Here is a 922,746-nt window from a genome sequence, read left to right as displayed (position 1 = left end):
ACGGCCCTGGGCCACTTGTCTATGATTACCAATTCTACCGGATCCTATAACATTGCCATCGGAGATCAGGCATTGTACTCAAATTTAACCGGTGAATTCAATACAGCCATCGGTAATAATGCTTCCTGGACTCTAAGTAACGGTAGCAGAAATACAGCACTGGGTTATTCGGCATTATACATGAACCTTTCGGGCGGATACAATACTGCTGTCGGACAATATTCATCCTATTACAGTACCTCGAGCTATAACACCAGTCTGGGTTATTCGGCGGGAGATTTTCACCCCGCGTCCTTTGGCACCTTTGTCGGCGCATTGGCCTATCCGGATGCAGATGGCTACACCAATTGCACTGCCATCGGTTACAATGCGAGGGCCACTGCTTCCAACAGGGTGGTTATCGGGAATAGCAGTGTTACCAGCATTGGCGGATTTACCGGCTGGAGCAATTTTTCGGATGGACGATATAAGAAAAATGTCCGTGAAAATGTCCCTGGAATTGAGTTTGTAAAATTGCTGCGCCCTGTGACCTATACCCTTAATGTCACTTCCCTGAACGATTATCTGGATAACCGGAATTCCCGGGATTTACGTGAAAATGAACAGCCATCCTTTCCTTCGGCTGAAGAGCTGAAAGCTGTGCAGGAAAAGGAAACGATCGTGTACACCGGCTTTATTGCGCAGGAAGTTGAAGATGCCGCACTATCAATCGGATACAATTTCAGCGGGATTGATGCGCCAAAAAGCCAGGGTGGACTGTACAATCTGCGGTACGGTGAATTTATTCCACCTATTGTGAAGGCCTTTCAGGAACAGCAAAAGATTATCGAAGCACAGCAGCAACAAATTGATCAGTTGATAAGACGGATCGAAATGCTTGAATCCAGATAAGGCAGGGCTTCTATTGCCGGAATGGTTAATTTAGCACCCGCTAATAATCTTTCCGGCTTTGAAGATGCAATATAACTTTGACGAAATTATTGAACGTGGCAATACGGCTTGCGTTAAATACGATCTGCGTAAGTTTTTCTTCGGAAATGACGAGGTCATTCCCATGTGGGTGGCCGATATGGATTTCCGGACGCCTGATTTTGTAATGGATGCCATCCGGGAACGGGCAGCGCACGAAGTGCTGGGGTACTCCATCCGGACTGATTCCTGTTTCGATGCCCTGACCGCCTGGATTCAACGTCGCCATCACTGGCGGACAGAGCGCGAATGGATTGCCTTTTCACCGGGCATTGTTCCTGCGGTGAACATGGCGGTGCTGGCATTTACCCGCCGTCGCGACAAGGTTATCATTCAGCCGCCCGTCTACTTTCCTTTTTTCGATGCCGTGAAAAATCATGGCCGCAAACTGGTTTATAATCAGCTGATTATGGAAAACGGCCGTTACCGGATGAATTATGAAAACCTTGAACAGTTATGCCGTGATGGTGCCCGTATGCTGATTCTGAGTAATCCGCATAACCCGGCCGGAAACGCCTGGAGGGCGGATGAACTGAAGCGGATGGCTGATATTTGCCTGAAATACAATGTGCTGGTGATTTCCGATGAGATTCACTGCGATCTGGTAAACCGGGGATTTCATCATACGGTGCTGGCATCCCTTTCGCCGGAGATCGCGGCAAAAACCGTTACCATGGTTGCATCCAGCAAAACCTTTAACCTTGCCGGAATGGCGACTTCGTTGGTCATTATCAGCAATCCTTCGCTGATGAAAAGGTTTCGCAAAGTTCTCGACGGCCTGCACATTGAAATGGGCAATCTCTTCGGCAACGTAGCCGCAGAGGCCGCCTATACGCATGGAGATGCATGGCTGGAACAACTTCTGGATTACATTGATGGAAATATTCACACCCTGATTGAATTTGCTGAAACCCATCTTCCGCAGGTAAAGGTTATACGCCCCGAAGCCACTTATATGGCCTGGCTTGATTTCAGTCAAACCGGGATGAGCGATGCAGAACTTAAAAAGTTTATGATTGAAGAGGCCGGGCTCGGTTTGAACGAAGGCACCCAATTCGGCCCGGGCGGCGATGGCTATATGCGCATGAACCTGGCATGCCCGAGGCCGGTTCTGATGAGAGCGCTGGAACAATTGAAACACGCCCTGTGCAAGAGAATGTCGGAAGGATAATGGAGATATACCTCTAAAAAAATACGACCCCTCCGGGGCCGGTTTGTTTTCTTTATCTGTTGTTTCTATACACATGCGACCCCTCCGGGGTCGGAAAAAGTTTGCAATTGGAATTTCCGGAGGTATGGAGGACCTGGCTCTGCCCGAAAGTATGGTGGTCTTGTACCGATAGAATGGAGGACCTGGCTCTGGTTGAAAGTATGGTGGTCTTGTACCGATATCTATCGGTACTGCTCGCAGGTATGGTGGTCTCGTACCGATAGCCATCGGTACGAGACCACCGGGAACCATGCAGCCGGGACCATCCGGAACCGCGGAGCCAAGACCATCCGGGAACAACATACGCTCCTGCTGAGGTCGTGACGTACTAACCTGACTATACCTATGACTCCGGAGGAGTCATGGGTGTATAGAAAACGTTGGCATAAAATGAATAAACGACCCAGGAGGGGTCGGATGTTCTGAAAGAGTATTCTGCCATCGGGCCACCCGGATAAAAGCACCGGAGATGCTTAATCGCACCTTCAGGAATAAAAGCCTATCGGGTGATGGGGCAACATCATTATGCTTATTCAATGCACAATTTCCTGAGCTTTGAAAGGCTGCCGTTAAAGACATTCAGATCCACCTCTCCCTTGATGCCGTTGATGGTAGCCTTGTCGGTATGCTGCCAGAACTGCCACCTGCGGTGGTGCATGCGGGGCAGGTCCTCGTGGTAATGCGCGATCCACAGCGGGTAATCCTTAAAATCATCGGCCAGGTATTTGTCATAATAACCGGGACTGGTATAGATGATCGGCTTGACTCCATAATGTTCTTCCACCAGCCGGCACCATTCCTGTGCACCTTCCACAATTTCTTTTTTTGAACGCCGGTTGCTGACTTCAATGTCAAGTACGGGTGGCAGGTCGCCGGGTTTCAGTTTAACCTGTCTGATAAAATTCTCAGCCTGTTTGGCAGCATCACGCGAAGGATGAAAAAAATGGTATGCACCACGCATCATACCCGCCGCTCCGGCCTTTTCCCAGTTGCGCTGAAATTGCCTGTCCTGCCTGGTGATCCCCTCGGTAGCCTTCAGAAATGCGAAGCTGATCCTGATGCCGTTTACTTCCATGGCAGCAACTTCGGCCCAGTTGATGCGCCCCTGATGGTGCGAGACATCAATGCCATGGGTTTTGTATCCGGATGGAATGGGTACGCCAAAATTCTTCAGGTTATGATATTGCTCCGCTTCCGTCCATGAGAATCCGCTTTTAATCAGGGGAAGGCCATAACGGAAAAACAACGGGGCCATCACTATCAGAAATACTGCAAGCAGTCCAGTATAAAGGTATAGTCTGGATTTATTAACCTTTTTCCTCTTTCCACCTGCCCGGGCAACTACCACAATCCTGTCTTTCTTTAAATAATGCAGTTTCTGCTTATTCCCTGTCCGCTTTCGCTTACTTTTTCAGTTCAAAAACCATGGCAGTCCTGCCTTTGCTGGTCAGTTTGCCGTGAAGCGGGAACGACTGCCCGGTCATGATGTCCAGCGCGTTGTTAAATCCGGAAGTTACTTCGGTGAACCTGCCGGTATCAATGGTTTTCTCGTCATTGCTGTTGTTGATCAATACCATAACGGTTTCGTCACCGGCAATCCGGAAATACACGTAAACGCCGTCGAAAGGGATAAAATGCCTGAGACTGCCCCGGGCAATGGCCTTGCTCGATTTGCGCCAGCGCAGCAATTGCTTCAGGTGGTCGAAAACTTCGTTCTGGTCCTTTGATCTTCCTTCGCGGACAAAGGCATTGGTTGAATCTCCTTTCCAGCCACCGGGAAAATCCCATCGTATGTCGCCGTGACCTTTATGCTCAGCCCCGTCCATCAGCAACTCGGTGCCGTAATAGATCTGCGGAATGCCGCGCGTGGTGAGCAGAAACGTCAGTGCCATTTTCATGGCAGACAGGTCTCTGTTGATGGTATTGAAGTAACGGTTTACATCATGATTGTCGAGAAAAGTCACCTTCATGTATGGATCTGAAAAAAGAAAATCCTGGGCAAAAACATAATACAGCCTGGCCATCCCTTCGGTCCACCCTTCTTTTTCAGTAAAGGCTTTTTTCGTAGCCTCGTATAGCGGGAAGTCTGTTACACTGGGCAGGTATGAATTGTAATCATCGCTGATGATGGCATCCTTCTGATAATATGCAAGCATTCCTTCCTGGTTCAGCCATGCTTCTCCGACTATGCTGAAATCCGGGTATTCCTCATAAACCCTGCGCCCCCATTCTGCAATCATTTCCTTGTATGGATAAGGCTGGGTGTCGAGCCGGATTCCGTCGAGACCGGCATATTCAATCCACCATATGGAATTCTGAATCAGATAGTTGGTGACGTATGGATTGCGTTGGTCGAGGTCCGGCATATTGGTATCGAACCAGCCCTGCAGCAAGCGGTTTTTATCATATTCCGAGGCATAGGGATCTGATAAGGCTTCGGCCCTGAAATTGGAACGGGTAAATTCAGGAAACCGGTGAATCCAGTTGCTCATCGGCAAATCTTTGATAAACCAGTGATTGATGCCGCAATGGTTAAAAATCATGTCCTTGATTACCTTGATGCCTTTTGCCTGAGCTTCATTTACCAGGTTTACATAATCTTCGTTGGTGCCCAGCCTCGGATCGATGCGGTAAAAGTCGGTAATGGCATAACCATGGTAGGAATAGGCCGGGTTATTGTTTTCGAGCAGGGGGTTGATCCAGAGTGCAGTGATTCCAAGGTCACTGAGGTAATTCAGGTTTTTCGATATTCCGGCAATGTCGCCGCCATGTCTTCCCGATGGATTTGACCGGTTGGCAGTTTCGAGCATTCCCGGGATATTGTCGTTCGATGGATCTCCGTTTGCAAAGCGGTCGGGCATCAGCAGATAGATCACATCGGCAGGAGAAAAGCCCTTGCGGTCAGCCGATCCTTCTTTCCGTTGCCTGAGTTCATAGGAATATTGATAAGCCACCTTGCGGTTGCGCATAAATGAGATGACAAACTTTCCGGGTTTTGCATCCGCGGCGATCTCAATGTTCAGAAAAAGATAGTTTGGATTTTCAACACTCACCTTGTCTCTCAGTATTACGCCGGGATAGTTGAAGCTAACGGTAGTGGCGGCAATATCTTTTCCATAGGCCAGCAGTTGCAGCGAAGGGTTTTTCATGCCTGTCCACCAGAAAGGAGGTTCAACGCGCAGTTCCGGGATGACCTGTGCAGAAACAGGGCCGGGGAATGCAATAAACAGAAGGAAGGCAAAATGTAATGCCTGCTGTAGGTGCCGAAGCGGGAAACGGGTTATTTTCATATCTTTTGGATTGTCAATTGTAAGCAGCGCAGCGTGCTGCACCGGCTTTCTGCAAAAATAAGAAAAATGGAGGCTCGTGCCCGGTGGGGCGTTCCGGTTTAACGGGATTTCAAGAACCTTTGTTATAAATGTTTAATAAACAAATATATAGCGATGCTGGCTGGTTTTTATAGCTGGTTGGCTTATCTGTCAGCATGATTCCGGGAAAGGTTGTAAAACTTATTTAAATAAGCCTTCTGAGTTTGATATTGGTCCTGATTTCCTTGCCATCCCTGGAGAAAACCATGCTTACGAAATTGCCTTCCCTGGTGCTGAGGATGTGGTTCAGATCACCCAGCGTGAGGCCGAAAACGGGCTTTCCGTTGATGTACAGCAACAAATCTCCCACCTTTATTCCGGCTTTATCTCCGGGTGAGCCTTTGATGATTTCGCTCACTTCAAAGATACTGAAGCCGACCCCCAACGCCCTGAAGGTAATTCCGCTCATATTGTATTCAAAGGGCTGTTTGAACTTAGCGCCTTTTTGCAGGATCATCCGCTGGTTGCTGAAGTCAAATGTAACCCGGAATCTTCCCAGCGCTCCGGCCCCGAGCGTTCCGTTTCTATTCATCCTGGTGTTTAGGTTCCATGGCATATAACTATCAGAAAAAGAACTTATTACATTGTCAAGCCGGTAATTGCCGAGCATCAGCCAGCCGATTCTGGCAAAACTCCCGTGAATATTTCCTGCCAGTCCCTTTCCGATGATGGCATCAAGGTATTTTTCCGGCTTATAGCCGTCAAGGCTGTCATATTCAAGCAGTAAAGGGTGATTCGCCCCAGAGTCGATCATCAGCCAGAGGTCCATTATCCTGCCGTTGTCGAATTCAACCCGGGCGGTCATGTATGGTTTGCCCCGGTTGATGCTGAGTGGAATAATTTCTGATCTTGCCGGAGGGGAATAATCTGAGGGACGGGTAAACCTGATGGTATTTCTGTCGTAATTGGTAGTAACAACCAGATCCCTGAATTTTTCCATTCCGATCAGACCGTGAACTTTGGAACCAATATACTGATCAAGGGAAAAGTAATCTTCGCTCAACAGGATAAGGTTGGTAAACATAGGTTTCAGCCGGCCTGTTTTGAGTTTAAAAGGACGTGTTACGCAGGCTTCCAACATGTCGGGTGAGCCGGGAGCCGACAGCATAAATGATCTGATGCATTGGTTTTCCAGTAAAGATGTGATTCCCCTGTCGGTGATAATTACCCCCTCAACCCCACTGTCGAGCAGCAGCCTTACCGGGATGGAATCATTGATGATCAACTCAATTACAACAAGGTTATCATAGTTGGAGAAAGGAATGATCACCTTATTTTTCTTTTCCGGAAGGCTGAAATAATTGAATTGTCCGCGGACTCCTGTCCAGCTTATCAGGAAAAGGAGTAATAAAAGAGGTTTATATAAAGTTTTTGGCTGCACAGAGTACGGACAAAGTTTCTGAGAATTATGATCACTACGAAAATAAAAAAAAAGTGTAAGGGTCGGGATAATAGGCTTAATAAAATTAATTTTGCAAAACAGTATAGCATTTTATATGCAAATAACCTGAATTGAAATGAAAAGCGCTGCTTCTGATATTATCCGCGGTTTATGGAATGAACTTTACCCTGATGCCACTGATGCATCAGGCCTTGATATCCTGCTTGCCGAACTGAGCCATGCCAGGAATGCCCTTGCATTTGAACCTCAGCCGGAGGGCTGGTATAAGGATGCCGTAGTTTATGCGCTGTATGTTGATTTTTTTAACAATACTTTTGACGGGCTGGTTGAGAAACTCGATCAGTTACAGGAGCTGGGTGTCAATTGTCTCTGGTTGTTGCCCATTCTTGATTCACCCATGCGCGATGCGGGTTTTGATATCAGGGATTACCGTAATATCAGGGCCGGTTTGTTGGGTCTGCCGGCTGATACGCCCGTTGAGGTTAAGCAGCGTGCTTTCCGCGATTTTCTGAAAATGGCGCACAACAGGGGCATCAAAGTGATCTTTGATATCGCGATGAACCACACCTCGGAGGAGCACCCCTGGTTTACCGAATCCCGTAAAAGTCCTGACAACCCTTACCGCGATTATTACATCTGGAATAAGGACACCAATAAATACAAGGAAACCAGGCTGTTATTCAAAGGCATGTGCCCCAGCAACTGGGAAAAGGATGGGGAATGGTATTATTTCCACCGCTTTTTCGAGTTTCAGCCCGACCTGAATTACAGGAATCCGGAAGTGCTTATCGAGGTCTGCCGTATACTTGTTTTCTGGCTCAGCCAGGGACTGGATGGCTTCAGGGCGGATGCAATTCCATATATCTGGAAAGAGGACGGGACAAATTGTGAGAATCTGCCGAAAACCCATACCATCATCAAGATATTCAGGGCCGTTCTTGATTATGTGCGGCCCAACACCCTGCTGCTCGCCGAGGCCTGCCAGCCCCCGGCCGAGGTGGTCAGGTACTTCGGAAATGGCGATGAGTGTCATGCCGGCTATCATTTCCCTTTGATGCCCATGATTTTCAAGTCTCTGGCAACAGGCGATGCCACGCCTGTGCATCATGTATTGCATCCTTCCATTACTCCTGAAATTGGGATTGATAATCAGTGGTTTATGTTTCTGCGCCTGCACGATGAACTCACTCTTGAGATGGTAACGCCTGAAGACCGCGCGCTGATTCACGGGCATTATTGCAAAGATCCGCGCTGGGATTTCAGGGTGGGAGAAGGGATTTCTGCCAGGCTTTCGGAACTGCTCGACAGGGATTACCGTAAGATAGGGCTCGCATACAGCATTATGCTTACCCTGCCCGGCACACCCATCATCTATTACGGCGATGAGTTCGCCCGGTTAAATGATGAAGCCTTTTATGCGCTTTATAAAAAAGAAACCGGTAAAGACGATACCCGCTATTTCGTGCGCGGGCCCATGCAATGGAAAAAAATTGAAAGTGAACTTGCCGATAAGGAGTCACTTACCTTTAAAGTTAATTCGCTTATCCGGGAGCAACTGAAGGTAAGGCGCGGTGTACAGGCCTTCGGCAGGGGGAGCCTGAACTGGGCCACTGTCAATGTTTCTGATGCTCCGGAAGCCGGGAATCAGGTGCTGTCTTACATCAGGTCCTATGGGAAGGAGCGCATCCTTGTACTCAATAACCTGGCCGGGAGCAGTCTGACAATTGATCAGATCAACGCAGAGAAGCTAAAGGGCCACGATATGTTTTCCGGCGATGAAATTGAGATGCCGCTGGCACTGGAGCCATATGGATTCCGGTGGATCAGGATGGACGCATAGTTTTTCCGGAATTACATGTCCGGGAAAAGTTGACTTTAGATTCATTTTATTGTTAAACCTAATAATCATTGATATGTCAAACGCAATTACAAAAACCAGTTTTAAACTTCCCGGTCAGACCGATCTTTATGTTGGTAAAGTCCGTGACGTGTATCACATTAAGGATGAATTACTTATAATGGTAACAACAGACCGGATTTCTGCGTTTGATGTAGTGCTCCCCCGGGGAATCCCATACAAGGGACAGGTGCTTAACCAGATTGCCGCGAAGTTTCTGGACGCTACCGAAGACATTCTTCCGAACTGGAAAATAGCTACGCCCGATCCTATGGTCACCGTGGGCCGCCTTTGCGAGCCATTCAAAGTTGAAATGGTTATCAGGGGATATCTGTCGGGGCATGCCTGGCGGGAGTATAAAGAGGGGAAGCGCATGATCTGCGGGGTGCCTATGCCCGAAGGAATGAAGGAAAATGACAAATTCCCCGAGCCTATCATTACACCTACGACCAAAGCAGCCGTTGGTCATGACGAAGATATTCCGAGGGAGGAAATACTTAAGCAGGGCCTGGTTGATGAGGCAGAGTACCTTAAGCTGGAAGACTACACCCGGAAGTTGTATAAGCGCGGTACTGAAATGGCCGCACACATGGGACTGATCCTTGTTGATACAAAGTATGAATTCGGAAAGGATGGAGACGAAATTTACCTGATTGATGAAATTCATACTCCCGACTCTTCAAGGTATTTCTACCTTGAGGGATATGAAAGAAGACAGGCTGCCGGTGAATCACAGAAACAACTGTCAAAGGAATTTGTACGTGAATGGCTGATAGCCAATAATTTTCAGGGTAAGGAAGGGCAGGTAATGCCGGAAATGACCGATCTGTTTGTGAACCAGGTTTCAGAAAGATACATTGAGCTTTATGAAAGCATTACCGGTTCGAAATTTGAGCGGGCTGATATTTCTGATGTACTAACCAGGGTTGAACAGAATATCCTGAAGTTTATTACTGCCTATTACAGATAGTTTTTTTGATGCGCATCGCTTTTCCCCGGATTTCAGGCTGTTGGTCTGATCCGGGTTTTATTTTATACATTGGGTGATTCCGGGATTTGTAACCGTTTCAGATCAATGCTGACCTCAGGTGTTCAATTTCACCTGCCCGTTCAGCTTCGCCGGAAGCCGCCAGAAGATAGGAGAGCAGTTCAAACATTTTGCTGATGATATACTTCGGGGCTACCGGCCTGAAAAACATATCGTCAGGCGATAATTTGAGCCGGCGCAGCAGGGTTACAATTTCATTTCTGGTAAAGATACCGCCTTTGTTCTCGGGATTGATGTAAAACATGACCCTGGCCGGTCCTTCAGGTGATTTCTCTGTTTCATCGAGCCAGGCCATTACAAACCGTTCTCCCGGAAGCAGAATACCGCGTACCGGTAGGTCAAGACTCTGGGCCAGCAGGGTATAAAGAATCCCGATGGAGATGGCATATCCACTTCGGGTTTCAAGGAGATTGTTGAGAAAAAGATAACGGGGCTCCGTGGTTTGCCTTGATGGCAGCTGAAATTTGTGAAGGTCGAAGATGATGTGGTTGAGCACCTTTACTTTCTCGAGGGCAGTGAGGCTGTTGTTCAGTTCCAGCCAGATATCCCGTCTGATATCATGCAACTGGCTTTTAACTTCTTCAATATCCATATTCTGATACTGATAGCGGGTAAAGAGCAGATATCCTTCAAGCAGGTTGTCATTTCTGAAATGTGCCCAGTTAGTGAGATCGAGATAAAGCTGGTTGTATTGAATGCTGTGGATGATGTCTTCTATTCTTTTCTGCAGGTAGCTGTCGAAGGTGCTTTCCCAGGCAGTCTCCAGCAAGGGAACTGCCTGACTCCCATAGGCAAAAATACGGTCACGGACCTGTGTAAATGCTTGCTGGTCAGGTTCGTCGAGCAGACTGATCAAGGCCTGGAGCTGAGGGTCTTTATCTTGCGGCTGATCCATTAACCGTTATAGATTTTCAGGTATAAAGATCGGCATAATTTTACAGCCTGATCAGTTAATTTATCAACACACCTGAGATTTTTTTCTCTGTCAGTCAGTAATTTGGCGCAGTACGCATGTTTCAGCCAGGTTGAGGTAAATCCCTGACGGCTTCCAGAACCGTGCCGATGAGCTGCTCCATGGTTTTGTGATAGTCTTTGCTGTATTGTTTTGCCACCCGGTTGGCGACAATGGCGCATATAGTCAGCGTCTGGTGGCCTAAAAGCTTCCCCAGGCCATATAAGGCGGATGTTTCCATTTCGAAGTTGGCCACCTTCATTCCGTTATATTCAAAGCCGGCAATAGCCTGATTAAGATCCGGATGTGTTGTTTCAAGCCTGAGCCTGCGGCCCTGGGGGCCATAAAATCCCGGCGCTGTGGCAGTCATCCCTTTGTTGAATTTACGGCCGATGGTATTCAGGAGCTTGTCAGATGCCTCCACCACATAAGGCTGAGGAAAACTTCGATTCCAATGCGTTTGACTTATAAATGCCCTGGTAAGTTCATGGTCAATTATTGAGTGTGAATCAAGGTAATAGTACAGCATCCCGTCAAGGCCGATACCATGCGTGGAAACAATGGCCGTATCAACCGGGATATCCTGCTGTAAGGCACCCGATGTACCCAGACGGATAATGTTCAGCGAAACATGCTTATTTCTGACTTTCCGCTTTTTAAGGTCTATATTGAAGAGGGCATCAATTTCATTGAGCACAATGTCAATATTGTCGGTTCCCATTCCGGTCGACAAAACGGAAATTCTCTTTCCGCCGATACTTCCGGTGTGGGTGCAGATCTCACGGTTCTGGCGTGTGAGTTCAATGTGGTCGAAATGCCTGGAAATCAATGGTACTCTGCCCGGATCGCCCACTATGATAATGTCAGTCGCCAGTTCGCCGGGTTTAAGATTGAGATGATAAATACTCCCGTCGGGGTTTATGATCAATTCTGAAGCACCTATCTGAGCCATACCGGAGGTTTGTTTGTTTATTGCTGTGACAGACTTAACTTTGCATTGTTAATACAAAAGTAGGCAATAATCCTGAAGCGATGAATAACATACTTGTTCCATACGATTTCGATCCCCAGACCGATCTGGCTTTTGACCAGGCCATCCACCTGGCACGGCACACCAAGAGCAGCATTATCCTGTTGTATGTTCATGAACAGCAGGGTTTTCTGTCCTCATTGTTCAGTCAGGAGCAAAATGAGGAAATGCTCGAAAAGATCAGTGACCAGATGGATGCGGTAGCAGCCAACATGTCTTTTAAAAGCGGGGTCGATATCAGTGTCAGACTTGAGATCGGAAGAATTTACTCCGTGATCGTGGATGTTGCCAGGGAAACGGGGGCTGAATTTATTGTAATGGGAACCAGAAGCCTGGAATCATCGGTGCGCGACAGCAACCGAATGGCCGGTGCCAACACGTCCAGGGTTATCCGGTCGGCTCATTGCCCGGTGATTACTATTGGGGGAAGGATGCACTACGATGGCTGCCGTACCATCATGCTGCCCATTGATCACCATGCCGAAACCGGCCAGAAGGTAAAATGGGCGATAAAACTTGCCGGCATTTACGGAGCTCATGTCAGGGTAGTGGCTGCACTGAGCCAGGAACAGAAGGATAGATCCAGGGAAAAGATCCGGCGACAAGTGGAGAATGTGCATGATCAGATTAAAAATGCAGGAATTATCTGTGAAACTGAAGTACTCGAAGTGCAGGCCGGCGAAAAGGATATCGTCTCTGCGCTGCTGGATTATGCTAACGGAAAAGGTGATATTGATCTTATAATCATTATGACGCAGCAGGAATCGGCCATTGTGGAGTTCTTTGTTGATTCAAGTGCGCAGGAGTTTATCCGGCGTTCTGATATTCCGGTAATGTCTGTGGTCCCGAAAGAGACTGCCGCTAAATTATCAGGGGAATAACCGATAATTCATTAAATTTGCTTTATGGCTGCCGGTGAGCAGGTATTATGCCGGACTTCATCCAAAAACATATTCCATGAAAAGAAAGATCATTTTTACTGCAGGGTTTATTGTCGTTATCCTTCTTGCCATATTTTTCTGGTGGAGGTATTACTTTGTGTTTGGTGAAGGCGTGAAGGCCGGCACCCTCAATTTCGTTGTCAGAAAAGGCTATATTTTTAAAACATGGGAGGGCCGGTTGATTCAGGAAGGCTTTAAAACGCCTTTGCCCGGGGCCATGCAAAGCAATGAATTTGAGTTCAGTATTACCAACGACAGCATAGCTGCCGTGCTGGAGCGCAGTGGCGGCCGGTTTGTTGAATTGCGCTACAAAGAGTTTCTGCATCCGTTACCCTGGAGGGGAATGAGCAATTATGTGGTAATCGAAATCCTTGAAGTACAGGATGTGCCTGCCCGCCCGGGCAACATTCCATATGGCGAATAAATAAATATATCAATTGAACTAATATGAGTGTAATCAAGCAGTTGCTTCATTATCTTAATCTTGAGAGCGAGGTTGAGGATTTTGATAAGATTCACCAGACAATTGAGAAGGATATAATTTTCAAAGGAACGAATCTGTGGATCCTGATTTTTGCGATCATAGTTGCTTCCGTCGGGTTGAATATGAACTCCACTGCGGTAATTATCGGTGCCATGCTGATCTCTCCATTGATGGGTCCGATTAACGGGATAGGCTATTCTGTAGCCACATACAATTTTCCGCTTTTCCGCACTGCCCTCAAAAACTTCGGGTTCGCAGTTGCTGCCGGGCTTACGGCCTCCACGGGTTATTTTGCTTTAAGTCCTGTTTCGACTGCACATTCTGAACTGCTTGCACGCACAAGTCCGACCATTTACGATGTGCTGATCGCTTTGTTTGGCGGCCTTTCCGGAATTGTTGCCATCAGCAGCAAGCAAAAGGGAAATGTAATACCCGGTGTGGCCATTGCCACTGCCCTGATGCCGCCGCTTTGCACTGCAGGATATGGCCTGGCTACCGCGCAGTTTCAGTTTTTCTTCGGTGCCTTTTATCTTTTTACGATCAATACCGTGTTTATTGCCATCGCAGCCATGGTTGTTTCGCAGTTGTTGAAATTTCCCATTATTACATTAGCCGGAGAAGCGCACAAGAAAAAGGTGAACCAGTGGATCTCAGTGGTGATTGTCATTACCATTCTGCCAAGCATTTACTTCGGTTATGGTTTGGTGCAGAAAGAGCGTTTCAATGAAAATGTTGCCCGGTTTACAAAAAATGTCAGCGTTTTTGAAGGCAGCTACCTGCTTAGATACGAAAGCAATCCCGGCACCCGCGAAATAATGATGGTTTATGGAGGAAATACACTTACTGAAGATCACAAACTTATGCTGGAAGAAAAAGCCAGGGATTTTTCTCTCGGAAATGCCACGCTTAACATTCGACAGGGTTTCTCGCTCAATGAATCGTCAAATTCGGAGGTCGATAACCTGAAACTCGAGATCAGCCGCCTGAACATGCAGTTGGCTGAATCTGAACGTAAAGCGGATAGTCTTGAAAAAAAGCCGCTTGTGGGAGAAGCGTTGCTGGCTGAACTTAACGCAATTTTTCCTGATGTGGTGTCGTGCTCTTACGCTGAAACTTATTTATACACAATGCCGGCGCGTGAGCAAAAACGCGTTGGCCAGGTTGTGCTGACGTTCAAAAATGATAATCCGGAACAGGAAGACAGGCAACGTATTATAACGTGGCTTAAAAGACGGCTGAATACAGAGGCTGTAAAGGTGTTGTTTGAAACAGAATAGGCCTGTTTGTCAGTCCGAAAATGACCGGAGTTGTTCATCGGTTTCCGAATGCACCTGAATTCGTGCAGGTCCGGTTCCGGGTGTTGGTTTGATCCGCTACCAGGTAAAGATATCTTCGCGCTTCTTTGGTCTCCGGTCGTCAAGCCAGATAAAATTTTTCAACAGCAACTCTTCCTGGCTGAGTTCGCCTTCGGGGTGCAATACAGCGGTGGGTTTTTCGATGTAAATGATCTGCTTTATTTTCCTGTCACGCAACCTGATGCTCATATTACTCGCGAAAGCCTTGTTGATTCCGGTCAGGGTTCCGTCTTCCTCCCTTACCCAGTAAATCGTTTCGGCATTGCCCTCTACCTGGATCTTGATCAGCTCATTGTCAATGAAATAGCCTTTCATGTTCCGCCCTTTAATCTGGTTGTACCCACTTCCTAAGGTATCGCTCGAAATGATGAATGCGTTGTTGAAGAGCCGGAGTTCCTTCACCTCTTCATTACCGGTAAGGACATGAATGGAGTCGGAAGTCATCTGGTTTTCTTCAGTCCATAACACAGGAGATCTGAGCATGCGCATGGTGCTGTCGCTGAATTTGTAGATCAGTGAATCGGTCATCCCCTGCAGGTCGGTGCGAAAAAACTTTACATGGTAAAAGGCAAAGATTTCTTTGGTTTTCTGAGCTGAATCAAAGGTTGCCCGCAGGGTGTCGGCATGCAAAAACAACGTGTCCTGATCTTCGATAAACAAGGCCTCGGGCTTCCCGGTGATCAGGGTGTATCCCAGATCCTTGCGGTAACGGGCATACTGTCCGAACGAAATCATATTTTGCACGGTATCAATAACCATAATGTTCCTGAAGGCCTCTCCGAAACCATTTGTACGTTCATAATACAGACTGTCGCCGGTAAGTACCTGATCACCGTTTTTAACCCGGGCATTCTCATCAAACTCAGCAATATCCGTTACGGTGTTGTACCATCCGTTTTCTGCGTAAATATCAGTTTCTTCGCCTTTGATGGTGGTTGGCCCACTGAACCATGATATTTTGCTCTGGGTATTGTATTGCAGGGTATCGCAATTCATCACATAATCGGGGTTGGTCAGCACAACATGGTCGCGGAAAAAGAAATCCTTGGTATTGGTGTGATAATAACCCCGTTTGCTGTCAAGCGTATTCTGGTCGTTCACAATATGACCTCCGGTGAGGTAAAATGCGATGCCCGTATTTCTGTCGTAAATCAATTTGTCAGTGGTCAGGATGGTCCGGTTGTCGATCAGTTTTACATTGTCAAATACTTCCGCAATCCGGGTCTCGCCACTGTAATAAATCGAATCGCCGTAAAGGTTAAGGGTGTCGCTGGCCTTGATGTGCACCCTGCTATAGGCTTTCATGCTGTTGGTTGCATTGTTCAGATGTGCGGAATCACAATAGAGGAAGGCTCCTTCATGCTCGAAAACCGCATTTCCGATGATGCGCTGTACATTTTCACCCAGCGCTTTGTTGTACGCCATTACATCCGCCTGCACCAGCCTTATTTTTCGGGGTTGCTGGGCAGAAACCATCAAACTTGAAAACAAAATAAGCTGAATCAGCAGAAAAGGCAGGCGCATCGTTACGTTTGCAATTATAACCGCAAAACTAAGAAATTATTGCCATGCAAAGGGCCTGAATTGATATTATGGATCGGGGCCGGTCAGTGCTTTGCTAAACTGAAATATTTCAGGCAACAATATGAATATTGGCTTGTTTATTACTTATGAAATATCTGACTTACGCTTAAATCTGCTGACCTTTTTTTTTCTGTGAATTGATTTTCAGTTTTATTGAAATGGTTTTTATCATTCACCTTAAATTTTCATGAAATGAAAAACAAAGATCTGGCTTATAATTATATTCACGAGTTTCTGTTTCGTGATGAAAATGTTTCTGTAAAGTTGGATGCTGATCAGTCTGTTGAACCGGATGACAAAGCTGAGCTTAACAGGCTGCTTGCTGTTCTGGGTGAGATGTCGGTCAACGCCAGAAAATTCAATAGTTTAAACATTGAATATTTCGGCAAGAGCAACACCCTGCTACTGAATAATCTGGAAAACACCATGCAGACAATCATGAGCATCAAGTCATCGCTTCAGGAGGTAATCCGCGATGCCAAAACAGCCTACAAGTTCGTGCTTTGGATGTATGTGCTTGCATTTATGCTCGGGATAGGACTTATTGTGGTTGCGGTGGTTTTTGCTGCACAGGGTAAAATGATTCTGTCCATTGCTTTTGGAGCCATCGGATTAATTGATATCGTGTCCCATTTTATATTCAAACCTCCGCTCGAACTGCAAAGCAGCAGGGCTAACCTCACACAGCTTATGATTGTTGTTACCAACTGGTTCTCCGATCTGATGAATCTCAATACTTTTATTTCGACCAGGGGTGATCAACTCACAATGTCAGAATTGTATGATATTTCTGACAAGCAGAATGCCAATACCGCGAAAATGATAGATCTTATTGAACGATACAGTGAGCCTTCTTCGGCGAGACAGGGATCGTCCGGAACTGAGCCCGGGGCAGGATGAGCCATGGAATTAAGGTTGTTTAAGACAATTATTTATAATGCAGCCGGGTTTTCAGAAGATGGATCTGGCAGTATAGGTTGTAAAAAGCTCCAGGGCCATCATACCGGCCAGGGAATTCCCGGCGGTATTGAGTCCCGGCGACCATACGGCCACCGACAGTTCGCCCGGCATTACCGCCACAATGCCACCGCCTACACCGCTTTTACCTGGCAGCCCGACACGGTAGGCAAATTCTCCGCCTTCATCGTAAAGACCGCAGGTCTGCATAAGTGCGTTGATGCGCTTGGCCTGCCTCGGTCCGCAGATGACCTTTCCGCTGACAGGGTCGGTTCCGCCGTTGGCAAGAAAAAGAAATGATTTCGCAAGATCAACGCAACTCATCGAAAGTGCACATTGGTGAAAATAGAGGTTCAGCACACGGTCCACATCATTGGCCAGATTGTCGTAACTTTTCAGGAAGTTGGCCAGGGCTGCGTTGCGGTGCCCCGTTTCCTTTTCAGAACGGGCAACCTCCCTGTCATAATCTATAGACGGATTTCCTGAGCAATTTCTGACAAAATCTATCAACCCGGTAAGCGGATCCTCGTTTTCAAAAATCACGCAATCGGTGACTACCAGTGCTCCGGCATTGATAAAGGGGTTGCGGGGCTTGCCGTTTTCGTATTCAAGCTGCACCAGTGAGTTGAAGGGGTTCCCTGAAGCCTCGCGGCCTACCCTGTCCCACAGGGAATCTCCCATTCGGTCCATCACCATGGCAAGGGTAAAAACCTTGGAAATGCTTTGAATGCTGAAGTTTTCGGTAGCATCTCCGGTTGTAAAGAGTTCTCCCCTGACAGTAGCCACGGCCATGCCGAATTTTTGCGGATTAATTCTCGATAAAGCAGGAATATAGGTAGCAACCTTTCCTTTGTTCAGCAGGGGTTTTATTTCCCTTGCAATGCTTTCAATAATCCCGGTGTAAGATGTCATTATGCGGATAAAGTTAATTTTTGTGAACTTATTGGCCGTGGCTTGTTATATAAAGTGTTCCTGTGAGCCGGTCAAAACCACCCGGTGTATCGTTATTTTACAGATGCCTCACGGACTGCCTGTGCAAATTTAACCGGAATAATCTATATTTGTGATATGAATATTAAGACTATGCAATCAACCCCTTACGCGTTACTCGCAAAGAAATTCTATTTTGACGATACGGCTTTCATCAATCTGATGAAAAAACGGATTTACAATGTACTGCTGATTGCAAGTAATTATGATTCCTTCGTTCTGGAGGGCGACGGCCGTATTGATGAGCAGATATTTATCGAGTATGTTTCACTCAGCCTCCGGTATCCCCCTCAGTTTATCCAGGTATCATCAGAGGCTGAAGCTATGAAGGTGCTTGAAAATCAAAATATTGATCTTATTATCACCATGCTTAGCATGGGGAAGAGCGAGAATTTTGATTCTGCAAAAAGGATCAAGGCACAATATCCGCAAAAACCCATAGTGGTGCTGACTTCGTTTTCGCGCGAAGTTACCCTTACCCTGGCCAATGAAGACCTGTCAGTAATTGATTATGTGTTTTGCTGGCTTGGCAATGCCGACATTCTGCTTGCCATTATCAAACTGATAGAAGACAGAATGAACGCCGAGAATGATGTGAAAGAGGTGGGCGTTCAGGTGATCTTGTTGGTTGAAGACTCTATCCGGTTCTACTCCAGCTATTTGCCGAATATTTACAAAATCATTTTCAAGCAGTCGAAGGCCTTTATGACCGAAGGACTGAATGAGCACCAGATGATGCTGCGCATGCGGGGCAGACCTAAGATATTGCTTGCTACCAATTACGAGGAGGCTGTCAGCTATTACGAAAAGTATAAAAATAACCTGCTCGGGATCATCACCGATACTTCTTATCCGAGAAATGGCCGTGAAGATCAGCAGGCAGGCATCAGACTGGTGGAAAAGGTAAAACGGGACGATGAGTTTATGCCCATTCTGATGCAGTCATCAGACCTTGCAAATTCCGAAGTGGCGCGCAGCCTCAGGGTTGGCTTTCTGCACAAGCAGTCAAAGACGCTCTCCATCGAACTGAGGAATTTTATAAAGCAGTATTTTGCCTTCGGCGATTTTGTTTTTGTAGATCCTGACACCCGGCTCGAAGTTGCCCGTGCTGCCGACCTGAAAGCCCTTCAGCAAAAGATTTTTGAAATTCCGGATAATTCCCTTGCTTACCACATCTATCGCAACCACGTTTCCAAGTGGTTGTATGCCAGAGCTTTGTTCCCGCTTGCCGAGCTTTTTCGCGATCTTCGCCCGGGCGACTTCAGCGATCTGGATGAAATCCGTCGCTTTATTTTCGATGCCATCGCTACGTTCAGGTTGAATAAAGCACGGGGAATCATCGCTGAATTTAACCGCGAAAGTTTTGATGAGTATCTGAGTTTTACCAGGGTAGGGCAGGGGTCTATCGGAGGTAAAGCCCGTGGACTTGCCTTTCTCGATTCGATGATCAAACGCAACCGCCTGCTTGACAAATGGCCGGGGGTAATCGTTACCATTCCCCGTACGGTGGTGCTCGGGGCGGATATCTTCGATGAGTTTATGGAAGATAATAACCTCTATAAGATTGCGCTCTCAGATATTTCAGATGAGGAGATTCTCGATCATTTCATTGCAGGAAGGCTTCCTTTCCGCTTGCATGAGGATCTTTACACTTTCATCTCCGTGGTAAATAAACCGATAGCCGTAAGATCTTCGAGTATGCTTGAAGATAGCTACTATCAGCCATTTGCCGGAATCTACTCCACTTATATGGTTCCTAATTTTTTGAATGATGAGCGGATGACCATCGAAAATCTGAGCAATGCCATTAAAAGTGTTTATGCATCGGCCTTTTTCAGGGATTCAAAATCATACATGACGGCAACGTCCAATGTTATTGATGAAGAAAAAATGGCCATCGTGCTACAGGAGGTAACCGGCACACAATACGGGGACCGTTTTTATCCGACAATGTCAGGAGTCGCCCGTTCGATAAATTTTTATCCGATCGCTCCGGAAAAACCGGAGGACGGAATAGCCAACATTGCACTCGGTCTCGGGAAGTATATTGTTGATGGCGGGCTGACCCTGAGGTTTTCACCACGCTACCCCAGGAAAGTTCTTCAGTTATCTACGCCTGAATTTGCCCTGCGCGAAACGCAGAAGCACTTTTATGCCCTGGACCTTCGCCCGGGTACATTTACGCCTTCAACCGATGACAGTTCCAATCTATTGAGGTTGAATATTCCGGATGGTGAATCAGATGGTTCGTTGAAAAATATCATCTCCACTTTTGACTATGAGAGCAATATGCTTCGCGATGGTATGTTCGGATCAGGAAAACGGATCGTGACTTTTTCAAATATCTTAACCCATAATATATTTCCTCTGGCCGAGATTCTTGCCACCGTGCTTGAAACCGGGCAGCGAGAGATGAGTAAACCCGTTGAAATTGAATTTGCGGTGGACCTGAATCGTCCCAAAGGTAATCCTGCGCTGTTCAATTTGTTGCAGATCAGGCCGATTGTCGATAACAGGGAAGCCATCGAAGCCCATCTTGAGGATGTGGTTGAACAGGATACGGTTATCTATGCTCATCATGCTCTGGGCAATGGCATTATCCGCGACGTGTATGATATTGTTTATATCAAACCCGAGTCGTTTAATCCGGCGGCCAATAAAGAAACTGCAATCAGGGTCGGAAGTCTGAATGAAAGTTTTCTTTCTGAAAAGCGCAACTATGTGCTGGTAGGCCCTGGCCGCTGGGGAAGCAATGACCCCTGGCTGGGAATTCCGGTAAAATGGCCTCAGATTTCTGCTGCCCGGGTTATCGTTGAGTCTGGCCTGGAGCATTACCGGATCGATCCGAGCCAGGGAACGCATTTCTTTCAGAATCTCACCTCTTTCAGGGTGGGGTATTTTACCATCAACCCATTCTTGAAAGACGGACATTATGATCTCGATTTTCTTGCTTCACAGACTCCATTCTATGAAGACGAGGTGATCCGTCACATCAGGTTTGAACAGCCGCTGGTGATCATGATCGACGGTAAGAAAAACCTCGGCGTGGTGATGAAACCGCAGATTCCGGATTCAGCCCGGGTAGAGTAAAAATTCCATACATGCAGGTCACGACCGCGCTGCATAAGCTGCTGAATAAAGAAACAGGATAATCTGCAGATTTACTGCTTTTCAAACTGCGCCTTAATTGCCGTCAACCAGGTAAGCCCTGAGTTTATCCGTGCGGGCATTTTCAAACAGTTCTTCGGGTGAGCCCTGCTCAATGATTTCACCATCATGCATAAAAATTACATGGTCGGCCAGCCTGATTGCCTGCCGCAGCACATGGGTTACAAGAATGATGGTATAGTGCTTTTTCATGTCCCTGAAAAGATCCTCAATGATTTTGCTGGAAGTGGGATCTAGTGCGGAGGTCGGTTCATCGGCCAGAATAATCCCTGGTTTTACGGCCAGTCCGCGTGCCAGGCAAAGCCTTTGCTGCTGCCCGATTGACAGACTGGATGCCGGTGAATTCAGGCGGTTTTTTACTTCCTCCCACAGGCCGACTTCCCTGAGATGCTTTTCAACGCTGAATGCAACCAGTTTTTTGTCGCGGACGCCCTTCAGTTTTAAGCCGTATGCTACATTCTTGTATATAGAAACCGGCAAAGGGTAGGGCCTTTGCGATAGCAAACCCATTTTTTGCCGGATATCCGGTATGCTGGCAGTGGTGTTTAATATATCATCATTGTCGATATAAATATTCCCGGTTACCTTAAGCTCCCGGTAAAGGTCGGTGAGCTTGTTCATGCATTTCAGCAGGGTGGTTTTACCGCAGCCCGAGGGTCCGAGCAGCACGGTAATGCGGTTTTTGGGTATTTCCAGGTTAATATTCTTTAGTATATGGTGGTCACCGGCACTTACATTCAGATTGCTTACCCGGAGCACTGCTTCCGGCTCGGTAGCCCTGAGAACCCTGAGTTGTTCACTGCTTTTCGGAGATAAATATGGATTGCCCATGTTTTTTACTTCAGGTTGGTTTTTGAAAATCGCTTCGACAGCAGGCGCGCACCGAGGCTGATGCTCAGAATAATGATCGTAAGAATGATGGAAGCGGCAAATGCCCTGTCGCGCACTTCCGGGATCGGCGACCCGAGCTGAAAGAAAATTGCAAGGGGCAACGTGGCTGCAGGTTCATCAAGGGTCACGGGGATGTTATCGGTGTAACCCGCGGTGAACAGCACTGAGGCAGCGTCGCCTATGCCCCTGCCGAAGGATAGCAATATTGCCGTAATAAATCCGGGAAACCCTTGCTTGAACATGACCCGGAAAGCAGTTTCAGTGCGGGTGGATCCCAGGGCCAGAGAGGCTTCATGCAATCCTTTCGGGATGGTGCACAGTACCTCATCGAAGGTGCGCACCATGATGGGCGAAATCAGCAGGGCAACGGTAATTATCCCTGCCAGCAGGGAAGCATTCATGCCGAAAAATAACATCAGCGTAAAGCCAAATGCACCATAAACAATGGATGGGATACCCCACAAAGCATCAAGAAAGTAGCGGATGGTGTTCTGTGTACGACGGTACCTGATCAGCTGAACGTTCAGGTAGAGGGCAGCCGGCATACCGATCAGCACTGCAATCAGGGTTGCGCCGATGGCTATATAGAGGGATCCTGTGATCGCGTTGAGTACCCCGCCTTCTCCACCATAGTAATAACCGCCTTTAGGCGTTTTAAGTACCATGTCCCAGTTGAGGGCTGCAAATCCCTTGTAAAAAATTACAACAATGATAAAGGCGAGCACGGCAATCAGCGAATAGGTGAACAGGGCTGAAAGCCGGATGAAGAACTTTTCTTCAAGCATTTTGTATCGTCTCATAGCCTTTTGGTTTTATGGATAAGTAACCTGAAGAATAAATTGATAACCAGGATGATGATCAACAGCAGAAATGCAGCAAACATCAGTGCGGAGTCATACATGGGTATGGATAGCATTTCACCGTAATTATTGGCGATCAGGGCCGGCAGCGGGTAAGCCGCATTAAAGGGATTGCCCGATGCTTTAACCACGTTGCCCACGACCATCATCACCGCGATGGTTTCACCGAATGCCTTGGCAATTCCAAGGCCATAGGCGGAGATGATGCCGGGGTAATTGCCCCTGATGACGACATGTTTTACCGATTCCCACATGGTTGCACCCAGCGAAAGGGAGGCTTCTTTCAGCCCGCTGGGGACCGTATTGAACACTTCGATCAGCATATTGAGGGTGTAAGGGATGACCATTACTGCAAGTACGATGCCCCCTGCGAGCACCGAATACCCCGATGACGGGGACCCTGATAACGGAACGGAGAGGGCCGAAACAAAGGGAACGATGACAAGTATTCCCCAAACCCCGTAAATTACAGAGGGCAATCCTGCAAGTACATCAATTACCGGATGCATGATGCGGATAAGTGCCCTGGGGGCAAACTGGGTAAGGTAGAGGGCTGCCAGAAGGCAGACGGGTGCCGTAAAAAGAAATGAAAGCAGGGTTACATAAAGCGAACCTGCTATAAATGGCCAGAATCCGAATGTCCCCCTCGAAGGCTCCCATTTGGATGTGAAAACCAGCTCCAGAAATGAATGTTGTTCAAAAATGGGAGCAGCCTTGATATACAAACCGATGCAGATGACCAAAGGCAATATCAGTATGGTTACCAGGGTGGTAATCATCCAGAATCCGTTCAGCTTGTCGATGATCTGTCGCCGCAACTGCATAGGTTTATAATTCTTTTTGTGCCTGTTGGCAGGCGGGTGATTATCCGAGTTTTTTCAGATAGGAATCGATTTTTTCATTGTCGATGGGAACATAGCCTGCTTCCTTCACATACTGCTGTCCTTCAGTCAGGCACCAGCGGATGAAATCGAGCGTGGCCTGTTTCTGAGGTTTCCCTTTTGCGACAAAGTAAAGCTCACGCGCAGGAGGCGAAGGATAGACGCCGTTGGCAATGGCCTCCAGAATCCCGTCGAACGTTTCGTAGAAATCTTCTTCGGGATCTATCATGCCATTATCATTGATGTCAATGGGTGCGATTTCCATTCCCGGCCTTTTTTTTCCGGTTTTGATGTCATAGGCAAATATGGTATTGTTGAATCCCAGTCCAAGCTTATCTTTTGCAACAGCATCGGCCATGCCCGGATCCCCGTAAATGCCAATTCCGGCCAGGTTTTCCTGATGTCCTTCAAGATATTTGGCCCAGGTTTCAGCGGCCCCGCATGCGTCGGAGCGGGTGTATATGGTTATCCCGGCTTTTTCAGGCTGGCCCAGCAGTTCACCCCAGTCAACGGCGGTTTTATCAATAAAGATGGCTTTGAAGTCGCTGCGGCTAAGCCCCTGTTGCCTTAGCACCGGCAGATAGGGATTCTGACTGCTGATGGTGGGCACCACCGCATCTATGGTAAGGCCAACCCACCAGACACCTTTGCTTTTCTCCTCAGCCGAGATCTCCCGCGAAAACATGCCTAGGTCAACGGCTCCCGCCAACGCATCGGCCATTCCTTTACCCGCACCACCCCCGGAAACATTGAACCTCACTTCGGGATTGATTTTGCTGTATTCTTCCGTCCATTTAACAGCGAGGGGATAAAGTGCAAATGCACCTGAAAGGGTAATGGTGTTGTCTTTCTTTTTCCGTGATGCACAACCTGATAACACTATGGCTGATGCAATTGCAAACAATATTATGCTGCGTTTCATGACCTGTTATTTTAAAGTGGAGTTTGTCTGCTTGAAAAGATTGGGCGTAAGCGTAAGCTGTACGTAGAAAAACTGATTGAAATTGTCAGAATCGGTTTGCTGAATTTCTTTTAACGTTTCTGTCTGATTGAAGAAAATATATCCGCTTTCCAGATTGCCCCAGTCACTGAACCTGTATTTCAGAATCAGATCGTTTTCAATTCCGAGCGCTTTGTCATCGGTAGTGCCCGGATAGGTCCCGGCAAGGTTAAAGTAATGAAAGGTATTTCTTACTGAAACTTTCTTCGAGAATTTGTAATCGAGCCATAAATAGTAATCGGCCAGACCACCCTGCCCGGTTTGTGCAGGGTAATTGGTGAAATAGTCCATATTCCCGTTAAAACCGTGTCTGTTTCCGTAAAGCGGATCGAAGAGCTTATCGGTTTCATCGGGACCAGGCATTTTGTCATTTCCCGAAAGAAGGCTGACCCCGGCGCCGGGTGTCAGTTTTCCTGTTTTCAGGCTGATCTCGGCTTCTATCAGCGTGGCACTCAGTTTATGCCCTTTCCGGTTATAACCATACTGGTAGTATGCATTGCCCTGGCAATTCAGCTTTTCTCCACTGTAATTTCCGTAAATTCCGCTTGTATGCCTGAAATTCATCGGATCTGTCGTATCCGTTTTGGTGTAGCCAGCTGAGATATGGAGAAACGAAAGATTCAGTTTTTCACTTACCTTTTTGTTGATCCACAGATAGTTCAGCGATTTTATACGCGCGTTGGGATAAAGGTTGCCGTATGATGCATCCGAAAGAGTGTTCCAGGAAGCACCGGCGTCAATTTTCCAGCCGTTCTGGCGGTATTTCAGCACGAGCGCATCATAGCTGATCCCGTTCTGATTCCAGTTGCGGTTTCCAAGCATCCTGCCGTTGTCGTAAATAAGTTCCTGACGGCCTGCAGTCAGGCTCATAGCATCCGATATCCTGAGTTCGGCGAAGGCTTCATAAAGATCCAGTGAAGGATTGTCACCAACCCCGGTGGCACTTATTTTGGCCTGATCTCCCCATAACCTGACATCCTGGGGAACAATCTTCAACCTGAGTCTGGAGGTTTCGTAAGTAAAGGATAATCTTGTCCGCTGAGAGATCAGCGCAGCAGGCGAGGCATCTTCAGGATTTATTTTCTGGTAACCGTCGCGTACTTCACCACGGGTACGGAACTGGGCATCAACGGAAAACTGTGCATTTACCCCCTGATAAACAAATATCAGCAAAATCAGGGCGAGATTCCGTCTGTTAAAGGCGTGTTTCATAAGTGGAGATAATTTTGAATATTCAAAATTAGCGCCAACTCATTTTACCGGAAACAGTGTTTATGCGTAATTACGAAATAAGCTTTAAAGCGTAATCATACGTCTAAAAGCGTAGTAAAATTATACTTCCACAATCCCGTTTCTGATCGCAAACATCACCAGCCCCGCAGTATTTTTACAATCGGTTTTCTGCAGCAGGTTTTCGCGGTGTTTGTCCACCGTCCGTTTGCTGATTCTCAGCCGCCCGGCAATTTCCTGGTTCGAAAGTCCCTGGCATATCCGGTAGAGCACTTCGGTTTCCCTTTCGGATAGTTCGGAATTCCGGGGCTGTTTCTCCTTTTTGGTGATATTTTTCAGTATTCCGTCCAGAATTTCCGGAGAAAAGTAATTGTGACCCGACATCACCGCTTTCATACATTCTTCCACCTCCTGCAATCCCGAGTTTTTGAGAATAAACCCGCGGGCTCCCGCGCTGATCATGCGCGAGGTATAATCCTCGTCGGCATACATTGACAATGCGATGATTTTCAGGTCCGGGCAGATTTCAAGCGCTTTCCGGGTTGTTTCTATACCGTCGAGCCCGGGCATGCTGATGTCCATAAATACCAGCTCAGGTAGTTGCTGATTTAAACCGGAGAGAAATGCACCGCCGTCCGAAGCCTGGAAAACCTGACTTACATACGGAAGATTTCTCAGCAACAGGCTCAGCCCCTCCCTGAAGAGCTTGTGGTCGTCCACCAGATAAACTGAAAAAGGTTTCAGGTTGTTCATTTTCAGGATTTTCCTATTATAACATTCACCCTGACGCCTTCATTGGGCACCGAATAGATTTCAATGGTCCCGTTCAGCGATTTAATTCTGGACCGGATATTGGCAAATCCCATGCCTTTTTCACCTATTTCCAGTATTTTGCTGTCGAATCCTATGCCATCGTCAAGGTAATCGAGCCGTATGCCGTCCGCTTCATCCATCAGCGTTATGTAAATGTTCCGGGCTTCGGCATGCTTGAGTGAATTGTTGATCAGTTCACAGATCACCCGGTATAGCACCACCTCGGTATTGTATGGATATCGCTTTTCACCCAGGTTTGAATCGAAACTGATGTTCAGGTTATCGACCGGCGACATATGGGTGATAAATGATTTTACGGCCTTTTTGAGCCCCAAATTATTCAGTACGTGCGGACTCAGTTTATTGGAAATCTCCTTCAGCGAAGTGATGGATTCATCGATCAGTTTTTCGGCATGGATCATCACTTCCATGTTCTGCGGACTGTTGTTTCCTGCGTGTGCAGACGATACGGCCATCTTGACCGATGAAAGCAATGGCCCGAGTCCGTCGTGCAATTCCTTGGCAAAATTAAGCCGTTCGTTTTCTTCGGTTCTTACAATGGCAGAAAGTACCCTCGATTCATTTGCTTTCCTCAGGTCATCCATCCTTTTCTGAATATTGAAGATCCGTTTGATAAAGATCAGACTGCCAAGCATCAGCACCGAGATCAGTACGCCGGTCCAGGTACTCAGCATGCCGGTGATCAGCCGGCTGTCTGAATCGGAAATCTGGAAGAATTCAAAGATTCTCCTGACGGCCATCAGCAGGAATCCAAAAGAGATCAGCCACCAGGCGATGTTGGTCCTTGTCCGTTTGGTAAGTGAAAAGGCAATGATGGCAGCCACAAACTGAAGGACAAAGGAAAGAATCAGGGCGATTTTTAAAGTCATGGTCAACCGTTTCTACAAAAGTAACAAAAAGCCCTGCAACCTGCAATGCCCGTTCTTCCCCTTGCCTGGCATACTTGTCAGTTTATCCTTGTTTGGGCATGATCCTCGGCGCAATCATATTTTTGGGGTCGAGGATTTCATTGAGTTCTTCCTGGCTCAGGAGTTTATGTTCGAGCACCAGGTCGTAAACACTACGGTTTTTCTCCAGCGCTTCCTTTGCGAGCCTGGTAGCTGCTTCATATCCGATCACCGGGTTGAGGGCAGTCACCAGACCGATGCTGTTGTATACCATTTCGCGGCAGCGGTCTTCATTGGCGGTGATGCCTTTAATGCAACGGTGGTTCAGCGTATTCATGCCGTTTTTCAGCATTTCGATGGATTCAAACAGGCTGTACACGATGATCGGCTCCATCACGTTCAGTTCCAGCTGACCGGCTTCGGCTGCCATGGTAACGGTAAGGTCATTCCCAATCACCTTGAAAGCAATCTGGTTCACCACTTCCGGAATCACGGGGTTGACCTTACCAGGCATAATGGTGCTGCCGGGCTGCATGGGCGGAAGGTTGATTTCGTTGAAACCGGCCCTTGGGCCCGAAGAGAGCAGCCTGAGGTCGTTTGAGATTTTGGAAAGTTTGACGGCAAGTCTTTTCACCGCTGATGAATACATGATGAATGCACCGGTGTCCTGGGTTGCTTCAACCAGGTTGGTGGCCAGCACAATGGGTTTTCCGGTGATTTCGCGGAGGTAATTGATAACAATGCCGCTGTAGCGCGGATCGGCATTGATTCCGGTACCAATGGCCGTTCCGCCCATATTGACTTCGAGGAAAAGCTGCACATTCTGGTTCAGCCGGGCAATTTCCTCTTCAAGCATTACCGCATAGGCTTCAAACTCCTGTCCCAGGGTCATGGGTACTGCATCCTGCAACTGGGTGCGCCCCATCTTGATCACATGGGCGAATTCATTTGCTTTTATTTTAAACGAAGAGATCAGCTCGGTAAGGACCTCCACCAGTTTTTCGTTACTCCGGATCAACGCGATTTTGATCGCGGTGGGATAAGCGTCGTTGGTTGACTGTGAAAGGTTTACATGGTTGTTGGGGTGGCAGAATTCATATTGTCCCCGCTGATAACCGAGAATTTCAAGCGCACGGTTCGCAATCACCTCATTGGCATTCATATTGGTGGATGTACCCGCCCCGCCCTGAATCATGTCAACAACAAAATGAAAGGTATATTTTCCATTAATGATTTCATTACAGGCACGCACTATGGCATCAGCCAGGGATTTGCTGAGCAGCCCGAGGTCGTGGTTGGCTTTGGCGGCAGCAAGTTTAACCATGGCCAGCGATTCTGCGAAAACAGGGTAAAAGTTGAGCTGCACCCCCGATATGTTGAAATTTTCGAGTGCACGCAATGTCTGTATTCCGTAATAGTACTCGTAAGGAACTTCACGGAATCCAAGCAGGTCATGCTCTGTGCGGGTGCGGCCCGATTCATACTGTGCGGCGGAACTGATCATCCTGGCATTCGCCTGCCGCATCCTGCGCGAAATCACCCTGGCAATATTTGAAAAAATCTTGAGCGCGATAGGGCCGTTTTCAGCAAAAAATGTCTTGCTCAACAGTAATGCGGTGGTTTTATGCTTCGCACGCGCACTGGTGCTGTGAGGCGCTTCTTCCGTAAGTGAGCCTTCTCCAAGGAAGTCGAAGCGGCTGAAATAGCTCAGTTTTGTCTCCGCTCCGAAAGGAGATTTTTTAATCAACTCCACTTCTCCTTCATAGATCATGAAAATGGCCTCCCTGGGGCCGCTTTCCTGAAAGAGGTATTCGCCTGCCATGTATTTGCGCGTTTCAATAGCTGAAACGACCTGATCAATTTCTGTGGCGCCCAGTCCTTTAAAAAGTTCAATCTCGGTGATAAACCGGTTAATTTCGTTGGTACTCATAATATTAGGTTTTTAAGTTGTTTTTCTATCAGGGGATGAAAAAACAGGGCGTTTTTCAGTTATCCCTTGTGCCGGGTATAGTCCCGCTTCCATCTTCAATCCCAGGTATTTGTAACTGACCTGGTATTTTTTCGCCCGTGCAATACCTTCCAATAGCCTGGCGCGCGGGTGCAAAACCATGACTTGCAGATTCTTTCCAGTCGGCGCAGGCGTGTTCAGGTTCGCCGGCCTGAAAATATGCTATGCCCCGGTTGTACCATGCTTCGGCATAATCGGGTTTGATGCGGATGGCCTGATCAAAATCGGCAATTGCCGTACTGATCTGGCCGGATTTGCCTTTCAGAATGCCACGGTTGTTCAATGCAAGCAGGTAGGAGGGATTACGGCTTAATGAAAGATCATAATATTTTATGGCCTCCGCTGCATTGTTTTCAGCATCGTAATAATTGCCCAGGTAAAAGTATCCATGGGCCATATCCGCATCAGAACGTTTTTTGTCAATTACATCTGAGAGCAGGGTGGGGGTGTTTTTCCAGACGGTTATCCGGCTAACGGTTGAGGCTCCCAGTATAATCACCAGTAAAACAGAGGCCGAAAGCATCATTCTGCGGGTAGTTTTGTCAATGGTATTCCGCGTTTCCCAAAGATTGGCGGCATACCGGCCAATAATCATAAAAAAGCCGATGTATGGGATATATGTATACCGGTCGGCAGTGATGAATATCCTTGACCAGAACAATGGAAGGACCATGCCGATGGTAATCAGGAAAAACATGCCTCCGGAAATAAACTCCCTGCGGTATTTCCGCCGGTAAAGGATCACAGCAATTGCTGCAATCAGGACGATGACCGAGGAAAATACATAGGCCGGGAGTTTCCCCCCGCTGATTTCAGGGTAAGCATATATTGCCGACAGGTTGAGCGGTACAAAAAGCTTCAGGATGTAAAATGAGATACCGTAAAGGATCAGGAAGATCCGCTGAAAAAAGTTGTAGTCCTGTTCAAGCACGGTAATATGCCCGAAGGATGCGGAGGCCCTGATTGCAACAAGGCCGAAAATGATTGAAACCGCAAAAAACGGGATTTTTTCAGTCAATAATCTCCAGCGGAGTTTTCTCTGCTTCAGATAGTCTGCCATCAGCAGCACTAACGGGAAGGTGGCAGCCATGGATTTGGAGAACAGGGCAAGCACAAAAAAGAGCAGAACATACAGATATTGCCTGAGGCTGTGACCCTGGTCTGTGTATTTGTCGTAGGCAATCAGTCCCAGCAGGAAAAAGAGCGCGTAAAGGCCCGAGCTTCGGGCCGAAATCCAGACCACCGGTTCCACATGCATGGGATGTATGGCAAACAGCAGTGCGACAATAGCCCCGGCAATCCAGCTTTTCATCCAGCGCCGCATCAGCAGGAATACCAGTGCTGTATTCATCAGATGCAGCAGTATATTGGTCAGAATAAAAATCCAAGGCTCAGGGCCGGATAATTTGTAATTGATGGCCATACTCAGCACGGCAAGCGGCTGGTACATGCCCAGGTGAAAGCTGCTGAAAATCTCCGGCACATTGATGCTTCCTTCCCCTGATATGGCCGTAAGATATTCCCCGTCGTCCCAGCCAATCATAAAGTCGTTGCGGAGGGCGCCTGCGTAAAGTAAAAAAGTAAAGGTAAGGATCAGCAGAATGGCGGCGTGCGGGTAACTAAGCGACAGTTTGCCCGGCAGGACCAAATGTTCCGGGTTTCGTTTCCCTGAAGAAACGCGCGTGGTTTTTTCCGCCTTTTTCATGATTGTCTCCCAACTGATCAGGTGCTGAATTTTGTGCAAAGGTATAAGTTTAAATGTAAGGAAAAATGATTCCCTCAGGAAGTTTTACACCGTGGATTTTTGATTTGCAGCCTGGTAAAAGATAAGTTTGGTATTTTTGCATTAAGGGAAGTGGAACCCCTAATTTTTAAACTGAAACGCCATGAAAAAACTGACCTTTATCTTTTTACTGATCTTCTCAGGTGTATTGCTGATCTCCTGCGGAAGCGGCAAAGGGGAGTTGCTGACCGAGAGAATTCAGTATGATGTAACACTGAAGTCACCCGAAACAGACCTGGCCTGGTGGGTGCAAAACCTCGAGGGGCCGAAACGTGAGAAACTCGTGCAGGCGGTGATTACATCCGCCCGTGAAGGAAAGGTGAAGGTTTATGATGTGATGACCAGCAAACAGTTATCGGCAGGGGAGATTCTTGAACGGGGTACGCGTACAGAATTGCTCACCCTTCAGCGGCCTTTCGAACCATATGAGAATTACGATACCGTTATCAAACGCGAATTGCAATTGTCGGATATTTCACGGCTGAGGTTTCTGGAAGAATGGTACCTGAACCAGGATAACGGAAAAATCACCAAAAAAGTCATTGCAGTATGCCCCCTGGTTGAGAGTTATACTGAAACCGGCGAATTGCGCGGCTATCAACCGCTTTTCTGGCTTTCCTTCGTCAGGAAGTTTCCCCTGGAGCGCTAGTAATATCCTGAAATGGGTAGTGTTGCTTTGTATTTCCGGTAAGCAACGGCCTTGCATGTTGATCCCCGATTCTGTTATAATTTAATGTTTCCCGGAAGGTTTGTTACAAATACCTTCTAAGGTTATAGTCCGGCAGCCCCTGACAGAAATGAAAGGGATGGAAAAGCAATAACCATGTCTTGGTAATCAGATTCTGTCGAAAGCAAACAAGTAGATGCTGTTAAAATAGAATCAGTTGAAATCCTTCCGGAAACAAGGGGCCGTACGGCAAACCCGGACAGCCCCGTGAATCATCGGCAAGAATAGTTTTATTGTTTGGCTACTTTCACCGTTTTAACTTTTTCACCCTGCGCTATCCTGACGAAATAAATCCCCGGAACGAAATTTCCGCCAAAACTGATAGTGTTTTTATTCAGTGCATCCTGCGAAAAGATCACTCTTCCCGTCATATCGGAGATGCGGATGCTGACCGTTTCATCAGAAGCGGATTCAACTTTCAGGTTAAACTGTTCAGCGGTTGGATTTGGCCGGATTTCAACTTCAAATCCGGCACTCCGGGAAACTGATCCGTTCTCGGATATTTCCGTTTTTAGTTTTCTCAAATCGTGAGGCACTGTAACCAAGACCTGCGCTAATGCAGTATTTCCGTATTCATCGTAACATACGATCAGGATGGTATATTCGCGCCCGGTTCCCTTACCCGACCTTTCGGCCCTCAGCAGTACATTGTGCGGGTCAATGATTTCCCAGTCAGGCGCCAGGTCGCCGTCGCCCAGTCCATCTTCCGGCTCATTGCTGAAAACATAAAGCTCGCACCAGGTTGCTCCGCAAAAATCCGTTGAACTGTATTCAATTTCAACCGGCACCATTCTGTGGTCAGGAGGCCAGAGTGGCTCAAAGTAATCACTGATTCCTGTAATTGACGGAGGCTCGGAATCGTAAACATAGACACCGAATCCGCATGCTGCGGTATTCCCTTCGTTATTGGTCAGCAAAAATGCATTCCAGGTATATCCCAAAGGGAAAAATGAGCCCGATGGCAGGCCTTCGGTCTGTGTGATAACAATTCCTTCACCACCGCAATTGGGAGAAGGAACAATTTCAGGATAATAAACCATGGCGCCACATTCGCCCGGATCGTTGCTAAAATATAAAAATTCAGGGCATTGAATTCCCGGATTGGGGCAGGTGGTTGCCGCGAAATTATACTCTCCGGTCTGGCGGTTAAAAGTTACCGTATAGGTTCCTTCAGGGACGTAGATATTGGGCCCGTCCTGCCAGCTCCAACCTGAGGGGAAACCATAACCACCCCAGTTCACATCCCAGTTGTTGCTTTGCCTGAATTTTACTTCGCCCTCTGAGAAATAATAATCTGAAAGTGAGTAGATCACTCCGTCTGTTGTAACCATATCAATGTCATCCATCCAGCCGGTCAAAGCAGTGCCCAGAATTCCGATATCCGGGTAGGTAAAATTGTATTCCCCGGTGGCCAGATTGAACGAAACGGTATATGAGCCTGCAACAACCGGAATGGGGCCTCCGCCGGCAACTGCCACCCCAGCCGGAAAAGTGGAGCCACCCCATGTCAGTTCAGGGTTGTCGTCCTGCCTGAAAACAGCTTCCCCGTCGGTAAAAGTATAACCGGGCAATGTATAGATCATGCCACCGTTGGTTAACAAATCGACATCGGGGCCATATCCGAAATCAGGCGGCACAGCAGTTCCGGTGATGCCGATGTAGGGTGAGCAGTTATCGACGCAGGTGAAGGAATATTCGCCGGTTTCACGGTTGAAAAGAATATCATAATTGCCTGCATTGGTAACAGGGATATCCGGGCCGTATATGGGAGCAAAACCATTGGGAAATGTGCTTCCTCCCCAGTTTACACACCACATATCGTCCTGCCTGAATTTTGCATGGCCGCTTACCAGCGGGAAGTTTTGCAGCGAATAGATTATCCCGTCTTCGGTGTACATATCAACATCAAAATCCCAGCCGAAGACGGAACTTCCTAATATACCCACGGAGGGTTCATAGGGTCCGAGGTCTTCCAGCATTACATTGTCGAAATACATGCTGATATTGATTCCGCCCATCTCAAAGCTCAGCTTGTTGATATCGAAAGTACACGCGGATTTAAAGTCAAGGGTGATGGTTTGCCATTCGGTCGTGGCAAATTGTAAGTACCTGTCCCATCCCAGTAGTGTAGTCCAGTTTCCAAAGTACTCTCCGAGAAAGAGTCCGAAAGGCCGTTCAGCATCTGCCTTTACATCGAAAGAAAGCCGGTAGGTGTGCTGCGGCAATAAAATAAACCCGTATTGGGTGAGTTGAACCTCCCAGGCTTCATAACCGGCCGACTCAATCTGGTAATAACAAACGCCATCAACAATCTGCGGGTATGCAATGATACCGTAATTCTGAAACGAACACCAGACATTCATCAGAGGCGGATCATAAAGGTAGATGTCACTGGTAGTTGTCGTAGAAAAGCTTCCATCGTAAAGAACTTCCTGGGCATGGCCCAATGGAATCGCCAGCAACATGACTCCCAGAATCAGAAAAGTCACGCTTTTTGTTTTCATGATACTTAAGGTTTATATGGTGAATACTCAGTTCTGACTTCGGAAGTCAATACGGATAAACCTGAAAACCAGCGCAGGGGAGCAATTCGGAAGGTAACACCTGAAATATTCAGGATCAGTGTGTTGGGAACCAATATAACCTATAAATGTAATAAAAAAAATCGGAAATAACAAGAAATTGAAGCATAAAGAATAGCAATGAAGGGGATTTTCCGTGAATAAATTTCAAATATACCGGACACTTGAATATATCGATAAGGAGAGGTGACTTCTACAAGGTTATGATGCTTTGAATGGATGCAGTGCTGACAATTTTCCGCTAGTCTGAACAAGAGATTGTCCACGGTGAGATGCGCATTTCACCTGCAAACTTCCCTTTTCACCGGTGCCGATATTTTTTCTAATTTTGCATCCCGTTATTTTGAGGATGCAATATCAGTTTCATACACTTTCCAATGGCATAAGGATCGTTCACCGGCACTCAGGCAGGTTGGTCGCCCATCTTGCTGTAATGGTGAATACCGGCTCGCGCGACGAATTGCCCGGGGAGGAAGGCCTGGCCCATTTTATCGAACACGTTATCTTCAAAGGGACCGGCAAGCGAAAAGTCCATCAGGTGCTGGGAAGGCTCGAGAACATCGGGGCTGATCTGAATGCATACACCACCAAGGAGGAAACCTGTATTCATGCCTCATTCCTGAGCGCCTATTATGCCAGGGCTATTGAACTTTTTGCGGATATCCTGTTTAATTCCACTTTTCCTGAGAAAGAAATCGACAAGGAAAAAGATGTGGTGATTGACGAAATCAATGCATATAAGGACAGCCCGTCGGAACTGATTTTTGATGAATTTGAGGAGATGTTATTCCGCGGACACCCCCTGGGTAAGTCCATTCTGGGTACACCTGCAAGCGTGAAAAGAATCACCCGTAAAAGGATTCTCGGGTTTATATCCGGTCATTACCATACCAATCAGATCGTAATCAGCTCGGTGGGAAACATCCGTTTCGAGCGGCTGGTTAAGCTTGTAAACGAAGCTTTCGGGTGCCTTCCTGAAAATCTGCGCACTGACTCACGGCAGGTTTTCGCCGCATCGGAACCAAAACAACTCATCAAACCCCGGCGGAATTTTCAGACCCATTGTATTATAGGGAACCATGCTTATGGTTATGCAGATGCCCGGCGTACCGCCCTGGCCCTGCTGACAAACCTGCTGGGCGGTCCCGCGATGAATTCAAGGCTGAGTATGGCCCTGCGCGAACGTCATGGATTGTCTTACAACATCGAATCCGTTTATACACCATACGCTGAAACCGGTTCATTCATGATCTATCTGGGTACCGATAATGGTTCGCTCGATAAAGCACTGACGCTGGTACGGGCAGAGCTGGATAGATTTATGGCCAAACCGCTGGGAATGATTCAGCTGCATACGGCCAAGCAACAGTTTATCGGTCAGATTGCCATTTCTTTTGAATCAAACCTCAACGATGCGCTTTCGATGGCGAAAAGCATGCTTGTGTATGACACCGTTGACACCCACGAAGTATTGATCTCGAAAATCAATGCCATTACGGCTGATATGGTGCTTGAAGTTGCGCATGAAATATTTGACCCGGCACAAATGAGTATGCTTGTCTACAAAAACCGCAAAGCATGAGCAAACTTTTTGAACGGCCGCAATATCCGACCACAGTCCCCGCTTTTGAACGGTATGCCCTTGACTATACTACGCAGGAGCCTCCCCTGATGCAGCAGCTGATCAGGGAAACCCATCTGGCAGTGACAACCCCCGGCATGCTTTCAGGATTACTCCAGGGAAGGTTGCTTAAAATGATTATTCAGATGCTGAAGCCCCGCCGTATTCTCGAAATCGGCACTTTTACCGGATATTCAGCCATCTATATGGCATCCGGACTCGACGACAGGGGCTGCTTGCATACCATCGACAACAATCCTGAAGTTGCCCATATCGCTGAAAAATATTTTATTGCTTCCGGACTGCGCGATAAAATTATAACCCATCAGGGAAATGCCATGGATATCATCCCTGAAATTGAAGGGCCATTCGATCTGGTATTTATCGATGCCGATAAGGAAAACTATGTAAATTATTATGAGACGGTTTTTCCAAAACTCAGTCAGGAGGGGGTCATCATAGCCGATAATGTGCTGTGGTATGGTAAGGTGATGGATGCTGACGCTTTAAATGACAAGGAAACGCGCGGCATTGCTGCCTTCAACCTGCACGTGAAAAATGATCCGCGTGTTGAGCACCTCATGCTCCCTATAAGGGACGGGTTGATGATGGTAAAGAAATTATAACTTCCGGAATGCCCCGGATGCAGCATAAAGCACTGAAATCAACCGGGGCAGGCAATGGTTTTTTCAGGAGACGAAATCAGACCCTGTAATCATATTTCACCGAACTGAGTTCCTCGTTGGCTTTCACAATTTTCTTTTTCAGGTCTTCCTTAAATGCGATAAGTTTCATCTGTAGCGCCTCATCTCCTGTGGCAAGCATCTGAACGGCAAGAATGCCGGCATTACGGGCGCCGTTAATGGCAACAGTGGCAACGGGAATTCCCGGAGGCATCTGCACGATGGCCAGCAGGGAGTCCAGGCCATCGAGGGATGCTTTAATGGGGACCCCGATTACAGGAACGGTCGTCATCGCTGCGATCACCCCGCAAAGGTGGGCTGCCATGCCCGCACCGGCTATTATTACCCTGATACCGCGGCTGTATGCCGATTTCGCAAAGGCTTCTACCTCATCTGGTGTGCGGTGAGCTGATAAAGCATTGATCTCAAACGGAATCTGAAATTCATTCAGGATTTCTGCAGCTTCCTTCATCACCGGTAAATCGGATGTGCTGCCCATAATTATACTGACTCTTGGTTCCATGTTGAAAGGTTTGTTTGATGCAAAAATAATCAAAAGCCCGGTTCGGCCTGAGGTTTACCCAAGCCTTAACGATAATTTAATCAAAAGGTTCGCACGTCTTTCCTGATTATTTAAATTATCGTATTTTTGACCGCTTAACTCATCGTCAATGAAAAATAAAATTAAAGTCCGGGACAAAGAATTTGGAATTTTCATTAAGGCGGATGCCATCGATCAATCGGTGAGCAGGATTGCCGATCAGATCAATTCCGATATGAAAGGAAAGGTGCCTATCTTCCTCATTGTGTTGAACGGAGCATTTATGTTTGCATCCGACCTGTTGAAAAAAGTGGATATTGAAAGCAATATCTCTTTTGTCAAATTATCTTCTTACACCGGAACGCGCAGCTCCCAGGTGGTCAGCGAGCTTATCGGGCTCAACGAGGTGGTTAAAGGCCGCTCGGTGATTATCATTGAAGATATTATTGATACCGGACTTACCATTCAGCGGATGCTTGAAATACTGCACAATCAGGAAGCTGCCGATGTGAAGATTGCCACACTTATCTTTAAGCCCGGCGCTTTCAGGGCAGATTATAAAATCGACTATATCGGAATGGAAATTCCCAATGATTTTATTGTCGGATATGGTCTGGATTATGATGGATTTGCACGTAATCTGCCGGATATTTATAAAATTGTGGAATAAATTGTTTCTGAAAGCCACCCGTTATCTGGTATTGGATCCCTTATTTACCTGTCAACTGAATAATCATGCTTAATATCGCTTTGTTTGGCCCTCCGGGCGCAGGAAAAGGAACTCAGTCTGCCCTGCTGGTCGAAAAATATAAACTGGCCTATATTTCCACGGGCGACCTGTTGCGCCAGGAAATCTCCGAGGGAAGTGAACTTGGAAAGAAAGCCAAAGAACTCATCGACCGGGGTCAGTTGGTGTCTGATGAAATGATCGTTCAGCTTATTGAAAAGCGGATTATTGCCAGTGCTGATAAAAACGGGATACTGTTCGACGGATTCCCCAGGACAATGGTTCAGGCTTATATCCTCGAAGGCCTGCTGCTCAAGCTGAACACCTCCCTGGCATGTATGCTCAGCCTGGAAGTGCCCCGCGAAGAACTGATTGCAAGGTTGCTTGAAAGGGGCAAAATTTCAGGCCGCACGGATGATAATGCTGAGGTAATCGAGTTCAGGCTTGAAGAGTACAACAATAAAACCAAACCGGTAGCCGATTTTTACAAAGACAGGAATAAATACATCCCGATTCAGGGTGTTGGTGAGATCAGTGAAGTTTTTGACCGTCTGGTTCAATCCATTGATAACACCCTGCAAAAAGTCTGGTTTAACCTCGTGCTGACCGGTGCACCTGGTTCCGGAAAGGGTACACAGGGAAGGCTGCTTGCAAAGAAATACAACCTTTATTATATCTCCACAGGATCTCTGTTGAGAAGGGAAATTAAAGCCGGTTCCGAGATCGGGGTCAAAGTCAAAGACATCATGGACAGGGGTGAGTTGGTGCCCGATGAGATCGTTATCCGGTTGATTGAAAGTGAGATAAGGCAGCACAATAACGTCAGGGGGTTTGTTTTCAAAGGTTTTCCGAGAACCATTGTACAGGCATACATCCTTGATGGGCTCTTAAGGCGCCTGGATTCGTCAGTATCCTATTGCATTGAATTAAACGCTTCTACAATTGAATCCATCAAACGCCTCAATGCCCGGTCGAAAACCCCCCAGGCCCGTTCCTATGACATGAACACCGAACTGATCATCAACCGCCTTGAAGAGTATAACGAAAAGACACTTCCTGTAGCCGATTTCTACAACAAACAACATAAGTTTGCCTCTTTGAATGCCATAGGGGATGAAAAGCTGGTATTTGAGCGCTTAAGTGAGAAGGTGGAAGCTGCCATGAAAATGCTCAGGTAAGTGGCTGTAATATTGAATATTATGTAAACTGCCGGCGAAGCCGGCTTTTTTTTGTAGCTTTGCATCCCTTAATTCTTTATTTACCTCTTTATGCCCTCTTCTAACTTTGTTGATTATGTAAAACTTAACCTTCGATCGGGTAAGGGTGGCGCCGGTTCAGCCCATCTGTTGAGGACCCGCGGAAATCCGCGCGGAGGACCCGACGGTGGTGATGGTGGCCGGGGAGGACATATTATTCTGAAAGGCAATGCTCAGTTATGGACACTGCTGCACCTGAAGTACACAAAACACCTGAAGGCCGGAGATGGTGGTAACGGAGGGAATAACAGAAAAACCGGTGCAAGCGGCAGGGATGTCATCATTGAGGTGCCGCTGGGCACGGTAGTGAAAGACCCTGAAACCATGGAACAGGAGGCTGAGGTTACTGCCGATGGTGAAATGGTAATCATTCTGCCAGGAGGCCGGGGAGGGCTGGGTAATGATCATTTCAAATCACCTACGCACCAAACCCCCCGTTATGCACAGCCCGGAGAAGCCGGTATTGAGGCCTGGAAAATACTGGAATTGAAGATACTGGCCGATGTTGGACTTGTTGGATTTCCCAATGCAGGAAAATCGACCCTTCTATCGGTGGTTTCTGCCGCCAAGCCTGAGATTGCCGATTACCCTTTTACCACCCTCCGGCCAAATTTAGGCATAGTCGCTTATCGTGACGACCGTTCATTTGTTTTGGCCGACATTCCGGGCATCATCGAAGGCGCCGCTGAAGGCCGCGGGCTGGGCCTGCGCTTTCTCCGGCACATCGAAAGAAACTCTGCACTGCTGTTTATGATTCCGGCTTCTTCGGAAAACATCAGAAAAGATTTTGATATCCTGCTGAACGAGCTGGAACAGTACAATCCTGAGTTGATTGACAAGCAACACGTGCTGGCCGTCACGAAATGCGATCTGCTCGACACGGAACAGCTGCGCAAGCTGAAAAAACGGAAATTTCCGGAAGTGCCCGTGGTTTTTATTTCTTCGCACACTGGCCAGGGAATCGCCGAATTGAAGGACGAAATCTGGAAAGCTTTGCACCAACCATATTTTTAGAAGATGGATGCCCTGATACAATTTGATCAGAAATTATTTCTGATTATTAACGGATTGCATTCGCCTTTTTTCGATTTCCTCATGTACTGGTTCAGCGATAAGTACATCTGGGTGCCTCTTTATGCCTTTCTTCTATTTCTGATGTTCAGGGAAAACCGTAACCATTTCTGGCTGGTGCTCCTGATGGTTGCCCTGCTGGTGACCCTTACGGATCAGATTTCGGTTAAACTGTTTAAAGATGTATTTATGCGCCTTCGGCCCTGCCATGAACCTGCACTGGACGGGATGGTCAGGACGTTATACGGACAATGTGGCGGAAAATATGGCTTTGTTTCCTCCCATGCCACCAATACCTTCGGGGTGGCGGTCTTTACTGGTTTGGTACTGGCAATCCGTTACAAATGGATAATACCGGTCATGCTTGCCTGGGCAGGCCTGGTATCCTACAGCAGGATTTATCTGGGAGTCCATTATCCGGGCGATGTGATCGGCGGCGCGCTCACCGGTGCACTGACCGGATATCTCGTTTTTTTATTGTTCCGGATGCTGAAAGCCCGTCTCCGGAGAAAGGACCCGGCTTCCTGATATTTAATAACCGAATGCTTTCGCTTCCGTTTTTACAGCCCTGACTTTCATCACGGCAACATTTTTCACTGCGGGGGCGTTGTAGTTGAAATCGTCGCGCTGCGTATATTGCCGCATAATGATGTTCAGTATCCTGACTTTCTCATCGAAATCTTCAACAAATTCAACCTTTCCGCTGATCAGTACGCTTTTGTACTTCATACCATAACTGCATGCTACCTGTTCCGATTGTTTGTAAAGCTCGTGCGCGGTGCTGAATGCAATGCAGACATTCGGATTATTCCTCAGTACTTCTATTTTTCTGCCGGTGGGTGCCGAATGAAGGTAAACTGTTTCATCAGCGTAGCCAAAATTGAAAGGGAGGGTATAGGGCTTATGCTCCGGGTCTACCATCCCCACATAACAAACCTCGCAACCCGAGATAATTTCCTCAATTGTATCGGGAAGGCTGATCATTCTGCTTTTCATACTTTTTCCTTTGGTAAATTATGTCACGAAAATACGAAGAGCGCAAATTGAAATCTACATTTTCGCACTAAATTGTGAAGCGGAAGACGGATTTGCAGGTATCCGGCAGCCGGTTAGTATAATGATAATTCTTTTATACCCGGAAAATCCTGAGTATCCGGTTTTAGCGGCGATATGAATTAAAAGGCTTCGGGCTGCAATCAGCAGTTTGCTTAAGCAGGCCGTGATTAAGGGTATTAATGATGAAAACCGTCTTCTGAAGCTACCAAAGAATTGATGACTGAGGTTATCCCGGTGAGAATTATACTGAACATCAATGCATGCCAGATACTCCTCACGCTGAAACCGGGAATAAATTCTGAAATCAGCAGGGTGAGCATTGTGATCAGGGTAAAAAGGATAAAACCGAAGAAAATCATATTCATCGGGATTTTCAGTTTAAGAAATATTCTTTTAGTGCTGGTTATTAGCAGTGCAAGCGCTGCGGCAGCCGAAAGCCCGGCCAGAAAAGTTTCTGAACTGATGCCTGGTAAAATATACGCTGTTACAAGTACGGTGATTGTTGTGAGAAGCAGCCTGACCGGAAATTTCATGCCTTTTACCCGGATGATTGATGAAACGAATATAGTAAATAAACTGTCATTCAGGTCAATACTCGTAAAAATTTACCGAGAACAGGAATCCGAACACAGGAACACCCTCTCTGAAAGTGTAAACACTTCTGATGCCGGCACTTACCGGGGTGCTCAATCCGAGCAGGTGTACATCGCTGATCAGGTCAAGACCGGTCGCATTGAAATGCCCGTCGTTTTGTGATTCTCTCACTTCCGTAAAATCATAAAAGGCATTGGCCCTTAAGCGTTTAATGTACAACAGGCCGCCCAGATGGAAATCCGGATAAAACAGAGGCAGGCGGTAGGCCGCTTTCCAGCTGATCAATTGCTCGCCAAATGGTATTGTTACATAACCGCGTGAAGTACTGATCAGGTTGGCATACCGGTAATCCCCCGGATCGGTTTGTTGATAAGCGCCATAAACAGATAATGAGTGATTTGCGGCAATGCCTGGCAGAAAAAGCTGTGATTGTATGCCGAAAACACTTCCGGCATTGATTTCACCGGCAGGAGTATGGCGAAAGCTTACATCCATATTAATCCCGAAGTCAGGGGCCAGATCGCGATAGGCCTGCCGCTGATAGGAATATCCGAAGACCCGATAGCTCATTCCTGAGAATATTCCCTTCATAAAGCGCTCAGGCGTGCCGGAAAGGTGCCTGACCTGGCTGAAATTGTGCGTGATTTCTCCGTAAATTCCTGAGTTAACGTTGCCGCGTGAAAGGTTCAGTGCCTGGCTGATGCTAAGGTCAAGGTTGGTTTCATTCCAGGTGAACCGTCTTGTCATATTGTCATCCCCTGTAAAGGACGATGCTCTCAAGCCATGAGATGTAGTAACCCTGAATTCAGGAAACCAGGCCTTCCATGCAAGACTTGCACGAAACATGCCCGTTTCTTCTGATGGATTATAATCATAGCCGGCAGTGATAAACATGGTACTCAGTAGGTTTTGACTCATTACTGAAAATCCGGGTCGTGCCGTTTCGCCGCTGATATCGATGTATAGCGGAGCCCAGCTGTGAATTCCGAAGAGATGGGCCGCTTTCCTGTATCTTTTTTGCGTAAAACCGGTGTCAGGCATTTCGAACACGCTGCCATCAAAATTTTCCTGCTTTGAAAGAGTCCGGGCCAGCGACCATGATTGATCTGTATCAGGTATGTATGGCCGGCTGTTCAGATGATTGATTGAACGGTTGGCGATACGGGTCCCTTCGGCTGTATATTCGAGGTATGTCAATCTGTTGAATGAGAATGAAGGTGCAAAGGCGCCATAAGCTGATGAAGTGACCACACTTGCCTCACCCGAAGTGATTTCCAGGAGGCAGACCTGGCTTTTTGCTGATACAGATGCTGTGAAGAGAATGCCTTTATCCGTGAAATGTGGCTCGCTGATTTCCGTGAAGGCATAAGGTAACAAAACTGAGAAGATTTGTTCATCCAGGTCAAGCATATACAAGGCTTTTCCGGATTCACTTGTCCCAATGAAGGTAATTTTTCTCATATCTTCCGACCAGGAAGGAAAAGATGGAAAAACGTCTTCCGGAACAATGAATCTGTTCAGCGTGTCACTTTGAATAACTGTTATGTAGTGATTTCCTGTTTCATCGGTCTCTGAAACGGCGGTTTTTTTTCCATCAGGGCTTATTGCCGGAGCATAGAGTCTCTTTCTGAACGATTTTCGTGTAATCTCCCCGGTTTCAGTGCTGAGGTAAACCAGATCAGTGAAACTGACGGTAGCCCAGCGGACATGCGGACGGTATTCTGACCATACAAGCATACCGTTGCTGAAGGAGATGCGGTTGTCAAAAATATACCCCGGAGTATGAAGTATTTCCTCACGGCCACTACTGTATATTTTTACAATCCGGGGTATATCATGAAGGGAGGTTTTGAGGGAGATGAATGTGGAATCATTCAACTGCTGCGGACTGTGGTAGTTTGTATAGCTTTTGGGATGTCTGGGCATTGTCCGGATTGCTTCGTCCGATGGCTGTTTGCCTTGCCAGAGACTATCAAGATAAGCCATTGATTGCCGGTATATTCCTTTTTTATTCAGCCCTGATATACTTTTGAGTCCGTGATTAAATGGTGCAATCAACCAGGGTTTTCTCGCAACGGAATTCATGGCTTCGTTCCAGGAGGCCTGCCCGTAAAGGGTGCGTGAAGCTGCGATAATATGATACCCCATTGTATAAATATCCGGGACAAAATCACGGTATGATCCCAGGCTTGCTTTCGGGTAGCTGTATGCCCCTTTTTCTGCCAGCAGGGCCCTTAAAGGAGCATTGAACGATGGTGTCCGGCCTCTCCCTGTATTGCTCAGGGCCGTTTCGGTGATCACTGCGTCACCTTCGATAAACCAGGAAGGGACAAAAAGCCCTGTGGAGACTGCAGCCGCCTGCTGTCCGAAAAGATAGCCGAAAAAGCGGGTAATCCCCTGATCAAGTTTCGAAAGCTGAACGATATGACGGTATTCATGGAGCGCCAGTTGGTGCAGCCATGGTTGTGCATATGTGTCCTGAGGAGGTGTGGTGTAAAGCTCAATCCGCCTGGGAGCCCACATTGCAAAGGCATTCGTAATTGCACTTTGAGGATGTAGTACAATGGGCGTTTTACGCGGAACTGTCTGCATGCCCGAAGCTACCTTTCCTGTTTGCGTGCTGAAAAGTACAGCTGCTTGTCCGGCCTTTTTGTGAAGAAAACCGGGATAAATAATGCTGAAGTTGCCGGTGTCTATTTTCATCCAGCGGGTACGCGCCGGTGCCTGACCAATATCATAGTACTGCGCATGCAATGCAGTAGATGTAATGATCAGGACGGTGAGTATCAGGGCTGAAAATCCTTTTTTCACGAAATCAGGTTTTGCGGTGAATCAACAACAATCAAATCTGGATTTTGTCATGGGCGCAGGCTCAAATCTCCCGAATTTCCATGTTTCACGGCTTGTAAACCACTAATATAATCACAAAACTATTTGCCGGTCATGTGTTGGCTTTAAAGTAAAGGATTTTCCGGTTGCTTCCCCGTTGTTGCTTTTCAGAAAGAAAGAGCCCCCGCCTGATGAGAATTATTATCAGTGAAGTATTGCCATTCCGGATTTGCAGGAACCGGAGCAATAATATTGATTTTTTCCTTGCTTACCGGGTGAATGAAATCAAGCATACGGGCATGAAGGCTGATTGAGCCACCGGGGTTGGAGCGGGCTGCGCCGTATTTAAGGTCGCCTTTGATGTGGCAGCCTGCCAAGGCGAGTTGCGCCCTGATCTGGTGGTGCCTTCCTGTCAGCAGGCTGATTTCAAGCAGGTGATATGTTTTTCCTGAGGCGATGAGCTTGTAGCGGAGTTCTGCCCTTTTTGCGCCGGGGGTATGTTCTTCTGCAGGATATGACTTGTTCTGGCGTTCATTCTTGATCAGGAAATTTACCAGCGTGCCTTCCTCCGGTTCAGGCAGGCGATCAACCACCGCCCAGTATATTTTCGTGATCTCTCTCTCTTTTACCATCCGGGTAAGCCGGCTAAGTGATTTTGAGGTTTTGGCAAAGATAACCGCCCCGCTTACCGGCCGGTCGAGACGGTGAACAAGGCCCAGAAAAACTGCCCCGGGTTTATTGTATTTTTCTTTCAGATATATCTTCAGCTGATCAACCAGCGGGGCATCGCCGGTTTTGTCGCCCTGCACGATTTCGCCCGGCCTTTTATTGATAATCAGCAGGTGATTGTCTTCAAACAGAATCTGAGGTAAACCGGTCATAGCCTGTCGGGCAGATATGTTGCACCATAACTGTCAGGCAGAACCGGACAGTTGATTTAAGTTGCTATCTTTAATACTGTTCCCTTTCATTCGGGAAGTCAACAGTTTTAACATCCCGGATGTATGACTTCACCGATCCCTGGATTTCTTCGCTCAGGTTATGGTAGCGGCGGAGGAACCGCGGGGAGAACTCCTGGGTGATGCCAAGCATGTCATGCAAAACCAGCACCTGTCCGTCAACATCAGGACCGGCGCCGATGCCGATAATCGGAATTCTGATTTCTTTGGCTACCTGTGCTGCCAGTTTTGCGGGGATTTTTTCGAGAACAATGCCGAAACAGCCGGCATTTTCAAGCAGGTGGGCATCTTCGACCAACTTACGGGCTTCATTTTCTTCGGTCGCCCGCACAACATAGGTGCCGAACTTGTGAATCGACTGCGGCGTCAGACCCAGATGTCCCATTACGGGTATTCCCGCGGATAAAATCCTGTCAATCGATTCGAGGATTTCGCGCCCGCCTTCCATTTTCACTGCATCCGATCCGGATTCCTTCATAATCCGGATGGATGAGCTCAACGCTTCCTTTGAATTGCCCTGGTAAGTTCCGAAAGGCAGATCGGTGATTACCAGCGCCCGTTTCACGGCCCTAACCACAGAGGATGCATGGTAAATCATCTCATTCAGGGTGATCGGAAGGGTAGAGGTGTGGCCTGCCATAACATTGGATGCCGAATCACCTACCAGTATAACGTCGATGCCCGCTTTGTCAAGCAGCCGGGCCATTGAATAATCATAGGCAGTCAGCATTGCGATCTTTTCATTCTTCAGTTTCATTTCCTGAAGCACATGCGTTGTAACCTTTGTTACATTGGCAAACTTTGAGATGTCAGGTGTTATCATAGGAAGATAATCTTTAGAGAGATTTGAAACAAATGCTGTTTTTGCACAGCGCTGCCCGGCGTAAAAGTGGCATCACAACTGATTACAAAGCTACAAAACAAAAGCATACCTCATGCTTTTTCAGGGAAGCCTTCAGGATATTTAACATCTGACAGGTTCTTCGTTAACAGTTGCACCCGTCTTTGTTCCACAATCTGTTCGGATTCATCAGAAAAATATGAGTGCACCAGGCTGCAGCACAATAGTTTAAGTCAAAATAAATACCCGATGAAACCGCAACCTGTCTTTATAATTTCATCAGGGATTTCAGGATCCGGGGTAAAATTTCTTTAGGATCCCGGTTTTCTGCAGGATGCGTTATTCCTATTTTATAATACGCCTATCAATGTGTTTCAGTTTTTATGTAAATTTGTCAGCCCTAAATTGTTTTTGTCAATACTATTGCATTTTACTGCCTAAGACTATACCGATGAAGAAAGTGTTTTTTTTGTTTGCCCTGGTTTCGATGTTATCCTTTAATGCCTGTGAAACCGACTTTGATGTTACTGCCGAATGGAAAGATATCACCGTGGTCTATGGTTTGATCAGTCAGAACGATTCAGTGCACTATGTGAAGATCAACAAGGCTTTTCTGGGTGAAGGGAATGCCCTTACCTATGCTCAGGAGGCAGATTCCGCTTCATATCTTAATAACCTTGAAGTCCGGATCATTGAGAAAGCAGGGTCAACAGAAACCAGGAGTTTCAACCTGGATACCACAACCTTATTTAATAAGGAGGAAGGCATATTTTATGCGCCGGAACAGGTGGTTTACAAAGCATCCTTTAAAGTTCCGGCTGATTACGTAAATAAAGATTATACCTATCACCTTGAAATAAAGAACAAGATTACAGGGAAAGTCATAACGGCGCAAACGCCGCTGGTTCATGACTTTGCTGTTGAAACACCCCGGCCCGGACAGCAGAGCATTAATTTCACAGCCGAAAGCAATCAGCGGGTTAAATGGTTTTCGGCAAAAAACGGCCGGAGATATAATGTTTCCGTGAGGTTCTGGTTCGATGAGGTGATTGGTCCCGGACGTGATACCCTGGCAAGAAGTATTGACTGGAATTTCAGTTCTGCAAAATCTGTTTCGGTGCAAGGCGGTGAATCGATGGAGTTGCTTTACAGCCCGGCCAGCTTCTTCACCGTCTGCAAAAGCCTGATTCCTTATAAATCAGGGGATGAGTTCAGCGAGAATGATGTTGTTTCCAGGCTGGTCAACAGGGTCGAGTTCCTTTTTGCTGTTTCAGGCGATGAACTGAACACCTATATGGAAGTAAATGAACCTTCTTCCGGGATTGTCCAGGAGAAGCCCGATTATACCAATATTGAAAACGGGATCGGGCTTTTTTCCTGCCGTTATTTAAAATCTACGGAAACACCTTCTGTAAAAATGAGGATCGGGCCTTCGACCGAAGAACGCCTGATCAATGAAAACCTGAAATTTGTCAAGAAAATAGGAAATTAGCAGCGTTTCTCGGATAAAGCTTCAGGAGGTGGTTGCTGACGAAATGTCATAATCCGGGTGTCATGGCAAAATTAAACGACCGGCTATGCTTAGCCGGTTTTATTTTGTCTAAATATTTGATAATTAGGATTATATGGTCAATCTGGACAGGTGGTTCCTATTAGTATGCGCTATTTTTCAAGCTTGGCATAATCCTTGACAATTGCCACGAAAACAAAATTGACATTTTAAAAATTTAAGATAAAATGGGTAAGATCATTGGAATTGACCTCGGTACCACCAATTCGTGTGTATCGGTAATGGAAGGAAATGAACCGGTAGTTATTCCCAACAGCGAAGGCCGCAGAACCACGCCTTCAATTGTGGCATTTACCGAAAACGGAGAACGCAAAGTTGGTGATCCTGCCAAGCGTCAGGCAATTACCAATCCTCACCGTACTGTTTTTTCCATCAAGCGGTTTATGGGTGAGACATTCGACCGGGTTACCAAAGAAGTTGGCCGGGTTCCTTATAAAGTAATTAAAGGAGATAACAATACCCCCAGGGTGCAGATTGATGACCGCAACTACACCCCTCAGGAAATCTCAGCGATGGTGCTTCAGAAGATGAAGAAGACCGCTGAAGATTACCTCGGTCAGTCAGTAACCGAAGCGGTGATTACCGTGCCGGCATATTTCAGCGATTCTCAGCGTCAGGCAACCAAAGAAGCCGGAGAAATCGCAGGACTTACGGTAAAACGTATCATCAACGAGCCTACCGCTGCTGCGCTTGCTTATGGCCTCGACAAGAAAAACAAGGATATTAAAGTTGCCGTGTTCGACCTTGGCGGAGGTACATTTGATATCTCCATTCTTGAACTCGGAGATGGCGTTTTTGAAGTGAAATCGACCAACGGGGATACCCACCTTGGCGGTGATGACTTCGATCATAATATCATTGACTGGCTGGCAGAGGAGTTTAAAAACGACGAGGGTATTGATCTGCGAAAAGATCCCATGGCTCTGCAACGCCTGAAAGAGGCTGCTGAGAAAGCCAAGATTGAACTCTCAAGTTCAACATCTACCGAAATCAACCTGCCTTATATCATGCCGGTGGATGGCATTCCCAAACACCTGGTGCGTACCCTTTCACGTTCGAAGTTTGAGCAGCTCAATGATAAACTGATTCGTTCTACCATCGATCCTTGCCGTCAGGCATTGAAGGATGCCGGTTTAACCACCGCTGATATTGACGAGGTTATCCTGGTCGGTGGCTCAACCCGTATACCTGCTATTCAGAAAATTGTTGAGGATTTCTTCGGCAAGGCTCCTTCGAAAGGGGTAAACCCCGATGAAGTAGTGGCCATCGGTGCTGCCATTCAGGGCGGTGTATTGACCGGAGAGGTTAAGGATGTGTTGTTGCTCGACGTTACCCCCTTGTCACTCGGTATTGAAACCCTGGGTGGTGTGATGACGCGTCTGATTGAATCCAACACAACCATCCCGACCAAGAAATCGGAAGTATTCTCAACAGCAAGTGACCATCAGCCATCGGTTGAAATACATATCCTTCAGGGAGAACGCCCGATGGCACGTGATAACAAGAGCATCGGCCGGTTCCATCTGGATGGTATTCCACCGGCACCCCGCGGTATCCCGCAGATTGAAGTTACGTTTGATATTGATGCCAACGGAATTCTGCACGTGTCTGCCAAAGACAAGGGAACCGGAAAATCGCAGCAGATCCGCATCGAAGCTTCATCAGGACTTTCGGAAGATGAGATCAGACGCATGAAAGATGAGGCTTCCGCCAATGCTGAAACCGACCGTAAAGCCAAGGAAGAGGTGGATAAGCTGAATAGCGCCGATGCCATGATCTTCCAGACGGAAAAGCAGTTAAAGGAGTTTGGAGATAAACTGCCTGCAGAAAAGAAAGCACCAATCGAAAAGGCCCTTGAAGAACTGAAGGAAGCCCACAAAAACCGTAATATTGCCGGAATAGATGCCGCATTGGCTTCATTGAACTCAGCCTGGTCGGCTGCCAGTGAAGAGATGTACAAAGCCAGTCAGGCTTCCGGTCAACCAGCCGGTGACCCCGCTTCAGCAGCCGGTGATGGTGGTTCATCCAAAGGCCCCGATCAGGAAGTTACCGATGTCGACTTTGAAGAAGTAAAGTAATATCTGTTGCAGAATCCTGATTCTGCACGAAATTTGTTGGTAATGGTGAACCCTCCGGTTCGCCATTGCTGTTTATATTGCATGCTGAAACCGGTAATCATCCGGATCATGGATTTTGAATTGTTTCCCAGATATTCAGGGAAGAAGAAATTCGCCATATCCATGATGATTTGCACCGCCCATACAAACTGGAGGATTATTGTTAATTTTACCAATCGAAGAAGCTGCCTTATGATGCGATCAACTGTATTCATGTTCCTGTTTGTTTTCCTTTCTCCTGGTGTCCTGTCACTTATGGCCCAGGATAACAAGCCGGTCAGGATGGAAATTCCTGTGAAAGACGATTCAGATATATACAAGGTTGTTCCATGCGGGCAGAACGGTATTTCAATCATTTACCTCAGTTCTGATACCGATGAGCAACAGAACATGCTTTGGGTTGCTGCATTGCTTGATACCGACCTGAAGGAAAACTGGCGAAAATCTTTCCCTCTGCCCAAAGGATTTGTGCTGGAAGAAGCTTTGTATACCAACAATCGCCTGATATGCTTTTTTCATTCTCCCAGGGGAGCCAGTGAGGATAACTTCAGGATTATCGATATCAGGCTCGCAACCGGTGAACTAACAGAAACTGCCCGGACAGTGCCTGAAAAGTCCGGAGTGGCTTATTTCAGCGCAGGCGAGCAATTCGCGGTGGCAGGGATCAATATCCGGAATGAAGAATCTGTGATACTGGCATATCAGTTCAGCAACAGTCAGATTTCTGTGATCTCCCCGGGGGTTCCCGGTAATGTTGTCATAGAATCCATCAGCATAGATAAACCTAGCGGAGTTATCTCAGCTGTTATCCGAACCCTCGGATCTGCCCGGAAAAGAGCGTACTTTCTGGTAAAGGCAAGTGCAAACGGCCAGATTATCTCCAACCTTCAACTGAGTAAATTTGATGAAAACAGGTTGATTAACACTGCATTTGCTTACAGGGTTGACAGTAATACGGATTTGATCATCGGCTCTTACGGGCGCAGCAGCAGGGCCAGGACCATCGAGGGAGTGGAGTCGGTAGGTGTGGCTTCCACTGGTTTCTTCTCCGTGCTGATCCGGAATAACGCTGAGGAGAATGCCAATTTTTATGAATTTACCGATTTCGGTAACTTTTTCAGGTACCTGCGCCGTCCTTCCGACCTGAATGTCAGGAGAGGGAACAATCGTATTGAGAAAGGGCGTGATTATTCTATGGATCATGATATTCTTGCCCATGAGGTTTTCCGCTGGAAAGATCAGTTCGTGTTTATTGCAGAAGCTTATTATCCTGAATACAGGAGCGTGACTACCATGGTTTACGATTATTACGGGCGTCCTTACCCCTCTACCTATTCCGTATTTGAAGGCTTCAGATACCTTACCACTTTTATCGCGGGCTTCGATCAGGCAGGCAATCTGTTATGGAATAATGATCTGGAATTGAGAAATATACTCTCTCAAAAACTCAAACGCAGGGTGTTGGCATGGGAGGATACTGAAGGGCTGGTCCTGGCCTATGCTCACGATGGCAAGATTACTTCGAAGTTAATTGACCGGAACACTACGATCGAAAGTCCTGTAAATTCAGATATTGAGACGCTGAGCCCGCGCGACAGAATTTTTGAAGATACAAACAGCAGCATCGAACGATGGTACAACAATTATTTCGTTGTCTACGGCTATCAGAATATACGTAACAGTTATGTAAGCAGCCGCAGTAATAAAAATGTTTTCTACATCAATAAAATGGCATTCTATTGATGAAGTGGCCAGTTGTTATGCATGTTTATCAGCCTGGCCGGTTATAATTTCTCCTGTCTCTGTTGCTTCAACAGGATATCCCCATGTAATTAAATTGTGGCCTGCATGTTTTTCATCATACAGGATACAGATCAATGATTAAGTAGCAAAATCAGTCCGGGGGGCATTTATACTGTTAAATACTGGTTGACAACTCCGGTTCAATAGGGGTCAGGCATCTCCGGTACGGGATCTTTATATGACTGGCTGTTTCATTTTTTTTATAGCTTCATTATAACCGGATATGCGTCTGGTTTTCCATGGCGTATCAGGTAGGAAAGATCATCATATTTTTAGCGTGTGCTTTGGTGTTCTTTCTGCCTGATCTGTATCTGTAAGCAGAGGCTTTTAAATACTTGATAGATTTACAGATTAAGAATCAAACTTAAGATAATTTCCTCCTTGCCTGAATATTGCGGAGATATTCTATTAAAACCATAGTGTTTTGGCAGGGAAAAAAAGCCGGCAGAGCAATCTGCCGGCTTTTCTAAGTATGGTTGTTAAGGATTACTTAACGAGGCTCATAAATTCAGCATTGCTGAAATACTTGATAAATTCACGGTCTTCAGCGGCCTGTGCTTTCAGTGAAGGATCTCCCTGGATTGCTTTTGTCAGGTTGTCAATCATCATCTTCACATCAGCATTGCGTGCGCCTGCCACTGCCATAAGGTAGTAGTTATGTGCGCTTTCGGGAGCACATTTCAGGGTGTTGGCTGCTTCGCTGTACTTGCCGGTCATCACCTGTGCAAGACCAACATTGGTGTTGCATTTCTTGCTGCCCATCAGGCTGAGTGCCTGGTCGTATTTACCGGCTGCGAGCTGGGTGATTCCGAGGTTGTAATTTACTTCAGCGCCAAGGGTTTTTGCTTTGGCGTACTGGGCGGCAGCGCCTTTGTAATCTTCCTTCTTGGATGCAAGAGCTCCGAGGTTATTGACTACTGCTTTGTTATTGGGTTCAAGCTGATCGGCTTTGTTCAGATGTGATGCAGCTTCACCAAGCTGATTGCTCGTCAATTCATAGTAAGCAGCATTGTTAAAGCCTCTCCAGTCATTCGGGAACTGGGTGGTGGCAGTTTTGTAAATCCTGAGCTTGGTATCATTGTCATTGGTAAGGGTAGCGGCATAAAGCAGTTCCTTGTCATCAAGTTTTGACGGATCGCTTGTTGCGAGGTTGGCAATTTCTTCATCGGTTTTCTTAGGCTCGAAGCAGTTCACCTGGATCACGACGCGACGGAGCGGAGGCAGGATATCGTCCTCAATTTCCTTGTAAACAACGCTCATATTGCGGATTTCCTGCTCACGTTTGGTAACGTCGGGCTGAGAGTTAACCACATTCATAATGATGCGCTTGTCGCCGATGTTGGAAGCCTCAACAGCCTGCATAAATCCGTTCCAGTCTTCACCGTTTGCATAGGTGTTGAATTTCAGGGTTTCCTCGGGATTTTCGATTACAAATGGCTCTTTCTTGTCCTTGGCCATTTTCTTGAGCATATCCAGGAGGTGTTTTTTGCCTGCCTGAGCACGGCGCTCTGACAATCCCTGGTTGAAACTTTCTTCACCTTCGGGTGAAGCCCATGCGTTGATATCGATATCGCGGATTGCATAACCCATCCTGATAAATGAAGCAAGTTCGTCGAGTTTCTGCTGCACCTGGTTATTCCTGTTCAGTGGCAGATTCCAGTTAAGGTTGTGCATATTTACCTGGAAGTAAATGGTTGCATCTTTACTGACAATGGTCTCTTTTTCGTAACCGTGATCGGCAAGGATCAGGTCTTCGTCATGCAGAATGCGTGATCCGGTAATAATTACACCATCGGCAAGCTTACGCTCGGGAAGGTCAATCACTTTGTATTTGCCCTTGATTTCTTCAGGAGTTGCGTTCAGTGAGACTGGTTCCTTGGGTTCATAAAGGGTAGGTGAAACGACCAGATCAGAAACATTCATGCCGGGCTCATAAGGAACACAGTCAACATAAGTGTAGCTGCCTCCGGTTTTGTAGTTGATAACGATGCCGTCACCGTTAACATCTTCGCCCTGGAAATTGACGGGTTTCAGTTTTTTGGAAGTGCCGGCATACTTGATTTCCGGCTGGAAATTCATGGCTGCTTTCTTGGCAAAATATTTCTCGGGGAAAATAACCTTCACATTCACACAAACAGTATCACCAACTCTGACAAGCGGGTCAGGAGTGGTTTCATATTTAACCAGTCCGTAATTCTTCTCCATTGACTTGAGATTGGCGCTGGGTTTGAATTTATAAGTAACCCCCAGCATGGCCGTTGAATAAGCGTCGTTGCCTTTGCCGCTTTCGACCAGGTCGAGCTCATCTGTAAACATGGTGCGGAGATTGTATTCCAGGTTGAGATCCCATTTTTCCGCAAGTCGGAAATTCAGTCCGAGACCTGCAGGAACAACAAATTCTTTCATTGGGTCCTGGCTGAATGGAGGATCTGCATCCGGACCATTCTGGTCAATCACTAATTCATTGCTGTTCTGGTAAAGAATAGAGGAGAAATTAGCAAGCGCTCCTCCGGCAAATCCGTAAACGTTCAGGAAACGCTCCGGTTTGTAACCGAAAATCAGGTTTGTGAGGCTGACGGTTGCGTGCAGCTGTGCATCCCATAAACTGGATGACATCCTCAGGTCCTGAGGATCGTATGTGCTTACAACCCATCCGTTGTTGAAAACTCCCCTGATGCCGAAGACCGGCGAAAACTGGTATCCTGCGCCCAATCCGTAAAAGAAGTTCATTCTTTCATTGAACAGATTTTTTTCGTTCAGGTCACCGAAAAATTGCGAAACCCCACCGCTGGCTTGCAGAAAGAAGTGTTTGTCGAAAGTTGATTTGGCCTCGCTTTTTCCTGAGCCTGCTGCATCCTGCCCGAAGACAAGGGCAGGCGCGATACCCAACATCAGGATAAGAAGCATCATGATTGATTTGTAGCTTGCTTTTTTCATAATGGTTTCGATTAAATTATCGGTTTAAGGTTGTTTTTTGTCTGCAAAAAAATTCGGTTCTCAAAAGTTTGGACAAATATAGGGTAGTTTCGCAGGTTTTCAAAAAAAATACCCTAAAATTGGCCATTTCAGTAAAAAATGTTCAATAATTTTTTCTTTTTCTGAAACAGATATGCTTCTATTCAGCATCAGAACAAAAATATTGATTAAAAGTTCAGAATTTGCAGTCCCGTTATACATAAATGTTAAAGGGGATTCATCATTTATCAGGTTTATTTAAAAAAGTAATAACTATGTCATATATATTAATTTCAAATCTAGCGTAAACATACCAGTTCTTATCGGTGATAACAGAGTTTTAATAAAATACTTGTTTCTCAGATTACGAAATTTCAGCTATCCAGCAGATGACCCGTTTGCCTGAAAAACTCCCAGATCATAATCGCTGCAGAAACAGAAACATTCAATGAGTGTTTCGTTCCGTATTGCGGAATTTCTATGCATAAATCGCAGAGGGCAAGCACCTCCTCGCCGATTCCATGAACCTCGTTTCCCAGAATAATTGCATATTTTTTGTCAGTTTCTGCTTTAAAATTGCCGATCATCCTGCTCCGATCCGTCTGTTCAATACCAACGATGATGTATCCTTCATCCTTTAACTGCCTCACAGAATCCATGGTGGTTTCAAAATATTTCCACTGAACCGATTCGGTGGCCCCGAGCGCGGTCTTATGGATTTCACGGGCGGGCGGTATAGCTGTGATTCCGCACAAATGTATTCCCTCAAGCCGGAAGGCATCGGCAGTTCTGAAAATTGAGCCTGTATTATGCTGACTGCGCAGATTGTCAAGTACCACCACCAATGGCAGCTTGGTTGATTCCCTGAAGTCGTTGATATCTAATCTGTTCAGCTGTTCGGTGGTCAGTTTTGTAAAGCTCATATTCAATCATTTTTGATTAATGCAAAATTAATAAGTCCTGCGATTTATGAACAACCGGTCTCAGTTTAGGCCAAAGTCATTATTTTTGTTTCCTTTCAGAAAAAGGGAGAACATTTGGCAAAGGAAACCGCAAGTGTAGTTGAAACGCCCCTGATGAAGCAATACAACTCCATCAAGGCAAAATACCCGGATGCTTTACTGTTATTCCGGGTGGGTGATTTTTATGAAACATTCGGAGAGGATGCTGTCAAAGCCTCTGCAATTCTGGGGATTGTGCTGACCCGCCGGGCCAACGGTGCTGCCTCATATGTAGAGCTTGCAGGATTTCCCCACCACGCGCTGGATACCTACCTGCCCAAACTGGTGAGGGCAGGCCACAGGGTGGCCATCTGCGACCAGCTTGAAGATCCTAAACTCACCAAGAAGATTGTAAAAAGAGGGGTTACTGAATTGGTAACGCCGGGCGTTTCCTATAACGATAAAGTGCTTGAAAACAAGCAGAATAATTTTCTGGCCAGCATTCACCTGCTCCCGAAATCCACGGGGATTGCCTTTCTGGACATCTCCACCGGTGAATTTCTGATCGCGCAGGGCAATAATGACTACATAGACAAACTGCTCCAGACATTCCATCCCAGCGAAGTCATTGTTCAGAAGTCGAAACGGCAGGAGTTTATCGCGCTCTTCGGCGAAAAATTCTATATTAATACTTTTGAAGATTGGGTATTCACCATTGATTTCGGTCAGGAGCTCCTTCTCCGGCATTTTGATACCCTTTCCCTCAAGGGTTTCGGCGTTGAAGATCAGGGTAACGGGGTCATTGCGGCTGGTGCCGCATTGCACTATCTGGCCGAAACACAGCATGACAAAGTCAGCCATATCTGTCGCATATCAAGGGTGGAGGAGGATCATTACGTGTGGCTGGATAAATTTACCGTCCGCAACCTCGAAATTCTGTATTCTCCCAACGATCAGGCTACTACCTTGATAGATGTGCTGGATCAGACCATTTCACCCATGGGATCGAGGCTGATGCGCCGATGGCTGGTTTTGCCATTGAAAGAAAAGAAGCCGGTCAACGATCGCCTGGATGTCGTTGAGTATCTGATGAAGGAGCAGGCGATTGCTGAGTCGCTTTATCAGCAGATTCGGGTGATGGGCGATATGGAACGCCTCATCTCCAAAGTGGCTGTGGGGCGCATCAATCCGCGCGAAGTGGTGCAGTTGCGCCGGGCGCTGCTGGCCCTAGGCCCTGTTAAGGAAATCTGTTCCGGCTCTCCGGTTGAGCCGATGAACCTTATGGCTGAACTGATCAATCTGTGTGCCCGGATGACAGACAGGATAGGCAGGGAACTGAATCCTGATCCGCCGGTGATGCTGAACAAAGGAGATGTCATTGCCCCCGGTGTTTCTCCCGAGCTGGATGAATTGCGCGAACTGGCCCATTCCGGCAAGGATTATCTGGCAAGGCTGCAGCAGCGCGAATCGGAACGCACCGGAATTCCGTCACTCAAAGTGGCCTATAACAATGTTTTCGGATATTATCTTGAGGTAACCAACACGCATAAGGACAAGGTGCCGCCCGAATGGGAAAGAAGGCAGACCCTGGTGAATTCGGAGCGCTACATAACCCCGGAGCTGAAAGAGTATGAGGAAAAAATCCTGAATGCGGAAGAAAGTATGCTCAATCTGGAAACGGCTTTGTACAACAACCTTGTTTCGGGCCTGATGGATTACATTGAGGCGATACAGACCAATGCCGGGGTTGTGGCAAAACTCGATTGTCTTTTGTCGTTCGCGCGCGTTTCCGCTGAAAATCAATATGTCAGGCCTGAAATTGATGAGGAATTCCGCCTGAGTATTGCCGGTGGCCGTCATCCCGTGATTGAAAAACATCTGCCCCCGGGCGAAAAGTATATTGCCAATGATGTGTTTCTGGATGATTCAACGCAACAAATCATCATCATTACCGGCCCGAATATGTCGGGGAAGTCAGCTTTACTCCGGCAAACAGCATTGATTGTGCTGATGGCTCAGGTTGGTTGTTTTGTTCCTGCCGGTGAAGCGCAGATAGGTCTGGTTGATAAGATTTTTACCCGTGTCGGGGCTTCCGATAACATTTCGTCCGGAGAGTCGACCTTTATGGTTGAGATGAATGAAACCGCCAGCATCCTGAACAATATTTCGAACAGAAGCCTGATCCTGCTTGATGAGATCGGCCGCGGCACCAGTACCTACGATGGCATCAGCATTGCCTGGGCCATTTCAGAGTTTCTTCACGAGCATCCGTTGTTCAAGGCAAAAGTTCTTTTTGCCACGCACTATCATGAATTGAATGAAATGGCCAGTCACTACCGGCGGATTAAGAACTTCCATATTTCAGTCAAGGAGGCCGGAAACAAAGTGATTTTCATGCGTAAACTGGAGCCTGGCGGGAGTGAGCACAGCTTTGGCATCCACGTAGCCCGCATGGCCGGCATGCCTAAAACGGTGCTCGAGAAGGCCAATGAAATGCTGGCATTGCTGGAGCAATCGCATGGGGGAGGGCAGTTGCAGGGTACACCGGCCAGGAAAAAGGGGGGAAAGGCTGCCGGTGATCCTTTCCAGTTGAGCTTTATTCAGCTGAATGATCCGCTGCTTGAACAAATCAGGGAAGATATCCTGGATACTGATATCAATACCCTTACGCCGGTGGAAGCGCTGATGAAACTGAATGAAATCAAAAAACTTTTAAAAAAATCGTGATTTTTTTTGGCAGATAGAAAACTGGTTGTATATTTGCACCCGCTAAAGCGATAAGCGGAAGTAGCTCAGTTGGTAGAGCATGACCTTGCCAAGGTCAGGGTCGCGGGTTCGAGTCCCGTCTTCCGCTCGGACCCCGAATCTTCGGGGTTTTTTTTTCTACCTGTTGGATGCCCGAGTGGTGGAATTGGTAGACACGAAGGACTTAAAATCCTTTGGCCATTGCGGCCGTGCCGGTTCGACCCCGGCCTCGGGTACATCCTCTGATCCCTGCCTTCCGATGCAGGGATTTTTTTTCTGAATCCCGGTATTGAACATCCGGCCTGTTCGAATTTCTAATTCCTGATTTTTAATTTCTAAAAAACAGATCTTTATAGTATATAGGTAACAATATAAATTGAAATATCAGGGTTTACATTTTCATATTTAGGGTCTGCTGAAAAACTCAAACGTTTTACATCAACATTAACGGCAGGCATCTGCTTACAATTTATCTGAGGATTACATATGCATATAGGCAAACATTCCGGCGCCATGATCTTTCCGGTCCAAAATCAATTCCTTCAAACTGCAACAGCATTGCTGAAAAACTCATAGCCAATCTACCAGGCAAGGATAGGGCACCCAACCCGGCCAGTTTGACCAGGTTGAGCACTAAAAATATGCTCGCAATCCACGTTTCGCTTGTTCCCTTCAGCCTTGCCCTGATGCGATTTAACCCGTAACCGGTTTTGGCTTGTCCGAACTTGCCTTCGATTGGATTCCTTTCTCCCGGACTTACGTGAATTGACACTGCCGAAGGCCTGCCAAGCGGCTTGGCTAATAGTTTAATTTGCTTTTCCTTCAGAGCTGCTCTGTTTGAACGATTGCAATATATTTGATCTGCCAGCACTTCTTTAGGATAAAATCCAAATCTTTTCCTGTACCGTTCGATGTAATCCATCATGTGACTTCCTTCATTGAACGCTTCCCAGCTAAGCTCATCCAGAAATGAGATTCCATCGATTAGCGATATATGAATCTTAGCCCCAAACTCAACTTTTGCATGGCTCTTGCCCCTTACAATTGGTCTTACGTGGGGCTGGTGAATGCTTACAATCCTGCTTTCAATACTGTGGCTGTGGTTGTCGTACATCTGCTTCTGCTGTTCGAAAAGCGTATTGATTACCAACAAATACTTGTGATCTTTGGGCTCAAGCGGAATTTGACCGTAGCTGTCCAACATACTGTTTACCGAACGTAAATTGCGTGCAAGAAACCTCAGCTGACTACCAACAGCTTTGCGAATAACCTTTTTTGACTTGTTTTTCTTCTGTGCAGTTTGCAAATATCTCTTTCGGGCTACCTGTCGGTAGGTCCTTGGCTTTTTTATATGAAGTTGTGGATTATACAACTTGTCTATGAGTTGTTCCGTCTTCTCCCTTGCATCTGAGAGCAGATCAAGGTCTGTCGGGTATGCTATATCTTGTGGACAAGCTGTTGCATCAATAATCAGACGGCCCTTGTTGTCCGGTTCCTGTTCATTGTCTTCTGATCTGTATTTATCCTCTGGTTTCGGAGCATTGCCCTGCTGTGATTCAAACTTGGCCTTCAGAAATACGATGCGTTCATTTATGGCATTTACCTGATCAATGCTTAACCTCTTGCGAAAGTCTGTCAACAGCGATGGGTCAAATGGAGCCTGGTCACTAAAACTAGGATATCCAAGAAAATATTGCATGTAGATGTTCTCCGAGATTTGATCTACTGTTTCCCTGTCATCCAGATTGCACAGGTGCTTAATAATAAGTGACCCTATGACTATCCGTGGGCTGATTGGTGGCCTGCCAGTAGGGCTGATGCCAATATGTTTAAGATAAATATTGCATATCTCATCCCATGGAATCAATCGGGCCAAAACTACCCATCGATTTTTCGGGTTAAGTGAGCGCTCGAATGGTGTCTCGAATCCTTCGAGGGTCAGTTGAGCCGGACTGACATATTTGGGGGTTGGTGCAAGCTTTTTATAAGTCTTCCGCATAAATCCATGCATTTGTTACCCCAAATATAACCACAATCTGCTATCGGACAAGGTTTTTATACTTTAACAGCAGACCCTATTTACACATTCTTAGCCAACCGGAGTAGTTTTGTCCCGGCCTGAATCTGTCAACGAACTGACCTAACAAGTTCTCTTCCAACTTGTTAGGTCTTCTTTTTTTAGGTTCTGATGCAATTTTCATAAGCGAACATTCATCTTTTTATCCGCTCAGGCCGCGGGGCCGCGCTTTCGCAACACGGCTGCCTAAACCTGACCCTTGTTTCAGATCGCATTAAGATTATTCATTTTTTTGAATATAAGCCTTTGAAGGTCAACTTTAGAAGGCCGCTTATGCGAAAGCTGATAATTTTTCCGCTCTGCTTTACTTTTCTGGGATTACAAAGTATTATAGAAATTCAGTTTCATTTCCGTTTTGACATGAAATTTGCATCCTTATGCACTCATCTGTCAGGAAATGGCATAAGTAAAATGGAAAGCTTACTGACATCCGGATGTAAAAGTGTGTAAACGGATGTAAAAAGAGGCCCGGAATGGCCTTTTTCAGGGTTATATTGGGCTTTTAAAGGGGTTTTTAAATCCGGTTAAAACGCATTTCTCCGCCTCGAGCCAATCATAGACTAGGTACGGAGCAATCACGGAGCAATCATATGCAAATCAGCACGCTGTTTTTAAGCATGACAGAAACTGAAAAGATGGCATATTTCTGAAATTTCGTAACATAAACCGAAGGTGCAGATATGTCGCGGCGGCAATTCTACTTGGGTGCGGCGAATTTTTTTGTCTGCCTGCCGGATGCCCGGTTGGTGGAATTGGCAGACACGAAGGACTTAAAAATCCTTTGGCCATTGTGGCCGTGCCGGTTCGACCCCGGCTTCGGGTACCTATAAACTTCGATAATCATTTGTAATTGAATGTAATATAGAAGTTTTTAATTTGGCCTTGTAGCATTCTGAAACTTTTCTGATAGGTGGTAAATAATACCAGCCTTTCCGTAATAGCTTATGCAAAGTACTGCTGCAATCCCAATCTCTTATTGCTCTTTTTATTTCAATGTTATATATTTGGGCCTGAGTTGCGCAGATAATTTGGCAATTCCAAGCGCTTATTAGCGTTTAAAAATGTGCATTGCATCGCTATTTTGTTGAATTTTGTCTTGATTGACAATAAGTTATGGCTAACCATTAGGACAGATTAAAGTCCTTGGTTTAGTCGCGGATATACACTTTTTAGCCAACATAATGAAGAGAAAGCATACATCAAATAAGACAGCTTAAAATGATCACAGAGTTCTAAGAAATTAAATTGATGTTTTATGAAAAAAAGATTTTTGCCTACCGTTTTAATGATCGCAATGATCACGGGCGCGATGGCCCAGAAAGCAACAATGACCCTGACCTATACCGCCGATAGCAATACCCAGCATCTGCCATTGAACAGCATCCTGATCGAGAACCTGACCCAGGGTGGGGACACCACGCTTTATGCACCTGATACTGTTTTAGTATTAGACTATATCACCGGAATGGAAGAAATCGGCACTTTCAGCGGCAAAGGTTTTTCCCTTTCCCAAAACTACCCAAATCCAATAATAGGCAAAACGACAATTGAGCTTTTTTTGAATGAAAGAGAGGAGGTTGTGGTTACTGTCAGTGATGTGTTGGGAAGAGAGGTGGCCAATCAGGAATTTCCGTTAGAACAGGGCACCCATTCCTTCACCTTTTACCCTGGCAGGGAAAGCCTCTATTTTCTCACTGCCCGTGCAGATAATCAAACCCGAACAATAAAATTGTTAAATTATCCAACCGATGCGGATGCTTCAGGATTTTACAAACTGGGATACAACGGGCAGCTGAAAACCGGAGCCGGGGATTATAAATCGGGAAACCTTCTGAACATTTTTGTATTTGGACTGGGTGACACACTTAAATTCACTTCTTTTACTGATCTTGGTGAACGAGTCATTACGAGTTCACCCACAGGTGACGAGACCTATTATTTTCATTATACCGGCGATCCATGCCCCGGTACTCCAACGATAACCGATATTGATGGCAATGTATATAATACTGTGCAGATAGGTAATCAATGCTGGATGAAAGAGAACCTGAAAACCACAACCTATCGGAACGGTACTGCCATTCCCAATGTCACGGACGACAATACCTGGATCAACCTTACTACCGGCGCTTATGCTTGGTATGACAACGACATTTCTTGGAAAGACAGTTACGGCGCATTGTACAATTGGTATGCAGTGGTTGATAGCAAGGGACTTTGCCCGGCCGGCTGGCATACACCGACCGATTCTGAATGGATAATTTTAACCGACTACCTTGGTGGTGAAAGCATTGCCGGTGGTAAAATGAAGAGTACCCGCACAGAATCCGATGCACACCCATGGTGGATTTTACCCAATACCGGAGCAACCAATGAGAGCGGATTTTCAGGTCTTCCGGGGGGCTACCGCTACGGCAATGGTACATTCAGCTACATTGGTGCGTACGGTTACTTCTGGAGTTCCGGTGAGTTCAGTTCAAGCCTTGCCTGGTACCGAACCCTGCTTTACAATTACAGCTATGTCTACAGGAGCTACGGCAGTAAGCAAATTGGCTTCTCTGTTCGTTGCCTCAGGGATTAAGACTCTTTGACTATTTGTCTATTTGACAATTGCGGTATCCCGCCTATGGCAGGATCGATTTTTTTTGAATTATGGGTTTACATTATGATCTTCCGGTATATAAAGCCTGTTATGACCTTTTGCTTGAGATATTTCAGTTTACTAAAGATTTTAGCAGGGAATACAAGTACAATGTTAGAGAAAGCCTGAAAAAACAAGGAATTACTTTGGGTAAAACAGGCTCATAAAGCATTGTTGTTACGGAGGTTAATTTAGCGTCCTTACTATTTCCGAATGGTAGTAGAAATCCGAAAAGCGGAAACTTTTAAAACCGAAACGCTTCATAGCCCGGGAACGTTATGTGTAATAAAAATGAAGACACAGATAATCATATTTAGCGTTTTGATTTCTTGTCAATTAACTTTTGGACAAGTTTTAAAGACTGAATTGATTGGAAAATTTCTGGTTGATTCTGATTTTAATTTTGTCGAGCTGATTAATGATTCATTGATTTATTCATCTTTATATCAAGTCCGTGATACTGCAAAATATGAGATTATCGGAAATGATTTGATTATAAAGAAGAATGAATACGAGCCAAACACGCCATTAGGATACAAAGTCAAACGATTAAAATATAATATTTCAAAACAGACTGATAGTACATTGACTCTTATTTCGCCAAGTAATTTTCAGCTTGAATATAAGGATTTAAAATTATTCTCAAGTAAGATTTTTGATTTTGAGTACATTGAGCTTGAATATCTGACACCGTGGTCTGATAACAGATTGATTCGGATTGATAACCAAGGAAACTATTACGATAAGATTACTTACTTACCGCTGAAATCAAGACGATTCAAGAGAAAGCACAAAATAATCAAGGAACAGCTAAATGATTCAGAAATTTTGATTTTAAAACAAAAACTAGCCGATTATTATTCAATTTATTTACCATTTGAGAGAGGATGCCCGATTGACGGAGAAACGAGTAATTTCGTGATTAAAACAAATGGACAATTAATTGAAAGCAAAGGATGTAATTTAAGTCTGATTCATTCAAAATTATTGGATTATTTATTAAATTTCAAGCTTGCAAATGATTGAAATATAATAATTTACAACACATAACAAATAAGTCTTAAACGCAGTCGCTGACTAAAAACAAAATCATTGGTATAATTGTAAGTCATAAGAAAAATGGGATTGACAATATAACCCGGATTAACGGGCTTGCTTTACTCCGGATTGGGTGGCCTGCTTTAGTCCGGAATATTCCTCTGATCCCTGCCTTCCGATGCAGGGATTTTTTTTCTGAATCCCGGTATTGAACATCCGGCCTGTTAGAATTTCTGATTTCTAATTTTTAATTTCTAAAAATTGAATAACAGATAAATCGATGGTATAGAGTATTCTAATTATTGAATTTTTGAATCTTTGAATCCTTGAATCCTTGAATTAAACTTAAACACCTTAACACCCGAACACCTTATGATATTCATTCGCTGCACCATGCAGGGTCTGTAAACTATTTTACCGCTTCACCCGGCTGATTATTGTTATTAAGACTTAAAATGAATTACTTTTGTTGACCTGAACTGCAAATTATGTTAAATAGCGGTTTTAAGAAGGAATTTGAACATAATATTTGTTCACTTTGTGAGTTTTAATTCAAAATATCTGATTTATGATGAGAAAAAGTAATCCCTTCCGTACCGGAACAACGGGTAATTTCAGGCTGTTTTTGATCATGATGCTGGTGGTATCCCTTGGGGCCGGTTTCAGTTCATGTACCAGTCAGAAGAAAGCTGCAAAGAAGAAGGCAGCTCAGGAGCTTGCAGAGAAAAAGGCAAAAGCCAAATCAGATCTGCTGGCAATTATCAACGACGATGGCAGGATGACCCTTGAAGAAAAGGAATTCAAACTGGCGGCTGTCAAGCGTATGGGTATTGATGACAATGAAATCAATGACCTGATAGGCCAGGCTGAAGAAATTCTTGCCCGCGAAAGGGCCGCCCTTGAACGGAAAAAGGAGGAAGAACGGTTGCAGCGCGAAAAGGAAGCGAAGGAACGGGAGTTGCGTGAAGGCGGACAATACCGCCAGATTAACAATTCACTGGATGCCATTGCCGGAGCCGGCGATGTAGCTTCCGCCAACATGAAAATAAGGGAAGCGCTGGCCGCATTTGCCAATGAAGATGTCCCTGTGCTTATTCTGATCAGCCGTGAAGGCGAGATCAGGGATTACGACAGGCCTACAACCATTCGCAAGTACCTCGAGTTTATCAAGGATCAGAAAAAATCGCCCAACAAGGTGCTGAATGCGGTTTTTGATTCAAATGGAAAAATTAAAGAACTTGAACTCATTAAAAAGTAAAGGGATATGACAAGAATATTAAGCATAGCCGCTGCCCTGATTATTGCTTTTTCTGCAAACCTGGCAGCACAGGACGATATCTCCCCGTCGCGTAAACAGGCCATCGATTCACTTGCACTTGAAAAAGTGAGGGACCTCAGCAAGTACATCAGTATTGTGGGTAATAAGGATACGCCTTGGTCGGAAGCAAACCGGGTGATTGAACGTACCCTTGAGTTGTTTGCCGACGGTGCGCTGATGGGCGTTTCTTCCATCAACCGCGAAGAGGTTAATTACTATGGAATCAGGGAATATCTTGAGCGGCTTATGGCCCTGAATTACGACAAGGTTACCATTTCCTGGTATAATATTCAATATATCAGCGATCTTGAAAGGCAACCTGACGGCAGGTACGTTGGCGTGATCACCATTTTTCAGCGCTTTGAAGGAACTACCAAAGAAGGGCTCAGATACGTGGACGTCACAAAGAAAGATGTCACGGTTTATGTTGAAAGGAAAACCACGCAGATATCCGGACGTATCATCGGTTTCTGGGATGTGTTGCTGGGCGATATCAGGGTAACTGAAACCAAGCCGGGCTGATCTGTGCCTTACTGATTATTTTTCTGGCCTCGGGGTGCCCCATTGTGCAATTCCCGAGCCAGTTTTATATTAAGCTGTCTGGTAAAGCATTGATTATTTGACGCTTCAAAATCTGTCGCATGAGGAAGACCTTTTTCTTTGCCCTGTTAACAATGATATTCCCTGCAGCATTGCACGCTCAGGCATTTAATTCGCTGCTTGGGGATGAAAGTGTGTTTATCGCCCAGACCAAACAGGTTAATCAGTTTTTCCGCCGTTTCAACGGCGAAGAGGGTACCACCGGGGACAGGTTTTACAGCGGCGATAAAGATTTCCGCAGTTTCGATCTTCGTCAGAAATACCTTCATGTGCTTTTTGATTACCAGAACTCCTCCATTACCGACCCGCTTAAAGATGCATTTATCAGTGATGTATTGGATCCGGAATCTCCGGCTTTTCTAAACTTCCACGATGGGCAGTGGTTTGCTGAAGTCACTACCAGGTTCCTTTACCAGGGCAAGGATGAAGAATTGACCCTGTTTCTGAAGCTTGAGCAGGAAAACCTTGGACACAAATGGGTTATATCCAATGTGTATTTCAGGCATTTTCAGCTAATGTTCAGCATGAACACGGAAACCGGAAGTCATTTCCTTCACCCCCTCAGTCATGAGTTGGATTTCATGAATCTCGTCAGGGTTTTTAAAGAAAAGGATTATGTAGAACTCTATACTGAAAAGGATTACCTGCCGGATTATCTGACTTTGTTTTTGTATGAATTCAAAAAAGGCAGCCTGAAGTTTAAAACTGTAAGCAGCGTGAAATTCCATTTTTTTCAGGTTCCGGGATGGTATTTTGAGCTTTCGGATTTTAACAGGCCGGGTGGCAATTCCGGTTGGCTGATTTCAGGCTTAATGAAGATAAATGAAGAGCAGAAAAATATCTTACTCAAATATATTTATCATGAATAAGTTATTACAGATTGGTGTTTTGTTCCTGTTGGTGATTGTTGCTTTTTCAGGCTTTGCGCAACAGAATGAGAAAGTGCCGGATAGCGCGTCTGTGTCAGGTTTATCGGCCGAAGAACTGGCCGGTTATCAGAAACAGGCAGCCCAATTGGTAAATTTCATGGAATATGCATTCAATACCCTCGGCAGCGCCAAAGCTGAGTATAAGGAGAAAGATATCATCATCAACCAGTCATTCCTCAAATTTTTCCGTGATGCCAGGGTACAGATTGAGGATGATCTGGTAGAAAAGCGGGATGTCGTTACCAATAAAGATGTACAGGCTTACCTGAAAGATATCGATTTCTTTTTCAGGGAGGTGGCTTTCCGGTTTACGATTGAGGAAATTACACAGGAAACAAATGAAAAAGGCGAATTGTATTTTAAAATAAAGACCAGCCGTAACCTGAACGGAATTACGCTGGAAGGTGTGAAGATCAATGACAATAAGCCTCGTTTCATAGAAATCAACCTGGATGATGCCAGCAGGGATCTTAAGATTGCCAGTATCTATACCACAAGGTCGAGCGAAGAACAGGAGTTGATAACCTGGTGGAACAATCTTGGGAAGGGCTGGAGAAACTTTTTTTCAGGAAATACGCTGGCAGGGGAGGATATTCCCATGCATGAAATAATTGCCATCGGTCGTGATTATATGGTCAGGGCTAACGGGAATTTCAGTCAGGCCGATTCGACGGAAACGGGAGATACCCTTTTTGTGTCACCTGCAGGAGTATTCAATGAGATCCGGAGGATATGGCGTACTGAAGAAATCGATATTTCCGGCGTGCCGGGAATTTATGATCTCGATCCGCTCAGCGCGCTCACCGCGCTCAAACATCTTAACATCTCAGGAGCGAAAGTGGTCAAGCCAGAGCCAATCCGGAACCTTTCAAAACTCGAAACTTTCATTGCCTCCGGAACATTGATCAGTTCGATCAATGCGCTTCAGTATTCTACCAGCCTTCGTTATCTTGACCTGTCAAATACTTTTATTGCCGATATTGAACCGGTTGCCAATTTTAAAATGCTGGAATACTTATTCCTGACCGGATTGTCAGTAGACGACATTTCGCCCATCCGTGAATTGATCAAGCTTAAGGAATTGCGGCTCAATAATTTACCTGTAAAATCGCTTGAAAGTCTCTCCGGGCTTTCGGGTCTCGAAGTGCTTGACTTATCAGGCACTCCGCTGAATGATCTCACCACGCTGACAGGGATGGAAAATCTGAAACGTGTCCTTCTGGTGCAGACCTATATCAGTGATATCTCCCCGCTTGCGGAAATGCCGTCACTTGAGTATGTTTATCTCGATCGTTCTCCTGTTGCACAGATTGCGCCTCTGAAGAATCTGAAAAAGTTAAAGGTTATCTATTGCGATAAGACATTTGTAAACAAGGCTATTGCCCAGGAGTTCATGCAGCAGCAACCTGGCGTGAAAGTAATTTATGAGTCGGAGGAGCTCACCGCCTGGTGGCAGACCATGCCTGATATATGGAAAGGTGTTTTCTCAGCAATGCTGCCCCTGGATTCACCTCCGCAAAGGGAACAGTTGCATGAAATATCATTCCTGAGACGGATAGATATTTCAGGTAATCAGGGGATTACAACCCTTGATCCATTGCGCAAGCTAAGTTCGCTCAATCAATTGTACGCAGCATCAACGGGAATCACAGATCTGATGGCGATCAAAGATCTGTTTGATCTTGAGGTACTTGATGTTTCGAATACCTTGGTAATTGATGCCGGTCCCCTGAGCCGCCTTGAGAAGCTCAGGGATTTGAATATTTCAGGAACAAAGGTGGTTGATCTCATCCCGCTGAAAGGCCTGAGCAATCTCCGCAGAATCGGAATCGATCAGTTGCAGGCGCAGAATCTTGAAATACTTTCTGGGTTTAGTCGCCTTGAACTGATTTATGGAGATGGGGTCCCCGGACTTAGCCGGGTTGTGGAGAGGTTATGGGACAGCATTCCTGGCGTTCTGGTGATCTATCAGACACCCGAACTTCAGAAATGGTGGGCTTCTCTCGATCAGGTCTGGAAAAGGGTTTTTTCCGGATATGAGCCGGTTGGGGTTGAACCAGATCGCGATCAGCTGCACAAGATTGCATCTATACGGAATCTGGACATATCACGAAACAGGGAAATCGTCAGCCTGATGCCGGTTTCCATGTTAAAAAGGCTTGAAGTCCTGAATATGAGTGGCGTTCAGGTCTCTGATCTCCTGCCGTTGGGTCTTATTACGCGGCTTCAGGAACTGGATTGCTCCGACACTCCGTTGTCGGATTTGAGTCCGATTACTACTCACCGGACATTGAAAAAACTGAACTGCTCCAATACGCCCTTGAGTAAAATAGACCCGCTGGAGTTTCTTCCGGAGCTTGAAATTCTTGATATTTCAGGGACGCAGATATCAAGATTAAATGCTTTGTCATCTGCCCGCCAGCTTGTTTATCTGAGTTGCTTCAATACCAGGGTAAGCAACCTTAAGCCACTCGAAGACCTGACAAACCTTAAAACGCTTAAAATATACAATACGCGGGTTTCCGCAAAACGGGCCGATCAGTTCAGGTCCTCCAGACCGGGAGTGGAAGTAATTTATTACTGAGCCTAAGGTTTTAGTCCGCTGAAAGCGCCCAATGATCCTGATCCCAGAATATCCGTGAAGCAACGGAAGCAGAGGTGTTGCAGCCGGGTTTGATGTTTACAGTTAGATCTGCAAGGGCTTCGTATTTATAAAAATCCTGTTTTATCAGGGCCGCCTCAAAATGCTTTATCAGGATGAAGAGTGAGGGAATTGCCAGTTTTCTCAAGCTTCTTGATTCACTGATAATCGGACCGGTTGTTCCGTATAAATTCCTGAATCCGGCAAATGCTTCTGCCAGGTGCTCGTCGGCTGCTTCGATGTAAACGGCTCTTTTTGCACCGGCTTTCAGCATTCTGGCCGTATCTTTATGGTCATCAGGTTTCGGCTCTTCATAGATCCTGAAATTTCTGCCCTTAAACACATGCCCATGGGTTCCGTGGTAAATTTTCTCTTCCGGCTTAATGGCGGAAATTTTCAGGCCGGTAATGTCCAGTTTTGACGCATACCTTGAAATCAGGTCAAGGCATATGGATGTTTTTCCTACATTTCGCGACGATCCTCCGATAATGATCAGGTTAGGCAATGAGATCATGATAAGGTCGGGGTTGTTTTCAGATCAGGAGAAGAATAAAATAGCAGCATAATTAACGGATTACTTCCACAGCTGAAGCTTTGAAACATGCCCATGCCTCCTGCCCGGGAGCAAGGCTGAGTTTGTCAAGCGCATCCCTGGTAATCCGGGCATAAAACCGGAGCCCGTTTTCAATACATATTTCATAACCCTCTCTTAGCGGGCTGATCGAGGTAATTCTTCCGCTGAAGTTATTTGTGGTGCTCAGTTCAGGTTCTTCTTTTGCAACGATAACATGACTGCTGCGGATCAGGATGCTGGCCGGCCCTTCCTCAAATATTTCGTTAAGATGAATTCTGAACCGGTCCTTGCCGGAACTGCCTGCTTCAATAAATGCATAAAGCCCTTTGATTTCTGATTTAAAGAAGTTTTGCTCACCGGTAAATCCTGCAGCAAATCCGCTTTTCGGCTGATTAATGATTTCCGATGGGGTTCCGGTCTGGATGATACTGCCGTTCTCAATTACTGCCATCTTTGTGGCCAGGGCAACTGCTTCTTCAAAGTCATGCGTCACATGAAGCATCGGCATCCCATCGCGGTTCAGGCCGCGCAACAACCCCCTGAGGGATGACTTCATGGGCGTATCGACAGCAGAGAGGGGCTCATCGAGCAACAGCATCAATGGTTCAGATGCCAGTGTACGGGCTAAGGCCAGTCGTTGTAACTCACCTCCTGAGAGTTTGGCCGGCTTTTCATTCAGCAGGTGTGAAATGCCGGTCTGCTCAGCCAGAGATCTGACTTTCGGTTCGACTAACTGGCGGGTTGCCGCGAAAAGGGGAAAGGCGATATTTTGTTTTACAGTAAGATGCGGAAAGATCGCAGGGGTTTGAAAGATCAGACCGGTTTTGCGCTTATCTACCGGCAGAAGAGTGATTTCTTTACCGTTCAGTAAAATGCTGCCTGAGTCGGGTCGTATAATTCCAGCAATGAGTTCCAGTAATACCGATTTCCCGGCTCCTGAAGCGCCCAGCAGAACAAAATAATCATCCCTGTTGATTTTCAGGTTGATATCGCTAATGCAAAACCGTTTGAAGTCCTTATATAAGTGTCTAATTTCTAGCATTTTCAGGGTCTCTTGCCAACAATCTCATTAAAAGAAACAATATGACGGAAATGATTATAAAAATTACCGAAACCGGTCGGGCATATTGTAATCCGAAGGAACTGAACCTTTCAAAAATAAGCACCGGTGCCGTCATAGGATGGTATGCAATAATGATTACTGCTCCGAATTCGCTCATTCCCCTGGCAAACATCATCACTGAACCGGAGATAATCTGCCGCATGGCCAGCGGTATGGAGATGGTCAGAAATACCCTCAAAGGGGAAGCGCCAAGGTTTAATGCTGCCTTTTCAAGCCGCTCTGGAACTCCGGTAAACCCTTCCCTGGCTGCATTTAGAAAAAACGGAAGGCTTACAAAAGCCATGGCCAGAATAATCCCAGAGGGATGCCCTACGAAATCGATGCCGGCTTTCTCCGCCAGCCTGCCAACCAATGAATCGCGCGATATAACGCCCAATAATGCAATTCCGGCGGCTGTGTGCGGAATAACTACAGGAAGATCTATTATACCCAATACAAGCTTTTTCAGTCTGAACTTACGCCTTGCCAGAAGCCAAGCAAATGGCAATGACAATATTGCGAAAATTACTGTTGCTGCCATAGATGTTCCAATGGTCAGCCAGATACTTCCCGTGACCTCGCTGTCCCGGGTCGCGGCCAATAGCTCACTGCCTTCACTTTTAATAAAAATCCCTGCAAGCGGCGCAATAATAAATAAAAGAATGACTGCGCCGCTCAGGCTCAGCATCAGGTAAAAGATACGATGATTCATTGGTCTGGAAAGCCGATATGTTTAGATATTCTGATCGCAAAGGTAATATAAAATTATCTGTCGGGTCTCCGGTCCGGTAGACCATGCCGATGCTCTTTTCGGCGGAAAGAGTTTTACCTGAACAAGATGAATGTATATGCGGTTTATACTGGTCGTTTTTTCTTAGTTTTGTAATATAGAACGCTAATTTAAGCTTTATGTCACAAAAAGTAGCCCTGATTACCGGTGTCACTGGTCAGGATGGTGCCTATCTTGCCGAATTCCTTTTGCGCAAAGGGTATATTGTTCACGGGATCAAACGACGCAGTTCCTTATTCAATACCAACAGGATTGATCATCTTTATCAGGATCCGCATATTGAAAACCGCAATTTTATTCTCCATTACGGAGATATGACCGATTCATCCAATCTCATAAGGATAATTCAGGAGGTTCAGCCCGATGAGATCTATAACCTTGCAGCCATGTCGCACGTCAAGGTGAGTTTCGACTCTCCCGAATATACCGCAAATGCTGATGGTATCGGAACATTAAGGATACTTGAAGCGGTAAGGTTGCTGAACCTTGCCGGGAAGACAAGGATATACCAGGCGTCTACCAGCGAGTTGTATGGTTTGGTGCAACAGATCCCGCAGTCTGAAAAAACCCCTTTCTATCCCCGGAGCCCTTATGCAGTCGCTAAGATGTATGCATACTGGATTACGGTGAATTATCGGGAGGCCTACGGGCTTTTTGCTGCAAACGGAATATTGTTTAATCATGAATCGCCTGTTCGCGGAGAAACCTTTGTAACCAGGAAGATTACAATGGCCGTTTCACGCATTGCTTTGGGTATGCAGGATAAATTGTTTCTGGGAAATCTTTCGGCAAAACGGGATTGGGGACACGCAAAGGATTATGTCAGGGCAATGTACCTCATCCTTCAGCAGGAAAAACCTGAAGATTTTGTTATAGCCACCGGGATTACAACAGAGGTCAGGGAATTTGTCAGACTGGCCTTTGGTGAGGTAGGTATTTCCATAGAATTTAAAGGATCAGGAGTGGATGAAAAGGCGTATGTTACCGGTTGCAGTAATCCGGAATATCAGTTGTCGTCAGGTAAAGAGGTGCTTGCTGTGGATCCTATGTATTTCAGGCCGACTGAAGTCGACCTGTTGCTGGGAGATCCGACAAAAGCCAGGGAGAAGCTGGGCTGGATTCCGGAATATGACCTGAAAGGATTGGTTAAAGATATGATGGAAGGAGATATCAAACTGATGAAAAAAGATCGGTACCTGAGAGATGGCGGGTATGATATCTTAAGCTATTTTGAATAAACCTGAAAGAAAGCGATAAACAATGGCCATAATGAATAAGGACAGCAGGATTTACATCGCCGGGCACCGGGGTTTGGTAGGCAGCGCCATCATGAATAATCTTCAGCGAAAAGGATATGTCAATTTAATCACCAGAACTTTTGAGGAATTAGACCTGACAGACCAGTCAAAAGTTACTGCGTTTTTTGAGTATGAAAAACCTGAATTTGTTTTTCTGGCCGCCGCCAAAGTCGGAGGTATTATGGCCAATAATAAATACAGGGCGCAGTTTATTTATGAAAACCTTCAGATTCAGAATAATATAATTCATCAGGCATATCTCAACGGCGTGAAGAAATTGTTGTTTCTGGGCAGCAGTTGTGTCTATCCCAAAAATGCGCCTCAGCCTATGTCGGAAGATTGCCTGCTTACCGGTGAACTGGAGTATACCAATGAACCCTATGCCATCGCCAAGATTGCAGGTATGAAGATGTGCGAATCGTATAATCTGCAGTATGGAACTGATTTTATTTCAGTCATGCCGACCAATCTGTATGGTTATAACGATAATTTCAACCTCGAAACTTCGCACGTTCTTCCCGCACTGCTCAGAAAAATTCATCTGGGAAAATGTCTTGAAAAAGGCGACCTCCGGGAAATCAGAAATGATCTGATCCGGAACCAAGCAGAAGGGATCACTATTGATACAGAAGATCATGAGCTGTTGAATTACCTGGGCCGGTTTGGAATTGCTGAAATCATTAAGGACAATGACCGCCACGTCAGACTCTCGCTGTGGGGCACAGGACAGCCATTGCGGGAGTTTCTCTGGGTAGAAGATATGGCTGATGCCTGTGTATTTGTGATGGAAAACCATAGTTTTTCCGATCTCAGGAATAGCTCCGGAGGCAATGATAAAACAGAGATAAGGAACACCCACATTAACATCGGTAGCGGGAAAGAAGTATCCATCAAAGATCTGGCCTTTTTGATTAAGGAGGTTGTGGGGTTTAAAGGTGAAATCGTATTTGATACAAGCAAGCCTGACGGAACTCCGCGGAAATTGCTGGATGTTTCAAAACTTAGCACATTAGGGTGGCAGGCTAGAACGTCATTAAAAGAAGGGATAGCCGCAGTTTATCGTCATTACATTTCCGGGTAAAAAAAAATGGGCCGGCCCCGCGCCAGCCCATACCCGATTATTTCAGGTAATTTTATTGAATAATCAGTTTGTCCTTCGTGCGGTATTGACCGTTGGTTATTTGTATTATATAGAATCCCTTGCTAAGATGGCTGAGATCCAGCGGATAGTTCAGCGTACTGTTTGGTTTCGTCTCAAATTTTACAATTCCGGAAATATCTGTTATTGAAATTGTTGCATCCGGGGAAGGCTCAGATTCAAATGCGAGGGTGAATCTTCCATCGGCTGATGGATTGGGATATGCCTTGAAATCCAGGCGTTTGAGCGGGTTGTTGTCATCTGAGACTGTCGTCTTTTCAACATCAGGTCTGGCAATGGCAATCTTCACGTAGAAGAGCGATGACATCGGGGGTGAACCATTGTCAGAAACCTTTACTGACAAATTGTGCTGACCTGTGTTGCTGGCTCTGAAGGCGTTAGAGTTACTGATAAATATCTCTCCGGTATAGGGGTGAATGCTGAAGATATTATCGAAATTGCCTTCCATAAACTCATAGGTCAGTATTTGGCCCTGATCAGGATCATAAGATTCTACAACACCGATCACCGTCCCTTCAGGTGAATAATAGTCGGCGAAAAAGCTGAAATTATAGGTTTCCGGAGGATCATTTCCATCTATAACATATATGGTAATGATTTCTTCCGTTGCATGATTATCGCTGTCAGTTACCCTCACCATAAGATAAAAGACTGGGTTTTCCTCGAAATTAATGGCAGTGCTGTTCCTTATATACAATTGGCCATTGACAGGATGCAACCGGAATGCATTACCGGTATTCCCGGAAACAATCTCAAATTGCAGATTGCTGCCTGATTCAGGATCAAAAGCTTCAACCACGCCAACAAACTGACCGTTTGGCAGATTTTCATCAATAAAGAAACTTTGAGGATAAACTACAGGAGGTTCGTTGATATCAGTCAGGCTGATGGTCACCACAGCCTCTGCAGACATTGCCGGAATTCCATTATCTGTTACTACTACAACAAGTTGGAAAATAGGTGTTGTCTCATAATTAAGCATTCCGGAATTCAGAACTGTGATAGATCCTTCCGGAGATACCGAGAATGCTTCACCGGTATTCCCATCTGCTATGCTAAAAGTTAATTCCTGGTCAGCGTCAGGATCGAAAGCTGCTATCTGACCCACTTCCATTCCGCCAGTTGCGTTCTCATTTATTGAGAATACCTGGTCCTGGATAACCGGATTGTTGTTCATTGCATCCAATACAATTGTTATAACTGCACCTGATGCTTCCTGCGGGCTGCCATTGTCACTGACCGTAACATTCAGATATACAAATTCCTCTAAAATTATCCCCAGCGTATTTGTACTTGTAATATACAGCTCACCGCTCAGGGGATCAATGCTGAAGATATTATCAGGATTTCCGTCTGTAATTGAGAAAGTAAGCGTTTGGTTAAAATCAGGATCAGAAGCCACCACTGTTCCGATAAGGGTGCCTGCAGGCGCTGTTCTGGAAACGCCGAAACTCTGATCTGCAATAACGGGAGCTTCGTTCACATCGTTCAGGAGGATAACCACCGTTTCCTCGCCGTATAAAGCAGGAGATCCGTTGTCGGTTGACCTCACCAGCAGGTTGTACTGGCTGCAGTATTCGAAGCAGATATTTCCGGCCACGGTAATTTCACCTGTAAGGGCGTCAATGGCAAAGGCGTTGTTGGTATTTCCGCCCTGAATGGTATAAGTGAGCGATTGTCCTAAGTCGGGGTCAGTAGCCATCACAGTTCCTACCTGGGTTAAGGCAGGCACATGCTCATCAACCTGGAATGCCTGGCCCTGGGCGATTACCGGGGTTTCGTTCACATCATTCAGAAGAATAACAACAGTTTCCTCATCTGACAAAGCGGGAGAACCGTTGTCGGTGGCCCTCACCAGCAGGTTGTACTGGCTGCAGTATTCGAAGCAGATATTTCCGGCCACGGTAATTTCACCTGTAAGAGCGTCGATGGCAAAGGCGTTGTTGGTATTTCCGCCCTGTATGGTGAACGTGAGAGACTGTCCTGAATCGGGGTCAGTAGCCATCACAGTTCCGACCTGGGTTAAGGCCGGCACATGCTCATCAACCTGGAATGACTGGTCCGGGTCGATCACCGGGGTCTCGTTGATATCGTTGAGCTCAACGGTAATCATTGCCGAAGCCGACAGGGCAGGGGAGCCGTTGTCAGTTACCTGAACGGTGAGATTGAATACAGGATATGTCTCAAAATCCATCAGACCAGCATTGGCAACAGAGAGTAATCCGTTTTCAGAGATCTGGAATGCATTATCAGTATTACCGCCGATAATGCTGAAAGAGAGAACCTGGTTCAGATCGGGGTCTGTGGCGGTCACCTGGCCGACAATAGAGCCTGACACTGCATTTTCGTCAATGGCAAAGAGTTGATTATCGATGGAAGGAGGCAGGTTGCTGTCGGTAACCATGATGGTGGCAATTGCAGATGCTGAGAGCGCGGGATTTCCGTTGTCTTCGGTCAGGATGTTCAGGGTGAACATTTCAATGGCCGAAGCCATCAGTGCACTGCTGTTGCTGACGGATAACTCACCGCTCAGGGGATCAATGCTGAAGATATTGTCAGGATTTCCGTCTGTAATTGAGAANTGATTATCGATGGAAGGAGGCAGGTTGCTGTCGGTAACCATGATGGTGGCAATTGCAGATGCTGAGAGCGCGGGATTTCCGTTGTCTTCGGTCAGGATGTTCAGGGTGAACATTTCAATGGCCGAAGCCATCAGTGCACTGCTGTTGCTGACGGATAACTCACCGCTCAGGGGATCAATGCTGAAGATATTGTCAGGATTTCCGTCTGTAATTGAGAAAGTAAGCGTTTGGTTAAAATCAGGATCAGAAGCCACCACCGTTCCGATAAGGGTGCCTGCAGGCGCTGTTCTGGAAACGCCGAAACTCTGATCTGCAATAACGGGAGCTTCGTTCACATCGTTCAGGAGAATAACCACCGTTTCCTCGCCGTATAAAGCGGGAGAACCGTTGTCGGTAGCCCTCACCAGCAGGTTGTACTGGCTGCAGTATTCGAAGCAGATATTTCCGGCCACGGTAATTTCACCTGTAAGAGCGTCGATGGCAAAGGCGTTGTTGGTATTTCCACCTTGTATGGTAAAGGTGAGCGATTGTCCTGAGTCGGGGTCGGCGGCTGATACCGTTCCGACCTGGGTCAAGGCGGGCACATGCTCATCAACCTGGAATGCCTGGCCCTGGGCGATTACCGGGGTTTCGTTCACATCATTCAAGAGAATAACCACCGTTTCCTCGCCATATAAAGCGGGAGAACCGTTGTCGGTAGCCCTCACCAGCAGGTTGTACTGGCTGCAGTATTCGAAGCAGATATTTCCGGCCACGGTAATTTCACCTGTAAGGGCGTCGATGGCAAAGGCGTTGTTGGTATTTCCGTCCTGTATGGTGAACGTAAGTGACTGTCCTGAATCGGGGTCAGCAGCCATCACTGTTCCTACCTGGGTTAAGGCCGGCACATGCTCATCAACCTGGAATGACTGGCCCTGGGCGATTACCGGGGCCTCGTTTACATCGTTCAAAAGGATAACCACGGTTTCCTCGTCGTATAAAGCGTTAGAACCGTTGTCGGTGGCCCTCACCAGCAGGTTGTACTGGCTGCAGTATTCGAAGCAGATATTTCCGGCCACGGTNTCAACGGTAATCATTGCCGAAGCCGACAGGGCAGGGGAGCCGTTGTCAGTTACCTGAACGTTGAGATTGAATACAGGATATGTCTCAAAATCCATCAGACCAGCATTGGCAACAGAGAGTAATCCGTTTTCAGAGATCTGGAATGCATTATCAGTATTACCGCCGATAATGCTGAAAGAGAGAACCTGGTTCAGATCGGGGTCTGTGGCGGTCACCTGGCCGACAATAGAGCCTGACACTGCATTTTCGTCAATGGCAAAGAGTTGATTATCGATGGAAGGAGGCAGGTTGCTGTCGGTAACCATGATGGTGGCAATTGCAGATGCTGAGAGCGCGGGATTTCCGTTGTCTTCGGTCAGGATGTTCAGGGTGAACATTTCAATGGCCGAAGCCATCAGTGCACTGCTGTTGCTGACGGATAACTCACCGCTCAGGGGATCAATGCTGAAGATATTGTCAGGATTTCCGTCTGTAATTGAGAAAGTAAGCGTTTGGTTAAAATCAGGATCAGAAGCTACCACTGTTCCGATAAGGGTACCTGCAGGTGCTGTTCTGGAAACGCCGAAACTCTGATCTGCAATAACGGGGGCTTCGTTCACATCGTTCAGGAGGATAACCACCGTTTCCTCGCCATATAAAGCGGGAGAACCGTTGTCGGTGGCCCTCACCAGCAGGTTGTACTGGCTGCAGTATTCGAAGCAGATATTTCCGGCCACGGTGATTTCACCTGTAAGGGCGTCGATGGCAAAGGCGTTGTTGGTATTTCCGCCCTGTATGGTGAACGTAAGTGACTGTCCTGAATCGGGGTCAGTAGCCATCACAGTTCCTACCTGGGTTAAGGCCGGCACATGCTCATCAACCTGGAATGACTGGCCCTGGGCGATTACCGGGGTCTCGTTGATATCGTTGAGTTCAACGGTAATCATTGCCGAAGCCGACAGGGCAGGGGAGCCGTTGTCAGTTACCTGAACGTTGAGATTGAATACAGGATATGTCTCAAAATCCATCAGACCAGCATTGGCAACAGAGAGCAATCCGTTTTCAGAGATCTGGAATGCATTATCAGTATTACCGCCGATAATGCCGAAAGAGAGAACCTGGTTCAGATCGGGGTCTGTGGCGGTCACCTGGCCGACAATAGAGCCTGACACTGCATTTTCGTCAATGGCAAAGAGTTGATTATCGATGGAAGGCGGCAGGTTGCTGTCGGTAACCATGATGGTGGCAATTGCAGATGCTGAGAGCGCGGGATTNGACTGTCCTGAATCGGGGTCAGTAGCCATCACAGTTCCTACCTGGGTTAAGGCCGGCACATGCTCATCAACCTGGAATGACTGGCCCTGGGCGATTACCGGGGCCTCGTTTACATCGTTCAGAAGGATAACCACGGTTTCCTCGTCGTATAAAGCGTTAGAACCGTTGTCGGTGGCCCTCACCAGCAGGTTGTACTGGCTGCAGTATTCGAAGCAGATATTTCCGGCCACGGTAATTTCACCTGTAAGGGCGTCGATGGCAAAGGCGTTGTTGGTATTTCCGCCCTGTATGGTGAACGTGAGAGACTGTCCTGAATCGGGGTCAGTAGCCATCACAGTTCCTACCTGGGTTAAGGCCGGCACATGCTCATCAACCTGGAATGACTGGCCCTGGGCGATTACCGGGACCTCGTTGATATCGTTGAGTTCAACGGTAATCATTGCCGAAGCCGACAGGGCAGGGGAGCCGTTGTCAGTTACCTGAACGTTGAGATTGAATACAGGATATGTCTCAAAATCCATCAGACCAGCATTGGCAACAGAGAGCAATCCGTTTTCAGAGATCTGGAATGCATTATCAGTATTACCGCCGATAATGCTGAAAGAGAGAACCTGGTTCAGATCGGGGTCTGTGGCGGTCACCTGGCCGACAATAGAGCCTGACACTGCATTTTCGTCAATGGCAAAGAGTTGATTATCGATGGAAGGAGGCAGGTTGCTGTCGGTAACCATGATGGTGGCAATTGCAGATGCTGTGAGCGCGGGATTCCCGTTGTCTTCGGTCAGGATGTTCAGGGTGAACATTTCAATGGCCGAAGCCATCAGTGCACTGCTGTTGCTGACGGATAACTCACCGCTGAGGGGATCAATGCTGAAGATATTGTCAGGATTTCCGTCTGTAATTGAGAATGTAAGCGTTTGGTTAAAATCAGGATCAGAAGCTACCACCGTTCCGATAAGGGTGCCTGCAGGCGCTGTTCTGGAAACGCCGAAACTCTGATCTGCAATAACGGGAGCTTCGTTCACATCGTTCAGGAGAATAACCACCGTTTCCTCGCCATATAAAGCGGGAGAACCGTTGTCGGTGGCCCTCACCAGCAGGTTGTACTGGCTGCAGTATTCGAAGCAGATATTTCCGGCCACGGTGATTTCACCTGTAAGGGCGTCGATGGCAAAGGCGTTGTTGGTATTTCCGCCCTGTATGGTGAACGTGAGAGACTGTCCTGAATCGGGGTCAGCAGCCATCACTGTTCCTACCTGGGTTAAGGCCGGCACATGCTCATCAACCTGGAATGCCTGGCCCTGGGCGATTACCGGGGTCTCGTTGATATCGTTGAGCTCAACGGTAATCATTGCCGAAGCCGACAGGGCAGGGGAGCCGTTGTCAGTTACCTGAACGTTGAGATTGAATACAGGATATGTCTCAAAATCCATCAGACCAGCATTGGCAACAGAGAGTAATCCGTTTTCAGAGATCTGGAATGCATTATCAGTATTACCGCCGATAATGCTGAAAGAGAGAACCTGGTTCAGATCGGGGTCTGTGGCGGTCACCTGGCCGACAATAGAGCCTGACACTGCATTTTCGTCAATGGCAAAGAGTTGATTATCGATGGAAGGAGGCAGGTTGCTGTCGGTAACCATGATGGTGGCAATTGCAGATGCTGAGAGCGCGGGATTTCCGTTGTCTTCGGTCAGGATGTTCAGGGTGAACATTTCAATGGCCGAAGCCATCAGTGCACTGCTGTTGCTGACGGATAACTCACCGCTCAGGGGATCAATGCTGAAGATATTGTCAGGATTTCCGCCCTGTATGGTGAACGTGAGAGACTGTCCTGAATCGGGGTCAGTAGCCATCACAGTTCCTACCTGGGTTAAGGCCGGCACATGCTCATCAACCTGGAATGACTGGCCCTGGGCGATTACCGGGGCCTCGTTGATATCGTTGAGTTCAACGGTAATCATTGCCGAAGCCGACAGGGCAGGGGAGCCGTTGTCAGTTACCTGAACGTTGAGATTGAATACAGGATATGTCTCAAAATCCATCAGACCAGCATTGGCAACAGAGAGCAATCCGTTTTCAGAGATCTGGAATGCATTATCAGTATTACCGCCGATAATGCCGAAAGAGAGAACCTGGTTCAGATCGGGGTCTGTGGCGGTCACCTGGCCGACAATAGAGCCTGACACTGCATTTTCGTCAATGGCAAAGAGTTGATTATCGATGGAAGGCGGCAGGTTGCTGTCGGTAACCATGATGGTGGCAATTGCAGATGCTGAGAGCACGGGATTCCCGTTGTCTTCGGTCAGGATATTCAGGGTGAACATTTCGATGGCCGAAGCCATCAGTGCACTGCTGTTGCTGACGGATAACTCACCGCTCAGGGGGTCAATGCTGAAGATATTGTCAGGATTTCCGTCTGTAATTGAGAATGTAAGCGTTTGGCTAAAATCAGGATCAGAAGCTACCACTGTTCCGATAAGGGTGCCTGCAGGCGCTGTTCTGGAAACGCCGAAACTCTGATCTGCAATAACGGGAGCTTCGTTCACATCGTTCAGGAGGATAACCACCGTTTCCTCGCCGTATAAAGCAGGAGATCCGTTGTCGGTTGACCTCACCAGCAGGTTGTACTGGCTGCAGTATTCGAAGCAGATATTTCCGGCCACGGTAATTTCACCTGTAAGGGCGTCGATGGTAAAGGCGTTGTTGGTATTTCCACCCTGTATGGTGAACGTGAGAGACTGTCCTGAATCGGGGTCAGTAGCCATCACAGTTCCTACCTGGGTTAAGGCCGGCACATGCTCATCAACCTGGAATGACTGGCCCTGGGCGATTACCGGGGTCTCGTTGATATCGTTGAGTTCAACGGTAATCATTGCCGAAGCCGACAGGGCAGGGGAGCCGTTGTCAGTTACCTGAACGTTGAGATTGAATACAGGATATGTCTCAAAATCCATCAGACCAGCATTGGCAACAGAGAGCAATCCGTTTTCAGAGATCTGGAATGCATTATCAGTATTACCGCCGATAATGCCGAAAGAGAGAACCTGGTTCAGATCGGGGTCTGTGGCGGTCACCTGGCCGACAATAGAGCCTGACACTGCATTTTCGTCAATGGCAAAGAGTTGATTATCGATGGAAGGCGGCAGGTTGCTGTCGGTAACCATGATGGTGGCAATTGCAGATGCTGAGAGCGCGGGATTCCCGTTGTCTTCGGTCAGGATGTTCAGGGTGAACATTTCGATGGCCGAAGCTATCAGTGCACTGCTGTTGCTGACGGATAACTCACCGCTCAGGGGGTCAATGCTGAAGATATTGTCAGGATTTCCGTCTGTAATTGAGAATGTAAGCGTTTGGTTAAAATCAGGATCAGAAGCTACCACTGTTCCGATAAGGGTGCCTGAAGGTGCGGTTCTGGAAACCTCGAACTCATGATTGTTCATCACAGGGGACTCGTTTACATCCGTCAGGTTGATAATTGCCATCGCAGTGATGTAAAGCGCGGGTGCTCCGTTATCCTGAGCCATGATGGTCAGGCTGAAAACCGGGTTTACTTCAAAATCAATTGCTGCCGGGTTATTTACTGTAATTACTCCGGTTGAAGGATGGATGGTAAAAGCGCCACCGGTATTTCCGGCTGTGATGCTGTATGTCATGGACTGGCCCTGGTCGGGATCTGAAGCACTCATGGTGCCGGCAGCGGTTCCGGCGGGAACGTTTTCATTGATGCTGAATACCTGGTCGCCCATTGCCGGGGACTCGTTTATATCCGTCAGGTTGATAATTGCCATCGCAGTGACGTAAAGCGCGGGTGCTCCGTTATCCTGAGCCATGATGGTCAGGCTAAAGACCGGGTTAACTTCAAAATCAATTGCTGCCGGGTTATTTACTGTAATTACTCCGGTTGAAGGATGGATGGCAAAAGCGCCACCGGTATTTCCGGCTGTGATGCTGTATGTCATGGACTGGCCCTGGTCGGGATCTGAAGCACTCATGGTGCCGGCAGCGGTTCCGGCGGGAACGTTTTCATTGATGCTGAAGGTATGATTGCTCATCACCGGTGATTCGTTCACATCCGTCAGGTTAATGGTGGCAACCGCAGTGGCAGAAAGTGCAGGGGCTCCATTGTCCTGTACCATGATGGTCAGGCTAAAGACCGGGTTAACTTCAAAATCAATTGCTGCCGGGTTATTTACTGTAATTACTCCGGTTGAAGGATGGATGGCAAAAGCGCCTCCGGTGTTTCCGGCTGTAATGCTGTATGTCAGGGACTGGCCCTGGTCGGGATCTGAAGCACTCATGGTGCCTGCAACGGTTCCGGCGGGAACGTTTTCATTGATGCTGAACACCTGGTCGCCCATTGCCGGGGACTCGTTTACATCCGTCAGGTTGATGGTTGCCATTGCATTGACGGAAAGTGCGGGTGCTCCGTTATCCTGAGCCATGATGGTCAGGCTGAAAACCGGGTTAACTTCAAAATCAATTGCTGCCGGGTTATTTACTGTAATTTCTCCGGTTGAAGGATGGATGGCAAATGCGCCAACGGTGTTTCCGGCAGTGATGCTGTATGTCAGGGTTTGTCCCTGATCGGGGTCCGCAGCACTCATGGTGCCTGCAACGGTTCCGGCGGTAACGTTTTCATTGATGCTGAATACCTGGTCGTCCATTGCCGGGGACTCGTTTACATCCGTCAGGTTGATGATTGCCATCGCAGTGACGGAAAGCGCGGGTGCTCCGTTATCCTGAGCCATGATGGTCAGGCTGAAAACCGGGTTAACTTCAAAATCAATTGCTGCCGGGTTATTTACTGTAATTACTCCGGTTGAAGGATGGATGGCAAATGCGCCAACAGTGTTTCCGGCAGTGATGCTGTATGTCAGGGTTTGTCCCTGATCGGGGTCCGCAGCACTCATGGTGCCTGCAACGGTTCCGGCGGGAACGTTTTCATTGATGCTGAATACCTGGTCGTCTATTGCCGGGGACTCGTTTACATCCGTCAGGTTAATGGTGGCAACCGCAGTGGCAGAAAGTGCAGGGGCTCCATTGTCCTGTACCCTGATGGTCAGGCTGAAAACCGGGTTAACTTCAAAATCAATTGCTGCCGGGTTATTTACTGTAATTACTCCGGTTGAAGGATGGATGGCAAATGCGCCACCGGTGTTTCCGGCAGTGATGCTGTATGTCAGGGACTGGCCCTGGTCGGGATCTGAAGCACTCATGGTGCCTGCAACGGTTCCGGCGGGAACGTTCTCATTGATGCTGAACACCTGTTCGCCCATTGCCGGGGACTCGTTCACATCCGTCAGGTTAATGGTGGCAACCGCAGTGGCAGAAAGTGCAGGGGCTCCATTGTCCTGTACCATGATGGTCAGGCTGAAAACCGGGTTAACTTCAAAATCAATTGCTGCCGGGTTATTTACTGTAATTACTCCGGTTGAAGGATGGATGGCAAAAGCGCCACCGGTGTTTCCGGCAGTGATGCTGTATGTCAGGGTTTGTTCCTGATCGGGGTCCGCAGCACTCATGGTGCCTGCAACGGTTCCGGCGGAAGCGTTCTCATTGATGCTGAAGGTCTGATTGCTCATCACCGGTGATTCGTTTACATCCGTCAGGTTAATGGTGGCAACCGCAGTGGCAGAAAGTGCAGGGGCTCCATTGTCCTGTACCCAGATGGTCAGGCTGAAAACCGGATTAACTTCAAAGTTAACTGCTGACTGGTTGCTTACCGTTATAGTTCCGGTTGAAGGGCTGATGGCAAATGCGCCACCGGTGTTTCCGGCAGTGATGCTGTAAGTAAGGGTTTGTCCCTGATCGGGGTCCGCAGCACTCATGATGCCTGCAACGGTTCCGGCGGAAGCGTTCTCATTGATGCTGAAGGTCTGATTGCTCATCACCGGGGCTGAGTTTCCCGCATCATATTCAACTATAGCGCTACCGGTGATTGTATTTCCGTTTGATCCGGTAACGGTAACAAAATAGCTTCCTGCGCTGAGGCCATTGATGTCTTCGGTTGAAGCTATAGGATCAAAACCTATCACATCTATTTCCGTGATACTGGCCCAGGCATTCATCGAGTTGCCATTTACGGTTATCCGTACGAATCGTCCGCTTGTATTTTCAAAATCGTAGGGTTCCGGATTTGGCAGGTATGCTGTATTGCTTTCTCCGGTATAAACATTTGTGTAGTTTATACCATCGGAAGAAACCGAGATATCAAAATAATTTATTCTTACAACATTATACCATGCAATATTGACACTGCAGATTGTTTTTATGCCTCCAAGATCAAGTTCTATCCATGATCCGATGCCGTTGTTTGACCATCTGGTATTCAAGTTATTGTCTATGACATTTTGTGGGATATTCCCATCATCGCCAATTGCATAAACCGAAGAAATTGCCAATTCTGCACAATTGGCAGGTTGTGAGTTGGTCCAAACGTAAGAAAACGGACTAAATCCTCCATTCACTGTCAGGTCAATCGCTCCGTTATTCCCGGGAGGGGTTTCGTTGGTAACTGCAAAGCTGAGCGAAAGTGGGGGTTCCTGGATCAGATTAACGGTGACAATGGCGTTGCTTGAAAGATTTCCGGGGCCGTTATCCTGAACCTTTACAGTAAGATTAAATACCGGATTTGTATTGAATACCAGTGCCTGAGAGTTATTGACCATCAATTCGCCTGATATTCCATTGATCGTGAATGCTGAAGATGTATTACCTGAAATAATTGAATAGGTTAGCGTCTGACCCGGATTGTTGTCCGTTGCCAGTACCGTTCCGACCAGGGTTCCGTTTTGTGAAAGCTCATTCAGGGAAAAGCTCTGATTATTGATAACCGGCGGATAATTAACCTCAGTAAGGTTAACGGTAATCTGAGCTGTTGAATTGAGGTTGCCTGCGCCATTGTCCTGTACCCTTACCATCAGACTGAAAGTCGGGTTTGTCAGAAAATTCAGCGCAACGGAATTATTGACAATAAGGGCGCCGCTTGAAGCATTGATTGAAAATGCATTTGATGTATTGCCGCTAACGATTGAATAGTTAAGAGCTTGTCCGTTATCAGGGTCGGTTGCGATAACATTACCAACCAGCGTTCCATTGACTGATTGTTCAGGAATCGAGAAAGTCTGGTTATTGATAACCGGGGATTCATTGACATCAGTTAAGTTTACGGTTACCACTGCCTGGCTGCTTAAGGGGCCTGAGCCGTTGTCAGTAACCTGAACATTCAGGTTAAATGATGGGGTAACTTCAAAATTTAGTGCTGTAGAATTATTTACTGATAATACTCCGGTTGCACTGTTGATGGTAAAGGCATTGCTTGTATTCCCCGAAGTTATTGAGAAAGTAAGGGTTTGTCCGGCATCAGGATCAGTAGCGATTATTGTCCCGGCAGTGGTTCCGTTGGGTGAATTTTCATTCAATGAGAAGGTCTGATTGCTGATCTGTGGAGCCTGGTTTGAACCCGTTCCTGACTGGTATTCGTAAACTCCGATATCAGGAACTCCGTTTTGAGGGATTGCTGTTCCTTCAATGTCCAATCCGATATTGACATTAGTGCCCGCATTGATACAGGGAGAGTTACTTTGCAGGTGGAAGTCGTAACCTGCCGGATTAACAAAAAGCGGATTACCTGTAACCGGATTTGAACCTGTTCCGGGTGTCCCGGCTGTTGCAGATGTGCCGTAACAGTTGTTCATAATGGTCCATGATCCGCCCCCGTAGTTGTATATGGCAACACCATTGTCTGTGCCCCTCAGGTGGATATTGTTTCTTGAATCAACATTGGTTTTATCAACCCAAATATGGTAATTGGAAACACGGTAAAAAACATTGTTATAGACTTTGGTATTCGTCGCCGGCCCCACAGAGGGATATGTATACCCAATGCCGATTCCGCTGGAACAGTTGTAGAAGATGTTATTATGAATAAGATTATTGCTGGTATATGCTCCTGCAATTCTTAGGCCCAGGGTATTTCCCTGAAAAGTATTGTACCTGGTTATGATCCCGTTTCCGCGTTCAATGTGCACAGCTGCAGCCACATTTGAGCCATTGATAAATGTGCAATATTCAATAATCCCTGTTGCATTATCTGAGGCTCCCGGCGGGCTGTTGAGAATGAGATTGAATTTGTTGCCTGCTCCATTTGTACGGTCAATGGTGGTATGATGAATGTGGAAACCATTGTAATTGCCATCAAGCTGAATGCCATCACCCGATGAATAGGTCTGGTTGGAATTGGAGAAGTACCTGCGGTTAATGTCATATACATTGCAATATCCGATTTCAACATCAGGAGTATATCTGAGGTACATTCCATCCAGGGCGACATTGTGAATTACAGTATTAAGGACAGATAACCCGTTGCTGTAGAAGCTGTAAACGCCGAATCCGGCATTGTTTGTGTTGTGGGCATTATAAGCCAGGCAGTTGTTAATCGTGTTGTTCTGGGTATAGTTTGATGAGGTTCCAATAATGCCGAAAAGAGCAAAGGCATTGGTATTTCCATTGACTTCAAAGTCCTGAACGGTGCAATAGGAAGAGCCTTCAATTCTGAAAGCATAACCACTGCCGGTATAAGAGAAAACGGGCATGTTGCCCGAGCCGTATGCCCCGATTGTGATGTTGTTTTTTGCACTGATGAAAATTTGTGTTGAGGAAGTGTACGTTGTGCCTCTTTTTTGTAAATAGGTATTACCATTCACCAGGGAAAAACTTGTCCAGGAGCTGTAAGGGTTTGTAATGGTGCCATTCTTTGGAGAGCCCGTGAAGGTTGGGTCAATGTATATAGTCGATTGTGCAAAACTGAAAAATACTGAGATAATCAGTAAAAAAGTTATAAAAAGTGAGCGTCTCCGGCAATCTGATTGCGCTGGAGTCCAGGTAATTAATTGTCTTCCCATCATTTCCTCCATTAGTTGTTTGAGTGACCTAAGTCATTGATTATTCCTAGTTGAAGGCAGAAGTATCCCTGGCCGATCTCCTCCTTCTGGCTTTGTAATCCTTTTATAGTTTTTTTTGGAAAAAGTAACAGGTAAAAATTGGATTATTGATAATTTAGAAGAGGTCTACATTTAGCGTCTGCTATATAAGCTGTATTTCTTAAAGGAATTAATGGGCTGTATGACAGTGGTGTATATTTTTCATTTTTAATAGCAACAGATTATTATCCTTGACTCAGTAATGTATAGAAATATTAAATAAACAATATAATAATATATATAAAGAAAATGGAATAGTATGAAAAAAATCAGGTGGCTAGTTGTATAGCCACCTGACTCAGGAATTGTTTTCGCTCATCAGCCGATGACCGCTTTGATGGTCTTTTGTTGCAATCCATTAAAGACTTTCAGGAGGTAAGTTCCTTTTGGCCGTCCTGAAAGGTCAATTGTTATTTTATCCGACTGCTTAAAAATTGTATTGAAAATAAGTCTGCCTGAGAGGTCGAAGACCGCAATCTCAGTGGCAGATATTTGTTGTCCGCTGAACCCTATGTTGAAGATTCCATCAACCGAGGGATTCGGGTAAACAACGACTTCTGAATCAATAGAAATATTTTGCATGTTATTTTCTTCTTTGGTTTCTGTAGTTGTCATTTTTTCTGAAATGGATATGGTTATGTCAACAACTTCCATTAATTCAAGTTCTTCAGAATCAAGAACTCCGATTTTGCAATCAAGCTCGCCCGACAAAAGCCTGTCTTTGTCTGATATTATGATTTCACCAGTCGAACTATTGATTGAAATACCAGGAAGTGGGTGATCCTGCATTGGGATGTATGTTAGATTCATCTCGTCGGAGGAGTGCCTTGATAAAATTTGGCCAACAGGACTCCCTTCGGGAAGAAGAATGCTGGTATTGAAATATTGTTTGGAAACCGGAACAGCGGTGGTGGCAGATGCATTTGACACGACAATTGAGATAATTGCTTCCGCATACATATTAGGGGTGCCATTGTCTGTAGCTCTGACCCTGAGATAGAGCGTTCGCGGATAAAATGCAGCCGGATTTGCTACAGTAAGCACGCCTGTATTCGGGTTCAGATCAAAAATGCCGTTGGAATTTCCCGCTGTTATTGTATATGTAAGTAGCTGATTTGGGTTGGGGTCGCTGGCCACAACAGTACCGAGCACAGAACCTGCCGGAGGATGTTTTTTTGTGATGAAGGTTTGGTTATCAATGACAGGAGGGTAGTTTGTCTCTGGTACTATGATCTGTATCATAGCTTCAGCGAACAATGCTGGTGTGCCATTATCGGTTGCTCTTGCCATCATATAAAATGTCCTGGGGTAGAGCGCAAAGGAATGAACTACTGTAATAGCACCCGTGCCCGGATTGATGGCAAATATCCCGTTGGAATTCCCTGTAGTGATAGAGTATGTGAGGACCTGACCCGGATCCGGATCAGTGGCAATCAGCGTCCCGACAAGTGTCCCGGCTGGTGCATATTGCTGAACGTTGAACGTCTGGTTTTCTATCACAGGAGCCTGATTCCCGGGGGTTACATTCACCGTGACGATCGCCTGGCTGTTCATTGACGGGATTCCGTTATCTGTTACCCGGACTGATAAATTGTATGTCTGAACAGCAAGGGCGGCTGAATTATTGACTGAAAGTGCTCCGCTTGAGGGATTTATTGCAAAACATGATGATGTATTCCCCCCTGTAATGGAATATGACAGCGTTTGCCCCTGGTTGGGGTCGCTTGCAATCACTGTTCCGATAACAGTTCCATTGGGAGAACCCTGCGCAGTATTGAATGACTGGTTGTTTATTACAGGAGCCTGGTTTACCGAAGTAACTGTTACAGATACAGTAGCCTGAGTATACAGGCTAGGGTTCCCGTTGTCGGTAGCCCTGACGGTAAGATTAAACGTTTGAGGGGTGAGTGCAACTGCATTTGCAACTGTTATTGTACCCGTAGAAGCATTGATTGCAAAACAGGAGTTGGTATTTCCGCCGGTAATTGAAAAGGTAAGAACCTGTCCCTGATCCGGATCAGAAGCTTGAACAGTCCCGACCAGGGTCCCGTTGGGAAGATTCTGGGCAATACTGAATGCCTGATTGGATATAACCGGAGGCTCATTGATGTTAAGAATATTTATTGTTATTGTTGCCTGCGACCAGAGATTACCGGTGCCATTGTCAGTTACCCTTACAATAAGCGCAAAAGATGATGCAGATTCATAGTTTATAGCAGCACTGTTGGCTACAATAATCTGACCTGTACTGGAGTTTAGTGTGAATGCATTGTTAGTATTGCCGCTGACAATAGTGTAAGTAAGCGTTTGTCCTGCATTGGGGTCTGTTGCAACTACGGTCCCGACACCGGTACCGTTCGGGCTGTTTTCATTTATTGAGAATGACTGGTTATTTATTACAGGGGGCAGGTTGCTGCCAGAGGAAGAGATATATTCATAAGCACCGATGTCAGGTGCGGATCCCTGAAATATTGAGGTTCCTTCAATGTCATGGCTGATTCCCACATTCACGCCTTTATTGATGCAGGGAGAGCTACTTTGCAGGTGGAAGTCGTAACCCGCCGGATTAACAAAAAGCGGATTGCCTGTAACCGGATTTGATCCTGTTCCGGGCGTTCCGGCTGTTGCAGATGTGCCGTAACAGTTGTTCCTGATGGTCCATGATCCGCCACCGTAATTGTAGATGGCAACACCATTGTCTGTGCCCCTAAGGTGGATATTGTTTCTTGAATCAACGTTTGTTTTATCAACCCAGATATGGTAATTTGAGACACGGTAAAAGACATTGTTATAGACCTTGGTGTTTGTTGCCGGCCCCACAGAGGGATATGTATATCCAATGCCGATTCCGCTTGAACAGTTGTAGAAGATGTTGTTATGAATCAGATTATTACTGGTATATGCTCCTGCAATTCTTAAGCCCAGGGTATTTCCCTGAAAAGTATTATACCTTGTAATGATTCCGTTCCCGCGTTCAATGTGCACAGCTGCAGCCACATTTGAGCCATTAATAAATGTGCAATACTCAATTATTCCGGTTGCATTGTCGGAAGTCCCGGGTGCACTGTTCAGAATAAGGTTGAACTTATTGCCGGCACCGTTTGTGCGGTCAATAATCGTATGGTGAATGTGAAAACCATTATAATTGCCGTCGAGTTGTATTCCATCTCCTGATGAGTAAGTCTGATTGGGGTTTACAAAAAATCTCCGGTTAATATTGTAGATATGACTGTACCCGATCTCAATACCCGGAATATTGGCTAAATATATTCCGTCAATGGCTACATTGTGAATTGTGGTATTCAGAATTGACAGGTTGTTGTTGTATACCCCATATATTCCGAAGCCTGCATTGTTGGTATTATGTGCATTGTGAAGCACGCAATTGTTGATGGTAATTTCAGAAGTGTAGTTTGATGAACTGCCCGAGACCCCTATCAGGGAATGGGCATTTCCATTTCCGTTAACTTCAAAGTCCTGAACGGTGCAATTGGAAGAGCCTTCGATTCTATAGGCGTATCCGCTGCCTGTATATGAGAAAACAGGCTTGCTACCGGTGCCATATGCTCCGATTGTGATGTTGTTTTTCGCACTGATGAAAATTTGCGTTGAGGATGTGTACGTAGTCCCCCTTTTTTGCAAATAGGTATTCCCGCTCACCAGGGAAAATCTGGTCCAGGAACTGTAAGGGCTTGTAATGGAACCATTCTGACCGGAGCTTGTGTTGGTCGGATCAATGTAGATGGTTGCACCAAAAAGAATCGAAGAATAAAATACGAGTAGCAGAAAAGTTAGTGCAAGAAATAAAAATCTGGGTTTTTTGTTGGAAATTCCTCCTCCTGTAATGCTCCGTTTGTTTTCCATTTGTAGTCGTTTTAGTTTGTTCATTTAACATTAATTCAAAAATAAATTTCAATGCTGCTAATCAGCTACTTAATCGGGTAGCTCAGCAGGGAAAATGTATTCTATCAGATTGTTGCTGTAAAATTCTCCCCCGGACAGCATTTCTCATCCCGGAATGCTGCCCCGCGAAAGTTTGATGGAAAACTATGCCAGAAATCCTGGTTGAGTTGCGCTTAATTAGCTTTTAAACCGAAATGGAATCCGAAATCGATTACAGACAGCATATTGAGATAATTATTAATTTCCTTATTAAGTTAATTTAAAAAGAGTCTAATTAGTGATAGGGGATATTGTTGGCCTTGCTTTCTCATTTTGGGGAAATTCTCCCCGGGGAAGCCGCAAAGGTTTAGGAGGATAGCTATTGCTCCGGATTCCGGAAACACTGATGCACGTATAACAGATGATATTTATCAGATCACCGGAAATATTCCATAAAGATTAAACACATGCTAAAGAAAGAAATTCCCTTTTGACAGACTATAAGGGCTGATCACTTCTTTTTAAATAAGTTTTTGCTGAATGATTTGAAGAAGGAATTATCCTTTTTCTCCTCATAATAAGTGTATTCATATCCGTAATCATAACTCAGACCTCTCGCTTTAACATCGTTGATCACAAGGCTGATGTGAGGTATGTTCTTCTGAGTCAAATGATTAATATTTGTTGTAAATGCTTCCTTTACAGTAAATCCTTGTCTTACAACGTAAATATTTGCATCCGAATACTTCATTAACAGGTACGTGTCAGATACAACGCCAACAGGTGGAGAATCAATAATAATGTAGTCATACAGCTTTTTAAGGTCATTGATCAGCTGTTCAGTTTTTTGGGAAGCGATCAGCTCAAGCGGGTTTGGTGGAATTGGTCCGGCTGAAATGAAATCAAGGTTATCTATACTTGTTTTCTGAATAATTTCAGGCAGGGAAGATTGATTTATCAGGGCGGTGCTGATCCCTTTCTGATTGGACAGGTTGAAGTCCTGGTATAGTTTTGGTCTTCTGAGGTCAAAACCCATCAACAGGGTTTTTTTACCAAACAGGGCATAAACACAGGCGAGATTCTGCGATATAAATGATTTTCCTTCCCCTGTATATGAAGAAGTAACCACAAATATCATTTTCTCATTATCCGTGGCATAGAATTGAAGGTTAGTCCTTAAACTCCTGAAGGATTCCGAAATTGGTGAATTGAAGGCTTCATTGATAACGATCTTTTCTTTGCTGTCATTGTGAAATACATGACCAAGGATTGGCAGGCCGGTGATGGATTCAATCTCCTTTTTCGAAGAAATCTTTGTGTTCAGGAAGTCACGTAAAATTATAATGATAAAAGGAATCATTAACCCCAATAAAGCACCGATAATCAGGGTTAATTTGTTCTTGGGAAAGACCTGATAAGAAGTTATGTATCTTGCAGGATCAATCACTTCATAATCGGGGGCATTTGATGCACGGGCAATTTGTGCTTCAGATCTTTTCTGGAGCAGAAAGGTGTAAATTGCATCATTCAGCTTGAATTTACGTTCAATACCGAAAAGTTGCCTTTCAGTTGAAGGGAGTCTTGACATCTCAGCAGAGATGCGTGCAGACCTGTTGTTAATATCCTGAAGGGCAATCTCAGTGGTTGCCGCATTACTGCTGATGTTTTCGTTGATGGTTTTTTTCAGGTTGGCTATCTGAACTTCAATAGTATTAAGTCTCAGATTCTTAATGTTTCCCTGGTTAAGCAGGTTGGTTCGTTCTGAATTGAGTGTAATCAATTGGGAAATCAACTGGTTTAACAAGGGATCCTGAACATTCATCGAGGAAGGGGCAACAAGATCAGATAAATCTGTATTTTTTTCAAAATAATCGCGGATATAATCATAATACTTCTTCTGCATAATAAGCAATGCCCGTTCACTTTCAAGCTGGTTCATCCTTTCGAGCGATTGTTGACCCTGAAAACTTATATCCATAACCCGGTTCGAAGTCCTGAAATTCTGAAGTTTGCTTTCAGCATAAGTCAATGAATCCGATACTTCGCTGATCTGACTGTCGATAAATTTCACGGTGTTGATGGCAATTCTGTTTTTTTTCTCGAGGTTTTTCTCAAGATACGCATTTGAAAGTGTGTTGAGAAAGTCAGTGATTTTGTACCTGTTGTCGCCAGACATTGAGATTACAACAAGTGAAGAGGTTCTGGAAGTAACGTTGGCAGTTATGGATGCCTGGTATTTAAGCGTCAGGTAACTTAAACTGTTGAAAGAAAAATATACTTTACCGGATGATGGCTGAAAGTTATTCCCTTGAGGTAAATGCACCTTAAAGCTATAGTTTTCTCCCTTGATTTCCTCGCCGAACTTGTAAGTTCCTGAGATTTTCACTTTCGGTGCGATTTTTACAATATTATCATCCAGATAGTTGTATATCAGAATGTTTTCTCCGTTTGCTTCAATGCTGAACTCATCTTTATTCAGTATCCTGAAATAGATCGGAAGATCAATGGGCTGAAGCGAAGATTTATCAATACTTATCTGTAATGGTTTATCAAAATAGATCTCTTCGGTTTCCCTGAATAGTTTGTGTTTGATTATCCCCCCGAACATATACCTCTCCGAGTAAAATGAAACGTCGAGATTGAGTTGATTTACAGCATCATAAATCATCGTATATGAGGTGAGAATGCCCAGTTCATTTTCAATATTCTGATTACCTGCAAAGAGGCCAAAACCCTGCATGATATCCTGAGAACTCATGAAAGAATTCCGCTCGGATTCCTTGAGCAACAGTGTAGAGTGATTCCTGAAAATAGTGGTGGAGAATTTGTTGAAAAGAAATGCTGCCGCAAGAAAGGCGGCGATAGAAAGGGCAAACCAGAATTTGTGTCGCCACAGCTTAAAAATCAAGTCCCGGTAGTCTGTCTTCTGCTGGAATATTTCTTCTGATCTTTTCACGGCTTCGGGTTATCTGAAAAAGTACAAAACAGTTATAAGTGTTGTTGTAGTGGCAAGAAATGTGGCATAAGTAAAGGTCCTGAGACTCCTGAATTTGGTTTTAATGGGCTCTACGATTACAACATCGCCGGGTTGAAGGTAATAATACTCATTTTCAACAATTTTTTTATCTGTCAGGTTCAGGTTGTGAAATCTGACCAGGTTGTCGTATTCCCGGATCAGTGTTACCTTGCTTTTGTCGCCGTAATCAGTTATTCCGCCTGCATATCCAAGGGCCTGAAAAATATTGATCTGCTCCTTAAAAAAGGGGAATTCGCCCTGGTTCCGGACTTCTCCCAACACGGTAATGTTACTGTTTACAAACTTCATGGTTATTGCAGTATTGCTGAGATACTGGCTAAGCTCAGCTTCAACTTTGGCTTTTGCTTCAGGAAGTGTAAGGTTATTTAACAGGATTTCTCCGATAAAAGGAAAATCAATGGTTCCTCTTTCACTTACTGTATAACTCAGAAGATCTATACTTAGCCCCCCTGTAATTGAAGAGTTCTGGTTACTGAATATCCTGGCGGTTTGTTCGTCGAGGCTTAAAACATTGATATACAGATTGTCAAAAGGCCGTATTTTTTTTATCGGCCTTAGGTGTTCGTAGCTTTCCTTGATTTCCGAACTTGTTTTGTTCTGAACGTATTTTAGGTTGTCCTGCGGTACACACGACGCCAGTATTCCTGAGATAAGCAATAACATAAACAGCTTAAGTGTAAACTGACCCGGGTTTTTCATATGGTGTTCTTTTCTGTTTGGCTGACTGTTAAGTTCAATTATCCGGCATTTCATATAGTAACGCATGGGTTAATCAATCATTGTTGTTTCAGGCAATTGTCTGAAAATTCCTTTATTGACCTGAACCTTTTGCAACTGTCTGAATGGTTTTTATCAGCAGCATGAAATCTATTTTCAGTGACCAGCTGTCAATGTACTGCAGATCGAGTTTCATCCATTCGTCAAAAGTAATGTTGTTCCTGTTAGGCGCAATCTGCCATATGCAGGTGATGCCCGGACGCATTGACAACCGCCTGAGTTGCCATCTCTGATACTGGGCTACTTCGCTGGGGAGGGGTGGCCTGGGCCCAACCAGCGACATGTCTCCTTTTAAAACATTAAAGAACTGGGGGACTTCATCGAGGCCAGTTTTTCTGAGTATCTTCCCAACAGCTGTGATTCGTGGATCTTTTTTTATCTTGAATACCGGACCATCCATTTCGTTCTGGGCTTCGAGCAGGGGCCTCAGTTTCTCGGCATCCTGAACCATTGTCCGGAATTTATAGATGTTGAATTCACGCCCCCTAAGACCAACCCTTTTCTGCTTGAATATAACCGGTCCCCTTGAGGTGAGTTTTATCGCAATAACAATTAGCAACAGAATGGGGGACCAAATAAGCAATATAAGGAAGGAAGCTACAATGTCAACGACAAATTTCCATTGATGTGCATCCTTGTTGGCCGGCGTATTGATAAATGTGAGAAAGGGTACTTCATTGTAATAACTCAGATGAGTCTTGGTCGCAGGCATCTGGAAGAAAGCAGATTGCAGCCTGAATACAACCCCGATTTCTTCACATGCAAACACCAGCTTTTTAATTTCAGCCTGATTAATGTCATTTTTGCAATAGAACACTTCGTCAACAACATGCGATTTTATCAGGTAGGCCAGGCTTTGAGTATTTTGAATGACCTTGACCCTGCTGCTGAAAATCTCTGAAATAATTTCCGATTCAGATATTATGGTTACAATTCTGAATCCCCATTCTTTATGGAGAAAAAGTCTTTCAATAAAATCAACACAGTTTTCATCAGCGATTAATATGATATTTCTGGTGTTTAATCCTTTGCTGAGTAGATTTTTATGATACCTGTAGGATAGAATAATTATCAGGTTTAGCAATATAAACTCAACTGATGCAAACACCAGGAGGATGTAAAAATTAACCTGGTCGAGTTTTAGCAATGAAATAATGATGGCCAGAATCCCGGTTCCGGTTAAGATAAATAAAAAACTCTCTAGCAGGATGATCGCCGTATCCTTGGCCCTGTAAAACCGGGTGAGATTTGTTTTGCTGATCCCAAAATGCCATAAAGGGATCATGATCAGTAAAACGGTGAGATACTGGCTATTGTATTCAATGTCGGCTATTGATAACCAGTTTATTATAAAAAAAGCCCCTATAAAAGCAAATACTGACAATATCGTGATGATAATGCCAAAAGTTTTGCTTCCAAGCTCCTCGCGCTCCTGTATCATTTTCGCTATTCGGGGGTTTTAGTATTTAATCGCAAATCAGGTTAATAATAATGCCTTAAGTGCCAATGTCAACAAATTAATTCCGGATTTGTTTCTTAGCCGCGCTGCCGCTTTTCAACCGAAATTATTTTATGCAAGAAATCCGGTAAACCTGAAAATATTAAAACCAAAAATCAACGTCAGTCAAAAAAAAGAAATCTTTTCACGATTATTACAACATGAATAATTTTCTTTTTAGTGGTCGAAGGTAGAAATGTACGAGTTATCAAAAATAATTATATTTCACAACTAAAACTCATATTTGTTGCGCTTTTACTTGAAAACAACCTATAATTGACAAATTTCATTTGTTGCCGGGGTGAAATATAAAAAATCTCAGCGTTTATTTATAAAATGACTGCCGAAACAGAAACAACAGTAAGGTTTTTCTTCGATCCACCATGTCTGTATTTTCGGGGATAAGTTAAATGCCGATAAATTCCCTGAGAGATGCCAGGAGGTTTTCTGAAGCGCCTGGCCCTATGGGTTTTGAAGGTCTAATTGTGTCGATCCGGTTTAAAGCTTCAAAAAGGTCCTGTTCCGAGTAGACATCCCGGACGTATCCCAACCTTCCAAAGCTTTTTGCTGTTGATATCTGGTGATCATTTCTTGTTTCATGAAAACTTGATAGCCGGGGCATTACAATGATGGGTTTGGAGAACTGCAGCGCCTGAATGATTGTTCCCATTCCTGCGTGCCCGACGATAACATCAGCTGACCTGAACCTGTCAATAAAATGTTCAGGCTCAATAAAGTCAGTATAACGGAAGTTGGTTGGTAGATATTCTGCCCTGGAAATCTGACCAAAAATCTCTTTATAACCGGTGTCGCCGGCCCACCGGTCAACAGCTCTGATCAGCCTGTCGAATGGTTCCTGTGTTCCTACTACAACAAAAATCATGATATAACCGTTCCTTTAAATAGCGTTGATTTATTATCGGCCAGATGATCCCATTGGGTAAGGTGCAGCCGGCTGAAAGGTTTTGCAATGCGGCCACTCATGGATATCCGGTCAACATTTGCTATGCTGTCGATCCAGATTGTCTTTTTTCTTTTCAACCTTCCCCATATAACAGCCATAAGCCCGGGTGCTGCCCCTGTTGAAATAATCACATCAGGATTTTCATTTACAATAATTCTCCTTACTTCAAAGGCCATTTTAATAAGCTTCAGTTTTTCCCATCTCGTTGCATCGGTAACTGCATAAAATTTATAGCCTTCAACCTGGGCCTGATTGCCTTTATGGGTGGACACAAAAATCAGATACTGTCCGTCAAAAGCCGGCAGAAGTCTTAACAATTGTATCCAGTGGCCTCCGCTGGAGGCGATGGCAAGTATTTTAATTTTCCCCATTATGGCGACTACTGCTTTTACGTAAAAGTCTTTTCATAAAAACGACGATTACACTTCTGTTGAGCTCATAAAAATGAACAATTAATTCAACTTTCATCCTGATCCGCATAAAAAATGGCTTTCGTGGATGAAAGTGCTTTTTGCAATAATGATTCAATGCTTCAGGGCTGGTTGCTCTGAGTTCTTTAACCTGGAACATTTTCTGATGCGAAAATAATAATTTTGGATGATTATCGGAAAGATTGGCATTGAAAATCAATCCCGTTTGGGTTAATTTGGAAAAGTTCTGATCGAAAATAAAGTTGCCGTGACTAAAGACAGTCCAAGTTTTATTTAGTCTGACTACAGACTGTATCACATGCGGATGATGTCCAAGTATGAAATCAAAACCGGCATCGCTTAATTCCTGTGCAAGAATTTGCTGTTGTGCATTTTCCAGTGTCAGATATTCATCACCCCAATGAATGCTGATGATGCGGATTTCATTATCGGCTTTCCGGCTGAGATTCAAATCACGGATAAGATTGTTGTTGGAACTGCGAAAGTACTGACCGCAGTAATTCTTATCATCTATAAGGCTTACTCCCCAGATTTTTAAAACTTTGCTGTTCATTTCTATAACCAGGGGGGTGTTGTCTCTTCCTGCGACAAGAATGCCTTCTTTTTCGAGAAACTGAAGGCTATGTCCGGCAGATTGCACTCCATGCTGACTGAAATGATTGTTGGCAACGTTGGCTATTTTAATTGCATTGATCTTTCTGAAAATAGTTGCAGCACTTTCAGGTGCAAGATAAACTCCGTTGCTGATGTTACGCTTCAAGAAATGAATATCCGGGGCAAAACCCGACTCCATGTTAAAAATAAGGATGTCTGCCTCTGATATTACCTCATAGACCTTCGGACTCAGCAGCCTGGTATAATCGCTGCTGAATTTTTTTATAATTCCCCGGCCGAAATGATGAACATTTTCGCCAAGCATAATATCACCGACACTACATAGATTGATTGACATGGCTTTCAATTAATTTAAACTTTGCATTGGTCGGATTGTATTCCTGCATTTGCACAATTGAAAAGGAGAGTTCTGGCAGAAGTTTATTCAGCGTGGCGGTCAGTTTTGTTGCCATTTTGTCAAATAGTTGCATTTGCTTCAGGTGAATATAAACAGTCACCGAATAATCAGTTTCCTGAACAATGCGGTAGGCGTCGACCTCGGGGAAGTCAAATAGAATTTTATTGAAATATGCTCCATGAATTGAACCACCATCCGGTTTTCTGATAAGGTCCCTTGTTCTGCCTTTTAAATCAATTATCCTTGGCCATGCAGAGCCGCATATGCATCTGTCGCTGGTGATACTTCCTATATCTCCGACACGGTATCTTATGAAGGGATAGTTCTGACTGTTTGTGTTGGTCAGCAACAATTCGGTAAACCCGTCTTCTGTTGTCAATGTTTCAGCAAAGCAATTGAGAAAATTGTAATGATATCCCTGGTGTTCAGGACATTCACATCCCAGGATTCCACCATCATTAGCCCCGTAAATATCAAATACAGGTTTATTGAATGCCGCCTCTATTTGTCTGCGAACCGATGGTATTAATTGCTCAGAGGTTGTGAAAATTGCCCTGAGCCCCTTGAAATGTGATGAGAACTCAGGCACTGATTTTATAATGTTAAGGATTGAGCTGGGGTATCCATAAATCAACACCGCTTTCTTTAATTTTGAAAGATCCGGTTTCAGATTATTGTCGATCATGTCACCCTTAAGGAAATAATTGTTCTGAAGTTTGTGATAAATACTCTCAGAAAATTTTTTATTGACTGTGCGGAGAGAGTTACCGGCTATTGTAACAAACGGCTCCCCGGGTTCATAACCGCAGTTGTTGTGCCAGAACAGATAGTTATGTGCCCACATCCAGGAGAGGTGCTCCTTGTCGACATAATACCGGAAAGGTTCGCCGGTGCTGCCTCCTGTTTTCTTAAACTGATAGTCAACGCCTTTAACCGGGGTAAAAACCAGATGCTGGTTTTCGGATAGCATTTTTTTGTCGATGACCGGCATGTCTGTCAGCACCTTCTGCGGATTGTCAATGATCTCATCCGGGCTAAATCTACCCAGTAAGGGGCTGTAAAATCGGTTCTGGCTCCTGATGGCCAGCAGGAATCCGGCAAGGTTCTTATTACGGGCTTCCTCAAGAGGCGATTTATTATCCCAAAGCCTGACAAGCTCCTTGTATTTACCCAGGATATCGGTGCCCCTGGCCAGGTCAATGAGTTTTATGCCTGTCTTCATTGGATTGCAGATTCTATGGTTTTAAATTTACTTTCCCAGGTGTGTTCTGCGGCTGCACTGACTCTGGCTTCTGATAATTCTCTGCTGTTTTCTTTCAATGCAAGCAAGGCTTTTTCCAGGTATTCTTCAGGCGTATCTGCGAAGTATACCAGTGAACCAAAAAGTTCCTTTACTACCGGGATGGGGCAACTGACAATGGGCTTGCCCATAGCCAGGTATTCAAGGGTCTTAACAGGGTATGAATTGTAAATCCAGTCGGCCATAATCCAGTTGAGCAGACAAACATCGAAAGCCCGGGCATAGGAGGGGAGTTCCTTAAAATCAACAGGGCCGGTAAAATAAATGTTGTCAAGATTTTCAAGTGAAGAGTAATCTCCCAGCACTTTTCCGATAATTACAACCGAAAATCCGCGCTCTGCAAGTATTCTGAAGACTTCTTTGTCATTGGCATCTGAAAGTGTTCCAAAATAACCGGCAACCGGCAGGCCCGATGCCTTAACTTTTAACATAAACGGATTTACTTCCACTGCAGTATTGAAATGTGTGAAGTTTACACCATGAGTTAACAAGGAAACCTGCCTGCCTGTAAGTTGTTCCAGTTTAGTCCTGATATTCGGAGAACTTGCGAATAAAAGATCGACATGAGTCCCGAGGTAATGTTCTTTTCTCCGGAGTTCTTTCAGAAGTGCCTGGTTGCTGGTCCTGAAATCTGAGATAAGGTCGGCCGCCTGATAAATTTTGCGGTAAAAAGGTTTATGCAGAACCGGCGATAAGGTGAAGCTACCCGATATCCACAAAATGGTTTCTCTGATCCTGATGCCCAGAAAAAACGTAATAACTGCTATTTGAAGCCTGATCAGCATGTCATTGATCTTATCGCCGGTTGCACTGAACAGAGGAATGTAGAAGGGAACCAATACGTAAACTCCCTGATCTGCTTTCCTGATAAACTTAAGGTGGGTCTGCAATTTGTTCAGTATTTTTTTTCGCATTGATTTTCTGTTCTCCGAATTTACCGCCGGAGATTTAAATGCGATAGGATTTACCCACAGAATATAATATCCTTTTAGCTTAAATTGCATCATTATCTGACGGGTACTGGTAACAGAAGGTCTGAACCAGTCGGTACCGCTGAAGATAATCCATTTTTTCATACAGAGAAGTCCTGTTCTTTGATTGTTGGATTTCAATTTTTCTGCATCGCTTCCATTTCATTATAAACAATATCCGGTGTCCTGCAAAAAGATCTGATATTGTCATGAAAAATCAGGTGAAGGTAATCGTCAGTGTTATACATTCGGGTCAGTAAGCGTTTATGACCTGGTCTGATTGATTTTTTGTCAATGAATAAATTCCTGAAATAGTCTGATCGAGGGATGAAATGATCTGTTTCAACGTACGGATTAAACTTTTTAATTTGCCAACGGAGCAGAAGGTTGCTGTTCCTGTTGTTGAATCTGATAATCTGGAGCATTGCAGGGCGAATACGGCTTTCAAGTTTCAGGGAAACGGGGAAAGCCGTGGATCTGACAGAATTGGATTTTTGCTCGGTTGCCGCAATCTTCGCATGTGCTTTTTGAGAACGTATCAGGCTTGCCGGTAACGAGTGATAGGCTTTAAGTATTTCTCTGTCGGCAAATGGGGTGACAGGCGTCAGAAAGTGCTGTGCACGCAGCAGGATCGGCTGGGTGTTGCGAAATGAGCGGTTGTCAGTGTCGTGGTGAATCTCTGTGTCAATCAGGAGCTCCGATTCCGGATACTCCTTGTATAGTGATGTATATTGATTCCAGATGTCATATTTATTATAGCAGGTCAGCGATTCCTTGAAAATTTCGCGTGTAACACCTTTGGTAATCCAATCAAAAATGCCATGGATCATATCATCACGGGTTTTAATACCAGGAACCCTGAATGAAGGCATCTTGCCCGAACTCATGTCTCCGAAAAGTCCCATCAATGCCGTTGAAGAATAGCCGGATGCCAGACTGCCCAAAGCGCCCCATGAAAATGTTGGCGTTGTGCTCATTGCAATCATAAACGCGAGGCGACGGTCAATCGAATATGACTCAAGTACATGTAAGTCTTTTTGCAGCAATTCTGCAATTCTTTTTACGTAAGGGTAATCAAAAACCCCTGTTCCGTCTTTGAAAACATAAGGTATATATGGTATTTGGTTGTGTTCCATGAATGGCAGAAATATCCTGCTGTCTTTTCCTTTCGACATGAAAATTCCAAGTGGCTCTTCAACCTGCTGGTAAAGTTTCTTAAAAAAAGAATCAATGACATGCTTCAGGCCTTCGATGTAACTGTTGTCCGACATTTTCCTGCTTCTGTCGAACTTCTGGTAATACTTCCGGTAAACGACTGATTTCCCCTTCCGGATATAGATATCAGACGGTACAATGAGGGTTATCTCATTGAATTCAGTATTTCTGTATAGCGGATATTCCAACTGAAGTATTTCTGCAATTGATTGTTCATTGATTGAAATCTGCAGAGCCGGATTTGATGCCAGCGCAAAAACATTATTGCTGATAGCGAAGACTTTGCTGTTGTCATAAACATAAATCCTGTTACCACCCAACTGGTCATTGAAAATGATCAGGGTGTCGGTTTCATAAAGATAGGAGAAGCCTGAATATCTCCCGTTGAGTTCTTTAAGTTTGTCCGGATTCCCTGATCTGCATATATTCAGAATTTCTTCAGCAAGATAATTTCCTGCATCTTTCCTGTTTTTAATTAAGCTATCGGGAGTGGGTGATTCATAAAACGTACCCTCTATAAAAGCAAAATCCCGTTTATCCCTGATAAAGCCACAAATGTCCAGTTTGTGAATTTCGTCAGGAATCAGCAGCGCAAAGATGAATTTACCCAGGGAGTAGATATGTGCCCTGTTGCCAAACCCGCCGAAAAAATTCCTGATGCCTTCAGAAAGGATGTTCTGGCTTCTGTCCGGGTCATTCGGATCCGATTCAACAAGAAGATATCCTGCCATTTTGGGCTTGATCTGCTTGTCAATATCGATTTCATGAATAAACTCTTTCATGTACTGATAATTTTAGACAGTTAATACATCAGCTCAGAAAATGAAACAAAAGAATATCCGGTATTTCTAAGGTGAGTCAGTAATTCCTGAATCATGTCCAGATGATTACCATGGAAGCGGTGATGCATCAGAATCCCGATGATGGATGTATGTTTTCGGGCTGCTTCAATCTGGTAAAGAATTTCCTGAAGGTTGTAATGGTCAGCTGTTTCATATCCTGTGTATTTTCTGATCAGGTTCACCGAAACCGAGATTTCGCTGAAGTTGTAATTACTTCTGACACCCGGATGATAGTTGACGGATTTTCCAAAAATGAAGTCCTTTCCAAGCGAACGGCCAAGGAAATTTTTTAACCTGGCTTTCATGGTAAATTTGATCTTCGAAGAAAGTATTTTAAATCCGCAGTCAGAAAGAGCTCTCAGGGAACCGGAATTATAAGTGCCGTAAGGAAAAGTGAAAACAGGGGACCAGTGTTCAGAAAAATATTCATACATCAGGTCTTTCCCTTTGAGAATGTCATTGTATTGATCGGCGTAATTCCGGGAGCCACCGAATTCCATCTTTATGCCCGGGTTTTCAGCATTGTGATTGTAACCATGCTGTACGATGTCAATTAACCGGGGGTAGTCTGTCTTTAATGATTTTAACCAGTTGACAACTTCGGGCGTGATGTTTGCAGGCTCTACAGCATGGGCAAGCGGAATCTGTTGTTTCAGAAATAGCTCTGTCAGACTGATCAGGGTGTAGTCAAGGCGCTCCCTTACGTCATCATTCCGGAAAAAAATAACCGGCCTGTCGCTAACTTTCATATTGTTAATTTATATGATTCGGCCCAAATGATTGGCTGCTGTAATGAAATACCAACAATCCAAAGCAGTTCTGGTTTGTAAGGGTTGAAAAGAAAATTCTGCTAAAAGTAAATAAATAAGTGGCACATTTGGCCGGTAAATTCATTATTCGGATGACTCCCTTTCTTATAACCGGCGAATGCAATATCTGATTGTTTTCCTTAAGGCTTTGATAAAATGAAGGTTATTTAAATAATTTCAGGTAGCAGTTACGGGTTTCTTTCCCAATACTTTCCCAACCATAATTTTCAATGGCCCATTTTTTAATAAAACCCCTTGTTTCCGAGAGTTTAAGATACATCTCCGAACTAAAGAAGTCAGTAATGGTTTTGGAAAGCATTTCCGGTGTATTTTCTTTGATTATCATGCCGGTTTTACCTTCCAGCATGTCATTTTTAAAATTTCCTATATCTGTCACAATAATTGGTAATCCAAAGGTATATGCCATAAAAATGACACCTGACTGATATATTTTTCTGTATGGCAGTACGATGCAATCAGCAGCTGTAAAGTATTGCTCTACATCCTCATCAGGGATATAGCATATTCTGTAATTAATCAGCTGACTGTGAGTGGAGTCCGAAATGTCGGATAGTATTTTTCCAGTGTAATTCTCATCTTTTGAGTTACCGGCGATGAGCAGCCGGAAATTGTCTATAATGTTATCAGGCAAGAAGTCAAGACATTTGATCAGGATATCAAGCCCTTTATAATGATCGATATTGCCGAAAAACAGCACTGTTTTTTCATTGTCACGGATGCCAAGCAATTCTCTGCCTTCCCGGGATTTCAATCCTTTGTGACTGACCCTGTTGTTCAAACCATGCCTGACAACGGAAATTTTAGAATCCTGGGTGCCAAATTCAGTAATCAGTTCAGATTTACTTAAAGGAGTATGCACAATCAGGTGGTTTGATATCCGGTAAAGATATTTTAGCGTCAGCCTGTTAATCTTTGAATCTTTATTGTCTCTGCTGCCGGCATTTATATTGTGAACGGTCAATACAACCTTGTTGCCCATCATTCTGGCAATCGTTGGCAGAATAAGCCTGTCAATAAGTTTATATCTGTCAAGCCATTGAAAATGAACAATTCCCGGAGAAGAGGTGAGAAGGTACCATATTTGTCTGAAATAAAACCGCACGATGTTTAACCCTTTACTGAAAAAGGAAGAATTCTTTGGCAGAAACCTGAAAACCGGAATATATCTGACATTGGGATATTGAAGGAATAAATCACCGGTTACATCGGCATCCAGAACATTAATCTGGTCTTCTTTAAACTGGGCAAGTCCGGAAACCAGCCCGTACAAATAATCAACCTGTCCTGCACCATTAAAAATTGAAACTTTCATTTTTTACTATTTCAGTTGGGAATCGCGTTTTTTAAAACCCGCCAGGCTGAGAATTTTCCATTTAAAAAATCCGCCGATGTAATATATGTATTTGTGAGCCAATGCAATATATGCCACCGGTGAGGTGGCGTATTTGTGATAGAAAAGAACATCCTTCTTCACATTATTGTTTGATTTGATATCGGTCAGTGATTTAATAAGCAATCGGAAACTGTTATAATGATGCAGCCCGGAATTGCTTTTGTCGTTCCATATCTTCAGCAATGGTGATACTAAAATACGGTATCCCGCAAGTTTTGCCCTGAAAGTGAAATCACTGTCACCATGATATTGGGGGAAATCAGTTGCATTAACGTATCCAATCTTCTCGAAAACGGAACGGTGTATAAGTGTCCCCATTCCGGGGAGCCAGTCAGCTTCAATAGGCCGGCTGAATTGCTCTGAATCTTTCTGAAGCATCCCGATGGTATATTTTCTGCCGGACCTGGTATCGAAAATTCCTCCCATTGACCAGATAACTTCCGGCTTGTCAGCAAAATATATTTTCGAGCCAATAATTGTATTTTCCTCAGTTTCGCTGGCTATCAGCAGCAGATTCCTGAAATAATCGCCGTCCGTATGTATATCATTGTTCCACCAAAGAACATAATCACATTTAAGTTCATCAATGGCATACTGAGTTCCCTTATTGATGCCTCCTCCCCACCACAGACTGCCATCTCCATTCAATATTACGGTTTCAGGATAGTTGGCCTTAATCCATTCCTGGCTTTTATCTGTAGATCCATCATCAATAACAACGATGGTGAATTTTTTTGTTTCGTTGCTGAGCAGGTTGATCTGATGATACAAATCCTTCAGGCACTTTGAAGTGAAATGCAACCCGTTATGCACAGGAATAAGGACGGCTATGTTTGCTTCGTTCATTAGTAAGTATAGTTGTTTTCCACCGGATTTTCTTCAGCAGTGTTTGCAACCGCATCAGGGTCGCTGCCTGCAAGGGCTTGTTCTTCTTCCTCCAGTTCGCGATTATGTTTGTCGACATCAGCCAGGTATAAGATAATGCTGATGGTAACAATTGAATTGGCATCCCCAAACGGACCTGCACCGGTAATGCCTGTTAATATCACAAAAAGAAAAAAGTATTTAATGTAATTAAGATCATCGCTGAAACTTGTTTTCAGCGTCCGGTAAAGGATAGAGAATACACCAGCAAGAAACAGAATTCCGAATTTGCTGTAGTCTCCAATAATGCCGACATCGGATTGATAGAAACCAAACACATCCTTGTACATCTGTATTGTCATTCCATAGCCCGAATTTGCACTGTCAGCGCCATTCCCTGTTAAGTAGGCGAGGTTGTTCGGGAAAAACTCTGTGAGGAAGAATGTGCCGGCCAATACCCTTATATTTTCTTCAAAGCCTACACTCTGCTCTTTCGATAAACTGATAATGCTTGTAAATATATCCTGAAACATCAGTACAACCGGAATCGCTGCAAACATCGCAAGTAAGATCACCATTAGTTTTGATTTTACTTTGCGGCTCATCAGGATATTGAGCATAGTCAGAAGGAACATGGAAAATAAAAGCTGCCGGGTACCCATAAGTATAATCACACTGAAAAACAAAAACAACATGCCGATTCCCCTGAGCGATAATTTGTCAAAACTTCTGTTCAGTACATAGAAATATGCAAGAATCATATATGAAAGGCCAACCTGAAAAATCCTGATGGTTCCCCTTTCCTCAATCACCCGGACCCTGAAAATAATTGTTGGATAGGCAAAATACTGGATAATATAAAAGAACACATAGATCAGGGCCAGATACAGGATGATTTTTTCCAGTTCTTTATCCGGAATTCTCAACATGTGCAATGCGTAATAAAAAAAATAGAAATACATAAAACGTTGCGCAATCAGTGTCGTCTGAAAATTCTGATTATGCGCCGAATATGCCATAAACATACTGGTAACCAGTGCGAGAAGAATCAACCCGACTTCCCACTTATACGTCATCCTGAAACCTTCCCCTTTGTGATAAATCAACTGAAGCACAATCACCAGCAGGATAACACCAATTCCGGCAATTTCTGCAACTTTTGTAATCTCTTTGCCTATAAAGGCAAAATTGAAGAGCTCAAGCGATGTAATAATAATAAAAAGCGCGATGACTCTTTTGACCATTTTTATTGCAGATTGGAATCTTCAGTTTTACGTGCAGAAATCAGCGAAAAAGCAACCATAAAGTTACGTAACTTAACAATACACCGGGATGAATTGTTTCTACACCTCCTGCTGCATTATAACAAGGGGCGTATTAGGTATCTTTCACCGGTCCTTATTTGACTACGCTGGTTATATTTTATTAATTCCCTGATCTGGCCAATCTGATATCCTGATTTATACTTGAAACTGCTGAGTCCCATTTTGTGTTGACAGGCAGGAAAATAAAGTTGTGTATATATTGCGCAGTCTTGAAATGATCTTCTTTCTGCAGACTGACGGGATCAACTTCCAGTTTTTTAAGTATCCAGGCCTTCGGATCAAGATAATAGCAGAAATAACCGGCATCTTTAATAAAATCGATAATCTCACTGATATTTCTTTGATAATGGCGCTGTTCTATTTCAATCTGCAGAACGGGCTTTTGCTCTTTCAGTGTTTCAATTCCACCTTCAATTACTTGTAGTTCATGGCCTTCTACATCAATTTTTACAAATCCGATTTTTGATATATTTTTTTTCTTTACAAAGCTATCAATGGTATCTGTGCTTACATCAATAACACGGGATTTTGTTTCATCGTTTTCTTTGTAACTGACATTCAGGGTGCCCCTCGACTTAAACTCTTTTCCGCAAATGGAAGGGATCTTAAACTGCTTCTCGCTGATTTCATTGGAGAATGCCATTTTGTATATGTTTGATTTTCTGAACAAGTATTTTAACCGGGTATATAGTTCAGGGATTGGTTCAAAGGCATAAACCGATTCGCCGGGAATGAATTTCTGGGCGAAGGATGTGTAAATTCCGGTATTCGCGCCGATGTCAAAAAATAAAGTATTATCATTAAGGAAATACGGCATAAGGAGCAGCTCTCCTTCCTCCGCAGGAATGTTATTCCAGTTCAGGTTTTCCAGAAACCTGTAATGGCGCTTCTTATAGGCAGAGGGGAAAACCTTGATCAATTGTGTTTTTAAAAAATCCTTCAGATGATTCATGATGTTTTTTTTTGAGCAAATTTAATCTCCGATTATTGATTATTCTGTTTTGCAACCCGGTGTTTGGCAGATATGCATCCTGACTGATGCTGATTTTCATTTACTTGCCCCAGATGCCGTTGTCTTTGCCGGTGATGATCTTTCTGTATTGAATCGGTGCAATGATTGCACCAGGAAGATAAGTAACGCAAGAACCCAGGATTACTCCGGCCGAGCCCAAGCCAAGATACCTCGCAAAGAATACTGAGACGGGGATATTCAGAACTGCCACAATCACACAGACATAGAGCTGCAGGGTAATTTTGCCGGTTCCGTTAATGAAATAAATGAAAATAATGTACCAGATGTAAATTCCGATGAAAAGTGCAGTGAATGCTGAAAGCAGGAAAGGTATTTCCACCTTGTCACGTATCCAGACATGATAGAAATATGGCGCAATAACAAGCATTGCAGCGAGAATAAAGAGTATAGCTATCCAGCCTTTTACAAGATTTCCGGTCACCCTGCGAATCCAGGCAAAATCCTTCTTAATAAAGGCTTCTGTATATGCTGACCAGTAAGTGTTTGTAATTATGGTGAATAGCATAAGCAACAGTCCGAAATACTTATAGGCAACATTATAAGCAGTTACTGCCTCAGGGCCGACAACCCGTGTAATTATAAAGTTGTTGGTCGACATGATAATCACCACTGTAATCTGAATTATAAAAAATTTCGCTCCCAGCCCTGTAAGGTCTTTAAAATACTTGAAATTAATCAGCCTGATGGAGGGCCGGTAGTCCCGGTAATCGTGTCTGAAGAAATGGATCGTGGCCAATGCCAGCACCAGAACAGGCGCAGCTCCCAGGATAATTCCCAGCACAAGCAGGGATGTTTCCGAAGTCTGGATCAATACCAATACGGCCAGCAGAGATATCAGGTTTGCAAGCGGATCGAAAACATTGCTAAGCGCGGGCCGTTGGTCGGCAATAATAATAATGGCAATTAATCTGAGCGTAAATCTGAGCAGAAAGAACCCAAAAGTAATAATTACCAGTATGTTAAGCTCGTCTGCCAATGATGCCGGGGCCTTGAGGATTTCGTACCAGCTTAGCAACGGATTGATTGCCATAAAGACCAGGAAGAATGATCCGAACAGCAGGCTTAAAGAGGCATAGGCAGTGCTCACGTATATCCTGGCCATCTGATGTTCCCCTTTGGCCAGTGATTCCGCGAACCGGTTTCTCAGACCGTTGCCCAGCCCGATGTCAAAGTAATTCACCCAGGCCAGGATGGAACTCATTGTAATCCATATACCGTATTCAACCTCACCCAGATAACCGATAAGTAACGGTACGAAGATAAAACCGACAATTATACTGACACCTTTAATGAAGAAAGATGCGAGAATGTTTTTTCTGGCTTTTACACTGCGGCTATGACCTGAATTGAACCTTTCTATGTAGCGCAGGAGCAGTTTCTTCATAATCCGCTTTAAGGTAAAATTGCAGTAAAGTGTTGATTTTATTATTCAGGTTATCATGCCCGCCGGTGTCAATTGTTGAAAAAGTCAACTACCCGTTCCGCAAATATAGTGTAAAGCTTTAAATACTTCCGGAGCCTTCTTTCAATTTCAATACCGGTTAATCATCAAAGGCATCAAATTTTATACCTTGTGCCAATGGCAATTCGGTGGAAAAATTGATGGTGTTTGTCTGCCTCCGCATATAGGCTTTCCAGGCATCGGAGCCTGATTCCCGGCCTCCGCCCGTTTCTTTTTCACCCCCGAATGCACCGCCGATCTCTGCTCCGTTTGTGGCAATGTTTACATTCGCTATGCCACAGTCGGAACCCTCGTGTGAAAGGAAGCGTTCTGTTTCTATAATGTTTCTTGAAAAAATTGCTGATGAAAGTCCTTGTGGAACGGCATTGTGCAGTTCAATTGCCTCATCGAGCGTCTTGTATTTGATCAGGTATAAAATGGGCGCAAAGGTTTCCTCCTGAACGATACTGAAATCGTTTTCAACCTCGGCAATACAAGGTATGACGTAACATCCCGATGCAAATTCTTCACCACTAAGAACCTGACCGCCGTATACTATTTTTCCGCCTTCTTCAACGATCCTGGCCTGAGCATCAAGAAACGCTCTGACCGCATCCTTGTCAACCAGAGGCCCGACTACGGTTGACGGGTCCAGCGGATGCCCGATCCTGAGTTGCTTGTAAGCATCGATCAGTTTATCGCGGAATTTATCAAAGATACAGTCATGGATCAATAACCGCCTGGTTGACGTGCACCGCTGTCCTGATGTGGCTACTGCCCCGAAAAGGCTGGCCCGTAAAGCCATGTTGAGGTTTCCGTATTGCGAAACGATAATGGCGTTGTTTCCGCCCAACTCAAGGATACATCGGCCCAGACGTTCTCCGACTGTTTTACTTACATGCCTGCCCACCCTGGTGGAGCCAGTGACAGAAATCAATGGAATGCGCTTGTCCGAAAGGAAGTTATCTCCCATGTGTTTAGAGCTTCCCGCGATCAGATTCAGCACACCTTCTGGAACTTCATTGTCGGCCAGCACCTTTTCAATGATTTTATGCACAGCGATCGCGCTCAACATCACTTTGGATGAAGGTTTCCATATTACCACATTTCCGCAAACCATTGCTATCATGGCGTTCCATGCCCAAACGGCGACCGGGAAATTAAAAGCGGAAATCACTCCGACAACACCAAGCGGGTGATACTGATCGTACATCCGATGGCGCTCCCTTTCGGAATGCATGGTGAATCCATATAACTGTCTGGAAAGTCCGACTGCAAAATCTGCAATGTCAATCATTTCCTGAACTTCACCCAAACCTTCCTGGTATACTTTACCCATCTCATACGACACCAGTGATCCGAGCGGCTCCTTGAATTCCCTCAGCCTGTTTCCGATCTGCCTGACAATTTCTCCTCTTTTAGGAGCCGGAATCATTCTCCATATTTTGAATGCTTCAGTTGCTTTTTGAGTGATGACAGCGTAGTCATCTCCGGTGGCAAGTGTTACCGAGGCAATCAGTTTGCCATCGGCGGGGGAGTAGGATGGATTCGGTCCTCCTTTCGTATCAATCCATACTGTCCCGGAAGTTGCACCCTTGTTGTGTTCTGAAATGCCTAAACGGGAGAGAAATTCAGCAATTCTGTGATTGTCGGAAGATATCATGTTATTGGTTTTTATGCAACAAACAACAATTGATGGAGTTTGTTCTTCCGCCACCAGAAACCTTGTAAAATGAAATCTTAACTAGCTATAAATCAGGGGACAAGATATTCATGAAGAAATGCCGGAGCTTGCGATTTTTCAGATAGTCTGGGAATTACACGGGTTTGCCCGAGATTTTCTATAATCTGTAAGCCATCTTTCAGTATAAAACTGATAAAAGCTTCGGCAAGCGCTTTGTTTTTGCTGTTGTTAAGGATGGTGAGGCCATAAACCATGGCTTCACCATGCTGAGTGATTTTGTCCCCTGGTTTATTGCCTGCTATTTCCACTGAAACAGTCTGATAAAGATCTTGGAGGCCTGGTGAAGCGAGGTTAATGCTGTCAGATAATTCCAGATATTTTAGCTTATGTTGTATGGCAACTGATTTATAAAGAAATATATAATCTATTGATCCTGATTCAAGTAATGCCAGAAGGTCAACTTCTTTTGGCCTGATGAATTTATTGTCTTTCTGAAGAAAGTTCTCCGTCAGACCGGGCTGATCGAGGAATTTTTCTGTCAGTTTCATGGTAAGGATGGCCCTGTAGCCACAGGGATCTGAATCGGGATCGGAGCGCCCGAACCTTACTTCGGGGTTCATTAGAATTTTATACCAGTTATCCGCAGATAATGAATCAGCCAGCCTGGAATCTGAATGGTAAACAATGGACATTTCATTGCCGGCAAACAGCAGGTTCCAGCTTGCGTAATCCGGGATCAATAATTTATCTATAAGGGTGTAGTCCGCTGATGCCATTATATCGCAAGGCTTATTCAGGTCGGTGATTTTCCTTATTGAAGCAAGGCTGCCGGCAGACTCGGTGAGTATGCTGACTTCAGGGTGAATCCTGCAGAATGAATCGGCAAGTGCTTTAAACGGAACCGAAAGGCTGCCAGCATGAAATATCGTCAGTTCACCTGATAAGTCTGTTGACTGCTTCTCTGACTGATTGTTCCGGCATGAACTTATGAAAATCGCCGAAAGCAGAAGCCAGGCTGTAAAGTATACCATTCCACTTTTATTCATCTGAAAGAAGCTGGTGCTTGAGTACTTTAAAATGATGCTGCATGATTTCGTCCATATTCTCATGGAAATTATCAAATGCCCTTATAAGTTTCCTGCCTTCGGGAGTCAGGGTACTGCTTCCGCCATCTGTTCCTCCCCTGGTCTTCTCCAGCAATGGAAATCCCAGCCGCTTTTCAATGCTTTTGAGATCATTCCATGTCCGCCGGTAAGTAATGCCCAGCTTTTCGCATGCTGACATCAAGGATCCGGTTTCATCAATGGCTTTAAGTATTTTATATTTACCATCGCCGAGAATGCCGTTATCATCCTTGTCCGTGAACCATATTTTGTAATGCAAACGAAGCTCTTCGTACTTACTTGCTTTCATTTTTTTGATCCGTTAGATGAATACTTTCTGTCTGGCAGATTGAACAAGCCCCGTAAACCGGGGCTTTATCTCTATCGGTATAAACAACGGTAAGCGGTGTCACCTTTCATCCGTACCCCGAATTTTACATTTGCCGGAACAATGAATGTTTCAAAAGGCAAAAATGTTTTCCACCCGGATTCCCCCGGAAGTTTCACATCCATTTCTCCTGAAATAACAGTCATGTATTCGACAGAAGAAGTGCCGAACTCATATTCACCGGCTGCCATAACGCCCACAGTTGCCGGACCTTCAATGGTTTCAAAGGTGATCGATTTTACTTTTCCGTCGAAGTAATCATTGGTTTTGAACATAGCTTAAAGATTATGGTTTTCCCTGGCAAATCTAATTATTTTAAAGGGGTAAACCAACAGCCGGAGTATTATTTACAGATTTCTCAGGTCGCTGAACGTGCCTGATGCCGGGTGATCTGAGAAAATCAGCGGGATGATTTTTCCGGCCACTTCGTCAGGATTACTCAGGCGGTGATTATTATAAAGATCAATAAATTTGTTGCGCATGGGAAACTGACCTGCTGAGGTAGCCCTGATCTTTTCCTGCATGGGCGTTTCTACAATGCCGGGCGCCAGCGAGATGATCCTTACTGGAAACTCTTCAGATGACTGCTCTATAGCAATGCTCTTTGTCAGCATATCCAATCCGGCTTTTGAGGCACAGTAATTGCTCCATCCGGCATAAGGATTGTGTGCAGCCCCGGAACTGATGTTCAGGATGCTTTTGCTGATCTTTAGTGGCCGGGTAAAGCGGATAAATTCATTGATCAGCACAGCTGGCGCAATCAGGTTTGTTTTATGGTGTATTTCAATCCGGGTTGCATCCATTTTGCCTGAAGGTCCGATTGGCTCTATGGTTCCGGCGTTGTTAATCAGGGAAATTCTTTCGGGATTTACATCCTGAAGGGATTTAAAAATGCTGTCCATAAGCTCAGGTAATTTGTCTGTTTGGCTCAGGTCGAATGTAAAGTGCCTGAAGAAACTGTTGTTGGTTTCCGCAAGCCGGTTTAAGCTGGTGTTCTCATTGCGCGAGATGCTGATGACCCCTTCCCGTCCGGAGAGCAGGTTCCGGGCAAGTGAGCTGCCGATTCCCGAGCTGGTACCTGTAATTATGTATGCATTCATACCGTAACAATTTTTAGTTGCGGCAGGTGATGAACATTTGAACTTAGCCGCTGTTATTTCGTCGGTTAAAATTACACCTTTTAAGATTTTTAATATGAATAATGCCATATTTGTTTTTGATTACCCTGAAAATGAACCGGTAAAGTCTTATTCACCAGGGACTCCGGAGCGTCGTAATCTGCAGAAGGAACTAGACAGGATGTCTTCCGAAACGGTGGATATCCCGCTGATCATTGGCGGAAAAGAGGTCAGAACCGGGGATACTGAACCGGTAGTGATGCCGCACGATCACGGGCATATCCTGGCAAATTATCACAAGGCCGGTCCTGAGGAGGTTAAGATGGCCATTCATGCAGCCCTGAAGGCCCACAGGGAGTGGGAGTCATTTTCTTATGTGGAGCGCGTTTCCGTTACCCTCAGGATAGCTGAACTTATCTCTAAGAAATACAGGGCAACCCTCAACGCTGCCACCATGCTTGGCCAAAGTAAGAACGCATATCAGGCTGAAATCGACAGCGCCTGCGAAACCATTGATTTTCTCAGGTTCAATGCGCATTACATTTCTGACATTTACCATGAACAGCCTCATTCGGATCCTGGCTTTATCAACAGAATTGAATACCGTCCGCTTGAGGGATTCATCTTTTCGCTTACTCCGTTCAATTTTACCGCAATAGCATCCAATCTCAACATGTCGCCCGTGTTGATGGGCAATACAGTCCTTTGGAAACCCGCTTCCACTTCAATTCTGTCAAACTACGTGCTGATGCAGATATTCCGTGAAGCCGGACTGCCTGAGGGGGTGATAAATTTTATTCCTGGAGCCGGATCGGTGGTCGGCAATGCAATATTTACAGACCGGAATTTTGCCGGATTGCATTTCACCGGGTCCAACGTAACCTTTAACCGCCTGTGGATGAATGTTGCCCAGAATCTGAGGAATTACAAATCATACCCTAAAATTGTGGGCGAAACAGGAGGTAAGGATTTCATTGTTGTTCATGAATCGGCGCACGTGGATGAAGTTTCTACAGCAATTGTCCGCGGAGCTTTTGAGTATCAGGGACAGAAGTGCTCAGCTGCTTCCAGGGCTTATCTGCCTGCATCGCTCTGGCCTTTAGTACGCAACAGGGTAGGGGAGATGCTCTCGGAGGTAACCGTTGGTGATGTGCGTGAATTCAGCAATTTCATGAATGCAGTGATTGACGAGGCATCGTTCGATAATATCATGAATTATATCTCAAAGGCAAAGCAATCGCCGGATGCCGAGGTGATATTCGGAGGTAACGGGGACAAGTCGAAAGGCTATTTTATTGAACCAACCGTTATTCTGACGAAAGATCCCCATTTTATTACCATGGAAGAAGAAATTTTCGGCCCTGTGCTTACAATCTATGTTTATGAAGATAAGGATTTTAACGAAATGCTGAAACTGGTGGATGAGACCTCACCTTATGGATTGACCGGGGCAATCTTTGCGCATGACCGTCAGGTACTTGATAAGGCCAGCAAAGCGTTGAAGTATTCAGCCGGGAACCTTTATTTCAATGATAAACCAACAGGCGCCGTGGTGGGTCAACAGCCTTTCGGGGGTTCCCGGCAGTCAGGTACAAACGACAAAGCCGGTAGCCACCTTAACCTCATCCGCTGGACGAGCCCCAGAACAATCAAAGAAACCCTGCTGCCTCCTACCGATTTTCGTTATCCGTTTATGAAGGAAGACCGTTGTCACTGATCTTAATTCAAGTCCTGAATCTGAGTCACTGAATTAATTAATTCAGAAACTGATTACTTGTTTTGCAAATCGTGATTAAGTGATACAGCGAAGTTGAGCGCATGTTGAATCCGCCGATATTGCGCTTTTGTGAATTGCTTGAACCCTGAATAAGTCAGCCGTCTTCCGGAAGGAAACGGGACAGATCAAAGGAACTTTTCTTTATGGTTAAATTTTATTTATTGGTGGCTTTTTATGAGTAAGCGAACCCTGGTTTCAAAAATGGAGGATTTTTTTTCAATAGTTCTGAAAGATCCTGACAGAAAAAGCATGCCATTAATAATCAGGGAGTATGCAGGTTTTCTGGTCAGCAAGCCTTCCGTTGCGGAGCAGTATTTTCCAAAATTTCTTTACAGGAAAGGAGTGGACAACTGTAAGGATTACCTGATGACCCCTGCCATACAGCAAAAATGCTGGGCACTGAATGATCCAAACTATTATTCTCTGCTGGATAACAAATACCTGTTTGAGCGCTTCTGTAACCAGCATCAAATCAGCATACACCCGAGCATAGCCCAAAGCTATAATTCCCTTGTCCTTATTGATAACAGGGTTCTGCAAATTAATTCGCCTGAAGAATTCCTGGGTGTCATTGAATTGCTTACGGCAAAACTTGTCGCATCGGAATTTATTTTTATTAAAAAGATGCATGGATCAGGAGGGGGCAGCAATATTTTCAAGGTATCTTTTTCTTCGTTGAAGAGAGATAAAGTTGAACTTGAAAAAGTTTATAATGCAGTAATCCGGTCAGATTTTATTTTTCAGGAGCAATTGCAGCAGCATGAGGCAATTAACCGCTTAAATCCATATTGTGTAAATACGCTCAGGATTGAAACTTTTACCAACAGACATAAAGTTTCACGTATCATGTCAGGAAATATCAGGATCGGATTGAACAAAGCGCACGTTGACAATGTGTCAAAAGGAGGGGCGTTTGTTGGGGTAGACATGGAGAAGGGCGTTCTGAGGGAGGAGGCATTTTCTGATTTTACCCATGGCAGGGGCAAAACGCATCGCGTGCATCCGGAAACCGGACTTCTCTTCAGAGATTATCCTTTGCCATATTTTAAGGAGATTGTCAGCCTGGTTGAATCTGCCGCCAGCATAACTCCCGGATTAAGAATCATTGGCTGGGATGTAGCCATTACCGACAAGGGTCCGGTACTGATAGAAGCCAATGAACAACCAAGTCTGATGTTTGCAGAAATTGGTCAGAAAGGAATGATAAAAAACCCGGTATTTATGGAAATGTATAATGAAGTGACCGGGAAATATTAAGCGTTGTTGTATCGGAGTGTTTTGGATTTCCGATTTCTGGTGCATCTGCTGGTGTTGTTGAATAAAATAATAAAAGCTGCCTTTGATTAATAAGGCAGCTTTTGTCATTAATTGATTAAGAGAACTATTGCAGCGGAGCAACCACCTCGATCAGTTCAGGAAGGTCCATGCCGATCTTCTTCAAATGCTCGATTTTCGGAACGCCATTGCTGTTCCACCCTCTCCTGAAGTAAACGGCATCCAGTAATTGCTCGTAACGGTCTTCGCGATACTTTCGGGTGGCGGCCATTTTTTCTTCCAGCGTCATTTTTGAAGGATCAAGTCCCTGCAGTTCTGAAAGCTGTTTGTCATAACGCTCCTGGCGCGACAGGTATTCCTCGGCTGTCACAGGGCCGGCCGCCCGGTAAGGCTGCGCATCATGTTTCCTGAGGCCGTAACCGCGACGGATATTAAAGATGCGCTGGAAATTGTATACCCTTTCCGACTGGCGGATAATTTCGTGCTTATCGATATTATTGCCGGTTACTGCATTGTATATGGTCACATAGTTGTCAACATGTTCCGGCACTTTTGCCGGTTCACCGCTTAGTGCATTGCTTTCAGGCTCCACGTCATTCCAGGGTAATTTGCAAAGCCCCTGTAAACCAAACCATGTTCTGAACATCGGGAAGTAATGCAACGCTTCAGCTTTGTTTTCAAAAGTAGGAATCTGGTTATTTACCATGTCCATGAAAATAAGCCAGGCTTCATCATGCTGAGGGCCTTTATTGGTCATGGCGTATCCGCCCTGCTGAGCCAGTGATTCTTTAGAGATGTATTGTGAATATTCCAGTCCCTTGTTTTCCATTCCTATATCCTGAAGAAACTGCGGATCTCCCCATCCGTTGGCGATGAACATTTCCTTCATTTTTCTGACTCCGAGTCCGGCAATCTTGCCAAAGCCTTCACCCCTGGCAACCTGATGCAGCAATTCCATGGCATCATCGGCATTCCCGAAGTTCAGTTTAAGGCCACCGGTGCGCTCGTCGTTGAGAACCCCTGCTTCGTAGCACTCCATAACAAATCCAAGGATGGTTCCCCATGAAATGGTGCAAATGCCATAGGTGTCGCAATAGAAGTTGCCCTCAATGGTAAAGTCGGGATTAAAGATACCGGCAATGGAGCCGAGAGAAGAAGCGGTTTCATATTCCGGTCCGTCTACAATGACTTTGGAACCTTTGTACGGGCCCGAACGCAGCTCATAATTATCCACGCCCTTGGCGCATGACATGTTGCATCCGATCCAGCAGCCATCGGGAACACCCTGTGTAAATCTTTCCTTGTATACCTCGGAGTGAATTTTTATTGCATCCGGATGGCTGCCGAACTTGAAGTTATTGGTAGGCAGCAGGTCATAGTCGTTCATGACATTGGTGAGGTGTGCCGTTCCTTTTGAGCGCATTTCACACTGCTTGTCATCGAGTTCGCGCATTTCACGGTTGAACCGGCGCCCGCGTTCCATGATGGCATCAAGGTCAACCACGTTGTTAAGATTGCCTTTTACTCCCTTGGCTTTGGCTACCAGGGCAAGAATCCCTTTATCGCGGAAAACAGTACCGATACCGCCCCGGCCGGCTTGTTTAAGCCTGACAACTTTACGTTTTGAATCGAAGAAGCTGAAATTGAGCATACCGATAAGGGAATGTTCTGCCGCTGTTCCTGCCGAAACCACAGATACATTTTTGCGCCCGCTTTCTTCCTCAGCAAATATTTCGGTAAGTTTTTCAGCCAGCAGATGACTGTCTCCCGGGAGATCAATGGTTTCATATATCTCAATTACTTCACGGGTTTCGTCGAACAGGATTACCAGATCCTTTTCACTTTTACCCTGAAGTTCTAATGCATCAAAACCGCAGAATTTGAGAAAAGGGCCAAAGTAACCACCAACATTACTGTCAATTACAATGTCGGTTTGAGGTGAGATGGTAACCACCAGTGACTTTCCGGTTCCGGAATATTGTGTAATTCCGCAGATTGGTCCCATGCCGATTACGATCTCATTGTCAGGATCGTTCCACCGGGTGGTGGGTGTAGTGGCATCCCACAAAAGCCTTAGCCCAAATCCTTTACCACCGATGAATTTTTCTTTCATTTGAGGGGTGACCGGCTTTTCAAGAATGTCATGGGTTCCAACATTCACATAAACCGTTCTGTTGTTGTATCCTTTTTCAATCGGGGCCCATGAATAGCGGTACTCCTTGATCAATCGCAGTGAGTCTTTTAAAACTGTAAGGTCCATAGAAATATTCTGATTTTGGGTTTCCTGTTATTCGGTTCACAAATGTACAAAGTTTTGTAAACGCCCAACCTTTATTCATTGAAAATTAGCGATATGACTGCATTTTCATATCCGGTGGGTTATATAAAATAATAAATTCCGGCTTTCATGAAAGTGTGCTTATTGACATTCTTCAGGGCGTTATCCATAGACTTATTTTTCTATTTTTGCATCAGAGGGAACAGTTATAACTGAAAACGGATTGTATATGTCATTTGAAAGAGCTGCCGAGATCAGTGTTTATCTGAAAAAATATACAGTTGGAATTGCAGGCTGTGGCGGCTTGGGATCGAATTGCGCCGTCGCTTTGGCGCGTGCCGGCGTTGGCAAACTGGTTATAGCTGATTATGACATCGTCACCATTCATAATCTGAACCGGCAGTATTACTTTCATGACCAGATCGGCCGGCTGAAAGTACATGCACTGAGGGAAAATATTCAAAGAATCAATCCTGATGTTTCCGTTAAGGCTTTTGATCTTAAACTGTGTACTTCCGATATTGTGGATTTGTATTCGAAATGTGATGTTATCGTTGAAGCTTTTGACAAAGCAGAGATGAAGTATATGATCATTGAGACCGTACTGTCCAGAATTCCCGGAAAACCGCTTGTGGTCGGGGTAGGTATGGCTGGATGGGGAAATACAAACCTTTTGCATTGCAGATATTCTGAAAATCTGATTATCTGCGGGGACGAGTCTTCTGAAGTCTCGGAATCACTGCCCGTGTTAGCCCCCAGGGTAGGTGTCGTTGCGAATATGCAGGCCAATGAAGTCCTGAAAATCCTTCTAAAGGAGTTTAAACCTGTTCACGAATAAGGGAATTATCATGAAAATCATTCTCAATAACAAGTCTGAAACGTTCGATAAAGAGCAATTGACCATATCGGAGTTGCTCGCTGTGAAGAATTTCACTTTTAAAATGCTTGTGGTAAAGATTAACGGCGAGCTTGTCAGGCGTCATGAATTCGACAAGTCGACTGTCAGAGACGGGGATGATGTTATGGTTTTGCACCTTGTATCCGGTGGTTGATGTCAGATAACTTCCGCCACTACAAAAGCACTGCCACCTACAAAAATCAGATCATTATCAGCCGCCGCATCAACAGCTGCATGATAGGCAGCCGCCACTGACATATAGCTATCGCCAAAAAGCTCAAACTCAAGGGCCTTTGCCTGGAGTTCCTTTGCATCGAGCCCCCTTGGAATATCAGCTTTACAGAAATAGTACCTGGCATTCATAGGCAGGAGTGAAAGCATTTTCGTGATGTCCTTGTCGTTGACAACACCGATAACGAAATGTAACTGGTTGAATTCCATGCTGTTAAGCTGATGTACTATTTCGCTGATCCCGTCGGGGTTATGACCGATATCGCAAATGATGAGCGGTTTTTCCTTAAATACCTGCCACCGTCCGGCTAATCCTGTGTTCTGAATGGTTTTGTGAATACCTGCGGTAACCGTAAGGTTGGCAAAAAATGCATAGGTGGTTTGAAGAAGGTCGGTAGCTGCGATAACAGTTGCAATATTCTTTAGCTGATAATTTCCTGTAAGTGGTGATTTAAGAATACTTTTCTTTAGCGAATGAAATGCGGTCACCATCATTTCTCCTGCCACCGGATGCCTGCCATCCTTAACAACCTTAACAACCTCATCCGCGAAAAGAATGGGAGCATTCTTTTTTGACGCTGTTTCCCGGAACACCTCCGCTGATCCCGGCAGGGTTTCCCCGATTACCACAGGTACTTCGGATTTGATGATTCCGGCCTTTTCAGCAGCGATCTCCTGCAGGGTCTTTCCCAGGAATTGAGTGTGATCATACCCTACGTTGGTAATTATTGAAAGCAATGGGGTAATCACATTAGTGGAATCCAGCCGGCCGCCCATACCCGTTTCAATGATTGCTATGTCAACCTGCATTTCTTCGAACCAGCACATTGCCATGGCAAAGGTCATTTCAAAGAATGACGGCTTGATCTTTTCGAAATCCTGCTTATACTTTTCGATGAAACCGGTTACAAAATCCCGGGAAACCATTGTTCCGTCCACCTTGATCCGTTCCCTGAAGTCTTTCAGGTGAGGAGAGGTAAATAATCCGGTTTTCAGGCCATTTTCCTGCATAATGGAGGCCAGCATATGCGAAACGGATCCTTTGCCATTGGTCCCGGCCACATGAATGGACCTGAATTTCCGGTAAGGATGCCCGGTGAGTTCGCACAGGGCAATGGTGTTATCCAGATTTGCCTTGTACGCTGCTGCTCCGATGCGTTGAAACATGGGCAGCCTGCTGAACATGTAATCCAGGGTTTGCTGGTAATTCATCGGGCATGAATTTAGTTCAACTCGAAAATATATGTAATCGTTCCCCTTTGTTCTTCAGGGGCATCTTCTTTAGCACTGAAACGGGCTTTCATAGCTGCCTCCTTTGCAAGACGGATAAGTTCGGCATTTGAAGTCGTACTACCCCTGGAAGGTGCGTTGATACGGGTTACTTCTCCGGCTCTGTTTACATAGATGGTAACCACAACGGTTCCCCTGTCACGGAAAGTATTGGGCGGCGGAGGTATTTGTCTGCGGGTGCGTCCTTCAAGACTAAAGGAAACGCCGCCACCGGCACCGCCAATTCCGTCATACCCCTGTGCATCCGGATCTCCGGTGGGTTTCCCCTGATCGCCCGGTTTCCCGGTTGTACCCTGATTGCCTCCCTGACTTGAAGTGCCCTGCTTGGGCTTATACATAGCATCCGGATTGACAACCGGTTGCGGTTTGGGCTTGGGTTCCGGCTTTACAGCCGGCTTAGACTCGGTTTTTACAACCTCGGCCGGTTTTTCTTTTCTTACCGGTTGTATGGCAGGTACTTCCTCTGAGTCGTCTGTTACAATATCCTCATTTGACGCTGCAGGCTGGGAAGGGGCGGGAATAGCTTCTCCCGTGGCCAGTTCACGGGGTTGCAGTTCGCCCATGCCTTCATCGGAATAGCCCAGGTTTACTTCAACTCCGGCTTCTTCAGGAAGTGGAAGGGGAGTCCGCAAAGCCAGAAAGATAAGCATGACCAGCAGCAACGCATGAAATATCACCGTTCCCGCTAGGCCCTTTATTTTATCTCTGTCCATACGATCAGTCTGTCCGGAATTTATAACAAAAATACTGCCACAATTTCAGGGTTCATTTGGCCGGCTTGGTGGCAAGAATTACTTTATGCCTTGTATTGGTAAGTTCATTTACCTGGTTGACTGCATCGATCAGGGTAACAACATACTGAACCGGAACCTGCTGATCGGCTCTGAGCACAACTGATGCATCCTGTTGCCCCTGGAGTTTATTCCCGATTGTTTCGACGAGAAACTCCGGATTTACCGGGGTTTCTTCAACAAAATAGCTGTTCGTTGCATCAATATATACTGTAAGCGACTGCCTGGCCATTGTCTTGCTTGAACTGGATGGCAACAGCAGCTTGATGGCGTTGGGACTTACCAGTGTGGATGTAAGCATGAAAAAGATCAGCAACAGGAAAACCAGATCCGACATGGATGCTGTGCTGAACTGCGCATTTATTTTATTTCTGGATTTGATTGCCATAGTTTTCTGATGAAAATCAGTTTAAAGAAATAGAATCAGTCTGAGATTCAGGATGCCGGTTCGTGCAATAAATCAATGAATTCGGTAGCCCTGGCCTCGAGAATGAAAACAACTTTTTCAACCCTTGCGACAAGGATATTATAGCAGATGTAAGCAATAATACCAACAATGAGACCGGCAACTGTGGTAATCATCGCCTGGTAGATACCACCCGACAGCAAACCGATATCAATGTTGTTTCCTGCCATGGACATATCGTAAAATGCCCTGACCATGCCGATTACAGTGCCAAGAAATCCTATCATGGGAGCCGCTCCGGCAACAGTTGCCAGTCCTGCTATATTTTTCTCAAGTTTGGCGACTTCAAGCTTGCCGACATTCTCAATCGCGGCATTGACATCGTTCAGCGGTTTGCCAATCCTGATTATTCCCTTTTCTATCATTCGGGCAATCGGGCTATGATTGTTTTTGCAAAGGGATAAGGCTGAATCGATCCTTCCATTATGGATAAAATCCCGGATATTGTTCATGAAATTGTTTTCTTCGCGGGATGCCCGGTTGATTATGATATATCTTTCAATAAAAATATACACGGCAAAAAGCGACATCAGTGCCAGTGGCAACATAATCCAGCCACCTTTCAGGGCAAGTTCCCAGATTGAAAGTTTAATCTCTCCGGCGGCTTCAACCGGTAAAGCTCCGGAAACAAGCGTGTCTGCAATGGCCCCCGCGGGCTGGGTGATTTGTAGAAGAATTCCTGAAATCATTGTGAATTATTTTTATCAGGGTAAAATTAGTGTTTATAACGAGCAGGATTGTTGCATCGCGATTTATTCTATCAACATCCTGATGTTAATATTTAACTCACAAAGCGGCTAAATATTTTATCATAAAAAAAAGGAAGCAGGAGAAAACGATGAACTGTCTGTTCTCCTGCCTCACAAATGTTATTGTAATAATTACATTAACAGAGAGATAACTACTTTCAGCAGCAGCGATATCCCGATCAGGATAGCCAGAATAATTAAAAATGGCTTAAATCCTGACATGCCTGATTTTTCTGAACTTTCAGCTGACATGGTCGTGTGAATTAAATTTTGAATCCTTTGAAAACCAGCAATATGATTGGTCTGAAGCCGGAAACCGGCAATGGGAAAGGGATTCTATATCCTCAATACACAGAAAAGATTGAGAAGCTCTGTTGATTCAGGGAAGGTGAGTTTAGTCCGGAAGATCCCAGGTAAAAGATTTAAGAGTCTTTGATAATAATAGCGGGGTTTGAGAAAAACATCAGGTGCTGAATTTTCCTGACTTAGCGGGGTTTTCTCAAATCCGGTTTCCCTGTTTTCGGGGCATATGGGCAGGAGTGCGAATGTTTTCTGTCCGTAAACAAGCTCTGAGTCGCAGAGATGATCTCCCTGCAAATCAGGATAAGTCACATGCAACGACAGATAAAACGTAGCAATCAATAAAATAAAATATATTGCTCTGTTCCGGGGTTTCATCTGACCGCCTATTTGTTCATTATGTTTGCACGCGCAAAGTTAAGGATTAATTGACCGGATAACTGTCTGGCTGATAAGTTTTCCGGCGAGAGAAAGCAGCATTATTTTTTTGAATAATTTATGGATTCCCATTCCGAAAAGACCGGTGAAACTGGGTTGAGTGAATTAACTTTAGGCATGAGCGCAAGTTTTTTGATGCTGATCTGTCAAAATATTAATATATTTTCCGTCATCCAAATGAGTTTAAAACAGCATTATGACCGACAGTGAATTGATTTCAGGCCTTGCTGCCGGAGACCCTGAAGCGGGGCGGTTTTTGGTTAAGACACATCAACTGCAGGTCATCAATGTATGTCTCGGCCTGTTGCACAACCATGAAGATGCTGAAGATATTGCCCAGGATGTATTTGTGGAAGCCTTGAAAAATGCGCACCGCTTCAGGGGGGATTCAAAAATCAGCACCTGGCTCTACCGCATTGCCGTGAACAGATCGCTGAACCACATCAGGAACAACAGGAAGAAACGGTTTCTGTATGAAATCGGAGCAGTGTTCGGACTGGCAGATGATGTTGATAATCATAAATCCGGGGAACCATATACAGAGGATAATCAACTGGAGTCAAATGAGTTGAGGCATTTGCTGAAATCTGCAATTGACAGTCTGCCTGAGAACCAAAGGGTTGCTTTTACGCTGAATAAATTCGAAGAACTTCCTTATGCTGAAATTGCGGAAGTCATGCAGGTCAGCCTCCCGGCAGTGGAATCATTGATCCACAGGGCAAAAATTAACTTGCAGAAAAAACTGAAAAATTATAAGAATCTTTAATATGCGCAAGTAATCAGCGCAATTTGTGTCAAACTTAAAAGCTTAGTCAGATGAAATGCCGTGATGCTCAAAAATTAATCCTTGATTACACTGCCTCTGCAGATGTGCGGCAGTACAATCCGGATTTGGACCGGCACCTTCAGGAATGCATTACCTGCCGCAGGTTTTCTGAATTATATTCAGAAGCCTTTCAGGTTGTTGCTGCTGAAAGGGTTACTGAAGAAAACCCCGAATTCTATTACAATGTAATAAGCAGGTTAAGGGCCGGTAAAGCCAACCGTTTCGAGCATGGCTGGTTAAAAATAAACACCTTTCAGTTTGGTACCTCTCTCACCGGCCTTGCTGCGGCAGTCTTCCTTGGAATATGGCTTGGAAGCAGGGTATTAGTGCCTTTTTTCAATGGTTATGTTGTTCGGGAAGATGCAGCTTCCGGCTTGCAGGAAGCCTATGCGCAGGAAATCATGCAGCAGGAAGCTTCACTTGAACGGCTGGAAACGTATTTTTTTGATAACGAAAAAAACGAGGATAAATGATAACTGCAAGAACCAGCAGGATTATACTGCTTTTGATTATCCTACTGACTGTCATTAACCTGGCAGCTGTATTTACCGTTTATTATAAAGTGAGACAAACTGAAACGGCTACGGATCAAAAATCAGACAGCAGTATGTTTATGTGGGAAAGGAACAGGCCCCGGCCGGCTATGATAATCCGTGAAGCCGGTTTTGATGAAAATCAGGCCATGCAGTTCCATGATTCCAGGCTCAGACAGCGCGACTTAGTAGCTCCTTTGTTTGCCGAATTAAAGGATCTGAACGGAGAACTGATAGCTGAAGTGATGAAAGATCATCCCGATTCTCTCAGAATCGAACAATTGTGCTTTTTAATAGGAGATATTCACGGAGAAATCAAATTAAAAACGGTTGGGCATATGCGCGATGTATGGAACATTGCCAGACCTGAACAGCGGGATGAACTCGTGTTATTCTATCATGAGTTGCTGAAGGGCGATGTTCCGCCGGCCGGCCGGGGAGAGGGACACCGGTTTCGCCGTGGCAGACGATAATGAAAACTGACAAACCAATAAACTGCAAACTAACTTTTTTTTCAACAGTCAAATTTTAATGTTATGAAAATCAACAAAATGAAATTAATCGCCCTTATTGCCGGAATGGTAATGTTAACCGTTACTTCAGCTGACCTTTCAGCCCAAAGACCTGGCCGGGGTTTCAGAGGAGGATACGGACCCGGAGGGGGACAGGAAATGCAACGTCCTGCCAAAGGCTATTGGGCTGAAGATATTCCCGGTCTTACTGATGAGCAGAAAACCAGCATTGAAAAGCTGAGAACTGCACATTTTCGCAAAGCGGAATTGTTGCGTGCAGAAATCGGAGAGAAACAGGCCAGGTTACGTACCCTTCAGCTTGCTGAAAAACAAGATGAAAAGGCCATAGATAACGCTATTGACGAGATATCAAAACTTCGCGGTGACATCATGAAAGAAAGGGAAGCACACCGTCGCAGCATCAAGGCATTGCTGAATGATGAGCAGAAAACCTGGTACGATAACAATTGCGGGCGTGGTTATGGCAGAGGCCGGAACGATGTTAATATGAAGCCAGGTCGCAGGGGGCCGGGCATGCGTAACGGAAGGGATTGCCCGTACTATGATTAGGTGAAGGAATGTTTTCAGGAATAACAGCAGTGTTTTATGGCACTGCTGTTATTGTTTAATCGAAAATGCATCCCTTCCGTTCATACTGCCAATGTACATTGCATCCTGAATCTGCATGATTGCTCCACCCCATTGGTTGTGATCGTATATGAAGGGTGTCTCAAACCAGCTTTCAATATGCATGGTCAGGGTTAATTCCGAAATGCCTTCAGCCGCTATATAAAAAGGTCCCCCGTTTGGATTTACAGTAAAATAATTGTGAACAAATCCGGTGATGTCAGGCACCAGTCCGGAATTATTTTCATATATCTGTCCGATGCCAAGGTGGAAATTATAGGGTTGTCTGACTCCCTGAAGATCTTCCCACCATCCGTTCAGCATGAGATAATGGTATCCGCCTCCAAGTACTTCAGGCCATACCATGTTGACTTCAGGCGGGTTTACAAACATAAACGATTCATTCCGCTCTTCGGACAGGCCGAATGTGAAAGTTAGGCTGTCGTAATGCCCGGCTGGTATATTTTTCCCGGCAAGCCACTCCAGTGTTTCGGGAATATTGGTATCGGTGTAATGGATGTCTTCCCAATCTGATGGTCTGATGACGCTGCCGTCGCTGTGGTAAAGTGTCAGATCTGAAATGAAATACATGATCTCGGTCACTTCATAGGGATTTCCGGCCGCGTTTTCATAAATCATCTGGTCGGTAATCAGCGGTTCATTATCTACCTGATGGCTGAAAATAATTTTTAATCCGTTTTCAGATGCAGAAGGATCTTTTTCGGTGCATGCGATCATCGAAATGGCCATGAGTAAAACAAGTATTTTATAGTTGGGTCGCATATTCGCCGGATTTAGTTAAATTTTAATTTTGAGATTGATATAAAATGACCTGCCCGGTTCATACAATTTCTCATTGCTCCCAAGCAATCTGCGGTTGAGGTGGTCGTAGCAGGCGATGTCAAAGAGATTACTTACGCCGGCTGAGAGTGAAACTGATTTGTGCGGGTAATAATTCAATGCCAGATCGGTAATCACATACCCCGGGGACTTTTCTTCATAATAAGAAATAGATACATGATTTTGCGCTGCAACAGCCCTTACGGTTAATTGGGGTTTTAACCGGGGTTTCCGGAATTTGTATGAGAAAATCATTGTGGCATCCAGGGCCGGGATCTCCGGTACCGGATCATTTTTAATTACTTCTGTTCCGGCCAGTTGGTTGTTTTCGAGGATGATTTTTTCAGCTTTGGTGAAGTAGGCAAATGTATAGGCCCCAGAGACCCCGATATTGGAATTTTTAAATGGTATCCATGAAAGTGATGCTTCAAGCCCTGTAAAAACTGCCGCATCAACGTTTCCGAACTGTTTAACACCCGGCGCGCCCTGACTCAATGGCCGGGCAACATTCGGCGGAAGTAATACGCCTGTTATATAGTTGTCAATTCTTGAAATAAACAAATTCACAAGTAGTTGTGCTTTCCCTGGCCTGTAGGTCAGCATAAGGTCGGCCTGATGATTAGTTTCAGGTTTTATCAGCGGATTGCCCAAATAGTCGTAACGGTCGAACCCGGTTGCAAGGAATTTTATATACCTTTCCTGCATATCTCCAGCACGCTGGCTTCTTGCCAACCCCACGCCTATAGTTGTTTTTTTTGTCAGTCTGTAGGTGATGTTTCCGGATATACTGTATAATAACTGGTTTACGGGCGTACTTTTATACCATAGATTACCCTCCTTTGCAACAATCAGCGTATCTCCGGATTCAGCATGGTTAAGATCAAGGCGTGCCGCTATAAAAGCTTCAGTTTTTCCTTTTTTCAATACTGCTGAGGTAAAAAGCCCGGTATTAAATATCAGCGCATCTCGCCAAAGGTTGATTTTTTTCTCTGAGGTATATTCCTGCCCGTCCATGATCATAATCATGCGCATATCTCTGGTTCCGTCCTTTGTAGTGATTCTGGTATCAATTCCATGAAGCATATTCAGGCTTTTGAATGGGTAGGAGATGGAGAATCTGCCACCTGTAGATGAAGCATTGGCAATGGCGGTTGCCTGCATGATGCCGTTGTAGGGTGGAACTACCTGAGAGTATTGCGGCCTGAAGCTGTTATCCATCACATGATACACCTTCGAATGATATGCCGACAATGTCAGCCGTTTTTCAGGATTCGCCGGATCGTATCTTTCGAAATAACCGGAAAAGATATTGGTATTGCCTATTGTTTCATCCATGGGGAGGGCCGGGAAGAGGATGTCCTTACCAAAAGATCCTCTGTAAGAAAGGATCAGGAATCCGGATTTACCGGTTCTGAAGCCTGCATCTGCCGAGATATCTTTCTTGGTAAAAGAGGAATTCCACTCTTTGCCATTGCCGTCAGTGTAATTGTCGTAATCTTTTATCCCGCCGCCTAAACTCAGGAATGCCTTTTCAGCAGAGAAAAGAAGGCTGATGTGTTGTTTTAATCCGTTCCTGCCGGCATCGAAACCAGTATGGGAGGTTGCATGGAAGCCCCGGTTAAATGCTGATTGATCAGGTCTGGTTTTTATATGAATGCTGGCTGAAGGTGCAGGGCCGTATTGCAGCAGATAGGGGCCTTTCACAATCTCCAGACTGTTGACCTGCTCAGGTTCAATATGCGCGAGCACCGGATCCATACGATTGGGACATCCCCCTTCAATATGAATCCCTTCATCCAGAAATACGCTGATCTGCGAGTACCTGAATCCCCTTACAACGGGATCTAACGCATAACCTCCCCGCCGGATCCCGCTGACATTTGGTTGCCGCCTGAGAATTTCTCCCAGATCCACTTCCCTGATCTGTTCAAGTGAACCTGCATTTATGACTGAAACAGGCATCCTGCGGTAAACAGAGGTGTCGGTCAGTTCAAACACCGGTAATTGCACAATACTGTCCTTTTGCTGTGCAACAACTTCTGCTGTTGGCATAAAGAATACTGAGGTAATTGCAATCAGACCGCTTATTATCCGTTTGCTGTTTCCGAAAAAACTTTTCGTTCTATTCCTCCTCATCTGGTATTTTACAATTATTATTGATTCAATTTATGGCCGGATTAAGGCAGTTGGATTAAAAGGTTAAATCCTGGCATCTGCCTTATCAAAGATAACAAATCTTTTCAGTAACTCAGGGCCTGTCCGATAATGGATTGCTATAAAGATGGTAATCCCTTTCCGCTTAGGAAATTGAAACCACAAACAAAATTACATAATTATGAGCAAATGTTCATAATTTTTAGGCAAGGAAATTGATCCTGGATGTTTTCGTCCCGGATTAAGCATTTGATAGTGCTTAAAAGATTAAATGGTTTGTAATCAGCGCAATAAGAATTGTACCGAACAAACCCTGAATCGGGATTACCCTCATAAAATCAATAATAGTTCAGTCCTATCGGGCCTTCTGTTGAGTAAACCGGGTTTATTTGTCTTTCCGGCAATTTCAGGCTTCATAAATTGCTCCTCCGATACTGTCGGAAACAGCACCAGTTACATAAGCCAGGCAATTAGGGATTTTTTTGTACCGGAGCACTCCCAGTAACGCAAATATTAATGCTTCTTTGAAGTTAATTATTTTCGGCTCAGGAATTTCGATATGGCAGGATGTCATTTTTCTGATAATTTCAATCAGGAAATTGTTGTGGACGCCGCCACCGGTAAGCAATACCTTTTCAAATGACGTTTCAGGAAGAGACAAACTGATTTGTTCAGCGATATGCATCGTCAGTGTATGAAGAATGCCGGGTATGTCATCGAGGTATTTGTCAGCCAGGGGATAAATGTTTGCTTCTACCCATTCACGTCCCAGCGATTTGGGCGGTTTCGCCGAATAATAGTCCAAACTGTTCAGTTGTTGAAAGAGTCCGGGTATAAGATTTCCGCTTCGGGCGATTTTGCCGGAATCATCAAATTTCAGGCCCGATAAGCCTGCATAATGATTCAATACATAGTTGGCAGGGCAGATATCCCATGCAATCCTGCTGCCTTCAGACTCCATGGAAATATTTGAAAACCCCCCGATATTAACACATGCATGGTAATTGCCAAAAAGCAGCCGGTCGCCAACCGGTACAAGTGGTGCGCCCTGTCCTCCGAGCGCGACGTCAATGGAGCGAAAGTCGCAAACCGTTCTGATTCCTGTGATGGCGGCAATCTGCGCCCCATTGCCTGCCTGAACGGTAAAACCCTCTTCCGGCCTGTGGAAAACCGTATGGCCATGACTGGCGATCAGGAGGGGATGAAGGTGATATCTTTCGGTAAAATCACGTACAACTTCGCCGGTCCATTGCCCATAAGCATTGTGGATTCTGAAGAATTCAAGCGCACCGGCATGTTCCGCCTGCCTGAGTTTTAATATCATGTCAGGCTGATAAGGGATGGTTTCGGCACAATTAATGGAAAAACTGGTTTTATCGCCTGAAAACCCGAATGTGCAGCATGCAATATCCAGCCCGTCAAGCGAGGTTCCTGACATCAGGCCGATGGCCTGAACCGTCTCTTCTCTTTCAGAGTGCATCGGTAATGGTTTCAAGTTTCATGCCCCGTGATCCCTTGATAAGGATGTTCTCTCCGGATAAAGGATTGTTCAGCAGGTATAATCTGAGATCTTCAACGGAAAGAAATGCCAGCACATCAACTGCACATGCAGCAGCTTTGTGAAACTCAGGTCCGGCTGTGATAATCCGGCGAAAACCACAGGAAACAGCGAGTTCCAGAATACTGTTATGCTCTTGTTCCGATGCAGTGCCAAGCTCAAACATATCGCCAAGAATAAGTACCTTTTTATCAGGGCTTTTTGCAGAAAAATTGCTGATGGCTGCTGTCATACTGGAAGGATTGGCATTATAAGCATCAAGCACAATGATATTTTTCCCTGTTTGAAGCACCTGTGAGCGGTTCATCTTTGGTTCATAGGCCTGCAATGCGGTGGCAGCATCATTGAGGTTAACCCTGAAATGACCGGCAATGGCAATTGCGGCCATCACATTTGAGAAGTTGTATCCCCCGCTCAGTTGTGTTTGAATTTGTAAGGAAAGTGGTTTTTGCAGTTTCACTGATAGAAAAGGCTCATCATCAATCAGTTCACCAAAAAAAGGCTCATTGCCGGAGTTTCCGTAAGTAATGCGGGGCAGTTCTTCCGAAAGTTGCATCAGCAGATGATCGTTTCCGTGAACAAAGGCAGTTCCTCCGTTCTTCCTGAGATGATCATAAAGTTCTTTTTTGGCTTTAATTACCCCTTCGGGGCTGCCGAAGCCTTCGAGATGGGCTTTCCCGATGTTGGTAATCAGTCCATGGGTTGGTCTGGCAATCCTGCATAGTGCTGCTATTTCCCCGATATGATTGGCGCCCATTTCAACAATAGCTATTTCTGTATCCGGCTTTATATTGAGCAGGGTTACAGGAACACCGATGTGATTGTTAAAATTTCCGGAAGTTGCGCAGGCCCTGAATTTTGTTGAAAGCGCAGTAAAAATCAGTTCCTTTGAAGTGGTTTTGCCGTTTGTGCCGGTAATGCCGATTACCGGAATATTCAAAGTGTTGCGGTAGTCAGCGGCAAGTTGCTGCAATGCGGTCAGCGTGTCACTGGTGAGTAGTGTCCTTTCTCCGGTATAGTATTCCGGATCATCTATTACCGCATAGGCAGCTCCTTGTTCAAGCGCTAGTTTTGCATACTGATTGCCGTTGAAGTTTTCGCCTTTCAGAGCAAAAAACAGGCTTCCGGGCTGTGTTTTTCTCGAATCAAGACTGATGTAGGGGTGCTGTTTGAAATGAAGAAAGATTTCGTCAGAACTGGATATTCGCATATTGTTTTTTTAATCAGGTCAACGTTACAACATTTGTTTGATTGCCGAAAGTAACAAATATGTCCGGGATTTAATAAAATGCAGCCAATAAAAAAAGTCCATTCGCCGCGCAAATGGACTTTTTTAGACAGTATGGTGATTTATTTTCCTTTGCTCGAAGAGTAAGCGCCTCCAACCTTACCCATGGCGCAACGGAATCCGATATAATTGGTAGAAAGATTCTGATCCAGGTAACGACGGGTAGCAGGGCTGAGATAATAAGCCGGATCTCTCCATGATCCTCCCTTATAAACCCTCGATTTGTCGGATACCAGTGATGTTTTGGCATATTCATACATCATATTGGTAGTATTCACGCTGTCGGCGGGTATGGTTGTCCAGTCAGGATTGATGGTTGATTGATAATCACCATCAAGGTAGTTGATCTGATTTGCGCTTCTGTAGTTGAAACGGTCTTTGCTTTCTTCAGTGGTCACCTCGCGGTACTTAATCCGGCCAAGGCTGTCTTTCGGTGCAAGGAAGCCTTCTTCATCCGTTACTTTGGTTGTAAAGACATTTCCACGGTATGGGGCATAATCGGCCATGTCTTCGAAAGTAAGCGGGCGATAAACATCAAGTACCCATTCTGCAACATTACCGGCCATATTGTACAATCCATAATCATTCGGCCAGTACGAAGCGACTTCAGCAGGGAGGTCTGCCCCGTCGTTCAGGCTGCCGGCTACACCCATGTAGTCGCCACGTCCCCTTTTGAAGTTGGCAAGGAACTGGCCATAATATTTTTTCTGATCAGAACGAACGATGGTTCCATTCCAGGGATAAACCCTGCGTTCAACGATGCGCTCGTAAACGGTGTTACCAACAAGACCCAAAGCGGCAAACTCCCATTCGGCTTCAGTCGGCAGTCTGTATTTCGGAACCATAATACCATCTTCAAGCCTGGCGCGGCGTTCACCTGTTCCACTGGGATTCAGATCTTTCAAAGGCTTATTGACAAGTCCCTCATATTGGCCAGCCAGGTAAGCTTCTGTGTTGAAATTGTTTTCATTTCGCTGATCCGGGTCAAAGTCCAGGATGCCTTCACGAATAAGCAGCATTTCATTCACACGGTCAGTTCTCCAGAGGCAGTATTCATTTGCCTGAACCCAGCTGACACCGACAACAGGATAATTTCTGTAAGCCGGATGACGGAAATAGGTTTCAACCAGGGGCTCGTTGTACGCCAGTTTTTCCCGCCAAACCAGGGTGTCGGGCAGTGCTTTGCGGTAAACCTCTGGATAATCGGTTCCGAATACACGGCTTAACCAATAAAGATATTCTACATAATCCACATTGGCAACCTCAGTTTCATCAATATAGAAAGAAGGCACCGTAACCCTCCTGGGGATATTGTCCCAGTCATACATTGGATTGTCGCTGGTGCGACCCATGGTGAATGTGCCGCCTTCAACCAGTTTCAGCCCGGGGCCAACCGGCTGCTCTCCGTATTTGGTATTAACCTGAAATCCTCCGTTTTTTGAATTGTTGTATTCCCATCCGGTAGTTCGTGAGGATTCTTTGGCACATGAAGATGCGAGAAAGGTTACGGTTGCAAAGAAGAAGATCTTCAGATAGATGTTTCTGTAGCTGATCATTTCCGGAAATTATTGTTTTTGATTGTTATTAACTAAAATCTTGGACATTTTATTGCCTTATGCTTGAAAGTTTTCTGCCCGCAGTCGAATTGCCATGCAAATGAAACCTCATGAGCACCGCCGGTTGCATTGGTTAATCGTGAAACAGTGTAATCGTAACTATATCCGACCTTAAATTTTGCATGCTGGAAACCAACCAGTGCAATTACTGCATCAGGATTTTCAAAATTGTGCCTGAACCACGCGCCAAGCACAAAAGGATAAACATTCAGGTAGAGACCAACATTCAACTGATGAAACTTACCCTGTTGCTGATACATTATATTTGGTGAAATGCTGAGATCTTCAACCTCGCCACCGCTGAGTCCCTGTCGCATATCTATCAGTGCACCGGCATGGGCTGTTATTTTCATGGGGAGTTTACTGTCGCCATTACTGTAAAAGGAGTTGTCAGGCTGATTCAGGTGATGTGCGGCAAAGCCTCCATACAATCGCTCCCTGTAACCGAAAAGCATGCCGGCGGAAAAGTCAATCATACCGATACTCAGGCGATCGGGAGGACTTTCCTGGGTAGGCGGAAGATTGTTGATATCGCCAACAAGCAACTGGTCTTCAAATATGAATTTATCCCAATCCAGTTTATTCTGAATATAAGTTCCCTGAAAACCGGCATTTAATGTCAGGTTTTTCGAAATATTCATCCTGAATGAGTACATTCCACTGGCTGAGGTTGTTTTCATTGCCCCGCCTGCCATATCTTCAGAAATAACCATAAGTCCGATACCGCCGGAAACCACATCGATAAATTGATCATACGAAGCAGCATAGGTTACAAAAGTGGCAGGTATACCCGGCCATTGGTTCCTGTAATTGAGGGTTAGCCTCGGACAGATTTTGGAACCGGCCAGGGCAGGATTAAGATATAACGGATTACCATAGTATTGCGAAAAAGAGGCATCCTGCGAAATACCTGAAAAACCAGCTGTAATCAGCAGTAATATCAGGCTTAGCTTAATTCTCATGTCGTAATGAATTTCGGCAGCCAATATTACGAATAATTTTAATAATGACGGCCTCTTGTTTAAAAAAATGCAAAATTCAGACAAGCCCCTGCAATAACGGATTTCTCAATCCGTTATTATCCCAGCGGTGTATCAGGCATATCAGTTTTCATTACAAATATACGAATAGATGAACCTATTTCTGTTGCCTCATGTTTAAATTACGTGTTAATACGGATAGCACCGCATGATTAGTTTAATTTTGTGTCTCAATTTCCGGCGTTAAACCGAAATATTGCCTATGAACCCGATTCGTTTAGTATTCAGTGCAATCTTGTTTCTATATCTGATATTTCCGCAGGAGAATTTATCTGCGCAATACTTCGTTAAGTGGTATATGCCATACGCCGGACATCCGGCAGATGACAACACTGAACACTACTGGCTGCATTGTGAATCGTGTTACAACACTGAAGAAACCGGCTTGCCTGTTTACAGCTTTTATGCTGAAGGTCATTTTGATGTGCTTCCTGAACTGAGCTTCACTTCCATGCAATATGCTGAGTTGACGATGGCTGAAAGAGAAGCATTTGATCAATCGGATTCAGCAAGCTGGTCAGGTGAATCTGATTATAATGCCACGTTAGTTTATGACCGGGGCGAAGGTCGTCTTTTAATAAATTTAGTGCCGCTGAGAAGGAATAAGTTGACCGGTGTAATTGAAAAACTGATTTCTTTTGATCTGAAAGTTGAAGGAGGCAATGAGAGAAGTGGAATGGAATCCCGGCAATATACAGCTTCTTCCGTACTTTCTGCAGGCGATTGGTATAGGGTTGCTGTGAAAAAGACTGGTATTCAACAGCTTACGTATGATGACCTTTCGGCGATGGGCGTGATGGTGAATGGCCTTTCTTCATCCGGTATCAGGGTTCACGGGTATGGAGGAGGTATGCTTCCTGAACGGGCAGGTGCAACGAGATATGATGATCTGCCTGAGGTCCCGGTCATGGTGATTGATGGCGGAGATGGTAAATTTGATCCGGGCGATTATTTTCTTTTTTATGGACAAGGGCCCCTGGCATGGAAGTATAATATCCAATCCGGGTTGTTTGAACATAAGCCCCATCTTTATTCAGATGAATCCTATTATTTTATAACGACAGGCTCAACTCCCGGCAGGCGAATTCCTGAATTCCCCCAGCCCCAGACGGGCGTACCCACCATCGTGAACTCATTTGATTTCTATGATGCATATCATTCTGACGAGGTAAACCTCATCAAATCGGGTAAGGAATGGTTCGGGGATATTTTCGATCTGATTACTTCGCGTGACTATACCTTTAAGTCATTTGTTCCTGAAACATCCAGACCTCTTCAGGTCAGGCTGAGTGCTGCAGCACGTTCGACATCCGCGAGTTTCTTTACGTTGGCAGCATCAGACAAGACATTTAACCTTTTTATTCCTTCGATTATCACTGATTTCAATACCAACTATGCCAGGATGTCGACTGAAACATTCGAAATCGAGCACAACGGTAGTTTCAATGGTCTCAAAATCAATTATAATAAGCCGGTAAACAGTGCGATCGGGTGGCTGAATTTTATTGAGCTTAATGCAGTAGCCATGCTGAACTTCAGTGGCGGCCAGTTTGCTTTCAGAAAGACCGGTTTGCAGGATGTTGTTGAATACCGGGTAACAACGACTACAACACATGACTGGCTGTGGGATGTTACCGATCCCCTGAATCCCGGCTACATTCAGCCCTCAGTCTCTGCAGGTACCCTTACTTTCAGGGCGCTGGCAGATACACTGAGGGAGTATATCCTGAGTGATGCATCTTCTTTCCTGAAACCTGTTTTTGTTGAACAGGTTGCCAATCAGGATTTGCATTCAATGGGGTCTGCCGATATGGTAATTCTTACTCATCCGTTATTCGCGGAGGAAGCAGCTCGCCTGGCCGCTTTTCATAGCCAGCATAATGATTTTAGTGTTATTGTTGTCCAGCCACAGGCTATTTACAATGAGTTTTCTTCAGGTGCACAGGATATCAGTGCCATCCGCGATTTCATGAAGATGCTCTGGCATCGCGGTGGTGAAGGGATTAAACCCCGCTTTATGCTGCTTTTTGGTGATGCATCATACGATTATAAGGACAGATTGGCAGGTAATACCAACTTTATCCCCACATTTCAGGCCCCTGAATCGCTTCATCCCGTTACTTCCTATGCTACCGACGATTTCTTCGGATGTATTGACGACAATGAGGGTGGTTTTTCCACAGACATTATGGATATCGGTGTTGGCCGGCTTGTGGTTGCAACGCCTGAAGAAGCCCGGATGGCTGTAGATAAGATTATACATTATGCAACCGCTGCCGAATCGGTACATGGTGATTGGCGGAATATGATTGCATTTGTTGCCGACGACGGCGATGGTAACGAGCATATGCGGCAGGCTGACCAGATCGCAACCATGATTGACACGACTTATAGAAAATATAATATTGATAAAATATTTCTGGATGCTTATCCACAGATTTCGACTCCCGGCGGGCAGCGGGCCCCTGATGCAACCGCCGCAATCAACCAGCGGTTGGAAAAGGGTGCACTGATTGTAAATTACACCGGACATGGAGGAGAAACAGGTTGGACACACGAACGGATTCTTGAAATTTCCGATATCAACAGTTGGACCAACTATGACCGTTTGCCGGTCTTTATGACGGCAACCTGTGAATTCAGCCGCTATGATGATCCGCTCAGGCGATCAGGAGGGGAACTGGTGTTTCTGAATCCCCGGGGCGGCGGAATAGCATTGTTTACTACGGCAAGACCCACTTTTGGAACCCCCAACTTCAACCTTGCACGCAATTTTTACAACATTGCCCTGAAACCGGATGGCAATGGTATGCCATTCCTCGGGGATCTCATCAGAATTTCAAAAAGGGTGACAGGATCAGATCCCAACAGTAAGAAGTTTGTGCTGCTGGGCGACCCTGCAATGAAAATGGCTTACCCAAAGTATGATGTTATTACAACAGAAATTAACGGCCGCACAGTTAACGGTGATGCAGATACACTCAGGGCATTGGGTGAAATAACCATCAGTGGAATTGTAGCCGATAATGACAGAAATATTCTTGCAGGATTTAACGGTGTTGTTACAGCGATTGTATTTGATAAGGAAAGCCAGATAAATACTTTTGGAAGTGACGGGGCAAATTCAATGTCATTTACAGTGAGGAGAAATATTATTTATAAAGGCAACGTGATGGTTGAGGATGGCCGTTTCAGCTTGACTTTTATTGTCCCACGCGACATCGGGTATCAGTTCGGTCAGGGGAAAATCAGTTATTATGCCACCAACGGGGAGCAGGATGCTGCAGGGTACTACACTGACATTGTTATTGGAGGGATCAGCAATAAGAATCTGGATGATTATGATGGGCCGGAGATATCCATTTTTATGAACAACACCGATTTCCGGCCGGGCGGATTTACCGACGAGAATCCGGTAATGCTTGCCCTGCTTGCGGATATCAGCGGCATCAACACCATCGGCAACGGCATAGGCCATGATATCGTTGCCATTCTGGATGGAAAAACAGATAGTCCGTATATTCTGAATGAGTATTATCAATCGGACCTGAATACTTTTCAGAGTGGAAAGGTTGTATTTCCGTTTAAAAATCTTTCGCCTGGTTTGCACACCCTCAGATTGAAGACCTGGGATGTTAACAATAACTCCGCGGATGCCAGCATTACCTTTTATGTTGTTTCATCCGGCGAGATGGTGATCGGAAGCTTCGACGCTTATCCCAATCCCATGAATGACTTTACCAGGTTTGAGTTCGACCATAATCAGTCTGGTCAGGATCTGGAGTTGACCCTGAGCATCTTTTCATTGTCCGGTGCTTCTGTGGCAGTGCTGAACCGGACTGTTTTTGCGGATGGTTTCCGGACAACAGCTTTTGAATGGGATGGACGCAATAACCAGGGCCGTCCGTTAAATCCCGGTTTTTATATCGGACGCTTGGTTGTTAATAGCGCAACCGGGCTTCAGGCTTCAAAATCTGTTAAAATTTCGATTGTCAGATGATTGAAAGAAAATAATTTTGACCAAAAAATGAAAATAAAATCGCCTTTTCTTGCTTTTTGTTTCGCTGCATTATCTCTGAGTCTAACAGGTCAGGTTTCTGTGCTGAAATCACTGGAATGGGAGCGTCCGGCCACCCTTGTGCGGGGTACCGATTCCTCAGTATCTGCACCTTCATTTAAAGGTGCGCAGTTCCCTTTTCTGCCTGAAAGCAATATGCCCGCATATGTTAATCGCTTCAGGCTGCCGGAAGGGCATCGTTTAATTGAGGTTCAGTTATCGGGTGAAAAGTTTATTCCGCTTACGGATTCTGACAGGATTCTGTTGGCAGGAGAAGAGTTGCCTAAACAACTGACACCTGAGGTTGAGTTGATGTACGAAAACGGCAGACCCTGGGCAATGGTTACGATAGTGCCCTTCGCTCTGGAGCCGTCTTCGGGTCAGATCATGAAATTGTCGGAATTCCGGCTGGATTTTATCACTGCTTCCGAACCGGCATCCGAAAAAAATGAGCGCAGTTATGCCATGAACTCCGTGCTTGCTTCGGGAGACTGGTATAAGATTTACATTAACGAAACCGGGATTTACCGTTTAACTTATAATGATCTGAAGAACCTGGGAATCAATGTAAATGGTTTGAATCCTGATATGATCCGGATTTTCGGGAATGGCGGCCGTATGCTTCCTGAGGGGGCCGGTGGAAGCAGGATTGATGATCTGGCTGAGAATGCCATAAAGGTGGTAACCGCAAGTCCCGGTGTTTTTGCACAGGGTGATTATATTCTTTTTTATGGTCAGGGTACGCTGGCATGGAATATGAACCCGTTTTCAGCGCGGATGGAACATCTGAAGCATCCTTACGCGGATGAAGCCTGCTATTTTGTTACCATTGGCCCGGTTGCAGGTAAGAGGATCGCTGTGGATCCCGGCCCGGTGGAAGAACCTAACTTTTATTCAGTTGAATATACCGATTTCCGGGTTCATGAAAATGATAACCTCAGTCTGATTAAAAGCGGAAGAAAATGGTTCGGGGAGAAACTGGATTACTATACCAGAACGTTTTCAATTCCTTCTTTTCAGTTTGCTGAGCCGGTAGCAAATGAAACAGCCCTTGTTCGTTATGGGTTGGCAGGCAGGTCATTGGCAGGGCAGATTTCCTTTAATATTCTGGTAAATGGCGAACAGGTAGCAAGCAGCTCGTTGTCAAAAATCGTTTCTGATTGGGACTATGTAAGAGAAGTTACCACAACCACTTCATTTGTACCTGGGAGCAATAAACTTGATGTTCAGGTAAGATTTAACCCGGTGAGCAGCACCGATTTCGGTTACATTGATTTTGTTTCATTGAATGTCCGTTGCCGGTTGAAGTATCCGGGAGGGCAGCTTGCGTTCAGGGACCCGAAAACGGTTTCCGCTGGAAGGATTACTTCCTTTACACTCGATAATGCAGTTGAAGGACTTGAGATCTGGGATGTTACCGATCCGGCCGATGTAAAATTCATTCAGCCTGTAAGAGTTGGGAATCAATATACTTTCAAGAGAAATACAGAACGGCTGGTTGAGATGATCGCGCATGACAATTCTACTTTCAATGAGGTGAAACTTGGTGAGAAAGTAAAAAATCAGAATCTGCATTCTACCGGTAATTACGATCTGATTATCGTAACACATCCTGATTTTAATACTGATGCCACGCGACTGGCGGCAGCCCACAACAATAAGGGAGAAATTTCGGCCATCGTTGTGCCTCTCCCCGAAATTTACAATGAGTTTTCTTCGGGGATACAGGATATTACTGCAATCCGTGACTTTATGAAGATGCTTTACGATCGTGGCAGGGAGGCCGGATTTCCCAAATATCTGCTGCTTTTTGGCAATGCTTCATACGATGTGAAGAACAGGGTGGCAGGTAATTCCATTTTTATTCCAACGTACCAGAGCGATAATTCTGTGCATCTGGTAAACTCTTTCCTTACTGATGATTATTATGGTCTGCTGGATGAAGGCGAAGGTGCGCTGAATGCTGCCGGATTGTTGGATATCGGTATTGGACGGCTCCCGGTCAGAAATGCTGAACAATCAAAAGTCGTTACAGATAAAATTTTGCATTACCTCGAAAATCCGGCTTCCACGCATGGCGATTGGCGCAATGTGATTGTGGTGCCGGCGGATGATGAAAACAGAAACACTCACCTGAACCAGGCCGAAAAGCTGATAAATAGCATTGACACGCTTGATCCGGTTTATAACGTCAATAAAATTTATTTTGATGCATATAAAAAGCAATCGACGCCCGGAGGAGGCCGTTACCCTGATGTAAATCGCGAAATTGTGAGCCGTGTTGAAAAAGGGGCGCTGCTGGTGAATTATGTCGGACATGGCGGGGAAGTCGGATGGGCTGATGAAAGGGTGCTTGAAATTTCCGACATCAATGCCTGGACCAATTATGAAAGGATGGGAATGTTCTTTACAGCAACCTGTGAGTTTTCGAGGTTTGACAATCCCCTTCATACTTCGGCCGGTGAACTGGTATTCCTTAATCCCGAAGGAGGGGCCATGTCGATGATTACCACCACCCGTCTGGCTTTTGCCTCAAGTAATTCGCAGCTTAACCTTAGTTTTGCCGATACCCTGTTCGATGTAAAAAGTCATGAAATTCCCCGCCTGGGAGATGTGTTGAAATACACCAAAAATACCAATGGGAATTCTCCGAACACGCGACATTTGACCTTGTTTGGCGATCCTTCTATGCGCCTGCCTATTCCACAGCACAGGGTAGTAACAACCTCAATCACCGACGCTGTTACCGGTAATCCTGCCGATACCCTGTTTGCAAACAGTCTTGTGACAGTTTCGGGGGAAGTGAGACGTGTCGACGGAACATTTATGGATGACTTTAACGGCGTCTTATCTGTTAAGGTTTTTGACAAACCTTCTAAGGTTAATACCCTCGGACAGCATCCCGAAAGTTTTGTTGTCGAATTCAAGGCCCAGAAAAACATTGTTTACCAGGGAAAAGCGTCAGTTAAGGAAGGAAACTTTACATTTACATTCCCGGTGCCCAGGGATATTGATTATTCCATAGGGAATGGCAAAATCAGTTTATATGCATCCAATGGCATTGAAGATGCACATGGGTATTCTACCGATTTTAAAATCGGCGGGTCGGTTGCTCAAAATCAGACAGATCTTACCGGGCCGGCTATCAGGCTTTTCCTGAATGACACCAATTTTATTGATGGGGGCATTACAAGTGAAAATCCCAAACTGATTGCTTATCTGTATGATGAGAGCGGGATAAACACGGTAGGCAACGGAATCGGGCATGATATTGTTGCTACCATCGACGGTGACAGCTACGATGGCATTGTGCTGAACGATTATTATGTTTCGGATCTTGACAGCTATCAGAGCGGGATGATTAATTATCAGTATTTTAATCTGCCGGATGGCGAACATACCCTTACCCTGAAAGCCTGGGATGTATTCAATAACTCAGGTCAGTCGAGCATCAATTTTACTGTAAAACGTAAGATAGTTCTTGCAGTGGACGAGGTAGTGGCTTATCCGAATCCATCGGGTGCTGATGTTTGGTTCCGGTTTGGTCATAATCAGTTTGATGGTAAATTTGACGTTGAACTGAATGTTTATTCTTCATCAGGGATGCTGGTGAGGACAATCGGACCCGAACGGGTGATTTCGGAAGGGTATACAGCCGGTAATATCCACTGGGATGGCCGTAATGACGACGGGAGTCCGGTCAGAGCAGGTCTTTACCTCTGTCGTCTTATGATCCGCGACCGTAATGGGTATACCTCCGGCAACACGGTGAAAGTGGTTATGGTCAGATAAATTTCATGATCTACACTATAGGTGAATGTCTGCTGGATATTATTTTCAGAAACGGACAGCCGGAATGGTCCTGCCCGGGCGGCAGTATGCTCAATTCTGCAGTTTCGCTCGGCAGATATGGTCAGCCTGTTGCCTTTATTTCCGAAACGGGTAATGACCGTATCGGGGATATGATCCATGATTTTCTTTCGAAAAATGGTGTAACCATCAATCATTTATTGGTTTATGAAGGGAAGAGCACGCTGGCACTGGCATTCCTCGACGATCGTGGTGATGCCGCCTATCAGTTTTACCATCAGTTGCCAACCATTGCCCCTGAGTTCAGGAACCCTGATTTTAATTCAGCAGATTTGCTGATGTTCGGCTCTTATTATTCTATATCAGACAGAAATCAAGGCAATATCGGGAGAGTTGTCAGCAGGGCGGTTGAATCAGGTGCCACGGTTTTATACGATCCTAATTTCAGGAGACCCCACCTTGATAATCTGCCTCAAACCATTTCAGCCATCATTAGAAATATTTCGATGGCTGACCTGGTGCGTGCCTCGGATGAAGACATGAATCTGATTGCAGGTGCAGAGAATGGAAAGCATGCCTATGATTTCGTCAGGGAATCCGGATGCAAACTGCTGGTTTATACACGGAACCGGGAAGGTGTGGATTTGTTTACACCTTGGTTTACAAAACATTATCATGTTCCGGCTGTGACGGTTGTCAGCACAGTTGGTGCGGGCGACAGCTTTAATGCTGGATTGGCATCCGTAATCCACCAATACGGAAATATTTTGCCTGATGAAGTTTTTTGGGATGAAGCAATCGGCAGGGCGATTATCTTTGCAGCAGAGGTTTGCGGCAGCCGGGAGAATTTCATTGGCTGGCAGGGTGCCCCTCCTTACCGGATATGATAAAAAAATACATCGCATCATTCCTTCTGAAAATCCTTGGCTGGCGTATTGTCGGTAACATTCCCGAAGGTGCCGGAAAGTGTGTGGTTATGATGGCTCCGCATACGGCAAATATAGATTTCTTCTACGGCTGGCTGGGGTATGCAAGTCTTGGTTATAAATCCTATTTTCTTATTAAAAAGGAAGCCTTTAACTGGTTTACCGGCAGAATTCTGCGTGCAATGGGGGGTATTCCGGTCGACAGGGGGCACAGCACCAATATCGTTCATCAACTGACCGAGGTATTTCAAAGGAAAGAAAAGATGATTCTTACCATTACTCCTGAAGGCACCAGGAAACTGAACCGGAACTGGAAACGCGGATTTTATTTTATTGCCGAAAATTCAAATGTCCCGGTTGTTATGGGATTTCTGGATTACAAAACCAAGGAAGGGGGGTTTGGTCCTTCTTTTATGCCTTCAGGGAATTATGATGAAGATTTCAGCATGATCAGGCAATTCTATAAGGATAAACATCCCCGCCATCCTGAAAAATTTTCCCTTCCGCCTGAAAAATGATGAGAAAGGGCTTTCGAAAAGTAAGACTGATTGGTTTAATCCGGATGATAATCCATTAATCATTAATGAATGAAAAGAAAAATTATTCTGTTATTTTTCGTCTTTACGGGTTTATTTACCGGCCTCATTGCACAGGATGGTGCGCGCCGTAACTTCAATATTCCCGATATCCCGGGCTATCATACATTAAAGTGTGATTTTCATATTCACACGGTTTTTTCTGACGGACTGGTGTGGCCAACACTCCGGGTTGTTGAGGCCTGGCAGGAAGGGCTGGATGTAATTGCCATAACGGATCACATCGAGTATAAGCCATTTAAGTCTGATGTTAATACTGACCTGAACCGGCCATATCAATTGGCTGCTGATAAAGCAGAAAAACTGGGCATTTTATTGATACAAGGCGGGGAAATAACCCGGAGAATGCCTCCGGGACATTCCAATGCCTTATTTCTGGATGATGTGAACCGGCTGGATACGGCAAAATGGGAAGATGCCTTTGCTGAAGCGAAAAGGCAGGGTGCTTTTATATTCTGGAATCATCCCGGATGGAAAGCACAGCAACCGGATACCATCCTCTGGTTTGATGAACACTCCGGATTATTGAATCAGGGGATGCTGCATGGGATTGAAATAGTTAACTATAAGGAATACTACCCTGCAGCTTTTGCCTGGGCGCTTGAAAAGGACCTTACTTTACTCGGGAATTCTGATATTCACGGGACTATTGCACAGGAATACAATCTGGCGCAGGGGGAGAAGCGGCCTATGACCATCGTATTTGCCAGGGAACGGACTGTTAAAGGTGTTAAGGATGCACTTTTCGAAAAAAGGACTGTGGTTTACTTCGATGGCGATCTGTATGGGCGTGAAGAATGGTTGAAACGATTGTTTGCTGCGTGTACCGGGCAGGAGAATAATGCCAGGGCGTCAGTAAATAACCGCAGAAGTGTTTTTGTAACCAATTACAGCGGAATTGATTTTCACCTGGTTCCCGGAAAAGAGGCGCAAGGCTATGGTTTGATCTATCCTTTGGATCTGCCCGCTTATTCTACCATTGAGTTGTCTATTAAGTTAAATGGCGATGCTGCTGCAGTGCAGGGTTCAATTCCGCTCGGTTTTGTGGTAGAGAATGCTTTTATTGCGCCCGGCAAGCCTTTGAATACAACAATCAGGTTTTAAGGTCTGATTCTTCAGTAAGCCGCCACATTATTTTATTATTAAAAATATGCAGGTCTGAGAAGTTCAGACGCCCATTGCTATCATTGTGATCATGCTGAAAATCAATATTTAAAAAGTTCACTGTACCGTTTATTTAATGTGACAGATTTACAGAGTCTTGTACGATTCATAATTGATTTTCTTTTAATATCAGGCATTCCATAAACATATTGTTACACTTGTACGTTTAATCAGGCGTTTCAGGCTGTGTTACTTCTGAAATAGCTGGTTGACGTGGCTTGCGATGTTGAAAATGACTTTTATAAGATTTTGCAATTAATAATTCTAGTAACCGGAATGCCGGAGAGTCATAGTTTTATTGAACAAAGCAGGTGCAAAGCCTGAAAATAAGTGTAAAAAAACTTGACTTTCAATAATTAATGAGTATATTTGTTACTCGATTTCTCAGATTACGGTTAGCGCCAATATGGGACTGACGTGGCGAAGCTTTATAACCACCCGGGAAATCTGCCGGAGATCCCCCTATTATCGGGGGCTCTGACTTCTGCCTGATGCTCGATACCCTTATCACTTCCAAAACCCGTTTAAAACTGCTGGTGAAGTTCTTTCTGAACGCTTCCACCAGGTCCTATCTGCGTGACCTGGAGGCGGAATTCGGGGAGTCCACCAATGGCATCCGGGTTGAATTGAACCGCTTTGAGGAGGCAGGGATGCTGGTTAGCCATTTTGAGGGGAACAAGAAGATTTTTTCCGCCAATATCAACCATCCGCTTTTCAAGGATATCAACAGTATATTGCTGAAATACACCGGGATAGACCAGGTGGTTCAGAATGTACTGAAGCGTCTGGGTGGACTGGAGCAAGCCTGGCTGGTGGGCGATTTTGCGAGGGGGAGGGATAGTGATACGATCAGTCTGTTGCTGATAGGTGATAAAATCAATCAGGAGGCGCTTGCAGGCTATATTGCCAGGGTTGAGGGGATGACGGAGCGGAAGATCCGGTACGAGTATCTTTTGCCTGACGAAGTGTGGAAAGTGGCGAAAGAACATCCGGAAAGGTTATTGTTATATCAATCAGGCTTATGAGTTTGTTGAATCTACAAAAGAATAATCTTTTATAGAATGGATTTGAGGTATTTGTTGCGCGCGGAGGGCAAAACGATTCAGGCAATGTGGGTTGCCATGGGGAGCCTGAGTTCATTTGCCCTGGCGATTGTAAGCGCGGCGATACTTTCCAGATATTTTAATAAGACGGATTATGGGACCTACAGGCAGATTTTGTATGTTTATAATACGTTGCTGATTATTTTTTCTGCAGGTCTTCCAAGTGTTTTTGCATACTTTCTTCCCCGGTATACTGCTGAGCAAGGAAAAGATATCGTAATTAAAGTGACTAAGGTACTTCTGATTGCAGGAGGTGTTTTTAGTCTGTTTCTTTTTTTGACCGCTGATATCATTGCATCATTATTAAAAAATCCGGAGTTAAGCAGAGGGCTGAGAATATTTTCGCCGATTCCCCTGTTGTTACTACCAACCCTGGGAATTGATGGGATTTTTTCGACTTATAAGAAGACTATCTATATAGCTATATATAATACAGTCTCCAGGTCATTGATGTTGCTGTTTATTGTACTACCGGTTATTCTGTTTAAAGGAACTTATATTCATGCTATTTACGGTTGGCTGGTGGTTTCGGTTTTAATGTTAATCATCGCTTTATATTATAAGAATATACCTTTCCGTGGCCTTATGCGGCAGGGATCTTCACTAACCTTAAAGGAGGTTTTCGGGTATAGTCTTCCACTGGTAGGCGCCAGTTTATGGGGAATGGCGATCCGCTCGGCTGATCAGTTTTACATCAGCCGGTATTTCGGGATAGAAGTATTTGCTGAGTTTTCCAATGGATTTATTGAACTGCCTTTTGTGGGGATGGTTACCGGAGCAACTTCCGTTGTGCTAATGCCGCTTTTCTCGAAATTAATTCATGAGAACACCAATGGAAACGGGACTGCAGAATTGCTTGAACTGTGGAGGAACGCGTTAACAAAATCGGCAATCATCATCTACCCGATTGTTATCTTTTTTCTCTTTAATTCCAGGCTTACCGTGGTAACGCTTTACTCCGATACATATGCCAACTCTGCGGTTTATTTCAGTATCGCCATGATGTTAAATTTTTTTAACATTATTGTTTTTGCCCCTCTATTGTTTGCCCTTGGTGAAACCCGATTTTATGCAAGAATGCATATGTGTTTTGCTATTATTGCATGGGCCGGGGGGTATATGGTTGTTATCGGTTTTGACTCACCGGTCATTCTAGCAGTTTTTTCAACAGCTATGGCAGTTGTAAAAATTGCTGTTTCTCTGAGGCACGTGGGCGTTAAGTTAAATATAAGAGTGTTCGAGTTGATACCGGGAAAGGAGATTTTGCTCTTATTGCTGCATTCCATACTGGTAATGATAAGTGTAAAGTTGCTTATCGGGTTAATGCCTTTTCCTGTTGAGAATATTTTATTTCTGATATTATCATTTATTTTCTTTGGGGTGTTGTTGTTGCCAACTGCCAGATTGTTTAATCTAAATTATATTTCTGTTATTAAACCAATTTTTCAAGGCACAATTGCCAAATGAGAATTCTTATCGTTACACGAAGTTTTTTTCCGGAGAATTCCCCCAGAGCTTACAGGGCAACTGAATTATGTAAAGAGTTCGCCCGGCAGGGTCATGAGGTGGTCGTATTTACCTTAAAGAAGCCGAAAATTCATAATGATTTTGAAAGAGAGTTTAATGTGAAAATAAGAGATTTGGGGAGCCTTAAGTTTAGAAGTCCTGATTTTGGTAATTCAAGAATTGGTTTCTTTTTGACGAGAGCGGTATTTAGATTTCTATCATTAAGTATAGAATATCCTGATATCGAACTTGTTTACAAAGTCAAGAAAGCCTTGAAAGGAGTAAAGGGTTACGACCTGTTAGTTTCTATTGCCGTCCCCTATCCGATTCATTGGGGCGTTGCCTGGGCAAGAACATCAAAAAACAGAATTGCAAAAATATGGGTAGCTGATTGTGGTGACCCTTATATGGGGGAAAGAACCGATAGTTTCAGAAAGTGGTTTTATTTCAGTTTTATTGAAAAGTGGTTTATGCATAAGACTGACTTTATCAGCATACCGGTTGAAACTGCAAAAATTGGTTATTATCCGGAATTCCATAAAAAAATAAAAATTATACCTCAGGGCTTTAGATTTGATTCTGAGCAAAATCCTGTAAACTATGTGGCTAATGAGATTCCGACATTCGCTTATGCCGGAGGTTTTATCCCCGGAATAAGAGATCCAAGGCCATTTTTGGATTATCTTTTAAATATCAGTATTAACTTTAGGTTTATTATCTATACAAGTGCATCTGCATTACTAGATTTATATAAAGAAAAACTGAATGGGAAACTGGTGGTAATGAATTATATTCCCCGTGAAGCTTTGCTTGAAGTGCTGAGTAAAATGGATTTTCTGGTAAATTTTGATAACAATACGTCAGTTCAGGTGCCAAGTAAACTTATTGATTATGCACTGGCAGGGCGGCCCATTCTTAATGTAAGATCACCGCTTGATCCAGTTCTGATTGATCAGTTTCTGGAAGGCGATTATTCGGGAATGCATGTAGTTGATAATATACAAAGTTATAATATAAAGAATGTTGCAAAGCAATTTCTGGAATTGCTATAGATAAACATGAATTCGACTCCGGTTGCATTTCCCCTCAAAAGAAAAAAGGCAAAATCTTTGCCCGTAACCCTGTTGTTTTTTATTTGGCCGCTGGCGCTGCTTTATGCCTCATTAAGAAATTACCGCGATCCTCTGGCTAAGCGGGGGTTTATATTGTTTTGTGTTTATTTTGGATTTGTATTTGTTTTCAGTCGCGATATTCAGGGTGCCGATTCTGCACGTTATGCTCAGAATCTGGCTGACTTGCATAAACTGACCCCGAGCTTCATGACGCTTTGGAACTCGTTTTATACATTTGAAACGAATTATTTGGATATTTATCAACCAATTATTACATGGGTTATTTCACTTTTTACTGATGATGCACGTTATCTGTTTGCTTTCTTTGCACTTGTTTTTGGCTATTTCTATGCGAATAATCTGTGGATAGTTTTTAGTAGCATTAAAGGTAAACTTAGCCTGACCTTAATTCTGTTTATTTTTGTACTTGCTTTTATAATTCCAATTTGGTCAATTAATGGTGTAAGGATGTGGACTGCGGCCCAAATATTTATTTATGGAGTGTTGTTGTATTTTATAAGAAATGAGAAGAATGGATTATGGTGGGCTATAAGTTCTATTTTTATACATTTTTCATTTTTGTTACCTCTTATATTATTGTTTATATTTAGGCTTCTCCCTAAAAATATAACAATGTATATAGTATTTTTTGTTTCAACATTGTTTATTTCAGAAATTGATCTCATTGGAGTTAAAAATGCCTTATTCTTTTTGCCTGAGATATTTCATCCCAGGGTCGAAACATATACAAATATAGAATATGCCGAAAGAGTACATGAGTTAAGCACAGACAATAACTGGTATGTTCAGTTTTCTGGAATTGCATTAAAAATTGCTATTATTTCTTTAATGCTAGGGCTGATTCTGACAGGAAGGAGGTTTTTAAAAACAAATCCAATTCAATATAATTACATTTGTTTTGTTTTGTTTTTTTATGGTTTGGTTAATTTAGTGGCATTAGTACCTTCTGTTGGCAGATTCTTGGCTGTTGCTAATTCTTTGAGTTTGGTATTTATTATATTGCATCTTTCGAAATATAAAATTAGTCGGGTTGTAAGTGCAATTCGCGTTTTGGTTGTTCCGCTTTTGATATTTTATTGCGTTTTCAGCATTAGAGTCGGATTTGATTTTATTGGAGTCTCAGCCTTTATTGGAAATCCAATATCAGCTATTTTCTTCGAGGATACCAAGCCTATCATTGAATTTATTAAATCTCTTTTGTAATCAGTATGTTCAATCTCCGTAACCTAAGATTAATGCTATCTAATCTTCCCGGCTGGCGTACCAATAGGCATATTCTAGTCTTTGAATCCGACGATTGGGGGAGCATACGAATGCCTTCAAAGGAAACTTTTAACTCATTGGTTAACAAAGGTCTTCCGCTGTCTTTAGGCGATTCAGGGCCCTATAACCTATACGACACGGTAGCAAATCCGGAGGATCTTAGTGGCCTTTTTGAAGTATTGTCAAATGTAAAGGATCATTATGGGAATCCTTGTGCATTCACAGCCATTAGTGTCGCAGCCAATCCCGATTTTGAAAGAATAAAAAATGGTGATTTTGAAAATTACTACTACGAACCTTTTACTGTTACACTGAGAAGATATTATGGGAATAATGATTCATTTGAATTGTGGAAAGAAGGGATCAGAAATAAATTATTTGTCCCGCAATTCCATGGCAGGGAACATTTAAATGTTTCAGAATGGATGCGCGCCCTGAAACGGGGAGATCGGGAAACCCATCTCGCATTTGAGCATGGCATGTGGGGATTTCCTAATAAACCATACAATGGCTCGTCTGTTTCATATCAGGCGGCATTTGATTTTTATGATCCCGAAGATCTTGCTGTTCATGATAAGATAATAGCAGATGGTTTGAATTTATTTGAATCGATATTTGGATACAGGGCTGTATTTTTTGTGCCCCCCAACGGTTACTTGCATGATTCATTGTATAAAGCTGCTTCTGAAAATGGTATCAGGTATCTTTTTGCATCCAGGTTTCACTCCACACCCGCAGGTTATGGTAAAATTAATAAGAGTATTCATTTTATCGGCCAGAGGAACAAATTAGGTCAGCGGTTCATTATCAGAAATTGCTTTTTTGAGCCATGCATGAAAGGCAAGGACTGGGTAAATTCATGCCTGAATGATATTGATATGGCTTTCCGGTGGAACAAACCTGCAATTATAAGTTCACACAGGGTAAATTATATAGGCGCGCTGGATCCCGGTAACAGGGAAAATGGCCTTTCTCAATTGAAACAACTTCTGAAGGAAGTTGTTTCGCGCTGGCCTGATGTTGAATTTATGACTTCAGCTGAATTGGGTGACTTAATACAAAAAAGCAATTGATCTTTAATTCAATAAAGTCTGAAATTGCCCGTCATGTCAAAAACCTTCCCGGGTGGCGTACCAACCGGAAGATTGTAGTTTTTGAGTCTGATGATTGGGGTAGCATCCGCATGCCTTCAAAAGAAGTTTATTATGCATGCCTCCAGGCAGGATATGCCGTTGACAAGAATATTTACGAGAAAACAGACGCTCTCGAAAGCGAGGACGATCTTGAACTTTTATTTGATTTACTTAAAAAATTCCGGGATGTAAACGGGAATCATCCTATAATAACAGCGAATTGTATTGTAGCCAATCCTGATTTTGATAAAATTTCTGGTAGCTCTTTCCGTGAATATCATTACGAACTGGTAACAGAAACCTTCAAAAAATATCCGGCACACGCCAATGGCTTTAATTTATGGAAGCAGGGATTAAATGAAAGGATTTTTTATCCTCAGTTTCATGGGCGTGAGCACCTTAATGTGGGGATGTTTATGGAAGCCTTGCATCAGAATGATTCAGATATTAAGTTTGCCATTAAGCACAGAATGCCTGGTATAATGAGGTTGGGCTCATCCAAACGAGGCAATTATTATGTTGAGGCAACAATGTTTAAAACTGAATCTGCCAAAAAGGAAATTTTATCTATAATACTTGATGGATTAAGGATATTTAAAGATATGTTCGGATACTTCTCTGAATCGATTATTCCACCAAACTATACCTGGAGTATGCATTTTAATAAATCTGTTGCTGATCTTGGTGTAAAGTATTTTCAGGGATATAGAAAAATCAGAGAGCCGGGGATTAACGGGAATGAAATCAGGTTCCACACCCGCCAACTCGGTGAATTTAATCAGTTTGGCCAATTATATCTGATCAGAAATGGCAGTTTCGAACCTAGCCTGAATTATGGAAAAGATACGGTAAATCGTTGCATGCAGGATATAGCAGCAGCATTCAGGTTGAATAAGCCGGCTATAATCAGTACGCACAGAATTAACTTTTCCGGGTGGATCGAACCTGAAAACCGTAATAAAACTCTGGTTGAACTGGAAGAACTTCTGCGTAAGATATTAAATAAGTGGCCCGGTGTAGAATTTATGACATCCGATAAGCTTGGAGAACTGATTCGTGACGAGAAAAGGAAATCCTTCCTGCACCTTTAAAACCGGTTAATCCTGATATTAGTTAAGGAAAAAATCTGATCTATGTATAAAAGAATCATTTTCAATAAAAATCTACCATTAAAAAAGAGATTGAAGAATCTGGTGTCGTATTTTATGGTCAGAAGGGGGGCCAGGTTGACCTGGAAGCCTGTATTCGGGAAATTTTATGAGACAAATCCTGATAACTTCAAGAAAACGAACAGCTCTGAGGAAAAATCTCATATTAATTTATGGAAAGGCTTTTCGTCAGGGATCAATCTCTCAACATACAGAATATGCCGGAATATTTCCGGAGTTTCTGATATTCGCTATATTCCTGAAGAAATTTATATTGCAGATATAGAAGACACCCTTAATCATGATCCTGTCATTGATTACCTGGCCAATAAAAGTTTCAGCAACCATTGGTTTTCTGAAGGTATTTTTCCAAAAGATTATTTTCACAATGTTGACGGTGAATATTTGGATTCAGACCTGGAGCGTGTTGAATTTCAGGATATTGTCATCTTGGCAAAAAAGCTGGAATATCCTGTTGTGATCAAACCTAACCGTGATACTTCCGGTGGCAATGATGTATTTTTTCCTGCTAATGATGCTGAATTGATTGAATTGGTAAAGGGTAGAAAAAATTTTGTAGTTCAGGAAAGGATAAAACAGTATGAATTTTTCAACAGATATAATCCACATGGTTTAAATACAATCAGGGTGGCACTTTATCGTTCGGTTGCTGATAATGAAGTTCATGCATTGCATACTTCGATGAGAATGGGCAGAGGCGGTTCCCTCGATAACCTTAAGGCCGGAGGGATCATTACATATGTAAAACCTGACGGATTTATGGTTGGCTATGCATTGGATCGTTATGGTCGCCGGTTTGATGAACACCCGGATACATTGATGAAGTTTGATGAGTGTGTGCCAAACTATGATGAACTGATTGAACTTTCGAAAAGGGTTGCCCATAAGATATTTTATGCACGAATTATTAGTTTGGATGCATGTTGTGATGAGAAGGGAAATTGGCGTTTTGTGGAAGCGAATGTTTATGGTCAGCACACTATAAAATTCGCTCAGAATTTCGGATTTTCATTTTTCGGAAATTTTACTGATGAAGTGATCAAGTATTGTATCAATAATCATTGGGCTTTAAAATAGTATTGATGACCTATTCCATTTACAACAGAATTATAGGTCGAATAGAGGTCATTCTCTGGTATCTGATAAGGAAAGCGGATAGGACACTTGCATATAAATATGCCAGAAATGAGGCACACATTGCCAGAAAAAAGGTTATACTGCAGAAAGGTTATAAAACGGTTAACAGGCAATTGAAAAGGAATCTGAAAAGATATTCAAAGGATAATTTCGGCAGCACTTCATTCTGGCCATATCTGGCCCTTTTCACTGAGATAAGAGAAAGATTTATAAGTGGCTGGATTCCTGAAGATTATTATTGGAAAAACCTTTTACCGGAATGGAATCCATCACCATACAATATGGTCTGTAATTTCAAAGGTTTTGATCACAGGATTTTTGAGAATTTTGCCCTGACCCCTTTATTCATAGTAATTAGAGGAAATTTTTACAATTCAGATTATCAGATGGTTTCCCTCGATCAAGTCATGCTTTTTTTCAGAGAATATAATAAAAAAGTTGTTGTTAAAGAAGAGTTTGGTAGAGGAGGCAAGGAAGTGAGGATCTTTGAGTCTGCTGATTTCGGTAATATTCATATTGAAAAATCTAAAAACTATGTAATTCAGCCATATATTGAACAGTATCAAAGTCTTAACGATTTGTATCCGGATAGCGTGAATACATTCCGGGTTAACACTTTTATCGAAAGGGACGGAAGTATCAGTGTAAGGTTAGTTTTTCTAAGATATGGTTCGAATGGGTCAAAGGTTGATAACCTTGCTTCAGGCGGTAGGTTTATTGTTTTTGATACTGATGGAAAGCCGGCAAAATATGCCTGTAATAAACTAGGGATTGATATTGGTGAAAGGCATGAGAATACCGGATATCTTTTCTCAGAACTCCGTTTTCCGATGTATGGAGAAATGTTGGAAAAATGCAAAGTGGCGCACAGCAGATTTCCTTATGTCAGAATCATTGGATGGGACGTTTGCATTGATAAAGCCGGAGTCCCGGTATTATTGGAATGGAATGCCGGCCGGCCGCATATCGATATTATAGAAGGTAAATTTGGTCCGGTATTTCCTGAAATTCAAAACCAGAACAGAATAAGGCCTAATTAAGCTGACCTGCTTTGGCCTGATTCTGATTCCATGTCAGATATGGATTAGTTTACAGGGATATTAACGCGGTTTATTATCATGAAAATTGCAATTCATCATTCAGAAGTGTCATTCAGTTCTTATTGGATCGAATACTGCAAGGAGAATGCAATTGATTACAAGGTGGTTGATTGTTACCGGTCTGATATTATCCAGCAACTTGCTGACTGTGATGCACTGATGTGGCATCATCATCACATGTTTGCCAAGGATATCCTATTCGCAAAACAATTGCTTTACTCACTTGAAATGGCCGGTAAAATTGTATTTCCTGATTTTCGTACCGGTTGGCATTTCGATGATAAAGTCGGGCAGAAATATCTTTTGGAGTCAATCAACGCACCATTGGTTCCTTCATATGTGTTTTACTCGAAAACCGCTGCTTTGAATTGGGTACGTAAAACTATATTCCCCAAAGTTTTTAAACTCAGGGGCGGATCATCTGGCGCTAATGTAAGATTGGCTGCAAATTATGATGAAGCGGTTAGATTAATTAACAGAGCTTTTGGCCGGGGTTTTAGTAATTATAATAGTTATGGCATTTTAAAAGACAGGATCAATCACTATCGCAAAGGAAAAGAATCGTTTTTTGGAGTGATAAAAGGAGTCGGACATCTTTTTATTAGAACCCCGTATTCCCGTGTTGCCGGAAGAGAGAGAGGTTATGCCTATTTTCAGGATTTTATTCCGGGTAATACGCATGATATCAGAATAACATATGTTGCTGACAGGATATTTGCGCTCAGGCGTCGGGTCAGGAAAGGTGACTTCAGGGCGTCGGGTGGGGGTATGCAGGAGCATGATATGTCCAGGATTCCGATAGAGGCGGTTAAAATTGGTTTTAGTGTTGCTGAACAACTTAAACTCCAGACAGCGGCATTTGATTTTGTTATATCGGAAACCGGTCCATTAATTGTTGAAGTCAGTTATGGATTTGGCTATGACCCCCAGCAATTCGATTTTGGATATTGGGATCGTCAACTGAAATGGCATGAAGGTAAGTTTAATCCTTATGGATGGATGGTGGATCTGGTTGTGAACCAGGTGGCCCAAAAACAATGAGAAAAAAGAAACTTTGTCTTCTTATTTCAACCTTAGGGCCTGGTGGGATGCAAAAGGCTATGAGTCTACTGGCTCAGTATTTCACATCCAAAGAGGATGTTGAAGTTCACCTGATTTTATATGGTATTTCAAAAAAAATATTTTTTAAACTTCCTGAAACGATCTCAATCCATAAGCCGAATTTTGATTTCGATAACGAGTCAAGATTTATAAGTACAATAAGAACTTTACTTTTTATTCGAAAAGAGATAAAACTTATCAATCCGGATGTCATATTAAGTTTTGGGGAGTATTGGAATAGTTTTGTTTTGATTTCATTACTAGGTTTTCGTACACCAATTTATATTTCTGACAGATGTCAACCTGATAAAAGCCTTGGATTTTTTCATGACAAACTCCGGAAAGTCCTGTATCCGTTGGCTAAAGGGATTATTACACAAACAAATGCGGCAAGGGACATCTACGCAAAAATGATTTCACATTCCAATATTGCCATCATAGGGAACCCGATAGATAATCGCGATGGGAATTCTTCAAGTGTTTTAAGGGAAAATGTTGTACTGAGCGTTGGTCGATTGATTCCTTCAAAACATCATGATTTGTTGATTGATATTTTTCTCAAGGTGAATATGTCCGGATGGAAACTGGTGATTGTTGGAGGGGATGTCGCATATTCAGATGTTAAATCAGTACTTCAGGAAAAGATTCGCAACTTAAATGCGGAGGATCGGGTGATTCTTGCCGGAAATTCAAATAAAGTAGATGAGTTTTACCGAAAAAGTAAAATATTTGCATTTACATCCAGTTCCGAAGGTTTCCCCAATGTAATAGGTGAAGCCATGGCTGCCGGACTTCCTGTAATAGCATATGATTGTTTGGCCGGTCCATCTGATATGATTGAAGATGGTAAAAATGGTTTCCTGATACCAATGTTTGATGATAATTTGTTCGTTGAGAAATTATCGGAATTGATGGGCAATGAAGGGATGCAAGCTGAGATGGGAGTTAATTCCAGACTTATGATTAGTCGGTATAGCATTGAAAGGGTGGGGATGCAATACTATGAGTTTTTATTTGGGTGATAATAATACCTTCAACCGGATTGATATTCCCGATTTTTTAAGAATACAGTTAAATTAAGAATCTGACTAATCGTAATTGCGTTCTAATATTTACATGAGATTAAGTAATAGAAATGGATAGTATTATTAAATCTGATCTTTACAGATATTTTAACCGGGAGTATAGCTTTTGGACTTTTTTAAGATGTTTGCGTGTGCCGGGTTTCAGGTATATGTATTTTTTAAGAAAAGCTTCGAAAGCAAGGGTAAAGTCTATCACCTGGATTTTTTACAAGATTCTTTTGAGAAGGTATTCCTATAAATTTGGCTATCAGATTCCTTTTAATGCCATTATTGGTGAAGGTTTTTACATTGGTCATCAGGGTAATGTTATCATCAATGAAAAGGCTGTGATCGGCAAGAATTGCAATATTGCACCAGGGGTGACCATAGGCCAAACAGTTAGAGGAGAAAAATGCGGGGTACCGGTTATAGGAGATTTTGTTTGGATGGGAACCAATTCAATTATTGTCGGTGGTATCAGGATAGGCAATGATGTACTAATTGCACCCGGTGCTTTTGTGAATTTTGATGTACCTGACCATTCAATTGTTATAGGCAATCCGGGCAAAATAATCAGCAGGCCTGATGCAACGTCCGGTTACATTGATTTTATAAGGCCTGAATAGAAAATAAAACTTAACATATTGAAGAAAATAATTTGGCATTATCTTTTTTAATACCTAAAAGAATAACCCATAACCTGATCAATATTCCCGGGTGGCGTTCAAAGCGAAAGATTGTTGTCTTTGAATCTGACGATTGGGGTTCAGTCAGAATGGCTTCAAAAGAGGCTTTGAATTATTTTTTAAAGCTCGGCTATCCTGTTGACAAGGATCCTTATAATTACTTTGATGCACTTGAATCAAATGATGATCTGGAGTTGTTGTTGGATGTTTTAAGTTCTGTAAAAGATAAAAATGGAAACGGGGCAATTTTTACGGCCAATTGCCTTGTTGCAAATCCTGATTTCGAAAGAATAAAATCGGATAATTTTCAGAATTATTATTACGAACCATTTACAAAAACATTAGAAAGGTACCCCAATCACAACCGTGTTTTCAGGCTATATCAGGAGGGAATTGCCAAGAATTTTCTTAAACCTCAGTTTCATGGCAGAGAACACCTTAATGTCCCTTTATGGATGGCCTCATTACAAGAAGGCAGAAAATCGGTTTTAGAAGCTTTTAAATTTGGAATGTTCAGCGTACATGCTGAACCTGATCCTGTGTATTTTAATGAATACACTGATGCACTTGCATTCCACACCAAAGAGCAATATGATCTCTTGCCTGATATACTAGCTGATGGGCTTAATGTTTTTAGAAATATATGGGGGTTTAATTCAGAGTCATTCATGGCACCTTGCTATATTTGGAGTAGTGCACTTGAGGCAACTTTAAGTAAGGGCGGAGTCAGATATCTTCAGGGAATGATCAATCAATTTCAGCCAATTCAAGGGATTCCTTTCAGGTATAAACTGAAATATCATTATTTAGGACAGCATAACAATTTTGGTCAGCGGTACCTGATCAGGAATGTTTTTTTCGAACCAAGTCATACCCCTGATTTAGACAATGTGGGTGAATCGCTCAAACGGATTGGGATTGCTTTTGCCTGGGGAAAACCTGCAATTATCAGTTCTCACCGGTTGAACTATGTGGGATCGCTCGACCCTGCTAACCGCAATAATGGTTTGAAATTGCTCCGGCAATTGCTTACAGGCATAATTTCAAAATGGCCTGATGTAGAATTTATGTCATCAGATCAATTAGGCGATCTGATTAGTAGAAGCAAAACGAGAAATTAGTTAAATGGCCAGAATTAAAATATTGTTTATTATACCATCTCTTGAAGAAGGAGGTGCTGAACGCGTGTTGGTAAATCTGCTTGGAAAATTAGATTACAACCGCTATGAGGTTGATCTTTGCGTTGTTGAAAACAGAGGCATTTTCTTTAATCAGATTCCTGAACAGGTAAAGTTGATTACAGTCTTCGATAGCTCATTGGTCTGTAAGATTTTAGTAAACTTCCACATAAGGTTCAATATAAACCGGCTGTATAAATGGATAGTGAATCGCAGAATTCCAGGGAATTATCATGTCGGAATATCATTTTTGGATAGCTCCTTCACAGATATACTCTTTTTTCTCGATAATAAGATTTCAAAGAGGATAGCCTGGGTGCATTCCAGTTATCAGACCTATCATAATTTTGGGAAGTTCTATCAGGGAGCCTATAAGGATCGAATAATACAAAACCGGTACAGCAAACTGGATCATATTGTTTTTGTCTCTAATGACTCAAGGCAGGAATTTGAAGGTATATTTACATGTAAGACATTGAAATCTGTTATTTACAACGTGCTGGATACTGAAAAAATCTGTAAATTGTCAGATTATCCTATAGACGAGAAATTTGATGACAGCATTATCAACATTATTGCCCTGGGGGTGTTGCTGCCGGTTAAGGGTTATGATCTGCTGATTAATGCTGCATTGCTTTTGAAGAACGATGATTTAAAATTTAAAATTCGGATACTGGGAAATGGTTACCTTGAACATGAATTATTGTCACAGATAGAGAGTCTTGATCTGGAAGATTTTGTTGAACTTAAGGGATTTCATATAAATCCGTATCCGTTTCTAAAGCAATCTGACATTTTTGTTATGACATCTCTTTCTGAAGGACTTCCGACTGCCCTGGGAGAAGCCATGATTCTTGGGCTTCCTGTCGTTGTTACAGATTGCAGCGGATGCAGGGAACTTGTCGCTGAGGGTCAATATGGTATGATGACAAATAAAACAGCAGAAGGAATATATCATGGCTTGAGAACCATGATTAATAATTCAGAATTAAGAGAGTTTTATAAACAAAAGTCCCGTGAAAGGGCGGAAGTATTTGATGATGATGCTATTATGGAAAAAATATATTCTGTCATGGATTATTAAAGGTAGTTTAAAATGAAAGTATTACAGATAAATACAACTTTGAGTGCTTCAGCACCGGGAAGGATAGCGGAGGAGATCGGGCAGGTGCTGATTTCCAAAGGACATAGCAGCTACTTCGGGTATGGCCGGAAAGTAAGGGAAAGCGTATCAGAAACAATCAGGATAGGTAGTTTTATTGATCAGACCGTGCACGGAATAAAAACCCGTCTGTTAGACCGTCATGGATTTGGGAGTCGTCAGGCAACCATGCGGTTCATCAGCCAGGTTGAAAGGATTAGTCCGGATATTATTCACCTTCATAATATTCATGGGTACTTCCTGAATATAAAGGTGTTATTTGATTTTTTGAGATGTTCCGGAAAGCCTGTTGTCTGGACATTACATGATTGCTGGCCGTTTACAGGACATTGCAGCCATTTTGATCTTGTTGGTTGTAATAAATGGAAAGATCAGTGCTTTGAGTGTCCAAATAAAGATTCTTACCCGCGAAGTATTTGGTTAGATAATTCGAGGCAAAATTATAATGAAAAGAAGAAATTGTTTTCCGGGCTTGATAACCTTGTATTGGTAACTCCTTCAGTATGGTTGTCAGATATACTGAAAGAATCCTTCCTGGCCGGATATAATGTTTCTGTTATTAATAATGGAATTGATCTGAAGACATTTCAAATCAATAATGGCCTGATGCATACTCAGGGCTTTGGCGTTGAAGAGGATGACATTTTGATTTTAGGTGTAGCAAATATCTGGGGTAAGCATAAAGGACTGGACGATTTCCTTCAATTAAGTAAAACGCTTGAAGCAAAGGAAAAAATCCTGCTGATAGGATTGAGTAAAAAACAGCGAAGGCATCTGCCATCAAATATTATTGGTTTATCAAGGACGGAAAATCAGAAGGAACTGGCTATGCTTTATTCAAGGGCCAATGTTTTCGTTAATCCAACATATGTGGATAATTTTCCGACAACAAATCTGGAGGCATTGGCTTGTGGTACCCCGGTTGTTACCTATAAAACAGGTGGAAGCCCTGAAGCATTGGATGAACATACCGGGCGAATAGTTGAAAAAGGGAGTATTACAGAATTAAAAGCGGCTTTGAGGTCGGTTATAGAAGCAGGGAAAGATTCATTCTCATCCCAGTGCCGGAAAAGAGCTGAATTATTATATAACAAGTATGACCGGTTCGGTGACTATATTAACTTGTACAAACAAATCATTGAAAAAAAATAGTATCCCGGTTTCCAATGGCCTTGAATCAATATTTTTAATAAGAAGTGCGGGTTAGAAATTTTCTTGTAAGTCTGTTGCAGAATCTTCCGGGTTGGAATACTTCCCGGAAGATTGTAGTGATTGAGTCAGATGATTGGGGGAGCATCAGGATGCCTTCAAGATCAGTGTATGATCATCTGCTTGCAAAAGGCTATAAAGTTGATTCAGACCCTTTCCTGAAATATGATTCACTGGCGGGAGAAAGCGATTTGTCAAATTTGTTTGAGGTCCTGGTTTCTTATAAGGATAAAAACGGATCTCCTCCGGTAATAACCGCAAATACGATTGTTTGTAATCCTGATTTTGCAGCGATTGAAAAATCCGGCTTTCAGGAATATAGATATGAGCCGTTTACTGAAACCCTGAAACGCTATCCGGCACATGCAGGGAGTTTTGAATTATGGAGAAGCGGCATGAGCTCCGGGATATTTTACCCGCAGTTTCATGGGCGTGAACATATCAATGTTTCAAAATGGATGATGGCATTACGAAGTGACGTTGATATGGTCCGCGAAGCTTTCCGCCATGGCATGATCAGCATCAGTTCTGAGTCATCCGGAATGAAATTCGGCTATATGGAGGCATATGACAGTTTTTCTGTGGAAGAGGAGATGGAAAAAGCCGGAATAATTCATGACGGGCTAAGAATCTTTGAAAATATTTTTGGCTATGCGTCCCGCTCTTTTATTTCATGTTGTTTCATTTGGAATGACAAAATTGAAAGGGCAGTTAATGATAAGGGAGTTAAGTATATTCAGGGAATAGCGAGGCAACTGGAACCATTCTGTAAAGATGGAAAGCACAATTTTAATAGAAGATTCCATTTTACAGGTCAGAAGAATGGATTGAATCAACTTTACCTGGTAAGAAATGCATATTTCGAACCAAGCCTGAGCGGTAATCCGGATGAGGCCTCTTATTGTCTCAAGAGGATGGAGGTTGCCTTTAAAATGAAAAAGCCTGCAATTATCAGTGCGCACAGACTCAATTTTATTGGAACAATTGATCAAAAGAATCGTGACAATAACCTGCGTCAGTTTAACAGGTTGTTAAAAGAGATCACCCAACGCTGGCCTGAAGTAGAATTTTTTACCAGCGACCGGTTGGGCGAGTTGATGATGAAAGGTAAGGAGAAATTTTATTAGTAATAAACCGGGTTGGACATTTGCATTACATGCATGTCTAATGCTTTTCAGGTAGTATTTATAGGATGAGGATTCTCTTTTCAGAGGTGCGCATAAGGCCTTTAATTGTCGGCATTTTGAAATATTCCGACTTGATTGCAAAATTAATGCCTGTCTCAGCTGGGGCTACTTCAAACAGCAGATATTGTTATGCTGTTTGGTTCAGACACTTAAATTATTTAGCGAAGCAAAATGGGGGGAAAGTCCCGGAGGTTGTTGCGGAACTCGGTCCCGGAGACTCAATTGGTGTTGGGCTGGCTGCATTATTATCCGGGTCTGAAACTTATTTCGCGATGGATGAGATCAATTATTGGAATAAGGAAAGAAATATCAGGGTTTTTCATGAACTGTTGGCAATGTTCAGAAATAAGGAAATGATCCCCGATAAAAAGGAGTTTCCATTGCTTTTCCCTGAAATATCGGATTATGGTTTCCCTTTTCAAATGCTTACTCCGGAATTACTGGAGGAGTCACTTTCTGAAAACCGTGTAAGAAAAATTTGTGAAGAAATTTCCAATCCTGGTAATAAGAACAACAGATTCATTAAGACATATGCACCATGGAACAATAGTGATATTATTCAAAATGATTCCGTTGATTTTATATTTTCTCAGTCTGTGCTGGAGCAGGTAAATACACTTGACGAAGCATATGCTTCAATGCAGCTCTGGATGCGAAGAGGTGGATACATGTCACATGTTATTGATTATAAGTCGCTTGGAATGACAAAAACCTGGAATGGACACTTGACTTTCAAAGACTGGGAATGGGAATTTGTCAAAGGAGGGCGTAAGTTTGCCATCAACCGGGAACCCCATAGTGTGCATGTCAGATTACATAAGCAAAATGGATTTGAGGTGATATCTGAGATTAATCAGATTCAGGGTGGATCAGTTAAACGGGAAAAATTGGCTCCCCGGTATGCCGGCTTGCCTGATTCAGATCTCACTATCAGCACTTCTTTTATACTTTCCCGCAAAGTATAGCTGTGTTTAAAGCCGACACTATATCAGAAACATTTAACAAATACTGAAACTGCTATATGATCATTCAGCAAATTAATACAACTTTGCGTACAGTAGCGCCAGGCAGAATTGCTGAGGAGATTGGCGAAATTCTGGTTGATACAGGTCACACCAGTTACATAGGATATGGCAGAAAATTAAGGCCCAGCGCATCCAAACTGATAAAAATCGGTTCAGGATTTGATCAAAGCCTTCATGGCATTACCACGCGTTTATTTGATATGCATGGTTTTGGTTCACGTTTTGCAACTGTGAGGTTTGTTAAAAAAGTTTCCCTAATTAATCCTGATCTCATTCATTTGCACAATCTTCATGGCTATTATCTTAATATTGAGGTACTGTTTAATTATCTGAAAAAGATTCAAAAACCCGTGATCTGGACATTGCACGATTGCTGGCCATTTACTGGCCATTGCAGCTATTTTGATTATGTCGGATGCAACAAATGGAAGTCAGAATGCTATTCATGCCCAAACAGAATGGCTTACCCGAGGAGTTTGGTCGTTGATAACTCAAGGGTAAATTTCATAAAGAAAAAACATCTGTTTTCCGGCCTCGAAAAGCTTACATTTGTTGCCCCTTCTGCATGGATGGCCGGATTGCTTAAGCAATCATTTTTAAGTGGCTATCCGGTTGAAATCATTCATAACGGGGTTGATGTTAATGTTTTCAGGCCTTCCAGGCAACGGGAGAAGTTAAAACGCCGATATGGTGTTTCAGGCAGGAATGTGATTTTGGGGGTTGCAAGTATCTGGGACAGAAGAAAAGGATTGAGTGATTTTATTAAATTGAGTTCCATGCTATCGGAAGATCAGGTTATTATCCTGGTAGGGCTAAAAAAATCTCAGATCAAAGATCTTCCTGGCAATGTCATTGGAATCAGAAGAACTGAAAGTTTAAATGATCTAGCTGAACTTTACTCAATGGCCGATGTGTTTGTTAATCCAACCTTTGTTGATAATTTCCCTACGACCAATATCGAAGCCCTGGCCTGTGGTACACCGGTTATAACATACAGAACTGGTGGAAGCCCGGAAGCGGTAGATGATAATACAGGGTTGATTGTTGAGAAGGGCGATGTCAAGCGTCTCTTTGAATCGATCAATAAAACCCTAGATGTTGGGAAAGGAGTATATGAGGATTTTTGCAGAAAGAGAGCTGTGGAAAATTTCAATAAATTATCCAAGAATACGGAATACATAAGACTGTATGAAAGTGTTCTCAGTAATTGATTTTAAAAGATCTTTTAATTAAAATATTGCCCAGATGTTTAAGGATAAAACTTTGTTAATTACCGGAGGGACCGGCTCTTTCGGGAATGCAGTACTTAACCGGTTTCTTACAACGGATATCAGAGAAATCAGGATATTCAGCCGTGATGAAAAAAAGCAGGATGATATGCGGCATATGCTGAATAATCCGAAAGTGAAATTCTATATCGGAGACGTTCGGGACAGGCATAGTGTTGACATCGCTGTATTAGGAGCAGATTATATTTTTCATGCCGCGGCGTTGAAACAGGTCCCGTCCTGCGAATTTTTTCCGATGGAAGCTGTGAAAACCAATGTTATCGGAGCAGGTAATGTTTTGGATTCTGCAGTGGAAAACGGGGTTCAGAAAATTATTCTTTTGAGTACAGATAAGGCTGTTTATCCTATTAATGCTATGGGACTAAGCAAGGCTATGATGGAAAAGGTGATGGTTGCCAAAGCAAGAAGTTTACCCGAGAAATCCAAGACGGTAATATGTGGAACCAGATATGGCAACGTCATGGCCTCCCGCGGGTCTGTGATACCACTTTTTATTGACCAGATTAAAGCAGGAAGGGATCTGACCGTTACGGATCCCAGTATGACCAGATTTATGATGACGCTTGATGATGCGGTTGATCTGGTTTTATTTGCATATATGAATGGAAAGAATGGCGATATTTTTATACAGAAATCTCCGGCATCAACCATTCATGATCTTGCACAGGCATTAATTGAGTTGTATAACTCAAAAAGCAAGATCAAGATTATAGGCACAAGGCATGGAGAAAAGCTTTATGAGACCCTTGTTAACAGGGAAGAAATGGCAAAAGCTTCGGATATGGGGAATTATTTCAGGGTGAAGTCTGATAACCGCGACCTGAACTATGAAAGCTATTTCTCCGAAGGGCAGGAGAAGCTGTCCTCCCTGGAGGATTATCATTCACACAATACTGAACGGCTTGATGTTGAAGGGACAAAACGACTGCTGCTTAAGCTGGAAATGGTCAGAAATGACCTTGGCATCTGAAAAATCATTTTCAGAAATAACTTTTTATTGTAAAGATGCTGAATCACATTATCGTTTAAAGTTTTATCTGGAATGAAAAAAGTTGGTATTACCGGGCAGTCAGGTTTTATCGGGACGCATTTCTATAATCAATTGGGACTGATGCCCGATATAGTCCGTATTCCTTTCTGTGATTCATATTTTGAAGAAGATGCATCCATGGATGAATTTGTTCACTCGTGTGATGTAATCATTCATCTGGCTGCAATGAACCGGAATCAGGATGCAGACCTTCTCTATCATACAAACATTGGATTGGTGCAGAAGCTTATAGCTTCCTTACAGCGGACTTCTTCAAAACCTCATGTGATTTTCTCATCATCCATACAGGAGGAGTTGGATAATGTCTATGGGAAATCGAAAAGAGAAGGCAGGCTTTTACTGGAGCAGTGGTCACAACAAAGCGGATCATTTTTTACCTCCATGCTTATCCCCAATGTGTTTGGCCCTTTCGGTAAGCCCTTTTACAATTCAGTCGTAGCTACATTCTGTCATCTGCTGGCGACTGGCGGAGAACCGGAAATACATGTTGACAGTGAAATAAAACTTATATACATCGACGACCTTTTCAGGGAGTTTTACAAGGCTATTTCAGGTGAAATCCAAACCACAGGTTACCGTGTTCCTTTTAATTTGAAACTAAAAGTCAGCGAAATACTTGGAATGCTCCGGATATTTAAGGAATTTTATCTGGAGAAAGGGATCATTCCTGTTTTGGACAGCTCCTATAAAGTTAATCTTTTCAACACATTTCGAAGCTATATTGATTCCAAAACGTTTTTCCCGGTTAAACTTACGCAGCATTCAGATACCCGGGGGGCATTTGTTGAAGTTGTCAGGCTGGGTGTTGGCGGGCAGGTTTCTTTCTCAACTACAAAGCCAGGTATAACCCGTGGTAATCATTATCATACCCGTAAAATTGAAAGGTTTGCGGTGATCCGTGGTAAAGCAGTGATACAGTTACGAAGGATAGGTGAAAGCCGGATTCTTGAGTTTTTACTAGATGGGGAAAGCCCTTCATTTGTGGATATGCCGGTATGGCATACCCATAACATTACAAATGTTGGCAAAGATGATCTCTATACCATTTTCTGGATTAATGAGTGGTATGATCCGGATGATCCGGATACCTATTTTGAAAAGGTTTGACTGATGCGGTATAAAGAGGTTTTATCGCGGTTATTGTTTTCAGATAAATTGAACGGAGAAGTTCTTAAAAATATCCGGATTGCCGAAGCGGGAAAAGATTATCTTATTGGGGCCAGTGGATACCGGCTATTCCGGTTTGACCGAAGAAATGCCCGGTGGAGTTATTTTTCCAGGGTAAATGACCTTAAATTTGCAATTTTATCACGGTTCAGGCTGTTAGCCAGGTTATTCAGGGCGGAAGTTCATTTTTACAAAACCCTCAGAAACAAAGAGGTGATATGCATAGCCAAGGGCGGAATTTATAAATTTAGTGCTGCATCCGGAAAATTTGAGCAGTGCTTCAGAATACCGAGAGGTAACCGGCCTCTGAATATTTGTGAGGATAGCCATGGATTTTTATATTTTGGTGAGTATTTTCACAATGCAGAAAGGACAAGCGTGAATATTTACATGTCAGAGGACTCGGGAGAGACCTGGAAGGTGGTATATACTTTTCCGGCAGGGAGTATCCGGCATATTCATGGGTTACATTTTGATGAATTCGAAAATTCAGTCTGGGTGACTACAGGAGATCTTGAAGGAGAGTGTATGATTGGATACTCCAGTGATCAGTTCAGCACTTTTAATATTGTTTTCAGAGGGGGACAGGAGTACCGTACGTGCAACCTTCTGTTTTACGGCGATAAGATACTCTATGGAACAGATTCGGAAACTGCCAGGAATTATATTAAACAAATTGACCGGTCTTCCTTAAAGGTTTCAACACTGGCTGGAATTCAGGGCTCTGTTATAAAATCTGTTAAAATTGGTAGTCGCTGTTTTTTCAGTACAACCATTGAGCCGTCGGAAATTAATAAGGATCAGCATGCATATATTTGGATGTATGATGATTCCATTAAAAGGTCAATAGTTATTGCAAAATTTGCTAAAGATTGCTGGGATCACAGATATTTTCAGTTTGGGCTGTGCCGTTTTCCGGAATATTTAGTTGGTGATGATACTCATCTGTTCTTCACCGGGGTTGCCCTGAAAAAAATAGATGGGCATAGTATTAGTTTGGAAATCAGTAAAATAAAGGAATTGACAGATTCAGTTGAGTATGAAAAAACTTAAAGTTCTGACCGTCGTAGGCACACGTCCCGAGATTATCCGGTTGTCGCGTGTTCTTCAAAAACTGGATAATAGTGAGGCTATTGATCATATTTTGGTACATACCGGTCAAAATTATGATTACGAATTGAATGAAGTTTTCTTTAATGACCTTGATCTTAGAAAACCAGATTTTTTTCTTGACGCCGCTGGTCATAATGCAACTGAAACCATTGGTCAGATACTGATAAAAATTGATCCCATTCTTGAGCGTGTTAAGCCTGATGCATTTTTAGTATTGGGAGATACCAACAGTTGTTTATGCGCTATTCCTGCCAAGAAAAGGCGTATACCTATTTTCCATATGGAAGCAGGAAACCGTTGCTTCGATCAGCGTGTTCCTGAAGAAACCAACCGGAAGATAGTAGATCACATCAGCGATATAAATTTAACATACAGCGATATTGCCCGTGAGTATCTTTTAAAGGAAGGTTTGCCGGCTGACCGTGTAATTAAAACAGGTAGCCCAATGTATGAAGTTCTGATGCATTTTAAGCCTAAGGTTGAGAAATCATTGATTCTGGAGGAACTTAAGTTAACGAAGGATGGTTTTTTTGTTGTATCGGCTCATCGGGAGGAGAATATTGATTCGGATAAAAACTTTTCAAATCTGGTTAAGATTCTTAATACTTTGGGCGAAACCTATCAATTGCCTGTTATTGTGACAACCCATCCCAGGACACGACACATGATTGAAAAATTAGGCATTACTTTTAATGATAACGTGCATTTAATGAAACCTTTCGGGTTGCTGGATTACATTAAACTTCAAACGAATGCAAAGGTTGTGCTTTCCGACAGTGGAACAATCAGTGAGGAGTCCTCTATCCTAAATTTCAGGGCCTTGAACATCCGTGAAGCGCATGAGCGACCCGAAGCCATGGAAGAAGCATCGGTTATGATGGTAGGCTTAAATCCTGAGCGGGTAATGCAGGGACTTGTTCAGGTATTAGATCAGGATACCATAAACAGAAATTTCAGGGTCGTTGGCGATTACACCATGCCAAATGTTTCGGATAAAGTGGTTCGGATAATCTTATCTTACACTGACTACGTGAAAAGGGTTGTTTGGGGCTTAAGTTAGAATCAGGATTATGAACGTTCTTTTCCTGATGTTTAATTTTGAGGATGCCAACAATACGGTCAGCATGTACAACTCGCTTGTCGATGTGTTTGTTGCCCGAGGTCATAATGTTTCCGTAGTTGCTTTTGAAAAGGCCGGCAAACCAACCGGAATATACAGGGAGGGATTATCTGATGTTCTCAGGGTAAAAACTCTTCCGCTTTTAGGTGTAGGTCCATTTCGCAAGGGACTAGGAAACATAATTGTGCCTTTTCAATATGGATTAGCCATCCGAAAATACCTTAAGGATTTCCGATTCGATCTTATAATAACTCCTACGCCCCCTATTACCCTTTTCAGAATCGCCTATTCGCTGAAGAAGAGAAATCGTACTAAGCTTTACCTGATATTAAGAGATATTTTTCCTCAGAATGCTGTAGATATAGGTTATTTAAGTAAGAATAACCCGATTTATCATTATTTCAGATGGATTGAGAAACGCTTATATCAGATTTCTGACTTAATTGGTTGCATGACAGAAGGAAACCGATCGTATATTTTGAGAAACAATCCCGGGATCGATCCGGCGAAGGTTCATGTTTTGCCAAATTGGAACAGAATTCAGGTATATGAGACAGGGGTAAGTGAAGACCTGCTGGATAAGTATGGTTTAGCTGGTAAATTTATTGTAATCTTCGGTGGAAATCTTGGAGTTTCGCAGAAAGTAGATAATGTGGTTGAACTTGCAAAAGTTCATGCATCCAAAAAAGATGTTGTTTTCGTTGTAGTCGGAAAGGGGACCCACAAAACATATCTTCAGCATCTTATTGACAGAGAAGGTTTAAAAAACATCAGACTCATTGATTATATGCCAAGGGCAGATTATGAAAAACTTGTTTCTAAATCGGAAATCGGACTAATCTCATTGAATGAAAAGTTCACGATTCCAAACATCCCATCAAGAACTTTAAGCTATTACAATATGCGTAAACCTGTTTTTGCCATTACTGATCCTAATACCGATTATCATGAAATGCTAAAGCAGGATAATTCAGGTTTTTGTTGTTTATATGGTGATTATGCATGTTACCGGAAACGGTTTGATCAGTTGTACAATGATCAGAAGTTAAGAATGCAAATGGGAGAGAATGGTTTCATCGCCCTCAGAGATAAATATAACCCTGAGAATAGCTATAAAATCATTATGAATGCGGTTACTTCTTCAGTGAAAAGCTAAAAATCATCATTTATGAAATCTGGCATTAACAGGATTCTTTATTTGGGCTATTATGTTGTTAAGATTGATGGTAAGAAGCTGAGGAAGTTTCTTAAATATGCGTCTGCAGAAACCGGAAAACCTGCTTTTGTTATATTAATAAATTGTATTGTTTCTTTATTTAAATATAATATTTCATTACTTGATTATTTCTACTTCAGATTCTATGAGAAATCTCACAGCGAACGCTTGGAATGGGCCGGAAGCGGGTATATGTACGAATATCATCTTATTATGAACCCAAAGCGTTCCCGGGGGATTCTTGAAAATAAAATTGAATTTCTTGAAAAGTATGCTGACTTCGTCAGACACAAGCACTGTACGCTGAAAGAATTGGAACTAAATCAGGAAACAGCTATTGATCTTTTAGGCAACCCTTCAGGGAAAATTGTCCTGAAACTCTCTACCGGTCAGGTTGGTGCCGAAGTCAGGGTTTTTGATTCCTTAAATTTTACACCTGAATCATTGATTATAAAGATGAAAGATCTGGGCTTTGACCTGGCTGAGGAATATATTGTACAGCATCCTGCATTGATGGATTTATCGCCTTCAGGATTGAATACTGTGCGGATTTTTACCCAACTGGATCAAGGCACTGTAGTTTTTTTAGGCGCCAGGCTCAGGGTATCAGTTAATTCGGTGGTTGATAATATGGGTGCAGGAAATCTGGCTGCTCCGGTCCTTATGGAAACCGGCGTTGTGAATGGGCCTGCCGTATATAGTGATATTACCAGACCGGCAGTATCAAACCATCCTGTTACAGGAATAGCCATCGAAGGTTTTAAGATCCCATTCTGGCCGGAGACCCTCGATATGGTTACAAAAGCTGCGCTGCTTCATCCCGAAAATAAGTCAATTGGCTGGGATATAGCGATTACTTCCTATGGGCCGGAATTGGTAGAAGGAAACCATAACTGGTGTAAATTGTTGTGGCAATTGCCTGTAAAACAAGGGCTCAAGTCAATGATTAGCAAGTACATTTAACCCTTGACTATTTATTTGACAATACGGTAACATAAATAGTTGATAGTGATTAGAATTTTGCTCTATATCAAGCATAAAGTGCCTATTATCTGGAATGCTATTGAGAAATTGAATGGTTTATTGTATTCAATTTTATACAAAAGCAGGATGGATGAGGAGGTTAAGAAAGCCCTTAAGGAATTCAGATTGCCTGGCTTTGAGACCCGGCAATTAAACCATCAGGATCTGACTTTGCTGAGTTTGTTACATGATTCTCAGGAAGCGTCACGAGTGACTTATTTCAACCCGCATGGGTTTGATCAAAAGTCGTTGCTTTCAGTTAGCCGTAACCCGGCCTTCTTGATGATGGGAGTTTTTCAAGGTCATCGGATGGTAGGCTACTTCTTTTTACGTTTTTTCTGGAATAAAAAGTGTTTTGTCGGTCGTCTTATTGATCAGCCGTTTGAAGGCAAGGGTATCGGAAGGATGATGAACAGTATTATGTACAATATTGGTTGGAGAATGGGTTTTAAAGTACTGTCTACCATTTCAAGGAAAAACAGTCTGGTGATGAAATCACATGCTAACAACTCTTTCATGAAGGTGCTGAGAGAATTGGATGACGATTATTTATTTGTGCAATTTGTGGAAAAGAAATAGGTGATATTTAAACGACTTTTTGATATAACTGCAGCTGTTTTTGGTCTAATAATTACCCTCCCTGTTTTTCTCGCAATTTATCTGCTTATTAAAACTCAAATGACAGGATCTGTTTTTTTTAAACAGCAAAGGGTAGGCAGGCATGGTAAGATTTTTAAAATGATCAAATTCAGAACCATGACCATCAACCACAACGGCAGCACAATTTCGGTGAAAGGCGAGTGCCGCATTACACCGCTGGGTGCCGTGCTCAGAAAATATAAACTGGATGAATTGCCTGAGTTGTGGAATATCCTGATCGGAGATATGAGCTTCGTGGGTCCCCGGCCTGATGTGCCCGGTTATGCTGATAAGCTGGAAGGAGAGGACCGGCTTTTGCTCAGTATCAGACCGGGCCTTACCGGTGCTGCAAGCCTTAAATTCTCCAGCGAGGAAGAATTACTTGCCCTGCAGGATGATCCGGTAAAGTACAATGATGAAGTGCTGTATCCGGAGAAGGTCCGGATCAATAATAATTATGTGAGACATATGTCATTCGGACTTGATCTCAAGATTATTATCTTTACCATTCTCGGTAAAAAACTAAAAGAAGAATACCTTAACTAACGCTGAAATGAAAGAAAAAATCTGGCTTTCCTCTCCCCATATGAGTGGGAAAGAAATGAAATACATCGAAGAGGCATTCAGGAGAAATCATGTTTTTCCCCTTGGACCCAATGTTACAGGGTTGGAGGAGGATATTGTCCGGATGACCGGGGCGGGCCATTGCACCTGCCTTTCATCAGGGACTGCTGCCATTCACCTGGCATTAATCCTTCTGGGGGTTAAGCAGGGGGATGAGGTGATTTGCTCATCCTTTACCTTTTCAGCTTCGGCAAACCCGATAGCCTATCAGGGTGCTACCCCTGTTTTTATAGACTCAGAATCCATGACCTGGAATATGAGCCCGGATTTACTTGAATCTGCGATAAAAGATCGCATGTCAAAGGGCAAAAAGCCGTCTGCCATTGTTCTGGTGCATCTTTACGGTATGCCGGCACAGTTGGATAAACTGATGTCTGTTGCCAATGCATATCAGATTCCGGTGATAGAAGACGCTGCAGAGTCATTCGGATCTGCCTTCGACGGCAAAAGCACCGGAACTTTTGGGGAAATCGGGGTGTTTTCATTTAACGGAAATAAAATCATCACTACTTCGGGTGGTGGTGCTATGGTTTCAGCAAACCCGGAATATTGTAAAAAGGCGCTGTTTCTTGCTACACAGGCGCGTGATGCGGCTCCGCATTACCAACATTCTCATATCGGGTACAATTACAGGATGAGCAATATTTGTGCAGGAATAGGCAGGGGGCAAATGGAAGTGCTGTCCGACAGGATCGCCAAACGAAGGGAAAATTATTTCTTCTACCGTGAGATGCTGGCCGGTATTCCCGGAATTTCCTTCCAGAATGAACCGGATGAGCGTTATTTTTCGAATCATTGGCTTACGACCATCCTGATTGATCCCGGTCAGGCAGGAGGCGTTACCCGTGAGGATATCTACACAGATCTGGCCCGGCTCGACATAGAAACCAGGCCTTTGTGGAAGCCCATGCACCTGCAGCCGGTATTTGCCAATGTGCCGGCATATACGGATGGTACATCAGAACGATTATTCCGGAACGGACTTTGTCTGCCTTCCAGTTCTAACATTACGGATGAAGAGCGGAGAGCCGTTGTTGACGCCATCCGCCACTCGCTAAAACATTAAATTCAGCCTGTATGATCAATATTGAAGCTTTTATTTCAAATCATATTACCTTCCGGGAGAAGAGTTTTTTTCAGGATGATCTGTTGCGTTATGAAAACCAGCTCAGATTGCAGATAGAAGGGAAGTCGGCGCTGGTTATCGGGGGTGGTGGCACCATCGGATCCTCTTTTATCCGGGCATTGCTGAAGTTCAATCCGGCCAGGCTATTTGTGGTTGATCTGAGCGAGAACTACCTGACCGAACTTACGCGCGATCTCAGAAGTACTTTGGGTATGAGGGTTCCGGATGATTATAAAACCTATCCGATAAACTTTTCCGATCCGGTTTTTGATAAGATACTGCAGGATGCGGGGCCATTCGATATTGTAGCCAATTTTGCAGCGCACAAACATGTCCGGAGTGAGAAAGACCAGTTCTCGGTGATTGCATTGCTTGAAAACAATATTGTTAAGGCCGAGCAGCTCTTAGGCAAGCTGGCTGAATCCCCCCCTGAGCATTTCTTCTGCGTTTCCACGGATAAGGCTGCCAATCCGGTTAATATCATGGGAGCCAGTAAGAAAATCATGGAAGAGGTGATTATGGCATACGCCGGCCATTTCCCGGTTTCCACGGCGAGGTTTGCCAATGTGGCGTTTTCCAACGGAAGTCTGCTGGCGGGTTATCTCGAGCGAATGATGAAACATCAGCCGCTTTCCTGCCCTTCAGATATCCGGAGATTTTTTGTTTCTCCTGAAGAGTCTGGCCAGATTTGCCTGATGGCTTGTATTCTGGGAAAGACCGGTGAAATCTTCTTTCCGAAGCTGGACGAAGAGCAGATGATGAATTTTAAAGACATTACCATTGAATTTTTGAGGCAGCAGGGGCTTGAAACCAGTATATGTGCAAGTGAAGAAGAGGCCCGCTATGAAGCGTCCATGATGCAGGCCAATTCACGAAGCTATCCGGTCTATTTTTTTGAATCGGATACTTCCGGTGAAAAAACCTTTGAAGAGTTCTATACGGAAGGGGAGGAGCTTGATCTCGCAACATTCAGTTCTCTGGGAATCATCAAAAATGCCCCTCGCCGTTCGATGGATGAGATACGGAATATGGTCGGGGAACTTAAGAGGGTGATACAAACCCCGGGATTAACAAAAGCTGAAATAGTCAAGGTGATGACCTCTTTCCTGCCGGGTTTCCATCATATAGAAACCGGGAAAAACCTGGACCAGAAAATGTAAATCTTATAGTATGTACAGATATTTTAAACGGATCGGCGATATATTGTTTTCCAGTCTGGGAATGCTATTGTTCCTCCCGTTTTTCATTCCGCTGGCCATCACACTGAAGCTGACGGGTGAAGGTTATATTTTCTATTTGCAGGAGCGGAGGGGTTATAAAAACAAAAAATTCAGGATATGGAAATTTGCCACCATGCTCAAAGCCAGCCCTTCGCTTGGCACCGGAAGCATTACCCTGAAAAACGATTGGCGTTTAACACCGCTTGGGAAGTATTTACGGGGCTCAAAGGTCAATGAAATACCGCAGTTGATTAATATATTCCTGGGGGAAATGTCTGTGGTAGGCCCCAGGCCGCTGATGGAAGTGGATTTTCAGAAGTTTTCCCCGGAAATTCAGGATCAGTTTTATCAATGCAAGCCCGGACTGACCGGTATTGCTTCAATTGTTTTCAGGGATGAAGAACAGTTCTATGAAAACACGGAAATAGATCCCCACGAGTATGACCGCCTTTATATTGCCCCTTATAAAGGCGCTCTGGAAAAATGGTACCGTGAACATCAGGGATTCAGGACAGATCTGTTGATTATCCTGTTAACTGCCGCGGTGATCATTTTCCCCGAAAATAACCGGGTGTTCAGATGGTTCCGCGATCTGCCGCCCATACCTGTTTTCGGGAAAAAGGAGGAATAAAAACATAATCGCTGGCAGTTACCGCGTAACTATGTTCATGGCGTTCAATATGCTGATGAATGATAAAACCGGATAATGATGCATATTCAGGATTAATTAAAATCTTAATTTTGTAGCAAACCTCTTTTGAATATGAGCGTTAAATGGCCGTTGATTTATCAGCATGCGGGACCGGTCGGCTGGTACAGGGTAAAAACTGTTACAGGTGACAGGTTCATGATGATGGTAAATATGGATGACATTCTGGTTTCAATGCCCTATTTTTCATACGCCCATTTTTCCGATCAGGAACCTGAACTTGTTGAGAAGCATCCGGAATTTACGCTGGAGGAAGGAAAGCTGCAATGCAGTGATCCCGCTATCCAATGGCATGTACGTATGCTTAAACCGGTATCCGGGCATTTTCATACTGTTAAGGTAGTTTCCTGGTTGCCACTGGAAACTACAGCCGAAAAGCAGCTGTTAAGGTTCAGTTCAAACCTCCGGCGAAAGATCAACAAATCTGTGTCGCGGGAGATTAAACTTGAGGTGGGCGGATCCGAACTGATAGGAAAGTTTTACGGAGTATTTTCTCACAACATGCACCGCCTTGGAGCCCCGGCCATGTCGAAGTCTTTTTATGCGCGGGTGGTTACGGCCTTTGGAAGAGATGCCAGTGTGCTGATTGCCCTTTATCATGGAAAAGCCATTGGTGGTGCTATCTTGCTGAAAAAGGGCGAATTTGCCGAAACATGTTGGTTTTCAACCCTTGAAGATTACAATCCATTTTATACTTCATATTTTCTTTGGTGGGAGTGTATCCGCCTTTCCATTGAACGGGGATGCAAGGTCTTTAGTTTTGGAAGAAGTACGAAAGATTCAGGGCCGCACCTGTATAAACAGCAATGGGGCGTGAAAAACACCACCCTTTACTGGAGTTTTTCCTACCCGCTTCGCAACGATCAATATACAATAGGACCTTTAAAGATTCCAATGCCCAACCGGAAAATCCTGAGCTTTCTCTGGAAAATTTCTCCTTGTTTTATCATCAGGTGGCTGGGGCCGATGGTTGCCGGGAAATTTTACTGATCGGGTTCCAGGAGCTTTAATGATGTTCATGATCTCCGCCCGTATTTTTTACATGGCACCTTTCTTAATCTTTGTTTATGTTTGGTAAAATCTACCTGGCTGCTGACCGGCTTGTTCAAAAGCATAAATTGCACGCGCTGGTCGATGTGTCAATATTTGCTGTTATCACCTTTGTTTTTCATGAACTTTGGTGGTCATTCTACGGTTGGCTCGAATCCTTTAATTTCATCATCGGATCCGCCGATTGGCTGGCCGGAAAGGTCTATATAATTTCATTGTGGTTTAACAGAAATATCCTTGGGCTGGAGGTATTGACTTCAGCGCCGAATACCATGTGGTTTTCAAATGGTGCTTTTGTTGCCATTGATGAGGGGTGTTCCGGTTTAAAACAGTTTTATCAGGTGGCCGTTTTGTTTATTTTATTTCCTGGGCCATGGATCCATAAACTTTGGTATATCCCGTTTGGTTTTTTTACCATGTTTCTGGCCAATGTTTTCCGGATTGTCTGCCTGTCTCTGGTGGCGCTTTGGATCCCACAGCACTGGGACTTTGTCCATGAGTGGATATTGCGCCCTTTCTTCTATGTAATCATCTTTTTCCTCTGGGTCTTGTGGGTTGAGAAGTTCCGAAGAAGCGGAAAGCTGATCAATGCCGGCATCATTGAATAATCGATATTCGAATATCAATAGGTTGATTGTCTGATTTTTGCGGATTTTGACTTTTGACATCGAGGAGTGGTATCATCTCCTCGAACTGGATTCAACCAGCAGGCCTGATCAATGGGTTGGTTTTGAGCCACGGCTGGAAGCCAATACCGAAAGGATATTGATGCTCCTCAGCGAATCAGGCATTAAAGCAACTTTTTTTGTAATGGGTTGGATTGCCCGGCATTCACCGTCAGTGATCAGAAGAATAGCTGAAGCCGGCCATGAGCTTGGAGTTCATTCATGGGACCATGCCCTTATTTCAAAGCAGTCGCGGATGGAGTTTCGTGAAGATCTTAAAAGATCCTGCGGTGAAGTCTCCGGTTTATCCGGCACACCTGTGCGGATGTACCGCGCACCTGGTTTTTCAATTGTTCCTGAAACTGTATGGGCGCTTGAGGAACTTATGCGACAGGGGATTGTTGCAGATGCTTCCATTTTTCCGACTTCGCGGGCCCACGGTGGTTTTCCTTCATTCCCGGTTGATCAGCCATGCATTATCAAAGCTGGAGGAATGCAGCTCTACGAGTTTCCCCTGAATACGGCGAAATTCTTCAATCACCGGGTTGTCTTCTCGGGCGGAGGTTATTTCAGGCTTTTACCGTATGAAATAATCAGAAAGCTGACCAACAATGGTTCTTATGTTATGTCTTATTTTCATCCCAGGGATTTTGATCCCGGACAAAAAATGTTGCCCGGGCTGACTCCATTACGAATGTTCAAATCTTATTACGGTTTGCATGGAAGCCTTGGCAAATTAGCCCGGCTGATCAGCGAATTTGACTTTGTTGATATTGGTAAAGCGATTGAGCAGAACGACTGGAGTAAGGCATACGTCTACAGGATTTAATTATTTTCCGGTTGATTGCGGCATTTTCTGATAACATCGGAATTTTAGGTAATTGCCTGTAATTCTTGTAACATTTTCGTTACACCACAGGGGCTAAAATGTTAAATTGCACTGAATTACTTTTATCGAAAATGTTAATTAATATTTATAAAAAACATTGGCGTTCAGGGTCCCGGAAAATTGTCAGGGACCTGTTTCAGACCTTGTTTTCAAATTTTGAACTATTAAGTTACTCATATGCCTCATACTCCTGAATGGCTATTGTTGCCCGGATTCAGAATAATTGCCGCGCTTGCGATATCTTTTTTCGTTGCCTACCGTTTTATCCCGGTAATTATTGATGTGGCCAGAAAGAAAAACCTTGTAGATGAGCCAAATCATCGTACTTCCCATAAAGGCAAGGTGCCTACGCTGGGCGGAATCGCAATTTTTGCCGGATTCGCTATTGCAGTACTGGCGTTTAACCTTTCATCAGATAGCCTGCTCTCCCCGGTCACCGTCGCAGGTGCAATGGTTATCTTTTTTCTTGGGCTGAAAGATGATGTACTGGAACTTTCACCACTAAAAAAAATCTATGGACAGGTAATAGCGGGTTTAATTGTTATTTTACTGGGCGATTTAAGGTTCAGTAGTCTGCATGGCCTTTTCGGGATTTATCAGATATCCTACATATGGAGTGTTCTGGTCACGCTCTTTGTTTTTATAGTTATTATTAACTCTTTCAACCTGGTCGACGGAATCGATGGACTGGCAGCCGGCCTGGCCATAGTTTCCTCAGTTTTTTTTGGCGAATGGTTTTTCCGGGCCGGGCAAACTGGTATGGTGGTTATGGCAGTGAGCCTGATAGGTGTTCTGTTTGCCTTTCTGAGGTACAACCTCCTTGATTCAAGGTACAAGATATTTATGGGGGATACTGGTTCTATGTTACTGGGCTTTATCCTGGCTGTATTTACCGTCAGATTTAATGAGATGAATGTCCCCGGCAGCCCCATTAGAAATATGGAAGCAGCTCCGGCCTTTTCATTTGCAATACTGATGGTGCCTCTTTTCGATACCCTGCGTCTGTTTGTTGTAAGAATTTATACAAAATGCACCCCTTTTGCACCGGACAGAGCCCATATGCATCACATATTGCTGAAGTTGGGCTTTAATCACCTGCAATCAACTTATATCCTGATGATGTTTAATATTGTCTTTGTCCTGTTGGCCTGGAGATTCCAATCCCTTGGAACTATGAAATTGTTTGGTTTATTGATTTTTTCAGGCACCATTCTGACCATTATTGCTTTTGTCCTTGTTTCCATTCAGAAAAGGCACAGGCATCTGGATAATAAGCAAATTGTGAATCAGGGCAAATCGCGGATTGCCTGATAAATTGTTTAACCTGCTTACGAAATGAGCCCTCCGGATATGGGGGGCTCATTTCGTATTACAACCTGAATGATTTTCAATCTGGCATCGCATTATTCTGAATTAGCCGGTAGCAGCACCGGACGAAGTCTTTCCGGATTCGGATAAACCATTGGTATAGCCCGGCTTTCAAACTTTGCGAACATTAAGTTTCTGATATTTATACTGCTGCAATGCAATATTAATTCCTATATTTGTGCGCAAAGTCTGTTTCTTTTATAAAAACAACAAATCCTTCGTCATGGTTCGAAATCTGGGTGCTCAGAATTCCATTTTCAATCAATATGTATCTGAAATCAGGGATGCCGTGATACAACAGGATAGCCTCCGTTTTCGGTTCAACATGGAACGGATGGGAATGGTTTTTGCTTATGAGATCAGCCGGCAGTTAGAATATGAAAACCGTGAGGTAGTTACTTCACTGGGAGTTGCAGAGGTTCCTGTATTAAAGCATTCACCGGTGCTGGCAACCATACTTCGGGCGGGATTGCCCCTGCATAAAGGATTGCTGAATGTTTTTGACCGTTCAGAGAATGCCTTTGTGTCGGCTTATCGAAAACACAGCAAAGATGGCCGTTTTGAGATACAGGTTGAGTATGTTTCATGTCCCGATCTCACCAACAGGGTGCTGATTCTCGCCGATCCGATGCTTGCTACCGGTGCTTCGCTGGTACTCAGCTACAAGGCCCTGCTGGCCAAGGGAAAACCCTCTCACACCCACATCGTTACGCTGATTGCCAGTACGCAGGGTCTGGATTATATCAAGAGATACCTGCCGGTTGAAGACGTCACATTATGGCTTGGCGCCATTGATGATGAACTTACTGCCCAGGCTTATATCGTGCCAGGCCTTGGCGATGCCGGAGATCTGGCTTTCGGTAGTAAGATATAATCTTTTTCAGATTCGTTATTTTTAACAGCACTTCAGGTGTTGGTTCCTGTGTTTCTCCGGTATGACCCATACTTTGTTCCCGGAAGTGTTTTTCTTGTTTTTGCTCCCGCTGCTGCGTATACTGATAAAATAGATTACTTATTGTTGCTGGCAGAGGAATTGTTTTGCCAGTGATATCTGTATGGATCCTGTCTGATTCTGATAAGATATAATGTCATCAAAGGGATTAATTGACTTTTTCAACGTAAGTTTGTAAAAAAAATATCGGGCATGACCAATCTGCTGAAAGAAAACATCAGGATATCCCTGGATTCCATCCGCAGCCACCTTCTTCGAAGCATACTCACTGTGCTGATCATAGCGTTCGGTATCATGGCCCTGGTTGGTATTCTTACTTCAATAGATTCCATCAAATACTTTCTTAACGAGAATTTTATGATGATGGGGGCCAACACGTTTTCGATCAGGAATCGCAGCATGAGGGTGCAGATGGGCAACAGGTCCACCCTCCCGCGGAATTACAGGACGATCACCTGGCAGGAAGCCATGGAATTCAAGGAGGTGTATGATTTCCCGGCGGTAACATCCGTTTTTACTTATGCAACCAATACCGCAACACTGAAGTACGGGTCTTTAAAGACCAATCCAAATGTTCCGGTGGTGGGCTCGGATGAAAATTACCTGGCAACCTCAGGCAATGAACTGGAAAAAGGCCGGAATCTTTCGGCAAATGAAGTAAATTATGGCTCACATGTGGTGGTGCTGGGTGCAGGCGTTGTCAGCAAACTGTTTAAATCAGGCGAAAACCCGCTTGACAAGGTTGTTAATATAGGGCCTGGAAAATACAGGGTGGTCGGAGTGATGAAGTCCAAAGGCTCAAGTCTGGGCTTTAACCCTGACAACCTTTGTTTAATACCGATTTCGAATGTAAGGCAGGAGTTTTCCCGGTCAGGAATGACTTTTACCATTAATGTAATGGTTCAGAATCCGACGCAGCTCGATGCCGCGATCGGGGAAGCAACAGGATTGTTTCGTGTAATACGCGAAGTAAGGGCAGGACAGGAGAATAGTTTTGAAATTGAAAAGAGCGACAATCTGGCCGAAATGCTTTTTGAAAACCTTAAGTATCTCCGGCTTGCCGCAACAATCATCGGGGCTATTACCCTGATCGGGGCTGCCATCGGACTGATGAATATTATGCTTGTATCTGTAACGGAGCGGACCCGTGAAATCGGCATTCGTAAGGCCATGGGAGCCACCAGCCGCACCATCAGAAACCAGTTTCTTGCTGAAGCCATTGTAATCGGTCAGATTGGTGGAATTGTCGGGATTGTCTTCGGAATCAGCATCGGGAATGTATTATCGGCGCTGATCGGCTCAGGTTTTATCATTCCCTGGGCATGGATTATCCTTGGCGTTGTTCTATGCTTCGCTGTTGCTGTTGTGTCAGGGTATATCCCGGCCACCAAGGCTGCAAAACTTAATCCGGTAGATTCACTTCGTTATGAGTAATCAGCATTCCCGATCCGATGCGTGACAGCCTGTTGATATATACGCCAGTGTTAAGCCCCCGCCTGAATTACATCATGGGGCTCATGTTCAGGGAATTGCTGGGCCTTACATTCAGAATCACAACTGATCTGGAGCAGTACCATGCTTTTGAGGGGGCAAAATTATTCTATCATACTATTGCCCCTGCTGGTAAAAATGAAGTTCACATTGCTCCTGCAGGTTTACTGACCGAAAAATCCATCAACAGCCATCAGCTCCGCTTTATTGATTATGAAGGGTCGAAGGCTTTTTTTCCGGTGTATGCAAAATCAGCCGATATGCCTTTTGATCCTTTTTCGGCAGCGTTCTATCTTGTGAGCCGGTATGAAGAGTATCTGCCTTATCTGAAAGATGAACACGGCCGGTTTTCTCCCGATGCAGGCATTGCGGTTCAGCATGGATTTCTGCAGGTTGCCCCGGTAAACCGCTGGTCATTGAAACTTGGAGAAATACTGAGATTGAAGTTTCCGGACCTTACTTTCAACTACCCTGGCTACCGGTTTTTACCTACCATTGATATTGATGCCGCCTGGGCATATAAACATAAGGGTTTGATAAGGACTTTAGGTGGTTACCTGAAGGACATTTCTTCGGGGAATATATCGGAGGCAAAAAAGAGAACCCGGGTTTTACTAGGGATGGAAAAAGATCCGTTTGACACTTTTGATTTTTTATATGAGATTCATCAGAAGTATAGTATCAGGCCGTTATATTTCGTTTTGTTTGCAGCCTACAGTCAGAATGACAAGAATACGCCAACCGGTAATCTTTCATTCAGGAGGCTGCTCAAATCACTTGCAGATCATGCTGCCGTTGGAATACACCCTTCTTATGCATCCAACGGGTCACTCTCATTATTAAAAAGCGAGATCGATGGTCTTTCGGCTGTTCTCAGAAGGGAAATAACCGCAAGCCGACAACATTTTCTCAAGATATCATTCCCTGAGACATACCTCAATCTGATCAACCTTGACATCACCGATGATTACTCCCTTGGCTTTGCCGGAAAACCGGGTTTCAGGGCTGGTATTTGCTCACCTTTTAAATGGTATAACCTTGAAGCAGAAACAGAAACTTCCCTCACTTTGCATCCATTTGCATTGATGGAGGGTACCCTGAGGGATTACATGAATGTTGGCCCTGAGCAGGCCATGGAATTTATCAGACCCCTGGTGGATGAAGTGAAATCGGTAAACGGCTGTTTTATAAGCTTGTGGCATAACGAGTCCATGTCGGAAGAAAAGCGATGGATCGGCTGGACAAGGGTTTACAGCGAGTTGCTGGAATATGCAGCACCCTGAAACCGGGCCCGCCTATGTATGCCTGGCTTCAATTGTATGCCTGGTTTCAATATACAATGACGGCCATTCTGGCAAACTGAACAATATTTATTCAATGTTGTTAGTGATATTTAATTCAGATCATATTCCTTTTTGGTGATAAGTCTCACTATTTGCATGTGCGTTTTACTACTATCAGCAGCCTGAGTCTTTAACAACTGAACTTGTTCCATCCTCAAGGCTTTAATGTAAAATGAAAAAATATTAAATCAAATAGTAATGGAAAAGCGTTTTCAGATTTATATTTCCGGAAATGTTCAGCGGGTCGGATTTCGTCATCAGGCCTTTCAGCAGGCAAAACTATCCGGTATCAGGGGTAAGGCGATGTATATTGACCGCGGATTGCTGATTGAAGCCGAAGGAGATCCTGAACAATTGAATTTTTTCGTTGACTGGTGTCGCAGCGGACCAGATGGCTGCTCAATAGAGTCCTTTGAAGTAAGGGAAATGCCTCCCTTTCATTATACAGGCTTTGAGATCATACACGGGGTAATTTCGAGCGATTCACCGGTCGATTCCATGATACGATCGTAAAGTTGTAGGAATGAACTCTTATGCTCTTGAAACCTTGAGCGAAAGTTCTGGCAATCGATCAAAATTCTGTTCAGTCGTTTGAATGCATATTTATCATCACCTGAATCCAATATCTTTGCAATTGCAAACAATCCTATAATGAAAAGCGTAGCCCGACCTGCAAGAATTGTAGAATCAACCATTGCTCAATGGTATGCCTGTTATACAAAGCCAAGGGCTGAGAAAGCAGCCCTGCAGCGCCTGAGGGAAGCAGAGATTGAGTCTTACCTCCCGCTGCAAAGAACCAGGAAAAAGTGGAGCGACAGGATGAAGTGGGTTGATGAGCCCCTGCTGAAGAGTTATATTTTCGTTAAAGTCAATTCGGAAAATTTTATGAAGGTAATGAAGATTGAAGGCCTGCTTCACTTTATTACTTTTGAGAACAGAGCGGTACCGATACCCGAATCCCAGATTAATGCAATCCGGTTGCTGTTAGGGCAGGGGATGGAACTCGAAGTCGTTTCCGGCAAGATTGAAGCCGGCCAGGCGATAGAAGTGCAGGCAGGGCCCTTGATAGGGTTGCGTGGCGAGCTGGTTGAATACAGAGGCAGCCGGAAGGTTTTGGTCAGGCTTGGAGAGATTGGTCATGGTATCCTGGTAACCATCAGCCCTGATTTCCTCATAAGGATTTGAAGTTCTTTCTGCTGTTATATCAGATCCGTACCCTGAGGCCGTTCTGCCGGAATTGAAACGGTCTCAATTTATGAGCAAAGCATTGTAACTGCTCTTGTTGCCTGCATCATCAGTAACTTCCAGTAAAAATTCATTAACTCCCGGATTTATTAATTCATCAAAATTGTATTTCAGCAAATTGTTTTTTGGATCATAGTCCATCAGTATCCACTTGCCGTTCAGCGTTCCCCGGTAAGACTTAATACCCGAAAGGTTATCGCTGATACTCACGCGAATACTTTGCTGTGCGCTGATCTTTTTATTGTTAGCGATATTCAGCGGTTTAATAACAGGGGCTATAGTATCTGCCATTACCGAAAACCTCCCGAATTCGCGGACCCTCGCATTTAGAAAGCCGTTTTGATATTTGCCTCCTGCTGAGGATGGTTTGTCTTTGTTGTTCAGGATTACCATTACAAGCTTGTCCGCCAGTTTATGATATGCCGTGTCCACCCTGATCGAGAGATCATAATAATCATGAACCGGTGTTTCAGCATTGTGAATCATGTGCACCGGGGCGCAGGAATTTCCGTCGGAAGCGGTGGAGTTGTATTCGAAAACAATGCTGTCGTAAAGACAGCTGCCCGGCATGGAAATTTTCAGATGTGGCGTTACAAAACGGTTTAACCGCTTATAGCTGAATACCTGCCCGTCGATTCTTGGTTTTATAACTCCGTTCTGTGCAACTTTCCCTCTTATCACGAATTTTATCGCTGAAGTATTTCCCGAGCCATCGGCGATTTCAATTCTGATCGGATAAACGATGTCAGCCCTGATATTTAGTATCCCGTTTCCTGTCACTTTTCTATACAGGCTTAGTTTATTGTTGGGTTCAACTTTTGTTCGCATGAACCTTTCGCGTGAAGATGAATAGGTTGCATAATCAATAAAACTGTTGATATATCTGGTTTCACTAAAACTAAAGGATTCAGCATTCCATTCAAAAAATATTTCATTACCATTAAATACAGTGATACGGTTAATGCCGTTTTTGTTATTGCTGCCGCTGAGCAGATCGTGCGCGTTGATGCCGAATGAAACACCTCCGGATACCTCGATGGTGTCAGATTTTGAAAACCGGTAAGAAAGTCCCCAGCCTGCAATGCCGGGATTGAAGGGAGTTGCTTTTCCGTTGATCAGCGCGTTTGCTCCTTCAGGGTAAAGCCTTATTCCATTGATGGTGGGTCTTGTAAAATCCTTTACAGCAATCCCGAAGAGCAGCGGGTTGACAGGACGTTCTGTTCCGGAGTCCCTGATTTCGAAATGAAGATGTGGACCCTGCGAAGAGCCTGAATTACCTGAATAACCTATTACATCTCCCTGCTTTACTTGAATAAGTCCGGCTTCAGGAAAAAGATCAACATCAAACTGTTCCATCCTGTATTGTTCAGCCCTGGACCACGCGGCTATTTCAGGGTTGAAGCCTGAAAGGTGGGCATATACTGTAGAATAGCCATTAGGATGCGTTATGTAAACAGTTTTACCAAATCCGAATGGAGAAATCCTGATGCGCGAAACATAACCATCAGCACAGGCGAGAATTTTCTTTCCTTCAACACCCTGCGTTCTGATATCTATTCCTGAATGAAAATGGTTGCTTCTGAGTTCTGCAAAAGTCCCAGATAACAGCATCGGAAACTCAACGGGTGCTATAAAGTCGTCTTTAGGATAGCTTTGCTGGGCATTTGAAAGGGTTGGTATCAGCAGTGAAATGAAAAAACTAAAACAGATCCGGCGAGGTTTCATGCATTTATCTTATTCAACCGGACAAAGATAAGTTATTATGGGTTGTCATGATGATCGCTATCGCGCAGAAGGGCAGATGAAACACGAAAAATGAAGTTTATTAATTCTTTTCAAAGGAAGGGAAAAAAGCAGGTGCTTATGCATGAAAACTCTTTGATTGTGAAGGTATTGTCACAATAATCGGTACATATTTTAGTTTAGGAATAATATTCCGGTATCAGTACCAGGCTAAAATTTGCTTCCCAGCAGTTGCAAAATCTGTGGCTTCTCCGGCATCAGCGATATTTGCCGTTTCAGGTGTTATGACTACTGTTTCAGGTATTTCTTTGTTGAACAATAGCGGTTTAAAAACGTTAATGATCGCACGTGGATAATACCTCGGATATAACTGATAATGAACCTGATAAATGAACTATTTGTTTGCTCAAATGAATGATATATTGCTTATGGAAGGCGGCAACCTGTCCGCCAACTTTTGGGTTGCCCTGATCAGTTCTGTCAAGTTTATCTTTGCCGTTCCTGCATCATATATTTTCGGGAATTCATTTATACATACCATTCTGATAACTAGTCTGGGAGGTATTTCAGGAATTGTGTTTTTCCATTATTTGAGCAGGTACGTGATTTTTAGCGATAGAATTGGTTTTCGCATGTATTTCAGCGTTTTCAGGAATATTTCCGGGTTTAAGGCTACTCCTTCGCCTGCTTCTCTGACCCGCAGGCGTTTCAGCCGCCGCAACCGGTTGATTGTTTGGTTTTTCCGCCGTTATGGTCTGGCCGGAATTATTATTCTTACTCCTGTGCTTCTTTCGATACCTTTGGGGACTATTTTAACTTACCGTTATTCGTCAGGCAGGGCCGGATCTTTGGTTATGCTATGTGTTTCTGTAGTAGTCTGGTCTATTGTGTTAAGTGCGACCGGATTATTCTTCAGATAGCTGGTTTTCATTGTAAAGGAGTCATTCATGGTTTAAGCGAGATAAACCTGATTTTTAAAATTTTACAATTATTGATAATAACAACAATAAAAGACCATTTACGATGTTATTACCTGATATCCTGCAAAAATGTACCCGGTGCAATAAACTCCGGCTGTAATCGTTTGTTTAACGTTCGTTCGTTTAGAAATTATCAATAACTTTGCACACTTCAATCAAAAAGTACTGTATGCGTATTAAATCGGTTCTGCAATTATGCCTTGTTACCGGCCTTTTTGCTTTTTTTTCTGAATCCATCAATGCTCAATCAACAACCTATATTGGACAGGATTTGAATACTATCACCACTGCGGTTCCATTCCTGCAGATAGCTCCAGATGCGCGTTCAGGCGGGATGGGAGAGGCTGGTGTTTCGAGTACGCCCGATGCCAATTCCATGCACTGGAATCCGGCAAAATATTCATACATTGAGAATGAGATGGGATTTTCACTGTCATACAGCCCATGGTTGCGGGCCCTTGTCAGCGATATTAATCTTGCTTATCTTACCGGATACAAAAAATTGGGAAACAATCAGGTGGTTTCCGGCTCCCTGCTTTATTTTTCCCTGGGAGATATCACATTTACTGATATTCAGGGAGCTACAATCGGTAATTACAGGCCCAACGAGTTTGCCATAAGCGGTTCTTATTCGAGAATGCTGACTAAAAACTTATCGGGAGCCGTAACCGCCCGCTTCATCCACTCCAATCTGACACAAGGGCAGAGCGTTGGTGGTGCTTCCACCAAACCCGGCAACTCCATTGCGGCCGATATTGCCATTTATTCACGTCATGACGTTGAGTTTCCGAATATGGAAGGATTCTTTGCCTGGGGTCTTAATATCAGCAACATTGGGGCGAAAATTTCCTATTCTGACGACAATACACAGCGCGATTTTATTCCTACCAACCTCCGTTTAGGCCCTTCACTTACCCTGGACATTGATGAGTATAACCGGCTTTCATTTATGGTTGACATCAACAAACTGCTGATTCCCACACCTCCGATATATGCTACCGATTCATTGACCGGACAGCCGATTTACGATGACAATGGAAACCAGTTGATCTTTAAAGGTAAAGATCCCAATGTATCTGTTCCGGTCGGAATGTTCCAGTCATTTTTTGATGCACCCGGCGGGTTCAACGAAGAGATCCGTGAATTGTCATTCGCCGTTGGCGTGGAATACTGGTATGACAAACAGTTTGCCATTCGCGGGGGATACTTCCATGAGGACAGGACAAAAGGAAACAGGAAATTCTTTACCCTTGGTGCCGGTTTGCGCTACAATGTTTTCGGTCTTGATTTTGCCTATCTGATTCCTACCGGAGGCCAGGCTAAAAATCCGCTGGAGAATACACTCAGGTTTACCCTGCACTTCGACTTTGAAGCTTTCCAGAAACAGAATAATCAGAACTGATGATAAGATAATTCAGCAATTTTTAACAGAAAGCCCCGGAATTCCGGGGCTTTCTGTTAAAAGCAGGCTGGTAAGACATTCCGGTGATTTATTTTTTCAGGTAAATCTTTCTCAGCATTTTGACAATTTTCATCATCATGTTCAGGTGCAAGGGCAAGCGATTAAATCTGAGTGAAGGGTAGGTGATAACTTTAGCCCCGAAACCACGGTAAAACCTTGCCAGATTGGAATCATTTGAGCCTTCGAAGTCAAGGGTGAGGTGATTGCCACTCGAATCCTGGATAAAACGATCGATCAGGAATGACATGGCGCCAGTGGTTCTCGCTTCCGCTCCGGTAGCTGAAAACAGGAATATGGCTTTCCGGTGGCTGAAAACGAAAACGGCTCCCGCGCAGAAGGTATTGTTGCTGGTATAAGCACCATAGCAAATTGCCTTATGATCGTGAAGGCATTGGTAGATCAGTCGTAACAGGCGTCTGTAATCATATTCGCCCAAATGGCTGATATTTAGGCCTTTGTTGCTTCTGAAAAGGGTGATTATCTCTTCGGGTTTGACATTTGTTGAAATGGTAATGCCGTTTTTCGCTGCTTTGGAAATGTTGCGGCGTATGTTCTCCGAATAACCCCGGCTGATCTGCTCGTATGGTTCAATCAGATCGAGTTCATGATTGATGCTTTGAATGATTCTCCAACGAACTGCATCAGGCTTGTTAAAGGTATTGAGATTAATTTCCGCAAACCTGAATTTTTCGGGAATCGCTTGCAAAAACTGTTCTACTGATTCCGGTGTAAGGTGGTTGATAGAGAATATGCCGAGTTGTTGTGTGAAAAATGGCTGGTACAGATAGGTGACGCCCGCCTTTTGCCTGAAGGTCAGTGGAAAAACTGCGCTGTATTCATCGGCAACCAAAGCATCCCAACTGTCGCACATCAGGTCAAGATACCAGGAAAATGCATAAATATTTCCATTTACTGCTGACCGGATGCAGTTATCCCATGCGGGTTTGTCAATCTGATGCGCAGGGATGTATTTTATGGTCATGGTGGCCTTGGTGTGCTTTTCTCTGGTTGTTATTTAGTGGCAGGGATAAAGAGAATATCAATGGTTAAAATGATCTGAACCGGATTTATAGATCAGTGCAACAGCCCAGGCGGCAACCCCCTCCTCGCGGCCTGTAAACCCCAGATGCTCTGTGGTTGTCGCTTTAACAGATACACTGCCTGGCCCTGATCCTGTTAAGGTCTCGATTTCTTCCTGCATTTTCTGAATATAACCGGCAATCTTAGGGCGCTGCAGTGCTATGGTGCAATCGATGTTGCCGGTCTGCCATTCATTTTCACTCAACAACCTGATGGTGTGTTTGAGCAGAATTCTGCTGTCAATCCCTTTGTATTCATCCGAACTATCAGGAAAATGATAACCGATGTCCCGGAGCCCGGCGGCCCCCAGCAAGGCATCGCAAATCGCATGGAGCAGGACATCGGCATCAGAATGCCCGACGGCTCCTCTTGAGTGATCTATCCTGACGCCTCCCAGTACGAATGGAAGTCCGTCAGCCAGTTGATGAACATCGTAACCCATGCCGATCCTGTATGGAAACATATTCGAGCAATTATTGATTAGAATTGTAAAAATAAGAACTCTGCGCGGATTGAGTGGAAAGGAGAGAAAATAAAGTTAAGGCTAAGGTTGAGGATAAGGCTTTCAGAAAATAGTATATATATATGGCATAAATGCAAAAAAGCCACGTTTAGTGGCTTTTTGTTGTGGGAGCAACAGGGTTCGAACCTGTGACCCTCCCGGCTGTCAGCCGGGATGCCCTGAACCGTTTCTGGTTTTCTCAATCAATTGAATAATGCTTCTTCTGTTTTTCCAGGCTTTGATCTGTAACTCCCTTGCTCTGTCATCAACATAATTGTCAAAGTATTCTGAAAAAACAACCACCCAATCCATGGCGCCTGCGGTAAACCCGGAGTGCCTGTTCTTGTGTTTGTAAAGTCTCACATCTACAGTATCTCTGGTCGAACCGGTATAAAATCTGTTAAGGCTTTCAGAAAAGAGTATATAAGTGTATGGCATAAATGCAAAAAAGCCACGTTTAGTGGCTTTTTGTTGTGGGAGCAACAGGGTTCGAACCTGTGACCCTCCCGGCTGTCAGCCGGGATGCCCTGAACCGTTTCTGGCTTTCTCAATCAATTGAATAATGCTTCTTCTGCTCTTCCAGGCTTTGATTTGTAACTCCCTTGCTCTGGCATCAACATAATTGTCAAAGTATTCTGAAAAAACAACCACCCAATCCCTGGCGCCTGCGGTAAACCCGGAGTGCCTGTTATTATGTTTGTAGAGTCTTACATCTACAGTATCTCTGGTTGAACCGGTATAAAATCTGTTAAGGCTTTCAGAAAAGAGTATATAAGTATATGGCATAAATGCAAAAAAGCCACGTTTAGTGGCTTTTTGTTGTGGGAGCAACAGGGTTCGAACCTGTGACCCCCTGCTTGTAAGGCAGGTGCTCTGAACCAGCTGAGCTATGCTCCCGATTTTCTGCTTACATTGATAATGTACGCGTCGAATGAGGCTGCAAATTTAATCACAATTTTGATTCTGGCAATAGCGCAATGAAAAAAAAGCTAAAAAAATGAATAAAAGATAAGTAGCAGAAAAACAATGTTTTATATTTGAATATCTCTTTGATTTGCATGAAATTGAGTTATAGCATGATTTTTTCCGGATCATTATTGGCCGGTAAACCTTTGGAAGTAGTTATGAGATTACCTTTGGTGAGCCCTTCCGACAGCTATCGGGATTGGTTCTTCAATTTACAACGTTACGTTCAGAATGACAATACATTAACGATAATTATAGGGGGCTTGGTGGTGGAATAGCCGACACCAGGCCCCTTCTTCCTCAAACCCATGTAAGTCAAAGTCATTCTGATCCCGCAAAATGCGGGAGAAGAATCTCATAATTAACCGGACAGCAATGTTTCCGGATAAAGTAATCATTGACAAAATTTTAGGTAGAACAGTTTCAGAAATCTGAACCTGTTATAAGATGCGTTATTCAACTGTTCAATGTATCTGTCAATCCACATTTACATTAAATTTGCATGCAGAACTTAACCATGCTTCGTAATTCGACCTTAATTCTTCGCTTAACATTTTATACGGCATTATTGCTGCTGTTTGCTTCCTGCAGTCCTGCCAGGAAGGTTCAGAAAAGGGGTGGTTATCTTATGGCCGGGCACAGTGTTAAGGCGGACAGGCCGGGTATCGACACATACGACCTTCTTAACTTCGCTCAGCCAAAGCCCAACCGGAAATTTCTGGGTTTATTCAGGCCCGGGGTATTGGTTTATGATTTGAATTCAGGTGGAAAAGACCGGAAATTCAAGCGGTGGATGCGGAATAACCTTGGAAGAGCTCCCGTATTGCTCGATTCTGCATTGATTGACAACTCCCTCATCCCTATGAGGGTCTATCTTAACAACAAAGGCTACTTTGGCGCAGAAGTGCAGCGCAGGATAGAATTCAGGGGGGCCAGGGCTTTTGTAAATTATCAGACCAAAACCAAAGATCCGTTTATTTTCGGACAAGTGGTTTTTGATATTCCGGACGACAGCCTTCGTTATTTCCTTAATACAGAAGGAACGGCTTCGCTGATTACTTCAGGAAAGCAGTACGATGCTTATCTGATTCGGGATGAACGCGAACGCATCACCCGGGTACTGAAAGATGCCGGCTACTATGCTTTTTCACGGGAATATATTTTTTTTGAAGTAGATACGACAAGAGAAAAGTGTAAAGCTGACATCAAAGTCAGGATTGAGAATGTCAGGACAAAACCTTCCGGTCTGATGGATTCAGCTTCATTCCGTCCCCACCAGCGTTATTTTATCAGCAATATTTTTGTGAATACCAACTTTGCTGAAATGGTTGGCGATTCTTTACCGACAAATGATACTCTTGCATACAGGAAAAATCACGATACGCTGCTTCAGCCAAATCCCGATTTTTACCTGATATACAAAAACAGGTTGCGTATACGGCCTGCAGCATTATCAAGGGCAGTATTTATTCAACCCGGAACCCCTTTTAACCAGCAAAAAATTAATCTCACCTATAATCGCCTTCAGAACCTGGGTTTAAGCAGATTTGTGTCCGTGAACCTGAATCCTGCCGAAATTGCGCCTGAACTGCAACCTGAGGGCATTTCGCTGCTCGACTGTGATATCCGAATGGTACGAAGTCCGGTGAATATGATTAATCCTGAAGTAGAGGCCACCAATGCAGGAGGATTTGTTGGGTTGGGAGGCAGTTTGAATTACCGCAACAGGAATATTTTCAGAGGGGCGGAAACATTCAGGTTAAAGTTGCGTGGCGCTTTCGAGGTTGAACCGGACCTCGGGCTGGGAATTGAAACCCGGGCAGGAATCTTTAATTCACTTGAGGCTGGGGTTGAAACAGGTCTGGATTTTCCAACATTACTCAGCCCTTTCCGGATAGAGGGAATCAACCGGAATTACAGGGCGAAAACCACTGTTGCTCTTGGTCTTAATTATCAGCAGCGAAGTTATTATACCAGGTATGTGAGTTATGCTTCGTTTGGCTATGACTGGTATAGCAGCAATACCACCCGGCATCTTTTTTCACCTGTTGAACTGAGTTCGGTGAGCATTGTTCGCGACAGCACTTTCAATGCCATTTTAAAGGATTTTAAAGATCCGCGGTACCTGAATCAATACACCGATCACCTGGTGATGGCCCTGAAGTATTCCTTTATCTTTAATAATCAGAATCTTTCCAGTAAGAAAAATTATTTCTATTTCAGGGCTAATTTCGAATCTGCCGGGAATCTTCTTAATCTTTACAGCAATATTGCAAATGCACCCGTAGATGAGGATGGGAACTTTACCCTTTTCAGGATCAGATTTGCCCAGTATATAAGGACAGATTTTGACTTCCGTTATTATAAGCCTTTGACGGCAAAACAGCAACTGGTATACAGGGCGGCATTGGGGGTGGGCGTTCCTTACGGAAACTCATCCGTACTGCCTTTTGAAAAGGGCTTTTTTGCCGGAGGAGCCAATGGATTGCGCGGTTGGCCAATCAGGTCTGTGGGCCCGGGTGAGTACTATACCCCTGTAAAATCCGGGTTTGAACGTGTTGGTGATATCTGGCTTGAAGCGAACCTGGAATACCGTTTTCCAATGTATAGCTTTCTGAATGGCGCATTATTTGTTGATGCCGGAAATATCTGGCTGCTCAGGGAGAATGAAGACTTTCCCGGGGGAAAGCTGGATTTGAAAAAATTACCTGCTTCCTTGGCATTGGATACAGGATTGGGTCTCCGGTTCGATTTCAGCTTTTTTATCTTCAGGATTGACGGGGGATTGCCGGTTTATGACCCCGGAAAATTAACAGATAGCCGGTGGTTCAGCATATCAAAATTTCAGTTGCGCGATATTACCTGGAATTTTGGAATTGGTTATCCTTTCTGATACGGAAAAAACAACATGATTGAATTGGATACACGGCTGATGGCCGGCAATATATTGAATGAACTGGGGCACGAGCCTACGGAAGGTCAGAAAACGCTGGTTCAGTTACTGAGTACCTTTATCACTGAGCCGCAAAAACCTCACCGGCAGCCCGCTTTTCTGCTTCGCGGTTACGCCGGTACCGGTAAAACTTCACTGGTGAGCGCGCTGGTGAGGATACTCCCCCTTGCCGGATTGCAATCCGTATTGCTGGCCCCCACCGGAAGGGCCGCCAAGGTGCTGGCTTCTTACTCAAGAAAGCAGGCGTTGACAATTCACCGGAAGATTTATAAAGCCATTTCTGCGGAGGATGGCAAACTGAGGATGGAACTTTCGGCCAATCCCCATAAATATTCGCTTTTTATTGTAGATGAGGCTTCGATGATTCCCGGACCGGGGGGAGCCGGGGAATCCGGCATCTATGGCCACCGCGACCTGCTCGACGACCTGATTACTTATGTATACAGCAGTGAGGGATGCCGACTTATCCTGATCGGCGACCGGGCGCAGTTACCTCCTGTCGGCAATGAAGAAAGCCCGGCATTGGATGAGGATATTCTGAATAATCAGTACCACCTGGATACTGTTGTTTATGAGTTGCATGAAGTCGTGCGTCAATCGCTGGAAAGCGGAATACTTACCAATGCCACCCGTCTGAGGCGGCAATTAACCCCTGAGAAACCGGAATTGCCGTTTTTTCACCTCCGGGGGTTTGAAGATATCCGGATGATTGACGGCGCTTCCTTCGAAGATGCCCTCAATTCATGCTACTCAAGGTTTGGGGTTGAAAACACGGCAATCATCACACGGTCGAACAAACGCGCCAACCTTTTTAACAATGAGGTGCGCGCACGGCTGCTTTTCAGGGAAACAGAACTCTCGGCCGGCGATATCATTATGATAACCCGGAATAATTATTTCTGGCTGCCTTCGGGAGCGAAAGCCGGGTTTATAGCCAATGGCGATATGGCGGAGGTGCGCAGAATAAGACATATCGGAGAAATGTACGGATACAGGTTCGCGGATGTGAGTATCAAGCTGGTTGATTATCCTGAAGAAGAGGTAATTGACGTGAAACTGCTGCTTGACTCCATGAACACGAATACGCCCAATATGCCCCAGGAGGAGATGCAGAAACTCTTTGATGAAATTCTTCTTGATTACACTGAGATTACATCTGAAAAAGCCAGGGTTGAAAAGGTGAAAAGCAGTCAGTTTTATAATGCCGTTCAGGCCAAGTTTGCCTATGCGCTTACCTGCCATAAAACCCAGGGCGGGCAGTGGGATGCCGTATTTATTGACCATGGCTATCTGACTGCAGAAATGGTGGACGCCGGTTTTGTCAGGTGGTTGTACACCGCGCTGACCCGCTCGACCACCGAAGTTTACCTGGTCAATTTCAATGAAATGTTTTTTGAAAAGTAGCAGGACATTTCCTGATGCTGTTTTTGCCCGCTTCGCCAATTGGTTCTGAATACTTATCTTTGCAAGCCTTTTCAGATAATACCGGGATAAACAGGAAACCGATGAAAACCGACCGACTAACCATAGAAAAGCTTTTCAGGGATTTTGAAGGAAAGCATGTACTGATCCTGGGAGATGTAATGATCGATGCTTATCTCCGGGGAAAGGTGGAGCGGATTTCGCCCGAAGCTCCGGTCCCCGTGGTACAGCTTAACAAGCGCGAGAACCTGCTGGGCGGCGCGGCCAATGTGGCATTGAACATCAGGGCCCTGGGCGCGGTACCGGTGCTTTGCTCGGTTATCGGGGAAGATCAGCGTGGACAGGAGTTTATGCAGTTGCTGAAGGATGACGGAATTTCGGGAGAAGGCATTCTGCAGAGCGATTCAAGAATCACTACCACAAAATTCAGAATTATTGGCAATAAAGTGCAGATGCTCAGGGTGGACGAAGAAATGGACACGGATCTGAATGATCGGGAAGTTGAAAGACTGTTTGATAAAATCAGGGAACTGATGCAGCGATTGCCCGTTTCTGTAGTGATATTTCAGGATTATGACAAAGGAGTGCTGACAAGAAGACTGATAGAAGATGTCATTAAACTGGCAAATTCAAAGGGAGTTCCGGTAGTGGTTGATCCCAAGAAAAAACATTTTGACGCTTACCGGGGGGTTGATCTGTTCAAACCAAATCTCAAGGAACTGCGTGAAGGACTTAAAATTGACATTGATTCCGGAGATATTGAATCCATTCGTTCTGCAGTTTCCCATTTGCAGGAGAGCCAGTCCATCCGTTCGGTAATGGTTACTTTATCGGAGGCCGGGGTATATATGAATGAAAAGGCTGACGGGAAAACCAATGAGGTATTGGTTCCTGCGCACCTTCGCAATATCGCCGATGTTTCGGGTGCCGGAGATACGGTAATCAGCGTTGCCTCACTGTGTCGTGCACTCGGGGCGTCTTCGTGGCTCACAGCGGCGCTTTCAAATCTGGCCGGAGGCCTGGTATGCGAGTTTGTTGGTGTTGTGCCTGTGAACAGACAGCGGCTGATGACAGAGGCATTGGAATTACTGGCAGATTCCGGAAAGAAAACCGGCTGAACCGCTTTGGTTGCGCGATGACAGTGATAAAATAAAGTCAGCCTGAAAACGTTATGAACAAAAAATTGAACTGTGCGTAGAAAAGCCATTACCATAATCTTTGCCATTGTATTGATTGCCCTGATGAGTCCGGGGGTACACGCCCAGCGGCTGAAGGTGCGCAATCTGCCCGCTTATGACCTGGCCCCTTATCATTTTGGGTTTATTCTGGGCATGAACCAGATGTTGTTTTCCATCAGAACAACACCCGGATTCCAGAATGTTACCTATTCATCACTCCAGACACCCGATCTGTATTCAGATTCTGCCAGGTTACTGGGGCTTGAACATAAGCCTGCCTTCGGGTTTACCATCGGCATCGTTTCGAACCTGAGACTGGCGGAGTCTTTCGATCTGCGTTTTGTCCCTTCACTTTCCTTTGGCGAACGCGACCTTGAATATTCAATCATCACCAATTTCGAAGGAGAAAGAGATCAGATACTGGTCAATAAAAAAATGCAATCAACCTTTGTTGAATTTCCTCTTCACATCAAATATAAAGGCAGCCGCTTGAATAATGTCCGGCCTTACTGGCTGGCCGGCGCCAAATATGCCATTGACCTTGCCAGTGACTCAAAGAAAAAGGAAGAGAATAATAACATTTATGTAGCCTTGAACCGAAGCGATCTTTACGGCGAATTGGGCGCCGGATTCGATTTTTACACCACTTTTTTTAAGTTCGGCATCGAACTGAAGATGTCGTACGGTTTGAGCGACATTCTGAAGCGCGAAGGAAATATCTACACTGGTGCAGTTGACCGTCTGAACTCCAAACTGTTCCTGCTTTCATTCACTTTTGAGTAATTCGCTGAAGGTTGTTCTGATTTTTTACTTGCCTGTTCAGGCTTTGATTCCATTATTTCCGATCAGCCAGATATTATAATTTCCATGAGAAAAATCCTTGAGATGAAGCTGAATCCGGCCGAAGCAGGAGATCCTGCGCGCTGGAAGCATATTGCCGCTTCATTGCTGGGTGTACCGCAAGGGCGGATTTATCATATCCGGCCCCTCAAGCGCTCGTTGGACGCGCGTCAGAAAATTGTTTTCAGGCTTAAGGCCGAGGTATTTATTGGTGAGCATCTGCCTTTTGAGGAAAAGATCGTCCGGAAGTCCTATCCCGGTGTATCAACCCGCCCCCCCGTAATCATCGCCGGTGCAGGACCAGCCGGGCTTTATGCAGCATTAACGCTGATCGAACAAGGATATAAGCCTGTGATTCTGGAGAGAGGGAAAGATGTTAAAGCCCGGAAATTTGATATCTCGGTACTGAACCGCGGAGAAAAGCTGAATCCGGATTCTAATTATTGTTTCGGAGAGGGTGGGGCAGGTACCTATTCCGACGGTAAGCTCTATACGCGTTCCACCAAGCGGGGAGATGTCTCATCCGTGCTCAGAATATTGGTTGAACACGGTGCGCCGGAGGATATTCTGATCGATGCACACCCGCACATCGGCACGGACAAGCTGCCGGGTATCATTTCCGCCATCAGAAGGACCATTCTTGAGTCGGGTGGAGAGTTTTATTTTAACTGCCGGGTTACAGGGCTGATTACTCATAAAGGAAAGATCCGTGGGGTGACTGACCAGCATGGCAGGGAGTTCCTTTCAAGGGCTGTAATCCTTGCCACGGGGCATTCCGCCCGCGATGTGTATGAAATGCTGCACAACCAGGGCCTCACGATCGAAGCCAAGCCCTTTGCGCTGGGGATCAGGATTGAACACCCTCAGGCGCTGATAGACACCATCCAATACCGGATCCCTGACCGCGGTCCTCATATCCCGGCGGCAGCGTATAGCCTTGTTACCCAGGTTGAGGGCAGGGGCGTTTTCTCTTTCTGTATGTGCCCCGGCGGTATTATTGTGCCTGCGGCAACAGGTGCCGGTGAAGTGGTCGTCAATGGGATGTCCAATTCCAGGCGGAACTCGCCGTTTGCCAATTCGGGAATCGCTGTGGCTGTTGAGCCTTCCGACTGGCAGGCATATAGTCCTGAAGGGCCGTTTGCAGCCCTGAGGTTGCAACAGGAAATTGAACGCAAAGCATGGGAAGCTGCCGGTGGAACGTTGAAAGCGCCTGCCCAGCGTATGACAGACTTTATAAATGATGTAGCTTCAGGAAGCCTGCCCGATTGCTCTTATCATCCCGGGTTGCAAAGCTTCCCGCTGAATGAAATCCTTCCTCCGTTCATCTCCGGCCGGCTGAAACAGGCATTCCGTGACTTCGATAATAAGATGAAAGGTTTCTTAACAGAGGAAGCGATTCTGATTGCCGTGGAATCGCGAACTTCATCTCCGGTTCGCATCCCGCGCGATGAAGTCACACTTACACATCCTCAGTTATCAGGGTTGTATCCCTGCGGCGAAGGGGCCGGGTATGCCGGCGGGATTGTCTCATCGGCCATGGACGGGCAGAAAGTGGCAATGGCGGTGGCCGGAAGTCTGCGCTGATTACACTCTTTTCCTGAATTATGCATTCCCGTCATGATTTTTGATCCTTCCGTTGGTGTTTCAGATAATATTCGGTAGGTTTGCATGGCAAGTCGAACAATTCATTCAGTCCCTTAACGAATCAGCAACCATGGAAGCAAATCAGCCTGACAATAGTCTGTTTGAAGTCCTGCGCCGGAAATCTCAGCTTAAACAGGATGTTTACCAGATTACCCATAGTACTTTCCGGCTTTTCAAGAACGTGATTCTTGAAATGGTAGCCGATTATCAGCAAAAATATAATGGCAATCAGCAGTCCATTCCCTTTGAATACCGTGACAGGGGAGAGTTTGAACTTGAACTGCGGTTTGGGGGTGATGTACTTATTTTTATGATGCATACCAATATTTTTGAGTTTTCGCGTATGCATGAAGTGATGAAAACCACTTATATTCATGATGACAAGCAACGTTCCTATTGCGGGGTCATCAACATTTACAATTTTCTTGCCGATTCATTCCGCTATAACCGCATCAATGACCTTGGGTATATGATAGGCCGGGTTTTTGTTAATAAGGATAATCATTATTTTATCGAAGGGAAAAGGGAAATCGGCATGCTCTTCAATAATTTTTCCTCGTCGGTAATGACAAAAGAGTCGGCCCGGCAGATTGTAGAATCATCTGTTCTGTATACCATTAACTTCGACCTGCTCACCCCTCCATACGACCAGGTGAAGGAAGTTACCGTGTTCGAAATGCAGGCTTCCCTCGAAAACATGAAACTCAGGACCGGAAAAAGGCTGGGCTTCCGGTTCCAGGCCGACCATGAGGAATTTAAACAATAAGCGCCTTGTTCATGTAAATAGCTGATAAATAGTAATATGCGAATTAATTAAAAATCTACCCGGGATTGGCATCAAAAAAAAGTTCAAAAAAAATAATTCACTGTTTGGAGGTTTCAAAATTAGTTGTACATTTGCAGTCCCTAAGGAAATACCTAACGGTCCGTTCGTCTAGGGGTTAGGACGCCAGGTTTTCATCCTGGTAACAGGGGTTCGATTCCCCTACGGACTGCTAACATAGCATTAACAAAATGGCAAATCACAAATCGTCACTCAAAAGAATCAGGGCTAACGAAACCCGTCGTATCCGTAACAGGTATTATGCAAAGACCATGCGCAATGCCGTTCGTAAGTTCAGGGCGCTCGATAATAAAGCCGAAGCCTCGGAAAAACTCCCGGGACTTATCTCCATGATAGATAAACTTGCCAAGAAAACCATTATCCATAAAAACAAGGCCGGTAACCTTAAGTCGAAACTTACCCGCCTGGTGAATAAAATGGCATAACTACCAGAGATTAACACACAGCCCCCGTACGTGAGTGCGGGGGCTTTTTTGTATTATGATGTTTTGATATTTATTATCTTTATGGAATTATATTTCATGTATAGCTATTTTAATGTAATTCAGAAGATATGGATGATAATAAGGTCAGGGTTCCCATCAAATACTGGGCTGAAGATGATAAACCCCGCGAAAAACTTATCAGTAAAGGAAAAGAAGCGTTGAGCGATGCCGAACTGTTGGCCATCCTTCTGCGATCTGGTACAAAAACCCGCTCTGCCGTCGAGCTCGGGCGCGATCTGCTCCAGCAGGTTGATAACAATCTTATCGGACTTAGCAGGCTGTCAGCGGAAGAACTGACCAGGCACAACGGGATAGGCGAAGCAAAGGCGTTAAGTATCATCGCTGCCCTTGAGCTTGGCATGCGGCGGCGGGCAGCAGAAATTCCGGTGAAAAAGACCATATCTTCCAGCCGGGATGCGTTTGAGATATTCTATCCGAATCTTGCCGACAGCCTTTATGAGGAGTTCTGGGTGCTCTTTCTCAACCGGGCCAACCGTAAAATATCCGTGATGTCGGTAAGCGAAGGCGGGCAGGCAGGGACAGTGGCCGACCCGAAAAAGATATTTAAAATGGCGCTTGAACAGAATGCGGCTTACATTATTTTATGCCACAACCATCCCTCGGGCAACCTCAGGCCCAGCGATGCCGACATCAGGCTAACCCGCAAAATGAAAGAAGCCGGGCAGCTGCTCGATCTTCCCGTGCTTGATCATCTTATTATCGGCGACGAAAAATATTATAGCTTTGCGGATGAAGGACAGATGTAAAACTGGTCTGATGACCCGATCTTTGTCCTTAACACTATTTTCTCCGTAAAAAGCATATTTCTTATGATAAAAATAGTCACAGTTATCGGTGCGCGCCCGCAGATCATCAAAGCTGCAGCCCTGAGCAGGGCCATCGCCAATGGATTTGCTGACCGTATAACCGAAATTATCGTGCATACCGGTCAGCATTACGATGAAAATATGTCGCAGGTATTTTTTGATGAACTGGGCATCCCAAAACCGGATTATAATCTTGGGGTCGGAAGCGGACAGCATGGCGTTCAGACAGCCCGGATGATACAGGGAATTGAAGAAATCCTGTCAAAGGAAAAGCCAGATATGCTGATCCTATACGGCGATACCAACTCGACACTTGCCGGCGCGGTCGCGGCATCCAAGATGCATGTTCCCATTGCCCATATAGAAGCCGGGCTGCGTTCATTCAATAAATCCATGCCCGAGGAGATCAACCGCATTATGTGCGACCACGCTTCCACGCTGTTGTTCAGCCCGACGGCCACCGGGTTTGCCAACCTGTTGCGCGAAGGGTTTAATGCTTCGGCCCGGCCACCCTTTACCATTGACAACCCGAAAATCTATCATTGCGGGGATGTGATGTACGACAACAGCCTTCACTTTGCGGAACTGGCTGAGCAAAAGTCACGGATACTCGAAGGCCTGGGCCATGAAACGGGGAACTACCTGCTTTCTACCATTCACCGCGACAACAACACCGATATCCCCGAACGGTTGAATGCCATCTTTGAAGCCCTTGACGGCATCAGCCGCCGGCGGCAACTTCAGGTGGTACTGCCTTTGCATCCCCGCACTTCCGGATTACTCAGCCAGAACCTTTCACAAGAATTATATGCTTCGGTAAATGAAAATCATCTGATCAGGATCATTCCGCCGGTTTCATTCCTGGATATGACCCGCCTTGAAAAGAACGCCCGCTTGATCCTGACGGATTCGGGTGGGGTGCAGAAAGAAGCCTATTTCTTTGAAAAGCCCTGTGTGATAGCCCGCTCCGAAACGGAATGGACTGAAATTACAGCTGCAGGTGCCGGTATTTTAGCCGATGCGGATACCGCCCGCTTGCTTCAGGCCCTGGAGCAATTCCTCGATCATCCGCCGGTGAACTTTCCGGCCGTGTTTGGCGATGGAAGGGCGGCTGAGTTTATTTGTAGTGAAATCATTAATCTGCAGGCTATTAGCGCATAGTGATGAATATTTTGAACTCCTGCAGGTAACCGTCTGCCCTATAGTTAGTTATGGTCGGTGATGGCTAAAGTTGGGGTCAAATTCAGGCCTTAAAGCCATGCAAATAAGTATCCATTTTAGTGTTTGTTGCATAAGCTAGGAAAATCGCCGGAATGGTTTTCAGGCAGCTGGAATGATATTTTGGAGGCTAAAGGCAGTGTCAAATTATCTATTTAGGAAAATTGTTCCGGTAAGTCAGGTGCTATTAATCAGTTAATATAAAATGAATTGCTTATTTGCTTTGGAAATCAGATTTTTTTTGTACTTTTGCAATCCGTTTTAAAAACACCATGAATTAATAATTAAACCTAACGCAGATGTTGAAAAACTATGAAACCGTTTTCATTATGACTCCCGTTTTGTCTGATGAACAGATGAAGGAAGCGGTTGGAAAATTTCAGAAATTGCTGAAAGACAAGGGGGCTGAGATAGTCCACGAAGATCACTGGGGCTTGCGCAAGCTGGCTTATCCTATCCAGAAGAAGACTTCGGGATTTTATCATTTAATTGAATTCAAATCCGAGGGTAGCCTTATCGGAGATCTTGAAGTTGCTTTTAAACGTGATGAGCGGATCCTCCGTTTCCTCACCGTAGCGCTCGACAAGCATGCCGTTGCCTACAACGAGAAAAAGCGTTTAAACAAAGCAGCCGCAGTTGCTGAAACAAATCCGGAAGCCTGATCAGGTTAAATTTTAAATTCATTGAACAATGGCAAATCAACCCAATTCTGAAATAAAATATCTTACACCGATCGCGGTCGATGTTAAGAAAAAGAAATACTGCCGCTTCAAAAAGAGCGGGATCAAGTATATCGATTACAAGGATGCTGACTTCCTTATGAAATTCGTGAATGAGCAGGGTAAGATCCTTCCCCGCCGCATCACCGGTACATCAACCAAATACCAGCGCAAGGTCGCGCAGGCGGTTAAAAGGGCCCGTCATATTGCCCTGATGCCTTATGTGGCTGATCTTTTAAAATAAAGGAGGGAACATACCATGGAAGTTATTCTCAAGAAAGACATCCCCAATCTGGGCTATGCAACTGATATCATAAAGGTTCGCGATGGCTACGCACGCAATTATCTCATTCCTCAGGGCTTTGCTATTATGGCCAGCGAGGCCAACAAAAAAATGAATGCTGAAACCCTGAAGCAGAAAGCATTTAAGGAAGATAAAATCCGCAACGAAGCCGAAGCAATGGTTAAACTGCTCGAGAACGTGAAAGTTAAAATCGGCGCCAAGGTTGCATCAACCGGTAAGATTTTCGGTTCTGTCAATGCACTGCAGATTGCGGAAGCGCTGAAAGAGCAGTTCAATTACGATATCGACCGTAAAAAGATCCATCTTGATGGCGATTCTGTTAAGGAAGTAGGTGAATACAAGGCCAAAGTTATGCTGCACAAAGGCGTGAGCGTAATGGTGAACTTTGAAGTATTCGCCGAATAGGCGATACTGAGGATTTTTTGTAACTTTAATCCCGGTCGTAAAGCCGGGATTTTTTTCATTCAATAGTCTGTTAAATTTAAGAATCACGCAAGGACGCAAAGACGCAACGAATTGATAATGATCGATTTGCTATCTTTAAACAAGTTTTAATATTCCGCTGTAAGTCAATTCATTTAAAATTCTTAACGGACTACTGTAATAGGATGCTGAGTAAAAACCAATTAAAGCTGATCAATTCCCTGCGCCTGTCGAAAAACCGGCAGGAGGAGGGGCTTTTTGTCGCCGAAGGGGTTAAGCTGGTGGATGAATTGTTATCCAGCGATTTTGCGGTTGAAAAGATTTTTGCCACTGCCGGCTGGATAAGCGGAAGTCATATCCCAAAACATCGTTACCTTGTTGATATTGTTGAAATAAGCCAGCAGGAACTCGAAAAAATAAGTGCACTGAATACCCCGAATCAGGTGCTTGCCATTGCCCGGATTCCGGAAACCCCTGCTGCGGGTGATCTTTCTGGTGATTGGGTGCTGGCGCTTGACCAGATCAGGGATCCCGGTAACCTGGGGACAATCATCCGTACAGCCGATTGGTTCGGGATTGACCGCATTGTTGCCGCATCGGGCAGCGTCGATATCTGGAATCCAAAGGTTGTTCAGGCAAGTATGGGTTCCGTTTTCCGGATGCCATTCCATTATGTTGATCTTCAGAAATTTTTGAATACCCATGCTTCGCAAGTGCCGGTTTACGGTACCTTGCTCGAAGGGGAAGATGTAACTACTGTCCGGTTCAAAACAGGTGGAATAGTAGTAATAGGTAACGAATCGCACGGAATTTCGGAAGAGATCATCCCCCTGATCACCGGAAGGATTACCATTCCGGGGGCATTAAAAGGACCCAAAGGCCGCGCTGAATCGCTGAACGCCTCCATTGCTGCCGCGCTGATCTGTTATGAGATCAGGCGTCAACATCCTTTGGGATAGACAAAAATTACCGGCTGATAACAACATTAAGCGGAAGCTGCTGTTATATTGCCTGAGTGCTGATGCTGAATTCTCCGGGCTGTTAAGGCCTGGTCTTCAATGTAAAATGAATTTAATTTTTCTGATCAATGATACTAAAAGTCGTTCTGCTTGCCACTGCAATCATCGGATTATCCATTGCCGGTATAGCCATAAAAATGTTTGTGAAAAAGGGAGGGGAGTTTAAGAAATCCTGCTCAAGCGTTGACCCCAATACAGGTCAGCGGTTGGGATGCACCTGCGGGAACAGCGAAGGAAGCTCCTGCGAAAATAAAACTGCCTGATTTACTCGGCGTTATTATCTTCAAACAGTTTTTCGAGTCCCGGGCTGGTCCAGTGCTGGTTGGTGCCTTGCGCGTCGCTGAAGATGAAATGCGCTTCCAGGCCAGGATGCTTACTGAGAAAATCCCTAGACTTTTCAACACCCATCACCATAAATGCCGTTGCGAAGGCATCGGCGGAGATGCAGTCATCCGCAAGTACCGAAACACTCAGCAGTGAATGCGTAACGGGATAGCCCGTTTTCGGGTCGATGGTATGAGAGTATTTCACGCCATCTTTCACGAAATATCTCCGGTAGTTTCCTGAGGAAGCCAGCGCTTTATCTTTCAGTTTTACCACCACGTCAACGGTGCGGGTTTCATCGCCTTCGCCGGCGGGTTTCTCGATGCCGACCCGCCATAATTTACCGCCTGGCTTCGCTCCCCTGGCAAGCACCTCGCCGCCCACATCGATCAGATAGTTTTTTATACCTTCTGTTTCAAGCATTTTTCCGATCAGGTCGGCTGAGTAGCCCTGCGCGATGGCATTATAATCGATCATAATGGCCGGGTCTGCCTTGATAAGCCGGCCGTTCTCCAAAGAGATATTTCTGTAGTTCACCAGGGGAAGAATACTGTCAACCTGTTCCTGGGTGAGTTTCATGGCATCGGTAAATCCGAAGCCCCAGGCATTGGTCAGCGGCATGGTGGTGATGTCGAATGCACCATCTGTCATTTCAGAGACTTCCTGTGCCTTTTTGAATACATAAGTGAAGGCATCGTCGGCGACCGCTGTTGAATCATTATTGTTGAACCTTGAAATAACAGATTCTTTAAGATAAACCGAGGCTGACATGTCGAATGCCCTGAAAAAACTGTCGATGGCGGGCTGGAAGTTCCTTCCTTCCTCATCGTAATAGGTGATGGCATAATAGGTTCCCTGTGCCATCCCGTTAAGTTTAACTTCCTTGAGATTGTGCATTCTTCCGCATGAGGCCATTACAACTGACACTGCAATCAGGCTCAAAAATCCGGTTTTTGTCATCTGGTTTGTTTTGGTTGTGCGAAATTAGAAAAATTATGCCGGTTGTCACAAAAAAAGCCCTGAACCGGTTTCAGGGCTTTCGAAGAGGCAGGAGTCTGTTATCCTCCGAAATCGTCAAATGCAATGTTTTCCTTTGGCACGCCGAGGTTATCAAGCATTTTAAATACGGCTGAGTTCATCATGGGCGGGCCGCAGAGGTAGAATTCAATTTCCTCAGGTTCAGGATGTTTGCTGAGGTAATTGTCGAGTACTACCTGATGGATAAATCCGGTATAGCCTGTCCAGTTGTCCTCCGGCAAAGGTTCCGAAAGGGCGATGTTGAATTTGAAATTCGGAAAATCCTTTTCAATCGCCTTGAATTCATCATCATAGAAGACTTCGCGCAACGAGCGTGCTCCATACCAATAGGTCACTTTCCTGTTTGTTTTTTCGGTGTGGAACATATGGAAAATCTGGCTTCTGAGCGGGGCCATACCAGCACCTCCGCCGATGTAGAGCATTTCTTTGTCGCTGTGCTTGATATGGAATTCACCGTAAGGGCCGGAAACCATTACCTTGTCGCCCGGTTTGCGGGAGAAGATGTAGGATGAACAGATTCCGGGATTCACGTTCATAAACTGATTTTTGGCCCTGTCCCAGGGTGGGGTGGCAATACGGATGTTAAGCATCACAATGTTCCCCTCGGCCGGGTGGTTGGCCATGGAGTATGCCCTGAAAATCGGTTCGGGATTTTTCATTTTGAGATCCCAAATCTTCAGTTTATCCCAGTCTTCGCGGAATTTATCCTCAACGATGATATCCTTGAAATCGACCTCACACTTGGGTACATCAATCTGGATGTAACCTCCTGATTGAAAATCGAGGGTTTCGCCTTCAGGCAGCCTGACAACGAATTCTTTGATGAAAGTAGCAACATTGCGGTTGCTGACCACTTCGCATTCCCATTTCTTAATTCCGAAGATTTCTTTGGGGATGCCGATTTTCAGGTCGCCGCGCACCTTCACCTGACAGCCGAGCCGCCAGTTGTTCTGCTGCTCTTTGCGGGTAAAGTAGCCCTTTTCGGTTGGCAGAATGTCGCCGGCGCCTTCAAAAACCTGGCATTTACACATGGCGCAGGTTCCGCCGCCTCCGCATGCTGAAGGCAGGAAGATTTTCTGTGCCGAGAGGGTACTCAGCAGTGATGATCCCGGATCTGCTTCGATCTCGGTTTCATCATTGATGGTAATTTTTACTTTTCCCGGAGGTGTGAGTTTTGCACGTACATAAAGCAGCACACCGACCAGAAGCAGGATTATGGTGAGGAAAACCACAATGCTTATCAATACAATAATTCCGGTTCCCATGGCAGTATTTTTCTCTGTTTAATAAAATTTTCCTGATTAATCTTAGAGTTTGATGCCCATAAAGCTCATAAAGGCAATGCCCATCAAACCTGTGATGATAAAGGTAATGCCCAGGCCCCTGAGTGGCTTGGGTACATTGGAATACCGTATTTTTTCCCGGATAGCTGCAATGGCCACGATGGCAAGAAACCAGCCGATTCCGCTTCCGAGTCCGAATGCCGTGGCTTCGGCGATGGATCCGTAATCCCGCTCCTGCATAAAGAGTGAGCCTCCGAGTATGGCGCAGTTTACAGCGATAAGCGGCAGAAAGATACCGAGTGACGCATAAAGGGTAGGGGAGAACTTCTCGATTACCATCTCTACCAGCTGAACCATTGAGGCGATTACCGCGATGAACATGATGAAACTGAGAAAGCTGAGGTCGACATTGGCAAACTCGCCGCCCAGCCACGAAAGGGCTCCCTTGCGGAGAAGATAGTTGTTGATCAGGTAATCGACCGGCACGGTGATGCCCAGTACAAAGATTACTGCAATCCCCAGTCCGACAGAAGTTTTTACCGTTTTTGATACAGCCAGGTATGAGCACATCCCCAGGAAGTATGCAAAAATCATGTTGTCAATAAAAATTGACTTTACAAATATATTTATCAGATTTTCCATAATCAGTCTGTGTATTGGGTGATTGACTAATTTTCTTCCTGCAGGTCAGGGTTTTTTGCGCGCTGTACCCAGATAATAATACCGACTACGATGAGGGCCATAGGAGGTAAGATCATCAGGCCATTGTTGACATATCCGAGCTCATAAAAAGCCTTCGGCATTACATGATAACCCCAGATGGTACCCGAACCCAGCAATTCGCGGAAGAAAGCCACGATGATCAGAATAATTCCATATCCTACGCCATTTCCCACGCCATCCACAAAGGAAGGCCAGGGTTTGTTGGCCATGGCAAATGCTTCGAGGCGTCCCATAATGATGCAGTTTGTGATGATGAGCCCTACGAACACGGAAAGCTGTTTGCTGACATCATAAACATAAGCCTTGAGTATCTGGTCGACCAGAATTACCAGCGCCGCGATAACAGTCAGCTGAACAATAATCCTGATTCTTGGCGGAATGGTGTTGCGCAGCAACGAAATGGACAGGTTTGAAATGGCTGTGACCGCTGTAACTGAAAGCGCCATCACAAATGCAGGTTCAAGCTTAACCGTAACAGCAAGTGCTGAACAGATGCCAAGTACCTGTACGGTGATGGGGTTATCTTTATTGAGCGGGCCCAGCAGCAACTTCTTGATTTTAGCTGAGAACATGGGTTCTCTCTCAGTTTTCGCAGTACTCATAAGGCTTTCTGATTTTTAAAATAGGTAACGTAATTTTCGAGGCAACTATTAAGCATGTCCGATACACCATTGCTGGTGATCGTTCCTCCGGAGATTGCATCCACACCATGGGCGGGATCGATGCTTGAATTTGCAACGCCTCCCTTCACCACCTTTATGGAAGTGAAGTTGCCATTGGCATCGAACAGGGTTTTTGCCGGGAATTGGGCAGTAAAGATGTCTGTGGCGATTTCAGCACCGAGGCCGGGCGTCTCTCCTTTATGCCCGAAAGTGACACCCTCAACTGTATTAAAGTCGCTCTTTAATGCGATATTGCCCCAGATTGGCCCCCAGAGTCCGACTCCATAGAGAGGTATGATGTAGAGGTCTTCAGTGCCCTTGCGGCAGACAAACAAAGGGAAAACCGGCTCCTGGGCCTGTTTGCCTTCGGCGATCTGCTGTTTTGCCTTCAACTCTGATTTCAGGTCCACCAGGAATGCCCTGCGGTCGCCTTTTTCAAATTTTCCGCCGGCATAAACGCCTACCTCTTCTCCTGCAGCATTGATTACAATCTCTTTGACAATGTGCTTATCATAAAGTTGTTCGGCATCCGCAGTGGTTGACTCTATGTGGGCTGAGCGCAGAATATCCTGAATCTTCTCGATCTTGACATTCCTTTCCTGCGCCGGTTGCAGCAGAATAGCGGCAGCCGAAAGCAAAGCTGCTACCAGGATGACCATGATAGAAGCGTATCTGAATATATAACCGTTACTGTACATGATTACGATGTGTTTTAAATTGGATTGATGTTCAGGCTTTGACAGGCTTCATCCGTTTGAGCCTGCGCTTAATGTTCGCTTCAACAACATAATGGTCAATCAGCGGAGCGAATACATTCATAAGCAGGATGGCCAGCATCATGCCTTCGGGATAAGCCGGGTTAAGTACACGGATAAGCACGGCCATCACACCGATCAGGAAACCGTAAATGATTTTGCCCTTGTTGGTCTGGGATGCGGTGACCGGGTCGGTGGCCATAAACACCATTCCGAAAGCAAAACCACCCATCACGAGGTGATAGTAAAACGGCACATCCAGCATATAGGAATTAGTCCCGACAAGGTTAAAGAGTCCGCCCATAAAGATACCTCCCAAGGCAACTGAAACCATAATTCTAAGACTTCCTACTCCGGTAAACACCAGAATTGCGGCACCAATCAGAATGGCAAGTGCGGAAGTTTCCCCGATGGAGCCCGGAATGGTCCCCATAAACATTTCCATAAAGCTATGTGTAAAATTAACCGTTTCAGCGCCGATTCCTGCAGCAGCTTCAGCCAGCGGAGTGGCGCCTGAGAAAGCATCGGCTTTTTCAGCAATCCACACTTTATCGCCCGAGATCTGGGCAGGGTAAGCAAAAAACAGAAATGCACGCGCGGTAAGGGCCGGGTTAAGGATGTTCATGCCTGTTCCCCCGAAAACTTCTTTACCGATGATAACGGCAAAGGCTGTGGCGAGAGAAACCATCCAAAGGGGAATATCCGGAGGAACTACCAGCGGAATAAGCATTCCCGAAACCAGGAATCCTTCGTTCACCTCGTGATGCCTGATCTGCGCGAATGCAAATTCAATGGCAAGCCCGGTAACATAGGAAACAACGATGATGGGTAAAACTTTCCAGAGGCCGTAAAGAACTTTATCCCAGAATGCAACGGTTTCGCCATGTGAAAGAAAATGCTGATGTCCAACATTCCAGATGCCGAAAAGCAGGGCCGGAATCAAAGCGATGACCACGAGGCTCATAGTACGCTTCATATCTATGCTGTCGCGGATATGACTGCCATGTGAAGTTGTTTTGTCGGGGACAAAGAGGAAGGTTTCGAAAGCATCAAAGGTTGAGTGAAGCTTCTCGAACTTTCCGCCCTTCTGAAACTGGGGCTTGATTTTGTCCAGTTGTTTTCTGAGCGCTTTCATTCAGTAACGTATTGATTTTTAATTTTGTGTTTGTTTCGTGTCATTGAATCTCCTGCTTAGCTCATCTCCTTGCGCATGATTTCAAGGCCTTTCCGGATGATGGTCTGTATCTCGGTTTTCGAAGTGTCCATAAATTCGCACAAAGCAAAGTCTTCCGGTTCAACTTCATAAATCCCAAGGTTTTCCATCAGGTCAATGTCTTCGGTAAGTATGGCTTTGATCAGCTGAAGCGGATAAATATCCATGGGAAGTACTTTTTCGAACTGACCAGTCATTACATAGGCACGTTCGCCACCGTGCAGATTGGTATCCAGTCGGTATTCCTTTGAGGGATTTATCCAGGAGAAAAATGCCCTTGAGGTGCTGAATTTTCCGAAACCGGGAAGTGCCCAACCCAGGAATTCATGATAATTGCCTTCAGGAATTACCGTGACCATGGAATCATAGAATCCCAGGAAATTATCAGGCCTGATCTGCTTGCCGGTGAGTACATTTCCAGATATAAACCTTACGTTTTCACCATTCACATTGTCTTTGACCATCGTGCTGATGGAAGCGCCCCGCCTGGTTTTGTAGTACTGCGGGCGGGAAGCTTCCGACCCTGCCAGCGCGGCAATTGTTGTTGAATCATAAATACCTTCCCTGAAAAGGCGCCCGATGGTAATCACATCCTGAACGCCGGCAAACCATACAACATCGCCCTTGTTGATGGGATCAATGTGATGAATCTGAATTCCTATATTGCCTGCGGGGTGCGGGCCTGAAAAAATATTGATGGTTACATTGCGCGCTCCGAGGAATTCTTTTGCCTTTGTCTCCTTGCTGACATTCAGGTTAACCTTGCCATCACTCAACTTCGAAAGCACATCGAGACCTGTCTGAAAATACTCTCCCTGACCGTTTACGACGAAATCGTAATCAGGCGCGAGCGGGGCTGTATCGAACGCGGAAATATGCACCGCTTTGGGGGTATGCTCCGGATTGGCAATCACAGCATAAGGCCGCTGACGGATGACGGTCCAGACGCCGCTTTGAAGCAGTTTTTCAGCAATCTCCTTTTTGGTCAGAGAAGCAGGATCAGCCTTCCCGAAATCGATGGCTTCGTTTTTCCCGTCTGATTCAATCCGGACTTCAAGCAGCAAACGCTTATCTCCACGTTTAATCTCTGTGATCGTCCCGCTGACGGGTGAGGTAAAAACAATATTCTCCCGGTACTTATCAATAAACAGCGGGGAACCGGCTTTTACTGCATCTCCTTCCTTTACCTGCAAACGCGGGAAAACACCGGTAAAGTCGGTTGGCTTGATGGCGAACTGCTGTGCAGATAATCCGGTAATCTTTTTTTCGGCTGAACCTTTTAGCCTGATGTTTAGCCCTTTGGTAAGTTTAATGGTCTTCGGCATAATGTTGGAAATTTCAGACTGTCGCTTTAAAAGCGGCAAAGGTATGGATTAAGTTAAATATTTACTTTTGTCAATGGGACTTTTTTTTACATAGTCCATTTTCTAAGCAAATCTACAGAATAATTCAGGTTTAATCAAAATTAACCCGGCTTGTTTACGTTATTCCGGTACGAAAACTGTTGTGAATCATCCTGAGGTTTTAATCTATTGTTAATTTTGTAACAAATCAATTCTCAAACAACTTATGAATAGCATTGTTCAACCGGTAGTGGCCAAATTCATTGTTTTTCTGTATTTCATTTATATACCGGCGGCTACTTATGCGCAGGCAGGCGAGAAACAATCCGGGAAAAGCAGCAAAAGGGCAAAGGAACGTGAAGTTGTTCAGGCAAAGGGCAAAGACAGTTACTTCGATTCCGGATTTTTGAGGTATGAGGATTTTATTTACCGGGAGTCGGTCAGAACGGTGCTTTTTCACAGGGAGGGCTGGGAGTTGACGCCCCCGATGATTCTGTTCAATTCCGATGAAAAGCTGATGCTCTCCTTTGATGATCTGGATGCTGACTATAAAGTATGGCAATATACGGTAATTCATTGTGATGCAGTCTGGAAGCCGACCGACTTATGGCAGAATGAGTATATCGAGGGGTTTACCGAAGATTATATCCGGGATTATAAATATTCATACAACACCCTTCAGGCATTCACCCATTACAAACTGGCAATCCCCAATGAAAACTTCAGGTTTACCTTACCCGGGAATTATATTCTGAAAATATATCCGGAAGGTATGCCGGATCAGCCGGCCATTACCCGGCGGTTTATGGTGGTTGATCCGAAGGTGACCGTTAAAGCCCGGGTAAAGCGTTCCAGTGTAATCGACCAGTACTTCACACACCAGGAAGTGCCGTTTTCAGTCCTGAACCCTGCCTATCCGATTCCGGAACCTTATCGCGACCTGAAGGTTGTCATATTACAGAATAACCGCTGGGATAACGCTATCTGGAATCTTGCCCCTATGATGCTACGTGCTGACGAGCTTGATTATCAGTACACCGATGGCCGGAATTCATTTGAAGCCGGCAATGAATTCCGGTATTTTGACATCAAGAGTCTGCGTTATACCTCTGAACGGGTCAGGCAGGTGGAGAACCGCAATGATGGCTATCATGTCACCCTGCTGCCTGACGCAGCACGCACATTCAAGCCTTATGTTACCTACTCCGATATTAACGGGCAACGGCTGATCAAGACAGAAGATGCCCGCGACAACGATCTCGAGGCAGAATATGTATGGGTGGATTTTTTCATTCCCTGGGATGCACCCATGACCGACGGAGCACCATACATCATGGGCGCATTAACCGACTGGCAGTTCAGCGCAGCAGGCAACACCCCCGGGGAGCGCAGCGGCCCGGGAAGGATGAGTTACAATTTTGCACGCCAGGGTTACGAGGCCAGACTTTACCTGAAACAGGGATACTACAACTATTTGTACGCATTTTTGCCCAACGGGGAATCAGAGGCTGAGCTTGCCAGGCTGGAAGGCAGCCGGTATGAAACCCGCAACAGCTATACAATTCTGGTGTATTACCGTGAACAGGGTTCGCGTTTCGACAGGCTGATTGCGGCGGAGGTGGTCGAGAATTAAGGGTCAACAGTGTGAGCATTGATTAGCGGCCTGACGGCACCGGGCAATTATTCCTTTTTCCGCTCCGGTCTGCATGATATATTGTTTTTTCACGTAAGTTTGACCTCCCAAAAATCTATTGAGCCATCAGGATGGAGAATTTCATTGTATCAGCCCGCAAGTACCGGCCGGCTTCCTTTGCAACGGTAATAGGCCAGGCTTCTATTACAAATACACTCAAGAATGCAATCCGTAACCAGCAGATCGCGCAGGCATTCCTGTTTACGGGGCCGAGAGGGGTAGGGAAAACTACCTGTGCCCGTATCCTGGCCAAGACGATCAACTGCCGGTCGTTGACCACTGAAGGAGAGGCCTGTAATGAATGCGAATCATGCCTGTCATTTAATAAATCATCCTCCTTTAATATCTATGAACTTGATGCTGCATCCAATAATTCGGTGGATGATATCCGGAATCTTGTGGACCAGGTACGCATACCGCCGCAATCGGGCAAATATAAGGTGTATATCATAGATGAGGTTCATATGCTGTCAACAGCGGCTTTCAATGCTTTTCTCAAAACCCTTGAAGAGCCGCCTGCTTATGCAAAGTTTATCCTGGCCACTACCGAGAAACACAAGATACTGCCTACCATTCTTTCCCGCTGCCAGATTTTCGATTTTCGCAGGATAGGGGTGGAAGATATCGCCCATCACCTTGCCTGGGTTGCTGAAAACGAGCATGTTAATGCTGATCCGGATGCGCTGCACATCATTGCGCAAAAGGCTGATGGCGGCTTACGCGACGCGCTTTCCATGTTTGACCAGCTGGTCAGTTTCGCCGGCGACAGGCTAACCTATAAGCAGGTAATTGATAACCTGAATGTGCTTGATTATGATTATTATTTCAGGATTACAGATTTTATTCTTGAAGGAAATATAAGCCAGACATTACTTACCGTGAATGAAATCATCGATAATGGTTTCGACGGGCAGCATTTTATCACCGGACTGGGACAGCATCTTCGGAATCTGCTGGTCAGCCGGGATGAAGAAACCGTTGGGTTGCTTGAAACCAGCGCCAATATCCGTAACCTTTACCTGAAACAGTCGGCTGCCTGTAGCCCTGATTTCCTGCTGAAAGCCCTTGATCTGAGTAACAATTGCGATCTCAGTTATAAGGCCAGCAACAATAAGCGCCTGCATCTCGAAATTGCCCTTATGCAGCTCTGTAATCTGGCATCACCTGTTCAATCTCCGGCCGGTCCACGGGGAGCTGCGGCGCTGGCTATACCCAAAGAGCCGGCCCCGGCTTCAAGACCTGCTGATTTAAGTCCAAAGCCGCAGGAACAGCCTCCGCTAAAGACATTGCAGGAGCCGGAGTCAGGCATTCCGGCTGCAAATGTGAGTAAAGCTGCCGAGCCGCTCACTTCTTATCCGGTAAAAACCACCGCACCTGTGCGCAAGGAGTCTCCCGCTGAAGTCAAAACCTATACCGGAGTGAATATCGGTAATCTGATGAAGCCTGGCTCTGGCGCTGCTGCTCCGTCTAAAGAGAATACACTGGCTGAAGAGCCGGAAGTACTCCCCCCGGATAGGGAGGTGTTTACCCAGCATGACCTTGAACTTATATGGAGACCTATGGCTGAAACCATAGCCAAGGATTCGCCAAATCTGTTCAATACCCTTACCTGCCGCATTCCTGTGCTTACAGATGGGTTTAAGGTCGTCGTTACCGTAGATAACAAAATCCAGGAAAGTGAAATTTTCGGTAAGAGGGCCGAAATATTGGGCTACCTGCGTAAGGAACTCAAAAACTGGGGCATACAGCTTGAGACACTTGTAACTGACCGGCCGGTTGAATCGCGCAAGCCTTATACCGATCAGGAAAAGTTCAATGCAATGGCTGAACGAAACCCGGCCATCAAAACATTGAAGGATCAGTTGAACCTTGATATAGAGATGTAAGCTGATTGATACATAAGTAATGAGCAATCATTAAGCATATTGCAGTGATTTGGCAATACATTCTGAATGTTGCCGGAAAAGTGGAATAAGTTACTTTTCTCCGGTACAGCACAACTTTTCAAAATACATCACTGTATGTGTGAAATTTGTTATATAATGCCCTCTTAATTCAATATTTATCATGAAGTTTATCATCAGTGGTTATTTTGATGCGGGATTTTCAATCGGAATTGATGATTATCCTTTTACCGATCCTGGGGTGATTGCTTCCCTGAACAAGCAAGTTGATTTCAGGGTAAAATACAATAAACCTGCTGACCAGTATGCTTTTGCAGATGATTTAGGCAAGGCAGAGTACACATGCTCTGATGCCGAAGGACATATCGGCCTGAGTGTTCCGATAGGAGCGGGGCTTGAAATTGATCTTAACGGAAGCGAACTGTTGAAACATTTGCATGCCGAAGCCATGCAGTCTGCCGCAGATCCGCAATTTATGGGGTCTTATTATTCTGACCCGCCGACAGGTATTGTTGATATCATCAATAGTTTTCAGGCTGAAGCCGGTTTCCGGAAGGCGGTTGTAAATCTCTATGGCCTGGGCATTGGTTATCTGTACATTGAATCAGCCGAACTCAGCAAGGAACTTGAGAGCTATGCACTGTGGATTTACCGCTGCTACGAATACGCATCGTATGGCACATACAGCAGCGGTGAATTCAGAAACGGTTTCCGGAAGGCGGTTGCAGATATTTATAAATCATTCAGTAAGCACGATGGTATTGAGCAGATTACACGCCGCCGGATACCCTGCGATTTCTTTCCGGGTTATCAGGTGGTGTTGATGTGCACCAAACCGGGAGACGTTTCCTGTGCAGAAAAAGTGCTTGATGACTATGACGAATTGACCCCTATTCGCATGGATGATGGGAATATTCAACTGGGGTGGGCTGCGGCCATTGTGGAACCTGTTAATGAGGATTATGTTACCAGAATTCTGTTTCTGCTGAAAATGGCTCAGGTGTATTATGGTATATGCGATGGATTTGAGCGCCTGTTTTCCTATCATATTTCTCAATCTGTAAGGGAAAACCTGAGCGGGGACGCATCACTTTATGATGCCGGTTCGCTGAACAGGCTTCGCACCATTGCCCATACCGTGGCCGAGTATACCCGTTTCGGCGCGCTTACCCAGAATATTTCCGATCTTAAACTATTGAATACATTTGATCAACTGGGGGGCCTTTCCCAAAAAATTGAACACATGGCTTCCGCCTGCGAGATTTTTACCAACATCCAGAATGAGGTGCTTGAACAGAAGCAGGCCACCCGCGACAAGCGTCTGAACGTTTATGCAATGGCGCTTACTGCCCTTACCATTGTGAGCGTACTGGCGGATATGATGAGCATCAATGAAGCGATTCAGGGAGATAGGTGGACGCTGCTGATTAAACTGGCCGCCATTCTTGGTCTCTTGATTCTGGTAATTTACATGACTTTTGAAGGGCGGTTCAGAAAGCTGAAACTGCCTAAGCATTGAGACCTTTTCTCTCTTTTTATTTATAGGTTTTTCAGTAATTCAGCCGGTCTCCAAATGTTGGGTATGGGGGAGTAAGTTCAATTGCCAGCCCGGAATCTCTACAATGGAAGGACAAACGTCTCTGGTTGCCTGGCGCTTAGTCAGAATAACGGTAAGCGAAACAGTATATTTGAGAAGAGGATCATGAGCACAAGCGCGAGCGGGTAAACGGCTGCATAGGCCACCTGCGCGATGCCACTGTCGGACTGGGTGTTGATCGCGGCCAGACCCGGTGTGCTGGTCATGCCTCCTGTGATGACACCCATAAGGGTGAGGAAGTTCATCTTTAATATATATTTTCCGACAACAAGCGCAATAACAAGAGGAATCAGGGTGATGGCCGCTCCGGCTGCAATAAGTCCTGCCCCGTAACTTTGAAAAGTTTCCCCGATGTGGCCGCCTGCCTCACAGCCGACCGTGGCCAGAAACATCAGCAATCCGAGTTCCCTGAAAAGCTGGTTGGCATTGCTTGACATAGACCATATTATGGGCCCTGTTTTGCCTATTCCGCTCAGGATCAGTGCGGCAGAAAGAACACCTCCGGTGATGCCGAGGCTGAAATCGAACAGCCCGAAAACAGGAATGTTAATCATTCCGATCAGGATACCGATAACAATGCCCAGGGTAATCGGAAGGAAGTCCGTTTCGGAAAGCCGTTTGTCGTCATTACCCAGCAGTTTTACTACCTGTTGCATACTGTCACGGCTCGCTGCAACCATCAGGCGGTCGCCGAAACGCAGCATGGTATAATGCATTGGCCGCAGTTCTATGCCGCTGCGGCGTATTCTTACTACGGTGGCATCGTAGTTTGCCCCAAGATTAAGTTTCTGAAGGGGTTTGTTCACGACCTGCTTACTGGTAACCAGTACCCACTGCACACCATGGCCTTTGTCCAGCGGAATATCCTCATCAGTCTGAGGTCCGACCAGCAACTTGACTTTCTCAAGGTCTTCTGCGGTTCCGAGTGCCCTGATTACATCGCCTTTTTTCAGAATGGTATCCCTGGAAGGCGTTGTGGTATGATCTCCATGTTTTACGCGGGATATGACACAGTTGGTCACTGTTCTGAACTTAAGCTCAACCAGTGATTTGCCGTCAATGTTCGGGTTTTCTACCCTGAAATTGCCGGGAATAAATTCAGGATAACTCTGCTTCAGGCTCAGGTTAAAATCTTCCTCACTCTTACTGAAATTAATCTTCAGGATCTTTGGAATTAAACTCACGAATAATACAACACCGATGACTCCGAAAGGATAGGCAATGCCATAGCCGATGGAGGCCAAAGGCGATTTACTTACTTCCACGGCAGCGGCAAGACCTGGTGTACTGGTCATGGCTCCGTTGAAAAGCCCGATAGCCAGCGCTTTATCTATGCCCAGTATGCTGCTGAGTAACCATGTTATAACGGCTCCGCTGGTTATGATGATGCCGGCAATGATGAAGAGCTGCTTTCCATACTGCCTGAAACTGCGGAAAAAACCCGGACCTGATTGTATGCCGATGGTAAATATGAAAAGCAACAAACCGATGTGCTGATATTCGGAAGGTAGCCTGAATCCGAAATGCCCAAGCAGCATCGCGATAAAAATAACTGCGGAGATATCAAGCGAAAAGCCCCTGATCCTGGCCCTTCCGGCTATAAGGCCCAGGCTGATTATCAGGAAAAGTGCAAGGTAGCTGACCGATATCAGGTTATCCATAAGACAAAAAATCGAAGCAAAGGTAAGGAACTCGGATGAATCCGGACTTCTATGGATAAACAAACCAGGAATCCGCCTTCTTCAGATTGTTTTCTGTAAGAAGGCGGATTGCCGGCGTAAATTCATGTGATTCATTTGTTCAGAGCGGTCTGAGGCACTTTGGTCAGGCTTTACCTGTTGTTTTTCAGTGCTTTCAGTTCCTGAATTCAAGCCTGTTGTTTTCCAAATCCAGCGTGATGTTTGCATCTTTACTGACTTCTCCGCTAAGGATTTTTTTGGACAGGGCATTCATAACTTCCCGTTGTATAACTCTTTTTACCGGTCTTGCCCCGTACTGGGGGTCATACCCCAAGACGGCAATATGCTGAACGGCATTGTCAGTATATGTCAGGGCAATGTCATTTTTTTTCAGTACCTGCACCAGGTTGTTCAGCATCAATCTCACAACGCCCGATATTTCTGCCGCCGACAAAGGTCTGAACATAATCAATTCATCTATCCTGTTAAGGAATTCGGGGCGTATGGTTTTGCGCAGCAATTCCATTACCTCTGCCTTTGTCTGTTCAAATACATTTTCCCGGTTTTCTTCATTCAGGTTTTCGGTACGTTCACTGATTATATGCGAACCAAGATTGGATGTCATGATGATGATGGTATTTCTGAAATCAGCGGTTCTGCCTTTGTTGTCGGTGAGCCGGCCATCGTCGAGTACCTGAAGCAGAATGTTGAAAACGTCAGGGTGTGCTTTTTCAATTTCATCGAGCAATACCACGGAATAGGGCTTACGCCTGACTTTTTCGGTAAGTTGTCCGCCTTCGTCATAACCTATATATCCGGGAGGGGCGCCGATCAGCCTTGATACGGTATGCCGTTCCTGATATTCAGACATATCTATGCGGACCATGGCATTTTCATCATTGAAAAGAAACTCAGCGAGTGCCCTTGCAAGCTCGGTTTTGCCCACGCCTGTGGTGCCGAGGAAGATGAACGAACCAACCGGCCTGCGGCTGTCCTGCAGCCCTGCCCGGCTGCGGCGAATGGCATCAGCAATGGCTTCAATGGCCTCGTCCTGACCGATTACCCTTTTGTGTAATTCGTTTTCAAGGTGGAGAAGTTTTTCCCTTTCGCTCTGCAGCATGCGGCTGACCGGAATTCCGGTCCAGCGTGAAACGATCTCGGCAATTTCTTCGGAACCTACTTCTTCTTTGATCAGCGCTGAGTCGGCCTGCATTCCGGCAAGTTGATTTTTAAACTCTTCCAGTTTCAGTTCTGCTGTTTTGATCAATCCGTACCTGATTTCAGCAACACGTCCGTAGTCGCCGTCGCGTTCGGCTTTTTCAGCTTCAAAACGGTATTGTTCTATCGCTTTTTTTGTCTGCTGTATACCATCGACAATCTGTTTTTCTGATTTCCACCGGCCGGCAATCGCATTGCGTTCTTCATTCCGATTGGCCAATTCGGCAGTAATAATCTTTAGACGTTGTTCGTCCCCCTCGCGTTTGATGGCTTCCCGTTCGATTTCCAGCTGTTTGATCTGGCGTTCAACCTCATCTAATTTTTCCGGCACAGAGTTTATCTGAAGCCTCAGCCTTGCTGCCGCTTCATCAATCAGGTCGATGGCCTTGTCGGGAAGGAAACGGTCGCTGATATACCGCTGCGAAAGTTCAACCGCGCTGATGATGGCCTCGTCCTTAATCCTTACCTGGTGATGTGTTTCGTATCGTTCTTTCAATCCCCTCAGGATTGAAATGGCGCTGACCGTGTCGGGCTCATCAATCATTACGATCTGAAATCTGCGCTCCAGGGCTTTGTCTTTTTCGAAGTATTTCTGGTATTCATTCAGCGTTGTTGCGCCGATGGCACGAAGTTCACCACGGGCCAGGGCCGGTTTCAGGATATTTGCGGCGTCCATTGCGCCTTCGCCGCCCCCGGCTCCGACCAGGGTGTGAATCTCATCGATAAACAGGACCACTTCACCTTCAGATTCAATAACCTCCCTGACGACACTCTTGAGCCTCTCTTCAAATTCGCCTTTGTATTTTGCCCCGGCAATCAACGCACCCATGTCGAGTGAGAATATTTGCTTCGATTTAAGGTTTTCAGGTACGTCCCCGTTGACGATACGGTGCGCCAATCCTTCGGCGATGGCGGTCTTCCCGACTCCGGGCTCACCGATCAGAATGGGATTGTTTTTGGTGCGGCGCGTCAGGATCTGGAGCACCCTTCTGATCTCTTCGTCACGGCCGATCACCGGGTCCAGCTTTCCGTTGCGGGCCAGTTCGTTCAGATTACGGGCATAACGGTTAAGCGCATTGAATGAATCCTCTGATGAGGCTGAATTTGCCGCAGAACCCTTGCGCAACTCTCTGATGGCGGATTTTAACTCTTTTTCATTTATCCCGGACTGTTTCAGCATGTCTGAAACCTGGTCTCCCGTTGCAAGCAGCCCCAGCAACAGGTGTTCCAATGAAACATATTCGTCTCTCATGTCACGGGCTGCCGAAGATGCCTTCTGGAGCGCTTTTGAAGTTGAGTTGCCAAGGTATTGTTCCCCGCCGCTCACCTTTGGCATCCCCTGCATCATGGCTTCAAGGGTTTTCTCAATTACGGCGGAATTCACCCCGAGTTTGCCAAACAGGAATGGGAGTATATGCTCATCAGCAATCAGCAGGCCTTTGAGCAGATGTACGGTTTCTATAGACTGATGCCCCCGCGAAGCAGCCAGTTCCCGGGCCGATTCTAAAGCCTGCTGCGATTTTATGGTGAAGTTATTCAGATTCATTTTTTGATCTCCTTTTATACCTTTTCAACAGGTAATGGTTTTGCAAATGTCTTGCCAGCCATAGAAATGCATACATATCTGTCAAAATGGCATATTTTCGCCTTTGCGGTAAGTCATATTGGCGTAATTCTTTTTTTATTCGGGTAAACAAATCCCGCGAAAGCCTGTTACCTTTGTGCTTTCACATGAAATCAGATTAAAATCAGTATATGGCAGCAAACAGATTAATGGATCCCATCGGAAGGCTGATGGGTTTAAGGTACAAATCGCACCCGTGGCATGGGGTGGATATCGGCCCGGATGCACCTCAGGTACTCACCTGTTTTGTTGAAATGGTTACGACAGACACGGTTAAATATGAGGTTGATAAAATTTCGGGATATCTGAAAATCGACCGGCCTCAGAAGTACTCAAACGTGCTGCCGGCGCTGTATGGTTTTATTCCACAGACGCTTTGTGCAAAGAAAATTGCTGATTATGCCGCACAAAAATCGGGGAGGAAGGATATCATTGGTGACGGCGATCCGCTGGATATCTGCATTCTTGCCGAGAAGAGCATATCTCACGGCGATATCCTGGTTCAGGCTATTCCCATCGGGGGATTCAGAATGCTTGATGGAAACCAGGCCGATGACAAAATTATTGCCGTACTTAAGAATGATGCCGTTTATGGAGAGTATACCGATGTGGAACAGTTGCCCCCCCTGATTGTAACCCGTTTGAAGCACTATTTCCTGACTTATAAGGACCTTCCCGGTGAAGCGCGGGATTGTGAAATTACCCATACATACAGTGCTGCAGAAGCCCATGAAGTGATTGAGGCATCCATGGAGGATTACCGTCAGAAGTTTGAAAATCTGGATACGCTGCTCTCAGAAGTTTAACCGTTGAAAAGCTGGTTTCTTCCGGCCCTGCTATACCGGGTTTTATAACTTTGCAGTCGAAAAGCATTCTGTAATGATCCCTAAATCAAGCAAGCACACTCTCGTACTTGGCGCAAGCCTGAATCCTGAACGGTTTTCTAATATCTGTATCAATGAGCTTGTAGACGGGGGTTTCCCGGTTTCTGCGGTGGGACTCCGCAGTGGCATAGTTGCAGGGGTTAATATAATGACCGGTTTTCCGGAATTAAACAACATTCATACTGTAACTCTTTATCTTGGGCCTAAGAATCAGGCTCAGTATTATAACTATCTGGTGAAACTGAAACCCGCCCGGATTATTTTTAATCCCGGTACCTGGAATCCTGAACTGGCAGAACTGGCCGGAAGGCATGGAATCAGTACGGAGCAAAAGTGCACACTGATGATGATTTCAGGCGGATATTTCTGATAAAAGATTCACATAGTACACGAAAACCACAGAAAAAACGTTATCTGGCAGACAAAAGATTTTTCAGTAATTTAGCCTGCTGATAAACTGCTGCAGTACTTAGGCTTGTCTGTGGCTGATTCCGGAACCTAATTAGTTTGATGAAGAGACTCATTTTATTCAGATCTTTACTCCTGACGCTCGGCGCATTCCTTTTGTTATCAGGTGTTTCTGCGCTTGGACAGGTTAATGAAACCCGGGTAACAGGAGGACTTTATTGTCCGAAGTCACAGTTCGTAACACCGGTAATGGTCACATCCGTTGAAAATGTGGATTCAATCTCACTGACCCTGACATTTCCATCCCAAACGCTTGCTTACCTTAGTTACCGGCAGGTTAATCCTCTGCTGCTGACGGGTTTTCCAATAGTCGAGGCAAATGGGTCAAGGGTTACTTTTACCTGGAAATCTGCTGCTCCAATCAGTATTACCAATGATAAATTGCTGGAGTTTGTTTTTGAAACCGGTACGCAACCCGGTTCGCTGGATTGGGATGAAGCAGTTTGTTATTACAGGCAGTCAGACGGTAATGAATTGTTGTCGGAATACATTGGAGCAGAAATTGAATTATTTCCCTCACTCTACGTTGAGATTGAAGAAATTGATGCTACCTGTTCCGGAAAATGCGATGCAAATATTGCGGCTTATGTAACCGGTGGTCTGAAGCCCTATCAATACCTCTGGAATGGAGAGCCTGCGTTGTTCGACAGTATTAAGACCGGCGCCTGCAGCGGTATCAACAACCTGAACATCACTGATGCAAATGGCTGTGTGCTTGATACGAACTTCAGTGTTTCTGAACTGCCTTCCACAAAGGTTGAAGTTGAGGTGACACCTGATACGGTTTATATTCAGAATCCGGTTGTAACTTTTTCATTCACTGAGGATCAGAATGTTGTGGAATGGCTATGGGACTTTGGAGACGGAAGTGAGAAATCGCGGGAAAGGAATCCTTTGCATGTTTACTCTACTGCGGCAACGCCGGATCTTGAGTCCTATCAGGTTAAGCTTATAGTGGTCAACAGTCAGGGCTGCGATACGCTGATCATTTTTGAACTTCCCGTGAGTGAAGCGGAAATATTTATTCCGAATGTTTTCACACCAAACGGTGACAATATCAATGATGTTTTCAAAATTGCGAAGGCCAATGATGGCGGCAGCAGCAGTGGCAGTGAATACATCCCGCTCAATCTGGAATATATGCGTCTTGAACTTGTCGTACTTGATAGATGGGGACGTAAGGTATATGATAATGACAATTACAAAAACGACTGGGACGGAGGGAATCTTCCGGAGGGTACATATTATTACAGGCTGAATACTTATGGTTACTTCCGGGATGAGACCTATAGAGGTGCAGTGACCATACTGCGCGGAAACCGCAATTAGCCTTAACTTGAGAAATCCATACGTTTCAGCTCGGTGTGTTCAATAGCTGACAATTCACTTTCCAGCCTTATCCATTCATTTTCATCTCCGATCAGTTCAAGCAGAATCAATCCGCCTGATTCCGTATCATCGTCGGTTTCATTTAACCCCAGGCGGGTACGTATTGAACATCCGTAGGTTGTGAGAATTTTCTGCACCTTTTCAGCAACTTTGCGCTGATTGCTGACACTGATTCCAAGAATTCGCCTTTTCATGATTCTGCCTTATAATTCAAATGACATTTTTTGCATTTCTACTCCGCCAATTTCCGAAATTTCGGTCTCAAAAGCCTGCCATTCCTCTGGTTTACCTGAAAGATGAAGAATAACAAATCCCATCCTGCTGCAGGTGTTTTCACTTAATTCATGAAAACCCAGTCTGGATTTGATCAGATGTGCATGCTTACTCAATGTAAGCTGTAATTTCCCGGCTTCCTTGATGCGATCCCTGATGAGCAGACCGATAATTCTCGTCTCTTTCATATAAAATATTCCTGTAAAGATTTAATATCAGAAGTAAATGTCCCTTTCGCCCGCCCTGACGCGTTCCAGTCTGTTCCTGAGTTCATTGATATTGACAGCATCGGGATACTGCTGGAGGTCGCTGAGGTTCTTGTCAATAACTTCCCAGCCTCTTTGCTTTGTATTCGCCGGGGCATAATCCTCGAGGTATTCGGCCAGGGTAAGCATGGCATTTGGTGAACAGAAACGCTTGATAAATCCCGGAACCGAGAATTCCATAAAGTGTTCTCCGGTTCTGCCGAGTCTGTAACAGGCTGTGCAAAAGGAGGGGAGGTAGTCATTTTCGAAGAGTTCCTCAATGATTTCATTCAGGGACCGGTTGTCATTAATCTGGAATTGTTCCCGGTTGAGGTCCTGGGCTTCATTGATGGAATTTGAGTAAGATCCGAGTTCAAGTTTTGTCCCCCCGTCAATCTGCGAAACGCCGAATTGAATCACTTCATGCCTGAGCCCGGGATTTTCGCGGGCGGTAAGGATCATTCCGGTATAAGGAACTGCAAGCCGTAAAATGGCCACCAATCTGGCAAAATCCTCATCGTTAACCGTATAATCGGTTCCAAGGTCCAGTTTTGAAGCATTCTGAATCCTTGGGAAGGAGATGGTATGGGGACCTACATGGTAGCAGGCTTCCAGGTGGTTTGTATGTCTCACCAGGCCCAGCACCTCGTAACGCCAGTCGTACAAACCGAATAGCGCACCGATGCCAACGTCGTCAATTCCCGCTTCCTGAGCCCGGTCAAGCGCGGTCAACCTGTATTCAAAGTTCCTTTTTTTACCGCCCAGATGGTAGTTTTTGTAGGCTTCGGGGTGGTAAGTCTCCTGGAAAATCTGATAAGTGCCGATGCCGGCCTCTTTCACTTTCCTGAAATCTTCTATCTCCAGCGGAGCAGCATTGATATTGACCCTGCGGATTTCTCCCGGTCCTTTTTTCACTCCATAAACGGTCCTTACGGTATGGGCAATGTAATCAGCTGAATATTCAGGATGTTCACCGTATACAAGTATCAGCCTTTTCTGACCATTATCTTCCAACGCTTCAACCTCCTGAACCAATTCCTGATCAGATAAGGTTTTACGGATAGCCTCCTTGTTTGACGCCCTGAATCCGCAATATTTGCAATTGTTGGTGCATTTGTTGCCTACATAGAGCGGTGCGAACAGTACAATACGGTTTCCATAAACCCTCTTCTTAAGTTCCCGGGCACCTTCCTTGATTTCTTCAATCAACTCAGGGTCATTGGCATTGATCAAGACGGCAGTTTCCCGCAGCGTCAGTCTTTTCTTATCAAGTGATTTGGCGATCACCTCCCGCACTGCCTGTTTATCCGATTTGGTTTCATTGAGGATTTCCCACAACTCATCTGCATCGATAAACGGTTTCATCCTTTGATCAGGAATGCGGCATTTTTCCGGTGTAAAAATCATTATATACTGGTGTTCAGTTGTTTAAAAAAAATGAATTCTATGCTACAAAGTTAATGTTTATTCACCGTAAAATCCATTCCTGAGTATTCTAAATTGCTTCCAGATTACGTTTTCAGGGCTTTTCGTTAAATGCTGTGCCGGTTTCACGCCATCGCGGATGCATCAGGATATAAGAAACCAAATATTTGTAAGAAAAGAAATATTTGGCACGGGTTAAAGGTTGATCCCTCAAAATTCGACTTGTTTTATCTTCGTAAAATAACCAGTTACACAGAGCTCACCGAGGCAACGCAGAGCAACACAGAGAAGATTATAAAACACTGTGCCCCCTTAGGTGAAAATCTTTCATTATTACACTACGGATTACAAAGTTCATCTTTAACTCCGGCACAGCAAATAACGAAATACCCCGTTTTTACGGGATTTCCACGATGAGGTTGTCATAAGCCAGACGTACATTCTCAGGAAGCTTCTTCTCAACTTCTGAATGCAGCCCTAGGAAATGGCTGATATGGGTAAGGTAAGCCCTGGCCGGTTTAAGCTCTTCTATCAACAGCAATGCCTCGCTCAGCGAGAGATGAGAGATATGTTTTGAATTCCTGAGCGCATTCAGCACCAGGACTTCTGATCCGAAAATTTTATGTTTTTCCTCTTCAGGAATCATACTTGCATCCGTGATGTACGTCAGGCCTCCGATACGGTATCCGAATACCGGTAGTTTGTTGTGCAATACATTTACGGGTAATATTCTGGTAGGGCCGATGCTGAATTCTGTCGCGTCAATTTCATGAATGGTCAGCTGAGGAACCCCGAAGTAACGGGTTTCGGTAAAAATATAGGGGAACTCCGTCTTAATGGCTTCCATCACGTTGGCGGATCCATAGATAGGGATATTCTTGTTGAGGATATAGTTGAACGCCCTGACATCGTCCAGGCCGGCTATATGGTCACGGTGTTCATGCGTAAAAATCACCGCGTCAATGTCTTCTACATTTTGTTTAAGCATCTGGAACCTGAAATCAGGTCCGCAATCGATCACAATATTTTGATTGTCAACATTGATCAGGGCAGAGGTCCTGAAACGCTTATCCCTCGGGTCGGAAGATTTGCAGACCGGACAGTTGCAGGCTATTACCGGCACCCCGATTGATGTTCCGGTTCCAAGAAAGGTAATTTTTATCGGGCCTGTCCGGCTCATGTTCTTTGTTTTAATAAATAAGTTCTTCAACTTCGGCAAGGTCAGATTTAAGTTGCCGGCTCATGGCATCTTTATCGTCAAATTGCAGTTCATCCCGGATTCGCTTGGCAAAAAAGACAGTGGCGGTTTTCCCGGTCAGATTTACTTCCGCATCAAACAGATGAACATCAATGGTGATTTCTTCGATGTTTCTGACTTCGAGGGGCAGTGAATTCTTGATGTTCAGGATGCCTTTGTAAAATTCCCCGTCAACCAGCACATTTACGGCATATACTCCGTCGCACGGAACAAGCTTGCTCTCTTCCTCAATTTTTACGCGCAGGGTCGGAAAGTTAATGCTTTGACATGTTTCGCTGCCCGGAAGGAGTTCGCTGATGATAATGTAATGGTGATCGAGGTATGCATTGGCGCGCTGAACTTTCCCTTCGAGCAAGGCTTTTCTGATCAGGGTTGAGCTGACCGTTTCATTGTGGATGTCCTGTTCAGGAATTTCCTCTACGCCGAAATTGTAATATTGTCCCAATTCGTAGAGGTAGTCGAAATTGCCTTCGCGGTTATGCCCGAAATGATGGTTAAATCCAATTACCACCTTGCTGGCGTGGAGCTTTCCGACAAGAATATTCCGGATAAAATCTATGGAAGAAATCTCGGAAAATTCACGGGTGAATTTGATGATAATCAGGTGATCAAGCCCGGTTTTGCGAAGCAGTTCGATTTTCTCGCGTTGTGAGTTGATCAGCAACAGGGTTTTTCCTGCAGTATCAGGGAACAAAACCTTGCGCGGATGCGGATGGAAGGTAATCAGCACCGATTCCCCGTCAATGTTTGAAGCGATTTCGCGCAACCGGTTGAGGATGGTTTTATGGCCGATATGCACACCGTCGAAGGACCCGGTGGTAACCACCGGATTCCGGATGGAGGATATGGAGTCAAGATCGTAGTATATCTTCATCTGAGTGTCCTTGTCAGACCTTAATATCAGGGTTTCTTGACGAAATAGGCAATCTTTTCGAGGCTTGTAATCATATCATACTCCTGAAGATAAACATGGGGAGGGACATTCAGTGCTTTGGGGGAAAAGTTGAGAATTCCCCTGATCCCGGCCATCACCAGTTCTTCGGCTACCTGCGCTGCCATCTCGCCAGGAACCGAAATTACTGCAATGGATATTCCCTCGCGCTTGATGATTTCAATCATCTGATCACTATGATAGCATTGCACACCGGTATATATGCGGTTTACTTTTTCTGGATTGCTGTCAAATGCTGCCACAATGGTCAGTTTGGTCCGTTTGCCGCTGAAATAACCCATAATGGCGCGTCCCAGGTTACCGATACCTATTACCGCTACTTTCTGCCCTTCTCTGGTATCGATGATTTTCCCGATAATATCAATTAATTCCTTAACATCATATCCCTGCCTCAGGGTACCGGTATAGCCTATCAGCATAATGTCGCGCCTCACCTGCACCGCCGTGATGTGCAATAAACTTGCAATCTCATGCGAGAAAATGTGGTGTTTACCCCCTGAATAATAATTCAGCAGGGCGCGACGGTACTGGCTGAGTCTTTCGACTGTTTTATCGGGAAGCCTTTTTATCATTTGCAGTTTGCTTTTAAGAGTTTTCTGTCGGAAGAATTACGGTAAATGTAGTGCCTTGGTCAGGGATACTTTCAACCTCTATGTCTCCGTGATACATCTCAACAATTTTTTTGAGTATTGAAAGGCCCAGACCGGAGCCTGTAATGTGTTTGGTTTTTGGATTTTTAATTCGAACAAAGTCCTGGAAAAGTGTGCTTTTCTCTTCTTCTGTCATGCCAATGCCGGAGTCAGCAACCTTGAGTTTGATGTTGTTCTTTCCCTGGTGTACGAATACATCAACACGACCTCCCTGTTTATTGTATTTTACCGCATTGGATATCAGATTATTGAAAATAATTTCGATCTCTTTGGCATCTGCTTCCATCATAACCGGCTCTTTGGTGTTGAGATAAATGTCAACGTCCTTCTGAATGGCGTATGGTCGCATCGTATCCGCTGAAATGCCTGCTATTTTTGTGATATCCACCAACTGCATATGCTGCACGGGTTTTCCTGATTCAATCTTAGTCAGGTCAAGCAGGTCCATAATCAGGCTGCGCATACCGCTGATCCGTTCCAGGGAGCGGTCAATCATCTCATTGTAGGATGTGATCTTGTCGCCGAATTGCTTATCCTGCATAATTTTCAGATACCCTTCTATGGCATTGATGGGGGCTTTGAGCTCATGCGAAAGCACTGAAAGAAACTGGAACCTGATCAGTTTGCCTTCCTTGTTCATTTTTTGCGTCATCCGCTTAAGGAAGAGCTGTTTTGTAATATTCTCGAGTGAGCTGCGCAACTCCTGAGGGGTAAAAGGTTTTGGTATAAAGTCATAGGCCCCGTCGCGGGTGGCTTTAACTGCCAGTTCCAGCGATGCGTAGGAGGTAATCATTACCACCACAATATCGTAAAGTTTTTTCTTTACATATTCCAGGACTTCAATTCCCTGAATTCCCGGAAGCTTATTGTCAAGAAGAATGATGTCGGGCATTTCACGGTCGATGATCTCAATGGCTTCTTCTCCGGTGGGGGCTTCCAGCACAACATACTCTATGTGCTCATCCATGAACGGGTAATCAACTTTGAAATTTTGCAGAATTCTCCGGGTGCCCATACGGATGCCCATCTCATCATCAACTACCAATACTTTGTATGATGCCATTCCTTAAATCTTTAGAAGTTTGTTGATTTCGCGCTGAAGCTGATCCGCCCGTATTCCCTTGTCGAGGAACAGATCCGCTTTTATCCATTGCTTGTTTTCATCTGAATTGATATCGAATGTAATCCCGGTTTCCGCCGTTACCGCGGTTGCAATAATGATCGGTACATCAGGATACATGCGCTTGATCTTGTATGCCAGGATAAAACCGCTGTCGTCACTTTCCATCATCAGGTCAAGGATTGCCAGATCGGGCCTGACAGTTTCGATGATCGACTCTGCCTCTTTCTGCCCATCGGCAGTAATGGTGTCGAATCCGAACTGTTCCACCTTCATCTTCATCTGAAACAGGTAATCCATGTCATCATCCACAATCAGAATAGTCTTTTTCATTGTACTGCGTTTAAAAAACAAAGTTTATTTTTATTTCTTTCATGTCGCTGTTAATCAAGTCATTGCCATTCTTGGAAGTGTAATGGTAAACGTGGTCCCCGTTACTCCCTTGTTTTTATCGGCATTCGACCTGAAGGTGATGTTCCCCTTGTGCATTTTGACAATTCCATAGATAATCGGCAATCCAAGACCGGTTCCTTTTCCAATGGGCTTGGTGGTAAAAAAGGGCGTGAAGAGTTTATTCATATTCTCTTCTTCGATTCCTGTTCCGGTGTCGGTAATATTAACCGTTATTTCGTCGCTGGAATCGGTCATTTCAACAGTGATCAGTCCGCCCTCTTCAGGCATGGCCTCGATGGCATTTTTCAGCAGGTTGGTGAACACCTGGGTCATCTGATCGTAATCCAGTTTAATCTCAGTATTGTTGACCTTGGATTCAAGCGATATTTTGATGTTTTCAGGAACGATAACCGAGCTTATCGAATGCTCCATCAACTGGTTGATATTGACATCTGTAAAGTTGACCTGGTTTTTGCGTGCAAAGTTAAGCAATCCGCCTACTATTTTTTTACAGCGTTCGGCCTGCTCTGCAATCAGGTCCAGGTCCTTGCGGATCGGATCTTCAGCGGGGGCTTCATCCTTCAGGATGTTGCTGTACATAGTAATGATTCCCAGGGGATTATTCAGCTCATGGGCAATGCCGGCTGAAAGCTGGCCCATTCCCGCAAGTTTTTCCGATTGTCTTAAAGCTTCCTGGGTATTAGCAAGCTTTTCATTCGAAATATTTAATTCCCTGATATAGTTATGAAGTTTCTCGATGGTATAAGGGAGGCACATTTCATGTTCGGCCAACCCCCGGATAATCGCAATGGCATGCTCTTCGCATGATTCGTATCCGCAGGCTCCGCAATCCAGATGGTCGTGCGGCTCAAATTTTCCCATTTTATTCAGCGCCTTTCTGATTTCTTCGTTGTCAGGTCTGCTGTAACGAATGTCGCGCTTTGTAAATTCACAGAAAAGATCGAGATCCGAAAATTCCTCGTAATCTTTTTTCCACTGGTCCATATCCATGGTTTCCATCTTGTGAATTACATAGTCGCTTACACTGGCCCTTTTTCTGAATCTGCGGCTGAGTGATGAAAGGAAGGGATAAGGAGACATGCCGGGGCCCATAATACAGCCTTCGCAGCAAAGTAATTCCAGGTGTTCCTGGGCAATCTGTCCGCTCTCAAACTCCCTGATGGCTTCCTGAAAATCGCTGCGTCCGTCGGCTACAATCACATTTCTTTCAAAAATATCTTCTTCAACCTCCATTGTGTTGAGCAATCCCCTGCTAACAGGAAATATGGATCCTTTGCCCCCCAAAGGAGGGTCAAACTCAGTGGGACTTACCTCTGCAGGTTTCAGCCCTGTCTGGTTAATCATCTCCCTGAGTTCCCTGAAGGTGATGGCGGCATCCACTTCGGACGATTCATCCTTTTTTGCTATGCAGGGCCCGATGAAAACAATTTTAAGGTCTGTGCCGTATTTCCTGCGCATTACCCGGGTCATGGCAACCATTGGCGAAACGATGTTTGCCAGTGATCCTACCAGGTCAGGATGATAGTGTTCGATGTAGTTTACAATGGCCGGACAATCTGAAGAGATTACCGGAGGATAACGCTTCGATTGTATGATCTTCTTGTATTCCCCGGCAACCAGGTCTGCACCGAATGAAACTTCTGAAACATATCTGAATCCCTGGGCACGAATCAATGATACCAGCAGCCGGTGATTCTTTATTTCTGAAAACTCGGCCGGGAAGCTTGGTGCGACAATGGCAGCAACCCTTTGTTTGCTGTCGATCAGTTCCCTCACTTTATCAATCTCTTTCCGGAAAACCTTTGCATTCTGACTGCACACCTTTATACAATTGCCGCATCCGATACACCTTTCCGACATAACTTCTGCCTGGCCATTGCTGATTTTGATGGCCTTGGCCGGACATTCCCGCACACAGGTGTAGCAAACCCGGCACCGCTCCCTGATGGTGGTAACGAGTGGCCGTTTTGAAGTTGTATCTCCGGGATTCATGGTTGTCATTTTTTAAGCTTACAATGAGACATCTCTTTTTTTGTAAGAAGTATGCAGCAGTTTCATGGAGAGTTCACCCAACGGCTCGCCGAGGAACTCCTTGTACAATTCTATTACGGCCGGGTTTTTATGTGCCACTCTGATCGGCTCTTTTTCATCCAGGTCATATACCGCTTTAATTCTTGCTTTCAGGGCCGTCTGATCATCTACAATGGGTTGACCGCCTCCGTTAACGCATCCGATGGGGCAGGCCATCACCTCGATAAAATGAAGGTCGTTGCGCCCGTTTCTGATTTCTTCAATCAATACCGCAGCCTGCTTTACAGTGCTTACGGCGGCAAAGCCGAGTTTAAATTCCCCGATCTTCAGTTTTACTTCCTTGTAATCTTTGTTACTTCTGAGTTCGGTGATGCGCAGCTGTTGCAGCTCCTTGCCTGTAAGCCTGAAGTGAAGGGTCCGTATCAGCGCTTCGGTTACTCCACCGGAAACACTGAACAGTTTTCCTGCCGAGCTGCGGATGTGAAAGGGAAAATCAGCAAGTTCCGGTTCGCCCTGATGAATGTCGATGCCGTTGAGGCGTATAAACTGAGCCAGTTCCCGGGTGGTCAGAACCGCATCAACATCACTGATCCCCTTGTGGGTCATTTGCTCACGCTGTGCCTCAAACTTCTTCGCCGTACAGGGCATTGCCGAAACCGTATAGAGATTGTCAATGTTGATATGGTAGGTTTTGGTATAGTATTCGCTGATGATGGCTCCGAGCATCTGCTGGGGCGATTTGCAGGTGGAAATATCGGGAATAAGTTCAGGATGCCATTGCTCCACATATTTGATCCATGCAGGACAATCACTGCTGAACATGGGAAACGTAAGGCTGTTTTTAAGTCGGTGCTCCAATTCGGCGGCAAGTTCCATTATGTAAATATCGGCGCCGAAAGTGCTGTCGAATACTTTATCAAAACCTGTTTTTCTCAGCGCTGCATTCAGAAGCCCGTTGATCTCCTTACCGGCCTTCAGCCCGAACTCTTCAGCCAGGCTCACGGCAATGGTAGGAGAGTATTGCATTACCACATGGATGTCTTTGTTGTGCAACGCGCTTTGCAGGTCGGATGAATGTCTTTTTTCGTGTAAAGCGCCGGTAGGGCAGGCCATGATACATTGTCCGCAGGTGATGCAGCTTGACAGGTTGAGCTGTTTGTTAAAAGCCGGCCCGATGATGGTTGTGTTTCCTCTTCCGATAAATCCGAGGGTGGCGGCGCCGATAATCTCTTCACAGGTTCTGACACAACGGCCGCAAAGGATGCATTTGGCTGGGTCGCGCACAATACTGGATCCGGAAGGGTCGGTTTTGTATTTATTCTTTTTGCCGGTGAACCTGCGTTCCCTGACATTAAGCTGTTCTGCAAAGTTTTGAAGTTCGCAGTTGCCGTTTCGTTCGCAATACAGACAATCGTCGGGATGGTTGCTCAAAAGCAATTCCACATTGGTTTTTCTGGCATTTACCACCCGTGGGGAGTGTGTCCTGATCTTCATCCATTCCTCCACAGGGTAAGAGCAGGCCGTAATAAGGTTGTGCTTGCCTTCCACCTCTACAACGCACATGCGGCAGGAGCCGGTAGGATAGAGGCCCTGCATGTGGCACAGGGTAGGGACCTTTATTCCGTTACGCTCCAGCGCTTCCAGAATGGTTTCTCCCCTTCGGGCAACGATTGTTTTATTATTTACTTCAATGGGGAAGTTCATGTTTTATTTATTTCGATCCACTAAGGTCATTTCACAAAAACAGCGACGAATTTGCATACATCGAAACAGATTCCGCATCCGATACATTTATCTTCGATGATGAAATGCGGTACCCGGGGTGAGCCGATAATAGCAGTGGTCGGACACTTTTTGGCACATGCGGTACACCCTGTGCATTTTTCAACATCTATGTAATATACCTTCAGGTCTTTACAAACTCCCGCACGGCATTTTCTGTCGAAGATATGCTCCTCAAATTCTTCCCTGAAATATTTAAGGGCGCTCAACAGTGGGTTAGGCGCTGTTTGTCCGAGCCCGCAAAGGGAAGTATCTTTGATTACATCAGCAAGATTTTCAAGCTGCATGACCCCTTTGAACCGTTCCAGGGTTTCATGTCCGCTTTCGTTTACGGGCCTGCGGGTGATATTTTCCATGATTTCATGCATGCGCCGGGAGCCTTCACGGCAGGGGATGCATTTGCCGCAGCTTTCACGTTGCAGGAAATCGGTAAAAAACTTTGCAATGTCTACCATGCAGGTATCTTCATCCATTACTACCAGTCCTCCCGAGCCCATAATTGTACCGGCTTTGAGCAGGGCTTCGTAGTCGATCAGCACATCCAGGCTTTTTTCCGGCAGACAGCTGCCCGAAGGACCACCCAGTTGTATGGCTTTCAGTCGCTTTCCGTCTCTTACCCCTCCTGCTATGATGTAGATCAGGTCTTTCAGGGAAGTACCCATGGTAACTTCGGCAAGTCCGGTAATTGCTATCCGCCCTGCCAGCGCAAAAACTTTGGTTCCTTTGCTGGTGGAAGTTCCCATCGAGCTAAACCAGCTTGGTCCGTTCTCGATGATGGCCGGAACATTGGCCAATGTTTCCACATTGTTAACAACGGTTGGCTTGCCGAATAAACCCCGGATGGAGGGAAAGGGTGGCTTTGGTCTGGGAGTTCCTCTTTTGCCTTCTATGCTTGAAATCAGCGCGGTTTCTTCGCCGCATACGAAAGCGCCGGCTCCTTCACGTATCTGAATCTGCAGGTTGTAACCGCTGTTCAGGATGTTGTAGCCAAGCAACCCGGCATCATTTACCTGTTGGATGGCCTGCCTGAGCCTGTCAACGGCAATCGAATATTCTGCCCTGACGTAAATATAGGCTTTCTTCGCATTTACAGCATATGCTGCAATGGCGGTTCCTTCAATCAGTTTATGGGGGTCGCCTTCGAAAATAGCTCTGTCCATAAAGGCTCCGGGATCACTTTCATCGCCGTTGCAAATCAGGTAACGCTCATCGTCCTGAGTGTTAAGCGCGGTTTTCCATTTGCGGCCGGTAGGGAACCCCCCTCCGCCACGGCCTCTGAGTCCGCTCTCTTCAATGATATCGCAAACCTTGTCCGGTGCATAGTTCCGAAGTACCCTTACCAATGAGCGGTATCCCCCCCGGGCAATATATTCTTCGATGGAGTATGGATTGATAATCCCGCAGTTTCTGAGTACGAGTCTGTTTTGAAGCCTGAAGTAAGGCATTTCCCCCAATAACTTTACTCCGTCCCAGGCCTCATGGTTAGGATGCGAGTATTGTCCGAGCAGGTTTTCAGCAGGAACTTCATAATTCAGGATCTCATCCAGCAGAGGTTCAACCTTGTTTTCGGTAATGCATGAGAAGGCAATCCTTCGTTTACCCGGAAGCTGAACATCAACCATCGGCTCATGAATACACAGTCCGATACAACCCACCTCAATGATTTCCGCGTCAATGCTTTTTTCGGTCAGGTACTGGCGGATGGCTTTCAGTGTTCCTTTAGCTCCTGCTACCATTCCGCAGGTGCCGGTGCCGACATAAATTACCGGCTTGTCAACAGTGTCGCGCCTGAGTCTGTTAATGTATTCTTCGGTAGCCGGATCGCTGCCCGGATGCGCATTGAGCAGTAAATGCCCGGCCAGTTCTTTTAAACTCATTGTTGTCAGTGTGTTCATTGCCGGCTGATTTTTTCTTTACACTGGTCAATAATTTCTTTCAGATCACCCGGTACAATACCATGATAATAAATATCGTTTACAGCCATCACCGGTGACAATCCACAGGCGCCCATGCAGTTAACAACTTCAAGGCTGAATATGCCGTCACGGGTGGTCTGACCTTGTTTTATTTTCAGAAGCCGTTCAGCTTCCTGGATAATGCGGGCAGAATTATTGATGTGGCAGGCTGTGCCGTGGCAAATCTGTATATGGAACCGCCCCCTGGGTTCAAAGCGGAACTGATCATAAAATGTGGCAACACCATATACCTTGCTTGTCGGCAGATCCAGTGACCGCGCAATCCTGTTGATCGATTCTTCCGACAGATAGCCTAATTCATTCTGGATGTCCTGCAATAAGGGCAACAGGCTGTCGCGCTGCACATTTATGTGCTTTTTTATGATCTCATCAATCTTGTCAGCCATAGTTAACTGATATTCAATTGTATAAATTTTATACTTGCATCCGGAAAAAAAGCCCGGACGCATGCTTTTATGATTTTCTGAGGATAAAATTACTGTTATTTTTTTAACATTGTTATTTCTTTAACAGATATTTTTATAAAAAAGTAGTAATTTTGTTTTGTCAGGATAAGCGGAAATCAACGGTGCAGCAGGTTTTGGTTAACAGTAGCGGTAATTGTATGCAATGTCCTGAAAAAGGAGAAGTTGCATCAGATGCATTTTTGCTTTAATTTCGCAATGGTTGTTGGCATCAGATATCTTTTCTTTTGCCGGCAGCTCCCGGTAGGGGAAGTTAATACTCCGGATGTTAATCCGGTTTGGTTATAGTTTAATACAAACTTTGGTGGAAAACAGAATTGATATCCAGATCTGTTTGGGTAGTTCCTGCTTTTCAAGGGGGAACAAACGGTTGGTTAAAGTGATCGAGCAATACCTGACTGAGAGAAACCTGAGGCATCTGGTGTATTTTCATGGTGCCCATTGTTTCAGCAGTTGCGATCAGGGGCCGCTTATCAGCATAGATGGTAAAGAATATACCGGTCTGAATGAAGACAAAGTGATCATGATCCTGGATGGAATTTTCGGGAAGACATCTTCGGGTGTTTGATGATCTAAAAGAAGGAAAGAGTTGATTTATGAAACCTCCGCTGATTAACATAGATAAGGTGAAGTGCAAGGTGTGTTATGCATGTGTTCGTGCCTGCCCGGTGAATGCCATTCAGGTAAAGGCAAACCAGGAAGCGCCGGAGGTTGATCACGGCCGTTGCATTGGCTGCGGTAGTTGCCTTCAGGTATGTGCACCTCAGGCCATCACTTACAGGGATTCCTGCGAGGATGTGAAGAAAATCCTGACTTCGGGAGAAAAAGCTGTTGCCATTGTCGCACCCAGTATTTCAGGGGAGTTTGACGATATAACTGACTACAGGAAATTTGTGCGCATGATCCGTGAACTCGGATTTTCATACGTAAATGAGGTTTCATTCGGGGTTGATCTGGTCGCGGCCGAATACCGTGAGTTGTTTACCAAATTTCTCGGAAAGTATTATATTACCACCAACTGCCCGCCCATTGTAGCGCTTATAGAAAAATTCCATCCTGATCTGCTTGGTAACCTTGCACCCATCATCAGTCCGATGATTGCTACCGCACAGATTGCCCGTCAGCTTTATGGCAAGGATCTCAAAGTGGTTTACATAGGCCCCTGTATCGGAGCCAAGGATGAAGCCCTTCGGTTTGAAGGCGATGCAAAGGTTGATGCTGTGCTTACGTTTGTGGAACTGAGGCAGTTGTTCGCGGAGTTTAACATTAAGGAAAGCACGGTTGAATATTCCGATTTTGACCCGCCGCTTGGGTATAAAGGATCGCTTTACGCAGTCAGTAACGGAATTCTTCAGGCAGCCGGCCTGGATGAGGATCTGATGCAGGGAAGTGTAATCACTGCGGAAGGGAAAGACAATGTGCTGGAGGCCATCCGTGAATTTGAATCATCCATTGATTTTATCCGTAAGCATTTTAACCTGTTCTATTGCGAAGGTTGTTTAATGGGACCGGGAACTTCACGTGGCGGTAAAAAGTATGCGCGCAAAACTCTGGTAACGGATTATGCCAATAAAAAGCTGAAGAATTTTGACCTGAAAACATGGGAAAAGGCATGTAAGAAACACAGCAACCTGACCGACTTTAAAGCGGAATTCTCCGTCGATGATCAGCGTTTGCCTCAGCCAAGCGAAGAAAAAGTTGAGGAAATCCTGAAAGTGATCGGCAAGCAAAACAGTGAGGATAAGCTCGGGTGTGGTGCCTGTGGCTACGAGTCGTGCAGGGATTTTGCCGTGAATGTTGCCAAGGGGCTGACAAAGACCGACATGTGTATAACTTATTCGCTGAAAAGCAAGCACGATTTTATCAGAACCCTCAAGCTGACCAATGAAAAACTGGCCAAAACCCAGGAAGCCCTGCTTGAGTCCGAACGCAAAGCGCGTCAGGAGCAACAGGCATCACAGGAGGCCCTTGAAAGAACGTCATCCATGCTTCAGAAACTGCCCAGTGCGATAGTTATTGTGGATGAGAACCTGAAGGTGATAGAGTCGAATCAGAGTTTTATCAATACGCTGGGCGAAGATGCCGAAGAAATCAATGAAATCATACCCGGGCTGGTTGGAGCGGATCTGAAAACCCTGCTTCCTTTCCAGTTTTATAAACTCTTTACTGCAGTCCTTACTACCAACGAGAATGTGGTAAACCGCGATGTGCATCTTGGCGACCGCCTTCTGAATGTTTCAGTGTTTTCGATCAGGAAAGGGAAAATCGCCGGCGCTGTGCTGCGCGATATGTACCTGCCGGAAGTCCGCAAAGAAGAAGTAATCCACAGGGTCACCGAAGTGATTGATGAGAATCTTGACCTGGTCCAGAAAATTGCATTTCTGCTTGGTGAAGGCGCCGCGAAAACGGAGCGCATGCTCAATTCAATTATTGAGTCGCACAAGGCAGCCAAAAAGTAAGCTAAGCGCATGGATAACAGGTTTTACATCGAGGTCAACGCGGAGCTTAAAAATCATCATGAATCGCGCATCTGTGGTGATGTATTCCTTTCAAGACGGATCAATGAGGAAAACCGCATTGTGGCGGTTCTGTCTGATGGCATGGGGCACGGGGTAAAGGCAAATATGCTGGCGACCCTTACGGCTACCATGGCGTTGAATTTCACGGCTGAGCATAAAGAAATGCACCGCATTGCCGAGATCATCATGAATACGTTGCCGGAATGCAGCGAGCGAAAGATGAGTTACTCCACTTTTACCATTATTGATATAGAATTTGATGGCAAGGTGAGAATACTTGAGTATGATAATCCGCAAACCATTGTTTTGCGTGGGAAGAAGATATTTGAACCCGAGTGGACCTGTGTGATGCTTGAAGGCGGCAAGAGTGCAGGGAAAGAACTTAAGAGTTGTGAATTTGTTCCGGAAAAGGAAGATCGGATCATCTTTTTCAGTGACGGTGTCGCCCAGTCGGGGCTTGGCGGAGGCAAGTTTCTTTTTGGCTGGGGGCGCGACAGCGTGCAGCAGTATGTATTGGAACTGGTTAACCATGAACCCGATATTTCAGCTTTGCAACTTGCCCATAAAGTAGTGAATATGGCTCACGTAAATGATGGATACCTGAGTAAAGATGATACCAGTTGCGGCGTAATCTATTTCAGAGAGCCCAGAAAGATGCTGGTGTGCACGGGCCCGCCATTTGAGGAAAGCAATGACAGCGAGTTTGCCCGCAGGGTGGACCAGTTCGACGGCAAGAAGATCATCTGCGGCGCAACCACCGCGGATATTATTGCCAGGGAGCTGAAGCGCAGCATTGAAGATACTTTCGACTTCGACGATCCCGACCTGCCGCCAATCTCGCTGATGCAGGGCGTTGACCTGGTTACAGAGGGAATTCTTACCCTGGGAAAGGTTACCGAGATACTCAAAGGTTTTAACAGTTCTACCCGCCTCACCAAAGGCCCTGCCGACCGGATTGTAAAAATGCTTATCGAAAGCGATGAAATTCATTTTATCATCGGTACGCGCATCAATATCGCCCATCAGGATCCAAGTCTGCCGGTTGAACTGGAAATCCGTCGCACTGTGGTGAAAAGGATTGCACGGCTGCTGGAGGATAAGTTTCTGAAGGAAGTGGCCCTGACTTTTATTTAGAGTGCCCGAAAACCTGGAAGTTCAGCGATTCAAACCCACATATTGTATTTTCTTTGATCAGGTTACAGGCTTCAAAATCTTTTCAATTTGAAAAGGATAAAATGAGAATGCTAAAGCAATACAAAGGGCTTGCTCTGATTATTATTATTTTCGGGGTGATATACTCGTTGATATCGCTGGTGAATCATTATAATTTCAGAACGTATGCCCTGGATCTGGGTGCTTACACCAATGCGATGTATGATTACATCCATTTCCGCTGGAACGACAGCGCAGTTTTCAAGGAAATTGAAGAAAATCTGCTGGCCGATCATTTTGATCTGTATCTTATCTTTTTTTCTCCATTGTCATTGGTTTTCGGTAGCTATACCTTGCTGATCGTTCAGATTGCAGCGGTCCTGGCCGGTGGGGCAGGGGTATGGTTCTGTTTCAGGCTGAGAAATCCGCATGGCAATATACCCCTGTACGCCGCTCTTTATTTCTACCTGTTTTTTGGAGTTTATTCAGCCCTTTCCTTTGATTATCACAGTAATGTTATTGCGGCCTCCTTGCTGCCCTGGCTGTTTTATTCTGTGCGGAGACGAAATTTGGGGGCCGCTGCCCTGCTGCTGGCATTGATGCTGGTTTCAAAGGAAAATGTATCCCTGTGGCTCGTATTTGTATGTCTTGGTATAGCGTTCGAGTATAGAAAGGAGACCCGGATCAGGAATTTTATGCTGTTTTCCTCAATCATTTGCGGTGCAGCTTTTATAATGATTGTTTCACTTATCATGCCCGCATTTTCAAATACAGGCGATTATCCTCATTTTCACTACAGTTTTCTGGGTAGCAATTACAAAGAGGCTTTTCTGCATCTTGTATCCCATCCGCTGGAATCGCTGAAGGTTTTATTTGTGAATCACAACAACAGCCCGTTTGGTGATTTTGTTAAGCTTGAACTGCATCTTTTACTTGTCTTTTCAGGGCTGCCATTCCTTCTGCTTCGGCCCGCTTATTTGCTGATGCTTATCCCGGTATATTTTCAGAAACTCTTTCACGACAATTATTATATGTGGGGCATTGCCGATCAGTACAGCATTGAGTTTGCCCCGGTGATGGCCATCGGGATTTTTGCGGTTATTTCAGGTATCCGGAAGAAACGGCTTGCCGGGATACTCTCTATCCTGGTGCTGTTGCTGACTTTTGCGTCTACCTTCCGGGTGATGGATAATACCGTCATCCATACAGATAAGGTCAACATCAGATTTTACCAGAAACAGCATTATACAAGAGCCTATGATGTTGCAGCCGTTCATAAGGTTTTATCCGGATTGCCCCCTGATGCAATTATAAGTGCCCAGTCGCCTTTCCTCCCGCATCTGGCATTGAGGGACAGAATCTATCAGTTTCCGGTTATCAGAGATGCAGAATACATTGTTTTTTCGTTCAATGAAGTTCCCTATCCATTGACAGAAACGGAATTTCGTATGACTACTGATTCTCTTAAGGCCTCCGGTCAATGGCATGTTCTTTATGAAGGCGACATAGTGATCCTGCAAAGAGACGGGAGATATTGATTATTTTACAGTCCCTTTTTGCGGTTTTTAAAATTCAATTAATACGAAAAAATATGAAGATTACATTTGAAGGCAAAAAAAAGGTAATTGCGGAATTTAACGGTCACCGCATTGTGACTGACCAGCCTGTCAGAGCCGGAGGAGAAGGCAGTGCGCCGGCTCCATTCGATCTGTTTCTGGCCTCACTGGGCACCTGTGCAGGTATTTATGTAAAATCTTTCTGCGAGCAGCGCGGCATATCAACCGATGGGATCAGCCTGGAGCAGGAAATGAAGTATAATGCAGAAACCCGTATGATCGGCGGTGTTGAAATCAGAATTGTATTGCCGGAAACGTTTCCTGAGAAATACCGGGATGCCGTTATCAATGCAGCCAATCTTTGCGCTGTTAAAAAGCATTTGCATAATGCGCCTGAGATGAAGGTGGTAACGGAAGTAAGGAGCACCTGACATTCTTGCAGCAAAAAAAAGCAAAATTTCGCTGGCCTGGAAAGTTACCTTTCAGCAGGAAATTTTATGAATCTCATCTGATACAGGAACTGCCGGACGAATGACCGGCAGTTCCTGTGATATATGCTAAACCGGATATATCAAAGGCGTTCATCCACCAGGGATTTGTCAAGTAACCCTTTAATGTCATAGAAAACGGAATCACTATGACCAAATGAGCGGATATCGGTTTCCTTGAATTGATTGTGTGCAACGGCCAGTACCACAGCATCGTAATTGCCATTGGGCTTGTCAATCAGGTCAAGGCCATATTCATGCTTTACTTCGGCATGGTCGGCCCAGGGGTCGTATACATCCACCTTGCAGGAGAAATCCCTGAATTCGTTTACCACATCAATCACCCGCGAATTGCGGATGTCGGGGCAGTTTTCCTTGAAGGTGATTCCCAGCACCAGTACGCGGCTTCCGGCAATGGTATGCCCCTTCTTAATCATCAGCTTAATGGTGCGGTTGGCCACGTAAAATCCCATGTTGTCATTCAAGCGGCGGCCTGCAAGGATAATTTCAGGATTGTATCCCAGCTCCTGCGCTTTGTGGGTAAGGTAATACGGGTCAACACCTATGCAATGTCCGCCCACCAGACCGGGAAAGAATTTCAGAAAATTCCATTTGGTGCCGGCAGCGGCAAGAACTTCCTGGGTATCTATCCCGATTTTATTAAAGATCAGCGCCAGTTCATTCACAAACGCTATGTTGATATCGCGTTGTGAGTTTTCGATTACTTTAGCTGCTTCCGCAACTTTAAGACTCGATGCCATAAAGGTACCGGCCGTTATGATACTTTTGTAAAGGTCATCAACTTTTTTTGCCACCTCAGGGGTGGATCCGGAGGTTACTTTAAGGATTTTGGTCACCGTATGTACCTTATCGCCCGGGTTGATGCGCTCGGGGGAGTATCCACAGAAGAAGTCCCTGTTGAATGCAAGTCCCGAGAACTTTTCAAGTAAGGGCACACACTCTTCTTCAGTGGCTCCGGGATAAACGGTGGATTCATAAATCACAATGTCACCTTTTTTCAGCACTTTCCCGACAGTCTCTGACGCCTTTAAAAGCGGGGTGAGGTCGGGTCGTTTGTGACTATCGATGGGGGTTGGGACAGTAACAATGTAATAATTGCAGTCTTTGATATCCTCAATGCTTGTGGTATATTTGAGATAAACCGCAGCGGCCAGGTCCTCATCGGAGGTTTCCAGTGTACGGTCGTGGCCGGCCATCAGTTCATTTACACGGGTTTGATTAATGTCAAAACCGGTTACCGGGAATTTCTTGCCAAATTCAACTGCAAGCGGCAGGCCTACATATCCCAGGCCGATTACACAGATTTTTATCGGGTCGTTCATGTTAATGTTTAGCTATTTATGAATTGAAAGTAAAAAAGTAACCGGAATCAATGTCATCATTTTACAAACGGGTGATAATCGCCGGTAATTCCAACCGGTTTTGAATTTCTGATTTCATAGACAGTTTTGATACTGTTTCTTGCATCATTAAGTCTGAATCCGCCTCCGGAAAGGATATCCCTGTATGAGTTTGTATGCAGATCGGTGAATCCGTCGCTGAATTCGAACTCCTCGCCTGAGATGCTCAGGCAGCGGTAAGTCCGTTTGCCGTTCTGCACCGCGATTTCAGGCAGATCATTTTCATCGATACTCAGAAACCAGCGTACGCGTGCTTTTTTCAGCTGCATAAACCCGGCAGCCCTGGCCGGTTCAAGCACATGAACAGTTTGTTGTTCAACATCTCCGAAGATCCAGGATAGCATATCAAAGAAGTGAACGCCGATGTTGGTGGCAACCCCTCCCGATTTTTCTATATCCCCTTTCCATGAAATAAAATACCACTTGCCCCGGCTGGTGATATAGCTCAGGTCAATGTCATAAACCTTGTCTTCCGGCCCTTCATCAATTTTCTTTTTCAGGGCAATGATGGCAGGATGAAGCCGCAGCTGAAGAATCGTATAGATGTTCTTTCCCGTTTCATGTTCAATCTCGTTCAGGGCATCAACGTTCCACGGATTCAGCACAATGGGTTTTTCGCAGATGGCATGGGCCTGATTGCGCAAGGCAAGCCTGATGTGTGCATCGTGCAGGTAATTGGGCGAGCAGATGCTTACGTAATCAATTTTATTGTTAATGCCACGGCGGAGTTTATCAAGGTGGCGGTCGAAACGTTCCGGTTCTGTAAAAAAGTCGGCGTCAGGGAAGTAGCTGTCAATGATGCCGACCCCGTCGTACTTGTCAAGTGCGGTAACAAGAATATTTCCTGTTTCCCTGATGGCTTTCATGTGCCTGGGCGCAATGTATCCTGCAGCTCCAATCAATGCAAATTTTAACGGATTATCGCTAATGCTGATCATTTAGGAGTGTATTGGAATTGATAATGTGTCTGTGATTTAACTAATGAAATCCAATATGGTTTCTTTTTCTCGAAAAAAAACAATGGATATGCAAATATAGGCAACAATGCGTTTTGCAAAATGATCTCCTTTTCAGGCAGGGGAGGTTAAACAGTTTTTTATAATAAATTCATAAAGCAGACCGTCCCGGGAGTTTCCTGTATTGTTGGCTTATATCCCGGGAAGGTCGTTTGAAAGGCGATCAGTTTTTTTAATGCAACAGGGCCAGGGTTTCCTTAATGCGCCGGGCGGCCTCGGTCAGCTCCCCGTTGGAGGTTGCATAGGAGAGCCTGATACAGTCAGGGTTGCCGAAGGCTTCGCCGGATACCAGTGCAACATGCGCATGATCCAGTAAATAATTGCACAGGTCGGTACCATTATTGATTTTTACGTTGCCGTTCGACTTTCCGTAATACCAGGTTACATCCGGGAAGATATAAAAAGCGCCGTCGGGCACGTTGGTCCTGAAGCCGGGGATTTCGTTGAGTAGTTTCAGGAACAGGTCGCGCCGGTTTCTGAAGGTATCGATCATATTCCTGAGCTCTTCCGATTTGGCCGGATCCGTGGTTATTGCTGCAATGGCTGCCCGCTGTGAAATGCTGCTGGCACCCGAAGTAAATTGCCCCTGAATCTTGTCACAGGCTTTCGCGATTTCGGGAGCGGCCACACAATATCCCAACCGCCAGCCCGTCATGGCAAAGCCTTTTGATACGCCATTGATAATGATTACCCTGTCTCTCAGTTCGGGGAACTGAGCAATGGATTCATGGCGGCCCTTAAAATTGATTAACTCGTAAATCTCATCAGAAATAATAAAAATGCCGGGATGAGCCTCAAACACTTTGGCCAGGGCTGACAACTCTTCACGAGAATAAACGGAACCAGTCGGGTTGCAGGGGCTGCTGAATATAAAAACTTTTGTTTTCGGGCTTATCGCCTTTTCAAGTTGATCCGGGGTAACCTTAAAATCAGTTTCAACACCGGTTTTGATGACGACAGAGGTGCCTTCTGCAAGCTTCACGATTTCGCGGTACGAAACCCAATACGGTGCGGGAACAATTACTTCATCCCCCGGATTTACCAGGCTGAGCATGGTATTTGCCAATGCCTGTTTGGCTCCGGTTGAAACAACCACCTGATCAGGAGTGTAGTCCAGGTTGTTGTCGCGCTTCAGCTTCTGGCAGATCGCCTTGCGGAGGTCAAGGTAGCCGTTTACCGGAGGGTAAAAGGTGAAATTCTGGTCCAGCGCCTCCCGTGCAGCTTCCTTAATGTAATCGGGAGTGTTGAAATCGGGTTGCCCGATGCTGAGGTTGATGACATCAAACCCTTGTTCTTTAAGCTCCCGGCTTCTTCTTGTCATGGCCAGCGTTTCGGATTCGGCCAGCCTGTGAATTCTTTCGGATAGTATATTCATAATGTTTTTGGATGGTTGTCAGTCAGTATGTTCAGGAAGGGGACAAATTTAAAGAAATTAAAATTCAGCAAACAAGCATTTTATCATAGAAAAATTTCAAAAATTGCGACCTTTGCCAGGTTCAATAAAATATTTAGTCCATGGAAATCCTGCGTGACCTGATTTTAGTCCTGATTCCTGCATTGCTTGTAGGTGCCGCCGTTTATTTTCTGCTAAAAATGCATCTGAAATCGGAAGCTGACCGGCGGGAGCTTGAGGTTAAGACTGAACGCATGAAAATGATCAGCCCGGTGCGATTACAGGCCTATGAAAGAGTCGTTCTGCTGCTTGAACGCATCACCCCTTCTCAACTTATTATGCGCAACATCCAACAGGGGATGAATGCAAGGGAACTGCAGCAGGCGTTGATTGGCAACATCCGGCAGGAGTATGACCACAACCTTTCGCAACAGCTCTATATCTCATCCAATGCATGGGAATTGGTTAAAAATGCGAGGGAGGCACTAATTTCCGCCATCAATACGGCTTCCGAAAATCTTAAGGAAGATGCGACTGCCACTGACCTTGCCCAGTTGATCTTTCAGGATGAACTGAACAGCGAAGGATCTACACTCTATAAGGCACTGGAATATCTTAAAAAAGAAGCCAGAGAGCTTTTCTGAGGCAATTTCATGAAGCCGGTTTCAATCAAGGCCTTTTAGGGTCATTTTGTTTTCAGCGGCCGGATCCGGTAAAAAAAAAGTTCCGCAGATTCCCGGAAAGGAGCCTGCGGAACACTTATTTACATGGGCGATTCTATTTTACGTTGAACTTCTTGGTTGCCTTCCCAATGCCGGTCTCAATTATCAGCAGGTAGGTTCCGCTGTTAAGCTGACTGGTATTGATGACCGCTCTCCTGTCGTTGACAATGATGTGGTTCAGCTCTTTGCCGGTGAGGTCTGTAACAATTACTGTTTTGATCAGCTCCGGGGAGTCAAGCTGCATGGTGCTTTCAGCAGGAACGGGGAATGCGGTTATTCTGTCAGAAAGACCGTTTTCGCCGATTCCCTGGGGGCCTACCTGAATATAGGCGGCCTTAACTTCAGTAGCCTGGGCAGTTCCGGTGCTTACGGTAAGGGAAATCGTATAAGAACCATTTACATTAAAGGTATGCGATGGATTTTGCTGGGTTGAGGTTCCGCCGTCACCAAAATCCCAGAGCCAGGAAGTGATATTCCTTTCAGCCGGTACCACCGGTGCGGCATCTTTAGCCGGCCATAGTTCTCTTGATCCGGATGGCGGATTCTGCTGAATCACATTGCGGATGATGATATTACCGGTTGCACCGTTAACATCACAAACATACCAGTACAAACCTGTTCCACCGGTAGGAACCTGAAGGGTGTAAAGTAAACCGGTCTGATCGTATATCTGCACTACTGCCTGTGATGTGGTAATTGAAGGCTCTTCCGAATAGTTGTGGATATAATACTGATAGGTGCCGCTGAACATTTTGTAAATGGTCATGGTCTCAGGCCCGAATCCGGTTGTAATGTCATAATCGAGCAAAGCATAGGGGGCGGCTGTTGCATTTCCTTCATCACTATAATAGATGTGATAAATATTCCCTTCAATGCTAGGGGTGTTCAGGTGCGAATCGAGGTCTTCGGGAGTGGCGCCCCAGTTGAGCACAAAACGCATATTGCCGGCTGCAAGTTCGGGTGAAAGAGAGATGTTCAGTTCCAGTGACCCGCCGTCGGGAATTACTACCTGATTGTTGGAATAAGTAATATATCCTGACTTGGAACAAGTTACTGTGTTTGCGTTTTCGGTTGACTGGTCTGAAAATACAACCGTCAGGGGGGCTGTACCGGATGTTTGACTGGCTGAGAAATTTGCTACGAGCGCCCCCGCAGGGATGTTGGTGATGGTATAGTTGCCGTTTGCATCGGTGGTGGCAGATTTTCCGGCTACGCTCACCAGGGCTCCTTCAACAGGGTTTCCATTTACGGCATCTGTGACCAATCCGGTGAGGGTTCCGTTGCCGCTGCTACCTCCCGTTACGGTTATGTATCCGGTTTTTGTTTCTGTATCGGAATTTGTACCATCTCCAATGGTCAGGCTGACCGTATAAGTTCCTGCTGCCGTATAGGTGTGGGATGGATTTTGCTGTGTGCTGCTTGCTCCGTCACCGAAATTCCAGTTCCATGAAGTGATACTTCTGCTGTTTTGCGCGATGTTACCGGATGTTTTTTCCGGAAGTTCATAACGGAAATTCCCCGGAGGGGTTTCCTGAATGATATTTTTAATGGTGAGTTGTCCGTTTGAACCGTTGATGTCGCATACATACCAGTAAAGGCCGTTGCCAACCGTGGGAATCTGCATGGTTTGTATAAGGCCGCTCTGGTTATATATCTGAAGAACTGCCTGGGAAGTTGTTATGGCAGGCTCTTCTGAATAATTGTGAATGTAATACTGATAAGTTCCGTCAAACATCTGGTAAATGGTCATGGTTTCGGGACCGTAACCTTCGGTAACGTCATGATCGAGCGCAGCATAGGGCGCGGATGTTGCATTGCCCTGATCGCTGTAAAAGATATGATAGGGCTGGCCTTCGATGGAAGGCGTGTTCAGATGTGAGTCAAGGTCTTCGGGCGTTGCACCCCAGTTCAGGACAAAACGCATGTTGCCGGCAAGCAGGGTTTGTGTCAGAGAAATGTTCAGATTCAAAGTTTCACCCTGGGGAATTATCACATTATTGTTTACATAAGTGATGTAACCCTCTTTGGCACAGGTAACGGTATTGGAGCCTTCGGAAGACTGATCGAAGAAGTTAACGGCCAGTGGCGCTGCGCCCTGGGTAACATTGGATGTAAATGCTGCATTGAGTGTACCGGCGGGGACATTGTTGATTGTATAATTCCCGTCCTGGTCGGTAGTAGTGCTGAGGCCGGCAATGGTCACCGTGGCTCCGGGAATGGGGGTGCCGTCAAAAGCATCGGTAACCAGGCCTGTAAGTGTGGAGGTTGATGAAGTAGTGGTTGTAAATGAAAAATCATCAACCATAAAGATAAAAGCGTCATCAGAAACACAATGGATTCCGACATAGATGGTCTGACCATTGTATGCATTCAGATCGAAGGTTTTCTGTTCCCAGGCTGTGGCGGGCGCTGTCAGGTAATTGGATCCCGAGATGTAAGTGAAATCAGCCGGGTCGGTTCCGGTGGTGGATACGGCTACCTTATATCGCTCGAGACCGTATTGCGCGGTGTATGATTTTACCCAGAAAGAAACGGAGGTATTGGTTCCTGCCGACAGGGGAGGAGATATCAGCCAATCGTTGTTGGTAGCTCCGTTTGAAGCAAAACAAGCAGCAAATTTTGATCCTTCGTGAGGAAGTATGGCCGCCGATGTCATAGGAGGATCAGTTGCAGAAGGATTGAATATAATAAACGACATCGGTGCATACTGATTGGTAAACTCGACGCCCTCGATGCCCCATGTTTCTGCTCCATCAACATCTGTAAGGGTCCATGGAGCAAAATCAAGGCTGAAATCATCGTATGATTCAAAGCCGTCATTAAGGCTATTCAATACTTCCGTGCTTCGGACAGCGGGTAGTTGTTGCAGCGTTGAATTGATTGCAGCCGGTTTGCCGGAAATTTTTCTGAAAGTTTGTGCCTGACTTTGAAAACAGGCCAAAACGGCGGCCAAAACAAAGACATAGAAATTTTTCATGTAAATAGAATTTGGAGTTAATAAGAATTTGATGATTTAAGATTCAGATTTCTAATAGGTTGAAGAATGTCTGTTCTTATAGTAATACAAGTAGTGGCAGGGAGATTAATTAATCTAAAATTACTAAATAGGTAATACGGATAGCTATTCTGAAATTATTTTTTTAAAAATTTTCAGACAATGAAAAACGGGTTGCCCGGTAAGGCAACCCGTTCAAAGCAGAGTTTAGTTGTAATTAATTGGAAACCTGAATCTTTATTGTTGAGATGGTGTTTCCTGCATTGATTTTTACAAGGTAAAATCCTGAAGGAAGGACAGAAGTATCGATTCTGTTCAGGTGAATTCCGGAGTTCAATGTGCCCAGATTGGTATTCATCATCATCCGGCCGCTGGTGTTATAAATTTCATAGCTGACCTGAGTACTGTTCTTCAGTTCGAATGAAAGATTTACCATGTATGAAGCCGGATTCGGGAATGCATTGAGGTTTTGTGCAAGACTATTCTCATTGATTCCTGTGGTATTGCCCAGGGCTACGAAATCTCCACCTGAAGCAAGCACTGTATAAAGTCCGAATGCCGCGCCGTTGCTGTTGTTGGACGGATCCAGGAAGCCGGAGGCAAGCAGACTGATAGCCTGGCCATCCAGATTGAGTGAAGCCAGCGGTGCATTGAATACAGCAACGGTTGTAGTTCCGGTTTCATCACGAACTTCGAGCTGGTAATTAGCAGTAGGAAGTTCAAGATATCCGGCGAAGCTGCCATAGGCAAGATTGTCTACAATGGTTCCTGCACCGGCATAAACCTCTACAACATCCACAACCGGAGCGTCCGTTGAACCGTGAAATACCAGTACATCAGTATTAGAACCAGAGGTTGCTGTTTCACGGGCGTTGTCATAAACGTAGATATTGAAGGGCTGAACCGGGGTGTATCCCGAACTGCTGACAATACCATTGGCTACAAGGATGTATGTCCCGTTTTCCTCAAGGTTATAAGTAAACCTGGCAAGCGCGTTGGTCGTGTCGGTTGAATTGGCCGGCTGAATCACGATATCAAAATCAACTCCTGCGGGGGCATCAATAAATGGCGATGCGGTCATGAAGGCAAAGTTGTCGAGTAATAACTGATCGTTGAGCCATACGTCAACTTCGGCAGCAGCAGCGTCAGCCGAATTGTGAATTACCTGCACCCGCGCGGTAGGAGCTACGTATTCGGGCAGGGCAATCAGGGCGCCGCCAGAGGCCAGGGCAACATAGAGACCAAATGCCGGGCCGTCGTTATTAGCGGCAGGATTCAGGAATCCACTGGCAATTACCGAAATTGCCTGTCCGCCGAGACTCAGTGAGGCCAGTGGGGCAAGATATGTTGCAACAACAGCAGTACCTGTTTCGTCGCGAACATCGATAATGTAATCAAGTGTCTGAAGCTCAAGGTATCCTGCGAAATTGCCGTAAGCAAGGTTGTCAATGATGGTTCCGGCGCCAACCCATGTTTCTACGATATCAACAACGGGTGCATCTGTGGAGCCATGGAAAGCCATCATGTCGGTATTCATCGGATCAGTAGCCATTTCCCGGGCACTGCCAAACGCGTAAAGATCAAACGGGGTAGCAGGATTGTAGCCGCCGGGCGCAACGATGCCGTTGGCAACGAGAATGTATTTTTCGCCACCGGTAAGGTTGTAGGTGAATCTGGCGAGCGCATTGGTCGTATCGGTTGAGTTTGCAGGCTGAATTACCACATCAAAGTCAACGCCGGCGGGTGCATCAATAAACGGGGTTGCAGTCCGGAAAGCGAAGTTATCTATCAGCAGCTGGTCGTTGAGCCATACGTCAACCTCGGCAGCAGCGGCATCGGCTGAATTGTGAATGACCTGAAGTCTAGCAGTAGAGATGTCAGTAGCAGGAAGTGCAACAAGTTCGCCGCCTGAAGGCAGTGCAACATATATTCCAAATGCCGGGCCGTCATTATTTACAGCGGGGTTCAGGAAACCTGAGGCAAGAGCCACAGCAGCAGCCCCGTTTAAGCCAAGGGTCTCCAGCGGTGCAAGGTATTCTGCTACTACACTTGTGCCGCTTGCATCGCGAACCTGAAGGCTGTAATCAGCTGTTGGCAGTTCCAGATAACCGGCGTATTCACCATAGGCGATGTCGTCAACCAGTGTGCCGGCACCTGCGCCAACCTCAACTATATCAACCACAGGGGCATCGGTAGAACCATGGAATACAAGTACATCGGTGTTGGATGAGGAAGTTGCGGCTTCACGACCCATGCCATAGACATAGATATCAAAGGGCGTTGCAGGGTTATAACCCGTGGGAACCACGATGCCATTGGCAACAAGTACATAAGTTTCGCCATCGACAAGGTTATAGGTAAACCGCGCCAGGGCATTGGTGGTATCGGTGGAATTGGCCGGCTGGATAACCACATCAAAATCAACTTCAGCAGGTGCATCAATAAAAGGAGATGCCGTGCGGAATGCAAAGTTATCAATCAGCAGCTGGTCGTTGAGCCATACATCAACTTCGGCAGCAGCGGCATCGGCTGAATTGTGGATTACCTGAACGCGGGCGGTGGGGACATAAACCGGCAGTTCAACCAGCGCGCCTCCTGCGGGCAGTGCAACGAAAAGACCGAATGCAGCGCCGTCGTTATTGACTGAAGGATCGAGGAAGCCTGAAGCGACCACTGCCATGGCGGCGCCTTCCAGTCCAAGGGTTGCAAGGGGGGCAGCATACCTGGCTACTGTAACAGTGCCGGTTTCATCGCGGATGTCAAGCACGTAATCATCGGCAGGAAGTTCGAGGTATCCGGCAAAGTCACCGTAAGCAAGATTATCTACAATCGTTCCTGCACCTACACCGGTTTCAACAACATCCACTACAGGGGCGTCAGTTGATCCGTGGAAAACAAGTACGTCAGCGTTTGAGGGCGAAGTTGCGGCTTCACGACCCATGCCATAGACATAGATATCAAAGGGCGTTGCAGGGTTGTAACCCGTGGGAACCACGATGCCATTGGCAACAAGTACATAAGTTTCGCCATCGACAAGGTTATAGGTAAACCGGGCCAGGGCATTGGTGGTATCGGTGGAATTGGCCGGCTGGATAACCACATCAAAATCAACTTCAGCAGGTGCATCAATGAAAGGAGATGCCGTGCGGAATGCAAAGTTATCAATCAGCAGCTGATCATTGAGCCATACATCAACTTCGGCAGCAGCGGCATCGGCTGAATTGTGGATTACCTGAACGCGGGCGGTGGGGACATAAACCGGCAGTTCAACCAGCGCGCCTCCCGAGGGCAGTGCAACGAAAAGACCGAATGCAGCGCCGTTGTTATTGACTGAAGGATCGAGGAAGCCTGAAGCGACCACTGCCATGGCGGCGCCTTCCAGTCCAAGGGTTGCAAGAGGAGCCGAATATCTGGCTACTGTAACGGTGCCGGTCTCATCGCGGATATCCAGTACGTAATCATCCGTCGGAAGTTCAAGGTATCCGGCAAAGTCTCCGTAAGCAAGATTATCTACAATCGTTCCTGCGCCTGCACCGGTTTCAACTACGTCCGCCACAGGGGCATCGGTAGATCCATGGAATACAAGTACATCTGAGTTTACGGGAGAAGTTGCAGCTTCACGGCCCATGTCATAGACGTAGATATTAAAAGGAGTTGCAGGGTTGTAACCGGCAGGAACGACTATTCCATTGGCTACCAAGACATATTTCGAGCCTCCGGTAAGGTTATAGGTGAACCGTGCCAGGGCGTTGGTAGTATCGGTAGAACTGGCAGGCTGGATTACCACGTCAAAATCAACTCCGGCGGGTGCATCAATAAAGGGAGAGGCAGTGCGGAAAGCAAAATTATCGATCAGCAGCTGATCGTTGAGCCATACGTCAACTTCGGCTGCAGCGGTGTCGGATGAATTGTGAATCACCTGTATCCGTGCGGTTGAGATCGGAGCTGAAGGCAGCGCGACAAGGTCGCCTCCTGAAGGCAAGGCAACATACAGGCCAAAGGCAGGGCCATTATTATTGTTGGATGGATTCAGGAATCCGGAAGCAACTACCACAGCAGCAGCCCCGTCAAGACCTAAAGTGGATAAAGGAGCGTCAAACTGGGCAACGGTTGTGGTGCCTGATTCATCGCGGATCTGAAGGCTGAAATCGAGGGTGGGGAGTTCGAGATATCCGTCGAAATCACTGTAAGCAAGATTGTCAACGATGGTTCCTGCTCCGACTCCTACTTCCACAACATCAACCACGGGTGCGTCGGTGGACCCATGGAAAACCAGAAGGTCTGTGTTGGTGGGTGATGTGGCAGATTCCCTGCCCATTGGGTAAACATAAATATCAAAAGGGGTAGCCGGATTATATCCGGTAGGAACTACGATGCCATTGGCGACAAGTACATAGGTTTCGCCATTGGTAAGGTTGTAAGTGAACCTTGCCAGGGCATTGGTGGTATCGGTAGAATTGGCCGGCTGGATTACCACATCAAAATCAACTTCGGCGGGTGCATCTATAAAGGGAGAGGCAGTGCGGAATGCAAAGTTATCAATCAGCAGCTGGTCGTTGAGCCATACATCAACTTCGGCAGCTGCGGCATCGGCTGAATTGTGGATTACCTGTACGCGGGCGGTGGGGTTATAAACCGGCAGTTCAACCAGCGCGCCTCCCGAGGGCAGTGCAACGAAAAGACCGAATGCATCGCCGTTGTTATTGACTGAAGGATCGAGGAAGCCTGAAGCGACCACTGCCATGGCGGCGCCTTCCAGTCCGAGGGTTGCAAGAGGAGCCGAATATCTGGCTACTGTAACGGTGCCGGTCTCATCGCGGATATCCAGTACGTAATCATCCGTCGGAAGCTCAAGGTATCCGGCAAAGTCTCCGTAAGCAAGATTATCTACAATCGTTCCTGCGCCTGCACCGGTTTCAACTACGTCCACCACAGGGGCATCGGTAGATCCATGGAATACAAGTACATCTGAGTTTACGGGCGAAGTTGCAGCTTCACGGCCCATGTCATAGACATAAATATCAAAAGGAGTTGCAGGGTTGTAACCGGCAGGAACGACTATTCCATTGGCTACCAAAATATATTTAGAGCCTCCGGTGAGGTTATAGGTGAACCGTGCGAGGGCATTGGTGGTGTCGGTAGAACTGGCCGGCTGGATTACCACGTCAAAATCAACTCCGGCGGGTGCATCAATAAAAGGAGAAGCAGTGCGGAAAGCAAAATTATCGATCAGCAGCTGATCGTTGAGCCATACGTCAACTTCGGCTGCAGCGGCATCGGCTGAATTGTGAATCACCTGTATACGTGCGGTTGAGATCGGAACAGAAGGCAACGCGACAAGGTTGCCTCCTGAAGGCAAGGCAACATACAGGCCAAAGGCAGGGCCATTATTATTGTTGGATGGATTCAGGAATCCGGATGCAACTACCACTGCAGCGGCACCGTCAAGACCTAAAGTGGATAAAGGAGCGTCAAACTGGGCAACGGTTGTGGTGCCTGATTCATCGCGGATCTGAAGGCTGAAATCAAGGGTGGGGAGTTCGAGATATCCGTCGAAATCACTGTAAGCAAGATTGTCAACGATGGTTCCCGCTCCGACGCCTACTTCCACAACATCAACCACGGGTGCGTCGGTGGACCCATGGAAAACCAGAAGGTCTGTGTTGGTGGGTGATGTGGCAGATTCCCTGCCCATAGGGTAAACATAAATATCAAAAGGGGTAGCCGGATTGTAACCGGTAGGAACTACGATGCCATTGGCAACGAGGACATAAGTTTCCCCATCAGTAAGATTGTAAGTGAATCTCGCCAGGGCATTCGTTGTGTCGGTAGAATTTGAAGGCTGAATCACCACGTCAAAATCAACGCCGGAGGGGGCGTCAATAAATGGTGAAGCTGTGCGGAAGGCGAAATCGTCGATGAGCAACTGGTCATTCAACCAGACATCGACTACGCTTGCTGCCGCATCGGCCGAGTTGTGAATTACCTGCACCCTGGCCTGACTGAAGGCCAACACCGGTAACAGCGTCAACACGAACGATAAGGAACGGAGTGTAAAGCTGAATAGTTTCATTGTTTTCAAGTTTAGGTTAACGTGAATTGATTTGTAACGGTAATTTAACAGGGTTGTTGGATAAATGTTCAATAAAGGATAATAAAAATTAAACAAAAAAAATGTTAAAAAATCAGATAATGTGATAAAAAATGTTATAAATAACAATAAATCAATTAGATAAGATCAATTTTCTTTAATGGATAATCTTTAGGTCTTGATAAAAAATGTTTAATATAATAATTTATATGCTAAACATTGTTTTGTAAGTCTGCAAAGCTAAACAAAGTGGCCTGCCCATTGTTGTTTTGGCAAACTAATCTTACTATGTGGAAACAACTCTCAGAAACAGACCGGCGAATCACTTACTGGATGGCCTCAAGGGGAATTCTTTTGCTCAGAATCAGTGTGGGACTGATTTTTATCTGGTTTGGCGTTTTAAAGTTTTTTCCTTCTTTAAGTCCTGCTGAAACCCTGGCTTCAGATACCATATCACTGCTGACTTTCGGCCTTATTCCGGGAGGAACGGCCATGATAATTCTTGCCGCCTGGGAAACGCTGATCGGATTGGGATTGATTACAGGTTTTATGTTACGCGAGACTTTACTGTTGCTTTTCCTTCAGATGGCCGGCACTTTGTCGCCGCTTGTGTTATTTCCCGGACTTGCTTTCAGCGTATTTCCTTTTGTACCTACCCTTGAAGGGCAATATATTATCAAAAACCTGATTATTATTTCTGCCGGTATTGTAATCGGGGCAACAGTAAGGGGTGGCCGGCTGACCAATGAACCTTGATTGTTTAACTTTTAATATCCTTGATATGCCTGTATTTATGACTACCCAGCTGGTAAAAACAGATGTCCTGACCTGTTGGAATTTTTTTTCTGATCCCTCGAACCTTGCCAGAATAACGCCTCCGGAGATGGGTTTCAAAATACGGTTTCCTCAACCAGTACCCGGGATGTATGCCGGTATGATAATACGCTACACTGTAAGGCCATTTCCGGCGTTTACGGTAACATGGATTACTGAAATTACCCATGTTGACCGGCTGCGTTATTTTGTAGATAATCAGGTATCAGGCCCCTATCGCCTGTGGCATCATCAGCATATTTTTGAAGAGGTGCCTGAAGGCGTAATGATGACGGATATAGTCAATTATGAGTTGCCTATGGGTTGGCCTGGCAGGATAATTGCCGGGGATCTGGTCAGGAGAAAAATTCAAAAGATATTTGAACATCGCCGCAGCATCATCGGACAAATGTTCCCTTAAATTCCGGACTTGCTGTTTTTGGTTTCCTGAAAACATTTCCCGGATTTTCATAGCTTTGCGCAGCCATTTCATTAATTCACTTTCACCTGATGACAAAATCCGGAAAAGCCCTGGTTTTTGGCTCACTCGCCGTCTGCATTTCCGCATCGCTCTGGGGCCTTGATGGTATTTTGCTAACACCGCAACTATACAATCTAAACATCGTTTTTGTCGTTTTTATTCTCCATGCGCTCCCGTTTTTACTGATGAATTTTTTTCTTTACAGGGAATACAAACTGTTCGGCAAGCTGACGTCAAGAGAAATTATATATCTGGCGCTCATTGCATTAACCGGTGGAGCGCTGGGGACCATGGCAATTGTAAAAGCGCTTTTCCTGGTAGAATTTAAAGATTTGTCCATTGTAGTTTTATTGCAGAAACTTCAGCCCGTCTTTGCCATTGCGCTGGCAGCTATTTTATTACGCGAAAAGCTGAACAGAAACTTTGTTTTCTGGGCATCGATGGCAATTATTGCAGGATACTTTCTGACTTTCGGGTTTAATCTGCCTGACTTCAATACCGGTTCAAAGACCATGATTGCAGCGGGTTATTCAATGATTGCCGCATTTTGTTTCGGAGCTGCCACTGTGCTTGGGAAGGGCGTATTGCATAATCTCTCTTTTCAGGCCGCAACCTTCTACAGGTATGGTTTTACTTCCCTGATTATGCTGATTTTAGTTGTGGTCACAGGCAACTTGAGTGGTTTCGTCTTGGCTACCCCGTTCAATTGGCTCATCATTGTGATCATCTCACTCACCGTCGGATCCGGGGCCATCTTTTTGTATTATTTCGGATTGAAGAAGGTGACCGCCATGCTGGCAGCCATCTGTGAGTTGTGTTTCCCGCTTTCAGCCATTGTTTTTGATTATCTCTTCCATGGTAAAGTGCTCAGCCCGGTTCAGTGGGCAAGCGTTGGTCTGATGCTGCTGGCCATTATACGTTTAAGCACACAGCGTCGTACTGCAGCGTAATTTCATGCTGGCCATCCCGCCTCAGAATAAATCCGTATGCTTTACAGAATCTGGTGAAATCCTCTTCCGTTGAGGTTATCAGGCTTTATTCTTCAGCAGCAGTAAGGCGTAACTGCTGAATATCAGCGTAGTTATCAGTTGTATCCAAAGGGGGGTGGAGATCAGCCCCGGGCCGATAAGGGCTAGCGAAATAAACATCGCTTTAAGGCCATAATAGGCTGCTTTACTGATGATTATTGCCGAGGCCATGGCTGCAAAAACGTTTTTGATGCGGCTGCGGAACGCATAGAACAGCCAGACATTGAACATTAGCTCACCTGTTATCAGCAGCATTTTATAAATTACCGGATGTGCCGAAACCGCGAAAGAGAAAATGGGAAGGGTGAGCGCCAGCAGATAAGCATTGCGCCGGTCGCCATGGATCATTGCAAGCACCAGCATCAGGCGCATCGGCTCAATAAGATAAAGCGGAAAATTAAGAAAATGCGACAGCGCGGGCGTAAAATAAATAAGCAGTATCGCCGTGGTGTTGATAATGATACTTTTCGTAATTGTGCTGCGGGAAAGGCTGGCAGTGCTCATCTCTGTGTGATTAAATGTTTGGTTTCAGGCCTGTTCTCAGGTAGTTTAACGATTACAAAAATAAAATTTTGTTGATTCCCCGACGTTTTTTTTACGTGAAAGTATTAAAGTCTGTTGAAATATTTATTTTTACCCGTGGATATTTCCAGGCAATTTTTGCCGGATTCTGACTTAAAAATTTCGGGTTTTATGAAGCGCCGTGAATTCATTTTAAAGGGAGTCAGTGCCGGGCTGGTAACCGGCACATCCTTAAGCATTGGAGGATTATCAGGGATGGCCTCTGTCTTGCCTGCTCAAAGCGCCTACGATCTGGTTGCTGTGAGGGATGGAGAACCAGATGTTATGTTTGACAGGGCGATAGCCTCTCTGGGAGGGATGACGAAATATGTCAGAAAGGGTCAGAAAGTGGTGGTAAAACCAAACATAGGGTGGGACGTCTCTCCCGAAAGGGCCGGAAACACAAATCCCAAACTGGTTGGCAGGATTGTTAAACATTGTCTTGAAGCCGGGGCATCGGAGGTGTATGTGTTTGACAATACCTGCGATGCATGGAATTTATGTTATAAGAACAGTGGAATCGAAAAAGCCGTTAAAGATGCCGGGGGTAAAATTGTACCCGGGAATACGGAAAATTATTATAAAACGGTGCAGATTCCCAAAGGAAAGCGGCTGAAAGAAGCCAGGGTTCATGAATTGATTCTGAACTCGGATGTTTTTATCAATGTTCCGGTGCTCAAGCACCATAGTTCGGCCAGCATTTCCCTGGCAATGAAAAACCTGATGGGAGTGGTGTGGGACCGCAGGTACTGGCACAGGAATGACCTGCATCAGTGCATTGCTGATTTTGTTACCTGGCGTAAGCCAACGCTGAATGTGATCGACGGGTACCGGGTGATGCTGCGCAATGGTCCGCGCGGGGTTTCTGAAGCCGATGTGGTGCTGATGAAGCAACTGATTGTTTCTGCCGATATTGTCGCGGCAGACGCTGCCGCTACCCTGGTTTTCGGAAGCAAACCCCAGGATATACCGCACATACGGATTGCAAACGAAATGAAGCTTGGGACCATGGACCTGACCAAGCTGAACATTAACAGGATAAAGATCTGACATGAGAAGTGTTGCGTGGCCCCGTAAGGCCCGGATTGCATTGTCTCTGGTGTTCCTTCTATTTACGGGTGTTATTTTCCTCGATCCCGCCCGGTGGATTCCGGTTGTATGGTTGCAAGCAATCACCTGGCCCCAGTTTACCCCTTCTTTGTTAAAGTTTCTGATCACCGGCGGGTGGGCAGCTGCAGGATTTTTACTGTTTGTTGTCATTACGCTTGTTTTCGGCAGGATTTATTGCTCAACCGTTTGCCCCCTGGGCACTTTACAGGATATTATTTTCCGCATCCGTCGCAGAATCCTCCGCCAGAAGCCACTTCGCTATGCCAGGCCCCAAAATATACTGCGGCATATTATCCTGATTATTGTCATTATATCAATTATTGCTGGATCTGCTTTGCTGGTTAATTTTCTTGATCCGTACAGTAATTTTGGCAGGATTATGGCCAATCTGTTCAGGCCTGTTGTCCTTACCGGCAACAATGCGATGGCCGCAATGCTTGAAAAACAGGATATTTTCTGGTTACCCCGCACCCCGTGGAAAGGGTATCAGTTGGCTTCCCTGGGGTTTGCCGCTGCTTTTTTTGTATTGGTTGCCTGGATGTCAGCCGTGAGAGGCAGGTTGTATTGCAACACGGTATGCCCGGTTGGGGCACTGCTCAGTTTATTTTCAAGGGTTTCGCTTTTCAGGATCTCTCTCGACAAACAGCTGTGCAACAGTTGCGGACAATGCAGCAAGGTTTGCAAAGCTCAGTGTATTGATGTAAAAAACAGGGAAGTTGATTATTCCCGTTGTGTGGCATGTTTCAACTGCATCACGGCTTGTCCGTCGTCAGGGGTGGTGTATGGAATCGTTAAATCCAGGATAAATAACGGTAAAGAGAATTTTGAAGCAGTGGAGAACGGACAACGACGGACCCTGCTGAAAGCATTTATGGTGGGCACGGCATTTTTATCGACCAGAGCCTTTGCTATCCGGCTAACAGGAGGCGAAAAGCCAACCACAATTCCTGAGCAGCGCAGTCTGGTTTCATCCCCTCCCGGATCTGAGGGCCATGACCATTTCAATATGAACTGCACTGCCTGTCATCTGTGTGTCAGCGCTTGCCCTACCCACGTATTGCAGCCATCCTTCCTGGAGTATGGTCTCCAGGGGCTGATGCAACCTTATATGGATTATCATTCGGGTTTCTGCAATTTTGAATGCACGGTTTGCAGTGATATATGTCCTACGGGAGCGATACTTCCGCTTGTCCGGGAGCAAAAAAAGAGGGTACAACTGGGGGTGGCTGTATTTATTAAGGAAAACTGTGTGGTTTACACCGATGAAACTGACTGTGGAGCCTGTTCTGAACATTGTCCGACCAAGGCGGTTGATATGGTACCCTATAAGGACGGGCTTACGATTCCCGAAGTGGACGATAAAATCTGCATAGGCTGCGGTGCCTGTGAATACGCTTGTCCGACAAGGCCGTTCAGGGCCATATTCGTTGAAGGGAACCGGCAACACATCATGGCTGAAGAGCCGCAGCAGGAGGAAATTATCCTCAAAGATACAGGGGAGGACTTTCCTTTTTAATCCCGGATTAATCCACAGGAAACCCGGAAAGGCTGAGCTATTGATTCTGTAAAGGTAATCCCGATTTACTGTTTGTGCATCGTTATTCTTATTGTGCCGATTACAAACACCTAATCATCAAATGCTTAATCCGGGTTAATAAGACGAAAAAGGGGGCTTAAGCCCCCTCCGGCATTGTAATTCAGCGCATTGTTGCTTCAGCTGTTGCTGACAATGCGAACAATTTTCAGATTTTTCTCAGCTGATCAGCTTTAAATTATTATTTTTCTTTCCCGAGCCACTTGTAGGCGAATCCGGCCAGGAGAGCGCCAATAGCCGGCATTATCCAAAAGAACCAGAGTTGTTTCAGTGCAATGCCTCCTTCGAGCAGGGCGGGGCCGGTGCTGCGGGCTGGATTGACAGAGGTATTCGTTACCGGAATGCTGATCAGGTGGATCAGGGTAAGGCCAAGTCCGATGGCAACAGGTGCGAGGCCTTTGGGCGCCCTTTCGTCAGTTGACCCCAGGATAATAATCAGGAACATAAAAGTCATCACCACCTCTGTGATCAAGCCTGACATATACGGATAACCGCCAGGTGAGTGCTCGCCGTAGCCATTTGAAGCAAGACCGCCTGCATAACCGTCCTTACCGGAAGCTATCAGATAAAGGATAAATGCAGCTAAAATGGCTCCCAGAACCTGGGCAATAATGTAAGGCAGCAGGTCTGATCCTTTGAACCTGCCTCCGGCCCAAAGGCCAAGCGAAACGGCCGGATTGAGATGGCATCCCGAAATGTGGCCGATGGCAAATGCCATGGTCAGAACTGTAAGTCCGAACGCCAGTGCCACGCCTGCGAACCCGATGCCAAGTTCGGGATAGGCTGCTGCAAGTACTGCACTTCCACAACCGCCGAGTACCAGCCAGAATGTGCCGATAAACTCTGCCGCTGCTCTTTTTGTCATTGACATAATACCTCCTTTTTTAGGTGAACAATTTTTAAAGGTACGATATTCGTCCGGTGGTCCGCAACCTGAACCTGTCAAAATGATCTGTTTAATTGATCAGCAGCGTTTTTCAGGAAATAAAAAAGCCGGGATTTCCCGGCTTTTATAAAACTTATTGATGGAATTATGCCATCGGATATTTCTTGAAAATCTGCTCAGAGTGCAGCAAAAGGTCAATATACTGGGCACGTTTGTATATGTAGGGATCCTTAACTTCGGCTTTGGATAGCTTTCCTTTGAAAGCCTGAATATCGCCGAAGCCATTTTTAGCCATAAATTTTTCAAGATCTGCCAGGATGTTGGTAATCAGTTCGGGTTTGTGCTTGTAAAGTGCACTTACCATCTGCACGGCATCAGCGCCGGCAAGGATCATTTTAGCAAGGTCATGACCTGTGTAAATACCGGAAGAACTGCAAATAGCGGCTTTTGTATTGCCGTAAAGAACGCCGGCATAACGCAGGGCCAGACGATAATCGCCTTCCGTACTTAAATTGAACGGTGTGCTGTGCTGAAGTGTATCAAGGTTGATATCAGGTTCAAACATCCGGTTAAAAAGTACAAACGCCTTTGCTCCGGCTTTTTCCATTCTCCTGATAACCTGAAGGGTGTTGGTGTAAAACGGACTTAATTTGACACTGACGGGAATTTTAACTTTTTTACATACCTGCTCTACTACAGCCACCTGCTCATCTTCTATTGACTTCGCTTCTGTGTCGAAATCACGGGGAACGGAAAAGAAATTCAGCTCAAGACCGTCAACACCGGTTTTTTCAATCAGTTCGGCATACTCAACCCATGTTTCAGTGAATACGCAATTTAAACTGCCGATAAGGGGAATATCCAGCATGGATTTGGCTTCGCGGAGTTTGTGAAGATATTCTTCAGGGCCCGCATGCTGCATATCGGGGTAAAGACTGATCATTTCGGCATTGCGCTCGTTGTATAACTCCATTTCATCCTGAAACTGAATGCTTTCCAGTTGTATCTGCTCTTCGAAAAGAGATTTATACACGATTGCTGCTGCACCGGCGTCCTGCAGCCTCTTAAGCATTTCCGGATTGTTTACCATGTTGCTTGAACCTACTATTATGGGATTTTTTAAGGGAATTCCCATGTAATGTACAGCCAGTTTTGTCATAGTGCTTTCTCCTGATTGATGGTTGGTTTGATATCTGAGTCTATTAACAATATCTTTACATTTTTTGTTTTACGATGCTTAAGAATATTAGCTGTTTTTGGTCAGATTGCTAAACAAAAAGTTTCATTTTTATTGTTATCAGTTTTGTATACGGTCTGAAATGAATTTCCGGATGGTTTTATACCGGAATTATTTTCAGCATAACATCAGGTTTATATTTTGAAGGACTGCTCCGGTAAATTCCGGCGGGGTCTTACCTTTCAACGCTAACGCATAGTTCCCCTGACCATCATCCTTTCCGAACATTTAAAATTGATTCAAAAGTTTTACGGGCCATCATCAAGGCATTATTTTCCGGCAGACCTCCTTAATTAAACTCATTATAAATTAGCTTTTCAGGGGTGATATCCATGCATGAATTGAGACTGCTATCCTTTAAAATCAGTAATTTTGCACTGCTTTTCAGATGAAAATGTGAGTTATTGTTAATGAGCGTTTTAAACACAAACTGATATGACACAAAAGAGAAATTTTGTTACCTGTGACGGAAACTATGCTGCTGCACATATCGCCTATATGTTCAGCGAAGTGGCTGCCATTTATCCCATCACCCCATCATCAACCATGGCCGAATATGTAGATGAATGGGCTGCACACGGACGTAAGAATATTTTCGGTGAAACCGTTAAAGTAACCGAAATGCAGTCAGAGGCAGGTGCCGCGGGTGCCGTGCATGGTTCGCTGCAGGCTGGGGCGCTGACAACTACTTACACCGCCTCCCAGGGATTGTTGCTGATGATTCCCAATATGTATAAAATATCCGGCGAACTTCTCCCCGGCGTTTTCCATGTTTCGGCGCGCAGTTTAGCTGCTCAGGCATTGTCTATTTTTGGTGACCATTCAGACGTATATTCCACCCGTCAGACCGGATTCGCCATGCTTGCAACCGGCAGCGTTCAGGAAATTATGGATATAGCCGGAGTAGCACACCTGGCCGCGATTAAGTCACGGATTCCCTTCCTGCATTTCTTTGACGGTTTCCGTACTTCTCATGAAATCCAGAAAGTGGAAGCGCCTTCGAATGAAGACCTCGCTCCGATGATCGACTGGGAAGCCCTTCAGGCCTACCGCGACCGCGCGCTGAATCCTGAGCATCCCGTAACCCGCGGAACCGCCCAGAATCCGGATATATACTTCCAGTCACGCGAAGCTGCAAATCCATTCTACAATGCCCTTCCCGACATCGTTGAGAGCTACATGCAGCAAATCAGCAAATTAACCGGACGCGAATACCATCCTTTTACCTATTATGGTGCTGCTGATGCCGAAAACGTGCTGGTAGCCATGGGTTCCATTACCGAAACCATCAAGGAAGTGATTGACCACCTGAATTCCAAAGGGGAAAAACTCGGCCTGGTTTCCGTACACCTCTACAGACCTTTCTCGGCAAAGTATTTCTTCAATGTAATGCCGAAGTCGGTCAAACGCATCTGTGTGCTCGATCGTACCAAGGAGCCCGGCGCCAATGGTGAGCCGCTTTACCTTGATGTGAAGGATCTTTTCTACAACCATGCGGTAAAACCATTGATCATTGGTGGCCGTTATGGCCTCAGTTCAAAGGATACCACTCCTTCGATGATCGTTTCCGTGATCAATAATCTTAAGAGCAACGAGCCGAAAAACGGATTTACCGTTGGTATTGTTGATGATGTAACCTACCTGTCACTGCCGTTGCTTCCCGAAATTGACCTCGCCCCCAAAGGAACTTTCCAGGGTAAGTTTTACGGCATAGGTGCTGACGGAACCGTGGGCGCCAACAAGAATTCCATCAAGATTATTGGTGAAACCACCGATAAATATTGTCAGGCATATTTTGCTTACGACTCCAAAAAGTCCGGAGGTGTTACAACTTCGCACCTGCGTTTCGGCGACAAACCCATCCGTTCGCCCTACCTTGTAAACACCCCTGACTTTGTAGCCTGCCACGTGCCGGCATACCTCGAGAAATACGATATGCTCAAAGGCCTGAAAAACGGCGGTACATTCCTGCTCAACAGCATCTGGGATGTTGAAGAAACCAAGCAGCATGTTCCTGACTACATGAAGCGCTACATGGCTGATCATGATATTGCCTTCTATATAATCAATGCTACGAAGATCGCTGAAGAGATCGGTCTGGGCGGACGCACCAACACCATTATGCAGTCGGCATTCTTCCGTATTTCAGGGGTTATTCCTTACGAGACCGCCGTTGATTACATGAAAAAGGCGGTCGTGAAAGACTTTGGCCGCAAGGGAGAAGAGATTGTCCGCATGAATCATGCAGCAATCGATCGTGGCGGTGAAGTGACAAAAATTGATATTCCGGCAGATTGGAAATCGCTGTCCGGTGAAAAGGTTTCCGTCGAAGTGGATGTGCCCGATTTTATTAAGAATGTGGTGATGCCCATCAACGCTATGAAGGGTGATGATTTGCCGGTAAGTGCATTCCTCGGCCGTGAAGATGGAACTTTCCCGGCAGGTACTACCGCCTATGAAAAGCGGGGTATTGCCGTTCACGTGCCTCAGTGGATACCTGACAACTGTATTCAGTGTAATCAATGTGCTTATGTTTGTCCGCACGCCTGCATCCGTCCTTTCCTGATTGATGAGAACGAGATGAAACTGTTGCCGGAAGGTACCCCTGCATTGAAAGCCATTCCGAAAACTTTTGATGGGCTGCAGTTCCGTATTCAGCTCAGTCCGCTTGACTGCACCGGCTGCGGCAATTGCGTGGATGTATGTCCGGCCAAAACCAAGGCATTGGTTATGGAGCCCCTCGAATCGCAAATGGAGCAGGATAAGCTGTGGAACATTATTTCAAAGAATGTTTCATACAAGGATACCATCGCAAACAAAGAGCAGAATATTAAAAACAGTCAGTTTGCACAGCCATTGTTCGAGTTTTCGGGCGCCTGTGCCGGTTGCGGTGAAACTCCCTACATCAAGCTGATTACCCAGCTCTATGGAGACCGGATGATGGTAGCCAATGCTACCGGATGTTCATCCATCTATGGTGGTTCAGCTCCGTCAACACCATACACCGTCAATGCAAAGGGCGAAGGTCCGGCATGGGCCAACTCCCTCTTTGAAGACAATGCAGAATATGGTTTCGGAATGGCAACTGCCGTATCGAAGTTGCGCGAAAGAATTGCCCTTCGCATGAAGCTTATCCTTGAAGGTAATTACAATGCTGAACTCAAGGCTGCCTGCCAGGAATGGATTGATGGCCGCAATGATGCTGCAAAATCACGTGAAGTTTCACCAAGGGTGCTTGCAATGCTGGAAAAAGAGACCTCCGATGTTGCAAAGGAACTGCTATCCCTGAAACAGTATTTCGTCAAAAAATCGGTCTGGATGTTTGGCGGTGACGGTTGGGCTTATGATATCGGTTACGGTGGACTGGACCACGTGATCGCATCGGGTGAAGATGTAAACATTCTTGTACTTGATACCGAAGTGTATTCCAACACCGGTGGACAGGCTTCAAAATCAACTCCGGTGGGTGCTGTTGCCAAGTTTGCTGCAAGCGGCAAGAAAGTCAGGAAAAAAGATCTGGGTATGATGGCCATGAGTTATGGATTCGTTTATGTTGCCCAGGTAGCCATGGGCGCCAATCAGACACAATACCTCAAAGCCCTGCGTGAAGCAGAAGCTTATCCCGGACCTTCACTCATCATCGCCTATTCGCCCTGTATCAATCACGGGCTCCGCAATGGAATGGGTAAGGCACAGGATCAGCAGGCCCACGCTGTAGAGGCCGGTTACTGGAGCCTGTACCGGTATAACCCGCTGCTGGAAGAAGAAGGAAAGAATCCGTTCCAGCTTGATTCAAAGGAACCTGATTTTACCAAATTCCAGTCATTCCTTGACTCTGAGGTAAGGTATACTTCACTGAAGAAGTCCTTCCCGAAGGAAGCTAATGAACTCTTTGCAGCTGCTGAGGAGAATGCCAAATGGCGTTACTACAGCTACCGCAGAATGGCGGATATGGATTTCAGTAAAAAATAATTTGCCGGAATTTCAATACCCTTTGTAATTTTGAGCCGGGTTTATCCCGGCTCATTTATTTATTATCTCATGAAAAACATAGCGCTGCTTACATCACTTGTATTGATTTTGCTGACCTCATCGTGTAAATGGTTTCAACGTGAGGATCGTACCGGTTCCGCTGAAAAGCCCGCTGAAGTCCCGGCGGTCATTGTTAAGGACTCTGCATTCAGACAGCTGATCAGGAACGAACACATGGTGCTTGCAACCCTTTATCAGCAAACTGCTGCAGAATACAGGGCGCTGTGTTATCAGGCCTTTAATATTGGGAAGATCATGCTTGACCTTGATCTGGCCGATAAATCGGTGAACAAGCATAGGATTATCGTCCTGGATGTGGATGAAACCGTACTGGATAACAGCCCTTTCCAGGCTAAATCTGTGCTTGAAAGTACCTCTTATCCTGTAAACTGGGATGAATGGTGCAACCTGGCCCGTGCCGAAGCCTTACCGGGCGCCCTTGATTTCCTGAAGTATGCCCGGGCAAACGGGGTGAGTATTTTTTATGTCACCAACCGGAAGGACTACCTGAAGGATGTGACCGTTAAAAATCTGGCAGCCCTGGGATTTCCGCATGCCGATGGGGAACATGTCATTACACGCGCTGCGGAAGCCAGTAAAGAGGGGAGAAGACAGCTGCTGGCCGGGAAGTATCATATATCGCTGTTGTTCGGTGACAACCTCAACGACTTTGCTGAAGACTTTGAAGGGCTTGCTGTGAAGCCAAGGTTGGATGCTGTTGACCGTGTGTCAGCCGAGTTTGGTAAACGGTTTATTTTACTGCCCAATGCCATGTACGGTGACTGGGAGAATGCCCTTTATAACTATAACCCGGGAGTTGAAGATTCGGTCAGATTTCAGTTGCGCAGAAAGGCCCTGCGCTCATTCTGAGATACTTCGGTTATCACTGTATCCATAAGGATATCGTGCTCATCGGCCGGAATGGTCTCAAACAACTGAAAGCTGAAACAGATTCCTGCCTTAAAGGCGTTGATTTTGCCTAAAAATCTGTCATAATAAGCCTTTCCACGCCCCATCCGGTTATTTTTCCTGTCAAAAGCGATACCCGGGATGATTACAAGGTCAATTTCGTTGTAATCGGTAAATACCGGACCCGCCGGTTCGGGAATGCCAAACATTTCTCCGGGAACCAGGGAATCATCGCCCAGATACTGCCTGATCAGCATCTCATCACCGTTTACCGAAGGAAGTAGTATCCGTTTTTTTTCTGCCCATTTTCTGATCAGGTCATGGGTATGCACTTCGCCTTTATAAGACCAGTAAGCCAGTACTGTTTTTGCGTTCCTGAATTCAGGGAGCATTTCGAGGCTGCCGGTGATTATTGCTGAGGCTTCCAGGTATTGCTGCGGCGACTGGGCTGCTTTAAGCCGGCTTATTGTCCGCCGTAGTTCTGTTTTTTCTGCTATTATGGTAAAGGAGTCCATGTTTAGGATTGAATGCATATAAACCGGGCCCTTACGGAAACTGATTCATTCAGCATTCCGGAAGGACCCGTGCAAATTTATGAAAGATAAATACTATTGTCCGGAAAAATTGATTATCAAACATAGAGATTCTTCGCTCCACGTTGTTACGCTCAGAAGGACAATGTTTTAGGGTTTTAGAGAGGGGGCTAGGTGGAGGCGAAGCCTCCACCTAGCCCCCTCTCCTTAAAAACCTACGTAAGTTACAGTCTTCGTCGCTCCACGTTGTTACGCTCAGAAGGACAATGTTTTAGGGTTTTAGAGAGGGGGCTAGGTGGAGGCGAAGCCTCCACCTAGCCCCCTCTCCTTAAAAACCTACGTAAGTTACAGTCATTCTGAGCGTTAGCGAAGAATCTCACACTTTTCTCCGGACAACAATAAAAGATAAACTATTATTGGATGTTAAGTAAAAACGGCAGTCTTGCCTGTACGCCTTTCATGCCCGAAAGTGACTGTAATTCTTTCATGTAGGGATACAAGAGACCCAGTTCTTTCTTTAGTCTTGTTTCAGAAGGTTTACCGGTAAGTTCATCCATGATCTGGGTAAAAGGATCTTTCTGTTCAGGGAGAGACGTAATCCGGTAATCTTCGAGTTTTGCCATGGTTGCGGCGATGCTGATGGCATCCTGCAGTCCGCCGGTCAAATCAACCAAACCGGTTTTTACCCCGTCAGTACCACTCCATACCCTTCCCTGGCCCAGGCTGTCAACCAGCGCTTCAGGCATTGACCTTCCTTCTGATACATGGTTGACGAAGACTTTGTAGATCCGCTCCACATCGTTTGTAATTACTTTTTCCTCGTAAGGGGTCATGGGCCTTGTTACTGAAATATAGTCGGCATGATCATTGGTCTTCACAACGTCGAAGGTGACCCCGAGTTTATTGTTGAAAAATTTGCTGAAATCCGGGATTACACCGAAAACGCCGATGGAGCCGGTAAGTGTGGTGGGATTGGCCAGGATGGTATCGGCGGCACAGGCAATATAGTATCCCCCTGATGCCGCATAATCTCCCATCGAAACAACCACCGGTTTCTCATCCCGGGCCAGTCTGATTTCGCGGAGGATGACATCAGAAGCAAGGGCGCTGCCTCCGGGTGAATTCACCCTGAAAACAATGGCTTTTACCGTGCTGTCGGTTCTGGCATTCCTGATTGCCTTTGAAATACGCTCCGACCCGATGGTTTCATCGTTTCCTTCGCCATCACCAATGCTGCCGACCGCATAGATCACGGCAATTTTCTCTTTGGCTCTTTTCCTGAGCGTTTTGGCCGGTGCATCCTTATAGCGCTCCAGCTTAATCATCTCAATCTTATCATTTTTGCCGATTTCCAGTTTCTCTTTCAACAGATCAATCAATTGATCCTTATAAATAACCTGGTCTACAAAACGATAATTCAATGCATCCTCAGGCGTCTGAATAAGCAGGGAATCGGCAATTAACTGCAGCTTAGCGGGATCAATATTTCTGGCTTTGCTGATGCCGTCAGAGATGTGCATCCAGAGAGAATTCATATAGGCAAGCGTCTGCTCTTTATTGGCCTCACTCATCCGGTCGCTGATCAAAGGTTCAATGGCGCTTTTATATTTGCCATGCCTGATAATCTGTGGATTAATATCTAGTTTACTAAGTAAACCTTTGATAAACACAAGTTCGCCGGCCATTCCCCTGAAATCAAGCGCTCCTTCGGGATTCAGGCAGATAATGTCAGCAGTGGTAGCCATATAATATGCTTTCTGGGAATAAACTTCGCCATAGGCAATCACGAATTTACCTGATTCCTTAAACTTAAGCAGGGCATTCCTTACTTCTTCCATCGTGGCCATCCCCGAACCTATTTCACTCAGGTCCAGTAAAATCCCGCTGATATTTTCATCCTCTGATGCCTGTTTGAGCAGGTCGGTGGTTTCCAGCAGCCCCGGAACATCTGAAGTGCTGAAAAGCGTGGTTTCGCTGAAAGTAAACGGGCTGGCCAGACTTCGTTCAGGAATGGCTTCTTTAAGCGTAAGATGGAGTACCGTTTTAGGCTTTACCACAACTTCCTCTTTTTTGGTAAAGGTCAGCAGTGATGCAACCAGGATGGCAAAAAAGAAAAACAGTACGATTAAAGTCAGGAAGAAACCTGCCATGGAAGCCAGCATGAATTTGAAGAACTGTTTCATATACGATCTGATTTTGAAAATTGGTTAGATTTAAACATGATTGATGATGCGGAAGTATTAACCGTTTATGCGGACAATATTATTGTCAGGTAACAAGGCCAACAATTATTTTTGACGTTAAACAGACCGTAAAGTTACAATTGTTTCTCCGGATAATTCTGATATCAAACCCACTTTCACTTATTCATTTATACATATCTGCCCCTGATCCAGGATGTAATGAATGCCGGGTGCTTGTTTGGATGGTCGTGACAGGTAAAGAAATGTTGAAATTTATTGACAAATATGGATGCTCAGCAGGCAACCATTGGATAAAGGTCAGTATTTTTGTATGTATTAATTAACTAAATGGAAGAAGCTTACCTTTTACTCGGGAGTAATCTTGGTGACAGGGCTGAACTGCTGAAGCAGGCACTTGCCCTGATCCAGGCCAGGGCGGGCAGGGTGAGGTTATCTTCATCCGTATATGAAACAGAGCCCTGGGAAGCCAGTCCCGATCTCCCTTTTCTCAATATGGCAGTTTGTATTGAAACGGGCCTTGAGCCATTGCAGCTGATAGGGGTTTTGCTCGATATTGAATCTGAAATGGGCAGGGAGCGGGATGGGAGTTTTAATGCTCCCCGCACCATCGATATTGACATAATGCTTTTTGGAAACCGTATTATCGATAAGCCTGCCCTCCGGATACCTCATCCCAGGATGCATCTGCGCAGATTTGTGCTTTTACCACTTGATGAAATTGCCCATGCTGTTGTGCATCCTGTCCTTGGGAAAACTGTCGGACAACTGCTGGATCTGTGCATCGATAAACTCGCTGTTGACATTTATAAACCTTTGAAAAGCAGTGCTTCTGATCAATGAAATATAATTTTATAGCAATAGAAGGTACCATAGGCGCCGGGAAAACTTCTCTGGCAACGATGCTTTCAGAAAGACTGAACGCCAGGCTGATCCTTGAGCAGTTTGAGGATAACGACTTCCTGCCGAAATTTTACCGCGATCCGTCAAAATATGCTTTTCCGCTGGAGCTTTCATTTCTGGCGAGCCGGTTTCAACAGTTAAAAAATGAATTGTCGGTAACCGACCTTTTCAGGCCCCTCACCATTTCTGACTATTTTATCACCAAGTCGCTGATTTTCGCCCGTAAAACCCTTGCCGATGATGAGTATGCGCTTTATGCCAGATTGTTCAATATTATAAATCTTTCGATTCCAAAGCCTGATTTACTGGTTTATCTGTATGTTTCTGTTGAGCGGCTAAAATCAAACATCATCCAGAGGGGACGTTCGTACGAGATGGATATTGAACCGGCATATCTCGAAAAAATTCAGAGCGGCTATTTTGATTATATCCGGCAGCAGACCGGTATGCGGATCCTGATTATTGATGCTAACCGTCTTGATTTTGTTAATATTCCTGATCATTTTGAATTGCTGTACAAGCTGATCCTCGGGGATTATCCGCCGGGAACGCATACAATTACTCCCTGATACGGATGCCCAGAGGAATTATTTTCACGTTTTTTCAGCGAATCGAAATATTAGCATTAAATTTGATGAAAAGTGCGGCATTGTAATCCTGTGCCCGGGGCCTGTATTAATCAGGCAAATGGTTTACTTTATTATTCAGTTATCCAGTATTGAAAAATCAAGATGGCAAGCGAAATTCCATTTTATTATTTTCTGATTACTATTCTGTTGGCACTGATGATCCTTGGCGGAGTGCTGATTTATTATTTAAGGGCTTCCCGTGAGAAAAACCGCATGATCAAACTGCTGAGCGATCAGAATAAATCGATTCTCAATACACAGGAAGAATTGCGGAAAGCCAAGGAAAAAGCCGAGGAATCAGATAAACTGAAGTCTGCATTTCTTGCCAATATGTCGCACGAGATAAGAACCCCCCTGAATGCAATTATGGGTTTTTCCTCCCTGCTGCTTGATTCAGGTCCTGAAGAAGAAGAACGCCGGCAGTTTATAAGCATCATTCACAATAACAGCAACAAATTGCTTGATCTGATGGGGGAAATCTTTGATATTGCCCAGATAGAATCCGGGTTGATCATCATGCAACGTGAACCTTGTCAGATTAATGAAGTGCTGATGAGCCTGATAACTTTCTTTAATCTTGAAAAAGGCCTTTCAGGTAAGGAGCATATCAATATCCGGATGCAGAAGGCGAATAAGGACCATTCATTTACAATAATGACCGATGAGCGTAAACTCAGGCAAACCTTATATAATCTGATAGAGAATGCGCTGAAGTATACCAATGAAGGCTTTATTGAGGTGGGTTATCAGTTTCGCGATAACAGCATGGTTGAGTTTTATGTCAGGGATTCAGGCATCGGCTTCCCCCAGGAGAAACTGGATGTACTGTTTCAGAAATTCAGGCAGGTTGAGGAAGGGCATAACAGAAATTACGGGGGAATCGGACTGGGGCTTACACTTTCGAAGAAATTTGTTGAATTGATGGGAGGGGAAATGTGGGCTGAGTCGAAACCGGGAGCCGGTTCAGTATTTTATTTTACACTTCCCTGCCAGGTTGCGGATAAGCAGAGTCAGCCAACCTGAATATTTAATTTGCCGTTTTTTCTCTCACTCACACTCACATACACACACTCTCTGCTAAGTCTGCTTTTTCCCCTTTTGTGTCGGGTTGAATAAAAAAAACCGGATACTAAACAGTACCCGGCTCCGATGCAGATTTTATTTTGTTTAACTCTGAAACTCTTTCAGAGATTCCATAAGTTTCTTGCGGGTGAAGAAAATCCTGCTTTTCACCGTGCCTATTGAAAGGTTTAAGTTTTCGGCAATCTCCTTGTATTTGTAGCCCTCGGTATGCATTTCGAAAGGCAGGCGCTGATCCGTTTCAAGTTTTGCAATCCCCGCTTTTATTTCCTTGGTGCTGATTTCCGATTCGGGTGAAACAAAGTCGGATTTCCTGGGAATGTTGAGGTAATACAAATCCTCGGTGTTGTCAACTATGGTGTTTGCTTTCTGATTCCTGCGGTAGTTGTTGATGAAAGTGTTCTTCATGATGGTATAAGTCCATGCTTTCAGATTGGTATCACTTTCAAATTTATCCATGTGCGTGAGCGCTTTCAGATATGTATCCTGAATCAGGTCTTTCGCCTCTTCGCGATTGTTGGTTAAAGTGTTGGCAAAATAGGAAAGGTTGTCGTGTAGACTAATAAGTTTGTGGCTGAACTCAATTGCTGTCATGATATCTTGGCTTTAGATTGGTAAAATATGTTTAACAAACATGATGCAAAATTAAACACAAACCTTCGTTTTAATGCAATTTTAACATTTAAAATTTTCATGACTTGAATCAAATTATTTAAAGTAATTGATAAACAGTTAATTAGAAACGTTAAACAATTTTTTACAAATGTTTATTGTTTGAGAATAAAATGTTAAACAAAAATTTTACATAAAAATGGCCCGTTTCAGGACATGGTATGTCCTGAAACGGGAATATTGTGCCGGATAGTTTTACTGTATTGCCTGAATCAACGTTATTATTAGATTATATTAAAAAACGAACGTTGTTCTCCCTGAAAAAAAGTGCACCATTTTGGGCCAGAAATTTATTAGAAAGGTTATTATAGATAATGATAAATTTTATTATGTGTTCTAATTGTTTGAAAATGTATTGATTACGTTTGTTTATGAGGATACAGAATACAGCTGAATTCCTGTCATGTCAGGATGTCGGTATCCTGAAATCCCGGTATCCGGCTTCCTTAAAATGATGAAAGATAAAAATGCACAGTAACTGAAACACGCCTTGAAGAATCGTTTACAAATCAATGTAAACTGGGTGTAAATCCTAAACGAAAAAGGATTAATCAGGGAAGATTTATATAACAGTTAAGGGCACCGTCAGGAATGAAGCGATTTCAGCATTTCCGTGAAATGCTCGGGTGATTCAATCCTGATGACATTCCCGGGCAGCTCAACAGGATATTCCTTTGTTTGATAGCCTGTAACAAATACCTGCTTTTCGCTGAAAGCCAGAGATAACTGCTGGATATATTCGGAATACTTTTTCTGGGTCAGAGGGGTTGTCATGGAAGTAAAGAAAAGATCAACGGTTTGTTTCCTGCTCACTTCGATGAGATCTTCAAAGGGAACCGACTGCCCCAGGTAAATAACCCGTAATCCAGCTTTCCTGGCAAGGTAATAATAGAATAACAGTCCCAATTCATGCCACTCTCCGGATGGCAGGGCCATCAGTATGCATTTGGTATCCGGTTTCAGCGGGTTGTTCTGTCCGTCGATCGCGATGATCAGTTTTTGTCTGATAATATTGGAGACAAAATGTTCCTGGGCCGGAAATATGGTGCCGATCTGCCAGAGTATGCCAATCTTTTCAAAGAAGGGATAAAGCAGGTTGATAACAGTATCGTCAAATCCCGATTTGATGATAGAAGTAGTGAGCACCCGTTCAAACCTGACTTCATCAAAATCGATCATGGCAACAATAAGTTGTTCAATCTGGTTGTCGTGATCGTAGGAAGTCTCTGATATCTCCATGATCCTTTCGTTTATTTCCTCATTGCCCATATTGACAATGTTGGAAATCTTAAGACCATTGCGGTTAAGTATGGAGACGTTCAGCAATTTTTTCAGGTCGTTGTCAGAATAGTACCTGATGTTGGTCGATGTTCTCTCAGGTTCTATCAGTTGATACCTTTTCTCCCAGATCCGGATCGTGTGGGCCTTGATGCCGGTAAGTTTTTCCAGATCTTTGATTGAGTACCTTATCATGGGTTGTGCTGTGTAAAACATTTTGTGTCTGACTTTCTAATCGTCTTAATAACAATGTTCGTTGATAAATTGTTTAATTTTTAAGCGTTGAAAGTGATACAAAAATGCGGAAGATGGGTCAGGTGCTGCAAAAATACTTTCATGAGGCTAAGCCGGCAACAAGTGAAGCGGCTTTCCCCAGGGCGCTTTCAATTCCTCCGGGGTTTTTACCGCCTGCGGTAGCATAATGCGGTTGCCCGCCGCCACCGCCACTGATCTCTTTTGCGAGTTCCTTTACAATTGCTGCAGCGTTGTATTTTCCGGTATTTACAAGCGGTCCTGAGATGGCTACGGTAATTCCCGGTTTATCATCATGCAGGGTTCCCAATATAATAAGGTGATTGTCGGAAGCATCCATCAGCCGGAAAGCAAGATCTTTGGCAGAGCCGGCATCCAGGTTTACTTTTCCGGTGATCAGCCTGCACCCGTTTATATCCCGGCTTCCGGCCATCAGCTGATGGTAAAGTTCGTTCACTTTTTCCATCGAAATTTGCTCCAGCTGTGCCCGCAGTTTCTGATTTTCTTCAAGCAGGTTTCTGAGGCCTTTAACCGGATCAACGGGGTTTTTTACCAGTTCTTTGATTTCGCTGATCAACGACAACTGGTGATCATAAAACGCTTCCGCTTTTCCTGCAGTGATCGCTTCAATTCTGCGTACACCGGCGGCGATGGCCGATTCGGATGTAATTTTGAACAACCCGATCTGACCGGTAGCATGCACATGGGTTCCCCCGCATAATTCAACAGAATTGCCAAACCGGATGACCCTTACCGAATCTCCGTACTTTTCCCCGAAGAGGGCAAGCGCCCCGGCTTCTTTTGCTTTGTCAAAGGGCATGTCGCGCATTTCATCCAATACGAGATTCTGCCGTATCATCCTGTTTACCTGTTTTTCAATCTCATGAATCTCTTCTTCAGTTACTTTTTGGAAATGCGAGAAGTCGAACCTCAAATAATCCGGATGCACATATGAGCCCTTTTGTTCAACATGAGTGCCGATAACGTTACGCAATGCGTGATGAAGCAGGTGTGTGGCAGAGTGATTATTGGCAGTGTCTGTTCTTGCTGCTTCCGATACGGTTGCCACAAGGCTTTCAGCAGGATCGGCAGGGATTGCTTCGGTCAGGTGGATGATAAGGTTGTTTTCTTTTTTTGTGTCAAGTACCGGAATAATCTGGTCTCCGGATTTCAGCGTTCCCCGGTCGCCGACCTGACCACCCGATTCGGCATAAAAAGGGGTACTGGCAAGGGCAATCTGGTAAGCATCCCTTCCTTTGGTGCGCACCTTGCGATAGCGGGTGATTTTAGTTGCGACTGACAACGTGTCGTAACCTACGAATGTTTCAGCGGCTTTGTCATCAAGCACAATCCAGTCTTCAACCTCAATGCTGGCGTCTTTTCTTGATCTTTCCTTCTGAAGTTCAAGGCCTTTGCTGAATCCGGCCATATCAACCTCTTTACCGTGTTCACGGGCCATCAGGCCGGTGAGGTCAATCGGGAAGCCATAGGTATCGTAAAGTTCAAAGGCAAAGGCACCATCTACAAGTGTGTTTCCCGGATTTGAATCAATATAATTGTTGAATTTTGTTATTCCGTGAGAAAGCGTTCTGAGGAAAGAGGCTTCTTCTTCATGAATTACTTTTTCGACCAGTGTTTGCTGACTTTTGAGTTCGATGAAGTAAGCCCCCATTTGTTCGCTGAGCACAGGAATGAGTTTGTAAATAAAGGGCTCGTCCATTTTCAGGAAAGTAAAGCCGTATCTCACCGCCCTTCTCAGGATGCGTCTTATTACGTAACCGGCTTTGTTATTGGATGGCAGCTGCCCGTCGGCAATGGCAAAGGCAATAGCCCTCACATGGTCGGCTATCACGCGCATGGCAATATCGGTTTTATCGGCAGCGCCATAACGGATTCCACTGATATCAGCTATTTTTCCTATAAGCGGTTGAAAGATATCGGTGTCGTAGTTGGATTGCTTTTGCTGCAAAACCATACAGAGACGTTCGAAGCCCATGCCTGTATCAACATGCTTTGCCGGCAGCGGTTGAAGGTTTCCGTTGGCCAGGCGGTTGAACTCCATAAACACCAGGTTCCAGATTTCAATTACTTTAGGGTCTCCGGTGTTCACCAGGGTGGCGCCGTCAACTTCAGCCCTTTCTTTCTTATCCCGTATATCAACATGGATTTCGGAACAGGGACCACAGGGACCGCTGTCGCCCATTTCCCAGAAGTTATCTTTTTTGTTTCCCCTGAGAATACGGTTTTCGGGAACATGCGCTTTCCAAAGATCATGCGCTTCCATGTCCGGTTGAAGATTATCGCCCTCATCGCCGCCGAAAATGGTCACATATAACCGGTCCTTGTCGATCTTATAAACTTCGGTGAGCAGTTCCCAAGCCCAGTTGATGGCGTCTTTCTTGAAATAATCACCGAACGACCAGTTGCCAAGCATTTCAAACATAGTGTGGTGATAGGTGTCGTGTCCGACTTCTTCGAGGTCGTTGTGTTTTCCTGAAACCCTCAGGCACTTCTGCGTGTTGGCGATGCGCGGAAACTTTACCGGTGAATTGCCCAGGAAGATATCCTTGAACTGGTTCATGCCGGCATTGGTAAACATCAGGGTAGGGTCGTCCTTGATCACCATGGGTGCCGAAGAAACGATATGGTGGGATTTTTTTTCAAAGAAATCAAGAAAAATCTGTCTGGTCTGCTGAGCGTTCATGTGTATTTTTAAGTTGAAAACGGGTCTTGTGATTATAGATTTTTAACAAGCAAAAGGTTTGCAAATTTAATTGAAAATGTTAATTTTGCAGTCCCCCGGGAAAAACAAACCAATAATCTGCCTTTCACCTGATTACAATTTTTTTCTTTGCTCTATGGCAAAAGTCAGATATCATTTCAATACCAAGTCGCTTAAAATCGAAAAGGTTAAGGTTACTTTCAAGCAAAGGCTCCTTCGCCTGTTGTCGGTAATTGCAACCGGAATGGTTTTCGCAGCGGTTGTGCTGCTGTTTGCATATAATTTTATAGAATCTCCCAAAGAACGCATTTTGCAGCGGGAAATAGATCAGTATAAGCTGCAGTTTGCTATTTTGAATGACCGGCTTGACAAGGTGCAGGCGGTTGTGAGTGATCTGCAGGACAGGGATGACAATATTTACCGGGTAATATTCGAGTCAGAGCCCATTCCCTCATCCGTGAGGAAGGCGGGGTTTGGTGGCACTGACCGGTATGCCAGGCTTGAAGGTTTCAGAAACAGCGACATCATTATCAATACCACTCGTAAGCTGGATGTGCTTACCAGTCAGTTATACGTTCAGTCCAAGTCATTTGATGAGGTTTTTGAACTTGCCAAGAGAAAGGAAGAGCTTATTGCTTCAATACCCGCGATTCAACCCGTTTCAAATACTGATCTGCGCCGCATCGGTTCCTATTTCGGTTATCGTACCGATCCGTTTTACAAGGTAACGAAGTTCCATGAGGGAATTGATTTTACCGCTCCGGTCGGCACTGAAATTTATGCCACAGGCGACGGAACTGTTACCGGGATAGAGTACTCGCGGAGTGGATATGGGAATTGTATTGTAATTAATCATGGCTTTGGCTACGAGACACTATACGCGCATCTCTCCAAAATGTCCGTAAAAAAAGGTCAGAAGGTAAAACGGGGGCAGGTTATCGGGTTTGTCGGCAATACAGGTAAATCTACTTCGCCCCACCTGCACTATGAAGTGCGTAAAGGGGGCAGGGCTGTTGATCCGATAAACTTTTTCTTCAATGACATTACTCCCGAGGAATATGCCCAGATGATTGAACTTTCACAACGTCCGTCGCAAACCCTCGATTAAACATTTCCTGCCTTATGCCATACCGGAAAAAGGAAATTGAAAAGGTCTATTTCAGGATAGGGGAGGTGGCGGAAATGTTCGGTGTAAATGTATCACTGATCCGGTACTGGGAAAAAGAATTTGATATTATCAAGCCTTTCCGGAATAAAAAGGGTAACCGGTTTTTCACGAAGCAAGACGTTGATAACTTTCACCTGATTTACCATCTGGTAAAAGAACGCGGATTCACGCTCCAGGGCGCCCGGGAAAAACTGAAAGCGAACAGGGATGATGTTACCGCCAACCATGAAGTGGTGAAAACGCTTCAGCAGATGCGGGCTTTCCTTCTGGAACTCAAGCAAAATCTCTCTGAAGACTGATATTACCTGTAACTGTTGTTTGCAAGGTAATTGCGGACATAATCTGAAATTCCATCCTCCAGCGAAGTGAAAGCACCGGTGTAGCCGGCACTTCTCAGTTTATTCATTTCAGCCTCGGTAAAATACTGATATTTATCACGGATATCTGCCGGGGTGTCGATAAATTCAATATCCGGTTCAAGATTCAATGCCGAGAACGTAGCTCTGGCGAGGTCGAAAAAGGTTCTTGCCTTGCCGGTTCCCAGGTTGTAAAGTCCTGATTGTGGTCTTTTGTTCATCATAAACTCCAACACCGTAACCACATCTTTAACATAAATGAAGTCACGCAGCTGACCGCCATCGGTGAAGTCGGGGCGGTGCGAGCGGAACAGCCTGACCTTCCCGGTTTGTTTGATCTGATTGAATGAATGGAATATCACCGAGGCCATTCTCCCTTTATGATATTCATTCGGACCGTAAACATTAAAGAATTTCATCCCTGCCCAGAAGGGAGGCGTTTCTGATTGCCCGAGCACCCATTTGTCAAATTCATTTTTAGAAATACCGTAAGGATTCAGCGGCCTGAGCTGATCCACAATATCGTGGCGGTCATGGTATCCATACTCACCGGATCCGTATGTGGCAGCCGAAGAAGCGTAAACCAGCGGGATGCGGTATTTGCAGCAGGCTTCCCAAACCTTCTTTGAATAACCTAAATTCAATTCCTCAAATACCTGCATATTGAATTCCGTTGTATCGGTTCTTGCGCCGATATGGAAAACAAAGGTGATCTCCTTATTATGCCGGGGCAACCAGTCGAAGAATTCACTACGGCTGACCCGGGCTGCGAGGGATTTTCCTGTTAGGTTTCCGGCTTTACCGGATTTTGAGAAATCATCAACAACAACTATTTCCTGGTGTCCTGATTCCAACAGTTTGCTGATCAGGCAACTACCTATAAATCCTGCGGCTCCGGTTACTACAATCATTTTTGAATCTTTTTTTGCAAAAATAGGTTACACTGACGGGTTTTCAAAACCGGCTTGTATTCCCGGCGCTCCGTTCAGGGAAATAAAAAATAAAATGACGCGCATATCAAGGCAACACATACCCTGTCCGATAAATATCCTTTCTGTTTGCTGAACAGAATCTGCCAGCCAAAAGCTATCTTGACAGGTTTAGCAATTGGCGCATCAGGCGGAATATATCGGTATTGTCCATCAACCCCCTGAAATTGCCTGAACCGGGGCCATAGGCATACAAAGGTACAGGAACTCCGCTGTGGTCATCAGTAGTAAACCGGCCGCCGGTTTGCCCTGTTTCGAAATTACCTTCCATATTCGACAGTCCGCCGGTTTCATGGTCAGCAGTCACAATTACCAGGGTTTCCCCGTTTTTGCGGGCAAAATCAAGCGCAATGCCAACAGCCTTGTCGAAATCAAGGGTTTCATTCACAATGTAGTCCAGGTTATTGTCATGTCCGCCCCAATCTATCTGGGAGCCCTCAACCATCATAAAAAAGCCCTTCTGATTATTACTGAGCAGTTCCAGGGCTTTTTCGGTTGAAAGACTTAACATATCGCCTCTTCCTTCACTGAATTTCGGGGGATGGGCCGGATAAAGCAATGCAGCCAGTTTACCCTGGTTGACATTCAGCATGGCGGGAATAGTTGAGGCCACCGTGTAATTAAGTTTTGCCAGACTGTCGAGCAGATTGAGACTGTCGCGCCGGTTGACAAATGCGTCACGCCCGCCTCCGATAAATACATCAATGTCGGTGCTCAGAAACTGCATGGCAATATCTTCGGCCTGCTTGCGGCTTTTAACGGAAGCAACAAATGAGGCCGGGGTTGCGTGGGTAACATCGCAGGTAACAACTAAACCGGTTGAAAGCCCTTTGTCTTCCGCCATTTTCAGAATGCTTTTAACAGGGATGCTGTCAGGCCCCATGCCGATCATTCCGTTGTTGGTTTTAATACCACAGGCAATGGCTGTGCCTCCGGCACCCGAGTCGGTGATGTAATCGCTGGCTGACAATGTCTTTACCAAAGCAATCTGGTTAAATTCAGCCATGTGCAAGGTCCCGCATGATGCCGTGTAGGCAGCATACATTTGTGCCAGTCCCATTCCGTCACCGATCATCAGGATAATATTTTTCGGCAGATGCTCCTTGCCGGAATCTTTTGCGGTTTTCTGCGCTTTTAATTCCGGAACCGATGGAGCAATCAGTGATAGAATTGCTGCGAAGACATAAATTTTTTTCATGATCAGATTATATATTTTCATTGTAATCCGTTGCAAAAATATAATTTCCGGGCCGAGGCGGGATTAAATATTTATGAATTCAGGAATTTTTACGCAAAAAATGAAAATGAATGCCGGGGCATCTGTCTTTGGAAAAAATAGCTACATTTACCCGCCCTAAAGCAGGGCTGATATCATGAACAGTGTAAATTTTTCAGATATCAACAGAAATCATTAATTCAAATTTCTAACCTAAGCTTTATGAAAGAGAAAGCCGTGACTTTGTTAAATGAGTCAAAAACCGCCAGGTGGATCGCGTTGGCTCTGATTTCAACCACCATGTTCTTTGCCTACTTCTTTGTGGATGTTGTGGCGCCTTTGCAGAGCATGCTTGAAACCGATTACAAATGGACACCTGAAGTGTTTGGGATGCTTGGCGGATCTGAATTTTTCCTGAATGTATTTGCCTTCTTTCTGATCTTTTCCGGTGTTATCCTGGATAAGATGGGTATCAGGTTTACCCTGATCACAGCCGGACTTACCATGGTGATTGGTGCAGGTCTTAAATTCTATGCGCTTACCCCTGGTTTTGCAGATACCGGTTTTGCTGCCTGGCTGGGTTCTTTCATAACCTGGGTGCCTGCTTCTGCCAAGCTTGCCTTTGTTGGTTTTGCTATTTTTGGCATTGGGGTTGAAATGGCCGGAATCACTGTATCCAAGACCATTGTAAAATGGTTTAAGGGGAAGGAAATGGCCCTGGCGATGGGCCTTGAGATGGCGGTTGCCCGTCTTGGCGTCTTTGCCGTTTTCAGGTTAACCCCGATTTTTGCCGAAAACGGCGGGCCATCCAACTCAGTGTTGTGGGGCCTGGTATTTCTTTGCATCGGATTTCTCCTTTTCCTGACTTATACTTTCATGGATGCAAAGCTGGATAAACAGATGGGTGTGTCAAAACTGACGACAAGTCCGGAAGATGAGTTTAAACTCAGCGATCTTAAAAAGATTTTTACAAATCCGGGTTTCCTTGCAATATCCGCGCTGTGCGTTTTGTTTTATTCGGCCATCTTCCCATTTCAGAAGTTCGCCACGGATATGCTGGCATCAAAACTAAATGTTGATATCAAATCAGCGGCTGCTTATGTTTCCTTTTTCCCGATCGGTGCGATGATTCTTACACCGTTTATAGGCTATTTTCTGGATGTCAGGGGTAAAGGTGCTACCATGATGATATACGGAGCTGTACTGCTTACAGTTTCACACCTGATTTTTGCGCTTGTTCCGGCCGAGTCTTTCGGTGTAGTGACCGCAATTCTTACCATTGTTATCCTTGGTACTGCCTTTTCGCTGGTGCCTGCTTCCATGTGGCCTTCATTGCCGAAAATCGTTGAGGATCGTTACCTCGGTTCGGCCTATGGCGCAATATTCTGGATTCAAAACATTGGTCTGCTTGCCGTTCCCATTCTTATTGGCTGGGCATTGACAGCATCCAATCCCGGGGTTTCAGAGCAGATCGCCGCCGGCGTGGAGGGTGTAAAATATAATTACACCGTACCTGAACTTATTTTCGCAGGATTTGGTGTTCTGGCATTTATCCTTGGCTTTGTGCTGAAGTTCGTTGATAAAAAGAATGGTTATGGCCTGGAGTTACCTAACAAGAAGAAATAGGTATCCATCCTGATTTATTAAGCGGTATCAACTGATGCCGCTTTTTTTATGCAATAAAACGCAAAAAAAAAACCTGCCGGGATGTGCAGGTTTTTTAACGACATGAAAGGAGGGAGTGATAATAGAACACTGGGGCCGGGAAGCCCGGTGCTCATACTAAAATATATCTTTAGTATTGTGCAAAGATGCAACATTAAAAAGGCCTTGTTTTAGTAAATGTACAAGCGTATGGATTTATTTATCAAGCGCAGTGGTTTGTCGAATATTCGTATTATACAGAGGATACATTCGTGCCTGCCCGCGCCTTCTTGCTGCCGGATTGAATCTGAGGCCAATTTCAGGAAGTCATTCAGTATGCGGAAATAACACACTGTTGCATAGATGGCTTGTACAATCCTTTGCAGGATCAGCTTGTTATTTACTTCGTTTCAGTATCCTTGCCGATAAGCTTTCAACGGTCACCTCATTGCCGGTAAATTCGTTTCCGGTCAGCAGGTCAGTATAGGTTCCATTTTCAGGAAGCCGGAACATGTAAGGCGAATTGCCCAGGTTGAAAACAACGGAAACCAGATCACCGTTGTTGTTCCTGCGGCTATAAGCCAGTATTTTGTCTTCCGCAACGGTGAAGTCCATTGCACCGGAAACAAGCACCGGATTCTCTTTTCTGATGCGGATCAGTTTCTTGTAAAATTCCAGATGTTCCCGGTTAAATCCGACCTGATCATAGGTTTTCTTCCCCGGTTTGATATTGGTCCGGGTTTCATCATCAAACTTCAGCTCTTCCCACCACAGCGGCTTACGTTCGTCAGGATCGTCGCCGCCCCACATGCCAAACTCATCGCCGTTCCAGATGTGGGGTGAACCGATTGAAGTAAACTGATGAACGAGGTAGAGCCTGACCCTGTTGTAAGTATCCTCATCCGGTCTTCCGCTGATATATGCAGTATCTTCATGAGGAGAAGCCCGGTACTTGTATTTACCCTTGTTGGCAAAACACGACAGCAGCCTGGGGCTGTCGTGTGTAGCATTTACATTCATCATCCCATACCGGAAAGGCTCATCCAGTCTACCCCATTCAAAAAGCAGCTGATCTGCAAACTGACGCGCATCGTATTCCGGCTCAGCTTCCGCAAAAAATCCCCTGGCCGGCCGGTAAGCCTGATAAAACATTACGGCATCAAATATGGAATCATTGGTGTATGGTGCGGGATCCATCAGGTCGTCCGGCCAGGTTTGCCACCAGATTTCACCTACCAGGTAAGCTTCCGGATTAATGGATTTTACCACCTGACGGTATTCGCGCCAGAAACCCATGGGTACCTGATCGGCCACATCCAGCCTGAATCCGTCAATGCCTTTGCTTACATCCCCGTCAGGGGCCAGCCAGCGGCGGGTAACGTCAAAAATGTGTTTTTTAGCACCGTCGTTCAGGTTTCCTTCATAGGGGAAGCCGTGTTTTCTCTCGCCGGTGACGCCGGTTTTTTTGAGTTCGGGCAGGCTCATGATATTCAGCCAGCCTTTGTAGGCAAATTCATTGCCGGAGGTGGCCGGATCGTCCCAGGCAGTGACTTCATACCAGTCCTTATAGGCCGATTGTTCCTGGTTCTTTATCAGATCCTGCCATGCCCAGAATAATACCCCCGTGTGGTTCCACGAAAAGTCAACAATTACCCGGATGCCCCGGCTATGCAATTCTTCAACCAAACTGAGGAATAATTTATCTGCCGAGGTCCATTTCCAGGTTTCGGGGTTGGCCGGGTCTTCTGTTGCCATGATGGCGAGATCGCCATCAGGATCGGGCCCGAAATTGATATCGATGTGATGATAATTCCGGGCATCATATTTATGCAGTGAAGGCGCATCATTAATGGGGTTCAGGTAAATCGCGGTAATGCCCAGGTCCGAGAGATAATCCAGCTTGTCGAGTATCCCCTGCAGGTCACCTCCGTATCGCCGGTGCTGCATGGTTTCGCGCAGGCCCAGCCCGGTTTTCGCGGCCCAGGGCTCCTGGGTATACCAGTCGGAAGTCCATGGGGTAATTGCCCAGTCGTCAGGTACCGGGAAGGACGCTGAGGGTGTTGAGATGGAAGCGATGGTGGGATCATTGGAAGGATCGCCATTGTTGAACCTCTCTACGAAAATCTGATACCAGATCACCTCTTTCGACCATTCGGGAGGAGATGCAACACTTTCAGTTTTTGTTTTATCATTGCAGGAAGCCATCATCAAAAGGGATGCGAAAAACAGAATTTGTTTAATTTGTTTCATGATATGGGAGTTTCTTGATCGGTTGGTCAATAAGATGGTCAGGAAGTTCAAAAGGGGCCGGAATCAGGTTGAAGCCCGTTTTTCGAGCGATACCGGAATTACCCTTGTCTGAAAATCAATGAAAGTTGAAGGGTTTTCAATTCTTTTAATCAATATTTCAACTGCCTGCCGTCCCATTTCAAATCCGCTTTGTTCAACAGTTGTAAGCGGCGGGTATGCAATGCTGGCGATGGGATCATTACCGAACCCGGTTACCGCAATGTCTTCGGGAATCCGGCTTCCGTTTTCCTGCAGAATCTGCATGGCAGCGATGGCGGTGAAATCGTTTACCGCAAAAATGCCGTCAATTTTGGGTGCGATCCGTAAAATTTCTTCTTTGAGCTGATATACCTCCAGGCGGGTGTCGCATTGGATAATCAGGTCCGGATCCGGTTCAATTCCGTAATTCTGTAAAGCTTTTAAGTATCCTTCCTGCCTTAACCTGCCAACATGCAAGTGTTTCGGAGAGGCCAGGTGGAGGATCCTTTTCCTTCCTGTTTCCAGGAGGTGGCTGGTAGCAATCAGCGCACCTTCAAAATCGGCCGTAACCACCCGGTCGGTTTCTACTTCTTCGCTCACCCTGTCGAGAAACACAAGCGGAATCCCGCTGTCGATCAGATCCTTGAAATGACCGTGATCATGGGTGGTTTTGCTGATGGAAATCAGGATTCCGTCGACCCGGTTATCCAGTAAAACCTGTGTGTTGATGACTTCCCGGTTGTAATCTTCGTTTGATTGACAGATAATCAGCCTGTATCCTTTTGCATAGGCCAGTTCTTCAATCCCGCTGATCACGGATGAGAAGAAATGATGCGTTATTTCAGGGATGATCAGTCCCAGGGTATTGGAACGCTGTCGTTTCAGGCTTAAGGCCAATGCATTCGGCCTGTAATTCACCTGTTCGGCATACTCTTTTACAATACGCTTTGTTTCCGTGCTGATGTCGGGGTGATCCTTGAGCGCACGTGAAACCGTGGACGGAGAAATTCCCAGGGCACGGGCAATGTCATTGATTGAGATCAGGTTTGACTTCATTGAAATCTTATTAATTGTTAGGCTGATTGAATGCATAAAGATAACTTGTTGATAAATGCCAATGCCTTTATCCGGATGATTTTTAATAAAAATTCCTGTTATTCCATCCCTGAAGACGGATTTTTCTAAGATTCTTTTTAAAAAGATGTCATTTGCAATCGTTTCCGCAATCGATTGCGGAAATTTTTTTAATTTATTTCATGGATTTTTGTTAATAAACGGTAGTATCCCTTTTTGTGTGTAATGAGTTCTTCTTCTAAATTCAAAGGTATTCATTTTTTTTGTTTCAATTGAGAATGAATGGCAGCGGAACGAAGGCGTAGCCGAAGTGGAGCTGCCATTCATTCTTCCCAGTGAAATTTGTTTTGTTCATAATCAATCTTAGGGATCTTCCTTTGGTATGCTGATCTGGTCATAGCCACATATCCTAAAAGAAGAATAGTGGCATCTGGCCCTGGTAAAGCGCCGCGCATTCTTGTTGTTCGTTTATAGTCTCTGTTGAGCCGTTCTATCCAGTTGGTAGAATAAAGCATATTATGGGTTCTATAATCATATCCGAGGTAGGTGAAATTTAATTTATAGCGGTTATTTTCTCCCATCCTTTTTATCGACGGATAGTATTTCCCCCATTTACTGCAGAATTCTAGCCATCGTTGATATCCTTTCTCAACGGTATCATTGCGATCTCCAGTTCTCAGCACTTCTTTTAAATCTTCTGCAACCAGCGCTTTGTCTTTAGGCTTAATGTGTTTGTTTACATTGCGTTGCAGATGAATTGCACAAAGTTGAATCTCAGTTTCCGGGAACTGTCTCCATATGGAATCCTCAATAGCAGTAAGGCTGTCACATACAATTAACCCAATCTCTTTTAATCCTCTTTCTTTAAGTGACTGTAGCACGACCTCCCAAGCATTGGCACTTTCAGTCGGGAAATTAATTACTGCAAGCACCTCCCGGGTTCGATCGGCCCTGACTCCCAAAATCGTGTAATATCCTTCTTTGCTAACATGGTCAATTCGTCGGGTATAGATAAAGGTAGCATCTATCATTATAATGGGATAATACGGCTCTAAAGGACGTTGTAACCATGTCTGTACATCATTGCGGGCATAGTCGAACATGCGGCTTATCTGACTTGTGCTGTATTCTTTTCCGTAGATATCGCCAAATATCTGGCCTACTTGCTCTGTGGTTAATCCAGCACCATATAAATTAAAGGCAAGTTTGCGGCATTCTTCTTCCTGATCACGTAAAAGGCTTAATAGTATCGGGTAAAACTGCCCGTTTCGGCTTCGTGGCACTCTAAGCTCAATAATTTTTCCCCGACCAAATGTCCTTCGAGGTCTATACCCATTACTCATATCGCCATTTGTGGCGTTATGTTCTTCTCGTTCTGCTCGCATCATTGCTTCCAGGCTGAGCTTCTGTAATTCCTGTAAACCATTCTCTTTTATGGCGATTTCTTCCAAAATCTTTGTAACTTGCTCTTGTGTAAAGTGTAGGTTTTTCATCTTCTAAATTTTTAAGTTTCGCAACCTTAAATTTAGAAAAATCTCACTTTACACACTTTTTGGGATAGTATCTAATAAACCTTAAATATTGAATTAATTTTTTCTTAACATTGTAGCTGGAATGCGACCATTTTTAAGCAGATAGGCAAGCTTCGGGGATTTTTTTTTAAAAGTTTTTTTTCATTTTAATTTCTGACACTTTAAAAGTTCCTGTCGGGGTGATTAAAAGTGTAATAAATGTCCTCCGTTTTTGAATTGTATTTTCTGTATCAAGAAATGGTCGTTTTGACTTATATTTGAATCAGTAGTTTATTGTAGATCGCATGCCAATTTACGTTTGAGTTAACATAATTAAACCACCAACCAAAATCAGAATTATGAAGAAGCATCATGCATTGCTGAAAGTTCTGTTTCTGTTGCTTGGCCTGGCAATCGGTTCTCAGGGATTTTCCCAGGGAGTCAGGATTTCGGGTAAAGTAACAGATGCAAATGATGGACAATCCATACCCGGGGTTACCATCTTAGTTAAGAATACCTCTACAGGTACCATCACTGACATTGATGGAAAATACTCACTTCAAGTGGATCCGGGTGCAACCCTGGTTTTTTCTTTTGTGGGGTATAATACACAGGAGGTTGTTGTCGGCGCCCAGACTACCCTGAATGTTGTACTGGTGCCTTCGGTGACGGAGCTTGAAGAGGCTGTGATTATCGGTTACGGAGCGGTAAAGAAAAGTGACGCAACGGGCTCTGTAGCCGTGGTTTCGTCAAAGGATTTTAACCGCGGAGCCATCACCACGCCCCAGGAACTGCTGGTAGGAAAATCTACCGGTGTGGTCATCACCAGCAGCGGCGGAGCCCCCGGAGCCGGAGCCACCATCCGGATCAGGGGAGGATCCTCTCTGAATACTTCCAATGACCCGTTGATCGTCATTGATGGTGTTGCCATCGACAACACCGGCGTTTCGGGAACCAACAACATTCTGTCAACGATCAATCCCAATGATATTGAATCGTTCACAGTGCTGAAAGATGCTTCTGCAACTGCCATTTACGGTTCAAGGGCTTCCAACGGGGTGATCATCATTACTACGAAAAAAGGCACATCGGCTGGTAATAAGGAGATAAAAATCAGTTACAATGGTACGATTGGTTACAATACCATTCCCAATACCATCGAAGTGCTTTCGGGAGATGAACTCCGCGAACTGGCCACTGATCTGAAAGATCAGGGTTTTTCCGGTCTCAATGATGATGTGCTGAAGCGTTTGGGCAACGAAAACACCGACTGGCAGAGTGAGATTTACCGGAATGCCATTACCCAGGACCACAACCTGAGTTTCTTCGGCAACCTGAAATCGCTGCCTTACCGTGCTTCATTCGGCTACACCGATCAGGACGGAATTCTGCGCGAAACCAATATGAACAGGGTTACAGGAGCGTTGTCGTTGAATCCGACACTACTCGACGAACACCTGAAAGTTGACATCAACTTCAAAGGAAGTCAGGAAAAGCAGCAGTTTGCCGACTGGGGAGCCGTGGGATCAGCTGTCGCATACGACCCCACACAACCTGTACGTAACGGAAATACCCGTTTTGGCGGCTATTTTACCTGGGTTAACCTCAGCGATGTGTTGCCCGACGGTTCTATGGATCCAAACGGAGAGCCCAACCCCATCGGCGTAAGCAACCCGGTTGCGCTGCTTGAACAGACCGATAACAATTCAACCGTGAACCGCGCCATTGGTAACGCGCAGTTTGATTATAAAATGCATTTCCTACCCGAATTAAGGGCAATCCTCAACCTGGGTTTCGATTATTCAACGAGTGAAGGCGTGAACAATGCTCCTGCAAATGCCGCTTTCACTTTCCGTGACGGAATCGGGCGTTTTACCGATTATTCTCAGGATAAAAAGATGCAGCTGCTTGACTTTTACTTCAACTATGTAAAAGATCTGCCTTCCATCTCCAGTAAGATTGATGCGACTGCCGGTTACTCATGGCAGCATTTCCAGCGGGAAGGAACCAACTGGGTACGTACCGCCCAGGGAAATGAAGACGGCGACAGCCTGCGTTACACCGATTATATCAATGAGAACTTCCTGGTTTCATTCTTCGGAAGGCTGAACTACAGCCTGATGGATAAATACCTGATCACCTTCACCCTGCGTAATGACGGATCGTCAAGGTTCTCGGAAGATAACCGCTGGGGACTTTTCCCGTCGGTTGCTTTTGCATGGAAGATGAACCACGAAGGTTTCCTCAAACAGTATGATAAACTCACCGACCTTAAACTCAGGTTGGGCTGGGGGGTAACCGGTCAGCAGGATATTTCGGATAATTATTATCCATATCTGGCCATCTATCAGATCAGTGATCCTACTGCAGCATACCAGTTTGGTGATCAGTGGTATCTAACTTACCGGCCAAACCGCTATGACAAAAACATCAAGTGGGAGTCAACCACCACTTATAACATCGGATTCGATTACGGCTTTTTCGATAACCGCGTAACCGGTGCCATTGACGCCTATTTCAGGGAAACAGAGGATCTGATTGCCAATATTCCCATTGCATCAGGAACCAACTTCTCAAATTACCTGACCACCAATGTGGGTACCCTTGAGAATCGTGGTGTTGAGTTTATGATTGACGTGAAGCCGGTGGTAACCAAAAATGTTTCCTGGAATATCGGATACAATGTTTCGTTCAACAGGAATGAAATCACCAAACTGCTCCTTACCGATGATCCGGACTTTAACGGCGTAGCAACCGGAGGTATCAGCGGAGGTGTGGGTAACTTTATCCAGCGCAACACGGTAGGCTATCCGGCAAACTCTTTTTACGCTTTCCAGCAGGTATATGATGTCAACGGCATGCCGATTGAAGGATTGTACATCGACAGAAGCGGTGAGGGCGGAAATATAGCAGGAAACGAAGACAATAAATACTACTATAAAAAGCCTGCTCCCGATGTGGTGATGGGATTGACTTCCAGCTTCAGGTATAAGAATTTCGACGCCATGGTATCGGCCAGGGTTAACCTTGGAAATTATGTTTACAACAACGTTGCTTCCGACAGGGCTGTATACAGCAGTCTCTACAATCAGTCGGGCTTCTTCAATAACCTGCCTACCCAGGTTAACCGTACCAAGTTCCGTAATCCTCAGTACTGGTCAGATTTTTATATTGAAAATGCATCATTCCTGAGGCTTGACAATATCAGCATCGGATATAATGTTGAAAAGCTCTTCACGGAGAAACTGGATGCCCGGTTCAGCCTTGCGGTTCAGAATGCATTTGTCATTACAAAATACAACGGACTGGATCCTGAAGTTGACGGTGGGATTGACAACAATATCTATCCCCGCGCCAGGACTTTCGTTTTGGGTATAAATGTTAACTTTTAATTGATGAGCAAGATGAAAAAGTATCTCAAAATAGCATTGGCTGCCCTTGCGATGGTAGTCCTTACAACATCATGTCTGAAGGACCTGGATGTTGAACCCCTGGATGAGAACCTGCCGGTAGCCACCAACGTTTTTGATTCTCCGGAAGCTTACATGCAGGCATTGGCCAAATTGTATGCCTCCTATGCCGTGAGTGGTCAGGAAGGCCCCTCGGGTAAGCCCGACATTGAAGGTATTGATGAAGGTTTTTCCAATTACCTGCGTCAGTACTGGAACGCCCAGCAGCTCTCCACCGATGAGGCGGTAATGGCCTGGAACGATGCAACCATTAAGGATTTTCACTGGCAGACCTGGGCGCCGAATGATGTATTTATCGCGGCCCTTTATGCCAGGGTATTCTACACCATCTCGATATCAAACGAATACATCAGGAATGCTGCCGGTAAGGAAGAATATAAAGAATTCCTTGCCGAGGCCCGCTTTATCAGGGCACATTCATACTGGCATGCGCTCGATTTGTTCGGCAGTCCCGGTTTTGTTACCGAAGATGATGCGCCCGGCGCATTCTTCCCCCGTCAGATCGGCCGTACCGAGCTTTTCAATTATATTGAATCGGAGCTGAAGGCCATTGAAAACGACCTTGGCAACCCCCGGTTTATGTATGGCCGTGCCGATAAAGCCGCTGCCTGGATGCTGATGGCAAAATTGTATCTGAATGCAGAGGTTTATACCGGGCAAAACCGTTATGCCGATGCTGTCACTTATCTTGAAAAGGTGCTGGATGCCGGATATACCCTGGCTCCTGCTTATTCAGACAACTTCATGGCCGACAACCACACCAGTCCCGAAATGATCTTTTCTATCAACTACGACGGTGAATTTACCCGTTCATTTGGCGGAATGGTTTATCTGATTCATGCTGCCATCGGCGGAACCATGCCTGCTGATGAGTTTGGAGTTGGCGGCGGCTGGGGCGGATTACGGACCACCAAAGCTTTTGTTCAGAAGTTTTATCCGGATGTTGTAAACGGTATTTACAGCACTCCCCGCCCACGCAATTATAAAAACAGCTACCCGGTAATTTATGTACCTGGTAACTATATGATTCCGGAATGGGATCCTGCAAATTCCGCCCAGCTCGCTTCTGTGAACAGCGATGGCAATTACGAAGGTTACATCTGGGTTGAAGCCGGAAAAGAATTCAAATTTACCGATGGACCCTCATGGGATGTAAATTACGGTGACGACGGATTTGATGGTACACTCGATCCGGGTGGAGCAAATATAATACCTGCCGAAACGGGTTACTACAAACTCAATGTGAACCTCAATGATCTGACTTACACCATGGTGAAAACGGACTGGGGTATAATCGGATCTGCCACAGAAGGCCTATGGGATTATGATCAGAACATGACTTATGATCCGGCCACCGGATTGTGGAATGCAATTCTCGACCTTACAGCCGGGGAAGTAAAATTCAGGGCCAATGATGGCTGGGACATTAATTATGGTGATTCAGGACTCGATGGTATTCTGGATGCCGGCGGTGACAACATTGCAATACCCGAAGCAGGTACCTATGTGTTTGCCATGAAGCTCGGCACACCCGATTATACTTACTCTATAACCCGCACTGCATTCGACAAACGTGCCATGTTCTGGACCGATGGCCAGACCCTTGAAATCAACGACATTGGTCAGTTTACTGAAGGTTATGCCATTACCAAGTTCAAAAATGTGAACAAGGACGGTTCGCCGGCACGCTTCCCGCATCCCGATTATGTATGTACCGATTACCCGGTATTCCGTCTGGCAGATGCTTACCTGATGTATGCAGAAGCAGTGAAGCGTGGTGGTGGCGGAAGCGAAGGACGCGCGCTTGAACTGGTTAACCAGGTGCGTACCCGTGCTTACGGATCTGTTGATGGAAACATTTCAGCAGGAGAGCTTACCCTCGATTTCATCCTTGATGAGCGTGCCCGTGAACTTTACTGGGAAGGCCACCGCAGGACCGACCTTATCCGTTATGACAAGTTTACCACTTCAGCTTATCTGTGGCCCTGGAAGGGTAAAGTGCCCAATGGCACCGCGACCGGAAGCTTCAGGAATCTTTATCCCATTCCTGCTGCTGAAATGTCGGCCAATCCGAACCTGCAGCAGAACACTGGTTATTAATCTTATTAAATTTCAGATATCATGAAAAAAACACTGTTTTTCATCATAGCACTTGCCGGAATACTGGTATTCAATTCCTGCGAGAAGAGAGAGCTGGAGCCGGTTCTGGATATGGAAAAGACCATAAATCCGGTGATTTCCTCGCCCGGCAATAATGCAGAGTACATCCTGCTCGAAGCACAGGAGGATGCCTTATGGGCCAACATTACATGGGATCCGGCTGAATACAATGTTGAAGCAGGACGTAACTGGAACCTGATCAATCCGGATAAACTGGGTGCTGTTACCTATACTGTTCAGCTTGATACGGAAGCGGATAATTTCAGCAGTCCCCTCGGGCTTACCGCTACCACCGAGACCAGTTATTCCATGACCATAGCCGAATTAAACGGCAAATTGATAAATATGGGTCTGGCCACGGGCGAAGCGCATAACCTGGTTTTACGTATTATCGCCGATGTGACTGATGGCTCCACATACGATAACGCGGTATCGGAAACCATCAAGATGAAGGTTACCCCTTATGCGGCTGAAATCGTTTATCCTCCAATTTATCTGCTCGGAGATGCTACCGCACCCGGATGGGATAATGCCAATGCTTTACCGTTGCATGCTTTCAACGAAACGCAGTTTGCCATCGTTGCCAATCTGGCCGGCGAAGGTAAATTCCTGAAGTTCATCCAGACCCTGGGTGCCTGGGCTCCGCAATGGGGTACCGATGGAACCGGTACCGGAGAAAGTGGTCCTTTGGTATTCCGCCCCACAGAGGATGAACCGGATCCTGCGGGCATTCCTGCCCCGGCAGCAGCCGGCGACTACAGGATATTTGCCGATATTGAAGCACTTACCTATACCATTACCAAGGCTTCTGAAACGCTCTATCTGCTGGGCGACGGAACTCCGGCCGGATGGGATAATACTGCCGCACTGCCGATGACCAAATTGGCTCCCGGACTGTTTGAGATTACAGTGAACCTCGCTGGCGGAAGCACTTACTTCAAATTCATTGAAACGCTCGGACAGTGGTCACCTCAATACGGAACGGATGACAGCGGAACAGGCGATGCAGGCAATCTGGTATTCAGGCCTACTGAAAATGAACCTGATCCTCCTGCAATTCCGGTACCTGCCATTGCCGGTAGCTACAAGATTACAGTTGATCTTGCTAAAATGAAGTATACTGCCGTGATGGCAAATTAATAATTGGTAATTTCTTTATTGAACAGCAGGCTATCCGCAAGGGTAGCCTGCCGTTTTAATGAAAGGCAGGTTTTTGTAATTGCTGGTGGTATAACCGGATTGTTGTACTTTTGCAACTCAGCTGAAGTTTATGGGTAGAAAAGTTAAAAATGAGGGCCCCCTCATCCTCGAAAATGTTGAGATCATTGATGCCGGTGCTGAAGGAAAAGCCATTGCAAGGGTAAATGAAATGGTGGTATTTGTGCCTTTTGTGGTGCCAGGAGATGTGGTCGACATCAGGATAGTTTCGCGCAAACGCAGGTTTTTTGAAGGCAGGGCGGTGAAATTTCATAAATTCTCAGATATGAGGGTGGACCCTGTTTGCAGCCATTTCGGAATCTGTGGCGGTTGCAAATGGCAGGTAATGGATTACAGCCGGCAGTTGTATTACAAGCAGAAACAGGTACAGGATAATTTCAGCAGGATCGGACACCTTGAGTTTCCGGGCATAATGCCCATAAAAGGGGCTGCTCACACCGAATACTACCGCAATAAACTGGAGTATACTTTTTCCACCCACCGCTGGCTTACCGATGAGGAAATGAATATCCCTCCTGAAGCGCGTGATATGAATGCCCTGGGTTTCCATATTCCAGGAATGTTCGACAGGGTGCTGGATATTCAGCATTGCTATCTTCAATCAAATATCTCTAACCGGATACGACTGGCATTGAAAGATTTTGCCATCAACAGGCAGATTTCATTTTATAATATCAGAAACTTTGAAGGTGACCTGAGGAACCTGATTGTCAGGAACTCCAATACCGGCGATCTGATGGTGATCGTTGTTTTCGGAACAGACGACCCCGGTAGGATAGAAACAGTCATGCGGTTTGTTTCTGACCGTTTTCCTGAAATCACATCGCTCTTTTATGTTGTCAACCAGAAGCACAATGATACGATCAATGACCTGATTCCGGTGCTTTACAGCGGAATTCCGCACATGACGGAAGCTATGGACGGCCTTGAATTCAGGATTGGTCCCTTGTCTTTTTTTCAGACCAATTCAGTTCAGGCGCTGGAGCTGTATACCATCACCCGGGAATTTGCCGGCCTCACAGGAACAGAAACAGTTTATGATCTGTATACCGGAACAGGTACAATTGCAAATTTTATCGCTCATCGTGCCGGGCGGGTTGTGGGGATTGAGTATGTGGAGCCTGCTGTGCGGGATGCGCGGATGAATTCGGAGCTGAATGCTATTTCGAATACCGTTTTTTATTCGGGCGATATGGCTAAAGTGCTGACTTCTGAATTTATTATGAGTAACGGTAAGCCGGATGTGGTGATCACAGATCCGCCCAGGGCCGGTATGCACGAAAAGGTGATAAAAAGCATCCTGGAAGCGGCGCCGCAAAAGATTGTTTATGTGAGCTGCAATCCCGCCACCCAGGCCCGCGACATTAGTCTGATGGCGGCGCAATACCGGATTTCAAAGGTGCAGCCTGTGGATATGTTTCCGCATACCCACCATGTGGAGAATGTCTGTCTGCTGGAGCTCAGGTGATTCACCGGCACTAAGGCCTGAAAGATTTGATCTGTCCGGCAAGTTCGTTCAGGTCCGGATTTTCTCCTTTAAAGATTATATGGGCTTTTTCATAAAATAAGGCTCTTTGTTCCAGATGCCGCGTTACCCAGGGTAGCAGTTGGTCATGGCCGATTTTCTTAATCAGCGGCCGGTTAGTTTTAGATTGGGAGAGCCGCTTCACAATGGATACAGGATTGAGTTTTATATAAACGGTTATGCCGCTGCGCTGCATAAGACTGAGATTGTCGAAATAACAAGGCGCGCCGCCTCCTGTGGCAATCACCGTGTTAACCCTGCCGGCCAGCGATCTGATGACTGAATGCTCCAGAATCCTGAATGCATCCTCTCCTTCACTGTCAAAGATCTCTTCGATGGTTTTTCCGGTCATCGATGCAATCAGCTCGTCGGTGTCTTCAAATGCATATCCGAGCATTCGGGCAAGTTTTCGTCCGGCGGTCGATTTGCCGCTGCCCATATAGCCGATCAGGAAAACTGGTTTTGACATGAATTAAATGAATCTGACAGACAAAAATAGCATTATTCCCGGAAATGGACTGCCAAGGAGATGCGGAATACGCAGGACGGATATCTGCTTATTTTTGTAACTTTATACCCTTATGGCATAATTTCAGGTTTACAGAGGATAACTATCATAATGATTTCAACCATTCATCAGATACTGGCGCGATATTGGGGATACAGTGCCTTCAGGCCCATGCAGGAGGAGATTATCCTGTCGGTATTGTCGGGGCACGATACGCTTGCCCTGCTGCCCACCGGAGGAGGCAAGTCGTTGTGTTTCCAGGTGCCCGGAATGGTGACAGCGGGCATTACCCTAGTAATCACGCCCCTGATTGCCCTGATGAAAGACCAGGTTGAAAACCTGAAAAGCAAAGGAATTCCTGCCGAAGCTATCTATTCCGGAATGACTCCCAGGGAAGTTGAACTTGCCATGAATCATGTACTGCACGGTCAGGCGCGTTTCCTTTACCTGTCACCCGAGCGGCTGCTTACCGAACGGTTTCTCACGGCGCTTGAGCATATCAAAGTCGGAATGATTGCAGTGGACGAAGCTCATTGCATATCTCAATGGGGCTACGACTTCAGGCCGCCCTACCTGCGCATTGCAGAATTACGCGACCGTCTGCCCGGTGTTCCCGTGCTGGCCCTTACTGCCACGGCAACCCGGAAAGTGGTGAATGATATTCAGGATAAGCTCAGATTTTCGCAATACCATGTGTTTGAACGCAGTTTCGAGCGCAATAACCTTGCTTATGTCGTTTCGAGGACGGAGAATAAAACTGACCGTCTTCTCAGAATTTGTACAAATGTTAAAGGAAGCGGAATTATATATGTGCGTAACCGGAGGAAAACCAGGGAAGTTGCAGGGTTGCTGGCGAGAAGCGGTATCAGGGCAGACTACTACCACGCGGGTCTGGATCCCCGTGAAAGGGAGAAGAAGCAGGATGCCTGGAAAAGTGGTTCGATCCGGGTTATGGTTTCTACCAATGCCTTCGGCATGGGAATCGATAAGCCGGATGTGAGGTTTGTGGTGCACCTGGATCTGCCCGATAGCCCTGAAGCCTATTTTCAGGAGGCCGGAAGGGCCGGCAGGGACGAGAAAAAAGCTTTTGCCGTGCTGCTTTTCGAAGAAGCCGATATCCTGGATGCCCGCCATAACCTTGACCTTTCATATCCTGAACCTGAGTTCATCCGCAGGGTTTATAAAGCCCTCGGAAACTATCTGAACCTGGTTCCCGGTACCGGTCGCGATACTACGCATGTATTTGATATCAACAATTTTTGCAACCAGTACGATTTTAAGCCGGTTATGGCTTATAACTCCCTTAAATTCATTGAAAGAGAGGGATTTATTGTGATGAATGAGGCAATGTCAACCCATTCTAAACTTGTATTTAATGCCCGTAAGGATGACCTCTACCGTTTTCAGGTTGAACATGCGGCATTTGATCCGCTCATCAAAATGATCCTTCGCTCTTACGGCGGGGTATTTTCGGAGCCCGCTTCCATCAGCGAGGCAGAATTGGGACAGCGCCTGTCAATCCCTGCTGAAACAGTGACTCAACTGCTCACGCGACTGCATCAGCTGGATATCCTTACTTATGTCCCCCGGACCGATAAACCTCAGATTACTTTTTCGAGTGAACTGATAAAGGCTGAGGATCTCCGGATTTCACCTCAGTTTTATCATGAAAGAAAGCAGGAAGCAGTTCAAAGGCTCGATGCCATCATTAATTATGTATCAACATCGAACCGCTGCCGGAGTCAGATGCTGATCTCCTATTTCGGTCAGTCCGACAGCCGTCGGTGCGGAATTTGTGATGTCTGCATCGAAAGGAATAAGGCAAACCTCAGTGAACTGGAATTCAATAATATTCTTGAAGTCATCAAACCTATGCTGAAAGCGGCTCCCTGCAGCCTGAAGGAGCTGACAAATGCCTGTCCCAGGATCAGTGAGGAAAAAGTGATCAATGCGGTAACCTGGCTGACCGATAATGATAAAATTGATGTTGTATCGGATGGATTCTTCAGATGGAGATCAGGAAATGAGGATCAGTGAGCGGCTGCCTGACAGGGATTTTTACATGGATGGCGATGTGGTCGGAATATCAAAACGACTGCTGGGCATGAAGATTGTTTCCAATACCCCTGATGGTATCTGTTCGGGCATTATCACTGAAACGGAGGCTTATGCAGGGGAAACCGACCGTGCATCGCATGCCTTTGGCGGAAGGTTGACGCAGCGCACCGAAGTGATGTATCGCGAGGGTGGTATCGCCTATGTCTACCTCTGTTATGGCTTGCATTCCCTTTTGAATGTTGTTACCGGTCCGGCCGGATTGCCCCATGCAGTGCTCCTCAGGGGGATTCTTCCGCTTGAGGGCATCGGCATTATGGGCGGAAGGGTAAAACGAAGCATTAATGTGCACAAAGATGGTCTTGGCCCCGGAAAGCTTACAAGGCTGTTAGGCGTTGGTAAAAGTCACAATGGAACAGATCTGAAATGTAACGGGCTTCTTTGGATAGAAAAATCGGGATTGTCAATAACTGAAAGCATGATAACTTCAGGGCCGAGAATCGGTATTGATTATGCCGGTGAAGACGCCGGGCTGCCATACCGTTTCCTTTTAGATGTTGTCCAGGTGGAAAGAGAAATTAAAAAAGCCGGCCTTATGTAAGGCCAGCCTTTAAACCGTTGCTTACCGGCAGCTTATTTTACATTCTTGGAGAGCTCAGCACCTGGTTTGAACTTAACAACTTTCTTGGCAGCAATCTTGATTTCTTTTCCGGTCTGAGGGTTACGGCCTTTGCGGGCAGCGCGTTTCGAAACCGAGAATGAACCAAATCCTACAAGAGCTACGCGGTCACCTTTTTTAAGGCTTTTTGAAGTAGCTGAGATGAAAGCGTCAAGGGCTTTTTTGGAATCGGCTTTGGTGAGCCCTGAGTCTGCTGCAATGGCAACAATTAATTCCTGTTTGTTCATCGTTTCCTGATTTAAATGAATACTTTGTTGGATAACCTAACGCAAATATAAGCTATTCCTGCCTAAAATCAAGTGTTTTAGGAAAAAACCTTTAAAAAAGTTAATAAAACCGGGAGTTTGTTAATAACTCGGGCTAAAAAAGGCTCTAAAATCAAGCAAAACCGGCGCTAAACCGCTTCAGAAGGGGTTTTGAAGACAATCCCGGTCGTTCTCAGCCCTCTTAAAAATTCACTGGCCTGCATGGCTTTTTTACCGGCCGGTTGAATGGTTATGATTTCTATATACTGATCGCTGCAGGCAACAAAGAGCCGGTTATCCGAAACAATTTTTGCATGACCCGGAGCGGTTCCGGCTATTTCACCGGTCAGGGCCGATCTGAGCACCTTTACTTCCCTGCCGGCAGTTTCTCCCTTGAGGAATGAAATAGCGCCGGGATAAGGGCTTAAACCGCGTATATGGTTATGGACATCCCCGGCGGTTTTATCCCAGCTGATGAAGCACTGTTCTCTGAAAATACGGGGAGCGTTTCTGAGGGGTTCATTGCTCACAGGCTGAGCAATAGGGGCGCATTTTCCTGAAGCTATATTTTCAATGGTTTTTATAACAAGCGCAGCTCCGGTCTCCTTCAGCCTGTCATGCAACTCACCGGCCGTTTCATCCGGACCAACAGTTAATTCCGACCTCAGAATGACTTTGCCGGTGTCAATGCCTTCATTGATGAAAAAGGTGGTAACTCCGGTAACGGTTTCCCCGTTCATGACAGCATGATTGATGGGGGCTGCTCCGCGGTACTGCGGCAGGAGGGAAGCATGAAGATTGAAACATCCCAGCGCCGGCAGCGACCACACCGCTTCAGGCAACTTCCTGAATGCGACAACCACGAAAAGATTTGCTCCCAGCTCTTTCAATTCAGCGATAAATAAAGGATCGTTCAGCTTTTCGGGCTGAAATACCCTGATACCATGCTCCAGGGCGTACTGCTTTACCGCTGACTGCCGGATTTTTAGCCCGCGCCCGGCTGGTTTGTCGGGAACCGTTACCACTCCTGAAACCTTGTAGCCCGATTCAACAATACGCTGCAGCGAAGCAACGGCGAATTCAGGCGTGCCCATAAATATTATATTGATGTCGTTCATACTGCCCGGGCTTGAGCGTTTAATAATTGCGAAATTACTGCTTTTCTGCGGATGGCCTTAAATAAAAACACCCGGTTGGTTTCCGGGTGTTTAAGTGTCTTTTGTCCGATGATTATTGTCCTTTAAGCCGGGCAATATATTTTTCAACATCCCTGGATTCGGCACTGCGCGGAAAATCTATACGGATTCGCTCATAAGCTTCAAGCGCTTTCTCAGTATTACCGGCTTCTTCGTAAGCCCAGGCTGCTTTCTGCAGGAAGAGGGGAGTGGTAAAGTCGTTAATATATGTGTCCGCTGCTTTCAGATAATAATCAGCCGCTTCTCCGGTTTTTCCAAGCTCCATGTATGCGTCACCGATTGCCCCTTTGGCCATCGGGAGAACCATGTTATCTTTAATTTTGAATTTCTGCAGGTGGCTGATGGCTTCTTCATACTGACCTTCGTTCAGGTAGATGATACCGGCATAATAGTGAGCAAGTTTTGCGGATCTGGTAATCCCGTAATCATCGATAATTCCCAAAAATCCCGGGTACATTCCGTCGCCGTTCAATGCAAGCTTCAGGGAGTCCATTTCAAAATATTTCTCAGCCATGAACATCTGCGATTGAGCTTCCTTTTCACGGGGCATCAGGTAGAAACGCTGAAAACCAAAATATGCTAAAACCAACAGCGCGATGGCACCTGCAATAATTCCGAGGAGTTTCTGATTTCTTTCAATAAAAACTTCTGATTTGCTGAGGGCTTCCTCAACGGCCATGATTTTTTCTTCTGTGTTGTCGGTCTTTTTTGCCATTGCTTTAAAAATTAGTCGCGCAAAAGTAAGGCTTTTTTTTTATTTGACAAAAGGGGATTTTTTCCGTTTAAGATATTGGTCCGTTTGCCGGTTGCATTTCATTTTAAACTGATTTCTTGACTGACTGGTGGATTTTTTATACTTTTACAAAATGAACTTCATAAACCAATTAAATAGCTGATATTATGGGAAAAGGAGACAAAAAGACCAGGCGTGGGAAAATCATCATGGGTTCCCATGGCGTTACAAGGCCAAAAAGAATCAGGAAAACCACTCCCCTGGCAGTTGCTGCAAAACCGGAGCCTGTTGCAGATGAACCCAAGGCTAAACCAAAGGCAGCGCCCAAAGTAGTGGTGAAAGATGCTGAACCTAAGCCCAAAACTGTTAAGAAGCCGAAAGTAACGGCAAAAGCGGATGACACAGCCGAACCCGGCGAATAAAAATATGTTGCTTTACCAGTCAGGCCTCCGGATTTATCCCGGGGGCTTTTTATTTTCTGCTTACCAACTCCTTGAACAACCTGCCCCGTTCTTCAAAGTTTTTGAAACGATCGTAACTCGAAGCCGCCGGGGAAAGCAGGCATACCCCTCCGGCCGGTGTGACTGATGCCGCCTTCTCAACCGCAAGGTCAAATTCGCTGATAAAAAAGGTTGAAGGATTGCACTTTTTAAACTGTCTGAGCAATCCTGAGATCCGTTCACCGGCGGGACCAGTCAGAATGATGTTTTTGATTCCGGATTTGCAGATAAAATCAGCCAGACCGGTGTAATCAATTCCTCTGTCATGCCCTCCGAGGATAAGGGTGTCAACGTTTTTCAGCGTGGCAACCGCTGCCATGGCAGCTTCGGGAATGGTGGAGATGGAATCATTGTAAAAAACCTTTCCTGAAAAGTTACCGACATATTCAATCCTGTGTTCCAAAGGTGTGAACGTGGCCACCCCTTCGGCAATGGCGGCAGACGGTATATTCATCATGCTGGCTGCAGAGGCGGCTGATATGATATTACGGAGATTATGGGTGCCAGCCAGTTTACATCCATGTTCTGAGGAAAGAAGGATCCTCTCCGCGCCGTTGTTTCTCAGTACAATGTGATTTCCGGATATTCCGGCGCCATCGCCGGGAAAATCACCGGTATAAACGGGGAACTTTCTGCCCGGAATGCGCAGTTCTTCCATGAGTTTCTGGATATTGACATCCGAGCCATCATAAAGAAATGCATCATTGAACTGCTGCTTCAGCGCGATCTGAAATTTTGCCAGCTGATAGTGCCTGAATGAAGCGTAATGATCGAGGTGCTCCTGGAAAAGGTTCAGCAGTATGCTTATCGCCGGGGCCCGGGTAATGTATTCAAGCTGGTGTGACGATAATTCACTGATAATCCTGGTTGCAGGTGTTATTTTGTCAGCAAGGTCAAAAAGCGGAACGCCGATGTTGCCGGCCAGCAGGGTGTCGCTGGTGTATGTCCGGATAATGTGGTGCAGCAGGCTCGAAGTGGTGCTTTTCCCTTTGGTACCCGTGATCCCTGCCATCCGGGGAGCATATGCCCGGAGAAAAAGATCGGTTTGCGAACTGATTCTGTCCGGATTAAATGAGACCCCGCTTTTATAAAGAGATATTCCCGGCGACTTGATGACCAGGTCGAAATGGTTAAGCCTGTCAAGGTATCCCGGTCCGGTGATGACGGTCAGTTTTTCATTATTCAGCTCCGGATGCTTATGCACAATCAAAGGATCGGCGTCAGCAACGGTAAGCGGCAGCTGCGGGCAGCACTGATTCAGCAACCTGAGCGTTGACTGCCCTTCGCGGCCATAACCGAGTATCAGCACCGATTTGCCGTTGGTGACTGACATTATCAGGCTTTTCATTGTAATGCTTCTTTTAGCAGGTTTAACAGTTTCGGCGGGACGCAGTGTTCTGAATTCAATGCACTGAAGTTTACTTCCGGATTAAAGCGTCCCCTGATTCCTTCATACCTTTCCAGCAGCAACGGCAATTCCTCCGGCCTGTGCTGTTGCAGCATCATCTGCAGGGCATTGTTTACCTCGTCAATTGTCCCGACGCACTCGAAAGGCTTGTTTTCGGCAATGCCGCACAGCTCGTCGAAAGTATCCTGCATTTCAGGATCATTGAGCATGTCGTGCCCCAGCATCCGTGCAGTTTTCCGGATGCCTGCGAAAGGCGAAAGGATGATGGATGTAAAAAGGCATTTCGGACATTTTCCGCACCAGCTGTCGGTTTTACTGCCGGCATTGCAACTCCTGAAAACCTTGTGATATTGTTTCAGGCCGGAAAAAATTTTAGCGATCTGAAGTTCACCCAGCGGCCGCAGGAAACTGAAGTAATTAAAGCCGGGTGAGATATAGTTGCTGCAATAATCCCTGAAAGCAGATTCAAACTCGAAGGATTTGGAATACTGATGATTGATTTTTGTCCCCGGAACGGTTGCCTCATTTGCACTGGATTCGTTCGAAAGGGCAATATGTCTGTAGCCTGAAAGCAGCGCGGCCATCAGGGTATAGAATGCCAGCATGGCTGAAAACGGGGTGTGGCCGTTCAGAAATCCCTGTTCATTGAGTTTCAGCAGTAAAGGGTCAATATTTCTTTGAATGGTGAAAATGTTGTCATTGGTGAAGCCTCCGGCTGTTGCGGAATGAACCGTTGCTCCCCTGGGATTCATGATCAGCGGCATGATGTTTCTGTTGCCCTGTTTCAGCAGTTCCAGCGTTACCACCGAATCTTTTCCGCCGCCCAGCGGGACAAGTATCCCCTCGCTCAGGTTTACGGGGAAAGATCTGAATTGATCAGTACCCTCAGGGATGATTTCAACAAAGGAGACGGCGTCAACTGAAAGTGAATTCATATAAAAGAATTCTCCCATTCCGTTGTAGTAGAGCTTTTTCCACCATTGAACCTGTTCAGATGTCAGAAAAGCCGGTTTTACCCGTATCACCGGGGCGCAACTGGCTTTCCAGTAACTGATCAGTTCAATCATCCCGATATTGAAAGCGATATTATTCAGCAATCCCGGTTGATTGATTGCATAATCCAGGGATTCCGGCTGCAGGTTTCGGACGGGGATGAACGCTGTGGGCCTGAAAGTGTATCCGGGCCCCAGGTTAAAGACAAATTCCATGTAAACACCTTCCGGAGTTACTTCCACGCTGAAATGTTGATATTCAAAAACGGGAAACTCCTCCCTGAGTCTCAGAAATAATTCTGAATGATCGGATTTTTGCATTTGTGGTGTGGTATGGAATTTGTAATTACCGTAATGTCTCCGTTTGCAAAATTAGTGAATAGGCCTGTTGTATTGGCCGGATAAACCGGAGATAAACGTTTTAATTGTTGCAGTTTGACCGGAAAATTGTTAAATTTGAAGAAAAGCAGACGAATTGACAGCCTGATTCCCGGACAACGAGCAATGACTAACAGTAAAAAAGTGAAACAATGGAACCAATCAAAATAAAACCTCTTGCCGGCCGGATACTGATCTCCGTGCCATTCCTGCAGGACTTTTATTTCCGGAAGTCTGTGGTTTTGCTTGCTGATCACAGTGAGGAAGGGTCATTCGGGATCATTATCAATAAGCCTGTAGATGTGAAATTAAGTGATGTAGCCGTTGATTTTGCCGGATTCGATGCACCGGTTTACCTGGGTGGTCCTGTTAAAACCGACAGTCTGTTCTTCATTCATACACGTCCCGACATCATTGATGATGGCGTTAAAATCCTTGAAGGATTGTATTGGGGCGGGAATATTGAAACCGTGAAGACCCTGATACGCGAGAAGCGCTTGAGCAGGGAAGATATCCGCTTCTTTGTCGGTTATGCCGGTTGGATGGCCAATCAGCTCGATCAGGAGCTGGAGGAAAACTCATGGGTGGTTTCGATGACCGACCTTAACCAGATTATAAAAACCAATCCTGTTGACCTGTGGAATCAAACCCTCAGGAAGCTTGGACGGGAGTATAAATTATGGGTCAATTACCCCCCTGATCCATTGATGAACTAAGCACCCGCAAAAGCGGCTATTTGCCTGATAAAACTCCCGATCAGTCCCGGTTTCAGCAGTATTGTAAAAACAAGTCCGAACAGCGCCCCCCAGAAATGGGCATCGTGCCCTATGTTGTCGTTTCCCTTTTTGGCCATATAAGCGGAATAGCCTAAGTAGAGCGCTCCGAAAATAAATGCCGGAATATCAACCGGAATAAAGATGAAACGGATGGGTGACAACGGATTAATCAGTATGGCGGCAAACACGACTGCAGCAACTGCTCCCGATGCCCCGACTGCCTGGTAAAACTGGTTGTCTTTATGTTTGGCAAAGGAGGGTACGGATGAGAAAAGAATACCTCCGGCATAAAGAAGAATGAAGAAGTAATAAGCTTTTAAGCCGAAAATCACGGAGTAATAATGCTCAACGGCTTTGCCAAAGGAGAACAATACAAACATATTTACTGCCAGATGCACCCAGTCGGCGTGCACAAACCCGTGTGTGATAAAGCGGTAACCCTGCCGGTGGTTATTGATCATAAACGGGCTGAAGAGCAACCTGCCGAAAAAGCGGGGATCATTGAATGCAAGCAGCGAAATCACTGCCGTGATTACAATAATGATGATGGTTATCATGGAGTCAGGCTTATTGCGGCATTGCTGTATGGTCAATTTCTGATCCCAGCATGCTGTGGGGAATCATATAAACCAGGAAGAGTACAATAGCCGCAACAAGGGCCCAGCCTCTTTTTTCCGGATTTTTCCAAAGCATATACAAAGCCAGGAGCCAGAAAATAAATGCTACCGCTGTTTTATTGTCAGTCATGTCCCCGAACTTGAAAATACCCTGCATCGGCCATCCGGTCCAGTAGGCGCCGAATGCAAATTTCTGCATAACCGGACCCAGAAACAGCCCGCCGATAAGTAAAAAAATGGTGGTGAACAATGTGTACGTGAATGTCCGGCTTCCCCTGGCGATTACTTCAATCCCTGTTCTGGTCGAAAACAGCATGGCAAGGAACATCAGCAGAATATGCGGCAGCAGTACATAGGCCGGCACATGTCCTTTAAACCGGATGATTACCGGCTCTTCGGTCAGCTCAACGGTATTGGTGCCGTCTGTCAGTTTTATCATGTATTCTACCTTACCGGCAGGTGGCTGGTGCGGAACATATGCCACCAGCTTCCCACCCATATTTACCATCGACACTTCCGTCCATTCGTCGTAACTTTTGAATCGCTTGTAGGTGAAGATCCCTTTTATTTTTCCGGTTGGTTCATCAATGCTGATTTCTGCATTATCAGGACCCCCGTAAGTGCGGATCAGTTTATATTTTATTGTTTCATAGCCGAGCTGAACTTTTCCTCTGATGGGGTAAGTTGGTCCTGTAGTACGCTGATAATAGGCAGAACCAAGTGTAAGGATCAGGGCAGCGATCCAAAGTATGACATTCTTCATCATATAATACGATTTGTTTTTGTCTCTTGCACCCACCATAAACCAGTGACAGCTGCAAATTCCTTGCAATGTTAGTAAAATTTTCTGACATGTCAGGAATTGCATATTTCCGGGTTATGCTGAAATCGGACAGAACGGCTGCTCTTGAGAAAGCGATTATGCTTTCGTGAGAAATGCCTGCAAAACAACGCATTTGCTTCTTCTTTCTGCAAGTTGAAGCGGTGACCAGGGTGCTTCTTTCTGTTAAATGCCTTTAACATACCGGGGCTGCAATAAGTGCTGCTATACCCGGAAGTATGCATTTGTCATGCTGAAATAATAATTCTTATGGTTGAGCGTTTATTCGTGAAGTGTTAAAATCGGGGAATTTTGATTTGATGTTTTGCCAATTGTTATAACTTTGGCATTCTTTTTACTAACCGGCACTTTCAGGGATTATGTGCTGTTACAATAACCTCATTACGTGCTCAGACTCAGGATTTCGCTATATCTTCTGCCTGTAATACTGGCTTTCTCCGGATATGTTCGCGCCCAGGAGATGAATGGGTTCGTACACAGTAATTATTCCGGCATCACAGGTAGTCTGATCAATCCCACTTCCATTCTCAATTCCAAACTTTATCTTGATATTAACCTTGTCGGCATTCATCTGAATGTTGACAACAATTATATATTTCTGGCAAAGGATGAATACCGGTTTAGCCGTTTTCTGGAACCGGATCCCGTTTTTCCGGAACATATAGAGGAGGTTTCAGGCGATTCAAGGAACTTTTACGATTTGTATAATACAGATCATAAAAATGCATTCTCCCAGGTGAGGATTATAGGGCCTTCTGCCATGTTTGCACTTGGCAGTCAGGCATTTGGTATTTCTACCGGGTACAGGGTGCTTGCTTCGGGACACCGGATTCCCTATGATCTGGCCAAGTTTGCCGTTGAAGGGCTGGATTATTATCCGCAGCAGCGGATCAATTATATCAATCAAAACGATTTCAGGGCCGCCGCCATGGCTTTTGCCGAGGTTTCGGGCACCTATTCAGCCATCATTTACCGGCGCAACCGCGAACACTGGACTGCCGGGATTACGCTGAAAGGGTTGTTCGGGACCGGAGGGGCATACGGCTATGCTGACAATATAGATTATGTAATCCCCAACTCCGATACCATTATAGTAAATAACGTCAATGGATCTTTGGGAATGTCCCTTCCGGTTGATTATCGTAATAATGACGTCTTGCTTCCTGAAAATCTGATCCAGGGAAGCGGCTTTGGTGTTGACCTGGGAATTACCTATCAGAAAAAGATGCAGGGGCACTCCACCAAGGTTTACTCTGCTCCCTGCGAGATTCCATACCAGCCATATCTGTTCCGCCTGGGTATTTCGTTACTTGATCTGGGTAGGGTCACATTCCGCAAGAATACGCAATGGATGGAGATGCAGGATGCTTCAGCGAACTGGTACGATGTGCGGGATAATGATTATAATTCACTCGATGAGTTATTCAGAACAATAAGTTATGAGTTCTCCGGGGATTCCACCCGGCTGATCGATGAAAGCAGTTTTTCCGTTTCGCTCCCCACGGCTGTCAGTTTACAGGCGGATTTCAAGGTCATCAAAGATTTTTATGTCAACAGCTCCCTGGTTCATCCTTTGGTTCTGCAGGATGCCGCGGTGGTGCGCCCCTCGCAGCTCTCTGTGACGCCCCGTTATGAAAACCGCTTTTTTGAGCTGGCTGTCCCATTTACCCTTTATAATTACCGATATCCCCGCCTGGGCCTGAGTGCCCGGTTTTACAGGTTCATCATCGGCACCGACAAACTGGGTGGTTTTTTCGGGATGAATGACTTCAAGGGCCTTGACCTCTATATTATGGTCAAACTGCAGTTTGAAAGGGGCAATTGCAGGAACTTCAACAAAAAATACGGATGCGGCAACCTGGAATACCTTCAGCAGTATTAAACCGTTGTCGTTGTTTTTACATCCAGGGCGTCGCGTAATCCATTCCCGATCAGCATAAAGGCCAGCACCAGTATCATGATGCACATTCCCGGAAGAATGGCAAGCCATGGGTTATCCAGGATGATGTAGGAATAGTTTTCCCTGATCATGGTTCCCCATGAGGGCATGGGCGGCTGAACGCCTATGCCCAGGAAGCTGAGTCCGGCTTCAATCAGAATAGCCGAAGCGAAATTGGCCGCCGAGATAACAATTACCGGGCCCATAGCATTGGGCAGAATATGCCGGGCAATGATCCGGCCATTTTTGAACCCGAGGGCGCGCGCTGCCTCCACGAACTCTTTTTCCCTCAGGCTGAGAATCTGCCCCCTGACCACCCGTGCCACTTCCACCCACATCGTTAATCCGACAGCAATAAAAACCTGCCAGAACCCTTTGCCCAGCACAAAAGTAATGGCGATTACAAGCAGAATGGTCGGAATTGACCAGATGACATTGATAAACCATATTATCAAGTCGTCAACCCATCCCCTGAAAAAGCCGGCCAGGGCGCCCAGCAGAATGCCCAGCAACAGGGAGATTATCACAGAGATAAGCCCGACGGACAAGCTGACCCTTGTTCCTATGAGCAACTGGCTCAGTATATCCCTGCCTAAACGATCGGTGCCTAACAGGTAATGCCTGCTTATGATATGATGCTGAATGATTTCATTTTGTAAGGTCAGGCTGTCATCTCCGATTATTTTTCCGCGCAGATCGGGCAAGCCGGTCCGGAATGATAACTTTCCGTCTTGCGAAGGAAGGGCGTAAAGTACATCCTGAATCAGATATTCGTAAGTAATTGTATTGGAGTCTCCGGATCTGTCATAGGCGGACAGGATGATTTTCCCGTTTTCGAAGCAGTAATCATTGAACGGGATATAACTGTAAGCGTTCTTACAGCCATAAAGCCATCTTTCTGTCAGCGGGCAACGATTTTCAGGTTCGTTTGCGGTGACCTTCAGCATTGAAACGGAAAATCCCGGTTTTTGTGCAGCAATTTCAAGGTGTTGTTCATTGGCAAATGGGCTGCTGTCGGGGGTAATGAGGTATCCCAGCAAAGCGGTCAAAACTGCGGCTGCAATGATTCCTGCAGAAATCATTGCCGTATTGTTTTTCAAAAGGTTCTGTAGCGCTTTACGCGAGAGCGAGCCTTCGGGCAGTTTTGACGGACGTCCGGGAAAAAGTTTCACAGCAATGATTTTAGTCTGCAGCGCTCTTAATATGACTTGTCGCCTCCAAGAATACCGCCGATAATTGAGCCGCCGATTCCGCCCCCGCCCCTGCTTTCTCCGCGGTTTGTCCCCGATGCGGTTATAATACGGTCGGCCAGGCGCGAGAAGGGCAGGCTCTGGAGGTACACCAGCCCGGTGCCGGTGAGTTTAACCAGGAACAACCCTTCGCCTCCGAACAACGCATTTTTAAAGCCGCCGATAAACCTGATATCGTAGTTGACCGAAGGGTGGAAAGCCACCAGACAACCGGTATCCGCATGCAATACCTCTCCGGGCTGCAATACACGGCTTACAATGGTGCCGCCTGCATGAATGAACGCCAGGCCGTCGCCTGACAGACGCTGCAGGATAAAGCCCTCGCCTCCGAAAAGGCCGGCGCCGATTTTTTTTGTGAAGGCGATGTCGATATCTATTCCCCTGGCTGCACAGAGAAATGCATCTTTCTGGCAAAGAAATTCGCCGCCAAGCCTGCCCAGATCGACCGGTATAATTTTACCGGGGTAGGGCGCCCCGAATGCAATTCTTCTTTTTGCGTTGCTGTTATTGAGGAAAGTAGTAATAAAGAAGCCGTCGCCGGTCAGCATCCGCTTGAATCCTTTGAAAAGGCCCCCGCCTGTGCCGGTTTGCATCTCAATGCCATCGTCCATATAAGTCATGGCACCAGCCTCGGCCCGGACACCCTCCATCGGATCAAGTTCAACTTCCACAAGTTGCATGTCATCGCCAATAATCCTGTATTCAATGATATCTGTCATATTCCCTGATATTAGTCGTTATAATGGTCTCAGGCAAATTTAACAAGAAATGGCTGTACACGGGGGGATGTCAAAAAAATCTTTCCAAAATGTATCACAAATAAGGAAAAAGTATTACTTTTGCCCCACTTTTGTAAAACGGTGAGTGTAGCTCAGTCGGTTAGAGCATCAGATTGTGGTTCTGAGGGTCGTGGGTTCGAATCCCATCATTCACCCAAAAAATGGCTGGTTTATCCGGCCTTTTTTTTTGGATGCTCCATGCCGTTTTCATTGATATTAGCGGATTAGGATAAATCCTTGTGGCCAGGGGCAAATGTTAAATTTTTCATAAACTTTTTATAAGCGGGATTGCAATGATTATTTTTGTACCCGTTAAAGAAATGCAATGATCCGGTACCTGAAAAATATGGCTATAATGCTGATGCTGGCAGCCTTTCTGCTTCCGGCATCCGGTATGCTTGTTTTTATGCACCATTGCCGTGCCATGGGTACCCTTCAACTCAGCATTGACGGATCCAACTCCTGCTGCCATTCACACCAGGGCCTTTACATGGCTCCTGCCCCGGATTTATGTGAGCTGGCTTCTGCTGCTGACGGGAGTTGCTCCCATAAGGCCCATTTTTCAAAGCAGTCCTGCTGTGAAGATGGCCGGATTTATCTGAAAATCATCGATAATTATCTTTCTGCCTCCGGGCCCTTATTTCAAAAAGATATAACTGAAATTGAGCTATCCGGACTTCCCGGATCATCAATCCTGACTGCCGTTTCATTGCCGTTAACTTCACTGGACGCTCCCGATCCGCCCGGCAATGATACCTGGCTGAAAGTTTCTTCACTTCGTTTATAGCGGTGGCTGCTTGCTGCCCGGAGCCTGTTTTCCGGCGCTCCTACCTGAATATTGCTATAAAAACTACTCGGAAACGAAGAAACGAATACCATGAAAACTTTTATTTCGGCAGTGCTGGTTGCATTGCTATTTCACGCAAGCCTGGCTTCCGGCCAGAAACCCGTTAACGGTAAGGTTACTTCCACCGAACCGGATGGAAAATCAGTTCCGCTGCCCTATGCCAATGTCTATTGGTCAGGCACGCAGGAAGGGACTGTTGCGGATGAAAACGGAAGATTCAGCCTGGAAAGGAAATTTGCGGGACCTGCAAAGCTTGTAGTGAGTTTTGTAGGATACCTGAACGATACCTTGCTTGTTGAGCCCGGCAGGAATTCGGTACAGATCAACCTGAAGAAAGGCGCCGAACTTGCCGAAGTGGAGATCAGGGAGCGCATGGCCGGAAGTTTCATCTCTTCCATCAAACCAATTAAGACTGAGGTAATTACCACTGCCGGTCTGCAGAAACTGGCCTGCTGCAACCTATCCGAAAGCTTTGAGAATAATGCCACCGTGGATGTAGGCTTTTCGGATGCCGTTACGGGTGCCAGGCAGATACAAATGCTTGGCCTTGCCGGAATCTACAGCCAGCTGATGGTCGAGAATATCCCCTTCACCCGTGGCCTGGGCTCTGCTTTCGGGCTTACCTACATTCCGGGAACCTGGATGGAGTCTATCCAGATTTCGAAGGGCACTTCTTCGGTGGTGAACGGCTATGAATCAACCACCGGGCAGATCAATGCTGAACTTAGAAAACCCTGGGATTCAGAAAAATTTTTCCTGAATGTTTATGCCAACAACGAGGGCCGGGCTGAAGTCAATGCCCATGCAACGCATGTGCTGAAGGAAGATGTCCTCAGCACAATGGTGCTGGCCCATGCATCCACCCAGATGAGCCGGATTGATATGAATGACGACGGATTCCTGGACCAGCCTTTATCCCGGCATGTAAATGTGTCGAACCGCTGGAGCTACGAAAAGCATGGAGTTACCGAGTCAAAGTTCGGCTTTAACTTTCTTTACGATGAGCGGGACGGAGGGCAACTGACAAAACTCAGCAGTGATGAAGCGGTTCAGAACGGAGATTATGTGATGAAGCTTGTTACCCGCCGGGCACAACTCTATGATAAAACCGGTTTTATATTCCGGAACCTGCCGAATACAAGCCTTGGTTTGATATTCAGTGGTTTATATCACGAGCAGGAGTCTGTATTCGGACGAAACGAATACAATGCACGCCAGCTGGGCTTTTATGGCAATGCCATTTTCCAGTCGCAGATCGGCAACGAAGCGCATATTTATAATGCCGGCGTAAGCCTGATGTACGATGATTATGATGAGGCTTTTGCAGATTCAACCTTCGACCGGTTCGAATCTGTGCCGGGGATTTTTGCGCAGTATACTTACAATCCGGACGAAAAACTAAGCATTATAGCCGGTTTGCGCGTGGATTATCACAACAGGTACGGCACATTGGTGACGCCCCGTTTTCACTTCAAGGTGAATTTGTTTGAAAAAACCGTGCTCCGCGGCTCAGCGGGCAAAGGATACCGCAGCGCGTCCGTGCTGGCTGAAAATACCGGCATGCTTGTAAGTGCGCGGCAACTCGTTTTCAGGGAGGATTTCAGGATGGAAGAAGCCTGGAATTACGGATTAAACCTCACGCAGACCATTGCACTCAGCGAGAAGCGTGACCTGGTGTTGTCGGCCGACTTTTACCGGACAGATTTTGTCAACCAGGTAATCATTGACCTGGATCAGTCGTACGACCGGATTGTACTTTACAATCTTGATGGCAATTCCTATTCCAACAGTTTTCAGGTGAATGCCGAAGCTGCCCTGTTCGAAGGCTTTGACGTAACCGCGGCGTACAGGCTGAATGATGTAAGGGTTACCACTGCAGGAGAGCTGCACGAACGGCCGTTGGTCAGCCGCCATAAGGGACTCTTTACCATGTCCTATGCAACCCGCTTCGAAAAATGGAAGTTTGACTTTACCGGCCAGTATCACGGACGTACCCGTTTGCCGCTGGGTGTACCGCACCTGGAGCATGCCGGATATGGTACATATTCTCCGGATTATATAACCATTCACACCCAGATTACCCGGAAGTTCAAAAAGTGGGATGCCTACCTGGGGGTGGAGAATCTGACCAATTTCATGCAGCATCATCCTGTTCTGCAGGCGGATAGTCCTTTTGAAAGTGGTTTTGATGCAGGCATGATCTGGGGCCCCATACTCGGGCGGATGTTTTACGCCGGCATCAGGTACAGTATTCAATAAATCATTAACCGCAAAAATTTACGTTATGAAAAAAGAGAAAAATTTCAGCAAGGTGATGCTGGTACTGCTTGCAGCATTGATCTCAGGTTACGTTGCTGCACAGGAACCGAAAAACACTCAGATAGAAATCAGGGTTTCATCCCAGTGCAGTATGTGTAAAGAAACCATCGAACGAACCCTCGCCTTTGAGAAAGGGGTGGTAAAGGCAAATCTGGACCTGGAAACGGATGTGGTAACGGTGGTTTACAAGGCCGCCCGGACAACGCCTGAAAAGATCAGGGAAGCCATCTCCAAAGCCGGATATGATGCGGACGACGTTGCCGCGGATCCCAAAGCATACAATGATTTGCCTGATTGCTGCAAGAAGCCTGAAGATCAGCAATACGATCATTCAGGGCATAAGCACTGAGATTGCTTTAAGCAAATCAGGATAACAGGCCGGGCGTTGTTCTGTTACCTGTTATTATTATCAGCCGGGGCGGATAAATGGGTATGAATAATCACCCATTTTCCGTCTCTTTTTTCGAGGAAACCGGAGAAACGGAGGTCGCTGTACTCGTAGGATTTGTCGCCTATGGTATAGTTGTATTGCAGTATTTCGGAAAACCAGCCTGATTCGCAGGAGGGATGCACGTATATGTCAAGGTCACGTGCAGCGATAAAGGTATCCTCAAATCTTTCGAACTGTGAAGCGAAAGTTTGTTTAACAGCTTCAAAGCCCCTGATGATATCGCGCCTCTCGGTGCCCAGGCTGAGAACCGCTGAATCATTGGCCCACAATTCTTCAATCATGGATATGTTCTTTGCTTCGTTTGCGATCACATACTTCTGAAGAGCCAGTTTAATCGCATCTTTTTCAGCGGCAACATCGCAAACGGGTTGCTCGTTTCTGTTACAGGCCGAAGCCAGTAAAAGCAGAATTACCGGGATTATCCTGATTTTTTTCATGGCAAAATGATTTGAAATGATCAATGATTCACCGTAAAGTTAATCAATCTTTTAAGTTAATGTACACCCTGCCCCTGATTTTTCCTTCGAGCAGCAGGTGAATGTGTTTGGGCAACGCTTCCAGGCTGATTCCAAGGCTGATCTGGTCAAGGGCTTCCGGACGCCACTCATCGGCCAGCTTTTTCCACACCTGTTTTCTCAGCTCCATGGGACAGGTGGCTGAATCAATGCCCAGCAGATTCACCCCGTTTAGGATAAAAGGATAAACATTAACAGACAACTCGAATGAAGCTGCGTTGCCGCATACGGCCACATTGCCGTGCGCCTGGCATGCCCTGATGGCAGTGGAAAGGATGTTGCCGCCCACCGTGTCGATAACCCCTGCCCAGCGCTGACGGAGGAGCAGTTTCCCGCTATGGTCGTTCACCTGTTCCCTGTCAATGACCTGAGCGGCGCCGATTGATTTAAAATATTCGTGTGCTGAAGTTTTGCCCGTGGCTGCAATCACCTCATATCCTGTCCTGGACAGGATATTTATGGCGAGGCTTCCGAGTCCTCCGCCTGCACCTGTTACCAGTACCGGCCCATTGCCCGGCCTTTGTCCGTTCATTTCCATTTTATACAATGCCAGTGCGGCAGTGAAGCCCGCCGTGCCCAGCATCATGCTCTCGCGCATACCAAGGCCCTCCGGAAGGGGCATCACCCAGGCTGCAGGTACCTGTATGTACTGACCGAAGCCCCCGGGCGTATTCATGCCCAGATCATAGCCGCATACCAGCACCAGATCCCCTTTTTTAAATGATTGATCCGCTGAGTAAACCACAGTACCGCAGGCATCTATACCGGGCGTATGCGGGTAGTTGCGGGTAACCCCGCGGTTACCGGTTGCCGAAAGTGCGTCTTTGTAATTTAATGATGAATATTCCACCCTGATCAGCACTTCGTGGGCAGGCAGGGAATCCAGTGACACTTCTTTCAGCAAAGGCCTGATATTGCCTGAAGAATTTTCTTCAGCCCGGATGGCTTTGAAAGTTTCGGGAATTACCATAAATCACTTTGGTTTTGATTGTACAAACTCGCCCCAGCTCATCTTTTTGTAATGTTCATCCCCGTAAAACTTCAGAACCGGCAACAGATCTGCGGCCGACAGGTAACCTTTGAGTTTAAAGGTCCAGTCGCTCGCTTTGTCCAGTATAACGTAGGAGGGATAGAGTTTTTCGTTTTTCAGCAGGGCAAGGGCTAACTTATGGGTTGAGCGGGATTTGTCAGGATTGGGATTGATGAATTCCTGTTCTTTGAAAACAACAGCCTCTTTTTGCTCAGCATTGAATTTGACTGCGTAGTACCTTTTGTTGATGTAGGCCGCAATCTCAGGATCTGCAAACGTTTCTGCATCCATCTTTTTGCACCAGCCGCACCAGTCGGTGTAAATGTCCACAAAGACCATTTTCGGCTTCTTTTTATTCAGCTTCATGGCTTCTTCGAAACTGATCCAACGGATGGATTCACTCTTTTTGCCTGCCGGAGGAGCTTGCTGCGCTGTGGCTCCGGGCTGGATTGTCAGAATTGTAAGCGCAGCCGCAAATAAACTGAACAGGGATTTAGTCATTGTTATCGGACTTTTACAGGAAAATAGTCATTTTTTGTGAGCAGAACTGAGAACTATGGGGTTGAAAGGACAGGGTTACGCTGCCGGGATTTAAAAATACAAACAAAGTATGCTGCAATAACCGTTGCCGGACATTTTTTGTTCGCCGGACCCCGGAGGGGTCGAATGTTTATTTTCACTGTCCTTCTTTCAGATATGGGGATTTTTTCCGGAGAAAGATGATACTTATTCCTTCCTCCGGCCGGAATGACTGATGGTTAACCGCCCCCGGTCCCGGCCCACCCGCCTGAAAACAATATCATTCCGAACCAGGATTTGCGGGGTCGGAATCTTTGAATAAATTACCGGATACCAATGATAACAGACATACGACCCCTCTGGGGTCGGACATCTTCTTCTCCACATTTTTCTATACACCTATGACCCCGACGGGGTCAAACATTTTTATCTGAACCAAAAATCAATGACTCCGGAGGAGTCACATGTTTATAGAGAATAATCCGGACATATACGTTCACGACCCCGGAGGGGTCGAATGTTTATTTTCACTGTCCTTCTGTCAGATATGGGGATTTTTTGCCGGAGAAAGATGATACGGATTCCTCCCTCCGGCCGGAATGACGGATGGTTATCCACCCCCGGTCCCGGCCCATCCGCCTGAAAACAATATCAATCCGAACCAGGATTTGCGGGGTCGGAATCTTTGAATAAATTACCGGATACCAATGATAACAGACATACGACCCCTCTGGGGTCGGACATCTTCTTTTCCAAATTTTTCTATACACCTATGACCCCGCCGGGGTCAAATCTTTTTATTTGAACCGAAATTAATGACTCCGGAGGAGTCACATGTTTATAGAGAATAATCCGGACATATACGTTCACGACCCCGCAGGGGTCGAATGTTTATTTTCACTGTCCTTCTTTCAGATATGGGGATTTTTTCCGGAGAAAGATGATACTTATTCCTTCCTCCGGCCGGAATGACTGATGGTTATCCACCCCCGGTCCCGGCCCATCCGCCTGAAAACAATATCAATCTGAACCAGGATTTGCGGGGTCGGAATCTTTGAATAAATTACCGTATACCAATGATAACAGACATACGACCCCTCTGGGGTCGGACATCTTCTTCTCCACATTTTTCTATACACCTATGACCCCGCCGGGGTCAAACATTTTTATCTTAACCAAAAATCAATGACTCCGGAGGAGTCACATGTTTATAGAGAATAATCCGGCCATATACGTTCACGACCCCGGAGGGGTCGAATGTTTATTTTCACTGTCCTTCTGTCAGATATGGGGATTTTTTGCCGGAGAAAGATGATACGGATTCCTCCCTCCGGCCGGAATGACTGATGGTTATCCACCCCTAGTCCCGGCCCATCCGCCTGAAAACAATATCATTCCGAACCATGTTTTCCGGGGTCGGAATCTTTGCATATTATAACGGAAACAAATGAAAAAGCATTTATTGCATGCCGTTCCTTAAGATAAAGCGACCGTGCTTTGAGATGAAAATACCTTAATGACGGATCTGATGCCTATATATCCCTGTGCCGGTCAATTTCGCGCTTTGTGTCTTTTGTTTTCAGGGATTCGCGCTTGTCGTAAAGCTTTTTCCCTTTTGCGATGGCGATATTCAGCTTTGCCAGGCCTTTGTCGTTAATATACAACAGGGTAGGAATTATGGTCAGTCCCTTCTCCCGCGTTTTGGCAATGATTTTCCTTAGTTCACGGCGGTTGAGCAGCAGTTTACGGTCGCGTTTGGGATCGTGATTGGAATAGGTGCCGAACTTGTATTCGCTGATATGCATATTCTTCACGAACAACTCATCTCCCTCAAACGCGCAGTATGCATCCGTGAGGTTGGCCTTGCCTTCGCGTACCGACTTGATTTCAGTACCGGTCAGCACAATACCGGCCGTGAACTCCTCGGTAAGATAGTATTCAAATCCTGCTTTTTTATTTTTGATAGCGATGCCTGCCATAGTCCCTGACTGAGGCTGCAAAGGTAATGATTTTGTACTTTCCGGGCAGGACCTGCTCAGAGATTGACTTCAGGGTATAAAGACTACTTACCTGACTTTTCTTTTTGATGGTTTTTATTTCATTTCATTACCTTTGTTTACATCAGCCAAATAATTACCATTATGAAAAGAAAAATTGGTATTGGAATTCTGATTATTATCATGGCAGGCCTGGCCGGGGGCGCAGTTTATATTAATTCCCTGCTGCCCATCATCACCGGATATGCGGCCAAGAATCTAGCTTCGGCAGTATTTGTTTCAGGCCGGACGCAGGAAGAGGTGGAGGCGCTTGACCTTAATTTTTCGTTTATCAGGTACACAAACAATGAGGTTGATTTTGAAGGACGGCAGGTTACCAGCAGGTTTCTGTGGGGTAAGTCAACTGCCGTTTACAGGGAGGGTTTTGGTTGTACCCTGGTAAGGGGGACAGAACCTGAAGCCCTTTCGGAGATAAAATTTCCCGTTTCAGAAGCGCCGCTGTTTAATCCCGATACTATGCCCTGGCCGTTGGGAAATATGATCCCCGATACCAATACCGGAGCAGATCTCCAAAAATTGCAGGCTGTGAGGGAAAAGCTGATCGAAAAGGATTACTACGGCGGCCATGCCTTTGCATTTTTGGTGATGCATAAAGGAATTCCGGTGATGGAAGGCTACCGGGACGGTATCAATAAAGATACACGAATGCTTTCCTGGTCCATGGCGAAGAGTTTTACCAACGCTTTGACCGGAATTATGGTTAAAGAAGGGCTGCTGGATGTATACAAGCCTGCGGAGGTGCCTGCATGGCAGGCCGACGGCCGGAAGGAGATCACGATCGACGATCTGCTGCGTATGCAGAGCGGCCTTGAGTGGAATGAAGATTACGGAAACCGTTCGGATGTGACGCTGATGCTTCATTGCGAAAGCGATTTCGGTGCCTTTGCCGCCTCCAAACCGCTTGTCCATGCCGTGGGGGAAAAGTGGTGCTATTCCTCAGGTTCTACCAATATCATCACCGGACTGATGCGGAAAACCATGGGAGATGACGAAAGATACTACCGTTATGCCTGGGATAAACTGTTCAGCCGGATCGGGATGCCTGATGCCGTCTTTGAAACGGATGCGGCCGGCAATCAGGTCGGTTCCTCCTATATCTATGCTACTCCCCGCGATTATGCCCGGTTTGCGCTGCTTTACCTTAACGATGGAGTTTTTAACGGCGAACGCATCCTTCCGGAGGGCTGGGTGGATTATTCAGTGAAGCCGGTTCCTGATAGTAAAGGGGCGTATGGCGCTTCATTCTGGCTGAATGAGGACCTTTCTCTGCCATCAGCCCCGGCATCGATGTTTATGTGCCGCGGACACAACGGACAGCGGGTTTTTATACTTCCCGATCAGGACCTGGCGGTGGTTGTGCTGGGCTATTCGCCGAAGAAGACGAATGATATGGATTTTGATTCGCTCCTCCGGGATGTGCTGGAGGCCATCCCCGGCAGCAGGGCAGGGGAGATGCGGTAAAGTAAAGACAACGAATTGTCAAACCTGAGAAAAGTCCGGGCAAAATCCTTTTAACCGGGAAATTGCCCGGATTTCAATTTCCGCTATAATTTAAGCGTCAGTCCGGCCATAAAATTGATGCCGGCCTGGGGGAAAAATCCGTCCAGCACCCCATACGTTCCTTCACTGTAATACCTGTAAATCCAGGCGTTGGTTTCGTATTCGGCATTGAACAGGTTGTTTATGTTCAGGCTGAATTCGATCTGGCGGACAAATGCCGGTTTTACTGTATAGCCCAGCCTCAGGTTGCTGACAAAATAAGGGTCAAGGCTGCGGTCGGGGGATGAGGTATTGTCAATATACTGCCGTGACACGTATTTGCCGTTGATCATCAGGTCGAAATTCTTAATGATCGCCCAGTTTATTGCTGCACCTGCCACCATGTCCGGTGAGAACGCGATGTCGGTGGAGCCTATACTGTTTTCAATCTGAGAACCCCAGTTGTCCCAGTCATCCACGTATTCCGTGAAGTTTTTTATTTTATTGCTGCTTACGGTCAGGTTGGCACTTGCCTGAAGATTTTCAGTCAGCATGTATTGTGAGCTGATTTCAAGCCCGGTGCGGAAAGATAACGGTACATTGGTCATCACCGGGGCGCCCACGTCGTTGATGGCGCCGGTCAGCACCAACTGGTCGCGGTAATGCATGTAGTAGAGGTTAGCCGTGAATTTCAGGTTGTTCTTATGGTAATTATACCCCAGCTCATAGTCAAACAGCGTTTCAGCCACCGGCGCAGGTTTCGACGGATCCGCATCGGTATAGTTGTCGCGGTTGGGTTCGCGGTTGGCGACTGCAAATCCGGCGTAAATGCTGCCGTATTGGTTCAGCGCGTAATGGATGCCTGCTTTGGGGTTGAAAAACAAAAAGTCATGGCTTTGTGTAATATCGCGCTGGTCATCATCGCGTCCGTCAAGGGCATACTGAATGCCCCTGAGCTGGAGATCGCCGTAAAGGCTGAGCCTGCTTCCGGCCTGGTAGATGGACTTTACAAAGAAGTTCAGGTCTTTTTTGTCGCCGGTGCCCTCGTACCAGCGGTGATTATAACCGGCAGTCCCGGCGAATTCGGCCCAGATGATTTCACCGAAGTGCAGCCCTTCGTAACGGTTTCCTGAGCCGCCGGCGGTCAGGCTGAGTTTTTGCTTTTCATAATTGACCGACCATGTAAAACCATAAAAGTCATTGTCGAGGTACTTGCGCCGGATCAGGTCGCTCTGTGTGATCAATAGGGTGTCGTTTCCAGGCACAGGAACGGGGGCGACAAGGTAATCCGTGAGGTCTTCGTCGTCCTTGAACTGCTCATAGTAGCCGAAGCCCCGGGTGTAGTGCAGGGCGATGTTGCCGGTCAGGTTCCCGCCCAGCCGCTGCGAAAGCATAATCTGGTAATGGTCCTGCTGATAATTGTCCGTTTCGTTTTCGTAAAAGTGTTCATTTCCGAGGTAATCCTTATAGTATCCGATGCCATTGTAGGTGCGGTTGGTTTTAAGGATATCGGAGGGGATGCCGTCCCATGCCTGATAGGTAATTTCTTTCCCTGAAAAGACATTGACCTTCAGGATGGTATTGGCGCCGAAATAACCGCCTGAAACGTAAAATGATTTGAGGTCGGAGAATGCCCTGTCGATGTAGCCATCGGAGCTTAACTTTGACAAGCGGGCATCCACTGCCCACTTGCCTTTCATCAGCCCGGTGCCTGCCTGAACGGTATTCCGGAAGGTGTTGAAGGACCCGGCCGCGCTGCTGACTTCGCCATAGGCTTCAGGAGCGGGCGCTTCCGTCAGCAGGTTGATGCTTGCCCCGAAGGCGGCGGCGCCGTTGGTGCTTGTCCCTACACCCCGTTGCACCTGCAGGCTTCCGGTAGAGGAAGCAAAGTCAGGCATATTTACCCAGAATACGCTGTGCGATTCCGCGTCGTTGAGCGGAATGCCGTTCACGGTGATATTGATGCGGTTCATATCGGTTCCCCGGATGCGTATGCCGGTGTACCCGATGCCGGTGCCGGCATCCGAAGTGACCACCGTTGCCGGCATCTGCTCCAGCAGGGAGGGGATGTCGCGCCCCTGGTTGTTTTTTGATATCTCTTTACCCGACAAGTTCTGATAAGTGACCGGGGTTTTGTCTCCGGCCCGGGTGGCGGTGATAATGGTTTCCTGGGTCAGTACCGGGGCCTGTTCAAGGGAAATCAGCATCGATTTACTGGCTTCCAGCTCAAAATAGGCCTCCCAGACCCTGTATCCCAGAAAAGTGACCTTCAGTTTGTAGGAACCGGCTTTCAGGTCGTTGATTTCAAACATGCCTTTTGCATCCGTGGTGGTTTTCACCAGGCGGTTGTTCAGCCTGAGGTGGGCGCCCTGCAGGGGCGAAGCCGTCTGTTCGTCAATCACCCTTCCTTTCAGGGTTAACTGTGCCATGGATAAAAATGGCAGCAATACCAGCAAAGCCGGCAGTAAGCGTAATTTCATTGCGTTGATTCTTTTTAGATTAAACCCTGGAAGGTTGAATTGGGTCTTTAACCCTCCGTAATCAAGTTTTCTCTACTTCCCTTCGCCGGCATTACCCGGAGCAGGTTCTATGAGTATGATCTCAGCCCGTAGTGTTAGGGCACCCCAATTGGAAATCGCTGCAAAGTTACGGTTTATTCTATGGCAAAATCAAGAAATCCGGGGAAAAGAATTCAGGCTGCCCGCCGGATGCGTTGATGGAGTTTGAGATGCGCTTGCGAAAATGGAATGAAGTTTTCCAAAGAATTTCACAGAGGTGCACAGAGAATCACGGAGTTACACAGAGGGAGCTAATCCTTAAATCGCGGGGATTATTCTCTTTCTTTAAGCTATTGCCTCGCCAATTATCATAATGGGAGAAGTTTTAGTATCCCGCTACGCTGTAGCTCACGGATATTTCTGGTATCTCCCTTTCTATAAACATATGACCCCGCTGGGGTCATACGCGTTAATCCCGAACCACAATCAATGACTCCGGAGGAATCCCATGTTTATAGCAAGGAATCTCAACCGGAAATTACGACCCCGGATTACGGGGGAGGAATCTTTGAATAAATTACCGGATACAAATGTCAATAAACATACGACCCCGCTGGGGTCGGTAATCTTCTGCCCCTCGTCTTTCTATACACATATGACCCCGCTGGGGTCAAACACATAAATCTGAACCATAATCATGACTCCGGAGGAGTCACATGTTTATAGCAAGGAATCACAACCGGAAATTACGACCCCGGATTACGGGGGAGGAATCTTTGAATAAATTACCGGATACAAATGTCAATAAACATACGACCCCTCTGGGGTCGCTGATATTATTGCATTTCGTGTTTCTATAAACATACGACCCCGCTGGGGTCGGTAATCTTCTGCCCCTCGTCTTTCTATACACATATGACCCCGCTGGGGTCAAACACATAAATCTGAACCATAATCATGACTCCGGAGGAGTCACATGTTTATAGAAAATAATCCGCTATAAAAGTTCACGACCCCGGAGGGGTCGCATGTCTTTCTACCTCAGCCTCAACTCATCCACCCGGAGACGATGTCATTCCGGCCCCGGATTTCAGGGGAGGAATCTTTGGATATTTTCTCTGATACAAATTTCAATAAACGTACGACCCCGCTGGGGTCGCACAAATTATTTGGATTCCTTTTCTATAGACATATGACCCCGCTGGGGTCAAACACAGTAATCCGAACCAGGATCAAAGACTCCGGGGGAGGAATCTTTGGAAATTTTACTGGATAAAATGTCAATAAACATACGACCCCGCTGGGGTCGCACAAATTATTTGGATTCCTTTTCTATAGACATATGACCCCTCTGGGGTCAAACATTTTTATCTGAACCAAAAATCAATGACTCCGGAGGAGTCACATGTTTATAGAGAATAATCCGGACATATACGTTCACGACCCCGGAGGGGTCGAATGTATTTTTCCTGTGCCTTTCTGCCTGGCTGAGCGTTTGCCTGTCGGGAAAGATGAAACAGATTCCTCCCTCCGGCCGGAATGACTGATGGTCAACCGCCCGCTGTCTCAGCCCTTCCACCCGGAAACGATGTCATTCTGACCCCGTTTATCCGGGGGAGGAATCTTTAAATATTTTACCGGATACCAATGTCAATAAACATACGACCCCGCCGGGGTCGCACAAATTCCTTGATCTCTTTTTCTATAGACATATGACCCCGCTGGGGTCAAACGCACTATTCCCGAACCACAATCAATGACTCGGAGGAATCCCATGTTTATAGCAAGGAATCACAACCGGAAATTCCGACCCCGGATTACGGTGGAGGAATCTTTAAATAAATTACCGGATACAAATGTCAATAAACATACGACCCCTCTGGGGTCGCTGATATTATTGCATTTCGTGTTTCTATAAACATACGACCCCGCTGGGGTCAAACACATAAATCTGAACCATAATCATGACTCCGGAGGAGTCACAGGTTTATAGCAAGGAATCACAACCGGAAATTACGACCCCGGATTACGGGGGAGGAATCTTTGAATAAATTACCGGATACAAATGTCAATAAACATACGACCCCTCTGGGGTCGCTGATATTATTGCATTTCGTGTTTCTATAAACATACGACCCCGCTGGGGTCGGTAATCTTCTGCCCCTCGTCTTTCTATACACATATGACCCCGCTGGGGTCAAACACATAAATCTGAACCATAATCATGACTCCGGAGGAGTCACATGTTTATAGAAAATAATCCGCTATAAAAGTTCACGACCCCGGAGGGGTCGAATGTCTTTTTCCTGTGCCTTTCTGCCTGGTTGAACGTTTGTTTGTCCGGAAAGTTGATACAGATTCCTCCCTATGCCCCGGCCCATCCACCCGGAAACGATGTCATTCCGACCCCGGACTTCCGGGGGAGGAATCTTTAAATATTTTACCGGATACCAATGTCCGTAAACATACGACCCCGCTGGGGTCAAATGCACTAATCGCGAACCACAATCAATGACTCCGGAGGAGTCACATGTTTATAGAAAAGAATCGGGACATAAAAGTTCACGACCCCGGAGGGGTCGAATGTCTTTTAGCCTCTGTCCTTGTGCCAAATAAAGGGTATATTTGACGGGAATAGATAATAAAGATTCCTCCCTCCGGTCGGAATGACTAATGGTCAGCAAGAAATAGCGGAGGCAGGATGGCGGCTTTGCCGCTATCCTGCCTCCGCTTCAACTCATCCACCCAAAAGCGATGTCATTCCGACCCCGGTTATCCCGGGGAGGAATCTTTGAATAAATATCCGGATACCAATGATAATAAACATACGACCCCGCTGGGGTCATATGCATTAATCCCGAACCACAATCAATGACTCCGGAGGAGTCACAGGTTTATGGCAAGGAATCACAACCGGAAATTACGACCCCGTATTCCGGGGGAGGAATCTTTTAATATTTTTTCGGATACCAATGTCAATAAACATACGACCCCGCCGGGGTCGCACAAATTCCTTGATCTCTTTTTCTATAGACATATGACCCCGCTGGGGTCAAACGCACTATTCCCGAACCACAATCAATGACTCGGAGGAGTCACATGTTTATAGCATGGAATCACATCTGGAAATTCCAACCTCGTTTATCCGGGGAAGGAATCGTTGAATAAATCACCGGATAAACACAAACTACGCAGGTTTTACAAATGGATTCCATCTCCCGCGGCTCAGGTTGGTAATTTTCATGCTGCTAATTGTTAATTTTGCATACGGTAATGCCATCGGAATGAAAATGACCTTCAGAATATTGTTTTTGCTGTTTACGTTGCTTTTTGCGGGATGCGACAAGGAAAAATTCCCGGATGAGTTCAACCTGCAGGGCCCGTGGATTGAAAAGAATGATGCCGCGTTCAGGGTGGAGATTGAATTCCGGAGCAGCAACCGGGCCTTTCTGAAAAGAGCCCCGGAAACCGGAACCGATACCCTTTTGTATCGCCTGGACAAGGCCGATGAACTATTGCTTTTTCAACCTGAGGAATTTCCCGATGGCGCCAGAACCACCCATAAAATGACGTACAACCGTAAAGAGGAGGAACTGACCATCAGCGGACTTTTGCCTTCCGTTGGCGGAACCCCATCCAGTACAGTATTTATCAGAAAGTAAATCAACCTGATTCTTAAGCCGGCACATCCTTATGAAAATCTGCATCATCAACGGGCCAAACCTTAACCTGACCGGAATACGGGAGCCGGGGTTCTATGGCGATAAAAGTTTTGAAACCTTTATCCCTGAACTCCGGGCGGAATTTCCCGGTACCGAGATTGAATATTTCCAGAGCAATGTGGAGGGGGAGATCATCAACAAGCTGCAGGAGGCGGGTTTCGGCGCGGATGGCATTATCCTGAACGCCGGCGGGTATACCCATACTTCCGTGGCGATCGGGGATGCCGTGAAGGCCGTTCATGCGCCGGTGGTTGAGGTGCACATGAGCAATGTGTTTGCAAGGGAAGAGTTCAGGCAGCGCTCTTATATTTCAGCGGGCGCCGCCGGGGTGATCGCTGGTTTCGGTCTTGCTTCCTATCGGTTGGCCCTGCTCAGTCTTCTCGGACGCTGAAGCTTTTCCGGCGGTTGCCCTCAGGCCGATAATCCCGCCCAGGATCATCATCACAAATAATATTTTCAGCAATTCCCTGGATTCTCCCATGGCGAGGATGCCGTAGATCACCGCGCCCAATGCCCCGATGCCGGTCCATACGGCGTAAGCGGTGCCCAGCGGCAAGGTTTTAAGCGAAAGCGCCAGCAGGTAAAGGCTGATGGCCATGGCCACCACCGTGATCACCGAGGGCCACAGTCGGCTAAATCCTTCTGAATACTTCAGCGAAACGGCCCATACGGTTTCGAAAATTCCGGCTATGATCAGGATAATCCAGGCCATCAGCGGGAAAATTTGTGTTGCGGAAGGGCCGAAAATTTCTTCTTTCTCTTGATAAAGTGGTCAACCACAATATTTCCCCGGTAAATGCAGGAAACCTCTTCGTGCGAGATGCTGCGCCGTTTCTTCCGGTGCACCGGAAACCTGCGGTAGAAGCTCATATGCGCCCGCACCACTGCCCAGAAATCGGCAAAACCGCCGTCGATCAGAAACTTGAATGCAGCGATGCCGTCGAGCAGCAGCCTGAGGATAAATACGGGTACCAGCCGGTGACCGGGCAGGTTCTTGTACAACATCGAAATGTTGTTCCGCATGTTCAGGTATGTCTTGAAAGAGGACTGCTTGGGGAGCGTTCCGCCGCCGACGTGGAAGACCCGGGATTCCGGACAAACCATAATTTTATAGCCGGAATGTTTGGCCCGCCAGCAGAAGTCAATTTCCTCCATGTGGGCGAAGAAATCGGCGTCAAATCCGCCTAGCTGCCTGAACACTTCTGCCCTGACAAACATACAGGCGCCGGTGGCCCAGAAAACTTCCACAGCGTTATTGTACTGGCCCAGGTCTTCTTCGAGGTGCTGAAAAAGGCGTCCGCGGCAGAAAGGATAGCCGTAGGCATCTATAAAGCCGCCGGCGGCCCCGGCATATTCAAACTTTTCCGGTTGGTGGTATGACCGGATAATTGGCTGACAGGCGGCGACCTCCGGATTATTCTCAAGCAATGAAATTACCGGAGGTATCCAGTTCTCCGTGACTTCAATGTCGGAGTTCAGTAAAACAAAATAATCGGCGTCAACCTTCGCAAGCGCGTCGTTGTAACCTTTGGCGAATCCGCCGTTTTCAGGGTTTTCAATAATGTCTACTTCCGGGAAACGCGCTTTCAGGAAGTCAACCGATCCGTCGGAGGAGGCATTGTCGGCCACAATCACCCGGGCATCCTGCCTGCTGTATTGTAACACTGCCGGAAGAAATTTCTCCAGGAAACTTTTCCCATTCCAGTTAAGTATAACAACGGCAGTTTTCTTGTCCAAAGTGCTGAGCGCTGATCGGTATGACTTGTCTATGCAAACATACGGTTAATTGATGATTGTAGCAACGGGAAATTCAATTGTCAAAAAATCAGATAAACGCTGAAGTTTACCAGCCCTGTTCATAGATTCTGGCCGATCTGCTCTTATCCCGCCGCAGGTCATCCGCGTCCCTGTCCTGGATTTCGAGGGAACGGGTCAGCATCCGCTGCCAGTTATAATTCTGGATTTCACCCCTGACGTCGGAATGCACGAGCTGGTAATCGGTGACGCGGAGGCTTGAATTGATAAACACAAACCGCTTGTTGCGCTCACGGTTGTTGTTGATGGAATAATAATGCCAGATCTGGTAAGGAATGGTCCCCGTGGAATTTATATCGTTGTTGGTGTAACGGTATCCGCTGGTTTCGAAAGGAACATCCGTAATGGTGTTTGGCGGCCCGTATTGCAGATAGACCCTGCCCATATCCGTTTCATAGCCTTTTCTTACCTGGGTGGAATAGGTGTTGTTGACCTTTATCACCTCCTGATTGTAAGCGATCCATGCCTTTTCCGGCTCGAACTCGTCACGTACCTGCCAGAACCTGAAGAAGAACTGCTGTAAAGTCGTCAACGAAGCCGCGTCTACCTGCGAATTGATAAAAATCCTTTCCATTTCCGTGGCAATGGGGGAGAGGGTCCGGATAAATTCACGCAAAGTGTCCAGGCTGTTGATTCTTTGTGTAAAGGTGTTGTTCAGGTCGATGCCTTCGAAGTTCAGCGCGCTTGCGCTGACCGAGGGGTTAAAGCGCTGGAAGAAGGCGGCATTTTCCGCGATCACTTCATTGTTTTTATTGCGGATGGCAACCACGAGGTTGTAATTCCCCGAAGGAAGGCCGGAAATGTCGAATTCGCTCAGCAGCACAATGACCGGTTTGGATTCTTCGCGCCTGATTCTGACAAACTCATTCATCATGCGGTTATTCTCAAATGATTCAATAAAGGCCGAAACCAGGTATTTCTCGCCGCTTCCTTCCTGATGGGCGGGGTTGTAGATTTCGCTGTAAAAAGTCAGTTTGTTCCGGTCGGAGGGGTAGAAGTTATCCACGTAAGGAACAAAATCATAGCCGCTTTTGCTCAGCAGGTTGGCTTCGGTAGTTTTGGTGAACGAATTGATCAGCTGTATCCCCGAGATCGAAACCTTATCGGCAGGGAAGTCTATCAGCACAGGGTAGGTGATCACAATGGGCTTAACCGCAATATTAAGGTCTGCAATGGAAAGATCCAGCTCATAGCTGCCGTTGGCAAGCATAAAGCGCTGCTGATCGATGAAATTCAGCGCGATGGCCGTGGTGTCGTCCAGTTCGGGACTCATCAGTTCATATTTCCGGTAATCCACAATAACGGAATCCCGGCGGATAATCATCGTAACCTGCACATTGCCCTGGTATTTGCCGGAAGCATTCTGTTTATATACAATGGTGTTGCCGATGATCTCAAGGTAGGTCTCGAGGTAAGGCGATTCGCCCGGTATATTGAAGGTGGAATGGGAAAGGTAGGCCCCCAGGCTGCGCGGTGCCGAAGCAGCAACGGTTCCGGCAGTGATGAGCAGTAACGAAAGTGCCAGTATCTTTTTCATCGGTCAGGTCTTTTGCCGGTTTCTATCTTTTTCAGAAGGATAATAACCGTTGATTTGTTCTACAAAAGTAACTAAAAACACGGAAACATGCAACGACGGTCTGCCCCTGAAGGCTGACGCATAAGGGGTACGGGGGTTATTTGCCGGAGGATGGGCAATTTGCGGCCACTAAGGCACAAAAGCACAGAAAAGCACGGAATATTTTATTCAAGGAATTAACTGAAGGTTAGCCGGACTCCTTATGATTGACAATGGATTCCGCCGCTTTTAAAATACTCAAGATGGTGCCGTCCGAAAACTTACTGACCAGGTACCCTTCGCAGTATTTATCGTTTCTTACAATGGCAATAATAAATTTATTCAGCGTTTCCAGGTCATAATGGCTGAAATTGTCCCCGAACCTGTTTTGCAGGGCCGATTTCCCGAAATCCCAGCTCATCCAGTCGAAGTCGTACATCAGTCCGCTTTCATATACCCGGTGCAAAAATTCACCGGCAATTTCCGAATTACTTATTCCGCTGCAGACAGATAGATTCTCTGCAAGCTGAACCGGCTCAGGATATGCGCCGAACTGCCGGGTGCGTTCAATGGCCGGGATCAGTTCGATTAAGGGGCGCCAGTGGTTTGGGTTGGGGGAGGGGGGCATGGTGGTTGGTTGTTTGAAATAAAATGGGGCGTTTACTCTTGATAGCTTGCAAATGTTATTCCGACTATAGGCTAACTATGCACTTGCTCTTTTTACAATAGTTTGTTTCAATTCGTTAATAACAAAATTGAATTTTCCATCAAATATCTGGTTTATTGTTTCATAAGACCCTATTAGTCTTTCATAGATTGGGTTTCCAAATATTTCATTAATATTAATATCTCGATTTGATGCCACATTGGAGGCAAAAACATCTTTGATTTTCTTTAAAATTACAATTTGCTCATCTGTGAAGTTGTAGGTGTGAATGTAAGAAAGATAATTTTTTTCAATTCTTTCCTTTGGCGTAGGAATCCTTTTCCTTCCTAATGCGTGCAACAAAAAGTCCCATGCAGAACCTTCAGGATAATCATACATTTTTTGCAAATGTCCTTCGTCCATAAATGTATTTGGTAAACTCAACCATTGAATAAATTTTGCCAGTTCTTCATCGGTCGGTTGATATTCGGGCTGTTCGGCTTTCTTTTTCAAATCCACCACTACTGGTTCCTGGCTTTTCTTTAGTTCTTCTTCAAAAATCTGCTTAGCCTCTTCAATTGGTATGTTGTCCTTTATTTTGATTGAATCACCATGAATTTCAATGCGCTGGATCATATGTGCAGGATCGGGATTATCGATTAAAAAGTACTCACCTTTTGGATTTATATTTATACCCGCATTTGCACTTAATCTTTGACCTCCCGGTTTTACTATCTTTTTATTTTCTTTCAGCGTTCCTTTACCATTATCCTCCATACGTTTGCAAAGTCCAACAAAGTCTAGAATCTGGAAGCTAAACTTTCCTGTTTTTGGGTCAAGACGAGTACCACGACCAATCATTTGAATGTACTTACCAACTGACTTTGTTAAAGCTGCCAAAGCTATATAGCGAACACAAGGAATGTCAACACCTGTACTCAAAATATCTACTGAAACAGCCACATACGGCTTTTGATAGGGCTTTTTAAACCAGGCTTTCAGCGTTTCGTTTAATTCGTTATTTTCTGATATTACAGCTTCTGCATAGTAGGGTTTTTCTGAACCGTCAATTTGAAATACTTTATTAATCGCTTTAGCCAATTCAATGCAATGCGCCTGACTGACGCCAAACAAAATCACTTTTTCACCGTATTGCGTATTTTTCTTCAATTCTTCTGCAATTCTGAGGCAGTTTTCTTCCGAAATAAATTTGCGGTTTAGTTGTTCTAACTTTAATTTTTTTTCAGCCCCTAAAGCTATTACATATCGTTCTTGCGGGTCAAGCACATGGTCGAATTCAATACCATTTTGTTTTGCTTCTTCTACTAAAGACGAAATCAATTCAATTGGTTTATAAGGTGCTAAAAAACCCTCATCAATTCCTTTTGCAATATCAAATTGAAAATCGGGTTCGCCAGTTTCGCAACCAAATAATTTGTAGGTGTCAATTATTGCCAAATCTTCTTCGTCAACCTCAGCTCCTTCTATGGGTGTAGCAATGCGTGGTGTAGCTGTTAAACCAATTCTTGGACAAAGAAAATGGTCGAATATAAGTTTACGGTTTACGTTAATGCTTCGGTGGCATTCGTCCACAATTATTAAATCATAAAAGTTAGAAGGTAAATCGCTATGAATTAATTCAAGTGTATCAATGACAACCACATGAATACTGGCGTTCTTTCTTGTCCTGAAATTTGAGGTAGTTATCCAACTCGAAGTATATTCACGGCTGATTAAAGAAAATCCATCGTCAACGGCTTGTTTTGCCAACATTCGCCTGTCAACCACAAACAAAATTCGTTTGGCTAATCCGCTGCTCAATAATGCTTTTACCATTGCTACGGCAGTTCTTGTTTTGCCAAGACCAGTAGCCATGTGGATAAGCATTTTTTGTTTACCGGCTTTGTAGTTTTCTATAATGGTGCGAATACATTGTAATTGGTAATAACGTTCTTTGCCAACAGTTGGGTCGTAACCGCCGGCGATGGTGGTGTCAATGGTAATTTCTTTGTTGGAAGCTATTTTTTTCTGCTGCTCAATTTTAAGCTTCATTTCTTCCAAACTCATATAGGTGGTTACCTGTTTAAACTCTCCTGCATCCAGGCCACGCCAGGCATTGTCGTAAAATAAAATTCGTTCGGCACTGCAAGCATAAAGAAATCTGGGTTTTAAGAGCTGTGTAACAATGGTGCGAAGCTTTAACAGGTCTTTGTTTTCCTTATCTAAATTGTTTTCGATAACAGCTAAAACATCGCCGTTCATGTCTTGTAAAACAATGTCGGGGCGAATGTTTTTAAGTGTTGGGTAATCCTTTTTAAGATTTTCAGGTATATCATACGTTTGCTGATACAATAGCGTATCACCTACTTTCCATCCGTATTCATTTACCAATTTTTGAATAATTGGTATATCAGTTGAGGTTGCTTCGTTAATTTTCCTGCTCATTTGTGCGCCAATTATTTCAATAATTTTCTGTTTTCAACATCCTGTAAAATTTTCATTTGTTGAATGGCTATCTGGTTCAGTTTTATCAATCGGTCTTTTTGCTGCAAACCCTCGTTTATAAATACTGCGTTCAGGGTTTCCATATTTGATAAGCAAATCAGCTCGTTAATGGTTGCGTAATCACGAATGTTCCCTTTTAAATCAGTATTAGTATCTCTCCATTGTTTGGCGGTAATTCCAAACAAAGCTACATTCAACACATCGGCCTCGCTGGCATAGATAATTGAGGTTTGGGCCGGAGTGAGTTCTGCCGGAATAAGGTTTTGCTTAATGGCATCGGTGTGAATGTGGTAGTTGAGCTTTGCTAATTCGCGTTTTGCACTCCATCCCAATTGTTTTTGTTCGTCTTCTTTCAGGCGTTGGAATTCTTTAACCAAATACAACTCAAATTCTACCGAAACCCAACTGGCAAACTTAAAAGCAATATCCCGCTGGGCATACGTTCCACCTCCTGCACCATTTTTTGTAATGATTCCAATAGCTCCGGTAATTTCAACCCATCGCGAAGGACTCATTGTAAACGCATTACTTCCGGCATCTTTTAAAAGGGGATCGAATTCGACCCCTTTAAAATTCGGATTATTTAAACGCTCCCAAAGCCCTAAATATTCCAAAGTGTTTTTAAGACGCAACCAGTTTTTAACTACATCTTTTGGCTCTACAAGATTTTTCTGCCTTGCAATATCGGTAATGCTTATGTAATCGGCACCATTCACTTTTAAAGTACTGACCGAAATCTCTTTTACTTTTATCTGAGAAACTTTTGCCATAATCTATAATTTTTTTGTTTTTAAACCCGTCGAATTCGACGGGTTTAAAATGATCTAATTTGACCACTTTAAAAGCCCGTTAGTTTTCCTGCTCTTCTTCAACCTCCGTTTTTACAGGTTCTACATATTCAACACCCCAAACATCGGCTAAGATTTGATTGATCTTCCTTTGGGCGTTGGCTTTCATTTTACGTAAACCTTCCAAAATTTGGATTTGGGAATCTAAATCGTTTACAATTTGTTCTTGAATTGAAATATCAGGTAATGGAACTCTAATTTGCTTAACTATTGTTAAATTTAAATGGGGAACACCACCACCAGAGTAGTCTTGTCCTCTGATTTTATCATAAATTGACATAATATAGTACCAAACATATTTAGGAACTGCCTTTCCTTCATCAACTACAATTGCACCACAATTCTGTGTAATACATGCAGGAATTCGAAGATATGCACTTTGTCCTCTTGTTTTCCCTTGGCCATACATTGCAATCAGGATTGTATTTTTTGGATATACTCGTAATCCATAATCTTGAATAGCTTTATCAGAGAGTTTTTCTGATGTTTCATATATCTCATTCATTGCGACTTCGGTTGTCAAAACCCAGTTATTTTCACCTTTAAAATATTCTTCAATTTCTCTCGAAGGTGTAGAACCAGTTCCAACACTTGCAAAGTCATCAATAATAAGATTGTTATAATTTACACCCTCTCGAATGAAATCAGATTCTTGTATTTTCCAGTTTTTTAATACTTTATCAACTCCCTCAATAATTGCTTTTTGTTTTTCAATTTCAGCAATAATTATGTTTTGGTCATCAAAAGAGGGTAACGGAATTTCAATTTCTAAAAAATCATCTTGATGAAACCTTTGCTGCGCTGCACCGGTTGGATTTTTCTCAATAATTTTATCAACGAAAATTTGAGATTGTAAAATATAAGCAAGATACTTTATGTTTTCTGTTGATTTAAATACTGGAAAATCTGTGCTAACTATTGAATCAATTAACCCAAAGGGTATATAACCGATTGAACCTGTGTGAAGCCCTAATCTTGAATAAATTAAATATTCAGAACCATCATCTACTATTTCATTTTGTCTTTTAGTTGCTATTTCTTCACCTTTTACAATAGCACGTAGCTTAACTTCACCTGAATTGGAAACTGTTATTTGTTTGTACCTTTTGCCGTTATCAATCTGAACGAAATTCTGATATTCAGTTAAAATGTCTTTAAGTTTTATACTTGGATATTTTTGTTTAGACTTTAAAATCTCTCTGATTGTATATATTTCCTTATGTTCTGCCACAATACTTTCATCTATGTTGCTCACATATTCACGGGCAATATCTGCTTCTAAAGCGTTCGCAGGGTTTAACTTTAGCAAATAAGGCAATATGTTTTCGGGCTTGCTGTTGCTAAGTTTCTTGTAAACTTCATCAAGTGTTGTTGCCCCGTTGGGTTGTATGTGTTTTAATGTTTCAGTCCATTCGGCAATTTGGTTGTCGCTCAGGGTGCTTTTATAATTGGCAAAGTTGAACGAGTAGCTATGGGCTTTGTCTATGCGTTTGGCAATTTCGTTTTGTATACGGTTTTCAAGCATTTGGTCGAACACTTTCAACTCCATTTGCTTGTCGGCTTCGGTAATCTTTTTTGCCTTTATTTTTTTGTCGAGTTCTTCCGCTTTCCTAGCTTTTTCAATTTTGCCTTTTGCTTCCATGTCGGAACGGGTTTCGGTGCGGATTTTCTCTTTTATGCGTGGGTCAAGTGTTTTAATCCAATCGGAAGGTATGCAAAATTGGTTTCTCGTTTCATCGGGTTTTTTGCCGTGTTTTACAAATTCATGATACAGCGATAAACATTCAACCAACTGGTTTCCCTTTTGCTCTTTGCGATTGGTCCCCATGGTGAAACCATCGTTGGTTACTTTGTAAAACCAAGTCCAATCAGTTTTCCCACCTTTTTCAATAACAAGAATTGATGTTTTCGGACCTTGTCCGTTTTTACTTACAAATAATCCTTGTGGCAAAGAAATTACCGCTTTTAATTGGGCTTCTTCCAGCAGCATTTTCCGTAATGCCTTTGCACTAAACTGGTCCCATGTATGAAAACCCTCTGAAACAACAATGGCACATTGTCCGCCTTGTTTCAGATGCTCAAACATGAGCTTTACAAACAAAATAGTGGTTTCCGATTCTTTAGAATATTCGCTCCAAACATCGGGATAAGCTTCCTGGTCACGCTGTGCACCAAATGGCGGATTTGCGAGAACTACCGATTTACTTTCGTGGTCGGTAATCGGTCTGTATTTTGCCAAAGAGTCACCTTGTTCAATATTGGCAGGATTTAAGCCTCGGATATAGAAGTTGATAGCCGCCATTTTGCGAATCATCCCAAGATACTCAACTCCTGTAACTCCGCTTCTGTAAAATTGGGTTGTTTGTTCTATGCTTGGAAATTCAATTTGGTTCTTTTCAAAATATGTATCAAACCAATCGGCTAATTCTGAATGTGCCTTTTCGCCCGGCCATTCACGGGTTTGATCAACTCTTCTCATCACAAACTCAAAGGCATCGAAAAGAAATCCTCCTGTACCGCAGGCAGGGTCAAAAATGATATCATCAAAAGTTGGCTCAACCAGAGCTGTCATAAACTGCCGGATGTGGTCCGGAGTCCGGAATAATCCAATATCTTTTGTCCCACCTGTTTCACTTAGTGCAGATTCAATGGCATCGCCCAATAAATCAGTTTTTAACAATCTGGCCTCTTCAATTTCGTTGGCAACAATGTTGATTACTTCGCCAAGATTACCGCTATTTACGTTGTTGGTAAAATTTGAATTGCTAAAAACCTCTTCAATTAATACCAATTGGTCTTGAACTTTTTGCGGCAAATTGCCCTTGAAAACCTTTCTTGCACTTTGTAAAATGGTGGAATAGAAAGGAAAGAAGTTATCATTTAATTCTGCTAATATTTTGTCATTTGAAACTGTTGGCAAATAGGAGAATAAGCGATTTTCGTTTGATTCTTCCGGGGCATCTTTCCCTTTCTTTGGATCTTTCCATTTATAGTCAGCTGAAAATAATTCACGAAGTGGTTTAAATTCATCATCCTGTTTGATTTTTGTTTCGAAAATGCGGAGCAAAAGCAATTCAATAATGTACTCAACCCTTTGAACAGGCGTACCTGCCGGTCTAAGTTTATTGTGTAATGCTTTTAATGCGTTATTTGTCTTGTTATCTGCGTAATGTACAGTTGAACGTCCCATGATAATATTTAAAAACTCAAAAGTAACAATTTAGCCCGGGTATGTTAGTAAAGATGCAGCTCTTTTCAAGAATTTGTTTTGTGCGTTTGCTCATAAAGACTTGCAAATGTGCAATTTTGTGAGCTAGTTGCTTTTTTATCGTTTTCGTTTATAGCGCTTTACCGTTAAACTAAGCTATGACATTGCATTTGTAAGGCAAGACAACAATACTATATTTATGTTGCGGTTAACAACATTTTATGCAAGGTTTTAATTTTTATAGACTTTTTCCAAGTTATTGAAAAGATTATATTTTCTCAACTCAGCCAATTCAACTGCTAGGAATAGTGCTTTGGAAAAATTATCGATTTTAAAATTATCGTTGTTTTTTATTCTATTTACATACTTAAAAAATAAGTTTACAAAATCGTGCCCATGCATGTAATTTCTTAAATCTTGATTAATATTCTTCTTTAGCTCATTGATTTTTTCTAAATATATCTCTCTTTTGAAAAGCAGGTTATTCCTATTCAAGAATTTAGATAGGTAGTCATTGAAATCGAACTTTATCAATCCATGTTTTTCAATTACTACATTTGTTTCTAAAGAAACAAGAATTGCTGAATTGTCTAAAAGGAACCGTGCACATCTAAATACAAAAAAATCTACGAGGATGTTCTCAAAGGCACGAATTGTTTCACTGGGCCTTATTGGGAAGCCATTCAGTCCTATTTCAAAAATTTTAGAGAAAACAACTTCATTGAATAAATACATTTCAATTGATGAGAAGTCTGTATAAAGTGTAAACTTTGATGGGGGGTCTCTATTAACTAGTGATTCTAAGTCTTTATCCACAATAATTCTTACTCGTAAATCATTCTTTATTTGTTGATTTAGCAGGTTTGAAAAAAATATGCCCTTTTCTCTATTCGAATTCAATGTGGGATATGCTTCAAAATAAGTTGAGCAGTCCAAAGTCTCAAGTCCTTTAATAATGCAAATCTTCGAGCCCATGCGGCTCATAAAATGCCCATAAAAGTAAGAATCACTAGGACCTTCAACCCATAAATCACAAATTTCTGGTTCTAACTTATAAAGTGTTATAACTTCTTCAATCTTACGCTTATAATCTGTTGACATAAATTCACCTTTTTGATTCTAGCTTAATAGTATAGTTGTTAAATGTAGTTAGTAACTCAATAGAATGAGTAGCAATTAAAAATTGAACATGTCCCTCTTTATTTAGTGTCAATAAGGTTTGTAGTAATTGTCGTTGCCATTTTATATTAAGTGATAGCTCTGGTTCATCAATAATAAAAATTGTTGCGCGCTCAGATGCTATAATTACATTACATAATAAAATAAGCAACTGCTTTTCTCCCGATGAAAGAACATTAAAATTAATATCCTCACCGGTTATATATTTAACAATAAATCCGGTTTTAATATTATATGATAATCTCTTATTTGAGAAGTATGTATTGACACTGTTAATCAGGCTAAGAATAATTTCATGGATCTTTTTTAATGCATCTAATCTAGCGTTTAATGTTGAAATAAATGACTCAATAATCGGAAATGCAGAGAATAATTGCTCTTCAGTCGTTGTACTTAAGATTGCTTTAATTTTTGAAAAATCAAGTTCATTTACTAATCCGAACATTGAATATTCCTTAATTTTTTCGTCAATAACATCAAATGATCTTAATACCGGTTCTTTATCAATAGATTGTGTTTTTACTTTCTTTGCTTTTAATAACTCATATATTAGGTCAAGATATATTGAATTCATATTTATTTGACCGATGCTCGATCCAATTATTATTTGTTGTTGAATCCAATCATTAAGTCGTTTTATGATTATATCTATATTAATTTGGCTTTCAATCCCTTTTCTTCTTCGTTGAATTTCTCTTTCATTTGCAATATAATATTCAACATCAGAAGAGATTTGGTCTTCATCTAATCCCTTTTCTTCTTCGTTGAATTTCTCTTTCATTTGCAATATAATATTCAACATCAGAAGAGATTTGGTCTTCATCTAACTCAACTGAAGTCAAACTATCTAATGCTTTTCTTTCATCGGACAAATAAAAAATCAAAAGATTTAAGGATCTTAAATAAGATAGCATTAATTTAAATTTAACATTTTCTGGGGCGTCCTCATCAAGTTTAATTGATAAGTCTTGGCTTGCTTTTAGATAAACTTCAAATAATATTTTTGTTTTTTTCTTTATATAATAATTAAAAGACCCTAAATCTCCGTCAGTTCTTAATGCTCCAATTTCGATTCCACAGTTTAGAATTACTGAAAATTTTTTAAATTTTGTTTGGGCTATCTTTGACTTGTGACCACTTTTATCCTTTGAAGATAATAAGTAAAAAATAAGTTTTAGAATTGTAGTTTTACCAGAACCATTATCGCCATACAGAATTAATAATTGATTTTCAATAGACTCTGTATTTGTATTCGTTAATCTATAATCAAAGTAACCAAATAGTTTTTCTACAATTATTTCTTTAATTGCTAAATCTTGTTTTGAAGTAATTTGATTTTCCATGTTACATTATTTTTTTTATTTCAAATTCTCGAATAACGAGCAAATAAACAAATTGTTACAACTTACAACCGCTCACGTACATTTTCTCTCGAATAAAATCTCTCACAACTTTTTAAAACTTTATTTTGCAATTAAGATCCTCAATTCACTGAATTGGTATTATCCGCCGTAAATTTCAGCAACCTCTTTTAATTATGCAAGTTAATTATAGAATATTTTTCTATCTATAATTTCTTTGTTTCAGGGTGGGTTCAGGCTGGAGTGTGGTTTTTCTGCAATTCTGTTAGGCTGTTTCAGGTAGATTTATAGCCGTGCCCGGGAGATTCCGGTGGCATTTTACGGGGCAGATTGCGCAATTGAAGGAACTTTCGGGGTTATCAGCCGTTCCGGATACCGGGTTTAATGTTTATAGTTTCACGACTGACCGGTAAAGCTATGGAAGGGGTTGTGAGGTTTCGCACTTCAATGCATTCCTTTCAGAACGGGGATTTGCCGGTGATGTAACAGGCAGGCCCGGCGGGGTTATCACCACTGCCAGGCCTGCTTTATTTTAAACCATGCGGTCCGGGTGTTACTGAGCCTTACCGGCGAACGGGTCCGAAAGGGGAGGAGGGCCCGGCAGTTTACCCCGCCAACGGCGGTGGAAGTTAATCCCGGCGTTTTCCCTGATGACAGTGCTTAGAGTCTCAAGGAATCCGTAGCCAGTTCGGCAACGATTTCATCTTTAAAACCATAGAGTTTAACGAGGGTCTGGGAGGAGGCGTCATCGCTCTGCGGGGTGATCACTACAAAGTTCATTGCCGAAGGGTGCAGTTTATTATGATCAATCCATGTACCCGAGTTTGCATAAATTGTTTTCAGTCCCCGGTGGTCAACCGACGCTTCAATTTTAGGGATATGGGTATGCCCGAAAACGACGATTCTGACTTCTGATTCCGGATTTAAAAAGTACTGGGTTGTCGCCTGAATATCCGTCTCGCTTCCGGCTGCTGCGTTCGCGATGGCTTGCTGTGCAGGAATCATAACAGCGACGTTGTTGCGGGCCTGCCTTTCTATCCAGCTGTCTTGTATTCCATTATACAGATTGACATTGATAGGGCCCTCCGGGGTAGTCTGGTAAGGCAGCACATCGTTTACAGAATACGATCCTGTGAATCCATTCAGATTCGTCGCAATGATTTTCTCCTCAAATGTATTTTCTATTTTAAAAGTGTTCAGGGTCCAGTTCCACAATTTCCAGTATTCGAAAAGCAGGCTTTGGCTTTCACCGCCTGTGGTATTTTCCGTAACCACCGGAGGGGTTTCCACGGCTGTGGCCGGTGTCCCTTGCGATACGTGAAGCGCGGCTATTCTTGTGAAAAAGTATCCCGGAGGCAGGATTGTTCCCGGCGCGATATCCTGATTTGATATCGGGTCGGGTGCGCAGAAGAAATTGTAGCGGTGCCCATGCTCTATGGCTATTCCGGGATAACCGGCCGGTGAGTAAGTGCCTAAACCCAATTCCGGATCCCGTTCCTGGTTAATCCCCGGTAAGATCAGCTCAACGCTTGCCTCTGTTATGGTAAGGTCATGATTTCCCGGGACATAGGTTACCAGGATTTTCTCATCCTGAATAATGCTGTTCAGCATATCCATCACGCCTTTGTTGGCTGCGGCAATGCGCCGGACAAAATCTTCCTGATCCTTTCCCTGATAAGTATCAACCGGAGCCGGAACAAACCATTCGTCCAGCAGGTCTCCGGCAATTACCAGTTCTTTGACATTCTGAGATGCTTTGATCTGTTTAAGCAGTTTTTCAAGCGATGGCAGGTTATTTTTGCATTCGGCATATGCAAGGTCCGCGCCCAGGTGCAAATCACTGATTACCACAATCATATTCCGCTCATTTCCCCCATTGCTGAATGGGTTGATTTCAGCATCTTTGGGATCTGACTTATCGCATGATGCAACTAAACATAAGGACAGCAGCACGGAAAATGCACTCAATAATCTCAGAAAGGGTTTCATGGATATTTTTTTTTGGTTTTCCTACTCGTAAAGCTTTTCGGAATCCGCTGGTTTATGTGATCAGCTTTTGATCTTCAATTTATTCAGTTTCATTAAGTTAATTTATTTTCCATGCTTAAAGACATGATATATTCCTATCGTGGTGCATGATAATGTGGAATTAAGTAAAATGATTATCCGCCTCCGGAGCGCAAATGTAAAATATTTTATAGTTCTGCTTAATTAATAAAAAGAAATATTTTTAAAGTGAATCAGGAGTTTCTGATAAAGAATTATTTGAGATATGAAAAAGCCATAATGCACGTGGAATAAGCGAATCCGGGTTGTACTTTACATATAACGTATATAAATACTATATCTGCTTTCCTGTAACCGGCTTCCCGGCGGAATTTGAAGATTGGGTTTGACAGCGTTAGAATTTTCTGAATTTCGTGATAATCATGTTATAAGCATTTGGACTGAAACTTGTTTTTTAAGTGACACACTCCCGGCGCCGGCTGTCGCCCGCGTTTTTATTTTCCGGTCTCTCCGGCCGAATTAAAGAATTCGCCGGATTTCCCGGAAAAGGTGCAATTCTTTGGTGAAAGGTGCGGGATTACCTTCGATGATCCCTTGAGGGGGGCTTCAGACACTCCCGGCGCCGGCTGTCGCCCGCGTTTTTATTTTCCGGTCTCTCCGGTCGAAGGTTGCCCTTCGCCGGATTTCCCGGAAAAAGATGCAAATCTTTGGTAAAAAGGTGCAGGATTACCTTCGGTGATCCCTTGAGGGGGGGGCTTCAGACACTCCCGGCGCCGGCTGTCGTTCGTTTTTCCGGGAAAAGTTGCAATTCTTTGGTGAAAGGTGCGGGATTACCTTCGGTGATCCCTTTGAGGGGGGGCTTCAGACACTCCCGGCGCCGGCTGTCGCCTCCGTTTTTATTTTCCGGTCTCTCCGGCCGAATTAAAGAATTCGCCGGATTTCCCGGAAAAAGATGCAAATCTTTGGTAAAAGGTGCGGGATTACCTTCGGTGATCCATTTGAGGGGGGGCTTCAGACACTCCCGGCGCCGGCTGTCGTTCGTTTTTCCGGGAAAAGTTGCAATTCTTTGGTGAAAGGTGCGGGATTACCTTCGGTGATCCCTTGAGGGGGGGCTTCAGACACTCCCGGCGCCGGCTGGCGTTCGTTTTTCCGGGGAAAGGTGCAATTCTTTGATAAAAGGTTCGGGATTACCTTCGGTTATCCCTTTGAGGGGGGGCTTCAGACACTCCCGGCGCCGGCTGTCGCCTGCGTTTTTATTTTCCGGTCTCTCCGGCCGAATTAAAGAATTCGCCGGATTTCCCGGAAAAGGTGTAATTCTTTGGTGAAAGGTTCGGGATTACCTTCGGTGATCCCTTTGAGGGGGGGGCTTCAGACACTCCCGGCGCCCCGCTGAGCGGGGCGTTTTTATTTTCCGGTCTCTCCGGCCGAAGGTTGCCCTTCGTTGGATTTCCTGGCAAAAGATGCAATTCTTTTATAGAATTTTTGGGATTACCTTCGGTGATCCCTTGAGGGGGGGCTTCAGACACTCCCGGCGCCGGCTGTCTTTCTTTTTTCCGGGAAAAGGTGCAATTCTTTGGTGACAGGTTCGGGATTACCTTCGGTGATCCCTTTGAGGGGGGGCTTCAGACACTCCCGGCGCCGGCTGTCGCCTGCGTTTTTATTTTCCGGTTTCTCCGGCCGAATTAAAGAATTCGCCGGATTTCCCGGAAAAGGTGCAATTCTTTGATAAAAGGTGCGGGATTACCTTCGGTGATCCCTTTGAGGGGGGGCTTCAGACACTCCCGGCGCCGGCTGTCGCCCGCGTTTTTATTTTCCGGTCTCTCCGGCTGAATTAAAGAATTCGCCGGATTTCCCGGAAAAAGATGCAAATCTTTGGTAAAAAGGTGCAGGATTACCTTCGGTGATCCCTTGAGGGGGGGGGCTTCAGACACTCCCGGCGCCGGCTGTCGCCCGCGTTTTTATTTTCCGGTCTCTCCGGTCGAATTAAAGAATTCGCCGGATTTCCCGGAAAAAGATGCAAATCTTTGGTAAAAAGGTGCAGGATTACCTTCGGTGATCCCTTGAGGGGGGGGGCTTCAGACACTCCCGGCGCCGGCTGTCGCCCGCGTTTTTATTTTCCGGTCTCTCCGGCCGAATTAAAGAATTCGCCGGATTTCCCGGAAAAGGTGTAATTCTTTGGTGAAAGGTTCGGGATTACCTTCGGTGATCCCTTTGAGGGGGGGGCTTCAGACACTCCCGGCGCCGGCTGTCGCCCGCGTTTTTATTTTCCGGTCTCTCCGGCCGAATTAAAGAATTCGCCGGATTTCCCGGAAAATAAAAATGCCCCGCTTCGCGGGGCACCGGGAGTGTCTGGCGGAAAGAGAGGGATTCGAACCCCCGGACCCTTGCAGGTCAACGGTTTTCAAGACCGCCGCAATCGACCACTCTGCCATCTTTCCGGGGGCAAAATTACAACTTTTTTTGATTCCGCAAATTTTTTATTTCTTGCGGTAAGGCACGGCCGACACCTATGCTTTGTACTTGTCCATCCACCCGAAGGCCTCGTCATTCCGATCCCGGATTTCCGGGAGAGGAATCTGCAAAAAAACCTGACACTATATTATGATAAAATAGTATTCCAGGCATAGTGACCGGGTTCATTTACAGGGTTGATTATCCTGAATTAAAAAGCGCCGGATTGCTGAAGATTTCATTAACTTTACGGGAGAATAACCTGAAGGTGCCATTCCCTCTTTAAAGAGCTAAGCTATGTATAACACTTCCATCATCCGTATCCGGCCACTGGGATTTCAGTGGGAAACCAGCGATCCTTTTCTCTTTTGTCTGCATCACCTCGACGATTACCCGGCCGGGAATGCGGAACTGGGGCCGGCAGCATCGCTGGCAGGCCGTAACCTGGGTCAGGATTTTACCCTGAAAGACGGCTGGCGTATGTATCACGGGCAGAAGGTGCCGGGATTTCCGGCCCATCCGCACCGGGGCTTCGAAACGGTGACGGTGGTTTTAAAGGGATTTGTGGATCATTCCGATTCTCACGGAGCCGCCGGTCGCTACGGAAACGGCGATGTGCAGTGGATGACCGCCGGCAGCGGACTTCAGCATGCCGAGATGTTCCCCCTGCTGAAAGGGGAGGAGCGCAATCAGCTGGAACTTTACCAGATATGGATCAATCTTCCGCAATCAAAGAAAATGGCCGACCCCTATTATACCATGCTGTGGAATGAAGAGATCCCGGAAGTGTCCGTTGTGGATGAGGAGGGCCGTGTGACCACCGTCAGGCTGATTGCCGGAGCGCTGAACGGGGTTGTTCCGCCGCCTCCGGCCCCCGATTCGTGGGCAGCCGGTCCCGGCAACGAGGTCGCCATCTGGACCATCAATATGGAAGCCGGGGCAAAATGGGCGCTGCCGCCGGCCGTAAATCCTGTAAACAGAACCCTCTATTTCAACACCGGTGCATCGCTGAAAGTTTCAGGGGTGGAGGTGCAACCTTATCATGCCATTGAATTGTTCCCGGGCCAGACCACCACGATCGAAAACGGAAGCGCACCCGCGAAATTGCTGATGCTGCAGGGCCGCCCCATCCATGAGCCGGTGGTTCAGTACGGGCCCTTCGTAATGAATACGGAACAGGAGATCTACCAGGCCTTCGCCGATTTCAGGGAAACACAGTTCGGCGGCTGGCCCTGGCACCGGACCGATCCCGTGCATCCCCCGGCAAAAGGGAGGTTTGCCACCTTTGCCGGTGGCAGCAGCATAGAAAAGTAGGGTAGCGCGGGGATCCTTTACCTGACCTTGTGTAAAATGCCGCTAAAACTCCTTCCGGATAGAATCCGGTCTATCAGAATTGTGGCAAAGCACCAATGCTTGCTGTGAGATCTTTGATTCTTAGTTGGTTAATATTTTTGCAGATTATTCGTAAAGCGATGGTATATGTATTCGACCCCTCCGGGGTCGTGCTTTTCTGGTATGATCCTTTTCTATAAACATATGACTCCTCCGGAGTCAGAATATTGTTTAAAATCCATTTGCTAAATCCGCCAATATGTTACGCATTAAACATTAATTCTTTAAAAATATTTAGGTGTTTTTTTGTGCTTTTGTGTTTCCGTGGCATAATACACGTGCTTCAAAATTATGCAAGAAATCTGTTAATTAAATCCTAAGTGGTAGTGCGCATTAATCATTAATTTTTTAAAAGTTTTGTGGCTTTTAGTGCTTCTGTGTTTCCGTGGTAAAAAAAAGCCTCTATCAACCGAACGCCCCGGTACTCAGCGGAAGTCAAAAAAGCAAAACCCCGCAACAGCGGGGCGCTTATCTCAAAAATTATTTTTATCTGAAGGAGGGGCAAAAATACGGCTCCCCGGCTGACTACCAACTGCCGCTGGCGCCGCCGCCGCCGAAACCGCCGCCGCCGAAGCCGCCGAAACCGCCCCCTCCGCCTCCGCCGAAGCCGCCACCGCCGCCACCGCCCCAGCTGCCTCCGGAACTTCTGCCGCTGTTATTCAGCATCGACAGCAGAATCCAGAAAGGCAGATTGGAAGAACCGATGTTGTGGCGCTTATTGCCGGAATTCCTGCCCAGCAGGATGATAATCAGCACAATGATCACAATGGGGATGATCACCGCCAGGGCGCCTTCTTTGGATTCGTAATCTTCAGCCTTGAACCGCCCCGAAGCCAGGTCGATGATGATATCCGTGCCGGCGTTGATGCCGCCGAAATAATCGTTATTTCTGAAAAAGGGGATCATTTCATTGTCCACAATCCTGCGGGCGAAGGCATCCGGGATAATCTCCTCCATCCCGTATCCTGTGGCGATGGCCGCCTGTCCACGCTCATTGCCGACTTTTGGTATTATGAGGATAACAATCCCGTTGTCATACTGCTGCTGGCCTGCGCCCCAGGATTGCCCGATGCGCTGCGCCAGGTCGTCGATGTCGTATCCGTCGAGGCTTTTCAACGTAACAACGGTAATCTGCGTGGAGGTGCTGTCGTTGTATTCAACGAGTTTTTGCTCAAGCCGTGCCACCTCTTCTGCACTGAGAAGTCCGGCCAGGTCGTTCACCAGCCTCGGAGGTACCGGCTTTTCAGGGATTCCGGCCGAAACACTGAAGGTGAAAACGATCAGCGCAAGCAGTAAGAAGCAGCTTTTAGTGCGGGATAATTTCATGATCTGTTTATTAATTATTCCCGAAAGAGATTTCGTCTGATAACTCATTGACATCGCTGGATGTATATGGAAAATGTTTCTTGAGTTGTTTGCCGGCCTCATGAATTCCTTCAATAATCCCATCGGCAAATTGTCCTTCGCGGAAATGGTTGATCAGGATCTGCTTGGTGTTCTCCCAGAAATCTTCGGGCACCACGGTATTGATGCCCTCATCGCCGATAATGGCAAAGGAGCGGTTCTGTATGGAAAGATAAAACAGTACCCCGTTCCGCTGATCGGTTTTATCCATTTCGAGCAACTGAAAGATGGAGGCCGCCCTTTTCAGGATATCCCCTTTGAATTTGTTCTCGATATGAACCCTTATTTCCCCGGAGGTATCGAGTTCCGCATCCAGGATGGCCTGCTTGATATCCTCCTGCTCTTCGCGGGTGAAGAAGTTTTTGGCGCTTGTAGGCATGTCAGTTATTTACTGTTAACACTGGGAAACCGTTCTCAGAACTGTACTTCAGGAGCCTGCTCTGCTCCGCTTTCAGCCTGGAAATAAGCTTTCTTGTCAAAACCGAAAATGCCGGCCAGGATGTTGTTCGGGAATCTCCTGATCTGGGTGTTGTAAGCCTGGGCGGTTTCGTTGAAAGCGCGACGTTCCACGGTAATGCGGTTTTCGGTGCCTTCAAGCTGAGCCTGCAGGTCCATAAAGTTCTGATTTGCTTTCAGATCCGGGTAACGCTCAATCACCACCATCAGCCTCGACAAGGCCGATCCCAGACCGTCCTGGGCCTGCTGAAACTGCTGCATACTGGCTTCTGTCATGTTGGTGGGGTCTATGGTTACGCTGGTAGCTTTGGCCCTTGCTTCGATCACCTGGGTCAGGGTTTTCTGCTCAAAATCTGCATAGCCTTTCACGGTATTTACCAGGTTGGGGATCAGGTCGGCACGACGCTGATACACATTTTCAACCTGCGACCAGGCTGCGGTTACGCCTTCTTCGAGGGTGATGAGGCGGTTGTAACGGCCGGTAAGCGAAACAACGATCAGCAGAATGGCTCCGGCAACCACCAACAGGGTTACTAATGATTTTTTCATGGTTTAGCGATTAGGTTTTGTTTTGTAAAAGTAACAGGAAAAATTGAATTAATAAGGGGCGGGCACCTGCCTTGTTGAAAATCAGGCCGGCGTTGAACCGGCCTGAATCCCTATTTGATGATTTCAACACTTCTTTTGATAAAGCCTGTGAGCTCTTCGCCTTTCAGCAGATTCTGGGCTAGTTTAGCCAGGTCTGTCAATTGTCTGGCCAGGGCTTTGCGGCTGTTTTCGTCTTTTTCGTCATTCATTTTCGCAATCAGCGGATGATTGCTGTTGACCACCAGGTTGAACGAATCCGGGAAATTGCCCATATATGACGCGCCGCCAAGCATCGACATATCTTTCATCCTGCGCATAAATTCGGGGCGTGTGATCTGAACCGGCATCTCGGTTTCGCTCATGCTCTCGAAAACCACAGTATATTGCTCTTTGCCGGCAACATCCTCAAAAACGGGCTTCAGCTTGTTCTTCTCCTCTTCGTTCAGCTTCGATGGCAACGCCTCTTCCTTTTTGATAAGCTTGTCAATCACATCCGCATCTACCCTGACAAACGAGGAGTTTTCAAATTTCTGCTCCAGGGTGTTGATAAAGTGGTTGTCAAGCGGGCCGTCCATCATCAGCACGTCGTAACCCCTGCCGGTGGCCGCATCGATAAAGCCATGCTGTTCATCCGCGTCGGAGGTGTAAAGATAGACCAGTTTCTTGTCCTTGTCGGTCTGGGCGGCACTGATATGGTTCTTATACTCTTCAAACGTAAAGTATTTGCCGCTGGTGTTTTTGAACAGGCAGAATTTCTCGGCCCTTTCATAGAATTTTGGCTCCGTGATGATGCCGTATTCGATAAAGACCCTGATATCATCCCATTTTTTCTCGAATTCTTCGCGGTTATTTTTGAAAATATCCTCCAGCTTGTCTGCCACCTTCTTCATGATGTGGTTGGATATCTTCTTCACGTTGGCGTCACTTTGCAGGTAGGAGCGCGATACATTCAGCGGGATATCCGGTGAATCAAGCACCCCGTGCATCAGGGTAAGGAAATCAGGTACAATGCCTTCCACCGAATCGGTGACGAACACCTGGTTGGAATAAAGCTGGATTTTCTCCTTCTGAACTTCAATATTTCGTTTTACTTTCGGGAAATAGAGAATTCCGGTGAGGTTAAAGGGGTAATCCACATTCAGGTGGATGTTGAAAAGCGGTTCTTCGAAGGTGGAAGGGTAAAGCTCGTGGTAAAAGCTGTTGTAGTCTTCGTCGGTCAGTTCAACCGGCTTGCGTTTCCAGGCAGGATTGGTGTTGTTGATGAACCTGGGTTTCTCAATTTCATTGTATTTGTCGTTGCCTTTCTCATCTTTTTCGCCTTCAACTTTCTCCCAGGTTTTCTCATTGCCAAACCGGATCGGAACGGGCAGGAACTTGCAGTATTTTTTAAGCAACCCAAGAATCCTGGATTCTTCGAGGAATTCTTTGGAATCATCCGCAATGTGCAGCACAATATCGGTGCCCCGGCCGGCTTTCTCGGTTTCGGTGAGGGTATATTCAGGGCTGCCGTCGCACTCCCATTTAACCGCTTTTGAACCAGGTCCTTTCTTGTATGTTTTGGTAAAGATCTCTACTTTCGAAGATACCATAAACGAAGAATAGAACCCAAGCCCGAAATGGCCGATCAGCTGGGCGGCATCCGCTTCGGATTTTCCTTTGTACTTTTTGATGAACTCTTCGGCGCCGGAGAAGGCGATCTGGTTGATGTATTTATCCACCTCTTCGGCTGTCATCCCGATTCCGTTGTCCCTGACAGTCAGGGTGCCTTTTTCTTTATCAAGGATAACTTCAATGGTGAGATCGCCGAGATCTTCCTTAATATTACCCATTGATGACAATGCCCTTAGTTTTTGCGTGGCATCCACGGCGTTGGATATCAGTTCCCTGAGGAAAATCTCGTGATCGGAATACAGGAATTTCTTAATGATCGGAAAAATGTTTTCCGTTTGAACGTTAATTTTTCCCGTTTGCATGGCTTGATATTTTAAGTTAGATTTTTTTGATCTCTGCAATATCAAAGCATGTGCCATGCGGAAAATGCTGACAAATTGTCCTTACTCTTCATCTTGCAATGAATGGTAAAGGTTGGCAGTAACCCTGTCAGAAAAGGCCGGAAATAACCCGGTAAATACTTACAGACCCGGGCATAAGGGTACAGAAGCCGGAAGGAATGGTGAAAACCAGGATTATCCGGGAATTTCAACCATAAAGGTTGTGCCCGAGGAGGGGGTGCTGGTGAAGTAAATTTTTCCCTTCAGGTATTTTTCGGTGAGCAGTTTCATGCTGTAGGTTCCCAGCCCCCTGTCATTTCCCTTTGTCGAGAAAGAACGGTTAAATATCTGAAGCTGGACGTCTTCATTCATGTAAGAGGGGTTGTGCACCCAGAGCATGGCTCCCTTTTCGCGCAGGGGGATGATGCCGGTGGTTACCGGGCCATGATCGTCTTCTGCTTCAAAAGCATTTTTGATCATATTGGTGATCACCCTTTTGAGGATAACTTTCTGGGTGGAAAAGTTAAAATCCTCGCTTCTCTTGTCCAGTTTAAGATCATACTGTCCGGTGGTGTAAGGCTTGAATTCCGCGAACATTTCATCGATGAACTGCATGGAATTGACGGTTTCGGGCGGATTGATCTGCTCGATAAACTGGTCATACGAAATCAGGCGGTGGGTGTTGATTTCATCGATCAGTCTGGATGAGGATTTTAGCAGCATGCCAAGAAATTCTTCCCTACTGTCTTCAAAATCGCCCGAGGCGAGTAATTCCACCATTCCGCTGATATTATGGGCGGTGTTCAGGATGTCGTGGTAGAAGATTCTCTCCAGCAGCAGGCGTTTTTTCTCACTGCTGATATCCTGCAGGCTCATCAGGATAAACTCCCGGTCGTTGATGGTTATTTTTTCCGTGTCGACCTGTAAATTCAGCATTCCGTTCTGGGTGTTGAAAATCCCCTCTTCCGCGCCGGTTCCTGTTTCAATGGCGGAACTGATCGACTTAAGCGCGGCACATACCTTGCATTTGTCTGAAGTGCCGCATCCGTTTTTGGCTGTTTTAAGATTCTGGCAACCTAGCAGATCGCCCGGTCTGAATCCCAGGAATTGTCTGATATCCCTTATTTCGTAAAGTTTCAGAAAAGCATTGTTGGCGAAAACAAGTTCCCTTTCCGGATTAAGGATGATGGTGCCGGTCGGAATACCATTCAGGATTGAAACTGCCAGGGAGTTCGCACTGATTAATTTGTAGTCTTCGAGTAGTTTTTTATCCGGCTTAGAATCAGCGAGTAAGGTATTTATATGGTTGCTCATAAGGTTGCAGTTCCGGTTTAATAGTTCAAAAGTAAACCAAAATATTGAAAATTATATTCCATTTATCTAATTTAGAATGAAAAGTAATAGATAGTTAGCCTATTATGTTGATATTTAGATAGATTCTAATATGTTAAATTATTGTTATCATATTGATTCTGAAATAATATATATCATCTGCTGCCTGTAAAATCACAGGATTATTTTGCGAACCCGTAACTTTTGATTCCCCCACAGGACCTGTCCGCAATAATCAACGACCTGACCTGACAAGTTTTCTTCCAACTTGTTAGGTCTTCTTTTCACTGATGTTCCAATCAATGCTTAGTGATGTCAGCACAAACTGTTGGCTTCTAACTTTTTATCCGCTCAGGCCGCGGGGCCGCGCATTCGCAACACGGCTGCCTGTTTTTCTGTAGTACCAAGGTTAGATGTTTTAGTTTCTTTTGGATGTTATAGCGTACGAAAACCAGAAGGCCGCTTATGCGAATGCTGAAAATTTTCAACGCTGCCATACATTACTGGGATTACAAAGAAAAAGGAAATTGAATTTTATAACAAGTCGCGTAATTCCATTCCGATTTGTGATACAGGAGGTATGAAGTGTTTTACTTTTATCATAGAATAATAATTGCAAAAGGACCGGCCTTCCAAAAATGGCGTTAAGAAAACAGGCAGCAAATTAAACGGTAGTTATCAATCAGGAGCCAGAGGCGAACTGGTTGGTTACTAACGTTAATCCCGCTACTGCGGGAAAAATATAGAAGAAACGTGTGTGAAAAAGGTGGGTGATGCACGAGTGATTTTTGTACATCGGTTTTAAGTAGAGGGAGATTGTAACAACCTTCGTTTCTTAAGCCCGACTTAATCAATAGGTTATTGGAACCAGCTAATAATATTGGACATATTCCTATTGATTTAGTCGGGATAATCCCGCATAGAGGCTGTTTCATTATGTGCAAACAGAATGATTACAGCCTCTTTTGCGAATACACCAAGCGAAGCGCGGTGTATTTTCAGGATTCCAGCCAAAACGCTCGCCTGTTTTCAGCCATTTTTGGTAAGCCTTGATCTTTTGGTACTTTTGGACTTGTGCTGAGCGACTAATGGTGAGCGAAGCCGAACCAAGTCGAAGCATCAAGCCAAAAGTACAGAAAGCAAAGAAGAGTAATCTGTTGGGAATGTGTGATTTTCCGTGCGGATACGCTTCAACTTGTCAGGTCTTCTTTCTACTGATGTTCCAATCAATGCTTAGTGATGTCGGGACAAACTGTTGATTTTCATCTTTTTATCCGCTCAGCCAGCGGGGCCTCACTTTCGTAACAGGGGAGTTGCCCTGGTATAGGTCCGGGACCTCCTCTATTTGTTAAGATCGGGCAAACGCGCTATCCACCCGGCTTTATAACATCCCCAAATCCCTGTCAGTATTGCCTCCGCTGCATCATGGGTCGGGATATTCACCCCCGGGGCATCTGAACTTCTAATAAACTGCAGAGCCATCTTTATCGCCGTTTGTTTGGCTTTCGTACCCGATCTCTGCTGTCGGTCGTAGAGCATGTCGCGCCTCCATTCGCCGGCATCGGTTTTTATGGCGGTAATCCCCAGTTTACCGGCGGTATGAATCCACGTTTCGGCAACCGGTCCTCCGCCTTCAATAATCAGATATTCAAGACCATCAATGGATTTCAGCAAGGGGTAAACGGCTTTACGAAGCCCTGAAATGGAGCTCATATTGTGCGAACGGTACCAGACCAGTTGCCCGTGATTGTTAAACAACGCAAGTCCCGTGCGAATACCGGCATCCACGGAAAGCAGGAAATGATCAGATGTATTTGATGTATTCATAGATCAATCACCCTCCGGTTGGTTCAGGTGCGTTTCCTGACCGGCGAATCATATACAAATTTAACGAAAGCGCATGGATTTGGGTTCTATTTTGAGACTGTTTCAGTGGATGCAACGAATGAATGATGAATTAATGTAACTTTTACACTAACTCCAACTATCTCTTTTATCCTGTTTATCCGGAAGTGATGGCCAATGTCTGAAATCTGTATTTTATTTTGACAGTTCAGGCAGTCGGAACCTGGACGGATGCTGCACCGGTTATGCGGATGCATATTAATTATTTGATAATAAGTTTAATGCAATAATCAGCAAGCGGGAATAAAAACTCCATTTCCCTTTGCCAATCGGGGGAAAGTTTCTAATTTAGCCCGCACTAACACCGGATTTAAAAACCAACTAAAATATAGTTTTATGTTAGAACTTGACTGGACACACTTACCCTTCGGGTATGTTAAAACCGACTACAATGTCCGTAGTTATTACAGAAACGGGAAATGGGGAGAGCTGGAGATTTCCTCCTCCGAATATGTAAGTATGCACATTGCTGCCTCTTCGCTGCACTATGGGCAGGAAGCTTTTGAAGGGATGAAGGCTTTCAGGGGAAAAGACGGTAAGATCCGTATTTTCCGCTGGGAAGAAAATGCCAAACGCATGGAAAGTTCGGCCAACGGTGTTATGATGGCTGTTGTTCCGCATGAACTGTTCCTGAAGGCCATCACTACGGCCATCAGGCTCAATGAGCGCTTTATTCCGCCTTACGGAACCGGTGCTTCGCTGTATCTGAGGCCGTTGCTGATAGGAACCGGTGCGCGCGTTGGGGTAAAGCCCGCCGATGAGTATCTCTTCCTGGTATTTGTTACCCCGGTAGGGCCTTACTTTAAGGAAGGTTTTAAACCGGTGGCCCTTCAGATTGCCCGCGATCACGACCGTGCTGCCCCCAAAGGAACCGGCCGTTTCAAAGTGGGCGGAAATTATGCCGCCAGCCTCAGCGCCGGTGAGGAAGCCCATGCCTCCGGATATGCCGCTGCACTCTTCCTCGATGCAAAGGAGAAGAAATATATTGACGAAGCGGGACCGGCAAACTTCTTTGCCATCAAGGGAAATAAATATATCACCCCGAAATCTGAGTCCATTCTTCCTTCCATCACCAACAAGAGCCTCATGGACCTTGCCCGCGATATGGGTATGGAAGTTGAGGTAAGGCCTGTTCCTGTGGAAGAACTTGCCGAGTTTGACGAAGTGGGCGCCTGCGGGACCGCTGCCGTGATCTCACCCGTTTGTAAAATCGATGACCACCTTACCGGACATGTTTACAAATACTGTAACGACGGACAGGCCGGACCGGTTTCCACCAAACTTTACAAGCGCCTCCAGGGAATTCAGTACGGCGATGAGCCGGATATCTTCGGATGGAATTATATTGTTGAATAGCTAACGTATACCGAAATAAAAAAGCCCGTGAAAGCGGGCTTTTTTTATCATAACCGTAAATGATTTTATACCAGCAAGCCGGCCATTTCTTTCTGCATGGCTTTGGCCTCCTCAGCGGCTTTGGAGGCAAAATCGGTGCTTCCGGAGGCATAAATAATGCTCCGTGAGGCATTTACCAGCAATCCGCAATCTTTGTTGAGTCCGTATTTTGCCACCTCCTGAAGGCTGCCGCCCTGGGCGCCGACACCGGGCACCAGCAGAAAGTGCTCCGGAACAATTTTTCTTACTTCTGCCAGCATCTCAGCGCGGGTGGCGCCAACCACAAACATCATATTGCCCGCATTTCCCCAGCCTGCTGATGTGGAAAGCACCCTGGAGAACAGTTTTTCTCCCTGCCTGTCTTCCGTAAGCTGAAAATCTGAAGCTCCCTTGTTGGAGGTAAGTGCCAGCAGAATCACCCATTTGTTTTCAAATGCCAGAAAGGGTTTGACGGAATCTTCGCCCATGTAGGGAGCGACGGTCACCGCGTCAAAATCAAGTCCTGAGTCCTGTTTGCCGAAAAACGCTTTGGCATACTGGGTCGAGGTGTTCCCGATATCGCCCCTTTTGGCGTCGGCGATGGTGAAACACTGGTCCCTGAAGGATTCCAGGTAAGCCATGGTTTTGTAAAGGCTGTTGAGCCCCGGAATACCGCGCGACTCATAAAAGGCAAGGTTAGGTTTGTATGCAACCGCGTAGGGCAGGGTCGCATCGATGATCTGCCGGTTAAATTCGTAGATGGGGTCAGCTGTATTCCTAAGGTGAGCAGGAATTTTGTCCATGTCGCTGTCGAGTCCGACACACAGAAAGGATTGTTTTTGCCGGATCAGGTTGATAAGTTGTTCGCGGTTCATAGTACGGGGATTGAATGGAGTCAGCCGCAAAATTAGAAAAAAGCGCTGAATTACAGGTCTGCCCGCGTGGAAATATAGAGTAATCCCGTGTTTCGGTGAGTCAATTGACTGAATTCGAATAGGAAAGAAACGGTCAGAGATGCAAGCACTGGAATGGAAGTGCAGACGGGATTAACCCACCGCTTCCTTCAGGCGTTCAGCATTTTCGGCCAGTTGCAGCGCATCGATCATGTCCTGGATATCGCCGTCCATAAAGGTGGGCAGATTGTACACGGTCATGTTGATCCGGTGGTCGGTAATGCGGCTCTGGGGATAATTATAGGTTCTGATTTTAGCAGAACGGTCTCCGGTGGAAACCATGGTCTTCCTCTTTTTGGAAATCTCGTCGAGGTACTTCTGGTACTCAAGTTCGAAAAGCCGGGTCCTGAGGATCGTCAGGGCTTTGTCGTAATTCTTGAGCTGCGATTTCTGATCCTGAATGGCAACGGTGATTCCGGTGGGGATGTGGGTAAGCCTTACGGCAGAGTAAGTGGTATTGACAGATTGTCCGCCGGGTCCCGAAGAGCAGTAAAGATCCTTGCGGATATCGCTGGGTTTAAGGTCAATGTCGAACTCGTCGGCTTCCGGAAGCACCACCACCGATGCCGCGGAGGTATGCACCCTTCCCTGTGTTTCAGTTTGCGGTACGCGCTGCACACGGTGGACCCCGGATTCATATTTCATCTGACCGTAAACGTTTTCCCCGGAAATATTCACGATAATCTCCTTATATCCTCCGGCCGTTCCATCAGTGAAGTCTACCAGTTCGATTTTCCAGCCCTTGGTTTCACAGTATTTGGTGTACATTCTGTAAAGGTCTCCGGCAAAGATACTTGCTTCGTCACCGCCGGTGCCGGCACGGATTTCCACCACGGCATTCTTACCGTCCTGCGGATCGGAAGGAATCAGCATCAGGCGGATGTCTTCTTCCATCGTGTCGCGGGTTTCGGTCAGCGTATTCAGCTCCTCCTTGGCCATCGCCCTGAATTCCTCGTCTTTCTCGTTGTAGAGGATTTCCTTTGCCGATTCGATATTGGCCAGTACCGTTTCGTATTCCTTATACGCGACGATAATCGGCTGCAACTCCTTGTAATCTTTGCTGAGTTTAATATACGCCTTCATATCGGCCATAACGGCCGGTTCATTCATCTGTTTTTCAATATCCAGGTAACGTTTATATATGGCCTGAAGCTTATCGAGCATGGTGTTTGGTTTTTGGGGTGCAAAGATACGGAATTCCGGGTTTCATCATTGCGTGGTGATCAAGTCATTGCAAAAAGAGGGTGAGGCTGTGGGGTAATTTGTTATTTTAACTGCTGACCAACGCAGGGGCTTTAGCCCAAAAAGTTGCACAAGTTTATTCGCAACCAGTCATTGGCAAAAACCGGCAGGTTAAAAAGTTCGCCCAGGCTTGACTTCTCCCGGCTTTTCGGCTAAAGCCGGTTGGTTCAGGGGCTTGCTGTTACCCCGGGCTGAAGCCCGGAGTAAGGCAAACGTAATTATCGTACTGTTAATCAGAATGCTGACGTCCAAATCCGGACTTTGGCTCAACCAACGTATACATAGGTTAAATAGCTTCACACAATTTCTTTTGATTTTCTGCAGTTTCTGAAGCTTCCTATTCCGGTTTCTTACCCCCGGCTTGAGCCGGAGGCAATCAGCGGCTAACAAACACAGGGGCTTCAGCCCAAAAGTCGGCGAAAGTTTATACGCGGCCCGGCATTAGTAATACCGGCAAGCATGAATGTCCCCCAGGCTTGACTTATCCCGGTATTTCGGCTAAAGCCGGTTGTTTCAGGGGCTTGCTTTTACCCCGGGCTGAAGCCCGGGGTAAAGCAAACAGAATTTTCTGTCTTTTCATCGGAAGTATGATGACTGAATCCGGACTTCAGCTCCATCAATTCAAGCAATTGTTATCTATATCCCGTAGTTTCTTAAGATGCTCAATTCCGGATTATTACCCCTGGCTTTAGCCGGGGGTAATCAGCGGCTAACAAACACAGGGGCTTTAGCCCAAAAGTCGGCGAAAGTTTATTTATAGCCAGTCATTGGTAAAAACCGGCAAGCACGGAAATTCCTTTGGTTTGTCTTCTCCCGGCTTTTCGGCTAAAGCCGGTTGGTATGGGGATCTGCTTTTGCCCCGGGCTGAAGCCCGGAGTAAAGCAAGCAGAATTATTATACATTATGATGTCTCAATCAGGAATTGAGGTAACCAAAGCAAGCATTACGGAGATTGGACCTTAATTCATAAATCTACCAGAACCTGAATATTCAATACTGAAAAATGGATGTTCCGGTAGAAATTGTCAGTTTGGATTGCTGCGCCGCTTCACACCTGCCCACCACCTTTGCTTCAATTCCGAAACTTTCTGAAATACCGATAAGCGCTGCGGTGATTTCTTCAGGCACATACAGTTCCATCCGGTGCCCCATATTGAAGACCTTATACATTTCGGGCCATGAGGTGCCCGATTGCTCCTGAATGATGCTGAAAAGCGGCGGAATCTCAAAAAGGTTATCCTTAATCACATGAAGGTTTTCCACAAAATGCAACACCTTGGTTTGCGCGCCGCCTGAGCAGTGCACCATGCCGTGTATCTGGTCATGATACTGATCCAGTATCTGTTTAATGACCGGGGCGTAGGTGCGGGTAGGGGAGAGGACCAGTTTACCCATGTCGATGCCCGGCACAGGCGACGGATCCGTCAGTTTCAGACTGCCGCTGTAAGCAAGTGCTTCGGGAATCTCCGGATCGAAACTTTCAGGGAAGAGCGATGCATATACTTTGTTAAATACATCATGCCTGGCCGAAGTCAGCCCGTTGCTGCCCATGCCTCCGTTGTATGCGCTTTCATATTTGGCTTGTCCGAAGGACGCAAGTCCGACAATGACATCGCCCGCCTGTATGCGGTGGTTTGATATAACCCGGTTGCGCGGCATACGGGCCGTAACTGTGGAATCAACGATAATAGTCCTGACAAGATCGCCCACATCGGCCGTTTCACCGCCGGTTGACCAGATGCCGACGCCATAGCTGCGCATCTCTTCCAGGAATTCCTCCGTGCCGTTGATGATGGCGGCAATCACCTCTCCGGGGATTTTATTTTTATTTCTTCCAATGGTGGAGGATAAAAGAATGTTGTCGGTAGCGCCCACGCAGAGCAGGTCGTCGGTGTTCATCACCACGGCGTCCTGCGCGATCCCTTTCCATACGCTGAGGTCACCGGTCTCTTTCCAGTAAAGGTATGCCAGCGATGACTTGGTACCTGCCCCGTCGGCATGCATGATGTTGCACCAATCCGGATCATTTCCGAGAATGTCGGGAATGATTTTACAGAAAGCTTTCGGATACAGCCCCTTGTCGATATTGGCGATGGCATTGTGCACATCCTCTTTCCCGGCGGAAACGCCTCTTTGGATATATCTCGATTCCTGCGACATAGTTGTAATATTAACCAAAGCAAACCGGCTGCCGAAGCAGCCGGTTTGAAAATGTTAATTGAAAATCAGTTGTTTGTTCGCTTCATCAATTTTAAACCTGCCCAGCATATTGATGGTGCTTTCGCCCATAATCACGCCTTCGGTAATCTTGTGTGAAACGCTTGCCTCGACATTGGATACGGTTTTCGGCCCGATCTTAAATTCCCTGATTTTAAACACCGCGCGGTCGGCAATGGACCCTTCGGCAAGGATTACATTGGCATCCCCGACGAAATCATCTTTGGTGATGGCTCCCGACTGCAATAATTTCTGTGCTTCAGGCAGGGAGAAAATCAGTCCGCGGTCATCCCGGTCGAGCATGATTTTTACATTGTATCCGTTCACAATAACCGGTATGGTCACCGCATTACCCCTGCCGACTTCAATGGCCACGATGTTGTCTTCGGGGTTGATCTTAATCTCGACTTTCTGGGTAATCTCCTTGTTTTTGGGCTTGGGAACAAAATCTTTGCTGAGTACCCTGAATTCTGTCCGGCGGTTCAGGGCGTGGGCGGCCTCTTTTTCTGCAGTTGTGCCTAATGAATCAATAAATGTTTCGGTAAGCCTGATGCCGGTCTTAAACAGAAAACCATCTTTGCGCACATCTTTTGCAAGGACCCTGGGAACACGTTCGCCATAACCTTTGGCAACCAAACGCTCCGGGTCAATACCCCTGTCGATCAGATAATTAACGACTGACTCTGCTCGGCGCTGCGAAAGGATGTCGTTGCGCTCCTCGGTATCGCGGGCATCGGTATGTGAGGCCAGCTCAACGACCACGGTTTCGTTTTCGAGCAGGGTTTTGATCAGGCCCTGCAGCGAATCCTGGTATTGAGGTTTAAGATCCCATTTTGCCAGATCGTACAGAATGTCGGGCAGCACAACGGGCTTTTCAGGAATGGGTTCCAGCAGGAAGTCGATCACGAAATCCTTGTTCTTTTCAAGACCAACAGTGGTTTCCCTTGCCTTTTTGTTGAAATAATTGTCTTTCAGCACGGTAAGCTCATAGGTGACATTGGGCTTTATCTGCGATTTGCTGAAGGAATAAAATCCTTTTGGATCGGTTTTGGCGTCAACTGAAGACCCGTCGGAGCCTACCAGCCTGACAGTCGCCAGAGGGACAAACTGAAGGGTCCGGTCATCTTTCACGGTTCCCTGAAGGGTAAAGACCAGCGGCGGATTGATAAATGAATAAATATCATCTCCCCCGCGTCCGCCTTTGCGGTTCGAAGTCATAAACCCCTGTTCTTCGCCCGGCTGGAAGATCATCGCAAAATCATCGGCGCTTGAATTTACAGGAACTTCCATATTTACCGGGACTGTCCATTCGTCTCCGCGTCTCACGCTTTTAAAAATATCAAGCCCCCCGAGTCCGGGATGGCCGTTGGAGGAAAAATAGAGTACGGTGTCATTTTTCAGAAAGGGAAAAACTTCATCCCCAGGCGTATTCACCACAGCACCCAGGTTGAGCGGTTTGTTGAATTCATCGGAAGTACTTTTCCTGGTGGCAATCCACAGGTCTTTCCCGCCTTGTCCGTTTTTTCTGTCACTGGAGAAAATCAGTGTAAGCTCATCCGAACTGATGGCGGGGTGACCATTCGTAACCGCCGTGTCTTTGCCCAGGTTCAGCACCTGAGGTTCACCCCAGCCTCTTCCGGATCTTTTCACGACAAGAATCTGACAGTTTGAGGCAGAATCTTCGGCGTTTCCGCAACGGGTATAGTAAAGCGTGGTGAAATTGTCATTAAAGGCCGGCGCTCCTTCGTTGCCTGAGGTATTTATTCTGCCTTCGGCATCGGCTAGTGCCGGTTCACTCCATTCGCCTTTCCTGTCCTGGCGGGTAAGGAACAGATCACTGAAATTTTGTCCCGTCCAGTCATCCAGTCCTTTGCCGGTACTTCCCTCTCTGGTAGAAGTGAAAATCAGTGCATTGAAAAATTTATCGGCATAGGTGGCCGCGAAATCATCACTCTTTGAATTGATTTTTTTTACGTTGGTAACCGTAAATTTGGTAGGATTTTCGATCCATTCTGAAGCCAGCTCGCAGGATCTCAGTCCATTGGTGCCCCTTGGGTCATCCGGTGCATTTTCGATATACAGGCTGTAATAGTCCTTTGCATCTTCGTATTTTTCATTGGCCCTCAGCATATTGGCATAATGCAGGTATACCAAGGGGTTCCGCCTGGCAAAATCACTTTTAATGATCCTGCGGTAGGTGACTTCGGCCCGTTTGGTATTGTTCATCATGCGGTAACACTCAGCCATCTGAAAAGAAATCCTGTCCTTTTCGGGCCGGCTTTTGGTCTTGGAATATGCTTTCTTGTAACGGTTAACCGCAACATTGTACTGGAAATTGTTGAAAGCTTCTTCGGCAGCGGCTATCCTTCTGCTCTGGCCATAGCTGACCGATGGACTGACAAAAGAAACCATTATAAAAATTCCCAGGCTCAGCAGGGTGCCGGATATGGAATACTTTCTGGATGTTTCAGGAAAAACCATTGTTTTGATGCTGATTTGACTGCTAAATTAGACATTTTTCGCTTTTATGCCTGATCAACTGTACATCTGAACGAAAATGACTGATGATTAAACGGATTTAATGGTTTAAAATTGTGCCCTGAACCGGCTGGACTTTATATGCCGGTATTCCTTTTCAGTAGCCGGAAAGATTCCGGTCATTTAATGAGAGATTCAGTATCCTTTTGATCAGTTTTATCCGGATTCTTATGCATCTCAGCCGGATTTAAATGATCCGGCTCATTGTTTTCTGACTCCAGTCCATATGGGTCCGGAACAGGCCCGGGTTCAGGAGTGACATCCTCCTTCCCGGCCGGAGTAATCTCTTTTTCAATTTTATTACCGGTATTTACCAGTTCATCCCTGATTATATCGCTTCCATGCCGTAATGTTTCCCTTGCAGTGTTTAATTCCCTGGCTATGCCGCTGGTCTCTTCCCGGAATTCACGCGTGATGTCACTTGATGCTTTTTTTAATTCATTCATGGTGCGCCCGATTTTCCTTGCGATCTCGGGCATTCTTTTTGGCCCGAAAATCAGGAAAACAGCCAGGATAATGATCAGAAACTCTCCTCCGCTGATATCAAGAAACAGGAGTGGCTGGATGTACATTGGTTAATTGCTTGATGTGGTAAAATTACAAAAAACCTTCTTCATTCCGGATAAGATTATTATATGCCGGATAACTTACCTTGTTTAGCTGATTAGTGACAAAATGCTGTCCGTTTTAATTATGAGCGCAACGAAGGTAATCTTATAACTATTTCACCATTGTCCGGATAAAATGAAGAAAGAATTTGCCACAAAGACACGAAGACACTAAGTATCACTAAATGAGAAAAATAAATTTGTGCATCTTGGTGCCTTTGTGCCTTAGTGGCGAAATATTCAAAAGTAAGTTGTATGCTGTTACAATCTTCTGAAACCAACACCTATGAAGCATTCCGGTCAAATTATAATAATTTCCCCGGACAACAATGTAACTATTTATAAAAGTTTACCGGAAAATAATGATTCGTAAGATTGCATCTCATTACGGCACCCGGAAAACAATCCAAAAAAAAAGCCCCGCCAGCAATTGGCTGACGGGACTATTTCTGTTTATTTCAGTTTATTATTTCTGAAGTTTTTTAGCCTCTTCTTTTCTTTTCCTGCGCTTCTGCGAATTCGTAATAAAGTCATAAGCGATGGGAGAAGCAACGAAGATGGACGAATAGGTACCGATGGCAATACCGACCATAAGGGCGAAGACAAATCCACGGATAACCTCACCACCAAAGATAAAGATGGCGATCAACACAACGAGGGTTGTACCGGCGGTGTTAAATGTACGTCCGAGTGTGCTGTTCATGGCGTGGTTCATATTATCGGAGATAACCCGTTTGGGATAAAGTCCGACATATTCCCTGATACGGTCGAAAATAATCACGGTGTCATTGATTGAATATCCGATGATCGTAAGCAGGGCGGCGATAAATGCCTGATCCACTTCGAGGTTAAACGGTAATATCCCTGAGAAAATCGAATACAGAGAGATGGTGATCATGGTGTCATGCGCCAAAGCAACCAGACCTCCCATACCATACTGCCATTTCTTAAACCTGATAGCGATATAGATAAAGATGATCAGCAGAGCGAAGAAGACAGCCAGTACAGCGCCTTGTTTGATATCGTCGGCAATGGTCGGTCCGACTTTCTGTGAACTCAGCCTGCCCAGCACTTTGGTCTCATCATCCGCAGTGAAGTCATTGAAATTCATCGGGGTGTCGTAGAGTCCTTTAACACCGTTGAAGATTTTGGCTTCTACGATGGAGTCGGCGGCCTGTGTATCCTCTTCAATCATGTATTTGGTGGTGATCTTTACCTGATTGGAGGAGCCAAAGGTTTTTACTTCAGGAGCTTCCCCAAACTCATCAGCCAGCAGGCTTCTCACCTCATTGGTACCTACTTCTTTGTCAAACCGGATTACATAAGTCCGGCCTCCCGAGAAGTCAACTCCGAAATTGAGCCCTTTGGTTGCCAGAGAAATAATTCCGATCAGAATGACAATCCCTGAAGCAATGTACATCTTCTTACGCAAGCCGATAAAGTCAAAATTGACCTTTGTAAATGCGTAGCGGGTGTATTGGTTGTCAAACGGAATGTTTCTGTTTTTGCGCAGCTGCCATTCAAAAATTATCCTTGAGATAAAAATTGAAGTGAACAATGATGTGATGATACCGATGATCAGCGTGGTTGCGAACCCCTGAACGGGGCCTGATCCGAATATATTCAGCACAATACCGGTGAGCAGCGTGGTAACGTTACCGTCGATAATGGCAGAGTAGGCATTGTTATACCCGTCGGTAATTGCAAGCCGGAGCCCTTTTCCTGCTCTTAGCTCTTCCCTGACGCGTTCATAGATAATTACGTTGGAGTCAACAGCCATACCAAGGGTAAGCACGATACCCGCGATACCCGGCAGGGTCAGCACTGCCCCTAACGATGTGAGTACCCCGAAGATAAAGAAGATATTGGTAACCAGGGCAAGGTCGGCAACCCATCCGGCACGGTTGTAATAAAGCACCATGTAGATAAGTACCAGGACAAATGCAATGACGAACGAAGTCAAACCGGAGTTGATGGATTCGCGTCCGAGTGATGGTCCGACCACTTCTTCCTGTACAATGCGGGCAGGGGCAGGCAGCTTACCTGCTTTGAGAATGTTTGCAAGGTCCTGAGCTTCTTCAATGCTGAAGTTTCCGGTAATGGATGAACGTCCGTTGGGAATTTCGCTGTTTACTCGGGGTGCTGAATAAACATAATCATCGAGAACAATGGCAATCTGGTTGCCGATGTTATCGGCGGTAAGCCTTTTCCAGGTTTTGGCGCCTTCGGCATTCATCAGCATGGTAATCTCCACCCTGCCGTTCTGGTCGTAATCCTGGCGGGCATCCACTACAGCATCACCGCCAAGGGGAGCAAGGCCGTCACGGCTGGTCACCTTAAGGGCGATCAGTTCAAGAATTTCCGGGCGATCTTTTTCAGGTTTTACGGTCCAGGCCATTTTCAGGTCTCTGGGGAAAATGCTGGCGGTCTGACGCAGCATGCGGTTAACCCGTGCGGTATCCTTTATCGTTGCAAAACCTACAGTAGCGCCCTCGCCCGGGAAATACTGCCCCTGGGCATTGGGGAAAATAGCCGGGTTGAGGTAAGCAAAAAGCGGATTTTCTTTGGCATATTTTTCAAAAGATTCCTTCTGTTGATCTGCGGCGGTGGTATCGCTGATCTTGTCTAGCAAAGTCGACTGGGCAGTGTCAGCCTGCGCAGTGGCCGTGGTATCGGCAGGAGTTGTCTGTTCCGTCTGTGGTACCTCTCCGGCAGCAGTGGTTGTAGTGTCAGCAACGGTGGAATCAGCCATTGCACCTTCGGAGGTGATGGACGCCAGTCGTTTATTGGCCTCTTCAAAGTAAGGAACAAGCTCTGCAAACTGATAGGTTTCCCAGAATTCCAGCTGTGCTGTTCCCTGGAGGAGCTTACGCACACGCTCAGGTTCTTTGATACCAGGAAGCTCAACCAGGATACGGCCGGCAGTCTGAAGCTGCTGAATATTGGGCTGGGCTACCCCGAAGCGGTCGATACGGGTACGCAGGATATTAAAGGTGCGGTCGATGGCTCCTTTTGTCTCCTGACGGATCACATCCAGTACCTCACTGTTGGTTGAATTGTATGAAATTCTGTCCTTGAGCTCCACCGTGTTGAAAATAGCGGCAAGGCTCGCATTGGGGTCAATTTCCTGAAATGATTCTCCGAACAGCGTCACAAAATCACTCTGACTGTTTTTCTGTTTTTGCAGGGCCATATCTACGGCCTGGGTGAATACGGGATTGGTGCTATAACCTGACAGCGCCCTTACGATATCTACAACCGAGACTTCGAGGGTTACGTTCATACCTCCCTTGAGGTCAAGTCCCAGGTTCAGCTCGCGTTCCTTGCACTCCTGATAAGTATATTTGCGAACCAGGATGTTGAATACCGGCTGGCCCGACATAGAGTCAAGATAATAGCGTTCCCTTGACTTACTGATAGAATCCATCAGTTTCTGTTCGAGCAATGTGTTTCCCCCGGCCAGCTCTTTCGCCTGACTTATAGCAGCTTCATTCCTGGAATACTCCCTGGCTTTTTTCTCAACCCTTTTTGTGAAAAAGGTGAACGAAAGCTGAAAAAGGCACACAATTGCCAATGCAATCGCGAAGAATTTAATAGCACCTTTATTCTGCATGTGTGTTAGTTATTTGATTGAATTAGATTAATTTTTTGAGCCTGCAAATATAGAACTTCTATTGGAATTTACCAACCTGCTTATTTTATGAATTTTTCGCATAGTAAACCTCCGGAAAGCTTGCCGGTTAATGCCATCAAACTTTCAATACCCATGTCTTTATTCCCGGGATTTATCAATCTTGATGGTTTTTCCTTATCATAGGGTGATTCATTTTCCCTACTTTTACGTTCTGAAATTACCAGCATTGACCTGAAATGAAACAATTTTTAACCTTCCTTTCCTGCCTTAGCCTGTTATTATTGCATCCGGACGCCCGGGGGCAGGCGCTGAATGATTTCGGATTTGAACAATGGTCAGACCTGCCGGTAAACATGCAGGGAGTGCAAATGCGTAATGCCTGGACAGGGGGTTTGAATAATGTTCAATTTGGGAAGTTCGACCTTGATGGAGACGGTTTGGACGACCTGCTTGTTTTTGACCGACATGGGGACCGTTTGCTGCCTTTTGTTTTCAGCAGACAGGATCAGGAAGTGGTATATACCTATGCGCCTTACTATCGCCGTTTTTTCCCCGCGTTGAACCATTGGTTTCAGGTTGCAGATTACAACGGTGACGGGAAGCCTGATATTTTTACCTATACGCCCGGAGGCATTATGGTATATAAAAATACGGGAGATCAAACCCCGCAGTTTGAAAAAGCCGTTGATCCTTATATTACTTCATTGCAGGGAAGCATTTACACAAATCTGCTGGTAACCTATGTCGATTATCCGGTAATTGCTGATCTCGATGGGGACGGAGATCTGGATATCCTGACTTTCTGGGGACTTGGTTCATGGGTGGAATTGCACCGAAACAGGTCGGTGGAGGAAACAGGATCGGCCGATTCATTGCTTTTTCATAAAGAAACCGGCTGCTGGGGGCGTTTTGCCGAAAACCCGGAGTCGAATATCATTTACCTTGATACGTGTTATGCCGGCGGAGGATTCAGGATTCCTGCCAACGACCCCAAGCATACGGGTTCCACCTTTTGCCTGCTTGATTTCAATGGTGATGAGGTGCTCGATTTATTGCTTGGCGATGTCGATTATCCTGATCCTGCCCCGCTGATAAACGCCGGCAGTAATATTGAAGCTTTGATGACGGAGCAGCTTCCGCAATATCCTTTAAACGATCCGGTATACCTCTGGTCGTTTCCCCTTGTTCAGCATATCGACATCACCAACTCCGGGCGAAAGGACCTCTTAGTCTCTCCGTTTGATCCGAGTCTGGTTAAGTCGCGGGGGTCTGATTGTGTATGGCTGTATGAGGATGTGTCTTCAGGGCCGGCGCCCGAATTTGAGCTCGTGGAGAAATCGTTCCTTCAGAATACCATGATCGATCTGGGGCTTGGCGCTTACCCTGTTTTTGCGGATGTCAACGGTGATGGCCTTACGGATATGGTTGCCGGTAATTATGGCCTTTATGATACCTGTTTTATGAATAATGCAGGGCAGCTAAAATGCTACTATTACAGCAGATTATCTTTGTTTATTAATATTGGTACTGCTGAAAGTCCGGAATTTACTCTTGCTGATGATGACTTTGCCGGTATCACTGCGCTTTCAATACAGGGCGCTTACCCCGCTTTTGCCGACCTGGATGGTGATGGAGATATGGATATGCTGCTGGGGAGCGATTCGGGGAAGATTATTTTTTTCGAAAATACTGCCGGTGCAGGGGCTGTTCCGGTTTTTGCTGAGCCTGAATTTAATTATCAGCAGATAGCGGTGGAAAGTTACTCGACACCGGTTTTGTTTGACTTTGACGAAGATGGGGATGCCGATCTGATAACGGGCGGCAGCAAGGGCCGTCTTTCATTCTACAGAAATGAGGGAAGCGCCGGGCAGCCTGTATTCGGTTTGGTAACCGATTTCTGGGGTGGGGTGGACGTTACCGACTATCAGCTTTCTTATACCGGATACAGTGTGCCCGCTTTTATCCGCGACGGATCGGGAGAAATAAACCTGCTGGTAGGATCGGAAACCGGTATCATCTCACGTTATAATAATCTCTCAACGGAGACGGGCGCCTTGTTTAATAAGGCAGAACATCATTTTATGTATATTTCGGAAGGTATCCGTACGTCTCCTGCGACAGCAGATCTGAATGCCGACGGTTATCCCGACCTGGCTGTTGGCAATTATGGCGGCGGAATCGCGCTTTTTAAAGGAAAAAATCCCGGACCTGCCGGAATTCCTGATTCATACGGAGAAATCGGTACCAGGGTTTTGGTTGCACCCAATCCGGCTATGAATATGACAAGGGTAACCATTCTCTCTGACGGGAACTGGTCAGTTGATATTACAAATGTGTACGGCGCCCTGGTAAAGACAATCTCAGCCGTTGGCCATCAGATGATACAGCTTGGATTGGATGATTTCCCTGCCGGAATTTACAGCATAGTCTGCACGAAGGCGGGAAGCCCCCATGCGAAGACCGCTGTTAAACTGGTGGTTATTCGATAACGGCGTTTTTTGGCTCTTCTGTCGGCTCTTCCAAAGCCCCGAGTTCCAGCACCCGCTCTTCAAATTTTAAAGTGGCTTTGCAATGACGGAGCAGGTCGCAACCAAGCAATCCGTCGATCTGGGGATTACCCATGCCGCGGAAGGAGCGGTTCAGCGCACTCAGATCAACAGCTGTTGCTTTGTAATCCTTTATCACAACAGATCCGATTTCCAGGGTGTCTATATTGGCAATATAGCTGTAGACGCTGGTAGCTCCCGGTGCGAGGTTTTTCCGGGGGTTACGTTTCAGCTCGGTCTGGCTGACAAATTTCTGCAAATGATCGGTGTCAAGCACGGTTTTGGCCGCACCTGTATCAACCATAAATAATGCAGGTTTGCCATTGATGATCACCCTGGCCAGCAGATTATATCCGCCGGTTTCAAAATTCAGCTGAATCAGATTTAATGAGGTCATGTCGTTTGTTTTTTGTGATTAATTATCCGTAAAAAAGACCTGATTCCCGGCAAGTCTCAGAAGTTGGGCTTGAGCGCGTATTTATTGTAATACTCTTCAATTATTGCAGTTGCTTCTTCGGCAGTGTCCACCAGGGTAAAGATATCAAGGTCGGTGATGCTGATATTTTTTTCTGCCAGCATATTGTGGTGAATCCAGTCAATCAGGCCTTTCCAGTAATCCGTAGAAACCAGGACGATAGGAAATCTGACGGTTTTATGCGTCTGGATCAAAGTAATTGCTTCAAAAAGTTCATCAAGCGTGCCAAATCCGCCCGGTAATACGATATATCCCTGAGAATACTTCATGAACATCACTTTTCTGACAAAGAAATAATCAAAAGTGATGAGCTTATCAGGATCGATAAAAGGGTTGGCGCTTTGCTCAAAGGGCAATTCTATGTTGAGTCCCACTGATTTGCCTCCGCCGAAATGGGCGCCTTTATTGGCGGCTTCCATGATGCCGGGGCCACCGCCGGAAATGATACCAAATCCTTTTTTAGTGAGGAGGTAAGCGATCTCTTCTGCCAGTTTGTAGTATTTCTGATTGCTTTTTGTGCGCGCCGAACCAAAAATCGTGACACAGGGGCCAATCCTGCCCATTTTTTCAAAGCCGTCGACCAATTCAGCCATTATTTTAAAAACAGCCCACGAATCGCTGGTCATGATCTCATTCCAGCTCTTCGGCGTTATAGCTTCCCTGATCCTTTCCTCTTCGTCAATTCCTTCAGCGTACATAGTAAAATTATAATGATTAAAAATCTGTTCAGAGATTTAAAAAGGCTGTAAATATAGTGCTAACCTGACTAATTATCAAAAAAAAATGACAAAGATTAATATGGAATAATGTTATCTACTCAGTTCCTCTTTAATATATTGACTTGTAATACTTTTTGAATTCAGGGCGATTTTTTCAGGCGTCCCTTCCGCTACAATCAGCCCGCCGCGTTTTCCTCCGCCAGGCCCCAGGTCAACAATGTGATCGGCTACTTTGATCACTTCCATATTGTGTTCGATGACCAGAACCGTATTGCCCCTGTCAACCAGACGGTTAAGTACGCCCAGCAGTACATTCACATCTTCGAAATGCAGTCCGGTTGTTGGCTCGTCCAGGATGTAGAGGGTTTTTCCGGTGTCCTTTTTCGAAAGTTCAGTGGCCAGTTTCACCCTTTGCGCTTCACCACCGGACAATGTGGTGGATTGCTGTCCCAGGGTGATGTAACCAAGTCCGACTTCCTTGAGCGTTCTGATTTTCTGAAGAATAAACGGTATGTTTTCAAAAAATTCCACGGCCTGATTGATGGTCAGGTTTAACACGTCATTGATCGATTTCCCTTTGTACCTCACTTCCAGCGTTTCGCGGTTGTAACGTTTGCCCCCGCATGATTCGCATGGAACCTGAACATCCGGGAGGAAGTTCATTTCTATTACCCTGACCCCTGCGCCCTTGCAGGTTTCGCAACGTCCACCCTTTACATTGAATGAAAACCTGCCGGCCTGATATCCCCGGATCTTTGACTCCGGAAGCGAGGCAAACAATTTTCTGATTTCATCAAACACCCCCGTGTAGGTCGCCGGATTGGACCTGGGCGTTCTTCCGATCGGCGATTGATCTATCTCAATGACTTTGTCAAGATGCTCCAGCCCTTTGATACTTTCGTAAGGTAGCGGTTTCTTGTCGGAACGATAGAAATGCCGGCTCAGGATGGGATAGAGCGTCTCATTGATCAGCGTTGATTTTCCGCTTCCGGATACCCCGGTAACACAGATAAACAGGCCCAGGGGCAGTGTAAGGTTAACATGCTGAAGATTATTGCCTGTGGCCCCTTTCAGTACAATCCGATGGCCATTGCCCCCGCGCCTGACCGGTGGAATGCTGATCTGCTTTTTCCCGTTCAGGTAACAACAGGTGATGGACCTGCATTGCAGCATCTCTTCAGGCGTGCCTGTCGCGACAATCTTTCCGCCGTGCCGGCCTGCGCCGGGGCCGATATCCACGATGAAATCCGATGAGAGGATCATATCCTTGTCATGTTCCACCACAATCACGGAATTGCCTATGTCGCGCAGGTCCTGCAATGCTTTGATCAACCGCTGATTGTCACGCTGATGCAGGCCTATGCTGGGCTCGTCAAGAATATACAGAACGCCGACCAGTTGTGAGCCGATCTGTGTAGCCAGCCTGATACGCTGGGCTTCACCGCCCGACAGGCTGCCGGCTTTCCTGTTTAAAGTCAGATAATCGAGGCCGACATCGAGCAGAAAACGAATACGGGTCCGGATTTCCCTGACAATTTCATGGGCCACCGCCCGCTTTTTTGGGTCAGGAAAGGTGTGCTCATTTTCAAACCACTCGTCAAGCAACGTAAGGTCAAGGGATGAAAGCTCGGCAATGGTCTTTCCGTTGATTTTGAAATTCAGCGACTCTTTCTTCAGCCTGGCGCCCTCGCATTCGGGACACTGTCTGAGGTTCATAAAGTTTCCGGCCCACTTTTTTACCGCTCCCGAACTGCTTTCAGCAGCCTGATTGGTGATATAGGTAACGATGCCTTCAAAATTCAGCGAATAGGAAGAAGTTACACCAAGGTACTCGTTCTTTACCCTGAGTACCTCATCCGTTCCGTAAAGAATGGCATTGATGGCCGCTTCAGGAATTTCATTGATGGGTGTGTCGAGGGTAAATCCGTATTTTTCGCCCAGGGCCTCGATCTGTCTGAATATCCACGTTCCTTTGGCCTCTCCCATGGGTGCGATTCCGCCCTTACGGATATTCCTGCCGGGGTCAGGAATTATCTTCTTTATGTCAATTTCGGTTATTGTGCCCAGTCCGTTGCAGTGAGGACAGGCGCCGTAAGGTGAGTTGAAGGAAAACGAGTTGGGCTCAGGCTCATCGAACGAAAGGCCTGTAGCCGGATCCATCAGTTTTTTGCTGAAATACCGCTCCTTTGAATCCTGAAGATCGATCAACAACATGCTGCCTTTGCCGTGACGCATGGCCGTTTGCACGGATGCCTGAAGCCGTTCGGTCGATCTGCCTTTTAAACTGATCTTGTCGACAACCAGTTCGATATCATGGGTTTTGTAACGATCAAGCTGCAGCCCGAAACTGATCTCGCGCAATTCACCGTCGATGCGCGCCCTCAGGAACCCCTGCCTCCGCATCTGTTCGAACAGCTCTCGGTAATGGCCCTTGCGGCCTTTGATCAATGGGGCCAGCAATAGAACGTCTTTTTCGGCATAATCGCCGCGTATCAGCTCTATGATCTGCTGTTCTGTATATTTCACCAGGGGCAGCCCGGTAACCGGAGAAACGGCATCAGAAGCCCTGGCAAAGAGCAACCGCAGAAAATCGTAAATTTCAGTGATGGTTCCGACCGTAGACCGGGGGTTTCGTGAAGTCGATTTCTGCTCAATGGAAATAACCGGGCTAAGTCCGGTAATTTCATCCACATCAGGCCGCTCAAGATTGCCGATAAACTGCCGGGCGTATGCCGAAAAGGTTTCCATATACCTGCGCTGACCTTCGGCATAAATGGTATCAAACGCCAGGGACGATTTTCCGCTTCCGCTCAGACCGGTAATGACAACAAGCTTATTTCGCGGGATGCTCAGGTCAATGTTCTGCAGGTTATGAACCCTTGCCCCGAAAATCTCAAGCCTCGGATCCGTGGTTTCTTCTGCGGCAATTTCTGTATAATCTGTATTCAAATCTCTGCTGATCATGATGGTCTATTCCCCTGCTTCTCCCGATGAGGATTTGTCAGGCCAGATGTCTGCCTTACGGCCAAAAATTTCCTCTCCGTCCTGCAATCCTTTCTGCAGCCAGCTATACCTTGTGTATCCATCCTCGGGTAAATCAAATACATAGCTCTTGCCAGGAGTTACCTTCAGCTGGTCTGTTCTGAGCCAGGGGTTAAACTCCTTGAGGATGCGGTAATTTACTTTCTGCCGGGCTGCAAAGTTAATGAGATCCGTAATATTTGTATCAACAACGACTGAAATGGTTTTAAATGGGGGATACAAATCCTTCTCGCGCAGATAGAAACCGTAAGCTGTCGGGTCTTCATAGATCAGTTTCAGCGCCAGTATCCTGAAAATATACCGTGAAGTCTCCTGGTTGAGGTAAAGGTCATAAAAATTGTCTGCAGATTGCCTGGAAACTTCCCGGGTTATCCTGCCCTGTCCGGCGTTGTAGGAAGCAGCGGCTAGGGTCCAGGTGTTCAGCTGCTTGTAGGCTTCTTTCAGGTAACGGCAGGCGGCCTCGGTTGACTTTTTGTGATTGTATCTTTCATCCACCTGCTCGGTCACCTCAAGCCCGTACTGGCGACCCGTCTTGTCCAGAAACTGCCAGAAACCGGCTGCATTCGAGGGGGATACCACGTTCATAAGCCCGCTCTCAATCAAAGCGACATATTTGAAATCATCGGGAATGCCATTTGCTTTCAGTATGGGTTCAATCACCGGGAAATAGCGCGCTGCCCGTTTCAGCAATAATATGGTGTTTGAGTGCCAGTATGTGTTTACCAGGAGTTCGCGGTCAAGCCCCTCACGTACGTAATACAGATCCATCGGGACAGGCTCGCCGGCAAAAGAAATTTCTTCAGGTAAAGGTACCGCATAAGCCCGGTTGTGAATTGAGAATTGCTCTTTGTATTGCTCATCGTGTTTTTGACCGCCCGGTATAAAACGGAGTGATACAAATACAGCGGCAATAAGAACGATCGCGCCGAGGATCGTGATGGTTATTTTTTTAGTCATAATGAATCAACTTAAACGAAAAAGTGGCCTTTTAAAATTAAACGAAATTAAAAGCCTGTTATTACCCGGGTTGCCGGTATATATATTGAATTGCCGGGCAATAACTCCAACCCCATGCATGGCTGCTGGACCGTTTGTATTTCAGAAAATATTCCCGAGATCCCTGAAAAGCGGCGCAGCCTGATCTTTGGGCGAGAGTACCGGAATGATATTCCCCCAGTTGATATTCAGGTCGGTATCATTCCAGCGTACACTGCCTTCGGAGGCAGCGTTATAAACGTTGGTGCATTTATAAATGAATACGGTATTGTCTTCCAGAGAGATAAATCCGTGGGCGAAACCGGCGGGGATCCAGCACATCCATTTGTTTTGGTCCGTGAGTTCTACGGAAACCCATTTGCCGAACCAGGGCGAGTTTCTTCTCAGGTCAACGGCCACATCAAGCACGGCTCCGCTGACCACCCTGACCAGCTTGCCCTGGGCATAGGGCGGCTTTTGAAAATGCAGCCCTCGAAGCACCCCCTTCATCGACCGGCTTTCATTGTCCTGCATAAAATCCGCACCGATTCCGGCGGCAGTAAAATCGCTACGGTTATAGGATTCGAAGAAATACCCGCGGTCATCGTTATAAACCCTGGGTTTGATGATCAGAACATCCGGAATTCCGGTTTTTACGATTTCCATGGCAGATAGGAACTTCCCCGGGATACCGGAGAAGTTCCGGAGAAATATTTATTAAATGTGGATTACTTCATCATAAGCCGCGGCAACCGCTTCCATCACAGCCTCCGACATGGTAGGGTGGGGGTGGACTGCTTTGATGATCTCTTCGCCGGTGGTTTCCAGTTTGCGGGCTACCACCACCTCAGCGATCATCTCGGTTACATTGTCGCCGATCATGTGCGCCCCAAGCCATTCACCGTATTTTGCATCGAAAATAACCTTTACAAAGCCCTCTTTCGATCCGGCCGCGCTGGCTTTACCCGAAGCGGAATAGGGGAATTTCCCGACCTTGATCTCATATCCTGCTTCCCGGGCTGCTTTCTCGGTCATGCCCACCGAAGCAATTTCGGGCTGGGTATAGGTACATCCCGGGATGTTGCCATAATCGAGTGGTTCAACATGCTTTCCGGCAATTTTCTCCACACAGAGAATGCCTTCATGCGAGGCGACATGCGCCAGGGCAGGGCCATGAACAATGTCACCAATGGCATATACCCCGTCAACACTGGTTTTGTAGAAATCGTCAACTACAACCTTGCCCTTGTCAATGGCAACACCGGTTTCTTCAAGCCCGAGTCCTTCAAGGTTCGTGGAAATACCAACCGCCGAAAGCACTATTTCCGCTTCGATGATTTCCTCCCCTTTTTTCGTTTTAACGGTAACTTTACAGAGTTCACCGGAAGTGTCAACCGATTCAACCGTGGAGGAAGTCATCACCTTCATACCGGACTTTTTAAAACTGCGCTCCAGTTGTTTTGAAACCTCTTCATCTTCGACGGGAACCACATTGGGCATGAATTCAACCAGGGTCACCTGGGTGCCGATGGTATGATAAAAGTAGGCAAATTCCGAACCAATGGCGCCCGAGCCGACAACGACCATGCTCTTCGGCTGTTTGTCAAGCGTCATCGCTTCCCGGTAGCCAATGATTTTCTTACCGTCCTGCTTTAAGTTGGGCAGTTCCCGCGAACGGGCTCCGGTAGCCAGGATGACGTGATTAGCCTGATAATCCGTCTTTTTGCCTCCGGCATCTGTTACTTCCACCACTTTGCCGGATTTTAGTTTCCCGGTGCCGGCAATATGATCTATTTTATTTTTCTTGAATAGGAACTGAATGCCTTTACTCATCCCTTCGGCCACACCCCGGCTGCGTTTTACCATTGCCTCAAAATCTGCCTTGATATCGCCGCTCACCGAAACGCCGTAATCGGCAGCATGGGAGAGGTATCCGTAAACCTGGGCGCTCTTTAGCAGGGCCTTGGTAGGGATACATCCCCAGTTAAGGCAGATTCCGCCAAGTTCCGCGCGTTCAACAACGGCAACTTTCATACCCAATTGTGATGCCCTTATGGCGGCAACGTAACCGCCGGGGCCTGAACCGATTACTATTACATCATAATTCATAGCTGGTGAATTTATTATTCAGATTTGCAAAATTAAGAATTTACACGGCTTCAACAAGCGGGGATTGGTTTTGTTTATAGTTTAATCAATCACATCAATTAACCGTAAAACCGGCAGCGTAATCAGGGATTAATATTCCCTTATGTCATTGTAACTTCATGATGGCCGGTGACGTCTAAAATTCATTACTAACTAAACCAGGCAGTATGAGAACCCGATTTTTTACCAGCGTCGTTTTTCTGATTTTAATGATTGGCTTATTCAGCAACAGTATGATGGCTCAGAATACAGAAGCGGTCATGGATCAGATTATTGAAAATGTTTATAAACCCGGAGAGCCCGGGGCAACCGTACTGGTGGCAAAGAACGGTAAGGTAGTTTACCGCAAAGCGTTCGGCATGGCCAACCTTGAACTTAGTGTTCCTATGAAACCTGAAATGGTTTTTGAGATAGGATCTATTACCAAGCAGTTTACGGCCGTTTCAATCCTGATGCTGATGGAACAGGGAAAGCTGAGCCTGAATGACGACATTACAAAGTTTATCCCGGATTATCCCACTCAGGGACACAATATTACCATTCATCACCTGCTGACACATACATCCGGTATAAAAAGCTATACCGGCATGCAGGAGTGGCAGCCGCTGTGGCGTAAGGATATGAGTCCGGCCGAAATGATAGATGTTTTTAAAAACCAACCCATGGATTTCGCGCCGGGAGAAAAATTTCTCTACAATAATTCAGCCTATTTTTTGCTGGGGTACATCATTGAAAAAGCTTCCGGACTTACCTATGAACAGTTTCTGGAGGATAATATTTTCAAGCCATTGCAGATGAATAATTCCTATTATGGCAGCCAAAAAAAGATCATTCCAAACCGGGCCGCCGGTTATCAGCATCAGGACGGATTCACCAATGCGGAATACCTGAGCCTCACACAGCCATATTCGGCAGGCTCCATCATGTCCAACGTGGATGATATGCTCAAATGGCAGAATGCCATCAGGGGCAACAAGCTGGTAAAGGCAAGTACCATTCAACTGGCTTTCAAAGGATACTCAACCAATGACAATAAGCCTTTTCATTATGGTTACGGCTGGGGGTTGAATGAAATCAACGGTTCACCCACCCTGGAGCATGGCGGAGGAATTTTTGGTTATACCACAAATGGAATCTGGCTTCCCCGGGAAGATGTATATGTTATTATGCTTACCAACAGGGACGATTTGGCACCGGAAGGTATTTCGACAAGGCTTGCCGCCGTGGCCATCGGGAAGCCGTTTCCCGTAATAGCCGACGGTATTGAGCTGAAGCCGGAGACTGCAGCTGACCTGACGGGTTGGTATGCATTTGAGGATGGCTCATTCCGCAATATTATTTACGAAGACGGTGTGCTCTACAGCCAGCGAAAGGGCTCTTCACGTTTCAGGTTGATCCCGCTGTCAGAATCCAGGTTCGCATTCGAAAATTCCCTGTCGATGCTGGAATTTGCTAAAAACGAAAACGGGATTCATTCGGTTGTCTTTAAAAACAGGATCAATGAAATCAGGGGCGGGAAAACCGATAAAATACCTGAAGAGAAAAAGGAGATTACGCTCAGCCCCGAACAAATGCAGCCTTTTACTGGCGAATATGAAATACAGCCGGGCTTCAGCCTGGTGGTGACACTTGAAAACGGTCACCTGATGACCCAGGCAACCGGACAGGCAAAATTTGAAATTTACCCTGAATCGGAAGTGAAGTTCTTTCTGAAGGTGGTTGACGCGCAGATTGAGTTTCAGCGGAACAAAGACGGCGTGGTGGATTCGCTGATCCTTTTTCAGAACGGGGCTGAGATCAGGGCTATAAAGAAATAATCCTGAATTGCGGACAATGTAGAGTTTCCGTGAGGCATTTTTTAATGCCGGCATTATCCTGATAACTTTATTTATAGGTTATCAGGATAATTTTTTTAAAGTCTGCTTAAATCCCGAGCTCCCGCTCAAAACCTGTTTCAAGCGAAATAAAAGTTTCCGTAAAGGTGATTTCAGGTATGGACTGGATCTGTTCCACGATTACCTGCTTCAGGTGCTCGTTGTTACGGGTGAAAAGCTTGACCAGCAGCGAATACTTCCCTGAGATATGATGACACTCGACGATTTCGGGAATTTTCTGGATTTTTTTAAATACCTCATCATGGGTGGAGGTGGTGGTCAGGTTTACCTGAATTCCGATAAAAGCGCAGGTCTGATAACCAGCCCCCTTCGGGTTCAACCGGAGTGATGAGCCGGCAATCACCCCGGCCTCCTCCATTTTGGCTACACGCTGATGGATGGCCGCTCCGGAAACCTTGCACCGCCTGGCTACTTCAACAAAAGGCATGCGTGCATTGGTGTTCAGCAGATTGATGATTTTACGGTCTAGATTGTCAATATGAAAGTAATGGTCCATGGTTTGTGTTATGTAAATTTCATTTTTATGCAAAAATGCATAATTGGATTAGAATATTGAAAAAATATCCCGGAATCTGATAAAAAATATTATATTTGATTGATATTTAGTGTGATAATGATATTTTTGTCACAGGATTTTTTCCCGTTCTGCATAAACATTCACCAACCAAAATAAACAACCATGAAATTCGATCCTGCCAACCAGATTCAGGACCTCCGTCAGTTCGGAGAGTTCGGCGATGTTAATCCTTCGGTCTGCGATTCAGCCACTTTTACCTTTATGCAGGCCAAAACCATGTTAGACACCTTCCACGGAGAGGCAGAAGGCTGTTTTCTTTATTCCCGTCACTGGAATCCCAGCAACAAGTATCTGGCCGATGCCATGGCTGCCATGGAAGGTACCGAAGCCGGCTGGGTAACCGGCAGCGGGATGGGGGCCATCACTTCAACGATTCTTCATCTGATCAAATGCGGCGATCACATCGTTTCGAGCATTACCACCTATGGCGGAACATTTGCCTTTCTGGCAAACTATCTGAAAAAATTCAACGTGGAAGTTTCCTTTGTGGATATTACAGACCTTGCTGCTGTGGAGGCTGCAATCCGCCCCAACACAAAGCTGATCTACACGGAAACCATGACCAATCCGCTATTGCAGATTTCTGATATCCCGGCCCTGGCTGCCATAGCCAATAAGCATGGAATCAAGCTGGTGGTCGACAATACCTTTACCCCGATGATTGTCAGCCCGGCCAGGTTGGGCGCCCACGTCGTGGTTTACAGCCTTACCAAGTTTGTGAACGGGAAGAATGACTGTGTTGCCGGAGCCATCTGCGGTACCAATGAGTTCATCAATTCAATGATTGATGTAAACGACGGAACAGCTATGCTCCTTGGGCCGGTACTCGATCCTTTCCGCTCTTCATCCATTCTGAAGAATATCCACACCCTGCATATCCGCATGAAACAGCATAGCTACAATGCGGCTTTTCTTGCCGAAAAATTCACTGCAGCCGGCATCCGGACGATATATCCGGGACTTCCCGGTCATCCCGGACACAACCTGCTGAAATCCATGATGAATCCCCAGTTCGGTTTTGGCGGGATGATTGCGATTGATATGGAAACGGCTGACAGGGCTGCCGAACTGATGGAAGATATGGAGCTGAACGATGTAGGTTACCTGGCCGTTAGTCTTGGCTATTTTAAAACCCTTTTCAGCAATTCGGGGAAAAGCACTTCAAGTGAAGTGCCGGAGGATATTCAGCGCAAGATGGGGCTTAGTGAAGGACTGGTGCGTTACAGCGTAGGTCTCGACAACGATATTGAACGGACATGGGAAAGAATTGAGGCAAGCCTCAAAAAGGTTGGGTTCATCCGGTAGTTCTGTGACCTGATTTATAAACCATTACTAATGAAGAGGCCGCTTCAATTACTCTTTTTAATAATTTTAGATTTCTTTGTATTGATTTGCCAGATATTGAACAGAGAATTCCTGAAAAGAACAATTTCTGTAAGATGACAAATTTTAAATACAACTTCTGAGGTGGCCCCTTCTTTTTTTAGTCAGGCTCTTTGCCCTTTTTACTATTTATCTGATTTTTCTTGCCTTATTTTGCTATTTCATTTTCCCCTGTTTAAATGGAATAGTCAGACCCAACCAGGGAAGTCCGACTAAAGCCTCCATGCTTTCGATTATTGGAATAAAGAGGCCATAGTCTATACCTACAGTTTTGGTCAGGGTGCGCCCACCAAAAGAAAAGAGCAATAAACTTTCATTTTCAATTCTGATAAAATAATTTTCAGACAGTATATAACCCTTTGGCCCCGTTCTGGCCATAAAGCCAATGTTTATCATTGGCGATTTTGCCCAGTTCCCCGCTGCAAAGCCATAGCCCAGGCCCAGTGTAATATTGCTGTTTCTGTTTCCCAGCGTTCCTAAACCATAGGCAATTCCGAAACCTGCATCCTTCTGAAGACCAACATTGCCCGCAAGCAATCCGGCGCCGATATTGAATTTGTCTTTTATTACCGGTAATGAAAATTTGGGAACCACCCAAACAGGAGAATATTCAATTGCGTCTGCTCCGAATAGAAAAAGGGGGATCAGTCCGAAGCCGAGAGAAAAATAATCGGTAATTCCAAAACTTGCCTGATTCCATAGTATCCAGATGTTTTGGTAATAACCCTCACCTTTTTTTAAACCATACCCGTTCGGCGACCAGAAATACCTGGACGATTGGGTATTTTCAAGCCATAACTTACCCTGAACTATCTTTTCAGGGGTAAGTTCAGTTATCTTGACTATATCTTCTTTTGCAATAACCAGTTTGCCGAACTTCTCAGTTAATAACTCAAGTTTCTCCTGGTTTTCAGAAATTATCCTTCCTGAAAACTGATTACCGTCCGAGGTTTCTATCAGATATATCTTTAATGTATCCTGTTGTTGGGCAGAAACCGGCACCGTTCCGAATAACAGAAACAGGGTAAAAACTGTTATCAGATGTTGAGTTTTCATATCTCATATCTTTTACATAAAGATAGGGAATTCCCGGCAGGAAAACAAATACTATCGTTTCATTTTCAAATAATTGCAGGTTACTGAATTCAATTCATGAACTTGCTGGTTTCTGCCAGTAATAGCCGGAAAGTACAAGACAATAAAAATGATATGATTTAGCTAACGCTTCTCCTGTTGTAATTCATTAGCCTATATGCCAGGTGGAGCCGCTGACTGACCGGATTATTTGCGTGTGCTGCAATATAAATAAAGTTCAGGCGAATGAATTTGCATGTATAATTGAGCTTTAATGCTGCCCTTAAAGGGCAAATCTGTGTGGAAATCTATTTCTTCTTAAAATTTCCGGGATATATTCTTTGAATCAGAAAATCGAGCTGGTTTTCAGTAGTTTCCATAAATTTCCTGTAGTCTACTGGTTGCAGACGATTGTTGTAGAAAACCAGCATCCCGGCGACTCCGTTTCTCAGGCTGATTTTGAGCATTTCCGCATCCTGCGCTGATATTTCCCCACTGCTGATCATTTGTTCAATGTCATTCTGAATAATCCTGTCAGTAAACAGGTAGATCATCTCCGCCGTGGGTTGCCGGGCCCCGATATCGTTCATGCGTTCAAGGTAGAATAGCTCAAAAATTCCGGGATATTGCGTAAAGTATTGTATCATCGCCCTTATTCTTACCCGTAGGCGCACTGACCCGGGTGTTTGCTGATCCGACTGCTCGTCTGCAAATGCTTCGCATTCCGACATAAAGTCTTTGACACAGATAAAGATCAGTTCATTCAGATCTTTAAAGTAGTTGTACATCGTGGCAAACGAATAGCCTGCCCTTTCGGCGACAGTCCTGACATTCACCGCCTTTAACCCTTCTCCTTTCAGCGTCTCCTTTGCAGCGTCAATAAAGTATCCGCGCATTCTTTTTTCCTGAAGCTCTTTGTTGCTGACCATAGTGATAGTTTTAGCGATGCAAATATAATAAACCTTATTAAAAATAATGAACAATGTTAAATTTTTCTTCAAAATTAAGCCCGGCTTTGCCGGGCTTAACAACTCCCTCTCCTGACCACTTATCACACCCCGGTAAAGGTATTCTCCAGAGAGAGTAGTAAATTGAAGTTATCAGAGATGCCTGTCTGTCAGGGATTTAGTGAGTTACAACAGGTTCCAGGTTTTTGGCCTGCTCAATGAAATCGGCGATTTTATCAAGCGAAGGAACAACCCTGGTGAGGTTTTTGGCGGCATTTACCTCCTCAAGTTTCGCATGCAGGTTTTCGGCATTGCGGTTTCTGAGCTCTTTGACTGTATCAACTCCGGAAGCTTTCAGAAGTTCGGCAAACTGACTGGCTATGCCTTTGATCCTGAACAGATCAGCCATGTTTACCCAATCCAGAATTTTTCCTTCGTCAATGTCGCTGCCTGCTGCAATCGCAGCACGGCCTTTTTTGGAAGCTCCCTCTTTCAGGAGACCCTCAACGGTTGTTATTCCTGCCTTCGCAAGTTTTTCCTGAAAAACCGGGCCAATGCCTTCGATGTCTTTAATTGATGCCATAAGTTTTGTTTTTATTGAACTTTTATACAAAATTAACCCTGTCTGGACAAATATGTTCAGATGAGGACCTGTTTATGATTAATGGCACTTGTCAACAGGGCGGCAATAAAAAAAGGCCATCCGGAGATGACCTTTTCATAGTTCAGCTTAGGCTTTTCTTTTTAGTTGACGCAGAATCCCGTTTTTAAATTTGTGCTGCAAAGCCTTGCGCTCAAGTTCTCCGCTGCCCTTACGGTGTTTGATCAGTTTCATGATTTCATCCGGTGCATAGGCGTTCGGGTTGCTTTTACTCACAACGGTCTGCGTTGCAGTATTGGCAAATCTGGCGGGTTCTTTACCGGAAAGCATGCTCTTTTTTGAACTGCCGCCCTGCATTACGCCGTTCACAAAGTCGAATGGCTTACCATCATCCTTACTGTAGAAAAAGAAATTGTTGTCTTCATTGGCTTCTTCAAGGTCGTTAAAACCATCGGCAAGCAGCACTAGATAATACTTTCCGTTAAGCGTGGACGGCATGGTGTAAGTGAAGAGGAAGTCCGCCTCAGGATCGTTGTACAATGCGGCGGCAACACTTTTGCCGGAAGGAACATCAATGTAATTCCACCAGCTTCCGGCGATGCCGTAGCCGTCTTCCCAGTATTGGTTATCGCCCGGAATGTTGCTGAATTCATCCGTATAGTAGTCGTGAATGATGATGTCATAATCATTCACATCGTAGGCATTGTAATACATATACAGGATGCTCCACCTTGAAAAAGCCCTCACGGTTTCGGTTCCTGAATTATAGACATTGTAGGTTATTTGCCTGTCGAGCGGGGCGGTTGATTCGGGATTGTCTTCATCCCGGAGGTTCCAGGCCAGCACATCAAGCCCTGAAATGATGTTTCCGCTGCCCACCTGTCCGCCGGTAATATTTACATCGGTTTTATTCTGGGCGACAAACGCGGCAAAACAGAAACTGTTGATAAAGAAATCATAATCTACCCAGATTGTTCCGGTATTTCCCCATGAATTTCCCCAGGTATTGATGATTTTGAAAGCCTGGCGGTTGTCGTCGTAGCCGGCGAGTACCATCGCGTGGTAGGCATGCTGCATACCCGGATTCTGATAGGTGTCATAGTCAATCACCGCACTGCTGTTCCAGCGCATAAAGCGGTCGCCCAACCGGGCACCTATGGCAATAGGCCTGCCTTCGGCAAGGTATGCTTTGAAATTGTCAACCGTCATGGAAGCAGCATTGTTTTTGTCGGCGATCTTGCGGTAATTTACCAGCTTATTGTCAGCGGCTTCCTGTGTCCATGACCCTGCCGGAGACTGGCTGCAATCGCCCAGTCCGGTATAGGGGGCGGTGGCGAGCGAAGCTCCGCCGCGCGTAATCAGTTGATCCATGGCGGATTCAAACTGGGTGCCGTTGCAATCGCTGCCTTTCTGAGAAGCGGGAATGGCCAGGAAAAGGTCAATCGGGCTTGTCTGGTTGGATGTCTGTGCCAGCTGTGTGGCACTCCACTGATTGTCGATGCCGTTGAGCGCGGTTTTCAGGTTATAACCCACCGCCCAGGTCACACAGGTGCCATATTCACCCTGATCGCCGATGGGCGGGAATTTTCCTGAGAGGTCCACACTGGCAGGCAGTCCGGTAGTATTGTCGTTGATATCGAGATCCTGGGGGATTTCATCCAGATTTTCTTCTTCCGCATTCCAGCTGGCCATAGCCTGTACCAGCAATTCACTCAGGAAGTCAACCACTTCTTCCTTGGTGCACGAAGTGAGGGTTGCAGATGAAATGGTTACAGCCAGCAACGGAACTATAACACCACCTGCCAGCATGCTGTTGATTTTTCTTTTCATTGTAGATGTTTATTCAGGTAATTATTCAGGTGATTGGTCTGCATTCAGATCATCAAGCAGGGCAAATTTCGTGCCTTCTGATACAAAATCATCGGGTTTAAGGGTCCGGAATTCCTGCATGGCTGGTTTTCCGGAATAAAAAACGGACCGGCTGACATCAAATTTACCTTTGACTGAAGCTTTTTCAAAAGTAACAGGCCTGAAAAAAACCGTTGAAATCAGGGTTGCCAAAGACTGAAATTCCACATTGTTCATGTCGAGTCTGCCATAAACGATCGCGTCTGAAAAGTTAAAATGCCCGGTAAAATTGGCATAGGTAAACAGCGCATCATCCCGGAAACGGGTAAGGGAGAATTCGCTCTTTCCGTCGCAATCCAGGTTGTGAAACCGCGCAATTCCCCTGAATTCCGTGCTCTGGAAGCTAAGTTTACCCCTGGTTTTCGCTTTGAAAAAATCCAGTGCACCATTAACCAGTGATTCCTGCATACTGAAATGCTTTTCCGAAGAAATGGCTGTGAAGTAATTGTAACGTCCGTTTAAGGTTACATTATTAAACAGTGCCCGCTCCCTGAATATGGCGCCGGTGAAATTGATCATCCCATCCACGGTGATGTTGTCGAAATCGGCATCGGCCCTGAAATCGCAGGCTTCAAAAGTAAGATTGCTTCCAAAGTGTACCCTTACCTGGCGTTGCGACTGCATCCCGTTAGTAACCACTTTCCCCATAAAAATGCAGTTCAGAAAAGTAACAGACTGTTCAACGCTGGTTATCTGTATGGAAGAGCTGAATATGCCCTGTTTTTTGATGGTGGTAAAATCAAGGTCGCCGGTGATGATTTTGTCTTTTAATAAAACCGGCTTCCCTTTGTTCAGGCTTTTAATAATTTCTGAAGCCGGAATCCCGTTGTTGGTTTTCTCTTGTTTATCTGCAGAGCAGCTGCCACTCAGCATGACGGTAGATATAAGAATCAGGAAGAATCTTTTCATGTATTTTCAATTACAACTGCAAAGTAAAAGATTTAACGTCATAAATGATGCCTTGTTTTGAATTGTCCAGTGAAATTCATCACTTGGTTATGTTGTTAAAAAAAGAAAGCAGCACGACCGGTTTACGGAGTGCTGCTGTAACAGATTATTATTTTTTACCTTAGCGGAAGGAAACTGCTTCCGGTATAAGTTCCGTTAACCCAGTCAACCTTGTAATGGGTCGGGCAATCGTCGCCGGTAACCGGCTGGTAATTGCTGTCGAAACCGTATGTTATGGTGGCGCTTTTTGAGGCTTCGGGGATCTGATGGACCTTGATGCCTGAAACGGGATTCCAGTCGCAGGCTGCCTTATAAACTACTGGCTGTACTATCTGTGTGTAGAATACTTCGCTGTTCCGGTTTGTTCCCCATACCACCAGGTTGTCGTAGCTGCCCGAAGTTCCGAAACCATCCGTGGTCATGATCAGTTCACCCCTTGTGCCGGTGTAGGTGCGCTGACGGGCAACATTCCAGGTGCGGGAAGTGCTGTCGCCGAAGGTTACTTGCATAGCGCCTTCCACCCGGTGAATAAGCCTTGTGAAGCCATTGTGGCCCAGCATATAAATAAAGCCTCCGCTCACATTTGTAAAGGTTTTATTGCTGTTGATCACAATTGTATGACCGGATGCCACCCTGGTTACACTGAAATTGCGGTAACGGACATTTACGCTGGCGCCCTGCATTCCCCAACGGGTGCCAACGCGTTTCCTGATCTCCACCTGCCCGGTTCTGAAACGTCTGCCGTTGCATGAAAGTCCGTCATAGGTTATGTAAATGGTAATGGTGTCATTGATCACCGAGGTGGAGTCGATGGTAGCATTGCAGGGAATTTCCATGGTCGATTTCAGGCCATTGCCCTGATAGCTTAAAACACCTTCCACATCCTGCAGGGCTTCGTTGGAAATATCTTCAACAGTGGCTTCGTCTGTAGTTAACTGGGTGAGGGTGGAGGGGTCGTTCCGGCCTTTTTCAAGATCGTCTTTCGTACATGATGTGAGGGCGAGGGCCAGGATGGTCATAATGAGAACCGGCGTCTTCAGACAGATGATGCTTTTCATTTTTTTGCGTTTTTGAGATTTGTTTGTCAGTTTATTTTCAAACGGCGTTTACATTAAGATTACACCGGTTGCCCCGTTTACCCTGATAGAAAATCAATATTTTTTAGTAGTTAATAAAAAATCAGTAGAAAAAATAAAACGGTTTAATTTCCGGTTGGATCCGAAAGCCCTGTCAGTCGTACTGTTCCGGTTTTTATTGTCACTGCGCAGGCGCCGAAAAATCCGGCTCCTTTACTGCTCAGATTAGTGGGAAGATTGGCGGAAGCGGAACTGAAATACCCTCCCTGCCAGCTGGTTTCGAGCAATAATGCCCGGATATATTCCGCGTGTTCCGGAGCCAGTGAGTACCTCCGCTCGGTGATTTTTGTGCCTGACGGAAACAACACCGTTTCGGCCGGCGGCGCAAAAATCTGGCTGACGTCAAGGGTCGGAAGGGTGTAGTAAATCAGTCTGGCCCGGGTTTCATGGGCTTCAAGGTGCTCATAGCCTGCCACCTCTGACCAGTCAAGCAGGATCTCATACATCGCGGCCCGTTTTGCGTTGTAGGTGTTTGCAACCCAGTATATCCTGAATAGTTTGGTTTCAGGGTCCCCGGCGTACTTAAGAAAAACAAAATCCTGACCCGTAGTCATCGGCGCTTTGGCCGTTATGATTTCACCCCCGTAACTGATGAGCAATGTATACGTGCGGCCGGGCAGCCCCCTGAACGGCTGTTCCGACCTGTATAACCCCGGCTGATCCGGGTCTTCACTGAAAAGGAATACTCCATCTGCCGAGCTGACCTGAATTCCGGCGCCACTTACCACCGGCGCTGGTTCATTCGGGTTCTTAAATGGCAGTGAAAGTTTTATTTCCTGAGTTTTATTTTCATTTGTGATAATGCCTTCCACAATGATCCTGTCCTGCATCATGCCATCCAATGGCCAGTCAACCGCCTTTTCGCAGGAAGCGAGCAGAAAAATCAGGAAGAAAGCTGAAGCCCGGATGCGCAGAATATGTTTCATCTTCATTGAAATTTAAAGATGTAATTGATGGAAGGAATGATACCCGAAACAGAAAGCTGTGTCGGGATAATTTCATAGGCTCCGTTCAGATCCGCCGGTACCACAAAGTCACCATTCCCGTTCATGATTTTGTTGAAACTGAGTGAAAAGGGATTTTCACGGCCATAAACATTGTAAGCTGCAAATACGATATGGTGCCGGTACTTTCGGTCAGGTTTATTCAACATCCATGATACGGAAAGGTCAAGGCGGTGGTAGGCAGGGTAACGGTCGTTGTGCTTTTCGCCGTATACCGGAACAACATAACCGTCGTATTGCATAAAACCAACCGGAGAAGTGAATGCACCTCCCGTCATATAATTCCACTGGGCAGCAAAATCCCATTTTTTCCCGGCCCTGAACATCAGGTGGGTGGAAAATGAATGCGGGTGGTCATAGTGTGCCGGAAATTCCCTGTTTCCGTTTATCCCGTCAATATTTTTTATGGCCCGGGCATAGGTGTAACCAGCCCAGCCCGTGAAACGTCCCTCGAGCTTGCGCAACATAACCTCCAGGCCTGAGGCACGGGCTTCTCCGAACCTCAATTCTCCTTCGATCAACGGATTGTAGAGCATATTTGCATGATCCCTGTAATCTGTCTGATTAGTCAGTTGCTTGTAGAATCCCTCGAAACTAAGGATCATGTTCCCCGGCATACTTACCGATATGCCTGCAGTTGCCAGATCGGCTTTCTGCGGCCTGATGACCGGACCTGAGGGCGCCCATACTTCCAGTGAAGTAAAGGGGCTGGTTGAATTGGAAAGCATCTGGATATACTGCACGGTTCTGCTGTAACCTGCTGTAAATGAGATCCATTTTATGGGTGTCCAGGTCGCGTTCAGGCGGGGTTCCAGGTTGAAGTAGGGCGAATGGTAGGTCCCTTTTTCTACTTCAAGCGTATCATAAACCTCATGGGTGGCATCAAACAGATAAACTGTACCCGGTCCCGGATTCCGCCAACTGCTCAGCCTGAGGCCGTAACGCACAGCCAGCTTTTCGCTGATCTTGTGCTCATTGCTGATGTAGCCGTTGATGGCCAGTGAGTTGTATTCCGGGATAACCGGCGCGTTTCGCCGGGTTTCTTCATCAGTAAAATGCACGTTGCCCGGATTTGAATGATATGCGGCCAGCTCGGCTCCGAACTTCAGGGTAATGCCCGCGGCCGGAAACCAGCTGAAGTCACTTTTCAGGATACGGGTGCGGATGGAAGATTTCCAGTAATCATCCTGCTGCCGCGATATATAAAGGTAATAGTTGTATTGGCTGGCAACCGCAGTGGTATTGGAGAAGAGCTTGCTGCTGAAGATATGGTTCCACCGGAGGGTAGCCGCTGTGTTGTCCCAGCTTATCCCGAAGGTATTCACCGAGGCATTGGTCAGCCTGCTGAAATCGTCACGGCCATAAAAAGCCGTCAGGAAAAGCCTGTTGTTCCTGTTGATGCGGATATTGGTTTTTGCATTCAGATCGTAGAAATCAATGGTAAAGCTCCTGCCGTTCAGTTCGTTATTATTAAGCCAGTTAAGGTTTGACTTCCGGCCCGAAAGGATAAATGAACCTGTTTCCTTCACAATGGGTCCTTCCAGGGTGAGGTCTGAAGTGAAAATACCCAGGTTGCCTGAAAAACCAATATTGTTCATATTCCCATCCCTGGCCCTGATGTCGATAACGGAAGAGAGCCTGCCTCCATAATTCGCGGGGAAATCGCCCTTGTAAGCCTTCACATCTTTTATCGCGTCCGGTGCAATGGCCGTAAAGAACCCGAACAGATGGGCCGGGTTGAAGACCGGTGCATCATCAATCAGCAAAAGATTCTGATCATGGTTACCTCCCCTGACATAGTAAAAGGACGATCCGTCACCAAAAGCGCTGAATCCCGGCACCGACTGCAGGGATTTCAGCACATCCGCATTGCCCGCAAAACCTGCCATCCGCCTGAGATCGGTCCCTGTAAGCCTCACCGATCCCGGTGCCGCCGGATCAATGGCTGCGGTTTCCCCGTCAGAGATAACAACAACCTCCTGAATATCAATCGCCGATTCTCTTATTTTAAAATCAATTGATTGATTTTTCGTCAGGGCAATTTCAAGGTTTTCAGATTTGTAACCGACCATGGAAACTGCCAGATTATATTTTCCTTCCGGCAGGGTAAGCGAGTAGAAGCCAAAAGCATTGGAGGTGGTCCCCCGGAAGGTTGCTTTGTCGTATATATTTGCACCGATGATGACCTCGCCGGTCACCGTATCCCTGACGGTTCCGCTCAGGGTAAACCTTTGATTTTCCGCAACCCGCTTTTCTTTTGATATACTTTTTGTTGCAGGTTTCAGAATTACCTGGTCCTCAGTAAATTGAAATGAAATTTCCAGGGGTTGCAACAGCCTGCTGAGCAGCGTATGAAGACTTTCTTCCTTTACAGAAATGCTTACGCTCTTTTCAAGCGGGAGTTTATCGGGATTGTATGAGAAACGGATTTTGCAGGTTTTTTCAATCTCTTTCAGGGCTGACTTCAGGCTTACGTTTTCAAGATGCATCGAAAGTTTCCTTTCCTGCTGCTGGGCATTAAGCACAGTTATTCCCGTCATCAGTATAACGACCAGGATGATGCGGAGGTATGTCAGGGTGCAGGTTTTCAATTTGCCGTATACACTTGATTTAATTCCATATTAACCGGAATGTAATGCCGCATCAATTACAACCTGTACCTGAAATCAATACTGCGTCCTTGTTTATCTTATAGCTGAGGTCGAGTGTGGTGGTGATCACATTGAGTACAGATTCAAGGGGTTGATTGCTGAATGATGCAGTAAGCCTGCACCCGGCAATGGATGGGTCCTCAAATCTGATTTTTATATGATAGACCTTATTCAGGGTTTGGGCAACCCTTTCCATGGAGGTGTTTTCGAAATTGATTACCCGGGTCTTCCATGCCAGATAGTTCGGGTCGTCATTGGGTTTTACGGTTATTTCCCTGCTGCCGGACGACATAATCGCAGCTTCGCCGGGTTCAAGGTATTTTTTATCCTGCTGCGCATTGGAAAAATAGAGCGCCACTTTGCCTTCCGCAAGTGCAATGCTGGTCTGGCCTTCGCCCGGAGCATCCACGCTGAAAACGGTTCCCAGCACTTCGATGCGTGCCTTGCCGTCGGATACCACGAAAGGTTTTCCGGCATCTTTCTGAACTTCGAAAAGCGCTTCGCCTTTAAGGCTGACGGAACGGTTTTCTGATCCGAAATCAGGGTCATAACGAATTTCCGCACCCGCATTCAGGGTGATGAAGGAGCCATCGGGGAGGGTGTGGGTCAGGGTTTCCGTACCTGCCGTAATCACCCGCTGATTCCGGGGGAGCAGCAACATAACCGCGCCCGCGACCATGAACACCACAACAGCAGCGGCGATGGCCTTCCAGATCGTGTTGCGTGCCGGCAACTTTACGAGTTTGCCTGATCTGGGTTTGATGGTTGTATTCCGGATCTTTCCGGAAATGATTTCCCACTCCCTGCCGGTATCCGTGCCGGTTTCAATGGCATCCGATGTACTCAGCAGCCAGGTTTTATGGTATTCCTCAAAGATGGTAAGATGGTCCGGATTACCGGAAAGCCATTCCGATAATTCCCTGACTTCTTCAGGTGTACTTTCTCCTGAAAAATACCTGCTGATCAGAATTTCATGATTCGTAGTTTCTTTTTTCATCTTTTTCTCCTGTCAATAATACACCGCTGAAAGGATTTACCCTGATTCAGAAGGCCTTTTTTCTCAACCCTGAAATAACCTGATTAAAAGAGCGAGCACACCCGTGAATTCCAGCAGCCTTTTACGCAGATGATTCAAGGCTTTCGACATCCGGGTTTCAACTGTTTTCAATGAAATACCCAGCTTTTCGGCAATCTCGCGGTACCTGAGTTGCTCATTGCGGTTCAGTAAAAACACCTCGCGGCATTTTTCGGGAAGTTCAGCCAGGGCATTTTCAATCCGGTAATGAAGTTCTTTTTCCACCAGAAAATCAGCTGCCGTCTCATAGTCTGTCACGTTCAGCTGTTCGATCTCCAGCAGGTTCCGGTCAAATTTCCTGTTGTCGCGCAGGTAATTGAGACACCTGTTCTGAACGGTAGTGGTGAGGTAGGATTTTACCGGCCTGCCGGTATCGATGGTGGCGCGTTTTTCCCAGAGCTGTATAAAGGCATCCTGAACAATTTCGCGCGATGCTTCATAATCCTTCACGTATTTCATGGCGAAAAAGCACAGCCCTTTGAATTCGCTGCGAAATATAGCTTCAAAATTTTCCTCGGTCAGGGATGGCATGGTAAGACTTTACGGTTAAACTGTTCCGGCAAATTTAATGATTTCTGCCTCAGTACCTGGCTTGCCGGAATGCCAAACGGAGATTAAGGTCGCAGATTGTGCTGATTGTAAGCTTTTTTTTGGAAACTTTGCCTGATGGTTAACTTATTGATGAAACTGATCTTAAAACAATGACATTTAAGGAATTAATTATACAAAGGCAAAGCGTTCGCCGTTATGATGCACGCCCCGTGGAAACGGAGAAAATCAGCCTGTGTCTGGAGGCCGCCCGGCTGTCGCCCTCTGCCAGCAACTCCCAGCCCTGGCGTTTTATCGTGGTTGATCAGGACCCGTTGCGCACCGAGGTGGCCAAAGCAACATTTACCGACATACAGCTTATCAATAAATTCACCGTTCAGGCGCCGGTGATGGTGGTGATCGTCATCGAAAAGGCGCGCTGGTTTACCCGCCTGGCCATGCAGGTCAAGAAAAAGGAGTGGCCACTGATCGATATAGGCATCGCCGCTGAACATTTCTGCCTTCAGGCCGCCGAACTGGGCCTGGGCACCTGCATGATCGGGTGGTTTGACGAGAAAAAACTGCAGAAGCTGCTGCATATCCCGGCCGGCAAGCAGGTCGGATTGGTGATTACGCTGGGTTATCCGCAGGAAGGCTATCCCTTGCGCAAAAAAATACGGAAGTCCATGGAGGAAGTGGTGACCTTTAACAGGTACTAGCGGTGTTGGAATAAGAAGGGAAAAGTGGTAAGTTTGTTATGATATTAACGAGTTACCAGCAAGCGTAAAACGACAGACCAGACAGCTAAAATTGAAAGTAAACCATTGTGAAAAGACAGGAAAGAAATGAAATATTGACAAGACATAGAATCAGCCGACACCCTTTGCCGACCCTTCTTTATTTTTTATTTTCCCCACCGCACATTTTTAATTTTTCTGCTAACCCGCATTTGGCACATTGTCAAGCCGCACAAGCCAACGCTGAAACCAAAGCTTGCCAAAGAGCCAAATTTTCCTTCGCGCATAAAACCGGAAACAAAATTATTTGTATCTTTGACAAAATTGTCCAAACAGATTAGTCAAATGACAAAAGAAACTTTTGGTGAATATATCAGACGATTAAGAGAAGAAAGAAATCTTCCACTTAGAAAAGTTGCAGCCCAACTTGACGTTGATACTTCTACTCTTAGCAAGGTTGAACGCGGAGAAAGACCAATGTCAATTGACTATTTGAAGCCATTAAGCCAAATTCTGAAAACCAATTACAATGAACTCCAAGTTCGGTTCATAGCTGACAGTATAAATGCAAATTATGGAAAATTAGAGTATTTAGAAGATGGGCTGGGTGAAGTCATTAACCAAATAAAAAAGAACAAGAAGTAATGCCAACTAAATTTTTTACAAATCAAAACGATAATAGCTTACTTAAAAAGTTTGAGGGTGTATTTACAAATATTGAAAGTATCCGACATTTTGATGCTCTGGTTGGCTATTTCAGGACTTCTGGTTATTTTAAAGTTCGTGCTTTTCTTGACAAAATTCCTAAAATCAGAATTCTTGTAGGTATCAATGTTGACCAACTAATTAAGAAATATCACGACAAAGGTCAACTTTATCTTGAAAATCCGGATGAAACAAAAGCGGACTTCCTTGATGAAATCATAAAAAATATCCAGGAAGCCAACTACGATGAAGTTACAGAAAAAGGAATCCTGCAATTCATCGATGATTTGGTTAGTGGTAAAATTGAACTTAGAGCACACCCCAAAAAGAAAATCCATGCTAAGGTTTATATATTCAGGCCAGCAACATTCAACGAATATGCGCCATGTGAAGTTATTACAGGTTCGTCAAATTTGACAGATGCCGGACTTGGTGCAAATCCTGAATCAAATTATGAGTTTAATGTCAGTTTGCGTGAGTATGAAGATGTAAAATTCGCAACTGAAGAATTTGAAAGGCTTTGGGCAGAATCTGTTCCCATTTTACAGGCAGAAGCAGAAAGAATCAAGAACCAGACTTATTTGCGTGATGACTTTACTCCGTTTGAGTTGTATATCAAAATGTTAATTGAATATTTTGGTAAACGAGTAGATTACGACCCATACAATATTGACCTTCTTTTACCTCCAAAGTACATTCGATTAAAGTATCAGTCGGATGCTGCCAATCAGGGTTACGCAATTATGATGAAGCATAATGGTTTTGTTTTGGCTGATGTGGTTGGTCTAGGGAAAACAATTATTGCCTGTATGATTATTAAAAAGTTCATTTATGAAAATGGCACTCATACAAAGGTTTTAGTAGTTGTACCTCCTGCAATTGAAGATAGCTGGAGACGGACTGTAAAAGATTTTGAACTGGATAATCATTTTACCTTCATAACTCTTGGAAGCTTACATAAGATTCTAGACAGAAACAATTATTCTTATCCGAATCCTGAGGAGATTGATTTAATTGCAGTTGATGAATCACATAAATTCAGAAATGATTATACCGAAATGTATTTGGCTTTGCAGGAAATATGTAAAATGCCACGTTCAAGAGCTGCCGAAAATGGAGATTCACGAAAGAAAGTAATTTTAATTTCTGCAACGCCATTGAATAACCGGCCACAGGATATTGAAAACCAACTTTATCTTTTTCAGGACAGAAGGAACAGCACGCTTGAAAACATCAGAAACTTACAGGAATATTTCAAACCAATAAATGAGCAATATAAAAAACTGGCTTACGAGAAAAAACTGAATATCAAAAAACTGAAAGCCTTATTCCAGAAATTGCGTGATGATGTAGTGGAACCGCTTGTAATACGCAGAACAAGAACAGATATTGAGAGCAGCAAAGAATATTTAGAAGATTTAGAGGTGCAGGGAATTAAATTCCCCAAAGTTGGCGACCCCATTGCACTTTACTATGAATTGGATGGAAAGTTAAGTGAATTGTTTTTCGATACCGTTTCTCTGATAACTAACCTTGACGAAGAAGGCAACAAAATTGATGGTTTAGGATATTACCGTTACCGTGCCATTGAGTTTCTTTCTAAAGAGGAAGACAAGAAAATGTATGGTAATGTGGAATCCATTTCGGGCAGGTTATCCGCAATTATGAAAACGCTTTTGGTTAAACGACTTGAAAGCAGTTTTTATGCTTTTACTCAATCATTGTCAAGATTTCAGAAAGCCATTGATAATATGCTGGCAATGTTTGATGATAACAGGGTATTTATCGCACCTGATTTGGACATCAATAAATTGCTTGAAGAAGGTTTAAGTTATGATGAGATTGAAGCTAAAATCAATGAAAGGGGGGGGAATAACAAAGAGTATAAAAAGGATGCTTTTGATAAAAAATTTGTTGCCTTGCTCAAGCAGGATAAAGAAAAAGTGGATGATTTAATTGAACGCTGGAGCAAAGTAAAAAAAGACCCAAAACTGATTGAGTTTGCAAAACAAATTCAGGAGGAATTTTTTAAACCAAACCAGAATATTAGTGGTAAACTGATTATCTTTTCGGAATCAAAAGAAACGGCAGAAGAACTTACATTAAAACTTTCGAAGATTACTAAGAAAAACGTTCTTACTGTTAGTGCAGAGAATAGAAAATATGTTGAAAATACTATCCGTGACAATTTTGATGCGAACCTTGAAGAAGATAAATGGCAAACTGATTACGATATTATCATTACAACGGAAGTACTTGCAGAAGGCATAAACCTACACCGAAGTAATGTAATAGTTAACTATGATGTTCCCTGGAACTCTACCCGTTTAATGCAACGCATCGGTCGTGTTAACCGTATCGGCTCAAGAGCCGACAAAATTTATGTGTACAACTATTATCCTTCAGCTCATGGCGATGCTCAAATTCATTTGGTAAACAACGCCCTACGCAAGCTTCAGGCATTTCATACTGCCTTTGGTGAAGATAACAAGGTATTCTCCATTCTGGAAGAAAAAGGAGAAGGTGCATTGTTCGGGAATAAAATTCAAAAAGAAGAAAGCGAAATTTTGAAGTATTTGAATGAATTAAGAGATTTCAGAAAGAAGCATCCGAAAATTTTTAATGACATTTCTAAAATTCCAAATAAGGCACGATGCGGCAGAAAATTACCGGAAAGCAAACAATTGACTTTGCTCGACACAGAGACAGGAGAAGTCAATTATCCCTTGCAAAACACATCTTTCACTTATCTAAAAAGTGAAAACCACCCCGGAATCTTTTGTTTGATAACTCCTGAAATGAACATTATAGAAATGAATTTTCTACAGGCAGTTAAAATTTTCAAAGCTCCCGAAAATGAAAAAGCAATTGAACTGCACGACCTTCATCATAAACAAACTTTAGCTGGATTGGAATATTTCAAATCAGAAAAGAATCAGGAAAATGTTCAGGCTGTTTCAAGGAAAAATTTAAGTCCTGCTGAAAATAAAGCAATTTCAAATATCAACGCAATTATAAAAGTTGCTCCGACCGAACAAAAAAGAATGTCTTTGATTCGGGTTTTGGATATCATAAAAAAAGGAACATTTGCATCAAAGGGTTTACCTAAATCAATAAACGACTATTTCACTTCAAATGCCACATTGATTAAGGAACCTGACAAATTTATTGATAAGCTTTTTATTACGGTTCTCGATAGGTACGATTTATCTTCGAATATTGAGGAAGGTCAATATTACGAAAAAGCTAACAGAGGTATAGTAAATCCTCAAATTGTATTAACTCAAAGTTTCAGTTAAATATGGCAGCCAACAGAATTCAATTACAAAACGCATTGCATAAACCTTACGACAGGGTTTTGTTTTCCCGTGAAGTTTTAAGTCCGGTTTTTGGTTCAGGATTTACGCTTAATTCCTCTTTGGTTCCAGCATCGGTATCACCCAACAAATCAGAATCGGCTGCTATTGATAAAGTTTGGATTTACGGAAAAATTCAGTTGGACGACAGCACTGAAATAACCTGTTACGAAGTTTTGTTGCAACCCAAAGTCCGCATTGAACAAAGCAAGGTTGCTATTCAGCAATATGTTCGCAAGCTGCTAACTGCCGGACAAGCTACATTAATCAATTTTGTTGCACCTGCAAATAAAAATGTCTGGCGACTTACATTGGTTGCCAAAGACAGTGTGCTGACCGACCAAGGAGTAAAAGAAAAAACCACCAATGCAAAACGATACACTTTTTTGTTAGGTCCATCGGAAACCTGTAAAACTGCTGCTGAACGTTTTGAAGTACTGAGCACTGAAAAGGAAATTACTTTTCAAACCTTGGTAAATGCTTTTTCCGTTGAAAAACTAAGTAAGGCATTTTTTGATGAATATACCCTACACTACCAAAACTTTTGCGATTATCTGCAGGAATCCAACTACCGTAAATCAGTTTTCAATATTACTTTTCCTGCCGGTGCTACAAAACAAGAAAAGGATAAAGCCAGCAAACCCATACGCGATTTTGTAAAGAAACTGCTTGGGCGTATTGTGTTTCTATACTTCGTTCAGAAAAAGGGTTGGTTGGGTGCAAGCGATACCAATTACTCTGATGGTCTGGGCGATTTCATCAAACAACTCTTTAACAAATCGGACGGAAATGATGCTTTTTACAGCAATTGGTTGACAAAACTATTCTTCGACACTCTAAATGCTGATGAAGTAAAAAGACCTAATGAAGACTTTAAAATGCCCGATGGTAAAATCGTTAAAGTTCCTTTCCTGAATGGGGGGTTGTTCGATAAAGAAGAATTTGATGAACACTTGTTGACTTTCAAATCAAAACTCTTTCACCATCCTGATTTTGAAGATAATATTCTTACTGAAAAGAGCAAAGGAAATGCTCGTGGTTTTCTCGACTTTCTGGATGCCTTTAACTTTACTGTTTACGAAGACAGCCCCGATGACCACACCGTAGCCGTTGACCCTGAAATGTTAGGTCATATTTTTGAAAATCTGTTGGAGGACAACAAAGACAAAGGTGCATTTTATACTCCCAAGGAAATTGTGCATTACATGTGCCAGGAAAGTTTAACTGAATACCTGTGTACCACCTTGCAGATAAAAGATGAAGTTGCTGAAAGGGAAGCCGTAAATCATTTGCTGAAAAACAAAATAGTTGATGATGTTCTAAAACCTGAAATTACTGAACTTGAAAAAGCCCTTGACAAGGTAAAAATCTGCGACCCCGCAATTGGCTCAGGTGCGTTTCCTATGGGCTTATTACAGGAAATTTTCAGTATCAAAGAACTTATTGCTTACGAAACCGGCAAGGAATGGAAACCTGCCGAAACCAAACTAAACATTATCCAAAACTCTATTTATGGGGTGGATATTGAGAAAGGTGCAGTAGATATTGCCCGCTTGCGTTTCTGGCTGAGTTTGGTGGTTGACGAAGAAAAGCCCAAAGCCCTGCCGAACCTCGATTATAAAATTGTGGTGGGCGACTCGCTGATAAGTAAGTTTGATGGCGAAATTGTGGAGATTGACTGGGAACGTAAAAGCAGCGTGGGCAAAGCCGATGAATATGTAAAGAATGTACAGCGTTTGCTGGTTGAAGTTGCCGACAAACAAAGGAAATACTTTAACCCGAACAACAAGAATAAGAAAAAACTACAGGCTGAAATCCGCAACCTGAAAATAGAACTGCTTATTAACCAGCTTTCTTTTAACAAAGAACTATACATAAGTAAAACTGTACAAAAAGGTGGGTTTATGCCTACGTCTGCCGATATAAAGCACAACACAGAACGGGAATTGCAAATTAAAGGTTTCGATAAACTAATTGGCAAACTGAAAAACCTACTTCAACACCCTGATGAACCTTTTAACCATTTTGATTGGAAACTTGATTTTCCTGAGGTGCTGAATCCCTATTTGGTGAATGGGAGCGGAGGTTTTGATATTGTTATTGCAAATCCACCGTATATTGGTCAAAAAGGAAATAAATCACTTTTTGAACCACTTAGTAAGGATCCGAATTTTGAAAAGAAAATGGATTATTGGTACTTCTTTCTTCATAAAAGCTATACACTTACAAAGGAGCATGGTGTAAACACTTTTATAACGCCTAATTATTGGATAACCACTCAAGGGGGAAAAAAACTCAGAAAAAGAGTACTTGAGGACTATTCAATCATTGAATATATTAACTTCAATGAAAATGCCATTTTTGAGGCGGGAGTGCACACAAACATCTTTTTACTTAAAAAGAATGCAACACCCAATCAAAGTATTAAATGTACAATCTATCAAAACAAATATTCTGAAAATATTTTTAGTTATCGTCAAAATGAACTCAATTTTAGTGCAGATCAAAAAAAGATTTTTAGTAACTGGACAGGCTATGTTCATTTTTTACCAGCAAAAGTATCTGGGATCATAAATCAACTTTTTAATAATTGCGAAAAACTTTCCGATAATGAATCGGAAGGAGAAAAGAAAAAAGGGGTAATATCTGGTAAAAAGGTTACAAATGGCATTTGTAATATCAACCAAGGGATTGTAACAGGCAAAGACAGATACATTGATAAAAGCAAAAATGTCAACAATGGAGTTTTTATTTTAACTAAAGAAGAAGTAACTGAACTGTCTTTAAACAAAGAGGAACAAAAGTTTATTAAACCTTTCTTTAAAAACTCAGATATTAGAAAATATAGGGTAGAAACAAATCCCAAGCACTTTTTCCTTTATGTTAATAAGATCGAAAAGGAAGATGAATTTAAAAAATACAAGTCTTTGTACCAACACTTAATTTCGTATAAAGCAATTCTGAAAGAACGTTCAATAAATGGTGTATTACAATCAGCATATCAAAAGGGTAAATGGTGGGCTTTAACGACTGATCGCCCAAACATTAATTTTGAGTCAGAAAAAATATTATGTCCTCAAAGAAGTAATACTAACACTTTTGGTTATTCAAAAGAAGAATGGTATGCTGCATCAGATGTATTTTACATTACGCTTAATAAGCAAGGTTATAGCTTAAAATATATCCAATCGATTCTTACAAGTAAATTAACCTATTTCTGGCTTTATTATATGGGGAAAAGAAAAGGAGAAGCGTTAGAATTAACGCTAGAACCCTTGCAATTCATTCCTATTAAGAAAATTCAAACTTCTGAACAAATACCTTTTAAAAGATTAATCGACTATATTTTATTTCTAAAAGAAGTAGAAAGTCAATTAAAAACGGATCAGCTGATGCCAATATACTTCGAGCAAATTATAGACGGCATGGTGTATGAGTTGTATTTCCCTGAATTGCTAAAAAAACACAACCGTGAAATCATCAAGCATTTGGGCGAGTTACCGGAGTTTACCGATGGTATGAGTGATGAGCAGAAAATGAAGAATTGCAAAAAGGTATTTAATAGGTTGAATGACAAAGAGCATCCGGTAAGGGTTAACCTGTTTTATATGAATTCAATTCCGGAGATTGCCATAATAGAAGGGAAAAATGAGAATAACTGATATACACATAAAGAACTACCGTGCTTTTTATGGTGAGCACCACATTTGCCTTGACAAAGACGGCAAAAACCTGATGGTTTATGGTGAAAACGGCAGTGGTAAAAGTTCATTGTTTACCGCCCTTCTGGATTTTCTGAAATCATCGGTTGACAAAATAAATGTGGAAGAAAATATCTTTGCACCAGCTTCGCAAAAAAACACAGCCAGTATCAAGGTTAACATTAGAGAATCTCCTGAAACCTCTAAGACCACCACTTTTGAACTGAAATTATCCGATAAGGAAATTATCAGTGCAGATAAAACGCTTATTGCCGATGCCAATAAAATTAAGGGCTTCTTTGATTACCGGAGCTTATTGCGAACTCATATGGGGCATAAGGATAAGGTTGACCTGTTTGATATTTTGGTAAAGGATATTCTTTACAATTCCATCAACCGTTTTTCAAATAAAGAAATTGGTAAAGAATGGCAGGCAATCGATAACGACACTTTCAATAAAAGACAAATCAAGCGGCAGCAGGAAGCCACAAAAAATTATCTGTCGGAAAAGTTCAATCCCGGTCTGAAACAATTGCTCAAAGACATTGAGCAGGACACCAATACTTTTATGAAATATTTTGGTGCAAATGTTAGGATTTCGCTTGATTTTGACAAAGTGGAATATCAGGGGAGAAGGAAACTTACCGGTAACAACATCAACTTAAAAATTGACTTCTTTGAAAAATCAATACCAAAACATCAGCTATTTCTGAATGAAGCCCGTTTATCTGCCCTTGCCATAAGTTTGTACTTGGCATCCATAAAAGTAAATCCGCTTACAGGAGCATTAAAAATCCTTGTTCTTGATGATTTGTTGATTGGCTTGGATATGAGTAATCGTTTGCCCTTGCTTGATATTTTGAAAAAACACTTCATTGAAGTTGACAAAGACAAGCAATTTCAGGTAATAATGACCACTTACGACAAAGTTTGGTATGAATTGGTGCGAAATTATTTCGGAGTTGAGAAGTGGAAATATACTGAGATTTATACGAAATCATTAAGGGATAACGACTTTGAAATTCCGGTAATATTCAATGAAAACGGTTATATGGAAAGGGCTAAACATTATCTTTCTGAAAAGGACTATAAAGCATCAGCCGTTTATCTGAGAACAGAATTTGAAAGAATTGTAAAGACCATTTGTGATAAGCAGAAAATTCCTGTATCCTACCACAAAAACCAAAAAGAAACAACAAGCGAAGACTTTTGGACAGCCATTGAATCCCAAACCGACCTTGACCCGGCATTAATTCATGAAATTACAATCCATCGTGGAGTTGTAATGAATCCATTCAGCCATTACGACCTTGAGAAACCGGAGTTTGAAGCAGAGCTGAAAGCGACTGTTATTGCAGTTGAGAAAATGAAAAGTGAAATTCAAAATATTAAGAAGAACAGGTCAATTGATAAACTTGAAAAAGAAGTTGCAAAATTGAAAACAGAATTGGCTGGAAAAGATAAACTGATTGGAGAATTAGGAGCAAAACTGAAAGCAAAGTAATTAATTGTACAATGCAAACACTCGACTGGAAACCAAAAGAATATACACCAAGGGCTTTACTTATTGGCCACGACCCTCGTTTGCAGCAATCTGATACACAAGCGGAATATGTCTTATTTGCAAATTACTATTTTGATAAAACCATCAGGGACAGGACATTTAAAAGTAAATATGGTTTGGCTGCATCTGCTTTTAATCAAATAATCGATATCACAAACGGTAAAATCAAACCAGAAGAAATTTACATTACGAATCTTTGCAATTCGGCTTTGCCACATGCTCCTAAAAGTAAAACTGTTTACATCCCGGAAGAAAAAGCAATTACAGGAGTTGAAAATATAAAGAAGATAATCGATGAAAATTCAACTATCGAATATCTCTTTCCGATGTCGCTACAGGTAAATTACTGGCTTCAAAATTTAGGATTGTATGATTCAAATGATGGCTTTGTGGAAAAGTCATCCCCAAGAACAATAGGAGTGCAGAATGAACCACCCTATTACGAACCAAAAGAGAAAAGCTCATTTCTGATGATTTGTGGAAATAACTATAAGGTTAAAGAAGGATCACAAGCAGTAATCCCCATATTACACGCAAAATGTTTTCCTTTAAACAAACAGTTTAGAGCTTATGAACCAGCATATGAGAAAATAAGAAATTATTTTAGAATCTGAATTTTGTGAAGATTGAAAGAAAACTTAGAGAAAAGTAAAATGAGCCAACGCACCAGTCACACACATTGTCAAAGCCCCACAAGCCAACGCTTAAACCAAAGCTTTGCCAAAGAGTGTGCCTGCCCGACCCAAGTGGAAAAATTAAAAATCTCCTCCCCTTTAGAAAATAAAAAATACCCAACCGCACAAGCCGACACAAGACATATAAGCAACTTGACAATTATACGAGAAATCAATAATGACAATGGTTTACAAGGACAGAAGACAGAACGCCAGCTGGTAACAGGCGGTATATTTTATTGCCGAGATAGTGGGTATTTCAGCGTTTCTGCATCTAATAAACTTTCGTGTAACTTGACAAGCCAGTGCTTCGAAATCGGCAACAAAAACATACCGCCAAACCGTTGGACTTATTGCAAAAATGGACATCGACAATGATTGCAAATGATTAGTTCAAATAGATACATTGGTTGTTGCGGAGCTTATTGTAAGACATGCAAGCCTTTTATTGAAGGATTTTGCAAAGGATGTAAAATTGGCTTCGATACCAAAGAACGGGACATAAATAAAGCAAAATGTAAAATCAAGGTTTGCTGTTTTAGAGAGAAAAACCTTGATACTTGCGCAGATTGCAAAGAATTGGAAAATTGTGAAATAATTGGAAGTTGGTTTTCCAAAAGTGGTTATAAATATCAGAAATACAAGCAAGCCATTTTCTTTATTAGGGAGCATGGTTACTCAAAATTTATTGCAATTGCAGATAATTGGAAAAACGCCTATGGAAAATGCTGAAATGCATTAAGCTCAGTAAGCGATAATGCGCAATACGGGTGTTGTGCCTGATTTATTTACAGCACCTTTAATAATCATGCTGTAACCCGACAGGTAAGCGCCCTGAATCCCGCGCAGCACCTACCACCCGCCATATTAAGAACTTATCATGAATAAAACTCCATCAATTTTAATCCGCGAAATCCACCCCCAGGAGTACCATCTGCTGGAAGAATTCCTGTATGAGGCAATCTTTATTCCGGAAGGGGTGGAGCGGCCGGGCAAAGAAGTAATCTTACGTCCTGAACTGGCGGTTTATTACAAGGATTTCGGAAAAGAGTCCGACTACTGCTTGATGGCCGAAAGCAAAGGGGAGCCGGTGGGTGCTGTCTGGATCCGTCTGTTTCCGGAATGCGGCAAAGGTTATGGATTTGTGGATGTCCGGACACCCGAAGTGTGCATGTCGGTGCTCCCGTCTTATCGCAACAAAGGGATAGGAACTGCGCTGCTGAATACAATGCTTGACAGCCTTGCCCGCAGGGGATTTAAGCAGGTGTCGCTGAGCGTGGATGAAGAGAATTACGCCTTCCGTATGTATGGGAAGGCGGGATTTGAAACCGTCAGCACCGACGGAATTTCTGCTACGATGATCAAAAAACTGAATACTTAAAATACCGTTTGGAGACCTGTTTGCTTTTTTCGGAAGAATGGCTTTTGTCCGACCTGGCGTTTCAGTGAATGCTGAAGAACCGGGATGTATTTCAACTTTCTCTCTGCTCAGCGCATTGCGCGCTGTTCCCCGGCCGGCAAAATGTCCGTATTGGTGATTGCGCCGGGCTAACCGCAGGAGGGCTGTCCCTGGCGGAAGAAAATACGGAAGCCGTTGGAGGAGATCAGTAGTATAAGCAACAATTTAAAAATATCAGGGATTATTAGTGACTATTCCGGTCCAATCGGCGCCACCCATTCCGGAGCATTCGGCGCCAGTATTCCGGTCCATTCAGCGCCACCTCCAAAGTGGCGAAAATTGGGATTAGAAACAGGTGAATAAGAAATAATTTCACCTGACATTCCGGCAGAAACGGCGCCACCTTTCCGGGCAGATTTGTAACAATCGAGTACCTTGTCGCAAAACAGGTACTATGTCAAAACGACCCATAACGATGTTACAAATTCGACGCATAATACAACTTTTGGAACAAGGGCAATCCAAGCGAAAAATAGCCCTAAGTCTTCATTCAGGACGCCATACAATAGATGGATATATTCATAGGATTGAGCAAAGCGGACTGGAATTGCAGCAGTTATCCAAACTTTCAGATGCAGATCTGGGTGCTTTGTTATACACTGGCAACAGGGAACAAGAACCCGATAGACGGCTGGAAGATTTGCAAAGCAGATTTAGTTATTTTCACAGCGAACTATGCCGAACCGGAGTTACCAAACTCACCCTTTGGCAAGAATACAGGCTGGAAGTCCCTGATGGATACAGTTATTCTCAGTTTTGCGAACATCTTGTAAATGACAAACGCAAGAGTTCAGCTACCATGCATTTTGAGCACAAACCCGCAGAGCGGGTCCAGGTTGATTTTGCCGGTAAAAAATTGAGTTACGTTGATATATCCACTTCAGAGATCATCACTTGCCCCGTCCTAGTTTGCGTATTGCCTTTCAGTGGGTACAGCTATATAGAAGCGTTGCCATACGCTACTCAGGAATACCTTTATCCGGCATTGGGAAGGTGTATGAGCTATTTTGGCGGCGTACCGGCGAATGTACTGAGCGACAACATGAAACAATATGTAAAAAAGAGCAACCGGTATGAGCCGGTCTTCTCAGAGGTATGTGAACAATGGTCATTGTACTATAACACCAGTTTATCAGCTACCCGGGTAGCTAAACCTAAAGACAAACCCAGTGTTGAACAAGCAGTTCACCTGGCTTATATGCGTGTATATGCCCCCCTGCGCAATAAAATATTTTACAGTCTGAAAGAGCTTAATGACAATATAATCAAATGCTTAGATATACATCACAACAAGCATTTACAAAATCGCACCTACAACCGCAGGGAACTTTTTGAGCAACATGAGCTCCCTTTGCTTAAGGCCCTGCCAGCTGAGCCATTTGTGCTCAAGCATACCGTTGTGGCAAAGGTGCAGAAGAACTATCATATCATTCTGGGCGAAGACTGGCACCAGTACAGTGTTCCATATCAGCACATAGGGAAAAAAGTAAAGATTATCTATGATGCAGATGAGGTAGAGGTTTATCTTGATTTACGCCGTATTGCTGTGCACAGGCGCAACTACCGCAAGCATGGCTATACAACACTGGAAGAACACATGCCCGAGAAACATAAGAAGTATAGGCAAACCAAAGGTTGGGATGCAGATTATTTTCTTGGGAAAGCGAAACAGCTTGGCGTGTGTTCACATAAAATTATGAGCCGTATCCTTGAGTCTAAAACGTTCACCGAACAAGCCTATAATGCCTGCCTTGGATTATTGCGGCTGTCAGGCCAGTATGGTGAAGATCGCTTTGAAAATGCATGTAAAAGGGCCGTTAATGCCCCCAGGGTAAACTACCGCCTGATAAGCGATATACTGTCAAACAACCTGGATAAAGAACAAACGGATCAAATGACCATTTTTTCATCAATCCCTGACCATGAAAACATTCGTGGGCCACAGGCATACAATTAATCACTAATACTTTAACAACATGAACACACAAATCACTTTAGATCAGTTGAAACAGTTAAAGCTGCCAGGCATGGCAGACGCCTATCAGGCAGTTTTATCATTGCCGGTACAAGAGCAACCTTCCATCCATCAATTTATGGCCCGCTTATCAGAGGCAGAGATCCAGCACAGGGCCCACCTGAGAACACAGGCCCTGTTAAAACTGAGCAAACTTCGCTACCATGCCGTCATTGAACAGGTTTATTGTAACTCCGGAAGAAACCTAACACAAGATCAGCTCATGAACATAGCTGACTGCAGCTTCATTGAACGCGCTGAAAACATCCTTATTACTGGTGCCACTGGTTGCGGAAAAAGTTATCTGGCTTGTGCAATCGGGCGCCAGGCATGCACCTTTGGATACAAGACTATTTACCTGGGAATGACGCGTTTTTTAGAAAAAATCACCCAAACCAAACTCGATGGAACCTATATTAAGATGCTGAATCAAATCGAAAAAACCCAATTGGTAATCCTGGATGATTTTGGCTTACATCCCATGGATAAAATTACACGGCTGGCACTCTTACAAATACTTGAGGATCGTTACGGTAAGCGATCAACATTGATATCTTCACAGATCCCTGTTAATAAATGGTACGAATATATCGGTGAGAATACCGTGGCCGATGCGATTATGGACAGATTGTCAGGTAATGCACACAGATTTGAATTAAAAGGAGACTCTTTACGAAAGAAAAAAACAGAAAAAAATTGATTAATATTGTAAAACAAATCTGCCCAGTTTAGGTGGCGCCGTTTGCACCGGAATGGTGGCGCTGAATCACCGGAATAATCAATTAGAATATATGAAGATTATATAGTAATTTTATATAGATGTTTTATTGCCTGTTGTAGTTACTGTATTTGATTACTTAAGTTCATCCTGCCAGCCTGAAAGATTATACTTGCACGGATCATAAATCATTTAAAATACGAAAGATGAAAACAAAAACGGGTTTATTGCTTTTCTTGTTTTTGAACGTGTCAACTTTTCTTTCAGGCAGCAATTCACCTTTATCGGGAATATGGATAGGGGTAGATATGCATGACAACAGAAAGGACACGTATACTTTTACAATAAAGGAGATTAGAGCCGGTGTGTTTTCCGGTTATATTGAAACGGAGATTGACGGAGCGCTTTTACCCCGGATGCCCATTTCAAAAATTGAATATGATCATCCTGATTTTAAATTTCTTATTAATGCGGGTGATTTATTGATAACATACTCCGGCAGGATGTCAGAAGATTTATCCCAGCTTGACGGAAGTTTTAAATATTCGGATCCGGAGATTCCTGAGAAAAAACTGTTGCTTACCCGGAAAACGAATGAGAAATTGTCAGAGCACGGGTATCAGTACAAACAACCTGTCAGTAAGGTATTACCTATCGCTTCGTTGAATGAATCAGATCCGGACAGGACGAAAATCACCAAACTGGTCAATGACATTAATCAAGGGAAATATGGGGAGATCAACTCTTTACTCGTTTTCAGAGATGGGAAGCTTGTGCTAGAAGAATATTTTAACGGGTTTGATTCCGGTCAGCTTCACCAGCTTCAATCAGTTACAAAAAGCATTACCTCATTACTTATCGGAATAGCTGTTGACAAGGGTTTTATTGATTCTATTGATAGAAAAGCTGTTTCCTTTTTTGATGATTATGAATTCGCAAAGAGATGGGAGACAGTGACCATCAGACATCTTCTTACGATGAGCAGCGGTGTGGAATGGATAAAAGATGATCCTGATTCACCCTGGGATAAGGATGAGAGCATTGCTGATATGCTGAAGAAACCCATTCAAGGAAAAACCGGAATAGAATTCAATTATAATTCGGCGATGCAGATTCTTGCAGGAATCATTGAAAAAGCAACGGAAATGGAGCTGGAAATATTTGCCGAGAAATATTTATTTCAACCGCTGGAGATTAAAGATTATTTATGGCAGGTCAGCGTTTCCGACAGTTTGCCTTTATGTACAGGTTCGCTTAAACTGCGCCCGGTTGATATGGTTAAGATCGGGATGCTGGTTTTAAATAAAGGTAGGTTTGATGAAAAACAGGTTATTTCAGAAAACTGGATAAATGCATCGACAAAGGTTCAGATTGAAGTTCCGGGGAATAAAGGCGATCACTATGGATATTTGTGGTGGATCAAAACAACCTCGCCTCAATGCATTTATGCGCATGGGTTTGGAAGTCAGTTTATTTTTGTTATACCTGAATCAAATCTTGTAATAACGACAACCGGAAACAATATGTACAATAATCAGGGTCTGAAACCCTTCCGGATGCTTAAAATTTTTCAGTAAAGGGGCGGCAATAGTAAACTTTCCGCATACATGTGACCACTGGTTCCGGATATCAGGAAAAGCGTATCCGCTGAAGCGGACTTGTCCATGCCGGCCCTCTGAGGCGGAAAACTACCCGCTCCTGAATGAACATTTGATTCCGGAAAGGTAATCCCGGTTAAGCATTTGTTCGGCGCAATGATTATTGTGCTGATTACAAACGCTTAACCGGGACAATATTAATACAGGCACTACTTTTTGGAGTGATTTGATATTTGCATAGATCGGGTTGTCTCTCTTTTGAAGTTTCCTGATCGCTGCTCACTTCACAGCCGGTTAGTGGATGCCGGCTGCCTGTCAGTCATAAACCGGTCTGATTTCCAGATGAAACTCTATGCGTGATCCCTCATGGTCACAAACCAGTTTTACCTCTTTCTTGTTGCCCGTTTCGCTGAATTTGTATGATTTGTGGTCGTCGGCGAAATCGTCATCCGCAGAAGTGGAATCATATTCAAGCACATCTGCCCTGATGCCGACCCTGGCATTCAGATCACTTTTCGGAACTTTAAAGATGATCCGCTGATCAATTTCCCTGGTCTCCCTGAATCCAAGCTGAAGCGGATGCTGCCGGGTTCCTTTGGTAAATGTCCATGGAATGGGGAATTTGAAGCCTGTTTCCTTTCTCATTTTTTCGGCTTCGAGAATCGGCTTGTTCTTCTTTTCCACGTCCAGGATTTCTTTTCCGTTGCCTTCAAAAGCCCTGATCCTTAAAAAGGCGGTGATTTCTTCATCCCCTGAGGCATCATCGGCACTTGCGCAATGGACGCTTTTCCATAATACTTCAAATTTTTCGGCGGCCGGAGCGCATTGTCTGCTGGTAAATTCAGCAGTCAGATGTACCCCGATGTTTTCCCCGTCAAGGGTGCTGAGTGAATATGCAATGGGGACTTCATCCATACTTCCGGCGAAATAATTATTGATGGCCTTTTTAAGCTCTGCCTGGTTTCCGGCTGTAAGTATCTGGCCCGTAAGTCCGGGATTCCCGCCGTAGGCTACCAGCCGCACCGAAGTCCGTTTCAGAAAGCTCTGCTGCCGCATCGAAAAATCGACACTGGCACCTGCAACCAGGAAATTGGCATACGCATGCACATCAATCCCATAGGAAGAAAAGGATTCGTCACTTTCAAACATCAGGTTCAGCGCACGGCCATATTTAACGGCATTCACAACCACCCAGTCCGGATTAACCTTATCTGGGTCCAGGGCATCTGCCGAAGAATTATTTTCACCGGCCATCACGAAGAAATCGGAGGGCTCGTTGTGCGTGTCATCGATTAAAATGGAGTAGTATTCCTGATAAAGTTTGATATAAAAACGGTGGCTTTTGCTGTTACTCGTGAAATCTATGCTGTGATTTCCGCCGAAACCGAGATAATAGCCGCTGCCACCGGTGCGCATAAAGAGGTCTTCCTCGCTCAGCACTTCAAAGCTTTCTCCGAATGTGACTGCCGCGCCTCCTCCTTTCAGACTCCCCCTGATATTGCTGATTGCCTGGGCGATGGAAGCTGCAGAGGGATTATTGACCGATACAGTAGCCACCGATGCCTGATTGCGGTTGATCAGCACGTTAAGCGGTTTACGGTCGTAAGGCAGCCGTTTGTAAGTGCCGTTATCAATGGACTCGTAAGCAAAAATGGCTCCCGGATAAATCTCGTCAATCTTGGTGTTAAGTACAACCGGTTCAGGGCGGATCACATCGGCTGACCAGCGCTGAATGGAGCAATTCCAGTTATTGTCATTGCTGCCGGTTGCATCGTTTATTTGTTCAATGCGTGTATAATGGCCCGGATTGCGAATGACCTTCAGATCGATGACATCGGCGGATTTAAGTTTGACCTTACGGCTGAAAACAACCGGTGACGGTTTAATCTTAAATTTAAAACTGACTTTCTTCAGCACCGGCTTTGCTACCGGTTGTATCTTGCCTGCCAGTTTCACTTTACTGACAGCAGCTGCCTTCACAATTTTTTTTGCCATGATTCTTTGGGGTTTAGGTGGTCCCGGCGTTCACCGGAATTACGTCTAAACCTGCCGGAGGTTTGGCTTGTTTTCCTGATTTAACTGTTTAACAATACTTTAACACAAAATAATATAGATGGATAATAAATCTGAAGAAATGGATTCAGTTCATGCTGCTTATTTTAAGATTCATTTTGCAGGGAACTTACAATGACCGGTGATGGTCAATATTTGTATGCTGATGTAAGTAATAAATTCTGCCAAGGGATGGTTACTCCGTTAATCAGCCGGCATTCCCTTATCCTGTTACTATCTGATATTTATTTCAGCTACAGGTATCTTCTGAAAGAACAACTCCCTGTCCCCCTCATAGAGTATGCCTACACACTTGTCTTTCGTGATTGTCAGGCACGAATAGCCAAATCCGGTTTCTTCATTCAGAAGAATCTGGTTTTCGGGAGGCCAGGTATTGCCTTCGTCCGTACTTGCCTTGATGGTCATATTTTTACGTTCGGAAGCATGCGAAGGATTGGAGAAAAACAACACGGGGATGGTTTTGCGACCGGCTTTGACATTTGCCGAAATCAGGCTGGCCATGCAGTTGGGCTCTGTCAGCGCGTGATTCGAAGAGGGGTGAAGCGTCCAGTTTTTTCCAAGATCGCGGCTTATGGCTACCGCCCGCCCGTTCCCCTCATCTTTTACCGTACGGTTGAGGTCATCGCGCATGTTCAGCATAATGCTTCCGTCACTCAGTTCAACGGCTTGCGCCTCGGTAGTGTTCGGTTTGGCGCCTTTGCCAATTTTCCAGGTTTTTCCCTTGTCGGTGCTGTAAACAATGGTCGACTGGCAGGTGTACTGCCCGCCATCCAGGGCCTGGACGCCCAGATCGGATTTGTATTGAGCCGGAAATACCAGCGTTCCGTCACTGAGCGTGAGTCCTCTCCCCGGCCCGGCCAGGAGCAGCTGCCAGGAAGGGTCTTTAATCTGGGAGGTGATATTAACGGGATCACTCCAGCTGATTCCGTCGTCGGTGCTCTTTGTCAGGATAAACTGCCCGGTTTCTTCGGGCGCCATTCCGGGTTTTGAGTCCCACCAGAGCATCTTTTCGTGGTGCGAACTGCTCATCCAGAGGGCGGCGACCCATAAGGTTCCGGTAAAATGGTCGTAAAGTATGCAGGGATCGCCGGTGCCGTTGAGCCGTTCCGGCCTGCCGCCCCATTCCCCCATATCCATAATCACTTTCATGGGTTCCCAGGTTTGTCCGCCATCGGTACTGCGGCTCATGCCGATGTCGATGTCTTCCTGAAGGTCTTTGCTGTTGTTGTAACGGATATCGTATATGGCTATCAGGGTGCCGGCATTTGTGGTGATTAATCCGGGGATACGGCAGGTGTGCACATGGTCCTGACCGGCGCCCCTGAGCACCAGTGCAGGCCGGTATCGGAACGCGGTTCCTGAAGGTATCCGCATTTTCCCTGTTAACGAATAAGTAAGATCAACGGATTCGATTCCAAAACTTTGCTCAAGCCTGATACCGTCTTTCAGGATAAATCCGAAATGGTAAATGCTGCTTTTCCCGGACGGTTTCTCTCCGGCAACGGGGAACAGGGATTTAGTTGCCTTACCTGTGACCGCAAATAACTTTCTGGCTGCCGCTTCGTCTTTCCCGGTTTCTTGTATATAAACGAGAACGGAGTCGATGATGTGCACATCGCTTCCGCGGGAGTAATTAATTTTTATGGACTTCAGGTTGTTTTCGTCCGCGCTGCTATTTATCTCCAGGGTAATGATCCCGGGATTATGGCGATTGATAAACAGCGGGACTTTTTTATATACTGCTTTCACTTTTACCGTTCCATCACCAGTAACTTTGCCATTTCCGGTATGCCTGTTTATGCAAGTCTGGCAGCTTTCCGCAGTATCCGGCCTGATATGCGCCAAAAAATACTGTATCTGCTTTTCTGAAAGAATCCCGGGAAACCGATTACATGTGCCGGTGCCTGCATACCTGTCATGAAATTGTCTGATAAGGCTTTCACCGTTTCGCGAAAAGGCGGTGGTCAACATCAGTAAAATAAACATTATTAATAAGATGCAGGTTTTCAATGGATTTTTTTTTCATTATTTCCCTGTGGTAAATTTGGGTTTTATTCCGGTTTTTCGCCGAATTCTTTCTGCTGCCGTTCCACTTCTTTAAGTTTTATCAGGTTAAGTTCACGGCGCAGTCTTTCGTTTTCAAGCTGCAGTTCTTCCCGGGTCCCGTCAATGTTGCTGTTAACCGTATCCTGCCGTGATTTTTGCATTCCGGCTGTTTGCTGGTCGAAAACCTGCCGGTGGTAAGGTTCATAGGTTTTGATCTCCAGGATGGCGCTCAGTGGTTTGTGGCCGCCCGACGGAATCACGGAAGCCTTTACAATGATAGTTCCGGGGTTCAGTCCGGAGCGGACCAGCGCAGCGGCAGTCCCCCAGTTCACTTTAGCCGGATTGATGCCGGTCTGACTGTTTCCGATAAGGCTTCCCTCACCGGCAATTTCGAAAAGGATATCCTCATTGTTAAGCCGCTTGATATTTCCGTAATCATCGGCTACGAAAGCAATCACGGTTACGCAATCAGAGCCCCCGGCAAGCAACGGCATGTTTTCGTTATCGGCCCGGAGCAACAATCTGGAAGGCCTGCGGGCAGGTAATTTATGTTGGGTAGCAACTACTTTGCCGCCAATGATTCCTTCGGCCTGCAGGTAAACTTTTACATGCTGATTGTCCATAGCCAGCACTTTGTCATCCATAAAACGGTAACTGTCTTTGAAAACAAAAGGCGGATAGGGCAGCCCGGCTGATTTCTCTGTGCGGTCTTGTTCAAGTACCTGACCGGTTGCGCCTATGGTGAGCCTCACGGTTTCGCAATTGCTGTAAACGGTAATATCATCCGGCGAAAACGGCGTCATTTCATGGGCAATATAAACCATCGGGCCGCTTTCAGCCGGGTTTTGCTGGGATCTGAAAAGGTGATACGATGTCTTGGGCTGCCTGAAAGCGTCCATAATCCCTCCGTAAAACGGGTCAGGATGGTAACCCCTGTTATGGTCGAAAGGGTGCCAGAGGCATCCGCCCACATGTTGCCGCCCGGTCTGATAAAGTGTGTGCAGGCTGGTATACGTGTATGGCGGGTGCGCATAATGCTGCGCCTGCGTCAGCATGGCCGATTCGCCCCAGCTCCGGTGAACCCTGCTTGGCGAATTGTGCGAATTCCAGTCATCTACATTGTCACCCCATTCGCGTGTGAAGTATGTTTTCGACGGATCAGTATGTTTGAGTGCCCGGTCGGCATCGCCATCGCGCGGGTGCGCATAAAGCACCGGAAAGTATTCATTGCCCCGGGCTTCGGCATCACATACCGTGTAGCAATAGCGGAAAGGGTATTCTGCCAATACAAGATCACGGGTATTCCGGGCAAAGTGCTCAGGATACCAGGTTTCATTCAGTACCGGCTCCCACATCAGCACACAGGGGTGGTTGCGGTCGCGCCTGATCATGTCCCTGATATTTTGGTAGATGCGCTCTTCAAATACAGGATTTTCATTCCAGAATTGCCAGCCGGGCGTGTTAACAATGACGAACAGGCCCAGTTCGTCGCAGGCGTCCATAAAGGCCGGATCCTGCGGATAGTGGGCATTACGGACCACCTTCAGCCCGGCATCACGGAGCTTTTTTGCATCCCTCCAATGAACTGAATTGGGTAAGGCGTTCCCGATCAGCGCGAAATCCTGGTGGCGGTTGGCGCCGATCAGCGGCTGCGGATAAAGCTTGCCGTTCAGCCACAGCCCGTCGCTGCCCCTGAATTCAATGCTGCGGATTCCGGTTTTTTGCATATAACCATCCACCGGCCGGCCTTGTGCGTCCAATACCAGCACCTCAAGATTGTATAGATATGGTGCTTCGGGTAACCAAAGGGATGGTTCGATTACTTCAATCCTTCCTGATACTGTCTGGTCTTTTCCCGGGGAAATTCCCAACCGTTTAACCGACTGACCCACCATTTGTCCATCGCCGGTTTTTAACCTGAAAACCGCCTTACCGCTGAACCGTTGCCGGAGCTCATTCTTAATATGCAACTGCAGCAGTACTTCGGCCCTCTGTTCCGAGATCTGGCCAAAACTGATGAACAGCCCGCCTCTGGCTTCTATGCCGTCATAATTGGGATCGGTAATATATGTTTTATTGTGCGCAATCAGCCAGCAATCGCGGTAAATGCCCCCGAAATAACAGAAATCCAGCATATCCTGAGGCTTTCCGGGCGGATATTCCGGATCGTCGGAGTTATCAGCTTTTACTGCAATGACATTATAGCCGTCATGGTTCACAAATTCAGTTATATCAACAACCGCCGGAAGATAACCTCCGTAATGACTATTGAGTTCTTGTCCGTTCAGCCAGATAACGGATTTGCCCATGATGGCCTCAAAATGGAGAAATAATTTCTTTCCCTCAAGTCCTTCGGGCACTTCAAAATGTTTACGGTACCAGGCAACACCCTGATAATTGACACCACCGCTGGCTTCTTCAGGCAGCACCTCAATGCCGTGCGGAAGATGTACAACCTGCCAGGATGTATCGGCATAATCAGGCCGATAGGCATCCGCTGCATCTCCCCTGAAAAACCGCCATACCGGATTCATGGAAAACACCTCCCTGCCCGTTTCTGGTATGGTATAAAATCCTGCAGTGCTGAAAGCGGGCGAAACCTGCTGTTGTGCAACGGTTAAATGAAGTCCGGAGAGGAAAAATGCTGCTGACAGTATCCAGGCCGGATGTTTTATTTTGAAAAGCATATATGACCTCATATCAATATTTTACATTGTTGGATGGGGTGGTAGTCAATTCAAAAATAGCAGATTTTGCAATATGCAGGAATTCCCGGTTCGCGTATTGCCGGCCTTTAGTTATTTATCCGGGCAGTAGTAATCAAAAATCCCTTCCGTTGAAGCTGGCAGACAGATAAAGCCCGGTTTCGGCAATGTTAGCTTTTCCGCGTGATTCAGACACGATGATACGGATTTTGTCTGTTTCAACCGGATTGATTTTCAGCAATCTCTTGTAACCAATGGTTGTACCTGAAGCAATTTCCTGCCATTTGCCATGAAGGGATGCCTCCACACGGAAGGCTTCGACCCTTTGTCCTTTGCGGATATCTTCTTTTAACTCAATCACATCAAACCGGGCAGGCTGTTTCAGACTGAATTCCGCGATTTCAGGCAAGCGGCCTGTTTCCCAGCCGGTATCAGGGTTTCCGTCTGTTGCGGCGGCATGTTTGCTTTTGCGGGCTTTTGACCCTGTCAGCAGATTGTTACTGAAAGTATTGCCGATCCATTGGCCGAACTCTTTCAGCCGTGCGGCATCCGATTCGTGTATCAGTCCCCGGGTATCCGAAGGAACGTTAAGGAGTAATACTGCATTCATACCGACAGAATTGAAATAGATGTCAGCAAGTTTTTCAAGTGATTTTACCTGATTGTTTTCCTCTTCGTGCCAGAACCAGCCGGGGCGGATGGAGACGTCAACTTCGGCCGGATACCAGAAAGCGTTTCCTGCTTTTTCCAGGAGTTTCCGGCTTCCGAGGTCTGCGCTCATCTCATTTAATCCCAGCTGACTGTTGATCGCTGCCATTTCGGACCGGCCTCCGGGTGCAAAAGCCGTTACACTCCACTCTGTGGGCCTGCCATAACCTGTTTCAGTGCCCACCCAACGCACATCTTCGCCTTTAATGGCCGTAACAGCATCGGGCTGGAGCCGTGAGATAACTTCATAAAACGATGCCCAGTCATATTCCTGACGCTTGCCATTGGGCCCTTCACCGCAGGCGCCGTCGAACCAGACTTCGTCTATCCGGCCGTAATTGGTGAGGAGTTCAGTCAACTGTTGCCTGAACATTTCGTTATATCGCGGAGAGTCGCCATAGGAGGGGGCATTCCTGTCCCAGGGCGAGAGGTAAACCCCAAACTTCATTCCCATGGCATCACAAGCATCTTTCACTTCTTTTACAATATCCCCTTTGCCTCCGCGCCATGGTGAGGCGGCAACTGAATGACCGGTAGTTGCGGTGGGCCAAAGGCAGAATCCATCGTGATGTTTTGCAGTGAGGATCAGCATTTTCATTCCGCCCTCCTGCAGTACCCTGACCCATTGCCGGGCATCAAATGCTTCCGGATTGAACAGGGCCGGTGATTCGGTACCGTCGCCCCATTCGCGGCCGGTAAAGGTGTTGATGCCGAAGTGAATAAAAGCCGTTAATTCCATCTGTTGCCAGGCAAGTTGTTGCGGCGTTGGCACAACCCGGGCGGCCAGGTTAGTCTTCTGTTGCGGTGTTGCGTCCACAGGAAAAGTCACGGATTTAATATAAAAAGAGGATTGCTCCCTGCAGGAATTTGTGATCAGCAGGGCTGAAGTAATTATTGCTGACAGGCAAATGGTCGTGATTCGTTTCATGCTTGTTTTCGGGGTTTATGCTTGTATGCCAGGCAAATGTATCAAATTTAATGCCTTCTGCCTGTTAATTGAAGGGGTATCATATGATTTCCCGGGTTAATCAACGATCTTCCCAGCCGTGGATATTCTCTTTATCAGGTTTTTCCGGACAACATTGTTTTCGGATATAAGTTTGTGTCCTAAAAGCAACTTTTCAGGATTATATATCTTGATTCTTACAGGATTAGTTTTTAAAATAATTTATTTAATACTATTAAAAATACAGTAAATCAGTAATTTAACAGTGAATTGATTATTAAAAGAAAAGTTATATTTGATTTTTGGTATACTGTTTGCTTGTAGCAGGGTAATTAATTCCGGGTAGCAATGCCCCTAAAACACAAAGCCATGAAAACGCTCAGCATTTACTTCACGATCGCACTGCTCTCCCTCGGCATTACTGCATCAGCCAGTGATATCCGACCTGAACGGTTGAACCTCCCCGGCGATAACCTGAACCTTTACGCCGTGATGAAACTCTTCCAGGAATCAGAAACACTCGAAGGCTTTGAAAGAAGCCTCAACAGTGAGGATTCCAAAATCAATAACCTCGACCTGAATGGTGACAACTACATTGACTACATTAAAGTAATTGATTATGTCGATGGTGATGACCACACCATTGTACTGCAGGTTGCCATTAATGAAAGGGAAAACCAGGACGTGGCTGTTATTACCGTCTTTAAGGATAAGTACGGTCAGGTAACTGTACAGATGATAGGGGATGAATACCTTTACGGGGAAAATTACATCATCGAGCCATATTATGCTGAAAACCCCAACCCGGGTTACACCGGAAAGCGCAACCGCGTGCGTTCTGAAACCGTTGTGGTAAACCGTACAACCTATGTTGAAGTCGTCAGCTGGCCGGTAATCCGCTACATTTACGCACCGGTATATGTCGGATGGCGCTCACCCTGGTACTGGGGTTACTACCCCTCATACTGGAGGCCCTGGAGGGCTTACTACTGGGATTACTACTACGGATACCATGCCCACTGGTATAACTATTACTACAACCACTTCCGCTACTGCGACCACTACAGGTACCCCCGCTACCGCGATCACTACTACCATCGCCACAGGGCATACTCAACCATAGTCCGCTCATACAGGGATGAAGGAAGGTACAACTACACCTATTCACGGCCTGAACTGCGCAGCGAAGGCTCGGCAGAATACCAGCGCAGACATGGTAACCCTGGTCGCGGATCAGGTGCAACAGCTGTAAACAATCCCGGCCGCAATGCACAGGTTGGCGCCGATACCCCATCCCGTACTTCAACTCCGGTGGTTTCGCCCCGCGGTTCCAATACCACAGGAAGAGTTTCAAAGCCGGACACTGAGCTGAAGAACAGATCTGCCGCACCTGAGACCACCGGTGGACGCACATCCAACCCCGCAAACAGCGGAGTGAACAGGCAGGAAAGAAAAGGCGAACCTGCCCGTCCCTCAGTAACCGCCCGTAAATCATCACCTGAAGTAGGCACACCCCGCTATCAGAATGAAAAACGCAGTGAGGTCCGCCGCGAAACCAGAGAACAACCCGGCCGCAGCGTAGTGGCTCCGCGCACCTCAAAACCAGAGGTAGGGTCTCCGCGCAACCAGAATAAAGAACGCGCTGAGGTCGGCCGTGATGCAAAAGAACAGCCCGTACGCAGCGTTGTTGCACCCCGCACTTCAAAGCCTGAGGTTGGTTCACGCAGCAACCAGCGATCAGAAAGGCAGGTCACCCCTGCAGGATCCTCCCGCTCAGGATCAGCAAGAAGCGCTGTTACACCCAAAGCCAACAGATCTGATTCGAAAGCCGTGAGCAGGTCATCCGCGTCCAAGTCCTCCCCGGCCTCGGTGGACAGGCCTTCAAGAAGCTCCTCCTCAAAGGAGGCATCTGGAAAGACAGGCAGAAGTCAGTCTCCTTCCGGAAAGGGCAAAAGCAGCAGATAAATCTTAGGATTTTATGAATCAATGCGGAAACCCGGTTTACCCCGGGTTTCTTTATTTAAAATACCCGGATAACCAATATTATCTTATTATATTTCAGAGGGGTAGATACCAATTCTTATTTATATGCAAACTGATGTATTCCAGATGTCATTGAATATGTGATAATATATTGATATTCAATTAGAAAATCCAAAGAGATCAGCGGTATGTTACATTCCGGATTTGCTCTTACTGATTAGATTCCGTATCTTTGCAGGGTTACCTTAAAGAATTTGGCAGTTATACTGCTCCATGACTGGTGACATGCAGGCCCTGAAGCGTTCAGCTTTAATATTTTATCACCCTGGATTTTTTCGATTATCCACCGGGCTGCAACTTAAATCATTATTCAATTTCCGTTGTCTGATAATTCAGCACAACAACAGCTTAATCAAACATTATTATGGAAAAACTGACTGAACTTGTACCTTCTTCGGGTGAATTGTATTCACTTATCATGACTTATGGAGGCAAACTATTGCTTGCATTGATCACACTGGTTATCGGACTCTGGCTGATCGGCAGGTTGAAACGCGTGTTGAGGAAAGTATTTGAAATGCGTGCTTATGAGCAAACCCTTCAGCAATTTCTCTTGCAGTTGATTTCTGTTACACTGAAAATTTTGTTGCTGATCAGTGTGATTTCGATGATCGGGGTTCAGATGACATCATTTATTGCCCTTTTGGGAGCTGCCGGTCTTGCATTTGGAATGGCCCTTTCGGGAACCCTGCAGAATTTTGCAGGTGGCGTGATGCTGCTCATTTTAAAACCTTTCAAAGTCGGTGATTATATTGAAGCGCAGAACTATGCAGGGACTGTGGAGGAGATTCAGATATTCCATACCATCCTGCATACGCCGGATAAAAAGACAATCATCATTCCGAACGGACCGTTGAGCAATGGTTCTGCTGTCAACTATTCCACTTCTCCCTTGCGCAGGGTCGACTGGACATTCGGGATCGGTTATACGGATAATATCGACAAAGCCAAAGAACTGATCTTGGATTTATTACAGCGTGATCAGCGGATTCTGCAGGATCCCGCTCCATTCACCGGCGTTATATCACTGGGGGATAGTTCTGTAAATATTGTAACCCGCGCCTGGGTGAATTCCGGGAATTACTGGGATGTATTTTTTGAGATCAACGAACTGGTAAAGAAAACTTTTGACGCTCAGGGCGTCTCCATACCTTTTCCGCAAAGGGATGTACATATTATTCAGGCGAAATGATCTTAATGCTTAGCCTGCTGCCTGGGTTATAAAGAAATTTAAATGATCCGGGCAAAGCGTCTGATAATACCAAGAAAGGCCATTCCATTGCGGTTTGGCCTTTCTTTTTATTATGAATCTTACCTTCTCCGGAAGACTCCTGCCTGCCATTCAGCAAGCAGTCCCGGTAAGGAAACCTGTATTTCCGGTATTAGCCGGCCTTCTCTTCATAAGCCGATACCGGAGCGCAGGTGCAAACAAGGTTACGGTCACCGTATGCGTCATCGATTCTGGTTACTGAGGGCCAGTATTTGTCAGTGATATCGCATGGAGCCGGGTAAGCCGCTTTTTCACGGGAGTAGGGAAGTGTCCAGTTGTCGGTGGTGACCATGCACAGGGTATGGGGCGCTTTTTTGATTACATTCACCTGGCGGTCGGCTTTGCCTTCAATGATTTCATTAATTTCCTTACGGATACCAATCATCGCGGTAACAAAGCGGTCGAGTTCTTCCAGCGGTTCACTTTCGGTAGGCTCAACCATCAGGGTGCCATGCACGGGGAATGCCACTGTCGGGGCGTGGAATCCATAGTCCATCAGGCGTTTGGCCAGGTCAATCACCTGCAGGTCAGCGGTTTTGCTGAACTCATTGCAGTCGAGGATCATTTCATGGGCTACGCGGCCGTTTTTGCCGGTGTAAAGGATCTTATAATGCTCTTCCAGTCTTACTTTCAGATAATTGGCATTCAGGATGGCCAGTTTGGTGGCTTCGGTTAAACCTTCTCCGCCCAATAGCTTAATGTATCCGTATGAAATGGGCAGGATGGAAGCGCTTCCGAATGGAGCAGCAGCAACTGCAGTGATGGGCGTTTCTCCGCCTGTTTTAACAAGCGCATGCCCTGGCAGGAATGGCTTCAGATGTCTGGCAACGCCTATGGGGCCAACACCGGGGCCACCGCCACCGTGCGGGATGGCAAAGGTCTTATGGAGGTTAAGATGACAGACATCCGCGCCGATGTAACCCGGACTGGTCAGGCCTACCTGGGCATTCATATTGGCGCCGTCCATGTAGACCTGTCCTCCGTTTTCGTGCACGATGCGGATCAGATCCAGGATTCCTTCTTCAAAAACCCCATGGGTGGATGGATAGGTAACCATACATGCCGAAAGGGTGTCTTTGTATTTTTCTGCCTTCTCCTTCAGGTCATTGAGATCGATATTGCCGTTCTGATCGGTCTTAATCACAACCACTGTCATACCGGCCATGGCAGCGCTGGCAGGATTGGTGCCGTGGGCGGAGGCCGGAATCAGGCAGACATTGCGGTGACCTTCGCCGCGGCTGATATGGTAAGCGCGGATTACAAGCAGTCCCGTATATTCACCGGCAGCGCCTGAATTGGGCTGGAACGACATGGCGGCAAAACCGGTGATTTCACAAAGCGCTTTTTCCAGATCGCGGATCATGAGGTGGTATCCTTCCACCTGCTCTTCCGGGACAAAAGGATGAATGCTGTTGAATTCGGGCCAGCTGAGGGCGAACAATTCAGCGGCTGCATTCAGTTTCATGGTGCACGACCCCAGAGGAATCATCGAACGGTTGAGCGAAAGGTCTTTTCCCTCCAGCTTTTTGATGAAACGCATCATGCCCGTTTCGGAGTGATAGCTGTTGAAGACCTTTTCCTGCAGATAAGCTGAATTCCTTCTGAATTGATCCGGAATAGTTTTTATACGGCAGCACTCCTCCGGAATGCAAATATATTCGTTGAACTGTTTTTTAGCCGCTGAAGCAAAAATATTTACCAGTGTGTTGACATCTTCGAGGTTGGTGGTTTCATCAATACTGATGCCAATTTCCCTTTCACTGATGTACCTGAAATTAACTTCATTTTCAAGTGCAAGTTTCCTGAATTCAGCCATTCTTACCGTATCAGGAATCTGAATCCTTACGGTGTCGAAATAGGTGCTGTTAAGTTGTGTATAGCCGTATTTCAAAACTTCGGTAGCAAGAACGCCGGTGAGGATATTTATTCTTTCCGCTATTTGTTTTATCCCTTGCGGACCGTGATATACGGCATACATTGCACTCATAATGGCAAGCAATGCCTGGGCGGTACAGATATTTGAGGTGGCGCGTTCGCGTTTGATGTGCTGCTCACGGGTCTGCAATGCCATTCGCAGCGCGCGGTTGCCTTGCGCATCAAGAGAAACGCCAATGATGCGGCCGGGAATATTGCGTTTAAATTCCTCGCGGGTGGCAAAAAATCCGGCATGCGGACCGCCGAAACCCATAGGGAGGCCAAACCGCTGGTTGGAACCTACAACTACATCGGCTCCCCATTCACCCGGAGGGGTGAGCAGCGCAAGGCTCATCAGATCGGCTGCTACAGCTACCATAATGCCGTTTTCATGGGCTTTGGCAACGAACGAACTGTAATCGTGGATTTCACCTGCTTCGTCAGGATATTGTACAATCGCACCAAACCAGGTGCTGTCAAAACCGATGTTCTGCCAGTTTCCGGTTTCCACTTTTATGCCGAGAGGTTCAGCACGGGTAATCAGTATATCAATGGTCTGGGGGAAGAGCTTGTCTGAAACAAAGAAGCGGTTGGCGCCTGCTTTCACTGCCTCGCGCGAACGTGAATTATAAAGCATGATCATGGCTTCTGCCGCTGAGGTGCCTTCATCAAGCAGGGAGGCGTTGGCAAGCGGGAGTCCTGTAAGGTCGCTGATCATAGTCTGATAAATCAGCAGCGCTTCAAGCCGTCCCTGTGAAATTTCTGCCTGGTATGGAGTATAAGAGGTATACCATCCGGGATTTTCCAGAATGTTGCGCTGGATAACGCCCGGGGTAATGGTGTTGTAATAACCTGATCCAATATATGATTTAAACAGCTTGTTTTTTGATCCTAAATTTTTCAGGTGAGTAAGATATTCATATTCATTCAGTGCCGGAGGCAGATTCAGTGGCTTCCTCAACCGGATGGCGGATGGAACGGTTTCATCGATCAATGCGTCGAGGCTCGAAGCGCCAATGGTTTTAAGCATTCCGGCAATCTCGTTTGCCCTGGGGCCGTTATGTCGGTTGATAAAGTTGTTGGTGAGTTTTGACATGGAGTTGAATATTTTGAAAAACGGTTGAAAGTGCTGCAAAAATGTGCGGCAAAGATAAAGATTATCATATACCCTGAAAAATTTCAAATGTAAAGTTTTGAACTTGTATAAGGTTGATATACAAATATATGACTGTTTTTGTATTTGTATTTCAGAAATACATGCCAGGGGTTATATCCCTCAGTTGATAATCGGAAATGAAGCATAACTAAACCGGAGATTCTCATTTCACTCCGGGAAGAACAATTGCATGGTGTTCATCGTATTTATATAACCATTGATAATATTCATTTTTTACCAATCATAACCGGAAGTCAGGCGTCGCCGTTTTCGAGATTTCCGGGATCAGCTGATACGGCAGACTGCAGAGCCCGTAAATGGCAAAGCCTCTTATGCCGGCCTGCTGTTCCGGATGTTGAATCTTTCAGGAAACGGTAATTTGTATTTAAAAAAATCTTAGGTTTGTAATGTAAAACCAGAGATAACTATGAGCTACAAGCGTTACCTTTATCTGTCCATGACCCCGGAGGCCCTGATCTCTTCGATGCTGCCTCCCGAAGAGTTTGGCGTTTATTATGCGGTGGGAACCAACAAACGGACCTCAGGCCAGGCGTTGTTTTTTGAGATCGACCCTGATTTTAAAAGCGATTATTTTAATATGGGGAGCATTGAAACGCGTTGTGTTCCGCATGTTGACGGTAAACCCAAACGTTCGGTCTATCTCTCTACTTACCGGGTGCTTGAGAATATTCCGCTCAGCGCGTTCCGTAACCTTTACCTGACCACTGCCGACGGCAAGGTGCTTGAACTGACGCCATCGGAATATGTGCCCGAAGAGAAGCCGATACTTCATCTTTACCAGCAGTTATGTCCCGTTACCCCGCGTGTGGTGAGTAAACTTTCACCTCCTAAATTCACCGAATGGGTTACTGACCAGCATAATCCGATTTATTTCCCAAAAATTGTTTTTGTTGAGCTGATACTGAACCGTTTGGCCGAGGACCCGCTGACCGCTCCGGTTGGCAACCTGCCTTACGCCAATAAAGACCACCTGCGCGATTGCCTGATCGGCCTGCACATGGGCTATGAAAAGCCTACCAAGACCGTTAACAGGTTCTATCAGGGCGATGTGCTTTATCGAACTGTTAAGAACGGATTTTTTGTCGGTGCCAAAGACGGGTATATTTTCTACAAGTTTCCTGAAACGGATGAACTTCAGAAACTTTATTATCCCTGGTGGAGGTCGGCCCTCAATCTCGAGTTTCCCGAAAAATAGAATAAATTGGCATTAAAAAATAAACCCGGTTAGTCAAAAGGCTAACCGGGTTTTTAATATACGGGGGCCAGCTATTTTTTGATGCGCATTCCATAAAATGAGCGGTAAACAAAGAATAATCCGATCACCAGAAATATGAAGCCAATGAGCGGTGACCAGTCGGTAGCACCTGCGGTTTTGGCCTGTTGGCTCATTTTAACAGCAATTTCTACGGCCAGCAAACCAAAAAGGGTTGAGAATTTGATGATAGGGTTAAGCGCAACGGAAGAGGTGTCTTTATAAGGATCACCAACCGTGTCGCCGACAACGGTAGCTTCGTGCAAGGGCGTGCCCTTTTCTTTCAGGTCCACTTCAACCACTTTTTTGGCGTTGTCCCACGAACCTCCTGCATTTGCCATATACATTGCCTGGAAAAGTCCGAAAACAGCTATTGAAATCAGGTAGGCGACGAAAAAATTAGGATCGAAGAAGGCGAAGGCCAGCGTCAGTGAGAAGATTACCCCGAAAATATTCCACATGCCCGACTGCGCATATTGTGTACAAATCTTAACTACGGCTTTCGAGTCTTCAATGTCGGCTTCATCCTTATCGAGCTTAATATTTCTTTTGATAAACTCGACAGCCCGGTATGCACCAGTAGTAACGGCCTGGATGGAAGCACCCGAGAACCAGAAAACCACTGCGCCTCCGGCAATGAATCCAAGGATAACCGGCGCATCGGTCAGGCTGAGTTTAAGCAATCCAAGCTGGTCGAGCAGCAGGATAATGGCAAAGATCATGGTAGTGGCACCTATAACGGCAGTACCTATCAGCACAGGCTTGGCAGTGGCTTTAAAGGTATTTCCGGCTGAGTCGTTGGCTTCGAGGTAATGTTTGCCCCTGCTGAAGTCAGGTTCAAATCCGAAATCGCTTTTAATTTCACTGCTGATGCCCTGAATTTTTTCAATCTGGGAAAGTTCGAATACTGATTGTGCGTTATCGGTAACCGGTCCGTAGCTGTCAACAGCAATGGTAACCGGGCCCATTCCCAGAAATCCGAAGGCGACAAGGCCAAAGGAAAAGATGGCAGGGTAGTTCATGATCTGATCCAGCCCCATATTGGATATGGCAAAAGCTCCGGCCATCAGTCCCATAATCACCATCCCTTTCCAGAAGGCACTGAAATTTCCGGCAACCATTCCTGAAAGAATGGTCAGGGAAGCGCCACCTTCGCGTGATGCAGTGACGATTTCGTTCACATGCCGCGATTTTGAACTGGTAAAAGCCTTGGTAAATTCGGGGATAATTGCAGCAGCCAGTGTTCCGAAGCTGATGATGGTTGCCAGTTTCCACCAAAGTCCTGAACCTGCGTTCAGATCGCCGATCAGCAGATAACTTACAATATAGGTAACAATGATGGAGACGATGGAAGTAATCCAAACCAGCGAAGTCAGAGGTGCTTCAAAGTCAAAATCGTTTTTGTTTTCGTAGCGTGATACCGAGAACGCCTGGTTAACCTGATAGGAGAATATGGAAGTAAAGACCATCAGGATGCGCATGGCAAATATCCATACGATCAGGGTGCTCTGAAAGTCAATGCCCATGGCAAGAACTATAAATGAGATCAGGGCAACGCCTGTAACGCCGTAGGTTTCAAATCCGTCGGCAGTCGGGCCTACACTGTCGCCTGCATTGTCACCAACACAGTCAGCAATCACTCCGGGGTTGCGGGGGTCGTCTTCACCGATGGCAAACACGATTTTCATCAGGTCGGAGCCGATATCAGCGATCTTGGTAAAAATGCCTCCTGCGATACGCAGTGCCGAAGCTCCAAGCGACTCTCCAATGGCGAATCCAACAAAGCACGCACCGGCGCTCTCACCGGGTACAAAAAGCAGAATGATAAGCATCATGATCAGCTCGACAGTAATCAGCAATACGCCTACACTCATTCCGGCCTGAAGCGGGATAGAAACCACATTCCAGGGCTTTGACTTAAGGGCAGCAAATGAAGTTCGGCTGTTGGCAAGGGTGTTTATGCGAATGCCGAACCAGGCAACACCGTAAGATCCGAGGATACCCAGTATTGACCAAAGGAGAACCAGCATAACTTTGCTGAATTCCATGTGATTGAGGCCAAAGAAATAATAGAAAATGGCAGCTCCGATAATAGCAAAAAGTATGACCAGGAATTTCCCCTGCTGATAAAGGTAAGTTTTGCAGGTTTGATAAATAACTTCTGATACTGCCAGCATGGATTTATGCGCAGGCAGCTTTTTGATCCTCATAAATTGCCAGAGCCCGAAACCCATGCCCAGGGCGATGATAAATATACCCCAGGCCAGCAATGTATGGCCATTCATGCCGAATTTCTGGAAATAGCTGTTGCTGAGATCAGGAATAGGCAGGTCTGCTTCACTGGCCATAGTAAGCACCGGGAGTAGGGTGGACGCCAGTATAATGCTGAGTTTCTTCATAAAATGGTATTGGTTAATGCTGATTGGGTTGGTTTTTATTTTACAAATATAGAGAAGTAAATATTAAATATTAGCGATCAAAATTATGTTTTTTCTATGCAAGTCACTGTAATCAGGGTATTTTCGACCTGCTTTCATGATGAGTATATGTGCTTAATGGTTCATTTTCCGTTATTTCCGCAATCGATTGCAGGAATCAGGCCTGCTGATTTTTTTTACAAAACCCCAAGCCAATCCGGAACTGTCCGGATACTTGTCGGTGTAAAAATTATCAATTCCCCGGTTATATATGCTATCCTGATCTCCGCACCAAGATCTGTGGTGATGTTTTCCCCGGATGATCATGTCAGGTATCCGTATTTTCCGGTTACCCGGGCACTATTGCTGAATTTTACACTAAAGGAAAAGGAAAGCTATAAGGTTTCTGAATGACATAAATGCTTCATAACGTGAAATTTCCGGAATACATTTATATGAAGTGCGCATGAGCGGAATGTATATAACATTTTATTATGGCGATCATTGCTTGATAAAAACTTATATTTCCTATTTTTATCAGCCAAAAACGAACAAAATTACGGGATGGAAAAGATTGCGCTGAAGTTATTGGGAATGATCAACAGCCAGTCGCAGAGTGGTGCGTATACGCTGATTCTGGGAGAGACAGAGGGGAAGAGGCGGCTCCCGATCCTGATTAATGGGTTTGAAGCTCAGGCTATATTGTTTCACATCGAACAAATAAAGATTCCACGCCCATTGACGCATGACCTTTTCAAAAATTTCGCCGACACTTTTGGTATCTCTTTTCGCGAAGTGATTATCAGCAAATTTGCACAGGGGATATTTTATGGTACGCTGGTTTGTGAAGATGCCTCCGGCATTAAAGAAATAGATTCCCGTACTTCTGACGCCATAGCCCTGGCCGTGCGTTTTAACTGCCCCATCTTCACTTATGAAGCGGTGCTGGAAGCAGCCGGCGTTTCAATAGAGGAGGAGCCGGATATTGATGACCTGGCAACCGGCGGCATCGGAAGTCAGCCTGAAGGTTATGATTATGATAAATTCACTGTTGAAGAGCTTGAGGAGATGATGAATGAAGCCATAGAAAAAGAAGATTACGAGCGCGCTTCCCAGCTCAGGGATATCATCAACAGAAGAAAGCCCGGAAAATAAACTTCAACTTCTTATATTAACTACACGACATTCCAAAATGCGCAAAAGATTATTATTACTGGCTTTAGTCGCAGCGGTAATGCTGCCGGCTTCAATAATCAGTGCCCGGTCATTAACCGCCGATACCCTTGTTACTGCTGACAGTGTTGTTGTTCAGCAAACGGAAACTGCTGCTGTTGCAGTTCAGAAAGTGGTGGAGCCTGGCAATGGAATTACATTAACCGGACTCCTTCGGGGGTTGCTGGGAATGATTACCCTCATTGCAGTAGCCTGGCTTTTCAGTACAGACCGCAGGGCGGTATCCTGGAAAATAGTAGGAATCGGATTGCTGATTCAGGTGGCTCTGGCGCTCAGCATTTTGCATGTACCTCCTGTGCGGGCTGTCTTTGAATTTGTTGGACAGATTTTTGTAAAGATACTTGATTTTACAAAAGCGGGAAGTGAGTTTCTGCTGGGCGGCCTGATGGACGCAAATACCTACGGTTTTATTTTTGCATTCCAGGTCCTTCCGACGATTATTTTCTTCTCCGCCCTCACCAGCCTGCTTTTTTATATGGGCGTTATCCAGAAGATTGTTTACGCCCTGGCCTGGCTGATGACTAAAGCCTTGAAATTATCGGGCGCCGAAAGCCTTTCGGTAGCCGGAAATATTTTCCTGGGGCAAACGGAATCTCCGCTGATGATTAAAGCCTATCTCGAAAAAATGAACCGCTCCGAAATCCTGCTTGTTATGATTGGCGGTATGGCAACCCTGGCCGGTGGCGTACTGGCAGCCTATATCAGCTTCCTTGGTGGCACCGACCCCGTGCAGCGATTGCTTTTTGCCAAGCATTTGCTTGCAGCATCCGCGATGGCAGCGCCGGGTGCGGTTATTATCTCCAAGATTCTGGTGCCACAGAAAGAGCCCATCAACAGTACCATTGAAATTACCAAAGACAAAGTGGGCAGCAATGTGCTCGATGCCATCTCGAACGGGACTACTGAAGGGTTGAAACTGGCCGTAAATGTGGCTGCCATGCTGCTTGTTTTTATTGCATTTATCGCTTTCGCCAATTTTATCCTGATAAAGCTTGGAGGGTGGTTGCAACTGAATCCAATGATAGAATCCGCTACCAGCGGGAAGTACACGGAGTTATCGCTTCAGGTATTGTTGGGATACCTCTTTGCACCGCTGATGTGGCTGATCGGGGTAAATTCATCCGATGTCCTTATGCTGGGGCAGCTGCTCGGAGAAAAAGTCATCATGACTGAGTTTATAGGTTATGTCAGTCTTGCCGACCTGAAAGAAACTGCCCGGTTGACCAACCCCAAGAGTATCATTATGGCCACCTATATGCTTTGCGGATTTGCCAATTTTGCATCCATCGGCATTCAGATCGGGGGAATCGGCTCTCTGGCGCCGGGTAAAAGGGTATTGCTGTCGGAATTTGGTATGCGGGCGCTTCTCGGAGGTACACTGGCCTCTTTGCTGTCGGCTACCATCATCGGGATCATTCTGGGATAAACAACTCCTTAAAAACAGTTAGGGGCTGCTTTCGGGCAGCCCCTTTAGTATTCCGAGTTATTTCAGGTTAATTAGATCTTTTAGTTTATTGCCAGATCCAGTTTAAGCATTGGTCATTTGATGGCCTGTGCTTGAATTCTATGCGATGAATGATGCCTGCTTGTTAATGATTTGATGTGTGCCGGTATCTCTCGCAGTTTAATATTCTTGCGGCAATTCGTTTAGTGTCAAAAGGAATATCGTTGACGTATGTTTCATTCTCATATTTTATTCCACTGGCATCAAGCGGTCTAAAACGGGATGCTATTGCTTCGGTGCTGAAAGGGATGTCATTGACGCTGTTCTCTGTTTCAGGACGCACAACCACTGAAGTAAAATATGCCGCACTCACTTTTAGGGTATTGAAAGGGATATCGTCCACATAGGATTCCGGTTCGGGCAAAGGTAAATTGAGGTACAGCCAGGGCAGTGAACCTGCAGTGTCGGTTCCGGTTGAAAGGTTTAATCCGTTAAAAGGAAAAGTTGACGAATTGCCTGCCATTGTAGGGTTAATCACTAGAAAAGACAGCATAACGAAAGATATGGTGCAAAGTTTTGTTTTCATGGCAATAGGTTTTTGAAGACTGGTGTTTGGTATCTTCTATTATGCTAAAAGTGTGCCATAGGTCATAATATATTGTTATACAGTACTTTATATAGGGCAGTTCTAATGTTTTAATGTGAAGGTGTACGATTCCGGATAGTTTTTGTGCAGAAGCGTACAAAAAATCCCGGGCAATTGACATTACCCGGGATTTTTCAGAACTATTGTAAATAATTGAGAACCAATCATTGTTTCAGAAATCTCGCAACGCCTTTCCGCTCTGCGTCAGATATCAGAATCAGGTAGTTGCCCGGCTTGACTGAACGGACATCCAGTTCAATTCTTCCCGGATTGTGCATGCCCGGATAGCTTCTGATGATTTTACCCTCAGTTGTCGCAATTGAACAACTTACTGAAGCAGAGAATCCCTTGGTGTCGAGATAAATCGTTTGTGTAGCCGGGTTTGGATAAAGGTTGATGGATTGATTCCCTTTTTCTGAGATTCCACCGCAAATATAAAAGCCTATGATGATTTCATCAGATCCTGAACAGCTTTCCGTTTCATATTCAACCCTGAGGGTTATGGTATTCAGCCCGATTCCTGTTGAATCAAGCACAAACTTCGTTTCTTCGGAGGCCAGCACACCATCCAGATACCAGCGGACCGATCCGTAAGCGTCCCCTGCATCAAATCCTATGGAAGATTCAGCACAAATCAGGGTGTCGGCACCGAGCGTAAAATGTTCAAAAGGGATTACGGTAAGTTCAATGGTGCCAATCCCGGTTTGTTGTTGTGAATCAGTTACCAAAACGACATAGGTGGTCGATTCAGCCGGTGAAACCCTGATTGAGTCAGTTTGTTCGCCGGTGCTCCATTGATAGGTATAAGGAGGAAAGCCACCGCTGACTTTGACATTCAGGGTCACGGAATCGCCTTTACAAACGGTGGTATCCTGTACGATAACAACCAGTGGGTTGAAATTCTGGATATGGTCCCTGTACCTTGCGGTCATCAGGGGGCCTTCCTGGGTAATTGTAAGCAGTGGAATGGCCTGTCCGTTGCCAAGCCATTGATATTCAATGTAATTTCTTACCAACGGGAAGCCGGTTTGGATGGAATCCAGATATAGGCTGTCGCGCTCATAAATCGTGGATTTCACGCGTAGTGCTTCAAAAGTGCCATAAGGGGTGGTAACGTTACCCCAACCGTCTACCTGATTTACCCGTTTTCTTTCAATGCTGAAGTAACCTATGCCGGGTAAGCCAAGACTGTAGTTTGAAATACTGGAGTCGGCAGGTGAATTGTATTGGAGCGGAAAAGTATACAACAACTCAGCCTGGTCGAATTTCATGGGTACAGGTATGCCCATAATGGTGGCGGCATAACCGGGACGGGTATAACTGCCGGTAGTGGCCCGGTAATAGACATAAGCGTCGGTTATATCAAATCCCGGTACAAAATCAATATCGGTAACAGGAGAAGCCAGGTTGGCCACATTCTGGTTAAAGACGATCTGATACAGAAATGGCGTGGTATTGATGCTTACATATTCTTCCACCGTTTGGTTTACCGGCTCCAGCGAAGAAAAGTCCCATGTGTAGGCGGGGCCGGTGAGCGTTGGATCAATGCCCGGAAGATTCGTGGCTGTGCTTACACGGATGGTGTCGCCTATGACAGGCATATCATTCCGGGTTATGGTAATCTGGGCGTGCGTTTGAATCTGAATTATCAGAAACATTGCTGTAAATGAACCGAAAAGCGTTTTCATGGTCTGTGTTTTAGATTGGCAAAAAAATGCCTCTGAATATTTAAACAAGTTTTATCAGGAAATTGCGCTAAAATAAATGAATACTTCATGATTTTGAATCATTGCCCGTTTTGGGTTGTTTTTTCCGTTGACGGCGGAATAACTCTGAAAACCGGTCGAATTCGTATCTGTAATAGATGCCGACCCCTTGTTTGTAGTTCGCATTGTATGAAGTGATCTCAAATGGATTGTTGGATTTATTATATGCTTTCACCCTGAATCGTCCGTCGCGGGTTATTTTAACATCAATTACCACATCTCCGATGATATTATTGGTGTTCTGGGTGGTTCCGGAGGTCATTACACCAAGGTTGCCGTCAATGGTTACCCGGTCATCGAAGAGATGTGTCGAAAGGGCGACTTCAAGGGCTTCTGATGACAATGCATCTCCTGTGCGATAGTTAACACCAATATCCACATCTTTGCTGATCTGTGAAAGCATGTTGCTCAACTGGTTTGTCAGTATTTCAATGGAGGAAGATCCCACGCTCCCGGCCAGACCGGCATTTCCGGTAAAACTGAATGATTTCAGCAGCAGAAGGGAAACCATTTGCTGGGTCATTCCTACTTCATTCGTGGTATCTATAGCAGCAAACACACTCTGTCGCAGCGATTCCTCTGCATCCGGCAGGCGGATACTGAATCCGATATCCGGATTGTAAAGATTATTTTTCAGATGGATGATGCAATCAACCGGGATGGAGCGGTTGGCGTATTCAGGGATTGACGCCAGTTCAGGAATCCCTTTTAAGGAAGCACGTAATTTGTAAACGGCTTTTACATTCAGGTCAGCCTCATAAGGACTGCCGTTGAATGAGATTTTGCTGCCCTGATCAATTGAAAATACCCTGTTGAGGATATTTTGAAGTGTAAACAGAAATGTTCCGCTTTCAATGATGTAATCGCCGAACATGGTGATGTCTCCGCGTGTATCAATGCCCATTTGTAACTGGCCATTGCCATTAGCCTTTATATTTCCGATGTTGTCGGGCAGGAAGAGCTGAATGTTGGCGTCTTTTGTTACATTAAGAAACATATCAAGGTTAACGCCGGAGGTAACCGGCTCAAACAGCGCAGGCTTCAGATGCTCGTCTTCATTGTCTACAAACCTGATATATGCATTCTCAGTTGCATCCACATTCAGGTTAATAGGGATGTAAATGTTGGTTTCTTTATCGGATTTCACGCGGATGTTCATTCTTAGGTCATCAAACGGCCCCCTGATACTGACATTTCCGGTAGCAAATGCAGATCCGTAAAAAAGTTCGTTGTCTTTTGAAGTTGTATTCAGCCCTGCAAGGTTATTGGCCATCACTGTCATATCCATGACCATATCCCTGAAATAGTTATGGCTGAGACTGAAGTTCAGCAAACCTGTATTTCCGAGTGAATCATAAACCATTACATTGGTGGCACTGATCAGCTCAGGGGTAACTTCAACCTTATCAGCAAGAGAATAGGTAACATTCAGGTAATCTATTTTCATCTGCGTCCTCATAAGCTGCAGGTTCCCGGAAAAAGCCGGCTGATTGTAGGTGCCTTCCATTTTCAGGTCACCACTGGCATATCCTTTGAGGTTTGAGGCAAATCCCTTCAGAAAGGGATTAAGCGTGGCCAGATTATAGTTGAGTGTTGTAATGTCGAGGTCAAAATTCTGTGGAGCTTCCTCGTCGGTATAAATAAATCCTTTGATCGAAACCGGGGTGTGCGTGCTGATGTTACCCTTGTATATTATTCCGACATCAATATCCAGTCCCGACCTGTCATTATCCCAGCGGGTCTTCACCCTGGCATCCCCCAGTATTTCCTTGTTGAAAGCAAAATTTTTAACGGTCATATCTGCCTGGAGCTTCCTGGTCTTGTATAAATCATTCGCGGAAAGGGATCCGCTGAGTATTCCGTCAAAGTCGACGTTGTCAATATTTAACAGAAGGTCAGCATTTGAAATATCAAATCTTTCGAATTTTACGGATAGCAAATCTGAAGAATTTTCTGACACTTTGCCTGCGACCGTTAATTCCTGGTTTAATCCTTTGATTTTAAGATTATTAATATAAATTGATGTACTATCAATAATAATATCCCCATCTTGTCTGGCTGTGAAAGTGGAATCGTTAATGATAAAATCGGCTCTTGTTATGCCTGACCTGATCACCGGCTGATCATTAAAAGTGAAATATCCGCTTATGTCTCCACGGTTAAGGATATCCCTGTTTTTATTCCCCCAGTTAAAGTTGTATGTTATACTGTCACCGCGCATTGCAGCGTTAAAACTGAAATTGTCAATACCCAGCGCCTGGTCGTTTTCTTCATCCTGTTCCTTGAATACAATAGATGACATGCCGGTGGTTAATTCCAGTGAATTTCCGGTATTCTGCCCCCTGATCGTCCAGTTATGAAATTTAATGCCATTATATTCAAAGAGATCGGTCTGTCCATTTAACAAAATAGTCCTCGATGTTGAATTGTAACTTCCAAAAAGGTAAGCGGTTGAATGTAGTTTCAGGTTGGGTAGAAACAGTTCTGTAAGGTGACTGACGTCCTTTACCACAACATAGTAATCAAAAAGCTGTTCATGGCTCACTATCCGGTCCATTTTCGGATAAGGCCGGAATGAAGGCAGGTAAGTATTTACGATGTTCAGCAGGGAGGAATAGAAGTCCGAAAATGTAAATTTTCCGCTGAAGTCAGCGCTGGCAAAATCAGAATCGAGACTCAGGGTTTTAAGGCCAGGTCCGTAAGCGAATGTTTTCAGTTCAATTTTGTTTACCGGATAATAATTGCCCGCCTCTTTATAAAGGGTATTGTAAAAATTCAGATTTCCAAGCAGGTTGTCAATATTTGATCCGGTGAAGTTCAGACTCATGGTAGTGCTGAGCGATGCAGAGGAATCCCTTTCCCACAGGTTAAGCCTGCTCAGGTAGGCATCTTTAACCTCTGAAATAAAATTAAATCGCGGAATTGAATCTGAAAGATCAACCAGCCCGTTGAAATCCAGGTCAATCAATTCATCTCTCAGCGTAAGCTGGCCGTTAAATTCCCTGTTCAGGAACTGTCCGTTCAGCCTGATGTCATTAAATTCATTTCCAAGTATCTGGATGCGTTGTACATCACCTGCCAGGGTGGCACTGATTTCTTTTTGCCGGCTGAACATTCCGTCAATTTCGGCACTCAGGTCAACAAGACCGAGATATTTTTCGGCTTTCACGCTTTTCCCCAGTTGCCATTCCGATAAAGTGAGGTGACCGTTGTATTGAATATGCTGGTCATTGCCGCTTTTCAGGCTCAGGTCGGTCTTTACCGTACCCGTTCCTGTCCTGAAGGTGGCCGCTGAAACAAAATCATTAATAAATCCCGTAAAATATCCCTTGATTCTGATATTGCCCAGATTGTTGACTATTTCCGGAATGCCGGCACTTGCCCCACCCGGAAGCCTGAATGCCTTAAGATCCTGATAATTAGTTTTAAAATCCCTGACATTAAGGTGAATAAATGTTTCGGATATATCCGGTAGGCCATCCATGGTGATGTTGCCCTCAAAGTATGTGTTTTCACGGTAACCGAACCTGAATTGCCTGGCTTTCAGCGAGGATACAGTCCCCATGACAAGTCCGTGAATCTTGAGGCTTTCATTGACTCCTGCCAGGGCTGGAGTGAAATAGCCGATGTCGCCCAACTGAATGGTGCTCCTGTCGAAAAGGCCGTGCATTTTCACGCTGTCAATGAAGTAGTTATAACTTCCGAACCCGGAATGCAGAAACTTCAAATCCACATTAATCTCGCTCCCCGGCGTTTTTATATGCAGTTGTCTGGCAACAATGGAATCTTTGCTGATCAGACAATTTGTAAAAAAATCATTCAATATGAATCCGGACTTTTCTTTCAGGCTGAGGCTGCGTATCTGGGCGGTGATACTGTCAGGAAAAATCGCCAGCCGGCGTATTTCCAGATTCAGGCCGGATAAAGAGATATGATTATAATCAATTCCTGAAGTAACAGTGTCTTTCAACCCGTTGTTGTAGGTGAATTGCGAACCGCTGATCCGTATTCCCGAAATACCCAGTTTCCATGGCCTGGCGGTGGTTTCCCGGGCAGCAGTATCGCTGCTGCTGAAATAGTCTGTTATAAAACTGTAATTCATCAGACTGTCGGAGGCGTATCGGGCAATGTTGATTTCCGCCTTGTCAAGACTAATTGCAGAAATAGCCAGAAACCGTCTTTTATGATCTATTTTTCCCGGGCGGACCTTTATGCGGGCTGCTTTCAGCAGGTTTTGGTTATGTCTGTCTTTAATCAGGACATCTTCGAGCACAACATTAAAAAACCATGAAATATCTATCGCGCCGATGCTGATTTTTGTGCCAAGTTCAGCCGAAAGATAATTCGCAGCTACCTGCACAAGCCTTGTCTGCACGTAAGATGTCCGGAATAACCCGTAGATGAAGGTAAGCGACATCAACAGGATGACAAGGGTGAGGGCTGATATTTGAAGTGTCTTTTTGATAACTTTGCAGCGTTAGAATTCACCTGTTGTTCCTACCGGTTCTGAAATGATTGATTATAACCTGCAAAGGTCATAAAAATCAGCTTACAGACTTAACCGCATAAGCAGATTTTCAGCGATGACGGTGAACTTTCAGTTGTTTTATCCGAAAAATTATGCCAATCTATATCCTTGGAATAGAATCTTCATGTGATGATACATCAGCGGCAGTTCTGAGTGATACTGAAGTTCTTTCGAATGTTATTGCCAATCAGCAGGTTCACTCCAACTTCGGGGGAGTTGTGCCTGAACTTGCTTCGCGTGCGCACCAGCAGAATATAATTCCCGTAATCCATGAAGCCATTCAAAGAGCGGGAATCAGAAAAGAAGAGTTAAGTGCCGTTGCCTTTACCCGCGGACCCGGATTGCTGGGCTCACTGCTGGTTGGTACTTCATTTGCCAAATCTTTTGCCTACGGTTTGAATATTCCGCTGGTGGAAGTAGATCATATGCAGGCTCACATTCTTGCTCATTTTATCAGGCCAAAGCTATCTGAGGAGCCGGTGCCGCAGTTGCCTTTCCTGTGTCTCACTGTTTCGGGCGGTCACACCCAGATTGTACGGATTGATGATTACTTTGAAATGGAAGTGATCGGACAGACCATCGATGATGCAGCCGGTGAAGCTTTTGACAAGGCCGCTAAAATCATGGGTTTGCCATATCCTGGAGGGCCTTTGGTAGATAAATTCGGCAAAACCGGAAATCCGAGGGCTTTTGGTTTCTCAAAACCCAACATTCCCGGGCTGGATTATAGTTTCAGCGGACTCAAGACTTCTTTTCTCTATTTTCTGCGTGACAGATTAAAGGAAGATCCTGATTTTATCGAGAAGAATAAGGAGGACCTTTGCGCCTCCATTCAGGATGCAATTGTCGGATCCCTGATGGAGAAATTATTGAAGGCTGTGGAGCAAACCGGCATACGACAGGTGGCGGTAGCCGGAGGTGTTTCAGCAAATTCGGCCTTGCGCAGGGCATTTATGGCACAACAGGAAGCGGGCGTAATACAGGCGTTTATACCTGAATTTCAGTTTACTACGGATAATGCGGCAATGATTGCAATTGCAGGCTATTTTAAATTTCTGAAAAGAGACTTTGCAGAATTTTCGGTTTCACCTTATTCGCGGGTAGTATCCCTTTTTGTGTGTAATGAGTTCTTCTTCTAAATTCAAAGGTATTCATTTTTTTTGTTTCAATTGAGAATGAATGGCAGCGGAACGAAGGCGTAGCCGAAGTGGAGCTGCCATTCATTCTTCCCAGTGAAATTTGTTTTGTTCATAATCAATCTTAGGGATCTTCCTTTGGTATGCTGATCTGGTCATAGCCACATATCCTAAAAGAAGAATAGTGGCATCTGGCCCTGGTAAAGCGCCGCGCATTCTTGTTGTTCGTTTATAGTCTCTGTTGAGCCGTTCTATCCAGTTGGTAGAATAAAGCATATTATGGGTTCTATAATCATATCCGAGGTAGGTGAAATTTAATTTATAGCGGTTATTTTCTCCCATCCTTTTTATCGACGGATAGTATTTCCCCCATTTACTGCAGAATTCTAGCCATCGTTGATATCCTTTCTCAACGGTATCATTGCGATCTCCAGTTCTCAGCACTTCTTTTAAATCTTCTGCAACCAGCGCTTTGTCTTTAGGCTTAATGTGTTTGTTTACATTGCGTTGCAGATGAATTGCACAAAGTTGAATCTCAGTTTCCGGGAACTGTCTCCATATGGAATCCTCAATAGCAGTAAGGCTGTCACATACAATTAACCCAATCTCTTTTAATCCTCTTTCTTTAAGTGACTGTAGCACGACCTCCCAAGCATTGGCACTTTCAGTCGGGAAATTAATTACTGCAAGCACCTCCCGGGTTCGATCGGCCCTGACTCCCAAAATCGTGTAATATCCTTCTTTGCTAACATGGTCAATTCGTCGGGTATAGATAAAGGTAGCATCTATCATTATAATGGGATAATACGGCTCTAAAGGACGTTGTAACCATGTCTGTACATCATTGCGGGCATAGTCGAACATGCGGCTTATCTGACTTGTGCTGTATTCTTTTCCGTAGATATCGCCAAATATCTGGCCTACTTGCTCTGTGGTTAATCCAGCACCATATAAATTAAAGGCAAGTTTGCGGCATTCTTCTTCCTGATCACGTAAAAGGCTTAATAGTATCGGGTAAAACTGCCCGTTTCGGCTTCGTGGCACTCTAAGCTCAATAATTTTTCCCCGACCAAATGTCCTTCGAGGTCTATACCCATTACTCATATCGCCATTTGTGGCGTTATGTTCTTCTCGTTCTGCTCGCATCATTGCTTCCAGGCTGAGCTTCTGTAATTCCTGTAAACCATTCTCTTTTATGGCGATTTCTTCCAAAATCTTTGTAACTTGCTCTTGTGTAAAGTGTAGGTTTTTCATCTTCTAAATTTTTAAGTTTCGCAACCTTAAATTTAGAAAAATCTCACTTTACACACTTTTTGGGATAGTATCTATTCGCGGTCCGGCAACCGTTAATAAACTGTCCCTCCCGATTTTATTCTGATTACGGCCGTAAATCTGACTTTTCAGGCTGTTTGCATTTATCTGGCGGAATGGATATAGCGGGGTAAACCGGCTTGCCGGCGTAAACTATTGCCTGTGAATTTGCCAGGTATGATTGTATTGAGAGAAATTTTCGTTTATTGGATTTCTGTAAAGCCTAATGACTTGCTTTTCCGGAGCACTCCGGAAACCCGGTCATAAACAATAATGTTTGCAGGTGTCTGCCCTTTCGGCATATTAAGTTTTATGTGTCTGTTTATTAAATAGTTGTGAAAATTCCCCGCGTTGAGATATCCCGTATTCCTTCCTGCTTCATAAACATCCGGAATTCTTAAGCTGTCAACCGAATAAAGGTATTTTACCTCCCCGGTAAGAGGGAAATAGCGGAAGTCAGATTCCGAGTAATCACTGATGGTTTCGCTGTTAAATACCACCCTGATTAAAGAGTCAGCGTGGTTTAAGCCTGACAATTCAAACCAGCTGTTAATATTGATTCCGGTGATGTAAAATTCATAGCGGTACAATTCGTCGTCGCTGAAACTTGCATGATCTTTAACCGGAATATAATACTCTTCCAGCTGAAGTTGGGCCAGGTTTACAATGATGCGATTGTCTCCCGAAGCAAGAAACGTATGTGAGTTATAATCTTTAAACACCTTATATCCCAATTGTCTCAGCCCGAAAGACAGTCCGTTCATATATCCGTCAATGAATGTTGAATCGCTGATATATTGAATTAACTCGGTATATTGCAGCAGCAGGACATTCCTGTTTTCTTTTGATAGTGAATCAATGTTTAAAGAATCTGGGACCTTAAAACCTTCTTTGAAAACTATGTCAGGGGAGATCAGCAATACGGATGTTGTTTCTTTTTTGCTCAGGTATTCACCTGCAAGCCTTCGCTCGATGCTGCAAGAGGATAGCATTGAGATAAGGCCGGTGAACAGAATCACCGGCACTATGATCCGTGAATGCAGTTTTTTAAGCATGTTTAAACGTTACTGTTGCATTTCAGGTTCTCAGCCATGGCTTTCCCGAATTTCAGGCCAAAAGTTCTGGCTTTTTCTTCTTCTGAAGCATCCGGTGAAAACCTGATAAACAAATTTTCATCAAAAAGTTTCAGTTTTAAATTGCTGAAGTTGGACTCGATCAGCGATGCACCTTCTCCGCTCCAGCCATAGGAACCAAAAGCAGCGGCCAGTTTACCGCGGTCGCGGATGGGATTGATCAGTGCAAAAACCTGGTAAATCTGGAGGAGAATATTTTGGTTTATGGTTGGTGATCCCAGTAATATCCCTGAAGATTTGGCAAGTTGTTCGTCGATGCTCCCGAGGCTGGCTTTTTCAATATCCATGACCTCGACCTCCAGATCACCTGATTCTCTGATACCCTCGGCGATGTGGCCGGCAAGATCACCGGTATTATGATAGGCTGATACATAGGCGATAAAGACCCTGTTCTTTACAGGATTCTCAATAGCTTCCAGCGCGCGTTTCTCTGACATATCAACAAAACGTTTCCAGTTGCTCCTGAGAATGGGGCCATGACCGGTGCAAATAGCAGAAATCTCAAGTGGTCTGATCTTCTCAATGGCTTTCAGCATGAATTTGCTGAATGGCTTAAGAATGACATCAAAATAATAATTAAAGGCATCGTCATAATTGCCAACCAGGTCATCGAACATAGCTTCGGAACAGTAATGTGCACCAAAGGAATCGCAGGTAAATAATACCTTATCCTCTTCGAGATAGGTATATATGGAGTCAGGCCAATGGAGATTGGGGGCATTGAAAAACCGGAGTGTTTTGTTGCCCAGCGAGAGGGTGTCTCCGTCCTTAACCTGCATCGATTTGAAATCAGAGCCAAACATGTCCTTCAGATACCTGAGCGCATTCCCGCTGCCAACAACGGTGGCTTCAGGAGCAAGCCTGAGCAGGTTTGCCAGATTGCCGGAATGATCCGGCTCGGTATGATCGAGGATAATATATTCGATTTCAGCCGGATTACAGACCTGCCTGATTTTTCGCTCGTAGGTTTCCCAAAATCTGAGTTTGGTCGTTTCTACAACGGCCTTTTTTTCAGCATTGATAAAATAAGAATTGTAGGTTGTTCCGTATTGTGTCTCCATTACCACGTCAAACGTTACAATGTCTTTGTCTAGCACTCCAATCCATTTAACATCGGCTGTAACATCAAGAACTTTGTTGTCAGTCATTTTTTTAAACAGTTTTATGAATTTTAAAAATCTATGGTCATCTGAATGGCATCCTCGTCGGGCGGAGCCTTGCGTTCACGGGGCGGCAATTCTATATCCCTGGTTTCCTGCCCCTCATCTGTTACCGGTGGAACTGTGGACGCCATTTCTTCAGCAGGGATGTAAGGCAGGGGATCAAGTTGATTTATTTTCTTCACTGCATGTGTTGTAAGTCTTTTACCCTTAGCCCTGTAACTCTTCACATCAATAAATCCGGCAGCTTCAATTTCCATGTTATCGATCACCTTGTTGTTCAGTTTATCATCAAACACGATATTGAATCTTGGCAGCCAGTCTGTTGAAACACTGACAAGCTTTGTTTCAGGCTCCTCGCCGAGAAAATCTGTTTTCTTGTCGGATGGCTCTACCAGGAACCGCTTGAGATAATAGAACTGTTTTTCACCGTTGAAATAAACCACACTGACAGGCTTTTCCGGATTAAACTTTTCAATAATCAAAAGGTCTTCGTCGAAATGATTGGCAAGGTCGAAGTTGAAAAGCCGGTAATGCCCTGATTGTGTAATGGCGAGTATTTTATCATCACCCGAAAATGCACCCATCAGCCTGCCGCGGCCTTCGGTGTTCAGCCGGCGGATTGAATCATCGAACCAGATGTCGCGGGCTCCCAGGGTTGATATGCCGGCCTCAGCCTGGCTGATCTTTTTCACTGCATATTTAGTAAGAATATTGCCCTGTGAATTTCTCCCTTTTATAGCAAGCTCGCTAAAATCAAAATCAAAGACCGGCTTTTTCAGTTTAGGCCTGGGCTTCAGGTTTACTTTCACCAGTTCTGCTTCCCCGTTGGGATTAGCGGTGAAGTAAAGGACTTTTGATCCGGCAGTTCCCTTCGTGAGGCTGTATTCTTTGTCACGCGTGATGCCCACAACCGCAAACCGTTTCACATAAGCTGCTCCGTTTTTGCCATCCTGGTAAATCAAGTTGTAGATGGTACGTTCATCATTTTTTCTGAAAACGTCGATATGAATGATGTGCTCTCCTACAAACACCTTTTCAGCGACCTTTGTAACGATGAAAGTGCCATCTTCCCTGAACGCGATAATATCGTCAATGTCGGAGCAATCGCAAACGTATTCATCTTTCTTCAGGCCCGTACCTGCAAAGCCTTCCGCCCGGTTTACATAAAGCTTCTGGGTGGCTGCGGCAACCATCACCGCTTCAATATTGTCGAAACTTCTCAGTTCGGTGCGCCTTTCCCGTCCCTTTCCGAACTTTCTCCGGATGTTCTTAAAATACTCGATGGCATATTCGGTCAGATTGGCAAGGTAATGTTCCACCTGGGCTTTCTCATCGTTGAGATTGTTAATCAGCTCATCGGCTTTAAAAGCATTGAATTTCGAAATCCGCTTGATTTTTATTTCAGTGAGCCGCAGGATGTCATCGATGGTAATTTCCCTGTAAAACTGGGGTTTATAAGGTTCAAGTCCCTTGTCGATGGTCTTAATTACATCGTCCCAGCTTGTACATTCTTCAATATCCCGGTAAATCCGGTTCTCAATAAATATTCTTTCAAGCGAAGCATATAGCAGGCTTTCAAGTAATTCCTGACGCCTGATCTCAAGCTCCATCTTAAGCAATTCAACTGTTTTTTCAGTCGATTCTATCAAAATCTGTTTTACACCAAGAAACCTTGGTTTGCCATCGCTGATTACGCAGTTATTGGGAGAGATCGAAATTTCGCAATCGGTAAAAGCATAGAGTGCATCAATGGTAGTGTCGGGCGATATGCCGGGAACCAGGTGGATCAGTATTTCGACGTTCTGAGCTGTGTTGTCATCTATCTTTCTGATTTTTATCTTCCCTTTTTCATTGGCATTTATGATGGAATCAATCAGGCTTTCTGTGGTAACGCCAAATGGAAGCTCACTGATAATCAATGTTTTTTTGTCATATTGACTCACTTTGGCCCTGAGCCTGACTTTACCTCCCCTGAGGCCGTCGTTGTACCTGGAGCAGTCGGCAAGACCTCCTGTGGGGAAGTCGGGCAACAGTTCAAAATCTTTTCCCTGCAGAATTTTTATGGATGAATCAATCAGCTCGATGAAATTATGAGGCAGTATTTTGGAGGCCAGCCCTACTGCAATACCTTCCACACCCTGGGCCAGCAGAAGGGGAAATTTTACCGGCAATGTAACCGGCTCTTTATTTCTCCCGTCGTAAGAAAGTTTCCACTTTGTTGTTTTAGGGTTAAAAACGACCTCAAGGGCAAATTTACTCAGTCTGGCTTCAATATACCTTGGTGCGGCGGCACTGTCACCGGTGTGTATATTGCCCCAGTTCCCCTGTGTGTCTATCAGCAGGTCTTTTTGCCCCAGTTGAACCAGCGCATCGCCGATGGAAGCATCGCCATGCGGGTGGTATTTCATGGTGTGACCGATGATGTTGGCCACTTTGTTATAACGACCATCATCAAGTTCATCCATTGCATGGAGCAGACGGCGCTGTACCGGCTTCAATCCGTCGATAATTTCAGGAACGGCCCTTTCCAGAATGACATATGAAGCATAATCCAGAAACCAGTTTTCATACATGCCCGAAAGGTGGACAGTTTTATGCATCTCGGCCGGATCTGCTCCGGATTGTACTTCCGGAATTTCCTCCGGCTGAAATTCTTCTGATCCGTTATTCAAACTATTCTCTTCCATTTGATTTTATTGCTATCCCGGTGCCCCGGCGAAGATAAACTATTAACCTTCCGTTTTGTATGTTTTTCTGAAAAACCGCAGCAACAGTACCTCGGCTATGATTGCAAGAAGTGCGGCAATGATAAACCATTTCCAAAGCTTCTTCCCGGAGTTGCCTTCTGAAATTATTTTACCGACATCCTTCTTTCCGGTTTCCAGCAGTTCCATTCCCGGAATTCCGGCAACAAGTTGCTGTAGTTCTTCCATGCCGGCGGTTCTGAGATCTGATTCTTTACGGTTGATATTGAAAGCCAGCGTGCCAACCTGGTTGTCCCCGTCCATAATGTAATAAAACCCTGCCTTTTCAATCTGGTCATTTACATAAATAAAACTCCGGCCATCAATGCTTCTGAATTCAGGGATGAACTCGTAATCTCCGTTTTCGTTCCTGATTTTAAATACACGCTCTCCTTCGGGTCGGATGGTGCCGGCATTTATTCCCCTGTTGCCGCTGGTATAGTACATAAACGGCTGAATATCTTCACTCTGGAATGCAATATTCAGCATAACAGGCACGAAAATAGCATGCCGGGGGAAGTTCCCTGCCTGATCGGAAAGCGGGATGGCACTCAGGTAAACCTTGCCGTTGCCGCTGGGAAAAACGGTCAATAACGGATCTCCGTTATCAAGACTGATCAGCGTTTCGCTTTTGCCGCCAGAACTTTGCTGAATGCCAAAATGCTTCAGGATTGTCGGGAGGTCGATGTTATTTTCTTTCAGGGTGTTTTTCTCAAATACATCCCTCAGTACAGGGTGGTTGGTATTCAGGGAGGATATTTTGCTTTGTGCAGAATCAATTTCCCGGTAAAGATCGGAGCCAGGTTCGGATAGCAGCATGTTTAAGTCTGCAGGTTTTGAGGATAAGGAAGGGAAGATCAACAGATTGCCCCCCTGCTTTATATATCTGCCCAGTTCCTGCACGGCACCGCTCGGGATGGTTTTCAGGTTGTTAAGGATAATCAGCCGGTAGGATGGGAGGGAGGAATAATCAATCTGCCGGTCAGATATATTGTCAAGGTGCAGGATTGAATCCAGCCCGAAAACAGGAACCAGATACTTGTTATATGCTTCGTTCTGGTTGACGGCCAGCACGGGTATATGCTCAGATACCTTGAAAGTAAAGTAATAATTGTCGTCGAAGGTTACGGGATAGTCATTGATTTCAGCAACAGCCTTAAAAACTCCCGCGTCAGGATTGCTAAAGGAGAGGTTTACCATAGCACTGCCTTCAGCCGGAATGTCAACTGCTGCAACTGCACGTTGCGATCCGTTGATCACAAGTCTTACGGGGATTTTCTGAACATCATTTTCCGAATTATTCCTTATTCTTATGCGCAGATCAGCAATCTGGTTGATTCTGAGTACAGGATTTTCGAACCAGCAGGTATCGATGTAGAGGTTTCCGGTTTGTTTCCCCTGAACGGGAATAAGGTAGGAGCTGTAGCCGGATGTGCTGTCAGGAACTTTCCTAAGCAGGGTGCTTTGCTGAAAGTCGGAGATAATATAAGCTATGGCGAAAGAAGCTCTCTGCCTGTAAAAAAGATCACGCTGCCTCGAATCTATTTCTGAAAGGGTTCTTACGGCAGGACTCACAGCAATTTCCCTGACAGACTGTATAAACTCATCCCGGCTGACAAACCTCTGATGCCGGCCCTCAAAATCGTTGGTCAGCAGTTGGAAGCGATCATCAGCATCAAATGCGGTTGCAATCCTGATGGCTTTGTTCCGGGCTTCATCTATAAGCCGGCCCTCATCACCGCTTGTTTCCATGCTAAAGGAATTGTCGATAAAGACACTGACCGCATTTACCTTTCCGAAATTTATTTTTCTGTCCGAAGGAATATAGGGCTGGGCAAATGCAAGCACAAGAAAAATAATGGTAAATATTCGTGTAGCAAGTACCAGATAGTGAAGCAATTGAGACTGTTTTCGGGTACGCAGCTGAAACTGGCTGAGTAATCTAACATTGCTGAAATAGATCTTTTTGTATTTCCTGAAATTAAACAGGTGAATGGCAATCGGGATCAATACCGCCAGAAGACCGAAAAGAATATTGGGATAGATAAATTGCATAGATGCCTGACTGCCGGAGCCTTTATTACCTTGCAAAATTAAACAAATCCACCATTATTTGAAGGCCGGTCTTCGGCCATAATTAAAAAAAGCCCGTATTTGCACACGGACCTGTCCCTGATAATATGAATTTCCTGCTACGGATAAGGTTACCGGAAATAAGCTCCATTATGGTGATTTTCCGGTATATACCCGCTGGCCCCTGATAAGACTTATATTCTGACCACTCAGGGACTTAGATAGTCAATAATTTTTGAAATCAGCAATGATTCAGCAATAGATCAGCAACGACTCATTGTATTCCACTTCCACACCTTGTCTGTGCTTTGCTTCCTTATGGGCAAGTGTTCTTAAGATGTTCGAAGATTCTTCATCAGGCGATTTGGATGAAAGTTCAAGGAAGAGCCTGAACGAAGACCTGGCTTTCCGCATGGCAATAACCAGTGCTTCGGAATAATTCGGATCTTCCTTGCCGGCATTGGCTGCATGGCAGTCGTAAAGCTCAAGGCTGAAGGGAAAGCCGGCTGCCTCCGTTTCTGCAAATGAGTATCTGATCCTCGACAAACTTACCATTTGTGCGTATTCTTCTCTGGCATATTGACTGAATAGCCGTTTGATTTTGTTGTTGCGCGCCTGGTTTGACAGACGGGAATAGAATTCGGCACATTCTTTGGCTGAATTGATGGCGTAATGCAGTGCATCATCAAATGATCTGAAAGTCTTCATGGTGCATAAGGTTGACAGGTTAGCTTAATTATTGGTTAAGGAAATCAGCTGAACATATTTATTAATATCCGATCATCTGATAAGTAACTGCCTGATCAAAAAAAAAGCCTGGAAATTTTTCCAGGCTAATTTATTTGACTTCAGAGATTTAGTTTTCCCTCAGTACATGCTGGTCATACTCAATCTCAAACCGTAGTTTGTGCTTGGATTCTTCCTGTGCAAGCGTCATAAAAACATCTTTTATATCCTGGTTATCTGTCCTTTCGGCAAGGTCAAGGTAAAGTCTGAAGGCGGCTTTTTCCTTTTTCATGGCAACGACCAGGGCTTCGGCATAGGTAAGGTCCGGTCCCGGGAAAATGTCAACAAGGTAATCGCTGATTTTTAGGTTATTTACTTTTTCAGTGCTGATCATAATCTGGCCTGAATCGCGGATACTGATCAGCCTCGCTTTATGCGACATTTCTTCATGGGCAAATTGGGCAAAAATCTGCTTCATTTCCTGGTTTCTTGCCTGCCCTGACAATCTCGTGTAAAAATCAACCGATTCTTGTTCGGAATTTATCGCGAAGTGCAGGATTTCATCAATATTGTTGAAATTTTTCATGGTTCCGTTTCATTGGTTCAGGGCAAAAATATAAATTTCAAACACTTCTGTGAAATATTATTTCATACGCAGATACTTCTAAACTTTAAGATAACATCTTTCTATGGTGAGTGTAAATAATTGTAAATTAATGATATATCAATATTTTCATGCCATTCCTGCATGCCATAAGAGCAAAACTTTCAGTGATTTACGTAAAAAAAAGCCCCGGCAACAAGCCGGGGCAAAGGTTATCAGCAATAAAGTATTCACAGAGGGAATCAGATAACACCCTGATCGAGCATAGCGTTGGCAACTTTGAGGAAGCCGGCAACATTGGCCCCCTTCACATAGTTAACATAGCCGTCGGCCTGTTTGCCATTTTTCACGCACTGGTTGTGAATTTCCTTCATGATCTGGTGCAGGCGCATATCAACCTCTTCTGCGGTCCAGCTGAGTTTCATTGAGTTCTGTGTCATTTCAAGGCCTGAGGTTGCGACACCGCCGGCATTTACAGCTTTACCCGGGCCGAACATGATCCTGTTTTCAATGAATAAATTGACAGCATCGGGCGTTGATGGCATATTGGCTCCTTCAGCAACACAGATAACGCCGTTGGCGATGAGTGCTTTTGCATCATCCAGGCCAAGCTCATTCTGTGTAGCGCAGGGGAGGGCAACGTCACACTTAACTTCCCAGGGGCGTTTGCCCTGATGGAACTGGGCATTCGGGAATTCATAGGAATAAGGTTTTACGATATCCTGGTTCGAAGCCCTGAGTTCAAGCATGTAATCGATCTTAGCTCCGGAAATTCCGTCGGGATCGTAAATATATCCGTCGGGACCTGAAATGGTAACTACTTTGCCGCCAAGTTCATTCACTTTGGTTACAGCGCCCCAGGCAACATTGCCGAATCCGCTGATGGCGACAGTCTTACCTTTGAAATCCTGGCCTTTGGTCAAAAGCATTTCCTGTGCAAAGTAAACAGCGCCAAATCCGGTAGCTTCCGGCCTCATGATGCTGCCACCCCAGTTACGGCCTTTTCCGGTCAATACGCCGGTGTGCTCTGAAGCCAGTTTCTTGTACATACCATACAAGTAGCCGATTTCGCGTCCGCCAACCCCGATGTCACCTGCTGGAACATCGGTTTCGGGACCGATCATCTTCCACAACTCAAGCATGAATGACTGGCAGAAACGCATGATTTCGGCATTCGATTTTCCCTTGGGATCAAAATCACTTCCGCCCTTGCCACCGCCCATCGGCAACGTGGTAAGACTGTTCTTGAATATCTGCTCGAAACCGAGGAACTTAAGGATGCTGAGGTTAACACTCGGGTGGAACCTGAGCCCTCCCTTGTAAGGTCCGATGGCGCCGTTGAACTGTACCCTGTAACCAAGGTTAACATGAACTTTGCCATTGTCGTCTACCCAGGGAACTTTAAAAGTTAAAATCCTGTCCGGCTCAACGATGCGCTCAATGATACCGGCTGATTCAAACTGTGGGTTCTCGTTGTAAACTTCTTCAATCGACTCAAGAACCTCGCGTACTGCTTGCAAGTACTCAACTTCACCCGGATGTTTTTTCTCCAGGTCCGACATGATTTTTTCCAGATTCATCTTGTGGATGTTTAAGGATGATTAATTTATGTGAATTTTGTAACAGTGTTAACTAAATAACAGGGCAAATTTATGCCATAAAAAATGATATTTCCAAATTAATCAGAAAAAGAATTTTTTACTCCATTAACGCCCCGTCAATAAAGCTAAATTTTTCTTTTTCAGGTAGTTTAGACTGATTCTAAACGCAGTGCGACCGGGCTTGTTCAGGTACGTTGCTTATCCGTCAATTGGTGAGGCTTATTCCTCTTTTTCAGAGGTAACTATGGGTACATCATCGATATATTCAACCGAATCAACGACAGTGCCTTCCTGATTGTATATCTTTTCTGTACCGTTTCTCAGGCTGTTCCTGTATGGAATTTCTTTCCAGAGCTTTCCGTTCAGATGAAACGCCCGCTGTACTCCGCTCCCCATTTTATAGGAGCCTTCTCCGATTTTAAAACCGAATTCATTGTAATACACCCATTCTCCATCAAACATTCCGTCTTTATAGGAACCTTCAATCATCAGTCCGCCATTTTCATGGTACATTCTGTATGGGCCATGCAGGGTGTCGTTTTTATAGGTTTTCTCTTCAATCTTTGCCCGCTGCTCATTCCACCTTACCGAAGCGCCATTCCTCTTCCCGCCCTTGTACATTTCTTCTGATTCCTTACGCCCGTTGTAATGCCAACGCGTAGTTATCCCTTCCGGTTCACCGTTTTTGTATTCCACTTCCAATTCCTTACTGCCGTTTATATAGTACCAGGTGCTGGTTCCGTGAGGCTTTTTCCATTTGTATTGTCTGACAGATTTAATTTTTCCATCGGGGTAACTTTCCGTTTTTTCGCGCTGACAGGAACTGAAAGTGATCAGCATGATTCCTGCGATCAGGGTAAAATAGAATGGTTGTTTTATTTTGGTCATGATGGGTTAAATTATCAGAATTGTAACGGATCCGTGGCCGTTTTATTTGCGTGTCTGGTTGGCTGATGTGCCCGAATGTTCAGGAAAAGGTTCTGTGAAAATAGTTAATGATCTTATTTCCAGTTCAGTCTTTTGGGGATTCCAGACATAAATTTTCATTTTTTTATGATAAAGATCATTTTCCGGAACCGGAATGCTAAGCCTGACTGAACTGATGCTGTCGGCAAGCGTAAATAGATCAAATTTCGAAGCTGTCCACAAAAGTGTTTTTCCATCTTCTTCGTGGAATGAAGCGACCAGCATCGCACCGCTCAGCTGTTCTTTTGCCCTGACTTCAACAGAGGCAGCTAACTGATCATCGGAATCATAAGGTAGCTCACTGAGTTTTCCTTCATAGCCGGGATAAAATTCGGGGAAGGAACCCGGATCAGGGTTATCGGTTTGCAACAATGAAAAGTACAGCGTTTTGGTTTTTTCGTTTTTGCAGGATGAGTGATTTTTGTCTGAAAAAAGCGTAGCATCTGAAAGCCCGCTGAAATTACGGGTTTCAACTATGCATGGAAACCTGGCAAGTATCATATCCCTGATTTCAGGCGGCACGGGTTTGGTCCAGGCATAAGCAAACAGTGGGGTGTCAGCTTCGTCGAGTATCTTTTTAAGCGCTTCCAGGTCAGAACCCCCACGGTTGTCATATTGGCTGAAAGTTGTCCCGCATGCATCCTCCTGGTTCATGTAAAACTCAATATACCATGGGTTATTTACACTGATAGCCCTGGTGATGTTACCCGGGCCGTAAGTTTGGTTCCAGGAGCAGATCGCCCGGGCTACCCCCCGGAATTCACCGAAATGCTGCCTGCTGTAATATTTGTTAATAAATACTGTTTGAGAAATGCCCGCGACAAGCAACAGGCTTGTCATAACCAAAACCAACCGTTTAGGTATGCCGGCGGAAAAAGAGAAGAGAAACCCAAGGAGAAACGGAAATGAAAAAATCAAAACACTATCCTGAAGAACCGGATTAACCCACCGGGAATAAATAAATCCGGTAATCATGGGCAGTATAAAGAATAGAAGAGACAATGCCCTTAAAATACTGATATTTGGTTCTGACTTAAAGTAACGAGCCTGAATAATTATTATTAAAACAACCAGCCCGGCAATCAGCAGGGAGTTGTTGAAAACTGAGGCGATGTGCAGCAGAGGCCAGTTCCAGGCCGGCTTTGCCAGCCAAAGGCCCACGCCGCCAATACTCAGATGGTTGAGGGTTATTGTAATATGTGGGCTGAACAACACGGCCGCAAGTACACCAGCACCTGTATAATAATAGATCCTGTCCTTTTTCATCAGGAAAAGACCGGATAGACCTGTGATCAGCGCGAGCAGGAAACTGAAGTAATGCGTGTACATGCACGCCGTGGCACTCAGGGCGTAAGCGAATGCAATGATAATCCCGGGTTTTTCATCAAAAAGCAATTTGGTCCAGTACCAGGCCATGATCATGCAAAAAGTCATTCCGACTCCGTAAGGCCGGGCAATCTGGCTATAGAGAAGCGGAAAAGCCAGAAAAGCAACAAAAGCCCCGGAAAATAATCCTGCGGCCTGTCCGAACCAACGGGTGAATAATTTAATGGTGACCCAGATTCCAAATGCACCGGCCAGTGCAAACGGAAGACGAACAGCCCATTCGTTCATTCCTGCCAATTTTACCCAGTAATACAGGAACACCTGAATGCCTCCGGGATGACCATCCACGTAAAAGCCTTTACTCACCAGGTCGCTGAACGAGGTGAACCTTACCCTGCTCAGCGCGCTTAACTCGTCATTGGAATAGGAGAAATCAAGATGGAGCAGGCGCAGTACCAGACCCGATAAAACGATAATCATTGCCAGCAGCAGAAATTGCCGGTCCGGGAGATTGTTTTCAGCTGTCTGGCTTAATTTCCTCATAAATTATTCCGACTGGCAAATTGAATTACCCTGCAGTGGTTTGCTGACGCAATGCTTCAAAAAGAAGGATACCGGCTGCAACAGAAACATTGAGTGAACCGGTACTGCCTTTCATCGGGATGTTTACGACCTGATCACACTTTTTCAGGTATTCGGGAGATACGCCATCCTCTTCGGATCCCATGATCAGGGCCACAGGGCCAGTGAGTGAGGCGCCGTAATAAGGCGTTTTTCCCTTTTCGGAAGCAGCTACAATACTCAATCCGCTGGATTTAAGATAATCTATGGTATTTTTAAGGTTGGGGCTGCGATGGACAGGGATATTCGCCAGGGCGCCGGCTGAGGTTTTTACAGCATCGGCGTTTACAGGTGCGCTCCCTTTTTCCGGGATAATGAGGCCATGAGCGCCTGCACATTCTGCTGACCGCGCTATAGCACCAAGATTTCTTACGTCTGTAATCCGGTCAAGGATAATGAAAAACGGCGTTTCACCCATTTCATAAATTGAAAGCAACAGGTTCTCCAAAGGCTGAAAAATGATGGGGGAGACAAAACAAACCACACCCTGATGATTCCCTTTGACCAACCGGTTGAGTTTTTCAACAGGGACATATTGAAAAGGGATGTTGAACTCATTGATCAGTTTTCTCAATTCAGGCAACAATTCACCTTTCAACCCTTGCTGAAGCATCAGCCTGTCGATTTCCTTGCCGGCACTGATCGCCTCAATTACCGGACGCATGCCGTAAATTAGGGTGTTGTCTTTTGTCATTTTAAGGATAATTTGCCTGCAAAGATAAGTTTTTGCCCGCTGCATGCAAGCAGGTTACGGTACCCCCGGATCAGGGGTTCAGAATGTGGAAGTCGTTTGCGCTTAGTTGCCGGTAACTTTGCGGAATATTTTAATCCGTAATGGCATGAAACATCTGCAAGAACTTGCTAATTTTGGCTTTTAACCTGAACTATGAATAATTTCCTGGTTTACAGATCTTCGGCCGGATCAGGTAAAACATATACGCTGATGCGTGTCTATCTCTCTATTGTGCTGAAAGATCCTCACCGTTACCGTAACATCCTTGCGATCACATTCACCAATAAGGCCGCCAATGAGATAAAGCAAAGAATATTGTCAAACCTTAAAGTGGTTTCCGGGCTTCAAGCGGGCAGTATTCCTCCAAAGTATGAGCATCTGGTCAGATCTCTTTTGGAGGATACCGGGCTTCAGCCGGATGAACTCAGTGACCGGGCAGGTAAGGTTCTCTCCCTGATACTGCATAATTACAGCGATTTTTCGGTCTCCACCATAGATAGTTTTGTTCACAGGATTATCAGGGCGTTTTCATTTGACCTCAAGCTTTCCATGAACTTTGAAGTGGAAATGGATACCGGGATGCTGCTTGAACTTGCCGTAGAGGACATGCTGGCAGCGGCGGGTACAGAGAGTAACCTGACTGAAATCCTTGTTAACTTCATAAGGGAAAGAGCTGAAGAGGATGAAAGCTGGCAGATTGACAGGACACTGCTTGACTTTTCAAAAAACCTGTTTCGTGAAGATGCCGCCAGGCTTCTGCCAGATTCAGGAAGCATAGATGCCGCACAGGTTAAACATTTTGCCGGGGCAATCCGCAGGGTAATCAATGAATATCAGGAGACGCTGACTGCCTTTGGAAAACAAGCCATGTCGCTGATTGCCGGGTACGGCCTGGGTGCAGATTTATTCTACCAGAAATCCAGAGGGATTTATGGCTTTTTCGATAAACTGGCTAACGGAAATGTTGATGCGGAAATCAACAGTTTCGTAAGAAAGACAATTGAAAATAATGAATGGCTCAGCAGTGATGGTAAAAAAGCACGCGAAGGGGCTGCAGTGACGGCTATTTCGGAAACGCTGGCATCAATTTTTTATCAGGCAGAAAATAAAATCAGCCAGGAGGAAGGCCGGATTATTCTGTTGAAGATGGTCCTGCGGCAGCTTTATCCCATGTCGGTGCTCAGTGAGTTGAGAGGCAGGCTTGAAAAAGTCAAAAATGAGCGGAATGTGGTTCCGATCTCTGAATTTAACAGGATCGTTGCCGATATTGTGATGGAAGAGCCGGTTCCTTTTATTTATGAAAGAATTGGTGAGCGGTACCGTTATTTCATGATTGATGAATTTCAGGATACTTCAGTTTTGCAGTGGATGAATCTGATGCCTTTGCTTGAAAATTCGCTTTCGCAGGATGGATTGAATATGATTGTCGGTGATGGCAAGCAGGCTATTTACCGTTTCCGCAACGGAGATGTGAACCAGTTTGTGCGTTTACCGGAAGTAGATAATCCTCAGGGCAACCCGGTTATTGCTCAACGCACGGCAGTGCTCAAACGCGAATACAAACATGCAAGACTTGCAGACAATTTCAGGTCGCGCCGTGAAATCGTTGATTTTAACAACCGTTTTTTCAGTCATATAGCCCCGCTTTATCTTGATGAAAGTAAAACGGTTTATCATGAAGGGGAACAGGGATATGACCCGGATAACCGTGGTGGAAAGGTTCAGATAGAGTTTTACGACGGTGATGATCAGATGTACGATGACCATACAATTAACAGGGTGTATGAGCTGATTCAGTCGCTGTGCTATGAAGGTTACAAACCCGGCGATATTGCAGTGCTTTGCCGGTCAAACAAAGAGTCTTCCGGAATTGCTGTTTTTCTCAACAGCCAGGGCGTTAAGGTTGTTTCTGCTGACTCTCTTTTATTGAAAAATTCTGCTGAAGTAAATTTCCTGGTCAATTGTCTGGAGTTACTCAATGACCCGGGACGGGAGATTAACCGGATTGCCATCACTGAATACCTTTGGGAGAATCATCTGATAGGGAGGGAAGCCAGATCTGAGGTTTTCCGTCAGGCACGAAGTCATCAATCCTTTCTGAACCTGCTGGAGCACTCGGGAAGGCGTTTTGATGTTGCCAATCTCAGGGATATGTCTCTTTTTGATAAGGTTGAAGAGATCATCCGGATTTTCGGTTTGCATGAACGTTCTCCGCTTTATCTGCAGTTCTTCCTTGATGAGGTGCTTGGTTTTACTTCGACGCGGCCGGGCAGTATTCCCGGGTTTCTTGAATACTGGTATACACAGCGTGATAAATTATCGGTTGTATTACCTGCAGGCGATGATGCTGTTCAGGTGATGACCATTCATAAATCCAAAGGACTGGAGTTTCCCGTGGTGATTTTCCCTTTTGCCAGTAAGAGTGCAGGAGGGAGAAATAAGTCAACAGTCTGGGTGCCATTCAGTGATGCAGCCATCCCAGGGCTGTCAAGTGCCTGTCTGAAACTGGAAAGCCGGCTTGAAAAGACACAGTATTCCGGTCTTTATACCACGGAAGAAGATAAAAAGAGACTGGATCTGCTTAACCTGGTTTATGTAGCTTTTACCCGGCCTTCGGAGAGGTTGTATGTATTATCGGGAAAGCTGTCTGACAAAACTGAAAAAATCGGATCGGTTACGGATATGCTGACAAGTTTTCTTGAATTTTCGGGTGAACTGAAGGTGGGAAAACTAATCTATAATTTTGGGGATGGCGCGCAGGTTGGAGGCCATAAATCTGATAACATTAATCAAGGGCTGAAAGCTGAGTTTTACTCTCAACCCTGGGCTGAACGGCTTGTTTTTGCTGCCAGGGCTCCTTTTTTCTGGAATGCGGATGAGCCTTCCTCGGCAATAATGGCCGGTAATCTGCTTCATTATGCTTTGTCGTTGGTTCATGATTACAGGGATAAAGACGGAGTAATCGGTTTGCTTGTCAATAATGGAATGATTGATGCTGCTTCGTCTGAAAAAATCGGAGAATTGATGGAAAAGGTCCTGGTGCATCCGAAGTCACGGCATTTTTTCGATGGAGACGGAGAAGTATATGCAGAAGCTGAAATCTTAACCCCGGAAGGGAAATCATACCGCCCTGACCGGGTTATATTACACAGGGATCATACAGATGTGGTCGATTTTAAAAGCGGCAGGAGGGAGGAATATCACGATTTTCAGGTCAGAAATTACGCTTCCCTGCTTCGTGATATGGGGTATCCCGAACCTGTGGCATGGCTGTTATATTTTAATGAAGAGGTTGATGTTGTCAGGGTTGAGTGTTAAATTATGAAATTTTATATTTCGGATACGGAGGTTCTTTTTAAGGTATTTTTGCACCATGGTTAGTATCGTCCGGCCCGAATGGTTGTTTTGTGAGCGGAAGGATTTACCGCTTATCGATGTCAGATCTCCGTCTGAGTTCCTGCAGGGGCATCTTCCGCATGCTGTCAATATTCCCTTGTTTACTGACGAAGAGCGGGCTGTTGTGGGAACAAGATACCACGATGCCGGCAAGGATGCAGCCTTACTGGTAGGTCTTGAATTTGCAGGCGCAAAACTACCGGAATATGTCAAAAGGCTGAATAAAATTACCAAAGGGAAAAACAGGGAAATTATTCTTTATTGCTGGAGAGGGGGAATGCGCAGTTCGTCACTGGCATGGTTGTTCAGTACTGCGGGTTATCATGCCCGGGTAATTGAGGGTGGATACAAGGCCTGCCGGTCTTATATCAGGCAACATTCCGGCAAAGGATCTCCCATGCTTGTGCTTGGCGGTATGACCGGATCCGGGAAAACGGATATAATCCATGAACTAGACAGGTTGGGTGAACAGATAATTGATCTTGAAGGAATTGCGCATAACAGGGGCTCCGTTTTTGGCCATCTGGGTCAATTGCCGCAGCCAACCAACGAGCAGTTTGAGAATAATCTTTTTGATGCCTGGAGTAAACTAGATCCGTCAAAACCAGTCTGGATTGAAGATGAAAGCCGTTCAATCGGGACCGTGAGCCTGCCGGGGCCGTTTTTTGAGCAAATGAAAAGAAGTCAGCTTGTCATGCTCCGGGTTCCTTTTAACATCCGTGTTGCGCGATTATGTAATGATTATGCGGGATTTGAAAAGAACTCCCTGCTTGATTCGCTTGGAAAAATTGCACAGGCAATAGGCGGCCAGGGGATTGCCGACGCGCAAAGGCATATTCTGGCCGGAAACTTTGCTCCGGCGATCATGCTTGTGCTTGCTTATTATGATAAAACTTATCAGAAAGCAATGTTAAAATATAACGAAAGGTATGTGAATGAGCTAAACACTGACACCGGAGACCCTGTGTACAATGCTTTGCTGCTGAAACAGATTTTGCCTGATCTAATTGTAAATGCTGAGTCCCGGGCAGTCTGAAACGGCGCCGGCTTACCTTGTCAGCCTCATCAGAAGAATACGGTCATTCATCCTCAATTTTTTTCTATGGATCAGATTTATCTCGATTATAATGCCACAACACCCGTCGATCCTGAGGTGGCAGCAGAAATGCGTCCCTATCTTGAAGAATATTTCGGCAATCCTTCAAGTATGCATTCATTTGGGGTTAAGTCGCGCGAGGCTGTCGAAAAAGCCAGGGCCAGGGTAGCGATGCTGCTTAATTGTCTTCCGCAGGAGATTATATTTACCAGCGGCGGGACGGAATCCAATAATATGGCGCTGAAAGGTGCCGCTTTTGCCCTGCGGTCAAAGGGAAATCACATCATCATTTCAGCCGTGGAGCATCCTGCAGTAACGGAAGTGGTCAATTATCTGGCGACACAGGGATTCGAAATTTCTGTAGCGCCTGTGGATGAATCCGGGATGGTTGATCCGGAAGATATCAGAAATCTGTTAAGGCCGGATACGGTAGTGGTATCGGTGATGCATGCCAATAATGAAGTGGGAACTGTTCAGCCGGTAAAGGCAATTGCAGCCATAGTGCATCAGCATGGAGCTTTAATGCACACTGATGCAGCGCAATCGGCCGGTAAGATTCCGGTCGATGTGCAGGATCTTGGTGTTGACCTGCTTTCATTGGCCGGTCATAAACTCTATGCTCCCAAAGGCATCGGGGCGCTCTATATCCGCAAGGGTGTGAAGATTGAGAAGCTGATTCATGGTGCCGACCATGAGCAGAATCTCAGGGCAGGAACTGAAAATGTACTTGAGATTGCCGGTCTGGGCAAAGCGTGCGAGTTGGCATTTAAAAGGCTGGAAGCATACCGGGCGCACACTGCCGCCCTGAAAAGGAAATTCATTGAGGGGCTCTCTGCCGGGCTAATTGATTTTCGTCTGAACGGCCATCCGGAACTCGCTTTACCAAATACTGTGAGTGTTGGTTTCAGTAATTTAAATGCACAAACCATACTTTCAGCCATGCCTCGGTTGGCTGCATCGGCGGGGGCAGCATGCCACACAGGTGATACCGGAGATTCCTCAGTGCTCGGAGCCATGAAGGTCAGCCCTGAATACGCGCGGGGAACCATCCGTTTTTCAATGGGTTATACAACCACTCAGGAAGAAGTGGATGAAGCTTTGAGAATCATAATTCAAACCGTCCGGTCTTTGACGCCGGATGTGTCGCTGTCCTTATCGAAGCCAGAGCATTCAGATGTGGTTAAATTAACCCGATTTACGCATGGTTTGGGCTGCGCATGTAAGATCAGGCCGGCTGACCTGGAAAAAGTACTGGCCGGATTACCTCCCGTGACAGATCCAAATGTGCTGGTGGGCGCTGATAATAGAGATGATGCGGCCGTTTACAGAATTAATGATGCACTGGCTGTGGTGCAGACCGTTGATTTTTTTACCCCTGTGGTTGACGACCCTTATACTTTTGGTGCAATCGCTGCTGCAAATGCTCTCAGCGATATTTATGCCATGGGCGGACAGGCCTCTTTTGCCTTGAATATTGCGGCTTTTCCCGTTAACCGCCTGCCATTGGGCGTATTGAATGATATTGTCAAAGGTGCTTCCGATAAAGCAGCCGAAGCAGGGATTTCGATTCTGGGCGGTCATTCCATTGAAGATAATGAACCTAAATTTGGAATGGTTGTCACAGGTTTTGTAAACCCCAGCCATGTAATATCCAATGCAGGGGCCATGCCCGGAGATGCTCTGGTGCTCACGAAACCAATCGGGACAGGGATTATTTCAACTGCCGCCAAAATGGGACTCGCAAAGGAAGAAACAATGCGGGAAGCAGAGGAAATAATGATGAAGCTGAACAAAATTTCCTCTGAACTTATGCTCAGAAGGAAAGTTCATGCCTGCACCGATATTACCGGTTTCGGACTTGTCGGACATTTGCATGAAATGGCTGTTGCTTCAGGTGTGGATGCCGTGATAGAGTTTAACCGCATTCCGTTTATCAGTGAAGTTCAGGCACTTGCATTGGCCGGAGCGATTCCTGGCGGGACAAAAGCAAACTACAATTTCGCCCTGGGGTGGACTGATTTTAGTCAATTATCCATGATTGAGAGATACCTTGTATGTGATGCACAGTCATCAGGCGGATTGCTGGTATGTTTACCCGAAGAAGAAGCTGAGACCTATATCAAATCACTTCTGGACAACGGAATAGCGGGGGCATTCATCGGAACTATCCCTGGTAAAGGTACAGGTAATATTAAAATATCCTGAAATGCAGAATATCGGGCAGACAACATTGAACTGATCAGAAAATCTATTGACGACTTATCAATATAATCTACGACTGTGCTTAGCAGCGCTTTCTGAGAATCATCAGACTACATGAAAGCACAGCTATTTTCTAATGAGGATTCCGGCATTCCCCCGGGGATCAGTCCATAATCTACCTGATCATTAATGGTCTTTTGGCCGGATTCTGGGGCGTATTCATGCCGATCCCGTTAACGTTATTGTTATAATCCAGGATCAGGTCCACAAAATCTACAAAGCCATCCCCGGTAAGATCGGCAGGCTGATATCCGTAAGCACTGTTCACATTCAGATTATAGATGTTCACCAGGTCGAAAAAGTCGACATAGCCGTCCTGAATACCGACTGAGGATGTAATATCGCCCGAATAGATACCCCAGACTGAACCGTTGCCCAGCAGGTCTTTCTGATTGGAGCCGAATGCCTGCCCTGCAGAGGTCGTGAAGTTATAGTTTATGGTTGAGCCGGCAAAGGAAACGGGAGAACTACTCCACGTCTGGACACTTGAGCGATGAAAAACTGCAATATAATAATTGCCTGAAAATGTGCCCGGGATGTTAGCGCTGACATTTCCACTGGTATTAAGATTCAGGGCATGAGCCCAGAACAGGTAGTTGTAAGGGGCAGAGGCATCAGCCAGAAAAATGCTTAGTGTATCTACCGTAATCCCCGGGAATTTGTTGAATTGGTTCAGATCATCGTCTACATCCTGTGCCTGATTCATAGTTGTGCCGTTAAAGAAACCTTCAATGAAAAGAGTCAGGTTAAGAATTTTGTCAGTAATAGGAAGTTTACCTGTAAAGGTTCCCATTGCGGTAAGTCCATTGGCCGTCAACTGATGTAAGGTAGTATTGGCAACCTGATAATTGGTTTGTGGTTCCGGGAGCACCCTCACGCACCAGATACTGGTTTCAGTTCCGTTTACATCAGCCACAAGATACTGAAAAGTTGCATTGCAGGTAAATGAACTGATTCCGCTCTGAGAGATATTCCAGTATCTGTTGAGGTAGCTGCCTGAAGAACCGGGATAAGCTGCATTAACAAGATTGACACCGGCGTAGTTTCCACCGGCAAAAGATCCTGCACTGAAGTTGAGGGTGACAGGCGAGTATTCAGCTGTACCGGTATTGTCGCCCAAAGGAAAGACAAAAGAGCCCGCGGCCGCAAAAGACTTCCTCATTTGTCCCGATCCGGTGGCAACGATCATTGCCGAAGATGAAGGAGCACCACCAATCGTTGCTGAAGTTCCCAGGGTAAGATTATAGGCCCCGAGATTCACTCTCCCGCTTGTCAGTGTCAGCACTCCATTGACCTGGGTTTGCCCGTTATTGTTTACTCCGCTGGCATTGTTGATGGTCAGGTTCTGGATGGTGTTGTTACCACTGATTGCCTGGGTTGCTGTTCCGGAAAATATAACGGTGCCTGTTCCAAGTGAATTCTGGCTTGCATTCAGGTTATTCAGGTTGCTTTTCAGGTTAACAGTGCCCGAATTATTAAGGGTCGCACCACTGTTGATAACCAGATTACCTGTGGAAACCAGGGTTGTACCGGCAGAAACCCTTAACGTGGTTCCACTGGTGATGATGTTATCCGCATTTGCCTGATCGGGTATAATTGTCATCGCTGCTGATAACAGGCAAACTGTTATAAAACGCGAAACGGATAATTGACTTTTTAACCTGAACAAAGTTTTCATGGGTTGATTTTTTGAATGATTGTGTAGCCTTGTCTCTGTTTTGCATTTACCGGATCTTTTTGAGATCAGATTAGAGAAAATACAAATGGCCGGGATTGAATAAATAGCAGGTCAGAATGGGAAGTTCCGGTCCTCTGTTTAAGTTGTGTCTGCATCAACTGAAACATAACATTATGTATATGTTCATTCAGTTTTGGAAAGTAACAGGCTTAAAACGTGTTAAAAAGTTGTTATTGTCAGCCTGTCAGCAAGTCTGAATCAAAACTCAGAGGATTGTTCCGGTGCTTACCAATGAAAAAAAACGGCTCCGGGATGATTTCCCTGCCATAAATGCTATAAGACCTGAATTGGAAGAACAGGAGAATCCCCATTCAACATTGGAAACGGCAGCCAAATTACCAGGAAGCAACTAGCGTAAAACAGGATGTTAAGATATGACTTTTTTTGGAAAAATGCAAGTAAAATATTGGATCGATAGTCAGAAAGTAAAATTCCCGAAAACATCAAATCACTGCCCCGGCTGATCATCCGCCAACGCCATATTTTCAAACAGGGTATCTCGCAAACCACCCTGACCATTACCAGGGCTGAAAGTCCCGTTTTGTAAAACATTTCCCCTGCAACAGAAATCATCCTGCCGGATTTATAGCTTCAGCATCAGGGCGCATCTGACAGTGTGATCTGACTGTAAACCGCTGGAGGTGAAATGTCAAATGGCCCGGAAGAAGAGAAAGGTGCCGGGGCATTCATGAACAGTTTGATAGGTAGGTTTTTAGTTTCGTCAACGTTCAGAATCTTAACCGTAACTTTAGGAAGAGATGATGATGAGCCGTCTGTCCGTTTTACGACATCAAGTACCTTAAAAGAAACCATCCCAGGATTTTCTCCCATCAGATTGCCTTCCAGAGGACTGTAGTTTATGCTGATATCACTGTCATATACAACAGCAGAAATTGTCTGACCTTTCAACATGGCCAGACCGCTTGCACGTAAGGGGGTAACGTCAGGTATTTTGTCAAGCAATACTTCCCTGTCGTCATCCGGATTGCCGGCTCCAAGACCGGGCCCGGGGTGCAGGAAATTTTCAAGTCCATTGTTTGCCGGGCCGGTACTTTTCCATGATGCGGGGATTGACCTGATGGCAAACCAGCCTTCATCGCCCACTTCACCTGTATATAAATCAATGATTTTTCCGGTGTTATTTAAGAAATATTGAAGCTGCCTGCGCTGTCCGATGTCTGATATGTGATCATTTACATCTGTCTCAGAAAAATTATTCGGAGGATTTCCATTGTCGATGCTTTCTTCATCAATGACAAGAAATACAGTATAATCCGGGTTCACTGGGTTGTCATTCTTATCTCCGCCATCTTTTATACTTTCTTTACTGCATGCTGCCAGCATTAAAGAAAACACAAGAATCATGGTAATTGAGAGCCGTTTATTTAGTTTGAATAGATGCATGTTTTTAAGTATTTGTTTTATGGTAAACATGCTATTTGAGGAAATTGTTTGAGCAATAATAATTTTGTCAGCGGTAATAATCATACGGATCGATGATAAAATTGTCAGCATTGAGGTTCAACCATTTTTGTTTCTTTATTTTTACGTTGAAATATACTCGTTGCAGCCTTTTTTCTGAAAGGAGATGAAAAACAGGATTTTAAGGGTTATAAGTCATAAGTGGTCGCGGTTGATTTTACTGTGGCCGGCTCTTGTATTCCTGTCATCTTTTTTAGTTTTTCTTTTGTTTGATCGTGTTTTTCCTTTTCCTGTTCCGGAAGTTTCATGGTCAAAAGTGGTTTATGCTTCCGACAGTAGCCTGTTGCATGCTTTTTTAAGCAAAGATGATAAATGGCGGATGCCGGTTCGTTTGGATGAAATAACGCCAGGGCTGGAAAAGGCCTTTATTTTCAAAGAAGACCGCTGGTTTTATTACCATCCGGGGGTGAATCCCTTCTCGGTGTGCAGGGCTGTATTCAACAACATCGCTAAGGGCAGGAGAACTTCCGGCGCATCGACCATAACCATGCAGGTGGTCCGTTTGCTCGATCCTGCTCCGCGGACTTACAAGGCGAAAATCAGGGAAATGTTCAGGTCGCTCCAGCTTGAGTGGCATCTTGATAAAAAGGAGATTCTTCAATTGTATATCAATCTTCTGCCTTATGGAGGAAATATTGAAGGGGTTAAGGCAGCGTCGCTTCATTATTTTGACGAAGAGCCAAGGGAGCTCAGTCTGGCGCAGATTGCCATGCTTACGGTAATTCCCAATAACCCGAACGCATTGAGACCCGATGAAAATGCTGAATTGCTCAGGCTGAAGCGTGATTTCTGGCTGAATAAAATGGGAAGGAAAGCGCTTTTTTCACCTGCTGTTATCGCTGATGCACTCAACGAACCCATAAGCTTTCAGCGGTATCCGATCGTGCGTAAGGCTCCGCATCTTTCTTACAGAATGAAAAATATCAATGCTGAATCTGAAATTTTTACAACTATAAACCCATCCATTCAACATCGCGTGGAGGCACTGTCAACTGCCTATGTGCGAAGGTTACGTTCATTTCAGATCGGTAACCTTGCAGTTATTGTGGTAAACAACCGGACGATGGAGGTAGAAGCATATCTCGGATCAGCCGGCTTTGATGAGGATGCTTGGCAAGGGCAGGTCGATGGCGTTCAGGCGCTTCGCTCTCCCGGGTCGGCACTGAAACCGGCGCTCTATGCAATGGCTTTTGACCAGGGACTGATCACTCCCAAAATGGTGGTAACCGATGTGCCTCAGAATTTTGCGGGCTACCGGCCTGAAAATTATGATGAAACCTGGAGGGGAAAAATTACTGTAGAGCAAGCCCTGGCCCAATCGCTGAACCTGCCCGCTGTGGATTTGCTGGAGAAAGTCGGTACGGAACATTTTGCATCCGGACTTGCAAGCGTTGGTTTCAGATGGATTGGTTCAAACAGAAGTAAACTCGGGCTTTCGATGGTGCTAGGCGGATGCGGGACTACCCTGGAAGAGCTTACCGCCCTTTATGCTGCATTTGCAAACAAGGGCGTCTGGCATTCCCTGAAGTTTGTAAAGTCTTCTCCTGAAGCTCGTAATGATACCATTTGTTCTCCGGGAGCCGCCTATTTGATTACGGAAATCCTGACCCGGCTGCGTCGTCCTGATCTGCCAAATCAATATAAAGATGCGGCTGATTTGCCGGAAATCGCCTGGAAGACAGGAACATCCTATGGAAGAAGGGATGGCTGGGCTATCGGCTATAATCAAAATTTCACCATTGGCGTATGGACAGGCAATTTCCCGGGGAATGGCGTACCGGAACTCAACGGGGCTGATTTTGCCGTTCCGTTGCTGTTCAGTATATTTAATGCGATCCAGCCAGCTCAAAAGCCCGGATGGTTTGTCCCTCCGCCAGACCTCGATTACCGGCTGGTTTGCTCTGAAAGCGGATTGCCTCCTGACACTTTCTGTCATCATCAGGTAATGGACTATTTTATTCCGGGGGTTTCTCCTGCGATGCGCTGCAATCACCTTCAGAAACATTATGTAAATGAATCGGGAACAATCAGTTATTGCAGGTCATGCCTTCCTGAAAAAGGATACAGGGAAGCTTGGCATCCATACTATCCTCCGGGTCTGATTGCATGGTATAATGAGATGCAGATTCCATATCAGACTCTGCCACCTCACAATCCCCATTGCCCGTCTGTTAAATTTTCGGGTGCCCCTCTCATTACTTCTCTTACCGACGGGGCGGAATACCTGATCATCAAAGGACGCAAACAGCAGTTGCAACTTGCCTGCAATGCCGAAAACGGGGTAGCCAGGATATACTGGTACCTGAATGACAAACTCCTCAGGGCGGCATTACCCGGAGAAAAAGTTTTTTTTACACCTGAAGAAGGCCGGTATAAAATCAGCTGTTCAGATAATCTCGGCCGCAACAGTGACATTTGGATAAAAGTGACATATATATAAGCTGCTAATGGATTGGACGTAATAGCGGGGCTGGTTTCTGAGATCGTTACCGGATATATTTTTGAATTGAAGATTGAAACGTTCAATCTTAATTTTCCTTAAACTATTTAAAATCAATAGTCTGTAAATCTTGTCCCATGAAAGCAACAGTTAATCTAAGTCAGGGATTTTTAATTCTGCTGTCATCATTTTTATTTATAAGTACTTCGTGTACTAAAGATGCGGATGATGACACTGATGAGAATCAGAATAATCAAAGACTACCGCGGATTTGCAGGTTGAAGTCATTGGAAACGGAGAATGGCCTTATACAGGATTCTTCAAATGCTGTGTTTATTTACAACAAAAGCAATTTTCTGGTCACCATATGCGGGTCAGAGGAGGGGGACTCCATTACAATACAATATGATGCAGATGGCAGGGTAAATCACACAACTTACTTTGATTCCCAGGGAATCACTTATGAGTTGAATTATAAACGGATTGCTGACAAAGTAATTGTTACTTCATCAAACGTAACAGACAGGCAACTGGTCTATACAGTTGATGCTGATGGCAATGTTTCCCGTTTGGAAATCAAGCAGCTGATCAATCAACAGTGGATTGTGCTTTCTTATGTTGATTTTGTCTGGCAGCAGGGGAATCTTTCCGTTTTAACTTATTATAATAAAGTTGCCGGCAAGCATGGCTGTCCGGAAAAGAGTTCCGGTATATGGTCTGTTTTTGCAAACTCAATTTTATATTGCTTCGGAGAAAACGAAATTGACGATTTTAACCGGGAAGGTTTTTATAAAAGTATGGAAAGAATTTTCACTTATGATAACAAGAAGAACCCTTTCAAAGATTTTCAGATTTTCCGATATTCGGAAGCAGGGTTTTATGCCGGTGAAAATAATGTGGTGACCCTGATCGAACGATACTATGATTCATCAGGAGACCTGATAGATTCCTATGGCGATGAAAGTTTCTTTACTTACAATTCGGATGATTTTCCGGTTGAAATGAATCAGGCTGATACCGGCTGGTCGTATAAGGAGTCTTATTTTTACGAATGATCTCCGGGCGGGAAAGTTTTATCTTATGTAAACTAAAGGTCTGAGCGAAAAAATCTGAACACTGTATTCCGCTTCGAAGTGCGCCTACATTTGCCTATCTTTGCACCCCAAATCAAACAGATTTCAGGCTTATGGCTTTAAAATGCGGTATTGTCGGATTGACCAACATCGGTAAAACCACGCTGTTTAACTGTATATCGAATACCAAAGGGCAGACTTCTAATTTTGCTTACAGTACCAATAAATCGAATCTGGGACAGATTATTGTTCCGGATGACCGCTTGTATGAAATTGATAAACTGATCAAATCGGCAAGGGTAGTGCCGGTAACTGTTGAAATTGTTGATATTCCGGGTTTGGCTAAGGGCGCCAGTCAGGGCGAAGGCGTCGGGAATAAATTTCTGGCAGATATTCAGCAAACAGATGCGATTATTCATGTGTTGCGTTGCTTCGACGATGAGAACCTGCCTCATGTTGAGGGTTCGGTTAATCCGGTCCGCGACCGGGAGATTGTTGACCTTGAGCTGCAAATCAGGGACCTCGACCTGGTTGAACGGAAAATCCAGCGCCTTGAAAAAATTGCGAAATCGGGGGACAAAGATGCAAAGCATGGTATAGATGTGCTCACCAGGGTAAAAGAACATCTCGAAGGCTTTCAGTCAGTGCGGTCTCTCGAAATAGAAGAAAACGACCGCCGGTTTATTGATGATATGTACCTGCTGACGGATAAGCCGGTTATCTATGTTTGTAATGTGGATGATACATCGGCTGTGAACGGGAACAAATATGTGGATCAGATAAAGGAAGCGGTAAAAAATGAGGATACCCAGGTTCTGGTGATTGCCGGTGCGCTGGAAGCTGAGATTGCCGAGCTGGAAAGTGCTGAAGACCGCGGGATTTTCCTTGAGGATGCAGGTCTGTCGGAACCCGGAGTAAATAAGCTGGTTCGCTCCGCCTATGATATATTAAATCTGATGTCATTTTTCACCGCCGGACCCAAAGAAGTTCGTGCATGGACCATTAAAAAGGGAATGACTGCACCGCAGGCTGCCGGGGTAATCCACAGCGACCTGGAGCGGGGTTTTATTCGTGCCGAAGTGATGAAATACAAGGATTTCATCGAGCTGAAATCGGAACATGCCTGCCGTGAAGCCGGTAAACTTTATGTCGAAGGGAAGAACTATATTGTTGAAGACGGCGATATTATGCATATCCGTTTCAATGTATAGTTCTGCTTAGAAATACAGGGGATGAAATTTTACGCCTTTGCTGCTGAATTCAAGCGCCGGCAGGGGAATTTTCAGAAACCCGAAGGTTTTAAGGGTTTTATTCAGCAATGGAGATTTCGTCCTTATCCTCGTGAGATCGATATCTGGTGAGATGTAGAATTGCCTGTATCTGTCAAATCCAGGAACCGGCTCGTCGTTGTGGAAGGCGGGATTGGAGTTCGCCCCGATCATCCCCTCAGCACCATAGCCAAATGCAATATTCAGCCATCCGGGGAAACGGCGTTCGTTTTTCAGGAATGAACGGATATTGGCTGACAGCCAGATGGTTTGTCCATTGTAGTCTTTAAGGGCCCTCTCGGTAAAAGACCTGCCAAGCAGGTCGGGTCTGTATTTCGCATATCCGGTCATATGAAACGACCATTTCATAAGTATGCGCTGTTCCTCCCAGATTAATTGCTGACTGATGAATGCTGCCGATCCAAGGCTGTTTGCGATCAGATCACCGGAAGAAGCCCCCCAGCCGGCAGAGAAACCATCCAGGATTTCAATAACGGTAAGGTAGGCGAATCCCATACTGCCACCATACCATGCGGCTTTCTTATTGTTGAAACCTGCCCAACGGAGCGCTTCATTTCCGAGTAGCCCTATGTAATACGACGAGGTAGCATGGCCTGCTTTATCCATCTGGAGCCATTCATGATTATCGTTGATGAAGTGAAAGGAGGATTGCGGATAATTTTTAAACCACAAATGGTATAGCCCGGTCATACTGCCGGCATATGCCAGACCACCGCCGATCAACAGTCCGTTTATCCGGGCCTTGTTGATTGTATTGCTTTCTGTTGTGTCCGGATTACTATGCTGCTGTGCCGGTTTTTGGGCAATGATGATAAAAGGCAGTAGCAGAAGCAGAAACAGGAGGGCATATGCTCCCCGGAGCCTAATGTACATGGAGGTTCTCAGTGATAAATGGTTGAAGGATCTCAAGGGCTTTGGCCTTCTTGATATTCAGCAGTTCCTGTGATCCGGCTTCGGCCAGGAAGCGAAGGTATGGTTCTGTATTTGAAGGCCGAACATTGAACCACCAATCCCTGAACTCAATCCTGTATCCATCGAAATCGTAAAAAGCAACTGGCTCTTCTATGTCACAAAAAGCTTTCCTGAGCGCTTCCATCGCTTCGTTTTTCTTCTCAACGTGGAAATTGATCTCACCGGTACCTGCGTATCTGCTGATTGCATCGATCATTCCGGACAGACTTAATCCGAGGGCTTTATGCTTTTTCAGCTCCGACAAAATAAGCAGTGCAGCCAGGTAAGCTGAGTCAGAATAGTAAAAATCCCTGAAGTAGTAATGCCCGGCGAGTTCACCGCCGAATAAGCCGTCAATTTCCCTTAATTTTAAAGCAGCGTAGGCTCTTCCAACCCGCCACATATGCATTTCAAAACCTTTGGCTTCCACCGCTTCCGTTACTGATTTCGATGTCCTGATATCCTGAATAGCTTTGCCTGTCAATCCCTTGCCGGAAAAGTAACCGGCCAGAACCGCAATCATCATGTCAGGCTGAATAAAACGGCCTTTTTCATCCACAAACATTACCCTGTCGGCATCTCCGTCGAAGATCATCCCTATATCGAAGTTGTTTTCTATAACCAGATGCTTCAGGTCTTTAACGTTTTCTTCCTCAAGAGGATTTGGCTGGTGATTTGGGAAAGTGCCATCGCGTTCTTCAAAAATATAAAGAGGTTCATCTCCAAATAACTGTCTGGCCAGCAGAGATCCCATCCCATTGGAGCAATCAATGGCTATCCGCAGACTCCGGTAATCTTCCTGGTATGTTTTCAGGAAATCGAGGTAGTCAGAAATAAAATTTAAACTGCTGTAAGTTCCAGGAATGGCGGCCGGCTTGATGTCTGTAGTTTCAGCCAGTTCGAGCAGTTCTGAAAGCCCGCTGTCAAATCCGACGGGAAGCGCCTTGGCCCTGGAAATTTTCAAGCCATTGTAATTTGCCGGGTTATGTGATGCGGTAATCATTACCGAAGCCTGGTAGTTGAACTTAGCGGTTGCCCAGTAAATCATAGGTGTGGTGCATTCTCCCCCCACATGCACATCAGCTCCTGCATCGGTAATGCCTTTGCACAGGTATTCAAGAATTTCAGGGGATGATGTTCTTACATCGTGCCCGACCAGCACAGTTTCGGCTTTCAGCAGAGCGGGCAGCAAAAAGCCGATTTTGTATACATCCCCGCCATTAAAATCGCTGTTGTATATCCCTCTGATATCGTATGCTTTGAATGCTCTTCTCATAGATTAAAAAAAAATGGACAGACTGCTGATTTAAGACTAATTGGAACGCCTGTCAACGGTAAATGTTTCTTCTGTTTAACGCCTGCTGGTATTTCCAGGCATTCAGGTTGTGTTGCTCCAGTGTGCGGGCAAAGTTATGATATCCTGAGAAGTCCTCTCTGGCACAAAAAAACATGTAGTTATGATCTTCGTAATTTAGTACGGCATCGATGGAGGCTATGGAAGGCAGGCAGATTGGTCCGGGGGGGAGCCCCTTGTTTTTGTAAGTATTGTAAGGAGAATCAATTTGTTTATGACTGCTGAGTACCCTGCGAATTTCAAAATCTCCATGAGCAAATACCAGGGTGGGGTCCGCTTCGAGCAGCCAACCGTTTTTAAGCCTGTTTATATAAACGCCGGCCACCCTGGCTTTTTCATCATTCTTATTCGTTTCTTTTTCAACAATTGAAGCAAGGGTAATCACTTCGTGCCGGTTCATGTTGATCTGACTCAGCTTTAGGCTTCGCGAACCTTCCCAGAACTTTTCAGATTCGCGTTTCATCCGGTTAATAAAAGATCTTGCGTTGGTATTCCAGTATAATTCATAAGTATTTGGAATGATTATGGTGAAAAGGCTGGTTATGGTAACCCCGAGTGAATCAAGATAGGCACTGTCGTTGAACAGCTTAATAATCGAAACTGAATCAGCCTCAATTTGCCGGGAAATCCGGCCGGCAAGCTGGTCCGGTGTTCTTATATTATTGAAAATCACTTTAACCGGGGTCTGGTTACCTGATCGCAGTAATCTGACTAATTGAAGGTTATTCATGTCGTCAGTCAACCTGTATCGCCCTGCCTTAACCGACTGATCGTATTTTTTTAACCTTGCTACCAGTTCAAAATTTTTGCGGTTGATGATCAGTCCGTGAGAATAAAGTTCCGTTGTTACATCCCTGAAAGAGCTTCCGGTGGGGATGGTAATATATGCTTCGTTTTCAGATGCTGTGTAGACATTGTCCTTAAGCAGGATCATATAAAGGAACCAGGCGGCAATAACTGCAAACAGCACGAAAAGGACGAATATCCAGAAAAGTCGTCTTCCGGGTTTTCTGCCGGATCTCCTCATATTACTGTATCGCGGATGATAGTATTCACTCATGACAGGCCGGGATTTTTATTTCAGAAAAAGCTGATAAAAAAATTCATTTGTCCATTTTCCGTTCAGGAGAAGCCATTCTTTCTTTTCGCCGTTTTTCCTGAAACCCGCTTCATCAAATAACCTGATACTTGCAGCGTTATCTTCAGAGATGTTGCAATAGACCTGGTGCAGGTTCAATATATTTCTGCAATAATCCAGTATCAGCGCAAGGGCTTCACTGGCATATCCTTTACCCCGGAATGCTTTACCGATCATGATGCCCACGCCTGCCCTACTGTGAATTGGTTCATAGTCAAACAGGTCAATCGCACCTGCCGCGACAGATTCGCTTTCAAGCGTAACAATCATCAAACGTAGTTGCCTTGAGTTAAAAATGTCGTGCCCTGCATTCAATACATACTGTTCAATGGCAAATCTTGAATAAGGTGCGGAGGTGTTGCTTACATGCCAGATTTCCGGGTCGTTTTCCCAGTGGTATAGTATGTCAATGTCAGCAGGCTCCGGAGCCCTAAGCCTTATTTTTTTGCCGATCATTGTGCAGGTTGTTTTTTATTTATCCGGTTCATGTGCAAAGGTGATAGTTTTATCGCGGAAAACTGCCCGTAAATTCGCCGCAGAAAACCATTGCTGCAGGGCCTTTCAGCCTGACATTATCAAAAATGGTTTCATTTTTTTTCAACCTGACTTCCAGAATGCCTCCGCGGGTTTCAATAATCCAGTTGTTTACCCCGGTCTTCATTGCGGCGACAGCGGCGCATGCAGTAACCCCGGTTCCGCAGGAAAGTGTTTCATCTTCCACGCCTTTTTCATACGTGCGAACTTTAAGCCGGTTATCCCGGATGGACAGAAAATTAACGTTAATCCCGCTTGTCTGATAGGGTTCGGAATATCTGATCCGGCGTCCTTCCACAGGCACATTTACCGAGTCAGGATCCCGGGTGATAATAACCAGATGCGGTGTGCCGGTGTGAATTTCTGTAGACTCGCCGGTATGGTCAGGGATGCTGATATTGCCCATGCTGATTTCAACCATCCATTTGTAATCTGTCAAAGGCTGAAGTGTTCCACTATGACCACCATCCCCGGCTTTAAAAGTAATATCTGAACCAGACATACCTGAAATATAACCGAATGCCACCGCACAGCGTGCTCCGTTGCCGCACATGGTAGCCAGGCTGCCGTCAGCATTGAAGTAAATCATTTCAAAATCAAAACCTTCAACAGGCTTGACGATAATCAGCCCATCAGCACCTATACCCATTTGCCGGTGACATAATTGCCTGATTTCATCAGGGGTGGGTATTGTTAACAATTCCCTGCCATCCAGCATGATAAAATCATTGCCGGTGCCATGGAATTTGTAGAATTTTATCATAAGTCACGGCTTTTGACAAAATGTCATACTCATGTCGAAAGGGTCAAAATTAAACAATTTCTGTTAAAAATAAAAGTATAATGCCTATTTCAAGGGTGCTGCGTCAGAATAATCCGTTATTATGCGATTTCAGCTTGCATGCCATTGGTATCATATGCATTAATTTCCGGATTAAGTTGCTTTGCGGGTGTATCTGGCAATCAATCAGGTTTTTTAAGCATCCGGACGTCAAACTTAAACAGGGCAGGTTTTAAGCGTCGTACCTGACTTTTAGATGATTAACACTTTTTAACATCAGTATTTGTAACATTGGTATTCAAATTGCGTTTAAATCAATGCCCGCCATCAGGAAAACAGAGGATGAATTTCATGGGCATTAACTAAAATTACTAACTCAAATAAATCAGTTACCGGGTTATGAAAAGAATAGTCGGGAGTTTGTTGATAGCCATGGCCGGCGGGATTATAGCCGTTGCCGCTTACAGTCTGATCAGCAACAGGAAAAGTGAACAGGCAGCTCAGGATAATTCACAAAGGGTGCCGGCATACCTTACCAATATGCCGGTTTCAGTAGCACCTATGGTTTTGCCTGATTTTACAGCCGCCGCCAGCAATACAGTGCATGCAGTAGTGCACATTAAGACTGAATATCTGCGCAAAAGCAGCGTTTATGATTATTTCTTCGATTTCAGGGACTTTTTCGGCGAAAGATCTCCCAGGGGCGGATCTTCACCGATCATTGCCACCGGATCAGGTGTCATCATCTCGCCGGATGGTTATATTGTCACCAATAACCATGTGGTTACCGAATCAAACAAGGTGGAAGTGACCCTGAACGACAAACGCACATTCGAGGCCAGGATAATCGGGACCGATCCTTCAACAGATCTGGCCGTGATCAAAATTGATGCAAAGGATCTTCCTTATGTGATTTACGGTAATTCAGATCAGTTGCAGGTAGGAGAATGGGTGTTGGCAGTAGGAAATCCTTTTAATCTTACTTCTACGGTAACGGCGGGCATCGTAAGTGCCAAAGCCCGTAATATCAATATTCTGGGTTCTCCTGACGGTGCTGCCATTGAATCCTTTATACAGACAGATGCTGCCGTGAACAGGGGGAACAGCGGAGGCGCACTGGTAAATACCCGAGGGGAGCTGATAGGAATCAATGCAGCCATAGCTTCAGGAACCGGATATTATGCCGGGTACTCATTCGCGATTCCCGCAAACATTGTGCGAAAAGTGGTGGAAGACCTGAGGGAGTTCGGGACCGTACAACGTGGTTTCCTTGGCGTCAGTATCCGTGAACTTGACAGCAGGCTGGCTGAAGAGCAGGGCATTTCTGAGATTCGCGGTGTTTATGTTGCGGAAGTGACTGACAATGGGGCTGCACGCGATGCAGGTCTGAGATCGGGAGATATAATCATGAATATTGAAGGAGTTGCAGTAAATTCAACTTCAGAGTTGCTTGAAATTATCGGTCAGCACCGTCCGGGTGACAAGGTAAACGTTGCCGTAAAGCGCAATAATAAAGATATCGCTTTCAACGTTACTTTAAAGAACAGGGATGGAAATACCAATGCCGTCAAACGTGAAGAGGTTGATGTCAATGCGTTGCTGGGAGCTACTTTCGAACCGGTAAGCAAGGAGATCAGATCAGAACTTGGTATTGAAGGCGGCCTTCAGGTTACTTCGCTCAGGGATGGGAAACTGCGCAATGCCGGCATCAGGCAGGGCTATATTATCACTCAGGTTGACGGGAAAGCGGTGACCAGCCGGGCTGATCTGGCCCGGGCACTCGAAGGTAAACAGGGTGGTGTTTTGCTCGAGGGAATCTATCCGAACAGAACCCGGGCTTACTACGGATTTGGGATGTAGTAACCTGCAGATAAGAAGTTCGTTGGATAAGGGATGTGTATCTTACGCATCCCTTCAGGTGTATGTAATCGGACTCCACTCTTCCGGTTTCAGATTGAACTTAAAGTTGACAGAATTGTTAATAATCAGAATGGACAGGTCTTATCCTGCCTTCAAAACAAACCTCCGCTATGAGACAACTTAAAATAACCAAATCTATAACCAATCGCGAAACTGCATCGCTTGACAAATATCTGCAGGATATTGGCAAAGAAGAACTGATCAGCGCTGAAGAGGAAGTCCAGCTTGCCCAGCGTATACGTCAGGGTGATCAGCAGGCATTGGAGAAACTCTGCAAGGCTAATCTTCGTTTTGTGGTTTCAGTCGCTAAACAATATCAGAACCAGGGATTAAGCCTTCCCGACCTGATCAATGAGGGCAACCTCGGATTGATTAAAGCGGCTCAGCGTTTTGATGAAACACGTGGATTCAAATTTATCTCTTATGCCGTTTGGTGGATACGCCAGAGCATTCTTCAGGCATTGGCCGAGCAGTCGCGTATTGTGCGTCTTCCGCTAAACCAGGTGGGGTCATTGAATAAAATCAAGAAGGAGTCCTCCCGCCTCGAGCAGAAGTTTGAACGTCCTCCATCACCCGATGAACTGGCAGCAGCGCTTGAAATTCCCGAGTATAAGATAGATGCAGCGCTCAAGATATCGACCAGATATATTTCGATGGATGCGCCCCTTACTGAGGATGAAGATATGAAATTCATCGACATCTTTGTGGATGAAGATACCCCCGTAACCGATGCCGGTTTGATGCGCGAATCGCTGGCCAGGGAAATTCAGCGTTCGCTGGCAACCCTCACTGAAAAGGAGCGTGATGTTGTAAATCTCTATTATGGAATAGGTATGAACCATGGACTCACGCTCGAGGAAATAGGTGCCAAATTCGATCTGACCCGTGAACGTGTCAGGCAGATAAAAGAGAAAGCCATCCGAAGGTTAAAACACACCTCCAGAAGTAAACTGCTGAAGTCTTACCTGGGACAGTAGCCGGTATTTTACATCATTTTAGGCTATCAGCATTCACACTGGTAGCCTTTTTTTATTTTTTTTCAAATTATAGCCCGAAATCCGTATTACCTTTTTACTGATTCCGGATTAAGGGATAGTGAAAATGTATACACGGGAATTTATGGAATTCAGGCATGAATCTACTGTAATAGACATGGAAAAGGAAGACAGGTCGATAAGGATACTGATAGCTGAAGATAATCTGCTAAATCAGAGGATAATAGAGATCCTGATAAAAAGAATGGGATGGAATTATACCCTGGTCGGAGATGGTCTTGAAGCAGTAAATGAATGCCTCAACGGAGAATATGATGTGATACTTATGGATATAGATATGCCCCAGATGAATGGCTGGGAAGCAACCATAGAATTGAGGAGGAAAAAAGTAGAAATACCCATCATTGCATTAACAGCGTACTCGGAGGAGTCATTCCGCAAAAAAAGCTTTGAAGTGGGCATGGATAAGTTTCTTTCCAAACCATATGATAAAGATGAGATTTATGATGCAATTCTAAACAGTATAAAGGCGGGCAAATGATCATAAACGGGATTCCCGGTCTTTTCAAAAAACTTAAAAAACTTTTCATAATTTCTTAACAGGTTCTCGCTTTTTAGCCGGAGGTTTGTATTTTTGCTGCCTGACATTCAGAAGTCAGGATGGTCTATAATACGTTGAATGACGGGTTTCGGGAGAACGGTAAATTCAGGTTCAGGCAGTTGCTGACAACCTTAAAGATGTATAATCCGATCTTCTGTATTGATAGATCTGCACGTCCTCTCTTTTGTACACTTTTTTCCGGTTGTTTACCGGAATTAATAATGATTTTAAAAAACAACAAGTAGAATGCCATCAACAAAGTATGTTTTTGTTACCGGAGGTGTGGCTTCATCGCTGGGAAAGGGGATTATTTCAGCTTCGCTGGCCAAATTGCTGCAGGCAAGGGGTTTCAGCGTAACCATCCAGAAACTGGATCCCTATATAAATATTGATCCTGGTACACTGAATCCTTACGAACATGGAGAATGTTTTGTGACAGAGGACGGTGCTGAGACGGATCTGGATCTTGGTCACTACGAGCGTTATCTGAATGTACCTACATCGCAGGCTAATAACGTTACGACGGGACGTATTTACCAGTCGGTGATTGAAAAGGAGCGACACGGCGATTACCTTGGCGAAACAGTTCAGGTTATCCCTCACATTACCGATGAAATAAAAAGAAGAATCAAACTGCTTGGAAATGAAGGCAAATACGATTTTGTGATCACGGAGATCGGAGGAACCGTCGGTGACATCGAATCCCTGCCTTACATTGAATCTGTCCGTCAGATGCGCTGGGAGATCGGAACGGATTGCCTGGTGATTCATCTTACACTGGTTCCTTATCTTGCTGCCGCGGGGGAGCTGAAGACCAAGCCCACCCAACACTCTGTAAAGGCGTTGCTTGAACAGGGGGTACAACCTGATATCATCGTATGTCGTACCGAAAAGCATCTCAATGAAGGGATGCGCAATAAGATTGCCCTCTTTTGTAACGTGGACCCTACGGCAGTGATAGAATCCATTGATGCCGAATCAATTTACGATGTGCCGCTGCTGATGCGTGACGAAAAACTTGATGTAGAGGTGCTTGAGAAAATGCGCATGCCTGCCAGCCATTTGCCGGATCTCAGAAAGTGGGAGGAATTCCTTTACAAACTTAAACACCCGAAAAATCAGGTTACCATTGGTTTGATCGGCAAGTACGTGGAGTTAAAAGATGCCTATAAATCAATAAACGAAGCCTTTGTGCATGCCGGTGCAGTGAATGAATGCAAGGTAATGGTCAGGCCAATCCATTCCGAAAGCATAACCCCTGAAACGGTGGCTGCCTCGCTCGAAGGGCTTGACGGAATTCTGGTTGCGCCCGGATTCGGGAACCGCGGCATTGAAGGAAAGATTGAATCCATTCGCTTTGCCAGGGAAAATAATGTGCCTTTTCTTGGTATTTGCCTGGGAATGCAGTGTGCCGTGATAGAATTCGGACGCAATGTGCTTGGTTTAAAAGGCGCAAATTCAACAGAGATGGACCCTGATACCAAACACCCTGTGATTGATATTATGGAGGCCCAGAAAAATATCTGTAATAAGGGCGGAACAATGAGGCTGGGAGCATACCCCTGTACCATAGCCGACGGCACAAAAGCCATGGCAGTCTACGGAAAGGCAGAGATAACCGAAAGGCACCGTCACAGGTATGAATTCAACAATTTTTATCTGGATCAATACCGGAACGCAGGGATGCTTACTTCAGGGATAAACCGTAAGGATGATCTGGTTGAGATTATCGAGTTACCGGAGCATCCCTGGTTTGTTGGGATACAGTTTCATCCTGAATACCGCAGTACTGTTGCCAGTCCTCATCCTTTGTTTGTTCATTTTGTTAAAGCTGCACTGGATTTCAGTCTTCGCAAATAAAGGTCACCATCATCAGGGCATTGCAAATGCCGGTAATCTGGCGGTAAGATTTGTGCAGGAATCTTCAGGATATTTTATTTTGGTGCATTTCCCTGCTTTTAATTAATTTTGCCTCCTTCTTTTCATTTACTTTATCTTATTTTCATGAACAAGAATTCTATCATTGGCCTGCTTCTGATCTTCGCCATTATGATTGGTTACACTGTGATGATGTCACCATCCAAAGAAGAGCTGGAAGCCAGGAAGCGCACCCAGGATTCCATTGCTGCGATTCAAAGGGCAGTATCTGATTCAGTCCGTGTTCAGCAGGCTCAGCGTGAAGAGCTGAAGAATTCCGTTGCAGAAATGCCATCCCCGGCACAGGATATCGATTCCGGAGCGCTGGTCGCTGCCAGGAACTCTGTATTCGGGCCATTTGCAGTTTCCGCTTCAGGAGTTGATAAGGAATTTATTGTTGAGACTGACCTGCTTAAACTCACCGTAAGTAATAAGGGCGGACGAATCAGTAAGGTTGAATTAAAAGAGTATAAAACTTTTGATGGTAAGCCTGCAATTCTTTTTGTGCCGGATTCCTCCATGTTCGAACTGGCTTTTTTCACTGATGTAAGGCCGATTACAACCGGTGACCTTTATTTTCTGCCTTCATGGACCGATCAAAGATTTCAAGGGCAGGATGAACTGAGAATCAGTGGGAATGATTCCCTGCAGTTTGCCATGAGGCTGTTTGCCGGAAGCTCTGACAGCATTGCATTGCCCGATAGCTATATTGAATATCTCTACACGGTAAAAGGCGACAATTATATGGTTGACTTTGAGGTGAATTTTGTCAATATGGAGGGGATAATTGCACCCAATACAAAAGAACTGAATATCAACTGGAATGCACGTTTGCTGAGGCAGGAGAAAAATCTCGAAAATGAGAAACTTAATACAACCATACATTTCAGGCATTCTGACGGTGAAGTGGACTACCTGAGCGAAAGAAAGGATGACAGTAAGAACATCAATACCCGCGTTAAATGGGTTTCCTTTAAGCAGCAGTTTTTCTCTGCTTCACTGATCGCCGGAGAGTTGTTTCAGAATGCCGAATTGTCGAAAGTGCGGGAACCTGAAAAAGAGATGAAGTACCTTGAACAGATGCAGGCTGTTCTTTCTCTGCCTTTCAATCCCATGGTCGATAAAAGTCTCGGGATGTCATTTTATTTTGGCCCGAACAAGTATAACCTGATGCGCAAGTACAAGCTGGATCTTGAACGACAGATACCGCTTGGCTGGAGTTTCTTCTTAATGCAATGGATCAACCGTTTTGCTGTAATTCCTGTCTTTAACTTTCTTGAAGGGTTTAACCTGAATTATGGCATTATCATATTGATTCTTACGATATTGTTGAAAATCGTTCTCTTCCCGATTGCATACAAGACTTATATGTCTTCGGCCAAAATGCGCCTGCTTAAGCCTGAAGTGGACGAGATCAACGCAAAGTATCCGAAGAAAGAAGATGCGATGAAAAAGCAGCAGGCTACCATGACCTTGTACAAAAAGGCCGGGGTGAACCCGATGTCGGGCTGCGTTCCCATGCTGTTGCAGTTCCCGATCCTGCTTGCCATGTTCCGTTTCTTTCCTGCTTCCATCGAATTGAGGCAGGAGTCTTTCCTTTGGGCGCATGACCTTTCGAGTTACGATTCCATACTCGATCTGCCTTTTACCATCCCTTTCTATGGTGACCACGTGAGTCTTTTCACCCTGCTGATGACCATATCAACCATTATCTACACCAAGATAAACAACGATATGATGTCGACCGGAAATCAGATGCCGGGAATGAAAACCATGATGTACCTGATGCCTGTGATGTTCCTCGGATTCTTTAACAGCTATTCCTCCGGACTAAGCTATTATTATTTGCTGGCTAACCTGATGACCTTCGCGCAGATGTACGTTATCCGTCGTTTTGTAAATGAGGACAAACTTCATGCTCAGATTCAGGAAAACAAGAAAAAGCCTGTGAAGAAGTCAAACTTCCAAAAAAGGCTTGAGGAGATGGCAAAGAACCAGGGTAAGAAGTAGTTTTTAAATCTGCAGCAATCAGAAGTCCTTTTAAGTCTGCTTTTGCCACTATCCGGATATCTTTCCCGAGGGTGGCAAAAGTTGTTTAATGGGGTAAACTCTTTCTGCTTTGTTTGGCACAGTTACCTTATGAGTGCTTAACAATACAGGCTGTCTTCTGCGTCATCTTCCTGGTCTTGTAAGTAAGCGGGTTATTTATTCTGCATTAATAAGAAAGAAATACAGGCCCGATGTTTTTTTCTCTTTGAAAATTAACTTCTTACCTTCCTGATAATAAAATATTTTTTTACCTTTGCACCCCGGTTTGGCCGGCGCTTCTATGGCCCGGCTATGGGAGTGATCCTGTCCGTCTGAACCGCATAACTCACTTATTATTAACCCGGTATCGCAGGATGCCACAAAGAAGAAAAGAATGACAAACGACGAATTAAACGTCAACGGGGAGTTGACCAATGCTGAAAACATGCCTGAAGAGGTCAATGCTGAGGTGAATGAAACCCCGGTTGCAGAAGAAGCAGAAACCATTGCTGAAGAGGCTGAACCCGCTAAGGCAGAAGAAGTTGAAGTTGTTGCAGAAGTTGCCACTGTAGTAGAAGTTGACGATGATGATGAACCTACTGTTGAAAAACTGAAAGCTCCGCTGACACAGCAGGTTTCACTTGAAAATTTTGATTGGGACGCTATCGGAAAGAAGCATGAAAACTACTCCTCCGATGAGCGCTCGAAACTTGAATCATTGTATGACGAAACCCTCAGTTCCATCGTTGAGCATGAAGTGATCGACGGAACTGTAGTTGCCATAAGCAGCCGAGAGGTTGTGGTGAACATCGGATTCAAGTCCGACGGTGTAATTCCGCAGTCGGAACTCCGTTATAATCCAAACCTGAAAATCGGCGACAAGATTGAGGTGTACGTTGAAAGCCAGGAAGACATGGGTGGACAGTTGCTGCTTTCACACAAGAAAGCCCGCATCCTCCGTTCATGGGAGCGCGTAAATCAGGCGTTTGAAAAAGAAGAAATCATCAATGGTTATGTGAAGTGCCGCACCAAAGGCGGGCTTATCGTGGATGTATTCGGTATCGAAGCCTTCCTCCCCGGTTCGCAGATAGATGTGAAGCCTATCCGTGACTATGATATCTATGTAGATAAAGTGATGGAATTCAAGGTTGTGAAAATCAACCAGGAATATAAGAATGTGGTTGTTTCGCACAAAGCCCTTATTGAGGATGAACTTGAGCAGCAGAAAGCCGACATCATCAGCAAGCTTGAAAAGGGACAGATTCTTGAAGGTACGGTGAAGAATATCACCTCTTACGGTGTATTTGTTGATCTCGGCGGTGTTGACGGTCTTGTGCATATTACCGATCTTTCATGGGGACGTATCAATCATCCGGAAGAAATTGTTCAGCTTGACGAGAAGATCAAAGTGGTTATCCTCGACTTTGATGAAAACAAAAAGCGCATCGCCCTCGGTCTCAAACAGCTTACCCCGCATCCGTGGGATTCACTGGATGAAAACATCAAGGTTGGTGATAAAGTTAAAGGCCGCGTAGTGGTCATTGCCGATTATGGTGCATTTATCGAGATTGCAGCCGGTGTCGAAGGACTGATTCACGTTTCAGAAATGTCATGGTCGCAGCACCTGCGCACCGCTCAGGACTTCCTGAAGGTAGGTGATGAGGTGGAAGCCGTTATCCTTACCCTCGATCGCGAAGAGCGCAAAATGTCACTGGGTATTAAGCAACTGATTCCGGATCCCTGGACCAACATCAAGGAAAAATATCCCCTTAACTCCAAGCATGAAGCCACTGTCCGCAACTTTACCAATTTCGGTATTTTCGTTGAACTTGAAGAGGGCGTTGATGGTCTGATCCATATTTCTGACCTTTCATGGTCGAAGAAGATCAAGCATCCTGCTGAATTTACCAAAATCGGTGAGAAGATTGAGGTAATGGTACTTGACGTGGATGTTGAGAACCGCAGGCTGAGCCTGGGTCACAAGCAGCTTGAGGAAAATCCCTGGGATGTATTTGAGACCGTGTTCTCGGTTGGTTCGGTTCACAAAGGAACCATCACCAGCGCAAGCGATAAGGGAATGGTGGTAGCACTGCCTTACGGCGTTGAAGGTTTCGCACCCCTGCGTCATCTTGTCAAAGAGGACAACACCACGGCTAAGGTTGATGAAGCCCTTGACTTTAAGGTAATTGAGTTCTCGAAAGACAACAAAAAGATTATCCTTTCACATTCACGGATTTTCCAGGATGCAACCAGCGCCGAGCGTATTAAAGAATCAGCTGCCAAGGAAAGTGCCGAAAATTCAACCAAGCGTGCCGTTAAGAAGCTGAAAGATAACCTTGAAAAGACTACCCTGGGTGATCTTGAAGCACTGGCTAACCTCAAATCAGATATGGAGCAATCGGAAAAGAATGCTAAAAACAAGAAATCCGAAGCCGAACCCGGTCAGGAATAATATCTGAATTCTAATAAAAAGATCCCCGCAAGGGGATTTTTTTTTGCTTGTCATATCAGTTTTGAAGGTAATATTGATGACTTTTACAGCCGCTTTTGAATGCAATAACTGTTCATGATGAAGAAATTTGAAGTAACAATACTGGGGAGCAGTGCCGCTTTGCCTGCCCGCAACCGTAATTTACCGGCCCAGGTGGTAAATTACCGCGACCGTCTGTTTCTGATAGACTGTGGTGAAGGTACGCAGATGCACCTGAAAAGGAACAGGATCAGGATGGGCAGGATCAACCACATCTTCATCTCCCATCTGCATGGTGATCATTTTTACGGCTTGATCGGACTTGTTTCGACTTATCATCTGCTGGGCAGGAGGGAGGCTTTGCACGTATACGCTCCTGCGCTGCTTGAACGAATCATCCGGTTGCAACTAGAAGCATCGGAAACTACGCTTTTGTATCCGCTTATATTTCACACAACACAGCATATTGTGCCGGAAGAAATCTTCAATGACGGAAGAATTTCCGTAACGAGTCTTCCCCTGCTTCACAGGGTGCCGACTACAGGGTTCCTGTTCAGGGAGCAGCCTCATCCCAAAAAACTGCTCAGGGATGTCGCTGATAAGTATGAAGTACCTGTGGCAGCCTTTGAATCGATTCGCAATGGTAATGATTATATTGATGAGGATGGCAATCATATTTACAATACCTTGCTGACACAGGAGTCTGCCCCGGTGAGATCATACGCCTATTGCTCTGATACCGGTTTTTATGAGCCATTGGCGGATATGATCAGGGGTTGCGATCTGATGTATCATGAAGCAACCTTTATGCAGGACCTGTTGGCTTCTGCCCGGGAGAAGCAGCATGCAACGGCAGCTGATGCCGCCACCATCGCGAGGTTATCCGGCGCAAAACGATTGCTTCTTGGCCATTTTTCAGCGAGGTATGAGGATCTTCAGCCATTGCTTGATGAGGCAAAGGCAGTTTTCAGTCAATCTGAACTGGCTGAAGATGATGCTACTTATGAGGTCTGATTCCCGTAAAGGATTCCTGAAAAAAGTCTGAGCAGCGTCTTTTTATCGTAAGGTTTGGGGAGATAGTGAGAGCATCCGTTCGAAAGCAGTTTTTCACGGTCACCGTGCATGGTATAGCCCGTAACTGCTATGATGGGCGTGTTTTTATTGGTTTCAAAATTCTTAACCTGGTGGGCAATTGATAATCCATCGGGCCCTGCGCCAAGATTAATATCCATCAGGATGGCGTCATACTTTTTTCTCTTTATTTTTTCGATGGCCACATACCCGTTTTCAGCCATTTCCGTATTGCAGATTTCCCTGAGGTAGAGTGCGGCCAGGCGCCGGTTTACTTCGTTGTCTTCAACAATCAGCACGTCAGGAATCGGGCCGCGGCTAAGACGGTGCGTGCGTATGATTTCAGCGGTTTCGGTGTCGAGGTCAGGTTCCTGAATGTCGGGCAGGGTTAGTGGTAATGCTACATAAAAATCAGAACCTTTTTCCTGCACACTTTCAACCCATATTCTTGCATTCAGCAGGCGGGCAATCTTGGCGCAAAGCGACAGGCCAAGTCCGCTGCCTTCAAAAGTGCGCGAAAAGCCTTCACTTACCTGTCTGAATTCTTCAAAAATCATTTTATGGTGCTCAGGAGCAATACCGATGCCTGTGTCGCTGATGCGGATGATTACTTCGGTGCTGGTCTTGTCAAGAGTATAAGCGCTTACTGAAATTCCACCGTCGATCGTAAACTTCAATGCATTATCCAGCAGATGGTGCAGCATCTGCCCAAGCAGTTTTTCATCGGCCATCACATGAAGACCGGGCGGCAGGGAAGTGCGCAGATACAGGCCTTTGTCGCTGGCAATGGAATGGGCAACCTTAAGCAGGGGATTGAAAAGCAGGCGCGTGTTGACCGGTTTCAGGTTCAGGGTATGTTTGTCCGCTTCAATGGCCGAAAGGTCGATGATTGAATTAAGCGTTGACATCAGGCGGCTGGCAGATTTAAAGATGGTGGACGCCATCGATTTCATCCGGGCATCTTCAATTTCTTCGGTAAGGATTTCAGAAAATCCAAGGATGCCGGTCATCGGTGTCCGGAGCTCATGGCTCATATTTGCCAGTAATGATGATTTCAGCCGGCTTGAATCTTCTGCAACGTTTTTCGCTTTGATCAGGGCTTCATCGCTGCGGATACGTTGTATGGATAGGGCGATTTGCTCAGATACGAAAATGAGGATGTTTTTTTCATCTTCACCATAAGTGATGTCGGTTGAATATGACTGCAACGAAAGGACTCCCAACACTTTTTCATGTGTTTTCAATGGGACGCCCAACCATGATTGCGGAATGCGGGATGATCCGGAAATAATCCTTTCACTGATCATCAGTTCAATTGCCGGAGCAGAAACCAGCAGCGGTTCACCGGTGCGCAGCACATAACCGATCAGTCCACCCAATGCTGAATCAGGATCAGGCATGCCTTCCTGATCGACACAGTAGGGGAAATGAAGTTTGCCTTCTTCTCCGTTGGTCAAAGCGATCATCAGGTTGGGGGAGGGCATGTGGGAAGCGATAATCTGGTGAATGGCTTCCATCAAAGGCGCAAGATTATGCTGCGAATGGATCAGCTGTGATATCTGAAAAGCTGAAGCCTTGAGACTTTCTGCCTTATATAGGAACTGACATCCTGTATGGTACCTGACCATCGGCTTAATTCTCCATGACTGGTATATTCAAGCTGGGATTCGCAGTGCAGAAACCGGACTTTACCCTGTTTATCAACAATCCTGTAATCATTGCTGTAGGTATTCAGCTTCTGATCCCTGACGGCATTAAGTAAATTTTTGTGCTTTTCCAGATCAGCCGGATGAATCAGGCCAAAATGATAGAGCATTTCAGGAGTGGTTTTATCCCCTGTGTCGTCAATCCCCAGCAGTTGAAAGAAATTCCAGGTCCTGATTGACGGTACCGGTCCGAAAGTAACATCCCAACTGCCTATTTCCGAAAGTTGTTGTACCTGCTGAAGCCGCATCTGGCTTTCGCGAAGGGCAGCCTGAGTTTCTTCAAGCATGGCAGATGACGCGGCACTGCTGCCTGCTGAATGGTCCTGGTCCTTAATTAAAGGGGTAAGCGAGACGATACGGTGAGGCTCATTCCCGATATTGATGGTCTTTTTCGCAATGGTGCAGGCGATTTCTGAGTCTGAGGCAGTTTTCAGATGGCACATGCCCTGCTCTGAACCATTGAGAGATCCATAGGACACAATGGAATCAGGGTTGATCAGTAAGGCAATGTTTCGTCCGGTGATCTTGTTTTCCGGATAACCGCTCAATGAAAGAAACGGGGGATTCGCTCTCAGGATTGTCCAGAATTTGTCGGTAATCAATGCAGGCGAAGGATAATAATCTATCCAGTTAAACTTTTCGTTGAGTTTCAGTTCATCCCTGCTTATGTCTTCGTACTCAAACCAGTTGGATACCATTAAGTTATACTTAAATCCCTGTTAAGATTCAACTTGCAGGGGGTAAAATTAATATTTATGACGGAATTTTAAAGAAAAATGTTAAATGCCTGTTATAACCTGACCGGTTGGTAAGGCCGGTTCTTCATTGGAAAATTGCGTAATATCCTGTATTACAGCGGCTGCGCAAAAGCAACCGAAAATGGCAGGCATATAGGAGATGGTGCCAACGGTCGATTTTTTATTGATTTCACCTTCAGAAAGCTCTACCGCGCTGCGCGATACCTCTTCAGGCGACCACACAGCTTTAAAGCCTTCCCAAATTCCGAGTTTGTGCAGGCGTTTGCGCATGTAATAGGCCAGTTTGCAATTGTTTGTGGCTGAAATATCAGAAATTTTTACCTGCATGGGATCAAACTTCCCGCCTGCACCCATCGAACTGACCAGCGGCATTCCAAGCCGCAGCGTGTGGTATATCAGGTAAACCTTTGGCGAAAGGGTGTCGATCGCGTCGATGACGTAATCATATCCTTGTTCGAGGATCTCGATCATCCGCTCGTCTTTAATATACTCCTGAATGGTTGTCAGCCGGACTTCAGGATTGATGTCCATCAGCCGCTGTGCCATAACCATTGTTTTTGGCATGTGATGGGTGCTGATAAGGGCAGGTAACTGCCGGTTCCGGTTTGTATGATGCACCCTGTCGCCATCCACAATGGTGATCCTTCCAATTCCGGCCCTTACCAATTGCTCGGCGGCGTAAGCACCTACACCTCCCAATCCGGCTACCAGTACATTGGTAGCATGCAGTTTGTTCAGCTTTTCTTCGCCAAGCAGCAGCCGGGTCCGGGATTGCCAGTCAGAGGGATTCATCGTTTCAGTTTTTCTCGACAAAGTTAAGAAAAGTTGGGTGTATAATCCATTTTAGCGATACTGCAAGCGCCGCAGGGCAGCCCGTTCTGATTCAGGGTCGCCGTGTAGTGCTGATCCCGGCAAACGGAGAAAATTTTGTCTGCAGATCCGGTACTTTGTAAAAATATTACTTAAGTTTGCTGAGAACATTATACTCATTGTTATGAAATTATTTGCGCGTTTAACGCTGCTTGTTCTGGTGATTCCATTTTTTGTGAAGTCGCAATCGCAACCCGAATGGGAAAACGAAAACATCAATTATATCAACCGCGAAAAAGCACGAAACTCCTGGATGCCCTATGCTTCAGAAGAGCAGGCGGTAACTGAAAACCTGAGCCTTTCGCCTTATTATCTTAACCTGAACGGTACATGGAAATTCAATTGGGTGAAACATCCGGACCTCCGCCCGGTGAACTTTTTTCAACCGGGTTATGATGTAAGCTGGTGGGACAATCTTGAAGTGCCATCATGCTGGCAGTTGAAGGGTTATGGAATTCCTGTCTATACCAATGTTACTTATCCGCATGCTGCGAAGCCGCCGTATATTATGGAGCCTGTGCCGGCAGAATTTACAAAACATCAGTATCCGAATCCGGTCGGATCTTATGTGAGGGAATTTGTGCTTCCTGAGGGCTTTAAAGACAGGAGGACTCTGTTACATTTTGCTGGTGTTGAAAGCGCTATGTATGTATGGATTAACGGAAAAAAAATAGGTTATAGTGAAGACAGCCGCCTGCCTGCCGAGTTCGACATTACAAAATATGTCAGGTCCGGTAAAAATACCCTGGCGGTGGAGGTTTATCAATGGAGCGACGGCAGTTACCTCGAAGATCAGGATTTCTGGCGAATGAGCGGCATTTACCGCGATGTTTACCTGCTTTCCGTTCCGGGTACATATCTCCGCGACTACTGGCTGAAAGCTGATTTTGTCAGCGATTTTTCGAAGGCAGAGCTGACCCTGGAAGCCGGTTTCGCAGGTTTTTCGCTTAAAGAAAAGCTAAACCTTGAAGTTTATTTGTTCCCATACGGGCAAAAGAACGAAAAATTGCCGGATCCGGTTTTCAGCTTTGCAATAGATGGAGGGAAAACCTATAAAGCGCCTTTGATTTATAAAGCATCAATCAGCAATCCCAGGCTCTGGTCGGCGGAAGATCCTAATCTTTACCAAGTTCTAATCGTTACCAAAAATAAGGCTGGCAAGGTTTTGATGGTACAAAGCTCCGATTTTGGCTTCCGGAAGGTTGAGATAAAAGATCAGCAACTGTGGGTGAATGGAAAAAGCATAAAGATCAAGGGTGTTAACCGCCATGACATTGATCCCACTGATGGTAGGGCGGTGTCGAAGGCATCCATGCTCAGGGATGTGGAATTGTTCAAGCAATTTAATATAAACACCGTAAGAACAAGCCATTATCCGAACGATCCATACTTTTACAGCTTGTGCGACCGTTACGGTATATATGTAATTGATGAGGCCAATGTTGAATCCCATGGAATGGGTTACGGCGATGAATCGCTGGGCCACGTCAAGAGTTGGCAGGAAGCGCATGTGTCCCGAATTATGAATATGATGGAACGCGACAAAAACCATCCTTCGGTGATTATGTGGTCGCTTGGCAACGAGGCCGGGCCGGGGATAAATTTTGAAGCCGCTTCGGTTGCTTTGAAAAAACGTGATCCTTCACGTCCCATTCATTACGAAAGATACAACGAAGTAGCCGATGTGGTTTCAGTGATGTACCCCGATGTGGAATGGTTCGCAAATCAGGGCAGGAAAGACGACCCCAAACCCTTTTTCATGTGCGAATATGCACATGCCATGGGCAATGCTGTTGGTAACCTGAAAGAATACTGGGAAGCAATTTATACATATCCCCGTTTGATAGGCGGATGCATATGGGATTGGGCCGATCAGGGTCTCTATAAAGAAATTCCTGAAAAACCCGGAGAATATTTTCTGGCGTATGGAGGCGATTTTGGCGATCGCCCTACCGACTGGAACTTCTGTGCCAACGGACTTACCACCGCCGACAGAAAGATTACTCCTAAATTGGAGGAGGTGAAACGGATTTATCAGAATGCATGGTTTGAAGAATCCGATCTCTTAAATGGTGAAATTTTGGTAACAAACCGCAACGCATTTGTTAATTTGAACAAATATAAAGGCTTGTGGGAAATAAGCGAAGATGGTGTAGTGATTCAGTCAGGTGAATTTACAACCGATATCGGAGCAGGGGAAACTAAAAAGCTTACCATTGATTACCAAAAACCTGAGCTTAAACCCGGCCGGGAGTATTTCCTTAATGTATATCTGCAGCTGGCAACCGACGAATGGTGGGCAAAACGTGGCTACACCATTGCAAGTGGTCAGTTTAAATTGCCTTTTGAGGCAGGAAGCCCGGTTTTGTCAGAAAATCAGCAATTGTTTCCGCTTGTTGTAATTGATAATAAGGATATTGTCAGCATTTCCGGAAGGGAATTCAATGTGGTCTTCAGCCGGAAAGCCGGAACCATTATACACTGGAGCCACAATGGGACAGTTTTACTCGATACGGATTTAAGTGCCATTCATGGGATTGAACCCGAAACCGGACTGATTTTCCAGGATACAGTAAGCAAGGCAAGAATAGCCGGACCGCGCACCAATGTTTTCAGGGCACCGGTGGACAATGACTACATTTTCGGGGGAGGCCCGGGTCCGGTATGGCAAAAAATGCAGCTTCACACCTTATCGCACCGGGTTAAATCTTTCCGGGTGGACAAAGAAAGTGATTTTATTGTCAGGGTGTCGGCTGAGATCGCATCGGTATCACCCGGCGGTTTTACGGTTGAATCGCACTATGTATATACTGTTTCAGAGTCGGGTAGCATTGGCGTTGATCTTACCGTTACCCCTCAGGATGTGGATTGGATGCTTCCTAAACTCGGACTGATTATGGAAATGCCTGAAGGATTTGAAAAAGTTACGTGGCTGGGAGCCGGCCCTCACGAAAATTACCGCGACAGGAAGACATCCGCAAAAATTGGCATATACAGCAAAATGGTTCAGGAAATGACCGAAGAATACATCCGGCCTCAGGATATGGGAAACCGGAGCGATGTCAGATGGTTTGCCGTTACCGACCGAAAAGGTGCCGGAATTCAGTTTGTTGCTTCAGAATTGTTGAACTTCAGCGCTTTGCATCACCTGCCGCTTGATCTGGAGATGGCAAATCATCCTTACGAGTTGGAAAAGCGAAAAGAAACCATCCTGACCATTGATGCCGAACACCTTGGACTTGGAGGCGGCAGTTGCGGACCCGGCCCCATGAAGCAATACAGCCTTGATTCTAGCCCGGTTAAGCTTAAGTTTACTATGCTTCCGCTTGATCCTGGTGTTAACTGTTTGAAAGAAACAGGCCGGAGACCTTGATTCCAGATCAGGATTCATTTTTTAGAATCAATTGCTTTAACAACAAAGGCCTGCATCAGCAGGCCTTTGTTGTTTTGCGGTAGCCATTGATAATCAACTGTTATCCAGTGCAAATGGCTGCCTGGTATTGCCGGGGAATTTTTTATTTCCTGATGAACCTCATGGCTGCATTGCCTTCTGATGAACGAATAACAAGTGCATGAATACCTGATGGAAGATCAGATACATCCATCAGGTAGCCTGAAGAGAGGTCCGAAGTACTGATCGACTTTTCTAGAACCAGCGCACCTTTTGAGTCAAAAATCTGAAGTTGCACGCTGCTGCTGTTAAGACCTGGTAAACGAATCCTGAGATTCTCACTCACCGGATTCGGGTATGCTGAAAGTGAAGCAGATAGGTTGTTTTCTTCGAATCCCACAGAATAGTTAGTGGCAATATTTGACATACTGCTGTTCAGGCTGAGGCTTCTTTCACCACCCGGGTTACAGTTATTTGGGTTAACCACTTCAACCATGTAATAAACAAACCCCGAAGCAGCATCGAAATCGGAATAAGAATTAAAGTTTCCGGAAACCGTGCCAATCATTTGCATATCCGAAGGAGTGCTTCCGCGATAAATATTGTATGACTCAACATCAAATCCAACATACGGACTCCAGATCAGGTTCCAGACATCGCCGACACCTTTGCTGATGGTAAGATGTATGGTTTGGTGATATGATTCAGATGGGTAAAGATTTCCGGCTGAATCCCTGAAGGTAACTTTATAACGGGTTGCTTTTACCCTGGGATTTGAGGTTTCATCAATGAATACAGCAGGAGCATCAACCGGAACAGCAGCAATTTCAGTATATTGATTAGAAATATTTCCTTCTTTCAGAACAACATATTCGCTGATGAGGTTGCTGATGGGCTTGTTCCAGGCAATCATGTTCTTGCCTGAGGTCGTATCAACACCCACCATACAGATTTGTAAGTCAGGAAAATCTTCTATGGTAAAGGTGGACGCGCTGGTTGCTGTGATAAACGGATAATAATAGTCTGTGAGACGGATTAAACATTCTCCTGAAGAAATTTCAGGGGTTTGCCAAACAAAACTTTCAGCTCCCCCCGGTAAATAAATATATTCAAGGGCCTGCCAGTTTTGTCCATTATCTGAAGAAAAATCTATTTGCAGGTAGGTAAAATACAGGATTTCTCCTGAATACTCAAACTTGATTTCAAATTCAGTATTTTGATCAAGAATTTCTCCGCCATTTGGTGAAATCAAGGTAAGAACCGGAGTTTCTACTACTTCAAAAACAGGGCTTAAAGTGAAAATTGAAGGATCTGAACTGTTTGATAGTTTAACAACACAGTTGTCAGATGGAATTGAAGGAGCATTAATAACAGCACTGCCGTAATTTTGTGAATATACATTAGTTGCTACTGTTTCGAAAGTAGTGCCGCCATCTGTTGACACTGCAACATCCACATTCCCAATTTCAAAGGAATACCAGCTTACCTCTATGGGTTGATTGGCATAATATCTGTCTTCGGCCTGGGGTGAGTAGAAAATGTATGGGGGAGTGTAAATTGTGAACACATTGTCGCTCTCATCAGCTGCTGATGGAATATTTGGATCTCTGACTCTAAGCTTGGCGTTTGAGCTCGCTGCCTGAGGGACAACAATCTGATCGCTTCCTCCGGTTGGGGAACTGTAACTATACCATAAGGTTGTCCAGGAAACACCTCCATCTAATGAGTAATCGAGAGCTACATAATCGGGTAAATTTTCGCCTGTCCAGGTAACAGTTTCCAGCTCATTATATGTCCAGAATTCTCCGCCGTTGGGACTTACGAGAGTAAATACCGGCGGAGGGCTGATTGTAAAAATATAGCTATCGGCAAAAGCATCCGGGTTGCCGGTAATGGAAGCCCTGAGTTTGCATTGGGTAGATTCTACTTCAGGAGCATCAAAAACATGTGAATTGCCAGTAATTCCAGATGCAATAAGTGTCCAGGTTTCGCCATTATCTGATGAAAACGAAAGGTCTGTCGGTTCATTATGCGATGCATACCAGTTTGCAAGTATGGTAAACCCCTGATAATAATGATCGCCATAGTAAGGAGAATTGAAAAAATAAGCAGGGTTTACAACTGAAAAGGCGTTATCACTTTCGTCGAATAAAAGTGGATTTGAGTTATACTCTGCCACTCTGATTCTTGCCAGACTTGTGATACTAAAGTTTACAAACACTGGTACCTGAGTTGTTCCCTGTATTGTATACACGTAATCAATTATTTCATAACTGACTCCATTGTCGGAGGAGTACTCAACCGTGAGATAGGTAGGATTGCCCGAATAGGTATAGGTTACGAATTCATTTGCTCCATTTACCCAGGTTTCACCACCATTTGGAGAAATTAACTGAATTTGTCCGTAAACATTTTGTGATGCCAAAAACAAATAAAGCAGTATAAGGGGACTTATTAACGAGTAAATTTTTGTTTTCATATATTAGGTATTTTGAACACGATTTTTAACATTTGAATAATAGATTTTGTTTAGAATCGTTTTAAATAGTATAACAAAACTGATAAAAACATTTGGCATTTTTTGTGTCGATTGTCATAATTATATTTAAGAAAACATTATTGTCCGGTTAAAATATGAAAAGAACCTGCCACAAAGATACGGAGACACTAAGTACCACTAAATGAGATAAATAAATTCGTGCAACTTGGTGCCTTTGAGCCACTTCGGCAGGCTCAGTGCATCGATTTGTGGCGAAAAAGTGAAAGTAAGCCGTAACTTCTTACATTCTTCTGAAACCCATAACTACTAAGCATATTGGTCAAATTTTATTATTTTTCCCGGACAACAATGATTTCATATAAGTAATCATTGACATCAGATCATTGATCAGTCTGATCCAAACCCATTCATGAACACTTTCCGCTGAGCACACTGCCGGATAATGGCTATGCGCTTCTGTCCCGGCTTGAATGATAATCTTTAGATGACTTCCAACTGTGGTAATCAGCCGGAATATTAACCTGCTTCAAAGGACAAACCTACTTAAATTTTATTAAAAGAAGTCTTTGCTTTTATGAATTTAGTTATAATGAAAGTAGTACCGGGCTGGTTTCTTATCTGCATTATTCCTGAAAAAATTGAATCCTGATGGATTAAAGCGGAAATAGTAAAACAATAGGTCACCTTAATCGTGAAACCAATGGTTATCAGACTCCTTTGGTCAATTTTCCGGAAAGAAGAAGTCCCTTTATAAAATAGCAATCTTACCAAATCCGGAAAACTTATCGTTCCCGACTGACAGCAGGTAGATGCCCGGCCGGCAAGCTGAAGGTAACTGCAAACGGACCTCATTTGCCTGATCCGACTGCAGCGGTTGCGAAAAAACAGTCTGCCCGCTGATATTATAAAGTCCGGCCTGAAAGGTCATGTTGTGAGGTAGTCCATGAATCAGCAGTATGCGGGAATCTGACGGATCGGCTGAAATCGAAATTTCTTTGGAATGGAGTTGTTCATTGATTCCTGTCACGATGCCGAGATGGTATTTTGAAACGGCAACATCGGCATGATTATTTTGGGTATCGGCATAACCGGCCAGTAATACTTTGGTGGCGGATGGCAGTACCATACTGTTGGCCATATCATGCATATACCCTCCTGCGCTCAATTCATGGATTGCGTAGCCCTGGCCCATGTGAAACCCGGGGTCAGGTGTTCCGTCTTCAAGTGCACGGAGCAGAAAAGTATTGAGATCATTTCCGTCCCAGCTGTATCCGGCAGCCAGGATTTTACCGTCATCCTGAATGCCGACAGCCATAAATGCATTGTCTTCATCTATTGCATATACCTTTAAGCCTGATTCTCCGAAACTATTATCAGGATACCCATTGGACAGGAAGCGCAGCAGCATACCATCGGTACCGGCAATGCCCAGGAAACGGCCTGCCACAATAATCCGGTTTTGCTGATCGATGGCAAGCTGGGTTGCCCTTTCAATAATCATATCCATAATATTCAAACCATCTATAACTGATTTTCCTCCAACCCCGAAAGTGGGGTCTGGTGTGCCATCGGTATTGTACCTGATGAGTACAATGGCATCGTAAGATTGGTTGAAAGCACATGCACTGATCAGGTACTTGTTGTTGTGCAGTACAATGCCGCGCGGTATGTCGTATGAGTCGTTATTGAGATCTGCCACGTTATAGCCATTGGTGCCAAAACCGGTATCCGTGGAGCCATTCGACAGAAACCGCATGATAAAGAGGTCCTCTCGTTCACCGGGGCCACTGATCGGACCTGTTATGACAAATTTGTTGTTTGATAATTTCATTATTGAGGAAGCATATTCATTTTTTCCGAGGTTAACCATCAGTGTGCCTCCATATCCAAAAGTCGGATCGGGTTGACCGGCAGCGGTAAATTTTGCCAGCCCGATGTTCTGATTTCCCCCGTCCCAACATACGCCGGCCACAAGGATTCTTCCATCCGTAAGAATTTCCAGATCGAAACACTGGCTGTTTTCACCTCCAAAACCAAATGAAACAGCTCCCTGGTTTCCAAAGGATATATCTGGCTCGCCACCTGATGTCAACTTGATCAGCAAGCAATCGTTGGGTTCATTGGCATAACCATTTGTTCCGCAAATTATCAGGCCGCCGTCAGGTGCAATTTCAATTACTTCGCCGGAATTGCGTCTCGAATCAAGGTCTGTCAGGCTTTTTCCCCAATTTCCAAACGAAAAATCGAGCGAGCCGGGTATCTGTGCCGGGCAATAACTGATTGAAAGGGCAATGGCAAGCAGGAGGGTGGTGCGTTTCATCTTAGTATGTCTGGTTACTGTTAAGGTCAAATTTAAGACAGATTTTTAATAACAATCGTTATCTACTCCAAATTTATTTGCCAGAGTTAATTTACAGGGATTTCAAACGCAAAATCATACGGAGTCCTGTTAACCGGATGGTCATTTCTGGCGCCCGTAAGTTATTATACATGGTTTAAAACTCAATCCAAGCTTGTTTCTTAATTAATGATTGATCAGGGAAATTCACTTTTGTAATAGCTTTCAGAACTATAATTTTCTGCATCTTTCGATTTATAAGTATATTTGAATGTTCAGATAGAAAATTGTGATGATTCTTTTCCTGTTACCAGCGTAAAAGCGATGCATTTAATCAGGTTGATATCAGGTTTTTTAATGCCTGCATTGGTATTTGTTATGCAATTCGCCACTGCGCAGGAAAGTACTGTCGCAATTGAACAGGGGCTTGGTAAATCAACAACCGGCTATGATGGCAGCGTAATTCTTTTGCCGTTCGATGAAGAAAGCGCTGATGTATTCAGCATCGGCATGAATTATTATTTCCGGCCGGAGCGGGCTTTTTTCAGACTAAACGGCGGACTCACCTTTTATTCCATATATGATGCTGATGCCGCATTCAAATACCTTCGGCTACCGGCAGGGATTGAGTTATGCCTGGGGCGGAAACTACAGATTTTACCTGCTGCTGGTTTATCCGGCAGTTACCTGCTGGATTATAATCCGGACGCGGTTACCGATGATTTTGTTAAAAGCAGGTCTCTTTTTCTGCTGGGTTGGTATTGGAGGCTGGGGATTGGCTTACGGATGATGGATCAATACATGATCAATCTGGCATGGCAGCACAATGCTGATATTACTCACATGTACAAAATCAGTCGTTATTCACCGGGAGGAGCGCCCTACAGTCTGGATGTCAAAGGTTATGAGGGGATGCTGATGCTGGGGATAAGGTGCAATATTTTAAGAAAAAGCAATGTACCTCAGCGGCCGACTGAGTAAGATCCGTTTCTCTTTCTGATTCGGGCAGGGCGTTCAGGTCCTTCCGGTCTTTATTCTGTCTCAGTCTGAAAACCATTTTCCTGATTGAACACCCCGGGGTGTTTATTGTTAATAATTTCAAGGATTTTGCTATTTTTGTTACCTTAATCCGGAATTAACTCCCAGAAAATCTGACTCTTATTTAATAAGCTGGCCATTATGACGACCAACTCCAGAACTTCTTTGTTTTCGCGATTCCTTAACATTGTTGAAAAAGGGGGAAACGCCCTGCCCAACCCGGCAACACTTTTTGCGTTGTTTGCCATTGCCGTGCTGATTTTTTCCTGGATAGGTCAGCTTTTGGGCTGGCAGGCATCGCATCCTGCAACCGGGGAAATCATACAGGTACACAACCTCCTTTCGAACGAAGGATTCAGGAGAATTGTGCTTGAGATGGTTGAAAATTATACCGGATTTGCCCCGCTTGGGATTGTCATGGTTGCATTGCTGGGAATCGGCATTGCGGAAAGCAGTGGTCTTGTTGGGGCGGTCATCAGGCTGCTGGTGCTCAAATCGCCGAAGAAAATGCTCACGTTTGTGCTTGTTTTTTCCGGAATTGTATCCAATGTAGCCAGTGATCTGGGATATGTGCTGCTGATTCCTATGGCAGGCGTGATATTTCATTCTGTAGGGCGGCACCCTGTGGCAGGCATGGCTGCCGCATTTGCCGGTGTTTCGGGCGGCTTCAGCGCCAACCTTTTCATAGGTACCATCGACCCTTTGCTTGCGGGGCTTTCAACCGAAGCCGCCCGGATACTCGATGCAGAATACTATGTGCTGCCGACAGCCAACTATTATTTCATGGTGGCGTCAACCCTGCTGATTTCGTTGCTGGGTACCTGGGTTACAGAAAGAATTGTAGAGCCCCGGTTGGGAAAATATACTGGTGATGTTATACCGGAATCAATGGAAAAGCTTAATCCCCGTGAGCGTAAGGCTCTGCGCTGGGTGATGGTTACATCAGTTGCATGGGTGCTGCTTTTTGCTATTGGACTGTTGCCTGATCAGGGTTTTTTAAGGGGTACTGACAATACCATCCTGCATTCGCCGCTGATCAAAGGGTTCATTGCCTTTCTTTTCTTTATGGCTGCCAGTCTTGGTATCGTTTATGGGGCTGTAACCGGTAAATTTAAGAATGATACAGATGTTGTTAAAGGGATGGCCGACAGTTTTAAAACCCTTTCAGCCTTCCTGGTGCTGGTGTTTTTTGCAGCCCAGTTTGTTGCCTATTTCAAATGGAGCAACCTCGGGCTTGTGATTGCCGTGAAAGGAGCTGCGTTTCTGCATCAGGCCGATCTTGGGCTTATACCTCTGATAATCCTTTTTGTGATGCTGTCTGGATTTATCAACCTGTTTATGGGCAGCGCTTCCGCCAAATGGGCCATTATGGGGCCTGTTTTCATTCCCATGTTCATGCTGCTCGGGTATTCGCCCGAACTTTCACAGGCCATCTTCAGGGTAGGGGATTCCGTTACCAACATCATTTCTCCCATGATGAGCTTTTTTGCGTTGATCATCATTTACTTCGAAAAGTATCAGAAAAACTCCGGACTGGGAACCCTGATCTCAACCATGTTGCCCTATACCATCGTGTTCACCATTTTCTGGACCGCCCTGCTGGTCGGCTGGGTAATGCTCGACCTGCCCCTGGGCCCCGAAGCACCAACCTTGTACATCAGGTAAGTTGAACCGGGCAATACGCTTATAATGTTTATCAGGCCGACGGAGATATGCCTGAATTTACCCGGTTTATTGGTTTTCGGCATTCCGGGAATGCAACTGAATTTATACTTGATGCATGAAGTTATCTTGATTTTATGATTGGTTAAAATGAAAAGGTCTGGCAAGTTATCACAGAACTTGCCAGACCTTTAATCAATAAATATAAATAAATGCCTTTGCCGGCCAGCCTTATGCACTTCCGGCCGGTCAGTCTTATTCAATTACAATCTTTTTCACCTCTGAAAATCCGGGGCTGACCACCTGCAAAAAATACATCCCGCTGCCATGGGCGCTAAGATCGAGGGTGAAGGTGTCGCCATTCCACGGAATAAACCTGATCGGTCGGCTCATATTGTCATAGATGATAATTTCGCCGTTCTTCAGATTGATGGTTTTTTCGAGGGAAATTTCGAAGATGCCGTTTGAAGGATTCGGGAAAACCAGCAAAGCATTTTCTGCAACGGGTTTGGGCTCTGATTTTACAACAATCATAGGGCTGGTAGCGTATGAAATCACGTAGCTGGCAACATCAAGCACCGGGTTAAAACCATCGTTGCAATCGGAGCAGGTAACACCGGTCTGACAGTCCGGATGGTTCGGGTGGCAATAATCCACGTAATTTTCGAAGAATTTATATCCGAGGGTAACATTCCCTGCATTCACATATTCATCCAGGCTGAAATTGAACCAGGGCGCGATACTTCCCGGACACCATCCGGCGCGGTTGTGGTACCATGTGCCATTCTGCGGCTGACAGCCATCGGGATTCGGATTGCAGGTGTTCCAGTTTATCTGGGAATACTTTTTTGCTCCGTTAACATAAATGTCGTGGGTTGCATTGTAAAATTCCGCGGCATTGCTGGTATTGAGGTCGCCCCATCCATGGCCGGTCGACACCAGTTTAAACCTTGAGGCAACCGTATTCTCAGGATATTCATACTGAAAATCGGTAACCGGTTGCAGGTTGGCATAATCACCGAAGGGGAATATTTCGCGCCAGACTTCTTTCACCCTGCTGTAGAGATATGCAGGGGCACCGGAACGGTAGTCGAGGGTGAGGTCATACAGAAACCCGTTGTCCAGGGTCGGACAGGTTGCCCTGAAAGCCGTTTTTCCCTGCAGTATACTCATGTAATCAGTAAGGTCGATAGAGTGGGAACAGGCCACTCCGTAAGGAGTGATGTAGCGGATAATCTCCACCCAGTTGCCTTCCTTGTCCTGCGCTTCGAAATAGGCCACGCGGTCCCAGGCGCCGCAGCCGCCCGTGGGGCAGTGTACATTGAGGGTCGCGATGATCTGATCATATGCACCCAGGAATGAGGGCAGATTGGCTTCAACTGTTTGGGTGATCTGCGTGGGATTGAGCCAGATATCCTTGAAAGCCTGTACCGAAGCATTGGTTGCGGCCGGCTGAATGCTTATGCTCATGGTTTCGGTCTTTACTGCGCCGAAATTGTTGGCTGAAAGCACTTCAATGGTATGGTTGCCGTATCCGGGAGGCGTCCACCATCCGGTAAAATGACCGTTCCAGAAGTTCTGGGCATCAACGGTCTGGCCGTTAATTCTGAATTTGACCCACGCTACAGAAAACAATTCCGGAAATTCGATGGTCGAGATGGCAGCCAGCTGTATGGGCGAGAGCACCGGTACATATACATTTCCCGCCAAAGGATTTCGTATGTCAATGTCGGGGACATGTGTCTGCGGGTCGAGCACATGAAAGCGCTGAATTACCGGTTCGGCAGGATTGTACTGGCCACCTCCGGGCTGGGTGGCTTCCACTTCAACGAGGCCGGGTGCTCCGGTGAGGGTAATGATATTTCCTTCCACGGTTGCCGGGCCTGAAAGAATATTGAAAGTAACCGGCAAGCCGGAGGTGGCTGTTGCTTCGATGGCGAAAGGGGGCTCGTTGTTCAGCTTATTTGGGATAGGAGGGAAGGAAATGGCCTGATAGGTTGGATCAAGGGTTCCGTTGAAATTTGATGTTTCTCCGGTCATCCTGAAGTTGATAAGATCGGCATCCCTTATAGGGGAATCAACCTGTGAAGTAAGTTTGGTAATGGAAGTATTGTCACCCCCGGGAACTCCCTGGTTGAATTTGTAATACATTTCAAGCCCGGGTTCCTGCCCGGTGAGTTCATTGTCCATCATATCCTGTATCTCTTCCTGGGTAAGTGCTTTCGACCAAACACTTACCTCGTCAGTGCGGCCGCACCAGTAAAAGTCCAGTCCGGCCAGAATGCTGCGTCCAATGGAGAACGCAATATTTGTAGCGGTAAATGTTCCACTGGCGGCTTTGCTGCCTTTCAGGATTCCGTTGACATACAGTTTTATTGCACTCCCGTCGTAAATCCAGGCAAAATGCTGCCACACCTGCGGAATCACGGTGTTTGCCGGAGCCACATATTCAAAAAGGGTACCGGCAGAATTCTGGAAACGGCATTCAACCTTGCCATCAGCAAGCTGGATCATGTAGAAACCCTGCGTGCCCCTGAAGCCCATCAGTCCTTGTCCGTAACCAAGCTGATCGTCGTAAAACCAGCCGGCAATAGTAATTCCGGGTTTATTGGCAATGTACTGTGAACCGTTTTCTAGTACCACATAATCAAGGTTGGCACAATCATAGTGCAGGTACTGGTTCGTTTGTGCCCTGAGGCCGGAAAGTGCTGTAAACAGCAGGGCCATCGTCATCAGGGTCAGTTTCAGGTAATTGTTTTTCATGTCTCAGGATTTTGGTTGTGTTGATATTGATGGTTTTTCTTTTAAATGCTAATTTCCGGGAATCCACCAGATCTTAATGCCCGGTTCATCTCCGCCCTGTTTCAGTCGTGCATCATTCAGGTTGGCAGCATTGTATTGGTTTTCGGAAGGGGGATAAGGCATTCTGAAGTGTGCAATCGGATCGCCTTCCCGTGGGGTCATACCTGTACGTCTTGCTTCGGCATAGGCTTCCCAGGGTTGCCTGAAGGCATCAATCCAGCGCTGGGTGTATATGAAGCGAAGTTTTTCCTCATCGCTGACGGCATTCCAGGAGCCGAATTTCATAAGTACAGAAGCTGCATTCAGATTCTGCGGAATGGTGATTTTGTCGGTAAACTTCACCCCGGAGATTGGCAATCTTAAGCGGTCAGCCAGATTTATCCACCATTCAACTGAAGCATTTATTCCATTCATGTATTCAATGTCGGCAGCCGATTTATCTTCGGCAACCCCGATGCCCCTGAAGTATGCTTCTGCCTTAATGAAATGCACTTCTGCACCCGTCATCAGAATAACCGGCATATTGTTTTCGTCGGCTATGATGAAGAAATTGAAAGGGGAGTAGTTGACGTTGTTTTTGATATGATAGTTTCCCATATCGTCGCGGTGGCTGCCATAAGGAATTCCCTGGGCCGACGGTGTTCCCTGGTCCGGAATCTGAGGAAAGGGGATCCACTGCTCATTTTGATCGCCTTCGAAAAAAATGTAAGCCCGGGGATCAAAAATGCCGGAACCGGCGGGATCATCTGTATTGGAGAACTGATGCCAGATGTTTGATCCCATCCGGAGGCCATTGTGCTCGCGAAACGACCAGCTTACACTTTCGTTTGAGAAGCCGTTGGCCCCGGGCCAGATGCAGGCGCTTTCCAGCACAGGGGTGATGAAATCATATCCGTAAATTACCGGCAGATTGTTTTCAATGATATCACCTATAATGGCTGAAGCCAGCTGAGGCTCCTTTTCTGCCATGCGCATGGCATGGCGCAGCCTGAGCGAATTGGCGAATTTGCGCCACATGTCGCGCCTGCCGTTAAACAGCTTGTCGAAGTTGGCAAAGGTGGTGAATGGCTCAGCGATTGCTGCGGTGTCATTGATGTTTTCGGCTGCCCAGGCAAGGTCGTCGAGTAACGACAAATATATGTCGCGCTGATCATCGTAAACCGGGTAAAGTTTGCCCAGGTCCTGGTATCCGTAGCCTGCTGCGGAATATGGAATGTCGCCGAATATGTCTGTCAGCTTAAATGTCTTATATGCTCTGACGATCAAAAGCATGGCCTTCATGTTGGTGGTGGCCGGCGTCTCCGGATAAGTGGCAATCCTTTTTTCCAGTTCCCTGATGGCAGGCAGGGTTTTGTAATAGTTCGACCACATATCCTCAGTGCCAAGGGTAAAATTACCCCATGCCGATTTGGTCAGTGCCGCCTGCTGGGTCTGGGCATACAATATTTCGTTGTTGATGTAGAATTGTTCGTTCCAGGTTGGCAAGAGCGACTGAATTATACCGTTGAATAAGGAGCCGTCACTTGCCGTGGTGAATCCCTGCGGATTGTTGTCAATCTCTTCGAAGTCCTTCCGGCAGGAAGCCAGCATAAGAACTGAGCTTAAGAAGAGTAGAAAATATTTGAGTTTCATATTGAAGTTTTTTCTTGATTTAGGCTTTTCCCTTTGAATTACATCCTGATTTCACGCTTTATCTGCCAGGTTCAGAAGGTAGCGCTGGCGCCAAATGTAAATGACCTTACTCCCGGGAATGATGCCCATTCAAAACCCTGGGCATTTCCTGACCCCATAATCCCTTCCGGATTGATTTTATCAGGCAGTGTGGTATAAATATAGAAAAGGTCGCGGCCGGTAACCGAAAGGGTAAGGCTTTGGAAAACCCTGGTTTTCTTTAATATTGAAGCCGGCAGGGAGTAGCTTACAGAGATTTCGCGCATTTTTACCCAGGTATTCTCCAGTATGCCCGGCGTAGAGACGAATTTGCCCCATCCACCCGCATTGGGAAGGTATTTATAGTAATAATGAACAACCTTGTCATTAACGGTTCCGTCTTCATAGACCCCTTCCAGCACAACCCCGACGTTTCGTGTAATCCCGTCGGGATCAGTATACGGGAGGCCGCCTCCGTCGCGTTCCAGCAGCGTTGACGGGCTTTGTCCGGTCTGCTGTGAAATCACCCATGAACCGCAGTAGATATCACCGCCCCATTTTGTATCAATAAGGGTGCTGATTTTGATATTCCTGAATATCCATTCAGTAGTAAAGCCACCGATAAAGTCCGGCGAGGCATTGCCGATGGGCACGCGGGTGTCGGTTATTTTGTAATGGGTGCCTGCATCGTTCAGGATACGGTTGCCGTTGGCATCATAAACATAATCATATCCGGTAATGGTGCCATATTCGCTGCCTTCGTAAAGTTCCATTGCAGGGCCGTTCAGACCCCAGATATCGGCCAGGTGATAGGTGTCGGAATATCCGCCAAGGCTGAGGATACGGTTGCGGTTACGCGCTAGGTTCAGACCGGCCTTCAGGATAAAATTACGGGTCTGAAGGGGAACGGTATTGAGTATAATTTCAAATCCTTTGTTTGATAGTTCGCCGCGGTTTATAGTAATGTTGTATGATCCTGAACTTACGGGCACGGGCAGACTGAGGATCTGGTCAAACGAATGCTGATAGTACCAGGTAAAATCCACATCAATGCGGTTGTCGAAGAAACCCAGGGTGATGCCTGATTCGTATCCGGTAACGAACTGTGGTTTCAACTCAAAGGGTGGGATTACATCCGGCAGAAAACTGGCTTGCTGTCCGCCAAAAAGGCTGCTGTTGTAATAGAAATTCTTCTGATAGGCCATGGCCGGACTGGCCGTTTGCGCAATGCCTCCCCTGATTTTCATAAAGTTGAGCCAGGGTAGTTTATTTTCAAATTTAAACGCTTCACTGGCGATAAAGCTCAGTGATGCTGATGGATAAAAGTAGGAGTTATTGTTTGAAGGCAGGGTTGACGACCAGTCATTACGGCCTGTCAATTCTAAAAACAGATAGTTTTTGTATGACAGGTTAAGGAAAGAAAAAACTGAATTTGTACGCTGCCTCAGGATGGTTTCGGAGGGGATCAGTTGCAAGCCGGCATCACCGCTGCCAGGGTTGATCACCATGGAGTTTCCGTCGTCATCGGTTTCGAAGATATAATCGGTAAAGTTGAAAAAAGTATACATGTTGGGATAATACCAGGTGCCTGATTTTCCTGCAATGCCGTATGCATTGTAGTCCCAGCGGCTGCTGCCGGCACTCAGCCTGACATTGATTCCTGAACCCAGGATTTCCTTCTTTTCGGCGGTGAGCAGCACCTCCATATTGTCGTTTGTATTCCTGGCAAGGCTGTTGCTGTAGCCGCCACCGAGCATTCCAATGAAATCAACAGGTTTATTCTTTGAGGTAAATTGTTCCACTGAATAATCTCTTCCTATTCGGCCGGTGGCATTCAGCCACGGAGTGATGTCCCAGGTTAAGGCAATCGCACCGGTATATTTGTCGCGGTCCTGCCAGGTATTGTTGTTGTAATAATTCCACCAGATATACCGGTCCACATACAAAAACGGATAACCATCAAGCAGGTTGCGCGATCCGTCAGGCATCTGGTATGTATCCCGGTCAATGCCCTGGTAACTGCGTGGCCATGAATAGAGAAAGCCTTTGCTGAAAGAGTTGCCGTCTTCGCCGATCATGGGACTGTTTTTGCGTTTGAATTTCACGTAAGTAAGCGTTGCATCGGCCCTGAGCTTCTCTGATATCTTGATGTTTGTCCCGAAATTAATGGTGGTGCGGTTGTAATTGCTGTTGTTGATGATGGGGGTGTGGTCCTGGTTTGTCATCGAAAGCCGGATGGTCCCCTTGTCATTGCCTCCCTGCACCGAAACATTATGCGTTTGGGTGATGCCCTGCCTGAAAGGCATTGAGAGGTTATCCGGCTGGGGAGTGTAATTGCGCATTTCGCCGTCCCACCATTTGATCAGTTGTCCTTTCATTTCAGGTCCCCATGAAACGGCAGAGCCATAATACCCGAATTCCTGCGAGGTGGTGGAGGTTGTCCCGTCCTGATCCAGGATCAGCTGGTCGTTGCCATATATCCCGGGGTAGAGCAGGGTTCCGTTTTCATCCACCGGAAAAACTGGTTCGGTGAGGGAAACGGGCCCGCCGTGACCGTATTTGTTCTGCACTTCTCGGTAACGGTAAGGGTCGCTCATTTTGACGGTGTAATTATAGGTAACACCCAAACCCTGTTGCTTTTTGCCCCTTTTGGTGGTAATGAGTATGACTCCGTTGGCTCCGCGTTCGCCATAAAGCGCCGAAGCGGCTCCGCCTTTAAGAACTGTATAGTCTTCAATATCAAACGGGTTGATGTCGGCTATTCCATTTCCCCAGTCCACGCCCCGGCCGATATTGTCAAGCCCCGGATTATTGTCAAGCGGTACATTGTCAACCACAATCAGGGGTTGGTTATTGCGGGCGAGGTTGTTGTTGCCTCGGATTACAATGCGTGTGGAACCGCCTTCAACGCCGTCGCCCTGCGATATCTGCACCCCTGCGCTCCGGCCTGCCAGGGCTCCGATTACATTGGGCGTTGATGAACGCAGGATTTCGCTGGTATTCATCTTTTCTGATGAATAGCCGATCTCCCTTTTCTCCCGTTTAACCCCTAGGGCTGTAACCACTACCTCTTCCAGGCGCCGGGCTTCCGGTACGAGTGAAACATCAATAGTGGCGCGGTTGCCTGCCTGAATCTCGGTGGTGCTGTAACCGATAAAACTGAATACCAGCACGGTCTGTTTCCCCGGCACGTCGATGCTGTACCGGCCATTCACATCGGTGGCAGTGCCCTGCGTTGTGCCTTTGATCAATATGCTTACCCCGGGAAGTGTCTGCCCGTCGTCGGCCCCTCTCACAACACCGGAAATGGTTTGCGCACGGATTGAAGTAATCAGGAATGTCAGGAACAACAATGGTGCAATCTTAGCGATACATGTCATTGGTCAGGGGTTGAGTTTGAAAAGTTTGAATCGACCTGGAATGATGAACATCATTTGATTAAGGATGTAAACTTAATAAAAATATTATTTAAGTATATTGTTGACAGGATTTTTTTTGCCATTGATGACCGAAATTTTATTAACAAAAACGGGAAATTCAATTCAGTCCATAAATTCCCGGGTGTTCATTTCGTCATTCAAATAAAAACGGCCAGATTCATTGCTGAAAATGGCCGCCGGGATAAAAGATATTGCTGTAACTAAAGCACGACAATTTTCCGGTTTGCAAGTCCGTCGGGGGTATAAATCCTCAGGATATATGTACCTTGCGGAAGTTGATGGTTCAGCACCAGGTTGCTGCTGCCGCTACCGTTGGTTTGTTCAATTCCGGCACCGGTATACCGGCCTGAGAGGGTGTAAATTTCAGCTTTAACAACTCCTGGTTTATTCAGGTCTAAATCCAGGTAAACCGATGCTGAACCGGGATTCGGATAAATCCTTGAAATGCCGGCCTGAGTTTCGCTGATGCCAACTGAAAAATTTTCATTAAGCAGCAGTGATGACAGCCTGACATTCGGTTGTGATATCACCCCTGCAATGTACATGGTAACATTGCCTGTCCCGGGAACCGCCGGGGCTGTCCACTGGAAGTTCCAGGTTGCCGTCTGTGTATTCTGTGCAGCCGAATGGGTAACATATTTATTGTTGAATCCTACCAGCTTATTTCCGGTACCTGCAGTGAGTGTGCCAAGCTGATCACCGGCCTGGTTTTGCGGACTTGCCTGAAAACCTTTACGACCTGTTCCCGAAAGGGTTACTGTAAAGTTATAGGTTTGTCCGGCTAGGTATCCTGATGCGGGCACATCGGAATTAAGAATGCCGCTGACCTGGGTGGCGGTACCTCCATGGCAGACCGTGCAGTTCTGGCCGTCACCCGGCGATCCGGTATGACCCGCAGGAGCCCCGGTCGGAGTCCTGGTCCCGTGCTCCCCTCACGAAAAGGATTGGGTTAGCCCCAGCAGAAGCAGTGCAACCGGTATGGATAATAAATAGTAGGTTTTTTTCATGGTTTGTGGGTTTTGCTTGTGATTAATCGGAGTCATCGTAAATAACAAAATTAAAGCCTTAAAGTTTTTTAACTTAAAATTCTGTATTATAATTAGTTAAAAACTAAATGGCAAATTATTTGCTTTGTGAATGATTGATCGCCTTCTTATTGAACTTTCCCCGGTCATCATTTTTATGATTTAAAAAACCGGCAGAAGATTCGCGGATATAGAATAAGCTTAGCGGAAAAATTCAATATTGACAAATGAATATAACTTTCGATCCGCTCCGGTAGATAAATCGAAATCTGATATTTATCAGATGGTGTGCGGTCTGAATCAAAATGGTCGGTTTAAGTAAAATAATGATATATAGTCCAATACGTTCCGTAATAAATAGTTCTGAGATATTTCTGTTTCAGCGTATCAGGCCATTGCACCCGGAAACAGAATTAACAGGTGTTGATGAACAAATTAAGCGGCCGGACGGTTTGTTTCACACCTTGCTAAATACAAATAAAACTGATGAATAGACTGTCTTTTATACTGTTGCTGATAGCTTTTTGCCTTACAGGTAGTTTGTTTGCCCAGGCTAAATTTGAAAAGGAAAGTCGTATTAAACCAGGTCAGGTCCCGGATAAAGCCCGGCTGTTCATAGATTCCCTGAAAATACAGTCTAAGGTAAAGTGGTATAAGGAAGAAAGTCTCACCGCCACAAGTTTCGAGGCAAAATTCAGTCTTAATCAAGCCCGGTATAGTATAGAATTTGATGCAGTCGGAAATATTGAGGACGTAGAAATTGAAACTGACCTGAATGAACTGCAGCCTGAACTGAAAGATTCAGTTTATCTGCAACTTAGTACAGATTGTAAAAAATTCAGCATCGTAAAAGTCCAGCGGCAATACACGGGTAGTGAGTCTGATCTGCTTTCCGGATTAACCACGAATAACCTTAATCCATCCATTACCATTAACTATGAACTTATTGTTAGATGCAGCCAGGAAAAGCAGGCCGGACTTTTCGAATATCTTTTTGATGATAAGGGCAAACTGATCTCCGTTTCAGAAATAGTTTTTAAAAACAGCAGCCACCTTGAATACTAAAGCCTTGTTATTTATCATTTTAGTTGTGCTTATACAGGTCAAGAGTGCTGTATTTGCACAGGCTACCTATCGGTTTGGTATCATGCCATCACTGAATTTAAACAGTGCGCTGAAAAACAACTGGTCACTCAATGCGAAAGCAGAATCGCGGCAGCTTTTTAGGAGCGGTGCAGTGAACGGAGATGCAGTAAACGAATACAGGTATGTGCTTACCGACTTATCCATGATAGCAGCTAAAAAGGTCGGGTTGAATTCAAGAATTGCAGGCGGATACCTGATGAGGATTGAAGATGGTGAGATATCTCACCGCTTAATACAACATTTTATTATTGTCCAAAAGTTTGCGGCATTTCGTCTGGCGCACCGGTTTATGAGTGATCAGACTTTTTCGGAAAGTGAAAAACCTGAAATCAGGATCCGGTACCGGATTTCGTCGGAGTTGCCTTTAAACGGCGAATCGGTTGACCGCGGAGAATTTTATGTAAAAGTAAATAATGAATATGTAAATAGTTTTCAGGCAAAGGACTACGACCTTGAAATAAGATTGGTGCCGTTGCTGGGTTATGATATAACCGACAACTTTAAAATAGAAACAGGTCCTGATTACAGGCTTAATTCATTTGTAAGCAATAGTCCGCGACACAGTTATTGGATGACCTTGAATATCTTTATTGAAATCTAGCTGTACTGTCTCCTGGTTTCAGAAAAGTGCTTCGCCTGGCCATCACCTGCTTAAGCAACATTATGAGCGAAAACCGGCGCTTGGCATTTTTACTTTCACTGCATCAGCATGAAATTACTGACCTTCTGCAGGATGACGGGATTCCGGAGAAAATTGAAATGGAACACCGGCTGAACCTTCTTCACGACGCCATCAACCATCTGACCTTGATTGATAAATTGTTGATTTCGGTTTTCAATTAAAAGTTGGTGATTGTTCAGGGTGTCTGCTGGAGTATAATGGTCGCGGCAGGGTTTCCGGGATAAAGGCTCTGGAAAATACGCTTATATCCTGTCTGGAAGGATATAAAGGACTTGCTGCATGAACTGGGAAGGTAACGGAGCATATAACCGCTGCCGAAAACAGATGTATACCCGTGAACTTAACCGGTCCGGCACTGAATTTCATTTCCGCAGTCAGCGTAATAGCATCTGCCTGTATGTGCCAGGGCTGAATTTATCGAATAAACCGGTTACCGGTTATGTACATCAAATGCCGGGAGTTGCGGACTTTGCGCCTGTCCACCGGCATCAGGAGATATGATTTTCCCTAAAGAATACTTTCATAGAATATCTCAACCGGGTGCAGTGCTTTACGGCCGGTACCATCGCTGATCTGGTGGCGGCAGCTTGTGCCGGGGGCAGCAATGATGGTCTTCGCGTCTGTTTTGCGCACCTCGGGAAACAATACCAGCTCTCCGACTTTCATCGAAACTTCATAATGCTCAGCCTCATATCCAAAAGAGCCGGCCATGCCGCAGCATCCCGATTTGATTTCTTCAACCCGGTAATTTTCGGGCAGCGTAAGCATCAGTTTGGTGGATGCTGTGCCGGCCAGGGATTTCTGGTGACAGTGTCCGTGCAGCCTGATTTTCTCTGCAGAGGTTGTAAATGCCGTTTTGCTGATTCGGCCGGCGTTGAATTCCTGCATGATGAAGTCCTCAAACAGCAGGCAGTTTGCTCCAAGGGCTTTAGCTTTTTCCTTTGTCACTCCGGTTGTCAGGTCAGGATATTCATCCCTGAATGTCAGAATAGCGGAGGGCTCTATTCCGATCAGCGGGGTTTCAGCGGAGATGACCGGTGAAAGCAATGCAATATTTTTCTCTGCCAGTTTCCTGGCTTTGCGCAAAAGGCCTTTGCTCAGAAATGTGCGTCCGCTTTCGGCGTGTTCCGGAATTTCAACCCTGTAACCCAGTCTGTTTAAGGCGCGGATGGCGCTGATGCCGACCTCAACATCGTTATAGTTCGTAAATTCATCCGCAAAAAGATAAACCAGCCGTCCATCGGCCGGATTATTCCTGTTCTTCCGCTGCCAGGCCCTGAGCGTAGTCTTGTAAAGCAATGGGATAGACCTTTGGGGAGCAAAACCAAGTGCTTTTTTAAGCATTCCCGATAAAGCCGGATTCTTCAGGAAGAAATTATAAACACCCGGAACCAGGCTTCCCAGTTTGTTAAAAGAAGTAATGTAAGCGATCATGCGGGTACGCAGCGGAATACCGTTGGCATCGTAATAATGCTGAAGAAATTCCGCTTTGTATTTGGCTATATCCACATTCGACGGACATTCCGATTTACATCCTTTGCACGACAGGCACAAATCCATAATTTCATAGATCTCCCGGTGGTCAAAGGGATTTTCTTTGTTGCTGCGCGTCAGAAATTCCCTGAGGATATTGGCCCTGGCACGGGTGGTGGCGTTTTCGTCGCGGGTGGCCTGATAACTGGGGCACATGGTGCCTGCAAATATCTCCGATTTCCGGCAGTCTCCCGATCCGTTGCATTGTTCAACCGCACGCAGTATGCCCTGATTGGCTGAAAAGTCAAGAATGGTGTCAATTTCCCTGGTGACCTGCCCTGATTCATAGCGAAGGCTGGTATTCATCCGCGGGGTGTCGGTAATCTTTCCCGGATTAAAAATATCGTTCGGATCCCAGGTTTGCTTGATGGTTTTCAGCAACCGGTAATTGTGTTCCCCCAGCATCAGCGGGATAAACTCTCCGCGCAGACGGCCGTCGCCATGTTCGCCACTGAGTGAACCCCGGTATTTTTTTACCAGTTTAGCCGTTTCAAGGGCAACGGTATGAAACATTTCCACATCTCGAGGGTCCTTGAGGTTCAGCACCGGACGGAGGTGCAGCTCTCCGGTGGCAATATGGGCGTAAAACACGCAATCAAGTCCCAGTTTTTCAAGCATAAGCCTGAAGTCGGCCATGTAATCGGGCAGCACGGCCGGATTTACCGCGGTATCTTCGATGACGGCCACCGGTTTTGCATCACCTGGGACGTTGGAGAGCAGTCCCAGCCCGGCTTTCCGCAGGGCCCACACTTTATTTATATCATTGCCGTAAACCACCGGGAAATGATATCCATAACCCTCCTTACGCATATCGGCTTCAAGCGCTGCTGCCAGGATGTCAATGGCTTCACGGGATTCAAGCGCCAGTTCCACCACCAGGATGGCGGCCGGCTCACCCTTGATGAAAAACCGGTTTTTACGCTGTTCAATGTTGTCTTTGGTGCGCTCCAGAATGTAGTTGTCGATCAGTTCCACGGCAACCGGATTGTGCCGGAGGGCGATCAGGTTGCCCTTGAAGGCGTCTTCCAGCTTTTCGCAATGAATGCAGATCAGGGCTTTTTCTTTGGGCGGCAGCGGAACCAGGTTAAGTTTGATTTCGGTGCTGAATGCCAGGGTGCCTTCCGAACCGGCCAGCAACCGGCAAAAGTTAAAGGGTGGCGCGTCCGGAGTGAAAGGTTCGGAATCAAGCAGCAGATCGAGCGCATAGCCTGTGTTTCTTCTTTCAATCTGAGGATCAGGATACTGCGAACGGATTTCCTGCTGATTTACCGGATCCGCAAGCATGTCGCGCACAGAACGGTAGATTTTTCCTTCCAGATTGCCGAGCGAGCACTTTTGGTTAAACGCTTCCGGGCTTAAAGGGCCGAAGGTTGCTTCTGAACCGTCGCTGAGCAGGGCTTTGATTTCGAGGGTGTGATCGCGGGTGCTGCCATAAACCAGGGAGTGGGAGCCACAGGAGTTGTTGCCGACCATGCCACCGATCATACAGCGGTTTGAGGTGGAGGTTTCAGGGCCGAAAAAAAGTCCGTAAGGTTCAACCATCTTATTCAGTTCGTCAAGCACCACACCGGGCTGAACCCTGACCCAACGCTCTTCCGCATTCAGCTCGATGACCTCTGTCATGTACCTGGAAACATCCACCACCAGTCCGCTGCCCACCACCTGCCCGGCAAGTGATGTACCCGCAGTTCTGGGGATAAGGGGTATCTTCATCTTCGCGGCGAAGTCAATCAGCAACCTGAGGTCGTCCTCGTCTTTTGGCCTGCAAACCCCGGCAGGCAGTTCGCGGTAGGCCGAAGCATCGGTAGCATAGAGAAGCCGCATGCTGTCGCCTGTAAATAAATCGCCTTTAAGCCTGGACCTTAGTTCATTCCATTTGTTAACCGGGATCATGCTGATGTTTCAGGTTTTAGGGTTTGCTGGTGGATTTTGATAAATTCCTGGTATTCCTCGTCAAAAGTATGAATTTTATGGTGTTCCGGTTATTTCAGAATGTAGTTGCATTTTTTTTAACGTCTTATTTTGAAACGGAGAAAGCAGGGCAACTTTGCTGCCAGGCGAATATGCCCTGACAGAGATTATTTTTGTCGATGAATTCAGATGATGCACCGGCATTGATTTCTGCAAGTTGGTTCTCGGCGTATTCGGGGCTTTTTGAAAGAAGGATCTGGATATGCCCGGGGTTTGCATATAATGTTCGTTCTTCGGAAATTCGCCGATTCTCAATACAGCTTCCGGTCAAGGCATCAGAAACTGTAATTTGCCCCACGCGACAGGATGCGTGGCCCCGGATCCCTGAATTGGTCAGTTCCTCCGGCAATTTCCGGATACTGGCCTGAGTAGTTGGAAGCATAATCCTTTTTATGTCCTGTTAAAAGAAATCCCGGCTTTTCAACCAGGATTTACAATGTTACACAATTTCAGTGGAAGAGGTTACTTCTTATAGAAGTCAGTGCTTTCAAAGATTTTATCCGCCGATTTAGCAATAAAACCAGAATAAAGTTTGCCATCAGAATCCGGGTATCTCATAGCAAATTCATAATAACAGGAGGGGATTTCAAAGGTCCCTTCCTTAAACTTCACCGGAAGGATACCTGCCATAATGCTTGACTGTTCCAGCAACTCTCCGGGGGTGCCTTTTACCTCGCCGCCCGAAGCGTTGATGATAAATCCATTGTCTTTCAGGAACTGGTTTACCTTGCGGATGGTATCATACTTTTTCAGTCCATTGATACTAACAGTAAAATGGTTGGCCCTGAACCCATATACATAAACCCAGGCAGCGTATTCCGATTCCTTGCGCAGGGCTTCGTAAACTTCGAAGGAAGGGGTTCCCCAGAGGTTTCCGGCATAAATCAACTCACTTTTTCCGGTCATCCCTGAAGGGATGGCGTCAATAATTCCTTTTACCGTCTCCTGAAGAAACGGAGAAAACTCTTCGGTTCGCAACTCGCTGATAAAAACGCGGGGGGCATCCTTAAAGGTTTTGTGTTCAAAGTGTTTGGCATTTAATTTCTTCTGCTCGAAATTATAGGAGCCTTTGTATTCATAACCCACTTTCAGAAACTCCTGTGAAAGGACCTCGATGTTGATGCGGGGATCGTTGAAAGTGCGGAAGGCGATGTGATCGTTGTAAACGGTTTCGCCTTCGGCGGTAAAGAGGTCATACACTCTTTTGGCTGCGGGATTCTGCGAAATATAGTCGGCCCAGAGCCTGTCAAATACCTGTTGTGCTTCCATTAGTCCTGGTTGATTTTTTATGTTAAGCCTGAGTTAAACAATCGGCCACGGCTAATGTTCAGCGTTTATCTGCGCTTTCAGAAAAGAGAGGTAATCAGTTCTTCGCTGTTTATTTTCAGGAAGTAATCCGGGATTTCAAAATCTTTCAGCCGCTCCCTGATGGCCGTTTCGTTATGCAGGGTTCCGGTGAGGGCCTGCTCAATATCTACCGGGTCAAGTTTATTAAAGTAATCCCCGAAGAATCTGGCTTTTTCAATGGTTCCGTTCACCACTTCCAGCGTGACTTCGAGTTTACCGCCGTTGGTTTTTACCGTTTTCCGGAAGTTGTATTTCGGCGAATAACCGAAATTCCATTCCCAGGTAATGTATTTCTCATCCCTGAGCCTGCTGATGGCGGCGATATCATCCTGTGTAAAACTGTATAGCTCAGCGCCGGGGGTGCTTTCCATTACATGCTTCAGAACCAGGTCCCTGAATTCAAGTACGGAGAGCGGGGTTTTCAGGTGCTCGCTGATGTTGGTTACCCGGCTTCTGACCGATTTCACCGCTTTGTCCTGAAATTTATCCGGATCAACTTTCAGTGCACTGGAGAGGTCTGCCATCTGAGATGAGAAAAGCAGGGTTCCATGGTGTAATACCCTGTTTTTGTGTACATGCTCTGCATTGCCCGAGAATTTACGTCCATCGATTGTAAGATCGTTCCGTCCTTCAAATCTGGCTTCGATCTTTAGTTTTTGAAGTACTTCCAGAATGGGTTGAGTGAATTTCCGGAAGTCAACCAGCTGGTGGTTCTCGCCCGAAGCGATAAAGGTGAAGTTCAGATTTCCCAGATCGTGAAATACCGCTCCGCCTCCCGATAATCTTCTGACGACCTTAATCATGTTTTCTTTGACATAATCCTGATTAATTTCAGCCAGGGTGTTCTGATGCTTGCCGACGATGATGGCAGGCTCGTTACGCCAGAGCATAAAGCTGTCGCGTTCGAAGTTTTTAAGCACGTATTCTTCAGCGGCCAGGTTAAAGTAAGGATCGGTTTCGTGATGGATAATGCAAAGCATAAGAATGGTTTTTGGATCGCAAAATTAGTATTTTGGCATGGATAACAGCAGACTTACGGAAATGTTTTGAACTATTGAACCGGTTATAAACAATCAACTGCTTCCCGGATTATTGGTATGGTTATGAAAGAAAAAGCCCTCCGGTGGATTCCCGGAAGGCTTTGACAGAAGCTGATTTCAATCTGCTAATTATTCATTTTTGCTTCCCTTTCAGCTGCTTTGGCTACCCATTGGGGAACAACATTGGTAAGCAGTTCTCTTTTGGTTTGCTGCATTTCGGCAATATTCAGACCGATGTATTCCTGGGCTTTTTCCTTGGTTGAAATATCAGGAATTTCCACAGGGGTTTTGATTCCTTTTTTTACAAAGATTTCGGTGAGCAGAATGCGTGCTTCGTTGACCTTCTGAATGGAGGTCCCCAGTACCCTGAGCGCTTCGGCAGGGGAGTGGAACCCAACCGCGTTGGCAGCAGCCACCCAATCCCAGCGCCACTGGGCATGACGGATAAACTGCAGTACCGGTTTCATCTCTTCTTCCGTTGCGCCGTTGTCCCAGGCTATTTTCGCTTCAATATGCACCCTGGCCAGGTTTTTCTCAGTAATTCTGCGCAGCTCTTCTACCTTGTGCTGGCGATCAAGCACATTGGCCAGCAGTTTGGCTTCGCTCTCACGGTGACATACCTGGCAGGAGCCGGAAATGTTGGCCAGCGGGCTTTGAATTTTATGATCGGTAAACTTCATTCCGCCATCGCGTTTATACGGCATATGGCAGTCGGCGCAGGCTACGCCACGGTCGGCATGAATCCCTGTCATGTAAAGCTCATAATCAGGATGCTGGGCTTTCAGCATGGGAGTTCTGCTCAGTTTATGTACCCAGTCAACATGTTGTACTTCGTCGTAATAGGTTTCCATCTCGTCTGCACTGAATCCCTTGTCCCACGGGAAGGTGAGGTATTTTCCGTCGCCTTTGAAATAATATTCAACATGGCACTGGGCGCATACGAGGGAGCGCATTTCCTGATGGGTAGCCTCATTCACATCTTTGCCCATGCGTTGAAACGCCTCGGCCAGCGCAGGGCGGGTAATGCGCAGATTCATGGTTTTCGGATCGTGGCAATCCTGGCAGCCGATGTTGTTCACAATTTCATGTCCAAGGTCAGACCATTTGGCTGCATAAAAGTTCTCAACACCGATTTCGTTCATGACCCTTGGTACATCGGTGCTTTTACAGGTCCAGCAGGTGCCCGGCTGAGGCACATCAGTCCTCAATGTTTGGCGGATATCCTGTACCGCATAATAATGGCCGCGGCCCTGGTTGTAATCACGTGAGAATGCATACCCTGCCCACATCACGACCAGTTCGGGGTATTTTTCCAGGTAGTCGATCATGGCGGATCCGCCGTGTGGACTCTGAAAAGAAGTGTCAAGGGTGCTTTTGTAGGTTTCAAATTCCCTGGGGAAATTCTCTCCCCATACTTCGTTGCGGGGTTCCCATTCCGGGATTTCAGTGACCATCTGGAAGTAGAGTTTTGATTCGCTGCGGCGCTCAATAACCGAATTGGCCAGTAAACCCAGCAGAAAGACAACGATTACGGTTGCGATAAACAATAACCAGTTTACCCAGGGTTTGCGTTTAGGTGTAGTGTTTGTTTCCATGTGTGTGTTTTTTGCTATTTTTCTTCTTCTTTAAGATACTTGTTAATCCATTCAGGAGTAGCCGATTTCAGCTGGGGAACCAGCGAATGCGGGAATGAAGCCAGACTGCGGACCGTTCCGTGCGGGGTTTCGCGGTGACAGTCCCAGCAACGGAAACCGGCTCCGGTCTTATGGTTTTCACCCGTTACCTGAATGACCTCTACCATACTGACAAGCTCCTGGTGGCAGCGGATGCAGTTTTCCTGCACAACGTTGATCCCTGCCTGCTTGATCCTGATGACCTGAGGCTCTGCCCTGGCCGTAAAGATGGTTGCATGCCTGAGTCCGTCCATGGCTTTGAAATAATACTTCCTGAAAAAGTTGTCCTGCGGAACATGACAGTCGTTGCAGGTGGCAACTTCCCTGTGGCTGCTGTGGTTCCACGACGCGTACTGCGAATACATCACATGGCAGTTGATACAGGTTTCCGGTTTGTCCGAAAGGTATGAATGTGCATTGGATGCCCTGAAAAGAAGCAGCACAATCCCGGTCATCACCCCGAGAATAATGATCACGGGCAGTTGCCATCGGCCTGGCGGTTTCAGCATTCTCAATATTTTCATTATCATCGGATAGGGTGTTATTTGATTTTGTTAATACGGTAATGCGGTACTTAAATAAGAATATTATACAAATATATAGCTAATGGAGCTATTGCGCAATACCCGGCAAGAGAAAAAAAGTAAATTAGAATACTTTTAAATAAGGAAGATGTCGATCAGGCGGATTATTAAAATAATCCTTACCTTGAGATTACGACCTTCCGGCTCGCGATGGTTTCGTCGTCAGCAACAAGTTTAAAAAGATAGAGCCCGGAACTGAGTCCGCTGGTGTTGATCAGCATTTGCGAATAAGGTTCCATGAGTTTAATTTCCAGCGCAAGACTCCCGGAGCTGGTGTAAACGCGTAGTCGGCACTCCCTGAAATTCTTTTCGGTAAAATAATCGAGTATCACAAAATCACCGGCGGGGACCGGGAAAATCCTGAATCCGCTGCCTTTGATCACTACCGGAGGAAGTCCTGGAGTGGTATCGGCGACGGGCTCACCCGGAAGTATATAGGGCTCGTTGTACACAACCATGCCGAAGTACCTGAGCATATTCAGGGAATATATGCCTGCAGTGCCGCCAAGAAGCTGAACAATGGCCAGGCTGTCGCCGGAGGTTGGCCGTTCTGTCCAGGCTCCCGGGTAAAAATATCGCTGATTCATTTGCAGCAACGTTTTAAAATCTGCAATTTGCTGCTGGTCTATGTCCGGAAATCTGAGTGTCAGCTGATCCGATATTTCAAGCGCATCTGTATGATTTTCCGTTTTCTGGGCTACGGAAGCTGCCATTGTTAAGGAAGCCGGCCTGTCATCATTTTTCAGGAAATGCATTAATGAATCCTGACTGCCGGATGCATGGGCGGATTCAGATAGTCCGGCTGTAATTCCGGAGAATATTTCATCCCTGGCGGCCCTGAGGTAATCTGCAGAAGATGCAAGCTGCTCATACGCTGAATATACATTGTATACATCGGCCAATGGCGCGTAAAGATATGGTTGAATTTCAGGTTTTCGTTGTTCCAGCTTTTGAAGTATTCCAGGGATTCTGAAGAAATGAGGATTGCTTTTCAGGATATCCGTCAACAGATTATTCGGGAAGTTTCCGTTAACCGTCAGTGCGATGATGGCTTCATCCGACAGATAGGGAGATATCCTTTTCAGCTTTGAGTACAAAGCCGGGGCATCGAAGCCGGTGTGATGCTTGATTTCGTTGATCAGGCTGAAAGAATCGCCGTCATCTGTAAGGCTTTCGCTTAATCCCCGGGCAATAACGGCCCTTTCACTCCATTTTGCGAAGGCATCCTTTGGGTCAGTTGATGCATCCCTGAGAAATTCCGGCTTGTAACTGCTGTCGGTGGTGGCCGCCACCTGGTCAGGGACTGTATAAATGCCGTAAGAGGTTATGCGTGGCTGGTGGTTCAGCCCTTCTGGGCCTGGCGGAAAGTGATAATAAAGGCGCTGACCGGCATTGTGTATATCGCCGTCGCGGTGAAATCTGCTGTAGCTGAAGCGGTTGCCGGCCACTTCTGCGCCCTCGCGGCCCGATGCGCCCTGGTGGCGGGCGATGCCGTTATGTGATGAAAGCGAATCGTGGGTAACGCAGAGATCATATTCATTTCCTGTAAACCAGTTATTCAGGAAACGAAGGCCAGCGCTGCCATTGGCGTTCAGGTTCCGGTTCTGGGCAAGAATGCCGTAATTCAGATTCCTGATTGTATTGGAGATGATCATATTGTTGTTAATACCGCTTTCATGCACTACAATTCCGGCCGATTTTGATTGCGGCATAATGCTTCCCACCGGACCTGCAAACGTATTGTCGCTGAGCCTGAACATATTGCAATGGTCAAGGTAGAGGCCTGCGCTCAGCGGTTTGATCGGTTCAGGGACATTGGCGGAGCCCATGATAAAGAACGACCCGGTTACGCTGAATGATCCTGCCCCGGCAGTGTAAATGCCTGTCAGGTTTCTGTCGAACCTGGTTTTGCTGATATTGATCGAATATCCGGGAAGTGTGTGGATGCTGCTGATGCCGGCCGACAGCTGTTTAAATACAGGTTCGGCATTCTGCCCGAAAGGAATTGAATCCGTATTGAATCGGTTAACCAGCAGTGAAGCATTGATGCTGCGGATACCTGTACCTCTCTGCCAATATGGTAAAACAGAGACCGGAATGTTATTTTCGAACTGACAACTGCTGAAGGTGATGCCTTCGTTTCCCCGTAAAGTTACCATGTCACCTGGAGATGTACCTTCAGGTGGCATCTCATCGGTAATAAACTTCGACAGTTTGAAAAATGACGGATTGTTTCCGGATGCAGGATTGAATACAACGGCTTTGAGGTTGTTGATAAAAAGGGCGTTGGTGGCAAATATCCTTCCGCCGCCCGCACCGGCGACCGTATTTCCCTGTTCATCCATTCCGAAGGTTTCCACTCCGGTAATGGCGTTTCTGATGCTTCCGCCGTAACGGATGTTAAGGGTTGCCTGTTGTCCGGAAGGGGAAGAATAGTCAGGGCTGCCATACAATCTGATGCCTTCCCAGCGGTCGGCGCAGTCGTTTGTCAGTATGCCTCCGTCGATATTGAGGGTTCCCCCGGGTAAGACCTTAATGGTTCTTCCCCGGCCCATTTCAACGCGTTTGCTGATGGTAAGTTTTGCCCCGGGATTTATAATAACATCCTGCAACATTTTCCGGTCGCTGTCCCATTGGATGGTGTCAGAAATTTTCAGGGCGTTTTCGGTTACCGGCAGGCAAAGGTCGGTTTCCCAAAGGCCCCGTCCGAAGGTGCCCGCGATGATTTTTTTACGCGAATAGCTGATGGCAAGGTCCGCCACAATGGTGAGCGGAAGCCCTTCCCCAAAAGGAACCCATTGCGTGAGGTTTGCATCGCGGTAATATACGCCGGCATCCGTGGCGGCAAGGAGGACATCATATCCAGCGCCCTTCACATACCTGATCGTATTTACCGGCAGATCGGGCAACCCTTCGGAATAGTTTGTCCAGGTTGTTCCTGCATCTTCCGACATGTAGACATGCCTGTTTTCCCACATTCTGTCAAGCGAAAGCCATATCTTCTGGGGATTTCCCGGGTGTACGGCTACATCACTGATTCCTGTGTAATTGAGGTTAAGCTGCCCGCGGGGGGTAATGTCGAACCACCGGTTACCTCCATCCGGGGTAACGAACAATTTGGGTTGCGAAGGATCGCCCCAGTCGGGATTCTGAAAAGCGGCATAAATCACCGAACTGTTTGACGGGGCTACCCTGATGGTGATCAGCTTGGGTTCTCCCTGGGCAGGGAAATCGCTGATGCGTGTGAAACTGCCGGCGCCGTCTTCGGACTTCCATACATTCCGCACACCAACGTAGAGGATATCCGGATTCTGAGGGTCCATTTCGAGCGGTTTATCCCAACGGCCCACTTCTGTGCTGTCAGGGATGCCCAGGGTAGTAAAATTAAGACCTCCGTCTGTTGACTTTTTCAGGAATATATGGGGTTGGGTGTATTTCGGAGGCACTCCTACAAGGTAAACAATACCCGGATCATTGTAATTAATGGCGCCGTCGTAGGCATCGCTTATTCTTGCATTTCTGGACCATTCTCCGGTCTTGAAATTGTAAAATGAGAGATTGGCATCCTGGGGGCCCCCGAACATCATGTCGCTGTTTTCACCGATGGTGATGTTATGCAGCTGAAGGATCTGCATCCCGTTCCGGGTGATGTCCTGCCACGACTCCGCTCCGGTGTTGGATAAACTGACTCCTCCGTCATTGGCCATATACAGCAGGTCTTTATCCCCGGTTGCATAAACATGCAGGTCGCGCACGTCGATGTGATATTTGTGGTCGCTGCATTCGATATACAAGGCCGAATCTCCTGTGATCCGGTATTTGAAAAGCCATATGCCGCCCAGATAAAACTCCTCATTGTCGGCGGGGGAAAGGGCAAGTTGCATTTTCCAGTAGCCGGCAAAAGGCTCCACTTTCATCTTCAGGGTTTCAAATGTGGTGCCTTCGTCAAAGGAACGGAAAAGGTATTTCCTGGTGCCACCGATAGTTCCGGTACTGTCATAAGCTTCGCAGAAAGCGAGCATCAGCCCCGGCGTTTGCGCAGAGAGCGAAATGGCGACCCTGCTGAGTACAAAATTGGTGTCCAGCGGGAGAATATGGGTGATATCGTTCCAGGTGGCGCCTGCATCGGTGCTTTTCAGCATGTGATTGCCGCAGGCAAACACTGTATTGGGCTCGCCGGGTTTGTAATTTAATGAAAACAACTCGGCTTTCGGCTTGCTGAACACCTCTTCCCAGCTTGCAGTGCCGTCGGTAGTGCGGTAGATATAACCCCGGCCTGAGAATTCCGTATTGAGCAGGGCCAGCATGGTGTCTGGTGACGTGGGGTGCATGCCTGTTTTCTGAACGACAAATGAAGCGGATATTATATCGTTGTCCAGTGAAGTCTGCTCCCAGCTTTCTCCCCCGTCGTTGCTGATCATTACGCCCATGCCATAGGATCGGTTGAAACCGTAATGGCCGGTACCGATAATGATCCTGTCTTTATTGCGGGGATCCACATGTATGGATAAAACACCGGTGGTGAATGTATTGTGCGAAAGGGGCTGCCAGTTTTCGCCCCCGTCGCGGGTCCTGAAAATGCCGCCGGTATTGCTGCCGGCATAAATCGTTTTAAAGTCGGCGGTATCGATCCATATAGAACTGACCAGACCCAGGTAGGCCGATACCGGATGCGTGGTCTTTGACGGGCCGAGCGGAACCCATTGCGCATAACTCTGGTTGCCGGGATTTTCACGTTCAGCCGGTTTGAGCAGATGCTGCTGCATGGCCCTGGTGTAGGCTTTCAGACTGCCGTTTTGATCGGCACGGGCCGAAGCAAACCATTCCGAACGGATAAATTCCTTACCCGTATATGCCGGATGCCATGGCCCCTGAGGATAGGGTGCCTGGGCTGAAAGTGTCAGCGGGGCAAAAAATAATATGGTGATGAGTCTGTATAGCGTCTTTTCAGAAAAAAGCATAGCCGGTGGAGTTTGGGATTCCTTAAGGGCAGGGCTCTTACGCAGAAATTCACCAGACATTCGCCTTATGCCTGAAAGTCATATCACTGCATAGTAAAACCAGCCTCGCCCGGGAAGATTAATATCCCAAAGTTAGATAAAAACGGAATATGCTTTTGGTGCAGGATGTATTTTCGGTCCCACTGAGGTGATTAACCGGAAAATTTCAGCTAATTGCAGTTAATGTTATTGCTGCAGCTTGATCACCATGACCTTGAAATCGGAAACCGAGATATTGTCAAACCCCCTGTTGGTACCTCCTTCAACGAAGATGCACTGGTCCTTCTGAACGAGTGCCCTTTCATCATCGGTTTCAATCATGGATTTCCCTTCCAGAACAAAAAAGAAAACATCGTTGGGATTGATGTGTTTCGCGATCTGCTGGCCGGGTTTCAGGGTAAGGTGGACAATTTCGACGCATGACGCGCGGGCTATGATATGACCGTCCAGATCATAAGGGACTTTGGGGGCCTGGTGCAGCTTTGTGATTTTCATGGTTTTGTCCTTCCTGAATTTTCTTATTTGATTTTTTCCTTTTGATTTTCAGCCAGATCCATACGCCTGTGATCAGGATCAGCAGTGTGGTAAGACCCATCAGCGGGACGTACAGGATATAAAAATCACCTAAAATTACGGAGAAAATTCTTCCCGTATGTACTTCCAGGGCCAGATTCCACAATGAAACAGGCAATTTTGCGATGAATCCCGGCATTTCCGGTTTTTTGATGTCTTTTACCAGCGGGATCCATCCTGCATTGTAATCAAGCATGGCAACCGGTCTGCCTGCCTGATTGATTACTCCGGCCACGGCTACCGAGCCAAAGGGATTTCCTCTTCCTGAAGATACGGCAGGCAATCCTGTAATATAATTCAATACAAGGTCACGGTGCGGAAACCACTGATAAATCCCGCTGAAGGAACCCACGATAAAGCTGCTGTCATACAGGGCCTGAAATGCCGTGGTACCCATCACGCTGACTTCAGGCTGAACGCCATAAGGATGGGCAATCGTATCTTTGCCCGGCACAAAGCGGTAAAATCCCTCGCTGGTTGACAGGATCAATTCTCCTGAAGCCGGGTCTGAGACCATATCCCTGAACTTATCATGCCAGCGGTTGGAGTGGTCAAGCACAGATCCCGGGATGGGGTTTACCCTGGCATATGCAACCGGGATCAGCAGGGGAGGGCGCAGAAACATACCGGTAATGGAGGTAATCGTCAGAAACAGGATACCATAAATCCCCAGGTTGTTGTGCCAGTTTATAGAAAAACGGTTGATTTTTCTGAGCTTTTTCCTGAGTCTTTCTCCGGAGCGGCGTGCCAGGGATGGCAGAAAAGTATAGTAATACCCGCTGAGTACGATAAATATCAGCGAAAGCCCCACGAGATCAACCAGGATTTTTCCCGGCAATCCCATCAGCTCTCCGCTGTGGATAATCCAGAGGGTGCGGAAAAGCCCGGCTTTCCCGTCGTCATCGCCGGCGCGCGGAACAGGTATTTCCGTTGCAACTTCGGATTGGCTTCCACGGTCAGGTAAACTGTACAAATGCGAGCGGGTCAGGATCAGGAGTTCCTCTCCGTTCTTTACAATCTTTACCACCCGTGGCGATTTTTCGGGCAGCGCTATCTGCTCCCAGCGTTTACTGCTTTCATTACAGGTATAAAGACCGAAAAGCGTTCCGGCATAGAGGTTTCCGGCTTTAGAATGCAGTAGGGTAAATACTTTCCGCTGATCCATGCCACCGCCGAACCCCGCGTTAAAGTCGCTGAAACTACTGAATGACTTATCGGTTTTCCAGATGCCGATGTTTCCGTAAATCAGCTGATTGTTGTCATCCAACGACACATTGCCTTTTACAGCCGCAAGGTTCCAATTCCGATAGCTGTATTCCGGCGGCATGAGCTTACGGGGAAAATTCGCCCCCGAAAACCAGTTGCGGTGATTCATTACGATGCCGGAAGCGGCGAAAAGGATCAGAAAAAAGCCAATGATAAGGGAGGGCCATTTGTGATATTTCCGGATGCGCTTCATTTTCCGAAGTTTAGTGTGGTGTGGCGGTGGCAGATGTTGCAGAACTGAACCAATGCAACTGCCGGGTTTCCGCAAGTCAGATTCAGATACCTTGCTGGAGACAGCTGCAATGGCTGGTGGTAAGCTGTCTGGTTATGCTTTGATCATGGTGAGCACCATTTTGAATCGGGAAGTTGCATTTACGGCATGCGGCACATTTGCCGGCATGATGATGGTTTGTCCGGCTGTCAGCTGGTTGATGATTCCGCCGATAACAATTTCGGCTTCCCCTTCGGTTACCTGTATCATGGCGTCAAAGGGCGCTGTGTGTTCGCTCAGCTTCTGGCCTTTGTCGAAAGCAAAAAGACTTACATTCCCCGCACTCTTCTCAAGCACGCGCATACTCACGATTCCGCCGTCGGAATAGGTTATCGATTCATTGAAACTGAACGCCCTGGCGTTGTTGAATTTATTATTTTCCATGATCTGATTTTAGTTTTGTGTTGCAATGAAATAAATGATGTAGCTGCCGTCGTCCTCATTTTTCATCCAGTGCGCATAATTCATGCTGCTGGCTTTGTCGATGAGGGGGGCCGGCAAAAACGGAGCGGTCAGTTTGTAGATTTTTCCGTTTTCAAGTACTTTCAGGTCTTCCATTACCTGGTTTACCGGGTGTTCTCCGGCTGCAAGCATGGGCCTGGCGTCCAATTCAGCCGCAATCAGCGATTCGCTATACCAGGCAGGTGTTTCGGTTACATACATGTGGTTGTCATTTTGCGTAAAAAGGTCCTGGCCGACTTCAGCCCGTAAGCGGTTGATCAGGTCTTCGACCTTAACATTGCCGATTGTGGCAGCCTGCTGAAGGGTGGCAATTTTTGCAACGGTACGCCGCAAAACGGGATTCTTCAGTTTTTCAAAAGCCGGGACATAACTGATCAGAATTTCTTCGAGCTGCGGGTAGGCTTCGATGGCCTGCAGTACTCTGGTTTTGGGAGTTATAACGAGTTGGTCGTTCATTGCATTGATCGTTAGTTATATGAAAGAATTCTCTGCTCGCCCTGTAGTTCACGGTAACGGGTGACATCATGCGATACTTCAAGTACACCCAGGTATTCACCCTGTTCGCCGCGGAGTGCAAAATATTCAATATGAACCATTTTGCCTCCCATGTTGATCCAGAACGGGGCACGGCTCTGCCGGCCCGATTTGAAATCGTCGATGATTTTATCAACGATGTGCGCGCTTGCGGGCGGGTGACAGAGCCTTACATCGCGGTTCAGGATGGCGCGGTTGCGCTGAAATACGCGTTCGGCACCCTGGGTAAAGTATTTAACCTTATCGTCTTTATCCACAAAGGTCATGTCAACGGGAATGGTATTCAGGATGGCCAGCAATTCGGCAGCGCTGAAACTCCCGGAAGGTAACTGAATGTGGCTTCCCGATTTCTGGGCTTCATTTACGTCTGTTTCGGCGGCCCAGGCCGGTTTCCAGTTTACTTTCGGGTCGTAAAGGCAGAATCCGACTTCAATGGACTGCTTGCTGATTTCGTACCACTCGGTGTCGGTGAGTTTATCCATGGCCATGGGCAAGAGGATCTGCTCTTCTTTCACCGTCATATCGTCGATTCCGGAAAGAGCCTGTTCAAGAACGATTTCTGCCGAAGCAAGCAGCTCTTCGCGGGTAATGTCTTTCTGTTGCAAAATTTCAATGCTACCCCTGATAAGTTCCCTGATCTCGTCCTGCTTGCCCCACATCACCTTAGGAGGCCCGGTAATCCCTTTGTTTTCCAGATAAGGAAACAACAGGTATTCCTTGCGCTGGTAATGCTTGTCGGCATCATACAGGTTGTTGAACAATCCCCTGAGTTTCAGCACGGAAGCCGCGGAGAATTCTGCGCTGCCATCCTTTAATTCCTTAAGTATGGCTCTGGCTGCTGCAGTGGTCTTGAGCAGTTCTTCATTTTCTTTTTTGAATACATCCACCGGATGACCTTCGGGGATTTCCTTGGATCCGCTCAGGTCGATGTTGCCCTGTAAAACGGCAGAGTGAGCGTCGCACAAGCGAAGTACTTCCTCTTCAGGCAGTCCTTCGGCGATCAGTTCCTGTTCCACTTCCACCACTTCCCCGTAAGGGATCTGGCTGAGGGTTTCCATCAGCTCGCGGCGAACCTCTTCCTGATGGCCGCCTTTATGCAGTTTGAGGATAATTTCCTTGAGTTGTGATTTCCGTTGTTCCGAGTTGTTGATCAATTCGCTCATGGTTGCAGGTTTTTCAGTTTGTGATTGGTTGCTCCCGGATGCGCCTGCCGGCTTTTATCAGGCCGGCAGGCATCACGGGATTCTGGTATTGATTAATTCAGGAAAAGCTTCATGTCTTCGTCCACGGTTCCTATCCCTGCGATTCCGAAGGTCTCAACCAGCACTTTTGCCACGTTGGGCGAGAGGAATCCCGGAAGGGTGGGGCCGAGGTGAATGTTCCTGACGCCCAGGTAAAGCAGCGCCAGCAGTACGATCACGGCTTTCTGCTCATACCATGCTATGTTGTAGGCAATCGGAAGCTCGTTGATGTCGTTGAGCTCAAATACTTCCTTCAGCTTCATGGCAATCACGGCCAGCGAATAGGAGTCGTTGCACTGTCCTGCATCCAGAACGCGGGGAATTCCTCCGATATCGCCCAAAGGCAGTTTATTGTAGCGGTACTTGGCGCAACCGGCGGTAAGGATAACGGTATCTTTTGGCAGGGCTTCTGCAAATTCGGTGTAGTAATTGCGGTCCTTCATGCGCCCGTCGCATCCGGCCATCACAAAGAACTTGCGGATGGCGCCTGATTTTACGGCATCTACCACCTTGTCGGCAAGGGCAAATACCTGTGCATGGGCAAATCCTCCGATAATCTCGCCTTTTTCAATTTCCACAGGCGGGGCACATTTCTTTGCATGCGCGATGATCTCGCTGAAATCCTTCATCCTGCCGTTTTCGCGGTTGGCGATGTGTTTGAAACCTGAGAAACCGGCAGCTCCGGTGGTATAGACTTTATCCCTGTATTTTGCATTTACGGGAGGAGGTACGATACAGTTGGTGGTGAAGAGGATGGGCCCGTTGAAGGTTTCGAAATCTTCTTTCTGTTTCCACCATGAGCTTCCGTAGTTGCCCACGAAGTGACTGTATTTCTTGAAAGCAGGGTAGTAGTTGGCCGGCAGCATTTCGCTGTGGGTGTATACGTCCACACCGGTGCCTTCGGTCTGTTTCAGCAACTCTTCCATGTCCTTCAGGTCGTGGCCGCTGATCAGGATTCCGGGTTTTGTGCCTACACCGATGTTGACCTTGGTAATTTCAGGATTGCCGTAGCTGCTGGTGTTGGCTTTGTCGAGCAAAGCCATGGCGGTTACACCGTATTTTCCGCATTCCATCACCAGGCCTACCAATTCGTCGGCTGAAAGATTGTCGTTGAGGGTGGCTAACAGGGCGCGTTGCATAAAGGCATAAAGCGCGGGGTCTTCGAAGCCCAGATTATAGGCGTGTTCTGTGTAGGCTGCCATCCCTTTGAGCCCGTAGGTCAGCAGTTCGCGCAGTGAACGGACATCTTCATTTTCAGTGGTGAGTACCCCTACCAGCGGCGCTTTGGCGTCAAATTCAGCTTCGGTGGATGCAAACCAGGTTGCGCACTCGGGCAGCGTTCCGCTTAATGAAATACCGGCTTTTTCGCAGACTTCCTTAACGGCGGCACGGATTTTCAAACCTTCGTTGATGCGTTTGATGAAAACCGCGCGGTCGAAGTTGGCATTGGTAATGGTGGTGAACAGGCTGTCGGTGATAAACTTGTTTACTTCAGCATTTTCAATTCCTTTTTCCCGGGCCTTCGCGCTGTAAACAGAGATTCCCTTGAGAACAAACATCAGCAGATCCTGAAGATTGGCAACATCATCGGTCTTTCCGCAGACACCCTTGATGGTACAGCCCGTCCCTTTGGCTGTTTCCTGGCATTGATAGCAAAACATGCTCATGATTTAATTTTTTTTGTGTGTTAATATTGGATTGATTAAGGTTTTTACTTTGAAAATTTTTATGAAATCCGGCCTTAATTTATTTTGCCGTGTTCAGAAATTGTGGTTTGAAAGTGAGGGATGCCCAGATCCAGTTGCTGGTTTCATCCTTGCTGCCGCCTTTGAGCGCAATGGTTGATTCAGTCGCAAAGTATTGTGAATAACCGGCATTCAGCATCACATTATCAGCCAGCTTATATCCCATGTAGATGTCAAGCTCCTGGCCAAGGTTTTTATTCAATGTCTCGGCGGGGTTTTCCGGATCGATAATATCGGCTGCTGCGCTGAATAAATGCACATCAGCACCTAGGCTGAGGCGGTTTTTAACGTAATTTATTTTAACGAAAATATTTTGCAGTCCGACACTGTTGATGTGGTTTCCCACATAATAGTAGTCCATGTTGCCGTTGAATTTGTGGTTGGTGCCGTAAAACGGGTTAAAGCTGTTGTTTTCGTTGAAATCAGGATCTGCCGCATCTTTCTGGCTGGTGCCAGAGAGGCGTTCAAGTCCTGGGGTAATGCTCAGTGTTTTGGTGACTGACCACTTCAGACTCAGGGCGTACATCAGGGCATCGATTTCGACTTCAGGCACGTCCTTGCCGGTTTGCTTATAGATAGATCCACTGAGGGTAAGAGGCTTCAGTTCCCAGCTGCCGGTTCCGCCGAAAGTCTGGCTGAAACGGGTGTTGTAACTTACAATCTCGCCATTTTCCTCGGTGTTTTGTTTGCCGTTGTTCAGAAACAGGAAACTCAGGCCGAGGTTATCCCATTTCCGGTTGATCCAGAGTAACTGCAGGGATTTGTAGTTACCGGCGACGGTGTATATTCTGTTTTGCAATTGCTCTTTGTCCTGATTGAATGCAAACCCGGCATGTATTTTCCAGGAAGCAGGCTCCCATTTGAGCAGGCCGATGTCGTGGCTGCGTCCCTGTTGCGCCCAGTCTACATTCCCAAGCATGCGGGCGTCGTCATAGACCAGTTCCATGCGTCCGGCCTTAAGCGACAGGGTGGGGGTAATAAAATACTCTCCCCAGGCTTCATGTACCGAAAAGCTGTTGTCAGAAAGGTTCAATTGCGGAACATCTCCCCATACCCTTACATCCTGAAAACTAAAGCCAATCTTCATTTTTTCATTTTTGTAAGCCAGGTTAAGCCGGCTGCGCTGTGAGATAAATGCGGCAGCAGTCATGTCTTCTTCTGCAGGTGATTTGAATCCATGCCTGTATTCAACGCGCGGACGGAGTTCGCCGCTCAGTACAAACTGTGCGTTGCTGATTTCCGGAAGCGCCACTGACAGGGCCAAAAGAATTAAAGTTTTACCAATAGTTCGTTTCATATTTTGTGGTTTTGGTGTTTCCGCATTGATGACTGTTAAACCCATTCTTCCGACAGCACATTGCCCTGCACGCCAATGAGGCTCTTTTTTACAGGGATATTTTTTCCCGCTTTTTGCCTTGCCATTTGCGCTATCTGAAGCAATCCGCCGCAGCAGGGTACTTCCATCATTACCACGTTCAGTGTGTTGATATTGCTTTCTCTGATCATTGTCGTAAGCTTCTCCACGTAAGATTCCTTGTTTGAGTCGAGTTTCGGACATGCTATGGCAAGCGTTTTTCCCCTGAGGTATTTGTTGTGGAAATTTCCCATCGAGAAGGCCACGCAATCGGCGGCCAATACCACATCGGCATTTTTAAAGTATCCCGCCTGCGGATTCAGAAGATGCAACTGAACGGGCCACTGCCGGAGTTCCGAAGGCGCATCACCGCCTGAAACAACTGTTGTGTCGGCTTTTGCCTCTGCTACAGCATCCTGAACCTTTTTCAGGTCAATATTGAAGTCTATGGGTTTTGATCCGGGGCAACCTCCTCCGCATCCCGATGCTGCCGGAGCTACTGCCGCCCTGGCCTCGCTCAGGTTTCCGAATGCCTGAGGACGGGAATGATGGTGGGTGTGATTGTGTAAGGTTTCGCCATTTTTCGGACTCATATCAATATTGTTTTCCTTGATGTAATTGATGGCCTGTTTGAGCAGTTCGGTTTCGTTGTGATCGCGCAGATGCTCCAGATGAGCCAGAATTGTGTTGCGGCCTTTGGGAACCATCAGCTCCATTACCTTGATTTCATCATAGGGTTCTGCCTCACGCTCTTCCATGGCAATGGCTCCCTCGGGGCAGTGTCCGATGCAGGCGCCCAGTCCGTCGCAGAACAGGTCGCTGATCAGCCTGGCTTTTCCGTCGATAATCTGCAGTGCGCCTTCATGGCAATTCGGTACACAATTGCCGCATCCGTTGCACAAATCTTCATCAATTTTAATAATGGTCCTTTTCATCGTAAAAATATAGTGATTATATTAATTGTGACAAAGTAGTATTCCTCAGGTAGTTGGTGAATTCTCTGGAGAATCTGTCGGCCAGCCCCCCGAATACGCAGGTTCTGAACGGACATTTCTGGTCACCGATTCCACAATATTTGTGTTCAAGCGTTCCTTCAATCAGCTCGTAAATCTCCAGCAAGGTGATGCCTGCTGCATCGCCTTTGAGGGTGAAGCCGCCTTTGGGGCCCCTGACCGATTCAAGGTAATTGTTCTTAACCAGGGTTTGCATAACCTTGGCCAGGTGATTTCGTGAGGCATGGGTCAGGTCAGCAATCTGGTTAACGTTCAGCATTTCCTTACTGCCTGCAATAAGGGCCATACTGTGCACCGCAAGTGAAGCTGCCTCGGAGATATGAACCACTTTTACCATCTTGAATGTTGTTTGTGTAATTCGGTATTTGAATACGCAAATATACAATTAATTTTAGCGCCGCAAACTTTTTCCAAAAAAAAATTGGAAAATTTTTTAAAGCGTTGGTATGCAATGATATAATTGCTGAAATAATTGATCAGGGCTATGACAAATAGCGGTCAGGGTTGGATAATCAAGCTAAAAATTGCCTGTTTTGTAATTGTGTGGTGTAAAAACTGTCTGCAAACCATTATCTTTTTTCAGGTTGACATCACCGTAAAATCTACCCTTAGTCATAGATTAGTTACTGATCAGCTGTCAGCCTGCTGGTATGTAAACTTTCTGAAACGGTTTAATGATTGTGTGCGGTCTTTCAACAGGCGTGAAGGAGCCGGAGAAAACAACTAATGTTTGATATAATCAGAGAGTTTTTGTTCCTCCATATACTTTCTGAACTCACGGGTCATCTTTGTAACAATGTTGCCCATCAGGCATTTGTCGAAAGGGCACACCGGGTGGTCGAGGGGGCAGGATGTTTCGCTGAGTTTTCCTTCTATGGTTTCGAATATTTCCATGAGGCTGACATCGCTGGCGGGTTTCTTAAGGGTAAAGCCGCCGGCGGGGCCCCGGTTGCTGCTCAGGTAACCTTCCTTTACCAGCCGTTGCAGGATTTTGGCTACATGATGCCGCGAAGAACCCATCCTTTCAGCGATTTGCGTTACGTTAAGATGATCTTTTGCACCGGCAATCAATACCATGCTGTGGATGGCGATTGATGCAGCTTCGGAAATAGTTATGATTTTGGACATTCCGGTAATCAGATATTTGAATGCACAAATTTCGTAAATCTATTTCATTTTTAGTATGTAAAAAATGTATTTCATTGCTTTTTGCGGTTTTTGGGGCTTTTTATTAATTGATGTGCCTGAGGGTATTCAGAATTATTAATCTACCAAAGACCAGAATGTCTCAGCCCTCTTTGCCTGACTGCTTCGGTAAAGCACAAAATTCATCCAGGTCCGAATGATCCTACTGTATCATTCAAAAAGGGGCCTTGCCAACGCGGGGGTTTTAGCCCAAAATACGGCAAAAGTTTATAGGCAGCCCGGCATCAGTTAATACCGGCAAGCCCGGAACTTCCCCAGTTCAGGCTTCTCCCGGCTTTACGGCTAAAGCCGTTTGGTCCGGGGATCTGCATTTTCCCCGGGCTGAAGCCCGGAGTAAAGCATGCAGAGTTATCTTACTTTTTATCAGAATTCTGATGTTTGAATCCGTTTATCCCTAAGCTCAATTTCCTTTATATCCCGTAGTTTCTGAAGATTCTCAATTCCGGTTTATTACCCCCGGCTTGAGCCAGGGGTAATAGGGAGCTGGTAAACGCGGGGGCTTCAGCCCAAAATACGGCAAAAGTTTATAGGCAGCCCGGCATCAGTTAATCCCGGCAAGCCCGGAATTTCCCCAGTTCAGGCTTCTCCCGGCTTTACGGCTAAAGCCGTTTGGTCCGGGGATCTGCATTTTCCCCGGGCTGAAGCCCGGAGTAAAGCATGCAGAGTTATCTTACTTTTTATCAGAATTCTGATGTTTGAATCTGTTTAGCCTTAGACTCAATTTCCATTATGTCCCGTAGTTTCTGAAGATTTTCAATTCCGGTTTATTACCCCCGGCTTGAGCCGGGGGTATTAGGGAGCTGGTAAACGTGGGGGCTTTAGCCCAAAATGCGGCAAAAGTTTATAGGCAATCCTGCAATAGTAAAAACCGGCAAGCCCGGAACTTTCCCTGTTCAGGCTTTGCCCGGCTTTTCGGCTAAAGCCGTTTGGTCCGGGGATCTGCGTTTTCCCCGGGCTAAAGCCCGGAGTAAAGCATGCAGAGTTATCTTACTTTTTATCAGAATTCTGATGTTTGAATCCGTTTATCCCTAAGCTCAATTTCCTTTATATCCCGTAGTTTCTGAAGATTCTCAATTCCGGTTTATTACCCCCGGCTTGAGCCAGGGGTAATAGGGAGCTGGTAAACGCGGGGGCTTTAGCCCAAAATGCGGCAAAAGTTTATAGGCAACCCTGCAATAGTAAAAACCGGCAAGCCCGGAACTTTCCCTGTTCAGGCTTCTCCCGGATTTACGGCTAAAGCCGTAAAGCCGGGGATCTGCATTTTCCCCGGGCTGAAGCCCGGAGTAAAGCACGCAGAGTTATGTTGCAATTCTTTAAAATCTGAGCTCTGAATCAGAAATTAAAGTCAGCCCACGCTAGCATATGGAGATTGAATTTATCACCAACGGGACTTTGATTTTTTTTTCAAGCACATCAAATAACGAATTACCCCCTTTTGAAAAATGATTTCAGAAACTTTAAAACCATTATAAATCAGGTATTAATATTATAAGTACTTTTGCACTTCCAAAAAATTTTTACTCTAAAAATGCCAGCATGCAGAATATCAGGAATATAGCCATCATTGCACACGTCGATCACGGAAAGACCACCCTCGTTGACCGGATCCTGCACCAGGTGAAACTCTTCAGGGAAAACCAGGATATGGGGGAGCTGATCCTCGACAGCAATGACCTGGAAAGGGAAAGGGGAATTACCATTTTGTCGAAAAATGTGTCGGTAAGGTATAAGGGATTTAAAATCAATATTATAGACACACCCGGACACAGTGATTTCGGCGGTGAGGTAGAGCGTGTGCTCAATATGGCCGACGGGGTGTTGCTGCTGGTGGACGCTTTTGAAGGGCCGATGCCTCAGACGCGGTTTGTGCTCCAGAAAGCGCTGGCCCTGAACCTGAAACCCATTGTGGTAATTAACAAGGTGGATAAGCCCAACTGCGATCCGGAAGGGGTGCAGGAATCCGTTTTCGACCTGATGTTCAACCTTGATGCCACCGAAGACCAGCTTAATTTTCCGACTGTTTTTGGTTCATCCAAGGAAGGGTGGATGTCGGGAGACTGGCGGCAGCCTGCCGACGACATCAGTTATCTGCTGGATACCATTATTGAATATATTCCTGCGCCGGTCTTCGAAGAAGGATCTACCCAGATGCAGATCACTTCTCTGGATTATTCGTCCTACGTCGGCCGGATTGCCGTGGGTCGCCTGTCGCGCGGAGTGCTGCGCTGGGGACAGAATGTTTCGCTGATCAAGCAGGACGGCCGGGTATTCAAGTCGAAAATAAAAGAATTGTACGTGTTTGAAGGGCTGGGCAAGGAGAAGATGAAGACTGACGTGCTGCCGGGTGAAATCTGCGCGGTACTTGGCATCGACGATTTTGAAATCGGGGATACTATCGCCGATTTTGAAGTGCCGGAAGCCCTGAAACCATTGCAGATTGACGAGCCTACGATGAGCATGCTGTTTACCATCAACAACTCACCGTTTTACGGCCGTGAAGGGAAGTTTGTAACATCGCGCCACCTGCGCGAACGCCTGTTTAAGGAAATTGAGAAGAACCTGGCCATGCGGCTGGTGGAGACCGACTCACCCGAGTCGCTGATGGTTTACGGGCGCGGTATCCTGCATCTTTCCATTCTGGTTGAAACCATGCGGCGCGAAGGATATGAACTGCAGCTGGGTCAGCCCCAGGTAATCATCAAAAAAATTGACGGCGTTGACAATGAGCCGGTCGAAATGCTTACCGTGCATGTGCCGGAGGCATTTTCGGGCAAAGTGATCGAACTGGTGACCCAACGCAGGGGGGAGATTGTAACCATTGAAACCAAAGGCGACCGCATTCACCTTGAATTTAAAATTCCCTCGCGCGGCATCATCGGCTTGCGCAACAATGTTCTTACAGCCACCGAAGGCGAAGCCATTATGGCCCACCGTTTTCTGGCTTATGAGCCCTGGAAGGGCGAAATTCAGGGAAGACGCAACGGATCGCTGATCGCCATGGAAACCGGTCAGGCCATTGCCTACTCCATCGATAAACTTCAGGACCGTGGCGCTTTCTTTGTGCATCCCAATGAAGATATTTATGCCGGTCAGGTAATTGGTGAACATATCCGTCCCGATGATCTGATGGTAAATGTGACCAAAACCAAGAAGCTGACCAATGTGCGCGCATCCGGATCGGATGAGAAGATTTTCATCATCCCTGCCATTAAATTTTCTCTCGAAGAGGCCATGGAGTATATCGGTAAAGATGAGTACCTCGAAGTAACGCCCAGGTCACTGCGGCTGCGCAAGATTATCCTTGACGAACACGAACGCAAACGCGCTTCTAAGGTGTGAGGACATTTGGCCGGTGCTGATTTTTTCCCTGCCGCACGCTGCTTTCAGATTCATTCATCCGTTTCAGGCCTGATATTTGTTTAACTTATCGGTTTAAACTTATTTTTGCCTCTAAATTTTCACTTATGAAAAAGTTCCGCTTTCCTGTGGCCGTGATGCTGACGTTGCTCCTGGTTTCTGCCTGTGATGTTTTGAATCAGGTTCAGCAGATGGCCAATCTGACGAAATGTGAATTCCGTTTGAAAACTGTGGATCAGCTCCGGTTGGCCGGGGTTAACATTCAGCAGATCAGGCAGCTTTCTGACCTGAGTTTGATGGATGCTGCAAAGATAACCACCGCAGCAATGTCGGGGGGCAGCCTCCCGCTGAACTTCACCCTGAATGTGGAGGCAAAAAATCCCAATCCGGCGGTTGCCGGGTTGAACCGCCTCGACTGGACCCTGCTGATTGACGATATAGAAATGGTCAGCGGCGTGAATGAAAACCGGGTGCAGATTCCAGCCAATGGAGGTACTTCCATTCTTCCGCTCACCATAAGCATCGACCTGAAACAGGCGTTAAAAGGCAAAAGCGGCGATGCCATCGCCAATTTCGGCCTGAACCTGGCGGGTGCGGGCAATCAGCCAACACGCATCACTTTGAAAGCAAGGCCTTATATTTCGGTGGGATCGCAGACCATCGCTTATCCCGGTTATCTGACCATCCGGAACGAGTTTACTTCGAATTAAACGGGTCGTGCCCTCTCATGGAAGACCTGACAAGCCGGAAGAAAACTTGACAGGTCAGCGTGGTAATCCCGCAACTTTATCTCACCACTAATTTCGCAGTCCTGACACCGTTTTCGTGGATCAGGGTCAGCAGGTAGATTCCGGATCCGAGGCCGGATGCGGACATGGTGACAAGCTGTTTTCCCTGGCCCGTGTCAGGCAGCTGCTTTTCCATCAACAGCCTGCCGGCCGGATCAGTAAGGATGATACGGGCGTTTGTCGCCGGTGATTCCAACTCAATGGTAAAGGTTTCAGTAGCCGGGTTGGGGAAAATCTTCAGCGAATTCCTGGTGTCAGCAACCGTGATATACGTATTCGGGACCGGGAGTTTTTCGCTGGTACACAGCAGTGCCCCTTCATTTCCACCGATAAAGCCCAGCGTTTGGTCGTAAAATGAAACAACGTTCAGGTCGTACATGGCATCGTTATCGTAAACAGACCAGGCGCCTCCGGTGCATTCGAGCATGGTGCCGTTGCGGCCCACCGCCCAGCCGTTCATGTTTTCATCCAGGTGCACCGAAAGCAACTCTTCGCTGGTAAGCGGCTGGATTTCAGACCAGTTACTGCCGTCGAAAACCGCAATCAAACCATTGGTACCCACCGCGACTACCTGATTGTAGCCGAAAATGCACAGATCGTTGAAACTTCCGCTGCTGGTTTCGTATACCTCCTGCCAGATGTTGTCAACAAAGTATTTGTAAAAAATTACACCACTGTCTGCATCGTTGTGGCGTTTCACGCTCATCCATGCAGCTTCCCATTCATCATTCCTGTTGCTTGAATTGACGGGTACAGGCATCATAAACTTTAAATCCGAGATACTGTCCGGATATGCTATTGTTTCAGTCGTTATCAGGCCATTTGAATAAGTACAAATTGCATCGGTGTGTGTAAACACCAGGTCTTCACCGATAATGTTTAAAGAAGTAATAAATGAACCTGCATAAGGATCCGGAATTTGAGTAATTACACCGCTGTTATATACAAAGAGTTTTGTTTCAGGCCAGAAAGGAAAGATTTCAGTGTGCTCATATGCGCCAAAATAACCCAAATCTTCACTTTGAAAATCAATAACATGAATGGTGTGATCAGGAAGATTGAAGATGTTTTCCCACTCACCGGCATTATACTTCCAAAGCCCGCTGTTGTGTGCTGCCAGAAATCCGGCGTTTGGTTTTACAAATTGCAGATCAAGTATGCTGTCGTACATAAATCCATTGGCAATGGAATGGCTGCCATCTTCTATCTTATGGATATATCCCAGATTGTCGGAGGCCATACATGCGGTATTGCTTAAGGCTTCAACAGCAGTGAACAACTGATACTGCTTTTCGTGAACAAAAACTTCCTGCCATTCCCCTTCATTATATTGATGCACGGTAGGGTAGAGGTCATAAGGCATAACGCCTGCATGCTGCAGGCCGAAGCCATGCTGCCTGTCGGTAAATGAAATTCCGCTGTTACAGCTTCCTGCCGGAACCTGTACCCATCCATTGCCATTGTTTTCAAACAGCAAACCTTCCTGAGGAATGGTTTGCCCGTTCATCAGCATAACATCACCGGCTTTTTCGAGTGTATTGAATATATAGTAATTACCGGAACTAAAGCTATTGTCGGCCGACCAAACTCCATTTTCATACTTATATAAGACGTTGCTGTTCCCACCGGCCCAACCCAGGCTCTCATTAAGGAAGCCTATGGTTTCGATGCCACTCAGGTTGGCATCAATCAGCCATTCGCTGCCGTTATATCTTATTATGGCATCGCCTGCTGCCTGGCAGTGGTTTTCGTTTATGCAGCAAATGTCTCTCAGCACACCGGTTATAGGCGATGTAACCTGTGTCCATGAGCCATTCTGATATCGCAAAATGGTACCATTGGCGCCAATTGCCCATCCCATATCAGGGTTGACAAAAGAAATGCCAAACAAATCGGTATTTACCGGGCTGTCCATCAACGACCACTCCCCGTTTGCGTAATGCAGCAATCTGCCCTGATTGCCCACCGCAAAGCCTTCATTGACTGATACAAAATGTATATCGTTGATCTGATTTATCCCGGTGGTTGGGTTGATCCAGTGCCAGGACTGGGCTGATAAAGCCCCGGATAAAAGGATGAAAAATGCAATAAACCTGTTTCTCATAAAATCCTTGATTTGTAATTTTTATTAATCAGATTGAATAATGTAAACTATGCAATTTATCGTAATTTCAAAGGTATAAAATATTTGCCAGGAATAACCCTGAAATATAAGGATAATTAATTATTCCGGAAGGGGCTTGATCGGTTTTATCAATTAATTTCTGTCCGATATATGCTTTTTATCCTGGCAGTTGGGCTGAGCTCCGCTGCCTTCCTTAATTCAGGAAGATTCGATTTTGTTTTTATGAATGTTTGGTATTCAGGGAGATACTTGAAAATGCGCGGGAATTCGGATATTACCTCTCTTCATCCGGAATCTCCAGATCGTTGCTGATGCGTGTTGGGGAAGGGTAGAGGGTTACAAAATAAAAGAGGATCATGCCGGTAAAGCCCAGAAACAGCCTTTCACCGGTTAGCAGGAAAGCGATGATGGACATCAGCGAAGGGCCTTCGAGTAGCGCGTAACGCATCAGCATGGAGGAACGGTAATTGTTAAGTTTTTCCTCAGGGGCTTCCGCTTCCTGCGCCTTAAGCAGTAATCGCCTGCCCAGGTAGTTGCCTGCAATAAATCCGCCGAATACAAATAACGGCACGATCATCAGAAAAGGGTTACGCAGCGCTGGGGTTGCTTCAAAGGCCCCGCTGCTGACCAGCCAGAGCGAAACAAGCGCAAAGAAAACCTGACCGGCAAGCATGGCAAAAAAGAGGATAGCCATCGTTTTCTGAAAGTCCTTGAAATAATGAGTGTTGTGCATGTGCGGATGTTTTCGGTGATGGATGCAAAGATAGAACGTTGAGTTGGTATTTCCTTTACAACTGGAATGATTTAGATGATTGTCAAATAATATATTGTTTTTCACCACCCAAGCACGAAAACTCCGGATTCCACAAAATATTTTAAATCAATAATAATCTGGTTAATAAGATGACAAAATAGCCTGTTTAAATGGCTCGCGGATGTTTTTGCTGCGACCAGACATTTGCGGAGCCTGTTTTGGGCTTATCTTTGTGCCTTATCTACTTGTTCTATCTGTAATGTCGCTAAGGTTAAAGTTATTTCAGCTAATCAATGCGGTCAACCGCTGGCGCCGGCGTTTGCTGCGATGGCTCGATGGGTTGGGGATTGTTGCCGCTGTTACCGGGTTTCTGCTGCTGCTTTACCATATCGGTTTTGATCACAAAAGCGCACAGCTTCTGCTGATTCAGAAAGGATATAACATTGTTCTTGGCATTATCCTGGTCAGCAACCTGGCAGGGCTTACCCTGAGCACCTGGAGGGTCAAGGTATGGAAACTCCGCCTGGCCGAGCTGATCATGATTCCGCTTGTATTTCTGCTGCTAGACCTGCGTGTAAATTTTACTGGAATTGATTGGTCTATTGGGGCAGCAGGATTATTTCTGTTGCGTGACATCGCGGTGCAGCTGATAATAGTGTTCGTATTGTTTGTTGAGATATCCACCAGCTCATTGAGGCTCAGCAACCGGAATTCAAACCCGGCCCGGCTTTTTATCGGGAGTTTTCTGTTTCTTATCATTTTCGGCGCCGGTTTGCTTATGCTTCCAAACGCCACCTATTCAGGAATAGCATTTACTGATGCATTTTTTACCGCTACAAGCGCTGTTTGTGTTACAGGATTGATTGTTGTAGATACTGCAACATACTTTACACCGCTCGGACAGGGATTTATTCTGATACTGATACAACTGGGCGGCCTCGGTATCATGACATTTACCAGTTTTTTCGGTTATTTCTTCAAAGGCGGCTCATCGTTCGGGAATGAATTCCTGCTGAAAGAACTACTGAATGAGGATAAGCTCGGGGAGATTTTCAGGACACTGGGCAAAATCATCCTGATCACCTTTTCCATTGAAGCCATCGGCGCTGTGCTGATCTATCAGAGCCTGGATCAGTTTCAGGCCGGTAATCAGGTGGGGCAGATTGCATTTTCAGTATTTCATTCAATATCAGCATTTTGTAATGCCGGCTTTTCATTGCTGAGTAATAATCTGTCTCAGGAGGGATACCGTTTCAATTACAGTCTGCAACTGGTAATTGCATTGCTGATTATTGCCGGAGGCCTGGGATTTCCCATCGTCTTTAATTACTACAGATTATTCCGTTATTATCTGGTGAACCGTTTCCGGCAACTTGTTTTTAGAAAACCTTATGAACACCTCCCCAGAATCATCAATGTCAACAGCCGTCTTGTGCTGTTAACTACATTACTCCTGCTGGCCGGCGGTTTTCTGTTGCTTTTCCTGTTGGAGTATAATTACAGTCTGAAAGGGCTTTCATTACAGGGGAAAATTACCGGAGCATTTTTCAGCTCCGTAACTGCACGCACTGCCGGTTTCAATACCACTGATCTGACCGCCATGGCGCCGGCTTCAGTCCTGATTGTGATTTTCCTTATGTGGGTGGGCGCTTCGCCCGCTTCGACAGGGGGAGGCATCAAAACCACTACATTTTCTGTAGCATTGCTTAATGTACTCAGCCTGGCACGCGGCAAGGACAGGATTGAACTGAAGGGCAGGGAAATATCAAATGCTTCGGTAAGGAGGGCTTCTGCCGTTATCTGGCTTTCACTTTTGGTGATCGGGCTGGCAGTGTTTTTGCTTCAGTTGACCGACGGGCATCTGGGCATGAAAAATCTGGTATTCGAGACTTTCTCGGCTTTCGGAACCGTTGGCCTTTCGCTGGGCATCACTTCTCAGTTATCCACATCAGGCAGGTGGATAATCATTGTAGTGATGTTCCTGGGTAGGGTAGGTACCCTTACGCTTATCATCGGATTCTTCCGCAAGGTGCGGAGCCTGCATTACCGCTATCCCGCTGAGAATATCATGATCAACTGAGAATAACCGGGATAGTTTTATTTTGTTGTGATCAGTATTTATAATTCTAAAATACCATAGCTATGAAATTTATCATTATTGGTTTGGGGAATTTCGGTTCTGTCCTGGCCATGCAACTTACCCGAATGGGACACGAAGTGATAGGTGTGGATGGCAGTGAGGTGAAGACAGAAACTTTCAAGGAAGTAATCACCCAGACCATCTGTTTGGATTGTGCCAATGAACTGGCCATGAAGACGTTGCCACTCAGGGAATGTGATTACGCCGTAGTCGCGATCGGTGAAGATTTCGGGGCTTCGGTAATGACCACCGCCTTGCTTAAAAAGGCGGGTGTCAAACGGATCGTAAGCCGGGCCATTGATGCATTGCACCAGACGGTGATCGAAACCATAGGGGTAGATCTGGTGATGCAGCCCGAAAAAGAATCAGCCGTACAACTCGCCAACCGGCTTGTTTTCAGCGGAATCAGAAATTCCTTTCCAGTGCCTTCAGGCTTCAGGATTGTGGAGTATCAGCTTCCGGGCAGGTTTACGGGGCTGAAGCTGAAAGAGGTGAATTTTATCAGGACGTATGGCCTTCAGCCGATCACCATTATCAGGAATAAAGAAGAAAAATCACTATTTGCAAAGCCAATGCAGGTTCCTGAAGCAACCGGATTGCTCAGCGGTGACGAGGTGTTGGTCGCCGGGGATATACTGCTGCTGTTCGGCAGCGATAAAGCCATTGCAGATCTGGCACGTAGTGATGAATAATCACGATTCTGCGAAACTATAAAGCCCGCAATTTCATATTGTGCGTTAATATTGCCTGTAGCCGGGGATATTTATTTATTTCCTTTAACCGGCCGGCAGCGCTTATCGGTTTTTTTTGATCAATTGAAATGCTAATTTCTTTTACCACCAAAGCACGAAAACTCCAAATTCCACCAAAATATTTTAAGTCATAGACAGTCCGGGTATTTCGTGAACCGGAATTTAATGAGCCCGATTTCACTGCTTCAACAGTTTCTTTCCGCATTTGAATCTCTGTGAAACAAAAAGTTACACAGAGCACACTGAGGCTTCACGGAGAAACACAGAGAAGAATACAATCCTCATTGAATCTCTGTGAAGCAATCAGATATGCAGAATACAATGAAGTTTCACGGAGCAACACAGAAAAGAATTTAAGCCCCTGTGACCCTCTGTGACTACTCTGTGAATCTCTGTGAAAAAAAAAGTTACACAGAGCACACCGAGGCATCACGGAGTAACACGGAGAAGTATCTTAACCTCTGTGACTACTCTGTGAATCTCTGTGAAACAAAAAAAAAGTTACACAGAGCACACCGAGGTTTCACAGAGCAACACTGAGAAGAATATTAAACGCTATGATCCTTTTAGTGAAAATCTTTCATAATTACCCTAAGGATTACAAAGTTCATCTTTATCACCGGTATATCAAATAACGAATTACCCAATTATACATTACTTTTGGCCACATTAAATAACAATACTCCGTTGAGAAATTTTAATGAATTGGCTTACAGCGGATTATGAAAACTTGCATAAAGATAACAAATCATTCATAATCAAGTCATTGCGTCTTTGCGCCCTTGCGCGATTCTTAAATTTAGCGGACCATTGAAATAACGAAGCAGCCAAAATTCCGGTTCAATCACCTATTTTGTTAATTTTGCACCGCTTAAAAAGTGTAATTTTTCGTTATTCCGATATGTTTGAAAATTTAAGTGAAAAGCTCGAACGGGCGTTCAAGACCCTGAAAGGCCAGGGGCATATTACCGAGATCAATGTTGCGGAAACCCTGAAGGATGTGCGCAAGGCCCTCCTTGATGCCGACGTCAGCTATAAGGTTGCCAAGTCGTTTACCGATACGGTAAAGGAAAAAGCCCTCGGGCAGCAGGTACTTACGGCGGTTTCGCCCGGACAGCTGATGGTGAAGATTGTTCATGACGAGCTCGCTGCGCTGATGGGTGCGGAGCAGGCTGAAATCAACCTGAAAGGCGCTCCCGCGGTTATCCTGATTGCCGGATTGCAGGGATCGGGTAAAACCACCTTCTCGGCAAAACTGGCCAACTACCTCAAAACCAAAAAGAACCGCAAGGTTTTACTGGTTGCCGGCGACGTTTACCGCCCTGCCGCCATTGAGCAGCTGAAAGTGCTTGGCGAACAGATCGGCGTGAAGGTATTCACCATTGACGAGGACAAAAATCCGGTTAATATCGCCCGAAAGGCCATCGCGCATGCCAAAGAATTTGACATCAATACAGTCATCATCGATACGGCCGGCCGCCTGGCCATCGATGAACAGATGATGAATGAAATAGCGGCCGTAAAGCAGGCCGTTAACCCTCACGAAACCCTGTTTGTGGTGGATTCCATGACGGGACAGGATGCCGTGAATACTGCAAAAGCCTTCAACGACCGGCTTGACTATGACGGGGTGGTACTTACCAAACTCGACGGCGATACCCGCGGGGGAGCGGCCCTTACCATACGTTCGGTGGTGGATAAGCCCGTGAAATTTGTCGGTCTGGGCGAGAAGATGGACGCCATTGATGTGTTCTATCCTTCGCGTATGGCCGACCGTATCCTGGGAATGGGCGATATCGTATCGCTGGTTGAACGCGCCCAGGAGCAGTTCGACGAGGTGGAAGCCCGCAAGCTGCAGCAGAAACTTGCGAAAGACCAGTTCAATTTCAACGATTTCGTTTCCCAGATCAAACAGATCAAGAAAATGGGCAACGTGAAAGACCTGCTCGGCATGATCCCGGGGATGGGAAAAGCCCTGAAGGATGTTGATATTGACGATGATGCGTTTAAAGGCATCGAAGCCATTATCGGGTCCATGACACCGTTTGAAAGGGAAAATCCATCGGTGTTAAACGGCAGCCGCCGCAAACGCATCGCCATGGGTTCCGGGGTTGAAATAGCCGAGGTGAACCGACTGATCAAACAGTTTGAAGATACCCGCAAAATGATGAAACTTGTTTCCGGCGGAGGGGGCAAAAATGCCCTGAATGCCATGCGGAATATGAAGAAGATGTCGTCAGGGAGGAAAAGATAAACACATAACCATCAAATTATCAGATTATGGAATTGATTGACGGTAAGAAGATCGCTGAAGAGATTAAGAGAGAGATCGCCCGCAAGGCGGCTGAAATTATTGATGCCGAGCAAACGCCCCCGCATCTGGCAGCCATACTGGTGGGGAATGATCCGGCAAGCGAAACCTACATTGCCAGTAAAGAAAAGGCCTGCCGCGCGGTCGGATTTACTTCAAGCGTTTACCGTTATCCTGCTGAAATCAGCGAGCAGCAGTTGCTCGAAGTGGTTGATTTCCTCAATACCGATGAGGAAGTTCACGGGTTTATCGTTCAGTTGCCGTTGCCCCGGCATATCGATGCCAATAAAGTGATTGAAAGGATCAATCCCGCCAAGGATGTGGACGGTTTCCATCCGGTGAATGTCGGCCGGCTGGCGCTGGGACTCCCTTCATATGTGCCAGCTACCCCCGCAGGTATTGTGTTGCTGCTCGAAAAGTACGGCATAGAGACCGAAGGGAAGCATTGCGTGGTCCTCGGCCGGAGCAATATCGTAGGTACCCCGGTCAGTCTGCTGATGTCGCGCAAGGCCGTTCCCGGGAATTGCACGGTTACGCTCTGCCACAGCAAAACCACAAACCTGGCTGAAATTACCCGTCAGGCCGATATTCTGATCGCTGCCATCGGACAGCCGGGCTTTGTTACCGGCGATATGGTGAAGGAAGGCGTGGTGGTGGTGGATGTGGGTATACACCGCATTGAGGATAACAGCGAAAAGGGCTATCATATCACCGGCGATGTTGATTTTAAGAGCGTAGCGCCGAAATCATCCTACATCACGCCTGTGCCCGGCGGTGTGGGACTGATGACCATTGTCAGCCTGCTGCTGAACACCCTGAAAGCCTATAACAGGGAGATTTATTCCTGAAAGGGAGAAAATTGAATTTCTGCTTTTATTTACCACGTTTTGTGCGCCCTGCTGCGTTACGGGGTATGCAGGAATGCTGGAATTTCGGATTGTTGATTTACCTTCGGTGAACTCCGCTTCGCTCTGGTTCGGATTTCAGCAATCAGCCAACAGCAAATACATTGTCTTACCTCTTACTTCTTACTTCATACTTCTTTTATCCGATCTCTGACTTCACTTCACCACCTTCGCGCTATTCATTGAAACCTCTCTCTCAAATTGTCAGACATGATTTACAGGATTTACAGGATCTGCTTTTTCCTGAAATCATTGAACCGAACGCAGTAAGCACAGCAAAGCTAATCTTTTTTGCCACGATCCCGATAGCGATCGGGACACGAATGAATTCTTACTACTGAGACACAGAAACACCAGGACCCACTGAATAATTTTGGAATTCTATACCAGCACATGCGCTCTGGAATCTTGAATTGTTAAATCTTTTGGCTCCTTAAAACCACAATAGGCACACTAGAGCACAATACATCAAATCCGGTAAGCAAGTGCTCCTAAGTTTGCCACGGTTTATAAAACTGAGGTAAGTAAGCATTGATATGATTGTCTGCGCCAACCTTAGGTTTCGTCCCGGCCTGCATCTATCAACGACCTGATCTAACAAGTTTTCTTTCAACTTGTTAGGTCTTCTTGCTTTTTTTATCCCTCCGCGTTCTCTGCGAATTCTCTGCGCACTTAGCGTTTAAATTAACCGCAGAGACCGCCGAGGTCTTACGCAGAGGGCCGCAGAGAGCTATCTGTAGTAATAGTATGCTTGATTCTTTTACCACAAAAACACCAAAATACTAAAAACCACAGAGTATTTCTAGCATCCTATACCTGCGCAAGCAGCCTGGAATCTTTGAACCGATAGCTATCGGGAGAGCTCAGCAAAGCTAAATTTTGAATCACTTCACCACCTTCGCGCTATTCATTGAAACCTCTCTTTCTCAGATTGTCAGACAGGATTTACAGGATTGACAGCAATTTCGGATTTCGGATTTCGGAATTACCTTCGGTGAACTCCACTACGCTCCGGTTCGGATTTCAGCCATCAGCCAACAGTAAATACATTGTCTTACCTCTTACTTCTTACTTCATACTTCTTTCATCCGACCTCCGACTTCACCACACCACCTTCGCGCTATTCATTGAAACCTCTCTTTCTCAGATTGTCAGACAGGATTTACAGGATCTGCTTCTTCTTAAATCTTTGAATTCTTGAATTCTTGAATCCTTGAATTTTGAATTCTTGAACCGACCGAAGAGCCTGTCCCGAACTCTTTTTCGGGAGAGCTCAGCGAAGCTAATTCTTGAATCACCTCACCACCTTCGCGCTCCCCACCGTCTTATCTTTATACACTAAACGTAGCAAATACATCCCCGGTACCCAGTGTGAAGCATCGAATTGTGCAATAAGTTGTCCCTGAGTAAGTTTTTGTTCTGAAATAAATCTGCCACTCAGATCAAAAACCTGCAAGGTGCTTTGCTGCTGGTAGTTGCTTTGGTAAAGGGCGGTATTTAAACCTTTGTTGTTGTTTCGGATGGCAATAAACTCCGGCAACCGCACCTGAAATACATCGTTTGCCGGGTTGGGGTAAACCTCCATAACCGCTATATCGGGCAAGGTGGCAAGGTGGGCTGCGCTTACCACAATATCGCACTCCTCCATACCAATGGTATCGTGTGGTGCTACACCACCGGGGCAGGCGTAGTCATATACCCGGGGGGTGGGGTCATACACATCGTCCTCAAGGGTGGAGGTGAGTTTGAAAAGAAAGGTATTTCCAGGCGGGCCATATGGGTTTTCTGCATCAGCGCTACCGGTAGCCAAAATTTTATTGTCGTGGGTAGTTGAAACTCTGTAAACGGAACCCCAATAATCATCAAGTAATATACGGTTGTTAATAACATTCCCGAATGTATCAATAATGGACACATCAGAAGGGTATCTCCACCAATTATTTTCAAATATTTCAGAAGCTCCTGTAATAGCGATGGTACTATCAACCATCCAGCACAGATAGCCATTAATACTCTTTGATTCATCCTGAATATAGTATTCCAGATTTGAACCATTTACCTTTTGTTTTCGAAGTGTTTTTTTATCATAGTTGTATGGATATGTTTGTGTGGTGATGGTACTTCCTGCAGAAAACAGATTTCCTCGGTTGTCTTTAATAGTCTCGTAATCCACTCCTCTTAATGAATCATTGTCATAATGCATAACTTGCCAATTAATTACACCGCCGTCTGGAGCAATATGCAATTTGACAGGTTTAAGACTCACATATGTTGATTGCCCGTTATCATAATAGCCAAAACCGGTTACAATTGTGGAGCCATCGTCCAGTGCAAGAATATCGCATGGTATATTATCAACAATTGTATCTGAATCGTATGTAAACAGCCATTGAATCTGGCCATTAAGGTTCATTTTTACAACACCGATGTCGTTGTTGGGTACATTTAAATTATAATACAGACCGATAAAGCCATCATTCGTCTGTACAACATCAGTTCCGGAATTACCAGTACCCAACAAGCTAATAAGTGTACACCAATCCAACTGCCCACATTTATTCAGCTTAATAAAAACCGGATCATTATAAAAACCAAATGGATCTTGTTCAAAAAACCGTGTTGACATCGCTATAACTACTCCTGAATCGCTGGTAGCTTCCATATTATTTGTCAAGGATAAATATTGTTCCTGTCTTCCAATTACTCTGTCCCACAGTACATTGCCATTGATATCAGTCTTTATCAGCCAGCCTGAAGTTCGCAGGCCATATTGACCAAGATTTTCTGCAAGTAAAATTATGCCATTATCGTATGATTCATAAGCCACTTTACCTGATGTATGTGTACCGGGATTGATGTATATCTTAGGCCACGTTTGGGAAATAACTAAAAACGGTAATAAAATAAAATAAGAAAAAAATATGAAAGACTTGATTTTCATTATATTAATTTTTAAACAAACCTGCAGGCAGCTCTGGGCCTGCAGGTTTGCCGGTTTAAGAAAACTACCTGATGACCAACTTGGTGGATAATACTTTATTGCCACCTTTTAGGATTAAAGTATAGACGCCTGAAGGCAAACCTTCAGTACGAATAAGGTGCTGGTTGATGCCGGATTTCAGGTTCTCCGACCTTATTACGCGCCCATCCTTGCTTAATAGTTCCATAATACACCTTCCTTCCATGTTGTAACTTACAATGGCATAATCGTTGGCAGGGTTAGGGAAAACATGGATACCTGTTTTATCTTCCTTTACCTTCCGGGGATTATCAAATGATGCTATTGCTGACTTCAGGGCGGTGTCAGGAACCGGAATAACCGCTTCATAATTCATTAAACGATAAGCTGTAAGCAGGTTACGGGCTGTAATACCGGCAGGATTGTCGTTTAAAACAAGATTCTGAAGGGTTAATAGTGCAGAAGTGTCATTCTGCAAAATATAGGATGTATCGGTTGCAAGCTGATTTATAATTTCAGCAAGTTGATCATACCCGTCTTTGTAACTCCGGTGATTTTCAGGTATCGATGATAAGTCCATATTCTGAATTGCAGTCAGGCCAACCCCTGTATTCCCTTCATCAAACCAAGTCCAGGTAGATTTGTAGGCAGAAAGTGCATCTGGAATCTGATTCAGCAGCCAACGTAAACTGTCGGTTTTGTTTTCATCCTGATAAGCCTGCATCAAAAGGGTTCTTGATAAGGATTTTTCTGCCGAAAGATCAGAAATGTTGATTTCAAGCGCCTGTCTGGCGCTGATCTGATTTCTACCGGCATTGATTTCTGTCCATATACTTTCAGGCAAGGATTCGTTTCGCTGCTCAAGCGCCTCAATTACCTCTTTTGATTTGGCAGAATGAGGATTGGCAACCATTACATCCCTGATTAGGGCGCTGTTCAGTACTTCTTCCTTTTCTGCTGCTTTTACAAGAGCTGTGTCACTCAGGTAAGGCGAAGCGCCCAATAATTCATCGTGTAACCATAAGGCTTCAAAAGGAGCGCTTGAAGTAATGTTATTTACAGTTAAAGGCGTGTCACCATCATCAGTAAGTAACTCAAGTTCTGATTTAGTATTGGTAATTTGACCATCCATTAATAAAACACCAGCAAGCAGTTCTTCTTTTGAATCTTGAGGAATTGGTATCGGAGGACAAGCAGAAGGTCGATCAAATTGATTGTTTTCATTTTCAGTTAAACTAACCGTTTTTCTAAAGATTCTGACTTTATCATTATCCGGTCGTATCACGATATTAGGATTATTGTCGGGATGGTGGAAATACTCAATCGGTCTGCACAGCTCATTGTCGATGTTGAAATAATCAGCGGGATTCGAAAAAATGTTTCCCGCCGGAGCTTTAGGATCATCAGCCGGGCTGCCCTGGTATTTTTTAATTCCCTGGTTAAATATCCAGGTATTTTCGCCGGGTAGGATTCTGACATCATTTTTATTGTACTGAAATACATTACACTTAATACACAAGCCTTCTGAATCACCATTCCGGTTTTCCCCTTCAACAATTATTGCATCATCCATGTCAATAATTGCGTTATTGTATATCAGATTTTCATGAGGGCCTGAATTCTTGATATACATACCTACTTCGCTTCTTAAACGATTAGTAGTGGACTTTATGGTATCATTTTGGATCATATATCCGGTGCAGTATTCAAGATAAATTCCAGATCGGGTATTTGTGGGATTACCGAATAATAATGGTTGTGCAAAAAAATTGTCTTTAATTGTGATATTATTCACTCCACTTGCGAAGATTCCCTTGTTGCATTTTCTGAAAACGGAATTTCTGACTTTAAAACTCCTGTTAGAAAGTGAAGCTGTTGCATAAATACCATGTGTCAGGTTTTCAAATACACTTCTTAAATATTTCTGGTTACTCATGATACCATCAACCAGAAAGTTAGAATTGTACGATCGGATTCCAGCATTGATTTTAACTCCGGTTTCAATTGTGAAAGTACACTTTAGGAAGTCTATTCCAACAACACCATTAAGATTTGCATGGCAGTCGATACCGGTAAATGTTTCGGGGAATGCAGCATTTGCTGAAAAAGTACAGTTAGTGAAATAGCTAGCATTGTTATTTACATAAGGCGAAAAACTCACCCCAATGTAATTGTTTACGAAATAAGCGTTTATTGCCTGAATGATTCCACCCCCATTGCCGGAAGGTACACCCGGAGTGACGGGATTGTCGGTGGGATTCATTGGTTTATCAAGTAAAATGCCGGTACGGGCAAGTTCAATTTTACTGTTGTTTATAACAATATGTCCCTGGTTTGTTGATGGAGTTTGGGGAAGTGAAGGATCTCCCCACACTTCGACCCCTGCCCAAAGTTCAGAATTACAGGTTGCTGTTAAATTGCTATTGGTTGTCATCTCAAGTTTAGCGCCTCTGGCTACTTTAACTTTTGCAGTTCTGAAAAATCTTAATTCAGTGTTTGAAAGCGTAAGTGTTGCACCGGGGGCGATGTAAAGGTCGTCTAAAAAATTGTAATTTACATTGGACCAGGTTGTATTTGATGAGATGATTTTTGATGGAGGAATTCCTAAAAATTCATCTTCAAATATATCTATTCCTCCAATGCCTATTTCATAGCCGGATTTCAGATCAATATTGGTTTCGTTATCAACAAAAATATTTGCACCGGGTTTTACGGTTAGTATACCTCCTGGCTCAACAATCAGTTTTGCCTGTCCCCTCAATACCAGATTCGCGCAACTTTCAACGATAAGCTCACTTCCGGTCTTTATGGTAAGTGTTGCATAATCTTCGAATGTTGTTACACTTGTGCTTAAAATATGAATTTTGCTTTTCTCTGTAACATCCATCTTGCTCTGGCCGGAAAATGTCATCAGGCTGTTTTCCTTGCAAAAAAACTCTGTAACAGGCGCGTATTGATTTGCAATCGGATCTTTGTCAACCTGGCAGGGGGTTAAATTCTGCTTTAGTTCAACGACACTTCCGTTGCTCACATACAAACGGTCTGTCATCGCAATTTTCCCGGTCCATACTACATCGTTTTCAACAGTGTTCCTGTTCCAGTCAATCGAAACCTTGTAATCACCATTTGCGAGTGGTGCCATAAATATGCTGAGACCACTGAGATAAATTGTGTTATTATCCGTTATAGCCGCTTTTTGAATTTCGTCACCGAAAACTTCATTGTAATATGTTGTGGTTGGCACCGGAGCAGGATTTGTAGAGAGGTTAAAAAAGCACTCACCCCGAAAAGGGTCGCGTTCATCCATCAGATATGGCAATGAATCATTATCAATCCATTGTCCGTTTACATAATGGTACTTTGAAAATGCTCCGAACGCATCATTCACTGTAAGCGGATTGTTGCCGGTATTATTCAAATGAGCCATGATATCATTTGTCCCCATAAATGGGTTTGGATCATTTTTTCTTGCACGTTGCAATATGTCCTTATCCCCCACACAGTGGAAAATTTTATAAGCAGGATTTGGCGCGGAATAATTAAAATTTCCTTCTGCCGAGATGGGCTTGAGGTGGTCAGATTGGCCGCTTGGCCTGATCACGGTGCTTTCTCCTGTGAGGATATCTTTTCCAACCTGATAATATGCATAAATGCCGGGCTTACCTTGTGGCCTGCAATAGTCATCAGTGTTGGAAAAAGTGAGAAAATCAATTTTTCCGTTTGTGCCTATTTTATGGTGTTCGAGCCAGATATACTGATTCCTGGCACCTTCATCTACATAGGGTAGCTTTATTCTGATTGCATCGCCAGTTGTAACAAAATCTCTGAGTATGAAAGTTTTATTACCATCTGTAACAGAAATATCCGATACCTGGTTGCTTGCGGCAATGTATGAATCAGTAGTATTATATATCGGATTTTTCCAATGCAGCCACCACCTGTCGAAAGCATTTGCCGAAACAAGCCCTGTACTGCTTTGACCCATCAAACCATATCCTCCCATCATCTGAAGGAAAACCCTGCCTGAGTTGTGATCCCATCCGTTTCCACCCCCGTAATGCATATTGTTGTCTGGCGCAATCAAAGCATGTCCCATCTCATGATTCATTACACTAACCGGGTTTAATACCCAGGATTCAGAAGGGCCTGAGCAGAAAATCAATCCGGCCCTGACTTCATAAGTGTTGTCATCACTAAATAAAATAGGGCTACTTGAACTAAACATTCCACCTATCTCCGCTTCATATGTGCCATAACCTGGTTTTGAGTTTCTAAACATTACACTCCCGAAATGTATTTCTTCATCTCCCCCAGGTAGTTTGTAGTCAGAAATATCATCATGCCCGAAAATGGTTGTTAACCCACCATTTTCATTAATATAATCTATTGTTCGATTAAATAGGTCGCCTTTCTCAAATGTGCCGGTTGAGCCTTGTACGCCAGCGATTACATAAGATTGTGGAATATTAACAACAATAAAATCACCAATCAAATGCAGATTACCAAAAGATGATTCGTAATACTTCTTTGTAAACATGCCATGAATATTACTTTCGTCTTCTTCCTGTATATCAAACAGATCTTCCAACCATGTTGGGATTGTTCCGGGCACGTTAATTCCAGCCTGCGAAATACTTATATGAGGCCATCCGATGTTATTACCTGAAACTTCAGTGTAGGGATCCTGACCAGGGGTAACATCATAAATAATGTTAATAAGTATGTTCAGCATCCGGAGATTAAGATTGGGGTTGATAAAGGCGCCATCCCATGAATTTATAATTCCTGTTGGAGAAAGCAAAGGACTCTGCTCGATACCAGGGTTAATTTCCCGTATATCCCATGTTGCTTGCGAAAAAACGGTGTACCTGACTAATAGTATCAGGATAATAAACAAAATCTTTTTCATTGTTTTATTTTATTTGGTTTGATAATTATGATTGTGAATACATGAGGATTTGCAAAATTCATTAAGTCTGTGTGCAAATCCGGTTTATTGTTATTAAAAAGCAGTATGAATTCATTTAGCGGAGAATATTTAAAACTACGGAGGCACAACCCAGCAATGGCGAAGCCATGGACAAGGCAATACTATACCAAAGCGGGTTGTGCGGTTATTAGTAAAAGGTTGTAGTTGTTTGTGAAAGCGAGAAAGAAAACTATTGTCAGTAGAAAAATTATATTCAAGGTATCTACACCTGACATCATTATGACTGGCTTTATTACAATAGCATCGGTGTTCAGCCTCTCTCTCTCTCTCTCTCTCTCTCTCTACGTATTTGCATATTCCTGAATTATTTCAAATAGAAAAAATTATACAATTATACCTCCTGAATCCCTTATAATCTGCTAAAATAATAAATATCCGGTTAAATGGATATTTTTTTTAAATTCAGAATTATTCTAAATAGTCTTATCATTATATCAGAAAAGACTGCCCGGGGCAATGGAGTGTATTTTCATTAAATTTGCCGGGACCATACACTGTTTCAAGCAATGCTGGCATGGTTGCTGGTCATTTTCGGTCAGGAGTTTTTTTCTGAACAGGCCAGGCGGTATTTCCGGTTTGTACAACAGGCGGGATTAACTTATTATAAAACAGAATTATTATGTATATCGTAAAATATGTCCTGTGGGTGTCGGTGATTGTAATTTTACCGGGCTTGTCCGGCATACGGGCCCAGTCGCCCGGCTGCACCGATCCGCAGGCGCTTAACTACAGCCCGGCTGCCGGGGTGAACGACGGTTCCTGTCTTTACCCGCCGGTTTCTCTGATGCCAGCCACCCTGGTAAGGTCGCTGCCGGCCACCGTGAAGGAAACTTCCGGCCTGATCTTTCTGGATGGCTTTCTGTGGACGCACAACGACAGCGGGGGAGAACCGGTGCTTTACAAACTGGATACCCTCAGGGGAAAAGTGCGCGCCACGCTGACAATCACCAACGCGCGCAATGTAGATTGGGAGGAAATAACCCAGGATCAGGACTATATCTATATCGGAGATTTCGGAAATAACCTCGGTAACCGCAAGGACCTCTTAATTTATAAAGTCTCCAAAGCCGCCATCACCGGGGCTGAAAACGGTGAGGCGGAGGCGGAAATCATTCGTTTTGCTTACGGCGATCAGTTGGACTTCAACATCGCCAACCGCAGCAACAACTTCGATTGTGAAGCCATGCTGGCTTCCGGCGACAGCCTGTACCTGTTCTCGAAAAACTGGGCCGATCAGCAAACGCGGCTGTATGCCCTGCCCAAAACGCCCGGAGAATACATTGCCCGTCCGAAATCTTCGTTCAACGCCGATGGGCTGATTACCGGCTCCGACATTTCACCTTCGGGCAAAGAGGTGATGCTTTGCGGATATAAAAATTACAGTCCCTTTATCTGGCTCTTGTATGATTTCCGGGATGCTGACTTTTTCGGCGGCAACAAACGGAGAATTGACTTTTCGGGCCATACCGGCACACAAACGGAAGGGGTTGCTTACCTGAGGGATTACGAAGCCGTGATTTCATCGGAAAGAACAGCGGTCAGTCCGGCCGGTTTATTTAAAATATTTACCCGCCCCTGGACCGGGAATATAGGAGATTCCCTTCCGGATGCATTCAAATAGTTAACTTCCGGCTTTGCATCCTGAAAATCCTGTTTTTCTCAGAACATGTGGGCCACGCTGAGTTAATAATCCCGGGTGGATTTCCGTTTTATATCTATTCGGATTATCTTAGCTGAAAATTCTGAAACCGATGCGTGCAGGGGTGTTACATCTGGCTTTGCTTTTTCTGTTTTTTTATCCTGCCCCGGTTTTTGCCCAGCATGAGGCTGACGGCAGGGTGATGAAGATGCATCAGAAAGCCCTGGCCTACTACCATGCTTCGGCTTATGAGGATGCCCTGAAGGAAACGGAAAAGGCGCTGAAGGCGGACCCCCTGTTTATTGAATCCTGGCTGCTGCTTGGCGATATACACGCCCTGAAAGGCAACCGCCCTGACGCGATCACCGCTTACTCCAGGGCCATCCGGCTGAATCCGGATTTTTTCCCGCCTGCGTTTTACATACTGGCCAATTTGCAGTTTGCCGAAGGGCAGTATGAGGACTGTATCACTGCTTACGAAACCTATCTGCGTTATCCCACGGTGAAGCCGGCTGAAGCGGCGCGGGCGGAGAAAAATATGAAAACTGCCCGTTTCCGGATGCACGCGCTGGCCAATCCGGTGCCCTTTGAGCCACTGAACCTTGGCCCGGAGATCAACACTGAAGGCTATGAATTTGTGAACTACATCAGCGCCGACGGGGAGCAGCTCTATTTTACCCGGAGAACCCCCAAAGGCATTAAGCGGGATGAGGATTTTTTTGTTTCCACCCGTGTGAATGATTCGGTATGGGGGCCTGCCCGTGAACTTGGCCCCCCGGTTAACACCGAAGGGGATGAGGGCGCAATCTGCATCTCGCCCGACGGTCAGTACCTGTTTTTTGCCGCCTGCGACAGGCCCGATGGTTACGGCAGCTGCGATATTTATTTCTGCCGCCGCGAGGGCGACCGATGGAGCGAACCGCGCAACACCGGCCCTGAGATCAATACTTCATACTGGGAATCGCAACCGGCTTTTGCCCCCGACGGACGCACTCTTTATTTTGTAAGCAACAGGCCGGGCGGCCACGGCGGAAGCGATATCTGGATTTCATTGCTGCAACCCGATGGCCGGTGGAGTCAGGCCGTGAATGCCGGACCGGTCATCAATACCGCTGAGGCCGAGCGTGGCCCTTTTATCCATCCCGACGGGCAAACCCTGTATTTCTCCTCCAAAGGGCATCCCGGCATGGGCGAAGGTGATATTTTTATGAGCCGTAAAGATGAAGCCGGCAACTGGTCACCACCGGTGAATCTGGGATACCCGGTGAATACCCCGGCCGATGAAGTTACCCTGGTCGTTGACCAGCAGGGGCGGTATGCTTACATCTCCTCGGCCATGGAAGGCGGCTCCGGCATGCAGGACATTTACCGTTTCAGGTTGCCGGAAGCTGCCCGGCCACTGGCTGTCACCTATATGAAAGGCATTGTTATCGACAGTATCAGCGGAAGCAGGCTGGGCGCCGATTTTGTCCTAAGCGACCTGGAGACCGGGAAAGAGGTGGTGAAATCGCGTTCAAATCCCGTTACCGGTGAATTCCTTGTTTCCATTCCCGCCGGCAGGATGTATGCCCTGAATGTGGAGAAACAGGGTTATCTTTTTTATTCCGTTCATTTCTTTATCGGGGATCAAGCGGGGATTGAGCAACCCTATTTACGCGATGTGCTGCTGAAGCCGCTGCAGAAGGATGAAGTTACCGTGCTGCGCAACATCTTTTTTGAAACGGACAGCGCCAGGCTTCTGCCGGCATCCATGGTTGAGCTGGAGCGACTGCTGCAGTTCCTTCAGCAAAACCGCGCCCTTTCGGTAGAGATCAGCGGCCACACCGACAGTACCGGGAGCGAGGCCCATAACCTTGACCTGAGCCGGCGTCGGGCAAAGGCGGTGTATGACTACCTGACCGCTCAGGGCATAAGCGAAAACCGCCTGACTTACAGAGGGTATGGCGCCATGCAGCCTATTGCCGGCAATGAAACAGTTGAAGGAAGGGCTACCAACCGCCGCACCGAGTTCAAAATTACCGGTGTGGATGGGGATTATTAACCAAAGATCAGTTATAACAATTCATTGTTGTCCGGAAAAAACCGGATAATGAACTTAGAGATTACCTCCGGTGAGCTCCCTTTGGTCGGTTCTTCGCTCCACGATGTTACGCTCAGAAAGACAATGTTTTAGGATTCAAAGGAGGGGGCTTGGTGGCGGCGAAGCCGCCACCAAGCCCCCTCCTTAAAAAACACATGCAAATTGCAGTCTTTCTGAGCGTTAGCGAAGAATCTCATGCTTTTTCCCGGACAACAGTGATAACAATTATAAATTTGCATAAAGCTTTAAGTCATGAAAAACTTCCCCCTTGCCGACCTCCTTGTTATTGTGCTGTTTACCGCTGTGTTTCTGCTGTTTCATTATTTTGGCATTGAAGAAATCCTGTCGGATTATATCCTGATTGTTGCACTGATTGCTTACTTCACCGGCAAGTTTGTGATGAAAATGCAGACCCGGAAAAATTCACGTAATTAACAGATAAAATCGGGTGACGTGCAGGCCGGCAAATGTCGGGCATATTGAGCAGATTGGTAATTTTGCCGGGCATTCAGCCTTTTGTTATCTATGTTCCGTTTCCTTTCAGTTCTGCTTATGCTGTTGATGCAGGCTCCATTGCTTTCGGGGCAGACCATCTATACAGCCGGAAGGGACGGCGCCTGGCAGTTCGGTTTTTCTGCCACGGGGAATGCAAACCGGTACAACAATCAGATCATTAACCAGCTGGCGCTTTCCCACCGGAAAATTCCGGAAAAAACAACCTTTACATTTTTTTACCGCTACAACCTTGAGGTGCGTTACGGACAGGGAAGCATGCTGGAGGTCATGCTCACCTTTCATCCCTCCATGTGCAGCGGCGACGTTCAGATACGCGGGTTTGACCTGTCGCCTGTGCTTATACCGGCGCAGATGAAGTGCAGGGTTGTGCTTGAGCATCCGGTAAACGGGGTGATCCTGCAATCCGGAGAAATGCCGCTGCGCACCGACTCCCTGCATTTGCCGCGGAAAGTTATTTCCTTCCCCGACAGCCTCTGGCGTGAAGGATGTCTGGTGAAAGCAGATTTCATACATTTCGGATTTGATGCCGAATCCTATGCCAGGGCAGAAAAGGAGTTGTTTTACATACGCGACTACGAAGCCGCTTCGGCCATGGCTGATACCCTCGAAAAGAGGATACGGGCGGCAAGGATTACCAGGCACACGGCCGCCGAAGCGTTTGCCATTTCCGTGTATGCAGGTAAAACTGTCCGACTACTGCGGGAAGCCTCAAGCGTTAATTCGCTGATCGTACCGGGAAAAGATCCCGCTGGCCTCGCGGAAAAGCAGCGGATTGCAGCTTACAAGGCCGGAGATCTGGATTCTTATCTGCTGCAACAGGGGGCAAAAGGACCTGGTGCGGGTAATTTGTACAAAAACCTTGGATACGGTTATGCGCGCCAGCTTGAGGATGCATTGCGCCTTTCGCAAAAGGTGGATTATTACAGCTCGCCGTTTTTTTACCGGCTTTTTGCCAACGGAATCAGCGCCTCGCATCTTTTCCGCTTAAAGGAACTGGCCCGGGCGTATACCGGTTCCCGTGGCATGCCGGATCCCGATTGGGGTCGACTTTCGCATGAAATGATTTTCGCTTATCTGCTGAAATCAAATGAACTGATTGCCGATGACCGTTTTGCCGAGGCGGTGGACCTGCTTTCGGCCGGTGTGAAATTCTGCTCGGTAAATCCGGAAGCCGGCCTGCCAGACACCCTGACCCGCAGGCTGAAAGAGGCCAGAAGCGGGCTGACCGCGGCTTATACCCGGGTGGTGAAAAAAGCCCTGAAAAGCAACCTTCCGGTGATAGCGGAGAAATACCTGGCCGAAGCGGAACAATACGTGCTCAAATATAACCTTGACGATGGTGAGGCCACCGGTTTTACATCTTTGTATCAGCAAATGGCCGATATGTACCTGGTAAATGCAGGAAACCTGCTGCAAAAAGGGAATTACAATGGCGCGTTGTCCGAACTTGATAAAGTCAGGAATATCTCATTAAACCGGCAGGGGATTGTGTTGGGACACACCTATACTTCAACCCTGAAGAAAGCCGTGGATGGCCGGTTTGAAGAAATAGTGGGATTGACAAAGGCATTGCTGCAAACGGGTAATTATCAGCGGGCGGGCCAATCGCTGGATGAAGCCCTGGGTTTTGCCGGCAATTATCCGGTTTATCAGCCGGATATGACCCTGGTAGACAGTCTCCGGCGCATGATAGCCGGACAGACCTACCATGCCCTGCTTGCAGCCGCCTGGCAGGATAAACTGGATCGCAACAAGGAACAATTGATCCTGCACATGACCGAAGCAGCCCTTACCGCGCGCAATGCCGGGCTGGAGCATGTTGCCCTGTTTGATTCACTGGTTCAGGATGGGGTAATTCCCTACCTGAACGGGCTTTATTCCACCGGAAGGCTGAAACTCTGGGCCGGGGAACCGGAAGAGGCTTTGGGTTATTCACAAAAGGCTTCACAACTGGCCGCTGTTATGGGTGTTGCCAATCTGCCGGCACTGAAAACGCAGCAGGACGAACTGGCGCGTCTGGCTGATGAGTCGCTTTGCAGCAGGATTCGCGGAGAACTGGAGTCGCTGATCGGGGAGGCGTCGGCTTTGTTGCAGCAGAACAGGTTTGATCAGGCATCGGAAGTCATCATCGAAGCGCGCGAACTTATATACAGCCGTTCCTATTGCGGACTCAGCACACAGCAACTGAACAGGGTGACCGAAAAGTACCGCCATCCGGTCCGTTGGAATGAAATGCACAGAACTGCCCTGCAGCAAATTGCGGAGGGAGATTATACGGAGGGGATCAGGAAACTCAACGAAGCGGAAGCTTTATTTACGCACTACCGCATGGATACCCTCGGATTGGTCAGTTCAGGCCTGTTCGAACTGGCCATGGCGACGGATGAGCTGAGGCTGATCGATTATACAACCGGCTATTACATCACCCGCGGCCATTACGACAAAGCGATTCAGCTTACCGAAAGACTCCGGAGTTCAGGGATGGGTGAAGATGCGGCCCGCCCGCACCTTGAAAGTCTTGGAAGAGGGCTGGCATTGCGCGACCTTTCGGAAACCGGAGAGGTAGATGTCAAATTGATGCTGCGGATTTATACAGGTGGAAATAAATGGTACCGGCGTTTTGCGGAGGTCTATCGTTTTCATATCCTTAATCACTGAATACCTGCAATTTAACAACCTGTTTCCGGTGAGCCGGATGGCCTTGCCGGGATATTATTTTGCAGGTTCAGGGGTTTTTACTATGTTTGAAAATTCAAATACAGGAATACTGTGTTCCTGTATGAATGTATAATATAAATGGGACTAACCGAGAAATCATAAATAAGACCAACGATGAAACTTTTACTGATCAGTAACTCAACCAATCCCGGTGAGGAGTATCTTGGCTGGCCCAGGCAGGATATCAGCAACTTCCTCAAAGATACCGGCGTAAAGCGGATTTTGTTTATTCCATATGCCGGTGTGACTGTTACCTATAACGACTATGAAGCAAAGGTAAATGCTGTTTTTCAGCAGTTTGGTTATGAAATTTATTCCATCCACCATGAGCAGGACCCCATCCGTGCCGTAGTTGAAGCCGAGGCCATTGCCGTTGGCGGCGGCAATACGTTTCACCTGGTCAGGGAGATGCAGCGCACCGGTATCATGCAGGCCATCAGAGGCCGTGTGCTGGCTGGAATTCCTTATATGGGATGGAGCGCCGGCTCCAATGTGGCATGTCCCACCTTGCGTACAACCAACGATATGCCCATCGTAGAACCCGATAGTTTCAACTGCATGGGACTGATCCCTTTCCAGATCAATCCGCATTACCTGGATGCACATCCTGCCGGACACGGAGGGGAGACCCGGGAGCAACGCATCGAAGAATTTATTGCCGCCAACCCGGGCGTTTACGTTGCAGGGCTTCGGGAAGCCACCTCGCTTCAATACGATAACGGCAATCTTAAACTGATTGGCCGCCATCCCATGCGTATTTTCCGTTATGGAACCACTCCAAGGGAAATTCAACCCGGTTCAGAGGTCGGTTTCCTGATGCTGGATTAAGCTGAAGATTCAGACAAGAAGGGGCCCGGTGAAATTGTTCGCCGGGCTATTACTTTGTATAATTGTTTGATATGTATTTCGTTAAGATATTTTTGGTGATTGGTTTGGGTGCCAGCGGCCATTTTCGTATATTTGTTTAATCAAAGGAGCAAAACATTAATCACCATATAAATTTATCGTCATGAAATTTGAATTACCTCCGCTTCCTTATGCACCGGAAGCCCTTGAACCTGTTATCAGTGCAAAAACAATCAGCTTCCATCACGGAAAGCACCACCAGGCTTATGTGAATAATCTGAATAATCTGATCGTGGGTACCCGTTTCGAGAATGCCACCCTTGAGGAAATCATCCGGGAATCGGATGGCGGGATTTTCAACAACGGCGCACAGGTCTGGAATCACACATTTTACTGGGAAGGTCTCGGCGGAAAAGGCGGCACACCTGCCGGCAAATTGCTTGAGAAAATCAACACTTCTTTCGGAACTTTTGAAAACTTTAAGGCGGTTTTTGCCGATGCTGCGGCCAAACTATTCGGTTCAGGATGGGCCTGGCTCGTTGAAGATCAGGAAGGAGCCCTTAAGATCGTGCAGACTTCCAATGCCGGCAATCCACTGCGTGATGGTCTGAAGCCGCTGTTCACCTGCGATGTATGGGAGCACGCCTACTACCTCGATTTCCAGAACAGGCGGCCTGATTATATCAGCGCCTTCTGGGACATCGTTAACTGGGACAAGGTCGCCGAAAGGCTTTAATCTTATGAAACGGGGCAATCAAAAAGGTTGCCCCGTTTGTTACCATGCTTTATACCCGGCTTTTTCCAGCGTCTTAATCAGGCTCTCCTTTACTTCTTCCGATTCAACTTCTGCGGTCAGCTTTCTGTCGGGATCCGAAAGGTCCACTTCCCAGCGCGTCAATCCCTCAGTGTCGTCGAGTCCGGGTTTTACTGCAGCAATGCACCCATTGCACTTAATGTTGGTCTTAAGTTCCAGTTTGATCATTTAAACTAAATTTACAAGGGTCAACAATCGCTGAGGCCGCAGTGTTCATCATAGCGGTCTATTTCTATAGTCACAAATTCAAACCCGGCGGCTTTCAGCGTGTCGCGTACCTGTTTCTTCAGTTCCGGATATCCTTCAGCCGGAAATCCGCGCTCTGTCACCACGTGCAGGGTATAAACATGGGTCATTCCGTCGATGGTCCAGGTGCGTATGTCGTGTATTTCGTTAATTCCCTGAATTTTCATTAGCTTTTCTTCCAGTTCGGGAATGTCGCTGTCGGCAGGGGAGGCCTGAAGGAAAATGCGCAGGGCTTCCCGGAGGTTTTTCAGCGCGTTATAGATTATAAACAGGGCAATCATTACGCCCATCAGCGGATCGAGCCAGAGCAGACCGGTAAACCGGATAACAACAGCCCCGATCAGCACGGCGGCCCAGCCCAGGGTATCTTCGAGCAGGTGCAGCCTCACTACCTTCTGGTTGATTGAATCTCCCTTGCTCAGTTTCAGGACTGCTGCGCCGTTAAAGATAATCCCGAGAATGGCCAGCCAGATCATTCCCTCTGCATAGACAGGTTCAGGGTTCAGAATCAGCGGAATGGCGCGGCTCAGCACAAATATGGATGCACCCAGCAAAAAAACGGCATTTACCAGCGCCGCCAGGACCGGAAACCTCTTGTATCCGTAAGTGTATCGACTGTCGGGCTTCCGGCGGGCAATGCGTTCGGTGTACCAGGAGAGGCCAAGCGAAAAAGTATCGCCCAGATCATGCACCGCATCCGAAAGAATGGCCACAGAGTTCGTCAGGATACCCCCGATGATCTCGATAATGGTGAAGGAGGCATTCAGGAAAAATGCAACCGCGATGTTCTTCTGCGGATCCGGCGTATGGTTATGTTGATGGTTAGTCATGGGTGTTGCAGGAGTTCTGTTTCCGTAATCCTGATTTATCAATTGTTTTGCAATGAATTAATGATTTGTTATCTGAGTCTCAGACTGTTGAGTACCACCGATACCGAGCTGAACGCCATGGCGGCACTGGCAATCATGGGATTGAGCAGCAATCCCGTAAACGGGAAAAGCAGGCCGGCAGCAAGCGGAATCGCTATCACATTGTATCCGAAAGCCCAGAAAAGGTTTTCTTTGATGATCTTATTTGTTTTGCGGGAGAGCAGTATGGTTTCGGCAACCTGCATCAGGTGATGCCCGGTAAGTGTGATGCCTGCGGCCTCTCGGCTGGCGTCCGTTCCGCCTCCCATGGCAATGCCTGCATCGGCCCGGGCCAGAGCAATCGTATCATTGATGCCGTCGCCGGCTACGGCCACTTTCCGGCCGCTGGCCTGCAATTCCCTGACGATGGCAGCTTTATCTTCAGGCGATGCCGTTGCCCTGAAACGGGTAATCCCGGCCAACCGGGCAATTTGCGCGGCGCTTGCCTGGTTGTCGCCGGTCACCATGTAGGGTTCAATTCCTGCGCTGCGGAGCGCTTCAACCGCCTGAACGGCGTCATCACGAAGGGTGTCGCTGAGGGCGGCTATGGCGAGTATTTCAGTTGAATCCGTTAATAAAACCAGCGAGGCGGCCTGTTTATCATATTCGCTGAGTATGGTCAGGACCTCTTTATCCGGAACAATGCCTGTTTCTTTTAAGACAGCCGGGCTGCCGGCAAAATAGCGTTTGTTCCCGACTTTACCGGTAATGCCCTTGCCGGGGAGGTCGGTGAATTCTTCAACCTCAGGAATGACGGTTGATTCCGTTGAAATTCCTCTTGCAACGGCTGCCGATAAGGGATGAGCAGACAAGGCCGTGAGGGCTGAGAATGTGCTGTTGATCTGATCCTGTGAGCCGTTCCCCGGATAATGAACCTGAATCAGTTCAGGTTTCCCTTTGGTGAGTGTTCCGGTTTTATCAATTACAAGAACATCGGTTTTTCCGGCCGTTTCAATACTTTCTGCATCCCTGAAAAGAATTCCTTTTCCGGCACCATGGCCGATTGCCGCAATCAGCGCTGTCGGCGTGGCCAGCCCGAGCGCGCAGGGGCAGGCGATAATCAGCACACTGATGGAAGTTACAATGGCATAGGTGAGCGGCTGATCCGGAATGATCAGGGCCCAGACTATGAAAGTGGCTATACTGATAAGGATGACTGCAGGGACAAAAACGGCTGATATTTTATCTACCAGCAACTGAACCGGTGGTTTTGAGTTCTGCGCTTCGTCAACCATGGCGATGATGCGCGAAAGCGTCGTTTCTTTTCCGGTTTTCAGCGTGGTTACCTGAAGCACACTGTCTTTGTTAATCGTCCCGGCCAGCACCTGGTCGCCGGTTTTCCGGAAAACAGGGACAGGTTCTCCGCTCATCATACTCTCCTCAATCCAGGAACCTCCCGAAACAACGATGCCGTCAACGGGAATCACTGCCCCCGGTCTGATAAGCACGGTATCGCCCGGTAAAAGATGCCTGATGGCCACTTCTTCCTGATTGTTTCCTTTCAGCCGGATGGCTGTCTGAGGCTGAAGATGCATCAGCCTGCTGATGGCCGCCGAAGCTTTTCCCCGGCTTCGTTCTTCAAGGAACCGGCCCAGCAGAATCAGGGTGATGATAACCACAGCTGACTCGTAATAGACATAGGCGCTGATGCCGTCACCCGGAATAAAATCAGGGAAAAGGGTATTGATAAGACTCAGCACAAATGCCGCCGCTGTGCCGATGGAGACAAGGGTATCCATATTGGTCTTTCCCCGCACCCCAAGCCTGAATGCATTCAGGTAAAAACCCTGTCCGGAATAAAATATAACCGGAAGGCTGAGCGCTAGCAATAACCACTGTACCGTTGTTGATGGATGATGCCACAGCATGGAAATAACAAATACCGGCAGCGAAAAAACTGCGGCTGTTACGAGCCTGCGCCTGAGCGTATTATGACGCTTCAGTTCCAGTTGTTCAAAGGTCTCATCTTCATCGCCGGCGGAGATAACAAGGTCATAACCAATGGGTTTAAGGGCCGCCTGAAACTGGTCAAGGCTGACCTGCAAAGGATTAAACCGGATGTGGACGGTGGAAGTGGCATAGTTTACCGAAGCCGAAAATACACCGTTGAGAGAAGTCAGCATACTTTCTACGCTGGTTGCGCATGCGGCGCAACTCATTCCGCTCACGGGTAAAGTGATATCAGTATAAACAGGTTTCATGATGCTGATTCGGGACTGCTAATTTAGAACATTTCTAAATATAAGCCTGAATGGCTGTGTTATTCATGTTGATAAAAAAAATTATAATCTTTTGTCCTAATTTGAATATTTGTTTAGAATTAATTTATTTTTGAACCTGTTAACAAAATCAGTCAGGTACTTATGATGATAGTTAAAGACTAACATGAGCTGCAGGCTGATCGTCACTTCCTGTTTTTTTAACTAAAAGTAAAACAACGTATTATGAAGAAAACTTTACTGTTTGTGACATTGTTTTTAATGACCGCGGGGCTGATGGCCCAGCAGGTGTTGTTTGAAGACTTTTCAGAAGGGGAAATGCCTCCGCAGGGCTGGACCATTGATGCCCAGACTTCCAACTGGTCAGTAAGCTCCACTTCCAACGCCGGTGGTTCATCTCCGGAAGGACACATGTCATGGTCGCCCCAGTTCAATACAACTACCAGGCTGATTTCACCTTCACTTGATCTTACCGGGAACACAAAGGTGTTGTTGCAGTTCAGGCATATGATCGATCATTACAGCGGCAATTACCAGATAGGCGTTGCCACCCGTTCAGATGGAGGTGCCTGGGCCGTGGCCTGGTCGCGGACCATCAGTGCCAGCGTAAGCGCAGAGCAGGTTTCAGTGGTGATAGAGGATGCCAATGTTAACAGCGCCGGTTTTCAGTTCTGTATCTATTTCAGTGGAAGCAGTTATAATCTGAACGACTGGTTTATTGACGACATCAGCCTGATTATTCCAGCCAATACCGATGCTGCCGTTACCCATATCAATGTGCCGACTTATTTTACAGGCCCCATGGATGTCGCCACTACGGTCACCAACCTGGGTTTGTCGCCGCTGACGAGCCTGAAGTTGAACTGGCAGGTAGATGATCTGGAAGTGCACACCGCTACGCTCGATGCGCTGAATGCGGCGCTTGGCGAGACTATCCCCTTTACTTTTCCCGATCAGCTTGAAATAAGCGCTGGCATATATAATCTCAGGATCTGGGTGAGTGAGGTCAACGGCGCCACTGGACCCGACGACGTTGCAACCAATGATACCCTGGCAAAAATTATCAGAATACCAACCCAGACACTTCCCAGGAAGCCTTTCTTCGAGGAATTTACCAGCAGCACCTGCGGGCCCTGTGCCTCGTTCAACAATGGGGTACTGAATCCCTTCGTGAATCAGCACGGGGAAGAAATCGTGCTGGTGAAATACCAGATGAACTGGCCCGGCTCGGGAGATCCTTATTACACAGAGGAAGGCGGAAGCCGTCGAAATTATTACGGTGTAAATGCGGTACCCATGTTATTCGTTGATGGAAAGAATGTAGCCACTTCATCACCGGGTGTGAATACCGCCTTTAATAATTCTATTGCCAATCCTGCATTTGTCGCCATTTCTGGTCAATATACCATTACGGGAACGGAAGTGGGCATAAATGCTGAAATAACCAGCTTCACCGATATTGACAATGCCACCCTGCATGTGGTGATTTTTGAAGGCGTGACAACCGGAAACAAAAGAACCAACGGTGAAACTGAATTTCACCATGTAATGATGCGTTTGTTGCCCGACGGTAACGGCAGTCTGTCGACATTACAGACAGGGGTACCGGTTCAGATCAATCACCTGGTTGATATGAGCGGTACAAACGTGGAGGAAATGGAAGACCTGTTTGTTGCCATATTCCTTCAGGACAATGTCACAAAGGAAGTGTTCCAGGCTGAATATGCTACGCTGACAGGTGCACTGATTAATACATATCCGGCCAATAGTGCTGTTGGCGTGCAGGTTGACGAACCACTCACCGTTACATTCAGTCAGCCCGTAAGATTGTCGGGCGGGGAAGAACTTACTGCTGCAAATGCATCGACCGTGTTTTCACTTGAGCGGACAGATAATTCAAAAACTCCGGTTGAATTCACCGCAGAAGTCAGTGAAGACAAGACCATGGTGACACTGACCCCTGTTGCGCCGCTTGCCGGAGGCGCCCAATACACGCTGACTGTTCTGCCCCTTGAGAATTACAGTGGAATGGCTACGCATACCTGTGTAACTTATTTTACTACTGAAACAACTACTGGTACGGCCATTGCTGATGTATCTGCTTTAAGGGTATTCCCGAATCCGGCAGTTGAGTATACTGAGATTTCAGGATTGGCTGCCTGCGGCCGTATTTACGATATTACCCTTACAGACCTTTCGGGAAAAGAAATCCGGAAGTTTGCAGTACCCGTTTCCGGCAGTGATCTTGCAAGGTTGACAATGCAATCCGTGCAGCAAGGTTTTTATCTGATCCGGATCAGGGCTGAGAAAGAAAATCAGACATTAAGGATCGTTGTTTTAAACTGATGTGAAAAAGCCGGCAACTGTAAAAATTTGCCGGCTTTTTTTTGATTTTAATGTTTTTTAAAAACAATAATGTATATATTTAGAACCTTAAAGAGGGAGCTTGTCTTGTTTTCTTAAATCAAACAAAATCAACACATTATGAAAAAATCATTACTTTTATTGGCCGGAGTTTTCCTGTCATCTTTTCTTTCTGCCCAGGTATTGTTCGAAGAGCACTTCAGCGGGACGACTTTTCCTCCTGCGGGGTGGATGGTGTTCGGTAATATGCAGAACTGGACTTCATCGCAGACAAACAATGCGAGTGGTACCGCTCCGGAAATGCGGGTAAAGGGAACCCCTTCATTTACCGGAACCCAACGCATCATTGGTCCTCAGATCAACACTACCGGCTACACTTCAGTTATCATCAGGCTGAAGCATATGTTTGATCATGCTGACGGCAACTCCAGTCCGATTACCCTGGGTGTTGACACCCGTTCAAATAACGGAGCCTGGAATTCCGTGTGGTCAACCAATGCCACAACTGATATTGCCGCACAAACACTCACGATTGCTGTAAGCAATGCAAATGTCGGGGCTGCAAGTTTTCAGTTCAGCATCTATGTGAACGGCTCAAGCGCTAATATGAAAGACTGGTATATTGATGATGTGGAAGTACTGGTGCCCCTGGAGCGCGATGCCGCGATGTCGATGATTGATGTGCCGGCATTGTTCGTGGGGAACAAGGCCGTCAAAGGGGCTTTTGCTAATCTTGGACAGGAAGCCGTCACATCAGCTGAAGTTAGCTGGCAGGCTAATGACGGAGAGATTTTCACCACTGCTTTTTCCGGTCTGAATGTTGTTACCGGAGGGTTGTATAACTTTGAATGTGCCGATTCGCTGATTCTGCCAACCGGAGTTTACGATCTGAAAGTGTGGGTTGCCAATGTCAACGGACTTGGCAATGACCTGAATACCGCCAATGACACCATGGTGAAATCAGTTTCGATTCCGACAGCGCTGATTCCCTACCGTCCTTTGTTCGAAGAGTTTACCAGTTCAACCTGCGGACCCTGTGCTTCATTTAACAATGGGGTGTTAAACCCTTTTATTCAGCAGAATGGGGATAATCTTACGCTGATTAAATATCAGATGAACTGGCCCGGCAGCGGTGATCCCTATTATACTGCGGAAGGCGGAGTCCGTCGCACTTATTACGGCGTAAATGCCGTTCCTGATCTTTATGTTGACGGAAAGAAAACCGGCACCAATTCGGCAGCGGTTAATGCTGCATTCAGCGCCACTTATGGAACCTACACTTATGTTGACATCGTTTCTACCCACGAAATTCAGGGAAATAATGTAATTATTGATGCCAATATTGTTCCTTTTGCCAATTATCCGAATGTTAAGGTTCATATGGCGATCATCGAAGAGGTAACCACGCAGAATGTTGCAACCAATGGTGAAACCGAGTTTCATCATGTGATGATGAAAATGGTACCTGATGCCAATGGCACAACTGCCAACCTGGTTTCCGGTGAAACGCTCAACCTGAAACATACTGTTGACATGTCAACCACCAACGTGGAGGAAATGGATGACCTGATGCTGGCCATTTTTATTCAGGATAATTCAAACAAAGGAATCTTTCATTCGGGTTATTCTCTCGAAATAGGTGCGACAACCACAATAAATATTGATGACAACGCAGTCAATGTTCCTGTTAATCAAACATTCATAATTGATTACAGCCAGGCGGTACGGATGATCGGTGGCCAGGCCATTACCAACAGCAATGTTGCCCAACTGATCAATTTCCGTGAAGGCGCGGCTACAGGTGCTCCGGTAGGATTTACCGCCACCATCAATGCGGCTAAAACCCAGATTGTCGTGGTTCCCAATCCCAGCCTGAAGTATGATCAGCGTTACTATTTCAGGGTTGATGCGGTTGAGAATATGACCGGGGTTGCTACGCTGCCGGTGACCCGCAACTTTACTACCCTGCTCAATGTTGGTGTTCCGGTAAATGAAGTTGTGAAACACAGCATTTATCCCAATCCCGCAAACAGCACCCTTTACATCAGTGATGTTACGGGCATTGAGCGTGCTGAAGTTATCAGTGTAGTAGGTAATGTTGTGATGTCGGTCAACAATTTCGGAACTTCTCGCGGCGAAGCCGGAATCGACATCAGCAACCTGCCTTCAGGCTTGTATTTTATCCGCCTGCTTGGCAGCAACAAGGATATCACTGCCAGGTTTATTGTTTCACGGTAAGTGAAAGTGACAGATTGATGAAAGCCGGAGGGGTTACTGACCTTTCCGGTTTTTTGTTTGAATAACAGTTAAGGTTTCAGAGTCCCGCTTTTTTCATCGCATTTCTGATCAGCGGGATTTTTCTTAGAAATATTAATGAGGCCACAAAACATAACAACCCTGAAATCAGCAGGGTATTCTGCACCCCTGTTGTTTCTGCCACCGAGCCCAGGGTAAGGCTGCCCAGCGGGGTGATTCCCATAAATGACATGCTGTAAAGGGCTACAACCCGGCCCCGCATCCGGTCATCAACCATGGTTTGCAGCAAGGTGTTGCTGGATGCAAACTCCACAACCATTCCAAAGCCGGCGATCAGCAGCAAACCCATGGAAAGCCAGAAGCTGGTTGAATGCGAGAATGCTGCAAGTCCAATGCCGAACATGGAAGCTGACACAAATACAATCCGGGGTATTTCCGACAATCCCTTACGTGAAGCCAGAAAGAATGCTCCGGTCAGCGCACCGGCTCCGATGGCACCGGTCAGGAACCCGAGTGTCTGGGCATCGCCACCCAATACCTCGCGGGCAAATACCGGCATAAACACCTGATAGGGCAGGCCTGTAAAACTGGTGGTGATTACCATCAGCAGCAGCACCCTGATCGGACGGTTGCCCCATGCGTATTTCAATCCGGAGAGCAGGTCACTGAAGATGGATTTTCCGGAAGCGACTATTGCAGTAGCCTTAACGTTCATCGCCAGCAAAGTACCAATAACTGCCAGAAAGCTGAACCCGTTAACCAGGAAGCAGAGTCCTTCGCCCCCCAGGGCGATCAGCAGTCCGCCCAGCGGAGGGCCGATGAAGCGCGCAGTATTGAACAGGGTGGAATTCAGTGCTATGGCATTGGGTAAGTCTTTCTTTTCTGTGACCATCTCAACCAGGAAAGCATGCCTGTATGGAGTGTCGAACGCAATTGAGATTCCGTTCAGTATAGCTGCAGCAAGGATATGCCAGATTTCAACTGTTCCTGAGAAAATCAGAACGGAAACAGAAAAGGCGACCAACATGGAAACAGATTGCGTAATAATCAGGATTTTTCGCCGGTTGGTGCGGTCGGCATAAACGCCTGCGACCGGAGTCAGCAGCAGGGCTGGTATCTGTCCGGCAAAACCGACGGCTCCCAGCATAAACGCTGAATCAGTCAGCCTGTAAACCAGCCATCCCAGGGCAATATTCTGAATCCAGGTGCCCGGAAGTGAAATCAGCTGACCGAAAAAATAATAGCGGTAGTTCCGGTGCCGAAGGGACCTGAAGGCAAAACCCGGACGGTTAAGATAACTGGATATATCGGTAAACCGGTTCAAGAGCTGACTTTTTACGGCAAAACTAAGCAAAACAATCCGGGGATGCGTACAAGATTCTGAACATATTTATGCTGTGGAAGACATGTGGCACAGTCGAAATTTTTTTCCGGTTCATGTGCAGATTTAAACTGATCGGCGGCTGTTTGGAGGCATTCACCTTAAATTAATTTCTCAGGGTAATATGACTGTTTACTTTTGCTTCGTTAACCTAACCACAACGATTATGAAAATGATACATCTCGCACTGCTCGCGATTTTTCTTACTACTAGTCCGCGTCTGTTTGCCCAGGAGGAGGATTTTGATGTCAGCTCTCCGGTAAGGACCATTTTTGGCGATCAGCCAACAGCCTTAGGTGGATATATTTCTTTTGGTATGGGGAATGCAGCCCTGAAAGGACATAATGCCTTTGCCGGACAGATGAGACTTGCCGCACGCATCAACCACAGCCTGTCAATAGGCGTCGCGGGCACGGGTTTTACCGATATGATCGGTGGTTTAAACTATGACCGCCTGGAAACCATTCCGGATGGTTATTATATTGATGGCGGTTATGGCGGATTGTTGCTGGAACCGGTTTTTGCCCCTGATTTTCCGGTTCATCTCTCATTCCCCATGCTTTTCGGGGCCGGAGGAGTTGCCTTAACTGAGGATCGCAATATATACGACTGGGAAGACTGGGAATACGACAACGAGCGGTTTGCCATCGAAGCAGCGCCTTTCCTGATTCTTGAGCCGGGTGTTGAAATGGAGATAAACCTGTCGAGGTTTATGCGCCTGGGCCTGATGGTCAGTTACCGTTTTACAACCGCTGTAAGGCTGGATGCCGGCCGTGAGTATCTGATGAACGGTTTTCATGCCGGCGCATTGCTCAAACTTGGTGTATTCTGAATATAAACTTTGTCTGATATGCTGCAATATATTATTACCAGACCTGAGATCAGGTATCATGAGACCTATTCTTTTGAAGGCAGGGTTTGTGCTAAAAGGCGCGGCACGCTTTACCGGCAGGTGTTACGCCGTGTCGGTCATAATAAAAGCGGGGTTTTGCTCGAACTGACCCCCGGTGACAGACGCGGGGATTCAGTGCTTGCCAATATCAACCTGTTTGATGCTTCGGAAACCGATTACCTGCCCCGGCTTTTTAACCTGATCAGCATTGAAACCGGTTTTGGAAGGTATGGAAAGGAGCAGAGACTTCCCTGGGAAGCTTCTTCCTTTGATGCCATTATCTGTGTTGACGCTTTCAGCGCATTTCAGGATGCGAAACTGTGTCTGCGCGAACTGTGCCGGGTGCTTCAGCCCGGAGGCCGGCTGGTGCTTGCCGATCAGTGGTTCAGGCAGCTCAATCCCTTGACCGATAATCTACTGTCATCCTATACTGAGGGTAATCCCAATAGCATCTATCAGTTTAACACTGTCTCCAATCTGCTCAGGGATGCGGGTTTTTCGACGGTGACATTTGAATCTGCAGGATCGAACAGCTATATTTGTACTGCCTTAGTCGCCTGATTATTTAATATGATGGAGCCTGTAAACCCGCCCGAACTGGTTGATCCTTTCAATCACTATCCGCTCAGCCTTGGAAGGGGATATTGGTTTAATCCCGTTAATGATGAAAAGTATTATATCAATAACGGGATTCCCGTATTTCTTCCCGAGGAGCAGATGAGCGGGAACAACCTTAAATACTCGCGTTTTTACGACCGTATCAGCAGGTTTTACCGTGTTTCATCAGTATTTTACAGTTGGCTGAAGGGCAGTTCTGATAAGAAGATAAAAATGAAGTACCTGGAGCAGCTTCAGGTAAAGCCCGGTGATAAAGTGCTTGAAGTTGCCGTGGGTTCAGCAGATAATCTGCTTTATCTTCCGCGGAATGCCTCTTACTCAGGTCTTGATATTTCATTCGGGATGCTGACCATGGCTAAAAGGCATTTGCGGAAATGGGGTATACAGGCAGGCCTCTATCAGGGCGAAGCGGAACATCTTCCATTTGCCGAGCATTCATTCGATGTGGTATTCCATGTGGGGGGCATCAGTCTGTTCAACGACAGCCAGCGGGCAATCCATGAAATGATCAGGGTAGCAAAGCCGGGCGGTCAGGTGATGATTGTTGATGATAATGAAGTCTCACAGGGAAAGGTTTATCATAAAAACCCGTTTTCGCCGGCATCCGTTGCCCGGACTGATGAAGAGCAGTCGGCCCCGGTTAAACTTTTACCTAACGGGATGCGGAACATAGAGGTCAGTTATTTCTTTGATTCCATGCTCTATTGTCTTACTTTCAGAAAACCCGGTCAGATCAGTAAATCAGAGATAAAGCCGCTTGCAGACAAGATGCATTGATCTTTAAATCAATTGAATACTAATTCTATGCCGGATATGCGAATTTTAATTCCCGCCGTTTCCTCAACTGAAATCTGACAAATGTTTTGTGAATCCATTCCGGGTGGTCAGATGGTTTAAAATGTTTTACGATATTTGATTTTATTTTAAACTACGCTTATTATGATCCTGAATCCCATTCTGAAGATAATCCGTGACCTGGAAGCCATCAACGAGGACAGGGATTTCATCAGGTTTCGTGAGCTCGGGATCAGAAGTGTGCTGATTACCATCACGATAGCCGCCATTTTTGTGCTGGCATTGGGGGTATTGCTCGACCATATTAACAAAGCACCGGCAGGTGATGCCCTGTTTCTGGTAAGGACTGGCACAGCCCTGCTGCTAATCTTTAACCTGTTTTTTGCAATTTATACTCCCTATCTTCATAAGGTTAAGTGGCTGACCTATTCATCCTTTTACATATGGGCGCTGAGTGCAACGCTTATCTCATCACTCACCGGAGGTTTCGATTCGTATATGTGGGGCGGTATAGCCCTGGTGGTGATTGTCTGGTTGTCATTTGTGCCCTTCAGGTATCTTAGACTGATTCTGCACGCAATTTTGTTTCTTCTGATCTATGTATCCGGCTTGTGGCTGCTCGGAGACAGTCTCCCTGCCTATCCGGTTCTTCTGGGATCGGGTATCTATCTGATCGGCGCATTGGCCGCCGGTGTGGTGATCGCGTTTGTGAACAACCGTGGTGCAGCTGCAAACTATGCCTGCTCTACCGCCCTCAGAATCAGCGACAACAGATACCGGATTCTGACAGAAAACATGCAGGATGTCGTATGGACCCTTGACCTCCGGCGGCGGAAGTTTACCTGGATAAGCCCCTCCGTTGAAAAGCTGCGGGGCTTTACGGCCGAAGAGGTAATGCGGATGCGGCTGGAAGATTCATTTACCGGAGAAAGTGCCGTAAAGGTAAACAGGTTGCTCGATAAGGTTATCAGTGACTTCAGGCAAGGCAATGATGATATTTCATTTTCTGTCGGAGAATTAGAGCAGACATGTCGCGATGGATCTACTGTTTGGATTGAAGTTGCCGCAACCTTAATAACCGACGAAAACGGAGAACTTATTGAGATGCTCGGCGTTTCCAGAAATATCAGTGCACGGCGTAAGGCTGAAATGGCATTGCGTGATTCTGAAGAAAAATACCGTAACCTGGTCAGTCAGGCAAAAGACGGCATATTCATCACTCAGGATGGTGTTTTTAAATATGTAAATCCGGCCTTTTGTGAAATTACCGAATACACTGCGCAGGAGCTGATCGGGAAAAACTTCTCTGAGCTGATTGCGCCCGAGGAGCAGGAAGCCCTCACAAAACTTCATATGCGAAGGATGGCAGGTGAAAAGGTACCATCGATTTATTCTACCATCGGAATTTCGAAATCGGGTCGGAGGGTCAATCTTGAATTCAACAGCAGTACCATCGAATATGAAGGCCGCCCGGCATCGTATGTTATCATGCGCGATGTTTCAAGCCAGGTGGAAGCTGCAAGACAATTGCGCGAGAGTGAAGAAAAATACCGTTCACTGATCGAAAGGGCCAACGATGGCATAGTGATACTTCAGGATGGGGAAGTGAAGTTTATTAACCAGATGATGGCCAATATCCTTGGGTATGAGGTAGCTGAAATATTAAATACGCCATTTGTTAAGTATATTGCGGAAAATGAGCGGAAGAAGATTATCGATATTTACCGGCGAAGACAGCAGGGAGAGGCGGTTCCGCCGATTTATGAGTCAGTGCTGGTTCAGAAGGACGGAACGCTTAAACCGGTAGAGTTTAACAACGGCATCATCACATACAATGGCAGAATTGCCACACAGACCTATATCCGTGATATTACCGAACGCAAAGCAGCCCAGCAGGCGCTGATTGAAAGTGAACAACGCTTTGCACTTGCCGTTGAAGGGGTAAATGAAGGAATCTTCGATTGGAATCTGGAATCAGGCAAGGTTTATTTCTCGAATCATTACAAAGCCATTCTGGGCCTTGAACCGGATGAAATGCATAATGAACTTTCAGAATGGGAAAACCGCATTCATCCGGATGACAGGGACAGGGTGCTGAAAGCCAACAGGGATTTTATCGAAGGCAAAGTACCGGTATATAATCCTGAATACCGTCTGTTGCACAGTTCCGGAGAATATCGCTGGATTCTGGCCAGGGGCGTTTGTCTGCGTGACGACAATGGCAAGGCTTACCGCATGGCCGGTTCGCATATGGATATCAGCGACCGGCGGAAAGCGGAAGAATTGCTCCGTGAAAGTGAAGCCAGGTACCGGAGTATCTTTAATACAGCGGGAGATGCCATTTTTCTGATTGATAAGGAAAACGGCAAGATCGTTGACGTAAACCAGTCAGCAGTCCGTATTTATGGTTATTCAACCGAAGAGTTGTTGCAGATGCACATCGATCAGCTTGCCGCCGAACCTGACGATACCATTAAAATTCTCGACCGGCTCAACCGCTTTCATTTCGTACCGATGCGCAAGTCGCGCGGCAAAGATGGTCAGACTGTCCTGGTGGAGATATCGGCCAGCTATTTTGAAATGGAAGGTAAACCGTTCATTATAGCTATTGTCCATGATATTACGCAACGTAAGCGGTCGGAAGAGGAGTTGAGAAGGGTGAACGAGCGGCTTACCCTGCACTTCAGGGAAACCCCGCTTGCATATATCGAGTGGAATGAAAAGATGGAAGTCACCGACTGGAATCCTGCCGCAGAAAAGATTTTCGGATATTCAAAAGAGGAAGTGCTTGGCGAATATGCCTTTAACCTGATTGTTCCTGAACATATCATGGAGGAGATACAGCAGCTTTCGATGGAAATACTGCAGCAATCGGGCGGACAACGAAGTACCAACGAAAATCTGACAAAGGAGGGGCACACCATCATCTGCAACTGGTACAACACCCCGCTGAAAAATGAATCCGGCAATGTTATCGGCCTGGCTTCACTGGTACAGGATATTACGGAACAGAAAAAGCTTGAAGCAGAGCTTGAAAAGTATGTTACAGTGCTTGAAAAGAGCTATTCCGAGTCAAGAATTAAAGTTCAGTCCTATTCACTTGAACTGGAGACGCGTAAAAATGAGTTGCTCCGGCTTCAGAAGGAGAACCTGCAGTCGCAGTTTGAAACCCTCAGAAGTCAGGTAAACCCGCACTTTCTGTTTAACAGCCTGAATGTGCTTACATCGCTTATTAAGGTTGAGCCTGATCTGGCCGAGCAGTTTACCCTTCGTCTGTCAATGGTATATCGCTATGTGCTTGAGAATAAGGATAAAGATCTCGTGACCCTGGAAACTGAACTCGACTTTCTGAAAGCCTATACATTTTTGCTCGACATCAGGTTTTCAGGCAAGATGAAAGTTAATGTCAACCTTGAGGATGAAAAACTGCAGCAAAAGGTGGTTCCGTTGGCTTTACAGCTGTTGATTGAGAATGCCATCAAGCACAATACCTTTTCGAAGAAACAGCCATTGCTGATAGACATATACAGCGAAGGCGATTACCTTGTGGTAGAGAATAATCTTCAGGTAAGAGAGGTTTATGTGCAGTCAACCGGAGTAGGTCTTAACAACATTGCAAGTCGTTATGCTTTCTTTACCGAGCGGAAGATGTTCTCGGGTGAGGAAGATAAGAAGTTTGTGGTAAGAATTCCATTACTCTGAATAATCGATCATGCTCAAAGAATTTAACCATCGTTAAAATTTTCAGACTCATTAAATGAATCCGTTATGAAAGTTGTAATCATCGAAGACGAAGAACTGGCCGCCCGCAGGCTTGAAGGTATGATCAGGAATTGTGACAGTTCGGTTGAAGTAATAGCAAAACTCGAATCGGTGGAAGATTCAGTTACATGGTTTCGCAACCATCCTTCGCCCGATCTGATTTTTCTTGATATTCATCTTGAAGATGACCTGAGTTTTGCCATTTTTGAGAAGGTAAAAGTGGATGCGCCGGTCATCTTTACCACGGCCTATGATGAATACGCGATCAGGGCGTTTAAGCTCCGCAGTATAGACTATCTGCTTAAACCTATTGTTCAGGAGGAACTGGCAAGGAGCCTCGATAAATTCAGGGAATTCAGCCGCCCGAATTCCCAACCTGACATTGAGTCGCTGTTCAGGATGTTTTCAGGCAGCAGTGAGGAAAATTACAAGGAGCGTTTTTCGATTACCGTCGGACAGAAAATCAAAAGTTACAGCATTTCCGAAATATCATGGTTTTATTCTGAAGCCGGCATCACTTTTATGGTTGTGAACGATAACCACCAGTATCCCGTTGATTTCAGCCTTGATGAGCTTACTACCATGTTAAATCCAAAAGAATTTTTCAGGATCAACCGCCAGTTCCTGGTTAAAATAAGTTCGGTAAAGAACATACATATCTATCCCAAAGGCAGGCTGAAGCTCGAACTCGTGCCTTCATCCGACAAAGAGATTTTTGTCAGCCGCGATAAAGTCACCAAATTTAAAGAGTGGTTAGGTTAGTTGTTTTAGTCTGGAGAAGGGGGAAATGTGCTGATTATGAACAATTTTGCCAACAATAATAGCTTTCGGAATGCTGACAGAGGAAAACAGGCAACTTCTCCTTAAAGAGCCCGAGCAGAATGTTTCAATCCTTTGCCTGGCTGAAGAATATCCTTTGCTCGAAGTAATGGAACAGACCGGCATGCTGATGTGTCGCTTTCAGTCAGATGAAGAATGGTGCCATTTCAGTCACAATGCAGATGCCGGATTTATCAAAAACTTCTTCGGTAAACATGGCCAAAGACAATTCATCGTAGTTTCGGACAGTCATCTTTTTGATTGGATCAATAAAACTTACAGGGTAGCCTGGTCCATCAGTTGCTACAGACTTTTCCTGAATCTGTCAGTGTTTCCGGAACCGGCTGCAGATATTGATCAGCTCCGGCCCGATGATCTGCGTTATGTTTATGACAATTCAAAGTACCAGCAATTTCTTAACATGGATTATCTGACAAAACGTCTGGAGCTGGGTGGCGGATACTGTATCAGGTATCAGCAATCACCGGTTGCATGGATAATGACCCATGATGACGGCTCCGTAGGTATGCTGCATGTGCTTGATGCATACAGGGGAAGAGGGTTTGCGCGCAGGCTGGTAAGTGCAATGTCGCGAAAAGTACATCAGAAAGGAAGGCCGGTTTTTGCTCATATCGAGCCAACCAATATCGCTTCGCTAGGGTTGTTCGGAAGTCTTGGTTTTATCGTCAGAAACCGGCTTACCTGGGCCAGGGTGTCAAAGCCATAAATTCAGCCCATTTATTCTGCCCGGTGTTTCCATCGTTTGTGCGACCATAGCCAATAAGCCGGTTTGCTATGAATGTCTGCTTCAAGCAATGTCACATATTTCCGGAGGATATCCTGCTCATTCTGTCCATCGCCGGGAAGAGAAACAAGCCGGAATGTAACATCATAGAATCCTGGTTTTGTTCTGCTGATTGACTGATAAATCACTGCTGATTTTGTGGCCATGGCAAGCCTGGCTCCCCCGTTGAAGAAAAAGCTGGGCTGATTAAGAAAGTTAAAGCGGTATTCCGGATTCTTATGCGAAGGGGATTGATCCCCGATAAAGAAATAGAGTGCCGGGAAATCTTTTTTGCTGAGAATGAATCTGCCGGCTTGTTGCATTGGCAATAACTTCATGCCAAAATGCCTGCGGATCCGTGCCATAAGATACTCTGTAGTCTTGCTGCTCAGTGGTTTATATAATGTATAAGTGCTGAAGCTGAAGAACAGGGGTGTCATAATCAGCCACTCCCAGTTGCCCCAGTGCCCGCCAAGCACGAGAATATTCAGTTTATTCCGGTGCAGTTCCCTGATAAGTTCAGGGTTTGTCAGATTGTACCTTTTTCTGGCTTCCTCGGGTTTCATTGCCTGACTCCTGATTACTTCTGCAAAAACCCTGAAGAAATGCCTGTAGAACTGATGGGCAACTTCTTTTATCTCATGGTAGTTTTTTTCGGGAAAAGCACGGGAAAGATTTTGAATAATAACAGGATACCTGTAACGGATGATCTTTTCAGCAATAAAACTGATCGCATCAGCTTTTAAGTACAGGAGTTTCAGCGGAAGGTAAGCAGTAAGTTTCAGCAGGCCATACAACAATGTACCCATAAACTTATTCAGGAAATCCATTATGCAGGTTTACCATTTATTGGAATGTCAAAAGTACAAATAATGCGGATGATTTTTCTTATTACCTGAGGGACATAATCTTTGTCCGCATCAAACGGGATGGGAAAGTGTTAAAAATATGTAAAATCCTCTTGTTTGTATTATTAAATAATTGTTTATCTGTCAATAGTTTGTATCTTGTCAGAGAATACAAATACTATGAAGAAAAACAGGCCTATGTCGGCTCAAAGACAAAAAACAATTCAGGCAATCACCCCTCAGATAGCGGCAAGCTGTGGTTCAGTGAAGGGTAAACACGCGATAGTTCTTGACGGAGGCAAAACGACGATCTTTATTTCTGATAAAAGCCGGGAAGCTGAAATCATCGAAAGATATAATCAGAGGCGAAAAAAGTAATTCAGCCACTCAATCATCAATCAAACTCAGGGGCCTTTTACACATCGGCAGGCCTAGCATCCTCCTCCTGCCTTGATCACTTTTGGCGCGCCCGGGATTTGCGGGCCCGGACTTCCGGTTTTAGGCACCCCCCCCGTGGATTCACTTCTGAAAAACCTGGCATAATCCCAGCGGGCTTTCTCGGTGTGTGATGCTGCAAACCCCGGTTTATAGTTATTCTGAATGGAACTTTTGAAAAATGCCAGATTGTTGGAGACCGCCCGGATGTTTTTAAAGCCTTTTGCAGTCAGTAAATGCATCGCCATCATCGACTCTGATTCAAAATCAGCGATCAGTATGAGACTTTGCTCATTTTTGAGGAGCTTCAGGTTGTCATGATCCAGCAGGCCGGCGAGGGGGATGCGGATTGTCTTTCCGAATCCACTGATTCCGTTATCAGTATTCTCTCCGAGTTTCACCAGTGTGTATTGTTTAATCGTTCCATCATCCATCATGGATTTCAGTTCTTCAGGAAGGATCATTTTCCCTTTTTCCGATATTACCTGCTGCACCTCATCGGATGACAAGGTATAGGAAGGCGCTTTCCACCATTGAAATACCATGATCAGTATCAGTAATCCGAAAAATGCCATTAAGGCGTAATTCAGCATCTTGTCGTTTGCTCTTTCCATAATTTTTTTCTTAAGCAGTGCTCTGACTTTACGAATTATGTTTTTTATTGCTGACCGGATTGTCTTCGCCGGGTAACTCATCAGCAGCCACCTTTGCCCGCTGCGGGTGGCTGAATGTTTATCAGAGTCCTTACCGGTTGTGCGGCGGAGGGAGTTTTGCGGGAAGCTTCCCCTTCTCTGAATGCTTTTGCAGCCCGTTCGACAAAGCGTCTTTCAAATTGTTCTTTTTCACTGTATTTGCCTGAGGCGGGAATTTCCTGCTCCGCAAAGAATCCGGTAAAGAAATTATTGAGGCCGCCTTTCAGAACGCGGATGTTTTCCAGCCCTGCCCTTCGCAGAAACATCCAAGCCTGGTCGGCGCTCGTTGAGCCATGGCTGTATAGCAGGATTTCTTTGCCGGTGTTTTTGAGCCTCCGCCTGTTCTCGCGGCTCTGAATATTTTCGAGCGGAATATTGATGGACCCCGGCAGTCTGAATTGCCTGAAAGCTTCAACCGGTCTTACATCAACGATAACAAGGTCGTTTTCATCGGGGTGTAGGATTTTGTATGCCAGTTCTTCGGGTTGCATATAGCGGTCGCCGGAAACCGTTTCTTCCAGCAGGCTTTGCGGATCAGTTTCATACCATTTTGAGTGGGGCTGGTCGGGAAGAATTAAGATCAGCAGCGCCAGGCCACTTATAAATGCAAAGGGAATTGCATAGGAAGAATGGAACAGCCCTTTTTCTGATTGAATGCCATTTACTTTGTCTTCAATTTTTCGTGTGATGATAAATGCTGCCACCGCTATGACCACGAGCAAAAACAGGAATAAATCACGGGAAAGGCCCAGGGAGTCGAACACGAAGATACTGCCCAGTGCCGAACCGTTATAAAGCGGCTCAAAAGTATTGTAAAAAGCGCCGAAGAAGAATATCCCTCCCATCATGCCGAGGATAAACAACATGGCGTCAATTTTACCGATAATGGCTGCAACCATGCTGGTGCCGGGGCAGAAACCTCCCAGGATAAATCCAAACCCCATAATTACCCCGCCGACAATTGCCGACCAGAGGAATGTCGGATTTATATAAAGCAGGTCATAGTCTACCCATCCCATGTATGTAAACAGCAGGAGTCCGATTGCTGCGGTAATGGCAGCGGTAAAGAAAACCCTCAGTACGACAAAATCGTAACCATAAAAAACACCGGCCAGTTTTCGTGAAGTGGAAAAGCCCGCCTGTTCAAGTACATAACCAAAGCCAAGTCCGATCACGAAGGCGAAAAACAAGCTCAGATCCGGATTAATAAATCCCTGTGGTATCAATGGTGCCATAGTTCCTCCCTGTTAGCTGATCCAAAGTTTTCTGAAAAAATAGGCAATGACATATCCGGTACCGAAGATGGCGATCATCGTCAGGAATCCGGCTGAAGAGAGTGTAGCCATACCGCTGAGCGCTGCGCCGCTGGTACATCCTCTTCCGAACTGGCTGCCTAATCCGAAGAGAAATCCTCCGGCCGCAGCCATAATAAGACGTGTCCTGTTCGAAATCCTTGGTCCCTTATCAATCTTAAGACCTGCACGTCCGGACATAAATCCCGAGAAAAAAGCACCTCCGAGCACGCCCAGGGTCAGGTAAACCAACCAGTTTTTCATTGGCCTGCCATCTCCGGTCGCAAAAAATGAGGCATAAAACGGATGCTTCTGGGCATATTCCGGCGAAACGCGTCCAATGCTTTCAATTACCACGCTTTTGGCTGCTCCGCTGGCACCAAGCCCGCGGCCGGTGATAAAGAATGATGCCAGCAATACCATTCCCAGCAGAAAGCCAGCCAGGTATGGATTCATATAAGGTTTGGGTTTTTGTTCCATGTCTTTGAATATTAAGCGCATCCGCCCTGCGTCTGCTTTACTACAACCTTTTTCTCTTCTTTTATTCCGCCACCGGCATTGCCTGATTTAAAGGGAAAATCATTTTTTTGCATGTCAGTCCACTGTCGGGGCGTGTTTTTATCATTTTTGCCAAACAGATCATACATAAAACCATTCGCGCCATAAATCACCGAATAGGCTTCATAGCCCATCATGCGCAGCCAGGCCACCGCATGTGCGCTGTGATGACCGTTGAAACAATAAACCGCTACCGGTTTGCCGGGAGATAAAAATTTCAGATCCGCCTCTGTAGAGAGGGAGGCTTTGGGGATAAAGTTCAATGCCCCGGCCGGATGCATGTTGTTTCCGAACCAGTCTGCAGGCACATAGGCCACAACGTCATATTTTTCAGGCGCTTTCTCAATATCGGAATAATTGATAAGGAATGTAGCCTGTGCAGTATCGAGCAGCGCTTTAGCCCGCAAGCGCGCAATCTGAAATCCGTTCATTCCTCCGGTAGCGATCTCCGGCATTCCGCCTTTGATGGCTGGTTGATTCAGGGTTTCCATGGTCAGGTTGCCGGGAAAGGTGGCGGTTGCCTGGTCCCAGCCTGTTTTTGCGAACCGGGTGTTCCATCCGCTCATGCCATAACGCACCGAATAGGTGTTGCTGCAGCCAAGAATTCGCATAATCCCGTTAACATAGGCAGATAACTGCCCCCGGTTGCATAAAAAAACCACACGTTCAAAATAAGGCGCATCAATACGGTTTTCAAAATAATCGATCACGTTTTCAGGCCTGACATTCACGGCCCCTTCAATATGTCCCTCATTAAACTGATCAGCCTCCCGGAGATCAATTAAGTGGATGTTCCGGTTGAGCATCGTATAAAGTTCAGCGGCAGTCATAATGGCCGGGGCTGCTTCACTGTTAATGTAGTCCCCTTTCTTTTTCAGATAATCATAGAGTACCTGCGATTCATTGACGGTTGCTGCAGGTTCAGCGGTCTTGTCCGGTTCTTTCCTGGAGCACCCTGTATTAAGAAAGAGTGTTGTCAGAAAAATGCTGATCAGCATAATTTTATTTTTCAGATTCATCTTCCGGTCAGATTTTAGGGTTTTCATCATGTTCGTTTTCCGGCTTCCCGATCGGTTGATCCTGATCTTTCTGATCTTCCTCATCCAGTTCTTCCCAGCCGGTAATCATGGCCTTCAGGTTTGAGGTGATGGTGTGTCCTGTGGTAATCAGGTAAAGATGCACCAGCACAAAAGCCAGCAGCACAAACGCGCCTGCAGTGTGAATCAGCGCGATAATTTCCAGGTTGTCGATATTGATAATGGCAATACTGTCGCCCTGAGGATAGCGATAGAACATGAAAAGCAGCCCGGAAATTACCATAATGGGAATGAACAGGACTTTAAGCCCGAGATAGACCAGCCGCTGTAATGGGTTCAGTTTACTGATCAGCGTCTTTTTGGTAGGGTGGGGGGCATTGCGGAAAATACCGAAAAGGTAGAATTCCGCCTGTGCTTTCAGATTTTTCGTAGTCGGAATATACTGTTTCCATTCACCGGTTGTGACATGCCAGAAAATGGCGAATACAATCAGGATGATAAATCCCCATGCTGCGTAATTGTGGATTTTAACAGCTGTTTCAAAGCCAAAAAAATCGTAGGAGCTGTGAATCTCGAATCCGGTAAATGCCAGGACAAAGATCAGCAAGGCCTGGTTCCAGTGCCAGAATCGCTCAAAACCCTTGTAAACGTAAACTCTGTTATTCGTGCTCATTGCTGATGGTATTAATGGCTTTGTATGGTATTATGTTTGCGTGATGAAAGAGCCCTGATCGCTGAGTGGACCACAATGCCCAGGAATGAAAGTATTAACAACAGCTGACCGGCAAGATCAAGGGTGCGGTTGCGGTCGCGGCCAGGCATATAGAAATCGGTGAGGCCGGCCAGACGTCCATTCTCTCTGGTGTGGCATTCCTTGCAGGTAACGGCTTCGGCAGCCGGGCTAACCATGTGGTTTACCGGCATGAACATCTCGGTTTTAATAAACGAATGTTTCCCACTGTATGGCAGGGGGATATAGGCCATGCCTTCTTCAATGGAACGCTCCCAGTCAAGATCCAGCCAAAGGGCTCCCTTGCCTTTATCCTTATCCCAGAGCTTAGCTTGAATAATTGTCAGGTTTTCCGCATCGTAGGGCTGCCTTCCACGGTGAACTTTTACGGGGATGATTTTACTGTCGCGATCGCGGTATTCTCCAAATAATGTATTGATTTTCAAAATATTCTGACTTGTGTCAACCTTGTCTGTCAACAGGTGATGGTCAGCTGTTCCGTTAAACCAAAGGTATTCCGGTTTAACCATCTTATCCCAAACGAAGTCTCCCTTTATAGAGGTATAAACGATGTTGCCGTCTTCATCCAGCACTTCGTACTCTTTACCATCTTTTTTTCTGGTTGCCGTGGCCCAATCCCAGTACATTTTGGTGGCATTTACTTTGGCATAAACCGGAATGTGGCAGGTTTGGCAGGCTACTTTGATTGAATGTTCATTCAGGATATTTTGCTGATGAGGCGTTTCCGTATGGCAATCCTCGCAATTCAGGCGCTGGGTGTTCGAAGAGGATACTGCATAATATCTTCCTTTTATTTTATGATTCTCGGCCGTATGGCAGTCCACGCAATTCATGTTTAGTCCGTCAACAGCCATATGTACGTCCACATCACGACCTCCGGTAAGTAAGCCAAGCTCAAGATCACCGTGTTTGACATTGTTGCCGCCGCCGCCACCAAAGTGACAGGTGCCGCAGCCCGCACTTTTCGGTTGACCTACGCTTGCGACTATGGCTTTAAAGTCCGGACCTTCGGGCCCCATTTTGGGATATCCCGCTGCTCCGCTGGCTTTTTCATAGGTTCCTGTATTGTCATGACAAACAACACAGTCAATGTTGTAGGGATTTGAAAAATCAAAGGATTTGTCATTCCATCCATAACCGGCATGACACTTCATGCAACTGCCTTCGTTCGACTGCACGCCGGTGCAGAAGTTATTTACCAGGTTCTTCTTGCCAAGATATGTTACACCCCTGCCGGGAATAAAGGCTTCGCGTTCCCAGGTGAAGTGGGCGCTGTTCATCAGCTCTTCACCACGCTCAGTGTGGCAGGAGAGGCAGGCTGCCGTAATTTCATGCGGGTTAGTAAAATTTTTCTGCAGAATTTCAAACTTGCTGTGATCCACACCAGGTTTCCGTTTGACCGCATATTTAGCCCTGAGTGTATTCAGCAGTTCATGGTCAGGCTCCGGTTTCCTGAGCACCAGTGTTACGATCAGTAGTGGCGCCACAATGGCCAGAAAAAATGTAATCGGTTTGGTGTAGCTTTTCATTGCCTTGCTGTTATTAAACTTCCGTTATCGGGAGTATGGTCAGTTTCATAAAGAAATTTATTCGTCGGTAATATCCGGGATAATTAGAAATATTAATATTTCTATGGCAAATATAGAATAAAATAAATGTATCCTGTTCAACCTGAGGCAATTTAGAGCAATTTCTAAATAGCGTTCTAAACTATTGATTCATTGACTTATATACATTGTTTTATTGATTTGAAAATCAGCGCAAAGTTATCTGGTAAATGAGATCCGCGTGAAAACCCGCCAAGGCCGTTCATCGTCTCTGTGATGATGAATTTTAAGAAAAGGAAATGACCTGCGCAAATCAACGTCTTAAACTGAAAATAAGCTTGTTCTGTTGCATGCTGCTTTGAGAAGATTTCTACTGAAAACTTAATGACGGATTGCAGGGAAATATTATACAATATTTTATATTTGCCGCAACAATGGTTGATTTGTTCATTGTTGCGATTTGGCAATGTCATGGTTAACCTGCCTTGCAGTTCCGATGGTTAATGGTTATGTGAGATCAGTAGTAATTGCAATTAGGGTCAGTAGGGTGTTCTTATGTAAGTGATTGATTATCAAATTATATTTAATTATTAAAGACTTCAAATTATGATCAGATTTTCTAAATCCAGTATCCTGTTGCTGTTCCTGTCAATAGGCATGATTCCGGTTTATTCACAGTCGAGGGGCGTAACAACCATTGATTCGCTTGATGTTAAATATCTGAACTGGTACAATCGCAGCCCTGTGGTTGATAAAGTTCAGGGTGCAGCCACTGATCAGGCTTATCTTGAACTTCTGAAAGACAAATCCCCGCGAAAAAAAGTGGTTGTGGCCGTAATTGACGGAGGGGTAGATATCTATCACCCTGAGCTTCAGGGGAAAATATGGACGAATAAAAAGGAAATTGCAGGGAATGGTCTGGATGACGATAATAATGGTTATGTGGATGATATTCATGGATGGAATTTTATCGGCAACAGCAAAGGGGAGCATCTGCTTTATGAAAACATGGAATTTGTCAGGATTTTCAAGAAGCTTAATCCACGGTTCAGCGGGGTAAAGGATGAAAATGGACTGTCGGCCGAAGAAAAGCGGCTTTTCGCAGTGTATTTGAGAAGTAAAACGAAATACGAGGAGGAGCTCAGGAAGTATACGCAACGTAAGAAGGACCTTGATAATTTTGAAGAGTATGTTAACCATTTTGAGGAGGTGCTGAGGAAGTATCTGCGTAAGCAGGAGATTACTGTTGAAGACGTGAAATCGGTAAAAACAAAGTCTGAAATGGTAAGCTCGGCAAAGGAAGCCTTGCTGGATCTTTACAATAAAGGATTTACCAGGAGGGATCTTGCTGATATGCAAAAGCGCAGCAATGATTTTCTAAATTACTATCTGAACCTTGATTTTAATCCCAGGGCGCAGGTGGAAGATGATCCGGAAGATCCCGGCGATACTCATTATGGCAATAATGATGTTAAGGGGCCGCGTTCATTTCATGGCACTTTTGTGGCCGGAGTGATTGCTGCCGCAAGAGGCAACGGAGCGGGTACTGACGGGGTCGCTGATTATGTGGAAATTATGACGCTCAGGGTTGTACCCGACGGGGATGAAAGGGATAAAGATGTGGCATTGGCCATCCGGTATGCGGTTGACAATGGCGCCGATATCATCAATATGAGTTTTGGCAAGTATTTTTCCATTACGCGGGGCATCCTTGATGATGCGGTCCGTTATGCGGGAGATCATAATGTATTAATGATTCATTCGGCGGGCAATGAAGCCGATAATCTCGACCTGACCGAACATTATCCGTCGGCAATTCTTGCCGATGGTTCAAGAGTACCGAACTGGATCACGGTAGGAGCTACTTCCAATATCCTGAACAAAGAGTTTTGCGGTATATTTTCCAACTACGGAGCCGAAAATGTGGATTTGTTTGCTCCCGGAGTGAATATCATCTCGCTTGCCCCGGAGAATAAGTATGAAATGGGGGATGGCACCAGCTTTTCAGGCCCGGTTGTAAGCGGCGTTGCAGCCCTGGTATGGTCGTATTATCCTGAACTCACCGCCCTACAACTGAAAGATATATTGCTGGAAAGCAGTACGAAATATCCTAAAGCCAAAGTTTACAGTCCTGATATAAAGTCACCGAAAAGAAAGAAAGTAAAATTTGCCACCCTCTCCAGAACCGGAGGAGTAGTGAATGCTTATAACGCCTTGCTGGCTGCCGGGAAAGCACTGCCGGTGAACTAAAGGAATTTTATATCAAAATAAATCCCTGCTTCCGGAATTTAAGGTTGCAGGGATTTATTCTGAAAGAGTGCTACCCTGCATTGGTTTTCATAAAGCCGATCCCGCGTTTTATAAGCGTATCCGAACCGGCGGCAAATTCATGCACATCCTCCAGTGTCAGTGTTTTAATCATATTTTCATGCCGTTCCGCTTTTGGCACCTGACTGAGCCGGAGATTGTGGTTACGGATGGCCTTTTCGAGCACTTTTCTTACAAATCGCCCGTTTCCGAAATATTGATTGCGGTTAGCCGAATGATAGCTGAAATAAGCCTGCAGGTGTGCCAATGCTTCCGTATTCGCCGTAAGTTTGTTCTTCATCAGCATGATGCCGGCGATTTCCATAAGTTCTGAGGCTGAATAATCGGTAAATACAAGGTGGTTATCGAACCTTGACCTCAGCCCGGGATTTGAATCCAGGAAACTCTCCATTTCTTTGGGATAACCGGCAACAATCAGCGAAAACTCACCCCTGCGGTCTTCCATCTGTTTAATGATCACTTCCACCGCTTCGTGTCCGAAATCGTTGGCGTTTCCGTTAACCAATGAGTAAGCTTCGTCAATAAACAAAACACCTCCTATGGCTGCTTCTATCTTTGCCAGGGTTTTCGGAGCGGTTTCACCGACTACGGCGCCAACCAGGTCTTCACGGCTGCATTCAACCAGGTGTCCGCGCTCCAGCAGGCCGAGTGCTTTATATATTTTGGCCATAATGCGTGCCACGGTCGTTTTACCTGTACCCGGATTTCCCGTAAAAATATTGTTAAGCGAAAATGCACTCACCAGGTCCATGTCCATTTCACGATAATACTTTGCCAGTTTGGCAAGTTCGCTGATCTCGGTTTTGACACTTTCCAGGCCTGTCATATCCTTAAGCTCATTCAGCATATTTTCAAGCAGCACCTCATCGGTTTTCATCTGTACGCTTTTGCTGCCTTTTTTTCTGAACAGGCCTTCAATATCACACGGGAGGATGGTGCAAAGGTCTTCCTTCGAAAGGTTTTCCCTTCGGGCTTTGATGACCCTGATGCCGAGGTTTAACTGCGCTTCTTCGAGCATTGATTTTACTACCCTGGCATTGCCGAATGCGCGTGTACGGCCTCTGTACTGTTCTTCCAGGTATTTATACATCATATCAGAAACCTCTTCCGAAAAATTCAGTTTCTTTTGAACCGCTGTTCTGCGGGCAATTTCCATAAGTTCTTCGGGCGTGTAATCAGGAAACTCATAAATGTATTTGAAACGGGAGGGCAGTCCGGGGTTAAAATTGAGAAATCCTTCCATCTCTTTCGGATAACCGCACACAATGACAGCGATATCTCCCGGTCCGTCCGACATTTCGGTGAGCAGGGTTTCAATCACTTCCCGGCCGTAATCCTTGTTGTCATCTGATTTTACGGCCAGTGAATAAGCTTCATCGATCAGCAGGATGCCTCCCCTGGCTTTTTCAATCACTTCGCGGGTTATCGGAGCGGTTTCCCCGATGTACCTTCCAACCAGGTTGGCCCTGCTGGCCTCGTAAACGGTGTCTTTGGAGAGTAAACCCAGATGCTTGTATATTTTTCCCAGCATCCTGGCAATGGTCGTTTTTCCGGTTCCCGGGTTGCCGGTAAAAACCGCGTGCAGGTTAATGGATTTCATGGGTTCAATGCCCATGGTGTCGCGCAGTTTCAGATACCTGATGTAGTCGGCATAGTCGTGAAGCCGCTGTTTGATGCCCTCAAGTCCGACCAGGTTGTCCAACTCCCTGAAGATTTCATCTTCATTCATCAATTCTACACCGGAAGTTTCCACTGATAGAGGGCTTTCTCCCCAGGTTATTGTATATGCGAGTTTCTCCTTGTCTACCGAATCAGCAACTTTGAAGTTGGCAATCGCCACCATCCTGCCCATAAAAATAACTTCAACCGTGTAGTTTCCTTCTTCCCAGTTGACATTAACCGGATCTCCGCAACCGGCTTCTATAAAAAATTCATGATTCGGGTGGTTGGGTTTAACATCGGTAACAGCAACTACATGGTGCACCAGTTGACGCATGTCGTTGTAAAAATTGAAAAAGAATTCCGCTTTCCAGGTTTTGTGAGGCAGCTTATTCCGTATTTCGAGTTCTGCCCATATAAACCGGGTTGCCATGCGCTGAAACTGCCTGTAATAGGATCTTTCGTATCGCTTTGGTTCTGGTTTGTCGCTGTCTTCAAACAATTTCAGCCCGAAGATATCAAAGCAGGGATTTGCGTCCTTCTCCAAAGACCCGGTATCCTCTAAGTAAAATGTAGTATCCGCGATTTTAACATTGTCAATCCATGCTTCGATGATATAGCTTCCGGGAATCCAGTCTTCCTCATCAATGGGTTCAAGGGTATACACACAACTAATGATGTTTTCCGCTTTGTCTGCCCCGAGGGTAATGTTGGTCGATTCTATGATCTCCCTGTCCTGATCGTAGGGATTTCTCCAGCAGAAAAGTTCCAGCTCAGATTCCCATGATTCTTCATCAAATTTCTTGTTATAGAATGAAATTTCGGCTGTAACAGCAGATAGCTCCGAAATGTCAAAGACACTTCTGAACCTGCGCTCAGGGCAGTTTGATGAATCGTTGATGTTGAATATCCTGAAATCCTTTAACTTATAATTATCGTGATCCATAGTTTTTTTAATCTGACACCGGTTTCGATCCGGATAATTTGAACATTGAGGACAGTAAAATTACAAATGTTTTTAAACGGGATCGGGCTGAAGGAAGTTTATATAAATAAAAAACACCGGTAAATAAATAAATTTACAGGTGCTTTAATGAGATGGTTGTGATCCGGGCGGGATTACAAAGCTTGTTTTTATTGATTATTTCAGACTGTCTATTGAACTGCAAAAGTGTTGATAAATAATACTGTAAAGATAATACATTTTTTTATGTTTTTGTAGGTTATTAATAAATCTGTATGTATTTTTGTATGTAGGTAATCATTTATACATACAGTTATGAAACACAGTGTAAAGATAGCACCGGAAAGACGAAAAGACAAAGCCGGAAAATTAATCACTGAAAATGTTCCTTTGTTTGCTGATATCCGTTTTGCGGGAACCAGACTTTTTTACTTTACTGGATATCGTTTGGATGCTGATAAATTTGACACTAAAGAACAAAGGGCTAAAAAGAATTGCACCGGGAATGAGGCCAAACGACCGGTTCAATACAGTACCATTAATGACAGGCTGAAAGCGATCAAGGCAGCATTAGAATTGTTCTTTCAAAAGACGAACGCAGCCACCAAACCGCAGGTAATTGCATTGCTGGACGATGTATGTAAAAAGGCAGTTACCCCGGAACCTGAAGCAGATAACACGGGATTTTTTAGTATGTTTTACCATTACCACAATGTTTGTAATCTGTCTGCGGGGCGCAAGAAGCATATTAGCAGTACAATAAACCATTGGTTGAGATATGAGGCAGCCAGGGGCCTGAAAATCACTTTTGAAAGTATTACCGTTGACCTTTTGAGGGACTTTGAAAGGTATTTGCAGAATGAAAGCACCAGACCGAAGGCAAAGAACTCTAAAGAATTGGTATTTTCACCGAAAAGCAAAAATACAATTCATGTACTGATGGCGTTAACCCGTACTTTTTGGAACTTTGCCCGGAAGGAACTGAAAACGAAAGGTATCAATTTACATTATCCATTTGGGCCCGATGGCTATCAGGCGCCCGGCGAAAATTACGGTTCACCTATTTACATCACTTCAGAAGAAAGGGACATTCTATATCGTGCTGAATTGCCTTCAGAACGGCTGCAACGTGTGCGGGATATCTTTGTACTTCAATGCCTTATTGGTGCCCGTGTGGGTGATTTATGCAAGCTTACAAAGGCGAATGTTCAAAATAATACCATAACTTACATACCCCGAAAAACAAAGGACGGAAAGCCGGTAAATGTTTCCGTTCCATTGCACCCTAAAGCATTGGAAATATTGAGCCGTTACGACCTGCCAGACGGGCGTTTATTGCCTTTCATTACAGATCAGCGATACAACGATTATCTGAAAGAATTATTCAGGAATGTAGGGATAAACCGAATTGTTACCCGATTGAATCCGACCACCGGGGAACCGGAACAGGTGCCTATCTGCGACATTGTAAGCAGCCACATGGCAAGACGGGCATTTGTGGGGAACTTATACGGCAAAGTCGATAACGGCATTATCAGCAGCATGAGCGGACACGTAGCAGGCAGCAGAGCATTTACCCGGTATTACGATGTAAGTAAGGAATTACAGCAGGATGCAATAAGTAAATTGTAAAGCTATGGAATGGAAATGGATCAGATTAAAAGATGTTCACCCGGATATTGAAGGCCAATGGAGTGAACAAGTTGTAATTGATTACCTCACTAACGGTAGAATGTACATTCAGCAAGTGAAGGATCAGGCGAAGCGATCGAAAGGACGTATTGACGAATATATGGAAGGAATATGTAAATTGATATTGTTCTATGACAATCACAGAGCCTATTTAAAGCCGTTTACAAAGTATGAACATGATTACCTGAAAGGAACGGTTAAGTATTGGCATGATGCCGTAGGCATGAGAATACCATTACTTCAGTTAGATAGTCTTCATGCTCAAAGAATGATATCTGCTTATATTGATACGTTAATAAAGCAGGGTGCAATAATTCCATACCCGGAAAATTTAGCCAATACAGAACAAAGGGAGGCATACTATAAACAAATATCAGATGCAAATATTTACCTTATTGCCATGAGTAAAGCAGGCAGGAAAAAGGATTGGGAAATTCAGGAACGTAATAAAATGATAATAGAAATATTGAACCATATTGATATTGAAGACTATGCAAGGTTTCTATCTGAATGTTTTTATAGTGCAGGGTGGGGGCATATTGAACCCGATGCAATCAGGAAAGTAAAAGAACCGAACCGGAATTAATTGCCTTAAAAATAGGTTAATTCATTCACATTAGATTCAGTTTCAGGGCATTATCTTTGCCATGTTCTTAAACCCAAAGACATGGAATCAGGAGTTATTATACAGTTAGGACGGGACGAGTTAACCCGGATCATTAACGATGCAGTCCGGGCAGCTATGCCGCAGGATATCCGGGAAGCCACACCGCAGCCGTTCATTAAAGGAATACATGAACTTGCTGCATTTCTGAAAGTATCACCGGCAAGAGCGCAAAAGCTCAAAAATGAAGGGGCGTTTCCTTATTGGCAGGATGGCAGAACCCTTTTGTTTGATCCCGATGCCGTCCGGGCTGCAATGGCCAATATAAACAAGCCAAAACGATGACTGCGGCAATTCAGATTCTCCGGCAAATGGCAGCCGCTGAAATGAAGCGGAAACATACAAGCTACCCGGAAAATTTAACCCTGCCTGTTAAACCTTATAATGATAAAACTGCCAACGGATTGACCAGATGCATCATTGATTTTCTAAAGTTTAGCGGTTGGCAGGCTGAACGGATTAACACCACTGGCCGACCGGTTGACCGTCGGGAAATTGTAACAAATGTAATCGGTCAGAAAAGGCAGATCGGGAGCGTGGAATGGATCCGCAGCGGTTCAACTCCCGGAAGCGCTGACATATCGGCAACGATCCGGGGGCGAAGTGTGAAAATTGAAGTTAAGATTGGATCAGACCGACAATCAGAAGCACAAATAAGGTACCAACAAGCGATTGAAAAGGCCGGGGGCATTTACATTGTTGCCCGGACATTTGAACAGTTTTACGGCTGGTACCAGAAGACATTTAATTAAGAATTAATCAAATGGACACAGCCGACCAAAAGTATTTCAATTTCCCTATTAACCTACTCCGGGGGGCGTTTGATGACATTAAAGGCATGATGAACGATGCAATGAATTATGCCTGTTATTCAAAATCGCAGGAATATGTAATCGGGACACCTGCGCAGAAAATGAAAGATGCCGCAAAATTTTTCGGGATTACTTTAGGTAATGCCAAACGGTCATTTGAAGATGGCAAAAGTTTATATAATTCTACCCCTGCAAAGTCCCCGATGACCGGGATTAACAAAGATATCTGTTTTGACTTTTATAAGAATGAAAAGACTGAAGCAGACATAGCAATATTACTGGCCTATTTAGCCCTTAAATCGGTTATTGGATCAAAACCATACGTTCACATCACCAACGAGTTTTTAATAGCCAGGATGGCCGGTTATGCCTCTGTTAAGTCAATGCCTGAAGCATTACCCGAACCGCTGGCAGGATACACAACCCGAAGGAAATTAGACAAAATTAAGTTTGAACTAAGATCAAATTGGAATGTGAATATTTACGGTTACCGGGTGCGGGGCTTTTACGTTTCAATCGATAATCAATTCAGTTTGGAAAAGTTGATTTATGAAGTTGAAAAGCAAAGGAAAACAAACATTGAAAAGAAGTTGAGGCAACAGCAGAATGATGCCATAATGAAGGCAAAAACCAAACTTAAAAATGAATTGGCCAATGTTTGAAAATGTACATCACATGTGCAACACATGTACAACTATAATAAGGGATTGTACAACCTATGTACACAGACCTGTTCATTATTTGTGCAATGACATGTACATCTATAAAAAGATACTTTAAAAAGATCCTTTATAAAGGTATTTTAAAAAAATACTATAAAAGGGGAAATTTAATTTTTTTGAAAACAACAAATTTTTACAAAAAATGGGACTGCAAAAAGGAAATACTAATAATCCGAACGGAAGGCCAAAAGGAAAGCCAAACAAGGCCACCGGATCCATAAGGCAAAGAATCAACGCTTTTTTATCTGATAATTGGGAACAGATGGAAAAGGACTTTGAAGCATTGGAGCCGAAAGACAGGCTTTTATTTTACGAAAAGTTGATGCAATACGGAGTTCCGAAATTGCAAAGCACTTCATTATCAACAAATTACGATTTAATGACTGATGAACAGTTGAATTTCATAATTGAAAAACTTTTAAGCCATGAACAAACAACAGAAAATTAAGGTATTACACCTTTTTGAAGATGGCATACCAATAAAACAAGCTATTCAAATGGAGCGAGAACCAAAGGCTTGGCTTGTAATTGAGGACGAAGGGACTGTAAGATGTAGCGATCCGGCTTATCCGGCTGAAGTAATGCCACAGGACATTGTATTTCATATTACTGTTTTGTCCGATGAAGAGGTAAAAAGGCGGTTTGAATCCAGAAACCCGATTAAAGATAATGGCAATATTGCCGAATTAATCAATTAAAAATCAAAACAATGGAAAATCAAAACATCTATCCTGAATCAGACGTTTCAAATCAGGTAAGAATTGGCAGAGGCCCAGCAGCGCCCAGAATCCAAATGAATGAAATTATTGAAAATTGCCTGATTAATGTAGGGCGTTCCGACAAAGAAAAGCGATCCGAAAACATTAAATATGTTTTGGGAGCGATTAAACAACTTAAGGGCTTCAAACTTGAAGACAGTTACCTGAAGGTTGACCTGTTTCCGGGGATCACAACGGAATTAAACTTCCACGAAAAAATCATGGATGTGGCAAATGGGCATTATTCTGAAATTATCAGAGACCCGGCAACAAATCATAAAATATTGGTTATCAATTTATTGAGGCCGAGAGTTTAAAAATATCCCCGGGGATTTTGTCCATATCATCCCCGGTTTGATGCGGCGTAGTGTCCAGCGCCGTTGCCACGTAAAACTGGCAGAGATTTGCCCGGCTGGTTACCGGGCAATTTCTTTTTTATCAGGGGATGAAATAGGGTAAAAATAGGGGGGTAAATTGCCAAAATTGTATGTAAGTATGTATGTAAAAAGAAAAAACCACCTATAAAACATTGGTTTACAAGTGGTTTAGATTATTATTTGTGATCCGGGCGGGATTCGAACCCACGACCCGCAGCTTAGAAGGCTGCTGCTCTATCCAGCTGAGCTACCGGACCGGATGCAAAAACGGAAATTAAATCACGAATAATTCCTGCCGGCTTTTGCGGTAGCAAAGGTAAACAAATTTTATTTAGCCTCAATTCCGCACACAAAAACTGGCTTTCAATGCCACTCGTAACTTTTTTTACTTTTTTTTAAAAAATAACCTGTTACTTTTAATTAAAACTGCCATAAACAAATGAATTAATTCACGAATAGCTTTAATTTAGCAGACCTTGGAGCACTGCTATTAACTTAGGCACTATGAGAGAGCTACTTTTTACAGATTTTTCAAGTTCTTCAGCAGGAAAGATTTACAATTGGGCCGGTAAAACCATTCTGATTGCTGAAGATACTGATTGCAGTTTTCTTTATCTGAAGACAGTCCTCAGAAATACGGCCGCCTCAATTCTCTGGGCATCCACCGGTCAGGAGGCGATTAACCTTGTTCGTGAGCATAAGGAAATTGACGTTATCCTGATGGATATCAATATGCCCGGGATCAGCGGATTTGAGGCTACGGTGGGTATTCACAGCATCCGGCCGTCAATTCCGGTAATTGCCCAGACTGCCTATGTGCATGATAATGAAGTTGAACTCTGCTATGCCTCCGGATGTATCGATTACATTCCCAAACCGATTGATAAAAATCTGCTGCTTGAAAAGCTGAGCGTTTTTCTGGGAGCCGGTGTTCCCAAACCCCAAAAGGAAATCTCCGGTTAAAAGGTGATAAAATAGACTCTTCTTTCAGGAAAGCGGACTTGGTCCGCTTTTTTTGTGCCGGCTTTGTGCTGATAAACAAGGAAACTTACTTGTCGCGGATTTTAGAGGATTCAATGCATTGCCCGGCTGATGCAACTACCTGCCAAGCAAGAAAAGAAGCGGGAATTCCAGCCTTTCCCTCCAGGCATTTTCCGAGTGACCGGCTCCGGGGAATTTTTTTGTAATCCATATGGGCGCCATATAGCCCTTTTCCCTCATGATGCTGTCCGCTATCAACTGAAAAGGTTCATAGAGCGCATCCAGGGTTTCGGTGCCATAATCAAAATAGATTCTGTTGTTTCCCGGGTAGGGCAGGTGGTTATGCAGGTAAAGAAGCAGCGCATCCGGGACCGGATTATTTTCGGTGCTGAAGATGCCCGGCCAGTGCGTTGAAAGGCAGGCCGCGCCTCCAAAAATCTCAGGATATTCGCAGATGGCATACATCGAAATAAGCCCACCCATGCTCGAACCTGCGATACAGGTGCCTTCAGGGCCTTTTATCGTAGCGTAGGTTGAGTCAATAAATGGTTTGAGTTCTGTGACAATAAATTTCAGGTAGTTGTCCGAAATGATATCATTTTCGAACAACGGTGGAAGCCCGGCGCTGCGTGACACCTTTTTCAGGGTGTCGATTTCTTCCTGTTTCAGATATTGCCATGCTTTCTGCGGAAAGTATTCCATGTGTCGTAAAGGCGTATTCCATATCGCCACCACAATGCAGTCCCTGATGCTTTTGCCGCCCATCAGCTTTCCCATGGTTTCATCCACCCCCCATTCCTGCTTGTTCCATGTCAGGTTAGCATCAAAAAGCATCTGCCCGTCGTGCATATACAGCACGGCATATTCCTTTCCGGTACTGTAATCATCGGGCAGCCATACATCAACGTTTCTCGGCGAAACAAGCGCCGAAGGGAAATGCTCATGCCGGATAACCTGGCCGAAGCTCAGTTCCGGAAACTGGGCCCTGAGCTGAACAGCCGTAAAGATCAGGACGAGGATCAGAATCTTTTTCATAATGACGGCAATTGGATTTTTATTATGACTGTTTATTTCTCCGGCAGCAGGTTATTGGTCAATGCCGAATGCTTCAATGGCAGGCAGGGCTTTATTACTGAAATCGTACAGGGCCATATTCTCCCAGGATGATCCGTCGGATGCCTGTGGGCCTTTGAAGGCAACCCACTCCGCACCCCAGTAACAAAAACCGGCAAGTCCGTTGGCGGAAAAAGAAATCCTGCTGATCTCTTTCAGGAATGCCAGCTGCCCGGCTTCGGTAGCCGGATAATCCGGATGAATCTGATCGTTGCTGCCAATGATGTTGTTGGTCCAGTCATTCCAGCCAAGCGTAAAAGGATAGGCTGTTTCAGCGATGACGACCGGTTTCAGAAAACGGGTGTTCAGATTTTTCAGCGTGGGCCCCAGGGTGGTGAGGTCTTTGCCGTGCCAGAAAGGGTAATAAGAAACCGCAGTAATATCATAATCAATGCTTTGCAGGTTGGAAAACAACCACTCCGCCTGATCAGGGCCTGCCATGTGCAGCATAATTTTACAGTTTTTGTCATGATCGCGCACCGCCTTAACCCCTGAAGCCAGCAGGGCTTTAAGATTCACGAGGTTTGAGTATTTTCCGGTGGGCCAGAGCATGCCGGCATTGATTTCGTTGCCGATCTGAATGTAATCCGGTTTGATTCCTTTGATGATGCCGGCCGTGTAACGGTAAACACTGTCGGTGAGTGCAGTCAGGTCCAGATTCTGCCAGGCTTCCGGGGTTTGCTGGTGCCCGGGGTCGGCCCAGGTATCGGAATAATGCACCGTCAGCCATACTTTCAATCCTTTGTTCCTGACCTTCTCAGCAAATGCCTTCACTTCACCGTACCCTGAGCGGCCGCCGGCGGGTGTGTGCCAGAGCCGTATCCTGACGGTATTCATGCCTGCATTTTTCAGGGTAGTCAGCATATCTTCTTCTTGTCCTGTGCGATTGTAAAACACTATGCCTGCATCTTCAATTTCAGGAAGAAACGACAAGTCTGCGGCTTTAAGCATAAGGGTTTCCGGCTGAGGCTCCGGGTCCGGAGATTTTTCGGAACAGGCAGCCGGCAAAAGCCACAGAAAAGTGGAGGATAATAAGGTTATAAGCAGATTGCGGGAAGCTGACATATGCATGGGTTAAGCAGATTTCCTGGTGGTTGATTGCAAAGATAGTATAAATCGCAGTGGCTCAGGCAAGACCGGGAGTGCAAAAAGGCTTCTGATCATCAACCGGGCCTCCTTTTAATTTCTATATGTTTATCCTGAAAATACTGGCTTTCCCGCGATTTTTCCGTAAGGATTGAGCATGCAGGTAATACCATTATGTTACTATTCCCATTCCGGCCGGCATGTGCTGAAAACTGCCGCAATCTACCAGTAAAAATTATATCTCAGGTTTGCCTGAAAGGTTTGTGAACTGAACCTATAAGCTTTATTGACATCTCCGGCCAGAAAGTCCAGCAAATAATTGCAATTGAACTGAATACTGCTTTTCGGGCCGGTTCTGAACGTAATATTTACATTGCCGATCCCGCCAAAAAGTGTTCCCGGGATGTTCCTGCCGAATCTATCGGCAAATAACTTATAATCAATATCTTTATTTTCCGTGACATTAAAGGTGAACATCGGACCCAATCCAAATCCATACTGTAAACGACTGCTTTTGATATTGTATTTTATCAATACCGGAGTCTGAATGGAGGTGAGTTTAAGATCCGGATTGACGGAGAATACTTTTATATAGTTATCGCTGACATAATAAGCTTCCCTGTTGTTCACATAATACCATTTATTCCCGAGGATGATTATTTCCGAAATATTATGATTCTGCGATTTAAGGGTAGTCTGATTTAACCTGGATATCTGCAGACATGTTTCAAGCGTGATATTTTCACTGTTCGGGAACAGATTCTGTATCTGCAGCGCGGCCCCGGCATTCATTACAGGGGTATATTCCGAGATCAGTCCGGAACCGAACTTCAGTTTCTTCATGCCATATCCCGCGTAAACAGACGGCTGAAGTTTCAATTTTTTATACCTGCGTTCAAACACTGTGCATGCTTCATCAGTACATACCAGATCGTGATATTTATTGGCAAGTTTTATCATCGGTTTCGGCCTCAGCGGTGTCTGGATAATATCATCCCTGATTCCCGGACAATCTGCCAGCATGTAGAGCAGTTTTCCTTTGTATTTCGGAATATTGTAATAAGTCCCGCTGTCATTATGGATGATTTTTTCAGGCTCTGATAATTCAATCAATCCATCACGTTCTGTTTCCAAAAAATAACGTGAGGCATCACCGGATTCCAGAAAATAGACAGAAGCTTTACCTTTTATCAGAAATTCGAGAAAGCGTTCAACAGGTTCTCCATGATCAGTGATTTTTCTGGAAATAAAGTATTTTCCTTCTTCAAACCTGTATCCGCTGATCTCATGGGGATTGAACTTTTGAACGGGATGATCATCCGACCTTCTGAAATGGCATATTTGTGACGATGTTTTGCTGCCTCTGTATTGTAAATAACCGAAAATGGTGTCATTTGATCTGGTAATAATGTACCCCTTGCGAAATCGCTCCTGTGCATGCGCCTCAATTGTCAGAATAAATGATAGCATTGTCAATGCCAGAAACCCTGAATATTTCATGAATGTTTATATTGTATTTTGATTAATATAAAATCAGCCTTGCCGGAATAGCGCCAAATTTAAGATTATAATCTTATATTTCAGATATGTTCTGGTCTTTTCTGCAGCGGGCTTATATTCTGGTTTGTCCGGCAGTATGTGTCAATGACCGGCCGGAAATGAAAAAAGTGAATTTCACTTCGGGGTCAGCCTGAACGTTTACCGGTTATTATTGGTCCGGATTGCTGCTTATCCTGAATGAAGGCGGCTTATAGCCTTCATCAAGGTGATCGGCCGGAATGGTGGTTGTATTCCCGTCCCGTAAAGTCCTGTAGTGGGGCGACATGATTTCAATGCCCCTTTCATTGAATACATCCTGAATGTGCCGGTGAAGATCAGAATGAATGGAAGTTGTCCGGTTCACTTCCTTGATGTAAGCGTTAATCTGGTAGGAAACATAAAAATCTTCAAGCCCGGTTTGCAGGACAAAAGGCGAGGGGGCCTGCAAGATTCCGGTTGTGCGCAGGGCAGCATCAATCAAAGCCTGGTGCACATCTTTCCAGGGGGCATCATAACCAATGGTAACGGTAGAATGAATGATCAGCCCGTCATTTTTGGCGGGAGCCGAATAATTAATGGTATTTCCCGAGAGCACTGAAGCATTGGGAATGGTGATTTCCTCCATTTTAGGAGTGCGCAGGCGGGTAACCAGCAGGGTTTTTTCAATCACATCCCCTGTCATTTCTCCGATCCTGATACGGTCACCGGTTTTAAACGGGCGCATATAGGTGATCACAATCCCTGCTATAATGTTGGCGATTGCTGAAGATGACCCCAGGGAGAGCAATACGCCGATAAAAACGGATACACCTTTAAAAATGCCTGAGTCTGAACCGGGCAGGTACGGAAAGATCATGACAAACATAAAAGCATAGAGCAGAAATTTCACAATGCTGAAAGTCGGCATGGCCCAGTCGGGATGAAATCCGCTGATTTTCAGTTTTTCCGAATCAATTTCAGAGAAAATATACCTGACAAAGCGGATGAAATAGCGCATAATCACTACAATGACGGCAATGCTGAAAAAATTGGGGATATAATTCCAGACGGCATTCACAACGCCCCTGAACGGCATCCAAATCAGGGCAAAAAGACTGTCGGCCCAGCCGCGGGTAAATGGAAAAATACTGAATATCAGTGGTATATTGATGTAAAGTATCAGGGCAATCAGAAACCACTTTAAGACCTTCAGGATAAAATAGATAAGCCTCAATTCCTGTTCGGCTGAGAGAAAAGTGTAGTCTTTGTAGGCCAGGTTTTTCAGCCAGACGTCTTTTTTGCTGGTAATATAAGTTTCTGCCCTGGTGTGTAATCTGATCATCAGTATTATCAGAAACCACACTCCGGCAATAACGAGCAATACCAGGCCAAAGCGACCAAGAAGCCTGCCAAGGCTGGCATCTTTGCGGGCAGTTTCAATGGCAGTGCGGATGATGCCGGTATACTCTTCCGCAAGCTGCTGCCTTGTTTTGTTGTAAATCATGGCATCAAGGTCAGTAATGCTCATAATTACCACATCTTGGCAGACAATATCGGTTGTGTAATCAGATTCTGAGCTGCGGATAGAATCAAGTACCAGAAAATCGTCTTTATAGAGCGTCTTTATCCTTGCTGAGATATCTTTTGCCCGCTCTTCCGGACGTGTAGCCCCGCTGCGGGAATAGATACTGAAGAGTGTATCTGTTTTCAGGATAACCGGGTAGCGTCCGGCGCTTTGTCTCAACTGCATGGCCTGCGCTGAAAGCCGGTCAATCCTGATGCTGTCCTGAGCCTCCAGTTTTTTGATTTCAGCCATCAGTTCATTCTTTTTCTGCACATCTCCGGAGGTAAGCAGCGACAACTGATCTGTCAGAATAGCCTTTCGAACCGAGTCGGCCACCCGGTTTTTTTCAAATTGTGACAGCTGGTTCTGAAGCGCTGAAAGTTGGGATGCAGCGAGGGAGTCGGACTGGGTTTTTCCGGAGTAGGATATGATAATAAGCAGCAGGGTAATGTAATGGCGTATTTTCATAAAATCTGATTTTCTCGCTGGCTAAATATAGTGAAAAGCCTGAACGCTTCAGGATTTTTTCGGAAAATTCAGTAAGAAGGTTACTGATTCGGGCCGGAAGAACCTGGTTTCCGTGTATAAAGAAAACCGGCAATTGCATCCATCAGTTCTTCTTTGAGAAAGGGCTTAAACAGGAAGTCATCAAAGCCCGCTTCTCTGACCTGTGGTTGTCTGTCTTTTTCAATGTAGGCGCTTTGAGCAATCACCGGCAGATCAGGACGTAACTCCTTGATGCGTTTGGTGGCTTCTAACCCGTCCATTACCGGCATTCTGATGTCCATCAGCACCAGGTGAACATCACTGTGATCGCGGCAGTAATCAACGGCCTGGCTGCCGTTAACGGCTGAAATCAGATTGACTCCGGTACCTGAAAGCAGATCTTCAATATACTTATAATTCAGGATTTCATCTTCGGCTACAAGGATATTGACACCACTGAGCGAGGCGGGCTCAGGAGCCACAGCTGCAATACTTTCTTTTGGCAGCACAGTTTTTGCCGGTTTATAGGGCAGGGTAAATCTGAAAAGTGATCCATGTCCCGGTTCTGATTCAAGGCTGATTTTTCCATTCATCAGTTCCAGATTGCTCTGGCAAATCGCAAGGCCAAGGCCGGCACCATCGTAAAATTTTGAAGATGAAGGTTCTGCTTTCCTGAAGCGCTGGAAAATGTCAGCATGAAACCGGTTGTCAATTCCGATTCCGGTATCTTTAACAAAGAATTCAATCTCGTTGTCCCTGAGCGAATAACCGAAGTGAACATGGCCTTTTTCAGTGAATTTTACGGCATTTCCCACAAGGTTATTTAAAATCTGTTTCAATTTATACTCATCGGTAATCATGCTGTCGGAATGATCCGGAAGTCCGCAACTCAGCTTTAATTCCACCTCTTCTTTTATCACCGGATGCCATTGCCTGAAAATGTCCTTAAGCAATGCGTTCAGGCTGACCGGCCGGTTGTTCACGCTGATGTTTCCGGTTTCGATCAGGCTGATATCCAGAACCTGATTTACCAGGTCGAGCAGACGGTTTGCACTTTGCATGATATAGGTAACATATTCCTTCTTCTGGTCTTCAGTGAGGCCGTTTTCGCCGAGCAGAGAGGAAAAGCCAATAATGCCGTTCATCGGCGTTCTGATTTCATGCGAGATGTTCTGAAGAAATGCTGTTTTAAGCCGGTCACTTTCAACCGCTTTTTTTTCGGCAGTTCTGAGTTTAATCAGATGCGTTTTCAGAATATGGAAAAACAGGATGGCCGTCAGAATCACATAGAACCATCCTTTATAGGTCTGTATCCTGGTCAGGGTTACGGGATCTGTTACCAGTGATCCGATCAGCCGGTCAGAAAAAAGAATCCATAGCAAACCCAGGAGCAGGTATATAAAGGTAAATCTGTATTCAAACCTGATCTTTTTCATATAATTTTCCTGGGTTTAAATATCAAACAATCCTGATATCAGGAAAGTTTAGCGGGTAATATGGTCATAAATGTACGATATTCAGTAAAGAAAGTAAAGCAATGGTAAAAAAAACCTGCAGCGGCTGACTGCAGGTTTTGGTTTTGGGGTAGAAATGATTAGCTCTCTGTCAGAACAAACTCTGCTTCAAGCACATCCCGGGAGTTCCCGCCTGTAAAAACCTTGAAATCACCCGGCTCCGCAACAAAGTCCAGGTCATAATTGTAAAACTTCAGATCCTCAATATCTATGGTAAACTTTACTTCTTTTGTTTCTCCCTTTTTCAGGAATACTTTCTGAAAACCCTTCAGTTCTTTCACCGGACGGGTGGTGGTACCGACCATATCGCGGATATAGAGCTGAACGACTTCCTTGCCATCGTAATTTCCGGTGTTGGTGACCTTAACGCTGACGTCGATGGACTCACCCGGTTTCATGGTACGTTTACTCAGGGTAAGGTCGCTGTATGAAAATGAAGTATAACTTAATCCATAGCCAAATGGGTAAAGCGGTTCATTCGGGACATCCAGATAATTGGTAAGGAATTTGGTGAACCATTGGCCTTCGGGTAAAGGGCGGCCGGTATTTTTATGGTTGTAAAAAACAGGGATCTGCCCGGTATTTCTCGGAAAAGAGGCGGTAAGCTTACCGGATGGCACCACATCTCCGAAGAGAACGTCGGCCACGGCTGCACCGGCTTCGCTTCCCCCGAACCATACATTGAGGATGGCAGGTACATTTTCCTGCTCCCAGGTGATGGCCAGCGGGCGCCCGGTAAAGAGAACCATTACCACCGGTTTGCCTGTTTTCAGCAGCGCCTTGAGCAGTTCCCGCTGGTTGGCCGGCAGCTCGATATTGGTGATGCTTGAGCATTCGCCACTCGATTCGGATGCTTCACCCAGAATGGCTACCACTACCTCTGATTTTTCAGCGGCTTTAACGGCTTCGGCAATCATAATTTCAGCGGGGCGGCTGTCCCACCCGGTTGGTTTTCCGAACATTCCGATACGCGATTCGAGCACGGAATCGGCAACAACGTTTATTCCACGGGCCAGCGTAACCAGTTCGGGTTTGCCGGTTACCATTCCGATGCCATCCAAAACTGAAATGGCTTTTTCGAAATCTCCGGCGACGGTCCAGGTGCCGCACATGTTCAGCCGGTTATCAGCCAGGGGGCCAATCAGCGCGATTTTCGCATCTTTTCTCAAGGGCAGAATATTGCCTTCGTTTTTAAGTAATACAAAACTTTCTGAAGCTGTTTTCCGGGCTGCCATGCGGTTGGCATCGGTATAGATTTCAGTTTCGGCGCGTTTTGAGTCACAATAACGGTAGGGATCGTCAAAAAGTCCGAGTTTATATTTGGCTTCCAGTATCCTGCGGCAGGCAGTATTGATTTGCCCTTCCGAAATTTTACCTTCGCTGAGCGATTTCTGAAGGGTCAGCAGGAAACCTTCACTTACCATATCCATATCCATTCCGGCTTTAAGTGCCATCGCTGACACTGTCTGAAGGTCGCCCACGCCATGTGCCGTCATTTCATAGATACCGGTGTAATCGGTAACGATAAATCCGTTGAACCCCCATTGATCGCGGAGTACATTCTGCATCAGCCATTTATTTCCCGTAGCGGGAATGCCGTCAACCTCGTTAAAGGCAGCCATTACGCTTCCGGCGCCGGCATCAACACCTGCTTTATATGGCAGAAAATACTCATTGTACATACGCTGCCGGCTCATATCCACCGTGTTGTAGTCGCGGCCGGCTTCACCGGCGCCGTAAAGGGCAAAATGTTTCACAGTGGCCATAATGGTATTGTTGGCCGTTAAGTCCGTGCCCTGGTATCCGCGCACCATGGCTTTGGCTACTTCGCCGCCCAGGAAGGGGTCTTCTCCGCTGCCTTCTGCAACGCGGCCCCAACGGGGATCGCGGCTCAGGTCAACCATGGGGGAGAAGGTCCAGCAAATGCCGTCGGCACTGGCTTCGATGGCGGCAATGCGCGCGCTCTGTTCAATAAGATCCATGTCCCAGGAACAGGAAAGCCCTAACGGAATCGGGAAAACAGACTTATAACCATGAATCACATCCATTCCGAAAATCAGGGGGATCTTCAACCTGCTCTCTTCAACGGCCACCTTCTGTACATTCCGGATTCTTTCAACAGATCTGATATTGAACAATCCACCCACTTTTCCTTCCCTGATTTTTCTTCCGATGTCTGAACTGGATGTTTGCCCGGTGGTGAAATCACCGGCACTGGGCAGATTTAACTGACCAATCTTTTCGTCCAGGGTCATTTTTGCCATCAGTTCACTGATGAATTTATTCATTTTTACCTGATCCGGCAACGGTTGCGCGCTTACGCTGAGGAATGAAGCCATCAGGATAACGGCAAAAAGGATGCTGTTTCTTTTCATACTTGATTTTCGTCTCTTGTTATTATTTTTCTTGATTTGATTCCAAGTAAGGACTGGTAAATCCCAGTTTCTTAAGTCCGTGAAGGATCTCGGGACAACTCATGAACAGGTCCCAGATCAGGCCGGAGCGGTAATTTTCAATCATCACGATGATAGGCCCCTGATCGATGGCAAGATGTGATTTTGCATACCAGTTTTCACTTTCATTAAAGGCATCCACAAAGCCATACTCACTCCATATTTTATCTCCAAGGTTATAATAGAAATGACGCAAGGCCTGCATAGAGTATTCAGGCGTATAAGGGAAAGCTGAAAGCGCCGCCGTTGGGGTAATCACTCCGAGGTCATTGTCGGGAGAATGTGCATTGTAACCTTCATGGTTATCGCTGGCAGTCAGTCCCCAGCAGTTTTCTCCGTAGCCTTTGAAATTTTTCGGGTTGCTGATGCAGTATGCGCGGTTGATAAGGGTGTGGTTACGGTTTTGCATCCAGTAGTCGGCATACTGGTCTTTCAGGCCTTTAGGACTTAATCCAAGAAAGGAATAATGGGAGAAAAACAACGGACCGCCGTAATCGAAGCCCAGCGGGAGTTCTATCCCGAAAAACGATTTGCCGTTTTTGAAGAAATTGCTCTGCGCCCAACCGCGGTGGTAAACCGCCGGGCTTACCGGGTAGCGTTCGGAAGATGCTGCCAGTATATAAGTAATCAGGCATTCGTTGAAACCCCTGAGGGGAAAATTCATGGCCCAGCCATTGTTCGGGCTCCAGTGCCAGTAAAGTACTTCTTCGCCGCCTTTGGTAAACCAGTTCCATTCGATCTCGCTCCACAACCAGTTAATGCGGTTTCGTAATTCTGATTCAAGCGGGCTTTTAGCATCAAAATACTGCCTTGCCGTAAGCAATCCCTGGAAAAGAAATGCGTTTTCCACCAGGTCAGCGCCATCGTCCTTGCGGCTGAATGGAATGGTTTTTCCTGTATTACCGTGCAGCCAATGAGGGAAAACCCCGTGATAGGAGTCGGCTTTGGCCAGGAATTTCACCATTTTCAGCAGGTGACGGGCAGCGCTGTCGCGGGTAATCCACCCCCGGTGCACGGCAACCACGCTGGCCATTATGCCAAAACCGGTACCTCCGGTGGTAACCACTTCATCGCCATAGTTGTACGCCCTGTTGCTCCGTTCCCGGGCCATTCCGCTTACCGGATGCGCAAAATCCCAGAAATAGCGGAATGTCTGGCGCTGGACTTCGTCCAACAGTTCATCGTCACTCAGGTTTGGCAGGATCCCCCTGACTTCAATCTTGTCCGGATTCTCTGCGGAAGTTTTCTTACGCTGTGCAGCTAAAGGGAAACTTAATGATATCAACAGGGTGATTATCAATATTCTGTTCATGTTACTGCTCCTGTCTGTTATTTTATGGCCGGTGAATTCATTGAATAGCCTGACTACAAATGAAAGTTCGTGTAAAATTAACACTAAGTTTCATTGTGGCTGCTCCTGTGGATAAAAATAGGTAAAATTTTTCTACTCAGCCATTGCGGATTTGTTAAAAGCTGATTTTAAACCAGGCGCTGACGGGAGATCAGCATAGTATGCTGAAGCGATACCGGGAGGTTCCTGTAAAATAGCTAACGGCCGCTTCCATAGAACCTGATCAGGAAAGGATATTCCTCATTTTCAGGATTAACGGAAATGGCCTCTCTGAGCTTTTTTATCAGATTCCGTCTGTCGCCGCTCAGGTCGTAACCTATCCCTTCGGTGAGCAACCGGTTTCCTTCAGTAAACCGCTGCATCATTTCCTGATCCGGAATATCCGTGAATATCCGGCTTGTTTCACACCTGTTCTGATTGAGGAACATAAGGTTTTGCGTGAGGTTGCGACTGTCGAAGGAAGAGAACCTGAAAAATTCGGGAGATGGGAAGTTGTCGGTATTCAATTGCACAGAGGGTGAGAACCCGGCAATGGCTGTATGGTCAAGCACCAGGCAGGCAGCCAGATGATAGGGGTTATTATAGAAATAGGGATCCCCGGGAGAGGCAGCAATGCGGGCCGACCACTGGTTGAAATCTATGGATAATTGTCCGTTAACGCCCAGTAATACAGCATGGTTATGACCCAGCCACACGGTGGACTGCGGAAAAACGCTGTGGAAAGTCTTGATAATACCCTGAAAGTCCTCTGGCAGCAGTTTATGAAGCGGCAGGTATTGCGATACCATTCCGCCCGGATTAAGTCTAGATCTGCAAAGTTCAAAGTACTCTTTGGTGTATAAGCTGCCGGATCCCAGTATGGGATGGGTAGGGTCGCTCGAAATCAGATCGTATTTTTTACCGGTGGCCTGCAGATAATGCCGTCCATCGCCGGCAATTACCTTCAACCTTTTATCTTTCTGGATATTGTTGTTCAGGCCACTGTAATAGTGTGCAGCATCTTTCAATCCGGCAACCAGCTCAATGCAGTCGATATGCTCAACTTCGGGATGAGAGGCGATGGCGGAGGTGGTAACGCCGATGCCGAAACCTACGACCAGAACATCTTTACCCTTCAGGCCGGCATAAAAGGGGAGGTGGCCAACCATTTTCACCACTTTGATGGCATCGTAACTTGACCCGATCACCGCACTGTTGTTCACGTACGTCGACAGTGCAGCCCCTTTTCCGCCGGGTTCGCGGCCAACAACCCAGGTGCCCTCAACCGATTCGCGGTATTCAATAATTTCCCTGTCAAAACGGGTGAAAGAGGGGGGGAGTATCTTTAATTCAGGACTGACAATCAGGAAGATAAGCAGTATCAAAGAACCGGAAATGGCGATTGCTTTCAGCTTCCCGGTTTTGAATTGCCTGATTTTCAGCGATATCAGCAAGGCGGCGATCAGCAGTATCAGTGCATAAAAAACTACCGAGCGGCCCGCGCCCAGCAGCGGGATCAGCAAAAATGCGGCAATTGCAGGGCCAGTGATGCTGCCAAGTGTGTTGAACAGCAATACCCGCCCCATACTATTGCTGACGTCATGCTGGTTTTTTGTGATGAGCGAACAGGCCAACGGGAATCCATACCCTGAAAGGAAAGTGACCGGCAGAATGACCAGCAGGGCGGAAATAGCCGGAATAACGATGATTCGCATGAAATAGGCGTCCTGATCACCTGCCAGGGGGAACATAATGAGTTCAGGAATTCGGATCAATATGCCTGCACCTGCCACAACCACTGCGGCTGTAATCAGCAAAAGCACCGGCATTGAAAGACTTGTGGCCGGCTTTTTGCTGCTTGCGGCAAAATAGCGGCTTCCGGCAAAAAGTCCCAGAATGACTATTGAAGCAATGAGCGAGAAAGTATAGCTGGTATTGGTCATGTAGATTCTGAAAATCCGGAACCAAACTACCTGAAGACCGATGACAGCAAATCCGAGTATGAAAGTTCCGGCCAAAGCGGCAATGTTGTTCGCAGTAAGTTTGCCTGCTTCATTTTTTGATTCCTGCTTTCCGGATCGCAGTGGCTTTTCAGGAATTTTCGCTGCAGGATTTTGATCAGTTTGAGGCCTGCTGAGCATTAGCAGCAATGCCGAGATCAGGTTAAGTGCAATCGCGGAAAAGACGGTATTTTGTTGTCCCAGTGCACGGATAAGCACAAAACCGGTTGCAAGTCCGCCCAACGCACTTCCGATGGTTTCCCAGGCGTAGATTTTACCGATCGATCCGGCCAGTCCCTGATCGCTCCTGATGATAAGGCCTGAAGCCACAGGTAAAACACCCCCCATAAAGAATGCGGGGACGAAAAGCAGGGCAAGGGAGAGCGGTGTAATCAGCCGGTCAGCGGTTTGAACCGGCATCCCTGATGTCGCAAGCACTTCATAGATTGCCGGGATTCCGTCTGATATCATCAGGTAGCCAAGCAGTCCAAGAATTCCCGAAAAAGTAAAGAGAAGCATCAGAAGTCTGTGATGCGATTTCCGTTTATCAGCCAGTCTTCCCCATATCCATGCACCGGCGCCGAATCCGGCCATATAGGCAGCGAGAACCAGGGTGGAAGCCTTTACTGTTGCGCCAAGCGAGAGGGCAAGCAACCGGAAGTAACTGACTTCATAGATCAGAAATGAGCATCCGGCAAAAAAAACCAGAAGAAGCAGCGTGGTGGTTGAGAGGGTCCTGTTTTTCATGAGTCCGGAAAAGTCAGAAGCAAAGTTACAAAGAATCCCGGCCTGCCGCGGCCTGTAATTGTAATAAGTTGGATTCAGCCTGCCGGCCATACTCTTAAATCAAAAGTAAAAGGGCGCCGGCAACGGAACCTCCGGCCACCAGCAAAACAGGGCTGCTTTTTTTAAAGACAAAGGTTACTACAAGGCTGATTACGGTAATCAGGGCTGAGCGCCAGCCGGTCACGGTACTCAGCGTCATCACAAAAAGCACCGATGCCATCACCGCAATGGAAGCGACATTTACAGAGTCGAGAAACCATCCCATAATTTTTGACCTTCGCATTCGCGGAATCCAGGGATTAAGGATAAGCACGAACAGGAATGACGGCAGAAAAGCGCCGGCAGTGGCTGCCACAGCGCCCGGGATTCCTCCCAGCATATAGCCGATAAAGGTAACAGTTGACAGAATCGGTCCGGGCGTAAATTGTCCGACCGCAATGGCATCCATCAGCTGTTTATGGTCTAACCAGCCCCGGGTAACGAGTTCGGCATCAATATAAGCAAAGAGTACATAGCCGCTTCCGTAGAGCACAGCCCCGATTTTGAGGAAAACCCAGAACAACCCGAGCGCTGAAATGCCTGAAAAAGCTGTTGATACAGCAGGTATCGCCACGAGTGGTATCAATGAACTGAGTTTTTCCTTTCTTTTGTTTTTCATATAAAAGTACAGGGTTCCTGTGATCCCGGCGACCAGTAAAGCCGTGATTTCGTTGACCCCTGCGATGCCGGCTGCCAGTACTAAAGCGCCCAGGATTGCCGTTTCGCGGCCTTTCACCGCTTTTTTGCCAAGACTGATGATTGCAGAAGCAATAATAGCCAATACTGCGGGTTTTATTCCAAAAATATATGGTTCAATTTCAGGCAGATGGCCATATTCAACGTACAGCCAGGCAAATACAGAGGTGATAAGTACGGCGGGTAAAATAAAGCTTAAGCCCGCGACAATCAAACCGGCCAAACCTGCACGCTCATGTCCACAATGCATGGTCATTTCGGTGGAGTTGGGCCCGGGTATAAGGTTGGTGGCTCCGAGAAGGTCCAGAAAATGCTGCCGGTCAATCCATTTGCGCCTCTTAACTACTTCTTCCTCCATCATGGCGGTGTGGGCGGCCGGGCCGCCGAAAGAGAAGAATCCGAGTTTCAGAAATACCAGGGCTACTTCCCGGAGCCTGTACCTTTCATGCATCGGCAAAAGTAAAAGTTGATGATTGCCATTTTAACCCGGGAAGAGCGCATTTTGTTTTACCCGTCATGATAATCAGCCGGGAATGGTAAGGACTGTTTCCGGTAATGCAGTTTCATATTGTGAAAACTTTACCCTTTATCTGCCAGGCCGGCAGCCCATTTGCCTGCCCTGATCAGTTCGCCTTCCGTCAACGGGCCCCTGGTGTCTTCTACAAAAAAACCAGCAGGATCCTGTCGGAGCTTTCCCCCCTTCTTTTTGAGTTTCCGGGCTATCGGCGCTGCCGCATATCCGAAGAGCTTCACCATAAATGTCAGGAAACGGTTATTGACTTTATGAATATCTATCCTTGTGTCGAAGGCGGCAACCTGCCTGCCTGCCAATGCCCCCTGAGGTATGGCATCGAGGAAGGTTTTCATACCAGGAAGCATATTGAACTTTTGGGTAGGTGATCCGGCAACAATCAGATCGTAAACGGACAATTGTGCAGGGTTAAATTCTCCTGTTTTGTAAGCTGTAGCTTCGCCATATTGCAGCAGCGCATCCCTGATTGCAAAAGCGATTGCTTCGGTATTGCCGAAAGCCGATTCGTAAATAACAAGCGATTTCATCATCAGAAGTATTTGATCCGGTTCACAATAAGAAAATATCATGCTTCCGGGGATCGCCCGGATGATCCTTATACTGATGCTAAAGTAAGAAAAGTGTGAAAATTTTACCGGATAAGGCAACTTTTTCGTCCGGCCGTGTCAAACAGAATACTTAGGTACACCCCGACTTCTGAAAATAATCATCCCGCTTTGGCAGAATGATTGATAAATTCTTCGAGTAACGTGATGATTTTTTCCTTGTTCAGTGGTTTGGTCAGGTAGTCATTGCAACCGGCTTCGAGAGCAGCCTCTCTGTCGCCTGACAGTGCGTTGGCTGTTTGCGCGATGATCACTACATCCCGGTTGAACTTTCTGATCTCTTTAGCGGCCGTCAGCCCGTCCATTCCCGTCATTCTTACATCCATTAAAATGATGTCGAGATCAGGATGATTGCGGCATAGCTCCACTGCCAGGGCGCCACTTCCGGTAGTAATGATCTCTCCGCCAAGCGGTGAAATCATTTTTTCCAGCAGTTTCAGGCTGATAGCATCATCATCGGCGATCAGCACGTTAAATGGTCTGTACTTTGCCTGCATGTCTTCATATTTTTCAGCCGGGTGATGGTCAGAAACTTCAGTGGGTAAATACGGGATGGTAAAGTAGAAAGAAGTACCGGTGCCAGGAACGGAGGTAAGCCAGATTTTTCCTCCGAGCATTTCCACATAGGCTTTTGAAATTGACAATCCGAGTCCGGCTCCCTCATAATTGCTTGAAAGAGAATTGTCGGCCTGAACAAAGCGTTCGAAAACGGCATGTTGTTTCTCAGCCGGAATTCCTATTCCCTCATCCTTTACAAAAAATTCCAGAAAATCATTCTTCAGGGAATATCCGAATTCTATTTTACCTGATAAGGAAAACTTTATCGCGTTTTTAATCAGGTTGGTTAAAATGGCATAAATTTTCTCCTTATCGGAAGTAATACTGCTCCTGACATCCATCAGGCCTTTGTGAAACTGAAGTTCCAGCCCTTTTGATTCAGCCTCCGGCCTGAAAAAGTTATAAAGGAAATCAATCTGACTGTTGATTTCCACTTTGGAAGCCGTGATTTTGGCCAGACCGCTTTCTACCTTGGAAATATCAATCAGGTCGTTGATGATGCCCAGCATTCGGTTGCCGCTGATCCTGATCAGTGAGATGAATTCCTGCGCTTCCTTATCAGTCAGGCGCGGATCCTGCAACAGCTCCGCAAACCCGAGTATTCCGTTCATCGGTGTTCTGATCTCATGGCTCATATTTGCCAGAAACGCTGATTTGAGCCTGTCGCTTTCTTCGGCTTTTTCTTTTGCAGCGTTTAATTCCGCATTTATTTTTCTGAGCTGAAAATTTCTTTTTTTGATGATTTCATTTTTTCTGACAAGATTGTGTTCATATATAACCCTTTGGGTAATGTCAACTCCCAAAACAGAAAGACCTGCCGGCCGGCCATTTTCATTCCTGAGCAGGATATAACTCCAGGCGATAAATACAATTTTACCGCTTTTAGAAATCATACTGTGTTCAAACAGGTCATTAAAGTGTTTGCCATTGATCATCGAGAGAAATATCTGCTGATACTTCTCCTTATTTTCATCATGTGCAAAAGTATCTATCCAGTTTTTACCTTCCAGTTCTTCAAAGGTATAGCCGGTCGTATTGAGGAAACTGTTGTTGCAGAAGGTGATCCGTCCCTGCTCATCTACTATGGTTGAAAGAATATTGGCGCTTCTGATGGTATCGGTAAATCTTCGTTCGGATTCGAGCAACATTTCTTTGGCGCGTTTATTCTGCCAGTTGTCATATTGTTTCAGCATAAGTTTGCCCAGCAATACTGTGGCCGGAACGTAGATCAGCAATATGGGAACCGCCAGTGCCTTAAGGGTGTAAAATGACAACTCTCCGGGCAACAAAACGGTGCAACCCAACATAAGCAGGTGTGAAATAATGCCGACATATATCAGCTCCTTCAGGCTGTTGTTGTATTTCCACGAAGGCCTGAAATGATGCCAGAGAACACCGGTTATTCCGGAAGTGAATATTACAGCCATGCCCATATATACTCCGTCTCCGCCTAACCACCATCTGTATGCCATATCTATTGCAATAGCAGTAAATGTGGGTAAAGCGCCAAAAAATAACCCGGAGATGGTCAGCATGACCGATCTGGTGTCGAATACGAGTCCGGGCATAAATGTCCATGGAACCATCATCAGGATGATCCCGGTGATGCCAATGGCAATTCCGATGATAATTTTTACTGGTATACCTCTCTTTCTCTGGTAATTGATCCAGAAATTATCATATAACATGCTGAAAGATAGTAGTATGGCAGTATTAAAAAGCAGCCCGGTCAAGAAAGATTGTGTCATCATCAATTAAAGATTTATCCCGCAAATATTAATGTCATTCAGGCGCAAGTGTCATGTCTGACAAATTTTAATATGTCTTATCCCTGCGGATGGCAACCTGACAAATGTCAGTTTTTTTCTTATCCAATCCTGTATCAGGTAAATTAAGCGACGATTCCTTTGCAGCAATGTCTGACATAGTGACTTTCTCATAAGACAGTCATTAAAGCCGGATTCATTTGTTGAACACGGATGTTGCATTGCTGAAATAATGCGGAGGGCCGGGATAAAGATTAAATTACGGGAGTGAGGATTGAGGAACATTCCTTCAATCATTCAGTTTATCAGTTAATAAGGAGCGTTGGCAATTAGTTGGTTTCTTTCCACTTGCGGTATTCACCTGCCAGGCTGAGCGAAGTTTCATCCGGGGCGCTTACCGAAGTAGTCACTGTAAGTTTCCTGGATCCTGCCGGCCAGAAAACAACCGGCATGTAGTCATTCCCGTAACTGCCGTTTGAACTGACATAGGTTTCAGAATCATAGGCCGCACTGATGCACATCATCAGCGGGCTGTTTTTATCATACTGATAAAGCCTGGCCGCTGACAATGAAGGGAAATCCAGGGTTACTTCGCCGCACAATTGCCCGTTTTGCTCATAAAGCCGGGTTTTGATATTTGCAGCGCCGGGGAAGTCCTGTTCCAATTGGTCGCCGTTGATGTATTTATCCACAATCTCGGCAAAATCCTGGGCAGTAACATCTTTGCCATCATCCATCACCGACATGATATTGATATATCTGATGGTCAGTTTACCGGAATTTTCACCGGTTAACTCAAAAGTATATTCCTTTTTCTCAACAGTCAGGCAAGAGCTGAGCATAAGGGCTATAAGTCCGAGAACAGAAATTTTCAGCATTCGTGCGTACTTCATAGGATCAAAATGTTTATTGGCCTTCAAAGATAATCTAAATACGAATACCTGTACCTTTGCCACGTGGATTACCTTTTTTCAACATTAATCAGGATGTCATGAAAATATCTGCCGAGATAAGTTACTATCCGCTGAATGAACAGTATAAAGCGCCGATAAAAGCGTTTATTGCTTCCCTGAACAGTTATCATAACCTTGAGGTAAGGACCAATACCATGGCAACCCAGGTTTTCGGGGAGTACAACGATGTGATGAATGCGATCCGCGATTGTATGAAGGATGCTTTTGAGTTGCCGCATTCGGTATTTGTGATGAAAATAATCAATGCAGACCTGAGTAAGTAGGAGCAATGGTTCAATTTTGTAAAATTGCAATGCATCGCCATTAATTGAATAAACCCTGTTAATTCCGCTGCAGTTGCGGATTATCCCGTTTTCTCTTAGAATATAAGTATGCTTGATTTCTGGGACATTTTTACCGAAAATTTATATGATACCACCTGGGTGGAATTTGTTGCTGTCATTCTTGGAATCGCCAGCGTATGGTATGCCCGGCGCGAAAACATTCTGGTCTATCCAACGGGCATCGTCAGCGTATTGATTTTTGTTTTCATTTGTTTTAACACAAGGCTCTATGCCGATGCCGGCATCAATTTATTCTATTTTGCCATGAGCGTTTACGGATGGTATAACTGGACCAGGCCTGCAGGGAATACCGGACAACTGGTCATCAGCGTGAACAGCATAAAGCAGCAGTGGGTCTGTATCGGTCTCACGGCTTTATCATACTGGCTGATTCTCGGACTTATCTGGTTGTTTAACTACGATGATACCGTATATATGCAGTCGTATGTTCCATGGGTTGATTCATTTACAACTTCCATTTTTCTGGTGGGTATGCTGCTGATGGCAAGGAAAAAAGTTGAAAACTGGACATACTGGATCATCGGGGATATTGTTTCCATTCCCCTGTATTTTATGAAGGGGCTGGTTTTTACAAGTTTCCAGTATCTTGTCTTCCTGATTATCGCCGTTATGGGCCTGATAGAATGGCGCAGGCGTTACCGCAATCTCAGCATGCAATGATAAGGCGCATCTCCGTCACAGGGCCGGAATCCACCGGAAAATCATGGCTGGCTGAAAAACTGTCCGGGTATTTTGGTGAGCCATGGGTTCCTGAATTCTCCAGGGATTATCTTCAGAAACTGGACAGGCCTTATGAATTCCTTGATATACTCAGGATAGCAGAAGGGCAGTATGCCGCCGAGAATGCCCTTGCGCAGGATGCCCGGAAATTTCTATTCTGTGATACCGATTTTCTGGTCTGCCATATCTGGTGCAGGGTAAAATACGGAAAGTCGCACCCGTGGATTGAAATGATGCTGAAGCGGCACCTTTACGCTCATTATCTTCTTTGTAATACCGATTTGCCCTGGGAAGCCGATCCGCTGCGCGAACATCCGCACCTGAGAGAAAAATTACTTGAGATTTATATTGAAGAGCTTTATGAAAGAAAGTTGCCTTTTACGCTGATATCGGGAGAAGGGGAGGCCCGGCTTGCCATGGCCCTTGAGGCATTGAAGCAGGTGAATACAGAACCCTGATTTATATCAAATATTTATTGTCCGGTAAACCTTTTAAAGGAGTTATGAGATTCTTCACTTCACTACGTTACGTTCAGAATGACAATACATTAACGATAATCAAAGGGTGCTTGGTGGCGGCAAAGCCGCCACCAAGCACCCTTCCCCTCAAATCCATGTATGTCAAAGTCATTCTGAGCGTTAGCGAAGAACCGATCCCGATAGCTATCGGGAGAGCTCACCATAGGTAATCTCATAATTTAACCGGACAACGGTAATATCAAATATTTAAACTTTGAGCCTGAACAGAGAAATTACTTCAACCCGCCGGGGTTATTTATACGCGCTGATCGCCACCATCTGCGGATCACTCGTATACCTATTCAGCAAGGCTGCATTGAATGAAATCAGCCTTCCGGCATTCGGTTTCTGGTGGTTTATACTGGCGCTTTTCTGGAATACCCTGTTTGCAATGCACCCCAAAGGAGGGTTCTCCATCCGTTCATTTACCCGCCACGATTACCATAATCTTCTGCTGATCGGAATTTTTGAACTCGCTGCCACCGTATCTTTCTATATTGCCATCAAAATCACGGAAAATCCTTCTGTACCCAGTTTTCTCCGCAACCTCGAATACCTGTTTGTGACTTTGCTTGGGATATGGTTACTGGCAGAACGTTTCAGTATAAAAACAGGGGCCGGCGCTGCACTTATTCTTACCGGCGCTTTTGTCGTCAGCTTCAGGGGGACTGATTCCCTTGGTTTTATGAATGCGACAGCCCTGATGATGCTGATATCAACATCACTTTATGCTGTACGCACAATCCTTGTTAAGAAGCATATAGGCGAAATGGCCCCTGTCGTTCTCGCGATCAACCGTGCAATCTTCCTGTTTCTTTTTTCCCTGTTGTTCATATTTATTACCGGGGATAGTTTACAAATCCCGGTGAAGGCCTTTCTCAATATATTGGCCGGTTCATTTGTCGGGCCGTTTCTTACTTCTATTTTCCAGTATTCTTCCCTGAAATATATACCGGCAAGCAGGACTGCGATCATCCAGAGTACCACCGGCCTCTTCGTGCTGACGGGCGCGCTGCTGATGTTTGGCAGCCTTCCTACAACTGTGCAGGTCACCGGCGGATTGATAACCATAGCCGGAGTCGGGGTAATGATGGGGAAAAGGACGAAAAGTCATGATTAGCAGGGGAGAAGGATCTGCCGTTCTGTATTATCATACTATCTATTATGGCATACATAATCTGCCTTAAGCCTGATCATACTGTAAAGTAATTGCTGTTTTTTTCAGGTTTCATGAACAGGAATGTGATTGCTTTGATTATCCCGGAGAAATTATTGATAAATTGCAGGAGATTTTAAGCGCAATTTACCGGTCAGATCCCTTATGTCTGCATTCAGAAATTTTATTGAATCTTATGTCCGGCTTCCTGATGAAGAATGGAAGGTTATTGCAGATGTTCTAACACCCGTTGAATACAAAAGGAATGAGATCATCCTTCAGGCGGGGGAAGTTTGCCGTTTTTTCGGATTTCTGGAGAAAGGTCTGTTGCGTTATTTTGTTGAACATGACGGAAGCGAAGTAACCAAATTCTTTACAGTAGCCCCTTACTGCTTCACGTCCGCCTATAGTTTCAGGAATCAGGTGCCGGCCACGGAGAGTATTCAGGCACTTGAGCATAGCGTGGTTTATACAATCAGTTTAAAAAATGCTGATTTGTTGCTTGAACTGAAACACTGGGCAGTCTTTACCAGAAAGTTTACGCAGGAAGTGCAGTACCAGACCGAACAGCTGATGATGGAGGCCAAAACCACTCCGGCCACAGAGAGGTACAAGCTGCTGATGGAGAATTATCCTGGGATTATTCAGCGTATTCCGCTTAAACATCTTTCCGGTTTCCTGGGCATCGCGCCGCAGTCGCTGAGCAGAATCCGGAAAAATTATATCCGGGACCTCAGAAAGTAACATAGGTGAATTTCCGGCCGGAAAAAATCCCGGAACTTTGTGGCACTATAATTTAAAAGTGAATCATGCAAAGCATTCAGAGCAGGTTTTTCAATTTCATGTTGCGAAACCGTCATATTCTCAGCGGAAAATTCCGCAAAGAAGTGTTTGATGAAAATACTTCGATTCAGGCGTTCAGGGATCGCTGCGAGCAGGGAGCAGCCCGGTTTGCACGGATGCCTGAGGGGCTTGAGGTAAAACCATTCCTGATCGGTGACATGAAAGCGGAATGGCTGATTCCAGCAGGTGCAGTTCCTGATAAGGCGATTCTTTATGTGCATGGTGGCGGATATGTGTCAGGTTCATGCAACGATCACCGCGGGATTGTATCAAAGTTCTCGGCCCGGGCGGGTTTCCGGACCCTGATCTATGAATACCGGCTGGCGCCTGAGCATCCTTTTCCCGCTGCACTGGATGATTCTGTTGCGGTGGTAAAATGGATGTACGCCAATGGATTCAAGCCTGAAAATATTGTGATTGCCGGGGAGTCGGCCGGAGGGGGCTTGTGTCTGGCTTTGCTGCCGGAGATGAAGGATCGGAATATGCCCATGCCTGCTGCGGCCGTTGCCATCTCTCCCTGGACCGACCTTACCTGCTCCGGCGATTCGTACCGCACCAGAAACAGGTATTCCCTCGCCCCCATGAATTCCTGGACGGTTTTCAGCGCGCATTACTGCGGAAAACATGATCCTTCATTACCGGGTATTTCTCCGCTCTTCGGCAACTTGTCAGGGCTGCCTCCCTTATTTATCAATGCAGGGGAAGATGATGAATTGTTCGACGATGGGAAAAGTTTTTATCAGAAGGCTGAAAAGGCAGGGGTTGAGGTGATTTTTCGCAGCGGCAAAGGACAGGTACACTGCTATCCGCTGCTGGCTCCTATGTTTCGCGAAGCAACGGAAGCCATGAAGGAGATCGTGGATTTTGTGAAATTTCATCTGCGTACTGAAGCGACATCTGCATGAGGTCTTTTAACTACCCGGAGGAAGGAACAGGTCGGAATGCAGGTTTGAGTTACCTGCTGTAAGCCTGTGCCACTTTCAGGCTTTATTCACGGTAGTGATACAATAATAACATTTGTTTGCTGTTTTAACTATTTGGCAGCCGGACTGTTACTGCATATTAGTTTTTTGCCTGTCTCCATTTGGCAAATCCGAACTTATTGCCCGGCTGTAATTATGCGTAATAACCGCGAAAACTTTACTTATGATGCAGGAAAAGACTGAAAAGGAAAAGATGCTTGCCGGCGAAATCTATGACTGTGCCGATAAAGAACTTTTTGCACGTTGGCAAAGGGCCAAACAACTTCAGTTGCAGTATAACAATACACTCTCAACAGATCAGGATCAGATCAGCAGTTTGCTGGATGATTTGCTGGGATCAAGGGGTGAGCATGTTTGGATATCGGCGCCTTTCTTTGTCGACTATGGCGAGAATATTCATATCGGCAGCAATGTGGAGATCAATATGAATTGCGTTTTTCTGGATTGCAACCGGATAACCATCGGCGATTTCAGCGGCATAGGCCCGGGCGTGCATATCTATACGGTTTTTCATCCGGTTAAGCCTTCGGAACGGTTGTCGCCCGACAGCACCTTCTGGCGGTCGCAGACTTCTCCTGTTGAAATAGGTAAAAATGTCTGGATAGGCGGAGGAACCATTATCCTTCCCGGTGTAACGATTGGCGACAATACCACGATTGGGGCGGGTTCGGTGGTTACCCGAAGCATTCCGCCCAATGTCCTGGCATTCGGGAATCCCTGCAGGGTTATCCGGAATGTATAAAAACTACAATCTCATTTTTAAGCTTCCGAAAACGGTCTGCACTTCCTTTGACTGATGCTAATGCAATGACCACAGGAAAACTTAGCAGTGAAAAGAATTCTTCGATTAACCTGTGGATAAAAATACAGGAGTGGTAGTGTTTAAATTTTCAATCTATTAAAATACATTCCGCTTTAAGTTTGTTATCTGAAACTGACGGTGACTGATTGCCGTTTACGGAAACGTATTTAACCGAAGAGATTTATGCGCAATACCTTCAGGATCATAATCATTACCCTTGCTGCTTTCGGATTGTATTACTTCTTTCAGCAGTTGTTTTTCAGAGACATCAGGCACTGGATGATTCAATCGGGCCTCAATGCAGGTGTCAGTCACCTGTTTTCGTATCTTATTACAGGAATTCCTTTGTTTGCGGCAGTGCTGATCATCCACGGCCCGCGAAAGTTTGCCGGAAGTCTTGGATTAAATGGTTCTGCCGGCAAGGGTTTCGTGTTTGCCCTGCTATGCACACTACCGATGCTTCTGGGTTACGCCCTGGTGTTTGAATTTGACAGGGGGATTACTTTAAACCAGCTATTAATGGGTGCAGTGGTTGCCGCATTGATTGAGGAGTTGTATTTCAGGGCTTTCCTTTTCGGCCAGTTGTTCAGGTTTACACGACTGGGATTTATTCCGGCTGTGCTGGCCGGAGCCTTGCTTTTTGCCTCCCTTCACCTGTATCAGAGCAATGAGTTTTCCACGCTTACCGGCATTTTCCTTACAACATTCTCAGGAGCCGTTCTTTTTGCCTGGGTGATGTCGGAATGGCAGCATAACCTTTGGGTACCGGTTTTCCTTCATTTCTTCATGAATCTTTTCTGGATGATGTTTTCTGCCGGCGACAATGCCCTTGGCGGATGGTATGCCAATATTTTCAGGGCGATCACCATCGCACTTATCATTGTGATCACCATCCTTTATAAACGGCGCAATGGTGAGCGCATGGAAATTAACCGGGAAACACTCTGGATGAAGAAACGGTAAAACCTTCAGCCGGATGGTAATTCAACCTCCCGGACCCTGGATTATGTACTCCGGGATATTTTTTACATGAGGATAAGATCAATAAGGATCACTGCCGGGCTATTTCTCCTCCCTGACACTTTTCTCCAACCGCTTGTCGTAATACTCTTCGGCCTGAAGAAAGCCGTTCGACCATATTTCCTTCTTTTCGGCGACACCCTTGTCGTTAAGATGCATCCACACACCATCCTTAAAGTTGTTTTTGTATGGCCCTGACACCATCACCCTGCCGTTCGGATGGAAAAAAGTGGCAAGTCCTTCGAGTTTGCCGTTTTTGTAAGTGGCTGATAGTTTTACTGGTCCGTCGTGGAAATACTGTTTCCAGGGTCCGTCTTTTAACCCGTTCCGGTAGGTAATCTCTTCGAGAAGTACACCGTTCTGGTAGTAGTTCTTCCAGAGGCCGGCAGGAATGCCGTTCTCATATGACTCTTCTGAAATCAGAATTCCTTCTTCATTGTAAAACTTCCACAACCCTTCGCGTTTTTCGTTGAGGTAAAGGCCTTCGGCTGCCATTCTTCCGGAACGGTCGTATGTAATCGTGTAGGCTCTTGTACCGTTTTCGGTAAATGTTGTTCTGGCTTTGACTTTACCTGTGGTGTCGAAATAAACAAACTCACCTTCGGGCAGGTTATTCCTGAAAGTTCCCCGGTAAACCGGTTTGCCCGTTCCGTCGGTTTTCAGCCACAGGCCCTGCTTCAGGCCTCCGGCATCGGTATGATTGGCCGCATGGGGGAGGGTATCCTGGGCATGCAGGGATGGAATCAGAAAAGCAATAAATAATATTATAAAGGCTGTAGTTGATCTCATCAGTTTCAGGTGCTGATTATCTTCAGCTGCCATACTCCGGAAGCAGGCAACATTTTGTTTCGTAAATTTGTTGCAAAAATAATCACTATTGCTTGTTATCCGTACGTTTTTTTCCGGCTGATGATCAATGAATTACTCATCTGTCATCTGAAGATTGAAAGAAGTGGGTGTGTAATTGATTATAGTATTGAAAATCAGTGAATTCTAAAGCGGATTCCTGCGGTCCTGTGGTTTTTGCCTTAACTCAAAATAGTGTCGTCCATACAAATATCTGATCAATGAATACTTATTCATCCCGGTTGCTTGAAGATGCAGTGAATGAACTTACCCGGTTACCGGGCATTGGTCGCCGTACCGCCCTGAGATTGGCCCTTCATCTGCTGAGACAGGATGCGCAGCGGTCAGAAGCCCTTGGTAATGCCATTATCCGCCTCCGGAGCGAGGTGAGGTACTGCAGCCGCTGCCATAATATTTCAGATGTTGAAATATGTGCGATCTGTGCCGATCATCGCCGGGATCATACAGTGGTATGTGTTGTAGAAGATATCCGGGATGTGATGGCCATTGAAAATACCGGTCAGTTCAGGGGGGTATACCATGTGCTGGGTGGCGTAATTTCACCCATGGATGGGATTGGCCCCGGAGACCTGAATATCGCTTCACTTGAACAGCGGGCAGTGGAGGGAACCGTTTCAGAGCTTATCATGGCCTTGCCGGCTACTACTGAGGGGGATACGACAAATTTTTACCTGTACAAAAGACTTCATGAGAAGGTCGGAACCATCTCTGCCATCTCACGCGGTGTGGCAATAGGGGATGATCTTGAATTCGCCGATGAGGTAACCCTGGGAAAGTCAATTCTGAACAGGGTGCCTTATCATAAAACCTTTTGATATGAAGGTTGAAATACACCGTTCGGAGCAGCGCGGCAAAGCTTCCTACGGTTGGCTCGAAACCATCCACAGCTTCAGTTTTGCCGATTACTTCAATCCGTTACGGGAACGCTTCGGCGTTGTAAGGGTGCTCAATGAAGAATCCATATCAGGAGGGCATTCCACAGCGCCACATACGCATTCCAATATGGAAATTATTACGATTCCGATCAAAGGTGATCTGGAACAGATTGATGCAAACGGAAACCGGAATCTGATCAGGGAAGGGGAGGTGCAACTCTTGTCAGCCGGAACCGGTATCACGGTATCCGAAGCAAATCTGTTATCTGAAAATCCAGGCAGTTTTCTCCAGATATGGATATTTCCGGAGACAAAGCATACCAATCCCGAAGTTAATAAACTGGCTTATTATTCTTCGGTCCGTAAAAACATTCCTCACCTGATCGTTTCACCTGAGCAAAAACGGTCAGTTCTGTATATCAGGCAGCGGGCCTGGATGTATTTGCTTGATATGGACAAGGGTTCCGTTGTGGATTATCAGCTGAATCTTACCGGCAACGGCCTGATGGTATTTGTAATTGAGGGGGAGGTTAATGCAGCGGGCGGGCAACTGCGCTGGCGCGATTCCTTTGAAATGTGGGGTGCCGATCAATTAGCGGTTGAGGCCCGGGAAGACGCCAGGCTGCTGCTGATTGAGGTTCCGGCAGACTGATGTTCAATAAAAATAACGCGGGCATCCGAAACTATCAGAAGATACAATACAATCCGGAGGTGTGAATATGGGTTAAAGTTTTATTGCACCGATATCTTCCACGATGTCAAAAATGCTCATCTGATTTGGCCCGATCACCGGTTCGTGGCTATGTTTAAGGTTTCCATACCCATTACTCAGCAGATAAGCCATGATGGCTTTTTTGTACATATTTACCGGGGTAGTTCCGTTTTTCCGGCAAAAGGCATCCACACGTTTTTTCTGTTGCTGGGTAAGTTTGAAGGCAACAGGTTTATATTTAATGGGTTTCCTTCGTTTCCGTTTTCCTGCCATGGGCTGGTTTTTGTGAAATATCGGGCAATTTAGCAAATCTTTGGCTGACAATGCATTTCAGCCATAAATTTTTATAATTTCGCTGTTATCCTTCACTTATCCGGTAGTTACTCCCTGATAATTTCCCTGATGTCATCAATGATTTTGCGGGCAAGCACCCCCGCCTTTACTTCCGAATCGCTTTCGGAATAGATGCGTATGATGGGTTCGGTGTTTGACCGCCTCAGGTGCACCCATTCGCTTCCGAATTCTATTTTTACTCCGTCCTCGGTATTGATGGGGCGTTTTTTGTATTTGCCGGCTATTTTGCTGAGGATATTATCCACATCCATTTCAGGGGAAAGTTGAATCTTATTTTTCGACATGAAGTAGTCGGGATAGGTATTCCTCAATCCTGAGCAGCGTTTGCCTGACTGGGCAAGGTGGGTAAGGAACAGGGCAATCCCGGCGAGTGCATCGCGGCCGTAATGAAGTTCGGGAAGAATCACACCGCCGTTTCCTTCGCCGCCTATAACCGCCCCCACTTCTTTCATCCGGGCAACCACATTCACTTCGCCCACCGCGGAAGCATAATAGGTTCCGCCGGCTTTTTCGGTTATATCGCGCAGCGCCCTGGTCGATGACATGTTTGAAACGGTATTCCCGGGTTTTTGTGAAAGCACATAGTCGGCAACGCTTACCAGGGTATATTCTTCACCAAACATACCGCCGTCTTCGCAAATGATGGCCAGGCGGTCCACATCGGGATCGACTACAAACCCGACATGCGCTTTGTTTTTTACAACCAGTTCCGAGATTTCCTTCAGATTTTCGGGAAGCGGTTCGGGGTTGTGCGGAAAACGACCATCCGGAGTACAATAGAGTTCATCGATGATCTCAACGCCGAGAGATTTCAAAAGCAGGGGGATGGCAATGCCACCGGTTGAGTTCACCGCATCAACCGCAACCCTGAAATGGGCCATTTTTATGGCAAAGGAATTCACATAAGGCAGATTGATAATTTTCTCAATATGCTTTCTCAACTGGGTATCGTCATACTTTATTACACCAAGTCTGTCTACTTCGGCAAAAGTGTAATCGCCCGATCCGGCAATGCTGAGCAGTTGTTCCCCTTCCCGGGCGCTGATAAATTCCCCTTCGCTGTTGAGCAGTTTCAGTGCATTCCATTGCCAGGGGTTGTGGCTGGCTGTCAGGATGATTCCCCCCGCGGCGCCCAGGTCTTTCACCGCCATTTCAACGGTAGGGGTCGTCGAAAGTCCGAGGTCGGTAACATCAATTCCCATACCGGTAAGTGTGGCTGTAACAAGGCTGTTGACCATACTGCCCGATACCCTTGCATCACGGCCTACCACAACAGAGATGCGTTCCGGCGACTCCGGTTTAAGCATACTGCCATAGGCAGCGGTAAATTTTACAATATCCACAGGACTGAGTCCTTCACCGGGTCTGCCTCCTATAGTTCCCCTGATCCCTGAAATACTCTTTATTAATGTCATCTTAATATTATTGGCTTAGAATGCAAAAGTAGTTTAAAATCACGGAAAACACTATATCGGATTATTGTTGAATCAACAAGCCCGAAATAGCCTGCATTTCTTTCGCGCAGATCATACTTTTCAACAATAGCCTGTCCATAACTTAGTCGTAAACCACTGGCGAAATGAAATAAATTAACGTAATATTACGTTCGAATCCGGCTGTTGCAGTTTGAATTTCATAACTTTTATATCCTGCCCCCGGAACATAAAAATGCATACCTTTGCAGAGGATTATTGCACCAGCAGTAATTGAGTAAAATGATGAATGATTTTTTTGATCACCGCGAAGAAGAAGATTCCATTTCCTACCTGACTGAACGTTTTGAAAACATGCTCAGGGAGGGAGGGCGTTACTTTTTTGATATAGAAGAATATGAGGATCTGATTGACCACTATCTGGCACTTGGTGAACTGAAGAAGTGTGGGCTGGCCATCAGTCATTCCATGGAGCAATACCCTGGCTACACCGGGTTTCAGATAAGGCAGGCTCAGTTACTGGTATCATCCAACAAGGCAGAAAAGGCCCTCAGGGTACTATCGAAGGTTGAGGACATCGACCCAACAAATAGTGAGATTTATATCACCAAAGGAGCTATTTACAGCCAGTTGAAGCGTTATGACGATGCCATACGCGAATACAACAAAGCCATTACCGACGATGAAGAGGACCTGGGAAATATCTATTCCAACATTGCCTACGAGTATGAAAACCTGGGGAATTATGACAAAGCCATTGAATACCTGAAAAAGGTGCTGGAAATTGAGCCTGATAATGAAGCCATCATTTTTGAACTGGCTTTCTGTTATGAGATCACCGGTCAGAATGAGGAAAGTGTGGAATATTTCACCGATTATCTTAACCGTTACCCGTATTCAAAGTTTGCCTGGTTCAATCTTGGAGTGGCTTTCAATACCCTCGAACTTTATGAAAAAGCGATAGAATCATTTGAGTTCGCCATTGCCATTGATCCTGCTTTTTCATCTGCGCATTTCAACAGGGCCAATTCCCTGGCCGGGATGCAGTTATACCGCCAGGCGATAGAAGCCTATCACGATACCTTTGAGCACGAGCCTCCCGAAGGACTGACCTACTACTATATTGGTGAGTGTTTTGAGAAACTGGAAGCCTATGATGAGGCTATTGTGAACTTTAGGAAGGCTGTGGAAATGGATGAGAATATTGCCGATGCCTGGATTGGTATGGGGGTTTGCTACGAAGAGAAAGGCAACCTCAAAGCGGCTTTAAGGTATATCCGCCGCGGGCTTGAAATGGATCCTGATAATGCGGAATACCTGGCAACCCTGGCTGTAACCCAGCAACATGCAGGGTTTTATAACGAAGCCGCAGTTTCATTCACTAAGTCTGCTCAGATCAATCCTATGGATCCAGGTATATGGCTTGATTTTTCTGCCATGTTCGCCGAACTGGATGAATATGATCATGCGCTTGATATTCTGGAAACAGGCCTCACACATCAGCAGGGCAATGTTGCGCTGTATTACCGTAAGGTTGCTTATCTCTACAATATGGGTAAACCCAAACAGGCAATGTCGGCCCTGCACACCGCACTCTCAAAGGGCAACGACGGACTGGATGAGCTTTTTGAATTTGCTCCATATCTGAAAGACGATCCGTCGGTAGTTGAAATCATTGCTTCTTATCGCTTGCTTTAAAATGCCGCTCTCCTCTGAAAATTCAGCACAAACTACTTAACTGAAACTATGAAAGAACACCTGAACCTGTTTCTTAAAGGTGTGGCCATGGGAACAGCCAACATTATCCCCGGCGTTTCCGGAGGAACCATCGCCCTGATAACCGGAATCTTTGAACGGCTGATCAATGCCATCAAGTCATTTAATCTGAAAGCAGCCAAGTTGCTGTTGAAGGGCCGGTTCAGTGAGTTTGCAAAGCATACCGACCTGGTTTTTCTTATAGTCTTGTTTGCCGGTGTGGGATTTGCTATCCTGAGCCTGGCCAGGATATTTGAATTTCTTTTTAAAAATTACCCGGTTTACATCTGGTCCTATTTCTTTGGTCTGATATTGGCATCGGTCTATTTCGTCGGGAAAACGGTATCCAGGTGGTCAACTGCTGCTGTGATCTCATTTATTGCCGGCGCCGGTTTTGCTATTTCGCTTACCTTTATGAATCCGGCCACGGAGAACAGCAGTTTTATTTACCTGATTATCTGTGGTGTGGCAGCGGTGTGCAGTATGATTCTTCCCGGAATTTCAGGTTCTTTTATCCTGATTTTAATGGGAAATTATCAACTGGTTTTTATCGATGCCATCAATAACCTGCGTTTTGATATCCTCCTTCCGGTTGTGATTGGCGCAGCCTTCGGATTACTTGGTTTTTCCTATTTTCTGTCCTGGATATTCAAAAAATTCAGGGACCAGACCATCGCGTTGCTTACCGGATTTATTCTGGGATCGCTGGGGATCATCTGGCCCTGGAAGAAAACGATTTATATGCTTGATGCTGCCGGTGAAATCCTCATTAAGAAAGGTGAACCTGTAGTTGAACGTTATCTGATTTCGCTGCCACCATCATTGGATACTTCTTTCTTTACCGCTGTTGCTTTTATCATTGCAGGTATTGCCAGCATCTGGATTATTGAGAAGTATGCTGCCGCTAAACAGTAAATCATCCTTGTGCGCATATACGGACTCATCGGACAGACATTGAAACATTCCTGGTCCCGGGAATACTTTATCCGTAAGTTCGCCGCCGGTGGAATCCATGCGGATTATATACTGTTTGAACTTGCCAGGATCAATGATTTGCCCGTGTTGGTAAGGACTGAGCAACAGCTTTACGGATTGAATGTTACGATTCCCTACAAAAAATCCGTGATCCCCTTTCTTTCTGATCTTTCTCCTGAAGCGGAGGCCATCGGCGCTGTGAATACGATCCGGATTGAGCGACAGGGCCAGGATATCCGATTGACCGGATTCAATACCGATGCACCGGCATTCGGCGCCGAACTGGGCAGATTTGCTTTCAGGGAATCAAAAAGGGCGTTAATTCTTGGAACCGGTGGCGCAGCGATGGCCGTGGCCCATGTGCTGAAAAACGAAGGGTGGACGTTCAGCATGGTAAGCCGGAGCGGAAAGCTGCCCAACGTGTTAAGCTATGATAAGCTTACCCCTGATATTATGGCATCTGTAGAACTGATTGTAAATGCCACCCCGGCCGGCATGTATCCTGAAGTTGATACTATGCCGCCATTACCGTGGGATTACATCACCCGTAAGCACCTGCTCTTTGACCTGATATATAATCCTGAGGAGACCCGTTTTATGCAGATGGGTCAGGCAAAAGGGGCAAGGGCGATCAATGGCCTCGGGATGCTGAAACGTCAGGCTGATCTGGCGTGGGAAATCTGGCCGAAAGATCAGACTCAGGAGAAATAATATCCCACTCCCTTGATGGTTTTAATGCGCCCTGTCCCGATCTTTTCCCTGATCTTGCGGATGTGAACGTCAATGGTGCGTTCACCCACTATCACATCCGGGCCCCAAACGCCGGCAAAGATTTCATCACGGGTGAATACTTTATTGGGCCGCGAAGTCAGCAGCAGCAGCAATTCAAATTCTTTTTTTGAAAGCTCGGTTTCAACGCCCTTACGGATTACCACATATCTTTCCTTATCAATGATAAGGTCCTCAAGAACCAGTTTTGAATCGTCTTTTGCCTTTTCGGGCAGCCTGCGCAACAATGCCCTTACCCGGCTGATAAACACCCTGGGTCTCACCGGTTTCCTGATGTAATCGTCCCCGCCGGCCTCGAAGCCCTCTACCTGCGACATATCTTCCCCGCGTGCTGACAGGAATGCGATCATGGTTTCACTGAGGCCCGGCATTGCCCTTATTTCACGGCAGGTTTCATAACCATCTGAACCCGGCATCATGATATCCAGTATGATCAGATCGGGAGTAACCCGACGGGCTGTTTCAACAGCCTCGATGCCGTTGCGAGCACAATGTACTTCAAAGCCTTCCTTTCGCAGGTTATAGCTCAGAAACTCAAGAATATCCGTTTCATCATCAACAAGCAGTATTTTTGCTTCCGGTTTATCCATCAGGAATGTACTTTTATTGACAAAAGTATCTTCATGAAATAAAGTATAGGTAATCTGAATGTTAAGTTATTGTTATTTGTTTAGGCCGGAATTGGTCACGGTTGCTTACAATATTTCCGTACATTTGATCAACGGTTAAAGACCACTAATTCTGTTATTCCCGGTTTGTCAATGGTTGTATGGTAAAAACATCAGATGCAGAACTGCCGTCAGCTCCGTCCGGAAGCCGCATAGAGCTTACCTGCCCGGCCCCGGGCAACATCCTGATATTAATTCCGAAAGAAGGGTTTACGGGGAGAGGGATTTTTATCTTTGCGGTCATTTTTTTCTGGCTGCTGATGATTTTGATGTGGACAGTTCTCCTGCTCCAGTATGGAATTGCATGGACGTTGCTGTCCGTTCCTTTCTGGATTCTGGGTCTGGTTACCCTGCGCATATCGGCCAGGGAACTGTTCTCCTTTCAGTCGGTTGAGATCACCTCCGGAGCAGTAACCATAAGGAAGAAAACTGGAAAACAGACAGCTTCTGCAGCGCTGAATAAAAAGGATATTTCGGCTGTTTCATTTGTTGAAGGCAGCTATAAAACCCTCTACGGAATGAGCAGGAAAGGTATTTATACGGCCATTATCAGCAAGGGGGAAGCCTTTGGTATCGGAGAACGCTGCCGTGTTGCTGAAAAGCAATGGCTTGCAGATGTATTGAAAAGTCTGATTAAATAAGAAACCCTGAAAAAAAATGAAGAATCATATCAAACTGCTTGACCATAAAGCAATCCGGGAAATTTTACTGAAACACGACAAAAGGGTCATATTTGAGAAAACTAACGTGGTCCCAGACGAATCCCTGCTGAGGGAAGAACTGGTGGAGTGTCTGGGGGTGGACGAGATCAGCAGTAAATCTGTGCTGGGGCTGGATATTTATCAGTACAGTTCATACGGGGAATTTGAGCAGATGCTGATTCCTTTCCTGTTTAAAACCATGCTGAGCACCACCATCGACCTGTGCCTGGATAATCACCCGTTTATTTTTCAGTCCTATACACGCGAGAAGATTGAGAGCAGTTACATCAGTACCGGCGACGGTGGCTTCCTGATTTTCGACACCCCGCTTCATTCGCTGCTGTTTGCCAGCAACTATGCGATCGTACTCAGGATATACAATGCTTTTCATTTCTTCCCGCGACTGCGCAAGATTATCGGGGGGATAAGCACCCGTTATGCCATTACCTACGATAAAGTTTATCGTTTTGAAGATAACCATTACGGAAGGGCGATCATCAACAATGCCCGCATACTTTCGCGCGACAGCCTGAACCGCTGCCTGATCGACGAACATGTGCACCGCTGGTTTACGGTAAATATCGACGGCATCGAGAACCTTCAGGTGCTTACGATCGATGATGTTGCACATATCCATGAGTTCAGCAATTACAATATGCTGCCGCTTGCAACCTCATCCGATAAGATCTTCGGCAGGGAATCGAGCCGACGCGAAGGGATTATTAATTCCGACATTCTGAAGATCGGAAAGATCAAGGCCAAGGAAACCGATATCAATATTTACAATCTTCATCTTCAGGTGTGCCTCAGTCTGGTTAACAATGACGACGATTCCCAGAAAAAGGTGGTAACGGTCAGCCTTGGCAATCTGAATACGACGGGAATCTGAAACAGAATTTAAGATGCCTTGCTTAAATAAACCATAGCCGCTATGTGTGCTTTGAAAATATTGCCTGTTGAGAAGATCAGGGAAGCTGATGCCTATACCATAGCGCATGAGCCTGTAAGTTCAACCGCATTGATGGAAAGGGCGGCCGCTGCCTGTTTTCGCTGGATCGTAAAAAAAGTGACGGACACTAAAAGGGTCAGGGTGGTTTGCGGCATGGGCAACAATGGTGGGGATGGACTGGTCATCGCGCGATTGCTGCATGCTGCCGGTTACGCCGTTGATGTATATATTATCCGCCATTCCGGGGAACCAGGTGTTGATTTTACAGTGAATTTCAACCTGCTGGCCGATCTTCCTGGCCTGGTGATTACCGATGTATTTGAAGCGGATCCGCTGATCGAAATTGATGAGGAAGATGTGGTCATCGATGCCATCCTGGGCTCAGGACTGACCCGGCCGGTGACCGGATGGATGGCCGATGTCATCGATCAGATCAACCACAGCGGTGCAATGGTGATTTCAATCGATGTTCCTTCGGGATTGTTTGCCGATAAGGCGGTGGATCAGAAGCATCCGAAAGTAATCATGGCGGACTTCACGTTGACTTTTCAGATGCCGAAACTGGCATTTCTGGTACCTGAAAACGAGCGTTTCTGCGGAAACTGGAAAGTGCTCGGTATCGGGCTGCATCCTGAATTTATCGAACAATGTGAATGCAACAATTACCTGATTGAAACGGACGATTGCCGGAGTCTTTACAAAGTGCGTTCAAAGTTTGCCCATAAAGGGCATTTTGGTCACGCATTGCTGATAGCCGGAAGCACTGGAAAATACGGAGCGTCGGTGATGGCTGCCAGGGCTTGCCTTCGTTCAGGCGTTGGTTTGCTTACAGTTCATACACCTGCCGATGGATTTCAGACCATTCAGGGGTCAGTACATGAAGCCATGGTCAGCATCGACCCTGACGACAGCTGCTTTTCGGCCCTGCCGGTGCTGGATACCTACAATGCCATAGGGGTTGGTCCCGGGCTGGGGATGGATGAACAGAGCGCCGCGGCCCTGAAACTGCTGATACAGCAAACGCATGTCCCCCTGGTGTTGGATGCCGATGCCCTGAATATTTTAGGTGAAAATAAAACCTGGCTTTCTTTTCTGCCTCCTGGCAGCATTCTGACGCCCCACCCGAAAGAATTCGGGCGGCTGTCGGAGCCCACAGATAATCATTTCAACCGGCTTGAATTACTGCGCGCTTTTGCTGTGCGCTACAGGCTATACATAGTACTTAAGGGGGCTTTCACTGCCACGGCCACGCCTGAGGGCGATCTCTTTTTCAACCCTACCGGTAATCCGGGAATGGCCACCGGAGGCAGCGGGGATGTACTTACAGGCATTATCCTCGGCCTGCGGACTTCGGGTTATTCTGCCCGTGACGCCTGTATCCTCGGGGTATGGCTGCATGGAAAAGCCGGAGATCTGGCTGCCAAAAAATACGGGCAGCCATCCATGCTGCCCGGCGATATGATTGAAATGCTGGGAAAAGCTTTTAAGAAAATCAGCTGAAGCGGTCAGGCTTCCGCATTTACAAGATCTTCCTCCATGCGCAGGTTGTCCATGATAAACACCTGTCGGTCAGGAGTGTTGCGCCCCATGTAGAAGCTTAACAAATCAGGGATTTCTGATAATTTACGAAGAAGGATTGGATCCAGCCGCATATTGGGGCCAATGAAGTTTTTGAATTCTTCGGGCGAAATCTCCCCAAGTCCTTTAAAACGGGTAATTTCAGGATTGGGCCCCAGTTCGGCGATGGCAGATACGCGCTCTTCGTCAGTGTAACAGTATATCGTTTTCTTTTTGTTCCTGACCCTGAAAAGCGGTGTCTGCAGAATATACAGGTGGCCTGACTTTACCACATCGGGATAAAACTGGAGGAAGAAAGTCAGCATCAGCAAACGTATATGCATACCGTCGACATCGGCATCGGTGGCAATAACGATGTAGTTATACCGCAGGTTTTCAACGCCTTCTTCAATATTCAGGGCAGACTGCAAAAGGTTGAACTCATCGTTCTCGTAAACCACACGTTTGGTAAGACCGTAACAGTTTAGCGGTTTTCCTTTCAGACTGAACACCGCCTGGGTGTTCACATCGCGCGATTTGGTGATGGAGCCGCTGGCCGAGTCTCCCTCTGTGATGAAAAGCGTTGTTTCGAGCCTGCGGTTGTCATTGCTGTTGTAATGAATCCGGCAATCGCGCAGTTTCTTGTTATGCAGACTTACCTTCTTAACGCTCTCTTTGGCCAGTTTTTTTATGTTGGCAAAATCTTTCCTTTCCTTTTCGCTTTGCATGATCCTGCGCAGCAATGCTTCTGCAACATCGCTGTTCATATGCAGGTAATTGTCAAGCTGCTTTTTCAGGATATCGCCGATGTAGTTGCGGATGCTCTGACCATCTGGCTCCATCAGTTGAGAGCCCAGCTTGGTTTTTGTCTGCGACTCAAAAACAGGTTCCTGCACTTTAATGCTGATGGCAGCCACCATGCATTGCCTGATGTCGCTGGGATCGAAATCTTTTTTGTAAAAATCCCTGATTGTTTTCACCAGCGCTTCGCGGAAAGCTGCCTGATGGGTGCCGCCCTGCGTGGTGTGCTGTCCGTTGACAAATGAATAGTATTCCTCGCCGTATTGCCTTCCGCTGTGGGTAAAGGCGCATTCAAAGTCCTCATCCTTGATCTGGATAATCGGATACACCAGCGGATTGCCGTTGATGTTTCGTTGCAGCAGATCCAGCAGACCGTTTTTCGCCTGCATTTTTGTTCCGTTGTACCATATCGTCAGGCCATTGTTCAGGAACACATAGTTCCAGAGCATCTGTTCGATATATTCAGAGATAAAGTGGTAATGTCCGAACACTTTCTCGTCGGGTACAAAACTTATGATGGTCCCGCTGCGGAGGTTGCTGGGCTCTTCGGGCAGGTCGCTGATGATCTCCCCCCGTTCGAATTCAACGATCTTGGTTTTGCCCTCGCGGATACTCTGCGCGGTAAAACTGCCGGATAAGGCGTTTACCGCCTTTGATCCGACGCCATTGAGGCCGACCGCCTTTTTAAATACTTTGGAGTCATATTTAGCCCCGGTATTGATCTTGGATACACAATCAATTACTTTCCCGAGGGGAATGCCACGTCCGTAATCCCTTATTGTAACCCGCTGGTCCTTGATGGCCACTTCAATGGTGCGGCCATTACCCATAACAAATTCATCAATCGCATTATCGATAATCTCCTTGATGAGGACGTAAATGCCATCATCCTGGGAGGAGCCGTCTCCGAGCTTGCCAATGTACATGCCAGGCCTCAGGCGTATGTGCTCTTTCCAGTCAAGCGTAACAACAGCATCATCCGAGTAGGCGCCCGGATTGCTCTGTGTAATTTCGAGTTCTTCCATAGCCTGCAAAGATAACGCAAACCGCCGGATTTGTTCGGGGGTGTTGAAATCTTAACCGGGATGTTGAAATCTTTGACGGTATAATGCCATTTGTTGATTTACAGCCTGTTTAATGAACACTTTATCAACTACTATCCGGAGAATCAAAGCATATTTTTTTTCTGATTCCAGCACAGGAGCAGTCCTGTTGGAATAACTGGTAATGGGGATTCTTCAGGTGAAATAACAGGGGCCCCGGGAAATTTCCGGTTGCTCAGTTCTTTGTGAATCTTCTATGGTGCGTCAGGCTTCAGCACCCAGGCGCCGGGGAAGCCGGCCTGTATCTCTCTGAGGTGTCGCTGTGCTTCGGTTTCGGTGGGGTAATCTGCGATGGAGATTCTGTAATTGTTTCCGGCTGGAATCAGTCTTGCTTTGGGATAACCCAAACCACGCAGACGTGCCACTTCCCTGTTTGCTTTTTCCAGGGTGTTGAGCGATCCGGTAATTATTGAAAACACCGGTGATGCAGCGGATGGATTCTCCGTTAATTGCCCCCGGTTGATTTCCGGGTCTCCCGGAAGGGTAAATGCTGAGTCAGACCCGCAGGCTGTGTATATCTTCTCAGGGTCGTCGCCTTCGCCAAACCAGACGGCCGCGTAATCACCATAAATGCCGATGCCGATGGCTTTCCAGGGTTTGGTCCATTTGCCGCCGTTAATCAGGTAATCGCGGGTCAATGAAATGTTTTTCCAGAGGTTGAAAGCATCTTCGGCCCTGGCAGGCTCCCCGCCTTCATATACGATTTCCCAGGCCTTTGCTTTATACATGGTAAGCTCTTTCGGCTTCTCTGTCATACAAATGATGCGCTTCTCGTCGCGGGCATAGCAGCATGGTTTCCATTGGCCCTTATCTGACCAGCTGTGCGGGTTACAGCCACCAAAATCGGGACGGTTATCAGTAATATCCATCATGTGGACACGGGCGACGTATGACAGTGATTTGCTGAACGGAATAGGGGGGAGGTTATTGATTTTCCGGAAAGCGGTGATCAGATTGTATAACTCCACTTCAGCGGGGGAAGCGCAATGGTCTGCAAGGAGGACCGGGCCGCTTTCCTGCGCCGGAGCCCGAAACGCCGGCAGGAACAAGCCTGTTATGAGCAGTAAATAAATCAGCCTATGCCTTAACATGGAGCAAATTTAGTGAATTTAAAAGGATTTTGTAACTGAACCGTCATTGAATGACAAACGATGCTTGTCCGGAGTTGCTTATTTGGTAAGCGGTCTTTCAGACTCTCCCTCTTAAAATGCCTGCTACCTGCACAATATCTTCTTTTTTAATCAGGAAGTCAGACCACCGGCAATCAGCAACTTTTCTGAAAATCAACAGCTGATAGGTCATTCCGGCTATATAGGAAACAGAAGCCGTAATTCCGGCTCCGGCGATACCCATTGCGGGAATCAGTGTAAATCCGAGAACGATGGTGAAAACCAGTCCGATTCCGGAGGATATGGTATTATGCCAGGGCTTGCCGCTGCCCGAGAAATAATGGCTGAACATGAGCGAAACGGCCACGGCGATGATGCCGGCTGCAAGACTCAGAATCACCTTGTTTACATTGCTGAAGTCGCTTTGAAAAACCAGCACGAAGAAATCAGAAGGTAACATCAGGAGTATGCAGGTGATCAGCGTGGTAAAGAGCGCGGTAAATTTTATAAAACCAAGTGTGAGGTTCCGGGTGTACAGGCTGTCTTTTGAGTTTGAAATGCGCGCGTACTGCACCAGTGCGATGCTTTTTGAAATAATCCATACACTTTCGGAAATCTGCACGCCAATGGAGAAAATGCCAAGCGTGGCGCGGTCAAAATATTTCTCGATGATATAGTAACTTAAACGGTAGTTGAACAATTGCATAAAACTGGCAGCCTGCAGATACCCTCCGAACCGGAATATTTCCCTGAACAGTTCCGGATTCCAGCGCTTCACTTTTTCTCTTCTGCGTGAGAGCCCACTGAAGCTCAGCAAAATTCCAAAAATATAGGAAACAAACAGCGCGGTAATGTATGATTGAATTGTCCGCTGTCCGAAAACCCTGAAAAGGATGGCCAGGGTTACTAGTACTGTAAGTGTTTGAAATACAGCTGCGAAATTATACTGAAGTACTTTTTCCTGCCCCAGCTGAATGTTCTGATTGATCGAAAACAGTGACTGAAGCAATGATACTGCGGCCAGGGAGGTAGCCAGTTCACCGGGGATAAGTCCAAAAAGGCAGAGCAGATAACTTCCGGACAATGAAACGAAAACTGCCCACAGCCATGAAGGCAGAAGCAACTGAACCACAGGATACCGGGGTACAAGGTAAACCAGCGCACTTCCGCCAACCATGGCGCTGATCATCTGTATGATGCTGATGCCAAGGATGAACAGCGAGATGGTGCCCATCCCCTCAGCTCCCAGGGTGCGGGCAGCAAGCCACACTATGCCCAGGTTGGCAAATGCGATCAGCAAGCGGGCCGCGGTAGTTGAAAGTATCTTTCTGATCATAACTGTTTTATGCCCGTTGAAGTATGCTTCTTTGATCTGAAACGCTTGCCTGCCTGGTAAAGAAATGAAGCCGGAGAAAAAACGAATTTCTTGCAGTCAAAGTACATGTAGTCACCGGCAAATGAAAGGTTATGAATGCCCTTGTAGCCGTGGGGAGGTTCCAGCGTACTCACCGGCATTTCCAGAAAAGCTTCTTCTGACAGGATTTTGATTTCGTTGATCACCACCTTTCCGCCATAGGTCTGGGAGCAGTCCTGCGCCGGCCGGTAAAGTTTATCATCAAGCTTGAAAAGTGAACCGGCCGGGCGGGCATTCCGGATATCGGCCTTCACGGGATTCAGTTCATGTGGTTCAAAAGGTTGGTCCAGGTCCGGAGAATGCCAGATGTGCAATTCTACATTGGTAGCATGGGCAGGTGTGAAAAACAGAAACCAGCGGTTCTGATGAAAAACCAGCGTCGGATCTGCAGCTGCGACCCCCGGGAGCAGCGTTCGGACGAAGGTTAGCTTCATGCTATCGGTATCGAGCCGGTACAACTCTACCGACCCGTGGTCCTTTGACTCAGGGATGCAATAGAAATCATCCTTTTCCTTAAAAATGAAAGGATACGACAAATGCCAGGGTTCTTCAAGGGCACAGGTTATGTCGCTGAAATCATGGTCCCGTTCGTTGTACCATGCAGCTGAAATCCTGCCTTTGCGCTGCCGGTAAGAGTAATCTTCAAACAACAGCAATATCCGGTGCCGGGTCCTGAGCGCAAATCCATCCGCAAAATAGCGGTCATTGCTTCCGGAATGGAGCCATGACACCATTTCAGGATCGGGGGAGTAATCAATATTGCCTGCCACTTCAGCGGTACGCGCCCTGATGATACCGGTCGACCATTGCTCTGCCTGAAAAAGTTCCAGAAAATGAAATTTTATCTTGTTAACAAACTGTTTTGCAATAAATTGCAACATCGTAGTGTTTTCAGGCTCCTTGTAAACGGGTGCCGTGGTGCTGGTCGATTCACCGCCGGCCGGGAATGTGTGCTGGGCGATAATTTCGCGGCATACATCCGCCGGCCAGTTGAGCGAAAGCGCAATCGCCTGATCGAGGTTCGCGCGCCATGAATGATAAATGGTGGGGAAAAAGCCCTTACGCAGGATTACGCCCCCGTCGAGCTTTTCAGTGAGCCGTTGCAGTATGGATGCGGTAACTCTGTCATTGTGCAAGATTTCACGGAAAGCCGGAGGTACCCCCCTGTATTTTTGCTCGTCCCCGTGATGGAATGACCATACTCCGTATGGTGCACAATTCAATATCTCCCCGCGGATTATGCCAAATCCGAATTTCAGGATGAAATCCGGCCGGTATGATCTGATGGCTTCAATATCCTCAGGACTGAAATATTCACTGTATTTTTTTTTCAGTGTGGTAGTGCAACGGATAACAGGTATTTCATCGTTTCCGAGGTCTGCGATGGTCTTCCGGAAGGCCTGGGGACGAAAGAAGTATTGATAATATTTTCTGAAGATGATTTTATTCCAGGGATAAGCTATAATTCTTCGCCAGAACTTTTTTCCCGGTTTAGCATTGTTACCGGCGGGCATGATCAGCAGTACCGGTTCGGCGCACCCCGATAACAGCAGGGCATCGAGCGACTGCTTCTGCCATTGCTGAAGCTCTGTGGAATTGCACATTACGGCAAACCTCAGCCGTCTGCTATCGTTGTTCTCCGCCATGCCGTCTTTTGTTCAACACACCTTGATATAACATGTCCAGCTTATCCGATACCACCTTTTCACCGAACTTTTGCCTGACTGCCCCGGCCATGCCGGCGCGATCAAATTTTTCAGGATGGCCGAGTACTTCCTGCAAAGCAGCGGCAAATCCGGATTTATCACCCTGCCTGACAACTTTACCGAAATCATTGCCGATAAACGATTTGAGATCGGCAACATCCGTAGCAACAACAGGAATTCCACAAGCCATTGCCTCAAAAGCCACGATGCCAAATGTTTCGTAATTGCTGCTTAAAGCCAGGCATGCCGAGGTGCGGATTTCTGCGGCAAGCACCTCGTCCTGCAGCATGCCCGTAAAACGGACAGCGCCGGGTTGAAAGTTTTTGCCGTTGGCGTACGCGATGGTTGCTTCAAGGTCGGCGCCTTCACCCACAAGCACAAGCCTGGCATCGGGCATCTCGTTAAGTACCAGCGCGAAAGCATCAATCAGCAATTTCAGGTTTTTTGATCTTTCCTCAAAACAGGTTACACTGATGATCTTTTTGGGATCAATGATCCCGGTTGCGGGTTGAAACAGGGTTGTATCAACCACGTTGGGCAGCAATTCCGGATAAAACCGGAGTCCCTGCCTTTGCATGGCTGTTGCCAGACGTTCTGAGACCACCGATACGCTTCCCGCTTTTTTAACCACATAACGGGTAACCGTTTTTCTTAGCCAGCCTTTATATTGCAGATTTTCAGGATAATACCTGGACCAGTGTTCAGTTATCAAATATGGAATCCGCCAGAGAATTGACAAAAGGGCTGCAATGATTGCCGTTCTGGTCAGGATATGCGCGTGGATCAATTCCGGTCTTCCGGATTGCCGGACACACAATTTTATCGATTTTCTCCAGGCAACAGCCTGTCGCCATTGACCTGAAAAGCCTCCCTTGCTGAGGTAGGCAGTTATAACTTCTGTAAATGCACCTTCCTGCTTCACTTCTGTGCTATACTTGCTGCCGCCGGGGAGATCTTTAGCGGGCACTGCATAGGCCACACTCACCCGGTACCCGGCTTTAACGGCAGCCAATGCATGTTTCTTAACAAACAGGCCTAACATGGGATCCTGTTTGCCGGGATACCAGCGGGGGAGGTAAAGAATGTGAAGATGCTTATCAGGATTCATACACTGGCATGAAAGGCTCAAAGGTACAAAAATAGCAGGGTTGCGTGAAATATCAGGCCTAACGCTAAACAGCTGCGCTTATTGCGGCCGGGTGATCAGCCGGAAAGCACTGAGGTCAGTTCTGTAACAGATTGCAGTACAGGATGCCCGGAAGCACGCAGTCGCTTTTCCGACTGGTGTCCGTCGGCGATGAGTATGCATGCAATTCCAAGCTTTTCGGCTACTTCAGCGTCATGAAGGGTGTCGCCGATCAGGCAACTCTGTTCCGGAATAAACCCTGTAGCGGTAATAGCCCTGCCGGCCAGACCCAGCTTTCCACCCCCAAGATGATCGCTGATACCGAAAACCCGCTCAAAAAATGGTGCGATGCCGTTCTTCCGGACCAGTTTCGTCAGCTCCTCCTGTTCCATGGCCGACAGGATGATCTGTCTGAATCCCTTTCCGGTAAAATGCATCAGCACTTCCTTAACACCCTGATGCAACGGGGATCCGGATACTTTGTCCAGGTACAGGTCCATAAACTCAACGGCAACGGTTTCAAAAGATTCTTTTTCGAAATTAAAACCGGCAATGCTGTAATAGTCCCTGACGGGAAATGTAAAAATTTCAAGATAACGTTTCCTGTCAAGCCGGCTCAGGCTGCGGCGCTCCAGCAGGGTATTGATGGAGTCAATGCAGATATCCAGATCATTCAGCAGTGTTCCGTTAAAATCCCAGATGATATTCCTGACCGGACTCAGACCGGATTCTTTAAGGTTCTTCATTTTTTATAATCTGCAGGTTTTCTTCTTTTCCGGCTACAGTAAATCCCGCACTCCGGAAGTCAGCAACGGTAAACCCGTCCAGCCCGAATTTTTCAAGGTAATGATCACTCAGCAAAAGGTAATGTATTCCCAGGCTGTCGGCCATCTTCAGAAATGACTTGCCATGCAGGTCATGCCCCGCTTTTTGCATATCGGCGAAACTCAGGTCTCCCTGTATCCTTTCGAAATGTTCTATTTCGTTGAAGATGAAGTCCATGGGCGCAATCACGCGAACGGTGTCTTGCCGGGTGCCTATGTATTTGTTTGAAAGTTCAGCATGTTTTCCGGGATCGAATTTCCTGGTGCTGATCTGAATATTCCGGATCATACCGATGGAAAAATAGATGAACAGTAAAGCGACCGCCCATGGCCAGGCTTTTTTTACCTCTATGCCCCTCAGCAGTTTCTGTTCCGTTTTTCGTCCGTCATAAATATGAAGGAAGGTAATTGTGATGATATAGAGTATAAATGGCATATACATCAGCATATACTTTGAAGTGGTATGCACCGCCACCAGCGAAAGGGAAATTACAAGCAACAAGAAATAACGAAGCAAAGCCTTCTTTTGCTTCAGGAAGGGATAGCCCAATATGAGGCAGAACAACAGCAGCAGGCTTTGACTGATTTCCGCCGGGCTGTGGAAAAAACGCATATGCTCCCTGAAAATTTTCCCGAAAAAGGAGAGCGAATGCGGCAGGATGGAAGATTTATGCAGCGCCGGAGCGTCGTTTAACTGATAGAGCCAATAAGAAAATCCGTATTCACGGGTGAAATCAAAAAAGTAAATCATGAGTGAAGGTAGTACAGACAGCCCGAAAATAATTGCCGGAAGCAGCTTCCTGTTCCACAATAAGAGTAGTCCGCCGGCCATAATAAAAATCAATCCGTTCAGGTGGGCGGACGCGGCAAGTCCGGCAAAAAGACCGCTGAAGATCAGTGCATATCTGCTTTTGTTGTGAAGATACTGATCGAGAAACAGCCAGGATATGAAGCCAAGCGTCATTACCATGATTTCAGGCCGGTAAACGAATGAATACTGAAAAATAAAAGCATTGACAGCCATCAGCAACATCGCGAACCAGGCAGCAGGCGATCCTTCTTTCCGCCGGATGGTGATGAAAAATATGACTCCAAAGATTAACAGCCACATCAGGCTGACCGACTTGAGCGTCCACAAAGAAAAGCTAAAAAGTGTGATGAAAAGTGCACCGTTCAGGGTGAAAAGCTTATGATGGACAATGTTTCTTACATGCTGATTGGTAATTCCATGCATCAGCTCGGACTTTACATATCCCTTCTCAACGAGCCAGTATGCATGTTCACCTATCCATGCATCATCCACATCGGGCTCACGGTGCCAAAGGCTGTAAAGGTACAGCAAGGCAACGGCAAGCAGGGCTATTTTTACTGAAACGGCCGGTTTTATCATGCTTCCGGGGCGAGGGGTTTTGAAAATACAGGCATTGATGGTGGTTTTAAAAATCTGATCAGGCTATTCAATGTGCTCAAGACCCAGATGGTAACAACAACTAAAACCGTTGCAAAGTTAAGCGATTTTCAACAGTGTATAATCGCATAATAATGCTTTACATTAGCCATACAGTTTTATCTTTGCAAAAAACATAATCAGTCATGATCCAGCGAATCCAGACCCTTTACCTGGCCCTTGGGGCGATTGCACTTTCTGTTGCTTACTTTCTTCCACTGCTTAGTTTTATTGACAACAACCAGATATACCTTGAAATTTACATGAAAGGCATCATCGACAGTTCAAGTCCGCAGCTGGGGGTTTCAGGCAATATCCTGATAGGTCTTCAGATCGTTGTGATCGCTGTGATAGTGATGTCAGTATTGTGCATTTTCCTATACAAAAACCGCAAATCGCAACTTAAACTTGTCAGATTTCTCGTTGGCCTGCTGCTGGTTGCCATCGCCCTGGTGTTTTTTCAGTTGGGCAGTGCCATTACCAAAGCAACAGGCATTGAAGCAGACTTCAACCATCCTGCCGTCTACCTCATGTTGGTCAGCCTGGTAATGTATGTGCTGGCATTCAGGGGGATACGTAAAGATGAGGCCCTTGTGCGCGCTGCTGACCGTCTCCGTTAAATAACTATTTCGGTATTTCCAGGATTTCCAGATCGCGGATATTTTCATCATCGATGATAAACCGCACGATGGTAGAAATTTGATGAAATCCTGATTTTCCAGCCGCTCCCGGATTGATGTGGAGCAATCCGTTTTTGGGATCATTCATCACCTTCAGGATGTGAGAGTGCCCCGAGATGAACAGTTTTGGTTTTATGCGGCCGATCAGCTCCCGCGCTTCTTTTGAATATTTTCCCGGGTATCCGCCGATGTGTATGATCAGCACCTTCACCTTTTCGCAGGTAAATTCCTGATAAAGAGGGTAGAAAGAACGGATGTCGGTTCCGTCGATGTTGCCGTAAACAGCCCTTAAGGATTTCAGGGAAGCCAGCGCTTTGGCCGTCTCCAGGTCTCCGATGTCACCGGCATGCCATATTTCATCACATTCAGCCAGAAATGCCCTTGCTTTTTCAGGAAAATGCCCGTGTGTATCTGAAAGTAACCCGATTCTCTTCATATAATAATAAATCCGGCAGGCTGATGGTGATTTTGGGAATGAGCATGGTGCATAACCGGCTCAAAGACTTTTCATATTGTACTCCGGCTTTGTGCCGGTTTACCGGAGGACCTGGTATTGCATGCCTTTTTTGTCAAGTTCCGTCAGCAGGGTAGGCAACTGAGTGGTATCCTGCAGGTTAAAGGTAATGGTTACTTGCACATATCCGACGGGAACGCTGGTAGTGGAGCGTTCATGCTCGATGTCATGGATGTTTGCCTTCATTTTTTCAAGGATGGAAATGATGGACTTCAGCATGCCGGCCTGGTCGGGGATCAGCACCTGGATTCGCGCCCTCAGCCCTTCGTCCATAACCCCTTTGTCAAGGATCTGCTCCAGGATGCTCATGTTGATGTTGCCGCCGCTGATAATGGGAACGACCTTTCGTCCTTTCACATTGGTTTTCTGGTAAAGGATGGCAGCCATCGCGGCAACCCCCGAAGGTTCGGTGAGTATTTTTGCACGCTGCAGCAGCAGGTAGGCGGTACGGGCCATTTCGGCATCGTTGACCACCACAAATTCATCCACGAGCTTACTGGCGGCTTCAAAAGTGAGGTTGCCCGGCGATTTCACCGCGATGCCGTCGGCAATGGTATTAACGGAAGTAAGGGCAGTAGGTTCACCCTTTTCTATGGAGACTTTCATCGACTGTGCGCCGTCGGCCTCAACGCCGATAATTCGTATGCCCGGGTTAAGTTGCTTCAGGGCAATGGCGATTCCCGCAATCAGTCCGCCACCACCGATAGGAACCAGTACGTCGTCTACTTCACGCAGCTGCTCAAAGATTTCAAGGCCTACCGTTCCCTGACCGGCAATAATATGAGGATCGTTAAACGGATGCACAAACGTGGCCCCCGTTTTTTTCTGAAATTCAAGCGCGGCATTGAAGGCATCGTCAAAAGTATCGCCGGTAAGCACCACCTCGGCGCCGTAAGAGCGGGTGGCAATTACCTTGAGCGGGGGGGCAAAAACCGGCATAAATACGGTACTTTTCACCCCGAGCTTCGTGGCAGCATAAGCTACTCCCTGGGCATGGTTGCCGGCAGAAGCACACAGTACGCCTTTTGCCGATTCCTCCTTGGTCAGGTTACTGATTTTGTAGTATGCACCCCTGACTTTAAAAGAACCTGTCGTCTGGAAGTTCTCTAGCTTAAGGTAAACATCAGCGCCCGACATAGCTGAGAACGACTTGCTCCGTTCTAGCGGGGTTTGTTTAACTACCTTGCTGAGTGTTGACTGGGCATTAATGATATCCGAAAAACGGGGCAGCGGGTGTTGGTTTACGGCTACTGACATGGCATGGATGTTTGTGCTGCAAAGTTATAAAAAGCCACGGGGCAATCAACGGAATTCGCAGAGAAGCTCCGGAAGCCTGATTTAGTTGCACTCCACAGGTGATGGGAATGAAAGAAGACGCAGAGTTACGGGGTGCAGCGATCACCGGATGGACATAATGCGGATGTATTCACATACTAATCAGGTTCCTTGCCTGACAGTTTTCTTTGTATCTGATTCATCACCAACGCAGCAATTGCATCGTAGCTGCGTCCTTCAGGATGAACCGCCGGCAAAAACTCAACCCTGACCCTGGCCCATAGCCGGGCAAAACGTCTCCCCTTGGGCAAGGCCTTGAATGCCCCGTCAATCACCACGGGTACAATGGGTACATTGAGTTCGCTGGAAAGTATGGCAAAGGTTTTCTTGAAATGCCCCAGTTCTCCGTTCAATGTGCGGGTTCCTTCCGGGAAAATAATCAGTTTTTTCTCCTGCCGCAGCACTTCGGCCAGGGCTTGTATGGATTGCTTCAGATCAACATTCAGGTTTACGATGATGATGTTGTTTCTTGCAGCCAGGTATTTCAGGAATTTCTGCCTGAAATGCTGTTCCTTGGCATAGAAGTAGGTTTCCCTGATCTGTTTGGTTTTCATCACGGAAGCAACGAAAAGTCCGTCAAAGGAACTTTGGTGGTTTGGTGCGATGATGCAGGGGCCGTCGGGAATATTGTCAACCCCTTTGCTGCTGTATCTGAAGTAAAGCTGGAAGATGTGACGCGACAACCTGAAAGCCAGGCTGCCTATTTTCCAGGTCGAGGGAAGCTTCAGATCCAGCTTTTCACGGAGAATATCATTCCAGTTAACGTCACCTTCTTCCATACGTACCTTGTGATCGCTGACCCATTCGGCCAACTGGGCCAGACTGGCAAATTCGGCCATCTTTTGTGGTGGAAGGTCTATGCCAAAGGTTTGCTGTAACCATGCCTGGAACCCAACCTTATCGAGCGAATCCATGCCCAGGTCCATTTCAGGATGGTAGGAGGGTAGCACCCGTTGCCCTTTTTCCTTCTCAAGATAATCAGCGATCAGCGCATATTCAGGATGGTCAAAAACAGGCTGGCTGATGTCACTGATGTGCTGCTTATGAACCAGCTCGATCAGTTTATGGTGCTGCAGCTTGCCCAGCCTGGTCCGCGGAAGTTCCTGATCGGTCACATGAATACGCATGATTTTTTTGTATGCGGAAACCTTGCGGTTGAATGGCTCAATCACATCCCATTTAAGGATGTCCTCTGCATCACGACCCGGGATTGCTGCCAATTCAGCCTGATCAGGAAGGATAATCGCCTGCAGCTGATCGTTCTCAAAAAATATACCGCAGTCCTTTATATAAGGTGATGTAAGCAGCTCATCTTCAAGTTCTACAGGATTAACATTTTTGCCGTTTGAAAGGACAATAATTTCTTTTTTCCGGCCTGTTATATAAAGAAAACCATCTTTGTCAATATGCCCCAGGTCGCCGGTATACAGCCAGCCGTTTTTCAGCACTTCAGCTGTGGCTTCCGGGCTTTTGTAATAGCCTTTCATGATGTTCGGCCCTTTGGCGACGATTTCACCATCAATAATCTGAATCTGCACCTCCGGCATGCACTCGCCCGGAGATCCGATTCTTACCCTTCCGGGACGGGTGAATGTGATCATGGGAGCCGCTTCAGTCATACCGTATCCTTCAAGCACCTCGAAGCCCAGGGTTTTAAAGTCATTGCCGACTTCCACATCCAGCGCCGCACCACCGGCAACCAGCGTTTCGAGTGCACCGCCGAATTTACGGTGTACCGTGCCGAAAACCGTTTTTGAGAATTTCTTTGAGTTGAGTTTACGGGCAATCCTGAAAAGCAGGGTAGCCAAAGAACTCTGGTTAATCTTGTCCTTAATCCCCTTCCGGATGGCGGCATAAAGCCGCGGAACCCCGATCAATATGGTGACTTTATTCACCTGCAGGGTCCTGATGATGTCTTCGGAAGCCATACTCGGACTAATCGCAATCATACTGCCCAGGTACAAAGGGATAATCATGGTTCCCAGCAATGGAAACACATGATGTAATGGCAACAGGACAAGCACACGGGAGTCGGATTTATAAATGGGAATATGCCTGCTTACCGCATCGATATTCACAATGATGTTCCTGAAAGTAAGCATCACGCCTTTCGGGCTGCCGGTGGTCCCGGAAGTATAAATAATCACCGCGGTGTCATCGGGCTGGTGCCCGGGTAGCCCGGCCGAAGGCAGTGGTTCACAACCGGAGGCCTCATGGTCGTCGAGGAGAAGCACAGGGGCATTACAACCCGATAAGCCGGTTGCTTCGCGCAGAATGGCAGAAGTGCCGGATGAACAGAATATGGCTGAAGGATCACAGTCGCCCAGTATATAGGCGACCTCAGCCGCTGTGGCCATATAATCGACAGGAACCGCCACGGCTCCCTTTTTCCAGACTGAGTAAAACGCATAAATCCATGATGGCCTGTTCTCGGAGAAAATCACCACATGCGCCCCCGGTTCAACCTGATATAGTCCGGCAAAATGGTGGATCTTTCCGAAAAGCTGCTCATAAGTCAGTTTGTCTGACCCGTATGTAATGGCTGAATGCTGACCCGCTTCTTTTAACATAAAGTTATTGTATATGAACATCGGATAATCAAAAAACCAGCCTGTCGTTAAAGGTTTTTACCAACTGCATTATGATCATGCCCGGTGACGGTATTTCGACGGAAAGCCTGTTGATTACCCAATACAATTTACAAAAGTACGCAATTATATGCATGTATGGAGAATAATTATCAGGGTTGAGCTGACCGAAACTTCCTTTACTCCGGACAAAGCATTTGACCATGCAGAACCGGTGAATTGTTTTTATTATGCACAATCATCCATGTGCCGGACGAACACTGAACCGGGATTATCTTTAAATGGTAAGTAGCTCTATCTTGTTGATTTCCAAGTGATGGAGCCGGTCTTAATCCGGAAGAATGGTGGTTATGGCAAGACTGCACAGGGTGCGTACTTCGTGGATGATTTTATTTCTGGCTTTGGCGGTGAGTGAAAGGCTGTTCAGCAATTCAGGTTTTTCGCAAAGGCCTGAACAGAGTACCACACCTTTGTCAATCAGTTGTTGTTTCTGTTTTTTATTGAGGCCAGTGATTACGGTAATGGGAAAATTTCCCGTTTGCTGCACCAGTTCCTTCAGGCTGCCCCGTCGGGGATAGTTCCACCCGATCAGGTGGAGCCCTGCGCACTTCCCGTAAGCCTCAGCATCGTCCGAAAAACGGGTATTGGTAACCACCCATCCCTGATATGTTTTGCCTGCATTCTCCTGCTGGCTTTCCCATACGGATTTTACATCCAGAAAACGTGACTGTATATACAGGGGCACTTGTACGCTGCTGACTTTACCTGCCGTATTGTGATATTTGCATTCAATCAGAATCTTATGATTGTCTTTCCATGCTACCACATCTACCTCATGGTTTACGCATTTCCCCGGAAGTATCTGTCCGGTAAGCACTTCGTAGCCCATTTTTTTCATCAGTTCCCCGACAAATTTTTCAAAAGGATATCCGGTGGGCCCAAGCTCCATAATGGCATTTTTAAGGCTGTAACGCGCGGCCAGTGCATTCACCCGCCTGCGGAGCATGGCAAAGGCCTTGCGGTAAATGACCCTGGTGGATATGCCTTCGTAAAGCGATTTCCTGATTTCAGGTAGTATGGACCGGATAATCTCTTCCGATGCACCGGAATTGCGAAGTGATTGAATAAGTTTTTCTTCGGAAAATTCCTGAGTTTCTCCGGACGATTTCTTTACGGTAATATGATTGGCCATTGCTACGGATGATCTTGATGGCAGTAAAAGTAGTAAAAGAAATCGTCATGCCATGGAATCAGCAAAAGGGCCCGGTACCGGAGATTTTCGGTTCTTCCTGCATCGCCGTATAATGAAGAGGATGGTAGTCAGCAGGATGAATTCTCCGGCGACAAACAAAAACCAGTTGTAATTTCCGGGGATATAAGCGGAAATTTTTTGCAGCAGTTCTTCAGATGAAGTCTGGCCGGGCATTTCGGCCATAAGTCTCAGATACGGCATGGTAAAGGAAAGTATAATGATCAGGCTTCCGCTTGTCATCAGGATCCAGTCGCGGAATTTTAACGTTACCGGACAATGCTGTTGCTGAAGGGCCAGAATGGAACCGGTATAACATATCATTGTCAGCGAGAGCAGGCAAGGCGCCAGCACCGGCCCGGCCCAGGGAACGGGGATCAGAAAGAGGATATCCCACTCAAGAAGGGAAGCAGGCCATCCGATAAGCATCCATAGAAATACATAGTAGAAAATATCCCAGATGGCGAAACAGAAAAGAAAATATGCAAAGCGTTCAATCGTATTTCTGCCCGGGAGTATGGCAACTGACAGTAGCATGATCAGGGTAGCCGCCTCGCGCAAAAGCTCTGTGATCAGTATTTGACGTTCCAAGTTGACCAATGGGAATGAAAATCCATGGGGATAGTAAATTTCCCTGAGATAGACTACCACGGCCGATTCCAGAAAGCCCATGGCGATGCTGAAAATAAAAAGCAGGCGCAAGGTCCTGATTGGGGTTTTCATAACTGCTTTTTTTCTTATAAAAATTGGCCCTTATTAAAGGCCATACATTCGATTGGATATTCTGCTGACAATCAAATATATGAATATTCTAATGAAAGTTCAAACGTTTTCCTATTCTGTCATTGCACTTCCTTTCAAATTTTTCCGGATAAGTGTGAAACAATCACAGCATATTCTGCCTATCTTTGCGCTTTCTCAGGGACGTTAGCTCAGTCGGTTCAGAGCGCTTGCTTCACACGCAAGAGGTCACTGGTTCGAGTCCAGTACGTCCCACAGTTGATTATTTCCTTTCGACCTTTCCTCAACAGTTAAACTTTCAATAATAAAAATACAAGGGTGCTGTTAATCGGTTAGTGCTTAATGTATTTGATTGAACAAGTCTTATTTCTGATCCGGCGAGTGATATTCAAATCCTTTTCCACGGAAATAAACCAACTTTCCTCCAAGGCTTCTTAAAAAGCTGTCAAGTCCGCCGATTCCTTCAATAACGGTGCCTTTGTAATAGTAGTGATTTTGGTAAATTTTATAGGTTTTAAGCGATTTACCGTTAATAATTGTGGTAATGACAGAATCAACCGTGTAGGTATTTGCAATGAATCCGTTCCATGCATTAAACGGCAGTGTGTCGCCGGTTTTAAGGCTGAAATCATATAGTATGTACTCTCTTTCGAGCGGGTAGGAATGAAAGTAATCACTGTTAGGATCAATATATACCCGCCTGGTAGCAGTGTCCTGCCTCAGAAAAGCTGCATACCCTGAGGTTACTGTCAATGTTCCGGGGTGTTTGTCAGGTATCTCTTCCGGCAGGTTCCACCGGTAATTCCTCCTTACCCAGAAAAGCTTTTTGTACAGATGCGGCTCTTCGGGCAAAAAGTCGTCATATCCCAGCATGGTAGGCCTGCTGAGTGTGGTATCACCCGAAAAATAGAAATATGATGTATCGATGTTATAAAACCAGAGATCATAATAAGGATGACTAACGCCTTCCTCATAACTGCGTGTTTCTATCCAGAGCGCAGAGTCAGGGAAAAGAAAATAATCTTCCTCAACAATAAGGCTGTCAGGATCAGGAATTACAGGGTCAGGGTTTTCAACCGCAGGCTCCTTTTTGCAGGATGAAATCAAAAAACTCAACAGTACTGTCAGGATCAGCAGGCGATTTTTCATAGTTTGTTTATCATACATTATAAAAGTAGACTTTCCTGAGCCTCTGCATTACCGCGGAACAGAAATATGCTGTTTTTATATAACAAGTAAAGATACAAACCTTTAAAGGCTGTTGGTTATAATCTGATAATTTTAATGGGAAAATGTCTGAAAAGATCTGCAATTCAGCATTGGTTAAGGTTTCATAGAAATCAAAGAGCCAACAAGCCCTTACGTTCGGCTTGCCTTCTCATCATAATGAAACCTGACGGGTAACAGATTGAATAAATTGACAGAGAAATAAATATGAAAAATTTATCAGTTGTTTGTGTATTTGCATAAATTCATGTAGGTTTGATCTTTGTAATCCGAAGCATATAATCGATCGCCATGAGCAAAAATGACAAGCCGGATGAATCAGGACGCCGGAAATTTTTTAAGCTGGCAGCAGCCGGCAGTCTGGGAGCCATGATCGCTCCTTCACCCCTTAAATCGGTCTTAGCGCAGGTTCAGGATGCGGAAAAGCCCGCCACCAACATCGCCGATGCGCTTAAATATCCCCGGAAGGAGGGTTCCCTCCCGGGAAAATTCCCTGCAAGGGTGGTAAAAGTCGTGGATATGGCTTCCGTGCAGGATGACAAGCCGGTGAAGACGGTGGTGTACAATATGCTGTCGGAATCTATGCTGTTGCTGACCGGGGCCGCCACCTTGCAAGAAGCCTGGCTGACCTTTGTACAGCCCCACGAAAAAATCGGCCTGAAACTGAATCCCATCGGCGGCACCCTGCTCTCCAGCAGCCATGAACTGGTGCAGAGCATTATTGAACAACTGCTCGAAGCGGGAATTCCAGGGGAAAATATTGTGCTGTGGGACCGCCGGGAATTTCAGCTGCACGAAGCCGGTTTCACCCCTGAAGCTTATCCGGGCATCACCATCACTGGCACAGAACGCAAAGGTGCCGATGGTGCCTATTACGGCAGCGACGGAAAGCTGCTCAGCGAAGCCGTGATTGACCGCGATTGGTTCTACTTCGCCGATGTGGAAGGCGAATACGATGATTACACCATGCCCTTTATGGTGAATGGGGGCAAATATTCCTATTTTACAAAGATCTGTACCCAGCAGCTGGATAAGATCATCAACGTTCCCGTGTTGAAAAATGCCGGAGCCTCCATTACGCTCTGCCTGAAGAATCTGGGCTACGGGGTAATCACCAATACCGGTCGTCTGCACGCAAAACTCTGGGGCGATACCAGCGCCGAAGTCTGCTGCTTCCCGCCGGTGCGCGATAAGGTGGTGCTTAACATTGCCGACGGCCTGCGCGGCTGCTTCCAGGGTGGTCCGGGCGCCAATCCGCAATACATCTGTAACTACAACACCCTGCTGGTTGGTACCGATCCCGTGGCCGTTGACCGCATCGGTTACGACATCGTCCTGCATAAGCGCATTGAGGAGGGGATTCAGCAGGAGGACGTCCCCCGTGGCAGGCAATTTATGGAATATGCTTCCCGCCTGGGACTGGGCGAGTGCAATATGGAGAAAATAGAGCTGGTGGAAGTTGTCCGTTAGCATGGCATTGGCCGGTTTTAGCAGAAAGCAAAGGACCTTTATCTGAATTCTTTATGAGACTATTTAAACTTGTATTACTGATTTTGCTGGCCGGAACTGCATTTGCCCAGCAAACACCGGCGCTTGATCCTGATTCCATACCCGGCTTTGTCTCGGTGAATGTCAGGCAGTTCGGCAATGAGGAATTGTGGGGCTACATCAATGGCGGGGCGGATCTCTACCTGGAATACGGGTTTGAGGAGATTCACGTTTTTGACGTGAAGGCTTCCAACCTTGATTTTAAGGCGGATCTCTACTGCATGAAATCTGCCGCGGCGGCATACGGCATATACAGCATCGCCCGTTTCAGATGCCGCGCCTCCGGAACACTTACACATCATGATTGCCTGACGCCCTATCAGTACATCGCGGCAAAGGGCAAATACTACCTTTCAGTATCAAACCCCGCCGGCAATGCTGAGGGAGAGCGGGTGATGCTCGCCATTGCCGGTGATCTGCTTGCCCGGTTGCCTGGAGAAGAAGCGGAGGTGCCCGGTATTTTCAAAGCGGAATTTCAGGATTCGGACCTCCGCGACCTGAAACTGGTTACCGGCCGGTTGGGAATACAGAACGGCTTTGTCCGTTGGGATGCGCTCTTCGGGGATTTGAGCAGTTTTGAAGCCTGGATACTTACTGTGAAAGCAGACGGGAAGCCTTACTATGTGGCTGAGATTCGCTTTAATGACGGAGCTGACAGGGAAAAATTCATACAGCAGAACGGCTTTGCCGGACTTGCAACTTCCACGGAGGAAGTAAACGTATTCCGCCTTTTCTCCCGCGGGCAAAACCGGCTTTTACTGACCGAAGGCGCCGCCCCGGCCACACTGCTTGAGAATCTTGAAAAAGGACTGTATTAGTCTACAGATAGTCAATTTAAACGAGGGAATTATTGAAGGCTGTGCTGCATTGCGGGACAGCCTTTCGGTTTTATAAGGAGTGGAGTATTCTGATTATAAACCCTCATCCGGCAGGAGAACCAGCCCTGAAAGGGTGAAATCCGTTAACATGGGGGAGAGCCCTGCGGAACTCGACTTCGGTGGGAGATCAGCCCTGCAAGGGCGAGATCTCCTAAAGCGGGGCGCAGCCCCGTGACATCCGGATCTGGCAGTAAAGTGAGCCCTGAAAGGGCGAAATCCGTTAACATGGGGGAGAGCCCTTCGGAACTCGACTTCGGTGGAAGATCAGCCTGAAAGGGCGAAATCCCCTAACGCGGGGCGCAGCCCCGTGTAATCCGGATATGGCGGGAGATCAGCCCTGCAAGGGCTGAATTTACTAACACAGGGCGAAGCCCTGTGACATCCTGATCCGACTGCAAAATGAGCCCTGCAAGGGCGACATCCATTAACTCTGGGTGCAGCACGGAGGAATCCGGATGCGACGGAAGATCAGCCCTGAAGGGGCGACATCCCCTAACGCGGGGCGCAGCCCCGTGAACCTCAGGTCCGGCAGAGAGCACAGCCCCGAAGGGGCGTTATCCCTTAACGCGGGGCGCAGCCCCTTGAACCTCAGGTCCAGCAGAGAGCACAGCCCCGAAGGGGCGCCATTCATTAACCCTGGGCGGAGCCCGGAGGAATCCGGATGCGACGGAAGATCAGCCCTGAAGGGGCGACATCCCCTAATGCGTGGCGCAGCCCCGTGAACCTCAGGTCCGGCAGAGAGCACAGCCCCGAAGGGGCGTTATCCCTTAACGCGGGGCGCAGCCCCTTGAACCTCAGGTCCAGCAGAGAGCACAGCCCCGAAGGGGCGTTATCCCTTAACGCGGGGCGCAGCCCCGTGGAGTCCGGCCCCCGCAGAAAGTACAGCCCTGAAGGGGCGTAATCACTAATCCCATACGTATCTCTCATCATACTCTATTCCATACTTGGCGAGAAATTCCAGATACTCCTCTTCGAAAGTTAACTTTCTGTGATGTACATGCTGATTCTCAATATAGGCCTTCACAACATCAACTTCAGCCGGGTTAACTGAGAAAGCCCCGTAACCATTTTGCCAGTAAAAGTTCTTTAATGAGGAATCTTTGGTTTTAATCCATTTTGATGAATGGGATTTTACCTCTTCCAGCAGTTTTGCCAGGGTCACATTTTTTGACAGCATACAGAGAATATGCACGTGATTGGTGAAGCCGCCGATCTTCAGCGGCTGGCAGTCCAGGTTTTTACAGATGCCTCCCAGGTAACTGTGCAGCTCGGCTTCGGTGGGTGGGTGGATCAGATGTACACGATGCTTGGTGCTGAAGGTGATGTGCAGGTAATTCTTTACTAATGATTGTCCCATGATCTTTTTGTATTGCGCCTTTTCAGGGCTTGGTTTATATCTGGTTTTCTTTTCGGCGGGCTTCTCCCGCCGGTATTATCTTTCGCCCTTACAGGGCTCAGGCTGATTTTCTTTGAGATTGGCTCTGCCTGATGTTTTTATATTTCGCCCTTTCAGGGCTTGGTTTATATCTGGTTTTCTTTTACGGCGGGCTTCTCCCGCCGGTATTATCTTTCGCCCTTTCAGGGCTCAGGCTGATTTCTTTAGTGATTGGTTCTGCCTGATGTTTTTGTATTTCGCCCCTTCAGGGCTTGGTTTATATCTGGTTTTCTTTTACGGCGGGCTTCTCCCGCCGGTATTATCTTTCGCCCTTTCAGGACTCAGGCTGATTTCTTTAGTGATTGGCTCTGCCTGATGTTTTTGTATTGCGCCCTTTCAGGGCTTGGTTTATATCTGGTTTTCTTTTACGGCGGGCTTCTCCCGCCGGTATTATCTTTCGCCCTTTCAGGGCTCAGGCTGATTTCTTTAGTGATTGGCTCTGCCTGATGTTTTTATATTTCGCCCCTTCAGGTCTTGGTTTATATCTGGTTTTCTTTTACGGCGGGCTTCTCCCGCCATTATTATATTTCGCCCTTTCAGGGCTCAGGCTGATTTCTTTAGTGATTGGCCCAGCCTGATGTTTTTAAATTGCGCCCCTTCAGGGCTTGGTTCATATCTGGTTTTCTTTTACGGCGGGCTTCTCCCGCCATTATTATATTTCGCCCTTTCAGGGCTTAACCGGAATCTGTTAATAAATATGGTTAAAGGAATGATCGGATTATAATCATTAATTCAGGTCTAAGGTAATCAATTTTTTGTTCAGGAAAAACAGGATAAAATCATACGATTTAAACGGGAACATAAAAGGCATTGAACGTAAAGGCAGCCTCAGCAACTGGAGTACGGACATCATCGACAACCTTACCTATTATTACAACGGCAATCAGTTGATAGCCGTTGATGATGCCGTACTTACCGACAATGGTGAATATTCCAGACAAACCAGGCCAGTGATTCCGGGGCAAAACATGCCTAAAAGGATGACATGTTAATGCTCAGGCACAGGCTGGCTATTTAAGCAGGGGTGAGGGAGCTGATAAAAAACTCAATCAGGTCTTTCATGTTGCGAAGGTCAACGCTTGAATCAATGGCTTTACAGATTCATTAATAGAACATAAATAGCTGATTTATTTGCCGATACAGAACTTCCCGAAAATATTCCCCAGCAGTTCTTCCGTGGTCACCTCACCGGTGATGCTGCCCAGGTGGTGCAGGGCTTGCCGGATATCGATGGCGATCAGGTCGGTGGGGAGATTCTCCGCAAATCCCTTTTCAATGCTTTCGATGCTGAGCCCGGCGCGGGTCAGGGCTTCGTAATGCCTGAGGCTGTAAACAATGGTCTGATCTCCGGTCTCGCCGGAATGGGCTGTTTTTAGCAGTCGTTCGGTAATCAGGTTGATGTTTTCGTTGCGCTTGGCCGAAACAAACAAGGTGTCGAGTTCCACCAGTTTTTTAAAGGAGTGGGGGGCCTCCAGCAGCATATCCGTTTTGTTGGCCACCGGAATAATCTGTTTGTCAGGGTCTTCAAGCTGCATCCGGATATCGGCGATGGCGTCATCAATCTCTTTTTCCGAAGCGGTGGTAATGTCGAAAACGTACAGCACCACGGCGGCCTGGTTCATCTTTTCATAAGTGCGTTCGATACCGATGGTTTCTATGGGCTCGTTGGTGTGGCGCAGGCCGGCGGTATCGATAAAACGGAAGGTCACCCCTTTGATGGCAATGGTATCTTCAATGGCATCGCGGGTGGTGCCGGGGATCTCGGAAACAATGGCCCTTTCCTCGTTCAGTAGGGCGTTCAGCAGGGTGGACTTGCCCACATTGGGTTTGCCGGCGATGGCCACCGGAATGCCGTGTTTCATTACATTGCCCAGCGCAAAGCTTGATTTCAGGTTCTCGATCTCGGTTTTGATGGTGGCCAGCAGTTTAAGCAGGCCGCTGCGGTCGGCGAATTCAACGTCTTCCTCGCTGAAGTCAAGCTCCAGCTCAATCAGGGAGGCGAAATCGACCAGGCGCGCCCTGAGTTCCCTTATTTTCTCCGAAAACCCGCCCCGCATCTGGTTGATGGCCAGTTTGTGCGAGGATTCGGAATTGGAGGCGATCAGGTCGGCCACGGCTTCGGCCTGCGACAGGTCGAAGCGGTTGTGCATAAATGCCCTGAGGGTGAACTCACCCGGCTCCGCGAGCCTTACGCCATGCTGCAGCAGCACTTCGATGATCTTCTGCTGGATGTAAACGGAACCGTGGCAGGAAATCTCAACCACGTCCTCGCCGGTGTAAGAATTGGGCGCCCTGAAGACGGTGATCAGCACTTCGTCAATCACGCCGGCTTCGGTGCCGAAAGTGCCGAAATGCGCGGTATGTGAACCGGATGCTTCCAGCTTGAAATCATGGCGTTTAGGCTTGAAATATTGAGCGGCTGTCTTTATGGCGTCAGGTCCGGAGAGCCTGATGATGGCAATGGCGCCCATGCCGGCAGGTGTTGATAAGGCGCAGATGGTATCGTCGGAAGATAAATAGCTCAGGTTCATGGCGTCAGAATTTTCATTATTTTAGGCCATCCAAAAGAATGATGGAATTTAAGCAATTTTTCAGGAAGTTGTTGAACAAAATTAGCTTTTTTTCATTTTAGCCTGTTAAATTTACCAATTAAACCCGAAAGGCCTTTTTATGAGCATCCTGGTTAACAAGAATTCTAAAGTGATCGTGCAGGGATTTACCGGCACCGAAGGAACATTTCACGCCTCCCAGATGATTGAATACGGCACCAATGTGGTTGGTGGCGTCACTCCCGGAAAGGGCGGAAGGTATCACCTGGGTAAACCGGTATTCAATACGGTAAGCGATGCGGTGAAAGATACCGGGGCTGACGTGTCCGTCATCTTTGTTCCGCCGGCATTTGCCGCGGATGCCATTATGGAAGCGGCCGATGCCGGAATAAAAGTCATCGTTTGCATCACCGAAGGAATTCCTGTAAAAGACATGATGATGGCGAAGGAGTACCTGAAGGGGCGCGACAGCCGGCTGATAGGGCCGAACTGTCCGGGCATCATCACCCCGGGTGAGGCCAAGATCGGGATTATGCCCGGATTTATCCATCAGAAAGGGGTGGTGGGCATTGTAAGCCGTTCGGGCACCCTTACTTACGAAGCCGTTGACCAGCTCACCAAAGCAGGACTGGGCCAGACCACCGCCATCGGAATCGGCGGCGACCCCATCAACGGGACTACCACCCGCGATGCCGTTGAGCTGTTTATGAACGATCCCGAAACCAAAGGTATTGTGATGATCGGCGAGATCGGTGGCGGCATGGAAGCCGAGGCTGCTTACTGGATCAAAGCGCACGGAACCAAGCCGGTGGTCAGTTTTATCGCCGGGGCCACCGCGCCCAAAGGCCGTACCATGGGCCATGCCGGTGCCATCGTGGGAGGAGCCTCAGATACGGCTGAAGCCAAGAAAGCCATCCTGCGCGAATGCGGGGTGCATGTGGTGGATTCCCCGGCCGAAATCGGCGCTAAAATGCTGGAAGTGCTCAAAGGATAGTTTTCTTTGCAGATATAAAAACAGCCGGGCCGGAAAGCCTGGCTGTTTTGTTAGATAGCTGCCGGATTACTTTTTCCGGTTTTCTTCGCTGAATTCATACGCGCCGATATCTGGCGCCGTGTCAGCGGTGCGCAACCTGCCGTCAATATCCTCCTGCAGATTGATAAACGAACCGTTAAGCACGCCGGCATTCCCTTTGTTGATCAGGGAGGAGACCAGCGTGTCGGGTTGGTACAGTGCCTGATAAGGATCGCGGAACCAGGGGTTCTGATTTTTCAGGGAGCCGGGGAACTTTTCAGCATCTTCGATATTGGCTTCTGTTTTTAAAAGGCAGTTTTCGAAACGGTAGTTGAAGACCCCGCCGCTGCTGTGTTGGTCGAAGGTGATTTCTTCATTTTTCTCCCCGTAAATGGCGCAGTTGCCGAAGTAGGCCTGCTCCAGCGGCCTGAGTTGCACGGCCCCCGTGAAGTCAATATAGTAGTTGTTCAGTACCAGCGCGGTTTCCCTCCTGAATGACTTATTCCAGAAATTGCCGATGGTGCAGTGCCTGAAATCGTAACGACCGCCAAGCGTCAGGGCCAGTGACCGGGCCCCGCAGTTGCCGATCACGCAGTTTGCCGCTTCTATGGTGGTTCCCTGACCCAGTATGCCGGTTTTGCTCATATTGTAGATCAGCGAGTTGCTGATTCTCAGGGTAGGGTTGGGCGAATTGCCGGTGGTGTCGGCATGGATGCCCACTTCACCGTTGCGGATAACGGCATAATTAAACTCGTTGTTGATGCTGCCTGCATAGAGCCAGATGCGTCCCCACTGTCCGGGGATATCGCGGTAGTAATCTTCCAGCCTGTCGCCTTCAAAAATCACCGGATTTTCGCGGGTGCCGTTCACTTTGATGGTAGCATCGCGGTAAACCATCAGGATGGCCCCGCTGTGCAGGTGTACCCTGGCGCCCGCTTCCACCGAAAGGGTGTAGAGTGAATCAACGATCAGGTAACCGTAAATGACATGCGGCTTCTCCGGGGTGAACACATAATCGCTTCCGATAATCCCGTTTCTGTAAAAATAAGCATCCTGTCCCCAGGCCACCAGCTTCACATCCTGAATATTACCGTTGGTGGTAAACACGATGCTGTCATTCTGAATCAGTGGGGCATTGGCCTGGTTGGGGTCTATCGTGACTTTAACAAAAACGAAAAGGGAGTCTTTACCGGCAATTTCAAGATCCCTGATCTCCGTGGCAGCGATGCCGTCGATGTTCATCCTGAACGGTGAACTGCTGCCGCGCGCAAGCCTTACAGAGCTGACGTTGACCTTGTTGTCGGAAGGATTGTAGATCATAAACACCCTTGTGGAAGACCCAACAGTGGTGAATACTGTGTCGAAAAAAACGGTATCTGCTGAGAATGACAGATTCAGATCCGGATTATTGTCAAATTTATCGTCTTTCTGACAGGATGCGAAAAAAAGTAAAGCAAACACCGGTAACAACCCGGCCAGGAATCGGTATCGTTTCATGAATTCGGTTTGATGTTGCAAAGGTAACGATTCAGCCGGTACCTGTATTGTTCTATTGCATGGAAGTGGTTGATTTCCTTGATTAACATATCTTGGCGGGCAGACCGTGAATTATTTCCGGGATCCCTGGTAATTCAGCTGCTGAAGTTGCCGGTCGCGGTACTGGTTCTGAAATATGCCAAAGCTGAGCCGGATACTTACCACGTGCCCCTTTTTATCAAAGAGCTTGTTCAGGGTATAATCAACCATATTGTACCTTGCCTGAACGGCAAGGTAAGAGCTTTTGGCCACCGGAAAGCGGTAACCTCCGCCAATGCTGAAGTTATAGCTGTTGGCCGAGGCTGTTTCCTCCTCATCGTTGCCGTCGGTATTGAACATGGTGAAACCGTCAAATCCTGCGCCGGCGGTAAAGAAAGGAGTGAAACGGATGTTCCGGAACAGGTCGCGGGTGTATTCTACAGCAATATAGCCGCCGGTGAAGTCATTGGTCAGCTCCTGAGGACCGTTTTTCTCCTTCCTTGCCAGATAGGATTCCGGGGTTTTGATAAACTTCACACCAAGAACAAGTTCGTAAAGGTGTTCCTTCATTTTGAGGCCGTAGGTCATCCCCAGCTCGGGATGCATGCCCATGGATGCAAGCGGCCCGGTGGGGATCCAGGTGCCGCCATAAAATGAAAGGCTGAGGGAAGGCAGATTCAGCACCTTACTGAGTTCTTCATTGTAGTGCTTTCCGGGAACCGTTTCGCGATAAGGGGAAGTGGTCAGCAATTGGAAAACAGTGTCGGTCTGTCCTGAATAGAAAAGGCAAAGCAGGTATTCCAATGAACCGGGCTCATAATCAGCTTTAATTGCTGATGCCAGGTCCATCGTCCATTTATCCAGCTCACCCCCGACCGGAACATAGTCGAAGGATGACTGATAATAATTGTAAACATGGGTGTTCTCTTCCCTGATTAAATCCATGCGGCTGTCAAACGCGCGCATATACCTCAGGAAATTCTGGTCCAGCAATGATTCATCAAAATAATGCAGTTCGAGTGAAAGAAGAATATTTGTGCGGGTTACGGGCTCGGTGCTGCCGCATTTTTCACCCCAGTACGGAGTACCAGCAGCGCCGAATCCATCAGCCCTTCCTGATGGTACCAGGGAATATATTCTGAACTGTTCAGTGAAATGTCCTGGCAGGAAATCTGACGCCGCGTGAGCATATTTTCCAGTTCGTCCTGCGAATGGGCTTCCGGCGTTATGGTAAATAAAAAGGCCATGGTCAGCGCAATTCCGGCTAAAGACGTAAGTTTCATATTTTTATGCTGTTGTTGAATGTCTTTCAAATTATACAGGCCTCTATCATAAATAATGAACAGGTCATTCTTGTGACAGAGAATTTTCGCTTTGGAATACTTTACAAAGTTATGAATGACAGACGGGCTTTCAAACAATGACAGGACGTTTTTATGGATGATTTAGCAACCTGCGGGAATTTGCTGAATGGCCTACTGAATACTCAGGCAGGGCAGTCATATGTGTTATTATAATTTTTAGCGGATTCGTATGCTTGAAGGGGCTCAGAATGCAAAATGATTTTTCGACCCCGGAGGGGTCGCATGTCTGTAGAAATAAAGAATGCAAAATGGCTGCACGACCCCGGAGGGGTCGAACGTCTTTCATCTGATTTCATCGTTTTTGATCGATAATTGATGGTTTGAATATTTGAATGTAGTTTGATTAATTAATTGCTAAAACATGCGACCCCGCCGGGGTCGTGTGCTTATATTCTGATCTTTTTCTATAAACATATGACTCCGGAGGAGTCATAATTCCGATGCAAAAAATATGGCTTCATCCGCCTGAAGCTGGTCATTTGCTCTTTAGGTAAAAAGCGCAGTGATTAAGGAGTTATTAGTGCCTGATTATTTGTGCAGCCGGAGCTTTGGTGGCATCTGTTTGTTAAAGCCAAACTATAATTCTGACACATCAAATAACGATAAGGCTTCCTCATTCGAGGGATTACTCGTGAAAAGATGCGTCGGGTTGCTGTCTTTGATTAACAAAACCTTTGACCTGCTTAAAGAACATCCGGTTCAAGCCGGATCAAACACATGTTAATCAATATTATAGCCTGTTTTCCTGCCTTTATCGATGGCCGGCAACCCCTTTGTCATCCATTCCGGCGCCGGTTTTCCTTTCAGGTAATGGTCGAAAAACTGCATCATCCGGATATCCAGGTCTTTCATATTGCCTCTTTTGGCCAGGTTGTGCTCGTCGCCGTTGTAGTTCAGCAGCCAGCAGGGTTTCTGCAGCCGGCGCAGTGCGGTAAACAATTCAATGCCCTGATACCAGGGAACGGCGCCATCGGCATCGTTCGCCATAATCAGCAGGGGTGTTTCAATTTTGTCGGCCCTGAAGAGGGGGGAGTTTTCAATATACAGATCGGGCCGGTCCCAGAGGGAGGCGCCGATCCTGCTCTGGCCTTCCTCATACTGAAACTGCCTTACCATGCCCGATTCCCAGCGGATACCGCCGTAAGCGCTGGTCATATTGCTGACCGGAGCGCCCGCCATGGCCGCTTTATAAAGATTGGTACGTGTGATCAGCCATGCGACCTGATATCCGCCCCAACTCTGCCCCTGAATGCCGATACGGTCACGGTCAATAAAACCGCGGGCAATCAGATCGAGTGTGCCGCTTACCACCGATTCGTAGGCGCTAAGCCCGGGGTAACCGTCTTCGTAGTCAATGTCGGGGATAAAAACCACGTACCCGTTGCTGGTGCAGTAGGTGGGACTGATGATGCTGCGTGAGGGTTTCGGCGCGTAGTACTGGTGCAGCTGATCGGTGTATTTTTCGTAAAAATAGACCAAGGCAGGATATTTTATTCCGGGATCAAAACCGGCGGGTTTATAGAGCAGCCCCTTCTGCGGTTTACCGGCTGTGGTGGTCCAGGAAACAATTTCCACACTGCCCCAGAGGTAATTTTTCTGCTGGGGATTGGCATCCGATATTTTTACGGATGATGCAAACGTCATATCGCTTAGCCACAGGTCCGGAAATTCACTGAAACTGCTCCGCGCCCAAAGCAGGTTTTGGCTTATTTCAGCCTTAACCGGTGTGGAATACTTATACGGTCCTTCCAGCAGGCTGACGGGAGACCCTCCGCCGGCCCCTTCAAGCTTCCGGAATCCTGCATCTTTGGTTTCAAAATCAAAGCTGCTGAGCAGGAAACTGCCATCCGCGTTCTCGATGTGAGGAACTTCCCTGTCGAGGTTCAGGTTGCGGAACCGCTTGTTCAGCCTGCGTCCTTCGCCGGCAGTGAGGCATACCGGGCTGTTTTTGCCTTCCGGGTCAAGTCCCCAGAGGTCAAAGCGATCGTAAACCACGAAGAACCTGTCATCTTTCAGCCAGCCGGCGCTCCCGGCAGGCCCGGGCAGGCCGGGAACGTCATGTTCTTCATCATAAAATGCGATGTCTTTGCCTGCCGGATGGGACGTGATCTTTTTATCTTTCAGCGTCATGGTTTTCCAAAGGCTGTCGGTTTCGGAATACCATGCAATGTATTTTCCGCTGTTTCCCAGGCTTACCTGTCCTGAAATGCGCTGCAGCAACAACTCCCTGCTCCCTGTTTCATTATTGATCAGGTAAACATCCCGGTAGCGGTTACCGCGCCATGAAGCTTCCACCTGATATGGTTCACTGTTAAATCCCAGGGCAAATTTTCCATTGCCTTTAAACCCGGTGTTTACACTTCTGACCATTTCATCTGCAAGATGGATCAGTTTGCCGGTACGGGGATGATAAACGGTCAGATAGGTTCTTTTCCGTTCTTCATCCAGTTGCTTCAGCTGCTGGGGCTGTAACTGAGGATCACGCCAGTGCCAGATATCGACTGTTGCTTTTTCATCATCGGTAAGCGTGTCTTTCACTTCCGGCAGCGGGGCAGGGGCTATGCCAAAATAAAGTTTACTGCCGTCTTCCGAAAAATAGACTTTACCATGTTCGCCGGGGACAAACCCAGCCGGAAGTCTTGTGTCAGCCGTATCTGCAACATGCACAATACTTTGCTGAAAGTAGTATAAACTGTACCGCTTGGTTTTGGCAGTGTCGCTGCTGTGCATAAAAGCCACCTGACCGCCCTGCGCGTCCACGGCAAGGTTGCGGATATGTCCCGGCGCTGAGAAAAGCTGCCGCTCCGACTGTTTCTCTGTATCAAAAAACATGACTTCTGAAACAGGGATGCTGTCGGGTTTGTAGGTAGCATAGATGATACTTGTGCCTGTTTCGCTGATCACCGCCTGGGTAACCTGCTCATGGGTAAATATCAGGCTGTCAGCCGGGTAAATAATTTTTAACAGGTATGTTTCTGTTTTATCCTTCTTTTTCTTTGGTGAAACCTTCTTTTTCACAGCCACCGTATCGGCTGAAAGTGTATCGTTTACTGCGGTATCTTCCTTAGGTTCCGGTTTGTCGATCAGGGCAAACATGGTTTTCCCGCTTTTTGCCGGTATACCGAAAGATTTCAATCCGGGATAAATGTACCTTTTACCGTTGAGGGCGTATACTAGCAGCGAATCTTTGGGCAGTTCATCCTTTTTCTTTCCGTCAAGCCTGGCTTTTCTTGTTTCGCGCAAAAACGGACGGATGCGGCAGGCCAGGAAATCTTCTCCAGGCGAAACCTGCGCCCCCCCGGCCCTTTTCAGGGTGTCATAGGCGTCTGTCGAAGGGTAATGGATGATTAGTTTGCCATCGCCGTACTGCGGGTTTTGCTCAAAATACACCAGTTTGCCGGTAGCGGAAATGCCCGGTTTATCTATGCTATGCCAGGTGTCGTAAACTCCCGGATGCAAGGGCACGGCATCCTGGGCGGCAATGCGGACAAGCGGCAGAAAAATCAGGGTAGTAATCCAGAGCACAGGGCGGATGATTGACTTCATTCGTGGAGTGTTTAAAATTCGGGAGCTAAAATAACTTCAAAATTTGATACGCTGCAAATCAGATTTACCAAACGGTTAAAAGGTTGGAAAAAGTGAATTGTTTGCAAATAATGTTAAAAAGTTGAACAAAAAGCTGTAGTCCTTGTTTGTCGGACTGATTTCGTCAAATTAAACCGTAGTTTTATTTGTTTTGGCGATCATTTTTTAGCATCTTTGCTAAGAAGTATTTTTTACAAAGGTTCAGGACATTTTTATATCATTTTGCCAAATTCGCAGCTATGAGTTATATCACTTTTGAAAAAAAACAGCTGGTAAACCTTGAATACAGTTTGCCCATAGAGCTTCTGAGAACAAGCCGCGAAGGGGCATATGCAAGTTCGACCATTATTAACTGCAATACCCGCAAATATCATGGTATGCTGGTGGTTCCGCAGCCGGCGCTGGATAACGGAAACCATGTGCTGCTTTCTTCGCTGGATGAAACGCTGATACAGCATAACACTGAGTTTAATCTCTCTATCCGCAAGTATCAGGGAGAAACATTTGCGCCCAAGGGACATAAATACCTGCGTGATTTTACCACCGAACCCATTCCCATGCATACTTATGTAGTCGGCGGAATGGTGTTTACGAAAGAGATGCTGTTTTCACACAAGGACGGACGCACAATTATCAAATACACGCTGGTGGATGCCCATTCGCCCACCATCATCAGGTTTCGCCCCTTCCTGGCTTTCCGCAATATTCACGCGCTCAGTAAAGCCAATTATGATGTGGATACCAGCTACGAAGAAATTCCGAATGGAATAAAGTTGCGCATGTATCGCGGATATTCATTTCTGCATTTGCAGTTTTCGAAAGAGCCTGAGTATGTGCATGTCCCTGACTGGTATTATAATATCGAGTACATCCGGGAAAAGGCCAGGGGGTATGATTATCTTGAGGACCTTTATGTGCCGGGATACTTTGAAATGCCCATTGCCAAAGGAGAAAGCATATATCTTTCGGCAGGAACCGATCCGGTGAACCCCGCGATGCTGAAGAAACTCTATAACAATGAAATCAGCAGGAGGGTTCCCCGCGACAGTTTTGAGCATTGTCTGTTGAATGCGGCCCAGCAGTTTATCATCAGGCAAGGGAAAAAGGTGGAGGTAATTGCCGGTTATCCCTGGTTCGGGCGGTGGGGGCGCGATACATTTATCTCTTTGCCTGGCCTTGCCATGGTAGCCGGTGAGCTTAAACTGGCCAAAGCGGCCATCGACAACATCCTCCCTGAAATGCGCGGGCCTTTGTTTCCTAATAAGGGTATCGGCGAACATGCCATTTATAATTCAGCAGATACGCCCCTCTGGTTTTTCTGGGCGCTGCAGCAATACGGTATTTTTTCCGGATCCAATGACGGCATCTGGAAGGAATACGGTAAAAAAATGAAAACCATCCTTGAAGGATACCGGACGGGGACATATCATAACATAAAAATGCATGATAACGGACTGATCTTTGCCGGTGAAGCCGGAATTCCGGTGACCTGGATGGATGCGGTGGTGGAAGGAAAGCCGGTGACCCCGCGTATAGGTTATGCTGTGGAGATCAATGCATTGTGGTACAATGCCCTGATGTTTGCGCTTGATTTGGCTGACGAAGCCGGCGATCGCACTTTTGTAAATGCCTGGAAACCCATAGCGGATGCTTTCCCGGAAGCTTTCCTGGATAATTTCTGGGTTGAAAGCCGGGAGCATCTGGCCGACTACACCCACGGTGACTACAAAGATATTTCCATGAGGCCAAACCAGGTGTTCGCAACCTCTCTGCCTTACACGCCGCTTACCGAGGAAATCAGAAATAAAGTGCTGGAGCGCATAAAATCTGAACTGCTTACTCCCAGAGGCCTTCGTTCATTATCACCCAAAAATCCTCTGTACAAAGGGACTTACACCGGCAACCAGACCCAGCGGGATATGGCTTATCATCAGGGATCTGTATATCCCTGGCTGCTGGGGCATTTTGTGGAAGGATACCTCAGAATTCATGGCAAATCTGGTTTGAAAATGGTAACTGACCTTTACCGGGGTTTCGAGTCCGTGATGAATGAACACGGTGTCGGGACCATCTCCGAGGTTTATGACGGGGATCCGCCACACAAACCGGGCGGAGCCATTTCGCAGGCCTGGAATGTGGCAGAACTGCTCAGAATCAACTGGTTGATAAGGACTTATTCAAAAAGCAAAAAATAATTTCTCGGTTTACATTTTATTTAAAGAAGGGATCTCAATTTATGAAAGTATTGATGTTTGGCTGGGAATTTCCCCCTCATATAACCGGAGGACTGGGAACTGCCTGTTTCGGGATGACCAAAGGCCTGCTGAAAAACGGGGTGGAAGTGCTTTTTGTGGTTCCCAAAGCATATGGCGATGAAAGTCAGGAAGCCGTCAGGCTGATCAATGCGAGTGATGTCAGCATTGATATCCGTAAAACAGAGGAGCTTGAATTCTGGAAAAACATTACTTATCTGGAAGTAAATTCCAGTCTGGTGCCTTATGTTGGCCCGGAGGCTTTCGACAACCTGATGGAAAGTGCGGAAAAGGTCACCACCCTCAGTGAGGATTCCATCTTCAACGCCCGCTATACCTTCTCGGGTAAGTATGGGGAGAATCTGCTTGAAGAAGTTGCCCGATATGCACTGGTTGGCGCACAGATTGCCCGTGATTCTCAGTTTGATGTCATTCATTCCCACGACTGGCTGACCTATGCGGCGGGCATTGCAGCAAAACAGGCTACCGGTAAACCACTGGTGGTGCACATGCATGCAACGGAGTTTGACCGCTCGGGCGAAAATGTGAACCAGCGGGTTTATGACATCGAGCGCTCCGGTATGGAGGCTGCAGACAGGGTGATTACGGTAAGCAATCTTACCCGCAATATTGTGATAGACAGGTATGGCATTGACCCGGCAAAAGTCATTACCGTGCATAACGCGGTTGAACCAACCGAACAGATTGACTTCAGTCAGGTTGAAAAACATGTGCCGGAGAAAGTAGTGACCTTCCTGGGCCGGGTTACCTTTCAGAAAGGACCGGAATACTTTATTGAGGCCGCTTACAAGGTATTGCAGCGCGATCCAAACGTACGTTTTGTGATGGCCGGGACCGGCGATCTGCTTGAAAAAATGATCCGCCGGGTGGCGCAGCTCAGGATATCAACCAGGTTTCATTTCACAGGATTCCTCCGGGGCGAGAATGTCGACAGGATGTTCGCCATGAGCGATGTTTACGTAATGCCCTCTGTTTCAGAGCCTTTTGGAATATCCCCCCTTGAGGCCATGCGCTCCAATGTGCCGGTGGTGATCTCCAAGCAGTCAGGTGTGGCGGAGGTGCTTCAGCATGCCCTTAAAGTCGATTTCTGGGATATTGACGCCATGGCTGATGCCATCTACGGTTTGCTCCAGTACAAGAGCCTGCCCCGTATGTTCTCAAAATATGGGGCCCAGGAAGTTAATAGTCTGAAGTGGGAAAATGCCGCAACGCATATCAAACGTGTATATGAACAGGTTTGCTAACCAATTATTCATGAAAAGCTAAACACAGGATATTATGAGGTCAATTTGTCTTTATTTTCAGGTACATCAGCCCTTCCGTCTGAGAACTTACCGGTTTTTTGATATCGGAGCCAGTCATTATTATTATGATGAATATCAGAACCGTACAATTATTAAACGGGTTGTTGAACGTTCTTATCTTCCGATGAACGAACTATTGCTGGGCCTCATCAAAGAATACGGAGCCAGGTTCAGGGTCAGCTTCTCCATATCCGGCATCGCGCTCGACCAGTTTGAACTTTACGCGCCTGAAGTTATCCGGAGTTTCAGGAAACTTGCTGATACCGGGAATGTTGAGTTTCTGGCAGAAACTTACGCGCACTCCCTCGTTTCACTCAAGGATGCAGAGGAGTTCCGGTCGCAGGTGAACAGACACGCTGACCGCATTGAACAACTTTTCGGGAAACGCCCGACCGCATTCAGAAATACCGAACTGATTTACGCCGATTTTATCGGTCAGCAGGTATATGATATGGGCTATAAGGTCATGCTTACCGAAGGCGCCAAACATGTACTCGGCTGGAAAAGCCCCAACTTCCTGTATTGCAATGCCGCCAATCCGAAATTAAAATTGCTGCTGCGCAATTTTCAGCTAAGCGATGATATTGGTTTCCGGTTCTCAAATCATAGCTGGATAGAATGGCCGCTGACTGCCGAGAAGTTTACAGGTTGGCTGGCCGCATTTGATAAAAATCAACAGGTGGTGAATATAGGCCTTGACTATGAAACCTTCGGAGAACATCAGTGGCAGGAAACAGGAATTTTTGATTTCATGAAATCGCTGCCAAAACAGGTTTTCTCGTCGACTGATTTCAGCTTCGATACACCTACAGCCGTTGCCGAAAGGCTACAGCCTGTGGCTGCTGTGTCGGTGCCCGTTCCCATATCATGGGCCGATGAAGAAAGGGACCTTACAGCCTGGCTTGGTAATGAAATGCAGGATGAAGCGTTTGACAGCCTCTATGGCCTGCTGCCGCAAATCCGCAATTGCACTGACCCGGATATTCAGAAGGACTGGCTTTATCTTCAGTCCTCTGACCATTTCTACTATATGTGCACCAAATGGTTCTCCGATGGTGCCGTGCACAAATATTTCAATCCGTTCAGCACGCCCTACGAAGCATTTATCAATTACATGAATGTGCTGTCTGATTTTATCACCAGGTTGAAATCAGTTAAAATGCCTGTCATGGCTGAATCTGCTGATTTCAGTGTGCCGGATCCTGCCAAAAAGGCAAAGAAGGTTGTTGCGAAGAAAGCTGCACCCCCAAAGGTTTCAACCCAAAAAAGCGCTGCCGGGAAAACAGCACCGGAAAAGAAGAAGCCTGTTGCCCGGAAAAAGTAACCGGTAAATCTTTATTTCTGTCTGAATTCTTCTTTTAATCCGGCATAAAATGCTCCCCGCTACCGGGTACGAAGGCGATTGCAGGGGTGTCGGGTAACAGTTCAGGTTATGCTTTTACGCTACCTGCGTAATTTTTTGTATTGTCTGATTATGAGTCTTCTGCAGCAAATTCTTGATTCAAGGAAATTTATTTTACGTCTGAATTGAGTTCCGGCCGGAATCAAAACAGGATTTTCGTTTTGCAGAGGCCAACGTTTATTTCATTATTTTTGCACCGCTGAAAAAAGGCTTTGTCGTGAAGCATGATCAATAAGCCCGGAATTCAGCTTTGCTGTGTCAATCTTATGAGAAAGGCGCTGATATTTAATAATCTAATAACTTAGCATGACTGAAAAACTGAAGACACTACGACCCGATTATATTTTTGAAACAAGCTGGGAAATCTGCAATAAGGTGGGGGGCATATACACGGTAGTTTCAACGAAAGCTCCCGGAGTACAGCGGGAATACGAAGACAACTACATCCTTATAGGCCCCGACGTCTGGAAAGAAACGAACCACAACCCCGATTTTATTGAAGACCGTTACATATACCGCTCCTGGCGCGAGTATGCAGAATCCAACGGCCTTCGCCTCAGGATAGGTCGCTGGAATATCAAGAGCCGTCCGATTGTGGTACTGGTTGATTTTACGCCCTATTTTCAGCAGAAGGATAAAATTTTTGCGAAATTCTGGGAATCCTTCCAGCTGGACTCTATTTCAGGGCAATGGGATTATGTTGAGCCGGCCCTCTTTGGGTATGCTGCAGCCAAGGTTATAGAAAGCTTTTACGAGTTCAATATTTCCGCCCATGATCGCATTGTGGCATTATTCCATGAGTGGATGACCGGCACCGGTGTGCTGCACCTCCGTGAGGCGGTGCCGCAGGTAGGATGTATATTTACCACCCATGCCACGGCGCTGGGAAGGGCTGTTGCCGGCAATAATCTTCCGCTGTACGGTGAATTTGCCAGTTATCCGCCCGATGCCGCTGCACGCAGATTTGACATTGTATCAAAGTTTTCACTGGAACGGGCTGCAGCGCAGGCCAGTGATGCATTTACCACTGTGAGCGATATTACGGCGACCGAATGCAGGCACTTCCTTGGTCGTCCGGTTGACCTGGTTACCCCCAACGGTTTCGACGATGGCTTTGTGCCGTCGCCCGCCGAATTCGGCAACCGCCGCGAAATGGCCAGGGTTAAGCTGTTACAGGTTTCCAGGGCGTTATTCAATACCGATCTGCCTGAGGATTCCATGCTCGTGGTGAACAGCGGACGGTACGAATTCCGCAATAAAGGAATCGATATTTACATCGAAGCGCTTGCAGGGTTAAACCGGAATCCTGAACTGAAACGTCAGGTGGTAGCCTTTATTACTGTGCCTGCCAATCATTCAGGTCCTTCGGCTGAGCTGCTGAAACGGCTGAATGAACCCGATTTCAGCAATCCTGTTGAAGGAGTCTACCTTACCCATGGGCTTCACGATGCTGAATACGATCAGGTACTGAACAAGGCCAGGTCGGCCGGATTGCTGAACAAGGCCGGCGACAAGGTTAAGCTTGTGTTTGTACCTTCTTATCTTGATGGAACCGATGGAATCTTCAATTACTCCTATTATGAATTACTGATCGGTTTCGATCTTTCAGTATTCCCGTCCTATTATGAACCGTGGGGATACACTCCGCTGGAGAGCCTTGCATTTCATATTCCCACCATCACAACATCCCTTGCAGGATTTGGACTTTGGATCAGGGAGAAAATGAAGCAATATGAGCCCGGAGCCTGGGTTATTGATCGAAAGGATAATAATTACAATGAAGTTGTAACCTCAATAACTGAAATCCTGTTTAAATTTTCAGGATTTAACGGAAATCAAACTGAAGATGCCAGGAATCTGGCCTGGCAGATATCCCGGATCGCCCTCTGGGATGACCTTGCCGGGAAATACAGGGAAGCATTTTCCATCGCATTGGGCAAGGCACAGTTGCGCGAGGAATTGTACCGCGACAAACGTCAGCCCGATATGCTGATGAGTTTTCCGCTTAAGCAGCACCAGACTCCGGTTTGGCACAAAGTGCTCGTTAAACCCGGGATTCCTGAGCGTTTTAACGGGCTGAAACGCCTGTCGCGAAACCTGTGGTGGTGCTGGAACCACGAGGCTGAAGAGCTGTTCCGCATGATTGATCCTGTACAGTGGGAAACCCTGCATCACAACCCGATCGCGCTGCTTGAATCGCTTACGGTGAAACAGATGCTGCAGCTTGAACGCAATGAAGCATTTGTGAGCAAACTCGACCATGTTTATGAAGAGTTTGAACGCTACATGAAGAAGGGCGCTGAAAAATCCAGACATCAGATCGCCTATTTCAGCATGGAATATGGTTTGCACGACACCGTACAGATATTCTCCGGCGGGCTTGGAGTGCTGGCCGGAGACTACCTGAAGGAAGCAAGCGATTCCAACGCGAATATGGTCGGCGTGGGACTGTTGTACCGTTATGGATATTTCAGGCAGAACCTTTCCATATCCGGCGACCAGATTGATAGCTACAATCCGCAGAAATTTACCCACATGCCACTGAAACCGGTGCGCAACGGTAACGGTGAATGGCTTAAGGTGTCCATCGCCCTGCCGGGACGTAATCTTTACGCCAAGGTCTGGAAACTGGATGTAGGCCGCGTACCCCTCTATCTGCTGGATGCGGATATTGACGAAAACAATGAACAGGACCGTTTCATTACCCATCAGTTATATGGTGGTGACTGGGATAACCGTTTCAAACAGGAATTGCTGCTTGGCGTCGGAGGTATCCGTATGTTAAAGGCCCTCGGATTCAACCCATCGGTATATCATTGCAACGAAGGACATGCTGCATTTATTGGCATCGAAAGGCTTCGCCTGCTTGTTCACGAACAGAAATTCTCATTTGATCAGGCACTCGAGATTGTGAGGGCCACCCAGTTATTTACGACACACACCCCTGTTCCGGCAGGACATGATGCATTCAGCGAAGATGTGCTCAGGGCTTACATACCGCATTATGCCGACCGCCTGAACCTGAGCTGGAATTCATTTATGAACCTGGGCCGTTATGTTGAGGACAAACATGACGAAAAGTTCTCGATGAGCGTGCTGGCCACACGCCTTTCGCAGGAAATGAACGGGGTAAGCCGCATCCATGGAAGGGTGAGCCGCGAAATGTTCCAGGGGATGTTCCCTGGTTACTATCCGGAGGAATTGTATATCTCGCATGTTACCAATGGCGTGCACCTGCCTACCTGGGCTTCGGTTGAATGGAAGGACCTGTATGCCCGTTATTTTGGAGAGGACTTTCTTACTAATCAGCCGGACAGGGCCCGCTGGCAGAAGATAGCTGAGGTGCCTGATGAAGAAATCTGGGCTTTAAGAAATAAGCATCGCAGAAAACTGATCGCTTACCTCCGCAACAGGCTGGGGGAGGACCTGAAACACAGGCAGGAAAATCCCAAGTTTATTATGAAAACGCTGGATAACCTGGATGATAATACACTAACCATTGGTTTTGCCCGGCGTTTTGCCACCTACAAGCGCGCGCACCTTTTGTTCACCAATCCTGAACGTCTCGCTCAACTGGTAAACAACACGGAGCATCCGGTGCAGTTTGTATTTGCCGGTAAAGCACATCCTGCTGATAAGGCCGGGCAGGATCTGATCAAGCGCATCATTGAGTTTTCGAAACAACCCCAGTTTATGGGTAAGGTAGTATTCGTCGAAAACTATGACATGGCACTGGGTGCCCAATTGGTGCAGGGGGTCGATGTCTGGTTGAATACGCCGACACGCCCGCTCGAAGCTTCGGGTACCAGCGGCGAAAAAGCCGTTATGAACGGTGTGGTGAACTTCAGCGTGCTCGACGGCTGGTGGGCCGAAGGTTACAAGCCGAATGCCGGCTGGGCGCTGCAGGAAGAACGTACATACGAAAATCAGCAGTTCCAGGATGAACTGGATGCCGAGAACATCTACAATATCTTTGAAGAGGAGATTATTCCGGCTTTCTATGATAGAAACAGCAAGGGAATTCCTGAAAAATGGGTTTCGTACATAAAAAACACCATCGCCGGAATTTCACCTGAGTTTACCATGAAACGGATGCTCGATGATTATTATAATCAGTTCTACAATAAGCTGATTAAACGCTCATCCATGCTCTTTGCCAATGATTTTGAAAATGTAAGGATGATCTCATCCTGGAAACGCAGAATTCTCCGGGGATGGGAAAGTATTGAAGTGGTCAGCGTGAATGTACCCGACTTAACGCGCAAACCCCTGCGCCTCGGCGAAAATTTTGTTGCAGAAATAGTGGTGAATGTGAATGAACTCAGCGCCAATGATATAGGGCTCGAAGTGTTGTTTGGTCACAAAGTAAATGATGAAGTCAAAAAGATTTCATTCATTGAAGAAATGGCCATTGCCGGCGTTAACGGTAATATTGTGACCTTCTTTATTGAAATCCCGACATTGCAGGCCGGAGTCTTTGATTATGCCTTCAGGTTGTTCCCGCGGCATCCCATGCTGCCGCACCGTCAGGATTTTAACCTGGTGAGATGGATTTCCGCTTCAAACACCTGATGGTTGATTGTGCAGCGTAAATTGTCTGCTTTTTATTTCAGTTCATTGAATAATAAACGAAAAAACGGATTATGAAATTACTTGAAGGAAAAACCGCACTGGTTACCGGAGGTGCCCGTGGTATCGGAAAAGCCATTGCGCTCAGATTTGCAGCTGAAGGTGCCAATGTGGCATTCTCCGACCTGAATTACGATGAAAACGCCATTGCACTGGAAAAGGAACTCGCTGCCCTGGGTGTGAAAGCGAAAGGTTATGCCTCGGATGCAAGTTCATTCGAAGGGAGTGATAAACTGATCAATGATGTTACAAATGATTTCGGCCGCATCGATGTGCTTGTAAACAATGCCGGAATTACCCGTGATAATCTGTTGATGCGCATGACCGAAGCCGATTGGGATCTGGTTATCAAAGTTAACCTGAAATCCATCTTTAATATGACCAAAGCGGTTCAGAAAGTAATGCTGAAACAGCGCAGCGGTTCCATCATCAATATGAGTTCTGTGGTTGGGCTTTCGGGCAATGCGGGGCAATCAAACTATTCAGCTTCAAAGGCCGGCCTCGTTGGATTTACCAAATCCATGGCCCAGGAACTCGGTTCGCGCAGCATCCGCTGCAATGCCATAGCCCCCGGGTTTATCGAGACTGATATGACCGCTAAACTGCCGGAAGATGTCCGCAAGGCATGGATAGAAGGTATTCCCCTCAGGCGCGGCGGGAAACCGGAAGATGTTGCCGATGTCAGCCTGTTCCTTGCCTCTGACCTATCTTCTTATGTAACTGGTCAGGTGATCAGCGTCTGCGGTGGAATGCACATGTAATTCACCATTTGGACGAAAGCCGGAATTAAAGCCGATCACCTTGGTTTTATGTATCCTGTGATGACCGGTTTCTTTACCGGATCCGTAATATTCTGATATTGACAATCGCCGCACGCATGCGGCTTTTGTTCTTTTGTGCCTCCCGGTAGTTTAATCCCGCATTTTGCTTTTCCGCTTAAGTGCTTCCTAGCTCCCCTGTAAAAAATCAATCAGGTTATAATATGATAATCTTGATTTTTTATATTTTTGTGTATCTTTAAAAAATCAGTCACCTATGAAAAAGTTAATTCTCTTGCTGATTGGCTTATTTGCCGTTGCCAGCGCCATGCCGCAGAATTGTGAAGCATATTTTCCAATGAAAAGCGGCGCATTCCTTGAAACAAAGAGTTATAATGCCAAGGGTAAACTAACCGGTACCAGTCGTCAAACCATTCTTTCGGTGAATGAAACGGCTGATGGTACAGTTATCAGGGTGAAAAGCGAACAACTTGATGAGAAAGACAAGCCTGGTTTTGAACAGGAACTTGAAATGAGATGCAAGGGCGATGTGTTCTATATGGATATGAAAAATTTCCTGGATCCTTCAACCATGGGCGGCATGAAAGAAATGGAGATGAAGGTTGACGGCCTGGACCTTGAATATCCGGGAATGCTGCAACCCGGACAAACCCTGAACGATGGAAATATTCAGATCAGCTTTGTGTCTTCGGGAATGACCATGATGACCATGTCGGTTAAGATTTATAACCGGAAAGTTGAGGGCATCGAATCTGTGACCACTGCCGCCGGAACTTTTGAGTGCTACAAGCTCTCTTTTGATTCTGAAGTGAAAACGATCCTGAAAATGACCACTAAATCAGTGCAATGGATAGCCAAAAATGTTGGTGCAGTGAAAACTGAGACATACGATAAGAATGGTAAGTTGTTAGGAACTACAGAACTGACGGATTTCAGGCAATAAAGTATTACGATAATCAGGTCAGGGTTGCACCCTAAAGCCGGGATGCAGCCCTGATTGTATAATGGATAAGCCGCAACTGTAAATGATGTGCGCTTTTTTCAGAAATTTGCAGTTGCTATGATCAATCCTGCTATCCCCGGTTTTCAACTTATCTCCGGATATCCTCTATGGTTTGTCCCATTATGTCTGCTGCTCGGTGCCGGAGTTGCATTGGTGCTGTATTATAAGAACACCTCTGAGGATTTCCCGCGTTCGCTGGTGATTTTCCTTTCTGTATTGCGGTTTCTTTCGGCCTCACTGATTGCTTTTCTGTTGCTGTCTCCAATGATAAAAACCATTTCCCGCACCACTGAACTGCCCGCGGTGATCATAGGAATTGATAATTCCAGGTCTATGGTTCTGGGAACTGACAGCTTATTCCAGCAAAACCAGCTGCCTTTGATGCTCTCGCAACTGAGAGAAGAACTAAAAGGCAGGTTTGAAATCTATAATTATGCCTTCGGGCAACAGGTAACAGAAAGTGAAGTTGCAGATTACCGGGATGAATTGTCTGACATAGCTTCTTTCTTTTCAGAGATCAATGCCCGTTTCTACAACCGCAATGTAGGTGCAGTTGTACTTGTATCAGACGGAATCTACAATTCGGGCAAAGATCCCCTGTATGCAGCGCGTGATGCCGCTTACCCGGTTTATACCATCAATGCCGGCGATACCACTGTGAAGCGGGACCTCATCATTCAGCGGGTTAATTACAACAGAACCGTATTTAAAGGGAACCGCTTTCCGGTTGAATTGGTTGTTCAGGCACGTGATGCGGGAGGAATGAGTGCTGAAATGAAAGTAACTTCCGAAGGCAGTGATGTTTATTCAACGAAACTTGATTTTTCATCAGATAATCAGGTTCGTACAATCTCATTTTCAACAGAAGCCAGAGAGCCAGGTATTAAAAAATTCAGGATAACCGTGGATGCTGTTGAAGGAGAAATCAACAAAGCGAATAATATACGAGAAATCTTTATTGAAGTTAAGGAAGGAAAACAAAAGATCGCTATCGTCGGCAACGCCCCTCATCCTGACCTGGCTGCCCTGGAAAGGGCGATTGACAATGGTAACAATTTTGAAGCGGATCTCTTTTTTGCCGATAACCTGAAAACGGACCTTTCCGGATATAACCTTTTTATCCTGCATCAGGTGCCATCATTGACCAATGCAGCAATCGGCCTTACAACAGCATTGGCCGGACAAAAAGTTCCGGTGTTGTTTGTGTTGGGGTCTCAGTCTGATATCCCGGCTTTTAACAGACTGAAAACCGGTTTAAGTTTAATCGGACAGGGAAAATCAGGTAATGAGGCGCTGCCCGTATTCAACAAGGATTTTACCCTTTTTGTTACGCCTGAACATATCACTTCCCTGCTAACGACGGTTCCGCCGCTCCTGAGCCCTTTTGCACAATACCAGCAGTCAAACGCGGTTAATGTGCTGGCATACCAGGGTATCGGGTCAGTCAGCTCCGGAATGCCACTGATCCTCTTCAGTCAGATTGCCGAAATCCGCTACGGCGTTATCGCAGGAGAGGGAATCTGGAAATGGAGATTTCACGATTATCAGGTTAACGGGAATCACATTGCATTTGATGAATTCACGGGTAAGCTTTTACAATACCTCTCCGCCGAGACAGACCGTAACCGTCTGAAACTGACCTGGAGAAACACTTATGCTGAAAATGAACCAATTGAGTTCAACGCATTGCTGCTGAATGAAAGCGGGGAAATGGTCAATGATCCGGAAATCGATCTCACCATAACGGGGGAAGATGATAAAGTCTATGATTTCACATTTTCAGCCATGAATGAAGGTTATTACCTCAATGCGGGCAATCTTCCACCGGGATTATACCGGTTTACAGCCACTACAGGTTCCGGTGCCGCTGCATTGCGGAGGGACGGGAGTTTTACTGTAACAGCACTCAACCTTGAGGATATAAATACAATTGCCAATCATCGCCTGCTGAATGCCATAGCAGCTCAAACCGGAGGAAAATCATTAAAACCGGAAGAGACCGGTGAACTTTTACCTCTGCTTAACAGCAGAGAAGATGCAAAACCTGTAATTTACTCGCGAAAGCACTTCACTGACCTGATCAGCTTCATTCCATTGCTGGCACTGATTATTCTTGTTCTTGGCACCGAATGGTTTCTGCGCCGATTTAATGGTAGTTATTGATGCCCTGTCGCGTTCAGCGAAAAGGAGTTTGCAAGCCGTTTTGTGATTATAGTTTGAAGTGTGCTTTTAGATTTAACCCGTTTTCCCGTTTATGGACAACCTGGTTTTCTTACTTCTTCTCGGATTGGTAATTGCCGGATTTGTTCTTGAGCAATTGCTTTCCTTTCTCAACAACCGGTCACGGGCAAATGATGTCCCCCCTTCGATGAAGGAAATATATCCCGGAGATAAGTATTTAAAATACCGAAGTTACAGACAGGAGTCCTACCGCTTTGGCGTGCTGTCATCCTGGTTCTCTTTCCTGCTGATAATGATAATGTTATCTTTTGGATTTGTAAAGCTTGATGAATGGGTCAGTACTCTTTCTGACAGTGCATTACTGCAAAGCCTGCTTTTCTTCGCTGTACTTGGATTGGCGTCAGACCTGTTGTCCACGCCTTTCGATGTTTATGATACTTTTGTCATCGAGCAGAAATGGGGATTCAACAGGATTACTCCGCGGCTTTATATCAGCGACAAGCTGAAATCATGGCTGTTGGGGGCCATACTTGGCGGAGGAATGCTGAGCCTGGTAATATGGCTATACACCCTGGCCGGAACCTCCTTCTGGTGGATGGCCTGGGTGGTCATTTCACTGTTCTCTGTTCTATTTACCCTCTTCTACTCTTCGCTTATTGTGCCATTGTTTAACAGGCAAACCCCGCTTGAAGAAGGTGAACTCCGGTCAAAACTGAATGAACTTGCGTTCAGGACCGGTTTCAATGTCGCAAATATTTTTGTAATTGACGGATCGAAACGGTCAAGCAGGGCAAACGCCTATTTCTCGGGATTTGGTTCGCGCAGGCGGATTGTTTTATTCGATACGCTGATTCAAAACCATACTGCGGATGAGATTGTGGCTGTGGTGGCCCACGAAACAGGGCATTACCGTAGGAGGCATATTCAGAAAGGACTGTTTTTTTCTGTCCTTCAAACCGGACTGATTCTGTTTCTGTTCTCCTTAATTATTGATAATCAGATAATTTATAAATCTTTGGGAAGTGAACGGATGCCTTTTCATCTTGGGTTGATCGTTTTTTTAGTTTTGTACAGCCCGGTTTCCGCAATTATTTCATTGGGCGCAAATTGTATCTCGCGACATCACGAATTTGAAGCTGATTACTTTGCAAAATCATTTGCAGGCGGGGCTTCACTTACAAAAGCCCTGCGAAAACTGGCATCGGAGAATATGGCCGACCTGACTCCGCATCCCCTTTATGTCTTCTTTAACTATTCTCATCCACCGTTGGCTGAACGGTTAAAGCGGTTAGAGTAATGCTAATGTGATTATTTTCCCAGCGAAGACCTGAACATGTTGGCTGTCATAAACGCCAGTGTCTCAATTGAATCAATTTTACGTGCGCTGTTGAAATCGCGCGTGGCTGACCAGCTGTTTCCGGCTTTCTGGTTTGCATGGCCCCGGTAGAGATAGGCCCAGAGGTTATCGGGACTCAGATCAAGGCAAACCGTAAAATCTACAATGGCACCTTCGTAATCCTTGATAAGCAACTTGTTGTATCCGCGATGAAAATAGGCCGCAGAATAGGTGTTGCTTTTATTGATGGCCGCATCGCATAATGCGATAGCCCTGGTGTATTGTTTCTGCTCCGTAGCGTTTATGGCTGCTTTAAGATAATCAGAAGCATCCGCCTGAGCCGATGCTGAAATGCTGACCAGAATTAAAAGTGGAATGATTATGGAAAAGTATTTTCTCAACATAAACAACAGAAAATAGATTAATGTAAAAGTAATCAGAAATTCAATAACTGCAGAAAGCTTTTTTTGCCCGGTAAATACCCGGTTCTATTGCTGTCGGTGCATATCCTCAATTAGCGACATTTTTATGACGGATAAACCGATTATAAGTTACATATTGATGGAATTTTGGTGAGATTATCGCCGTAAATTGCGGTTGTTTTGGAATGATGCCTTTTTTGAACTGAATTTGCGTTTGCCTTATGTATGAAATTGAAATACAATAATATAGTGCCTTTATTTGTTAATGCGCTGAAGCGTATCGCAAAATTTTTCTACCGCTTATATATCAAAATGCCGGGCAGGGAGATGAAGTGGTGGAAGAAACTGCTTTTATGGTCCGGAAGGGTTGTACTGTATCTGCTTACACTGGCTCTGGCCGTTGATATCAATCTTTTCGGTCTTTTCGGGTCATCTCCTGAATTATCGGACCTCAGAAGTCCCGAAATGAATATAGCTTCAGAACTCTATGCGGCGGATGGTACCCTTATAGGCAAATATTATCTTGAAAACCGTTCACCTGTAGATTTCACCGAACTTCCTCCTGATCTTGTAAATGCACTGCTTTCTGCAGAAGATATCCGTTTTTATAGTCATTTCGGGATTGACCTCAGGGCAACGGTTGCCGCTTTCTGGAGTACGGCAAGGGGAGACAGGAGAGGCGGAAGCACCATTACGCAGCAACTTGTCAAGAACCTCTATAAAACGCGCGACAATCGGAGCAAAGGATTACTGCGAAATGTATCCGGCATCAACACGGCCATTTACAAATTAAAGGAATGGATAAGTGCCGTTAAGCTGGAATATTACTATACTAAGAACGAAATTCTTACCTTGTATCTCAATACCGTTGATTTTGGAAGTCTTGCTTTCGGTATTGAAGCGGCATCACACACTTTTTTCGATAAATCACCCTCTGAACTCCGTACTGAGGAAGCTGCCTTACTTGTCGGACTTCTCAAAGCGCCGACCTATTACAGTCCGGTTTTAAACCCGGGAAATGCCCTAAGGCGCAGGAATAACATTCTCGCTCAGATGGAACAGTATGGCTTTATTGATCTGAAAACCAAAGATTCACTGGTAAAGCTGGATTTGAATCTGTCGTACCGGAAAGCTGGGCCTGAAAAAGAGGAAACCGGCTATTTCAGAGAGGCGGTCGCCCGCAGTCTTGAGGATTGGGCCCGTACTTCAGGATACAATATTTACACCGACGGACTTAAAATATACACTGCACTTGACCCATTGTTGCAGCAATATGCCGAACAAGCTGTCCGCTTACATATGAAGAATCTGCAAGCAAAATTCTTTGAACACTGGAAAGATATGAACCCCTGGGTTGACAGTGATGGCATGGAAATTCCGGATTACCTGGAAAAGCTTGCCGTTGAAACTCCGCATTATGAGAGTTTGTATGCCATGTTTTCAGGGAATGCTGATTCGGTCAGAAAATATATGAACCAGGCGAGGAGGATGAAAATCTATACTTCATCCGGTAGCAGGGATACGCTGCTGAGCCCGATGGATTCTTTAAGGTATTACCGTCACCTGCTGAACACGGGTTTTGTCAGCATCGATCCCGCCAACGGGTATGTAAAAGCCTGGGTCGGTGGAATCGATTACCGTTTTTTCAAGTATGATCATGTGAACCAGGCAAGGCGTCAGCCGGGATCGCTTTTCAAGGCTTTTGTTTATACTTCCGCATTTGAACAGGGTTTAGGGCCATGCGACAGACGCGCTGATCAGCCGGTGAGTATCAGGTATACCGAAGACGGCGAGCAGCGGGTTTGGTCGCCGCATAATGCCGACTGGGTATTTACGGGACAAAATATTACCCTGAAGAGTGCTTTTGCAAGGTCGGTTAATTCAGTTGCCGTTCAGCTTACCAAAGAAATGGGCTGGGATGCAGTGATTGAAACGGCAAAGCGAATGGGAATAAAATCTCCGCTTAATTCAGTGCCTTCTGTTTGCCTGGGCTCCGGTGAAGTTACCTTGCTTGAAATTGTGAATGCATACTGCGCATTTGTAAATGGCGGCCAGCTCAACGAGCCGGTCTTTGTAACAAAGATCGAAGATGTGAACGGGAGGGTAATCTTCAGTCATAAATCGGTACCGGAGAGCGTTATTTCGGAAGAGGATGCATTTCTTATGAGTGTAATGCTCAGGTCGGGACTTCAGGAAGCCGGAGGCACTACACAGGGATTATGGGAATATGATCTTTTCAGGTATGATACGGAATTCGGAGGCAAGACAGGTACCTCTTCAGATTTCTCTGATGGATGGTTTGTCGGGGTTACCCCCAGGCTGGTCAGTGGCGTCTGGGTAGGAGGGGAGCACAGAAATACCCGCTTCAGGACCTCCCGCCTAGGTGAAGGTCTCCGGACAGCATTACCGGAATATGGAATATTTATGGAAATGGTGCTCAAAGACGAGCGCCTTCGATCATACCGGGGAAAATTTAAAAATCCTCCGGCCGGAGTATCACGAAATTATCAATGCAAATCAGCTGACAGTGACAGTGATGCTGCCGGAGCCGTTACCGGACCCGCCGGCAACGATTCATTGCCGGTTTTGCCCGTCCCCTGATGATCCGGTTCAGCTTTCAGAACGACGCCTTTTTTCGGGTTGCATATGGTAAACATCTCAAGACTTAGAACAACTGCGAATTCATGTTGTATCAAAGGATGCCTGAAGGGCAACTGGTCTGCATCCGCTTTGTATATTTTTCTTAAGTATTTAATATTCAATTTATTGTAGTCTCGTATAAGGTAAATTGAAGAATGATTATGCCGTATTTTATGTACGCATGGCTTTTATCTGTAATTTTGCACGGTTATTCAACATAGTGGCTATCCTCTTTGTTGGCATTGCAAACTTTCAAATTTCTCAGAAAATGGTTATTTCAAAAAACAAAGTGGTGTCACTTACCTATGAACTTAAGTTGGACAACGCAGAAGGCGAAGTGGTAGATATGGCGGATGCTGCACAACCGCTTGTATTTCTTTACGGAGCAGGCAATATGTTGCCGAAATTCGAATCAAACCTCGCTGAACTCAAGGCAGATGATAACTTTGAATTCACGCTGAGTTCTGATGATGCTTATGGCCCTGTGATTGAAGAAGCAGTGGTTGATCTTCCTATAGATATTTTCATGGTTGACGGAAAAATTGATCCGGATATGCTGTTTGTGGGCAATGTTATTCCTATGCAGGACAATGAAGGAAGGCCTCTGGACGGAACCGTGGTTTCCATTTCGGATGATAAGGTAAAAATGGATTTTAATCACCCTATGGCAGGCAAGACCCTGCATTTTACCGGTAAAATTCTGGAACTGCGGGAGGCAACCGCGGAAGAGATCAGTCATGGACATGTTCATGGCCCTCACGGACACCATCACTAAAGATTTATTATCCTCAGATCAGAGACGGCCGGAAACGGCCGTTTTTTATTGCCTTGTCAGCAGGAATACGGCAGGCGCCCTGGGGGGCTGATAGCCGGACTTTTTCCATCCGGCAACCGAAAGGGTGATGATTTTTTCGTCTGGCAGGGTAAGGTTGACGGCTAAACAGAGCTGCAATGTATCGCTGCAGGTGCTCAGAATTGATTCCAGCATCTGCCTGTTCCGGTAAGGAGTTTCAATAAAAATCTGGGTAGCGCCGGTCCTGATTGTTTCCCGTTCAATCTCCCTGAGTTTCTGAATCCTTTCGGGAGGCCTTACCGGTAAGTAGCCATAAAAAGAAAACTGCTGTCCGTTGAAGCCTGAAGCCATCAGTGACAGCATAATCGATGAGGGTCCCGAAAGCGGTACCACTTGTATGCCTTTGGCGTGTGCAAGTCTGACCAGTGCAGATCCGGGATCTGCAACTGCCGGACAACCCGCTTCCGAAAGAAGTCCGGTGTTTCTGCCAGACAGGGCCGGCTCCAGAAATGTTTCTATTTCCGTTTCTGAGGTGTGCTCATTTAACCGGAAGAAGTCGGTAACAGTGTCAAAATCCTTTCTGTAGCCGCATTTTCTGAGGAAACGCCGGGCTGTCTTCAGCTCTTCCACCACATAAACATCTATATGTTGTAACAGATTCAGGTTAAAAACAGGCAGCACCTGTTCCGGCGGGGTATCTCCCAGGGTGGCCGGAATCAGATATAATTTCCCTTTTTCTGGTTTCATACGGTTGTTTTAAATGGCAGATTTTCCAGATCGACGTTTCCGCCCGAAAGGATAATGCCGGTTCGTTTTCCGCTGATATTCAGTTTGTTTTCAATGATTGCAGCCAAAGGAACGGCGGAAGACGGCTCCACGATGATTTTCATCCGCTCCCAGATCAATCGCATGGCCTCAATGATGCCCTCTTCACTCACCGTAACAATGTCATCCACATTTTCCATAATAATGGGGAAAGTGAGGGACCCCAGGGAAGTACGCAGCCCGTCAGCGATGGTACGGGGATCAACGGACGGAATAAATGTTCCCGATGTAAAACTCCTGAATGCATCGTCAGCGCCGGCTGGCTCGGCGGCGATCACCCTGATATGTTTGCCGAAGTATCTGGCAGACAATGCCGTGCCACTCAGCAGACCTCCACCGCCCACCGGAGCCATAATCAGATCAAGATCATTTACTTCTTCTATCATTTCTTTGGCGGCAGTAGCCTGACCGGCAATAATGCGAAGATCATTGTATGGATGTATTTCAACAGCTCCGGTTTTGCTTATCACTTCTTTCAGGGTTTCTTCCCGTGCGGCAAGCGTGGGTTTGCAGCGTGTAATGAGCCCGCCGTAGGATTCAACAGCCAATATTTTTATTCTGCTGGAATTCTCAGGCATCACAATATTGGCTTTTATGCCTCTTCTGGAAGCTGCCAAAGCCAGCGCACCGGCATGGTTGCCCGACGAATGGGTGGCAACTCCTCTTTGGATTTCAGTGTCTGAAAGCTGGAACACTGCATTGGTTGCCCCGCGGGATTTGAATGCGCCCGCCTTCTGAAAATTCTCGCATTTAAAGAATATTTCGCCGCCGAACATCCTGTTAATAGTGCTGCACGTAAGCACTGGAGTGCGGTGAATGTAAGGCGCTATTCTGTCTGCAGCCTCCACGACCGATGCTTTGCCAGGTAACATAAATAAATCAGCGTTTTCTGTTTAGAATCTGGTCGATAATTCTGTCGGTAGCTTCATCAAGCATTTCCCATGTTTTTCTGAAATCGGCCCGTCCTCCGAAATAAGGATCAGGTACCGGAGTGTTACTCGCCGGATATGCCATATTCATAATAAAATCAACCTTCTCCATGTCTTGCTGGTTTCTGGCAACAGCAGCGACATCGGCGTAGTTGCGTTGATCCATCACAAAGATATGGTCAAATTCATCAAAGTCAGCCACCCTGAACAATCTTGCCCGGTGCCCGCTGATATCAATTCCGTTTTTTTGCGCCACTTCAATACCTCGCTGATCCGGTCTGTCGCCGGTGTGAAAAGACTCAAATCCACAGGAGTCAACTTCGGCATCAATGTTACAGTCATTCAGTTTCTTGCGCATAATCCCTTCTGCCAGTGGAGAGCGGCAGATATTGCCAAGACATACCATGAGAATCTTCTTCATACAGCAGCATTAAAAACTAACCTCATCACAGGATTCCCGGATGAGGCTAGGATGGTCATTATCAGTTAAACAATCCGGTTCAGATTTTAATTTTCTTTTCAATCTCCTCCACGTAATTCCTGAACTGTTTGTCAGTTTCGATCAGGTTATTCACGGTACGGCATGCATGCAGGACGGTAGCATGGTCCTTGTTACCGCAGTGCAGTCCGATTGTTGCCAACGATGACTTTGTGTGTTTCTTGGAGAAATACATCGCCAGTTGCCGTGCCTGAACAATTTCTCTTTTCCTGGTTTTTGAATTCAGGTGGTCCACATGGATATTGAAGAAGTCGCAGACAATCTTCTGAATGTAATCGATCGAAATTTCTTTTGAGGTGTTCTTTACGAACTTATCAATCATCTGACGGGCCAGGTCGATGGTGATGGCTTTTTTATTCAGTGAGGATTGCGCCATCAGTGAAATCAATGCGCCCTCCAGTTCCCTGATATTTGTGGTAATGCTGTAGGCAAGGTACTCAATCACTTCTTCGGGCATGTCAATCCCGTCCTTATACAATCTCTTATTCAGAATGGCAATACGGGTTTCCAGGTCGGGAACCTGGAGGTCAGCGGCAAGGCCCCATTTAAAGCGGGAGAGCAACCGGGGTTCGATGCCTTTCATCTCAACAGGAGCCTTGTCGGAGGTGATTACAAGCTGATGCCCGTTCTGGTGCAGATGGTTGAATATATGAAAGAAAACGTCCTGTGTTTTTTCTTTACCGGAAAGGAACTGAATGTCGTCTATCAGTAACACGTCAATCATCTGGTAAAAATGGACAAAATCGTTCTGATTTGAATTTTTTACCGCATCAATGAATTGCTGGATAAACTGCTCGGCAGTTACATAAAGTACGGTCTTATCCGGAAAGTTATTTTTAACCTGAATTCCGATGGCATGCGCAAGGTGTGTTTTGCCCAAACCGTTCGCACTATAAATAAATATAGGATTGAAGGCTGTTTTGCCGGGGTTGGTAGCAACCGCATACCCTGCGGATCTCGCCAGGCGGTTACAATCTCCTTCAATGAAATTATCAAACGAGTAGGATTCATTCAGCTGAGAATGAACCTTAATCTTCCTGAGACCCGGGATTACAAAAGGATTGGGAATTTCTTTGGTTGAGCCTTTGTTGAGATCGATGGGCATGGAAACGGAAGGATTTGCCAACAAACCTTTGTTGCTTGTCGGAACCTGAATGGTATAAGGTGGCCTTGCATCGTTAGAGCTTTCCATGATGATGCTGTATTCAAGACGACCGTTCTGACCCAGTTCCTGTTTTATGGTTTTCTTGAGAAGATTGATGTAGTGCTCCTCAAGCCACTCATAAAAAAACTGACTTGGAACCTGAATGGTAAGCACATTTTCGTCAAGCTTAACAGGCTTAATTGGTGAAAACCAGGTCTTAAAACTTTGATAGTTGATGTTGTCCTTGATGATTCTTAGGCAATTTTCCCAGACCTCCTGATAATCTTTTCTCATTCTCCCTTATTATGCAATAATTATTAACCACTAAGAAACTTGCTATTCAGCTTTTGCGACCAGTCCGGTCAATTTGCATCTGATTGTCAGTAATTTTTAAGTTATCAGCAGTTGGACTGATTTTTCAACAAAAATCTCTTAAAAAAAGTTTAAAAAAAAATCATTTTGCTCTTGCTTTTACAGAAAAATATGTGTATCACAAAAAAGTTCAAAACGATGGATTGGCCTGTCATTCAATAGTTATTCAGTTTTTAAATATATTATTTCACTTTCATACGTTTTTCCGAATTTTGAATTCACCTGATCGGCCAATGACCTTCTTACCCTGTAAGTGAGAGAACATTCCATATCAAATTGATTATCAATGATATGAATGTTTTCTTCCTTTACAATCCTCATAACATCATTCATGTTGGCATAATTAAATTTCAACCTATAAATCTCATTTACAGTTTTTTCAACAATCCGGGCCTGGTTCAGAGCCTCATGAGTTGCAGATCTATAAGCATTTATCAGTCCGCTGACCCCCAGTTTGGTTCCTCCGAAATACCTGACCACAACAACAAGAATATTAGTCAGGTCGAAGGATTGTATTTGTCCGTGAATCGGTCGTCCTGCAGTTCCGGACGGCTCTCCGTCGTCATTCACCCTCCAGGCTGCCTTGTCGGACCCGAGTACATAAGCAAAACAATGATGCCGGGCATCATAAAACTCCTTCCTGATCGATTCAATTTCAGTTTTAACAGCAGCTTCTGAGTCTACCGGTCTTGCAAGAGCGATAAATTTACTGCCTTTCTCCTTGTACAAACCCGATGAGGGGCCATTGATAGTTTTGTATGTGTCGTCGAATAACATCCTGTGCCTGAGTAATTATAATTCCGCAATGGAAATCATCTGCCTTTTATGGCTCAACATCAACATGCGCTGTCAAACTTACTCATTTTTTCCTGCGTAAATCCTGCTTTAAGGTTTTTTCTGATGCGCAAAATCGGGAAAATGACGCTTATAAAAAGGCCATTACTCACTTATGGCTTATAAACGTATGTTTGTCAGGGAATTCGGGTAATTTTCAATCCGGCCGTAGTTCATTCCGGGCCATTGTTGAAAATGATCTGTACATATGGTCAGGTCGACGGATATCCCTGACGGTAGATCACACTCAGAGTATTTCTATGTATATTTTTCAACATTCGTCATGGGTGCCTGCTCAATAGATAATTTTGCACATGCATTTTCAAATGGCCGCAATTAACACCTTAATTTATATAGCACTGAAACGAGGTCTCTGTTCCAATGATCAATCAATACGGCGGCGAACTGGCTGCACTACTCACGGCTGTCTTCTGGACCATTACTGCACTTGCCTTTGAATCTGCCAGTAAAAAGGTTGGTTCCTTGTCGGTTAACCTGATCCGTCTATTTCTGGCCATGATGTTGCTGGGAGTTTTTGGCCTGGTGACCAGAGGCAGTTTTTTCCCTTTTGATGCAAGCAGTCATCAATGGATTTGGCTTTCGGTTTCGGGGCTGGTAGGTTTCGTACTGGGCGATCTTTTTCTTTTTCAGGCATATGTGGTAGTCGGGGCGCGCATTTCAATGCTGATTATGGCAATGGCCCCACCCATCGCTGCGGTCACGGGCTTGCTGCTGATGGGCGAAACCCTGGATGCCAAAAGTCTTCTGGGTATGGCATTGACATTTGCCGGGATCAGCATGGCCATCATGGCTCGCAAAGAACCGGGGGCCAGCAACGGAAAAAACCGCTTCAGCAATCCGCTCAGATTCAGGTACCCCGTAAAAGGATTGTTGCTTGCTTTCGGAGGCGCAGCAGGGCAGGGAGTTGGCCTGGTGCTGAGTAAATACGGAATGGGAGATTATGATGCCTTCGCTGCGACGCAGATCAGGGTGCTGACCGGTGTGGCCGGTTTCGTCCTTGTTATTTCAATATATGGTGGCTGGAGCAGAGTGCGTGAAGCGCTGATGCATAAACCGGCCCTGAAACGACTGAGCCTGGGCGCCTTTTTCGGTCCCTTCCTGGGCGTCTCCTTTTCGCTGATTGCCGTTAAGTACACCTCTTCCGGCATAGCCTCTACCATTATGTCTATCGTACCGGTTCTTATCATTTTTCCTTCCGTGTTGATTATGAAGGAGAAAGTAACCTGGCGCGAGATTGCCGGGGCCGTAGTCGCCGTTGGAGGCGTTTCCCTGTTTTTTATCTGATTCCCGGGGAAATGAGATTACTGATGACTGACAAATGAGTCCCATTTCTCCTTCATTGCCCGGCTGATTTCCTGATACTCCCGTTCGCTCAGAACAATCCTTTCGGAGTCGTCCAATGCAAGGGATTGCTGCTCATGGAGTTTTCCATACCATTCCACCCCTTCGGGAAGATCGCCCGGCTTACGTGGAATAATATGCAGGTGAAGATGATCCACACTTTGTCCTGCAGCTACGCCTTCCTGCAACGACCAGTCATAGGCATCTGACCGGTAGATGTCCGTGAGAAACGAAGTAACCTTACGGGCAAAAGTAAAAAAGCCTGATATTTCTTCTTCATTGAGTTCAAACAAGCTGCCGGTGTGTTTGTCCGGAATGATAAGGGTATGTCCGGGAAGTATGGGAGAATGGTTGTATAATGCGGAAAAGCCGTTCTCGGTGGCAAATATCTGCGCAGTGACATGTGAATCGCAAAATGGGCAGTCTTTTTTCATCAGTAATAGTGTGTTTTAACATTGGGTTCGCGGAATGACCTGTATTTCAAATCGTTTTTTCCAAGGCAGCAGGATGCAAAAGCACACCCGCTGTGGTCGCTGATTTCCGTCATCAGATGAAATGTGCAGGGCTTTTTTATACAGAAATGATCGGAACAAAGGGTGGTTTCATTGCAGCAGGAGCGACCTAAAGGCCAGAAGAAATCATTCATGACCCAGGGTTGAAAACCAGAATGAATGGCAATAATTTTTAATGCTTCAATACATGCACTTCTAACAGGCTCATCGCTTTGCATCTCAGCCCCGCTGATCAGTTTTTCCTCAAGTATCCTGTCATTGATGATCAGGCAACCCATCCTGAGCAAAACGCGTTGCATGTGATAATCCATGATGGGTACAAAGTTTTCCGGATCATTAACAGTATAAAGGCCGGAATCATATAGCAGTTTAAAAAGAAATGAGGACTTTTTTCTAACCGGATCGCCGAAAGCTTTTGAAGCAGCAAGCAATTCATAAAATCCACAGCCATTGTTCATTAACAATCCTTCACTACCTGCGAGCAGCTGACCGAATTTGCCTCCGTATTGTCTTGTAATGATTTTACAAAGGTCGTGGTATAATTCAGCCCGCTCGTCAATCCTGTCGAGCGAGGAATCTCCGGCACGGCCGTTGTCGCTGAAGGCAGACAGCAATGCCTTCCTGATGACATTTTTATTAGTTTTTGCAACTACGGTGGGTTCAAGCAGCCATGATCCTTGCTCCGCAAGGCTAAAAAAAACAGCTTCCATATAATCCCACCCGGACAGGTTTTTTTTTGCGCTGTGCAAAGCGTGTGTCTGATGGCAGATTGCCACTGAACCAAACAGCATGCATAGTTTGGTTTCTTCATGCATCCGGGCTTTAAGAAACCTTCTTTCATAAAATGATTGCCTGATCCTGAGCGTGCCGGTCAATAAACCGACAGCCCGGCAACGTTCAGGATCAGGTGTAATCCGTAAAGTCATATTAACATTAATCGAAGACAATCTTCATTTCAACCCTTCTGTTCTTCTGACGACCGGCTGCTGTTTTGTTATCGGCAACGGGACGTTCCTGTCCGAACCATTCTGTGCGGATGCGGTATTCTTCGACACCCCGGCTGATCAGGTAATCCTTAACTGCCTGCGTCCTGTTTTTCGAAAGGGTCATATTGGATTCCGGTTTCCCTGTATTATCCGTATGGCCTGAAAGCTGCACCTTCCATACCGGTTTTTGAACGAGCAATTCAGCCAGTTCGTTGAGTGCCGGGTATGAAACAGGTTTGATTACCGACTTACCGGATTCAAATTCCAGGTTGGAGAATGCCCTGTCGATGATTTCTTTTTCTTCCTTTTTGATTGCCGGGCAGCCATTATTTTCGGGTACACCGGCTATGGTAGGACAGAGGTCATATTTGTCAGAAATGCCATCGCCGTCAGTATCCGGGCAGCCCATAAATTCTTTCGGACCAGGAATCGTCGGGCAGTCATCGTCTTCATCGGGGATGCCATCTTTGTCAGAATCTGCAAACGGGCAGCCACCGAATTCCGGTTTTCCGGGTGTATCCGGACAGAGGTCTGAACGGTCGGGAATACCGTCTCCATCACGGTCGGGACAGCCATTCAGACTGGCAGAGCCCGGCTGGTCAGGGCATTCATCAAGATGATCGACAATGCCATCACCATCTGAATCGGGGCATCCGTTATATTGGGGAAGCCCGGGATGGTCAGGACACTGGTCGTCCTTATCTGCAATTCCGTCGCCATCGCGGTCAGGGCACCCCCTGAGCGCTTCGGTTCCGGCATCATACGGACAATCGTCCAGATGATCAGGGATGCCGTCAGCATCAGCATCAGGGCATCCGCGCATCTCCCAGGTGCCAGGCACATCGGGACACAGATCATTCTCATCGCTGACACCGTCATTGTCTTTGTCGCCCTTTACACTGCGGTACACAGGAATCTTGAACATTATATAGCCATCAAGCGCATAACTCTGTTTTGCCAACCTGTTATTGATAATGGTATTGGATCCTACCCATACGGGACCAAGGCGCAGGCTGAGACCTGCATTAAAGCGGTTAAACTGATCCAGATGAACTGGTATCGCAAATCCAAACCATTTGTGATCGTAACGGGGTGTAAATGTATAGGACGTAACGTAATGTGTTTTCGATATCATATTGGTTCCCTTACGAAGGGCGAAGAAAGGCGTGAAATTCAGGTAAAAACCTGCTCCAAGATTGAAGTCCGCCTGCAGGCTCAGGGACGTTGGAAGTCCCATGCTGTATGATTCATTGGTATTATCATTGAATCCGAAGCGGGCACGCAGGGTATCATTGATATCTGAAATCGAATTAATTTCCATGCCATGAATATACCAATCCCTTATGTCAGCATTAAAATCCTGGCTGTAAAAACCTTTATTGTACCTGATGCTGCCAAAATCAAGCAGAGAGATTCCCAGCCTGAAGAGATATTTATCCTTGTCACCCCTGAGCAGGCCGTCTTTACCGTCCATGGAATAGGTGAATGAAGCAATATCCGGCCGGTACTCATATACCAGGCCCAGATCGAAGCCGATCCCCGGCCCGGGAAGGCTTTTAAATGCTGGATTACCCTCCTCATCAAATGTTTCAGAGATACCATAGTTGACCTTTGACTGAAACAGTGACAATGTATCAGGGCTGTCGAGCCTGTATGTGAGGTCATTGATAAACACATAACCTGAACTCAGCCCCTGCAGGTATTTCAGGGTAGCGCCTCCTTTCAGAAAGTGTTTCTGTTTATTCAGAATTACCGTGGCATAGGTAAATCCGAACTCAGCCCAGGAGTTTGCCTGCATACTGAAGTTTGCATTGGTGAGCGTTTTCCTGAGCAGCGGTTCGTAATCAAATCTTTCGCTGAAGAGCTGTGCCAGGTCTTCCGTGATATTGTCGATGTTTAACATCACTCGTGTCCTTGAAGTGAATCCGATTGCTGAATTCTCATCAAGGTTGATCATGAATGATGGCAGAATAGCACCTGCACTCACAAACCCGTATTTATCTTTTCCGTCATACTTCCGGAAAACGTACTTATCGCCGAAATCCTCGTCCTCCCAGGTAGATGGCTTAAAAAAAGTCTTTTTGTCAAGCGCAACAAAAGTGTTGTTTGCCATCATTTCAGCACCAAAAACTGTCATGTCGAAACGGTAACGGCTATCGGCAATGGAGGCAGGTTGCAGCAACAACCCTGCAGAACCGCTGTAATTGCTCTGTGAAAACGGCAGATAACTCTGTCCGGAAAGCTGCCCGGAAGGCACAATTGCCATCAATACAACAATGTAAGTAAAGCAGTTTAAAATTCGCTTCATGAGGTAACGGGTTAAAGGGTTAATAATTAAAGGTACAAAGTTTCTGATGTGATTGGCCGGGTGTTGAAATCTTTTGATAATTGTACCGGACTAACTGATAATAGCCGGGAATCACAAATTGTAACTGCTGATTTCAGCGTTTTTATGTCTGAAGTGATGAAATGTCTTGAATAAATGAAACTGCTACAGTTCATGAAACAGAATCTGACGGCTACATTATAAAATCTTATTCATTATTGCAGCGAATACCAGCCATTTACCGACCCGGATTTACCCGGCTGCAATCAGGTAAATTGCAATGACGGAAACGGCAATCCCAACCCAGTTGATTGTTTTCAGCTTTTCCCTGAAAATAAAATAACCGGTTAAAGAAGAAAGAATAACCACACTGACGTTGAGCAGGGGAATAAAAACAGAGACCTGTACCAACTCCAATCCTTTGAGCAGATAAAATAATGAATACCAGTTTAATAAGCCAAGAGTTACTCCGGCAAGCAAATCAATGGGCTTTATTTTTACATTTTGCTTCAACAACCTGTAAACACTGATTATGGCCCCAAAAACAAAGGCAACAGCAAAAGCTGAAGCTGCATATGTTACATAGGCTGCCTCATTCCCCGCCGGAAGAAAAAAATGCTGCGTGATTTTTACGGCTGAATCATTCAATCCCATTAACAAAAAGACCGATACAGGGATAAAGATTACATTGGCCATCAGCACGAGGGCCTTATCTTTCTTCAGGGTCAGGTAAAATGCGATTAGAGCCAATAATATACCGGTAATTTTTATTGGCCCGGCTTTATCGCCGATCACAGCCAATCCGATGATAACCGGGATAATTACGGACATTCTGCTGCTGATTGCCGTCAGCGCGATGCCGGCTTTCCGGGCTGATATGGAGAACATGACAAATCCCAGAATCAGCAATGCCCCGGTAATCAGCGACATAATCATCCAGTCGGCCACAGGGGAGAGGGTTAATGTAAAGTTTCGTCCGGTATACCCGAATCCAAACAAGGCTCCTACAATGTAGTTGATCGTAATGGCCGAAAAACTGTCAATCTTATACCGTTCAAAAAGTTTAAAGCAGACCAGAATAAGGGTAGATGCGGCTACAGCAAAAAAGAGATAAATCATCAGGCTGAAATTTGCGCAAATATAGTGAATGGCACAGGACCTTACGGGTGTTATGATGTACCCTGGCGCTTAATGATCAGATAAACAGGTATACCATCGTTTATGGGTTTATGCAGAATATAATCAGGTTCAATATCAGCATAAGGCACCGGCAGATACTGTCCGTGTCCATGGCTGATAACAAGAGAGGCAGTTATTGCGCTTTTACTGATGCTTTCAGTAAATTCAGCCCCGGTCAGTTGAATAAAACTACCCAGACTTAACAGACTGCGCTCCCAGAGGACAGTTTTTCGCAGGATCAGGTTGAATAATTCAGGCAGCACTGATTCCGAGATCACAGAAAGTTCCAACAGCGTGATGCTCAGTCCAAGCACCAGGTGATGGTGATCCTGAACAATGAACCCGGTTTCGGGAAGCTGGTCAAGCAACAGGTATCTGTCCCCTTTATGGTTATCTGCAATCCTGTGAAAAGTGAACAGATCATAAACCAATGCTAATCCTTCGGCACCTGTAAATGCCGGGATATCATCGGGTTGTGCTAAACGGTGATTGTAAAAGGAATTGGTTGAGACACCGGGATTAACCTTTTTGAAAAACTTATCAGAAAGGCCAGTTGATTCATCCTTTTCAGTCCTGCAAATAAAAACCGCTTCGGAAATCCGGTCAGCAGTGTCTTTCGCAATGCCTGTTTCCATCAGCCAAAGCGACATCAAATCTGTTGGAAATGGATTAAGATTCAGATAGAAAAAAACAACCGCTGTGAGCAGCTCATGGTTCTCGGGTCTGGTCAGGGAATATTCATTTACCAGACCCGACAGGGGAACAAAAAAACTGCATTCCTTCAGCAAACCAACCAGTCCTTTGGGGGTGTATATCATTGAACCGGACAATAATCCCGCCGGAGCCGAGCTTAAATCCACCAGGGAATAGCTCAGATTGTCAGGCAAAAATTGTCTGATCAGGAGGGATGTTCCCTTAATTTCATCCCTGATCGCTTCCGGCACAGTAATAGAATGATGGCCGGCATCTATATTATATTCTGTTTCATTCAGGAAAAAACCAGCCATAAACGGTATTTAATTGACAAAGTTATCAAATCAAAATACCCCGAAAGAGAAAACCAGTTATTATGATGGATTTTTCGGATTAATTTTGTCGTTTTAATGAACAGTATGACAAACCGGGAACTTGAAAAGCATCTGTTTAACTCAATAGTGTCAGTCTACGGAGAAAGGGAAGCACGGGCAATTCAACGCTTTCTTTTTCGTGGGCTGCATGGCCTTTCTGATGCAGAATGGTTGTTAATCAGGAACGATGAAGCCACGTCTGAATTTGAATCCGCTGTAAAACAAGCGATTCCGTCCCTCATTCAACAGATGCCGGTTCAATATGTGGCAGGGAAAACCTGGTTTTGTAATCTCGAGTTTGTGCTTAAACCCGGGGTGTTGATTCCCAGACCTGAAACGGAAGCGCTGGTAATGCGGATTGCAGAAAAATACAGTGATTTCAGTGGCTTACGCGTTCTGGATATCGGAACCGGAAGCGGCGCCATTGCTGTCAGCCTTTCGGTACTATTAACCAGGCCCGAAATTACCGCCTTCGACATCAGCGATATTGCAATTGAGATCGCTTCAGCCAACGCTGAAAAGCATAACCATAGTGTGAGGTTTTATAAAGTTGATATCCTTGATAAGAGTAGTTGGCCCGCAGAAGATTTGTATGATCTGATTGTCAGCAATCCGCCTTATGTTAAGGAATCGGAAAAGGTTTTCATGCAGCCCAATGTGCTGAAATATGAGCCGGTGCTGGCTTTGTTTGTTGATGATCATGATGCATTGATATTTTACCGTTCTATTGCTGAATTCGCCTGGATTAACCTGAAGCCGGGCGGTTCGCTCTGGTTTGAGATCAATGAAGCGGAAGGGGATAACATCAGGCAGCTTCTGACTGAAATGGGATTCAGCCATGTGGAAATACTCACCGATCTGTCTGGTAAACAACGTTTCGCGTCTGCCATCCGGCAGGATTAAGCATATTTTATTTTATAAAGGTCAGAGCAGTTTGTCAGCAGTATATCTTAATTTTTTCTTTCAACGGCGGGCAATGGTCATTACATTTTATTCTTTCCGGCTATAAAATAAAGTCAACATTTTGAAAATCAATACAGGAATTACCGATCTTTGCAAATGGTCAGGACGGGAACGGTAAACTTTTTATTGCCCTGCTTGTTCTGATTATCAGAATTAATTGATTACGATGAAGCAAACGATTATTTTCGGAATATTATTTTTCGCACTGGCCTTCTCTGCCTATAGTCAGCAACGTGCTTACTATTATGAAGTAAAGTTGCTTGATAAGCAGTTTTCAGAGTATAGCATTGCCGAGCCGGCAAAATTTCTTTCTCAGAAGTCAGTTGAGCGCCGTTTGATACAGCAGATTCCTGTTAATGAGACTGATTTGCCTGTCAGCTCTTCATATATTAACCAGTTAAAAGACGCCGGTGCTGAGGTCATCTACAAATCCAAATGGCTGAATCTTGTGATTATCAGGGTTGATCGTCCTGAAGTGGCTATGCAGATCTCAAAGAAACCTTTCATCAGGCACATGCAATCAGCCGACCATCTTTTTGCATTGGATACGAGAAACTCAGAGAAGCCATATTTTGATAATGAGGTAATTGAAAAACCGGCTTCCAGGATCAAAGGTCAAGTTTATAAGAGTCAGGCTGCCTATAATTATGGCGCTTCATTGAACCAGGCCCGGATGATCAATATCGACCAGTTGCATGCCCTGAACTTCACCGGAAATGGAATAACCATCGGTGTGATTGATGCAGGATATAACAGTGTGGATGTGATGCAGGCTTTTGACAGTTTACGTGCACACGGACAGATTCTCGGTACGCGCGATTTTGTTCAGCCTGGCAACAATGTCTATCATACAGGCATCAGTACCCATGGTACGATGGTATTGTCAACCATGGGTGGCAACCTCCCGGGACAACTGATCGGGACCGCTCCGAAGGCTTCGTACTGGTTGTTGCGCTCGGAAGATGCTGTTTCAGAATATATCATGGAGGAGTATTATTGGGTTAATGCTGCTGAATTTGCTGATTCTGCCGGTGTTGATATCATCAATTCATCGCTGGGCTACAGTACTTTCGACGATCCCGCCGAGAATCACACATACAGTGATATGGACGGGAATACAGCGGTGGTAACAATAGGTGCGGATATGGCCGCTGCAAAGGGAATCCTGGTGGTGAACAGCGCAGGTAACTCCGGCGCAAATGCATGGCAGTATATCACAGCGCCTGCTGACGGAGACAGTGTGCTTACTGTTGGCGCTGTGGATCTGGCCGGTGCATATGCCTATTTCAGCTCAAAAGGTCCTACCGCCGACGGAAGAATAAAACCGGATGTTACAGCCCAGGGGCAACAGACAATTGTTGCCACAATCCCCTCAGGAGTGGCAGGAGGAAGCGGAACATCTTTCTCTTCTCCCATTATCGCCGGTGCCGCGGCTTGTTTGTGGCAGGCCAACCCAACATTCACCAATATGGAACTGATCAATGCAATCAGGATGAGCGCTTCTCAATCATCAGGTCCCGATAACCTCAAAGGTTGGGGAATTCCAGATTTTGTTCAGGCCAACTCTCTCCTCACCCAATCAGTAATCCATGAGCAAAAAGCCTTTCATGAATTAAAAACCTTTCCCAATCCGTTCACCTCCCGCATAAGTCTGGAAGTAACCGCAAATTATCCGATTGTTCTTGATATAAGACTGATCAATTCAAACGGCAAAGTTGTGAGCAGTCTGATCGGCGTTGAAATCGCGAAGGGTAAAAATATGGTCGCTCTGAATAACCTTGACAGTTACCCTTCCGGAATTTACATGCTTCAGGTGTCAGATGGTTATGCCGTTACAACCAAAAAGGTCATAAAATAGCGCGAAAAATTTTCTGATAGTTTTTCCTGATCCGGTTTTTACCGGATTTTTTGTATTCTTACAGAGGCACTTAAACCTGTTTTTGGTTGTCGATATCCCTTTCAGATTTCCGTAAAAAATGCTGCATGCATTCGTGATCGCTAAAATCTGTTCTAACCAGAGATAAGTTCAGGGGAGTGAGGCAACTTCTCAAGACAGCATTCAGGTATTTTTGTAATGTAAGTTTGTCCGGCCTAAACAGCTCAGGAAATTTATTGAAGAATATATAGTTGATCTCAGATCTGAAAACTTCCGGTATAAGAGCAGCTGGAGCAATATTCTTTATCCGGTCTGTTCTGGAATCGATAGAAGAATAAATTTGTTACAGATGTAAATCGTAGTTATGGATTTAGAATAGTATACAATCATAAAATACTAGAGTACAGTTGTAAAATTTATTAATGCACTTAAAATCAAATTAATAGGTAAATAACTGATCGATTAAATGAACTTATCTATATTGTGTACTAATAATATATTACAAATGTAAACTAACCTTAGACCAGGATTAATACAAGTAGCTCAATTATCTTTATTTCATTAAATAATTAATAATAAATGACATAGATATAATTATCTCTATTTAACTCTTCCAAATTGGCAATTAAATTGATATTACAGGTGTAATTTGATCTAAGTGGATTATATGCGTATATTTTTGTTTACCATTGTACCATGTTACAGAAGTTAACACGAAAATATCATTAAAATTCAGGTAACATTTGTATATGCCATAAAATTTGACTATATACTAAACAATAAAGTATAAATGACATATAGCCAGTAATATAATAGATTTATATGAAGTATCAATGCAGAAAATAACCACATTTATAATTATTAAACTACAGTGACATTATAATATATAAAACATTAATAAACTGCATTGTAAAGTGTGTTATCTGCTTTATACTTTAGAAATATCTGAATTTATTATAATTTACATTATTAACATCCGGAATATTTGAATAATTGTCAGGAAGGTTTAAATTTGTAATTTCAAAACAGCTTACAAATATGAACAACAGGATATCCATGGTGCTGAAGGCAAAAAACATCAGCCCGGCCCAATTGGCAGACGATCTGGGCGTACAACGTTCCGGCATATCTCATATCTTGAACGGCCGGAATAAACCGAGTCTTGATTTTATTCAGAAGCTGATCCGTTTGTATCCTGATATCAGTATGCAGTGGTTACTGTTTGGCGAGGGTCCCATGATGAACCCATATCCTGGACGGGAAGCTGAGCCGGTTAGAAGAGATACCGAGGTAATTCAAAAGCCTAAACCCGTGATGATGGAATTATTTGCGGACGAGACCACGGATCAGGAGAAATATCCTGTTCAGCAGAAGGAAAATACTCCCGAGCATAACATCCAAACGACTGAAAAACAGCCTGATGAAACCGGTTTAAAGGACCAGGAAATGCTAACGCCTCAGCGTGAAAACAGCAACGAACCGGACTCAAAAGAAATTAAGCCAGGTCCGGGCCTAAAAATAGCTGAGAAGTCAAGCGGGATGGCTATGGATGCTCCTGTAGAGGAGATAGTACAAAAAGTGACAGGATTTCAGGTTGGTGACCGGAAACTTGTAAAAATCGTAATGTTTTATTCTGACAAAACCTTTGCTGAATTTTTACCTGAAATGTAAGGGGTTCAGCAACGTTCCAGCGCCGAAAAGAAGAATGCGGCCTCAATGGCGGCATTTTCGTCACTGTCAGATCCGTGAACTGCATTTTTCTGAACTGAAATACCAAAAAGCTTTCTTATTGTTCCTTCTGCAGCATCGGCAGGATTGGTAGAGCCGATCAGTTTACGGTAATCGTCCACGGCATTCTCCTTTTCAAGGATTGCAGCCAAAACCGGCCCTGATGACATGAATGTTACCAGATCGTTGTAGAAAGGTCTGTCTTTGTGAATTCCGTAAAACTCACCGGCTTGTTCGTAGCTGAGTTTGACCAGTTTTATTGCCTTTATGCGGAAGCCGCCCTGTAAGATCATATCAAGGATTTTACCTGCATGCTTATTTTCATAAGCTGCCGGTTTAATCATGGTAAAAGTGAAATTGCCTGCCATAACTTATAGTTGGATTGTTTTCAGGTAAATGTACGATAATTGATTGGTTGCCCTATTAACAATATTTCTATTTTTGTGTTCGATAAAATTGTAATTATTTAAAAAACCTGCTTTGTATAAGTTTAACAGCGAGATATTTTCAGGGGTTAAAAAGCTATTGGAAACTGATGGCGAAATTGTAATCACAACGCATTACAATCCTGACGGCGATGCGCTCGGCTCATCACTTGCTTTAAGCAGGTATCTGAAAAAGAAGGGTAAAAAGGTAAGCATTATTATTCCAAATGATTTTCCTGATTTTCTGAGGTGGATGCCGGGTCAGGAGGACGCCATCATCTATTTTCATCATTCGCATAGTGCGGATGTACTGCTTGCAGATGCATCGGTGATATTTTGCCTTGATTACAATGCCATCCCGAGGGTAAACCTGTTCAAGGAACAGTTGTTTGCCGCCAGGGCTAAAAAGATTCTGATCGATCACCATATTCAGCCTGAAGATCATTTTGATTATATGCTTTCGGTTGTTGAAACATCTTCGACTGCTGAGCTTGTTTATGATTTTATAAGGGCTATGGGTGATGAACATCTGATTGATGTGGAAACCGGGGTTTGTCTTTATGTCGGATTGATGACAGACACGGGTTCATTCAGTTATTCATGCAATTATCCGCATACCTATGAAGTATTGGCTGAGTTGGTAAGGCGGGGTATTGACACAGAGCAGATTCACCGGCTTGTTTATGATACATATTCCGAAAACCGCATGCGTCTGCTTGGATTTTGTCTGAGCGAGCGGATGACCGTGCTGCCGGAGTATGCTACTGCCTACATCTGGTTAAGCAAGACTGATATGGAACGATTTCATTTTCAACCGGGTGATTCAGAAGGCGTTGTGAACTATGCCTTGTCCATCAAAGGCATCAGTTTTGCTGCTTTTTTTACTGAGAAGTCCGACAGGGTCAGAATTTCATTCAGGTCAAAAGGGAACTTCTCAGTAAATTACTTTGCCAGGGAGCATTTTGAAGGAGGAGGGCACCGGAATGCTTCGGGGGGGGACTCATTTCTTTCACTTACGGATACCATTGAAAAATTTTCCGGCCTTTTGCCCCGTTATAAGGAAGAGCTGAAACAGGCTGCAAGTCAGAGCACCATATTAAAATTGTAAGCTGAAATTTAATTTTGAATCTATGAAACCGGGATTTTTGTTTCCCTTTATAATCTTGTTGGTTATTGCATGCCAATCAGGTAAGCAGCGCGATAACACGCGGGAAATCGATCCGAAACTGGTGGAAGAACCATTGCTTCATGCCAACAGGCAGGCGATAAAGGCAGAAGAAGAGCAGATTGCAGGTTTTATCAGTCGGTACAAATGGACCATGGAAGAAACCGGGACCGGGCTCCGCTATTCGATCTATCATCGCGGCAAAGGCCCGATGGCAGAAACCGGAAAAATTGCTGTGCTGAGGTACTCTGTCAGGTTGATTACAGGCGATGAAATATACAATTCAGACAGGGATGGCCTGAAAGAATTTATGATTGGCCGAGGGGGTGTTGAGAGCGGACTTGAAGAGGGAATTTTATTACTGAGGGTCGGCGACAGAGCGAAATTTATCATACCTTCGCACCTCGGTTTCGGGCTGTTGGGCGATCAGAACAAAGTACCGCCAAAATCAACCCTGATCTATGATCTTGAACTTGTATCGCTTCATTAAATTTAAACGCTTAAATATTAAATTCAGAACAAATGAATAACAGAAAACTTGGTTTGGTGCTGCTTGCCATCGGCATGTCAGCCGTTTTTTTTGCCTGCTCAAAGCACCCCGGATTTAAAAAGGGAGAAGGCGGATTATACTATAAATTTCACGAAAAAGGGGATGATACCACTACCATGAAGGAAGGTATGATTATGACCCTGCTTATGAAATATTCCATCAATGATTCTTTACTGTTCAACTCTTCCGATATGCCGGAGCCATTTATGCTGCCGCTGGAGCCACCGACCTATAAGGGGGATATTTATGCAGCCCTGGCCATGATGAAGCCGGGTGACAGCGCTACCTTTATTACCAGTGCTGACTCATTTTTCATGAAAACAATCAGGATGCCCCAGTTGCCCGACTCAAATTATATCGGAAAAGATATCGTGTTTGATATCAGGATGCTTTCTGCCATGACCAGGGAGCAGATGGATGAGAAAAACAGGGCAGAAATGGCTCAGCTAAAGGAATCGGAAGCAACCAAACTGGCTGAATATTTATCAGCTAATAGCATTACAACTGCACCGCTTGAATCCGGACTGTATTTTATTGAAAAGGTAAAGGGATCAGGTCAAAAGCCCAAAGACGGTGATATTGTAAAAATTCATTTTAAGGTATCGGATATTGACGGTAGGGTATTTTATTCTTCATTTGACCAGGGTGACCCAATGCAGTGGGAATGTGGTAAGACCTTTGACAATGAGGGTGCCACAGAAGCCTTGAAAATGATGTCAAAAGGCAGCGAAGTTTCAATAATTGTTCCTTCGCAACTCGGTTTTGGCGAACAGGGCAGAAAGCCAATGGTCGGGCCTTACACTACGCTGCTTTATGATATCAAGATGGTAAGTTTTCAGACACGCGCTCAGTTTGATAAAGAACGTGAAGAAGAACAGAAGAAGGCTGAAGCTGAAAAGCTGAAAGCCAAAGCAGAAGAAGCCGGCAAAATCCAGAGCTATATCAAAAACAATAAGATCACGGCAAAACCCACAGCCAGCGGATTATACTATATCGAAACACAAAAAGGTACCGGCCAAAGTCCGGTTGCCGGAAAAACTGTAAAAGTCCATTACACCGGAACCCTGCTCGACGGAACCAAGTTTGATTCCTCCGTTGACCGTGGTCAGCCGTTTGAATTTGTACTGGGCCAGGGACAGGTCATACAAGGATGGGATGAAGGGATTGCCCTGATGAAGAAAGGCGGCAAAGCCAGACTGATTATCCCGTCAGCCATCGCTTATGGTGAAAATGGCCGCATGCCGACTATTCCTCCGAGCGCTACCCTGATTTTTGATGTCGAATTGATCGACTTCAAGTAAGGATACATTTCATTCAATTAAAAAAAAGCCATGACTTTCAATCATGGCTTTTTTGCTTATAAGATAAATTGAATTACAAATCGGAAGGATCAATGCGATCAGGATTAAATGCTATAAACCAGGGATTTAGCAATGACGGTTTATTATATCGCATAACTTGCATTTCGGGCCAGGTCAAAACCTTAATACCTGCATTTTCTGCTATGGCCTGGCCGGCTGCAGTGTCCCACTCCATGGTTGGTCCGAAGCGGGGATAAAAATCCGCCGAACCTTCGGCCAGGTGGCAGAATTTGAGCGAACTGCCGGCACTCAGCAACCGGCAATCCTTGTTTCGCTGCTCAATTTTTTGGATGATTCCGGCTGTTTCAGACGAAGGGTGTGACCGGCTTGCCAGCACGATCAACGGACCGGAATTCATGATTGCCGGGAGTTTGGTTGATTTCTGAAGCAAATCCGAAAAAGTGTCTTCCAGTATATCTTCCCCCGTCAGGGATTCTTCAATCCTGAATGATCCCAGGTCTTTGCTTCCGAAGTAAAGGCTGCCGGCAACCGGAATGTAGATGACACCTGCAACCGGCTGATTACCAGCCATAAGTGCAATATTGACCGTAAACTCTCCGTTTCTGTTAATAAACTCTTTCGTGCCATCCAAAGGATCAACCAGCCAGTATCGTTTCCAATTCATTCTTGTACCCGATGTTACTTCGGCGCCTTCTTCGCTCAATACAGGAATACCGGTCAGATGCAGGTCCGCGGTGATCACTTCATGTGACCTCAGATCGGCTGTTGTCAGCGGGCTCAGATCGGTTTTCCAGGTAGTTTCCCAGGAAGTGTTGTAAATTTCAAGAATTGCTTTACCCGCTTTGTATGCAGTTCTGATGGCGGTCAGCAATAAATCGGTTGTTGAAGGCAGATGCATGAATTCTAATGGATTGGTGATATAAACAATTGGCAGCCAATGTGAATAGTTCTCGTGAGCTGCACTTTCAGGCTGTGGCCATATAAATCAATTTTTAAAGGCAGGTTTTTGTGATTTTAAGTAAGGCGGTAAGAAGCAGCACGTGACATACATTGATCTGTTTCAATGATTCTTAAGCATTTCCTGCAAGGCGAACATCTCATCGCGCAGCCTGGCAGCTTCGATAAAATCAAGTTCTTTTGCGGCTTTTTCCATTGCTTTCCGGGTCTGAATCACCGCTTTCTCCAGTTGCTCTTTGCTCATATATTTTACAACAGGGTCAGCCGCGATGCTTAACGCTTCCTGTTCAATATAAGCTTTGGATGCCTTGCCGGAAGCGCTTGCCACGGCGGTCTGCCCGATGATGGAGGTCATCGATTTAATAATCTGTCTGGGAATGATATTGTTAGCCGTATTATAGGCGATCTGCTTTTCACGGCGTCGGTTGGTTTCATCAATGGAGCGACGCATGGAGTCGGTAATCTTATCCGCATACATAATCACCTTGCTGTTGATGTTGCGTGCAGCCCGCCCGGCTGTCTGGGTAAGTGACCGTTCCGAGCGCAGGAAACCTTCCTTATCGGCGTCCAGAATGGCGACCAATGAAACTTCGGGAAGGTCAAGCCCTTCGCGCAGCAGGTTAACGCCTACGAGGACGTCAAAGTTCCCGAGTCTGAGATCGCGCAGGATTTCCACCCTTTCGATGGTATCCACATCGGAATGTATATAACGGCAGTTAATATCCAGTTTAGTGAGGTACTTGGTGAGTTCTTCCGCCATTCGTTTGGTAAGTGTGGTTACCAGGGTCCGGCCGCCGGCCTCGACAGTACGGGCGATTTCGTCGAGAAGGTCATCAACCTGATTGAGGCTGGGCCTGATTTCCACCGGAGGGTCCAGCAGCCCGGTCGGCCTGATGAGTTGCTCAACGACCACGCCTTCTGATTTCTGAAGTTCAAAATCGGCAGGGGTGGCGCTTACATAGATGGTTTGTCCCGTCATTCCTTCAAATTCCTCGAATTTCAGCGGACGGTTATCCAGTGCGGAGGGCAACCTGAAACCATACTCCACCAGGGTTTGTTTTCGTGAACGGTCCCCGCCGTACATGGCCCTGATCTGCGAAACCGTCACATGGCTCTCATCAATCACTGTGATAAAATCATCCGGGAAATAGTCAAGCAGGCAAAATGGCCTGGATCCGGCGCTTCTGCCATCAAAATAGCGCGAATAATTCTCAATCCCGCTGCAATAGCCCAGTTCCCTCATCATTTCGATGTCATAGCTCACCCTGTCCTCCAGCCTCCTGGCCTCAAGTGATTTGCCGGTTTCGTTAAAATACTCAACCTGCGACATCATATCATACTGGATCTGCTCTATGGCATCTTTCATCTTTTCTTTGGAAGTCACAAAAATATTGGCCGGATAGATATTGATCCTGTCCAGTTTTTCTATAACGGTGCCATCAGATGGATTAAAAGACTCAATGGTTTCAATTTCATCATCCCAGAAAATAATCCGGACAGCATAATCGGCGTAGGCCGGAAAAATATCTACCGTATCGCCTTTTACCCTGAAGTTTCCACGGTTGAATTCTGCTTCCGTCCGGTTGTAAAGCCCTTCAACAAAAGCCCATAATAACTTGTTCCTGCTGATTTTATCACCGGTTTTAAGGCGGATCACATTATTCGCAAAATCATCAGGATTACCGATTCCGTATATGCATGAAACCGAAGAAACCACGATTACATCTCTTCTTCCCGAGAGCAGGGCTGATGTTGCACTCAACCTCAGTTTTTCAATTTCATCATTGATGGAGAGGTCCTTTTCAATATATGTGTTGGTTGTTGGGATGAAGGCTTCAGGCTGATAGTAGTCGTAATAGGACACAAAATATTCAACCGCGTTATCGGGGAAGAACTGCTTAAACTCCCCGTAAAGCTGGGCTGCCAGGGTTTTATTGTGGCTTAGAATCAGGGCAGGGCGGTTAACTTCCCTGATGACATTGGCTATGGTAAAGGTTTTGCCCGATCCGGTAACGCCAAGCAATACCTGGGCCGGATCACCACGTCTGAGTCCTTCAACCAGCTGGCGTATGGCTTCAGGCTGGTCACCGGTCGGCGTAAAATCGGCAGTTAATTTGAAATCCATGATTCAGCAGTGAATGGTTTACAAAGGTAAGACATCACGGGCAATGTGGCGAAGTTTTCCTGAGCGCCTGTTCATTGTAACTTCTGGTTTAATTACTATTATTGAAAGAGAATCTTACTTCAATGGGGTAATGATCGGAATATCCCGTCAGTTTTCTCTCGTAGGATAAAATTTTTATTTGCGGAGAAGCAAATACATGATCAATGCGGATAGGGTAGTGGCTTTCGGAAAAGGTACTTATAAATCCCTGACCTCCTGATTTAAAGCTGTCGCACAATCCTTTGGATATAATTCTGTAGGCAAACGAAGCCGGCGTGTCGTTAAAGTCTCCGGCAACAATCACAGGCCACGGGCTTTGCTGAATATGCTGCGCCAGGCATTTTACCTGATAAGCCCTCAGAATAAATGCCCTACGCAGTTTTGCTGCCGTTATCCAGCCCTGACGGAGTGTCGATTTTTTAATGTATCCGGTGGTGGAATTATTCAGCAGCGTCCGCTCTTCTTTAAGCATCAGACTCTGCAGGTGGACATTATAGACCCTGACTGTTCCTTTGGGGAACGAAATATCAGTATAAATGGCAAAATCCTCAATATCAGGAGAAAATACAGCGCCCTGGTTCTGTACCTTTAGTCTGGTGGATGTCATCAAAACGCTCTCCAGGTATATGCCGTCAGGCTCATACCATGAAAGATGATTATGGCGCAGCAGGGGCGGGATATTCATATTTCTGTTAAAGCCGCCCGACGGATTTCGCCGGACCGGATACTCCTGCATACAAATAAGATCGGCGTTTTCCTGAGTGTAAAGATCTTGAATACGGAACTGAACATCAAAAACTGAGTGTTCTCCGCTGATATCAGAAAAGCCATGTACGTTATAGGAGATAAGTGTATAGGCATCCCTGACGTTCATTTCATGTCTGTCCGGACCAGCTATGCCAAAATGTCTGAGCATAAGCGGTAAACCGGCCAGCAAGGTGATCAGGATGACCTTTGACATTACTTTGTTTCTGATATTGACCAGGACATTTAAAAGGTTGGCCAGCCAAAGCAGGGGATAAGCAAGGCCAAAAAATGCGAAAATCCAGCATTGATAAGGATCAATATGTGGAGAGACCATCGCGGCGATCAAAGCGGCAAGCAAGAGAAAACCCGATAACCTGAAAAGCAGCCGGAAAATCGTGTTAATGAACTTCATCACTCATCTTTCAAAACCAACGAGAGGTTTGCAACGACAGGGTAATGGTCCGAAAGCGGTTCTCTTATCCTGGAAAAGCTGTTGGCAGAAAACCTGTTTTCGTCATGCAGAATATAATCGATCCTGAAAGAAGGCAGGGCGCCCGCATATGTCTGGCTGAATCCCTGACCTCCGGTACGGAAAGCGTCATTAAGTTTTCCTGAAATGGTATGATAGGCATAGGATGACGGAGTATCGTTAAAATCGCCGCATACGATTACAGGATAAGGGGAACTGTTGATTTCTTCCGATAATTTGCGGGATTGCCTGGCTCTGGAGATAAAGGCACGTTTCAGTTTCTGCAATATCTTCAGTGAATTTTCCGCGAATACCTCCTGGTCTTCCTGATTTTTCCTCAGGTCCGTTACAAACAGATAATCCTCCCGGCTGAATTTGATGGATTCAAGATGCACATTGAAAAGTCTGATGGTGTCCTGTCCTATCAGAATATCGGAAAACTGGCAGAAATTAACGGGATTATCTTCAAAACGGACAATTCCTGTGCCTGTCAGCGGCCAGCGGCTGAAGACTGCAATGCCGTATGGTTTGTCCTTTCCGTCCATGCTGACATGAGCGATGTATTTGTGCTTCAGCCCGGTATATTTAATAATGGAATCACATATATCCACTTTACCTGAACGTCCGGCATGATACTCCTGAATACATAGCAGATCGGGCTTTTGTTCAGCGAGAAGCTGAAATTGCCTGGCGGCGTTTTCACTAATTTTATTTTTTTTCCAGTTATAAAGATCAAAGAGTCTGACATTGTAGCTCATCACGTTTATGCCGGTGCTATCGGCTGGCCGGCCAGATCCGGTATGAAATCTGTAATATCCGCCAAGCCGCGACCAGCTGATTATCAATACAGAAACAGAAAGCAATGCAATATATTTTTTTCCGGTAATCAGCCAGAAAATTGCAAAAGCAATGTTTGCCAGAGCCAGATAAGGGAAAGCCAGTCCTGCAAAAGCGAAAATCCAGTTGCGATCAGGCGGGATATACGCAGCGGCATATCCCATGGCAAAAAGGACCACTACGATGAGGTTAGCTGTAAAAAACAGGCCCTTAAAGAGTGGAAACTTTCGTCGTCCTTTTTTTACAGCTGTCATGGGCTGAAAATTATTTTTTGCTGTTGGAAAAAAGCAATTCCTTTTCTTCTTTGGTCAGGCTGTCATACCCTGACCTGGATATTTTGTCAAGGATGGAGTCAATCTTCCTTTGATTCATGACTTTCAGCTTGTTGTATTCCTCGTCGGTAAGCGGTTTGTTACCTCTAAACACTTTTAATTTCGGCTTTCTTCTCCTTTTGAAAGGGTTTGAAAGACTGAATCCTGAATGCATGAAAATTCTGGTCGGATCAAACGCGGGGAGCATCTTAACCCAGGCAAAACCCCACAAAGCCCCGCCAAGATGGGCAATATGTCCTCCGGCATTTCCCGAATTCAGCATAAGCAGATCCATCAGAATGGAAAAGATGGCTATATATTTGATTTTGACCGGGCCAAGGAATAACAGGTGGATGGTATACTCCGGAACATAAAAAGCGATGGACACCACAATGGCCAGTACTGAGGCCGAAGCGCCCAGTGCCAGCGCGGATTCCCGGGCAAGTGAAAACACCGGAAAAATATTGAATGCCAGTACATAAAGCAGTGCCCCGGCTATACCTCCAAAAAGATAAGTCCCGAGAAGCTGTCTTTGAGACAGATATTTCACAAAGATCAACCCAAACCAATACAACCACAAGAGGTTGAATAAAATATGAAGGAAGTCCAGATGCAGGAACATATAGGTAAGAATCGTCCAGGGGCGGGTCAGCAGGTCGCCGGTATTTGCCGGTATGGCGAATGCCATCATCAGCCATTCTGAAACGCCTGAACTATAGGTTCCGTTTGCAGCTGATTCAGGAGAGGTAAACAAAAAGGCAAAACTCCTGAGTAACAGAGTTGCCAGCCAGACGAAAATATTGACAAGGATAAGCATGGGCAATGCTTCGCGCCGGCTGAAGAAAATCCTGATCCGTTCAATGATGGAAACCTGTTGAAACATCTGCAAACAATTTTACGGATGATTGATCCGGTGATTCATTTGATGGTTTGGAGTACCCTCACAAAATAATAATTAATAACATTATCCCATTCGGGGTAACTCAGGAGAATTTCATATTAAAAAAATATCATTCCCAGTTTGTAAAACGGTTTAACTTCCGGTTCCAGTATCTGATCAGAAAAAATCCGAAAATCATACCTCCCAGGTGCGCGAAGTGTGCGACATTATCTCCCGGGTTGTTGGCAAAACCGAAATAGAGTTCCATTGCACCATAGGCAATGACGAACCATTTGGCCCTGATCGGGAAGAAGAAGTACAGGTAGATCAAAGCGTTAGGGAACATCATGCCAAAGGCAAGCAGAATGCCGAAAACAGCGCCTGAGGCACCTACGGTGGGTACATCCATTTTCAGAATTACCAGCTCATTCATGTAATTGGATGCCTGATTGATATATGCAGGATCGCCTGGATTCATTGACCATGAGTTGATAAACGAAGTCAGCTGACCCTGATACGGCGCGAAATGCTCGCCGATAAATGCGGCAAAGGCATCAGGGGAGGGCGACATCATGACCGCGGTAACATCTGACTGAATGCCTGAAATATTAATCCACAATACAACCATATGGACCAATGCAGCACCAATACCGGTGACAAAATAATAGGTAAGAAAGCGTTTTGGTCCCCAGACATGTTCCAGCGTATATCCGAACATCCATAAGGCAAACATATTGAAGAAAATATGTGTAAATCCGCCATGCAGGAACATGTATGTGACCAATTGCGCCGGATTGAACAAGGAAGAACCGAAGTAATGCATACCGAGATAGTCAACCAGGTCGATCTGATACACCTGCTTCAATGTAAGTTGAGCCAGAAAGAACAATCCGTTGATAATGAGCAGGTTTTTAACTACCGGAGGCAGCATTCCGAATCCCCTGGGCGAGTATTGCTGGTAATTCATAGTATTGCTGGGTTAATTGCCGAATCGTTTTTCAATTTCGTCCGCTTGAATGGTTACAATAATGGTTTTTCCCGAAGGACTGACATTGGGTACCTGGCAGGAAAAAAGGTCATCAACCAGCGATTGCATTTCTTCAGGCATCAGCACTTTGCCGGGTTTTACAGCCATATTACGTGCCATGGCCCTTGTCAGGTTTATTTTTTTATCAACTTTCAGGCCGAGTTGGTTATTTTTAAAGTTTTCAAGCACATTTTCAATAAGTGTCTGGATGTTTTCATCCACCAGATCCGCCGGAATTCCCCTGATGATATAGGAGTTCTGCCCGAAATGCTCTATCTGGAAACCGAACAGGGAAAATTCCTCCAACAGCTCTCTGATCAATTCCGCATCAGGCGCTGACAAATTAACAGTCTGGGGAAAGAGTTGTTGCTGAGAACTGGCTTTCTGTTGTTCAATCTTTTCAAGCATACGCTCGTAAAGCACCCGTTCATGGGCTGCCTGCTGGTCGATAATCATCAGACCTGACTTAACCCTGGAAACTATATATTTATTCTGGAATTGCATGAACCCCCTGCTTAAAGGCTCACTGTCAAAGTCGGCATCAATGGTAAGGGATTTTGCCCCGGACTGATCGGAAGGATGGTCATTACGGGCAAAATCATAAAGCTTTTCCCAGTCAGTGTTATCCTGCTGCTGAAGGGGAGCGGTCAGTTTTAATTCTGCCTGTTGTTTCTTTACAAACGGATTGTACTCCGGATTGATGTGGATGCCGGGTGCTACCACAGGCCGGTCTTTAGGAAAATAGGTGTCGAAACTCTTTTCAGCTTCAAAATCAAGGGTAGAAGAAAAACTGAATTTGCCGATCGCCTGTCTTACTGCCGACCGTAGCATGGAGTAGATTACCTGATGGTCAAGGAAATTGACTTCGGTCTTTGTCGGATGAATATTGATGTCAATCTTGGAAGGATCCACATCCAGATAAATGAAGTATGAAGGGAAATAGCCTTCCGGCAGCAGGTCGCTGAAGGCATCCTCCACGGCATGGTTGAGATAGGGGTGCCTGATAAAGCGGTTATTTGCAAAGAAATATTGCTCGCCTTTTGTTTTTTTTGCACTCTCCGGCTTGCCCGCATAACCGGAGATTTTCACCACATTGCTGTCCTGATTCACCGGTATCAGTTTCTCCTGAAAGCCGGATCCCATCAGGTTTATGATACGTTGCTTCAGGTTCGCGGCAGGCAATTGAAAAAGGACTTTCCCATTGCTATGGCAGCTAAACGCAATCTGAGGGTTGACCAGTGCCACCCGCTGAAATTCTTCCAGGATATGCCGCATTTCGGCAGCATCCGATTTAAGAAAATTCCTGCGTGCAGGAACATTGAAAAAAAGGTTTTTGATCAGAAAGGAAGTACCTGCAGTGCAGGCGCATGGTTGCTGGCTCTTTACCACGGAGCCTTCAATCACCAGATGGGTGCCGAGTTCGTCCTCCATCCGGCGGGTTTTAACTTCTACCTGTGCTATGGCTGCGATGGATGCAAGGGCTTCTCCGCGAAAGCCCAGGGTATGTATCCTGAAAAGATCAGCGGCCTCCTTGATTTTTGAGGTGGCATGGCGTTCAAAACTCATGCGCGCATCGGTTGCCGACATTCCGCACCCGTTGTCAATGACCTGAAGCAGGGTTTTCCCGGCGTCTTTCACGATAAGCTCAATATGCCCTGCACCGGCGTCAACAGCATTTTCAAGAAGCTCTTTCACCGCTGACGCAGGCCGCTGGATTACTTCTCCGGCAGCAATCTGGTTGGCAACCGAATCGGGAAGAAGCCTTATAATATCCGACATAATAGAAATGAGAAACTGTTTAACGGAAAAAAATAAAGTACAATAAAAGGATGGCTGCTATAATATAAATATAGAAAGTTCTTTGCGACGTTTGACGGTTGGAATTATCCCGCCTGCGCCACGATTCCCTTATTTTTAATTTCAGCCTTTCCGATTCAACTTCTTCGGGCTTTGTATATCTTTTCAGACGCTCCTCCATTTCTTCCTTCTTCTTATCATAAAACAAGGGCCGATAATTAAAGGATTTGGGCTTGCCGGTCTTAAATGCGACTATTTTCATGGCTGACTGGTTTTTGTGAAGGCCGGTATTACCCTATGAAGCATAAAATGATACGCAACCCATATAAAGCGGCTTTCCTCGTTTCCAATTTACAAAATTACCGATAATTTCAATAGTTTTGCAAACATCATCAGCCCGATGACGATGCCTGCATTTAATTTTCTGAATATGAAACTGCCGGAAGAGGAAAAATTGCACAAACTGATAGTGGTGGGTGACCGCGTTCTTATAAAGCCGCTCACCTTATCCAAAAAGACCAAAGGCGGGCTTTTTCTGCCACCTGGTTACAGCGAAAAAGAAGAGATACAGACCGGTTATGTTCTGAGAGCCGGACCGGGCTATCCGATCCCTGTCCCGGAAAATGAAGATGAGCCCTGGAAGCGGAGCGAGGGTGATAATATCCGCTACATTCCGTTGCAGGCAAAGGTGGGTGATCTGGCCATCTTTTTGCAGAAAGGCGCAATAGAGATTGTTTATAATGATGAGAAGTACTTTATTGTTTCTCAAAACTCTGTTCTCCTGCTCGAAAGGGAGGATGAACCTGAATAAAAACCTGAAAACACAGTTGAGCAGCTGCTCAGGCCCTGATTAATCCCATATTTATAATAATCTGAAAGGATTTTACGGAGGTAGTGGACGAATAGTTGCATAAAAAAAACCGGGGAGAACCCGGTTTTTTTTATAATTGACGTTAAATTAAGCTTTCACGATCGACGGATAACGTCTGCTGATCAGATAAAATCCTCCAAAAAGGACGGTATTGTAGAACAAGTCGCCAAGCAGGCCGTTGTTAAAAAACGGAATACCTGCCACATAAGCCTGCATCAAACCTGAGAAATCTGGTGAATAAGGCATCATACCACTCATCCATGAGGCAAAATTGGTAATCAGGAAGAAGATGACCGAAGAAGAAACGGATGCCAGGGCAACACTTCCGGCTTTCACATTTTTACCAAGCTTAAGGCCGATATAAACTGTTATTATGAAAGCAGCATACACTGCGAAAAGGGTGGAATGAAATCCCAGGAACAAATCGCTGAGCAGCATGGCAGCCAGCGGAACCAGAAAAGCAAGTGCTTTACGGTTAATGTAGGCACCGCCAAAGAGCGCGATGGCCGCAACAGGCGTAAAATTGGGCCAGTGAGGAACCAAACGCATCATTGCAGCGATAGCAATTGCTGATAAGACGAGAATTGTTCTGGTCGTAAAGAATTTCTTTTCCATGGTATGCTCTGTTTGTTTTGTGGCAAAATTAAAAAGGTTTTCGATTGGTTAACTGAAAGTATCAATTTTATTTGATAAATCCATTTTCTCAGCAGACAAACCGGTTTAAATGCAAATTAAATGTCAACCAAACTGCCGGAATTTTTGTTTCATTAAATCTCTGTCAAATCATTAAACCTTTGATTTTTTTGTAAAGGTGATTAACATCCTGATCAAAGATATGTTCATTATTTTTGTGAGGCAGACCAGAAACCTTTTTGATGGAATTAACTGGATAAAGGATTCTTGAACGAAGTGAATATGGTTAGAAAAGGCCCTGATAAAAAAAGGCCATAACCCTTATAAGCGAGCAGTCAGGAATGGATTCAGATTGATACTTTTGTTAAAAAGTTTCCCTGAATTATCAATAAAAATGCAGGTTCCTTTATCGGAGGTTCTTACAAAATTCCATAAGTTTGTCTCATCATTGACCAATATAAAAATGCAGTACAGGTACTTGTTTATACTATTCATTGTTATGGTTATGAATTCATGTAACCGGGATCGTTCGGCGGCAGATCTGATCATAGAAAATGCTGTGATTTACACTGCTGACAGTGGTTTTACTATTTATACCGCCATGGCAGTGTCCAGGGGAAAAGTCCTTGCGCTTGGCGACGACCGGTATATCCGTGAGAATTTCAATGCGGATTCTGTTTTCAATGCCGGTGGCCGGGCTGTATTTCCGGGTTTCATTGATGCGCACTGCCATTTTTACGGCTACGCCCTTCAAAAGCAGTATGCCGATCTCAGCTATTCAAATTCCTTTGAGCAATTGCTTGAAATTCTTCAGAAGCAAAATGAGGAATATCCCTCGGTTTGGCTGGCAGGCAGGGGGTGGGATCAGAATCGTTGGCCTGGCAGGTCTTTCCCTGATAATGAAGAGCTTAACCTTTTATTTCCCGATATTCCTGTTGTATTGGTGAGGATTGATGGGCATGCCGTGCTTGTTAACGATGCTGCCATCAAGCTTTCCGGGCTTACTCCCGACAGCATTCCTGACAAAAAGGAAGCTTTTGTGAAGGACGGTCGTTTTACCGGCATTTTTCTTGAGTCATATGCTGACCTTTTCAGGGAAATGGTGCCGGTTCCTGCCGGTAATGAGTTGACCATGATGATGAAAGAGGCTGCGCTGAATTGTCATAGTGTGGGGTTGACCATGGTGGCAGATGCCGGTCTCGATGCAACGACCATTGATTTTATCGACAGCCTGCACTCTGAGAATGAACTTAAAATGGCTGTTTATGCCATGATTACGCCAAATGAGGAGAATATCAACCGGTTTCTGAAAAAGGGAGTAAGGGTGAAACCCAAGCTCAGTATCCGTTCAGTCAAGATGTATGCCGACGGTGCGCTGGGGTCACGCGGCGCCTGTCTGCTTGAGCCCTATAGTGATCAACCCGGAAATAACGGGATAATGACCATTACTCCTGAAGAACTAGGCCGCATCTGCCTGATGGCATACGACAAGGGCTATCAGGTTAATTCGCATGCCATTGGTGATTCAGCGGTACGCATGGTGCTTGATGTTTACAGTAATTACCTTCTTCCTGAAAATGACCTGAGGTGGAGGGTTGAACATGCGCAGATTGTTGACCCTGATGATATCGGTAAATTCGGCGAATTTGCCATCATTCCTTCAATACAGGCAACCCATGCAACTTCTGATATGGGATGGGCCGGTCAGCGCCTGGGAAGCAAAAGGCTTAAAAATGCCTATGCTTACCGTAAGCTTCTTTCAGAAAACGGATGGATCCCCAATGGCACTGATTTTCCTATTGAAGGGATAAGCCCGGTAAATACATTTTATGCATCCGTGGCACGAAAAGATCTGAAAGGCAACCCTCCAAAGGGTTTCCAGCGTGAGAATGCCCTGACCCGGGAAGAAGCCCTCCGGTCCATCACCATATGGGCCGCCAAAGCCTGTTTTGAAGAAAACCGGCGTGGAAGTCTGGAACCGGGGAAAAACGCTGATTTTGTTATTCTGGACAGAGACATTATGGTAGTGCCCGAAAAAGAAATACCGCTGGCAAAGGTTTATGCTACGTATATTGATGGCCTGCCTGTGTATTCCAGGTAAATTCCGCTTCTGATTGAACAAACAGGATTGAAACACGTTTTACAACAACTTGATTTGTTGTAAGATGAAGATATTTTTTGCTGCCATATTACTCGTTTTGTCTGTGATGGCCTTGTCTGCCCAGGATATCCGCGTGGTAGATTACAACCAACTTAAACCATATCTTGAAAAAAAGAATGATACGATCTATGTGGTCAATTTCTGGGCTACCTGGTGTTTGCCCTGTGTAAAGGAAATGCCCTATTTTCAAAAGATTCACGATCAATATGCCGGTCGGGGGGTAAATGTCCTGCTGGTCAGCCTTGATTTTGTCAATCATATCGACAGCAGATTGAAACCCTTCATTCAAAAACACCAGCTTACCCCGGAAGTGATTGTACTTAACGATCCCGATGCAAATTCCTGGATAAGTCAGGTGAATCCGGCGTGGTCAGGCGCCTTGCCGGCTACACTTGTTTATGACGGACAATCGGTGGATTTTTACGAAAAAAGCTTTACTTACGAAGAATTGGAACAAATTGTTAAACAAAAACTTGAAAACAAATGAAAAAAATAATGCTTCTGCCGTTGCTGGCACTTCTATTTTCAATTGCGGCTATTGCCCAGGGTTACAAGGTGGGCGACAAAGCGACGGATTTCAAACTGAAAAATATCGACGGGAAATACGTTTCCATGAGTGATTATACTTCCGCAAAGGGTTTTATTGTAATTTTTACCTGCAATCATTGCCCATTCTCGGTGGCTTATGAAGACCGTATCATCGAAATTGACCTGAAATACAAAGAGCTGGGTTATCCGGTAATCGCCATCAATCCCAATGATCCGGTTCAGGTTCCCGCCGACAGTTTTGATGAAATGAGAAAGCGTGCGGCTGATAAGGGCTTTACCTTTCCATATCTGATTGATGAAGGTCAGAAGGTTTATCCGGCTTACGGCGCCACCCGCACTCCGCATGTATTCCTTCTGAATAAAGAGAATGACGGATTAAAAGTGGCGTATATCGGCGCCATTGATGACAACCATCAGGATGCCGGGGCCGTAAAAAGCCGGTATCTTGAAGATGCCGTGAAAGCCCTGATGAAAGGTGAAAAGCCTGCCGTTGACTTTACTAAAGCTGTCGGTTGCAGCATCAAGAAAGCAGCTAATTGATCCTGCTGTTTGCGCGGAATTACTGCAAAACCATTTCCCGGGCCGTTTAGGCCCGTTTTTTGTTGAAATTCTTTGCAATACTTTTCAGAATAGGAATTATTGCCGTTAATTTGCCGGAAACCTCACTCCGATGTCAATCCTGAGCGATTTATTTGGTTTGCCTGAACTTGAGCAGGAGCTTGAGTTCAAGACTTCGCGAAGCAGCGGGAAAGGCGGACAGCATGTGAACAAAACGGAAACCAGGGTTGAAATCCATTTCAGGATTCCTGAATCTGCTTTGCTGGATGATGGGCAGAAAGCTGTTTTGCTGGAGAAACTGGGTCACCGGCTATCTGAAGAAGGTGTCCTGCGGATGTATTCACAGAAATCGAGAAGTCAGCTGGCAAACAGGGATGATGTCGTCAGACGGTTTTATGAATTGATTGCTAAATCACTAAAGCCGGTAAAGAAGAGGATAAAGACATTACCCGGGAAATCCCAGAAAGAAGCGCGGCTGGCAGACAAAAAGGCATCCTCCAGGAAGAAGGAGTTGCGGAAAAATCCCCTGGATGATCTTTGAGTTTACCCTCTGATAAAATGCTTCATTTCGAATGGAATCACCATCGAGAATTCAATCAGTCCGGCAACTTTCCCGTCCTTCATCCAGGGGCTCTGAAAAATCAGTTTTTTCCGGCCGTTTTTCTCAATGGTATAAGTGTTTGGCTGCTGTCCGGCCAGCATTTGGTCCATAATTAATTTTGAGTTTTCATTATGACAATCTGCCAATGATTTGCCTATCAATGCTTTACCACCGGATTTTTCGAATACAAATGCTGCGGCATCATTCATTTCCAGAATGTTACCCTCAAGATCTGAGACAGTTATAGCTACAGGAATACCGTTAAACCAGTCGAAATTCATTGTTGAAGTGGGTTTAAATGAAAAAGGGGCAAATTGCTTTACCCCTTTGTTTGTGACTCCGACAGGATTCAAACCTGTAACCTTCTGATCCGTAGTCAGATGCTCTATTCAGTTGAGCTACGGAGCCTTATTGAGGGTGCAAAGATACACACTTTTCTTTATTTACAAAGAAAATTAGCTGATTTTTTAGCCAAAGTGCGGCCACAAGGTCTCTTTAGTCTTTGATAAATTTATGACCACAATATTTGCAGTATCGGGCATCATCGTCATGACCCTCATGCATACACTCCGGGCATACTCTGGTGGTAGTCGTATTTTTTTTCCGGTGAAGTGCTGAAAGTTCAACAGTCATAATACCGGTGGGCACCGCAATGATGGCATAGCCCAGAACCATCACCACGCTGGCAAAAAACTGCCCCACGCCGGTTTGAGGGGAAATATCACCATAACCAACTGTTGTCAGTGTTACGACTGCCCAGTATATACTTGTCGGGATATCTTTGAAGCCATATTTTGGTCCCTCAATCACGTACATGATGGCCCCGATGACAACTACCAGGACTGCGATGGAGGAGAGAAAAACCAGGATTTTGCGACTGCTGGCCAGCAGGGCTTTACGAAGAATGTTTGCCTCAGCCAGATAGTTGGAAAGTTTAAAAACCCTGAAAACCCTCATTAATCTGAGTATCCGGATCACCATGAGGTATTGGGTTCCCGGAAAAAGAAGGCTGATGTAAGTTGGTAAGATAGCCAGGAGGTCAACCACTCCGAAGAAACTAAAAATATAAACTGTTTTTCTCCTGATTACATAAATCCTCAGCATGTATTCAAGCGTAAACATGATTGTGAAAAACCATTCTCCTGCAGTAAAAAGAACCTGGTACTTTTCATTGTATTCATGCACACTCTCAACCACTACAAGGACAACGCTCAGAAGAATTGACCAGATCAGCACCACATCAAACAGTTTTCCTGCCGGGGTGTCGGCCTCGAAGATTATTTTGTAAAACTTCCGTTTTAATTTCTCATTTTCGGTAAACTCGATCATAATAGAGAAAAATTGAAACGTAAAAATACAGATTTTTTCAAGCGTGATGATTTGAATTGGTCAGCGTTCATGAATAGTCGCGGCTATTTTATAAATTTGCTAAAATAAAATCTTCAGTTATGGCATACAAAGGCGCAGAAACCCTGATTGCAAAATCAGAAAACGAGCTTCACATCACACCTAAAATGACAAATCGTCATGGATTGATTACAGGTGCAACGGGAACCGGTAAAACGGTTACCCTGCAGGTGCTTGCAGAATCATTCAGTCTGCAGGGGGTTCCGGTATTTATGACTGATATTAAAGGAGATCTTTCCGGAGTCAGCAAAGCCGGGGTTTCTGGTCAGAAGATCATCGACCGCGTTGAGAAACTAAAACTGGAAGGGTATGAAAATCGTGGATTCCCGGTTTGTTTCTGGGATGTTTTCGGCGAACAGGGCCATCCGATGCGCACAACCATTACCGAGATGGGGCCACTGTTGTTGTCGCGCCTGCTCAACCTGAACGATACCCAGGAAGGGGTGCTGAACCTGGCATTCAAAATTGCAGACGATGCCGGTCTGTTGCTGCTCGACCTCAAGGATATGAAATCACTGCTTGAGTATGTCGGAAATAACCGTGAGCAGTTCACCCTTTCGTACGGCAACATTTCTGCTGCAAGTATCGGCGCCATTCAGCGCAATCTGCTGGTGCTTGAACAACAGGGTGCGGATCATTTTTTTGGTGAACCTGCTTTTGATATACACGACCTTATGCAAACTGACGCAGACGGCAAGGGCATCCTGAATATCCTGGCTGCTGACAAGCTGATGCATTCGCCACGTATATATACCACCTTTCTGCTTTGGCTTTTATCTGAGCTGTTTGAGGAGCTTCCCGAGGTGGGTGATCCGGAAAAGCCTAAACTGGTTTTCTTCTTCGACGAAGCTCATTTGCTGTTCAACGAAGCGCCGAAAATCCTGCTTGAAAAAATTGAGCAGGTCGTAAGATTGATCCGGTCCAAAGGGGTGGGGGTTTATTTTGTTACCCAGAATCCGCTGGATGTTCCCGATACCGTGCTCGGGCAGCTTGGCAATCGTGTACAGCATGCCCTAAGGGCTTATACTCCCCGTGATCAGAAAGCCGTGAAAGCAGCCGCTACCACTTTCAGGGTAAATCCCGAACTTGATGTTGAGGCTGCCATTACGGAGCTGGGAGTAGGAGAGGCGTTGGTCTCATTTCTGGATCCCAGGGGTACGCCCATGATTGTGGAACGCGCCTACATTCTGCCGCCTTGTTCGCAGATTGGCCCGATTACCCCTGAAGAAAGGGAAAGGATCATCAGAAAGTCCGATGTATTTGGTGTTTACGAGAAAGCACTGGACCGGGAATCAGCCTTTGAAATTTTGCAGGAAAGGGTAAGCGAAGCCAACAGGATAAAGGAAGAAGCAGCTGCTGACGTTGCCCGGCGGAAAGAAGAACTTGCAAGGGCAAAAGAAGAAGCAGCGCTGGCCAGGGCCCAGGCGGCTAAAGAAAGGGCTGAAAGGGCACAAAAGAAAGCCAACCCGGATATCTTTACCGAACTGACCAAACAGGTTGGGCGCACCGCCACAAGGACGCTGGGCAATGAAATTGGCCGTAAACTCGTAAGAGGACTTCTCGGATCCATCTTTGGTGGCAGCCGCAAATAGCCTCAGTTTTCAGATTCAGTGCCTCCGAAAACCAACTGTTTATGTCAGAATGTACCCGTGAATTCTTCCTGTTAAATGATCAGTTGCTGCCTGTCCGCTTGTTCGACGGCCGGTTTAAACCTCCGGCAAATTATGTTTATGAGGTTTTCAGGGCTACCAGGGGCGTGGCGCTTTTTCTGGAAGATCATCTCGGACGATTTTTCCGTACAGCAGACCTCTCCGGAATGGTTATCGGAATTTCCGATTCTATGCTGAAGTCCGGTATAAAAAAGGTTATTGGTAACAATGGCCCTGACGACGGTAACCTGAAAATTTCATTATACACGGATAAGGACGGGCAGCAGCTCTTTATCTATTATACCCCGCATTTCTATCCTACATCAGAGGAATTCCGGACCGGAGTCAATACCGGACTGCTTTTTGCCGAACGAAACAACCCGAATGCAAAGGTTATGGATACCAGGCTGCGTGAGGAGGCAGACCTGATGAAAAAGGAGCAAGTCGTATACGAAGTGTTGCTGGTTGACCATGATGGTTTTATCACAGAAGGAAGCCGTTCCAATGTATTTTTCATTAAAGACAATTCACTGATTACCCCTCCGGCAGGAATGGTGCTGGAAGGAATAACCCGCAAGCAGATTATTCAGCTCGCGGCTGAAAACGAAATTCCGTTGAAAGAAGAAAAAGTACATCATCAAAACCTGAACAACTTTGACGGTTTGTTTATTTCCGGCACTTCTCGCCGGGTGCTTCCGGTCCGGAGGGTGAATGAACTTGAATTTCCTGTTACCGACCCGCTCATCACAAAACTGCAACAGCTTTTTGAGCAAAAGGTAAATGATTACCTGCAAAAATCTTGATTCAAGATTGGATTACGTATCCTGAGTACTGAATGACTTTCCGGTTTATCCGGGGTGTGAAATGCTCACAAAAAAAGAAGCTTACCCTTTTCCGGATAAGCCTCCTTATTTTTCAATTTGTTTTATAAAAGCTTAAAGCTTAGAGATATCATACATTACGTTGGCGTATGCACCTTCATTCAGTTTCTGCCTGAGTTCCTTGTAAGCGTTGATGGTATAGCTGACATCTTCCAGGGTATGAACGGCCGTGGGAATAAGGCGGAGCAGAATTACGCCTTTGGGCACAACCGGATACGTTACAATAGAGCAGAAGATGTTATAGTTTTCGCGCAGGTCTACCGTGATCTGGGTCGCTTCAGGTATGCCGCCTTCGAGAATTACCGGTGTAACGGGTGAAGCTGCGTTGCCCAGGTTGAATCCGGCCTCTTTCAATCCGCTTTGAAGTGCATTCACAATCTTCCAAAGATTATCCTTCAGTTCAGGATGTTTCCGGATCAGGTCAAGTCGTTTGAGCGACCCGATGACCATCGGCATCGGAAGAGATTTGGCAAAGGTCTGCGAACGCATATTATGCCGGAGATAATCCACGATATCAGCATTGGTAGCCACAAAAGCCCCGATACCTGCCATAGCTTTGGCAAAAGTGCCGAAGTAGATATCTACTCCGTCCATCACACCCTGTTCCTCATGTGTTCCTGCGCCGGTCGGCCCCATGGTGCCGAACCCATGGGCATCATCCACCAGCAGCCTGAAATTAAATTCTTTCTTCAATGCAACAATGTCCCTGAGGTTGCCCTGATCGCCGGTCATTCCATAAACGCCCTCGGTGATTACAAGGATTCCGCCGCCGGTTTCGTCAGTAAGTTTTTTGGCACGCTGCAACTGAATCTTAAGATTCTCCATATTATTATGAGGGAAAACAAAACGTTTACCCATATGCAGGCGGGCACCATCAATAATGCAGGCGTGTGCCTCACTGTCGTATACAATGGCATCATGCCGATCTACCAAAGAGTCGATAATTGACACCATGCCCTGATATCCGAAATTCAGTAAAAAAGCATCTTCTTTTCCCACAAAAGCAGCCAGTTCACGTTCCAGTTGCTCGTGATAGACCGTCTGGCCTGACATCATGCGGGCGCCCATAGGGTAAGCAAGCCCCCAATCTTTGGCAGCCTTTGCATCAACTTCGCGAACTTCCGGATGGTTGGCCAGGCCGAGGTAATTGTTTAGACTCCATACCAGCACATCCTTGCCCCTGAATTTCATGTGATTACTTATCTCACCCTCGAGCTTGGGAAACATGAAGTAACCGTCGGCCTGTTTGGCATACATCCCCAATGGACCTAAATTCCGGACTCTTTTATCAAAAATATCCACGATTGCTAATTTTAAAGTTTATAATTCCGTAAACTGCCTGCAAAGCTATGGAAATTTATCCATGCAGGAATTTTCAAAAGAGAAATTTAGTTGACATGTCTAACCTTTGATCCATATGGATGAACAAAGTGGAAACAGCCTTGTTAAGCTGTCCCCGAGGATTGATTGGTTACACTTTCCGTCACTATCGCAAGTTTCATGATCTGTGCTTAACTTTGACTTAAAATCTGTGTTTTAATGGAATCACCTGTCACCATTTTCTGGTTTCGCAGAGACCTGAGGCTTAATGACAACCACGGTCTTTACAGCGCACTGCAAAGCGGTCTGCCGGTATTGCCGGTTTTTGTTTTCGATGCTGCAATCCTCAACGGGCTTGAACCCGGTGATATCAGGGTGAATTTCATTCATGGAACAATTTCCGCACTTCACCGGCAACTGAAAGCATTGGGGAGCGGCCTGTCTGTTATTTACGATGAACCGGTTAAGGCTTTTGAAAAGCTTATTGCCCGTTTTCAGGTAAAAGCAATTTATACCAATCACGACTACGAGCCTTATGCCAAAGAAAGGGATGAGAAAGTCCGCAGGCTGCTTGCCGTAAAAGGCATTGATTTCCGTACTTTTAAGGATCAGGTGCTGTTCGAAGGCAGTGAAGCAGTAAAAAGCGATGGCATCCCTTACAGTGTTTTCACACCTTATAGCCGCAAATGGCTTGAATTGAAGAATCAGTCAGGTGTACCCGTTTATCCATCAGAATCGCTTGGAGATAAGTTTCTGAAGTACAAAGCGCCCGGCATTCCTGACCTTGAATCAATGGGCTTCAGGGGAAGTCCCATGGTTTATCCGGATAAAGAGATATCTCCCGAAACGCTGGTTCAGTATGCTTCTGCACGTGATATCCCCGGACTCGATAGTACCTCGAAACTCGGAATACACCTCAGGTTTGGAACCATAAGTGTGAGGGATTGCATCAGGGCAGGGGAGTTGTACAGTGCTTCATGGCTCAATGAACTTATCTGGCGGGAATTCTTCATGCAGATACTTTATCATTATCCGCATGTTGTTAAAGGTGCATTTAAGAAAGAATATGACCGTATCCAATGGCGCAACAATGAGGAAGAATTTAAAAGATGGTGCGAAGGAACAACAGGCTATCCATTGGTGGATGCAGGTATGCGGCAGCTGAATGAAACCGGTTATATGCACAACAGGGTAAGAATGGTAACAGCCGGTTTTCTCACCAAACATCTTCTGATCGACTGGCGGTGGGGGGAAGCTTATTTTGCGGCCAGGTTGCTTGATTTTGAATTATCTTCCAATAATGGAAACTGGCAATGGGCAGCGGGCAGCGGTTGTGATGCCGCGCCGTATTTCAGGATTTTTAATCCTGTTACGCAAGCCATGAAGTTCGACAGCGAAGGCAACTATATCCGTCGCTGGGTTTCTGAATTCGAAACACCCGCTTATCCGGCGCCGGTTGTGGATCATTCCTTAGCCCGGGCACGCTGCATGACAGCATACAGCATGGCGTTAAAACCCTGAACCGGAAATCCGGGAACTGCATAGAGAAACGGGCAGATATAGCTGATTTATCCGGGTTATGCTAAATTTTGTTAAGTTATAGCTGCTTGATAATATTATATGCTGACAGGGCGTTCATTGTGTCCTGAAAATAATTACTTTTGCGCCATGAATAGAAAAAGCATCTTTCTTCTGATATCCGGCTTGTTCATTGTGATTACCTCTTGCAGCAAATACCAGAAACTGCTCAAGAGCACCGACAATGAAGAGAAATATGAGCGGGCTATTGCCTACTATGAGGAAAAAGACTTTTACCGTGCCATTCAGCTCTTCGATCAGTTACAGGCGATTTACAGGGGAACGGAGCGCGCAGAAAAAATTGCTTTTTATTATGCCTATGCGCATTATGAGCAACGCGATTACATTCTGGCCAGCTACTATTTCAAGCAGTTTGCACGGAATTATCCCAACAGCAAGAATGCAGAAGAAGCGGCTTTCATGGGTGCTTATTGCAGTTACCTGGATTCCCCGCCTTCAAGCCTTGATCAGGTGGTTACCCTCGATGCCATCAAGGACCTGCAGCTTTTCATAAATCAGTACCCATCCAGTGAAAGGGTTGGACAGGCCAATGAATTGATTGATGAGTTGAGGCTGAAACTTGAAACCAAGGCGCTTAACATCGCGACACTTTATTACAAAATGGAAGATTACAAGGCGGCGATCATCAACTTTGAAAACCTTATCAAGGATTATCCTGATACCCGTTATCGCGAAATGGCTATGTATCACATAGCCAAAGCCTATTTTTCCTATGCTCAGAAAAGTATTGAAAGCAAAAAGGAAGAACGCTTTCAGCACACTTACGATGCAGTGGATAATTTTGCATCAAATTTTCCGGAGTCTTCTTACCTCAAAGAGTTAAGGAGCATTCAGAAAAATGCTTTAAAAGAATTAAACAACCTGTCAGATTTACAATAACAAACCTATGGATTTTAAAAGAGTAAAAACCGATACAGTCGCTGTAACGCGCAACATTCACAAAGTTATGGAACCTACCGGTAATATTTATGAATCGGTAGCAATCCTGTCAAAACGTGCAAACCAGATATCTCTTGAGATCAAAGAAGAACTGAATTCAAAGATTGCCGAATTTGCCGTGCCTAACGACAATCTTGAAGAGGTCTTTGAAAACCGAGAGCAGATTGAAATTGCCAAATATTATGAACATCTGCCGAAGCCAACCCTCATTGCTGTTCATGAATTCCTGAATGATCAGGTTTATTTCAGAAATCCGCACACCGAGTCTCAGGAATTATAATTCCGGATACATAAACACCTGTGATGCTGAAGGGAAAAAAAATACTTATAGGGATAACGGGCAGTATCGCAGCCTATAAGATCCCGTTGCTTATCCGGCTTCTGAAAAAAGAAGGTGCGGAGGTAAAAATTGTGATGACCCCCTGTGCAAAGGATTTCGTAACGCCCCTTACCCTTTCAACACTTTCGCAGCAACCCGTCCTTATTGAGCCATACGATAAAACCGATGGCAGCTGGAACAGTCATGTGGACTGGGGTCGCTGGGCCGATGTCTTTATCATGGCGCCGGTTTCTGCGAACACTTTGGCAAAAATGGCATCCGGCATTGCCGATAACCTGCTCACAACAACCTATCTTGCAGCCAAGTGCCCGGTCTTTTTCGCTCCGGCAATGGATCTGGATATGTTCCATCACCCGACTACCCAAAAAAACATTGATACCCTGCTTTCATACGGCAATCACCTGATTGCACCACAGGAAGGGGAACTTGCCAGCGGATTATGCGGTGCCGGCCGCATGGAAGAGCCTGAAGAAATTCTCAGGATTGTCAGGGATTTTTTTTTAAAATGTAATCACCTTTCAGGTAAGAAGGTATTGATTTCAGCCGGACCAACCTACGAATTGATTGATCCGGTCAGGTTTATCGGTAATTTTTCATCCGGAAAGATGGGATATGCCCTGGCTGAGGACGCAGCTGCCCGCGGAGCGCAGGTTGTGCTGGTTTCCGGACCGGTCGGTCTGAAACCCCTTCATCCGGGAATCAACTTGATCAGCGTTACATCGGCCGCACAAATGGCAGAGGCCTGCTTCAGCGAGTTCAAATCAAGCGATATCACCATAATGGCTGCAGCGGTTGCTGATTACACGGTAACCGATCCGGCGCCTGTCAAGATTAAGAAATCAGTCGACAAATTAACGATTGAACTTAGCAAAACGACAGATATCCTTGCAACGCTTGGTAAACAAAAACAGGCAGGACAATTTCTGGCTGGTTTTGCCCTCGAGACTGACAATGAAAAACCAAACGCACTGAGTAAGCTGAAAAATAAAAACCTTGACATGATCGTTCTTAATTCATTGAACGATCAGGGTGCCGGTTTCGGATACGACACCAATCAGGTTACCATTGTCATGGCTGATGGTGTTGAAACTGAGGTGCCCCTGAAATCGAAAAAGGATGTTGCCGCTGTTATTCTGGATGTCATTTCAGCAAGGCAATAGCAGAACCTTCCGGATTTAAAAACGAACTATGAAACACATCATCGTTATTTCCCTGTTCATCCTGGTATGTTTTTGCGCTAAAGCCCAGGAATTCAATGTTACTGTTCAGGTTACCTCTCCCCAGGTTGAAGGTACCGAAAAGAAGATTTTTGAAACGTTACAGCAGGAGTTATTTGATTTTGTAAACAACAGGAAGTGGACCAATTATATTTATAAACCTGAAGAGAGGATTGAAGGAACTATTCTTATCACTATTGAGCAACGATCAGGAGAAGATTTCAAGGGAAAAATCAATGTCGCCCTTCGCCGCCCGGTGTTTAAATCTTCATACAATACAACCCTGTTAAATTATCTGGATCGTGATTTTGAATTTAAATATGTTGAATTCCAGCCACTTGAGTATTCTGATAACGTATTCACTACCAACCTCACTTCAACCATAGCGTACTACCTGTATTTATATCTGGGGCTTGACGGTGATTCTTTTGCCAAGAATGGAGGCTCGCCATATTTTGCCAAGGCGCAGAACATCGTCAATATGGGACAGAATGCCAGGGAGAAAGGTTGGAAAGCATTTGAAGGCCAGAAAAACAGGTACTGGCTGATTGAGAACCTTACCAATCCAACCTACTCATCGGTAAGAGAAGCCTCGTACCGCTATCACCGTCTCGGGCTCGACCTGATGGCAGATGATGTGGAGGCAGGCCGTGCAGCCATTAATGAAAGCCTGGAGCTGCTTCGCAAAGCTAACCGCGAGCGGCCCGGATTGTTTATTCTTCAGCTTTTCCTCGAGGCTAAACGTGATGAACTGGTAAACATTTATTCTCAGGCATCACCGATGGATAAAACCAAAGCAGTGAATATTCTTAAAGAAATCGATCCTGCCAGTGCTTCTAAATACCAGCGCATACTTGAGGCTGCAAAATAAGCTTAGCAAATCAGGCCGGATTTTGTAAATTTACCCGTCGAACCTGAACCGGTTTATGCTGACGCGCCTTTCTATAACCAATTATGCCCTGATCAGAACGCTGGAAATCAATTTCAGCGAACCGTTTTCTGTGATTACCGGAGAGACCGGAGCCGGGAAATCCATCATCCTTGGTGCACTGGGCCTGATCCTTGGTCAGCGGGCCGAAAATCTCAGCCTTCCTGATAAAACAGCCAAATGCTGCATTGAGGGCACTTTTGATATCACAAATTGTGATCTGGAAGGATTCTTTAGTGAAAATGACCTTGATTATGACAATTCCTGCATCATCAGGAGAGAAATTAGCCCCCAGGGAAAGTCACGCGCATTTATCAATGATACGCCGGTCGGACTGAATCAACTCAAAGAGTTGACATCCCGGCTGATCGATGTGCATTCGCAACACCAGACACTTTTGCTTCAGGAATCGGCCTTTCAGTTGTCTGTGGTGGATTCGGTAGCCGGAAACCGTGCGCTGCTTGCTGACTATGGGATGGTTTTCAGATCTCTGATTGAGATGGAAAAGAATCTCGGAATATTGCTGACAAAGAATCAGGAAGCCAGAACAGAGCAGGATTATCTGAATTTCCTTTTTGATGAACTGGAGAAAGCGGCGCTCAGACCCGGAGAACAGGAGTTGCTGGAACGGGAAGCGGAAGTGCTCGGGCATGCCGAAGAGATTAAGGCCAGGCTGTTCAATGCGGCAGAAATGCTGATCAACAGTGAGGACAATATCCTCCGCAGGTTGAATGAGGTGGCCAACCTGCTTCAGCAGGCGGGCAGGCACCATCCGGAGGCAGGTTCATTTACTGAAAGGCTTTCCGCCTGCATCATTGAACTTAAAGACATTGCAGAAGCCGTCAACCACCTGGATGAAGCCACTGTTTATAATCCCGAAAAACTTGTTGAAATCAACGATCGCCTGGCTTTTCTATATAGCCTGGAGCATAAGCATCATGTGAAATCAACAGATGAACTGCTCGAAAAGAAATTAGCGATTGAGGAAAAAATTAATGGCATTGCTTCCCTGGATGAACAGATCGAAAAGCTGAGACAACAGATTTCCGACACCAGAAAGGAGTTGACCCGCCTGGCTGATGAACTTGCCGTTCAGAGACGGAAATTTTCCAGATCCATCGAAGAGGCTGTGTTACAAACCATCCGGCAACTGGGCATTAAAGATGCCGGATTTAATTTGGATATCAGCAAGTTGCAGGAACCCGGACCGTTTGGAACCGACAGGGTCAGATTTATGTTCAGTGCCAATAAAGGCAGTGAACTAAACGAATTGTCAAAGATTGCCTCAGGGGGGGAACTTTCACGCCTGATGCTGGCCGTAAAATCGCTGATTTCTTCAAACAACCTGCTTCCGACCATTATATTTGATGAAATCGACAGCGGAATTTCCGGTGATGTGGCTGCAAAGGTTGGAGCCATTCTCACAAAGATGTCTGAAAAAATGCAGGTGATCGTGATTACACACCTGCCGCATATTGCCGGTAAAAGCAATGAACATTTCAAGGTTTATAAATACAATGAAAACGGGAAAACTTTCTCAACCATTGTGAAATTGAAAAACGATGAAAGGGTTTCGGAGCTTGCCATGATGATCAGTGGTAATCCTGATCTGGAAGCCGCCCGGGAAACTGCCCGCGAACTGCTCAAAAACAAATAAAGGTTTAATTTGTTTGACTGCTGAATAACATCGGCTTTTTGCCTGAACCAAATCATATTTTATGGCTTATAATTTACTCAAAGGAAAAAAAGGAATTATTTTCGGTGCACTCAACAGCAATTCAATTGCCTGGAAGATAGCTGAAAGGGCGCACGAAGAAGGAGCTGAGCTGGTATTGACCAATACCCCTCTGGCAATCCGTATGGGTGATATGGACGAACTTGCCGCAAAAACAGGTTCTCAGATGATCGCTGCTGACGCAACCAGCGTAACCGATCTTGAAAACCTTTTCAGCAAAGCTATGGAGATTTTTGGCGGACAGATTGATTTTGTGCTGCACTCCATCGGAATGTCGCCCAATGTGCGTAAAAAGTTGCCTTACGACGACATTAATTACGACTTTTTCGCCAAAACCCTTGACATTTCAGCTATTTCTTTTCATAAAATGATACAGGTGGCCAAGAAAACGGATGCCATCCGCGAATGGGGTTCTATAGTTGCAGTATCCTACATCGCCGCTCAACGTACCCTGTTTGAATACAACGATATGGCCGATGCCAAAGCGGTACTGGAATCCATTGCACGGAGTTTCGGATATATTTACGGCCGTGAAAAACATGTCAGAATCAATACCATTTCGCAGTCTCCGACGCCCACAACAGCAGGGCAGGGGGTAAAAGGCTTCTCAGGATTGATGGATTTTACCGAACGGATGTCACCACTAGGCAATGCCACTGCCGATGAGTGCGCCGACTATTGCATTACACTTTTTTCTGACCTGACCAAAAAGGTAACCATGCAGAATCTCTATCACGATGGCGGATTCAGCAGCATGGGTATGAGTGCCAGAGCCATGACCCAGTACAATAAAAGTCTTGAATGTAAAGAATGTCAGGAGAATCCCCTGAACAGGCAGGATGCTGAACTATAAATAACTTAAGGTTTACCGAAGGTGATGGTATACCCGTAACTATTATTTCCGGCCGGTTTTCCGGCCGGTTTTTGCTTCTCATTTTCCTTAACGACCGAATAGGCAATAACAGGCACGGGAGCAGCCGGTAACCTGAAAAATATTCTGGTTCTCAGCGTACTTCTTACCCTGAAGCCGCGGTAGTATCCCTTTTTGTGTGTAATGAGTTCTTCTTCTAAATTCAAAGGTATTCATTTTTTTTGTTTCAATTGAGAATGAATGGCAGCGGAACGAAGGCGTAGCCGAAGTGGAGCTGCCATTCATTCTTCCCAGTGAAATTTGTTTTGTTCATAATCAATCTTAGGGATCTTCCTTTGGTATGCTGATCTGGTCATAGCCACATATCCTAAAAGAAGAATAGTGGCATCTGGCCCTGGTAAAGCGCCGCGCATTCTTGTTGTTCGTTTATAGTCTCTGTTGAGCCGTTCTATCCAGTTGGTAGAATAAAGCATATTATGGGTTCTATAATCATATCCGAGGTAGGTGAAATTTAATTTATAGCGGTTATTTTCTCCCATCCTTTTTATCGACGGATAGTATTTCCCCCATTTACTGCAGAATTCTAGCCATCGTTGATATCCTTTCTCAACGGTATCATTGCGATCTCCAGTTCTCAGCACTTCTTTTAAATCTTCTGCAACCAGCGCTTTGTCTTTAGGCTTAATGTGTTTGTTTACATTGCGTTGCAGATGAATTGCACAAAGTTGAATCTCAGTTTCCGGGAACTGTCTCCATATGGAATCCTCAATAGCAGTAAGGCTGTCACATACAATTAACCCAATCTCTTTTAATCCTCTTTCTTTAAGTGACTGTAGCACGACCTCCCAAGCATTGGCACTTTCAGTCGGGAAATTAATTACTGCAAGCACCTCCCGGGTTCGATCGGCCCTGACTCCCAAAATCGTGTAATATCCTTCTTTGCTAACATGGTCAATTCGTCGGGTATAGATAAAGGTAGCATCTATCATTATAATGGGATAATACGGCTCTAAAGGACGTTGTAACCATGTCTGTACATCATTGCGGGCATAGTCGAACATGCGGCTTATCTGACTTGTGCTGTATTCTTTTCCGTAGATATCGCCAAATATCTGGCCTACTTGCTCTGTGGTTAATCCAGCACCATATAAATTAAAGGCAAGTTTGCGGCATTCTTCTTCCTGATCACGTAAAAGGCTTAATAGTATCGGGTAAAACTGCCCGTTTCGGCTTCGTGGCACTCTAAGCTCAATAATTTTTCCCCGACCAAATGTCCTTCGAGGTCTATACCCATTACTCATATCGCCATTTGTGGCGTTATGTTCTTCTCGTTCTGCTCGCATCATTGCTTCCAGGCTGAGCTTCTGTAATTCCTGTAAACCATTCTCTTTTATGGCGATTTCTTCCAAAATCTTTGTAACTTGCTCTTGTGTAAAGTGTAGGTTTTTCATCTTCTAAATTTTTAAGTTTCGCAACCTTAAATTTAGAAAAATCTCACTTTACACACTTTTTGGGATAGTATCGAAGCCGCGGTTATGGGCCGGTTCATACTTCAGCAATGAAATGACCCTTACCGCTTCTTCATCACAGCCGTAACCTATCCCTTTTTTCACCAGAATATCCTCCACATTTCCATCATTGGTAACAGTGTAGCTGACATGTACCACACCTTCAACCTGTTTGTTGAGGGCTTCCTCAGGATACCTGAGGTTCCCGTTGATAAACTTTTTTAATGCCGCATTGCCACCCGGATATTCAGGTGCGGCAACGAATTTCTTATCCGTTTTCTTTTTTTCTGACATGGTTCAGGAAGCTTCAGCAACAAATTTATCAAAAAATATCATCAGATACGGAAAGGTTAAGATATCAGGGAGTCTGGATCCTGAACAGCCCGGTTGACAATATCTTTTACAAGGCCATGTTAAACAAGCCTCAGGCAACAGGCTTGTCTTTCCTTTACAACCAGTTCAGGCGTGAACTACAGTTCAAATAATAGTTTTGCTGATAATCGGCAAATTTCTATTTTTGCATTCCGGGACGAATTTCAAATGAAAGAAATTACCTAATTAAATTAATGCATATTTCACTAAAAACCAGTCTATGAGTTTCAGAATTATTGTGCTTGCCAAACAGGTGCCTGACACCCGAAATGTTGGGAAAGACGCGATGAAAGCGGATGGCACGGTAAACCGGGCAGCCCTTCCTGCTATTTTCAATCCCGAAGACCTCAACGCGCTGGAATTGGCGCTCAGGATTAAAGATCAGCGCAAGGACTGCGAAGTGATTATTCTGACCATGGGTCCTTTCAGGGCTGCAGAGATCATCAGGGAAGCCATGTATCGCGGAGCGGACCGGGGTTACCTGATTACTGACCGCAAATTTGCCGGCTCCGACACCCTGGCTACTTCCTATGCCATTTCTCTGGCAGTTAAGAAGCTGGAACCATATCATCTGGTTATATCGGGACGTCAGGCAATTGACGGGGATACTGCACAGGTTGGCCCCCAGACTGCAGAAAAACTCAGCCTTCCGCAAATCACTTATGCTGAAGAGATTACCGAAGTAAGTGAAAAACACATTGTGGTCAAACGCAGACTTGAGCGGGGAGTAGAAGTCGTTAAATCACCCCTTCCGGCGGCTGTTACCGTGCACAGTTCTGCTCCTGCCTGTCGGCAAAGGGTTGCCAAGTTACTGATGAAGTACAAACATGCCCGAACCGTAACAGAACTTCAGAATGAAACCAAGGATTACACAGAACTTTATGATCAGCGCCCGTATCTTCAGATAGACGAGTGGACGGTAGATGACCTGCATGCCGATGTTACCATGCTTGGCCTCTCAGGTTCCCCCACAAAAGTCAAGAAAATTGAGAATGTGGTGTTTGCGCACAAAGACTCAAAAGTTTTATCTGCTTCCGACGAGGATATCAACAACCTGATGAAAGACCTGATCGACAGCCATGTAATTGGTTAAGCAGGAAGTGTAAACCTTAAATTGAAAAGAACCGTGAATAATATATTTGTTTATTGCGAGCTTACTGAAGAAAAAACCATTGCCGATGTAAGTCTTGAGTTGCTGTCGAAGGGTCGCAGGCTGGCTACTGAACTTGGCGTAAAGCTTGAAGCAATTGTAATCGGATCTGATCTGAAGCGTATTGAAGATCAGGTATTTCCTTTTGGTGTGGATGTGGTTCATGTGGCTGACGACAATCGTTTGTTCCCTTATACCACGCTGCCGCATGCCTCTTTGGTGTTGCATATTTTCCATCACGAAAAGCCTGAAATAGCAATATTCGGAGCTACCTCCATCGGCCGTGACCTTGCACCGAGGATCGCTTCAGCCCTGCGTTGCGGTCTTACAGCAGACTGTACCAGTCTTGAAATAGGAGATCATTTCGAGAATAAAACCCAGACTGAATATAAGAATCTGCTGTATCAGATCAGGCCGGCTTTTGGCGGAAACATCATCGCTACCATTATCAATCCCGAGACCCGCCCTCAGATGGCTACCGTCAGGGAAGGGGTCATGAAAAAAGAAGTGTTTGATCCTAAGTATAAAGGACAGGTTAAGAAGGTAAATGCTTCCGCTGTGCTCAGGGATGAAGATTTTATGGTACAGATCATCGAGCGGCACATGGAAGCGAGCAAAATCAACATTAAAAACGCGCAGGTGATTATTGCCGGTGGGTATGGTGTTGGTTCGCGCGAAAACTTCCAGTTGCTTTATGATCTTGCCGATGTTTTGGGTGCGCAGGTTGGCGCTTCCAGGGCTGCAGTGGATGCCGGTTTTTCGGAACATGAAAGGCAGATAGGTCAGACCGGGGTAACCGTAAGGCCCAAACTTTACATTGCATGTGGTATCTCCGGGGCTGTTCAGCACAGGGCGGGGATGGACCAGTCAGCCCAGATTATCTCCATCAATACCGACCCCAATGCACCCATCAACCATATTGCCGATTATACAATTATCGGCAGTATTACTGATGTAATACCTAAAATGATAAGGTATTACAAGGCAAATTCAAAGTAAACCGGTATCCGGCAGATTTACAGTAATCACAAGCAATTCAGAAGAAAATGGCCAACTTTTATACTGACAACGAGAACCTTAAGTTTCATCTTACCCATCCTTTGATGGAAAAGATCGTGAAACTGAAAGAACATAATTATACCCAGAAAGAGCAGCATGATTATGCCCCGCTTGACCTTGAAGATGCCCTTGACAGTTATGATAAGGTGCTTGAGATCATAGGTGAGATTTCGGGAGACATCATAGCTCCCAATGCTGAAAGTGTGGATCATGACGGACCTCAGCTTATTGACAATGAGGTGGTATATGCCCGCGGGACGCAGGAAAACCATGATGCACTGGTAAAAGCCGGGATGATTGGCATGTCATTGCCGAGGGAATACGGGGGGCTGAACTTCCCGATTGTTCCCTATGTAATGTCAGCTGAGATCGTTTCACGGGCCGATGCCGGCTTCGCCAATATCTGGGGACTTCAGGACTGTGCAGAAACCATCCATGAGTTTGGTTCTGACGAAATCAAGAATGAGTACCTGCCCCGCTTCAACCAGGGAGCGACAGCGGCCATGGACCTTACAGAACCTGATGCCGGTTCCGATCTCCAGGCTGTTCAGCTTAAAGCAACCCTTGATCCTGCAACAGGAATCTGGTACCTTGATGGCGTAAAACGTTTTATCACGAATGGAGATGCCGACATTTCACTGGTTCTGGCCCGCTCTGAGCCCAACACCACCGATGCGCGCGGTCTTTCGCTTTTTGTATATGACCGCAAACACAAAGCTGTTAAAATCAGAAGGATAGAAAATAAACTGGGGATCAAAGGATCGCCCACCTGTGAACTTGTCTTTAAAAATGCCCCTGCAAAACTGGTTGGTGATACCAAGATGGGGCTGATCAAGTATGTAATGTCACTGATGAATTCGGCCCGGTTGGGCGTTGGAGCTCAATCGGTGGGTATTGCTGAGGCTGCCTGGCGCGAAGCGCTGAAATATGCGCAGGAGCGCGAACAGTTTGGCAAAGCCATTATCCAGTATCCGGCCGTATATGAGATGATCACCAATATGAAGGTGAAAACTGATGCCATCCGGACATTGCTCTACGAAACTGCCCGTTTTGTTGATATCTACAAGGCTTATACCTTTGCCGGTCACGAAAGGAAACTTGAACAGGCCGAGCGTGAAGAGTACAAGTATTATCTGAAACTGGCTGATGTTTTTACACCGCTATTGAAGCTTTTCTCCAGCGAGTATTGCAACCAGATTGCTTATGATGCCATTCAGATACACGGTGGTACAGGATACATGAAGGATTTCCCGGTTGAAAGAATTTACAGGGATGCCCGTATCACTACCATTTACGAGGGAACCTCGCAACTCCAGGTTGTGGCGGCCATCCGCGGTGTAGGCAATGGCGCTTACCTCAAAGCGATGCAGACCTATGCTGAAATCCAGGTAAAACCTGAATTGCAGTATATGAAATCGGTACTAGTAAAAATGACCGACCAGTATGCAAAAACGGTTGAAAAAGTCAACGAGTTTGAGGACACCGAATACCTTGATTACCATGCCCGCCGCCTGGTTGAGATGGCCGGTCATATCATCATGGGTTACCTGTTGCTGCTCGATGCCAACAGGAATGATGATTATACCAAATCGGCCGATATCTTTATCCGTATGGCACGTGCCGAAAATATAGCCAAAGTCGGCTTTATCAACCAGAGTCACCCCAAAGACCTGGGCGCCTTTAAACAGGTGTAATTACCGGGACCAAACCTTAATCACTGCTTGCAAAGCCGTTGTTCGATGCAACGGCTTTTTTGCGCAACTTATTATCTATCCCTGAGTTATAGAAGAAGATTATAAAATTAAGCCGGAATACTCAATACCCATTTGTGAATGTATCGGTTCAACAAGCAGCTGAATAATCAGAAAATTTTCGGGTACTTGCCGGGGTTATAATCGTGCATGATATTGTAAACGGCATCAAACACGTCCTCGGCGTTGGGATTGGAGAAATAATCCCCGTCAGTACTGTATGCCGCCCGGTGGGCCATTCCGGTGACAGTTCTTGGAGGTGCATCCAGGTAAAGATAACCGTTTTGTTCCTCCAGCACTTTTTGCATCATATAAGCGGTGGCCCCACCCGGCACGTCCTCATCGAAGAAGACAATCTTGTTGGTTTTCCGCAACGACTTCACAATTGTCTGGTCAATGTCGAAAGGTATAAGGGACTGCACATCGATCAGTTCGCAGGAGATATTGAAGGCTTTCAGTTGATCAACGGCATCTTCGGCAATGCGCACACACGATCCGTAAGTAACGATGGTGATATCAGTGCCCTGATGCAGTATTTCGGGATAACCGGGTGCTATGCGGTATTCCCCGATATTGGCAGGACGCTTTTCACGCAGCCGGTATCCGTTGAGGGGCTCGATAATGATGGCCGGTTCATCCGAAGCCAGCATGGTATTGTAAAATCCCGAAGCCTGGGTCATATTTCTCGGAACCAGCACATGCACACCACGTACAGAGTTGATGACCATGCTCAGGGGAGAGCCCGAGTGCCAGATCCCTTCGAGCCGGTGACCGCGGGTACTGATGATCATAGGTGCTTTCTGACCGCCTTTGGTCCGGTATTGAAGGGTTGCAAGGTCATCGCTGATCACCTGGAGCCCGTAAAGCAGATAATCGAAGTATTGTATCTCGGCAATGGGTCTGAACCCGCGCATGGCCAATCCGATTCCCTGACCGATGATGGTGGCTTCGCGGATCCCGGTATCAAAAATCCTGTTTTCGCCGTACTTTTCCTGCAGACCTTCCCATGTCTGGTTTACGCCGCCGATCTTTCCCACATCCTCGCCAAAAACAACCAGTTCAGGATATTTAGCCATCAAGGCATCAAAATTGTCCCTGAGGATCTCCCGGCCGGGTACCATCACCGATTTTTCGTCAAAGACGGGCTCAACTGAACTTACGTTACTGACCCGCTCGGCTGATTCACTGTACAGATAAGAGTTATATCGTCCGGCGTTGTCAGCCATCTCTTTTTCCAGCCAGTTGCTGACATTGATTTTGAGTGAATTCTGAGGATTGCTGCATGAATCACAGATTAACCTGAGAATTTTACGGGCAGATGAGATAATGTCTTTGCGGATGGGGTCGGCAATAAGGCGGAGATCCTCCTTAATGGATTCGATTTTGCTGGTTTTGGCGCAGTTGCAGGTAGTTACATCGGCCATTCGGAGGAACTCATCCCGTTTGGCCTTTACCGGATTCAGGTAGTTGTCCCAGGCAGCTTTACGCGCTTTCTTAACCCTTTCGGTGGCCAGATTTTCAATTTCCTCAATTTCCTCATTAGTGGCAATCCCTTCGGAAATCATCCATTCCCGCATGCGGGCAATGCCATCATACTCTTTTTCCCACTTCAGCCTTTCTTTTGATTTATAGCGCTCATGCGATCCGCTGGTCGAGTGACCCTGTGGCTGTGTCAGGCCTTTGATATGAAACAGCACGGGAACCTGCTCCCTGCGGCAGATTTCAATGCCTTCGCGATAGACACTTATCAGCCCGGGATAATCCCATCCGTCAGCAGAATAAATAAGGTACCCGGGGTTGTTTTCATCCCTTTCAAATCCCCTGAGAATCTCTGAAATACTCTGTTTGGTGGTTTGATATTTATTTGGTACGGATATTCCCCAACCGTCATCCCATACCGAGATGGCCATGGGTACCTGAAGAACACCGGCCGCGTTGATGGTTTCAAAAAAATGTCCTTCTGATGTGGAAGCGTCACCGATAGTACCAAATGCCACTTCATTGCCTTCAATGGAAAAACCTTTCAGTATGGATTTTTCACCGGATTTTCTGTATAATTTAGAAGCCAACGCCAGGCCGAGCAACCTGGGCATTTGCCCGGCAGTGGGGGAGATGTCGGCCGAACTGTTCTTCTGCAGCGTAAGATCTTTCCACGTCCCGTCTTTATCGAGGCTGCGGGTGGCAAAATGATTGTTCATCACCCTTCCGGCAGTACCGGGATTAAATGTGTCGTCAGTATCTCCGTATATCTGTGCAAAGAATTCTTCAAGGTTCATCATACCTGTCGCCAGCATAAAGGTCTGATCTCTGTAATACCCTGAACGCCAGTCACCGTTCCGGAATGCTTTTGCCATTGCCAGCTGGGGGATCTCTTTTCCGTCACCAAAAATTCCGAATTTTCCCTTCCCTGTGAGAACTTCACGCCTCCCCGTGAGGCTTGCCTGCCGGCTTTCATAAGCTATCCGGTAATCATTCTTTACTTCGTTGATATATTCTTTCTTCAGTGCGGTCATTTCTTTCAGGCTGGCAGATTTCATAGCATCCGGCTTTATGAGTAATAATTTTCTTTATGCAGTTCTGGTGTTCTTAACAAAGATCGGGATTATTGGTTCAGCGTAATCTTTTGCGGGAATTATTTTGCAGCGATGCAAATCAAGATTTACCTGTATGGAATTCCATAGTAATCATTGCGTCTGGAAATACAGTTTTCAACCATTACAATCAGCATATAATGCGGTGTGTTATCAAGCATTTCCCTGTTGATTCCGCAGTTTCTGATCAGTTCATCTATCTCATCATCGGTGCTGATCCCGAACCGATGGCTGAGTATTTCGGCTGATATAATGTTTAGAAAATCACTTCTCAATGTATTTTGCTTCAGGATTTCAGCCATTTTCCGGCGCTGTCTGGCTTCCTTCGAAAAATTGTCATAAATTAACGAGAATGGCCCGGGCAGCAACAGACCACCTTCAGGATTCTCATATTTTCTCCGGAAAGGTTCAGCGGGTAGTTTAAGTTTTTTCAGCACAATCTCCTGGGGCGTCTTCATGGTGATAAATTCCCGGCGGAATTCGGGGTACGTCAGCGGGTAAGGCCGGATCTCGACTCCGGGAATCATCAGGGTATCTTCAAATAGAGTGATTTTTATACTGTAATTCAATGAGGTGAGGTTTACCGGAATCCTGAACAGAAAAGCTTTATAACCAATCATGGTAACCTTAAGCGTGTCATTCCTGGCAAGCACCAGTGAAAACTCCCCACGAAAATCAGTAAACGTGCCGTAGTTTCTGTGCAGGTTCCTGGCATGAGCGCCAACCAGCGCTTCTCCGGTAACGCTGAATACCGATCCCTTGAGCATAATATAAGACTGAGCTTCAAGCGCCCCAGTGTTTAGCAGAAGCAGTGCAACAATCAGAAAATGCCTGAATCCGGTCATGTACATTGTATCTTTGCAAATTTACCCTGCAAGGCAGGCTGTGTCAGTTAATTAATGTTAAAGTTAGCTGAAAAAAGTTAAATTGATTGTAAGATTGCCATAGCCTGTTTCAGCTTTTTGAACATTAGTTAAACAATCGTGTTTATACCCCCGCAAGGCTGCTGAATGCCTGAAAAAACAATAACTTAAACTAAAAAAAGAGAAAAATGACAAAAATTGGTAAAATCCTCGGACTTTTATTGGTAACAGGAATCATCGCATCATGTGGCGGCCCTCAGGGTGAGAAAGCTGCAACCGGTGAGGCGCAGGATGTAACTGTAAAAAGCGGAGATGTGACCCTTCCGGTTGATCTTGCCGCATCAAATGTGGAATGGGTAGGTACCAAACCGACCGGTCAGCATAATGGCACAGTGAATATTTCAGCCGGAGAAGTGATGCTGAAAGATGGTGAAATCGTCGGCGGTAAATTTACCATTGATCTGAATTCAATTGTTGTACTTGATCTTACAGATCAGGAAATGAATGCCAAACTGTTAGGCCATCTGAAATCGGCTGATTTCTTTGAAGTGGAGACCTATCCCACAGCAGTCTTCGAAATTGCTTCTGTTGCAGCTGTCAGCGGAAATCCTGAAGCCAGCCACAACATCACCGGAAACCTGACAATGAAAAATATAACCAAAAGTGTCACTTTTCCAGCAATGGTCAATGTCAGCGATAACGGTGTAACTGCCACAACCCCGGCATTTATTATTGACCGCACTGAGTGGAATGTTCAGTACGGATCAAAGAAACTTTTCGATAACCTTAAGGATAATTTCATCCATGACGAGATGTCATTGAAAATTAATCTGAAGGCTGAAATTTAATAAACAGTTTGAAAGTGGTAGCCTCCGAATGGGGGCTATTTTTTTTCTTTCTGCAAGCAAATGCATCATCAGCAGGTAACGAAAAGCTCCCTGAAGATTTAATAATTCTCAGCAAGTATCTCAAAATATGCCTGCGGATGCTCACAGCCGGGGCAATTTTTCAATGCCCGCTCGCTTTCGTATATCAATCCGCATTTCCGGCAGATCCATTTCACTTTTTTTTCACGTTTGAAAACCTTGCCTTCTGCGATATTGTCAGCCAGGGCATAAAACCTTTCGGAATAAAACTGTTTAATCCTTCTGAAGAGCTTGAATTTTGTGGCAATACGCTTGAATCCTTCTTCCCAGGCGATACGTTCATACTCTTCAAACACACTTCGCGATTCATCAAGTTCAGTTATGGCCGCTTCCCTGAGGCATTCAAGGGTTGGCCCGATGCCCTTGTTCGTGAAAGGTATCATAATATCCAGGTTGCTTCCTTCCAGGAACTTATACATGGTTTTCGTATGGGAACGCTTCTGTTCAGCCACTTCAAGCAAAATGGCTGCAACCTGTTCAAAACCTTCCCGCCTGGCCTGTTTCGAAAAAATCTCATATTTTCTGATGTTTGCTGATTCTGAAAAAAATGCCCTGGCAAGGTTTTTTTCTGTAAGACTTCCTTTTAATGTTTCCATGGATGATTTCATTTAATCCACACCCCGGCTTCTGATCGAGGCATAGAAGGATTCTGATCGGAATAAAGAATTCTGATGCGTGTTTTCTGATCAACTTCAGGCACTTCTGTAAAGATAAAAATAAAAAAAAAGCCACTTGAGAACAAGTGACTCTTTAATGCAGGATATCAGATTTAATTTTCTATCCAGTTCACAACTTTTTCTGATAGCGGGCTTTCCCGCGGGCTCAGATAATCAAACAGATTTCCGTTCTCATCAATCATAAACTTCTGGAAATTCCATGAAACCTCTGCATCAAGTTTACCGTTTTCTGATTTTTGTGTCAGCCAGCTGTAAATGGGATCGATATCTTTGCCTTTCACGGATATCTTCGACATCATCGGGAAAGTAACACCATAGTTAAGTTCGCAGAATTCCGCAATTTCCTCGTTTGTACCGGGTTCCTGTCCCATGAAGTTATTGGCAGGGAAACCAATGATCACAAAATTACGGTCGCTGTATTGTTTATACAAAGTTTCAAGGTCTTTATACTGAGGGGTAAGACCACATTTGGAAGCTGTATTGACCACCAGTACCTTTTTTCCTTTCAGGGTTGAGAGGTCAAATTCCTTTCCGTCAATGGTTGTAGTTTTGAAACTGTGAAAATTTTTCTGTGCCATGACAGAGAAACCGGTCAGCAAAAATAAGCAGATAGTTAAAAGCAGGTTTTTCATATTGTTTGTTTTTTTAATGAACGCCGGACCTCAGGTTTTGTTCAGGATGTACATTTTTTCTTTAGACAATAATTTGGATTGCACTCCTTACCTTTGCACCCATGAAGCTGATCATAAATTATCTGTCCCGGAGACATGGGTTGAACAACTTGCAGGCTGGTGAGAAACAGACATTCAGGCTTCATCTGGGCTATACCCTCCTTGATAATTTTGTTGCAGGGGTGCTTACCCTCAATGAATTTGTATTTCTGAAGAGCCTGCACGGGTCATCCTATCAGCTTAGTTTTCTGTTTCAGTTCTCAGTACTTGTTTTTATTTTTCTGATCTTCATTTCCGAATGGCTGAAAAGGATGCATGACAAGCCTAAGCTGATCAGGATCACCGGACTGCTTACACGCGCCCCTCTTGCCATTCTGCTTTTTTTTCCGCGCAGTTCAGGGGTTATAGAGGCAAATCCACTATATCATTATGTATTTCTGGGCCTTTTTCTAATTTATTATATGGGCAATCCGGTGATTTTTCCGACCATTAACCTGTTTCTCAAGAATAACTACCGTCATGAGCACTTTGGGAAGCTATACAGTCTGGCCACTGTTTATGGTAAAGTGCTGATGCTGGTCACCGCCTTTGCCTACGGTATGCTGCTTGATTATGACAAGAATTCATACACTTATGTGTTTGCCCTGGCTGCATTGGCAGGTGTTATTTCCACCTACCTCTTGTCGAAAATTCAATACGTCGAAGAGAAAGTTGAACCGGCGGAAAACAGTTTCTGGCAAAATGTAAAAACTTCGGCCCTCGGTATGCGCCGTATCATGAGGGAAAATGTCCCCTTCAGGCATTTTGAGCTGGGGTTTCTATTTTATGGTTTTGCATTTATGAGCACAGTTACCGTGATGACCATCTTTTTTGAAAGACAGCTTGGATTGAACTACTTCAGTGTGGCAACCTATAAAAACAGCTACAATATTATTGCTTTGTTTCTTATTCCTTTTTTCGGAAGAACGTTGGGGAAAATTGATCCCCGGAAATTTGCCGCCATCACATTTGCATCCATTATGCTTTACCTGCTGAGCCTGGTGCTTACGGCCTATTTTCCGCAAAACATACAGCTGGGTAATTTCAGGTTATTTTACAGCATGATCCCGTTTGTATTGTTTCATGCAGTTTTTGCCGCTACCATGTCATTGCTCTGGAACATCGGATCTGCTTATTTCTGTAAGCCACACGAGGCCGGAGAATACCAGTCGGTACACTTGTTTCTGACAGCCACACGCGCCGTATTTGCCCCATTACTCGGAGTCCTGTTTTATGAATTGTTTGGCTTTGTTTTTACTTTCAGTCTTGGGGCCGCTTCTCTTTTTATTGCCATCCTGATCATGATATGGTCTTACCGGCGCGATAAAGCCATTTAACCGATCTGATCAGTCAAAGGATAGCACCCGGGAATTTTACAAACCTGGCCCCTTGCATCAATCGAAAATCAGGCTATAATACCGTTCGATCCTCCCGGCCAACTCATCAAGAGAGATATACTTGCTGACCCTGAAAGTCTCTTTTCCGTCAAAAAAAGCTATGATCGTCGGACTGGCAAACACATTGTTTGATGCTGCCATCAATGGATGCAGGGCTACATTGATATAGGCATGTTTCATCTTTGGAAACTCCCCTGAAATCAACTGCTCCACTTTGGGCCGCAAGGCCACACAGGGCGCGCAGCTATCATTGAAAAAATATAAAAGCAGGGCAGTGGATGAAGACACAAGCGTGTTAAGTTCTTCCGGATTTCTGATTTCAATTTTCATAAGACAAAAGTAGCTTTAATAATTCTGGATGCGACTGATTCGGGAGTTATCCCGTGAAATCGTTATTTGGTATTGAAAGCCTGCTTACCTGCGGAAAACAACTTTAACCGATTGGCCTTTATTCATGCCGGCCATGATCAGTGTATGTTCGTGACCGTTTCTGAAAAAGGCTTTCAGGGTGGTCAGCGCGATGGATCCTTCGTCTTCGGCAAAGAATGTATAAGTGACTTCATTTTCATCTTTACCGATGTTAAATCTGAAAGATTTAACTTTATTGGTAATCTCAAGTCCGCTCACGATTCTCTCATTGTTTTTCAGGATGGTTATCTTATCACCGTCCTGAAAACGGTCGTCTACCAGATCTATCTGAATCTGATCATCATGCAGCTTCATTGTCTTGACCGAGCCTGGCGTTACTTCAACCACATTGCGCACCCAGGTGGCTGTATCAACAGGTTTACCTTCCGCTTTTTCCCGGACGGAGTCAGACATTGGAAGTTCTCCAAATGCTTTCTCTACTTTTGCCGATAACTGTTCGATTTTTTCTTCTGTCATCATCAGAATGGTTCCGGATGCGCAGATTACCAGAGGATCGGCACTTTTTGAGGTAAACTTTCCGGTATAAACGGACTGCCCGGCCTTTTTTTCAAAAGTTCCGGTTACTTTCATCAGACAGAATTCTTCAGCCGGGGTTTTTGATTTTGTGGATTCAATGAAATGTTCTTCAAATTCCAGGACCTTGGTTTTGGGATTATATGTCCCTGAAATTCTGGCTTTTGTTTCTTCTTTGCCATTGCGGTCGCTCACCGAATATCCTGTAAGGGTGTTTTTGTTCCCAAGCTGATAAATAATAGAGTAACTCATTACTTCAGTCCTGTCAAGCACAATGGCGCCGGTAAGGGTCATTTGCTGGGCAAATGCATGATGACACAAATTCAGAAATATAATCAATGAAAGAATGATCCTGCTGTTTTTATTCATTACCTTTAACCCGTAAATCCTATGTTAAACTTAATCTTGTAAAATTATGAAAATCTTTAAACCCGGAATGACCATTACCATGCTTCTGGTAATATTTATGTTAGGATTTGTGAATGTTGCAGATGCAGCTTTTGCCGGCAAAAAGAGCCAGGCTCTTACCGAATCGTTAGCCCCGGCTGCATCCATGGAAGCCCCTGCCGCACCGGCCGCTGATACCGAAACCCTGCTGCTTGTGATTCTTTGTTTTATTCTTCCTCCATTGGCTGTTTTTCTGAAATATGACGATGCCGGAACCCCGTTTATTGTAAACCTCATTCTGACGCTGTTCTTCTGGATTCCGGGTGTGATCCATGCCTTATATCATGTGCTTAAATAAAAAGCCCTGATTTTTGGGAACCTGAACTTAAACACATATTGTTTCCCTGACCTGCCCGTATCTGATGCGATACGGGCAGTTTTTTCCGGTTACTGTTTCTTTGATGAGCAACATTGCCGAAACATTTATTATTGGCACCTACTGAATGAAGTGGCCGGATTTTATTAAGGAATAGTGGTTTACGCCCGGTCGGCTATAATTTTTCAGATATTCCCATGCTGAAAAGTGCAAAATCATACTTGACCGGATCAACAGGGTCGAAACTGCGGAGCACCTGATCGATTTCCTCTACCGCTTTCCAGTCATTCTGTGCACGTCTCATAATCCCCAGCCTGCGGGCGACATTTCCTACATGCAGATCGAGCGGGCAGCAGAGCTGAGCAGGGGAAATCAGTTTCCAAAGTCCGAAATCAACGCCTTTGGCATCATGCCTTACCATCCACCGCAGAAACATATTCAGCCTTTTGGCGGTACTACCCGATGCCGGATTGGCCAGGTGTTTCTCAGAGCGCGGCAGGTGAGGGGTTTCAAGAAAAAGTTCCCTGAAGCGCAAAAGGCTGTTATAAACATTCTGATCTCCTGATCTGAGGCCTGCGGCAAAGGCCTGCTCGAGTCCGCCATGCAAACGGTAAATATTTTTGAGTGAAGCGATAAAGAACAGGCTGTCATCGGCATTGAACGTCCGGTGAACAAATGCAGAAATTTGCTTTAAATCAGCAGGTCCGGCATTCATTACAAAATCGTAAGGCGCATTATCCATCAGCTCCATCAGCCTGAAACCGTTTCTTACAATCGAAACCCGCTGCCCCCAGGCTATGGTAGCCACAAGAAACCCTGCGATCTCAATATCCGCTCTGTCAGTAAATGCATGAGGAATACTGATGGGGTCAGCATGGATAAAATCGACCCTGTTGTAATATTCGGCCTTTGCATCGAGCAGAGACTTAAGTTCTTTGGTATTCATTTGACAAAATTAAGTGAATAGAACACATACCGGTTATTCTGAAAAAAACGGACCTGCTGTTTTGCAGCAGGTCCGGATGATTGGTGTGTGTGTGAAAAGGAAATCTAATTCAGCAGATGCACTGATTTGATGATTTCTTTGCCTTTACCGATGGCTTTCTCGTTTTCGGGAATCATTCCGTGGTGGCGCTTGGGAAGGGATTTCTCAAGTCCTTTACGGATAAATTCCGGCTGTACAATAGGTTTCAGTTTCAGGAAACCTCCGAGTACCACCATATTAAACACCTTTGTCAGGCCCATTCGTGCTGCCTCATCGGCTGCTTCTATCTGGTAGATATTGATATCCTGACGCTGAGGATGACGCGTGATTCCGTTTGGGTCATAAATCAGCAGGCCTCCGGGCTTCACAGATTTCTCAAATTTGTCCATTGACTGCTGATTAAGAATAATCGCGGTATCAAACTGATTAACAATGGGTGAGCTGATACGTTCATCGCTGATGATGACGGTTACGTTGGCTGTACCTCCGCGCATTTCAGGACCATAGGAAGGCATCCAGCTTACTTCCTTATTTTCCATCACGCCGGAATAGGCCAGAATCTTTCCCATTGAAAGGACGCCCTGTCCTCCGAATCCTGCTATAATGATTTCTTCTGTCATTGCTTTTACTTTTTAATTTTTAAACCGGAATGGTCGACTCTGTCTGTAACTGCCGGATGTTACCGGCATTTCAGTTAGTCATTCACCTTGATATCGCCCAACGGGTAGAAGGGGAACATGTTTTCTACCATCCATTCGTTGGCCTGAACGGGATTCATTTTCCAGCCTGAGTTGCAGTTCGATACGATCTCTACGAATGAGAGGCCTTTATTCAGTTTCTGATTTTCGAAAGCCTTCCGGATCGCCTTTTTGGTTTTTCGCACATTCGCCGGGGTATGCACTGCCTGACGGGTTACATAAATGGTGCCGGGGAGTTGGGCAACCAATTCAGTCATCTTTAAGGGGTTACCCATCATATGAACATCCCTGCCGTAAGGCGATGTGGATGATTTCATCCCGGGAAGGGTGGTGGGCGCCATTTGGCCTCCGGTCATCCCGTATATACCGTTGTTGATGAAGATAATTACAATATTCTCACCCCGGTTACAGGCGTGGATGGTTTCGGCAGTGCCGATGGCAGCCAGGTCACCGTCGCCCTGGTAAGTGAAAACAAATTTATCGGGATTCAACCTCTTCACCGCGGTGGCCAATGCCGGGGCACGACCATGAGCGGCTTGCTGCATGTCGATGTTCATAAACTCATAGGCAAGCACAGAGCAACCTACCGGTGCAATGCCGATGGTTTTATCCTGTATGTCCATTTCTTCCAGCACTTCCATCACTATTCGGTGGGCAGTGCCATGACCGCATCCAGGACAATAACTCAGCGGTTTGTCAGTGAGCAATTCGGTTTTCTTATATACAAGATTCTCCGGTTTACGGATATCTTCTTTGGTTATTTCAGCCATAGCATTATCCTCCGATTATTTTTGTTTGCATTGCTTCAACCACTTCGGTGGGAGAGGGGATGATACCGCCCATTCTGCCGAAATGCTCAACTTTTACCCTGCAGCCGACTGCAAGTTTTACATCCTCAATCATCTGTCCGGCGCTCATTTCAACAGTCAGGATTCCTTTTACCTGATCAGCCAGTTTGGAAATGATTTCAGTTGGAAAGGGGAAAAGGGTAATGGGGCGCAACAATCCGACTTTGATACCATCCGCTCTCAGTACGTCAACAGCCTTCTGGCTGATACGTGCACTAGTACCATAAGCAACAATAAGGTAATCAGCATCTTCACAGCTGATCATCTCATAGCGGGTTTCCTGCTCCTGCATCAGTTTGTATTTAGCCTGGAGTGCATGGTTGTGCAATTCCTGTTTTGCCGAGTCAAGATCCAGTGAGGTAATGATATTGCGCTCCCTGTCTTTGGTTTTTCCGGTGGTTGCCCAGGGCGTGTTTTTGATGATCTCTTCTTCGGTAAAACGCGGACGCTGCTCATCCAGCTCCACTTTCTCCATCATCTGCCCGATAGCGCCATCGGATAGTACCAGCACAGGATTGCGGTACTTAAAGGCCAGGTCAAAACCCAGGCGTGCAAAGTCAGCCATTTCCTGTACGGATGAAGGTGCAAGCACGATCATGCGGTAATCACCATGTCCGCCGCCTTTTGTTGACTGGAAATAGTCAGATTGTGAAGGCTGAATGGTTCCCAGTCCAGGACCCCCGCGAACAACGTTCAGGATAACGCAGGGCAGTTCGGCACCGGCAATGTAAGAAATTCCTTCCTGTTTAAGACTGATTCCGGGGCTTGATGAGGAGGTGAGCACCCGCTTGCCGCAAGCGGCACCGCCATAAACCATATTGATGGCAGCCACTTCACTCTCTGCCTGAAGAACCACCATTCCGGTGCGCTCGTGAGGCTTTTCAGCCATCAGGTATTCCATCACCTCCGACTGGGGGGTTATCGGGTAACCAAAGTACCCATCAGCACCAGCGCGGATGGCTGCTTCGGCAAAGGCTTCATTGCCTTTCATTAATCTGAGTTCTTTCATAAACCTTAAAAATTAAAATTCTTACTCAATTTTCTTCCTGTAAACCGTAATCACCCCGTCAGGGCAAACAATAGCGCAATTGGCACATCCGATGCACTCTTCATTTACAGATTCGGCATAGTGATAACCCTTGCCGTTCACATTTTTCGACAATGCAATCACATCATTGGGACAAGCAGGAATACATACGCCGCATCCTTTGCACTTCTCAATGTCGATTACAATGTCACCTTTTACTTTTGCCATGGTCTATATGAGTTTGGTTTTGATCGTTATGATGCAGCGAAATTATAGATTTTTATCCAATCCGGACTCCGCAAACGTTTGCAAAATAACTAAAAAGGCGCAATTTATAATCCTTTTAAACAACCTGCTCAGATCATTCTGATTTCAGAATGGCAGGCTGGAGCATTTTCAGGAATTATGCTCGTGAAACTTTTTGAGGCGTGCTTCAAGCGCTGGAAACTGATCGGGATGAACCAGTGAAACACAGGCCCTTAACCCTTCGAGATGCTCGCTGCCGGTGATGGCCAGTGAAATGGCACTGATGCCGTAATAGATCAGTTCTTCAATCAGCTGTTCACCCGAATATCCGGGATAAGCAATGGTAAAGTAGAACCCATCAGCAATCGGCTTGTCCACATCGGTATCATAAACGATATGGAATCCGTTGTCGGTAAACATCTTTTTCATGGCATGAGCCTTCTCGCCATAAATCTTTACTTCGTCAATAAAGTTAAAACTACCGTCGTTGGCAGCTTTCAGCATGGCCGCCAGGGCATATTGCGCCGAGTGAGCCGTTCCGGAACTCAATGCATATACAGTCCCGAAGATCATCGCCCTGCCGAAAATGTCAACATTATAATATTTCCTCAATCCCTCAACCTTCCGTCCAAACAGATCATTGGAAATGACCATCATCCCGATACGCTGGCCGGCATAGCTGAATACCTTTGAACTGGAAATAAACAGAATATAGTTATTGGTATACTTTGCCACGGTAGGTTGATAGGGTGGTACGCCAGGTCTGGAATAGTCCTTGCGGAAATCCATACCGAAGTAAGCCAGATCCTCACAAATCACAACATTATATTTGTTGGCCAGCTCACCGATGGTCTTAAGTTCTTCATCGGTAAAGCATATCCAGGATGGATTATTGGGGTTCGAATACAACACCGAATGGATGTTACCTTTCGAAAAATACGATTCCAGTTTGTCACGCAATTTGTCGCCACGGTAATCATATACATCAAAACTTTCAAATTTCTGGCCCAACACCCTGTGCTGCTGCTTATGTACCGGGAATCCCGGATCAATAAAAAGGGTGGTGTCACGCTCAGGCGACATACGCGATAGCGTGAGAAATGCCGCAAAACTACCCTGCATAGACCCTACGGTGGGGATACAGGCCTCAGGTTTTACTTCTATGTCCAGAAAATTCTTTACAAACTTTGAAATCTCATTCTTTAGCTCAGGTGTACCGTCAATGTCAGGATATATTGCAGCAACTCCCTTCCTTAATGCTTCAATTTCTGCATTGGTTCCAATTTCCGAAGGAGCCATACCCGGAATACCCATCTCCATCCTTACAAACCGGTCGCCGGTTTCCCTTTCGATGTTATCAACCAACCGCTTGATTTCCCTGATGCTAGCCTTGCCGACACTTGCCAGCCCCATTTCCTTCACTTTTCGCGTCACCACTTCATAATTGACCGGAGTGTCATGCCTGAAAATCTCTTTCATAGTAATATTTTGTTTTTGGTTTTTAATCCAAAGGGAGACTGATGCAATCTGGTTTTGATCACCACAAGACCTGATTTACAAATCATTGCATGTCAATATTTTAAACTTCAGGTCTGACTTAGTGTATTCAAAACAGCAGGGCTGAACCGGGTGGCAAGTTATAGATTTGCCTCAACATGGCAAGGCGATTCATGAAAAAAATATTCCGGGAATTACATTAAAAAATATTCAGCTTCAAACCGGCTTAGCGTCCTTTGAGCGAGGCCATGGCCAGGATAGTACCCAGCGCAATGCCGAGGAGGGCCGCGAAAAGTACCTGATAATCAACCGGTAATAGAAACGTGATTGTATGAGCGGGATACCAGAAAAAAGGAATGGTCTTTTTGAACACGAAGTTCCACTGCACATCCCAGTTCAGGTTTGTAATGATTCCCCTGAAATCAATGGGTGTAAATAACCCACCCAATGTCCCTCCGGTTTTCAGGATGTGGGTGTCCGTAATCTTATGCAGGGTCATCATTACCGGGGCATAAATCGTGTTCATAAATACACTGATGCAGAATGCAACAAACAGTTTTGATACGGAAAATCCCTCCTGCATCACTGCACCGGCTTTTTCAAAGCCCATATAGCTGAGGAATGAAATTGTTCCCGAACTGAAAATTACAAAGGCCAGCTTGATGGTCAACCCCAGAAAGCCCCACACTATGGCACGCGGCAGAATACCAAAACCGGGCGAATTATATTTGCCGGTTTTGATCCGCAAACCGATTACTTCGCCAAGCGTAGCCAGGATGGCGAACTTTACGAAACTCATGATCATGCCGTGGGCTGAATTGAAGCTGTTGTAAGCATCATAAACAGCCGGGAAAACAAAAAACGGCAGGAAAAACAGGATCAGGGCCGAAATAAACAGCGGGTCGTTGCGCTTCATATTGATTGATGATGACAAATTTCCGGCAAAGGTAGGGAAATTGGCCTGCTGTGAAAATTTAGCACAGAAATCCCTGCGGGGTCTGATTTATCTAAGACTCTTCCTTAAAAAACAGCCTGTAGTAATCCATTCCGCGTTCTTCATCATAACCTTTCTCAATGTTGTTGCGGTTCCCGTGGATGTAGATATGGAAGTTCTTATCCAGTTTGATAACGCTTTTGTAAACCCTGGCCTGTTTGCGGACCGCCTGCCCGGAAATATCAAAATCATCATTGATTCTCATGTCCCTTTCCACTTCGAAATCACGCCGGTATTCATTGAATGTCTGTATCACCTCAGGTTGTTCAAATACCTCACTCACAAATTCCTCCATTACAAAATTGTCATTCTCCCTGAAGAACTTCATAGATTTATTCAGCAGCTCCGCCTGTCCCGGCCGGTCAATTTCAAAAGTTTCAGGTAACTTTTCAGTTACAAAATTCCTGCAAAGGGTCAGCGTTTGGCTGGTCTGAAAAAACTGATCATTCCGCTGCCTGACTTTCAGGAAATCATCCATCCAGTAGAGGGCGTCATTACCCTTGCTCAGGTTGTCGACGGATGCCACCACAAAACCGTTTTCACGTTCTCTGTTAAAGATCAGGCAACCTTTATCCAGCTTGTTGATATTTATACCATCCTCATGTTCAATGGTAAAATTGTCGCCATCAGGATATACTTTCAGAAAGGTTTCTTTCGATTCGGACTTGAATATTCCAATGGCATCAAGCGCTTGTCCGTCGAGTTCAAGATTCTGAAAATATGATATATAGAGTTCCCCCGGCCTAACTTTCGGATGAGACGAGCACTCATATAAATGGTTGGCCAGATTTACCGAGTTCAGGTAAAAACTGCCTGGATCATCAAATATGGCAGCCGAAAAATGGAAAACTTCATTGAGGCTAAGATCCGCATCATGATAGAAATTGAAATACTCCTGCTGCTTAAAAGGGAACAGAAAATACCTGATAAGCAGATCCCTGATTGTCTCATTGAGCTGAACGGGTGATTTTGAGAATTTTATTCCTTCTTCCTTTCCTTTGTTCCCGGTTTTATGAATGACCAGACGGTGGAGATTGGCACTTTCACTTATAATCATTGCGCTGATATTTAGTAAGATACGGATAATTGGATCGTTTTGCAATGATAAGATAATTATACCAATGAAGGCTTTAAAGTTTTCTGCTAGTCCCGGTAATTGATGTATTTATATTCGAATACTGCTTATAGTGTTTTTAAATGGTTGAATACCAGCACTTTTTTTTCAATCTTTCAGGACAACTATTGGGTTAACCAAAAGCATATCATTTCTATTGCCTGAAGGATTCCCTGTCGATGCCTGTTTTACCGATAATACGGTCAAAGATTGTATTTTAGCCGGCGCAAATGCATGAATCTCATGAAAACACTTACCAGGGAGCAACAACAGTTGTTTGATTCCGAAACTGCGGGACTGGCTCACGGCTATTACAACGTTTCGGATGAGTTTCTGCGGACCAATGGTTTTGAAATGGTTCGTTGTCATGAAATGGCTAACCTCAGGGGTGATGAAGCAGAACTTGAAGTCTATGAAGACGGCCAAGGCCTCAAAATTATCATACTCTGTGTTACTCAGGTGACAGCTTCGGAAGGCGACCTTTTGCATATATCATGCTACTTCACTCCCGGGTTATTGCCGCTGATTGAGCAAGAGATCAGCAGATATTCCAATCAGTCAAAAAAATGAATAACAATTAATTAAAGATAGCATCTAAACAAAAACTTCAACTAATGAAAAAGCGATTTGCACTCATACTGCCATTTATTTTCCTGTCAATTTTTCCGGCCGTATCCTGTACGAATTATCTGGTAACCAGAGGTGCTTCCACCGATGGAAGTACGATGGTAAGCTATGCGGCCGACTCGCACATCCGTTATGGAGAACTTTACTGGCGTCCGGCTGCTGACTGGCCCGAAGGCAGTATGGTTACCCTCTACGATCGCGGGACCGCAAGGCCCCTGGGCGAAATACCACAGTTGCCGCACACTTACCAGGTGATTGGCTTTATGAATGAGCATCAGGTAGCGATGGGCGAAACCACCTTTGATGGCCGTCCTGAACTGCAGGATTCCACCGGCATTGTTGATTACGGCAGCCTGATGTTTCTGGCGTTACAACGAGCCGGAACCGCCCGCGAAGCCATTAAGGTAATTGCAGATCTGGTTGAGCAATTCGGCTATGCCAGTACCGGTGAATCATTCTCCATCGGCGACCCCAACGAAGTATGGATTATGGAGATTATCGGCAAGGGAACACGTTTGGAGCTGAATAAAAAAACGAAAAAGATGATCAATGCCGACAAGGGTGCTGTCTGGGTTGCCGTGCGCATACCCGACGGGTATGTTTCAGCCCATGCCAACCATGCCCGGATCACGCAATTCCCTTTGGATAACGGCAAGACATCTATCAGCAGTAAGAATTTCAAGCTGCTGAATCAACCTGATATTGAAGTTATTTACAGTCACGATGTCATCTCCTTTGCCCGCCGGAAGGGCTATTTTACCGGCAAAGATGATGAATTCAGTTTCAGCGATGTTTATGCCCCGCTGAATTTTGGCGCTGCCCGCTTCTGTGAATTAAGGGTTTGGGCCATGTTTAACCATGTGAACAGCGGTATGCAGAAGTACTTTGATTATGCAGCCGGCGCCATTGAAAAGGAGAGAATGCCCCTTTACATTAAACCTGACCGCAAACTGAGTGTGCAGGACCTGATGAACTTCAAGCGCGATTACCTTCAGGGAACGGAACTCGATATGTCGCGGGATATCGGGGCCGGAAACTTCGGTCTGCCATACCGCTGGCGGCCATTGACCTGGAAATATGAAGGAGAGGAGTATTTTAACGAGCGGGTAACTGTAACGCAGCAGACAGGCTTCTCTTTTATTGCCCAGATGCGCAACTGGCTGCCTGATCATATCGGGGGCATTTTCTGGTTCGGGGTTGATGATGCCGGATCAACTGTCTACATGCCTTTTTATTGCGGGATTCAAAAAGTGCCGCATTGCGTGGCGGAGGGCAACGGAGATATGCTTACCTATTCCGAAACGGCTGCTTTCTGGGTTTTTAACCGGGTTGCCCATTTTGCTTACCTTTTTTATAACCGGGTAATGCCTGACCTTAAAAAACTTCAGCAGGAACTTGAAACCCGTTTCGCCGGAGAAATTCCTGCGATTGACAAAAAAGCACTCGCGCTTTACAAATCAGATCCTGAAAAAGGTAGGGAAGTTCTTACGGCATACTCCACCGAAACAGCAGAATCTACAGTTAGCAGATGGCGAAAGCTTGGCGAATTTCTCCTGGTAAAATACCTCGATGGCAACGTTAAAAAGGAAAAGGACGGTGAATTACTGCGCAACCCGTGGGGATATCCACTGTCTCCATCTTTCCCCGGCTATCCGGATAGCTGGAAACAGCAGGTGATTGATCAAACCGGGGATAAACTCAAAACCCCGGCCGGACAGTAAAAGCCGGTATTCTGACTGGACAGCCGTCAGGAGTTTACAGGGAATCACTTGCTGATTCTTAAGAATTCGAGAGCAACATAATGAGAAAGCCCCGTTTTGCGGGGCTTTGCTATTCTGATATTTTACTCTTTCGTTTCCTTTCTATTTTTCTATTCTGATCCTTGCATCTACGGCTACCACACCTTTGGCATTACCCAGCAGCGGGTTAATATCCATCTCAGTTATCTCGGGGGCGGCTTCGCACAAGGCCGACAGACGCACAATCGCATCGGCAAAAGCAGTTTCATTTACCCCTTCCTGTCCGCGAACGCCCTGAATGATTTTGTAGGATTTCAGACTTTTGATCATTTCTGATGCTTCGGCTGCCGAAACGGGTGACAGTGATGATTGCACATCCTTCAGCACCTCGATAAAGATTCCTCCGAGTCCGCACAGGATCATGTGGCCAAATTTGGGTTCGTACTTTGCACCTGTAAAAATCTGGGTTCCGCTTAACATTGGTTGAAGCAGTATTGCAGTGGTGTCCTTGATATTGATCATACGGTCAAACTCACGGCTAGCGGTTTCAGCGTCCTTAACATTCAGGACAACGCCACCCACATCCGATTTATGAACCGGCCCTACTACCTTCATAACCACGGGATAGCCGAGCTTTCCTGCCGCATCAACGGCTTCCTCACGGCTTGTAACAACCGCTTCGCCAGCCCTGGGAATACCGGCGGCATCCAGCAATTGCTGTACCTTGTCAGGAGCCAGGTACCCGGATTTGGCTTCGTCGACCACCCTGCGGATAGCGGTGATATCAACAGCCGGATGTTCAGCAGGAGCCGCTGGAGCAGGCGTATTGTAAACTTTAGCCAAAGCATTACCGAAAACAACCTCATCAGGGAAGTTTATCCTGCCCAACGAAAGAAAATATTCAATTTCATTTTTTACATTGATCACTGAAGGCAGAACCGGATAAATAGGTTTCCGGCAGGTTTTCATCTTTTCATCCAGGAGTTTATATACATCATACACTTCAGTAAGTCCCGGACTGCCGAAGATGACAGCCATAGCGTCAATATTATCAAATTTATTGTCACAGAAATCGATGATATCACCAAGATTTCCGGCAGTACCGGTAGCCAGAAAGTCGATGGGATTGGCTACGGATGAGCCGGGAAGAAGTTTAGCCAGCAGCTCCGGGCTCTCGATGTGGGGTACCTCCAGGCCGTTGTTCGAAAGGGCGTCGGTGAGCATTACCGCCGGGCCGCCAGCGTGGGTAATGATGGCAATATTCTTACCGGTAAGCGGTTTATGCATAAATACTGAGGCGACGGCTGCCAACTCTTCGCGGCCGTAAACCCTGACGATGCCGGCTTTTCTGAAAAGTGCATCTACAGCTGAGTCGCTGCTTGCCAATGCGCCGGTATGGGATGAGGCTGCACGGCTTCCAGCCGAAGAACTGCCCGATTTGATGGCGGCAATCCGGCATCCCTTCCGGATCAGGGAGGAGGCATGCTTCAACAGCAGGTCAGGCTTATTGATGCTTTCAACATACAACAGTTTTACCTTGCTGCTGGTTTCCGGATCGAAACTTTCATCAAGATACTGAAGTACTTCCTCCACGCCCATCTGCGCGCTGTTTCCTACTGAATATACACTGGAAAATGAAAGCCCCTTTGGCATTGCCGACTCCATGATAAAAACGGCGGTAGCCCCCGAACCCGAAATAAAATCTATGCCCTTCGGATCAAGTTTAGGTATAGGTGTTGTAAATACAGAAGTATGATGATGATTCATCACGCCAATGCAATTGGGCCCTATCAGGCAACCGTTCACGCTGTTGATGGTATCAACAATTTGTTGTTCCAGCAGGGCGCCCGCTTCGCTTTCCTCATGGAAACCGGCCGAGAGAATGATAAACGCGCGGGTATTTTTCTTTCTGGCTAGCAACTCAACTGTTTCGGGGCAGAATCTGGCGGCAATGGCAAGGATTGCCAGATCGCAGTCGGGCAGATCGCCGGGATTTCTATAACACCTGATTCCCTGAATTTCATCTTCTTTCGGGTTGGTGACATAAACATCTCCTGAAAAATGGTGTTCCAACAGGTTTTTAAGAACTTTTCCGCCCGGCTTGGTTGTGTCGTTTGAGCCACCGATGACTACGATGCTGCGTGGATTGATAAGTTGCTGGTTGATCATATTAAAAATGAATTTGTTATTGTCGTTAACAGGAATACAGTTCGGAATAAATCTGCTGCGAAGGTATAAAAAGCGGGGGATAGGGAAAAACGGAAAGAAGGAAACAGAAATTATTTCCCAGGAAAGGCACCTGTGAGCAAGCCGGAAAATAAACTGATTAAATTGATGAAATCAACGCAAAAACGGAATGAAAACAGGCGTTTTAGCTTTGTATGCTTCCCAATCGGGCCGGCCTTCATATTTCTTTTCCAGCATGGGCACTCCCGACACATAGCGCAACAGCCAGGTGATGACCAAAGGGCTGACCACTGTATAAATACCGTCGATCAGGGGCAGGGCCAGCAACCAGAATCCCCACCAAAGCAAGGCTTCCCCGAAGTAATTCGGATGGCGCGTGAGCTTCCAGAGACCTGTTGTGATGAGTTTCCCGGCATTATCCGGATTTTTTCTGAAAACAGTCAGCTGATAGTCTCCGATGGCTTCGAAAAGAAAGCCGGCAAGGAAAACCAAAAGCCCCGAAGCGTGAATAAATCCGGGCACAGCAGGGGAGGGGTTGTTCAGCACATGTAACACGGGCCAGGAGATAACAAGCATAAAAAAGCCCTGAAGCATAAAAACCTGCAGAAAACTGCGGAGTATAAAAAACTTCCAGGTCCGGCGCCAGTTCGCGTACCTGAAATCTTCGCCACGCCCAAGGTTCCGTTTAAATATATGCACCGACAATCTCAGCCCCCAGATCAATACCATCAGGGCAACCAGAATCTGCAAAACACCGGGGGAGTCATTCCTGACTATGCTGAATGCGGTCAGCACAATAAACCCCAGCCCCCAGAAGATATCCACGATGGAATTATCGCGCAAAACCAATGCCAGCACAAATACCAGACTCATATAAATAAAAACCACCAGGGCCGCATCTGTAAGATAATTGAACATAACATCTGTTTTTGTAACTCAAATATACAGATATTTAAGCATATTTTTGCTGAATCAGTTATCCAATTTAATGTGTGAGCTGGCTCATATTACCTGAAATTCCTGGTCTCCAACTGTTAAAATCAGCTATTTCGCAGATTCTGGAGTATTTTCTGCAAATCATTTATTATCAGGGTATTGTGAGTTGACTCATGAACATTCATTCCTTTAAGAATTTAAATATTCGCTTGTCATTCTGTTTATTAACCCTACCTTTGCCACCGTAAAACGATCTTCGATGATTTTCAGATGTATACGTCCGAAAATACCGGGAAAGCCTGAATGCTTTTCCGTTTCCTGATTCCGGAACCCACCGGAAGCATCTTCCTGTTTGCTTTTAACAAGTGCTCATCCTCAGGATTCAATGATGTTTCCGGTTCCACAACCATAATTTTCATGAAAGTCTTTTTTCCTGCCTGATGGTCAGGCAAGTTTCATTTTAATCAGGTGAATCCCCGCCCGATCAGGGTCAATAATCATGAACTTACTGAAAGTTACTCCCAAAGATACAGGAGCGATCATTCCCACGCGCATTTTGCAACAGACTGCATTCTGGGCAAAGTTTAAAAACAATACGGGATGGTATCCTGCCCCGTTTGATATTTTTGAGTCAGATCCCGGCCGGCCGGGCTATTGGATTCATCAGGGAGATATTCTTATTCTTCTGAGAGAGTTACAATCAGGTGGGGTGATAGCCTATGCCCCTTATGGTCCGGAGATTGTCCCTGAGCAGGAGCATCAGGGTGCATGGCTCGAAGAACTTTCGGAAGCGCTCCGCGAATATCTGCCTGAAGCATGCTTTGTCATCCGTTTCGACCTCAACTGGCCATCTTTCTGGACCGGACAGCCGGCAACCGATCAGCCCTGGTATGACCTGCCTGACACTCCCATACAGGAGATGCGTATGAATTTCGGCACCAAAAACTGGAATCTCAGAAAATCACCTACCAATATTTTGCCTTCCAATACGGTTATACTTCCATTGGAGAAAGATCCTGCGGTTATGCTGGGCAAAATGAAACCCAAGACCAGATACAATATCCGCTTGTCGCAAAGGAAGAAAATCAGCATCAGGCTGTCAGGCGAGCAGGACCTCGATAAGTGGTATTATCTTTATAATCAGACTCATTACTGTCCACTTAAATTAGCCTGAGGGACAGTTGGTTATAAAATGGTTCTTTGACATCTTGGTAGTTCACGTTTTTAAATAGCTCATTAACAGGAGTTTTGTCTAGTAACGATATGCCCAATACCTGTAGAATTTCGTAGGTTGACCGTTCAATTTTCAAGCTGGAACCAACAATGGAGACCAGACAATATGAAATGATGGCCGAATATACTTGAATACGCACAGCGTTTTCTGTTATACCCCAGAATGCTTTGATCTTCAGATGTTGTTTGATCCACTTGAAGAATAACTCAATCTGCCATCGGTTTTTGTATAGGAAAGCAATCTCCTCGGCTGATAGTTCAAAGTTGTTTGAAAGAAAAACAAAAGTCCTGTCTGATTCTTTGTCGTAGAACTTGACCCTGCGGAGTTTTTCAGGATAGTCTTTGGATACATAAAAGCCGGTAAGCTTGCCGATTTGATCGCTTTTTACCCCAGTTTCTTTGTTGCTTTTTAACGAATACAAACGCTTAAAGCAAAGGTTCGTTTTTGCTCTGACAACAAAATATGCAGAATGCCGGGTAATTCGGTAGAGTCTTTCAAAATCAACATAGCCCCGATCAAAGATATAATAGGCTTCAGGCTCATAAACAAGCATATCCATTGCGTTTACATCATGAGCCCCGGCCACAGAGACATGCACAAATGCTGGTATCTGGGTTGTGACATCAAACAGTGTATTCAGTTTGATTCCTCCTTTTCGCTTGCGGAATTTAGCCCACCAGAAGACATTCAAACACAAGTCAATGGTGGTAGAGTCAAAAGCATAAACCTGTCCCTTAATCTTAAAGTCATGATTTTGTCTTTGTTTACGGGCTATGGCAACCAGATGGTAGGCAAATTCTTCAAAGATCCGGTAATCCCTTTTTTCATTGGCTTTTGCCAGATTGCTCCGGGTTACACTTTTCCCAAAACCTAAGTGATATGATTTGCCTCCATGTGCATTGATTGCAACAATCAAGTCTCTCAAACTATCCCGGTTGGTAAGTTGGCCGAATACCATACAAAGCAACTGGTTCCAGCAACTAAAATGCCGTACATGCTTGTTGCCGTGATACTTGCTAACATACTTGTCAAACACTTTGTACGGCAATAATTCTACAATTTGAGCAAAAACATATTTCCCTTGATTCATGGTTTGCAGGTTTTGCGGCAAACCTAATCAATTCAAATCGTTCCCAGCTCAAAAAGCTCTGAAAGCGTGATCTGTCAAGGATTTCAAAGAACGTTGGTTAAAATTTAGTGGACACTAATGAATCAGACTGTAAAAAGAAATCGTATTGCAGTTCAAGAGAAGGATTATTTTCACCAGGTACTCTCAACCGATGCCGAAGATACTATTTCTCCGGCTGAAATAAAGCTACTGCTGGCAGAGATCAACGGAACGCCTTTAGCCGGCATGTTTCTGGCACTTTCACAGAGCAGGGCAACATATCTTTACGGCGCTTCCGCTTCACATCACCGTGAAATGATGGCTCCATACCTTTTACAGTGGAATGCCATACAATATGCTCAGCAGATGGGCTGTTCCGAATATGACCTGTTTGGGATCAGCAGCAACCCTGATCCGGCCAACCCGATGTACGGGCTTTATCGCTTTAAAACAGGATTCGGAGGAAAAGTCCGCCATCGGCTTGGTTGTTGGGATTATCCTTTCAGGCATGACGATTATGAGCATTTCAGGATGACCGAAATTCTGTCACCGGGTTTTCACCAGTGAAAAAACACAAAAAAAACCAGATACTCATTGAAGTATCCGGTTTGTGTTGTTTTGCCTTCTGAAGCAGGGAATCCTAATCTTCGAACATCACCGAAAGGGCGACCACGCCTGGGCCAACATTAACTCCGAGTACAGGAGATGCATCATTGATAAACTCGGGTTCAAGTCCGCAAATCTCCCGCATCCGGTCAGCATACCAGTTGGCAGTGCTGAGGTTGCGGGCGTGGGAAATGGAGTAGCCCCAGATTTTCCGCTCCGAAGCCATACTCCTGATCTTTGCAATCACCAGTTCCATGCTTCCCTTTTCTGTAAAAGGCTTGCCGAATGCCTCCGAACGGCCCTCATTGTTGATGGTTACAATTGGCTTCAGGTTCAGCAGCGATCCGATCAATCCCTTGGTATAGCTAACCCTGCCACTTTTCACCATATACTTAATGGTTTTTGATGAAACCAGAATTTTGGTATTGTTGGACCAGGTATCCATTTTAGAAACAATTTCATCATGGGTTGCCCCGTTTTCGAGCGCTTTGGCCGCCCTGAGCACAATCAGGCCCAATCCGCTGGAAAGACGCTTTGAGTTAAGGACACTGATCTTCTTTCCGCTGTGTTCAGCTACCGCATGAGAGGCTTTGGAGCTGTTGCTCCAGGTCCCGCTCATAGATGCACTGATATGGATGCCGATGATTGAATCATAATGGCTGGCCAGATAGGAATACCTGTTGAAGAAATCTTTGTAAGCCGGTTGCGCTGTCGATGGGTAAGCCGGGGCTTTGTCGATCATTGAATAGAACTGGGCCGGCAGGATCGTCAGCCTGTCGAGGAAATAGTTCTCCCCGAAATGCACACTCAAAGGAACAACCTGTAGCTGATATCTTTCAATCAGTTCTTGCGGTATATCGCAGGTTGAATCGGTGACGATGGCAACCGGAAACTTCGGATTTGTTGCGATTTCCTGTTGCATGACCATATCGTCCACCTTCTGAAAGGAGATTGATCCGTATTTGGAAAGCACCTTCATTACCTTGGCCGGATGATCGGTGTGTATATGTACCCGCATCTTCCTGGCAGATCCGGCTACAACCATGGAGTCACCCATATGGGCAATTCCCTTACGTATCATCTGAAGGTCGGGCTTTTTCTTTTCGTCAGTAACAAGCATGGCTTCGGTGCAATAACGGTAGGTAATCACATCATGCGAAACAACTTCTGAATCGGCGATTACAACCGTTTCACGTCCTGAAAGCAACTTCCGGAGTTCACCGGCATTAACAAATTCAACCATGCCCTGCAGGAAAACCACAAATCCTTTGGCACCGGCATCCACCACATTGGATTTCTTAAGCACAGCTAGTTGTCCCGTAGTGGCCTGCAATGATTCGAGTGCCTTCAGATAGGCCTGGGCAAGCAGTTCAATAAAATCCTTGATGGAGTCTTTGAGGATATAGATAAACTCAGCCCATTCCCGGATTACGGTAATCATGGTTCCCTCAATGGGATTGGCAATCGCTTCATAGGCATAGGTTACAGCCTTTTTGACCACTTCGGCGAATGTTTCCACACTCACGGTTTCATGCTTCTGAATTTCATTGCTGAAACCGTAAACAAACTGGGCAAAAATAATCCCTGAGTTTCCCCTTGCACCTGTAAGCGCAGCATCGGCCAGGGCAGCAGCTGTCATTTTGAGGTCAGCGGTGGGAATTGGACTGTCAACAATCGACCGCATGGTTGAGGCCAGATTGGTTCCGGTATCTGCATCGGCAACCGGAAAAACATTTATTTTGTTGATCAGAACCTGGTTTTCGAAAATCTTCTGCGCTCCGGCAAGGAAACTGTAATAGAGCGTCTTGCCATCAAGTTCCGTTAATGATTTAGTGTTCTTATTCAATTTTAACTGGTTTTGTTAATAATGGGTTTTGGTAAATGAGCAAAACAGCACAAGAACATGTAGCGAATAAAAAAGTTTGCTGTAGCGGAGACAAATATTTACCAAAAAGTGACATCAATATCATTGAAATCATCAATTTACCCCCTGTCGTTAGGATGTGCAAAAATAGGTATTTAATCATTAGGCCCCTTCAGCCACCTGGCACGGGTATTTCAATTTAATGAGATTTTAATTCTGAATAAAGTATCTCAATTGATAATCAGTATTTTACATTTCAAGCTGCCAATATGAGGTTCTCTCGTCATTTGAATTTAATCAACTGCAAAGACTATATCAAACCAAAGCACAACGAATGCTGATCAGCATTCAAAAAGGATTCATTCCCTTAGCCAGTATAAAGGAATACGAGTGCTTTTATTTCAGTTTTTTAAAATTAACTTCTTTCCCGTCAAGGATGACGGCGTTAAGTTCACTTTCAATATCCCTGAAAGTGTGTTTGGGGCCGCATTGGTACATTATGGTGAACGGATCATCATCCAGAATCATTTTCATAATTTCTTCTGCAGTGGGAGTCTTTCCCAGTCTGCTGTACTCATAATAGGTCAGTTTGATGAACGCACTCGACGGGCTGATGCCCCGTCTGTCGAGCAGGTATCCATTTTCAAGCCGGACAGGATATGCCAGATCACCTCCGGAAAAAACATCCTGCGGTGCCGGATAGGCCAGCAGGGACTTCCTGTCTTCAGAAAGGGTTACCGGAACGTGAAGAAAATAATCGCCCCTGGTTTTATATATAATTGCCTGTGGTGATGCCACCATTTGTGGCTTCTCTTCCATATTTCCGGTTTTGGAGGTTTTACTGCTCCGGCATGATACAATTGCCAATGCTGACAATAAAATACATGCTAAAATCAAATGACTTTTCATGATGTTAGAGATTAACGCAGTAAAGAAAAGACAATTTTTCGGGCCGGAAAAGAAAATGTCGATTGCTTTTCCAATGGCATAATCTTTGATAATTAATAAAAAGTTCAATTTTCTTGACTACCCTGAATTATTATAGTTAATTTTGTCCTTTCTAACAGGACTTCATCATTCAACATAAACTAAAATTTCAGCAATGAAAAGGTCAATTACAATAATGGCAGTCTTTTTTGCAGCCTGCCTTACATTAAATGCTCAGGATGCAAAGCAGGAAACTCCGTCAGTTAATCCCAATGCTGCGGAAATTACCTTTAACAAAACCGTTCACGATTACGGAACCTTATTTGTTGGCGGAGACGGAAATTGTGAATTTGAATTTACCAATACCGGCAAAGAACCACTGATTCTTTCAAGCGTCAGGTCTTCATGCGGATGTACAGTTCCCAGCTGGCCCAGAGAGCCCATCCTGCCCGGTAAAAAGGAAACCATCAAGGTAAAATATGACACTAACCGCATGGGACCCATCAACAAGTCTGTTACTGTTCTTTCAAATGCGAAAAACTCGCCGGTTGTGCTGAGAATTTCAGGTAGCATCGTCAAAAAGACCGAGGAAAGCGCAGTTCCCGAAAAAGCAATGACTTCGGGTGCCGCTCCTGTTGCGAAATAACTAATGAACATTTTTTTCTGAGTGGCCGGAATTTCCGGCCATTTCTTTTTATCGGAAGAAAGGTTTGACTGTAAATAATCCTCAGGTGTTTCTTTGGAACTCTGAATTTTGCTTCTACCTTTGTTCCGGATTTTGACAAAGACAAGAAGTCAATAAAAACGATAAAACTATGCCTGAAATTTCCGAACGCGGCTGCCTGATGCCCGCATCACCTATCCGAAAACTGGTCCCTTTTGCTGAGGCTGCAAAGAAAAGGGGAGTTAAAGTATACCACCTTAATATAGGTCAACCTGACATTCAAACGCCTGATGTAGCTCTGAAAGCAATCCGCAATTTCGATCAGAAAGTCATCGAATACAGCCATTCTGCAGGTAATGAGAGTTACAGGCGCAAACTGGCCGGCTACTATCAGGGTATCGGGATAGACATCGACCACAACGATATCATTATTACTACCGGAGGTTCCGAAGCCATCTCTTTTGCCTTTAAAGTATGCCTGAACCCGGGAGATGAAGTGATTATTCCGGAACCTTTCTATACCAATTACAATGCCTTTGCACTGGCGGCCGGCATCAAAGTGGTTCCCATCACTTCGGATATCCGCAATGGTTTTGCGCTCCCTCCGATCAGTGAATTCGAGAAATCAATTACCCCCCGTACCCGGGCCATTATGGTCTGCAACCCGAACAACCCAACCGGCTACCTCTACAGCAGGGAGGAACTTTATCAGTTGAGGGAACTCGTGCTGAAACATGACCTGTATCTCTTTGCTGATGAAGTCTATCGTGAATTCTGCTACGATGGCAATCAGCATTTTTCTGTGATGAATCTTGAAGGATTGGAAGAACATGCCGTGTTGATGGATTCCGTTTCGAAACGATACAGCGAATGTGGAGTTCGCATCGGTGCCCTGATATCAAAAAATAAAAAACTCATTGCCACAGCCCTCAAATTTGCACAAGCCAGGTTAAGTCCGCCTTCACTCGGCCAGGTGATAGGGGAGGCCTCACTCGATACGCCGCCGGCATATTTCAAAGAGGTTTATGATGAATATATTTCGAGGCGTAACCTGGTGATTGAAAAACTTAATCAGATTCCCGGCGTTTTTGCCCCTATGCCCAAAGGCGCTTTCTACTCGGTGATCAGCCTGCCGGTTGACGATGCCGATAAGTTTTGTCAATGGTTGCTCGAAGAATTTGAGTATGAAAAGCAAACCGTTATGTTGGCGCCCGCAACGGGCTTTTATGCCACCCCGGGTTTAGGTAATAATGAAGCCAGAATCGCCTATGTGCTTAAAAAGGAAGACCTTACCAACGCAGTTAAGTGTCTGGAAGAAGCCCTGAAGGTTTATCCTGGCAGAAAATAACTACGACGCATTACGGATTCAAAAATCACGCGAAGCGCGTGCATCATCCTGCAAAGACCTGACAATCCTGAAAAGAAATATTGTCAGGTCTTTTTGCTTTAAAAGGATAAGGATTTCAGAAAAGGCAGACCTGATTTCCGGGGATAACAGCGTTAAAAACAATATGGATTAATCATTCAAAATCCGGGTAAAGCAGATATTTAGTCCTGATCTTTTTGAATTTCTGCAGATCGGTTTCCCATGACTCCCTGATTTTATTTTCGCTCAATCCTGCCTGTATTTGTATTCGCAACTCATCGGTTCCTGCAAGTTTGTCGAAAAAGTTGTTAAAAAAGCCCGGCTTACTGCCAAGTTCTTTATACATTTCCAGCAGCCATTCAAGCCTGAGACCACCATTTTCATATATTTCATCAGATCTTTCCCTGAGGTTATACCCATAACAGTTAACCCCATTGTGCGGAGGGTTTTCACTCACTCCCTTGATCTGAACCGGTTTAAATGTATAGTTTCCGGATATGAAATCCGGATGACCGATGATGGTAAATGGCAATGCAGTTCCCCGGCCAACACTGACCACCGTACCTTCAAAAAAGCAGAGTGAAGGGTAAAGATAGACAGAGGCCATTTCAGGAAGGTTGGGCGAAGGCCTTACCGGAAGCCTGTACCTTGATTTATGGGTATATCCTTTACAGGTTACCCATGTCAAATCACACTCAACTCCGTTATTAAGCCATCGCTCACCGTTTACCATGCGGGCGTACTCGGCCATAGTCATACCGTGAACAACAGGAACAGGGTGAAGTCCCACAAATGAATTGAACTCAGGTTTTAAGACAGGCCCATCCACGTAAAATCCGTTTGGATTCGGCCGGTCAAGTATGATCAGCGGGATATTGTTTTCGGCACAGGCCTCCATCATAAAGGTCATCGTCGAAATATAGGTATAAAAACGCGCACCCACATCCTGCAGATCAAGAATGACAATATCCAGACCTTCCAGTTCTGCTTTGCCGGGCTTTTTCCTGTCACCATACAGTGAAATCAGCGGAAGCCCGCTTCTGCTGTCCCAATCATTACCGATTGAAGCACCCGCTTCGGCATTGCCTCTGAAGCCGTGCTCCGGGGTGAATACTTTCACAACCTTAATGCCGGCAGATAACAGTGAGTCAACCAGGTGTAGTTCTCTGACCATTGAGGTCTGATTTGCAACTACTCCCACATGCTTCGCTTTAAGAAGGGGGAAATATTCCTCTGTACGCCAGGCGCCTGGTATCACCGGATTGTTGATGGAACTGCTTTCGGTCAGCCTTCTGAGGTCAGGCTGCGCTGAAACAGATACCGAAACTAAAAATGCCAGGATTGCCGGAAGGGCTTTTCTCATGTCAGGGAGTTTAAGTTACAGCAATGTAAGATGAATTCACAAAATTAATGCTAAACCGTTAACTTTGCCATAAACTTCAAAGTCTTGAATTTCGAATATTTTATCAGCCGGCGCATCCGGTCAAAAAAAGGAGACTCTTTTTCGAGGCCCATTATTAAGGTATCCATTGCAGGTATCTCGCTCGGACTTACTGTGATGTTGATCAGCGTTGCCATCCTACAGGGTTTTCAGAAGCAGGTCAGGGATAAGGTTGCCGGTTTCGGGGCGCACATCCAGGTTACCGCTTTCGATTCGAATAATTCGTTTGAGCCTTCTCCCATATACCTTCAGGATGTTTCTATTGAAGAAATTGCTGATATCCCTGGGGTGGCCGGCGTTCACCCGTTCTGCCTCAAAGCCGGGATTATAAAAACAGAACAAGAAATTCACGGAGTTGTGCTCAAAGGGGTGGAATCTTCCTATGACTGGTCTTTTTTCAGCGAAAAACTGGTTTCCGGGCAACTGCCCGACCTCAGCACGGATGAGCCATCAGGGGATGTGCTGATTTCTTCCCGGATTGCACGCTTGCTTGGCTTTGCCCCGGGTGACGATCTGCGCATGTACTTTATCATTGACAATACAGCTAGGGGCCGAAAATTCAGGATCAGCGGCATTTACGACACTGGGTTGGGGGAGTTTGATGAGATGTATGTTTTTGGCGACAGCAGACATATTCAGCGGCTGAATCAATGGGACAGCGCAGTGGTCTCAGGGGTGGAAATCAAACTCGACAGGTTTTCGGATATTGAAAAGATCACGGATCAGATTTACAATACAGTCAGCTATAAACTCAACACCCAGACCATAAAGCAACTTTACCCGCAGATTTTTGACTGGATTGAGATACAGGATATCAACGTCTTAATTATTCTGGTGCTGATGGCCCTGGTTTCAGGAATAACTGTAATTTCCACCCTGTTGATCCTGATCCTTGAACACACCAGGGACATCGGTTTATTGAAAGCCCTCGGTGCCGAAACCGGCAGTATCAGAAAAATATTTATTTATGCCACCGGCTACATTGCCGGATATGGCCTGCTCTGGGGCAATGCCGCAGCACTTGGTCTGATTTTCCTGCAACAAAAGACTGGTTTTATTCCGCTACCCGAAGATTCCTATTTTGTTTCAAGTGTTCCGGTTACAATAGGATTGCCGGAAATTCTTATAATAAACCTTGCAACCCTGGCCGTTTGCCTGCTTATGATGCTGATTCCTTCCCTGGTAATCAGGTTTATTGTACCGGTTAAAGCGTTACGTTTCGAATAATATCCGGGAAATAAAAAAGGCAGGAGCCATTTCAGGATTCCTGCCGTTTGTGATTGATTTAAGGTATTATCAGAGCGACAAAACACCATTCCGGGCATCGCCATGTCCGCTTGAAACAAACCTGTCAGCTTCATCATCATTGAACCAGTTTGAACCATCTGCAACATAGCGGAACTGATACTCACGTCCGGTTTCCAGTTCAACGGTATGGCTGAAAGAACCGTCTTTCAATTGTTTCAGTTCATCAGAATTTTCATTCCAGTTATTGAAGTCACCGACAACATTTACACGGCTGGCATGCATAACCTGTTCCTTCTGCAATTTAAAACTGACTTTACATACAGGTTTGCTTTTCAGAAATTGTTTCTTGATACTCATTCGGTTAGATTTGGTTTTACAATTGTTTTGAGGATTCAAAAAATCCGGGTGCAAAAGTAAATAAATTTTATTTCGAAAAAGCAGTGTAAATGTTACTAAATTGTTAATTACATGGACGTTAAGTGTGTATTAGTGACACTAAGTTGAAATAGAATACATGAATAATGCCGGATTGCCTTTTTCAGAAAACCTGTTATAGGGTTAGTCTCTTTTGTGAAGACCGCACTCCCTTGATTCGGGATTTTCCCACCACCAACGGCCGGCGCGTACATCTTCACCCTGCATCACAGCCCTGGTACAGGGCTGGCAGCCAATACTCGGAAAGCCCTGATCATGCAGTTTGTTATAGGGGACATGATGATTACGGATATAATCCCAAACCATTTTTTCTGTCCAGTCAATCAGCGGATTTACTTTAATAAGTCCATTACCTTCATCCCATTCAACAAGTTGCAAATCTTTCCTGGTCACCGATTGTTCTCTTCTCAGTCCGCAAATCCATGCATCAAGACCTGCAAAGGCGCGTTTCAACGGGTGAATCTTCCTGAGTTGACAACACAATTTCCGGTTTTCGACGCTTTCATAAAAAAGATTGATCCCTTTCGACCTTACCATGTCTTCTACCTCAGTAGCATCCGGAAACATGATCTCGAGATTGATACCATACTTTTTTGAAGTCAGATCAATCAGATCATAAGTTTCAGGGAATAATCGACCTGTGTCGAGGGTAAATATCCTGACCGGTAATCTGCTTTCAGAAATCATGTGAGTAATCACCTGATCCTCCGCGCCAAGGCTGGTAGAGAATGCTGTTTCTCCGGCATTCCCCGATAGAAACCAGTGCAGTACTTCTTCAGCGGTTTTTCCGGACAATTGCCGGTTTATTGCGGCGGCTTTCTCCTTTTGATTCATGAGAATATGTTTTAGCTGTTCAAATGAGTAATCTTAATTAATTCACCCGCTTCCACACCTTTTTTCCCAGCAGCAAGTCTGCATGCTTCATGATAATAATCATGCTCGAAGAAAAGGATGTAATCGTTTTTCAGCGCTTCTTCGAGGAAGCTTTCCTTTTCCGTCATGCTTAACAATGGTTCAATATCAACCGCAGGCACATAGGGAATGGGGATGTAGGATAAAGTAGGAATAAAATCGCCGGCAAAAACCACCTTCGCTTTGCCGGTGTCGATCACCGGAATCATTTGCCCCCTTGTGTGACCACTGAATATCCGAAGGGAGATCCCTTCAATCCATTCCCCTTCTTTTTCGATCAGTCTCAGGCGCCCTGATTTTTCCAATGGTTCAAGATTATCGCTGAAGTAAGCGGCGGATTCACGCTTGTTTGAATTTTTCGACCACGCCCAATGTAAGGCGGAACACCAGTAAACCGCATTTTTGAAAAATTCCTCAACCTTTCCGACCTCATTCACAAAGGTTGCCCCACCAACATGGTCATCGTGCAGATGAGTGAACAGAATATCTGTAATATCGGCAGGGGAGAGGCCTGCCTTTGCCAGGGGCTTAATCAGACCGGACTCGCCGAAACGATATTTGTATGAATAGTATTTATCCCCGCGTTTATCTCCCATTCCGGTATCAATAAGGATATTCCTGCTTCCGGTCTGTATCAGCAGACATCGGGTGGTGATCCTTATCAGGTTATCCCGGTCTTCCGGATAAACTTTTGTCCAGAGGCTCTTGGGCACAACCCCGAATGCCACACCGCCATCCATCATCCAGTAATCCGCTTCTATCGGCGTGAGTTTCATAGAAATCATTTAGGAAAGCAAAAATAGTACATTTGACCCTATCCGTCATTTTATAAAATGTAACTTCCGGCTGTAATCCCCGGCATATTTGATTATTTTTGTCCGTTAATCCCTGCATCATGAATGTTCACTTTATTGCCATCGGCGGGGCTGCAATGCATAACCTTGCAATAGCTCTTCACAGAAAAGGATATCAGATTACCGGAAGTGACGACGAAATATTTGATCCTGCCAGGAGCAGGCTTAAAGCCTCGGGACTGCTTCCTGATGATACGGGCTGGTTTCCTGAAAAGATTCATGCCGGCATTGATGCCATTATTCTGGGCATGCATGCCAGAGGTGATAATCCTGAGCTAATGAAAGCCAGGGAGCTCGGTCTGAAGATATTCTCATACCCTGAATACCTTTACGAACAATCAAAGGACAAAATCCGGGTCGTGATCGGCGGAAGCCATGGTAAAACAACCATCACTGCAATGATACTCCATGTGCTGAAACATGCAGGTATTGATACTGATTTCATGGTCGGAGCCCAGCTCGATGGATTTGATGTAATGGTCAGACTTTCGGAAGATGCCCCTTTCATGGTTTTTGAAGGCGATGAATACCTGACTTCTGCCCTCGACCGCCGTCCGAAATTTCACCTATACAAGCCGGATATCGCGCTTATCAGCGGAATTGCCTGGGATCACGTGAATGTTTTTCCCACATTCGATAATTATGTGGAACAATTCAGGATTTTCGCATCGCAGATCATGCCCGGTGGAAAGCTTATTTATTGTGCCGAAGACCAAACAGTTGCCGCTGTTGCTTCCGGAGTTGATACAGGTATAAAATCTCTTCCCTATAATATTCCTGAATATTTTATCAAAGACGGCATTTCAATTTTAAATACCGGCAATAATGAAATCCCGCTGAAAATTTTTGGTCATCACAACATGCTTAACCTGGAAGGGGCAAGGCTGGTTTGTGAAGCCATGGGCGTCGAAAGCAACATCTTTTATAATGCAATCGGCTCATTTGCAGGCGCTTCAAAACGGCTTGAACGTATTGGCAATAACAACACATGTTCAGTGTTCAAGGATTTTGCGCATAGCCCGTCTAAACTGAAGGCAACCATTCAGGCCGTTAAAGATCAATTTCCTGAGCGAAAACTGATCGCGTGCATGGAGTTACATACATACAGCAGCTTAAGTTCCGGATTTCTTGAAGAATATGGTTCCTGTATGGACCGCGCCGATATTGCCATTGTTTATTACAGCAGGCATGCCTTGCAAATCAAACAACTTCCTGATCTCTCTCCTGATGATATAAGTAAGGCCTTTAAAAAAGATGATATTCAGGTGTTTAACGATAGTGAAAAACTTGCACTATATCTGTTCTCTCTGAATACAGACCACACCAACCTGTTGATGATGAGCTCCGGAAATTTTGATGGCATTGACCTGAAACAACTCTCACAGCGTTTCACAGGCGCAAAGGATGAATGAAAAGATAAAACGACTTATACAATCCCGGATCTGGCTTCCGCTTGAATCTTAACATGAAAATGAATGCCTTCAATACTGTTGACTTGTCGGGAGTATAAATTGCTTATCAACGCAAAGCTTCAGACAAATGCAGGATATCAACTCCGGATTCATCAGATAACAAAAAAGGCTGCACGCATGATTCACATTGTGCAGCCTGAATCTTAAACCCGAAGAAATAAACTATCCTTCTTTGGGAAGTTCGGCTTCAATTTCAGGGTTCAGTATGCTGATTTTCAATTCCGGCGAATTCTCTTCATAGTCAATAAGTATCCTGTCGCCTTCATGCAGTCTTGATTTGATTATTTCTTCAGCCAGGGCATCTTCAATATACTTTTGAATGGCCCGCTTGAGCGGACGGGCGCCAAACTGGGCATCCCAGCCTTTCTCTACAATGAAGTCCTTGGCAGGAGTGGTTACTTCCATCTCATAACCCATATCTGCAATTCTCCTGAAAAGGTTCTTCAGTTCAATATCAATGATTTTATGGATATCTTCCCGTTCAAGCGAATCGAAGATAATTACGTCATCAATGCGGTTGAGGAATTCAGGTGCAAACGAGCGCTTGAGTGCATTTTCGATTACCCCCTGCGCAAAGGCTGAACTTCCGCTAAGTTTGGCAGAAGTTGCAAATCCAACACCCTGACCGAAATCCTTCAGCTGCCTTGAACCGATGTTGGAAGTCATAATCACTATGGTGTTTTTAAAATCAACCCTTCGTCCAAGGCTGTCGGTAAGTACCCCGTCGTCAAGCACCTGAAGCAGAATATGGAATATATCCGGATGTGCTTTTTCAATTTCATCCAGAAGCACGATCGAGTAAGGTTTTCTTCTGACTTTTTCCGTCAGTTGACCACCTTCTTCATAACCAACATATCCCGGAGGCGCTCCCACAAGACGTGAAACCGCGAATTTCTCCATATATTCACTCATATCAATCCTGATAAGCGTGTCTTCAGAGTCGAAGAGATACTTGGCAAGCACTTTTGCCAGATGGGTCTTGCCAACCCCTGTCGGTCCCAGAAAAATAAAGGTTCCGATAGGTTTGTTCGGGTCTTTGAGGCCGGCCCTGTTCCGCCTGATTGCTTTGACGACTTTTTTAATCGCCTCATTCTGACCAATCACTGCTCCGGCAAGATCATCTTCCATGTGTAACAGCCTGTCGCTTTCATTCTGGGCGATCCGCTGCACCGGTACACCGGTCATCATGGCAACCACCTCGGCAACATTGTCCTCGGACACTTCAATCCGGTGGATCTTTGAATCTTCTTCCCAACGTCGCTTGGCAGACTCCAGTTCAATCAGCAACTTGCGCTCCGAATCGCGGAATTTGGCAGCTTCTTCAAACTTCTGGCTGTGAATGGCCTTGTTCTTGAGCAATTTAACCTCTTCGATACGCGTTTCCAGGTCAAGGATTTCAACCGGCACCTGCATGTTGGTGATGTGTACCCTGGCCCCGGCTTCGTCAAGCGCATCTATTGCCTTGTCGGGAAGGTATCTGTCAGTGAGATAACGGTTGGTAAGCGAAACACAGGCTTTTATGGCCTCCTGAGAATACTTCACCAGGTGGTGGTCTTCATATTTCTCCTTGATGTTGTTAAGGATCTCAACCGTTTCTTCAATCGATGTGGGATCAACCAGAATCTTCTGAAACCTCCGTTCCAGGGCACCGTCTTTTTCAATATACTGCCGGTATTCATCCAGCGTAGTTGCACCAATGCACTGGATTTCGCCCCTTGCCAGGGCAGGCTTGAACATATTGGAGGCATCCAGCGAACCGGAAGCGTTACCGGCGCCGACGATGGTGTGAATTTCATCAATAAACAGGATAATGTCCCGGTTTTTCTCCAGTTCATTCAACACGGCCTTCATCCGCTCTTCGAACTGGCCACGGTATTTGGTACCTGCTACCAGCGAAGCAAGGTCAAGGGTGAAAATCCGTTTGTTGAAGAGTACCCGCGAGACCTTACGGGCGATTATCCGCAGCGCAAGCCCTTCGGCAATGGCTGACTTTCCGACACCTGGTTCTCCGATAAGGATGGGATTATTCTTCTTCCTGCGGCTGAGAATCTGGGCTATCCGCTCCAGTTCCTTTTCCCTTCCGACAATCGGGTCAAGCCGGCCTTCTTCAGCCGCTTTTGTCAGATCCCTGCCAAAATTGTCCAGGACAGGGGTTTTTGATTTCGAGTCAGCCACTTTCTTGGCACCTCCGTAACCCCGGCCTTCTTCGGCATCATCATCAGAGGAACTGCCCGGTAATTCTGCAGTGGGCTCCTCAAATGTTTTGCGCTCATCATTGCTCATGATTGATTTAAGCTCATCCCTGACAGAATCATAATCCACACCATACTTGCCCAATGTAGTGGTAACCAGGTTATCTTCGTCTTTTAAAATGGCCAGCAGAAGATGTTCCGTTCCGATCAGCTCACTATTGAACATTTTTGCTTCAAGGTACGTCAGTTTGAGCGCCCTCTCTGCCTGTTTAACCAGTGGCAGGTTCTCTGCCGATTTGTCACGGGCAACAGTTTTTCCGATGGCCTTCTCAATAGTACGGCGCACTTCATTGGTGTCAACACCCAAAAGGTTAAGAATCTGGATTGCCATGCCTTCGCCTTCACGGATAATACCGAGAAGCAAATGCTCAACACCGATATAATCGTTTCCGAGACGCAGGGATTCTTCCCGGCTATATGTCAGTACATCCTTCACCCGCTGTGAAAATTTAGCTTCCATTGCTATAAGTCGTATTTAAAATCCTTTTTGGCTTCTTCGCTTAAAGGACTTGGTTTTCAATTCTGTTAAATAACAAAAATTATTTCCGGAAGTTTCCGTTATGTCTTCAAAATTACTGCTAAAATCCTTGTAAAGCAAGCAACATCAAACATAAAGCAACAACAAAACCACCAGATTCCGGATAGGATGATCAAATACAATGCCGTTTTTATTTATGAACAAATCATTGTTGGTAATATATGGGGAATTTCGGCAATTCCGGTGTGCTTCGGAAGCAAAAAAAATGTACCTTCGTATCCCTTTTCAAAGGGTATTGTTTCGTTAATCTGGAATATGCTAAATGATGGAAAATCAAGCTGGTGAAGAAAAAATTGTCAAAGTAAACATTGAGAACCAAATGAAATCAGCCTACATCGATTATTCGATGTCGGTGATTGTTTCAAGGGCTTTGCCCGATGTCCGCGACGGACTTAAACCGGTTCACCGCAGGGTATTGTTCGGAATGCTCGACCTCGGAGTACTGTCGAACCGGCCCTATAAAAAAAGTGCAAGAATAGTAGGGGAGGTGCTTGGTAAGTATCATCCCCATGGCGATAGCTCTGTGTATGATGCCATGGTAAGGATGGCGCAGGACTGGTCGTTACGTTATCCCCTGGTAGACGGACAGGGAAACTTCGGATCCATTGACGGTGACAGCCCGGCTGCCATGCGTTATACCGAAGCAAGACTCAGAAAAATAGCTGAGGAAATGTTGTCGGATATCAACAAGGATACTGTTGATTTTCAGCTGAACTTTGATGATTCACTGGAAGAGCCTACCGTACTTCCGGCCCGCATACCCAACCTCCTTGTAAACGGTGCATCCGGTATCGCAGTTGGTATGGCCACCAATATGCCTCCCCATAACCTGAGCGAAGTGGTGGATGGCGTAATTGCATACATCGACAATCACGAGATTACCATTCCCGAGCTGATGAAATTCATCAAAGCACCGGACTTTCCAACCGGTGGCTTTATATATGGTTACGAGGGCGTAAAAGACGCGTATGAAACCGGCCGGGGACGAATTATCATGCGTGGAGAAAGCAAAATCGAAACCGACAGTCACGGTAGAGAAAGTATCATCGTTACTTCAATACCTTACCAGGTCAACAAAGCGGAAATGATCCGGAAAACCGCTGATCTGATCAATGACAAGAAAATTGAAGGAATTTCCGATATCCGCGACGAATCGGACCGCAACGGTTTGCGCGTGGTATACGAACTGAAACGGGACGCGATCACCAACGTAGTCCTGAATAAATTATATCAGCTAACCCAGTTGCAGACATCATTCAGCGTGAACAACATCTGTCTGGTGAAAGGCCGGCCAATGCTGCTGAACCTGAAGCAACTGATTCAGTATTTTGTTGAGCATCGCCACGAAGTGGTTATCCGCCGTACCAGGTACGAGCTGAATGAAGCTGAAAAACGGGCCCATATTCTTGAAGGACTGCTGATTGCCCTTGATCATCTGGATGAAGTCATCTCGCTCATCCGGTCTTCGCGTACCCCCGAAGAAGCCAGAAACGGCCTCATGGAAAATTTCAACCTGACCGAAATTCAGGCCAGGGCTATCCTGGATATGCGCCTTCAGCGCCTTACCGGCCTTGAAAGGGACAAAATCCGTGAAGAGTATAACGAACTGCTGAAAATGATAGAATATTACAGGAATGTACTCGAAAACGAAGGCCTCCGTATGGAAATCATTAAAAATGAATTACTTGAAATCAAAGCCAATTATGGCGATGAAGCGCGTACCGAAATCGTTTACTCAGCCAGCGACTTCAGGATCGAAGATACAATAGCCGATGAAAATGTGGTCATCACCATATCCCACATGGGCTATATAAAACGGACCCCGCTGAGTGAATACAGGAGACAAAACAGGGGAGGCCGCGGAGCCAAGGGCTCAGATATCAGGGATGAGGACTTTCTGGAATACCTCTATGTTGCAACAATGCATAACTATATGCTGTTTTTCACTGAAAAAGGCAAGGTATTCTGGATGAGGGTTTTTGAAATACCGGAAGGTACCAAAACTTCAAAAGGCCGGGCTATTCAGAACCTTATCAACATTGAACCCGATGACAAAGTCAGGGCCTTTATCAATCTGAAGAGCATAAAGGACGAAGAGTATATCAACAATAACTTCATTATACTCTGCACCCGGAAAGGAATTATCAAGAAAACCTCTCTTGAAGCCTATTCCCGCCCCAGACAGAACGGCATCAATGCCATCACCATCCGCGACGACGATCAGCTGCTTGAAGCAAGGCTTACCAATGGCAACAATGAAGTGCTGATGGCATTGAAATCTGGACGTGCAATAAGGTTTAACGAAAATACCGTTCGCCCCATGGGCCGCAATGCTTCCGGGGTTAAAGGCATTACCCTTGCCAATGAACAGGACGAGGTTGTCGGTATGATATGCCCTGAAAATGACCTGTCTGATATTCTGGTAGTTAGTGAGAAAGGCTACGGAAAGCGCTCAAAATTAGATGATTACAGAATTACCAATAGGGGAGGGAAGGGCGTAAAAACCATCAATATCACCGAGAAAACCGGCCTGTTGATTTCTATAGATTCCGTCACTGACAACGATGACCTGATGATCATTAACCGTTCCGGGCTGATTATCAGGCTGGCTGTTGCCGACCTGAGAGTTATGGGTAGGGCCACACAGGGCGTGCGCCTGATAAACCTGAGAGATAACGATTCAATTGCTGCTGTTACCAAAGTTGAAGTTGAAAAAGAAGAAGATGAAATTGCTGAAATTCAGCAGGTTCCGCTTGAGGATACAGAAACTTCATACGATGTCTTCCCGGTAGAGGACAGTGAGGAAGAAACCGGTGATGAAAACGAGCAGCAGGATGAAGCTGACGAGAATGGCCCGGATATTGTGTAGTTGAAATAAACCTGATATCTTTGCAAGAAGTATTGCATGGATAAAACCTATTAAACAAGAAAAAAATGAAAAAAATCTCATTGATTTTCCTCATGCTGATTGCGGCTTCGTTCGTTTTTGGCCAGAAACCACTGCGTACAACTGCATTTAACAATCTCCGGAAAGGGGAGCTCGACAAAGCGATGCAGAACATCGAACCTACTATCTCAGATCCTGCAACGATGAACGATCCCAAAACGTGGTTCTATCGCGGCAATATTTACCTGCAGATTCACATGAGCGAAAATCCTGCATTTAAGGCCCTGGATAGTGATGCCCTGAACAAAGCTTATGAATCCTACAAAAAGTCAATTGAACTGGATACAAAAAAGGAGTATTACACCGAAACCATCCAGAATATGCTGATTATCAGCGAGCAACTATATAACGAAGGGGTGATCAGGTTTACCGCCGATCCTCCCCAGTACCTTGAAGCTATGAAAAGCTTTGAATCAGCCGTAGAAGTGAATAAAACCTTTGGAAATACAGATACCCTGGCAATGTTCAATACTGCACTTGCCGCTGAAAATGCAAAGGAATTCGGCAAGGCAAAGCTTTATTATAACAAGGTTAAAGAAATGAATTATCCGCAGCCGCTGCTTTATAACTCACTTGCATCCATCAGTCTGGAAGAAGGTGATACCACCGCAGCCATCGCTGTTCTGGCCGAAGGACGCCGCAAATATCCGGAGAACTTTAATCTGCTGATCGCTGAAACAAACATCTACCTCAGCTCAAATCAGCACGATAAGGCTATGGCCAATCTTCAGGAAGCCGTTAAAACTGATCCATCTAATCCTACAATCCATTATGCTGTTGGTGTCAATTATGCGCTGATGAACAATGTAGGAGAGGCCGAGAAAGCTTACATTAAAGCAGTTGAGCTGAAACCTGATTATTTTGAGGCAAATTATAACCTTGGAGCTCTTTATGTGAATCAGGCTGCACAGATTATTGATGAAGCCAACAAACTTCCGTTATCAGCCACAAAAGAATATGACGCGCTTAAGAAACAGGCAGATGATATTCTGGCCAAATCTATCCCATACCTGGAAACAGCCTCAAGTCTTGATCCTTCAGACAAGAATACGCTTTTATCATTAAAAGAAATCTATACGCGACTTCAGATGTACGAAAAAATGAAAGTCGTGAATGATAAAATCAGCGAATTGGAATAATCCGAAAATCGCATCTCTCTGGAACTGCTCAGCTGACTGATGGGCAGTTTTTTTATTCTTCAATCTTACGTGGAGGAGGAGCAGAAAATTAGTATTTGACATAATATAAATTATATAACTTATATCTATTGATTTTTCAAACCCATATCTATTGATTTAATCGATTTATACAGCCATGAACCGGCATAGTAAGATTCAGACAGTTGTAATGGGGATATCAACTGAGAAAAAAAAAGAAAATCATGCAAGCGCGTATGGTTTTTTCCTGCGAAAAAAAATCCTGAAGATTAAAGTAAAACTTCGTAATTTGTGACAGATTGAACTGTTTGACAAAAGATTTGTTTTTTGACTGTTTTCAGTATAGATTCAGGTTTTTACCGGGATATTAGTTTCCGGCTTACGAAACGATTCAGGCTTGTTAAAGATTTATAATTCCTGTTTAAGATGAAACAAAAACAACCCGGCATTGTAAAAACTGATCCCTGGCTTCTGCCTGTGATACATGACGTGGAACAGCGAATCTTCAGGTTCCACTCTAAACTAGAAAGTATAGAAAATGTGCATGATAGCCTGAATAAGTTTGCTGATGCCTATAAATACCTCGGGATTAATTATGATCATAAGGCCAGGGGTTGGCATTACCGCGAATGGGCGCCTGCCGCACATCAGTTATATCTGGCAGGAGATTTTAACAATTGGGACCCCCGCTCCCATCCCCTGAAGCGGATCGAAAACGGGATCTGGGAGATTTTTCTTGATTTTAAGACATATAAGGACAGTTTTGTTCACGGTTCTAAAGTGAAAGTCTGGGTGGAATCATCAAACGGATTTCTTCCAAGAATTCCGGCTTATATTAAACGCGTTGTTCAGGATGAGGATACGCGGAATTTTTCCGGTCAACTCTGGTTTTCCGATTTTGACTGGCAGGGAGATTCTTTCAGGATCCCCAAAGATGAAAAGCTGTTTATTTACGAGTGTCATGTTGGTATGGCACAGGAAAAGGAAGGCCTGGGAACTTACCTTGAATTTGCTGAAAATATCCTGCCCTGGATCAAACAAAGCGGTTACAATGCCATTCAGATGATGGCGGTTCAGGAGCATCCCTATTACGGATCATTTGGTTATCATGTAGCCAATTTTTTTGCACCGACCTCCCGCTTCGGAACCCCCGAAGATCTGAAATCGCTTATCCGCCGGGCACACAGCATGGGGATTGCAGTAATTATGGATATTGTGCATTCCCATACGGTTAAAAATGTAAATGAAGGCCTGAACATGTTCGACGGAACGGATAGCCAGTATTTCCATCCCGGCACGCGTGGCATTCATCCAGATTGGGACTCTCTGCTTTTTGATTACGGCAAAACCGAGGTGATACAGTTTCTGCTATCAAATGTTAAATACTGGCTTAAAGAATTTCACTTCGACGGATTCAGATTCGACGGGGTTGGCTCCATGATGTACTTCCATCATGGAAACGGGCTGATAGATTCACCGGAAAAATATTTCAGGGAAGGCGTTGAATGGGATGCCATCACCTACCTGCAACTTGCCAATAAACTCATTCATTCAATCAATCCGGGAGCGGTTTCCATTGCTGAAGATGTTACAGGAATGCCCGGGTTGGCAGCCGCCATCAAAGAAGGCGGAATAGGTTTCGATTACCGCCTTGGAATGGGAATCCCCGATTTCTGGATCAAACTGCTGAAAGAGCATAAGGATGAAGAGTGGAACATCCACGAGATGTGGCACGTGATGACGAACCGTTTGCCCGGAGTTAAAACCGTTGCTTATGCCGAATCGCATGATCAGGCCCTGGTTGGGGATAAAACACTGGCATTCTGGCTGATGGATCAGGAAATGTACTGGCATATGCATGTAAACGATCCACACCTGGTTGTTGACCGTGGAATAGCATTACATAAAATGATCAGGCTTTTTACCCTTGCGTTGGGCGGACAAGCCTACCTGAATTTTATGGGTAATGAGTTCGGACATCCGGAATGGATTGATTTTCCAAGGGAAGGCAATAGCTGGAGCTACTATTATGCCAGACGGCAATGGTCGCTGGTCCATAATCCGGAACTTAAATACAAATTCCTGGCAAACTTTGACCAGGCTATGGTCAGTACCATTAAAAATTATAAAGTACTCGATGATGAATACGGTACCCAATTGCAGATGGATGAACTGAACAAAACAATTGTCTTTTCGAGAGGAAAGCTGGTCTTCGTATTTAATTTTCATCCAACTGCCAGTATTCCAGATTATGCATTTCGGGTGCCTGAACCAGGAAATTACAAAATCATACTCAATTCCGACAGCGGTATCTTCGGTGGGCACAACCGAATCAGCGAAGCGCTGGTTTATCCGGCTACGCTCCATAAAACGAACGGATTCGCGGAGCTCAGAATTTATAATACAAACCGGACAGCGGTGGTGTTATTAAAAGAATAAACTGATTTAATATACTGACATTCTGTATGATACAGTAATCATCTATAGGGTTTCAGTATTTTACAAAAAATTAACAAATAATTCACTGATCGGATTATTTACTTGCGTATTATTGTAAACTTTTTTTTAACCTGAATTTTATATATGGAAAAGAAACGTTTGGTAGTTAGTTATAATAATGTTTCTCCGGAAGTGCTGGAAGCAATCAGGCTGAAATATCCGCTTGGATATTCCAATCACGTGATTAAGGTCAAAACCCGGGGTGACGATTTTTTTTATGCAATCACCGTTGATACTGCTGATGCAAGTTATCTTGTAAAAGTTCCTGTGAAAATTGATACCAAAGGTAACATCAACGATGATGACAATCTGGAGGACATCAATAACGAAAAGGAAAGTGAGGACAATTTCCCCGATAATGACCCGAATTCAGAAAATGATGAATAAGACAAAGGCAGCTCAGGTTGCCTTTTTTATTTTTCAATCATCAGATTGGACCGGATAGTCCGCTTTCCCTGAATTCCCTGTCACCATGCCAGGTTGCAACTCTCCCCTGCCCTATTCTCTTTCCGATTTTATGTAATTGATATTCAATGCATTAAATCAATTATGTCTCATAGACCTTTACCCAGAACCAGGAATTTCAGGAGAGCAGTCCCGGCAACATCGGCCAGAGCCAATATTCAAGAGTCTACACTCCCGGTTGGCATAATTTGAGTCATCAATGGTTTTGAGCCGGATAACCGTAGTTTTCGCATGGCGCTCCTGCAGAGATTGATTCCATCTGCCGGTATTAACTGTCAAAGGCCGGTTTTTGATAATTTCTTCATAATCTTACGGCCACAACTGATAAAACCCGGTGTGGCTTCATGTAACTGAATCTCGATAATATCGAACAGTTCTCTGGCCAGTTCGGGAAAGATTGTCGTTATCCTGTGCAGGATTACCATGCTGTACATCTTGACTGCCACGCTTTCCTTCGGGGATTGCAGCCATTTGAAGCAGACATCGGTCAGAGGACCCAGGTTTTCAACAGGCAAATCCGATCTTGAGAGCATTCTGAGCCCGTGCCGTTTCAAGCCGTCACTTCTGAACGAAGAAACTACGGCTGCCAATACTTCTATCCTGCCGACAAGGAACTCCGGACAGGATTCGGCACAATAATCAGCTACCCAGGCTGCGCGGCGACTCAGGGGATCCTGATTGAGCATCATGATTTCCCAGAGATTATTGAATAACCGGGGTTTTGACATGATAATTCCGATAACCATGTCAGTGTTTGCTCTTGACTGTTCTCTCAGTAAAAGTTCTTCAATGCTGAAGGTTGTCTTGTTCACATTTCTGCAGTTTCGGTCGGCAAAAGTAGGATCAAGATCAAAACCTGTGGATTAAATCAAATTAGGCATAGAGTTTAGATAACCGAAAGAGGAAAAAATTAACATCACTTACACCTCTATATTGTTGTCTGAAAGCTTTAATCTTAGCATTAAAAGATTCAGCACTTGCATTGGTGCTTCGGTTATCGAAGTAGTTGAGGATTTTCCTATAATGATTCATTATTGTCTTGGAGATCGTGTTAAAGGCTTTAAATCCTGCTTTTTCGACCTTTTCATGCCATTTAGCGAGTCTGGTATATGCATAGATTTTCTCAGTTGTGGAAGTGTATATTCTTGATAAGCTTTGGGTTAATTCATAGGCCAATTTGATATCAGGGAAGCGTTCAAATAGTATTGCCGCTCTATCAGCCTGTTGTTGGGTCCAGTTCTGCTCACTTTTATAAAGCAAGTATCTGCTTCTGGCAAGAAGTTGCTTAAGGGTATCTCCGTTGGGTAACACTTCTGGAATAAATATCTGTTTGTACATTTTTGCTTTCTCAATAGCGTCATTCTCCTGATCCAATGCTTCCCACCGGTGTTTAATGCGTATTTCCTGAAGGGCTTCTGTTGCTAATTGCTGGACATGGAATCTGTCAATAACAATAGTCGCTTTGGGGAAACACTTTCGCACGATAAGATTCATGTTCCCGGCCAAATCCAAGGTAACCTCAATCACCTTATTGCGTTCTTTTGCCGGAAGTTGAGACAGCAACGGAATGATTGTTTCGGAGTTGGTGCCTTCCAGAATAGCTACCAGTGCACCTTTCTTGCCTTTGGCTGATTTATTGGTGATGATGGTATAAAGTTCACCCTGAGATAAGGAGGTTTCGTCAATCGAAAGATATGGCCCCAGATTCTCTGGAAAGATCAAACCCTTACTTGCATCTTTGCAGTGTTCCCATTGACTGAAATCGCTCAATTTGTTGCGATAATAACGTTGCAACTTCTTGCCTGGCACTCCATAAAACGACCCTATGGTTTGAATGCTATGAGCCTGGGTATCGGCCGATTTCTTTTAAAAAAGCAGCAAAATCCTTTGTGATTCGCGTCCCCTTAGCTACAAGATCCCAGTCTCTGAAAACTACTTTGCCTGTGTCTTCATTGAGCCAGCGTCGTCGTGTTATATGAAGAAATACATTATATCCCCTGATAGGAAAATCCTGGATAGTCACTTCATCGAAAAAACCTTTGGAAATAAGCTTATTGCCTCGATACTCATCGGGTTTGGTGTTCAACTCTTTGAGATAAATATGAAGGTTCTCACCTTCTTTTTTATGATGGGTTAATTCAAAATAATCTTCTACAGAATCTGGTAAGATAAGTTTTAAAAGCACCTTGAAAGAGTCGTCCATGGCAAAAAATTAGTTTCTGCAAAGATCTCTATTAACTCTTTGCTCCACAACTTTTGTGCATGATCCAAAATTAGTTTCTGCAAAGATCTCTATTAACTCTTTGCTCCACAACTTTTGTGCATGATCCCAAAAGTAACACCTGCGGCTTCAACAACAAAAAAACAGAAGGGGAAACTACCCTTTCGGAATGTTTCCCCTTCGTCGGTGCTGAAGCCGTAGCTTTAGCATGACCTCAGGTTACTGTTTCGGCGCTTTGTCTTTGCAATCCCCGTGAGGTTTACTCCAACTTACCTTTTCAGGGCTTCGCTGCTTGCGCAGGATCTTCTGAAACGGACTTCGGTTTTTGTACTTTCCGGCTTACCCGGCATCCCTTGCGGTTTGCTGTTTAAGACCTGAGAGCCTTTGGTAGCGGAAGTCAGTTTCCTTGCGGACTTTTCAACCGTACCTCCCGGAGTTTCTCGCCGTATCGCTGGCCTGATGTTACAAAGATACTAAATTTTGCCCCCCTTGTCAAGTGATTTTGAATGTTTTATATCAACACAAAATGAACTGGGTTTATCAACAATTGTTAATAACTCAGATGGATATAAAGGGTAGTTTTTCTTCAATTATTGAATCAAGGATAACTCCGGCCTGCCTTTTCTGATATCATTAATCGCACATACTACCCTGGCACCAGCCCTTAAGTTATCCCTGTAATCCGGTGGAACAATGACCTCCACCTCGTTGTTGAAAATATCCCTGACGACAATCGTCCGGCTGACTGAATTTCCGGAGGTTCTGAAACCTGCCCATACAACAGCAAAAAATCCGGTTGTGCCTGGTTTGTAATACGGGTGTTCCGGTTCAAGAAAGACCCTTCCCGTGCAATTTATTTTATCAACCCTGCAACGTACCGCTGAGTCCGGCTGAAGATTGAATTGCTGATAGTACCGGTACAACAGCATGTGTCTGATCCCGAAAGGATCTTCCATAACCATATACGCTTCGCCATCGGAAAGAATCACCTGTTTCAGATATCTGAAAATATAGGTCTTCCCTTCTTCCAATTTGTGCTTCAGGTCGTAATATCCCGGGATAATCATATCAACTGGATGTACTTAAGCGGCTGGCTTTAATTATTCCTTTAATGGTAAGCAGTTTTTTCAAAAGAAACTCCAGATGTTTTTTATCCCGGATACTGACTTTAATAATCCCGTCGAAACGCCCACCCTTGCTATCCAGCGAGATGGTACGGACATCCATTTTAAGTTCATTCGAAATCATGGTGGTGATTGTGTTCAGTATCCCCAGCTGATCAAATCCGCTGATTTTAATGGTTGCCAGGAAATAGGTACCTTCCGCAGGCGTTGACCATTGCGCTTCCATTGTACGATAAGGATACCTGGATTTCATCCTTGCCGCATTCGGGCAATTGGTACGGTGAATTTTTATGCCATCGCCAACGGTAATGAACCCGAATATCTCATCTCCCATTACAGGATTGCAGCATCGGGCCAGCTTGTATCCCTCAATTTCGGAGCTCTCGTTGACAATGATGACATTTTCCGATGTCCTGTTCGGTGAACGTGATTCAGGCTTTGCGGGCAATCTCGGCTCTGCCTTTTCATCGGAATCCTTCGCCTCTTTCGGATTAACAATCAGTATCTCTTTCAGCTGGGATGGTTCTATTCTGTCTTCGGCGAGCTGCTGATACAGATCCAGAGGACCGGAAAGCTTGAAATGAGCTACCAGCCTGTTGATGGCCTCATCCGCATTGCTGATCTTCAGTTGCGTTAGTTTCCGCCTGAAGATTTCTTTGCCGGCTTCAGCCTGTTTGAACTCGGCCTCTTTCAGATATCTTTTGATCTTGTTTTTAGCCCTAGAGGTTGCCACCCACCCAAGCCAGTCGATATTAGGATTCTGATTCTTGGATGTGATGATTTCGACCATGTCGCCGCTCTTCAGCTGATGACGGATGGGGACTATCTTGTTGTTTACTTTTCCGCCGGAGCATTTAGATCCGATGTTGGTATGAACTTCGAATGCAAAATCGAGCACAGTGCTTCCGGCTTTCAGCTTTTTCAGGTCCCCTTCGGGCGTAAAAACATAGATCATATCGCTGCTTGAGGCAGGCTTTTGCCCTTTCGATAGCTCAGCATCCGCTTCCAGCGGATTTTCCAGTATTTTTCTTATTGAACTCAGCCATTCACCGGTCTCCACCGCTCCGCGCTGTCCTTTATACCTCCAATGGGCAGCATTTCCCAACTCGGCTTCCTCATCCATTCTCCGTGTCCGGATCTGAACCTCCACCCAACGTTTTGCAGGCCCCAACACAGTAATATGAAGGGATTCATAACCATTTGGTCTCGGGATAGTGATCCAGTCGCGGAGCCTTTTAGGCTCAGGGGTATAAATATTTGTCACTGCTGAATAGGCTTTCCAGCAATCAGCCTTTTCATTGGCAGCAGCGCTGTTCAATATAATCCTGATGGCAAAAAGATCGTACACTTCTTCAAAGCTGACCTCCTGTTTAACGATTTTCGCATAAACCGAGGAGACAGCTTTTGTTCTCTTTTTAATTATAAAATCGAGACCCAGGCGGTTCAATTCCGCAGTAACCGGTTCAAGAAACGAATTTAAAAAGTCGCGATCTTTGGTTTCTGCTTTCCTGATTCTGGATTCAATATCTTCATAGACGGCAGGATTACTGTATTGCAATGAGAGCTCATCGAGTTCGGATTTTATGCGGTAAAGCCCAAGCCTGTGAGCCAATGGGGCATAGAGATTGGATGTTTCGGCCGAGACAAGCTTTTGCAATGGTTCAGAAAGTGAACTGATGGTGCGCATATATTGCAGACGATCGGCCAATTGCAATAGCACTACCCTTACATCTGAAGAAAGGGATAACAGAAGGCTGATGAAGTTTTCAGCGTTGCCCGGCAGCCTTTCGGTTGGCAATTCTCTGATTCTTTTAAGGCTTTCATTGATAATGCGGGCTTCGTCAAGTTTATTTTTCCTGTAAAATTCCTGCACATTGGCTTCCGCAGAAGGAATGCCATTAAGCAGAGAAGCAACCACAGAAACAAACCCAAGACCCATTTCACCTGCAACGATGCAGGCGACATCCACTGCATGGCAGAAATACGGCTCCCTGTTATCGAGTAGTTTCCGGCCATGGACCTCAAGCATCATGGTAAATGCCTGTCTCAAAGTGCCGGTATTCTCCTTATTCAGGAATGCATGGCATTCTGTAACCAGTTTACGGTACTTTTGCCGGATAAGTTTTCTTTCTTCGCTGTCAACTGCCAGGTTCATGATCGGGAATTGAGAATACAAAAATAAGTCTAATGATTGTTGGTAATTCTTTGACCATAAAAAAAGCGCCCTGAATATACGGGGCGCTCTTTCCTTAAACCGTTAACTTTATTTTAACGGGGAGTCAGTTCCTTTTGGCCCCTGTTTGGGTTTCTGCTGAGGTTCGGCAATAGAATCGCGCATCCTGGTGTCAGCCTGAATATTCTGAAACTTATAATAATCCATAACTCCAAGATTACCGGAACGGAAAGAATCAGCGATAGCCTTGGGAATTTCTGCTTCTGCTTCAATCACCTTTGCACGGGCTTCCTGGGCTTTTGCTTTCATTTCCTGCTCATTGGCCACAGCCATTGCCCGGCGTTCTTCGGCTTTAGCCTGGGCGATATTTTTATCCGCATTGGCCTGATCCATCTGGAGTTGTGCTCCGATATTCTTACCTACATCAATATCAGCTATATCAATGGACAGAATCTCAAATGCAGTTCCTGAATCAAGCCCTTTCGACAATACCACCTTCGAGATGGAATCGGGATTCTCCAGCACTGATTTGTGTGAATCTGCGGAACCGATCGAGGAAACCACACCTTCACCAACCCGGGCAAGGATCGTTTCTTCGCCGGCACCTCCGACCAGTTGTCTGATATTTGCCCTCACGGTAACCCTTGCTTTGGCGATCAACTGAATACCATCCTTGGCAACAGCGGCAACGGGCGGTGTATTGATCACTTTCGGGTTTACCGACATCTGAACGGCCTCAAACACATCGCGGCCGGCAAGATCAATGGCAGTGGCTGCTTTGAAATTCAGCGGAATATTAGCCTTATCAGCTGAAATCAGCGCATTGACCACAAGCTTAACCCTGCCTCCGGCAAGGTAATGCGCTTCGAGCTCATCGCGGGTAATGGTCAATCCTGCTTTGGTAGCATTGATCATTGCAGTTACAATTACTGAAGGCGGAACCTTTCTCCAGCGCATAAATACCAGTTGAATCAGCGAGATCCTCACTCCTGAAAGCAAGGCAGAAAACCACAACCCGACAGGGATGAAGTACAATATGATCCATAGCCCGAAAAGCGAGGCAATTCCAATGGCTACAATTACTACAAATGATGATTCCATGTTTGTTGGTTATTTTCGTTTAACAAATATTTTATTGTCAGCCAGATGTGTCACAACTATTTCCGATTCCTGATCAATGAATTCTCCATTGGTGTGCACCTCATAATATTCATCGTTGATCAGGGCTTTCCCCCCAGGCGTAAGGCGTGAAACTGATATACCTGTGTCACCGGCCTGTACCTTTGTGGTGTCAATCTCGTTTACCTTGCCACTGATTTCAGTTTTCAGCATGATTCTGTTCCATGTCTTTGATTTGAGGGCAAGATAAATCGTTAATATTGTAAAAAAAATGGTCCCTAAAAGCACAAAATGTCCCGTGGGAGACCCGAATACATGATAGGATTCCCATACGGAAAAGATAATCAGCGCAAAACCTGCAATGCCAACAACCGTTGTTCCGGGTATTACCAGTACTTCAAGCAACAGGAAAAGCAATCCTGCAATTATTAGAATTATGATTAGGGTAAGTGACATTACAGGCCAGGTTGAATAAATGTATTACAAATGTAAGTAAGATCCGGGACTAATCACAATGGTTTGAAATATTTGTTTGCTTCAGGAATGTAATCCTGAATTGCTTTAATTCTCTTTTGGTTCGAAGGGTGAGTACTGAGAAATTCGGGAGGCGCCTGACCAGGGATTGCGGCCATATCCTGCCAGAATGACAACGCACGTGCCGGATCGTACCCGGCCATAGCCATAAAGACCATGCCCAGCTTGTCTGCTTCATATTCATGAGTTCTGGAATATGCAAGGACTCCCAATTGCGAACCAACACCGTAAACAGAGTTGAAAATATCGTGGGTGAGTGTCGGTTGTTGCTGCAGTGCAACATCCAATGATATGCCGCCAAGCACAACGGCCAGTTGCTGGCTCATACGCTCACCACCATGATTTGCAACAGCATGGGCAATTTCGTGACCCATCACTACAGCAATTCCGGCCTCATCCTTCACATAAGGAAGAATGCCGGTATAAAAAACCACTTTCCCGCCGGGCATGCACCAGGCATTTACATCGGGACTCTCCACGAGCTTGAACTCCCATGCAAAATTGTTAATTTTATCAGCCATTCCGTTCTCGCGAAGATAGGTTTCAACAGCCGCAGAAATCCTCTGCCCGACGGAGGCTATCTGCAAAGCCTGCTTATTGTTTGCAGGCAAAGGAGGGTTTTGCGTGAGAAACTCCTGATAACTGGTCAGACTCATCTGTGTCATCATGTTGTCGGGCACAACATTAAATTGTTTCCGTCCGGTAATCGGAACTTTAGAACATGATCCGGAGACCAGAATCAGGATTACAAATAGGATTTTTGTTACATTCTTCATAAACCCTCTATTCAATTGAAACAGTTAAACCCCTGTTGATCATTTCATTATACAAAGGCTTAAGTTCGGTGAACGTGCCTGTTACCACTCCACATTTGCCTTTATAATGAACAATAAGTGTAATTTGCTCGGCGTGAACAGTATCAAGTGCACAAACATCAATCAGCGTTTCAATAACGAAATCAAATGTGTTGTAATCATCATTAAAAAGGACAAGTTCATACGTGTCGGTAGTTTGTGATTGATCCTGCTGATGTATACCGGTTTTTTCCTTTACCATAAAGACTCCCCTTTTTGTTGGTATTTCGGTCATAAAATTACGTAAAAAACATGGTATACTAAATAGATTTTTCAAATTATCCAGAGTTTCACCGGTTTTGTTTTATTGTAATTTTGTGACGTAAACAGATCATATTTGCAAAGTCCTGTCAATGATTATTCCTGACTTTCACTTACTAACCGAAGAACTCAAAAAATGTATTTCAGGGAAGCTGCCTGCTGCTGCCGCCCATGATGTGATGTCGCCTGCCCATAGGAAGGACATGCTCAGACATAACCCCCATAAGCTGAATGCCAGACTTAGCGGAGTATTGTTATTGCTCTCTCCCGGTGCAGATAATGAGCCGCTGATCACATTTATCAAGAGAATGGAATACGAGGGCGTTCATAGCGGACAGATTGCTTTCCCGGGCGGTAAATTTGAACCGGGTGACGTCGATCTTGCTTTTACAGCGATTCGTGAAGCAGAAGAAGAGATCGGTATCAAATCAACAGCTGTTGAGCTGCTGGGACCGTTAAGTGAGTTGTTTGTCCCTCCCAGCAATTTCATCATTCAGCCTTTTCTCGCCAGAACCAGTTATATTAACGGTTTCTTTCCCTCCCCCACCGAAGTTGCCAGCATTTTTTCTGTGCCGGTGACGCATTTTTTCAGTCCCGGAGTGAAAGGAGATTATGAAATTAATTACAGGAATGGCAGCTATCTGCAGGTTCCCGGATATAAATTTCAGGAGCACCTGATATGGGGAGCCACTGCAATGATCCTGAATGAATTGCTTGAACTTATCCGGCACACGGGTCTTTATCACGTGACCAACAATTAAGCCTTTTCGGGAATACCCACTTCCAGCGGTAATAACCGGAATATTATATTCTGCGTTTCAATAAATGCTGACAGGGTGACTGTATAATGAATTATATATGCAGTAATCATTAAATAAATAACTATTATTGGATTGATTATTAATTTCTTGTAAAAGATCGTCATAAGTTTTACAAAAAAATCCCTCCTTTTTCGTATTTTTTGTATCTTAGCATTTTAGACTGATTCATTCACCCGGCCCTGTCTTTTCAGGAATTTACAGCCTTTGTGCTCACCTGCCGGAAAAAAATATAGAATATGTCAGAATTATATGAATACAAGGCTTATACGGCCAGAAATTTCCGGTCGCTGCCGCAGATCAGGCAACTGCCCGAATCCTTGAAAAAGGAGATGGAGATTGTTGCCATGGTATTGCCCTTCAAATCGAACAGTTATGTAGTAAACGAGCTGATTGACTGGGAAAACGTGCCTGATGACCCGATTTTCCGGCTGACGTTTCCCGACAGGGGAATGCTTTCTGATCATCACTTTGACAGGCTCAAGACTGCCCGTGAATCGAATACAGGAAAAAATCAACTGGAGGCGGTTATTCATGAAATCAGGATGGAACTCAACCCACATCCTGCCGGTCAGCTTGCGCTGAATATTCCTGTGATAAATGGCAAGAAGCTCGAAGGGATTCAGCATAAATACCGCGAAACCGTTCTGTTCTTTCCTTCCCAGGGTCAAACCTGTCATGCCTATTGTACATTTTGTTTCAGATGGCCGCAGTTTACCGGCATGGAAGGGATGAAGATCGCTTCGGCAGAAAGCAGGCAGCTTGCTGATTATCTCCGGAATCACAGAGAAGTGACCAATGTATTGTTTACCGGAGGAGACCCCTTGGTGATGAAGTCTTCCATTCTTAACAAATATATTTCGCCGTTGTTGGGGTCAGGATTCGAGCACATACATACCATCAGGATCGGCTCAAAAGCCCTGGCATACTGGCCTTACCGGTTCACGGCAGGTCAGGAAGCTGATGATTTGCTGCGTTTGTTCGAGAAAGTTGCAAAAGCCGGGAAACAACTTGCCTTTATGGCTCACTTCAACCATCCGGTAGAGTTGGGTACAAAAGCCGTAAAAAATGCCATAAAGCTGATCAGGTCATCAGGTGCAGAAATCAGGACTCAATCACCTATCCTCAGGCACATTAACGATTCGGCAAAAATATGGGCACGAATGTGGCGTACTCAGTCCCGTCTCGGCTGTATTCCTTATTACATGTTTATGGCCAGGGATACCGGCGCCAAATCATATTTTAACGTTACCATTGAGAAAGCCTATGAAATATACAGGGAAGCCTACAGCAAAGTGAGCGGAATGTCAAAAACAGTGCGCGGGCCGGTAATGTCAGCTTCACCCGGGAAAGTACACATTCTGGGGATAAGTGAAATTGCCGGTGAAAAGATTTTTATTCTGCAGTTTATTCAGGGGCGCAACCCTGATTGGGTCAGGAGGCCCTTTTTCGCCGGATTTAATGCGGAAGCATCCTGGTTAACTGACTTGTATCCGGCATTTGGTGAGGAAAAATTTTTCTGGCAGGATGATTTTGAGAAGCTTGCAAGGATAAAAATGCATCAGGCTGTAAAACAGGAAGATGATTGAGCGTTGATTGTTCTGATAATTCAATCGATCAGGAATAGTTACCCACCCGAATCCGCTTCATTTTCATAGAATGCTTCCCCTCCCGGGTACCACAATTTTTCCTGTGCAACCTGCAAGGGAAAAGTATAATAATGCATCACTGCCGTGGTGCAAAGCTCACCGTCATAATCAAACAAGCTGGTATTAATCACTGCAATATTCCGGTTCATTTCCGATAACCGCGCTTTCAGGGTCAGTTCACCCTTATCGGTATATACGGGTTTGCTCAGTTTAACTTCCATCCGTGAAGTAACACCTGAAGTCTTTAATTTGACAAAAACAAGCCAGCTGGCGATTTCATCCAGCAGTGTTGCCTGAATGCCGCCGTGAAGTACATTTTTCCAACCCTGAAATTGCGGTTTCGGCATCCAGCGTGCCACAATATACTCCCCCTCTTCGGTAAACTTCAGTTGCAATCCGGCAGGATTATCAGGGGAGCAACCAAAACAATTATATCCCTCCAATTTGACAAAAGGGTTCAGTATTTTCTTCATTGCCAAGCCTTTCGCTTATTTAACTTTCCCTTTTGAATAGGAAACGCTGCTCAATACTTTTCCATTTTCATCATACTCAATCCATTTGCCGTCTTTTTCACCTTCCAGATACTGACCGGTAAGTTTCACATTTCCATTTTCGAAGTACTCAACAGAGGAACCATGATTTCTGTTATTTACAAAAGCATCAACACTTCTGATTAATCCACCCGGATAGAAAGTTTTTTGTTCTCCTTCCAGATTGCCTTTTATATAAGTATATTCTGCGATCAGGTTACCCTGCAAGTCATACCATTTTGACGGGCCGTCCTTTATTCCGTCTTTATACATAGCTTCCTCAGATTTCTTATCCATTGAATTCTCATAGTAAGAAATCTGTATACCATCCAGCTTGCCAAGGCGATAGTTATTTTCTGACAAGGGGAGCCCAGATGTACTGAATGTCCGGTAAGTGCCATCGGCAAGGCCATTGACGAAATACTGCTCAGATACCAGTGTTGAGCGTTTCGACAGTTCAAGAAAAATTCCGTCCTTCAACCCGCGTTTATAGCTCTCAACCTTATAAAGCATCTTCGTATCCGAAAAATAGATGATCCAGGTTCCATCCTTCTGGTTATCAGTATAGCGGCCCTTTGATGTATAAGCGCCTTCGGTTTCAATCCAAAGGCCCTGTTTAAAGCCTTTCATATCAGTGATATTCTGAGCGGAAAGCGCCAACGGCAGCAATCCGGAAAAGATAAAAATGAAAATCCTGAGGGCATGTCCGAATGATTTCATAACTTCAATTTTTTAACAAAGTTATAAAACCTTCAATAAAAACGGCAATATCAGATGGCGATTGCCTTCAGATCATAAAGATCTGCGCCCGTGATTTTAACGCTGGCAATCAATCCTGGGTATAGTTTGCCGTCAGGGTCATCAATCACAACTTCATTATCCACTTCGGGAGAATCAAATTCCGATCTGCCTGACCAGTATCCATTTTCTTTCCTGTCAACGATAACCTTAATCTCATTGCCGATGAGTGCTGCATTCCGCTTTGCGGAAATATCCTGCTGCAGCAGCATGATCTGCTCAGCCCGCCTGGCTTTCACAGCGGGGCGAACATCGTCTTTTAACCGGAAAGCGGGAGTGTTTTCTTCGTGTGAATAGGTGAAAACGCCGAGACGCTCAAACTCGTTTTCGCTGATAAATCTTTTGAGTTCGTTGAATTCTTCGTTTGTTTCGCCCGGATATCCGACAATAAAACTGCTGCGGATGGCAATTCCCGGAACCCTTTGCCTGATGGTCCGGATCAGGTTTCTGGTCCCCTGGCCATCCAGGCCTCTTTTCATGGATTTGAGAATCCGGTTGCTGATATGCTGCAGGGGTATATCGAGGTAACGGCATATTTTAGGGTTATCACGCATGATATCAAGTACCCTGAGCGGAAAACCGGCGGGAAAAGCATAGTGAAGCCTAATCCAATCAATGCCGTCCACTCCGGATAGTACCTCGAGCAAACCGGCCAGTTGTCTTTTCCCGTTAAGATCTATCCCATAATAGGTAAGGTCCTGAGCAATCAGGATCAGCTCTTTTACTCCGGATCCGGCAAGGAAACGGGCTTCGGAAACAAGTTGATCAACAGGCTTTGAAATGTTTTTACCACGTATCTGAGGAATGGCGCAAAAGGAGCACTTCCGGTCACAACCTTCGGAGATTTTCAGATAGGCATAATGCGCAGGCGTGGTGATAACCCTTTCGTCGAGCAGTTCATTCCTCAGGGGCGCATTAAGAGCCGACAGAATGGCATTGAGATCATTCACCCCAAAGAAACCATCCACCTCCGGCATCTCTCTGACAAGATCTTCCTTATACCGTTGCGAAAGGCAACCCATCACATAAAGTTTCCTGATTTTATCCCGTTTCCGCTCTCCGGCCCATTGAAGTATGGTATCGACAGATTCCTCTTTTGCATCATTGATAAAACCGCAGGTATTGATGATAACAACATCGGCTGGGCTGTTGCTGTCATGCAGTGTTTCAATTCCTGCAGCCTTTAGCTGGCGCATCATCACTTCGGAGTCAACCAGATTTTTGGAACATCCCAGCGTGATGATATTGGCTGTTTTTATACCGGGAAAAGAGGATTTCAATGCAGTAACAATTTAATAAGGAGATGTTAAAAATCCCGGAAAGCAGTTTTCCGGGTTTCAATCAGGAGCAGGCACAGCATTTCAGCTGAAGAGGGAATCAACAAATTCCTCCTTAATAAATGGCTGGAGATCGGTCATTTTTTCTCCGATGCCAATGTATTTCACCGGAATTTTGAACTGATCCGAAATGCCGATGACTACCCCTCCTTTAGCAGTACCGTCGAGTTTGGTAAGGGCAAGTGCATTTACTTCGGTAGCGGCGGTAAACTGCCGGGCCTGCTCTATGGCATTCTGCCCGGTAGAGGCATCCAGAACGAGCAATACTTCATGAGGAGCTTCAGGCAGCAGTTTCTGCATCACCTTTCTGATCTTCGACAATTCATTCATCAGGTTCACTTTGTTGTGAAGCCTGCCGGCGGTGTCGATGATTACCACATCTGCCTGCCTCGAAATGGCTGATTTGAGGGTGTCGTAAGCCACGGAAGCCGGGTCAGCGCCCATGCCCTGCGTAATACAGGGCACTCCTACCCTTTCGGCCCATATTTCAAGCTGCGAAACCGCGGCAGCCCTGAACGTATCAGCAGCCCCGAGTACCACAGATTTTCCCGCTTCCCTGAACTGATATGCCAGTTTTCCGATGGTAGTGGTCTTGCCAACGCCGTTTACCCCGACAACCATGATCACATAAGGAGTTTCCCGTTTTGGAAAATCAAAACCAACAATCAGCTTTCCGGTGGATGTTTCATCAAGCAGGGCAGAAATTTCTTCACGGAGAATCCTGTTCAGTTCTGAAGTGCCAAGGTATTTATCACTTGAAACCCTTTTCTGGATGCGGTCAATGATTCTGAGGGTTGTTTCTACCCCAACATCAGATGTAACCAGGATTTCTTCAAGGTTGTCGAGCACCTCATCATCTACGGTGGATTTCCCGAGAATGGCTTTTGATAACCTGCCAAAGAATGTGGCCTTTGTTTTCTCAAGACCGCGATCCAGATCCTGTTTTTTCTCTTTTGAGAAGAATGAAAATATCCCCATGGAAATCAGAATTAACTCGAATACCCGCAATCGGGTATTGTGACCACAAAATTAGAAATTATCACTGCATGGCAGCACAAACAAATAAAAACAGGGTCTTTCCTGCAAGAGAAAAGGCCCTGTAGAAAAAGTTATGGTCCGGATTATTTCTTTGCCAGAAAATCTTTCACCTGATCGTTGGCAACAATGTTTTCCTTAAAGGAGTATGCTCCGGTTTTTTCTGACCTGACCATACGGATCACTTTTGCAAAATCCTTACCTGAAGAAGTCCTCAGTGTAGCAACTACTTTCTTTGCCATGGTATCTTAATTATTTAATTTCCTTATGAACAGTCATTTTCTTGAGGATGGGATTATATTTCTTAATCTCAAGCCTCTCGGGTGTGTTCTTTTTATTCTTGGTGGTAATGTACCGTGAAGTACCCGGCATGCCACTGGCTTTGTGCTCAGTACATTCCAGAATTACCTGAATCCTTGCTTCTTTACTCTTCTTAGCCATTGATGTAAGCCTTTAAAATTTCGGACTGCAAAAATACAATAATTTTTTATCCTGCCAAAGGCTGACAACGAAAATTTCTTTTATTGCCGCATTTTATAGGGAATTTGCAACATATTATACTGTATATCAATGAATGTCAGTGAATTAATTAACTGGCTTCATTTATAAACAGTCTGGTGTTGATAATTTTAGGCAGTAAAACCCCGGAAATCAGCGAAACTGGGATTAATTTACATCTGTAAATGCTTTCGGACAGCTATCCATGGAGTGGGACATTTATATCAAAGGATTCAGGGCATATCTTCAGGTTGAACGTTCGATGCCTGCAAATACGGTCAGTGCCTACCTGAGGGATGTGGAGAAGCTGGCAGGTTTTCTTAACAGCGGGGAAAGGGCGGTTCAACCTTCTTCCGTGCGCCCCCTGCATCTTCAGGAATTCATCAATACCATTGCCGGAATTGGTGTTGCCGCAAGCAGTCAGGCCCGCATTATTTCTGGCATAAGGTCTTTTTTCAAATACCTGTTGCTTGAAAATGAAATCAGGAACGATCCGACTGAATTGCTTGAGATGCCGCGCATCGGCAGGAAATTACCTGAAGTGCTCACAACGGATGAGGTTGAAAGGTTGCTGGGCACTATCGACCTCAGCACCCCAACTGGAGAGCGGAACAAAGCCATAGTCGAGGTTTTGTATGGCTGCGGCTTAAGGGTTTCAGAACTCGTAAACCTGAAGATAGCTGATCTTCATTATGAAGAAAACTACATTACTGTAACCGGCAAGGGTGACAAACAGAGAATTGTTCCGCTGGGAAATGCCGCATTATCGCAGCTCAGACGGTATATCCGGGAAGTAAGAATTCACCAGGATATAAAAAAAGGCCAGGAGCAGTATATTTTTCTGAACAAATCAGGTTCCCGGCTCACCAGGGCCATGATTTTCCATATCATTAAAACACTGGCCGGAATTGCGGGGATCAAAAAAAGTATAAGTCCGCACACCTTCCGTCATTCATTTGCTACACACCTGGTAGAGAACGGAGCCGACCTCCGCGCCGTTCAGGAAATGCTGGGCCATGCCTCCATCACCACAACGGAGATTTACACGCACATCGACAGGGAATACCTCAGGCAGAATATCCTGAAGTATCACCCCAGAAAAGACATTAATTGACGATCAATGCTATTCGTCGTCTTCCATGTCGTCGAACTCCTCAATTTCACCGTCTTCATTAACAAAGACGCCCCAATTAACGGTTACGAGCTTTCCATCCTGGAAATAAAAATCAATCAATCCTTCGTCAAACGAAACCCTTCTTTCGCCCCACTCCTCTTCATCGGAATCGATCTGCGACAATCCGTTTTCCTTCATGAGTGCGGTAATTTCCTGCTCATTCAACCCAAAGATTTTTTTACCAAAAAGGGTAACCTCTTCATTATCGGTTTCGAAACAGGAGAGCACATGGTTATTTTTACCTTCAAAAAAGACGGTTAAACCTTCCTTATCATAATTCCAGAGGATGGTATCCAGATCTTCATCCGCTTCATCTCCGAGATTTTCTACTTCAAGCGGTTTACCCAGGGTATTTTCAACTGTCTGGGGAGAGTCGCCGAATTTCAGTTCGTTTAAGCCTTCAAGCAGGAGGATTTCCATTTTCATTTTGTTTTCTTTTATGAAATTTGATTAATCTGTTTGGTTATTTAACAGGAGCGGCCGGTTCCTTGGCCATGTGAGTATAGGTAAGGTGACTTACGAGACCAGGGAAAAAGCGGTTAAGCAGTACGGCCAGTTTCCCCTCAACAAGTGTAAGCACGAGCTCATTCTTTCTTCTGATGGTAGCTTTTACAATCTTTTTCGCGGCTTTGCCGGCCGACATCATTTTCCCTTCATCACGGGGTGTGGTACCCTGGGGATGACCATTCCCAAGCAGGGCCGATTGCCTTATATTGGTGGCTGTAAAACCCGGTGCAGCAACCAGAACATGCAGGCCGGTTTTTAAATTTTCACATCTCAGGGTGTCAAGAAATCCGCGGATCGCAAACTTGGAAGCGGAATATCCCGTTCTTCCCGGCAGGCCGATATATCCGGCCACGGAAATAATCCCGACAACCGAACCTTTGGTTTCAAGCAGCCAGGGCAGGGCAAATTTGGTGCAATACACTGTACCCCAGAAATTAACATCCATCAGGGTTTTTATCACACTCAGTTCCGTGTCCTTAAATGCTGCACGCATCGAGATTCCGGCATTGTTTACCAGCACATCTATCCTTCCCTTTTCAGCTACAGTCTTTTCAATCAGGTTTTTGCAATCCTCTTCGCGGCTAACGTCAGCCTGAACGGCCATTACTTCAATGCCTTCCCACCTGAGATCAGCAGTTGCCTGATCCAGCCTTTCCCTGTTGCGGGCCGAAATAACGACAAAAGCGCCCAGACGTCCGAACTCATGCGCCAACGCCAATCCGATACCGGATGATCCTCCGGTGATTATCACAACTTTACCTTTCACTCCGGGTGACTTTTAAATCAATACAATATTAGCGCTTTTTTTTGCATCAACCCAAAGCAAATTTTATCAAATTGATGCTTTAATGTCATTGCCTCATTTTGTTACCGTGTTAATTTACCGTTAGACCGGTACTTTTAGCATATTGATTATATTTACAGGCGGAATCAAAGGCTCTGAAAATACAATCGCATTTAACCAATGAAGATAAAGATCGAAATATGCGCAGGATCTGTTGAATCAGTCCTGGCGGCAAAGAAAGGGGGTGCGGACAGAATTGAACTTTGTTCCGCTTTGGGTTTAGGCGGGCTAACCCCCTCCCAGTCGCTGATGGAATATGCAATAAATAAGGCAGGAATCGAAACATTTGTCCTGATCCGGCCAAGAAACGGCGATTTCCATTACACGAGGGCTGAATATGAAATTATGAAATCCGATATTTATACAGCCAGGGCATGTGGTGCAGCAGGTATTGTTACAGGAATGCTGAACACCGACGGCACTGCGGACACCTGCCGGATGAAAGAGCTGATTGAGATGGCCCGCCCTATGAAGATTACTTTTCACAGGGCATTTGATGTTTGCAAAGATCCGTTCACAGCACTTGAAGACATTATCGGCCTGGGCTGTGAAAGAATACTCACTTCAGGCCAGGCTATGGACGCGCTTTCAGGATCCGGCCTGTTAGCCGCGCTTGTCGAACTGGCCGGAAGCCGCATCATTATAATGCCGGGCAGCGGAATCAACGCCAGCAATCTGAGACAGCTCCATCAGCAAACAAAGGCCATGGAATATCATCTTTCGGCTTCAAAACTGAAACCCAGCCGCATGCATTTTCGTAATAATTCTGTAAGTATGGGATTACCCGGGGAGGATGAATACAGCATCCGGGAAACGGACCCTGCCCTGGTTGCTGAAATCTGCCGGATAGCCCGGAGCCTGAATGATTGATTTATGCATCCATTATTAAAAGTATCCGTCATGAGCGTGACCTTAAAACTTCCCATCACCAGAATGCTTTTCTTCCTGCTTTTCCTCCTTGCGGGAATCATGTTTCCCATATCACTACCGGCCCAGCAACCCGGACAAATAAAAGTCATGAGCTGGAATATCCGTCTGGATACACCGGCTGACGGCCAGAACCAATGGAAATTCAGAAAAAGCGGGGTGTGTGACCTGATCATGGGTGAAAGCCCTGATTTGTTGGGGGTGCAGGAAGCGATGCACAACCAGATGAAAGATCTCAGAAATGGACTGAAAGGCTACAAATCCATTGGCGTTGCAAGAGATGACGGCAAAAGAGCAGGAGAATACAGTGCTGTTTTTTATAAAAAATCGCGATTCAGGTCTCTGCATTCAGGTACTTTCTGGTTGTCGGAAACTCCGGATCAGCCGGGGAGCAGAGGGTGGGATGCTGCCTGCAACCGCGTTGTTACCTGGTCAGTATTCAGGGACAAGAAAACCGGCAGGAAATTTCTTATGATGAATACACATTTTGACCATGTGGGCGATACAGCCAGGATTGAAAGTGCCGCGCTGATAATCAGGAAATCGGCCAGCCTTGCAGGGAAACTGCCGGTAATCCTTACCGGCGATTTCAATGTAACCGACAAACACAGGGCTTACAGAATACTGACCTGGGCTGACAACGAAAATGTATTTACAGATACGAGGAAAAAAGCGGGGGCAGAAATTACCGGACCGGATTATACTTTTATCGGTTTTTCAGATCAGACTGGGGCCAAAGATCAGATCGATTTTATCTTTGCCACATACGAATTCAGGGTACTCAGGCACCAGATATCCGATTTCAGGAAATGGACGTTCTACCTTTCTGATCATTTGCCGGTAACCGCTATTCTGGGACTCACTGAATAAGAGCGATCTCTTAAACTCTTTCACAAAAAAATGCCGCCGGATCTGTTTTGAGAACCGGCGGCATTTAATATTGTACATTCCCTTCTAAAAGACGAAGAGTTTTTTTCGTTCACCGCAAGTGGGGCTTACGAGATATCCGAAGTCAAAGTTCATTTCCATCACAAACATAATACCTATATTATGGGTAATGTTTGTTTTACCGGTAGGTTGCATAATCGGGAAATTTGCATCCCGTCCTTCGGCGCTGGCCAGGTCGTTGAACATGTAATTAAACCTGAGTCCGGTGGTGATACCAAAATTGTCGGTTCCGACAATGTAGCCTCCAAAACCCATTGCGAGGCCGAAATTGCTCTTTGCCACCAGCTGGTCCGACGTGAGCGGAGACAAATAATCACCCCCATTATCACTGTATTTAACCTTTGAGTAGGTTGACCATTGAGGCCCGACTTCAAAATAGGTGCCGTTCCTGTTGCCCCGGTACATGAGCAAAAGGTCAAGTCCGTCAACTGTGATTTCGCGGAGGGCATCGGTACTCTCCTGCCAGCCCTCAGGTCTGTATGTAAATCCCTGTTTGAACGTAGACTTCATTACATCAAAAGTAATCTGGTGTTCCTGTATGAAATTAAAGCCCAGTTTTGCACCAAAAGCATAGCCCGGCATAAATTTATGCACGACTAGCTGGTCTTCAAACACCTGGGAATTATACATAAAAGAGGTCCCCACACCTCCCTTTAAACCCACATCAAACCAGGGCTGAGCCTGAATCAGAACCGGTACCAGGATAAAAAATGGAAACAAGAGGATTTTTTTCATTGCGCTGTTTTTTTTCAATTCCAAAGGTAAAGAAATTTATTACAAACCGCTTATCAGATTTTTCAAGTTTTGTGGCAGCACGAAACAGATCATGATTTTCGGCAACACCTGGTCCGGTATTTTTACCAATTGTCCTGATCACACCCTGCTTCATTACCCCGAAATAATTATTTCATTTTGATATTTACTGATCCTATTTTTTGCAATTTTACACAATTGAAATTATACTTAATAACAGGAAGTACAAATGATCATTCATCCTCTACCCGAAGAAGAGATAACAAGCTTCATCCATTGGGCGCATGAAGCGGAGCGGCTCGGGCTGGTTTTGTGCAGCAGCGGGAATTTGTCGCATAAGGTTGATGGTGAAAGCATGCTTATATCAGCAACTGGTTCCTGGCTTGGTCAACTGGGTAAAAACCAGATTGCGCATCTCCGGATCGGAAACGGTGAAATCCTTAACGGAAGAAAGGCTTCGGGGGAGTCGGCAATGCACAGGGCAATCATGACATGCAGACCGGACATTGACACCATCCTGCACTTTCAGGGCCCTGCAGCCACCACCCTTGCATGTATGGACGCAGTGCCGGATTACAATGTCATTATCGAAGTCCCGGTTTATATCGGTAAAATCAGTTACGTACCTTTTATTATGCCGTGTTCGCAGATGCTGGCTGAAGCAGTAGCCGCTGAAATGAAGGAAAGCAGCATCGTTCAGATGCGGAATCACGGGCAGGTAGTCTGTGGTAATGGCTATGCCGGCACCATTCAGAAAGCTGTTTTTTTTGAACTTGCCTGCAGTATAATCCTTCGCAGTAATTTTAGGGCAATGCCGCTTTCGGAGGCCGGGATACAACAGCTTAAACATTACAATAAAGTCAATAATTAGGGAAAAATTGCCATTTTTTTTACGTCGGTTTGTTCATTTACGAACACTTTTTAACTGTTTTGACCGGATACGAACATTATTTTTACCAGAAATTTGTTTAGGACAATTTTACTCTTTATTTTTATACACTATTTTAAAACTACACTGTTATGAAAAAAGTTCTTGTTGCTACTGACAAGCCATTCGCCAAGATTGCTGTGGATGGGATCAGGAAGATTGTTGAAGATGCCGGCTGTGAGCTGGTTCTGCTAGAGAAGTACGCTGATCATGCAGATTTTGTAAGGGCCGTTGAAGATGTTGATGCGGTGATTATCCGCAGTGATATCGCTGACCGCAGGGTGATTGAAGCCGGAAAGAAGCTGAAGATCATTGTAAGGGCTGGAGCCGGATACGACAACATCGACCTGAATGCTGCCACTGAGCATAAGGTTGTAGCCATGAACACACCCGGACAAAATTCAAATGCAGTTGCTGAATTGGCTTTGGGTATGATGGTTTACATGGCAAGAAACAGTTTCAACGGATCTTCGGGAACCGAACTCAGGGGAAAATCCCTGGGGATTCACGCTTATGGAAATGTCGGCAAATATGTTGCTTTAATTGCAAAGGGCTTTGGGATGAATGTGTTTGCCTTTGACCCCTATGTTGACAACGATACCATGCTTGCCGACGGTGTTCAGCCGGTTGCTTCTGCAGAAGAACTTTACGGTAAATGCCAGTATGTTTCCCTGCACATCCCTGCCAATGCGCAGACAAAAAAATCTATCGGCTACGATTTACTGATGAAAATGCCAAAAGGCGCTACGTTGGTGAATACCGCCCGTAAGGAGGTAATTGATGAAGAGGGTTTATTAAGGGTATTCGAAGAAAGGCCTGACTTTAAGTATCTTAGTGATATTGAGCCGGATTTAAAAAACCAGTTTGAATCATTGTATGCCGGCCGTTATTTCTTTACACCCAAAAAGATGGGGGCACAGACCTCAGAAGCAAACGTGAATGCTGGACTTGCAGCAGCCCGTCAGATCATTGATTTCTTCGAAAACGGAAATACCACTTTCCAGGTAAACAAATAATTACGTTCCCTGTTTACGGGAATAGTACTGATCAGGATTATTCCCGTAAATCAGGTTTTTACCTGATATCAGCTTTTTACCATACCAAAATTAAACTAAATACACTCAATATTAACCAACAAACTTTCGCCAATGGATTCCGAACTCGAAAAAGCGGTAACATTCTTTAGATTTGAAGATTTAAGAATATACCATAAAGCATTGGATTACATTGAATGGCTGATTATCAAAAGTAAAGAATTTCCGGATGAAGGCGCCGCAGGTGTCGGGACCAGGTTTAATCTGTCGGCCCAGGCAATTGCATTGAATATATCGGAAGGATCAGCCAGAAATAAGAGTCAGTTTATCTATTATTTAAAGATGGCCAAAAGTGCGGTGAGGGAATGTGTGGTATTCACCACACTTGCAGGCAAGCTAAAGTATTTAAGTGAGAAAGATGTTGAGGAATCGCGCGGGCAACTGATGGAAATGACCAAGATGATCGGTGCTCTGATCGGATCACTTCAGCGGGCAGCTGACCTCAACCTGGAAGATACTGATTAATCATTATACCTTTTATACTCTTTATTCTCCCGGCCAGGGGGATGTTTTTTCTTTTGAATTAAATTATAATTTTGCCGGCAGCAAGCAAATTGGTCTCAAGCTGTTTTGAGGCTGATATGCGATTGTTATAATTATGCCAGTTCATAGCGGAATTGTAAACCAACAAAAATAAAATCATTGAGTTATGGCAGTATTAAAACCATTCCGGGGACTGAGACCCCCTAAAGAAATTGCTTCACAACTTGCTTCAAGGCCCTATGATGTGCTGAACTCGCAGGAAGCCAGGATTGAAGCCAATAACAACCCCTATTCGCTGTTGCACATCATCAAGCCGGAAATTGATCTTCCCGTTGAGATTGACGAGCATGATGAACAGGTATACAATAAAGCAGCTGAAAATTTCAGGAAATTCAGGGAACAGGGCTGGCTTTTACAGGACAGGGAAGAATACCTTTATATCTATGCACAGACTATGAACGGCAAGACCCAGTATGGCCTTGTCGGATGTGCCGGTGTTGAGGATTATATGAACGGCATCATCAAAAAACATGAACTTACCCGCAAGGATAAGGAAGAAGACCGGATGAAACATGTGAGGGTTACCAATGCCAATATGGAACCGGTATTTTTCACCTATCCTGCTGTTCAGGAAATAGACAGCATCGTTGCATCCATCGTAAATTCATCAGCCCCTGAGTATGATTTTACAGCGGATGATGGTTTCGGACATCACTTCTGGGTGATCCGCGACAAAGCAATCATCAGCAGGCTTGTTGAACTATTCAGCAAGGTGCCCTATACATACGTGGCAGACGGTCACCACCGCACAGCGGCCGCTGCATTGGTTGGTAATGAGAAAAAGCAGGCCAATCCAAACCACCGTGGTGATGAAGAATACAATTTCTTCCTGGCCGTTCATTTCCCGTCTGACCAACTTACCATCATCGATTACAACCGCGTTGTCAAAGACCTGAACGGACTCAGCGAAAGCGAACTGATGGATAAGCTGCATGAAGTATTTGTAATTGAAGTAAAAGGGACTGAAATCTATAAACCCGCTTTTCTGCACAACTTCAGCATGTATCTGGGCGGAAAATGGTACTCGCTTACGGCAAAAGAAGGCACTTACAATGATACCGATCCCATTGGGGTACTTGACGTTACCGTGCTTTCAAATCTGGTGCTTGATAAGATACTGGGCATCACTGACCTTCGCACTTCAAAACGCATTGACTTTGTAGGTGGCATCCGGGGATTGGGAGAACTGAAAAAACGTGTTGACAGCGGAGAAATGGCGGTTGCGTTTGCCCTTTACCCTGTTTCGTTGCAGCAACTGATCGACATTGCCAATACAGGAAACATCATGCCTCCTAAAACAACCTGGTTTGAACCAAAGCTGCGTAGCGGCCTGGTGGTTCATACACTTGATTAATCAATAAACCGATTAAAGATGGATACAGCAGAAAAAATCCTGAAAGCTATGGCAGAAGCCGGCAAACCGCTTAAAGGCGGAGAAATTGCCGAAATCACGGGCATCGACAAGAAAGAAGTCGATAAAGCGATTAAAAAACTAAAAACGGAGGAAAAAATCTTTTCTCCCAAAGTTTGTTATTACGAACCAAAAAAATAAAGAACGGGGCCTGAGCCCCGTTTTTTATTTCTTATTGTCAAGAAAACTTCCCAAAACATCCAGCAGAATTTTCAGTTTAACTGGTTTGGATATGTAAGCATCGCATCCCGCTTCCCTGCTTCTGTTCTCTTCTCCTGGCAGATTATAGGCAGTTTGCGCAATCACCGGTATGCCGGGCCGATGTGCCTTTATTTTTCTGGTTGCGGTATAACCATCCATATCCGGCAGATTCACATCCATCAATACAATATCAATCTGGTGGTCGTTAAGACAACATTCTATACTCTCCTGGCCGTTTGATACCCTCACCATATTCAGCCCCGTTCTCATAAGGGCCGACCTGATGTAGTTATAATGAGATTCCATATCTTCAACCACAAGGATGGTTTTTGAACTCCAGTCCATAGAGAAAGTTGAATCGCGGCCTCTCTTTTTTTCTGAAACAATATCCGTATAAGCATTGTATGGGATCATAAAACTGAACAGCGCGCCTTCTCCCGGGGATGAACTAACCGATATATCGCCGCCCAACAACTGTACGATATGACGTGAAATGGCCAGGCCCAGGCCGGTTCCCCCCTGATGTTTGACACCATATCTGTTGTCCTGCCTGAACCGCTCAAAAATTACCTTGATACCCTCGGGTGAAATTCCTATCCCTGTATCCCTGACAAAAAAGTGTAAAAAGTCACCTGAAACTTTGTAGCCATAAGTAATGCTCCCCTTTTCGGTGAATTTGACCGCATTGACGAGCAGATTGGTCATTACCTGCTTAAGGCGGAACGGATCGGTGAGAATTACGTCACCTCCGGGCAACTGTTCCGATTCCAGGACAAGGTTCACCTGTTCTTTGCCCTTTCTTTTCAACAGTTCAGCATGGGTGTGGTACAGCTCATCCATCATCTCCCGCAGATTGTATGGTTCAAAAGTAACCATCAACTGGCCCGCTTCAATTTTAGCTATATCTATGATGTCGTCGATCAGGCTGAGCAGCGTTTCACTGCCGTGGTTAATATGCCGGATAAATTCGGCCTTGTCCTCAGGCGTAAGATCCTCTTCTGTTAACAGGTTGGAGAATCCAATGATAGAATTCATCGGGGTCCTGATTTCATGGCTCATATTGGCCAGAAAAGCGGTTTTAAGCCTGTCGGCTTCCTCGGCCTTCTCTTTAGCCTTTATGTACATCTGCTGTATCTCTTCCTTTTCTGAGATATCACGGCTGATTGCGACGATGCCAATCGGATTTCCGGCACTGTCGAAATTTAATACCTTCAGGGTGTCCATCAGGCGACGCGAACCATCCGAAAATGTTATCCATTCTTCTGATCGCACGGGTATATGATCCTCAATGATCTGGCGGTCGAACTGATGATATTTGTCTGCTGCCTCCTTCGGGAAGAAATCGTAATCATTGCGGCCGATCAGTTCACTTTCCTCAATGCCGATATAATCAGCAAAAGCTTTATTGCAACCGACAAAATTGCTGTTAAGATCTTTGAAGAAAATAAAGTCAGGACTGGAATCGATCAGCGATCTGAGCAAAGAGCGTTCCTTTACCAGAGACTTCCTTGCATTATTCAGTTCTTCCGTCATTGCATTGACCGATTCGGCCAACTCCCTGAACTCTGAAAAAACAAGGTTTTCCTGGTTCATTTCAATTGACTCGAGGCCGGTCTTTCTGAAATGAAGGTTAAATATGGCAAAACCTTGTGCTAATTTCCGGGATATCCAGCGTGATACCAGCCAGATAAAAATCAATACCATCAATAAAGAAAGTACAATATGTACAATGGTACTTCTTATCTGGGCTTCCATCAATTTTCGGTTATCCCTGATAAAACTTTCTATTTCATTTTCATAAAATCCGGTTCCTACAATCCATCCCCACTCTTTTACCGTGCCGAGGTAGGATATTTTTGTCTCAAAATCTTCGGATAAAAGCCGCCTGAACTGATATTCAATAAAACCGCTTCCGGTAGTATTATAAATATCAACCTGTTTCTGATATACCTCTATCCAGTTGGAATCATTGCTTTTGCGGATGTCCTGAGGCCACAGATGCTTCACGCCGTTGGTTATCAGGGCTTCACCGCCAATAGTATTGACAAAGAGGTATCCATCGTTTCCATACCTTATTTTAGAAAGGTATTCCAGAATCCTCTCCTTCATTTCAGATTCAAAATCTTCGAGGTAATCCTTTGAACCAAGGTACCAGTTGAATGGGGCGAACCTTCTGATATAGGAACTTTTAAGCAACACGGAATCTTCCGGGTTATCTTTTCCGGGGGAATAATAATGGATAAATCCCTGGTCTACCTGCCTGAGCAGCTCAACTTCGTTTCTTACTACATAATTGCCATGCTGATCCTGATAGTCAAGGCCGGGTATATTTTCAAGATGTTTGTTGCGCGGCAGCAGAACAGAGACTCCGCTGGTAGTATAAATAAAAATTTCACCCCGGTCATTTGAAAAGCGGATCGGGCGGAGGGCATCCTTGATCAGTTTTTCTATTTCGGAACGTGATTTGGTTTTACGGTTCTCCTCATATATATTTGAAGCAATCGCCCAGGCTTCATCCACGCGCTGTTTAAGCCCTAACCTCATTCTTTCCTCTGAAAGTGACCGGTTGTAATTGATGAATCCGATGGCCCGTGTAACTTCATCTCTTACGACATCCATCCTGCTGTTGACAAAACGATCCCTGATTTCTTCCGATTGCTTCTTAAATCTCCGGGTCTCCAGTGAAGTCCAGTAATGTCCTATAAACAATACGCAAATAACGGCAGCAGCCATAATTCCGTAGAGCAGCTGATCGGCTATACTCTTACGCTGAAGATAATTTTTAAAAGTTCTGATTAAATTCAAGTTCCCTGTCCGCTTTACAATGATTCATTCTCATTTCATTGATTTGTAACCCCGGAAACGGTTAAAAAATCAAGGTTTAAACCTAACATCAGGCATCCCCGAAAGTTCATTGTCCCGATGGAAAATAAACTTACCTTACTTAAAACAAGTATTTGTTAAATAATTTATTATCAACTACTTATTTTGAATAAACGGAGCCAGCAAACATAAACATTTTTTTTACAATAGTAAGATAATTTTTACAAGGTGCGAAAAAGGCAGGTATCAGTAAGACATATACTCTCCGAAAAGGGCCTGCAAATATGATTTTCCTTCCCTGATAATGGAATCGGTATAAGCTTCGGGGATGGCATTTTCGTGGAAGTGTCCTATGCGCGCATCCATTACAAAGTGCCCTGCAGGCCTGATCCACCCCAGGCCTTCCTCAAATGAGTAATAGGCAAACTCAGGTGCATAAGGATTAAACAGATTTCGGCTCCAGTGGAAAGCACCCGCATCGATATCAAGCTGATTCAGCAGGGTTGAAGCAAGGTCAGATTGATTCGAAAGCCGGCTTACCTTTGTCCCCCTGAACTCCTCCTTTATCACATCACCAACCAGCAGCATGGGTATTCTATGATAGTTTGGGGTGGTAAAAGCCCAGTTGCGGTATGAATTGTGGCTATGGTCCGCTACAATCACGAAGAGGGTGTTTTTGTACCAGGGCTGTTTACGGGCTTCTTCGAAATACCGGCCCAGGCAATGGTCGGTATAATAGGCCGAGTTTATGTAAGGTTTTTCGTTATCTCCCCAGTCGAGCACCTGTTCCATCGGCTGATCGTAAGGCGAATGAGAACTCAGGGTGAACAGTGCTGAGAAAAAGGGCTCCTTTTCTTTGGATAGATCAGCCAACTGACGCGAAAGCACGAACTCATCGTGCGCGCCAAGTTTACCTTTGATAGCCTCCTTGCCGAAATCAGCCCCTTCAACAATGCGTTTAAAACCGTTGTAAAGAATAAATCCCTTGATGTTTCCGTAAATCAGTTGCCCTCCGAAGTAAAAAGAGGTATGATACCCCTCCTCTATCAGCTTATGCGTGAGGGTGGGAAGTTTGGCGAACTTATCAGGCTGCACGGTAATGGAAGAGATCGGGTGAGCGGGAAAGCCTCCGAAAATACTTCCCATGGCCTGCTCGCTGCGGGGGCCGGTGGCCCATAGATTTGTAAAAAGAATACCTTCTTTTTCCAGTTTTCTGAATTCCGGGGTTATGCCCGGTTCTCCACCAAGGGATTCGATCAGATCGGCCGACCAGCTTTCAAGAATCAGCAACACCACGTTAGGCCGGTTGGCAGTGAGCACATTTGTGGTTGAATCTTTTTCCGTGGCTAATATCTTTTCCAGAGTCTGCGCAACCTCCTCTTCGCTGTAAAAGGCATAAGGGTTTTCACCGAAATTTCTATAATTCTCAATAATATTAATCATCAGGTTAAACCCTGAATTTACAGCGGCGATGTTCAGGATATTCTTGTTGGAATAATAGGAAGCGCTCTGGTTGATCGGAATGGGCTGCACCCCTCCCCTGGCCCCTATAAAAAGCAACACCGGCGCAGCAACCAGGAATACGGTGCTGAAAAAATAACTTCTCCCGGTCTGTCTGATGTCCTGATAAAACCACCTCCGGTAAATCCAGGAAGTGAGCATGACCATTATAATAAACAGACCAATCAGGGAGAAAAACAGCGCGTTGGAAACTGTATCATAAACTTCAGTGGGATTGCTCAGGTAGGCAAAGGCCTTGAAAGGCAGTTTGGTTTTCCACTCAGGATAAATGCCCAGTTCAACAGCGGTAAGCAGGCTGAAAAGCGTGATTGCCGTATAGGTATAGATCCGGTTTACCTTATTCATCCAGCTTCTGCTCCACAACGACTGGATCAGCAGCAAAACTGCAGGAAAAAGCATAAAATACGAAGTAGTGGCAAAGTCGAGCTGAAAGCCGTGCCGGTATGCGGCCATGGCTTCGCCGAAAGACGCGCCTTCGATGCGCAGCAGTTGAAAATTGTAGAGCATGAAAACCGTTCTGGCGAATGCAAAAAACAATAACCAGAAGAGCATCTGCCTGAAAAATGAAATCAATATCTGCTTCATATACCAGCGTAGTTCGAAATAAGTCTGCAAAGTTAATTTAAGTTGGCTGATTCCCGCCCAAAAACTTCCCCTGATGTAAGGGACGGATCATAGCAATCCGGCCAATTATCCTTAATTTAGCCGCATTATTTATTTATCACCAACCTATGAATGGCCTGAAGGATAAATCTATCCTGTCCGATACCATCCTGATCATTATCATCCTGCTCTTGCCGTTGGCGCTTTTTACCAACCTGGGGCTGATGCCGCTGATCTCCGATGAACCTACCCGGGCGGTGGTCACACTCGAAATGATCTTGTCGGAGAACTTCATCACCCCCACGATCAACGGGGATTTTTATTACAACAAACCTCCCCTCTTCAACTGGATACTTGCGGGTTTTGTCAAAGTTGCCGGAGTTGAGAACGAGTTCATCTTCAGGTTGCCGACTGTAATCTCTCTGCTGCTGATGGGCCTTGCAATAACCCTTTTTGCCCGGAAAGCGCTGGGATGGAGGAATGCGGTAATGGCCGCCCTGATGATGATCACTTCGGCACGCATCCTGTTCTGGGACTCTTTTCAGGGACTGATCGACATTACCTATTCACTGGTGACGTTCACAGGATTTGCCTTGCTTTATCACCTTTCGCAACGACGCAAATGGCTGCTGATGTTTACGGCCACCTACGCACTGGCCGCTGCCGGCTACCTGATGAAAGGACTCCCCTCCATTGCGTTTCAGGGCATCAGCCTGCTGGCATGGCTCAGCTACGACAAGCAATTCCGTAAGCTTTTCTCCTGGCAGCACCTGGCCGGCATCCTGACCTTCGCGCTGATCACAGGCACCTACTACTATGCTTACCTCCAGACCAACACCCTTGACGATGTATTTTCCACGCTGTTCGACCAGTCGAACAGGCTTTCCGACAAAAAGGGCACCTTCCTCAGCTGGCTGCTCCACCTGGTGACTTTTCCGTTTGAAATGATCTATGAATTCGCCCCGTGGACTATACTGCTTTTATTGCTGTTGAGTAAAAAAATCCGGATTGCCCTGTATACCGACAAGTTCATTATGTTCAACCTGCTGATATTCAGTAGCAATATCATTATTTACTGGATCTCGGCAGATATGCGACCGCGCTACCTGTTTATGCTCTTCCCCCTGCTCTTTGTGATACTGGTAAAGGCCTGGTCTTTATCTGCAGAAAGCAGGAATAATCTTCGAAAGATCACCGATGTGGTTTTCGGTGTACTGGGATTGCTGGGGACAGCCTCCCTGCTTTATTATCTGTTTTGGGACGAAACAAATCAACTGCAGGGTGTATGGATGATCATTCCTTTGCTCTTTATCATTGCCGGTTCAGCGGTTTGGCTGATGCGAAAGCATGTTCCCCTTCGTATGCTGTTGCTGATTATTGTTATGTTGACGGTGCGCATTGCTTTCAGCATGTTTAACCTTCAGGCGCGCTATAACTCCTATCCGGATGCGGGTTACCGGCAGGGTGAAATCACGGCAGGTCAGCTTATTAAGGAGTGTAATACCTATGTGCTTGGAGACACTCCCTTCAACCACGATGCTTCGTTTTACATTGCCCGCGAAAGCCGGCAGATTATCAGGAGAACATGGGAAATCAGCGATTCCGGCACCTGTTACATCGCGGATGAAAAAAATCTGGCTACTTTTGCAGACCGGCTCGAAGGTTACGAAATCATCCATACCTTTACCATCAAGCTAAGCGAAACCAGGCTTTTCCTGTTAAAGAAATCCCTATGAACAATCCGAAGTTATCCATAATCATCTGCGTTTACAACGAGGAACCCAATATCAGGCCGCTGAACAAATGGATCAACGAATCCATTACCGGCATGGAATACGAGATTATCTATGTGGATGACGGCTCCACCGACCGCACACGGCAGGAAATCATTGCCCTGAATGACCCCCGGGTTGTGCTGGTGGAATTCAGAAAAAACTTCGGGCAGAGTGCGGCCCTCTATGCAGGCATTGAACAGGCGCGGGGAGAATACCTTGTTACCATGGACGGCGACCTGCAGAATGACCCCAGCGATATTCCCATGATGCTGAAACTGGCGGAGGATGAACACTGGGACCTGGTGGCCGGTGTCAGGAAAAACAGACAGGACGGGATGTTTCTGAGGAAAATCCCCAGCAAAATTGCCAATGCCATTATCCGTAAAAGTACCGGGGTCTACATAAAAGATTACGGCTGCACCCTGAAAGTGTTTAAAAGCGATCTGGCCAAAAACATCGGTCTTTACGGGGAACTGCACCGCTTTATTCCCGTGCTGGCAAGCCTCGAAGGCGCGACCATCACTCAGGTGGACGTAAAGCACCATGCACGGGAGTTCGGCAAATCGAAATATGGCATCAACCGGACGTTTAAAGTCGTAAGCGATCTGATGCTGATGGTATTTTTTAAAAAGTATATGGGTAAGCCAATGCATCTTTTCGGAGGGATCGGCCTGTTATTTCTGATAGTGGGCTCACTTATCAACGGATGGTTCCTTATTGAGAAGATTATGGGTCACGATATCTGGGGAAAGCCGATGCTGCTGCTGGGCATATTGCTGCTGATTGCCGGCATACAACTGATTACCATCGGAATTATGGCAGAGCTGTTGATGCGCACTTATTACGAGTCACAGCAGAAACGCCCTTATAAAATCCGCAAAGTACACACATTCGAAGCCTGAGATGTCCCGACCGCTTAAAGCATTCCTGAAAATCGCGCTTTCCGTCGCCGCACTCTGGTATGTATATACCAAAATTGACGTCAGGGAAGTCTTACAGATTTTCAGGCATGTGCATTATGGCTGGCTGTTGGCCGCTACCCTCCTTTTCGCGGTCTCTAAAGTGCTTTCATCTTACCGCCTGAACATCTTTTTCAGGAATACCGGAGCCGGGCTCACCGAACAAAGCAACCTGAGGCTATACCTGCTCGGGATGTATTACAACCTTTTCCTGCCCGGCGGCATTGGCGGTGACGGTTATAAAATTTACCTGCTCAATAAGAAGTTCGGGACCGGGGCAAAAAAGCTGTTCTGGGCGGTGTTGCTCGACAGGGTGAACGGGGTGCTTGCGCTGTTCGTACTGGCTATGCTGATGGTTCCGTTTATAGCCTTACCGGTACTGTATAAATATCTGGCAGTTGCAGCAATCCCTGTATCCATTGCAGTTTATTATCTTTCCATTCATTGGTTTTTCAAGGATTTCAGGAAAAGTATCCACCTGACAAACCTCTATTCAGCGGGTGTTCAGCTTGCCCAGCTGCTCTCCGCCTGGCTGATCCTGCTGGCCAACCACCACCAGGAACAGATACTGGCTTATCTTTTTCTTTTTCTCATATCCTCCATCGTAGCTACACTACCCATCACCATAGGCGGCATCGGATCGCGCGAGATCACTTTTCTTTTCGGGGCTGAAATCATGCATCTCGACATTCATCTATCCATCGCACTCAGTCTGCTGTTTTACGTGATTACCGCGGTGGTTTCGCTGAGCGGGATTTACTACTCCCTGAACGAAAAGGCACTGAATATAAAGCTTGAATGCGGTGCAGATGTAAAAGAACCTGAAGCAAAAGTTTAGAAAATGAAACATGTTTTTATCACCGGTGTCGCCGGATTTATCGGCTCAAGTCTTGCCCGCACCATGCTGGAGCAGGGATACAAAGTATCAGGCCTTGACAATTTCGATACATTTTACGATCCAGCGATCAAGCGTAGAGCGGTGGGCAGACTTTCGGAAAATAAAGGTTTTAAGCTTTACGAAGGCGACATCAGACATCGCGAAACGCTCGATAAAATTTTCAGTGCAGCGAAACCGGATCTGGTGATTCACCTCGCTGCCCGGGCCGGGGTGCGGCCTTCCATTGAACAGCCTGAACTATATTACGATGTGAATGTCACCGGCACGCTGGTATTGCTCGAAGCCATGCGGGCGGCAGGCATCAAAGACATGCTCTTTGCCTCCTCCTCATCGGTTTACGGAAATAACAGGAAAGTGCCCTTCAGCGAAACCGATCCGGTTGACAACCCCATTTCGCCTTATGCCGCCACCAAAAAAGCCGGAGAATTGCTTTGCTACACTTACCATCATCTTTATAACTTCAATATCTACTGTCTGAGGTTCTTCACGGTCTACGGACCCGGGCAACGGCCCGAAATGGCCATACAGCAGTTCGGGCGTAAGATCAGTGAAGGCGCGCCCATCACGCTCTTCGGCGATGGGACCACCCGAAGGGATTACACCTTCATCAGCGATATTACTGCCGGCATCATTGCCTGCGCCAACAATCTGAAGGGATACGAGATCTTTAACCTGGGCAACAGCGACACCATTTCGCTGATCGACCTGGTGCGGGGTATTGAGGAAACATTGGGCAGGAAAGCTGTCATCGAATGGAAGCCCATGCAGGCCGGCGATGTGGAAATCACCTATGCCGACATCAGCAAGGCCCGCCGGCTGCTGAATTATTCCCCGGGATATCCTGTACACAAGGGTTTGCTCCGCATGTTCTCTGAGCAGGGCATGTGCTGATCTGAAGCCTGTTTTGCATTTGCCAAACCAAGTTTCATCCCTGTTCCTGCATCAGACAATGCGGCACACATGTTTTTCCATCATTCGTATTTGATCACTTCCACCGGATTCAGTTTCGATGCCGACCAGGACTGCCAGGCGATGGTCAGAAAAGCCACCAGCAGGGTGATCGCAGCTGTAAGGAGAAAAGTTCCGGCGGTGATATTGATGTGATAGGCAAAATCAGCAAGCCACTCTGACATAAACAACCACACCGGAACAACGGCCAGCAAATTTCCTATCATTACCAGCAGCGAGAAACCCGCTGTTTCCCTGAGGGTCAGGCTGAAGGGTGATGCGCCCAGAATCCGCCTGATGCCGAACTGCCTGCGCCGTTGCTGCAGGATTACAGCCGAAAGCCCCAGTAGTCCCATACAGGCCACAACAATGGCCAGAATGGTGAAACCGGAGAACAATTGCGCGAAGCGGTTGATATGCTGATAAGTGCCGGCTATGTATGTATCAAGCGGGTAGCAAACGAAAGGTTCTCCCGGGAAGTGCTTTTGCCATTCATTTTCAAGGCCTGCCCCGGCGCTTTGAAGATCGGAATTCACCCTGATCAGCAAGGCGTTGAAACCTTCCTCCGGGCGGGTAGTAAAGATCAGTGGCTCTACCCCGGTATAGACAGGGTGAAAGTTAAAATCCTGCACTACCCCGATAACAGGGTGTTTGGCACTTCGCCTGATATGATGTATGCTGCCCGGGGTAACTCCATAGCGCTGCGCGTAGCTTTCATTTACCAGGCAGGAAATGCTGTCGTTGCCAGAAGTCAGGTTCCTTCCGGCGATCAGCCTGATCCCCATTGTTTTCAGAAAGGCTGAATCGATGCCCAGCACATTGATCATGACCACTTCGTCCCTGCCATCAGGCAGATATCCGTTGGCTGGAACCCCTGCGCCCGGTGGACTTGATACCGCCGTCCAGCTTTCGACAAACGGCAAGCTGCCCAGCGAATTGCCGGCAAATGCAGGCATGTTTTTATCATTTTCATCTGAAACGCGCACAACAAGCAGGTTGTCGGAGCGATATCCCTTGTCGAAACTGCTGATATAGCGAATCTGACCGAACATCAGCAAGAGGGAAGCCACCAATCCGGCCGATATGGCAAACTGAATCACAACCAGCACTTTGGGCAGCATTGCCCTGACTTTTACCGAACCGGATCCTCCCTTGAGCACATCCACCGGTTTAAAGGATGCAAGGTAAAAGGCGGGATAAGCGCCTGCAAGCACTCCGGCGAACACCACCAGCAGGATTATCCCAAGCATCAGCGGCATCCCGCCGGCCGCATAAAGCGCGAGGGGATTTCCTGTAACGGCCGAATACCAGGGACGTATCAGTTCGATGATAAAAAGCGCGAGCAGCAAAGCTGTAAAACTCAGCACCAGCGCTTCGGCTATAAACTGCCTGATCAGCATGCGCCGTGACGCTCCGGCCACTTTGCGGATGCCCGTTTCCCTGTTCCGGATCATGGCCCGGGCAGTCGCCAGGCTGGTAAAATTAAAACAGGCAATCAGCAGGATCAGCAGGGCGATGCCAGAAAATATCCTGATATTACTAAGGTTTCCACCGCTTCCATCGTTTACAAGCGAATGCAGATGGATGTTGCTGAGCGGCTCAAAACCAAGCTTATACTGCCAACCTGATTCCCTGATACTTCTGTTGATCTTCTCATCAAGGAATGCGGGCAGGGCCGATTCAAGGCTTGCGATGCTGAAGCCGGGCTGCGTCCTGATAAAAGTGATGTACTGGTTTCCCCCGTTCCAGTCCATGTACAATGACTTATCCTGATACAATGTTGAAAATGAAATCAGGGCATCAAACTGCAGTGAGGAGTTATATGGCGGGTCTCCGGCTATTCCGGTCACCGTAAACTGATCCCTGTTGTTCATCTTCAAAACTTTACCAATGGCAGGTTCATCGCCGAAGAGCTTGCGGGCTGAAGAACGGGTAAGCACGACACTGAATATTCCGGAAAGCGCTGTGGTAATATCGCCTTCCTCCAGCACGAACGAGAAGTCCCTGAAAAATCCGGAATCGGCATAGCAAACTTTTGAAATTTCAGTGATTTTCCCGCCGGCTTCGAAAAAAGATTCTTGCGGTTGAGTTGTCCGCGTAACTGATACTATCCCGGGAAACTGTTCCTGAAGCGATGGACCAACGGCCGCAGGGATGGTGCAGGAACCGAATGACCCGTCAGGACTGACGGCTGTCATATTTACCCGGTAAATATCATGCCGGTTAGTATGAAACCTGTCGAAACTCAGCTCGCCGTAAATGTAGGCCAGTATGGCAATTCCCGCTGCAAGGCCTATCGCAAGACCTGTTACGTTGATAATGGTATAAAAAGGATTCCGGATATAGAGCCTGAATGTATGCCTGAAAAAATGCTGCATTGCCCGAGCGTTTCAGATAATAAAATAAGAATTACAGCTCAGGTATTATAAAAACCATGCCATATTAAACCGCTGAATATGTGCGGAATAAAAATACTAATAAAGTAGTAGTGTCCGGATTTGCGATCAATATGTCTTAAAACCGGACATTTGTCCGGCTTTCCCTTTAATTCTTTTATCCAGAGATTTCTAACCCGTTTTATCAACCTCTTCCGGAAGCAGAACGCCGGATTACGGCATAGGCTGTTCAGACCATACCCATCACGAACTTTTTCTGTTCCGTGTATAAATAAAAATCATCGCGATTGCGGTGGTTACGGTCCCCATGATCAACCCTCCGATAGCTCCCTGTTTTACATAATTCAGGTAATTGAAATTTGCTTCAGCTTCGGCAATGGTGTTGTAATAGCCCAGTTCCACCGATCGCTTGATGACATTCGGGAAATACTCAGGTGTGATTACATAGGTGGTGATCCACTGCGTGAGCGGACTGATCACGGCAATCATCACCGATATAATAATACCTGAAACCAGCCCCTGGAGGTAGGTGATACGACCGTCGTAGAAGTTCTTCTTTTTATCCTTCAGCGCCAGCACCATCACAATGATAGCAGGAATGGCAAAAAGGTTTGTGAGATAAATATGATAATCGATATACCTGCCATGAAGTCCGGTGACTTTCTCCAGAAGCATCCAGAGCAGTGACATCAGCGAAAAAATAACGGCCCACTTGATTTCAATTTTCAGGTTTTTCATGTTGATGTTTTTTTATTGTGCTGCATTTATAAGTACGTCCAGTTCAATCTTTTTCATTTGGCGCAAGGCCTGCCCTACCTGCTGACCTTTTCCTGAGTTCACGATCAGGGATTCAAGCATGGATGGAATTACCTGCCACCATACACCGTATTTATCCCTGACCCAACCACACATGCTCTCCATCCCTTCTTCAGCAAACCGACTCCAGTAGTGGTCAATTTCCTTCTGGGTTTCGCATTCAATTACAAAGGAATTGCCTTCGCAGAAATCAAATTCATGTACCGGCTCACCTCCGCTTAAAGCGTTAAAAATTAAATCTTTCAGCCTGAATTGGGTAAACATCAGGGCGCCATCAGGCATACTGCTCCCGGAAGGAATCGGGAAACTTATAATGTGCCTGCTGTCATCAAATATGGAAGTATAATAACTCAATGCCTCCCCCACCTTTGCCCTTTTATCATTGGCAAAAAGCAGGGCGGGAACGATCTTCTGCGGATTGTTGATCGCATCTATATCCAGTTGCCAGCTGATGCCAAACCTGTCCTCCACCCAGGCATATTTCGCGCTCCAATCATATTTTTCCAGGGGCATCATCACCCGTCCGTCCTTACTGAGACTGGCATAAAGACGCTCAATCTTAGCATCATCGCCACCGCAATAAACGAAATAAGATACGGCAGGATTGGGCCGGAACATCTCTCCGCCGTTCAGGCCCATAAATTTCACTCCATAAATCTCAAACATCAGCACCAGCTGGTTTTCTGAGAGGATGTTCACATCCTCAAAAACATCCTTGTAATAACCAGCGGCTTCCCTCGCATTGTTGTTAAACCAGAGGCAGGGATATATCGTCTTGTTCATGTTCCGGAAATCAGTTGTGCAACAGGGTTAATAACAATTTGAAAGGCAAGGGGTTTTCTCAGTCGCTATTTTTTGTATTTATCATGCAAACCCGCGCCCTTTAAAATCATCGGGATTATTTTCTCCAGCCGGCTGACTTTGGTGTTTTCCTGCTTTGGTTCATCCAGATAAAGTATATATTCCTTCTGCTTTCCCGGGCTTAACTTACTGAATGCAGCCTGCAGATTTCCATCGGCTTTGAGGGCACCGGCAAGCAACGGCGACGGCGCCATCGCCTGAAACTTCTCAGGCTTTATTTTCAGGCCTTTCTTTTCCACTTCAATAGCTTCGGAAATGTATTCAAGAATGCTTTTTTCATCCACTTCTGCCAGGGAGGTGAAACGCCACTGACGCAACGATTTGGTTTTTCCCTCTGATGCGGCAATCAGTACCCCGTATTTATCCTGAAGGAATACGCCATTGAAAAACCAAAGTGCAAAAAAGTTCCTGAAACCGCCATAGCTGACAACATTCTTTCCATTGTATGTGTATACCTCTGCCCCCCATTTGATGGCTTTTTCGAGCGGGGCTTTTGCAATGACGGATGACAGCAACGAAAGTTCCTCCGCCCATCGTTCGTTGTATTCCATAATTGAATTATTTGAAAGGCAATATCATGCGCAGGTTAATAAAACCATCGCGTTTACCAATTGTTCAGGCACCGGCCTGCCCGGGCCGGAGCTATTTGGTGGTTTTCAGGCCCATGGCGGTAAAAACGCTGTCGACCGGCTCCCACAACTCCAGCTTGTTACCGTCGGCATCCATGATATGGACAAATTTACCGTAATCGTAGGTTTCTATGGTATCGAGAATGGTGACGCCGTTTTGCCGGAGCTTTTCCACCAGGCCTTCGATGTTCTGCACCCGGTAATTGACCATAAACTCTTTTTTGGAGGGCTCAAAATAACTGCTTCCCTGCTTAAAAGGACTCCACTGCAGATAGTTGATTTCTTCCGGCCGGTTGGCATTGCGGAATTCGAAACTCGAGCCCCACTCATTCACTTCAAGCCCCAGGTTTTCCGCATACCAGGCTTTGGTCTCCTCAACATTCTCAGAAAAAAAGAAAATACCGCCTATACCGGTAACTTTCGGTGTGGTATCGTTAATAGCAGCATTGCTGCCGTTTAGAGCCGATTGATCTGTCATATCGTCGTTTTTTATTGAGCCTTGTTTACAAGCTGCGAATATAAGGGCCAGCAGGGCAATAGCCAACGAATTTTTCATGTACTTTGATTTAAATGTTCAACAAACAATAACAATTTTAGTAATTTCAGACTACGCAAAATTAACCCTATAAACCGGGAATACAATGGTCATCGGGACGCCTGAATTTATCACGAAGACCGACCTCACGGATATTCGTTATGTGATGGTTTTGAAAAAGAAAAAAGCAAAGTTCCTTTAGTGAATAATTAAAACTTCTTCGGCTTGCATTGGTTTTTCCAAAGTCCGGATTCAGGCGTCAGATTTCTGATGAATTTTAAGATAATTCTATTTACTTTACTCCGGGCTTCTACCCGGGGAAAATACAGCCCCCCGAACCAACTGGCTTTAGCCGAAAAGCCGGGAAATGTCTGAACAGGAGAGTTTCCGGACTTGCCGGATTTAATTAATGCCGGGATGCAAATAAACTTTTGCCGTCTTTTGGGCTGAAGCCCCCACGTTTGTCAGCTCTTCAATACCCCCGGCTCAAGCCGGGGGTAATAAACCGGAATTGAGCATCATCAGAAACTGCGGAATACAGATAACCTATGCTTGCGTTGATTAAGCCGAAGTCCGTATTCAGGCGTCAGAATTCTCATGATTAGCAAGTTAAATCAGTTTTATTTACTCCGGGCTTCAGCCCGGGGAAAAAGCTGATGCCCGAACCAACCGGCTTTAGCCGGAAAGCCGGGAGAAGTCTGAACAGGGGTATTCCCGGGCTTACCGGATTTTTCTAATGTCAGGGTGTAAATAAACTTATGCCCCCTTTTGGGCTGAAGCCCCTGTGTTGGCTAGCGCCTGATTACCCCCGCCCCAAGCCGGGTAATCAGCCGGCAGGATTACTCCCATCCATGTTTAACTTTTTCGATCCTGATCTCATCAAGCAGGGCATTTTTTCCGTCCCATCCGGTTTCAACGGTTTTTAAAAGGTATTCCGCCCGGTTCAGGTACTCCCGGGCTTGTTCACTATCCTGACCGTATGTCAGTTCGTAAAGTGAGAGATAAAACTCATAATAATCCGGATAGTATGTTATACCCAGCCGGTAGATTTCCAGCGCCTGGCTGTTATAGCCGTTATACGCGTAACGGGAGGCAATGCCATTGATTTCCGCAATTCCGGGCGGATAAAAATAATCGCCAATAACCGAAGCTTCGAGGACTTTATCTATTTCCGCTTCAGCCGTTTCGGGAATATCAATCAGCTTATACTCATCATCTGTCTTCGCGATTCCGGCATACCTGCCCCTGAATCTTTCGAAGATCCGGGTCAGGAAAACCGGTGTTGCCACGATGGGTACCGCGTTGTGCGCGGAATAATCAGCTTCGAAGGTAACAATGTCACTAAAGAAGTCAGGATAACTGCTTTTTAACTGATCATACTTTTTTCTGTGATGATAATCCTTGTCACCGGCAATGCCGCCTGTACTGATAAAGATCCTGTCTTTATCGGCCTGGCCGGTTTTTCCGAGAGCCTCCACCAGCGATTCAAGTTCATGGAGTGGCGTATGTGCCATCACGGCAGTATAAAAGCCGGGATGCATTAAATACGCGTAAAGCGCGAAAGAGGCTGAAAATGAGTGCCCGGCAATAATCCTGATTTCGCCGGGGTTGTACTTTGTCAACGCCCGGGTAAGTTCTTCCGTGATAAAGATATCCAGCGGCATGCCCGGTTGCAGTCCGGAAAACCCGCATTCATCGTTCCGGTTTTTATGCGGAACAACGACAACCAGTGCATTTGGGATTTCGTGGGTGTACTGTAAATACTTAATGTCAGAGAGTATGGGATTGATAAACCACTCATGCTGACCATCAAGCAAGAAAATCACGGGAAGTTTAACGGAACCGGATTTGTACTTGTAAAAACCGGGCTTGTGGATGTACACGGTCCTTTGTTCACCAAATGCTTCCGAATAAAACGAAAGCGTATCCGTTCGCTGCGCCGGTATGATTGATGCAGAGAAAAGAAATACAAGTAAAAAGAAGATTTTAGTTTTCATTCGATGGGTAAAGTATTAATTAGTTCACTTTTACCGGGCCGGATCCCGAAGCGTTTATATACCATGCATTCCGGATTGAGCATTAAGCCGGTAAATTTCTGCTACATTCAGGCCCTGGTTCAGGATTATACCACCCGGAGGTTCACAATAAAACATTTTCAGCAACATAACCTGTGATTATGCCAAATCAGCATCTGCCTGCATCTGAGGCTATGGAACCGGAGACTTCAGGGTCACCACATCTCTTATCAATTCGTCAATATCCAGATCATGCTCATCTAAGAATCTGAAAATAACAGTGTTGTCGGATAAAAATACAATATAGTTTTCTCCAAACCCCAGCATAAAGGTGACCATTATATTTCCTTGCCTTGTCTTTGTTTTAATCTCTTTCGACCAGAATGCATGCCGGTAGCCAGTTCCGCGGTAATCATTGTCAGTGCTGTATCCTTTCCAGGGCGTCTGTCCAAAAACCTCCTTTACCCTATTTTCGTGCAAAATCTGTTTTTCTCCATGTTTCCCATAATTGGCAAACAACAAAGCGATTTTCACAGCTTCATCAATGGTGGGTAATGCTCCATACGCCAGCACGGGCATTGCAGACTCTTCATCTTTTTCCAATGTGTGCAAAACCGTGAAATGTTCCGCTCCGATTGGCACCAATACATGGTCATGAACCAGATCCCAGTAATTAACGTTCCTGCCTTCTTTTTTTTCAACAAACTTTTGCATGGCGTATGACAGCACAAAAAGATTGGTAGATGCGTAATTAAACTTCCGGCCCGGAGGTTCGGGAGCGTCGCCAAGGCCGGCGATATTACGGATGGCCTCTTCTGCCGTTTCGGCAACTATTAAGGTGCTATACAAGCGTTCAGCATCTTCGCCTCCGGCTGTTCCGGTAACCATATTCAACGTGTGTGAGAATGTCACCCCCTGCCATCCGGCATGTGTGGCCAATGCCGGCACATAATCTGTAATCAGCGCACCGAATACATCTTCTTCATATCGCTCTTCAAGATACATCAACGCCAAAGCACCGGCAAGGCTCTTGGTAACAGAATACAAACCATGACGCATTTCATCAGGATAAGGATACAGTCCGTGCCGGGTTGAAGGCGGGTGCAGGTATAGCTTATTGTTCATGAATACAGCCCCCAGGCTGGTGGGTGCATTCGAGTGAATCATTCTGTCAAAATGCCTTGCAATCATATTATCTTCATCGATTTCGGAAAGCGGATGAACCGGAATTCTTCCTGCTACTGAAGATTTATGTCGTTCAACAATCTGCGCTGAATCAACATATCGTTTCGGCTCAAATCCGGCAGGGAGCATGCCGTTGATATCGCCCAGCTGCATATCATCTATATCCGCCGTTTCCTGACTGCATTGCAGGCAGATATTGCTTATCGTATCAGGTTTAAAAACAAAGGCGGCCACGCAATTTCTGGCTTGCCCCACCCACCTGTCTGTCAGCGTAAGCGGAAATGAAGCGCGGTTCCATTCTCCGTCTTCCGGCTCATGCCAAACTTTTCCGGCCCCCACAACCACATCCCAGTAACTATCGCTTTGGAACCTTGTTATGATCCGGTCTTTCCGGAGTGGGATCAGCACTCCCTGATGTGTGATGAAATCCAGTTGCAGCTTTGGAAAGAGATTTTCTCCGGGGTAATAGGCTTTTTGCTTGAAAAAATTTATCCTGGTATCTTCCAGCAGGATGGTGCCTGAAAAACCGGTGCTGGCGGGAACTGACCAGTCTGGTTCTGCAAAATAACTCATATCAATAAAGGCAAGACTGCTGTCTCCGAGCAACTGCTCAACCGTTAGCTGATCGCGTGGATGCACAAGCACCGGGCCACCCCACTCTTTTGGGTTGTTACGGCATGAATTTACAAGTACTACTGTAGAAATTAAGATTATCAGTGTTTTCATAAAACGCATCCGTTGATTCATCAATACGATACTCCAAAATTACTGCAGTTGCTCAGCAACATGCCATAAATCAAAGTCCCCGTAATGTTCCAGCGAGTTTCCACAATGTACAATGATCACCTCCTTGTCCGGGATTACATAAATATTCTGTCCCAGATTTCCGGAAGCAGTAAACTGGAATGTGGAGTCGCAATTTGCGTGCCCCCACCAATGATAACTGTAGTAAACCTTTTTACATCCATCTCCGAACCACTCCGGGTATATTTCGCGGGGAATTGATTTATCCTCCCGCGTTGATTCTTCCACCCAGCCGGAAGATATGATCTGCTTCCCGTCCCATTTGCCATTGTTCAGAAACAGCCGCCCGAATCTTGCATAATCAATTGCTCTTGCTATTATCCGGCTGGGCATATATTCAAATCCCGCCTTTTCACTGTCGACCGAAAACAAGGCATCGTATTCCATGATTTCTGACCATAATTTCTCTTCAAGGTATTCCGAAACTGTGATGCCGGTAGCCCTCTCAATGATCAGTCCCAGATAACTGGTATTGTAGTTGCAGTATTGAAAAGCACCGCCCGGCTCCGCAGCAGGTTTAACCCTTTTAAGCAGAAGCTTCCTGACATCCGGATGGTAATAGCCTACCGCCTCATCATGCCAGGGCGCATGAATATAAGTCCCCGGAATATATCCGGTATTGTAGGCAAGTCCCGACCGCATTTCCAATAAATTCCTGATTGTAATTTTTCCAAATCCCGTATCTCTTTGCAAAAGTTCCGGAATGTACTTAGTCATGGCATCATCAACGCTTGAAATTATGCCATCATCAATGGCTGCGCCAATTAAAAAGGAAATAAACGATTTCGCCATTGACTGTGAATGAAAATAGGAGTCCCTGCCGAAACCGTTGAAGTATTTCTCATATATAACGGTATCCCTCCGGATAAAAATCAGGGCTGTGGTCTGCGACTTCTCCGCCCATTCATCAAAGGCTTTATACCCGGAAGCAGTAACCCTGTCGCTGAATAAACCTTCCACATAAGCCGTGTCCCTGGCTTCAGGGAACTGAAATGTACGATCAGCAGCCTTTATAGTTCTGTTATGATAACGTTGATAATCGTAAACATCAGCTACATTCTGGGTAATAAGACGGTAGAGGTAGACCGGAGAATATTTCACCGCTAACCCTGCAAGTAAAAGTATCAGAAGAACTACGGGTGTCAGGACAATGATTATAACGACTTTTTTCATACCCCGGATTTGTTTTTGAGTGATGATTTCCGGACTCCATTGTATATCAACCAGATAGCAAGCAGCATTTCAGCAAGCGCCATCGGCAAAGCAAGAACTCCCTCAACCGAATTCAGCACGCCCGCATCTGATAAATTCAGTTGACGGGCACTATGCAGCAGGGTATAACTGAAGCCGCCGAAATACAGTAAATAGCCTATAAATGCATGCACTGATGCTGACTTAACCGATAAATATCCCAGTCCGATCAGATGCAATCCAAATACAATGAGACCAACAGACCATATTTTTTCGAAAAGTTGCAGATGCTCAGATGTTTTTGCAATCATAAGTGCATCTGATACCGCATTTTCCGAATTTAAAACCGGGATTATTTTAAACAACTGCACGATGGCAACGCCCAATAACAATGTGTAGGCAATTCTTATCAAAGCCGTGATCAATGAAACCTGCTTTGAGGTATTTCTGAAAAAGAAGTACAGCGATATCGCCACAACCAGATCAGCAACAAAAATCAGACTCCACCCCGATATTTCTGCCAGAAACAATGGCTTATTCTCAAAAAGATTTTTTAAAGTTAACTCCGGCGATTCAACTACGAGCGAACTATGCGCATAACCAAAAGAAAAACCCGCCAGTATGGCCATAACAATCAACGAAACGCCCGAAATGACGCCCTGCCTTTTCTCATTATTTTTCATATCAGACAAATTAGGATAATATTTTTACAACACCAGTATTTCAGTATTGTTTAGTTTTAAACCTGAAGCGCACTTTTGGTAACATATTTCCGGAATCAATAATGGTATATATCTGCATGCACCCCGGCACAGAAGTATTCAGTCTCTAACTTTAACATTCTAAGGGATATCCGATTCTGCATTTTATTATCGTATCTACCGTAATGCGGGTCGGCAGCGTTGAAGCTCCCGGGCCGGCAGCCAGTCAGCTTCGGTCCACCAAAACATACTGGCTTGCCTTTACCGGGTTAGAACCCTGTGAATACAAAATGCCGGAAAATATAATCAACAGGTGTTGATGAGCGGGTGAAGTCTTTGACCGGCAGGTAAATGGCATGCGGACAATTGTATAAGGAGGCTCCCGTTAAGGTATGATTCTTCTGAAGATAATCCGGAATATTATATCTGTAATGCTTTCGCACCGGCTCTTTCAGTCCGGAGCCGTGCCTTTAGCCCTCATTTTAACGCGCAGGTAACGTGGCACCTCAGCGCAATAGGCTTGATACTCTTCACCAAACAAGCGGTGCAGATGCTCTTCTTCGGTAATGATCATCCAGTGGGCAATGACGGCATAGATCAGTATCCAGCCAATTGCATACAGCGATGGCCATTGAAGCGAGGTTCCGGCAACCAGTAAATATCCTCCGATAACCTGAGGATTCCGGCTCAGCCTATACGGCCCTGTTTTTTTCAATCCATCCTGATGAACGCCGAAAGCCCTTCCGATGCCAAACCAGAACATAGTTCCGAATGCCACCACGAGGCCAATACATACAATCAGGAAGCCGGCCGTAAAGAGTTCCCGGGATGATGCACTGCCGATCATCCAGAAAACTATCCACTCCGGTGGATTGAACAGATATCCTAAACCGAAGTATCCGGCAAAAACAACCAGCTGAAGACCCGATGAAATGACGCTTAGCCGACCCCGTTCAAGATAGACGCGCCGCACTAGAATACGAAACACCAGATAAGCAAACAGTAAAAGAAGTAAGGGTAGAAAAATCATTGAGACCAAATTCATGAATGCCTCCTTTTCTCTGATGAAGTCAATTCAGTTAGCCATCCGTTATCCGCCTGACACCTTACATTTTTTGGGATGAGAAAAGTTTGTTTTTGATTTGCTATCTTAATATAAAGGTAGGCAAAGTATCGCAATAACACCTACTTAAATCCTATTTAGTCCCGAAAATATGCCGGGGCCGGAATTTTGCTTTTCGCAGCGGTTGCGTTTAAGTCTTATTCGCTGGCCGCCGGCAATTTTATTCAGAATTCAGCAACTCATTCATTGTAATTATTTTACAACCATTTTTTTCGTAATATTTCAGCATTTCGTCAATTTTCCTTTTATCATAACTCGTAATACCATCTGATATAACTGTAACTTTGAAGTTTTCCCTGCACATGTTAAATACGGTTGATTTCACACAGGCAATGGCGTCTGCTCCCGTTATATAAAATTCGTTTATTTCATTTTTCCTTATAAAGTCTGCGAAATTTTCGCTGGTCAGCGCGTTGCCTTTGGATTTTTCAAAAATATTTCTGGAAACAATTTTCATATCAGGAACCAATTCAGACCCGCGGGTATCAGGTTTGAAAGTCCTTGTACCGGCAGATAAGTTATAATGCTTTATGTAAACGACTGGTATTTCATTTTCTACAGCCCAATCTATTGACCGGTTAACATTGTCAATGATTTCTTTGTAGTTTTTGGTAATGTCATTTTGAAGGTCAATTACCACTAAAGCCTTTTTCTGCATCTGATTGCTTTCTTTCATTTATATTACTTCAATTTTCTGTTCCATTGTCCATTGCGCTGTTGCATTTGGCTGGCGTTTTGCGGTATAAGCAGCAGCGGCCGGAAGCACTTACCTGTACGTTCAGCACAAAATTTCTGAAAGGCACGGACCTTTGATTTACCACTTCACTCGTTATTGCCACATATACGCATGCTGAACCAAACCTACTGCAGCATCCCGTAAAGATACAAAAATGCTTTTTCCCCGATATATAAGTAATCTCTCCCCGCCCCATCTATTATAGATTCCGGACCATCCTGACCCCGAATTCCGCTGCGATGCGCAACGGAAAAAGAAAATCCGTTAAAGTTCCGGAGAGGCTGGTGCCAGTTGAAGTGGAATGGCGGAGGCTGAATTAGCGGAAGAAACAATTATAATGGTCCGGTTAATTTACCTGTAATAATGGCTGGTTCCGACAGCAATCGGAATTGCAGACCGCTCATATTCCTATTTATTATGCGTAGTTTATTTGTTTACTCTTCTCAATGTTTGATACCTTATTCTCTCATCACCCTCTAATTGTGTTGAGAATTTATATCCATCAGGATATGTTTCAACGATATTGACAATCAGCTTTTTCCCTTTATAAAACTCCATGGCCTGATTGCTTCCAGATATCATTTCTAATTGATATTCACACTTGTTTAACCACTTTATCTTAAAGCTTGAGATTTGTCCAGTTTTTACATTAGTCTCAGTTTGAATAAAATCATCTCTTTCTACCAAATAGTGAAGTGAGTGCTGTTCATCTATTAATTCAAATTTTCCTGTTTTAAATGAGGAACAATCATTCTTTTGAGAAAAGATGCATCCACTGATTAAGATTAGAGTTGAAAATAATATGGCAGTAGTTTTCATTAATTTGTTAATATGGTGAATATTATAAAATTACGCATAACGGTAAGTATATGCAAAGTAGGCGATTGCGGGCGATTTCCTGTCAAGTTACACAAAAGTCGAAGCGGGGTACAACCCTTGAATAACCTACTGAGCCGGCATTTTTTTTATACTGCTTGTTCTGTGGGGTTACCAATTTATCTTGAATATCTATTTCTTAATTAATTTCAACGTTTTATCAATATTCCCGTTCCTGAAGTGCACCAAATATATTCCTGGTGCAAATGTGGAAACATCTACCAATGTTTTTTGGACTTTTAATTGCATTCTTAATAAAGTCCGGCCTTTCAGGTCAAAAATCTCCAATTCGGATTCAGTAGAATTATCAGGTATTTCGAGAATGAACTGATTATTTGTGGCATTTGGATAAATCTTAATGCACGAAAAACCAAGATTAACAGGTTTTATATCAACAGAACCACCCGTTGAATATTTAGTGATGGTGCCCCCCTCTCCACAGAAGTACACATGATCAGGGTCAGTAAAACAAGCTGAGTAATAATTTCCAAAAATTTGATTCTCCATGTAACTCCAGGTTAATCCCCCATCTGTAGTTTTAAGAATAAAGCCAATGCAAGCCATGTAGCCTGTATCCTGAGAGGTAAAAATAACAGAAAAAGCTGTATTTTGGGCTGGGGTTGAAACCTGTGTCCATGAAATACCGCCGTCGGTAGTTTTTAATATGTGATCAAACAGATCGCCAACAGCAAAACCGATATCTGTATTAATAAAAAAGACCGATAACAAATCCTGATTTCCCCCGGAATAAACCAATGACCATGTTTCACCGCGGTTGTCCGTTTTCAAAATTTTTCCGGCTTCCCCAACTGCATATCCAATATCGGTAGTGGGAAAGTATATATCATAAATAATCGCTTGTATTCCTGTAGGTTTTTGTGACCAGGTCGCTCCCCCATCATAAGTTTTCAAGATCAAGCCATTATTACCACCTGCAAACCCGGTATCAGTTGTTGTAAAAAATACTGTCCACAAATCAGCGTTGGTTCCTGAATTGATGATATTCCAATCAGATCCACCATTATTGGTTTTAATAATTTTACCTCCTTCTCCCACTGCAACAGCACTGGTTAAAGAATGACAATCAATATCAAACAACCATGATGATACTCCTGAATTTTGCTCGGTCCAGGTGTCTCCGGCATCTGACGTTTTCATAATCATGCCATTTCGACCTGCGACATAACCAGTATTACTATTTAAGAATTGGATTGACCATAGTGTATTTACAGGTCCTGATGAAACAGCAGACCAGTTTGATCCGTCATCTGTTCTGAAAATGGTTCCCCAATAACCAACCGCCAGACCCAGATTGGCATTGGCAAAGTTCATTGACATTAAGGGCTCATCATCCGGGGCTGGTAAGATTTGATTTACAGGAGACCAGTTGACTCCTCCATTGTTGGTTTGAAGTATTGTAAATCCTCTGCCACATACATATCCCTTATTTACTGATGTAAAATGTATGGAATAAAATTCTTCGGTTGTGCCCGAATTAAGGGAAGTCCAGGAATCTCCGGCGTTCGTGGTTTTGATGATCGTGCCTCCATATCCGGCCACATATCCGGTATTATCATCGGTAAAAAAGATTGAATTCAGAAATACGTTAGTGCCTGAGTTCAGGGGTGTCCAGTTGTTACCGCCATTTGTGGTTTTGTATATAACGCCAACATCCCCCGAAATAAATCCTGTGTCGGCATTAAGAAAATACATAGCATTCAATGAAACGTTGAGAGCCGGAGTTTGATTATTCCAACTTGTACCTCCATCAATAGTTTTAAAAATATTTCCTGTTCCGTCCAGGGCATAGCCGGTCAGCTCATCCGGAAAATCAATTGCCAGAATCCAGGTAGAGGTGCCTGTCGGAAGCATTGTCCAGTTGTTGCCGCCATCAGTTGACTTTAAAATCTTACCACCCATCCCTGCCAGGAATATGGTTCCTGCATCCGTAATGGACAATGATGACCAGAGATTCATCGTACCGGTTGAAAGAGGACTCCAGGTCAAACCACCATCAACTGATTTTAATACGGTGTTATAGTCTCCGACAGTATAGGCATTGTTGCCGGCATCAAATTCAATGTCAAAAAGGGGGTACCCTTGTGGCAATGGATTTAACCATTGCCAGGTTTGTGCATTTACCTCGTAAATAATTATAAAGGCTGCGATTGCAAAATAAATCTTTTTCATGTTTGACAAAATTTATTTTATTATAAAATGAATTAATTCCTTTATGTTCCGAAATACTGAAATCCCACATAACGATTGCATACCCGCACAACAGCGTATAATCCGAATCACTCTCACCCCTCCCAAAGCAAAATTACTGATTACATTCTCACCTCAAATATATCAACTTATTAAATATCCGGACATCCTAGCGGCACTTTATACTTCAAAACCACCTTGTTATCCTGAATATCCTCCTCAAATCTGATATATCCGCTAAGACATAAGATAAATTGGTCATGCATTAAACAAATCACTCCTATTCAGCCTTATTGCAGCTATTGGACCATTCATTCTCAGCAATTACTAAAAAAGCCGGAATCCCTCCCGGCTTTTTACACTCCATTAATCAACCAACTATTTCAGAAATTCACGGATGGCATCGTTCACTTCGCCTGATTGCTCGTATTGTACAAAGTGACCTGCTTTCTTTACCATCAGCAACCGGCTGCCCCTGATGGCTTTATGGCCGTAAGCGGCAATTCCGGCGGTCTTTCCGGGGTTAAGAAAGCGGTTGGGAATCAGGTTGTCGTTTTCGCCGAAGACAATGAGTGCCGGCTGGGTGATTTTATCCAGCACATCGATCACGGGTTCATCCACCATCCCGTTGACCGATTGCACCACGGCATAACAGTAGTGGTCAAAATCGGCGGCGCTGCGCATGGCAATGCGGTCGGTAATCATAAATTCCGCGTCGGCGGGCATATTGTAGAAGTTTACGGCCAGGTTGGTCTGTATATCTTCGGCGGAAGTATTTTTCACCCCTTCGGAGGTCATCACATTCCTGAACCATTGTTTCTGCCCCTCGGTAAACCTTTCGAATCCGGCCGGGGCAATAAGGATAAGACCTTCAACCATTCCGGGATAATTCAGGGCTGCCACCATGGCAATCTGTCCGCCCATGGAATGACCTGCCAGAATGACCTTTTCAAGTCCTAGTTTTCCGGCAAATTCCTTTACTACCTCAGCATAATAGCTCATCCTACCGCTATGCGGCTGCTTCGATGATTTGCCGTAACCCGGAAGGTCGATGGCGATGCACCGGTAGCCGGATTTCAGTCCTTCGATGTTTTTGGTCCAGGCGGGCAGGTAACTCCCCAGTCCGTGGATAAATATGATCACCTTCTCCCCTTTGCCTTCATCCACGTAGGCGATCTCCGGGCCCGACGGCAGGGTAACCTTTTTTACGGCATAGGGATATACCAGATCATCCATATTTTTTAAAGGAACAAGTTCAGAATAGGGTCTGAGAAACCCGCCGGACGTCTGCGCCTGCAGGCTGACCGGTCCGGAAATCAGCATTACGGCCATCGCGAAAAGCAGTTTGTGTATATTTTTCATGTTATCGCATTTTCAGTTTAACACACTTATTGACAGGCTGTCAGAACATAAGCCATTTAAATACCACAAAGGCTGTAAATGGGTTGTAAGGTCTTGTGCCTGAGGGGAAACTGCCATTCACGGGCGAGCCATAGGCATCATCGCTGCTTTCGTAAAAATCGCCCAGCCACATATAAGCGCCATGGAGTTCCAGGCTCATATAGGTGCCCAGGTTATAAATGAGGGCGGCATTGGCCTCAGTTCCAAGGTGGTACCCGCCCAGCAGGGGTTTTGCATTGCTGAATGCCAGGGCGGTTCCCGCCTTGGCGACCAGCTTATTAGGAATAATGCCTCTGGATGCCACAAGGGTTCCTCCCGCCAGACCGTATCCCATATTTGAGATATCGGCCACAGCCGGCGTGTAGCGGTTAACCACATTGGCATGCGGGAAGAGGATATACGCGCCGCTGCTGATAAAAATGGCCCCGGGAGCGCCCCAGGTATTGGCGGTCATTACCCCTGAATATTTCTTGTCATCCAGTCCGTTTTTATCACCGGTTGTATAAATCAGGTCAAGCTTCACCTGATCGTCGGTAGTTTGACCATAGCGGTAAGCGGTTTTGAGATTGGCGCCGAAACCGGAGATGTCAGCACCTTTTTCCCAGCTCCCCTCCTTTTTCACCTCAGCCTTGCCGAGGTTGTAATTGAAAAATCCGGTAACCTGCCACCGGTCCATCATAAAGTCCTGGTTGCGACCAAAGAAGCCTCCGAGCCAGAATATATCGGCCTTATAGGGATCGCTGCCAAACCTGAACTGGAAGGTTCCGTTGTATTGTGCCAGCATGCTGTTTAATCCCTGCCCGAGTATGGAAACGCCTCCCTTTCCTTCGCTGCGGTCTCGTGCATAATTGGCTGATACCCCAGCTTTCCAGAGTCTGCTCACCTGCCTTTCATACATGGCTTCAAACATATTCACATCGTCATCGAGCTGGATATCGTTTTCATAAAGCTTGTAAAATCCGGCTTTCCAGCGTGAAAAATCCATATCGCGGCGAATGGAAACGCCCACGGCATCAGTGCCCCAGTAAGCAAGACGGTAACCGGTGGTCAGCATTTTATCGGCCAGCGTCCGGTAAGGATTATAGGGGGAATCGAACATGCGCATCAGGCCCAAATTGATGGCATAGCCTTTCCACGGGATCAGTTCCAGCTCGATATTCTGAGTCTGGATATTTACCTGGTCTCCCGAAATACCGCCTCCGATATTTCCACCGGTTCCGTAAGATGCATCGCCCCAGGTCCAGTCAATTTCGAAGGAAGCCCTTAGGATGGCTTTCCCGTTGAAGAGGTTGGGCTGATAGATAAAGAAAGGGATCAGCCGCTGTTCAACGTAATAGGTCTGGTTGGTATCGGAGGTGGTGCTGGTGTTTCGTCCGAACAGTCTGCCCACGACCTGGCCTTTGAGAAATTCGCTGGTGGGATAATAATTGGAAGTAACGCCCTGATTGATATAAAATGCCAGGAACTGAAATTCCTTGTTTGCTTTCCGGGGCACAGCGGATGTCTGGTAATCGATCAGGGCGGATTGTGCACCAGCCTGAAATGTGAGGGCGGCCAGCCCCAACATGCATAATGAAAGGTAAATTTTCTTCATATCTGGCAGGATATTATCAAATATTAAAAAAGGCAGGCCCGGTAATGCCTTCCGGTAAAGTTGAGCGACCGGGCCTGAACCTTTCTGTGAAAATCAGGATTAGTCTATCTTCACGTATGTCTGCACATTCATTACCCCGTATGCGCCGGAGCTGGTGCTTCCAAAGCCGGCAGCGGCAGTGGGAGGCGTAACTCCAACCACGGCGGGCTCAGTCTGGGCAATCTCATATTTCATCATCTGTGGATCCTGATCCATTACCTGGAAAATGCCGACACTCACAAGCGCGGTAGGTGAAGACTGGCTTACGGTGATGTCCCAGATGCCGGCAACCGACGAACGCTGCTGGGTAAAGGTTCCGGTAAGGGTAGTTTTGGATCCGTCGGCAGTAAACGACTCAACGGTGTAGGTGTTATCTCCCCTGAAGTGGGCATAAAGCGAATCCACACCGAAAGCAACAAGCAGCGGGGCCAGGTTGACGCCCGATGACTGCCATTTGCCGATGATCCCGATGTCGTTCAGGGTGGCAGTCCTGCTTTGTGCAGCATCCATAGCGGCACCCTTGGCATTGAAGATGGCATTGGCGCCGGAAGGCTTAACGGTCACCACTTCGGTACCGTCGGCAACACCATCGATATCAAGAGCCAGGGTTACTTCATTGGTACCGGCAGTGTGGGTAACCTCAAAGTCAGCCAGGGTGGCAGTACCTCCGGTAATGGTTACACTGAAAGCGGCTTTGTCGAGGTTGCCGGTCTGGTTATCTGCTTTGTAAACTGCTTCGCTGAAAACAACGGTAGCAGTTTCATTGTCGTTGGATACCGCGAAGGCCGCAATAGTGGGCGGATCGCCTTTGTCATCCTCTTTGTCGCAGGCGGTAAAGGAAACGGCACTCATGATCATGCCAAGCATCAATGCAAGCACGCTTAATTGTTTGTTTTTCATTTTGTTTGAATTTTAGGTTGGTTTAACAATGAATGGATTTGATTATTGATTTAATGTTGATATTATCCGCAGTTGCTGTCGGTCAATTTTTCCGGCATCGTTCCTGGGTAATTCATCCAGAAAATGAACGTGTTTCGGAATTTTATATTTTGCCAGTTTGCCCTCGCAATATGTAAGGACATCCTCTTTTGTCACTGAGAACCCTTCCCTGATCACCACGAAAGCCATACCCGATTCCCCCCATTTTTCATCGGGCACTCCGATGATGGCCACTGAATCAATACCGGGATGACTGCGTAGTAAGAATTCCACTTCCGCGGGATACACATTTTCGGCACCGGAGATATACATGTTCTTTATTCTGTCCACCACAAAAAGAAATCCTTCTTCATCGCGGCGCATAATATCTCCGGTATGAAACCAGCCATCCCTGATGGTTGCGGCCGTAGCTACAGGATTCCGCCAGTAACCGGGCGTAACGGTGGGCCCGCTGAGGACCAGTTCTCCCAGCTCTCCGGGGGCCACTTCATCGCCCGAGTCGTTTACAAGTTTCGCCTGATAGTAAAAATTTTCCTTCCCGATGGAACCGGCTTTGCGGATGGCATCCTGATGGTTGAGGGAGGTAACGTTGGGTCCCACTTCGGTCAGCCCGTATCCCTGCCGGATAGGTACACCCTTGGCATGCCATTGCCCGATCAGGGGCACAGGCATGGCTTCGCCGCCCACTACGAAATACCTTATCCTGCTCAGGTCTGCACGGTCGAACAAGGGCGAATCTGACATCATCTTCAGCATGGTCGGCACCGCCCAGAATATTGTAAGATTGTATTTTTCAAGTGCTTCGAGCACCTTATCTGCATCAAAACTTTTCATAATAAGCGTGTAAGCCCCGTGATGCAGAAAAGGGGTCAATAGCACATTCCAGTTTCCGGTATGGAAAGGAGGTGCAAGATTAACCGAGCGGTCGGCCGAAGTGATATCAAGGCGCAGCTGGGTATTGAGGCTGTTCCAGAACATCATGCCGTGGGTGTAAACAGATCCTTTCGGGAAGGCAGTGGTGCCGCTGGTGTATATGATCAGCACCGGGTCGTCATGGGTGGTACCTTCCTGAGATTGCTCAGGATGATCGCTGAAAGGTTCACTGCTGAACAATCCGGTCTTCTGCTGCAATACGGCAAGATCGAGCAGATGACTCACCTGCGCGGTGGAAGGAATATCTTTGATCTTATCCCTGAATTTCGATTCAACGATCAACACGTCGGGATCGCTGTCGTGAATCAAAAAATCTATCTCCCGCGGGGTTAGCCGGTAGTTGAGGGGAACCAGAATAATCCCGGTTTTCTGGGCAACGGAAAGCAGAATTACATATTCCAGGCAGTTCTCGGCAAGAATGGCAATGCGGTCGCCCTTTTTTAAAGCAAACTCAGCGGTAAGGTAATTTACATATTTGACAGACAGCTGGTTAAGCATTGAATACGTCAGGCTGCGACCTGTTTCGAATTCCTCTACTGCCACTTTGCCGGCGCTGTATTTCGCCCATTGACGGGCCCAGTCGTTTGTAATCATGCCTTCGTGGTGTTTGCGGATTTTTTATCGGACAACAACATAATCAGTACAGCCAGGGTTGAAATTACCACAGCGGACGCGCAGGCAATGGCCGGATTCCGGACCGGCCCTTCGAGATATTTTGTAAAAAAGCCGAAAGTCATCCCATAGGATGTCACTAAAAATGGCATGAAGTAATAGACTGCAAAATGCACGCCAAAGGCGATCAGTGAGCCGGCAAAGGCGACCGAGGCTTTCATCTTTTTGTGGTAAATGCCGAAAATCACAGGAACAAAAGCGGAAGCGAAATAGGCATATACCCCGTTCTGGGCAAAAATGCCCACACTCAGTTTAGGTGCGGTAATCTGGCTGTATGACAACCATATTGTAACAACAGCCATGAGTGCAATCACAATTTTATTCAGTGAGATCAGCGATTTGTCCGATCTCAGACGGCTTCCCGCCAGTGGTTTGATGATATCTGAAGTGATGGTGGTTGACACGGATTGAATCAGTCCTTCGAGGGTGGAAATTCCGGCCGACAGCAGCCCCAGTACAACTACCAGGCCTATCACTACCGCCACCGTCCCGTTCGAAAATACATGCATGACATAAGCGGGGATAATGCCGTCGTTTTTCAGGGGAAGCCCGCCGATGGTGAGATCGGGAAATGAAAGCCTTGCATAAAGTCCTGTAACGACAACAAAAAAGAACAACAGTTCGGCCGCAATGGCAATCACAAGGAATTTATTGACATCGCTTTCGCGTTTCAGCAGCAGCGATTTGGTGATGATGTGCGGCTGGACCACAATGGCGATACCAACCACAACCTGGGCAAAAACAATCTCGAAGAAGTCACGGAACAAAGGGCTTCCCGGATTTACCGGACTGACAAGCACCGGATCGATGGCCGCAAGTTTCTGCATCATTTGACCGATTCCCCGGCTGAAGTGTTCATAACCCGAAGTAAGCAGAATTACAGCCACTACCAGCATGATGACCGCCTGTATGGTGTTGGTGTAAACCATGCTGTTGGCTCCGCCGAACATCATATACCCAAAGATAAATACGGTTATGCAAACGAGTACGATTACCGGGTCGGCATTCAGGGCCTTCGACAGCACCTGGGTGATTGCCACGGCAATAAGGACGATAAAAGTAAGCAGCAGCAGGGCCAGAAACCCCATAAACAATGCATAATTTCTGCTTTTGTACCTGTCGCCTATCCATTGGGCGAGGGTAAGGGCTTTCACCGACTGTCCGTACTTTCTGAAACTTTTGGTGAGCACGGCCAGCGACAGCATGGAAGCCAGGGGCAGGAGAATGCCGTAGGAGATGACCCCGCTGATTCCGAAGTTGGCGATAAATCCGGGGTTGATCACAAAAGTTGCGGCACTTGTCATGCTGGCAGCCAGCGAAAGGGCCACGGCAGCAGGAGAAAACATGATATTTCCTACCGCGTAATCAGATATGCTTTTGATCTTAAGCGCCCCGCGGATCACGAAAAAGAGGATGACCCCCATATAGAGGATTACCAGAATCCATGCGCCCGTAACCTGTGCTGATGTTGCCAATTGATATCCGTATTGGTTGTTAATGCTGCAATTTCATTACATAGAGATTTCTGATGAGGTCTGTTTAGTACCTGAAGGCTGCAGAAGCGAAAGCCAGTCCGCCTCCCGAACCGATAAATACCAGCAAATCCCCCCGCTTCACCTTCCCTTTGGTTACAGCATCGTCAAAGGCAAGGGGGATGCAGGCAGATCCTGTATAACCGTAATACTGCATGATGGTATGGGCTTTTTCACGCTCCACGCCGAGCCGGTCCATGGTTTCCCAGATGCTGTTGATGTTGATCTGCGTGAGGAAATAATGATCCACCGAACCGGGGGTTTCCCCTATCCTGCGGGTAAGGTCGGTGGCCATCCTGCTCCACATCTCCGGATTCAGTTCTTTGGGAAATTTCTGAACAAACTTCAGCAGATGATCCTCTTTTTCAATTACCTGGCTGTTCACCGGCTGAAAAGTGCCGCCGGCATAAATGCCCATATATCCGTAATACTGGCCCTGGGTAAGCAATTCGCTGGCCAGGAAACCGCGTTTTGCATCCTCTTCTGCTTTCAGGATCACCACCCCGGCACCGTCAGCAAAGAGGGTGACAGTTTTTTTGTCTTTAAGATTGAGATATTTGCTCATGGCATAGGCGCCAATGACCATCACATACCGGTATTGTTCATCGGCCCTGATGTATTTGGCGCCGATATCAAGGGCGGTCACAAATCCGGCACAAGCCGTATTGATGTCAAAGGTACCGGCATTCACCAATCCCAGTTCGTACTGGACTTTAGAGGCCGTAGAGGGCGAAATAAACTCCGGCGTATCGGTAGAGATCACCAGCAGGCCGATCTCTTCGGGTTTCACCCCTCCCCTTTCCAAGGCCTGCCGGGCGGCAGGTATGCACAAATCGGCGGTTGACTGATTTTCGGCAGCCCAGCGGCGTTCGTGAATATGTACATTCTCGACCAGCCAGTCGCTGACATTTTCGCCCAGCAGCTCATCAAAATAGCTGTTTGGCACCACCCTTTCGGGGACGTAAGCGCCGGTGGAATGGATCACTGCGTTTCGCATTGCAAGTCGTGTTAAATGGTTATTCCCCCGTCGACACTCAATACGGCCCCGTTGATATAGGCAGCCTCATCGGAGGCGAGAAACAGGAAAGCCGATGCAATCTCTTCGGGCTTTCCCAGCCTACCTGAAGGAACCTTTTCGCGCATGGAAGCCAGCACGTTTTCGGGCATGGCCGCCACCATTTCGGTAGCGATAAACCCGGGCGCAACGGCATTGGCGGTGATGCCTTTACGGCCGAACTCCCGCGCCCATGTTTTTGTCATCCCTATGACGCCGGCTTTGGTGGCCACATAATTTGTCTGGCCGAAATTGCCATAGAGCGCCACTACCGAGGAGGTAGTCAGAATACGTCCGTAACCTTTGTCGACCATGTAAGGGGAAACGGCTTTGGTGCAATAGAACACGCCGCTGAGGTTAACATCTATTACCTGTTGCCATTGTTCCACGCTCATCTTTTTCATGGATGCATCGCGGGTGATCCCGGCATTATTGATGAGGATATCTATTTTACCGTATTTCCCGGCCACGCCGGCTGCCGCTTTCTCAATCTGCCCGTAATCGGAAGTGTTTACTTTGAAAAACTCAGCCTGTCCGCCCGTTTGTCTGATTTCCTCCGCCAGCAGCATACCTTTTTCAGCGTTAAGGTCCCATATAACGGCCACAGCCCCTTCCGCAGCAAAGCGGATGGCGGTGGCTTTGCCTATTCCGTCGGCGCCTCCGGTAATGATGGCTACTTTATTTTCGAGTCTTTTCATTGGTTTGTTCTATAGGTTTTTTTATCCTGACTTTTTTTATTGCTGTACGATTATTGAAGTTCCCATCCCGCCTCCGATACAGAGGGTTGCCAGTCCCGTAAGGGCGTTCCGGCGCTTCATTTCGTAAATCAGGGTGGTAAGTATCCTTGCGCCGGAAGCGCCAATGGGATGACCCAACGCGATGGCGCCGCCATTTACATTTACTTTTTCGGGATTGAGGCCCAGGTCGCGGACTACCGCAATCGACTGGGAAGCGAATGCTTCATTGGCTTCCACCAGATCAAGCTGATCAACGGTGAAGCCGGCCCTCTCAAGCGCCTTCCTTGAAGCGGGCACAGGTCCGTATCCCATAATGGTGGGGTCAAGGGCTACCGAGGCATACGACCGGATGGTAACCAGTGGTTTAACGCCCAGTTCATCGGCTTTCTGCTTCGACATCACCACCAGCATTGCCGCCCCGTCGTTGATGCCTGATGCATTTCCCGCGGTCACGGTGCCGGCCTTATCAAAAGCAGGAGGCAGCTTGGCAAGTTTCTCCAGGGTTGTGCCATGCCTGGGATATTCATCGGTATCCACAACCACAGGCTCGCCTTTGCGCTGGGGTATCGATACCTTTACAATCTCATCCGTAAACTTTCCGGATTTCTGTGCGGCTTCCGCTTTCAGCTGGCTTCCGAGCGCGAACTCATCCTGCTCCTCCCTGCTGATATTCCAGCGTTTGGCTATATTCTCGGCGGTTACGCCCATATGATAGTTGTTAAAGGTCTCTGTGAGCCCGTCGTGGATCATGGAGTCAATGATTTTCCCATCGCCCATGCGGTAGCCGAAACGCCCCTTGGGAAGCAGGTATGGTGCATTGCTCATGCTTTCCGTTCCGCCGGCAAGTATGATGTCTGCATCGCCAAGCATGATAAACTGGGCCGCCATGCTTACCGCCCTCAGGCCTGAACCACACAGCTTGTTGATGGTCATCGCGGTAACCGTTTCAGGGACACCGGCATAAACGGAAATCTGGCGCGCCACATTCTGCCCAAGCCCGGCAGACAATATATTACCAACAATCACATCGTCAATCAATGCAGGATCAATTCCCGCCCTGACGATGGCCTCCCTGGCGGCGATGGTACCCAGTTCAACGGCGTTCAGACCGGAAAGCGTGCCGCCGAATGACCCTATGGGGGTGCGGGCAGCCGAGGCAATCACAACTTCTCTCATAATAACTGCGCTTTGGTTTCTCTATTTCTACAGCGAAGTAATCACCATTATCTCCGGCAACAAAACCGGATCCTCAATTCGATGGGGCTGACTTTTGGCACTTTTACCAGTTAATATATAGCTATATTATTGTATATCAGCTGTTATATTAAATAAATCCTATAGCCTGACTTCCATAACACAAATAAAGCAGGGAATCGGTAAAGAAACCATGGAATCTATTGCCTGAATGACAGTATCAGGAACTCTCCGCTTTGTTAAAACTCCCGTCGGGCTGGAATAATTCCGGGATATGGTGGTGCAACTCACGGCCCAGCAATAACATCAGCCGGGTTTTATGGGCATCGTGAAGCAATGGAACAGCCGGCTCATGAATCCGGGTGCGCAACTCCTCCCCGTTGATCTGGCACTCCTTGTAGGCGGCAACGAAATGATACCAGCTGATGGTGGGTATATATACCGCCCGCTGCCGGTACTCCAACTCATGGTCCATCAGACGGTAACGCCGGGCAATATGCAGCAGCCTGCCGTATTTTTCAAGCATAATAAGCGATTGAAAGTAAGCAGAGAAAAACGTGTGCCAGCGGAATTCAAATATCTGCTCTTTGTAACCGTTCAGAAAGGTTTCGGCATAGCTTTCGGCCTCACGGGCACGTTTGTTTTCATTCAGCGCCCGTATATAGAATGAAGCGAATCCGACACGGTTGTGATGACTTCTGGTATTTTTCAATTCGGGAAACGAATCCTGCATCAGCTTCAGCGCCCGGGAATTGTGGTTTTGCCGGAGTAATACTGCACAAAGGTTGTTCACGTAGTGCAGGTAATCGCCCGAATGCTGACGGATGGAAAGAAATCCGTATTCTATCGCTTTTTCAGGCTCGTTTCGCCTTGAATGCAGCATAACCCTGTTGGCATAATAATTCTGCAGAATCCGGCGCGCATAAAACTCCCCGTTTCGCAGCATACCATCCAGATCATCGTAAATGCGGTCAAGCTTGTCGTATTCCCGGTAGTTAAAATAGATCAGTGTCAGCCTGACAATGGCCAGGTATCGGTTCAATCCGTCGAGGTTGACATTATAAAAAATCCCTGTCAGCCAGGCTTCCCATTTCCGTGAATCCGTATCGTTGCGGGCATACTGATTCACAATGTCAATGGTAGCTTCGTGCAACTGCCTGTTTACCGCGAAGCATTCATCATACAGGCCCTGATAATCAACCAGGAAACGGTCAACAATACGGTTATAATGGTGACGGAACCGGATCAGCAGGTAAAACCGGTAATTCCGTATGATTTCGTAAAAACGGACAAAGTAAAAAGGCGGATTTCTGAAACCCCGGATCAGGCGGATCAGCACATCCTCTTCGCGTGGCAGTATGGTATCGGTCATGATCTTACGGTCAATCTCCATCAGCCATTCGTAGTAGGCATCCACATCCAGGGCCTTCAGCCTGGAATTGATCCAGATCTTCAGGTTTGAGTACTTGCGTTTATCGATGGATGTTTTGTAGGGAAAGGTATGTTCGGGGTTGTGGGTATTGTGATAAATCAGGTCCAGAATATCAATATTCTCCTGATCCTTGAAATGGTTCACCGATTTAAGGTACGCAACTTCGTGCGGCAGCAGCGCATTGGCAAATTGTGTAAAATCTTTCAGACGTACCGACATAGCGTTCTCCTCAGTCAGACAGGTTACTTCCTTTATTCCGGCAACACCCGGACATACACCTGCGTATTGTCACTGCCTGTCAGCCCGGTGCTGCCAAAGCCCGCCTCTGGCGTAGGGGGCGTGAGTCCGGCAACGGCAGGTTCGGTCTGGGCGGTTTCGTAGATCATCCTGACGGGTTCACCGTTTTCAAGTTGAAAAATCCCCTCAATGGTGGCGGTAACCGGACTCAGCTGGTTCATCCGGATTTTCCGGATGGCATTGCCCGGAACTTTTTCCTGTACATAGGTTCCGGTAAGCACATTTTTCATGCCGCCGGTAGTTACCGATGTATATGTGTATTTCCCGTCATGGCCATAGACTATTTTAACAGAATCAAACCCGAACTGCCCGAAAAGTACCGAGAGGTTTTCGCCGGTGGATATCCAGCTGCCAATGATTCCCGGATCTTGCAGGGTTGCAGCAATAACGGCTGCTGAATCCATGGGCACAGCGCGGGCATTGACGATGGCTTCAGCGCCTGCCGGCCGGATGGTAAGGGTCTCTTCCCCGCTCACCAGCCCGTGGATATGAAGATTAATAATTACCACCGAATCACCCGTTGCAGAAGTGACTTTCACGCTGTCGAGCACCGCAGTACCTCCCTGCAACACAATGCTGAAACTTTCGGCGGTCAATGGCTGGCGGATGGTACCGCCCTGATATACCGGCTCCGAAAAAACAAGGTAGGCTGCACGGTTTGCCAGAAAAATTTCCAATGCCTCAAAAGAAGGGCCTGAATTATCCGGTAACGGCTCATCATTTTTATCCTTGCCGGAACAGGACAGCAGGACAAAAGCCATGAACAGCAGGAAGAAAAACGGGATATATCTGATAAACTGTCGCATTGTACGATTTTTAAGCAAAGATAATAAACACAGCGATCTGCATTTCTGCCGGCTGAGTAAGTTCCTGAATTTTTGCACAATACTTTTCACAGGCTATATTTCCCGGCCCTTCATGGCTCCTTCCGGATGCAACCCGCTTTTTTGTCTACATTTGCAGAAACAATCACTGGTATAATGGAAATGTTGTCGGAGCATATCAATTACATCCTTCAGGAGCTCCCGCCTCACGTAACCCTGGTTGCCGTGACCAAAACCCGGCCTGTTGAACTTCTTGAAGAGGCCTACAGGATGGGTCTGCGCGATTTCGGCGAAAACAGGGTGCAGGAAATGACCGAAAAACAGCCTTTGCTGCCCGGCGATGTCCGCTGGCACCAGATCGGACACCTGCAAACCAACAAAGTCAAATATATCGCGCCGTTTGTGCACCTGATCCACAGCGTAGATTCGCTAAAACTGCTGGCAGAAATCAACCGCCAGGGCGAAAAGGCCGGCAGGGTTATCGATTGCCTGCTTCAGGTATTTATCGCTAAAGAAGAGAGCAAGTTCGGACTGGACGAAGAGGAGGTGAAGGCAATCCTGAACAATGATGAGTTCCCGGCGATGAAAAACGTCAGAATCAGGGGCCTGATGGGCATGGCGACATTTACAGACGATGACAATGTGGTCAGGAATGAATTTGCCGCACTGAAAACCTTTTTTGACCACCTTTCCCGCACTTTTTTCTCCGGAAGGGAAGAATTTGACACGCTGTCAATGGGCATGTCGGGCGACTACCACATTGCCATTGAGGAAGGCAGCAATATGGTCAGGATCGGCACTGCCCTTTTCGGGGAAAGGGATTATCATTAAATACAACCTTGCATCATGAAAAGCACATTTCCGAAATATTTCCTGACGGCCATTCTGCTGATGGCCTGCTTTATTACCGCAAAGGCCCAGGACCGTTACCTTCATCTGAAAGGGAACATCGACAACGAGGAAGCGGTTACCGCCGATTTTGTCATTTTCGGTTCAAAGATTACCGGAACTGTTCAAAATCATTTTTCTGCCGGAGCGCCTGTATTTCTGCATGGGGTGATTTCGCCGGAAGGCCTGCTTGAGTTGCGCGATAAAACTTCCGATAAAATTGTTATCAGCGGAAGCCTCAGCGAAAGCGAAGTTCTCTTTGGAAAATGGCATCATGATGATGAGGAAAGACCCTTCGAAATGTCGCCTCAGTTGCCGGAAGGGTCCGGGCCTTTTGATGTCATTGCCGTGGCATCCATACAGCCGCTGACCGCTCAGCCAGGTTCACCCCTGGCCTCTTATGAATCGACATTTTTAAGTCTTCCCGGCAACAAATACGGCATCCTCCGCAACCAATTAACCGGACTGGTTTTCAGGGAACTCTTCAGAAGTGAACCGGCCGGTGAGCCGGTTGCCATGCTGAAGAACAATGAATCCGCGTTCTTCAGTCAATACCAGACCAGCAATACCGGAATTGACATTGAAGAAAATTACCGTTTTCTGAACTGGGAGAAATCACGGCTGCTGACGGTCGTTTACAACAGGAATAACGTTATCAGCCTTTATCTGCGTGATTATGCCTACACCGGTGGTGACAGCGGGCTGGAGATGGGACGCTTCCTTGTTTTTGACGCCCTGGAAGGCAAAAAGGTGTCATTCACGGATCTTTTCATGCCGGATGCCTCCGCATCCCTTGCCGCACTTCTGCGTAACGCAGTATGCAGCAAAACAGGCATCGATCCCACCGCCGACCTTACCGGTTACGGTTACTTCAGCAATGAAATCCCTGTGCCGCAGCATTTCGCCTTAACCGCGTACGGCATCCTCTGCCATTATAATATTTATGAGATAGCAGGCCCTGAAACCGGAGCAATCAATATCTTTCTGCCCTACCGGCAGCTTCAGCCGCTGCTGAATCCGCTTCATCCCGTTGCTGCACGCCTGAAATAAGCAAGGCGGTTAAAACTTAACATTCATTTAATATTGGCTTTAAACTGGCTTAATGGTGCCGGGTTATTTTTGCATCATTAAAAAACCAAAGCCATGAAAAAATCCATCAGCATACTCACAGTAATCATCGCCCTCACCCTGGTGTCTGTTTCCGCATATGCAGGCCTGCACCCGACAAAACTTCCGGCCGCCACGGCTTCCATCAGCGGAAAAGTGGTCGACCTGCAGTCAGGTGAAACACTTGCAGGGGTCGCGATCCTTGTTGAAGGAACCGATACTAAGGTATACACCGATTTTGACGGAAATTTCAACATCGAAGGGCTGGAGCCCGGAAAATATAACCTGGTGCTGTCGATGATCTCATACAAAAGCAGCCTGGTTGAGAACCTTGAACTGCAAGCCAATGAGCAGGAAGAAATCGACATCAAACTTGACAATAACCGCTGATTTTTCCCATATATCTTCTGAACAGCCCGGTGGATTCCGCCGGGCTGTTTTTTATCCCGGATTAGTCTATAGAAAATCCAACAGGACTGAGCTATTGATTTTATGCGGGTAACCCCGGTCTGGTTTTTGTTCAGCACAATGTTGATTGCGCTGATTACAGATGCTCAATTGTTTAGGCATTGTCAAACGATCAACCGGGGTATATCATAAGCCGGTTTTACTTTTGTCATGTTATTGAAATTAATCCGCTGAGTACGGGCATCTCCTGTTGGCGTGGAAGTCCGCGTCTGTGACAATATTCCTGAATTCAAACTAAGAATATTAAATTCATAAGATCAGCAATTTATTCATCTTTTAAGATCTTTACTGAGACCGCAGCATCGCCGGAGTAAACGCCCAACAGATAAAAACCGCTGTCCAGATTACCTGTAAAAAAATTAAATTCAGTTACCTCTGAAGCGATTCCCTGCTTTCTTATTTCACTAACAAGCCGGCCTGTAACATCATACAACCTGGCATTCACTTCTCCATTTACAAGGGGGGTAAACCGAACTGTTATACACTTATTGAATGGCATCGGGAAAACCGACAATCGGGTGACATTTTCCTTATTTGAGACAGGGACAAACAGATCAGAATACTCAACGGAATAATAGCCTCCGGGAGCGGTACGCGGCAACTTTTCCGCTCTGCCCGATAAATCAGCAGCGGTAAAGTAATACTGAATTACTTTGCCGTCAGCAAAAGCCGGCAATTGGGCATACAGACTATCGGGTCCTGTCATGGGCTGAAGCGGCAAAACATTCCATTGAATGTTTCCCTGCTCCCTCCAGTAAATATTCAGACTTTCAGGAACCAATCCGGTTTCGCTGCGGTCGTCAACTTTTAGTATCATATTTGCCGGAAAACCTGCAGCGGTCATTTGGGGCTGCTTGTGCCGCATTACAAGCATTTGCGGGTCAAATATACCCATAGTACGGCAGTGCAGGGCATCGTAATAATACCAGCTGCCGGTAAAACCAATGACTTCATATCCCGGCATCAGGTCACGATAGGTTTGCAATGCCTGCTCATCCTGCGGTATGCCGAATAAAGGAACAAGCACTTTTTTGTTTAGTATAAATGAATTGGTGTATGCAGGAACTTCATCTCCGGTTATGACCGGGCAATAAATGCGGTGAATTTCATAGGGTCTTCCGTAGCAACTGTTCTGGCCTGAAAGATATTCAGCCAGTTGCCTGACGCACTCATATTCAGGATGGCCCTGGGGAAGGTCTTTCACAAGAATACGTTCCTCATCCAGGAACTTGGCATAACAATCAATATGCTGTATTCCATATACTTCAGGATTTTCAGTAATAAAATACTGTTGTATCCCCAATAACTCTTCCGCTATGTTCATGAAACATACTTCGTTGCAAAACTGTGCACTTTCATCCAGCATCTGCCGGGTGGAAAAGGCCCTCCCCTGACCATCGGTCATGATGTTTCCCCCTGTGAGATATGCCGTGAAACTGATTAGTGGCAATCCTAATTCTTCAGCCAGCGTAATATTAACAGCATCATCTTCTTCATAACCCCGCGGTTCACGAATTGAATACGAAGCTGTTTTTGCATTGCACCCCGGCACCCAGGGATAACCCTCGAACATGGGATCGGCTATTCCGGCCTGCCCGTTTTCGTTAAATACATAATGCGGCCCCCAGTCACGCGTCCAGTGCGACCAGGTATTGGCAATAATGAAACGGCAATGATTCAGATTCACACCGTAAGAAGAGAAAGTATAGGAAGCCTGCGACTGCTGAGCTGAATTTTCAACCAGCACATAAACCGTATCATGGCGGGCAAGTTCAACAACAAGATCGCCCGGTATACCAAGCGGCCAGCGAATAAGGGTGCCAAAAGCCGGTTCCCACTCGGCCACCATACGGCGCTGCGGGAAACCTTCAGAACTGATTAAAACCAACAGAATCAATATTGAAATAGTTCGCAGGGTTTTGATCATAAACTCATGAATTTAAATAAGATAAATCATTCAGACAGAATAAAGCAAGACAACCCTCTTTAGATGGGCCGCGCCTGGCAGGTGCAGTTAATAAAATTATAAAATAAAGGCAGAAGTTCTCTGTAAGGGATAATATAATTTTACGATAAAGCCATCTTTAAAAATCACCCGTTATCACAAGCGTGCCATCGTCGTTCCATTACTTCCGGATGCCGGGATATTCAACGTTCGTTTAATGAATTCCGCAGAGCTTTGCACTGGAAGCACTCCACGTGTTCCGGGGACTGTCTTGTATATCTGATTTTCGAAGAGCGTCTGCACCGCACCCTGTTGGCGCGTACCTCCTCGTCCGAAAGAGGTCAATAACTACTTAGTTGTGAAAAGAAGCAAGAGAGTCCCGCAACTGTCAACTGCAAGCCGGTTAAACCCGGATTAATCAATAGGAATCCCTTTTGGACCGGGCTATTGATTTTATGCGGGTAACCCCGGTTTGGTGTCTGTAATCAGCCCAACCAGCATTGCGCTGATTACAGGCAACTGATCATTTAGGCATTTTCAAATGCTTAATCCGCGATCGACGGAAACCAAAAAAGGACAGAAACGCCCGCTCTGTCCTTCTCTTGAATGTTATAATAAGCCTAATTGCCGAAATCGCGCTCCATAATCAGCTTACCCTCTTCATCCCATTGCTTCCAGATTCCGGTTTTTGCACCTTCGGTATAATGCATTTCATAAAGTTTTATACCGTCCGCGCTCCAGATATTCCATGGTCCGTGCTTAACATCTGACTTGTAGGAAGCTTCGGCAACTTTAACTCCGTTTTCGTTCCAGGTTTGCCAGGTACCGTTCTTCTTTCCTTCGAGGTATTCACGTTGCTCCCGTATCAGGCCATTCTCAAAGTAGTAATTCACGGTTCCGTCTTCGAGACCGTTTTTAACCGAAAGTTCAACGGAGACATTGCCGTTTTCGAAATGCTCGGTATGCGTCCCCGTATAGAGCATCCCCTTTTTGTAATACAAGCCATCCTTGTATTCAAGCCCCTGCGCCAATGCAAATCCGGCGATCAGCAGCAACATGGCGGTTATGATTGATTGTTTCATCGTTTATGGTCGTATTGAAAATTACCGGTGAATAAATATACTGAACTTTCAGGATTTCCGGCCTGGCGGTTCAGTTTTTTAATTTTGTTGAATTAAAAGAACCTGTATCCAAGCCTGAGCTGGAACGTGCGTCCCTGATTGAGGTAGGTATAGAACTGGTCTGCAGCCTCAAACGACTGAAATACAGATTCCTTAACATCACCCAGGATATTTTCAATTTTGAGCCCCAGCTGCAGTTTTTTGCTTTCGCCGAAGGTTTTGTTGATGTTCAGGTTCAGGCTGTTGAACGACCGGGAATATACATCCGGCCGGTCGGCAATCCCCACCACTTCGAGGGTGGGGCCCTGGACATTGTAATATAAACCAGCCTCAAGCCCGTTGAAGATCCCTTTGCCGGAGCCATCGTAAGCTAATCCGGCATTGATAATAAAGGGCGCTTGTCCAGCCATGCTGCGGTATTCATCTATTGTTTCGCCAGTTCTTGCGTTGGCAAGCCTCGATTCATACTCGGTGGAACTGAGCCTGATCCGGGAAAAACTATAAGTAAAATTAGAGCTCAGACTGATTCCGGAAAGTGAAGGAAACAGGAAATCTAGATTTTTCCTGAATTCAGCTTCCAGGCCAAGCAATTGGCCATCACCGACGTTACGCGGCTGGAAAGCACCTGCCTGCGTAAAATACTGTACAATTTCGATGGGATCTTTAAAATATTTGTAAAAAGCTCCGAATGAAATTGTCTGACCGCCCTTCCCGAACATTTCCCATCTTACATCAAGGTTATCAATCCGGGTGCTTGTCAGATTACCGTCCCAATAGGTAATACCAAGCTGATCGTTGGCGTCAGTAAATAAACCTCCGATAAAAGTCCTGCCGGTAATTGCATCAAAAATTTCAGCAAACGAGAGTTCTTTCATAGAAGGGCGTGCAATGGTTTTAGAGTAAGAAAACCTCAGGTTCTGGCTTTGGTTAAGGCTAAAGATAACATTGGCAGCCGGAAATACATCCAGATCGTCCAGCACTTTTTCATTGTCAAGCACAATATCACCCAATTGATTCTGTCCGGAATACCGCTGCTGATACATTTCAGTTCTTACTCCCACAATCAGTTTAAGGTATTTCAATGGCGACACTTCCCATGAAAGATAGCCTGCCGTATTCAGATTGTTTGCATCAAACTGATTTGGGTTAACCGGAATAAAGGGTGTTTCAAAAGTAGTCCCCCGTGAAGCATTCCCATTGTATGGCCATAAATTTTCAGGGAAGAACAATTCATCCGGATCGCCGGTCAAAGGTATATTCCTGACATTCAACTGAAAGTTACGTATTATAAAACTCCGGTCCTTGCGTGTTAAAAGACCACCGAATCTCAACTGAGACTTGCTTCCAAAAACAAGCAGATTCCTGCTTATGTCAAAATTTCCGGTTAAACTGATTTCATCAAGTTCCCGCCAGATACGCTCAGGAAAACCAGCTTCCGTTCCGATGATATATTTTTCCTCTTTTATTTCATATCTGGTAAAACGAATGTCAGGGTCATCCAGTTTTGAAAGTGAAGGAGATAGCTTCCATTCAATTTGCCAGTTATTATCAGAAAACATATGTTTACCATTCAATAAAACATTTGTCATGGACCGCTGGGTATATTCCAGGTTATGCTGAACACCTTCAAAAACTGCTCCAAGATCCGAATTGCTGTAATTAAAAATGCCGGCTCTTTTCTCTCCGTTCTGAAGGTGAAGTATATTAAGTCTGAACTTGGAGTATTTGGTTTTCATTGCAATACCAGCCATTGCGCTGAGCATAACACTGTTGACTCCATAGTCGCCTTTCTGAAACTCACGGTATTCCATTTCATAAAAATCCGGTTTTGCCGGATCAACCCCATACCGGCCATATTCCGCGTTTTTGTAATACTCTGTAGCGTTTTTGTAAGAAAGAGATGCGTTGTAGCCCCAGGTAACTTTGTTTTTCGGTATCTGGTTGCCAACAGAAACCCCCAGGCTGAAATCCATCAGACTGGTTTCGGGGGTGGCACCCATCACGGTGTTAAACCCTTTAAGAATCTCTTTATACCGCAAACCTTTTTCCCCATCAGGATTTCCTGCTACCTCCGAGAATTGCGGAATGTTATCAGTTGCGGGTATGGCGCGGGTTCCGTCATCGAACCCGAGAAAATCATTTTTTCCACCCTCATAGGTAAGATAATCTTTATTGAAATGAAACTCCGGATTATAACCCAGATTTAAAGACACATTGCCGGTTTTTAACTCGGGGAAATCTTTGGTTTCAATATCAACCACACCACCGGTAAAATCAGCCGGAAGATAGGCACTGAAGGATTTGTGGACAATAATATTATCGACAATATTGGTCGGAAATAAATCCATCTGCACCGTATTCCGGTCAGGATCGATTCCCGGAATATCCATCCCGTTAAGAATTGTTTTGGAATACCTGTCGCCCAACCCACGTACATATACATATTTACCGCCTTCAACTGAAACACCGGCTACCCTTTTCATGGATGAGGCAGCATCGGAGTCTCCTATTTTTCTGAAATTGGCTGCTGAAATTCCGTCAATAAGATTTGCCGATTTTTGCTTCATAGTCAGAAGCGCAACTTCCGAATTCCGCACGGCCTCAGCAGTAATGGTGACTTCTGTCAGTTCAATTTTGGCTTCCTTCAGCCTGAGGTTCTCAAAAAGACTAACCTTTCCCGCTTCAACCTTAATATTTTTTAAATTAATGGTTTCATATGATATGAAGGAAATCCTGAGATTGTAAGTACCGGGAGCAATGCTAAGGTTAAATTTACCATCAAAATCCGTGAGGGTGCCATTTGTCGTTCCCTCCGCAAATATTGTTACTCCCGGCAATGTTTCGCCGGTCGCATCATCAAATACGCTGCCGCGGATAAACCCATTCTGAGCGTGAAGAACAGCAACCATCGATGTTGTCAACAGCAAAGCAAGAAACAATTTAATAGAACGCATAATTTTTGGTTTGTTATTAGTCACCAGGCGTTGATAAAGCCCGCCGGGTATAACCCGCGGGCTTTGAATTATTTAATAAATCTGATTATTTTAATGAACCTGAAGCATGGGCCCAGGACCATCCTTCGAATTTCGAGAGGTCAGCTCCAACTGTGCTGGCACCGGCTGCAACAGCGGTTACAAAAGCTTCTGATCCATCTTTGAAGAAATCAGCGACAGCTGCTCCATCAGGTATTGTAGCCTCAAGGCTACTGAATGTGCAGGCGTAATCAACCGGGAGCTGATCAAAATCCTGCCCTGTTTTAAGATCGCGGAAGTAAACGTTCATCATGTCAACATAAGAGTTGGCGTCATTATCAACCAAACCATCGGCGTCCATTGCATAAACGGTTCCGTTTTTAATGGTATGTTTGGCCGCCATTGCTCCTTCAGGACCATCAAGCTCAAAACATTCATCCCCGGGATTGATCACTATAAAATTATCAAGTGTTCCTCCCCACGACTGATCGGTATCCACAGCATCGTCACCGGTATTCCAGATAACCGCGTTTTTAACATTAACGGTACCGCCAAACCATTCTATACCATCGTCCTGATTGCTTACAATTTCCACATTTTCAATGATCGTACCTGCTCCTACCCCACCCAGGGTAAGGCCGTTGATTTCATTTCCTTCGCCGATATTGGCGCCACCGTGGCGGATAGAGATGAATTTGATAACACCAGAGTTGTCATTCGCATCAGAACCACCATACAAACCGTTCTGATCTGAGGGGGGAATTCCTTCAATCTGCACCGATGCCGCACTTGCTGAAATGGGGGCGTTCCCCAGCACCAGCAAACCTCCCCACAAACCGTTCAGGGTCGGGTCAAGGTTGGGACTGGCTACCTGGCCGGGCATGATTTCATCGGCAATCGAAGTAAAGATAATCGGCTTTTCAGCAGTACCTTCAGCCTTAATCTGTGCTCCCCGGGCAATGATCAGGGCGGTGGCGTTGGCGCCTGTTCCGGCTTCGCCTTTTACTACAACGCCAGGCTCAATCGTCAGGGTAACTCCGGAAACTACAGAAATACGGCTTTTTAAAACGTACACCTTTCCGGTTTCCCAGGTGGTATTGGCGGTGATATTGCCATCAACATTAAAGATAACCTGCTCCTCAAGCACGCTGATTACCGCGGTTGCTTTTGAGGTCTGATCAGCATTGTCTGTAATTGAAAGTTCCACACTCCCCGCACCAGCCTGATCGCCAGCGATAAAAGTAACAACGACGGTTCCTGATGCCGAACCAACTGTTCCACCGGTTTTAATGGTTGCGGTTCCGTTGGTTGCTGAAACACTGGCCGATTTATATCCTGCATCAGTGGTATAATTAAAAGTAAGCTCAACTTCTGCATTAAATTCTGCGGACACGGGGTCCGGGGTAGCTACTGACGGAGCGTTGAAGGTCTCTTCATCATCCTTGCAGGCAGTAAAAAGGGCTACCGATGCAACAAGGGCAAACATCAAAATCTTTTTCATGGCTTTTTATGGGTTGATTTATGGCTGCAAAGTAACCCATTCAAATCCGGAAGTATTTTAAGCTACGTTTAAATGAATATTAAGTTTATGTTAACCGGACAAGTACAGGTAAATTCCTGAATTATAATTACAATGAGCACGAATACAATCATTTACAAATATTTATACATGCTGTCCATCCAAAGCATGCTGTATGAATGATTTCTTGAAAATTTGGAATCAGGACTTTATATAAGATCATGACTTCGTATTTTTACCATCATGAAAATTTCGCAAAAACTTATGATAGCAGCCAATTCACTGGCTTATTATCTGCTGTCATATTTTATAGTTTTTATCCTGCATCAGGCTTTTACCATTATATCTGCCAGGATGTTTGGTTTTAACCTTGAACTTGATTACACTGACATCCGGTTTTTGGTTTCGCGCTACGAATGGTATTTTGACTCAGTTAAGATTATATACAGTGCAGGGCCCCTGGCGTGTCTGTTGCTAGCTGTATTTATGATCGTTGTAGCCTTCCGCTACAGGGAATATTCAGGAAAACTGAAACTTTTCTTTCTATGGGGTTTTGTTCACAGCCTGAGTATGCTGCTGGGATCGGCCTATGCAGGATCTTTACTCGGGGAGGGCTTCGGTCACGTGCTGATCTGGATGTTCCTGCCCGATACCGGAAAGCTTATTATCACCCTTATCTCACTTTTTCTGCTTGCCGCTGCCGGTTTTGCCATTACAAGGTTGTTTCTGCTGAGCGGAAACAGTTATTACAACAACCTGAAAACAGATGACATTAAATCTTTTCTGAACTACCAGCTAATCATCCCTTTCATCGCAGGAACCATGATTATTATTTTGCTCCGGCTTCCTGTCAGCTTTTATGAATTACTGAGGATTGTCACCCCTGTAATGGTAGTTTTTCCGGTTTGGCTCAACAGCCTGGGGTCAACGGATCTTTATTATGATGAAATACCCAGGGAAACAAAAATAAGCGGCAACCTGATAATTGCCGCTCTTGTAATCCTCGGAGCATACCGCATTGTGCTGAATTATCCGGTTCAGTTTTAATTCCGGATGATCAGTTTCCGGGTGTAATTCCCTTTGGAAGTTCTGACAGTAAGCAGATATAATCCATCTCCTGCCAGCATTTCCGGCACTCTGACAAAATCCCGATCTGCGAAGGCTGAATAAACCATTCTACCCGAGACATCAAAAATCCGGACTTCCATAATCGGATCATTATCCGAGCAGATCATAAACCCGGATTTTCCTGAAGGATTCGGATATACCTGAACAGGATCAGGCTTATCAAGCTGGTGAATACCCACACCGCTGTCGCAGGTAATTATTGCTTCCCAACCGCTTCCGGTATTCAGCGCGTCAGAAATAAAAACAAAGGTAACGGCACCCCCTCCCACCGACGTCAGGATGTCATCAGGGAGGGTGTTTCCACAAAGCCTGGCTATCAATGGAGCTGTCGCATCTGGCCCGTCGTAAACCAGCAGGGCATCTCCCGTACAATCAGGGGTGCTTTCAACATCAAAACTCATAAAATGAATTCTGAAAACCCTGTCGGGATCATCAGCATAAAAGGTGGTGGTCAGGTTTTCATTGTTGCTGTATGAACCATCAGGCCCGTTGCTGTCGAAAAACCTGGCATTACAGGTGGTGCTTCCCGGATTGCCGATATAGAAATCAGGCTCAATGGTGATGTAGTTCTCAATCGTCAGCTGGTTGCCGCCAATCATATTCTCCACATAAAGGGTTACATCATAACTTCCCGGCTGGCTATATGTAACAACCGGCGATGGCTCTGTTGAAGTCTGGATATCAGCACCTTCGAATGTCCAGAGACGACTGGTCGGATTTCCTCCTGAATTATCGAAGAACTGCACGCTTCCACCGGGGTATGTTGTTGTTGTTGAGGAGGTAAAAGCAGGAATAGCTGATCCGTCCCACAACTTTACATTTCGTACTGTGGTTGATTTATCGTTCACAACCACATTTTTGACTGTTTTCGGCAGGTATCCCTCAGCGATAAAAGTCAGGTTATAGGTGCCCGCCTTAAGCAGCCGGTGATAGTTCCCCACCGGCAACGATGAAAAGACCATGGAACTGTCCATATCATGTCCGCTGATCAGCACCTGGGCTGCGACAGGCTCCCCCGTAACGGTATCAGTAACCACCCCGTGCACACCAAACTGAACCTGTTCAAGATAATTCAGCATGGAGCGATAGTTGTATTCCCAAAAATTCAGCAACTGGCTGGCCGGCAGGAGTTTTGTATTTGAAATCTCGAGCGTAACCTCACGGCATTGCTGGAAATAGTTCATGTAATCCTGACGGCCGCCGGTAATACGATACCATGCGTAGCCATGGGTAATTCCGTTATCAAGATCGTCCATATATCCGCTGGGGCTGTGCGCCTGGGCGGTATCCGCATATTCGCGCGATACCATTACCCACCAGTTATTATCGGCTGTTATCCGGCTCCAGGTATCCCATGGATAATTTACAACTTCTGCACCGCCATGAAAATTGGCGCCCATCACAAAATCGCGTTCCTCTGCAAAATTCATAAAGGCAACGGTTTCCGGTTGCCACGGGTTGCCGTCGGGATGCGGCCCATCTGCCGGGTCAGGATAATTCCTGTTCAGATCCACATTGTTGGCATTGTAACGCCTGGCGCCATTTACCGACTGGTTGCCTCCGTAATAGGTACCATCAGGATTTGCCAGCGGATTGATCCAGATATCGGTACTGTTTACCATATTGGTAACCCTGGGGTCCTGATTGTAATTGGCAAGCAGATAGTCAATCAGGTGCAATGTCAGAATATATCCGGTGGTTTCATCACCATGGATGGTTGCGGTATAAAGAAACTCCGGTTCATTTTCCTCCACATCCACATTGTCGGATATCCTCACGGCCAGCAACTTGCGACCGCTGGGAAGGGTCGCTATGGTATGAAGACTACAGATATCAGGATAATCGGCAGCAAACTGCGCCATAATCTCTTCATAGGCGGTGTAAGTTGGATAATAATTCCATTCCATTACCTGCCGCGGATCTGAGGACATCTCAATATCAGCCAGATCACCGGGATGGGGCAACAGTTCAAAGGCAGAAATCCCTGAATTCATCAGGATTTCAAATTCCTTGCGGCTGGCGTAAGCATAAATTGTATTTCCATCAATTTTATCAATACTGACGATTTTGGTCAATCTGTTTGCTTCCGGGGCGGCATCAGGCAGCGCGAAATATATTTCTCCGGTTGTCAAAAAAAGTTCGTCCGGACTAAAATCCATGATATTTCGCTGAGCAAAGGCAGATACGGCAGCAAGCAAGAGTAAAACAACGGTAAGCTTTTTCATTTTCAAAAGTTTTTCATTAACAGATCAGCACTCAATTCCCTTATCCTTAAGCTCTGCGATCAGGCTGTTGATCAGATTCTGCGTAGCTTTGTTCACTTTCACCACTGGCAACCTGAGGTTATTGGGAACAATCTTCATGCAATCCAGTGCTGCTTTGATCCCCCCGGGACTTCCATCGGAAAACAGGGCATCTATCAAAGGAATCAGCAGGTAATGCAGGCGGCGGGCTTCGTCCATCTTTCCCTGCAGGGCTGCATTCACCATAGAAGAAAAGGCTGCAGGATATGCATTGGCTACCACCGAAATAACCCCACTGGCGCCGGCGGCAATCAAAGGCATGGTAATGCCATCATCCCCCGATATCACCAGAAAATCTTTGGGTTTATTGCGGATAATTTCCATTATCTGGCTCATGTTGCCCGAGGCTTCCTTAACACCAATAATATTCTCAAACTCCGCGGCAAGCTCAAGCGTGGTTTCAGCTTTCATATTTACACTCGTGCGGCCAGGAACATTATAAAGTATAACCGGCAACGGACTTGCACTGGCAATATGTTTGTAGTGCAGATAAAGGCCTCTTTGCGAAGGTTTATTGTAATAAGGTGTCACCGACAAAATAGCATCAAAGCCATCTGGATCAAAGACCTGGAGATTGTTGATCACCTCCTGCGTATTATAACCTCCCATGCCCAAAACCAAAGGGCAGCGTTGCGCAACCTGATCCTTTACATACTGAATTAAAGCATTCTTCTCGTCTTTTGACAATGTGGCCGCTTCACCGGTTGTCCCCAGCACCACAAGGTAATTTACCCCGTTTGAAATGGTGTGTTCGATCAGTATCCCGAGCGATCCGAAATCGATGGTTCCCTGTTTGTGAAAAGGGGTAACAAGGGCTACCCCTGTTCCTTTTAGATTTTTCTTCATACCTTAAATTTATAAATTTTTACGGAGAATAAGCTCTTATCCGTTAAACCTGAATGAGCTGGTGTAATAAACAAGATGCCTGATCAACTCTTCACTGTCTGTTTCCTGGTTTGTTTCAATCATCAGATCATAAGGAAGCATGCCTGCTTTATCACCACCCTTGCGGCCAAGTTTGAATCCTGCCCTCGATAATATCGCAATATAATACAACGGGAACTCATTGGCTGTCCCAAGATCAATCAGTATATCAAACGGATGATTGATAAAATGCGTGACAAATCCCGCCCTCGGGCGGTAAAAAGGATCAAGATTCTGCGGCTGCATGATATCGTATGCAAGCTTTTGCGCATAATATGGCGGCAATTTCCTGTATTTGTAGAATCCTATTACCTGAACCTTTTTCCCCTGTTCCTGCAGGCTGCGTGCAAACCGGCTAACCCGGTCATACTCAGCCTCGGAAGTCATATTAAAAAGTATACCGATATCACGGGCTTCAGCAAGATTTACTGCCCGCCGTATCCGGCTGTTTCTGGCAGCTTCCTTGCGCAAAGCCCGCTTGCCGAATGCAATCCTCAAATTTTTAATCAGACTCAATCCTGAAGTTTTATGTCGTTACGATTAACAGACTGATCAACGGATAGATCAATCTGAAATATTAAACCTGATAATAAAGCATAAAAATATAAAACAATTGGTCTGTTAAGGCAGACTACAGTGATTTTTTCTGAAATACTTATTTTATTCCGCAGTTTATGATTTCGCCAATAAACATCCGGTGATAATCCCTGTCCGGATAATTCCGTCCGATTGAATTATCAAGGAAGTTCTCCGGCCTGAGGTCATCATAATAGAGTTTCCGGCACTCCAGATAAATTTTTGCCTGCCGGAAGGTAACACTGCCGGAGGGAGTCAGACAGGCCGTCAAACCAGTAGAAGAGGCTTTATCCACATCGCGTCCCGAATGAGCACCACAGAACTGAAGTGCAGGCCTGAATTCAGGTTCAAAGAAGCTGCAGGTGAACAGTTCGTTTTCCTGAACAAAATGAAAGGTAAACCGCTGGGGCCTGATAAATATGAAAGCCACCGGTTTATTCCAGAGCATCCCCAACCCTCCCCAGCTGGCAGTCATAGTATTATATTTATCCACGCTTCCTGCCGTTATCAGCATCCATTCCTCCCCTATCAGCCTGATTGCGCTACGCTCCAGACCTACTGGTTTAATTATTTTAAAGGCACCATTAGTCTCCATTTTTTCGTACTGTTTTCAGATTCAACAAATTCAAAGGATTTGACCCAAGTCCGGAAATGTCACTCCTTACAAAACGCAAAACCTGATCATAAAATAATACAATCACCGGAGCCTCTTCCATAACCAGACTATCCATCTGACGGTAGTATTGCGTCCTCTTCCTGTCGTTATTCTCTACGGATGCAAGCTGGTAAAGCCGGTCAAACTCATCATTGCCGAACCGGGTATAATTCGGACCGGCCGGGGTGAAATTACGCGAATAAAACAATGACAGGTAGTTTTCGGCATCCGGATAATCAGCAATCCAGGAGCCCCTGAAAAATGCCACCCTCGAACGAGCTATATTCTCCTTGAGTGTAGCCGGCGGACTAACATCAATCTTCATAACTATGCCAATCATAGAAAGCTGGTTCTGAATAAACTGACAAATATCAAGGTATGAAGCATTGGTCGACAAGGTAATGGGCGGCAGGCCTTTTCCAGCCGGATAACCGGCTTCAGCAATAAGTTGCTTTGCTTTTTCAGGATTATAGTCATACCCGAACTGCCCTGAATCCGCAAAACCAGGCAGCCCCTTTGGAATGAAACCATGCGTACCTGGTGTGCCGGTGCTGTTCCTGAGGTATCTTATCAGTCTGTCGCGATCGAAGCCCATGCTGATGGCCTGCCGGATCCGTTTATCCGACAAGGGATTATCCTTGAGTAATGGATTTTCGCGGTCCATCAGTATTCCCAGATATTCTGTATTCAGGTAGGGCTGGCTCAACAGATTAATTTTTCCCCTGTACTTTGGGTTCAGTTTCCCGGAAGGGGTCAGCATCTCATCCTTATAGGCCGCATCCAGGCCTGACATGAAATCGAGATTTCCCTTTACAAACTCAAGGAATGCCGTCTGCTTGTCAACTATAAAAGTTATGGCAACAGCATCCAGAAAAGGAAGCTTCCTATTTCCCTGCGATTCAAAGTAGTTCTTATTTTTCAGAAGAACAAGTTTTACTCCTTCTTTCCACATCCCAAAACGGAAAGGCCCCGTTCCGACAGGATTAGCCCTGAAGTCCTCACCGTAGAAATCAACAGCTTCGCGCGGAATAACAGAACAATACTGCATACTTAACATTCCAGGGAAAGGAGGGAATGGTTCAGCCAACTCAATCACAAGCGTAGTGTCATCCACAGCCCTGATAGCAGGAGTTCCGGCATGGATCTTTACAGGTGCCAGTACCCAGGCTCCCGGCGACGCCAGACCGGGGTCCAGGAGCCGTTTTAAACTGTATTCAGCATCCTGTGCCGTTAACTTTTTGCCTGATCCTCCGCTGAATACCTCGCTGTCATGAAAATATACATCACTGCGGATGAAAAATTCATATACTCTCCCGTCTTCTGACACAGTCCATCTGCGGGCAAGACATGGCTGAACATTCAGGTTGCTGTCAAGCTGCACCAGACTATTATACAAATGGTTGACCGACCAGATATTGGCCTGGTCACGGGCAAATGCAGGATCCAGTGAGGTAATTCCTGACGATTCGTTATACCGGAAAACAGTCTGACCTGCCTGCTGATCGGGGGTCCCTGTGCAGGAAACGAAAAGTATTGATGTAATTAAAATCAGAGAATTAACCTTAAGACACATATTCATGAATCATATCACAAATTTAGGATAATTGCGGCAGGCTGCGGAAAAATTTGCCGGGCATCCGCTTCTCTGCAATTTATGTAAAAGTTTTTAACATAAATGATATCTTTGAACTTCTTAAAACATCTGATTATGAAACTGCCGCTGTTTATTTCAGCCTTGCTGCTGACCGTTATTTTTGCCGATGCACAGATTACCGAAACCACCAGGGGAAGCGAATTCTGCGCTCATGGAAAGCTGATGCGCCCCCGTCAGGAAAACTCAGGTCAGCGCTCACCTAACTCACCAAGACACACCTTTGATGTGCTTAATTATGAACTTGATATGGATATTTATCATTGCTATGCATCTCCATATCCCAGAACGTTCACGGCATCAAACATTATAACATTCCGGATCGACACCCTTCTGTCAGCCATTAAGCTGAATGCAGATCAGACATCACTGCAGATCAATGCAGTGGGATTGGCTGCAACTTCATTTATCCACGACCAGGATACCCTTACAATCATGCTGAACCGCACGTATCAACCCGGAGAAGTTGCATCGGTCAGTATTGACTATGAGCACCTGGATGTACCTGATCTGGCATTTTATGTGGGCAATGGATTTGTTTTTACCGACTGCGAGCCTCAGGGTGCGCGCAAATGGTTTCCATGCTACGACCAGCCCTATGATAAAGCGACCCTGACACTAAGGGCCAAAGTTCCGGCCAACGTTAAACTCGGCTCTAACGGAAGCCTCACCGATTCGGTAGCGGTGAACGATACAACCTGGTATACCTGGGTGAGCCGAGATCCGGTTCCTACCTATCTGATGGTTATCTCTTCAAGGGTAAATTACAACCTGGATATCGTTTACTGGACCAAACCCGGACCGCCTTACGACACTTTGCCGATCAGATTCTATTATAACCCCGGGGAGAATCCGTCGCAGATGAAAAATATGATTATCCCCCTGGCCGACTTCTATTATTCGATGTTTGGCGACCATCCCTTTGAAAAAGACGGATTTGCCACTCTTAGCCCCCAGTTTATGTGGGGCGGGATGGAAAATCAGACCCTGACCAGCCTCTGCCAGGGATGCTGGTATTCCAGTCTTATCGCCCATGAATTTGCCCATCAGTGGTTCGGAGATATGATTACCTGTGCCACATGGGCAGATCTGTGGCTGAACGAAGGCTTTGCCACTTACTTTGAAGCAACGTGGACGGGAGAAGTTAACGGACATCAGGCTTATAAGGAAGAAATGGAAAGCAATGCCAGCTATTATCTGGCGCAAAACCCGGGCTGGGCCATCTCAAATCCGGCCTGGGCTACCAATCCTCCCGCCAATTCAACGCTTTTCAACTACGCAATTACATATATGAAAGCTTCCTGCGTGCTTTATATGTACCGCTACGTAGTGGGGGATTCCCTCTTTTTCCATAGTATTTATGAGTATGCCAATGATACCGCGAACTTCAGGTATAAATCAGCAACCATCCCTGATTTTATTGAAAAAATGAATGAAACCACCGGGCAGGAACTGGATTGGTTTTTCAACCAGTGGTTGTTTGAGCCCAATCATCCTGTGTACAACAATACCTATAGTTTCCTGGAAGTTGAGAACGGACTCTGGAATGTCTACTTCAAAGCCAGTCAAATACAAACAAACGCCCCGTTCTTTGAAATGCCTTTAGAAATCCTGGTTTCATTCAAAAATGGCGGAGATACGCTGATCAGGGTGACCAATGATGAAAACGATCAGGTGTTTATTTTTCAGTTCGATCAGGAGCCCGTCGCCCTGACCTTCGATCCCGGTAACAATATTCTGCTGAAACAGGCGACAACGGTTGTGGGGATCGATCCGGTGATTACACCCAATACAAAAGATATCCGCATTACGCCGAATCCGGCATACGCTCAGGCGATTGTCAGTTTTAACATAGAAACTAAAATGCCTGTAAAGATATCACTCACTGATCTGTCTGGTAAAAATCTGATTGATACGGATGTAAGAAATTATCCGCCGGGCTTCCATTCACTGTCTATCGATATCCGGAATTATCCGGCAGGAGCATATCTGGTTACCGTACAATCCGGGAACCAGATATTCACGAAAAAACTTATTGTTTCAGGAAATTAGGATCCGGATATCAGCGAATTTTTGGCTGATACAATCTATTAACCGGAGCAGGATTCTGGAATCAATCAAAAAAGCTATATCAGCTTCCGGCCAAGTTTTTCCACTTTGCGCAACCATTGCTGACGCCTGGCTTCAGATGAAACCTTGAGTGAACCAATAGTGGTGATACGTACAGGCCTGATACCACAAAACCCGAGAATTCCGCGCTTCATCGCATTGTGTCCAGGCCTGCGATAAACCAGCCAGTAATACCAGGGCGGTGTATCCATGGTGATGATCAGCCTTGCAGAACGACCGGTCAGATACTTATCCCACAGAAGACTTCCTTTCCGGTACCTGAATGCAAATCCCGGCAGAAAAGTCCGGTCTATAAATCCTTTCATCAATGCCGGAAAGGTTGACCACCAGTTCGGATAAATAATAACGATATGTTCTGCCCATTTGATGGCTTCCTGCGCTTTTTGAAGATCAGGCTCCAGTTCCTGATTTCCTCTGTAGCCTTCCCTGAAATTCAGTTCGAAGTCAAGGTCCCTGAGGACGATCTCCCGTATTTCAGCGCCCGAAGATATTGCCCCTTTGCGATAATGCTCGAACAACGAATTTGAAAACGTATCTTTAACCGGATGCCCCAGAATAATCAGTATTTTTTTCATTGAGCCTTTTAACCTTATGCCAGATCAGCAAAAATTAATAATTGATTTTCAATGGGTTTGATGCAAGCTTCCCCATAAGGGCCAGATCAAGCACATCAATCATCTGTTCAACATAGTGGATTTTCAGCCCTTTCAGATACACCGGCTTGATTTCCTCAATGTCCTTTTTGTTATCTGCAGGCAGAATAATCTCTTTTATGCCGGCTCTGCGGGCGGCCAGAATTTTTTCCTTTATCCCGCCAACCGGAAGCACTTTACCACGCAGGGTAATTTCACCGGTCATCGCAAGCCGGGGCTTGATTAATCGCTGGGTAAATGCCGAAGCCAGCGCTGTGAACATGGTGATTCCGGCCGAAGGACCGTCTTTGGGGGTAGCCCCTTCCGGAACGTGAAGATGAACATTCCATTTTTCAAAAACCGAAGGTTCAAGGCCGAGTTGATCGCTATGCGACTTAAGGTATTCAAAGGCCAGGGTTGCTGATTCCTTCATTACATCTCCGAGATTCCCTGTTAATCCCATGTTCCCTTTCCCTCGGCTCAGGCTGGTTTCCACGTACAAAATCTCGCCGCCTACCGGGGTCCATGCCAATCCGGTAACCACACCTGCAGCATGAGGAGTTTCATCTTTTTCTTTATTGAACTTCGCCGGACCAAGAATTTTATGAACATCTTCAACCGTTACAGAGGGATTATATGGATCTCCGCTAACGATAAATCTCGCCTGATGCCTGATGATTTTGGCGATCTTCTTCTCCAGTTCCCTGACGCCTGATTCGCGGGTGTATGCGTCGATAATGAGTTCGATAATCTTTTTATCGAACGCAAGCTGACCGGATTTAACGCCATGTTCATGCAGTTGCTTGGGTACCAGGTGCCGGCGTGCGATTTCAATTTTTTCCTCCAGCAGATAACCTGTAATCTCAATTACTTCCATTCTGTCGCGCAGGGCCGGGTGTATAGTACTGAGGTTGTTTGCGGTTGCAATAAACATCACCTTTGATAAGTCATATTCAAGTTCCAAGAAATTATCGTAGAAAGTATTGTTCTGCTCCGGATCAAGCACTTCGAGCAGGGCAGCCGAAGGATCGCCATTGATATTTGCTCCGATTACCTTATCAATTTCATCCAGCACAAAAACCGGATTTGACGCTTTGGCCTTCTTAATGCTCTGCAATATTCTGCCAGGCATCGCACCAATGTATGTTTTCCTGTGTCCCCTGATTTCAGCTTCATCGCGCAGGCCACCCAACGACATCCGGATGTAATTCCTGTTCACCGCCCTTGCCACTGACTTTCCGAGAGAAGTTTTTCCAACCCCCGGAGGGCCAAACAGACAAAGGATGGGCGATTTCATATCTCCTTTCAGCTTCAGTACAGCCAGATATTCAATAATGCGCTCCTTCACGGTTTCAAGTCCGTAATGATCCTTATCCAATACCTTTTGTGCATGTTTAAGGTCAAAATTGTCCACCGTGAAATCGTTCCACGGAAGGTCAGTCAATACCTCAAGATAATTCAACTGCATGGAATATTCCATGGCCGCCGGATTCATGCGCTGCAATTTTGTCAATTCCTTCTCAAAGACCTCTGCCACATTTTCAGGCCAACGCTTTTTTGCAGCTTTTTCCCTTAAGTCAGAAATTTCCTGCGTATGCGGATTATCGCCCAGTTCTTCCTGTATGGTTTTGAGTTGCTGGTTAAGCAAGTAATCGCGCTGCTGCTTGTCAAGATCGATCTTGACTTTACTTTGAATCTGATTTTTAAGTTCTATAATCTGAAGTTCCCGGGTCAGAAGCCCAAGAACCATATTTGCCCGTTCAATAAGGTCATCGATGGCAAGCAGTTTCTGCTTTTCTTCAAGCGAAATATTAAGGTTGGATGATATAAAATTTACAAGAAAAACAGGACTTTCAATGTTTCGGATCGCAAAAACCGAATCAGAAGGCAGGCTCGGGGATAAATTAATGATCTGAATTGCAAGGTCTTTTACAGACGAAATCAAAGCGTTGAATTTCTTATCACGCACCAGTGGTTTCACCTTGTCAAACTGATTGACCCTGGCAATAAAATAGGGATCATCCTGAAGCATCTCAAGAATGCGGAAACGCTTTTTCCCCTGAATAATGGCAGTTGTGCTCCCGTCAGGCATTTGCAGCAACTTGATGATGTAGGCAATGGTTCCTATTTCATTGAGGTCTTTAAACGATGGATCCTCAATATCAACATCTTTCTGTGCAACAGCCCCGATGATCCGGTTTCCTTTATAATAATCCTTGATCAAACGGATAGATTTATCACGGCCAACCGTGATAGGGATTACAACTCCGGGAAACAATACCGTATTGCGCAAGGGAAGAATCGGCAGCGTTTCAGGTACCTCCTCCGCATTCATCTGCTCTTCATCTTCGGTAGAGAGGAGCGGAATAAATTCAGTTTCATTTTCAATCAGTTCGGTCAAACCGAAACCATCATTCGTCATATCAGTAAAGATAAGTTATAGTATGTTCAATTTGTCAGGCTCAACAGGCCAGGAAAAGTGTTTTGACCGGAGTCAAATATCATGCCGGCAAATGTTTTTTGAAACTACTGAAATTTCAGGTGCATTTCTTTTGAGTCAGCGATACTGCATTCAATTTTTCATCAGCAAAAAAAATCCGGCAGCCTTTTCAGATTACCGGATAAACAAGGGTATACTTAAAAAGTTTACATTCTCCGGTAGTTATGTGTCAGATTGTAAACATCCTCGATAAGTTTTGCATCTATATCGGTAAACTCAAGTTCACGCCTGCCATACATTCCTTTTGCCACTTCAATGGCCTTTTTTGGCAGGAAAACTGAAAATCCGGCCACCCCTCCCCACTTAAAGGACGAGATAAAGTTTCTTTGAAAACCGGATCCGAAAATGTTTGAGCTGACCCCCACCACAGTTCCGGTATTGAACATAGTGTTGATTCCGCATTTTGAATGATCGCCCATAATCAGTCCGCAAAACTGCTGACCGGTTTCAATAAATGACTCGTCAGGGTAATTCCATAATTTCACCTGGTCATAAGTATTTTTCAGATTGGAGGTATTGGTATCTGCACCCAGGTTACACCATTCGGCGATTACAGAATGCCCGAGGAAACCATCATGGGCTTTGTTGGAATAGCCGAAAATCACGCTGTTATTGACTTCACCACCCACTTTCGACCAGGGGCCTATGGTTGTTGCCCCGTATATCTTGGCACCCATTTTAACCTGGGCATGTTCGCACAATGCCAGCGGGCCGCGCAGGTTGGACCCTTCCATGACAATGGCATCTTTACCTATATAAATAGGGCCCGCAGAAGCATTTAGGGTGGAAGCAAGTATTTCAGCCCCCGGCTCAATGAAAATATTTTCAGGATTTATAGCCAGACAGTGGGCAGGAATTTTCTGTGATTTTCTGCCTTTGGTAATCAACTCAAAATCAAAAGCCAATGCCAATCCATTTTTCGCAAATATATCCCAGGTATTGTTGATTTCCAGAAATTCAGCTTCTGTTTCAATCTCTTCGACAGCACCGCTTGGTTTTTCAAAATCCGACTCATTCAGGTACATGGCAATAACAGTATCCCCCTTCACCAGCGCCTGTCCGGCCTGCAACTGACCAATTTCTTCAACAAGCATATCATTCGGACAAACAGCACCATTGATGATGATATTTTCTTTCTCCTTCACGAGAGGAAACTTGGCAGAGAGATAGTTTTCGGTAAGGGTCGAAGTCTTACATTTCAAAAAGTATTCCCACTTTTCACGTATTGTAAGTATACCAAACCTGATATCGGCAACAGGCCTCATAAAGGTCAGCGGGAGCAGGTTGTCGCGCCTCGACTCGTCAAAAAGGACATAGTTCATAAAAGAAAGAAATTAAAGGTGCTTAAACTTATAATATCAACAAAAGTAACGAAAAAAGCCCTTTTAAAGAAAAGGGCCGTGGAAATCTTATTAACAACCGGATGCTGAAAACTTGCTTCAGGCCTTGTTCCTGTTGTCGAAATGTTTCTGGTATTTCGTTTTGAACTTGTCAACACGTCCGGCGGTGTCGATAAGCTTAATCTTACCGGTATAAAAAGGATGAGATGTATTCGAAATCTCAAGCTTTACCAGCGGGTACTCTTTACCATCTTCCCAAACAATGGTATCTTTGGTAGCTACTGTTGATTTAGTGACAAATGTATAGTCGTTCGACATATCTTTGAAAACCACCAACCTGTAATCCTTGGGATGAATGTCTTTTTTCATGAGTTCAGTTATTGTTAAAAAATCCCGGTTCAATCAATGTTTTTACTTTTAAACGATTGCAGCATTGCTGCAATGCTTAACCCTTTAATTTTTGGGACTGCAAAAGTAAAAACTATTTTACTAATAGCCAAAAAAATCTGAAACTTATTTTAACTTTTATCTACATACAATCTTTCAGTTTTTCAAGAAATATTCCCATCTCGTCCGTATTGCAGAAAAAACTCCGGCACCTTCCCGTCTGAGTTGATTTCAGGACTCCACCTGCCGTTCCGGCAACCGGATTATCGGTTTCCGGCCCCTGATGACTGTATTCATAAACCAAAACACCGATTCTGCCTGAATATTCCCGGTTTGCAGTTAGGAGCAGATGTCCGCTGTCAAGGTGCGGCACCCTGCCCAACAACATCGAAGCCTTATGATATTCATAATGATTCAGGTAAACCGAATAATTGATCTGCCAGTTGTATGCTGAGATTGCTTCTGTCAATGACCGGAAATCATAATCCTGTGGCACCTTCAACATCTTGACATTGCGCGCAGAGCGTCCGAAATAAATGCAAATATCTTCGGCAAGAATGCACAACTCCTCATCTGACTCATTTCCTGTGATAATCGCCGTTTGATTATAATTGAACCTGAGCAACGGATACCGCACGAGGTATGATTCTGAAACCGGCCCATTCTTTTCGCCAATAACAATCATCCCGCTGAAACCAGGAAATGAGTCCTCAACATAAATTATTCTTTCGGTAAAACCGGCAATATAATTGCCCAGCAAACCGAAAACAGCTTCATACATTTTTCTGTCGCTGAAACTGGTCTTTAATAAGCATCTGTATCCGTGAAAGGCAGCCAGTATAATTTCTCCCACTCCCTCAAGCGGGGACAGTGGCTTTATCCAGAAAGCAACCGGCAAAGATTTGTTCACAGGCTTCATCGCCGGCAGCACCTGACCCGTCACAAGCATACTTTCCGCCAGCCACCTCAGGGCATACCTGATATGCTCATCAACAAACCACCGGTCAGCACGAATGCCTGACAGAAATTGCTCACGAAAATCATCATGCCGGGCCGTCCCCTGGGCTGCATGGAAAGGCCGGATGTTTTCCCCCGACAGGAAAAACAACTCTTCTGCAAATTTATACAGTCCTGCCTGTATCGGTTTTTGATCCATGAACGTTATTGAAGTGTATATTTGCAGCAAAATTAAGATTTCTCAGCTGAAATGCCTTACAATCCAATTGCATTCAATGAAACCCATTTTGTCCCTTAGCCTGATTTTACTGTTTACTTTCAACGGATTAAGCCTCAAAGCCCTTCAACCGCTGCAGGAAACTTCCGGCAACAGGCTGAGGGCGCTGATCGACAGTGCCCGCAAAGAAAAATCAGACTCACTGCGACTGGAAATCAATAATGTTTTCTTTGCTGAGCTGACTGCCGCGCTTAAAGAAAAGCCTGCTTCGGACAAGATATTCGATTCGCTGAATACCGGTATAATCACTTCACCGGATGCAAAAATCACTTTTTTCAACTGGAACCTGCAGCAAAACAACGGAATTAACATTTACTTCCTGATAATCAAAAACAACATTACAAACCAGGTTATACCCATGAAGCCCTTGCCTGCTTTGCAGGAAATATCGGAAGAAACCATTTTCCGGGACGGAAACTGGCCGGGCGGACTGTATTACCGCATCATATACAGGACCGACCTAACCGGTTCCTTTTACACCCTGCTTGGCTGGGATGGTTTCAACCGGACCACCAGCAGAAAGACAATTGATGCACTTAGTTTTGATCAGGATGGATTTCCTGTTTTCGGGGCATCCATATTCAGGACAAAAGACGGATTAAAAAACAGGGTGGTTTCGGAATACGCTTCACAGGCATCATTCACACAAAGCTATGACCGCCAGAAAGTCACCCTCTCCAATGTGAGGAAATCACAGAGAAAGGTAACCGATGAAATAATTGTCCTCGACCGTCTGGTGCCAATGGATGAATCACTTACAGGACAGCGATGGGCCTATGTACCGGCCGGAAATGTTTATGACGGCTATATAGTTTTCAATAAGCTCTGGAGCTTTGTGGAAGATATTGCTCCACGCAACCCGGCGCCATCCGGCAAGGAAAAAAAATCACGCAAACCGGTCAGCTATGATCTGTTTCCGCCTCAGTGAAGCTTATTAAAGTTATCCCTTCCTTGTTCTTAACAAATAGATAATAACAGGTTAATTGACCTGAATTCTAAACTCATTCCCGGAATTACCCGGGCTGGCACTCATTTATTTCGTCCGGCCCGGCATTATATACATAAAACATTCATTTACAATTTGCAAAGTTCACATAATTTATTTAAATTTATACCGGCAATTTACTATTTCACAGCTGATTAACCAATTTTATAAAAGAATTTGCATAAGCTTGGCAACTGTATAAAACTTTATACCTTTGCTTCACTTTTCAGCCGGTATTTAAGTGCTTCAGACATAAAATAAGTTTACCAACTTAACTAACAACATCATGAAAAAACACAATTTTAACGCCGGTCCTTCCATACTGCCCCAGGTAGCTATCGAAAACACGGCCAAGGCTGTGCTGGACCTGAATGGCATTGGTATGTCAATCCTTGAAATCTCTCACCGGAGCAAGGATTTTCAGGCAGTGATTGACGAAGCAACAGCCCTTTTTAAAGAGTTGCTCAACATCCCTGAAGGTTATCAGGTTCTCTTCCTTGGCGGAGGGGCCAGCCTGCAGTTCTGTATGGTTCCCTTCAACCTGATGTCGAAAAAGGCAGCCTACCTCGAAACCGGAGTCTGGGCTAAGAAAGCAATCAAGGAAGCAAAGCTTTTTGGCGAAGTGAATGTTGTTGCTTCATCAGCTGACAAGAACTTTACCTACATTCCGAAAGGCTACACCGTTCCTGCCGATGCCGACTATTTCCACATTACCACCAACAACACTATATACGGAACTGAAATCCGCACTGATTTAGACTGCAACGTTCCCCTGATTGCCGATATGTCATCGGACATTCTCAGCCGTCCGGTTAATGTTTCGAAGTATGCCATGATCTATGGAGGTGCCCAGAAAAACCTTGGACCTGCAGGTGTTACTTTTGTGATTGTACGCGAAGATATCCTCGGCAAAGTTGAAAGAGCCATTCCGACCATGCTGGACTACCGTACCCATATCAAGGAAGGTTCCATGTTCAACACCCCTCCGTGTCTGCCCATCTTTACAGTGAAAGAAACGCTGAAATGGATCAAATCCATTGGCGGAGTGGCTGCCATCGAAAAAATGAACATAGAGAAAGCAAACATCCTTTACAATGCCATAGACAACAGCAAAATGTTCGTAGGAACCGCAGAGAAAGACTCAAGGTCACTGATGAACATCTGCTTCGTGATGAAAGAACAGTACAAGGACAGAGAAGATGCCTTTATGGAATTTGCCAAAAGCCGCGGTATGGTTGGCATTAAAGGCCACCGTTCAGTTGGCGGATTCAGGGCTTCAACCTACAACGCCCTGCCGAAGGAAAGCGTAGAAGCATTGGTAGCCTGTATGCATGACTTCGAAAAAGAAAATGCCTGATCACTGGCATTAATTAATTTAAAACCGGTTCATGTGACCGGTTTTTTTTTGCCGGAATCCTAAATGAGTAAAATATTTACTCATAATATGACTATAACCGGGAGGTTAAAATGCCTAAATTAGCCAGTGAAAATCATTGAATGGTCATGAAAACTGATCACAGGATAAAATATCTGCGCACATCCGACGACTTTCCACCCCTGAGTGATTGCAGGGCAGACGGCTTATTGGCCGCAGGGGGCGATCTGAGTCCCGGGAGGCTTGTAAAAGCATATAGCAGCGGTATTTTCCCGTGGTATGATGCTTCGACACCAATTCTGTGGTACTCCCCGGAGACCAGGTGCCTGCTTAAGCCCGGTTCGTTCAGAACCTCCTCAAGCCTGAAACAAAAACTAAAAAACGGACATTTCACCTTTTCATTTGATAAAGATTTCACCAGGGTGATTCAGTTTTGTGCTGAAGTAAGGAGAAAACAGGAGAGCGGAACATGGATTACGCCTGCAATGATTGCTGCATACACCGGACTGCATACGCTTGGGCTGGCCCATTCGGTTGAAGTTTGGCATGAAAACCGCCTTGCCGGCGGATTGTATGGGGTTTCGCTGGGCAAGGCATTTTTTGGTGAATCAATGTTTCACCTGGTGAATGATGCTTCCAAAGCTGCCCTTTATTATCTTTGCACAAAACTGGCGGAGAAAGGTTTTCTTTTTATTGATGCCCAGCTGCCGACTCCTCACCTGCTGAGTCTGGGGGCTTATACGGTTTCCCGCAATGATTACATCAGGTTGTTAATGATAGCGCTGGAGGCTGATACCAGCAGGGGATCGTGGAACCAATTCTGATTGAACATGAATGATGCAAGAAAAGAATTTATGGCTGAAGCCCTGCGCCTTGCAGAAGAAAATATTTCTTCGGGCAACGGAGGGCCTTTTGGCGCTGTTGTGGTAAAGGACGGAAAAATCATTGCCCGCGGAAGCAACCATGTTACTTCAAACAATGATCCGACAGCCCATGCCGAGGTGGTTGCAATCAGGGAAGCTTGTACTGTATTGGGCGATTTTCAGCTGAAAGGCTGCGAAATTTACTGTTCCTGCGAACCATGCCCGATGTGCCTCGGCGCCATTTATTGGGCACGCCCCGAAAGAATTTATTTCGCCGCTAGCCGGCAGGACGCCGCTGATGCAGGCTTTGACGATGACTTTATCTACAGGGAGATCAGCCTTAACCCCGGACAGCGCTCCATTCCTGCTGGACAATTATTGCGGGAAGAGGCTTTGCATGTGTTCAGACAATGGAAAGAATCCGACAGAAAAATTCCTTATTAATTCACTTTATATTTATTTACAATGGCTTTTGAAATTACAGGAAAACTGATTGAAAAATTTGAAACACAGAACGTTTCTGATAAATTTAAAAAAAGGGAATTTGTAATCGAGTACAGGGATAATCCTAGCTCTTCATTCTCAGAAATGCTGAAATTCCAGCTGACGCAGGATCGCTGCAGCCTGATTGACGCCTACAATATCGGACAGGATATCCGGTTGTGGTTCAACTTAAGGGGGCGAAAATGGGAAAAAGACGGCAATGTCAACTACTTCACCAATTTGGAAGCCTGGAAGATAGAAGGTGCAGGCGCCGCCCCTGAACAACAGGCTGCCTCCTCATTGCCGGATACAGGCATAGCCTCAACTGCCGCTGACGAACTTACGAATGATCTGCCCTTCTGATAAGGACCAGGATCGATTTTGGATATAAACCTGTCAGGTCTTACCAGCCTGACGGGTTATTCTTTTTATTATCCCGGCGGCCTGCCGGATCCCGGACAGAGATCAAAGCATGAAAAATTGACATACCCTTCCGTAAAGATGAACGGATACCGGTAAAGTAAACAGATGCTTTTTTATTTTGGAATTATCTCGAGGGTAAAACTGAAGGTACTGCCTTTCCCGGGCGTGCTCCGGGCCTGAATCTTTGATTTATGAATATTCATAAACTCCTGGCAGAGAATCAGCCCAAGGCCGGTACCGGTTTCGTTATTGGTGCCTGAGGTTTTCAGATTCCCATCTATCCTGAATAACCGTGACAGCTCATCTTCATTCATTCCGATTCCCGTATCTGTTACGCTCACGACGGCTTTCCCCCCGCTGCAATTACAGCTCACGGTAACAGATCCTCCGTTCTGCGTAAATTTAATGGCATTGCTCAGCAAATTTCTCAGCACCGTAAAAAGCATGTTTTTATCAGCCTTAACAATCACATCTTTAGTAAAATCAGTGTAGAGCGAAATCTGCTTGTTATCAGCCATGCTGCGGACAACATCAATAGAGGTTTCCACAATCTCGGAAAGATCAACTGGCTCAGGTTTAAAGTCAATGCGTCCGGATTGCGCCCTCGACCAGGTCAGCAGGTTATCGAGCAATGAATAAATATGCTGGCTTGACTGCCTGATAATACCCAGATAGGAACGTTTTTCGGCATCAGTAATATCATCAAACTCATTGTAAGCAAGATCCGCAAACCCAAGCAGCGAAGTAAAAGGGTTTTTGAGGTCGTGGGCAATAATAGATAAAAATCTGTCTTTCGTTTGAATCAATTGTTCAAGTTCCGCTTTCTGGGTTTCAATCAGCCTGTTTTTATCTTCCAGATTATCAACGGCTTTTGTTTTAAAATAATACCGTTTAAAAAAGAAAGCCAGCAATATCACAATAAATATTACAACACCTATCAGGGCAACCTTCGACTTTTTGTTCCGCTCCAGTTTCAATGCCTGCTCTAAGTTTTCGCGAAGCAGTCTTTCACTGTCAAGCTCCTTGCGCCCTACCTCAAATCTAGCCTGCGCCTGGCTCAGCAAATAGGATTGCTGTTCATCATAAATACTGTCTTTAAGTTTTGAGTACTGATCGAGAAAACTATAGGCAAGCACCGGCTGATTCAATCCCATGGATATCTTTGCCAGTTCGGCATAGGCCTCAAGTATTACATTCCTGATTTTAAGGCTCTTTGCCAGTTCCAACCCTGATTCGGCAAGTCTGTATGCGTCCGGCCTTCTTCCCGAAGTAAAATAAACCGACGCCAGAGACACCTTAATAACCGCTTCATATTGCTGATCGCCCATCTGAATTGCCAGGTCGAGGGCCTGCTTGAGATAATTCTCCGCCTGAATCAAATCATTCTTATTCAGGTTTAATTTGCCAAGGCTGGTGTAAATTACAATCAGAGATGCATTGTTGGCTTTTCTCACGCCACCCTGGGCTTCGTCAAACTTTTGCCTTTCCTTTCCCTGATCAATGCTTTTATCGCTGAGAATTCCAAGATTCAGATAAGAAGCTTCAAGCCCCTGCTTACTGGAAAGTTCATTAAATATGTGCAAGGCCCTTTCGTAATAAGAATATGCCAGATCAGGATTTCTGGTTTCATTATAAACAAACCCCAGGTTTATGCAGGTATTGGCCACTTCGTTGTAAAGCCGGCTCCTGTCAAAGTATTCCAGTGCGATAAGACTATGATGGATTGCCTTGTCGAAGCTCCGGATCATACTGAATATCATACCGAGGTTATAATGCGCATTCGCCCACGAAACCGAATCACCCGTAACTACCCTTAATTCCAGCTCCCGGTTCAGGTATTCAATGGCCACCGGGTAATCCCCTTCCGATAAGGCGAGCCTTGAAAGTTGCTTTATGATTGCCGCCTGCTGAACAGGACCTTCCGCCTTTTCAAGCACAATACGCAGGCTGTCAGATTCCTGCCCCGCCATTGCGAATCCGGTCAGAGAAAATGAGGTCAGCAATCCTGCCAGCAGGAGTAACCCCATCATCTTTTTTATTCCGGTATTTATGTCAGGTCGCAAGGCGCTGTTATTATATGTTAATATTTCTCAAACGGATGATCAAAACAAAAGTCAGGGAGATAACTACCTGAACTACCTGCTTCCTGAATCCATCCCTTAAATAACCCGAGTGCTTCCATCTCTTCGGCAACCAGCTTATATTCCAGTTCGGTAAGGGCTCTGCCAAGTAAAGGATGGCCGGCAACTGCAGGCATTGGAAAATACTGTGACATTAATGATATATGAATTCCGGGAGAAAGTTCTTCAGCGATAAACCGGAGCACATTCATGCTGTTCTCAATATTACCGGGAAGCACCAGATGCCTGATAATCAACCCGCTTAAAGCCTGACCCGCATCATCGGTAATCAGCGCTGTTCCCTTTTGCCTGAACATCTCCTTCAGCGCCTTCCGGGCAACCGAAACATAATTTCCGGTATCTGAATATTCATGTGCCAGGCGTGAATCCATATATTTCAGATCAGGCAGATACACATCAACAATTCCTTCAAGCATTTTGAGAGTTTCAACCCTGTCATATCCATTGCTGTTGTATACAATTACCGGTTTTCTGCCTGAATCATTCAATGCGTTGATGATGGCAAGCATCTGTGGAACCATATGGGAAGGAGAAACAAATCCTACTGCTCTGCAACCTTCATCCAGCAACTTTGATATAGCATGAACGATGCTGTCAATACGCTGATATTCAATCTGTATCGCTTCATTACGGCTACTGATCTGCCAGTTCTGGCAATAAATACACTGAAGGTTGCATCTTCCAAAGAAAACATTACAAATACCCTGTTCGCCTCCGATCACCGGCTCTTCACCTCTGTGAAGGCATATTGAACTGACTCCGGGAAAAGCATCCGATTTACAGTATCCGCCGGGCCCTGCCGTTCGGTCAGCATGACATTCGCGGGGACAACAGACACAATCTGCCAATTCTGCAGGAAAGCTGTAAGGAAAATAGGCGTCAGTTAGTTTCATGCATTATGACCTTTTCATTTCGACAAGCCGGTTGTCCGGTTAACCCCTGCCTGATCACGATTATTTATTGATATTTGAATCAAAAGTAACTTACATAGCAGCGCTTTTCGATACAAAAAGCCTGTTTATGTAGTAATTCCTGTTGTCTTAATAAAAACATGTTTTCCCCAAATGCCTTACATTCAAATATTTAAAAAATCATTGCATTAGTAAAAAAAATTCCCGCAAAAAGAAATTTTTATTCATCCGGCAATAACCAATGAGCAAAAATGACGGATACAGATCCGTTAAATGCTATCTTTTAGGGGTTTGGGGTAGCATAGGATCCGGTGTTTGATGTAAAATTATTTTACAGTTAAAAACTGTGCAAGAATTTACGTAACCACCTGAATTACAGACAAAAATAGCATATTTTTCACATAAATCAAGCAAAATCGTACACTTTTTTCACTTTTATAATCCTTATCCGGACCAACCTGCTTAACCTGATATACCCAAGGATTCATATTCATATTGAAAACCAGATTTTTAATAGGGTAATAGAACCAGACCAACCGGGGTGCCGGGAATATGTCAGGGTCGCAAATCTGACACTAAGAATACAGATCAATCTATTAAAGATTGGCAACCTGTTCTCTTCTTTATCCAATAATGCACGATGGCTTACAACAGTGGATTAAAAATTGACGTTTAATGCAGGCATTTTTTTTCAGACCTTTGCCCGGATCCGGCCAACCGGCCCTGGTCTTAAAGAACCAAACTAAATGTTTTGAGCAGGATTGATTCCAAAAACAGCTGACAATGAAAAAGCCTTTAATTGTATTTCTGTTGCTTATTTTACTTTTAAACTTCAATTTTCCGGGACATTCACAAACTATACTGATACAGGGCACACAATCGGGGTTATTGGAAGCTGACACCGTGCTGATAGCTGGAAATGTAACAGTACCAACCGGCGAACAGTTGAAATTTAAAGCCGGGACAATGGTTCTGGCAACAGGGCATTTCAGACTGGATGTTAATGGCAGCATATCAGCCATTGGCGAGCCCGGAAGTCCGGTTATTTTCTCGGTGGCTGATACGGCAGGCTTCTCAAATCATGAAAACGGAAGGGGAGGTTGGGATGGTTTTCATTTTAACGGAAACGACCCTCTGGCGGATTCATCAGTTTTTCTTTTCTGCCGGTTTGAGTATGGGAAGGCAACCGGAGATTCACTTGAAAAAATGGGCGGCATTTTCAATATCAGAGATTTCGGAAAAATCTCTGTTTCCAATTGCACATTTACAAATAATTATGCATATCACTGGGGCGGCGCCATTTTTGCCGAATCTGGAGATATCAGTATCAGCCACAGCATTTTTCAGGGCAATGTCTGCGGGCAGGCTGCTCCGCCCTACGGATACGGAGGCGCCGTTTGTTTCAGACATTCCCGGCCGGACATCAGCTATTGCGAATTTACAGGCAATATTTCAACCGGGATAGGCGGAGCTATCTCTCTCGAATACACTGACGCAATGGTTACTAAGAACAGATTCTTTGAAAATTTCAGTGGACTTGGCGGAGCAATGGGCTACCTGAGGTCAGCGCCTGACAGGATGGTGGAAGGAAACCTGTTTGTGAACAACTCCTGTCTGTTTTTCGGCGGCGCCATTGCCTTTATCAAAGCATCCCCGCTGGTGCTGCATAACACCATCACTGACAACCAATCTTCTTCATACGGCGGAGCGGTGTATTGTAACGACAGCGCTGCACCGGTGATTATAAACACAATAATCTGCGGCAACCATGCCGGTGAAGGTGCACAGTTATACATCTGGGATATTCTCTCGGCGCCCGAATTCTATCATTGTAATGTTCAAGGCGGTAAAGAGGCCTTCGGAGGGACCGGCGGTATCGGTTACCACTCCGCATATATTAATAACATCGACTCATTACCCGGCTTTCTGAATAACGGTCCTCACCCCTACTCACTGCAAAGCAACTCTCCCTGCATTAACAAGGGGATGTTTGATCCCGGATGGATAAACTATCCTGATAAAGACTTGTCGGAAAACCCGAGAATAAGCGGGATACTGCCGGACATGGGAGCCTACGAGTACCAGATTGATCTCGGTTCGGATCTTCACATTGTTTCTGCAGACATTAATGTCAGGCCCAATCCGTTCAGTGATCTTTTATGCATAGACCTCGGCAGAACTTACCCTGTTCCGGTATCCTTAAGCATCTTTGACGGAAGGGGCATCCTCGTTCATGAAGCGGTGATTTATCCGGGCGCACAGTCATACAGATGGAACTGCAACATAAACAGCACAACAGGCAATGAAAGAGGTATATTTATTCTCACGCTCTCATTGCCGGATTCCCGGGTTACCAAAGTAGTCATACGAAATTAAGAAAATAAATGTCCGGGGCCGTTCCGAAGAGTGTATCAGATTGATTAACTGATCATTCTGTTCATGATATTATATGGACCCTGAGTGTTACGGATCACCTCCGGACCGCATAGATTCCATCAGAAAGAAGGACAACCATTTACAAAATAGCCAATCCGGTATATCACCATTTTAAGATTAATGGTATTCCGGGGATGGAATCAATGTTCCGGAAAGTGTATCCCCGGGCAAAGGAAGAAAGGAGAAACATCTCTGACAGTCAATATTTTAAAATTTATTACGATCTATTATTACATTTAAAAAGCGAAGCATTTTAAAATGAATTCGGCAATGATAATATCATATATAGCTGATATACAATAATATAAATAAATGGGATCACATTAGCTTATTATCAGATAAATCTTAGTAATTTTTTTTAATAATTTTGTTGCTTAAACGAAAATCAATAATTTTACAAAGTTGTAAACCATAAAATTCCTATGATATGGCAGGGATAAAGTATCTTTTTAAAAGTTCCTTTAACGAAGAACCTCTTAAGAACAATCAATTGCGTAAGCTAAATCTGAAGCAGTTTATTGTCAGAGAATTATATCAGCATGCAAACCTTTCCATACACAATCTTTCACGCACCATAAAGATGAGCACCCCAACCATTACACGGGCGCTTGAAGAACTGATTTCAGAAGGGCTGGTTACCGAGATAGGCATTGGCGAATCCACAGGAGGAAGACGCCCGAGCATATATGGCCTGAATCCTTTGTCACGTTTTGTAATCGGAATTGACATTGAACGATATTTTATCCGGATCGGGCTCTTCAATTTTGCCAATCAGCCGGTTTCCGAGATTCACGAACTCAACACAGGGCTTGAAACCCAATCCGACATCATCGGGTTTATAACTGAGAAGATTTCAGAATTAATTGAAGCATACGGGATTGATGAAAACAATATCCTGGGCATCGGGATTTCATTACCCGGCCTGATTGATATGCGTACCGGGCTTTCATACACGTATCTGAATACAGGGAAACCTGTTGCCAAAATCCTTAGTGAACGAACATCCCTGCCGGTTTTTATAGAGCAGGATACCAGGGCCATGGCATGGGGCGAGCAATCATTCGGCCTGGCGCGTGACCTGAAGAATGTTCTTTGCCTAAACATCGGTTCGGGGATCGGGTTAAGCATGATCCTTGACGGCAAAATTTACATGGGTCATTCAGGCTATTCAGGCGAATTTGGCCATATTCAGATCGAACCAAACGGGCAGCTCTGTCATTGCGGAAAAATAGGCTGCATCGAAACCGTTGCTTCCGGAAAAGTGATGCTTGCCAAGGCCAAGAAAGACATTGCAGAAGGCGCCATCACCCAGATCAGCAGCATGATCGGAGGCGACCTGTCAAAACTTAACATCCGGACTATCCTGAATGCTGCCCGTGAAGGGGATCAGTATGCCATTGACCTTCTTGCAAAGATCGGAGAAGCCCTGGGCAAAGGATTGGCCACGCTGATACATCTGTTTAATCCGGAATTGATCATTATCGGTGGTGAAATATCAAAAGCTGCCGATTATCTTATCGCACCTATTGAAAGTAACCTGAATATCTATTCAATTGCCAGGATACGCCGCGATGCAGTTATAGTGGCTTCGGAGCTGAGCGACAACGCAAGACTGATGGGCACTGTGGCATTGGTTATGAATAAAATATTCGCCTGAAAATTTAATATTACCTTTTCATTTTAAAGCCTCCGACTAATATTAACCCAAATAACTCTACTTATGCTTCTGCAATCTGTTGACTGGATAATTATTGCAGTATTTTTCATTATTCTACTGACAATCGGATACCTGGCCTCAAAAAATGCAAGCCGCAGCGCCGCCGATTTTTTTGTTTCCGGCAGAAGCATGCCCTGGTGGTTGCTGGGTGTTTCCATGGTAGCTACAACATTTTCATGCGATACCCCTAACCTTGTTACCGACATGGTCAGACAAAACGGGGTCGCAGCCAATTGGATGTGGTGGGCATTTCTGCTTACCGGAATGCTAACCGTATTTATTTATGCTAAATTGTGGAACAGGTCAAAAGTTCTGACAGATCTCGAATTCTATGAAATCAGGTACAGTGGAAAAACGGCAGCTTTTTTGCGTGGATTCCGGGCTATTTACCTGGGTTTCTTTTTTAATGTGATGGTCATCGCCAGTGTTTCGCTGGCATTTATCAAAATTGCAGCGGTGATGCTTGGTTTATCCCCTGCAATCGCCCTGATCATCGCAGCAATTGTGGTCGTATTCTACAGTGGCCTGGGTGGTTTGAAATCAATCCTTTACACCGACCTTTTCCAGTTTTCCATTGCAATGATAGGAGCATTCGGCGCCGCCTGGTATGTTACCACTTCTCCGGATATCGGCGGTTTACAAGCCCTGTTAAGTCACCCGGATGTCAGTGGAAAACTCAGGCTCATTCCAGATATAAATCAAACAGATGTATTTCTGAGTATTCTGATCGTTCCATTGGCTGTGCAGTGGTGGGCCGCCTGGTATCCCGGTGCAGAGCCCGGCGGAGGAGGATATGTGGCACAGCGGATGCTTTCGGCTAAATCAGAAAAACATGCCATGGGTGCAACCTTACTTTTTAACTTTTTCCATTATGCACTCAGGCCATGGCCATGGATCATCGTCGGACTCGCCTCTCTTATCATATTTCCCGATATTGCATCCCTGAGGACAGCTTTTCCAAACGTCCCTGCCCAGTTCATCCAACATGATTTTGCCTATCCGGCCATGCTTTCTCGCTACCTTCCGGTCGGCTTCCTGGGCCTGGTTGTAGCTTCATTGATTGCAGCATTTATGTCGACAGTGGCATCTCAGGTAAACTGGGGCTCCTCTTACCTGGTCAATGATTTTTATGCACGCTTTCTGAACAAATCAGCCACAGAAAAGCAAAAAGTCCTCGTAGGCAGGATTTCAACTGTTACCCTGATGTTTTTTTCCGTTCTGCTGGCACTGGTGCTGGAGAATGCCCTGCAGGCTTTCCAGTATATGCTGATGATCGGGGCCGGTACGGGATTGATTTACATTCTCCGGTGGTTCTGGTGGAGAATCAATGCTTTCACGGAACTTTCCGCTATGATAGCCGCCGGTGTCTTTTCGCTTGCCTTCATACTTACTGAAAATCTGTTCCTGATCCACACCGGTGATGGAATGGTTGAACTCTGGGGAATCACCCTCTCTTTCACCGTCTGGAATATTGTAAAATTTATTGGCGTTGTGGCGGCCACCTCTCTGGTTTGGATTATTGTTACCTATCTTACGCCACCTTCCTCTGATGAAACCTTACAGAAATTCTATACTAAAATCAGGCCCGGCGGACCCGGATGGAAAGCAGTCAGAATTAAAGCCCTCAGTCAGGGAGTTGATCTGCAAAAAGAAGATGACCTCAGATGGGATGTACCAACGGGAATTCTCTGCATGTTGCTCGGCTGCGTTGCCGTGTACAGCATTTTATTCTCCACCGGATTCTTCCTTTACGGAAAAACGTTTCCGGCGATTGCTTTCCTGTCTTCAGGGGTAATTGCATCCTACCTGCTCTCCAGAACATGGAAAAAACTTAAAACAAGATGATTTAATGATAAAACCATGAAACCAACACTCGTCATACTTGCCGCCGGAATAGGAAGCCGTTACGGTGGTCTGAAACAAATTGATCCCATAGGCCCTTCGGGTGAAACCATACTTGATTATTCGGTATTTGATGCAATCAGGGCAGGTTTCGGAAAAGTTGTTTTCATTATCCGGAAAGATATTGAACATGATTTTAAAGAGGTATTTGTCAGCCGGTTGAGCAAACACATTAAAATTGAATGGGTTTTCCAGGAACTTGACAAACTGCCTGCGGGTTATAGTGTTCCGCAGGGAAGGATTAAACCCTGGGGAACAGGACACGCATTGATTATGGTAGCCGATGCCGTAAAAGAGCCATTCGCCGTAATCAATGCCGATGATTTCTACGGCAGGCAGGCGTTTGAAACCATTGCCACCTTCTTTAATGAACAGGAAATACAAAAGAAGAAAGATTATGCAATGGTAGCCTATGAATTAAACAATACCCTCTCCGACTTCGGGACCGTGTCCAGGGGAATTTGTGTCACCGACAACCAGGGATGGCTTAATAGTGTAACAGAACTTACCAGAATAGCAAAAACAACAGGTGGCATTGCTGATATTCAGCCCGGTGGAGAAACAACATTGCTCCGGGAAAATGATCCGGTTTCGATGAATTTCTGGGGTTTTACCCCATCCTTGTTCGATCATCTGAAAAAAGAGTTTACCCTGTTTCTTGACTCTGACAAAGACCATCTTAAATCTGAATTTTATATCCCTTCGGTGGTTGACACCCTTATAAAATCGGGACAGGAGAAGGTTAAAGTACTCAGAAACCCCGGGCAATGGTTTGGCATCACCTATCAGGAAGACAAACCCCTGGTTGTAGAAAAAGTCAGAAATCTGGTAAGAAACGGCCACTACCCTGAAAAACTCTGGGAATAAAACTACGGAATCACCTGATCAAACTTTGCCGCAAACAATCATCCTCTCCTCCTGGATATCGGGTTCATATTTAATCAGCAACATTTGAATGAAAACGGATGTAAAAAACATTCTTGGTTCCTTTCTTGAACCGGATGCAGAAACGGATGCACTGCAGCTGAGTATCGGACATATCAACAAGACCTACAAAATTCTGGTTGATGGATGTCCGGCCTTTATACTTCAACAGATAAACCATAAAGTGTTCAGTGATATTGACGCCCTGATGCAAAACACCAGGCTGGTATTGTCAACGCTTTCGGCATATGTTGCACAGAAACCGGGACAGCTTCAGGTTCAGCGCCTGGTACCAACCCTTGATGGAAACTGGGTTCACAGGGACAATGACGGCGGTTACTGGCGGATGTTTACCTATATCAACGGGGCAAAAACCATAGAGTCTGTCCGTAAATACAGCCATGCTTATGAAGGCGGCAAGGCTTACGGGATGTTTCTTGAAGGGGTTTCCAAACTGACTCCCGATCAATTGACAACTGTAATTCCTGATTTTCATTCACTTGAAGCAAGATATAAGACATTTGAGCATGCGCTTGAATTAAATCCGGGCAACAGAAAGTCTGAAGCTTTCGCAGAGATTGCTTTTGCAAAAGATACGATTGACAGGATGATGCTCATTCCGGAAATGATCAGTTCGGGCGAATTGCCCTTAAGGATTGTTCACAACGACACAAAGTTCAACAACCTGATTTTTTCATCCGATGGCAGAGCAATCGCTGTAACAGACCTTGATACGGTTATGCCGGGTACTTCATTGTTCGACTTTGGCGATGCTATAAGAACTGCTGCAAACAGAGGTCGCGAAGATGAATCGGATATCCATAAAATCAGCTTTGATATATCTGTGTTTGAATCTTTTGCTGCAGGGTATATCGAATGCGCCGAGACTTTGCTAACCAGGGAAGAGATCAGACTTTTTCCTGTTGCGGCCCAATATATGACTTTCATTATGGGCATCCGTTTTCTCACCGACTTCATTAACGGAGACCTATACTACCCTACCAGATATCCAGGCCATAATCTTACCCGCTGCAGGGCTCAGTTTACCCTGTTCAGCAGAATGAACGAGCAGATGCAGGCCATGAACAAGATCATTGCAAGGGTAACCGCCCGCCTGAATGCAGTTAAATCGTAAATTATCCTCATATGAAAAAGCATTTCAAAACCCTCACCTTAATCTTTCTGATTTTGACTGTTTTATGTGGTCATGCAGAAACAAAAAAAGGCACACCCCCCCACAGTATCATTCCCACCCCTGTAAGTTTTCAGGGCAGAAAGGGCACATTCAGTATTAAACCAGGAACCGTTATTATAATCAACTCATCTTCAAAAGAGCTTTCGAAACTGGCTGCTACTCTTAACGAAGCGCTGAACCATTATGGAATTTCCCAACTTCCCGTCACAACAATGCAGCAGGACAGACTACCGGCCAACAGTATTCTGCTTAGTATTGACAACTACAATGAAATCAGTAACAAGGAGGGATACATCCTTGAAGTATCGAAAAAAAGCATCACGCTGAAAGCAACCACCGGTAAAGGAATTTTCTATGGCTTACAAAGTCTTTTTCAGCTCATGCCATTACAAGGTAACAGCAAGCGCGGACCATCTCCGGTAAAAATTCCTGCATGTAAGATTGTTGATTACCCCCGCTTCCCATACAGAGGTATGCACCTTGATGTCGGAAGGCATATGTTTCCGGTGGAATTTATTAAAAAATACATTGATCTGATGTCAATGTACAAGATCAACAATTTTCACTGGCACCTCACCGAGGACCAGGGGTGGCGGCTTGAAATCAGGAAATACCCCCTGCTTACAGAAACCGGGGCTTTCCGGAGAAGTTCTCCCATCGGAAGAAATGCCGGAGATGACAATATCTTTTATGGTGGATTTTACACTCAGGAAGAAGCCAGAGAGATCGTTGAATATGCCGCCGGAAAATATGTAAATGTTATTCCCGAAATAGAGATGCCCGGACATGCGCTTGCAGCGCTTGCCTCATATCCGCATCTGGGTTGTACAGGCGGACCCTATGAGGTCTGGACAATGTGGGGCGTTCACGATGACATTTTTTGTGCAGGAAATGAAGAGGTTTTTCAATTTCTGGAAGATGTCCTTACGGAAGTCATGGATATTTTTCCATCAAAATATATCCACATAGGGGGTGACGAAGCCCCCAAAACCAGATGGGATGTTTGTGAAAAGTGCCAGCAACGGATAAAAAATGAGAAACTTAAAGATTCTCATGAACTTCAGAGTTATTTCATTACCCGGATCGAAAAGTTTCTGAATAAACATGGCCGACAGATTATCGGCTGGGATGAAATTCTGGAAGGAGGGCTTGCCCCGGGAGCCACAGTTATGTCGTGGAGAGGTACCGAAGGCGGGATTGCAGCAGCCAAAATGGGACATGATGTTATAATGACCCCCGGGAGTCATTGCTATCTGGATCATTATCAGGCCAATCCGGCCGGCGAACCTTTTGCAATCGGAGGATTTACCACGTTAAAAAAAACATACAGTTTTGAACCCGTACCTGATGCGTTGAATGAAAAAGAAAGCAGGCACATCCTGGGAGCACAGGGGAATGTATGGACTGAATACATAAAAACTTCAGAGCACGTTGAATATATGGCCTATCCAAGGGCCATTGCATTGGCCGAAGTCAACTGGTCGCCTCGTGAATCGAAAAACTGGGAAAACTTTATAGAACGGCTGGTGGTAAATATGAAACGCCTCGATCTGAAGAATGTAAATTATAGCAAAAGTGCGTTTGGGGTGGATGTGGGAATGCAATACGATGAAAATTCAGAGAAATTGAAAGCCGTATTGAAATCAGACTTACCTGGTGCTGAGATTTTATATACAATCACGGATAAAAACGGCACCAGCAGCGAGCGGAGCTACAAGGCTCCTTTTGAAATCAACGCTGTTTCAATCATCAAAGCATGGCTCAGCGACAGAAGAGGATTGCCATTGAAAATTTCCGAACGTAAAGTATGGCATAACGATGCTTTTGGCATCAAACCACTGCTGAATACTTTATACGACCATCGCTATCAGGCAAATGGAAATATCAGCCTCACCGACGGACTAAGAGGGGATGCCAATTCCCTGATCAACGACTGGCTTGGATTCCTTGGGGAGGATGCAGACCTGGTTATTGACCTTGGAAGTGTAAAAGATATTCAAAATGTGAGTATCGGGCTCCTGCACAATCCGGATAACTGGATTTTTATGCCGGCTGCCGTTGAAATAAAAATTTCGGAAGATGGAGTCAATTATACCGATGCCGGAGGTAATAAACCCGACATCATCACCCCATACGAACCGCTCGGAATTCTTTATTCTGTGATAAATATCCGGAAAAAAGCCAGGTACATTCATTTTAAAGCCAAAAATATCGGAATCTGCCCGAAAGGACATTGGGGGGAAGGCAATAAAGCATGGCTTTTTGTTGATGAGGTAATGGTTAACTCCGGGTTGTGAAATATCAATAAGGGCTGTCTTATTGGCAGAAAATCAGTTTTATGGTTTCCCGCTTTTTTTCGTTTTTGAGTATCAGAAAAAACACCCCTGGGGAAAGTTGCGGAATCTGAATCCAGGTGTCAGTATCTGAAATTAAACGGCTGAAAACCTTTCTCCCGAGCGGGTCAACCAATTCGGCAATTTCCCAATTTTCCCCGGATTCGATACGCAGTACATTGCCTTGCAATGGGTTAGGATAAACCAGTGTGTAGTTCCCGGCTGCGGTATAAGTCGAAGTTAACAATGGCCGGGAATAGTGTTTCACAAAATTCCAGATTTCCGAACCGGCATTAATATCCCTGTTGGTAATACCAATTCCTGTGACGCCCACAGAACCCGGCCAGGTATGACCGCCGTTGATTATTTTCAATAAAACGACCTTTGAGTCATCGTTGCAGGGTGCCCAGGTGTATCGCTGAACCGTTGAACCTTCGGCGACAATATCGGGCAGGTTTTCTATGGTTGGCTGGGCAGGGCAGTCATTGAAACCATTCCACATATCCACAACCTGTTCTGCTGAAAGATTGCCGAATCCTCCATTGTAGGAAACCACAAAATCTGAAGTTCCGTGTATATGCATTACCGGAACACTCAGCCCCGGAGCACAGGAAGAGGCAGATCCATTGGTCATGGTGCCGGCAACGGGTGCAATTGCAGCTATCTTTTCCGGAACTTCACAGGCCAGCCGGTAGCTCATAAATCCACCATTTGAGAATCCGGTTGCATAAACCCTTGAATAATCAATGTTATAACTGTTATGCAGAGAATCAGTGAGCGCCATCAGAAATCCTACATCATTGGCGGTTGAACCACCTGAAAAACCGACATTCCAGGCATTCCCGACCCCATCAGGATACACTACAACAAACCCTGCAGTATCGGCTATCTGATTGAATCCGCTGAAAGTCATCATCGTTTGCCCTGTCTGTGTATATCCGTGCAATGCAAGGAGCAAAGGCATGGATTGGCCTTGCTGATAGCCGGAAGGAAAATAGACACTATAGGTGCGCGTATCTCCTTCAAAAATAAAACTGCCGCTTACCACTTGTCCGTATGAAACGGAAAAGATTAATGATATAAAGAGGGTAAGCATTTCTTTTTTCATAATAATAAATCTTGTATCGGCTTAACAAAATTATCTGAAATATGTTACTCAAGGCATTGAAAATAAAATTTTAACTTTAAAAATTTCCCTATGGAAGTTAATTCAAATAAGGACAGAAATGAATAGTTACAACCCTGCCAGGTTTTTTGTTTATCTGATAAAGGCTGTAGTTACAGCAGTGCTCATTTCTCCCGGCGCATTCGCACAAACGCTGCAGCCAGGTTTCCTGAAACCGGAATACATTGAAGCGCTGAAGATGGCGCATGCTGTTTCTGACACTCCTTTTGTGAATAAAAGAATGGTTCCTGAAGATTTTAAGCTTGCTTACCGCTCTCCGGTAACCGGGCTTGACAACCGTTGGGATTTGTGGTTAAGTAAAGATAAAGTTGCCGCCATCAGTATAAGGGGAACTACGCCCAATCAGACCAGCTGGCTGGAGAATTTCTATGCAGCCATGATTCCGGCCACGGGAACTATTTACCTCGACAACAATACCCCTGTTAAATATGTACTTTCCGATAACCCGCGGGCTGCCGTTCATGCAGGCTGGACTATGGCTTCAGCTTTTCTGATGCAAACCATACTTCCAAAAATTGATTCATGCTATAAAACCGGTGTCCGTGATTTTATAATTACCGGTCACAGTCAGGGCGGTGCGATTTCATTTCTTATAACTTCCTGGGTCAGGCATCTTCAGCATAAAGGAGAACTTCCGCTTGATATACGGTTCAAAACATATGCAAGTGCGGCTCCCAAACCCGGAAATCTTTACTACGCCTATGATTATGAAAACCTTACCCGGGATGGATATGCATTCAATGTTGTAAATTCAGCCGACTGGGTACCTGAAACGCCACTCGCCGTTCAAACCACCGACGACTTCAATACACTCAATCCATTCAGAGATGCATTAAAGACAATCAACAAGCAAAAGTTTCCGGCAAGGACAGCCATGAAACACGCTTACAGAAAGCTTAAAAAGCATCCCGCAAAGGCGGTAAAAAACTACAGGAAATATCTTGGAAATTTGGCAGGCAAAATGGCAGGAAATGTCTATCCGGAACTGAAGTTGCCTGAATTCTCCAATACCAGCAATTATGTCAGAACTGGCAATACCGTTGTGCTTTATGCTGATGAAAACTATTATCAGGTTTTCCCCGATTCGGGTGACAATATTTTCAAACATCACACCACTGCCGCTTACATTTACCTGCTTGAAAAACTCCGTGACTAATTGCGCTTCAGCAATACCAGGCATTCAACATGTATGGTTTGCGGGAAAAAATCAAACGGAATTATTCTATCAACAGAATAACCCGATTTACAAAGAATTGAAAGGTCCCGGCCCAAAGTCCCGGCACTGCATGACAGATATGCCATTCTGATTGGCTTCATAAAACCGGCAATCCATTCCGCAATGCCATCTTCCAGCCCGGTGCGCGGCGGATTTACGTATAAAAGCCGGGTAAATCCATCTTCAATAGCATTGAGCCATTTTTCCATCTGCGGGAGTCTTTGCCTGCAGGTTCCGGTGAGTGTTTCTGCCAGTGGCGCATTCATGGCTGCCATGCGCAGCGCTTCTGCCGAAATCTCTGTACCCAGCGTCTTTGCACCTGCTTGAGTCCATTTTTTAAGACCTGAACCGGTGCCGCAGTACATATCAATAACGGCGGAATTTGCATCCGGTTTCAAAAATGCCAAAGCAGTATCAAGGGCTTCGCCGGCCAGCACCGGGAGCAGTTGCTGAAATGCTGCCGGCCCGTACCATAGCCCGGATTCATCCTGTGATGCCTCCTTCCCCCAAATCAAATGCCAGCAGCCTTTGCCAAAAACCTTTTTTCCGCTTGATGGAAACAAATGCAGCCAAACCCCTTCGATGCCGATGGATGCAAGCCTTTCGGCAAACGCATTTGTCAGCCATCCGGTGCCGGGCAAATCACGGCTTTTGACTACAATGGCTATCTGTTTTGCAGTCTGAACATACCTTACCGCCTCTATTTCGGTATACCGGGGCAGTACGGAGTGAAAAAGCCGGATAGCTTCATTAACGTAGATTTTATGTACCGGACAGCGGGGAATGGGAATCAGTACATCCCGATTGAGGGTACCGGTCTCCCAGTTGGTCCCGTTCCATCTCATGACCAGATTCACTTTATCACGATATCCAAGCCTGCCCGTGGCTGGCGCCGACCTCACATCTTCTATAAGGTCGCTCCATGCTGAAAGTTTTTTCTGCAGAAAAGTTTTTTTCTGGATTAGGCTTTCCTGCATAGTCATCAGTCGGTGACCGCATCCCCTGCATTCCTTAACGCATCCTTCAGGCAAGTAATCAACGGGCATGGTTAATGATAAAAAAAACGGCGATGAAAGGCTATGGTTTAGGTATCCCAATTTTCAAACAACACAAAATTAGACTTTTTTCAAATTTCGTACTCCTTTAGTACTCCGACAATCTGTGTTTCTGTGAATCTTGCTTTTTTCATCTGACAGCTTAAATTTAATTATTCTTTCTTTCCAAAAGTCTAATTAAAACTGTCTGAATTTTGGGGGTACTTACAGTATTACTCTTTGATAAATTTTATCATTTTAAATCCATTGTTTCCGGTCAATTTCACAAAATATACCCCTATAGGCAGGTAACTAATGTCAATTTTTGTTGAGTTGCCTATTATTTCAAGGTTAATCAATTGCTGACCACCGGAGTTAATTATGCAAACCTCATTTTTTATCTGATTTGACGGGAATTTAATAGTGATTTCCCTGCCGGATGGGTTGGGGAATAATGAAAAATTGCTATCTGCCAATTCTTCTGCGTTACCGGTGATACAGCTATTTTCCACCTCCTGAGGGTTGTCGCATCCTGTATAATTTCCTGAAATATTGACTACTGCTCCCGGACTTGCCAGGTACTCACAGACACTCTTCACATTACAGGTTGATAACCAAGAATTATCTTCAATTATCAACCCTGTAATTGTAGCGGCAGCAATATTGTCCAATCCGGCCAGGCTGGTCAGCGAGCCATTACCACCGATGGTCAGATTACCTCCAATTGATGAAAGACTGTCAAGGCCGGTAAGGCTGTATAAATCATCGTTGTAAATGATTGATAATGTTCCGCCAACCGATTTGAGTGAATTCAGGCCCGATAGGTCATCCAAATATCCATTGCCGTCAATAATGAAATTGCCTGCTATTGACGTTAATTTTTCGAGTCCGGTAAAATTAGAAAGGTCATCACACCAATTTATATCAAGATCGCCTTCAATCGACATCAGGTTATTCAACCCTTCTAGATTAACCAGCGAATGAACACACGAGATAAATAGACTTCCATTTAAAGTAGTTATGCTTTCGAGTGGTGACAGGTCTGTCAGGATTACGTTGTTACTGAGGGTGATACCACCTCCAAGATGGTTCAGGTTTTCCAGGCCATGCAGACTGACGAGGTTAGGATGCCAGTTAATGTCAATGTCGCCACCTATGTAAGTTAAATTTCCCAATGCTTCCAGATCCGTGATAAGATTGGTGCAGCCAGTAACGAAATCACCCCCAATGGAGTCCAGGTTTTCGAGTCCTGTTAATGACGGCAGTGTATAATTGAATTGCAGCGAAAGATTACCTCCTACGAACGTGAGGTTCTGTAGTCCGGTGATGCTGACCAGATCATAATTCTCCTTTATCAGAAGGTTCCCGTTGATTCTTTGCATGGCCGTCAATCCATCCAGATTTGTGATGATTTCGCTTCCGTCTTCAATGATGTTAACATCTCCCAGAATAAGGCTGCAGCCGGGATAGTCCGATTGGAAATTATCGATCTGGGTTTGATTGGTAAATGTGATTCCTTCAGGAAAACAGCCTTGCGCAGTAACCGAATTTAATGCGGATAGGGCAAATAGAAAAGATAGAATTTTTTTCATAAAAGAAAGGGTTAAAAGGAAATGAGTTTTGCCGGGATTAACTAAGTTTATGTTTAAGCTTGCCATTATTCTGGTTCTTTTAAGCTGGTTATGCACTCTGTTTTGTTTAATTTTTAATAAATTTTTGTCTGCTCACCCCACTGTTTGATTTAATTTCTACTATGTATATACCTTTTTCAAGATGTGAAATATCAACTCTGTCTGAAGTTAATTCTATTGTGCTGGTAATTAGTCCTAACTGGTTATAAAAGATAACGCTGATTTCATTGTTTAAGCCAATTTCGTTAATGCTTATAAAATCTGATGCAGGATTAGGGTAAATGCTTACAAGCGGTTTATCACTCAATTCCGATACACCGACCAGGCATGCTGCTTCAATTTCTGCCTGGCTGTTGCATCCCGGGGCGTTATCATGAACACTTACATAACCGTTTGGGCTGGAAAGATATGCACACACACTTTCAACATCGCATGTGCTTAGTAATTGATTATCAATTATTACCAGATCCTGACCCACAGAATAAAGATTATTCAATCCATCCAGGGATAATAAGGAGTCATTGTTAATTAGGATTACGTTTGTTCCGACAACAGATATTGAACCCAGTCCCGAAAAGTCCTTTAAAGAGGCATTTCCTCGAAAATACAACTGCTCACCTACTGAATCTACATTTGCAAAACCAGAAAGATCTGTCAGATCAGAATTCGATTCAATCCACAGATTACCATCAACAGAAGATAAATAGCTGAACCCTCTTATACTTTTAAGATTACTGTTATACCAGAACCTCAGAAAACTGCCAACCCTGGTAAGAGAGTTGAATCCTTCAAAATTCTCCAGCTGGTGATTCTGTATTATATCCAGATCCTGCCCGACGAATTTCAGATTGTCCAACCCTTCAACACTTATCAGATTATTATTCAACGCGATGTCGAAGTATCCTGAAATTGAATCAAGGGCCCCTAAACCTTCAAGGCTTGATATGCTTGTTTCTGAAACCACCAGACTTCCGTTTATTGAGGTAATCAGGTTTAACCCATTCAGGTTTGTTATATCACTACCTGTAATTTTCACCTGGCCGTTTAGTGTAATGCAGTCAGGGTAGTAGGTGCTAAAACTATCAATCTGATATTGATGGTTCAAATGGTAATTGCCATAAGGCAGGCAGGGAATAACGACACCGCAGTTGATTGCTATTTCACCAGGGCAGTTGCATCCCGGTAAATTATTCATAATGTCAATAGTTCCGGTGGGATTGGTTATATAATCACAAATGCTTTGCGCATTGCAGTCTGCCAATGAACTGTTTTCCAGTATCAGAAGATTCGTTATTGAATTTGGATCTATATTGGATAATCCTTCGATATTGGTCAGCCTTGTATTTCCGGCAATCTGAATTTTGCCATTTATAGCAGTTAAACCCTCAAGCCCATCCAAAGACTGAAGAGAATCATTATATTCAATCCAAAGGTATCCATTAATGGATGTTAAGTTATCTAAGCCTATCAAATCTTTCAGCCTGGGATTGGCTGAAAGGTCAACATTTCCACCAATGGAAGTGAGGTTGTTAAGTCCGTTCAAGCTGATAAGTGAATCGCAATAAGCAATAAATAATTCGCCACCAATTGCCTCAAGTAAATTCAATCCTGATAAATTTTTGATATTTCCACCAGAAATAATAACATTGCCTTCAATTTCAGTACATCCGGGATAATTTGTCTGAAAATTGTCAATAGAATCCTGAGAAAAAAAACCTATGCCCTCAGGCAGGCATCCCTGCGAGAATCCAGAAGTAGAGAAAAGTAACAACAATGCGAATAAAGAAGTAAGTTTTTTCATAATATTTCATTTTAATTTGTGATTTTCTTCTGCATAGTGCATAAGGAGTGGCTATACTCACCCAACTATTTGCTTTAGTTTAGCAATTCCTCTCAAATTTAATCTATTATCAATCAACACTAACCGCGATCAACTATTATATTTTTACTCGTTTTTTACTGATTAAGACCGGATTGTACGATAAATACACGTAACTCAGGTCCAAATGTATGACTTATTCAAAATCAATGCAAATCGCGATAGGGATTGAAGCGGCATCCTTTTGCTCCTTCGGCAAAAGATACAGTGGAAAGCCCGGTCCCGCTTTCTTAGGCGGGAATCGCCCAAAAAACCTATCTAACCTTTACATCAAAGTAATTCGCATTAAAATCATCCAAACTAAACCTGAACTCCCGAAATATAATAATTTCTGATGCATCACACAGGTGTATTGCCTCTTCAACAAATGAACAGGTTTGCATATATTCACTGAAATAATTCCAGGGATGGGATATAGATTGATAGCATAGCTTATAGTGCTACTAAATAAATAAGTTTCAGTAATGTTACAGTAACAAAATAAAAAACTTCGATAAAACATTCTATTACAAATGATTATCGAAGTTTATCTGTGCCCGGAACAGGACTCGAACCTGCACGTACGTACGTACACTAGTCCCTGAAACTAGCGCGTCTACCAATTCCGCCATCCGGGCGTAATAATTCTCAAAAAAATGCAGTCTGCCGACTGCCACCGAACTTACTCGGATTTTTGTGCCCAGGACAAGACTCGAACTTGCACATCCTTAAGGACACCAGCCCCTCAAGCTGGCGTGTCTACCAATTTCACCACCTGGGCAATTGAGTGCGCAAAGGTAAAACAATTTTTTATTTTCACAACATCTGACAATTCTTTTTTTCTACTTCTGAACGTAATCCGGTTATATTTGCAGACTGTTTTAGCAAGCTATCTGGCAATGAATGATTTGGCGGAAAAATTACGAAATCTCTCACCTCATAAATCCGTTTATATTGCCATCGGCGGGGTCAGTCGTTCAGGCAAGACCTTTCTTTCAGAGATGCTTGGAAGCATATTGCCTGATTCTGTAATTATTCACCAGGACATCTATATTCCTGACAAAAAGGACATTCCTGTGATCAAAGATCATCTGGACTGGGAAAGACCGGAAGCCATCGACTGGCAGGCATTTAAAAATGCTATACAGGTTGCCGGGAAAAATTTCAGGTATGTGATCATTGAAGGCTTGCTGGTTTTCCGTAATGAAACCTTAAATCAGCTGTACGACAGGAACATCTTTATATCACTTTCAAAAGATGTTTTCTTGCAGCGGAAAAGAGCAGATCTGAGATGGGGAGCAGAGCCGGACTGGTATATTGAACACATCTGGGAAAGTTATCTTTCCTATGGTAGGCTTCCTTCAACAATTCAAAAGCCTGTAATTATTAACGGAGAAGAAGATTTTAACATGGATAAAATCCTCGGGCAGCTGAATTTGCCCGAATAAATATTTATCATTTAAGGAAATAAACCAAACGGCTGATTATACGAATCCGATATAATGGCAGGATTTAGTAACTTTGTCACCCTGAATCAGAAAGATTGTTTATATGAGTTTACTTCTGTTTATTGCCGGAATGGTATTATTGATTGTAGGCTCTAACTGGCTTGTTGATGGTGCCTCAAGTCTTGCCCGGCGGTTTAACATTTCTGACCTTGTAATCGGCCTTACCATTGTTGCATTCGGCACCTCATCTCCCGAACTGATCGTTAACCTTTTCGCTTCGTTCAACGGCAATACCGACATCGCCATCGGAAATGTTGTCGGAAGTAACATTTTCAATACACTGGCCATACTTGGACTTACTGCCATTGTAGCCCCCATTGCAGTAAAAAGCACCACCGTGTGGAAGGAAATCCCGTTCAGCATACTGGCTGTTTTAGTAATGGCTTTTATGGCAAATGACATGTTGATAGACGGGAAATTTAAAGATATAATTTCCAGAATTGATGGTTTTATTCTGCTGTGCTTCTTCTCTATTTTTATGGCTTATACCTTTGCCCTGGCAAAATCATCGGGACCGTTAAAAGAAGTAACTACTGTTGAAATGAGTCTTTTAAAAGCTATAATATTTATTATTACAGGATTGGCGGGGTTGTTTTTTGGCGGCAAATTCCTGGTTGAGGGTGCCGTGAGTATAGCCAGATTCCTTGGAATCAGCGAAGCTGTGATCGGGCTTACCGTTGTTGCTGCCGGCACATCCATGCCTGAACTTGCAACATCAGTTGTAGCTGCTATAAAAAAGAAAAGCGACATTGCGATCGGGAATGTTGTGGGCTCCAACATTTTCAATATTTTCTTTGTCCTCGGGATAAGCGCATCCATCAGGCCTATACCTCTTGCTACGGATAATTCCTCGAATTTCGATATGATTTTTCTGATTATCATGAGCATGTTGCTGCTTATTTTTGTTTTTCTCGGTAAAGAGAAAAAAATAAACAGACTCGAAGGAGCGATCTTCTTTCTTGCATTTGTCGCATACACATTGGTTCTGATTCTGGATACAGACAAATCATTTCCATTCAGATAAAAAGGAATAAAACAGCACTGAAAATTATCAGGCTGACGTCAGACCATTGATTTGGGCGTGTTTTTCATTATCTTTGTTGCTGTTGGTCATTCACTCATGAATTGATTGTCCATCAGAATTACAATAATCAAGATTTCTTTTATGTTTACACAAAACGATCTGAAACAATTCCAGGCCAAAGGAATTGACATCAAAACCATAGAACAACAGATAGAAAACTTCAAATCCGGTTTTCCGTTTGTAAAGCTGGTCAGGCCAGCCGTTCCGGGCGATGGAATTGTATGTTTCTCTGAAACTGAAGCCGACAAGCTATTGGTCTTTTATAATAAAAATGCCGGGGATTATGAGATCCTGAAATTTGTCCCTGCTTCGGGTGCTGCCAGCCGGATGTTCAAATCACTGTTTGAGTTTCGGGAAGAATGCCTTAAATCAAAGGGCAGTGAATTGTTAACACCTGTTGACAAAGGTTCAAACACTGCCGGGCAGTTTTTTGCAAACATTAAAAAATTCGCATTCTTCGACGACCTGAAAAAGGTAATGGCAGAGAATGGGTTAAATATCAAGGAGTGCCTGGATCAGAAAGATTATGTAACCATTATAGACTTCCTGCTTGAGGATAAAGGGCTGGGCTATGCCTCACTTCCCAAAGCCCTGCTGAAGTTTCACCGTTACGATAACGGATCAAGGCTGGCCCTGGAAGAACACCTGGTTGAAGGAGCTGATTACGGGCAAAACAAGGAGGGACGGGTGGCGATTCACTTTACAGTTTCTCCAGAGCATGCCGATCGGGTGATCGAAGAGATCAATAAAGTAAAGGAAAAATATGAAGAACTCTTCGAAGTAATCTATGAACTTACTTTTTCCATACAAAAGTCTTCCACGGACACCATTGCCGTTGATTCGAAGAACAAACCCTTCAGAAACGACGATGAAAGTATTGTATTCAGGCCCGGTGGGCACGGCGCACTTATCGAAAACCTGAATGACCGGGAGGGCGAAGTTATTTTCATTAAAAACATTGACAACATCGTCCCTGACCGGCTTAAAGAGCAGACTTACAGGTTTAAACGCGTGATAGGCGGGTATCTCTTTGAACTCCGGGATACAATTTTCAGTTATCTTGAAAAACTCGAAGACGGGAATATCAGTGACAATGAGTTGAAGAAAGTCATAGCGTTTGCTGCTGAAAAACTATGCATCAGCCCCGGCCCGGATTTCGGAGAGATGAGTAAAATAGAAAAAGTAGATTTTCTGTTCACGAAACTCAACCGCCCAATCCGGATATGCGGGATGGTGAAAAATGAGGGGGAACCCGGTGGCGGACCTTTCTGGGTAAAAAATTCCGAAGGTGAAGTTTCTCTTCAGATAGTGGAATCATCACAAATAGACCTATCAGATGCCAGTCAAAAGGAAATTTTCGGCAAATCCACTCATTTCAATCCCGTAGACCTGGTTTGCTACCTGCGCAATTACAAGGGCGAACAGTTTGACCTGCGTGAGTATGTAGATCCTGAAACAGGCTTTATTTCCATAAAATCAAAGGACGGCAGGGAACTAAAAGCGCAGGAACTTCCCGGATTATGGAATGGCGCTATGGCCGACTGGATCACCGTATTTGTTGAGGTTCCGCCGATTACCTTTAATCCGGTAAAAACGGTGAACGATCTTTTAAGAAAAGAGCACCAGCCAGCCTGAATCATGAAGCCGGAAATCAACCGCCAGATACTTGTTGAAGATCTGATCAGAGATTATCCGTTTGCAGGCAGATTCCTGTCAGATCGGGGCCTGCAATGCATTATCTGCGGAGAGCCGGTGTGGGGAACGCTTGAAGAACTGGCCCTTGACAAAAATTACACTGAACAACAAATCAGTGAGTTGATTTCAGCACTGAACCAGGCTGCAGCAGTTTCCTGATCCCTTTTCAGGGAGATAGGCGTTCCCTGATCCAATTGACATTTGCCTTACTGTATCTGAGCCTGTCGTGAAGCCGGTTGGCCCTCCCCTGCCAGAACTCAACAGACACGGGGTCCAATGCGTAACCGCCCCAGTATTCAGGTCGTCTCATTTCTTCCTGATTTGCTTTCATCCTGTTGAAAAGTCTGGCAAATTCCCTGTCAAGCTCTTCCCTGCCTGCAATTACGGTGCTTTGCCGCGATACCAGCGCCCCGATCCTGCTCTCATAAGGTCTTGACAAAAAATATTCATCTGAGTCCTTAGCCGGCAGCTGTGTCACATTCCCCTCGAACCGCACCTGGCGTTCCAATTCGCCCCAGAAAAACAACAGGGAAGCGCGCGGATTTTCACTCAGATGCCTGCCTTTATTGCTTGTATAATTCGTATAAAAAAGCAATCTGCCATTATCAAGCCCTTTCAGCAGCACTACCCGCGACGACGGATAACCTTCATGTGAAATGGTTGAAAGCACCATTGCAGTAGGTTCGCACACGCCCGATTTAACAGCATCATCGAGCCATTTACCAAATAAGGCCAAAGGATCCTCTCCCGCTTCATGTTCAGAAAGACGGTCCTTTATATAATCCTTGCGGATTGCGGAAATTTTCATTGCAGAATTTTAAGAAAACAACAAACTAGATATACAACTGTTCAATTCAGCGAAAGCCAGCCAAAATCTATACCTTTGTATCAAACTACTAACCGATGAAAGTTAAATTATCTTACCTTCTGACTCTCGGTGCATTGCTGTTAACCCTTTTCGCATCCGGTCAGGACTTTTCATCAAAAAAGCAATACCGGGCAGCGATCAGGGCAGAGCGTGCTGAAAAAGACATGGAATTCGCAACTGCCGATAAATCTCCGATAGCACACGCCGACAGGGTTAAATTCAGGGGACTGAATTACTTTAAACCGGATCTTTCATACAAGATCATGGCAAAGCTTGAAATATTCAGCAATCCTGATACCATAAAAATGGTAACAACAACCGACCGGAGGCCGCTTTACCTGGTCTTCGGGGAAGTGCAGTTTACATTGAAAAACAATGAGTATCGCCTTACCATATACAGAAACATTGATTTAATGACAAAGCCCGGATATGAAAGTTATCTGTTTCTGCCTTTCACCGACCTGACCTCAGGCGCTGCTTCATATGGCGGCGGGCGTTACATTGATCTTGAATTTAATAACGATGGACTGGTTGAAATAGACTTCAACAGGGCATATAACCCTTATTGCGTTTATAACAAGAAGTACAGTTGCCCGGTCCCTCCGGAAGGAAATTTTCTGAATACTGCAATAAAAGCCGGGGAAAAAAACTATGTGCATTAATTAACACCATTGGCTGCAAACGGAAAGCATTTTAATAATTAACACTATCAAATAATCTGGTCAGACCTTGTATTATGATCTTCCGGAAAATTGCCTTTTGTCTTTGCCTGTTTCTACTGCCAGCAATTACCCGGGCACAGCTTTTTTATGATTTTCAAAGCGGGTGGTATCTGGGAGCCAATGCAGGCATTGCATCATATTTCGGAGATTTAAGCTTTTACGACCTCGATCCGGTCAATAAGATCAGGCATGAAAGCCGGTTTGTTGCCGGATTAACAGCCGGCAAAAGCCTGAACCAATGGATAGATCTCGAAATGAATTTTGATCACGGAGGTATGAAAGGGTCAAATCAAAACAATGATTTGTCTTTTACCGGAAATTTCACCGAACTTACCTTAAATGGGATCATAAGCCTTTCCAGAATTATTTCAAACCAGTCATATCAGCGATTTCAGGTCTGTCTTTCATTAGGCGCAGGATCCATTTTTTATCGATCTACCAAATCCAGGATATCCGATAACACTTATGTTTATTCCGTTGGCAGAAATTCTTCGGGGGATAAAAAAGGTAGCCCGGGAATAACTGCAGTATTTCCGGCGGGAATTCTGCTGAGCTTTGACCTGAACAAATCACTGGTCATCAGGAGCAGATTTGCTTTCAGAATGCCTGATGATGACTTGTTGGATGCCCATGCCGGATCTACCGGAATAAACGACAGATACTCGTTTGCTATAATTGGATTTATTTACAGACTCCCGCCTGTCAGACCTGATAAATCCGGTCCTTTACCTTGCCCTGAATTCGCCGGATTAATCCGCAGTAAATAAACAGGTTAATATATTAAATTATTCAGTATTCCCGATTTGGGAAAGATTCTGAACCAGCGCGTCAATTCTTTCAAGAAGTGCCGCTCTGCGCGCCATCTCATTCTCAAGTTTCTTTTGTAACTGGCCGGCCAGATTGATCAGGCTGTCCCTTTCTTCGGACAGGGTCCTGATCATTTCCGTCATTTCACCCGCATCTTCCGGAATTGATGCAATTATTTCATCTTTGCGCCTTCCGGGAATGCTTTCTGGTATATACCGGGCAGATTGTTCGAGGCGTCTTTTGTCTTCCTCCAGTTGATTGCACTTTTCCTGCAATCCCTGCAATCTTTCCATATTGAGCTGCATTCCTTTCTCCAGTTCATCCCTGAATTCTTTCTCCCGCCTCTTCATTCGATCAAGCTCAACCTGTAAAGCCTCGGCTTCCAGCCTTTTTTCTTCAAATATCGCCTCATAATGCTCCGCTTTCTCCTTGTTCCTCTTATTCAGGGCATTGCGGCCAATCAGTACAAAGATCAGCAGGACCATGAATGCCGCCAGCACACCAACCGCCATCTTAAGATACAGCATCATATTAAGGTCATTATCAGTTCTGGCTTTCAGCTTATCATACTCCATAATCAGATTGTTATAACGCTGATTCATTTCTTGCTGAGCGTCCAAAACCAGAGAGTCGCGCTGATGTGCCGACCGGATGGAATCAAACAGCGCGTTGTCTATTTCGACAATCTTCTCAAGATGATCATTCATCCGCTTCATATTCACCCAGGTATTGACCGTAATGGTATCTTTCAAGGAGCGGTACTTTGTGTAATAGTGTAAGCGTTCAGCCTCAAGCAGTGTATCGGCATTAACTGCACCAGCATTCTGCATGGTTAAAGGGAGAACCAACATTAGAAGTGGTAAAAAATAATTCATCGGTATTTGAATTTATTGGTTCTTTTTATAAGTTCTCGTCTACCAGAACTAACTGATTAACAATTTATTCATCAGGTAAGAGGGAGTAAAAAAACGAATTATCGCCAAAAAGCAGTAAGTTTGCACTACTAAAGTACGCTATTTAAAGATGAAATCCTTCATTTTCAGGTTGATTTTTTTCGTGTTATCTGCCCGGATTCTTTTTCCCGGTCCCCTGGCGGCACAGCAGGCATATATGATTTCAATTCAAATCGAAGGATTAGCCGACAGCCTTCTCATACTTGCCGGATATAACGGTGACAAGCAGTTTGTAGTTGATACAGCATTTTTAGACAAGAAAAGCTATCTTTTTTCCGGAAAAGAAAAGTTGCCCGAAGGGATGTATATTATCGCCGGGTCCAGCAAGAACCGGCTGTTCGATTTCATTGTTTCCGGCAATCAGGATTTTACCATTACCGGCAACAAACAGAGTCTTCCCAATAGCCTGAATGCCAGAAACAGCAAGGACAATCAATTGCTCTTTGACTATATCCGGTTTCTTTCTGATAAGCAAAAACAACAGGCTGCTTTGCGTGAACTGCAAAGAAGATTTGCGCCGGACAGCGATTCTGCCGCGGTCACCGGCAACCAGTTGGATCTGTTAAATCATGAAGTAAAGCGTTATATCGAGGGAATTATCAACAGTTATCCCGGAACATTCATTTCAATGTTTCTCAGGGCAATGCAGGAACCGGAAGTTCCACCTGCTCCGCTGTTACCAAATGGAAGACCCGATTCAACTTTTCCTTACAGGTATTATAAGTCCCATTTCTGGGACAATATCGATCTCTCCGATGCAAGAATTATCCGTACACCATTCATTCACAATAAAGTAGAGCAATTCCTCGGCAAGATGACCGTACCGGCCCCCGACTCTTTGATTGTGGCTATTGATGAACTATTCCGCCGCATCAAAACAAGCGAGGAGGCTTTCAAATACCTGGTCTGGTACCTGACGGTAAAATATGAGAGTTCTGAAATCATGGGCTATGATGCTGTCTTTGTTCACCTCGTTGACACCTATTATCAGGATCGTAGGATGGGTTGGATGAATCCCACTGTTAAAGAAAATCTTATAAAGCGTGCAAAAGCCCTCAAACCGGTGCTTATCGGCAAAACAGCCCCTGAGATGATATTGCTGGACACCTTGAAGAACCCTGTTTCGCTTCATCATATTTTGGCAGATTATACGATTATCTACTTCTGGGATCCTGATTGCAGCCATTGCAAGAAGGAAAGTCCGCTGATGCGGGATTTTTATCTGAAGAACCGCAAAATGCTCAATCTGGAAGTATATGCCGTATGTATGGATACTTCGTGGACGGATATGAAGCAGTACATTCGTAAGAATCAATTACCATGGATAAATGTAAATGGTTTTTACAGTGTAACACCTGATTTCAGGGATCGTTATGATGTGCATTCATCTCCTGTTTTCTTTGTTCTCGACCGCGAGAAGAGAATTATTGCCAAACGGATACTCACCCCCCAGATAGAAGCTTTTCTGAATCAACATTCCGGCAGAAAAAAGAATCTGTCCGGTCAATAATATTATTATTACTACGGATCAAACTGCATATTTTTTCCCTATTTTTATCATGAGGTAAAGCAAAGGCTTTACCTGTTTTATATTTAGCGGTTAGATCCTTCAGTCCTTTAAAATTAAGTTACTTAAAATCAACAGATATGCTCACAATTCAGAAAAAGCTCACCAATTCTTTCTATGCACTGCTGAGTCTTCCGGCTACAGCTATGGGATTTGCTCTTTCGGTACAGATTGCAGCACTGAGCTGGATACTCAGCACCCAGTATCACCTCGACATTCATGACGTAGGACTGGTATGGGCTGCTGGTCCGCTGGCCGGTATTATCGGACAGGTAATTATCGGGGTGATCAGCGATAAGGTTTGGTTCTGGAACGGACGCAGGAGACCATTTATTATTATTGGGGGCATTCTTGCGTCCATGATGCTGCTGGCGCTGCCAAACATCGGCGTTATACAGGCCTCGCTCGGAACCGGAGGCATTCTGGGTATAGCCATTGTAGTTGCACTGACCCTTGACCTGGCCATTAACGTAAGTTTTAACCCAACCCGTTCCATTATTGCCGATGTGACTCCCGAGGGCAAGGCCCGCACCAAAGGCTATACCTGGATGCAGACCGTTTCCGGTTCATTCGGTGTAATGGCCTATTTCATAGGCGCCATGCTTGATAACTATATCCTGATTTATTCGGGAGCCGTCCTTGTGCTGCTTTTCTCAGTTATCCCTCCCTTTTTTATCAAGGAACCGCGCGAACTGGGGCAGCAGGATGGTGAAAATGCAGTTTCGACAGAAAAACAACCTGCCGGAGATCCCTCGGAAGGATCATTACTCAATATGCTTCGCATCATCGAGCCGCTCTGGGGATTCCTGCTTTATGCCGTTTACGCCATGGTCATAAGGCTTTCAGGCATTCCTCCCATCCCTTATCATATTTTTGAAATCTTCGCTTTGCTTCTCACCGTGATCCTTATCGGGAAAACGCTTATCAAAAAGGAAGCCGGCAATCACGAGGAAAACGGAAAAACCGGATTCCAGAAAGTGCTGGCAGCTCATTCATTTACCTGGATAGGGGTGCAAACGATGTTTATATACATGTATGCTTATGTAAAAGACACCATTCCGGCACTCGACAATGACGCCCTGGGAAATGTGGTCAACTGGAGCTTTTTTACCATCAATCTGATTGCTGCCATTATACCTGTACTTATTTTGCTGCCCCTGGCAGCGCGTTTTGGCCGGGTTAAGGTCCATGCCACCGGCATCGCGCTGATGGCGGCAGGATACCTGGGTATATTCCTGCTCGGCCATACCCCTGCCATGATTTATGTAATGATGGCCGTCATCGGAATAGGCTGGGCAGCTACCATCAGTCTCCCGTTTGCCATCATGTCGCAAAAGGTGCCGCAAACAAGAATGGGCTTGTATATGGGCTTATTCAACTTATCGGTTGTATTGCCTCAGCTGGTTGCCAGTCTGGGCGTTGGTGAACTGATCAGCAATGCAGCCGACAAAAGCATCACATTTCTGATCTGTTCAGTTACCGTTACTTTTTCATCCCTTGCATGGTTCCTTGTTAAAGAACCCGCCGACCACGCCACAGCAGGCACTCCGGTCGGTGGCAGCCACTGACGGCTGAACGAATTCCGGTAAAACAAAAAACCACCCCGAAAGGTGGTTTTTATTTCTGATCATACAAAGCAATTAATTCTTAATTGCTTCAACGATCGCCTTGAAAGTGGTAGGATGATTCATAGCCAGGTCGGCCAGCACCTTACGGTCAAGGTTGATATTCTTCTGCTTGAGTTTGCCCATAAATACGGAATATGACATATCATACTCCCTTACACCGGCATTGATGCGGGTAATCCACAAGCTGCGGAAATTGCGTTTTTTCTGGCGTCTGTCACGGTATGCATACACCATGCCTTTTTCGTATGCATTTTTTGCAACCGTCCAAACATTCTTCCTGCGACCAAACTGTCCTTTAACGGCCTTCAGGATCTTTTTTCTGCGTGCCCTTGAGGCAACTGCGTTTACTGATCTTGGCATTTTGTTTTTGTTTTCGCTTTCGCGCTCCCTCCTTTACGGGGAATCTTAGATGCAGAAAGCAAGGGTTAATAATTAATTAACACGGGTTACTGAAGCATTGTCTTTACATTCTTCACATCTGCAGAATCAACAATAGCGCTGTAAGTAAGATTACGTTTACGCTTGGTCGATTTCTTGGTAAGGATGTGGCTCTTGTAAGCATGCTTCCTTTTCAGTTTACCGGTGCCGGTTACATCGAACCTTTTCTTGGCACTGGATTTCGACTTCATTTTTGGCATTATACAAATTGTTAATTGGGTTTATATTCAGTTTTATTACAAAACTTTCTACTTTTTGGGTGCAATGATCATAATCATGCGCTTTCCTTCGAGCAGGGGTAATTTTTCAACCTTACCGTAATCCTCAAGCAATGAGGCAAACTGCAGCAGTTTAATTTCTCCCTGATCCTTATAAACAATGCTCCGTCCTTTAAAGAAAACTTCCACTTTCACTTTTGCACCTTCCTCAAGAAATTTGATGGCATGTTTCAGTTTAAAATTAAAATCATGCTCATCGGTATTAGGCCCCAGACGAATCTCCTTTACAACAATTTTTGCCGATTTTGCTTTGATTTCCTTCTGCTTCTTCTTGAGTTCGTAAAGAAACTTTTTATAGTCGGTAACTTTACAAACCGGCGGATTGGCTGTCGGTGAAATCTCAACAAGATCAAGTTCAAGTCTCTGTGCAATGGCCAGCGCATCTTTGATGCTGTATATACCTGACTCCACATTATCACCCACTACTCTTACTACAGGGGCTTTGATCTTTTCGTTGATCTGGTGCAGCTCCTCTTTCTTTTTAGGAAACGGACGCGGACCTCTCGGGTTTCTGAACGGCGTTGCTATAAAAAATCCTCCTTTGGTTAGTTATTAATTAGGATCAGCATCAGCCGACGGCTTCACTGATCTCCTTATTTATCAATTCAATGAATGCTTCAGTTGTGAAAGTTCCGAGATCGCCGCTTCCATGTCTGCGCACCGAAACAGTCCCTTCAGCCTCTTCCTTCTCTCCGACAATCAACATGAAAGGAATCTTATTCAATTCAGCATCCCTGATCTTCCGGCCAGCCTTCTCGCTCCTTTCGTCAATTTGGCCGCGAATTTCGGAATTATTCAGGAGATTTAAAAGTTTTTTTGAATAATCCAGGTATTTTTCGCTGATTGGCAGTATAATAAACTGGTCCGGAGTAAGCCATAGCGGGAAATTACCTCCTGAATGTTCAATCAGAACGGCAACAAACCGCTCCATTGAGCCAAAAGGCGCACGGTGAATCATTACCGGACGATGCTTCTGATTGTCACTTCCGATATATTCAAGATCAAAACGTTCAGGAAGATTATAGTCAACCTGTATGGTACCTAACTGCCATTTCCGTCCCAGGGCATCTTTCACCATAAAATCAAGCTTGGGACCGTAAAATGCAGCCTCTCCGTATTCAATTACAGCATCAATGCCAGCCTCATTTACTGAATCAATGATTGCCTGCTCAGCTTTATCCCAGTTCTCATCGCTGCCGATGTACTTTTCCTTATTGTCCTTGTCACGCAGGCTTATCTGGGCGGTATATTCCTTAAAACTCAGGGTTTTAAATATGTGCAGTACAATATCAATTACAGCAATAAATTCGCTTTTGAGCTGATCGGGTGTGCAAAAGATATGCGCGTCGTCCTGTGTAAACCCACGGACCCTTGTCAGCCCGTGCAATTCACCGCTCTGTTCGTAACGGTATACTGTTCCGAATTCTGCAAAACGGATAGGCAAATCTTTGTATGACCTTGGTTTTGAGGCATAAATCTCACAGTGATGCGGGCAATTCATCGGCTTCAGCATAAACTGTTCGCCTTCAATCGGTGTTGAAATCGGCTGGAAACTGTCTTTGCCGTATTTCTGAAAATGCCCGGAAGTCTTGTAAAGTTCAACATTCCCGATATGAGGCGTGATAACCGGCTGGTATCCGGCCTTCTGCTGAACATTGCGCAGAAAACGCTCCAGCCTGTCGCGAAGTTGTGCCCCTTTGGGTAACCAAAGAGGTAATCCCTGCCCAACTTTCTGAGAAAAGGTGAATAACTCCAGTTCTTTCCCCAGTTTACGGTGATCACGTTTTTTCGCTTCCTCCAGCAACTCAAGAAATTCGGTCAACTCCTTTTGCTTGGGGAAAGTAATACCGTAAATGCGGGTCAGCTGTTTACGCTTTTCATCTCCGCGCCAATAAGCACCGGCAATATTGAGCAACTTGACAGCCTTTATAAATCCGGTATCAGGTAAATGCGGCCCACGACACAGGTCAGTAAAAGTGCCTGACTCATAGAATGTTATCTGACCGTCTTCCAGATCACTGATCAGCTCAAGCTTGTATTCGTCATTTTTTTCGGTAAAATATCGGATGGCAAAGTCCTTTGATACCTCTTTTCGGGTATATACCTGCTTTTCCCTGGCCAGTTCAAGCATTTTTGCCTCTATCTTTTCAAGATCCGCGGCAGAGATTTCATGATCCCCGAAATCCATATCGTAATAGAAACCATTCTCAATATCCGGACCAATGCCGAATTTTACACCGGGATACAACTGCTCGATGGCTTCAGCCATCAGGTGGGCAGATGAATGCCACATGGTTGCTTTGCCTTCGGGATTATCCCAGGTAAACAACTTAAGCCGGGCGTCAGATTTCAATGGCCTGGTAGCGTCCCATACCTCGCCATTTACGCTGGCCGACAGCACATTACGCGCCAAACCTTCACTTATACTCTTTGCTATCTCGAGTGAAGTCACCCCTTCGGGGAACTGCCTTACTGAATTATCAGGCAATGTAATATTGATCATGTGCAGTAAACTCCTTTTGAAAATTGGGTGCAAAGATACGAAAAATAACCAAATGCCCGCTATTATTCAGAGAATATACAAGCGTGGTAAAAGCATAACCAAACACCTGTAATTATTTAATGAAATTTCGTTTTATTTGAATCAATTATTTGTCGCAAGCAGGAAAATGTATCCCGATAGTTTTCCGCTGCTGTCGGATAACCCGGAAATTTCCAGCTTTCGCTCTATCCAGCCATCGCCTTTAACTGAGAATTTCACGGAATCTGACCACTTCAGGTTCTTTTTCGCATAACTGACCCCTTGTTCGGCAATCCTTTTGAATGAAGCAACATCAAAAATCTTTCTGGCGTTCTGACCGATCAATCCATCGGATGATTTTCCGATAAAATCGCTCAAACTAGCAGAAACATAAGTCAGATTCAGTTTCAGATCAGTAAAAAAGATTTCAATTCCGGCTGTTTTAGTGAATGAATCCAGGCCATCGGTCAGATGCTCTTTCCTGAAAGTATCAGTAATTTCATCGGCGATTAAAAACGCACCGGAAAATTTCCCCATTTTATCAAACCGGCTGTCGATAAACCAACGGCAACGGATTAAGGTACCATCACTTCTGATATTCGAAGATTCAACGGTTCTGGCTTCACTGGATTTCACCTTCCTTCTGAGGGTTGCAATGATAGATTTCCGACGGGCGGGCTCCCAAAGGTTCAGAAACAAATTCTCGACCATTGCCCTGTTTCGGTCGTAACCGAAAATATGAATTGCACCGGCGCTCCATTCAATGATTTCCATGCTGTCATCCAGTTCAATCAATGCGAAAAGAGGCAGCCCCAGTATAAAATTCTTGACATTTTCAAGCCGCTCCAGCTTACGCAATGCAATCTGCTTTTCAGTAACATCACGTCCGACTCCCCGGTATCCTTTCAGTTTTCCATTGTTATCGAAATTAGGGTTCGCACTGATATCCAGATATACCTGACGACCATACCGGTCGCGCAATACCTGCAGCAAACCAGAAAAAGGCAATCCGGCCTTCTTCAAATTTTCAAACCAGGCTTTTTCATTTTCAACAGTTTCCTCATCAGAAAAATCGAATGGGGACCTTCCGATTAAATCTTTTACCGGAATACCTAAAACACTCTCCGCCACAGCATTGATATAAGTGAATCTGTTATCGGTATCGATTTCCCATATCCAGTCGGGTGATTTTTCAACCAGTTGCCGGTATTGTTCCCTGCTCTCGGCCAGGGCTTGCTGCGCAATTTTACGGTCATTGATGTTCCGGGTTATCCCCATGATGGAAGTGATTTCTCCATTCCTGTTGTACAGGAAGTTGATGCTCACCTCTCCCCAGGCTATCCTGCCGTCTTTGTGCTTATGCAGCATTTCATAAACAACGGGTTTGCCGGTATCGGGTTTCTCCCCTTTCACAACAGGAAGAATCTCCGTAAGCATAATCTTTTGCGTAAGCTCATATGATTCCCGGGGCAATCGTTCCGGGAGCGGCATCTTCAGGTACTCTTCCATGGTATACCCGAGATTCTTCTCCACAGAAGGACTCATATAAACAGTCCTCAACTGCAGATCCATAATCCAGATTACATCGGAGGATGTATGCTCAAGCAGTTCAAGCAGTTCAAGTTTAGCCCGGATTTCCGGATTTTCCTCAGGAATTTCCCCTGCATTCAGATTTCCATTCGAATGATCAATTTCCATAAAATCAATCTGAGAAGGACAGAAAATTTTTTCCGGATTTTCAGCAACCTGGATTTCTTTCGGTTGCAAAAAATATCAAACACCGGATGTTGCATCCCGGCGTCATCTCATTTACCCGGGTTCATGACTGCAAATATAAAAAATCGCGCGAATCCGGCAGAGCCAGTAATACGTCTTTGATAAACGCATCACTCATCATTGAAGGGCAACCTGAGTACGGTTGAGGAAGCAACCTGCTTTTTGAGCTTTTCCATATCCTTTTTCAGGGCGGCAACCGTAGCTGTCAGGTCTTCCTTTGGCAGGTTGGGTTCAGGCATGGCGCTGCTGATATAATGAACGAACTTCCAGACTTCCCTTACATCCTTAATCTCCACGTCGTAAGGTTCATAAAGCGGGTTAAGGGAGTGGAGCGACAGGCGGGATTCAGTTCTGATCAGATTATAAACAACCTTGAACATGATTCCGTCATTCAGGGTAAGAATGATGTACGGCTGACCATCGCGGATCAGATTCCAGTTCTGCACAAATTCCCCTGTAACCCATGAACCGTCGGGAATCGGAAGCATTGAATCACCGTTTATCTGAAAGGTTCTGTATTTTTTTTCCTTTGAGAGAAAAGGCATGTGAAAGGTCGGCAATACCTTAATATATTCAGGATCGGCAAAACCTGTCCGGTATCCTGCCGAAGCCTTCTGGTTTACCAGTTCCACATTCTCGTTATTGCCGCTGTCTACCGTAGTGGCCAGCACCCGGATCTTGCTTCCTGTAATAAATACGTCGTATCCCTTTTCCAGTTGCGAAAGTTCGCTTTCCCTCAGTCCGGAAAGGTCAATTTTAAGCAGGGTATCCACCGATACACCATAATAGTTGGAGAGCTGCAGCAGGGCTTCAATCCCGGGCTGGGCCACCTCGTTTTCATAACCACTCAGCGTGGACCGCTTCATGTCAAGGGCAAAAGCAACATCATCCTGCGTACGGCCCCGACGCTTGCGCAATAGTTTGATGTTTGATGCAAAAATATTCATGGCTCCGTTAAAGTTATCAGAAAAATGATTATATTGTAATCGGAATTTTGATTAAATTTTAATCAAAGGTACAACTAAAAATCAACGATTCAACAAAAAGAGTGTTTTTTTTATGACAAATCCCGGCGACAACAGAAGCATTGTGCATATGGACCTCGATACCTTTTTTGTATCGGTGGAGCGGTTGGGCAACAGCCGGCTGAACGGTCTTCCCGTAATTATCGGCGGCATGTCGGATCGTGGTGTGGTGGCCGGATGCAGTTATGAGGCTCGCACCTTCGGGGTGCACTCGGCCATGCCCATGCGGATGGCCCGGGCGCTTTGCCCCGATGCCGTGGTTATCCGCGGCGATATGGAGCAATATACCCGTTACTCAAACATGGTAACGGCCATCATCGCGGAAAAAGCTCCGGTTTACGAAAAGGCATCCATCGATGAACACTACCTGGATATTACAGGTATGGACCGCTTTTTCGGGTCGGTGAAATGGTCGCATGAGCTGAGACAACGGATTATCCGCGAAACAGGGCTGCCCATCTCACTGGGCCTTTCGGTAAACAAAACCGTTTCGAAAATCGCAACCGGTCAGGCCAAGCCCAACGGCGAGCTGGAGATTCCGCGCGAACGCGTGATGCCGTTTCTCAGCCCGCTATCCATCAGCAAAATCCCGGGGATTGGGGAAAAGACCTTTCACCTGCTGCGTTCGATGGGCATTGCCAACATTGATACCCTCAGCCGCATGCCTGTAGAAATGGTGGAGCGCCTGCTGGGGAAAAACGGCATCATCATCTGGAAAAAGGCCAACGGCATTGACCCCACCCCCGTTGAGCCCTATTCGGAGCGTAAATCCATCAGCAGTGAAACCACCTTTGAACAGGACACCATCAACATTGGCATGATCAACGACCTGTTACTGAAGAAAGTAGAAAAACTGGCCTGGGAACTGAGACGAAAGCAGAAACTCGCCTCCTGCGTTACCGTGAAGGTACGTTATGCCAACTTCGACACCCACACCCTGCAACAACGCATTCCCTACACCGCCTTCGACCACATCCTGCTGCCGGTTACCCGCAGTCTGTTCAACCGGCTCTACCAGCGGCGCATGCTGATCCGGCTGGTAGGCGTAAGGTTCAGCCATCTGGTCAGCGGTGTGCAGCAGATCAGCATGTTCGACGACTCTCCTGAAACCATCAGTCTTTACCAGGCGATGGACCGTATCCGCAACCGCTTCGGGCAGCGCGCCGTCACCCGCGCCGCCACCATGGGAACTGTTGTGGTTGAGGAAGATGAATAGTCAATGTAAAAACGTGAAAATACGAAAATGTAAAAATGAAGAATCAGCATAAGGGGCTGTAAGCGGGACAGGCATTCAATCCGGATTCTTTCTTCAAAAACTTTGAATTCTCTGCACGTGCACCTCACATTTAACTCATATTACAGCCTGCGTTACGGCACAATCAGTATCGGACAGATACCCGGCCTGGCCCTGGAAGCCGGGGCTGAAGCCGCCTTGCTGACCGACATCAACAATACATCGGGAACCATTGATTTTGTTAAGGCCTGCAAAAAATCCGGGCTACGCCCCATGGCCGGAGTTGAATTCAGGGAGGGGAACCGCCTGCTTTACACCGGTATCGCGGAGAACAACCGCGGATTCAAGGAGCTGAACGACCTGCTGACCCGGAGCAACCTGCAGGGCACTCCCCTTCCCTGGCCGGCGCCGCCCTTCCGTGATGTGCTGGTCGTTTATCCCTTTGGCAGCAGGCAGGTTGCAGAAATGGCCGAAAATGAATTCACCGGGGTAAGTATCCCGGATGCAAACAAACTGCCATTGTCGGATTACCGGAAGTATCCCGACAGATACCTTATCCACAATCCGGTGAGCTTCGCCGATGAGAAGGGTTACGAACTGCACCGCTACCTCAGGGCCATAGACAACAACCTTCTGCTCAGCCGCCTTACCCCCGAAATGGTAGCCGGCAGCAACCATATGATGATCAGCCATGATGAACTGAGACGCATTTTTTCAGATTATCCCGGCCTGATCAGAAACACCGAACGGCTTACCGGTCGATGCAGCATCGATTTCGACTATCACACCATTAAAAACAAAAAGACCTTTACGGGCAGCATGTACGATGATCGCCTGCTGCTGGAGAAACTGGCGGCAGAAGGGCTGGAATACCGGTATGGAAAAAATAACCGGGAAGCCGCTGCCCGTGTACGCCACGAACTCGACATCATCGACCGCCTGGGATTCGGCGCCTATTTCCTGATTACCTGGGACATTATCCGCTACTCCATGTCAAGGGGATTTTATCACGTGGGGCGCGGCAGCGGGGCCAACAGCATCGTGGCTTACTGCCTCCGCATTACCGATGTGGATCCCATAGAACTTAACCTCTACTTTGAACGATTCCTCAATCCCAGGCGCAGCAGCCCACCCGACTTCGACATCGACTATTCATGGAAAGAGCGCGACGATGTGCTTGATTACATCTTCAAGCGCTACGGACGCGAACATACGGCCCTGCTTGGCGCCACATCCACCTTCAAGGGTAAATCGACGCTGCGCGAGCTCGGCAAGGTCATGGGTTTACCCAAGGCCGAACTCGACCGCCTGGTGGACGATCCCAACAACCCGCTGAACCAGGACGGCATCACCCGGCACATTGCAGAACTCGGCACCCGCATGACCGACTTCCCGAATATCCGCAGCATACATGCCGGCGGGGTGCTGATTTCGGAAGAGCCCATCACCTGTTACACGGCCCTTGACCTGCCTCCCAAATCCATGCCGGTTACCCAATGGGATATGTATGTGGCTGAAGACCTGAGGTTTGAAAAACTGGATATCCTGAGTCAGCGCGGCATCGGGCATATCCGCGACTGTGTGGATATCATCAGGGCAAGCTCCGGCATCAGCATCGACATCCATCAGGTGGAAAAATTCAAGCAGGACGAAAGGGTTAAAACGCAACTCCGCAATGCCGAGACAAACGGCTGCTTTTACATAGAAAGTCCGGCTATGCGCGGCCTGCTGAAAAAACTCCGCTGCGACAATTATCTGAGCCTGGTAGCGGCCAGCTCCATTATCCGCCCGGGGGTGGCCCGCTCGGGAATGATGCGCGAATATATCCGCCGTTTTCACGATCCCGGCGGATTTGAATACATACATCCCGTGATGAAAGAGCAACTCAGCGAGACTTACGGCGTAATGGTATATCAGGAAGATGTGCTGAAGATATGTCATCATTTCGCGGGGCTCGACCTGGCCGATGCCGATGTACTGCGCCGCGCCATGAGCGGCAAGTACCGTTCAAGGGTGGAGTTTCAGAAAATCATTGACAAGTTTTTCAGCAATTGCAGGGAGAAAGGGTATCCCGATGCCATCACCAATGAAGTCTGGCGGCAGATTGAGTCCTTCGCCGGTTACTCATTCTCCAAAGCGCACTCCGCTTCTTTCGCCGTGGAAAGCTATCAGAGCCTCTTCCTGAAAACATATTTTCCGGTGGAATTTATGGTTGCAGTGATCAATAATTTCGGGGGATTCTACCATAGCTGGGTCTACTTCAACGAAGCCCGCCGCTGCGGAGCAACCATAGAACTGCCCTGTATCAACAACAGCGAATACCTGAATGCCTTGAACGGTAAATCCATTTACATGGGATTTGTCCACATTTCAGGCCTTGAAAGCAGCGTTGCTGAAAATCTGCTGGACGAACGCGGGCGCAACGGCCCCTACGCCGGGTTACACGATTTCATCGAAAGGGTACACCCGGCCATGGAGCAACTGATTATCCTGATCCGGACAGGCGCCCTCCGTTTTACGGGCCTGGGCAAACAACAACTGTTGTGGGAAGCCCATATGCTCACCGGCAAGAAGCAGCCGGAACCGGCCGCGGTCCTTTTCAGACAACCGGTCAGGCATTTCTCCCTGCCCGCCCTGGTGCACAATCAGCTCGAAGATGCCTACGACGAAATTGAACTACTCGACTTCCCGGTCAGCATGACTTACTTCGATATGCTGCAAACCAGCTTCAGGGGCGAAATCAACGCCGGAAAACTGGCTGAAAATACCGGCAAAAATGTCAGAATGGTGGGAGTGCTGGTAACCATTAAATATGTAAGGACCATCAAAAACGAAATCATGCACTTCGCCACTTTTTTTGATGCTGAGGGAGAGTTTTTCGACTCGGTGCATTTTCCCGATATCGCGCGCGCTTACCCTTTCAGGGGAAGAGGCGTATACCTGCTGTTAGGAAAGGTTGTGGAAGAATTCGGCTTTCCGTCGCTCGAAGTATCAAAAATGGCTAAACTTCCGATGAAAAGTGACCCCCGCTATACCTGAATCCCGGGCTTCTGATCCAGGCATCCCGCCATGCTTTATATATCACATACTATCAATCTCTTGCAGCAAAATATTTTTTTCCGGCCAAACGAAAAGGAACTGAAAAAGCCTTTACCTTTGCTTCGTCTAAAATCATTGGATGTTTAATTCTTCTTCGGATATTGTGAGGTAAATAACCCGGGCTCATGGCCTGCGGTTATCCTTTTGCGCAATGCCGGCATCATCCTGCTGGATAATATTATTTTATTTCTTTCAACCCAGTTGAAATCACCAAAGGATTTACCAAAAAATCCTGTAAGGTGTTTCAACAATTAATTTGAAAATCATGAGTAACGATAATAAATCCATTCACGAATTTGACATCAATCTGATCTGCGAATACTTTTCCGGAGTTGAACGTCAGGGCCCGGGAAGCGCGGAGATGACAGTGAAAGCCCTCAGCTTCACAGAAAACCTGAACAATGAATCACTCATTGCCGACCTTGGATGCGGCACCGGAAGCCAGACCATAACACTGGCCCAGAACGCGCCGGGGCAAATTACCGCGATTGACCTTTTCCCTGCGTTTATTGAACGGCTGAACCTGAATGTAAACAAGCTTAACCTGCAGGACAGGATACAGGGTGTGGTAGGATCAATGGACAACCTGCCTTTTCAGGAAGCTTCGCTGGACCTTATCTGGTCGGAAGGCGCCATCTATAATATCGGATTTGAGAAAGGCCTGAAATATTGGAAAAAGTTCCTTAAAACAGGAGGCTATGTAGCTGTAACTGAAGCATCATGGTTCACCGGAAACAGACCTGCCGAGATTGAAAAATTCTGGATGGATGCCTATCCTGAAATTGACACAATCCCCAATAAGGTCGCATGTATCCAGGAATCAGGCTATATACCGGTTGCTGCGTTTATTCTTCCCGAATATTGCTGGACGAAAAACTTTTATGTGCCGCAGGCAGCAGCGCAGAAAGATTTCCTCGAAAAGTACAAAGACAATGCAATGGCAGCGTCGCTGATCAGGAACGAAATGCATGAAGCCCGGCTTTATGATAAGTATAAAGCCTTTTACGGCTATGTATTCTATATCGGTAAAAAGATATAGATAAACCCTCCCGGAGAATTGCAACCTGAACCCGGAAGCATTCTCCTTTCTTTCTATGATTGACCGAAATCCGGAGAGGCGATACAGTTGCATCGCCTCTCCCCCGTTCAGGGCAATGAACGCATTTAACCC

At 45.6% G+C, this 922,746-nt stretch carries 707 protein-coding genes, 12 tRNA genes, 3 pseudogenes and 1 riboswitch (1 of these 723 running past the window's edge); of the genes and pseudogenes, 325 read left to right on the top strand and 397 right to left on the bottom strand.

Translation table 11 applies throughout. The annotated features are described in order from the left end of the window. Positions 1-891: the final stretch of a tail fiber domain-containing protein gene (locus TBC1_RS16520; protein ID WP_062045217.1), read on the top strand. Its footprint begins 1,707 nt before the window's first position; only the last 891 of its 2,598 coding nucleotides appear in the window; its start codon lies off the left edge, out of view; the stop codon is at positions 889-891. Positions 892-955: 64 nt separating this feature from the next. Beyond that, complete coding sequence (locus TBC1_RS16515; RefSeq protein WP_062045215.1) at positions 956-2,140, top strand: MalY/PatB family protein; 1,185 nt, start codon at positions 956-958, stop codon at positions 2,138-2,140. A gap of 568 nt (positions 2,141-2,708) precedes the next feature. Here TBC1_RS16515 and TBC1_RS16510 read toward each other — a convergent pair. From TBC1_RS16510 to TBC1_RS16500, 3 genes are all read right to left on the bottom strand, one after another. Then, the gene (locus tag TBC1_RS16510; protein ID WP_137305828.1) at positions 2,709-3,527 is read right to left on the bottom strand and encodes a glycoside hydrolase family 25 protein; all 819 of its coding nucleotides are present in this window, start codon (positions 3,525-3,527) and stop codon (positions 2,709-2,711) included. Positions 3,528-3,582: 55 nt separating this feature from the next. Beyond that, complete coding sequence (locus TBC1_RS16505; protein ID WP_137305826.1) at positions 3,583-5,469, bottom strand: glycoside hydrolase family 13 protein; 1,887 nt, start codon at positions 5,467-5,469, stop codon at positions 3,583-3,585. 223 nt (positions 5,470-5,692) lie between these two features. Beyond that, positions 5,693-6,928, bottom strand: coding sequence for a PDZ domain-containing protein (locus TBC1_RS16500; protein ID WP_062045211.1), 1,236 nt, complete (start codon positions 6,926-6,928; stop codon positions 5,693-5,695). A gap of 136 nt (positions 6,929-7,064) precedes the next feature. Here TBC1_RS16500 and TBC1_RS16495 point away from each other — a divergent pair, with 136 nt between their 5' ends. Both TBC1_RS16495 and TBC1_RS16490 read left to right on the top strand, forming a co-directional pair. Beyond that, the gene (locus TBC1_RS16495) at positions 7,065-8,789 is read left to right on the top strand and encodes an alpha-amylase family glycosyl hydrolase (RefSeq protein ID WP_062045209.1); all 1,725 of its coding nucleotides are present in this window, start codon (positions 7,065-7,067) and stop codon (positions 8,787-8,789) included. A gap of 73 nt (positions 8,790-8,862) precedes the next feature. Then, the gene (locus TBC1_RS16490) at positions 8,863-9,816 is read left to right on the top strand and encodes a phosphoribosylaminoimidazolesuccinocarboxamide synthase (protein WP_062045207.1); all 954 of its coding nucleotides are present in this window, start codon (positions 8,863-8,865) and stop codon (positions 9,814-9,816) included. Between the two features lie 97 nt (positions 9,817-9,913). Here TBC1_RS16490 and TBC1_RS16485 read toward each other — a convergent pair whose 3' ends face one another. Together TBC1_RS16485 and TBC1_RS16480 are read right to left on the bottom strand one after the other, a co-directional pair. Then, on the bottom strand, positions 9,914-10,789 hold the full coding sequence (locus TBC1_RS16485) for a transglutaminase family protein (protein ID WP_062045205.1): 876 nt from the start codon (positions 10,787-10,789) through the stop codon (positions 9,914-9,916). Between the two features lie 121 nt (positions 10,790-10,910). Beyond that, on the bottom strand, positions 10,911-11,798 hold the full coding sequence (locus TBC1_RS16480; protein WP_062045203.1) for a nucleoside phosphorylase: 888 nt from the start codon (positions 11,796-11,798) through the stop codon (positions 10,911-10,913). 80 nt (positions 11,799-11,878) lie between these two features. Between TBC1_RS16480 and TBC1_RS16475 the strand changes: the two genes are divergently transcribed. The 3 genes from TBC1_RS16475 to TBC1_RS16465 all read left to right on the top strand — a co-directional run bounded on the left by TBC1_RS16475 (position 11,879) and on the right by TBC1_RS16465 (position 14,578). After that, positions 11,879-12,757, top strand: coding sequence for a universal stress protein (locus TBC1_RS16475; RefSeq protein ID WP_062045201.1), 879 nt, complete (start codon positions 11,879-11,881; stop codon positions 12,755-12,757). Between the two features lie 76 nt (positions 12,758-12,833). Continuing rightward, complete coding sequence (locus tag TBC1_RS16470) at positions 12,834-13,241, top strand: hypothetical protein (RefSeq protein ID WP_062045676.1); 408 nt, start codon at positions 12,834-12,836, stop codon at positions 13,239-13,241. A 23-nt stretch (positions 13,242-13,264) separates the two neighbouring features. After that, positions 13,265-14,578, top strand: coding sequence for a DUF389 domain-containing protein (locus TBC1_RS16465; RefSeq protein WP_062045199.1), 1,314 nt, complete (start codon positions 13,265-13,267; stop codon positions 14,576-14,578). Between the two features lie 96 nt (positions 14,579-14,674). Here the strand turns inward: TBC1_RS16465 and TBC1_RS16460 are convergent, their stop codons facing one another. After that, on the bottom strand, positions 14,675-16,180 hold the full coding sequence (locus tag TBC1_RS16460) for an OstA-like protein (RefSeq protein ID WP_062045196.1): 1,506 nt from the start codon (positions 16,178-16,180) through the stop codon (positions 14,675-14,677). A gap of 252 nt (positions 16,181-16,432) precedes the next feature. On the opposite strand from TBC1_RS16460, the gene TBC1_RS16455 reads away from it, so the two are divergent. Continuing rightward, on the top strand, positions 16,433-17,140 hold the full coding sequence (locus TBC1_RS16455; protein ID WP_062045195.1) for a hypothetical protein: 708 nt from the start codon (positions 16,433-16,435) through the stop codon (positions 17,138-17,140). Positions 17,141-17,191: 51 nt separating this feature from the next. Here the strand turns inward: TBC1_RS16455 and TBC1_RS16450 are convergent, their stop codons facing one another. Then, positions 17,192-18,109: a glutaminase gene (locus TBC1_RS16450; RefSeq protein ID WP_062045193.1), complete on the bottom strand. Its 918-nt coding sequence runs from the start codon at positions 18,107-18,109 to the stop codon at positions 17,192-17,194. Positions 18,110-18,265: 156 nt separating this feature from the next. On the opposite strand from TBC1_RS16450, the gene TBC1_RS16445 reads away from it, so the two are divergent. Next, positions 18,266-21,277, top strand: a complete 3,012-nt coding sequence (locus tag TBC1_RS16445; RefSeq protein WP_236695691.1) for a PEP/pyruvate-binding domain-containing protein — start codon at positions 18,266-18,268, stop codon at positions 21,275-21,277. A gap of 93 nt (positions 21,278-21,370) precedes the next feature. Here TBC1_RS16445 and TBC1_RS16440 read toward each other — a convergent pair whose 3' ends face one another. The 10 genes and pseudogenes from TBC1_RS16440 to TBC1_RS16400 form a co-directional block, all read right to left on the bottom strand. Beyond that, positions 21,371-22,186, bottom strand: a complete 816-nt coding sequence (locus tag TBC1_RS16440) for a phosphate ABC transporter ATP-binding protein (RefSeq protein ID WP_082189678.1) — start codon at positions 22,184-22,186, stop codon at positions 21,371-21,373. A gap of 5 nt (positions 22,187-22,191) precedes the next feature. Next, a complete protein-coding gene (gene pstA, locus TBC1_RS16435) occupies positions 22,192-23,046 on the bottom strand; it encodes a phosphate ABC transporter permease PstA (protein WP_062045191.1) in 855 nt (284 codons plus the stop codon). Next, entirely contained in the window at positions 23,043-23,930 is an 888-nt protein-coding gene (pstC, locus tag TBC1_RS16430; RefSeq protein ID WP_201781705.1) for a phosphate ABC transporter permease subunit PstC, read from the bottom strand. Before pstC ends, pstA begins: the two co-directional genes overlap by 4 nt. Before the next feature lie 40 nt (positions 23,931-23,970). Then, on the bottom strand, positions 23,971-24,909 hold the full coding sequence (locus tag TBC1_RS16425) for a PstS family phosphate ABC transporter substrate-binding protein (protein WP_062045189.1): 939 nt from the start codon (positions 24,907-24,909) through the stop codon (positions 23,971-23,973). A gap of 6 nt (positions 24,910-24,915) precedes the next feature. Further along, positions 24,916-26,199 (bottom strand): alginate export family protein, encoded by a 1,284-nt coding sequence (locus TBC1_RS16420; protein WP_062045186.1) that lies wholly within the window; start codon positions 26,197-26,199, stop codon positions 24,916-24,918. Positions 26,200-26,319: 120 nt separating this feature from the next. Continuing rightward, positions 26,320-26,970, bottom strand: a complete 651-nt coding sequence (locus TBC1_RS16415) for a response regulator (protein ID WP_062045183.1) — start codon at positions 26,968-26,970, stop codon at positions 26,320-26,322. Between the two features lie 2 nt (positions 26,971-26,972). Continuing rightward, positions 26,973-27,920, bottom strand: coding sequence for a sensor histidine kinase (locus TBC1_RS16410; protein WP_062045181.1), 948 nt, complete (start codon positions 27,918-27,920; stop codon positions 26,973-26,975). Between the two features lie 82 nt (positions 27,921-28,002). Then, entirely contained in the window at positions 28,003-29,442 is a 1,440-nt protein-coding gene (gene aspA / locus TBC1_RS16405) for an aspartate ammonia-lyase (RefSeq protein ID WP_062045669.1), read from the bottom strand. Positions 29,443-29,535: 93 nt separating this feature from the next. Next, positions 29,536-29,760, bottom strand: a pseudogene (locus tag TBC1_RS18245) (cyclic nucleotide-binding domain-containing protein); the annotation flags it as partial. A gap of 163 nt (positions 29,761-29,923) precedes the next feature. Continuing rightward, positions 29,924-31,651, bottom strand: coding sequence for a tetratricopeptide repeat protein (locus TBC1_RS16400; protein WP_137305822.1), 1,728 nt, complete (start codon positions 31,649-31,651; stop codon positions 29,924-29,926). Between the two features lie 181 nt (positions 31,652-31,832). Here TBC1_RS16400 and TBC1_RS16395 point away from each other — a divergent pair, with 181 nt between their 5' ends. Beyond that, on the top strand, positions 31,833-32,378 hold the full coding sequence (locus TBC1_RS16395; protein ID WP_062045177.1) for a hypothetical protein: 546 nt from the start codon (positions 31,833-31,835) through the stop codon (positions 32,376-32,378). Between the two features lie 308 nt (positions 32,379-32,686). Here the strand turns inward: TBC1_RS16395 and TBC1_RS16390 are convergent, their stop codons facing one another. Then, positions 32,687-34,960, bottom strand: a complete 2,274-nt coding sequence (locus tag TBC1_RS16390; protein WP_062045175.1) for a T9SS type A sorting domain-containing protein — start codon at positions 34,958-34,960, stop codon at positions 32,687-32,689. Positions 34,961-35,387: 427 nt separating this feature from the next. On the opposite strand from TBC1_RS16390, the gene TBC1_RS16385 reads away from it, so the two are divergent. Further along, the gene (locus TBC1_RS16385; protein ID WP_062045173.1) at positions 35,388-36,620 is read left to right on the top strand and encodes a M16 family metallopeptidase; all 1,233 of its coding nucleotides are present in this window, start codon (positions 35,388-35,390) and stop codon (positions 36,618-36,620) included. Further along, entirely contained in the window at positions 36,617-37,285 is a 669-nt protein-coding gene (locus TBC1_RS16380) for an O-methyltransferase (RefSeq protein ID WP_062045171.1), read from the top strand. The genes TBC1_RS16385 and TBC1_RS16380 overlap by 4 nt, the downstream gene beginning before the upstream one ends. Positions 37,286-37,361: 76 nt before the next feature. Here TBC1_RS16380 and purE read toward each other — a convergent pair whose 3' ends face one another. Next, positions 37,362-37,865, bottom strand: a complete 504-nt coding sequence (gene purE, locus TBC1_RS16375) for a 5-(carboxyamino)imidazole ribonucleotide mutase (protein WP_062045667.1) — start codon at positions 37,863-37,865, stop codon at positions 37,362-37,364. Between the two features lie 148 nt (positions 37,866-38,013). Here purE and hpt point away from each other — a divergent pair, with 148 nt between their 5' ends. From hpt to TBC1_RS16355, 4 genes are all read left to right on the top strand, one after another. Then, positions 38,014-38,553 carry a hypoxanthine phosphoribosyltransferase gene (gene hpt / locus TBC1_RS16370; RefSeq protein WP_062045169.1) on the top strand — a complete coding sequence of 180 codons (540 nt, stop codon included), beginning with the start codon at positions 38,014-38,016 and terminating at the stop codon, positions 38,551-38,553. Between the two features lie 65 nt (positions 38,554-38,618). Next, positions 38,619-39,788, top strand: a complete 1,170-nt coding sequence (locus TBC1_RS18265; RefSeq protein ID WP_062045167.1) for an adenylate kinase — start codon at positions 38,619-38,621, stop codon at positions 39,786-39,788. 90 nt (positions 39,789-39,878) lie between these two features. Then, positions 39,879-40,880, top strand: a complete 1,002-nt coding sequence (obgE, locus tag TBC1_RS16360; protein WP_062045164.1) for a GTPase ObgE — start codon at positions 39,879-39,881, stop codon at positions 40,878-40,880. Between the two features lie 3 nt (positions 40,881-40,883). Continuing rightward, positions 40,884-41,465 (top strand): phosphatase PAP2 family protein, encoded by a 582-nt coding sequence (locus TBC1_RS16355; protein ID WP_062045163.1) that lies wholly within the window; start codon positions 40,884-40,886, stop codon positions 41,463-41,465. Positions 41,466-41,468: 3 nt separating this feature from the next. Here TBC1_RS16355 and TBC1_RS16350 read toward each other — a convergent pair whose 3' ends face one another. The 5 genes from TBC1_RS16350 to panB form a co-directional block, all read right to left on the bottom strand. After that, positions 41,469-41,933 carry a pyridoxamine 5'-phosphate oxidase family protein gene (locus tag TBC1_RS16350; RefSeq protein ID WP_062045161.1) on the bottom strand — a complete coding sequence of 155 codons (465 nt, stop codon included), beginning with the start codon at positions 41,931-41,933 and terminating at the stop codon, positions 41,469-41,471. A 236-nt stretch (positions 41,934-42,169) separates the two neighbouring features. Continuing rightward, positions 42,170-42,526 (bottom strand): phage holin family protein, encoded by a 357-nt coding sequence (locus TBC1_RS16345; protein ID WP_062045159.1) that lies wholly within the window; start codon positions 42,524-42,526, stop codon positions 42,170-42,172. Positions 42,527-42,581: 55 nt separating this feature from the next. Next, positions 42,582-45,398 (bottom strand): TolB family protein, encoded by a 2,817-nt coding sequence (locus TBC1_RS16340; RefSeq protein WP_062045157.1) that lies wholly within the window; start codon positions 45,396-45,398, stop codon positions 42,582-42,584. Positions 45,399-45,583: 185 nt separating this feature from the next. Next, positions 45,584-46,297 (bottom strand): RluA family pseudouridine synthase, encoded by a 714-nt coding sequence (locus TBC1_RS16335; protein ID WP_062045155.1) that lies wholly within the window; start codon positions 46,295-46,297, stop codon positions 45,584-45,586. Positions 46,298-46,367: 70 nt separating this feature from the next. Then, complete coding sequence (gene panB, locus TBC1_RS16330; protein WP_062045153.1) at positions 46,368-47,198, bottom strand: 3-methyl-2-oxobutanoate hydroxymethyltransferase; 831 nt, start codon at positions 47,196-47,198, stop codon at positions 46,368-46,370. Between the two features lie 469 nt (positions 47,199-47,667). Between panB and TBC1_RS16325 the strand changes: the two genes are divergently transcribed. Together TBC1_RS16325 and dnaK are read left to right on the top strand one after the other, a co-directional pair. Continuing rightward, positions 47,668-48,708, top strand: a complete 1,041-nt coding sequence (locus TBC1_RS16325) for a DUF4249 family protein (protein ID WP_062045151.1) — start codon at positions 47,668-47,670, stop codon at positions 48,706-48,708. 245 nt (positions 48,709-48,953) lie between these two features. After that, positions 48,954-50,864, top strand: coding sequence for a molecular chaperone DnaK (gene dnaK / locus TBC1_RS16320; protein ID WP_062045149.1), 1,911 nt, complete (start codon positions 48,954-48,956; stop codon positions 50,862-50,864). On the opposite strand, the gene TBC1_RS18185 is transcribed toward dnaK, so the two are convergent. Continuing rightward, on the bottom strand, positions 50,825-51,022 hold the full coding sequence (locus tag TBC1_RS18185; RefSeq protein ID WP_137305818.1) for a hypothetical protein: 198 nt from the start codon (positions 51,020-51,022) through the stop codon (positions 50,825-50,827). The genes dnaK and TBC1_RS18185 overlap by 40 nt on opposite strands. 73 nt (positions 51,023-51,095) lie before the next feature. On the opposite strand from TBC1_RS18185, the gene TBC1_RS16310 reads away from it, so the two are divergent. Next, on the top strand, positions 51,096-52,646 hold the full coding sequence (locus tag TBC1_RS16310) for a hypothetical protein (protein ID WP_137305816.1): 1,551 nt from the start codon (positions 51,096-51,098) through the stop codon (positions 52,644-52,646). A 546-nt stretch (positions 52,647-53,192) separates the two neighbouring features. Here the strand turns inward: TBC1_RS16310 and TBC1_RS16305 are convergent. Both TBC1_RS16305 and TBC1_RS16300 read right to left on the bottom strand, forming a co-directional pair. Beyond that, positions 53,193-55,643 carry an outer membrane beta-barrel protein gene (locus TBC1_RS16305; RefSeq protein WP_062045143.1) on the bottom strand — a complete coding sequence of 817 codons (2,451 nt, stop codon included), beginning with the start codon at positions 55,641-55,643 and terminating at the stop codon, positions 53,193-53,195. A 392-nt stretch (positions 55,644-56,035) separates the two neighbouring features. After that, positions 56,036-56,584 (bottom strand): RNA methyltransferase, encoded by a 549-nt coding sequence (locus TBC1_RS16300; RefSeq protein WP_062045141.1) that lies wholly within the window; start codon positions 56,582-56,584, stop codon positions 56,036-56,038. Positions 56,585-56,737: 153 nt separating this feature from the next. Here TBC1_RS16300 and mutS point away from each other — a divergent pair, with 153 nt between their 5' ends. The 3 genes from mutS (at position 56,738) to TBC1_RS16285 (ending at position 59,583) form a co-directional block, all read left to right on the top strand. Further along, positions 56,738-59,329 (top strand): DNA mismatch repair protein MutS, encoded by a 2,592-nt coding sequence (mutS, locus tag TBC1_RS16295; RefSeq protein WP_062045665.1) that lies wholly within the window; start codon positions 56,738-56,740, stop codon positions 59,327-59,329. A gap of 54 nt (positions 59,330-59,383) precedes the next feature. Next, positions 59,384-59,456, top strand: a tRNA-Gly gene (locus tag TBC1_RS16290). Positions 59,457-59,498: 42 nt separating this feature from the next. Beyond that, positions 59,499-59,583: transfer RNA gene (locus tag TBC1_RS16285), tRNA-Leu, on the top strand. Positions 59,584-59,816: 233 nt separating this feature from the next. Here the strand turns inward: TBC1_RS16285 and TBC1_RS16280 are convergent. After that, a complete protein-coding gene (locus tag TBC1_RS16280) occupies positions 59,817-61,346 on the bottom strand; it encodes an IS5 family transposase (RefSeq protein WP_062045140.1) in 1,530 nt (509 codons plus the stop codon). A gap of 814 nt (positions 61,347-62,160) precedes the next feature. Between TBC1_RS16280 and TBC1_RS16275 the strand changes: the two genes are divergently transcribed. From TBC1_RS16275 to TBC1_RS16245, 7 genes are all read left to right on the top strand, one after another. Then, a tRNA-Leu gene (locus tag TBC1_RS16275) sits at positions 62,161-62,248 on the top strand. A 431-nt stretch (positions 62,249-62,679) separates the two neighbouring features. Next, complete coding sequence (locus tag TBC1_RS16270; RefSeq protein ID WP_062045136.1) at positions 62,680-64,005, top strand: FISUMP domain-containing protein; 1,326 nt, start codon at positions 62,680-62,682, stop codon at positions 64,003-64,005. A 273-nt stretch (positions 64,006-64,278) separates the two neighbouring features. Further along, positions 64,279-65,091: a hypothetical protein gene (locus TBC1_RS16265; RefSeq protein WP_062045134.1), complete on the top strand. Its 813-nt coding sequence runs from the start codon at positions 64,279-64,281 to the stop codon at positions 65,089-65,091. A 580-nt stretch (positions 65,092-65,671) separates the two neighbouring features. After that, entirely contained in the window at positions 65,672-66,361 is a 690-nt protein-coding gene (locus TBC1_RS16260; protein WP_062045133.1) for a hypothetical protein, read from the top strand. A 6-nt stretch (positions 66,362-66,367) separates the two neighbouring features. Then, a complete protein-coding gene (locus TBC1_RS16255; protein WP_062045131.1) occupies positions 66,368-66,943 on the top strand; it encodes a hypothetical protein in 576 nt (191 codons plus the stop codon). 119 nt (positions 66,944-67,062) lie between these two features. Continuing rightward, entirely contained in the window at positions 67,063-67,890 is an 828-nt protein-coding gene (locus TBC1_RS16250) for a hypothetical protein (RefSeq protein ID WP_062045128.1), read from the top strand. Then, positions 67,883-70,534: a leucine-rich repeat domain-containing protein gene (locus TBC1_RS16245; protein WP_062045126.1), complete on the top strand. Its 2,652-nt coding sequence runs from the start codon at positions 67,883-67,885 to the stop codon at positions 70,532-70,534. The genes TBC1_RS16250 and TBC1_RS16245 overlap by 8 nt, the downstream gene beginning before the upstream one ends. Before the next feature lie 10 nt (positions 70,535-70,544). Here TBC1_RS16245 and TBC1_RS16240 read toward each other — a convergent pair whose 3' ends face one another. From TBC1_RS16240 to TBC1_RS16230, 3 genes are read right to left on the bottom strand one after another with little or no spacing between them, the layout of a single operon-like run. Continuing rightward, the gene (locus TBC1_RS16240) at positions 70,545-71,105 is read right to left on the bottom strand and encodes a hypothetical protein (RefSeq protein ID WP_062045124.1); all 561 of its coding nucleotides are present in this window, start codon (positions 71,103-71,105) and stop codon (positions 70,545-70,547) included. A gap of 52 nt (positions 71,106-71,157) precedes the next feature. Then, entirely contained in the window at positions 71,158-72,207 is a 1,050-nt protein-coding gene (locus TBC1_RS16235) for an ABC transporter ATP-binding protein (RefSeq protein ID WP_062045122.1), read from the bottom strand. Next, a complete protein-coding gene (locus TBC1_RS16230) occupies positions 72,194-72,979 on the bottom strand; it encodes an ABC transporter permease (protein WP_062045120.1) in 786 nt (261 codons plus the stop codon). Before TBC1_RS16230 ends, TBC1_RS16235 begins: the two co-directional genes overlap by 14 nt. 197 nt (positions 72,980-73,176) lie before the next feature. Here TBC1_RS16230 and gmd point away from each other — a divergent pair, with 197 nt between their 5' ends. Then, a complete protein-coding gene (gene gmd, locus TBC1_RS16225; protein ID WP_062045118.1) occupies positions 73,177-74,295 on the top strand; it encodes a GDP-mannose 4,6-dehydratase in 1,119 nt (372 codons plus the stop codon). A gap of 31 nt (positions 74,296-74,326) precedes the next feature. After that, positions 74,327-75,436 carry a GDP-L-fucose synthase family protein gene (locus TBC1_RS16220; protein ID WP_062045663.1) on the top strand — a complete coding sequence of 370 codons (1,110 nt, stop codon included), beginning with the start codon at positions 74,327-74,329 and terminating at the stop codon, positions 75,434-75,436. Between the two features lie 52 nt (positions 75,437-75,488). On the opposite strand, the gene TBC1_RS17865 is transcribed toward TBC1_RS16220, so the two are convergent. From TBC1_RS17865 to TBC1_RS16110, 22 genes are all read right to left on the bottom strand, one after another. Continuing rightward, entirely contained in the window at positions 75,489-88,730 is a 13,242-nt protein-coding gene (locus TBC1_RS17865) for a cadherin domain-containing protein (protein ID WP_449405313.1), read from the bottom strand. Positions 88,731-89,714: 984 nt separating this feature from the next. Continuing rightward, positions 89,715-93,260, bottom strand: coding sequence for a cadherin domain-containing protein (locus TBC1_RS16210; protein ID WP_062045114.1), 3,546 nt, complete (start codon positions 93,258-93,260; stop codon positions 89,715-89,717). A gap of 529 nt (positions 93,261-93,789) precedes the next feature. Continuing rightward, positions 93,790-96,234, bottom strand: coding sequence for a GumC family protein (locus tag TBC1_RS16205; RefSeq protein WP_062045111.1), 2,445 nt, complete (start codon positions 96,232-96,234; stop codon positions 93,790-93,792). A gap of 9 nt (positions 96,235-96,243) precedes the next feature. Then, entirely contained in the window at positions 96,244-97,014 is a 771-nt protein-coding gene (locus TBC1_RS16200) for a polysaccharide biosynthesis/export family protein (protein WP_172668925.1), read from the bottom strand. Positions 97,015-97,126: 112 nt separating this feature from the next. Then, positions 97,127-98,533, bottom strand: coding sequence for a sugar transferase (locus TBC1_RS16195; protein WP_062045107.1), 1,407 nt, complete (start codon positions 98,531-98,533; stop codon positions 97,127-97,129). Positions 98,534-98,996: 463 nt separating this feature from the next. Further along, on the bottom strand, positions 98,997-99,473 hold the full coding sequence (locus tag TBC1_RS16190) for a glycosyltransferase (RefSeq protein ID WP_062045105.1): 477 nt from the start codon (positions 99,471-99,473) through the stop codon (positions 98,997-98,999). Continuing rightward, entirely contained in the window at positions 99,470-99,925 is a 456-nt protein-coding gene (locus tag TBC1_RS16185) for a glycosyltransferase family protein (protein WP_236695690.1), read from the bottom strand. Before TBC1_RS16185 ends, TBC1_RS16190 begins: the two co-directional genes overlap by 4 nt. After that, positions 99,912-100,937 (bottom strand): CapA family protein, encoded by a 1,026-nt coding sequence (locus TBC1_RS16180; RefSeq protein WP_082189674.1) that lies wholly within the window; start codon positions 100,935-100,937, stop codon positions 99,912-99,914. The genes TBC1_RS16185 and TBC1_RS16180 overlap by 14 nt, the downstream gene beginning before the upstream one ends. After that, a complete protein-coding gene (locus tag TBC1_RS16175; RefSeq protein WP_062045102.1) occupies positions 100,918-102,219 on the bottom strand; it encodes a phenylacetate--CoA ligase family protein in 1,302 nt (433 codons plus the stop codon). The genes TBC1_RS16180 and TBC1_RS16175 overlap by 20 nt, the downstream gene beginning before the upstream one ends. Further along, positions 102,216-103,373, bottom strand: a complete 1,158-nt coding sequence (locus TBC1_RS16170; RefSeq protein ID WP_062045099.1) for a glycosyltransferase — start codon at positions 103,371-103,373, stop codon at positions 102,216-102,218. Before TBC1_RS16170 ends, TBC1_RS16175 begins: the two co-directional genes overlap by 4 nt. A gap of 32 nt (positions 103,374-103,405) precedes the next feature. After that, entirely contained in the window at positions 103,406-105,265 is a 1,860-nt protein-coding gene (locus tag TBC1_RS16165) for an asparagine synthetase B family protein (protein ID WP_062045097.1), read from the bottom strand. A gap of 20 nt (positions 105,266-105,285) precedes the next feature. After that, positions 105,286-106,074 (bottom strand): DUF2334 domain-containing protein, encoded by a 789-nt coding sequence (locus tag TBC1_RS16160; protein WP_062045094.1) that lies wholly within the window; start codon positions 106,072-106,074, stop codon positions 105,286-105,288. A 223-nt stretch (positions 106,075-106,297) separates the two neighbouring features. Further along, positions 106,298-107,467: a glycosyltransferase gene (locus tag TBC1_RS16155; RefSeq protein WP_062045092.1), complete on the bottom strand. Its 1,170-nt coding sequence runs from the start codon at positions 107,465-107,467 to the stop codon at positions 106,298-106,300. A gap of 6 nt (positions 107,468-107,473) precedes the next feature. Then, entirely contained in the window at positions 107,474-108,394 is a 921-nt protein-coding gene (locus TBC1_RS16150) for a glycosyltransferase family 2 protein (protein ID WP_062045091.1), read from the bottom strand. Further along, a complete protein-coding gene (locus tag TBC1_RS16145; protein WP_062045089.1) occupies positions 108,394-109,656 on the bottom strand; it encodes a hypothetical protein in 1,263 nt (420 codons plus the stop codon). The genes TBC1_RS16150 and TBC1_RS16145 overlap by 1 nt, the downstream gene beginning before the upstream one ends. A 181-nt stretch (positions 109,657-109,837) precedes the next feature. After that, complete coding sequence (locus TBC1_RS16140) at positions 109,838-110,689, bottom strand: FkbM family methyltransferase (protein ID WP_062045087.1); 852 nt, start codon at positions 110,687-110,689, stop codon at positions 109,838-109,840. A 100-nt stretch (positions 110,690-110,789) separates the two neighbouring features. Further along, positions 110,790-112,154, bottom strand: coding sequence for a lipopolysaccharide biosynthesis protein (locus TBC1_RS16135; protein ID WP_062045085.1), 1,365 nt, complete (start codon positions 112,152-112,154; stop codon positions 110,790-110,792). Between the two features lie 157 nt (positions 112,155-112,311). Then, entirely contained in the window at positions 112,312-113,874 is a 1,563-nt protein-coding gene (gene amaB, locus TBC1_RS16130) for an L-piperidine-6-carboxylate dehydrogenase (protein WP_062045083.1), read from the bottom strand. 92 nt (positions 113,875-113,966) lie between these two features. Next, positions 113,967-114,941, bottom strand: a complete 975-nt coding sequence (locus tag TBC1_RS16125; protein ID WP_236695689.1) for an extracellular solute-binding protein — start codon at positions 114,939-114,941, stop codon at positions 113,967-113,969. Continuing rightward, positions 114,934-115,308: a winged helix-turn-helix domain-containing protein gene (locus TBC1_RS16120; protein WP_062045079.1), complete on the bottom strand. Its 375-nt coding sequence runs from the start codon at positions 115,306-115,308 to the stop codon at positions 114,934-114,936. Before TBC1_RS16120 ends, TBC1_RS16125 begins: the two co-directional genes overlap by 8 nt. 71 nt (positions 115,309-115,379) lie before the next feature. Then, positions 115,380-115,661 (bottom strand): pyrimidine/purine nucleoside phosphorylase, encoded by a 282-nt coding sequence (gene ppnP / locus TBC1_RS16115; RefSeq protein ID WP_062045077.1) that lies wholly within the window; start codon positions 115,659-115,661, stop codon positions 115,380-115,382. Positions 115,662-115,733: 72 nt separating this feature from the next. Next, positions 115,734-116,486, bottom strand: coding sequence for a (S)-benzoin forming benzil reductase (locus TBC1_RS16110; RefSeq protein ID WP_172668923.1), 753 nt, complete (start codon positions 116,484-116,486; stop codon positions 115,734-115,736). Between the two features lie 94 nt (positions 116,487-116,580). Between TBC1_RS16110 and pruA the strand changes: the two genes are divergently transcribed. Beyond that, positions 116,581-118,221, top strand: a complete 1,641-nt coding sequence (gene pruA / locus TBC1_RS16105; protein ID WP_062045073.1) for an L-glutamate gamma-semialdehyde dehydrogenase — start codon at positions 116,581-116,583, stop codon at positions 118,219-118,221. Positions 118,222-118,455: 234 nt separating this feature from the next. Further along, positions 118,456-119,538 carry a sugar-transfer associated ATP-grasp domain-containing protein gene (locus TBC1_RS16100; protein ID WP_062045072.1) on the top strand — a complete coding sequence of 361 codons (1,083 nt, stop codon included), beginning with the start codon at positions 118,456-118,458 and terminating at the stop codon, positions 119,536-119,538. A gap of 124 nt (positions 119,539-119,662) precedes the next feature. Here TBC1_RS16100 and TBC1_RS16095 read toward each other — a convergent pair whose 3' ends face one another. Beyond that, positions 119,663-121,816: an aldehyde ferredoxin oxidoreductase family protein gene (locus TBC1_RS16095; RefSeq protein ID WP_062045069.1), complete on the bottom strand. Its 2,154-nt coding sequence runs from the start codon at positions 121,814-121,816 to the stop codon at positions 119,663-119,665. Positions 121,817-122,063: 247 nt separating this feature from the next. Here TBC1_RS16095 and thiF point away from each other — a divergent pair, with 247 nt between their 5' ends. Together thiF and thiS are read left to right on the top strand one after the other, a co-directional pair. Then, positions 122,064-122,672, top strand: a complete 609-nt coding sequence (thiF, locus tag TBC1_RS16090; RefSeq protein WP_062045068.1) for a sulfur carrier protein ThiS adenylyltransferase ThiF — start codon at positions 122,064-122,066, stop codon at positions 122,670-122,672. A 10-nt stretch (positions 122,673-122,682) separates the two neighbouring features. Then, the gene (gene thiS, locus TBC1_RS16085) at positions 122,683-122,886 is read left to right on the top strand and encodes a sulfur carrier protein ThiS (protein WP_062045066.1); all 204 of its coding nucleotides are present in this window, start codon (positions 122,683-122,685) and stop codon (positions 122,884-122,886) included. A 2-nt stretch (positions 122,887-122,888) separates the two neighbouring features. Here the strand turns inward: thiS and TBC1_RS16080 are convergent, their stop codons facing one another. From TBC1_RS16080 to TBC1_RS16065, 4 genes are read right to left on the bottom strand one after another with little or no spacing between them, the layout of a single operon-like run. Beyond that, a complete protein-coding gene (locus TBC1_RS16080) occupies positions 122,889-124,175 on the bottom strand; it encodes a bifunctional folylpolyglutamate synthase/dihydrofolate synthase (protein WP_062045064.1) in 1,287 nt (428 codons plus the stop codon). Between the two features lie 11 nt (positions 124,176-124,186). After that, entirely contained in the window at positions 124,187-124,966 is a 780-nt protein-coding gene (locus TBC1_RS16075) for an energy transducer TonB family protein (RefSeq protein WP_062045062.1), read from the bottom strand. Between the two features lie 52 nt (positions 124,967-125,018). Next, on the bottom strand, positions 125,019-125,432 hold the full coding sequence (locus TBC1_RS16070) for an ExbD/TolR family protein (protein ID WP_062045060.1): 414 nt from the start codon (positions 125,430-125,432) through the stop codon (positions 125,019-125,021). Positions 125,433-125,479: 47 nt separating this feature from the next. After that, positions 125,480-126,199: a MotA/TolQ/ExbB proton channel family protein gene (locus tag TBC1_RS16065; protein ID WP_062045058.1), complete on the bottom strand. Its 720-nt coding sequence runs from the start codon at positions 126,197-126,199 to the stop codon at positions 125,480-125,482. A 994-nt stretch (positions 126,200-127,193) separates the two neighbouring features. On the opposite strand from TBC1_RS16065, the gene TBC1_RS16055 reads away from it, so the two are divergent. The 4 genes from TBC1_RS16055 to TBC1_RS16040 all read left to right on the top strand — a co-directional run bounded on the left by TBC1_RS16055 (position 127,194) and on the right by TBC1_RS16040 (position 129,438). Continuing rightward, positions 127,194-127,763: an RNA polymerase sigma factor gene (locus tag TBC1_RS16055; protein WP_062045054.1), complete on the top strand. Its 570-nt coding sequence runs from the start codon at positions 127,194-127,196 to the stop codon at positions 127,761-127,763. A 50-nt stretch (positions 127,764-127,813) separates the two neighbouring features. Beyond that, on the top strand, positions 127,814-128,296 hold the full coding sequence (locus tag TBC1_RS16050) for a hypothetical protein (protein ID WP_062045052.1): 483 nt from the start codon (positions 127,814-127,816) through the stop codon (positions 128,294-128,296). Beyond that, positions 128,293-128,829, top strand: a complete 537-nt coding sequence (locus TBC1_RS16045; RefSeq protein WP_062045049.1) for a hypothetical protein — start codon at positions 128,293-128,295, stop codon at positions 128,827-128,829. The genes TBC1_RS16050 and TBC1_RS16045 overlap by 4 nt, the downstream gene beginning before the upstream one ends. Positions 128,830-128,892: 63 nt before the next feature. After that, positions 128,893-129,438, top strand: coding sequence for a Spy/CpxP family protein refolding chaperone (locus TBC1_RS16040; RefSeq protein WP_062045047.1), 546 nt, complete (start codon positions 128,893-128,895; stop codon positions 129,436-129,438). 48 nt (positions 129,439-129,486) lie between these two features. Here the strand turns inward: TBC1_RS16040 and TBC1_RS16035 are convergent, their stop codons facing one another. From TBC1_RS16035 to TBC1_RS16010, 6 genes are all read right to left on the bottom strand, one after another. Further along, complete coding sequence (locus TBC1_RS16035; protein WP_137305812.1) at positions 129,487-130,278, bottom strand: MbnP family protein; 792 nt, start codon at positions 130,276-130,278, stop codon at positions 129,487-129,489. Positions 130,279-130,293: 15 nt separating this feature from the next. Further along, positions 130,294-132,387: a TonB-dependent receptor domain-containing protein gene (locus TBC1_RS16030; protein WP_172668922.1), complete on the bottom strand. Its 2,094-nt coding sequence runs from the start codon at positions 132,385-132,387 to the stop codon at positions 130,294-130,296. A gap of 508 nt (positions 132,388-132,895) precedes the next feature. Continuing rightward, positions 132,896-133,969, bottom strand: coding sequence for an anhydro-N-acetylmuramic acid kinase (locus TBC1_RS16025; RefSeq protein WP_062045041.1), 1,074 nt, complete (start codon positions 133,967-133,969; stop codon positions 132,896-132,898). Further along, positions 133,959-135,257 carry a UDP-N-acetylmuramoyl-tripeptide--D-alanyl-D-alanine ligase gene (locus TBC1_RS16020; RefSeq protein ID WP_062045040.1) on the bottom strand — a complete coding sequence of 433 codons (1,299 nt, stop codon included), beginning with the start codon at positions 135,255-135,257 and terminating at the stop codon, positions 133,959-133,961. Before TBC1_RS16020 ends, TBC1_RS16025 begins: the two co-directional genes overlap by 11 nt. 140 nt (positions 135,258-135,397) lie before the next feature. After that, positions 135,398-136,891: an SUMF1/EgtB/PvdO family nonheme iron enzyme gene (locus TBC1_RS16015; RefSeq protein ID WP_062045039.1), complete on the bottom strand. Its 1,494-nt coding sequence runs from the start codon at positions 136,889-136,891 to the stop codon at positions 135,398-135,400. 32 nt (positions 136,892-136,923) lie between these two features. Then, a complete protein-coding gene (locus TBC1_RS16010) occupies positions 136,924-137,913 on the bottom strand; it encodes a PorP/SprF family type IX secretion system membrane protein (RefSeq protein WP_137305810.1) in 990 nt (329 codons plus the stop codon). A 376-nt stretch (positions 137,914-138,289) separates the two neighbouring features. Here TBC1_RS16010 and porU (TBC1_RS16005) point away from each other — a divergent pair, with 376 nt between their 5' ends. The 42 genes from porU (TBC1_RS16005) to TBC1_RS15800 all read left to right on the top strand — a co-directional run bounded on the left by porU (TBC1_RS16005) (position 138,290) and on the right by TBC1_RS15800 (position 187,940). Next, complete coding sequence (porU, locus tag TBC1_RS16005; protein ID WP_062045037.1) at positions 138,290-141,991, top strand: type IX secretion system sortase PorU; 3,702 nt, start codon at positions 138,290-138,292, stop codon at positions 141,989-141,991. Between the two features lie 27 nt (positions 141,992-142,018). Next, positions 142,019-145,840, top strand: a complete 3,822-nt coding sequence (gene porU / locus TBC1_RS16000; RefSeq protein WP_137305808.1) for a type IX secretion system sortase PorU — start codon at positions 142,019-142,021, stop codon at positions 145,838-145,840. A gap of 5 nt (positions 145,841-145,845) precedes the next feature. After that, complete coding sequence (locus TBC1_RS15995) at positions 145,846-146,745, top strand: carbohydrate kinase family protein (RefSeq protein ID WP_062045032.1); 900 nt, start codon at positions 145,846-145,848, stop codon at positions 146,743-146,745. Next, a complete protein-coding gene (locus TBC1_RS15990) occupies positions 146,742-147,302 on the top strand; it encodes a 1-acyl-sn-glycerol-3-phosphate acyltransferase (RefSeq protein ID WP_062045030.1) in 561 nt (186 codons plus the stop codon). The genes TBC1_RS15995 and TBC1_RS15990 overlap by 4 nt, the downstream gene beginning before the upstream one ends. Positions 147,303-147,371: 69 nt before the next feature. Next, on the top strand, positions 147,372-148,484 hold the full coding sequence (locus TBC1_RS15985; RefSeq protein ID WP_062045028.1) for an Sb-PDE family phosphodiesterase: 1,113 nt from the start codon (positions 147,372-147,374) through the stop codon (positions 148,482-148,484). Positions 148,485-149,035: 551 nt separating this feature from the next. Beyond that, positions 149,036-149,569, top strand: coding sequence for a hypothetical protein (locus tag TBC1_RS15980; RefSeq protein ID WP_062045027.1), 534 nt, complete (start codon positions 149,036-149,038; stop codon positions 149,567-149,569). Positions 149,570-149,653: 84 nt separating this feature from the next. After that, positions 149,654-151,114 (top strand): oligosaccharide flippase family protein, encoded by a 1,461-nt coding sequence (locus TBC1_RS15975; protein ID WP_062045025.1) that lies wholly within the window; start codon positions 149,654-149,656, stop codon positions 151,112-151,114. Further along, positions 151,111-152,205 (top strand): glycosyltransferase family protein, encoded by a 1,095-nt coding sequence (locus TBC1_RS15970; protein WP_062045023.1) that lies wholly within the window; start codon positions 151,111-151,113, stop codon positions 152,203-152,205. Before TBC1_RS15975 ends, TBC1_RS15970 begins: the two co-directional genes overlap by 4 nt. Positions 152,206-152,211: 6 nt before the next feature. Further along, the gene (locus TBC1_RS15965; protein WP_062045021.1) at positions 152,212-153,489 is read left to right on the top strand and encodes an EpsG family protein; all 1,278 of its coding nucleotides are present in this window, start codon (positions 152,212-152,214) and stop codon (positions 153,487-153,489) included. Between the two features lie 32 nt (positions 153,490-153,521). Continuing rightward, a complete protein-coding gene (locus TBC1_RS15960) occupies positions 153,522-154,622 on the top strand; it encodes a polysaccharide (de)acetylase (protein WP_172668921.1) in 1,101 nt (366 codons plus the stop codon). 110 nt (positions 154,623-154,732) lie between these two features. Next, on the top strand, positions 154,733-155,773 hold the full coding sequence (locus TBC1_RS15955; protein WP_137305806.1) for a hypothetical protein: 1,041 nt from the start codon (positions 154,733-154,735) through the stop codon (positions 155,771-155,773). A gap of 42 nt (positions 155,774-155,815) precedes the next feature. Further along, positions 155,816-156,928, top strand: coding sequence for a sugar-transfer associated ATP-grasp domain-containing protein (locus TBC1_RS15950; protein WP_082189670.1), 1,113 nt, complete (start codon positions 155,816-155,818; stop codon positions 156,926-156,928). Positions 156,929-156,933: 5 nt separating this feature from the next. Next, a complete protein-coding gene (locus TBC1_RS15945) occupies positions 156,934-158,028 on the top strand; it encodes a sugar-transfer associated ATP-grasp domain-containing protein (protein WP_062045013.1) in 1,095 nt (364 codons plus the stop codon). Positions 158,029-158,106: 78 nt separating this feature from the next. Then, the gene (locus TBC1_RS15940; RefSeq protein WP_062045011.1) at positions 158,107-159,129 is read left to right on the top strand and encodes an ATP-grasp domain-containing protein; all 1,023 of its coding nucleotides are present in this window, start codon (positions 158,107-158,109) and stop codon (positions 159,127-159,129) included. Next, positions 159,084-160,211: a glycosyltransferase gene (locus tag TBC1_RS15935; protein ID WP_082189669.1), complete on the top strand. Its 1,128-nt coding sequence runs from the start codon at positions 159,084-159,086 to the stop codon at positions 160,209-160,211. The genes TBC1_RS15940 and TBC1_RS15935 overlap by 46 nt, the downstream gene beginning before the upstream one ends. A 212-nt stretch (positions 160,212-160,423) precedes the next feature. Next, entirely contained in the window at positions 160,424-160,879 is a 456-nt protein-coding gene (locus tag TBC1_RS15930; protein ID WP_236695688.1) for a serine O-acetyltransferase, read from the top strand. A 149-nt stretch (positions 160,880-161,028) separates the two neighbouring features. Beyond that, entirely contained in the window at positions 161,029-162,060 is a 1,032-nt protein-coding gene (locus tag TBC1_RS15925) for a hypothetical protein (protein WP_236695687.1), read from the top strand. Between the two features lie 4 nt (positions 162,061-162,064). Further along, positions 162,065-163,201, top strand: coding sequence for a glycosyltransferase (locus tag TBC1_RS15920; protein WP_062045003.1), 1,137 nt, complete (start codon positions 162,065-162,067; stop codon positions 163,199-163,201). A 12-nt stretch (positions 163,202-163,213) separates the two neighbouring features. Continuing rightward, positions 163,214-164,431, top strand: a complete 1,218-nt coding sequence (locus tag TBC1_RS15915; RefSeq protein ID WP_062045001.1) for a glycosyltransferase — start codon at positions 163,214-163,216, stop codon at positions 164,429-164,431. A gap of 149 nt (positions 164,432-164,580) precedes the next feature. Beyond that, positions 164,581-165,615 carry a hypothetical protein gene (locus TBC1_RS15910; RefSeq protein WP_137305804.1) on the top strand — a complete coding sequence of 345 codons (1,035 nt, stop codon included), beginning with the start codon at positions 164,581-164,583 and terminating at the stop codon, positions 165,613-165,615. Positions 165,616-165,731: 116 nt separating this feature from the next. Further along, positions 165,732-166,640 (top strand): hypothetical protein, encoded by a 909-nt coding sequence (locus TBC1_RS15905; RefSeq protein ID WP_172668919.1) that lies wholly within the window; start codon positions 165,732-165,734, stop codon positions 166,638-166,640. Positions 166,641-166,696: 56 nt separating this feature from the next. Continuing rightward, entirely contained in the window at positions 166,697-167,911 is a 1,215-nt protein-coding gene (locus TBC1_RS15900; protein ID WP_062044995.1) for a glycosyltransferase, read from the top strand. A gap of 34 nt (positions 167,912-167,945) precedes the next feature. Beyond that, entirely contained in the window at positions 167,946-168,959 is a 1,014-nt protein-coding gene (locus TBC1_RS15895) for a polysaccharide biosynthesis protein (protein WP_062044992.1), read from the top strand. 72 nt (positions 168,960-169,031) lie between these two features. Further along, positions 169,032-170,147 (top strand): polysaccharide biosynthesis C-terminal domain-containing protein, encoded by a 1,116-nt coding sequence (locus tag TBC1_RS15890; RefSeq protein ID WP_062044991.1) that lies wholly within the window; start codon positions 169,032-169,034, stop codon positions 170,145-170,147. A 48-nt stretch (positions 170,148-170,195) separates the two neighbouring features. Beyond that, positions 170,196-171,260 (top strand): hypothetical protein, encoded by a 1,065-nt coding sequence (locus tag TBC1_RS15885; protein WP_137305800.1) that lies wholly within the window; start codon positions 170,196-170,198, stop codon positions 171,258-171,260. Continuing rightward, on the top strand, positions 171,247-172,380 hold the full coding sequence (wecB, locus tag TBC1_RS15880) for a non-hydrolyzing UDP-N-acetylglucosamine 2-epimerase (RefSeq protein ID WP_062044987.1): 1,134 nt from the start codon (positions 171,247-171,249) through the stop codon (positions 172,378-172,380). Before TBC1_RS15885 ends, wecB (TBC1_RS15880) begins: the two co-directional genes overlap by 14 nt. Positions 172,381-172,390: 10 nt before the next feature. Beyond that, positions 172,391-173,596 carry a glycosyltransferase family 4 protein gene (locus TBC1_RS15875; RefSeq protein ID WP_062044985.1) on the top strand — a complete coding sequence of 402 codons (1,206 nt, stop codon included), beginning with the start codon at positions 172,391-172,393 and terminating at the stop codon, positions 173,594-173,596. 12 nt (positions 173,597-173,608) lie between these two features. Further along, positions 173,609-174,619: a sugar-transfer associated ATP-grasp domain-containing protein gene (locus TBC1_RS15870; protein WP_062044983.1), complete on the top strand. Its 1,011-nt coding sequence runs from the start codon at positions 173,609-173,611 to the stop codon at positions 174,617-174,619. Positions 174,620-174,664: 45 nt separating this feature from the next. Continuing rightward, positions 174,665-175,258, top strand: coding sequence for a hypothetical protein (locus TBC1_RS15865; protein ID WP_172668917.1), 594 nt, complete (start codon positions 174,665-174,667; stop codon positions 175,256-175,258). Continuing rightward, positions 175,259-175,864, top strand: a complete 606-nt coding sequence (locus tag TBC1_RS15860; protein WP_062044980.1) for a sugar transferase — start codon at positions 175,259-175,261, stop codon at positions 175,862-175,864. It abuts the gene before it with no gap. A 7-nt stretch (positions 175,865-175,871) separates the two neighbouring features. Beyond that, complete coding sequence (locus tag TBC1_RS15855) at positions 175,872-177,008, top strand: DegT/DnrJ/EryC1/StrS family aminotransferase (protein WP_062044978.1); 1,137 nt, start codon at positions 175,872-175,874, stop codon at positions 177,006-177,008. Positions 177,009-177,019: 11 nt separating this feature from the next. After that, entirely contained in the window at positions 177,020-178,228 is a 1,209-nt protein-coding gene (locus TBC1_RS15850; RefSeq protein ID WP_062044976.1) for a polysaccharide biosynthesis protein, read from the top strand. 10 nt (positions 178,229-178,238) lie between these two features. Next, positions 178,239-178,919: a sugar transferase gene (locus tag TBC1_RS15845; protein ID WP_062044974.1), complete on the top strand. Its 681-nt coding sequence runs from the start codon at positions 178,239-178,241 to the stop codon at positions 178,917-178,919. Positions 178,920-179,051: 132 nt separating this feature from the next. After that, positions 179,052-179,987: a peptidoglycan bridge formation glycyltransferase FemA/FemB family protein gene (locus TBC1_RS15840; RefSeq protein WP_062044972.1), complete on the top strand. Its 936-nt coding sequence runs from the start codon at positions 179,052-179,054 to the stop codon at positions 179,985-179,987. A gap of 77 nt (positions 179,988-180,064) precedes the next feature. Further along, positions 180,065-180,655, top strand: a complete 591-nt coding sequence (locus TBC1_RS15835; protein WP_062044971.1) for a hypothetical protein — start codon at positions 180,065-180,067, stop codon at positions 180,653-180,655. Positions 180,656-180,701: 46 nt separating this feature from the next. Continuing rightward, a complete protein-coding gene (locus TBC1_RS15830; RefSeq protein WP_201781704.1) occupies positions 180,702-181,541 on the top strand; it encodes a polysaccharide deacetylase family protein in 840 nt (279 codons plus the stop codon). 237 nt (positions 181,542-181,778) lie between these two features. Further along, entirely contained in the window at positions 181,779-182,912 is a 1,134-nt protein-coding gene (locus tag TBC1_RS15825) for a glycosyltransferase family 4 protein (protein ID WP_062044966.1), read from the top strand. Positions 182,913-183,192: 280 nt separating this feature from the next. After that, positions 183,193-183,843, top strand: a complete 651-nt coding sequence (gene upp, locus TBC1_RS15820) for a uracil phosphoribosyltransferase (RefSeq protein ID WP_062044964.1) — start codon at positions 183,193-183,195, stop codon at positions 183,841-183,843. A 270-nt stretch (positions 183,844-184,113) separates the two neighbouring features. After that, entirely contained in the window at positions 184,114-185,355 is a 1,242-nt protein-coding gene (locus TBC1_RS15815; RefSeq protein ID WP_062044963.1) for an ABC transporter permease, read from the top strand. A 17-nt stretch (positions 185,356-185,372) separates the two neighbouring features. Then, positions 185,373-186,695 carry a polysaccharide deacetylase family protein gene (locus TBC1_RS15810; RefSeq protein WP_062044961.1) on the top strand — a complete coding sequence of 441 codons (1,323 nt, stop codon included), beginning with the start codon at positions 185,373-185,375 and terminating at the stop codon, positions 186,693-186,695. A gap of 258 nt (positions 186,696-186,953) precedes the next feature. After that, positions 186,954-187,268: an acylphosphatase gene (locus TBC1_RS15805; protein ID WP_062044959.1), complete on the top strand. Its 315-nt coding sequence runs from the start codon at positions 186,954-186,956 to the stop codon at positions 187,266-187,268. A gap of 138 nt (positions 187,269-187,406) precedes the next feature. After that, positions 187,407-187,940 (top strand): UpxY family transcription antiterminator, encoded by a 534-nt coding sequence (locus TBC1_RS15800; RefSeq protein WP_062044957.1) that lies wholly within the window; start codon positions 187,407-187,409, stop codon positions 187,938-187,940. A gap of 63 nt (positions 187,941-188,003) precedes the next feature. Here the strand turns inward: TBC1_RS15800 and TBC1_RS15795 are convergent, their stop codons facing one another. Next, entirely contained in the window at positions 188,004-189,725 is a 1,722-nt protein-coding gene (locus TBC1_RS15795; protein WP_062044955.1) for a M23 family metallopeptidase, read from the bottom strand. Between the two features lie 407 nt (positions 189,726-190,132). On the opposite strand from TBC1_RS15795, the gene TBC1_RS15790 reads away from it, so the two are divergent. Both TBC1_RS15790 and porV read left to right on the top strand, forming a co-directional pair. Next, positions 190,133-190,663: a hypothetical protein gene (locus TBC1_RS15790; RefSeq protein ID WP_137305796.1), complete on the top strand. Its 531-nt coding sequence runs from the start codon at positions 190,133-190,135 to the stop codon at positions 190,661-190,663. A 229-nt stretch (positions 190,664-190,892) separates the two neighbouring features. Next, complete coding sequence (gene porV / locus TBC1_RS15785) at positions 190,893-192,125, top strand: type IX secretion system outer membrane channel protein PorV (RefSeq protein ID WP_062044950.1); 1,233 nt, start codon at positions 190,893-190,895, stop codon at positions 192,123-192,125. An 88-nt stretch (positions 192,126-192,213) separates the two neighbouring features. On the opposite strand, the gene TBC1_RS15780 is transcribed toward porV, so the two are convergent. The 5 genes from TBC1_RS15780 to TBC1_RS15760 form a co-directional block, all read right to left on the bottom strand. Then, positions 192,214-193,167, bottom strand: coding sequence for a hypothetical protein (locus TBC1_RS15780; protein ID WP_062044948.1), 954 nt, complete (start codon positions 193,165-193,167; stop codon positions 192,214-192,216). Positions 193,168-193,224: 57 nt separating this feature from the next. Continuing rightward, complete coding sequence (gene ispF, locus TBC1_RS15775; protein WP_062044946.1) at positions 193,225-193,728, bottom strand: 2-C-methyl-D-erythritol 2,4-cyclodiphosphate synthase; 504 nt, start codon at positions 193,726-193,728, stop codon at positions 193,225-193,227. A 204-nt stretch (positions 193,729-193,932) separates the two neighbouring features. After that, complete coding sequence (locus TBC1_RS15770; protein WP_062044944.1) at positions 193,933-194,205, bottom strand: GIY-YIG nuclease family protein; 273 nt, start codon at positions 194,203-194,205, stop codon at positions 193,933-193,935. A 75-nt stretch (positions 194,206-194,280) separates the two neighbouring features. Then, on the bottom strand, positions 194,281-194,553 hold the full coding sequence (locus tag TBC1_RS15765; protein WP_062044942.1) for a GIY-YIG nuclease family protein: 273 nt from the start codon (positions 194,551-194,553) through the stop codon (positions 194,281-194,283). Between the two features lie 36 nt (positions 194,554-194,589). Continuing rightward, a tRNA-Val gene (locus TBC1_RS15760) sits at positions 194,590-194,664 on the bottom strand. A 571-nt stretch (positions 194,665-195,235) separates the two neighbouring features. Between TBC1_RS15760 and tamL the strand changes: the two genes are divergently transcribed. The 15 genes from tamL (at position 195,236) to TBC1_RS15685 (ending at position 208,872) form a co-directional block, all read left to right on the top strand. Continuing rightward, on the top strand, positions 195,236-197,626 hold the full coding sequence (gene tamL, locus TBC1_RS15755) for a translocation and assembly module lipoprotein TamL (RefSeq protein WP_082189668.1): 2,391 nt from the start codon (positions 195,236-195,238) through the stop codon (positions 197,624-197,626). Between the two features lie 15 nt (positions 197,627-197,641). Beyond that, positions 197,642-199,090 carry an ATP-dependent DNA helicase gene (locus TBC1_RS15750; RefSeq protein ID WP_236695686.1) on the top strand — a complete coding sequence of 483 codons (1,449 nt, stop codon included), beginning with the start codon at positions 197,642-197,644 and terminating at the stop codon, positions 199,088-199,090. A gap of 101 nt (positions 199,091-199,191) precedes the next feature. Further along, entirely contained in the window at positions 199,192-200,226 is a 1,035-nt protein-coding gene (locus tag TBC1_RS15745) for a bifunctional heptose 7-phosphate kinase/heptose 1-phosphate adenyltransferase (protein WP_062045657.1), read from the top strand. Between the two features lie 72 nt (positions 200,227-200,298). After that, a complete protein-coding gene (gene porT / locus TBC1_RS15740; RefSeq protein WP_062044938.1) occupies positions 200,299-201,069 on the top strand; it encodes a type IX secretion/gliding motility protein PorT/SprT in 771 nt (256 codons plus the stop codon). 84 nt (positions 201,070-201,153) lie between these two features. Then, positions 201,154-202,710: an NAD(P)/FAD-dependent oxidoreductase gene (locus tag TBC1_RS15735; RefSeq protein WP_062044936.1), complete on the top strand. Its 1,557-nt coding sequence runs from the start codon at positions 201,154-201,156 to the stop codon at positions 202,708-202,710. Between the two features lie 130 nt (positions 202,711-202,840). Then, a complete protein-coding gene (locus TBC1_RS15730; RefSeq protein WP_137305794.1) occupies positions 202,841-203,536 on the top strand; it encodes a hypothetical protein in 696 nt (231 codons plus the stop codon). 157 nt (positions 203,537-203,693) lie between these two features. Then, positions 203,694-203,765 (top strand) — tRNA-Glu (locus TBC1_RS15725). Positions 203,766-203,784: 19 nt separating this feature from the next. Next, positions 203,785-204,039 carry a 30S ribosomal protein S20 gene (gene rpsT, locus TBC1_RS15720; RefSeq protein WP_062044931.1) on the top strand — a complete coding sequence of 85 codons (255 nt, stop codon included), beginning with the start codon at positions 203,785-203,787 and terminating at the stop codon, positions 204,037-204,039. A gap of 128 nt (positions 204,040-204,167) precedes the next feature. Beyond that, positions 204,168-204,866, top strand: coding sequence for a RadC family protein (radC, locus tag TBC1_RS15715; RefSeq protein ID WP_062044928.1), 699 nt, complete (start codon positions 204,168-204,170; stop codon positions 204,864-204,866). Between the two features lie 63 nt (positions 204,867-204,929). Then, the gene (gene wecB / locus TBC1_RS15710) at positions 204,930-206,087 is read left to right on the top strand and encodes a non-hydrolyzing UDP-N-acetylglucosamine 2-epimerase (RefSeq protein ID WP_172668916.1); all 1,158 of its coding nucleotides are present in this window, start codon (positions 204,930-204,932) and stop codon (positions 206,085-206,087) included. A 359-nt stretch (positions 206,088-206,446) separates the two neighbouring features. Next, complete coding sequence (gene rpsF / locus TBC1_RS15705; protein WP_172668940.1) at positions 206,447-206,806, top strand: 30S ribosomal protein S6; 360 nt, start codon at positions 206,447-206,449, stop codon at positions 206,804-206,806. A gap of 28 nt (positions 206,807-206,834) precedes the next feature. Further along, entirely contained in the window at positions 206,835-207,107 is a 273-nt protein-coding gene (rpsR, locus tag TBC1_RS15700; protein WP_062044923.1) for a 30S ribosomal protein S18, read from the top strand. A 15-nt stretch (positions 207,108-207,122) separates the two neighbouring features. Then, complete coding sequence (gene rplI / locus TBC1_RS15695) at positions 207,123-207,572, top strand: 50S ribosomal protein L9 (protein WP_062044922.1); 450 nt, start codon at positions 207,123-207,125, stop codon at positions 207,570-207,572. A gap of 203 nt (positions 207,573-207,775) precedes the next feature. Further along, positions 207,776-208,549, top strand: a complete 774-nt coding sequence (locus tag TBC1_RS15690; protein WP_062044920.1) for a TrmH family RNA methyltransferase — start codon at positions 207,776-207,778, stop codon at positions 208,547-208,549. Positions 208,550-208,677: 128 nt separating this feature from the next. After that, positions 208,678-208,872 (top strand): hypothetical protein, encoded by a 195-nt coding sequence (locus tag TBC1_RS15685; RefSeq protein ID WP_062044918.1) that lies wholly within the window; start codon positions 208,678-208,680, stop codon positions 208,870-208,872. Position 208,873: 1 nt separating this feature from the next. Here the strand turns inward: TBC1_RS15685 and TBC1_RS15680 are convergent, their stop codons facing one another. From TBC1_RS15680 to TBC1_RS15650, 7 genes are all read right to left on the bottom strand, one after another. Further along, a complete protein-coding gene (locus TBC1_RS15680) occupies positions 208,874-209,893 on the bottom strand; it encodes an FAD:protein FMN transferase (RefSeq protein WP_062044916.1) in 1,020 nt (339 codons plus the stop codon). Between the two features lie 98 nt (positions 209,894-209,991). Continuing rightward, positions 209,992-211,236, bottom strand: a complete 1,245-nt coding sequence (gene nqrF / locus TBC1_RS15675) for an NADH:ubiquinone reductase (Na(+)-transporting) subunit F (RefSeq protein ID WP_062044914.1) — start codon at positions 211,234-211,236, stop codon at positions 209,992-209,994. Positions 211,237-211,278: 42 nt separating this feature from the next. Then, positions 211,279-211,896, bottom strand: coding sequence for an NADH:ubiquinone reductase (Na(+)-transporting) subunit E (gene nqrE / locus TBC1_RS15670; RefSeq protein ID WP_062044912.1), 618 nt, complete (start codon positions 211,894-211,896; stop codon positions 211,279-211,281). Between the two features lie 26 nt (positions 211,897-211,922). After that, on the bottom strand, positions 211,923-212,579 hold the full coding sequence (locus TBC1_RS15665; protein WP_236695685.1) for an NADH:ubiquinone reductase (Na(+)-transporting) subunit D: 657 nt from the start codon (positions 212,577-212,579) through the stop codon (positions 211,923-211,925). After that, the gene (gene nqrC / locus TBC1_RS15660; RefSeq protein WP_062044910.1) at positions 212,576-213,337 is read right to left on the bottom strand and encodes an NADH:ubiquinone reductase (Na(+)-transporting) subunit C; all 762 of its coding nucleotides are present in this window, start codon (positions 213,335-213,337) and stop codon (positions 212,576-212,578) included. The genes TBC1_RS15665 and nqrC overlap by 4 nt, the downstream gene beginning before the upstream one ends. Positions 213,338-213,368: 31 nt before the next feature. After that, positions 213,369-214,529, bottom strand: a complete 1,161-nt coding sequence (locus TBC1_RS15655) for an NADH:ubiquinone reductase (Na(+)-transporting) subunit B (protein WP_062044908.1) — start codon at positions 214,527-214,529, stop codon at positions 213,369-213,371. Between the two features lie 56 nt (positions 214,530-214,585). Continuing rightward, positions 214,586-215,932, bottom strand: a complete 1,347-nt coding sequence (locus TBC1_RS15650) for a Na(+)-translocating NADH-quinone reductase subunit A (protein ID WP_062044906.1) — start codon at positions 215,930-215,932, stop codon at positions 214,586-214,588. Between the two features lie 244 nt (positions 215,933-216,176). On the opposite strand from TBC1_RS15650, the gene TBC1_RS15645 reads away from it, so the two are divergent. The 3 genes from TBC1_RS15645 to TBC1_RS15635 all read left to right on the top strand — a co-directional run bounded on the left by TBC1_RS15645 (position 216,177) and on the right by TBC1_RS15635 (position 221,066). Further along, entirely contained in the window at positions 216,177-217,583 is a 1,407-nt protein-coding gene (locus TBC1_RS15645) for a type IX secretion system plug protein (protein WP_062044904.1), read from the top strand. Positions 217,584-217,714: 131 nt separating this feature from the next. After that, complete coding sequence (locus tag TBC1_RS15640; protein WP_062044902.1) at positions 217,715-219,529, top strand: DNA polymerase III subunit gamma/tau; 1,815 nt, start codon at positions 217,715-217,717, stop codon at positions 219,527-219,529. A gap of 181 nt (positions 219,530-219,710) precedes the next feature. After that, positions 219,711-221,066, top strand: coding sequence for a hypothetical protein (locus tag TBC1_RS15635; protein WP_062044900.1), 1,356 nt, complete (start codon positions 219,711-219,713; stop codon positions 221,064-221,066). A gap of 140 nt (positions 221,067-221,206) precedes the next feature. On the opposite strand, the gene TBC1_RS15630 is transcribed toward TBC1_RS15635, so the two are convergent. Beyond that, on the bottom strand, positions 221,207-222,805 hold the full coding sequence (locus TBC1_RS15630; protein ID WP_062044898.1) for an aspartate:alanine exchanger family transporter: 1,599 nt from the start codon (positions 222,803-222,805) through the stop codon (positions 221,207-221,209). A 193-nt stretch (positions 222,806-222,998) separates the two neighbouring features. Continuing rightward, entirely contained in the window at positions 222,999-225,587 is a 2,589-nt protein-coding gene (gene clpB, locus TBC1_RS15625; RefSeq protein WP_062044896.1) for an ATP-dependent chaperone ClpB, read from the bottom strand. A 209-nt stretch (positions 225,588-225,796) separates the two neighbouring features. Between clpB and TBC1_RS15620 the strand changes: the two genes are divergently transcribed. The 3 genes from TBC1_RS15620 (at position 225,797) to TBC1_RS15610 (ending at position 228,346) form a co-directional block, all read left to right on the top strand. Further along, complete coding sequence (locus tag TBC1_RS15620) at positions 225,797-226,471, top strand: inorganic pyrophosphatase (protein ID WP_062044893.1); 675 nt, start codon at positions 225,797-225,799, stop codon at positions 226,469-226,471. A gap of 73 nt (positions 226,472-226,544) precedes the next feature. Then, a complete protein-coding gene (locus tag TBC1_RS15615) occupies positions 226,545-226,919 on the top strand; it encodes a CoA-binding protein (protein ID WP_062044891.1) in 375 nt (124 codons plus the stop codon). 140 nt (positions 226,920-227,059) lie between these two features. After that, on the top strand, positions 227,060-228,346 hold the full coding sequence (locus TBC1_RS15610) for a T9SS type B sorting domain-containing protein (protein ID WP_062044889.1): 1,287 nt from the start codon (positions 227,060-227,062) through the stop codon (positions 228,344-228,346). A gap of 2 nt (positions 228,347-228,348) precedes the next feature. Here the strand turns inward: TBC1_RS15610 and TBC1_RS15605 are convergent, their stop codons facing one another. The 12 genes from TBC1_RS15605 to nuoE all read right to left on the bottom strand — a co-directional run bounded on the left by TBC1_RS15605 (position 228,349) and on the right by nuoE (position 240,918). After that, positions 228,349-228,600, bottom strand: a complete 252-nt coding sequence (locus TBC1_RS15605) for a hypothetical protein (protein ID WP_062044887.1) — start codon at positions 228,598-228,600, stop codon at positions 228,349-228,351. Positions 228,601-228,609: 9 nt separating this feature from the next. Beyond that, positions 228,610-228,867 (bottom strand): hypothetical protein, encoded by a 258-nt coding sequence (locus TBC1_RS15600; protein WP_062044885.1) that lies wholly within the window; start codon positions 228,865-228,867, stop codon positions 228,610-228,612. Positions 228,868-228,894: 27 nt separating this feature from the next. Beyond that, entirely contained in the window at positions 228,895-230,289 is a 1,395-nt protein-coding gene (gene hydG, locus TBC1_RS15595; protein ID WP_236695684.1) for a [FeFe] hydrogenase H-cluster radical SAM maturase HydG, read from the bottom strand. A gap of 457 nt (positions 230,290-230,746) precedes the next feature. Beyond that, complete coding sequence (locus TBC1_RS15590) at positions 230,747-231,529, bottom strand: MBL fold metallo-hydrolase (protein WP_449405311.1); 783 nt, start codon at positions 231,527-231,529, stop codon at positions 230,747-230,749. A 10-nt stretch (positions 231,530-231,539) separates the two neighbouring features. Continuing rightward, the gene (gene ribF, locus TBC1_RS15585) at positions 231,540-232,481 is read right to left on the bottom strand and encodes a riboflavin biosynthesis protein RibF (protein WP_062044882.1); all 942 of its coding nucleotides are present in this window, start codon (positions 232,479-232,481) and stop codon (positions 231,540-231,542) included. 26 nt (positions 232,482-232,507) lie between these two features. After that, positions 232,508-233,131: a redox-sensing transcriptional repressor Rex gene (locus TBC1_RS15580; RefSeq protein ID WP_062044880.1), complete on the bottom strand. Its 624-nt coding sequence runs from the start codon at positions 233,129-233,131 to the stop codon at positions 232,508-232,510. A 13-nt stretch (positions 233,132-233,144) separates the two neighbouring features. After that, entirely contained in the window at positions 233,145-234,272 is a 1,128-nt protein-coding gene (locus tag TBC1_RS15575) for an ATP-binding response regulator (RefSeq protein WP_062044878.1), read from the bottom strand. Between the two features lie 3 nt (positions 234,273-234,275). Further along, positions 234,276-234,662, bottom strand: a complete 387-nt coding sequence (locus tag TBC1_RS15570; protein ID WP_062044876.1) for a response regulator — start codon at positions 234,660-234,662, stop codon at positions 234,276-234,278. Between the two features lie 54 nt (positions 234,663-234,716). Next, positions 234,717-236,744, bottom strand: a complete 2,028-nt coding sequence (locus TBC1_RS15565) for a [Fe-Fe] hydrogenase large subunit C-terminal domain-containing protein (protein WP_201781703.1) — start codon at positions 236,742-236,744, stop codon at positions 234,717-234,719. Positions 236,745-236,753: 9 nt separating this feature from the next. Beyond that, complete coding sequence (locus tag TBC1_RS15560) at positions 236,754-238,478, bottom strand: [FeFe] hydrogenase, group A (RefSeq protein WP_062044872.1); 1,725 nt, start codon at positions 238,476-238,478, stop codon at positions 236,754-236,756. Positions 238,479-238,504: 26 nt separating this feature from the next. Continuing rightward, the gene (locus TBC1_RS15555; RefSeq protein WP_201781702.1) at positions 238,505-240,451 is read right to left on the bottom strand and encodes an NADH-ubiquinone oxidoreductase-F iron-sulfur binding region domain-containing protein; all 1,947 of its coding nucleotides are present in this window, start codon (positions 240,449-240,451) and stop codon (positions 238,505-238,507) included. Beyond that, positions 240,448-240,918, bottom strand: coding sequence for an NADH-quinone oxidoreductase subunit NuoE (gene nuoE / locus TBC1_RS15550; RefSeq protein WP_137305792.1), 471 nt, complete (start codon positions 240,916-240,918; stop codon positions 240,448-240,450). Before nuoE ends, TBC1_RS15555 begins: the two co-directional genes overlap by 4 nt. A 343-nt stretch (positions 240,919-241,261) precedes the next feature. Here nuoE and TBC1_RS15545 point away from each other — a divergent pair, with 343 nt between their 5' ends. The 5 genes from TBC1_RS15545 to TBC1_RS15525 all read left to right on the top strand — a co-directional run bounded on the left by TBC1_RS15545 (position 241,262) and on the right by TBC1_RS15525 (position 246,654). After that, positions 241,262-241,564 (top strand): NAD(P)H-dependent oxidoreductase subunit E, encoded by a 303-nt coding sequence (locus TBC1_RS15545; protein ID WP_082189667.1) that lies wholly within the window; start codon positions 241,262-241,264, stop codon positions 241,562-241,564. Positions 241,565-241,592: 28 nt separating this feature from the next. Continuing rightward, a complete protein-coding gene (locus tag TBC1_RS15540) occupies positions 241,593-243,455 on the top strand; it encodes a [Fe-Fe] hydrogenase large subunit C-terminal domain-containing protein (protein WP_062044867.1) in 1,863 nt (620 codons plus the stop codon). Positions 243,456-243,464: 9 nt separating this feature from the next. Then, complete coding sequence (locus TBC1_RS15535; RefSeq protein WP_062044865.1) at positions 243,465-244,649, top strand: SpoIIE family protein phosphatase; 1,185 nt, start codon at positions 243,465-243,467, stop codon at positions 244,647-244,649. Between the two features lie 101 nt (positions 244,650-244,750). Continuing rightward, positions 244,751-246,205 carry a DUF2079 domain-containing protein gene (locus TBC1_RS15530; RefSeq protein ID WP_137305790.1) on the top strand — a complete coding sequence of 485 codons (1,455 nt, stop codon included), beginning with the start codon at positions 244,751-244,753 and terminating at the stop codon, positions 246,203-246,205. A gap of 53 nt (positions 246,206-246,258) precedes the next feature. After that, positions 246,259-246,654, top strand: coding sequence for an OsmC family protein (locus TBC1_RS15525; protein WP_062044861.1), 396 nt, complete (start codon positions 246,259-246,261; stop codon positions 246,652-246,654). 140 nt (positions 246,655-246,794) lie between these two features. On the opposite strand, the gene tviB is transcribed toward TBC1_RS15525, so the two are convergent. The 3 genes from tviB to TBC1_RS15510 all read right to left on the bottom strand — a co-directional run bounded on the left by tviB (position 246,795) and on the right by TBC1_RS15510 (position 250,523). Further along, positions 246,795-248,054 (bottom strand): Vi polysaccharide biosynthesis UDP-N-acetylglucosamine C-6 dehydrogenase TviB, encoded by a 1,260-nt coding sequence (gene tviB / locus TBC1_RS15520; RefSeq protein WP_062044859.1) that lies wholly within the window; start codon positions 248,052-248,054, stop codon positions 246,795-246,797. A gap of 56 nt (positions 248,055-248,110) precedes the next feature. Continuing rightward, entirely contained in the window at positions 248,111-249,070 is a 960-nt protein-coding gene (locus tag TBC1_RS15515; protein WP_062044858.1) for a Gfo/Idh/MocA family oxidoreductase, read from the bottom strand. A 250-nt stretch (positions 249,071-249,320) separates the two neighbouring features. Further along, the gene (locus TBC1_RS15510) at positions 249,321-250,523 is read right to left on the bottom strand and encodes a pyridoxal phosphate-dependent aminotransferase (RefSeq protein WP_062044856.1); all 1,203 of its coding nucleotides are present in this window, start codon (positions 250,521-250,523) and stop codon (positions 249,321-249,323) included. A 140-nt stretch (positions 250,524-250,663) separates the two neighbouring features. On the opposite strand from TBC1_RS15510, the gene TBC1_RS15505 reads away from it, so the two are divergent. After that, positions 250,664-251,185 (top strand): DUF7935 family protein, encoded by a 522-nt coding sequence (locus TBC1_RS15505; protein ID WP_062044854.1) that lies wholly within the window; start codon positions 250,664-250,666, stop codon positions 251,183-251,185. 133 nt (positions 251,186-251,318) lie between these two features. Here the strand turns inward: TBC1_RS15505 and TBC1_RS18110 are convergent, their stop codons facing one another. Both TBC1_RS18110 and TBC1_RS15495 read right to left on the bottom strand, forming a co-directional pair. Continuing rightward, the gene (locus TBC1_RS18110) at positions 251,319-254,240 is read right to left on the bottom strand and encodes a PKD domain-containing protein (RefSeq protein WP_062044852.1); all 2,922 of its coding nucleotides are present in this window, start codon (positions 254,238-254,240) and stop codon (positions 251,319-251,321) included. Positions 254,241-254,475: 235 nt separating this feature from the next. Then, positions 254,476-260,331: a T9SS type A sorting domain-containing protein gene (locus TBC1_RS15495; RefSeq protein ID WP_137305788.1), complete on the bottom strand. Its 5,856-nt coding sequence runs from the start codon at positions 260,329-260,331 to the stop codon at positions 254,476-254,478. A 306-nt stretch (positions 260,332-260,637) separates the two neighbouring features. On the opposite strand from TBC1_RS15495, the gene TBC1_RS15490 reads away from it, so the two are divergent. The 3 genes from TBC1_RS15490 to TBC1_RS15480 all read left to right on the top strand — a co-directional run bounded on the left by TBC1_RS15490 (position 260,638) and on the right by TBC1_RS15480 (position 262,593). After that, entirely contained in the window at positions 260,638-261,105 is a 468-nt protein-coding gene (locus TBC1_RS15490; protein ID WP_062044848.1) for a DoxX family membrane protein, read from the top strand. 25 nt (positions 261,106-261,130) lie between these two features. Then, positions 261,131-261,583, top strand: coding sequence for an SRPBCC family protein (locus TBC1_RS15485; protein WP_062045647.1), 453 nt, complete (start codon positions 261,131-261,133; stop codon positions 261,581-261,583). An 89-nt stretch (positions 261,584-261,672) separates the two neighbouring features. Beyond that, positions 261,673-262,593, top strand: a complete 921-nt coding sequence (locus TBC1_RS15480) for a DMT family transporter (protein WP_062044846.1) — start codon at positions 261,673-261,675, stop codon at positions 262,591-262,593. A gap of 78 nt (positions 262,594-262,671) precedes the next feature. Here the strand turns inward: TBC1_RS15480 and TBC1_RS15475 are convergent, their stop codons facing one another. Beyond that, positions 262,672-263,175 carry a hypothetical protein gene (locus tag TBC1_RS15475; RefSeq protein WP_062044844.1) on the bottom strand — a complete coding sequence of 168 codons (504 nt, stop codon included), beginning with the start codon at positions 263,173-263,175 and terminating at the stop codon, positions 262,672-262,674. 189 nt (positions 263,176-263,364) lie between these two features. Here TBC1_RS15475 and TBC1_RS15470 point away from each other — a divergent pair, with 189 nt between their 5' ends. Both TBC1_RS15470 and TBC1_RS15465 read left to right on the top strand, forming a co-directional pair. Beyond that, positions 263,365-264,282, top strand: a complete 918-nt coding sequence (locus tag TBC1_RS15470; protein ID WP_062045645.1) for a DUF362 domain-containing protein — start codon at positions 263,365-263,367, stop codon at positions 264,280-264,282. A 1-nt stretch (position 264,283) separates the two neighbouring features. Continuing rightward, positions 264,284-265,858: a 4Fe-4S binding protein gene (locus TBC1_RS15465; protein ID WP_062044842.1), complete on the top strand. Its 1,575-nt coding sequence runs from the start codon at positions 264,284-264,286 to the stop codon at positions 265,856-265,858. Between the two features lie 259 nt (positions 265,859-266,117). Here TBC1_RS15465 and aqpZ read toward each other — a convergent pair whose 3' ends face one another. Together aqpZ and TBC1_RS15455 are read right to left on the bottom strand one after the other, a co-directional pair. Then, the gene (gene aqpZ, locus TBC1_RS15460; RefSeq protein ID WP_201781716.1) at positions 266,118-266,801 is read right to left on the bottom strand and encodes an aquaporin Z; all 684 of its coding nucleotides are present in this window, start codon (positions 266,799-266,801) and stop codon (positions 266,118-266,120) included. 166 nt (positions 266,802-266,967) lie between these two features. After that, entirely contained in the window at positions 266,968-267,981 is a 1,014-nt protein-coding gene (locus TBC1_RS15455; protein ID WP_062044838.1) for a dihydroorotate dehydrogenase-like protein, read from the bottom strand. A 513-nt stretch (positions 267,982-268,494) separates the two neighbouring features. On the opposite strand from TBC1_RS15455, the gene nifJ reads away from it, so the two are divergent. Both nifJ and TBC1_RS15445 read left to right on the top strand, forming a co-directional pair. Then, positions 268,495-272,031, top strand: coding sequence for a pyruvate:ferredoxin (flavodoxin) oxidoreductase (gene nifJ, locus TBC1_RS15450; RefSeq protein WP_062044836.1), 3,537 nt, complete (start codon positions 268,495-268,497; stop codon positions 272,029-272,031). A 69-nt stretch (positions 272,032-272,100) separates the two neighbouring features. Then, on the top strand, positions 272,101-272,961 hold the full coding sequence (locus TBC1_RS15445; RefSeq protein WP_137305786.1) for a 5'-nucleotidase, lipoprotein e(P4) family: 861 nt from the start codon (positions 272,101-272,103) through the stop codon (positions 272,959-272,961). Here the strand turns inward: TBC1_RS15445 and TBC1_RS15440 are convergent. Next, positions 272,928-273,533, bottom strand: a complete 606-nt coding sequence (locus TBC1_RS15440; RefSeq protein WP_236695683.1) for a 5-formyltetrahydrofolate cyclo-ligase — start codon at positions 273,531-273,533, stop codon at positions 272,928-272,930. The genes TBC1_RS15445 and TBC1_RS15440 overlap by 34 nt on opposite strands. A gap of 413 nt (positions 273,534-273,946) precedes the next feature. Then, on the bottom strand, positions 273,947-275,716 hold the full coding sequence (gene sppA / locus TBC1_RS15435) for a signal peptide peptidase SppA (protein WP_062044832.1): 1,770 nt from the start codon (positions 275,714-275,716) through the stop codon (positions 273,947-273,949). Between the two features lie 348 nt (positions 275,717-276,064). Between sppA and folK the strand changes: the two genes are divergently transcribed. The 3 genes from folK (at position 276,065) to TBC1_RS15420 (ending at position 278,289) form a co-directional block, all read left to right on the top strand. Beyond that, a complete protein-coding gene (gene folK, locus TBC1_RS15430) occupies positions 276,065-276,577 on the top strand; it encodes a 2-amino-4-hydroxy-6-hydroxymethyldihydropteridine diphosphokinase (RefSeq protein WP_062044830.1) in 513 nt (170 codons plus the stop codon). Then, positions 276,574-277,206: a deoxynucleoside kinase gene (locus TBC1_RS15425; RefSeq protein WP_062044828.1), complete on the top strand. Its 633-nt coding sequence runs from the start codon at positions 276,574-276,576 to the stop codon at positions 277,204-277,206. The genes folK and TBC1_RS15425 overlap by 4 nt, the downstream gene beginning before the upstream one ends. Before the next feature lie 162 nt (positions 277,207-277,368). Continuing rightward, entirely contained in the window at positions 277,369-278,289 is a 921-nt protein-coding gene (locus tag TBC1_RS15420) for a sensor histidine kinase (RefSeq protein WP_062044826.1), read from the top strand. 144 nt (positions 278,290-278,433) lie between these two features. Here the strand turns inward: TBC1_RS15420 and TBC1_RS15415 are convergent, their stop codons facing one another. The 3 genes from TBC1_RS15415 to alaS form a co-directional block, all read right to left on the bottom strand. Then, entirely contained in the window at positions 278,434-278,940 is a 507-nt protein-coding gene (locus tag TBC1_RS15415) for an RNA polymerase sigma factor (RefSeq protein WP_062044824.1), read from the bottom strand. 663 nt (positions 278,941-279,603) lie between these two features. Then, positions 279,604-280,491, bottom strand: coding sequence for a MerR family transcriptional regulator (locus TBC1_RS15410; RefSeq protein WP_062045641.1), 888 nt, complete (start codon positions 280,489-280,491; stop codon positions 279,604-279,606). Positions 280,492-280,630: 139 nt separating this feature from the next. Further along, the gene (gene alaS / locus TBC1_RS15405; protein ID WP_062044822.1) at positions 280,631-283,252 is read right to left on the bottom strand and encodes an alanine--tRNA ligase; all 2,622 of its coding nucleotides are present in this window, start codon (positions 283,250-283,252) and stop codon (positions 280,631-280,633) included. A gap of 154 nt (positions 283,253-283,406) precedes the next feature. On the opposite strand from alaS, the gene TBC1_RS15400 reads away from it, so the two are divergent. Then, positions 283,407-284,378, top strand: coding sequence for a M23 family metallopeptidase (locus tag TBC1_RS15400; protein WP_062045639.1), 972 nt, complete (start codon positions 283,407-283,409; stop codon positions 284,376-284,378). A gap of 14 nt (positions 284,379-284,392) precedes the next feature. Beyond that, complete coding sequence (locus tag TBC1_RS15395; protein ID WP_062044820.1) at positions 284,393-284,737, top strand: MerR family transcriptional regulator; 345 nt, start codon at positions 284,393-284,395, stop codon at positions 284,735-284,737. 2 nt (positions 284,738-284,739) lie between these two features. On the opposite strand, the gene rfaD is transcribed toward TBC1_RS15395, so the two are convergent. Then, a complete protein-coding gene (rfaD, locus tag TBC1_RS15390) occupies positions 284,740-285,705 on the bottom strand; it encodes an ADP-glyceromanno-heptose 6-epimerase (RefSeq protein ID WP_062044818.1) in 966 nt (321 codons plus the stop codon). 175 nt (positions 285,706-285,880) lie between these two features. Next, the gene (locus TBC1_RS15385) at positions 285,881-286,981 is read right to left on the bottom strand and encodes an alkaline phosphatase (protein WP_062045637.1); all 1,101 of its coding nucleotides are present in this window, start codon (positions 286,979-286,981) and stop codon (positions 285,881-285,883) included. Positions 286,982-287,221: 240 nt separating this feature from the next. On the opposite strand from TBC1_RS15385, the gene TBC1_RS15380 reads away from it, so the two are divergent. Then, positions 287,222-288,625 (top strand): MFS transporter, encoded by a 1,404-nt coding sequence (locus tag TBC1_RS15380; protein ID WP_062044816.1) that lies wholly within the window; start codon positions 287,222-287,224, stop codon positions 288,623-288,625. 414 nt (positions 288,626-289,039) lie between these two features. Here the strand turns inward: TBC1_RS15380 and TBC1_RS15375 are convergent, their stop codons facing one another. The 3 genes from TBC1_RS15375 to TBC1_RS15365 form a co-directional block, all read right to left on the bottom strand. Next, positions 289,040-290,893, bottom strand: a complete 1,854-nt coding sequence (locus TBC1_RS15375) for an alpha-amylase family glycosyl hydrolase (RefSeq protein WP_062044814.1) — start codon at positions 290,891-290,893, stop codon at positions 289,040-289,042. Between the two features lie 63 nt (positions 290,894-290,956). Next, on the bottom strand, positions 290,957-291,967 hold the full coding sequence (locus tag TBC1_RS15370) for a LacI family DNA-binding transcriptional regulator (RefSeq protein WP_062045635.1): 1,011 nt from the start codon (positions 291,965-291,967) through the stop codon (positions 290,957-290,959). 341 nt (positions 291,968-292,308) lie between these two features. Then, positions 292,309-293,478 (bottom strand): IS256 family transposase, encoded by a 1,170-nt coding sequence (locus tag TBC1_RS15365; RefSeq protein ID WP_062037726.1) that lies wholly within the window; start codon positions 293,476-293,478, stop codon positions 292,309-292,311. Positions 293,479-293,855: 377 nt separating this feature from the next. On the opposite strand from TBC1_RS15365, the gene TBC1_RS15360 reads away from it, so the two are divergent. The 4 genes from TBC1_RS15360 (at position 293,856) to rlmD (ending at position 301,812) form a co-directional block, all read left to right on the top strand. Then, positions 293,856-296,888, top strand: coding sequence for a SusC/RagA family TonB-linked outer membrane protein (locus TBC1_RS15360; RefSeq protein ID WP_062044812.1), 3,033 nt, complete (start codon positions 293,856-293,858; stop codon positions 296,886-296,888). A gap of 12 nt (positions 296,889-296,900) precedes the next feature. Beyond that, entirely contained in the window at positions 296,901-299,066 is a 2,166-nt protein-coding gene (locus TBC1_RS15355; RefSeq protein WP_172668915.1) for a RagB/SusD family nutrient uptake outer membrane protein, read from the top strand. A 21-nt stretch (positions 299,067-299,087) separates the two neighbouring features. Beyond that, positions 299,088-300,266 carry a SusE domain-containing protein gene (locus TBC1_RS15350; protein ID WP_062044809.1) on the top strand — a complete coding sequence of 393 codons (1,179 nt, stop codon included), beginning with the start codon at positions 299,088-299,090 and terminating at the stop codon, positions 300,264-300,266. 130 nt (positions 300,267-300,396) lie between these two features. Beyond that, positions 300,397-301,812 carry a 23S rRNA (uracil(1939)-C(5))-methyltransferase RlmD gene (gene rlmD, locus TBC1_RS15345; RefSeq protein ID WP_062044807.1) on the top strand — a complete coding sequence of 472 codons (1,416 nt, stop codon included), beginning with the start codon at positions 300,397-300,399 and terminating at the stop codon, positions 301,810-301,812. Between the two features lie 10 nt (positions 301,813-301,822). On the opposite strand, the gene TBC1_RS15340 is transcribed toward rlmD, so the two are convergent. Then, positions 301,823-302,338 (bottom strand): shikimate kinase, encoded by a 516-nt coding sequence (locus TBC1_RS15340; RefSeq protein ID WP_062044805.1) that lies wholly within the window; start codon positions 302,336-302,338, stop codon positions 301,823-301,825. A gap of 150 nt (positions 302,339-302,488) precedes the next feature. On the opposite strand from TBC1_RS15340, the gene TBC1_RS15335 reads away from it, so the two are divergent. After that, positions 302,489-304,414: a RecQ family ATP-dependent DNA helicase gene (locus TBC1_RS15335; protein WP_062045633.1), complete on the top strand. Its 1,926-nt coding sequence runs from the start codon at positions 302,489-302,491 to the stop codon at positions 304,412-304,414. Beyond that, a complete protein-coding gene (locus TBC1_RS15330; RefSeq protein WP_062044803.1) occupies positions 304,374-305,033 on the top strand; it encodes a DNA-3-methyladenine glycosylase in 660 nt (219 codons plus the stop codon). The genes TBC1_RS15335 and TBC1_RS15330 overlap by 41 nt, the downstream gene beginning before the upstream one ends. Positions 305,034-305,065: 32 nt before the next feature. Here TBC1_RS15330 and TBC1_RS15325 read toward each other — a convergent pair whose 3' ends face one another. The 3 genes from TBC1_RS15325 to TBC1_RS15315 all read right to left on the bottom strand — a co-directional run bounded on the left by TBC1_RS15325 (position 305,066) and on the right by TBC1_RS15315 (position 307,267). Further along, positions 305,066-305,338, bottom strand: a complete 273-nt coding sequence (locus TBC1_RS15325; RefSeq protein WP_062044802.1) for an HU family DNA-binding protein — start codon at positions 305,336-305,338, stop codon at positions 305,066-305,068. Positions 305,339-305,505: 167 nt separating this feature from the next. Further along, positions 305,506-306,474 carry a methionyl-tRNA formyltransferase gene (fmt, locus tag TBC1_RS15320; protein WP_062044799.1) on the bottom strand — a complete coding sequence of 323 codons (969 nt, stop codon included), beginning with the start codon at positions 306,472-306,474 and terminating at the stop codon, positions 305,506-305,508. A 112-nt stretch (positions 306,475-306,586) separates the two neighbouring features. Then, positions 306,587-307,267 carry a tetratricopeptide repeat protein gene (locus TBC1_RS15315; RefSeq protein WP_062044797.1) on the bottom strand — a complete coding sequence of 227 codons (681 nt, stop codon included), beginning with the start codon at positions 307,265-307,267 and terminating at the stop codon, positions 306,587-306,589. 185 nt (positions 307,268-307,452) lie between these two features. Here TBC1_RS15315 and TBC1_RS15310 point away from each other — a divergent pair, with 185 nt between their 5' ends. Beyond that, positions 307,453-307,707 carry a 30S ribosomal protein THX gene (locus TBC1_RS15310; protein ID WP_062044795.1) on the top strand — a complete coding sequence of 85 codons (255 nt, stop codon included), beginning with the start codon at positions 307,453-307,455 and terminating at the stop codon, positions 307,705-307,707. A gap of 49 nt (positions 307,708-307,756) precedes the next feature. Here the strand turns inward: TBC1_RS15310 and murD are convergent, their stop codons facing one another. Continuing rightward, the gene (gene murD / locus TBC1_RS15305; RefSeq protein ID WP_062044792.1) at positions 307,757-309,133 is read right to left on the bottom strand and encodes a UDP-N-acetylmuramoyl-L-alanine--D-glutamate ligase; all 1,377 of its coding nucleotides are present in this window, start codon (positions 309,131-309,133) and stop codon (positions 307,757-307,759) included. Then, positions 309,130-310,506: a hypothetical protein gene (locus TBC1_RS15300; protein ID WP_062044790.1), complete on the bottom strand. Its 1,377-nt coding sequence runs from the start codon at positions 310,504-310,506 to the stop codon at positions 309,130-309,132. Before TBC1_RS15300 ends, murD begins: the two co-directional genes overlap by 4 nt. 209 nt (positions 310,507-310,715) lie before the next feature. On the opposite strand from TBC1_RS15300, the gene TBC1_RS15295 reads away from it, so the two are divergent. Beyond that, positions 310,716-311,279: a YqgE/AlgH family protein gene (locus TBC1_RS15295; RefSeq protein ID WP_062044788.1), complete on the top strand. Its 564-nt coding sequence runs from the start codon at positions 310,716-310,718 to the stop codon at positions 311,277-311,279. On the opposite strand, the gene TBC1_RS15290 is transcribed toward TBC1_RS15295, so the two are convergent. Further along, positions 311,276-311,896, bottom strand: a complete 621-nt coding sequence (locus tag TBC1_RS15290; RefSeq protein WP_062044786.1) for a rhomboid family intramembrane serine protease — start codon at positions 311,894-311,896, stop codon at positions 311,276-311,278. The two genes, TBC1_RS15295 and TBC1_RS15290, sit on opposite strands and share 4 nt — an antisense overlap. A 10-nt stretch (positions 311,897-311,906) precedes the next feature. After that, entirely contained in the window at positions 311,907-312,722 is an 816-nt protein-coding gene (locus TBC1_RS15285; RefSeq protein WP_137305782.1) for a hypothetical protein, read from the bottom strand. Positions 312,723-313,182: 460 nt separating this feature from the next. Between TBC1_RS15285 and TBC1_RS15280 the strand changes: the two genes are divergently transcribed. Further along, positions 313,183-314,679 carry a DUF5723 family protein gene (locus TBC1_RS15280; protein WP_137305780.1) on the top strand — a complete coding sequence of 499 codons (1,497 nt, stop codon included), beginning with the start codon at positions 313,183-313,185 and terminating at the stop codon, positions 314,677-314,679. Here the strand turns inward: TBC1_RS15280 and TBC1_RS15275 are convergent. Together TBC1_RS15275 and TBC1_RS15270 are read right to left on the bottom strand one after the other, a co-directional pair. Then, positions 314,676-315,908 carry an ABC transporter permease gene (locus tag TBC1_RS15275; RefSeq protein WP_201781700.1) on the bottom strand — a complete coding sequence of 411 codons (1,233 nt, stop codon included), beginning with the start codon at positions 315,906-315,908 and terminating at the stop codon, positions 314,676-314,678. The genes TBC1_RS15280 and TBC1_RS15275 overlap by 4 nt on opposite strands. A 26-nt stretch (positions 315,909-315,934) precedes the next feature. Then, a complete protein-coding gene (locus TBC1_RS15270; RefSeq protein WP_062044780.1) occupies positions 315,935-316,705 on the bottom strand; it encodes a TIGR00266 family protein in 771 nt (256 codons plus the stop codon). 141 nt (positions 316,706-316,846) lie between these two features. Between TBC1_RS15270 and TBC1_RS15265 the strand changes: the two genes are divergently transcribed. From TBC1_RS15265 to TBC1_RS15250, 4 genes are all read left to right on the top strand, one after another. Further along, positions 316,847-316,920, top strand: a tRNA-His gene (locus TBC1_RS15265). Positions 316,921-317,090: 170 nt separating this feature from the next. Then, complete coding sequence (locus TBC1_RS15260; protein WP_062044778.1) at positions 317,091-317,552, top strand: hypothetical protein; 462 nt, start codon at positions 317,091-317,093, stop codon at positions 317,550-317,552. Between the two features lie 90 nt (positions 317,553-317,642). Next, positions 317,643-319,871, top strand: a complete 2,229-nt coding sequence (locus TBC1_RS15255; RefSeq protein ID WP_062044776.1) for a TonB-dependent receptor — start codon at positions 317,643-317,645, stop codon at positions 319,869-319,871. A 25-nt stretch (positions 319,872-319,896) separates the two neighbouring features. Then, positions 319,897-320,280 (top strand): heavy-metal-associated domain-containing protein, encoded by a 384-nt coding sequence (locus TBC1_RS15250; RefSeq protein ID WP_062044773.1) that lies wholly within the window; start codon positions 319,897-319,899, stop codon positions 320,278-320,280. A 44-nt stretch (positions 320,281-320,324) separates the two neighbouring features. On the opposite strand, the gene TBC1_RS15245 is transcribed toward TBC1_RS15250, so the two are convergent. From TBC1_RS15245 to smpB, 4 genes are all read right to left on the bottom strand, one after another. Further along, positions 320,325-320,819 carry a nuclear transport factor 2 family protein gene (locus TBC1_RS15245; RefSeq protein WP_137305776.1) on the bottom strand — a complete coding sequence of 165 codons (495 nt, stop codon included), beginning with the start codon at positions 320,817-320,819 and terminating at the stop codon, positions 320,325-320,327. Positions 320,820-320,862: 43 nt separating this feature from the next. Continuing rightward, a complete protein-coding gene (locus tag TBC1_RS15240; RefSeq protein WP_062044769.1) occupies positions 320,863-321,867 on the bottom strand; it encodes a YhdH/YhfP family quinone oxidoreductase in 1,005 nt (334 codons plus the stop codon). A gap of 3 nt (positions 321,868-321,870) precedes the next feature. Beyond that, positions 321,871-322,428, bottom strand: a complete 558-nt coding sequence (locus TBC1_RS15235; protein ID WP_062044767.1) for a thioredoxin family protein — start codon at positions 322,426-322,428, stop codon at positions 321,871-321,873. Between the two features lie 1,550 nt (positions 322,429-323,978). Next, positions 323,979-324,425: an SsrA-binding protein SmpB gene (gene smpB / locus TBC1_RS15230; RefSeq protein ID WP_062044765.1), complete on the bottom strand. Its 447-nt coding sequence runs from the start codon at positions 324,423-324,425 to the stop codon at positions 323,979-323,981. Positions 324,426-324,587: 162 nt separating this feature from the next. On the opposite strand from smpB, the gene TBC1_RS15225 reads away from it, so the two are divergent. Continuing rightward, entirely contained in the window at positions 324,588-325,964 is a 1,377-nt protein-coding gene (locus TBC1_RS15225) for a serine hydrolase domain-containing protein (RefSeq protein WP_062044763.1), read from the top strand. Between the two features lie 83 nt (positions 325,965-326,047). Here the strand turns inward: TBC1_RS15225 and TBC1_RS15220 are convergent, their stop codons facing one another. Further along, a complete protein-coding gene (locus TBC1_RS15220; RefSeq protein WP_062044761.1) occupies positions 326,048-328,462 on the bottom strand; it encodes a TonB-dependent receptor in 2,415 nt (804 codons plus the stop codon). A 60-nt stretch (positions 328,463-328,522) separates the two neighbouring features. Then, positions 328,523-328,619: riboswitch (TPP riboswitch) on the bottom strand. Between the two features lie 3,145 nt (positions 328,620-331,764). Between TBC1_RS15220 and TBC1_RS15205 the strand changes: the two genes are divergently transcribed. Continuing rightward, positions 331,765-332,142, top strand: a complete 378-nt coding sequence (locus tag TBC1_RS15205; protein WP_172668914.1) for a hypothetical protein — start codon at positions 331,765-331,767, stop codon at positions 332,140-332,142. Between the two features lie 31 nt (positions 332,143-332,173). Further along, positions 332,174-332,593, top strand: a complete 420-nt coding sequence (locus TBC1_RS17560) for a type II 3-dehydroquinate dehydratase (RefSeq protein ID WP_082189664.1) — start codon at positions 332,174-332,176, stop codon at positions 332,591-332,593. On the opposite strand, the gene sugE is transcribed toward TBC1_RS17560, so the two are convergent. The 12 genes from sugE to TBC1_RS15125 form a co-directional block, all read right to left on the bottom strand. Then, a complete protein-coding gene (sugE, locus tag TBC1_RS15195) occupies positions 332,513-332,914 on the bottom strand; it encodes a quaternary ammonium compound efflux SMR transporter SugE (protein WP_082189663.1) in 402 nt (133 codons plus the stop codon). The genes TBC1_RS17560 and sugE overlap by 81 nt on opposite strands. Beyond that, on the bottom strand, positions 332,914-333,939 hold the full coding sequence (locus TBC1_RS15190; protein WP_062044750.1) for a glycosyltransferase family 2 protein: 1,026 nt from the start codon (positions 333,937-333,939) through the stop codon (positions 332,914-332,916). The genes sugE and TBC1_RS15190 overlap by 1 nt, the downstream gene beginning before the upstream one ends. 106 nt (positions 333,940-334,045) lie before the next feature. After that, entirely contained in the window at positions 334,046-335,554 is a 1,509-nt protein-coding gene (locus TBC1_RS15185) for a GWxTD domain-containing protein (RefSeq protein WP_062044749.1), read from the bottom strand. A gap of 226 nt (positions 335,555-335,780) precedes the next feature. Beyond that, a complete protein-coding gene (locus tag TBC1_RS15180) occupies positions 335,781-336,200 on the bottom strand; it encodes a DUF6508 domain-containing protein (RefSeq protein WP_062044747.1) in 420 nt (139 codons plus the stop codon). A gap of 75 nt (positions 336,201-336,275) precedes the next feature. Then, positions 336,276-338,663 carry a DEAD/DEAH box helicase family protein gene (locus TBC1_RS15175; RefSeq protein WP_062044746.1) on the bottom strand — a complete coding sequence of 796 codons (2,388 nt, stop codon included), beginning with the start codon at positions 338,661-338,663 and terminating at the stop codon, positions 336,276-336,278. 11 nt (positions 338,664-338,674) lie between these two features. Further along, positions 338,675-339,493, bottom strand: coding sequence for a KilA-N domain-containing protein (locus TBC1_RS15170; protein ID WP_062044743.1), 819 nt, complete (start codon positions 339,491-339,493; stop codon positions 338,675-338,677). A 79-nt stretch (positions 339,494-339,572) separates the two neighbouring features. Further along, complete coding sequence (locus tag TBC1_RS15165) at positions 339,573-342,761, bottom strand: N-6 DNA methylase (RefSeq protein ID WP_062044741.1); 3,189 nt, start codon at positions 342,759-342,761, stop codon at positions 339,573-339,575. A gap of 249 nt (positions 342,762-343,010) precedes the next feature. Then, positions 343,011-343,880: a DUF4435 domain-containing protein gene (locus TBC1_RS15160; protein ID WP_062044739.1), complete on the bottom strand. Its 870-nt coding sequence runs from the start codon at positions 343,878-343,880 to the stop codon at positions 343,011-343,013. Between the two features lie 4 nt (positions 343,881-343,884). Beyond that, positions 343,885-344,739 (bottom strand): AAA family ATPase, encoded by an 855-nt coding sequence (locus tag TBC1_RS15155; protein WP_062044737.1) that lies wholly within the window; start codon positions 344,737-344,739, stop codon positions 343,885-343,887. After that, positions 344,699-345,301 carry an AAA family ATPase gene (locus tag TBC1_RS15150; protein WP_062044735.1) on the bottom strand — a complete coding sequence of 201 codons (603 nt, stop codon included), beginning with the start codon at positions 345,299-345,301 and terminating at the stop codon, positions 344,699-344,701. Before TBC1_RS15150 ends, TBC1_RS15155 begins: the two co-directional genes overlap by 41 nt. A 678-nt stretch (positions 345,302-345,979) precedes the next feature. Next, positions 345,980-347,308 (bottom strand): metallophosphoesterase, encoded by a 1,329-nt coding sequence (locus tag TBC1_RS15145; RefSeq protein WP_062044733.1) that lies wholly within the window; start codon positions 347,306-347,308, stop codon positions 345,980-345,982. A gap of 2,368 nt (positions 347,309-349,676) precedes the next feature. Continuing rightward, a tRNA-Ser gene (locus TBC1_RS15125) sits at positions 349,677-349,764 on the bottom strand. Between the two features lie 310 nt (positions 349,765-350,074). Here TBC1_RS15125 and TBC1_RS15120 point away from each other — a divergent pair. Then, entirely contained in the window at positions 350,075-351,091 is a 1,017-nt protein-coding gene (locus TBC1_RS15120) for a pirin family protein (protein WP_062044725.1), read from the top strand. 603 nt (positions 351,092-351,694) lie between these two features. Here TBC1_RS15120 and TBC1_RS15115 read toward each other — a convergent pair. The 6 genes from TBC1_RS15115 to TBC1_RS15090 form a co-directional block, all read right to left on the bottom strand. After that, a complete protein-coding gene (locus tag TBC1_RS15115) occupies positions 351,695-352,495 on the bottom strand; it encodes a TPM domain-containing protein (RefSeq protein WP_062044723.1) in 801 nt (266 codons plus the stop codon). Positions 352,496-352,505: 10 nt separating this feature from the next. Beyond that, positions 352,506-352,952, bottom strand: a complete 447-nt coding sequence (locus TBC1_RS15110; RefSeq protein WP_062044721.1) for a TPM domain-containing protein — start codon at positions 352,950-352,952, stop codon at positions 352,506-352,508. Positions 352,953-352,987: 35 nt separating this feature from the next. Then, positions 352,988-353,578, bottom strand: coding sequence for a LemA family protein (locus TBC1_RS15105; RefSeq protein WP_062044719.1), 591 nt, complete (start codon positions 353,576-353,578; stop codon positions 352,988-352,990). 110 nt (positions 353,579-353,688) lie between these two features. Continuing rightward, positions 353,689-355,590 (bottom strand): molecular chaperone HtpG, encoded by a 1,902-nt coding sequence (gene htpG, locus TBC1_RS15100; RefSeq protein ID WP_062044717.1) that lies wholly within the window; start codon positions 355,588-355,590, stop codon positions 353,689-353,691. A 213-nt stretch (positions 355,591-355,803) separates the two neighbouring features. Beyond that, positions 355,804-356,922 (bottom strand): sensor histidine kinase, encoded by a 1,119-nt coding sequence (locus TBC1_RS15095; protein ID WP_062044715.1) that lies wholly within the window; start codon positions 356,920-356,922, stop codon positions 355,804-355,806. Between the two features lie 1,359 nt (positions 356,923-358,281). Continuing rightward, entirely contained in the window at positions 358,282-358,767 is a 486-nt protein-coding gene (locus tag TBC1_RS15090) for a hypothetical protein (protein ID WP_062044713.1), read from the bottom strand. 414 nt (positions 358,768-359,181) lie between these two features. Between TBC1_RS15090 and TBC1_RS15085 the strand changes: the two genes are divergently transcribed. Beyond that, positions 359,182-360,201: a branched-chain amino acid aminotransferase gene (locus TBC1_RS15085; RefSeq protein WP_062044710.1), complete on the top strand. Its 1,020-nt coding sequence runs from the start codon at positions 359,182-359,184 to the stop codon at positions 360,199-360,201. Between the two features lie 65 nt (positions 360,202-360,266). Here the strand turns inward: TBC1_RS15085 and pyrF are convergent, their stop codons facing one another. The 6 genes from pyrF to secDF form a co-directional block, all read right to left on the bottom strand. Beyond that, on the bottom strand, positions 360,267-361,094 hold the full coding sequence (gene pyrF, locus TBC1_RS15080) for an orotidine-5'-phosphate decarboxylase (RefSeq protein WP_062044708.1): 828 nt from the start codon (positions 361,092-361,094) through the stop codon (positions 360,267-360,269). Positions 361,095-361,265: 171 nt separating this feature from the next. Further along, positions 361,266-362,336 carry a peptide chain release factor 1 gene (prfA, locus tag TBC1_RS15075; protein WP_062044706.1) on the bottom strand — a complete coding sequence of 357 codons (1,071 nt, stop codon included), beginning with the start codon at positions 362,334-362,336 and terminating at the stop codon, positions 361,266-361,268. A 1,068-nt stretch (positions 362,337-363,404) separates the two neighbouring features. Next, the gene (locus TBC1_RS15065) at positions 363,405-364,574 is read right to left on the bottom strand and encodes an AIR synthase related protein (protein ID WP_062044703.1); all 1,170 of its coding nucleotides are present in this window, start codon (positions 364,572-364,574) and stop codon (positions 363,405-363,407) included. 54 nt (positions 364,575-364,628) lie between these two features. Next, positions 364,629-367,112: an OmpA family protein gene (locus TBC1_RS15060; RefSeq protein ID WP_062044701.1), complete on the bottom strand. Its 2,484-nt coding sequence runs from the start codon at positions 367,110-367,112 to the stop codon at positions 364,629-364,631. 176 nt (positions 367,113-367,288) lie between these two features. Beyond that, positions 367,289-367,741, bottom strand: a complete 453-nt coding sequence (locus TBC1_RS15055; RefSeq protein WP_062044699.1) for a Sec-independent protein translocase subunit TatA/TatB — start codon at positions 367,739-367,741, stop codon at positions 367,289-367,291. A gap of 502 nt (positions 367,742-368,243) precedes the next feature. Then, positions 368,244-371,390 (bottom strand): protein translocase subunit SecDF, encoded by a 3,147-nt coding sequence (secDF, locus tag TBC1_RS15050; RefSeq protein ID WP_062044697.1) that lies wholly within the window; start codon positions 371,388-371,390, stop codon positions 368,244-368,246. Positions 371,391-371,647: 257 nt separating this feature from the next. On the opposite strand from secDF, the gene TBC1_RS15045 reads away from it, so the two are divergent. After that, positions 371,648-373,900 (top strand): FG-GAP and VCBS repeat-containing protein, encoded by a 2,253-nt coding sequence (locus TBC1_RS15045; protein WP_062044695.1) that lies wholly within the window; start codon positions 371,648-371,650, stop codon positions 373,898-373,900. Here TBC1_RS15045 and TBC1_RS15040 read toward each other — a convergent pair. The 6 genes from TBC1_RS15040 to lpdA form a co-directional block, all read right to left on the bottom strand. After that, entirely contained in the window at positions 373,890-374,354 is a 465-nt protein-coding gene (locus tag TBC1_RS15040; RefSeq protein ID WP_062044693.1) for a retropepsin-like aspartic protease, read from the bottom strand. The two genes, TBC1_RS15045 and TBC1_RS15040, sit on opposite strands and share 11 nt — an antisense overlap. A 56-nt stretch (positions 374,355-374,410) precedes the next feature. Continuing rightward, complete coding sequence (locus TBC1_RS15035; protein ID WP_062044691.1) at positions 374,411-375,130, bottom strand: LOG family protein; 720 nt, start codon at positions 375,128-375,130, stop codon at positions 374,411-374,413. A gap of 111 nt (positions 375,131-375,241) precedes the next feature. After that, the gene (gene uvrA, locus TBC1_RS15030; RefSeq protein WP_082189661.1) at positions 375,242-378,115 is read right to left on the bottom strand and encodes an excinuclease ABC subunit UvrA; all 2,874 of its coding nucleotides are present in this window, start codon (positions 378,113-378,115) and stop codon (positions 375,242-375,244) included. A 6-nt stretch (positions 378,116-378,121) separates the two neighbouring features. Further along, positions 378,122-379,150, bottom strand: a complete 1,029-nt coding sequence (locus TBC1_RS15025; RefSeq protein ID WP_082189660.1) for a lytic transglycosylase domain-containing protein — start codon at positions 379,148-379,150, stop codon at positions 378,122-378,124. A 141-nt stretch (positions 379,151-379,291) separates the two neighbouring features. Further along, positions 379,292-379,834, bottom strand: coding sequence for a dTDP-4-dehydrorhamnose 3,5-epimerase (rfbC, locus tag TBC1_RS15020; RefSeq protein ID WP_062044689.1), 543 nt, complete (start codon positions 379,832-379,834; stop codon positions 379,292-379,294). Positions 379,835-379,885: 51 nt separating this feature from the next. Then, positions 379,886-381,277 carry a dihydrolipoyl dehydrogenase gene (gene lpdA / locus TBC1_RS15015; RefSeq protein ID WP_062044687.1) on the bottom strand — a complete coding sequence of 464 codons (1,392 nt, stop codon included), beginning with the start codon at positions 381,275-381,277 and terminating at the stop codon, positions 379,886-379,888. 206 nt (positions 381,278-381,483) lie between these two features. On the opposite strand from lpdA, the gene TBC1_RS15010 reads away from it, so the two are divergent. Then, on the top strand, positions 381,484-383,133 hold the full coding sequence (locus TBC1_RS15010; RefSeq protein ID WP_062044685.1) for a serine hydrolase: 1,650 nt from the start codon (positions 381,484-381,486) through the stop codon (positions 383,131-383,133). Between the two features lie 106 nt (positions 383,134-383,239). Here TBC1_RS15010 and TBC1_RS15005 read toward each other — a convergent pair whose 3' ends face one another. Further along, a complete protein-coding gene (locus tag TBC1_RS15005; protein ID WP_082189659.1) occupies positions 383,240-383,707 on the bottom strand; it encodes an Lrp/AsnC family transcriptional regulator in 468 nt (155 codons plus the stop codon). Between the two features lie 183 nt (positions 383,708-383,890). On the opposite strand from TBC1_RS15005, the gene TBC1_RS15000 reads away from it, so the two are divergent. After that, a complete protein-coding gene (locus TBC1_RS15000; protein WP_062044683.1) occupies positions 383,891-385,093 on the top strand; it encodes an aminotransferase class I/II-fold pyridoxal phosphate-dependent enzyme in 1,203 nt (400 codons plus the stop codon). Positions 385,094-385,327: 234 nt separating this feature from the next. On the opposite strand, the gene TBC1_RS14995 is transcribed toward TBC1_RS15000, so the two are convergent. The 10 genes from TBC1_RS14995 to TBC1_RS14950 form a co-directional block, all read right to left on the bottom strand. Continuing rightward, the gene (locus TBC1_RS14995; RefSeq protein ID WP_062044681.1) at positions 385,328-386,227 is read right to left on the bottom strand and encodes a hypothetical protein; all 900 of its coding nucleotides are present in this window, start codon (positions 386,225-386,227) and stop codon (positions 385,328-385,330) included. 326 nt (positions 386,228-386,553) lie between these two features. Continuing rightward, complete coding sequence (locus tag TBC1_RS14990) at positions 386,554-387,174, bottom strand: TetR/AcrR family transcriptional regulator (RefSeq protein WP_062044679.1); 621 nt, start codon at positions 387,172-387,174, stop codon at positions 386,554-386,556. Between the two features lie 196 nt (positions 387,175-387,370). Continuing rightward, a complete protein-coding gene (locus TBC1_RS14985) occupies positions 387,371-387,775 on the bottom strand; it encodes a DUF4332 domain-containing protein (protein ID WP_062044677.1) in 405 nt (134 codons plus the stop codon). A gap of 147 nt (positions 387,776-387,922) precedes the next feature. Next, positions 387,923-389,623 (bottom strand): C1 family peptidase, encoded by a 1,701-nt coding sequence (locus TBC1_RS14980; RefSeq protein ID WP_062044675.1) that lies wholly within the window; start codon positions 389,621-389,623, stop codon positions 387,923-387,925. Between the two features lie 21 nt (positions 389,624-389,644). Beyond that, positions 389,645-390,610, bottom strand: a complete 966-nt coding sequence (locus TBC1_RS14975) for a hypothetical protein (protein ID WP_062044673.1) — start codon at positions 390,608-390,610, stop codon at positions 389,645-389,647. A 155-nt stretch (positions 390,611-390,765) separates the two neighbouring features. After that, complete coding sequence (locus tag TBC1_RS14970) at positions 390,766-391,707, bottom strand: hypothetical protein (RefSeq protein WP_062044672.1); 942 nt, start codon at positions 391,705-391,707, stop codon at positions 390,766-390,768. Between the two features lie 143 nt (positions 391,708-391,850). After that, entirely contained in the window at positions 391,851-392,711 is an 861-nt protein-coding gene (locus tag TBC1_RS14965; RefSeq protein WP_062044670.1) for a DUF4249 family protein, read from the bottom strand. 2 nt (positions 392,712-392,713) lie between these two features. Continuing rightward, the gene (locus tag TBC1_RS14960; RefSeq protein ID WP_062044669.1) at positions 392,714-395,380 is read right to left on the bottom strand and encodes a TonB-dependent receptor; all 2,667 of its coding nucleotides are present in this window, start codon (positions 395,378-395,380) and stop codon (positions 392,714-392,716) included. A gap of 52 nt (positions 395,381-395,432) precedes the next feature. Next, positions 395,433-396,437 (bottom strand): FecR family protein, encoded by a 1,005-nt coding sequence (locus TBC1_RS14955; protein WP_062044667.1) that lies wholly within the window; start codon positions 396,435-396,437, stop codon positions 395,433-395,435. A gap of 63 nt (positions 396,438-396,500) precedes the next feature. Next, positions 396,501-397,046, bottom strand: coding sequence for an RNA polymerase sigma-70 factor (locus TBC1_RS14950; RefSeq protein ID WP_062044665.1), 546 nt, complete (start codon positions 397,044-397,046; stop codon positions 396,501-396,503). Positions 397,047-397,216: 170 nt separating this feature from the next. On the opposite strand from TBC1_RS14950, the gene TBC1_RS14945 reads away from it, so the two are divergent. The 12 genes from TBC1_RS14945 (at position 397,217) to TBC1_RS14890 (ending at position 413,548) form a co-directional block, all read left to right on the top strand. Beyond that, a complete protein-coding gene (locus TBC1_RS14945) occupies positions 397,217-397,762 on the top strand; it encodes a nitroreductase family protein (RefSeq protein ID WP_062044664.1) in 546 nt (181 codons plus the stop codon). 363 nt (positions 397,763-398,125) lie between these two features. Further along, positions 398,126-398,425: a helix-turn-helix domain-containing protein gene (locus tag TBC1_RS14940; protein WP_137305772.1), complete on the top strand. Its 300-nt coding sequence runs from the start codon at positions 398,126-398,128 to the stop codon at positions 398,423-398,425. Beyond that, entirely contained in the window at positions 398,425-401,784 is a 3,360-nt protein-coding gene (locus TBC1_RS14935; protein ID WP_062044660.1) for a helicase-related protein, read from the top strand. Before TBC1_RS14940 ends, TBC1_RS14935 begins: the two co-directional genes overlap by 1 nt. A 2-nt stretch (positions 401,785-401,786) precedes the next feature. Next, positions 401,787-405,503: an Eco57I restriction-modification methylase domain-containing protein gene (locus TBC1_RS14930; RefSeq protein WP_062044657.1), complete on the top strand. Its 3,717-nt coding sequence runs from the start codon at positions 401,787-401,789 to the stop codon at positions 405,501-405,503. Next, positions 405,490-407,046, top strand: a complete 1,557-nt coding sequence (locus tag TBC1_RS14925; RefSeq protein WP_062044655.1) for an AAA family ATPase — start codon at positions 405,490-405,492, stop codon at positions 407,044-407,046. Before TBC1_RS14930 ends, TBC1_RS14925 begins: the two co-directional genes overlap by 14 nt. Positions 407,047-407,057: 11 nt before the next feature. Beyond that, a complete protein-coding gene (locus TBC1_RS14920) occupies positions 407,058-407,720 on the top strand; it encodes a hypothetical protein (protein ID WP_062044653.1) in 663 nt (220 codons plus the stop codon). A 12-nt stretch (positions 407,721-407,732) separates the two neighbouring features. Continuing rightward, on the top strand, positions 407,733-408,158 hold the full coding sequence (locus TBC1_RS17860; RefSeq protein WP_137305770.1) for a hypothetical protein: 426 nt from the start codon (positions 407,733-407,735) through the stop codon (positions 408,156-408,158). Between the two features lie 6 nt (positions 408,159-408,164). After that, complete coding sequence (locus TBC1_RS17555) at positions 408,165-408,512, top strand: hypothetical protein (RefSeq protein ID WP_082189657.1); 348 nt, start codon at positions 408,165-408,167, stop codon at positions 408,510-408,512. A 148-nt stretch (positions 408,513-408,660) separates the two neighbouring features. Further along, a complete protein-coding gene (locus TBC1_RS14910) occupies positions 408,661-409,161 on the top strand; it encodes a GNAT family N-acetyltransferase (protein ID WP_062044649.1) in 501 nt (166 codons plus the stop codon). 472 nt (positions 409,162-409,633) lie between these two features. Then, entirely contained in the window at positions 409,634-411,196 is a 1,563-nt protein-coding gene (gene istA, locus TBC1_RS17550; protein WP_082189656.1) for an IS21 family transposase, read from the top strand. A gap of 19 nt (positions 411,197-411,215) precedes the next feature. Next, positions 411,216-411,953, top strand: coding sequence for an IS21-like element helper ATPase IstB (gene istB, locus TBC1_RS14895; RefSeq protein WP_062044643.1), 738 nt, complete (start codon positions 411,216-411,218; stop codon positions 411,951-411,953). A 224-nt stretch (positions 411,954-412,177) separates the two neighbouring features. Further along, positions 412,178-413,548 (top strand): serine hydrolase domain-containing protein, encoded by a 1,371-nt coding sequence (locus TBC1_RS14890; RefSeq protein ID WP_062044641.1) that lies wholly within the window; start codon positions 412,178-412,180, stop codon positions 413,546-413,548. Between the two features lie 336 nt (positions 413,549-413,884). Here TBC1_RS14890 and TBC1_RS14885 read toward each other — a convergent pair whose 3' ends face one another. The 4 genes from TBC1_RS14885 to TBC1_RS14870 all read right to left on the bottom strand — a co-directional run bounded on the left by TBC1_RS14885 (position 413,885) and on the right by TBC1_RS14870 (position 422,029). Next, positions 413,885-415,564, bottom strand: a complete 1,680-nt coding sequence (locus TBC1_RS14885) for a thiol-activated cytolysin family protein (RefSeq protein WP_062044639.1) — start codon at positions 415,562-415,564, stop codon at positions 413,885-413,887. Between the two features lie 291 nt (positions 415,565-415,855). Further along, positions 415,856-417,613, bottom strand: coding sequence for a sialidase family protein (locus tag TBC1_RS14880; protein ID WP_201781698.1), 1,758 nt, complete (start codon positions 417,611-417,613; stop codon positions 415,856-415,858). A gap of 80 nt (positions 417,614-417,693) precedes the next feature. Next, positions 417,694-420,387: a glycoside hydrolase family 2 protein gene (locus tag TBC1_RS14875; protein WP_236695682.1), complete on the bottom strand. Its 2,694-nt coding sequence runs from the start codon at positions 420,385-420,387 to the stop codon at positions 417,694-417,696. Between the two features lie 121 nt (positions 420,388-420,508). Beyond that, positions 420,509-422,029, bottom strand: a complete 1,521-nt coding sequence (locus TBC1_RS14870) for an alpha-L-fucosidase (protein WP_062044633.1) — start codon at positions 422,027-422,029, stop codon at positions 420,509-420,511. Positions 422,030-422,416: 387 nt separating this feature from the next. On the opposite strand from TBC1_RS14870, the gene TBC1_RS14865 reads away from it, so the two are divergent. Together TBC1_RS14865 and TBC1_RS14860 are read left to right on the top strand one after the other, a co-directional pair. Then, positions 422,417-424,012, top strand: a complete 1,596-nt coding sequence (locus TBC1_RS14865) for a hypothetical protein (RefSeq protein WP_062044631.1) — start codon at positions 422,417-422,419, stop codon at positions 424,010-424,012. 442 nt (positions 424,013-424,454) lie between these two features. Continuing rightward, complete coding sequence (locus TBC1_RS14860; protein ID WP_062044629.1) at positions 424,455-425,282, top strand: mechanosensitive ion channel family protein; 828 nt, start codon at positions 424,455-424,457, stop codon at positions 425,280-425,282. Between the two features lie 190 nt (positions 425,283-425,472). Here the strand turns inward: TBC1_RS14860 and gcvP are convergent, their stop codons facing one another. Further along, complete coding sequence (gene gcvP, locus TBC1_RS14855; protein WP_062045625.1) at positions 425,473-428,370, bottom strand: aminomethyl-transferring glycine dehydrogenase; 2,898 nt, start codon at positions 428,368-428,370, stop codon at positions 425,473-425,475. 487 nt (positions 428,371-428,857) lie between these two features. Between gcvP and TBC1_RS14850 the strand changes: the two genes are divergently transcribed. Further along, positions 428,858-429,646, top strand: a complete 789-nt coding sequence (locus TBC1_RS14850) for a hypothetical protein (RefSeq protein WP_062044627.1) — start codon at positions 428,858-428,860, stop codon at positions 429,644-429,646. A gap of 71 nt (positions 429,647-429,717) precedes the next feature. Here the strand turns inward: TBC1_RS14850 and TBC1_RS14845 are convergent, their stop codons facing one another. Next, complete coding sequence (locus tag TBC1_RS14845; protein ID WP_062044625.1) at positions 429,718-432,102, bottom strand: sodium-translocating pyrophosphatase; 2,385 nt, start codon at positions 432,100-432,102, stop codon at positions 429,718-429,720. 582 nt (positions 432,103-432,684) lie between these two features. Between TBC1_RS14845 and TBC1_RS14835 the strand changes: the two genes are divergently transcribed. Both TBC1_RS14835 and TBC1_RS14830 read left to right on the top strand, forming a co-directional pair. After that, a complete protein-coding gene (locus TBC1_RS14835) occupies positions 432,685-433,275 on the top strand; it encodes a bifunctional nuclease family protein (protein ID WP_062045623.1) in 591 nt (196 codons plus the stop codon). A 37-nt stretch (positions 433,276-433,312) separates the two neighbouring features. Beyond that, a complete protein-coding gene (locus TBC1_RS14830) occupies positions 433,313-434,779 on the top strand; it encodes a NupC/NupG family nucleoside CNT transporter (protein WP_082189655.1) in 1,467 nt (488 codons plus the stop codon). A gap of 163 nt (positions 434,780-434,942) precedes the next feature. Here the strand turns inward: TBC1_RS14830 and TBC1_RS14825 are convergent, their stop codons facing one another. From TBC1_RS14825 to TBC1_RS14815, 3 genes are all read right to left on the bottom strand, one after another. Beyond that, entirely contained in the window at positions 434,943-435,383 is a 441-nt protein-coding gene (locus tag TBC1_RS14825) for a hypothetical protein (protein ID WP_137305768.1), read from the bottom strand. A 224-nt stretch (positions 435,384-435,607) separates the two neighbouring features. After that, a complete protein-coding gene (locus TBC1_RS14820; RefSeq protein ID WP_062044619.1) occupies positions 435,608-437,131 on the bottom strand; it encodes a T9SS type A sorting domain-containing protein in 1,524 nt (507 codons plus the stop codon). 85 nt (positions 437,132-437,216) lie between these two features. After that, positions 437,217-441,626, bottom strand: a complete 4,410-nt coding sequence (locus TBC1_RS14815) for a translocation/assembly module TamB domain-containing protein (RefSeq protein ID WP_062044617.1) — start codon at positions 441,624-441,626, stop codon at positions 437,217-437,219. 203 nt (positions 441,627-441,829) lie between these two features. Between TBC1_RS14815 and tsaD the strand changes: the two genes are divergently transcribed. Next, positions 441,830-442,876, top strand: coding sequence for a tRNA (adenosine(37)-N6)-threonylcarbamoyltransferase complex transferase subunit TsaD (tsaD, locus tag TBC1_RS14810; protein WP_062044615.1), 1,047 nt, complete (start codon positions 441,830-441,832; stop codon positions 442,874-442,876). 81 nt (positions 442,877-442,957) lie between these two features. On the opposite strand, the gene TBC1_RS14805 is transcribed toward tsaD, so the two are convergent. The 11 genes from TBC1_RS14805 to rlmB form a co-directional block, all read right to left on the bottom strand. Then, positions 442,958-444,127 (bottom strand): IS256 family transposase, encoded by a 1,170-nt coding sequence (locus TBC1_RS14805; RefSeq protein WP_062037726.1) that lies wholly within the window; start codon positions 444,125-444,127, stop codon positions 442,958-442,960. A 260-nt stretch (positions 444,128-444,387) separates the two neighbouring features. Beyond that, positions 444,388-445,239, bottom strand: a complete 852-nt coding sequence (locus TBC1_RS14800) for a type 2 periplasmic-binding domain-containing protein (protein WP_062044613.1) — start codon at positions 445,237-445,239, stop codon at positions 444,388-444,390. A 2-nt stretch (positions 445,240-445,241) separates the two neighbouring features. After that, a complete protein-coding gene (locus TBC1_RS14795; protein ID WP_062044611.1) occupies positions 445,242-446,465 on the bottom strand; it encodes an FprA family A-type flavoprotein in 1,224 nt (407 codons plus the stop codon). A gap of 23 nt (positions 446,466-446,488) precedes the next feature. Further along, positions 446,489-449,167: a DNA gyrase/topoisomerase IV subunit A gene (locus TBC1_RS14790; RefSeq protein ID WP_082189654.1), complete on the bottom strand. Its 2,679-nt coding sequence runs from the start codon at positions 449,165-449,167 to the stop codon at positions 446,489-446,491. Between the two features lie 42 nt (positions 449,168-449,209). Beyond that, complete coding sequence (locus TBC1_RS14785) at positions 449,210-451,279, bottom strand: BatA domain-containing protein (RefSeq protein WP_137305766.1); 2,070 nt, start codon at positions 451,277-451,279, stop codon at positions 449,210-449,212. A gap of 270 nt (positions 451,280-451,549) precedes the next feature. Next, the gene (locus tag TBC1_RS14780; RefSeq protein WP_062044607.1) at positions 451,550-452,005 is read right to left on the bottom strand and encodes a ferritin family protein; all 456 of its coding nucleotides are present in this window, start codon (positions 452,003-452,005) and stop codon (positions 451,550-451,552) included. A gap of 148 nt (positions 452,006-452,153) precedes the next feature. Further along, a complete protein-coding gene (locus TBC1_RS14775) occupies positions 452,154-452,609 on the bottom strand; it encodes a ferritin family protein (protein WP_062044605.1) in 456 nt (151 codons plus the stop codon). 260 nt (positions 452,610-452,869) lie between these two features. Then, a complete protein-coding gene (gene gdhA, locus TBC1_RS14770; protein WP_062044603.1) occupies positions 452,870-454,207 on the bottom strand; it encodes an NADP-specific glutamate dehydrogenase in 1,338 nt (445 codons plus the stop codon). Between the two features lie 240 nt (positions 454,208-454,447). After that, positions 454,448-455,116 carry a toxin-antitoxin system YwqK family antitoxin gene (locus tag TBC1_RS14765; protein WP_062044600.1) on the bottom strand — a complete coding sequence of 223 codons (669 nt, stop codon included), beginning with the start codon at positions 455,114-455,116 and terminating at the stop codon, positions 454,448-454,450. Positions 455,117-455,158: 42 nt separating this feature from the next. After that, complete coding sequence (locus tag TBC1_RS14760; RefSeq protein ID WP_062044598.1) at positions 455,159-457,063, bottom strand: glycosyltransferase family 39 protein; 1,905 nt, start codon at positions 457,061-457,063, stop codon at positions 455,159-455,161. A gap of 25 nt (positions 457,064-457,088) precedes the next feature. Continuing rightward, on the bottom strand, positions 457,089-457,835 hold the full coding sequence (rlmB, locus tag TBC1_RS14755) for a 23S rRNA (guanosine(2251)-2'-O)-methyltransferase RlmB (protein ID WP_062045617.1): 747 nt from the start codon (positions 457,833-457,835) through the stop codon (positions 457,089-457,091). A gap of 192 nt (positions 457,836-458,027) precedes the next feature. Between rlmB and TBC1_RS14750 the strand changes: the two genes are divergently transcribed. From TBC1_RS14750 to selD, 4 genes and pseudogenes are all read left to right on the top strand, one after another. Continuing rightward, positions 458,028-461,192 carry a UvrD-helicase domain-containing protein gene (locus TBC1_RS14750; RefSeq protein ID WP_062044597.1) on the top strand — a complete coding sequence of 1,055 codons (3,165 nt, stop codon included), beginning with the start codon at positions 458,028-458,030 and terminating at the stop codon, positions 461,190-461,192. A gap of 55 nt (positions 461,193-461,247) precedes the next feature. Next, entirely contained in the window at positions 461,248-462,306 is a 1,059-nt protein-coding gene (gene mnmH / locus TBC1_RS14745; protein WP_082189653.1) for a tRNA 2-selenouridine(34) synthase MnmH, read from the top strand. Between the two features lie 66 nt (positions 462,307-462,372). Then, a pseudogene (locus tag TBC1_RS18320) lies at positions 462,373-463,467 on the top strand (cysteine desulfurase family protein); the annotation flags it as partial. Positions 463,468-463,542: 75 nt separating this feature from the next. Beyond that, a complete protein-coding gene (gene selD, locus TBC1_RS18315; protein ID WP_394330767.1) occupies positions 463,543-464,571 on the top strand; it encodes a selenide, water dikinase SelD in 1,029 nt (342 codons plus the stop codon). A gap of 172 nt (positions 464,572-464,743) precedes the next feature. Here the strand turns inward: selD and TBC1_RS14735 are convergent, their stop codons facing one another. Both TBC1_RS14735 and TBC1_RS14730 read right to left on the bottom strand, forming a co-directional pair. Next, entirely contained in the window at positions 464,744-466,306 is a 1,563-nt protein-coding gene (locus tag TBC1_RS14735; protein ID WP_062044591.1) for an autotransporter outer membrane beta-barrel domain-containing protein, read from the bottom strand. A gap of 657 nt (positions 466,307-466,963) precedes the next feature. Continuing rightward, positions 466,964-467,731 (bottom strand): hypothetical protein, encoded by a 768-nt coding sequence (locus TBC1_RS14730; protein ID WP_236695681.1) that lies wholly within the window; start codon positions 467,729-467,731, stop codon positions 466,964-466,966. 223 nt (positions 467,732-467,954) lie between these two features. On the opposite strand from TBC1_RS14730, the gene pbpC reads away from it, so the two are divergent. The 3 genes from pbpC (at position 467,955) to ychF (ending at position 472,572) form a co-directional block, all read left to right on the top strand. Next, positions 467,955-470,288, top strand: a complete 2,334-nt coding sequence (pbpC, locus tag TBC1_RS14725) for a penicillin-binding protein 1C (protein WP_082189652.1) — start codon at positions 467,955-467,957, stop codon at positions 470,286-470,288. Between the two features lie 137 nt (positions 470,289-470,425). Next, the gene (locus TBC1_RS14720) at positions 470,426-471,343 is read left to right on the top strand and encodes a hypothetical protein (protein ID WP_062044589.1); all 918 of its coding nucleotides are present in this window, start codon (positions 470,426-470,428) and stop codon (positions 471,341-471,343) included. A gap of 131 nt (positions 471,344-471,474) precedes the next feature. Further along, a complete protein-coding gene (gene ychF / locus TBC1_RS14715) occupies positions 471,475-472,572 on the top strand; it encodes a redox-regulated ATPase YchF (protein ID WP_062044587.1) in 1,098 nt (365 codons plus the stop codon). Between the two features lie 6 nt (positions 472,573-472,578). Here the strand turns inward: ychF and TBC1_RS14710 are convergent, their stop codons facing one another. Genes TBC1_RS14710 through dapF form a run of 5 tightly spaced genes read right to left on the bottom strand, consistent with a single transcriptional unit; the run spans position 472,579 to position 477,390 of the window. After that, the gene (locus tag TBC1_RS14710; RefSeq protein ID WP_082189651.1) at positions 472,579-473,523 is read right to left on the bottom strand and encodes a DUF2279 domain-containing protein; all 945 of its coding nucleotides are present in this window, start codon (positions 473,521-473,523) and stop codon (positions 472,579-472,581) included. Beyond that, entirely contained in the window at positions 473,513-474,877 is a 1,365-nt protein-coding gene (locus TBC1_RS14705; RefSeq protein ID WP_062044585.1) for a phosphomannomutase/phosphoglucomutase, read from the bottom strand. Before TBC1_RS14705 ends, TBC1_RS14710 begins: the two co-directional genes overlap by 11 nt. Before the next feature lie 52 nt (positions 474,878-474,929). Beyond that, positions 474,930-476,015: an endolytic transglycosylase MltG gene (gene mltG / locus TBC1_RS14700; protein WP_082189650.1), complete on the bottom strand. Its 1,086-nt coding sequence runs from the start codon at positions 476,013-476,015 to the stop codon at positions 474,930-474,932. Between the two features lie 15 nt (positions 476,016-476,030). After that, complete coding sequence (locus TBC1_RS14695) at positions 476,031-476,549, bottom strand: GNAT family N-acetyltransferase (RefSeq protein ID WP_062044581.1); 519 nt, start codon at positions 476,547-476,549, stop codon at positions 476,031-476,033. A gap of 49 nt (positions 476,550-476,598) precedes the next feature. Further along, positions 476,599-477,390 (bottom strand): diaminopimelate epimerase, encoded by a 792-nt coding sequence (dapF, locus tag TBC1_RS14690; RefSeq protein ID WP_062044579.1) that lies wholly within the window; start codon positions 477,388-477,390, stop codon positions 476,599-476,601. A gap of 417 nt (positions 477,391-477,807) precedes the next feature. Between dapF and TBC1_RS14685 the strand changes: the two genes are divergently transcribed. The 7 genes from TBC1_RS14685 (at position 477,808) to TBC1_RS14650 (ending at position 488,353) form a co-directional block, all read left to right on the top strand. After that, positions 477,808-479,268: a Do family serine endopeptidase gene (locus TBC1_RS14685; RefSeq protein WP_062044577.1), complete on the top strand. Its 1,461-nt coding sequence runs from the start codon at positions 477,808-477,810 to the stop codon at positions 479,266-479,268. Positions 479,269-479,438: 170 nt separating this feature from the next. Continuing rightward, positions 479,439-480,305 carry a sigma-70 family RNA polymerase sigma factor gene (locus tag TBC1_RS14680; RefSeq protein WP_062044575.1) on the top strand — a complete coding sequence of 289 codons (867 nt, stop codon included), beginning with the start codon at positions 479,439-479,441 and terminating at the stop codon, positions 480,303-480,305. Positions 480,306-480,447: 142 nt separating this feature from the next. Continuing rightward, positions 480,448-480,864, top strand: a complete 417-nt coding sequence (locus TBC1_RS14675) for a response regulator (RefSeq protein ID WP_062044573.1) — start codon at positions 480,448-480,450, stop codon at positions 480,862-480,864. Positions 480,865-481,170: 306 nt separating this feature from the next. Beyond that, positions 481,171-482,784 (top strand): CTP synthase, encoded by a 1,614-nt coding sequence (locus TBC1_RS14670; RefSeq protein ID WP_062044571.1) that lies wholly within the window; start codon positions 481,171-481,173, stop codon positions 482,782-482,784. Positions 482,785-482,928: 144 nt separating this feature from the next. Continuing rightward, positions 482,929-484,851, top strand: a complete 1,923-nt coding sequence (gene yidC / locus TBC1_RS14665; protein WP_062044569.1) for a membrane protein insertase YidC — start codon at positions 482,929-482,931, stop codon at positions 484,849-484,851. 412 nt (positions 484,852-485,263) lie between these two features. Beyond that, on the top strand, positions 485,264-487,321 hold the full coding sequence (rpsA, locus tag TBC1_RS14655; RefSeq protein WP_236695680.1) for a 30S ribosomal protein S1: 2,058 nt from the start codon (positions 485,264-485,266) through the stop codon (positions 487,319-487,321). Positions 487,322-487,435: 114 nt separating this feature from the next. After that, on the top strand, positions 487,436-488,353 hold the full coding sequence (locus TBC1_RS14650) for a ribonuclease Z (RefSeq protein ID WP_062044565.1): 918 nt from the start codon (positions 487,436-487,438) through the stop codon (positions 488,351-488,353). Here TBC1_RS14650 and TBC1_RS14645 read toward each other — a convergent pair. The 3 genes from TBC1_RS14645 to TBC1_RS14635 all read right to left on the bottom strand — a co-directional run bounded on the left by TBC1_RS14645 (position 488,341) and on the right by TBC1_RS14635 (position 491,666). Then, positions 488,341-489,927: a GAF domain-containing hybrid sensor histidine kinase/response regulator gene (locus TBC1_RS14645; protein ID WP_062044563.1), complete on the bottom strand. Its 1,587-nt coding sequence runs from the start codon at positions 489,925-489,927 to the stop codon at positions 488,341-488,343. The two genes, TBC1_RS14650 and TBC1_RS14645, sit on opposite strands and share 13 nt — an antisense overlap. Before the next feature lie 29 nt (positions 489,928-489,956). Beyond that, positions 489,957-490,814, bottom strand: coding sequence for a PAS domain-containing protein (locus TBC1_RS14640; RefSeq protein ID WP_062044561.1), 858 nt, complete (start codon positions 490,812-490,814; stop codon positions 489,957-489,959). An 81-nt stretch (positions 490,815-490,895) separates the two neighbouring features. Beyond that, on the bottom strand, positions 490,896-491,666 hold the full coding sequence (locus tag TBC1_RS14635; RefSeq protein ID WP_062044559.1) for a tRNA threonylcarbamoyladenosine dehydratase: 771 nt from the start codon (positions 491,664-491,666) through the stop codon (positions 490,896-490,898). A 202-nt stretch (positions 491,667-491,868) separates the two neighbouring features. Between TBC1_RS14635 and TBC1_RS14630 the strand changes: the two genes are divergently transcribed. Continuing rightward, positions 491,869-495,117 carry a glycoside hydrolase family 2 TIM barrel-domain containing protein gene (locus TBC1_RS14630; protein WP_062044556.1) on the top strand — a complete coding sequence of 1,083 codons (3,249 nt, stop codon included), beginning with the start codon at positions 491,869-491,871 and terminating at the stop codon, positions 495,115-495,117. Positions 495,118-495,259: 142 nt separating this feature from the next. On the opposite strand, the gene TBC1_RS14625 is transcribed toward TBC1_RS14630, so the two are convergent. After that, on the bottom strand, positions 495,260-497,614 hold the full coding sequence (locus TBC1_RS14625) for a T9SS type A sorting domain-containing protein (RefSeq protein WP_062044553.1): 2,355 nt from the start codon (positions 497,612-497,614) through the stop codon (positions 495,260-495,262). Positions 497,615-498,383: 769 nt separating this feature from the next. Beyond that, positions 498,384-499,955: an NHL repeat-containing protein gene (locus tag TBC1_RS14620; RefSeq protein ID WP_062044551.1), complete on the bottom strand. Its 1,572-nt coding sequence runs from the start codon at positions 499,953-499,955 to the stop codon at positions 498,384-498,386. Positions 499,956-500,351: 396 nt separating this feature from the next. Here TBC1_RS14620 and TBC1_RS14615 point away from each other — a divergent pair, with 396 nt between their 5' ends. Both TBC1_RS14615 and TBC1_RS14610 read left to right on the top strand, forming a co-directional pair. Further along, positions 500,352-500,954: a hypothetical protein gene (locus tag TBC1_RS14615; RefSeq protein ID WP_236695679.1), complete on the top strand. Its 603-nt coding sequence runs from the start codon at positions 500,352-500,354 to the stop codon at positions 500,952-500,954. A gap of 198 nt (positions 500,955-501,152) precedes the next feature. Continuing rightward, a complete protein-coding gene (locus TBC1_RS14610) occupies positions 501,153-502,676 on the top strand; it encodes an AbgT family transporter (protein WP_062044545.1) in 1,524 nt (507 codons plus the stop codon). Between the two features lie 252 nt (positions 502,677-502,928). Here TBC1_RS14610 and TBC1_RS14605 read toward each other — a convergent pair whose 3' ends face one another. The 5 genes and pseudogenes from TBC1_RS14605 to TBC1_RS18255 all read right to left on the bottom strand — a co-directional run. Next, on the bottom strand, positions 502,929-505,436 hold the full coding sequence (locus TBC1_RS14605; RefSeq protein WP_062044542.1) for a LamG-like jellyroll fold domain-containing protein: 2,508 nt from the start codon (positions 505,434-505,436) through the stop codon (positions 502,929-502,931). A gap of 48 nt (positions 505,437-505,484) precedes the next feature. Continuing rightward, complete coding sequence (locus tag TBC1_RS14600) at positions 505,485-507,107, bottom strand: SusD/RagB family nutrient-binding outer membrane lipoprotein (protein ID WP_062044539.1); 1,623 nt, start codon at positions 507,105-507,107, stop codon at positions 505,485-505,487. Positions 507,108-507,178: 71 nt separating this feature from the next. Beyond that, positions 507,179-510,505 (bottom strand): SusC/RagA family TonB-linked outer membrane protein, encoded by a 3,327-nt coding sequence (locus TBC1_RS14595; protein WP_062044536.1) that lies wholly within the window; start codon positions 510,503-510,505, stop codon positions 507,179-507,181. Between the two features lie 260 nt (positions 510,506-510,765). Beyond that, positions 510,766-511,110, bottom strand: a complete 345-nt coding sequence (locus TBC1_RS18260; RefSeq protein ID WP_316931817.1) for a T9SS type A sorting domain-containing protein — start codon at positions 511,108-511,110, stop codon at positions 510,766-510,768. Further along, positions 511,102-511,461: pseudogene (locus TBC1_RS18255) on the bottom strand (choice-of-anchor V domain-containing protein); the annotation flags it as partial. The gene TBC1_RS18260 and the pseudogene TBC1_RS18255, both read right to left, overlap by 9 nt. A gap of 615 nt (positions 511,462-512,076) precedes the next feature. Between TBC1_RS18255 and TBC1_RS14580 the strand changes: the two are divergent. The 3 genes from TBC1_RS14580 (at position 512,077) to TBC1_RS17960 (ending at position 513,579) form a co-directional block, all read left to right on the top strand. Further along, complete coding sequence (locus tag TBC1_RS14580) at positions 512,077-512,655, top strand: hypothetical protein (RefSeq protein WP_062044527.1); 579 nt, start codon at positions 512,077-512,079, stop codon at positions 512,653-512,655. After that, a complete protein-coding gene (locus tag TBC1_RS14575) occupies positions 512,645-513,337 on the top strand; it encodes a DUF2490 domain-containing protein (RefSeq protein WP_062044525.1) in 693 nt (230 codons plus the stop codon). The genes TBC1_RS14580 and TBC1_RS14575 overlap by 11 nt, the downstream gene beginning before the upstream one ends. A 62-nt stretch (positions 513,338-513,399) precedes the next feature. Further along, positions 513,400-513,579 (top strand): hypothetical protein, encoded by a 180-nt coding sequence (locus TBC1_RS17960; RefSeq protein WP_236695678.1) that lies wholly within the window; start codon positions 513,400-513,402, stop codon positions 513,577-513,579. 346 nt (positions 513,580-513,925) lie between these two features. On the opposite strand, the gene TBC1_RS14560 is transcribed toward TBC1_RS17960, so the two are convergent. The 17 genes from TBC1_RS14560 to TBC1_RS14475 form a co-directional block, all read right to left on the bottom strand. Continuing rightward, positions 513,926-516,844, bottom strand: a complete 2,919-nt coding sequence (locus TBC1_RS14560; protein ID WP_062044516.1) for an FAD-binding and (Fe-S)-binding domain-containing protein — start codon at positions 516,842-516,844, stop codon at positions 513,926-513,928. 124 nt (positions 516,845-516,968) lie between these two features. Continuing rightward, on the bottom strand, positions 516,969-517,271 hold the full coding sequence (locus tag TBC1_RS14555) for a hypothetical protein (protein ID WP_137305756.1): 303 nt from the start codon (positions 517,269-517,271) through the stop codon (positions 516,969-516,971). Positions 517,272-517,384: 113 nt separating this feature from the next. Continuing rightward, complete coding sequence (locus TBC1_RS14550; RefSeq protein WP_062044510.1) at positions 517,385-518,191, bottom strand: DUF1338 domain-containing protein; 807 nt, start codon at positions 518,189-518,191, stop codon at positions 517,385-517,387. A gap of 77 nt (positions 518,192-518,268) precedes the next feature. Next, positions 518,269-519,249, bottom strand: coding sequence for a lipoate--protein ligase (locus TBC1_RS14545; protein ID WP_062044507.1), 981 nt, complete (start codon positions 519,247-519,249; stop codon positions 518,269-518,271). Between the two features lie 185 nt (positions 519,250-519,434). Beyond that, entirely contained in the window at positions 519,435-520,904 is a 1,470-nt protein-coding gene (gene nrfA / locus TBC1_RS14540) for an ammonia-forming cytochrome c nitrite reductase (RefSeq protein WP_062044505.1), read from the bottom strand. A 14-nt stretch (positions 520,905-520,918) separates the two neighbouring features. After that, positions 520,919-521,491, bottom strand: coding sequence for a cytochrome c nitrite reductase small subunit (gene nrfH, locus TBC1_RS14535; protein WP_201781697.1), 573 nt, complete (start codon positions 521,489-521,491; stop codon positions 520,919-520,921). A 194-nt stretch (positions 521,492-521,685) separates the two neighbouring features. After that, the gene (locus TBC1_RS14530; protein WP_062044499.1) at positions 521,686-526,527 is read right to left on the bottom strand and encodes a T9SS type A sorting domain-containing protein; all 4,842 of its coding nucleotides are present in this window, start codon (positions 526,525-526,527) and stop codon (positions 521,686-521,688) included. A gap of 225 nt (positions 526,528-526,752) precedes the next feature. Beyond that, positions 526,753-527,061 (bottom strand): cupin domain-containing protein, encoded by a 309-nt coding sequence (locus tag TBC1_RS14525; RefSeq protein ID WP_062044496.1) that lies wholly within the window; start codon positions 527,059-527,061, stop codon positions 526,753-526,755. Beyond that, positions 527,018-528,598, bottom strand: coding sequence for a PepSY-associated TM helix domain-containing protein (locus tag TBC1_RS14520; protein WP_062044493.1), 1,581 nt, complete (start codon positions 528,596-528,598; stop codon positions 527,018-527,020). The genes TBC1_RS14525 and TBC1_RS14520 overlap by 44 nt, the downstream gene beginning before the upstream one ends. Before the next feature lie 132 nt (positions 528,599-528,730). Beyond that, positions 528,731-529,060: a cupin domain-containing protein gene (locus tag TBC1_RS14515; protein WP_062044489.1), complete on the bottom strand. Its 330-nt coding sequence runs from the start codon at positions 529,058-529,060 to the stop codon at positions 528,731-528,733. Between the two features lie 9 nt (positions 529,061-529,069). Then, positions 529,070-529,594, bottom strand: a complete 525-nt coding sequence (locus TBC1_RS14510) for a DUF1858 domain-containing protein (RefSeq protein WP_062044486.1) — start codon at positions 529,592-529,594, stop codon at positions 529,070-529,072. A gap of 11 nt (positions 529,595-529,605) precedes the next feature. Beyond that, positions 529,606-530,835, bottom strand: coding sequence for a DUF438 domain-containing protein (locus TBC1_RS14505; protein ID WP_062044484.1), 1,230 nt, complete (start codon positions 530,833-530,835; stop codon positions 529,606-529,608). Between the two features lie 92 nt (positions 530,836-530,927). Continuing rightward, positions 530,928-532,574: a hydroxylamine reductase gene (gene hcp, locus TBC1_RS14500; protein ID WP_172668935.1), complete on the bottom strand. Its 1,647-nt coding sequence runs from the start codon at positions 532,572-532,574 to the stop codon at positions 530,928-530,930. A gap of 85 nt (positions 532,575-532,659) precedes the next feature. Then, positions 532,660-533,955, bottom strand: coding sequence for an alginate export family protein (locus TBC1_RS14495; protein WP_172668913.1), 1,296 nt, complete (start codon positions 533,953-533,955; stop codon positions 532,660-532,662). 35 nt (positions 533,956-533,990) lie between these two features. Next, positions 533,991-534,947 (bottom strand): ATP-binding protein, encoded by a 957-nt coding sequence (locus TBC1_RS14490; protein ID WP_062044475.1) that lies wholly within the window; start codon positions 534,945-534,947, stop codon positions 533,991-533,993. Positions 534,948-534,963: 16 nt separating this feature from the next. Further along, positions 534,964-535,362, bottom strand: coding sequence for an RrF2 family transcriptional regulator (locus TBC1_RS14485; RefSeq protein WP_062044473.1), 399 nt, complete (start codon positions 535,360-535,362; stop codon positions 534,964-534,966). A 386-nt stretch (positions 535,363-535,748) separates the two neighbouring features. Next, positions 535,749-536,153, bottom strand: coding sequence for an RrF2 family transcriptional regulator (locus TBC1_RS14475; protein WP_062044465.1), 405 nt, complete (start codon positions 536,151-536,153; stop codon positions 535,749-535,751). Between the two features lie 1,614 nt (positions 536,154-537,767). Between TBC1_RS14475 and typA the strand changes: the two genes are divergently transcribed. Together typA and TBC1_RS14455 are read left to right on the top strand one after the other, a co-directional pair. Next, positions 537,768-539,570 (top strand): translational GTPase TypA, encoded by a 1,803-nt coding sequence (gene typA, locus TBC1_RS14460; RefSeq protein ID WP_062044455.1) that lies wholly within the window; start codon positions 537,768-537,770, stop codon positions 539,568-539,570. Positions 539,571-539,695: 125 nt separating this feature from the next. After that, positions 539,696-540,298 (top strand): LEA type 2 family protein, encoded by a 603-nt coding sequence (locus tag TBC1_RS14455; protein ID WP_062044451.1) that lies wholly within the window; start codon positions 539,696-539,698, stop codon positions 540,296-540,298. A gap of 76 nt (positions 540,299-540,374) precedes the next feature. On the opposite strand, the gene TBC1_RS14450 is transcribed toward TBC1_RS14455, so the two are convergent. After that, positions 540,375-542,480 carry a T9SS type A sorting domain-containing protein gene (locus TBC1_RS14450; protein WP_062044448.1) on the bottom strand — a complete coding sequence of 702 codons (2,106 nt, stop codon included), beginning with the start codon at positions 542,478-542,480 and terminating at the stop codon, positions 540,375-540,377. A 295-nt stretch (positions 542,481-542,775) separates the two neighbouring features. After that, positions 542,776-543,234 (bottom strand): hypothetical protein, encoded by a 459-nt coding sequence (locus tag TBC1_RS14445; RefSeq protein WP_062044445.1) that lies wholly within the window; start codon positions 543,232-543,234, stop codon positions 542,776-542,778. Positions 543,235-543,514: 280 nt separating this feature from the next. Here TBC1_RS14445 and TBC1_RS14440 point away from each other — a divergent pair, with 280 nt between their 5' ends. From TBC1_RS14440 to folD, 4 genes are all read left to right on the top strand, one after another. Then, entirely contained in the window at positions 543,515-545,335 is a 1,821-nt protein-coding gene (locus TBC1_RS14440) for a TrkH family potassium uptake protein (RefSeq protein ID WP_201781696.1), read from the top strand. Positions 545,336-545,397: 62 nt separating this feature from the next. Next, the gene (locus TBC1_RS14435; protein WP_062044442.1) at positions 545,398-546,087 is read left to right on the top strand and encodes a potassium channel family protein; all 690 of its coding nucleotides are present in this window, start codon (positions 545,398-545,400) and stop codon (positions 546,085-546,087) included. 961 nt (positions 546,088-547,048) lie between these two features. Beyond that, positions 547,049-548,401, top strand: coding sequence for a signal recognition particle protein (ffh, locus tag TBC1_RS14425; protein WP_062044436.1), 1,353 nt, complete (start codon positions 547,049-547,051; stop codon positions 548,399-548,401). Positions 548,402-548,427: 26 nt separating this feature from the next. Then, entirely contained in the window at positions 548,428-549,306 is an 879-nt protein-coding gene (gene folD, locus TBC1_RS14420) for a bifunctional methylenetetrahydrofolate dehydrogenase/methenyltetrahydrofolate cyclohydrolase FolD (protein ID WP_062044433.1), read from the top strand. 1,351 nt (positions 549,307-550,657) lie between these two features. Here the strand turns inward: folD and TBC1_RS14410 are convergent. Next, on the bottom strand, positions 550,658-552,304 hold the full coding sequence (locus tag TBC1_RS14410) for a T9SS type A sorting domain-containing protein (protein ID WP_062044426.1): 1,647 nt from the start codon (positions 552,302-552,304) through the stop codon (positions 550,658-550,660). 64 nt (positions 552,305-552,368) lie between these two features. Next, positions 552,369-557,231, bottom strand: coding sequence for a T9SS type A sorting domain-containing protein (locus TBC1_RS14405; protein ID WP_062044423.1), 4,863 nt, complete (start codon positions 557,229-557,231; stop codon positions 552,369-552,371). A gap of 700 nt (positions 557,232-557,931) precedes the next feature. On the opposite strand from TBC1_RS14405, the gene TBC1_RS14400 reads away from it, so the two are divergent. The 6 genes from TBC1_RS14400 to TBC1_RS14375 all read left to right on the top strand — a co-directional run bounded on the left by TBC1_RS14400 (position 557,932) and on the right by TBC1_RS14375 (position 565,847). Then, the gene (locus TBC1_RS14400) at positions 557,932-558,933 is read left to right on the top strand and encodes a hypothetical protein (protein WP_062044421.1); all 1,002 of its coding nucleotides are present in this window, start codon (positions 557,932-557,934) and stop codon (positions 558,931-558,933) included. Between the two features lie 130 nt (positions 558,934-559,063). Further along, positions 559,064-560,992 carry an OmpA family protein gene (locus TBC1_RS14395; RefSeq protein WP_062044418.1) on the top strand — a complete coding sequence of 643 codons (1,929 nt, stop codon included), beginning with the start codon at positions 559,064-559,066 and terminating at the stop codon, positions 560,990-560,992. 291 nt (positions 560,993-561,283) lie between these two features. Further along, complete coding sequence (locus TBC1_RS14390) at positions 561,284-561,466, top strand: hypothetical protein (protein ID WP_062044415.1); 183 nt, start codon at positions 561,284-561,286, stop codon at positions 561,464-561,466. A 90-nt stretch (positions 561,467-561,556) separates the two neighbouring features. Next, complete coding sequence (locus TBC1_RS14385; protein WP_062044413.1) at positions 561,557-564,205, top strand: tetratricopeptide repeat protein; 2,649 nt, start codon at positions 561,557-561,559, stop codon at positions 564,203-564,205. Positions 564,206-564,379: 174 nt separating this feature from the next. After that, positions 564,380-565,093: a dipeptidase PepE gene (gene pepE, locus TBC1_RS14380; RefSeq protein ID WP_062044411.1), complete on the top strand. Its 714-nt coding sequence runs from the start codon at positions 564,380-564,382 to the stop codon at positions 565,091-565,093. 181 nt (positions 565,094-565,274) lie between these two features. Then, the gene (locus TBC1_RS14375; RefSeq protein WP_062044408.1) at positions 565,275-565,847 is read left to right on the top strand and encodes a superoxide dismutase; all 573 of its coding nucleotides are present in this window, start codon (positions 565,275-565,277) and stop codon (positions 565,845-565,847) included. A gap of 39 nt (positions 565,848-565,886) precedes the next feature. Here the strand turns inward: TBC1_RS14375 and TBC1_RS14370 are convergent, their stop codons facing one another. The 3 genes from TBC1_RS14370 to TBC1_RS14360 form a co-directional block, all read right to left on the bottom strand. Further along, the gene (locus TBC1_RS14370; RefSeq protein WP_062044405.1) at positions 565,887-566,093 is read right to left on the bottom strand and encodes a heavy-metal-associated domain-containing protein; all 207 of its coding nucleotides are present in this window, start codon (positions 566,091-566,093) and stop codon (positions 565,887-565,889) included. A 20-nt stretch (positions 566,094-566,113) separates the two neighbouring features. Then, a complete protein-coding gene (locus tag TBC1_RS14365; RefSeq protein WP_062045600.1) occupies positions 566,114-567,001 on the bottom strand; it encodes a cation diffusion facilitator family transporter in 888 nt (295 codons plus the stop codon). A gap of 68 nt (positions 567,002-567,069) precedes the next feature. Next, positions 567,070-569,280, bottom strand: coding sequence for a heavy metal translocating P-type ATPase (locus tag TBC1_RS14360; RefSeq protein WP_062044402.1), 2,211 nt, complete (start codon positions 569,278-569,280; stop codon positions 567,070-567,072). Positions 569,281-569,523: 243 nt separating this feature from the next. Here TBC1_RS14360 and TBC1_RS14355 point away from each other — a divergent pair, with 243 nt between their 5' ends. Continuing rightward, positions 569,524-571,644 (top strand): Ig-like domain-containing protein, encoded by a 2,121-nt coding sequence (locus TBC1_RS14355; RefSeq protein WP_062044399.1) that lies wholly within the window; start codon positions 569,524-569,526, stop codon positions 571,642-571,644. Between the two features lie 138 nt (positions 571,645-571,782). Continuing rightward, on the top strand, positions 571,783-573,900 hold the full coding sequence (locus TBC1_RS14350) for a T9SS type A sorting domain-containing protein (RefSeq protein WP_062044396.1): 2,118 nt from the start codon (positions 571,783-571,785) through the stop codon (positions 573,898-573,900). 76 nt (positions 573,901-573,976) lie between these two features. On the opposite strand, the gene TBC1_RS14345 is transcribed toward TBC1_RS14350, so the two are convergent. Beyond that, positions 573,977-575,242: an MFS transporter gene (locus TBC1_RS14345; protein WP_201781695.1), complete on the bottom strand. Its 1,266-nt coding sequence runs from the start codon at positions 575,240-575,242 to the stop codon at positions 573,977-573,979. A 223-nt stretch (positions 575,243-575,465) separates the two neighbouring features. Here TBC1_RS14345 and TBC1_RS14340 point away from each other — a divergent pair, with 223 nt between their 5' ends. The 6 genes from TBC1_RS14340 (at position 575,466) to TBC1_RS14315 (ending at position 582,912) form a co-directional block, all read left to right on the top strand. Next, positions 575,466-576,131: a hypothetical protein gene (locus TBC1_RS14340; protein ID WP_062044393.1), complete on the top strand. Its 666-nt coding sequence runs from the start codon at positions 575,466-575,468 to the stop codon at positions 576,129-576,131. Positions 576,132-576,149: 18 nt separating this feature from the next. After that, positions 576,150-576,752: a class I SAM-dependent methyltransferase gene (locus TBC1_RS14335; RefSeq protein WP_062044390.1), complete on the top strand. Its 603-nt coding sequence runs from the start codon at positions 576,150-576,152 to the stop codon at positions 576,750-576,752. Positions 576,753-576,761: 9 nt separating this feature from the next. Then, on the top strand, positions 576,762-577,586 hold the full coding sequence (locus tag TBC1_RS14330; RefSeq protein WP_082189645.1) for a class I SAM-dependent methyltransferase: 825 nt from the start codon (positions 576,762-576,764) through the stop codon (positions 577,584-577,586). A gap of 162 nt (positions 577,587-577,748) precedes the next feature. Further along, positions 577,749-581,306, top strand: coding sequence for a PAS domain S-box protein (locus TBC1_RS14325; protein ID WP_062044384.1), 3,558 nt, complete (start codon positions 577,749-577,751; stop codon positions 581,304-581,306). 66 nt (positions 581,307-581,372) lie between these two features. Further along, the gene (locus tag TBC1_RS14320) at positions 581,373-582,128 is read left to right on the top strand and encodes a LytR/AlgR family response regulator transcription factor (protein WP_062044381.1); all 756 of its coding nucleotides are present in this window, start codon (positions 581,373-581,375) and stop codon (positions 582,126-582,128) included. Between the two features lie 70 nt (positions 582,129-582,198). Then, positions 582,199-582,912 (top strand): GNAT family N-acetyltransferase, encoded by a 714-nt coding sequence (locus TBC1_RS14315; protein WP_062044378.1) that lies wholly within the window; start codon positions 582,199-582,201, stop codon positions 582,910-582,912. 11 nt (positions 582,913-582,923) lie between these two features. Here the strand turns inward: TBC1_RS14315 and TBC1_RS14310 are convergent, their stop codons facing one another. Beyond that, positions 582,924-583,799 carry a lysophospholipid acyltransferase family protein gene (locus TBC1_RS14310; RefSeq protein WP_062044375.1) on the bottom strand — a complete coding sequence of 292 codons (876 nt, stop codon included), beginning with the start codon at positions 583,797-583,799 and terminating at the stop codon, positions 582,924-582,926. A gap of 198 nt (positions 583,800-583,997) precedes the next feature. On the opposite strand from TBC1_RS14310, the gene TBC1_RS14305 reads away from it, so the two are divergent. Then, entirely contained in the window at positions 583,998-584,195 is a 198-nt protein-coding gene (locus TBC1_RS14305; RefSeq protein ID WP_137305750.1) for a hypothetical protein, read from the top strand. A gap of 53 nt (positions 584,196-584,248) precedes the next feature. Here TBC1_RS14305 and TBC1_RS14300 read toward each other — a convergent pair whose 3' ends face one another. The 6 genes from TBC1_RS14300 to TBC1_RS14275 form a co-directional block, all read right to left on the bottom strand. Then, complete coding sequence (locus TBC1_RS14300) at positions 584,249-584,866, bottom strand: hypothetical protein (protein ID WP_137305748.1); 618 nt, start codon at positions 584,864-584,866, stop codon at positions 584,249-584,251. Positions 584,867-584,946: 80 nt separating this feature from the next. After that, positions 584,947-586,179, bottom strand: a complete 1,233-nt coding sequence (locus tag TBC1_RS17545; protein WP_082189644.1) for a YeeE/YedE thiosulfate transporter family protein — start codon at positions 586,177-586,179, stop codon at positions 584,947-584,949. 12 nt (positions 586,180-586,191) lie between these two features. Beyond that, entirely contained in the window at positions 586,192-586,716 is a 525-nt protein-coding gene (locus tag TBC1_RS14290; RefSeq protein WP_062045596.1) for a YeeE/YedE thiosulfate transporter family protein, read from the bottom strand. Between the two features lie 11 nt (positions 586,717-586,727). Beyond that, positions 586,728-587,813 carry a rhodanese-like domain-containing protein gene (locus TBC1_RS14285; RefSeq protein ID WP_172668912.1) on the bottom strand — a complete coding sequence of 362 codons (1,086 nt, stop codon included), beginning with the start codon at positions 587,811-587,813 and terminating at the stop codon, positions 586,728-586,730. A gap of 7 nt (positions 587,814-587,820) precedes the next feature. Then, a complete protein-coding gene (locus tag TBC1_RS14280) occupies positions 587,821-588,504 on the bottom strand; it encodes a cytochrome b/b6 domain-containing protein (protein ID WP_062044365.1) in 684 nt (227 codons plus the stop codon). An 11-nt stretch (positions 588,505-588,515) separates the two neighbouring features. Next, on the bottom strand, positions 588,516-590,111 hold the full coding sequence (locus TBC1_RS14275) for a tetrathionate reductase family octaheme c-type cytochrome (RefSeq protein ID WP_062044362.1): 1,596 nt from the start codon (positions 590,109-590,111) through the stop codon (positions 588,516-588,518). A gap of 624 nt (positions 590,112-590,735) precedes the next feature. On the opposite strand from TBC1_RS14275, the gene TBC1_RS14265 reads away from it, so the two are divergent. Further along, entirely contained in the window at positions 590,736-592,379 is a 1,644-nt protein-coding gene (locus TBC1_RS14265; RefSeq protein ID WP_062044357.1) for a S8 family peptidase, read from the top strand. 70 nt (positions 592,380-592,449) lie between these two features. Here the strand turns inward: TBC1_RS14265 and TBC1_RS14260 are convergent, their stop codons facing one another. Then, positions 592,450-595,062 carry an AAA family ATPase gene (locus TBC1_RS14260; RefSeq protein WP_062044354.1) on the bottom strand — a complete coding sequence of 871 codons (2,613 nt, stop codon included), beginning with the start codon at positions 595,060-595,062 and terminating at the stop codon, positions 592,450-592,452. A gap of 333 nt (positions 595,063-595,395) precedes the next feature. Here TBC1_RS14260 and TBC1_RS14255 point away from each other — a divergent pair, with 333 nt between their 5' ends. The 7 genes from TBC1_RS14255 to TBC1_RS14220 all read left to right on the top strand — a co-directional run bounded on the left by TBC1_RS14255 (position 595,396) and on the right by TBC1_RS14220 (position 600,045). Continuing rightward, positions 595,396-596,712, top strand: coding sequence for a phage integrase SAM-like domain-containing protein (locus TBC1_RS14255; protein ID WP_062044350.1), 1,317 nt, complete (start codon positions 595,396-595,398; stop codon positions 596,710-596,712). 4 nt (positions 596,713-596,716) lie between these two features. After that, entirely contained in the window at positions 596,717-597,358 is a 642-nt protein-coding gene (locus TBC1_RS14250; RefSeq protein WP_062044347.1) for a hypothetical protein, read from the top strand. A gap of 81 nt (positions 597,359-597,439) precedes the next feature. Further along, complete coding sequence (locus TBC1_RS14245; RefSeq protein WP_062044344.1) at positions 597,440-597,721, top strand: MerR family transcriptional regulator; 282 nt, start codon at positions 597,440-597,442, stop codon at positions 597,719-597,721. 628 nt (positions 597,722-598,349) lie between these two features. Beyond that, the gene (locus tag TBC1_RS14235; protein WP_137305746.1) at positions 598,350-598,910 is read left to right on the top strand and encodes a hypothetical protein; all 561 of its coding nucleotides are present in this window, start codon (positions 598,350-598,352) and stop codon (positions 598,908-598,910) included. A gap of 202 nt (positions 598,911-599,112) precedes the next feature. Then, a complete protein-coding gene (locus TBC1_RS14230; RefSeq protein WP_062044335.1) occupies positions 599,113-599,418 on the top strand; it encodes a hypothetical protein in 306 nt (101 codons plus the stop codon). Beyond that, positions 599,396-599,668: a hypothetical protein gene (locus TBC1_RS14225; protein WP_062044332.1), complete on the top strand. Its 273-nt coding sequence runs from the start codon at positions 599,396-599,398 to the stop codon at positions 599,666-599,668. The genes TBC1_RS14230 and TBC1_RS14225 overlap by 23 nt, the downstream gene beginning before the upstream one ends. 11 nt (positions 599,669-599,679) lie before the next feature. Continuing rightward, the gene (locus TBC1_RS14220; protein WP_062044330.1) at positions 599,680-600,045 is read left to right on the top strand and encodes a hypothetical protein; all 366 of its coding nucleotides are present in this window, start codon (positions 599,680-599,682) and stop codon (positions 600,043-600,045) included. A gap of 243 nt (positions 600,046-600,288) precedes the next feature. Here the strand turns inward: TBC1_RS14220 and TBC1_RS14215 are convergent. After that, positions 600,289-600,362 (bottom strand) — tRNA-Arg (locus TBC1_RS14215). 247 nt (positions 600,363-600,609) lie between these two features. On the opposite strand from TBC1_RS14215, the gene TBC1_RS14210 reads away from it, so the two are divergent. After that, positions 600,610-601,068 (top strand): response regulator, encoded by a 459-nt coding sequence (locus TBC1_RS14210; protein ID WP_062044328.1) that lies wholly within the window; start codon positions 600,610-600,612, stop codon positions 601,066-601,068. 135 nt (positions 601,069-601,203) lie between these two features. Here TBC1_RS14210 and TBC1_RS14205 read toward each other — a convergent pair whose 3' ends face one another. The 12 genes from TBC1_RS14205 to TBC1_RS14150 form a co-directional block, all read right to left on the bottom strand. Then, positions 601,204-602,121, bottom strand: coding sequence for an alpha/beta hydrolase (locus TBC1_RS14205; RefSeq protein WP_062044326.1), 918 nt, complete (start codon positions 602,119-602,121; stop codon positions 601,204-601,206). A gap of 51 nt (positions 602,122-602,172) precedes the next feature. Continuing rightward, positions 602,173-603,264 carry a glycoside hydrolase family 53 protein gene (locus tag TBC1_RS14200; protein ID WP_172668911.1) on the bottom strand — a complete coding sequence of 364 codons (1,092 nt, stop codon included), beginning with the start codon at positions 603,262-603,264 and terminating at the stop codon, positions 602,173-602,175. Positions 603,265-603,507: 243 nt separating this feature from the next. Next, positions 603,508-604,785, bottom strand: coding sequence for a hypothetical protein (locus TBC1_RS14195; RefSeq protein WP_062044320.1), 1,278 nt, complete (start codon positions 604,783-604,785; stop codon positions 603,508-603,510). Between the two features lie 208 nt (positions 604,786-604,993). Then, positions 604,994-606,835 carry a mechanosensitive ion channel family protein gene (locus TBC1_RS14190; RefSeq protein WP_062044317.1) on the bottom strand — a complete coding sequence of 614 codons (1,842 nt, stop codon included), beginning with the start codon at positions 606,833-606,835 and terminating at the stop codon, positions 604,994-604,996. Positions 606,836-606,915: 80 nt separating this feature from the next. Further along, the gene (locus TBC1_RS14185; protein WP_062044314.1) at positions 606,916-608,289 is read right to left on the bottom strand and encodes an ATP-binding protein; all 1,374 of its coding nucleotides are present in this window, start codon (positions 608,287-608,289) and stop codon (positions 606,916-606,918) included. 158 nt (positions 608,290-608,447) lie between these two features. Then, a complete protein-coding gene (gene bglX / locus TBC1_RS14180; RefSeq protein WP_062044310.1) occupies positions 608,448-610,742 on the bottom strand; it encodes a beta-glucosidase BglX in 2,295 nt (764 codons plus the stop codon). 22 nt (positions 610,743-610,764) lie between these two features. Further along, entirely contained in the window at positions 610,765-612,132 is a 1,368-nt protein-coding gene (locus TBC1_RS14175; RefSeq protein WP_082189642.1) for a glucoamylase family protein, read from the bottom strand. 236 nt (positions 612,133-612,368) lie between these two features. Further along, the gene (locus TBC1_RS14170; RefSeq protein ID WP_172668910.1) at positions 612,369-614,897 is read right to left on the bottom strand and encodes a fused MFS/spermidine synthase; all 2,529 of its coding nucleotides are present in this window, start codon (positions 614,895-614,897) and stop codon (positions 612,369-612,371) included. Between the two features lie 94 nt (positions 614,898-614,991). Further along, positions 614,992-616,122 (bottom strand): chromate efflux transporter, encoded by a 1,131-nt coding sequence (gene chrA / locus TBC1_RS14165; RefSeq protein ID WP_062044304.1) that lies wholly within the window; start codon positions 616,120-616,122, stop codon positions 614,992-614,994. A gap of 128 nt (positions 616,123-616,250) precedes the next feature. Beyond that, complete coding sequence (locus tag TBC1_RS14160) at positions 616,251-616,733, bottom strand: flavodoxin family protein (protein WP_172668909.1); 483 nt, start codon at positions 616,731-616,733, stop codon at positions 616,251-616,253. A gap of 176 nt (positions 616,734-616,909) precedes the next feature. Continuing rightward, positions 616,910-619,117: an ATP-binding protein gene (locus TBC1_RS14155; RefSeq protein WP_082189641.1), complete on the bottom strand. Its 2,208-nt coding sequence runs from the start codon at positions 619,115-619,117 to the stop codon at positions 616,910-616,912. A 344-nt stretch (positions 619,118-619,461) separates the two neighbouring features. Next, entirely contained in the window at positions 619,462-620,025 is a 564-nt protein-coding gene (locus TBC1_RS14150; RefSeq protein WP_137305742.1) for a hypothetical protein, read from the bottom strand. Between the two features lie 98 nt (positions 620,026-620,123). Between TBC1_RS14150 and TBC1_RS14145 the strand changes: the two genes are divergently transcribed. From TBC1_RS14145 to TBC1_RS14110, 8 genes are all read left to right on the top strand, one after another. Then, on the top strand, positions 620,124-620,369 hold the full coding sequence (locus TBC1_RS14145) for a thiamine-binding protein (RefSeq protein ID WP_062044289.1): 246 nt from the start codon (positions 620,124-620,126) through the stop codon (positions 620,367-620,369). A gap of 108 nt (positions 620,370-620,477) precedes the next feature. Continuing rightward, on the top strand, positions 620,478-621,110 hold the full coding sequence (gene pnuC, locus TBC1_RS14140) for a nicotinamide riboside transporter PnuC (protein WP_062044286.1): 633 nt from the start codon (positions 620,478-620,480) through the stop codon (positions 621,108-621,110). Continuing rightward, entirely contained in the window at positions 621,107-621,628 is a 522-nt protein-coding gene (locus TBC1_RS14135; protein ID WP_062044284.1) for an AAA family ATPase, read from the top strand. Before pnuC ends, TBC1_RS14135 begins: the two co-directional genes overlap by 4 nt. A 274-nt stretch (positions 621,629-621,902) precedes the next feature. Further along, positions 621,903-622,808 (top strand): DMT family transporter, encoded by a 906-nt coding sequence (locus TBC1_RS14130; RefSeq protein ID WP_062044282.1) that lies wholly within the window; start codon positions 621,903-621,905, stop codon positions 622,806-622,808. Positions 622,809-623,009: 201 nt separating this feature from the next. After that, on the top strand, positions 623,010-623,588 hold the full coding sequence (locus tag TBC1_RS14125) for a Crp/Fnr family transcriptional regulator (RefSeq protein ID WP_062044278.1): 579 nt from the start codon (positions 623,010-623,012) through the stop codon (positions 623,586-623,588). Positions 623,589-623,653: 65 nt separating this feature from the next. Continuing rightward, entirely contained in the window at positions 623,654-624,592 is a 939-nt protein-coding gene (locus TBC1_RS14120; protein ID WP_062044276.1) for an alpha/beta hydrolase, read from the top strand. 241 nt (positions 624,593-624,833) lie between these two features. Beyond that, positions 624,834-625,412 carry a sugar O-acetyltransferase gene (locus tag TBC1_RS14115; protein ID WP_316931815.1) on the top strand — a complete coding sequence of 193 codons (579 nt, stop codon included), beginning with the start codon at positions 624,834-624,836 and terminating at the stop codon, positions 625,410-625,412. A 243-nt stretch (positions 625,413-625,655) separates the two neighbouring features. Next, complete coding sequence (locus TBC1_RS14110; RefSeq protein WP_062044273.1) at positions 625,656-626,435, top strand: CPBP family intramembrane glutamic endopeptidase; 780 nt, start codon at positions 625,656-625,658, stop codon at positions 626,433-626,435. Positions 626,436-626,534: 99 nt separating this feature from the next. Here the strand turns inward: TBC1_RS14110 and TBC1_RS14105 are convergent, their stop codons facing one another. Then, positions 626,535-627,281 (bottom strand): toxin-antitoxin system YwqK family antitoxin, encoded by a 747-nt coding sequence (locus TBC1_RS14105; protein WP_172668908.1) that lies wholly within the window; start codon positions 627,279-627,281, stop codon positions 626,535-626,537. A gap of 278 nt (positions 627,282-627,559) precedes the next feature. Between TBC1_RS14105 and recR the strand changes: the two genes are divergently transcribed. Both recR and TBC1_RS14095 read left to right on the top strand, forming a co-directional pair. Beyond that, positions 627,560-628,174: a recombination mediator RecR gene (gene recR, locus TBC1_RS14100; RefSeq protein ID WP_062044268.1), complete on the top strand. Its 615-nt coding sequence runs from the start codon at positions 627,560-627,562 to the stop codon at positions 628,172-628,174. 1 nt (position 628,175) lies between these two features. Continuing rightward, positions 628,176-628,886, top strand: a complete 711-nt coding sequence (locus TBC1_RS14095; RefSeq protein WP_062044266.1) for a pirin family protein — start codon at positions 628,176-628,178, stop codon at positions 628,884-628,886. Positions 628,887-628,958: 72 nt separating this feature from the next. Here the strand turns inward: TBC1_RS14095 and TBC1_RS14090 are convergent, their stop codons facing one another. Together TBC1_RS14090 and glmM are read right to left on the bottom strand one after the other, a co-directional pair. Further along, positions 628,959-629,219 carry a hypothetical protein gene (locus tag TBC1_RS14090; RefSeq protein WP_062044263.1) on the bottom strand — a complete coding sequence of 87 codons (261 nt, stop codon included), beginning with the start codon at positions 629,217-629,219 and terminating at the stop codon, positions 628,959-628,961. Positions 629,220-629,326: 107 nt separating this feature from the next. After that, the gene (gene glmM, locus TBC1_RS14085) at positions 629,327-630,715 is read right to left on the bottom strand and encodes a phosphoglucosamine mutase (protein ID WP_062044260.1); all 1,389 of its coding nucleotides are present in this window, start codon (positions 630,713-630,715) and stop codon (positions 629,327-629,329) included. Positions 630,716-631,015: 300 nt separating this feature from the next. Here glmM and TBC1_RS14080 point away from each other — a divergent pair, with 300 nt between their 5' ends. The 3 genes from TBC1_RS14080 to TBC1_RS14070 are packed head-to-tail and all read left to right on the top strand — an operon-like array spanning position 631,016 to position 634,174. Continuing rightward, the gene (locus tag TBC1_RS14080) at positions 631,016-632,431 is read left to right on the top strand and encodes a tetratricopeptide repeat protein (protein WP_082189640.1); all 1,416 of its coding nucleotides are present in this window, start codon (positions 631,016-631,018) and stop codon (positions 632,429-632,431) included. A gap of 48 nt (positions 632,432-632,479) precedes the next feature. Continuing rightward, positions 632,480-633,403, top strand: coding sequence for a DUF368 domain-containing protein (locus tag TBC1_RS14075; RefSeq protein ID WP_062044254.1), 924 nt, complete (start codon positions 632,480-632,482; stop codon positions 633,401-633,403). A 9-nt stretch (positions 633,404-633,412) separates the two neighbouring features. Beyond that, entirely contained in the window at positions 633,413-634,174 is a 762-nt protein-coding gene (locus TBC1_RS14070; RefSeq protein ID WP_062044251.1) for a shikimate dehydrogenase family protein, read from the top strand. On the opposite strand, the gene TBC1_RS14065 is transcribed toward TBC1_RS14070, so the two are convergent. Then, positions 634,162-634,842, bottom strand: coding sequence for a response regulator transcription factor (locus TBC1_RS14065; RefSeq protein WP_172668907.1), 681 nt, complete (start codon positions 634,840-634,842; stop codon positions 634,162-634,164). The genes TBC1_RS14070 and TBC1_RS14065 overlap by 13 nt on opposite strands. A 179-nt stretch (positions 634,843-635,021) precedes the next feature. Here TBC1_RS14065 and TBC1_RS14060 point away from each other — a divergent pair, with 179 nt between their 5' ends. The 3 genes from TBC1_RS14060 to TBC1_RS14050 are packed head-to-tail and all read left to right on the top strand — an operon-like array spanning position 635,022 to position 638,070. Continuing rightward, the gene (locus TBC1_RS14060) at positions 635,022-635,561 is read left to right on the top strand and encodes a hypothetical protein (protein ID WP_062044245.1); all 540 of its coding nucleotides are present in this window, start codon (positions 635,022-635,024) and stop codon (positions 635,559-635,561) included. A 16-nt stretch (positions 635,562-635,577) separates the two neighbouring features. After that, positions 635,578-636,510, top strand: a complete 933-nt coding sequence (locus tag TBC1_RS14055) for a hypothetical protein (protein WP_082189639.1) — start codon at positions 635,578-635,580, stop codon at positions 636,508-636,510. Between the two features lie 42 nt (positions 636,511-636,552). Beyond that, on the top strand, positions 636,553-638,070 hold the full coding sequence (locus TBC1_RS14050; protein ID WP_062044243.1) for a bifunctional ADP-dependent NAD(P)H-hydrate dehydratase/NAD(P)H-hydrate epimerase: 1,518 nt from the start codon (positions 636,553-636,555) through the stop codon (positions 638,068-638,070). Between the two features lie 5 nt (positions 638,071-638,075). Here TBC1_RS14050 and TBC1_RS14045 read toward each other — a convergent pair whose 3' ends face one another. The 7 genes from TBC1_RS14045 to TBC1_RS14015 all read right to left on the bottom strand — a co-directional run bounded on the left by TBC1_RS14045 (position 638,076) and on the right by TBC1_RS14015 (position 647,600). Then, positions 638,076-639,953 carry a DNA topoisomerase IV subunit B gene (locus TBC1_RS14045; RefSeq protein WP_062044242.1) on the bottom strand — a complete coding sequence of 626 codons (1,878 nt, stop codon included), beginning with the start codon at positions 639,951-639,953 and terminating at the stop codon, positions 638,076-638,078. A 272-nt stretch (positions 639,954-640,225) separates the two neighbouring features. Continuing rightward, positions 640,226-641,122 carry an SPOR domain-containing protein gene (locus tag TBC1_RS14040; RefSeq protein ID WP_062044240.1) on the bottom strand — a complete coding sequence of 299 codons (897 nt, stop codon included), beginning with the start codon at positions 641,120-641,122 and terminating at the stop codon, positions 640,226-640,228. A gap of 97 nt (positions 641,123-641,219) precedes the next feature. After that, on the bottom strand, positions 641,220-642,476 hold the full coding sequence (locus tag TBC1_RS14035) for an oligosaccharide flippase family protein (protein ID WP_062044239.1): 1,257 nt from the start codon (positions 642,474-642,476) through the stop codon (positions 641,220-641,222). Beyond that, positions 642,473-644,200, bottom strand: a complete 1,728-nt coding sequence (locus TBC1_RS14030) for a glucosamine inositolphosphorylceramide transferase family protein (RefSeq protein WP_062044236.1) — start codon at positions 644,198-644,200, stop codon at positions 642,473-642,475. Before TBC1_RS14030 ends, TBC1_RS14035 begins: the two co-directional genes overlap by 4 nt. Continuing rightward, positions 644,181-645,368, bottom strand: coding sequence for a glycosyltransferase (locus TBC1_RS14025; protein WP_062044233.1), 1,188 nt, complete (start codon positions 645,366-645,368; stop codon positions 644,181-644,183). Before TBC1_RS14025 ends, TBC1_RS14030 begins: the two co-directional genes overlap by 20 nt. Positions 645,369-645,463: 95 nt before the next feature. Continuing rightward, on the bottom strand, positions 645,464-646,132 hold the full coding sequence (locus TBC1_RS14020) for an HAD family hydrolase (RefSeq protein ID WP_062044230.1): 669 nt from the start codon (positions 646,130-646,132) through the stop codon (positions 645,464-645,466). After that, positions 646,119-647,600, bottom strand: a complete 1,482-nt coding sequence (locus TBC1_RS14015; RefSeq protein ID WP_062044228.1) for an ArnT family glycosyltransferase — start codon at positions 647,598-647,600, stop codon at positions 646,119-646,121. Before TBC1_RS14015 ends, TBC1_RS14020 begins: the two co-directional genes overlap by 14 nt. Before the next feature lie 203 nt (positions 647,601-647,803). On the opposite strand from TBC1_RS14015, the gene TBC1_RS14010 reads away from it, so the two are divergent. After that, entirely contained in the window at positions 647,804-648,277 is a 474-nt protein-coding gene (locus TBC1_RS14010) for a DUF4293 domain-containing protein (protein WP_062044225.1), read from the top strand. A gap of 4 nt (positions 648,278-648,281) precedes the next feature. Here TBC1_RS14010 and TBC1_RS14005 read toward each other — a convergent pair whose 3' ends face one another. The 5 genes from TBC1_RS14005 to TBC1_RS13980 all read right to left on the bottom strand — a co-directional run bounded on the left by TBC1_RS14005 (position 648,282) and on the right by TBC1_RS13980 (position 654,746). Then, the gene (locus TBC1_RS14005; RefSeq protein ID WP_062044221.1) at positions 648,282-648,773 is read right to left on the bottom strand and encodes a metallophosphoesterase family protein; all 492 of its coding nucleotides are present in this window, start codon (positions 648,771-648,773) and stop codon (positions 648,282-648,284) included. Positions 648,774-648,872: 99 nt separating this feature from the next. Then, positions 648,873-650,108, bottom strand: a complete 1,236-nt coding sequence (gene ilvA / locus TBC1_RS14000) for a threonine ammonia-lyase (RefSeq protein ID WP_062044218.1) — start codon at positions 650,106-650,108, stop codon at positions 648,873-648,875. 176 nt (positions 650,109-650,284) lie between these two features. Then, positions 650,285-652,756, bottom strand: a complete 2,472-nt coding sequence (locus tag TBC1_RS13995; protein ID WP_062045589.1) for an AMP-binding protein — start codon at positions 652,754-652,756, stop codon at positions 650,285-650,287. A 346-nt stretch (positions 652,757-653,102) separates the two neighbouring features. Then, on the bottom strand, positions 653,103-653,966 hold the full coding sequence (locus TBC1_RS13985) for a restriction endonuclease (protein ID WP_082189638.1): 864 nt from the start codon (positions 653,964-653,966) through the stop codon (positions 653,103-653,105). 45 nt (positions 653,967-654,011) lie between these two features. Further along, a complete protein-coding gene (locus TBC1_RS13980) occupies positions 654,012-654,746 on the bottom strand; it encodes a hypothetical protein (RefSeq protein WP_062044213.1) in 735 nt (244 codons plus the stop codon). A 198-nt stretch (positions 654,747-654,944) separates the two neighbouring features. Between TBC1_RS13980 and TBC1_RS13975 the strand changes: the two genes are divergently transcribed. Beyond that, positions 654,945-655,019 (top strand) — tRNA-Val (locus tag TBC1_RS13975). Between the two features lie 108 nt (positions 655,020-655,127). Here TBC1_RS13975 and TBC1_RS13970 read toward each other — a convergent pair. Next, the gene (locus TBC1_RS13970; RefSeq protein ID WP_062044210.1) at positions 655,128-655,913 is read right to left on the bottom strand and encodes a hypothetical protein; all 786 of its coding nucleotides are present in this window, start codon (positions 655,911-655,913) and stop codon (positions 655,128-655,130) included. 369 nt (positions 655,914-656,282) lie between these two features. Here TBC1_RS13970 and TBC1_RS13965 point away from each other — a divergent pair, with 369 nt between their 5' ends. Together TBC1_RS13965 and TBC1_RS13960 are read left to right on the top strand one after the other, a co-directional pair. After that, complete coding sequence (locus TBC1_RS13965; RefSeq protein ID WP_062044207.1) at positions 656,283-657,461, top strand: DUF362 domain-containing protein; 1,179 nt, start codon at positions 656,283-656,285, stop codon at positions 657,459-657,461. A 53-nt stretch (positions 657,462-657,514) separates the two neighbouring features. Beyond that, entirely contained in the window at positions 657,515-658,357 is an 843-nt protein-coding gene (locus TBC1_RS13960; protein ID WP_062044204.1) for a DUF6599 family protein, read from the top strand. Positions 658,358-659,321: 964 nt separating this feature from the next. On the opposite strand, the gene tnpA is transcribed toward TBC1_RS13960, so the two are convergent. Then, the gene (tnpA, locus tag TBC1_RS13955) at positions 659,322-659,774 is read right to left on the bottom strand and encodes an IS200/IS605 family transposase (RefSeq protein ID WP_062044201.1); all 453 of its coding nucleotides are present in this window, start codon (positions 659,772-659,774) and stop codon (positions 659,322-659,324) included. Between the two features lie 833 nt (positions 659,775-660,607). On the opposite strand from tnpA, the gene TBC1_RS13950 reads away from it, so the two are divergent. Beyond that, positions 660,608-660,844, top strand: coding sequence for a hypothetical protein (locus TBC1_RS13950; RefSeq protein WP_062044199.1), 237 nt, complete (start codon positions 660,608-660,610; stop codon positions 660,842-660,844). Positions 660,845-660,979: 135 nt separating this feature from the next. On the opposite strand, the gene mnmE is transcribed toward TBC1_RS13950, so the two are convergent. Further along, positions 660,980-662,383 (bottom strand): tRNA uridine-5-carboxymethylaminomethyl(34) synthesis GTPase MnmE, encoded by a 1,404-nt coding sequence (mnmE, locus tag TBC1_RS13945; RefSeq protein WP_062044196.1) that lies wholly within the window; start codon positions 662,381-662,383, stop codon positions 660,980-660,982. A gap of 139 nt (positions 662,384-662,522) precedes the next feature. On the opposite strand from mnmE, the gene sucD reads away from it, so the two are divergent. Further along, positions 662,523-663,395, top strand: a complete 873-nt coding sequence (gene sucD, locus TBC1_RS13940) for a succinate--CoA ligase subunit alpha (protein WP_062044193.1) — start codon at positions 662,523-662,525, stop codon at positions 663,393-663,395. 66 nt (positions 663,396-663,461) lie between these two features. On the opposite strand, the gene TBC1_RS13935 is transcribed toward sucD, so the two are convergent. From TBC1_RS13935 to TBC1_RS13920, 4 genes are all read right to left on the bottom strand, one after another. After that, positions 663,462-664,910, bottom strand: coding sequence for a hypothetical protein (locus TBC1_RS13935; protein ID WP_062044190.1), 1,449 nt, complete (start codon positions 664,908-664,910; stop codon positions 663,462-663,464). Between the two features lie 111 nt (positions 664,911-665,021). After that, positions 665,022-665,894: an outer membrane protein gene (locus TBC1_RS13930; RefSeq protein ID WP_172668906.1), complete on the bottom strand. Its 873-nt coding sequence runs from the start codon at positions 665,892-665,894 to the stop codon at positions 665,022-665,024. 77 nt (positions 665,895-665,971) lie between these two features. Continuing rightward, entirely contained in the window at positions 665,972-666,211 is a 240-nt protein-coding gene (locus TBC1_RS17850) for a hypothetical protein (RefSeq protein ID WP_137305738.1), read from the bottom strand. A gap of 801 nt (positions 666,212-667,012) precedes the next feature. After that, positions 667,013-669,838, bottom strand: a complete 2,826-nt coding sequence (locus TBC1_RS13920) for an alpha/beta hydrolase family protein (RefSeq protein WP_062044181.1) — start codon at positions 669,836-669,838, stop codon at positions 667,013-667,015. A 278-nt stretch (positions 669,839-670,116) separates the two neighbouring features. Between TBC1_RS13920 and TBC1_RS13915 the strand changes: the two genes are divergently transcribed. From TBC1_RS13915 to TBC1_RS13880, 8 genes are all read left to right on the top strand, one after another. Continuing rightward, positions 670,117-672,072: an amylo-alpha-1,6-glucosidase gene (locus tag TBC1_RS13915; RefSeq protein WP_062044178.1), complete on the top strand. Its 1,956-nt coding sequence runs from the start codon at positions 670,117-670,119 to the stop codon at positions 672,070-672,072. Between the two features lie 41 nt (positions 672,073-672,113). Then, positions 672,114-673,394, top strand: a complete 1,281-nt coding sequence (locus tag TBC1_RS13910) for a glycosyltransferase family 4 protein (RefSeq protein WP_062044175.1) — start codon at positions 672,114-672,116, stop codon at positions 673,392-673,394. Positions 673,395-673,428: 34 nt separating this feature from the next. Beyond that, the gene (locus tag TBC1_RS13905) at positions 673,429-674,778 is read left to right on the top strand and encodes a glycoside hydrolase family 57 protein (protein WP_062044173.1); all 1,350 of its coding nucleotides are present in this window, start codon (positions 673,429-673,431) and stop codon (positions 674,776-674,778) included. Between the two features lie 384 nt (positions 674,779-675,162). Beyond that, positions 675,163-679,428 carry an alpha-glucan family phosphorylase gene (gene glgP, locus TBC1_RS13900; protein WP_062044171.1) on the top strand — a complete coding sequence of 1,422 codons (4,266 nt, stop codon included), beginning with the start codon at positions 675,163-675,165 and terminating at the stop codon, positions 679,426-679,428. Positions 679,429-679,499: 71 nt separating this feature from the next. Then, positions 679,500-680,246, top strand: a complete 747-nt coding sequence (gene fabG, locus TBC1_RS13895) for a 3-oxoacyl-[acyl-carrier-protein] reductase (RefSeq protein ID WP_062044169.1) — start codon at positions 679,500-679,502, stop codon at positions 680,244-680,246. A 274-nt stretch (positions 680,247-680,520) separates the two neighbouring features. Next, entirely contained in the window at positions 680,521-681,207 is a 687-nt protein-coding gene (locus TBC1_RS13890) for a TapB family protein (protein ID WP_062044167.1), read from the top strand. A 117-nt stretch (positions 681,208-681,324) separates the two neighbouring features. Continuing rightward, positions 681,325-683,430 carry a hypothetical protein gene (locus TBC1_RS13885; RefSeq protein WP_062044165.1) on the top strand — a complete coding sequence of 702 codons (2,106 nt, stop codon included), beginning with the start codon at positions 681,325-681,327 and terminating at the stop codon, positions 683,428-683,430. 91 nt (positions 683,431-683,521) lie between these two features. After that, positions 683,522-684,745, top strand: coding sequence for a M48 family metallopeptidase (locus TBC1_RS13880; protein WP_062044162.1), 1,224 nt, complete (start codon positions 683,522-683,524; stop codon positions 684,743-684,745). An 11-nt stretch (positions 684,746-684,756) separates the two neighbouring features. Here TBC1_RS13880 and TBC1_RS13875 read toward each other — a convergent pair whose 3' ends face one another. Then, positions 684,757-685,188: a tetratricopeptide repeat protein gene (locus TBC1_RS13875; RefSeq protein ID WP_062044159.1), complete on the bottom strand. Its 432-nt coding sequence runs from the start codon at positions 685,186-685,188 to the stop codon at positions 684,757-684,759. Positions 685,189-685,455: 267 nt separating this feature from the next. On the opposite strand from TBC1_RS13875, the gene TBC1_RS13870 reads away from it, so the two are divergent. Both TBC1_RS13870 and TBC1_RS13865 read left to right on the top strand, forming a co-directional pair. Then, positions 685,456-687,807, top strand: a complete 2,352-nt coding sequence (locus tag TBC1_RS13870; protein ID WP_172668905.1) for a penicillin-binding protein 1A — start codon at positions 685,456-685,458, stop codon at positions 687,805-687,807. A gap of 307 nt (positions 687,808-688,114) precedes the next feature. Next, entirely contained in the window at positions 688,115-688,621 is a 507-nt protein-coding gene (locus TBC1_RS13865; protein WP_062045587.1) for an FKBP-type peptidyl-prolyl cis-trans isomerase, read from the top strand. Between the two features lie 45 nt (positions 688,622-688,666). On the opposite strand, the gene TBC1_RS13860 is transcribed toward TBC1_RS13865, so the two are convergent. From TBC1_RS13860 to TBC1_RS13840, 5 genes are all read right to left on the bottom strand, one after another. Further along, positions 688,667-689,386 carry an SAM-dependent methyltransferase gene (locus TBC1_RS13860; RefSeq protein WP_062044152.1) on the bottom strand — a complete coding sequence of 240 codons (720 nt, stop codon included), beginning with the start codon at positions 689,384-689,386 and terminating at the stop codon, positions 688,667-688,669. Then, entirely contained in the window at positions 689,383-690,336 is a 954-nt protein-coding gene (locus TBC1_RS13855; RefSeq protein ID WP_062044139.1) for a pyridoxal-phosphate dependent enzyme, read from the bottom strand. Before TBC1_RS13855 ends, TBC1_RS13860 begins: the two co-directional genes overlap by 4 nt. A gap of 7 nt (positions 690,337-690,343) precedes the next feature. Further along, positions 690,344-690,814 (bottom strand): low molecular weight protein-tyrosine-phosphatase, encoded by a 471-nt coding sequence (locus tag TBC1_RS13850; RefSeq protein ID WP_062044136.1) that lies wholly within the window; start codon positions 690,812-690,814, stop codon positions 690,344-690,346. A 79-nt stretch (positions 690,815-690,893) separates the two neighbouring features. Continuing rightward, positions 690,894-692,330: a chromosomal replication initiator protein DnaA gene (gene dnaA, locus TBC1_RS13845; RefSeq protein ID WP_062044134.1), complete on the bottom strand. Its 1,437-nt coding sequence runs from the start codon at positions 692,328-692,330 to the stop codon at positions 690,894-690,896. Positions 692,331-692,570: 240 nt separating this feature from the next. Further along, positions 692,571-693,185: an IMPACT family protein gene (locus TBC1_RS13840; protein WP_062044131.1), complete on the bottom strand. Its 615-nt coding sequence runs from the start codon at positions 693,183-693,185 to the stop codon at positions 692,571-692,573. A 438-nt stretch (positions 693,186-693,623) separates the two neighbouring features. On the opposite strand from TBC1_RS13840, the gene TBC1_RS13835 reads away from it, so the two are divergent. Next, on the top strand, positions 693,624-694,547 hold the full coding sequence (locus tag TBC1_RS13835; RefSeq protein WP_062044128.1) for a DMT family transporter: 924 nt from the start codon (positions 693,624-693,626) through the stop codon (positions 694,545-694,547). A gap of 17 nt (positions 694,548-694,564) precedes the next feature. Here the strand turns inward: TBC1_RS13835 and TBC1_RS13830 are convergent, their stop codons facing one another. The 5 genes from TBC1_RS13830 to TBC1_RS13810 all read right to left on the bottom strand — a co-directional run bounded on the left by TBC1_RS13830 (position 694,565) and on the right by TBC1_RS13810 (position 700,614). Further along, positions 694,565-695,038 carry an HIT family protein gene (locus TBC1_RS13830; protein WP_062044125.1) on the bottom strand — a complete coding sequence of 158 codons (474 nt, stop codon included), beginning with the start codon at positions 695,036-695,038 and terminating at the stop codon, positions 694,565-694,567. Continuing rightward, positions 695,038-696,042 carry a hypothetical protein gene (locus TBC1_RS13825; RefSeq protein WP_062044122.1) on the bottom strand — a complete coding sequence of 335 codons (1,005 nt, stop codon included), beginning with the start codon at positions 696,040-696,042 and terminating at the stop codon, positions 695,038-695,040. The genes TBC1_RS13830 and TBC1_RS13825 overlap by 1 nt, the downstream gene beginning before the upstream one ends. A 7-nt stretch (positions 696,043-696,049) precedes the next feature. Continuing rightward, positions 696,050-698,410, bottom strand: coding sequence for a DUF5723 family protein (locus TBC1_RS13820; RefSeq protein ID WP_082189637.1), 2,361 nt, complete (start codon positions 698,408-698,410; stop codon positions 696,050-696,052). A 270-nt stretch (positions 698,411-698,680) separates the two neighbouring features. After that, a complete protein-coding gene (locus tag TBC1_RS13815) occupies positions 698,681-699,547 on the bottom strand; it encodes a hypothetical protein (RefSeq protein WP_062044115.1) in 867 nt (288 codons plus the stop codon). Positions 699,548-699,597: 50 nt separating this feature from the next. After that, positions 699,598-700,614: a hypothetical protein gene (locus TBC1_RS13810; RefSeq protein WP_062044113.1), complete on the bottom strand. Its 1,017-nt coding sequence runs from the start codon at positions 700,612-700,614 to the stop codon at positions 699,598-699,600. 105 nt (positions 700,615-700,719) lie between these two features. Between TBC1_RS13810 and prmC the strand changes: the two genes are divergently transcribed. The 3 genes from prmC to TBC1_RS13795 all read left to right on the top strand — a co-directional run bounded on the left by prmC (position 700,720) and on the right by TBC1_RS13795 (position 705,184). After that, positions 700,720-701,577 carry a peptide chain release factor N(5)-glutamine methyltransferase gene (gene prmC, locus TBC1_RS13805; protein WP_236695677.1) on the top strand — a complete coding sequence of 286 codons (858 nt, stop codon included), beginning with the start codon at positions 700,720-700,722 and terminating at the stop codon, positions 701,575-701,577. Positions 701,578-701,803: 226 nt separating this feature from the next. Next, entirely contained in the window at positions 701,804-703,495 is a 1,692-nt protein-coding gene (locus tag TBC1_RS13800; RefSeq protein WP_062044107.1) for a S8 family serine peptidase, read from the top strand. Positions 703,496-704,551: 1,056 nt separating this feature from the next. After that, a complete protein-coding gene (locus TBC1_RS13795) occupies positions 704,552-705,184 on the top strand; it encodes a helix-turn-helix domain-containing protein (protein WP_137305736.1) in 633 nt (210 codons plus the stop codon). A gap of 5 nt (positions 705,185-705,189) precedes the next feature. Here TBC1_RS13795 and TBC1_RS13790 read toward each other — a convergent pair whose 3' ends face one another. Continuing rightward, the gene (locus TBC1_RS13790) at positions 705,190-705,609 is read right to left on the bottom strand and encodes a nucleoside-diphosphate kinase (protein ID WP_062044101.1); all 420 of its coding nucleotides are present in this window, start codon (positions 705,607-705,609) and stop codon (positions 705,190-705,192) included. Positions 705,610-705,721: 112 nt separating this feature from the next. Between TBC1_RS13790 and TBC1_RS13785 the strand changes: the two genes are divergently transcribed. The 3 genes from TBC1_RS13785 to TBC1_RS13775 are packed head-to-tail and all read left to right on the top strand — an operon-like array spanning position 705,722 to position 708,682. Beyond that, complete coding sequence (locus TBC1_RS13785; protein ID WP_201781694.1) at positions 705,722-706,774, top strand: DHH family phosphoesterase; 1,053 nt, start codon at positions 705,722-705,724, stop codon at positions 706,772-706,774. Between the two features lie 22 nt (positions 706,775-706,796). After that, positions 706,797-707,321, top strand: a complete 525-nt coding sequence (locus TBC1_RS13780; protein WP_062044099.1) for an FKBP-type peptidyl-prolyl cis-trans isomerase — start codon at positions 706,797-706,799, stop codon at positions 707,319-707,321. A gap of 32 nt (positions 707,322-707,353) precedes the next feature. Continuing rightward, the gene (locus TBC1_RS13775; protein WP_062044097.1) at positions 707,354-708,682 is read left to right on the top strand and encodes an FKBP-type peptidyl-prolyl cis-trans isomerase; all 1,329 of its coding nucleotides are present in this window, start codon (positions 707,354-707,356) and stop codon (positions 708,680-708,682) included. Positions 708,683-708,755: 73 nt separating this feature from the next. Here the strand turns inward: TBC1_RS13775 and cysQ are convergent, their stop codons facing one another. From cysQ to TBC1_RS13735, 8 genes are all read right to left on the bottom strand, one after another. Continuing rightward, positions 708,756-709,601 (bottom strand): 3'(2'),5'-bisphosphate nucleotidase CysQ, encoded by an 846-nt coding sequence (cysQ, locus tag TBC1_RS13770; protein WP_062044094.1) that lies wholly within the window; start codon positions 709,599-709,601, stop codon positions 708,756-708,758. A 162-nt stretch (positions 709,602-709,763) separates the two neighbouring features. Next, on the bottom strand, positions 709,764-711,785 hold the full coding sequence (gene uvrB, locus TBC1_RS13765) for an excinuclease ABC subunit UvrB (RefSeq protein WP_062044090.1): 2,022 nt from the start codon (positions 711,783-711,785) through the stop codon (positions 709,764-709,766). An 88-nt stretch (positions 711,786-711,873) separates the two neighbouring features. Beyond that, positions 711,874-712,983, bottom strand: coding sequence for an endonuclease/exonuclease/phosphatase family protein (locus TBC1_RS13760; RefSeq protein WP_062044089.1), 1,110 nt, complete (start codon positions 712,981-712,983; stop codon positions 711,874-711,876). Beyond that, positions 712,983-714,131 carry an endonuclease/exonuclease/phosphatase family protein gene (locus tag TBC1_RS13755; RefSeq protein ID WP_062044085.1) on the bottom strand — a complete coding sequence of 383 codons (1,149 nt, stop codon included), beginning with the start codon at positions 714,129-714,131 and terminating at the stop codon, positions 712,983-712,985. Before TBC1_RS13755 ends, TBC1_RS13760 begins: the two co-directional genes overlap by 1 nt. A 10-nt stretch (positions 714,132-714,141) precedes the next feature. Further along, positions 714,142-715,071, bottom strand: coding sequence for a rhomboid family intramembrane serine protease (locus tag TBC1_RS13750; protein ID WP_062044083.1), 930 nt, complete (start codon positions 715,069-715,071; stop codon positions 714,142-714,144). Between the two features lie 127 nt (positions 715,072-715,198). After that, the gene (locus TBC1_RS13745) at positions 715,199-715,996 is read right to left on the bottom strand and encodes a rhomboid family intramembrane serine protease (protein ID WP_172668934.1); all 798 of its coding nucleotides are present in this window, start codon (positions 715,994-715,996) and stop codon (positions 715,199-715,201) included. 51 nt (positions 715,997-716,047) lie between these two features. Beyond that, entirely contained in the window at positions 716,048-717,874 is a 1,827-nt protein-coding gene (gene mutL, locus TBC1_RS13740) for a DNA mismatch repair endonuclease MutL (RefSeq protein WP_062044080.1), read from the bottom strand. A 19-nt stretch (positions 717,875-717,893) separates the two neighbouring features. After that, positions 717,894-718,154 (bottom strand): hypothetical protein, encoded by a 261-nt coding sequence (locus tag TBC1_RS13735; protein ID WP_062044077.1) that lies wholly within the window; start codon positions 718,152-718,154, stop codon positions 717,894-717,896. 168 nt (positions 718,155-718,322) lie between these two features. Between TBC1_RS13735 and TBC1_RS13730 the strand changes: the two genes are divergently transcribed. After that, positions 718,323-718,703, top strand: a complete 381-nt coding sequence (locus TBC1_RS13730; RefSeq protein WP_062045581.1) for a co-chaperone GroES — start codon at positions 718,323-718,325, stop codon at positions 718,701-718,703. Between the two features lie 147 nt (positions 718,704-718,850). Here the strand turns inward: TBC1_RS13730 and TBC1_RS13725 are convergent, their stop codons facing one another. Then, positions 718,851-719,378 (bottom strand): DUF6580 family putative transport protein, encoded by a 528-nt coding sequence (locus TBC1_RS13725; protein WP_062044074.1) that lies wholly within the window; start codon positions 719,376-719,378, stop codon positions 718,851-718,853. Between the two features lie 523 nt (positions 719,379-719,901). On the opposite strand from TBC1_RS13725, the gene TBC1_RS13720 reads away from it, so the two are divergent. The 4 genes from TBC1_RS13720 to arfB all read left to right on the top strand — a co-directional run bounded on the left by TBC1_RS13720 (position 719,902) and on the right by arfB (position 723,205). Further along, on the top strand, positions 719,902-721,497 hold the full coding sequence (locus TBC1_RS13720; RefSeq protein WP_172668903.1) for an amidohydrolase: 1,596 nt from the start codon (positions 719,902-719,904) through the stop codon (positions 721,495-721,497). 64 nt (positions 721,498-721,561) lie between these two features. Beyond that, positions 721,562-722,044: a TlpA disulfide reductase family protein gene (locus tag TBC1_RS13715; RefSeq protein WP_062044067.1), complete on the top strand. Its 483-nt coding sequence runs from the start codon at positions 721,562-721,564 to the stop codon at positions 722,042-722,044. Next, positions 722,041-722,646, top strand: a complete 606-nt coding sequence (locus TBC1_RS13710; protein ID WP_062044064.1) for a thioredoxin family protein — start codon at positions 722,041-722,043, stop codon at positions 722,644-722,646. Before TBC1_RS13715 ends, TBC1_RS13710 begins: the two co-directional genes overlap by 4 nt. A gap of 130 nt (positions 722,647-722,776) precedes the next feature. Next, entirely contained in the window at positions 722,777-723,205 is a 429-nt protein-coding gene (gene arfB / locus TBC1_RS13705; RefSeq protein WP_062044061.1) for an alternative ribosome rescue aminoacyl-tRNA hydrolase ArfB, read from the top strand. A 2-nt stretch (positions 723,206-723,207) separates the two neighbouring features. Here the strand turns inward: arfB and TBC1_RS13700 are convergent, their stop codons facing one another. The 3 genes from TBC1_RS13700 to TBC1_RS13690 all read right to left on the bottom strand — a co-directional run bounded on the left by TBC1_RS13700 (position 723,208) and on the right by TBC1_RS13690 (position 724,594). Beyond that, on the bottom strand, positions 723,208-723,546 hold the full coding sequence (locus TBC1_RS13700) for a PAS domain-containing protein (RefSeq protein WP_062044058.1): 339 nt from the start codon (positions 723,544-723,546) through the stop codon (positions 723,208-723,210). Positions 723,547-723,599: 53 nt separating this feature from the next. Continuing rightward, positions 723,600-723,673, bottom strand: a tRNA-Arg gene (locus tag TBC1_RS13695). Positions 723,674-723,760: 87 nt separating this feature from the next. Next, positions 723,761-724,594, bottom strand: coding sequence for an ion transporter (locus TBC1_RS13690; RefSeq protein ID WP_062044055.1), 834 nt, complete (start codon positions 724,592-724,594; stop codon positions 723,761-723,763). Between the two features lie 119 nt (positions 724,595-724,713). Here TBC1_RS13690 and TBC1_RS13685 point away from each other — a divergent pair, with 119 nt between their 5' ends. Beyond that, the gene (locus tag TBC1_RS13685; protein ID WP_062044052.1) at positions 724,714-726,264 is read left to right on the top strand and encodes a helicase HerA-like domain-containing protein; all 1,551 of its coding nucleotides are present in this window, start codon (positions 724,714-724,716) and stop codon (positions 726,262-726,264) included. A gap of 41 nt (positions 726,265-726,305) precedes the next feature. Next, positions 726,306-727,124, top strand: coding sequence for an aminotransferase class IV (locus TBC1_RS13680; RefSeq protein ID WP_062044049.1), 819 nt, complete (start codon positions 726,306-726,308; stop codon positions 727,122-727,124). A 132-nt stretch (positions 727,125-727,256) separates the two neighbouring features. On the opposite strand, the gene TBC1_RS13675 is transcribed toward TBC1_RS13680, so the two are convergent. Continuing rightward, complete coding sequence (locus TBC1_RS13675; RefSeq protein WP_201781713.1) at positions 727,257-728,507, bottom strand: aminotransferase class I/II-fold pyridoxal phosphate-dependent enzyme; 1,251 nt, start codon at positions 728,505-728,507, stop codon at positions 727,257-727,259. A gap of 234 nt (positions 728,508-728,741) precedes the next feature. On the opposite strand from TBC1_RS13675, the gene TBC1_RS13670 reads away from it, so the two are divergent. The 7 genes from TBC1_RS13670 to TBC1_RS13640 all read left to right on the top strand — a co-directional run bounded on the left by TBC1_RS13670 (position 728,742) and on the right by TBC1_RS13640 (position 736,133). Beyond that, positions 728,742-730,043, top strand: coding sequence for a cryptochrome/photolyase family protein (locus TBC1_RS13670; protein WP_062044043.1), 1,302 nt, complete (start codon positions 728,742-728,744; stop codon positions 730,041-730,043). A 147-nt stretch (positions 730,044-730,190) separates the two neighbouring features. Next, the gene (locus TBC1_RS13665; RefSeq protein WP_062044040.1) at positions 730,191-731,000 is read left to right on the top strand and encodes an outer membrane protein assembly factor BamD; all 810 of its coding nucleotides are present in this window, start codon (positions 730,191-730,193) and stop codon (positions 730,998-731,000) included. A gap of 7 nt (positions 731,001-731,007) precedes the next feature. Next, entirely contained in the window at positions 731,008-731,340 is a 333-nt protein-coding gene (locus TBC1_RS13660) for a DNA-directed RNA polymerase subunit omega (RefSeq protein ID WP_062044037.1), read from the top strand. A gap of 23 nt (positions 731,341-731,363) precedes the next feature. Continuing rightward, complete coding sequence (gene coaBC, locus TBC1_RS13655) at positions 731,364-732,560, top strand: bifunctional phosphopantothenoylcysteine decarboxylase/phosphopantothenate--cysteine ligase CoaBC (protein WP_082189634.1); 1,197 nt, start codon at positions 731,364-731,366, stop codon at positions 732,558-732,560. A 28-nt stretch (positions 732,561-732,588) separates the two neighbouring features. Next, on the top strand, positions 732,589-733,488 hold the full coding sequence (gene porD / locus TBC1_RS13650; RefSeq protein WP_062044032.1) for a type IX secretion system protein PorD: 900 nt from the start codon (positions 732,589-732,591) through the stop codon (positions 733,486-733,488). 55 nt (positions 733,489-733,543) lie between these two features. Then, on the top strand, positions 733,544-735,202 hold the full coding sequence (gene recN / locus TBC1_RS13645; RefSeq protein ID WP_062044028.1) for a DNA repair protein RecN: 1,659 nt from the start codon (positions 733,544-733,546) through the stop codon (positions 735,200-735,202). Between the two features lie 61 nt (positions 735,203-735,263). After that, positions 735,264-736,133, top strand: coding sequence for an enoyl-ACP reductase FabI (locus tag TBC1_RS13640; protein WP_062044025.1), 870 nt, complete (start codon positions 735,264-735,266; stop codon positions 736,131-736,133). 5 nt (positions 736,134-736,138) lie between these two features. Here TBC1_RS13640 and TBC1_RS13635 read toward each other — a convergent pair whose 3' ends face one another. The 3 genes from TBC1_RS13635 to TBC1_RS13625 form a co-directional block, all read right to left on the bottom strand. Then, complete coding sequence (locus TBC1_RS13635; protein ID WP_062044022.1) at positions 736,139-736,357, bottom strand: hypothetical protein; 219 nt, start codon at positions 736,355-736,357, stop codon at positions 736,139-736,141. Between the two features lie 75 nt (positions 736,358-736,432). Next, a complete protein-coding gene (locus tag TBC1_RS13630; RefSeq protein WP_062037726.1) occupies positions 736,433-737,602 on the bottom strand; it encodes an IS256 family transposase in 1,170 nt (389 codons plus the stop codon). A gap of 48 nt (positions 737,603-737,650) precedes the next feature. After that, on the bottom strand, positions 737,651-737,953 hold the full coding sequence (locus TBC1_RS13625; RefSeq protein ID WP_062044018.1) for an energy transducer TonB: 303 nt from the start codon (positions 737,951-737,953) through the stop codon (positions 737,651-737,653). 298 nt (positions 737,954-738,251) lie between these two features. On the opposite strand from TBC1_RS13625, the gene TBC1_RS13620 reads away from it, so the two are divergent. Genes TBC1_RS13620 through TBC1_RS13610 form a run of 3 tightly spaced genes read left to right on the top strand, consistent with a single transcriptional unit; the run spans position 738,252 to position 741,934 of the window. Next, positions 738,252-739,124 carry an electron transfer flavoprotein subunit beta/FixA family protein gene (locus TBC1_RS13620; protein WP_062044014.1) on the top strand — a complete coding sequence of 291 codons (873 nt, stop codon included), beginning with the start codon at positions 738,252-738,254 and terminating at the stop codon, positions 739,122-739,124. A gap of 33 nt (positions 739,125-739,157) precedes the next feature. Further along, entirely contained in the window at positions 739,158-740,180 is a 1,023-nt protein-coding gene (locus TBC1_RS13615; RefSeq protein WP_062044011.1) for an electron transfer flavoprotein subunit alpha/FixB family protein, read from the top strand. Between the two features lie 47 nt (positions 740,181-740,227). After that, positions 740,228-741,934 (top strand): acyl-CoA dehydrogenase family protein, encoded by a 1,707-nt coding sequence (locus TBC1_RS13610; RefSeq protein WP_062044009.1) that lies wholly within the window; start codon positions 740,228-740,230, stop codon positions 741,932-741,934. A 167-nt stretch (positions 741,935-742,101) separates the two neighbouring features. Here TBC1_RS13610 and TBC1_RS13605 read toward each other — a convergent pair whose 3' ends face one another. Beyond that, the gene (locus tag TBC1_RS13605; protein WP_062044006.1) at positions 742,102-744,528 is read right to left on the bottom strand and encodes an alpha-ketoacid dehydrogenase subunit alpha/beta; all 2,427 of its coding nucleotides are present in this window, start codon (positions 744,526-744,528) and stop codon (positions 742,102-742,104) included. Positions 744,529-744,650: 122 nt separating this feature from the next. Continuing rightward, positions 744,651-745,427 carry a carboxypeptidase-like regulatory domain-containing protein gene (locus TBC1_RS13600; protein ID WP_062044003.1) on the bottom strand — a complete coding sequence of 259 codons (777 nt, stop codon included), beginning with the start codon at positions 745,425-745,427 and terminating at the stop codon, positions 744,651-744,653. 206 nt (positions 745,428-745,633) lie between these two features. Between TBC1_RS13600 and TBC1_RS13595 the strand changes: the two genes are divergently transcribed. Beyond that, a complete protein-coding gene (locus TBC1_RS13595) occupies positions 745,634-746,293 on the top strand; it encodes a YceI family protein (RefSeq protein WP_062044000.1) in 660 nt (219 codons plus the stop codon). Between the two features lie 98 nt (positions 746,294-746,391). On the opposite strand, the gene TBC1_RS13590 is transcribed toward TBC1_RS13595, so the two are convergent. Together TBC1_RS13590 and TBC1_RS13585 are read right to left on the bottom strand one after the other, a co-directional pair. Then, entirely contained in the window at positions 746,392-746,967 is a 576-nt protein-coding gene (locus TBC1_RS13590) for a rubrerythrin family protein (RefSeq protein ID WP_062043997.1), read from the bottom strand. 173 nt (positions 746,968-747,140) lie between these two features. After that, on the bottom strand, positions 747,141-747,680 hold the full coding sequence (locus TBC1_RS13585; protein WP_062043995.1) for a glutathione peroxidase: 540 nt from the start codon (positions 747,678-747,680) through the stop codon (positions 747,141-747,143). Between the two features lie 101 nt (positions 747,681-747,781). On the opposite strand from TBC1_RS13585, the gene TBC1_RS13580 reads away from it, so the two are divergent. Continuing rightward, complete coding sequence (locus TBC1_RS13580) at positions 747,782-749,095, top strand: MFS transporter (protein ID WP_062043993.1); 1,314 nt, start codon at positions 747,782-747,784, stop codon at positions 749,093-749,095. A gap of 57 nt (positions 749,096-749,152) precedes the next feature. Here TBC1_RS13580 and TBC1_RS13575 read toward each other — a convergent pair whose 3' ends face one another. Both TBC1_RS13575 and TBC1_RS13570 read right to left on the bottom strand, forming a co-directional pair. Next, positions 749,153-749,485 carry a thioredoxin family protein gene (locus tag TBC1_RS13575; protein WP_062043991.1) on the bottom strand — a complete coding sequence of 111 codons (333 nt, stop codon included), beginning with the start codon at positions 749,483-749,485 and terminating at the stop codon, positions 749,153-749,155. 84 nt (positions 749,486-749,569) lie between these two features. Continuing rightward, positions 749,570-750,466 (bottom strand): hypothetical protein, encoded by an 897-nt coding sequence (locus TBC1_RS13570; RefSeq protein WP_062043988.1) that lies wholly within the window; start codon positions 750,464-750,466, stop codon positions 749,570-749,572. Positions 750,467-750,512: 46 nt separating this feature from the next. Between TBC1_RS13570 and TBC1_RS18100 the strand changes: the two genes are divergently transcribed. Beyond that, positions 750,513-750,842, top strand: coding sequence for a YqaE/Pmp3 family membrane protein (locus TBC1_RS18100; RefSeq protein ID WP_201781693.1), 330 nt, complete (start codon positions 750,513-750,515; stop codon positions 750,840-750,842). Between the two features lie 193 nt (positions 750,843-751,035). On the opposite strand, the gene TBC1_RS13560 is transcribed toward TBC1_RS18100, so the two are convergent. From TBC1_RS13560 to TBC1_RS13525, 8 genes are all read right to left on the bottom strand, one after another. Beyond that, positions 751,036-751,806 carry a TIGR02757 family protein gene (locus TBC1_RS13560; protein WP_062043985.1) on the bottom strand — a complete coding sequence of 257 codons (771 nt, stop codon included), beginning with the start codon at positions 751,804-751,806 and terminating at the stop codon, positions 751,036-751,038. 104 nt (positions 751,807-751,910) lie between these two features. Beyond that, the gene (locus TBC1_RS13555; RefSeq protein WP_062043982.1) at positions 751,911-752,465 is read right to left on the bottom strand and encodes a 2-oxoacid:acceptor oxidoreductase family protein; all 555 of its coding nucleotides are present in this window, start codon (positions 752,463-752,465) and stop codon (positions 751,911-751,913) included. Between the two features lie 74 nt (positions 752,466-752,539). Further along, positions 752,540-753,304 carry a thiamine pyrophosphate-dependent enzyme gene (locus TBC1_RS13550; protein ID WP_062045577.1) on the bottom strand — a complete coding sequence of 255 codons (765 nt, stop codon included), beginning with the start codon at positions 753,302-753,304 and terminating at the stop codon, positions 752,540-752,542. A gap of 13 nt (positions 753,305-753,317) precedes the next feature. Continuing rightward, on the bottom strand, positions 753,318-754,400 hold the full coding sequence (locus TBC1_RS13545; protein ID WP_062043979.1) for a 3-methyl-2-oxobutanoate dehydrogenase subunit VorB: 1,083 nt from the start codon (positions 754,398-754,400) through the stop codon (positions 753,318-753,320). 21 nt (positions 754,401-754,421) lie between these two features. Then, entirely contained in the window at positions 754,422-754,646 is a 225-nt protein-coding gene (locus TBC1_RS13540) for a 4Fe-4S dicluster domain-containing protein (RefSeq protein WP_062043975.1), read from the bottom strand. A 168-nt stretch (positions 754,647-754,814) separates the two neighbouring features. Beyond that, on the bottom strand, positions 754,815-756,143 hold the full coding sequence (locus TBC1_RS13535) for an aminotransferase class I/II-fold pyridoxal phosphate-dependent enzyme (RefSeq protein ID WP_062043972.1): 1,329 nt from the start codon (positions 756,141-756,143) through the stop codon (positions 754,815-754,817). A 244-nt stretch (positions 756,144-756,387) separates the two neighbouring features. Then, complete coding sequence (locus tag TBC1_RS13530; RefSeq protein WP_062043969.1) at positions 756,388-757,077, bottom strand: hypothetical protein; 690 nt, start codon at positions 757,075-757,077, stop codon at positions 756,388-756,390. A gap of 91 nt (positions 757,078-757,168) precedes the next feature. Continuing rightward, complete coding sequence (locus TBC1_RS13525) at positions 757,169-758,212, bottom strand: nucleoid-associated protein (RefSeq protein WP_062043966.1); 1,044 nt, start codon at positions 758,210-758,212, stop codon at positions 757,169-757,171. Between the two features lie 300 nt (positions 758,213-758,512). Here TBC1_RS13525 and TBC1_RS13520 point away from each other — a divergent pair, with 300 nt between their 5' ends. Together TBC1_RS13520 and TBC1_RS13515 are read left to right on the top strand one after the other, a co-directional pair. Then, positions 758,513-758,839 (top strand): hypothetical protein, encoded by a 327-nt coding sequence (locus TBC1_RS13520; protein WP_137305732.1) that lies wholly within the window; start codon positions 758,513-758,515, stop codon positions 758,837-758,839. Positions 758,840-758,883: 44 nt separating this feature from the next. Next, positions 758,884-760,617, top strand: coding sequence for a dipeptidase (locus tag TBC1_RS13515; RefSeq protein WP_062043959.1), 1,734 nt, complete (start codon positions 758,884-758,886; stop codon positions 760,615-760,617). Positions 760,618-760,758: 141 nt separating this feature from the next. Here TBC1_RS13515 and TBC1_RS13510 read toward each other — a convergent pair whose 3' ends face one another. The 3 genes from TBC1_RS13510 to TBC1_RS17955 form a co-directional block, all read right to left on the bottom strand. Continuing rightward, entirely contained in the window at positions 760,759-762,804 is a 2,046-nt protein-coding gene (locus TBC1_RS13510) for an acetate--CoA ligase family protein (RefSeq protein ID WP_062043957.1), read from the bottom strand. 171 nt (positions 762,805-762,975) lie between these two features. After that, complete coding sequence (locus tag TBC1_RS13505; RefSeq protein ID WP_062043954.1) at positions 762,976-763,740, bottom strand: DUF1295 domain-containing protein; 765 nt, start codon at positions 763,738-763,740, stop codon at positions 762,976-762,978. Between the two features lie 284 nt (positions 763,741-764,024). Beyond that, positions 764,025-764,177: a hypothetical protein gene (locus TBC1_RS17955; protein ID WP_154669515.1), complete on the bottom strand. Its 153-nt coding sequence runs from the start codon at positions 764,175-764,177 to the stop codon at positions 764,025-764,027. 80 nt (positions 764,178-764,257) lie between these two features. Between TBC1_RS17955 and TBC1_RS13495 the strand changes: the two genes are divergently transcribed. Then, entirely contained in the window at positions 764,258-764,932 is a 675-nt protein-coding gene (locus TBC1_RS13495; protein ID WP_062043948.1) for a lipid II:glycine glycyltransferase FemX, read from the top strand. On the opposite strand, the gene TBC1_RS13490 is transcribed toward TBC1_RS13495, so the two are convergent. Next, positions 764,919-766,082 (bottom strand): IS4 family transposase, encoded by a 1,164-nt coding sequence (locus TBC1_RS13490; RefSeq protein ID WP_062039660.1) that lies wholly within the window; start codon positions 766,080-766,082, stop codon positions 764,919-764,921. The two genes, TBC1_RS13495 and TBC1_RS13490, sit on opposite strands and share 14 nt — an antisense overlap. Before the next feature lie 117 nt (positions 766,083-766,199). Between TBC1_RS13490 and TBC1_RS13485 the strand changes: the two genes are divergently transcribed. After that, a complete protein-coding gene (locus TBC1_RS13485; RefSeq protein ID WP_062043945.1) occupies positions 766,200-766,667 on the top strand; it encodes a lipid II:glycine glycyltransferase FemX in 468 nt (155 codons plus the stop codon). A gap of 73 nt (positions 766,668-766,740) precedes the next feature. On the opposite strand, the gene TBC1_RS13480 is transcribed toward TBC1_RS13485, so the two are convergent. Further along, positions 766,741-768,552 carry a DegV family protein gene (locus tag TBC1_RS13480; RefSeq protein WP_062043941.1) on the bottom strand — a complete coding sequence of 604 codons (1,812 nt, stop codon included), beginning with the start codon at positions 768,550-768,552 and terminating at the stop codon, positions 766,741-766,743. A gap of 414 nt (positions 768,553-768,966) precedes the next feature. Then, entirely contained in the window at positions 768,967-769,389 is a 423-nt protein-coding gene (locus TBC1_RS13475; protein ID WP_137305730.1) for a hypothetical protein, read from the bottom strand. A 283-nt stretch (positions 769,390-769,672) separates the two neighbouring features. Here TBC1_RS13475 and TBC1_RS13470 point away from each other — a divergent pair, with 283 nt between their 5' ends. Together TBC1_RS13470 and TBC1_RS13465 are read left to right on the top strand one after the other, a co-directional pair. Continuing rightward, positions 769,673-770,143 carry a DUF1573 domain-containing protein gene (locus tag TBC1_RS13470; protein ID WP_062043935.1) on the top strand — a complete coding sequence of 157 codons (471 nt, stop codon included), beginning with the start codon at positions 769,673-769,675 and terminating at the stop codon, positions 770,141-770,143. Positions 770,144-770,312: 169 nt separating this feature from the next. Continuing rightward, entirely contained in the window at positions 770,313-771,509 is a 1,197-nt protein-coding gene (locus tag TBC1_RS13465; protein WP_062043932.1) for a pyridoxal phosphate-dependent aminotransferase, read from the top strand. Between the two features lie 172 nt (positions 771,510-771,681). Here the strand turns inward: TBC1_RS13465 and TBC1_RS13460 are convergent, their stop codons facing one another. Next, positions 771,682-772,890, bottom strand: a complete 1,209-nt coding sequence (locus tag TBC1_RS13460; RefSeq protein ID WP_062043929.1) for an exo-beta-N-acetylmuramidase NamZ family protein — start codon at positions 772,888-772,890, stop codon at positions 771,682-771,684. 84 nt (positions 772,891-772,974) lie between these two features. Here TBC1_RS13460 and TBC1_RS13455 point away from each other — a divergent pair, with 84 nt between their 5' ends. Next, positions 772,975-774,195 carry an ABC transporter permease gene (locus TBC1_RS13455; RefSeq protein ID WP_062043926.1) on the top strand — a complete coding sequence of 407 codons (1,221 nt, stop codon included), beginning with the start codon at positions 772,975-772,977 and terminating at the stop codon, positions 774,193-774,195. 69 nt (positions 774,196-774,264) lie between these two features. Here the strand turns inward: TBC1_RS13455 and TBC1_RS13450 are convergent, their stop codons facing one another. From TBC1_RS13450 to TBC1_RS13440, 3 genes are all read right to left on the bottom strand, one after another. Next, entirely contained in the window at positions 774,265-774,573 is a 309-nt protein-coding gene (locus TBC1_RS13450; RefSeq protein WP_062043923.1) for an isoamylase early set domain-containing protein, read from the bottom strand. 201 nt (positions 774,574-774,774) lie between these two features. Continuing rightward, positions 774,775-775,485 (bottom strand): phosphoadenylyl-sulfate reductase, encoded by a 711-nt coding sequence (locus tag TBC1_RS13445; RefSeq protein ID WP_062043920.1) that lies wholly within the window; start codon positions 775,483-775,485, stop codon positions 774,775-774,777. An 11-nt stretch (positions 775,486-775,496) separates the two neighbouring features. After that, on the bottom strand, positions 775,497-776,339 hold the full coding sequence (locus TBC1_RS13440) for an MBL fold metallo-hydrolase (RefSeq protein ID WP_062043917.1): 843 nt from the start codon (positions 776,337-776,339) through the stop codon (positions 775,497-775,499). A 119-nt stretch (positions 776,340-776,458) separates the two neighbouring features. Between TBC1_RS13440 and TBC1_RS13435 the strand changes: the two genes are divergently transcribed. Then, positions 776,459-777,829, top strand: a complete 1,371-nt coding sequence (locus tag TBC1_RS13435; RefSeq protein ID WP_062043914.1) for a UDP-N-acetylmuramate--L-alanine ligase — start codon at positions 776,459-776,461, stop codon at positions 777,827-777,829. A 222-nt stretch (positions 777,830-778,051) separates the two neighbouring features. Here TBC1_RS13435 and TBC1_RS13430 read toward each other — a convergent pair whose 3' ends face one another. Beyond that, positions 778,052-780,601 (bottom strand): ATP-dependent Clp protease ATP-binding subunit, encoded by a 2,550-nt coding sequence (locus TBC1_RS13430; RefSeq protein ID WP_062043911.1) that lies wholly within the window; start codon positions 780,599-780,601, stop codon positions 778,052-778,054. A 343-nt stretch (positions 780,602-780,944) separates the two neighbouring features. Here TBC1_RS13430 and gyrA point away from each other — a divergent pair, with 343 nt between their 5' ends. The 4 genes from gyrA (at position 780,945) to TBC1_RS13410 (ending at position 787,669) form a co-directional block, all read left to right on the top strand. Then, positions 780,945-783,548 carry a DNA gyrase subunit A gene (gene gyrA, locus TBC1_RS13425; protein WP_394330766.1) on the top strand — a complete coding sequence of 868 codons (2,604 nt, stop codon included), beginning with the start codon at positions 780,945-780,947 and terminating at the stop codon, positions 783,546-783,548. Between the two features lie 65 nt (positions 783,549-783,613). Continuing rightward, on the top strand, positions 783,614-784,765 hold the full coding sequence (locus TBC1_RS13420) for a tetratricopeptide repeat protein (RefSeq protein ID WP_062043905.1): 1,152 nt from the start codon (positions 783,614-783,616) through the stop codon (positions 784,763-784,765). Positions 784,766-785,209: 444 nt separating this feature from the next. Beyond that, positions 785,210-787,222 (top strand): alpha-amylase family glycosyl hydrolase, encoded by a 2,013-nt coding sequence (locus TBC1_RS13415; protein ID WP_062043902.1) that lies wholly within the window; start codon positions 785,210-785,212, stop codon positions 787,220-787,222. Positions 787,223-787,366: 144 nt separating this feature from the next. Then, entirely contained in the window at positions 787,367-787,669 is a 303-nt protein-coding gene (locus tag TBC1_RS13410; RefSeq protein WP_062043899.1) for a hypothetical protein, read from the top strand. A 353-nt stretch (positions 787,670-788,022) separates the two neighbouring features. Here the strand turns inward: TBC1_RS13410 and TBC1_RS13405 are convergent, their stop codons facing one another. From TBC1_RS13405 to TBC1_RS13365, 9 genes are all read right to left on the bottom strand, one after another. After that, positions 788,023-788,559 carry a hypothetical protein gene (locus tag TBC1_RS13405; protein ID WP_062043896.1) on the bottom strand — a complete coding sequence of 179 codons (537 nt, stop codon included), beginning with the start codon at positions 788,557-788,559 and terminating at the stop codon, positions 788,023-788,025. Between the two features lie 61 nt (positions 788,560-788,620). After that, a complete protein-coding gene (locus tag TBC1_RS13400; protein WP_296296203.1) occupies positions 788,621-789,556 on the bottom strand; it encodes an ISAon1 family transposase in 936 nt (311 codons plus the stop codon). Between the two features lie 28 nt (positions 789,557-789,584). Further along, positions 789,585-789,950, bottom strand: coding sequence for an ISAon1 family transposase N-terminal region protein (locus TBC1_RS13395; RefSeq protein WP_062037712.1), 366 nt, complete (start codon positions 789,948-789,950; stop codon positions 789,585-789,587). A 608-nt stretch (positions 789,951-790,558) separates the two neighbouring features. Further along, entirely contained in the window at positions 790,559-791,035 is a 477-nt protein-coding gene (locus TBC1_RS13390; RefSeq protein WP_062043892.1) for a hypothetical protein, read from the bottom strand. A gap of 1 nt (position 791,036) precedes the next feature. After that, complete coding sequence (locus tag TBC1_RS13385; RefSeq protein WP_062043889.1) at positions 791,037-793,247, bottom strand: RelA/SpoT family protein; 2,211 nt, start codon at positions 793,245-793,247, stop codon at positions 791,037-791,039. A 108-nt stretch (positions 793,248-793,355) separates the two neighbouring features. Beyond that, entirely contained in the window at positions 793,356-794,366 is a 1,011-nt protein-coding gene (gene floA / locus TBC1_RS13380) for a flotillin-like protein FloA (protein ID WP_062043886.1), read from the bottom strand. 9 nt (positions 794,367-794,375) lie between these two features. Then, positions 794,376-794,840, bottom strand: a complete 465-nt coding sequence (locus TBC1_RS13375) for an NfeD family protein (protein ID WP_062043884.1) — start codon at positions 794,838-794,840, stop codon at positions 794,376-794,378. Between the two features lie 53 nt (positions 794,841-794,893). Further along, complete coding sequence (locus tag TBC1_RS13370) at positions 794,894-795,694, bottom strand: M48 family metallopeptidase (RefSeq protein ID WP_062043881.1); 801 nt, start codon at positions 795,692-795,694, stop codon at positions 794,894-794,896. Positions 795,695-795,701: 7 nt separating this feature from the next. Further along, positions 795,702-795,974, bottom strand: a complete 273-nt coding sequence (locus tag TBC1_RS13365; protein WP_062043879.1) for an ATP-dependent Clp protease adaptor ClpS — start codon at positions 795,972-795,974, stop codon at positions 795,702-795,704. Between the two features lie 151 nt (positions 795,975-796,125). Between TBC1_RS13365 and TBC1_RS13360 the strand changes: the two genes are divergently transcribed. Continuing rightward, the gene (locus tag TBC1_RS13360) at positions 796,126-796,794 is read left to right on the top strand and encodes an NUDIX hydrolase (protein ID WP_062043877.1); all 669 of its coding nucleotides are present in this window, start codon (positions 796,126-796,128) and stop codon (positions 796,792-796,794) included. Positions 796,795-797,090: 296 nt separating this feature from the next. Then, positions 797,091-798,440: a KamA family radical SAM protein gene (locus tag TBC1_RS13355; RefSeq protein WP_062043875.1), complete on the top strand. Its 1,350-nt coding sequence runs from the start codon at positions 797,091-797,093 to the stop codon at positions 798,438-798,440. Between the two features lie 38 nt (positions 798,441-798,478). Here the strand turns inward: TBC1_RS13355 and TBC1_RS13350 are convergent, their stop codons facing one another. The 6 genes from TBC1_RS13350 to rpmG form a co-directional block, all read right to left on the bottom strand. Continuing rightward, on the bottom strand, positions 798,479-798,973 hold the full coding sequence (locus tag TBC1_RS13350) for a PaaI family thioesterase (RefSeq protein ID WP_062043863.1): 495 nt from the start codon (positions 798,971-798,973) through the stop codon (positions 798,479-798,481). 15 nt (positions 798,974-798,988) lie between these two features. Further along, entirely contained in the window at positions 798,989-799,750 is a 762-nt protein-coding gene (locus TBC1_RS13345; protein WP_062043860.1) for a toxin-antitoxin system YwqK family antitoxin, read from the bottom strand. Between the two features lie 50 nt (positions 799,751-799,800). Beyond that, positions 799,801-801,108, bottom strand: coding sequence for a 30S ribosomal protein S12 methylthiotransferase RimO (gene rimO / locus TBC1_RS13340; RefSeq protein ID WP_062043858.1), 1,308 nt, complete (start codon positions 801,106-801,108; stop codon positions 799,801-799,803). Between the two features lie 81 nt (positions 801,109-801,189). Then, the gene (gene ftsY / locus TBC1_RS13335; protein ID WP_062043855.1) at positions 801,190-802,143 is read right to left on the bottom strand and encodes a signal recognition particle-docking protein FtsY; all 954 of its coding nucleotides are present in this window, start codon (positions 802,141-802,143) and stop codon (positions 801,190-801,192) included. A 143-nt stretch (positions 802,144-802,286) separates the two neighbouring features. After that, positions 802,287-802,442 carry a DUF4295 domain-containing protein gene (locus tag TBC1_RS17540; RefSeq protein WP_082189631.1) on the bottom strand — a complete coding sequence of 52 codons (156 nt, stop codon included), beginning with the start codon at positions 802,440-802,442 and terminating at the stop codon, positions 802,287-802,289. 10 nt (positions 802,443-802,452) lie between these two features. Further along, the gene (gene rpmG / locus TBC1_RS13330) at positions 802,453-802,641 is read right to left on the bottom strand and encodes a 50S ribosomal protein L33 (protein ID WP_062043852.1); all 189 of its coding nucleotides are present in this window, start codon (positions 802,639-802,641) and stop codon (positions 802,453-802,455) included. Between the two features lie 262 nt (positions 802,642-802,903). On the opposite strand from rpmG, the gene xerD reads away from it, so the two are divergent. Continuing rightward, positions 802,904-803,812: a site-specific tyrosine recombinase XerD gene (xerD, locus tag TBC1_RS13325; RefSeq protein ID WP_062043849.1), complete on the top strand. Its 909-nt coding sequence runs from the start codon at positions 802,904-802,906 to the stop codon at positions 803,810-803,812. 9 nt (positions 803,813-803,821) lie between these two features. Here the strand turns inward: xerD and TBC1_RS13320 are convergent, their stop codons facing one another. Both TBC1_RS13320 and TBC1_RS13315 read right to left on the bottom strand, forming a co-directional pair. Continuing rightward, entirely contained in the window at positions 803,822-804,292 is a 471-nt protein-coding gene (locus TBC1_RS13320; RefSeq protein ID WP_137305728.1) for a hypothetical protein, read from the bottom strand. A gap of 43 nt (positions 804,293-804,335) precedes the next feature. Beyond that, a complete protein-coding gene (locus TBC1_RS13315; RefSeq protein ID WP_062043844.1) occupies positions 804,336-805,145 on the bottom strand; it encodes an SDR family oxidoreductase in 810 nt (269 codons plus the stop codon). A 198-nt stretch (positions 805,146-805,343) separates the two neighbouring features. Between TBC1_RS13315 and TBC1_RS13310 the strand changes: the two genes are divergently transcribed. Next, positions 805,344-806,093, top strand: coding sequence for a copper homeostasis protein CutC (locus TBC1_RS13310; RefSeq protein WP_082189630.1), 750 nt, complete (start codon positions 805,344-805,346; stop codon positions 806,091-806,093). A 30-nt stretch (positions 806,094-806,123) separates the two neighbouring features. Further along, positions 806,124-807,020, top strand: coding sequence for an endonuclease/exonuclease/phosphatase family protein (locus TBC1_RS13305; RefSeq protein ID WP_062043841.1), 897 nt, complete (start codon positions 806,124-806,126; stop codon positions 807,018-807,020). Between the two features lie 84 nt (positions 807,021-807,104). Here the strand turns inward: TBC1_RS13305 and TBC1_RS13300 are convergent, their stop codons facing one another. After that, positions 807,105-807,833: a PorT family protein gene (locus tag TBC1_RS13300; RefSeq protein ID WP_137305726.1), complete on the bottom strand. Its 729-nt coding sequence runs from the start codon at positions 807,831-807,833 to the stop codon at positions 807,105-807,107. A 247-nt stretch (positions 807,834-808,080) separates the two neighbouring features. Here TBC1_RS13300 and TBC1_RS13290 point away from each other — a divergent pair, with 247 nt between their 5' ends. From TBC1_RS13290 to TBC1_RS13270, 5 genes are all read left to right on the top strand, one after another. Then, entirely contained in the window at positions 808,081-808,722 is a 642-nt protein-coding gene (locus TBC1_RS13290) for a class II aldolase/adducin family protein (RefSeq protein ID WP_062043832.1), read from the top strand. Between the two features lie 149 nt (positions 808,723-808,871). Beyond that, on the top strand, positions 808,872-809,795 hold the full coding sequence (locus TBC1_RS13285) for a 3-phosphoglycerate dehydrogenase (RefSeq protein WP_062043830.1): 924 nt from the start codon (positions 808,872-808,874) through the stop codon (positions 809,793-809,795). A 132-nt stretch (positions 809,796-809,927) separates the two neighbouring features. After that, complete coding sequence (locus tag TBC1_RS13280) at positions 809,928-810,338, top strand: four helix bundle protein (RefSeq protein WP_062043826.1); 411 nt, start codon at positions 809,928-809,930, stop codon at positions 810,336-810,338. A gap of 184 nt (positions 810,339-810,522) precedes the next feature. Further along, positions 810,523-811,770 (top strand): DUF1015 domain-containing protein, encoded by a 1,248-nt coding sequence (locus TBC1_RS13275; protein ID WP_062043823.1) that lies wholly within the window; start codon positions 810,523-810,525, stop codon positions 811,768-811,770. Between the two features lie 18 nt (positions 811,771-811,788). Beyond that, positions 811,789-811,968, top strand: coding sequence for a helix-turn-helix domain-containing protein (locus TBC1_RS13270; protein ID WP_062043820.1), 180 nt, complete (start codon positions 811,789-811,791; stop codon positions 811,966-811,968). 24 nt (positions 811,969-811,992) lie between these two features. On the opposite strand, the gene TBC1_RS13265 is transcribed toward TBC1_RS13270, so the two are convergent. Both TBC1_RS13265 and TBC1_RS13260 read right to left on the bottom strand, forming a co-directional pair. Next, entirely contained in the window at positions 811,993-814,833 is a 2,841-nt protein-coding gene (locus tag TBC1_RS13265; protein ID WP_062043817.1) for a cache domain-containing protein, read from the bottom strand. A 264-nt stretch (positions 814,834-815,097) separates the two neighbouring features. Next, the gene (locus tag TBC1_RS13260) at positions 815,098-816,957 is read right to left on the bottom strand and encodes an LTA synthase family protein (RefSeq protein WP_062043814.1); all 1,860 of its coding nucleotides are present in this window, start codon (positions 816,955-816,957) and stop codon (positions 815,098-815,100) included. A gap of 146 nt (positions 816,958-817,103) precedes the next feature. Between TBC1_RS13260 and TBC1_RS13255 the strand changes: the two genes are divergently transcribed. The 4 genes from TBC1_RS13255 to TBC1_RS13240 are packed head-to-tail and all read left to right on the top strand — an operon-like array spanning position 817,104 to position 821,498. Continuing rightward, complete coding sequence (locus tag TBC1_RS13255; RefSeq protein WP_062043812.1) at positions 817,104-818,711, top strand: ArnT family glycosyltransferase; 1,608 nt, start codon at positions 817,104-817,106, stop codon at positions 818,709-818,711. Next, positions 818,708-819,652, top strand: coding sequence for a glycosyltransferase family 2 protein (locus tag TBC1_RS13250; RefSeq protein WP_062043809.1), 945 nt, complete (start codon positions 818,708-818,710; stop codon positions 819,650-819,652). Before TBC1_RS13255 ends, TBC1_RS13250 begins: the two co-directional genes overlap by 4 nt. Before the next feature lies 1 nt (position 819,653). Then, positions 819,654-820,547 carry a lysylphosphatidylglycerol synthase transmembrane domain-containing protein gene (locus tag TBC1_RS13245; RefSeq protein WP_062043806.1) on the top strand — a complete coding sequence of 298 codons (894 nt, stop codon included), beginning with the start codon at positions 819,654-819,656 and terminating at the stop codon, positions 820,545-820,547. Positions 820,548-820,550: 3 nt separating this feature from the next. Beyond that, positions 820,551-821,498 (top strand): NAD-dependent epimerase/dehydratase family protein, encoded by a 948-nt coding sequence (locus TBC1_RS13240; protein ID WP_062043804.1) that lies wholly within the window; start codon positions 820,551-820,553, stop codon positions 821,496-821,498. An 80-nt stretch (positions 821,499-821,578) separates the two neighbouring features. Here the strand turns inward: TBC1_RS13240 and TBC1_RS13235 are convergent, their stop codons facing one another. The 23 genes from TBC1_RS13235 to TBC1_RS13125 all read right to left on the bottom strand — a co-directional run bounded on the left by TBC1_RS13235 (position 821,579) and on the right by TBC1_RS13125 (position 850,261). Continuing rightward, complete coding sequence (locus TBC1_RS13235; RefSeq protein ID WP_062043802.1) at positions 821,579-823,933, bottom strand: ABC transporter permease; 2,355 nt, start codon at positions 823,931-823,933, stop codon at positions 821,579-821,581. Between the two features lie 261 nt (positions 823,934-824,194). Next, positions 824,195-824,689 (bottom strand): DUF4199 domain-containing protein, encoded by a 495-nt coding sequence (locus tag TBC1_RS13230; protein WP_062043799.1) that lies wholly within the window; start codon positions 824,687-824,689, stop codon positions 824,195-824,197. Positions 824,690-824,701: 12 nt separating this feature from the next. Beyond that, positions 824,702-825,550: a VOC family protein gene (locus TBC1_RS13225; protein WP_062043794.1), complete on the bottom strand. Its 849-nt coding sequence runs from the start codon at positions 825,548-825,550 to the stop codon at positions 824,702-824,704. A 65-nt stretch (positions 825,551-825,615) separates the two neighbouring features. After that, positions 825,616-826,179 (bottom strand): YdeI/OmpD-associated family protein, encoded by a 564-nt coding sequence (locus TBC1_RS13220; protein ID WP_062043791.1) that lies wholly within the window; start codon positions 826,177-826,179, stop codon positions 825,616-825,618. Positions 826,180-826,270: 91 nt separating this feature from the next. After that, a complete protein-coding gene (locus TBC1_RS13215; RefSeq protein ID WP_236695676.1) occupies positions 826,271-826,813 on the bottom strand; it encodes a VOC family protein in 543 nt (180 codons plus the stop codon). 818 nt (positions 826,814-827,631) lie between these two features. Further along, positions 827,632-828,789 carry an alpha/beta hydrolase-fold protein gene (locus TBC1_RS13210; RefSeq protein ID WP_062043789.1) on the bottom strand — a complete coding sequence of 386 codons (1,158 nt, stop codon included), beginning with the start codon at positions 828,787-828,789 and terminating at the stop codon, positions 827,632-827,634. Between the two features lie 210 nt (positions 828,790-828,999). Continuing rightward, positions 829,000-830,718: a serine hydrolase domain-containing protein gene (locus TBC1_RS13205; RefSeq protein WP_062043786.1), complete on the bottom strand. Its 1,719-nt coding sequence runs from the start codon at positions 830,716-830,718 to the stop codon at positions 829,000-829,002. A 39-nt stretch (positions 830,719-830,757) separates the two neighbouring features. Continuing rightward, positions 830,758-831,969, bottom strand: coding sequence for a serine hydrolase domain-containing protein (locus TBC1_RS13200; protein WP_062043783.1), 1,212 nt, complete (start codon positions 831,967-831,969; stop codon positions 830,758-830,760). Beyond that, positions 831,966-832,670, bottom strand: a complete 705-nt coding sequence (locus TBC1_RS13195; RefSeq protein WP_062043781.1) for a DUF4386 domain-containing protein — start codon at positions 832,668-832,670, stop codon at positions 831,966-831,968. The genes TBC1_RS13200 and TBC1_RS13195 overlap by 4 nt, the downstream gene beginning before the upstream one ends. Positions 832,671-833,139: 469 nt before the next feature. Beyond that, entirely contained in the window at positions 833,140-833,718 is a 579-nt protein-coding gene (locus TBC1_RS13190; protein ID WP_172668902.1) for a methyltransferase family protein, read from the bottom strand. A 253-nt stretch (positions 833,719-833,971) separates the two neighbouring features. Continuing rightward, positions 833,972-834,487 (bottom strand): cysteine hydrolase family protein, encoded by a 516-nt coding sequence (locus tag TBC1_RS13185; protein ID WP_236695675.1) that lies wholly within the window; start codon positions 834,485-834,487, stop codon positions 833,972-833,974. Positions 834,488-834,973: 486 nt separating this feature from the next. Beyond that, the gene (locus tag TBC1_RS13180; protein WP_062043775.1) at positions 834,974-835,366 is read right to left on the bottom strand and encodes a hypothetical protein; all 393 of its coding nucleotides are present in this window, start codon (positions 835,364-835,366) and stop codon (positions 834,974-834,976) included. Positions 835,367-835,555: 189 nt separating this feature from the next. Then, entirely contained in the window at positions 835,556-837,613 is a 2,058-nt protein-coding gene (locus TBC1_RS13175) for a YCF48-related protein (protein ID WP_062043772.1), read from the bottom strand. A 396-nt stretch (positions 837,614-838,009) separates the two neighbouring features. After that, positions 838,010-838,993 (bottom strand): alpha/beta fold hydrolase, encoded by a 984-nt coding sequence (locus tag TBC1_RS13170; protein ID WP_137305722.1) that lies wholly within the window; start codon positions 838,991-838,993, stop codon positions 838,010-838,012. A gap of 40 nt (positions 838,994-839,033) precedes the next feature. Then, positions 839,034-840,626: a hypothetical protein gene (locus TBC1_RS13165; RefSeq protein WP_062043769.1), complete on the bottom strand. Its 1,593-nt coding sequence runs from the start codon at positions 840,624-840,626 to the stop codon at positions 839,034-839,036. 99 nt (positions 840,627-840,725) lie between these two features. Next, positions 840,726-841,565 carry a hypothetical protein gene (locus TBC1_RS13160; protein ID WP_062043766.1) on the bottom strand — a complete coding sequence of 280 codons (840 nt, stop codon included), beginning with the start codon at positions 841,563-841,565 and terminating at the stop codon, positions 840,726-840,728. A 42-nt stretch (positions 841,566-841,607) separates the two neighbouring features. Further along, the gene (locus tag TBC1_RS13155) at positions 841,608-843,131 is read right to left on the bottom strand and encodes an acyl-CoA synthetase (RefSeq protein ID WP_062043764.1); all 1,524 of its coding nucleotides are present in this window, start codon (positions 843,129-843,131) and stop codon (positions 841,608-841,610) included. Next, positions 843,128-844,684, bottom strand: a complete 1,557-nt coding sequence (locus TBC1_RS13150; protein ID WP_201781692.1) for a sodium:solute symporter family transporter — start codon at positions 844,682-844,684, stop codon at positions 843,128-843,130. Before TBC1_RS13150 ends, TBC1_RS13155 begins: the two co-directional genes overlap by 4 nt. A gap of 64 nt (positions 844,685-844,748) precedes the next feature. Beyond that, positions 844,749-845,738 (bottom strand): 3-oxoacyl-ACP synthase III family protein, encoded by a 990-nt coding sequence (locus TBC1_RS13145; RefSeq protein ID WP_062043763.1) that lies wholly within the window; start codon positions 845,736-845,738, stop codon positions 844,749-844,751. An 11-nt stretch (positions 845,739-845,749) separates the two neighbouring features. Beyond that, positions 845,750-846,493: a beta-ketoacyl-ACP reductase gene (locus TBC1_RS13140; protein ID WP_062043761.1), complete on the bottom strand. Its 744-nt coding sequence runs from the start codon at positions 846,491-846,493 to the stop codon at positions 845,750-845,752. A 36-nt stretch (positions 846,494-846,529) separates the two neighbouring features. Further along, on the bottom strand, positions 846,530-847,708 hold the full coding sequence (locus TBC1_RS13135; protein ID WP_062043759.1) for an acetyl-CoA C-acetyltransferase: 1,179 nt from the start codon (positions 847,706-847,708) through the stop codon (positions 846,530-846,532). A gap of 238 nt (positions 847,709-847,946) precedes the next feature. Continuing rightward, positions 847,947-849,377, bottom strand: a complete 1,431-nt coding sequence (locus TBC1_RS13130; protein ID WP_062043756.1) for a hypothetical protein — start codon at positions 849,375-849,377, stop codon at positions 847,947-847,949. 32 nt (positions 849,378-849,409) lie between these two features. Next, positions 849,410-850,261, bottom strand: a complete 852-nt coding sequence (locus TBC1_RS13125) for a hypothetical protein (RefSeq protein ID WP_062043753.1) — start codon at positions 850,259-850,261, stop codon at positions 849,410-849,412. Positions 850,262-850,441: 180 nt separating this feature from the next. On the opposite strand from TBC1_RS13125, the gene TBC1_RS13120 reads away from it, so the two are divergent. The 3 genes from TBC1_RS13120 to TBC1_RS13110 all read left to right on the top strand — a co-directional run bounded on the left by TBC1_RS13120 (position 850,442) and on the right by TBC1_RS13110 (position 852,664). After that, positions 850,442-851,110 carry a YggS family pyridoxal phosphate-dependent enzyme gene (locus TBC1_RS13120; RefSeq protein WP_137305862.1) on the top strand — a complete coding sequence of 223 codons (669 nt, stop codon included), beginning with the start codon at positions 850,442-850,444 and terminating at the stop codon, positions 851,108-851,110. A gap of 15 nt (positions 851,111-851,125) precedes the next feature. Continuing rightward, positions 851,126-852,217, top strand: a complete 1,092-nt coding sequence (locus TBC1_RS13115) for a DUF3298 and DUF4163 domain-containing protein (protein ID WP_062043747.1) — start codon at positions 851,126-851,128, stop codon at positions 852,215-852,217. Positions 852,218-852,310: 93 nt separating this feature from the next. Beyond that, complete coding sequence (locus TBC1_RS13110; protein ID WP_062043743.1) at positions 852,311-852,664, top strand: carboxypeptidase-like regulatory domain-containing protein; 354 nt, start codon at positions 852,311-852,313, stop codon at positions 852,662-852,664. Between the two features lie 343 nt (positions 852,665-853,007). Here the strand turns inward: TBC1_RS13110 and TBC1_RS13105 are convergent, their stop codons facing one another. The 4 genes from TBC1_RS13105 to TBC1_RS13090 all read right to left on the bottom strand — a co-directional run bounded on the left by TBC1_RS13105 (position 853,008) and on the right by TBC1_RS13090 (position 860,281). Continuing rightward, positions 853,008-854,669 carry an agmatine deiminase family protein gene (locus tag TBC1_RS13105; RefSeq protein WP_062043740.1) on the bottom strand — a complete coding sequence of 554 codons (1,662 nt, stop codon included), beginning with the start codon at positions 854,667-854,669 and terminating at the stop codon, positions 853,008-853,010. Between the two features lie 638 nt (positions 854,670-855,307). Further along, entirely contained in the window at positions 855,308-855,769 is a 462-nt protein-coding gene (locus TBC1_RS13100; protein ID WP_201781691.1) for a toxin-antitoxin system YwqK family antitoxin, read from the bottom strand. A gap of 92 nt (positions 855,770-855,861) precedes the next feature. Then, positions 855,862-858,762: a TonB-dependent receptor gene (locus TBC1_RS13095; protein ID WP_062043737.1), complete on the bottom strand. Its 2,901-nt coding sequence runs from the start codon at positions 858,760-858,762 to the stop codon at positions 855,862-855,864. Between the two features lie 85 nt (positions 858,763-858,847). Then, positions 858,848-860,281: a hypothetical protein gene (locus TBC1_RS13090; protein ID WP_062043734.1), complete on the bottom strand. Its 1,434-nt coding sequence runs from the start codon at positions 860,279-860,281 to the stop codon at positions 858,848-858,850. 261 nt (positions 860,282-860,542) lie between these two features. On the opposite strand from TBC1_RS13090, the gene TBC1_RS13085 reads away from it, so the two are divergent. Beyond that, on the top strand, positions 860,543-861,346 hold the full coding sequence (locus TBC1_RS13085; protein WP_137305720.1) for a hypothetical protein: 804 nt from the start codon (positions 860,543-860,545) through the stop codon (positions 861,344-861,346). On the opposite strand, the gene TBC1_RS13080 is transcribed toward TBC1_RS13085, so the two are convergent. The 5 genes from TBC1_RS13080 to TBC1_RS13060 all read right to left on the bottom strand — a co-directional run bounded on the left by TBC1_RS13080 (position 861,343) and on the right by TBC1_RS13060 (position 867,464). Then, the gene (locus TBC1_RS13080; RefSeq protein WP_062043729.1) at positions 861,343-863,652 is read right to left on the bottom strand and encodes a M14 family zinc carboxypeptidase; all 2,310 of its coding nucleotides are present in this window, start codon (positions 863,650-863,652) and stop codon (positions 861,343-861,345) included. The genes TBC1_RS13085 and TBC1_RS13080 overlap by 4 nt on opposite strands. A 24-nt stretch (positions 863,653-863,676) precedes the next feature. Next, positions 863,677-864,576, bottom strand: coding sequence for a 4-hydroxy-tetrahydrodipicolinate synthase (gene dapA / locus TBC1_RS13075; RefSeq protein WP_062043716.1), 900 nt, complete (start codon positions 864,574-864,576; stop codon positions 863,677-863,679). Between the two features lie 36 nt (positions 864,577-864,612). Beyond that, entirely contained in the window at positions 864,613-865,170 is a 558-nt protein-coding gene (locus TBC1_RS13070; protein ID WP_062043712.1) for a DUF6913 domain-containing protein, read from the bottom strand. Between the two features lie 139 nt (positions 865,171-865,309). Further along, positions 865,310-865,825, bottom strand: a complete 516-nt coding sequence (locus TBC1_RS13065) for a flavin reductase (protein ID WP_062043709.1) — start codon at positions 865,823-865,825, stop codon at positions 865,310-865,312. Beyond that, on the bottom strand, positions 865,815-867,464 hold the full coding sequence (locus tag TBC1_RS13060; RefSeq protein ID WP_062043706.1) for an ABC transporter substrate-binding protein: 1,650 nt from the start codon (positions 867,462-867,464) through the stop codon (positions 865,815-865,817). Before TBC1_RS13060 ends, TBC1_RS13065 begins: the two co-directional genes overlap by 11 nt. A gap of 129 nt (positions 867,465-867,593) precedes the next feature. Between TBC1_RS13060 and TBC1_RS13055 the strand changes: the two genes are divergently transcribed. Further along, a complete protein-coding gene (locus TBC1_RS13055; RefSeq protein ID WP_062043704.1) occupies positions 867,594-869,588 on the top strand; it encodes a M1 family aminopeptidase in 1,995 nt (664 codons plus the stop codon). A 74-nt stretch (positions 869,589-869,662) separates the two neighbouring features. Here the strand turns inward: TBC1_RS13055 and TBC1_RS13050 are convergent, their stop codons facing one another. The 5 genes from TBC1_RS13050 to TBC1_RS13030 form a co-directional block, all read right to left on the bottom strand. Further along, positions 869,663-870,241: an NAD(P)H-dependent oxidoreductase gene (locus TBC1_RS13050; RefSeq protein WP_062043701.1), complete on the bottom strand. Its 579-nt coding sequence runs from the start codon at positions 870,239-870,241 to the stop codon at positions 869,663-869,665. Positions 870,242-870,275: 34 nt separating this feature from the next. Next, positions 870,276-872,720, bottom strand: coding sequence for an endopeptidase La (gene lon / locus TBC1_RS13045; protein WP_062043698.1), 2,445 nt, complete (start codon positions 872,718-872,720; stop codon positions 870,276-870,278). Between the two features lie 224 nt (positions 872,721-872,944). After that, positions 872,945-874,120 (bottom strand): GlmU family protein, encoded by a 1,176-nt coding sequence (locus TBC1_RS13040; RefSeq protein WP_062043693.1) that lies wholly within the window; start codon positions 874,118-874,120, stop codon positions 872,945-872,947. Between the two features lie 117 nt (positions 874,121-874,237). Then, positions 874,238-874,507: a type B 50S ribosomal protein L31 gene (locus TBC1_RS13035; protein WP_062045563.1), complete on the bottom strand. Its 270-nt coding sequence runs from the start codon at positions 874,505-874,507 to the stop codon at positions 874,238-874,240. A 160-nt stretch (positions 874,508-874,667) separates the two neighbouring features. Then, positions 874,668-875,681, bottom strand: coding sequence for a hypothetical protein (locus TBC1_RS13030; protein ID WP_062043691.1), 1,014 nt, complete (start codon positions 875,679-875,681; stop codon positions 874,668-874,670). A 76-nt stretch (positions 875,682-875,757) separates the two neighbouring features. Between TBC1_RS13030 and TBC1_RS13025 the strand changes: the two genes are divergently transcribed. The 5 genes from TBC1_RS13025 to TBC1_RS13005 all read left to right on the top strand — a co-directional run bounded on the left by TBC1_RS13025 (position 875,758) and on the right by TBC1_RS13005 (position 879,828). After that, positions 875,758-876,687: a hypothetical protein gene (locus TBC1_RS13025; RefSeq protein ID WP_137305718.1), complete on the top strand. Its 930-nt coding sequence runs from the start codon at positions 875,758-875,760 to the stop codon at positions 876,685-876,687. 343 nt (positions 876,688-877,030) lie between these two features. Beyond that, a complete protein-coding gene (serC, locus tag TBC1_RS13020; protein ID WP_062043685.1) occupies positions 877,031-878,101 on the top strand; it encodes a 3-phosphoserine/phosphohydroxythreonine transaminase in 1,071 nt (356 codons plus the stop codon). Between the two features lie 146 nt (positions 878,102-878,247). Then, on the top strand, positions 878,248-878,943 hold the full coding sequence (aat, locus tag TBC1_RS13015; RefSeq protein WP_082189695.1) for a leucyl/phenylalanyl-tRNA--protein transferase: 696 nt from the start codon (positions 878,248-878,250) through the stop codon (positions 878,941-878,943). Between the two features lie 6 nt (positions 878,944-878,949). Continuing rightward, positions 878,950-879,426, top strand: a complete 477-nt coding sequence (locus tag TBC1_RS13010; protein ID WP_062043683.1) for a nucleoside deaminase — start codon at positions 878,950-878,952, stop codon at positions 879,424-879,426. A gap of 21 nt (positions 879,427-879,447) precedes the next feature. Further along, on the top strand, positions 879,448-879,828 hold the full coding sequence (locus TBC1_RS13005) for a DUF3127 domain-containing protein (RefSeq protein ID WP_062043680.1): 381 nt from the start codon (positions 879,448-879,450) through the stop codon (positions 879,826-879,828). Positions 879,829-880,001: 173 nt separating this feature from the next. Here TBC1_RS13005 and TBC1_RS13000 read toward each other — a convergent pair whose 3' ends face one another. Further along, positions 880,002-881,918 (bottom strand): tetratricopeptide repeat-containing sensor histidine kinase, encoded by a 1,917-nt coding sequence (locus TBC1_RS13000; protein ID WP_062043677.1) that lies wholly within the window; start codon positions 881,916-881,918, stop codon positions 880,002-880,004. A 50-nt stretch (positions 881,919-881,968) separates the two neighbouring features. Beyond that, positions 881,969-882,922 carry a radical SAM protein gene (locus TBC1_RS12995; RefSeq protein WP_137305716.1) on the bottom strand — a complete coding sequence of 318 codons (954 nt, stop codon included), beginning with the start codon at positions 882,920-882,922 and terminating at the stop codon, positions 881,969-881,971. An 801-nt stretch (positions 882,923-883,723) separates the two neighbouring features. Here TBC1_RS12995 and TBC1_RS12990 point away from each other — a divergent pair. From TBC1_RS12990 to TBC1_RS12965, 6 genes are all read left to right on the top strand, one after another. Next, entirely contained in the window at positions 883,724-885,316 is a 1,593-nt protein-coding gene (locus TBC1_RS12990) for a choice-of-anchor Q domain-containing protein (RefSeq protein ID WP_062043674.1), read from the top strand. Between the two features lie 487 nt (positions 885,317-885,803). Beyond that, positions 885,804-887,033, top strand: coding sequence for an ROK family transcriptional regulator (locus TBC1_RS12985; RefSeq protein ID WP_062043672.1), 1,230 nt, complete (start codon positions 885,804-885,806; stop codon positions 887,031-887,033). Between the two features lie 63 nt (positions 887,034-887,096). Next, the gene (locus TBC1_RS12980; protein ID WP_062043669.1) at positions 887,097-888,938 is read left to right on the top strand and encodes a sodium:solute symporter family protein; all 1,842 of its coding nucleotides are present in this window, start codon (positions 887,097-887,099) and stop codon (positions 888,936-888,938) included. Between the two features lie 15 nt (positions 888,939-888,953). Then, positions 888,954-889,862, top strand: coding sequence for a nucleotidyltransferase family protein (locus tag TBC1_RS12975; RefSeq protein WP_062043665.1), 909 nt, complete (start codon positions 888,954-888,956; stop codon positions 889,860-889,862). Between the two features lie 88 nt (positions 889,863-889,950). Next, entirely contained in the window at positions 889,951-891,054 is a 1,104-nt protein-coding gene (locus TBC1_RS12970) for a phosphotransferase enzyme family protein (RefSeq protein ID WP_062043662.1), read from the top strand. An 11-nt stretch (positions 891,055-891,065) separates the two neighbouring features. Next, the gene (locus TBC1_RS12965) at positions 891,066-893,411 is read left to right on the top strand and encodes a glycoside hydrolase family 20 protein (protein ID WP_062043659.1); all 2,346 of its coding nucleotides are present in this window, start codon (positions 891,066-891,068) and stop codon (positions 893,409-893,411) included. 19 nt (positions 893,412-893,430) lie between these two features. Here the strand turns inward: TBC1_RS12965 and TBC1_RS12960 are convergent, their stop codons facing one another. Further along, on the bottom strand, positions 893,431-894,555 hold the full coding sequence (locus tag TBC1_RS12960; RefSeq protein ID WP_062043656.1) for an extracellular catalytic domain type 1 short-chain-length polyhydroxyalkanoate depolymerase: 1,125 nt from the start codon (positions 894,553-894,555) through the stop codon (positions 893,431-893,433). A 118-nt stretch (positions 894,556-894,673) separates the two neighbouring features. Here TBC1_RS12960 and TBC1_RS12955 point away from each other — a divergent pair, with 118 nt between their 5' ends. Next, positions 894,674-895,789 (top strand): lipase family protein, encoded by a 1,116-nt coding sequence (locus TBC1_RS12955; RefSeq protein ID WP_062043653.1) that lies wholly within the window; start codon positions 894,674-894,676, stop codon positions 895,787-895,789. Here the strand turns inward: TBC1_RS12955 and TBC1_RS12950 are convergent. The 5 genes from TBC1_RS12950 to TBC1_RS12925 all read right to left on the bottom strand — a co-directional run bounded on the left by TBC1_RS12950 (position 895,786) and on the right by TBC1_RS12925 (position 901,153). Continuing rightward, positions 895,786-896,826 carry a class I SAM-dependent RNA methyltransferase gene (locus TBC1_RS12950; RefSeq protein ID WP_236695674.1) on the bottom strand — a complete coding sequence of 347 codons (1,041 nt, stop codon included), beginning with the start codon at positions 896,824-896,826 and terminating at the stop codon, positions 895,786-895,788. The genes TBC1_RS12955 and TBC1_RS12950 overlap by 4 nt on opposite strands. Positions 896,827-897,116: 290 nt before the next feature. Further along, positions 897,117-898,475: a T9SS type A sorting domain-containing protein gene (locus TBC1_RS12945; protein ID WP_172668901.1), complete on the bottom strand. Its 1,359-nt coding sequence runs from the start codon at positions 898,473-898,475 to the stop codon at positions 897,117-897,119. 106 nt (positions 898,476-898,581) lie between these two features. Then, a complete protein-coding gene (locus tag TBC1_RS12940; protein ID WP_062043644.1) occupies positions 898,582-900,315 on the bottom strand; it encodes a T9SS type A sorting domain-containing protein in 1,734 nt (577 codons plus the stop codon). A gap of 611 nt (positions 900,316-900,926) precedes the next feature. Beyond that, a tRNA-Leu gene (locus TBC1_RS12930) sits at positions 900,927-901,010 on the bottom strand. Between the two features lie 59 nt (positions 901,011-901,069). After that, positions 901,070-901,153, bottom strand: a tRNA-Leu gene (locus tag TBC1_RS12925). 88 nt (positions 901,154-901,241) lie between these two features. Between TBC1_RS12925 and TBC1_RS17535 the strand changes: the two genes are divergently transcribed. The 4 genes from TBC1_RS17535 (at position 901,242) to TBC1_RS12910 (ending at position 904,818) form a co-directional block, all read left to right on the top strand. Next, positions 901,242-901,820, top strand: a complete 579-nt coding sequence (locus tag TBC1_RS17535; RefSeq protein ID WP_137305714.1) for a nucleoside/nucleotide kinase family protein — start codon at positions 901,242-901,244, stop codon at positions 901,818-901,820. Positions 901,821-901,923: 103 nt separating this feature from the next. Next, positions 901,924-902,904: a calcium/sodium antiporter gene (locus tag TBC1_RS12920; RefSeq protein ID WP_062043638.1), complete on the top strand. Its 981-nt coding sequence runs from the start codon at positions 901,924-901,926 to the stop codon at positions 902,902-902,904. 141 nt (positions 902,905-903,045) lie between these two features. Then, positions 903,046-904,599, top strand: coding sequence for a DUF4301 family protein (locus TBC1_RS12915; RefSeq protein ID WP_062045557.1), 1,554 nt, complete (start codon positions 903,046-903,048; stop codon positions 904,597-904,599). A 3-nt stretch (positions 904,600-904,602) separates the two neighbouring features. Next, positions 904,603-904,818, top strand: coding sequence for a hypothetical protein (locus TBC1_RS12910; RefSeq protein WP_062043635.1), 216 nt, complete (start codon positions 904,603-904,605; stop codon positions 904,816-904,818). A 7-nt stretch (positions 904,819-904,825) separates the two neighbouring features. On the opposite strand, the gene pdxH is transcribed toward TBC1_RS12910, so the two are convergent. Further along, on the bottom strand, positions 904,826-905,467 hold the full coding sequence (gene pdxH, locus TBC1_RS12905) for a pyridoxamine 5'-phosphate oxidase (RefSeq protein WP_062043632.1): 642 nt from the start codon (positions 905,465-905,467) through the stop codon (positions 904,826-904,828). A gap of 95 nt (positions 905,468-905,562) precedes the next feature. On the opposite strand from pdxH, the gene TBC1_RS12900 reads away from it, so the two are divergent. Both TBC1_RS12900 and TBC1_RS12895 read left to right on the top strand, forming a co-directional pair. Next, complete coding sequence (locus TBC1_RS12900) at positions 905,563-906,189, top strand: DUF1684 domain-containing protein (protein WP_062043629.1); 627 nt, start codon at positions 905,563-905,565, stop codon at positions 906,187-906,189. Between the two features lie 74 nt (positions 906,190-906,263). After that, the gene (locus TBC1_RS12895) at positions 906,264-907,016 is read left to right on the top strand and encodes a porin family protein (RefSeq protein WP_062043626.1); all 753 of its coding nucleotides are present in this window, start codon (positions 906,264-906,266) and stop codon (positions 907,014-907,016) included. A gap of 18 nt (positions 907,017-907,034) precedes the next feature. On the opposite strand, the gene TBC1_RS12890 is transcribed toward TBC1_RS12895, so the two are convergent. Then, a complete protein-coding gene (locus tag TBC1_RS12890; protein ID WP_172668900.1) occupies positions 907,035-907,886 on the bottom strand; it encodes a hypothetical protein in 852 nt (283 codons plus the stop codon). Between the two features lie 280 nt (positions 907,887-908,166). Here TBC1_RS12890 and TBC1_RS12885 point away from each other — a divergent pair, with 280 nt between their 5' ends. After that, a complete protein-coding gene (locus TBC1_RS12885) occupies positions 908,167-909,519 on the top strand; it encodes a thioredoxin-like domain-containing protein (protein WP_172668899.1) in 1,353 nt (450 codons plus the stop codon). Positions 909,520-909,656: 137 nt separating this feature from the next. Further along, positions 909,657-911,144, top strand: coding sequence for an MFS transporter (locus tag TBC1_RS12880; RefSeq protein WP_062043617.1), 1,488 nt, complete (start codon positions 909,657-909,659; stop codon positions 911,142-911,144). A 72-nt stretch (positions 911,145-911,216) separates the two neighbouring features. On the opposite strand, the gene rplT is transcribed toward TBC1_RS12880, so the two are convergent. The 6 genes from rplT to TBC1_RS12850 form a co-directional block, all read right to left on the bottom strand. Next, positions 911,217-911,564 carry a 50S ribosomal protein L20 gene (gene rplT, locus TBC1_RS12875; RefSeq protein WP_062043614.1) on the bottom strand — a complete coding sequence of 116 codons (348 nt, stop codon included), beginning with the start codon at positions 911,562-911,564 and terminating at the stop codon, positions 911,217-911,219. Between the two features lie 86 nt (positions 911,565-911,650). Next, complete coding sequence (gene rpmI / locus TBC1_RS12870; RefSeq protein ID WP_062043611.1) at positions 911,651-911,842, bottom strand: 50S ribosomal protein L35; 192 nt, start codon at positions 911,840-911,842, stop codon at positions 911,651-911,653. A 48-nt stretch (positions 911,843-911,890) separates the two neighbouring features. Beyond that, on the bottom strand, positions 911,891-912,448 hold the full coding sequence (infC, locus tag TBC1_RS12865) for a translation initiation factor IF-3 (RefSeq protein WP_062043607.1): 558 nt from the start codon (positions 912,446-912,448) through the stop codon (positions 911,891-911,893). Positions 912,449-912,488: 40 nt separating this feature from the next. Next, the gene (thrS, locus tag TBC1_RS12860; protein ID WP_062043604.1) at positions 912,489-914,423 is read right to left on the bottom strand and encodes a threonine--tRNA ligase; all 1,935 of its coding nucleotides are present in this window, start codon (positions 914,421-914,423) and stop codon (positions 912,489-912,491) included. Positions 914,424-914,564: 141 nt separating this feature from the next. Further along, positions 914,565-916,139: a PAS domain-containing protein gene (locus TBC1_RS12855; RefSeq protein ID WP_137305710.1), complete on the bottom strand. Its 1,575-nt coding sequence runs from the start codon at positions 916,137-916,139 to the stop codon at positions 914,565-914,567. A 188-nt stretch (positions 916,140-916,327) separates the two neighbouring features. Beyond that, positions 916,328-917,164 carry an XRE family transcriptional regulator gene (locus tag TBC1_RS12850; RefSeq protein ID WP_062043598.1) on the bottom strand — a complete coding sequence of 279 codons (837 nt, stop codon included), beginning with the start codon at positions 917,162-917,164 and terminating at the stop codon, positions 916,328-916,330. 112 nt (positions 917,165-917,276) lie between these two features. Here TBC1_RS12850 and dinB point away from each other — a divergent pair, with 112 nt between their 5' ends. The 3 genes from dinB (at position 917,277) to TBC1_RS12835 (ending at position 922,614) form a co-directional block, all read left to right on the top strand. Then, positions 917,277-918,458, top strand: coding sequence for a DNA polymerase IV (dinB, locus tag TBC1_RS12845; protein WP_062043595.1), 1,182 nt, complete (start codon positions 917,277-917,279; stop codon positions 918,456-918,458). 117 nt (positions 918,459-918,575) lie between these two features. Further along, positions 918,576-921,515 (top strand): DNA polymerase III subunit alpha, encoded by a 2,940-nt coding sequence (locus tag TBC1_RS12840; protein WP_062043592.1) that lies wholly within the window; start codon positions 918,576-918,578, stop codon positions 921,513-921,515. Between the two features lie 325 nt (positions 921,516-921,840). After that, the gene (locus tag TBC1_RS12835; RefSeq protein ID WP_062043589.1) at positions 921,841-922,614 is read left to right on the top strand and encodes a class I SAM-dependent methyltransferase; all 774 of its coding nucleotides are present in this window, start codon (positions 921,841-921,843) and stop codon (positions 922,612-922,614) included. Positions 922,615-922,746: the final 132 nt, after the last annotated feature.

It is taken from the genome of Lentimicrobium saccharophilum (assembly GCF_001192835.1).
GTDB lineage: Bacteria > Bacteroidota > Bacteroidia > Bacteroidales > Lentimicrobiaceae > Lentimicrobium > Lentimicrobium saccharophilum.
Note: the sequence above shows the minus strand (reverse complement) of the source record. Positions and strands in the feature narration are given on the sequence as shown.

What these genes read in the sequence shown, in the direction of transcription:
- TBC1_RS14095 (WP_062044266.1), top strand. Translation starts at nt 628,176, where the DNA reads ATGAAGGTTGAAATACACCGTTCGGAGCAGCGCGGCAAAGCTTCCTAC.
- TBC1_RS16155 (WP_062045092.1), bottom strand. Translation starts at nt 107,467, where the DNA reads ATGAAAGTTTCAATTTTTAATGGTGCAGGACAGGTTGATTATTTGTAC.
- TBC1_RS15380 (WP_062044816.1), top strand. Translation starts at nt 287,222, where the DNA reads ATGAAAGAGAAAGCCGTGACTTTGTTAAATGAGTCAAAAACCGCCAGG.
- TBC1_RS15300 (WP_062044790.1), bottom strand. Translation starts at nt 310,506, where the DNA reads ATGCAAAAATCCGATCATTCAGAATTATTTCTGAGACTCAGGGAGGAG.
- TBC1_RS14075 (WP_062044254.1), top strand. Translation starts at nt 632,480, where the DNA reads ATGAAAGAACACCTGAACCTGTTTCTTAAAGGTGTGGCCATGGGAACA.
- TBC1_RS15255 (WP_062044776.1), top strand. Translation starts at nt 317,643, where the DNA reads ATGAAAACTTTTATTTCGGCAGTGCTGGTTGCATTGCTATTTCACGCA.
- TBC1_RS13840 (WP_062044131.1), bottom strand. Translation starts at nt 693,185, where the DNA reads ATGTTATTCGACGACACATACAAAACTATCAATGGCCCCTCATCGGGT.
- TBC1_RS15165 (WP_062044741.1), bottom strand. Translation starts at nt 342,761, where the DNA reads ATGGGACGTTCAACTGTACATTACGCAGATAACAAGACAAATAACGCA.
- TBC1_RS13980 (WP_062044213.1), bottom strand. Translation starts at nt 654,746, where the DNA reads ATGAAAACCCCAATCAGGACCTTGCGCCTGCTTTTTATTTTCAGCATC.
- TBC1_RS13660 (WP_062044037.1), top strand. Translation starts at nt 731,008, where the DNA reads ATGGATTTTAAAAGAGTAAAAACCGATACAGTCGCTGTAACGCGCAAC.
- TBC1_RS15540 (WP_062044867.1), top strand. Translation starts at nt 241,593, where the DNA reads ATGAAACCTCCGCTGATTAACATAGATAAGGTGAAGTGCAAGGTGTGT.
- TBC1_RS14685 (WP_062044577.1), top strand. Translation starts at nt 477,808, where the DNA reads ATGAAAAGAATAGTCGGGAGTTTGTTGATAGCCATGGCCGGCGGGATT.
- TBC1_RS16100 (WP_062045072.1), top strand. Translation starts at nt 118,456, where the DNA reads ATGAGTAAGCGAACCCTGGTTTCAAAAATGGAGGATTTTTTTTCAATA.
- TBC1_RS14355 (WP_062044399.1), top strand. Translation starts at nt 569,524, where the DNA reads ATGAAGAAAACTTTACTGTTTGTGACATTGTTTTTAATGACCGCGGGG.
- TBC1_RS15355 (WP_172668915.1), top strand. Translation starts at nt 296,901, where the DNA reads ATGAAAAAGTATCTCAAAATAGCATTGGCTGCCCTTGCGATGGTAGTC.
- TBC1_RS15325 (WP_062044802.1), bottom strand. Translation starts at nt 305,338, where the DNA reads ATGAACAAACAGGAATTAATTGTTGCCATTGCAGCAGACTCAGGGCTC.
- TBC1_RS15160 (WP_062044739.1), bottom strand. Translation starts at nt 343,880, where the DNA reads ATGTCAACAGATTATAAGCGTAAGATTGAAGAAGTTATAACACTTTAT.
- dnaK (WP_062045149.1), top strand. Translation starts at nt 48,954, where the DNA reads ATGGGTAAGATCATTGGAATTGACCTCGGTACCACCAATTCGTGTGTA.
- TBC1_RS15445 (WP_137305786.1), top strand. Translation starts at nt 272,101, where the DNA reads ATGAAAAACATAGCGCTGCTTACATCACTTGTATTGATTTTGCTGACC.
- TBC1_RS14760 (WP_062044598.1), bottom strand. Translation starts at nt 457,063, where the DNA reads ATGAGGAAATTAAGCCAGACAGCTGAAAACAATCTCCCGGACCGGCAA.
- TBC1_RS14475 (WP_062044465.1), bottom strand. Translation starts at nt 536,153, where the DNA reads ATGTCCAAAATCATAACTATTTCCGAAGCTGCATCAATCGCCATCCAC.
- TBC1_RS13570 (WP_062043988.1), bottom strand. Translation starts at nt 750,466, where the DNA reads ATGAATAAAAACAGCAGGATCATTCTTTCATTGATTATATTTCTGAAT.
- TBC1_RS13140 (WP_062043761.1), bottom strand. Translation starts at nt 846,493, where the DNA reads ATGAAAAGACTCGAAAATAAAGTAGCCATCATTACCGGAGGCGCCGAC.
- TBC1_RS13830 (WP_062044125.1), bottom strand. Translation starts at nt 695,038, where the DNA reads ATGAAAAAAGACTGCCCATTTTGCGATTCACATGTCACTGCGCAGATA.
- tamL (WP_082189668.1), top strand. Translation starts at nt 195,236, where the DNA reads ATGCAGAACTTAACCATGCTTCGTAATTCGACCTTAATTCTTCGCTTA.
- TBC1_RS13910 (WP_062044175.1), top strand. Translation starts at nt 672,114, where the DNA reads ATGAAAGTATTGATGTTTGGCTGGGAATTTCCCCCTCATATAACCGGA.
- TBC1_RS13130 (WP_062043756.1), bottom strand. Translation starts at nt 849,377, where the DNA reads ATGTCGGTACGTCTGAAAGATTTTACACAATTTGCCAATGCGCTGCTG.
- TBC1_RS13010 (WP_062043683.1), top strand. Translation starts at nt 878,950, where the DNA reads ATGAATGATGCAAGAAAAGAATTTATGGCTGAAGCCCTGCGCCTTGCA.
- TBC1_RS16400 (WP_137305822.1), bottom strand. Translation starts at nt 31,651, where the DNA reads ATGAAAAAGGCGGAAAAAACCACGCGCGTTTCTTCAGGGAAACGAAAC.
- thiF (WP_062045068.1), top strand. Translation starts at nt 122,064, where the DNA reads ATGTCATTTGAAAGAGCTGCCGAGATCAGTGTTTATCTGAAAAAATAT.
- lpdA (WP_062044687.1), bottom strand. Translation starts at nt 381,277, where the DNA reads ATGAATTATGATGTAATAGTAATCGGTTCAGGCCCCGGCGGTTACGTT.
- TBC1_RS14010 (WP_062044225.1), top strand. Translation starts at nt 647,804, where the DNA reads ATGATCCAGCGAATCCAGACCCTTTACCTGGCCCTTGGGGCGATTGCA.
- TBC1_RS15610 (WP_062044889.1), top strand. Translation starts at nt 227,060, where the DNA reads ATGAAGAGACTCATTTTATTCAGATCTTTACTCCTGACGCTCGGCGCA.
- TBC1_RS12920 (WP_062043638.1), top strand. Translation starts at nt 901,924, where the DNA reads ATGAGTTTACTTCTGTTTATTGCCGGAATGGTATTATTGATTGTAGGC.
- TBC1_RS14080 (WP_082189640.1), top strand. Translation starts at nt 631,016, where the DNA reads ATGATGAATGATTTTTTTGATCACCGCGAAGAAGAAGATTCCATTTCC.
- TBC1_RS15845 (WP_062044974.1), top strand. Translation starts at nt 178,239, where the DNA reads ATGTACAGATATTTTAAACGGATCGGCGATATATTGTTTTCCAGTCTG.
- TBC1_RS15470 (WP_062045645.1), top strand. Translation starts at nt 263,365, where the DNA reads ATGAAGCGCCGTGAATTCATTTTAAAGGGAGTCAGTGCCGGGCTGGTA.
- yidC (WP_062044569.1), top strand. Translation starts at nt 482,929, where the DNA reads ATGAACAAGAATTCTATCATTGGCCTGCTTCTGATCTTCGCCATTATG.
- TBC1_RS14105 (WP_172668908.1), bottom strand. Translation starts at nt 627,281, where the DNA reads ATGAGATCAACTACAGCCTTTATAATATTATTTATTGCTTTTCTGATT.
- TBC1_RS13260 (WP_062043814.1), bottom strand. Translation starts at nt 816,957, where the DNA reads ATGAAGCAGATATTGATTTCATTTTTCAGGCAGATGCTCTTCTGGTTA.
- TBC1_RS14490 (WP_062044475.1), bottom strand. Translation starts at nt 534,947, where the DNA reads ATGAAAAGGACCATTATTAAAATTGATGAAGATTTGTGCAACGGATGC.
- TBC1_RS13280 (WP_062043826.1), top strand. Translation starts at nt 809,928, where the DNA reads ATGGATTCCGAACTCGAAAAAGCGGTAACATTCTTTAGATTTGAAGAT.
- TBC1_RS13620 (WP_062044014.1), top strand. Translation starts at nt 738,252, where the DNA reads ATGAGTTTCAGAATTATTGTGCTTGCCAAACAGGTGCCTGACACCCGA.
- rpmG (WP_062043852.1), bottom strand. Translation starts at nt 802,641, where the DNA reads ATGGCTAAGAAGAGTAAAGAAGCAAGGATTCAGGTAATTCTGGAATGT.
- TBC1_RS14265 (WP_062044357.1), top strand. Translation starts at nt 590,736, where the DNA reads ATGATCAGATTTTCTAAATCCAGTATCCTGTTGCTGTTCCTGTCAATA.
- TBC1_RS15995 (WP_062045032.1), top strand. Translation starts at nt 145,846, where the DNA reads ATGATCTACACTATAGGTGAATGTCTGCTGGATATTATTTTCAGAAAC.
- TBC1_RS14670 (WP_062044571.1), top strand. Translation starts at nt 481,171, where the DNA reads ATGCCATCAACAAAGTATGTTTTTGTTACCGGAGGTGTGGCTTCATCG.
- TBC1_RS15810 (WP_062044961.1), top strand. Translation starts at nt 185,373, where the DNA reads ATGCGTGACAGCCTGTTGATATATACGCCAGTGTTAAGCCCCCGCCTG.
- TBC1_RS13605 (WP_062044006.1), bottom strand. Translation starts at nt 744,528, where the DNA reads ATGAAATCTGCCAGCCTGAAAGAAATGACCGCACTGAAGAAAGAATAT.
- TBC1_RS13135 (WP_062043759.1), bottom strand. Translation starts at nt 847,708, where the DNA reads ATGAGAGAAGTTGTGATTGCCTCGGCTGCCCGCACCCCCATAGGGTCA.
- TBC1_RS12975 (WP_062043665.1), top strand. Translation starts at nt 888,954, where the DNA reads ATGAAACCAACACTCGTCATACTTGCCGCCGGAATAGGAAGCCGTTAC.
- TBC1_RS15060 (WP_062044701.1), bottom strand. Translation starts at nt 367,112, where the DNA reads ATGGTTTTTCCTGAAACATCCAGAAAGTATTCCATATCCGGCACCCTG.
- nqrC (WP_062044910.1), bottom strand. Translation starts at nt 213,337, where the DNA reads ATGTACAGTAACGGTTATATATTCAGATACGCTTCTATCATGGTCATC.
- TBC1_RS13810 (WP_062044113.1), bottom strand. Translation starts at nt 700,614, where the DNA reads ATGGCTGGTTTTTTCCTGAATGAAACAGAATATAATATAGATGCCGGC.
- pepE (WP_062044411.1), top strand. Translation starts at nt 564,380, where the DNA reads ATGAAACTTTTACTGATCAGTAACTCAACCAATCCCGGTGAGGAGTAT.
- TBC1_RS13610 (WP_062044009.1), top strand. Translation starts at nt 740,228, where the DNA reads ATGGCCAACTTTTATACTGACAACGAGAACCTTAAGTTTCATCTTACC.
- TBC1_RS12950 (WP_236695674.1), bottom strand. Translation starts at nt 896,826, where the DNA reads ATGCAGGAAAGCCTAATCCAGAAAAAAACTTTTCTGCAGAAAAAACTT.
- TBC1_RS14005 (WP_062044221.1), bottom strand. Translation starts at nt 648,773, where the DNA reads ATGAAGAGAATCGGGTTACTTTCAGATACACACGGGCATTTTCCTGAA.
- TBC1_RS13035 (WP_062045563.1), bottom strand. Translation starts at nt 874,507, where the DNA reads ATGAAAAAAGACATTCATCCCAAGGATTACAGGTTGGTGGTTTTCAAA.
- TBC1_RS12895 (WP_062043626.1), top strand. Translation starts at nt 906,264, where the DNA reads ATGATCTTCCGGAAAATTGCCTTTTGTCTTTGCCTGTTTCTACTGCCA.
- TBC1_RS13730 (WP_062045581.1), top strand. Translation starts at nt 718,323, where the DNA reads ATGAAACTGCCGGAAGAGGAAAAATTGCACAAACTGATAGTGGTGGGT.
- TBC1_RS14325 (WP_062044384.1), top strand. Translation starts at nt 577,749, where the DNA reads ATGATCCTGAATCCCATTCTGAAGATAATCCGTGACCTGGAAGCCATC.
- floA (WP_062043886.1), bottom strand. Translation starts at nt 794,366, where the DNA reads ATGGAATCATCATTTGTAGTAATTGTAGCCATTGGAATTGCCTCGCTT.
- purE (WP_062045667.1), bottom strand. Translation starts at nt 37,865, where the DNA reads ATGGAACCAAGAGTCAGTATAATTATGGGCAGCACATCCGATTTACCG.
- TBC1_RS16010 (WP_137305810.1), bottom strand. Translation starts at nt 137,913, where the DNA reads ATGAGAATTAAGCTAAGCCTGATATTACTGCTGATTACAGCTGGTTTT.
- TBC1_RS16200 (WP_172668925.1), bottom strand. Translation starts at nt 97,014, where the DNA reads ATGAAAAACCCGGGTCAGTTTACACTTAAGCTGTTTATGTTATTGCTT.
- TBC1_RS13255 (WP_062043812.1), top strand. Translation starts at nt 817,104, where the DNA reads ATGAATGGCCTGAAGGATAAATCTATCCTGTCCGATACCATCCTGATC.
- TBC1_RS16415 (WP_062045183.1), bottom strand. Translation starts at nt 26,970, where the DNA reads ATGAACAACCTGAAACCTTTTTCAGTTTATCTGGTGGACGACCACAAG.
- TBC1_RS13040 (WP_062043693.1), bottom strand. Translation starts at nt 874,120, where the DNA reads ATGAACTATGTCCTTTTTGACGAGTCGAGGCGCGACAACCTGCTCCCG.
- TBC1_RS14060 (WP_062044245.1), top strand. Translation starts at nt 635,022, where the DNA reads ATGGTAAAAACATCAGATGCAGAACTGCCGTCAGCTCCGTCCGGAAGC.
- TBC1_RS14950 (WP_062044665.1), bottom strand. Translation starts at nt 397,046, where the DNA reads ATGCCATCCCTGACCGAGGAAAATTTTGAAGCTATATTTCGCAGCGAA.
- TBC1_RS12850 (WP_062043598.1), bottom strand. Translation starts at nt 917,164, where the DNA reads ATGAATATTTTTGCATCAAACATCAAACTATTGCGCAAGCGTCGGGGC.
- TBC1_RS15630 (WP_062044898.1), bottom strand. Translation starts at nt 222,805, where the DNA reads ATGGATAACCTGATATCGGTCAGCTACCTTGCACTTTTCCTGATAATC.
- TBC1_RS16020 (WP_062045040.1), bottom strand. Translation starts at nt 135,257, where the DNA reads ATGCGAATATCCAGTTCTGACGAAATCTTTCTTCATTTCAAACAGCAC.
- TBC1_RS13475 (WP_137305730.1), bottom strand. Translation starts at nt 769,389, where the DNA reads ATGGAAGAGAAGCCACAAATGGTGGCATCACCACAGGCAATTATATAT.
- TBC1_RS15580 (WP_062044880.1), bottom strand. Translation starts at nt 233,131, where the DNA reads ATGATAAAAAGGCTTCCCGATAAAACAGTCGAAAGACTCAGCCAGTAC.
- TBC1_RS16410 (WP_062045181.1), bottom strand. Translation starts at nt 27,920, where the DNA reads ATGACTTTAAAAATCGCCCTGATTCTTTCCTTTGTCCTTCAGTTTGTG.
- hpt (WP_062045169.1), top strand. Translation starts at nt 38,014, where the DNA reads ATGAAAAATAAAATTAAAGTCCGGGACAAAGAATTTGGAATTTTCATT.
- TBC1_RS14530 (WP_062044499.1), bottom strand. Translation starts at nt 526,527, where the DNA reads ATGCTTTTTTCTGAAAAGACGCTATACAGACTCATCACCATATTATTT.
- TBC1_RS14360 (WP_062044402.1), bottom strand. Translation starts at nt 569,280, where the DNA reads ATGAAACCTGTTTATACTGATATCACTTTACCCGTGAGCGGAATGAGT.
- TBC1_RS15745 (WP_062045657.1), top strand. Translation starts at nt 199,192, where the DNA reads ATGAAAACCGACCGACTAACCATAGAAAAGCTTTTCAGGGATTTTGAA.
- TBC1_RS13200 (WP_062043783.1), bottom strand. Translation starts at nt 831,969, where the DNA reads ATGAAAAAAGTCGTTATAATCATTGTCCTGACACCCGTAGTTCTTCTG.
- TBC1_RS15270 (WP_062044780.1), bottom strand. Translation starts at nt 316,705, where the DNA reads ATGACAGATATCATTGAATACAGGATTATTGGCGATGACATGCAACTT.
- TBC1_RS16265 (WP_062045134.1), top strand. Translation starts at nt 64,279, where the DNA reads ATGGTAGTAGAAATCCGAAAAGCGGAAACTTTTAAAACCGAAACGCTT.
- TBC1_RS14155 (WP_082189641.1), bottom strand. Translation starts at nt 619,117, where the DNA reads ATGATGACACAATCTTTCTTGACCGGGCTGCTTTTTAATACTGCCATA.
- TBC1_RS16440 (WP_082189678.1), bottom strand. Translation starts at nt 22,186, where the DNA reads ATGGGCAATCCATATTTATCTCCGAAAAGCAGTGAACAACTCAGGGTT.
- TBC1_RS17850 (WP_137305738.1), bottom strand. Translation starts at nt 666,211, where the DNA reads ATGAAACTTACGTCTTTAGCCGGAATTGCGCTGACCATGGCCTTTTTA.
- TBC1_RS16055 (WP_062045054.1), top strand. Translation starts at nt 127,194, where the DNA reads ATGACCGACAGTGAATTGATTTCAGGCCTTGCTGCCGGAGACCCTGAA.
- TBC1_RS16065 (WP_062045058.1), bottom strand. Translation starts at nt 126,199, where the DNA reads ATGATTTCAGGAATTCTTCTACAAATCACCCAGCCCGCGGGGGCCATT.
- aspA (WP_062045669.1), bottom strand. Translation starts at nt 29,442, where the DNA reads ATGATCAGTTCCGCCGCACAGTATGAATCGGGCCGCACCCGCACAGAG.
- TBC1_RS13120 (WP_137305862.1), top strand. Translation starts at nt 850,442, where the DNA reads ATGTTGTCGGAGCATATCAATTACATCCTTCAGGAGCTCCCGCCTCAC.
- arfB (WP_062044061.1), top strand. Translation starts at nt 722,777, where the DNA reads ATGTCAATCCTGAGCGATTTATTTGGTTTGCCTGAACTTGAGCAGGAG.
- TBC1_RS13095 (WP_062043737.1), bottom strand. Translation starts at nt 858,762, where the DNA reads ATGCGTTCTATTAAATTGTTTCTTGCTTTGCTGTTGACAACATCGATG.
- TBC1_RS16425 (WP_062045189.1), bottom strand. Translation starts at nt 24,909, where the DNA reads ATGAAACGCAGCATAATATTGTTTGCAATTGCATCAGCCATAGTGTTA.
- TBC1_RS15235 (WP_062044767.1), bottom strand. Translation starts at nt 322,428, where the DNA reads ATGACTAAATCCCTGTTCAGTTTATTTGCGGCTGCGCTTACAATTCTG.
- TBC1_RS14730 (WP_236695681.1), bottom strand. Translation starts at nt 467,731, where the DNA reads ATGATTCTTGTGTTTTCTTTAATGCTGGCAGCATGCAGTAAAGAAAGT.
- TBC1_RS13625 (WP_062044018.1), bottom strand. Translation starts at nt 737,953, where the DNA reads ATGTCAGAAAAAAAGAAAACGGATAAGAAATTCGTTGCCGCACCTGAA.
- TBC1_RS14410 (WP_062044426.1), bottom strand. Translation starts at nt 552,304, where the DNA reads ATGAAAATCAAGTCTTTCATATTTTTTTCTTATTTTATTTTATTACCG.
- TBC1_RS13285 (WP_062043830.1), top strand. Translation starts at nt 808,872, where the DNA reads ATGAAAAAAGTTCTTGTTGCTACTGACAAGCCATTCGCCAAGATTGCT.
- fmt (WP_062044799.1), bottom strand. Translation starts at nt 306,474, where the DNA reads ATGAACGACATCAATATAATATTTATGGGCACGCCTGAATTCGCCGTT.
- TBC1_RS13065 (WP_062043709.1), bottom strand. Translation starts at nt 865,825, where the DNA reads ATGGAGACTAATGGTGCCTTTAAAATAATTAAACCAGTAGGTCTGGAG.
- TBC1_RS14245 (WP_062044344.1), top strand. Translation starts at nt 597,440, where the DNA reads ATGGAATCAGGAGTTATTATACAGTTAGGACGGGACGAGTTAACCCGG.
- TBC1_RS13640 (WP_062044025.1), top strand. Translation starts at nt 735,264, where the DNA reads ATGGCTTATAATTTACTCAAAGGAAAAAAAGGAATTATTTTCGGTGCA.
- TBC1_RS13715 (WP_062044067.1), top strand. Translation starts at nt 721,562, where the DNA reads ATGAAGATATTTTTTGCTGCCATATTACTCGTTTTGTCTGTGATGGCC.
- TBC1_RS14275 (WP_062044362.1), bottom strand. Translation starts at nt 590,111, where the DNA reads ATGAAAAGCTACACCAAACCGATTACATTTTTTCTGGCCATTGTGGCG.
- TBC1_RS15145 (WP_062044733.1), bottom strand. Translation starts at nt 347,308, where the DNA reads ATGAAACCCTTTCTGAGATTATTGAGTGCATTTTCCGTGCTGCTGTCC.
- lon (WP_062043698.1), bottom strand. Translation starts at nt 872,720, where the DNA reads ATGACGAATGATGGTTTCGGTTTGACCGAACTGATTGAAAATGAAACT.
- dnaA (WP_062044134.1), bottom strand. Translation starts at nt 692,330, where the DNA reads ATGAGAAAAGATTATCAGGAGGTCTGGGAAAATTGCCTAAGAATCATC.
- TBC1_RS14630 (WP_062044556.1), top strand. Translation starts at nt 491,869, where the DNA reads ATGAAATTATTTGCGCGTTTAACGCTGCTTGTTCTGGTGATTCCATTT.
- TBC1_RS13195 (WP_062043781.1), bottom strand. Translation starts at nt 832,670, where the DNA reads ATGAAAAATAATGAGAAAAGGCAGGGCGTCATTTCGGGCGTTTCGTTG.
- TBC1_RS14920 (WP_062044653.1), top strand. Translation starts at nt 407,058, where the DNA reads ATGCAAACACTCGACTGGAAACCAAAAGAATATACACCAAGGGCTTTA.
- TBC1_RS14610 (WP_062044545.1), top strand. Translation starts at nt 501,153, where the DNA reads ATGACGACCAACTCCAGAACTTCTTTGTTTTCGCGATTCCTTAACATT.
- tsaD (WP_062044615.1), top strand. Translation starts at nt 441,830, where the DNA reads ATGCCAATCTATATCCTTGGAATAGAATCTTCATGTGATGATACATCA.
- TBC1_RS13930 (WP_172668906.1), bottom strand. Translation starts at nt 665,894, where the DNA reads ATGCGCGCGTTTGACAGCCGCATGGATTTAATCAGGGAAGAGAACACC.
- TBC1_RS13305 (WP_062043841.1), top strand. Translation starts at nt 806,124, where the DNA reads ATGAGCGTGACCTTAAAACTTCCCATCACCAGAATGCTTTTCTTCCTG.
- dapF (WP_062044579.1), bottom strand. Translation starts at nt 477,390, where the DNA reads ATGATAAAATTCTACAAATTCCATGGCACCGGCAATGATTTTATCATG.
- TBC1_RS16125 (WP_236695689.1), bottom strand. Translation starts at nt 114,941, where the DNA reads ATGAATAAAAGTGGAATGGTATACTTTACAGCCTGGCTTCTGCTTTCG.
- TBC1_RS14720 (WP_062044589.1), top strand. Translation starts at nt 470,426, where the DNA reads ATGAAAGCAACAGTTAATCTAAGTCAGGGATTTTTAATTCTGCTGTCA.
- TBC1_RS15005 (WP_082189659.1), bottom strand. Translation starts at nt 383,707, where the DNA reads ATGGACCATTACTTTCATATTGACAATCTAGACCGTAAAATCATCAAT.
- TBC1_RS13585 (WP_062043995.1), bottom strand. Translation starts at nt 747,680, where the DNA reads ATGAAAAACCTGCTTTTAACTATCTGCTTATTTTTGCTGACCGGTTTC.
- TBC1_RS15645 (WP_062044904.1), top strand. Translation starts at nt 216,177, where the DNA reads ATGAATAGCATTGTTCAACCGGTAGTGGCCAAATTCATTGTTTTTCTG.
- TBC1_RS13510 (WP_062043957.1), bottom strand. Translation starts at nt 762,804, where the DNA reads ATGATCAACCAGCAACTTATCAATCCACGCAGCATCGTAGTCATCGGT.
- TBC1_RS16220 (WP_062045663.1), top strand. Translation starts at nt 74,327, where the DNA reads ATGAATAAGGACAGCAGGATTTACATCGCCGGGCACCGGGGTTTGGTA.
- TBC1_RS15485 (WP_062045647.1), top strand. Translation starts at nt 261,131, where the DNA reads ATGCCTGTATTTATGACTACCCAGCTGGTAAAAACAGATGTCCTGACC.
- TBC1_RS15575 (WP_062044878.1), bottom strand. Translation starts at nt 234,272, where the DNA reads ATGGCATCATACAAAGTATTGGTAGTTGATGATGAGATGGGCATCCGT.
- TBC1_RS16240 (WP_062045124.1), bottom strand. Translation starts at nt 71,105, where the DNA reads ATGATCTCATTGCCTAACCTGATCATTATCGGAGGATCGTCGCGAAAT.
- TBC1_RS14090 (WP_062044263.1), bottom strand. Translation starts at nt 629,219, where the DNA reads ATGGCAGGAAAACGGAAACGAAGGAAACCCATTAAATATAAACCTGTT.
- TBC1_RS14050 (WP_062044243.1), top strand. Translation starts at nt 636,553, where the DNA reads ATGTGTGCTTTGAAAATATTGCCTGTTGAGAAGATCAGGGAAGCTGAT.
- TBC1_RS13415 (WP_062043902.1), top strand. Translation starts at nt 785,210, where the DNA reads ATGAAACAAAAACAACCCGGCATTGTAAAAACTGATCCCTGGCTTCTG.
- TBC1_RS16070 (WP_062045060.1), bottom strand. Translation starts at nt 125,432, where the DNA reads ATGGCAATCAAATCCAGAAATAAAATAAATGCGCAGTTCAGCACAGCA.
- TBC1_RS14020 (WP_062044230.1), bottom strand. Translation starts at nt 646,132, where the DNA reads ATGAAGAACCTTAAAGAATCCGGTCTGAGTCCGGTCAGGAATATCATC.
- TBC1_RS14205 (WP_062044326.1), bottom strand. Translation starts at nt 602,121, where the DNA reads ATGAAAAAGATTCTGATCCTCGTCCTGATCTTTACGGCTGTTCAGCTC.
- TBC1_RS14505 (WP_062044484.1), bottom strand. Translation starts at nt 530,835, where the DNA reads ATGAGCGAATTGATCAACAACTCGGAACAACGGAAATCACAACTCAAG.
- TBC1_RS14175 (WP_082189642.1), bottom strand. Translation starts at nt 612,132, where the DNA reads ATGAACAGAATATTGATAATCACCCTGTTGATATCATTAAGTTTCCCT.
- TBC1_RS16160 (WP_062045094.1), bottom strand. Translation starts at nt 106,074, where the DNA reads ATGAAAGTTAGCGACAGGCCGGTTATTTTTTTCCGGAATGATGACGTA.
- TBC1_RS14885 (WP_062044639.1), bottom strand. Translation starts at nt 415,564, where the DNA reads ATGGCAAAAAAAATTGTGAAGGCAGCTGCTGTCAGTAAAGTGAAACTG.
- TBC1_RS13905 (WP_062044173.1), top strand. Translation starts at nt 673,429, where the DNA reads ATGAGGTCAATTTGTCTTTATTTTCAGGTACATCAGCCCTTCCGTCTG.
- TBC1_RS18265 (WP_062045167.1), top strand. Translation starts at nt 38,619, where the DNA reads ATGCTTAATATCGCTTTGTTTGGCCCTCCGGGCGCAGGAAAAGGAACT.
- TBC1_RS14775 (WP_062044605.1), bottom strand. Translation starts at nt 452,609, where the DNA reads ATGAAAAATTTCAACAATATTGATGAAATCCTGCACTTCGCGATAAAT.
- serC (WP_062043685.1), top strand. Translation starts at nt 877,031, where the DNA reads ATGAAAAAACACAATTTTAACGCCGGTCCTTCCATACTGCCCCAGGTA.
- TBC1_RS15055 (WP_062044699.1), bottom strand. Translation starts at nt 367,741, where the DNA reads ATGTACATCCAGCCACTCCTGTTTCTTGATATCAGCGGAGGAGAGTTT.
- TBC1_RS14875 (WP_236695682.1), bottom strand. Translation starts at nt 420,387, where the DNA reads ATGAGGTCATATATGCTTTTCAAAATAAAACATCCGGCCTGGATACTG.
- TBC1_RS15295 (WP_062044788.1), top strand. Translation starts at nt 310,716, where the DNA reads ATGGAACCAATCAAAATAAAACCTCTTGCCGGCCGGATACTGATCTCC.
- TBC1_RS14035 (WP_062044239.1), bottom strand. Translation starts at nt 642,476, where the DNA reads ATGATCAGAAAGATACTTTCAACTACCGCGGCCCGCTTGCTGATCGCA.
- TBC1_RS12835 (WP_062043589.1), top strand. Translation starts at nt 921,841, where the DNA reads ATGAGTAACGATAATAAATCCATTCACGAATTTGACATCAATCTGATC.
- pdxH (WP_062043632.1), bottom strand. Translation starts at nt 905,467, where the DNA reads ATGAAAATTTCCGCAATCCGCAAGGATTATATAAAGGACCGTCTTTCT.
- TBC1_RS15085 (WP_062044710.1), top strand. Translation starts at nt 359,182, where the DNA reads ATGTTAGAACTTGACTGGACACACTTACCCTTCGGGTATGTTAAAACC.
- istA (WP_082189656.1), top strand. Translation starts at nt 409,634, where the DNA reads ATGTCAAAACGACCCATAACGATGTTACAAATTCGACGCATAATACAA.
- TBC1_RS16475 (WP_062045201.1), top strand. Translation starts at nt 11,879, where the DNA reads ATGAATAACATACTTGTTCCATACGATTTCGATCCCCAGACCGATCTG.
- TBC1_RS13525 (WP_062043966.1), bottom strand. Translation starts at nt 758,212, where the DNA reads ATGATTATAAGTGAAAGTGCCAATCTCCACCGTCTGGTCATTCATAAA.
- TBC1_RS14940 (WP_137305772.1), top strand. Translation starts at nt 398,126, where the DNA reads ATGACAAAAGAAACTTTTGGTGAATATATCAGACGATTAAGAGAAGAA.
- TBC1_RS14280 (WP_062044365.1), bottom strand. Translation starts at nt 588,504, where the DNA reads ATGAGCACGAATAACAGAGTTTACGTTTACAAGGGTTTTGAGCGATTC.
- TBC1_RS13920 (WP_062044181.1), bottom strand. Translation starts at nt 669,838, where the DNA reads ATGAAGTCAATCATCCGCCCTGTGCTCTGGATTACTACCCTGATTTTT.
- TBC1_RS13275 (WP_062043823.1), top strand. Translation starts at nt 810,523, where the DNA reads ATGGCAGTATTAAAACCATTCCGGGGACTGAGACCCCCTAAAGAAATT.
- TBC1_RS15045 (WP_062044695.1), top strand. Translation starts at nt 371,648, where the DNA reads ATGAAACAATTTTTAACCTTCCTTTCCTGCCTTAGCCTGTTATTATTG.
- TBC1_RS12990 (WP_062043674.1), top strand. Translation starts at nt 883,724, where the DNA reads ATGAAAAAGCCTTTAATTGTATTTCTGTTGCTTATTTTACTTTTAAAC.
- TBC1_RS13465 (WP_062043932.1), top strand. Translation starts at nt 770,313, where the DNA reads ATGCCTGAAATTTCCGAACGCGGCTGCCTGATGCCCGCATCACCTATC.
- TBC1_RS13210 (WP_062043789.1), bottom strand. Translation starts at nt 828,789, where the DNA reads ATGAAAACTAAAATCTTCTTTTTACTTGTATTTCTTTTCTCTGCATCA.
- aat (WP_082189695.1), top strand. Translation starts at nt 878,248, where the DNA reads ATGAAAACTGATCACAGGATAAAATATCTGCGCACATCCGACGACTTT.
- TBC1_RS15490 (WP_062044848.1), top strand. Translation starts at nt 260,638, where the DNA reads ATGTGGAAACAACTCTCAGAAACAGACCGGCGAATCACTTACTGGATG.
- TBC1_RS15565 (WP_201781703.1), bottom strand. Translation starts at nt 236,744, where the DNA reads ATGACAACCATGAATCCCGGAGATACAACTTCAAAACGGCCACTCGTT.
- TBC1_RS13890 (WP_062044167.1), top strand. Translation starts at nt 680,521, where the DNA reads ATGAAAAAGTTAATTCTCTTGCTGATTGGCTTATTTGCCGTTGCCAGC.
- typA (WP_062044455.1), top strand. Translation starts at nt 537,768, where the DNA reads ATGCAGAATATCAGGAATATAGCCATCATTGCACACGTCGATCACGGA.
- TBC1_RS16145 (WP_062045089.1), bottom strand. Translation starts at nt 109,656, where the DNA reads ATGGTCAAAAGAGTCATCGCGCTTTTTATTATTATTACATCGCTTGAG.
- TBC1_RS14635 (WP_062044559.1), bottom strand. Translation starts at nt 491,666, where the DNA reads ATGAATCCCTCTGACTGGCAATCCCGGACCCGGCTGCTGCTTGGCGAA.
- TBC1_RS16030 (WP_172668922.1), bottom strand. Translation starts at nt 132,387, where the DNA reads ATGCCAACAGCAGAAGTTGTTGCACAGCAAAAGGACAGTATTGTGCAA.
- TBC1_RS13520 (WP_137305732.1), top strand. Translation starts at nt 758,513, where the DNA reads ATGAAAACACTTACCAGGGAGCAACAACAGTTGTTTGATTCCGAAACT.
- TBC1_RS14620 (WP_062044551.1), bottom strand. Translation starts at nt 499,955, where the DNA reads ATGAAACGCACCACCCTCCTGCTTGCCATTGCCCTTTCAATCAGTTAT.
- TBC1_RS14820 (WP_062044619.1), bottom strand. Translation starts at nt 437,131, where the DNA reads ATGAAAACGCTTTTCGGTTCATTTACAGCAATGTTTCTGATAATTCAG.
- TBC1_RS13170 (WP_137305722.1), bottom strand. Translation starts at nt 838,993, where the DNA reads ATGAAAAATATACACAAACTGCTTTTCGCGATGGCCGTAATGCTGATT.
- TBC1_RS13350 (WP_062043863.1), bottom strand. Translation starts at nt 798,973, where the DNA reads ATGAAGAAAATACTGAACCCTTTTGTCAAATTGGAGGGATATAATTGT.
- TBC1_RS17540 (WP_082189631.1), bottom strand. Translation starts at nt 802,442, where the DNA reads ATGGCAAAGAAAGTAGTTGCTACACTGAGGACTTCTTCAGGTAAGGAT.
- TBC1_RS14680 (WP_062044575.1), top strand. Translation starts at nt 479,439, where the DNA reads ATGAGACAACTTAAAATAACCAAATCTATAACCAATCGCGAAACTGCA.
- TBC1_RS14285 (WP_172668912.1), bottom strand. Translation starts at nt 587,813, where the DNA reads ATGAATCTGAAAAATAAAATTATGCTGATCAGCATTTTTCTGACAACA.
- TBC1_RS17560 (WP_082189664.1), top strand. Translation starts at nt 332,174, where the DNA reads ATGAAAATCTGCATCATCAACGGGCCAAACCTTAACCTGACCGGAATA.
- TBC1_RS16110 (WP_172668923.1), bottom strand. Translation starts at nt 116,486, where the DNA reads ATGAATGCATACATAATTACAGGTACCAGCTCGGGAATCGGCAGCTCA.
- TBC1_RS13670 (WP_062044043.1), top strand. Translation starts at nt 728,742, where the DNA reads ATGGAATCACCTGTCACCATTTTCTGGTTTCGCAGAGACCTGAGGCTT.
- TBC1_RS15570 (WP_062044876.1), bottom strand. Translation starts at nt 234,662, where the DNA reads ATGAAAAAGACTATTCTGATTGTGGATGATGACATGGATTACCTGTTT.
- TBC1_RS15180 (WP_062044747.1), bottom strand. Translation starts at nt 336,200, where the DNA reads ATGCCCCCCTCCCCCAACCCAAACCACTGGCGCCCCTTAATCGAACTG.
- TBC1_RS16480 (WP_062045203.1), bottom strand. Translation starts at nt 11,798, where the DNA reads ATGGCTCAGATAGGTGCTTCAGAATTGATCATAAACCCCGACGGGAGT.
- TBC1_RS14495 (WP_172668913.1), bottom strand. Translation starts at nt 533,955, where the DNA reads ATGAAACGAACTATTGGTAAAACTTTAATTCTTTTGGCCCTGTCAGTG.
- porU (WP_062045037.1), top strand. Translation starts at nt 138,290, where the DNA reads ATGCCATACGCCGGACATCCGGCAGATGACAACACTGAACACTACTGG.
- TBC1_RS14815 (WP_062044617.1), bottom strand. Translation starts at nt 441,626, where the DNA reads ATGTCGCTTACCTTCATCTACGGGTTATTCCGGACATCTTACGTGCAG.
- nuoE (WP_137305792.1), bottom strand. Translation starts at nt 240,918, where the DNA reads ATGGCTGACAAGATTGATGAGATCATAAAAAAGCACATAAATGTGCAG.
- TBC1_RS15980 (WP_062045027.1), top strand. Translation starts at nt 149,036, where the DNA reads ATGCTCGATACCCTTATCACTTCCAAAACCCGTTTAAAACTGCTGGTG.
- panB (WP_062045153.1), bottom strand. Translation starts at nt 47,198, where the DNA reads ATGATAACACCTGACATCTCAAAGTTTGCCAATGTAACAAAGGTTACA.
- TBC1_RS15310 (WP_062044795.1), top strand. Translation starts at nt 307,453, where the DNA reads ATGGGAAAAGGAGACAAAAAGACCAGGCGTGGGAAAATCATCATGGGT.
- TBC1_RS15960 (WP_172668921.1), top strand. Translation starts at nt 153,522, where the DNA reads ATGCTATCTAATCTTCCCGGCTGGCGTACCAATAGGCATATTCTAGTC.
- TBC1_RS14985 (WP_062044677.1), bottom strand. Translation starts at nt 387,775, where the DNA reads ATGGCATCAATTAAAGACATCGAAGGCATTGGCCCGGTTTTTCAGGAA.
- nrfH (WP_201781697.1), bottom strand. Translation starts at nt 521,491, where the DNA reads ATGCTGAAACCGCCAGGCCGATGGCAACTGCCCGTGATCATTATTCTC.
- TBC1_RS15600 (WP_062044885.1), bottom strand. Translation starts at nt 228,867, where the DNA reads ATGAAAGAGACGAGAATTATCGGTCTGCTCATCAGGGATCGCATCAAG.
- mutS (WP_062045665.1), top strand. Translation starts at nt 56,738, where the DNA reads ATGAAGCAATACAACTCCATCAAGGCAAAATACCCGGATGCTTTACTG.
- TBC1_RS15220 (WP_062044761.1), bottom strand. Translation starts at nt 328,462, where the DNA reads ATGAAATTACGCTTACTGCCGGCTTTGCTGGTATTGCTGCCATTTTTA.
- mutL (WP_062044080.1), bottom strand. Translation starts at nt 717,874, where the DNA reads ATGTCGGATATTATAAGGCTTCTTCCCGATTCGGTTGCCAACCAGATT.
- TBC1_RS14455 (WP_062044451.1), top strand. Translation starts at nt 539,696, where the DNA reads ATGAAAAAGTTCCGCTTTCCTGTGGCCGTGATGCTGACGTTGCTCCTG.
- TBC1_RS14545 (WP_062044507.1), bottom strand. Translation starts at nt 519,249, where the DNA reads ATGCTTTGCATTATCCATCACGAAACCGATCCTTACTTTAACCTGGCC.
- TBC1_RS15900 (WP_062044995.1), top strand. Translation starts at nt 166,697, where the DNA reads ATGATCATTCAGCAAATTAATACAACTTTGCGTACAGTAGCGCCAGGC.
- TBC1_RS14315 (WP_062044378.1), top strand. Translation starts at nt 582,199, where the DNA reads ATGCTGACAGAGGAAAACAGGCAACTTCTCCTTAAAGAGCCCGAGCAG.
- TBC1_RS14350 (WP_062044396.1), top strand. Translation starts at nt 571,783, where the DNA reads ATGAAAAAATCATTACTTTTATTGGCCGGAGTTTTCCTGTCATCTTTT.
- TBC1_RS14185 (WP_062044314.1), bottom strand. Translation starts at nt 608,289, where the DNA reads ATGAAAAAGATCAGGTTTGAATACAGATTTACCTTTATATACCTGCTC.
- TBC1_RS13725 (WP_062044074.1), bottom strand. Translation starts at nt 719,378, where the DNA reads ATGGAAAAGAAATTCTTTACGACCAGAACAATTCTCGTCTTATCAGCA.
- rlmB (WP_062045617.1), bottom strand. Translation starts at nt 457,835, where the DNA reads ATGACAAAAGACAACACCCTAATTTACGGCATGCGTCCGGTAATTGAG.
- TBC1_RS14880 (WP_201781698.1), bottom strand. Translation starts at nt 417,613, where the DNA reads ATGTTGACCACCGCCTTTTCGCGAAACGGTGAAAGCCTTATCAGACAA.
- TBC1_RS15095 (WP_062044715.1), bottom strand. Translation starts at nt 356,922, where the DNA reads ATGAGCAACCATATAAATACCTTACTCGCTGATTCTAAGCCGGATAAA.
- mltG (WP_082189650.1), bottom strand. Translation starts at nt 476,015, where the DNA reads ATGAGTGAATACTATCATCCGCGATACAGTAATATGAGGAGATCCGGC.
- TBC1_RS14230 (WP_062044335.1), top strand. Translation starts at nt 599,113, where the DNA reads ATGGGACTGCAAAAAGGAAATACTAATAATCCGAACGGAAGGCCAAAA.
- recR (WP_062044268.1), top strand. Translation starts at nt 627,560, where the DNA reads ATGAATACTTATTCATCCCGGTTGCTTGAAGATGCAGTGAATGAACTT.
- TBC1_RS16255 (WP_062045131.1), top strand. Translation starts at nt 66,368, where the DNA reads ATGACAAGAATATTAAGCATAGCCGCTGCCCTGATTATTGCTTTTTCT.
- TBC1_RS16465 (WP_062045199.1), top strand. Translation starts at nt 13,265, where the DNA reads ATGAGTGTAATCAAGCAGTTGCTTCATTATCTTAATCTTGAGAGCGAG.
- rpmI (WP_062043611.1), bottom strand. Translation starts at nt 911,842, where the DNA reads ATGCCAAAAATGAAGTCGAAATCCAGTGCCAAGAAAAGGTTCGATGTA.
- rplI (WP_062044922.1), top strand. Translation starts at nt 207,123, where the DNA reads ATGGAAGTTATTCTCAAGAAAGACATCCCCAATCTGGGCTATGCAACT.
- TBC1_RS16080 (WP_062045064.1), bottom strand. Translation starts at nt 124,175, where the DNA reads ATGAATTACCAGCAAACCCTGGATTACATGTTCAGCAGGCTGCCCATG.
- TBC1_RS13410 (WP_062043899.1), top strand. Translation starts at nt 787,367, where the DNA reads ATGGAAAAGAAACGTTTGGTAGTTAGTTATAATAATGTTTCTCCGGAA.
- radC (WP_062044928.1), top strand. Translation starts at nt 204,168, where the DNA reads ATGGATGATAATAAGGTCAGGGTTCCCATCAAATACTGGGCTGAAGAT.
- TBC1_RS14990 (WP_062044679.1), bottom strand. Translation starts at nt 387,174, where the DNA reads ATGGTCAGCAACAAAGAGCTTCAGGAAAAAAGAATGCGCGGATACTTT.
- TBC1_RS13880 (WP_062044162.1), top strand. Translation starts at nt 683,522, where the DNA reads ATGGACAACCTGGTTTTCTTACTTCTTCTCGGATTGGTAATTGCCGGA.
- smpB (WP_062044765.1), bottom strand. Translation starts at nt 324,425, where the DNA reads ATGGCAGGCATCGCTATCAAAAATAAAAAAGCAGGATTTGAATACTAT.
- TBC1_RS15525 (WP_062044861.1), top strand. Translation starts at nt 246,259, where the DNA reads ATGAAGATTACATTTGAAGGCAAAAAAAAGGTAATTGCGGAATTTAAC.
- TBC1_RS14340 (WP_062044393.1), top strand. Translation starts at nt 575,466, where the DNA reads ATGAAAATGATACATCTCGCACTGCTCGCGATTTTTCTTACTACTAGT.
- TBC1_RS14250 (WP_062044347.1), top strand. Translation starts at nt 596,717, where the DNA reads ATGGAATGGAAATGGATCAGATTAAAAGATGTTCACCCGGATATTGAA.
- TBC1_RS15910 (WP_137305804.1), top strand. Translation starts at nt 164,581, where the DNA reads ATGCCTTCAAGATCAGTGTATGATCATCTGCTTGCAAAAGGCTATAAA.
- TBC1_RS13555 (WP_062043982.1), bottom strand. Translation starts at nt 752,465, where the DNA reads ATGACAGAAGAAATCATTATAGCAGGATTCGGAGGACAGGGCGTCCTT.
- TBC1_RS13800 (WP_062044107.1), top strand. Translation starts at nt 701,804, where the DNA reads ATGAAGCAAACGATTATTTTCGGAATATTATTTTTCGCACTGGCCTTC.
- TBC1_RS14260 (WP_062044354.1), bottom strand. Translation starts at nt 595,062, where the DNA reads ATGGATCACGATAATTATAAGTTAAAGGATTTCAGGATATTCAACATC.
- TBC1_RS13240 (WP_062043804.1), top strand. Translation starts at nt 820,551, where the DNA reads ATGAAACATGTTTTTATCACCGGTGTCGCCGGATTTATCGGCTCAAGT.
- wecB (WP_172668916.1), top strand. Translation starts at nt 204,930, where the DNA reads ATGATAAAAATAGTCACAGTTATCGGTGCGCGCCCGCAGATCATCAAA.
- TBC1_RS15560 (WP_062044872.1), bottom strand. Translation starts at nt 238,478, where the DNA reads ATGAACTTCCCCATTGAAGTAAATAATAAAACAATCGTTGCCCGAAGG.
- TBC1_RS13355 (WP_062043875.1), top strand. Translation starts at nt 797,091, where the DNA reads ATGTCAGAATTATATGAATACAAGGCTTATACGGCCAGAAATTTCCGG.
- TBC1_RS16235 (WP_062045122.1), bottom strand. Translation starts at nt 72,207, where the DNA reads ATGCTAGAAATTAGACACTTATATAAGGACTTCAAACGGTTTTGCATT.
- TBC1_RS14550 (WP_062044510.1), bottom strand. Translation starts at nt 518,191, where the DNA reads ATGGAAGCACAACAGGTATTTGACAGGCTCTGGGCCGACTATATTTCG.
- TBC1_RS13000 (WP_062043677.1), bottom strand. Translation starts at nt 881,918, where the DNA reads ATGATGGGGTTACTCCTGCTGGCAGGATTGCTGACCTCATTTTCTCTG.
- TBC1_RS13055 (WP_062043704.1), top strand. Translation starts at nt 867,594, where the DNA reads ATGAAACTGCCGCTGTTTATTTCAGCCTTGCTGCTGACCGTTATTTTT.
- TBC1_RS13320 (WP_137305728.1), bottom strand. Translation starts at nt 804,292, where the DNA reads ATGGAAATCCTCCTGCTTGAAGGCTTAAACGAACTGAAATTCGGCGAC.
- glmM (WP_062044260.1), bottom strand. Translation starts at nt 630,715, where the DNA reads ATGACATTAATAAAGAGTATTTCAGGGATCAGGGGAACTATAGGAGGC.
- TBC1_RS17555 (WP_082189657.1), top strand. Translation starts at nt 408,165, where the DNA reads ATGATTAGTTCAAATAGATACATTGGTTGTTGCGGAGCTTATTGTAAG.
- ribF (WP_062044882.1), bottom strand. Translation starts at nt 232,481, where the DNA reads ATGAAGATATACTACGATCTTGACTCCATATCCTCCATCCGGAATCCG.
- ilvA (WP_062044218.1), bottom strand. Translation starts at nt 650,108, where the DNA reads ATGTCAGTAGCCGTAAACCAACACCCGCTGCCCCGTTTTTCGGATATC.
- TBC1_RS13430 (WP_062043911.1), bottom strand. Translation starts at nt 780,601, where the DNA reads ATGGAAGCTAAATTTTCACAGCGGGTGAAGGATGTACTGACATATAGC.
- TBC1_RS14225 (WP_062044332.1), top strand. Translation starts at nt 599,396, where the DNA reads ATGAACAAACAACAGAAAATTAAGGTATTACACCTTTTTGAAGATGGC.
- TBC1_RS15040 (WP_062044693.1), bottom strand. Translation starts at nt 374,354, where the DNA reads ATGACCTCATTAAATCTGATTCAGCTGAATTTTGAAACCGGCGGATAT.
- TBC1_RS12955 (WP_062043653.1), top strand. Translation starts at nt 894,674, where the DNA reads ATGAATAGTTACAACCCTGCCAGGTTTTTTGTTTATCTGATAAAGGCT.
- TBC1_RS12970 (WP_062043662.1), top strand. Translation starts at nt 889,951, where the DNA reads ATGAAAACGGATGTAAAAAACATTCTTGGTTCCTTTCTTGAACCGGAT.
- TBC1_RS14510 (WP_062044486.1), bottom strand. Translation starts at nt 529,594, where the DNA reads ATGAACGACCAACTCGTTATAACTCCCAAAACCAGAGTACTGCAGGCC.
- TBC1_RS15530 (WP_137305790.1), top strand. Translation starts at nt 244,751, where the DNA reads ATGAGAATGCTAAAGCAATACAAAGGGCTTGCTCTGATTATTATTATT.
- TBC1_RS16445 (WP_236695691.1), top strand. Translation starts at nt 18,266, where the DNA reads ATGAATATTAAGACTATGCAATCAACCCCTTACGCGTTACTCGCAAAG.
- TBC1_RS14450 (WP_062044448.1), bottom strand. Translation starts at nt 542,480, where the DNA reads ATGAGAAACAGGTTTATTGCATTTTTCATCCTTTTATCCGGGGCTTTA.
- TBC1_RS14160 (WP_172668909.1), bottom strand. Translation starts at nt 616,733, where the DNA reads ATGATGAAATCGCTTGTTATTTACGAATCGGCTTTCGGCAATACCGAA.
- TBC1_RS16035 (WP_137305812.1), bottom strand. Translation starts at nt 130,278, where the DNA reads ATGCGACCCAACTATAAAATACTTGTTTTACTCATGGCCATTTCGATG.
- TBC1_RS15245 (WP_137305776.1), bottom strand. Translation starts at nt 320,819, where the DNA reads ATGAAAAAAATCAGGATAATCCCGGTAATTCTGCTTTTACTGGCTTCG.
- TBC1_RS15035 (WP_062044691.1), bottom strand. Translation starts at nt 375,130, where the DNA reads ATGTACGCTGAAGGAATTGACGAAGAGGAAAGGATCAGGGAAGCTATA.
- TBC1_RS16170 (WP_062045099.1), bottom strand. Translation starts at nt 103,373, where the DNA reads ATGAAAAAATGGATTATCTTCAGCGGTACCGACTGGTTCAGACCTTCT.
- TBC1_RS13790 (WP_062044101.1), bottom strand. Translation starts at nt 705,609, where the DNA reads ATGGCAGGCAATTTCACTTTTACCATGATTAAACCGGCAGCTTATGAA.
- TBC1_RS13215 (WP_236695676.1), bottom strand. Translation starts at nt 826,813, where the DNA reads ATGAAAAATTCGTTGGCTATTGCCCTGCTGGCCCTTATATTCGCAGCT.
- TBC1_RS14580 (WP_062044527.1), top strand. Translation starts at nt 512,077, where the DNA reads ATGAATAGACTGTCTTTTATACTGTTGCTGATAGCTTTTTGCCTTACA.
- TBC1_RS15375 (WP_062044814.1), bottom strand. Translation starts at nt 290,893, where the DNA reads ATGAAACAAATTAAACAAATTCTGTTTTTCGCATCCCTTTTGATGATG.
- TBC1_RS14400 (WP_062044421.1), top strand. Translation starts at nt 557,932, where the DNA reads ATGTATATCGTAAAATATGTCCTGTGGGTGTCGGTGATTGTAATTTTA.
- TBC1_RS14255 (WP_062044350.1), top strand. Translation starts at nt 595,396, where the DNA reads ATGAAACACAGTGTAAAGATAGCACCGGAAAGACGAAAAGACAAAGCC.
- nrfA (WP_062044505.1), bottom strand. Translation starts at nt 520,904, where the DNA reads ATGGAAACAAACACTACACCTAAACGCAAACCCTGGGTAAACTGGTTA.
- rfaD (WP_062044818.1), bottom strand. Translation starts at nt 285,705, where the DNA reads ATGATTGTAGTAACCGGAGCCGCAGGATTTATAGGTAGTTGCCTGATC.
- sppA (WP_062044832.1), bottom strand. Translation starts at nt 275,716, where the DNA reads ATGAAACAGTTCTTCAAATTCATGCTGGCTTCCATGGCAGGTTTCTTC.
- TBC1_RS16505 (WP_137305826.1), bottom strand. Translation starts at nt 5,469, where the DNA reads ATGAAAATAACCCGTTTCCCGCTTCGGCACCTACAGCAGGCATTACAT.
- TBC1_RS15735 (WP_062044936.1), top strand. Translation starts at nt 201,154, where the DNA reads ATGAGAAAAATCCTTGAGATGAAGCTGAATCCGGCCGAAGCAGGAGAT.
- TBC1_RS16495 (WP_062045209.1), top strand. Translation starts at nt 7,065, where the DNA reads ATGAAAAGCGCTGCTTCTGATATTATCCGCGGTTTATGGAATGAACTT.
- TBC1_RS12980 (WP_062043669.1), top strand. Translation starts at nt 887,097, where the DNA reads ATGCTTCTGCAATCTGTTGACTGGATAATTATTGCAGTATTTTTCATT.
- TBC1_RS15290 (WP_062044786.1), bottom strand. Translation starts at nt 311,896, where the DNA reads ATGATAACCATCATCATTATTGTAATCACGGCAGTGATTTCGCTGCTT.
- TBC1_RS13250 (WP_062043809.1), top strand. Translation starts at nt 818,708, where the DNA reads ATGAACAATCCGAAGTTATCCATAATCATCTGCGTTTACAACGAGGAA.
- TBC1_RS14925 (WP_062044655.1), top strand. Translation starts at nt 405,490, where the DNA reads ATGAGAATAACTGATATACACATAAAGAACTACCGTGCTTTTTATGGT.
- TBC1_RS14735 (WP_062044591.1), bottom strand. Translation starts at nt 466,306, where the DNA reads ATGAAAACTTTGTTCAGGTTAAAAAGTCAATTATCCGTTTCGCGTTTT.
- obgE (WP_062045164.1), top strand. Translation starts at nt 39,879, where the DNA reads ATGCCCTCTTCTAACTTTGTTGATTATGTAAAACTTAACCTTCGATCG.
- TBC1_RS15640 (WP_062044902.1), top strand. Translation starts at nt 217,715, where the DNA reads ATGGAGAATTTCATTGTATCAGCCCGCAAGTACCGGCCGGCTTCCTTT.
- TBC1_RS15615 (WP_062044891.1), top strand. Translation starts at nt 226,545, where the DNA reads ATGATCCCTAAATCAAGCAAGCACACTCTCGTACTTGGCGCAAGCCTG.
- TBC1_RS16485 (WP_062045205.1), bottom strand. Translation starts at nt 10,789, where the DNA reads ATGGATCAGCCGCAAGATAAAGACCCTCAGCTCCAGGCCTTGATCAGT.
- htpG (WP_062044717.1), bottom strand. Translation starts at nt 355,590, where the DNA reads ATGCAAACGGGAAAAATTAACGTTCAAACGGAAAACATTTTTCCGATC.
- TBC1_RS13995 (WP_062045589.1), bottom strand. Translation starts at nt 652,756, where the DNA reads ATGTTAAAAGAAGCGGGTCAGCATTCAGCCATTACATACGGGTCAGAC.
- TBC1_RS14195 (WP_062044320.1), bottom strand. Translation starts at nt 604,785, where the DNA reads ATGAAATATTCAGGGTTTCTGGCATTGACAATGCTATCATTTATTCTG.
- cysQ (WP_062044094.1), bottom strand. Translation starts at nt 709,601, where the DNA reads ATGCATCTGCCTTCAACAACCGATTTATTGCTGACCGCCATCAGAACT.
- TBC1_RS14860 (WP_062044629.1), top strand. Translation starts at nt 424,455, where the DNA reads ATGGAAAAACTGACTGAACTTGTACCTTCTTCGGGTGAATTGTATTCA.
- TBC1_RS15955 (WP_137305806.1), top strand. Translation starts at nt 154,733, where the DNA reads ATGCCTTCAAAAGAAGTTTATTATGCATGCCTCCAGGCAGGATATGCC.
- TBC1_RS13440 (WP_062043917.1), bottom strand. Translation starts at nt 776,339, where the DNA reads ATGAAACTCACGCCGATAGAAGCGGATTACTGGATGATGGATGGCGGT.
- TBC1_RS15475 (WP_062044844.1), bottom strand. Translation starts at nt 263,175, where the DNA reads ATGAGCACTGCCAGCCTTTCCCGCAGCACAATTACGAAAAGTATCATT.
- sucD (WP_062044193.1), top strand. Translation starts at nt 662,523, where the DNA reads ATGAGCATCCTGGTTAACAAGAATTCTAAAGTGATCGTGCAGGGATTT.
- TBC1_RS15605 (WP_062044887.1), bottom strand. Translation starts at nt 228,600, where the DNA reads ATGAAAAGGCGAATTCTTGGAATCAGTGTCAGCAATCAGCGCAAAGTT.
- TBC1_RS15590 (WP_449405311.1), bottom strand. Translation starts at nt 231,529, where the DNA reads ATGAGCCGGACAGGCCCGATAAAAATTACCTTTCTTGGAACCGGAACA.
- TBC1_RS13225 (WP_062043794.1), bottom strand. Translation starts at nt 825,550, where the DNA reads ATGAACAAGACGATATATCCCTGCCTCTGGTTTAACAACAATGCGAGG.
- TBC1_RS16345 (WP_062045159.1), bottom strand. Translation starts at nt 42,526, where the DNA reads ATGAAATTTCCGGTCAGGCTGCTTCTCACAACAATCACCGTACTTGTA.
- TBC1_RS15935 (WP_082189669.1), top strand. Translation starts at nt 159,084, where the DNA reads ATGGATGGTGGATCTGGTTGTGAACCAGGTGGCCCAAAAACAATGAGA.
- TBC1_RS14115 (WP_316931815.1), top strand. Translation starts at nt 624,834, where the DNA reads ATGATGCAGGAAAAGACTGAAAAGGAAAAGATGCTTGCCGGCGAAATC.
- TBC1_RS13575 (WP_062043991.1), bottom strand. Translation starts at nt 749,485, where the DNA reads ATGAAAATTGAAATCAGAAATCCGGAAGAACTTAACACGCTTGTGTCT.
- TBC1_RS16385 (WP_062045173.1), top strand. Translation starts at nt 35,388, where the DNA reads ATGCAATATCAGTTTCATACACTTTCCAATGGCATAAGGATCGTTCAC.
- TBC1_RS17955 (WP_154669515.1), bottom strand. Translation starts at nt 764,177, where the DNA reads ATGAAAATTATGGTTGTGGAACCGGAAACATCATTGAATCCTGAGGAT.
- TBC1_RS15415 (WP_062044824.1), bottom strand. Translation starts at nt 278,940, where the DNA reads ATGACAGCAATTGAGTTCAGCCACAAACTTATTAGTCTACACGACAAC.
- TBC1_RS15505 (WP_062044854.1), top strand. Translation starts at nt 250,664, where the DNA reads ATGGAAATCCTGCGTGACCTGATTTTAGTCCTGATTCCTGCATTGCTT.
- gmd (WP_062045118.1), top strand. Translation starts at nt 73,177, where the DNA reads ATGTCACAAAAAGTAGCCCTGATTACCGGTGTCACTGGTCAGGATGGT.
- TBC1_RS14170 (WP_172668910.1), bottom strand. Translation starts at nt 614,897, where the DNA reads ATGAAAAACAGGACCCTCTCAACCACCACGCTGCTTCTTCTGGTTTTT.
- TBC1_RS14805 (WP_062037726.1), bottom strand. Translation starts at nt 444,127, where the DNA reads ATGAAAAACCTACACTTTACACAAGAGCAAGTTACAAAGATTTTGGAA.
- TBC1_RS16310 (WP_137305816.1), top strand. Translation starts at nt 51,096, where the DNA reads ATGATGCGATCAACTGTATTCATGTTCCTGTTTGTTTTCCTTTCTCCT.
- TBC1_RS16490 (WP_062045207.1), top strand. Translation starts at nt 8,863, where the DNA reads ATGTCAAACGCAATTACAAAAACCAGTTTTAAACTTCCCGGTCAGACC.
- TBC1_RS13435 (WP_062043914.1), top strand. Translation starts at nt 776,459, where the DNA reads ATGAATGTTCACTTTATTGCCATCGGCGGGGCTGCAATGCATAACCTT.
- TBC1_RS15155 (WP_062044737.1), bottom strand. Translation starts at nt 344,739, where the DNA reads ATGAAAGAGAAATTCAACGAAGAAGAAAAGGGATTAGATGAAGACCAA.
- hydG (WP_236695684.1), bottom strand. Translation starts at nt 230,289, where the DNA reads ATGAAACCGTTTATCGATGCAGATGAGTTGTGGGAAATCCTCAATGAA.
- TBC1_RS16040 (WP_062045047.1), top strand. Translation starts at nt 128,893, where the DNA reads ATGAAAATCAACAAAATGAAATTAATCGCCCTTATTGCCGGAATGGTA.
- TBC1_RS13505 (WP_062043954.1), bottom strand. Translation starts at nt 763,740, where the DNA reads ATGTTCAATTATCTTACAGATGCGGCCCTGGTGGTTTTTATTTATATG.
- TBC1_RS13815 (WP_062044115.1), bottom strand. Translation starts at nt 699,547, where the DNA reads ATGATTTATCTCTTTTTTGCTGTAGCCGCATCTACCCTTATTCTGGTC.
- fabG (WP_062044169.1), top strand. Translation starts at nt 679,500, where the DNA reads ATGAAATTACTTGAAGGAAAAACCGCACTGGTTACCGGAGGTGCCCGT.
- TBC1_RS16250 (WP_062045128.1), top strand. Translation starts at nt 67,063, where the DNA reads ATGAGGAAGACCTTTTTCTTTGCCCTGTTAACAATGATATTCCCTGCA.
- TBC1_RS15240 (WP_062044769.1), bottom strand. Translation starts at nt 321,867, where the DNA reads ATGGTAATTCCCGAAACTTTCAAAGCCATCCGGGCTGAAGAAAATTCT.
- TBC1_RS15945 (WP_062045013.1), top strand. Translation starts at nt 156,934, where the DNA reads ATGACCTATTCCATTTACAACAGAATTATAGGTCGAATAGAGGTCATT.
- ppnP (WP_062045077.1), bottom strand. Translation starts at nt 115,661, where the DNA reads ATGTTCAAAACCAATGATTACTTCGACGGAAAAGTAAAATCGATCACC.
- TBC1_RS15545 (WP_082189667.1), top strand. Translation starts at nt 241,262, where the DNA reads ATGTTAATCCGGTTTGGTTATAGTTTAATACAAACTTTGGTGGAAAAC.
- TBC1_RS15895 (WP_062044992.1), top strand. Translation starts at nt 167,946, where the DNA reads ATGTTTAAGGATAAAACTTTGTTAATTACCGGAGGGACCGGCTCTTTC.
- TBC1_RS14865 (WP_062044631.1), top strand. Translation starts at nt 422,417, where the DNA reads ATGAAAACGCTCAGCATTTACTTCACGATCGCACTGCTCTCCCTCGGC.
- TBC1_RS13820 (WP_082189637.1), bottom strand. Translation starts at nt 698,410, where the DNA reads ATGAAGCGAATTTTAAACTGCTTTACTTACATTGTTGTATTGATGGCA.
- TBC1_RS13145 (WP_062043763.1), bottom strand. Translation starts at nt 845,738, where the DNA reads ATGCGAAACGCAGTGATCCATTCCACCGGCGCTTACGTCCCCGAAAGG.
- porD (WP_062044032.1), top strand. Translation starts at nt 732,589, where the DNA reads ATGAAACACATCATCGTTATTTCCCTGTTCATCCTGGTATGTTTTTGC.
- pstC (WP_201781705.1), bottom strand. Translation starts at nt 23,930, where the DNA reads ATGCAGTTGCGGCGACAGATCATCGACAAGCTGAACGGATTCTGGATG.
- TBC1_RS16355 (WP_062045163.1), top strand. Translation starts at nt 40,884, where the DNA reads ATGGATGCCCTGATACAATTTGATCAGAAATTATTTCTGATTATTAAC.
- TBC1_RS15455 (WP_062044838.1), bottom strand. Translation starts at nt 267,981, where the DNA reads ATGACAAAACTGGCTGTACATTACATGGGAATTCCCTTAAAAAATCCC.
- TBC1_RS13965 (WP_062044207.1), top strand. Translation starts at nt 656,283, where the DNA reads ATGAGCAAAAATGACAAGCCGGATGAATCAGGACGCCGGAAATTTTTT.
- TBC1_RS16305 (WP_062045143.1), bottom strand. Translation starts at nt 55,643, where the DNA reads ATGAAAAAAGCAAGCTACAAATCAATCATGATGCTTCTTATCCTGATG.
- rplT (WP_062043614.1), bottom strand. Translation starts at nt 911,564, where the DNA reads ATGCCAAGATCAGTAAACGCAGTTGCCTCAAGGGCACGCAGAAAAAAG.
- TBC1_RS15410 (WP_062045641.1), bottom strand. Translation starts at nt 280,491, where the DNA reads ATGATAAGGTACTCAATCAAAGATCTGGAAAAACTTACCGGCATCAAG.
- TBC1_RS13395 (WP_062037712.1), bottom strand. Translation starts at nt 789,950, where the DNA reads ATGGACGACTCTTTCAAGGTGCTTTTAAAACTTATCTTACCAGATTCT.
- TBC1_RS16515 (WP_062045215.1), top strand. Translation starts at nt 956, where the DNA reads ATGCAATATAACTTTGACGAAATTATTGAACGTGGCAATACGGCTTGC.
- TBC1_RS16280 (WP_062045140.1), bottom strand. Translation starts at nt 61,346, where the DNA reads ATGCGGAAGACTTATAAAAAGCTTGCACCAACCCCCAAATATGTCAGT.
- TBC1_RS13985 (WP_082189638.1), bottom strand. Translation starts at nt 653,966, where the DNA reads ATGGCCAATCATATTACCGTAAAGAAATCGTCCGGAGAAACTCAGGAA.
- TBC1_RS15685 (WP_062044918.1), top strand. Translation starts at nt 208,678, where the DNA reads ATGATACTAAAAGTCGTTCTGCTTGCCACTGCAATCATCGGATTATCC.
- TBC1_RS13775 (WP_062044097.1), top strand. Translation starts at nt 707,354, where the DNA reads ATGAATAACAGAAAACTTGGTTTGGTGCTGCTTGCCATCGGCATGTCA.
- TBC1_RS16260 (WP_062045133.1), top strand. Translation starts at nt 65,672, where the DNA reads ATGATGAGAAAAAGTAATCCCTTCCGTACCGGAACAACGGGTAATTTC.
- TBC1_RS13245 (WP_062043806.1), top strand. Translation starts at nt 819,654, where the DNA reads ATGTCCCGACCGCTTAAAGCATTCCTGAAAATCGCGCTTTCCGTCGCC.
- TBC1_RS14615 (WP_236695679.1), top strand. Translation starts at nt 500,352, where the DNA reads ATGCAATTCGCCACTGCGCAGGAAAGTACTGTCGCAATTGAACAGGGG.
- ychF (WP_062044587.1), top strand. Translation starts at nt 471,475, where the DNA reads ATGGCTTTAAAATGCGGTATTGTCGGATTGACCAACATCGGTAAAACC.
- dapA (WP_062043716.1), bottom strand. Translation starts at nt 864,576, where the DNA reads ATGAAGAAAAATCTAAAAGGAACAGGGGTAGCCCTTGTTACCCCTTTT.
- TBC1_RS16350 (WP_062045161.1), bottom strand. Translation starts at nt 41,933, where the DNA reads ATGAAAAGCAGAATGATCAGCCTTCCCGATACAATTGAGGAAATTATC.
- TBC1_RS15765 (WP_062044942.1), bottom strand. Translation starts at nt 194,553, where the DNA reads ATGCCATATACTTATATACTCTTTTCTGAAAGCCTTAACAGATTTTAT.
- alaS (WP_062044822.1), bottom strand. Translation starts at nt 283,252, where the DNA reads ATGAACGCTCAGCAGACCAGACAGATTTTTCTTGATTTCTTTGAAAAA.
- TBC1_RS14845 (WP_062044625.1), bottom strand. Translation starts at nt 432,102, where the DNA reads ATGAAGAAACTCAGCATTATACTGGCGTCCACCCTACTCCCGGTGCTT.
- glgP (WP_062044171.1), top strand. Translation starts at nt 675,163, where the DNA reads ATGACTGAAAAACTGAAGACACTACGACCCGATTATATTTTTGAAACA.
- TBC1_RS14515 (WP_062044489.1), bottom strand. Translation starts at nt 529,060, where the DNA reads ATGGAAAATAATAAATTCAACAACGCCAGGGCGTTCAGTTTCAATGAA.
- TBC1_RS14800 (WP_062044613.1), bottom strand. Translation starts at nt 445,239, where the DNA reads ATGCTTAAAAAACTGCATTCACGGATCATAGTGCCGGTGATTCTGTTC.
- TBC1_RS16395 (WP_062045177.1), top strand. Translation starts at nt 31,833, where the DNA reads ATGAAAAAACTGACCTTTATCTTTTTACTGATCTTCTCAGGTGTATTG.
- recN (WP_062044028.1), top strand. Translation starts at nt 733,544, where the DNA reads ATGCTGACGCGCCTTTCTATAACCAATTATGCCCTGATCAGAACGCTG.
- TBC1_RS16300 (WP_062045141.1), bottom strand. Translation starts at nt 56,584, where the DNA reads ATGAGCTTTACAAAACTGACCACCGAACAGCTGAACAGATTAGATATC.
- TBC1_RS15250 (WP_062044773.1), top strand. Translation starts at nt 319,897, where the DNA reads ATGAAAAAAGAGAAAAATTTCAGCAAGGTGATGCTGGTACTGCTTGCA.
- nifJ (WP_062044836.1), top strand. Translation starts at nt 268,495, where the DNA reads ATGACACAAAAGAGAAATTTTGTTACCTGTGACGGAAACTATGCTGCT.
- TBC1_RS14595 (WP_062044536.1), bottom strand. Translation starts at nt 510,505, where the DNA reads ATGACATGTATCGCTAAGATTGCACCATTGTTGTTCCTGACATTCCTG.
- TBC1_RS15370 (WP_062045635.1), bottom strand. Translation starts at nt 291,967, where the DNA reads ATGAAGTCAAACCTGATCTCAATCAATGACATTGCCCGTGCCCTGGGA.
- TBC1_RS13865 (WP_062045587.1), top strand. Translation starts at nt 688,115, where the DNA reads ATGGTTATTTCAAAAAACAAAGTGGTGTCACTTACCTATGAACTTAAG.
- TBC1_RS12915 (WP_062045557.1), top strand. Translation starts at nt 903,046, where the DNA reads ATGTTTACACAAAACGATCTGAAACAATTCCAGGCCAAAGGAATTGAC.
- TBC1_RS15330 (WP_062044803.1), top strand. Translation starts at nt 304,374, where the DNA reads ATGGATTCTTCAGATGGAGATCAGGAAATGAGGATCAGTGAGCGGCTG.
- TBC1_RS16050 (WP_062045052.1), top strand. Translation starts at nt 127,814, where the DNA reads ATGAAATGCCGTGATGCTCAAAAATTAATCCTTGATTACACTGCCTCT.
- TBC1_RS13090 (WP_062043734.1), bottom strand. Translation starts at nt 860,281, where the DNA reads ATGAAAAAGATTTTGATGTTTGCCCTTGTTGCATCGGTAGCCCTTTTT.
- TBC1_RS13545 (WP_062043979.1), bottom strand. Translation starts at nt 754,400, where the DNA reads ATGAAAGAACTCAGATTAATGAAAGGCAATGAAGCCTTTGCCGAAGCA.
- TBC1_RS14365 (WP_062045600.1), bottom strand. Translation starts at nt 567,001, where the DNA reads ATGACTAACCATCAACATAACCATACGCCGGATCCGCAGAAGAACATC.
- TBC1_RS13445 (WP_062043920.1), bottom strand. Translation starts at nt 775,485, where the DNA reads ATGAATCAAAAGGAGAAAGCCGCCGCAATAAACCGGCAATTGTCCGGA.
- TBC1_RS16325 (WP_062045151.1), top strand. Translation starts at nt 47,668, where the DNA reads ATGAAGAAAGTGTTTTTTTTGTTTGCCCTGGTTTCGATGTTATCCTTT.
- pyrF (WP_062044708.1), bottom strand. Translation starts at nt 361,094, where the DNA reads ATGAACCGCGAACAACTTATCAACCTGATCCGGCAAAAACAATCCTTT.
- TBC1_RS14040 (WP_062044240.1), bottom strand. Translation starts at nt 641,122, where the DNA reads ATGTTAAGGCATAGGCTGATTTATTTACTGCTCATAACAGGCTTGTTC.
- TBC1_RS16135 (WP_062045085.1), bottom strand. Translation starts at nt 112,154, where the DNA reads ATGAAGAAACTGCTCCTGCGCTACATAGAAAGGTTCAATTCAGGTCAT.
- TBC1_RS14980 (WP_062044675.1), bottom strand. Translation starts at nt 389,623, where the DNA reads ATGAAAAGAAAAATCAACAGCATGCTGGCAGGTGGTGTTATAGTTCCG.
- TBC1_RS15315 (WP_062044797.1), bottom strand. Translation starts at nt 307,267, where the DNA reads ATGGCAAAAAAGACCGACAACACAGAAGAAAAAATCATGGCCGTTGAG.
- TBC1_RS13220 (WP_062043791.1), bottom strand. Translation starts at nt 826,179, where the DNA reads ATGGAATACAACGAACGATGGGCGGAGGAACTTTCGTTGCTGTCATCC.
- TBC1_RS16420 (WP_062045186.1), bottom strand. Translation starts at nt 26,199, where the DNA reads ATGAAACACGCCTTTAACAGACGGAATCTCGCCCTGATTTTGCTGATA.
- TBC1_RS15440 (WP_236695683.1), bottom strand. Translation starts at nt 273,533, where the DNA reads ATGCATTCAATCCTAAACATGGACTCCTTTACCATAATAGCAGAAAAA.
- TBC1_RS14445 (WP_062044445.1), bottom strand. Translation starts at nt 543,234, where the DNA reads ATGCACAACACTCATTATTTCAAGGACTTTCAGAAAACGATGGCTATC.
- TBC1_RS13600 (WP_062044003.1), bottom strand. Translation starts at nt 745,427, where the DNA reads ATGACCGGATTCAGGCATTTTCTGATTGTTGCACTGCTTCTGCTAAAC.
- TBC1_RS16470 (WP_062045676.1), top strand. Translation starts at nt 12,834, where the DNA reads ATGAAAAGAAAGATCATTTTTACTGCAGGGTTTATTGTCGTTATCCTT.
- TBC1_RS13495 (WP_062043948.1), top strand. Translation starts at nt 764,258, where the DNA reads ATGAACTTACTGAAAGTTACTCCCAAAGATACAGGAGCGATCATTCCC.
- TBC1_RS14030 (WP_062044236.1), bottom strand. Translation starts at nt 644,200, where the DNA reads ATGGCGGAGAACAACGATAGCAGACGGCTGAGGTTTGCCGTAATGTGC.
- TBC1_RS14065 (WP_172668907.1), bottom strand. Translation starts at nt 634,842, where the DNA reads ATGGATAAACCGGAAGCAAAAATACTGCTTGTTGATGATGAAACGGAT.
- TBC1_RS15650 (WP_062044906.1), bottom strand. Translation starts at nt 215,932, where the DNA reads ATGCCGAAGACCATTAAACTTACCAAAGGGCTAAACATCAGGCTAAAA.
- TBC1_RS13700 (WP_062044058.1), bottom strand. Translation starts at nt 723,546, where the DNA reads ATGAATTTCGACTGGTTTAACGGTATTCCTGTAGCTATAACTGTCTCA.
- TBC1_RS14785 (WP_137305766.1), bottom strand. Translation starts at nt 451,279, where the DNA reads ATGCAATTTATCTATCCCAATATTCTTTTCGGTCTTCTGGCGGTATTG.
- TBC1_RS13835 (WP_062044128.1), top strand. Translation starts at nt 693,624, where the DNA reads ATGATCAATCAATACGGCGGCGAACTGGCTGCACTACTCACGGCTGTC.
- TBC1_RS14335 (WP_062044390.1), top strand. Translation starts at nt 576,150, where the DNA reads ATGCTGCAATATATTATTACCAGACCTGAGATCAGGTATCATGAGACC.
- TBC1_RS15495 (WP_137305788.1), bottom strand. Translation starts at nt 260,331, where the DNA reads ATGAAACTATTCAGCTTTACACTCCGTTCCTTATCGTTCGTGTTGACG.
- TBC1_RS13310 (WP_082189630.1), top strand. Translation starts at nt 805,344, where the DNA reads ATGAAGATAAAGATCGAAATATGCGCAGGATCTGTTGAATCAGTCCTG.
- TBC1_RS15025 (WP_082189660.1), bottom strand. Translation starts at nt 379,150, where the DNA reads ATGACTAAAAAAATAACCATCACGATCCTCGGCGCGATCGTTCTTATT.
- TBC1_RS15940 (WP_062045011.1), top strand. Translation starts at nt 158,107, where the DNA reads ATGAAAATTGCAATTCATCATTCAGAAGTGTCATTCAGTTCTTATTGG.
- TBC1_RS13365 (WP_062043879.1), bottom strand. Translation starts at nt 795,974, where the DNA reads ATGGTAAAGGAAAAAACCGGTATACATCAGCAGGATCAATCACAAACT.
- TBC1_RS13885 (WP_062044165.1), top strand. Translation starts at nt 681,325, where the DNA reads ATGATCAATCCTGCTATCCCCGGTTTTCAACTTATCTCCGGATATCCT.
- mnmH (WP_082189653.1), top strand. Translation starts at nt 461,248, where the DNA reads ATGGTTAGTATCGTCCGGCCCGAATGGTTGTTTTGTGAGCGGAAGGAT.
- TBC1_RS18260 (WP_316931817.1), bottom strand. Translation starts at nt 511,110, where the DNA reads ATGTACATTGCAGGGGTGATATCACAACCGAATGTCAGGCTGTCATCA.
- TBC1_RS14835 (WP_062045623.1), top strand. Translation starts at nt 432,685, where the DNA reads ATGGAAAAGATTGCGCTGAAGTTATTGGGAATGATCAACAGCCAGTCG.
- nqrF (WP_062044914.1), bottom strand. Translation starts at nt 211,236, where the DNA reads ATGGGAACCGGAATTATTGTATTGATAAGCATTGTGGTTTTCCTCACC.
- TBC1_RS14870 (WP_062044633.1), bottom strand. Translation starts at nt 422,029, where the DNA reads ATGAAACGAATCACGACCATTTGCCTGTCAGCAATAATTACTTCAGCC.
- TBC1_RS14145 (WP_062044289.1), top strand. Translation starts at nt 620,124, where the DNA reads ATGAAAATATCTGCCGAGATAAGTTACTATCCGCTGAATGAACAGTAT.
- murD (WP_062044792.1), bottom strand. Translation starts at nt 309,133, where the DNA reads ATGAAAAGCCTGATAATGTCAGTCACCAACGGCAAATCGGTGCTGATA.
- istB (WP_062044643.1), top strand. Translation starts at nt 411,216, where the DNA reads ATGAACACACAAATCACTTTAGATCAGTTGAAACAGTTAAAGCTGCCA.
- TBC1_RS14605 (WP_062044542.1), bottom strand. Translation starts at nt 505,436, where the DNA reads ATGAAAAACAATTACCTGAAACTGACCCTGATGACGATGGCCCTGCTG.
- TBC1_RS12965 (WP_062043659.1), top strand. Translation starts at nt 891,066, where the DNA reads ATGAAAAAGCATTTCAAAACCCTCACCTTAATCTTTCTGATTTTGACT.
- TBC1_RS15205 (WP_172668914.1), top strand. Translation starts at nt 331,765, where the DNA reads ATGAAAATGACCTTCAGAATATTGTTTTTGCTGTTTACGTTGCTTTTT.
- TBC1_RS14440 (WP_201781696.1), top strand. Translation starts at nt 543,515, where the DNA reads ATGTCGCTAAGGTTAAAGTTATTTCAGCTAATCAATGCGGTCAACCGC.
- TBC1_RS16190 (WP_062045105.1), bottom strand. Translation starts at nt 99,473, where the DNA reads ATGATTTTTGTTGTAGTAGGAACACAGGAACCATTCGACAGGCTGATC.
- TBC1_RS13685 (WP_062044052.1), top strand. Translation starts at nt 724,714, where the DNA reads ATGGCATACAAAGGCGCAGAAACCCTGATTGCAAAATCAGAAAACGAG.
- TBC1_RS12960 (WP_062043656.1), bottom strand. Translation starts at nt 894,555, where the DNA reads ATGAAAAAAGAAATGCTTACCCTCTTTATATCATTAATCTTTTCCGTT.
- TBC1_RS13185 (WP_236695675.1), bottom strand. Translation starts at nt 834,487, where the DNA reads ATGAAAGAAAGCAATCAGATGCAGAAAAAGGCTTTAGTGGTAATTGAC.
- TBC1_RS14935 (WP_062044660.1), top strand. Translation starts at nt 398,425, where the DNA reads ATGCCAACTAAATTTTTTACAAATCAAAACGATAATAGCTTACTTAAA.
- TBC1_RS13375 (WP_062043884.1), bottom strand. Translation starts at nt 794,840, where the DNA reads ATGTCACTTACCCTAATCATAATTCTAATAATTGCAGGATTGCTTTTC.
- rpsA (WP_236695680.1), top strand. Translation starts at nt 485,264, where the DNA reads ATGACAAACGACGAATTAAACGTCAACGGGGAGTTGACCAATGCTGAA.
- TBC1_RS13855 (WP_062044139.1), bottom strand. Translation starts at nt 690,336, where the DNA reads ATGTTACCTGGCAAAGCATCGGTCGTGGAGGCTGCAGACAGAATAGCG.
- TBC1_RS13270 (WP_062043820.1), top strand. Translation starts at nt 811,789, where the DNA reads ATGGATACAGCAGAAAAAATCCTGAAAGCTATGGCAGAAGCCGGCAAA.
- porU (WP_137305808.1), top strand. Translation starts at nt 142,019, where the DNA reads ATGAAAATAAAATCGCCTTTTCTTGCTTTTTGTTTCGCTGCATTATCT.
- TBC1_RS14765 (WP_062044600.1), bottom strand. Translation starts at nt 455,116, where the DNA reads ATGACCAAAATAAAACAACCATTCTATTTTACCCTGATCGCAGGAATC.
- TBC1_RS13420 (WP_062043905.1), top strand. Translation starts at nt 783,614, where the DNA reads ATGAAAAAAATCTCATTGATTTTCCTCATGCTGATTGCGGCTTCGTTC.
- TBC1_RS13875 (WP_062044159.1), bottom strand. Translation starts at nt 685,188, where the DNA reads ATGTTGAGAAAATACTTTTCCATAATCATTCCACTTTTAATTCTGGTC.
- secDF (WP_062044697.1), bottom strand. Translation starts at nt 371,390, where the DNA reads ATGCAGAATAAAGGTGCTATTAAATTCTTCGCGATTGCATTGGCAATT.
- TBC1_RS15815 (WP_062044963.1), top strand. Translation starts at nt 184,114, where the DNA reads ATGACCAATCTGCTGAAAGAAAACATCAGGATATCCCTGGATTCCATC.
- porV (WP_062044950.1), top strand. Translation starts at nt 190,893, where the DNA reads ATGCGTATTAAATCGGTTCTGCAATTATGCCTTGTTACCGGCCTTTTT.
- TBC1_RS16455 (WP_062045195.1), top strand. Translation starts at nt 16,433, where the DNA reads ATGAAAAACAAAGATCTGGCTTATAATTATATTCACGAGTTTCTGTTT.
- TBC1_RS15105 (WP_062044719.1), bottom strand. Translation starts at nt 353,578, where the DNA reads ATGAAAAAATCATTAGTAACCCTGTTGGTGGTTGCCGGAGCCATTCTG.
- TBC1_RS13300 (WP_137305726.1), bottom strand. Translation starts at nt 807,833, where the DNA reads ATGAAAAAAATCCTCTTGTTTCCATTTTTTATCCTGGTACCGGTTCTG.
- TBC1_RS13760 (WP_062044089.1), bottom strand. Translation starts at nt 712,983, where the DNA reads ATGAAGTTCATTAACACGATTTTCCGGCTGCTTTTCAGGTTATCGGGT.
- TBC1_RS15680 (WP_062044916.1), bottom strand. Translation starts at nt 209,893, where the DNA reads ATGACAAAAACCGGATTTTTGAGCCTGATTGCAGTGTCAGTTGTAATG.
- TBC1_RS13370 (WP_062043881.1), bottom strand. Translation starts at nt 795,694, where the DNA reads ATGAAGAATGTAACAAAAATCCTATTTGTAATCCTGATTCTGGTCTCC.
- pstA (WP_062045191.1), bottom strand. Translation starts at nt 23,046, where the DNA reads ATGAGACGATACAAAATGCTTGAAGAAAAGTTCTTCATCCGGCTTTCA.
- TBC1_RS12880 (WP_062043617.1), top strand. Translation starts at nt 909,657, where the DNA reads ATGCTCACAATTCAGAAAAAGCTCACCAATTCTTTCTATGCACTGCTG.
- TBC1_RS13165 (WP_062043769.1), bottom strand. Translation starts at nt 840,626, where the DNA reads ATGAAGAAAATTTACCTTTCATTATGCATGTTGGGGCTGGCCGCCCTC.
- TBC1_RS13490 (WP_062039660.1), bottom strand. Translation starts at nt 766,082, where the DNA reads ATGAATCAAGGGAAATATGTTTTTGCTCAAATTGTAGAATTATTGCCG.
- TBC1_RS14640 (WP_062044561.1), bottom strand. Translation starts at nt 490,814, where the DNA reads ATGGTATCCAACTGGTTTGAGTACGAAGACATAAGCAGGGATGAACTG.
- TBC1_RS15510 (WP_062044856.1), bottom strand. Translation starts at nt 250,523, where the DNA reads ATGAATATACTATCCGAAAGAATTCACAGGCTGGCCGAATCCGAAACG.
- TBC1_RS15920 (WP_062045003.1), top strand. Translation starts at nt 162,065, where the DNA reads ATGGCCAGAATTAAAATATTGTTTATTATACCATCTCTTGAAGAAGGA.
- TBC1_RS15730 (WP_137305794.1), top strand. Translation starts at nt 202,841, where the DNA reads ATGGAAGCAAATCAGCCTGACAATAGTCTGTTTGAAGTCCTGCGCCGG.
- TBC1_RS12945 (WP_172668901.1), bottom strand. Translation starts at nt 898,475, where the DNA reads ATGAAAAAAATTCTATCTTTTCTATTTGCCCTATCCGCATTAAATTCG.
- gdhA (WP_062044603.1), bottom strand. Translation starts at nt 454,207, where the DNA reads ATGAATCTGGAAAAAATCATGTCGGACCTGGAGAAAAAACATCCGGGT.
- TBC1_RS15000 (WP_062044683.1), top strand. Translation starts at nt 383,891, where the DNA reads ATGAAATTCGATCCTGCCAACCAGATTCAGGACCTCCGTCAGTTCGGA.
- TBC1_RS12885 (WP_172668899.1), top strand. Translation starts at nt 908,167, where the DNA reads ATGATTTCAATTCAAATCGAAGGATTAGCCGACAGCCTTCTCATACTT.
- TBC1_RS15395 (WP_062044820.1), top strand. Translation starts at nt 284,393, where the DNA reads ATGCCATACCGGAAAAAGGAAATTGAAAAGGTCTATTTCAGGATAGGG.
- TBC1_RS15840 (WP_062044972.1), top strand. Translation starts at nt 179,052, where the DNA reads ATGAGCGTTAAATGGCCGTTGATTTATCAGCATGCGGGACCGGTCGGC.
- TBC1_RS14790 (WP_082189654.1), bottom strand. Translation starts at nt 449,167, where the DNA reads ATGGAAGAGAATAGTTTGAATAACGGATCAGAAGAATTTCAGCCGGAG.
- TBC1_RS14395 (WP_062044418.1), top strand. Translation starts at nt 559,064, where the DNA reads ATGCGTGCAGGGGTGTTACATCTGGCTTTGCTTTTTCTGTTTTTTTAT.
- TBC1_RS15065 (WP_062044703.1), bottom strand. Translation starts at nt 364,574, where the DNA reads ATGTCGCAGGAATCGAGATATATCCAAAGAGGCGTTTCCGCCGGGAAA.
- TBC1_RS15925 (WP_236695687.1), top strand. Translation starts at nt 161,029, where the DNA reads ATGGCTTCAAAAGAGGCTTTGAATTATTTTTTAAAGCTCGGCTATCCT.
- TBC1_RS13690 (WP_062044055.1), bottom strand. Translation starts at nt 724,594, where the DNA reads ATGATCGAGTTTACCGAAAATGAGAAATTAAAACGGAAGTTTTACAAA.
- hcp (WP_172668935.1), bottom strand. Translation starts at nt 532,574, where the DNA reads ATGTTTTGCTATCAATGCCAGGAAACAGCCAAAGGGACGGGCTGTACC.
- TBC1_RS15770 (WP_062044944.1), bottom strand. Translation starts at nt 194,205, where the DNA reads ATGCCATACACTTATATACTCTTTTCTGAAAGCCTTAACAGATTTTAT.
- TBC1_RS14650 (WP_062044565.1), top strand. Translation starts at nt 487,436, where the DNA reads ATGATGAAGAAATTTGAAGTAACAATACTGGGGAGCAGTGCCGCTTTG.
- TBC1_RS14705 (WP_062044585.1), bottom strand. Translation starts at nt 474,877, where the DNA reads ATGAGAAGAGCATTCAAAGCATACGATATCAGAGGGATATACAACAGC.
- folK (WP_062044830.1), top strand. Translation starts at nt 276,065, where the DNA reads ATGGAAGAAGCTTACCTTTTACTCGGGAGTAATCTTGGTGACAGGGCT.
- TBC1_RS15750 (WP_236695686.1), top strand. Translation starts at nt 197,642, where the DNA reads ATGATTGAATTGGATACACGGCTGATGGCCGGCAATATATTGAATGAA.
- TBC1_RS15360 (WP_062044812.1), top strand. Translation starts at nt 293,856, where the DNA reads ATGAAGAAGCATCATGCATTGCTGAAAGTTCTGTTTCTGTTGCTTGGC.
- TBC1_RS13710 (WP_062044064.1), top strand. Translation starts at nt 722,041, where the DNA reads ATGAAAAAAATAATGCTTCTGCCGTTGCTGGCACTTCTATTTTCAATT.
- TBC1_RS15690 (WP_062044920.1), top strand. Translation starts at nt 207,776, where the DNA reads ATGCTGAGTAAAAACCAATTAAAGCTGATCAATTCCCTGCGCCTGTCG.
- TBC1_RS13485 (WP_062043945.1), top strand. Translation starts at nt 766,200, where the DNA reads ATGAATCAGACTGTAAAAAGAAATCGTATTGCAGTTCAAGAGAAGGAT.
- TBC1_RS15985 (WP_062045028.1), top strand. Translation starts at nt 147,372, where the DNA reads ATGAAAAGAAAAATTATTCTGTTATTTTTCGTCTTTACGGGTTTATTT.
- TBC1_RS13795 (WP_137305736.1), top strand. Translation starts at nt 704,552, where the DNA reads ATGAACAACAGGATATCCATGGTGCTGAAGGCAAAAAACATCAGCCCG.
- TBC1_RS15225 (WP_062044763.1), top strand. Translation starts at nt 324,588, where the DNA reads ATGAAAAGAAAAATTGGTATTGGAATTCTGATTATTATCATGGCAGGC.
- TBC1_RS13860 (WP_062044152.1), bottom strand. Translation starts at nt 689,386, where the DNA reads ATGAAACCAGAAAAAGGGAAATTATATCTGATTCCGGCCACCCTGGGA.
- TBC1_RS14330 (WP_082189645.1), top strand. Translation starts at nt 576,762, where the DNA reads ATGATGGAGCCTGTAAACCCGCCCGAACTGGTTGATCCTTTCAATCAC.
- TBC1_RS14710 (WP_082189651.1), bottom strand. Translation starts at nt 473,523, where the DNA reads ATGTACATTAGGCTCCGGGGAGCATATGCCCTCCTGTTTCTGCTTCTG.
- TBC1_RS16045 (WP_062045049.1), top strand. Translation starts at nt 128,293, where the DNA reads ATGATAACTGCAAGAACCAGCAGGATTATACTGCTTTTGATTATCCTA.
- TBC1_RS15835 (WP_062044971.1), top strand. Translation starts at nt 180,065, where the DNA reads ATGTTTGGTAAAATCTACCTGGCTGCTGACCGGCTTGTTCAAAAGCAT.
- rpsR (WP_062044923.1), top strand. Translation starts at nt 206,835, where the DNA reads ATGGCAAATCAACCCAATTCTGAAATAAAATATCTTACACCGATCGCG.
- TBC1_RS16450 (WP_062045193.1), bottom strand. Translation starts at nt 18,109, where the DNA reads ATGACATCTTACACCGGGATTATTGAAAGCATTGCAAGGGAAATAAAA.
- TBC1_RS16015 (WP_062045039.1), bottom strand. Translation starts at nt 136,891, where the DNA reads ATGATCAGCTACAGAAACATCTATCTGAAGATCTTCTTCTTTGCAACC.
- TBC1_RS13005 (WP_062043680.1), top strand. Translation starts at nt 879,448, where the DNA reads ATGGCTTTTGAAATTACAGGAAAACTGATTGAAAAATTTGAAACACAG.
- prmC (WP_236695677.1), top strand. Translation starts at nt 700,720, where the DNA reads ATGACAAACCGGGAACTTGAAAAGCATCTGTTTAACTCAATAGTGTCA.
- rpsT (WP_062044931.1), top strand. Translation starts at nt 203,785, where the DNA reads ATGGCAAATCACAAATCGTCACTCAAAAGAATCAGGGCTAACGAAACC.
- TBC1_RS15175 (WP_062044746.1), bottom strand. Translation starts at nt 338,663, where the DNA reads ATGAGCAGGAAAATTAACGAAGCAACCTCAACTGATATACCAATTATT.
- TBC1_RS18100 (WP_201781693.1), top strand. Translation starts at nt 750,513, where the DNA reads ATGAAAATCTTTAAACCCGGAATGACCATTACCATGCTTCTGGTAATA.
- TBC1_RS14750 (WP_062044597.1), top strand. Translation starts at nt 458,028, where the DNA reads ATGAATAATTTCCTGGTTTACAGATCTTCGGCCGGATCAGGTAAAACA.
- TBC1_RS12855 (WP_137305710.1), bottom strand. Translation starts at nt 916,139, where the DNA reads ATGGAAATTGATCATTCGAATGGAAATCTGAATGCAGGGGAAATTCCT.
- TBC1_RS16150 (WP_062045091.1), bottom strand. Translation starts at nt 108,394, where the DNA reads ATGAACGAAGCAAACATAGCCGTCCTTATTCCTGTGCATAACGGGTTG.
- TBC1_RS14385 (WP_062044413.1), top strand. Translation starts at nt 561,557, where the DNA reads ATGTTCCGTTTCCTTTCAGTTCTGCTTATGCTGTTGATGCAGGCTCCA.
- TBC1_RS14645 (WP_062044563.1), bottom strand. Translation starts at nt 489,927, where the DNA reads ATGGAAGCCATTCACCAGATTATCGCTTCCCACATGCCCTCCCCCAAC.
- TBC1_RS15350 (WP_062044809.1), top strand. Translation starts at nt 299,088, where the DNA reads ATGAAAAAAACACTGTTTTTCATCATAGCACTTGCCGGAATACTGGTA.
- TBC1_RS14015 (WP_062044228.1), bottom strand. Translation starts at nt 647,600, where the DNA reads ATGATAAAACCGGCCGTTTCAGTAAAAATAGCCCTGCTTGCCGTTGCC.
- uvrA (WP_082189661.1), bottom strand. Translation starts at nt 378,115, where the DNA reads ATGATCAGCAGAGATTTGAATACAGATTATACAGAAATTGCCGCAGAA.
- TBC1_RS13825 (WP_062044122.1), bottom strand. Translation starts at nt 696,042, where the DNA reads ATGACTTTACGGATTACACCTGATCCTGAACGTTGCCGGGCTGTCGGT.
- TBC1_RS14025 (WP_062044233.1), bottom strand. Translation starts at nt 645,368, where the DNA reads ATGAATCCTGATAAGCATCTTCACATTCTTTACCTCCCCCGCTGGTAT.
- TBC1_RS17545 (WP_082189644.1), bottom strand. Translation starts at nt 586,179, where the DNA reads ATGGCACCATTGATACCACAGGGATTTATTAATCCGGATCTGAGCTTG.
- TBC1_RS14995 (WP_062044681.1), bottom strand. Translation starts at nt 386,227, where the DNA reads ATGAAAACTCAACATCTGATAACAGTTTTTACCCTGTTTCTGTTATTC.
- TBC1_RS14930 (WP_062044657.1), top strand. Translation starts at nt 401,787, where the DNA reads ATGGCAGCCAACAGAATTCAATTACAAAACGCATTGCATAAACCTTAC.
- TBC1_RS14850 (WP_062044627.1), top strand. Translation starts at nt 428,858, where the DNA reads ATGAGCTACAAGCGTTACCTTTATCTGTCCATGACCCCGGAGGCCCTG.
- thiS (WP_062045066.1), top strand. Translation starts at nt 122,683, where the DNA reads ATGAAAATCATTCTCAATAACAAGTCTGAAACGTTCGATAAAGAGCAA.
- TBC1_RS13115 (WP_062043747.1), top strand. Translation starts at nt 851,126, where the DNA reads ATGAAAAGCACATTTCCGAAATATTTCCTGACGGCCATTCTGCTGATG.
- TBC1_RS14375 (WP_062044408.1), top strand. Translation starts at nt 565,275, where the DNA reads ATGAAATTTGAATTACCTCCGCTTCCTTATGCACCGGAAGCCCTTGAA.
- TBC1_RS16175 (WP_062045102.1), bottom strand. Translation starts at nt 102,219, where the DNA reads ATGAAGACAGGCATAAAACTCATTGACCTGGCCAGGGGCACCGATATC.
- TBC1_RS15915 (WP_062045001.1), top strand. Translation starts at nt 163,214, where the DNA reads ATGAAAGTATTACAGATAAATACAACTTTGAGTGCTTCAGCACCGGGA.
- TBC1_RS13105 (WP_062043740.1), bottom strand. Translation starts at nt 854,669, where the DNA reads ATGATCAAAACCCTGCGAACTATTTCAATATTGATTCTGTTGGTTTTA.
- tnpA (WP_062044201.1), bottom strand. Translation starts at nt 659,774, where the DNA reads ATGGGACAATCATTAGTAAAGAATTACCTGCACATCACCTTCAGCACC.
- TBC1_RS16180 (WP_082189674.1), bottom strand. Translation starts at nt 100,937, where the DNA reads ATGTCAATCAATCTATGTAGTGTCGGTGATATTATGCTTGGCGAAAAT.
- TBC1_RS15090 (WP_062044713.1), bottom strand. Translation starts at nt 358,767, where the DNA reads ATGAATACATCAAATACATCTGATCATTTCCTGCTTTCCGTGGATGCC.
- TBC1_RS14945 (WP_062044664.1), top strand. Translation starts at nt 397,217, where the DNA reads ATGACATTTAAGGAATTAATTATACAAAGGCAAAGCGTTCGCCGTTAT.
- TBC1_RS15465 (WP_062044842.1), top strand. Translation starts at nt 264,284, where the DNA reads ATGAGAAGTGTTGCGTGGCCCCGTAAGGCCCGGATTGCATTGTCTCTG.
- TBC1_RS13850 (WP_062044136.1), bottom strand. Translation starts at nt 690,814, where the DNA reads ATGAAGAAGATTCTCATGGTATGTCTTGGCAATATCTGCCGCTCTCCA.
- TBC1_RS13025 (WP_137305718.1), top strand. Translation starts at nt 875,758, where the DNA reads ATGAAACCCATTTTGTCCCTTAGCCTGATTTTACTGTTTACTTTCAAC.
- TBC1_RS14120 (WP_062044276.1), top strand. Translation starts at nt 623,654, where the DNA reads ATGCAAAGCATTCAGAGCAGGTTTTTCAATTTCATGTTGCGAAACCGT.
- amaB (WP_062045083.1), bottom strand. Translation starts at nt 113,874, where the DNA reads ATGATATCTTCCGACAATCACAGAATTGCTGAATTTCTCTCCCGTTTA.
- TBC1_RS13085 (WP_137305720.1), top strand. Translation starts at nt 860,543, where the DNA reads ATGAAAATTTCGCAAAAACTTATGATAGCAGCCAATTCACTGGCTTAT.
- TBC1_RS15115 (WP_062044723.1), bottom strand. Translation starts at nt 352,495, where the DNA reads ATGAAATTATCCCGCACTAAAAGCTGCTTCTTACTGCTTGCGCTGATC.
- TBC1_RS15400 (WP_062045639.1), top strand. Translation starts at nt 283,407, where the DNA reads ATGGCAAAAGTCAGATATCATTTCAATACCAAGTCGCTTAAAATCGAA.
- TBC1_RS13155 (WP_062043764.1), bottom strand. Translation starts at nt 843,131, where the DNA reads ATGATTACAAACGACTGGGCCCGTCAATGGGCGAAATACAGCGCCGGC.
- TBC1_RS16270 (WP_062045136.1), top strand. Translation starts at nt 62,680, where the DNA reads ATGAAAAAAAGATTTTTGCCTACCGTTTTAATGATCGCAATGATCACG.
- wecB (WP_062044987.1), top strand. Translation starts at nt 171,247, where the DNA reads ATGAAAAAACTTAAAGTTCTGACCGTCGTAGGCACACGTCCCGAGATT.
- TBC1_RS13515 (WP_062043959.1), top strand. Translation starts at nt 758,884, where the DNA reads ATGAAAAAGCGATTTGCACTCATACTGCCATTTATTTTCCTGTCAATT.
- TBC1_RS13125 (WP_062043753.1), bottom strand. Translation starts at nt 850,261, where the DNA reads ATGCGACAGTTTATCAGATATATCCCGTTTTTCTTCCTGCTGTTCATG.
- TBC1_RS13290 (WP_062043832.1), top strand. Translation starts at nt 808,081, where the DNA reads ATGATCATTCATCCTCTACCCGAAGAAGAGATAACAAGCTTCATCCAT.
- TBC1_RS15335 (WP_062045633.1), top strand. Translation starts at nt 302,489, where the DNA reads ATGATTTCAACCATTCATCAGATACTGGCGCGATATTGGGGATACAGT.
- aqpZ (WP_201781716.1), bottom strand. Translation starts at nt 266,801, where the DNA reads ATGACAAAAAGAGCAGCGGCAGAGTTTATCGGCACATTCTGGCTGGTA.
- TBC1_RS13780 (WP_062044099.1), top strand. Translation starts at nt 706,797, where the DNA reads ATGAAACCGGGATTTTTGTTTCCCTTTATAATCTTGTTGGTTATTGCA.
- folD (WP_062044433.1), top strand. Translation starts at nt 548,428, where the DNA reads ATGGAATTGATTGACGGTAAGAAGATCGCTGAAGAGATTAAGAGAGAG.
- TBC1_RS15990 (WP_062045030.1), top strand. Translation starts at nt 146,742, where the DNA reads ATGATAAAAAAATACATCGCATCATTCCTTCTGAAAATCCTTGGCTGG.
- TBC1_RS14825 (WP_137305768.1), bottom strand. Translation starts at nt 435,383, where the DNA reads ATGAAAACAAAACTTTGCACCATATCTTTCGTTATGCTGTCTTTTCTA.
- TBC1_RS13590 (WP_062043997.1), bottom strand. Translation starts at nt 746,967, where the DNA reads ATGGAAACATTAAAAGGAAGTCTTACAGAAAAAAACCTTGCCAGGGCA.
- TBC1_RS13060 (WP_062043706.1), bottom strand. Translation starts at nt 867,464, where the DNA reads ATGAATATGTGTCTTAAGGTTAATTCTCTGATTTTAATTACATCAATA.
- TBC1_RS12985 (WP_062043672.1), top strand. Translation starts at nt 885,804, where the DNA reads ATGGCAGGGATAAAGTATCTTTTTAAAAGTTCCTTTAACGAAGAACCT.
- TBC1_RS15805 (WP_062044959.1), top strand. Translation starts at nt 186,954, where the DNA reads ATGGAAAAGCGTTTTCAGATTTATATTTCCGGAAATGTTCAGCGGGTC.
- TBC1_RS13935 (WP_062044190.1), bottom strand. Translation starts at nt 664,910, where the DNA reads ATGAAACGATACCGATTCCTGGCCGGGTTGTTACCGGTGTTTGCTTTA.
- TBC1_RS15825 (WP_062044966.1), top strand. Translation starts at nt 181,779, where the DNA reads ATGCCTCATACTCCTGAATGGCTATTGTTGCCCGGATTCAGAATAATT.
- mnmE (WP_062044196.1), bottom strand. Translation starts at nt 662,383, where the DNA reads ATGAACCTGAGCTATTTATCTTCCGACGATACCATCTGCGCCTTATCA.
- pbpC (WP_082189652.1), top strand. Translation starts at nt 467,955, where the DNA reads ATGAAAAACAGGATTTTAAGGGTTATAAGTCATAAGTGGTCGCGGTTG.
- dinB (WP_062043595.1), top strand. Translation starts at nt 917,277, where the DNA reads ATGACAAATCCCGGCGACAACAGAAGCATTGTGCATATGGACCTCGAT.
- TBC1_RS13160 (WP_062043766.1), bottom strand. Translation starts at nt 841,565, where the DNA reads ATGAAAAACAAACAATTAAGCGTGCTTGCATTGATGCTTGGCATGATC.
- TBC1_RS13735 (WP_062044077.1), bottom strand. Translation starts at nt 718,154, where the DNA reads ATGAAAATAGTCGCATTTAAGACCGGCAAGCCCAAATCCTTTAATTAT.
- chrA (WP_062044304.1), bottom strand. Translation starts at nt 616,122, where the DNA reads ATGCATGAAAGGTACAGGCTCCGGGAAGTAGCCCTGGTATTTCTGAAA.
- TBC1_RS15420 (WP_062044826.1), top strand. Translation starts at nt 277,369, where the DNA reads ATGGCAAGCGAAATTCCATTTTATTATTTTCTGATTACTATTCTGTTG.
- pnuC (WP_062044286.1), top strand. Translation starts at nt 620,478, where the DNA reads ATGCTTGATTTCTGGGACATTTTTACCGAAAATTTATATGATACCACC.
- TBC1_RS16245 (WP_062045126.1), top strand. Translation starts at nt 67,883, where the DNA reads ATGAATAAGTTATTACAGATTGGTGTTTTGTTCCTGTTGGTGATTGTT.
- TBC1_RS16095 (WP_062045069.1), bottom strand. Translation starts at nt 121,816, where the DNA reads ATGGACCTTACAGTTTTAAAAGACTCACTGCGATTGATCAAGGAGTAC.
- TBC1_RS13960 (WP_062044204.1), top strand. Translation starts at nt 657,515, where the DNA reads ATGAGACTATTTAAACTTGTATTACTGATTTTGCTGGCCGGAACTGCA.
- TBC1_RS16210 (WP_062045114.1), bottom strand. Translation starts at nt 93,260, where the DNA reads ATGGAAAACAAACGGAGCATTACAGGAGGAGGAATTTCCAACAAAAAA.
- TBC1_RS13345 (WP_062043860.1), bottom strand. Translation starts at nt 799,750, where the DNA reads ATGAAATCATTCGGACATGCCCTCAGGATTTTCATTTTTATCTTTTCC.
- TBC1_RS15620 (WP_062044893.1), top strand. Translation starts at nt 225,797, where the DNA reads ATGGCAGCAAACAGATTAATGGATCCCATCGGAAGGCTGATGGGTTTA.
- TBC1_RS14560 (WP_062044516.1), bottom strand. Translation starts at nt 516,844, where the DNA reads ATGATCCCGGTTAACAAATGGAATGAACTAAGGTCCAGGCTTAAAGGC.
- TBC1_RS15795 (WP_062044955.1), bottom strand. Translation starts at nt 189,725, where the DNA reads ATGAAACCTCGCCGGATCTGTTTTAGTTTTTTCATTTCACTGCTGATA.
- TBC1_RS13915 (WP_062044178.1), top strand. Translation starts at nt 670,117, where the DNA reads ATGAGTTATATCACTTTTGAAAAAAAACAGCTGGTAAACCTTGAATAC.
- TBC1_RS14520 (WP_062044493.1), bottom strand. Translation starts at nt 528,598, where the DNA reads ATGAAGCGCATCCGGAAATATCACAAATGGCCCTCCCTTATCATTGGC.
- TBC1_RS14210 (WP_062044328.1), top strand. Translation starts at nt 600,610, where the DNA reads ATGAGAGAGCTACTTTTTACAGATTTTTCAAGTTCTTCAGCAGGAAAG.
- TBC1_RS13385 (WP_062043889.1), bottom strand. Translation starts at nt 793,247, where the DNA reads ATGAACCTGGCAGTTGACAGCGAAGAAAGAAAACTTATCCGGCAAAAG.
- TBC1_RS15970 (WP_062045023.1), top strand. Translation starts at nt 151,111, where the DNA reads ATGAGAATTCTTATCGTTACACGAAGTTTTTTTCCGGAGAATTCCCCC.
- TBC1_RS13360 (WP_062043877.1), top strand. Translation starts at nt 796,126, where the DNA reads ATGATTATTCCTGACTTTCACTTACTAACCGAAGAACTCAAAAAATGT.
- TBC1_RS13175 (WP_062043772.1), bottom strand. Translation starts at nt 837,613, where the DNA reads ATGAAAAAGATTTATTTTGCAATCGCAGCCTTTATAATTATTTACGAG.
- uvrB (WP_062044090.1), bottom strand. Translation starts at nt 711,785, where the DNA reads ATGGATTTCAAATTAACTGCCGATTTTACGCCGACCGGTGACCAGCCT.
- TBC1_RS15800 (WP_062044957.1), top strand. Translation starts at nt 187,407, where the DNA reads ATGAAAAGCGTAGCCCGACCTGCAAGAATTGTAGAATCAACCATTGCT.
- TBC1_RS14235 (WP_137305746.1), top strand. Translation starts at nt 598,350, where the DNA reads ATGAAAGATGCCGCAAAATTTTTCGGGATTACTTTAGGTAATGCCAAA.
- TBC1_RS14955 (WP_062044667.1), bottom strand. Translation starts at nt 396,437, where the DNA reads ATGAAAAAAGAAACTACGAATCATGAAATTCTGATCAGCAGGTATTTT.
- tviB (WP_062044859.1), bottom strand. Translation starts at nt 248,054, where the DNA reads ATGAACGACCCGATAAAAATCTGTGTAATCGGCCTGGGATATGTAGGC.
- TBC1_RS16185 (WP_236695690.1), bottom strand. Translation starts at nt 99,925, where the DNA reads ATGGGGAAAATTAAAATACTTGCCATCGCCTCCAGCGGAGGCCACTGG.
- TBC1_RS15950 (WP_082189670.1), top strand. Translation starts at nt 155,816, where the DNA reads ATGTATAAAAGAATCATTTTCAATAAAAATCTACCATTAAAAAAGAGA.
- ftsY (WP_062043855.1), bottom strand. Translation starts at nt 802,143, where the DNA reads ATGGGGATATTTTCATTCTTCTCAAAAGAGAAAAAACAGGATCTGGAT.
- TBC1_RS14485 (WP_062044473.1), bottom strand. Translation starts at nt 535,362, where the DNA reads ATGGTAAAAGTGGTTCATATCTCCGAGGCAGCTTCACTTGCGGTGCAC.
- TBC1_RS15655 (WP_062044908.1), bottom strand. Translation starts at nt 214,529, where the DNA reads ATGAAAGCGCTCAGAAAACAACTGGACAAAATCAAGCCCCAGTTTCAG.
- TBC1_RS12900 (WP_062043629.1), top strand. Translation starts at nt 905,563, where the DNA reads ATGAAAGTTAAATTATCTTACCTTCTGACTCTCGGTGCATTGCTGTTA.
- TBC1_RS14300 (WP_137305748.1), bottom strand. Translation starts at nt 584,866, where the DNA reads ATGGAAAGAGCAAACGACAAGATGCTGAATTACGCCTTAATGGCATTT.
- TBC1_RS13235 (WP_062043802.1), bottom strand. Translation starts at nt 823,933, where the DNA reads ATGCAGCATTTTTTCAGGCATACATTCAGGCTCTATATCCGGAATCCT.
- sugE (WP_082189663.1), bottom strand. Translation starts at nt 332,914, where the DNA reads ATGGCCTGGATTATCCTGATCATAGCCGGAATTTTCGAAACCGTATGG.
- TBC1_RS17960 (WP_236695678.1), top strand. Translation starts at nt 513,400, where the DNA reads ATGAGCGAAAACCGGCGCTTGGCATTTTTACTTTCACTGCATCAGCAT.
- TBC1_RS13750 (WP_062044083.1), bottom strand. Translation starts at nt 715,071, where the DNA reads ATGTTTCAACAGGTTTCCATCATTGAACGGATCAGGATTTTCTTCAGC.
- TBC1_RS12910 (WP_062043635.1), top strand. Translation starts at nt 904,603, where the DNA reads ATGAAGCCGGAAATCAACCGCCAGATACTTGTTGAAGATCTGATCAGA.
- TBC1_RS14795 (WP_062044611.1), bottom strand. Translation starts at nt 446,465, where the DNA reads ATGACTGACAACAAAGTTCTTGATGTTACAGCCGATGTTAAATGGATT.
- TBC1_RS13720 (WP_172668903.1), top strand. Translation starts at nt 719,902, where the DNA reads ATGAATTCATGTAACCGGGATCGTTCGGCGGCAGATCTGATCATAGAA.
- TBC1_RS13110 (WP_062043743.1), top strand. Translation starts at nt 852,311, where the DNA reads ATGAAAAAATCCATCAGCATACTCACAGTAATCATCGCCCTCACCCTG.
- TBC1_RS15850 (WP_062044976.1), top strand. Translation starts at nt 177,020, where the DNA reads ATGATCAATATTGAAGCTTTTATTTCAAATCATATTACCTTCCGGGAG.
- rlmD (WP_062044807.1), top strand. Translation starts at nt 300,397, where the DNA reads ATGGGTAGAAAAGTTAAAAATGAGGGCCCCCTCATCCTCGAAAATGTT.
- TBC1_RS16390 (WP_062045175.1), bottom strand. Translation starts at nt 34,960, where the DNA reads ATGAAAACAAAAAGCGTGACTTTTCTGATTCTGGGAGTCATGTTGCTG.
- TBC1_RS15425 (WP_062044828.1), top strand. Translation starts at nt 276,574, where the DNA reads ATGAAATATAATTTTATAGCAATAGAAGGTACCATAGGCGCCGGGAAA.
- TBC1_RS15890 (WP_062044991.1), top strand. Translation starts at nt 169,032, where the DNA reads ATGAAAAAAGTTGGTATTACCGGGCAGTCAGGTTTTATCGGGACGCAT.
- xerD (WP_062043849.1), top strand. Translation starts at nt 802,904, where the DNA reads ATGGAGTGGGACATTTATATCAAAGGATTCAGGGCATATCTTCAGGTT.
- TBC1_RS15790 (WP_137305796.1), top strand. Translation starts at nt 190,133, where the DNA reads ATGAACTATTTGTTTGCTCAAATGAATGATATATTGCTTATGGAAGGC.
- TBC1_RS12995 (WP_137305716.1), bottom strand. Translation starts at nt 882,922, where the DNA reads ATGAAACTAACTGACGCCTATTTTCCTTACAGCTTTCCTGCAGAATTG.
- TBC1_RS13595 (WP_062044000.1), top strand. Translation starts at nt 745,634, where the DNA reads ATGACAAAAATTGGTAAAATCCTCGGACTTTTATTGGTAACAGGAATC.
- TBC1_RS13680 (WP_062044049.1), top strand. Translation starts at nt 726,306, where the DNA reads ATGTCAGAATGTACCCGTGAATTCTTCCTGTTAAATGATCAGTTGCTG.
- TBC1_RS14780 (WP_062044607.1), bottom strand. Translation starts at nt 452,005, where the DNA reads ATGAAGACTTTCAGATCATTTGATGATGCACTGCATTACGCCATCAAT.
- TBC1_RS16165 (WP_062045097.1), bottom strand. Translation starts at nt 105,265, where the DNA reads ATGAAAGAGTTTATTCATGAAATCGATATTGACAAGCAGATCAAGCCC.
- TBC1_RS13390 (WP_062043892.1), bottom strand. Translation starts at nt 791,035, where the DNA reads ATGATTATCCCGGGATATTACGACCTGAAGCACAAATTGGAAGAAGGG.
- thrS (WP_062043604.1), bottom strand. Translation starts at nt 914,423, where the DNA reads ATGATCAATATTACATTGCCTGATAATTCAGTAAGGCAGTTCCCCGAA.
- TBC1_RS15150 (WP_062044735.1), bottom strand. Translation starts at nt 345,301, where the DNA reads ATGGAAAATCAAATTACTTCAAAACAAGATTTAGCAATTAAAGAAATA.
- TBC1_RS13630 (WP_062037726.1), bottom strand. Translation starts at nt 737,602, where the DNA reads ATGAAAAACCTACACTTTACACAAGAGCAAGTTACAAAGATTTTGGAA.
- TBC1_RS14435 (WP_062044442.1), top strand. Translation starts at nt 545,398, where the DNA reads ATGAAATTTATCATTATTGGTTTGGGGAATTTCGGTTCTGTCCTGGCC.
- TBC1_RS14190 (WP_062044317.1), bottom strand. Translation starts at nt 606,835, where the DNA reads ATGAAAATACGCCATTACATTACCCTGCTGCTTATTATCATATCCTAC.
- TBC1_RS14625 (WP_062044553.1), bottom strand. Translation starts at nt 497,614, where the DNA reads ATGAAAACAAAAATTTACTCGTTAATAAGTCCCCTTATACTGCTTTAT.
- TBC1_RS13470 (WP_062043935.1), top strand. Translation starts at nt 769,673, where the DNA reads ATGAAAAGGTCAATTACAATAATGGCAGTCTTTTTTGCAGCCTGCCTT.
- ispF (WP_062044946.1), bottom strand. Translation starts at nt 193,728, where the DNA reads ATGTTTCCATACAGGATCGGCATGGGTTACGATGTTCATCAACTGGCT.
- TBC1_RS13180 (WP_062043775.1), bottom strand. Translation starts at nt 835,366, where the DNA reads ATGAAAACTACTGCCATATTATTTTCAACTCTAATCTTAATCAGTGGA.
- TBC1_RS15365 (WP_062037726.1), bottom strand. Translation starts at nt 293,478, where the DNA reads ATGAAAAACCTACACTTTACACAAGAGCAAGTTACAAAGATTTTGGAA.
- TBC1_RS14310 (WP_062044375.1), bottom strand. Translation starts at nt 583,799, where the DNA reads ATGGATTTCCTGAATAAGTTTATGGGTACATTGTTGTATGGCCTGCTG.
- TBC1_RS15555 (WP_201781702.1), bottom strand. Translation starts at nt 240,451, where the DNA reads ATGAACACACTGACAACAATGAGTTTAAAAGAACTGGCCGGGCATTTA.
- upp (WP_062044964.1), top strand. Translation starts at nt 183,193, where the DNA reads ATGGTTCGAAATCTGGGTGCTCAGAATTCCATTTTCAATCAATATGTA.
- TBC1_RS15170 (WP_062044743.1), bottom strand. Translation starts at nt 339,493, where the DNA reads ATGGCAAAAGTTTCTCAGATAAAAGTAAAAGAGATTTCGGTCAGTACT.
- ffh (WP_062044436.1), top strand. Translation starts at nt 547,049, where the DNA reads ATGTTTGAAAATTTAAGTGAAAAGCTCGAACGGGCGTTCAAGACCCTG.
- TBC1_RS13560 (WP_062043985.1), bottom strand. Translation starts at nt 751,806, where the DNA reads ATGAATACCAAAGAACTTAAGTCTCTGCTCGATGCAAAGGCCGAATAT.
- TBC1_RS14220 (WP_062044330.1), top strand. Translation starts at nt 599,680, where the DNA reads ATGGAAAATCAAAACATCTATCCTGAATCAGACGTTTCAAATCAGGTA.
- TBC1_RS13580 (WP_062043993.1), top strand. Translation starts at nt 747,782, where the DNA reads ATGAAGCTGATCATAAATTATCTGTCCCGGAGACATGGGTTGAACAAC.
- TBC1_RS14890 (WP_062044641.1), top strand. Translation starts at nt 412,178, where the DNA reads ATGAAAACAAAAACGGGTTTATTGCTTTTCTTGTTTTTGAACGTGTCA.
- TBC1_RS14135 (WP_062044284.1), top strand. Translation starts at nt 621,107, where the DNA reads ATGATAAGGCGCATCTCCGTCACAGGGCCGGAATCCACCGGAAAATCA.
- TBC1_RS14305 (WP_137305750.1), top strand. Translation starts at nt 583,998, where the DNA reads ATGAAGAAAAACAGGCCTATGTCGGCTCAAAGACAAAAAACAATTCAG.
- TBC1_RS14055 (WP_082189639.1), top strand. Translation starts at nt 635,578, where the DNA reads ATGAAGAATCATATCAAACTGCTTGACCATAAAGCAATCCGGGAAATT.
- TBC1_RS15480 (WP_062044846.1), top strand. Translation starts at nt 261,673, where the DNA reads ATGACAAAATCCGGAAAAGCCCTGGTTTTTGGCTCACTCGCCGTCTGC.
- TBC1_RS15120 (WP_062044725.1), top strand. Translation starts at nt 350,075, where the DNA reads ATGTATAACACTTCCATCATCCGTATCCGGCCACTGGGATTTCAGTGG.
- TBC1_RS14675 (WP_062044573.1), top strand. Translation starts at nt 480,448, where the DNA reads ATGGAATTCAGGCATGAATCTACTGTAATAGACATGGAAAAGGAAGAC.
- TBC1_RS13460 (WP_062043929.1), bottom strand. Translation starts at nt 772,890, where the DNA reads ATGAGAAAAGCCCTTCCGGCAATCCTGGCATTTTTAGTTTCGGTATCT.
- gyrA (WP_394330766.1), top strand. Translation starts at nt 780,945, where the DNA reads ATGGAAAATCAAGCTGGTGAAGAAAAAATTGTCAAAGTAAACATTGAG.
- TBC1_RS14290 (WP_062045596.1), bottom strand. Translation starts at nt 586,716, where the DNA reads ATGGAACAAAAACCCAAACCTTATATGAATCCATACCTGGCTGGCTTT.
- TBC1_RS15870 (WP_062044983.1), top strand. Translation starts at nt 173,609, where the DNA reads ATGAAATCTGGCATTAACAGGATTCTTTATTTGGGCTATTATGTTGTT.
- coaBC (WP_082189634.1), top strand. Translation starts at nt 731,364, where the DNA reads ATGCTGAAGGGAAAAAAAATACTTATAGGGATAACGGGCAGTATCGCA.
- TBC1_RS15635 (WP_062044900.1), top strand. Translation starts at nt 219,711, where the DNA reads ATGAAGTTTATCATCAGTGGTTATTTTGATGCGGGATTTTCAATCGGA.
- TBC1_RS15515 (WP_062044858.1), bottom strand. Translation starts at nt 249,070, where the DNA reads ATGATCAGCATTAGCGATAATCCGTTAAAATTTGCATTGATTGGAGCT.
- TBC1_RS13530 (WP_062043969.1), bottom strand. Translation starts at nt 757,077, where the DNA reads ATGAAGCGCAACGACCCGCTGTTTATTTCGGCCCTGATCCTGTTTTTC.
- TBC1_RS16140 (WP_062045087.1), bottom strand. Translation starts at nt 110,689, where the DNA reads ATGAATCATCTGAAGGATTTTTTAAAAACACAATTGATCAAGGTTTTC.
- TBC1_RS16460 (WP_062045196.1), bottom strand. Translation starts at nt 16,180, where the DNA reads ATGCGCCTGCCTTTTCTGCTGATTCAGCTTATTTTGTTTTCAAGTTTG.
- TBC1_RS14390 (WP_062044415.1), top strand. Translation starts at nt 561,284, where the DNA reads ATGAAAAACTTCCCCCTTGCCGACCTCCTTGTTATTGTGCTGTTTACC.
- TBC1_RS14125 (WP_062044278.1), top strand. Translation starts at nt 623,010, where the DNA reads ATGTCTGCATTCAGAAATTTTATTGAATCTTATGTCCGGCTTCCTGAT.
- TBC1_RS14695 (WP_062044581.1), bottom strand. Translation starts at nt 476,549, where the DNA reads ATGATCGGCAAAAAAATAAGGCTTAGGGCTCCGGAGCCTGCTGACATT.
- TBC1_RS14370 (WP_062044405.1), bottom strand. Translation starts at nt 566,093, where the DNA reads ATGATCAAACTGGAACTTAAGACCAACATTAAGTGCAATGGGTGCATT.
- TBC1_RS15965 (WP_062045021.1), top strand. Translation starts at nt 152,212, where the DNA reads ATGAATTCGACTCCGGTTGCATTTCCCCTCAAAAGAAAAAAGGCAAAA.
- rfbC (WP_062044689.1), bottom strand. Translation starts at nt 379,834, where the DNA reads ATGGAAATCGTAAAAACCGGAATTCCGGATGTTCTGATCATCAAACCC.
- TBC1_RS15185 (WP_062044749.1), bottom strand. Translation starts at nt 335,554, where the DNA reads ATGAAAAAGATACTGGCACTTTCGTTACTGCTCATCACTGCCGGAACC.
- prfA (WP_062044706.1), bottom strand. Translation starts at nt 362,336, where the DNA reads ATGCTCGATAAGCTTCAGGCCATATATAAACGTTACCTGGATATTGAA.
- TBC1_RS13665 (WP_062044040.1), top strand. Translation starts at nt 730,191, where the DNA reads ATGAATAGAAAAAGCATCTTTCTTCTGATATCCGGCTTGTTCATTGTG.
- TBC1_RS16380 (WP_062045171.1), top strand. Translation starts at nt 36,617, where the DNA reads ATGAGCAAACTTTTTGAACGGCCGCAATATCCGACCACAGTCCCCGCT.
- TBC1_RS13540 (WP_062043975.1), bottom strand. Translation starts at nt 754,646, where the DNA reads ATGGCAAAAGTAAAAGGTGACATTGTAATCGACATTGAGAAGTGCAAA.
- TBC1_RS15010 (WP_062044685.1), top strand. Translation starts at nt 381,484, where the DNA reads ATGAGAACCCGATTTTTTACCAGCGTCGTTTTTCTGATTTTAATGATT.
- TBC1_RS15930 (WP_236695688.1), top strand. Translation starts at nt 160,424, where the DNA reads ATGTATTTTTTAAGAAAAGCTTCGAAAGCAAGGGTAAAGTCTATCACC.
- TBC1_RS15855 (WP_062044978.1), top strand. Translation starts at nt 175,872, where the DNA reads ATGAAAGAAAAAATCTGGCTTTCCTCTCCCCATATGAGTGGGAAAGAA.
- TBC1_RS14405 (WP_062044423.1), bottom strand. Translation starts at nt 557,231, where the DNA reads ATGAAAAAGATTTTGTTTATTATCCTGATACTATTAGTCAGGTACACC.
- TBC1_RS15385 (WP_062045637.1), bottom strand. Translation starts at nt 286,981, where the DNA reads ATGAAAAAAATTTATGTCTTCGCAGCAATTCTATCACTGATTGCTCCA.
- TBC1_RS14910 (WP_062044649.1), top strand. Translation starts at nt 408,661, where the DNA reads ATGAATAAAACTCCATCAATTTTAATCCGCGAAATCCACCCCCAGGAG.
- TBC1_RS16230 (WP_062045120.1), bottom strand. Translation starts at nt 72,979, where the DNA reads ATGAATCATCGTATCTTTTACCTGATGCTGAGCCTGAGCGGCGCAGTC.
- TBC1_RS15285 (WP_137305782.1), bottom strand. Translation starts at nt 312,722, where the DNA reads ATGATGAAGAATGTCATACTTTGGATCGCTGCCCTGATCCTTACACTT.
- TBC1_RS15260 (WP_062044778.1), top strand. Translation starts at nt 317,091, where the DNA reads ATGATCCGGTACCTGAAAAATATGGCTATAATGCTGATGCTGGCAGCC.
- nqrE (WP_062044912.1), bottom strand. Translation starts at nt 211,896, where the DNA reads ATGGAAAATCTGATAAATATATTTGTAAAGTCAATTTTTATTGACAAC.
- TBC1_RS14600 (WP_062044539.1), bottom strand. Translation starts at nt 507,107, where the DNA reads ATGAAACTCAAATATTTTCTACTCTTCTTAAGCTCAGTTCTTATGCTG.
- TBC1_RS16025 (WP_062045041.1), bottom strand. Translation starts at nt 133,969, where the DNA reads ATGCACTCTGAAAGAGAAGAGACGGTTCAGGCCATCGGCCTGATGTCA.
- TBC1_RS18110 (WP_062044852.1), bottom strand. Translation starts at nt 254,240, where the DNA reads ATGAAAAATTTCTATGTCTTTGTTTTGGCCGCCGTTTTGGCCTGTTTT.
- TBC1_RS13205 (WP_062043786.1), bottom strand. Translation starts at nt 830,718, where the DNA reads ATGAAAACACTGATAATCTTAATTTCTACAGTAGTACTTGTAAATTCA.
- TBC1_RS14525 (WP_062044496.1), bottom strand. Translation starts at nt 527,061, where the DNA reads ATGAAAATCACAAAGCTGCACCAGGCCCCCAAAGTCCCTTATGATCTG.
- bglX (WP_062044310.1), bottom strand. Translation starts at nt 610,742, where the DNA reads ATGAAAAGAAACAGCATCCTTTTTGCCGTTATCCTGATGGCTTCATTC.
- TBC1_RS18185 (WP_137305818.1), bottom strand. Translation starts at nt 51,022, where the DNA reads ATGGCGAATTTCTTCTTCCCTGAATATCTGGGAAACAATTCAAAATCC.
- TBC1_RS16075 (WP_062045062.1), bottom strand. Translation starts at nt 124,966, where the DNA reads ATGGACAGAGATAAAATAAAGGGCCTAGCGGGAACGGTGATATTTCAT.
- TBC1_RS14110 (WP_062044273.1), top strand. Translation starts at nt 625,656, where the DNA reads ATGCGCAATACCTTCAGGATCATAATCATTACCCTTGCTGCTTTCGGA.
- TBC1_RS14320 (WP_062044381.1), top strand. Translation starts at nt 581,373, where the DNA reads ATGAAAGTTGTAATCATCGAAGACGAAGAACTGGCCGCCCGCAGGCTT.
- gcvP (WP_062045625.1), bottom strand. Translation starts at nt 428,370, where the DNA reads ATGTCAAAACTCACCAACAACTTTATCAACCGACATAACGGCCCCAGG.
- TBC1_RS15110 (WP_062044721.1), bottom strand. Translation starts at nt 352,952, where the DNA reads ATGCCTACAAGCGCCAAAAACTTCTTCACCCGCGAAGAGCAGGAGGAT.
- TBC1_RS16195 (WP_062045107.1), bottom strand. Translation starts at nt 98,533, where the DNA reads ATGATACAGGAGCGCGAGGAGCTTGGAAGCAAAACTTTTGGCATTATC.
- TBC1_RS15665 (WP_236695685.1), bottom strand. Translation starts at nt 212,579, where the DNA reads ATGAGTACTGCGAAAACTGAGAGAGAACCCATGTTCTCAGCTAAAATC.
- TBC1_RS12890 (WP_172668900.1), bottom strand. Translation starts at nt 907,886, where the DNA reads ATGCAGAATGCTGGTGCAGTTAATGCCGATACACTGCTTGAGGCTGAA.
- TBC1_RS13190 (WP_172668902.1), bottom strand. Translation starts at nt 833,718, where the DNA reads ATGATTTTTCTACCCTTACTTCTTTTACTGTTTGCTTATCTGGTGTTT.
- TBC1_RS12940 (WP_062043644.1), bottom strand. Translation starts at nt 900,315, where the DNA reads ATGAAAAAACTTACTTCTTTATTCGCATTGTTGTTACTTTTCTCTACT.
- TBC1_RS14045 (WP_062044242.1), bottom strand. Translation starts at nt 639,953, where the DNA reads ATGGAAGAACTCGAAATTACACAGAGCAATCCGGGCGCCTACTCGGAT.
- TBC1_RS13755 (WP_062044085.1), bottom strand. Translation starts at nt 714,131, where the DNA reads ATGACAGCTGTAAAAAAAGGACGACGAAAGTTTCCACTCTTTAAGGGC.
- TBC1_RS14830 (WP_082189655.1), top strand. Translation starts at nt 433,313, where the DNA reads ATGCGCAAAAGATTATTATTACTGGCTTTAGTCGCAGCGGTAATGCTG.
- TBC1_RS14970 (WP_062044672.1), bottom strand. Translation starts at nt 391,707, where the DNA reads ATGAAAAGCATCATCTGTCTGAAGACGCCGGTTCTCATTATGACCATC.
- TBC1_RS16335 (WP_062045155.1), bottom strand. Translation starts at nt 46,297, where the DNA reads ATGACCGGTTTACCTCAGATTCTGTTTGAAGACAATCACCTGCTGATT.
- TBC1_RS13080 (WP_062043729.1), bottom strand. Translation starts at nt 863,652, where the DNA reads ATGAAAAAGCTTACCGTTGTTTTACTCTTGCTTGCTGCCGTATCTGCC.
- TBC1_RS13230 (WP_062043799.1), bottom strand. Translation starts at nt 824,689, where the DNA reads ATGAAAAACCTGAAAATTGAAATCAAGTGGGCCGTTATTTTTTCGCTG.
- pruA (WP_062045073.1), top strand. Translation starts at nt 116,581, where the DNA reads ATGAATAATGCCATATTTGTTTTTGATTACCCTGAAAATGAACCGGTA.
- TBC1_RS13100 (WP_201781691.1), bottom strand. Translation starts at nt 855,769, where the DNA reads ATGAAACAATCAATCATAACCGCCATGTTGCTGCTGATCGCCGGATTT.
- TBC1_RS15340 (WP_062044805.1), bottom strand. Translation starts at nt 302,338, where the DNA reads ATGTCAAAACCAGTTTTCCTGATCGGCTATATGGGCAGCGGCAAATCG.
- TBC1_RS14965 (WP_062044670.1), bottom strand. Translation starts at nt 392,711, where the DNA reads ATGAAACATATTCTGCGCATCCGGGCTTCAGCTTTCTTCCTGATTTTT.
- TBC1_RS14200 (WP_172668911.1), bottom strand. Translation starts at nt 603,264, where the DNA reads ATGTCAGCTTCCCGCAATCTGCTTATAACCTTATTATCCTCCACTTTT.
- TBC1_RS14975 (WP_062044673.1), bottom strand. Translation starts at nt 390,610, where the DNA reads ATGAAAAGATTCTTCCTGATTCTTATATCTACCGTCATGCTGAGTGGC.
- TBC1_RS15535 (WP_062044865.1), top strand. Translation starts at nt 243,465, where the DNA reads ATGGATAACAGGTTTTACATCGAGGTCAACGCGGAGCTTAAAAATCAT.
- TBC1_RS15975 (WP_062045025.1), top strand. Translation starts at nt 149,654, where the DNA reads ATGTGGGTTGCCATGGGGAGCCTGAGTTCATTTGCCCTGGCGATTGTA.
- clpB (WP_062044896.1), bottom strand. Translation starts at nt 225,587, where the DNA reads ATGAATCTGAATAACTTCACCATAAAATCGCAGCAGGCTTTAGAATCG.
- TBC1_RS13970 (WP_062044210.1), bottom strand. Translation starts at nt 655,913, where the DNA reads ATGAAAAATCGCCTGCTGATCCTGACAGTACTGTTGAGTTTTTTGATT.
- TBC1_RS13535 (WP_062043972.1), bottom strand. Translation starts at nt 756,143, where the DNA reads ATGAAAGAGATTTTCAGGCATGACACTCCGGTCAATTATGAAGTGGTG.
- TBC1_RS15875 (WP_062044985.1), top strand. Translation starts at nt 172,391, where the DNA reads ATGAACGTTCTTTTCCTGATGTTTAATTTTGAGGATGCCAACAATACG.
- TBC1_RS13030 (WP_062043691.1), bottom strand. Translation starts at nt 875,681, where the DNA reads ATGGATCAAAAACCGATACAGGCAGGACTGTATAAATTTGCAGAAGAG.
- TBC1_RS15780 (WP_062044948.1), bottom strand. Translation starts at nt 193,167, where the DNA reads ATGACCATAAAATACATCCCTGCGCATCAGATTGACAAACCCGCATGG.
- TBC1_RS16120 (WP_062045079.1), bottom strand. Translation starts at nt 115,308, where the DNA reads ATGAAAGCAAGTAAGTACGAAGAGCTTCGTTTGCATTACAAAATATGG.
- TBC1_RS13450 (WP_062043923.1), bottom strand. Translation starts at nt 774,573, where the DNA reads ATGAGTATCAAGAAACAATTTCTGAAAAGCAAACCTGTATGTAAAGTC.
- TBC1_RS14150 (WP_137305742.1), bottom strand. Translation starts at nt 620,025, where the DNA reads ATGAAGTACGCACGAATGCTGAAAATTTCTGTTCTCGGACTTATAGCC.
- TBC1_RS13050 (WP_062043701.1), bottom strand. Translation starts at nt 870,241, where the DNA reads ATGAAAAAAATACTGATTATTCTGGGGCATCCGGTTAAAGATACGTTT.